The organism is Paenibacillus bovis, from assembly GCF_001421015.2.
In the GTDB taxonomy this organism is placed as follows: domain Bacteria; phylum Bacillota; class Bacilli; order Paenibacillales; family Paenibacillaceae; genus Saccharibacillus; species Saccharibacillus bovis.
In genome coordinates this window covers 1,357,501-2,280,246 of sequence record NZ_CP013023.1, presented here as the reverse complement: position 1 = coordinate 2,280,246, position 922,746 = coordinate 1,357,501, and the positions used below count along the sequence as shown (strand labels likewise).

Below are 922,746 nucleotides of genomic sequence, written 5' to 3'. Positions count from 1 at the left end.
TATTTCCTTTACCGGACACACCGTAATTGTCCTTGATCATAAAAGTTCCGCGATCCAGCAATTCCCGTCCTACTGTCTCCAGTTGATCGGTATCTGTCACATAGATTCCCGGATGATCCAGACCGAGCCGCTGCTTGATCTCGGCGGAATACCGCTTGGTGTTGACGCTGCGTACAATTTCCAGCGGTGGATGCTGACTGCGAATTCCAAATCGCTGGCTGGCTTCCTTGATATACGGCACCCAGGCAAATGGCGATAACTCGGCTCCTTCTAGCGGTAACTGCTCTGCCAAAGCACTGCCATAATCATAAAGCAACTGAAACACGGAGATCGGGTGTGCATTTTCTTTGGCTGTACGCTGCGGACTCGCTGCCTGTCCATATCCCGCAGCGGCAGCAATCGGTGTACGTACTGCTGTTTGCTCCGGCTGTAGATGTGTCGTATTGCTCGTAAAATCAAAACCCAGACGGCGTGTATACTCGCGCTGTGCAGGGTCTATCGCATAACGTGTCAGCAGCAGATCGCCAGGCTGGCAAAAGCTGAACAGCAGCTCATCCATCGCAGTAACGATCTTCTCTGCTTCCCTGTCCGGCAGCGCAGGCAAGATCGCCAGATTGTGCTCTCGCCAGTGCAGCTCCGCTTCAAAAGTGCCCATATGTAGTACAGGTGATCGTGATGCACCTGCTTGTGATTCCGGCATCGTTATCCCTTCCTTTCCGGCTATCGTAATATACAGCCTGCTTCCGGCTGCCTTGACGCATTATGCGGCAAAGGACAATCGCTGAAAGCAGGCTGCTGAAATCATATAGGAAGATGTATTCAGTCCAACGACTGTATCTCGATAAGGTCAGACAGCGACCCGTGAAAGCGCCTGATGCAGACTGGACAGATGCTGCTCGATCCGATCCAGCAGCTCTGTACTGCGCTGGATATAGGATTCCATTTTATGAGGACTGTTTTGCAGTCCCATTTTGTACAGCTGCAGCAGATGGCGCTTGGTATCCTGATTCAGCGCTGTAATTTCGTTTTGAAGCTGCTCCGCCTGTTCACCCAGTCTATGCTGATATTTTTGGATAAAATGATCGGTATAGCGCATCAGATGACTGAGACTCTCGATCCGCAGGTGATAATAAACCGTATCACAGGCTTCGGCAAACGCTTCACCTTCAAGCAGACTCATCATCTTCATATCGTGAACAAGTCTGCGATAGGCAGCGATTCCCCAAGCTCCGGCAGATCCATGATCCTGTCCATTCAAAAATTCGTCCAGATGGGCCGTGCAGATCGACAGGATCTGCTGCTCATCCATGGCAGCCTCTCCGGTATGATCCATATAGGCGTATTCGACCGTTCCTTCCAGCAGCTCGGACAGGCTGCTCGGTCCGCTGTAGCCCAGTACTGCTCCGGACGAATCCAGCAGAAAATGGTCGCCTACATACGCGATATTTTCCTGTGGATGCAGTCCATACAGCTGAATCATATGCGTCTTGCCCGGATTCTCGGTATACAGTGGGTTGTAGACCAGGTTCTCGGTTTTGACATGCAGCAGCAGCGTATTGCCCCGACTCAGTACGTCATGCCATTCCTGCAGCATAACAGTCTGTTCCTGCTGCTTCTGCTCTGTATCTACGTAGGCGAGTTCGATGCCAGTATGGCTAATCCATTCTTCCAGCATCTCACGGATTGGCCGCAGACCGAATGTATGAATATCTCCCTTATAATTAAACGAGATTCCGTTACTGAGGAAATACACATCCGTCTCATCCAGATGAATATTGCACTGTTGCAGCATCGCCCGCTTGGCTCCGTAGTAACAGTGATTGATCACAAAATGATCATCTGCCCGGGTCAGTATGCGGGCGGTTGTCGCCGCTCCTGCCATAGAGGGCTCGGTACCCAACATCAGCTCCAGATGCTCCGGCTGCATATTGTGAACTTCACTCAGCAGGGGCAGAATCGTTTTGTCACTTACGCTCATACTCTCGCCTCCTGTCCGGTCAGATATAATTGAGCGATTGCTGGGCACCTGCGCCATGCAGATAGAGCACACTGCATTTGGAACACGCCGGCGTCAGACCACCTTCGTTGATCGTTTTGCGAATCTGTTCATATTCTTCGGAATCCCAGATTTCCTTGAGACTTTTCTCCTTGAGATTGCCGACAGTAAACTCTGCAAAGAATTTGCAAGGCATTACACTGCCATCCGGAATAATATCTGTCCGTGACGTCAATGCCAGACAGTTGTTGGAACAACGACTTGTCATTTCATCGCCATGGATAAACTTGTCGATCTCATCGTAATCCAGTCCCGGCTGATAACGCACACGGATTTTCCAGACACGCTCATTGATCTGGTGCAGATCATCCATCAGCGCCTCCATTTTATCCGGATTAATTTTGTATTTAAAAGCATGCCAGCTGCTGATATGACGCTCATCCAGTTGACGCAGCCAGCTGAATTTGTCAGCAAAGTAATGATCCATTTTAACCGATGTTTCCCTGGAGATATACCATGGGAAGCACAGCATAACCAGATCCAGCTTTTTCGATTCGAAAAATTCCAGCAGCTCCGCCATACGTCCGATCATATTATCGTTGATTACGGCATGAACCGATATCCGGCCTTTGTAAATGCCTTGGTCACGTAGCTCCACGAGGCGATCGATTTCTTTCATCGTTTTCTGGAAAGTGCCTTTGCCGCGGATCAGATCGTGCTCGCGCTCGAATCCTTCGACAGCGATCAGCAATTCTAGATTTTCCGAGAGATCCAGAATCTGATCCAGATGCTTGCTGATCAGCAGTCCGTTGGTACAGATCGTCATTTCACGCCGGTCATTTTGAATATGTTCGAGAATCTGGCTGAATTGGCGGTGGAACATCGGTTCTCCACCCCATAAGTAAAGGCGTGATTTGGCGCTTTTCGTATCATCCAATAGCTGCTTGAAAATGGCGGGGTCCAGATCCATATTTTGCTCGGCTTTTTCCATATTGTGGTGATAGCCATCTTCATTCCACTGAAAACAGTGCGTACAGCGCAGATTACAGCGGTTAGTCAGTTTAATACCGAGCGACTGGGGAATAGGCATCTTGTAGGTAGGGTCCTTCACCTTGTTACGGTAGGATACAGCGGCATTACGGACGGTTCGTTTGATCAGCTTAAAGGCTTCGCGGTCAATAGTTACTTCACTTCTTGGTTGCACGGAAAACACCTCTTCCTCCGGATTCGTTGTTACCTGCCACAAGACAATTTTATTCGGTTGTTAGCGTATACAAAACAACAGCTGTGCGCAGCAGAATAGCAAATATCACCTTCCATACTGCTTCAAAAATACTGCTGCAAAACATAAAGCAAAAATTTTTAGCCTTCCAAAATGTAACGGACAAAGTAATAGCGTTTTAATTTTTACATATGATACCGGCTTTATACGGTATCTTTAGTAGTGCATTATGATACCAGCTCTATGCTGTATCCCCATCCCTACAGCTATGTAGGGTCAAGCTTCCATCGAATGGACCGTTTCGTCAGACTGGGCTTTATTTACAAAATCACAGAACATCGCGATCGAACCGAGATGATCCATATCAAACTCTTCAAAATCAATTTCTACATCGTATTGCTCTTCTACGCGCAGGATAAAATGGATAAGTTGGAGAGAGTCGAGACCGGCATCGTGAATAATATCGGAATGGCTGTCAAGACGGGTGAGGCAGGCGGGATCTTCCTTTACTTCGCTGATCATGGCAATGATTTGCTCTACAGAAACACCGGATTGCTGCATGCTAATTCCTCCTTTGGATTGGGTGACCATACGGCAGAGAATCAGTTCAGACAAGCGTTCTAATCTGGCTAAACTATCAAGCGAAGAACCACCATATGTAAATAATAACCATATAATGGCATTAAGTGGATATGTATTCATCTTCATTCATGATTAGTATTTAGTCAATCCTCCAGATAAGAAACCGGACAAAAGACCCAATAAGAAAAAAGCCACTTTTTAAATAGCAAAAAAGCACAAATCATTTGGTATAACAATGATTTGTGCTTGGAAAATAAGGTTATAGATCAATGGTTTGATGTTGGATTTACAGATTTTGGATTAGGGTAAAATCTAATTTTGTCGAAGTCTGTTTCATTCCACATACTGCTTTTTTTAGCTGATGATATAGCGGTGTGAACTAATCATTAACCATATTTCTTAATTATTATACGTTTGATTAAGCTTCATCTGGCACAACTGTCATATGCTGTTCCATCTGTACGGTTCTCTCCAGTGATGCATTCAGTGCATCAATCAGGCGCTGCAATTCACCAAAGCTGCCTGCGATCGTAGTCACACGACCGGTCTGCTGTTCCAGACTGGAGGAAATCTGTCTTGCTGCTGCACTCGACTGTTCGGTAACTGCGGAGATCGTACCCATTTCCATCACGGAGTGACGGGTTGTTTCGATCAATTCCTTGATAGATGATCCAATATCGACCGAGCGTCTGGAGACGACTACGGTCTCGTCCAAAATGCTGCTGAACAGTTTCTCGGTCTGCTCGGCTGCTACACGAATACTGCCGATTGCGTCTTTGCCTTGTCCGATTCCGCCGGATACAATCTCGGTCTGCTGATGAATCCGTGTCAGAATATCGGTGATATCTACTGTTGCCTGCTGGGAATCGCTCGCCAGTTTACGAATTTCCTCGGCCACTACTGCGAATCCTTTGCCATGCTCACCGGCACGAGCCGCTTCGATTCCTGCATTAAAGGACAGCATATTGGTCTGTCTGGCAATATTCTCGATAGATTGCAATACATTGGAGATTTCTTCTGCATACGCCCGCAATGTTCCCATCGCGCTGTACGTATTATCGATCACATGACCGACCTCGGCAACACTACCGCGTAGATTTTCCACCTGATCACTACCTGTACGGGTAAGTGAAGCCGCCCGCTCTGCCAGCTCGGTCATGTCTCCTGCCGTCTGGCCAATATTATTGATAAAATTCTCGGATTGTTGAATCGATGTGTTGATTTCGCCAATGCTGCCTGCCTGGGATTCAATACCGCTGGCAATTTCGCCAAATCCCGTTGTCAGCTCGCGGCCGATCCGGTCGGTGTCTTCCACATTGCGCTGCAGCTGCGTACCAAAAGCTGTCAGTTTCTCGGCGGATTGTTCGATCTCCTGCAGCAGCTCGTCCAGCTGTCCGCGCTGTTCTTCCAGATGATGCGTCATCTTTTCACCAACAATACAGATCGATACGGCAACTGCGCCCACCATCAATGTAACAGCGAACATGACCACCAGATCCATTGGAGAAGAAGAACTGATAAATGGATTGAAAATAACATGGATAATCTCAATCACAATCGCATAAATAATGCTCAGTATGCTGGTTTTGCGATCCAGGTACAACAGGGACAGTGCAATATAGATATAGATGGCTGCCCAACCGACTTCGGAAGGAATCACCCAAAGAATACAGAAAATAACGATAAATGAAAATCCGGAAATCCAGTATTTTCCGACAGATAAATGATGAAGTTTCCGGTAAAGCAAAATAAGGGAAGGACACATTACAAAAACGATAACGAGCATACCCAGCATAATACCAAGGGAAGCCAGTCCGGTTAAATAAATGCCGACAAAAATCGGAATACATGAAATTAAAATGCCGAGCAATGTATACAAGAGGAGCTTGGATGCCAGCTTCTCATAGGGATCGGCATGGATTTTTTCGGGTGTGACTGTAGATGGATTCATAGTACCTCCTTGATGTCTGTTCTCTTTAATTTTAGCTAAATAACTATATTACTTTTTCGGTTTAATACAGTAAAATCGTTATAGCTATCCTGATTTGTATAGTTATGCGCAGAGACTGATTAACATGTAGTTTTTCAAACCGTCCCGACAAAGAATCTGTCTACTGTACATATCGGTTTATTATCTGGAAATATTTTATATTTATTAATAAAAAACAAGCGAGAAATCCGCTTTTTTTTGTAAGCAATACGTCGATCGCTGCCCAGTAGCCGATTATCCATTTCCAGCACAAAAAAGACCGGCCCTGAGGTCGGTCCTGAGATTATATCGATGCGGATTATACAAACGTATACGATGTTATTTGGGCTAATCCTTTTATAAAACAGGGCTGCGGCGTGCAGGTACCACCTGTTCAAAAGCATAAGCTATACGGATCAATTCGGGCTCGCTGTATGCTGTTCCCATAAAGTTGATCCCAAACGGCAGACCGTCGCGGCGGTAACCGGCCGGAACGATAATGCAGGGATAGCCAGCAACCGCAGGCGTGTCGGTAAAACGAGGACTAAAAATAGCATCCAGCTGATGCTCGCGCAGCAGTCGATCAATTCCATCTTCGCGCGCATTTTTCAGATACTGCAGGCGGTGCTGAATATATTTGGACTCGGTCATTCGGCCGGATGTCTCATATTCCGCTGCCAGCAGGATCTGCTGTCCGTATTTCAGCGTCTCCCGGTGATGCAAGTGATTATAATCGATCATTTCTTTGAGCGTGCGTACCGGTGCGCCGGGACCCAGTGTAGACAGATAACGGTTCAGCGCCGACTTGAATTCATACAGCAGTACAGTCGGCTCTTGCGCACTCTCGGGAAGATTGGTTCCCTCTACAATCACAGCACCCGCATGACGCATCGCTTCGATCGAAGCTTCCATAATCGTGCGTTCTTCTTCGGTCAGGTCTTTCATATAATATCGGTTAATGCCGATACGTGCTCCCCGTAGACCATCCGGATCCAGGCTGGCTGTGTAATCCACCGGTTCCGCAGGAGAAACCAGAGTCGCTGCGTCCTGCTCGTCCTGTCCAGCCAGAATCCCGAGCAGAATGACTGCATCGGTCACCGTCCGCGCCATTGGGCCGGCGGTATCCTGGGTATAGGTGATCGGAATAATACCCGTGCGACTGATCAATCCAAGTGTAGGCTTGATACCGACCAGGCTGTTGTTCGCCGACGGACTCATAATCGAACCATCTGTTTCTGTACCCACAGCAACTACACAGAGATTCGCTGCCACAGCCGCACCGGAACCCGAACTGGAGCCGCCGACATCCAGCTGTCCAGGGCCATAAGGATTCAGTGTCTGTCCTCCGCGCGAACTATAGCCATTTTTCATATCTATTGCCATAAAGTTGGCCATTTCCGTCAGATTGGTTTTGCCCAGAATCACCGCTCCAGCTGCACGCAGCCGTTTCACCAGAAAAGCATCTTCCGGTGCAAAAGAATCCGACAATGCCAGTGAACCCGCTGTCGTATGCATATGATCCCCGGTATTGATATTATCCTTGATCAGCACCGGAATCCCGTGCAGCTCACTGCGAATCCTTCCTGCTGCACGTTCCTGATCCATCTGCATGGCAATATAGATCGCATCGGGATTGAGTTCTATAACAGAACGCAGCATGGGTCCGTCCTGATCAATCTCCGCGATACGCTGCAGATAGGCTGTTGTCATTGAAACTGCTGTCTGCTCTCCTGCCTCCATCGCCTGCTGCAGCTGACGAATCGTCGCTTCCTGAAGCATAAATTCCATCTTTCCACACCTTTCCTGTTTGTCCGTTGATTCCCAAGACGTATGTATATACCTCTACTCAATATACGGCAAAGCCGCTTAAAAAAGAATCCGCATTTTGAACGGGTTCTTAATTTCCCGGAAATGATATAACCATATTTATTGTTTGGATATGTATATATGGGTTAGATATAATGATAGCTCTACTATACATTCCATTTCAAATGAACAAGGACAGGTGATCACATGCCCAATATCCAAATCAAGCAGGTTGAAAATGAATACGAACTGGACCACTGCCTATTTATCCGCAAAATAGTATTCGTAAATGAACAGGGTGTACCGCTCGCAGATGAGTATGACGAGTGGGATAACTATAATGCCGGTATTCCGCATATTATCGCTTACGATGGAGAACAACCCGTAGGCACCGCCCGGTTGCGCGAAGTCGATGGAGTTGCCAAGCTGGAGCGAATTTGTGTTGTCGATACCCATCGCAAATACGGAATCGGACAGATGCTGGTTCAGCAGCTTGAACAAATGGCCAAAAGTCATGGACGGACACGGGCCAAGCTACATGGACAGACCCAGGCGCGCGGTTTTTATGAGCGGCTCGGATACACAGCCGATTCGGAAGAATTCCTCGAAGACGGTATTCCGCATCTGCTTATGATCAAGGAATTGAACTAACCTGCCTACAGCCGAATACAACTAATTTCTTCTATAAATAAAAGAATGGCCTCTCACCCTACGATAACAGGTGAACAGGCCATTCTTTTTTTACATGATAAGAAGTACGGTTGGTGCAATTCATTTTCTTGCTGTAGTTGTACTCTATCTTCTTTCTTGATTGTACTCCGTTCATTTATCGTGACCCGTACAATTATCTAGTATTTAATGATCAAAATGCCGGATAACTACATTTTCGAAAATGGCTTTGCCACCTTCGGAAAACAGGCTAATTCCCTGATCTTTGTTATTCGGGAAAATCAGACTGGAATAAGCTACTGTACCGTCGTCAACAAATACTTCGATACTGTTTTTGTCGACGAGAATCTTGAGGTGTACTTTGTGGTTGGCGGTATTAAATGGTGCCCGGCTTTCCAGGCTGTTGCCGTTGGTATCAGGTTGATTGGTGTAGGCTCTATTCACGTACGTATAGCCTTCACCATCGGTAAACACACCTACGTCGACATGGCGGCTGTGATCTGCCGATTCCCGTAATCGAAGCCCTGCATTTTTCAGCTGAGACCAGGAGATATCGGTATCCAGCTGATAGGATGCTCCGCTAGCATTTAGCGTAGTAGAACCGTCTACCTCGATCCTCTGGAACGTCTGGGTCGATGCAGGCAGCTGGCTGATTGCGCCAATCGGTTGCGAGGACAGCACATAAGACTGTCCATTAAAACGAAGCCGTATTTTGCGAACAATCGAATTCATGCCATTGAATCCTTCCTGAAGAGTCGGCGTATTGTTGGCATATTCCCAGTTGTTCATCCAGCCAAGCGCATAACGCTGCTCATACGGATTGGATGCCCCAGCGATATCAAAGGTCACCGCCGCGTACCAGTCAAATCCATGATCCAGCCACTTGGGCTCCTGCCGATCAGCTATAAATTTCTTGCCATTAAAGCTTCCTGTCCAGTAGGCGTACGTATTCGGGTTGCCTGCTCCCCGGCCGTTCGCACTGGCTCCCAGCACCCATTTGTAAGCGCCATTGGCTGCCTGCATCCGGTATAGATCCGGGCATTCCAGCGTTCCTACATTATCGGTCAGGAATCCGCTGGTATAGGTCCACTTTTTGAGATTGGTTGATGTGTAAAAGCCGATCTTGCTGCCTTCTGCCATTAACATCACCCAGTGTCTTGACTGGGAATCCCAGATGATTTTGGGGTCCCGGAAATCGGCAGTACCCGGATTCGCCAGAACCGGCTTTTTGCTGTAGGAGGTGAATGTTTTGCCTCCATTTTTGGAGTACCAGAGATATTGCTCCTGTGCTCCGCCATTGGCAGACGGCTGGGTCAGAATAGCGATAAACGCATTTTTGCCAAAACCGGCGGTATTCCGGGTATCCACGACCACAGAACCTGACCATGGATCTCCATTTTTATTTGTATATTTGGGAATGGCTACTCCCTGATCCTGCCAGTGCACCAGATCGGTGGAGGTAGCATGACGCCATTCGGTGCCATTACCATTCGGATAGTCTTTGTTATAGAGATAATAGTAATGATATTTGCCTTTGAAATAAACAGGACGCTGCGGATCGTTCATCCACTTGTCCGGAACGGTAAAATGATAATTGGCCCGCTGATTGTTTAGCTGCGCGGTACCGGGCGGACTCGACTGACTGCTGCCTTCCGCATGATTCTGTGTAAAATAATACAGTAATGCGCCCAGTATAATGAGCACAACGATACTGAGAATAACCAGTGTACGGCGACGTCTGGATGTCGGATTGCTGTTGTTCAAGTGGGCACCTCCTCGTGTTGGTTATCTCCCCCTACTGCCGCTTACCAAGCCGGCTAACTTGCTGTGAATAAAAGTAATACAGGAAAAGAAAATGCCGCTCCTACCCGGACATTTTCTTTTCCTGTTGTACTACTTGTCTACCTGCATTTCCTGCCTTGCTGTATACTATGGTCGCTCTATTTAATCATTAATACGACTATTTTACTTGGTTGATGTGACCTGTCCCTGCTCCAGCGTGCTATTCGGAACGACACGGGTCTGCGTACCATTGATCGACACTTCAAAGCTTGGTGCAAATGTCGAATGATGATCCATGTAGAATCCTCTGTTGGTCATATAGCTGGTGATGACTACTTTGTTGCCTTTGACCTGTGGAATCGCAAAGTGAGCATAGTTCCAGGTAATATCGCGTTTGTTCAGATCCTGATGCAGCACCAGTCCGCTACCGTTCAGCGGCTTGTAAGGACCATCGATAGAGTTGGATACATAACCAAGCATGTAGATATCTTCTGCATCCACACCATCCACGAACATTTTGGCGCCGCGTGTATCGGTGAACAGGTACCATTTACCGTTCATTTTGAAAATATTGGCACGTTCAATCTCATCGGTTACTGTATTGGAAGCGATCAGCGGCTTCATGACTTTTTTGAGGGAATAATCGTCATTCAGCTCGATAATGCCAAGCGCACCATTCGCAATAGTAATGAAATTGCGATCCGGGCTGTTCAGCAGTTTTTCGCGTTCACTTTCGAAGAATTTGTCATCGCCGCCATAGTAAGCTTTGTTGGACAGCATGGATTGACCTTGATAGCCTGTCTCCGAACCAGTATTAGCTTCGAACACCAGATATTTATGACCGTTGTCCTCGACATAGTGAGGATCTCTCAGTGTATGGTTATCGGAATAGTCGCCTGCACGGAATGCCTGATCGACAGTCTGATACATTTTGCCGTCACCATCGAAGATCGATTTGAAATCTTCTACACCATTTACCTGCAGTGTTCCATTGGAAGGCTCGGATACATTGACCTGGGCAGTTGTCAGGGTCTGTTTGCCAAAGAATCCTTTATCGGCGATCCATGGGTGACGGTTGGTATAGAACAGGCGAACTTTGCCTTCTTTGGTAAGGGTCGCGGAACCAGACCATTCCTCGGACTGATTGTTCAGGATCAGATCATTCGGCACTAGCTTGTCGTTATCCTTGAAAACACGGCCTGCATTTTTCCAGGCATCCAGTGATTGGTCGCCGGCTTTTTTGTAGAACAGATAAATGAATGTATCCGAGGATACTTTCGGATCGCCCGCCAGACCGAAGACTACTTCATAGCCATTATAGTTGGCTACCGTACCGTCTGCATTTTGCAGTGGCCAGGTATCCCATACATCCAGATCAATTGTATTGCCATTTGCATCTTTGCCTTTGGCAGACGGGATATTACGAATGCTGGAAGCGTCAAAACCCGGTACTTCGAAGCGGGACTGACCCTGCTGTCCGGCGATTTTGAGTGCATCAAAGCGTGTCAAATGCGTAAACCCATAAGTATCTTCAAAAACAGGTGATACCGGTTGAACGACTGGTGCCGGTGGAGTCGGCTGAACGCCATCATTACCGCCATTATAGTCTTGGCCTGATCCACTTGCAAAAGCGGAAGTTCCCCCTGTAAGCATAGCTGCTGCCATCGTAACGACAGCTGCCTTTTTGGAAAAATTCTTGATTTTCATGTTCCTTCTCCCTTTCTGAATCGAAGATATGGTTGTGATGGCACAGAAAAAAGACCTAAAAATCCCTATAAGGAACGAACGGCGATTGCCGCACGGATTCCTCACGGAGTTTTTAGGTCTTGCCTGCTTTACCAGTAACACACCCGGATATTCTGTTGCTGACACCTATTCTATCGGGCGGATCCTCAGGAGACTATAGACTGAATTAACCAATTTGAAATTCGACTAAAAAGGGTATTTCTGTAAATTTTCATGATTTTCCGCATGAATTGGTCTTATTTTCACTGTTTCAAAGTTTACATTTTTGTAATCAAGCTTGGTTGCTCGCTACTTTTTATCCATATTATGGTGAATATCAAAAACTACCCTGAACTATTCTCATGGGGCAATAGACCTGCAACCTATTCATTTATTAGCAGATATCTTCGATAAAACTATGAATTCACCCTGATTATCGATCATTCTTTTGGCTGCTGAATGAATTAACGGGTGGAATGACCCAGACGCTCCAACAGACGATTCACTTCGATTGCGATCAATACACGCTGACTCTCGGTGAACACATAACCATACTCATCCTCGATCTGTGCCGACATTTCTTCGACCTGTTCATAAATAGGGCTGTACCGCTCTATGGCGATTCGAATAATCTCAGGGTCCAGCTCACTTCCCGGTTGATCCTGCTGATGATCCTGCAGAATACTTTTTAGCTGGCTCATCAAGCGTTCATAAGCAGACGACCTGCGATCCAGCGGCTGATCGATAACGTCCTCGATCTCTTCCACAATATCTTTCATAATGGCGGCCATGCCTGCTGCTGTCGCTTGTGCACCTGCATTCATACGGGCAGTATGAATATGCATCGCGATATAGCCTACCTCATCTTCGGGAATATCAATCTGCAGACGACGTGAGATCAGCTGTCTCGCATGCAGACCAATCTGGAATTCGGCTGGATACAACAGGCGAATCTCTTCCAGCAGTGTGTTATGGATAACCATTCCGCTGCGCAGCCGCTCCAGGGCAAAAGACAGATGATCGGTCAGCGCAATATGAATATGCTCGTTAAAGGACACTTGCAGCTCCTGTTCCGCATAGGAAATAATACTTTCGGAGACGGCTATTTCTTCTTCAGGCAGCTTCTGCAGCATTTCCTGGAGATATCCGTAGCGCTCCTGGTCTTCCAGTATAAATACTTTCTCGATACGCTGGGGGTCCACGATATCGTTTTTCCCTTTTTCAAAGGAGATACCGCCGCCCATTACGATCTTCTCCTGCCCTTGGTCATCGACAACCACGGCATTATTGTTGAGAATCTTTTTGATTTTCATAAGGTCCTCCTGTGACTTTACGAATGAAGTGTGAAATATGATAACGGAAAGCCGGCTTCTCTACACCAAGCAGCAGCGCAGCGACAAAGGCTGTTCCTGCCGCCAGCAAAAAGCCGATCATATAATGAACAAAGTTGGCTTCGCCAAAAGGAATAATATACGCCAGCATCGGGATTCCGGTCAATCCAAATGAATTCGCGACGACATGATGGAATCCCACATAGGCGCCTCCTACAGCGCCTCCAATAGCGGCTCCCAGAAAAGGGCGGCCCAGCTTGAGATTGACGCCCAATGCAATCGGCTCGGTAATACCGAGAAAGGCTGTAATCGAACCGGATAAGGCTATTTTCCTCAGATCGCTGCTGCGGGCCATCAGGTAGACAGCCAGACCGGCTCCTCCCTGCGCCATATTGGCCATGGACCAGATCGGCAGCAGAAAGTTCACGCCGACATGCGGGTCCGAGATCAAGCCTACCTCTATCGCCTGTATCCCCTGATGCAAGCCGGTCAATACAATCGTGCTGTATATCCCGCCAAGAATCAAGCCAAACACTGTTCCTCCATAGATAAAGAGATACTCCAGCAGCTGACCGACCCATTCGCCCAGCCAGACCGCTGCCGGGCCGATCACGAGAATCGCCAGTGCACCGCCGGTAATCAGGCTGATCCCCGGTGCCAGCAGTGTAGCTGCGGCTGCCGGGAGGATGCGGCGCAGTCCTTTCTCGATAAAAGCCATGACCAGTGCAGCGACGATAATCGGAATCATGGATCCCTGGTAGCTGAACTGCGGCGATGCAAGTGTACCGGTTGCCTGCATCACGCTGCTATAGGAACTGACCAGCAATCCCAGGTCGGGGCGAGACATTGCAATCCCCAGTACAGCGCCGATAGCCGGAGTACCACCAAACCGCTTGGCAGCGTGATATCCGAATAATACACTGATTACCTGAAAAGCCGAACTGGTCAACAGCTGCAACAGTCGCAGCCAGACAGCATCCGGCGCGGCTGAACCGGAAGACTGTACAATACTCACGATTCCGAGCAGAATGCCGGCCGCAATAAACAGCGGCAGAATAGGCAGCAGAATATCGGAGAAAATAGACGCTGCCTGGAGAAGTCGACTGCTCCATGAATGCAGTGGCTGCATAACCGATGATTCGGAAGTACCGGCTGTATGAAGAGCTTCCTCAGCCAACTGCCTTTGCATGGATGAAGCCTGTATGGATTCCTTTTCAGCCACTGATCCGGCAGGCGGTTGAACCGCTTTTGTCGATATGGACTGCTCAGCCAGATCAACTGTATTGGGAATAGAAGATGGATCTGTAACAGACGATATTGGCTCGTTTTGCTCGTTTTGCTGATGCTCTTGCAGTAGCCGGGTGATCTGACGGTGTACTTTGTAGACCAGCTCCGGTCCAACAATAATCTGGAGCTGTCCGGCCTGACGGTTGATATTTTGCACTTCCCTGATTTGATGAAGTCCGTCTTCATCAATCAGGCTATTATTTTTTAATTTAAAACGGATGCGCGTTGTACAGTGAACAACATCCAGGACATTATCAGGACCGCCGGATCGTTCCACCAAAAGTGAAGCGAGTTCCCGCATCTGTTTTCCTTTGTCACGTCTCCTGCCGGAAGGCGATGGGTTTTGTTCATCAGGCAACTCCATTCCTCCTTTACTGTTCGGGCGCTGAATAATGTATACACATTATTCGGTGATTCCAAATCCGTAGTTGTATATTCTGAAAATTTCATAAGAGTTACAAAGCAACAACTTTGTAGTATAGGCTAGAATTCGGCTTCTGACAATCTTTATGGAGTCGGGCATGATCTTGTTTTGGATGTATGCGGCTGTGGATATTACCTGGTGGTATCGTATTTTCGGATAGATGTATTATGCAATGGTTTGTGAACAGAAGACCCTTCATGGTATATTGTCACAGACTATGCAGGGTCTGATCAATGATGCAAGGAGGACTCGAATGCTAACCGGACTGACAGATGAGCAGCGTAAGGATATTATTCATTTTCTAACAGAATATTGTGATGCAGATACTGTCATCCTGCTCGGATCGGCAGCACGCGGAAAAATGCGACCGGACAGCGATGTGGATATCGCGTACTTATCCGGTACGCCTCTATCGGTCTATGAGCGATTTATGCTGGCTCAGGATCTGGCGGATCGGCTCGGACGCGATGTGGATCTGATCGATTTCAGGGAAGCAAGTACGGTATTTCAGATGCAGATTACTTCGACCGGTCACATTATATATGATGTACACTTATTGCACAGGCAGCTGGCCTGGATGCGAGCCTATACGGAATATGCCCTGCTGAACGAGCAGCGGCAGCCTGTTATTCACTATGATCGATCAGGAGGAAGTACGATGAACCAGGATATCTTTTTAAATAAAAGCGCCACTATCCGGCGCTGCAGTCAGCGTATTCATGAGGAGTATGGAGGCAATGCTGATAATCTGTACAATTTTACCCGGCAGGATTCGATTATTCTGAATCTGCAGCGTGCCTGCGAAGCCTGTCTGGATCTGGCGATGCATATTATTGCCGAACAGCAGCTGGGCGTACCGCAAAGCAGCCGGGATGCTTTTGATCTGCTGCATCGCAGCGGCTGGATCGATCGCGAGCTGAACCGCAGTCTCAAAGCCATGGTCGGCTTCCGCAATATTGCGATGCATGATTATCAGGCGGTACAGGTAGAGATTCTGGAGGAGATGATTGAGCATCAGCTGCCGGATCTGGAGCGTTATCTGGAGCAGGTAGGGAACAAAGCTCAAACGGAATGAAGTTGTATCAGCAGTGTGGATGGACAGAGGTATAGAGAAGCTCACCGAGTTGATTAAACGGCAAAATGTTGGAAGTAGTATATATACATGCAGCATTGTGTTATATAGTCAGGCGGGTGGGCATCATCCACTCCGTAAAGGAATAAGGGCACGTCCTCCGGTGGAGCCGGGGAATCTACGAAATGAGAGTAACGGTAGATTCCCCGGCTCCAATGTCGTCCTTTGCCCTTATTTCCTTTCCTGCGTTCCGTGCGATTTATTTTCACATTGCAGGAATGATATTCTATGCAAATGCTGTCCTGTACTGCATACTGTGCAGGATGTATTTTATTCATTTACATAATGTCTATGGGCAGAAAGCTACAATAGATGGAAAAAACCGGGATTGACTGTCCAAGCCGTATTCTAGCGAAAAGATGTCATGTTCAATTATGTAACTTTTTACCATTTTATTCGTCAGATATGATGAGGTGGGCATAATGAAAAAAAGACGTATACCGATCCTTGCAGGTTTTTTGATAATTGTGGTTATCGGTATGATGCTGGTATCACGATTATGGATGTCGCCAGCCCCTATCCCTTTTGAGCCGGACAGCCAGACGTTGCCGATACGTGTTCCACTTGATCGGAATACCCGAACGCCTCCGGCATCAACGATTATGGCTGGGGATACAGTTATTCCCTGGGTGCAGAGTAGTTACTGCTGGTCCAGAGGCTGCGCTGATTATATAGGCGGCACGCAAATGATGGATGGAAAGGTACCTGCAGTTGTGCCAGCAGGACCCCGTATTCAAGCCAACTATAATTATGAACCTGCTCCTGCGATTCTTGTACTGCACCAGCTGGATAATGAAAAGAATCAATCCAATTATAATGATCTTGTAAGCATTCCTTTACAAGATGGCACATTCACTGCTCCGACTGTTCCAGGTACCTATTACTACTTACTAGAAGCTCACTGGAGGGAGAAAAATACGCAATACTCTGATGGTGATACCTCTGCTGTATTCGCTATCGAGATTCGTTAGCTCTACTATCGAGCAGAGCAGGAGATTAGATTATACGTCTTCCTGCTCCCCTTTATCTACCGGCCGAATCATATATACATTACTAACCAACACCTGCGCCCGGTATTTGATATCCAGATTCATATCTTTTTCGCGGACGATCAGCACCGCTTTGAGTCTCACATCAGGATTGGCCTCTTCTTCATCGCGGCTTCGGTTGGAGATGACTCCCTGGTATACCTGCCTGCCGGATACAAAAAATAACGGGCAAGTCGCGATACTATCGGTTTTTACATACACGGTAATGATGAAAATAATAATAAACATCGACACGGTCAGATTCACTACGGAAGAATAGTCGACTACGATCTGGGGCAGCAACAGGGTCAACAGAAAGAAGGTGTAATCGTTCACACTGATTTTCTCATATTGGCGAATCGACACTTCCCGACCGATCGTGCGGGCAGCCAGACGTTCTTCCAGTCCGCGCAGCAGCCACCAGATCACGAGCCGGTACAGTCCGAGCGATAGGATCAGAACCGTCACGAGAAAGACCAGTTCGACAATCCACCAGCGAGTAAACATATCTTCGAGCTTGTCTTTGGTCAGTCCGGCAGGCAGCAGATCATTATGGTAAATAAATCCGCTGAACATGACGATCAGGAGCGGTATATATGCGGTAATCCACATCAGCACTTGCTCTCTTTTGGTCCACATCATAGGGCTCCCTCCTCATCCATCATGCGGTCGGCTCATTGGCCGGATTCTCATAACTGACAGCGACTCCGTACTCTCCGGTCAGGAAGGACTGGACGATCTTGTCGGAAAAGAACTGGATCAGCGTCTTGGGTTCCTGGTCATTGTGGAAAATAATTTTGCGCTTGTCGAGATCGATAAAATCATACAGCTCCCACAGCGCACGGTATTTTCGCTGATACACTTCTGCCTGCTTGGCATTACGCGGCATTTTGCGGCGGATCAGCTTGAGTTCCTCGCACCGGTCTTCAAAATTGCGCTGCAGCACCTCGATCGTCTCTGGCTGAATCTGCGCCAGACTGCGGGAATAAAAATACTGGCGGCAGCTGTCTTCAAACTCTTCCCTGTTCGATTCTTCTCCGTCAAAAAAAGGCAAAGCCGTAATCCGCTTCAGATTCTCATCGCGCAGCTCGTTAATATGATCCTGATAATCAAAAGCATACTCGAATGGGCGCAGACTGGAAATAAAAATCGTATTTTTGACAATAAAAAAGTCAATGGGTCCGCCAATTTCCAGCAGCTCACTATCGGCAAACTGCAGCTCACCGGAATTTTTGAATGCAAATTTCTTTTTGCCGATATTGCGTTTGGGCTTGCGGTAAAAGCAGCAGTAGATATTCTCGCCATCCAGCTGGATCTGAATAATCTGGAAATGCGTACTGGCATCTTCCAGGCTGCTGTCGGGATGCTCCAGTGCAAAGATCAAGCCTTCCTTGCGTTCGGAGACAGTACCTTCGGAAGAATCCAGCTCCAGCATCGCCAAAGTATCATTTTTCTGAACCTCAAAATTATAATCGCTTACCATAAATTCATTTTTGCCCTGACTGTTCTCCTGCTGAAAAGAACGTAAACCATAAATGATCTGCTTTTTCAGCCAATACTGCACGTCTGCCGATATAGCGCTCTCGCGGGCACGGTAATAATGGTCTGCTTCTTTTTGCTTGCGTACCGTGAAAAAGGTTAAACCCATCTGCTCCAGGGTCTCCTCAGATATCTCTATGCCGGACAGGCGATTTACCGGATGATCCGGATCGTTAATATTCATCTATACACCATTCCTTTGAATGAGTTGGTTGTAGTCTCGACATGTTCAAATCAGGTCAAACAGCGATGATTACGCGGACGGAGCAATAGCTTTTTGGGCGTTGGGATGAGGATGTATTTTCAGCATGGTGACAGTATTCATGTGAATAGCTGACTACTTCTATTTTACCAAAATATCCCTTTAATTTCCTTTTTTCACGAAAATAAATTTTGGGTAACAGAAAAAAGCCTGGATGTGGACGAAGCTCACAATTCAGGCTTTTTTCAAAGTAAATATACTTAGTATTCTGGAATTATAATAGAAAAATCCAGACACCAATAACCGCGTATTTTCTGCACAACGCTGCCTTGAGTATAGGAGAGCTGCACCTGCTTACGCTGCTGGTCGGTGTATCTTTTAATGAATAAATTAAAATAAGTCTGAAAATCTCTCGCTAATTAATAGCTCTGCAGATCTTCAGACTTATGGATTATTTCCCGAAAATTTCCTATACATTTTTTATCGTATCCATACTATTCAGTCTGTACGCTTTTCTTCTGGCATGACAAAAGAGATTTTACCCTCCTTGCTTGTTAGCGATCTACCTACTGTTTGCTCATATGCGCTGCGATTATAGCCTCCATCTGAATGTATAATGCCGGTCTCTAACGTATTACTGTCACCAAAGTAGCTGCTTATATAATAAAAATATTCTTTGTACTTTAATGGCATAGCTCCCCACTGATCTCTAATAACAGTTGAACTGGACAAAACAAAAGCCTGCAGTACCCTAATTATGCAGGTACCGCAGGCTTTTTTATTTTACATGGTTTAGGATTCCATAGGCTGATTCATCACGATCGCTCGAATCTGCTCAACCGGCACTTTCGGCTCGCGGTCGTATGTGAGCAGACCGTTAATTTCCTGCTCTACATCGGTCAGTTGGGTATAGCAGAATCCTTGTACAATCGGTGACAGGTGCATCGGACGAATCACGGCTTGCAGACGATCGAGATAATCCTCATCATTGTCTGCACCCGAATACCCCCAGCCTTCCCAATCACTTTTCTTGTAGGCGATACCGCCAAACTCGGTCACCAGTATCGGCTGACCCTGATATGAGGCACCACCTACGAAGATGCGGCGACTGCCCGGCATCGCATTCACAGCCGTAGCTACATCTGCATACCGCTCGGTCAGCACTTCCTCCCGCCATTCATAATCGTGGATCGCGACCAGATCGGTGTCCATCATTTCCCAGCCATCGTTATAAATAACCGGACGTGTCGGATCGAGGGAACGGGTCAGATGATACAGGGTCAATCCATGCTGCTGTTGTCGCTGATCCACCTGTACATTGGGAATCCCCCAGCTCTCATTCATCGGCACCCAGACAATAATCGAGGGATGATTGTAATCCCGCTCGATTATTTCCTGCCACTCGTTCAGGAAACGTCGTACATACTGCTCGGAATAACTGTAGGCATTGGCCGCTTCTCCCCACACCAGCAGTCCTTTGCGGTCACACCAGTACAGAAAACGCGGATCCTCCATCTTCTGATGCTTGCGTACTCCGTTAAAGCCCATGGCCTGGGTCAACTCGATATCCCGTACCAATGCCTCGTCAGTTGGTGCGGTCAGAATACCATCGGGGAAATACCCTTGATCCAGCACCAGACGCAGGAAATACGGACGGTTGTTCAGATTCAGCTTGCCATTTTCTATAGAAATCTTGCGCATGCCAAAATAACTGTCTACCCGATCCACCACCGCTCCATCCTGCAGCAGCTCCAGACGGATATCATACAGATTTGGCGATTCTGGCGTCCACCATCGTCCCAATCCATGATCGTTAAAATCATTCAGACCAATCGACCGAAAATGCTCGGGATGGCTCACCCGGAATTCATCTTGGGTAATGATCTCTTCACCAAAGGAAATCGTCAGACGCGCTGTGAGCGCCGAACCAGCCGACTGCTGTAGTGCCGTCTCGGGATAAAACAGGCGAATTCGTACTTCATTCGTATCAATATCCGGTGTGAATTTTACGTGCTGGAGATGTGTAGCCTCTACCGGCTCCAGCCATACCGTTTGCCAGATTCCTGTCGTCCGCGTATAGAAAATGCTGGCCGAGTCTTCTTTCCAGTACTGCTTGCCGCGTGGCAAAGTTACATCCTGACTGTAATCCTCCACGCGAACGACGACTTCATTGCTATCTTCCAGCAGATCTGTAATATCCGCTGTAAATGGCGTATGTCCACCTTCATGCGATACCGCCCATTTCCCGTTTACCCAGACCGAAGCCTTGTAGTCTACCGCTCCAAAATGCAGCAGTATCCTTTTGTCTTTCCATGCTGCAGGAATATCCAGCTGTTTGCGGTACCATACCAGATCGTGAAATCCGGTATCTCCAATCCCGCTCAGTTCACTCTGAAATGTAAACGGCACCTGAATCTGCCGCTCAAAGGCTCCCTGCCCAGTCATGTACCAGCGCTCCCGGTCTCCCCGGCGTTCATCATCAAAAGCAAACTCCCAGGTTCCATTCAGATTCATCCACTGCTCACGAACCAGCTGCGGTCTTGGATACTCCGGTCTTGGTATGATAGGTGGTTCATTGTGATGTGTGCTAGATTGTTCAGCAGAGATATTCATTACATACAGCCTCCTTTGATTTGTATCATTATGGGGTGGTGTTGGTTAGCTGATCAAGAGCGAGACGGTGTGGTGTATAGGTCATTTGCTGCGGAAAGGGCTTCTGCCACTCCCTCCGGTTAAGAATGAAGATTTTGAACTACCGCTTCCAGCGGTAAATCTCCATTCTTAAATGTCGGTCGTTGGCAGAATTCCCTTTCCTCCGCTCCGCACATAGATCGTCTTCGTGATTTTTTTCAAAAAATTAGCAAATCTGAAATCATGTACTCAAGTTCTAAATTTGGAAAACCAATATCCTGTCTTCCTTCCTCGGCAGAAGAAGTAAGCGCCCTCTTTCATTACCTTTCCCTCTTCCCCTATCTGCGGAAGTGCAGCATTCGCCTTTCCAGACAGGGATCAAGTGAGGCGTATGCACGGAGCGGAGCAAAGAGAATTTGGTCAAAGGACGACATTGGAGCCTGGAAATCTACTGCTTCTCCTTATTCGTAGATTTCCAGGCTCCACCGGAGGACGTGACCAAATCTCTTTGCGCAGCGGCCCTTCCAGACTCCTCATCTCCATCACTCAAGGCTGCACTCCCGCACCGACTACCCCCTTTACATTTCTTTGCCGCCAGTGAAGGCGATCCCTTTGATAATCTGCTTCTGGAACAGCAGGAAAATGAGCAATACCGGTATGGCAGCAAGTGCATTGGCAGTCATCGGCAGCGCATACTGCTGCACATAGGAGCTCTGGAACATCGGCAGCCCCAGAGTAATCGTCATGAATGCTTTGTCCGAGATCGAGATCAGCGGCCATACATAATCATTCCATGCTCCGATAAAGGTGAAAATGCCCAGGGCCGCCAGTGCCGGACGAGATAGCGGCAGGAAGATGCGATACCAGATTTTGAAGAAACCGGCGCCATCGATACGGGCGGCTTCTTCCAGATCCTTGGGCAGTCCGTCAAAAAACTGCTTCATGATGAAAATGCCCATCGGGCCTGCTACAGCAGGCAGAATCAGCGAGGTACGCGTACCCAGCAAACCAATATCCCGCATAAACAGATACAGTGGAATCAGCGTCGCCTCCGCCGGAATCATCATTGCGGACAGAAAAAGGAGAAATAGTACTTTACTGCCTGGAAAGCGAATCCGGGAAAAGGCATAGGCTGCCATAGAAGACAGCAGCAACACCATCGCTGTAGTAATAACAGACACGATCAGACTGTTACCCATCCAGCCGAAGATCGGTGCCTGACTGAGTACTTTGGCATAATTGGCAAACGAGAAATGAAAGCCGCCGCCTAAGATCGGCTGTCCTTCGGGTGTGAATGACAATAGCAGCATCCAGACAATCGGGATCAGGAAAAATACAGCCAGCAGCAGCGCTACAATCCGGCTCACATACATATACGCCCGGTCCATTGTTGTCATTGGCTTATTCCCTCCTTAGGATTCAAATTTGCGCAGAATAAGTGTCTGCAGTACAGAGATGACCAGAATTACAATCATCAGTACAAAAGCAATCGCCGATGCATAACCCATCTGGAACGTCTGAAATCCATTCTCATAAATGGAAAACACGACCGTTTTGGTAGCGCCTGCCGGCCCGCCGCCGGTGATCAGTTTGGATTGCCCGAAAATCTTGAACGAAGCAATCGTCTGCAGCACCACGACCAGAATGGTAATGCGCGACAGAGACGGGAATGTGATATGCCAGAACGTTTGCCAGCGATTGGCGCCCTCAATCTGTCCAGCTTCATAAAAGGAGGTAGGGATATCCTGCAATCCGGCCAGAAATAATACAAATACAAAACCTACTGTCCACCAGATCGTGGACATAATAATCGATGCCCAGGCCAGCATCGGCTCGGACAGCCAGAAGATTTCGCTATTAATAATGCCGAGCGTACGCAGAATCTGGTTGAATAATCCACTGTACGGCTGCAGAAAAATGACCCAGATACTGGAGATTACCGAGACGGATAATACATACGGCATAAATACGGCTGCCCGGAAAAAGGCTTGTCCGCGCCGAATGCCATGGATCAGTACTGCCAGCAGCAGTCCCACACCACAAATCAAAGGGACACTCACAATAGTGAATAATACAGTGTGAAGCAGATTATCGCGGAATTCTTCATCCTGAAGCAGTGTAGTATAGTTCAGGAAGCCAATAAACTCTTTGTCTCCCAGCAAAGACCAATCATAAAAACTGACCCGCAGCCCGTACAATATAGGGAACAACGAGAACAGCAGAAAGAACAAGGTATAGGGCAATACCATCATGATACCGGTTACCCAGCCCTGACGAGCCAGTCCTCTGCTGCCCATGGCCATGCTTTTTTTGTGTGCAATAGATTTGACAGCCATCCTAATGCCCCTTTCCGTTAGTTGTTATCCGGCACTGCCCCGATATATCAACAGCTAGCCGGTTGAAGTTAACCAGTACATTGCTGCACAGATAGAGAAAGCGGAATCGGCAGCCGCCTTTTCCGCTCTGTTTCTCCTGCAGTCTTACTGGCCTGTTGTTTTGTCAATGATGGCATTGGATTTTTCCAGCGTCGTCGCCGGGTCCTGCTTGCCTGCCATCATTTTCTCGAATTCTTTGATTACATTGTCGTTTACCTGACCTTGTTTTTCGTTACGCGGCCAGTATTTTACAAAGTCGGCAGATTTGGCATAGTCACTGCGGTATGGCAGATCCTTGAATTCCTGCGAATCCAGTACTTTGGTTACGCTTGGAATATGACCGGCTTTGGCCCACATCTCACCATGCTGGGCGAGCCAGTTGGCGAAAGTCAGTGCTGCCTGCTGCTTGGCAGGATCTTCCTTGCTGTGTTTCGGAAGAGCCAGTGTGTGGGAATCTCCCCATGTCGCCGGCTGATCGTAGATTTGCGGCATCGGCACGACGCCAAAGTCCAGACCTTTGATATTTTCAAATGCGCCAGTGCTCCATACCCCCGTAATGACTACAGCGGCTTTTTGATCCTGGAACAGTTTGACGGCATCATTCACGTTCGGCGGAATCAGCTTGGAGGTGTACAGGCTGTCTACATACTCCAGTGCTTTGAGAGCTTCCGGGTTATTCAGTTCTGCTTTGCCGTTGGCATCATAGAACTTGCCTCCACCGGTCAGCTGGTTGTAGAATCCCCAGAACATCCAGTAAGCATCAATACGTACACTTGGCTGTGCGAGCGGAGCCACATCGGCTGGAACCGCATTTTTGATCTTGGTCAGAAATTCGGTGAATCCTTCCGGAGATTGTTCAAAAGAAGGCTTGCCGTCTTTCAGTACACCGGCTTGCTCCAGGTACTTTTTGTTGTAATACATAACAATCGCATGCGTATCCAGCGGGATGGAATAATGCTTGTTATCGTAAATAGTCGATTCCAGAATCGTCGGGTTGAAATCTTCCCATTTTACGCCGGCAGTAGATGCCAGATCGTCAAGCGGTGTCACATAGCCGGATGGAACAAATTGTGGCATACGCGAAGAGTGAAGCACGGCCAGATCAGGCGCCTGGTCCGAAGCCAGGGACGTCTGCAGCTTGGTATAATAATCTTCCGAGCGGTTACTTAGCTGCTCGACCTGAATATCTTTATTTTCCTGATTGAACTTGTCAATCATGGCAGTCATGAATTCACCATCGCCACCACTGAATGGTGTCCAGAATGTGATCTTGGTTTTGCCTCCGCTTTCTCCGCCTTCTGTACTCTGCGAAGGCTGACTGCCTCCTGCACAGGCAGATAATACCAGCATAATAGCCAGCAGCAGGATGCCAGTCGATATGAATTTATTTTTTCTCATTACAAGACCTCCCTGTATGTTTGTAAGATAAGTGATGCACCGCCCTCTAAGTGCTAGCGCTTACATTTACTATCTTAAAATACAGGGAGGTCCTGAACCATGACGCTTTTTTCGATAATATGGACATATATTTGGGTTCTGTTCTGTAGGCAAGTTGTCCATGTTTGCCGTGCAGCAGATATGAACACCCTCATCGACAATATTGCACCGGATTGAACGTTCAGACTGGATTCGAAAGGCTGCGCCTGTGTTCACGGTACTGTTTGGGTGTCATTTGGGTCTCGGCTTTGAAGACACGGTTAAAGTGCCGAATATTCACAAATCCAGTCTCTATCGCAATACCGGATATTTTCTCATCCGTATGCACCAGTCTGCGAATCGCTTCGCGGATACGAATATCGGTCAGTACTTCGATAAATGACCTTCCCAGACGGGTTTTGAACAGACTGCTCAAATAAGAAGCATTCAGATACACTTTTTCTGCCATCAATCCCAGCGTGATCGGCTCTGCATAATGCTCCTCCATGTATTCCACCACCTGATCCACTGCATGGGTGACATGTCCTTCCCGATGCCGAATCAATTGGTATAGCGCATATAGCTGTGCGGTGCAGTAATCCGCGAGTTCCTGACGATCATTGATCATCCATACTTCCTGCAGGGTATGTCCGATATCTCCTCCCTGCAGCCAATCCTCTACAATACCGTAATCCAGCGCAATCTCGTAACACTCCATCATGATTCTGCTGATCTGCTGCTGCACAATCTGCGGCTGGCTGATCTGACGGCAGAGCCGATCGATAAATTCCTGCACCTGCCGACTGAGCTGACCTCCATCTGCCTGGGACAGTAGCTGTTCCAGAAAATGCCTGTCTGCTGCGGGCAGTCGAACCGGATGTACCGATTGCGAACTCTCTGCTGACGATGGATAGACCAGCACCCGGTCACCGCCGGTAGTGAGCCGGTATAGCAGCGCAACCTCTGCTTCCCGATAAGAGCGAGGCACCGACTCCAGATCTATCGCTTCCCGCCCGATACCGACCGTAATCGTGAGCTGTGACAGCCGCTTGATAGTCCGAACCAGCTGCCCGGCCTGCTGCCGGATACGGACTTCTGCATCCTCGCTATGCTCTGTCTGGATCAATGTCACTACCCGATGCTGCTCCATAAAAGTATATCCGTGCCAGTCTGTCAAAATAATCTCCCTTACCAGCTGCTGAATATACAGCAAAAACAATTCCGGATCGTTCTGATGGTATCGCTGTTCAGCGACCGAACTGCGATCCAGCTGGGCGATGAGGCAGTATACCTTTTTACTGTCAAAAGACAATCCGGCTTCTTCCAGCAGTTCTGCCGCATCATAAGCGACCCGTCCATGCACAATACCGGACAGCAGCTGCTGCCGCATTAATTGTTCTGCCGGTTTGCTGACGGAACGTACAGCCTCGCGGGAAGCCAGTTCTGTATCGATACGGGTCATGGCTGCGTACAACTCATCCTTTTGCACCGGCTTCAGCAAATAATCACGCGCTCCACTGCGAATAGAGCTGCGTGCATACTCAAAATCATCATACCCGCTGAGCACGATACAGCGGATATCCGGGTACTGCTCGGCTACCGCTGCCTGTAGCTGTATCCCATCCATACGTGGCATACGGATATCGGTAATGACCAATTCCGGCTGATGCGCCCGGATCATTTCCAGCGCTTCCATACCATCTTTGGCTTCACCGCATACCTCCCATTTCAGATCAAATCCCTGGATCAGATGGCGCAGTCCCTTGCGGAAAATCATCTCATCGTCCACAACGAGTACTTTATGCATGTTGTGTGCCCCTTTCTCTTGTTGATTCATGATCTTTCTCTGTTGATCTGTTCCTGAGTGTAACCCGTCCTGTCTATCTGTCAGATAATCCACTATTTCAATAGTCGCTATATTATTCGTGATTAGGCAGAATTAGGTATGCGTATAACGACTTGCAGACCGCCCTGCTCCAGATTATCCAGACGCAGGCCGTAGGCTTGACCATAACGAAGTACAATTCGCCGATGTACATTGACCAGTCCATGTCCGCCCGGCCCTTCTGGCAGTACGCCCTTGTTCATTTTGTCATACTGCTCGGCAAGCTCCTGTTCTTCCATTCCCGGTCCGTTATCCTGCACGATAATCTGCATAGTATCTGTTTCCCGGCGGACAGTGATAACCATATGCACATCTCCGCGTCCCCGCTCCAATCCATGAACAATCGCATTTTCGACGACCGGCTGCAGAGTCAGCCGTATAATCGGACAGTTCAACCACTCTTCTGGTGCATGGACTTCATAGGATAGGCGTTCTCCATACCGAATCTGCTGTATCGCCAGATAGCCCTGCACATGGTCCAGTTCCTGCTCAATCGTCACATCTGTGTGCTCACCGCCGATACTGTAGCGCAGCAGTGCACTCAGATGACCGGTCATCTGTACAATCTCCCGATTGTCCTCCAGTTCGGCGTACATGCTGATAGAACCAAGTGTATTATATAGAAAATGCGGATTGATCTGACTTTGCAGCGAAGCTATCTGTGCATTTTTTTCCCGGATCTCGGTTTCGTATAGTCGATAGGTCAGCTGTCCCAGCCGGGAAACCATCATATTAAACGCCCGACTGAGATGACCAATTTCATCCATGTTTTTTGCAGGCAGCTCAATATCAAATTGCCCACGCTCTACCAGTTTCATCGAATCGCGCAGCCGACTGAGCGGGCGGGTAATACGCATCGAATGAATCACGGACAGCAGCACCGACAGGATCAGACACAGGCCCCCCAGCCAGATCATCTGCTGATTGATTCGGCTGGCATCCTGAAGCAGCACCGACAGAGGAACGGCCTGCAGCACGGTCCAGCCGGTAACCGGCGAAGTCTGATAGGTTAGCAGTACAGGCTGTCCGTTATTATCCAGCGTCAGCGTTCCTTCTCCCCTGTAGCTGGTCAGCACCTGATTGGTCAGTGCAAATGAATCGCTCCGGTAAATAGAATGTCCCTGCTGATCCACCATGGCAAAGGCGGAAGTCTGCGAACTTTCCAGATTGCGTATTCGCTGGATCAGCGCTTCACGAGGTACATCAATCACCAGTGTACCGAGCGGACGACCATTCTCCAGACTGCGAATCTGGCGAATAATCGAGAACACTTCATATGTTGATCCATTATCCGACAAGAGAGAATGAGGAGCGGCAAAATATCCTTTTCCTGTTACTTCGGCTCCCACTGGAACGACACGTTCTTGATCCGCTGCTTCGGCAAACCGACCAGGGCTGTCCGGCAGCTCCACATAGGAGCGGGCATGTGCCGACAGCAGCGAGACTCCGGCCACATCGACTCGTCCATTCACCAGAATCCGCCGGACAAAGCTCTCCAGCAGCAGTCTCTGATCATATATATCCCCGTTCAGATGATTCGTACCGCTCTGCTCCAGATAATTCAGCAGTTCCGGCGACTGATACGGTGTTACCGACAACAGAACCAGTTCATTCATAAAAGCATCCGTATTGGCTGTAAATTCCCGTACCACATCCGCCTGATATCTGCCGACATTAGCTTGGATCGAATTGGAATATCCGATACTGCTGATCCAGGACGAGATGATGAGTGGTATGGAGATCAGTACGGTATTCATCAGAATCAGGCGATTGACCAGCCGCATATTTTTCCATCGTTTCAGCCATTTTCTCATGATTTACTCCTTTAAAATGCCATTGATCAGAGGCTCCAGCCGATTCAGCATCTGATCGACTGTCTGCTTGCGGTACCAGAGCTTCTCCAGTTCATTGACAAGTGCATCGCTGACTTCACTTTGCTTGGGATGCTCCGGGAAATATTCCACGCTATTCGCAGCTTCTGCATATTCCCGCCGATAAGGCAGCGAAAGATATTCCTCCGATGCCGCCTGATCCCGTACAGCAGGCACATGCCCTGCTTTGCCCCATACAGCACCGTGCTCGGTGAGCCACTGCGCAAACTTCAGAGCGGCAGCCAGACGCTCGGGATTCTGTTCGCTATGTGCCGGAAATGCCAGCGTATGCGCATCTCCCCAGGAGCCTGGATGATCATAAATCTGCGGAAAAGGCATTACGCCAAAATCCAGTCCTTCTACCTGCTCAAATGAACCGATCGACCAGACGCCCAAAAACAGCAGCGCTGCCTGTCCCTGGGCAAACTGGCTGGTTGCATTGCTGATATCTGGCGGAATCAAATGCTGATCATACAGGGAAGCGACCAGCTCCAGCGACTGTCTGGCAGCTGGCATATTCAAAGCTGCACGGCTGCTATCCGGAGTATACAGCACACCGCCATCTTGCATCTGTGCATAGAGCGACCACCACAGCCAGAGCGAATCAATTCGCACATTGGGTACGGCCAGTGGAGCTACAGTATCAGGTACCTTGCGCTGTATCGTCTGCAGGAATTCCATAAACCCTTTTTCCCCGGGCTTCATAATGATCTGCCCATCCTTGTAGACACCTGCCTGCTGCAGCCATTTCTTGTTGTAATACAGCACACTGAAATGGGTATCCAGCGGCAGACCATAATGGTCACCCTGTATGACGGTACGCTGCAGAATCGATGGATTGTAACGATCCCACTGTACACCGGCAGATGCAGCAGCAGCGCTAATATCGGTTATAAAACGCGCTGGCACATATTGCGCATACATCGAGGCATGTACAACTGCCACATCCGGCGCCTCTTCGGTCACGATAGCTGTAGACAGTTTGGTATAATAATCGTCCAGTTTGTTATTTTTCATCGTTACCCGGATATGATCAGGATTCTGATCGTTATACTGCTGGACCAACTCCTGCATAAACGAAATATCCCCGCCACTAAATGGTGTCCAGAATGTAATCGGGATGATTTGGGCATCCTTCTCTCCGGATGACGGATGGACCGTATCCTGCCTTCGGTTGGATTCCAGCGCATACACACTATAAGCCAGCAGCAACAGCAGCACTGCTGCCACTGCCAGTATCCACAGCCTGCGTCCGGGAGTTCCATAATATTTCCGTTGCTGTCGCATCGGCTGCCTCCTTTATAAAATGAAATATATATCCTGCCTATTGCTTACTACTTACTGCTTCTGTCCAAAAAACGATTATTATAATTCTGCGGCAACTCTATAGATGATCGCTAGACTAATGTCGATGTCTTCCAACCACATCTACCTGTTGGCAAGGAAGTATAACTGCTTCTTTTCTTTTTGGGAATGCGCTGCCGTACAATCTCCAATGGAATGTCCATTCTTCCAAAATATTGTCCTGTTCGCTGGAAGAGGTCTACTGTAAAGTTCTAAATGTAAGCGTTTTAATAATTGAAGAAAGGGGTTGGCTGAATGAAATCGTATCGACTTATTATTAAAGGGGGATTCCTATTTATAATGGCTGTATTGATACTTAGCAGCAGTTACACAGGCATGGCCTCCGCTGACAAAGCACATACGAGCAAGTCCAATTCGACCAAAAAATTCTATTCCGTCATTATGCAGGATGGCGCAGACCCATGGATGTACAAACACAGCGACGGATTTTATTATTTTACCAAAACCACCGGCAATAACGTGACTATCTGGAAGTCTTCCACGATCACAGGTATCGATGCCGCCGAGAAGCGCGAGATTGCGACCGGTGGACAAAATGTATGGGCTCCGGAGATTCATTATCTGCAGGGTGCCTGGTACATCTATTACGCCAAGGATGACGGCGACAATGCCAATCACCGCATGTATGTCATGGAAAATACCTCTGCCAATCCCATGCAGGGTACCTGGACAGACAAAGGACAGATCACCGATGCTACCAACCGCTGGGGCATTGACGGTACCGCATTCGAGGTCAAAGGTCAGCTGTACTATATCTGGTCCGGCTGGGAAGGCAGTGAAAATGTCAGCCAGCGTCTGTACATCGCCCGGATGAGCAATCCATGGACGATCAGTTCGGAACGGGTAGAGATTGCCCATCCGGAATATGCCTGGGAGACCAATCATCAGCCCAACGTTAATGAAGGCCCACAGGTCTATGTCAAAGGCCGCACGATCAATCTGCTCTACTCTGCCAGCGGCAGCTGGACCAATGACTATTCACTCGGTCTGATCACCGCTGATACTCGCAGCGATCTGCTCAAACCTTCTTCCTGGAACAAAAAGGACAAGCCGGTATTCGCCTCTGCCAATGGCGTGTATGGACCGGGTCATGCTTCTCTCACCACTTCCCCGGATGGACGTGAGGACTGGATTATCTACCATGCTGCCAAATTTGACGGATCCGGATGGAATCGCGAGATCCGTGCACAGGAATTTGACTGGAATCGAGATGGCACACCGGATCTGGATGAACCGATAGCTGCCAATGAGCAGGTCAGCTTGCCTTCCGGCGAACCCAAGCATACCCGCTATGAAGCAGAACATGCCGTATTCGGTGGTGGTGCCTATGCTTCTTCCAGTGAAAATGGCTCGCGCGGCTCCAAAGCCGGACATATCGATCAACCGGACAGCTATGCAGAGTATACAATCAAAATCCCGGCAGATGGTCAGTATATTCTCTCTGCCCGCACCGCCAATGGTACGACAGGAATGGATTGGTCCACATTAATGCTGTCGGTAGATGGCGCGGCTCCGACGCCTTTTTATATTACCAATAAAGGCTGGGAAAACTGGGGACTCTCCACTCAGCTGTTGGTACTTGATCGTGGGCAGCATACGATTCGTTTCTCCAAGGGGGACGGTTACGGAGAGATTGATTTCTTTGATATCGTGCCAGTCAACAGTCGCAAATAATCCGTTTTATTAACTTGCTTTACCATACGGGAATATGCAGCTATATGGATAAGATGATGAATCCGCCGATAAAATACAATCAGCCCCACTCATTAACCGACTGTGCCATCGACCGGAATATATGTATGGCAAACCCATATCCCTCGCAGTAAAATCAAATTTCTATAACGCGCAGTATGTCATGAGGCAGCCGGTTAATTGAACTATCCGTACATTTAAAAAAAGCTCTTGTCTATTCACTCTTCCGTATAACGGTGGTGAACAGACAGGAGCTTTTTGGATGTTTATAACATACTTTATAGGAAAATCGACTATTGATCCGTTCCGATCAAGACGTCATCGGCACCGAATTTTTCGCTTCGGAAGGTTGCTGCTGACGGGAAATAACAAACAATACACCCCAGATCAGCAGGAAGCCGAGCAGCTGGGACCAGGTTACGATCTGTTGATATACGATCCAGTTGATCAGCACACCCACCATCGGGAAGCTAAGTTCAGCCAGTGTAGCTACGGATGCTTTGGTGGTCGACAACCCTTTGTAGTACATCAGCAGACTGAGAAGACCGGGCAGCAGCGCTTGACCGAGCAGATTCACAATAACAAGGGTAACCGGCAGCGCGCCGGCTGGCAGGCTCCAGGCTGCATTTTCATTCAGTGTCATAAACAGCAGCAGCGGAATCGCCAAAATAAAACGCAGCGATGTTACAGTCTCGTATTTCATTTTACCGACCATCAGGCGGCCCATTACAGTAGAACCACCCCATAATGCTGCTGCACCCAGTGCCAGCAATGAACCGACCTGTGCAAAATCACCCATGTGACCGATTGGAATCGTAAAGCCGAATGTCAGCAGATACGTACCGCCTAGTGCCAGTACGAACAGCCAGCCAAATCCGCGCGGCAGCATTTCCTTGAGCAGCAGACGAGCGAGCACGATCGCAAAGATCGGCTGCAGCTTTTGCAGCAGCAGAACAGCGTTCAGATCTCCATGCGCGAGTCCCATCGTGAACAGGACGGTCGCCAGCGCCGAGCCGCCCCAGGACAGGAACAACAGCGCACCGACATGCTGCCATTTCAGACCGCGCAGTTCATGCCGATTGATCCATAGAATAGGTGCAGCGAACAGCAATGCCACCAGATGCTCCAGCAGAACAATCTGGGTAGATGTAAAGGATTCGAGCAAGATGATCCGGAACAGTGGGTCAACGCCCCACAAGGCTGCTCCGATAAAGACGAGCCAGAACCCACTTTTGATATGACGTTGTTTGGCAGATGATGCAGATTGGATACGTACGTTGGCATTTTCCATAATTCAAACTCCTCGTATGATTAGAATTTGAATAGGAGATCTTAATGCGGAAAGCCCCTGATATCGAAAATTCGACAGTCAGGGGCTTGATCAAATAAACGTATGCGGCATCATTGAAGAAACCGGCATAAGCCTATTTATTGATCTTCTCCCATCCGGACTTTACCGTCGGCTCTGGATTTGCACCAGATCAGTCATCTGCTTGATAAACAAAGCAGTGAGTCGCGGGCTGCTGCTGACTATTGTCGGCAATCACCGCCGGTCAGGAATTTCACCTTACCCCGAAGATCTCTATTCGATTAGTAGAATACGTTTCTTATTAACCCTGAGAATCCTTTTTGAAATTTCCATAGGTTAATCTTTCAATATGTCTCATTATAAAGATACTTTTAGTAACTTGCAATAGTTTTTATACGGATATAAGGATGAATAAGATTTTTCTTTTAATTCCGATCAAAAAACTTAGTTATAGTATGTCTTACCCTTTTCTTTTTGTAAAGATTATAATTTCGTACAAGATTATAAAGAAAGTGATTACTGTGCAGGTATGTGCCGTTTGCTACCAGACGATTTTTGATATTTGCTTTGTTTCTGAGTTGATTTCAAAACTGTATGAAATAAGCATTGGAATTTTAAACTTACTTACTTGTCATTTTTAGGTAACTCCTTGTATAATGGTAAACGTTCTTAGATTTATTTATTAATATACATAATCGAGAGGGGTATTTTTCATGAGCAATTTACCACAAGACAACTATCCACCGGGTCAGCCAGGATATAACACGGGAGTAGTAAGCTTCAAGGAATGGATGATTACCATGCTTTTGGTAGCTATTCCTGTTGTAAACCTTGTAATGCTGTTTATATGGGCATTCGGTGGCAATGCCAAACTTTCCAAATCCAATTATGCCAAAGCAACATTGATCTGGATGGTTATCGGTATCGTCGTGTCGATTATATTTTCTGTTCTGTTCGGCGCAGCAATCGCAGGTCTGAGCCAGTATTCTACAGGTACCAGCTACTAATTCGTATTAAAAGAAGCTCCTTTCGCAGAGGAGCTTCTTTTTTATGCCTATCTATTCTTTTTCCTATCTTCTCCCATATCTTCTGTTGTACTTTGATGCTACTCCAATTCATACTCCATCCGTATACTACGCGACTTCATCCCCAGCCCTTCATAAAAAGCCAGAGCCTGCTCATTGAATACCGCCGCATTCAGTTCAATACTCTGAACTTCCAGTGAAGCGGCCAATTCTTTGACATAGTCAAACATCTGTCTGCCAATTCCCCTGCCACGGATCACATGATTCACTACAATTTCATTAATAAATAAAACACGGCGATCCATCATATGATCACTTCCCTGGTTCTGTTGAAGCTGCACAGCCAGATAGCCGGCCGTCTGTCCGGTATCCGGATCTTCTGCAATATAGAGATAATGATCCGGCTGCTGCAGCTGCTTGTCATACTGTTCGGCAGACGAAGGAACTTCAACCGAGCGGTAAATATCCGGACGTGCTGTGGAATGCAGCTGATGAAGCTGAATCATCAGATCCAGTACCTGCTCGTAATCACCGGATTGTGCGGGTCTTATTATCATGTTTAACATTCCTACCGTCCCCATTCATATAGAGTCTGTTCTTGCACTGCAAAGCGAACTTGTTTTAATTTCTGCTGTGTTTTCCTGCTTTCCTGTCTTCGGCTCTTTTCGCCTTCTTCTGCTTTTTGATTTCTGTTGGAATGTGACGGTTCTCATTTCTCATTTAATTCATAATATGTATTATTTTACAATGTGAATCTATTATCATTTTAGCAGAAAGAAGGATTATCATGAATCGAAAATGGCAATATACTGCACTGTCGGCAACTATACTGCTGCTTACAGGCTGTGGGCAGACCAACCAGGCGGTGTCATCCGTACATACTCCCGCTGTAGCTGCTTCGGCTGCACATTCAGCTGATACTGCTGCAACAGTTCCTCACTGGTCTTATGATCAGGAGCACGGGCCTACCCACTGGGCAGAACTTGAGACCGCCTTCTCCACCTGTCGTACCGGTCAGCAGCAATCCCCGATTGATATCGAACATGCGCAGCTGGTGCCTTCTGCCACTGTACATCCGGTCGATATTCATTATGGCACTACGCCGGTGACCGTGATCAATAATGGGCATACTGTTCAGGTCAATGTACAGAATACCGATAACTATATCACGATCGAAGGACAAAAATATACGCTGGTCCAGTTCCATTTCCATCATCCGAGCGAGCATCAGATTGATGGCAAAAACGCAGCGATGGAGCTGCATCTGGTACATAAAAGCGCAGACGGTCAGAGTGCGGTTCTGGGTGTACTTATCCAGCCAGGCAATGCCAACCGTGCTTTCCGCCAGCTTTGGGAGCATTTGCCGGATCATGAGAGTGAACAGGCCATTCCTTTGACAGAACCAGTGCAGCTGTCCCATCTGCTGCCAGCTGATCATCATGCGGTTCATTATACCGGCTCGCTCACTACTCCGCCTTGTACCGAACATGTGAGCTGGACCGTCCTGCAGCAGCCCATTCAGCTATCCAAGGATCAGATTCAGCGTTTTGCGACTATTTTCCCCGATAATCACCGTCCGGTTCAATCTATCGGTTCCCGCAAACTATATACCGAACAATAACTATAAACAGGCAGGAATTCCGCATAGGAGTATCCTGCCTGTTTATTCATGTTACGTACTTATTTGATTTGCACAACCTGCTTATCATCCCACAATCAATAACGATCCAGTACGAGCTGTGTTTTAAGGGAATCCTGGGGTACAAGCCAGCCTTCCTTGTTCAGATAATCCATCAGCTTCTGGCGATTGGATGCAGCATCTGCATATTCATCTGCCTTGAAGGAAATTTCGATAACCGGCTCGGTACCGGAACCGTCGGCACTGCGGATCGGCCATACTTCCACATCCACTTCGATACCATTCCATGTACCTTTGTATTTGCTCGCCATTACAGGACCATAGGCGCGTGAATCTTCCAGCTGCTGCTTGCCCCAGTGGGATTGGTTGTTCCAGTCATCCAGTTTGCCGGGAAGTTTATCCAGGATCATGGAGAGTGCTTTGGAATCCGACGGCAGCGTTGCTTTGGAGTCAGGGGCTTTGACATCCTTGTCGTTGGACAGGCTCAGTGTCTGCTTGCCATATCCCCAGTCAATCTCGGCTTCATAGTTGGTATCATCGGCATCAAAGCCTTCCCGGTTCGCCTGGGTCAGAGCAGCATTGATATCTCCATTGGTGACTGCATAACGCTTTTTGTATGTGATTTCATAATTCTTTTTGTCTTCTTTTTTGCGCAGACGTACATTCCAGCCCTGCTCATCCAGATTTTGATTATTTGTATCAAAATACTCGACAGCGATTTTTTGGCCGCTGCCTGGCAATGCAAAGGCACTGCTCAATTCTGCATCCGGCGTGGAATCCGGGTCCAGCACGTCCTGATTCAGCACGAATTTGACTTCGTAACTCGGAGTCATATTGGCAGCAGCTTCAACCGTAGTCGAAGGCTGTACCATCAGGAATGATCCTGCCATCACTGTACTGCTTACCCATACTGCAACTGTCTTTTTCCAGCCTTGTACCGCATTGTTGTTCACGTTATTCTCCCCTTGTCCATGGATTGATATAGCAGCTGTCCTTACTCCTGTATTGTATCGACTGCAGATTAGCGGGAATTCATTATTTCTATGGCAAATGATTAATTATCCACATAATCTCTATATGCCAGCCATGAATAATTCGATAGCTTCAACCGATATTATTGAACTGGCAGACTGTCTTTTCGTTATGGATAGTCGGTCAAATAAAAATACCAGAATGATGTCTAAGCACCATTCCGGTATGTTGGGTAGAAAGCGGTTATCGCTTCCCGAGCAAGCAGCCTATTGCTGCTTGGTGTAAAATTCGTATCTACTCTATAGCTGCTATTTTACCTTAATGTCCGTTTACTGCCTTACCTTATCCTCAGATACTTAGCTTAGCCGATGGAATCAGGGAGTGAATATGTCTGAATCCTTCCTGCTGCAATCGCTGGGCCAGACGATCTGTTCTGGATTTGGGTGCATGGACAAGCAGTGTTGGCGGATCATTCAGATCACTCAGCATCTGCCGCACATCCGGCAGTCCCTGATGTACTTTGTAGCGCACATGATGTATAGCACAGCCCTGCGGCTCTATCCTGTATTGCTCCAGCAGCCTGCGTCCCAATGATCCGGCAGCCAGATGACCGGTCAGAATAATCGCATGCTGTCCCTTTCCAGCCAGCTGTTCGTAATGCTGCCGAGCGATAGAGGACTGCATCATTCCATCCGTTAGGAATACGATTCCCTGACCGTACCGCTCATACAGCTGGGCAGCCGGTTCATCGCTGTTGATCCGGTACAGATACGGATAATGAAGCGCTCGCTCCATCCGGGTCAGTGCATCGCGGTGCAGCCAGCCGCTGTAATCCGCGAACAATTCCATGCCTGTCAGCAGAGCCGACTCTACTCGTACAGGCACTCCGGGATACTGCTCGATTGCCCATAGGATCAGCTCCTGCCCCCGTCCATAGAGGGGCACAGGCAGCAGAGCCGAGCCGCCTCGCTGCAATGCCGCATCGATATACTGTTTTAATTGGGCAAGCTTATCCAGCTGCGGCTCCGGGTCCGCTCCATAGGCAGCATCCATTATCGCCAGATCCAGATCCGGTAAAATTCCCCGTAACGCCGGAGCATCATATAAATGGCGTGTCTGATGCAATGGACGATCTGCATCCAGTAGCTGCGATTCACTCGTATAATCACCGGAAAAGAAAACACGCTTTCCTTTCCAGGACAATGCGATCCAGATCGAGCCCGGCAGATGACCGGACCGTCCCCAGCATACTTCCAGTTCAGGCAGCAGCATACCCCACTGACCTGCCGGAACGACATCTTCCAGATAGCGATAGCGAATACTCTGCACATCATGATCTTCATAAGGACGCGCGGCTGCTTTTTTATCCGTATACCTTTTCCAGGCTTCAAAATAAACCGGCAGCTGCTGGACTGTCGCTCTTGTCGTCCACACTTCACCTTGATATCCGTTGCGATACAGCACCGGTAGCGCTATGCAATGATCTTCATGCGCATGGGACAGAAATACCGCTTGCAATCCACCGATCCACTCCTGCATATGATCCATAAGCGGATAGACACCGCCGTCCTCCTTTTTGACACCATAATCCAGTAATATATGCTGCTGCTCTGCTGTCAGCAGATAGCTGGATCGTCCATGTTCTCCCGCGCCGCCGAGTATAGTCAGTTCCATCAGACCTGCTGTCCTCCGCGTGCCGAAGGCAGTACATTCAGAATAAGCAGCAGGATCGTCGTGATGCCGACAGAAACGACAGCCATCGCCATACCCATCGATACCGCTCCCTGCTCAAACTGGGCAAAAATATACGTAGCTGATGTCTGCATGGACGGCGGAAGAATCAACAGGGAAGCGACCAGCTCACGATTGGAAATAGTAAATGTCATCATCCAGCCGGCAATAATACCAGGGATCAGCAGCGGTAGCAGAATACGCCGGAATACGTACAGCGGTCTGCCCCCAGCCATCGCTCCTGCCTGGAGCAGCACGGAATCGATCTGCCCGTAATTGGCTTTGACATATTGAACGGTATACGGGAGAAACAGGATTACATAAGTTAGCACAACCATCCCGTAGGAATTGTATAGCGGTACCGGCATCCATGGAGAGTTCCAGAACAGGATCAGCCCTACCACAATTACGATACCCGGTACGGTATTGGGCATAAGACTGAACAGATCGATCCATTTCTGCGAGGCACGCTGCCCGCGGCTTACTTTCAAAGCCAGAAATGTACCGATAATCACCGCAATCGTCGAAGCTGCCAGCGACAGCGTAAAGCTGTTGAGCAGTGCTTCCAGACTATCCGAGCCGGGCTGCAGCAGCTCTGTATAATGCTTGAACGTCCAGTTGCCTGCTTCTATGCCTGCACCACGCAGCTTCAGCAGCGAAGCCGTAATCACGGAAAAATAGGGAATCCCGATCGAGACGAGCAGCAGCAGAGCAATATACAGCCCGCTTAGCAGACCTTTCCAGCCTGTCAATGTATATCCTTTTTTGCGGGAACCTTTGCCTCCGGTCAGCCTGTAGGAATAACGGCTGCTTAGAATGCTCTGTATGTACCACATGACCAGACAGGCACTCAGCAGTAAGGAAGCGAGTGCTGTGGCTTTACCAAAATCAATCGGCCAGCTGGAAATGTATTTGTGGATCTCGGATGTCATCACAGAATAACCGATCCGCCGGCCAAAAGTAGCCGGTGTACCGAATTCGGCGATCGTTTTGACAAAAATAAGCAGCACGCCCATCGCATAGCTGGACAGCAGCAGCGGCAGAATGATCCGCCGAAACCGATAGCCCGGCGAACCGCCATGTACAGCACCTGCTTCTTCCATACTGCCGCTGATCTGCAGCAGGGTATTGCGCAGTATCAGGTACAGGAAAGGAAACAGGTGTAGGCTCATAATCATAACCATGCCGCCCAGACTGAAAAAGGCCGGTGTCCAGACAGCGGCACTCGGCAGCAGCTGTTCCATATAACCATTTTTTTGCATAAACAGCATCCAGCCCATCGAGCCGATATATGGCGGTGTCATAAAAGGAATCAGCAGCACCACATCCAGCCAGCGCTGTCGTCCCAGCGGCGATCTCGCCATAATCCATGCCAAAGGCAGAGCAAGTATTGTCGTCACGAGAATAACCAGTACACCGAGCCAGAGCGAATGGAATAGAACCGAAGCCAGATGGCTGCCGGCGATGATCTCGAGCGGAGCAGCAAGATCAATATGTCCGTCACGCTCGATCGCCGTATAGAAAATCAGCAGCAGCGGAAAAACAATGAGTACGGCCAGCAGCAGAAATGCTGCAGCCGTACTCCATTTACGATAATGGATCATAGGATTCACCCTCAGATGGATTGATAGGTATTACTGATACAGTCCGGTAAAACGGGTTGCCACTTCTTCCCCATGCTCATTCATCCAGTCCCATTTGACCGGATAAGCCGGAATATCTGCCAGATTGGTACGATTCTCCGCCTGAATATCGGTCCGTCCCGGCAGCAGATACGCCCCGGTTACCAGCTTCTGGGCATCGTCGGACAGCAGATAGTCGATAAACTGCTTGGCCTGCTGTTCATGCTGGGTCGTTTTGATAATGGCTGCCGGACGCGGGCTGATTACGGTACCTTCCGCAGGGTAGACGATATCGACAGGCTCTCCATCTGCTTTGGCTTTGTAGGCCATATAATCGACACCTGCAGCCACTACATCCTTGGCACCGGTAATCACTGGATCAAGAGCTTCCTGATTGGCTCCTGCCATAGCCACACCGTTTTGTTGATACTGCTCAAACAACGACCAGCCACTATCCCCCTTGGCACTCAAATAGCCAGTAATAAAGTCCAGCGCCGAGCCGGACAGAGACGGATCGGGAATATTGACTTTATCTTTCCATTCGGCCTTGGCCAGATCGGCCCATGAAGTCGGCGGCGTCTTCACCTGACTGGTGTTGTAGACGATACCGAGCGCCGATGCACTATAGCTGAAGTAATTCCCGTTTGGATCAGACCAGTCTTTGACCAGTTTGTCGCTGTTCGGTGCATCCGCATAAGGAAGCGTCAGGCCGTCTTTGGCCATCGACTGCATGGAAGGCAAGGATGCCAGTACCACTACATCGACTACCGGATTGGCTTTTTCCGCTTCCATTCGGGACAGAATCTTGCCGGTCGTACCCTGGAACATTTCGACCTGAATACCGGTCTTCGCTTCGAATCCTTCTTCGATCTTTTTGGCCAGTCCTTCCGGTCCGGCGCTGTACACGACCAGTTTACCGCTGTTTTCTGCTTTGCCGTTGGCTGCCTGACTAACGCTACTGCCTGTTGTTCCGCAGCCTGCCAGAGTAGTTCCCATTACTGCCGTAATAGCGAGCAAGCTTGCCTTTTTCCATGTCTTATTCCATTTCATTGGATAATTCCTCCTGTGTATAAACGTATTATTTGGTAAATGACCGGATAGCAATAAACCATTGATTCTTCTGCTGCCTTCAAACATTTGGCTATCTCGATATTCAAGCATTCATCACTTCGCTGTTTCGATCATATTCAATCTATTATTCAGGAAATATGCTGACGACCACTATGCAGCGTATCTGCTGCTTCGCTATCTACTCTGCATACATGCTGGGGAGCGACATAGAGCCGTACTTCATCGCCCGGCTGTAGCCGACGGGTATGATATGCAGTCCAGATTCGATCCTGTCCGGCATCCAGCTCTATTTCATACCGGTCGCCCATATAGCTGACTCTGCGAATCACCGCATGATATGTATATTCGCCAGCTTCACGGGTCGTCTCCCAGCATCCATGCTCCGGCCGGAACAGTGACTGTCCGGGTTCGATCCAATTGGATCGCCCGATGAACCGGGCAACAAACGAATCCGCAGGGCTTCGGTAAATGTTTTCCGGTGTACCGCGCTGCAAAATGCGGCCTCCCTGCATCACGATAATCTCATCCGACATCGACATCGCCTCTGTCTGGTCATGCGTGACATACAGAGCTGTAATGCCCAGCTCCCGTACCAGATTCATCAGCTCATGCCGCATCTCTTCTCGGAGCAGAGCATCCAGTGCACTGAGCGGTTCATCAAACAGAATCAGTCCGGGCTGCATGACTATCGCTCTGGCAAAGGCTACCCGCTGCTGCTGACCACCTGACAGCTGATGCGGCTGCCGCTGCTCCATACCGGTTAGCCGTACCTGCTCCAGCGCCCGTTTCACAGACTCCTGGATCTGCTTTTTTTGGCCGGCAGCCTTCAGACTAAAGGCGACATTTTCATATACAGTCATATGCGGCCACAAAGCGAACTCCTGAAAGACCATGCCGAATTCACGGCGGTGCGACGGCATATTGATGCGTTTTTGCTGAGAGAAGACCGGTTTGCCATCGGCAAGTACTTCACCGGTATCCGGTGTCTCCAGTCCGGCAATCAGACGCAGCAGCGTTGTTTTCCCGCAGCCGGAAGGCCCAAGCAGTGTAGTGAACTTGCCGGCGGGAATCGTCAGGTCTACGGGCTTGAGTGCCTGTACATTGCCATAGCTCTTGCTTACTCCCTGAAGCGTAATCTCTGTCATTGGTGTATTCCCCTTTTAACTCATTGTTCCATGATTATTCCGTTCGACTGGAAAGGTAATAAGTGTCTGCTGTTAAATCAGAAAACTGCTTTCTGAATTCAGTATAGCCATCGAGTTTACGAGTTATATGCGGATAATGTAAACGAAATATCAATTTTAACTATGCTGTCTTTTGACAGTCATCGAATAAATCTATGCTAGATTGAACAGAAGATAACAAATGACGCCCTCTTCCGTAGTGGAGCGGGTTATGGAGGAAATGAATCATGAATCTGATCAAGCTGCAAATTGTAGAACTGCTGAACAGGCATCAGAAAATTACTGCGGTTGCAGATGAATTGGGACTCAAGCAGCCGACCGTTACCTTTCACATGAAAAGTCTGGAAAAAGAAATGGGCGTTAGTCTGTTCGAATCGCGTGGCGGCAAGGTAATCCTGCGTGAACCAGGCAAAGCGCTGCTGCATTATGCTGTCAAAATCAATGCGCTGGCAGCGGAATCCAGACGAATCGTACAGGAATTCGGGGCACTGGAGCGAGGGCAGCTACGTATTGGCGCCAGCTATGTACCAGCTACCTATCTATTACCGCAAATCATTCATCCGTTCAGTCTGCAGCATCCGGGCGTAAGTATCTCGATTGTCGTGCAGACGTCACCGGTAACGCGGGAGATGCTGATCAATCATGAGATTGATCTCGGTATTATGCTGACTGAACCATTTGAACACCCGGCACTTGTCAAAGGGCTGATCGGTGAAGATCAGCTGGTTGCCATTTTCTCTCCGGATCATCCGTTGGCAGCAGCAGACGAACTGCGTCTGGATCTACTGCAGCAGAGCCGTTTGGTGCTGCACAGCGGTGAATCCAGTACACGCCAGCTAAGCGATCGCTGGATGAATGATATCGGACTGCAACCCCATCAGTATATAGAGCTGGATTCCGCCGAGGCTATCAAGCGTTCGGTGATGCTGGGCGGCTATGTCGCTTTTCTCTCCAAAATGGCAGTCGAGGAAGAAGTACGGCAGCATCGGTTGCAAATGCGAGCACTACCTGGCTTGAATCAACGAAGGTATCTGTATTATGCCTACAACAAAGAACGCCATTATTCCGGCCTGATCCACCGATTTGCTGCCGGCCTTACAGATAATAATTAATCGAAGAAGCAGAATATTATAGAGAAGTGGAACGATGGGAATTTAGGGATTTAGGGATTTAGGGATTTAGGGATTTAGAATCTAGGATCTGGAATCTGGGATCTTGATTTTAGAGTTTGGAGTTTGGAGTTTGAAGTTTGAAGTTTGAAGTTTGAAGTTTGAAGTTTGAAGTTTGAAGTTTGAAGTTTCAAAAGTATAGATGTTCCATACTCCAAAAGTTTAGGATTTCAAAAATTATAAAAAAAACACAATGATACAAAAACACAAAATAAAAGCGTACCGCAGAAATACTTCCTCTCTGCAGTACGCTTTTATCATTATCTGTCTTTATCAGTCCTGTCTGTCATACACTTCCGATTCCTGATTCCCCAATTCCTTAACTACATTCACTAAAAATAAAGCTGGTCTTCCGGCTGCAAAGCATGTACCTGCTGAAATCCTTCCTGCTGCAGCCGAAGTGCCAGACCGTCTGTACGCGGCCGGGTTGCATGTACGAGCAGGGTACGCGGACTTTTGAGATCAAGCAGCATCTGGCGCACATCCGGCAGTCCCTGATGCACCTTGTACCGAACATGATGAATCTGGCAGCCACGACGCTCCATATCCATGAGCAGTGAACGACCGAATGAACCATAAGCCAGATCGCCGGTAAAAATAACCCGATTCGCTGGACTTGCAGCCATACGGGTATAATGCTGCTGGGCTTTGACCGATTGCATCATGCCATCATCGGTAAATACAATACAGCGTGGATACCGCAGAAACAATGCTTCTCTAGAATCATCGTCCTTCATCCGGTAAAGACGCGGATGGCGCAGCAGCTGCTCAATCCGTTCTGCCCCATCCGGCCTTAACCATTGTGAATCAGCTGCAAACAACTCCAGCGCATCCAATAGATCCGATTCTACCAGAATCGGAATATCTCCATACTGCTCACTAGCCCAGATCATCAGCTCCTGACCTCTTCCATATACCGGCACCGGCAGCAGAATAGCCCCACCCTGCTTGAGCGTTTCCTTTATATAGCGATTCAGCTGGGACAGCTTGTTGCCCTGCCGATCCGTATCGACTCCATAAGCCGCATCAACAATAGCCAGATCCAGATCACGGATTTGTCCTGGAGCAGGATAGGCACGCGACAGGATTCGGGAATGATGCAGCGGTCGATCCGCTTCCAGCAGTCTCGATTCTGCACTATAATCACCGGTATAGAGTATTGTTTTTCCATGCCAGTGGATGGCAATCCAGATCGAACCCGGGAGATGTCCTGCTCTTCCCCAGCATATTTCCAGATTGGGCTGCAGCCAGGTCCATTCTCCTCGCGGCGCGATATCCTCCAGATAGCGGAAACGGATATTCGATATCGTCTCTTCGCCAGCCGACAGCGAAGCATGTCCACGATCAGCAACAGCATACTGCTGTTCTTCCAGCGCTTTGAGACAGAGGGGCAGCTGTTTTATCGTGGCTCTGGTCGTCCATACCTCACCGGTATATCCATACTGCTCCAACAGCGGCAGTCCGATGCTGTGATCCTCATGCGCATGTGACAAAAAAACAGCCTGCAGCCGGGACATCATATAGGTCAGCCTGTCTGGTGAATTCCCGGATTCCTCTGCTATATCCATTCCACAATCCAGCAGCATATACTGATCTTCCTGCCGGAGCAGATAACTGGAACGGCTCTGCTCGCCTGCTCCACCTAGAATAGTAAGCTCCATCATGATATTCACTCCACCTGTTTTAACCATTTTTCAGCAGAAGCAGATTTCATTTGTATTTACTTTGCCAGTTCGATCGAATGAGATAATGGTTTCTTGAACAGTATATCTGTCGAATTTGTATGTAGTGTGTGGTTAATGTAAACGCAGTATAAACTTTTCCATCACATACCAGTATTCGTTTTAATCATACGCAGACGATTATGTACATCCGGTTTACGAATTTGCTTAAAAGCACAAAAAAAGCGTACCGGTATGCATAATGATTATGCACTCGGTACGCTTTTTATGACGGTTCACAACGCAAATGGTTGTGAAGATAAGCTCACAATAGATACGTCTTAGTTTTTCAAGCCGTATTTTTTGTTGAACTTGTCTACGCGGCCACCAACGTCTGCGTTTCTTTGTTTACCAGTGTAGAACGGATGAGAAGCAGAGCTAGTATCAACACGAATTACTTGATAAGTGTTGCCGTCTTCCCATTCCATTGTTTCGCCGGAAGTTTTAGTTGTTCCACTCAGGAACTTATATCCGCAGCTTGGATCCAAGAAAATAGCCTGTTGGAATTTAGGATGTCCTTCTTTTTTCATGAGTAATCACCTTCGTTCATAAAATTAATCACGCTCTTCCTATTATACACTCATACCTCAAAAAGTCAAAGAACTTCTGTTTTTTTCTCAAACTTTTTTTTGCCTTTTATTTCTGTCTGATTCACAGCTCAATCAGCTGCTATATTCGGCCTGCTGAAGTTCCTCCAGCTCGCGTGCTACCTGTTCAATCATCTGGGCAAAAGTAGCCAGTTCCTGCGAACTGCCAGCCTGCTGGCGCGACAATTCCACATTATGCTTGAAGCTTTCTTCGACCTGATTCAGACGCGACATAATGACTTGCAGCGTACCGTTAATATCTTTCAATGCATTTTGGGAAGAACCTGCCAGCTTGCGCACCTCCTGAGCGACAATACTGAATCCACGTCCATACTCCCCGGCATGGGCAGCTTCAATAGAAGCATTGAGACCGAGCAGATGCGTCTGATCCGACAGCTCGCGCATAATGGAGCCTACCGTGCTGATCTGCTTGACTTCATGGCCCAGACTGTTCATTTCCTGCAGGGATAATTCCTGGGAGGCGGCGATATGCCCTGCCGAATCGGAAATGTCACGTGCATTCTCGTTCAGCCGTACAATCATGCTGCTCATCCGGTCGACCACTTCGGTCACCGATGACAGCATATGCTGCTTCTGATCTGCCATTTCCCGAATCTGCTCCTGCTCCTGTTCTCCGTAGGCTTCCAGCACCAGCTGGGAATCCAGATTGAACATGCGTGTCAGTGCGTTCAGTACAGGCATCCACTGATCCGGCAGTTCCCGTTCCAATACCCGTGCAGCGATATCGGTGTAAGTCATGTACGTACCCAGATAATAATCCAGATTCAATCCGATCCGGGAATGAATTTTGCCGATTTTGAGACGATGCTCAATAAACTCCTCATTAATCACGCCTCCGGCAAGCGAAAGCCAATAATCGCGCTGCGTCTGCTTGAGACGATGCACCGATGATCCATTGCCCTGGATAACACGCTTCAGATCCGGATACTTATCGATATGATCATAAAAATAGTCGACTACTTCATCAACCACTTTTTCAAAAATTGTGCGATATGAAGCCAGCAGCTGCACGTCCTTATCCGTTAAACGGATATATTCGAGCTGCCGCCGGCGCTGAGATGAAACCTGTATCATTACTGATCCCCCTGTGCGGTATATAGTGATTCTGCTATAAATATTGTTTAATCTTCTATTTACTAACAGATAACATGTAATTTACATCGGATAAGGAACCATCTTAGTTTAGAGCTGTCCGAATATGATATACTTTCAGCAGCATAATTGAAGGAGAACTGGAACCATGGCTGTAAAGAACGAGACTGAATTATATTTACCGATCAAAGACTTTTTTGCCCGACAGGGATATGATATCAAAAGTGAAGTCCGACACTGCGATCTGGTCGGTCTACGCGAAGGCGATACCGAGCCCCTGATTATCGAAATCAAAAAAACGTTCAATCTGCCGCTGCTTTTGCAGGGAGTTGAACGTCTCAAATTGAGCAGTAATGTATATGTAGCTGTTGAGCGCAATCGTGCCAAAAAAGGAGCACACAATCAGCGCTGGGGCGATCTAACCGATCTTTGCCGCCGTCTGGGCCTTGGCCTGCTGACAGTGACGCTATACAAAACAAAAGCTCCATTTATTGAAATACTGTGTGAGCCTGCCCATTCGGCTACTCCTGCACGCACACCTCGCAAAAACAGCCGAAAAAAAGAACGGCTGCTCAAGGAACTGGCCGGGCGCAGCGGCGATTACAATCTGGGCGGCAGTACGGGAGTGCCTCTTATTACCGCCTACCGCGAAAAGGCACTGCGCATTGCGAATGCCTTTGGCGACGAAGAGACGTTGTCACCGCGTCAGCTGCGTGACGCTACCGGCATCGGTACAGCAGCAGCTATTTTGCAGGATAATCATTATCGGTGGTTCGAACGCGTCTCCCGCGGACGCTATCATTTGACTGCTGCAGGCAGACAGGCTCTGCACGATTATGCCCATGTACTCCAGCCGCCTAACTTGGCATCACTTGCAGACCTGCCGGAATATACAGAGGAATAGCCGCTATATTCTGCAATCAGACCCTATCCTTGCTTTACCGAGCGTCGACTTATCTTGTTAATCTAGCTGTTTTCCTGCCGCATCTCTGCAATCACTTCGGAAATCAGATTCATCCCCAGCAGCAGTTCATCACGGCCAGGATGGGTAAAGTTCAGCCGGATCGCACTGCTGCCTTCCCCGCTGGCATAACAACGTGCCCCCGGCAAAAACGATACTCCTTTTTCCAGTGCTCTGCTCAGCAGCGCTTCACCATCCAGCTGATCCGGCAGTTGAGCCCATAGGAACATTCCGCCAATAGGAATCTCTACTTCGGTTCCTCGCCAGTTGGGACGTTTGAGCAGCTCCAGCATCAGCTTGAGCCGGATATCATATTCACGGTTAAGCATGGTGATATGGCTCCCCCAGTCAAACCGCTGGGACTGCAGCAGACGCAGCAGAATCGCCTGGTTCATGGTGCTGGACTGCCAATCCGCCGTCTGCTTGGCGGCAGACATCACCTGGATCAGACGATCATCGCCAGCTGCCCAGCCGATTCGCAGTGCCGGCACAATTGTTTTGCTGAATGAACCGATATACAGCACATGATTGCCGCCCTGATCCCGATCCAGCTTGAACAAGGTCGGATAACGCTGGCGAAAAGAACTGACCGGTTCCGATCCGAAATGCAGATCACCATAGGCGTCATCTTCGGCGATCAACAGCTCATGCTGCATACATAGTTCCAGTACAGCCTGTCTGCGCTCCAGACTCCATACCCTCCCTGTCGGATTCCCGAAATTGGGAGAAACAAACAGCAGCTTGGGACGATGAAGACGAATCATTTCGTCGAGACTTTCGGGGATCATGCCCTGCTCATCGCAGGCAACATGAATAACCCGCGCTCCCTGCAAATGAAGTACCTGCAGACAGCCGGGCGGCGCTGGAGATTCTACCAGTACAGTCTCTCCACTATTCACATAGATGCGTACCAGCAGATCGATCGTCTGCTGACTGCCTGATGTTAACAGAATATTGGCAGGGTCTACCGATAATCGCTGATCCTGCTTCCAACGGGTATGAAGCCACTCACGCAGCGCCAGCGACCCGGCTACCTCTCCATATTGCAGTACACGCGGACCGGCAGAAAATACCGTTCCGGCAGCTTCTCCCAGCTGAGAGAGCGGAAACAGCTCTTCGGCCGGCAGTTCTTCCGCCAGTGAAATCCACGATTCACGACGCTGCCGACGATCCTCCGAACGAACCGAGAATGCAGGCATATTGCTGACCCTTGATGCAAATAAGAATTTCACCGTTCCAGCCTCCTGTACGATGCTTTTTCAAGATCATACACCCGAACTTCAATCCAGGGCAACCTTTTTTACGGGAGCGGAGCGTTCTACTTTGATCACCGGTTCGATCGTTACAGCCGATTCAACGGCTGCAATGCTTGGATGAGACTCCAGTGCTCCTTTGAAGGAAGCGGTATGCGAGTATAGTGTATATTTCTCAATTGCCTGTGCACGGCTGCTTACGCCGAGCTTGTCATAGATTTTACGCAAATAATTGTCGACAGAACGCCGGCTTACACGGATCACATCAGCGATCTTGTCGTATGTAAACCCCTGTGTAATTTGAATCATGATGGTGTGCTCAATTTGGGACAACTCAAAATAACCGTCTGTCGGAATTTCGGCAGGCACCGGTACAACACCTTGATGCAGCCATGACAATGGAATAACGGTCAGTCCCTGTCTCAGACCATTAATAAGATGCAGCAGCTGGGCAGGCGAAGATTCCTTGGATAACACACCGCTCGCTCCCATGCTCATCAGGCCGGCAAATAAGGATAAATTATTATCGCCTGTCAGTACAATGACATGACTTTCTGTACTGCTGCGTTTCACCTGACGCAAATAATGTTCGGCATTGCCCTCGGGCAGCGAGTCATCGAGCAGGATCAGATCCGGCTTGATACGTGCGGCGAGCTGAACCCCTTCCTTGACGGAACTGGCAGTTGCCACGACACTCAGATCAGCCGTTTCTTCCAGTATTAGTTTGGTACCCAGCATCAATGCTGGATGATTATCGATAATGATAACCTTCCAAATACTCTCCACTTGGACACTTCCTTCCTGTTCATCATGCTTGTTTCTTTTATTACCGTATAGTTACATATCGGCGAACAACCGATAATTTTTTATGCCATATTTTGCATTTATTTCGGAATATGCTTTGCATGTATGCGCATACCTGGCAGCAGAAATGTCCAAGTTGGGTCGACTTTTTTTATTTTCCTTGCAGCTATAAAAAAGCAGTCCGTACCGCCGATATGTTCTACGAAAGCGCAGAATAATCTGTTCTTTTACAAATTAGACGGGTCGGAATGTACATGTTAGAATGTAGTCTGTTCAACAAATAAACGTATTATCGAGGTGATTCTGAATGGAGTCCAACGCAGAGAACAATCCGCGTGTACGATCACGCTTTCAGCCTCCCAAACCGTCTTCTGCGAAATGGTTTTTGATCTTCTGGATTTTGATTATCGCGCTCGGTGCTACCGTAGCTTACCTATACAGCAATCATATGAAGCAGCAGATGATCACAGCAATCCAGGCAGATACACAGCGTCAGATCGCTGCCCTGCACCAGGATTATGACGCCCGGTTCCAGGATATGTCCAAAGATATGAACGCATTGCAGAGCAAAGTAGAGTCCTTTAACGAGCTGCTGACCTTTACCAAGGATAATGCCAGCAGCAAAACAGACAACAGCAATAAATTATACACCCAGTTAAACGAAGTGCAAAAGCAGCTGAATACTCTGCAAAAGAAAATGGAGCTGCTCAAATGAACCGGAATGTCAAAAGAATAAATCGCTTTTTTATGCTGGCGACTGCTCCTTTTATCGGACTGCTGCTAGTGATGCTGCTGCAATCCAAATCAATGACCGTACCACTCCATCTGCAGGCATATACACCCTCTGCCAGTCTGGATGCCCAATCCGGCGAGATCCTGCATACACTGGATAAGGCGGAAACTATTGCTGTTCAGACATCCGCTTCGATCGAGAAGACCACCCGGCTGTATAACAAGACCACCACAGCCATGTCTTCGATCGTAAAAGCCGCCTCTATTCAGGCGGCCAGACCGGAGCAAATCTATAATCGGCGCATCACCTCCAAACTGGGGGCCGCCAGTGAACGGGTCAACAGTGACAAGATTCATATCGAACTGTATCGATTAAATCCCGGAACCTACAAAGCCTATGCTATGAAAATCAAGCTCAAAGACCCGCATGCCATGAAAATGACGCTTGGCAAAGATGCTTATGGCGGCGCAGAGACTACGCTGACTGCTGTACAGCGATATGGAGCTATCGCCGGGATTAACGCCGGTGGATTTGCAGATGCAGGCGGCAAGCGTTATCCGCTTAGTACGACCGTTTTGAATGGCCAGTATCTGAACGGCTTTGAAGCTACCTTCAAGGATCTTTTCTTTGTAGGCTTGAATCGTTCGGGCAAACTGATCGGAGGCAAATTTACGAGTCAGGCCAAGCTGGATGCACTTCGTCCTTCTTTTGGCGCTTCCTTTGTGCCTGTGCTGATTCAGAACGGCAAAAAGACCCCTATTCCGGCCAAATGGCAAAAAACACCGCTGCGCGCACCGCGTACAGTAATTGGCAAGTACAAGGATGATCAGATTATTATTATGACTGCGGATGGTTATAATGAAAATGGCAGCTCTGGTGCTACACTGCAGGAGCTTCAGGACAAAATGTACAAAATGGGCGTGATCGACGCCTACAATCTGGATGGCGGTGGCTCTACTTCACTGATCCTGAATGGAAGAGTAGTAAACCGGCCTTCCGATGGCAATCTGCGTCCGGTAGCTACCAACTTTTTATTTTTTAAATAATACAGAAATACTAAAGCCCCTGCCTCCTCTCTACCGGTTCCGTACCAGTAGATCGAGGAAGCAGGGGCTTTGCTATTATGCTTATAATTATTTATCTATTGTCAGCCTGATGCAGCATGATCTCCTTACCATCTATTCTGACAATAAATGTTACTCATTAAATGAATTAGGCATTTTTGGGAATCAAATTCATTTCTGTTACGCATTGTGCACAGATATAACGTTCCTTGAACTCACTAACTTCTTCCATCGAACCACAGAATACACATTTCGGACGGTATCTCTCCAAAATGATATGGTCACCCTGAACGAGAATTTCTACAGGATCTCCTTCATTCATTTGATATCTTTTGCGCAACGATTTTGGTAATACGATTCTTCCCAATTGATCTACTTTACGTACAACGCCTGCCGGTTTCATACTAATATACACCTCTCTGTTATTCATTCTGTGGCATTATCACTAATGCTGGTTGTGGAAGTAAGAGAAAATAAAAGAAGTACAAAATTTGGAATATCAGCTATATATTCACTTAATTTTGCTTTTCTATATATTCTCTGCTTACTTCTCGAATCCTGCTAACTTTTACTAATTTCTATTACTTCTTTTAGAAACCATGCTTTTCTCATCGGGAAGCTCTGATTATTTCATCCCTGGGAAATCCAGTTGACGAAGCGCCTCATACACGATAATAGCTGCTGAATTAGAAAGATTGAGCGAGCGTACATTATCAGTCATCGGCATTTTCATGGCAGTCTCGGGATTAGCTGCAATCAGCTCGGGCGGTAAACCCTTGGTTTCTTTGCCAAACACGAAAAAGTCACCATCTTGAAACTTAAAATCAGAATATCTGTTTTTAGCTTTTGTAGTTGCATAGAAAAAGCGATGTTCTTTATAGGACTTTTGTACTTCTTCGAATGAGTCATGATACTCAATATTGACAGCATGCCAGTAATCGAGTCCTGCTCTTTTTAGAGTAGCATCGTCTGTTCTGAAGCCTAAAGGACGTACAAGATGCAGGTAAATTCCTGTAGCTGCGCATGTTCTGGCAATATTTCCGGTGTTAGCTGGTATCTCTGGTTCCACCAATACGATGTGTAGTGCCATAGTTCTGTATCCACCTTTTTTATAGTACTTTTTGATTATAACCTATCTCGGTAAATTGCGACAGCTTTTGACAAAAAATAGTTGAATTTTTTTTAAAAAAGCCTTCCCTTGCGGGAAGGCTTTACTTATTTACGCAAATATAGCAGTGAAAGTTGCTCTGTTTAGCTATTTTTCGCCTGGAAATCCTTCATAAATTCGACCAGTGCTTCACAGCTCTCATAAGGAACCGCATTATAAATGGATGCACGCAATCCTCCAACACTTCGATGGCCTTTGAGACCGACAAATCCAGCCTGCTCGGAAGCTTTAGCAAATGCTTTGTCCAGTTCTTCGGAAGACAATCGGAATGTGATATTCATATTGGAGCGGCTGGATACTTCGGCAGCACCTTTATAGAAGCCTCCGCTTTGATCAATTGCATCATAGATCAAAGCAGCTTTGCGTTCGTTATTACGGGCTACACCTTCGAGCCCACCCTGCTCTTCGATCCATTTGAGCACTTCATTCACCATATAGATAGCAAATGAAGGCGGTGTATTATAGAGGGAATTATTTTTCAGATAGGTGCTGTAGCGCATAATGGTCGGAATACTTTTTGGCGAATTGGCAAGAAGCTCTTCACGCGCTACGACTACTGTTACTCCGGATGGACCCAGATTTTTCTGTGCGCCGGCATAGATCATGCCAAACTGGCTCATATCCAGCGGACGGCTCAGAATATCACTAGACATATCTACAATGAGTGGAACATTACCGGTATCTGGGAATTCTTTGTACTGGATACCACCAATCGTCTCGTTGGAAGTCACGTGCAGGTATGCTGCATTGTCAGGGATCTGGATATCTTCCAGCGCAGGAATCTGCATGAAGTCCTGCGCTTCGGAGGAAGCTGCTACGTGCGCCTCACCAATCAGCTTGGCTTCACTGATCGCTTTATCTGCCCAGCTGCCAGTCGCTACATAACTGGCTACCTGGCCTTCACCCAGCAGGTTGAGGGGCAGCATAGCAAATTGTGTACTTGCTCCACCCTGCAGGAACAGAACCTTATATCCTTCCGGATTACCCAACAGGGATAACAGACGCTGCTGTGCTTCATTATGTACAGCTTCGTAGACGGCACCACGGTGCGACATCTCCATAATAGACATTCCGTTACCCTGATAGTCTACAAATTCCTTCTGGGCACGCTCCAGCACTTCCAGCGGCAATGCTGCCGGGCCGGCATTAAAATTATAAGCTCTCTTGGTCATCTCTTTCTCCACCCTTTCAATTCAGCGTATACCTTTAATCCGTTAATTCGATGATGTCAGGTTTGTGATAATTATCGATATGATATCAGCAATTGCCGGGACGGGCAAGTGCTTTTTGTCACTATGGTATCTAGTCGACAGTTGTCTTTATTTTATATCAGCACCATTAATTTCATTTAAAAAATCCTCCGGAGTTGCAGTTCCGGAGGATCTTGGGATTACAGGATTGATCTGCTTCGCTGGTAGACAGCGGATTAGCAGTCGTAGTACAGGCTGAACTCGTGCGGATGTACGCGAATAGCTACATCTTTGGCTTCAGCACGTTTGAATGCAATATAGTTGGCGATAAAGTCTTTGGAGAATACGCCGCCTTCTGTCAGGAATTCGTGATTTTTCTCCAGCTCGTCCAGTGCTTCTTCGAGGGAAGCCGGTACACTGCGGATGCCTGCTTTGTCTTCGTCAGACAGTTCATAGATGTTTTTGTCAAAAGGTCCATAGCCCAGTTCACGAGGGTCCATTTTCTTTTTGATTCCATCCAGACCAGCCATCAGCATTGCGGAGAATGCCAGATAAGGGTTAGCTGTAGAGTCCGGTGTACGGAACTCGATACGACAGCCTTTTGGTGTCACGGATGCGATAGGAATACGAACTGCTGCAGAACGGTTACCTTTGGAGAATACCAGGTTAACCGGTGCTTCGTAACCAGGAACCAGACGTTTGAAAGAGTTCGTGCTCGGGTTGGTCAGAGCGATCAGCGCTGGAGCATGGTACAGAATACCGCCCAGGTAGTGCATTGCCATTTCACTTAGGTTGGCATAGGCACCTTTTTCGTAGAACAGCGGTGTGTCACCATCGAAGATCGATTGGTGAACGTGCATTCCGCTACCATTGTCGCCAAACAGCGGTTTTGGCATGAATGTTGCTGTTTTGCCGTATTGGTTTGCAGTGTTGTGCACGATGTATTTGTATTTCAGCAGGTTGTCTGCTGTGCAGCGCAGCGTATCAAAACGGAAGTTGATTTCTGCCTGACCGGCAGTTGCTACTTCGTGGTGATGACGCTCGATTTTGAGGCCGGCTTCTTCAAGCAGGCGACACATTTCGCTGCGGATATCCTGCTGGGAATCTACAGGAGCTACCGGTACATATCCGCCTTTTTTACGGATTTTGAAGCCCATATTGCCGCCTTCTTCAGCACGGTTGCTGTTCCAGAAAGCTTCGTTGGAGTCCACAGAGTATGTGGATTCATTCATTCCGCTATGATAACGAACATCGTCAAAGATGAAAAATTCGGATTCAGGGGCAAAGAACGCCGCCGTACCTACACCGCTGGATTGCAGATATTCTTCTGCTTTCTCGGCAATACCGCGAGGGTCACGCTCATAGCGCTCTCCGTCCGGTGTGTAGATGTTGCACATAACGTTCAGTGTTGGGTGAGCGGTAAACGGATCAACGAATACGGACTCGGGATCTGGCATCATTACCATATCCGATTCCTCGATTCCACGGAAACCCGGAATGGAAGAACCATCAAAAGCTACACCATTTACAAACGTATCCTCATCCACTTCAGTAGCTGGCAAAGAGATATGGTGTGCACGACCTGACAAATCCACAAAACGGAAATCGAACCACTCAATATTGTTTTCTTGTGCGAGTTTCAATACATTTTCTACCGGCATTTGTACTTTCCTCCCCAAATTTCCGAACATTACAACTTTTTCTGATGTACAATGTTCATTTTCTCGTTTTTTTTCTTTCGTCATTATAAAACTTAAAACCTGACATCGTCAATAGCCATGTTATATATTTCTGATCGGAATGTAAGATATGCTTACACATTACAGCTTACCAAAAAAGAAATCGGCTCGTCAATTCTGCTTCAGAAATACATTGTTACCACCATGCTTTAACGCGTCGAATCAATGTTTAAATCGCATCATACTCCATCTGCATCGAAACTACAAGTGCCGCTTTTGAATATTTTTTTGTCAACTCCCGTTCCGTATTCAGGCTGCATAGGCAATATATCGCTCTGTAGACTGGCTTAAAATATAAATTTAATCAGCAAATTTCTGTCTGATTTTAGCCTGTATTTCTAATCTGGGCATGACAAAAAGACCGGCTCTTTGGCAGATACCGGTCTTTCCAAACAATAATTCAATAAATCATATACTCAGCTCAAATCCATGTAAACACTGATTACTGCTGCAGCTGTGGAATAAATGATTCTGCAGGTGCTTTTGGCGTGGCGAAGCTTTTGCCGATAATCGGAGACAGCTGCTCCAGCTCGCGCAGCAGACGGGCAAACTGATCCGGGAACAGGGACTGTACACCGTCTCCGGTCATCGAATTATCCGGGTCGGTATGCATTTCGATAATCAGTCCGTCTGCGCCGGCAGCTACCGAAGCACGGGTCATTGGCTCGACCAGCTCGCGCCGTCCTGTGCCATGGCTTGGATCGGAAATAACAGGCAGATGACTGAGATGCTGCAGCACAGGAATAGCCGACAGATCCAGCGTATTGCGGGTGTAGGACTCAAACGTGCGTATGCCACGCTCGCACAGCATAACGTCCGGATTGCCGCCGGCAAGAATGTATTCGGCTGCATTCAGCAATTCGTCATAGGTAGCGCTAAATCCACGTTTGAGCAACACCGGTTTACGTACTTCTCCCAGTTTGCGCAGCAGATCAAAATTCTGCATATTGCGTGTGCCTACCTGCAGAATATCTGCGTATTCGGCACAAATATCCACGTATTCCGGTGTCATGACTTCTGTAATGGTGAGCAGTCCATGCTTTTTGCCTGCTTCAGCCATCATGATCAATCCTTCGACACCAACTCCCTGGAAGCTGTATGGACCGGTACGTGGCTTGAATGCTCCGCCGCGTAGTACCTGACCGCCTGCTGCTTTGACAAGCCGCGCGATTTCGTCGATTTGTTCTGCCGATTCCACGGCACACGGACCGCCCATTACGACCAGCTCTCCGCCGCCAATTTTGACATCACCGATCTGAATCACTGTGTTTTCCGGATGGAATTCGCGGCTGGCCAGTTTGTAGGATTTGGACACTTTTTCTACTTTTTCTACACCTGGCAGCTGCTGCAGACGTTCTACCAGAGCCGGCTTGATGCTGCCGATCATGCCAACGACCGTATGATCCGGCGCATGGGCAATATGTGCCTGTACCCCCTCCTGCTCGATAACTTCAACAATGTGATTGAGCTGCTCGCGTGCAGCCTGTTTGGATACGATAGTAATCATATTTATTCTTCCTTTCTCGTTTGAAATAAATGATGGCCGGATAGCCTGAGCCGGTATACCAGTCAGCCGGACATTATGAGATCCGTCATGACCTGAATGATCTAAATTAAAGGAATAATGATCCTTCTGAAAATGAATATAATTATCCCAATAAGTGATACATAAAAGTATTGTTTGCGTATCATGATTGGATACATAATCGGCCGCATTGTGCAGTCTTTGCTTTGCTGTTTATGCAAGCCTTATTGGATAATTATCTAACTTTAACACTTGTTCGCTTTTAAGCTTTTTAGCTTTTAATCACTAAAGTAAATATACAAGAAACGGTATCTGATGTCAAGCCGTTAAATCCTTCTACCCAGTGTAAGCGTCTTGTTATATAATGCAAAAACTTATACGTATTATCTAAACATAATGCAGCTTTAAATGAAAGAAAAGTGCCTGTTCTTTTGCAGAACAGACACTTCTTTTTTACAATTTGATGAACCAAATTACAAATAGATCAGGAATGACGAACAGGTTGATTAGTCGTTCTGCCTTTTTTCTCACGAACTGGTGGAAGCAGACGATTCGGATTCACTGTACGTGTAATCTCCCAGGTCGATGGATCATTGTTATCATACTGTTCAAGATAGCTGATGACTTCTTTGGTAATCGGCGTCGGTGTGGATGCTCCGGCTGTTACCGCTACACGGGATTTGCCTTTGAGCCATTCCAGATTTAGTTCGGTAATATCGGAGATCCGGTATGCTGTTACACCCGCAATCTGCTCCGACACCTGAGCCAGACGGTTGGAGTTATTGCTGCGCGGGTCGCCGACTACAATAACCAGCTCTGCTTGTCCAGCTTGCTCGGCTACTGCTTCCTGGCGAACCTGGGTAGCGAGACAAATCTCGTTATGCACTTCGGCTCCCGGGAATTTCTCCAGCAGTTTCTTCATAATAATACGAATATCCCACTGACTCATCGTAGTCTGATTGGTAATCAAAATACGCTCACCGGAAATATTCAGCTGTTCGATTTCTTCTTCCTTTTCGATCAGGAATACATGATCGGGTGCTACACCAATCGCACCTTCCGGCTCGGGATGGCCTTTTTTGCCGATATAGATCACCTGATAGCCTTCAGCTGTTTTGTCACGAATCAGGTCATGGGTACGCGTAACGTCCGGACAGGTCGCATCGACTGTCGTCAAGCCTTTCTCGCGTGCCAGACGGCGTACTTCCGGAGATACACCATGAGCAGTAAATATAACGGTACCGCTCTCCACCTGCTCCAGAATGTCTACACGATTCGGTCCATCCAGTGTAATAATACCCTGGTCTTCAAATGCTTTGGTCACATGACTGTTGTGTACAATCATGCCCAGTATATAAATCGGTCGCGGCAGATCAAGATTCTGCGCAGCCTGCTGTGCAATCACCATAGCGTCAACGACACCGTAACAGTATCCGCGTGGCGCAATTTTCACAATTTCCATATGGGCTTAACACCTGCTTTCTGGGGTTTGCTTAAGCGAAGCAATACTACCATTATACCTCATAACAAGGTCTACAGGAAAGGCAAAGCGCTTGGTAAAAGCCCCTTCCCTGTGACCGGGCCCAACGTTTAGTCCAGCTTTTCCGATTTGTCGGTTTTATCCGATTTGGATGGTTTGCGTCTAAAGTCCTTGATAAATGGTTTCTTTTCTTCCTTGATCATTTCCGGAATTTCCATTGCTTCTTCCGGCTTTGGCACAGAAGCAGCGCTCTGTGATTCTACAGGAACAGCAGCAAGCGGGAGCCAGATTACAAATGTAGTTCCTTTGCCTTTGGCTGTAATGACTTCGACAGAACCTTCATGCTCATCAATAATCCACTTGGCGATCGATAATCCCAGTCCGGTTCCCGGTGTAACACCACGCGATTCATCTGCCCGGTAGAACCGTTCAAAAATATGCGGCACTTCTTCCTGATCCATTCCGATGCCAGAGTCGGTAATCCGAATACCAATCTGATCTTCGTATAACACAGTATCCAGGGACACGATGCCTTCAGGTGTGTATTTAAACGCATTTTCAATAAAGATAAACAGCATCTGCTGCAAATAATCTTTGTTACCATAAATAAAATATTCCTGCAGACTGGATGTATCGGCAGGCTGCCAGTCCGCCCGGTGAGGAATAAACTGTGCACGCCGCACTACTTCTTCTACGAGTTCAGCTGCAGGCAGGCTTTCCTTGACGATCGTCTGTCCGGCATCGGCCCGGGCAAGCGACAGCATATCATTGATCAGCCGGCTCATCCGCTTGGATTCATCCGCAATATCATTGATCGCTTCCATCGACAGCTGCTTGAGGCTCTCTTCATCCAGATGAGGGGCTTCATGCGGCTTTTTATTCCATGCTTTTTGCAATAAATCCACGTTGCCACGAATCGTAGTCAGTGGTGTACGCAGCTCATGGGAGGCGTCCGATACGAATCTGCGCTGCGCCGTGTAGGCTTCTGCCAGATCCCGGTAAAAGGTTTCTGTCCGGCTAAGCATGCCATTGACTGTACTGATCAGCTGGCCGATCTCGTCATTGGGACCATCATAATCGATGCGAACGCTCAGATCCCTGCCATTTTGAATCTGATTGGCAGCTTTGATTACTTTGCCAATCGGTGCCATCGATTTGCGCGCCAGGAACAGACCCAGTGTAAAAGCTATAAACAGCGTCGCGAGAGAGCCGACAATGAGTGTGACGCGCAAATCATCAAATAGCTGATGGGCATCTGTCATATCGGCAGCGATAATAAGCACACCCAGCAGCTGGGCACTGCCGTCATCACCGACAGCACCGGGTATACCGGCATAGGCGACCAGATAGGAGCGTCCATTATAATCAATCTGTCTCAGATCATCCGGAATCTTGTTGGCCGCTGGTATCTCCAGAAATCCACCGTTATAGGAAATATCCTTGCTGCTGTCTGTATAATTTCCGAGTTTAATCCGGAAACCGGACTCCAGCAGACGATTATAATCCTTTCGTGAAGGCGCCATATCTACATGCCCTTCACTATCCGGCATACTGACCGCTACCTGGATACGGCTGATCTGATCATTTAGTCGGTTGCGCAGTTCCTGATACGTATTGAAATAAACAAAAGTATATATAGCAACACTGAACAGCATCAATGTCACCGCTAATATGCCGGAGTACCATACTGTCAGTCGTAAGCGTATTGACATACTGTTAGTCCTTTCTTCAGCTGTTGCTTCTCAGAATATAACCGGCACCCCGAATGGTCTGAATCAGACGCTTGCCGCCGTACTCTTCCGTTTTCTGGCGCAGCATGGCAATATAGACTTCCAGCACATTGGACTCGCCGCTGTAGTCATAGCCCCATATTTTATCCATAATCAGATCACGCGATAATACACGCTTCGGATTCTGCATAAACAGATGCAGCAGTTCAAACTCCTTGGCAGTCAGTTCCAGCCGCTGCCCATCACGCATCACTTCGCGTGCATCCGGATCAAGACTCAGATCTTCGTACGTCAAACGGCTGTTGCCGGAATTATTGGTATCTGGTTTGCGGCGCAGCAGTGCGCGTACCCGTGCGAGCAATTCTTCCAGCGCAAATGGTTTGACCAGATAATCATCGGCTCCGGCATCCAGACCTTTGACCCGATTCTCTACTTCATCCTTGGCTGTCAGCATTAGAATAGGCACCGAACTGCCGGCTTCCCGGACACGGCGGCATACTTCGAATCCATCTACTTGCGGCATCATCACGTCCAGTACCATCAGTGCCGGATCATTTTCCAGCATTTTATTTAATCCCTCGGCACCATTGGATGCCGTCAGTACTTCATAGCCTTCAAAAGCCAGGCCCCGGCGGAGCATGGAAATAATTTTCTCGTCGTCGTCAATAATTAGAATAGTCGGTCTCATGGCTTGTTCTCCTTCGGACAGGTTATGAAGTGCAGCAGCATATCCTGTGTGATTAGATAGTTAGTTCTATTGTATCAATGAATAGATAAATACACTATAGCCGCACAAAAGGCGGAAAGGAATATCCCTTCCGCCTCCAATTTATATTTATCGGATATCGTTATAGATCCGAGTAAAGAATCATATCAAACATATCATATAGTTTTACGTCCGTATCCGTCTGATGAACACAGCGGAGTTATTTATTGTCCGCTGCCAGAGCCGGAATTGTTCATGGTATTCTCGTAGTTATTGCGGTCGCCAATTTTCACTTTAACCTGGGACGATTTACCGTCGCGAATAATATTCAATGTCACGGTATCGCCTACAGCCAGCTTCTGAATAGCTGCAATCAGATCCTGACTGTTGGAATAATTGGTACCATTGATGCCGGTAATAACATCATAAGAGCGCAGATCCGCCTGGTAGGCAGGAGATCTGTACAGCACTTCGGTTACCACGGAACCACTGGTTGTATCGATACCCAGCTGCTGGGAAATCTCCGGAGTCAGTGTCATCAGCGAAGCACCGATAAATGGAACCGGGGTAGCCGGAATTTCTTTGCCATTTTTCAGTTTGTCGACAACCTGAGACACTACATTTGATGGAATCGCAAAACCGATACCCTGCGCGCCTTCACTTACCGCGGTATTGATACCGATCACCTGACCGTTCATATTGAGCAGTGGTCCACCGGAGTTACCAGGGTTAATAGACGCGTCTGTTTGCAGCAGATGCTGGTAGTTTGTCGACTGACCATTGGAAGCATCCGATGCCGTGATTTCACGTTCTCTTGCACTCAGCACACCTGCAGTAACAGTATGGTCGAATCCTTGCGGGTTACCAATAGCTACTACCCAGCTGCCGATTGTCATATCGTCCGAATTGCCAAGAGAGATATACGGGAAATCGGTCTCGCCTTCGGTTGGCTCGATTTTCAGCACAGCCAGATCGAGATCATCACTTTTACCCATCAGTTTGGCTTCATAAGGAGTTTTGTTATTTTCCAGCGTGACTTGGATGACATCTGCTTCGCCAACAACGTGAGCATTGGTCAGGATATAACCGGATTTGTCGAAAATAAAGCCAGATCCAATACCCAGTGGTGTAAGCGAACCGGAAGATCCGTTGCCGCTGCCGCCGTTTCCACTGCCCCCGGAGCCGCCGCCATTACCGCCGCGACCGTCACCCTGGTCACCAAAGAAGAAACGGAACATAGGATCGCTGTACGGATTGCTGCCGTTACCACTGCTGCTTGAGCGTGAATTGGAGTAGGTCTCGATTTTGACAACAGCCGGGCTCGCTTTTTTGGCGACGTCGGCGACATCGGCAGAACCTGCCGGAAGAGCTGCCTGTGTAATACCGCTGCTTGGTGGGGTAGTTGCTGTAGTTGTAGTGGAGCTGCTGCTCGCTGCCGGTGCATCCGGAGTAAACAGATTGGCACGATCCGCTCCATACATTCCTGCAGTCATGACGATCATCCCTGCCAGTACGGAAGCGACTACCGTTTTAACAGGACTTTTAGGTTTGCTGTATTGAAATTGGGCTGGCTTGCGATTGCCGGCATCTCCGCCATTACCGTTGTAGCCATTGCCATTATAGTTATTGTGGATATTATTGAGTGGATCCGGATTGCTGCCCGGAGCGGAGCTGTAGACGGGCCGTACCGGCTGAGGAGGAGTAACCTCTACATCTCTTGCTTCCGGGGCTGCATCCAGTTGAACTTCTGCCGGTTGTTCTTTGTCTTTGTTAAACGATTGGAAAGGGCCGTAGGAATAATAGTGTGATTGTCCATTGTCGGTTCCCGCTTCGTTGGAGTTGGTTGTATTATGGTTTTGGCCGTTAAGCTCGGAGCCGTTATTCATTTCATTTCTGTTCTTGTCTTCCATGAAGATACCTCCCAAATTCCCATGATATGAATGCCGTGTGTGTGTCTTGCTTGGTACATTCTTATATTCGCTTATTAACCTTAATTGCACATTAAAAACAATTAAAAAGATAATAAATCCAAGGTCAATAATTAAAATTTCATGGGAAAGAGAAGATATCATGGATTTGCTACATCAGATGCCTTTATGCTCCATAATGCAGGCGCAAGCTCAATATTGAGTAACCCAGCCTTTGCGATGAGCAAAGATCGCCAGCTGGGTACGATCTTCCAGTTCGCATTTCATCAGCAGATTGCTGACATGTGTTTTGACGGTTTTGATACTAATATGTAATTCCTCTGCAATTTCCTTGTTGCTGAGTCCTTCTGCGATCAGCATAAGTACTTCCCGTTCACGGCCGGTCAGATCGGAGGATTCCTCCTGCGCCGAACTGCGCTGACGGATACCACGGGTAAGTGCCTGAGAGATATCTCCTGTCATCACTGGCATTCCCCGGCTGGCTCCCTGAAGAGCATAGATCAGTTCTTCGGCAGAAACGGTTTTCAGAATATAGCTGACGGCTCCTGCTTCAATCGCCTCTACGACCATATCATCTTCCAAAAAGCTGGTCAGAATCACGATTTTGAGATGAGGATAGTCTTTGAGGATGCAGCGCGTCGCTTCTACACCATTCATGATCGGCATCATCATATCCATCAGGATCAGATCAGGCATATCATCCGTATCCATTTGATCCAGCAAATCAATAACTTGCTGTCCATGCGCTGCTTCAGCGATCACTTCAAATTGCTCTTCCAGCATCAGATATGTTTTGAGACCCATCCGTACCATATCATGATCGTCAGCCAACAATATTTTGATCTTGTTCATGCTTGCTCACTCCCCCTGAATTATGTTCAAACTTGGGAATATGGATACGAATAGTTGTCCCTGCTCCAGGCGTACTGATCACCTCGGCCTGTCCGCCCAGCTTCTCGGCACGCTCCGACATAATCGTTAGCCCGTAAGAACCCTGCTTGTGAATACCCAGATCGAATCCTTTGCCATCGTCACTGATATGAAGAGCAATATGATGAGGCTCTTCCTGCAGGGACAGACTGACAATCGTTGCATCCGCATGTTTGACTATATTGGCCAGCGCCTCCTGAATAATAAGAAAAAGCTGACGCTCTTTGGCCTCAGTCAATTCTCCATGTAGCTCTACATCCTGCATTCCCTTGAGTCCGTTATGACGACAGTAATCGGGAAACCAGCTGTCCAGCGCTTCGGGCAGCGAACGCCCTTCCAGTTCCATTGGACGCAGTTGGGTAATCAGTGCACGCATTTGTTTTTGTGCCAGCTGGGACATCTGAATCAGCTGATCCATCACAGCACGTGCCTGCTGTTCATTGCGCTCCAGCACTTTGGGCAGGGAAGACGCGGACATATGAATAGCAAACAGCTGCTGGCTGACCGAATCATGCAGGTCACGCGCCATCCGCCGTCTTTCTTCCAGTACTGCTGTCTCGGTCTCACGGGTGCGTTCCATAACATCCTGCTCGCCCAGCTGCTGCAAAATATGCATTTTGCGTTCAACCGTACTCATCATTTCATTGAATTCCTGATGCACCCGGTTAAATGATTCATCTTCGGTCGGCGCCATACGGGTATTGAAATTGCCTTTGGCGACCTGGGTCATTTTGAGGTACATATAATCAATACGCCGCTGCACCCGCTGACCGGCCACATAGCCGGCGACCAGCGAGATAACGATCAATCCGCCAAAATAGTAAAAAGGATACTGCATATTGGCACCCTGATTAAGGGTCAGATAAATCATACTCGTCATCAGGATCCCAAACATTCCGAAAAATCCGATCAGTTCCCACTTCAGGTTTTTAAACCATTTTGTGCCCATCGTTTATCATCCCACCCGACTGATAGCAATATCTCCGATAAATACGCTGACTGTAATCTCTACGCGCTTACCGACCGAATCAAAATCCGCTGTTTCACTATTAATATGACCCATGAATCCTTCTTTGGTATCGCTGAGAATATTCATATCTCCGATAAAAGAATTGCCTTCTGCTTTGAAAGCTACATCCACACCGCTTGGAATAAATACTTTGACATCGCCGATAAAAGCGGAGATTGTAATTGGCGTGATTCCATAGGAAATCTGCGCACGCGTCAGATCCAGCATCGTATCCCCGATAAAGTGGGAAATATTCAGCGGTTTGAGCTCGAAATATTCTTTGCCGATATGCACATCGCCGATAAATCCGGAGCGCTGCTCTGCATGACGATATGCTGAGCCATAGCCTCTGCCCTTATAATACTGCTTCCACTGCTCCCGGTGCCACTGCTTATTTTGGCATCCTCCATTTTTTTGCTGTCTGATATGCTCTTTGAGCTGTCGTTTGAACTGCTGCTTATCCTGCTTCCAATTGCCTGAAGATGGATAGTCATAATATGGATGACGTGGAGGTGTATGTGGGGCATGGGGCTCTTTCTCCTGAAATGCCGGATCATTCCGGTATGCCTGTTCGGACGGCTCTTGATATGGCTGCCCAAATTCCTGACCTATCTTCGGTTCCGGTGGTGTCTGTTGGCCAAGCTTTTCATTGAACAGATCATCCAGTGCAGACGGTACAGGAGGTGGCGGCGGAGCATCATAGGTGGGTGGCTCGGGTGCTTCAGGTGTATGATCCATCCCCTGACGCCGGCGGCGTCTTTCCTTTTTGCCAAACAATATGTTCACACCGGCAACTACCAGTATTACCGGCAGCAGCAGACGAATCATATCGCCGATAGAATAATCAAACCATCCTAGATTGCGTCCCAGAAAATAGCCGCCCAAAATGGTCATAATCCAGCCGCCAATATCCTTTTTGCATTTGAACAAAAGTTCATTCAGACCCATCTCCAGCAGAATCAATGGCCATAGCAGGAACAGTACATCACTGATTCCCCACTCGATCATATTCATCCGGTTGAGGAGGAATACCATGCCAACCCCGATCAGGGACAATCCCCAGAAGGTTTTGCGAAACATATATCTGTTCATATCCGTTCCTCGCTTTCCTCTATTTCAGCTTCCTTTATGCTCTTATAGGTAGTGTACTGTCTAATCTACTTTCATCATAGCGGCATCAGGATGAAACTGTCCTCGGTCTAGAGACCGAGGCGCTAACCGGAGCTTCAAAATAACCTATAGTCGCAAGTAAGACTGTTGCTGTTGCTGTTGCTGTTGCTGTTGCTGTTGCTGTTGCTGTTGCTTGTCTATGTCTATGTCTATGTCTATGTCTATGTCTATGTCTATGTCTATGTCTATGTCTAAAGGAATGGTATATCTACATGGGTACAGGTAATACACGCAAAATACAGAAAAACCCCAATCTCCTATAACAGGGATCGGGGTTGAGTACATCATATATTGACTGTGACAGCAGCTGTTGAGTTGCTGCACACAGCTACTACTAAACAATCATACTGTGTATTTATTAGAAAATAGTGCGGTCAGCAATTTGCTGGCTTAGCAGCTTGGCTGCTTCTTCCAATGGCATGGTGCCGATATCGCCTTCACCGCGTTTGCGAACCGAGACACTGTTCGCGTTCATCTCATTTTCACCGATAACGAACATATAAGGGATTTTCTCCAGCTGGGCTTCGCGAATCTTGTAACCCAGCTTCTCGTTGCGCAGATCGGATTCAACGGTAACACCGCTCAGACGCAGCTGATCTTCAACTTTACGTGCATAATCATCAAAAGCAGTCGATACCGGGATCACTTTGGCCTGTACCGGGGACAGCCACAATGGCAATGCACCGATAAAGTTCTCCAGCAGGAAGGCAGTAAAGCGCTCCATTGTACTGATTACGCCGCGGTGGATAACGACCGGACGATGTTTTTGTCCATCATCACCGATATATTCCAGCTCAAAGCGCTCTGGCAGCAGGAAGTCCAGCTGTACAGTAGACAGTGTCTCTTCTTTACCTAATGCTGTACGAATCTGTACATCCAGCTTCGGACCATAGAATGCTGCTTCGCCTTCGGCTTCGAAGAATGGCAGATCTAGTTCTTCTACAACTTCACGCAGCATACGTTGGGACATTTCCCACATTTCGTCATTCGGGAAATATTTCTCGGTATCCTGTGGATCGCGGTAAGACAGACGGAAGCGGTATTCTTCGATACCAAAGTCTTTGTATACCTGCTGGATCAGCTGGATAACACGTGCAAACTCGTCTTTGATCTGATCCGGACGTACGAACAGATGCGCATCATTCAGTGTCATCGCACGTACGCGATGCAGACCTGTCAGTGCACCGGACATTTCATAACGGTGCATCATGCCCAGCTCGGCGATACGGATCGGCAGATCGCGGTAGCTGCGCAGATCGCTCTTGTATACCATCATATGGTGCGGACAGTTCATCGGACGCAGTACCAATTCTTCATTGTCCATGGACATAACCGGGAACATATCTTCCTGGTAGTGCTCCCAGTGACCGGATGTTTTGTATAGCTCGACATTACCCAATACCGGTGTATAGACGTGGCTGTAGCCCAGCTTTTCTTCCAGATCGACGATATAGCGCTCCAGTGTACGACGTAGCTTGGCACCATTTGGCAGCCAGATTGGCAGTCCCTGTCCTACCAGAGAAGAGAATGTGAACATTTCCAGCTCTTTACCCAGCTTGCGGTGATCACGCTTTTTCGCCTCTTCCAGGAAATGAAGATGCTGTTCCAGTTCCGGCTTTTTGTTAAATGCTGTTCCGTAGATACGCTGCAGCATTTTGTTTTTGCTGTCGCCGCGCCAGTAAGCACCGGCTACACTCAGCAGTTTGAAGACTTTGAGTTTACCTGTCGACGGTACGTGAGGACCACGGCACAGATCGAAGAATTCACCCTGATCATAGATGGTAATGATGCTGTCTTCCGGCAGTGCTTCGATCAATTCAATTTTATATGGATCTTCCAACTCGCCAAAGATTTTCAGTGCTTCTGCGCGGCTTACTTCGCGGCGTGTAATCGGCAGGTTTTCGTTAACGATACGTTCCATTTCCTTTTCGATCTTTTGCAGATCTTCCGGATTGATCGGATGCTCCAGATCCATATCATAATAGAAGCCATCTTCGATAACCGGACCTACACCCAGCTTGACTTCCTTGGCACCAAACAGACGCTTAACCGCCTGTGCAGTCAAATGCGCAGTACTATGACGAATGACTTCCAGTCCGTCTGCGCTGTCAGCTGTAACAATCTCGACCAATGCACCGTTATGCAGTGGAGTGTTCAGGTCTACAACAATACCATCGAGTTTGCCTGCTACTGCGTTTTTGAACAGGCTTTTGCTGATAGAAGATGCGACATCTCCGATATTGTTTCCTTCTTCATACTGACGGACCGAGCCGTCGGGCAATTTAATTTCAATAGCCATGGTAAATGTCCTCCTTGTGAAAGTTACTTTTTGAATTCATTAAAACAACAAAAAACGCCCGTCCCGGTAAAGGGACGAGCGTTGTAGTATATATGCCCGTGGTTCCACCCTGATTTGATTCTGATAACAGCTCCGTATGCATCTGAACAACTCCGGTTCCTTATCAAATATAAAAAGGAAACAGGAGGAACAATGCAGCCACTGCTGTACCGAATCCTTCATTGCATCGGGTAACGGTGATGAACCGATGGAGCTTACTGCCGACTCTATGTAGCATGGATTGCCGGGTTCAACATCATAGCTCGGAAGTGGTAAGATCATGGCTGTCACGGGAGGAAATTGCAGCGAATAGATTTCCCTCTCTCTTAACCGGACGGTTCCAAGTCTCGTGTCTTCGTCATTGCTCATATATTCATTTAATGACTTGTGCTTCAACCATTATAAAAGTGTCCGTAATCAGCGTCAAGCATTCTATACGAATTGCTTTTTGACCCAGCTATCCCTATACTCCGATTCGGAGAGATTATGCTCTCTAATCCTCGAAAATGATCTGCTTGATAACCGTATTCTCCAAGCTGTGGATAGTAAATATATCATTTTCCATAATACCGTAGGAATGAGGATAATCTCCTTTTGGTAAAGCTATAGAGCCGGGATTCAGCAAATAGATACCCTCCTGCTGCACAGCAACAGGAATATGCGTATGCCCCTGGATAAAAATATCGCCCGGCTGGAGCGGCGGAAGATGCTCCATGCTGTACCCATGTCCATGAGTAACATGAATTTTGCGGGATTCATGATACAGAACGGCATAATCGCCCATCATTGGAAATTCCAGCAGCATCTGATCGACTTCAGCATCACAATTGCCCCGAACAGCGATAATTCGGTTTTTATAGCGGTTGAGTATATTGGCTACTTCTGCAGGATTATAATCATCAGGCAGCGGATTGCGGGGACCATGATACATATAGTCACCCAGCAGTATAATCTGATCCGGCTGCTCCTGCTCGACTTTTTCAATCGCACGGTTCAGCCAGTACAAAGAACCATGAATATCGGATATGAATAGCAATTTCATTATTATCCCCCCTTGGATTGACCCATCTGGAAAAAATGTACTGAACCCTGTTATAGGAAAAAGTAAACCCAGTGATAACGATAAGGTGGTTGATATTCCTGTCTTATTAAATGTAGCATATTATCATGAAATGGAATAAGGGAGTGATCACATTGACAATACATGCTATGAATAGGGAAACACCGTATTACGCTGTTATTTTTACAAGTACACGTACTGCCGGTGATCAGGGGTATGGACAGATGGCGGATCGGATGGAACAGCTCGGTTCGGCACAACCCGGCTTTCTCGGTATAGAAAGCTATCGCAACCTGGACGGAACAGGGGTAACCATCTCCTACTGGCGTGATCTCGATGCTATTCGACAGTGGAAAAGTAATGCGGCTCATCAAATTGCCCAGCAAAAAGGCCAGCAACAATGGTATGCAGAATATTCTGTCAAAGTATGCAAAGTTGAGCGCGAATATTCTTTTGAAATCTGAGCAACATAATAAAAAGCTCTGTCACCCGATTGCGGAGGACAGAGCTTTTTATTATGTTATATTTTTCTGCTAGCCATATTGCAGGAACTTCAAGCCATCCGATGATTAGTTCTGCATGATAAAGTCGCGCTGGATTTTGTAGCTCTCATCATCAAATACTTTGAGGATATTGTACTTGGTATCACGCTGTGCAGGAATCTTGCCAGCGGCGCGGATAATATCCAGAGTCTGCTCGATATTGACCTTGTGGGTAGTACCTGCAGCAGATACGACATTCTCTTCCATCATCGTACTACCGAAGTCATCACAACCATATTGCAGGGACATTTTGCCGACTTCCGGTCCCATCGTTACCCAAGAAGACTGGAAGTGCTTGATGTTATCCAGCACGATGCGGCTGATCGCTACATTTTTGAGGTACTGCTCCGGTGTTTGTTTCTCTGCTTTCATATTGGTGTTATCGGGCTGGAACGTCCAGGAGATAAACGCCAGGAAGCCTTCGGAATCGTAGCCATTCTGGATACATTCATCCTGGGCTTCACGAACACGCAGCAGATGCAGCGCACGCTCTTCCATCGACTCGCCGAATCCGATAACCATAGTTGCTGTCGTATTCATACCCACTTTGTGGGCGGTCTGCATAACGTCCATCCAGTCGCGCCATGAGCCTTTGAGACGGCTGATTTTACGGCGTGTGCGGTCATCCAGAATCTCGCCGCCACCGCCTGGCAGGGAATCGAGACCTGCTTCATGAATCGCACGAATCGTGTCTTCCATGGACATGCCGGACAACAGCTGCATTTTCATAATCTCCGCCGGGGAGAACGAGTGCATCGTAATGTTCGGGAAGTGCTGCTTGATTTTACGCAGAATATTCAGATAGTATTCAAAAGGCAATTCAGGGTTTACCCCGCCCTGCATCAGAATCTCTGTACCGCCTACATCTTCGGTTTCCTGAATCTTTTGCAGGATGACTTCGTCAGGCAGTACATAGCCTTCGGCAGAACCGGGACGACGGTAAAATGCGCAGAAACGGCAAAATACGTCGCATACATTGGTGTAGTTGACGTTGCGTCCGATAACGAAAGTGGTAATAGGGTCCGGATTTTTGCGGATCATCATCTGATTCGCGACATGGCCCATTTTTTCGATTTGATCGGATTCATATAGTGCAATAGTATCTTCCAGGTCCAGACGTCCACCTTGCAGGGCTTTTTCCAGGATACGATCTACTGTATTCATATTATAGCCTCCCTATAACCTATTTCAGGCATCAAGGTATGATGTCGAAAAGTAAATTGGATGTTGTGTAATTCATATTCCAGTAATGTCATATATCTGCCATATCTAAAAATTAAAATAATTTCAATAGCGACATGTATTATCGTAACATATTTCACATTTGAAAAACAGGCATGGAAATGACAGTACGGTGATTTTTTGCGATAAAATTACAATTTCCGCACAGCATTTTGGAAGTGTTCCGGTAACTTTTTCCATATCCTTTCCAGTGGAAATATGTCTCTACCCCAGCACTACAGAGCTGTCTCTGTTCATATAAAAAGGGAAACGCCTGCTATGATGAAAGGCGTCTCCCTATGATACGTATCCAATCGGTAATTCGATCATTTTATTTGTTATCTTGTTTGATTTATTGAATCATTTGGATAATCAAGCGAGCATACATGCTCTGCGCTGCGGCCAAAAGGAAACTTCGCCCTTACACCGTCATATCGCAGACTCCAGATTAATTGCCAAATTCACGAGGCGAGTTGCCTTGTCCATTGGACGCTATCGTACCGCCATCGACCGGCAGAATGACCCCTGTAATGTACTGTGCATCCGGACTTGCCAGGAACAGATAGGCAGGTGCTACATCTTCAGCGTCGGCGATCCGCTGCAGCGGCACACGGGATTTGAATTTCTCAACCAATTCCTGTCCGCCCTCTTCCATCATCGGCTTGGTCATCTCGGTAACGGTAAAGGCAGGTGCAATCGCATTGACGCGTATACCTTTTTCTCCGAGTTGCAATGCCAGTGACTGAACGAACAAACTGATCGCTCCTTTGGTGGCATTGTATGCCGGGTGCGGCCAGTCGCCTGCAAGGCCTGATACGGAAGAAGTCGCAATAATCGAACCTTTGGATTTTTCCAGATGAGGTACGACTGCACGTGCCAGATATACCTGGGAGTCTACGTTCGTTGTGCGCATATTTTCCCAGTCTTCATCAGTTAATTCTTCAATCGGACCTGCTACGGATACACCGGCGTTGCTGATCACCACATCCAGCTTGCCAAAACGATCTACGGTCTGCTGCACCAGCGCATCCACTTCAGTACGTTTGCGCACATCGGTAGGTACGATCAGATATCGATCATCGCTGTAGCCTTCCACAATTTCTTTCATCTTATCTTCACTGCGCGCAGCGAGTACCACATTGGCGCCATTTTTTAGAAAGGCAGTTGCTACAGCACGTCCAATCCCTGTGCTTGCACCTGTAATCAATACAATCGAGCCATCAAAAGGATATTTATTCTGTGTCATATGCCAGTCCCTCCAGATCTGTGTATATATTCGACGTTCTCACGTATGGTCATTACCCGCTGAAATGGAATATAAACGATGGTAACGTATACATGAAATTTGAACATTTAGTGAAGGGAAAATATACAGTTAGTGAGTGTTACAAAGAGAATATGCATATTCCAACAGAGATACACGGTATTGAATAGAAATATACAGTGCTAGATAGAGGTGACAAGTATTGGTATAAAGATACAAAGCATTGATATAGAGCTACAAAACATCGATATAAAGATACAAAACATTGGTATAGAGATACAAAGTATCAGTAACACTAAAAGTACTCCTGCCTTATAGCAAGAGTACTTTTTATCCGCATGTATTCATTTTGTATTTCATCATTTATATTTGTTCACTTGCATTCATTCCGTGTTTACTCGGCGATATTCAGTATTAATCTGGCATTCACAGTATTGATCCGGAATTCAATTCGAAGCAGATTTTGAAATATACGTTCTCCTCTATTAAGTAAGTTAGGATACAGATCGTATCAGCAGATGACTAAATAGTATATCCCTGAGCCTCTGTCTGCTTTATATCCAATCAGTCGATCCAGCGCTACCTTTTCTAACTGTCCAGCGCCTGCTCCAGATCGGCGATCAGATCTTCCACGTCTTCCAGGCCAACCGACAGACGCAGCAGTCCATCGGTAATTCCCCGCTCTGCCCGGACACCGGCACCCATCGCTGCATGGGACATGGTTGGCGGATAGGAAAGGATACTTTCTACTGCTCCCAGGCTTACGGCTACCAGTGGCAGCTGAACACGATCCAGTACCTGCTTGGCACGTTCACCGGAACCCACATCAAAAGAAATAACCGAGCCAAAGCCTGTCGACTGGTTGACATGAACTTCATGTCCGGGATGCTCCGGCAGACCCGGGTAATAGATGCGCTCGATATCACTGCGTCCGCGCAGCCATTCTGCCAATTTGGCTGTACTCTTTTCCGAATGGGTCATTCTCGCACCCAGTGTCTTCATCCCGCGCATGAGCAACCAGCAATCCTGCGGACCCAGCACGCTGCCAAAGCTATTTTGCAGCTGCTTGAGCTGCTTGCCCAGCTGTTCGGTACGCGTTACTGCCAGACCGGCGAGCACATCACTATGACCGCCGAGGAACTTGGTCGCACTGTGCAGTACTATATCTACGCCCAGCTCAATCGGCCGCTGATAATAAGGAGTCATAAATGTATTATCCAGCAGGGTCAGCAGATGATGCTCTCTCGCCCATTCGGTCACTGCATGAATATCGGTAATTTTCAGTGTCGGGTTGGAAGGCGTCTCCATATACACAGCACGCGTATTGGGACGAAGTGCTCCTTTGACCTGTTCCAGATTGGTCATATCGACAAAGGAAATCTCGATATTCATCCGGTTCAGAATCGTTGTCAGCAGACGATACGTACCGCCATATACATCTTCGGTGACAATGACATGCTCACCCGCCGATAACAGGAAAAAGGCTGTCGAGATCGCTGCCATCCCCGAAGCAAAAGCAAATCCATTCGTTCCACCTTCCAGCAGGGCAATATAATCTTCCAGCGCCTGACGCGTCGGATTGCCGGAGCGGCTGTAATCATGCAGCGGCGGATTCAATATATCTTCCTGATGAAAAGTCGATGCCTGGTAAATCGGCACACTGGAAGCTCCGGTCGCCCGGTCAATCTCGCCGCCAAAATGGATCAATTTGGTATCGAATCCACGAGTCTGCTGGGATACCGGAACAGCCGTCTGTCGGCCAGAAGAGTGGTAGCGATTATCGTTATGCTCCTGATTCCCGCTCATCTGCTCACGCCCCTTCCACTTCGAGACGTGCAGCTTCCAGCGCTTGATCCAGATCGGCGATCAGATCATCCACATGCTCAATCCCCACCGAGAAACGCAGCAGACGATCATCTACACCAATCGCATCACGAATTTCCAGTGGAATATCAGCATGTGTCTGAATCGCCGGATACGTCATTAGCGACTCCACCCCACCCAGACTCTCGGCAAACGCGATCAGCTTGATATGACGCAGCAGCGGCTCTACATAACGTGCATCGGTGACTTTAAAAGAGAAAATGCCGGTATTACCGCTTGATTGACGATTCTGCACTTCATGACCCGGATGATCCGGCAGTGCAGGGTAATAAACCTGGGCGATCTGCGGATGCTGCTGCAGATGAGTCGCTATCGCTGTCGCATTATACTCATGACGCTCCATACGCAGAGCCAGTGTCTTCATGCCGCGCATCAGCTGGTAGGAATCGGTTGGTGACAGCACGGCACCGATTGAGTTATGCAGAAAAGCCATTTCTTCGGATAATTCCTTGCCTTTGGTAATAATCAGGCCTGCCAGCACATCATTGTGTCCGCCGAGATATTTGGTCGCACTATGAATGACGATATCTGCTCCCAGCTCGATCGGACGCTGGAAAAATGGGGACAGCAGCGTATTATCCACTACGGTCAGCAGATTGTGTTGCTTGGCCCAGCCTGTTACTGCCGCTATATCGGTAATCATCATGAGCGGATTGGTCGGTGTCTCGATAAATACCGCACGGGTATTGTCCTGGCGAATCTGCTCCATCGCTTCCAGATCATTCGTATCGATGTATGAAGCGGTAATGCCAAACTTGGACAAAATCCGCTCCAACAGACGGTACGTTCCTCCATACAAATCCAGGGACACGATCAGATGATCGCCCTGTCCAAACAGAGAGAAAATAGTCTGCAGCGCAGCCATACCGGAGCTACAGGCAAATCCGGCATCACCGGATTCCAGCTCGGCGGCTGCCTGCTCCAGCACGGCTCTTGTCGGATTGGTCGTACGGATATAGTCAAAGCCTGTGCTCTTGCCCAGTGCCGGATGACGGAAAGCGGTAGATTGATAGATCGGAAAGTTAATCGCTCCGGTTACCGGTTCCTGCACAGAGCCGATCTGTGCCAGCCGGCTTTCAATATTAAGGGATTCGTTTTTTGCGTTGTGTTCCGTCATTCGTAATTTCCTCCTCTAGGATCTATGAGCTGTAGGTTGATGATCTGGATGATCAATGTTGCGCCAGATACAGTACTATACTGCTGGGCACAGTGTTATGATAATTTGCCAGTTTGGTGGTACCTATCGTACGTTTTTCATTTCCAATCTGGTAAAAGCTCGCATCTAAATGGAATACTGCCCCACTTCGGATTTCTCATTGCCCAAATCGTATGGCGTCTCCTGATACACATAATAATTGAGCCAATTGGCAAACAGCAGGTTTGCATGGGCGCGCCATGTAGATGGCGGGGTACGGGTCGGGTCGTCATTGGGATAATAATTTTTGGGAACAGCAATATCCATGCCCCGGGCAATATCGCGGTCATATTCCCATTTCAGGGATAGCGGGTCATATTCGGAATGACCGGTGACGAAGATCTGCTTACCATCCCGGGTCGCTACGATGTATACACCAGCTTCTTCGGATTCAGACAGAATCTCCAGTTCTTCCACTTTGGCGATATCTTCGTGCCGGACTTCGGTATGGCGCGAATGCGGTGCATAATACAATTCGTCGAAGCCGCGCAGCAGTTTGACATTGGTTTTGTTGAGCGTATGCGGGAAAACACCAAAACATTTCTCCGGCAGATCGACTTTGGGAATGCCGAAATGATGGTACAGACCTGCCTGCGAGGCCCAACAAATATGCATGGTCGACGTAACATTTGTTTTGCTCCAGTTAAAAATCTCCTGGATCTCTTCCCAGTAGTTCACATCTTCAAAGTCCAATGTCTCTACCGGTGCACCGGTTACGATCAGACCGTCAAAGCGCAGATGACGCACTTCCTGGAACGTTTTGTAAAAGGTGTTCAGGTACTCGGCAGAAGTATTTTTGGAAGTATGCGATTCGGTATGCAGCAGATAAATGTCTACCTGCAGCGGACTGTTCCCGAGCAGACGCAGTAGCTGGGTCTCGGTTGTTTCTTTGGTAGGCATCAGATTAAGTAGTGCTATTTTGAGAGGACGAATGTCCTGATGATACGCATGGGATTCGTCCATAACGAAAATGTTTTCTCCGGCCAGTACTTCTTTGGCAGGCAGGCTATCCGGGATTTTGATCGGCATGTGAATTCACTCCTTGGGGTATATGAAAGTTATGTGGATATGGATGTGCATGCAGGATGGAGAAAACAGCGCTATATATACAAAAAAGACCTTTCTCTGTTTTGCACACTGAGAAAGGTCATATCCGCGGAGTCCACGTCTATAAGCGCCTCTCTCATCTGTCAGCAGATACCAGATACTTCATCGTAGGATGTACCTGTATCTCTGCTAGAATTAGCACCGTACGGTATATGACCGCCGGTTGCCGGGCTTCATAGGGCTAGTCCCTCCACCTGCTCTTGATAAGATTCGCTTTATTCAATTATTGGTATAAGTATAAGATGGTTGCTGCATATAAACTGCTTTTTATGAAAAGCCAGCTGCGCTTAGTATGACAAGCGCTGAATTACTTATATCATAATTTATACTAATTCTGTATCTATCGTCAAGGGTAAGTTGGGCCGATAAATAAGTTATCAGGCACGATTGTTTTTAAAGCTTGAAAGCCTGCTGTCCCCACGGTATACTTAACAAGTATTTGACGTATTTTCATGTTTTTCATAAAAGTAATTGAATCCAAAGAGGTGAATTTCAAGATGGAAGGCGACCCGAGGCCCAGCTGGCAGTACAGGAAGTCACAACTGCAGGAAATGAACGACAATACGATACCAGAGGAGCGCGCCATGTTTGAAAAGGTACTTTTTTCATATAAAGCGAAGCTTTAAATAAGTATGTATGATTGCCGTGTATTTTCCTGCTCACTTTAACCAAAAAAGGAGTAGAGGAATATGAAAATTCGGCACGTGAATGCTGGTAACTTTACACTCATTGAAGATATTAATGAAGCGCTGGTGGCTCCTGAAGAGGGATTTTACTGGATTGACGCTGGTCTTGATGACCTGATCCTGCTTCAACCGCTGTTTATGCTGCATGATCTGGCAGTTGAGGATATGATGGGCGATGAAGAGCAGCGTCCAAAAATTGAAATCTACGAGAGCCATTACTTTATCGTGGTTAACAGTATTCGTTTTGACGATGAAGAAATTTTCCTGCGCGCACTGAATATTTTCCTGGGACGTCATTTTATCATCACAGTGACCCGTCAGAAAATCAGTGAACTACGGACGCTCAAGCCGATTCTGTGGGAAGAGGAAGTGAGCCGTCCCGACAAATTCATGTACCTGCTCGTCGATCTGGTAGTGGATAACTACTTTACAGTTGGTGACCGGATCGAAGACCAGATTGAACGTCTGGAAGAAAATATCCTGATGAATACCAAAAAGTCGCATCTGAACGAGATTATCGGTCTGCGCGGCGAGATTCTATGGCTCAAGCGTGTACTCGGTCCACAGCGTGAAGTCATCAATACACTGAACAAAAAAGATCTGCGTCTGATCGATGACCAGCTCCAAAAATACTTCAGTGACGTGTACGAGAATGCGGTCAAAGTCTCCGAGATGTTTGATACGTTCCGCGATCTGATGGGTAACTTACGTGAAGCCTACCAGTCCAGTATCGCTAATCGTGCGAATGAAATTATGCGTGTATTTACAGCGATTACGACCATATTCATGCCGCTGACCGTTATTACCGGTATCTACGGAATGAACTTTGAATACATGCCGGAACTCAAATGGCATTTCGGTTATCCAATGGTGATCGGCATTATGATTATTCTCGGTCTGACGATGTTCTTCACTTTCCGCAAAAAAGACTGGATCTGAAATGAATAAAGCTGTCCTGCCCTGCTTGTTAACAGGGAAAGGACAGCTTTTTTTGTGTCTTGCGATATTTTGCATTTCACAGTTGATCAGATCCAGCTAGATCATCTGTTCAATACATTTTCATAGTTATTCAGATTGAACGGTATATCCTGAATTCGATCAGTGTGTAGTCGTTCTGCCGTTAATTTGGTCAGACACCGTTGATCAAGGAATTTCCATCCATCTTTTCATGGTCTCTGCGTTCAGGTGAGTCAGGCTGGCAACGGTAAAGTGCGCATGATCGACAACGTGCTGGATATTGACACCAATTGTCTTCATACCGACTTCACGCACAGAACGCAGGCAATCTGCCGAATCCTCGATTACCATACAGTGATACGGATGTACATTCACGGATTCTGCCGCAAGGACGAACACTTCTGGATCGGGCTTTGGATGTTCGATATCCTGCGCCTGAATAATTGATGCAAAATAGTCAATAATGCCGAGACGTTCCATGATCTCTTTGGCATCCGGACGGTCTGTCGCGAGCAGTACCGTTACATCCTGCTCTTTGAGCTGCTGCAGCAGTTCGATAGAACCCGGCATCAGATATTCACGATATATATATTCGTGAGACAATGGGTTACTGAGTATCGTAGGGTCCCATTCCGCTGATGGCTGAGTATCCATTACCGTGTCTTCTCCATCATTGCCCTGAGCGGCTGAAGATTCCTGAGCAGGCTCTGACTGGGCAGGAGATGTGTTGTCCTTGGATGTATTCTTTTGTGCATCCGACGATACTTTTTCATCGCCTGCCGAAGTACCTGCGGCTTCGGTACCTGTACTGCTGTCCGCTTCACCATCTACAACAGAAGAAGCTGGCGGTTCTGTTACGGAATGATCGGGCTTGCCGTTTCCTTCGGACGAAGGACTTCCCGCGCTGCCCAGCACTCCATTTTCATCCATTTCTACGGTAGGCGGCTCTTCAGGCACATAGTTGAGCGGCAGTTGTGCAGGTGTACCACCAAAGTAAATATCCTGCTTCTCCGGTAGCGGCATCAATACACCTTCCAGACCGAAAATTACAGCCTGCAATGCACGATTTTTCATAATCAATGGCTGGGTCAGAGCCACGAGCCGTTCATGTCCGTAATGTGCTACGATCAATGGTTCACCGCGTACCAGTCGATACGTAGTCAGATTGTCCTCAATTGTAATCTCCAGCAGACGCTTCTGGAATTGTACGCGGAAACTGTAACGTGTCCAGCCTGGCGGCAGCTTCGGTTCGAAATGAAGCTTGCCTGCATTTTGACGCATCCCGGCAAATCCGCCCACGATCGTCAGCCAGCTGCCTGCCATGGAAGCGGCATGAATACCGTCTTTGACATTGTTATGGAAATCATCCAGATCCATCCGTGCCGATTGAATAAAGAAATCATATGCCGGGTCCATTGTTCCCAGCTCTGCAGCAATAATCGCATGAATCGCAGCAGACAAGGAAGAGTCATGCGTCGTCAGTGGCTCGTAATACGCATAGTTCCGCACCTTTTCCATTTTGGTAAATCGGTGTCCGAGCAGATACATGGCCAGGATCAGGTCAGCCTGCTTGAGCACCTGATGACGGTAAATAACGAGCGGATGAAAATGCAGCAGCAAAGGATATTTCTCTGCCGGGGTATTTTCGAAATCCCAGATCCCTTTATCAAGGAAGGAATCATCCTGTCCGATCAGACCGCTCTGACGGTGAATGTACATGGCTTCTGCCGCACGTTCCCATACATCAATCTCTTCATTGGTCAGTCCCATTGGACTGCAGATCATTGCTTCATAAGAATCCGGATCGGTATCACACCATTTTTTGAGTTCACGGGCGGTAAATTCCAGCTGATCCTTGACCATTATATTTGTATAAGTGTTATTGTTGACCATCGCAGTATACTCATCAGGGCCGGTTACTCCATTAATACAAAAGCCTTTGCCCGGAATCCAGTCGCCCGCAGACATAAAGAATCGGCAGGTCTCCACCAGCATCTCCAGCCCTTTGGTACGCAGGAATTCCTGATCATCCAGCGCTTCCGTATACTGAATAACAGCATGGGCTACATCGGCATTAATATGATACTGCGCGGTTCCGCCCGGGTAATAGGCAGACACTTCTTCCCCACCGATTGTACGCCATGGATAAAGAGCGCCAGATCCGGCCATCTCGACCGCACGTTCTCTTGCCTTGGGCAGGGTATGATAACGGAATTCCAGCAGCTGGTGCGCCAGATCCGGCTGGGTATACAGGAAGAACGGCATGATATACGTCTCGGTATCCCAGAAGTAGTGACCTTCATAGCCTTCCCCGGTAATCCCTTTGGCACCGATATTCGTACGTCCATCGCGACCGACAGACTGGAACAGATGGAAAGCATTGAACCGCAGTCCCTGCTGCAGCTTCTCGTCTCCTTCCACCTGAATATCCGCAGTCTCCCAGAATTCATCCAGACGCTGCTTTTGCAGATCAGCCAGCGCTTTGAACCCGTCTTTCATTACGTCTTTCAGCGTGGATTCTGCCAGAATAGGCAGGTGCTCAATCTCGTAGTCTTTGGACGTGTAATAAACGATTCCTTTTTCCAGTACAGCCTCGGTATCCTGCTTGAGGGTGAAGGTAAAATGTTTCTCCAGACGCTGTTCCTGCTGCTCGCTTTTGAGCTTGTATTTACGATTGGCCCGATGATCGGCAGCACACCAGAGGTGGAATTCCGTCTCCGATGTTTGCTGCTCCAGTGCCATATGGGTACCGGTCTCGTGCTTGCCAATCGTATGCAGCACCTGTCCTTTAAAAGCTGCTCCGGCGCGCGGATCGCCTTCGGAGATTTCATTATGCACCTCGCCATTCAGTGCGGACACCAGTGTAATTTCTCCCGAAAAATTGAGCGGTTTGACAGTATAACGAATCATCGCTACGTGCTTGTTGGCAAAAGAAACCAGACGCTCGATCCGGATCGAAATACATTTACCCGTACCACTTTCCCATGTGATCTGACGGGTAAGTATACCGGTCTGCATATCCAGTGTACGCTCATAGTCGATCAACCGTCCGGCAAGCAGATTGAAGCGTTCTCCTTCAATCCACAGCTCAATAATTTTGCTGTCGGTTACATTCAGCATCGTCTGCCGTTTGCGCGCATAACCATAGGCTTCCTCACCATACGTGATATCTGCCGAATCATAAAATCCATTCAGATATGTACCATTCAGTGCATCCACTTCCGGTACATCCATACCTTCCTCAAAGTGGCCTCTCATCCCGATATAGCCATTGGCTACGGTAAAGACCGTCTCGCTGCGGCGGTTATACTGCGGATTATATAAAGTCTCTCGAATCGTCCATGGTTCTATTTCATAGATCGTTGTTCCTTCTCTCATTCCGCTGGCTCCTTTCTGATTTGAACTGCTGCTTCAGATGATGCTGCTTTGTAGTAGTGATGTCATAACTGCCATTGCTGTCTACAGACTGGTGAACCTTTTAGTGCATAAACATACCTTTAAAATAATTAACCATATTTCAACCTTGAAAGCTCTTACAAAAAATTTAAAGCAAAATAAATTTGGATAACCCCGAAGGAAGAGTTGACCGGAACTGCACTACAACAGCTTTTCAAATATAAAAAAGATCCCTTTCTACCTAAGATTATAGAAAGGGATCTTGCTGTTTACAAGCGGCAGAACCAGATCATCTTCATGATCTATTGCATCTATCATGGAGTGACAGGGTTCTATGGTTATTCTTCGTCATAAGCCAATTCCGCCTCGGCTACTTCATCATAGGCACGGCCTCCACGCCACAGCAGCAGGGCGATCAGGGCAAAAGCGACCAATGCCATAAATGGGATCGTGATAAATCCCAGCAGTTCAAAGTAGTCCTGGTTGCAAGGGACGCCGGTGGTACATGGCGTTACACGTGCCAGTGCCGGAATATGCTGCTCTGCATAATGATACAGGGCAATGAGTCCGCCTACGATACTGAGCGGTAGCACATAGCCTACTATACGGCGGTCACTCCGATAAGCAGCAATACCGAGCAGGATGACCTGCGGATACATAAAAATCCGCTGGAACCAGCATAGTTTACACGGTTCAAATTTCAGTACATCGCTCAGGTAAAGACTTCCTCCTGTCGCGACAATTGCTACAATCCAGGCCAGAAAGAGATAATACTTTGCCAGAAAGGACTTGAAGCCACTTGTCTGCATCCGGATTAGCCCTCCGATCCCGCAGCGGTCTTCGCCTGCTCAATCGCCTTTTTGAGTGCATTGTAGTCGCCGAGATCGCCGGTATACTGTACACCGTTGATAAAGATTGATGGAGTACCCGGGATCTGCAGGGCTTCGCCTTTGTCATACTGGGCTTCTACCTGCTTGGCATAGGTTTTGTTCTCGATATCCTGACGAAGCTTGGCACTATCTATACCGAGATTGGTTTTTTCCGCCAGTTGAACCAGATAGTCGGTCGTCGCCCATTCCTTATTCTCATCCTGTTGATTGGCATAGATCGCATCCAGATAAGGCCAGAACGCTTCTTGTTTCTGATGATAGACTGATTCTACAGCCAATGCAGCTGTTTTGGAATCCTCACCGATAAACGGGAAGTTGGAGAAATACAATGCGGCTGTACCGGTATTGATATAATCCTTTTCGATCTGCGGAACGATCTGTTCATTATACTGCTTGCAGATCGGACATTTAAAATCGCCAAATTCCACAATTTTGACCGGAGCATCCGTTTTGCCTTTGACAGGGAGCTGGGTATAATCAAATGTTGCCGGTGCGGCACCCGTACCTGCTGTATTGTTATTATTCGGAATAAATACAATCAGCAGCACGACTACTGCGATAACCGCTACGGTGCCGATAATCAGATTACGCATCGTTTTCCGCTGACGTATACGTTCTTTTTCGAGACGTTCCTGATTTTTTTGCCGTTTGATTTCCGGATTGATCTTTTTCTTGCCGGGTTTGGAATTAGACAACGTCTGCACCTGCCTCTCCCTCAAGAGCCAGCTTCGCCAGTGCAATTGCACCGGATAGTCCGGCATTATCGCCAAGACCCGGGGAAACAATATACTGATCCAAATTTTCCTGCAGACTTGGATGCTGTACATAGCCATTCAGCAGCTGCTGCAGTTTTTCACGGATCAGCGGGAACAGTTGCTCCTGCTTCATCACGCCCCCGCCCATAATAATTTTCTGTGGGGACAGGATCAGTACATAGCTCATCAGTGCCTGTGCGAGATAATAGGCTTCCATTTCCCAGGCCGGATGATCCGGTGTTAGTTCGGAACCTTTAACCTGCCAGCGTTTCTCCAGAGCAGGGCCTGCAGCCATACCTTCGAGGCAGTCGCCATGATACGGACAGAATCCTTCGAACGTATCGTCCAGATGACGGCGAACCAGAATATGGCCCATTTCGGGATGGGACAAGCCGTGCAGCATTTTGCCGTCAACGACAGCGCCAGCGCCGATACCAGTTCCTACTGTAATATACAGGCAACTATCCAGGCCTTTGGCTGCTCCCCAGGTATACTCTCCGAGAGCTGCACCATTCACATCGGTATCAAAGCTCATCGGCACATCAAAATGCTGCTTCAGGTGCCCAATGATATTGTATTGTCCCCAATGAGGCTTGGGCGTTGTTGTTATGTATCCATATGTCGGGCTGCCCGGAATCGGGTCAATAGGGCCGAAAGAGCCTACCCCAAGTGCTTCAATGCCTTTGCCTTCAAAAAATGAAACCACATTTTTCATTGTGATCTCTGGTGTTTCTGTAGGGAAGCTGGCACGTTCGAGAATTTGCCCGTCCTCTGTTCCAATGCCGCATACAAATTTGGTACCGCCTGCTTCGATTGCTCCGAGTTTTTTCATGAATTTATGCGTCTCCTTTGCAATATGCTTGTGGATTATCGGTCATTCGGATTGCACCAGTCTCTGATCTTACGCCTTTTCTGTGTCAGACAGATGTCGACATGGATAAAGAACGATTCAGAGACTGCACAAATCCTGTTCATCTATCAGACTTATGATTGTACATGGATGCGGATTACTGCCAAATGATAGGTGTCACTCCTGCAAAATGTGAAAAATGCTGTCTACGGCTGCTGTTCAATAGAGCGGTGTACTCGCTTATGGTCTATCTGCAGCCGCTATATTGCTCAGGAACGATTGCCTCCGAATACCAGCGTATTACTGAGTAGACGACCGGCAGAAGTAATCATTTTCCCGTTCGCATACATGCCGGAAGATGCTCCGCCATCCAGATTCATCGCATCCCGGGCACCAAGCTTCTGCATTACGGCAGCCCACTGCTTCATCGTGGCTCCCGGGACCGTAGCAATCAGGACAGAACCATCTGCCATAATGGCTATTCCACTGCGCGCGCCCGAAGCATTCAGGATTTTGGGGTCTTGAAATCCTTCGGCTGCTGCATCAAGTGCGACCTGGCCATGATCCACCAGACGCGGTCCTGCTCCAACAGCAGTCACCACATCCTGCCAGGCGATATCCTTGCCGTGCATATCCTGGTAACCGATATTCATCTTGACCTGTGCGCCTGGCTGAAAGCGGTCTGCTGTCGATTTTTCGCTGCCGGTATACACAATCACATATCCATTTTTGGGAATGGATGTATTTTTATTATTCGCTTTGCGGGTAACTTTTCCCTGCACTACCGTTACAGCTATTCCTCCACTGAATCCGGTAGTTGCACCACGATCGGGTGTGTAGACGATCGACGTACCGGCAGCTGTCCCCGGAGTACGGTTGAACCAGGTCGCATACCAGCTTGATCCCCTGCCCTGTGCAGGAGTGACCGTACCGGTAACCGAGATACGCAGACTGTCCATTTTAGCTGTACCATCTTTGGTAAATCCGATCGTCGTGCCATAGCGGCCCAGGTGCATCAGGCGTCCGCCGGAGATCAATGTACCGTACGGATCAGGCGGCCCGCCATAGGCTTCAAAAAATGCCCCGTTGATTGCTGCTCCTGCTCCATAGGAACGAGCGATAACAGCGAGCGATGCCGTGTGTCCTACCTGACGATCTGCCAGTCCGACAGCGGTAGGTGTACCTTTGGGAATCCGTACCGTCTGTACGGTAAATGTACGACCCGCAGCATTCACCTTTTGTGTAGAGACTTTGAAAGTGGATGAACCTGCAGCGATCGCACTCGAAGAAGCTGCAGGCACAATAGAGATAAGAAGCATCATGCAGAGTAGTACTGCAGTGCCACGTACAAAGCCAAAAAGCAGGGTTGTTTTTTTCATTTAAAACACGCCCACTCCCAGCATCGAGCAGAGACTTTTGATCTCCAGCTCTTCAAATTTGCTCGTAATCGCTTCGTCATTCAGCAGCAGCAGACATTCGTCCAGGGTGCAGACAACCGGCACATGACGATGGATCGTTGCCAATCGGCGCGACAGATGCAGCATGTCCAGATCGGCCTCGATCTTTTTGCGAACAGATGGAGTCAGGTGCTCCAGGTTTTCCAGAATACCTTCTACCGAACCGTATTCCTTGACGAGTTTGACAGCAGTTTTCTCGCCGATGCCTTTGACGCCCGGATAATTATCGCTGGCATCGCCCATCAGTGCTTTCATATCGATGATCTGCTCGGGTGTGAGTTCTTTTTCCTCCATTAGGAATTCCGGGGTATAGACTCGGTAATTGCCATAACCTTTTTTCATAATAATGACACTGGTGCGATGATCGACCAGCTGCAGCATATCATGATCACCTGTCAGAATAAGCACTTCCATATTCTGTTCCAGCTCACGGGAAATCGTACCGATACAGTCATCCGCCTCATAGCCCGGCGCACTCAGATTCGGAATGCCCATACTCTCGGTCACTTCCAGAATCAGATCAAACTGCGGAATCAGATCATCCGGCGCAGCGGTCCGGTTGCCCTTGTAGGCAGCAAACTCCTCGCGGCGGAAAGTCTGGGTACCCAGATCCCAACAGCAAGCAATATGGGTCGGTTCGTACAGACGTACCGCATCCCATAGATAACGTACAAATCCATATACCGCATTGGTCGGAATACCCGACTTGGTACGGCGAATATAGCCCGTCTGGGCAGTGGCATAATACGCGCGGAACAATAGAGCCATTCCGTCGACTAACATCATTTTACGTTCTTTGAGTTCTGTCAATTGTGTCTTCTCTCCTATACATATGAAACCAGTTTGACTATATCATACCGAATATGCAGCTGACTGTACAACTGTTCACAACAACCAATTTACCGAATCGAAAAGGAATTTTGTAAATAAAAAATCTCATGCCGTACCTGTCAATCGGGTACTCGCATGAGATTCATCATCAATTGATAAGCCAATCAGGCTTTCCAGGCCGATTCATACATATCGGCTTTGAATCCAACCGTAACCCGGTCGCCATCGGTAACGATCGGTCGTTTGATCAGCTTGCCATTTTCGGACAACAGCTGCAGCTGTTCTTCGGGGCTCATGGAAGGCAGCTTCTCTTTCAGATTCATCGATTTGTATACTTCACCGCTGGTATTAAAAAACTTTTTCAATTCCAGCTCGCTATGCTCGACCAGTTCACGCAGATGCTCGGCGCTGGGTGGCGATTCCACAATATGCACCAAATTCAGCTCATGGCCCTGTTCACGCAGCCATTTGATCGCATTGCGGCAGGTACTGCACTGCGGGTATTGATAAACGGTTAATTTACTCATATTTGTTGATTCTCCTTTGATCGTCACATGGATAGCGGATTGCCCTTCGCTGTGTATTCAAAATATCCTAGTCCCGCAACCCGCGCAGGGAGGCATCCAGCAGAGCCAAATCCTCCGGCAGCGGAGCCTGGAAGGTCATATATTCTCCGGTAGCCGGATGAACAAAGCCAAGCTCGTATGCATGCAGCGCCTGTCGACCTGCAAGTTCGTCCAGTCTGCGAATAGCCTCGGACGGCGCATCCGGCTCCGGTATTGGCGATATTGGATCAGACCGCAGTACTTCAGTTACAGGCAAATGATGCGTCTCCTGATCAGCTGTCTCTCCGGATTCGAATTCAGCTATCTCTTTGAATTCAGACAATGAGGCAGATACCGGAGCTGCATATCCATACATCCGGTCACCGATCAGCGGACAGCCGATATGCTTCATATGCACACGAATCTGGTGGGTTCGTCCTGTCTCCAGCTGCAGGGATACCAGTGCTGCATCCTGTCCGGCAAATTCTTCTACAACCTTGTAACGGGTAGCCGCATAATAACCATCCGACGTCACGATCCGCACATGTGGTTGATCCGGATCACGGTCAATTGCTCCCGCGATTCGGCCGGATGCAGGCTGAGGCAGATGATGCACATACGCCAGATACGATTTGAACACCTGATCCTGAATCATCTGCTCGGAAATATGCTGATGTACATACGGATTTTTGGCGACAGCCAGTACCCCGGATGTGTCCTGATCCAGACGATGCACCGGACGGAAGCGGAACTGCTCGCCCTTTTGCTGCCAGTAATAGACGACTCCATTGGCAAGTGTATCCGTATAATGACCATGTGTCGGATGTACGATAATACCTGCTTTTTTATTAATAATGAGCAGATGCTCATCTTCATAAATAATATCAAAGTCCAGCGGCTGCGGCAGAATATCATCCGAAGATTCACGCTCCATGCGTACTTCCACCGTATCGCCTGCCTTGACCTTGTAGTCCACATAGACCCGTTCACCGTTGAGCTTGACGCCGTGTTCTGTCAATTTGATCCGGGACGTCAGCTTGCGGGAGATGCCCATGCGCCGGTTCAGAATCGTTTTGAGCAGCATGCCTTCATCCTGCGGCTCGATCTGGTATACAATCGGCTCATAATAATTTTGTTGTATTTCCTGTTCACTCTTCATTCCTGTGACACGTTCCTCTCAGCTGCGGCGGAATACTTTTTGGCTTCGTACATATTCGATATCGTCAACACCGTTACGCACATTGGCGGTACGGGCCACGACAAAGAAATAATCGGATAACCGGTTCAGATACTTGCGTACAGCCGGATTGATCTCTTCCGCTGCACCCAGCGTAACTGTCCGGCGCTCGGCCCGGCGACAGACGGTACGGCACACATGCAGCGCAGCAGCCAGCGCATGTCCTCCCGGCAAAATAAAGCGTTCCAGCTGCGGATTCTCCACTTCATACCGGTCGATCCATTCTTCCAGACGCACTGCCATTTCTTCGTGCACCTTGTATTTACTTTCGCTTAATTGGACAAAAGCCAGATCCGATCCGCAATCAAACAACTCCTGCTGAATCAGCAGCAGATCCTCGCGCAAATCTTCAAAAGTAGCACCTTCTGCCAGCGCAGCTGCCTGTCCGACAAAGCTGTTCAGTTCGTCGATCGTGCCATAGGCTTCGACGCGGATATCATCCTTGCTCACTCTACCGCCAATCACCGAGGTCTGTCCTTCATCACCTGTGCGTGTATAAATGCCCAAAGAGCTCCCTCCTGTTTCTTTATTCAATCATCGCTTTCAGTACCTTGACTGCCTTGTCATGATTGGCAAAAATCGGTACGGTTGCATATAAATCTCCTTTGGTATAACCGATCTCCTTGAATACTGCCATCTGATTCACCGGAATAGCAAACAAATGCTCTTTCTGCTTGGCAGGATCGGTATCTTCTTCGTTCGCAGCGCCTTTGGTTACTCCCTTGGCATAGGTTTTGGCATCAAAATCCTGATCCAATACCAGATGTCCGCCGCTGGTCGCGTACGACTTCATATCATTTTCAGGCAGGATAATAATATCATCCATGCGGTCTACATATTCCAGCACCATTTTTTCCGGTGAATAGACCGGGGTCGTACTAACACTTACCGTCAGGCTGCTGCCCAGTTTCTGCTGCAGCTTTTGTTGAATCTGTTCAGCCATTTCCTGCGGAAAACCTTCACTACCCATAATGAACACTTTTACCTGATTTGGATCTTTGGCTGGTTGCCCGCCGCATCCGGCCAGCAGACCGACCATGAGCAGACTGATTCCCAGTAGTATTCCCTTTGTCCATGCCTTCACGGGTGTTCCCCCTTCAACTTAGCTACAACTCATCATACCATAGCTTTCCGGCGTAAAAAAAGAAGACCCTGACTCAGGATCTTCTGCATGTGTTCGAATATGACTACGTATGTATCAGCAATGATTGGATATATACAGTTTCTATGCTTTCTACATAATTCTATAATGGCGGTTTCTTATTCGTAAGTCGCATATATTCGTTGATTTTGAGATCCAGCATCATGCTGACTTCCAGTACGTCATCAGCGATAAAGGATTGCTGCTCAATAAACAATTGTTCCATTCGGCTGCGAAGTACACGAATCTCATTTTCCAGGGAAAGTAATTGTCTGGATCTGATCGACTCCGGCTGCTGTGGCCAGGCTGCCTGATTTTCCGAAAGCATCAGCCCACGGTAAATTGGACCCGGATATTCCGTACAATACAAATAATTACCTCCTTCGAAATAAAATTCCTGCTTCCGAAGACCTATTATAGCATAGGTTATCTGAAATGGAAGCAGAAATTTGGTATAGAGGAGATAATAAGATTTTTTTGTGACAATTTACATTAATGGAAATTATTTAATCTTGGCAACAAAGGAGCCGATCCGCTCCAGTGCTTCACTGAGTTGTGCAACAGAGGTTGCATAGGAACAGCGGATAAACCCTTCTCCACCCAGTCCAAATACCGTACCTGGTACAGCGGCTACCCGTCCTTCGACCAGCAGCTGCTGGGCAAACTCTTCGGAGCTGAGTCCGGTAGACTGAATACTCGGGAAAGCATAAAAAGCGCCCTGGGGTTCATGACAGTCCAGCCCGATCTGACGGAATCCCTCGACTATCAGACGTCGGCGACGGTTGTAGGATTCCACCATCTTGTCCTTTTCACCAAGTCCATTGGTCAAGGCTTCCAGTGCAGCTACCTGTCCCATAACCGGTGCACACATCACCGTATACTGGTGAATTTTGAGCATCGCCGAGATCAGATCCGGATGTCCGCAGGCATACCCCATCCGCCAGCCGGTCATTGCAAATGCTTTGGAGAATCCACTTACCAGAATCGTACGGTCTTTCATACCAGGTACAGAAGCAAAGCTCACATGCTTGGTTCCATAGGTCAGCTCTGCATAGATTTCATCGGAAATAACGATCAGATCATGCTTTTCCACCACTTTGGCAATCGGCAGCCAATCTTCATACGTCATAATGGCGCCTGTCGGATTACTCGGGTAGCAAAGAATCAGAATTTTGGAGCGCGGTGTGATACTTTTCTCCAGTGCTTCGGCGGTCAGTTTGAAGTTATCACTGGCAAACGTCTCGATACCGACCGGTACACCGCCGCCAATAGCTGTAATCGGCGAATAGGAAATGTAACATGGCTCGGGAATCAGAATCTCGTCTCCAGGTGCAATCAGTGCACGCAGCGCCAGATCGATTGCTTCGCTGCCTCCAACAGTGACTAGAATCTCGTCCTTGGGATCATAGGAAGTTTTGAATTCATTTTCCAGATAACCGGCAATCGCTTCGCGCAGTTCGGGCATCCCCGCATTGGACGTATAACGAGTGTATCCCCGTTCCAATGAATAGACACAAGCTTCACGCACATGCCATGGTGTCGTAAAATCCGGCTCTCCGACACCCAGTGTAATAATATCCTTGCTGGCACTCACCAGATCAAAAAACTTGCGGATGCCGGAAGGCTGTATACCGCGTACAAGCGGTGACAGATACGAATCCATCGACTTTGGCTCTCCGGCTGGCTGTTCTCGGTTGACAATCATAGTAGGCCTCTTCCTTTACGGGGAAATAATCAGGCGCTGGTCATCTTCGTGTTCTTCGAAAATAATACCGTCCTGTTTGTATTTTTTGAGAATAAAATGGGTTTTGGTTGATAATACGGATTCAATAGGAGACAGACGTTCGGATACGAAGCTGGCTACCTCTTTGAGATTATGTCCTTCCACTTCGACCAGCAGATCATAGGCACCGGACATCAGATAGACGGATTTCACCTGTGGATACAAATAAATGCGCTCTGCAATTCCTTCAAATCCGCGTCCGCGTTCAGGTGTAATCTGTACTTCGATCAGGGCTGTAACCGTCTCTTCATCGACCTTGCTCCAGTTTACGACAGTGGCATACTTGACGATCACATGATCATCTTCGAGTTCCTGAATCGCTTGTTTAATCTCGGCTTCCTCTACACCCAGCAACGTGGAAATCAGCTGTGGCGTACGCCGTGCATCTTCTTTTAACAGATCAAGTACCTGCAGCTTAAGCTCGCTCAGTTCCTTCATAAATGTATAGCCTCCAAGTGCTAAAGATTAATATTAAATATTACACGAAACGTATACTTGTGCAACCCCTGAGCCCGCTACTTGCCTGATATATGAACCTCTATTCGTTGTAAACGGAAATACAACTGCTTCATGCCTATCATAATCCGGTTACTTAATTGTAGTAACTAGCTGTTTACTCGATACTGAGAGGCAGTATGAACGGTATCGACCAGGCAGTTTGCAATTTACTTTAATTATCCAAGGAGCGAATACAATGGATTTACACACCGGTAATACGATGTGGGGACATACCCTCACCAACCCGCCACGTTATGAGCAGCTGCAAGAAAATCAGGAATGTGATGTGCTGGTCATTGGAGGCGGCATGGGCGGAGCGTTGTGCGCGCGCGAATTTGCCCGCCGGGGATTAAAAACAGTCGTTGTAGACAAACGCCACATCGGTCAGGGCAGTTCGATTGCCAATACCGGTCTGCTGCAATATACCAACGACAAGACGCTGACTTCCTGTATTCATACCTTTGGTGAAAAAAACGGCGTGCTCTTCTACGAACTATGCCGTCAGGCGATGGAGTATTTACTCCAGACAGCTCCTACCCTGCCTATGGATGCACAGCTTATTCCTCGCAGCAGTCTCTATTTTGCCAGTAGTGAAGAGGATGTAGAGGGACTGCGCGAAGAATACCATAATCTGAAGCAGCATGGTTTTGATGCGGAGTATTGGGATGAGGAGCAGATTGCAGAGCACTTTTCCTTCCGTAAATCTGCTGGTCTGTATACGCATGGCGATGCAGAAGTGAATCCTTATCGATTGGTCCATGCGCTGATGATGGATGCTGTCAATCATGGCGCACGCATCTATGAACAGACTACTGTTAACAGCTATGAATTTACCGAAGATGGCGTAATCTGCCATGCTGGGAATCTATCGATCCGTGCTCGCCGTGTCGTTTTCTCGACCGGATACGAGACACAGGAGGAGAAAAAAGAACGCGGTGCTTTCCTGATGAATACGTATGCTATTGCTACTACCCCTGTGCAAGAGCTTACGGGCTGGTATGAGCAAAGTATGCTATGGGAAACTGCACGTCCTTATTTATATATGCGTACTACGGTAGACAACCGGATTATCGTAGGCGGACTGGATGAACCGGTGACTACTGTCGAAGACCGGGACACACGGTTGGTGCACCAGGCCAATCAGCTGCTGAAATCGGTTCAGGAGCTATTTCCGGATATGGGACCGTTATCTATTGATTCTGCTTGGGCTGCTTCTTTTGGTTCCAGCCGTGACGGCCTGCCTTATATGGGACCTCATCCGGAATATCCAAATTGTTACTTTGTGGAAGGTTATGGTGGCAACGGCACAGTCTATAGCACGATTGCCGCTATGCTGCTCGCAGATGAACTGGTCGGTATTCACCGTCCGGAACTGGAACTGTTCAGCCTGACCCGTACTTCCAAGCCTTCACCGTCTGAATCGCCGGATATACTGGTATAACTATAGTTGTACAAACAAAAGACGCGTACAGCAGACCGATCCCTAACGATCTGTCGCTGTACGCGTCTTGTTGTTATATTCCAATACGTATTGGAATGATTACTTGTTATCCTGATGGCGGGTCAGATGGTCTATCATGCGCAGACGCTCTTCTTCGCCCAGGCTCTGGTGTACATGGAAGCAGCTTGGGCATACATACACGTTTACTTTGAAAGGCGCTTTCAGGAAAGCGAGCTCCTTGCCGGCAGACTGGTTCGGTACAAATCCGCTTGCTCCGTGTTCCTGGGTACCTGCCAGCAGCATGTATTCCTGACAATGCGGACACTGGGGAATCTCTTCCTGCGTATCCAGCAGCTGCTCCACATTCTCTTCATAATCGACCATCTTGAAGTTCTCATCCCCGTATTTTTCGATCGTTTTCAGGGAAGAAAGATTGGGCTGATGGAACAGCTCTGCTTCATCAAGCAAGGTCGTTGCTCGTGAGGCAATCGAGTTGTTGGTATTATTTTCGGAAGCAGATGCCGTTTCCGGTGAGCGTGTCTCTGCTTCATATTGTTCTTGCTCGTCTTCATTCAGATCAATATTGAGTGTGCGGTATCCGTTCAATTCATTTCCGCAATGGGGACAGGATTCTTCCGGTCCAAACTCGGGGTCCCATACGATCTCGCTGTGACACCATGGGCATATTGTTGTATCCATTATTTTATTCCTTTCGTCATCCAGATAGTCGTTCTTTGGGAGAGTTCCTGTACTCCCTTATATTTGTTTCTTGATATCTTTTACAAAATAGCTGCTCCGATAACATACGACAATGAAATCGATATTACCATGGAAATAAATCCGATGGCCTGGTTATTGGAGGCTATCTCCCGGTCGATATTAAATACCGGAGTCAGGAATTCAAATAAAAAGTACGCGGCCAGCAGCAGCATGAAGCCGATCAGTGACCACCCCAGGCTTCCGTATACCGAACTGTGCGCTTCAATAGAGAATCGCATAATATTGCAAATCCCGAATATTTTGCCGCCGGTTGCCATCGCCACGGCCATATTGCCGCGCTTGATCTCATCCCAGCATTTATATTTGGTCACTAATTCAAAGCACCACAAAAATACGATTAGCTGCAGCACGGCGACAGAAAAATAACCTATCATCATTCCGACCGGATGTGCCAGCAGGGGATCAATATAATCCTTCACGTCACTTTGTAACTCCTTCCGCTTATGAAATCATCCACAGATCATCGTAGTCAATACGTATGTCATCCGGAATGGTTTCAGACGGGATTATTTCAGCTCGGCTACAGTCACGCCGTTGCCGCCTTCGCCGTAGTTACCGGTACGGAAGCTTTTGACATGCTTGTGACGACGCAGGAAATCCTGAATCCCGGTGCGCAGCACACCTGTTCCTTTTCCGTGAATAATATAGACCTGACCCAGATTCGCGAGGAAGGCTTCGTCGAGGAAACGGTCTACATCGATCAATGCTTCTTCCACATTGGCACCGCGCAGATCGAGCTCGGAATGGGTATTATCATCGCGGGAACGCTGAACGGTCGTTACCTGTTTGCGCTGCGGCGCAGCAGGCTTGGCAGACCCGATCAATTCCAGATCGCTGAGTGCCACTTTCATTTTCATAATCCCCATCTGTACTGTTGCTTCCTTGGAGCCCGATAATTCCACCACATGTCCGCGCTGATTGAAGCTGTGTACCATTACTTCATCACCAGGGCCAATCGGTTTATTTTTCTTGTCCGGCTTGGCTGCAGCCTTTTTCTTGACTCGCTGTGCAGGTGCAGCTTCATCGAGCTGTCTACGGGCTGCGATCAGGCGATGCTCTTTAACCGCAGCTCCTTCTTCCTGTGCCATTTTGCGCAGGGAGCTGATGACTTCGTCCGCTTCGGCGCGTGCTTTCGCCAGAATCTCGCGTGCTTCTTCTTCCGCCTTGTCGAGACGCTTGTCGCGCTGTTCTTCCAGACGGGCAAGATCGCGTTCATAACGGGTACGCAGCTCTTCCATCTGCTGACGGAGTTTGGCAGCTTCATTGCGGTCTGCTTCTGCGCTGAGACGATTCGTTTCGAGTGAAGCAATCATCTGCTCCACGCGCTGATCTTCTTCTCCTACTTCGCCGCGCGCACGATCCAAAATGACTCCAGGCAGCCCCAGACGCTCGGCAATTGCAAACGCATTACTGCGTCCCGGTACGCCAATCAGCAGGCGGTAGGTAGGGCTTAACGTGTTCACGTCAAACTCCATGCTCGCATTGATGACCCCTTTGCGATCATAGGCATATGCCTTGAGTTCGCTGTAGTGGGTAGTGGCAATCATGCGGCAGCCCTGGGCATGAATATGCTCCAAAATAGCTATCGCAAGCGCCGATCCTTCTGCCGGGTCGGTACCTGCACCCAATTCATCGAACAGAACCAGGCTTTTCGGCGTCATCTGCTTCAGGATCGAGATAATATTGGTCATATGACTGGAGAAGGTACTGAGATTCTGCTCAATACTCTGCTCATCCCCAATATCCGCATAGATCGCATCAAAAACGCAGAGCTGACTGCCTTCATCGGCAGGAATAAACAATCCGGACATCGCCATCAGACTGAGCAATCCGACCGTTTTGAGTGTGACGGTCTTACCACCCGTATTCGGACCGGTAACAATAATACTGGAATACGTGTTACCCAGCTCCAGATCGGTGGGCACGACATACTCGATCGGAATCAGCGGATGACGTGCTTTTTTCAGCTTGAGGAAGCCGCGGTCATTCATGATCGGACGGCTGGATTTCATCGCATGAGCCAGTCTCGCTTTGGCAAATACAAAATCCAGCTGCGCCAGCGTCTCTACATCATAGCCCAGCAATTCGGCTTGATCCGCTACCTGCGCGGTTAGCTTCTGCAGGATCACTTCTATTTCGCGCTCTTCGCGCAGACGGGCTTCGCGCAGCTTGTTGTTCATCGCTACGATTGCTTCCGGTTCTATAAACAGGGTCGCGCCGGAACCGGACTGATCATGCACAATACCGCCAAAATAAGAGCGATATTCCGCTTTTACCGGAATAACAAACCGGTCGCCACGAATCGTAACCAGCTGATCCTGCAGCATTTTGGCTACTGTCTGCGAACGGATCATGCCATCCAGCTTTTCACGAATCCGGACTTCGCCGGTACGTAGTTCACGACGAACAGCTGCCAGCTCGGTACTGGCCGAATCCATTACATGAGCGGAATCATCGATACAGGCACGAATCGCTTTTTCCAGTGGACGCTGATCGGATAACAGTTCGATCAGATCCGCCAGCCATGGCACTGGATTCTCTTCATGCACCATTTCTACATGACGTGCGGCACGACGTCCGCCCATAATCGTATTCGCGATGCCCAGCAGCTCGGAAGGATTCAGTGTTCCGGCGATCCGGGCACGGCTGACTGCCGGACGGATATCCACGATTCCACCAAAAGGCGGTGTTCCTTTTAAACGGTCAACGGTCGCCGCTTCATCTGTAGCTTGAAGCAGTTTTTTGACGTATTCCAGATCGGTATCGGGCTGTAGCGACAAGGCCGTCTGCTTACCGATCGATGTAGCCGCATACCCGGCCAGCATATCTAAAATTTGACCATACTGCATTGTATGGAATATTTTATTATTCAACGTGGTGACACTCCTCTATAACAAACATAATCGTTCCATCTCTCTCCTGGATGCAGCAACAAACGATGCTGTCTTCCTCACAGGAGTTGGATATTTGAATGGCGGACTGCTTTGTGGCCGCAGACACAGGCAGCTCCATTAAAGCGCTTTTCCACAGGAATCTGCCGGAAAATTCGCTTCCATTCTATTATACACCGTGACGTAATTTTCACAAAATCATCGCATGACAAATCATGGAAGAATACGGTATGATAGAAAGGATGAGGAGGGATTATTTATGAAAAAATACATCGTTGCCAGTATGACCATTGCCATGCTGCTGCTTACATCCGCTTGTGGCGGTCAGGGTGAGACATCCGAACATGCGAATCACCAGCAAAGCGGTGTTACCGATACAGGAGTAGCTTCATCCGATAATACATCCGGCTCTGCCAAAAGTGGAGAACAGCTCGTTGTCAAAGCAACCAACTACCAATTTGACCAACCGGAATATCACGTCAAAAAAGGAAAACCTGTTACTATCGTATTCGATAATGTACAGGGAAATCATGGTCTGATGATTCCTGCATTGAATGTAAATCTCAATGCGCGTGATTCCTCCATTACGGTAACCCCACAGGAAGCCGGTACATTCGATATGGCCTGCTCGATCATGTGCGGCTCCGGCCATAGTACCATGGTCGCCAAGCTGATCGTCGACGAAGCCTGATACAAGATAGAAGTCTGTCGATCGGCAGCGATCCAGATACTATTTTGAACCTGTAGTTATGCCAAAACCCCTTGTCTGATCCGATACAATCATCATTGTAACCGGTAATCAGGCAAGGGGTTTTGTTATGCTTATGGTTATCCTCGTCACTGCTTTAGTTCTGATCCTGCTCAATCAGCTCCAGCCATTCATTATGCTCGACCTGCAGCTGTAGATGCTGCTCGCGCAGAACATCCAGCTCGCGCTGAATCCGTTCTTTTTCTTCCAGCTGGGTATCGCGTTCCACATGAATCAAACGTAGCTGGTGGGACATCATTTCGTATTGATCCATAATTTCCCGGGTTTCCTGACTGCTCGTTTCCCGAGAATTCTGCAGCTGTTCATATTCTGTACGCCATCTCTGCTCACTGCTCGCCAGCTCCTGCAGCTGTTGTTCCTGCTGTCGCTGCTGCTCGGAGATCTGCTCCATGCGGGACTGCCATTGCTGCAGTTCGGTCCGCAGCTGCTGGCTCTGCTGCTCCAGGCGTCCGATCTCTTCCATATAGCCCTGTTCATTCAGTACAACTGCCCGGTAATCTTCTTCCAGACGGGCGTAACGCTGATTCCAGCTGTCCACATCCTGAAGCGTCTCGTCCAGCAGGGAAGCCTGCTGCTCATGCTGATGCTGCAGTTCGGCGATCTGCGCGTTCAACGCAGCAATACGTTCTTCCGATTCTCGCTGCTGCTGCTCCAGACGGGACTGTACCTCCAGAGTCTCCTGCTCTTGCTGTCTGGACAGCTTGCGCCAGGTATCCAGCTCCTGCATATACTGCTCGCTCTCCTGACGGACAGAGGCCAGCTGCTCGGCCGCTTCTTGACGCATGGCAGCCAATTGGTCCGCTGCTTCCTGACGGGTTTGCTGCAGCTGATTCTCCTGTTCGGTCAATTGACCGGACAGCGTAGTGTGACGTTGCTGCTGTATAGACAGTTCACGCTGATAATGACGAACTTCCTCTTCCTGCTGGGTAGACAGCTCGCGCCATGTATTCATTTCTTCCTGATATCCGGCAGACTCGACCTGCAATCCGGATAATTGATCTTCCAGCAGGCGAACCTGTTCCCCGGCCGCTGCAAACTGCTGCTGCAGCTGTTGCTCCTGCTCGTTCAAACGCTGTACTTCCTTTTCCAGCTCTGCCGAACTCTGCTGCCAGGTATCGGCTTCTTCACGCGACTGCGCAGCAGAGGCTGTTAATTCCTCTGCCTGCTGCTGCAGAAGCTCGATCTGTCCGGCAAGATCATCTCGCTGTGAGTTCAGCTGGTTCATTTCTCTTTCCAGCTCTACTGAATTCTGCTGCCAGGTATCGGCTTCTTCACGCGACTGCGCAGCAGAGGCTGTCAGTTCCTCTACCTGCTGCCGCAGAAGCTCGATCTGTCCGGCAAGATTATCTCGCTGTGAGCTCAGCTCGTTCATTTCTTTTTCCAGCTCTACTGAATTCTGCTGCCAGGTATCGGCTTCTTCACGCGATTGGGTAGCAGAGGCTGTCAGTTCTTCTACCTGTAGTTGCAGAAGTTCGATCTGACCGGTAAGGTCATCTCGCTGCAAGTTCAGCTGGGACAACTGATTTTCCAACTGACCAATCTGTTCATCCCGTTGCTGCTGGGCCAATTCCAGTTCCAGCTTCAGCTGGGTAAGCTGATCTTCATGCTGTTCCGACAGACGCTGCCATACAGCAGCTTCTTCCCGAACTTCTGCTGTAGTTGTATTCAGCTGTTCCAGCTGCTGCTCACGGGCACTCAGCTGATCCTGCAGCTCTGCATACTCCTGACGGATCGAAGACAGTTCCTGCTGCAGCTGCTGCATCTCCTGTTCATGCTGATTGGAGAGTTGTTCCCAGGTAGCAGCTTCCTCCTGCGTATCTGTCAACAGAGTACGTGCTTCTTCCAGCTGCTGCATATAAGCTGCCAGTTGATCTTCCAGTTCCTGACGGCGCTGCTCCGCTTCGGTAAGCTGCATACGCAGTTCACCCAGCTGCTCCTCGTACTGACCGGACAACTCGGTACGCAGCTGTTCTGCACGCTGTTCCAGATCCTGATAACGCTGCTGCGTGGATTCGATTTCGGATTGCAGCTGTTCCTTTTCCTGCCGCTCGGTATCCAGCTGTCCTGTCAGTGTAGTCAGCTGCTGAGCCGCCTGCTCCTGCTGCTGGCGAAGATCTGTATATTCGCTTTGAACACGGTTCAGCTCGTCTTCCTGCTGCTGGGACAGTTCACGCCAAGTTTCGGATTCTTCACGAACTTCGGCCATGCCTTTCTCAAGCTGAGTATGTTTGGAGCGTACTTCTTCCAGCTGGGCATGTAAAAAGTCGTTATCTTCCTCCAGTTGAATTTTGCGCTGCTGAGCCTGATCATGCTCCTGCTGCAACGTAAACAGCTGCTCTTCCAGCTCTCCGCTACGCAGACGCAGCTGCTCTTCATTCTCGGCAGACTGCATAATATCCAGCTGCTGCTGTTCCAGCTTTTTGTTTGTACTCTGTTCCAGATTACGATACTGCTCTTGCGCTGCTGCAGCCGCTTTCTGCGCATTGTCCAGCTGCTGACGCAGCTCCTGGCTGGATTGCTGCTGCTGCTTGTTCTGCTCGTTCAGCTGCTGATTCTGCTTTTGTACCTGGGTCAGCTGTTCGCGAGTCTGGGATACTTCCTTTTCGGCTGTCGTCAGACGAGCGGTCAGCTGCTGATGTTCCGTCTGCTGCTCGCTGGCTTCGGTTTGCAGCTTCCGGATTATCTCCTCCTGCTGCTGCTGGACAGCCTGGAGACGCTCCAACTCTGCAGTCAGACGCTGCTGCTCTGCAATAGCCGTATCCAGTTCACCACGCTCGGTGCTGGATTGGATCGCTTCCTCCGCCATATGTACAGCTGACAGAATCGCCAGCTTGGTCGTATCCAGATGACTGTGGGCTTGCGATATACTGTGCATGTGCTCATCCACATACTGAGCTACACTTTTCATGTAGTCGGCACTGCTGCCAACCAATTTATATGAAGTCCCATAGATATTAACGGTGACTCGGATTCGATCGTTTGTTGTCACAGTCGTGCCCTCCTTTGCTTACCGGACCTTTATCGTCCATTCCATTTATTATTTATTTTAACGTATTTGCGCTAATTGTATCATCAAAAGATCTTGCATCCATAATTATGAGGATATCCTGTATAAACACAAAAAGGCTGACGATGCTGGAGCATTCTCGTCAACATTTTGCAGCTGTATACTCAGCCTGCGTCCTCCTGCCGGGAATAATGCGGTGCGGCAGACCAGATTACTGCGCACATCCATTTTAGCTGTGCAGACTCATGAGTACAAGCAATATCTATAAATTTGCAAAATGCTCCTGTGTATATTCTAGAGGTGTATGAACAAAAAAGCCACATCGACTGTAATTCGATGTGGCTTTCCCTTATTCCTGCTGCCTGATAACAGGCATGATTCTTTATTTTATAAATGGATTATGGAATCATCTGCTTATTTGCGAAGCTCTGCTCCGAATTGCTCCGATAGCAGGGCAATAACCTGCTGATGCACACCGGTTACTTCTTCATCGGTCAGTGTATGCTCCTGATGACGATATACGAGTGCAATCGCTACGCTCTTTTTGCCTTCGCCGAGACGTTCGCCTTTGAAAATATCAAACACCTGTACCGATTCCAGCAACTCTCCTGCAGTCTCACGAATAACGTTGAGCAGGTCGCCTGCCGGTACTTCATCATTCACTACAACAGCGATATCACGCTGTACGGAAGGATAACGTGGCAGTTCATGATATGTGATCTGCTCGCTCACATGTTCATACAGCGGAGTCAGCTCGATCTCGGCGACATAGGTATCTTCCAGATCGGATTCACGCTGGATATCCGGATGAATCTGTCCGATAGTTCCGATACGCACTTCCTGGGTACCTGCATGCAGATATACCGATGCGGAACGTCCAGGATGATAGCCTTCCGGCTGATCGGCACGATAGGAAATAGAAGCTTGCAGACCCAGATAGTCAAACAGTCCATCCAGCGCTCCCTTGATATCAAAGAAATCCACGTGATCGTTGGCTGTATTCCACTGTGCCTGCTGACGGCGTCCGGTGAGCAGCAGTCCAAGCAGAGGTACTTCCTGCGGCTGGCGGGTCAGCTTTTCTTCTTCGGTGAAGAAAGCCATGCCCACTTCGAACAATGCCAGATTCTCCTGCTTGCGGTTGCGGTTATACGAAGCAATCTCCAGCATATTGGAGACGAGTCCGGTACGCAGTACGCTGCGCTCTTCGCTCATCGGCATTGCCAGCGCTACATCGTGGTTGCTGCCGCGCAGCTGCGGGAATAACTTGTTTTTATCAGGGTCGGTAAAGGAATAACTCACTACTTCATTATATCCACCATGTACCAGCAGACGGCGAATCGTACGACGCAGACGCTGCGGACGAGTCAAGGCACCCGGTGTAGTAGCCCCTTCGATCGCTGTAGTCGGGATATTGTCATATCCATACAGACGGGCTACTTCTTCAATCAGATCCACATCGCGTTCGATATCGCCGCGACGTGTCGGAATACGAATCTCCAGTTGATCCTGGGCATAATCGCCGCAAGCGAAATGCAGACGACCAAAGATCGTTTTAACTTCCAGCATGGACAATTGAGTACCAAGGTAACGATTCACTTTGCTCAGGGACAGAATCAGTACTTTTTCCTCTGGCTGCTGTACCACTTGCTCCACGACACCTTCATGGATCATACCGTGTGCATAGCGGGCAATCAGTTCAGCTGCACGATTCAGCGCAGGCACGACTGCAGCAGGATCGACTTCTTTTTCAAAACGCAAGCTTGCTTCGGAACGTAGTCCCAGACGACGGGACGTTTTGCGTACGGTTCCTCCATCAAAGCGTGCAGATTCCAGCAGAATATTCACGGTACCCGGTGTTACTTCGGTATCGGCTCCACCCATTACGCCAGCCAGGCCTACAGCTTTGCCACCGCTTGCGATAACAAGCATACGCTCATCCAGCTTGCGCTCCTGGTCGTCCAGCGTCTTGAGCACTTCACCCTCGTGACCCATACGTACTTCGATCGCGCCACCGTTCAGTGTATCTGCATCATAGGCGTGCAGCGGCTGACCGTATTCCAGCATCACGAAGTTGGTAATATCGACTACGTTATTGATCGGACGAACACCGGCAGCGATCAGGCGGTTCTGCATCCACAGTGGTGAAGGCGCAACCTGAATACCGCTAATATAACGTGCCGAGAAATGACTGCATTCCTGCTGGGCTTCGATACTTACGGAGATATGGCTGTTAGCCGCGTCGCCGCCTTCCACCAGATTCACTTCCGGCAGTTTCACTTCACGTCCGAGGATCGCCGCCACTTCATAAGCAGCACCGATCATGCTTAGACAATCTGAGCGGTTCGGTGTCAGATCAAAGTCCAGCACTTCATCATTCAGTCCGAGCAGTTCAACGACCGGTGTACCGATTTCGGTCTGTTCAGGCAGCACGAGAATGCCTTCCTGCTGTTCTTTTGGCAGCAGCTTGTCATTGATGCCCAGTTCTTTGGCAGAACAAATCATACCCTGGGAGAGTACGCCGCGCAGTTTGGCTTTTTTGATATGAAAATCGCCTGGCAATTTCGCGCCGATCAGTGCTACAGGTACTTTTTGTCCGGCATCGACGTTCTTCGCGCCGCAGACGATCTGCAGATCTTCTCCCTGTCCGGCATCGATAATACATACATTCAGTTTATCCGCATCCGGATGTTTTTCCTTGCTTTTTACATAACCGACAACAACGCCGGTAATCCCCTGATTACGCTGTTCCACACTATCAATCTCAATCCCGGCACGGGTAATTTGCTCGGCAAGGTCCTCTGCGTGTACTCCTTCCAGAGACACATACTGAGACAGCCATTGTGTTGATACTTTCACAGTCCGTCCACTCCTTTAGCGTTTATAGGCTTTACTTCATTTATATTCATGTGCTGCTTGATCTTCTTTTATTTACCCTCTGCGGCATCTTCGAGGAATCCACTGAATCCATATGGCATACACCAAATTCCAGGATGTGCCATCCATACGAGGCTGTTCTGTTACTCAAGCCGCAGCTTACAGATGGGAGAACTGGCTCAGGAAACGCATATCATTGCTATAGAAATGACGGATATCATCGATACCGTATTTCAGGATAGCGATACGCTCTACGCCCATACCGAAGGCAAAGCCGCTATATACTTCTGGATCAAATCCGCCCATTTCCAGTACTTTCGGATGCACCATACCGCAGCCGAGAATCTCGATCCAGATGCGTTCGCCGTTCTTTTTGGTAAAGGTTACATCGACCTCGACACTCGGCTCTGTGAACGGGAAGAAGCTTGGACGCAGACGAATCTCGGTCTGCTCGCCGAACATCTCACGGGCAAATTGCAGCAGGGTTCCTTTAAGATCACTCATGCGAATACCTTTATCAATCACCAGTCCTTCAATCTGATGAAACTGGAAAGAGTGGGTCGCGTCGTCATCATCGCGGCGATACACGGTACCCGGACAGATCACTTTCAGCGGTGCCTGACCCTTGGCCGCTTCCATAGCGCGGATCTGAATCGGTGACGTCTGTGTACGCATCAGCAGATCTTCCGTCAGGTAAAAGGAATCCTGCATATCGCGTGCCGGATGGTTCTGCGGCAGATTCAGTGCTTCAAAGTTATAATAATCCGTCTCGACCTGCGGACCTTCGGCTACACGGTAGCCCATCCCGATAAAGATATCCTCCAGCTCTTCAATTACTTTGTTCAGTGGGTGAATACTTCCCTGGGTCATTGGACGACCCGGCAGGGTAACGTCGACTTTCTCTGCCTGCAGACGCTGATTGGTCTCTGCTCTGACGAATTCTGCCTGTTTGCGATTGATCACTTCTTCAATCGATTCGCGCACTTCGTTGGCGATTTGTCCAACGACCGGACGCTCTTCCGCACTCAGTTTACCCATACCACGCAGAACTTCGGTCAGTGCTCCCTTTTTACCGGAATACTTGACGCGCAGCTCGTCCAGCTCTTTGGGTGTGGATACCTTTTCCAGCACCTCCAGCGCTTCCTTTTGCAAAGCCAGCAAATGCTCTTTCATTTGAACCGTTTCGCTCATTGCCATTTTCCCCTTTCGTTATATCCATCCTATGCTCTGTAACCAACAAAAAAAGGCCTTCTCTCCCGTAAGGGACGAAAAGACCGTGGTACCACCCTTGTTAGAAATATATAATATCGCCAGCATTCCGGAAAACAGCCAAAATCAATATCATTGGGCTGAACCTGTGCCTCTGTGGCATTATTATAATTTCTCGCTCAAAACGATAATAACGGATCGTTAGACCGGCTATCCCTACTGTATCCTGTATGTAGATTCAACTTCGCTCTGTCGTGGACAAAGGAAATTCGTTTCTACACCGGTTGTTCAGGTAGCTGCTCCGGAGTGAATTTCAACAGCCCTGTTCCCGGAAAATGCTCTCAATCCATGGCATTTTCTCCCTGTAGGGAAGTACGGTCTACTTGTCTCCATCGTTGCAGTTGTTATGGTTGCATGCATGTACATGTACAGATGCTAATAGATACTCATTATTGTACAAACTTCACTCTCTCCCGTCAACGGTTAAAGCGTTCCAGTTCACGGCGCAGCTGCCTGATTTCCTGCACCAACGATAGAGATGGATTGGATACGGAGACATTTTCAGCCTGCCGGCCCGCCTGTTTGTTCGTACCCTTGGCTGTTTGGGAAACCGGATATTCAGCTGAAAGTCCGCCAGTAGCAGAATCCGCTGATCCAGCCATTAACTGTGCCAGCCGGAGCTCCAGCAGCAGCCGTTTATCGTCCGCCTGCTTGCCACCGGAACGCTCTTCCTGCTGTCTACGCTGTACCGACTGTTCATATTCATCCATATTTCCATTAAACATAGCAGCTTGTCCTTTTCCGTCCAGCATCAGTAGACGGGTAGCCAGCCTGCGTACAAGCATTCGGTCATGAGACACGAGTACGATCGTTCCGCTATAGCTCTGCAATACCGATTCAATCACTTCCTGGGCAGCAATATCCAGATAATTGGTCGGCTCATCCAATACCAGCAGATTGGCTCCGCCAAAATACAGGCGAATCAGAGCAGCGCGGCATTTTTCTCCCATACTGAGTGTACCGATGACTTTGTGTACATCTTCGCGCCGGAACAGAAAACAGCCAAGAATCGTCTGCGCTTCCGTACGTGTCATACCGGGCAGGAGCAGCAGACTATCCAGCAGGGTAAGCTCTGTTGGCAAGCTTTCCAGCTCCTGTGAAAAATAGCCAATCTGCAGTGCAGGATGACGATGAATCTCTCCCTGCGAAGGCTTCAGTTGACCGAGCATCAGACGCAGCAACGTTGTTTTCCCCGTACCATTGGCTCCTGTAACCGCTAGCCGGTCTCCCCTTTCCAGCTGGAAGCTGACGCCTGCGAATAATTCGGCTGCAGCAGAACTATGCGGCGAATGCCTGTGCTGACTGTTATTTGGTAGCATCATTTGTTCAACAGGCTTGGAAGGAAGTTGGCGGTCAGCCGCATTCCTATTTAAATCATAATCAAAATGAACGTTTTTGAACTCTAGCAGCGTACGACCTTTGAATTCACCCGCTTCCAGCTCGAAGTGCAGCTGATCACCTGCACGCGGTTTGTCTACCCGCTCTGCTTCCAATCGTTCCAGCGCTTTTTCCTTGGCATGGTAACGGGAAATATTTTTTTTGGCTTTGGCTTTGTAATAGCTGGCTGTTATTTTGACTTCATTTTGTTTGCCGGCAGCGTCATGGGCTTTATTAAACCATTCATGGTAACGACGGATCGATTCTTCCAGTGCTTTGCGCTGTTGCTCCTGCTTTTTGTACATCGCTTCCTGGGTGCGCAGCTCCTGCTCCTTGTGCTGTCGATATTCACGGTAGCCTCCCTTGTAGGTAGTCATACCGGAAGGTGTCAATTCGCAGACCGAGGTAGCCAGACGATCAACAAACTCCCTGTCATGGGAAACGAACAGCAGGGCACCCGTATATTCCCGTAGACGCTGCTCCAGCCATTCCATCGTCTCGATATCCAGATGGTTGGTCGGTTCATCCAGAATTAGCAGCCGGGTATCCCGAGTGAGGACTGCTGCCAGACGTACCCTGGTTTTCTGACCGCCGCTCAGGCTGCTGTATGGAATAGCCCATAATTCTTCGCCAATGCCGATCTGGGTCAGCTGTTTCTCGACGTCGACTTCCCACTGGAATCCATCCAGCTGTTCATACTGTTCCATTCGTGTCCCATACTGCTGCAGCATCTCATTATACCGATCCGTTGATTGCAGAATATCAGGATCGTTCAACTGCTGCTCATAATGATCCAGCACAGCACGCAGTGACCACAGCTCACGCTTGCCCTGTCGTGCCACCTCCAGCACGGTTCGTTCCTGCTGCAGGTCTTCTTCATCCTCCTGCTGACGCATCCAGTCCCAGTGCTCCAGCGGCAGCATCCGTTCCACGGTTCCTTCTGTCGGATACTCTTCCCCCATCAAGATGCGGATCAGCGTGGTCTTGCCACTTCCATTGAGGCCGATCAGCGCCAGCCGTTCACCACTTTCTACCTGCATATTTACCTGTTCAAAAATCATACGGCCTTTCCAATCTTTGGCCAGATTGCGTACACGTGCTATTGTTGTCATTTGTCATCATCCTCTCCATATCCGAGTACTTGCCCGGAAGCAAATAAAAAACCGCGATGGCAGCAGCCACGCGGTTGATATACAGGAGAAGATGTACTTTGAATTCATATCGGATAATAACAAGAATTCGGTGTATAATCCATTATCCATCGGTTCCCTTAGGATAGCGAACCGCCTGCGCTGACCAGATACAGATGCCCAATAAACCGGATATCTGGCTGTCCGCTGCAAAGCATGGATAAATATTGCATGTATATATGAATGCTGTGTTTATATAGCATTCCATTAATCCCTCGCAGGATCCTACACACCGAATACAGGATTTCTCCGTACAGAGACTTCCCAATTGTCATTACAGTAATATGAAGAAAGACATACGAATCCCGTTGCATCAGCCGCTATAGCTGTCTGCCTGCACTTGTCGTCTGCAGTTAATAGGGACGTTCGTATTGTTACTTCATCAGACAATTGGTTACCTCTCTTTTCTGCGGAGTTGTTCAGCTCATAGTCATACAGCTGACAAGGCCATTCTACCAAATTCAGGTACATCTGCCAACCACAAATACACAAATTAGACGGGATGCCATCATATTTATTATAATGAGCCATGTTGTTAAACGTTATTTCCATACTAAGTACATACAGAGGAGTCGAATCATTTGAGTACGAGTTATCTTTTACTGCATGGTCTGGGTGGCAGCGGTCCGGAACACTGGCAGACCTGGCTGTGTCAGCAGCTGATCGAACGCGGACACCGTGTGTATTATCCACGTTTTCCAGATCAGGATGCGCCTTCGTGGGAGATATGGCTGCGTGAACTGCATGAATTGATGAATAGCATTCCGGAGGAAGAGGAACTGATTGTGCTGACGCATAGTCTGGGATGTATCCTGTGGCTTCATTACGCAGCCGAGCATCCAGTTCGGCGCGTTCGCCAAGCTGTACTGGTCTGCCCACCTTCGGCTGATACCGGACTGGAGGAAATCAGCAGCTTTTTCCCATTGGCACAAAACCTGCAGCTCACAGCTGCTGCCGAGCATACACTGATTATTATGTCCTCCAGCGATGAGTATTGCTCGCCCGCACAGTCACTGGTCTATCAGCAGCTCGAAGTTCCTGTATTGCTGCTGCCAAATATGGGGCATATCAATACTGCTTCCGGTCACGGACCATGGCCGCTTATTATGGATATTGCTCTCACCGGAGCAGTACCTCTCCAGCAGCTTATGACTTCCCCTGCTCGGCAACGCTAATCCATATATACAAAAAGCCTGTCTATTGCGCATAGACAGGCTTTTTGCTTGGCTTAGTATTTATGCGGATAGAACTGTTGGCGGATTATTTGTGATATCTTACGATATTCTGCGCCATAAAGTTCGACCTTTTTTATGAAGAAAAGGCAGTGTTGCTTTTGGTATCCGTCAAAGCAAAGATCAAAGCATTCAGCAGATACGATCGGCGTACCGGCTTGGACACGACACTTTTGGACCATGCACGCAAGGAAGTATCCATTGTCATACCTACAGAAGTGAGCAGAATGACCGGAATATTATATATTTTCTGAAGATTCTCAATCTGCTGGCGGTATACCGCCGATTCTCCGGTAATAATCAATTCGTGATCGATAACAATCATATCAAAATTCTGTCCTTCAGTTAGCCGCTGCAGCATATCTTGCAGGCTGTCTGTAGAGGTGAGCTGAATATCCCAATCTTCGGCAAGACGGGCGATCCACTGCAAAGACTTGATATTATCATCTACGACAAGCATGCGTTTGCCCTGCAAAATCGGCTGACGGAAAGTAGGGACAGAGAACTCATGGCGAGGCAGTGTCAGCACAAACGAAAATGTCGATCCCTGCCCTTTGACGCTGGAGACCACGATCTGGCCGTCCATTAATTCTACGAGCTGCCTGCAAATCAGCAGTCCAAGACCTGTACCTTTATACTGTCCTTCTCTATCATGAACCCGTGTATATCGTTCAAACAGCTGGTCCAGCTGCTGATCATCAATGCCGATACCTGTATCTGTTACTGAAAACTTCACAGATACCTGATCAGAAGCCTCTTGCGGCAGCAGCCGGGCCTGAACGTGTACATCGCCTTCATGCGTAAATTTGATAGCATTGCTGATCAGGTTAATCAAAATCTGGCGAATCTTGCGGGTATCTCCATACAGGATAGGGATATTGTCTTCAATCTCCATAATGATCTCGATATTGCGCTCCATCGCTTTGGCTGCAAACAGATAGGTGGATTCTTCTACCAGGGCAGGCAAATCAAACAGCTCCATATCCACCTGCATTTTGCCCGCTTCCATCTTGCTGAAGTCGAGTACATTATCCAGCAGTTCGATCAGGGTATGACCGCTTTTGCGAATAATATCCAGATGGGAGCGTTGTTCGGGATTTAGGGGAGTAGGTTCCAGCATATCTACCATGCTCATAATACCATTAAGTGGATTACGGATTTCGTGACTCAGAATAGCCATCGTATCGGATTTGTACTGGAGCTGCAGATCGACTTCTTCTTTTTGCTGCTGTAGATCATCCAGCTGCACAGTAACCTGCTGATGATCCTGAAGCAGATCATCATTAAGCTCGATTTGCTGTTCGAGCCGGCTTTCCAGTTCTACGACGTAAGAGAGAAAGATGGCCATCGAATGCATCGTTTTGACTTCAGACTTGGAAAATACATAGCCTGGCGTATGCATCGCACACACCGTACCAAACGATTCCCCATTCTGCAAAAGCACCGGAAATCCAATAAACGAATGGTCTCCTGTACTGGCTGTTACTGGCATCTCACAGGTATATGGGTGAGTCAATGTATGAGAAATATAAACGGCTTTGCGGGATACAAAACTGCAATAGGTGTCTTTTAGCGGAAGCCGCACTCCTTCCTCTACCAGAACCTCGTCCCTGTTAAATGCTTTTAATATATGATTGGTTGTACCGTCATTGCTGGCTACAAATATCGTGCTTACATTCAACATGCTACTGAGCATATCTGTAATATGTCTTGCTGCATCAACTACATTATCAAAAAATAGCTTCTGGATCATGATCCACCTTGTTTTCTTCGAATTTCTAAAACGATTAGATGATAGAGATATACATATAGTATAAGGGACAGGAGTTGGCATAGGTATGCTAAATAATGCCATTATTCAAAAATATTTAGCCATAGAGGAGTCGGTAAGCAAGAGGAATAATATAAAAAAAAGGCCCCTGCAGAGCAAGGACCTTTGCATTAAAGCGGGTGATGGGAATCGAACCCACGCTATCAGCTTGGAAGGCTGAAGTTCTACCATTGAACTACACCCGCATAATATCAGTATCGGGATGACACGATTTGAACATGCGACCCCCTGGTCCCAAACCAGGTGCTCTACCAAGCTGAGCTACATCCCGAAGTCAGTCAATAAGAAAAGTGTTTTCTTAACGACAGGATCTAGTGTATCATACTCTCATTTATTTGGCAAGCACATTTTACCTATAGTAGACCTTGATATGCTTTTATTCTTACAAAAGCCGACTTGATTACGGATTGTTCTATTGTTATATAGATGGTTTATTCATCAGCTTATCCTTTTTGTAAAAAAAGTCGGCCTCTCCCTGTTTGGGAAAGACCGACTGGTCGGCTCGGAAAATGTACTTTTCTGCCGGATGTATATTGTCATTAAAAACCGAATCAGCCTTTTGGAGACTTTTCGAAACTTACTTCCGGTGTAGTCAGCTTGTCGTAAAAGTCTACCGAGTTATCCTTGTCTTCCGAAGCGCGCAGCGCCATCGCAGAACGTGGATGCTCATCCAGTGTTCCGGTGATCATGTAAGGAATGAGGTAACCCCACTCTTCTTTTTCACGCAGCGGAATCATGTGTTTGTCGATCACTTCCAGTACCGGACGAAGCGTATACTTGGTGTTTTTCAGATGAGTAACGAGCAGTTCGGTCGGGCAGTTACCTGCCGCGCGTCCCATACCGTATACCGAAGCATCCAGCAGCTCTACCCCATTGTCTGCAGCAATCAGTGTGTTGGAGAATGCCAGCTGCATATTGTTATGGGTATGTACACCCAGGCGTTTGTTTGGCAGATGTGTTTTGAACTTGTCTACCAGGTAAATAAAGTCTTTGTAATCCAGGCTACCGTAGCTGTCGACGATGTAGACCACATCCACTACGCTTTCCTTGATCAGCTCGAACGCTTCGATCAGTTCATTTTCCATAACATTGGACAATGCCATAATATTGATCGTTGTCTCATAACCGCGATCGTGGAAAGTCTGAACGAGCTGCAGTGCTTTGTCTACATCCTTGATGTAGCAGGCTACACGGATCAGATCCAGCATACTTTCATCACGCGGCAGAATATCATCTTCATCCACACGGCCGATATCTACAAGAGCAGACAGCTTGGTATGACCTTTGTGCGGAATAACGGTGCGCAGGAATTCGTCGTCAAGGAAACGCCAAGGGCCTGCAGATTCAGCACCTTTGAGCAGTTTTGGAGAGTTTTTGTAGCCGATCTCCATATAGTCGATGCCTGCTTTATTCAGATTATTATACAAATCCTGTACAAATTCCACGCTGAAATCCCAGTTATTCACCAGACCTCCATCGCGAATCGTGCAGTCAACAATTTTGCAGTGGTTGAGTTTCATTGTTAATCTCCTTTCAGCCGTTTCATTCTCTCCATGATACTGTACGCGGAATTGAAAAGTAAAGAAAAATTCTCACATGCTTTAACGCATCAATTGAATAAATCGACTATTTTGATTTTTTTTGCTGTTGTTCCCACTGCAGCAACTCTTCCTGATTGACCGGATGATTACCGTAACGAACCGCGTTATACCAGTCAATCAGCCGGTGTACACCTGCTTTTCCTGCCGGGTCAGCAGAAGATATCCGTCCAGATTGCTCTTCCAAATTATTATGATTCGACAAGTCGGACAATTTACGAGCGACAGCAGCAGGTGTATCGGCAGAGGTGATGTTTATTCCTTTTTGGCGGGAATGCCGTACCAGCTGCCGATAATGGTAACGTACCCTTCCCGATGGATCGGCAGGAATAGGATCACTGCGCCGATTCCAGCGAAGCCGCGCAGCATGTGGTTTTTGTATTTTCTCTGTATGATCGGTATATCCCCGGGGTTCGGCAGAATCTTCGGACAGCGCGCTTCCCCACAAACTGGCGAGCCAGCGGGACAGCCGCGGAGCATATTTACGAATCAGACGATACAGCAGCCAGCCCAGACAACCTGCAAATGCAGCTGTAGCCAGCAGCATGGCAATCTGGGCGATTTTCTCCAGGATCAGTGGATTCATCGTCTCGGTATCCGACTGTGGCAGATCGATAAGCGGCGGAACAGGCGGATTGACCATCGTGGTAGGCTGGGATAGCTGTGGCGGTGCATCCGGCGTCAGCAGCTGCATCAAATAATACCAGAGCCTGCGAAGTGCCGCTGACAGCTGATTACTACCACCAATAATTGCAATCAGTACGACAATGAGCCAGATCCAGCTGCGACTGCGGCGCACAACGGCTCGCAATGCTGCAAGCGAGAATCCTTCTTCAAACGCAATACTGCCAATCTGCTGGGAACCCAGTCGAAATAAAACGGCAAAAATCGTAATAGCGCCAGCGGCATAAATCGAACCACGAATCTCATCCAGTGCGCCGCTGCGCCCAGCCGCCACGTAGGCAATCCAGGTAATACCGAGCAAAATCAGCTGCCATTTCAGAGGGAATATTCGGTCCCATTGTCCTGCGGCTAAGGCAATGCCGCAGATCGCGCCTGCCAGTCCCAACACCAGAGCAGTAAACAGCAGTAATACGCCCCCTGTCTGCATATAAAGCCATCCAAACGCAGCGGTAGCTGTGATGCCGCAGAACAACAGACCCATTATCCATTTCCAGCCGGACTGTCTGGCTATTCCAGCAGTGCGCAGTACCATGCCCAGACTGCTCATAGATAGTATAATAAGCAGCCAGCCAGCCGGATAACGGGTGCCGAGCCAATACACATCCAGCAGGAGAATCAGCGGATAAAGGGCTGCCAGGATAGTTAGCATATGCACTATATTCCATAACATCGGATAGCGCACCGGTATCGGCACGCGAGAATGTACAGTCATTGTTCCACCTCCCTGTATAATCGCAGCCTAGCTGACCACATGCTTTAACTCCTCTACACCGGGAACAGGGAGGATACTGACTCGTGAGCCTGCCTGTTCCAGCTTGCCGACTTCAGTTCGCATTGCTGCCGAATAATGCGGCGTGATAATCAGAATATCCAGCTTTTGCTTCTGCTCATCTGCCAGCAAAGAATGCAAAAATTGCGGGAATGGCCGTCTCACTCTCAGCTGCAGCTCTGCCATCGATTGCAGGATGACCGTTAGCTGCTCACTGCCGTACGCCGGCCATATCCGGGCATCTGCTTCATCTTCGGAAGGCATAATCGCATTATGTCCAAATCCGGCTTTCATGCCTCTTCCGATAAGGTCGGCGGCAGCTGTAGCCGCGCAGCTAATCGCATATTCGGCTACAACAGGCTCGGTAACAATACTCCACATCTGCTCGCTGAGCTCGATATTGAGCAGAATCATCACTTCAGGATCGGCGCTATATCCATGCTGGAATACCTGCAGCTGACCGGTACGTGCCGTAGCACGCCAGTGCACCTGATTCATCGGATCACCGGTACGATATTCACGTACACCTGTAATCAGAAAAGGATCTTCATTGATCCAGCGGCGGGTCTCAATATCGCCCTGCCAGCTATGATAAGCTTCGGGCATATATTGTACCGGTACATAGGCAGGATAAACCATCATCTGAATGCGTACCTGAACCGGACGACTGGCACGAGCCAGCCCAAATAGATCGCCTGTTGTCATAAGCGCGCTCTCCATCCGGAAGCTGCCCCGCTGCCGACAGACCATATGATGGCGCCGAACAATACGTGTATGCCGTCCCAGACTGAACAGACTGTTATGATTCTGATATACGGTTCCTTCACTGATCACCGTATCAGTCGTACCGGCAAATTGAAAAGCGATAGGTAACATAGCTTCCAATCGCAGCCAGGGCAGGGGCAGCGCACGCCCATTTTCCAGCACCTCGATCATCTCCACCTCTTCACCGGCATGACAGCGGTTGCGGGAAAGCTTGCGTTCATAATGAACCCGTGCAAGGGAAGGTCTGCCAAATACCAGCGCTTGGATCACGATCATGACAGCAGCGACCAACATAAGCCAGAACAGTTCCATCTACTTCACACTGCCTTCGATGCCTGCTTCGGTCGGCACCGGCTCCGTATCCAGAATAGACTGAATCAATTGCTGTGCCTGTACGACCCCATTCTGATGGCGACTGCGGAAAATCAGTCGGTGAGCGAGCACCGGAGCAGCTAATGTACGAATATCATCAGGCAGTACATAATTCCGTCCCTGAATAGCAGCATAGGCCTGTGACGCGCGCAGTAGTGCCTGTGTAGCACGCGGACTGGCTCCGAGAGCCGTATCGGCATGCTGTCTTGTGGCTTCGGCTATACGAACCATATATTCCAGCAGATCCGGATGTACCTGAATCTGGCGGCATATTTGTCGGGTCTGAATAATCTGATCCCGTGTGACTGCATAGTCTGCAGACCGGACTGCTTCAGTATAAATTGCAGACGCAGATTCGCTATCTGCCGGCTTCTGATACGAAGGTACCTCATTCTTCTCATCCAGTTGGGAGGATACTGGTGGAGCGTCCGGCATTTCCAGCGATCGGCGCAGAATTTCCACCCCTTCTGCCGAGGAAGGATAACCGAGTGACAGCTTGAGCATAAACCGATCCATTTGCGCTTCCGGCAATGGAAAAGTCCCCTGGTTATCTACCGGATTCTGGGTAGCAATCACCATAAAGGGATCTTCCAGCTTCATGCTGGTTCCGTCGATACTGATCTGCTTTTCTTCCATGCATTCCAGCAGACTGGATTGGGTACGTGGTGTTGCCCGGTTGATCTCATCGGCTAGCACAATATGGGCAAATAAAGGACCCGGCCGAAAAATAAATTCGGATTCCTTTTGATTATAAAAGTTGCCGCCGGTCAGATCGGATGGCAGCAGATCGGGAGTGAACTGTACACGCTGAAAACGGCATTGCATCGCTGCCGCCAGTGTTTTGGCCAGCATTGTTTTGCCGGTACCGGGTACATCTTCCATCAGCACATGACCAGAGGCAAACAGAGCGGTCAGCAGCAGCTGAATCTCGTGCTGCTTGCCTACTATTTTTCTGCCGATCTCCGTCTGCAGCTGCCGGGCGATATTCTGAACTTCATTGACAGGTATCATGCAGTCACTTCCTTTCCATATCAAACCATAATCTATCCAAACCCTATGTATCCAGCTATTGAGCCACTATTCTCGTTGTTGTAGAGAAGGCCCATTCTTCGGTGCAGCAGAAGATACTACTGCCCCTCTATCATACAATGTTTCTACGCCAAATGAAAAAGAGCAGCCATTCACAGGCTGCTCTTTGAAGAAATAAATCGTAATGCACTTCTATTTGTTGTAAACGATCATTTCTATATATTATTTATGCTGAAGACGCGAACGACGCATACTCATAACAGCAAGCCGTCTTTTCAGATCACGTTCCCATTTTTCATCCTTGATTTCCTTGGCTACTGCCAGCAGATCCAGACTCATATCAATCTGTCGCTGCACCATATCTACAGGGTCATCCTCTTCCACATTCACGCAGTTCTCGAACATGGTGTTATCGTCTTCCATCACATAATCCTGGAAATCGATTTCCGGTGTACCGTCATCATGCGCATATTCCGCGAGAATCTCGTACTCATTCTCCACTTTGTAATGCACTTCGATACGTTCACACACCGGGCACACCAGCAGAGGAACATTATGAACCTGGGTTCGAAAATGTTTGAGGGTCCCTTTCGTTCCAATCATACTGCCGCCACAGCAAAAGCTCATCGTAGTTCTCCCTCCAGACATGATTCTATAATCGTAAAAAGCGACTTCGCATCAATGTTAAATCCATGTTTGTGAAAGATTATTAACCAGCTTATCTCTATTTTACACCTTTTCCGGGTAAGACAAAACCCCTTTATTCGTAAAAAGCGCCGATAAAGGGGTACATTTGAGAAGGTGAAAATAGATACAAATCAGCTTGTTATCCGTATCGCACTTTAAGTTGCTATCGGCAGGGATGTTCTGCCTGACAGCCTGAAATGTGTGCTACGAAAAGCTTGTGCAGCAGTGAGTAGAACTATACTTTTTGGATAGCGGCTACAATCAGATCGCCCATTTGCGTCGTAGACAGTGCTTTGCTCTTGTCTACCGCAATATCGGCTGTACGATGACCTTCATCGAGCACTCGTGCTATCGCGGACTCAATTGCATCTGCGGCTTCACTGTATCCAAAAGTCGTGCGGAACATCAGCGCGAGTGAGAGAATGGTCGCAATCGGATTCGCCAGTCCCTGTCCTGCGATATCCGGCGCCGAACCGTGTACCGGCTCATACAATCCAAAGCTGCCTTCCCCCAGTGAAGCGGAGGCCAGCATACCGATTGACCCAGTCAGCATCGCCGCTTCGTCACTCAGAATATCTCCAAACATATTCTCGGTAACGATAACGTCAAAGCTCGATGGACGACGCAGCAGCTGCATCGCACAGTTATCTACCAGTACATGCTCCAGCTCTACATCCGGGTATTCCGGCGCAATACGGTTTACAGTCTCGCGCCACAGACGGGAAGTCTCCAGCACGTTCGCTTTGTCTACCGAAGCAAGCTTTTTGCGGCGTCCCTGGGCGATTTCGAATGCCTGTCTGGCAATACGCTCGATCTCGGTAACATTGTATACGCAGGTATCTACTGCTTCTTCCCCATGTGCTCCCTGTCTTCTCAGCTTGTCTCCAAAGTAGATGCCGCCGGTCAGCTCGCGTACTACCATCAGGTCGGTACCTTCAAGCACTTCCGGTTTGAGTGTGGACGCTTCCTTGAGGCAGTCAAATACAACTGCCGGACGGAGATTGGAGAACAGGCCCAGTTCCTTGCGAATGCCGAGCAATCCGGTCTCCGGACGCAGCTCTTTGGAGTTGTTATCCCATTTGGGACCGCCTACCGCGCCAAGCAGTACGGCATCGGCACTTTTACAAACGCGCAGCGTTTCTTCCGGAAGGGGAGTTCCCTTTTCATCGATAGCGATTCCGCCGAATAAGGCATGTTCAGTCTCGAAAGAATAGCCGAATACCTCTTCGGTTTTTCTCAATACTTTTTCCGCTTCTGCTACGACTTCCGGTCCGATTCCGTCACCGGCGATTACTGCGATTTTTTTGACGTCTGCCATATCTATGACTCTCCTTTGGTTAGCGGCTGATCCGCATCTGCATGATAGTTGAATATTCGAACGTTTCGTTTATTACTTATACTCAGTTTTAACATACATGTCAGATATGCGCCAAGATACACAAACTATCACGTTAATAGATATAACCTATAAATAAATCGATACTTAGAGTGATTATACATACAAATTGGGATGAGCTTCTCGTATTGGGTGGCTTCTAATTATTGTATTTACCGTATTTTCTTATGCCTGTCCTTTATTTATATGAGAACAAATGCCAAATTAACTTTCTAGCACTTCCTTATTGTTATACCAGGTATAGTCATAGTCATTTATTCCATATATTGGGTCGGCGAATTTGAACTTGCTGCTCAGGAGGAATAGAATAGTACCGGAACGCTGCCAGTTTACTTTATCCAATCAACCAAAGGAGTGGGCAATAATGGAATATTCATATCTTGGCAAGTCAGGTTTGAAAGTCAGCCGGATCTGTTTGGGCACCATGAATTTTGGACCAGTCACAGATGAGAAGGAATCTTTCCGCATTATGGATGCTGCTCTGGACGCAGGTGTCAATTTTTTTGATACTGCAAATGTATACGGATTCAAAATAGGAGCAGGTGCTACCGAAGAGATTATCGGACGCTGGTTCAAGCAGGGTGGCGGACGACGCGAAAAGGTCGTGCTCGCTACCAAAGTATATGGCAAAATGGGTGATGAAACCGACGGTCCCAATGATGAAGGTGGCCTGTCAGCCTATAAAATCCGCAGACATCTGGAAGGCTCACTCAAGCGCCTGCAGACGGATCATGTGGAACTGTATCAAATGCATCACGAAGATTCCCGGATCAGCTGGGATGAACTGTGGGGTGCTTTTGAAGTGGCGGTTCAGCAGGGTAAAATCGGCTATGTAGGCTCCAGTAACTTTGCTGCCTGGCATATTGCTATTGCCCAGAAAGAAGCGGAAAAGCGCCATTTCCTCGGACTCGTATCCGAGCAGCACAAATACAGCCTGCTCTGCCGCGAGCCGGAGCTGGAAGTACTGCCTGCAGCCAAAGAGCTGGGACTGGGCGTAATCCCATGGAGTCCGCTGGATGGTGGATTACTCGGACGCAATGCACTCAAAAAAATCGAAGGCTCCCGCAGTGGCGGCAATACCGAGCGCGTAGAGAAACACAAGCAGCAGCTGGAACAGTTTGCTTCACTGTGTGAAGAACTGGGCGAACCGCAGGATGTGGTTGCGTTGGCATGGGTACTGGCTAATCCGTCGGTAACCGCTCCGATTATTGGACCTCGTACATCCGAACAGTTCGAGAGTTCGCTGCGCATCCTGGATGTGAAGCTGGATGAATCTACTATGAACCGTCTGGACGAGATTTTCCCTGGCCCGGGTGGAGCGGCTCCAAAAGCTTACGCCTGGTAAGCAGAGCATCATTTTATCAGTTAAACGTTTAGCAATGATGCAGTTAGTCTGCTATAGCGGATGATTATACTGAATTTCATATACTACTTGAATAAAAGTACTTGGTAATTTGCATCTTGCTCCTGCCTCATACAGGGCAAAACCAGACAGTAGCTGTTGTGCTATCTACTGCCAATCAGCAATCAAAGCACTGCAATACGCAACAAAAGCTCCGCTGGCGAATATTATCCAGCGGAGCTTTTTTATAGGCCATATTTATTACTGCAAACGAATACTATTATCGTTCTGTCAATATCATTCTATCCAGCCGTACTTGCAACGTTTTGCGAAGTTCTTATAAAGTTCTCTGAAATCCTGCAGCGTCCTCCAAAGAAATACTTACAGCGTCTCCAGCAAAATACCGAGCGGTGTGGATGAAGCTCCGGCAATCATCAGGCTAAAGGTATACTTGCTGTTGCCCGGCGGGACGCTAGCTACATAGACCGGTGCCTTTTGTTTGTTGGTACGCATGAGTGGTACTCCATAGACCGTATCGTTCATCCGTACGGCTCCCCCGTAGCTGCCGCCGCGCGGATTCAGTGAGATCTGAACCGTCTTTTTCTGGGAACCCGGATTGTATACCGGTACAGTCACGTTATAGATGACGCCAAACTGCGCCCGGTTATCCAGCGACAGCTCCGGCAGTTCGCTCGCTGCAGCCGTGAACAGCTGATCGGCTGGCAATGAACCGTCTTTTTTCACTTTGGCAGCAGTAGGATAGATTGCACGCGCTGTACCTACCGTATAGACCGGAGTAACAGCATTGGTCTCCGAGAATGTCCAATTGCCTCGCGGATGCGCCTGCGGAGCTGGCGGGAGCGGCGCGCTTTTGATCAGTGTCAGATCATAGGCTGTATCGCGGGAAGCTGCTGTCCGCACGGTATACAGCATTTCCCCACTATCTGTACTTTTCACTGTAAAATCATAGGTGAATCCGAGCAGCTTGCCCGGTGGAATAATAAACTCCTCGATTAGCCCGGATTGCTGCTGCTTGATCAGAGCAGCATTCGGTGTACGATCATCTGTCGTATGTGCCAGAATTGCCCGGGAAATGCTGGCGCCAATATCTGTAATCCAGTTTACTTCGTCTCCACCAATACGATATTCGCGGGTTACTTCTTCGATGCGCAGCGCACCATGATTGGCACGGTTCTCTACGGTGATCCCTACTTTGACCGGAGTGGTGAGCACATTGTAATGCCATCCAAATACCCGGTGGGTAATTGTACTGCCGCTGCTGCGTACAACATCATGCCAGAGCGTTCCCTGACGCACCGGAAAAGTCGATTCGCTCAGTGTCTCCGGATTATCGCTGACCATCAGCCTGTGTGTACCTCCTCGCGTTGCTGACTCGATATCATACTGTGCCACACCTGTCGTATCCACGGCTTCGATCGTCAAATCACGTCCACTGTCCTTCATGAGTAATTCCTCCCTTGATTGAGTATACCCTCAAATAGTCAGCATCTGATGTGTAACCGTGATGTGTTTGTCATGACTGGCTGCTTTTGAGGGTTCATCTATAAAGGTAAAAATACAGAGACTTTTACAACCTTCATTTCGGATTTTTTTGAAAGAAAGGATATGGAAATATATTATAACGGACATGGCAAATATCCCCTCAGGGAATACGGCATTCTGTTTCTGCAACCAGAAATAAGAGAATGCCGATCTATCCTGCGGGGACGGTCTGATCCTATTTATATTCTTTGTTTTTATGCACAAGGATAATGCGCTGTGATTAGATCATGCTGATATTGTCGCGTCTGCCATAGGTTTTGCGCTTTTCTACCAGACGGTTCAGTGAATCGACATAGGCGCGGGCGCTCGCTTCGAGGATATCCGTGCTGACACCGCGTCCCTGGGCCGTAATACCTTCCTGGGTCAGCGCGACATGCACCTCACCAAGAGCATCCTTGCCCTGCGTAACCGCTTTGATCGAATAATCAGCCAGAGTTACATCTTCCTGTGAAGCCTTGTCGATCGCATTATAGATAGAGTCTACTGCACCGTTACCGCTGGACTCTTCCAGACGTACTTCGCCATCGGCTGTAGTCAGGCGCACTTTGGCAACCGGTGCAGATTCACTGTCAAAGGAAACAAACAGGGAATCCAGTTGGAAAAATTCCGGTGCATCGGTCATGCGCTCTTCCAGCAGCGCAAACAGATCATCCTCGGTAATTTCTTTCTTTTTGTCCGCCAGAATCTTGAATTTGGCAAAAGCGGTATTAATCGCTTCTTCATCCAGCTCGAAGCCCAGTTCGATCAGATGCTCGCGGAACGCGTGGCGGCCGGAGTGCTTGCCCATGACCAGCTTGCTCTCTTTGAAGCCGATGGTCTCCGGTGTCATGATCTCGTACGTGGATTTCTCCTTGAGCATGCCATCCTGGTGAATACCGGATTCATGAGCAAACGCATTTGCTCCGACAATCGCTTTGTTCCCTGGTACGACCATACCGGTCAGTTTGCTGACCAGACGGCTCGTACGCGCGATCTCGGATAGGGTAAACGATGTCTTCGCCTGGTAAAAGTCCTGTCTGGTTTCCAGAGCCAATGCTACTTCTTCCAGTGCTGTATTCCCGGCACGCTCGCCGATACCGTTAATCGTGCCTTCGATCTGATCCGCACCATTCAGAATCGCTGCCAGCGCATTGGCTGTTGCCATCCCCAGATCATCATGACAGTGCGCGCTCAATTGTACTTTTTCCACACCAGGCACGTTTTCTTTGACATATTTGAAAATATTGCCGTATTCATAGGGAGAGAGGTAGCCGACTGTATCCGGCAGATTGACGACGTATGCGCCTTCTTCGATCGCCATTTTGGTCATCTCCGCGATAAATTCCAGCTCGGTACGTCCTGCATCTTCCAGGGAGAATTCCACTTTATCAAAATATTTGCGCGCATAACGGATCGCTGAACGGGCCGTATCCTTGACCTGTTCTTTTTCCATACGCAGCTTGTACTGGCGGTGAATCGGTGAAGTCGCCAGGAACAGATGCAGGCACGGATCTTGCGCCCCCTTCAGCGCCTCGCGTACCGCATCGATATCTTGCTCTCTGGAACGCGACAGACCAATAACGCTCGCATTCTTCACTGCACGTGCCACAGCATTAACCGCTGCCAGATCTCCGGGCGATGCCGCAGGAAAACCAGCTTCAATACGATCGACACCCAGACGCTCGAGCTGATGCGCAATCTCCACTTTCTCACGGGTATTCAAATTAACCCCTGGCGATTGTTCTCCATCTCTCAGCGTAGTATCGAAAATATAAATTTTACGCATTATCGCACCTCCTTGTTTTTATAGGTGAAAATAATTCTATATGCTGCAAATCATGAATGTACCAATAAGGATGTTAAATTGATTTGCGGCAGGCAGGTTGGATACGTGCCAGCGGAAGGAAAAGAATGATTCGAAAGAAACAAAGCGTTCGCCTTTAGGATCTGACTTTGACTGCTGAAGCAGTCGTTCAAAAAACCAGATCGTAACAGCGATCGACCGAACCATCTTTTCCCGGAGCGACCGTATCTCAACCCCGCCTCCCTCAACTCAAATGTTCAAATCTTATTTTTTAATCCAATGCATCATATCGCGCAGCTGTGAACCTACTACTTCGAGTGGATGCTCGGCTTCATTACGACGTGTCGCAGTCAGGAATGCACGACCGGATTGATTTTCCAGGATAAAGTCGCGTGCGAATTTACCTTGCTGGATATCGGTCAGTACTTCTTTCATTGCTTTTTTGGTCTCTTCTGTAACGATACGAGGTCCAGTTACATAGTCACCATACTCCGCAGTGTTACTGATCGAATCACGCATCGTTGCCAGACCACCTTCATACATCAGGTCAACGATCAGTTTCAGTTCATGCAGACATTCAAAGTAAGCCATCTCCGGAGCATAACCTGCTTCGGTCAGTGTCTCAAATCCGGCTTTTACCAGAGCACTTACGCCGCCACACAGAACAGCCTGCTCACCGAACAGATCGGTTTCGGTCTCTTCACGGAAGGAAGTTTCGATAACCCCTGCGCGTGTACAGCCGATCCCTTTGGCATATGCCAGACCGATTTCTTTAGCATTGCCTGTTGCATCCTGATGAATAGCGATCAGGCCGGGTACGCCGAATCCTTCTTCATATGTACGACGCACCATGTGACCAGGAGATTTAGGAGCAACGAGCAGTACATCATTTTTAGGAGCAACGATTTGACCGAAATGAACATTGAAACCATGAGCGAACATCAGTGCAGCTGTTTCTTTGAGGTTAGGCGCGATTTCGCTGTTATACACGCTGGCTTGTGTCTCATCCGGCATCAGGATTTGTACGATATCCGCTTTTTTGGTAGCTTCGGCAACAGACAATACTTCAAAACCGTCATTTTTGGCTTTGTCGAACGATTTGCCTTCACGCAGACCGATAACAACAGACAATCCGCTGTCACGCAGGTTTTGTGCATGGGCATGTCCCTGGCTGCCATAACCGATTACTGCGATTGTTTTACCTTTCAATACGTTCAAGTCTGCATCGTTTTCGTAATAAGTAGTTACTGCCATTTTTTCTTCCTCCTTTAATGTATGAAGCGTAGTACCGGCACTGCCGATGGTTATTTTAACCCTCTGAGAAGAGCGGGTATTTCAAAAGGACAATCAGATAGCATCTATGGATTCAGTATTGTCCAATCGATTCATGCAGCCTGATGAAGAGATCTTGTCGGTTATCTCTTTTATTACAGTCTTGCCAATTCGTAAGTACTGAATGTCCTTCTCAAATCCCCGCTCTGGTCAGCGGGTATGACTATGTTTTTACACGTTACCGCGTATCATCGCTGTCGCGCCTGTGCGGGAAAGTTCCCGAATGCCATAAGGCTTGAGCAGTTCGATCATGGCATCTATTTTCTCGGTATCGCCGACCACCTGTACCATCAGGCTGCTTGGCCCGATATCCACGACAGCGGCGCGAAACGTCTCGATAACTCCCATAATCTCGGGACGCTCTGCCGGCTCGGCTTTAACTTTGATTAGAGCCAGTTCGCGTGCAACCATCGGACGCGAGCTGAGATCGATAACCTTGATTACGTCGATAATTTTGTAAAGCTGCTTTTCCACCTGCTCCAGTGTATTTTCGTCACCGGTTGTAACAATAACCATCCGGGACAAGCCTGCTTCTTCCGATTGACCGACAGTGATGCTCTCGATATTGAATCCCCGGCGGCCAAAGAGTCCGGAGACTCTTTGCAGCACGCCAGGCTGGTCATTGACTAATACGGCGATGGTATGTTTCAGCGTTGTCGGTATCATTCTTTATCCCCCATTAACATTTGATCAATGGTGGCTCCCTGTGGAACCATCGGATACACATTCTCATGCTTGTTGACTACGAATTCTACCAGAACAGGACCCGGTGTATCCATCGCTTCCTGCCAGGCTGCAGCAGCTTCCTGCTTGTTCGTTGCCCGCAATCCTTTGACGCCATAAGCTTCAGCCAGTTTGACAAAGTCCGGGCTACCGGAGAGATCAATATGGCTGTACCGGTTATCGTAAATCAGTTCCTGCCACTGTCTCACCATACCCAGCACCTGATTATTCATCACGACAACTTTGACCGGGATATTATTGATCGCGCAGATTGCCAGTTCCTGTGCACACATCTGCATACCGCCGTCACCGTTGATCGAGATTACCAGGCGTTCCGGGTTGGCCATCTGGGCGCCTATCGCAGACGGGAATCCGAATCCCATCGTACCGAGTCCGCCGGATGTTACCCATGAACGCGGTTTGTTAAACCGGTAATACTGGGCGGCCCACATCTGATGCTGCCCTACATCCGTAGTAACAATAGCTTCGCCGCGTGTTGTATCATTGAGCATTTCTACGACCCACTGCGGTTTCAGTACTTCTTCGGAGTCGTCGTAACGGAAAGGCTTTTCCTTTTTCCAACCGGCGATAGTGGTGCGCCATTCATCGGCATAACTGGAATGACCAGCTTCGATATTGAGCATTTCCAGCACGGTCTTCACATCGCCTACGATTGGAATGTCGGTTTTGACATTTTTGCCAATCTCGGCCGGATCGATATCGATATGTGCGATACGAGCATGTGGTGCAAACCCATCCAACTTGCCGGTTACCCGATCATCAAAACGGGCTCCGATGCTGATCAGCAGATCCGACTGCTGAATCGCGTTGTTCGCTGCATACGTACCGTGCATCCCCGGCATACCGATCCACAGATCATGACCGCTTGGGAAACCGCCCAATCCGAGCAGTGTTGTCGTAATTGGAATGCCTGTCGTCTCCACAAACTTGAGCAATTCTTCATGACCACCGGAGTAGACGACACCACCGCCTGCCAGAATCAGCGGACGCTTGGCTTCGGCAATCGCCTGATGCAGCTTATCCAGCTGCAGCTTGTTTGGCAGTACTCTCGGATTGTAACCGCGCATCATAACCGGCTCGGTATGCGGCTTGAACAAAGACTTGGCTGCCGATACATCCTTGGGAATATCGATCAGCACCGGACCTTTGCGTCCTGTATTGGCGATATGGAAAGCTTCATGAATAATTCTTGGCAGATCCTCTACATCGCGAACCAGGTAACTGTGTTTGGTGATTGGCATTGTAATCCCGGTAATATCCGCTTCCTGAAAAGCATCGGTTCCGATCAGTGTCGTTGCCACATTGCCTGTAATTACAACAAGGGGTACGGAATCCATATAAGCGGTCGCGATTCCGGTAACCAGGTTGGTCGCTCCCGGACCGGATGTTGCGATGCAGACGCCGACTTTGCCGCTTGCACGGGCATATCCATCAGCTGCATGAATCGCTCCCTGCTCGTGCCGTGTTAACAAATGCTTGAAATCATCGAATCCGTGCATGGCATCGTAGATGTACAATACTGCTCCACCCGGATATCCGAATACACATTCCACACCTTCCAACAGCAGACTGCGCAGCAGCATTTCCGAACCTGTAATGACTTCAGGCTTCATCCATTTCTCTCGTAATTCATCTGTCGATTGCACATTGGGTATTTGCGCGCTCATCAGTATTCCTCCTCCCAAAATTTACATCAATCTCACATAAACAGCATATGCAAAGCCGCTGCATCCCAATCCGGATGCGTCCCGATAAAACATCAGGTTCGCAGCTGAGACGAACAGAGTATCAAAAAAAGCCTTTCGTCGCCTCGCACAGAAAAGTGTTCTGTAGAGGGACGAAAGGCTATCGCTTCCGTGGTACCACCCATATTCGTGTACAGCCTCACAGCAATGTACACCTCACCAGGTAACGTGCTTATGCACCTTACCTGTAGTCTGTAACGTAGACTGTACGATTTTCCCTAATAATCATTGAATTTTATCAATGCCTTTCAGGAAAACAGCTCCGAGGTGAGCTCGTATCTAAGGGTTTTTGATGAAGCTTGCAGCAAACAGATGCTTCACTCTCTGGACAAAATAGCCCCTAAAACTTCGTCCTCTTCATAGCCGATATCTGGTATTCTCATATGGACCGGAACAATATGTTGTATTGTCGGCCGCTAATTTAGAATTATTATATGATTCATTCCATACAGAGTCAACACTAATTTTTTTGTCTTTTTGAACAATCAAATTGACAGTTTCAAATTGCTATATTTATCCATTGGTCAAAAAAGCTTATATTCACAAGGTTTTTCGGGTGTTATTTTAATATGCTGTTTACATAACGATTTTCTTGTTTGTGCATAGAGCACAAATAACGAACCTGAATACGGTAATGATTTTGTATATGGCCCACACATCATTTTATTTTTTAATGATTACAGGATATGCTGATTTTTGTTACAGTTTACAATATTCTCGAATTGCCTCTACCTAGATGCTTGTTTGCTTCCACAAAAAAAAGCCGGAATCCATCAAACAGGATTCCGGCTTTTCTGTATTATACTGCTTTTGTACAAAAGATTCTGTACTATTCAGACAGGCAAGATTATAAAAAACGCTGCCTGTCTATCGCTTACTCGGATCGTACGGCTGACCGAGTGCTGACGGTGCACTGGAGCGGCCCACGGCAGCAACCAGAACAATAATCGTCAGTACATATGGCAGCATGTAGATCACTTCAGGCGGAATGCTCTGTGTCCAGGCAAACAGCTGAACATAGTTACGCACTGCCTGTGCCAGACCGAAGAACACTGCCGCACCAAACGCACCAATCGGATTCCATTTACCAAAGATCATCGCAGCAATCGCGATATAACCCTGACCGGAAATCGTATTATGCGAGAAAGTACCTGTCGTTGTCAGTGTAATTGTGGCACCACCGATTCCCGCCAGTGCACCACTCAGCATAACGCCGATATAACGCATACGGTTGACTTTGATACCTACGGTATCGGCCGCACTCGGATGTTCCCCGACAGAGCGAAGGCGCAGACCGAATGGCGTTTTGTACAATACATAGAACGATACAAACACCAGGATAATCGCCAGATACGTAGTCGGATAAGCGTTGAAGATCGCATCGCCCAGCAGTGGAATCTGACTCAGATAAGGAATAGCAATACGGCTGTAACCTGCAATCAATTCCGTCTCACCGGCACCATCGAACAGCAGTTTAACCATATACAGCGTACTTCCTGCTGCCAGGAAGTTAATAACGATACCACTGATAACCTGATCCGCTTTGAACGTAATCGAAGCGAGGGCGTGAATCAATGATACAATCGTTCCCAGCACGATAGCTGCCAGCAGACCCATCGTTGCTGCAGAGAATGCATCCATACCGGCATCCTGTGCATAGTGACCTACGACACCGGCTGCAAATGCACCAAATACCATCAGACCTTCCAGTCCCAGGTTGGTCACACCGGATTTTTCCGAGAAAATGCCGCCAAGGGAAGTGAATATCAGAGCTGTAGCAAATACAAGCGTCGTATTAATGAGCTGCCCGATAATTGTTAATACGTCCATTTACAACACCTTCTCTTTCTTACGCTTGGCATAGAATGGCTTCAGTACCCAGCGCACAATACCCTGTGCAGCAATAAAGAATATAATGGCACCGATAACGATACGTACGATTTCAGGTGGTACATCCGCACTGAAGCTCATACCCGCCGAACCATAGGTCAACGTACCGAACAGGATAGAACCAAGAATGATACCAAACGGATTATTCATCCCGATCAATGCAACCGCGATACCGTCAAATCCGGTTCCCGGTGAACTTGCCATAACCGATTGGTAACCGAATACGCCCAGTACGGTAAAAGCGCCGCCCAGACCGGCAAACGCACCGCTGATAAACATGGCTTTGACTACATTACGGTTAACGTTCATACCGGCATACTTGGAAGCATCCTGGTTAAAACCTACCGCACGAAGCTCATAGCCCTGCTTGGTTTTCCACATAAAGATATAGAAGAATACCGCAGCAAGCAGTGCAATAACCGTTCCCCAGTGAACACGAGCATTCCCCATCATCTCGGACAACCAGCCGATAGCGATAGAAGCTGTTGGCTGAATATCCACCGAGCGGTTCTCGCCGTCCAGCAGAGCATAGTTATTAATGATCATATTGGACAGGTACAGACCGATCCAGTTCAGCATAATACAGGAAATAACTTCGTTTACGCCTCGTGCAGCCTTGAGATAGCCGGCAATCGCTGCCCACAATCCACCGAATACGGCACCGGCGATAACAGCTAATGGCGCATGGATGTATACAGGCAGTCCATGAACGTGGATACCCACGATCGAAGCAGCTGTCATGCCGATCAGAAACTGTCCTTCGCCACCGATATTGAACAGACCGGTACGTGCTGCAAAAGCAAAAGCCAGACCTGTCATAATAAGCGGTGTCATCTCACGAATCGCTTCACCAAAGTTATAGGAGTCTCCATATACACGGGTAATCAGTGCACTGTAGGCTTCGAACGGATCATAACCGCCGATCAGCATCACGAGTGCGCCGAGGATCAGACCCATGATAATCGCTACAATGGACAAGATAAAGGAATCTCCGGTAAATATTTTCATCAATTTACTCATGCGCTGCACCTCTCTTTACGGTGCTTCCCGCCATCATTAAGCCCAATTCCTGATCATTGGTTTGTTCCGGCAGCACTTCACCCACAATTTGTCCTTCATAGATAACCGCAATCCGGTCAGATACATTCATGATTTCATCCAGTTCAAAGGAAATCAGCAGAACCGCTTTGCCCTGGTCACGCTGGGCGATCAGCTGTTTCTGTACAAATTCAATGGCACCGACATCCAGACCACGTGTCGGCTGTGCCGCTACGAGCAGTTCCGGATTTTTATCGATCTCACGGGCAATAATCGCTTTCTGCTGATTACCACCGGACAGTGAGCGTGCCATCGTATGAATGCTTGGTGTCCGCACGTCAAAGGCTTCGACCAGACGGGTTGCTTTTTTATCCACTTCATCATATTGCAAAAATCCATTTTTGTTATACGGTGCTTTATAGTAGGTTTCCAGCACCATATTCTCACTAACCGAAAAGTCCAGAACCAGACCATGCTTGTGACGGTCTTCCGGAATATGGGCAACACCCGATTCGGTTACTTTACGCGGAGTTAGGTTGGTGATGTCCTTGCCGTGCAAAGTGACTTTACCGCCGTCTACATGCCGGAGACCGGTCAGTGCTTCGATTAGCTCGGTCTGTCCGTTGCCGTCGACTCCGGCGATACCGAGAATCTCTCCCGCTCTCACCTGCAGATTCAGACTGTTCAGTACAGCCATGCCATCTTTGTTTTTGGACAGAATATTCTGCATTTGCATAACCACTTCGCCAGGCTCTGCCGCTTTTTTGTCTACTTTGAAGCTGACGTTGCGGCCGACCATTTTTTCGGCCAGTTCCTGTGGAGTCGTCTCTGTCTTTTTGACCGTATCGATGACTTTACCACGGCGAATAATGGTCACTGTATCGGCGATTTGCATAATCTCTTTGAGTTTATGGGTAATCAGGATAATGGACTTGCCTTCCTGGATCAGACGCTGCATAATCTCCATCAGCTCGGAGATTTCCTGCGGTGTCAGTACAGCTGTCGGCTCGTCAAAGATCAGAATATCTGCGCCACGATACAGCGTTTTGAGAATCTCGACACGCTGCTGCATACCAACAGAAATATCATGGATCTTGGCATTTGGATCTACACGCAGACCGTACTGCTCGGACAGCTTGCGGATTTCCTCTGTTGCTTTTCTATAATTGATTCGGGCTCCCTTTCTCGGTTCGGAACCCAGAATAATGTTCTCCGTAACGGTGAATGGCTGAACAAGCTTAAAGTGCTGATGGACCATACCAATGCCCAGTTCGATCGCTCTGTTGGGACCATCGATGATCACCGGTTTGCCATCAATTTCAATACTGCCTTCATCCGGCTGATACAGCCCGAATACGATATTCATAAGCGTCGATTTACCGGCACCATTCTCACCGAGGAGGGCATGAATTTCGCCTTTTTGCAGCTTGAGACTGATCGAGTCATTGGCTACGATACCCGGAAAACGCTTTGTTATTTGTTTTAACTCTACAACAGGGGTTGCTGTATCCATTAGATCACCCTTATAAGCAAATTAATAGTTCATATGTTACCCGGCATTTCCGCCATTCATAAACTTACCTGTAGACGTAACAACAAGGCTAGTTATTAACCAGCCTTGTCTGTTGTACTATATGGTCAAAAGCAATTATTTCACTGTATCAGGTACTTTAACTTCGCCGGCTACGATTTTAGCTTTGTACTCATCAACCAGCTTCAGTACGTCAGCAGGTACGTTTTTGCTGGAAGTCTCCGCAATACCTACGCCGTCATCTTTCAGACCCAGTGTTTCTGTACCGCCTTTGAAAGTACCGTCGATTACTTCTTGGGATACTTTCTCAACTGCTGTATCAACACGTTTGATCATGGAAGTCAAAGTTACTTCATCACCGAACTCCAGGGATTGGTCTTTATCTACACCGATAACCCATACTTGCTGTCCGGATTTCTTACGGGATGCTGCTTCATTGAATACGCCTGTGCCTGTTGCACCAGCTGCGTGGAAAATAATATCCACACCTTCATTGTACATTGTTGCTGCAGCTGCTTTACCTACATCCGGCTTGTCAAATGCACCGGCATAGTTGGCAATAAATTCAGCTTTAGGGTTAACCGCTTTGATACCAGCTTGGAAACCAGCTTCGAAGCGTTGGATCAGAGGACTTTTCTCGCCGCCTACAAAACCGATTTTATTCGTTTTTGTCATTTTACCGGCAACGACACCCACGAGGAAGGAACCTTCGTTTTCGGAGAACGTTACAGATTTAACGTTTGGAGCGTCTACTACACTATCGATGATTGCCAGTTTGGCATCAGGATTTTGACCTGCAACGGTTTTGATTGCGTCTGCCAGGTTGAATCCGATTCCCCAAGTCAGGCTGTAACCGTCTTTAACGAACTGGTTAAGGTTAGGGATATAATCCTGATCGGATTTACTTTGCAGGTATTTCACATTTGCTCCGCCAGCGGATTGTACTTTTTCAAGAGCTTCCCAAGCAGATTGGTTAAAGGATTTATCGTTTACGCCGCCTACGTCAGTTACCATACCGACTTTGACGTCGCTGGAACCTTTGCTTCCAGATGTGCTGCCGCCACTTGCATTGTCGCTCTTGTTACCGCACGCTGCCAGAATAACGGACAGTGCCAGTACCATAATCAGCGAAAGTGAATAGACCTTCTTCATGTATCTTTTTCCCCCTTAAAAGTATCAACTATGTTTCTGTCTCTCTCATGAAAACACGAACATTTTCTGAAAATAACATTATTTTGTTCGCTTTCGGAGCAGATTTAATAGTCACTGAACAGATTATACAATCATGTGATAGGAAAATCTACTATTTTAATAACAAATGGTCAATTAATTTATCCATTAAACTATGTAAGCGGTTTATATTGTAAATTTTTACTAATCAAAGTTATGTCTATGTCATATAACCTCCGCACACTTTACAACGTAACTGTTTTAATGCACTAAAAAGATATACATTTGATAATAACAACGTTAGACCTGACATCTAACATCTCTTTGTCTTTTCCTCAATCAGAAAGATCACTCTTCAATAAAAGAGACTATTTTACATAGTCATGGTCTGGCTATATTTATTGCTGCACCGCACCATCTGAAGACCTCAAAATCCCCGTCCGCTTTATGCCCTTCAGACAGTGTACGTGATTTACCTGCCGACAGCAACATATTTCTTGTACAATACTTTACCGAGTCCCACTCTCTGGAATACTGTAAATATAAAGGAAAATAAATTCGGGATTTCCTTTTACTATATCGGTTGGATCGCTGTTCAACATAAGCTTCTTGCTGTTCATTTTATGACCTGTTTTGTACCGAGTAGCTATAAGAACCTGGCGATCCGTTTATATTGGAAATCTTCATCGTCCAGTCTCCAGCCTGCTCGTTAATCCATGTATATTGAACCGTCTGCTGCTTGCCTGGAGCCAGGGTGCCCCTCTTGCATTCATCTCCTGCAGGATCGAACAATTGATAGGTAAAAGAAGTCCTGCCCTTATTTCTCATATGAACAAGAAGTATCTGCGAAACTGTTCCCTCTACAGCATCCAGTGTAAATGTATGCATGTACTCTCCATCGAAACGGGCAGTGCTCTCGTCTGTAATCTCTCTTATTGTTTTATGTATTTGCTTATTCTCTTGTTTGTTCGGATAGCTATCTGGTTGAACCGGTTGAGTGGTAACAGCCGCAGTTGGCTCGGGCATCGTTGCTTTATGATTTGTCAGACTTATCAGCAAGATTAGCATTGCAATAACTATACAGCTAAAAAACAGTACAAGTCTTTTTCGCTTCATTAGAATATTCCTTTCGCGATTGGATAATCAATTCAACCTATGCTGCTGGAAAATAAGCTGATCTTTCTTATTTATACACATAATAAAAGGCTATCCATTATCCAATGAATAGATAAATAGATAGCCTTTTATAATACGCAACCTAAATTACGCGTTGATTTTTTCTTTTGCTACAGTAGCCAGGGAGTTGAACGCAGTTACATCGTTAACTGCCAGGTCTGCCAGCATCTTACGGTTGATGTTAACGCCAGCCAGTTTCAGGCCGTGCATCATTTTGTTGTAAGACAGTCCGTTCAGACGAGCTGCTGCATTGATACGTACGATCCACAGTCTGCGGAAGTTACGTTTTGTTTGACGACGGTCACGGTAAGCATAAAGCAGGGATTTGTTAACCTGTTCTTTTGCTGTTTTGAAAATACGGTGTTTGGAACCGAAGTAACCTTTTGCCAGTTTCAGATATTTCTTGTGTTTACGACGTGTGACGAATCCGCCTTTAACTCGTGCCATATTGATAACCCTCCCGGAAAATTAAATTATTTAAGATTAGCTAAGCCTTGTTTCAAACGTCTTACGTCGCCAGCTGCCATCAGCGGGCTAGTTCCCAGTACGCGTTTTTGACGTTTGGATTTGTGAGAAAGCAGGTGGTTTTTGAAAGCTTTGTGACGTTTCACTTTACCAGTTCCTGTAACTTTGAAGCGTCCTTTTAAACTGCTATGAGTTTTCATTTTAGGCATTTGAATATCCCCCTTAGTTATTTTTCGGCGCCAAGATCATAATCATGCTGCGGCCTTCCAGTTTGGGCTGGCGCTCTACAGTACAGATATCTGCAACTTCATCTCTTACGCGTTCCAAGACTCTTTGTCCAATATTTGCATGTGCAATCTCGCGACCGCGGAAGCGGACCGAGCATTTCACCTTGTCGCCATTATTCAAGAATTTGTTTACGTTACGGAGTTTGGTTTGGTAATCATGTTCCTCCGTATTCGCGTGGAAGCGCACTTCTTTCAGTTCAACAATCTTCTGATTTTTACGCGCTTCTTTTTCTTTCTTCTGCTGCTCGTAGCGGAATTTACCGTAGTCCATAATCCGACATACCGGAGGCTTCGCTTGCGGAGCAACGTTAACCAGATCCAGATTCAGATCGATCGCCATTTGCAATGCTTCGCGAGTCGGCTTAATTCCGATTTGTTCACCGTCAGCACCTACCAGACGTACTTCTTTTGTCCGGATTTCGTCATTGATCATATGTTCTTTACTAATAACCTTCCACCTCCAAGATATAATAGACACTACTATTACAAAATAAAAAGGGATGCAGGTCTCATCACCCGCATCCCTTGATCAGTATACATTCATGACAAATACTTGTCGATAAATTACAGATCAATGAACCAGCCGATAAAAGATCGGTCAGGTGAGAAGACGAGCTTCTGCTTTTCATTAACGTTCTCGTTAACACACTTGAATATTATAGCATGAGGTCTCACACAAGTCAACAGCCTGCACAAATTAATTATGCAGGCTGTTTGTCTATTATGATCTCCGGCTTACAGAGAACTTTGTTTACCCTGTACTTCTTCCAGTCGTACCACACGTGTATGTTCGGTGTGACTCCACTGTTTGTTGTTTTGTGTAAAGAAAGCGTAGAACGTAATCGGCCACCAGGACAATCCGTAGATTGGGAACAGCAGCAGATACATGTAGACTTTCCACGATTTTACCTTTTCCAGAATCATTGCCAGGATAAAAGTAACTACATTGGCGAAGATAGCTACAACAGCTACCCACATCGGCATGTAATTATATACCGAAGCAATATGCGGTCCGCCCAGAATCGCTGTATCGATCCATACGGCAGCTGTCATCAGGAACGTAATCAACACGATGTAGACGTTAACGCTGTACAGCGCAAGGTCAAACTTGATGATGTTGAATTCCTTGATACTTTTCCATAGCAGCGGGAAGAAATAACGACGTGCCACGGTAAAGTGACCTTGCATCCAGCGCAGACGTTGACGGGAAGAAGCTTTGAATGTCAGCGGCTTCTCATCAAATACTTTGGCATCGTAGCTGAATTTTGGATAGATGCCTTTTTCGGCACAACGCATAGTGAACTCCAGATCTTCGACCAGACTGGTTGCGCCCCAGCCGATTTCTTTGAGCAGTTCATTTTCAAAACACATACCCGTACCACCAAGGAAGTTCGCCATATTCAGATTATGACGGGACAGCTGCCACAGACGGTTGATGTACCAGTACGATACACCATAAGCTGCAGTGATCCAGGAATCTTCCGGGTTCTTGGTATCGATATAACCCTGGATAACGCGTGCGCCTTCACACATGTCATTGTTCATTTCTTTCAGGAAGTTCGAAGCTGCCAGATTATCCGCGTCGAACATAACAATGCCGTCGTACTGGCGAGGCATGCTCCACAATTCATTCAGCATCCACTCGATTGCATACCCTTTACCACGTTGGTTAGGGTTCGTACGCACACAAGCATTCATACCGTGACTTCTTACGATATCGGCTGTACCGTCTGTACAGTTATCACAGATAACGAATACATCGTACAGTTCTTCCGGATAATCCATTTCTTTCAGATTCTCCATCAATGCGCCAATAACTTTTTCCTCGTTATGCGCTGCTACCAGAATCGCAAAAGATTTTTGCGGAGCATGCTCCGGTCTTTTTTTGCGTTTGATAATCCCGAACAGGGAAAATCCGAACTGGTAAACCGCGATCAGTGCCAACAAAATCTGCAGCACTATAAATGTTGTATCCAAGATATTACCCATGAGAATATGTGACCCCCTTCATATGAAACCCCTTCAAACCCTAGCGACTGTTTTCTTTTTTGTCTAACATTTCATTTTTTGAATATCTTTTTGTAAATGACTCAAATTTCATAATTCCAGATAATTGATGTAAGCCTCATGAAACTTTTGCATGCAGACATAAAGATTTTGCACACTTTTTGTCCATTTGTCAAAGGTACCAAATGCGGTGTGCTGCGAAAAACTCTATAATTAGGACGACAAACGCTACGAAAAGGTTCCAAGGCGAGGTCTATTAGCGTTTTATGGTATAATATCTTGGTTTTGCTCGCTTTTCATGTCTTTAGCCTTAATTTTATAATGGAATTTGGAAAATGGAACCAGGCAACAAGTTGCCTGACATTCTATAAACCGATTATTTTCGGTTGAATCATGAGCTATATGTGGCTTCGTGATACGTCTCTATCCCGTATGAATGAGCCAGCGAATTAGAGGGTAAGAATAATAAAGGCAGATTATATGTGATTTAACGCTGGGTTAACGTTATAATGCTTGAAATGGTTAAAGAATAAAAATATGATTAATCTAAGCCTATAAAGGCAATATATACGGGGGTCTCTCATGCGTCAGTTCCTTATTCGTTTACAAACCATGGAGCAGTATATTTTCAGATGGTTTAACACCAGGCTTCATAACCGGTTTCTCAACATTTTCTTTTATTATCTGACGAATCTGGGCGGAGCCACTTTTACGATTATCGCTACACTGGCTATCTGGCTGCTGGCACCTGCGCCATGGGACCAGGCTGGCCTGCATGCTGCTGTCGCACTTGCTGTCAGTCATATTCCTGTAGCTATCGCCAAAAAATTATATCCGCGTATCCGTCCGTATCTGGCTATACCGGAGACGATTACCTTCCGCAACCCGCTGACGGATCATTCTTTTCCATCGGGACATACGACGGCTGTCTTCTCCGTAACGGTTCCCTTTATGCTTATGGATGTGCATACGATCCCGTTTTTGCTGCCACTGGCATTGATCGTAGCGGTATCCCGCATGTATCTGGGACTTCACTATCCATCGGATGTGCTTGTAGGAGCATTGATTGGATCAGCAGTTGCTTTTGGTACAGTTGCATTGTGGCCTTAAAGCAGTTATTGTAACAGTATGGTAACATTGTTACAGTTATATTACAGACAGGCAGAATTGCTGCCTGTACGACCTTATTTATTAATTGAGAATACCTTGCAGAAAAGGTGAAATGAACGTGTCAAAATACAGAGTGCTGCTCTTGTCGGAAGGTTTTGGTTCAGGACATACACAAGCTGCTTACGCGCTGTCCAGCAGCTTGCGTAAAATCTCACCGAATATACAAACCAGAGTACTAGAGCTCGGCAGTTTCCTCAATCCCAAAGTAGCGCCGCTCATTATCACCGCTTATAAAAAAACGGTTGTCTCGCAGCCGAAGCTTGTACGCATGATGTATCGCAGCCAATACAAAAAATCGATTAATCGTCTGGCTACGCTGGCGCTTCATCGTATATTTTATACGCATACCCAGAATGTGATCCGGCAGCTGCGGCCAGATATTATCGTATGTACGCATCCGATTCCGGGTGCGGTTATTTCCCGGCTGAAACGCCTGGGGATGCCGATTCCGCTATGCATGGTAATTACAGACTATGACGCACACGGAACATGGATTATTCCCGAAGTGGACCGCTATCTGGTCTCTACAGACGGAGTACGCTCCAAACTGATGATGCGTGGAATACCGTTCTCCAAAATCAAGGTTACCGGCATTCCTGTTCATCCGAATTTCTGGGAACATCCCAGCAAGGCGGAGATCCGGATGCGGTTCGGCCTCAAGGATATGCCTACTGTCATGATTATGAGCGGTGGCTGGGGAATGATGAGCGACGATGCCGTCAATGCCTATCTGACCAGCTTCGCCGACAAAGTACAATTTATTTTCTGCTTCGGCAGCAACGATAAAGCTTACCAGCGGGCACAGCAGGATCTGAACTTTAACCATGAAAATATCCATCTCGTTCGTTATACCAAAGAGATTGATAAATTGATGGAAGTCTCCGATCTGCTCGTCACCAAACCAGGCGGGATGACATGTACGGAAGGATTGGCCAAAGCGATCCCCATGTTATTTTACAATCCGCTGCCTGGACAGGAAGAACAAAATTCGCGCTACTTTACAGAACAGGGCTGGGGTGAACCGATTACTTCGATTCATGTGGTTACCCAGTGGATGGAACTGCTGATCAATGATTACGATGCTGTCGTTATGCAGCGCCAGCTCAAGCTAGAGCAGATCGACCGCTACAATCCTACTGAATGTGCACGCAGTATCATGGATATGGTGGAACACAATAAGGTCTTAACCTGAATGCAGGTTAAGACCTTATTGTGTTTATTCTTATTTAAATAAAGGATAGATCAATATTTATCGAGACGCATCTGCTGGTATTCGTTCAGTGCATCCTGCCCTACGATTACTTCGCAGCGATGGATACGCATTCCTTTACCCATAAATTTGGCTTCATATTCTGTCATGACATGCTCTTCGTTAATTCCATCACGGTGCAGATTCAGACTGATATTGGTCATCTGCAGACCATAATCGGCAAAGGAGTTAATCGAGAACTCGAACAATGTCTCCGAATCGGTCTTGAAATGAATTTGTCCGCGTGAATTCAGCAGACGACAATATTTCTCCAAAAAGCGTGGATGCGTCAGACGACGACGTCCGTGCTTTTTTTTAGGCCATGGATCACTGAAGTTCAGATAGACCCGTTCAATCTCGCCCGGTGTGAAAATATCCTCGATATTCTCGATATTGGCCAGTGCCAGCTGAATACTGGTTGGATCGCCCAGTTCTGCTTCGTTCCATGCAATACGTGTCTTCTCTGCCGCGCGTCGTACCAGTTCATCATACATATCAAAGCCGATATAATTGACTTGCTGATTTTTTACACTCATCTGGCTGACAAAGCGTCCTTTACCCATTCCGAATTCCACATGGATCGGATAATCATTGTTAAAACGCTCACGCCATTTTCCTTTATAAGCTTCAGGGTTCAATACGACCAGATCCTGCTGCTGCTCCAGATCCTCGCGAATCCCTTTTCTACCTCTTAAACGCATCTTTGTCCTCCGATTTGAATAATTCTCATCTTTATTTCGTACGGAATTATTTTGACGAAGAAAACGGGAAATGTAAAGAGTTATCTGCCAAAAGTGTACAAAAGGAAAGAAGGATTTCCTCATCCTGCAAGCAGCACGTGGAAATCCTTCTTTCTATATTTGGAATTGGGGTCCAACAAATTTAAGCATTCATAGTCTACCCATTTTCTGCCGGAAAATCAAATTCATTTTCCCTGGTAGCCACAATGCAATCAAAAATTAAAGTAGGTGCACCTACTATTAACCACTTTAAAACATTCTGACACGCGTTCTTTTATTTTTTAACAATCAAAATCTGTAGGAGGAAGCTGTCGCATCCTATTCGCGAATATGAGCAGAATAGCTATGGTCAGAATCACTGCTATTACCGGTAGTATTCCTTATAGTAAAAGGACGGTTTTCTACCCGGCAGTGATTTATTTTTGTTACAATAGAGACTGTTGATTGGCGGAATAATCAGAATATGGATCTACCATGAAGGAGCTTGCAGTATGGTTACTATAGAACAGACAGAATCTTCGGTCCTCTGGGGAGATAAACGATTCCATACATGGAATACCGAGATGCGGGAGCAATTTGGAACCAAAGTGTTCAAAGTTATGCTGGATGCTGGCTTTACCTGCCCCAATCGTGATGGCACGATTGCCAAAGGCGGTTGTACCTTTTGTAGTGCACGGGGTTCCGGTGATTTTGCCGGCAGACGCCGTGATGACTTGGTCACCCAGTTCAATACGATTCGCGACCGCCAGCATCAGAAATGGCCCAATGCGCAGTATATCGGTTATTTTCAGGCGTACACTAATACCTATGCTCCTGTAGAAGAGCTGCGTGAATATTATGAAGTTATTCTGGAGCAGCCAGGCGTTGTCGGTCTCGCGATTGCTACTCGTCCCGACTGTCTGCCGGATGATGTGGTCGATTACCTGGCCGAGCTGAATGAACGAACTTATCTATGGGTAGAAATGGGACTGCAGACGATTCACGAATCGACCTCTACCCTGATCAACCGGGCTCATGATACCCGCTGTTATGAAGAAGCTGTTGCCAAACTACGGGCACGCGGTATCCGGGTATGTGCTCATATTATCTATGGACTGCCGCAGGAAACCCACGAGATGATGCTCGACACTGGGCGGGCTGTTGCCAATATGGATGTACAGGGAATCAAGATTCATCTGCTGCATCTGATGCGCAAAACCCCGATGGTCAAGCAATATGAAGCAGGACTGTTACGATTTCTGGACCAGGATGAATATATTAAGCTGATCGTTGATACTCTGGAATTCCTGCCGCCGGATATGATCGTTCACCGATTGACCGGCGATGCTCCGCGCGATCTGCTCATCGGACCGATGTGGAGTCTTAACAAATGGGAAGTTCTCAATTCGATCGATCGGGAGCTCAAACAGCGCGACACCTGGCAAGGCAAGTATTGGAGGGGATATTAAATGGGATTTCTCTCGGTTCTTAGCTTTGCCCACAAACTGGTGGCCGAACGCCTGGGCAATACAGCAGGCGTTCCGGCCATAGCTGTTGACGCCACAGCTGGCACCGGCGCCGATACTCTTATGCTGGCCCTGACCGCCGGCGCAGGTGGCCAGGTGTACAGCTTTGATATTCAGCAGCAGGCACTGGATCGTACGCAGGAGAGGCTTGCACGGTACGAGCATCCGGACAGACTTGCTCGGACCGAGTTGGTACTGGATAGTCATGACCGGATGGCGGAGCATATCCCGGTAGAGCTGCATGGACGTCTGCAGGCTGTCATGTTCAATCTGGGTTATCTTCCAGCAGGAGACACATCGGTAATTACACGTCCAGAATCGACGCTGCCTGCACTGACGGCTTCGCTGGAACTGCTGGCTGTCAAAGGCATATTGACGATTGTGTTGTATCCGGGGCATCCTGGTGGCGCCGAGGAAGCTGATGCTGTGCAGGATTGGGCTTCTTCCCTGCCTACTTCTGCGGCTCAATGTATTGTCTATCGTCAGCTGCAGCGCAGTGATGCACCGTATCTGATTGCTATTGAAAAAAAGCAGGTATAATGTATCCTGTGAGCAGGCTGTATAACGTTTGAACAGAACGGGTTCATTAGGAGAATCAGGAACCGATCCTGTTCCCCCTTCCAAATCCACTTGAGGAGATGAAACATTATGGCAGTACGCAAATTGGAACATGTAGGCATTATGGTGACTTCTATCGAACGATCAATCGCTTTTTACGAGCAGGTGATCGGGCTTCAGCATCTGGAAACAAACGGTCATGTGGATGATGCGATCCGGCTGGCATTTCTCGCTTTTCCCGGTCATACCGATACGGAAGTGGAGCTGGTACAGGGATATACCGGTACATTGACCGAGGAAGGCCGTGTGCATCATATTGCCTTTACTGTTGATAATATCGAAGAAGAGTATGCGCGAATCCAGGGACTTCAGCTGTCCAATCTGGATCAGGCAATTACGACCCTTCCCAATGGCAGCCGTTATTTCTTTTTCAACGGGCCTGATGGAGAGCGTCTGGAATTTTTCCAGTCTGCACGTTAAGATGGATACAGCCCCGGCCTTACATCTACTATTGTCTATGGATAGGACAACGATACATACGGGGTGAACATTAAATATATGACCATGTGGAGGAGAGAGATTAATGACGAAGCCATACCCACTGCAATTTCAACCGGAATTCAAAGAACGTGTATGGGGCGGTAGAGCACTGGAACAGTTCGGCTGGGATATTCCGGAGGGAGCGATTGGCGAAGGCTGGATGATCGCGGATCATCCGAACGGTACAACATCGGTGATTGGTGGCGAGCTGGACGGCCAAAGTCTGGATCAGCTGCGCGAGACGCTGGGCCGTGACTGGTTCGGTACACGTGGTGTATCCGAGACCAATGGACGCTTCCCTCTGCTGATCAAGCTGCTGGACTGCAACGACGATTTGTCGGTACAGGTGCATCCGACTGATGATTATGAAGGCCTGCCTCAAGGCGAGCTGGGCAAAACAGAGATGTGGTATGTACTGGATGCCAAACCGGGCGCCAAAATCATCTACGGCCTCAAAGAAGGCGTAACCCGTGAATCCCTGGCTGAAGCGATTCGCAATAACCAGATCATGGATGATCTGCAGGAAGTCCCTGTCGAAGCCGGAGATACCTTTTATATCCCGGCAGGTACGGTGCATGCGCTGTGTGCCGGTGTACTGGTAGCCGAGATTCAGCAGAATTCTGATACGACGTATCGTCTGTACGATTATGATCGTCCGGGACTGGATGGCAAACCGCGTGAGCTGCATATCGAAGATTCGCTGAATGTTATTGCTTACCAGGGTGCTGGCGCTACAACAATGAAAACAGATGATTTGTCTGCAGGACAATGGCTGACGCTGGCTACCTCTCCTTACTTTATTGTAGAAAAAGGGATCGTCGACGGTTCATGGAACCTGTCTACCCTGCCAGAGAGCTTTACGATCCTCGTGGTTGCCAGTGGCGAAGGTTCCATTAGCTGGAATGATGGAAGTGTACCGCTCAAAGGCGGACAATGCTTCCTGCTTCCTGCCAATCTGGGCGAGTATACGCTGAACGGCAGCTGCACAGTGATCCGCTCTTACCTGCCTTAATCGGTTGTATTGGATTTCATAGGCTTATATATACTTTTTAAATAACAGACCTGTATCGGTGTGATCTTCACACTGGTACAGGTTATATTTATGAATGGAAAGGAGTTGCATAATCATGCAGGAACGTACTTTTCGCATGACAGATGGAGAAGGCATTCAGGTGCATATCTACGAATGGCTGCCCGATCAGCAGCCTGTACATGCTGTTATACAAATATCGCATGGCATGGCCGAGACTGCGCGGCGCTATCACCGGCTGGCTCAATCTCTCACTGCCCAGGGTTATGCCGTCTATGCCAATGACCACCGGGGCCATGGGCTGACAGCCGCCACTCCTGAAGATATCGGCGATCCTGGTGAAGATGGATTCTACTGGATGGAGGAAGATCTGGCCATGCTGTCCGGCTGGATCCATGAGCAGTATGCTGCACTGCCGCTATATATTCTCGGACACAGCATGGGTTCATTTATCGTACAGAAGCTGATGTACGATCATCCGGATTTATACGATGGATTTATCTTGTCCGGTACTAACGGCCCTCGCGGACTCCTGCAGGTGGGTGAGCGTCTGGCACTGCTGCAGCGGCGTCTGCGTGGACCACTGCATCGCAGCATGCTGCTGAATGCACTTGTATTCGGTCCATTCAACCGCGGGCTGCCTCGTCCACGGGCAACCCGTTTTGACTGGCTGTCCCGTGATCCGGAGGAAGTCGCGCTGTTTATTAATGATCCTTACTGCGCCCAGCTTGCCAGTGTGCGTTTTTATGTCCATTTTTTCCAGCTGCTTATCGAGATTCATCAGCCAGCCCATATGCAGCGAATTCCCAAGGATAAACCTGTCTATCTGTTCAGCGGCGACCGCGATCCTGTAGGCGGCTACGGCAAAGGGGTACGCAAATTATATGAACAGTATCAGCGTCTGCAATTGAGCGATGTGGAAATGAAGCTGTATCCGGATGCACGGCATGAGACACTCAATGATACCAACCGCGACGAAGTGACTGCAGATATCCTGGACTGGCTTGGTCGCCACTGTCCAACAGCCAAATAGCCAGCAGACCGCCTCTATACCGGTCTGCTGGCTATTTTTTGTGCATGATTATTCGTTATACGTTACGTATAGGAGCTCGGTATCCGACAGAATAGCGGACGCTCAGGATGATACATGCCGCGAGGTGCGCAGCAGGTTCAACCCCAGCAGTACAAAAATGCCACCGGTGATTTTGTTCAGATAACGGGATGCCCGGCTGGATTGCAGTCGGCTGGACATTTTACTGGAAAATAGGACCAGCAGCATGCACCACAATAATCCAGTCGCGCTAAATGTCAAACCAAGCAGAAGAAACGGAACTGGCCCCATATGCTGTGCAGGACTGACAAACTGCGGGATAAAAGCCAGATAAAACAATGCTACCTTTGGATTCAGCACATTGGTCAGCATACCCTGCAGATAGATTTTGCGCAGTGGACGCTGCTCTACACGCTGGAGTGCTGTTCCTTCCTGCTGCCGCGCCATCAGAGCGCGAATACCCATCCAGATCAGATAGCCGGCTCCGATCCATTTGACCAGATTAAAAGCAAGTGCCGACTGCATCAGGATCAGTGATAATCCCAGTCCTGCCAGCAGCGTATGTACCAGTGAGCCGCTGATAATACCATAGACAGACATCAATCCCGCCTGCTTGCCCTGAAACATACTGCGGCTCAAAATATAAATGGTATCACTGCCGGGTGTGATATTCAGCAAAATACTCGATAAGACAAACAACCAGTAATGTTCGATTCCCCACATCTCTATATCCCCCTATAACCTTGTACTTATGCCTGTTCGCCAGACTCCTCTACGGACGATGTATTCAAATAAGGCAGCAGCTCTCCATGCTTGCCATAATTATGCGGTGCCAGATCCTCAAAAAAGATAAAGATTTTTTCTTTCTCTACCTCAAATACATCCGAGACCAACTCCGACATTTTCTGTACCAATTCACGCTTTTGCTCAACCGTTTTGCCTTCCAGCACTTTGACAGTAATAAATGGCATTGCTTTTCACCCTCTCCAGAATAGTCATTTGATAATGAAATAGGATACCACGTATACTTCCCAAAACCCATATTTTTCTCGGTATTGCCTGTAATAACTGTCTACATCATAGTTAATAACATCTCACATTGGGTGCAGCAGCTTTTTCTCATAGCAAAGGCTGCTCTCATCATCCACATATATGCCAAATCGTTCTATCTGCTCATATCCGTACCGCTGATAAAAAGCGATTGCTTCCGGCTGGGCAGCTCCTGTCTCCAGGCGAATGATTTGAAATCCCGCCTCTCGTGCCTGTTCTTCCAATGCTTGCAGCAGCCTGCTGGCTATCCCCTGCCGGCGATGCGAGGAGCGAACGTAAAACCGCTTTAGCTCGGTATGATGTTTATCCAGTGCACGAATAGCTCCACAGCCTACAGGCAACCCTTCCTTATCATAAGCGATCATAAAAGAAGCCGGGTCATCCAGATCCAATCCGTAAATAGACTCTGCCGGATAACATTCCATCAGGTAAGCATCCAGCTCCTTGATCAACTGGTGCAAATCCTTATCACTGGCTTGTACTGGTAAAATGGTAATCATATGTATGCCCCCTTGGTTAAAGTGTTCCAACCAGAATCATTGCCCTTTTCAAGCCAATTCATAATGATGCACAACCGGAAACGGATCATAATAACGATGCAGCAGCTTTTTCCATTCCTGATAAGATTCCGAGCCGCGGAATCCCTCGGTATGGTCTTCCAGTGTCTCCCAGCGAACGAGCAGTATGTATTGATTGTCGATTTCCAGACAGCGCTGCAGTTCATGGGACACATACCCTTTCATTCCGGCAATAATGCGGCTGGCTTCGCGAAAATGGTCTTCGAATGCATCGGTATGTCCAGCTTTGACATTCAGCACGGCAACTTCCAGAATCATAATGTTTCCTCCTCCGTAACCATATTTTGTAACCCTACAATGAACTACCCCACGGCTGTTGCTGCAACAAATACAAGCAGCGAGGTGGTGATGCTTGTATCATATATTGACGAATAAAAAGAACATCGTCAATCCCCGATTCTTGTCCATATCGTTATTTACATGCATCCCTGCCACCTGTTGTCACACCAAAAAGCCTGTACGTCTGACCATTCATCTCTCAATTCAAAAGAGAATCTGACCAGTCATACAGACTTTTATTGTGCTATTTTTTACCCTTTGGTATCGACAAATTATCGATCAATCCCGGCTGGCGAGTTTGCTGAGCAGTCTCAGAATCTCTACGTACATCCAGATCACGGTTACCATCAGACCGAATGCGCCATACCATTCCATGTATTTCGGCATACCTGCCTGAGCCGACTCTTCGATCGTCCGGAAATCGAGCAGCAGATTGGCAGTTGCCACGATCACAACAAAGATGCTAATCCCGATACCGATCCAGCCGGTATCATGAATATAAGGCACACTCATACCGAAAAAACTCAATACAAAATTAATCAGGTACACAAAAGCAATCGCCAGCGTACAGAGCATAATCCCCATAGCCAGTCCGGGAGTTACGCGTACAATACGTGTTGCATACAGCAGCAGCATAAAGAACAGAATGCCTACTGTAATCAGAACAGCATTCAGCGCAATACCAGGATAGACCGTCTCGACCATTGCCGACAGACCGCCCAGCGCCAGCCCGTTCACAATCACATACAGCGGCGCTGTAACCGGAGCGATTTTCGGGAAAAATGTAGTAGGCAGTGCGATCACCAGACTGCCAATCATGCCGACGATCATGTAAGTACGGATGTCTTCACCCTTGTTAAATAAGTACCATGTGTACGCAGCGGATAGGATAAGCAGCACTGTCAGTACCAATGCTTTGCCTGCTGCACCGGCAATTGTCATAGACTCCCTTTGATCATAATCCCTTTCTTCCGAAAATGCCCTGTTATTAAACACAGGATTTCTCAAAGCCATGAAATCATCTCTTTTCCTCAATTAAGAATAAAATGCATACTTTATTATTAACGGTATTTCTTCCTGAAAATTGAATAATGAACCGATTACGCTATTCCGGGCTTCTATTTCAGGCTTTGTTCGGCGATCAATTGCAGCAGCTGTTGATCGTTCCAGTCATACATATCCAGCAATGCCTCGTAAGGATCTCCCGCCAGTGACAAATAATGAGCAAATGCCGGTTCGGTCTTCATCCCCTGCTGTTTGCGCAGCCGAATCTGCCGGCGTCCCTCTCCCCGAGACCATCGAGTAATCGCTGCTCTACGATCATATGACGGAATCCGTTCTGATCAGTAACAGGACGAGGCTGGGCAAACACTTCAATTTCCCATCCTTTATAGCTCCAGCGTGCAACTGTACGGATAAGTCCATCTGCTTCGCGGCGGCTTAGTGTCCAATCCGTCATATGACTATAATAACGGATCAGTAGGGCTTCAAAGCGATCGGGATCATATACTTCACACAGAATATCCAGATCGCTGCTGCTGATATCAATATCAAGTGGAATTGTTCCCGCCAATACCGGATTATAGGCAGACAGGGTAGATAACAGATCCAGCTGCTGCAGCACCTGATACGCGGAGCGCTGCCTTGCATTGCCCTCTGCCAGATAGCCGGGCTGTATCAATGTACTCGCTATAAGAGCGATCGACTTGGGAATGTGCAAAGTGACACCTCCTGTCCTATGCAAATAACGGTATCAGGCATCTATCCCTATTCCCAGTGGAATATACAGAATGATCCTTATACCGCTATTTGACGATAAACTATGCGTTAACCCTGATTATCCCAGTGCTCATTGATAAATTCATCCCGACCGGATTTTTCGCGGTCTTCCTTGTAGTGCTTGGTGTTCTTTTTGTGATAATCCTGATGGTATTCTTCAGCCGGATAAAACACATCGGCAGGCAGAATCTCGGTGACAACGGGCTTGTCGCCAAACCGTCCGCTTGCTCCCACTTCCGCCTTTGTCTTTTGCGCCAGCTCTTGCTGCTCGTCATTATGATAGAAAATAGCTGTGCGGTATTGGGTGCCGCGATCATGAAATTGTCCGCCGTCATCTGTTGGATCAATCTGCGGCCAGTACAATTCCAGCAGACGTTCATACGGGAAAAGCTCTGGATCAAATGTAATTTCCACTACTTCATAATGACCGGTATTGCCGGTCTTGACCTGTTCATACGTTGGGTTCTTTACATGTCCGCCGGTGTAACCGGATACGATACCATGAATACCGGGCAATTCCTCAAATGGAGTCACCATGCACCAGAAGCATCCGCCAGCGAATGTTGCTTTTTGCAATTCTGCCATATCGATTTATCCTTTCAGCTGTAAAATAGGTGTCTCTACATCATACCATTTTGGGAAGCGAACGTCTGCTTGAGCCTTTGGGTACAGACGCAACGGCATGAACAATGTACAGCAATCAGTTCCCTGTCATCTTCCCTATTATAACGTGTTGCCGCGAAATTGCCTGTCTCATTTTGAGAATGTCCGGGAATGTTCCAGACGGCGCAGTTCGGCATTGTGATAACGGCTGAACAGCAGCAGGGCAGCGACAGCGCCAAGCAGCGCGAATGTCATATCCCACTGGGTATCCCATACATCGCCCTGTGTCCCGAGAAAAGCTTCGGCAGCCGTGCCGGTAATCCCTGCTACTGCAAACTCGATCAATTCATAAGCTGCACTGATTGCCATACAGATCGAGATCACAATCGTCACCAGCCATTTGCCGGGCCGAAGCGGCGATGTGCGCAGCAGCATCTCCCTAACGATCATCGCTGGAACAAATCCCTGTATAAAATGTCCCAGTCGATCATAATAATTGCGCTCCAGATGCAGGGTATCTCGCAGCCAGTTAAATAGCGGCATCTCTGCATAGGTGTAATGTCCGCCAATCATCAGAATGACCATATGCAATGCAATCAGACTGTAGACAAGACCGGTCAGCTGGAATCGCCGGTAAGTCACTATCAGAATCGCCCCGCCAATCAGTGCCGGGAACACTTCCAATATCCATGTGAACCAGTCATGGGGCTTGATCGCTGACCAGATCAACACGGCTGTAGTGACAGCCAGCAGCACGATGTGCAATTTTTGCGCTTGCCTTTGCCTTTTTCCTGTACGTAATCTGTTCATTGCCGGAACTTCTCCTTTGACATAATAGGATAAAAAGGATCGGTTATGTAGGTAACATCTGTCGGTGGTGCCATTGTACCATACTATAGAGCAAACAAAAGTGCACAAACAAAAGCCGCATATCCAGGCATGGCCTACGGATCTGCAGCTGATTTGGCATTCATTATATGTCTGTAGCTATCAATCTTCTTCTCTTGGGATGTAGACGACAAAACCGCTGTCTTCACAATACACGTCACCGAACTGATAGATTCCGCTTCGGCTGACGAACAGCCATTCCAGTACTTTTTGAATGGTTTGCAGCATGAGAGTCCCTCCCGTAAATGAAATCAAACCTTAACGGTTTAAGCACATTTTACGGGGGTGCCTTCTATGTGTCAATCACTATTTTTGTAAAAATATGTTAAGACAATTATCGTTCTGTTAACTGTGTGTAAACATAGTAATTGGCAGGCTATAATCGTTGATACAGCAAGGGATTTCCGATGTATGCATATGCTACCTGTTCCACTCAAAATGCAGCTTGTTTATTATGAATCAAACTTTTTCTCATATATAATAACTTCCATATTATTGTGTGTAATCGAATGCTTTACATACTGCAAATTCTGCCGTTTCCAGAATATATGGGCAGGTTCATTTTCGATATTTACCGCCAGACGAAAAGCCTGAATCTTCTGACGAATCAGCCGCTGTTCGAACGCCTGAAATGCCTGATTGCCATATCCCCGGCCTTGATAGGCTTTATCAATCATAAATAATCCCAGCCATGGATAACCATCGTTCGGATTTAACGAAAGATATTCTACGATGCCTATCGGCTGATCATCGCTGCAGATTACATAGCGCTCTGCTCCAAGCTGTATCGTCTCCTCGACTTCCTGCTGGATTTCCTCGGCGGTCAGCTTTTCCCTGCCTTTGATAATACGATTGTAAAATGGATTGGAATTGATGATCGACAGTTCCACTTCCAGCAGCTCCGGTGATGTGCTTACAAATGTGATCATGTTCTCCTCCTCGGAATCGGTATGAATGCAAGATACATCGAATGATTGCTTTGGACAATGGTTGGTACTGGATTTTCTTTCTATTCATGATTAGAGACAAGCAGATCAGAGGTAATAATGTGAGGATAGCTTTACGAATTCAGGAACAGAATGACTGCTTGTTTTATATTTCACTGGTTTTTGAACATTGGATTCCAAATATCTGTACAAAGGAGACAGCCTGTTATGACTAATGACAACTCTATTCCTCGCGATCATACTCTGGAGGGCGGAATCGGCCTGCTTTCAGAAGGATACGAATTTGCCATGAAACGCCGCCAGGAATTTCAGTCGAATATTTTCCAGACTCGTATGCTGGGGCAAAAAGCGATCTGTATCGGCGGCAAGGAAGGGGCTGAATTGTTTTATAATGAAGAACTGTTCCAGCGCGGCGGTGCGATTCCCAAGCGTATCCAGAAATCATTATTCGGCGAAAAAGGAGTACAGACACTCGATGGTCAGGCACATATGCATCGTAAAAAGCTGTTCATGTCCCTGATGTCACCCGAACGGCTCAATGAAATCGCCGGACTGGTCCAGCAGCAGTGGGAAGCCGCTGCCCTCAAATGGCAAAGTACCGATCAGCTGGTATTGTTTGATGAAGCCCAGCAGGTGATGTGCCGCGCTGCCTGCCAGTGGGCCGGGGTTCCTTTGCAGGAAAGCGATGTCAAGCAGGTCGCCGATGATCTGGGAGATATGGTGGAGTCGTTTGGAGCGGTCGGTATGCGTCATCGCCGCGGCAGACAGGCTCGCCGTCGTACCGAACAGTGGATTGGACATCTGATTGAGCAGATTCGTGAAGGCAAGCTGGAAGCTCCGGAGCAGACCGCAGCCCATGCGATGTCCTGGCACCGCGATACCGAGGGGAATCTGCTGGATACCCAGACAGCGGCTGTAGAGCTGATCAATATTATTCGTCCGATAGTAGCCATTGGTCGTTATGTAGTATTCAGTGCGGTCGCCCTGCATCATTACCCCGACGCACGGCACAAGCTGGTGCAGTCTTTGCAGACCGATGATCATACTTACAGCCAATGGTTCGTGCAGGAAGTACGCCGTTTTTATCCATTTACCCCGATCCTCGGTGCCCAGGTACGCAAGGACTTTACATGGAACGACTATTCCTTTGAAGAAGGTACGATGGTTCTGCTGGATGTGTATGGCACAACCCATGATGAAGATCTGTGGCAGCAGCCAGATACGTTCCGGCCGGAGCGGTTTGAGCACTGGAGCGGCAGTCCATTTGACCTGATCCCTCAGGGTGGCGGCGATCATTACCGCAATCATCGCTGCGCCGGCGAATGGCTGACGATTGATGTGATGCGTGTCAGTCTGGAGTTTCTGACTACCCGTATCACCTACGACGTTCCCGAGCAGGATCTGACGATTGATCTGTCCCGGATGCCCGCTATTCCGGAGAGTCGGTTTATTATGAGTCATGTGCAGGTTCAGCCTTCCGCTACCGGCCAATAACCTGCTATAGGGATAAACCGAGTAGTATTTCCAGATAAATGCATACTGATACAATGTCCACATACTTCCCTGTAAATAGGGTAATATTATGCATAACCTATATGTACAGGAGGAACTCAGGATGCCGCACAATACCCAACAAGTCCCTTATGGATACGAACCACCTGTCGACAAGTTCAGAGGTACGCTGATCTATTACGATTCGTTCGAGAACACAACAGATGAACAACTGGAACAGGCAGCAACAATTGCCGAGCAGATGCATTTTGACCGGCTCGTCCTGTATCCACTACATGAGCAGACGGTCAAACGTATGTCCAAAGCACCTGTTTCTCCTTTTTACAAGCGTGAAGACCGGCTGCATGAATGGAAGCGCGATATCGGGCGCAAGGATATCATTATCGAGAACTGGGAAGGCAAGCGCAAAAAGTATACACCGATCGAAGCCGCCCTGCGTACGCTGACCGATCATTATGCGTCTCCCTACTTTCTCCTGATGACACCGGCTATGGCCAATCTGTTCGCTTCGTTCTCCACCTTTGAAGAATGGATCGTCAAAATCAGTCTCGTACTGACAGAGCGGCCGCGGCAGCTGCACCCCCGTCTGGAAAAATACGCTTCGCGCTGGCGGGTAGCCGGCGAAAAACGCAGCCCAGAAGAAAAGCCTGAGGCGTGAATCCAGTGTCGGGATGATACGATTTATTCTATATCGGGCTCCACATCTTGAGCGTTCCTAACAGATATCCTGCGTAGCAGTACGCGGGATATCTTTTTTTTATTCCGGCAAAATCTCCTGCAGATGTTCACTTCCCAGCATCTGCCGAAAATGATGGATTGTATGAGCGATATAATCCATTGCCAGCCACTGCAGTGTCATCTCCTGTCCGCTGCGGGTAATACATGTCTTCTCATAATCTTCAGCAGGAATCTGGTTCAGCAGTGTAGCAATCTGCAGATTGCGCGTCATCCAGAGCAGAATGATATCCTGCTGGTCATAACTGTTCTGATAATCATTCAGCTCTACCCAGCGATCCTGATCATAATCCATTAATCGGACGGGTTCTTCCGACAATGCGATACTGACAAACCGGATATAATTATGCGAAGCCGAGTCACAAAGATGTCCCAGTATTTCCTTTTGTGACCACTGGCCAACATGCGGCTTGGCACTGAATTGATCGGGTGGAATATCATTCAATTTACCCTGAAAGTAGATAACCAGTTCCTGTAGTCTGTGGCTGAGTGAATTCATGTACAGCACTCCTCGCTTGGGATTTATGAAGACTGTGAATGTTCTGAATACAACTTTACCAAATTATAGCACATAACAAAAAGCTGTCCGCTATACGCAGGGACAGCTTTTTTACAGAAACGGACATCTAAACCAGGGGAGCTATAGTTCAATATCAGCTGATCCTAATTATGCCTGCTTATATTGTGACCATAAATAGGCAGTCTCCATATCATGAGCTATTCGCATCTCCAGACGTGTCCGAAGATTATAAAAATTCTGTAGTTCGCGATAATCCATGCCAAGCCGCTTGATAATCAGCCCAATGATCGAATCATCATAGTCAGGGGTACTCCAGTGATAAAGAGCATGATAAATCTCTTCTACCGTCTCCTGATTAGGCTGCAGCACAGACAGGGATAACCCCCGATATCGCAGCTTCTCGCATACCATCTGGTGCAGTACATCCAGCTGATACTCCATCCGCTGCCGATCTTCCGTATCCGTCAGCGTGTGCCGTACATCATCGATCAGATCTGCAAACGTCAATCCCACATGATTCATCGCTCTATACATCCACACACAGGTTCCGGTACCTGTATCATGAGCTTCCCAGTAAGGGCTCCATAATATCCGGCGTACCCATTCGTGATACGCTGGACCATATAAGGCAATACCCAGTACCAATCCTGCATTACAGTCGATAGAAGCTTGCTGTTCTCCCCAGTGATATAACTTCGGAATCAACGTTGCATCTGCCACCTGGCTGGACAGGGCAGGCAAAAACTCATTAAATAGAGACTGTCCCATTGTCGATTCGATTGCTTTTCGCAGTATAGCTGCTTCTTTATCATCAAGCTGCAGCTGCAGTAATCCAAGACAGGCTCCATTTTGCAAATCCCAGCTCTTACTGTCGAGCGCATAATGAAGCAGGCTGCTCACTGCCTCCTGTACACCGAGATAACCACAGGCAGTCAGTATATCTTCCGAAAGTTCATCACGCAGCCGCCCTTCTGTAAAAGCCCATTGATACAATGCCAGCCCCAGCTCCCGATCACCCAGCTTGCATACACCCTCCAGCAGCATGATATAATCCCAATCTTTGGGATGCGCAATAAAGCACTGATACAGCGCATGGGCATCCTCGATATTGCCGTACTTGATAATCATATGTAGCATGGTCTCATACCATACCGATTCCCTGCGCGTATTCTGTTCCATCTCCATGATCAATTGCCGGGTAATCGTCAGCATCGCGGATACTTCCTTTCTGAATAAGGGATCAATTACATTTCTGAAGAATATAACTGCAATCACAGCAGTCTTATCATATAAAAAGGCGCTCGTCAGAGCGCCCTTTTCTGCATAATCATGCTGTCCTGCTACGCCAATCCAAACTTTTATATCTCAGTTGTATTTAGCGTGGCAGTGCCTGGATATACGTAACGTAATACTGGTTGTGATTACGCTTATCCAGCTTGCGTGCAGTTTCCAGCGCCATCTCACTGTACTGGGCAGCCAGTCTGCTCACGTCTGTCGCATGCTCTGGGTACGGGTAAAAGGATGGAAGTTTCACATTGAAGTTCACCTGCTCCTCAGCCAGACGCCGGAATAACGCTGCTGCATAACCATGAAACAGCATATTGTCGAGCGGATCTTCGTGCTCGGCTGTCCAGGAAATATGCTTTTCAAAAAGCTCCAGTCCCTTGAATGGATCTGTCACGGTCAGGTATCCGATCTGCTCACCCACGCAGCGCAAAAAGTCATGATTGTCCTTGATCAGACGATAACCCTGCTTCTGGTATTTGTCTGCTTCCTGCTGTCGTCCCTGACGGTGCAGAGGCAGTAATACTTTGGAGATCGTCAGATGAGGAATCTCGGCACATGTCATTTTCTTGGCCAAAATAGGCTGCGCCGCATCCAGAAGTTGTTCATCATCACCCAGACGCATATAGTATTCGACAAATTCATTCTGCTCGCAGGCTTCGCAATCGCTCATGCCATCGCGTTCCATAGGTCTCAGCTGCTGCAGAAACTGTCCGGCTTCGTCCAGTTCACCGGACTGCAGAGCCAGTGTAAACCGGTAATACCAGTAGGTCCGGTCATTATAACCGTGCTCCTGATACCGGCGACGCATATCTTCCAGCAGATTATCAATCTGTGCCCGCTCAATCTCCGGAAAACAGAGCAGATTATCTACGATCCATTTATATGACCAGAGCAGCGGGTAGTCATAGTACTCCTCTGGATTCTTGTCATACTGTCCCAGCTGCCAGGAAAAAGCGACAAGCGCTTTGCGCGGATACCCGCTGAATGTCGCTGTCTCGACAATCTCTCCGCGAATTTCATAGCCGGCGTCTACTTCGCCGAGACTGTCGGCAATCCGGGCTGCTTCTTCCAGCAGCTCCAGCTTGGCATGTCCATTGGGCAGTTGATACGCTTCGTCCAGTAATTCTTCATAACCCCGTTCTGTATTCATAATTAATTATACTCCTCCGTTTCCCTGATATAGTGATGAATCCTGCCAGTATAATACGAGTTGCCATTTCGCTTATCAAATTGAGCTGCGATATCCAGCGCCTGAGCCAGCACATAATCAGCCAGCGCACCTATATCTGCCTTATCGCCGGTATAGCCGTATTCCGCAGGCAGACGGATTTGATAATGCACATCCTTCTCCTTGCTTAACCGCCGCAGCAGCCCGGCTGCATACATTGTGAACATCATGACCTCCCATATACTCTCATGATCGATCAACCAATCTGCATGACGTTCGAACAGATCCAGCCCGAGAAATGGATCGGTATGCGTAAGATAGCCAATATGCGCGCCTATCGACTGCAAATAATCCCGATTACCTGCAATATTCGCATAATTGCGACTGCGGTAGTCTTCCGCTTCGGCTGTACGTCCCAAATGGTAGAGCGGTAACAGCAGCGAAGCAATCGTCTGATGGGGCACCGTAGTGCAGCTCATTCTTCCCTGTAAAATAGGCTCTGCTGCCTGCAGCGCTTCTTCATACCTGCCCAGAATAATGTAGTGATCCACCAGTTCATCCTGCTCACAGGCGGAGCAGTCACTCATCTCGTCACGCGGCATCCGCTGTACCTGTTCCATGGCAGTTTGTGCTTGCTCCAGCTCTCCGGCGTACAGATATAGAGTATACAGATTGGAGTAATACGTCCTGTCACTATAGCCAGCAGCCTGATAACGTACACGCATATCCTCTATCAGTTCCTGCAGCTGCTGCATGCTGATCTCCGGAAAATCAATAGCATTGACCAGTATCCACTTATACGACCAGAGCAGATTACGCTGATTGTATGCCTGCGGATTCTGATCATACTGACCAAGCATCCATGAATAATGAATCATGGCTTTGCGTGGATAGCCGCTGAATATCGCTGCTTCCACCAGCTCGCTGCGCACCATGTATCCCGCTTCGACATGGCCTTGATGATCCGCCATCCGTACAGCTTGTTCCAGTAGCTCCACTTTGGTCCGACTGTCCGGCAGGTCAAGCGCTTCTCTATACAGCGCCAGAATCTCCGGATCTATCGGTGTACTCACAACGAGTCTCCTCTACCGCCTGCAGACAATCCCCATTCGATAAATCGCAGAATGCCCTGATTCAGCACAGCCATCTCCTGTTTGTTCATCGGATAGTGACCCATCATCAGTGCATTCACATACAGCATCTCGACAGCCACCTGCATCATCTCTTCACTGCCCGGCTGGAAAATGCGTCTAACCACCGGATTGTCCAGATTCAGATACAGTGTCGAATAAGCAGACTGCTGCATACTGGAACCCAGTGAGCCGAGAATCGAAGACAGCGTATCTGTGCTTACTTCCTTGGCAGCTTCCAGAGAACGCAGATCCGAAGATTCCTTGGACAGGGTAAATAATGCCGGCAGCTCGGCCGGTTTGAATCGCTTTAACTGGATCTGACAGCGGAACCGCTGCAGCGCCATATCTGCCAGTCTGGTTTTTTCGTAGTAATCCTTGCGTTCCTGCGGTGTGAGGTCGGTAAAGGACATCGACACATCTTCCGGCAGCAGACGCTCGGTTACGACCTGTTCATTTACATCAGGCAGCAGGGCCATCAGCTCGGCGTCATAGATATATCCACCATTGACCACCAGCAGCGACTGTGCCGAAGCTACATGGGTAATCTGGCGATACTCGTCCAGTGTCAGCGTAAAGTGAATATGATCATGCTCTTTGAGCATCTCACCGAGTGTACGCCGTCCATAGGTCGTCTCGAATGGCAGCCAGCGATGAACAATCCGGTAGAACTCGGCATCTTCGGTTGCCAATGCTTTCATCGATAGGGCATGCAGCTGGATAATATGCTGCAGCCGGTCGGGATCATAATCAGCCATACGCATCAGTTCGCTGCGGATCGCCTCCCCAAGCTCATCGCGCACTTCTTCCAGCCGTTCATTTTCATAAAAATGTTCCCGTGATGCTGTAGGCTGCAGTTCATCGGTCCAGATCAGACACTTCACAAAAAAAGCCCAGTCCGGCAGTATATTCTCCGCTTTGTCGGAGACAAGCATATATTTGAGATAGACCTGATGGGAACGCTTGGCATTCAGATTGACTGCATGCGGCAGCACATAGGCAATCCCTGCCGTACGCCCGGAAGCAGTACGCAGCGGAATAAAGTCCCTGAACTGCTCGCCCATCAACCGTTCGCCATATTGCAATACTTCTTCCCGATTGCTGCGCGCCAGATCCGGGTCCTGAATCCAGACCGGACGATAATCATTGACCACTTTGCTGGATGTACCATTATTGAACGTAATCGGATAAGGCAGCAGTGCTCCATAGTAATACAATCCGCGTTCGAGCTCCTGCGGTTCGTAGTACATCTCACTACCTGCCTTGCAGCGCAAATATACCTTGGTTCCTGCCGACAGATCGGTATCCAGAGTACGGATACTGTATGTACCATCCGGCTGTCCGCGCCATTCCAGTGTCGGACCACCTTTGGCCGAGCGGGTTACCATAACAATCTCGTCACTGACCATAAAGCAGGACAGCAGACCAATACCAAAGCGTCCGATAAATGTCGTCTCGCCGGTAAAAGCAGCCTCGCCGCGCTTGGAAGACTGGCCGATTTGTGCCAGAAATTCATGAATATCCTCTTCGGTCAGACCGACCCCGTTATCTTCGATAATCAGTGTAGAGCCTGCGCCACTTCCGGCCAGCTCGATATGCACTTTGCCCTGATAATCTGTTTCTAATTGGTTTCGTGCGGTAATGGCGTCCACTGCATTTTGCATTACTTCACGCAGGAACACCCGTGGATTACTGTATAAATGATTCGATAAAATATTGATCATGCCGCTCAGGTTCACCTGAAAGCGGTAATTATTCGGGTTGCTCATAAGTACTCTCCATTCTCACCTGAAATGTGAATATATCGTTTTTTTCGGATGCGGAGCCTGTGATTATATTGCTTCAGACTGCTTGTGTTCAGCAACTTGTTGAAGTACCTGTATAATTTGGATTCGGCTTGCGGCCTGATCGTAATCCAGAAACGCATCATATTTATAATAATGCTTCAGTGCCATAACGTTCATGGTTAGTGATACCGGCTGTTTGGCCTGCCTGAGTACATCGATGATATCTTCGAATGTGGCAAGCTCCAGCCATGTCTGAATCCCTGTATTCGCCAATCCGGCAGGCAGCAGATCTTCGCGGTCATTTTGCACCGCCAATCCCTGCTCCTCCTGCTCCCATAGCCATTCCTCACTGAAGTAGTAGACAGGCGTATGGAGCGGATCTTCTTCCCAGTAGTCCACATTGGTATAGAGCCATTCGTTATGCAGCTGTCCGTGTATAGCGACCAGTTCCTGCAGATGTGCGAAAGTCATGCTGTCTGGACGGCTTCTCCGTTTGTAATCCGCCATCCGATCTTCATATCGGCTCATCTCATCCCTCTTTTCCGCTGGAGGATAGACTGCGTTTGTTTTGCATTTTGCGCAGCAGTCTGACGATGCCGTCCCGGTTTTTGGCTTCTTTCATATACTTTGGCAAAGGATGGGAAGCCGTACGAATAATCTGAAAATACATAGAATTCTCGCGCAGGTCTGCAGAGATATAATCCAGCAGATAACTCAGGTGTTCGCGATTGAGCGCCCATACCGGTTGACCACGATAACAATCCATAAAATACAGCTCCAGGCCAAAATAAGGATCTCTGCCCTGATGGATCTCCGGCATCTGCCAGTATCCAGTCTCCTGCTTGCGAACTTCTGCACGATTAATTGTATGACAGTAAGGGCATGGAAAATGAACCTTCTTTTGACCAAACTGCTGCCGGTTATGCAGCGGCTGGTTGAACCATCTCTCGCAGTGCGTACATACCGCAGCTGCAGAGTAAGCATATCGTGGCTGATGGACGGTCTGATATAGACAATGCGAACAGCGCATCACCACTTCCTGTTGATCCGGCAGATAACGAATGTTGGCCGGACCTTGGCAGTGAGCACATTTGACGATGATTTCACCGCCCCCGCTTAGAATCGCATACACCGAATAAGGCATTCCAACAGGGTCTTTGAAACGTTTCACCTTTGCACCTCCCTAACAGGTTATGCTGCCATAACTTGTTCTTGGCCTATTCATAATAGTGGTCTTTGATGGTTACAGGTCGGATTACATTACAATTCTCTCCCCAACTCCTGCCCGTGAACAGGATATGTTACTTCTAAGTATACCGATGTATTTGCCCCGGAACAACCTGACTGGCAGATTACCTTCTGACGTTGGCAATAGATTAAATTCTTTTTACCTTCCCAATAATTCATGTAGAAAAGTGATTTTATAAGCCGCATAAATCGTTCATTTTCTGTCATCAGTGTGGAGTTATTTGAAGAAAAGTAATCGTTTTTGAATGATAAAGATAGTTAGCGGCAAAACTACTTTGTGTTAAATATAATTTTGTAAAATATTTTTATAATTATACTACTTTTGACCTAATCAATTGAGCTTCTCCATACGATAATATGTAGTATCCAGGTAATTCAATAAACTATCAATTCCGAACATCTAAAATAAAAAATTACCGATAATGAATTTGGACGTGGAGGAATACAGTATTATGACAACCAACCAACAGGATCAAATGGTAACCGATGCGCTTGTAGTAAAATCTTTGGAGAAGAATTTGGCTATTATCCGTTTTGACAGAAATCGTCAGGTCGCTTATGTAAATCCTATTTTTGCAGGAGCTATGGGATATACACCGGCTGCTATGCTGGGTATGAGTCACAAATCATTCTGCTTTCCCGAATTTGTAAACAGTCCTGAATATGAAATGATGTGGAAAAGCTTGTTTTCCGGAAAAAGCTTCCAGGATAAAATCAAACGCATGGATGCCCATGGTAATGCCCTCTGGCTGGAAGCTACTTATATGCCTGTATTTAACGAAGCGGGAACCCAAGTAATCGGTGTTACCAAGATTGCGGCCAATATTACGACACGCCAGAACAATATTACGAATGTGGTACAGGATATGCAAAGTATGGCCGACGAGCTAACTCACCGTGCCGAGACCGGTACTCAGCGTAATCAGGATCTGCTGTCCAGTATCAACAAGATTGCCCAGGCTTCAATGGAAAACACGTCTACTCTTCAAAATCTGCATCAGCAGGCTCATGCTATCCAGGGAGTTGTACAGACGATTCGCGATATTGCTTCCCAGACGCATCTGCTGGCGCTCAATGCAGCGATCGAAGCGGCTCATGCCGGTGAATATGGACGAGGATTTGACGTTGTGGCCAAGGAAGTCCGCAAATTATCCGGGATGGTCGAAAAGTCCATTATCGAAGTAAAAAACAGCGTAGATTCTATCACTCAGGAAATCAATAAAATCTCGGATGGAACTACCGGCGTACAAAGTGATGTAGAGAAGAGCCAACAGCAAATTCAGATTGCTATTGATGAATTTTCCACGATTGCTTCTTCCGCTCAGCAGCTGGATATGCAAGCACGCAAAGTCTCCGATATCGTCTAATTTCTTTTTATACCGATCAGCAGGCCGTTATCGCAAGATATTGTGATAGCAGCCTATTTTTTTGAATTAATCTTCAATTCCTGTCGTGAAAGCATAGAACATCACACGTGAATTGTATAAAATAGGAGGTAGCAGCAAGTATTCCGATGAATACTGCTCTTTATTGAAAACGTTATCATAAAATAAGTATCAAGTACTGCCAAATTCCTGCAAAGGTGGTCATTCGATGGAATCCTCTTTTCTCAAAAGTTATAGACCGCATCTGCACTTCGCACCGCAGCAGAACTGGATTAATGATCCGAATGGACTCGTTTATTTTGAAGGCGAATACCATCTGTTCTATCAGCATCATCCGCATTCTACCGTCTGGGGACCGATGCACTGGGGTCATGCTGTCAGCACGGATCTGATTCACTGGGAAGAGCTGGAGATCGCTCTCTATCCGGATGAACAGGGGACAATCTTCTCGGGCAGTGCCGTGATCGACTGGAACAATACGTCTGGTCTGTTTCCGGATGAACCGGGTATGGTCGCTATCTATACCACGCATCTGGAGACGCCCGATTCTCCGAATAGTCCATATGTACAGTCCCAATGTATTGCCTACAGTCATGACCGGGGCAGAACGTGGACCAAGTATGAGCACAACCCGGTACTGCGCAGCGCAGATAGGAAAGACTTCCGCGATCCCAAAGTGTTCTGGTATCGTCCCAAAGGATACTGGGTGATGGCGCTTGCGACCGGACAAAGCATTTCGTTCTATACGTCATCCAATCTGCTGGACTGGAAGCTGGTCAGTGAATTTGGAGCCGGTATCGGCTGTCATGAAGGGGTATGGGAATGTCCGGATCTGTTCCGTCTCCCGGTTGAAGGAACCGAAGCGAGCAAATGGGTGCTGCTGGTCAGTATAGGGGACAGTCCGGAGCTGTATCATGGCTCGCGCACGCAGTATTTTACCGGTTCTTTTGACGGACGGCAGTTTATGCCGGATCACTCCAATATCCAGTGGCTGGATTACGGCCGGGACAACTATGCAGGTGTCAGTTTCTCGGATATTCCCCAATCGGATGGTCGCCGTATCTATATGGCCTGGATGAACAACTGGCGGTACGCCCATCAACTGCCAACCGGCAGCTGGCGCGGCTCGATGACACTGCCGCGTGTGCTGTCGCTGCGGTCGATCAAAGACAAAATGGTACTCTGTCAGCGACCGGTCGCAGAGCTGGATCGCCATTTCACCTCCAAAACCAAACTAAGAAGCTTGTCTGTAGCTGATGGTCAAGCATATGAAGTTGATCTGCCTGCGAGCATTGCCGATATCAATCTGCATCTGCAGCATGACGGTATTGAAGAATTCGGTGTGATTATTCATCATACTGCCGATCAGCAGACTACGGTATCCTATAACTCTGGCAGTGAACTGCTGAGTGTAAAACGGCAGCTGACCGAGGATGCCGAATATGCACTCATGTTCAACCGTCCGCAGCAGATTCATATTCCATCCAGCAGTCACTTTGGCCTGCGGATTGTACTGGATGCGTCATCGGTAGAAGTATTTATCAATGATGGACTGTATTCGATCACCAGCCTGATTTTCCCGGATAAAACATGCGAACGGATCTCCATCTATACGCGCGGCGGGGATATACGGCTGTATGACAGCTATATTGCGGCAGCTCCATAACCAACAGCTGAAGATACAGAATGATGCCAGATATTATTTGTAGCAACAACCCGATTGCTCAACGACTGCGCACACTTCATATTCCCTGTCAAAAAGGCAGCAGGATCAATTGATCTCTGCTGCCTTACTTTTTTAGATACCATTCCATTCCCGGTAGAAGCGGTCGACATAGTCCTGCATGTACTGATGGCGCTCCTCGGCAATCTCGCGGGCTGCCGGTGTATTGATCCGGTCTTTGAGCTTGAGCAGCTTCTCGTGAAAATGGTTAATCGCGGTACTCTGTCCATTGCGGTATTCCTCCGCAGTCATATTCTCCCGTACCGGTACCTCTGGATCGTACATCAGATCCCCTACATGGCCGGCATAGACAAAACAGCGCGCGATTGCAATTGCTCCGATCGCATCCAGCCGGTCGGCGTCCTGTACGACCTGTCCTTCTATCGTACGCATCGGAGGGTTATTGCCTCCGTTATATGACATATTGCCGATAATCTCCAGGATATGCTCGCGGTCCTGCTGCTCCAGTGGCTGCTCATCCAGCCAGTAATTCAGACGCTCCATCCCTGCTTCCTTGGACACGTTTAATTTCTCGTCGGGGATATCATGCAGCAGAGCAGCCATGGTGCAGACAAATAAATCTGCTTGCTCGGCTGCAGCCAGACGGCGGGTCATTTGCACAACCCGATGAATATGCCACCAGTCATGCCCGCTTGTCTCTCCACTCAGTTCGGTTCGTACAAACGCTTCGGTCTTATCCAGCATCTGCTGTCTGGCAGAAGATAGACCGGGAGCATCATCTACTTGGATCGCATCTATAAGATGGTCGGGAGGTGAAGTTTTCATTTCAGATGGCTGCAAATTATTAAACTGACGGTTATTAGAAGTTGTCATGAGAAATTTCCTTTCGTTTTGCCCGGTGGGTATATGTACATTCCGGTGTTATAAATCATGATCACAGCGCTAAAACGACTGCCCTGTATAGTATACCAAAGGCAGTCGTTTTAGTGTTTTCCCAAGTTATGAAATTGATCCATCTGCAATAAATCCAATCATTCTGCGCTGTCTACAGGACTTCGTAAATATCCAACAGCACCGCATCCGGCAGACGGGTAGCCGCTCCAATACATATACGATCCTGCAACCAGCTGTAACGCGGACTGCTGGTCTCAAATACCGGAACCGTGCGGAAATAGACATGCTCCGGTGCGATGATTTCTCCTGCTGCTGCCTGCTCCCGGTAAGGCTCACTGACCTGGCGAATCCCATTGTTTTCGATATAGATCAATTCATTATCATGGGTGCGAATAACATAGCGCGCCGACAGATCTGTTTTGCTATCCGGACGGATAATCTGTGAATCCACACCGCCAGGCAGCAGATTTCCCTCGATCTGACCAGTCACCTTTCCGGACAGAATCGGAATCAGACGGCGGCGCCCCATAGGCGTCACACCCACATCTATCGGTGTATCTACCTGAATCGTCAGGGAAGCTATTTTGTTAAGCGTAGGCTGCTGCATCGTATCTCTCCTTATAATGTATATAAATACATGTTTTTATTTACATATTATTATAAAGAAGAAAGAAAGACCTTGTCAAAATATCTCCCTGTTCTGCTTACTTCATATCCGAAGGTATTGCTGCTTCGCAGGCATTATCCACTTCCCAGCAGATCAGTGTCGCACTGTCATAAGCCTGATGGGTGTGCAGATGGTTCAGGATATGATGCAGATTGTGACTCATGCTGTTGTCATTATACAGCGCTTGATAGAGATGAGACGGCGTATTGTAAAAGCCTTCCGCTCCATCCAGCACGCCATCTGTCAGCATCACAATCATATTGCGTCCGCTGCGCAATTCCCGGCGGCCGGAGCTGTAGCAGGGTACCGGCAGATCGAATGTATTCACTTTGCCAATCCATTCATAGAATTGCCGTTGATTCAGCATATACTGGTCCCATTTGGACAGCTCGGGATGCAGCAAATACGCTGCGCAATCCCCTACCGAGAACCACCAGATATACTGGTCGCGTTGATATACAATCAGACAGGCTGTCTCGCCCTGAACCGTCTGACAGGCTTCACGAAACGCTCTGCTGCTGAATAATCCATTGAAATAATAATCTAGTCGTTCAAAGGTATCGCTGCTGTTCAGTACCCGGTTCAGTTCTTCCTGCTGACTCAGCAGGTAATCAATTACCAGTGTCGCACTTTCCGCTGTCTGATGGGCATCCATCAGTATTGCCAGCTTCCACTGTCCTGTCTCACTCTGAAGCACCATCAGTCCATCTTCGTTCTTGTTCGCTCCGCTAAGCGTATGTCCGCCATATCGTCCGATATGTATGCCTTTTTGTTCGGAGACTGAGATCTCATCCAAAAACATATATCTGCTGCCTACCCAACTGTAGCTCATGCCTGCAGCCTCCTTTTATCAATTATATTTTATCGTCTTAATTCGGCTTGATTCGTTTTCATGCCTATGAAGGATTCTTTTACAATTAACCAGATTCGATAAACCTTCCCCATCTGAATATGACGCATCGCTGTACATTAGTATAAAAGAAAACAGACCGCGCTGTGTGTTGCGGCCTGTTCTTGGACAGCTATGAGCATGACAGCGGATGGACAGCTCCTATTCCTTTGGCAAAAGCTTCCTCTCCTGACAGGTGAATGCTGCGGCCTAATGTTATTACTGTTATACGGACCAATTACAGCGCTGCCCTCTCGGATGTCAATGCCGCTACAAAAAACAGCGGTTTTTGCTGTTCGTTTTGCTGATAGGCGACCATCAGCAGGCTGCGTCCCTGTGCACCGGTGATCGGTACGCCAGCCAGCAATTGATCCAGACGGAAAGGCAGTTCTTCCATGACCATATGCTTGTGCATATCTTTGTCATCCAGATCCAGCTCTGCAAATTCCGCCGAGATCGTCTCCGGCTGCCGGACAGCCCGCTGAATATGCTGGTTAAGCCGGGATTTATCTACCGTGGGTTCCCACCAGATTTTGCGCGGCTTGTACTTATGATTGAGGAAGTAATCCAGTTTCATCAACCCCAGAATCACATCCATTCGCTCTGTACCGCGATCTCTCAAAAAGGATTGCAGACGGATAAACAAATCTTCCAGCTGGTGACCGATCTTTTGCCAGCCCTGTGCTTCCCAGTAATTGCCGAACTCCTGGAAAAAGTCGAACGGCGAGCTGAATTCATCTTTCATCAGATAGTGCAAGGTATAATCCATCCGGTGAGCATTCCAGTACTTTTCCAGTACATCCTCCAGCCGCTTGAGCCGGACAATATCATCAAAAGACAGCATATGACTGCTCAGAATCTCATACGGTGCCTGATCCATATAGGTATATTCATATTTGTCCGCATCGATTCGCAGACCGGTACCGCGCAGCATTTTGAGGAATCCCAGCTGCAGTTCTTCCGGGCCAAGCGCGAATACATCGTTAAATGTTTTACGAAAAGTGTTGTAATCCTCCATTGGCAGGCCGGCGATCAGATCGAGATGCTGGTCGATTTTACCGGACTCCCTGATTTTGGTTACGGTACGGCTCAATTTGGTGAAATTCTGGCGGCGTTTGACCAGCTCATTGGTCGGGTCGTTCGTTGACTGCACACCGATCTCAAAGCGAAATACGCCGGGCGGTGCATGTTCGGCCAGATAATCCAGTACTTCCGGCCGCATAATATCAGCTGTAATCTCAAATTGGAATGTACACCCGTTATGATTCTCGATCAGAAACCGGAACATCTCCAGTGCATAATCCCGCTTGATATTAAAAGTACGATCCACAAACTTGATGAGCTTGGCCCCATTTTCGATTAGATATAGGATATCGCTTTTGGTGCGTTCGATATCAAAATACCGTACACCCACCTCGATACTCGACAGGCAGAACTGGCAGCTGAACGGACAGCCGCGGCTCGTTTCAAAATAAACGACCCGCTTGCCCAGATCTGCAACATCTTCGGCAAAACGATGCGGACTGGGCAGCTCATTCAGATCCTGCTTTGGACGGCCAGGCATGACAATGACTTCTTCCCCTTTGCGGTAGGCGACTCCATAAATAAAATGATATTTGCCCGCCCCTTCAATCTCCTGAAGAAGATGATGGAACGTCTCTTCCCCTTCTCCAACCACTATAAAATCCACATTGGTCAGGCGGTTCATCCAATGTTCGGTATCGTAGGACACTTCCGGACCACCGAGAATGATTTTTACTTCCGGCAGTACTTTCCGCAGCACATCAATGACTTTGATCGTCTCTTCAATATTCCAGATATAACAGGAGAATCCAATTACATCTGGGCGACGCTGATACAGATCGGAGACGATATTCATCACGGGATCTTTGATCGTGTATTCTGCCAGCTCGATATCGAAATCTTTTTCGCTATAGGCTTTGAGACAACGAATCGCCAGGGATGTGTGAATGTATTTGGCATTCAAGGTGGACAGTACGACTTTCATGGAATCGCTCCCTTCGGAATGTTCATACTGAGGTGGCTTGGACAGCCAAGCGTGCTGGTGGCTTGAGTCGGCAAACGCTGGTGTGCTGAATATGGGTAGCCGCTGGTGGTTTGAATGAGTTACCGCTGCGAAAAGAGATTCTGCCACTTCCTCCGGTTAAAAATGGAAATCTTGAATGACTGCCTTCAGCAGTTGATTTCCATTTTTAAATGTCGGGCGTTGGCAGAATTCTCTCTTCTCCGCTCCGTGCAGATGCATGGTGATGCAGTAACCGCAACATAGTGATAATGGTTGTACAACAATACGGCAGTATTTGTTTTGAGATCTGCAGATCTTTCTGCTTGTAACGACTATGATCGGTGTGCGCTGCTTTGGCTATGGATGATTCCGGCAAAGGTGTTGTTAACATCTCGTATGACCTGTTCAGCGCAGGTATTGATGAAGAAGTGTCCATCGGGATAGGTGAAATAGCGGCAGGAGATGGCAGAATAGCTGCTCCAGCCCTGAATATCCTCGTTTGTCATATCGTCCTGCTCTCCGGTCATGACGAAGATCGGCAGCGGCAGTAACGGGTATTGACCATCGTATCGGTAGTCTTCGACCAATCGGAAGTCGGCGCGCAGGATTGGGAGGAACAGCTGCAGCAGCTCTTCATGCTCCAGTACAGCATCCGGCAGACCGCCGAGTGTACGGACTTTTTCCATAAATTGATCGTCTGGCAGGGCGCCCCACTGATGATCGCGGCTAATATGCGGCGGTACCCGTCCGGCAAAAAAACTGCAGATTGGATAGCGTCCGGTCTCGCGGTGCACTTTATGTATCATTTCAAAAGCCAGCATACTGCCCATGCTGTGACCGATAAAGGCAAAGTCGCGGTTATCCTGCAGGTAAGGCTGGATATCCTGCCATGCGCTCTCGATCACCTGTTCCATCCGCTCCAGCAGCGGTTCGCTCATTCGGCTCCCATGTCCGGGAAGCTCAACCGGGATCAGCTCGATATCGGGATGGAGCTGCTTTTTCCAGCTGTTAAATATAGTGCTGCTGCCACCTGCATAGGCAAAAGCGAACAAGCGGATTCGGCGCGCATTGAGATTATACTGTTGCATCAATATTCTTCCTCTCTTTTAGTAAAATGATATACCGACATAACTGCCAAAAATAAAAGCTGTATCCATAGTATTCGTACGGCATTATTAACGGCCTGGGTTGGTATGGATAGCTACAGACAGCCCAGTACCCAGCCTTCACGGCGGATCAATCGGTGTTCATCGGCACTGAGTGTAGGCAGCTCCAGATAGGGAAGCAGTGTATCGGCCTGATCGCGATCCTGCATCCAGCGGGCGATATAACAGGCATCCCGTTCATGCTCACTCATCGCTGTACTCCAATCCTCCTGCTGCATTCGTCTTCGGTATAATGACGGATATCCTTCTACTATCACATGATGATCGGCAGGAACAGTAACACCGTCATAGGGCCAGAAATGCACTTTCATCCCGTAATGCTGCTGGTATCTACGCAGCCTGCCGATCCATGGCAGTCCGGTGTGAGTCGAGTACGAGACAGCGCCCTGCATTCCGGATACACGATCCAGATCCATCACACTTTTGGTACTGGGAACGAATTCCCGTTCAACCAGCCGCTTCTCTGTCGAGTTAATATAATCGGCCTGCTGCTTGCTGTCCTTCATCGTAAGCCGGGTCGTTTTCCAGGTGCGGCGGCTCCACTTTAGAAACGAATCCCAATCATTCAATTGCAGTTGTTCCAGACTATGAACCGGATACGAAAGACCGTGATCCAGTCCGATAATCATCCGTTCGCTGCTGGTCAGTAATTGATCACGCAGCCACAAATAGACATTTCGCCGGGACCACAGATGGGATTTGCTCTCGGGAACCGGCAGATTCCGATCCGATTTATACTGCGGGCCTATCAGCAAGTGGCAGCGCTGATTGCCCTCCGATTCTGCTACTGCCAGCCCGCGAATACGGGAATCGGGACGCTCTGCTCCTGAATAATCAATACCGATATATTTCTGAAATAAAGGCATATCTACCTTCCTTCACTTCCTGGTTTATTTTGTAACTTCGCTAATGATTGGTAAATAACCTCTTGGTTTGGGCTAAACTTCCAGCTTTGTCCAGTATACACTGCGTTCGTTATCGTGGCGACGTTATCTCCGATATTCTTCAACATCCTTACTGTTTCCAAAATATTTTTGTTGACCTACTGATTAAAATATTATAAATTACTTTTAGTTAGTTATTTATTATTAATTTAAAAGGGAGTTTTTGTTATGAAGATTGCAGTAGTTACAACCGTTATGAGAGTAGTTCTTGGTATTTTATTTTTAGCTCATGGTATCAGTAAATTTCAGATGGGGCTGGATGGTGTAGCCGGCTATTTCCAAAGTATCGGTATTCCCGGATTTATGGCATATATTGTATCCCCTATCGAATTGGTAGGCGGTATTTTGCTAATCGTAGGTTTGTTGACCCGTTATGTGTCTATCGTATTGATCATTATTCTGCTCGGAGCTATATTTACCGCCAAGCTGTCTCTCGGACTGCTCGGTAATGGACAGATGGCCGGTTATGAGATGGATCTGGCTTACATCATGATTGCTCTTTATCTGGCGGTAGCCGACCGGACGCGCTGGTCGCTGGATCATCTACTGTTTGGCCGCAGAGCCAGCCGTCATTAATACAGGGCAGTTCGAATATCAAAGAAAGATAAAGCAAGTACATCATTCTATACGTCCTGCTTCATTATGGAGCCAAAAAAGCACGATACCTGTCAGGGTACCGCGCTTTTGATTTGTTTCTTCTTTATATAATCCAATTCGATATGACAGCTGCTTGCCTGTATAACCTCTACAGATCGTCGCCGTATATGCTGTCTTCTTCCATCGTTTTCTTTTGGAAGAAAGCCAGGAAAGGCTCGCCGTATTTACGATATTTCACTTCGCCGACCCCTTTGATCGTCAGCATCTCGCCTTCGCTCTGCGGTTCCACGACACTCATCTCGCGCAGTGTAGCATCATTGAAAATAATATACGAAGGCACACCTTCGCGCGAAGCCAGCTCCCGGCGGATCAGACGCAGCTGCTCGAAGATCGTCTCGTTTACCGCCGACAGTTCTTCGCCGCGGCTACTCGAACGACTGCGGGAAGAGGATACACGGCCTGCCGCTGCAGCTGGCAGCGGTGCTCTCTGCATCACTTTATGTTGTCCTTTTAGCACTTCGCCTGCCAGCGGCTGCAGTTTGACAACCGGATACTGGCCTTCGGTGAGCAGTAGATAGCCTTCTGCAGCCAGCACATTAATGCGCTCCGAGATTTCCTTTTCGGTCAGATGAGACAGCAGACCATGGGTAGGCAGCTCATCGAATTTGTATTGTACGATCTTTTTGTTGCGGGATCCCTTGAGTACCTGGGCAACTACCGATACGCCGAACCGTTCACGCAGACGATAGATACAGGAAAAAATCTTTTGCGCCTCGATCGTCGTATCCACCAGTTCGCGATTATCCCGACAGGAGCTGCATTGTCCGCAAGGCTCTCCGGAATGCTCTTCGCCAAAGTAATCCAGCATCGCATTGCGCAGACATTTGGTTGTATAGCAGTAGTCGATCATCTGCTGCATTTTGCGGTAATCGTTATGCTTGCGGTCGCCTTCATTCATATTCTGTTCCAGCAGGAACTTCTGGGTCATAATATCCTGCGGACTGAACAGCAAAATACATTCACTCGGATCGCCATCTCGACCGGCACGTCCGGCTTCCTGAATATAGGCTTCCATATTTTTGGGCATATTATAATGAATCACATAGCGCACGTTGGATTTGTCGATCCCCATACCGAATGCATTGGTAGCCACGATGACCCGTACATCATCATACAGGAATGCTTCCTGGCTCTGATCACGCTCATCGTCACTCATCCCTGCATGATAACGGCCTGCACTCACACCGCTACTGAGCAGACGGCTGTACAGATCGTCTACATCCTTGCGCGTAGCTGCGTAGACAATACCGGATTCATTTTCATGGGAACGGGCATAATCGATCACAAATTCCTTGCGCTGGGTGCCACGCAGTACCGACATGGACAGATTGTCACGACCGAGTCCGGTAATAAATACTTCCGGCTGATCCAGACGCAGCAGACGCAAAATATCGCTGCGTACTTCCGGTGTCGCCGTAGCGGTAAAAGCAGCGACCATCGGACGCTCTGGCATCTGCTCCACAAAGGGGGCAATCTCCAGATAACTCGTCCGGAAATCATGCCCCCACTGGGAGACGCAGTGTGCTTCATCGACTGCGATGCAGGTAATCTGCACACCGTTCATCTCGTCGCGGAACCAGTCCAGCTCCAGGCGCTCGGGAGCGACATACAGCAGTTTGAGATCACCGCGCCGTGCAGCACGTATGCGATCATTGACCTCTTTGCCGGACAGGGTACTGTTAATATACGCAGCAGGTACACCCGCTGCTGTCAGCGCATCTACCTGATCCTTCATCAGCGAGATAAGCGGCGAGATGACCAGGGTCACGCCATCATTGACCAGCGCCGGAATCTGATAACAGATCGATTTACCGCCGCCTGTCGGCATAATGCCCAGCGTATCATGGCGTTCCAGCAGACTCGATACAATCTTGCGCTGTCCTTCACGAAAATCCTCATATCCAAAATATTTCTGCAGCAGCTCCTGTGCCTGCTGCATGGCAGGCGCCTGCACGCTCATGTACAAAACTCCTATCTGATAAAATGTATCTTTACATCTCGTAATATTGGCTTATCGTATGATCTGCCTGTAGGCAGTTAACAAAAGACTGGATTATACCAGACTATACTCTGTCTTTATTTTATCAGAGTATGCCTGTGAATGTATGCTATTTACGGCAGACGGCAAAAAGCAGACCCGTAAGGATACGTAGCCTGCCTGGTCTGCTTCCTGTATTTCATTATAACTGATTTAGGATCGGTTTCCCATGATATCCGCAAAAATTCCCGGACCGTTTTCCTTTAAGACCATATTCCAGGAATATGATTTCATTTCAATCTTGTTCGGAAGTGATATAGCCATATCATTAAAGATTCCATAGCTTTATTTGCCGGTGTCGTCCAATCCATTCGTTATGCGCGATACATTAACACTAACTTTATTTTATCGGGCGGCCGATTTTCCGCTGGATATAATACACTACATAGCAGAGCACCATAAAAGCGATCCCGCAGTAAAACGCCAGACTCTGATTCGGGTCAAAAGCGATACCTATGCAGGAAGCCAGACACAGTACAAAAGCAGCGATCGGCACCAGCGGATACAGCGGGGTCCGGTATTTGAGATCGCTGACATGATTACCCTCGCGAATATACTGTCTGCGGAACATGAACTGCGATGCTGCAATGCCCATCCAGACGACCACAACAGCAAATCCCGATACCGAGACGAGGAAAATATAGACCGTATCCGGCGCCAGCACGCTCGACAGCAGTGCCAATCCACCGCCAATCATGCTGACAATCATCGCATTCAGCGGAATCCCGGCACGAGTCAATCTGGCAAACAGCGGTGGCAGCAGACGCTCGGACGAGAGCGACCAGAGCATCCGGGAACAGGCATAGAGCCCGGAATTGGCTGCTGACAGCAGGGCAGTAATAATAACAAAATTCATCAGATCCGCCGCATACGGAATACCAATCCGGTCGAATACAACGACAAACGGACTCTCGATCACACCCGCCTGCCGCCACGGAATCAGCGCGGACAATACGAAGATCGTACCGACAAAAAAGATAATCAGACGACCGACAGTTGCCTTGATCGCGCGCGGAATCGTCTTCTCCGGCTCCACGCTCTCCCCGGCCGCAATTCCGATTAACTCCGTACCGGAAAAAGCGAAATTTACTGAGAGCATAGCCATAAAGATCGGAAATATCCCATTCGGGAACCATCCGCCGTCGCTGGTAAAATTACTGAGCAGCGGCGCAGATGCTGTATCATTCATCGGCAAAAGACCAAATACAGCCGCCCCTCCCAGCACAATAAACAGCAAAATTACCGCTACCTTGATACCGGAAAACCAGAACTCCGCTTCGGCAAAAGAACGCACCGAGAACGCATTTAACAAAAAGACCAGTATGGCGAAGATCGCGCTCCACATCCAGACCGATGTATCCGGGAACCAGCGCTGCATCAGCAGACCAGCTGCTGTGAATTCCGAGCCCAATGCTACAGCCCAGGTCAGCCAGTACATCCAGGCGATCATATAGCCAGTACCCGGTCCGATAAACTTGGCAGCATAAGCATGAAAAGCGCCCGTTACCGGCATATGTACAGACAGTTCACCCAGACAAAGCATGACCAGGTAAACGATTACCGCTCCTACCAGATAGGCAAGAATCGTACCGAGCGGTCCCGCCTGATTGATCGTATATCCCGAACTGAGAAAGAGGCCGGTACCGATTACTCCTCCCAGAGAAAGCATCACCAGATGACGGCTTTTCATTTTGCGCTGAAATTGTCCGGATTCGGGTTCCGGGTGCAGCGGCTCCTGTTGTGCTGACATGATATTCCTACCTTTCACTCATCTATCTTTTCGATTTACTTGATCATCTTGTTCCCCAGTGCTTGACGGACACTGGCAATGTCTGCAGGCGTCGTACGACAGCACCCACCGATCAGCCGGGCTCCGCGCTCATACCAATCGTGTGCCTGCTGTCCATAATTCTGTGTGCATGCAGCTCCATGCCAGGTTTTGGTCACTGGATCGTATTGTTCACCAGAGTTCGGATAGACTAGAATCGGCTTGGTCGTTTGTGCATGCATTGCGCTGATCAGGGCAGGAATATACTCCAATGCGGTACAGTTGATGCCCACTGCTGCAACCTGCTCATATGGATCTAGCCAGGCTGCACAGTCGGCCGCACGCTCTCCGCTGCTAATATGCTCGCTGTCTCTGGCACTGAAACTGAACCAGGCCTGAACGCCCGGGAACTGCTGCAATACAGTTACGATTGCTTTGGCTTCGATCAGACAGGGAATCGTCTCGCAGGCGAGGAGATCCGCGCCGGCTTCGATCAGCTCACGAATACGTGGTGCATGGAACTCGACCAGCTGCTGTTCATTCAGCTGATAATCGCCGCGATATTCCGAACCATCCGCCAGATAAGCTCCGTATGGACCGACAGATGCTACTACAAGTGGACGCGGACGCGGGAACGTCTGAACAGGCACGTTATCCGGTTGATTCAGGACGACCTGTCCGGCAGAATAATTCGATTCCGAGGCCGTGTAGTCTGTCCAAAAGGCATCTCGCGCCTCGACCGCTATCTGTACGGATCGGCGGATCAGCTCCTTCGCTTCCTGCTCAGTCCAGCCACGCTGTACAAAGCCGGGTATAGTCGCCTGGTAGCTGGCCGTAATCGCACAGTCCGCCCCTGCTTCAAAATACCGGTAATGTACCTGCCGTATCGCTTCCGGGTCCTCCGTTAGCAGCCGCGCCGACCATAGACTGTCATTGAGGTCTGCTCCACTGCGCTCCAGCTCGGTAGCCATGGCGCCGTCCAGAATCATGACTCCGTATTGTTCCAATATAGATTGAATTAAATTCATACTTTACCCCTTTCATGTAATAAAGTCTTTGCTGCCAAAAAGCCCTTCTGCATAGAACGAACTGTTTACTGTGCTACATTCAGCAGAAATTGCTGTCAGCTATCTGCTTATTGAGAACGTATTTTAGATGATTCCGGCTTATTTGTAAACCATGTCATATAAAAGACAGCCCGCATCATCGCTGGCTGTCTTTTATATATCCTGTATGGATAGGCAAAATCGATTAATATTTTTCTATATAGCTTTTATAGTTTTATTTCTTCGTAACCACATACCCTGAGTTAATAACTTCTCAGAAATGATTATAGCTGACAAACTCACCGACAGGCTTACGGTAGCCTCTGATACGCTGACTTCCTGTATCTTCCTTGCCAATCGTAATCATCATCGCCGGGATATAGCGTTCCGGGATATCCAGCATATGCTGCACGGCAGCAGGGTCAAAACCGATCATTGGACAGGTATCCCACCCTTTATCTTTGGCTGCCAGCATGAATGTCATCGCTGACAGGCTGGCATTACGAATCGCTTCATCCCTTTTAAAAGCTTCACCGCGCTCCTCGTAAAATTGCTGCACCGATTGAACTTGCTCCTCATATTCCCGCTGATTGAGAATACCGAGATGCAGCAGACCTTCGTTGATCTGCGGCGCATGATGATGCGCATCCATATGACCGAGCACAATTATAACAGCTGACGCCGTCTGAACTTTGTACTGCTTGCCGGAAGCCTGATACATCTGCTGCTTGCGCTCCGGATCTTGTACTACTACATAATGCGCATGCTGCAGATTGAAGGCAGATGGAGCATATTTGACCCATTCAAAAATCTCGTCCAGCTCGTGATTCAACAGCTCAATCTCCGGCAGGAATTTATTCGCGGATCTTCGTTCCTTGATAATAGATACCAGTTCACTCATCGTCGATCGTTCCTCTCTTTTTACCTTGGATCATTTGGGTACAATCACAGCAGAGCGTCCAGGGAATAGCTACCTGCACCGGTCAGGGCGATGCCGATCAATACTACGATCAGAATCAGGTTGAATTCATATCCGCCCGCCGTATTCCAGAAACCGTTTGGTGCGTGTACTTTGACGATAGCCATCACCATAGTCAACGAAAGCAGTACCGCCATGATCGGTGTAAACAATCCGGCCGCAAAAGCAAGTCCACCGAGCAGTTCGACCAATCCGGCTGCTACAGCTGCTGCTACACCAGGTTTGATTCCAAGCGATTCCATCCACCCCCCGGTTCCTTTCGGTCCGAATCCGCCAAACCAACCAAATAATTTCTGCGCCCCATGCGCGGCAAAGATAACCCCGATCACTACACGTATTAACAATAATCCCATACTCAACATTTTCTTTTCCTCCTGTTTTTTAAATAATGATTTAACTTCAAATGATTCGTTTTGTGCATTGTTTGAATTAACTAAAGCTGTTCTGTGATACTGTTTTCCCATTATCCTGGTAATATCTTTAAATTAAGATATTTAAGCAAAAAAATTTGTTTCTGTTTTACTTTTAATTAGAATATTCTGATTAATTACAACGTACCTGCTTACTTGTAACGTACCTGATTAATCCACCATAATGTGCACGATTAGCTGCAAAAGATTATTCTACAGAAAGTGTTGAACCGTCATACTGGCTGACTCCTTTATAACCTTAATTTAATAAATCTTAACTTTAAGTTATTTATAATATACCTCTTCTTTTATCGGTTAGCAAGCTTTTTTTTTGATTTATTTTTGTTGTTGATTTGCTGCTTGTTTTATTGCTGGTCTTGTTGACTGCTTTATCACCTGTTTTCTACAGGTTGCTCCAATCATTTTTGAAATACAAAACAGCCGAAGAAGTCGAGCCGATCCAGCATACAGATTGTATGCTGGATCGGTGTAACTCTTCTGGCTGTTTTTCTTCCTGTTTATTCGTTATCTGCTATCTGTCATTACCCACTAATTCCCCATCAGTCTTACTTCGTGCAGAGTTGGAGTATACCAGTTGTTCGGATTATTATGCAGTACGGCATTTACCATATTGATACGTACATAACGCGCTGTAAAGGATACAGCGTCCGATGTAAATCCATAGGTCGTATTGCTGGTACGATCGATCGTTGTATAGTTGACGCCATCGTTACTGTATTCGATTTTGTATTTATAATAGGCTTCCGATCCCTTGTACATAAACCAGGAGATATTGACCTCGCTGATTTTTTTGGATGCGCCCAGATCTACTTGCCACCAGGCAGGCCATGACGCCGAGCTGGCTGCCCAGGAAGATTGGGCATTGCCATCATTGGCATTGGAAGCCGGGGATGATCCCGCAGCCGAAATAGCAGTAGCCGGTTTGCCCAGTGCATGATTGGTCATTGCCGGCAGGGTCACCTGACCGGAGGCTGCATCTATATTCCAGCTACTGTACCAGTTCAGTGAAGCGGTACGTGCACTGTCATTGAGCGTCAGGGGCAGCCAGATAAATTTGTGATCGCTTAGATTCAGCGGATTCCAGCGATCCCCCATATAAATGTAGCTAGTGCCGGAACTACCCGAGATCGTCGCAATTGAGTGAATTTGCGTAGCATAAGCAGACGGATCACCGAATGGTGATAGTGCAGACCAGCTGCCTGTCATCGACGAAGCAGTGGCATAACTGCCCTGATTCGGGTACCAGCCGGATGCCTGGGAAGTGAACAGATAGTAGGTGCTGCCTTTTTTCACTACAGCAGGTGCTTCGCGGTAGGCACCTTCAAATACCCACCCTACAAAGGAACTTACCGCAGTATATTCGCTGTTCAGCTTGAAGATTGCCATCGAATTGTTGGCACCGCCATTGTTCTGACGCGAAGCTGTAATCAGATAAGCCTGATTGTCCGTATCTACGAATACGGTCATATCCCGGGATTCATAATCGAGCGGACGGAAGCTGCCCATATAGGTGAAATCTCCATCGGGCGTATCGCTGGTCGCCACGGCAACACGTGCAAGCGAATAGTCGCTTCCATTCTCATAATGCGCCCACATTACATATTTGCCGGTTGCTTTGTTGTAAATGACCTTGGGACGCTCAATTTTGCTGGATGCCAGCTCAGCGGCAGAGCCTTTGGTCAAAATGCTGTGGCCGAATGTCCAGTTTTTGAGATCGGTCGACGTATATACATTCACTTTGTCGAACTTGCCACTGACTGCATGCTCTCCGTACCAGTAATATGTAGAACCGACTTTGAGAATATTGCCGCTGTTGGCCTGAATAGGATTGCCCGAGGTATCTTTCCAGTCTGTTCCGTTGGTAATGGTAGCACTGGCAGCATCGGCTTGCGGACTCCCTGCTCCCCAACCGGTCCATATTAGTAGTAGACCCAGACCACTGAGCAGCAGTTTATACGAGAATCGGGTAAGTTTCGCCATACATTCATCCTCCTGTGTGTATAAAATAGACAGCAATAACAGATTACATGCTTATTCTAAGAATATTTGTAAACGCTTACAATAACAGAATAAGGAAATATCCATCAATATAATGGAAGATGAATGCAAGCGTATGATACAAGATCAAATTATCTAACAGAAGGTTTGTTTTCCCAACCCGAACCCTTTAATATGAAAGGCAGGATACATATGGAAGTATCATTTATACATAACTGCTGTAGGATCGTGTTTTTAGATAAAGGAGGAGAATGCGATGAACAGACCGATTGCCCTGATAACAGGAGCAAGCAGTCCAAGGGATATGGGTACAGCTATATGCCGTAAGCTGGCCGCGCAAGGACTGGATATCTTTTTTACTTATTGGCAGGCAGCGGCAGATTGGGCGCAGACACTGGAACAGGAAATCGCCGAAATAGGCGTACGTTGCAGCTCCTATTGCATCGATCTATCCGCTGCTGATGCAGCAGGCCAGGTCTATGAAGAGATACGGCGCACACTGGGAACTCCTACTGTTCTGATCAATAATGCGGCTTATTCAACCAATGATAATTACATGACTCTGAACGCACAGACACTGGATAATCATTATGCCGTTAATATGCGCTCCACATTCCTGCTCTGTACAGAGTTTGCCCGCGGTCTGGAGCAGTCCGATCTGGCTTGGGGCAGAATTATCAATATGACGTCCGGTCAGGATCTGGCTCCGATGCCCGGAGAACTGGCTTATGCAGCTACAAAGGGCGCTATTTCCGCTTTTACCCGATCTTTGTCAAGGGAACTTGCGCCGCTGCATATCACTGTCAATGCTGTGAACCCGGGTCCCACTGACTCGACATGGATGACAGACGATATCCGAAGCTTTCTGCTGCCGCAATTTCCGATGGGGCGTATCGGCACACCGGACGATGCAGCACGGATTATTGCTTTTCTGGCCAGTGAAGAAGCGCAGTGGATTACCGGACAGATTATACATTCGGAAGGCGGATTTGCCCGTTAATCTACCAACCTGTATCGACTACAAGCTGCTATCTACGAGATAGCAGCTTTTTAAATGTTGTTTCTTTTCAGTAGATATGTTTTTTCTTTTTAGAATATATGCTTGTTACCGTTTTTCTGCTTCTTGTCTGTCTATTTTTGCGATTATCTTGGCAATTTATTCGTTGCTGCTTTTTTATCTGCCTATACTTCTTATTCGTCTGGGCTTCTTACTCATCTGCAATTCTTATCTGATAGCAGTAAATTCTTCGCGCCACCCGATAGCATGAGCACGTGCCAATTCCACAAAAGCCATAAAAGACGGCGACTGCCACTTTTTGAGATGATAGACCATCTGTGTGCAGACACGCTGATTCTCGTCGTTCCAGGCAAGTGCAGCCAGCTTGCCTTCTTCCAGTTCACTGCGGACAGTCATCAGCGGCAAAAAGCTCAATCCCAGCCCTGCTATTACACACTGCTTGATCGCTTCAATACTCCAGAACTCCAGACTGGGATCTGTAAATATACCGTGCCGGTTCAGGTGCTGTTCGAAGAGCGCACGATACAGACACCCGGTCTCCGTATGCAAAATCGTCTCTTCTCGCAGATCTTCCGGCTGCACAGTCTGCTGCCGAACAAGTGGATGCTCTAGCGGCGCCACCAGCGTCATCCGTTCCTCCACCAGTGTCTCCATATACAGATCCCGTTCCTGCTCTTCCGGCAGCAGGGTAAATACAATATCCAGTTCGCCCCGACGCACCATTTCCTTGAGTTCCAGACAGCTGCCCGGTCTGAGAATCATGCGTACATTCGGATAACGGTCGCGAAATTCGCGAATGATCCCTGGCAGGCGGCAAGCAGCCAGCGACTCTGGTGCACCAATATTCAATGTTCCTCCCGGTTCGTTCGAGGAGCGAACAATCTCCCGCGCCATATCGTGCATCCGGGCAATCTCCTGGGCATAAGGCAGCAGCCTCCGTCCGGCATCAGTCAACAGGATCTTTTTGTTAATGCGGTCGAATAGTGGTGTGTTTAGCTCCTGCTCCAATGCCTGAATCTGTGCGGTGATACTGGATTGAGCATAATCAAGCTTGTGAGCAGCCCGTGTGAAGCTCCCGGTCTCCACTACTGTCAAAAAAGTAAATAAGTGTCTGGACTCCATATTTTCGTTCCACTCCTTATCATCTATCGGTAATACCGATGAATATCATTCATAACTTCCGTTTTTCCGATGGAACCATTATCTGCTACTCTGTAGAAAATAACAAGGAAAGCAGGAGTTAATATGTCATCGTTACCTAACCATACACCGCATAATCCATCTTCTACTGAAAATACAGCTCTGCAGGCGCATAGCCTCCGCCCTACTATTGGACTGTCTCAGGCAGTAGCACTGTATATTGGCGCCGTACTCGGCTCCGGAATACTAATTGCTCCAGGTCTCGCTGCCGAGATGGCCGGTCCTGCTTCACTGCTCGCCTGGGGATTTATGACGCTGCTAATTTTGCCTATGGCTTTGTCCATGGGACTGCTTTCTGCACGGTTCCCCAACGCAGGCGGTGTATCACATTTTGTCACACTGGCTTTCGGTCCACGAGCCGGGGCGCTGGCAGGCTGGTTTTTCCTCATGTCGGTACCGATCGGTGCGCCGATCGCTGCACTCACTGGAGCTGGCTATATGACAGCAGCAATGGGATGGAGCGATACGGTACGGATTGGGCTGGCTGCGCTGATTCTCGCGATCGGACTGATTACCAACTGGATCGGTATGCAGCTGGCAGGACGTCTGCAGATCGCGGTTGTCCTTTCTATTGTAGCTGTACTTGTTTTTGCTATTGCAGTAGCTATGCCGCATATACAGCCCGTACATTTCACCCCGTTCCTGCCTCATGGCTGGCTGCCTGTCGGTCAAGCGGCAGCGATGTTGTTCTGGTGCTTTATCGGCTGGGAAGCTGTCTCCCATATGTCGGAAGAATTCCGTGATCCGCAGCAGGCGGCTGTCCGCGGAATTACGATAGCAGCTGTGGTGGTAGGCGTGCTGTACTTTCTGACAGCTCTGGCTGCTGTCGGTACGCAGAGTTATTTACATGGAGGCTCGGATACATCGCTGGTCTGGATGATCAGCAGCACAATGGGCTCATGGGGCGCAGTACTCGCAGGGTTAACCGGCTTATTTATCTGTACAGCTACTATTATCGCCTACGTCGGGGCTGCTTCCCGGGTTGCCTATGCCCTGTCGCGACAGGGATATGCTCCGCGCTGGATGAGCAGATTGTCACGACGCTACCAGACTCCTGTAGGCGGCCTGCTTTTTCTGACCGGATGCTTTGTTACTATACTGCTATTGTACAGCAGTCATATTCTGTCTCTTTCTCTACTGATTCAGCTGCCCAATGCGGCATTTATTCTTACCTATCTGGCAGGCTGTGCAGCAGGGATACGGCTGCTGCGCGGATATCGCATAGGCGTGATTATTAGCTGGATCTCGTTTGTTTCAACAGCTGTGATTTTTCCTTTTTCCGGCTGGGCGATTTGGTATCCGGTGCTGATTGCGGTGGTTTTTCTGTGTGTGATGCGAACCCGTTCCCATACCATTCCGCCATCTCACTGATTTTCATATACTTTTCACACATCTCTCCCACGGTTCTCACATAATCCACTGGTAAGATGAACTTAAATCAGCAGCCAGTCATTCGGAGTGAGCAGCGGACGAGCCCGGATACAGTATTGTATCCTCATCCAAGCGCTTCATCCTCCTTCACTCCGCATGACAGATTGCTTATATCCTACCAACGAGGTGACTGTAATGAAAAAATGGTCCAAAAACGCAGCAGCATTGTTAACAGCCGTAACTGTACTGGGAGGAGCAAGCAGCGTATTCGCCGCTACCCCTGTCGCTACTCCAGCCACACCAGCCAAAAAAGTTGAATCCGCCAAATCTACAGCTGCTGCCAAGCCGCTGATTACCAAAGCGCCTGTTACTTCCAAAACTTCCGGTACTGCCAGTCACAAAGCACCGGTAACCAAAAAAGCACCAACTGCCAAAAAAGCCGCTCATTCCACAGCGAAAAAAGCGCCCCATACTGCCAAAACGCATAAAACCAAAGCAGGCAAATCGGCTACACACAAAGTAAGAGTGCACAAAAAAGCTGCCCACAAAGCCAAACAAGCTGCACACCTGACTCACAAAACACAAAAAGCAGCACCGGTAACCCACAAAGCACCTGTATCCAAAACAACCGGTTCCGCAGCAGCACACAAAACAACGACTCAACCTGCAACACATAAATAAAAATACGATCACACTATGATCGCGTCATGCTCACACACTTACTCTCCATGATTCATGTTTGATTCTCGATTGATGTCTATATGTTATCTAATAACCGCTGCAAAAAGACGGAATTCTCTCCTGAAGAGTTTCCGTCTTTTTGGCATCATCTTCCGCTGGTCACCCGGAAAAGTTTGCCAACTTTGAAATGTATTCTGTTCATCTGTTACATTAACATTTACATAGTATTGGCTCTGCATCATCTATTTATTTCCCTGTAAAGGTGGGCTTGGCATGACCCGTATATTTGTAGTGGATGATGATCCTTACATCCTTCAGCTAATTAGCAGCTATTTGATAAAAGAACAATATGAAGTATCCTCGTTCGCACATGGCCGGGATCTGCTGGAGCATGTACGTGCCCTGCAGCCCGATTGTCTGATTCTGGACATCATGATGCCGGGCATCGATGGACTCACCCTGCTGACCGAACTGCGTACTTTTAGCGAGATTCCCATCATTATGATCTCTGCACGGGGAGAAGAAGTCGACCGGCTAAATGGACTTGAACTGGGCTGCAATGATTTTCTGAGCAAGCCGTTCAATCCGCGGGAGCTGGTTGCACGGGTCAAAAGTATGCTGCGGCTGATTCAGAGCAGCAAGCTGGCTGCCGAAGCAGCAGTCCTCTCTTCTACAGAACATGCGGGCTCCGGCAGTGTGTCCCCTGATCGATCCACACAGCCGGGATCTGCTTTTACCCACGCAGGCAACCTGCAGATTTCCGAGGAATTCCGGCAGGTTATGGTACAGGGACATGAACTGTCTCTGACTGCGCGGGAATTTGAGCTACTGCTGTTCCTGGCTACTCATCTGCAGCGTCCATTCAGCCGGGAACAGCTGATTCAGCAAGTATGGAATTATGACTTTTTCGGTGAAGTACGTGTAGTGGATGATCTGGTCAAACGAATCCGCAAAAAGCTGGTACAGTACCATTCCACACTGACTATTGATACGGTATGGGGATTCGGCTACAAAGCTGCTGTACATGAATCATGAAAACCATCCGCAGCAAAATGCTGCTGGCACTGTGCGCAGGCATGCTCGTGACTGTCGCGATTACGGTCATACTATTTATCCGTCTAATCGATGATCTGCTGCTCAATCAGGTCAAGCACCAGCTTAATGAACAGACGATCAAGGCGGTTCATATTCTGAATACCGATGATATGGATAGTCTGGACAGTGACAGCTTTCGCTTTTTTATCAAAGACACACTGTTTTATGCAGATTATTTTGTACTAGATATGCAGAATAAAGTAGTGGCTTCCAGCAATGCCGACGAAGTAGGTACACGGATGAATGGCTTTCCGGCCAATCGGGAAGGCATTCTGCAGCTGCACAATACCAAAGTACTGTACAGTGAAGCCCGGCTGATTCATCAGCCTTTTCGGGTGATTTTATATTCACCGCTGTCTTCTCTGCGAGCGCTGTATATTCCGCTGCTGCGTACGACACTGCTGTCGATTGCCGCCAGCTTTATCGTTATTTTGCTGATTGGGTTGTTTGCGGTATGGCGTATGGTTCAGCCGCTGAATCGGTTAAAGGAAGCGGTGAGTACGTATGAGCCACACCGCATGTCCAAGGAACCTTTTTTACAGGCGGATCATACCGAAATAGGGGAACTGATCAGCACCTTTCAGCTGATGGCCGATCGATTGCAGCTGCATCATCGGCATCAGCTGGAATTTTTGCAAAATGTGTCCCATGAACTGAAGACTCCGCTGATGTCTATCCAGGGATACGTATATGCTATACAGGATCAGGTACTTCCGGCCGAACAGGGTCTCCATATTATTTCTACCCAGTCCCAGCGCCTGATCGATATGGTAGGCAAATTACTGCAGCTGTCCCGACTGGAGAGTGTGGACGAAGAATGGCCGGTTACCCAGGTTGATCTGCGCAGTATGCTCGAAGAAGCGGTCTATCTGCTGCAGCCGGGTGCCCAGCAGCAGCAGATTCAACTACAGGTACAGGGAGAATCGTTGACAGTCGATATTGCGGCAGAGCAGCTATTTCAGGTGCTGCTGAATCTGCTGCAAAATGCGGTTCGTCATACCAACGGGCAGGTAATGCTTTCTCTGGAACAGCCTGATCAGCAACCGATGGACTGGATGATTCATGTCGACGATGACGGCCCGGGTATTGCAGCCGAAGAACAGGAGCATATTTTCCAACGATATTATGCCGGTACCAATGGGGTGACCGGTCTGGGACTGGCGATCAGCAGCCAGATTGCTTCCCGGCTGCATGCCGAACTGGTATGCGGTACCTCACCGTTGGGAGGCGCTCGCTTTACACTTATCCACTATCGCATCGACCCTGCTTCCTCTGTATAAAGGTGCTTGACACCATGGTCTGATTGGGTAATCTATTGGTATAGAGGCTGTATGATCATTGCCGGACACTTTGTGCCATTCATTGATTAAACAGCCTTTAGCTATTTACTCTGTCGCATGATCACATGGAAAAGGAGGAATTACGATGTCTGGTATCCGAGTTGCCCGTGATGAAGAACAGCTGGTCATTGACTGGCAGCAGTCCAAGATTGAGATCCCTCTCGGTGAGGCCGTCCATGTCGCTATTCATCCCGATATGCCTGTTCCCGAAGACCATCCGGCTCTGATCAAATGTCCGTATGGTACCCGGGAGCGAATCATTATTCAGACATCGCCGGATACGTATCTGGTCGTAAACGACAAGTATATTTCCGCCATGAACAAATCCCAATCCGGCATCGGCAGTCTGAGAACACCTGTCTAAATCGTAGATGCAGCCTGATTATTGTATTGATTGTTATTTCCAATATGCTTTTACCATAACCTTTTCAGTCCGGCAGATAGACGGTGAGGACCAGCTCTCAGCTGGTTCAGCCGTCTGTCTGCCTGCGACTGGATAGGCCATTCCGTATCTCCTTTTGCCGTTACGAACAAGCCATGCTGACTATACGATACCTGATCATAACGATCGCTTTCCATGCTGCCGTATAGCTGGATACATAGAAGATCATTGGGCTGCTATGGATATCCTGTACGTCATCTGTTATCATGGGTGCGTATGTGATCAACAGACTCCCTCGAAGCTTCCGATCTATAACGGGGAAGATGCGGCAGAACCAACTTCTGTTTTTGAATGAGTAGATTGGGTAAATTAACAGTGTTTCAACCGGGGCGCACAGGCAGTTATGCTGACTGGCTAAGTTGATGGCTGTACATCCAATCCATACTTCTCATCTATGACATCAACGATATCCATACACCCACACTCATTGACAACAGGGGGTAACCAAATATGGGGTTAACCAAGCAAGAACGTATCCAACTTCACAACTTTAACAACCTGACCAAATCACTCAGCTTCAATATGTATGATATCTGCTATACCCGTACCAAAGAGGAACGGGAAGCCTATCTGGAATATATTGACGAGCAGTATAATGCCGATCGCCTGAGCAAAATTCTGACCAATGTATCGGATATTATCGGAGCTCATGTACTGAATGTAGCCAAACAGGACTATGTACCACAAGGTGCCAGCGTAACGATGCTGATCTCCGAAGGACCGGTAGAAACAGCACCGAACGCTTCATTCGAAGAATCTCCAGGCCCATTGCCAGAGCATGTACTGATGCATCTGGACAAGAGCCATATTACCGTGCATACGTATCCCGAATATCATCCCGATGAAGGTATTAGCACGTTCCGTGCCGATATTGATGTATCCACCTGCGGCGAGATTTCTCCGCTCAAGGCATTGAACTTTATGATTCATTCGTTTGATACGGATATTATGACGATGGATTACCGGGTTCGCGGTTTTACGCGCGATATTGAAGGACACAAATTGTTTATCGATCATGATATCAGCTCGATTCAGAACTTTATCCCGGATGAAGTTCAGGATATGTACCATATGATCGATGTGAATGTATACCAGGAGAATATTTTCCATACCAAATGTAAACTGAAAGAATTCGATCTGGATAATTATCTGTTTGGTTATACCAAAGAGTCCCTGTCCGAAGAAGAGCAGGCACAGATCACCAAGCGATTAACCCGCGAAATGGATGAGATCTATTACGCCAAAAATATCGACGATAAGGACGAATAAGAATAAGTCGGTCATTATGGACTGACGTGCAGGATCACGAGGATTATTGTGAAGCATAATTCTTTTATTCCCTTTTCCAGCAAGAGGTCTCTGTGTCCACGAGGAGCATAGAGACCTCTTATGCATAATATGAACTCTATTATGCATTCTGGGATACATACGACCTTTTCTAAACGATTCGAATATATTTTATTTAGCGGGCACCGGCTTTAAGTGGTGTCCGTTTTGCTATGCTGTTTTATAGCGCGAAATTCGATTGTTGAATTGCTACCTATCCGGACGTCTGTCGTGTATGATAAATTTCAGAATTTATTCTTATCTGATTATTGTAAAAATAGCGTCAAATCCCCTTACATATCCGGTTTATCAGGTCCGATCACATACACTTTGATGCCTGACTTCCGTCCAAAGGAACGGGCATCATCCAGACTGTTCATATAAACGTCTATTTTGTTTCCTTTGATAGCGCTGCCCGTATCTTCTGCTTTGCGATAGCCTACACCTTCAATATACATCCACCAGCCCATGGGAATGACTGTTGGATCGACCGACACGGTCTGTCCTTCTGTTACGATAGCTCCGGAAGCTGTCACGCCATACCCGGCGTCTCCAGGCTGCTTGCCTGTACTTTCAATCCCCGCTGTATAAGCAGTAAGTTCGGCCGCCAGCTCATAGCGGTAAGATGTTACGGGGTTCACCATCCCAGCCGAATGGGCTGACATCGTTGACAGATGGGCTGTCGGTACGGATGATTCGGACTGATCTCGGCGGACGGCTTTCTGTTCCTCTTGATCTATTTTCGCAGCTGTCAGCACTGGAGCGCTCAGCGTATTCTGTGCAGGCGAGCGGGTCCCTACAGCGACAACCTGTGCAATATACGGCTGTACCATCTGTTGGTCCATCCTGCGGTCAGACACGGTTATCCCATCGTTACGATCAGCCAGACGGGTGATGCGGACAGTACCCTCCCGGCCGGCCTGAATAATCTGCTGCTGCCCCTGAGCCAATTGAGGGTCCTGATAATATACTGTCTCGTAGGGAACAGCTTGCAGAACCACACTTTCCTGACGGGTAACCCGGGTAATACGGATCGTCATCCGGTTAGACAATGCTGTATCTGCCGGCGGCTGCAGCAGATCATCATCTGCCAGACGGATATGCTGCTGGCGAAGCAGATCGCTCACTGTTCCTCCATGAGTACGAATAGTGTAATGCTGTCCATCGGCAAGCACGGACACTACAGGCATTGCCACAGGCTGCTCCTCTTGCTGTCCCATAATGGAATAAAGATACAGACCAATCATGCCTATCAGAAATACAGCACCGGTATATACAAGTACAGTCTTCAACAACGGATAGCGGTAATTCATCCTATACTCCTTTCACAACAAAAAAGCACCAGACCCCCATCGCGGGGAGTCTGGTGCTTCCAGTTCCGAATCATTTATTTTCTATAGTATAGCCGTAAATGGATCATTTGCCAACCGGTTAGACAACGCGCGCTAGAATCCGGGATTGCACTTGTTCCAGGAGTACCGTCCGCCGTTCATTCACCTTGTCCATCAGCTCCGCACATTGCTGTTCATAAGCGGCACGCTGGTCTGCATTTTGCAAGGTAACCAGATTGATCTGCACAGTCAGCATCGACGATCGCGCCGCTGCTTCGAACAGGATAATACCTATTCCGATATCGGACAATACGGTATGGTTGCATACCTCGATCAGCGGAGCTGCACTGTACAATCCATACAGACAGCATTCCATCAGCTGCAAGGGCGTGTCGATCGCCTGGATTTTCATATCGTATACTGTTTCCTGACGCTGCTCCTGCTGTTCAGGCGTACGATGCGGCATCCGCAAAGCTTCGATATATTGGCCAAAAGCTTCAATATCCTTGGCCATCAACCATTCACAGGCAGAGGATATATATTCCATATCCTGCAGCGCCTGAGCGACATGCTGTTCAATCTGTTCATAGCCTTCTCCTTGCGAGAAGTTGGCTGTCATCGAAGTCATTGCTGCTCCAAGCGCTGCGACAATCGAGGATACACTACCGCCTCCGGGTGTAGGCTCCGATCTGGCAAGCTGTTCCATAATCCTGCGTAGAGGCTCATCCCATGATACTGTGTTCATTCCGATCCCTCCCATAATCAAAGCCTGGTCTTTCTGTATGTTACTTACCCGTTTTGCTCGAATAAAACATCTTCCTATCTAAAACCGGCGGCAGTTATATCCCTGTATACCCATATCCTATGGATGCAAATGATTATTTTGTGCTGTCTGCTGTCTATTTTGTTGTTCTACCAGTACTCTGCGAATCTCGGTCGGATGAATTGGCTTGCCAATAACATCCAGCATACCGCTGCGCAGGCATTCTGCCTGAATATCACTGCCCACGTTGGCAGTCACAGCCACAATCGTTGGCCGTGCTTCCGGAGGCAGCAGCTGCTGAATCAGATTGGAGACTGCGATGCCGTCCATCATAGGCATCTGTATATCCATAAACACCAGGTCATAATGATGCCTTACGATAGCAGCATAAGCTTCCACTCCATTACTGACCGTATCCACCTGGCAGCCAAACTTGCGAATAATATCTTCGAGCAGCTGCTGATTCACCGGATGATCCTCGGCAATCAAAATAGACAGATCCGATACATCCAGCTCATCATGGTTGATCCATTCCAGATCCATAGCCGCAATCTGCTCGGTCTCTTCCTCTGCAATCTGCTCGGTACCCAGCCAGCTGCAGGGCAGGATAAAACGAAAAATGGAGCCAATATTCTCACGGCTCTCGACATGAATCGTCCCGCCCATCAGCTCGATCAGCTTTTTGCAGATAGACAGCCCCAGCCCGGTTCCTCCGTATTTGCGGTTCAGTGCCGGATGCAGCTGGGAAAAAGATTGGAACAACAGATTTTTCTTGTCTTCCGCTATCCCTACGCCGGTATCCTCTACCAGAAATTCCAGCATCAGCTGCTTTTTGTCACTGTCTTCATACAGCTTGTCCACAATGATTCCGATAGTTCCTTTATCCGTAAACTTGATCGCATTACCGACCAGATTGCTCAGAATCTGACGCAACCGATCCGGATCGGCTACGATTTTACGGGGCAGTCCCGGGGATACATACCAGGATAGATCCAGCTTTTTCTCCATGGCGGCAGGAGTGAACAGTTCGGCAACATGTTCCACCAGCACCTCCAGATCAAATTCTTCGGGCTCAAGCGAGAATTTTCCTGCTTCGATTTTGCTGAAATCCAGAACATCATTCAGGATTCGCATCAGTGAGGTTCCGCTATTGCGTATAATTCCGGCATAATCCCGCTGAGTCTCGTTCAGATCCGTATCCAGCAGCAGATTAGTCATTCCGAGCACCCCGTTCATCGGTGTACGAATTTCGTGGCTCATCATCGCCAAAAAGTCGGATTTGGCTGAAGCAGCTTGTTCGGCCAGCTCCTTTTGCCGCAGTACTTCACGTTCATTGGTAATATCGCGGAATACAATAACGGCACCCTGAGTCTGCTCATTTACAATAATGGGATTGATATTATATTCCACCAGACAGCTGGAGCCGTTCTTTTTCCAGAAGATTCCCTCTTTGACGGAACGCGGAATACCATCGCGAATCGTAGCACAGATTGGACACTCTTCTATAGAGTAGGGTACTCCTCCCGGTGCGGATGGATTAATGATGTGATGACTGTAATGTCCTTTGAACTCGCTCTGGGAAAAGCCCAGCATGGACAGGGTAGCCGGATTGGTAAACATAACCTTGCCGTCTTTATTGAGCCCGAATATTCCTTCCGAGACCGAACTGAGGATCAGATCATGTTCGTAATCCAGCTTTTCCAGCTTGCGAATATACTCTTTGCGTTCGGTAACATCGCTGGCAATCCCGTAGACGCCCACAATCTCGGAATCGACAATAATAGGCACATTGATAACGCTGATATCGATCATTTTGCCGCTGCTGTGTACGACGGTTGTCTCGTAATTTTGCGGGATTCCGCTGCGCGCCGCTTCAAAATGCCGATTCGTATCTTCTATTTTGTCCGGTACAATAATATCATGAAAAGACATCTTCATAATCTGCTCCAGCGGGTAGCCGAGTAGCAGCGCCAGATTGCTGTTGCTCGATGTATAATTGCCTTCCCAATCAAAAGAATACACACTCGCCGGGTTATACTCGAACAGGGATTTGTAGCGCTGCTCGCTCTCCTTGAGCTGACGTTCGGCTTTTTTGCGATCGGTAATATCACGGGATACGGCAATAATTTCCTCGATTTCACCGGTCTGTTCGTTATAGCTGTACCGGCCTGTGCTTTCGATCCAGAGGTAATGTCCTGCTTTGGCACGCATGCGATAAGAGACGGTATAAGCGCTCTCCCGGTTCAGCATCTGTTCCAGATAACGGGTAACCACTTGAATATCATCCGGATGGAAAAAGTCATAGGCACTTTTACCAAGCATATCTTCCGGTTCATAGCCTAATATGGTTTTGCAGGCAGGCGAGGCATACAGATAAGACGCTTCTTTGTCTGCCATATGTCTGGAAATAAAATCAAGGGAATACTCGGAGATCAGCCGGAAATCCTTTTCACTCTGCCGAATCTGCTGTTCCATGATTTTCTGTGAGGTGATATCCCGGCAGATGACGTAGATGCCTATCACCTCTCCGGTATGCTGAATAGGGGTGAATGTCATTTGCAGCCAGATTTTGGAACGGTTCTTGTGCACGGTTTCCATTTCCAGTGTCGATGCCGTTCCTGACAGCGCCTGACTGATTGCATTTTGCAGCGGCTGTATAGTGCGACAGGTCTGCAGATGACTCTCGGTAAAAATATACAGTTCTTCAAAGTGATAACCGGTCATATGCCGAATAGCAGGATTCGCACAGACCAGTACACCGGTATGGTCCAGAATCAGTATGCCATCCGGTGAATTGGTAAATAAAGAATCCTGCAAAGTACTTTCTGAAATCAGCTGCAGTAATAATTCGGTATGATTCTGTTTCAAAAATGCCTCTCTCCCTGTAGTGTGACTCCATCTATTGTTCTCAAAAATAAATTTAGTAGTTAACATGCAGATTACATCCAATAATAATTGGAATATTGGTAAAAAACCACCCTTATTCCTTATTTACACCACAAATTTAAATAGGACGCATTCCTTTGGCATACAGTCGGAACTGCTGAATATACCAAACCAATGTAATCTTCAAGAACACTTTGTCAGGTTCACTGCAAGTCGGGTATAATTAGACGGTACGCGATAATGGATAACACAGTTTGAACAGCAGTATATATTGATTACATGTACAGAAAGGACGATGGTATGGTCCGCTTTGGTATTATTGGCACTAACTTTATTACGGAACGATTCATTGAAGCCGCCAAACGCAATGACGATTTTGAACTGACAGCACTGTATTCGCGCACACCGGAACGCGCCCAGCAGTTCGGTCGCAAGCATGAAATTGCTCATCTGTTCACTGATCTGGAGGAAATGCTCGGCAGCGGACAGGTAGACGCCGTCTATATCGCCAGCCCCAACTCGCTGCATGCAGAGCAGGCTGTGCTCTGTATGGATCACGGCAAGCATGTACTCTGCGAGAAGCCGCTGGCTTCCAATGTTGCAGAAACACAGGCCATCATCGATGCGGCAAAACGGAATAATGTAGTCCTGATGGAAGCGATGAAATCGACGATGATGCCCAATTTTGAGGCGCTGCGCAGTAGTCTGCCCAAGCTGGGACAGGTTCGTCGCTATTTCTCCAACTACTGTCAGTATTCTTCCCGTTACGATGCCTATAAGGAAGGCAATATCCAGAATGCTTTCAAACCCGAATTTTCCAATGGTGCATTGATGGATCTTGGTGTCTATTGCATCTATCCGCTGGTCGCTTTGTTCGGTCGTCCCAATACGGTCAAGGCCACCGGTGTTATGCTGGAATCCGGCGTGGATGGCGAAGGCAGTATCGTCGTCTCCTATGACGATATGGATGCAGTCGTAATGTATTCCAAAATTACCGATTCTTCTCTTCCTTCCGAGATTCAAGGTGAACTGGGCAGTATCCGGATCGACAAGATCAGCGAACCCAACCAGATCGTTATGACGTATCGCGGCGGTTATACGGAAGAACTGCATGTTACCCAGTACGAACCACCCATGTATTACGAGATTCGCGAATTCCTGGATCTGATAGCCGAAGGACGTCAGGAATCCAGCATCAACTCATGGGAACATTCCCTGATTACAGCCGAGATTATGGAAGAAGCCCGCAAACAGCTGGGACTGATTTATCCGGCTGACCGCAAATGAATAACCACTTAGCATCACTCATTCTTTTTACGGAATGCAAAAGGAAGACTACACCTCAGTGGGTAGCCTTCCTTTTTTGGTTTCTTTATTTATGCAAGAACCCTGTACACATACAACAACTGAGCGCAGCCATATGATACAGGTCAGCGATCGTTCGTTCCTTTAACGTGCGTTTTCAGTCTCGGTCATCAGCTCATCCAGCGCTTTGCCGTATTTGCTGAGACGTTCCATATCCTTCTCGGAAGGCTCCACATTGCGCGAAGGGTCCATATTATCCTCGATATCTGCCATTTTGACTGTACGGGCCAGCGAATTCTGCTTGGCGCGCAGAACGAAATCCTCATAGTCTTCATCTTCCTGACGACTCATCGCCTGCACAGCTTCTACAATTTCCTCGGAGAATCCTTCGGCTGCAAGATCGTGGGCAGTCACATCTGTATCCTCCAGTACATCATGCAGGACAGCGACGATACGCGCTTCCTCCGAACTCATCTTGAGCATAACGCGCAGCGGGTGCAGAATATACGGTTGACCGGAACGGTCGATCTGCCCAGCATGTGCGCGGGTTGCCAGAATAATGGCTCTTTCCAGATTGCTCATCAGTACTCACATCCTTTGAATGAAATAATCGAAAAACGCTGCATGTTAGTTATTACACAGCATTAGCCGGATGAATCAGCTCATCCGGCTAATGTGGATCTATACAGTTTATCCGTTCTAATACTATAGCTGACCTATACACTGTACACCCTTGATCTATTCCCGGGATACAGCCTCTTGTCAGAGCGATAATGATTACCGATCAGACACATCCATTAATCCGGATATACGTTAAAATCGGTTACCAGCTGTACAGGGCTGCCATCCTCGCCATATCCGATATAGCTGTGATAGACCCCATTGCCGAAGCCGCTGGAAAAAAGGGCGATATTATCTCCTGTCTCCAGTTCGGTCACCAGCCAGCTGCGCGAAGGACGGAACGATTCAATCGCTGCCGATTCCCACGCATCCATCAGTTCCTGGGCCACTTCGGGATTATCCATTTCCTGCTGTGCGGATAGCCACTGATACGCTTGGGCATCCAGCAGACTGCCGGTTCCGGAATCTACGGCATATCCCCAGCGAGCCTGCTCATACAGATTATTTGGGTCCGCTTCCGGACTGAATTCGCGCTCTGCTCCTGCCCAGCGGGCGACGGGAGCGTCGCTGAACTTCACACGCACAAACGCAATACGTTCATCCACCATATCTTCCCGGCCTTCCTTGTATACGGCCGGATCGGTAATGCGGGCAATCGACAACTCGACAGGGAAAGATCCTTTGGGGAACACTTGCACAAATGGGGTTGATTCAATCAGGCTGTATGGATCATCGGCCACAATTTTGCCTGTGGTCACGCGCAGCTCCCCGATAGACTTGGTATAAAAAGCAAGATTACGTCTCTGGCCTCTCCAGAATTTGACCTGTTCCAGGTGAACACCTTCCCCGAACACTTCCTCCAGTACCTTACTCTCATGCATGACCTTGTCCATCTTTCTTTCCTCCCTCAGCAGTATGATAGTATGCCACGCCAACATGTCATGTAACCAAGGCAGATCTGCACAGCAGAACAGCAATTCATCGACCGGATACAGATACTCACAGTCTCCGTGCTACCACATCAGGCAGTATGCCGCTCCAACTATCGCGTATAATAACGTCGGACATTTATGGATGATTTAGGATGACGCCAATCGCTTTATAGTAGATTAAGTATCATTATACCCTTCTCCACCGCAGAAGGAACAATTTTTTATGACATATTCGCAAAAATATAATATAACTTTTTGGAAATCGACAATGGATAATGTTTTGCTTTTACTTTATGCGATAATTCTTCATTTTCCGACAAATGAACAAAGAAATAATATTTTGCATGATGTGGATAGAACAGTTATTGAATGATTTTCCGGTATCGCGCATAATGTGATAGATGAGTCATCACGAGAGAGGATGGAGAACGAGTTTGGAAGAACCGACAACCCTCAGCAGGGCGATCAATGAAATTATGGATACCTGTATGCTGGCCGGTCAGATTATGCTGCAAAGTGGCGCGGAGACTTACCGCGTGGAAGATACAATGACCCGTATAGCGACTTCGTACGGGCTGCCGGGTGCGCACAGCTATGTGACACCTACCGCGATCATGTTCTCGATTACCGGCGCAGAAAGCGCGCGGCTCGCACGGATTGCCGAGCGGACAACCGATCTGCACAAAATTGCCCAGGTAAACGCTATTTCACGTCAAATCAGCAGCGGACAGCTGACGCCGACAGAAGCTTATCCACTGCTCAAAGTGATCGAAGCCGGTCCTGCAGAATATTCCTCCTGGATGAAAATGATAGCTGCAGCGATTTCCAGCGGCTGTTTTACGATTATGTTTCAGGGCAGCTGGGGAGATTTTATTCCTTCCCTCGTTGCAGGTCTCGCCGGGTATACCACGATGCTTTATTTGCATAAATGGGTGCAGGTGAAGTTTTTCGCGGAGCTGTGTGCAGCATTTATTATCGGACTGCTGGCTTCCCTGTTTATTGGCTATGGCTGGGGAAATGAACTTGATAAAATTATTATCGGCTCCGTTATGCCGCTCGTACCCGGGCTGCTGATTACCAATGCTATACGCGATCTGATGGCAGGTCATCTTGTCTCCGGCATCTCCAAGGGTGCTGATGCACTGCTTACGGCTTTTGCCATCGGAGCAGGAGTTGCTATCATTCTAACATTTGTCTGATCCGGATGAACCGATAGATTCAGGAAAGGAAGTTATGCCTATTATGCTGGCTCAGTTAATTACCAGCTTTATCGCTACTGCCGGATTCGGCATTATCTTCAATGCGCCGCGCCGTTCGCTGCTGCAGTGCGGCGTAGCCGGCATGCTGGGATGGATCGTCTATGTCATGCTGTACCAACATATCGATCCGGTTGGCGCGACGCTTATCGCTACTTTTATTGTAGGCGGCATCAGCCAGATGTTTGCGCGCATTTACAAGACACCGGTTATTATTTTCAGCGTAGCCGGAGTTATCCCGCTTGTGCCCGGTGGTATGGCTTATAATGCCATGCGATCTTTTGTGGAAAATCATTATACGGCTGCGACCGAGCTGGCTGCACAGGCAGCGATGATATCCGGTTCGATCGCACTGGGGCTTGTATTGTCCGAAGTGTTCAATCAAATGATACGCCGTGCTGCCCGTTAAGGGGCTGCACGGCGTATTTGGCCTGAAGCGGATATGTTATTGGACAGGCTATAGCGAGATTATATATTTTCCTTCTAAATAATTAGACCGGGAGTTCTCCCTGTTCATAATGACCTGCCAGTTCCTGTATAAATTCGTTCTCTAATCCAAGCAGATGCGCGCAGAAGACCAGGTCCATATCATCACTGACATAGGCAGCCAGCTCACTGCTGCCGGATGCCCGAATCACCTGATCAAATGCCTGACGGCTCCATTCGCGAACCTGCTCCTCCTCTGCCGGATTCAGCCCTTCACGGCGCAGCTGCTGATAAGCCTGAATCCAGGCGGTATCAAAATCCGCACTATCCCGGTATTCCAGATAACGCTCGATATCCAGCTGTTCCCACATATCCGAAGACAGCAGCGAACCGTTTTGCAGCCTGGACTGTAACTGATGAATTGTTGTTTTCTCCATATAAATCCCCCTTTTGAAATCAGCCCGGACGACAGGACAGCTTCACCCAATCGTTGACTTCATCGAATCCGGTCACCACAGTCTTGAGCATATGTCCGGGATAACGATGCTCTACCGGAACAAACTGGGCGCATTCATCGTCAGCTACAATACCAAAAGCATCATTGGGCAAACTCAAAATAATTCCCTGTGGATAGCTCACTTCGACGACTCCGGTCACCTTATCACCGGGCTTGTAATGCGATTTGACACGTTCCCAGCCTTTGCGATACGGCTGCATAGCCTGCGCCCACACCTGTTCAAATTGTTCCCGTGAAATGTCTTCTCCGTCCGCGCCATCCATGCTCTGATCAAAATCCTGTTCATACAGGCAGAAATGAAGTTCCTCATCCGGACGGCTGGAGACCACCCAGTGCTCCTCATCCTCAATTACCTGACGCAGCACATTACGATCGTCGTCAATTTCAAAGTAGTAATTCTCATCGCTTTCTTCAAAGCGCAATCTGTAATATTCCATGCTGCTGCCTATCCCTGACTGCGGGAAGACCGATTGGACTCCTGCATCCCTGCATAATAGGCTTCGCCCGGATCAACGTCCAGTACGACCCGGCGCGGTCCGACCAGCGAATACTGGTGTTCCACTTTCCAGCGCTGATTCTCATGCATACCGATCGTCTCGCCGTCTGCTATAATATCGCCCTGATGATACAGATACTCGGCGGTATTCATCAGAAACTGCGCCACTTCTGCCGGTTCGATATCATAAAAGTGACACTGCACATCCGGTACACCCAGTGCAGCCAGTCCGCGGCTGTCCATAACCATTTCCCGGCGTTCGTTATCCGACTGGATATTGTACAGGCGAATATTCAAAGCGCCATACAGCTCATGTCCCTGACTGAATGCTTCGAGTAATGCCTGCGGATCTATCAGTTTGTCACTTTCCTTGTAATACACAGCATCACAGGGAGCTACTTCGAGAATCGCACGCAGCACATGATTGAACAGCGGCAGTCTGCGCTGATGCGGCATCCCACGTGCCATCATATCGGTAAGAATCATCTCGTAAGAGCAGCCAGCCAGCGTATCTGCTACTTCCGGCCAGTGCCAGGATTGCTGGATCGCTGTCTCATATTCCTCGGGACGTATGCTATTTCCGGAAGGCATCAATACCGTCTGGACAGGCATGGGACCTTCCTGATACTCCAGGGTATGATTCAGATGAAAGAAATGATAATGATCTTCCAGCTGCTCCTGTGAATCTCCGTTTTCATTGACCGATTCACGGGCTTCCCAGACTGCCAGTGTCTCTTCCTGTCCCTCCAGATCGTCTGCTGTATTCAGCGGACCGGTATATTCCTGTATTTTGGCATATAGTGCTTCACGATCGATTACCGGTTTTTGCTTGTATAGCAGCTTCGCCGTATAAATAGCCGCATAGCCATAATCCTGTTCAAGACGCTGCTGTTCTTCCGGGTCCGGTTGATTTGAATTTGTTGGTCTCATCTTTTTACCCCTTTCAATCTGTTGATCTGCTTCTCCATAATGGTGGCTAGGCTATTATTACCCGCTTGAGAGCTATTCTGAATTATTGTACCGGATAAATAATGACATCGCGATTTTTATCATTGTACAATCGTTATGTTTCATGCAAAATCAGCTTGTACAAGTATGTAAGATCAGGATGATTATTATTTTCGCTTTAGCTGGGCGATATCCTTTTCACAGCCTGCGTTTCCTTTTCCCTGTATCCTTTTGCAAAAGGTATTACATTTTCCGAAATCCATACTACCGCGTTTATTTATCAAAGGAGGCTACACTTATGCTGCATCCCAATACAATCAAAGTCCGCGAACAAATATGGAATTTTGCCGGTTCACTGGATGAGCCGATATTAAATGAACATGCCCGTCCTGACCAATGGACTATCGCCCAGGTTATGGAGCATCTGTATTTGATGGAGACTGCCATTACCGATCGGCTGGCACATACTATTCAGCAAGATGAGCCGACACCGGCTCCGGTCTCCGGTGCGACAGCTACTCCGTCTTTCCATCTGACCCTGGATCGTTCACGTCATATCCCTGCACCACCTGCCATGGTACCGGCAGACAAGCATTTGACACTCACTGAACTTCGTGCCCGGCTGGATCGTTCACGCAGTCGTCTGGAAGAGACGATCCAGACAGCGAGCAGCGAAGATCTGCATCTTAAAACGATGAATCATCCGGTATTTGGCCCGTTGACTCTGGAGGAATGGAATGAATTTATCGGTCTTCACGAGCAGCGTCATCTGGAACAAATGAAAGAAATCCATGCAGCGCTGACCGCTGCCGATTAATCTTTGTTCCTTTTATTTTCAAATCTGCAAATAGCCCACCTTATATCACAACAGGTGGGCTGTTTATTGTATACGGATAATCTACTGCTTCGCAGATACATTATATCGGCATTCTGCAATTATCCCAATCGTCTGGCGATAGGGTGATCTTCGTTTAATTGCAGTAAATCCCATAGATTGCCGTAGAGGTCCTCGAAGACGGCAACCATTCCGTAATCTTGCTCTTTGGGTTCTCGCACAAAATGGATCCCTTGAGCTAGCATGGCATGATAATCTCTCCAGAAATCATCTGTATTCAAAAACAGAAACACCCGTCCGCCTGCCTGATTACCAATAAAAGGCTCTTGTTCAGGTTTAGACGCGCGCGCCAGCAGGATCGTGGTGCCCGTAGAGCCGGGAGGAGCGACAACCACCCAGCGCTTTTCCTGCTCAGGCTGGTAAATATCTTCGATAAGCGTAAAATTTAATTTTTTTGTATAAAACTCGATAGCTTCATCATAATCGTGAACGACCAGAGCAATATGAACAATAGACTGATTCATGTGTGAAAACCTCCCTATTCTTGACTATAACCGGAAGCGATAATTTCTATGTAACTGTCGTAGCCTGCAATTAGATAATGGCGCAGGTTCAGTCTGCTGTGAGGGTCGAAAAGCTTTTCCTTTTCCTCCAGAATCGTGGAAGGAATGACTTGATACAATCCTGAGTCAGAAGGATAACCATATTGTTCCCAGTAAGTTATCCCTTCTCCCTCCGGAAGCGATATATCGATATTCCCCGCATACTGTTCAAACAGGTTCAAGGTGATACATCTCAGTTCAGCCACTGTAGTGAATTTCAATTGAATTTCGCGATAACGATGATGGATAGCATCATCCAGTGTCTGTACATCCAGACGGATGATCACGCCGCCCGATTCGGTATACTTCACTTCCAGATCCGTAGTGGATATGCGAAAAGGGGTCTTTTCGGGAATCAGTCTCATCCTTGTTCCTCCCTTCCCTTTGGCTGTATTCTGTACTCGCGCCGGTTCGATTTCTTCCGGGGGTTATTATAGCATAATTACTATTCTATTCTCTGCCCCTCCCCCAGTGAATCATGCTACCTGCTTTTCCTGAGCCGGATTAACCGCTACAATAGAAAGAGTGACAAAACCCGCTGCGGGTAATGATATAACAGGATTTGCACCACTTTTAGACTATTTTATAATGATGAGGAGCTGCACATATGGATGACAGAATTGCCACCCTGCGTGGATTAATGAGAGAAGCCGGCATAGACAGCCTGCTGATTACCGATCCCAAGCATGTATATTATCTGACCGGTTTTGCGAGCGATCCGCATGAACGTTTTCTGGGATTGTTTATTCCGGATGGAGAGGAAGCTTTTATGCTGCTGCCAGCGCTGGACGCAGACAAAGCACGCAGCGTATCCAGTATAGAACGAATCGAGACCCATACGGATACGGATAATCCGTATATTCGTCTCAAGCACTGCATCAATGGCAATGTAGGCAATCTTGGTCTGGAAAAGGAACATTTATCTGTCGCGCGCTTTGAACAGCTGTCTGCGGAACTGAATGCAACTTCGTATATCGATGCAGGCAATATACTGAACAGTATGCGTTCACGCAAATCGCCGGAAGAAGTAGAGCGGATGAGAGAATCTATTTTGAAGATCGAAGAAGTACTGCGTCGCGGATTGTCCAGCGTCAAAATTGGTATTACCGAGATTGAATTGGTTGCCGAGCTGGAATACCAGATGAAAAAGCTGGGCGCGGAAAAACCTGCTTTTGACACTATGGTATTGTCCGGACCGAATACGGCTTTGCCGCATGGTGTACCGGGAACACGCAAACTGGCAGCAGGCGAACTGGTGATGTTTGACCTCGGGCTGTTTTATAATGGGTATGCTTCGGATATTACCCGCACCTTTGCGATCGGTGAAGTCGATGAAGAAGCCAAACGGATCTACAATACGGTATTGGCTGCCAATGAAGCGGCGATTCGTGCTACGCGCCCGGGTGTTACTTTTGCCTCGATCGACAAAGCTGCTCGTGATGTAATTACCGAAGCTGGCTATGGTTCACGCTTTATTCATCGTCTTGGACATGGACTCGGTATGGACACCCATGAATATCCATCGGTTCACGGCGGCAATGAAAATGTACTGGAAGAAGGCGTATTATTCACGGTTGAGCCGGGTATCTATGTACCGGGACATTGCGGCGTACGGATCGAAGATGATGTAATCGTTACTGCCGATGGTGTCGATGTACTGTCCTCTTTCCCCAAAGAATTGACGGTTATCGGCTAAGTTAGCCTGTCGCTGAAATATCAAGTGGCAACAGCAGCTGAACAAAATCAAAAAGACATGTTATGGTCAAGAAAGATAGACCGTAACATGTCTTTTTAATTTTGATATTCGATTCTTCCAGATTCGCAGAACTGTCTATCCAGAAGTAGAAGGATGCATTCCAGCAGAAGCCGCTCTAGATTGTCGCTGGCCCAGCTGGATAAGCAGCCGCTTGCTGCGTCGCTGAAAAAGACGCCGTATCAGACTGTCGGCTTGGCTGCCGACTCTTCTCCTGCAGCTGCCTGCGGCTGAATCAACTGCGGCACATCTTCTTCATGCACCTTGAAACTGCGGGCCAGATAAAGGAACGGCGTACCTGCAGCGGTAAGCAGGAATTTGAGTACATAGGTTGTCAGGAAAATCTCGATCCATACCGACCATTCATACATACCGAGAAAAGCAATACTGCAAAAGATCAGCGTATCGACAAACGAACTGATCATCGTACTCCCGTTATTGCGAATCCACAGCTGGTGCGGAGCCGGAAAACGACGGCGCAGCCATTTATACAAGCGGACATCGAGAAACTGGCTGACCAGATAAGCGGACAGACTCGCGATAAGCAGAATCGACAGCGGACCAAAGATCATTTGCAAGGCATTTTGTGCATCCTGGGAAATATCGACTCCAGGTGCCACATCAAAACCAATCGCCATCCGCATCACTATTGTCGTTACTATCAAAGTGAAAAAGCCGAACCATACTGCTTTGCGGGCTACACGCGGGCCAAATCGTTCATTCAGTAAGTCGCTTGCCAGATACATGCTGACATACATCGTATTACCGAGTGTCGTTACGATTCCCAGCAGTTCGATCGTTTTGATTACCTGAATATTGGCGAGAATCGCTGCGATTGCAATCCAGCCATATAATCCTTTGATCCCAAATAATCGATAACAGATTGTGAATAACGCATAATTCACAATAACAAATAAAATACCCCACTCTATATTGTTAAGCACTACTCTTTCCCCCTAGTTTTGATAACGCGGGATGGTTACGAACCGCGGAATATTGTTGAAAACCTGTTCTACTTTATCACAGGAATACTACATTGCCAACATATTATGGAAAACAGTTCCTTTTTGTACACACAGCCTGTCTTCTTTTTTTGCGATGGATTCCAGAGAGAATCCGTTAGATGATCATAAAAAAACAGGCATGCCCGCTGCATCATCGGATGCGTATGGCATGCCTGTTCGCTGTTATATTTCGGTGTACGAGACTAATTTCATAATCAGGAAGCTTCGGCGGTATCCAGATCGCGATCCTCGTGGTTATAGACGTCTTTGTCATGTTCCTTGAGTACACGGCTGCTCACCAGGCCGGCTGTCATCGATCCGCTCACATTTAGAGCAGTACGTCCCATGTCGATCAGCGGTTCTACGGAGATCAGCAGACCTGCCAGTGCTACCGGCATGTTCATCGTGGACAGCACGATCAGTGCGGCAAAAGTAGCTCCACCGCCAACACCTGCAACACCCAGTGAACTGATTGTGACTACTGCGATCAGTGTCAGGATAAACTGCCAATCCAGCGGATTAATACCGACTGTCGGTGCAATCATAATCGCCAGCATAGATGGGTAAATCCCTGCACAGCCATTTTGTCCAATCGTCGCACCAAAGCTGGCGGACAAGTTGGCAATTCCTTCGGACACGCCCAGTTTGCGGGTTTGTGTCTCTACGTTCAGCGGAATTGTTGCCGCACTCGAACGAGAAGTAAACGCAAACGTCAGAGTAGGAATAATTTTCTTCACATACTGGAGCGGATTGAGTCCATTAACAGCCAGAATAATCATATGAATCACAAACATCGCAATCAGCGCTACATAAGAAGCGACTACGAATTTGAACAGATTTAGAATATCATGACCACTTGTCGTTGCAACCATTTTAGTAATAAGCGCCAGGATTCCATAAGGAGTCAGGCGCAGAATCAGAGTTACCATACGCATTACTACCCCATAGATCGATTCCATCAGATTGCGGAATACTTCACCCTGGGCAGGATTTTTACGCATAAATCCAAGAGCCGCTACACCTACAAAAGCCGAGAAAATAACAACAGCCAATGTGGACGATTGACGTGCTCCGGTCATATCTTCAAACGGATTGGTCGGGATAAATTCCAGCAGCTGCGCCGGCAATGATTTATCCTGCACTTCACCAAGGCGTTCCTGAAGTGCCGCTCCGCGTTCCTGCTCGACCTGACCAACCGGCATACCTTCTGCAGTCAGATGAAAACTGAGTGCGGATGCGATGCCTACTGCGGAAGCAATCGCTGTCGTCAGCAGCAGCACAGCCAGGATAGAACCACTGATTTTACCCAGGTTCTGGCGACCACTTAATTTGAGAATAGCCATAATGATCGAGACCATAATCAGCGGAATAACAACCATTTGCAGCAGGCCTACATAGCCATTACCGACCAGGCTGAACCATTCCATTGAATCCGATACGACTTCGGAATCCGGCGTGTAGATCAATTGAATCGCTGCACCGAATACTATACCGAGCAGCAGACCGGTGAATACCCGTTTTGTAAAGGAAATATGTTTCTTCTGCATCCAGATCAGCACGCCGATCAGTACTGCCAGAATGAGTACATTAAGTATAACGAGAAATACATGCATTACGTTCTCCCCTTTATCTGTCTATTTTCGTTTTTATTCTATCACAATTCCAAGTAAACAAGTAGTGTTAATTGTGTGATACTTTATCACGTTTTTTCGCCTTATTTTTGCTTATTTTGATATTTTTTTAGAATTTTAGATAGGTATACGCAAAAATACCTATTCAAACAACGGTCAATTGATATAGAATAAGAAATAATTTATGCCTTTTATCATGGTTCAATCTGCTTATAATATTCATTTTCCATCCTTATATGCAGCATTAGATATTTATAAGCTTACTGTATTGTCGAAAGGAGTCAGATAAACCAGGACTTGGTACTCACACAGCATACATATAAATAACATCTTGTCTTTATACTTCTGGAAAATATGTATTCGTAAATTCGCGTTAGTTATTGTTACGTCAGGGGACAAACGTAAGGGTGACCATCATCTACAGATGAATTTCACTATCGAATTGCAGACTTGTTAGGTATAGAGAGGGGATTCAGCATGTTTCGAATTAATCAATCGATCAGCCGTAAAATTATGGTGACCTTTGCCCTGCTGATTATTGCAGTGTGTCTGGTTATGAGTATTTTCTTTTATGTTATGACCCGGGGAGTGGTCAACAACAATGTCGTTCCACAATTCCGTCAGGTGCTCAATATTGCGATGGACGGTATTTTGAAAGGACTGGATAATACGCAGGTTATGCAGTCTGCTCAGGGCAACAGCGGAGAAACGATGAAGCTGGAAACTTATCTGGATTCCCAGCTCAAAGCGTATGAGCTGGATAATCTGTATGTGCTGAGAGTCGACAAAGACAAAGCCGTCGTAACCGCACTGTCGAATGCCTCCAAAAATTTCAAAAAAGAACAGGCTGTTGAACTAAGCGATAATATCCAGCAGGCGATGAAAGACGGCAAGCTGCTGACCGATCTGTATACAACGGATGCAGGTTCGCATGTCACCTATTATTACCGCGTGCCGGGAAGCTCGATTCTTGTAGCCGCCAGTATGGATGCTAGCTTTGTAGATGGCATTACCCGTAATCTGGTGCTGATGACACTGCTAATGGCCATTATATCTGTCGCTGTATGTCTCTGGATTGCCTATCGATTCAGTCGCAAGATCACCCTGCCACTCGCTAGACTCGTTCGTCATACCCGGCTCGTAGCCGAAGGTAATCTACAGCAGGATATCAAAATGACCGGAAGTGATGAGATCGCCCAGCTCGCTCGTGGCTTCCGCCTGATGACCGAAAATCTGCGCGCCATGGTTAACCATGTTCTGGATAGCTCCGAAAAAGTATCCATGGGTACCCAGGCGCTGACTTCACGAATTAACAAAATGCATAAAATGGTCGACAGTTCCGTTGAGTCGATCGGAACGATAGAAGGCGGCAGTACAATGATCGCTACCTCTTCTACCGAAAATGCCCGTGCCATGGAAGAAATCACCAACGGTATCCAGCATATTGCTTCCTCTACCGCGGATATCTCCGATCAGATCGGACAAGCTTCGGACAGTGCTGTTGCCGGTAATGATATGGCGCAGAATGCTATCCAGCAAATGGGATCGGTAGAGCAGGTCGTTACCGATACACGCCAGTCTGTACAGACACTGATCGACAGTTCCGAAGCAATTAGCCAGATTCTGCTTTCTATTGGCGAGATTACCAAGCAGATTCAGATGCTGTCTCTGAATGCCTCAATCGAAGCAGCTCGTGCGGGTGAGCATGGACGCGGATTCGCGGTTGTCGCTGCCGAAGTACGCAATCTGGCGGATCAATCGCGTGGCGCTGCTCATCAGATCGAATCTGCTTTGCAATCGATTCGCGAAGAATCCCTGAAATCCACTGAATCGATGAACCGGGTCAGCCAGGAAGTACAATCCGGTACCCAGCTGGTGCACCGGGCAGGCGAAGCGTTTAACCAGCTCGTCGAGCTGATGCAGCAGGTGAATATGACAGTTCAATCTACGTCTGCCGCTACCCAGGAGATGTCTGCCAGCTCCGAGCAGGTCAGCGCTTCTGTCGATGAGACCGCCGAGATTACCCAGAAAGCACTCAACAATATCAAAGGCATCGCCAAAAACACAGAACGCCAGTCCTCGGAAATGTTTGCTTACGCAGCTGTAATGCAGGAGCTGAATGAACAAGCTGTTTCCCTGCAGGAAGCAGTCAGCAAATTTAAAGTAGGCTAACCGGCTGGAACACGAAGCCGCCGGTACTCGTTTAGCAGATTAATTGGTTAACGCGGGTATACGAATTAGCGCATGTATAGACTTATGAACTGGGACAGTAACGAGTACAGTGAGGTATTAAGCAACGAATACAATAATGAACGAAACAAGAAATGAATAATGAGTAAAGAGTATAGCAATAAATAGAATATCAAACAGCAGCCTTTTCCGTGAAAGGGCTGCTGTTTTCTTTTATAAAGTTATGTACATCACCTTTATACAATACGCGCATCATCCATCCCTTCAAAATATAGGCACGATAAATACAATATACAGCCTTATGATAGATGCGCATGATGCCAGCACAGAGCGCAGGAAAAGAAATAAGGGCAATGGCCGACCTTTAAGCCTGGAGATCCTTCTTTACCATTTTCCAATTTAAAGATCTCCGGGCTTAACCGGAGACCATGCTCTTATTCTTTTCCGGAGCGGATGAAGTACCATCCAAACCGCATCAAATCTTTTAGCCATATAGCACATAGCCTGAAATTAACGACCAGCTGCAATAGCGTAGATACGTTCCATATCCAGATGTTTGCGCACGGTATCTGCGAGACGGTCGAATGCTTCCTGACGACGGGTCTGGCCATGTATAGTCTCACGTAGCGGTTCCAGTCCTTTGAGCTGACGCAGGGAATTCAGCCAGCTCCGGCGCAGGTGGTCATTGTCGAACACTCCATGCAGATAGGTTCCCCACACCGAACCATCTGGCAGGATGCAGCCATCCTCTATGGAGGTAGGGCTGTCACTTTCATCGGTCAATCGGTACAGATGGAACAGGGATTGTACGCTGGCTCCAGCTTCTATAGTTGTTGTGCCCATATGGATCTCGTATCCTTGTACAGGAATAATCGCGGGCTGCAATTCATTATTTTTCTGAATCCGTAGCGCAGATTCCATATTTAGCTGACCTGCAGCGTGTACGGTAGTTTTGGTTGAAGCAAATATAGTCGACAGCGGCAATAATCCCAGGCCTTCGGCAAGTCGGGGTACCGGCGAATCATGGCCTGCGGGATCATTCAGCTGCTTGCCGAGCATCTGGTAACCGCCACAAATACCGATCAGCTGAACCGAGCGCAGGCTATGAAGTTTTTTGATACATTCAGCCAGTCCCCTGTCCTGCAGAAATTCCAGATCACCGAGCGTGTCTTTGGTTCCTGGCAGAATAATGACATCCGGTGTACCCAGTTGATCTGGATGATCCACATAACGTACCGACACATCGGGTTCCGCTTCCAGCAGGTCAAAGTCTGTAAAGTTGGATATTCGCGGATAATGAATAATGACGATATCCAGTTCACGACCCGGCAGAGGACGGCTGGACTTGCGCTGGAGGGCTACAGAATCTTCGGCTTCAAGATGAAGGTTTTCTTCGTATGGCAGAACTCCGATCACCGGAATCCCGGTACGCTGCTGCAGCCAATCCAGTCCGGGCTGCAGCAGTGCCAGATCACCGCGGAATTTGTTGATAATGAATCCTTTTACCTGGCTGCGTTCATGCGGCTCCAGCAGTTCGAGCGTACCGACGATAGCTGCAAATACGCCGCCACGGTCAATATCCGCGACCAGCAGCACCGGTGCATCTGCCCAACCTGCCAGATTCATATTGACGATATCGCGGTCTTTTAGATTAATCTCGGCAGGACTGCCTGCTCCCTCCATCACTACCATATCGTGCTGATCCCGCAGTCGATTCAGCGCCTCCATCACCAGCGGACGGGCTTGCGGCAAAAAGTCATGACGATAATCCCAAGCACTCATCTGTGCGTAGGGCTGTCCATGCACGACAATCTGGGAATGCATATCACGGACAGGTTTGATCAGAATCGGATTCATATCGGTCGTTGCCCGTTTGCCGCAAGCTTCGGCTTGTACTCCCTGTGCACGGCCAATCTCCCGTCCATCGGGCGTCACATAGGAATTGTTCGCCATGTTCTGGGATTTGAAAGGAGCCGTGTTCCATCCATCCTGTGTAAAGATACGGCAAAGCGCGGTGGTGATTACACTTTTCCCTACATCCGATGCTGTTCCCTGCAGCATAATAATCGAGCTCCGCATACCGTCCCCTCCTTTTTGGTTGTCATTAGCCCAGCAGTCCGAACTGATACCAGATCATCGTGATCAGCAGCAGAATACACAGCTCCACGCCTTCATTCAAAGCACCATAAATATCACCAGTCAATCCACCAAGCCGGCTGGCTGCGCGACGAGCTATCCCTTCGCCTACCAGCCAGGCACATATCGGACTGAGCAGGCAGCAAAGCAGTGAAGCGGTCAAAATAAGATGCCGCCGAGCAGCATCGCCTGCTAGATGATTGTCTATCGTCCATTCGCCCGGCTGCTGAAAAACAATCCACAGGATCAAAGCAATTGCCGCTGTACATCCCAATGCGATCCACCCGGCGCTGTTTCGTTCCGTGCGTCCGGTGCCCGAGAACAGGGCAGCCAATCCTTCCTGTCGGGCGGTAGGCCAGCTGGCTATGGCTTTGACCATATACCAGCGGCTCCAGATCATCGGCAGAATCATAACGATGTATACGGCATATTTAGAATGATCACCGGCTGCCAGTAAGGCATACAGCAGCGATCCTTTTAATCCGAGCAGCAGAATACAGGCTATAACGCCCATTGCACCGACCCGGCTGTCTTTCATAATTTCCAGCATCTGTTCTCTTGAACGGTGACTGAGCAATCCGTCAGCGCTGTCCATCCACCCATCCAGATGCAGCGCTCCTGTTAAGCCAATCCACAGGCAAAGGGTTAATACAGCAGCCGGTGCCGTCGGCAACAACCATTGAAAAAGCACCGCTCCCGCAGCGGTGCATATTCCGATTACCCATCCGATAAGCGGATAATATTTGACACTGCGTCGCAGCAGTTCATTCCCAAAATCAAGCTCCAGACGTACCGGAATACGGGACAAAAATTGAAAAGCGGCTGCCATAGCTTCGATTTCCCTGTTCATAATTGGTACTCTCTGCTTTTTAACTCTACAGGTATTCCTGCTGTCACCAGAAATACACGCGAACAGACTGCCGCGACCCGCCGATTGGCTGTACCTGCCAGATCCCGATACAAGCGGCCAAGCGAATAGGCGGGCACGATGCCATCACCTACTTCATTGGTAACCATCATAATCGCTCCCGGATAGGCTTCGATCGCAGCGATCAGCTCATCGACCTGCTGGAATACCTGTTCCTTCACATCATGATCATGCTCGTGATGCAGCAGTACATTGGACAGCCACAGCGTCAGACAATCGATCAATAATGCAGGCACACGATCCTGAGTGGCCAGGCGGCGCAGCAATGCGGGCAGTTCCAGCGGTTCCTCGCATATTTCCCACGCGTATCCACTTTCCTGCCGCTGCTGCCGATGGAGATTCACGCGTTCACGCATCTCATCATCGGCTGCCTGCGCAGTTGCGATATACCATGCCCGTGTATGCTCGGCAGCACAGAGACGTTCTGCAAATGTACTTTTTCCGCTGCGGGCTCCACCGGTGATGAGTACTTTGTTGTGGCTGTATCCGCTCATAAGGAAATATTCCCGGAGCTGTCCGATACTCTTGCACTGCTAAAAGTAGCCATCTCATTCATCAGATGACTGACAGCATCAATCATATGCAATACCATCACACCGCCAGTCCCTTCGCCAAGCCGCATATCGAGCTGCAGCAGCGGACGTATTCCCAGTTTGGCGAGAGCCAGACGGTGCCCTTTTTCTGCGGACATGTGCGAGCCGATCAGATACCCTTTGACCTGTGGAGCCATCGTATAGGCAGCTACAGCAGCCACAGCAGAAATAAATCCGTCGAGCACTACCGGACAGCCCTGGGAAGCTGCTCCCAGAATAACACCGACCAATCCGGCAATCTCCAGGCCGCCCACTTTGATCAATACATCTATCGTATCCTGTCCATCCGGCTGGTGCAAAGCAAGCGCCTCCCGGATCACAGCGGCTTTGTGCTTGAGCTCGCTATCGGTCAGTCCTGTTCCGCGTCCAGTGACTTCTTCCGGTGACAGACCGGTTAATGCACACAGCATGGCACTGCTGGCTGTAGTATTGCCAATTCCCATTTCTCCGGTGACAAATAACTGACTGCCTCGATCCGCCGCTTCAATCGCGATATTCATTCCGGTTACGATTGCCTGTACAGCCTGTTCACGCGTCATCGCCTGCTCCCGCGCCATATTTCCGGTGCCCTGGCGGATTTTGTGGTTAAGCAGTTCGGGATGGTCCATATTGCCCTTTACACCGATATCCACGCACAGCACATCCGCTCCGGCCTGCCGGGACAATACATTGATCGCCGCTCCACCGGACAGCATATTGAGCAGCATCTGCTGGGTTACTTCCTGTGGAAAAGCGCTAACTCCCTCTGCGCACACTCCGTGATCTGCTGCCATTACAATTACGGTTTTGCGATGTATGACCGATTTGACTTCACCGGTGATACACGCTAGCTGCACCGCCAGATTCTCCAGCATTCCAAGACTCCCGGGCGGCTTGGTCAATTGATCCAAATGCAGCTGGGCCGCCCGGCCTGCCTCCAGATGGACAGGTTGAATACGCTCAGAGACTTCTCGAATAAACTGCTCCATGGTGTTCCTCCTCCTGCATAGGTCTGCTGTTATTCCATTCATTTACCGGCATCATCCGGCTCGTGGCTATGCTGCAGACTTCCGCTTCTATGTTGATATAATATGACGATACTAGATTTGAAATGATCGTATGATTCTTGTTTATTGACGCTTCAATAGCAGCTGGGGCACATGGATATCCGGATGATGGACAATCGCCGGCTCTACCCGAAACAGATCGCGGATCTTCTCTTCCTGCATCAGCTGCTGTGGCGTACCTGCATGGATCATCTGTCCTTCATTCAGCGCCAGCAGACGATCGCAATAACGTGCAGCCAGATTCAGATCATGCAGTACTGCAATAATGGTAATCCCCGATTCACGCCGCCATTCATCCAGCCATTCCATAAAATGAATCTGATAGGCGATATCCAGATATGTTGTCGGTTCATCCAGCAGCAGCAATCTGGGCTGCTGGGCCATTACTTTACCAAAAGCAACCCGTTGACGCTGACCGCCGCTCAATTGATCCAGCGGACGATCAGCCAGCGAACGCAGATCCAGCCGATCCATAATCTGATCGATCAGTTCATCGGCTGTATCCAGCTCGTCGCGGCCCAGCCAGCTCTGGTAAGGATATCTACCCATATTCAGTACCTCACGTACCGGATAATGCAGCGGAGCCAGTCCCTCCTGTCCGAGTACAGCCGTGAAGCGCGCAATACGCCGCCGACTGTAGCTGCCGATATCCCTGCCCTCCAGCAGTACAGAACCGGTATTCGGCTGCTCCATACCGGAGATTAGCTGAAGCAGCGTCGTTTTGCCGCTGCCATTGGGACCGATAATCCCCCAGTATTCTCCTGTATACACCTGCCAATTGATATCATGCAGTACCGGCTTGCGCGAATAAGCTTTGCCGACCTGACGCAGCTCGACTACAGGTACAGCTTCTCCGGTACGTTGATCGTGCTGCTTTCTCACCGATGTCATCGAAATCTTCCTTTCTGCTGTCTACCATAATGCTCTGGCCTGCTGATGTACGCTGTCTGCGATTTGGCATCCAGCCGGGTGGTACATTCATCTATCCAACTGCTGCTTTTTGTAGCGATGCAGCAAATAAGCAAAAAATGGAGCTCCGACAAAAGCTGTGACTACGCCCAGCGGAATCTCGGTCGGTGACAATACTGTACGAGCCACCGTATCCGCCCAGATCAGGAAAATGCCTCCCCCTAGCGCCGACAGTGGAATGAGCACACGATAATCGGACCCAATTAGCAGACGAATCATATGCGGTACCACCAGTCCAACAAAGGCGATCACCCCGGATACCGACACGGCTGCCGCTGTAATCAGTGTCGCTACAATCAGTACGAGCGTTTTGGTACGATCAACCGGAAGGCCCAGATGGGCCGCTTCCTTTTCCCCCAGAGCCAGCAGATTCATCGCCCGCGACTGTGTCCACAGAAAGAGGATACCCGCCAGTACATAAGGCAGCATCACGACTACATACGGCCATCCGCGCAGGCTCAGACTGCCCATCGTCCAGAATATAATCTCATTAACGCTGCCCTCTGACATGGATGCCAGAAAGGATACAATCGCGCCGAGAAAAGATTGCATCACCACACCTGACAAAATCAGGCTGTTCGTCGGGATTCGCCCCTGCTCACGTGCCAGCATCAATACCCCGTACAGCGTAATCATACCTGTCACAAAAGCAACCAGAGGCAGCGTCCAGCCGCCGAACAGCGAATATTGATACCCTGTAAAAATAAGCACGGCTGCTCCCACTGATGCCCCGGATGAGACTCCTAGTGTAAATGGATCAGCCAGCGGATTGCGCAGTACTCCCTGAAAAGCGGCACCGGCAACACCAAGCGCTGCTCCTACCAGCATGGCCAGCACAACGCGAGGCATACGAATCCGCAGCATAATTTGCTCGGAGGCACTGCTCCAGTCTGGTACGATCCAGTGCTGCATAAAGGGCAGATGATACAGTAGAATACGCGTAATCTGCCCTGCCGAAATATAGACCGAACCGATTCCGGTTGTCAGTACCAGGCTGATTACCAGCAAAGCGACAAACAGCAGTACCGGCAGTGTCGCTTTGCGGCTCATTTCTTGACCAGCTCCGGATAGATAGCGTGGGCAATCTCTACCAATCCATCGGTTACACGAGGTCCGGGACGGCTCACCAGGTCATCATTCAGGCCAAACAGTTGATCGTTCTGAATCGCTTTGATTTTGTTCCAGCCGCTGCGGGCACGAATGATCTGATCGAGTGTCTGCTTCGTTTTGGTATCGACGGTTTCCTTGGAATAGAGAATTACGTCCGGATCAGCTGCGACGATATTTTCTTCATTGATCTCGTGCCAGCCCTCCGTATCGCCGGCAATATTAATACCGCCTGCGAGTGTGATAAGTTCATCCATAAATTCTCCTTTGCCGACAGTCCAGCCCGGCGAGAACTCGATATATACTTTTTTCTTTTTTTCGGGTGTCAGGGAAGCGACCGCGTTCTTGACCATCTGCATCTGCTCTCTCATATGATCTGTTACTTTTTTCGCTTCAGCCTGACGGTTGGTGATTTGACCATACAGCTCAATATTGCTCATGACATCGTTCACCGTTTTGGGCGTTGTTTTGAAAATATTAATGCCGGCTGTACGCAGTTTCTGTACCAGCTCTTCGCTGGAAGAAATGCCCGTGAATACGATATCCGGGTTCTGGGCAATAATCGCTTCTACATTCGGCTCGGTGATGCCACCGATTCTGGCTTTGGTCTTGACCTGCTCGGGATAATCATCATACTGCGATACTCCGACAATCTGCTGATCCAGTCCCAGAGCAAACAGCGCTTCTGTCTCCGCCGGGGAGATTGACACGATCCGCTGCGGTGCCTGCTCAAAGGTGAATGATTTGCCGGTAGCATCCTGAACAGTCAGCGGATAAGCTGTCTGTCCTGCACTCGTACTGCTCTGTCCGGTTGTGCCAGCTGGCTGTTGTGCTGCCGGAGCGCTTTCCGGAGCGGGTGCACAGGAAGCAAGCAGCAGCGTTAGCGATAGAATCATGATGGACATAGCCCATCGGGAAGTATACCTGTTCATATTCATTAATTATTCTCCTTTGTCATGAGCCTCTTTGATATTAACCTTATGATTATAGGGGAAAAGGGACAGCCTCACAATCGGCTTCCTCCCATTTCAACAGATAACCTCCAGCCGGAGGAATCACGATATCCCAGAATTGTATAGCTGGACACCAGAGCGTGATCAGCTGCCGGATTACACCGCCATGCGTCATAATCAGAATCCGCTTTGTTTCTTTGGATTTCTGTTCAGAAGACAATGCTGACGATGCTGTACCGGATCTTATCGCAGTCGACGGTGATGTATCTGGCGAAGAAGTAGATACCCCCGCTGCGGTTCGTTGTGATTCCGGTATGAGTGTACCGGCAAAATGATTCACCCTGCTGCTGAAATGCTGCCAGGATTCTCCGCCGGGTGGGCAGATCGACGCAGGATCATCGATCCAGCGCCGATACGCCAGCTGGTTACACAGATCGCTATAGGTACAGCCTTCCCATTGTCCAAAATCCAGCTCGCGAAGCGCGGGATCATAGCTTGCTTTTGGCACACTCTGCGCACTGCCGGTCATTACATAATCCAGCGACTCCCGGCAGCGCACAAGATCACTGCAATAGACATTATCCCATTGCCATGCAGACAGTGCCTGCCGGACAGGTTCCAATTCCTGCTGCGCTGCAGGCAGCAAAGGGATATCAGTATGTCCCAAATATCTTTTCTCCCTGTTCCACTGTGTAGTGCCATGACGCAGCAGCAGTATATGTATACTCATGTCTGTCCAATGCCTCCTGTCATGATCCATATCGCCAGCAATGTAGCACAGACGATAATCACACTGCCGGTCCAGTACATCAGCTGTGCTGTCCGGACAATATCATCCGGTATCATACAGCGCCGGGCAATTCCCATATAAGCTCGATGCGACACCACTCCATGATAACGGTTCTCCCCGCCAAGTCGTATATTCAGCGCGCCAGCAACAGCCGCCTCCGGATATCCACTATTGGGACTCGGGTGACCAGAAGCATCGCGTTTTACAGCCTGCCAGGCACCGGGAGCATTCAACCGCAAACAACCGCTTAATCCAATCAGTACAACAGCTGTTAACCGCGCCGGAATATAGTTGGCGATATCATCCAGCCGGGCAGAAGCCCAGCCTAGATAGAGATACTTGTCGTTTTTGTATCCGACCATGGAATCGAGTGTATTTACGGCGCGATAAGCCATCGCTAGCGGTGCGCCGCCGATCAGCGCATAGATTAGCGGTGAAATCACTGCGTCCACTATATTCTCGGCAATCGTTTCCACTGTTCCGCGAATAATCTCCGGTTCGTCCAGCTGATCGGTGTCCCTTCCGACGATCATACCGAGTGAACGCCGGGCAGCCGGCCAATCCTGCCGGATCAGATCCTGATAGACTGCCATCCCTGCCTGCTTGAGTCCTTTGGAAGCCAGGGTAGTAGCGATTAGCAGAATCTCCAGACCTGCACCTATATAAGGATGAATCCTATTTGCTACAAGCAGCAACGTCCATGTAATGAGCCAGACTCCCCCGACAATCAACAGCGGCAGCACAATTCCTGCTGCACGTAATCGGTGCTCTGGCAGTGACCAACTCCGAATCATGCGCTCCACCCTTTGAATGGCCATACCCATGCCGATTACCGGATGCGGCAGCCAGCGCGGATCGCCTATAATCCGATCCAGCATATAGGCAGTCAAAGGTATCCATATGCCACCTGCCCACAGCGCATTATACTGCCAGTACAGCAGACTCATCGCTGTTCATCCTGCTGCTGATCGCCAAAGATCTGCTGCCAGCATGCAAGCAGCTGTAGATTATGCTCCTGATCTTTGACAGCGATACGAATATGACGACTGCTTAGTCCCGGATACATGGCACAGCTACGGACCAGAATCCCTTTTTGTCCCATCGCCATCTGAAAAGTCTCTGCTTCCCATGGTTCGGGCAGCTCGACCAGCAAATAATTCGCTTCTCCCGGACAGACTGAGCACCCCATTTGTGTAAGCCGCTCACGCAAATATTCCCGCTGCTTGATATTGCGCGCAATAGTCTGCTGTTCATAATCCGTATCGGCAGCATGCTCCAGACACCATTCCCCGGCAGCTTGCGCCAGTGTATTCACACTCCAGGTCACCTGTTGACTGCGCAGCCGGGCAGCCATTTCCGGCGAGCTGATCGTATAACCGAGACGCAGCCCGGGAATCGCATAGAACTTGGTCATCGAGCGCACAATAATAATATTCGGATACCGCTCCAACTCCCCCTGCAGTGATATACGCTGGGAAAGCGGAATAAAATCTGTAAAAGCTTCATCGATAACCAGTATCACTTTATGAGCATTCGCTGTATCCGCGATACGCTTCAGATCGTCAAATATGTACTGCACACCGTTCGGATTATTCGGCTGACCGAGAAACAGCAGATTCACCTGTGGAATCAGCTGGCAGATCTCTTCCACGTCTGCCCGGTATGCCAATTCCGGGCGACCGTAAATGCGCATAATCTTGCTGCCATACTGGCTGGACAGCTGGGCATATTCAGAGAAACACGGTTCGACCAGTCCGACTACGGCCGGACGCAGAGCCAGCAGCAGCAATGCCATACATTCTGCCGCTCCATTACCAATAACCAGCTGTTCACCGGTACATTGATTCCGCTCGGCGAGCAGTCCACGCAGCCGCCGATGTCCAGGGTCCGGATAATGAACGATTTGCGGCAGGCATTCCTTCAGATAATCGAGCAGCCCGGGCGGCGGGCCTGCTGCATTCATATTTGCGCTGTAATCCATCATTTCCGCTATCGGTTGGCCAAATTGCTCTGCAGCTGTTTTCCGGTCGCCTCCATGTCCATAAATTTCAATCATATGTGCTGATTCCCTCCTGATATCACCGTACACTATGCTGCACTGCCTATAGTCGGCAGCAGGCATACTGCCACAATTGTGCATATGTATTTACATTACTATAGCTAATGCAGCAATCTCAATAAAATTGACAACTATCCTTTTATGCTACTGACAATTCTATATTCAAAAAGTAACAGTCTTATATCCAAAAAGGCCACCAGGTCGCTTTTGTATCCAAGCAGCCTGGCGGCCTTTTTTGTCTATATGATTATGTGGTTCATGACTATATTCTGCGATTTTCCTGATCTTTCATATGGTGCTGCTCATCCGGTACACGACCCTGATCGGATACTCCTTGATCGATATCCGGTGATTGCTCCTTACCATCCACGAATTTTTTCGTATCCTGGTTATGCTGGTCTTTTTCCTGCTTACTTTGCAGCAAATCTTTGGCTTGATCACTCATCGTTGTATGCCTCCTTATAGCAAGCGTTACCAGCTATTACCCGTCTGTTTTTGCAGTTAAACGTATAATCGGAGATCTGCTTATGAATCCGCTCATACTGTCAGACGGAGGAACAATACTATCATTTTGCATAATTCAATTGGTTTTGGTATATCTTTGGTTTACAATAAGAAAGCAGGCAGATTTGCGGACATTTCAGTCCCGTGGACTGCCCGGACGAGCGGATATGGATCTGCTGGGCCGGGCAGCAGTTGTACTCGCCTCCGCAGAGACCATGCCGGTAAGGTGAACATAAATGGAGGAAAGACCATGCTCTTTATCGATAACAAAGGTATTACCGATCCAACGATCAATCTGGCTATTGAAGAATTCGTGCTCAAGCATCTGCCGATGGATGACAGCTATCTGCTGTTCTATATCAACGAACCGTCTATTATTATCGGCAAGCATCAAAATACAATCGAAGAAATCAACGCCGAATATGTAAAAGCCAATCATATTCATGTGGTACGCCGTCTGTCCGGCGGTGGAGCAGTATACCATGATCTGGGCAATCTCAGTTTCAGCTTCCTGACCAAGGATGACGGACAATCGTTCCATAATTTCCGTAAGTTCACCCAGCCTGTTGTCGAAGCGCTGCAGCAGCTTGGTATCAATGCCGAACTGTCCGGGCGTAATGACCTGCAGGTCGGTGAGCAGAAAATCTCCGGCAATGCCCAGTTCTCTACACGCGGCCGTATGTTCAGCCATGGCACGTTGATGTTCAACTCCGAACTGGACAATGTACAATCTGCACTCAAGGTGAACCCCGAGAAATTCAAATCCAAAAGTACCAAATCCGTACGCAGTCGGGTTGCCAATATCTCCGAGTTTCTGAATGCACCGATGACGATGGAACAATTCCGCGACGATATTCTGCGTCACATTTTCGGTGTAGAGCCTGCAGATGTACCGCAATACGTACTGACCGAGGAAGACTGGGCCAAAATCCACGAAATCTCTGCAGAACGTTATCGCAACTGGGACTGGAACTACGGTCAGTCCCCGGAATCCAATATCAAACATGCCAAAAAATTCCCTGCCGGCATTATTGATATCCGCATGAATATCAAAGAAGGTCATATCCACGAAATCAAAATTTATGGCGACTTCTTCGGTATTGGCGATGTAGCGGATATCGAGAACAAGCTGCGCGGCCTGCGGTACGAAGAAAATGCGGTACGCGAAGCTCTGCAGGGGATCGATCTCAAGCATTACTTTGGCAATGTGGAATTGGAAGACTTTGTCGGACTGGCGCTGCTGGAAGACTAGGATTCATCACAGATATATAAATACAGATCTATAACATGGATAGAAGGAGCACATACTATGTACAAATTAATTGCTATTGATATCGACGACACATTGATCAACGATGACAAGGAAGTTACCCCTGCCACTCAGCAAGCGCTGGAACAGGCGGTTGCCAAAGGCACTGTAGTGACACTCGCTACCGGCCGCGCTTATGCATCCGCTCAGGCAATTGCCCGCCAGACCGGATTGAATGTACCGATCATCACGTATCAGGGTGCCCTCATCAAAAACCTGATGGACGAGCAGGTATTGTATGAGCGCTATGTTCCTGTAGAAGCTGCGCGCAAACTGTTCGAATACTGCGTAGAGCATAATCTTCATCTGCAGACGTATATCGATGACAAGCTGTATGCCCGTGAACTGAATCAGCATCTGATCGACTATACGACGCTGAATCGTACACAGTATTATGTAGAGCCAGACTTTGCCAAAATGATCGAACAGCCTACGCCAAAAATGCTGATCATCGACGATCCGGATTTCCTCGACGAGCTGCAGCCGATTCTACGCGAGCTGCTGGGTGATGGCGTGCATATTACCAAGTCCAAGCCGGAATTCCTGGAAATTATGCACAAGGAAGGTACCAAAGGTGCTGCACTGACTTTCCTGGCTAATCATTTTAACTGTGATCTGCAGGATACCATCGCTGTTGGCGATTCCTGGAATGACCATGAAATGCTGGAAGTTGCGGGTCTGGGTGTGGCTATGGGTAACGCGATCGCACCGCTAAAAGAAATTGCGGATTATATTACGGCAAGCAACAACGAAGATGGTGTGAAGCAGGTTATCGAGGAGTTCATTCTTAAAAACTGATCGTTTGCAGATGGTACAGGCTGTTATGCATTTGTACTGCTGATAAACTCTGTATCGGATGTGCATGTCCGCTGCGGAAAGGGATTCGGTCACGTCCTCCAGTTGAGCCGGGAGATCTGGAATAGGAAAAGCGGTCGATCTCCCGGCTCAAAGGTCGTCCTTTGACCGAATTCCCTTCCCTCCGCTATGTCGATGGGCATTCCTTTTGGCACTGTTTTGTAGAGATTTAAAACATTAATCCATCTAAAACTTTGAGGATTTAAAAGCTTTGTAACCTATTAATTCTTGCCTTTATTTCTTTGGATTTGTTGTTAAAGATTGTAGAAGATAGTTACTAAAAAGCACCTTGCCAGAGAGTATAGCATCATTCCGGATTATTGCCGGGATAATGCTATACTCACCGCAAGGTGCTTTTTGGGTTACTCTGGATGGTAGGGTCGTTGCATCTGCATTTATATCTACATCTGTATCATACTCATACTCATACTCATACTCATACTCATACTCATACTCATACTCATACTCATACTCATACTCATACTCATACTCATACTCATACTCATACTCATACTCATACTCATACTCATACTCATACTCATACTCATACTCATACTCATACTGACTAATTATACGTTCTGCATCTGATCCAGTGCTTCCAAATATAATACCTGCAGGAACTTTTTGATACTCACCTTGCTTTTGCTGTCGTCGCGTTCTTCATCGATCTCTTTCATTTTGGCACGGATATCTTCAAAGTCGAAATAGAGCGGTGCATAGTGCTCGAATTTGGGATTTCCGTAATCGGTGAGTCCGATAGAAGCCAGATGTGTGAGCGCTGTCGTAACGGTGCGTCGAATGCGCTGTTCGATTGCTTTGGCTTCTTTATCAACTTCGCGCGGAGTGCTTTTGTAGCTGGCAGCTACTCCTTCGTACAGCTGTTTGAGAGGAGGAAATGGACCTGCCTGTCCACGCTGCAGCAGCATTTCCATAATAGCGGTAATATCATTGCAGCCTGCTTCACCAACAATACCCAGATTCATATAAATAGGACGAATGACTTCGCTGATACTACGCGGTCTGACCGGTACAGCAGTCTGGCGCTCTGTAGACAACAGATTCAGCGTATCCAGTCGAGACAAGGAAGACTTGAGCTCATGCAGGTACTGCCGGATCTCTGCATGTTCGCTGACCCGGGACAATACGGATTCCACTTCTATTCGGTTAATCGGCTTGCGGATAAAAAATTCAATCCCGGATTGATAGGCTTCGCCGACCATTTCCTGATTTTCAATCTGCGAGATCATCACGTATTTGCCCCGAAATCCCTGCCGCTGTAGCTGCATAATCGTCTCCAGCCCATCCTGATCCGGCATTAGCCAATCGATCAGCACGACATCCGGCTTGCTTTCCAGAATAATACGGGTACCTTCCTCCCCACCTCTGGCTGTTCCGGTCACTTCGCCCAGCTTGCTTTCCCTGATAATATTTTCCAGCATTGCACGTGTTGCCGGATCGTCATCTACAATACAAAAAGATAATCCCATATTATCATCCTCTCTTTAATGAATCGGTTGGCAATTCTACCCGAAAAGCAGTCTTCCATGGAGCATGCTCCTCATTTGTACAGAGCCGGATGCTGCCACCAAGCGATGCGACAATATCATGCACATGTGACAGACCGATACCGGTAGCCGCACTGCCTCCCTGGGCAAATTTGGTCGTAAATCCCGGCTCAAAGATCATCTCCCGATCACGCTCCGGAATTCCTTTTCCTGAGTCAGCGACTGTGAGCACAGTCCAGTCTGACTGCTGCTCAATCCGCAGTTCAATAGATCCGGACTTGTCCACTGCTTCAATCGCATTAGCCAGCAGATTGTTGAGCAGTGTAAGCAGCGGAATATAATCCGAAGTCAGGTAATCCTGCTGCAGATGAGCGCTGAATATGACCTGTTTGTTGAGCATTATCGCATATTTGCGATTGCCACGAATCGCATAATCCATAATCTCCGATAGCGACAGCAGCGACTGGGCATCCTGATCAAACAACTTGAGCAGACCGGCAGCAATACGCTGCGAATCTTTTTTGACTTCGTGTATTTCCTGGGTAATACTGAGCTGCCGCTGACTAAAGTCGGTCAGACCTTCCCGCTTGAGGTCGGTATACAGACGATAGCTGCTGTTGGTAACACGTTCAATAGTATCCATCGATTTGCGCAGATAAAATACTTCGCCATACAGACCAGAGCTGACAGACAGCATCTGTTCCATTCGCTTGTTCTGCTCTAGCGATAGCGCGCGGATCTGGCTGACGGCAATACTGCTGTACAAACCGGTCATAAAAAAGCCGCGGATCGCAGCTACCACTATAATATACATCCATGTCGCCGGATTGGAGATTTCCGATCCGGTCAGCAGCCATCTGCAGATCATCTCGACCGTATTGGAGCTAAAATCGATACATGTCGCGAGTACCCCGAGCAGCAGCAGATTCATCCGCTCGATCTGCCCCTGAATCAAATACATCCCTATCGAAAATGTAAGATAATATAGCCCACCGGATGTATGCACCTGTATCCGGTCGATCCAATCGAATCCATTCGGTCTCAGAATCAGATCCAGAAGAATACGAAATATAATTACTGTAATCGCTGTCCATATTCCTGCCCGGATAAAAGGTAAACGGTTCATCAGTAGCAGGAATAACAGAAAAGCACTACCACCCAGACCAATCCGAAACAGATCACCGGGTACGGGATTAATCTTGAACTCCCCGGCCACTGCTGTTCCAAGCGCTACCGTCAGAATCTGAATTTTCTCATTTCTGAAAAGAGCAGGCATGCGTCCTTCAGCTCCTTTGCGGCGCGATTCGGATTGACGTACGACTGTAGTGGACAATGAGGGTTCTGTTGTTTTGTGAAATTGTTTATATGGTATCATAAAATTTCCCTTTCATGCTGTTTTCATTATAAAACTCTCTCCATAACGGTTATACAACATGTTTTCGTCTGCAAAGATCACAAAAACCGGTCTCCTTCCGGAAACCGGCTCCCTGTGTGTGTTAAGCTGTGCGTGTCTCCAAGCGTCTGGAGATCAGCGATAATGTATAATTTACAACAAAATAGATCATCGCGACAAGCAATAAAATCGGAATCGGATAGTTGTGGTTCTGACCCATGATAATCTGCGCGTTATGCATCAGTTCAGCCAGTGCTACGATAACTGCGAGCGAGGTATCCTTGAGCAGTGAAATGAACTGGCTGACCAGCGGCGGCACCATTCGGCGGAGACCCTGCGGCAGAACGATATGCCAGAGCGTCTGCACCGTTCCCAGACCCGAAGAACGTGCTGCTTCCACCTGTCCTTTGGGAATAGAATTTAGACCGGCACGGACAATCTCCGAGATCATCGCTGCTTCAAACAGCGTCAGCGCAATAATCGCGCCTACCGGAATCGTAAACTTGAACTGAATGCCAAAAAACGAAATCTGCGGCACCGCAAACTGAACAAAGAAAATGATTAGCAGCAGTGGCAGATTACGCAGAATCTCTACGACAACTGCCAGTACCTGTGACACTACGGGAATCTTCATATAACGGATAACTCCAGCAAAACATCCGATTACAAAACTGAATATAATAGCAAAGAAGGCGACATACAGCGTCATGCCCAGACCTTCCATCAGAAACTTCAAATTCTCGGGTGAATACGCACCTGCGAAATCCATAGTACTCCTCCTTTAACCCTTATTGCGGATGGTTTATGAACTTTTGGCCAATCTGCGTTCCAGTACATGGGAACCATAGCTCATTGGTAGCGTTAATATCAGATAGAACATCCCTGTGAAAATATATGTGCTGACTGTGGCATAACTGTCTCCGTTAATCGAATCGGCAAAGTACATCAGATCCAATCCGGCTACGATCGTGAGTACCGATGAGTTTTTGATAAGATTGATAAACTGATTGCTCAGCGGCGGGATAACCAGTTTGATAGCCTGCGGTAAAATAACATGCAGCATCGATTGTATGTAACTCATTCCTGATGAACGTGCAGCTTCCATCTGCCCTTTGGGTACAGACAAGATTCCTGCACGAATCGCTTCAGCAATAAATGCAGATGTATACACAGTCAATCCCAGTGTTCCTGCCTGAAATCCATCAAGTCTGGCACCCAGAGACGGCAATCCCAGATAGAAAAACAGGACGACAATCAGAATCGGGATATTCCGGATAAATTCCACATAAGCGGTCCCCAGCCATTGCAGCGGTTTAATGCCGGTAATACGGAATACCGCAATAATAGTACCCAGAATAAAGCTTCCGACCAGTGCGATCAGACTTGCCTGAATTGTATTCAAAAACCCTTCCATATAGTCAGGGAAATATTCAATCAGAATAGAAAAATCCAGCATTTTCATACCTCCTTTGATTCTTTGCAATCCAGTATGTCCAAGATGCTCTGACTGCATGGGCTTGCTCTCTTATACTCAATTCCGATTCTGGCTAGTTCTTCACTCGAGTTTTGAACCATCACTAGCTTTTGAACATCCATACCAGATCGATCCTTCATCTGCTCTAATGAAAAGGATGGGCGTAATGGCCCATCCTCTGTCTTATTAAATTCCAGCCTTGCCTGCATTTCATATCGACTTCATATCCGCAAAACTTATTTGCTTTCTGGTGCTTTACCGATCCATTTTTTGTACAGCTCATCATAAGAACCGTCTGCTTTCATATCGGTCAGACCTTTGTTGATCGCTGCCACCAGGCCGGTCTGTCCTTTTTTCACAGCGATACCATAAGGCTCATCTGTAAATGGTTTGCCTACGACTTCATAATTCGGGTCCTGTGCAGCCATACCGTACAGAATCGCATCGTCTGTTGTCAGCGCTTCACCCTGACCTGCTTTGAGAGCGTTAAACGCATCTTGATAGTTATCGAATTCCAGTACTTTTACGCCCGGTACTTTTTCTTCGATATTATCGATCGATGTAGCGCCTTTGGCTGCCAGAATCGTTGTATCGGCAGTCACATCTTCGATACCCTGAATCGGGCTGCCCTTTTTCACGAGCAGGGATTGTCCGGCCTGGAAATAAACATCGGAGAAATCGACTTCTTTTTTGCGGGCATCCGTAATGGTCATCGTGGCGATAACCATATCCACATCGCCATTGTTCAGCATCGGGATACGTGTTTTGGACGTTACTTCTTTCAGCTCGACTTTGCTTTCGTCACCAAGGATACTTTTCGCCAGGGCATGGGCCATATCCACGTCAAAACCTTCTACTTTGCCGCTACCTGGATCTTTGAGACCGAACAGTTTGGTGTCATATTTGACGCCCACAATCAATTTACCGCGCTGCTTGATCTGATCGATCTGGGCATTCGCATTGCTTTCCGATGAAGCACCGCCACTAGGGTTCGTTTTGGTTGTACTGCATGCTCCCAGTACCATTACCAGAGCTATCATGCATACAAGAAGAAGCGAGAATCTTTTTTTGTTGGACATTATTCATTTCCCCTTTTCATTGGTATAGGTGCAATGACTTGCGAATAGCTATTTATATGGAGCGATTAGTGATTCAATAGGCGGCTAAGGAACAGCTTGGCCCGCTCTTCCTGTGGATTGGAGAAAAACTGCTCCGGTGGAGCTTCCTCTACGATCTTGCCCTGATCCATAAAGACGACCCGGTCAGCCACTTCACGGGCAAAGCCCATTTCATGGGTAACCACGACCATGGTCATTCCCTCCAGTGCGAGGGCTTTCATAACATCGAGCACCTCACCGACCATCTCGGGATCGAGCGCCGAAGTCGGTTCATCAAACAGCATAATCTGCGGCTTCATAGCCAGACCTCGGGCAATCGCTACACGCTGCTGCTGTCCACCGGATAATTGAGAAGGATACGACTGCGCTTTATCAGCGATACCGACTTTTTCAAGATAGTGCATCGCCGTCTGGTGCGCTTCCGCTTTGGAGACGCCCAGTGCTTTGATCGGAGCCAGTGTGATATTGTCGATTACTTTTTTGTGCGGATACAGATTGAAATGCTGGAAAACCATACCGATATTGCGGCGCAACTTATTCAGATCCGTTTTACGTTCATCCACACGTACTCCATTTACTGTCAGCTGACCGCTGCTTGTTTCTTCCAGACGATTGATACAACGAAGCATCGTACTTTTACCGGAGCCGGAGGGTCCAAGTACAACGACAACCTCTCCTGATTCGACATGCAGGTTAATTCCTGTTAATACTTGAAAGTCGCCATAGAACTTGTCAACTTCATGGAAGGTAATCATCCTTTTCCTCCTTTTTATGTACCGAAATTTATCTTTTTCGTGATTAGACTGTCAGGTATACTTACATTTTTTATAATATTAAGCTACACCTACATAAAACTACGTAAACCTACGCTGTAGCGCTGTAAATTCCTGAATTCCTCCAAAAAATAATCAAAAAAATACAAAAAAACCGATATCTTCCGATACCGGTCTCCTTTGGTAATGCTATTTCCATTTCTATTCTTCGGGTAAAAGTACAGTGTAATTACCCAAATCAATTGTCATGCCTGTACGTGCTGTACTGGCACCTACAGGCAGATCAAGTTCCTGGCGCAGATCGACTCCATGCGACATATGCGTATAAATCGTCTGAATCGGAGCCAGTTCATCTACCAATTCCGCAGCTTCACGCATATCATACACCGAACGCCCACTGTATTCCGCCTCTTCGTGAACAAAGCTGGTTCCCAGAATCAATAGATCCAGCCGGTCCATCAATACTTTTTGTTCTGCAGTCAGTCCGATAGCATCCGGGCAGTATACCCAGCCAAAATCATGTTTCTCCAGCCGGTACGCATAAGAATAGCCATTAAATCCATGATGTACCTTCCACGGTGTCAGTTTCCAGCCACTGATGGTCATGCCTTCATCATTGGCGATCATATCCAGATGCGTGGCAATCCATGGATACTGACGCTGTATAATATCCAGTACTTCCTGCGGTGCATAGACACGTCCTCTGACCCCCTGCCACCGGCAGGCATCTGCCCATTCCGGCAGTCCGGCGATATGATCGAAATGCGCGTGGGTAATTACGATATCCGTAATATCCGCACGACGATTGGTCATCTCCATCTGCAGACGCCAGTCGGGACCGCAATCGATCAGAAAATCGCCTTCCGTACTTTCGATCAGTACCGAAGAACGCAGACGCCGATTGGTCCCGCTATTTCTCGCTTCTTCGCATACCTCACAATCACAATATACCCTGGGAACACCCATTGCATCACCGGTTCCCAAAAATGTTAATCGATCCACTACACGTCCGTTCATCCTGTATTCTCCCCTTGAACCTGAAGGTATAATTTTTGCACATCATCAGGATTGCCTAATTAGTATACACAAATTCATATTTTTATTCATAATATACAAGTTTGATGAATACAGCTATTATTCGCCATATCATTCTATTTGCGCCTACATGATTCCTTTTGCGCGTCAGGCCGTATTCTGCTGCCTGTAATGTATTATATCTTAAAGTATATCATTTTCCTTTTAATTTCGGTATGTACGCTCAACGTACAAGTTTTCAGGGAAGGTACGCTATCATTGTTTTCTATTATACAGACCTGTATATACAAAAAAAGCTATCTTTTCACAAAGTGTAAAAAGATAGCTTCACATTCACTCACCCACACAGAATAGTATCAAATCCCTGCCAATACCTGATACCAGATCCCGCGTTTGGAATACAAGGAGCTGCGGACTTCACTCCATCCGCCCAGATACTGTATATCAAACAGTCCCGATGGATCAGGATATTCGCTGCGATGAGCCTTCATGACCTGCTCATCCACCGGACGAAATCCGTGTTTGGCAAAAATCTCCTGGGCTTTCGCTGTGCGCAGATAATCGAGGAAAGCTTCGGCTACTTTACGTGTGCCGTGCTTGTCCACATAAGAATCCACCACGGCAGCAGGATTTTCGATCAGAATCGTATCGTCGGGTACGACCAGATCATATTGTGCTCCTTTGGCCATCCGTGCCAGCAGTTCATTTTCATACGTAACAATTACATCTCCTACCCCGTATTCAAAAGCTGCCATTGAAGCCCGTCCGCTTTTATCGAGTGATTCTATATTTTGATGGACAGCTTCCAGAAATGCTTTGGCGGCTGCCGGATCTTTCTGTCCTTTTTCCCGTTCTGACTGCTTGAGTCCGGCGCCATAGATCGCATTGATATCCCACTGTGCACCACCGGATGTTTTGGGATTGGGATACAGCACCTTCACACCGGGACGCGCCAGATCCTGAAATTGATGAATACCGAGCGGATTGCCTTTGCGTGTGCCGAGTACGACGATAGAGCGTGTGACCATGCCCTGATACGGAGCATCTTTCCATTTTTTATCGACCAGTCCCGCTTTAACCAGCTTGTCGACATCGCCTTCCAGCGACAGAATCGTCACGTCCGCTTCGAATCCTCCGGCAATCGCCCGCGCCTGTGTACCCGAAGCTTCATACGACTCCTGGAAGCGCACTGTCTGACCGGTCTTTTCTTTCCAGTACTGTTGGAACTGCGGCAGAATCTCACCGACGGCATCCTTGGCTACACTGTAGGCGCCGATTACCAGTGTTACATCTCCATCTGATGCCGGCGCAGCGGATACCGGCTGTGTTCCGGATTGTTCTGCACCGCTGCATCCGGAGAGCAGCACACTCAGCAGAATAAACCCCACCAGTAATCGGAGTGACCACGATTTTCTCTGTTTCATGCTGTTCTCTCCTCTCCAGACTCTACGGTATGTTAACAGACTATTTCCCGTTTCTGCATCGATCTGCTGATCACTCCGTGTCGATTGATTCATCTAGATAAATACCGATAATGGATCAGCTTTGAGTGCATTTTCGGCAATCCAGCTCTCATCATCATTGAACAGGTATGCACGGTGAACGAGTACCTGTACGTCCTGTCCTACCTCCAGCGTATCTTTTTCCAGTGAACGATAGGTGATCAGTCGATTCGTACCCACTTCCACCTCGACCATCCACTGACTGCCCCGGAAGTGCATATGCTTCACAGTACCTGTCTCTGTCGCGGACAGCAGGCGGAACTCATGAGCAGGTCCAATCTCGATATACTCCGGCCGGATCAAAGCACGGGCAGAAGCAGTAATTCCGTGATGATCGAAGCCTTTGAGCTGTCCAATCTCTTCTATAATCGTCGACTCCCCGATAAAGGAAGCGACAAACGGCGTAGAGGGCTGCTTGTAAATATCCCATGGCGTCCCCTTCTGTTCCAGACGTCCGCCATTAATAATCATAATCTCGTCAGCCACTTCGATCGCTTCATCCTGATCATGGGTAACGAAAATAGAAGTAATACCTACCCGCTCGATCAGTTCACGCAGCCAGGTACGCAGCTCCTGCCGGATCTTGGCGTCGATCGCTGCGAACGGTTCATCCAGCAGCAGCAGCTGTGGTTCGGGTGCCAATGCTCTGGCAAAAGCAACCCGCTGACGTTGTCCGCCAGACAGCTGATGCGGATACCGATGCTCGAATCCGGACAGGCCGGTCAGCTCCACCAATTCACGTACACGATCCCGCATCGCTTCTTTGCGGATCTTTTTGACTTTCAGACCAAACGCTATATTATCGAATACCGTCATATGCTTGAACAATGCATAATTTTGAAAAACAAATCCGATCTCCCGTTCCTGCGGCGGCAGATGATTGACTGTTTTGCCATGAAAAATAATCTCTCCGCTACCAGGCGTCTCCAGCCCGGCAAGCATCCGCAAAATAGAGGTTTTACCGCCACCACTCGGTCCGAGCAGACCAATCAGATGTCCCTTGGCAATTGAGAAGCTGACATCCTGCACCGCATGAAATTGACCGAAATGCTTATCCAAATGACGAACTTCCACATGCATATCAGAGCACTTCCTTTCTTTTCTTGGCCCGTTCCATCAGCAGCAGCAAACCGATCGAGAACACTGCCAGTACAAGGGCAACCCCATTGGCAGCTGTCACATTAAAATTTTCCATATCCTGATAGACCAGTGTCGTCGCCGTCTGCGTCTTGTTAATAATATTGCCGGATACAACCAATACCGCGCCAAATTCTCCCAGCGAGCGAGCGACCGTAAGGATGGTACCGTAAATAACGGCCCAGCGGATAGACGGCCAGGTCACCTGCCAGAATGTTCTCCAGCTGTAGGCTCCCAGTGTGGAAGCCGCCTCTTCCTGATCTGTTCCAATCTCCTGCAGTACAGGCATAACTTCACGTACCATCAGCGGGAACGTTACGAATAAGGTAGCGATAACCATACCCGGGAACGCATAGACGACCTTGAATCCGATATTTTCAAAAAAAGCGCCAATCACCGTATCCGGTCCCAGCAGTAGCACGATCATCAGACCACCGATGACCGGCGATACCGCATATGGCAGATCCACGATGCTGTTGAACAGCTGGCGAAGTTTGCGGCTGATCCAGGTTCCCCGTACCAGATAGACGCCCATCATAATGCCGAATATTCCATTCAGCAGCGTCACTACGACGACAATCATGCCAGTCATCATCAGAGCGTGCATTGCTTCAGGCCGTCCCAATGCCTGCAGGAACCCTTTTCCACCTTCATCAAATGCTCCTGTGGTCAATACTACCAGCGGGATCAGAATCAGAATACTGAATACGAGCCAGGTCAAAGTAATCCATAGTCTTCTCATCAGCTCATTCTCCTCGTCTGCACCAGATTGATCAGCCAGAGGATAATAAAGGACAGGGTCAGCAGCAGAATCGATACCGCTGCTGCACCCGCTTCATTATCACTCTCCACCTCACCGAAAATGTACACCGAAGCGGTCAATGTACGTCCGGGAATATTGCCGGCTACCAGCACAACCGCTCCAAACTCTGCCAGTGCCCGGGAAAATGCGAGCATTGCTCCACTCAGAATCCCCGGTACCATTGCCGGTAAAATCACATTAAAAAAAGTGCGTGTACGCGAAGCTCCCAGTGTATAAGAGGCCTCTTCTGCCGATCGATCCAGCTCTTCCAGCAGCGGCTGAATCGCCCGGATAACAAATGGAAAAGTGACAAATACCATCGCCACGATAATCGCTGGCTGATGAAAAACCAGATCCAGCCCGACCGAAGCAGCTGCTTTTCCCACAATGCTGCTCGGTCCCAGCAGCACCAGAATCATTAGTCCACCGACTGCGGTTGGTAGTGCGAACGGCAGATCCACGATACTGTTCAGCAGCGATTTACCTGGAAAGTCATATCTGATCAGTACCCAGGCAGCCATGGTACCGACCAGCGCATTGATCAGCGTCGCGATCAGTGCCAACTTGAGCGTCAGCAGCACTGCTTTCCAGGCAATCGGATCTCCAATATTCTGGACAAAGGCAGCCCATCCATCCGATAGTGAATTTACATACACTCCGGCTATCGGCAGTACAATCAAAATCAGAAAATACAGCAGCACCGTCGTACGAAATCCCCATGTCCAACCTTTGTGACGCAGTAATGTACTATTCACCGGAAGACTCCTTTACTTGAACTCAATCGTCCATTTTACTTTTGCATTCCTTTAACCTTTATTTCCTATTAGTATACTTGGTATTAAATCTTAGCCATACTTTAGCAAAGCCTGACTTCAAGCGTCAATGAGAAGTTTACTTTTTGCCAAAATGATTTCTAGTCATGCGTAATGTTCGGATTCCGCTTCGAATCGACTGCTTCAGCCTAGAAAAACAGCTGGTTTATAAGCAATTCTCCGCTTTATCCACCAGCTTCTGGAATTATGTTTTGCACTTTTATTTGACGCTGGTATTGGCTAGCGTTGACTGTATATCTGATTGATTCCGGTGTAATGAGGTAATATCTGAATAGAAATGAGTCCAAATAAGGATTAAAATGAAGTTGGAACACCTGGATTCTTCATTCTAAGAATCATCTTGAAAAAAAGTAGGAAAAGAGGGATATCGATGCTGTATACGATGCAGATTTCAACCCGCAAACGCGATGAAATGAGAGATATTACAAGAGAAGTCTCCTCCAAAGTAAGCCAGAGCGGCATACAGGAAGGCATAGCGATTGTCTATTGTCCGCATACGACTGCCGGAATTGCAATCAATGAGAATGCAGACCCAGATGTGAAGCATGATGTGCTGATGCGTCTGGATGAAGTCTATCCCTGGGAGCATCCCAAATATCGCCACATGGAAGGCAACACGGCTTCGCATCTCAAATCGATCACTACCGGCCCTTCCCAGACCATTATTATTCAGGATGGCAGGCTGCTGCTCGGACGCTGGCAGGGTATTTATTTCTGCGAATTCGATGGGCCGCGCCAGCGGGAATACATGATCAAAATCATGCAAGGCTGATACAAACGAATGAGACCGAACACAAAAGGCGACTGCTCTGCATACAGGATGCGGATCAGTCGCCTTTTGTGTTCTAGTATCTGATTGTCGGCAGGTGGGATTGCTGCCATTTTACTATAGGGATTCAACGTTTTGACAGGGCAAAGCCTTAAAGTGCCAAGATAGAGGAATGCCCCTCTTGGTATGCTGCGCCCGCTTTGAATAATTTCTTCCATTATCGGCTTCCTCTTATAATACCCTGCAGAGCGTTTTGACATGGGCAATCGCTGCAGGCCGGATCTCATCATAGGTAACGCGATCCTGAATATAATAGGAAATGAATCCGTGAATCGACAGAAACAGACTCAGCGGTACCGTATGCATCGCTTCCAGCGTATGCTCGGTCACATCCATATGCTGCCGAACAATCGACGAGAACAATTCAAAGCAGCGTGCCTGTTCTGCACGACAATAGCTTAACAGCTCTTCATCACGGATCATAAACATAATCTCGTACTGATGGGCATTATCCAGTCCAAAACGAATAAATTCAATCAGCAGGCGCTCTACCTTGTTCCATTCCGGCTGCTCCGGTGCTTCCTTGACCTCCTGCAGCAGATAGCAGAGATGATCAAAGTCCTCCATTACAATCGCATAGAACAGCTCCGCTTTTTCCTTGAAATGATAATACAGTGAACCATGGCTGTAGCCCAGATGCTGACCAATACTACGCATCGAGATTGCACGATACCCCTTTGTTACAAACAGATGTCTGGCAGCCTCTAAAATTCTCTCCCTGGATAACTCCTGCTCTACCGCTCTACGTGCCATAGTATGATTCCCCTTCAAGCATTTTGCATAGTCAGATCAGATGCGCCGGCTATGTCTGTGATTCTACACAGATCTATACTATCATCGCACCCGGTTCTGCTCTATTTCTCTTGTTCTTCTGTAAAATAAAGCTGCTCGCCTGTCGTGATCAATGACTGTCCCTGCGTAAGATCAGTCATCCATTCCCGGAATGCCTCTGCTTCGCTGGCAACCGGCAGACAGTTCAGAATCACTTTATCGGTAAAAGCGGTATCACCCATACGGATGCCCCGGCTGCGCAGCTCATTCTCTACTTTGCCAAGCCAGGTATAATCCAGTTCAACCTTTACTTCCTGATGCAGTACACGTGTAATAGCTTCTCCTGCTTCGATCGCAGCAACGGCTCCGTCGGTATAAGCCCGGATCAATCCACCGGCACCCAGCATGATTCCACCAAAATACCGGGTTACGACAATAACGATATCCTGTAATCCCTGGTTTTTGATCACCTCCAGAATAGGCTTGCCTGCGGTTCCGCTCGGTTCGCCATCATCCGACTGACGCTGAATCTCGCCCCGCGAGCCGATCAGATAGGCAGAGCAGTTATGCGTAGCATTCCAGTGCTGTTTTTTGATACTTTCAATAAATTCCAGTGCTTCTTCTTCGGTAGCAACGGGCTTGGAGTGACCGATAAACCGGGATTTTTTAATCACAATTTCTTTGTCCCCAGCTTGTTGTATGGTCTTGTAGCGTTCGGGTTTGTCTGTTGTCATGATAATCCTTTCCTTACCGTACCTGCCTGATATGCAGGCAGTATTCACTAATCCCTGTACTGGCCATCAGAGCAGTGTATCTCACTCCAAATGTACCAATACCTTCCAGGTTACTAAAGATATCATACAATATATTTAGGTATCAAGAAAGCAGCTCCCTGGCATCGCTGCCCGAGAACTGCTTTCTTCATGAAGTTTATCCTATTTTACATCAAAAGTAGCTTATTGGAAAAGACTTTTAAACCGGCTTTACGCTGGTTTCATGCAAAACCTTCCATAATTACTCGGAAAGTCTTGCTTCCAGTTCCGCTTTTTGCTTTTCAAAGCCTGGTTTACCCAGCAATGCGAACATATTCTTTTTGTAAGCTTCTACGCCTTCCTGGTCAAACGGATTCACGCCGGACAGATATCCGCTGATACCGCAAGCTTTTTCGAAGAAGTACACCAGGTAACCAAAGGAATATGGAGTCTGGTCCGGAATATTAACGATCAGGTTAGGCACCTGTCCGTCGGTATGTGCCAGCAGTGTACCCTGGAATGCTTTTTTGTTAACGAAATCCAGTGTTTTGCCAGCCAGGAAGTTCAGACCATCCAGATCTTCCGGATCTTCTTCGATTGTAATATGACTTGCCACTTCTTCAACCTGAATAACGGTTTCGAAGATGTTACGACTTCCATCCTGGATAAATTGACCCATGGAGTGCAGATCTGTCGAGAAATCAACAGCTGCCGGGAAGATACCTTTGAAGTCTTTACCTTCGCTCTCGCCGTACAGTTGTTTCCACCATTCGGATACGAAGTGCAGGGATGGTTCATAGTTTACCAGAATCTCGATTGCTTTACCTTTGCGATGCAGTGCGTTACGAACCGCTGCATACTGGTAGCTCTCGTTCTCGGCAACGTTCGGGTTGCTGTATTCTTTGGCAGCGTCTGCAGCACCCTGCATCATTTCTTCGATGTTAACGCCAGCTGCTGCGATAGGCAGCAGACCTACCGGTGTCAGCACGGAGTAACGTCCACCTACATCATCAGGAATAACGAAGCTTTCGTAGCCTTCTGCATCTGCCAGTGTTTTCAGTGCGCCTTTGGCACGGTCAGTCGTAGCATAGATGCGTTTGCGTGCTTCTTCTTTACCGTATTTTTTCTCCAGTTCCGCACGGAAAATACGGAAAGCAATAGCCGGCTCTGTTGTTGTACCGGATTTGGAAATTACGTTTACGGAGAAGTCTTTGCCTTCGATAGCCTGCAGCAGATGATTTACATAAGTGGAGCTGATATTGTTACCGGCAAAGTAGATCTCCGGTGTTTTGCGTTTGTCTTTTGGCAGTACGTTATAGAAGGAATGTGTCAGCATCTCGATCGCTGCACGTGCGCCAAGGTAAGAACCACCGATACCGATAACGATCAGTACTTCGGAGTCGCTCTGAATTTTGGCAGCCGCTTTTTGAATGCGTGCGAATTCTTCTTTGTCATAGTTGTTAGGCAAGTCGATCCAGCCCAGATAGTCGGAGCCTGCGCCAGTACCATTGTGCAGTTGTTCGTGAGCCAGGCGAATCGGCTCTGCAAAATAATCCACTTCATGTTGAGCGACAAAAGAAAGAGCTTTGCTGTAATCAAATTTCACTTTTTTAGACATAATATTGTTACCCTCCCAAAATAAATTATTTGCATATTCCGACCTTTAACAGATCGGTCTGCTGCATGATGCTGTGTTCTGCCCTATATGGCCTACCTGAATATGTACCCTGACCGAATACCGGATGACACCTTTGACAGCAAATGAATCCTCAGCAATTCCGTATATGCGATCCATCGCCTGCCTATACCCAACCGGCAGCCGTACATGCTACACTTAACGGGACAGGCCACTTCTGCTTTTAAGTATGACCGGATGATTCCCGTATTGCAAGCATCCGGCAGCCGGCAGAGCAGGCATATTTTGGATTACATAAAGAGACGGAGGAACGATGCTATGAAAAAAATCGGATTTATCGGTCTGGGTACCATGGGTCTGCCCATGGCAGAAAATTTACTCAAAAAAGGATTTGAGCTAACCGTCTATAACCGTACCGCAGCCAAGGCGGAATCCCTTGTTCAGCAGGGTGCACGGCAGGTACATACGCCGCGCGAAGCTGCCGAAGGACAGGATATGGTGATCACCATTGTTAGCGATGATGCTTCCATTTATGAAGTATATCAGGGTGAAAATGGTATTATTGCTGCGGTGCAGCAGGGATTAACTGTTATGGATTGCAGCACCGTCTCTCCACCGCTCGCTCTCGAAATCGCTGCCGATGTTCACGCACGCGGCGGCATCTATCTGGACGCGCCGGTAACCGGCAGCAAACCGGCAGCTATTGATGGCACACTCGTATTCATGGTAGGCGGCAATCCCGAAGCGATAGAATCCCACCAGGACGTATTTGATACGCTGGGACGACTCGTTATTCCAATGGGGCCAAATGGCAGTGGTGCTACTGCCAAGCTCGCGCATAATACCATGGTCGGTATTCACACTGTCGCATTGGCCGAAGCATTTGCAATTGCTTCCAAAGGCGGTATCGACCCTTCCGCATTCCTGCAGCTGATTCGCAACGGTGCTGCCAACAGCCGTACCATTGAGTTAAAAGGCCAGAAAATTATTGACGGCGACTACAGCAACCAATTCTCCCTGGCGCTGATGCTCAAGGATCTCAAGCTTGCTTCGGCACTCAATGACAAGAATGGCGTACCTGCGCCTATGCTGAATCTGGCCAAAAGTCTGTTTCAGACAGGGCAGTCCAAAGGCTATGGTGACGATGATCTGTCCGTTATCGCCAAATGCTACGAAGAATGGATTGGTCAGACGATTAACGGCAAATCACTATAACCTGTTGATGTCCAAAGATAACTTCTCTGGAATCAAGCAAGCAGGTTAATGCCGATCGCAAGCTCGCCTCATCCAGAGCTTATCCAGCAGAACTCTACGTTTAGGTCACCACAGTCATAATTGACTATAGAGCCTGAACGCATTGATGCCAATGAGATACAGCATAGACACCGTTATCTTGTCTATGCCAATGCAGCAGACAGCAGAATTTGATCCACAACAACCATCCAGCAGAATCATTACATGAGGTGCACGCATATGCGCTTTCTTAATGATTCTGCTTTTTGGATTGCCTGAATAGTCCGACTGATGCAGCATTATTCGGTGAAAGCCCTTTTGCTACCTGATTGTTTATTAAAGCTTATCAGGAATAGGAGCAGCAGTAATCGGTCACCGTTTTGATTTCCAGCTTGAATCGGGTATTGGCAGGCACTTCAAAAGCAGACTGTCCATCGATATGCAGCCACTCTTCTGTACCCGGCAATTGAACCGAGAGCTGACCGGACAGAATCTCCATCGTCTCATGCTGATCGGTTCCAAATTCATAACTGCCCGGCATCATAATGCCCAGCGTAACTTTACTGCCATCCGGCAGCAAAACCGTTCTGCTCGTTACCTTGCCTTCATAATAAATATTGGCTTCCTTGATTACTGTCACCTGTTCAAATTGACTCATCCGTTTATACCGCTCCCCTATGATCAAATGGAAAACACCGGGTATCCCCGCCTTGCCACAAACCATGCTGTAATATGGATTAGAAAAAAGCGCAGAGTGGCGCTGGGCCACTTCTGCACCTTTTAAGGTCAAACGATATTAGGACAGCAGTCCTTTAACTTTCTGTACTACATTATCTACAGTGAATCCGTACTCGGCCATTACGCGGTCGCCAGGAGCGGAAGCACCAAAGGTAGTGATACCCAGGATTGCGCCCTTGTCGCCAACATAACGTTCCCAACCGAATGTTTGAGCCATCTCGATCGCAAGACGAGCTTTAACATCTGGCAGAATAACGGAATCGCGATAAGCTTGATCTTGTTTTTCGAACAGTTCCCAGCTTGGCATGCTGACAACGCGTACTTCGATGCCTTCAGCTGCCAGTGCTTCTTGAGCTTTAACAGCCAGCTGCACTTCGGAACCTGTTGCGATAATTTGTACTGCTGGTTGTCCGCCTTTAGCGTCGGATACAACGTAAGCACCTTTTTTGATGTTTTCGCGTACGCCTTCTACTGTACCAGGCAGGATCGGCAGGTTTTGACGAGTCAGAACCAGCGCAATTGGGCCACCTTTGTTTTCCATAGCATGAGCCCATGCAGCAGATGTCTCGTTACCATCCGCAGGACGGATTGTAGTCAGACCTGGAATGATGCGCAGGGAAGCCAGTTGTTCGATTGGTTCGTGTGTAGGACCGTCTTCACCAACAGCGATACTGTCGTGAGTCAGTACATAGGTTACAGGCAGACCCATCAGAGCAGCCAGACGTACTGCTGGACGCAGGTAATCGGTAAATACGAAGAACGTACCGCCGAATACTTTGATACCACCGTGCAGTGCAATACCGTTCATTGCGCCTGCCATTGCGAATTCACGTACACCAAAGTAGATGTTACGGCCATCGCGTGTTTCAGGTGTGAAGTTTTCCAGGCCTTTCAGGTGAGTCATTGTGGAGCTCTCCAGGTCAGCGGAACCGCCGGCCAGTTGAGGTACACCATTGATCAGACCGTTCAGTGCGTTACCGGAAGCAACACGTGTGGATACTGCTTTGTCTTCAGTGCTGTAGAATGGCAGTTCTTTGTCCCAGCCATCTGCCAGGTTACCGGAGAATGCCGATTCAAATTGTGCAGCCAGCTCAGGGTTTGCTTTTTTGTACTCGGCAAACATTTCGTCCCATGCTTTGTTGGCTTCAACGCCGCGCTCTTTAACTTTTGCAAAGTATTCACGAACTTCATCCGGTACATAGAAATCTTCTTCGTATGTCCACTCGTAGAATTCTTTGGTCAGTTTGGCTTCTGCAGAACCCAGTGGGGAACCGTGCGTACCACCGTGGCCGCCGATACCCTGTTTGTTCGGGCTACCGTAACCGATCACTGTTTTCACTTCAATCAGTGTTGGACGGGAAGTATCGGATTTTGCTTCTTCCAGTGCTGCTGCGAGTGCAGTCAGATCGTTACCGTCTTCTACGCGCAGTACTTGCCAGCCGTAAGCTTTGAAACGGTCTTCTACGTTCTCGGAGAAGGACAGACCTGCTTTACCATCCAGCGTAATATCGTTGGAATCGTACATCATGATCAGTTTGCCCAGTTTCATGTGACCAGCCATGGAAGCTGCTTCACTTGCTACGCCTTCCATCATGTCGCCATCGCCACAGATTGCATAAGTGAAGTGGTCGATTACGTTAGCGTTGCCTTTATTGTAAGTTGCCGCCAGGTGGGATTCAGCCAGCGCCATACCTACTGCCATGGCTACGCCTTGACCCAGAGGACCTGTAGTTGCGTCTACACCAGCAGTGTGACCATACTCAGGGTGACCTGGAGTTTTACTTCCCCATTGACGGAATTGTTTGATTTCATCCATTTCCAGACCGTAGCCGGACAGGTGCAGCAGGCTGTACAATAGCATAGAGCCATGACCTGCAGACAGTACAAAACGGTCACGGTTTACCCATGTAGGGTTAGCCGGGTTGTGTGTCATTGTTTTAGCGAACAGCTGGTAACCCATTGGCGCGGAGCCCATTGGCATACCTGGATGTCCGGAGTTTGCTTTTTCGATCGCATCGATCGAGAGTGTACGGATCGTGGAGATCGCGAGATTGTCCACGTTGGAGTTGCCGGATTGGCTAATGCTTTGTTCTTGCTCTTGTTTCTTGTCAGTCATGTTAATCCTCCTCATTCTTCTTGGTAAAGCGAGGTGCTCAGACCCTATTTCATCTGATACAAGTTCATCTATGCAATGGTCTCAAATGAAATGATTCTTGTTGAGTCTTTCAATTTGACTTATTAACCCTTTGTCCATTGTAACACTTGTCTCGGCAGTTTACCATATCGTTATTTCACTCCTTTGTATTTATACCCAATATCCTATCTACTAAAAGAGGAGGACGACATTTTGAAAAGATATATGCTGCAAGGGATTATTGCAGGTCTTGTCAGCGGGATGGTGCTGGGATTTTTTTTGAAATGGATTCAGCTGCTGACGGGTTCGGGTGTATATACGATGCTGCTGAATATTGATTTTGTCCCTGGCCTGCCGGATCGTCTGCCTGAATGGCTGGAATTCGCTCTGCATCTGGCTGTATCGATTGTGCTCGGGTTTATTTACCGGCTGTGGATCAATCGCTGGCCGCATCCCTGGATCAGTGGTTTGCTGATCGGAGCTGCTTCTTCCCTGCTATTTTTTCCGCTTGCGATGCTATCCGACCGGGTACCACAGGTAAATGATATGACTGCCTATATGTATTGGCTGGCTGGACATGTACTATACGGGATTGTACTGGGGCTGTTTGGTTATGGGTATGTACGCCGCGGATCGAATGCCGGAGCATATCGACTACGTTAATATTCATTACCGTAGCATATCAATATTAACGGTACGTTAAGAATGTATAACAAAGACTCCTTCTGTAAGCCAGATGATGCCTGAGCAGACCATCTTTAGCAGGCAATCAGAAGGAGTTTTGGCATTTAAAGATTATAGTGAAGTATTCTAAACAGAATATAGTACGAGCAGAAAAAAGCCATCCTAATAATAAGGATGGCTTGACCTGTACGATCTTGCTGCTACAAACCTACTGCAATCGTTCTGCATCGGTTTATTTTGAACATACCGTTTTAGTTAAATACGACTGTCTTGTTCTGATGCACCAGGATACGATCTTCCGTGTGCCACTGCACAGCGCGTGCCAACACCACACGTTCAATTGTACGGCCGATCCGTTTTAGTTCATTGACATTATCCCGGTGACTGACACGCTGCACGTCCTGTTCGATAATCGGGCCGCCATCCAATTCTTCAGTTACATAGTGAGCGGTCGCACCGATAATCTTCACTCCGCGATTATAAGCCTGGGCATACGGTTTGCCACCGACAAAGGCTGGCAGGAATGAATGATGAATATTAATAATCCGATTGCGATAATGTTCGATAAAGGTTGGAGAAATAATCTGCATATAACGAGCCAGCACAATCAGATCAATATCCGAACCGATCACTTCCAGCTGACGACGCTCGGCTTCCTGCTTGGTATCTGCGGTTACCGGAATATGATGGAATGGAATGCCAAAAGATTCTACGTAAGTACGCATATCATTATGATTACTGATTACCATCGCAATATCAGCATCCAGATCTCCTGCTTGCCAGTGCCAAAGCAGCTCAACCAGACAGTGATCTTCTTTGGATACGAAGATAGCCAGTTTCTTTTTGCGGCTGACTTCATTGATTACCCATTTCATTTGGAACCGTCCAGCAATCTCCTCAAAATCCTGCTTTACTCCTGTCAGATTGACAGCCAGCTCCGGCAGATCAAATTCGATGCGCATGAAGAACATGCCACCGTCAGGGTCCATCGTATACTGATCGGACTGCACAATATTCGCTCCATGCTCAAACAGAAAACGTGATACTGCCGAGACAATCCCCGGCCCATCCGGACAGGAAATCAGCATACGCGCACGATTATCCTGCTGTTCACGTACCGATTGATTTTGCTTTACATGTACTTCCATGTTATCAATTTCCTCCTTCTGAATAACAGCACAGAACCATGATTCCCCATAGGGAAAATACATCCTGACTTTACAGCTTCCCCATGATAAAGTATCTGGCAAAGAACACCCTGTTTTTGAATTTTTCGGGCACTCCCAAAATATCTTATATTACAATCTATGTGATACTGTCCGGAAAGTAAACAAATTTATTTTGCTCCTACGCATCGATTGATGAATAGTATGTTATTGATGTTGATCCAGTGATGATCGATTCAGCCTATAATTAGATCATAATGATTTATTCCATATAGACTAGAGCAGTAGTTGCTCATTTAATATACAGTCAAACCGCCAAAAAATTTGTATAAAATGGATACTTATAGGGCTATTTCAGAGCTGTTTCAGCTCTACTTCTACTTCTACTTCTACTTCTACTTCGATTAACAGTATATTTGATCGAAATAATTCAAAATGCAAATTAAACACCCCTGCCAGCAATAGATGCTACTTTCTCGCCTACAGGGGTGTTTGTTGGATTTTTTTCTTTTGCTGCTTGAAGCATGGCGTCTTTTCGCTCGCTTCTTTATTTAATACAATTTATTTTCCTATTCTTGCTTTTCCTGCTCTTGCTTTTTATTTTGAATCTTGATTCTGTATTTACTCCTGATTTTGTATTTGCTCTCTCCTTCTGTAAGAGTGGCTTTTTACAAAACCTGCTTGCCGGCCAGAAAAGCGATCAGGCGCAGATTGATCTGCTCTTCGCTCATTTCTCCAAACAAACCATCTGCTGTAATCAGATCATACATACGTTCCAGTGGTTCGCGTGGATCTGCTTTGCGGGCTTTTGCATCATTTTTGAGTACAGCCCAGGTATCGAGTACATAGGAACGCGCTTCTATTCCTTGACCTTCGAAGAAATGATGCATTTTTTCTACATCTTCTACAAATCCGCTGCCAAAACGTCCAGACAGATCGCCGCGCAGCAGTGCGATTTCTACCTCATACATCGGACGCTGCTTTTTGGCATCTTTGCCGATCCAAGGCGTCTCCAGAATAAATGGACGACCCTGCAGCTTCTCATGATTAACCAGACGATTGAGAGCTTCAAAGCCGATCCAGCCGGAACCGATAGGTGTATGACGGTCTTTGCCCGCTCCTACCGGATTTTTGCTGTCATTTACATGGACAACCGTGATGCGATCCAGACCAACAATACGATCAAAATCTTCCAGTACACCGTCCAGATTGTTAATCAGATCGTATCCTGCATCATGGGTATGACAGGTGTCAAAGCACACTTTGAGTCTATCATTATGCGGTACCAGCTCCATGATTTTGGCGATTTCTTCAAAGCTGCGACCCATTTCGGTGCCTTTGCCTGCCATTGTCTCGAGAGCGATATTCACATCTGTTTCTTTTACACCAGCCAGTACTTCTTCCAGTCCGGCAGCGATACGCTTGATTCCGTATTCGGCATCCATATCTGTAAATGCTCCGGGATGCAGCACAATATTGCGTACACCGATTTCATGGGTACGGTTAATTTCTTCCTGCAGAAAGTTTACAGCCAGCTCATAGGTGTGTTCTTTGTAAGAACCCAGATTGATAATGTAGGGAGCATGGACAACGATCTCGTCTACGCCGGTAGCTGTCATTTTGGCTTTGCCTTCTTCAATAAACATGGTATCCATTGGTTTGCGGCGCGTATTTTGCGGCGCACCGGTATATATCATAAATGAGCTTGATCCATATTCAGCCGCTTCATTGGCTGCGCTCAGCAGTCCCTTGCTGGAAAATGATACATGGGAACCTATTTTCAACACGATAAATTTCCCCCTTAAATGTGCCTGTTCTTCGCGAATCCAACCTATTTTAACGTGAATAGATAAATAAATCTAGAATGATGCGATGAATACTTGATTAAGATACGCGATGATCCTACAGGAAATGTGTAGAAATGTAGAAAGACTTGTTGAAAAGCAAGTTTAAACTACGCTGGATTTATTTTAGCAGAGCACAGTGACGGATAATGGTTAATAATGAGTAGAATGTATTTTTGTACTAATCATATCGGGACTGTTTACTGAATTGGTATGTATTTTATTTTAGAGGAAAGCAGATGTACGAATAACAGGTAGCATAGGATGTATTTAAGAACAGGGTGTATGACAACAACGGATTGACTGATTCCCCTGCATTTCTTAATCCATATAAATAGTAAATCATTTTACCGAGGAGGCCCATTTATGAATATTGTAGTATGTGGTGGTACCGGATTTGTAGGAAGTCATCTTGTGCCTTTTTGGCAGCAGCAGGGTCATACGATTACCATTGTCACACGCAAAATTACCAAAGATAAAAAAACAGATCCAGCAATTAAATATATTACCTGGGAAGACATGGAGCAGAATCCCAAGCAGCTGGAAGGTGTCGATGCTATCGTCAATCTGGCAGGCGAATCGCTTAACCAGCGCTGGAGCACCAAAACCAAGCTGGAGCTGGTCGAATCACGTATGCGTACGGTTAATATTGTATCCAAAACGCTGGAACAGCTGGAGCGCAAACCAGAAGTCGTAGTGCAGGCGAGTGCCATGGCTGTATACGGTACTTCCCAGGACGAGACGTTTGACGAAAGCAGTGAACGGAGAACGATGAATTTTCCTTCCAGTCTGGCGGAGCAATGGGAAGCGGTAGCCGATAGTATCAAGGATGTGCGGTTGATCAAGCTGCGGGTGAGTCTGGTATTCGGTAAAGATGCCGGTGTCTATCCTCTAATGACGCTTCCGTATCGCATGTATGCAGGTGGCAAAATCGGCTCGGGCAAGCAGTGGGTATCGTGGATTCATATTGACGACATGGTAAGACTGATCGACTTTTGCGTAATGAACAAAGAAGTCAGCGGACCGGTAAATGCTTCTTGTCCGGGACCGGTGCGTTATGCCGAACTGGGTACTGCCCTGAGTAAAGTGCTGCATCGTCCACACTGGTTCCATGTTCCTTCCCTGCTGATCAAGCCGGTGCTGGGTGAATTATCGGTCGTCCTGCTGCAGGGCCAGCGTGTTATTCCCCAGAAAGCGCTGGATCACGGTTTTACGTATAAATTCCCGACTATCGAATCAGCGATCGCCGATCTGGAAGGAAAGAAAAGCTCGGAACCATCACATGCCTGATCTGCTTGTTAATTATGTAGATCGACTTGGCCATTGCAAGGATAAATAACTTACAAGGAATATAAGAGTTATCCTTATTAATCGAAAATTGATCGACAGCCGCATTAATCAAAAGCCGCCAATTCAGCAGACTTATACTGGATTGGCGGCTTTTATTTATTTCCTGCGCGATTCATATGAATAGTTGGGATTTATGGTGTTCTATAGTTTGTCCTATACTATCTATTTATCTATTGCTTATATATCTGCCTGGCTACTTTATTGCCTGATCGTACCTGTCTCTTTCTAAGCGATATAGACTATGCAGGTAGATCTGTCTGATTCATCTCTGCACTTTTTTATTTCTCCGATTATTCTGAATAACCCGTTGATAAAAACTTAACATATCCCATTATTGTGCCATACGACAGCTAAGCCAGGCGCAATGTAAATACAGCTCTTGCAATTGTAAAAGAATCTCCGTTCTGCATCGGATACGTTTTGTAGGGTACCAGCGGTTCACTGCCCAGCAACGTACCATTTCGTGAGCTCAGATCCTTGATTAGAATCTGTTGATCACTGATTTCCAGTTCGACGTGATTACGCGAAGTACCTACTGATTTCTCGTAGTAATCTACACCTTCCTCCGCACGTCCAATAACAAAAGTACCTGGCGTCAGACGAATAGGCTCGGTCTGCATCCCATCGAGTTCCCTGCGTTCCAGATAGCCCTGAAACATTTTGGATGCTCCATGGGAAGACATAGCAGACGATTCATCCAGAAGGACTGTCGCCATATGGGAAGACAGCAACCCAGTATCCGGAATAGATTCGCCGAATCCTGATACTGTCTGATGAGGAGAGCCCTGGGATACCTGAGAAGACGAGTAATATTGCTGTTCTGTTATTCTGCTACCATTATCGGTTCTCACTTCATGAGAGGACGTAGAGGCACGATCCTGATATTGTCCTGTTTGTCTGGAAGACTCTCCACCGAAAATAGCAGCAATACTCTGGTCTCGCTGACTGACAGGATTAGAATGAGCTCCATATCCTATGCCTGCCGCAGCAGCCATTGCGAGACCATCTGCTGTGGCTGGTTCAGAATTCCAGCGCCAACTCTCGCTTCCGTATTCTTCATCCTCTTGTTTGGATTTATGCAATACAGGCAGTTTGAGCTTGTTGGCTCCGGATAATTTTCCTTTAATTATCATATAAATCAAAATACCGACTGCTATGGTAATAGCCGTACAACCGTAGAGCATCATATCATTGCCGTGTTCCAGATAACCGAATCTCCAGATCATAGCGATCAGTAGTGCTCCTCCTGCCAGCAGATAGGTGCGATGAGCAGAAGAAAGAGGCTTTGCATTTGACTCTTCCGCATCATCAGGAGCTGTCTCGGATAATGCCGATGCTGTCTGCAAACGCGACCGATTACCTGCCGCTGCAAATAATGTAGATGGATCGGCTGATATGCCCTGCTGCTTACCATTGCTGCCTGCTGCCGGCATAGACGCTGCAAAGGCTGGATTGATTATTCTTTTATCCGGACGTTCTGCGGCAGAGGCAGAAGTATTTCGCTGGTTTCGCAGATGTTGAAGCACCGGATTTGCCGCTCCCGAATTAGCAGCATCAGGGTTATGCCGCGGGTTATTTGTCTGTGAATAATGCGCAGCTTCCCTGGCTGCATGTTCGGTTGGCGCATGACTACCTGCAGCCGATATACGTTCTGGCTGGGCAGTTGAGTCTGATCGGTAAGCACTGTTCGGCGCCGAATATCCTGCATGTCCGCTGTTATATCCGGTATACGACTCTGTTACCGGATGCTGCTGATAATCTGCAAGAAGCTCCAGCAGCAGCAATTTTAGTTCCTGCAAGGTAAAGTTATCGTTCTGACAGTATTTGAGAATACGCTGCACCTTGTTGCCTGTTAGCTCCGATACATAAGCCATCCAGCGCGAAGCCAGTCTGCTCAGAATCGACTGTACCGGTTCATCCGTGAGCATTTCCAGAGAAGGCACGTAGGTCAGATACAATCCTCCTGCCTGAAGCGTTCCATCTACAAACATATACTGTTCATCCAGCACATAGTTGGGAAGTGACAGCATATACTGACTGCTTTCTTCCAGTGTGGATACGATTTGCAGAAGCAGTCCCAAATATTCGGCAATGCCCATCGGTTCACTCTGCAGACAGTGCCGCAGCATTTTTTTGCCACTGATATCGTAACGCAGTACCGCCTTCATATTGACTTCATGCAGATGGAGCTGCAGTATTCCCCGAATCCGTGAGGATAACATCATCCCGGTCTGTGTTTTGCTCAGATCACTTTGTTGAAATCCCTGCTCACGATCAACCGTCATATAGGTTTTGCCATCCTGAATAAAATCCTGTGTTAATGTTTCCATGATTTTTCCACCTCTACTCCTTTAGACATCCAGACTTAAATATACCAATAACAAAAAATTACACTGGGCAGTACAGCCGCCATAAAAGGAAACGTAAGATACTGCTTCTGCTCTTCCGGGGTAGCGCGCAGCGGCTGCTTCCACAGCAAGGCTCCTGTAACTTTCCATAATACCCTGCGCATGCGCACAATCGTCTCGCGCCGCCACAGCATAATAACCAGACCAATCACACCCGCGAAAACAATCGAGTACATCAAGATCTGAGCTGTCATACCAATGCCAAACCACGCGCCAATCCCGCCAAAAAGCTTCACATCGCCTGCTCCGACAGCCCGAAAGGCATACAGCAGCAGCATAATGCCAAATCCAAGCGCAAAACCTTTGCCTGCAAATAGCAGGCCTTCCCAGCGCTCTGATGCCAGATGATACGCCAGACCGCTAATCATAAATAATATATTGAGAAAGTTAGGGATTTTACGCGCCCGGATATCCGTCCAAAATGCCCATAATACAAAAATACCTCCACCAATAAACATGCTTTCCATACTTCTGTAATCCCCTTTGCTATCCTGTCTTCATCCTGCGATCTCAAGAATCTGCAATAACCGGCCTGCCATCATAAGGTGCAATCTGGAATGTTCCCCGGATTTTCTGCCCATCTGCTGTCGTTAACACATAGGTTGCCCAGCCGGCTGTTGCACTCGATGGAATTTTCCAGGTCCAGTCGATATTCCCTTCTGCATCGGCAACAGCTTGCCCCAATCCTTTTGCTGTGCTTTCTCCACTTTTGTAGTGAATCTCCAGACCGACCACTGAATTTGGAGGTGCTGTAGCCTTGATGGAAATCATCGATTCAGGATGTGCTGGCTGTGGAACCGAGACTACTTTTACTCCGGTCTGTTCCGCCGTCTCCTTCTGGGCAGCTTCTCCAAACTCTCTGGTATCTCCAATCCACAGACGCTCCGTCGACCGTGATTGCAGTACGATAGGTTTGAAAATAAGCGGTACCCGAAAAGGAAGCTCATATTCAATCTCAATCCCAAAATAAGGATTTGTTTTGCTGGTCAGATCAGGTACGGTTACTTCTGTAATATGAATCCGGTTGTAATCAATTCGATTATCGGAAGCAATTTGCTGAATAAGCGGCTTGATCGCTGCATCGAGTACAGCGGCGGCAGCTTGATTTTTTAATTGTTCAATCTTGGCGTCTCCACCGCTGGCAGCCTCCATCATCCACTCATTGATTGGCGATGGAAAGGCTCCTTCATACTTTGAGGCAAGTTCGCTCAGGCTCAGCTTGGGCATGACAGAACTTTCTCCTATAGCTTCTGAAGCTTTTTGTACAGGATACATATGCGTTGCCACGTATCTTGCCGTGTCGGAAGTGACATTGTTAAGAGCGGTAGATACCAGCGTCATTTGAACCAGATATACAAGAAAGACTGCAACAAACAGGAAAATAGGCAGTACCATCGCCGCTTCCAGTACAATACTGCCGCGCTCTTCCTTTTTAAGATTGGATGGAAAAGGAATGATCCGAAATATGCCCCTATCCCTATACGGTTGATTCTGTTTATGATGATTATGAATTTGGATTTCATTCGATAGATGGTGTGGCTGCCTGGAATGCTGTGCTACAAATCGGGATTGACGATCCAATATACCTATCGGCTGCAATGCAACTTCTTTCTGTTTAGTATCCGTAGTCTGCCTGTTTGTCTGCATAATACACACCCTGTTCCACGGAGCTATCCGCCTGTCCTGTTTTCAGCATCTTCATGACTCCCGGCAGGAACCAGATTCTCATTCCTGTTCGCACATGAGCTGATGCGTACGTATTTCGCTCGGCCGGATTGATTTTGGTTCCAAACCGAATGAGCGCAAGCATACGTGACATTTTCTTTTCATTATTCGTTTGCAGCAAAAACAATCTCAAATAATCACGGTATTCAAAAGGCACTTTCATATAGGCGGATAGATCGGTATGTCCTTTGGTAAATAGATCAATCATATCCTTGATCGCCATCTCTACTCCATAAGCCACTCCTGCTGCCAATACAGCGAGCGGATGTCCAAGTTTGGCACTTTTCACCAGTCCTTCTGCGGTACGGATCGCCAGTCGGACGCCAAAAATTTCGCTATAGGCTGCTGTAAGATTGGCTGTCACATCGTTAAATCCATAAATAATATATTCAACCTGCTGATGTTCTACTGCAAACTCCTGGACCAGTTTGGAGACATCCACTTCTGCAAGGGCATCTGCTGCCTGATTACCGTCTCCATTTTGGAAACTCTCCGCCATATTGCGGAAAAAGGTAATATCAAATGGCTCAAAATAATGAATAGCATATTCATTCTGGAAAAATTCATTGCGTCCATTCATGAGTGATTCGGATACACCGCCGAAAATAACATCCATCGCATCCATAGACTTTTGACTTTCGTCATATGGATCTTTATCCAGCTTGACCTTTGATTGCTCACCGCCAACGCTGCTGTTGAAATTCAGACTTTCCTCGTAGTAGCCATTTACTTCGCTAAAATCTTGGGCGACTACGTCAGCGGCAGCCCCTATACCGGCAATCCCGCCCAGCATTAGCTCGGCTTTTTTCATATCTTTTTCAGCTTTGGCTTCATCTTTGGAAATGCTGTCTGTACCTGCACGCGCAGCAGCCAATTCCTTTTCGATTTTGCCGATGGTTCCTTCGGGTGCACTGCCTGAATAGTTATCCAGATAGGTCTGCAGCAGACGAGCGGTACGAATAGTGCTGTTTTTGAGAGAGGAAGCACTACCGGATGTAAGTGTGATCTGTTGGCCGGCTTCCGTAACCAGACTTTTTACAGATTGGGATATAGCTGTATAGTCTGTTTGCTGGGATTTCACTGATGCTTCCATCCGGTTTAACAGATCCGAAGAAAGAACCAGCTGATCCAGATTTTTGCGCAGTTCTGCCAGCTGCTGTTCTGCACCAGCATCACCTTTGGCTGTACTGCCGGGTATTTTGGCACCACTGACTTTATCATAGGATGCATTGGCAGAGCGATTCTTCTCTTCCTGAATAATATCCGCTATTTTCTGGTTATACCCTCGAATGTCGGACATTAGATCTATACCTTCACTGTATGTATGCTTGTGAGTCTCCAGCAGCGTTTCAACTTTGGAAGGTATTTTCAGCAGCAGTGAAGATGAGCGGCTTTTATAGGCAGCGATTTTGGCTGTATTGATCCGCGGCTTGTCTTTCTTCTTGCGCTTTTTATCTTCGGAGATCAGATCGGTATAGTTTTTGAACTGCGCGGCAATTTGTGCGATCGAAGAGATCGAACCGACATTTTTGTCTGCAATCGAACTGGCTGCCGGATACATAATCATTTTGGCCAGCTCTTTCACTTCATCAGCTGTCTTTTTCTGCAGCGCAATCAGTTTATCAATCGCCTTTTCCCTGGCTTCATAAGGTTTACGTACTTTATTAAGTACCGATACCGTCTGAGTCGTTTCCTTCATAATGCCTGACATGGTACGCATCTTTTCTACAATTTCAATCGTAAAATCGATAGGAGCCTTGTACTTCATCTCCTCCTGAATCTGTTGATTAAATGTATCGTACTTGCCAAGCGGGCGACTCAGCTCGATAGAGGTCTGATCTGCCTGAAGCGGAATCAGATGGAAACTGTCTTCCTGATCGGTATAGTTAAAGTTCTCTGTTAGTGCTGTATCCAGCAGCTGGGTAGCGTCCGATTCGCCAAAAGCAAACAGTCCGTAGTCTTTTTGAAACTCGGGTTCATAAGCCGACATCACCGAGCGGACCACTGCATGGGTCAGTCGCTCGGATTGGACTTCCATCGCCGCAATTCGGGAATAATCGATAAATACGGCAGTGAACATGAATACACCCGCCAGCACCACAATCATAAAAATAGTAACGGCGCCGCGTGTATCGCTTACTCTGCACCACAGCGCTCCAAGACAGCTGCGCATATGCTGCTTCGTTAATCTTTTTCTCAAAGGGATTCACACTCCTGATTCATTCCGGCAGATCGCTAAGGAGTCTGCCCGCCAAACATCTTCAATATGCTTCCTGCCTGGTCCAGATTGAATACTCCTCCATATTTGCCTGATACCTTGGCACCGTAATAACGAAGCAGTTCCACATTGCGGATAAATTCAACAGGTTCGACAATCACTGCCCCTGCGCTGACTTCTGCTTGCAAAGGATGGCCAAGCTCCCGCTCCAGCGCGCCAAAAGATACGGGACGCGAGAGTGTAGTCTTCACCTTTCTGATCATTAGTTCGTTGTTATACGTTATATTTCCACTCATTCCCCCCGGAACCCAGGAGGCAGCGGCAGATAATTTATCCGTAGGCAATGATCCGCCGCTGCCTCCTGGAATGGAAACCTCAGCTGAACTACCTGCTCCTGCCCAACCGAATAATTTACTCAGCATATCATCCTGGGTAAGACGCCAGTACAATCCATCATTCTCTCCCTGTGCAAAAGCACCGGTTACCGGTTCTTTGTGGCTGTTATCCCAGGAGTAGGCTGCTCGCTCGGACGTTTTGGACGATGCCTGCTTGAGCATGGTGTTCTGATATTGATACATGCAGAAAAACAGAATCAACAGCGTCGTAAACAGGATAATGGGAAACACGAGGGAAGCTTCAATCGTGAAGCTCCCTTTTGTGTTTTTCCAGAGACGTTGAAGATGAAAATTACGCTTTGAATTCTTCACTTTTTTGTCCCATGTACTTCAGCATGTTATCAACCACTTCGGTAATTTTTGATTTAAAAGCCAAAGCAATGATCAGGATAACTGCAATGATCAATACCATTTCGAGCGTACCGATTCCATCTTCTTCCTTCCAGAAGTTTTGAATTCCATTCCAGGATTGCTTAATTATGTTTGTCATTTTATTTCCTCCTACATATTCATCATCATAAATGCCGGTGTGCCAACGAGTATCATTACAATCACAAAAATCATTACCATCGGAAATACCATTTTGGACGATGCCTGCTCCCCGCGCATACGGCTTACTGCCTTGCGCTTATCCCAGAGTGTACGGGACAGATCCCGTAGCGCGAGTCCGAACTCTCCGCCACCGCGACGGAAGTTCAGCAGTACCGTCGTTGTAAAAACAGATACTTCCTGCACTCCACAGCGCTTGCTGAATGTCTCCAGTGACTGCTGAAAGGAATATCCATTTTCCAGCTCATTCAGCATTTGAAAAAGTTCTTTGTACAGCGGATGATTAGCCGCGTTTTCCTGCTTGCGCTGGACACAGCGTACAATCGCACGCTGCACTGTTTCTCCTGCTCCGACGAGCAAAATAATTTTGTTGAGCAGTTCGGGCAGCTCCAGCAGAATATCCTGCTCCCGCTCCTGAACCTTTTTCTGCAGATCCCGAAATAACGCGACCGGTAGTACAACAGCCAGCATCGCTCCAAGTCCGAGCCATGTCCCACTACCTCCATTGACAGCTGCCAGCACAAATCCCAGTGTCAGCAGCAGCCAGACATAGCCGGCCATTTCCGCAATATACAGCAGTGATCGTTCTCCGCTCATATGGACCCCAAATCCTTTTTGAACAGAGCTCTGGATACGATAAAAAACCCCTGAAAAACGTGATGCAAATCTGATTTTCTCGATAAATAACAACATTGCCGGCAGCAAAGGTCGCAGCTTGATTACTTCAAACGGCAGTTCAGCAAGCTGCTTGTGACGCTCTTCTGCGCCCTGATGCAATACCACCCACCCAACCGCCAGCAGAGCTGCCAGCAGCCCTTCCAGCCATACCCAGATCAGTTTCATTCACCTCCTTTCAGCTTATGATTGCCCAGCTGCTCTTTATACCTTGATATTCATAAATTTGCGAATAATCCAAAAGCAAAAAACCAGCGCAGCCAGACATAGTGTCGATACAATAATGCCTAGCGGATTGCCGTACATCGGCTTCATAAAATCACCTGCCGCAAAATTCAGAAAAATCAGAAAAATAAAAGGCGTTCCTATGAGCGCATTGGACTCGAATTTTTTCTGCGAGATCATTACTGCAATATCCTGCTGGATATCTAGCTTTTCCCCGATTACAGAGGATGTTTTGCGTACAACCTCTACCAGATCGCCGCCTGTACGTTTGCATGTAATAAACACATCTGCAAAGTTGGCAATATCTTCATTGGCTGCACGATTGCTAAAATCCTGGAGCGCCTCTTCAATCGGCTGACCGTAATCCAGACGAGTAGTAATAATATGAAGTTCACGAATCATATCGTTATCCCCATCCGGATATAACATACGCAAATCCTGCGCTGCTTCCCGAAAGCCATTTTCGACAGAACGTCCGGCTGCCAGTGATGAAGACAGTGAGTACAGCGCCTGCTTGAAATGTGAACTCAGCGCACTGCGTCGCCTTTCCAGCAAATGTCTGCGCAGGAGTCTGGGTGTGAACCATGCTGCTGCAGCCAGCACCAATCCGATCAGCCAATTATGATAAAACAAATATCCGATCAGCAGGAAAATAATTCCGCACACCAGCATACAGCCAAACCGCTGCACCATGGTCAGCTCGTATATCGTGTAATCGGTCAACACGCTGCCCTGCTGCTCCTGCTGTACGCCTGCTAGTGGTGTCTGCTTGCCGAAGCCTGATTTGGCAGTCAAAGCATCCGAAGCACTCTGCCTGCCACCTGATCGACTTTTGAAATGAAGCATCTTATATTCAACTCCTGTCAGGCTCTGGCACTATACTCTGGATTGCTGATCGCAGCCAATCTGCGCCATTCCTCAATACCTGCTGCCCGCAGCTTGTCCGTGTGTATCAGCAGATTACCGGTGGGCGCCAGATTGCCTATAATTTTGCCTTCCTTTTCTCCATGCTCTTGAAATACAAATAGCGGATTAAGCACTACTTCGCCGTCGATCATGCCGTGCACTTCGGAGATTTCCGTTATCCGGCGCGAGCGATCACGCAGCCGCGAGAGATGAACGAAAATGTCTATTGCCGAGCTAATCTGCTGGCGTACGACCTGAATCGGCAGTTCTGCGCCACTGAGCACCATCGTTTCCAGACGGCTCAGCATATCCCGCGCACTATTTGCGTGACCTGTTGACAGCGATCCATCATGGCCGGTATTCATAGCCTGCAGCATATCCAGCGCTTCTGCTCCCCGCACTTCACCGACAATAACCCGGTTGGGCCGCATCCGCAGGGAAGAGCGAATCAGATCGCGGATACTGATTTCCCCTTTGCCTTCGGTATTCGCATTCCGTGTCTCCATCGATACCAGATTGGGAACGGTACGGATCTGAAGCTCCGCTGAATCTTCAATCGTAATCACACGTTCTTCTGGTGGTATGTACTGGGATAACGCATTCAGGAAGGTAGTTTTACCGGAACCCGTTCCTCCGCTGATAAAAATATTGAATTTGCTTCGTACGAGTGTCTGCAGCAGATGGGAAGCGACCGGCGCAAGAGCTCCCATCTGCACCAGATCATCCATCGTCATCGGATTCTCGGGAAATTTACGAATCGTCATCGTCGGTCCCTTGAGTGCTACCGGTGGCAGTACTACATTGACACGGGAACCATCTTTGAGCCGGGCATCCACGATCGGGGACGATTCATTCACAACCCGATTGACGCCGGATACAATAGTCTGGATAATATCTTCCAGCCGCTCCCGCGATTCAAATACCGTTTCACTTTGGATTACCTGTCCATTGCGTTCGATAAAAATATCCTCGTGACTATTGATCATAATTTCTGTGACGCTTTTGTCATCGACCAGTGGCTGCAGAATATCCAAACCCCGGAAAGAGTCAAATACCTGCCGAACCAGCTTGCGACGTTCGCCGGCTGTCAGATTTGGATAGCGGTTGTTATCCAATACTTTTTGCTCGATTCGGCGCATCAGTTCGTTGTCATCGACCGTAAAAGTAACATCCAGAGCAGAGCGCACTTCATCCCGTAAACTAATAAATAAGTCTTCGTTCACATTCCCACCCCGCCTGCAGCATAAGCCTGATCATGAGGCATCCGGCATAACTTCAAAATGTCCCGCTGAAAAATCGGCGAGCACCATAGCAGCTCACTGCTGGCTACCTGCTTCCATGACGGTACATAGGGAAGCGTACCTTCCAGCTCCATGCCTGTTATTGGCAGTGGATTCAGTACACTTCCGCCAAACCGGTTCATCACAAAAGAAATTCTGGAAGCTATCTGCTCATACCAATCCGGATCATGCGACTGCCAGTAGGACATCCACATTCCTGTTTTATGCATGCACAGCAGATCATCCGTAAGCAGCCAGACAATGCGGTCACTCACCTGCAACGCAGCCTTTATACGCTGCTGCCAGCCGGATTCTCCATCAATAATGATATGATCATACTCCCGGCTGCCTGCAATATAAGCAATCAGGGACAATGTCTCCTGCTCGGTCATTTGCAGCAGCTCGTTAAAGTTCTCGGGCGGCTCAAATGTATCGGACTTGATCTCTTCCGCATATACCGCGTAATAGGAAGGCGGATGTACAGGCTGCTCCTTTTGCTCTGCAGCAGCCTGAAGATCATACAACAGACGGGATAGTCCGTTTTCTGACGGCTGCTTACGCTCCAGAGTCAGCAGCCTTGTACTGCTGGCTGCTTCCAGGTTCAGATAAAAAACAGATTGTCCTTTTAATCCGAGCTGTTTGGCCATATTCATGGCAGTGACCGACTTGCCGCTGCCCGGCGCTGCCGAGTAGACCGAAGTGATCATCGTATACTGCCCTTCCTTTAGCGTCACACCTGGCGCCGAACGTCCTGTCATACTGCACAGCTGCTCCAGCAAGGTATGCAGCGGCTGATACTTGGCAAGTGTTATGCCTTCGGGATGATACTCGGCTTCTTCACTCAGCCTTACCCAACGTGCAGTCTTGATATTTTCACTATGCAGCCATCTTTTTAGAAAAGTCTCTTCTGCTGCTACCAACCCACGGTGTTCTTCGCTATCCATATAAATCATAAACATATCCGCGTCGGAAAAGGCCTTAATCCGCACTTTTGCCGCATATTCACTTTCACGTACATACCTTAGCAACAGCTCAATGTACTGGCTGTCCTCCACGCATAGTACGATCTGTACTGGAGCCATTGTCTTTCCCCCTTTTCCCAGGCAACAAAAAAAGCACCGTTTAAATAACGCACTATCAGTGCGGTACTTAAACGGTGCTTCCGTTGCAAGAACTCGATTTAACGATAGAATAACATACATATCATAGGTCTGCAATACTATTTTGATAAAATTTTACCATGTATAAAGAATCACCCTTTATCTTTTGTGCGCCCAATAGCCTATATCATCTTTTATACGATCCGTTCATATATTACATTAGCGTCACATCTGTTGCTGACCGCGCAAAATCGGTTAAAGATTCAAGGAGTATACTTTATAAAAAGAAAAGGTGGAATTGTAATGGACTCTAACCGGAAACCGCAACACAAATGGGCTGCACTCCTGCTGGCAGGAATGGTCAGTCTGTCTTTGTCTGCACCTGTCTCGGCAGCAGATAAAGTTCAGCCTCTCAGTAATCCCTCATGGACCTCTCCTTCGCTGTTCACCAACAAGGTGGAGAATGCTCTGGCTGTACGTGCGACAGAGGTGCATGCAGTACCTGCCAAAAAGCTCGCTTATGTACATACCCAGCAGGATATCCCCAACACTACGGGCAAGACCGAGAACAGCTGGTATCTGGATACACTGCAAGCCCACATGGAGCTATGTGCTGCATGAATCCGATGGCCCTTATACACTGACGACACAGATGGCTTACACGAATTACGGTACAGTCTATATCTATGCCGATTATTCCGACGGTACACACAAACTGCATTCGGTGAATTCTTCCGGTAAAGCCAACTGGATCAAGACTCTTCCGGATGCCAGCGCGATCACGTTGCTAAAAGACGGTTCGCTGCTCGTAGCTTCGCGTGGTACAGTCAATAATCAAGGTATTATCCGTTCGACACTTAGCCGGTATGATGCCAACGGCAAGCTGCTGAACGAGCAAAAGGTTCAGGGTTCCGTACTTTATGCCGAAGGCAACCGGATCATTGTAGCCTCCAGCAAACTCACCAAAAACGAAAACGGCTGGCAGGCTGTACCGAATCCGCGGATCGACGTATACGGCCTGAGCCTGAAAAAGTTGTATCATTACCAGTTCCCGGCGAATGCCAATGTATATGGAGATGGCAGTGACTCCATGTTTGTACTGAAAAATGGAACCGTATTGATTCGTACCAATATCGATCAGGTAGGCAACAAACTGTTTGCTTTTGATGCCAAAGGCAATCTGCTGTGGGGTCGCAAAATTCCTGGTGGAGCCATTACCCAGTCTACCGGTACAGGTTACACCACCTATGAGAACGGCAATCTCAAGCTGTACAATGTATCTTCCAGCAAATCGGTAGCTTCTGCCAGTCTGGAAGGAGATGCTGCTGATTATACCTGGGTAAAACGGACAAGCGACGGCAATCTGATGGTCAATATGGATGATCGCACGTATATCCTTTATCCATCCAATCTGGCAGTTGTACATGTATTTGATACGAATAAGCTCGGTTCACCGATCGATTACAACGCACATGCCGTCTATTCGGTAAATGAAAATACGCTGACTCGATATCCATTGAAATAATATTACTTTTACCCGGATGTGTATAAAATCCGAATCTGGTACAGCTGAATTTTTGTTATTCGAATTATTACAGCAATAAAAACCCTGCAGGATCGTATCATGATGATCCTGCAGGGTTTTTGGTATTTTTTATTGATATATTTATCTATATCGATTCATTCCTATCGGTCCAATAGACTGACAGAATTCGAATATAGACAGATCACTCGATAAACCGTTCCCGAATCTCTGGTGTCGGCAGCATACATTGGTCGGACTTGCCAAACCAGCGATACCGATTGCGAGCGATAAGATTATAGACGCTATTACGAAGCACTTTGGGTACTACGATAAAAGCATACAGTAACGGCCACGCATAACGCAGGCGACGAGCAATACGCAACGCAGCTGTAGAGCGAGTATAGAATTGACCCTTTTCTATTAATACAAAAGTATCCATCGTATCTGTACGCAGTCCGCCTTTTTGCATCAGCTTCTGTCCTACTTCCGACTGGATAGAAGCAAAGTGGAAGATTCCTTTCGGATCACGCTTGATAATGAACTTGGTAGCGCCCTGACAGAAATGGCAGACTCCATCTACCAGTACGATTGGATGTTCTCCCTGCAATAATTCCTCGATCTGAGCATCGGTTAATTCGGTCGGTTCTCCCGGACGGGATACCGGAGCATGTGCGGTTACCATATTATTCACTCTCCTTTTCGTTGATCGTTCAGTAGTCTGTATTCTTTTATTTACCCCATATTGCCGTAAAAATAGCAAAAAAGCGCGAGAAGTTATTTCCCGCGCTCTGCATTATAAAATTATACTGTCTTCTTAGTTGGCCAAAACTTCGTCAATCAGCTGACGATCTTTGATCTGCTGATCAATTTCACCAGCAAATGCATTAAAGCAGTTGCAGATGAAGTCTTTACGGCATACCGGACATGGCTTGGTTAACAAGCGGTTAATATTGGTCATTTTCCACTCTGGAAAACGATTGTAGAACATACGACATTCTGTTCCATCGGCCAGTGTTGCTGTGAATTCGTACAAGCCTTCTTTTTCGTTAATACCGGCTTTTTTCAATGTCGTAATTGTTGGTCTATATGCCATTATCATCACCCGTTATCCTTTAAATTTCGTAGCGAATTACAAATCACCTATGACATCTTAAAGAATTTTGAGGTGTGTGTCAACTCCAATCGCCTGCGGGTTGGTCAAAATAGGAGTTGAACAGCCTTTATTTCGCCAGGATCCGGTTCTAAATATGTCATTTCAAGGTGTCTGCAGTATTAGAATGTCGGAATACTGCCATATTATCCTGTAAAGTAGGAAAGTAGCCTCTAACGCCTGCTTATGTACATTTTACCCTTCTTCTTTATTTTTAATCGTTATTTATTCAATTCTTGTTTTTTAGTAGCAACTGGACAGGCATGCTTTGTCTGCAGCAAAAAGGCAGACCCTATAGGACGGATCTGCCTTTTGTTATTCCTTATAATATGCTTGTTCCATAGGTACGGCGGTTATTTATTGCCTCATCTACAATAGATTATCCGGACAAAAGCCGATAATCCTGCAGTATAACACACCTGTTCCCTGTACAAGATTTTTTACAATTTAGACAATATTCAATTCTACGTCAATATTGCCGCGTGTTGCTTTGGAATACGGACAGAATTCATGTGCCTGTTTGGCAATATCTAGTGCTTCTTCTTTGGAAAGACCTGGAATGCTCACATCCAGACGAACCGACAATTTGAATCCATCATCCGACGGATCTTTGTCAATCATAACGTTACTGGTCACCACTGTATCGGTTACATTTACTTTCGCTTTGCGCGCTACATTGGCAAGGGCGCTCTGGTAACAGGCTCCATAACCTGCTGCAAACATTTCTTCCGGATTCGTCCCGTTGCCACCGCCGCCACCAAGCTCTTTCGGCATTACCAGACTTACATCCAGCGCCCCTGTACTTGATTCGACCTTACCTTGACGTCCACCATGAACTTTTGCAGTTGCTGTATAAAGTGCCATTATCATTCAGCTCCTTGTCTAGTTTGTTTTGAACCAACACTATATTTGTAAAGCACTATCCCAAAAATGAAACTTCATTTTGTAAAATTGTTTTTATAGCTAAAATTGACTATAATCAATTAATTTTTTAAAATTAAATTGTTATTCCAACTTGAAAGGAGCGTTATACGAATGAGTATTTATTCATATCATGCTGTCTCCATACGCGGCGAAGAAGTTCCTTTGGAACGCTACAAAGGCAAAACACTCCTGATCGTAAATACAGCCAGCAAATGCGGACTTACCCCACAATTCACCGGCCTGCAGGAACTCTATGATAAATTTAAAGATCAGAATTTTGAAATTCTTGGTTTCCCAAGTAATCAATTTGCCAATCAGGACCCCGGCAGTGATGAAGAAATCTCGGAATTTTGCCAGCTCAATTACGGCGTAAGCTTTCCCATGTTCCAGAAAATCGATGTTAACGGCGCATCTGCCCATCCTCTTTTCCAATATTTAAGCGAGCAGGCTCCCGGTATACTCGGCTCCAAAGCGATCAAATGGAATTTTACCAAATTCCTGATTGATGCCGAAGGGCATCCGATCAAACGCTATGCACCCAAAACTACACCTGACAAAATAGAAGCCGATATCCTCAAACAGCTTCAATAGTAACTTCACTATCCATTCAAATACAATTTATTAAAATTCGTTTGGCTACTATTGTCACTGCAATGGGTATGCTGAAACTTTTACCTAAATTAGAGAATACAGGCCTACCCTACAAAATAAACACATCAAACACTCAACAAACCAAACAAAAAAGAACGCTGTCAGCTTTAAGCCAACAGCGTTCTTTTTTATGCTTATGTATCCTGTATAAACGACTGAGGTAAAGTTATACTAACTTTGTCGTTCAATAGTTGAGATTTCCTGATCCATATCTTGCGTAATGCGGTCGAGAGGACTCGAACCTCCACGGGTATACACCCACTACCCCCTCAAGATAGCGTGTCTGCCATTCCACCACGACCGCACAATAATGCAGAAATCATAACAACTGTATCAGTTTATCATTATTTTATGTGATTGTAAACCCTTAAATTGGATTGAGGATTGATCGTATACTGGATTGCGTCAGAATACAATCTGGTTAACCGCTGTATGCTGTATGCTGTATGCTGTATGCTGTATGCTGTATGCTGTATGCTGTATGCTGTATGCTGTATGCTGTATAAGGATTATAGAAGAAATAAATAATTTAAAAAGGAGCGATATCGGCTATGAATTCTTTGGATCAGGCTATCTCTTTGCGGCAAAAAGGGAATATACAGGAAGCTATTCAGCTTTTACAGGAAATAAGTGTAACGGAGCCGGATAACGCTCAAGTATGGTATCAACTCGCATGGTCTCACGATTCATTGAGCCTGGAACGACAAGCAGTTCCCTATTACGAGAGAGCGCTAAATACAGGCTTGACCGGTGAAGATCGGGCTGGTGCCATATTGGGACTCGGCAGCACCTATCGCACACTGGGACAGTACGAGCAAGCCAAACAATGCTTCGAAAATGGAATACGTGAATTCCCTGATCATCGGGAACTGAAAATTTTCTATGCCATGGTACTCTACAATCTGGGTGAACATGCAGAAGCGATGAGGCAACTACTTGTCCAACTAGCCGATACTTCAGCAGATCAAGGAATCAAAAGTTATGATAAGGCTATTCGCTTTTATGCAGACCAACTGGATCAGACATGGAATGATTGATACATAGTATAGACTAAAATCGGATACCACTGCCTTCAACATTATTTAACGTTATATTTTATTACATATAAAGTTAGTAAATAAACGATAATCTTTTGATATATTGTGTAATCTCTTTATTTTTTTCTGTAAAAGTGAATTATACTGACACATTATTATAATATATGTAAAAATAATTTACATAAAATAAATAGTAGATTGGTAAAACTATTTTATGTCAATTTACATTCCTTTGATCTCATTCCTCTACTCCAAATACTTTTAATCGTTAAAATAGAAAAAACAGATGGAGGCTGATGGAAAATGAATAGTAGTCAAAAGCTGCTCGCTTATGTGCAATTGCTGGATGCCAAACTGCCTACTGCCAGTTTTACTCACGCACATCATGTAGAAGAATATGTAAAGGAAGGAAAAATCAACACGTCTGAACAGCTGGAGCATTACCTGTTGGATCATTTGCAGCCCCATTTATTTCAGTGGGAAGCTCCTGCTATCTACAGTGTCTATATGGCCAGTAGTGAACAAGATGCCTGGACGCTCGCACTGATTGATAAAATGATTATCCAGCAGATCGTCTCTGCCGAATCCAGACCTGAAGCCCGCCAGACTGGAAAGCGCTTACTAAAGTTGGCACATAATTTGTATCCCTGGATGAGCTTCACGACTCTGAAAAAAGCTATTGATGAATACGAAGCTATCCTATCACTGACGACACTGCATGCCTGGATTAATTACCATCTCGGCGTAGATCGCGATCAGGCTGTGAGCTGCTATTTGTATACACTTCTCTCCTGCTGCATCAGCCGGGCTGCTGGTCCACTGCAGATAAGTATCCAGGAAGCTGGTAGGCTCACAGATCGGCTTTCCGTGCAAATGGAGCAGCAGTGGCACCAGCAATCCAGTCAGCAGCGTTCTGGCACGCTTATAGACTCTGCCAGCAGTATACTTTAGCCTACCTCTCCTACCTTTTGGACTCTTCGCTTATACCTTCCAGTTCCCTTTCGACCAAAACGCAAATCATCTGCAAATCTAATCGCTTACTTCTCTTGCATCTATTCACAGCCACCTATATAGCGAAAAGAGTCCGGCATCGCTGCGGACTCTTTTCTTTTGGATACACACATATACTATTCACAAAATATAATATTCACTTCGTACAAATCGTTTGCTTTTCCTATTCTTCCTGCTGTCTCGATTTGCGGTATGCTGTAAACTCAATATATTCCTTAATAAATTCTTTTTCATTTTCATTCAATACATCTTCTTGGCAATTCAATTGCCCCATAAGTTCAAAAAAATAAGGGCTGTTCTGTTCCTTGATCATCTCTGCTTGACGTTCCTTGCCAATCAGAAGCCAATCCAGACTGACATCAAAATAGGCTGCGATCTCGATTAGCTTATGGGTACCCGGTGTCGATTTTCCTCTTTTCCAGTCGCCAAAGTTGCCTGTACTGATTTTGAGTTGTTCACAGAATGACTTTTTGGTAATTCCCTTGTTTTTGATCAGTAATTCGATACGTTCATAAATAGATTGAGGCTGCATATAGTTCCACTCCCGACCTTGTCATCTAACAACACTTATATAAGTAATTAATTGTTGATTAAAAACGCATTTAAGTATATACTAACTTTAGCGACATTTTTTTACTTCTTTTCCTGAAACATTATATCATAGGCTTTGCGACAGAAGCCTCTACGTACCGGTTGCACGGTAAGGTAGATTACTTTTTTAAGCAAGGGGTGATATTGTTGAACCGCAAGCAGCCCGTTACCTCTTTTGGCTGGGCAATCAAGCAGCGGCTGGCGGAATTGCAGATGGATCAACAGACGTTTTGTGAGTGTTATGGGATACCACCGTCACGTTTATCCAATTTAATTAATGGTACACGCAAAGCTGCACGCTATCGCAAACAAGTCGCCGAGCTACTGGACATTCCCGAATATCCTCACTGATCGGCGCGCAACATACATATAAGCTATACGGTGTAAAGCAGGATAACGGTTAGCAGCATCAGATGTTCTTTTATGTATTGCCCATACTCATGTTCCGTCGTTCAGTGCATCATTTCACAGCAGATTTGCTTTAGCACAATAAATACAATTATGAATTATAATATAGTATGGTTTGCTTCTGAATTCAATAACCATATTCATCCAGACTTCATTTCATCTATAATTTATTACAAATAAAGAGTCCCTGTTATCTTATCATAACAGGGACTCTTTATTATATTACATATGCGGTCGAGAGGACTCGAACCTCCACGGGTATACACCCACTACCCCCTCAAGATAGCGTGTCTGCCATTCCACCACGACCGCGCAGACAAAATATAAATGGTGAGCCATGAAGGACTCGAACCTTCGACACCCTGATTAAAAGTCAGGTGCTCTACCAACTGAGCTAATGGCTCTTACTATAAAAGAGGATGACCCGTAGGGGATTCGAACCCCTGTTACCTCCGTGAAAGGGAGGTGTCTTAACCCCTTGACCAACGGGCCGTAATTTCTTAACAACAAAAATGATTATACCAATTCTGAAGTTAGATTGCAAGCATTTTTCTAAAATAAATTAAAATTGCATATTTCATTCTCTTTATAAGTATTTTACTTGTAAATGAAATCACTAATACTTATAATCACTTATATAAACTTATATTAAAGCAGAATACTTAGATCACACGATAGTTTGTTTTATTCTTCTCCTCTTTTATCTATTTCCAAGTAAGGAGACTTTACAGATGTATCAAGAAGAACGTATGCTTCATATTCTTAAATACCTGGAAACTCATCAGCGCATCAATATTGAAGAAATCTGCAGTCTTTTTAACGTATCACGTGATACGGCTCGAAGAGACCTAGTTCGGCTGGAAGAGCAAAATTCCATTATACGAACACGCGGTGGCGCTCTGCTGTCTACCGCCAAACTGACTATTCCCAGCTACAAGGACCGTCTCAATACTGTTTCCTCCGAAAAGAAAAAGATTGGTCAGCTCGCTGCCACTCTGATTCGCGATGGCGAACGAATTATCCTGGATTCCTCCACCACTGTACAAGCCTGTGCCGAATTTGTTGAAGCTACTCGCTGCACAGTGATTACCAATTCGATCAATCAGGCAGATATTTTGTCGGATAAGGAAGATATGACGATTCATCTGCTTGGTGGGCAGCTGCAGTCACAGCACCGCTATGTATATGGATCGGCAGCAATCGAGACCCTTTCCCACTACTTTGCAGAACGTGCTTTTATCGGGATCGGCAGTATTTCTGCCAAGGGATTAACCTCTCTGACTGTAGAAGAAGGAAGAATCAAGCACAAAATGATGCAGCAGGCCGAAATGGTGGTCATTCTGGCCGATCATTCCAAATTTGGACGGGAATTATTTTATAAATTTGCTGACTTGTCGGAAATTGATTTGATTATTACAGACCAGGCACCCAATGCCGAGATGACCGAATTGCTGCAGCAGCATGAAGTTGAATTGTGGATTGCCGGTCAACCCCAACCGAAGGAGCTGAGTATATGAGTATCAAGTTAATTGCAATTGATCTGGACGGCACACTGTTAAGCGGACATAGTTATGTAAATGAGGTTAATGCTGCGGCGATTCGCGCTGCCCAGCAGGAAGGTATTATTGTGAGCATTGCTACCGGACGTGCTCATCACAATGTACGTGAGATTCTTCAGCCTACTGGCCTGATCACTCCAGTCATCTCTTCCAATGGCTCTGTTATCCATGATGAGCAGTCCCGGCACCTCTACTCGCTTCCTCTGGAGCGTCAGCAGGCAATGGAAGTACTGGAATGGCTGGAGAATGGCGAGTACTACTATCAGGCACATACCAGCAAAGGAATCTACACTATCAGCAATGGACATCAGCGTCTCGCGGTAGAAGTGGATCGTCTGCTCAGTACCAATCCCGATCCGACGCTGATCAAAATGCTGGAAGCTATGCAGTCGCACGGTGCCAAAGTACAAATGGTACGTGTATCCTCCTATCACGATATTCCCGAAGCAGCCGATTTTTATAATATACTGGCTCTTTCCCTTGATCCGGACAAGCTGGAAGCAGGCCGACTCCATTTTGCCGAACGTGATGATATGACTATGGTGGTGTCTGGCAGTCATAATTTTGAGCTGGAACACAAAGAAGCTTCCAAAGGCAATGCACTCAAGTATCTGGCAGCGCATTACGGTATTCCTATGGAAGAGACCATGGCTATTGGCGATAACTTTAACGATGTCTCTATGATCACGATGGCTGGCAAAGGTGTAGCTATGGGCAATGCTGAACCCGAAGTTCAAGCGATAGCCGATGAGGTTACCCGTACGAATGAGGAAGATGGCGTAGCTCATGCTATTTATCGTGCTCTGGGGATGAATGTCCCTCTGTAAATGCTCATTTTTGGGGTAGAGCTATGCCTTTGATAGAGCTAAGTATGGGTACTTGAATATGGATTGATAAAAAGACTCTTTCCGCAGCAGAAAGAGTCTTTTGTGTTGCACTTTTATTTGAAAATCTGTATATACAGCCAAAAGGAACAATCGCAAGATTCCACCGTGGTGTTTCAAACTTTACGACCGATTGCATCCTGCTGCTGCTGAGTGCATCCTGTTATTGATGATTGCATTTTGCCGTTGGATAGGTGATCACTCTACAACCTCTCCCGCTGAATAGGTATAAAAAAAAGAGCCAGCATATGCTGACTCTTTTAATAGCTATTATGTATACCACACTAGAAATCATATGGCGGAGAGAGAGGGATTCGAACCCTCGCACCGCTTACGCAGTCTAACCCCTTAGCAGAGGGTCCCCTTATAGCCACTTGGGTATCTCTCCAAGAAATGGCTCCCCGAACAGGACTCGAACCTGTGACAACTCGATTAACAGTCGAGTGCTCTACCAACTGAGCTATCAGGGAACAATATTGAATACAAAAATTAATTTACCATGATTCTCGAGGTAAGTCAAGCACTTCCAAATTCAATTTTCCTCCGCATTTGCCACAGCGGTAACGATCGGGGTTCATGCGTCTTTTGCGCAAATATTGAGTGGCACATTCCCGGCACACCAACCGATAACGGTATAATTCCTTCCGTTTAATACCCATCATTTCAGGTGGAATCTGGCAATAACGTCCTCCGCCTACACGACGCAGCCAATACTTGAATTCCGGATCACGATGCTGGTATCCGAGTCCCTGTATGTGCAGATGGTAATGACACAGCTCATGTTTGATAATTTTCTCTACTTCGTCCCTGCCGAAAGCCTGGAGCTGGTGCGGATTGATCTCGATATGATGACTTTTCAAAAAGTAGCGTCCTCCGGTTGTTCGCAATCGGGCATTAAACACAGCCTGATGCAAAAAAGGACGTTCAAAATGCTGCAGTGACAACTGTTCCACCCAGACCTGTAGTTCGTCGTTCGTCATGAATCCCGATATACTCCTTTATATTGTGGTTCCTGCTGATGGTTGATATGCTTCCGGATCGCAGCAGGTGAATAATGCTGCAGTCTTCTCTTGAATTTTAACTTTGTTATGCGATACACTTCAAGTACTTGTTCTGATTTTTACAATTTTACATACCGTATGCCGAAAAGATCTGTATCCAGGCTGCGGACACTTTATTTTAAGGGAGAATATGGAATGACAACCACCGATATGCGCTATGTGATTTTGCAGCACCAGGATCAGCTGCAATATGTGGAGATGCCTGCCGAGTATGCTTATCAGCTCAGCGCACTGAATTTACGACTGCATAAAGAAATTAGCAAACTTACAGCTGATCATGTCCCTTCCCTGCCACGTGCAGTAGCCGAATGCGATCATCTGGAACTACTCAATCCGGAAGCCAGCTTGCTGAATGGTCTGAAGTATATTAATGACCTGGAACAATCTTTTGCAGCCCTGCAGGAAGACCAGTATCCGCTAATTTCCCTGCTAACCGAGATCCGTGCTTTGCAGGCACAACTGGAGCAGTGGTACGAAGAATATGAGGAAGCTCAGCTGTAAACAAGCTTGTCTGCTGCTTGACTGCTCATAGGTGTTACGAACGAATATAATCTACAATGCTATTAAAAAAGGCAGTATGCGCGTTGTTGCATACTGCCTCTTTGTCAGGGATGCCTCTTGAATCCGTATGCAATCTGCATAGCAGTATTGATAAGAGTATGGCTACTCTTACAACTACGCTTATAATGACTGCATATTTACGAGGCATCTTTATCTTTACAGATCTATAGTCATCTGTCTGCTTGATGTTTACTGGGCATTTGCCTGATTGGCAGATGATGGACGCATGGTCAAACCTACTCTGCCCTTTTTGACATCCACATTCATTACCCAGACCGTTACATTGTCACCAACCGATACGACATCCATCGGATGTTTGACAAACTGCTCACTCAGCTGGGAAATATGCACGAGCCCGTCATTCTTGATGCCGATATCTACAAAAGCACCAAAGTCGATAACGTTACGAACCGTTCCCTGCAGCTCCATACCAGGTGTCAGATCTTCGATCTTGAGTACATCGGTACGGAAAATCGGCAGTGGCAGTTCATCACGCGGATCACGTCCCGGACGCTGCAGACTATCCAGAATATCGCGCAGTGTCGGTACACCGAGCTCCAGCGATTCTGCTGCTGCTTCGATATCTACATTAGCCAGTGCAGCTACTGCTTCAGGACTGCCGAGCTGCTCAGGCTTGATATTCAGGGATTTGAGCAGTTTCTTTGTTGCATCATACGATTCCGGATGAATACCGGTGTAATCCAGAGGATTTTCTCCACCTTTGATTCGCAGGAAGCCTACGCACTGCTGCAATGTTTTGGCACCCAGACGAGGTACTTTTTGCAGCTGCTTGCGGCTCATAAAGCGGCCGTTTTCTTCACGATATTTGACGATATTTTTGGCAATCGTCGCGTTAACGCCGGCTACATAGGACAGCAGGGATGGAGATGCCGTATTCACATCTACACCAACATGGTTAACGGCCGATTCTACAACGCCTTTAAGGCTGGTTTCCAGATGTTTCTGGGATACATCATGCTGATACTGACCAACACCGATCGCTTTTGGATCGATTTTGACAAGTTCAGCCAGCGGGTCCTGCACACGACGGGCGATAGAAGCCGCGCTGCGCTGTGCAACGTCCAGATCCGGGAATTCTTCCTGAGCCAGCTTGGAAGCGGAGTATACACTTGCTCCGGCTTCGCTGACAATCAGATAAGCCAGCTTGCGTTCTTCCATCTCCTGAATCAGTTCGGCAATAAACTGCTCGGTCTCCCGGGAAGCTGTACCATTACCGATTACAATCAGTTCAATCTGATGCTCATCGATCATACGGCGGATGGTCTCGGCCGCTTCACGCTTTTTGTTGACTGGTGGCGTCGGATAGGTAACCGCTACTTCCAGCAGCTTGCCTGTCTCGTCTACTGCGGCCAGTTTGCAGCCTGTACGATAAGCCGGATCAACACCCAGCACACGAGTTTCCTTGATCGGTGCCTGCAGCAGCAGATTGCGCAGATTACCGGCAAAGATAGAGATCGCCTGGTTGTCGCCCTTTTCTGTCAGTTCTGTGCGTACTTCACGTTCAATAGAAGGAGCAATCAGACGCTTGTAGGCATCTTCAATAACCGTTCCCAGAATAGACTGCACTGCAGAAGGTCCCTTGATAATCTGTTTGTCCATATAACGGTAGACCGGCTCCGGTGCTACTTCAAGCTGCACTTTGAGGATATTTTCCCGTTCGCCCCGGTTAATCGCCAGAATGCGATGCGGTGGCATTTTTTTGGCCAGTTCGCGATAGCTGTAGTACATTTCGTATACAGATTCTTCATCCGCTTTTTTGGCTTCGGTTACGAGCATACCGTGATCCAGCGTATAGCGTCTGATCCATGTGCGGATCGAAGCATCATCCGAGATACTCTCTGCCAGGATATCCATAGCTCCCTGTAGTGCATGAGAAGCGTCTTCTACGCCTTTCTCCGCGTCAATATAGCGAGCCGCCTCTACCAGTGCCTCTGGCTTCTTGGGCTGGCTCATGATCCACTCTGCCAGCGGCTCAAGGCCTTTTTCCTTGGCTACACTTGCGCGCGTTTTACGTTTTTGACGATACGGACGATACAAATCTTCTACTTCCTGCAGTTTGGATGCATTCTGGATAGATGCAGCCAGTTCACTCGTCAGCTTGTCCTGCTCGCTGATGATGCGCAGCACTTCATCTTTGCGATCCTGCAGATTGCGCAGGTACTGGTGACGTTCTTCAATATCACGCAGCTGATTCTCATCCAGTTCTCCGGTCATTTCTTTGCGGTAACGTGCAATAAAAGGAATTGTATTTCCTTCTGCCAATAGATCAATAGTTGTACGAATTTGTTTGAGCGAGATTTGCAGTTCTCCTGCAATTTGTTTCACGATCCGTTCGCGGATCTGCTGCTCGCTGGCTTTCGCCTGTTCTTCGGTAATCGGTTTTTGTTCAGCCAATCTTATCCCTCTTTCCGCTCTTCCCGCAGGAAGAACCCTGTCATCGTACATATATTATCTCAGACAATAAGTCTGATTTCCACCCGGTATCACGAAATGAATGGGCCTGAACATGCAAAAAACCCGGTGCATTCACCGGGTCCGCTTGCTCACCACAGGCCTAGAAATCTACCAGGCCCAGGCTAATCTGGAGCGAGTCATGCACACGACGCATGGTCTCCTCATCCAGATGTGTGATTTTGTCAGTTAAACGCTGCTTGTCAATGGTACGAATCTGCTCTAATAAAATGACGGAATCCCTGTCAAACCCGTGGGATTTGGCGTCAATTTCCACGTGCGTCGGCAATTTGGCCTTCTGGATCTGTGCCGTAATTGCCGCCACAATGACCGTCGGACTGAAGCGATTACCAATGTCGTTCTGGATTACCAAAACCGGTCTTACGCCACCCTGTTCGGAACCGACGACGGGCGATAAATCTGCAAAAAATACATCGCCGCGCTTTACGATCAATGTCTACACCCCGCTAACTAAGCGGTCCAGAGTGATATCCGCCTCTTCCTCCGCATAAAAAGCTTCACAAGCGATTCTCAGATTGATCTTGGCCATTTCCATGTATCCACGTTGCATTGCTTCGCGGACATGCCGCTTCTTGCGCTCGGTAAGATACCCTTTCATGGCTTTTCTGATTAACTCGTTGCGGTCGGAATTCTCCAACGCTGCGATCCCATCCATCTCCTGCAAAAGCTGATCCGGTAAATGGACCATAATCCCTTGCACATTTTGCATGTTGTCCAACTGTCCAGCACCCCCAAAACCTTTTCCAGCCATACCCCTTAGCTGATTTAACGGCATTTTTACATACGCGAATCCAAGTTTCTGGTCTGCGCCACACGCACATTGCGTGAGGCAACTTTGCTGCCATCATTATAAACCACAATATGGGCGCGCGTACAGACTTTTCATCACAATATGTAAGATTCGCCTCAAAATTCCGGTTTCCTTCTGCTTGAATAGTAATTTTTTACGTATTAAGCAAAGGATTCCAGCGGCTCAGGATATTACCATTTCGGTAATAGACACGCGGTACTCTGGATGCAAGCATGCAAATGATTTCGTAATTGATGGTTCCCAGCGCCGAAGCAAGATCATCAGCAGTAATGGTTTGTTCCTGCTGGCGACCGATTAGGACAACCTCTTCGCCGATTTGGATTTCTTCTGCGCTCTCCGCAAAAGATTTGAGTGATACCATGCACTGATCCATACAGATTGTTCCAATCACGGGGACACGATGACCGCGAATCAGCACCTGCGCTTTTCCGCTTAACATACGCGAATATCCATCTGCATAACCTACCGGCAGCGTAGCTATTTTCTCCTCATTACCCGTAAAGTAACGAGTACCATAGCTGACTCCCGATCCGGCAGGCAGTGTTTTCAGATAGGATACAGCTGTTTTGACGGTCATAACCGGTGTCAGGTCTATCACCTGCTTGTTCACTTCAGTCGAAGGATACAGCCCATACAGTGCAATACCAACCCGAATCATCTGTGGCGACAACTCGGGAGTATCAATAGCAGCGGCACTGTTCCCCGTATGTATAATAGGGATAGTATAACCCAGTCTCCGCAATTCCCGGTCCACCTGTTGGAATCTCTCGTACTGCATCAGTGTATAACTTTTGTCATGCTCATCCGCCTTGGCAAAATGGGTGAACATACCTTCTATTTCCAGAACCGGCACCTGAAAAGCTTTGACAATAAAGTCAGGAGCATTTTCCGGAAAAAGTCCGAGTCTTCCCATTCCGCTATCAATTTTGATATGAGCTTTGAGTTTGCGTCCGGAAGCATCGATTGGCAATTGGCTAATAGCCTCAAGCACTTCTTCCGTAAATACATTTAATGTAACGTCGTATTCATAAGCGACTTCTACCGCTTCGGGACCGGTATAACCCAGTACAAGAATAGGCAGACGCACACCATGCTGACGCAGCTCAATTGCTTCATCCAAAAACGCAACACTCAGATAATCCGCGCCAAGTCTTTCCAGTTCCCGGGATACCTCGACTGCTCCATGTCCATAAGCATTCGCTTTTACACATAATAGCAGCTTTGTAGCATCCGGCAAATTATGACGGAAAGCCTCATAATTGGCACGCAGCGCATCTAGGTTAATTTCAGCTCTTGTTGGTCGATATTGCTGTTGCAATTACAGTCACCTTCTATCCGTTTTTGCCCATACGGGCAATACACCTATGTTAATGCGGAAGCCGGATAACTGTCAATTGTACCTGAGTGAAAAAAGGACAGATGATTTCTTGCTTTTACATCATTTATCCAAGTAAAGAAGGTGCCTTCAACAAACGGAAAATAAAGTGATCGAAAATGATTCGAAATTTCCGTTTCCCGAGGCCAATCATACATCCTGCCCGGCAGTTTGTCCCCTGCAGGATCTGCTGGATACGTGTATACAAAAATGAACCTGAGTGCGCTTGGTTGCTGCATTCATCGGTTCATCCATGTTTTATTACTTACCCGCTTCTTTAAAAATAGAAGCGCGATTTTTGCAGAATTGAAATTTTATGAACATGCTTCATCGGTATACAGAAAAAAACTGCAAGCCGCTGCTGTGCTTGCTGTCCCTTCCGAATTCTTTTTTCCTATATATCGGTCTGAATGCTGCAGATTCTGATACATAAAGAAATAATAGGAGCCCACAGAAAGTGAAAGCAAAAACCGGAAAGATCGGGGAAAGATCTTTCCGGTAGTATGGATAAAAGGAATTTCGATCAGGATACCGCCTGGCAGTTCTTGCCGCCTTTGTTTTTTTCCCGTTCCTTCATCTGGCAGGAAGAGCATACTCCCTGAAAGTCCAGCCGATGATCGGTTACGGTAAATCCAAATTCGCGCTCTACCCGCTTTTCCAGCGAAACAAGCCAGTCTTCCATAATTTCTTCCACATTCCCACATTGTGTACAAATAAGATGATGATGCAAATGGGGACTGTTCGCTGCCCGCAAATCAAACCGTGCTGCTCCGTCTCCAAAATTAACCTTCTGTACAATTTGTAGTTCATTTAACAGATCCAGCACCCGGTACACCGTCGCCATACCGATCTCCGGGAATCTTTCTTTTACCAGCAAAAAGACTTCCTCTGCACTTAGATGATCTTTTTCGTGTTCAAGCAGTACCCGGATTGTTGTCTCGCGCTGTGGGGTCAGCTTATAGCCCTTGGACTTCAGACGCTCTTTGATTCTGTCCACCTGTTCCGTCAGCATCATAATGTCATTCACACCTTCCGGTTTATTTTGCAATTTACATTTCCATATTCGGCCAATTATTCAGTCATTTGTGGAGTGTTGTTATTCCAGTACTATACGTTCAGTACAATAACGTTCAGAAATAGGTGTCTGCGAAAATCGACTTTCGGTACTTTTCCCGCTACTGCATGTATTCTTGTTTTTAAGCATAATACGAAGCTGATGCTTCTTCTATATCTTCACGCACACTGCTCACTCTATTTTCACGATAGATTTATTATATCACATCATATTTATACTTAGAATAATTATAATTCTATAATACCTAAAATAATGATAGCTTGTAAATAGAAGCAGCGAAAAAGCCTTTCAATGCTAACTGTCTGTCTTTAGCATCCTTCTTATGTCATTATATATATTATGGTTAGCAGCGAAGACAGAATTTGTCGTCTGGATTTAATCTTATATTCTCTTTAATCAAAATCAGCAGACAACATACCTTTTTATCCACTTGAATTTAGATTGGAACGAGCTTACTTAATTTCAAAAAATGTATGATTTTCATTTCCATATTTTAATAATCGTCATGCTAGGAGATAGCGATATAAAACAAAATCAGAGATCTTTTTGTTTATTGCAATACTTGTCTGTTCTCAGACCCAATAAAGTAAGCTGGCGCAGCGCCTTGTACATACAACTATTCTTCCAGCTTTATAAATGTAAATACTATTGTAGCTGATTCAAGTTCTATATTCTTTTGAAGCGTTATATATAGGAAAAGTAATGAATGCGGTTACATATTCTTCAGAAAAACCCTTACGGGCTTTTATTTCTATAATGTACATATAATAATAAGGAATTAATTTTCTATTTTATTAACGTTAACAAAAACATTAATTATTAATATTAATATTGACCGATTAAGAAATGTATGTTACATTCGGTTTGTAAATTTATGCAATAAAAGCCCAAAAAAAGCGCTATTACATCGAAGTCATAAACATGCATGTTAGGAAAGGATGAAGCACGTTGTCACACTCTAATCTAAAAGCCAAAATGATCGTTGATAAGGCCTTCCGGATCGCAGAAGTGGATAAAAGAATTTATGGTTCTTTTATAGAACATCTGGGCAGAGCAGTATATGGCGGTATTTATGATCCTTCTCATCCGTCTGCTGATGAAAACGGTTTCCGTAATGATGTCAAAGAACTGATTCAGGAGCTGCAAGTTCCTATCATCCGTTATCGGGGGGGAATTTTGTATCCGGTTACAATTGGGAAGATGGCGTAGGACCTGTAGACTCCCGTCCCAAACGTCTGGAACTGGCATGGCGTACTGTCGAGCCCAATGAAGTCGGTACCAATGAATTTATGAAATGGGCCAAGCAAGCCGGCTCCGAAGTGATGATGGCTGTAAATCTGGGAACACGTGGTATTGATGCTGCCCGCAACCTGATCGAATATTGCAATCATCCCGGCGGTTCCTACTATAGTGATCTGCGCAAACAGCATGGTTATGCAGATCCATACGGTATCAAAACCTGGTGTCTGGGCAATGAAATGGATGGTCCATGGCAGATCGGTCACAAATCAGCCGAAGAGTACGGCAAGCTGGCACTGGAGACAGCCAAAGCAATGCGTCAGGTTGATCCTTCGATCGAACTCGTAGCCTGTGGCAGTTCCAATACAGCAATGCCGACTTTCCCGCAGTGGGAAGCTACAACGCTTGATCATACTTATGAAGCGGTAGATTATATCTCCCTTCACCAATACTATGGCAATCAGGATAATAACCCGGCCAACTACCTGGCGAGATCCATGGACATGGATCATTTTATCCATACGATTATCTCGACCTGTGATTTTGTCAAAGCCAAAAAACGCAGCAAAAAAACAATGAACCTGAGCTTCGATGAATGGAATGTATGGTATCACTCCAACGAAGCGGACAGCAAAATGGACCCTTGGAGTATCGCTCCTCCACAGCTGGAAGACGTATACAACTTTGAGGATGCCCTGCTGGTCGGCAGTATGCTGCTGACATTCCTGCGCCGTGCCGACCGTGTAAAAATGGCTTGTCTCGCACAGCTGGTCAATGTTATCGCTCCGATCATGACCGAAGATGGCGGACGTGTATGGAAACAGACGATTTTCTATCCTTATATGCATGCTTCCGTCTACGGACGCGGTGTATCCCTGAAGCCTGTTGTTGACTCGCCGGTATATGATGCTACCGATTATACAGACGTTCCTTATCTGGACAGTGCCGTTGTCTATGATGAAGAAAATGAACATCTGACCATCTTTGCACTGAATCGTCATCTGACGGATTCGCTGGATCTGAACTGTGATGTACGCTCTTTTGAAGGATATCGCATTGTGGAACATATCGTTCTGGAAAACGACAATCTCAAAGCGGTGAACACTGCAGATCAAGAACAGGTCACTCCACATAACCAAGGTCAATCCCAGCTGGATGATGGCATCCTGACTGCACGTCTGGCGAAAACATCATGGAATGTGATCCGACTCCGCAAAGCCTGAGCTGCTCATCCTTTCCTTTTATGAATACGTTATCATCTGCACCAAAGTGGATGATAACGAGCTTCACCCATGTACAGGTTCGAATTTTATGAGGAGGTCATTCCATGTTTGGTAAAAAAAGCTGGTTAATCGTATTAGCTTCTGTAATGATGTTATCTCTTGTACTCGCAGGCTGCGGTGGTAAAGGAGCCTCGGACCCGAATCAACTGACATTTATGTTCCGCGGCGGTCCGGATGAATTGAAAGCCTATACAGCGGTAGTAAAGCAGTTTGAACAAGACAATCCAGGGATCAAGGTAAAAGCAATCCAGACCAACCCGGATCAATATGCTGCCAAATTACAGGCTGCAATTACGGGTAACAGCGTACCGGATGTATTTTTCTACAACCCGGCTGATCTGAAAGCCTACACCAACAACAACATCCTGCTCGATATTACCAAATACATTGAGAACAAACCGGATGTGGATCTGAAAAATATGTGGCCACAAGGTGTGGATATGTATCGCTATGACGGCACCGAAGTAGGCAAAGGCGCGTTGTATGGTCTGCCAAAAGATCTGGGTCCTTTCGCTCTCGGATACAACAAAACCATGTTCGAAAAAGCAGGCATCCCACTGCCGGACAAAGACAAACCTTACACATGGGATGAATTTATCAAAGTTAACCAACAGCTCACCAAAGATACAGACGGTGACGGCAAACTTGACCAATTCGGTACCGGTCTGAACGCAGAGTGGACATTGCAGCCATTCGTATGGAGTAATGGTGCTGATTGGCTGGATAAGACACATACCAAAGTAACTATCGACGATCCTAAATTTATTGAAGCATTGCAATTCTTTGTAGATATGCAGAACAAATACAAAATCACTCCAGCTATTGAACAGGCACAAACCCTGGATACCTACCAACGCTGGATGAGAGGCGAACTGGCCTTCTTCCCTGTCGCTCCATGGGATCTGAGTACATTCAAACGCGAACTGAAATTTGATTATGACGTGATTCCATTCCCGGCTGGTTCCACAGGCAAAGCTTCCTCATGGGTAGGCAGTCTGGGTATCGGTGTATCCAACAAAACGGCTAATCCGGAACTGGCAGCCAAACTGGTAACGTATCTCTCCGCTTCACCAAGTGGACAAAAATCCCTGGTGGATGCAGGCGTACAGATTCCTAACTTGCAGGATATGGCTAAAAAATGGGCAGCTGACACGTCCAACCCTCCTGCCAACAAAGAAGAATATCTGCAAATCGTTAACGACTACGGCAGACCGCTGCCAGGTCAATACACTTATAATGCAGAATGGTATGCACTGTTCTTCACCGATCTGCAGCCAGTACTTGATGGCAAAATTGCCGTCGCTGACTTTGTAAAACAGGAACAGCCAAAAATGCAGGCTATGCTGGATCAGGCTGTAGCTGCCGAGAACAAAGCCAAAGAAAACAAACAAAGCAAATAATATTCTCCACTCTACTGCATGATCAAATCAGCAAGAACGTTATGTAATAACAGCGAAAATGATGTTAGTGTTCTCAGGCTCTTTCCGGGAGGCTAACATCATTTTCATTACTGTACTGTAGCAGTGCTGCAATGCCTATTTAGAAACATAGGGGTGAACTTATGAAAGCGACTTCTGATATTTACCAGGAAGGAAATGCGAGCATGGTTAAAAAGAGATCCAATCTGTATCGTAAAGAGAAAATTTATGGTTTCCTGTTCATTTTGCCGCCAGTCATTGGCTTTTTGCTGTTTACACTTTATCCGGCTCTTTATTCCGTATATGGCTCTTTCACCGATTGGAACGGACTCGGTCAGATGAACTTTATCGGTCTGGACAACTATAAAACATTGTTCACGGACAACTTTTTCTACACATCCATGTATAATACATTTTTCCTGATGATCGGTATTCCGATTGGACTTTTGCTGTCCCTGCTGCTCGCACTTGGACTGAACCGCAAAATTCCGGGCACGACCGCTTTCCGTGTTATCTATTATGTTCCGGTTATCTCTTCACTCGCTGCGATCTCTATCCTGTGGCAATGGGCATATAACGGTGATTACGGTCTCGTTAACCAGTTCCTCGGACTATTCGGTATCAAAGGTCCCAACTGGCTGGCCAACACCGCTACTGTTAAACCAGCAATTATCCTGATGACGATCTGGAAAGGTCTTGGCTTCTCCATGCTGCTATATCTGGCTGCTCTGCAAAGTGTATCCCGCACATACTATGAAGCAGCTGAACTCGATGGTGCAAGTGGTTTCAGCATGTTCCGTCATATTACCTGGCCGATGGTTAAGCCGGTAACCTTCTTCCTCGTCGTGACCAATATCATTGGTGGTTCCCAGATCTTTACGGAAATTAACATTATGACGCCTACAGGCGGACCGGAGTACTCTTCCGCTACAGTCGTATTCTACATCTGGCAAAAAGCATTTGAGAATCTGCAAATGGGTTATGCCTCCGCGATGGCCGTTATTCTGGGATTGTTCATTTTCATTGTTACTCTGATTCAGTTCAAGATGAATGAGCGTTCCTCATTCGATATGGATTGATCACGATAGAGAAGGAGTGAGTTAAGAGATGGTATACAGCAAGCAGCAAAAAATGACTAATGCGATTATTTTCATTATTTTATGTATAGGTGCGGTATTTATGATTCTGCCGCTGCTCTGGATGATCTCTACATCGTTCAAAAACCGTGAAGCAGTATTCGCTCTGCCACCGGAATGGATTCCAAAAGACTTCCAATTTGCCAAATACGCAGAAATCTGGACCGCTGGGCCGCTGATGAGTGGTATTATCAACAGTCTGATTGTAGCGATTACGGTAACTGTAATCGGTACGCTGACATCCAGTCTGGCCGCTTTTGCATTTGCCAAAATGCGTTTCCCTATGAAAAACCAGATCTTCCTGCTGCTGCTGTCATCGATGATGATTCCATATCCAGCAGTTATGATTTCCCAATTTATTATGTTCTCGGGATGGGAATGGGTAGATACCCTGCTGCCGCTGATCGTTCCGGGTCTGTTCGGTAACGTAGTAATGATCTTCTTCCTGCGCCAATATCTGTACAGTATTCCGAATGCAATTATTGAAGCCGCCAAAATCGACGGTACTTCCTACTTTGGCATCTATGCGCGTATCATCGTGCCGCTGATCAAACCGGCGATTGCTGCGCAGCTGATTCTGTGGTTTATGGGAATCTGGAATGACTATCTGCCTCCAATCCTGTATCTGAACTCTCCGGAAATTCAGACCTTGCAGCTCGTTATTGCAAACTTCAATGCCAGCTATGCGATTCAAAGTGATTATCCGCTGATTATGGCTGCATCGGTTATCTCCCTGCTGCCAATCCTGATCATCTTCCTGATCTTCCAGCGTCAAATTATTGAATCCGTAGCGATCTCCGGGGTGAAAGGATGAGTATCCTGTTCCCTGCCTCCCCTCCGGTCGACAAGCTGTATGATACAACCATTCTGGATGACGAATCCAAATGGACTATAAACAACGCCCATGATCCGGGGATTCTCAAAACGGATCATGGTTACTACATCTATTCTACCGACGTCCGTATGGGCGGCGAGCTGACTCCAGGCGTTATGGTACGCCGTTCCCAGGATCTGATTCACTGGGAATGGGTCGGTTACGCCCTTCCGGGCATTCCGGAAATTGCTGCCGAGTGGTCACAGGCGATTAATCTCTGGGCACCGGATGTAGTCAAAGTCGGCGACAAATACCGAATGTATTACTCGGCTTCGACTTTTGGCAGCACACGTTCAATGATCGGACTGATGGAAAGTGATTCTCCGGAAGGTCCTTGGACAGACTGCGGCTGCGTCGTTCGTACACAGGAAGGCGACGGTCCCAATGCGATCGATCCTCATGTTGTGAACGATACAGAAGGCCAGCAGTGGATGGTGTACGGTTCCTTTTTTGGCGGTATTCATATTTTGCCACTGGATCAGGAGACAGGTAAACCTACTATAGAAGGATTTGGTACGCTGCTGGCGATTCGCGATAAAGCGACGGTCGATGGTGCTATAGAAGGGCCCTATATTGTGTATCATCCCGAATTCAAAAAGTATTATTTATTTGTATCCTATGATTCGCTGTTCAGTGACTATAATGTGCGTGTGGCTCGTGCCGACCATATTACCGGTCCTTATACGGATATTCACGGTCATGTGCTCACCGATCTGGACTATCGTCCACAGCATGAAATCGGCAACAAAATTGTGGGTGGTTACCGCTTTGAGGAAGGTGAAGGCTGGATCGCTCCGGGACATAATTCCGTTCTGAATGACGAGGGTACGTTTTACATCGTTCATCATGCACGTGGTGAGCAGGACAAACACTGGTCTTACCTCCATATCCGCAAAATTCTCTGGACGGCAGACGGATGGCCGGTTGTTTCACCGGAGCGTTATGCCGGGGAGCAGGAACAGGATCTGGAAGCTGACCAATTGACAGGACAATGGGAAACGATCCTGCTGAATCCGGGAGAAAACGGCCAGATTTCTTCGGAACCACTACAGCTTCACACCGATGGCAGTCTGAATCATAATGGTCAGACTGGACACTGGAAGCTGCAGGATGCCCGTACGCTGATGTTGGAGTGGACGAGTACTTCCGGTGCAATTCAGCACAGCGAGGTCAAGCTGCTGCCTTCCTGGGATTGGGAAAGACATTGTTCTACAATTGTCTTTACTGGTATGACCGGACAAGGCTGGTCCATCTGGGGCAAACAAATTGCATCGAAAACTATATAATGGTAGCATGAACATAAAAAAGGGAAGAAACGAATGTTTCTCCCCTTTTTTTATGGCCTGTTATCTAAAGCGTTTACAATCAGACCTGCTTCTCCAATTCGTTTGACGGTGAACCGGAATGCACTAATTTGTCATAATACAGACGGAATACAATATCCTGGTTGTAGTTACCGAATCCGCGTCCAAACAGGGTCAGGCCTCCTACATGCTCGGAAGAAGGCTCTACCGCGATGCGCAGTGTCCACTGCCGATCACGCACATTCACATGATCCAGGTTGATGTCTGATATTTTGATACCATCCATATACGTACCGTCTCTGGATACCTGGAGATGCTTCAGCAGTCCATACTGATTGACGATATCCGGCCACCATTGCGGGTTGTACTTACCGCGCTTGTCACCAAAGTCCCCCGGACTGGTCCATGTACCCAGGTTAACATCATTCAGATAGAAGGTGATATCCGAAGGAAATCGATTATCCGTAAGCGGCGCTTCGGAAGCAATTTCCAATGAAACGAGCAGCTCCAACGGGTTTTCCGTAGATAACAGAAAATTAGGAATTTTATACTCGATAAAGCCTTCGCTAAACCAAAGTATTTTGGCCTGAAAGCGTTCGGCATCAAAGAAGTATCGTGTATCATCTACCTGACCGATAAATTTCTCCGGTGAGGCCAATCCACAGGTCGGCTCTACCTGAAGATCGGTATAATGTCCGATCGAGATTTCACTCTCATGATACTGGCGAAGATGCTCGATTTTGTTCGGGAAAATGATATTCGCTTCTTCAACCTGAAGAGAGCACACTTTCTGTACGCCGCCCTTGCCGGGCTGCATATTTGTAGAGATAATAGCTGCTTTTTCGAGTTTCTTGACGTGCATGGAGACGATGGCGCTGGTCAAACCAACAGCCTCCGCCAGCTCGCGAATATTCATCGGTCGTTCAGCGAGCAATTGAATGATTTTGTGCCGTACACTGCTGGCCAGTGCTTCGTATACTGGCAGCGATTTATCCGAGATATCCAGATTCATATTCAGGCTCCTCCATTAGCGAGTGTGTACCATTAATATATACCTTTCCACTATATCCTTATGTTAACAAAAATACAAACGTTATCACTAGTTATTCTCAAATTTTATATTACCTGTTAATATAAAGGTGCATTTCAAGGCAATTCAACCATATTAAGGAGGAATTTATTTATGATTAATATGAATATGAATGCAAAAGAAAGCAAAGGTACAATCAGCCGTTATCTGCATGGACAGTTTGCCGAGCATCTGGGCCGGTGTATTTATGAAGGTATGTGGGTAGGCGAAGATTCTCCTATTCCCAATACAGACGGGATTCGCAACGACGTTTTGAAAGCGCTTCGAAAATTACATATTCCTGTGCTTCGCTGGCCGGGAGGATGCTTTGCCGATGAATACCACTGGAAAGACGGCATAGGTCCACGTGAGCAGCGTGCGCGCATGGTCAATAACCACTGGGGCGGTGTCGAGGAAAACAATCACTTCGGCACCCATGAATTCCTCCGTCTCTGTGAACTGCTCGATACCGAGCCTTATATCAGCGGCAATGTGGGCAGCGGAACCGTCCATGAGATGCAGCAGTGGGTCGAGTATATGACTCTCGACGGAACATCACCTATGGCAGACCTGCGCCGCCAGAATGGACAGGAGCAGCCATGGAAAGTGACCTATTTTGGAGTAGGTAACGAAAACTGGGGCTGCGGTGGAAATATGCGTCCGGAATATTATGCCGATCTGTACCGGCATTATGCTACGTACGTTCGCAATTATGGAGACAATACTATTTACAAAATTGCCTGTGGTCCGAATGTGGATGATTATCACTGGACAGAGGTACTGATGCGGGAAGCCGCACATATGATGGATGGACTCAGCCTTCACTATTATACTCTTCCGTCCGGCGAATTTTTCCCTGTCAAAGGATCGGCTACGGACTTCACGGTAGAAGAATGGTTCCAGACGCTCCGACTGACACTGCATATGGAAGAACTGATCGTGAAGCATTCACGCATTATGGACAAGTACGATCCGGAGAAGAAAGTCGGTCTGATCATCGATGAGTGGGGCATGTGGACTGATGTAGAGCCTGGCACCAATCCGGGCTTCCTGTTCCAGCAAAATACGATGCGTGATGCCCTTGTCGCCGGTGTGAATCTGAACTTGTTCTACAAATTCTCGGATCGGATCAAAATGGCCAATATCGCCCAGATGGTCAATGTGCTGCAGGCAATGGTTCTGACTGAAGGCGACCGGATGATCCTCACTCCTACGTACCATGTTTTTGATATGTATCAGGTTCATCAGGACAGTGAGCGTCTGGAATTGCAATATGAGAGCCCCGAATACAAGCTGGGTGCCCAGTCTATTCCCAAGATCAGTGCAGCTGCTTCCCGTGATCGGAGCGGCAAGATTCATCTGACGATCTGCAATCTGAGCCATTCCGACGGGGAATCATTCTCCTGCAAAATCGATGGTGCGGACCAAGAATCGTACAGTGTGACCGGTCAGCTACTGGCAGCAGATGCACTGAATGCACATAATACTTTTGAACAGCCGGAAAATGTAGCCCCTGCTGCCTTCGAGGTATCTTTGTCTGCAGATGGCATCCTGAGTTTCCAGCTTCCTCCTGCTTCGGTAGCTGCTATTACACTGGCTTAGGACGTGTCTGTGATGAATGATGTGCGTGCATCGCGTCCAGATTCGAAACAGGGCTGCAAAGGCTGTAATCGTAGTCCACAGCTGTCTGCGGAGAAGATAGAGCGACTAGTGACCATTGCATTGCAAGGCAAAATGGCAGATGAGCTTACCGAAGCGTCTGTTCAGCAGCAGCGATTTGATTGCTGCATGTCCTGCCCTTCCCTGCAATATGGCACGACCTGCAAGCACTGCGGCTGTCTGGTACATATACGTACCCGGTTGGCTGCATCGTATTGCCCTTCCCCTTACGGCTCACGATGGCAGATGTAGAGACTGACTGGGTGACCAGGATACAGGAATGACTATGCTGATTAGTGTGGAATTGCTGCCTAGTATATTATTACGATTAGCATGCATCTGCTGTTCAGTATGTTGTTCCGGTTAATATCAGTCTTTCTACTATTCCTGCTATAAAACAGGAACATGCCCTGGCAAGGGTTATGGATAACAGAAGATCTTCCGGAAGAGCAGGAACAATAAACCCATGCTATTTATTCACAGTTAGTGTATAATCCATACTGGTTATTTGATAAAAAACCTGGCGGTACAGCTGCTTTTACAGACTGCAGCCAGACTGCTGATGGATTATAAATGTTATGGAGGTTTATATGTCACCACACCAACTGGAAAAACTATTTACTGAAGGAACGATCAATGAAGATACATTAGTGGATATACTGCATCAATGTTCGGTCGTACCGCTGCTGTATGATGAAGGCAGCCAGATTACGGTTGACGATTTCTACAGTCGGCTGGAGAATCCTCTCGAAGGAGAAGTCTCCGAAGCTGCCCAGGCGCTATATGCGACTGTTGTACAGGCATTCCGTCGTTTTGCTGAACCGGAAAGCTATGAGCTGCTGCAGGATTGCATCAGCCTGCAAGAAGATCTATGCATGACGGGTGTCCTGTCTGTATCCGATTGGATTGAGTGGCTAGTACAAGCGGCGGCTGGAGAGACTTCACTGCCTACAGCCGATTTTCATAGCCTGTTCGAAGATCTGCCGGAAGGATACATGATGCAGGATTTCCATGATGATCTGACATACATTCTGGAACAGCCCGAGAATCCCAAATATGATGAAGCGGTAAAACAGCAGCAATTGCTGTATACCCAGCTTGGCGTAACCGACTAATCTATCAGATACCGCGCATGCTGCCTGCATAGTCATTTCCCTGCAGACTATCTGCATGATTCAACGACTACAAACCAAAAAGCACGCCTGCCCTGGAGCAGCTTCCCTTTTCTAATATAAGAAATGGAATCTGTCCCATAGAGCAAGCGTGCTTTTTATTATGCTGTTTTTGTACTGTTTTCATCTACGAATCTTTATCTCTGCGCAGTATATCATCTTTATCCTTGCTGCACATGTATAGCTATGCATACTTCGTTTTTTGAGTAGCACCTATCTGTAAATATTTCATTTGTTCGGTTTTCGCTTGGATACCTTTTACTTTTACAAATACATTTATTTCGTTTTTGCTTTGGTACCTTCTACTTTTACAAGTGCATTAACGGTCTGCGATACACTCGGATCGGCTGCAGAGCTGATCTGGATCTGCAGGCGTACAATACTGTAGCTGCCTGCTGGATATTTGATCAATACTCCGGCGTCATTGACATATTTATCGCCACTGCTGGAAATGATCTTGTATACCAGACGTTCATCCTGCGGGAATGTCAGTACAGGCTGACCAATGGTACGGTTACCAGTCTGGATCTTGTTAAATGGACGTACTGCATCTGCGACACGATCCGCTTCCGTACCTGCGATTCGGTAAGACAGATTTGCACGTTTGGTAGAACTACGCTTGACGTTGCCTGTTTCATCGATATTGTAAGCTGCGATTTCTAGCTGGTATACCCCTTTGGGCAGTGCCTGAAAAGCAGTCTGTCCCGAAGCTGTCAGAACCATCGCAATATTATCGATATGCTTAAATGTATAATTCCCTGGCGGATGGATCGGATAAGCGCCATTTACCGGCTCTCTCACCTGCTGAACAAGTGTACCAGCGTACTTGCCATCCAGACCATAAGCATTCAGTTCCAGCACATTGGCATCTGTCGAAGTCAGACGGAATCCGATATCCGCTGAATTTTCTTGGCCATTCATACGAATCACGGTATTGCTGATCGAGATATCCTGAATACCCTGGCCGATATCAGGAGCATTCTGTCCAACATGAATAACAAATGGCAGATGCAGAGCCGGATACCCGGCAGCAGTCAGGACTACTTCTCCTTCATAGACACCATCTACTGCGGCAGCCGTTGGTTGTAGGGCCAATGTGAATTCGGAAGCCGCATGGGCTCCTGCTGTAATGGTATTGCCTGCTCCCAGTCCTTGCAGACGGGCCTGGATCTGACTGGTATCCGGTGTTGCTGTCGGACGGGCCGGATCAGAGGTTACGCTACTATGCATATTTACACTTGCCTGGTACGTAACTGCTGTTCCTGATGTGTTTTTTAATTGAAGCTTTTTCAGCTGCTCACTGCCTCCTGCCGGTACAGTGCCGAATGCGGCAGATGGATTGTAGTTGGTAATCGTCTGACGTTTCCAGTTTTTGTCCAAAATAGTGACAGGCTCTACCGTCTGCAGAACAGCCGGTGTATAGACAGCTGCACTCACGTTGGCGCGTCCGGCACCCTGGGAGTAGACATCGTAGACTTTGCCGGATTCATCAGTCAGACGATCCGACGTATTGGCCAGTGCTGCCCGAATATCAAAAGGCGTCCAGTCCGGATGCTCCTGTTTCAAAAGAGCCGCCATCCCTGCCACCATCGGTGCTGCCATACTGGTACCACTCTCACGCTTGTATGCCTGACTGTAGGAGGCATCTTGAATATACTTGCCATATGCCGGTACAGTAGAGCGAATATTTACTCCTGGTGCAGCCATATCCGGCTTGATGCCAAGCAAGCCATCCTGGTTCGGACCACGTGAGCTAAAGCTCGCCATCCGGTCACCGTCTATTTCGGTTTTGGGATAATCAGCACCAAAACGGAACTGAATCGGCTGCTCGGGATGTGCCAGTGCAGCCCGTGCAAGTGCACGTCCTTCTACTCCATTCATATCAAACGCAGGAATATATTCAAATCCTTCTCCAATATAAGCGGTTGATCCCAGATAACCGTCACGTCCACCGATACTCGCTGACAAATCAGCTTCATCAGGATGAGCATTCTGTGCATTACCATTGAAAATAATAATAGCCCGCGCGCCATGTTTGGCAGCTATTTTGATCTTGTCATCAAACTGCAGATTACCACGGGAGACAAGAACGATCTTGCCTGCAACATCTTTGTTCTGATAATCCGATTCCGCTCCCAGCCCTGCATAGATTCCCTGAACCTTGCCCGTACCGATCATCTCGGCAAAATTCTCACGGTTCAGCTGCCATGCCATCACATTGAGCGCATAGTTCTGGCCTGCTGACGCAGTCGCATATACATTATTCTGCACTGTCGTACCTTTATCTGCATTTGATATACGCGCTGCCTGGTCTCCATAGACTGAAGCTGTTACGGTCGCCTGGTACAAATGGTACGGTATCGAAGAAGCTCCCACAGAGATCGCCAGCTGAGAAGTAGCCGGAGAGTTCACCGAGTAGTAATAAGGGCCGGAGTCGGCGTCATTACCATTGGCAACTACGACTGTCGCACCGCTGAGTACTGCATTGTTGACCGCTGTGGAAATCGGTGAGTTTACATCTTTGTTGGTGCTGATGCCCAGAGAGAGATTAATAATATCCATGCCATCTTTGACTGCATGCTCAATCCCGTCGATCAGCGTGGCCGAATTGACACTCTCCTTGTTCGTTGCTGGATTGCGTGAAGCGACCCGGTACGCATACAGATCCACATCATAGGCTACGCCTTTTTGTACCACTTCACTGGTTTTGTTCTCTGCGCGCCCTGCAATAATGCCGGCTGCATGGGTGCCGTGCAGACTTCCTGGATATCCCAGCTTGTATGTATCCTGAGCAATACTAATTGGCGGAGTCTCATAAGGATCACGGTCCTTGTCCACAGAATCATAACCGCCTTTATAGACTTTTTTCAGATCGGGATGCATATAGTCGAGACCGGTATCGATCACACCGACTTTTACCCCTTTGCCGGTTAATCCTTTGGCCCATGCGGTCTGGGCTCCTATCAGTGACAGGGCAGATGGATCGTAGGTCGCCTGACCAACAGACTGCGGTGTTTCTTCTACCGGAATATGATATACGGCGCTATTGTCATAAATGGACTTGATACCGGGCAGCTGGGCGAGTACCGGAATCTGATTGGCCGGAATAGAGATTTCCAGTCCATTCAGTACGGTATTGTAGCGATAATTAACCTTTAATTGGATACCTTTGGCCAGTGCCTGATTAATAATAGAAGTCTGCTGGGAGTTCACGGTACTCTCAGTAGACTCGGCAGCTACCGATTCCAGTCCGATCGTCGATGCATATTCCCCAACAGCAGCCGGCTGGGTAGTCAGTTGGACGATTACATTGGTTCGCTGACTTGAATTGGTGTTGATGTCAGGAGAGATCACATTCGTCTCGCCTGTAGTCAGACTCAGCAGCTTGTCCGGCAGACTTTGCTGCTCCAGTACATATGGAGATGTCAGATTTCCCGATGCAGCATAAGCTGCTGCCGGAGAAGCTGCAAGCCCGGCTGTAATCAGTACAGCCAAGGAACAGTAAGACAACTTGCGCAGAACATGTAACTTTTTCAAATACATTCCCTCGTTTCTTTAGTATGCTTGCTCATTTCCCGCAGCCATATCGTATCATTACAGGTGACTCATGAATAGCTATTTTCTCCATAAATTGTATTCACTGGAGACCGGCTTGTCATCGACCTATAGATAGAAATATAAAAAAAGACACTCTTCCGGCATCCATGTATGCACCGGAAAGTGCAATCATGTCTGCCAAAAGAGTGCTTTGTACCTTACTTATGCCAATTTATCAGTCATTCATTGAAACGATAAACCGTTCATTAAGGTTTAGTGATTTTGATCAATGCGTTGACCGTCTTGGTTGCGGACGGATCGGTTTTGGAAGTGATTTGAATCTGCAGTCTGGCGATACGATAGTCGGTGTATGGATATTTCACTAATACGCCGCTGTCATTTACATACTTGTCGTCGCTGCTGGATAGAATTTTGTATTCCAGACGCTTATCTGCCGGCAGATCCAATACCGGTTTGCCCAGGGTATTGTTGCCTTCCAGAATATAATTGAACTGTTTGGATGCAGTAGCTACGCGGTCTTTTTCTGTACCGGCAATACGATAGGAAGAAGAAGCACGCTTGATAGAATTTTGATCGATTTTGCCGTTCTGATCGATGTTGTATGCGGTAACTTCCAGTTTGTAAATGCCTTTATCCAGCGCTTTGTACTCATAGCCACCAGATGATTTTTGACTGATGTATACATTATCGACGTTGCTGAATCGGTAGTAACCCGGAGCGAACACCGGATAACCGTCTTCATTCGGAGACTGGATTGCCTGAACCAGCGTACCGACATATTCATCTTCGATATTGTAGACATTCAGTTCCATTACATTGGAATTGGTAGAAGTCAGACGGAATCCGATATCTGTGGAATCCTGTTTGCCGTCCAGACGAACTATAGTGTTGCTGATCGACAATTCCTGTACACCCAGGCCGGCATCCGGCACACTGTTACCTACATGGATAACAAATGGCAGATGCAGGGATGGATATCCGCTCGCAGTCAGCAGAACTTCACCTTCATATACACCTGTTGCGGCAGATGCAGATGGTTTCACAGCCAGCTTGAACTCGGAAGACGAGTTGGCGCCAACGGTAATGGAATTTCCTCCGTTCAGACCTTGCAGACTTGCTTGGATATTGCTTACATCTGGTGTAGCGACCGGCTCATATGGATCGGACGTTACATTTGGATGCATTTTCACACTAGCCTGATACGTAATAGCCGAACCGGAGCTGTTTTTCACTTGAAGTTCTTTGAGCTGGGCTTCACTGCCCGCCGCTACTGTACCAAATGCTGCAGAGGGATTATAGTTCGTAATGGTTTTACGGTTCCAGTCTTTGTCCAGAATCGTGATATCTTCTACAGTCTGCAGAACCGCAGGTGTATACACAGCAGTTCCTACATTGGCACGTCCGGCACCCTGGGAATACACATCATATTGTGTGTTGGACAGATCATAGAGTGTATCCGACGTATTCGCCAGTGCTGCACGAATATCGAACGGTGTCCAGTTCGGATGCTCCTGCTTGAGCAATACAGCCATACCGGCTACATGCGGCGAAGCCATACTTGTACCATTTTGACGCTCATACGCTCTGCTATAGGAAGCATCTTTGATGTACTTGCCATAGGCAGGCACGGAAGAACGAATATTTACACCTGGTGCAGATACATCCGGTTTGATACCGAGCAGTCCATCCTGGTTCGGTCCACGGGAGCTAAAGGAAGCCATAGTATCACCGCGTACTTCATCTTTTGGATACTCGTTGCCAAATGTAAATTCAAGCTCGCCTTTGGAAGCAAGTGCTTCTCTTGCCAGCGCACGGCCTTCTTTACCAGCCATATCGAAGGTTGGTACATAATCGAATCCTTCGCCGATAAATCCGGTCGCACCGACTTGGCTATCACGACCCGGAATGCTTTCGGACAGATCTGCTTCATTCGGATTGCTTGCTTTGGAGTTACCGTTGAAGATAATAGCTGCTTTGGCGCCATGTTCTTTGGCATTTTTCATTTTATCGACAAATGGCAGATTACCACGGGAAATCAGTACCACTTTGCCTTTCACATCTTTGCCTGCATAATCGGCTTCGGCACCGAGTCCTACATATACGCCTTCATGAGCATCCGTACCCAGAATCTCGGCAAAATTGCTGCTGGATACATACCAGCTCATTACATTCAGGGCATAGGATTTGGCGGATGGATCACCGTATACATCTTCGCTGACTGCTGCACTTTTATTTGCGTATACAGATGCAGATACCGTAGCTGTATACGTAGCAAAAGGAATAGAAGATGCACCTACAGAAATCGCCAGCTGCGAGCTTGCCGGTGAACCCATCGAGTAGTAATAGTAACCGGATTCGGCTGCATTACCATTCGCTACGACAGCTGTTACGCCTGCCAGTACGGCATTATTGATTGCTACCGAATCCGGAGAATTCACGTCTTTCTCGGAATCGGAACCCAGAGACAGGTTGATAACATCCATGCCATCTTTGACTGCATGCTCGATACCATCGATAACCTGTGCGGACGAACCGGAAGCACGGTTGGTCTCGGGATTACGGGACAGTACACGGTAGGCATACAGATTGGCATCATAAGCGATCCCTTTTTGGACGATATCACTTGTTTTGTTCTCGGCACGACCTACAATGGTACCGGATACGTGGGTACCATGGGACGTTCCTTCAAACCCTGTACCGTATGGATCTTCATCCACGGATAGTGGTCTGTCTTCATAAGGATCAAAATCTTTGTCTACAGAATCATATCCGCCTTTATAGGCATTTTTGAGATCCGGGTGTTCGTAATCGACGCCGGTATCGATAACACCGACTTTGACACCTTTACCAGTCAGTCCTTTGTTCCAGGCCTGCTGGGCACCGATCAGGGTAAGAGGTGCAGGGTCATATGTAGCTTGGGATACCTTTGCTGTCAGGGTTGGTGGCTCCTGCACAGGAATGGTGTAATAAGTGCTATTTTCGAAAATGGATTTGACGCCTGGCAGTTCAGCCAGCTTGGGAATCTGATTCGCCGGGATCGATACTTCCATACCGTTCAGTACCGTATTGTAGCGATAATTGACGTGCAGCTGAATCCCTTTGTCCAGCGCCTGCTTCACAATAGAATTCTGCTGTGAATTGATAGCGCTCTCGGTCGATTCGGCAGCCATGGAACGAATACCCATCTGAGCGGCATATTCCCCTACAGCTACCGGCTGGTTGGTCAGCTGAACGATAACACGAATCGTCTGGCTGGACTTGGTATTGATTTTGGATGAAATGACATTCGTCTCGCCGGAAGTCAGGCTGATTAATTTATCAGGCAGCTGCTTCTGGTCCAGCAGATAAGGCGATGTTACTGTACCTTCTTCTGCTGCAAAGGCTGCACTCGGAGACCATACTGTCCCTGCTGCGAGCAGAGCAGCCATGGATACTACAGATAACTTGCGAATAACATGTAGTTTAGTCAAATTTCGTCCCTCATTTCATCAATTTGGTTATTCAGTTGTCAAAAATCCCGATAATACCCCTAATTCCACCATTAATGACTTATGTAAGCTTTATTGACCCCCTTTTCTATTTTATAGGAATCTTTTATTACATAGCATTATATTACCACCTGAATTAACCACTGGCTAGATATTTTATCCATGTATAGATAAATTTTGCGTTACTTATAATAGAATAGTGTTTTTTTATCAAACTGCACAGTAAATAAGGGCATTTTCTATATTTGAATACAAAAAAAGCATTTCCGCTCACTTTTAAGGAACTGAAATGCTTGCATAATTATACCATTTTATGGAATTGAAATTGTTGTTAGCTATTCTTCCCTCGGTACCAGGTCAAAAATCGTTCCGTCTTCCATCGTATCAATCAGACGATCCAGCCACAGATAATATCGGATCGCTTCCTGCATCTTTTCTTTGTCCTTGAGCAGCACATGGCGAGCTGGCGTATCCTCCATATCCACAATCAGACGATCAATCTCCTTGACCGATTTGCGAAATACAAGAATATTACTTTCTACTGCTTTCCGCCATTTGATAGCAAAAAAGTCTGTAAATGTCTGATACCAGTCATATTCTACTTCATACAGATCTTTGCGTGATCCTTTTTCCCATACTTTGTTGACCATATGCAGATCCAGCAGATTGCGCACTCCCGTACTCATACTGGTCTTGCTCATCGCCATTTCGCGTCCCATCTCATCGAGCGTCATCGGCCGATCTGCAAAAAAAAGCAAGCCATACAGATGGCCTGTAGACAGGGAAACACCATAAAGATCCATATTGCGTCCGATCACTTCGATTACACGCTTTCTGACTTTCTCCACCGTCTCCTGCTGTAACTCATCCAATTGGTCCAAGCCCATGCTTGCACACTCCCATTCTATCTATACAGTTTGTACTATACGATCTGTAATAATTGACTTTCACCATTTTAAAAAAATAATTATAAAAAGTAAAGTAGAGCATTTGCGAGTATTATCCAGTATACTGCAGCATTCTATCTGTAAATATCGTACAGTTTTTTCTGTACAAACTTATTATACGGATTTTACGGTTGATTTGCAAAATAATATTTGCTACAATTAATCACGTTGCGTTGCAAATCATGAAAATATTCTTTGTTACTGAAAAATATTTATTACTTTCAAGTATTCATTATTTAAAATTTGGGTAATAGATTTGGTGATATTATACTAGCTAACTCGCTTTACAAGTATTCCTCGTTTGATTTCAGCTTCATTCACCTGCCTGAACAACAAAGAATATTCGGTTAGCAGCCCGTGTTGAAAATCGCAAGTTCACGAATAAGTGATCAGCACTACCGCAGAAGTATCGTACGTGTTTCTACTATATATAAGGGGTGACAATGCATGTCTATTTTGGAAATCAAAAATGTAAGCAAACTGTTTGGCCCAAATGCAGAGCAGGGCGTGAAGCTGCTGGAGCAGGGATGGACCAAAGAGAAGATGGCAAAGGAAAAACAAATTACTGTCGGGGTTAACCGCGTAAACATGGAAATCAACCAGGGCGAGATTTTCGTTATCATGGGATTATCCGGTAGCGGTAAATCGACACTTGTACGCATGTTCAACCGTCTGATCGAACCAACTTCCGGAGAAATTCTGGTACACGGCAAAGATCTTCGCAAAATGAACAAAGAGCAGCTGCGTAATGCACGCCGCAAAACAATCAGTATGGTATTCCAGAAATTCGCGCTTTTCCCGCACCGTACAGTTTTGGAAAATGTGGAATATGGTCTGGAGATTCAAAAAGTAGCGAAAGCAGAGCGCAGAGAAAAAGCAATTACTTCTCTCGAACTTGTTGGTCTCAAAGGCTGGGGAGATAAAATGCCGGATGAGCTCAGTGGTGGTATGCAGCAGCGTGTCGGTCTGGCTCGCGCACTGGCTAACGATCCTGAAGTACTGCTGATGGATGAAGCATTCAGCGCACTTGACCCGCTGATCCGCCGTGATATGCAGGATGAACTACTGGAACTGCAGGACAAAATGAAAAAAACGATTATTTTCATCACACACGATTTGGACGAAGCTCTTCGCATCGGTGACCGGATCGCCCTGATGAAAGACGGTGCGGTTGTACAAATTGGCACACCGGAAGAAATCATGATCCAGCCAGCCAACTCCTATGTGGAACGCTTCGTCGAAGACGTGGATCTGTCCAAAGTACTGACAGCTGCTCATGTAATGCGCAGACCAGAGACCATTACACTGGACCGCGGTCCTCGTGTAGCGCTTGAGTTGATGCGTGAACGCGGTATTTCCAATCTGTTCGTCATTGATCGCTCCAAAAAGCTGCTTGGCATTATTACAGCCGAGGATGCAGCTACAGCAGTACGTCAACAGCAAAAATTGGACGATATCCTGATCAAGGATGTTCCATATGTAGCACCAGAACGAATGCTAAATGACTTGTTTGAACTGGTAAGTACCGCCAAACTGCCTGTTGCCGTTGTCGATGAACGTGAACGTCTGACAGGCGTTATTGTACGGGGTGCCCTGCTGGGTGCACTGGCTGGCGGAGTAGAGAACGAGGAGGTTGCTTTAAATGCCTAAGATTCCTATTGCCCACTGGGTAGATGTAATTGTAGAGTGGCTCAGTATCCACTGGGCTGCCTTTTTCAAGGGAGTATCCAATGTTATAACGTATGTGGTCGACATTTTCACCTGGCTCTTCATGCTGCCACATCCATTCTTGTTCGTTATTATTATTGCCCTACTCGGTTATATGGCCGGACGGTGGACGATGGCCTTTTTCTCGGCAATCGGATTCCTGCTGATCTATAATCTGGGCTACTGGACAGAGACGATGAATACGCTTGGTCTCGTCGTAACTGCTGCCCTGATTTCCATTATCATCGGAGTACCGCTCGGTATCTGGTGCGCGTCCAGTAAAATTGCTGCTCGCATCATTACGCCGGTTCTCGACTTTATGCAGACAATGCCTGCATTTGTCTATCTGCTGCCAGCGGTTACTTTCTTCAGTCTGGGTGTTGTTCCAGGCGTAGTCGCTTCTGTTATTTTCGCCATTCCGCCAACGATTCGTATGACCCATCTGGGGATTACCCAGGTATCTGGCGAACTGATCGAAGCCGCTGATGCTTTCGGTTCTACCGGTGGACAGCGTTTGTTCAAAGTGCAGCTTCCACTCGCACTGCCATCTGTTATGGCGGGTATCAACCAGACCATCATGCTGTCTCTGTCGATGGTCGTTATCGCATCCATGATCGGTGCGCAGGGTATCGGCGCTGTCGTATACCGTGCGGTCGGTCAGCTCAAAATTGGTGAAGGTTTCGAAGCCGGTCTGGCTGTCGTTGTTCTCGCGATTGTACTGGATCGACTGTCCCAAAGCCTATTTAACGGTAAACGCAGTAAAAAAGCGGCTTAATTCAGCCGCTTCTCTTTTGTCCATTTTCCCTAACTATCATATTCCTACGCAAAGGAGCGATATGCACTATGAAAAAGTATAGAAACTGGCTGCTATCCGGCTGTATCGTACTGATCCTGATTATCTCCGCCTGTAACCCGGAACGCCAGCCATTCCCGAGTTTCCCGGGCAGCGGTGAAGCCGCCAGCAGTTCCGATCCTGTTGGAGCCCAGGTCAACCATCAAATCATCGGTATTGATGCCGGTGCTGGTATTATGAAAGGTACACGCAAAGCGATGGAGGATTATGGTCTGAGCGACTGGACACTGGTCGAAGGTTCCAGTGCTGCCATGACAGCTACACTCGCCAAAGCAATTCGCAATGAAGAACCAATTATCGTTACCGGCTGGACTCCCCACTGGATGTTCAGCAAATATGATCTGAAATATCTGGATGATCCCAAAAAATCATTTGGAGATGCCGAAGAAATTCATACCATCGCTCGCAAAAACCTGAAGCAGGATGACCCAACCGCCTATCAGTTCCTGGATCGTTTCTCCTGGACGTCGGATGAAATGGGCGAAATCATGGTAGCTATTCAGGACGGTCAGGACCCTGCACAAGCAGCCAAAGCATGGGCAGAAGCCCATTCCGACCGTGTGAACGAATGGACCAAAGGTCTTCAAAAATCCAGTGGCAAATCGCTTACCCTGAGCTATGTAGCATGGGATTCTGAGATTGCCAGTACCAACCTGGTGAAATATATTCTGGAAACCAAACTGGGCTACAAAGTTACAGCTCTGCAGGTCGAAGCTGGCCCCATGTTTACCGGTGTAGCGAATGGCGACGCCGATGCGACTCTGGCTGCATGGCTTCCACTGACCCATGCCGATTACTGGGAAAAGTATAAAGCCAAACTGGACGATCTCGGCCCTAACATGGAAGGCGTCAAAGTCGGTCTGGTTGTTCCCAAATATATGAATGCAAGCTCGATTGAAGATATGGTGGATCAGCAGCAGTAATGCTGTTATAACAGCTGCATCCCTATACCTTCGATATCATGAAATGGATCATGTTATTATACAAAACAAAAGACGCATTTCCTGAATTACAGGAAATGCGTCTTTTTTGAACCGAAAACGCAATCTGCATAGGCAGATACTACCGTGATACTTCCACATTCGTACCTGCCTAACCAGCTTACATTCCGCTATCTGAGTCGTCCTGATGCTTGGTCAGTTGTCTGATCCAAAGCCCGAACAAGATACATGCTACCAGGATCATAACTCCGTACAGCAGAATATAAGGTGTATGTGCGTTGAATTCCATAAATAAAGGCAGAAGCGCCGTCATTCCAGTTTCCATGTCCATTCCTCCTCCGCAAATTTTCATTACTTAATTTTTACCCACTATTAGTCATTTTACCTCAATTAATACCCTTGTGCCATCCGGATAATTGTCTAATTGGTTACTAATCCATGAACCGGCACCCCGATTATCCGAAGGTGTAACATATCGTATATCGGCACCTGTGCCGCCTTCCTTGCACATGGCCATTGGCCACTCATCCCGATCATAGCCTTTACGGGTCTCTACTCCCTTGAGCGATTGCCTGCGGTTTTCTTTGGCTCCCTTGCGATCTATCGTGCAAATAGCCGATTCTCCGGCAGCGATAGCGTCCTGAATATGATCGCCTGTTTTGGGATACCGATTTTTGGGAAAGACCAGTGTATAGTCTGCCTGCTGACTATGGCCGACCGAGCCGGATGACGGGTTCAGCGCACCGGTGAGTGCACCCAGATCGACTTTGCCGGTAAATAGATAGATCGCTACTACCACGACCAGTGCGCCGACGACAGCTCCTATTCGCTTGGGTGACATAGATGTGTATTCCTCCTGTTGGTTGATTCTCTTCTATTATATCGTCATCTGCAGCAGAGAGGAACATATGTTTCTTTGTTGTACAGCCTAAAATAATAAGTAAACATAAGAAACCCGATCGATCCGGTCTGCGTATAATGTCATAAGCTACATAGAAGTGCAACAACCAACCGCTTACAGCAGCCTATCCACTTCGTCCGTATACTCGCAGGTATGTGGCTCTATTTTACTTTCAAAGGAGAAATGTCTATGTCATTCTTTAACAAAATGCTCGCTCGCGTAGGTGTTGGAGCAGCCAAAATCGATACCGTGCTCGATCAGAACGAATATTATCCAAATAGTGAAGTTCGCGGTATTGTCTACGTACAGGGTGGTAACGTCGATCAAGACGTCGGCAATATCTATATTGAAGTCATGACCCAGTATATCCGTGAACAGGATGATAAAAAGCATTACGTGGATTACACGATCGCCAAATACCGTGTATCCGAGAAAACACAGGTCAAAAGCGGTCAGAAGCTGGAAATTCCTTTTGGCTTTACACTTCCATCCCAGACTCCGCTGACCCTTAGCAATCAGAAAGTATGGCTGCATACCGGACTGGATATCGAGATGAGCGTAGACCCGACCGATCAGGATTATATCGTGGTACGACCACATCCGTATATGGATACGGTACTCGAAGCGACAGAGCGTCTCGGTTTCCAATTCAAAGCATCGACGGTGGAGTATGCTTCCCGTTCGCCGTTTGGCGTTCCTTATGTACAGGAGATTGAATTCTATCCGGGAGCAAGGTTCCACGGACAGATTACCGAACTGGAACTGATGATGTCCCTTACAAGCAATGGCCTGCAGATTCTGGTCGAAGTGGATCGCCGAGGTCGTGGACTGGGTGGATTCCTCGCCAATGCATTCGATATGGACGAGCGCCGCGCATGGCTGGATCTGACGCCATCGGATCTGAACCGTGGAGCGGATTATGTGGCTCAGCAGTTGGAGCGATTGATTGATCAGCAAAGTCGATAATAACAACTTAATCACTTATACTACTACGAATAATTTATAAAATGGATGGGTACAGTTTAAAATGACTGTATCCATCCATTTTGTTATCCGTACGAGAAAGGTAGCGATAGATATGATGAAAAAATCCATTAATCTGTATGTAGATGATCTTAGAGATTGCCCGAAAGGTTTTACAATTGCCCGCACCTATCAGGAGGCTGTACGTTTACTGCAGTCTGAGGAATTTCATATCCATATTCTTACTCTGGATCATGACCTGGGAGAAGATGAGAATGGAAAAGAATTACCCAATGGATATGATCTGGTTAAATATTTCTGTGAGCATGGACTTCATGCCAACAAAATCTATCTTCATACCGATAATCCGGTAGGACGCAAAAATATGTATGAGACGTTGCTCGCTGCTCAAAGGCGTGGATTTATCGAGAAAGATATCGAAATTTACCATTATCCGATAACAGAAAATAAATATTCCGGCTAACCATGACACATCAGCTGCATTATAATGGATAACTAGTATTCTAACGTTCTTCATAATTAGACCAACATAGTAAAAAAAGCCGTTCCCTAATCGAATGATTAAGGAACGGCTTTATATTGTTTACAGCTATGGTGGCTTTGCAAATCCTCTATCTTACCGATAAAGATTAGCTCGGCCAGTCACATCATGCAAGGCTAAGCGCCTTATTACATCATGCCGCCCATTCCACCCATGCCGCCCATGTCTGGACCTGCTGGGGATGCTGGTTCTGGTTTGTCAGCAATTACAGCTTCAGTAGTCAGGAACATTGCTGCTACGGATGCTGCGTGCTGCAGTGCGGAACGTGTTACTTTGGCAGGGTCAACGATACCTGCTTCGAACATGTTCACCCATTCGCCAGTAGCGGCGTTGTAACCAATGCCTACTTCTTCTTTTTTCAGACGCTCAACGATAACGGATCCTTCTTGACCAGCATTAGCTGCGATCGTACGGATTGGCTCTTCCAGAGCACGCAGAACGATGTTAACGCCTGTTTTCTCGTCGCCTTCTGCATTGACTGCAGATACAGCGTTGTATACGTTCACGAGTGCAGTACCACCACCGGATACGATACCTTCTTCAACCGCAGCGCGAGTTGCGTTCAGGGCATCTTCGATGCGCAGTTTGCGCTCTTTCAGTTCAGTCTCAGTTGCAGCACCGACTTTGATTACTGCTACCCCGCCGGACAGTTTCGCCAGACGCTCTTGCAGTTTTTCTTTGTCGAACTCGGAAGTTGTTTCTTCCAGCTGCGAGCGGATTTGGCTGATACGTGCATCGATATCTTCTTTTGCACCAGCGCCATCTACTACGATTGTGTTTTCTTTGGTTACGCGTACTTGACGTGCAGTACCCAGTTGGTCAACAGAAGCGGATTTCAGATCCAGACCCAGTTCTTCTGTGATTACTTGTCCGCCAGTCAGTGCAGCGATATCTTGCAGCATTGCTTTACGACGGTCACCGAATCCAGGAGCTTTAACAGCTACTGCATTGAATGTACCACGCAGTTTGTTGACAACCAGCATAGCCAGTGCTTCGCCTTCGATATCTTCAGCGATCAGTACCAGTGGTTTGCTTTGTTGTACAACTTTCTCCAGCAGTGGCAGGATTTCCTGAGTGCTGCTGATTTTCTTGTCAGTGATCAGAATGTATGGGTTGTCCAGGACAGCTTCCATTTTATCTGTATCGGTGATCATGTATGGAGAGATGTAACCGCGGTCGAACTGCATACCTTCTACAACTTCCAGTTCAGTCGCGAATCCACGGGATTCTTCTACAGTGATAACACCGTCGTTGCCCACTTTTTCCATAGCTTCCGCGATCAGTTGACCTACTTCATCGTCAGCTGCGGAGATAGCTGCAACCTGTGCGATGGATTGTTTGTCTTCAACATGACGGGAGATGCTTTGCAGTTCTTCCACTGCTGCACGAACCGCTTTGTCGATACCTTTGCGGATAACCATAGGGTTAGCACCTGCAGTTACGTTTTTCAGACCTTCGCGAATCATCGCTTGAGCCAGAACAGTTGCAGTTGTTGTACCGTCACCGGCAACATCATTGGTTTTGGTAGCTACTTCTTTAACCAGTTGTGCACCCATGTTCTCGAATGCATCTTCCAGTTCGATTTCTTTGGCGATTGTTACGCCATCGTTCGTGATCAGCGGGCTGCCAAATTTTTTCTCCAGAACAACGTTACGTCCTTTTGGTCCCAATGTTACTTTTACTGCGTCTGCCAGAGCGTCTACACCACGAAGCATTGCGCGGCGAGCGTCTTCACTGAATTTGATATCTTTAGCCATTTGAAAAGTACCTCCTCAGTAGTATAGGAATTCATATAAGGTTAAGATTTTGCTTGGCAAAAATCATAAATGTATTGGAATGCAGTGCCCATCCAGCGCCTGGCGCCGATGAAGCACCCTCTGTGGATGAAGCTAAGTAAATGTTCCCGTAATCCGGAAATTAACCCAGAATCGCGTGAATGTCGCTTTCTTTCATAATCAAATATTCTTTGCCTTCATATTTGATTTCTGTACCGGCATATTTGGAGAAAAGAACACGGTCGCCTTCTTTAACTTCCAAAGGAACACGAACTCCGTCTTTCAACAGTCCGCTGCCTACAGCGATAATAGTGCCTTCCTGCGGCTTTTCCTTGGCAGAGTCCGGAAGCACGATTCCGAATGAAGTCGTTTCCTCTTGTTGGCTCGCTTCTACCAATACACGTTCACCTAAAGGTTTGATCATGAAAAATAGCCTCCTTAAAGTTTGAATGGAATCATCTTGCAGGTAGCAGTCTACCTCTGTGTTAGCACTCGACCACGTCTAGTGCTAACAGCCAACTTTATGATACTCAACTTGAGCGATGATTTCAAGTCCCTTTATATAAAATCCTCTCGATTCCGTGACAAAACAAAAAAACAGCCTCTTATCAACCGGCATTCCAGATGCGTTCTTCCGGTTGACAGAGCCTGTTTCTCCGTCTTGAATATCATTGATTCCATATAGCTATTATTCATGAATATCTGCCAGATTATGAATAGTCACACAGTTGCGGCTGCTCGCTTTGGAACGATAAAGGGCCGCGTCTGCCAGCCTGTAGATCGCTTCTTCGGTCAAATGATGATCCACCTGCTCGACAAAGCCAATACCTATGGACACTGTCACATAAGGAGCAGCATCATTCTGATCATGCGGAATACGCAGATCTTCAATACTCTGCCGAATCTTCTCTGCAATCTCTGCGGTGCGTTTTTCCCCCATGCCGATAGACAGGATAGCAAACTCTTCTCCGCCAAGACGGAAAGCGACGGCATCTGCCTTTCTCGTTTCTTCCAGCAGTGTGGCTCCGATTCTGCGCAGTACATTATCGCCTTCATAATGACCATAGCGGTCATTGTACTTTTTGTAATGATCGATATCCAGCAGCATAAAGGTCAGACTGGACTGCTGCAAGACGGCATTCTCCAGCTTGTACAAAATGCGCTCATTGAAATAGCGACGGTTATACAGCCCTGTCAATTCATCGGTAATAGAAATGCGCTCGATCTGCTTTTTGTCTGTAATATTGTGTCCGATAAACATATATCCCTGCAGACGATCTTCCTCACGGGCTGGTTCGACAGTCATATTCAGCCATAGCATATTCTGATCCTTGCGGAAATAAATAAGCTCTCCGCTCCATGTCTCTTCCTTGTCGATCACAAAAGGAGCAATCGAGCGGCCATGATGATCTAGCGGCCGGAAAAAGCGGTGCGGGCGACTGGCTACTTCCTCCTGACTATAACCGGTAAGCAGACAGAATTCTTCACTGGCCATCATCACATTACCGTACAGATCGGTATTTACGATAATGACATTCTTGTCCACAATATTAAAGTATTTATTTAACTGCTCATTTTTGATGGCGAGCTCGCGGGTACGCTGATTGACTAGATGCTCCAGATTATTGTATAAACTAGCATTTTCAATCGCATAGACCATATCCCGTGACAGCAGATTGATCATACCAAGACGTTCCCTGGTGAATGCGCCGGTAATCAGATTATTTTCCAGATAAATGACAGCAATCAGCTTGTCCTGATTCAGCAGCGGCATACACAGCACCGAACGCGGCTGCTGCTCTGTTATATAGCGAATATCCGAGAGGCGGTTTACCGAACTGGCGTCGGTATACATCAGTGTCTCACGGCTGCGAGCCACTTCGTCCATAGTCATCCATGGAAATTGCAATGCGCTGCGCTGCTGGTCTTCATGGATACGGATATTGATCTGATGGTCGGTATCACTATATTCTCCTTCTGCCCAAAGGCTTGGACCAGACTTGATCATAATACAGCCGCGCTGCGCTCCTGCATTTACCAATACAATATTCATCATATTATGCAGCAGCTGATCCAGTTCGATCTCACGCGAGATCGCCTGGGAAGCCTGCAGCAGCAAATGGATATCGATATTCTCGGTAGAGATACTCATCGTCTGGTCGCCATTCAGTGGCACCCACTGGATATGTCCCATCAGATCCTGGTAATTGTCCTGGAGCTGCTGTACCTTGCCGCGTGCGCCCCAGACCGAATAGTAGTAGGAAGCCTGTTTGAAATAATACCCACCCAGCTCGGGCCGCCCTCGCTCCAGATAAAACCGCGCAGTCTGCTCACTGGCAATCGCTTTGTAACGGGTAAAATGGCCCTGTTCGCTATCCTGCAGTGCCAGATAATAGTAATTCTCCGCTTCACTATATTTGCCATCAATCCGCAGCCACTCCGCCTGCATCAGATACTGCTGGGTCATAAAGTTGTGCGGATGATGTGCAGCCCATTTTTTCATTTTGCGATGCTGCTTGCGCATGCGTATGCGGGCATTGCGCTGCTCTTTGCGTCCAAGCTCCCCATAACAGGCAGCCAGCGCCATAAACGTATAAAACGAGTATTCTTCCATAAAAGTCGAGCCGGCCAGCGTACCAATCACCTGATCGGCCTGCTGGATATATGTCAGGGCTTCCATCGATTCACCCATCATAAAAGCCAGCTGAATTTTGCATATATAATAAATGCCGATCCCGGAGTAATATTTCAAACTGTTCAGTTCATCGAGATAATCCTGTTCGCTAAATTCCTCATCATCCAAGGTTGTCTCGAAAGGAATCTCTCCGGACAGCACCCGGAACTTTTGGCGGTTCAATCTGGCTGTAGCCAGTGCCGGTCGATACTTGGTATTCTCGATCATTTCGAGCATCGTACCGCTCTCCTGCAAATACGTCTCGATCTCGAGCGAAGGGTTCCATTGATTGCGATAATAACAGGCATGTGCCAGATACAGCATATCCCCGGACAACAGGCTATAGTCGACTGTACGACGGTACTGCTCCTCCAGTGTCTCCCAATCATGACTCCAGCTGTAGCAAAAAAGACTGTACAGCACATGTACCAGACTGCGCCACTGCAGATCACCGAATTTCTCGTTCAGACTTACCGCGAGCCGTCCGTACGCTTCGGCTCCCTTGAGATCCCCCATACCTGACAACAGCATGGCATAACCGATATAGGCACCTGCCGATTCCGGAGCATTGCCATGACGGATCGATAGCTGTGTTTTTTTGAGTACAGCCCAGCCGAACAGGGTCTGTTCTCCCGAAATAAAAGCGGGTGGAATAAAGCTTACCAGCAGCCTCATAATCAGCTTGATGCGCTGATCGGTCATCTCCCGATCCTCCAGCAGCTGATCCGGCGTCTTGCCACGCAGCTGTAGTTTGACAGTCACCAGTTCTTTGGCAACTACTGCCATATTGAGACGACGCGGAACCGTAAAGTCAAGACTAGCCAGTCCGGCTTTGCCCGCTTCAATCGCCCGACTCATTAACCCAAGATACATATAGTGATTGGACTGCATCTCGTATATGGTCGCTTGCTCCATTCCGGTTCTGGCATGATGCAGCAGCACAGCGCAAGCACGATCAGCCGAATCCGGTTGATGAATCAGGTAGGAGCATTCGCTATACAGCAGGTAAATATCCCACGTCCGTTTATACTGATGCTGCCAGTGTTGTTCGTTAATCAGGCTAATAGCCACCTGTAGAAAACGGCGGGCGGTCTCATAACCGAATGCTTCTTTGGCACGGCGGGCAGCCTGCAGATTCAGATCGATCAGCCGCTCCTTTTCCGAATGTCGAGTGACCAGTACAATGCCTTTGTTCAGATGCCCGGTAATCTCCATAATATGCTCATGAATCCGGTCTTCCGGCCACTGACTCAGCAGCAGCCAACCAAGCTGTAGATGCAGCTGCTGACGAAGCTTCGGATCGATCATCTGATACAGCGCCTGCTGCAGCTTGTCATGCTGAAAAGTAAATTGAACCTGCATACGATCCAGTTCCTCTGCCGGAATCGTCACTTCATGGATAAACGAAGTGCTGGTATGCAGCGGCAGCAAAATTTCTTCCTGAATAGCACGCAGCAAAGCCGGCATCAGCAGATCTTTTTCCGAATGACCGATCATTCGCAGCACCTGCCAGTCAAACGTGCGACCGATCAGTGCCGCGATACTAAGAATCATCCGTACACCTGCAGGCAGTGTTTTCATTTTCTCCATCAGATATTCAATCAGGTCTTCACTGGCTGTCCGTTCCAGAATCAGCGTTTCTTCATACAACCAGGCTCCTGCTGTCTGATCAAAGTAAAGCGCGCGCTGCTTGTACAGATCCTTGAGGATTTCGCGGGTGAAAAAAGGATTGCCTCCCGTCTGCCGATGTATTACGGGAGTCAGCCAATCCAGCTGCTCTGCGCTCATGCCCATTGTATCTTCAATAAGCTGACGGGTATGAACTGCAGACAGCGGCTGAATATGCAGCTGATGAATAAAATGCTGTTCATTCAGCCTGTCCAGCGCTTCAGACAATGGATGTCCTGCTCCGATCTCGTCATAACGATAGGAACCTATAATAAAAATACGCTTTAGGTTTTTATTTTCCAGCAGCCGTGACATCAGCTGGATACTGGATAAATCCGCCCACTGCAGATCATCCAGAAACAAAACCAGCGGACGCTGCTGACCAACCAGACTTTCCAGCAATCGGACAAACGACAGGAAAAAGCGGTTATTCTCTTCGACAGGCAGCAGCGGCTCGGGTGTTGACTGCACACCGATCAGCTGCTCCAATTCAGGCAGCCAGCGGGTCATCAGACCGGCATTCGCCCCGAGGTGGCTTTTTAGCGCATACTGCATATCGGCCATTTCGTCTGCCGGCCCATTCAGCCATTCCGCGAGCAGGGTACGAAAAGCATCCATAATTGCACTATACGGGACATTTTTGTTATACTGCTCGAATTTGCCCTGTACAAAATAGCCTTTTTCGTAGGACACCATAGTCTGCAATTCGTTGACCAGCGCTGTTTTGCCACTGCCTGCTTCCCCTGCGACCAGAGCCAGCTGAAGACGATCATCAATGCTCTGAGTAAAAGCGGATTGCAGCACAGCCAATTCTTCTTCACGGCCATATAATTTTTGCGGCATATGAAAAATCGTGCTGCGGTCTTCCAGGCCGATCTCAAAATCTGTGCGGGATGCGGAGGAAAGGCACTTTTTCAAATCGGAACGAATGCCGTAGGCGCTGCGATAGCGGTCTTCGGGAGACTTTTCCAGCAGCTTCATAATGATATTGGACAGTACCTGCGGAACACGTCCCTCACTCTGCTGCGCCGGCGAGATAGGTTTCTTGGCAATAATGGAATAGATCTGATCCATCACCGAATTGGACGGATACGGATGAACGCCTGTCAGCATCTCATACAGCACAACGCCAAGTGAATAAAAGTCCGAGCGATAGTCGATATGCCGATTGATTCTGCCGGTCTGTTCGGGAGAAATATAGGGCAGGCTGCCTTCCATAATGCCAGCAGCAGCCTGCTCCGACTTTTCGTTGCTCCAGCGAGTGGACAGATCAAAGTCAATTAGCTGCAGCTGGTCGGTCTCCCGGTTCCAGATCAGATTGGCAGGCTTGATATCCTTGTGGATAATTTCATGTTCATGAATGGCACCGATCATATCGACCAGCTTGATCGCCAGCCGCAACACCGTTTGCAAATCCAGACGATGCTGCCGAAGGATACTTTTGAGAGACTCGCCGTTAATATCTTCCATGGACAGTACAAAGTAGCCTCCGCGCTCTTCCAGTTGAATCGGACGGACGATGCCCGCAATAACAGGACTCAACTCCGACAGCAGCTGATATTCCTTTTTGATACGCATAATTGCTTCGTATGTCGATGCTCGCGCGCCGAGTACTTTGGCAATAACAGGTTCGCCGGAAAGATTGTCGATGCACCGATAGATTGCCTTGCTGCCATGGTCTGCAATCTCTTCTATCACTGTGTATTTTTGATCTTTCCAATTCATTAGATTTCCCTCGCTTTATCCCGTCTTTGTACCAAATCAAAATCAGGATTAAATTTGAACACATACGCTCCCGTTAACCAGATCACCCAACAATTTACGCCAAAGAACAAATAACCAAAATAACCGAGAAGCGGCATCTGGGAAAAGATATGGAATTTATCCAGATACGGTACAGAATATTTCCAGTAATTCGGATTCAGCGGAATCCCTTCATTGAACCATTCACTGCCAAAGTTCCACAGCTCCCAGAAAAATCCGTTACAGACTGTAGCCAATCCGATCAGCAGCATCGGTGACCAGTTGCCCTGGCGAATCGGGGTAAACGGTGTCCACATTCGAATCAGTCCCATCGCTGCAGACAGCATTGGAACCAGCGCCACCCATAGTACCCAGAACAATTCAAACGGGAAATACCCCATTGCCAGTGCAAGCCCCAGTCCCAGAATGTACATAACGATCAGTGTGGGCTTGTTCAGATGAATCTTCGGTCCATTGCTGTACCGATCGCGCAGAGCCGGAATAGTCAGCATCAGCAGATACCATTCGATAATCGCCGGCAGTACGGTGGTATAAGAGAGCGAGAACCAGAAAATATTGCCAAAATCCGAGAAGATCTCTTTATTCGGATAATACCAATTTTCCATAACAAAGAAATTCAGATATTCAAAAGCAAACCAACTGAAGCAGGATACTACTGCCAGAAGCTGCATAATCTGCGGCTTTTTGGACAGCAGTGATACTCCGTGGTTACGCTTGTATACGATCCCATCCAGAATACATATAAAAGACCACCATAATGGTACAAAGGTGTAGGGTTCAAGCAGACTCAGCACCGACAGGCGTGCCCACATAATGAACCAGCAAATGACCAGGACCGGCAGCGCCGCCCAGAACCAGAATGGAAAACGAACATCGGAACGCTGAACTTCGGCTGCGACCGGAGCTTTGCGAAATCCGAATAGACGCGGAAACAGGTAAAACACCATGATGAATAGTGCCACCACACAAGCCAGTGCAAAATACACGGCGTTAAAGCCCGGATCCTGAACAGCTTCCTGTACAGGGAACGTACCGTACCCTGGTGGCAACCCGCCCCATTTGGCGAGACTCCCCAATAACGGAAGGATAAAAATCAGCAAAAACGTGATAATCAGGAATACAATTTTCTTCAACCGTCTAACCCCTTTATTCTCTGTAATGAACGGTTTTTGTGTACTGTTTTCAACAATATTACTGTTTTTTCGACAGTCGCATTTGACCCGTATTTACTATTTATAATCTGCTATCGCCAAAAAAGATAGTATTTTTTATGGAAATAAAAAAAGTATTCTGCAGAGTCAGGCCGCCTGCTCGGCAGGCTTTCCTTTTTACAGAATACTTGTCATTATAATTAGATTTCTTCCATCAGCCGTTCGGCATCTCTGCGCTGCTGCCTGCGATAAACGACTTTGGATAAGATAACACTTAATTCATACAGTATTAGCAGCGGAATCGCGACCAGGGTATCCGAGATAAAGTCCGGAGGCGTAATAACCACAGCTACAAAAACGAGCACAAAATAAGCTGCTTTGCGTATTTTGGAGAGTAGTGCAGGAGTCAGAATCCGGATCGTCGTCAGGAACATGACGATAATCGGCAGCTCGAACAATCCGGCTACAGGAAATACAATGTTCGACATAAAGGTAAAGTACTGTACAACCCCGTAGGTTTCTTCCAAGCCCATACTGCGGGTCACCTGAGAGGTAAAAGCAAGTGCCATCGGAAAAATAATATAATAGGCAAACAGTACCCCCAGCAGGAACATAACAAACACAAACGGAATATAACGCCGCGCTGCCCTGCGTTCATGTGGCAGTAAGCCTGGACTGACAAATGCCCACAGCTGATAGACGGCACACGGCAAAGTCAGCGCGATAGCTACAACCATGGCAATTTTCATATACAGTCCTATGCCATCCCAGAACGAGAATACATGGAATACCAGTTGGCGGGCAGTCTCTGCAGCCACCAGATACTGATAGACAGGCTGAGCCACCAGCAATCCGGCAATCAGACCAAAAAACAGCACAGCGATCACAATAATCAGCCGCCGCCTCAGCTCGGTGAGATGATCCACCAGAGACATATCTTTTTCGGTATTAAGCATGGGGTTCCTCCATTCGGCACGTATCTACGGTCTATAGCGGCTCAATCGTTCAGACGAATTGACGCGGAAAAGAAAATCCCTTCCACCGGGGAAGGGATTCGGAACATGGCCGGTACAGCTATTCTCATTCTCTATTCAGAGATGAGCGGCATACAGCTCCGTCTATATTCAGCCAGAATACGGCTATAATTGTGCAGATTAACGTTTCTCTTCCGTGCGCGCTTCCGGTACAACTTCGGCGCTCTGGATCGAGTCGGCAGGAACTTTGGTCGTCTTGTCTTCGTCTTTCATCATATCGCGTGTACCTTCCTTGAATTCACGGAACGTCCGGCCTACTGCGCGACCCAGCTCGGGCAGCTTGTTGGGACCAAATAAAATCAGCGCAAGAATGATCAATAAAATAAAACCGGTAGGACCAATTGAACTAAACATGTGGAACTCCTCCTTCATTCTCCAACGGGAACAAGCCTGTTATTCTCCTATCATAGCATAGCTACGCGTTTTAATTCATTATTGGATTACATTACCACGACAAAAAGCACAATTTCTCTTGGCGAAAAATTGCGATAGTCCTGCAGGAGTTCCATAACTTCTATATTTTCACAGTTGTGATTGGCTGCGAAAATATACGTCTGTTTATCGCTCGTCGTTCGGACTGTATTGTCCGGTAATCATCAGCAGCGCTTCGGGCAGCTGGTCCATAATGGCAGCCAGATGCTCATGCACCCCTTTGGGAGAACCAGGCAGATTGACAATCAGGCTGCGCTCACGAATCCCGCAAATGCCACGGAACAGCATCGCTGAACGGTTTTTCTGCATCACGGTAGCGCGCATGGCTTCGGCCATTCCCGGTACTTCACGCTGAATTACACGCCGCGTCGCTTCCGGCGTTACATCACGCTGGGCCAACTCGGTTCCGCCTGTCGTCAGGATCAGATCGGCGTTAAAATATTCTGTCATTTCAATCAATGCAGCAATAATCTCGTCCGGTTCATCCGGTACAACACGATACTCTACAATCTTGCCGCCCAGTTCTTCTTCTACCAGTTCACGGATGACCTGTGCGCTCGTATCTTCACGCTCTCCGCGCGATCCTTTATCGCTGGCTGTGAGAATAGCCGTTCTCCAAACCATACGCTCACCCTCCCTATCTCTATGCCAATCCATGTTCTGTGTGTTTCTGATCTGTATCTGCTGTCTAGGAATCTATGGTATAATCTCCGCTCTTGCCTCCACTTTTGGAGAGCAGCAGCGTTGGACCGATAATCATATCCTTTTGCAAGGCTTTGCACATATCATAGACGGTCAGAGCGACTGCCGAAGCAGCTGTCAGTGCTTCCATTTCTACGCCAGTCTTGCCTTCGGTCTTGACCTCGACCTCAATATGCAGCTCATCCCGGCCATTATCTTCAAAAGTAACATTGATACCGGTGAGCGGCAGCGGATGACACATGGGAATCCAATCCGATGTACGCTTGGCTGCCTGAATACCAGCTACCTGGGCAACAGCCAGCACGTCGCCTTTGCCAATCTGGCCGGCTTTGATAGCTGCCAGTGTATCCGGCTTCATGATAACGCGGGTTGAAGCAACCGCTTTTCTTACCGAGCTTTCCTTGCCGGAAATATCGACCATTCGTGCCCGGCCCTGCTCATTAAAATGAGTCAGCTTGCCCGAGGATACCGGCAGTCCTTCGTATTCTTTATTTTCCTGATGGCTCATTCTATCCCAACTTTCCCTAAACCTGCTGCTCCGTATACCGATATCCCGAAGCGGTAAATAAAATATCTATCCGAAAATCATGCGGCTCCATCGGAACAGACGACATGATCTGCGTGTCAAAAGCAAAAGCCCCCAATAATGGACGCTGTGTGGACGATACTGTTAACTTGTGCATAAAACGGTCATAGTATCCGCCGCCATACCCGATACGGCTGCCCTGTAAGTCATAACCCAGCCCCGGTACAATGACCAGATCAATCTCCTGCCAGCGTTCTGGCGGAAAAGCCGGCAATGCTTCTCGAGGCTCCGGGATGCCATAGGCTCCTGGCTCTACATCGGTAATCGAACAGATGCGATACAGATGGAAGATGCCCTGGTGGTCAGGATCAATACGCGGTACCAGTACCGTATCACCCTGCTGCCAGCAATATTCCAGCAAAGGCAGCGTATCCGGTTCATCCCGATAAGCCAGATAACTGAACAGGGTTAACGGAGAAGAGCCGTTTGTGATACGTAAATGCTCTATATATGATTGAGCGGCAGTACAGATGTCTGCCGATTCTTTGATTCTCTGTGCGGGGTCCATATGCAGACGCCGCTGTTTGAGCTGCTTGCGCAAAAGAGATTTTCCGAAATCCAAATTCATAGGCTACCTCCTCCTGCAGATCAGGCTGCTTGACCGGATAGTAGGCCTGAGTCACTCATATTGACAGTGTAACACTTTCCTGTCAAAAAACCAATTTCCCTTTCCATCCTTTACCGTATCGTAACCATATGCTGTACAAGGAATAAGCCATGCAAAATAACGCGGTTTCATGTACACTGAATAGGATGGTCTAAGACCGATACTTCACTCTTCCTGCACAATGAATGGCATGGTGAACGGATAATCAAAATCCACCCTTTATAAGCAGGATAAATACATGCGATGATAATCACCCAATTACAATGACTAACAGCATGGGACGGGAGACGGCAATTTCTATCGGTGATTGATCGGAATGCTGCTCAGGCTCCTATTGCTCTACTACGAATACCATCATACATTAAGTTCGTATCCGATGTTCCGGATACTTGGAAGGATGATAATAGATGTTATTACAGGCAAGCGGAATTACCAAACTATACGGCATTACCCCGATTCTGGACGGGATTAACCTGCAAATCGAAGAAAGAGAACGTATCGGTCTTGTCGGTGTCAATGGAGCCGGCAAATCGACGCTACTCAAAATACTGGCTGGTGAAATGTCCTATGACAGTGGTCAGGTATTTCGCAGTAAAGAGCTAACGCTGGGCTATCTGGCACAAAACAGCGGGCTGCATCATGGCAGCACGATCGGCGAGGAAATGCGCTCTGTATATGCCGACCTTATCGATACTGAAAAGGAACTGCGTACTATGGAGCAGCAGATTGCCGACCCGGAGCGCATGACCGATGAAAAGGCTTATGCCGATCTGCTGGAGCGTTATGCGCAGCGATCCGATTGGTTCCGCGAGCGCGGTGGATATGAGATGGAGACGCGTATTCGCAGCATTTTGCACGGGATGGGCTTTGCCGAGTTTTCCCAGGATACACCGGTATCCACACTCAGCGGCGGACAAAAAACGCGGTTGGCACTCGCCCGTATCCTGCTGCAGGCACCTGACCTGCTGATGCTGGATGAGCCGACCAACCATCTCGATCTGGATACACTCGCCTGGCTGGAAGATTATCTGCGTGCTTACTCCGGCGCCCTGCTGGTCGTCTCTCATGACCGCTACTTCCTCGACCGTCTGGTAACCGGTATCGTGGAGATCGAGCGTCACCGGTCCAAGCGCTATACCGGTAACTACAGCCGCTATATCGATATCAAAGCAGCGGAATACGAGACGGCGGTCAAGCAGTTCGACAAACAGCAGGATGAAATCGCCAAAATGGAAGAATTTATCCAGAAAAATATCGTTCGTGCCTCTACGACCAAGCGTGCACAGAGCCGCCGCCGGGCACTGGAAAAAATGGATCGTATGGATCGTCCTGCTGGAGATCTCAAAAAAGCCAATTTCTCTTTTACCGCTTCTGTCGTATCCGGCAAAGACGTGCTGCGTGTGCATAATCTGACGCTATCCTATGAAGACAAGCAGAGGCTGTTCGATCCGATTTCGTTTGAATTATGGCGCGGGGATATGGTGGCACTGATTGGTCCCAATGGTACCGGCAAAACTACCCTGCTCAAATCCCTAATCGGCGACCATCCTCCGGATGCGGGCAAGATCGAATGGGGAGCCAAAACCAAGATCGGTTACTACGATCAGGAACAAGGCCATCTGAATCCGAATAATACTGTACTCGAAGAAGTATGGGGCAGCTTTCCCCATTTGGAAGAGGTTCGTATCCGTACGGTGCTTGGCAACTTCCTGTTCAGCGGTGAAGATGTACTCAAAAAGGTGTCCGCACTTAGCGGTGGCGAGAAAGCCCGTGTCTCCCTGACCAAGCTGATGCTGCTGGAAGCCAATGTACTGATCCTCGATGAGCCGACCAACCATCTCGATCTGATGAGCAAGGAAGTACTGGAATCGGCGCTGATGGATTATGAAGGCACACTGCTGTTTATTTCCCATGACCGTTATTTCCTCAATAAAATGGCGGAACGCATTTTGGAGCTACGTCCCGATGGACTGACTACTTATCTCGGTAACTTTGATGATTATACAGCCAAAAAACAGGAACTCAAGGAACTGGCTGAAGAAGCTGCTGCGGCAGTACAAGCCAAAAATGCTGCGGCAACAACTGCTTCCGGTATATCTGCACCTGCCAACTCTTATGAGGAAGGCAAGCAGGCCAAACGGGAAGAGCGTAATCGCAAGCGCCGACTGGAGCAGCTGGAAGTCGATATCGCTGGCTGGGAAGAGCGTATTTCCGAACTGGAAGAGCAGCTGACTCTGCCGGAAGTCTATCAGGATTACGAAGCTGTACAATCCCGCCAGGAAGAGATTGCCCGTCATCAGCAGGCGCTGGAAGATGCTTATGAGGAATGGGAACTGCTCGCAGCCGAATAGGTTGCTGTCAATAGCTGTCCACGAATTTGTAAAATCTATTATACTTTTTGTAAGAAAGAGCGTCTGAATTTGTAAACAGGTTTATCCACAATTCACTGAAGTTATCAACGGAAAAATATAGATGTAATTGTCCGAATTTTGCTTGTATATCGCCATTTCTGTATTTTATCCATATTTATCCACCGAGTTATACACATTGTCCACAGATTCGATGATAATTACAGTTATATTCTATCCCCTGTTTCGGATTTGGAAAAAAGGTTAATGCAGAGCCAAATTCCAGTCTTATACACAATTTGCAGGGGATATGTGGATAAACTTGTTAACATCTTGACAGATAAGATAGCTCATGCTGTATAGTGTAAAATCCATTATTTACCTTAATTGATTATTTGGAGGCGTTTGTTTTCGCTGATTCAATAGTATTTTTAATCAGCAGATACTATTTTGGATTGATAGATATCATGCTGAATGATTAAATGTGAAATAATGGATATCATTATAAAAAGGCTGTTCCAGGGAGTAGAGTCACTCTTGGGAACAGCCTTTTATTTGCTGCTGGGTCTATCAGATCTGTATCATGGTTATTGTATACCGTAAATGTATACCGTAAATAGAACCCAAATATTTAGTCATTCAGCGAGCATCTATTACGTTAGCCGATCGTGGTTGAATCTGCTACCGACCATTTTTCCAGAGACAGGGACGGGTCGCCCTTGATATCCAGCCCGGAGAATTCTCCATTTTTCCATTTGAGATAAGCAGCCGCTCCGATCATGGCTGCATTATCGGTACAATATTCAAAAGGCGGAATCAGCAGTTCAATCTGCTCGCGTTCACACCGCTCGGTAAGTGTTTTGCGCAGTCCTTTGTTGACCGCTACACCGCCGCATAGCAGCAGCTGGCGTACACCGTATGCACGTACTGCACGAATTGCCTTTTCCACGAGTACTTCTACTACCGCTTCCTGGAAGCCGCGGGCAATCTCGGCTGTCATCGGCTCATCTCCGCGCATCTTCTTCTGATTTACTACATTTAGCACCGCTGATTTCAGACCGCTCAGGCTAAAGTCGTATGAACCCGGTTCCAGCCAGACACGCGGCAGCTCCACCGCAGAGGCCGCTTCCATCGCCAGATTATCTACATAAGGACCACCCGGGTATGGAAAGCCCAGCGCACGTGCTACTTTGTCATAGGCTTCGCCTACCGCATCGTCACGGGTGCTGCCGATCAGCTTGAACTGACCTTCGCGCTCCAGCAGTACCAGCTCGGTATGTCCGCCGGATACAACCAGCGCCAGTGACGGATACTGGATATCCGCTACCAGATTATTGGCATAAATATGACCCGCGATATGATGTGTACCGATCAGCGGCTTGTCGAGTGCAAATGCGAGACTTTTGGCAGCCATGATCCCTACCAGTAGTGCTCCGACAAGTCCGGGCCCTTCGGTAACCGCTACAGCGGAAATATCCTGTAACGATAATCCCGATTCGTTGATCGCTTCTTCGATCATCAGCGTGATACTTTCTACGTGCTTGCGGGAAGCTACTTCCGGCACAACGCCGCCGAATGCTTTATGGGTCTCGATCTGGCTGGATACCAGATTGGACAATACTTTTTTACCGTTCTGTACAATAGCGACAGAGGTCTCATCGCAGCTCGTCTCGACCGCCAGAATATTGCACACCTGCTGCGGGTGCTCCTGCTCTATCATGAATAATCCACGCTTCCTTCCTTGTTTCCATGCTCCCCTTGCTGCGGAAGCTCGCACCACATAATCAGTGCATCTTCATTATTGTCCGAATAATACCCTTTGCGTACACCTGCATCCGTAAAGCCGAGCTTGCGGTACAGATTCTGGGCAGGCTCATTGGTGACGCGAACTTCCAGCGTCATACGTACCATTCCCAGTTCTACCGCCCACTCCATCAGCTGAAGCAGCAGCGTCTGTCCCAGTCTGCGGCCGCGGCTTGCTTCACGGATCGCTATATTGGTCACATGGGCTTCATCCATAATGGTCCACATGCCTGCATAACCGACAATGACGCCGTCCAGTTCAATCACCAGATACCGGGCAAAATGATTCATTGTCAGCTCATTACGGAATGCTTCCTCGGTCCATGGAAGAGTAAACGCCTCATGTTCAATCTCCATAATTTTCGTAATATCTTCTATCGTCATCCTGCGAAGAACCGGTTGCTCTTCACGAGGGCTGAATAATGATTCCACAGCTGCACTTCCTCTCTCTAGGAATGACGCAGCAGATTGGCTTCCGCCTCCGACAGCTGCGTGTAATTGGGTAACAGGGTATGCACAGGGTCATTTTGTCCGGCCAGCAGACACGCAGCGCCGATCTGTCCGGCATACTGCGCTTCCAGATTGCAGGCACGAATATGCAGGCGCTCACCTACAATCGCACGCAGCTGCTCTGCACGCTCGGTATGAGCCGCGGTCTCTCCAACAACCAGAATACGCTGCGGACGCTGATCGTCCGGCAGGGATTCATAATATTCACCGATCCGCTGCATCCATTCTTCCATCAGGATAATCCGGTCATCCTGTATCTGCTGCGGCAGCTGCTCTGCATTCATCTGAAAAAGACCGGTATAGACCTGTGCACGGCGTGCATCGATCAACGGAATCATCCAATCCCGTTCAGTTGCTGTCATCGCAAAAGTATCCTGCAGTGCTGGAGATGATACAGGCTCGGCAGTCTGCTGTGCATCTGTAGAGACAGCCGCCTCCCTGGCGTGATAACCACTCTGTGCCAGCGCCGCCAGACTGGAGAATCCAGCAACAGGCAGCTGAAGTGCCCAGGCCAGTGTCTTGGCCGTCGTAACCGCAATCCGGATTCCCGTATACGAACCGGGACCAATCCCTACTGCAATTCCATCCAGTTGATGACGCTCTGTCCCAGTCTGAGCCATCAGCTCAGTGATACTGTTCATCAAGCCTACCGAGTGATTGCGATCGGCATTACTGCTGTGTGCAGCCAGTACCTGTTCTTCTTCCATAATCGCGACAGCCTGGGCAGCTGTAGCTGTATCCAAAACCAAAAACCGCTTGCGCGGTTGTCTGTTCATTTCATTCATCAATTGTCACTGACTCCATTCTGTATAAGCTCCTGGCACCAACCGGCGTAGGGTTCTCCATAACCGGTGCAGGCAATTGTACGACTGTTGTCCTCATTTACGGTAATCTGGATAGCCAGCCGCTCTTCGGGCAGCAGATCCTCGATCCGGCTGGACCACTCGACCAGTGTCGCTCCTTCACCGAAAAAGTAATCATCCAGCCCGAGGTCAGCCGCTTCTGCTTCGGTGATCCGGTATACATCCATATGGTAAAAAGGCATACGGCCCTGATACTCTTTGATAATCGTAAAGGTAGGGCTGTTCACCATGCCCGGAACTTCCAGATAACGGGCAAATGCTTTGGAAAAATGTGTTTTGCCGGCTCCCAGATCGCCATCAAGCGTGATCATCGTGCCCGGTATAGCACGCTTCGCTAGAAAAGCTGCCAGTTGCTCCGTTTCCTCCAGATGATGGCTCTGATATTCGTAATGGTATTGCGGCTTTTGTTGCGCCATAAGTGCCTCCGTGGCGAATCGTCGCAAATCACTGCGTCTGCTTCGCTTTTTATCAATAATCTTGTACCGGCACAGCCGGGCAATCCTGCTCTATCACCAAAAGGGATCTGCGACATGCAGGCTGTTACAGAGATTATATCATATTCCACCGCCGCTTAGGCTGGTTGGTTCCTTTTTGTACAGGTGTTATCCTGTTTATAAATCAGTATTCCTATAAGAGCGGCGACAGCATACGCGACAGGGTCTCCATCGTTTTCTGCACACGGGAGCGGCGGATAAACTCATGATAATTGATCCGGCTGCTTTCTTTCAGATCACGATTGAAATCTTCCATTAACCGCTCGATCGTCTCCTGTTCAAACAAAATAGCAGATAACTCGAAATTGCTGTAAAAACTGCGCATATCCATATTCGCCGTACCGACCGATGCGAGTAGATCGTCGATGATCATTACTTTGGCATGAACGAATCCTTTTTCATACTGGTGAATCCGGACACCTACTCTCATCAGCTCTTCGATATACGAGAGGGAGGCGTACTGTACAATCTGGGAATCGGATATTTTGGGAATAATGATATCCACTTCTACCCCACTGACTGCCGCTGTTTTGATCGCTGCGTAGATACTTTGATCCGGGATAAAATACGGCGTGGTGATACAGATACGACGCTTGGCAACAGCCAGCGCACTGAAGCACATTTCCTGAATCGCATTCCAGTTGCGGTCCGGCCCACTCGCTACAATTAGCGCTCTCTCCTGTCCGGCACACTGATGCTCGGGGAAATAGACTGGATCGGTAATGCGCTGACCAGAAGCAAACTCCCAGTCTTCCAGAAACACAATCTGCAAAAAGTAAACCGTATCTCCGCGGACTTCCAGATGGGTATCCCGCCAGTATCCCAGACTGGAGTACAGTCCAAGATAATCATCACCGATATTCAGTCCGCCGATAAAGCCCACTTCCCCGTCGATAACGAGAATTTTGCGATGATTGCGGTAATTGACTTCACGCTGGATAAACGAAGTGAATGGTGGCAAAAAGAAATAGAATTCCACGCCGGCTGCTTTGAGTTTTTTGACAAATTTGTGCTTGAGATGATAACTGCCGAGTCCATCGCACATCATCCGTACTTTGACACCGGACTGCGCTTTGCGGATCAGAACCTCGGTAAATTCCCGGCCGATCATATCATCGCGGAAAATGTAAAACTGAATGTGTATATGATGCTGAGCCTTTTCCAGCGCTTTGAGCATCGCCGTGAACGTCGACTTGCCATCGGTCAGCACTTCGATCTGGCTGCAGGAAGTAATCGGATTCTCGGTCAGATGGGATAGCAGCGAGAACAGACGCCCCTGCGCCAAAAATTCTTCATTGCCCATATCCTCGGCCGAACGAATAACAGCAGCCTGCTTCCAGAGGCGGCTGCGCACTTCACGGAAAATAATCGTTCCTTTTTTGCGGATCGTGCGACGGCTGCGATAGTTCCGTGCCACAAAGTAATACACGATAAATCCGATAAAAGGAACGCAAAAGGAAATAAACATCCAGGCGACCGCTTTGGTCGGTGAACGGAACTCCAGCACCAGGATCGTACCCACCTGAGAAATAAATATAATGCTCAAAATAAACAACCAGATCATACTGCGCTTCCTTTCCGGCTAAATAAAAATGTTATACAAACTGTATCATATCAAATGCTGTACTTATTTAGCGACAATTGTACTGTTATCCATATAACCACAGCACCCCCAACTGATTCACTCCAGATCCTTGTAAAATATTCCATATGATTTAGCCTATCATGCAAAGCGGTATCGAGTCGTTACTGCCGCTTCCGCCTATTCTTCTGGATAAAGCCCGTCCCAGCAGCATAGGCGACCTGTTCGTCCGCATTTCTCCCATCTCTTAAAGTCGAATGCAGTTGCAAGAAGTTCCAGTCTGCAGCAGCAAAACGCCCTTCCTGCCGGAAGGACGCGCTGTATCATTATTTATGATTATTTTTTTATTGCAAAAACAGTCTACTCGATAATTGGGAACGGTCACGCCCGTACATCCCGTTTTGTAAATGACCACCATGCAATCAGCATGAAAATAATAAAGTACACAGCCAGCACCATCAGCGACCAGCCGATCGACGTAACACCGAACAACCCGCCGGCACTTTTCAGATACTGGGTCAGATCCAGATTGGTCGGCAGGAAAATCTTGACGATCCAGTAATCTTTGGGCTGCAGAAAAGCATGAAGCAGCGGCGTTATAATACTCCCCGCAAAATAAAGCAGAATCGCCAGCGTAATCGCCAGAGCGGTAGAACGAAACAGTGCAGACAGCATAAAGGCAAAAGCAGCCAATATAAGCGCGCGAATATAATTGTATAACAAGAGCAGAAACAGACTGCTTTCATCATCACTGAACAGTGTCGAAGACGACGAAGGAAACAGTAGATAGGATACTATAGTTACCACCAGCAGAAACAGCAGCGTCAGCACAAGAGTGAACAAAGCAACTGACAGGAACTTGGAGCCAAGAATCTTCCAGCGTTTCCATGGGCGGATCAGCAGCAGCTTGATCGTTCCCGAAGCAAATTCACCCGCTACCGAATCCGAAGCAATAATAAGCGAGAACAGAATAACCAGAAAATACATTGTAAATGACTGTTCAATCGCCTGTTGCGCACCCAGCGGGAATCCGCTTATATTCATCAGCAGCAGCATAGTGGGAGAGAAAACAACAAGGAAAATCAACAAAATCCAGGTGGAGACACGCAGGTAGATCTTTAGCGTCTCATTCCAGACCAATTGTATAAAATCACTCATGACGCTCCCCCTCTCTCGTCATCGCGAGGAACTGATCTTCCAGTGTCTCCCGGATCGGAGTAATACTGTAGACAGCAATGCCATTATTGACCAGCAGTGCATTCAGTCGGGCGATATCCTGACGATCTGCAGCAACCGTCCAGCTGCTGCCGCTTATCTGTCCGCCTCCGCCTAGCTGTGCAGCCAGTGCCGGCTGATCGGTCTCAAAGCGCACCATCATTTTGGCTCCAGTCGTATCCGCCGTGGCAGCAGAAGCATCCAGATGCCGCACGTCCACCAGACGACCGCCATTGATTACAGCGACCGTATCACACATCAGCTCCATTTCGGATAACAAATGGCTGGAAACAAAGACTGTCGTACCTTCTTCCCGGCTGAGTGCGCGCAGGTAATCACGCAGCTCACGGATACCCTGCGGGTCCAGTCCGTTGGTTGGCTCATCCAGTACAAGCAGGCGCGGACGATGCAGCAGCGCCTGCGCTACACCCAGACGCTGGCGCATCCCCAGGGAATAGGTACTGACTTTGTCATAAATACGATGGCCGAGACCGACGAATTGTACGACATCACTGATTCGCTGCTTGTCGACACCCGGTGACATACGCGCATATTGCATCAGATTCTGATAACCGCTCATGTATTTGTACATTTCCGGATTCTCGACGATTGCACCGACTTTGGCGATTGCTTCCTCAAAGTGGGTACGGATATTCTGACCTTCGATCAGTATATCGCCGGACGTTATCGACATCAGTCCAACCAGCATCCGAATTGTAGTGGTTTTGCCCGAACCGTTGGGACCGAGAAAACCAAATACGCGTCCCCGTGGTATATCCAGTGTCAAATTATCGATAATGGTTTTGGAACCAATCTTTTTGGTGACATTAAGGAACTGTACGACCGGCAGCTCACTGTTTTCAGGCAAAATCGCATCCAGACGTGGGCTGGTATCTATATGTTCTGTTGACTGACGATTCGCTGAGGATGCAGACGATTGCGAAGATGCCTTTATACCGGAAGTATCTTTTGTTGATGAATGATCCATAATGTAAAACTCCTTTCTGTCTGTGTATTCAATGGGCTTCTGTATTTTCTGTAGTTGCTATAGCCTGCCTTTCTGTAGTGTGCATCTATCGGCTGCAGTAGTAGTTTAATAGCTTAGTACTTGTTGATTGTTGCTTACTGCTTGCCGCTCAATACACGGATACTTCATTTCTTGCTACTTCATTTTTTAAGCCCGATGCCTTGATATTTATTGGCTTGGTACTTACGGCATAATGCTCGCTTGCCTCTTATTCAGTTTCCTGCACTACGGTTCCCTGCTGTGTGTCTCCCTATGTATCTCTATCAGAAGTACAAGTACGGTATGACCTGACGGCGCTTGGCGTTATCATTGTAACACTGCCCCGATGATAAAAAAAGAACCCGTCGGTCCAACCGGGAATCGGGTGATCTTCCATAAACCTGAAGTTTATGCAACGAGATCATTCCGACTCTTCCATTGGATCGAACGAGTTCTCTATTTTATTTCATCTGTAATGCTGTACTATTCCAAAATATCGAATATCGCCAGCATCATCATGAGTCCTGCAAGCAGACTACGCACCGGAACGGGCCAGTTCACGCATATTGGCCTCGAAGGCAGCGAGTAGAGCCGCTTCGCCAGTCAGACCACTTTCGTGAACTTTGCGGATTTGTTCGGTCATCCGTTTGTAGTCTTTTGGAATGACGCGGACGAAATCCTGGGATTGATGTTCCCAATCTTCCAGTACCCGTTGTCCTGCCTGGCTGCCGGTATAACGCACATGACGCTCGATCAGCGCGCGTACTTCTTCCAGCTCTTCCGGTTCATCGAGCGATTCCAGCAGCACCATCTCCAGATTGCAGCGTCCGACAAAATCATGACTCGGATCCAGTACATAGGCTACACCACCGGACATCCCTGCGGCAAAGTTACGGCCGGTTGTGCCGAGTACAACGACACGCCCGCCGGTCATGTATTCACAGCCATGATCGCCTGTACCTTCAACCACGATATTCGCACCAGAGTTACGCACGGCAAACCGCTCGCCTGCAATACCATTGATATACGCTTCACCACTGGTAGCACCATAGAGTGCCGTATTACCAATAATAATATTATCTTCGGCTGCAAAGGTCGCCTGGGCATCAGGCTTAACGATGATTTTACCACCAGATAATCCTTTGCCGACATAGTCATTGCAGTCGCCTTCGACCTGAAGCGTCATGCCTTTCGGTACGAACGCGCCAAAGCTCTGACCTGCGGAGCCTTTGAATTTGAAAGTAATTGTATCTTCCGGCAGACCTGCTGCCCCGTATTTGCGAGTAACCTCACTGCCGAGAATCGTTCCGGTTGCCCGGTTCACGTTGCAGATGGCAAGCTCTGCTTGTACACGGCTGCCGTTCTCCAGAGCAGGCGCCGCCAGTGGAAGCAGCTGCTGCATATCCAACGTCTCTTCCAGCTGATGATTCTGCTGCTGTACATTGAAGCGTTCGCTGCCTTCCGGAAGCTTAGGCTCATGCAGCAGGACAGACAGATCCAGTCCTTTTTTCTTCCAGTGATCTGCAGCATTGGCAGCATCCAGACAATCCAGACGGCCTACCATTTCCTGCACAGTGCGGAAGCCAAGCTCTGCCATAATCTCACGCAGATCTTCTGCCACAAATTTCATAAAGTTTACGACATGCTCCGGATCGCCGGTAAAGTTTTTGCGCAGTTCCGGGTTTTGCGTCGCTACGCCGACCGGACAGGTATCCATCTGACAGACACGCATCATGATGCAGCCCAGCGTTACGAGCGGAGCTGTAGAGAAGCCGTACTCTTCAGCGCCGAGTAGTGCAGCTACCGCGAGATCGCGTCCACTCAGCATTTTGCCGTCCGTCTCCAGTACAACGCGGTCACGCAGATTGTTCATGATCAGCGTCTGCTGGGTCTCTGCCAGTCCAAGCTCCCACGGCAGACCCGCATGACGGATCGAGCCCTGCGGAGAAGCACCTGTACCACCGTCATAACCGCTGACGAGGATGATATCCGCGCGTCCTTTGGCTACACCGGCTGCAATCGTGCCGACACCGACTTCGGATACCAGCTTCACGTTGATCGCTGCACGAGGGTTGGCATTTTTGAGATCATAGATCAGTTCGGCCAGATCCTCGATCGAATAGATGTCATGATGCGGCGGCGGTGAAATCAGACCTACACCCGGCGTGGAACCACGCACTTCCGCTACCCATGGATATACTTTACGGCCCGGCAGCTGTCCACCTTCACCCGGTTTGGCACCCTGGGCCATTTTGATCTGAATCTCATCGGCATTGACCAGATAGTTGGACGTTACGCCAAACCGTCCGGACGCAACTTGCTTGATCGCACTACGGCGGGAATCGCCGTTGGCATCGGGTACGAAGCGCGCAGGATCTTCCCCACCTTCACCGGTATTACTTTTGCCGCCAATCCGGTTCATTGCGATAGCCAGACTCTCATGCGCTTCCTTACTGATCGAGCCAAAGGACATGGCACCGGTCTTGAAGCGGCGCATAATCGATTCGATCGGCTCTACTTCTTCCAGCGGAATCGGTGCGCCGTTCGGCTTGAATTGCAGCATGGAGCGCAGCGTCAGGCGCTGTTCGTTCTCGCCTTCGACCAGAGCGGCATATTTTTTGTACAGCTTGTAGTCACCGGTACGTACAGCATGCTGCAGCAGGTGAATCGTCTGCGGGTTAAACAAATGCTGTTCCCCGTCATTACGCCACTGATAATCGCCGCCGGAATCCAGTACACGGTCATTGCCGTCTTTATCCGTAAAGGCACGAATATGCTGGGATAGCGCTTCTTGAGCCACTTCTTCCAGACCGATTCCGCCAATCCGGGAAGGTGTCCAGGTAAAGTATTGATCTACAAAATCCTGCTTCAGGCCAACCGCTTCGAAAATCTGCGCGCCGCGATAGGATTGAATCGTCGAAATTCCCATTTTGGACAGGATTTTCACGACACCCTTGGTGACGGCTTTGATATAGTTTTTGACTGCTTTCTCATGGGAAATACCACGCAGCAGTCCTTGCTTGATCATATCCTGCATCGTCTCAAACGCCAGATACGGATTGACTGCACTAATCCCGTAACCGAGCAGCAGCGCAAAATGATGCACGTCACGCGGTTCACCGGATTCCAGCAGCAGGCTGACACGAGTACGCGTTCCCTGGCGAATCAGATGATGATGCAGGCAGGCCACTGCCAGCAGTGCCGGAATTGCCGCATTATCCTTATCCGTACCACGGTCGGACAGAATCAGGAAATTATGCCCTTTGGCGATAACCCGGTCTGCCGCTTCGCACAGATTGACCAGTGCAGCACGCAGTCCTTCGGCACCTTTGGCCGCCTCAAAGAAGATTGGAATCGTCATTGCCTTGAAGCCCGGACGACGTACATGGCGCACTTTGGCAAAGTCCTCATTGGACAAAATCGGTGTATTCAAAATAATCTGGCGACAGCTCTCCGGTTGCGGATCGAGCAGATTGCGCTCGGGGCCGATTGCTGTAGCTGTCGAGGTCACGATCTCCTCACGGATCGCATCGATCGGTGGATTCGTCACCTGGGCAAACATCTGCTTGAAATAGTTATACAGACGCTGCGGCTGATCCGACAGAACCGCCAATGGAGCATCATAGCCCATCGAGCCAATTGCTTCTGCACCGGTAGTAGCCATCGGTTCAATCACCTTGCGCAGCTCTTCAAACGTATAACCAAATGCCAGCTGCAGCTGCTGCACATTATCATGATCCGGTTGAATCGCCTCCGGAGCTTCCGGTACTTCTTCCAGATTCATGAGATGTTCTTCCAGCCACTCGGCATACGGCTGCTCGGAAGCGATCTTTTCCTTGATTTCTTCATCGGAAATAATACGGCCTTCCTGTGTATCGATCAGCAGCATCCGTCCAGGACGCAGACGGTCTTTGTATAAAATATCCTCTGCCGGTATATCGAGTACACCGACCTCGGAGGACAGAATAATCCGGTCATCTTTGGTTACATAATAACGCGCCGGGCGCAGACCGTTACGGTCAAGCATCGCGCCAATCTGAATCCCGTCGGTAAATGCCATAGCGGCAGGTCCGTCCCACGGTTCCATCAGACAGCTATGATACTGGTAAAATGCTTTTTTCTTCTCATCCATCGTGTCGTGGTTGCTCCACGGTTCCGGTACCATCATCATCGCTACATGCGGCAGGGAACGACCGTTCAGATACAGGAATTCCAGCGTGTTATCAAACATCGCCGTATCCGAACCATCCGGATTGATAACCGGACGGATCTTGTCGATATCCGCGCCGAATACTTTACTCTCGAACAGCGATTGACGGGCATGCATCCAGTTCACATTACCGCGCATCGTATTGATCTCACCATTGTGGATCATAAAGCGATACGGATGGGCACGGTCCCAGCTCGGGAACGTATTGGTACTGAAACGGGAGTGTACCAGCGCCATCGCCGATTCGAACTCTTCATCCCGCAGATCCAGATAGAATTCTCCGACCTGAGCGGTTGTCAGCATCCCTTTGTAGACGACTTTACGGCAAGACAAACTTGGAATGTAGAACGTCTCTCCACCCGCTTCTTCCGCATAGCGAATATGACGTTCTGCCAGACGGCGAATGACATACAGTTTGCGTTCAAAAGCCAGCTCATCCCGACCTTGCAGCAGCTCACTGCGTCCGATAAAAAACTGTCGAACTACCGGCTTGGCATCTTTGGCGGACTTGCCGAGCGTACTGTCATCTGTAGGTACGGTACGTGCTCCGAGGTATACCTGGCCTTCCTGTTCAATAATGCTTTTCAACACAGCTTCATGACGGCTGCGCAGCTCTTCATCAGGGGACAGGAAAACAATGGCTACGCCATATTGTCCTTTTTCGGGCAGTTCAAATCCGTTTGCACGGGCTTCCTTAACAAAAAAGCGATGTGGAATCTGGACCATAATACCGGCTCCGTCACCGGAATTCGGTTCACTGCCCTGACCGCCGCGATGCTCCATATTTTCGAGCATCGTGAGTGCCTGACTAACAATCTGGTGACTAGGTGTTCCTTTGATATGCGCGGTAAATCCCATACCGCAGGCATCTTTTTCAAACTGCGGGTCATAAAGACCCTGCTTCGGAGGTAAACCTGTAATGTTCATAATACGCAACCTTTCTATTATGAAGTGAAATGTCAGAAGACGAGCCAGAGGACGGCCATACGAAGAAGAATGCTGCTAAAGGATAGGGTATACAAAACAGACTGCTCTCTCCATTCATCGGGATATACATCTCTGCAGATTCGAATGTAATGGAAGCAGCCTATTTGAATATAAAATTCGGAAATAACAGCGGAAGAATAATTATCCACTTATGGATTCAAGCGACTTACTCAGCGTATGTGATATCGTTGTAACCTAATGGGTTTTATACATTTTAACACTGACCTCACATCATAGCAATTCAAACTTTTTATCTATCCGATAAATTATTATTTTGCGTCAAAGCATTAGTGTGATAACGCAGTGCAATATATTATAGTGTATGATTATACATTATAATTAATATATTATTCAATTTATTTATAATGCTCGAAAAGTATTTTATAATCGCCTGGTCATGATTGCAGCCCTGTTTGCTTCTGCCGAACAGATGACCGTTTGAAAGATAAATAAAAAAGCGCACAGCCCTGTTTGTTCAGGCTGTACGCTTTTTGGGTTTATGGCTTGTTTCACGTATTTACTGATTTAAGGTCTACAGCGAGCCGCTTGCCTACTGCTCCTGCATCTACTCGATCATTGGATCATTCCGTTGCAAAAGGGAATGTATTAAATATCTACACTCTCGCCTACTTGGAGTACAGAGCCCTGCAGACCTTTCTTTTGCAGTTCAGCGACAAAAGCGTCTCCATCCTGCTCAATTGGCGGGAACGTATTGTAATGAACCGGGATCACATGACCTGCTTTGATCCACTGTGCAGCGAGCAATGCGTCTTCGGGACCCATGGTATAGAAATCGCCTATCGGCAGTGCAGCTACGTCGATTTGGTTCAATTCGCCAATCAGCTTCATATCGCCGAACAGCGCTGTGTCACCTGCATGGTAGAGCGTTTTGCCGCCCATTGTCAGCAGGATACCTGCCGGTTCGCCGAGATACACCGTCTGATCTCCATCCTGGATAGAGGACGTGTGGAACGCGAGCGTGAATTTTACTTTGAAGCCATCAAACTGCTTGGCTCCACCAAGGTTCATGCCTACGACCTCAGGTGCACCTTTGCTGGCTGCATACTGCGCCAGTTCAACAATCGCAATCACCGGACAATTATTATTTTGCGCGATCTCGACCGTGTCACCATAGTGATCGCCGTGACCATGTGTCAAAATAACCGCATCCACCTGGATGTCTTTGGGATCAATATTGACTTGCGGATTGCCGGACAGGAACGGGTCGATAATGACCTTTTTGCCGCCTTCTTCGACCAGCAGACAGGATTGACCATAATATGTGATTTTCATGGATGAAGCACCTCCGGGATTGAATTGATTTTCCACCGTTTATTGTATCATCATCCGCAGCAGAAGTGTAACTCCGCAGCGCAGACAGAACAAGCTCCAGCAATGGGCAGCTTATTTATAAAACGTATGGTGACCAATTTTCGCCACTTTGGTTCGGGTATTGGGAATATCAAAGTCTGTCGCCAGGGAAAGCGACACAAAATAATACGTATTGTCCGGAACTTCCTTTTGGCCTTCCAGCGCAGCGCGCACTGCTTTTACCGAGTCGGCGTTAGGTGTCACACGCTCGAATCTGCCATTGGTTACCGGAGAAAATTGATATCTTTGATAGATTACATCTTTAATCGTGTCGGGGAAATTAGCGGACCGCAGCCGGTTTAAGACAACATTGGCAACTGCCACTTTGCCTTCGTACGGTTCGCCTTCAGCCTCTGCCATAACGATACGTTCGAGCAGGAGCTGTTCTTTATCAGACAATGCGTAGGTCCAGGTAGCCTGAGATTTATTACTCTGGCTAAGCAGCTTTGTCCGGGTAAAGTATAAGTGGGTTGGGGTGGAATCACTAATGGACGAACTTGCCGTCACTGCCGCCGGCATTGCTTTTGCCTTGGCTGTAGCGGTGTTCGCCTTGATATGTGCAGCTTTTTTCTTGTGCTGTTCCGCTTTGAGTGCTGCAGCTTGCTCAGTCTTGACCTGACGAATCAACTTTTGGGTATGATTCTCGTTCCACGTCATAAACGTAGTGCCGGTCCTGACATTCTGGGCATGAGAAACCGAACCTGCCGGCTGTGCACCCCATGCAGGCAGCTCAGTAAAGGATTGTTCGCTCGTTATTTTGGAATCCATCCAGAAAGGGAGGGACATAACGAATATAAAAAGCACGCCGAGTAGCGGCGTAATCCACTGATTGCGTTTAATAAACTCCATTTTCTTCCTCCAGTACTGTTAGCATACTCCTAACCCTATGTAACCTTTTTGACCTTCCATTTGAATACACCAACATTCAAATTTTGAATCACTTGCGGTTCACAGTGTTATTTCGTCTCCGGTGATGCGGAGCAGTGCCAACTTGAATTTGAATCTCCGAATTTGCCGAAATTCAATAATTATTTGAGCATGATTATCATGCTATTCCCCTATAAAATGCTGCGGGATTGCAGCAGCAAGTATATTATTATAAGTTGTTTACTTTTGTCAAATTGACAAATTCGCAATTTTAGGCATGGTCATAATCCGAGAAGCGGAAATTGACCTGCCACTTCGTACATCGGTTGCTGACCCAAACGTGTCCGGTACAGTACAAATTCCTCTACCCGCCAGTGATCCGGTGATGGATAATGATCTGCATTTATTTCCGAAAACGGCGTACTGCCATGATATTTGCGGGCTACGGTCAGATGGGGATGATACGGACGCTGCTCCGGTACAAAGCCAAGCGGTAGACAAGCCTGCTGCACCTCGGACTGCAGGTGATGCAGACTATCCGTATCTCCTTCCGGTCCAATCCACAGTACTCGCGGAGCCAGGGGATTGCCGAATATCCCGGCCAGTCCCAGCTGCAGCTGAAACGGTGCAATGCCGGCAGCAGCCTTTTGCAGAGCTGTACACAGCTCCGGTAGCTGCTCCACGTCTACATCTCCAAAAAACTGGAGTGTAATATGCAGATCCCCAGCGTAAGTCCAGCGGCGGAACGCATATTGCTCCTGCGCTGCCCTGCTCCATGCGCTCAATGTTATCGCTGCTTCACCCTTGATCGGCACAGCTGCAAATACACGTTCCTGCCCAGGCTGAGTTCCCATTTTTACACTCCCTTTCCCGTTGTTCTTTTTATTGTGAATACCTGCTTGAATTCGTGATACACGAATCTGTTATGCATTATATGATTAACTCATTTACGAACACCTGTTCCGAACGATCTCAACCAGTATACACTAATCTTCAAAACAGTGCAAAACGATTCATGGATATTACAGTTCGGATTCGATCTTCGATCAGTCAGGTAATATCGTAAAGTAAGGTTCGACTGAATAAAGCAATTTGGTATGCAGGAGTTAATTTGTTATCATTTGGAAGATAACGTACATTATTATTCATTTACCGGGGAGGTATATTTATGTCCAAAATTGTTGTCCTTCAGCAACTCACCGAGTCGCAGAAACAGAAAGTACAGGAAGCTGCACCATCATACGAGATTGTTGCCGTTCCGGTTCGTGAAGCCAGTGATTCCATACTCGCCGAAGCCGAAATTATTCTCGGGTGGTCACGCAAACTGCAGGATTTCATTTTATCCGACAAGTGTCCTGTCCAGTGGATACAGACATGGTCGGCAGGCGTGGATAAAATGCCTATGGAGCAGCTGGAGCAAAAACAGGTGCTCCTGACCAGTGCGAATGGTGTACACACTATCCCGATCTCGGAGCAGATTTTTGCGTATATGCTTGCATTTTCACGCAATCTGCACCGGGCAGTCCGCAATCAGGGAAAACATGCCTGGGATGAAAGTGGAACATTCACCGAGCTGCATGGCAAAACGATTGTCATTGTCGGAGTCGGTAATATCGGAGCAGGCACCGCACAGCTCGCCAAAGCATTTGGTATGAAAACGATCGGTGTACGCCGTTCCGGCAAGGAGCAGGATGGAATTGATCAGATGTATTCGATGGAGCAGCTGGATGAAGCGCTCGCTCAGGGAGATTATGTCATCAATATTTTGCCGCTTACCGAGGAGACCAAGCAGCTGTTTAACCGGGAACGATTTGCCGTGATGAAAGACAGCAGCCTGTTTATTAATGTGGGTCGCGGCCCGTCTGTCGATACGGATGCGCTGGTAGAAGCGCTTCAATCCGGAGCCATCGCAGGAGCAGGACTCGATGTATTTGATCCTGAGCCGCTGCCGGAAGATCATCCGCTCTGGGATATGGAACAGGTCATTATTACTCCTCATATTGCAGGCAGCAATGAGCATTACACCGACCGTGTTATCGAGATTTTCACCAAAAATCTTCAAGCTTATCAGCAGGATCGGACCCTGCCGGTTAATCTGGTGGATTATAGCAGACAATACTAATTTTAGTTTGAATAAATAAGCATTGGTGCATCACAAAAGAGGCGATTCCCGCTGTGGGAACCGCCTTTTTTTGCGTTTGTAAATCAGGATAAACCCTGATTTTTATAGTGATATTGGACTGTATATTCAATCATCACATGTAATAAATATGTTATTTCCATTTTTTCGACAGCAGTATTAATTGGGCTCCGGTGTCCATGAGGCAATAGATTCATAGACGTTAATGCGTTCTTGATAGCGATTCAACGGACAAATCAGCAGTAGTTCATCTGCCCTATATCGCAGACTCAATTCCTGGAATTGCTGCCAGATTGCTTGTTGACCGCCTACAATCGGAGCCGGAATTTCTTCGCCAATCGATGCGATGCCTGCAGGCGAGCTTTTCCAGCGTTCATATAATCGTTCGGCTTCCTGATCAGTCTGTCCAGCAATCACGCGCACAGCGAGTATGACCTGCGGTTGCGTATGCAAGGCAGAGGGCTGAAAATTCTCCAGATAATGTTGAACTGCAGCTACACCGTCACTACCGCTCATAAAATAACCAAATACGTATCCGGTACCGTTCTGGGCAGCGAGAGTGGCACTTTTGCGATTGGTACCCAGCATCCAGCATTCCAGCGGATAAGCCGGCTGAGGGCGAGCCTGCACCAGAGTGTCTTCTATCTTGTATTCGTCCTGTAGAAGACTACGCAGATCTCTGACCAGTTCCGGCATCTGGGCTACATGGGACAAATAATTACCACTTAGCGCAATCGCAGCATGTGCCGAGCCGCCCGGAGCACGTCCGATGCCCAGATCGATCCGTCCCGGATACAATGCCCCCAGCATGCGAAACGTCTCGGCTACTTTCATGGGCCGATAATGCGGCAGCAATATGGCTCCGGCACCCAGACGTATCGATGAAGTACGTGCTCCAATATGGGAAAGCAGTATTTCGGGAGCAGTACAGGCCAGCTGCGTCATATCATGATGTTCTGACAGCCAAAAGCGATGATAGCCTGCATTTTCTGCCATGATAGCCAGCTGCACCGAACGCTCCAGTGCCGCTTCTACCGAAGCTCCTTCCAATATCGGCGACATGTCCAATATGCCAAGAGGTATTTTCTCGTAAGTCATGGACGCCTCCTCCTCTGTTCATTTTGCAGTCTGCCCGTGTCTGATTTTACGCAGATAAAAGGTTCATTTGTATGCATACATTATAATAGTAGAAAGTCGTTTGGAAATCATTGTATCTGACCTGTTTAGCACCCCATAGAACCGCTTGAATAACTACCGCTTAGAGGCCTTATAAGTACACATCTATTGTTACTGTATAGCCTCAAGCCTGTTAATCCACATCATAGATCGAGCCGACTTTGAGACCATATAATTCATTATAAATCTTTTCGGCAAATGCATCGGTCATGCCAGCGATGTAATCGATAATCATACGCTCCCAGGTCCATACCGGCTCCGGGCTGGCTTGATCATGTTCAAAACGCTGCAGCCAATCCGGCGGAATGATGGCCATAGAGGTCTCCTGATCGACAAAGGCTTTCCATAGACGACGAATAATCCACTCACTGCGCTTTTGCAGGCGCTGCACCCGCAGATCGCGAATCATGGTTACCCAGGCAAAGCTTTTGAGTACACTTACGGTACGCAGCATATCTTCATCTTCGCGGTTGTCAGAGACGAAGGTGATTTTTTTCCAATTCTCATCTTCAATAACTCCCAGCTGGCTGACAAAGTGATTGACCCAGTACGCTTTGACTTCACGTCGGGTGCGAGAATAATCCAGTCCGCATGTAGGCAGTTTTTCTCTCCATACACGCAGATAGGCGTTCAGCACTTCGTCCACTTTGGCTTCGATCCGCTCATTGTCCCAGCCTTTCCAGAAGCGATCTTCCAGAGTAGTGATCTTCTCCATAATCAGCCGGCGGATATGAGGATCATGCATGAAATGCTCATGCACCTCGATTTTGCCTGCTTTGATACCGTCTTCCAGATCATGAGCCGAATAGGCAATATCATCGCAAAGATCCATCAGCTGAGCTTCCAGTGTGGTCTTGCCATCGGGAATGCCCCACTTCTCGCGAATCTGGCGAATATACTGCCATTCGCGCTGATACAATCCTTTTTTGTTCACCATACCGGAATACGGATATTTATTAATCCCCAGCAGAACCGCATCACACAGATTCAAGCCATCCAGATTTTCCCGCTTCTCCAGGAACATAATCAACCGGAAATTATGCGCGTTGCCTTCAAAGTGCTCATATTTCTCCCGGATCTGCTGATGGATCTGCACACGCTCCTGCTCCGAAACCTCTCTGCCTTTCAGCGCTTCGGCAGTCTTCTGTTCGATCCAGTCTTCCAGAATATGTGCCAGTACTTCTTCCCCTTTGTGTCCGAACGGGGGATGTCCAAAATCGTGCGCAATCGAAGCACATTCCACCACTTCAGGATGTACAATCAATCCCGGATTTACTGCGCGCTGTTCATCAATCTCCGGGTAACGGCTGAGCAGACTTTTGGCTGCCTGTCGGGCAATCTGCGCCACTTCCAGAGAATGTGTAAGGCGGGTACGGTAATAATCACCGGTTCCTGCTCCGAATACCTGGGATTTCCCCTGCAGCCGGCGAAAGGTCGGCGAATGAATAAGCCGGGAGTAGTCCCGCTCATACGCTTCACGCGAAGCTTCATGTTTGTCTTCCTCATATTGACGATGCTCACGCATCGATTTTAAATCCGTAAATTTATCCATATCATGTTCTCCTATGTTTTCTGCATCCTCTAACGTGCCGGATTGGAGTGATTATACACATTTTTTGGCCTATAGGGAAGGATATCCTGTGAACGGATCGATGAGTCATAGATGCTTACGCTTTATTTAACCGTTTCCGTGTATATTTCCCCATTCGGTTCGTAGATTGGAGATGGATTACTTTTGTGTAGTATATCTTTTGTACTGTGTAGCGCTGGTGTTTTATTTCAGCAACGCTGATGTGTTTGACCCAGTATCCCGATCTAATAAAAGTCAGGATGTCTCAAGCGCTCTGGATCACTTCGATTATTCACCTTATTATATAGAAGAAAAAAATCCGGATCATCAGATCCGGATTCATTGTATACGTTTAAATCGAGCCGACTATTAGCGATTTTTGAGTTTGGGATCAAAGGTATCGCGCAGACCGTCACCCATCAGATTGAATCCGAGCGATGTGAGCAGAATACATAATCCCGGGAAAATAACGGTCCATGGCGCGGTTTGGATAAATTGGCGTGAATCCGACAGCATTTTCCCCCATTCCGGATCAGGTGGCTGTGCACCCAAGCCGAGGAATCCAAGACCGGCGGCTTCAATAATAGCTGTCGCCACACCAAGTGTACCCTGTACAATAATCGGCGTCAGACTGTTTGGCAGGATATGCCGCAGCAGAATCCGCGAATCCCTGACTCCGATGGCACGAGCTGCCGTAATAAATTCTTCCTGTCGTAATGAAAGTACGCGAGCACGTACCAATCGGCCGTAGGTAGGAATATTGACAATCGCAATCGCATACAGCGCATTTTGCAAAGAAGGTCCCAGAATCGCCACGATCGCAATCGCCAGTAGAATCCCCGGGAAAGCGAGCAAAATATCGAAGAAACGGGAAATGATCATGTCTACCCATTTGCCATAAAAACCGGCCAGCAGACCGAGCAGTGTACCGATAATAATCGATCCCACGACCGAGAGCAGACCCACCCAGAGAGAGATTCTGGCTCCATAGATCGTTCTGGTGAAAATATCCCGTCCCAGATCATCCGTGCCAAACCAGTGCTCTGCCGATGGAGACTGCAGTCGCTCCGATAACACCTGAGCCGTATAATCATAAGGCGTAATCAGTGGAGCCAGCAGTGCCAGCAGGACGAAAAACAGAACGATGACCAGTCCGACTACTGCTGTTTTGTTGCGCATGAACAGGCGAATCCCATCCCGCCATGGTCCTGACTTAATTTCCTTGAGCTGTGTACCCGACCCCGTATCCAGTGATGCTTGTGTCATCTTCTCACCTCTTACTTGTACTGGATGCGCGGATCAAACAATGCATAGAGCAGATCCACCAGCAGATTAATAATAACGAACATGACCGCAATGATCAGGATACCCGATTGGATTACTGGATAATCACGGTTACTGATCGCTTCATAAATGTATCTTCCCACACCCGGCCAGGCGAAAATCGTCTCAGTCAGTACAGCCCCACCCAGCAGCGCACCTGTCTGAATACCGATTACCGTCAGCACGGGAATAAAGGCGTTTTTCAGACCATGCTTGTAAATGACCAGGAATTTGGAGATTCCTTTGGCTTTGGCCGTGCGAATATAATCGGACTGCATCACTTCCAGCATACTGGAACGGGTCATCCGTGCGATAACCGCCATCGGAATCGTACCAAGCGCAATCGATGGGAGAATCAAATGCTTCATAACTATCCATAGCTGTGACCATTGTCCCGAGATCATCGCATCAAATACATAGAACCCGGTAATGGCCTCCATCGGATCACGTGGATTCATCCGGCCGATAGAAGGTAACCAGCGCAGCTCATTGGCAAATATCCACTGCTCCATCAATCCCAGCCAGAAGATCGGCATCGATACGCCGACCAATGCAATCAGCATACAAATGTAGTCAAACCAGGAATTGCGCTTCCATGCACTCACAATTCCTGCATTTACACCAATAATAATCGCAAACAGCATACTCGCTACCGTCAGTTCTACCGTGGCTGCAAGATAAGGGCCAATCTCCTGCGTAATAGGCTCGCGGGTACGGATAGAGTTACCCAGATCACCGGTCAGCAGATCACCGAGATAAGCGAAATACTGTTCCAGCCAGGGCCGATCCAGACCGAGCTGTTCACGCAGTGCCTGTTTGGATTGCTCGGTTGCCTTGTCTCCCAGAATCGTATCTGCCGGATCACCGGGAATAGCATGTATAATGGAAAAAACAATCAGTGTCATGCCCAGCAGTACCGGTATCAGTACGAGCAGACGTTTTGCAATATAGGAACCCACGCATTCATCACCCGCCATACGTTCATTTGGATAGTGAAATGACACGACTGCCAATAGGGCAGCATGTCATTCCAGCTCTCTTGATGCGATAAAACAAAAGAGCGGAAGCACGGAATTCAATCTGCTCTTCCGCTCTTTTTAGTTGTTTACTGCTCGATATAAATGTCTGCGTACGGCTCCGAACCTGTTGGCGAAGGTGTATAACCTTTCAGTTTGGATGTTGCAGCCAGCAATGGCGTAGAATGTACAAGCGGTACCCATGGTGCGTCTTTTTTAACAATAACCTGAGCCTGCTCATACAGCTTGGCACGTGCATCCTGATCGGTCTCCTGCTGTGCCTGTACCAATACTTTGTGCAGCGGTTCGCTGACATACTGGCTATAGTTGTTGCCTCCGATAGAGTCTTTATCCAGCAGCGGATAGAAGAAGTTATCCGGGTCACCATTATCACCGGTCCAGCCGATGATGAACAGATCGTCTTTTTCCCCTTTGCTTAGATCATCCAGATAGGTAGCCCACTCTGGGGACTGAATCGATACTTTTACACCGATTTGGGCAAAACTGGCCTGAATAACTTCTGCCACTTTGCGTCCATCCGGCATATATGGACGGGATACCGGCATAGCATAGAATGTCAGTTCCTGATCGATACCGTTCGGATAACCGGCATCTGCCAGCAGCTGCTTCGCTTTGGCCAGATCAAAAGGATAATCTTGGATTTCTTTATTGTAGCCCCACAGAGTTGGTGGAATCGGGTTAACTGCAGGCTCTGCTTGGCCGGCAAAGAAAGCGTCAATGATACCTTTTTTATCTACAGCATAGTTCAGTGCTACACGCACTTTGGGATCGTCAAATGGTTTCTTGGTTGTGTTGAAGCCCAGATAGGCTACGTTGAAAGGCGGGCGGTTGAATTTCTGCAGATCCGGGTTACTTTCCAGTGTTGCCAGATCGTCCGGGCTCAGATCTTCCATCAGGTCAATCTCACCGTTTTGCAGTGCATTGAAGCGGGCAGTATTATCCGGAATCGAACGGACAATGACCTGGTCCACCTTCGGCAGACCCTGCTGCCAGTAATTCGGATTTTTATCGAGTGTAATCGAGTCACTGCGTTTCCATTCCTTGAACACAAACGGACCGGTACCTACAGGATTCGATTTGAAGTTTTCTTTTTCTTTTTCAATAGCGGTAGGACTGGCAATAGAGAATGGAGGCATAGCCAGATTTTGCAGGAAAGGAGCTTGAGGTTGGTTCAATGTGAATTCGACAGTAGATTCATCTACTGCTTTTACGCTTTTGATTACGCGCGCTTCTTCAGGACCGAACATGGAATCGTAATAGTCAAAGGAATCGCCTTCGAACTTGAATTCGCTTTTCGGATCACTCCAGCGGTTAAAGTTAAACACAACGGCATCCGCATTAAAATCAGTGCCATCATGGAACTTCACACCCTGGCGCAGCTTGAAGGTATACGTCAGACCGTCATCGGAAATGGTCCAGCTCTCCGCGAGGGCAGGTTCCACTTCAGTTGTGCCTGATTTGTACGCAAGCAAAGGATCGAATACCTGCTGGGCAATTTTAAGCGACTCTCCATCTGTTACAATCGATGGATCCAGTGCAGCCGAATCGCCGCCGCGTCCTACAATCAGTTTTCCACCGCCAGCAGCTTCTCCACCAGACTCGGAAGCGGCCGGTGCAGCCGAATCATTGCCACCACTGCAGCCCGACAGGATCAGTACAAACGATAAAACCAGCGTAATCATTATTGTCCAACTTTTTCTCACAAGCATTAGCTCCCTTCTGAATGGCGAATCATGATCAACCCTATTTCTATTCCGCAGCTTGTTCTCTATATGTATACTATTACAGATAGAAGAAATTGGAATTGACCACAGGATGAATTTAATTTACATTATGATGTCGTGTTTGGCAATGAATTTTTACATATTTTATGATTTTCATTTTAATAACTAACATCAAACGACAGTTTTCGATACACATTCGCTATTTTACAGCATAATAAGTATTGAAATCATCTATGTATCCGTTTACATATCGAGAACTAGATCATTTATTTTTTGTTTTATTTATAAAGAAACATTATCTTGGGATTTATTATGTATTTATTTTCATAAATGTGTTAATTTATTATTTTTTTAACAAATAAACTCATCAAAGGTAGTAACACTTTTAATAAAAAACTGCTAGAATGAGGTGATATTAAGCAAAAGGGGAGGCTTTTAATACTTATGGTAACAAAAAAAATGATTTTCAGCCTGGCTGTGTCAGCAATGTTCACTCTGAACATGTCTGGTCTAGTACATGCTGCTGCTCCAACTGCTCTTACAGTAGAGGGAATCAAGCAGCAGACCGAACAGGATGCGGGAACAGGCACGCATATTACTCTCTTACATACGAATGACGTTCATGCTCATGCCCTGGAAGAATCCCCATCGATGGGACTCGCCAAAATCGCCGGGCTTGCCGATTTGTACCGGGAAGCGAATCCCAACACACTGCTGGTCGATGACGGAGATGCTGTACACGGTACCTCATTTGCTACTCTTGTTCGCGGCGAGAGTATTATCAAGGTCATGAACGAAATGAACTTTGCAGCGTTGACACCGGGTAACCACGAATTCGACTATGGCTACGAGCGCCTGCTGGAACTGTCCAAAATGGCCAACTTCCCGTTCATCTCCGCCAACCTTACACAAAAGGATACCGGAGCAGCTCCTTTCGAGCCTTATATTATCCGTGAAGTAAACGGTGTAAAAATCGGATTCTTCGGTCTGACTACACCGGAGACCGCTTATAAGACCAATCCCAACAATGTAACCAATGTCAGCTTTACCGATCCTACGGAAGCTGCCCGTAAAATGGTAGCCGAGCTGCAGGGCACAGTGGATGTTATCGTAGCTATGGGTCATATCGGTATGGATCAATCCACTGAACAGACCAGTATCGATATCGTAAATGCTGTACCGGGTATCGATGTATTTATTGATGGTCACAGTCATACCCTGCTGGAAAACGGTCAGCTGGAAAATGGTACCCTGATCGCCAGCACCGGTGAGTACGGTGAACACCTGGGCGTGGTTGATCTATGGGTCGATAAAGGCGATGTAACCAAAAAAGAAGCCTACACAGTCGATGAAAAAGCAGCGGCAAATGTAACTCCCGATCCGGAAGTTGCCAGCCTGATCACTTCTATTCAGTCTTCCCAGGAACCGATTCTGAACGAAGAAGTAGCCAAGTCCTCTGTCCTACTGGACGGCTCCCGTGAAAAAGTACGCGCAGGCGAGACCAATCTGGGTGATCTGATCACAGACGCGATGCGCTCTGTATCCGGTGCAGATGCAGCAATTACCAATGGTGGCGGTATCCGTGCTTCGATCGATGCCGGATCGGTAACCAAAGGCGATGTGGTTACGGTTCTGCCATTTGGTAACCTGGTCATTTCGATTGATGTGACAGGTGCGGATATTCTGGCAGCTCTGGAAAATGGAGCAACCGACTATCCAACAGCCAAAGGTGCTTTTGCCCATGTATCCGGAATTACGTACAAAATCGATCCTGCCAAACCGGCAGGCAGCCGTGTCCACTCTGTTACGGTAGCCGGAGCACCACTGGATCTGAACAAAACGTATAATGTCGCTACAAATGATTTCCTCGTAGCTGGCGGCGACGAATATAAAATGTTCCTCGGCAAGCAGCAGACCGGAACCTACGGAACACTGGATGAAGCACTGATCCAGCATATGCAGTCTCTGGGCAGTGTCAATATGACGACATCCGAGAAACGCATTACGGCAGCGCCGACACCAGGCAATGCCACCAAGCCAGCACCTGCTCCTGCTGACAAACCTGCTGCGACCAAACCGGCAGCTCCAGCCAAGCCTGTGACTCCGGCGAAACCAGCACCTGGCAAGCCAGCAGCAGCTACCAAACCGGCTCCGGCCAAACCATCAGCTCCTGCTGCACAGGCTGACTCTGACGTCTATGTAGTAAAAAATGGCGATACCTTGTACTCTATCGCCAAAAAGCATGGAACAACCTGGCAGGAACTGCGGGATGCCAACGACCTGACCAATGCTCACTGGATCTATCCAGGACAAAAACTGGAACTGCCGGATGCTTCGTAATCTGTAGTTCAGCTTATAGCATCCAATCATATGACATGTGATGCAGGTTATTAAATATGTATGATACCGATACAAGATGAATTGCAATCACATAATCTGTAAACAAGCAAAAAAGGACCTGGCATATGAAGCCAGGTCCTTTCTGCATATTACAATCTGCTTGATGAGCGATTTAAAGATGATACTTCTGCTTCTTCTGCTTCTTCTACTTCTTCTACTTCTTCTACTTCTTCTACTTCTTCTACTTCTTCTACTTCTTCTACTTCTCAAGTGTACTGTTAAATACTTTCTATTTTAAATACATTGAGTATACCTATCTGTTAGCGATTTTCTCTAGTCGTTCCATTTTTCGGATTGAACGCCAGTTCGAACAGTCCTGTCGCCGACAAGCCACCCAGACTGCCTGCCCACAGACGAGCAACCAGATCCAGCTCGGTAAATGGATATGCTGCGGCACCAATCAGCAGACCGATAACCATTCCCAACACCGGTACCAGATTTTTTGGGATATTAATGGCTGTTTTGACCATCTGAACCAGTGCCAAAATAATTACAGCCAGCGTAGAGGCAAATGTTAGTACATCATTAAACATGTCCATATTGACCCTTCTCCTTCCGAATTTTAAATCAATCCCTTGCGATGCAGTACAGTAATCAGTCGGTAAAAGTCATAGCTTCCGCCCTCCGGATCATCGACAATACCTGCTGTTACCGCTTTGCTGACCGCTTCTTGCGCCCATTCCGGAATCTTCATGCTACGGCTCTGTTCCATCTGCTGAACACGGCTATCCATTTTGCTAACGCTGGATTTCAGCATATCCCGGCTATCGGTCAGCGATGCGATCCGGTCGCTTTGCGCCTTTACGGTGGCTTCCAGTGCGGCAAAAGCTTTCTTTTCCTCTGCAGTCATTGGCTCTTCATCTCCCTCATCATTGTTATGATTCTTTGCATATCGGGTCTGCAGTTCACTGATTGTACCGTGGTATTCATTCAGATCGACGCCGCCCTGAATCCCCGGAACCTGACCGGTATCGGTGTACTGCCAGAAATCCCACTTCTGCCAGGCGGAGCAATCATCTGGTACACGAGTGCCGCTGTAACGGGCAATCCACAGATCATATTCGCTGAGACGGCGATCAAACTGCGCCGCAAAAGCATTCCCTGTATAAACAATGGGACGGCGACCACTCAGACGCTCCACCTCCTGCAAAAAAGCGAGTGCCACAGCGTTGACCTGGCTCTTGCCAAGCTTGCCGGGGTTATCCTCATAGTCCATAACAGGTGGCAGATCCAGACTGCCGGCTCCGCCTATCCTTTTCAGACAATCGATAAAATGAGCTGCTTCTTGTCTGGCAGCGGCTGTATTTTGCGCGTTCAGAAAATGATAAGCGCCCACCAGCATTCCTGCTGCGCGGGCGCCCTGAATATTGGATACAAACCGGTCATCCCGGTAGCTTGTACCTTCACTGGCTTTGACAAAAACAAACTGTTTGCCGGCTGCCTGAACCTGCTTCCAGTTGATCGTTCCCTGCCAATGGGATACGTCGATACCCTGGGCATTACGCGTGCTTCTCGCCTGCATCTCCGGCATCCTCCTTTGGATGATCAATCTGCCGTTCGTGATTTTCCTGCTGTTCCTGATTTTCTTTGGTTTCCTTAATTTCCTTTACGGCTTCCGGCTGGGCTTCGTCGATCAGCATCGGATTTTCCGGCGGTGTATTTTTCGATTCAAAAATATGCACGGCGTTGCGAAGAATATTCGGCATTGGCAGCCCCATTTTACCGGCATTCTCAATGACCGAGAGCAATTCATTCGCCAGATAAAAAAAGATCACGGCATCCTGGAAGTAATGCAGACTTCCAAGCGCCTGATCGATGAAGTGAGCTATAGATACCACTACGAAAATAGCGACTTTACGGATGATGCCTTTAAAGCCCACCCTGCTTTTCAACTCGCCTCTCATCCAGGCAGCCGCCCACCCGGAGAACCAGTCTACAATGACAAGTACCAATAATAAGTTAATCAACACATCCCAACCCCCAAACAGGTAGCCCACAGCAGCCCCATACGCTGTCGAAACTACCTTGATGATTTGCGGCCACGGCTCCCCCATCCCCTTCTTCTCCTTTCTCTGTTGTTTAAACTTTTATTAATTATCGATGAAATAATAGTTAAATCCCTACAGCACTAAAGCTTGCTACAGTAAATCTCAGCGTCGAATAAGTACTTGACGTATTTGTAACACGTAATACAAAGCTTCCATTACCTCTAGATAAGATCTGAAACGTTATATCCTTAACAGGTACATGCGCAGCATCACTTCGTACTACGCCATTCGTTAAGGGTATTGAGCTGCTAGGTTGATTACGGTAAAATCCATTAATCTCATTTAGACGTACAGCTAGATATTCCGGGAAGAAATTAATACCACTTAGATTAAATGAGAAGTCTTTAGTTGTAAGAGTAGATTCAAATTGATACATAGGAGAACCATCTTGACCAGTACCCATTGCATCATTAGTTCGAGGAACTTGTCCACTTACTGTCCGAGCTTTAATCTCTGATATTCTATTTATTAATGTCGACATTTCTTCACTGGTTGCCACACTGATATTCTTGGCGTTAAGCTGGGCAACCAGCGAATTCTTAAAATTAACGCCAGATTGCTTTAAATCTGCAAGAGTAGCAGCAAGATCAATTGTTTGATCACTGGTATCTCGCATATATATTTTACCGATACCCGAAATACGGAAAAATTCCTTGAAGCTTGAACCGATACCAGATGCACCTGCCAGGAATACAGTAGACTCATTCGCTCCCCAGCGGTTACCTACGACCAGACCGTGTTCATTTGAAGCATCGGCAAAGTTAATAATTCGTCCAGCCCATTCTCCCGAGGGCTCATACTGTGCAGCAGAGTTACGATTATTATAAACATTTAATCGCCCGTTATTTACTCGTAGACTTGTTTCGACCGTAACCATGCCAGTCGTGGAATTAATAGCTATTCCTTTATCAAAATTAAAAGAGTCCGTTCCACCTGTTGCTGTAGATGGGGCAATATGCATTGAACCTCCAGCATCCACATGAAACCCCCAACGTGTACGAACTGAACCAGCACCTATAGCCAGCGGAATAGAGCCACTTACATCATCAAGCTGCAATCGACCAGTAGCAGTTGTAATAACTCTCTCCCAAGAACCATGAGTAATTGTAGTCTGGCTGCCAGAAGTAGAAAGCTTTGTATTACGACGATAAAAGTACTGTGCTGTACCAAGTGTGATATATAGTTCTACAACCCGCAGAGCAGCTGGTCCTACATATGGAGGCTGTACATTATATACATTAATGATGGCATTTGCGCCAGCCCATGCTGCATTTGTACCCCCTGCAGGATGATTTGGAATATTCGTATATTTGGATAAATCCGGTACATAGTATACTCCAATATCTACCAGACCATTGATACTGTTTACTCCTGCAGGCCATTCTTTGTACGTAACAGCCGTTTTTGCCAGATCTGCAACTTGATCGGGAATATCTCCCATTGCACTATCAATTTTATCCCAGTTGTCATTCAGCATCGTTTTGATATTAAACGTATCATTGCCATCTACAGCCGGATCTTTCTTGAGCAAATTCAAATTTGGCGTGTTACTTGCCATTACACTGCACCTCCTGCGAATTTGGATAATGGGATTGCTTCCATTTCCGTTAAAGTTTTTATTTCATGAATTTCGCGAATCAGCAAATAGCTGAATTTGTATTCTATCGACAAATGAGCCGGCTTGATCTCTTCGATCGCTGCTTTCAGATCATCCAGATTGGGCGGAATACCGTGGGTATCGACGAATTGAATTGTAAAATTCCATCGTTCCGGCTGAAACGTTACCTTAACTGTCCCGCCATCATAGGCTTCTGCCACATTTTTGACGAGCGCTCCGGAGAACTTGCCGCCGCCGCGCAGCTTGGATTCCACAACAGCACGGCGCTGCTCCAAAGGCTTGGTCGCATCGCTGACAATACCCAGCTCATTTTCCCAGTAACCGATTCCCCAGGTGGCTGTACAGACGAAAAATTGCTGGAACGTTTCTTCCAGTGCATGGTATAATGCATCCATTTCAATACCTTTTGTTTCCATATCGGCGTGCATGATACGCGAAGTCTCATAGTAGGCAGGCAGATAGGAGAACAGTTCGGCTCCTTTGGCACTCACGAATCGATTACCACTTGCAAGCAGCTCCCGGTTGTCAGCTACTGCAGCTATGGAACGAAGTATGGAATGATTTGTTGCTCTATCCCAATCACTTCCTTGCTGCTCCTGTAGCGATAGCATTTGCTTATCCATTGACCGTCACCGTCCCCAGCACAGCCACCTGACTGGCGCCGATTTCGATGTTTTTGTCGCTGGTTCCGTTAACGGTTAAATGGCTATAGTCGATGATCGGCGGGATATCGAGCAGAATCGCAGCGATACGGGTATAGCGCACCAGCGAATCGTTAAAGGCCAGTTGCTTGAGATAGGCAGTTACCCCTTTCTGAATAAGCGCTCGCACCTGCTCCAATGAAGCATCACTCGCAAGTGTCAATTGAACACTGATGTTCACCGGCACTTCTTCGGCAGCCATTACGGTAATAACCGGTCCAGCCGGGGCAGTTCCTTCACCTTGTCCATCCTGCGTCGGATCAATATATTTCTGTACCGCTGTCACAATATCACTATTCGCTGCACGCTTGTCTGCATCCAGCAGATAGAGGCCTACTGTACCAGGTCCTTTCCAGAGCGGCACGACGCGGCTGGCACCTACACCAGCAATCTCGCCTGCCCACTGCATATACTGTGCTTTGTTGCCACTCGTACCCTGGTTGCGGACTCTTGCATAAAATCGCTCCAGCAGAGAAGAATCGCTCTCGATATTCGAGCCTCCTGTTACGGCTGAAGAGTTCGTCACCCTCGTAATCCCGCTAATGGAAGTCGATAAAATAGTAATGGTGCCAGCAGGTACATTACTGGCTCTGCCAGCGACAAGTGCGCGGATCGGTGCTTCCGCTTTGCCGGTCGTATCCAGTATGACCGATGTAGTGGTCTCGTATTCCAGTGAAGCCTCGCCGGATACATCATCTGCCGGTGTAGCAATGACTGTACCGCCGGGAATACTTTTGCCAGGCTCACCGGTAAAAGTCACCTTGCCGATCGCCTGCACAGCGCCGCGCCGGGTTACGCCATGCTCGGCTGCCCGCAGATCCAGCTCTTCCGAGCGGAAATTCTCATCACTGCTGGCTGCTGTACTGGCGAATCCACGGCGCAGCAGTTCCTGCGCCCAGATTGCTGCTTCCGACAGCATAAAAGCGACCGGTGCTTCTGCATCCCAAATAAAAGAGCCTTCCGATTTGTCGATATCCGAAGGCACTCTGTCCAGCATACGCTGCATAATATTCTCTTCTGTCTGTTTTTCCAGGTAATAAGGGAAATCTGCCAATTCAGATCACCTCACTTTCCAAAATTTCGGTATCATCCTGTACATTCGTTATTCGGCAGCTCATCATGCAGTGATCTTCCGACCAGGTAAAGGTAAACTGGTCGACGCTGGCTGTTCGTTCATCCATCAGCAGCGCTTCGCTGACCATCCGTGTAATCTCACTTTCCATCACAGCCCGGCCGAGTGCAGAGCCGATCAGTTCTTCCAACTCGCTGCCATAATCCCGCGAATAAATAACGTGACGGTAACGTGGAGTCAAAATCGCTTTGTGACACCACTGCACCCAGGCTTCCTTTTCATCGGCGACTGCTACCCGGCCGCTCGGTGTCATGACAAAATCACCGGCGTCATAGTCATACCGCCAGCTGCGTCCGAAGATTACCTCTGTACTATCCGCGTCTGCTGCCGTCTGTTCATCTCCCCAGATAAAATCGTCGGTGTCCGGGAACAGATTAGCCATTGGCACTCACCACCTTGCATACAATTACTACGTCGTTGCCGCTGTTCACACGCAGCGCGAGCACACGGTCACCGGGCTTCAGCCCTTTATTCAGATGCAGCACGCTTTCCTCTACCTCCGAAAGATCAAAGGCATAATCGCTGATTGTACTGCTGCCATGAAACTGTCCCTGACCCTGTGGATGTACACTGCCGGTATAGATACGTTGCGGCATTTCCAGCATACCCGGCAGCTCCGCAATCATATAATCCTGAATTTCATGCTTAAAATCATCCAGCTTGACACCCGAAGCCGTCATTGTACCTAGCACCGCACCCAATCCGCTGATTGCCTGCTGGGTATGCTTCGACATGGTCGACCGCATTACATCGGCAAAATGTCCATATGGATCTTTTTTACTCAAGATAATACCTCCTTCTCACGTAATCCGCAGTCGCCAGCTCCAGCGTCATCGTACCGGGGTTGCCCAGATCGTGGCTGGCTGTCATGACGATCAGCTTCATGCCGCTGACCATTACCGCATCGCCTGCCCGAATTGTGTTAATATCTGGCGCGGTCACCGTAAAGGTCTGCTGGATACCGGTCAGATAGTTTTTGGCATATTTTTTCGCGGCATCGGCTGTTTTGATCTGGTCATCGGTCATCAACTTTTGCAGGGTTCCCAGTTCTTTGGTTCCTTTTTCTTCTACAGCCAATGCTTTGGAAGGTACTTCCTTGCCATCTGACGATTCGGAAGCAGCCAGTACCCGGATTTTGGTGACTGCACCTTCCAGGGTACGCATCTGGGTCATGTCGATCAGCCGATCCAGCTGAATCACATTGCTGTTGCTGCCCAGCTCAAATAGTTCCAGTCCGCGGCTGGTCATACGCGGATGGAACATGGGCCCGTCTGATTTGGCTGTTTCCTTGAGATCGGCAAAGATCATGGAAAAGATGGTCTGTGCCCGGTAGACCGCTTTGCCCAGCTTGGATTTTGTCTCGGGAATCGTACCGAGTGTAATATTCCAGTCCTTCGCGTATTTGCGAATACGCTGGCTCGCTGTCTGATCTTTGGGCAGCAGATACTCGTCTTCGGATTTTTCCAGATAGATCATTCGGTCGTAAACTGTCATATTCAGCCGCTTGGTACCGCTGTTTGTGCTTTCAATCTCCCAGATGACGCCGGGATGCAGCAGTGGATGAAAACTTTTATCTCCAAAAGGAATGCCGCTAATTCGTATATCCATACCCGGAGCAAGTGACGGCAAGCCGGAGCCGGATGGAACGGCTACGCGAATACTCGCCTGGCACGCAATCTGATCCAGCGAATCGCGCATGCTGATCGTTTCAATAAGGGGCGTGATATCATATTTATCCTTAACGATAACTTTGTAACTCATGACGGCATCACCAGCTTTTGTCCGGGCCGGATATTATTCGGGTTGTTGCCGATAGTTTTGGTGTTCAGCTTGTAGATCGCATTCCATTTGGCGCTGTCACCCAGCTGCAGCTTGGCGATTTTGAAAAGGGAATCTCCAGATTTGACAGTGTAGGTCTTGCCATTCTGCTTGAGATCGGTTCGTGAACCGGATTTGCTGTTTGCTTTGCCTTTGGCAGTTGTTTTTTGCTGCTTCACTTTGGCATCTCGCCAGGTCCGGAAAGTAAGATCAAACGAGATATCACCTGGCTCCCCGCCACGGAAATTGGTGTTATAGGTGATAAGATACACAGGGACATTCACGCCAGTTCCAGTAATGATCAGCTGGGCCGGGCGTTTTGATACGAGAAAATGGTTCAATTGGTTCGTTGCAGCCTGTGGTGCAGGCAGATTGCTGTACCGGCAGTAGGACGGATCGTAATCTTTTGGAAAAAAGGATGAAAAGCTGATTTCTTTGATTTTGTCACCTATAGTGAAATCAAACTCACCGTACTCCAGCATATTGATCGTCTCATAGCCTTTGGAACGAGAAATACTGATTTCCTCGGGATTAACCGGGAAATGAAAAAAGTTTCGTGTCCCGTCGATCAGGTAAATATCCATGGTGTTCCTCCTTTCTTGCTAAATACAGAACGTAAAATAATATCAAGCATGAACGCTTTTTTTATTTTCTAATGCTCTTCTAAAATGTTCAGCAATTTGCTGACCTACTTCTGTTGCGATTACTGCATAGTCAAAACTATTTTGAGAATTAGAAATCTGAACAGCACCTGATGGCATATTTATAAATATAGGATTAGATTTAGATCTCGTTTTGTTTTTAGAACTATGATTTAAACTCGGTACTTTATTAGGAGAAATATTTTTACCTGTAGTTGTAGAAGTAGCTTTTTTCTCTTCACCAAAAATCCAATTACCAATTTTTTTAGGTACATCATAAGTCTTTAATGCTTTTTTTGTTAGACGATCTGCTCCTTCTGCTGCTGCAAAGGATGCTACTGGTAACAAGGGTGCAAATTCAAATTGTCCTGTGCCACCAATAATTGCTCCTCCAAGTTGACTTGTAAGATAACCAGCTCCTAACGAAGCTATTTTTGGTAAATATTCTTCTACTCCAATTTCTACTGCTTCTCTACCCGTTTTGGCTTGTGAAATCTTATAAATAGGCGAGATTAAATCAATAACGTTTAAAACTCTTTTACCGACTTTCATTGCTGTTTTGAAAGTTGGTGTATTTGAAAATTGAATTACTTTATCTAAACCGGTACTATATAAGCCTTTCATTTTGGTTATCGCTGAACTACCAGCTAACTTAGTAATCGTATCATCATAAAATTGCCCTATCTTTTTCATAGTCGAAGTGCCTGCTAATTTAGTTGCTCCAGTAAATTTTAAAAGATTCTCTTTGAACATCTCAAATTGTAGTATTTGATCAACATCGAAGTTTTTGTAAACATTTATTCCTTTCATGGCTTCATCTTTAAAATCAACAGTTTTTTTCACAATGTCTGCTATATCAAGAGAAGGATCCATCCATTTAGATGTACCATGCCAGAACCCTACAAAGTTTTGTGCTTGTGTTTTTGCGAATTGTGCTGCTTGATCGCGTTTTTCCTTAGTCCATTTTTGTATTTTAGTATCAGTTTTTCCAATCCAACTTCTTGCTTGTTGGGACTTATTACTTCCCCAACCAATAACTGAATTAAAAATATTACCTGCTGTTCCTTTTACTTGAGCTACGCTATTATGATATGCACCTACAGACCAATCTTTTGCCTTAATTGCGTTTGAACCAAGCCATGAAGATCCAGTATGATACGCTTTAATAGACCAATCCTCAGCTTGATTCATTTTATTGGACGCCCATTTACTACCAGAATTATATGTCGATTTAATTGAATCTACTCCAGTAGCAATACTTTTCTTTACTCTTTCAGTTGCCCTTTTATACCAGGGTTCTGGCACATGTTTTTTATTTTTTAAAATTCTTGGTGAAATTTTAGAAGAATGAGACTTTGAAGCTACATCATTAAGTTTTTTTAAATAATTATAAGCCTTACTTTTATTCTTCTTATTCCATAATTGATTTTTTTTATTTGATAGGCTATTTTTTTTTGTATTTCTATTTAAATAGTTATTTAATTTTTTTGAACCCATACCTATCAAAATTGATGTGATATTCGCCATTTGTTCACCTCCGAAGATGTGCAATTAACACTCAATTTTTATTGTTTTTCTAATGCTGTTAATTCTTCCTCCATGAAAGCAAGTAACAAGGCACGTTCACCTCTAGGTAATCGCCAGAATTCTCCCGGCCGGAGATGATGGCGTACCCACATGTGATACATCATCGTCGTGATTCCGCCGGAATGAATTAGTTTTTTAGGTCTTCAAGCTCCACGCCAAAACCGGACAATTCCAATACTTTGTCGCCTACTGCATCAAGCTCACCAGCCAGAAGCATACGACGTACTGCCTGCTCTCCACCGGACAATTTCAAACGGCTGGTAATACGTGGATCACCCCAACCGTTCAGCTGCAATCCTTTGACTTCCAATTGGGCCGTTGCTTCCGAGATCAGCAGCGCGTTGAATGTCTCGGTATCCACCTTTTCCTCGGTACGACCTTTGGTCGTCTTACGTACCGTACAACGCTCGCGAATACTGTCCACCTTGCTGGATGTCAGACCACGCAGGGTCATCAGCAGATCAAGACGCTGGATACGTACTGTTTCTTCTGGCAGCTTGTCCGCCGCTTCAAACAGACTGTCCAAAATTTGTTCTTCGGATAGATTCTCATTCAAGCTCATAGGTAAATTCCTCCTGAAATAATTGTTTTAATAATACATAGAGATCCGCCAATATACAGAAAAAGCAAATGCGGTAAATTCAATTTTCTCCATTTACCGCATCCTTTTCTTTCCCTGTTCCATTTTTACCTGTATCACATTACGCCTGTAAGCAGCACATCATCCTGCTAATCGGCATCGACAACAATCAATCTTTACTGCAGCTTGCCTGCTTCCAGGTCAAGACTTAGTTCGCTACGATCGGATCGAGCAGTTCATAGCCTTCAAATGTAAACGTTGTTTCCTCTGGAACTTCTTCACCGGCTGTCCAGTTAGCCAGCTGAATCTTGTCGGCCATGCAGCGGATCAGGCGAACACGTTCATGTCCGTAGGACTCGGGATCATCCAGTTTGGAGATGATATCGAATTTCTGGAAACCGCGCTGGATCATATCGGAAGTCACTTTGTAGCCGGTCATGGTGCCGGTACCTTTTTTGGCACCGTTTTTGTGTACTTTCCAGTCGTTACCGACCAGATTCAGCTCGCGTTTTTCGATTTCCACGCTGGCTTCCAGCTTGTTGATATGGGTCTGCCATACTCCGTCGATGTGCAGTTGTCCGTGTGTACCGAGAATTACTCTTGAAGCGTCTAACATAGTGTTTCCTCCTTGGGAATAGTTATAGTAGGGGCAAAATAAAAGAGCCTGCAGTTATCCGCAGACCCCGGTGTATATAGCCAATCAGGCATTTACGATAAGAAAAACTTCTCCTTCGAAGTTCTGATCTTGATCTTTACTTTTCGGTCTTTAGTTTTTGGGTTTTAACCTTTGACCTTCCATCTGCGCGGCAGGCTCTTACTCGAACAGCAAGCAGCCTGACATTCAATTATGCAGCTGTACCAACAGATTATTGTACGTAAAATGTGCCAAACAGCTGCTCCATTACATCAGTCAGCTTCACATTCCACTGCAGGAATACCTGATCCGCTTCCGGACGCAGTACCGGTGACTCGCCGTAGTAAGCCGGATCGAGAATAACGTCAAAGCCGGAAGCTTCGATTACACTGCTCTGTGCCAGCAGGGTGAGATACTCCTTCATTGCGCCGATCAGTGCCAAGCGGCCTTCTTCGGTATTATTCACTTTGCCGATATAAGAGTCTTCCGCAGCACGCTGCAGATCGCTGTTGATCGCATCCATGACGCGGATCGAGCGGATTTTTTTCCAGGCATTATTCTGGCCGGCGCCCGGAATCACTAGGCTGTTGACTCCGCGCAGCGCTTTGACCTGACGACCATCGTAGAAGAAGATAAACACGCCATTTTTGACAGCTTGTTCTTGTTCGGAGCGAGTCCAGCGGCGGGTCACGTCGTCAAATGGAGCGACATGATACGTCGTCGATTCATTCAGACGCTGACCGGCGATCAGACCCGCCACATAAGCGCTTGTCTGGGCAGAGCTGTAGTCTGTCGTGCCGATACGTACGCCGGTTCCCACATTGACAATACCTTCAAAGTTCAAAGCCAGCGAGCGTGCAGCCGCTGTTGCTGCAGCTTTGGAAGAAACATCATCGGCTGTAGATCCCCCGATCACCATAGTTACGCGCTTGCCTTCGCCGCGGACACGTTTGACCCATGCGGAGAAGCTCTGAAGTAGTGCAGAATCTGCTGCAAAATCCAGTGCGACTACATCAAATTCTTCGCCTTCCAGAGCAGTCTGTGCTGCGATATAGTCGGCATTGAGCAGTCCGGCATTACCGCTGGCACCACCTGCCAAAGCAATACCTGCCACATCGGACGGAATACCGCCGTCACCGATAACAGATGCAGAGACATACAGATTGTTCTCATCGGCATTCAGCAGATCCGCAAACGATTTGGCGGTGCCATCTGCGGATGTATACGTACGCAGCAGTCGTGTACCTTCATACAAGCGCAGCTCTTTGCGTGTATTGTCTGTAATACTTGGCTGCACAGTGACCGTGAACCCATTACCGCGTGTACCGGTATATTTGGCATCCAGCTTCAGTACCGCTTTGTCGTCTGCCGACAGGGTTACACTGGCCGCTTTGGCTGTATTGTCTGCCAGACGATAAGCCAGCAGCTTTTTCGGACCGCCGAGCAGGGCCAGATATAGAGAGTTGTAAGCAGTTGCGCCATTCTCGCTATCTGCCGAGAAATGGGTCGAGATCGCTGTCTCGCTGCCAATTTCTACAAACTCGCCTACCGGACCCCAATTGCCTTTAACCAGAACGACTACCGTACCACGGTTACCCGGCTGAACAGCCGATGCAGCTGCCGCCTGAAAATTCATATATAAACCCGGTAATACCGGTCGATTTGTACTTTCCCAAGTTCCGCCTGCCATATTACTCCACCTTCGCTTTCATAAATTGTTGGATTTGTGTGTGTACTTCTTCAATCGTAAAACTTTGCTCTGTACGGCTATTGAATACGCCGTACAGCACTTCCGGTTTGACGCCAAATAACTCCTCTGCGTGCAGAAGCAGCTCTTCTTGCGCATATTGCGCTTGCGGAAGGCTACTTTCCGGATCGGCAGAAGCGTTCGTGCGTGTACGGCCGATACCGATTTTTTTGGCAATTGCCATAGGGTTCCACCTCACCTGTTCATCACTTCCTCACTGCCTGCTAACCGTCTGCACCCTCGCTATCTTCATATTCCTAGTAATCCAGCACCGGCTTGTTGGTCACCTGCCGGATCAACGGCGCATCGGGCAGCTTGCGCTGTGTCCGGTGCAGCAGCGTTAGACGAATCTGACCATTCAAAAAAGCATCCGCCTGTAAATCCGCAGATGCTTCACTCACTGTCAAATATCGCCGTTCCAACAGATTAAGCGGAATTCGAACCTCGGCATTCAGACGCTGTACCAGTTCGGAAGCGATATGTTTGTTTTCCTTTTCACTGGCTGCGTACACATGACCTACCCATTGCTTGCGCAGATCAAAAGCCGAAGTACCTGAAGCTGCTGTGCTCACACCGGTTAACCGCCATAGAATCGAAGGCGCCAGATAGCCACTCGGCCAGGCATCATTGTAAATGCTCCAGCTGCTTCCCAACTGCTGACGGGTCCACTGATTCAGCGCTTCCAGCCACGGGTCTGTAGCTGTCACAGCTGCAAGTACATTCGCTCCGTCGGTTGCGTCTGTCTGCGCTGCTGAGGCTTTCATTTCCTGGCTGGCTGTTGTCAGTTGGCTCGTTGCGGCCTTTTGGTCTTCACCCTGTTCCGGTACATACACACCAAACCGGAGAGGCCGGGTCATCAGACCACTAAGCAGATCCACACGATCACCCTCGGATGAACCGAGATATACACAAGTAAAGGCGTGGCCTTGATCATCTTCCAACCGCTGATTATGCAGCTGAGCAATGACTTTCTCGCTCCAGCCCTCCACGATCTCCATCCCGCCGCCAGCCAGTTGAGCATACGGCCAGATTTTGATAATTCGTCGATAGCCAGCCCAGGACGATTTCTGGATCTCTTCGGCAAATGTAATAACAACACATGGTGCTGTCAAAACCGTATCGGGTAATGGAAGATCCAATACCTTTCCTTTCCATTCCGGGATGATATCGGCCAGTCTGGATTTGAGGGTTGCCCTGATCTTGGGCATAGAATTCACCTCCTTTTCCGTAAAATTCATCTTCACCCTGAGCGGGTATATCTGAATGTTCATCGGCAGCAGACAGTAAACAATCGGTGCTTGATGACATATCAGATCATTGTCGCCGGAAACAAAGCACAGCATCAACGTACCGCATAAAAAAAGAACCGATCCTGTTGATCCGTTCTGTACATTAGCGTATGTGCTTTCGGTGTGTTGTGCTCTTTTGCTTCATTTCCGATAATACAATCTTACACCGGATTTCTCCTAACGGAGACGGTGCTGTGGACGAAAAAAGGACGGTTATCGGCTGAGTTCGGCGGCAGAACAGCGGCAAAAAGACGACCCTCGCTATCTGCACAAAAAAAGCCTGCCCGCAGGCAGACTTGGTATGCTTTTGAACCTCTATCTCGCTCTGCTACTCCATCGGCGACGAGGTTAGAAAAACGGTAGAGAATAAATACGAAATCATGGAAAATACCGGAATACTCCATAACAATACCGGCGAACTGAGCCACCCCGGTAATGGAATCCACATCATAATCGCCCAGCTGACGATAATGCCGATACCATTAAATAGAAGAAACTGCAGCGGCATACGCCGAATATTCAAGCGTAGCCAGCGGTTCAGCGGTGCCAGCACGATCAGCGAATAGCCGAACAGCGGTACCAGAAACAGCAGCCATACAATCAGCTGTGAACGCAGTCCCATTTCCGAGACAACTACAGAGTTTTGCAACGCAAAATTAAGATAGATCGAGCTCAGGCTGCTGACCAGCAGCGAGACGACCGTACTGTCGAACAACCAGGCTTTGTATACATGCTGTAATCGAAACCGGTCGGCTGCTGCCGGAACGGCAGATGCCCTATCGGTGTGTAATTCCCTTTTCACAAAATCAGAGCTCCTGTCCATTAACTTGTATGGGATGATCGCCTGCAGTGACTGGATAGCTGTCTGATATTCTATGTATAGCGATAATCCGCAGTATTATAAACACCTACTATTTTACCATAAAATAACATAAAAACGGCGGTGTATACCATATATTATCATCTTCTGTTGTTTTCTGCTTGTTATGCGATCCTCTCTTGTCCTTATGAATTACCTGTGAAACCCTCAAGCGAATCAGCAAGCAAAAAAAAGCTGCCCGGCTCGGCGGACAGCTTCCTCATTAATAGATAGTAAATCATTCATTTCATTCTGTTCAGGAAGTAGTACATGCGGCATCTGCCCGGCGGACCCGTTTCTTTTGCGGCATCAGTTCGTCCAACCGGATCATGCCGGTATCGGCCAGCGCGAGCGCCATTTTGTAAAAAGCACGAGCGCGGATTTTAACGTAGGTGTCTTTGCTGATCGGTGGATCAAACAAATAGCTGTATACTTTATAATCAAAAATATCATCATGCTTGAGATAGCGTTCCCGTACAAGCAGCTGCTCGCGCTCGCCCAATCGCTCTACAATTGCTTCTATCCGTTCACAGTAAGCACGGCGGGCTGCCGGTGTATCTACATTATAGATAGCTGCGCCCGCAGTCGGATCTCCGGTTACATTGGTCGGTCCGTGCATTCTTGCTTCATACGAAGCTGTAAGCGAGGTCTCTCTCATCTCGAATGTAATCGTTTTGTAGATACGGTATTTTTCGAAAACAGCTTCTACAGCAGTACGGGTCTGACGACGGTCCAGTTCAGGAAGGGAAATCATAGGATTCATTGTACAACACTCCTCGAATGTAATATATTAGGTAAAGAAAATCGGCAGCAAGCAGAATGATGATAGAGATAAAACAGGAATTTATCCCTGATAGACGGTATAAAATTATTTCCATCTGGCATTTTCTTTCTTTGCCTTTTGGCAATGATAATGGATATTTAACCTTTTACTTTTGTAATCAATCACATTAATTACCATTTATTTGTATTTGTTCGCATCTTGTTCGTATTCCGTATTCCTAAGATAACATGATTATCCCTTCCTCGTAAACTCCCATTTTAAGCCATTTGAGCCTCATAATCGGTTATTATCTTCATTATACTCAATGTCATGTGCCTTTTGGCAAAGAGTGGTTTTCCATTGTTTACCTAATGGCAATATTGGGGTATAGTACATATATTAAGCTTTGGCATCTAATTTTGTATCATTAAATTGGATTCGTGTTTACAGTGCCTACAGAAAGGGTGTTTTGTCGGTGGATAATTCTTCATTTGGCAGTTATTTGAAGCAAATACGTGAGCAGAAAAACTGGAGTATTAACCAACTGGCAGATCTTGCCGGCATCAGCACCTCACAAATCTCACGCATAGAAAATGGCAAACGCGGTGTACCCAAGCCCCAGACGATTGAGAAAATCGCCCGAGCGCTGAATGTACCTTACGCGGAAATGATGGACCGTGCCGGATACCTGCGTCCGGAAGAAAATCAGCAGACACCCGAATGGGCCAATTCACGGGATAAGCGTGATTTCAAAAAAATGCTTGAGGAAGATGGTGAATTGATGTTTGACGGTGTTCCGCTGGATGATGAAGACAAGCAGCGGATCAAGGATGTGTTAACCGGATTATTCTGGGAAGCCAAACAAATGAACAAACGCAACCCGGTCGCTCCCGATGACCGCCGTAACCGTTCCTGAATGATCGTCATCAATGCAGACGACTGTATTATGCAGTCGTTAGCCTACCGGCAGTTGGAGATTACATACAGCTGCACCCATAACGCCAAACGCTTACGAGGTGATTGTACCGATGGATGATACTGCAGCTCATCTGGTCCACAAGTATAAGACAAACTGCCCTTTTGAAATTGCTGAAGCGCTCGGCATACATATTCGCTACATGGATCTTGGCAAGTCCACCAAAGGACTATACTACAAAAAACTCAGACGACGCTTTATTGTAATTAATCAGGGCTTATCCGATCAATGGCAGCGATTTGTGTGTGCGCATGAATTGGGTCATGATCGGCTGCACAAGGGATTGAGCCGCTTTTTCCTGGAGGAGCACTCCTATTTCTGGCCAGGCAAGCTGGAGAGGCAGGCCAATTCCTTTGCTATTACCCTGCTGACCGCCGGACAGGAGCAGCGTCCCGGCGAGACGCTGGAAGCTTTTGCGATGCGTACCGGCATCCCTCGCGAGATGCTATATTTTTTTGACCTTTGACCGAACATACGTTTGTTACAAGAAGTTGGTTGACTGAATCCACTATGGCTGCACGCCAAAAAGGAAGGGCCTGATCAGGTCCTTCCTTTTTGTTGCGCAGACAGACTGCTGTATAACCGAGCTTGTGTATGGAGCTTTCTCTGACCTGTATTTTCGTCTTGTTCTGCCTTGTTGTTTTACTCTACCTTGTTAGCAAGAACTTAGCCTTTTTCACTATATCCCCTGTGTACCCGGTTAATTCCATATAGAGCTTTGTAACTTTTCCGCTTTATGTTTTTTTTGGAGTGTTACCCTGTCAATTTTGGCAGGAATACAATACCGGCAATAATCAGTGTCAGAATAATACAGACATTTTCGACAGCCGATCCTTTTTTGGTGCCTGTGCTCATCAGATTAAAGCGAAGTTTCCATTTGAGCGGTGGCAGCAGCCGTACACCGCGATTGGTCAGCGAGTCAGCCAGCAGATGCAGCAGATAGGAGGTACCACCGGCTATCCAGATACTGGAGCCCAGATGGGCAGTCGTCCCATATAGAAGTGCTGTCCAGGCTGCAGTCCCGTAAATGGTATGCGTCAGTCCACGATGCGGCAGGAATGTACAGATAATGAGCAGACTGCCGCCCATATAATTCCACGGCGCGATCTCTCGTCCATAGATGATAATGCCTACTCCGATCAGGAACATGACCACTTTGCGCAGCGACCTGGTCGGCAAAAAGGCGACAAATACAATCGCTACCGCTATGCCAATATCCCATGGCATCCCAAACAACCCTTTCCATAAAATCCAGACGACCGAAGCCAGCATAATCGTCTGCAAAATACGCAGGATCGGCTCTGACAGTGTTTTGGATACGAGAATTGAATTAGGCTCATCAATATCGGGTAATAAAGAACTGACGGCAGCAGCTACAACAGCAGCCGAAGTAACAGGAACACCGGCCATCGTCATAAGCGATACGGTCAGGCCGGTGCTGATAATAAAGTGGGATTTCCCCATCATAAGCGTGTTCTTCCTTTCCATTATGCTTGTGTGTTTATCTTGTTGTGGGAATAACAATATCTTCTGCGGCACAGTCGATATCCCGTCTGATCATACTTTTGTAAAGGTACTGTTTTTATTATCAGACCGATGTTAATTTTGGGATATCCGGCCCTTTAAGCCGCTGAATTATAGTATGGTAATGATAGAAATCGCTTATTGCAGAACCATTATTTCCAAGAGCCCTGTTTGGCTCCTTCCTAAGGAGAATGATTATGAGAACATCCATCAAATGGCTCCCCGCTCTGCTCGGCAGTCTGTTGGCAGGCAGCCTGATTGCTGGCTGCAGCGATTCGGGCAGGCTCGTTGATTCGTCAGAACACGCCAAAGGTTATAGTGCGTCTATAGAATCGGTACAGATTATTCAGCCGCACCGTACCTCGGTAAAAGTCACACCTGCATCCGAAATCGGTGATTCGATCAGACCGGAACAGCTGGCAGATGCACTGCTCCAGGGCAATTACGAGCTGGTCTATGCACAGACCTCACCGATGTTCAAGCGTGAAGTATCCTGGCAGGCCTTTGTCGATACGGTGCAATCACTGAACAGCAGAGTAGATCATTATGTACCGGTAGCCGAACAGCATTATCAGAACTCTCTGCGCAAAGTATGGGTGGATGAGCATAACGACCGGCAAATCACGGCTCTTTTTGCCGAGAATCATGCTGATTATCCTGACCATACCATTTTGAATATGAAGATACAGCAGCTGCATATTCATTAGCTCGTATACAGCAGGATATGGAACTGAATTATTATAGCACATATGTTCGTGTAAATAAAAACAAAGAAGACGGATCCGACATGTGAATGTCAGTATCCGTCTTCTTTGTTGTGTCCGCTTATTTCGTCCAGTTCATTTTATGCATATATCAAGCTTCTGCTGCATCCGATTCTGCCTGTTCCATCTGCTGCAGACGCTCTATAATCCGGCGTTTGCGATACAGGGTACGGCCTACTTCGGTCAGTGCTTCTAGAGAGTTTTTGTTTACAAAGGAACCGAAAATGATCCCGGCTACAGGCACCGCCTGAAACAGCTTGCGCCAGCCAAAGTTATCGCGGTAGGTCGTGATTACTTCACGCCAGCCCTGAAGCTGGGAAAATACTTCTTTGCCGGTATCTCCTTTTTCAAAATCGGCCAGCTCTTCGAGTACCGCCTTTTTGCCGACGACATCCGATGAAGCGAATTGAAGACATTTGAGAATAAACAGACGCTCCTTGGGATCGGAAGGATAATAACCATAACAGAGAGCGATTTCCTGCAGTGCTTTGAGCGAGATCCCGATCATTGCCGGAATATCGGCTGCTATCGTGAAGATACCCCCTACCCCGGATGCGGCACCTTCGAGTGCTGCCAGGTTGGATCGGCTTCTGGAAATATCCATGGCTGCGTCATCCATCACTTTAAGCGGCAGCTGGGCCACTTCACGCGGAGTCAGCTCAGCATCCTCCTGACCGCTTGCCTTGGCCAAACGCTGCATAATGCCTTTTGGAGAAATCAGATATTTACCACCATTCTGTATAAAGCGTCCCAGTTCATTGAGCGCTGTTCCTATCTTGTCTCGTATAAATTTGGGCGTCATGCGATCCAGCAGCATAAAAGGAATCCGGCCGATTTTATCCAGGATCGAGCCTCCTCGCTGATCTTTCTCCCATTTGGCAATCTGCTGCAGTTCCTGTTCCAGTTCTGTACGGCTCTCCTGTGTGTGCATCCCATCGACTCCTCACTGTTGGTATGTATCTGTATTTTTCTGTATCGGTATGTGTATTATGTATTATACCCGATTCCCTGCATTTCATGACAATTCCCTATCGGCATTCTTTGCCGCTTCGAATCGGAAATGTAGCGAATACCGCAGAGTGACTATATTGACATAATCCCTATTAAAATGAAAAAGCCGCGGAGCATCTGCCCGCGTCTGTTGGTGTACTGCTATGTTGATAATCTATTCCCGCACCGGATAAACAGCCGCGTGCAGAGCACGTATCGGCTGTTAGATCATCTGTGCAGTTTCGCTGCTTGAATCCTGTATATTCTCGCGATTGTCGCGTACCGGCGCATAAGTTACGCGGTCGATCAGCAATCCGTCGCCTACAGGTTCTCCATTAACCGTAATCATGATTTTTTTGAAATTAGGATCAAATTTAGTCTCGTACATGTTGTTCACTCCTTGGATGTTATAATAAAAATAGTGATATATAAAAGATTCCATTCACGATGGATAAAAGGCGGTAATCCGTTATACAGCATGGTCAATCGGTTGTGTTACTTTAGAATGGCAGGTGAAAATGCGCCGCTGGTCCACCAGGACATGTATTTATTACCCCGTACAGGAACCTGTTAAACATTAGTCTGCTTATTATGAATCAGAAACACTCCTCCTGCTCTGCTGCTCTATGCCTGTTCACTCAGACCCTTTTCGAGTCTGCCAAGCAGCACAAAAAGATGCATCATCTTTCCCTTTCATACGTAAACGTGTAAGACACTACTGAATCAGCACCCGAGCAATATTCAACGTTCTGGTTAATATACAATTAGAATACATGTACGCCAGTACCTGCTCTATAGTAAGGAGGAATTCATATGCAATTCAAATCCCGCTACCTGCAGACAGGCCTAATTGCGGCGATCGTCCTGTCCGGACTGACAGCCGCCCAGCCTTCTGCTCATGCCGGCTGGTGGGAAGACTATAAAAATGGAGTCAAAAGCTTTACCAGTCTGCCCGAAGAAGTCAATGAACTCAAGCAGGGTTACAGCAATGCGATGAGCCAGCTCGATCAGGCTAAAACGAGTATGGAAGCTTACCGCGAAGAAAATGCCCGCTTAGCAGAACAAAATCGGCTGCTGGCTCAGACCGTACAACAGCTCCAGCAATCCGAAGCAGAACGCGCCTCCAGTGCCCGTTTTTGGAAAACGATCGTTTTCTCGGCTATCGGACTGGTTGCGCTGTGGTTTATTTTTACCCGTCTCGTCCGCTTTGGACTGCGCCGCCGTTAAGCTACGGCGGCTTTTTGATGAGCTGCATATTTTGATCGAACAAAGGAGGAGCTCTCTTGGAACTGGAATGGCAGCAATCTACTCATCCAACTGTCTCGGGACAGGCTGTCACACTCGCATTAGCCGATCAGGAGCAGCTCCATATGCTGCATCCCGGACAGATCATCGCCTATGAAGGTCCTTCCAGCGGACGAAGTGACCGGCTTATGGATGTCAAAGGCATGTACCGCAAGCGTAACCTGATCCGTGCTGACTTTACCGGGCCCTGCCGGTTTGTCACTTCGCTCCCGCCGGGCTTCAATCTGATTCCCATTACGATCGAGCCAGGCAGCGATTTACTGTATGATTTTCGCCACCTGTTCTATTATACAGAAGGTATCACCATGCAGACACGGCTGCTCAAGCTCAAAAATATACTGATCACCCGGGATGTAGTCAAAGTCAAATTCGGCGGTCAGGGAGCGATTGGGCTGCTCACCCAAGGGACTGTAATGGAAATGAAACTGCATCCCTCCGAACCAATCTATGTGGATGCGCGCAGCCTGCTCGCCTATCCGGAAAATGCGACGCTGAAGCTGAGCGTCTACGGCAACCATCTTGCCAGCCAGCATATGCATTACCAGTGGGCCATAACCGGCAGCGGCTCGATTCTGCTCCAGAGCGGTCATGATAACGGTGAATTGGAACAGCATCTGAATGATGATAGTCTGTTCCGGCGTATTCTGCGTGAAGTGATTCCGTTCGGTGGCATTTTTATCAAGTAATAAAAACGATCAGGAATATTGAGAAATATATAATAGTAGAACCTGTAGACGTAAAATGCACATTAACAACTTTGGATACTCCTTTCGTCTATATATTTCTTGATCTTCCCTTACAGATACAAACAAAAAAACCTTCCTGTTATTGCATCAGGAAGGTTTTTTTGTTTGACCATGGTTCATTTATGCCCCGGATTTAATCTTGCATTTACCGCTAGAGCTCTCTATTTTAACAGTTAGCGGGATGAACCTTCTGCAGTGAGAATATCCTGCTCCAGATTTGGCGCAGCCAGATCAGCCTGCAGATACGTCTCGCTATTTGGCAGCAGCAGATTGAACTGCTCGCTGCTGCATAGGGTGATTTTGCAATTCTCTACGACAAAATCAAGCACATGTCCGCCGCCATTACGGGAATCATTAATAAAGTGCAGATGATAGCCGGCAACGCCAATCCCTTGTGCAAAAGCAGGTGTCCAGAAGCCCGCGATAATACCTTTGACATTGGTAAAGTGGAACGATGGCTGAGACTTGGTTACTTCCACGAATGGTTTGTACGGTTTCTCCTGATGAGGTACCGTACGGGTATGCACTTCACGGAAAGTACCTTCGATCCGGATCGCATGGAACAGATTTGGACTGGAAATAAGTCCATCCAGCACCTTTTCCAGCTCTTCCCGGGTCATCGTGCGATTCAGCTCATGGGTCTGCTGAGCTTCAAAAAAAGTCACGGTCGAGAATGGAGTACTTTCTTCAAGCAGCACCCGTTTGGCTGTACCATTTGGATACAGATGGTAAAATGAACCGTCAAAGGCGATCATCTCTCCATCGAGCTGGTGAAAAGTACCAATCCCAAAATCACCGTATTGTTTGAGTTCTCCGAATGTGATTGCACCGTCATACAGTCCGCTCAATAGTGCAACCATTGTTGAAGCCTGATATACTGCTGGGTTTTTCATGATCATTCTCTCCTTCTATAAGTCCGTTCCATAGATGTATAGATCAATACGATTAATAGACAGAATAGCGTCCGATCAGTTCATGGCATCCGGCAGCAGCTTGGCACCGAGCTTGATGTTGTCGCGGTAATCGATAGGAACATCAACCACTACTGGTCCTTGCTGGGCCATAGCCTGACGCAGTACATCTTCCAGTTCGCCCGGATGGTGTACACGCAGACCGACAGCGCCGAAGCTCTCCGCATATTTCACAATATCTACATCTCCAAAATGAACACCCGATGTACGGCCGTATTTCATTTCCTGCTGGAAAGCTACCATATCATACGTACCGTCATTCCAGACGATGTGTACGAGTGGCGATTGCAGACGTACTGCTGTTTCCAGTTCCATCGAGGAGAACAGGAAGCCTCCATCACCGGAAATGGATACGACTTTCTCCTGCGGATTTACCAGTGCGGCAGCTATCGCCCATGGCAAAGCTACACCCAGTGTCTGCATACCGTTACTGAACAGCAGACGACGCGGCTCGTAAGAACGGAAGTAACGGGCCATCCAGATATAGTGGGAACCGACATCACAGGTAACGGTTACCTGATCGCTGATCAGCTTGCGCAGGGTACGGATAAAGTACAGCGGATGAACACGTACCGAATCCGATGAAGTAATCGCAATATCATCCTGGGTGAGCTTGTTTTGCTGACGGCGCATTGCATTGCGTGCTTCACTGGAAAAACGCAGTCCTTTTACTAATGGAGCCAACGCATTCACATTCAGCGCAATATCGCCGATCAGCTCGCCTGCAGGCTGATAATCCTGATCAATATCAGCTTTGCGATTGTCCAGATGGAACACAAGACGATTTTCTCCTTTATTCCACAAATAGGGATCATACTCAATCGGATCATAACCGATCGTCAATACCAGATCCGACTGCTGCAGCAGAATATCACCTGGCTGGTTGCTGAACAGACCGACACGTCCGTAGAAATGGTCTTCCAGATCGCGGGAGATCGCGCCAGCTGCCTGGAACGTTTCTACCACCGGCAGGTCTGTATCGCAGATCAACTCACGTACCGCAGCGGTTACTGCCGGAGAGCTTGCTTTCATACCGAGCAGCAGTACCGGCATCTTGGCCTGACGGATCTGCTCGGCGACCGATTCGATCAGCTCTGCAGGTGCAGTACCCAGTTGAGGCATACGTGATTTATAGAAATTGAACTCCTGAGCTTCCTGCAGCAGCACATCGGTAGGCAGACTCACGAAAGCTGCACCCGGCTGCGAAGCAGAAGCTTCACGGAAAGCATTGGTAATCGCTTCGGCGACATTGTCGGGATGTCCGACTTCGACGCTATATTTGGTTACCGGCTGGAACAGCCCGGCATTATCCATCGATTGGTGGGTCCGCTTCAGACTTGCGGTACGCGGAACGGCACCGGCAAGAGCTACAACCGGATCACTTTCGGCATTGGCAGTTACCAGACCAGTAACCAGATTGGAAGCGCCAGGACCGGATGTTACCAGACATACACCGGGCTTGCCAGTCAGTCTGCCGATCGCTGCCGCCATAAAAGCAGCATTTTGTTCATGCCGGCATACGATCAGCTGTGGACCGCGATCCTGCAATACATCGAATACCGGGTCGATTTTCGCGCCGGGAATACCGAATACATATTGTACGTCCTGGGCAATCAGGGTATCCACGACCATATCGGCTCCTGTTTTTGCCTTTGTTGTAGCGGCAGCCGCCATTTCATTACTGGAGGAATCTGTAGTCTGTGCATCGGAAGATTGTGCAGTTGGGATCATCATATTCTCTCTCTCTTTTTGGGTAGTTGTACTCACTCTGTCCATCTCCTTTTTGTGGTATGCGTATGTTATTTTTCTGTAATTACATGTAAATATGGAAAAGAGTACATATCTATTTTATTACCATAAAAAGTAAAATCAACCCTTAAAATTTTAAATATCTACTGAAAACGATAACAAAATGACCATAATGCAGAAATAGCTATCAATTTCTTATATTCCTATACATATAGCGTTTTCATTCATGTTTTTGCCTTTTTGTGCCCGATTAAAGCCAATATTCTGATATTTAGAATTTAAAAATATGTATAAACCAGCACTTTACCATAATGTTCCATATATTATTTTTAATCTCGATCGCACAAAAACGCCCTGCTTTTTGGCAGATACCAAAAGCAGGGCGTTTCGTCTGTATTCGTATAAGTCTTGTGGAACAACATAAGGGAAATTCAAAAAGGGAAATCCAAATATTATTATGATTTCCAAAGTTCAAAGCGGGGTTCAACCAGCTTGTTCAGCATTTTATACTGCTTTTGGTCCATATAGCCAATCAGCAGATGCTGGCCGAGTGCCATATAGACAAACTGCCGCTCTCCGCCGCGACGCATATCCAGCTGGATAAGTCGGTCAAAAAAGGTCTTGTCTGCCCATTCTGGATAGTAACGGATATCCCATTCGACTTTTTCGCCGTGATGCAGGAAAGAGAACACAACCTGCTCCTTTTCATGATCAAGGCAGCTGCGGATAAATCTCATATCCAGCTGATCACCGGTCATTGCTACCATACGCTCTGCCAGCTGGGTGTACAGATCCGTGTTCTCGATCGCCTGAAGATCGACATACCAGAGCTGGTCCGAAGGATAGATGCATTCGCCATCTGTACAGATCTGCTCTCCCAGGGAAATCAGCAGGTTGGTATAGGGCCGTTCCTCATACCAGGATAGTGAATTGCCAGCAATCACCTGCTTCATGTCCACATCTGCATTCAGTACAATGCCTGCTTCCTGCAGCTTGCTCCATTGATCTGCTAACGGAATCGTTTTATTGCGAAAAAAACTGATCATTATTAATCTCCTCTCTGTTGTACATTCTTCAGATTGGCATTGTTTAACGGCCTTTTTCGTCGCGTTTCAACCATTCTTTCGCATCTATTTCATAAAATAATGTTTATCTGTATTGGTCTGTAATAATTTACATCAGGGGAACTGCCATTCCTGCCCGTATGCTTGATGTCATGTTTCCAATAGAGGTTATACGGGTACTTGGCGTACCACAGAGCATATTTTAGTGTAACAGGATAACGCCTCCAAAATCCTGAGTCTAAAGGCTCCGTTATTCAAAATTTGAAGATATTTGTCATAATCGATATACGTTTTCACGCAATTATTAGTCTATAATACCCATTATATTTAAGGTCGAAAAGTTCTTCTACCTATATTTTGACTGAAATTATTGAATAAACTGCTTAGATATCAAGTTTTTAAGTATTTTCGACTTTTTCCGAAACGAACAGGTCTATGGTATGGTGAGGAGCATGACTTTATGCCTTACATATTTTGAAAAGTCCTGTTCATGACAATACTATTCCGAGGCGAATTATTCGCTGCAATACAAATAGCCATACGCTGTATCTGATACAGTGTATGGCTATAGGCAAGATAGAGCGATACCGGTTCAATGAGCGGTAATGTCAAATCTGTATTATACCGGTCATCCAATGCTCTCTAAATTAATCGTTGGAAGAGCCGGCTTCTTCGCGTTCACGCTGGATGTGCGGAGGTACATCTTCAGCAGCACAAGTATCCCATGCTGCATCAATGATACGATCGAATTCATCATCATTTTCCTCGATAACAGTCTCCAGGGCTTCGATCTCCTCTTCTTTACCGGATTCGTTCAGGAAGTGCAGACTGTAATCCCAGTCAGTACCTCGTTTGGAGAACAGAGTGAGTTCGTAAGGTTCGGCATGTCCTTCGACTTCCAGTTCGACTTTACCGACAAAGCCTTTTTCTGGTTCTTCCAGCTTTGCCAGCTGAGCACGGCGAATCGTAATATTCATAGATGAATCTCCTTTATGGTTAGTTTGATATAAGCGAGTAGTGGGGCGATCTTTTTCGGGTACTGTCTGTTAATGTGCAGAGAGTAGATCGCTTTCTGCTTTAAAATAACATGAATACGAGTGCTTGCCAATTGATATAGAGAGTTTGGTCATCATTCACTTCAGAAAGCAGTAGGGAAATGCCCTCCGATGAAGTTTGAAGATTTTTTTATAGTGGAAGGTCTCAACAGATTACAACTCAAAATTTATATTTTTTAATTGTTCTTTTAAGTCCCAATTTGCTGGTTTCTCTTTGAGCATAAACCACGGCGCATCATGCTTTAACCAACTAGCTCTATATTCCGGTATAGTCTGCGGGTAACTTGCAGCATCATCATCAAATCCAGCTTCGAAACCGCAACAAGAACAAATTTCATAGCTTGGTACTTCTTCTACATATTGAGGTTCTTCTAGTTGATCATACCCACATACCAGGCAAATATTATTTATGATTCTCACTCTCTCTTCAATTATGGACTAGACAGTATACTACAAAAATAGATGTTAGTAATGTTAAATGTCTGATTTAGTAGTCTTATACCAATCTAATTCATATAATTCTTTTAATATGACGGTAGGAACAAAAAATTGATAATCGAATCCCCGTGTTAACTGTCCTATCATAAAGTCTCCGTCTGAAGTCTGCTGGATTTTCCAGTGCTGACTTGCAAAAGCTGCTCCTTGTTTGATCAGCTTCATTGCCTGATCCCAGGTATAGGATTCACCAACTTCAATTTTCTCGGCAATATAATTCTGATAAGCAAGAATTTGTTTGTCATCATTAGCATTTCTTGACTCAGAATCATAAACCAGTTCAAAAACCAAACCATTCAAGTCATTTTCCAGGTATGTTTGTACAAATTCATCAGAAACAAAAATATTACGTCTTAGCTCGGGTATTCGGAAAATATGTCTTCTGACAGAATGCATTAAAAGTGCATCTTTAAAAACGTAATGATCATATGTTCGAATTAATTTTAAAATTTCAATTCTTTTTGGTATAGCTAAACTATGATCAATATAATCATCTATGTTGAGGATATTACATATAAAAAAGTTATGATCAGGATGTGTCACAGATAGAAATTCAATCTCATCTCCGATTAGCGGCTGAAATACTTTTAGTGCTTTTTGACTAAATAAAGGTAGCCCATGGAAGAAATTTGCAAAATCAGAGTATAGGCCTTCTGAATATGTTTTTAATTTTATGCCTGACCAATCATTAACTTTCTCGCCTATACATAGTTCATTTATTAGTTCTTCTATTCTATTAGCATCTTCTAATTCGTCAATCCTTAATGCTTCACTTGAAAGCATAACGCTCCAAATTTTCATATGTCCTCTTTTCTCTGTATCTCTTGATAACGTATTGATATTAATTACACTTCGAAGTTTATATTTTTTAATTGTTCTTTTAAAGCCCAATTTTCCGGCTTATCAGTAGGTGCAAACCATGACGTACTATTCTTTAACCATTTGGCTCTATATTCCGGTATAGTCAGCGGATAACTTGCAGCATCATCATCAAATCCGGCTTCGAAACCACAAAAAGGACAAATTTCATAGCTTGGTACTTCTTTTACATATTGAGGTTCTTCTAGTTGATCGTACCCACATACCAGGCAATTATTATTCATAATCTTTCAGCTTCCCTTCTAAAAAAAGTACCTATAATTATTTGATAAAATATGAAAGTAATCTATTGTAACTTCATTTATAGCGACTGCCCCATTTCCAAAAGAATCTTTCTTATCTTCCAGTTCCTCTAATTCACCTTGAGCAAACATTACGCGCCGCCTTTATCATTTCATTCCTATGAATTGCTACTGAATGAAAACAGTGTTTATATCAAATAGTGTCTATTACAGTTAATTTAATATTCTCAACATATCCTCTATCAATAACTTGGTTTTTTCGGGATTATATCTTCTAAACGAATGTTCAACTATAATGGCTTGGATTTCTTCCCATTTGTTTTTGCTCTTCATTTCTACTAATTCACATATAAGATCGTATGTAATCTTCTCTCTTTCAGACTTTTGGAATTCTTGTACTGTTTCTAGTACATCTATATAACTCTCTGTTGTTACAATATAACAATCCAGAAAATATTTAAATGTCTCGTATTTATCCGTACTCATCTACAAAACCTCCTTAAATATTTGATTAAAATCACTGACTCCTACCTTTTCATTTCGCATGCTCTATCTTTTCGTCCCCCTATAAATCTAATGTTCAAATTACATTTTTACTAACAACGTATTTACAAGAACAATTCAGATGATATGCGTTAATACCATATTTCCAGAAGTTTGTGTATTCGTAAATTGATTTTATATAAGCTGTATTGGTTAAAATCAAATAGAGAGCAAGCACATAAAAACCACTACAACCCTGAATTACATAGTGTCTCTCCAGCCACTATTTGCTCACTTTGGCATTTCCAATATGACTACAATTATTCCCATCCCATTACTTATTCTCATCCGCTGAAAGGGGCAATACTTCATGTATCACGTTATTCTTGTTCGCCATGGAGAAAGTGAGTATAATCGCAGAAACCTGTTTACCGGCTGGACCGATGTGTCTTTGACCGAGAGAGGTATTCACGAAGCGCGTGAAGCCGGGCATCTGATTCGCGAAGCGGGATATACATTTGATATGGCCTTCTCCTCTGTCTTGAAACGCTCTATTCAGACCATGCATTATATTCTGGATGAACTGGATCTTCTCTGGATTCCCGAGCAAAAAGCCTGGAAACTGAATGAACGGCACTATGGCGCTCTCCAGGGCCTCAGCAAAACCGAGACTGCCGAGAAATACGGGGAAGAACAGCTGCATCTGTGGCGGCGCAGTCTGACGGTAAAACCACCCTTGCTCCAAACCGACGATCCGCGCAATCCACAGTTCGAAGAACGCTACAAAAATATTAATCCACAGGACCTTCCACTTGGCGAAAGTCTGCAGGATACCGTATATCGGGTTGGCGATTTCTGGCATCACCGGATCGTACCGCTGATCCGCAAAAAAGAGCGTATTCTTATTTCTGCTCACGGCAACACGCTGCGCGCATTAATCAAATATATGGAAGATATTGACGAGAAGTCGTTAACCGAGCTAAATATTCCTACTGGTATCCCGCTTGTATATGAACTGGATGATCAGGTACGGCCGATCCGGCGTTTCTACCTGGGCGAACCCGAACATATCGAACGTAAATCCGCCGAGGTTGCCAATCAGGGCAATGTCACCGAGTAAGTATAGATTAGGAATATCGTATAATATAGGCACAATGATATAGTGATGAAGAGCAGCCTCTATTCAGAGATACTTGCAGTATTTCTGGATTATCTATCTCCGCTGCTGCTTCATCCGCAGTTACATAATCAAGCCTGACCCTGATTGAACCCCCTATCACAAATATAGAAAGGATCTCCATTATGAGTGAACAAATGCTTGAATGGCTGAAAGATTACGAAACAGAAGCAATCGAGCCGGAAGATGTGACTTATCCGGATGCCAGCCACACCGGACAGCATCGCCTGCTTGTCCTGCCCAATGACAATATCGAAGAATTGATAGAAGATGCGATTGGTGAAAACGCCTCTCTCGCTGATTATGTGGAGCAAAATGCCGCCGAAGCAGACACTCTTCCATTGACCGAAGCGCTGCGCCGGGCGATGACATGGCTCTGGGAATCGAGCGAACTGCCCGAGAAGTATGAGCCGCTGGAGAAGTTATCGACAGATGAACTATTCGCCGCATACCGCCATTTGGCAGAAGTGGACGAAGCTCTCGATTATTTCAAAGAACAGATCATCGCTGGAGACAAAATACTTCCTGTACCGGATGCAGCCTGGACATCGGATCGTGCTGAGGACGGCGCTATCTGGCTGACGCTGCCGCAGGGACAGGAATATCATGCACCGCTGATCATTCCCATGGGTGGATTCAATGAATGCCCGCTGCCCACGCTGCAGTCCGCTGTATTCCGGGAATGGCAGCAGCAGTATGGGGCGATCCCTATTGCAGTAAATGACAGCACCTGGATATTGCGCGCACAGCGTCGTCCCCAGACGGACGAGCAGGCACTGAAGCTGGCCAAGCAGCATATGCTGTTCTGCAACTATGTACTGGAAGACTTTGAGACGATTGGCAGCTATGCAGGTTACCTGAAGCAGCAGGATATCTGGTATTTCTGGTGGGATTGATTTCTATTAAATCGAGCAGCGACTGCGCACGATAATTATCGTGTGAATAGTCGCTTTTTTTCGTGTTGCCCTTATTTTTGCAAGAGTTAGTATACACTTATAATGCTTCATTACTCGTTGTTCTGCAGGGTGTGTATATTTATTTTCTTTGTATAATCGGCTCTGTATTATGATCTCGATTGTAAAGGCACGTCCGCATGTATATTTGCTTTTTGCAGCTTCTTTATGAATTCTTCCTGATGTTCTTTGGAACAATAAAAAATTACATTAAAAGGCATGGGTGGTTTTTCAGGAGAAAAGTATGATCTTCCTTTATTCCATTCCAGAACATTCATTTTTAGAATATCCAAAATAATAAGTAAGTCGCTATCATATAAGCCAAGCAGTTTTTCGGCATTGCGAATACAAGCGATATGTCCATGCGCATCCAGCCAATCCAGATCGCTGAGACATTCGTCCAAAGCATTCCAATTCCAGCCGAAATAAGATGGGAAGTCGAACTTTTCGTTGAATTCTTTGAATAGTCCTTCAACCGTTGTGCAATGATCTCCATCCAGAAAAGTTATTTTCACATTTGGGCTATTATTACTATTCTGTATCCATGGTTCGCTAAACTCCATTTTGTCCGGATACTTTACATAGAAATAAGGTTTTTCTAAACTTATACACCCATCATCGGTTAACATGTATCCACTCCCTGTTTGTTACTGTTTTTTTATTTTAATTCTTTTATCCGTATCCTTTAGGTACATACTATGTACATTTTTCTACCGATATACACGTTATACAGCTGCTTAATTCAGCCTTCTTATTGCTTATTCATTGGCATAATTTACCCTACCAATCCCGATTGAATGTGCTATACTGATGAAGCGGTTTTTACAGCCGCATCCTGAACAGAAGAAAGTCCGTAGTTGGCCTGATTGGAACTACTATTTATATCATCGGTATACATGGAAGTTCTGTGCAGTACGACGCGGGAGAGGTTCGCGAACTCCCTCTATAAAAAACTAAAACCGCCTCATTGCAGATATTTTTGAATCGATATGATAGTTATGAATGATGATAAAGTGGTCTAAAGACGTTCCGTCTCGAATCGCTATCCGTCTCCTCATCTTTTGTATCCTTGATTTCAAAAATCCGCAATCGCAGGTTTGTTTTTGCTTGAGCATTTTGTATACATCCGACTCATTAATGATGAGTATTTTTTATTTCACAACATGATGCTGCAGAATGCCACTATAGATCAAGTTCATGGAACTCTCTTCTTCCCAAAGGACAACAGAAACCACGTTCGGATAGGATGTGTATCCTGCCTGTGGATGACCGGCTATTGCCGAATCGTCTTCCTATGCAGCGATACTATTCATAACCAGGCTGTATTTTCTGATATCCCCTGATGGAAATGGAGAGATTTTTTTATGCTTAAAAATGAAAAAGCGGTTGTCGTATTCAGCGGCGGCCAGGATAGCACGACCTGCCTGTTCTGGGCAAAACAGACGTTTGCCGAAGTCGAGGTTGTTACTTTTAACTACGGACAACGTCATAGCGCCGAGATCGAAGTAGCCAAGCAAATCGCCGAAGAATTGGGAGTCCAGCAGACGATTCTGGATATGAGCCTGCTGAACCAGCTCGCTCCCAATGCACTGACCCGTTCGGATATCGAAATCACCCAGGAAGAAGGAGAGCTCCCGAGCACATTCGTCGACGGACGCAATCTGCTGTTCCTGAGCTTCGCTGCGATCCTAGCCAAGCAAAAAGGCGCACGTCATCTGATTACCGGCGTATGCGAGACCGATTTTAGCGGCTATCCGGATTGCCGTGATATTTTCGTCAAATCCCTGAATGTGACGCTCAATCTGTCAATGGATTATGACTTTGTGATTCATACGCCGCTGATGTGGCTGGACAAGTCCGAGACATGGAAAATGGCAGACGATCTGGGCGCTTTCCAATATATTCGCGAGAATACGCTCACCTGCTACAACGGCATCATCGGTGATGGCTGCGGAGAATGCCCGGCGTGCAAACTGCGCAAAGCCGGACTGGACAAATATGTACAGGAGCGCAATGCTGCACCGGCAGCCCGCCGTATTATGATTGAGCTGGATGAATCCGACACTTCTGCTGCACGGGGTGGTCAACAATGATGAATCAACCCGGACCGTTTCGTATTGTCGAGAAGCTGCAGCAGTATGGCACCGATATCCAGCATGAACAGCTCCGTTATCATCGCAAACGGGTGCTGGTAAACAAGGAATTCACATTCGATGCAGCCCATCATCTGCATGCCTACGAAGGCAAATGCATGAATCTGCACGGACATACGTATCGAGTAATTTTTGGCATTAGCGGCATTCCTTCCATGAATGGTATCGTGGTGGACTTTGGCGATATCAAGAACATCTGGAAAGAACGCATCGAGCCTTATCTGGATCACCGTTATCTGAACGAAACCCTGCCGCCAATGAATACCACTGCCGAGAATATGGTAGTCTGGCTGTACGAACAAATGGAACAGGCGCTGCAAAGCGAACCTTACTGCGATCAGGTACAGGGCGGACGGACCGAGTTCGTTCAATTATACGAGACACCGACCAGCTATGCCGAAGCCAGACGGGAGTGGATGGAATCATGAGCCGCATCCTCACCGACAAACCCAGCGATATGATGGTCGACCAAGTAAACAGTAATAAAGCATCAATGAATGAAAATGATCAGACAGGCCGCGAAAATGAGCAAGCCAGTCGTGGAAATGAATCTGTTGGTACGGCAAGCCGTCCTACAGCTACGATCCCGGTACTGGAGATTTTCGGACCGACTGTTCAGGGCGAAGGCATGGTTATCGGACAAAAAACGATGTTCGTGCGCACGGCAGGCTGCGATTATCGCTGCAGCTGGTGTGACTCCGCCTTCACCTGGGACGGCAGTGCCAAAGACCAGATTCGCAAGCTGAGTGCCCAGGATGTATACGATGAGCTCAAAGCTATCGGTGGCGACCGTTTTAACCATGTCACTATTTCCGGTGGCAATCCGGCACTGCTGGTCTCGATTGGTGAACTGGTCCAGCTGCTTCGCCAGGATGGTATTCGTACCGCTGTCGAGACACAGGGTTCCCGTTGGCAGGATTGGCTGCTGGATATCAACGATGTGACCATCTCGCCCAAGCCGCCAAGCTCGGGGATGGAGACTAATTTCGAGATCCTGGATAGCATTATCCGCAAGCTGCGCCAGAACCAGATCAATCAGATGATGCAGGATATCATCTATGCCGACTCGGACGAACAGGCCCCCGTCGACCAATCGATCAGCCTCAAAGTCGTTATTTTCGACGAAGCCGATCTGAAGTACGCCGAACAGGTACACAAGCGCTACCCGAATGTACCGTTCTACATGCAGACCGGTAACCCCGACGTTACCAGTGCCGACGACAATATTGCCTCTTCCCTGCTGCACCGCTACGAATGGCTGATCGACCAGGCTATGGATATGCCAGCCTTTAACGATGCCCGCATCCTGCCACAACTGCATACTCTCGTATGGGGCAACAAACGCGGCGTGTAAAAGAAAGCTGTCGTTTGATTTCAGCAATGTACCGGTATTCTAGGTTGGACAGCAATATGTCATATAAAAGACGAGTGAGTTGACTGCCACTCTATTACCCATATGCCAGCCGCAGGCTTGAATATCTTTTTAATGATTTCGGTTCTTATGATAATGAACCTGATGAATTCCATGCGCCAGCGGAGGGAATGAATAGCTCGAAAGGTCGCCTTTAAGCCCGGATATTTACCATTGTAATCCTTATTTCAAAATATTCGGGCTTACCAGCGACCGCAAGAGCTATTCATTTCCGAAGCGCCTTGCCCATTCAACCGGCTCTATTTTCAAATTTGTAATTAAAAGGAGATTCCCATATGTCAGGAAGACAACAAGACGAAATGCAAGACCTCACCCTGCTTGGCAACCAAGGTACCAAATATACATTTGAGTACGATCCAAGTATCCTGGAGAGCTTTGATAACAAGCACACGTACCGTGACTACTTTGTCAAATTCAACTGCCCGGAATTCACCAGCCTGTGCCCGATTACCGGACAGCCGGATTTTGCGACCATTTATATCAGCTATATCCCTGATGTAAAAATGGTAGAAAGTAAATCGCTCAAGCTGTATCTATTCAGCTTCCGTAATCACGGTGATTTTCATGAGGACTGCATGAATATTATCCTCAACGATCTCGTGAAACTGATGGATCCTCGTTATATCGAAGTCTGGGGCAAATTTACCCCGCGCGGCGGCATCTCGATCGATCCATACACCAACTACGGCAAACCGGGTACCAAGTATGAGCAAATGGCCGAGCATCGCATGATGAACCATGATATGTATCCGGAGACTATTGATAACCGCTGATTGTTGCAGCATATAAATCCCTGTATGCATAATCGCTATACTGTGTATTTTATTAATTCCATCTTATCCAAAAGCGCATGTCCTTTTCTGCCTCACAGAGAAGAACATGCGCTTTTGTTTTGAGTATCTTGTTCCTGCGTGGGTTCGTTAGACGGCACGCTTATGTACCTGTCAGTACAGTGATCCAGTGTCAGCATCTGCAGGTTGCGAGAAATGCTGCCGGGTCATTTCCATAAAGGCTCTTGCCGCTACTCCCATATAACGATCGGTACGGTACACCAACTCGATCTGTCGTACAGGAGCCGGATTTACGATAGGGACGGCAGTGAGCCCATTATCCAGCAGGGTTGCCAGCATATCATGAGGATGGATACTGAATCCGATCCCTGCCTGTACCATACGCAGCTGGGAAGTTGCCGATCCATTGTCCATTACGGTTACCAGCTCCCACCCTTTTTCCTGAAAGCATCGCTCGATCAGTATCCTTCCCAGAAATCCCTGTGGATATAAGACAAGCGGCAGCTCTCTCACCTGCTCCAATTCAATGACTTTCTGCTGACCGAGAGGGTGAACGGCAGGCATGAACAAACTGTAGCTTTCCTTGCCCAGCAGAGTCTGGACAAGGCGATGATCCGGACGTTCGGCCAGTCCGATACCAATATCCACTTTGTCTTCAAAAATAAACTTGTGCACTTCGATAGTAGGGATAATCTCCAGCCGAACTCCAGGAAAACGGCTGTGAAACTCAATCCATAATTCATTTAGCCGATAATCCAGATCCGATGGCAATACACCGATGCGCAGGGTTCCCCGCTGCTGTACCTGCAGCTCAGCAATAGAAGAACGTGCATTTTGCATAGTACGCAGAATTGTGGTGCTGTAATGGTACAACAGTCGGCCTGCTTCGGTCAGCGCTGTCTTTTTTCCAATGCGATCGAATAACGGTGTGCCCAGTTCGTCTTCGAGTACCCGGATCTGCTGACTGAGTGTAGGCTGTGAGATATTCAGTCGATCAGCTGCCCTAGTAAAATGAAGTTCTTCGCATACTGCTACAAAATAATGAAGCTGTCGCAGTTCCATTCTGCTCCTCCCCTTATCATTTCACTTTTTAAGATTACTTTCTCGGGAATAACGTTCTGATCATCGTTCCATACTATCATTATTATAGAAACAATAGTATGGTACAATCATTTTCTCTGTTTTATGCTGGATAGGCGATGGCTCTTGAGAGAGGCTATCCATTCTTGCTTAAACCTGGGAAAAGGAGCTTTTATCATGCGGTACAGTTTTTATATCATCCTGTTAATTCTGGCAGCGCTCAATCTGCGTCCTGCCATCACCTCTATTTCTCCCCTGATGCAGAGTATTCGAGCCGATCTGGGACTGAATGGAACAATCGCCAGTCTGCTCGTCACTCTGCCGGTACTTGGAATGGGGATATTCGCTCCGCTGGCTCTACGCTGGAGTCAGCGCTGGGGAATGGAAAAAGTCATCTGGTGCTCCCTTATCCTGATTGGTCTGTCTACCTTTCTGCGCAGCTGGGCACATGTACCGGGACTGCTGCTGGGCAGTGCTCTGATCGCTGGTGCAGGCATCGGCATGATCAGTCCACTGCTCTCCGGCTTTATCAAAAAATATTTCCCCCGTCCTGCAGCCATGGTTAGTCTATATTCGGTATCGATGGTGATTGGTGCTGCGATTGCTTCCGGTCTGGCGGTTCCCATGCAGAACTGGACAGGAGGTTCCTGGTCTATCGCCCTGTCCTGCTGGTCCCTACTGGCTCTGATCGCAGCCGTCTTCTGGTTTAAATTGGTGATCCATGTCAATGTACCTACTGCGAAGCAAGGCATCCAGCGAACACGTATGCCTTTTCGCCAAAAACGTGCCTGGCTGCTGACTGTATTCTTTGGCCTAATGTCGTCCATTTTTTATTCTTTTACCGCCTGGTTATCTCCGATGATGCAGCAGATCGGATATTCCCAGCTGCAGGCCGGTTATATGGTGACACTGTTCACTCTGACACAGATTCCGGTGAGTTTTCTGATTCCGGCAGGTGCTCATCGATTCGGCCGCCGCAAATGGTGGCTGATTGGCTGCAGTATTATGGAGCTTATCGCACTGACGCTGCTGGTAACGGGTAATCTGCCTGTACTCGCTGTGATTTTGTTAAGTATAGGTACAGGCGGATTATTCCCGCTGGCACTGATGCTGCCTATTCAGGAGGCACCGGATACGGCACAGGCCAATGCATTATCTGCCATGAATCAGAGTGTAGGTTATCTGCTTGGCGCTATGGGTCCGCTAATGATTGGCTGGTTATATGACAGTTACCATAGCTTCCTGCCTGCTTATCTGGTGCTGGCTGTTGTTATCAGCGTTATGATTCTGCTTCAATGGCGAATTGGTCATTACACAGGTGACACCGATCAGACCGCTTCTGTTCGTCCAGTAATGTCATCCGAATAAATCGTTATACTTTTACACAATGAAAAAGCGCTGTTCCAATACGGAACGGCGCCTTTTTGCTGCTTATATGATTTGCTGCTTACTATTCTACTTTACTGTTTGCTATTCTACTTTATTGGACCCTCGATTGTTAACCGCGCTTACTTTCACTTGCTGGTAAAATGCGTAACACTGTTCAAGAGAGACTAAGCGGTTTTTCATTTCGGATGTGCAGTGACTGTCCTACAGCATGATCACGCACACCTTTTTCACGGGTATAAACGATATGTCCGCGTACAACCGTCATGCTGACCTGACAGCCTATCTCCCTGTCTACGTATGGGCTATGCTTATGCCGGTAGAGCAGCTGTTCGGATTGTACGGTGTACGCTGTATTCAGATCCACCAGCACAAGGTCTGCATCTGCGCCGATTCGTATTTCTCCTTTTTGCGGGTATAATCTGAATCGGCGGGCCGGAGCCTGAGACAGCATGCGGCTGATCAGAGGCAGTGGCAGATCCCTTTTCCTATAGCCTTCACTAATCATCAGCTCCAGGGAATGCTGGGCTCCCGAAATTCCTCCCCAGGCATCGAACATATGGGCAGCAGCGGTCTTGAGCATAGTCGGGCATGGCGAATGATCCGAAGTAATCATATCTATATCTCCTGCTGCGACACACTGCCACAGCAGTTCCTGTTCATCCAAGCTGCGCAGCGGTGGTGCACACTTGGCAGCTGGACCAATCTGCTCCAGATCAACATCTGTCAGCGTCAAATAATGAGGACAGGTCTCCAGCGTCACATCCATGCCTTCCTGTCTGGCTTCCTGAATCATCCGTACTGCTGCTGCACTGCTGATATGTACAAAATGCAGCGCACAGCCGGCCTGTCTGCCATACTCCAGTGCTGTACGTACTGCTTCCAGCTCTGCTTGTATCGGGCGGGATGCGGAATAATCGGCAGCTGTTGTGCGTTCTTCGGCCAACAAGGCTGCTGTCCACGCAGAGACGATAGGTTCACTTTCAGCATGAAGCGCGAGTACCCGGCCCATACGGGCAATATGCTTCATTCCTTCCAGCAGAGTACGATCATCGACATTGCGAAAAGCTTCTTCACTCGGGTCACCGGGCGCCGACATGAATGCCTTGAATCCGCATACTCCCTGCTCACTGAGCGCATCCAGCTCTTGCAGATTGCCCGGTACGAGTCCTCCCCAGCAGGCATAATCAATATGGGAATGACCCGCTGCCAATTCCCTTTTCTGCTGCAGCGCGGCCGGTGTTACTGTCGGAGGAACGCCATTGAGCGGCATATCCATATAAGTGGTGCATCCTCCTGCAGCCAGTGCTGCCGATCCGGTAACGAATCCTTCCCAATCGCCAAATCCTGGCTCGTTCAGATGCACATGCGCATCAATCATACCGGCCATAATATACAAACCTTCGGCGTTCACGATCTGTCTGGATCTCTCGATATCTTCGCAAGAAAGATTGCCAATATGCACAATGACGCCATTGTGAACAGCGATATCGGTCTGCTGCACCTTATCCGGGAAAACCACGGTTCCGCCTGTAAATACCAGATCATAGGAATACATGGACTGCACGCTCCTGTCTGCGAGATGATTATGTACAGCGGGAGATCATTTTGCATGTATGAGATCTCCCGCCAGCTACTGCAAGTCTGTTGGCTGTCTCTATAGAGATTCAGCAGATGTGCGCACTATTGACCGACTACATTGTTGTTTACTATTCAAGCCGTGTTTACTATTGTTCACTATCCGTTACTTGATATCCGCTTCTACCAGGGAAGAATCCACATCCTTGAGCAGGCTCAGATCATGATAGGATGCCGGTGCTGGAATAGAAATGATATTGCCAACCGATTGCAGATAATTACCAACTGCTGGGCCATTACTTCCATTCACATACGTATCATCCACTTTCATGGAATAGACATTGCGGTTCATGATCTCCTTGAGTTCGGCTTCGCTCAGATGCAGTTCAGGCGCGAGGATCTTGATCGCTTCTTCGCGATGATCATTAATATAATCTGTCGCTTTATCGAGTGCGCGCAGTACGGCTTTAACTGTATTCGGATTTTCTTCGAGGTACTTGTCGGTGACTTGAACAGTAGTATGGACACTCATCCAGTTCACATCGCCTTTTTTGTCGGGAAGCTCGCTCTTCGTACCGCTAAACAGGAACTTGCCACCGCCCTGCACTGCTTTGGTAATAAAAGGCTCCCAGGCTGCCATCGCATCAATATCGCCATTTTGCAGCGCAACTACCGCATCGCTCGGTGCCAGATTGACGAATTTGATTTTGCTAACGTCCACGCCCAGCTCCTTGCCCATATTGTCGATAGCGATTTTGACATCGGCTCCGTTGGGAATACCGATCGTTTTGCCTTCCAGGTCTTTGGCGGAACCAAGCTGCAATTTGGAGGAACCGACCACTGCCTGTGTACCGGCGATCTGGGCTAGAGGAGCGACAATTTTGACACCGATATTATTGGACTTGAGGATAATATCCATAAAGTTGGTTTGGATACTGATCGGCGCACTGCCACCGGAGACCATCGGACCGATATCGGGGCCGCTCTCGATCAGCTTGCTCTCGACATTCAGCCCTTCTTCTTTAAAGTAGCCCAGCTTGTCCGCAATAATCTGCTGCGAGGAGATCTGAGCATCCCGTACACCGACCAGCGTAATATCTGTCTGTTCCAGACTGGTGGCTGCTCCTGTACCGCTCGCCGCGGCTGTTTCTTTGTCTGCTGTTCCTCCGCTGGAGCATGCTGTTGCCAGTACCGATATCATTGCCAGACCCGTTATCATTTGCAGCCAGTTCTTCTTCATTTCTGTTTCCCCCTTGAATATAAAATGGATTGTATCTTGTATATGGATACCTCCTGCTGTGATGTTCTGGCTGTAAGGTATTTATCCCAAACATGCGTATTATCCATAAACGAGTTGTCGTTTTTCCATTGTTATCTGACTTTTTCGACTGCTTCTCCGATACCGCCGCGACGCCAAGCCAGTACTTTGCGTTCCAGCAGCTTGAGCAGCAGGGCGAACAGGCTGTATTCAATACCGATCAGAATAATCGCTACGAACATATTCGTTACTTTAAAATAATTGCGCGCATCCACGATCAGATAGCCAAGACCCGAATCGGCGCCCATCATCTCCGATACGATCAATGCGGAAAAAGAAAGTCCCAGACTGATCTGCGCGCCGATCAGCAGATTTGGAATAGCGGAAGGAATCATAATGCGGGTAAATACCTGGCGCTGCGAAGCACCAAGACTGAGTGCCGAGCGAATCAACGTAGAAGGAACCGATTTGAAACCTTCTACCGTATTGACCAGTACCGGGACAAATGTAGTCCATGCAATCAGCAGTACTTTGGGGAATTCACCGATGCCAAACCAGATAATGAACAAAGGCAGCAGCGCTAGCGAAGGAATCGGGCTTACCAGCGTTAGAAAAGGAGACATCCAGCGCTCCAGCATGGAGAACTTGCTCATTAATACCGCCAGCAATACAGCCACTGTCGCACCACAAGCAAATCCGAAAAAAATACGCATGGAGCTGGCAAGCAGACTATCAGTAATAATGCCCGTTTTGGCAAGTGCCCAGCCGTCATGAATCAGCAGGGAGGGCGCCGGGAGAAACAGCGGATTGAACATCTGGATACGACCATTAATCTGGGAAAACAGCTCCCATACTACAAAAAACAGCACGTACGGAATTACATTTTTGATCATATTAACGGTAGACTGCAAGCCAGTACCTTTACGCTTACGGATCGTGTTCAGCTTGAGCGTCGGTGCAGCTGTCTCGCCGGTCTTGGATAAGGTGGTCTGAATTTCATTCATACGATAACCTCCTTTTCATCTTCCATTAACAATCGTTCGATTCGTGCCATCATGTCTGCAAATCCTGGCGAATCAAAAGAACGCGGATGCTGGATTCCGATCTCGAATACCTCGGCAACGACTCCATGCTTCATCACGACGACCCGGTCTGCCAGATAGACCGCTTCACTGATACTGTGAGTCACAAATAAAATAGTAGTATGCAGCTTCTCATACAGCCTCCGCAGCTCCCGCTGCATCATATCGCGCGTCAGGATATCCAGTGCTCCAAACGGCTCATCCATCAGGAGAATATCCGGATGGCTTGCGAGCGCCCGGGCAATACCAACCCGCTGCTTCATACCGCCGGACAGCTCTGCCGGATAATGGGCTCCGTATGCTTCCAGCCCTACCAGACCGAGGAACTCTCTGGCAGTCTCGCGTGCTTGCTTTTTGGACATCCCTTGTACTTCCGGACCAAAAGCTACATTCTCCAGTACCGTGCACCAGGGGAACAATGCATGATCCTGAAACACCATACCGCGCTGACGGGAGGGACCCTGAATCTTCTCGCCGTTAATCTTGATCTCGCCTTCATCGGGGAATATGTAACCGGCCACCATATTCAGCAGTGTCGATTTTCCGCAGCCACTGTGTCCGAGAATACAGATAAATTCATTCTCATGAATAGTCAGATCCACATCCTGCAAAATTGTCCGCTCGCCAAAATTTTTACGTACCTTTTCAACGGTTAATTTCATCGGGCTTCTCTCCTTTGGGTACAATCTGTATCCTGTTTCGCATCCAACATTGTATACAATCCACAGCAGACGGAACTTTATACGATTTGTCCGCCTGCCTGCCGCTGCTCTTGCAAAATATCCGCCAGCGATAAGGAACGGGTATGCTGTTCATCAAAGTTCAATTCCTTCTCGATCTCCTGTAGATGATCCAGCATCAGCTGTTTAGCCAGCGAAGCTTCTCCCTGCCGAATCGCTTCCAGGATTCGCTGATGATCCTGACAGCACTTGGTCTTCTGCTCTCCATACAAGGCAATTACGACATAGGATAATGAAATCAGTTCCTCCAGATAGCGATGATAATATGCATTACCTGAAGCCTCTGCCAACTTGAGATGAAAGTCTCCGGTGATCCGGATCGCTTCCAGAATACGGCCGTCACGCTGGGCTTTGTGTTCTTCCTTGATCAATTGGTTGAGCCGGGCATACTGTTCATTCCTGAATTCCTGACACAGCTTGTGCACAACCGCTACTTCAATAACACGTCTCATCTCAAAAATCTGCCTGGCTTCGTAGATCGTCGGACAGGAGACAAATGCTCCTTTGTAAGGAATAATAGTTACCAGCTTCTCTGCTGCCAGACGACGGACTACATTACGTACCGGTGTCCGGCTAACTCCAAATGACTCCGCCAGCACTTCTTCTACCAGCTGCATATTGGGACGCATTTTCTGATCGATAATAGCCTGCTTGATTGTCTGATAGATCTCCTGTTCCTGGCCCAATATTCATATGCTCCTTTCGGATCGATATCGCAACTTTATTTACACGGAGTATAGGGTACGGCATCTATTTACGTCAACAATATTAACGCATATATCTCTATTTTCTATTTCCATGCACTAAAAGCGACGTTTACATTTGTAAAAGAAGCTAAATTTAAATTATATGTAATATATATTAACTTAATACTCTTTGGTATTTAATAAATCAGGAAAGATAAAAGATTTCATGTTAGGTAAAGTTACATATCTATATAGCTATATCCAATAACTATGATTATTTCAACCAAGGTTATTTCGTAACTTCTTCAACTGATTAATATGATAAAGAACAGGTTATGGATTACTGACACTTTTACTGTTAAAATATACCAAACACCTTTCGCTGTTGTGTATGCGTCTGAATAAAACTTTGTTAATTGCCGTCTGTATATCTCTGCGCTTGATTGCTCCATAATCCGTATTTCCAATAGGAGGAAACGAAAATGGCAGGTCAAATGAGAGTTATTCCTTTCCAGGTTGTTACTCAGGCAGAACAGGTACATGAGACGCCACAGGGAGTATCCCTGATTCAAGCTCCAGAGGTATGGGAACAAAGCCGCGGAGAAGGTATTACGATCGCGATTCTGGATACAGGCTGTGATACTGACCATCCGGATCTGCAGGGCAGAATTCAGGGAGGACGCAACTTTACAGGAGACGATGAGGGGAACCCGGATATCTATGAAGACTATAATGGTCATGGTACTCATGTGGCTGGCACGATTGCCGGTATTGCCAATGATTCCGGAGTAGTCGGTGTGGCTCCCGAAGCAAATCTGCTGATCCTCAAAGTACTGGATCGTCAGGGTTCAGGACAGTATGAATGGATTATTAACGGAATCCATTATGCAGTAGAGCAAAAAGTGGATATTATCTCCATGTCACTCGGCGGTCCGGAAGATGTACCCGCTATGCATGAAGCGATCCAGGCCGCGGTCGCACAGAATATTCTGGTGATCTGCGCTGCAGGCAATGAAGGAGACAATCAGGAATCTACCGATGAATACGGCTATCCCGGCTACTATAACGAAGTGATCAGCGTAGGCTCGGTCAATCTGTCCAAACAGTCGTCCGAATTTTCCAATACCAATACCGAGGTCGATCTGGTCGCACCAGGCGAAGATATTCTGTCTACCTATCTGGATGGCAAATATGCCACATTGAGTGGTACATCTATGGCGACGCCGCATGTATCCGGAGCGATGGCCCTGATCAAAATCATTGCTAACCGCAGCTTTGAACGTGAACTGACCGAGCCTGAGCTGTATGCTCAGCTCGTTCGGCGTACGATTCCTCTGGGCTATTCCCCTCGTGCGGAAGGTAATGGATTTCTGTATCTGACAGCACTGGAAAAGCTGGCCGAAATACTCAAACCGGAAGCCGTCGTAAAAATGCTGGACCGTTCCTGATTGAATCGACCTTACCACATCACAAAGTGATCTCTGGCTGGAAAGCAACTGGATGATGCTTCTGGTTTTCTGGTTGTTCTGATAATAGTCAGGACTGCATATATGCACTTCACTTGTATTTGACAATACATGTTCTTCACAGCATACGCATTGTGTATGGTATTGCGATAGATTCTTTCTTTTAAATAATCATTAAGCGCATCCGGTGCCATTGTGCACATGGATGCGTTTTGCTATAAAAGAATCCTTATACAGCATGATCGCAGAATTCCTCCTGCAGCGACATCTATATTGCTGGAGGCACCTGCAATACCGTTATATCCTTCTTGCTATCCTTTTCTTCCTTTTTTTACTTGTCACACAAAGTATTTTGCGCTTTGCTCTCAGCAACGAATCAAATTCTGATATACTGAAATACAGATTATACCTGCGATGAAGAGCATTACTGCTTTTGATCTGTTTATTATTTTATTTAAAAGGAGTCCTGTCCCTTGTCTTTTCCAACGGCATCCTCTTCTGCTACCAAAGCCAAAAAGCGGAATATCCCGCCTGCTGCCAATCAGACCATATTTGGCGTTCTGCTGGCCATTTCACTGGTTCACCTGTTCAATGATTCCATGCAGTCCGTGATTCCGGCTATCTTTCCGATTCTGAAAGAGACGATGAATCTCAACTATACGCAGATTGGCTGGATTGCGTTTACGATTAATTTTACTGCTTCCATTATGCAGCCGTTTATCGGTCTGTTCTCGGATAAACGGCCTACCCCGGCACTGCTGCCGATCGGTATGGCTTTTACTTTTACCGGTATGCTGCTGCTCGCACTCGCCGGTTCCTATACCGCTGTACTGATCGCTGTTGTTTTTGTCGGTTTGGGATCTGCTACTTTTCATCCAGAAGGTTCCAAGGTCTCTCATCTGGCTTCCGGTGATCGCCGCGGCCTGGCCCAGTCTATTTTTCAGGTCGGTGGTAATGCCGGGCAATCGCTCGCTCCGCTGCTGACAACGCTGATCTTTGTACCTTATGGACAATTCGGAGCGATTGGATTCACCGGCGTAGCTGCTCTCGGTATTCTGGTACAGCTGCTGATTGCCCGCTGGTATGGAGGCGCTTTGAAAAATGAGAACCTGCACAAAAAGCGCCAGACTGCCGAGAAGATTCGTCCGGAGCTACGCAGCCGGATCGCTTTTGCGATGGTGATTCTGATCCTGCTCGTATTCGTACGCTCGTGGTATGTCTCTTCGATCGGAAGCTATTACAGCTTTAACCTGATCGAGCAGTTCGGGTTGGGCGTAGGTGATGCCCAGTTGTATGTGTTTCTGTTCCTGGCTGCCGGAGCTGTCGGTACCTTTTTCGGTGGTCCACTGGCGGATCGTTTTGGCAAACGGAATCTGATCTTCCTGTCCATGGCCGGCGCAGTGCCGCTCGCCTTGCTACTGCCTTATGCCAATCTGCTATGGACCGGTATTTTGTTAGCGATTATCGGATTTATTATCACTTCCAGCTTTTCTGTCACTGTCGTCTATGCACAGATGCTGGTGCCCGGCCGGATCGGCACTGTATCCGGTCTGATCACCGGATTGGCTTTTGGATTAGGTGGTGTCGGTGCGCTTGTGCTGGGCAGCTGGATCGATTCGATCGGAATTTCGCCGGTTATGCAGCTGTGCAGCTTCCTTCCATTACTAGGTGCCCTGACGTTCTTGCTGCCTTCGGACCGCAAACTCAATGAATGGACAAATGGAGCTTCAGCATAACCGAGCCCTGATATACAGGATTTTTTATTTTGCTCCCGTTCTCAAATTAGAGAAGCACTTCTGCCGACGTATACTAATGCTGGATATGAATATTCATCACAGCTGAATAAGATTTAACGCAAAAAAACACCTGTCCAATGGACAGGCGTTTTTTGTTTGTTATTTATCAGATCTAACCGAACGATGCTTAGTTTCCGGCAGAAGCGGATGCTCCGGAAGCACTGCTGTTCGCGATATAACCGTTGCTCATTGCTTTTACTTTGGCTTGTTGTACAAAGTACTGCATCAGTGTCAGTTCGGCTTTGGCCTGTGCTGCATCTACCTGATACTGGTGTTTTTCCATATCGTACTTGGTAGTTACGCCAGCATTATAGCGGATCTGCATGTTCACGCCATCGACGTTGGCATCCTGTGCCAGACGCTGGGAAGTCTGAACATCCTTGAAGGCTGTGTCCATATCCTGCAGATTGGTTTGAATCGCTTTGGCATATGTTACTTTACCTTGTTCCAGCTGCTGCTCGGCAATCTGTCTTGTAGCTTTCAGCGCCTGCTCGTCAAAGCTGTTACCGGTAATTTTTTTGTCTTCGTCTGTACGCGCTTTGGCTACACTGTTACCCAGAGACTGGATCTGGTAGGATTTGCCTAGCAGTGTATCCGCGTCTACTTTAGGAGCTGGCTCCAATGTTACTTTGATAGGCTCCAGTGGCAGATTCGGATCGTACACGATACCCAGATCATAACACAGGGTTGCTAGTGTTTTCTGGTACGTATCCTTGAGAGTTGTCAGGTTATCCTGCTCTGTTTTGAGTGCACGGTCGGCAGTATCGATATCTTCCTGCGTACCGGAACCAAGAGATTGCAGAGTCTGTGCACGCTGCAGATCACGAGTCAGTACCTGGATATGCTCCTGGGACAAAGAGATTTGTTTCTGGTAAGACAGAAGCTGTACATATTGACCGGTCATTGCCAGTCTTGTACCTTCCTTGGCTTCATCTACCTGCAGCTGTGTGTTCAGCTTCTGGGTATCCAGATCGCGCAGATTGTCTTCCAGTGTCTGGCCAGTCTGGGAACCCTGGGACAGTTCTACTTCATTACTGCCTTTTTTCGGTGTATATGTCAGACCCGGAGAAGCGTTGGTATAGTCGACATAGTCGATACCAAGGCTGGCATTTTGTTGATCCAGTACTTTATATTTGAGCTGCAGAAGTTCCAGATTGTAAGAGTCATTGATCGCCAGATCAATCACTTTCTCCAGATTCAGGCTGTCTACTTTTTTCGGCTCTCTTACACCGGAGATTTGAGACTTGGCTTGTTCTGTTACTGTAGCGTCTGCTGTTGGTGTTGTTCCATTCGTTGTAGTGGTTGTTGTTGCCGTTGTGCTATCTGCTGCGTGTACAAGTACCGCCGGCTGCGCTGCTGCAAGCAGCATTGCAAACACAGAAGCACCTACCATTCCTTTTTTCATATCCGAATAACCTTCTTTCCTATATTTCATCAAATAATATAACTGACCGAGTAGAAAAATCAAAAACATTTAGTATTCCTAATAAAATTAATTTAGCATTCCTAACGAAATAAATCAACCATAATCGTTAGAAATGAGGTAAACTTTTAAAAGGCCCACCTCTTAGTATAACCCACTTTGGCGGATGAGACTACACCAAACAGCTTGGTATTCACTACTATCCGCTCTGCCTTCTTTCTCCATTCCAGGCGCTGCCGTTTCTCTACATTCCAAAAAGCAGGATTCTGCTTTATACCCAGAATCCCGCATAAATGATACCTGTGATACACTTCCCTGTTCAGACTACCACTGCCATTCGATCAGTAAAACCGCAACAGCTACAAGGAGCACCGCTGCGATCAGTAATTGCATCCGTTCACGTAATATGGGCGGCTTTACAGCCAGGTACTGAGGTTGCTCCTCGCCATCATGCTGTCTGTTCCGATCTTCATCCGGTCTCATGCGCAACACCATTCCTTCCATATTTTGTATCTCGATTATACAACAAACTGACCTTCGGTCACACAATATTCACAATATTCGTCTCTTTTTCTTTCATTAAAAATGCACAACCGCTGCAAAAGAACTCCAGCGCATTTCTTCCTATATAGAAGTGCTTTTAGTTTAACATCGGTTTGAGGTCTTATTTTTGATAGCTGGAATCTACATCCCGGGATTGAGTACATAAAAAACGACCGTTGTTACAATTGACAAGTAGTGTGGATTGATTCTATAATTCACCCATGAACTAGAGAGTACAAAAAAAACTGGGGAGTTTAGAGGAGGATACTGAAATTATGAAGAAGAGCTGGCCAATGGCCTTTACAGCACTTCTGCTGGCAGTCAGCCTGACTGCTTGTTCAACTGAAAATGCTGCAGTGGAACCGGCAAGCAGTACCGTTCAGGTTGCCACTGTTAAGCAGGAATCACTGGATGCTGTTTATGATCTATCCGGCACCCTCGCTGCTTATGATGAGACGCCTGTTTCCTTTCAGATTAATGGAACAGTCTCTTCGGTAAATGGTGATGTCGGTGACCGTGTCAATAAGGGATCTGTCATGGCACAACTGGATACGGCAGATATTCAGCTTGAAGTTGAAAATGCCAATCAATCTGTTGCTGCTGCACAGGCTGCACTCTCAAGTGCCCGTGCTTCCATGACCAATGCCAGAGCCGGTCAGCAGGCGGCTGCTGCAGGCGTCGCTTCTGCACAGGCCCAGGTTGAAAGTGCCCGTGCCAGTGAACAGGGCGTATTGTCCGGCAAACGTCCACAGGAAAAAGCACAGGCTCAAAATGCGGTAACCAAAGCACAAACCGCTTATGATCAGGCCAAAACGGCCGCTACCCGCGCACAGACCCTTTTCGATAACGGGCTGTTAACCCAGCAGGAGAACGAGCAGGCGCAGACGACTCTTGCCAACGCAAGTGAAAGCCTCAAAGATGCCCAGGAACAACTTTCCCTTATTCTCGAAGGTGCAAGTCAGTCAGACCGTGCTTCTGCCGCTGCTGCTGTCAAACAGGCTCAGGTAGGTATTGAAAATGCACAAGCCAGCGTTGCACAGGCCAATGCTGCTGTAGAACAGGCTCAGGCAGGTGTCGAACAATCCCAGGCCAGCTATGATCAGGCAGTCATTGCGCTTAATACAGCCAAACTCAAACTGTCCCGCGCCAATCTCAAAGCTCCTGCTTCCGGTGTGATTCTGACCAAGCAGATCTCGGAAGGACAAACCGTAAGTGCCGGTACCGAAGTATTCAGTATTGGCGAAATCAACCGCCTCAAAGTACTGCTGCCGATCCCGGACAGCGAGATTGCCCAATGGAAAATCGGACAGCAGGTCAGCATTAGTCTGTACGATGAAGTCCGTACCGGCAAAGTCGCCAAACTGTATCCGCAAACCAACGAAAATACAGGCTCGATCAATGTTGAGGTAGCCATTAGCAACCCCAACGCAGACTGGAAACCCGGTCAGGTCGTAAGTGCTTCCCGTCAGGCTTCTTCCAAACAGGGTATTCTGCTGCCTGTAGAAGCGGTAATCAGCTCCGGCAGTGATCCGTATGTATTCAAGGAAGTAAAGGGCAAAGCTGTTAAAACAACCGTCAAACTCGGCAATCTCTACAATAACCGCTATGAAATCACCGGCGGGCTGAAAGTAGGCGATAAAGTCGTTACCCGCGGTTCAGACCGTCTCTTTGATGGAGATGATCTGACAGTGAGCCAGGCACAGGACAACAAAGCTGCTGCTCCGGCAGCTTCCAACAATGCGAACAGCGGGGCCAAAGCTAATGATTAATTACTTTGTCCGCAAACGTAAAATCACTTTACTCTTCTTCGTTATGCTCATTCTGTTCGGTGTCACGCAGTTGTCCCAGATGCCGAAGCAGCTTATGCCGGATATCGTGGTCAAAACGGCTCTTGTTACCACTACATACGCTGGTGCAACACCGGAATTGATGGAACAGACCGTTACGGAAGTGCTGGAGCAGAAGATCAAAGAGGTCACCAATCTCAAAACGATCTCCTCCACCTCGGGAAACGGAATCTCGACGATTACCGTTCAAGCCGAGGATGATGCAAATGCCAAAGATACATGGAATGAGCTGCGCCGCAAAGTCGAAGATGCGCAGGCAGAATTGCCGACCGATGCCGATACACCGGTCGTCAATGATAACCTGACATCCACCTTTGTCCAGTCCTTTGCTATCTACGGCAAAACCAAAGAAGATATCTACGGTCTCAGCGATCTGATGAATACATGGCGTGATCAGCTCCGGTCCGTACCGGGCATCACCAGTGTCGAGATCCAGGGTATTCCGGATCAGCAGGTGCGTATCGATCTCGATATGGCCAAGCTGCAGCAGTACAATATCTCGTGGGAAACGATCCGGCAAGCGATTCAATCCGAGAATAACCGGGTCCCTACAGGTAATCTCACTTATGAGAACCGTTCTTATCAGCTGACGGTTGATAAGGCAACCGACTATAACACGCTCAAGGATATTGTTGTCTTCCAGACGGAAGCAGGTATCCCTGTCTATCTCAAAGATGTAGCCGATGTTCAGCTGCTCAAAGAGACTGAATCCTATCTCAGCTACTACAATGGCGTACCTTCGATTTCACTGGATATCAGCAGCCAGACTGGCTCTGACGTACCTACCATGAATGAACGCCTCACCGAGAAAATGGATTCTCTTAAAAAGACACTTCCGGCCAATGTCAAAATCGTCTCTCTGTTCGCGCAGAATGACGAGGTCGAACGAATCTTCGGTGGATTGATCAAGGAAATGCTGATCGCTATCGCAGCCGTTATCCTGATCTGTACGCTCGGGATGAATCTGCTGACTGCCGGCTTCGTTGCGCTGGCGATTCCGGTATCGATTGCGCTCGGACTGATCTTCCTGCCGGGTCTGGGCATTACGCTCAATCAGATTACGATTGTCGGTCTGATTATCGTGCTCGGGATTCTGGTCGATGACGCGGTCGTCGTCAACGATAATATTGAGCGAAGGCTGTCCACCTTGGGTGAGAATCCAACAGACGCCTCGATCAAGGGAACCAAGGAAGTTGCTATTTCGATTATTACCGCTACACTGGCGACGATCTCGGCCTTCCTGCCGCTGATGGTACTGCAGGGTGATATGGGTGCCTTTATCCGTCCGATCCCGACAGTAATCTCGCTGTGTATGCTGGCGTCGATGATCATGTCCCTGACGATTATCCCAATCTTCCGTCAATGGTATGAAGAACGTCAGATCGAACGCGGCAAACGCCACATCGACAAACCAGCCGGTCTGCTCGGACGGCAAATCCAGGCAGTCAGCAACGGTTACGCACACCGCCTGATGCCAAAAGTATTAAAACGTCCGCTGCTGATTGGTCTGATCGGTCTGGTCGTCAGTACATTTGCGTATGGTCTGGCCGCGTTCACTCCGGTGGAGCTGTTCCCGACCTCCGAAGATCCACAGATCACGATCAACGTGAATCTGCCTTCCGGCACATCGCTGCAGGAAACCGATCGGGTCGTACAAAGTATGGCGGCTTGGATCAAAAAGCAGCCTGAAGTTGAAAATATGGCATATGCTTCCGGTGGCGCCGCTCCGCAGCTGTTCACCAACCTGAGTGGACTGGGAGGCAGCAGTGCCAATGCCGGACAGATTCTGGTCACCGGTAAACATGGCATGAATATCAGCCAGACGACCGACCAGTGGGCAGATGCACTCAAAAAAGACTATCCGGGTATCCAGACTTCCGTTAGCGGAACCGATCTTGGTGTCTCGGTAGGTAAACCGGTATCGATCCGCATACTGGGTGATGATCTGGAAGAAATCCGCAGTCTGACGGACCAGATCAAACAGATTATCGGTGATACTCCAGGTACGTATGGCATTACCGATACGATGGGTATCGACAACTATGCACTGGACTTCGTTGTTAACAAACAGGCGATGGACCGCTACAAAGTGACCTACAGCAATCTGACGCAGACTCTCCTGATGATGGGCAGCGGTATGAGTGTCGGTGACTTTGATAACGGTGAAGATCTGGTGGATATGAAAGTCTACATGAAGGGTTCCACCTCTTCCAGCCCGTCTGCACTGCTGCAACAGGTCAATGTGACCAACTCGGCAGGCGCACAGATTCCACTGTCCCAGATCGTCAGCATGAAACCAACATTCTCGATCCAGCAGATTGATCGTTATGATCTGCAGCGCGTGAATACGATTGAAGCAGACGTTAACGGACGCACGGCGACCGAAGTCATGCAGGAGATCCAGCCGAAGCTGCAGCAGATGAATTTCCCGGAAGGTTACACATGGGAAATCGGCGGTGAAACGTCCAACCAGGCCGATACATTCGGTGACCTGGGTAAACTGTTCGTCGTTGCAGTATTCCTGATCTTTATTCTGATCGTGATCCAGTTCTACTCCCTGTCGATTCCGCTCATTATTATGACTACTGTCTATCTGGCCGCAGCCGGTGGTATTCTCGGCTTGTTCCTGACACGTACACCGATCGGTTTTATGTCGGTGATGGGGATTATCGCCCTCGCGGGTATCGTCGTCCGGAACGGTATCGTACTGATTGAATTTATCGAAGATGCCAGACATGAAGGCATGGAACTGAAAGAAGCGATTATCCAGGCGGCTTCCGCCCGTTTCCGTCCGATCCTGCTGACTTCCCTGACTGCGATTGTCGGTATGATCCCGATCGCTACCGTCGGCGAGCTGCTGTTCCGCCCGCTCGGGGTCGTTATTATCTTCGGTCTGATCTTCTCCACCATTCTGACATTGTTCGTAGTTCCATCCCTCTACATGGTTGTCGCACGTTCCAAAGACAAGCGGCAGGCACGTAAAATGGAACGAAAACAACGCAGAGCAGAGAAACTAAAAGCTGCTCCAAAAGTATAATTACTGATAGACAGATACGATCTCAAATAGTAAATGGCAGAGCCAGGTATGTTGGTACCGACTCTGCCAGAGCGAAAACGGACTGCTATAGCAAGGGTCCGTTTTCGACATTTTACAGGCTTATTATCTACGGAAGGAGAAGCGCCCTTGAAAAGCAAAGAAGAAGATATTATCGAGGCGGCGGTTCGACTTTTTTCCGAAAAAGGATACACGGCAACATCGGTTGACGAAATTGCCAAAGAAAGCGGAATGGCCAAAGCTTCATTTTACAAATTTTTTCAGAGCAAGGAAGATGTACTGATTGCGACGGTGAAAATGCACTCGCAGACGGTAGAAGAGCATATTTTCAGCTTTTATGCCAAATCGGATGAAGAGCCGCAGCAGAAAATATCCAGCTTTATTCAGGTTCATCTGAAAAGTACACTCGAAAGCAAAATTCATTCGGTCATGATGTCTATTCATGATAAAAGTATCCTGCAAAATGAAAAGCTGCTAGAAGAATGTCTGCTACTGGAATATCGGCTAAATCAATGGAGTACAGACTGTCTCGTCGATATTTATGGCGATCAGGTAAAGCCGTATGTATATGATATTATCTTCCTGATCCGCGGGCTGCTCATGCAATACATGTTCCTGCCGATAATCGGGATCAAGTCCAATCTGGATCAGTCCGAGATATCCGACTACCTCGCCAAAATGGTAGATGGAATGGCCAAAAATATGTTTGATCATGGCTACAAACCGATCTGGGATTGTAACGAATTGCAGCTTGGCAATCAACATGTCCAAGACAGTCCGGTATTCAAGGGGATCATGATTCATGAACTGATGTTCAGTCTGAAGCGTAGTCTGCACCATCTGAATATACCGGATCTGGAAAAAGAAGAAATCTGGCAGGTTCTGTCTACACTGGAACAGGAAATCGCAGATCCGCATCGCCGCTTTGGCATGATCAAAGCTATGCTGCAATTCCTGGAACAGCAGCCGGTATTCGTCGACAATTGTACACGATTGAAAAAAATACTGGCTGTATAAACCCGCTTCGAACAGAAGAGTATGCAAAAAAGCTGTATTCCCGTTGGAGGAATACAGCTTTTTTTGTGCATCTGCTATATACTGCAGCATTACCGGCCTATGTAATGTAAAGCATGTACAACAGGCAGACCGGATAATAACTATGATCAGTATTTGTCCGAACGGTCTTCCTGCAGACGGGCACGCATCTGGGCAATTGTACGCTCCAGGCTGACAATCGCCTCGGTCACTACGCTCTTGTCCACGCCATTCTCCAGCGCCTGGGCTCTGGCAAAGGCACGTTCCTTTTCTTCATGGACACGCTCTTTCTCAGCCATCACGCGTTCTTTTTCATATGTCTGACGACGCTGCAGCTCATTATATTTATCGAGCAGATCCGTAATAATTTTGTAGAAACGCTCATAGTCGAGAATGACATCATCCAGGAAAAAGTCTACATCTTCCTGTGAGTAGCCTCTCATTTTAGTAGTAAAATCCTTTTCGTGAATTGTAAGTGCATCAAACTTGATTCCCAGCTGCTTGAATAACCGCTTCTGATCCTCCAGCTTCCGCTGATAGTTCTCATCAACAGCCATATCCACCATTCCCCTCATTCTTGTTTGGACAGGTTGCTTGTCCAGACTTTTCTGCTTATAAATGTACCATAAACGATGCATTTGGGGAAATATTCGTACCGATCCAATCCGCTTCGCTGCCGGGGTGGTCTTCGATCTTTTGCTATTTTATTCATTTTTCTTTTCTTTGTTTCCGATCTGCGGCACAATAAAAGCAAAATGTAGACCCAACTTTTTGTTGTAGACCTCAACTGGAGTGTGAATATAATCATGTTTTTGAAAAAACAAGTGATACGGCGCGGACAGCATGTCTACACCTATTATCGACTGGTCGAATCGTATCGCGATACCGATGGCAAAGTGCGGCATCAAACGATCCGTTACCTGGGACGATTAGATGATGAAGCAGCAGCGGCTGTTCGCAGACAATTACGAGAAGGCTCGCTGGACTATGGCCCAATCGATTCTCCTCAAACGATAGTATCCCATTCAGAGCCTCATCCTCACCGTCCGCCAGCTGTGCCAGGCAGCCTCCCTCTTCTGTGGAGACCTGTTTCGTTTACAACTATCCGTTTTGATACGCCTGCTAAATCTGAATGGATGGTTGCTGATCGAGATACCCTGCTCATGATTGGCAAGGGCAGCGCACGAGTGACGATTCGGGGACATGCTGCAGATATGGATGCACAGCAGATTCTTTTTTGTCCGGAAGGTGCAGGTTTTCATATTGGTAACGCCGGACATGAACCTTTGGAGTTATTTCATCTGGTATTACAGGAGATTCCCACCGATGCAGACTACCCGCTTGCCACGACAACATCTGCTAAGCTGGCAGCATGGCCCTCTTTTTTGCCTGCCGGAGGAAAAGGCGATTGGAGCGAATCCGCAGTCATTTTACATATCCAATCTCCTGCAGAAATCCGCCGATTATGTGGGGAATTGAATACTTATGACGAGCATAGTGTACATCAGCCATTACAAATGCTCCGTTTTTATCGCAATTTTTATGAGCTGCTGCATTTGTTATGTATGGAAACCGAAGGTACTGTCCAAAATGATCATCTGACTTTTGAACAAATGATTCAGTATGTTCAGACGCATTATCGCGAGAATCTGCGGCGCGATGAACTGGCGCGTCAGATGGGAGTAACTCCAGAGCATTTTTCACGTCTGTTTCGCAGTTACAAAGGATGCTCTTTCAGTACCTATTTATCCAGGGTAAGGCTGAATCAGGCAAGACTGGATTTTCAGTTGTCACAGACGAGTACAGATATGATAGCCCGGCGATGCGGATACAGCGATGTGCATTATTTTAGCCGCAAATTCAAGCAGCAGTTCGGTCTGCCTCCCAGTCAATACAGAACGTCACTTAAGCAGTATGCTGCCTGTGATATCCCGCTAACATCCATGTTATTGTATCTGGGGATCAAGCCAGCCGCAGGTTATCTCAATCTAAATATGCTTCGCCTCTGGCAGGAGCATTTCTGGCCGCTGTCCAGTGCCGAAGCAGGCGGCTCATCAAGTGAAGCGCAAGAGACAAAGCCTTATTTACAGCTATCCGATCTGGAGAATCTGCCTACTCCCTCTTCAGAATGGATTCAAACGATCCAGCCTGACCTCTTGTTCGCTTATGAAGACCATCCGAATATAGAGCAGCTGAATGAATACGTACCCGTTCAGCAACTTGCGCTTGAGCACTATAACTGGCGGGAACAGTGGCTCTGGCTTGCCGAACGTGTACAACGTCAGCATCAAGCCCAGGCATGGCTGCAGAGCTGGGATACCCGACTGGAAGTAGCCAGACAGGACATACAATCCTGGCTGTCCAGACGCGAAACGGTAGGCATCTATAAAATTGTAGCTGAAAAAGTATATGTATATGGTAATCTGCGCAGTATGGGCGGTCCGCTGATCTACGATGGATTGGGCTGTGAAGCGCCAGAATCTGTTCAACAGCAGATTATTCGTAAGGGACTGTTAAATATAGAAGTACCTCTTCCTCAGCTCGATCATTATGCTGCCGATCATATGATCGTGATTCATTATCCGGTTGAGCATCAGAATCGCGAGCTCAGGCAGACTTCCCCTTCTGTAATGAACTCATCCTGGTGGAATCAGCTACCTGCTGTACAAGCTGGAAAAGTGTATATGATGGACCCGCATATTTTTTATGGATTTGATCCTTTTTCCCAGGAACTGCAGCTAGATAGGTGGCTGCAATGTCTGGCATCATATTTGCCATAAGAATTGATCATTATTGTCCATAGACGTACTTACAGCTGATTGATATGATTCTATTTGATAATCATTATCAATTAGCAAATTGGAGGAATGGACAATGAATAAACGGCTGCTTACTAAGCCAGCCTGTATGATAGCGATGATGATAGTGACTTGTCTGCTGCTCGCTGCCTGCGGACAATCTACTGCCCCAACAGCTTCATCCAGTACAGCAACGAAAACGGAAACAGGTGCGGATTCCAGTACAAACACCGCAGCTGATCGTACAATCGATACGGCAAAAGGCAAAATTACGATTCCTGCTCATCCACAGCGTATTGTATCGACGTATTATCATGGTACATTGATCGCTCTGGGTCTAAAACCGGTTGCTGCCAACAAAGAGTGGTGGATGGGCAGCCCATTTTTAAAAGAACAAGAGCAGGGTATAGAAGATATTGGCACGCCAACCTCAATAGAGAAAGTCGTTTCGCTCAATCCCGATTTGATCGTTATTAACGATTTTGACGTTAAATCCTATGATCAATTCAGCCAGATTGCACCGACGCTTTATGTTCCTTATACCGCGTACAATAGTCCCAAAGAAGAAATTCAGATGTTCGGTAAATTACTTGGACGCGAACAGCAAGCCCAAGCATGGCTGACCGAATATGATGAAGCAGCCCGTGCTGGCCGGGAAAAGATCAAAAACGTCGTTAAACCTGGCGAAACTGCTGTGCTGGTCAATGTACGTGAAAAGGATATTTCTATTCTTGGCGACAATTATGGACGTGGTGGATATGCACTGTATGACGGCTTGCAGCTCAAACCGCTCGACAATGTAAAAAAAGAAGTCATCGACAGCGGCAAACAAATTTTGAAAATCCAAATGGAGAATCTGCCCGAGTACCTCAACGCTGATCATATTTTCATTTGTTTTAATGATGGAACTACAGACGCTCAAAAAAATGCAGTATTAAGCAGCGCCATCTGGAACAGTCTTCCTGCTGTCAAAAGCGGTCAGGTATACGATCTGCCGTATGATACATTCTCTTATTACGATCCCAAGTCTATTGTCGGACAAATCGGACTGCTGGCAGATATGATCGTAGACAAAAACAAGACCAAGTAATCCACTTATCACAAAAGGCTACCTCCATATAGCAGGTAGCCTTTTTTTATTTACAACGTCGCATAAAGCGAACTGAACGTCTCCCCGACTATCCAGCTATCCTTTTTGATTCGGCTGATTTTATACATGTAAACGAAAAACATGAGCAATAGGTGCCTGGGTTTCAGTCTGCGCAGGAATAGGCAAATGAACCTGTATCCCTTCTGCCGTCTGCTGAAAATCGATTGTTTCCACCACATTTTCTCCCAGCAGATCAATGGAATGCACTGTTCCTTGATAAGGAATAAGATGAGTCGCCGGAATACTCGCATGTTCGTCTCTATACAGATGAGTGGCATACACTTTGTGTTCAGACTGCTTTGCTGTAAAAGCCCAATTCCCTGTATACGCAGGTTCACAGCTACGCGTACTATAGACCGCTTCTCCATATACGTTGAGCCATGCACCAAGTCCTTTGATACGATGAATAGCTCCTTCCGGCAAGCGTCCGTCTGGCTGCGGACCTACATTAAGTGCCAGATTGCCCCCTTTGGCAACGATCTCCATTAGCAGATGCACCAGTTCACGAACGGACTTGTACTGGTCCTCATAGCGGAACGAAAAGGAAGTGCCCATGGTCACGCAGCTTTCCCATGGAATCGACATGGGATGCTCCGGCACGGTCTGCTCGGGCGTTACAATATTCTCGTACGCACCGCCGACTGTACGATCTGCTGCCAGCAGCCATGGTTGATGCTGTCTTGCCCGATCTACCACTTCGCCTAGACGAATATCCTGTCCTCTTTTGCCGGGACGTACCCACCCTGCATCGAGCCAGAGTACATCGATGCGTCCATACGCAGTAAGCAGCTCTGTAATCTGATCATGTGTAAACTGCACAAATTGTTCCCAAAGCCATGGATACGCATTCGGATCATACGTTGGCCCACGCCAGCTATGCTGCCCACGCTCCATCCCATCTGCCCAGTAATAGGGAGTATGCCAATCTGCTTTGGAAAAGTAAGCCGAGATCGCCAACCCGCGTGCACGAAAAGCATCAAACAGATTGCCAACAATATCGGCATACTTGTGACGGTGAAACGGCGTGTCTTTGCCTGTAATCCGGTAATCGGTCGTATGCGTATCCCACATACAAAAGCCGTCATGATGCTTGGTCGTAAAGTTCAGATAGCGAAATCCGCCTTCACTCGCCAGATCTGCCCATACGTCCGGCTGAAACCGGATCGGGTTAAAGGTCTTGTTCAAGTCAAAATATTCACGTTTGAACTCCTGAGGATCATCCTGCCAGTCAATTCCATCGCGTGACCAGTCTCCATCCTCGTCACTGAGCGCCCAGGATTCGACAACGCCCAGCTGCGAGTAAGGACCCCAGTGCATCATCAGGCCCAGCTTCTGATCCTTAAACCACTCCAGACGTTCCAGCAGAACCGGATCTTCCGGCTTTATCCATGATTCTTCGCTGCTGTAGTTGTGAACCCCATCCTGTACTACGGCAGGCTGCTGGTCATCGGGTATATTCGATTCTGTATCCTTGATTGGTTGATCGTTCATGGTATATCGCCTCCGTGGAATGATCATTGTGAGCAGGCTGTACGTATGTGGTGCATTACTGTGTGATGTGTCATTGTGCTGTGTTGAGTGTTTTTCTTTGTGGCAGTAGTTGTTGGTTGGGATGATGAAGTTGGTTGGGATGATGAAAGTTCAGCCGCTGCGAAAAGGGATTGGGACACGTCCTCCGGTGGACCCTGAGAATCCGTGAAGGGAGAGAAGGTTGATTCTCAGGGTCCAAAGTCGTCCTTTGTCCCAATTCCCTTTTCTACGCTGGGCGGATGTTGTTACTTCATTTCCATATATACGTGTTCAGCGGCATTTTGAGTAGTAGCATGTTTGGGAAAAGTTTATGATCAATTTCGTTAATGTTATACTCTGAATTCATTGTTTAGAGTTAATTTTTTAATTTATTTAATGTTTTAAAAGCGGACTTGGGAATTTTCTCTATCTTCTGAGCGTATGAATGACTTACTTGTCCAGCAATCCTTTTTGCATGGCGGTGTAGACAAGATGGGAAAACAGGCTGTTCGACCAGGCAAACCAGGGACGGGTAAATGTAGCAGGATCGTCAGCATGGAAGCCTTCGTGCATATAGCCGGTATCGGCATCGGTGGCTTCCAGCATATCGATCATGGCGAGCATTTCTTCGTCGGTACTGGCTGTCAGACCCTGCATGGATAGTCCCATATGCCAGATATAATCTGGTGGGGTATGAGGGCTGCCCATTCCGCGTGCGGCTTTGCCTTCAAAATAAAATGGATTTTCCGTACTAAGAATAAAACGCCGGGTCTGCAAATACATCGGATCATCTACTGCACAGTAGCTCAGATACGGCATGGACAACAGGCTCGGTGTACCGGCATCATCCATCAGGCAGTAGTTGCCGAATCCGTCTGTCTCATAAGCGTAGATCCGGCCATATTGTGGGTGATGATAAATACCGTACAACTCGATGCCATGCTGCACCTCTTCTTCCATCTGCGCCAGCTCTGCAGCAAATTCCAGATCGCGGTATACAAAACGTACCATCTCCTGCATCTGGCGCAGACAGACCACTGCAAACATATTGGACGGAATATTATAATGAAGCTCGCAGGCATCATCGCTTGGACGGAAACCCGACCAGATCATGCCTGTATAGTTGACCGGCATCCCTTTACCCTGGTTACGAATCGTATCAATCGACGGACAATTGCGCCGGGTAAAACGGTAAGGTGATTCTTCCATATGATGCTGCTCGGTACGCCATAATTCATAGATGCTGCGCAGTCCCTGCTTGAATCCACTATCGAAAATGTCGGATTTGCCGCTGGCTTTCCAATAATGATAGGCCAGCCGGACGGTAAAGCACAGCGAATCCAGTTCAAACTTGCGCTCCCAGACCCACGGCCCCATCTCCGTCTCATCTGCCGGGTCCCAGTGCCAGTCATTGGCTGTCTCATTGAATGCATTGGCATACGGATCTATAGACAGATAGAACATATGGCGGCGAATCAAACCGCGAATAATACGCTGCAGCTCTTCATCTTCCCCACAGATCGGTACGTAATGCATCAACTGTTCCACCGAATCGCGAAGCCAGAGTGCAGGAATATCGCCGGTAATGACAAAGGTCGTATCATCATCCAGCAGCTTGGTTGTCGTCTCCAGCGTATTGGGAAAACAATTCTTGAACTGTTCGGCCAGCCGCGGTCGATGAGCCAGACGTTCCTCGGCTTCCTGAAGCACCTTTTTCACGGCAGGCGGCAGAGACATTGGGGGCATATGAATATTGGCCATGGATTGAGTCATGATATACTACCTCTCTTCCATTTCAGCGTTTTGATCTCATAAGGTCTAAATGTCAGGGACAATGTACCATCTATCGGCGACAGGACTTCGCGCTCATCTTCTAGCAGATTGGTTAGTATCCATTCTCCTTCTGCAGCAGGCTGCTGGAAGGTTAACGCGCCAGAATGGATCATTGCTTTACCGCGGCTGCCGGAGGATTCGTACAAGCGGAAAATAGTACCGTCTCCGTCCTCGGCTGGTTTGATGGTATCTAGAATAATATGTCCGCCTTCATAATCCAGCAGCGAAATTCCTGTATACTGCTGTTCGTTTTCCCTATCGTTCGAAGTATACGAGGAGCTAGCTTGAACTTCTGCTTGAGCATTTTCTTGCACTGCAGCAGGTTGCTCGGCCCATTCCGTTGATATGCTGTAACGATTGACTATCCGGTACGGTGCAGGCTGATTCAGCTCCATCGCTGCACGAACCACATGCGCTTCGCGCCAATTGCCGCTATGCGGAAGCAGGGAATAAGTGAATTCATGATAACCCTGATCTGCCTCTGCATCCGGCCACTTGGGTGCGCGCAGCAGGGACAGGCGCATATGTCCGTTTTTGATATCGTAGCCGTATTTGCAGTCATTCATCAGGCTGACTCCATAATTACCCTCGGAGATATCCGCCCAGCGATGTCCACACACCTCAAATTGAGCCTGTTCCCAGGAGGTATTGCTGCTCATCGTCCGTTCCAGTGCGCCAAACGGAATCTCGTAGGTCGCCGAGGCTGCCACCAGATCCACAGGGAAGTTAACTTTGAGCAGCTTATGGCTTTCCCGCCACTGGACCTGTGTTTTGAAATCTATTCTTGGATGATCGGCGTATAGATATAGATCCTGCGTAATCTCCGACTGTCCGATCTGCCAGCTGAATCGCAAAATATCGCCGGTGCGGCCACGCATGATCACCCGGGAGAATAGCAGCTGTGCCTTACCCGCCGACTGCCGGGCAAACTGCGGATCAATATCCCAGGCATCCCAGAGCGTCGGACGATCGTGATAATACCCAAAAGCATTACCCGTATGCCCACTCTGAATCAGTTCACGATCATGGCGCAGATCATAGAGGGAACTGATCTCCCCTCGTTCATTAAAGGCGATCCGGTAAAATGGCGTCTCCCAGACCGGAGGAACTGCAGCGCCCAATACGATATCCTCCGGACCGGTCACATCATCCTCATGCTCGTATTCGCCTGCCACCTCGATATGAACTGCATGGGCTGCTTCTATAACCTCTTCGTGCTGCGGACGAAGCCATACTACCCGGCAGCCAAATGCCGGAATAGACGGTACATACACTCGGAGCAGATAACTCGCTGCCGCAGTCCCTGCAGCTTTGGCTGAGGCTACGTGTTCTTCGGCTGCCCCCGGATCGGAACCGGAAAACGGCTGATTCACAGTTGAATAGAGCGGCACCAGACCAGGCAGACGCTTGCGGGCGGCAGTAAATCGCAGAACCGGCTCCGATGTATTCTCCGAAGACGATGCTGCCATTTCCCGAGGCACCAGATCGCTCGGCAAACGCTGTCCAGCCTGATCATAGACTGCTATGCCCTGCAGCTCCAGGCCTCCCTCCAGTTCGATCCATTCACCGCGTTCCCAGCCCAGACTGTTGAACACGACGCAGGCTGTACCTTTACCGGACAGATTTAACGCATCAATCCACAGATCAAGTGCCTGATCCAGCGCTTTCTGACCGATTCGCATAATCTCTTCGTACTCCACATCCGACGTACGATAGACTTCGGTAATAGCCGAGCCGGGCACGATATCATGAAATTGATTCAGCATAATACCGGTCCAGCCCTCGCGGAACCGTTCAGCTGTAATGATCGGTCCAGCCGCTTCACGGCTACCATTCCAGATCAGCGGACTGACCGAGTAATCGGCTGCATCTATCGTATTTGCAGAAAGGCTGGAAGTCTCCGCAGATACATCTGCGGTATCGGATGCAACTGACGTCGCAAGGGAACGCGATGGTACTGCTTGTTCATTTTCTCCTGTAGTACTGGTCTGCGCTGGCAGGCTGGAGCGATTCAGCCGAATAGCCGCAAGCCGCTCCCATATTTCTGCTTCCCGGTATAGTGCTTCGGCTTTGCGGTTATATCGCTTGTTCCGTGCCTGGGTCGTGTAGGTTCCACGGTGCAGTTCCAGATACAGATCTCCATGCCATGTCGGCAGCTCGTCTGCCTGTTCGGAAGTATGGTCAAAAAATTCCTTTGCTGTTCCAAAAGCTGCCTGCGGCTGACCGATCATCATCTCTGCGTGCTGCACATATTCCACCATATCCAGAGTGACACCTCCTCCGCCATCACCGTGACCGTATAGCAGCATCTGCTCGGGGTGAATATTTTTCTGACGGTAGGATTGCCAGTGTTCATCAATATCCTTGACACTGGTCGACTCATTCACCCCATGATTCAGGTAGGACAATACCGGCGTACCGTCAATCCCCACCCACTGGAACAGGTCATACGGGAAAATATTCGTATCATTCCAGTTGAGCTTGGTTGTCATAAAATAGTCGATGCCTGCCTGGCGCAGCAGCTGGGGCAGGGATGCCGCATAACCGAACGTATCCGGCAGCCATTCGATCGTCGAGATTACACCGAATTCCTCCCGGTAAAATCGCTGTCCGTACAGCAGCTGACGGGCCAGGGATTCGCCGCTTGGAATATTCAGATCCGGCTCTACCCACATACCACCGACCAGTTCCCAGCGTCCTTCGGCGATATAGGCTTTTACTTTGGCATACAGATCCGGATAATGATCCTTCACATAGGCAAACAGCTGCGGCTGGCTCTGGGTATAAATAAATTCCGGGTATTGCTCCAGCAGCGTACACATAGTGGAGAAAGTGCGGCTGGTTTTGCGCACGGTCTCCCGAATTGGCCACAGCCAGGCGATATCGATATGCGATTGGCCGACCATAATCATACGTCCATTATTCTCCTGCGATGGAGCATGCTGTCCGATCTGCTCACGCAGCAATTGTTCCAGCTGACTCCACGGCTCTTCCATTTGCCAGGAATCTTCTGGCAGCTCATAGGCGGCATCCATGCATTGTTCCAGCGCCTCCGTCATATGTAATCGGCGCAGCTCTCCCTCCGGCAGACGGCGAACCGAGTCGATCAGCAGTCGCAGACTGTAGATCAGACTGCGTAATCCGGCATTTACACTAACCAGGCTGGCAGTGAATCCGGTAAGCGGTATTACCTTTTCCGGTTGCCCGTTCAGAGGGTCATGTGGCTCGGGAATCGGATCATACAGTTCAATCTCCAGCTGCAGCGTCTGACCGGCATGTTCAGGGCGAAAAGGAACAAAAGTATGATTGCGGTCCAGCCCATGATAGAACTCTCCATTCACTCGCAGCAGTCCTTCACCGCCGCCTGCGCTGAACAACAGTCCAGCCGGATGCTCTGCCCAGGATGCAGGCAGCAATACCTGGGCTTCCAATAAATAAGTAATCCCGTGCTTTCCCTGCAGCGTCATATTACTTTGACGACGGGGTGACAATGTCTCATAACGTCCAGCTGTAATATAACGTGCCTCTTCGATCGTCCAGTCGGTCAGTTCTATTTGTTCCAGCCATTGTCGTTCGGCAAGATGCTTCACAAATCGTTCCATACGATGCATAGTGGGCCTCCTTGGGCAAAACCGCGTATAGTGTGCTGATGGTAGTATAGTGACTTGCAGGGAAAAGACGGCATGGTCATCCTATTTTATTCCTAGTGTGGAGTGGTCTATTTTAAATACTTTATTCATTAATAGTGGTCTGCTTGATGTTGGCTCCTCGTGCTTTTTCATAGAAAACAGCTAAGGTAGTAGATCTAGCTGTAAAATATGCCGGGTGAACCTTATTCGTTACTTTGCAGCCATAACGGTCAGAACGGCAGACTTGCCTGTTGCAGAGCTACTACCCACCTGAATTCGGAACTCTCCAGGCTCAACGACCCTGTGCAGCTGCGCGGTGACTAGTTCCAGATGCTCGGGTGTCAGGGTAAAGGTGACCTCGCTGCTTTCGCCCGGCTCCAGCCATATTTTATAGAATCCTTTTAACTCTTTATCCGGACGGGTTACGGAGGATACCAGGTCGGTCAGATACAACTGAGCGACTTCCCACCCTGCCCGGCTGCCGGTATTGGTAATCTGCACGGTAACCGTTGCCGATTGATCGGGATGGATCAATGCCGGGGAGACCACAGGATCACTATAGGCAAAAGTCGTATAGCTCAGTCCATGCCCAAATGGATACGCAGGCTGCAGATCCATTTCCAGATATCGCTTGCCCCGTGTGCGCTTGCCATTGTAATAGATCGGTAGCTGTCCTACATGACGGGGAACCGAGATGGTCAATCGTCCGGAAGGATTCACCTCTCCATACAAAATCTCGGCCAGCGCATGTCCGCCTTCCTGTCCGGGATACCAGGCTTCGATAATGGCATCTGCATGCTCATCGATCCACGGCTCTGCGACCGGCCGACCGTTGATATAGATAACGATCAGCTTTTTGCCCAGGGCATGCACCGCCTGACACAGTTTTAGCTGTACGCCGGTCAGATTGATATCTACCCGGTCAATACCTTCGCCGCTCTCCATATCGCTCGCTCCAGAGTTGTGTACCAGAGATTGACCGGTACGCAGATCGACGGTGCCTTCGCCAAAGTCCCTTGCACTCGAGCCTCCGAGCACCATGACTACCGTATCTGCCTGCCCCGCTACTTCCAGTGCGTATTCAAACCCTTCCTCCGATTCATCCCGAATGCGGCAGCCTGGCGCATAGAGCAGCTGATCATCCAGCCCCTTGGCTGCCAGATACTGGCGAATGCCTTCCAGAACAGTGATAACTTTGCCTTCCGGTTGCGGCGAAGTATAGTCTCCCAGCTGGTTATACGGCGTGTTGCCATTGGGACCGATAACTGCAATTTTACCAGCTGTCTCGACGTGAATTGGAAGCGTATTCTCTTTATTTTGGAGCAAAATAATGCCTTGACGGGCGACTTCCCTTGCCAGCTGGATATGCTCTTGCGAATGAATCAGCTGCTCCGCCCGGTCAGGATCTACATAAGGACGATCAAACAACCCCAGTCTGAACTTGATCTCCAGCAGACGCTTCACCGCCTGATCCAGATATGCTTCATCCGCGATTCCCTGCTCCAGTGCAGGATTCAGATATCGGCTGAACATGGAACCGGACATTTCCAGGTCAATGCCTGCCTTCAGTGCGAGGGCTGTTGCCTGCTCGCCACTTTCTACAATATTGTAGCCGTGTACCAGCATATTCATGGCGCTGGCATCCGTGATCACGAATCCATCAAATCCCCACTGTGTGCGCAGCACCTCTTCCAGCAAATACTCACTTGATGTGCATGGCACACCATCAATTTCGTTATAGGCGGTCATTACAGAAACGGCTCCCGCCTCTACGGCCTTGCGAAAAGGAACCAGATCCACCTCGTGCAGTTCCTTCATTCCCATATGTACAGGCGCTGCATTGCGTCCACCTTCCGAAGCGCCATAGCCCACAAAATGCTTGAGTGTCGCAATCACACTATCCGGCGCATCCAGTCCCCGTCCCTGCAGTCCTCTCACAGCAGCTGCAGCCAGTTCGCCGGCCAGATAAGGATCTTCGCCATACGTTTCTTCCGTACGTCCCCAGCGCGGATCGCGTACGATATCGAGCACCGGTGAATAGGTGGCTACTCCGCCCTGACTGCGCGTCTCGATTGCCACCGCATGGCACATCTCTTCATATAGCTCGGTATTCCATGTGCTTGCAGCCAGCAGCGGCACCGGATAGACGGTAGCGCCAATTGCCATATGCCCATGTGAGCATTCTTCGCCAAACATCAGCGGAATGCCCAGCCGGGATTGCTCGATTGCGTACTTTTGAATCGTATTCAGTGCAGCTGCTCCTTCGCGCGGAGACAACCCGGTCTCCAGCGTGACTTCGGTCCATGGATCGGCACGCAGCGCAGCATATAATGCACCTACATGACCTTCCCGGATTTGCTGTCTGAATTCTTCGGTTAATGTAATCGTACCGTCGGGATTGCGTTCAAACGTCTGCCAGCCGAATATTTGTACCAGCTGTCCGACTTTCTCCTCCCTGGTCATTCGTGATAACAAATCCTGTACTCTTTCCTGCAGCGAATACGTTGCATCTTGATAGATCATGATGGCAATCACCCTTTACCCTTTTGTTGAGAGAATGGTTGACGTACATTTTCTGTGTCAGCTTTTAGCAAAGAATGTCTAATTTATTGGAGTATTGGCAATGGTGTTGTGTTAGTACTTCTGCTTTAAAGAGGGGATACCTGTCTAAAAATGATTAAAAATTTTACTTTATGCCATAAAAAATTATTTATTGTCTCCTCTTTTTGCATTTTATCGACCTATAGTCGTACCTGTCTTCTGTTAGATGCCGATCGCCCGAATCGACTGTTTTCAAAAAAAATGGGCAGTTTCTTCTACTGCATCAGCAGGAAGATACAGCAAAAGACGGGATCTAATGACCCCGTCTGGTTGATGATGCACATATGAAAAGGACTCGGAAAATCAGAATGCCCAGTTGCCCTGACGGAAGACCGGCTCAACCGTGCCATCCGGCAGCTCGCCGTCAATATCCAGCTCTGCCGAGCCGACCATAAAGTCCACATGAGTCAGACTGACATTGGCTCCGCGCTGCACCAGCTCTTCTTTGCTTAGCTGTGTACCACCCTCGATATTGGTCGGATAAGCACTGCCCAGCGCAAAATGGCAGGATGCATTCTCATCAATACCCGTATTATAGAAAATACGATTCAGCCTGGAAATTGGAGAGTCATAAGGAACCAGCGCAATCTCTCCGAGATAGGAAGCCCCCTCATCGGTATCCAGCAGATCGGTCAGATATTCGCGTCCGGCTGCTGCATCATATTCAACGACTTTGCCGTCTTTGAATGTGAGTATAATGCCTTCCACCAGACGACCGTTCAGGTTTAGCGGCATCGTGCTCTTCACCGTTCCATTTACACCGGTACGATGAGGCATCGAGAATACTTCCTCTGTCGGCATGTTGGCGACAAAGTAAGTACCCGCGTCATTCTCGCCACCGCCACTGCGCCAGATATGTCCTTCCGGCAGCTGTACATGCAAGTCTGTTCCAGGCGCGCGGTAATGCAGACTTTTATATTTTTTGCCGTTCAGCAGGTTTTTGCCTTTACGCAGATGCTCGATATGTTCGCGCCAGGCGGCTACCGGATCATTGTCGGCGGTAACCCGGTTCATCATGAAGATCGCTTCCCACATCGCCGGGATGCGTTCTGCTTCGGGCAGATCCGCATATACCTTGTTCGCCCAGGCTGCAGTCGGTGCTTTGATCAGTGACCAGCTGATACGGCTGTTGCGTGTGTAGACACTGTATTTCTCGTTGGCTATCGCTGTAGCCTTGACCGAAGCAGATACTTTCCAGGAATCAATACCATCAAACAGCTCCGGATTCGGTACTTTGATACGCAGAATGGCTCCGCCTTCTTCGGCGAATTTCTCCATCATATCAGCATGCCACTGCGGATAATAGCCAAATGTATCATCGGCTGCATGTTCATAGCGGATACGGGTGATCTGCTCGTCATCCCAATCGACCATGACGTATTTGGCACCAGCGTCATAAGCTTTGGCTACAATCAGTCTGGTCAGCTCGGCAGTCTCCAGAGGTGCATTGACAATCAGCACCTGACCTGGCTGGATATTTACGCCGACCTGGATAACCAGTTCGGCATATTTTTGCAGCATGGTTGTAAAAGAATTCATTGTGTTCAGCCCCTTTGTTATAACGTATGTACTTCAGTAGCAGAGTCCTATCATTACCCTATTCCATTTTATACCTGCACAAATTTAAATTTCAAAAGTGTCTATAAACTCATTGCAATAAACGCCAGCAACTATGTCGACTCTAATAACTAATTGGCTAAGTATATAGAGCATTAAAACTAATTTATTACAGGATGAAATTGACCACTGGATAATACAGATATTCCTCATTATACTCCTTAAATCTGTTACCTACACTACCCCATTTGTCCAGCCGCATGTCCAATATCGCAATATAACCGCCGATTCCTGTATAAAAGACAGCCAGCTGGCGGACGGAATCTATAATTCTATCATCAAAAAAGGCTGATATTCCCCTCTATTCGCCAGGAGAACACCAGCCTTTTGGTAGGCTATACGTTTATAAAAACAGCTATAATCCTCTGAAGATTGACTTGCTCGTGTTATTCTTTTATGAAATCCGGCTTATCCTGCCTGACGCGCGGACTCGCTAATAGCTGCACTGCGCAGCCAGCTGCCCCGCCACCGGGTCTGCATCACCACGAGCAGCACCAGCGAACAAAACGCCACCGTACCCAGTACGATAAAGCCGGGGGTATATGAGCCTGCTGTTTTGTACAGATTACCAAGAATCAGTGGAAGCGCATATCCCCCTAGTCCCCCGGCTGCCCCGACAATACCGGTCACCAGACCGATCTCATTGCCAAACCGCTGTGGAACCAGCTGGAATACGGAGCCATTCCCCGCCCCCAGACACATCATTCCGATAAATAGCATCACCACAACGACCGGCAGCGGCGGTAAAAAGGAAACACACAGCAGCATCGATCCCGCACCGGTATACAGATACATCAGCATCCGTGCCCCCCCGATCTTGTCTGCCAAATACCCGCCAACCGGACGGAAAAAGCTGCCGGCTATCACGCAAATCGTCGTAATATCTGCTGCATGGACAGCAGACAATCCATACTGTGTATTAAAGAAAATCGTCAAGTAATTAGCCAGACCGACAAAACCGCCAAATGTCACACAATAAAAGGCACAGAATACCCATGCATCCCGCTGACTCAGTACCGACGCATACTGGGACAGCTTTTTCGGCGCCGGACGTTCCGGACTATTTTTGGCGAAAATACTAAAATAGATAAAAACGATAACGATCGGAATCATCGCGATACCAAATACAACTTCCCAGCTACCAAAATGCTGAGCCAGCCGATTGGCGAACAGCGTCGCCAGTACGGTGCCGCTATTCCCGGCACCGGCTATCCCCATTGCCAGCCCCTGATGCTCCTTGGGATACCACTGGCTCGCCAGCGGCAAAGCTGCGGCAAATGACGCACCGGCTATTCCCAGCAGCAGCGCAACTACATACAGCTGATCCAGCGACTCTACCCACTGCCAGCCCAGATACAGCGGTACCAGCGTAACGATCATCCCCAGCTGCGCGGTCAGCTTGGGACCAATATAGTCAGACAGAAAGCCAAGCAGTAGCCGCAAAATGGAACCACCCAGTACCGGGAGAGCGACCAGCTGCGCTTTTTGCACCGGGTCCATCGGATAATCCTGCGCGATCACTACACTGAGCGGCCCAATCAATCCCCAGATCATAAAGCTGATATCAAAATACAAAAAAGAACCAAATAACGTAGGCTTATGCCCGCTCTGCCAGAAACTTTTTCTCCCCATCTCTCTCGCTCCTCTGTATTTCATAATGTACTGATTTCGATGATCCGGCATGTTCGTTGATTGCATAAGTCCATACAAAAAGCCGCAATTTCCCCTTTGAAATCAAAGGATAAAATTGCGGCTTCATTGCCTGCATTTGCACATCATTGTGCTTGAATATGTAAACTTATGAATCACCGGATAGTGAATTTGTTTCAAATTATAAGAATAGATTGTCTTTGTGTCAATTAAATTAACAAATTTTTATTAAAATAATTTTATGTGTAATATTAAATAACATTAATTTCTATATAGCATATTATTCATCTTATTAACTTTCCTTCGATTGGCATGATCCTTCTACTTGATTCTCTCTTTCAAATTGTTTCTCTTTTGTGCTCGTCCTTTTATTATCATTTTTAGTTCAAGACAGGTAACAAGAGTCTATTTTGTTCATTATTGAACACATCACATGAAAATAATCTAATTTTTTAAAATAATTTGTACAAAAATATACGTTTTGTATATACATTCTTCAGACTATTGATTAGAATAATGACATATTCAACCAGTTCTCATGAAAAGAGGGGTAGCATGGAGACCGTGCTTCGGAATTTATTTCAGTCACTGGCTAAGAATCCTTCCGCCAATAAAATGGCCAAAAAGTATGGTTTGCGCTTTGGAGCCAGACGTTTTGTCGCTGGGGTGACAATTGAAGAAGCTGTACAGGCTGTACGTGCGCTTAATCAGGATGGCCGACTGGCGACACTGGATCATCTGGGCGAATTTATCTCTACCCGCGAAGAAGCGATGGAATCCACCCAGATGTGTCTGGAGACACTGGATGCTATCTCGCGCAGTGGAGTACAGTCCAATCTATCGCTCAAAATGACTTCGCTCGGTCTGGATATCGACCGTCAGCTCTGTATCGACAATATGACCTCTATCCTGACAAGAGCACAAAGCTATGGCAACTTCGTCCGGATCGATATGGAGGATTATGCCCACTGTCAGATGTCTATTGATATCTACCGTGAGCTACGCCAGCAGTTTGATAATGTAGGCATTGTACTGCAGGCGTATCTGTACCGTACCCAGCAGGATATTGAAGATCTGAATGAATACCGCGCCAATCTGAGACTGGTCAAAGGCGCTTACAAGGAACCTCCTGCTGTCGCTTTTCCGGCCAAGGAAGATGTGGACAGCAACTACTGCAAAATTATCAGCCAGCATCTGACCAACGGCAACTACACAGCGATTGCTACGCACGACGAGAAAATTGTCCGTTATGTACGAGAAGAAGTTAAGCGCTATCATATTCCTTTGCATCAGTTTGAATTCCAGATGCTGTATGGTATCTGCGAAGACCTTCAAAAGCGGCTCGTACAAGAGGGATACAAAGTCAGGGTCTATGTGCCTTATGGACGAGACTGGTTTGGCTATAATATGCGCCGCCTCGCAGAGCGCCCAGCCAATATATGGTTTGTACTCAAAAATCTGTTCAAGTAAAGCCAAATAGGCTTGCCTGTGAGCAGCGCTCTTTTCAGACAAGCCTGGGATAACAACAGATTACAGCTGGTGCTTGGTCATTTTATTGTACAGGGTTCCGCGGGAGATCCCCAGTATCCGGGCAGCGATACTTTTATTGCCGGCAGCTTTTTGTATCGCTTCTTCGATGCGAAGCTTTTCTTCCTCTTCGGTAACACGGGCTTTGAGACTATGAGTGACCGAAGGCTCAGCGACGGTGATATCTTCCTTTTCCCGTACAAAAACCGGTCCCTGCAGCGATTCGGGCAGATGCTCCAGCAACAGCGAATCTCCTTCACTCAGAATCACGCAGCGTTCAATAACGGCACGCAGTTCGGCAATATTGCCCGGCCAGTCGTAACGGGCAAATGCCAGCATCACTTCCGGCGCCACCCTTGGCACAGGCTTCTGGTAATGGACAGCAAATTCGCGCAGGTACATATGCACCAGTATCGACAGATCTTCCCGGCGTTCACGCAGCGGCGGCACTGTAATCGTGACGACACCCAGCGCGTAATACAGCTCGGAACTGAACTGCTGATCGGTGACTCGCTGATCCAGTGCAGTCCGTGTACCAGCGATAATCCGGGCATGCAGCGGGATATCTTCCTGACCTCCATAGCGGCGGAAAGAACGCGTTTTGATCGCACGGTACAGTTTGTTCTGGATATCGGGCGGCAGTTTGTCGATCTCGTTCAGAAATAAAGTACCATCACCTGCCTGCTCCAGCTTGCCGGCTTCCTGAATATCCTGACCGGAATACGTACCGCCGATAAAGCCAAACAGCTCACTATCCAGCATCCCCGGCGGCACGGCACCACAGTTCAGTGACAGGAAAGGAGATTCCGCATGCGCACCTGCCAGATGAATAGCCCGGGCGAGCTGTTCCTTGCCGGAGCCGGCTTCTCCGTACAACAGCGCAGGGGTGTTCAGCTCAGCGATCTTTTTGCCGATACGCACGACTTTGCTGATACTGTGACTTTGTCCATCCATCAGGGTGAACGGATCATTCCGACGCGGCATCGTATCGAGGATGCTCGCCTGGGCATGGGACAGCTCCCGGTTCAATTTGACCAGATGAGTGATATCCTGCTCGGAAGACAATCCTCCGACAACATGGCCTGACGAATCCAGTACCGGCGAGGCATTGATCAGCACATGTGTGCCTTCGGAGGATTTGTGATACATGTTGTGGACTTTGCGTCCTTCATCCAGCACACGCAGCAGCATAATCGATTCCGGATCAAAATGCTCACCGATCGTCTGGCCCATAATACGTTCATACGGAATACCGTAAATCTGCGCAGCTGCATCGTTCCAGCAGATTACCCTGCCTTCCTGATCGACAGCGGTCACCGCATCAGTCACAGTATCCAGCAGTCCATTCAGGTACATCTCGGCTTTGCGCTTCTGGCGATACACCTGACGCAGCAGATCTGTACAATGAAGGAATCCCGCAGCCTGTCCGTCCGGTGCTGTGAACACTATTGGACGGCTCAATGAATCGGACAGCTGATCGATCCAGCGATCGTCTATTCCTTTTGCGACTTCACTGCTTACTACAGGAGAAGGTTCGCACGATTGCAGCGTATTCTCGATACTGCCGGCAGCCTGCTGCCAGACAGGAAGATCGTTATTGGTAAACAGGTAGGCCTGATGATTATGCCATACGCAAACCGATTGGCCCTGCAGCAGTGATTCGGCTACCTTTTGCGCGTCTGCCTGAGGGGGCAGCTCAATTATATTTTTATTTATTTGTAATTGTTCATTATTGAACATAATTATCTCTCACTCCATGTAATTTAGTAACAATTTAACATGATAGTCCCGCTGCTGACAACCGCATGACCGATTTACGTATCCGGATTTGCCTTATTTTCGGATTCCGATAAAGGGAATAAACAACAAAAAGAACATAGGCGAATTTTCAAAATGTATTAGTCCAATTAATTCTGTGGATTGAAATCTGGTCAATTCCCTTTGATTTTGTTATTAATTTATATATCCAATGTTCATTATTATACATTTACTTAAATTATTTTGTTCAAATTGTACAATTATAAAGTTAAAAGTGTATAATTCAAATAAATGTATGTTTTTACAAATCATGATTTTATTCTGCTTCCATTCTGAGAGGAGATAGATTAATGAGTAAAACAACAGATATCAAAACCTTTGCCAATGAGCCTTTTGTCGATTTCAGCCAACCAGAGAACCGTGAAGCGATGGAACAAGCTATTGCCCGTGTCAGAGCAGAACTGGGTCAGACCCTTCCCCTGCATATCGGAGACCAGAAGATTGTAACCGAAGACAAAATCGTTTCTATCAATCCTGCCAATAAGGATGAAGTGATCGGTTACATGAGCAAAGCCAATCAGCAGCTCGCTGAACAGGCGATGCATACGGCGCTGGAGACATTTGAGACTTGGAAAAAAGTTCCTGCTCGTATACGTGCCGATTATCTGTTCAAAGCTGCCACCCTCATGCGCGAACGCAAGCACGAATTCTCGGCGATGATGATTCTGGAAGCCGGCAAAAACTATGCCGAAGCCGATGCAGATACTGCGGAAGCGATTGACTTTATGGAATTCTATGCGCGCGAGATGCTGCGTCTGGATCAGATCAACGAGACGCAGCCGCTGACACCGATTCCTGGTGAAGATAACCGACTGACCTATATTCCTCTCGGTGTAGGTATCGTTATTCCGCCGTGGAATTTCCCGCTGGCGATCTGTGTCGGTATGACGACAGCTGCTGTAGTATCCGGCAATACGGTACTGCTCAAGCCAGCTTCCACAACACCGGTTATTGCTCACAAATTCGTCGCTCTTATGGAAGAGATCGGATTACCATCAGGCGTAATCAACTTTATCCCAGGCAGCGGCGCTGAAGTAGGCGATTATCTGACTACCCATCCGAAAACACGCTTTATCAGCTTCACCGGCTCCAAGGAAGTAGGACTGCGCATCAGCCGACTGGCTGCCGATACTGCAGAAGGCCAGATTTGGATGAAACGACTGGTTGCCGAAATGGGCGGCAAAGATGGAATCGTAGTCGATGAGACTGCAGATCTGGATGCTGCTGCACAGGCTATTGTCGCTTCTGCTTTTGGCTTCCAGGGTCAGAAATGTTCGGCTGGCTCACGTGCCGTGATCGTAGAATCGGTCTATCCGCAGATTGTGGAAAAAGTAACCGAGCTGACCGGCCGCCTGTCGATTGGTCTGCCGGAACAAAACTATCCATCCGGACCGGTTATCGATGAATCCTCCTACAACAAAATCCTTGATTATATCGAGATCGGCAAAACCGAAGGTCGTCTGGTCGCAGGCGGTAACAAAGCAGACGGTAATGGTTACTATATCCAGCCTACGGTATTCGCAGATGTGGATCGCAAAGCCCGCATTATGCAGGAAGAAATCTTCGGTCCGGTACTGGCTCTCTGCTCGGCCAAGGATTATCAGGAAGCGATCGAGATCTATAATGATACGGAATTTGGACTGACTGGTGCATTCTTCTCTTCCAATGAAGAGCGGATCAGCGAAGCGCTGGAGACTATGCACTGTGGTAATCTGTATGTAAACCGCAAATGTACCGGCGCACTGGTAGGTGCACAGCCATTTGGCGGATTCAATATGTCGGGTACAGATTCCAAAGCCGGCGGACATGATTATCTGCTGCTGTTTACCCAGGCGAAGTTAACTTCGCGCAAGCTGTAAGGAGTAAGCTGCGCTTGTCGGTGGGGTTGGATATGCGTAACGTGACGCGATATAGTGATAATTGATTTTATTTTATGGAAATAGGTAGGTGGGAGCCCCTGTATGAGCAAATACAGGGGCTTTTCGCTGGGCTAGGTCGGGAGGACTGGACTAACATGGACTTGCATTATTCACTTCAGAAAGGAATAAGAGCACGTCCTCTGGTTAAGCCTGGAGATCCTTTAATGGTGGGAAGGAATGAGGATCTCCAGGCTTAAATCTCGTCCTTTGCTCTTATTTCCTTTCTTCCGTTCTGTGCGTCGGCTTTATTTTGATGGACTTATTTACTTTAATGGATCAGATGCTTTACTGGATTTAGGGATTTAGGGATTTAGGGATTTATGGTTTTGTGGTTTTGTGACTTTGTAGCTTTATAGAGATAATTAATACCTTATAAATGATTAACATTAGTGCTATGCAGATATCCATATCACTCATCCTCTTATGTTATACTATTTAACTTATTAGTGGTATTTAATACTAATTATCTATTATACGTTAATTATATTGACATAATATTCGGAATCCTTTACTGTTATTTTATAACTTTCACACAAAGATGTGTGATCTTGATTGATGGCAATGATGCCCTTTTCCTGTTGTTAAGTCAGCAGAAAAGGGCTTTTTCTGTTTAATTCTAGAATGATTTCTAGTTGAATTGCTCTTTTTTGCTGTTGTATTCATTTTTCGAAATGAGATTGTTCACTTTTTGTATGTAAGGTAATATTACTTAACTTAAAACGGATTGGTTAGTCAGGATGGCATATAGTTAATTGCGTTTCGGATGGATGCATACATTTTAAATAAGCGTAGAGATATCGGATACATTTCTAAACAGAGACAGATATGTGGATAGATAAAGGAGGAAACCATATGCCCTCAAGGTTAGTCGTGATTGGTAATGGAATGGCGGGAATGCGTTGTGTGGAAGAAATAGTAAAGCGGCGGCCCGGACATTTCAAAATTACGGTATTTGGTGCGGAATCCCGGCCAAACTATAACCGGATTCTATTATCCAAAGTACTTCAGGGTGAAAGCCGGTTTGAGGATATTATTCTGCACTCGCTGGATTGGTATCGGGAAAATGAAATTCAGCTGTATACGGGTGAACAGGTTATGCGGATTGATTCGGGACAGCGAATGATATATACAGCTTCTGGGATGCAGACAGAATACGATATCCTGATTATAGCGACCGGTTCAGTTCCTTTTATCCCTCCTCTGCCCGGTTCGGACAAAAAAGGGGTCATTTCTTTTCGTAATATTGAAGATTGCGGGATCATGACCGAGTATGCGAGCCGGTACCGCCGGGCAGCTGTTATCGGTGGTGGATTGCTTGGATTGGAAGCGGCGCGTGGTCTGCTTCATCTCGGTATGGAGGCGCATGTGATACATAATGCCTCTTATCTGATGAATCGTCAGCTGGATGCCTTGTCTGCCGGTATGCTGCAAAAAGAACTGGAGCAGCAGGGCATGATTTTTCACCTGAACCGCAATACACAGAAAATTACGGGAACGACCCGCGCGCAGGGTTTGCGCTTTGAGCAGGGGGATCGACTGGCTGCCGATCTGATTGTAATGGCAGTCGGTATTCGTCCCAATATTCGTTTGGCTGAGCAGGCCGGTATCCGGACAGGACGCGCTATCTGGGTAGACGACCGAATGCAGACCAGCGAGCCCGGCATTTATGCGATTGGAGAGTGTGCGGAGCATCGGGGAATTTCTTATGGTCTGGTCGCTCCGTTGTATGAGCAGGCTCAGGTGCTGGCTGCGCATCTGTGTGAGCAGCCAACATCCGATTATTCGGGCTCCATCCCATACTCCCAGCTCAAAATCTCCGGTGTACATGTCTTCTCGGTTGGAGATATTCAGGCCGCAGAAGCCGAGGATATCGTGCAGCAGTATGATGGTGTGCGTCATACCTACCGCCGCATTCTGGCTACCAATGGTAAAATTAGCGCGGCCATATTATACGGCGAGACCGCCGAAGGTACCGCTCTGGTCGAAGCGGTACGCAGCGGTCAATCTGCCGAAACATGGATCGCAGCGGAAAATGACAGCAACAATACATCCATTAATCCGGCAGATGCGGCCGCAATAGCCCTTTCTCCGCAATCGGTCGTATGTGCCTGCAATGCAGTGACCAAATGCGCCATACTCGACACAATGACCCAGCTACAGCTGGAGACAGCAGATGAAGTCAGGGAGCATACCCGTGCTTCCGGTTCATGCGGCGGTTGCCGTCCTGTCGTGGAAGCACTTGTGCGCTGTCATGCCGCCGGGCTAACACAATCTGCTTCTGCTGCGGATGAATCCTTTCCTGAGGTAGAAGAGATTGCTGCTATTTGCAGCTGTACTTCTCTTAGCCATGAGATGCTGCGCCGACAAATTCATGAACAGGACTGGCAGACAGCCGCCCAGGTGATGCAGCAGCTGAACTGGACTACTAGGGATGGCTGTCCACAGTGTCTGCCTGCTCTTGATTATTATCTTGCTACCCATCCATTGATGCAGTTCGCTAATCCGGCATATGCTGCGGCAGATACTTTCGAAATAAAAACTAATGTACAGCTGCCGGAAAGCCGTTATACGTCATCCGCCCCTCTTCTGCCGCATTCACTGGTAAACACGCTGCCCGGCGCCGGATCTCTTTGTATCGTTAGTTCTTCTTTTTCTGCTTCCCTGCTGCTTCATGCTGATCCTGTATTACTGGAACAGATACCAGACAGCCGTGATCTTTTACAGCAGTTATACAGCAGATGGCAGAAGATTGTACCGGCTGCTCCTTTGCATATAGCGGCGGCTATTCACTCTACGGGTCCGTCAGCCGTACTGTTATATGATCTGGCGGTATGCAGTTCTCCGGCAGGATGGGAAGTCTATGCGGGCGGCAGCTCGGCTGGATCTTTCCGCAAAGCAGAACTGATCGCTCTGATGGATTCTTTTCAGGAAGCGATCCGGTTGTTGTCTCTCTGTCTTCACTATTACTATGAAAAATCCTGGTACGGTGAACCGGTATGGCAGTGGCTGGAGCGTACCCGGCTGCTGCATATCCGCGAGCAGGTATTGAACCGATATTACGAGCAGAACGTTGAACTTGGACAGGAAGGAGCCATTAGCCATGAAGATGATGCAAACGCAGTGCCCTTTTTGCAGCGTACAATGTAAAATCACGCTGAACTACAAGGAAGCAGAAGCTCTTCCTTCTACTCTCCTGCCCAGTGTATCGCAGACAGATTGCCGCTATACCAACTGGCAGGCCGAAGGTACACCGAATGCTGCTTCCCAGGGACGTATCTGTGTCAAAGGCATAAATGCCCACCAGCATGCGATGAATCGGGAACGGCTGGTGTTCCCACTGATTCGCCGCAATGGTACTCTGGTAAAAGCGACATGGACAGAAGCACTGGACCGGATCAGCAGTCATTTTCAATCTGCTGCCCGTCAGTATGGGCCAGATTCTATCGGCGTATACGGCGGTGGCTCACTGACCAATGAAACCGCCTATCTGCTGGGCAAATTTGCCCGGATCGGATTGAAGACCCGATATATCGACTATAATGGACGCTTTTGCATGTCAGCAGCCGCTTCGGCAGGCAGCAAAGTGTTCGGACTGGATCGGGGCATGACCTGCCGGCTGGAAGATATTCCGCTGGCTAATTGCATCATTCTCGCCGGTACCAATATCGCGGAATGCCAGCCCACTCTGCTGCCTTATTTTAATGAAGCCCGTGCCAATGGTGCCCAAATTATCGTTATCGATCCCCGGAAGACTGCAACAGCAGCTATCGCAGATCTTCATTTACAGATCCGGCCGGGTACCGATGCCATACTGGCGCTGGCACTCCTGCATCTTATTATCGAAAACGGCTGGGTGGATGAATCCTTTATCCATAATCGTACCAATGGTTATGATGATCTCACATCCCTGCTCAATGGTATCGATACCGAACAGGTCGCAGAACAATGCGGTATTCCTGCCGAGCAGATTCGTCAGGCCGCGAGTTGGTATGGACAGGCTCAGACGGGGATTATTTTCACCGCTCGCGGGGTGGAGCAGCAGACTGATGGACATCTCGCTGTACGTTACCTGATCAATCTGGTGCTGGCTACTGGCAAAATCGGCCGTCCAGGCTGTGGTTATGGAGCAATCACCGGTCAGGGTAACGGCCAGGGCGGACGTGAACATGGTCAAAAAGCCGATCAGCTGCCTGGCTACCGTTCGATTGAGAATCCTGAGGATCGTCAATATATCGCTTCGGTCTGGCAGGTCGATCCCGATGAGATCCCCAGCAAAGGCGTATCCGCTTATGAAATGATGGAACTGGCCGACCGCCAGGAGATTCGTACCCTGTTCGTCATGGGTTCCAATCCGGTTGTCTCCAATCCGAATATCCCGCTCGTACGCTCTGCGCTGGAACAGCTGGATATGCTGGTTGTAGCCGATATGTTCCTGTCGGAAACAGCCCGGATGGCTGATATTGTACTGCCGGTGACTTCGTATCTGGAAAATACCGGTACACTCACCAATCTGGAAGGCAGAGTACTGCTGCGCGAAGCAGCAGCACCTGCTCCTGGCGAGACAAAGGATGACTGGCGTATACTATGCGAGCTGGCTGTTCGGCTGGACAGAGGACATTATTTTGATTATCGGGAAGTCGAAGATATCTTTGATGAACTGCGGCTAGCGAGCCGGGGTGGAACAGCCGATTATTATGGCATTACCTACGATCGGCTGCGACGGGAAGAAGGTGTATACTGGCCTTGTCCTACGCCGGAGCACCACGGAATGCCGCTGATGTTTGCGGAGCGATTTGCCCATGAGGATGGCAGGGCTTTATTTACAGGTATAGCCCATCATGCAGTACGACCGCAGCGTTCACCGGAATATCCGCTTTGCCTAACCAATGGAAGAGTATTGTCCCATTACCTGACCGGCGTACAGACCCGGCGCAGCGCTGCACTCGCCGCCCGTGAATTGGAAAATTACGTCGAGATTCATCCGCTGACCGCTCGCCAGCATCATCTGCAGGATGGGGAATGGACAGAAATCCAGTCTGCTCACGGTCGCTTTTTTGTTCGCTGTCGGATCAGTGACCAGATCCGACCGGATACACTATTTGTGCCGATGCACTGGGGTGGAACGCAAAACGTCAATGAAGCGACTTCCCCGGAACTGGATCCTTACTGCAAAATGCCCGGATTCAAAGTAACTGCCGTCTCGATTCGGCCGGTGCATGCCGGTATAGTACAGATGCAGGCTCAACCCTCTGTTTCTATATAAAGGTAAATCAAACCGATCTACGCATAGCTGCGATTGCTTACGCAGATTCATCTTCTGCCTGACCTACTTACCTGGCATATTCGCATAGATGCTGTAACTGCTTGGTGCTTGGTGCTTGGTGCTTGGTGCTTGGTGCTTGGTGCTTGGTGCTTGGTGCTTGGTGCTTGGTGCTTGGTGCTTGGTGCTTGGTGCTTGGTGCTTGGTGCTTGGTGCTTGGTGTCAGCTAGTATAATCCTGTTCTCTCGCTGATGGAGAACAGGATTTTTTTTGAGGAAACTTTTCCGGATAGCATCGTATTCGGAGTTCAACTGCGGTATGCTAGAGTTATAGCGCTTTAACATTGACTGTCCGGTTTGTATAGTGGATGGTCTTACTACCGACAATCAGGAGGTCTTACCATGATACAGATTCGAAAAGTACATATACACGAATTGATGCAGGCTGCCGAGCTGGCAAATGATATTTTTTGCGAGCCGGATCATCGTCATATGGAGACATCGTTCCCTACCCTTTTCCATCCCGGTATAAGTCATTCCTACGGTGCTTTCACTGAGCAAAACCGGTTGGTGTCCTTTATGGGAATGGTGCCGGTACAGATTCAGGCTGGAACGCATGTATTGTCCGCTTTTTCGATTGGAGCGGTATGTACCCATCCGGATTATCGTGGTCAGCGCTTGGCCGGACAACTGCTGGAGCGATGCCGTCAGCATGCCCTTGAATCGGGAGCATCACTGATGTTTATTTCCGGCGACCGGTCATTGTATACACGTGCAGGCAGTCAATTTTTCGGGCAAATTAGTCAGGCAGTTCTATCACCCGATAATCTGGCTTCTCCCGTATCCTCCTCTTCATGGGAAGTACGGGATATGCAGACAGAAGATATTTTCGCTGTTTATGCACTTCTGCAGTCGCATAGCTCTTACATACACATGAGTCTGGCCGAGCTGCAGCAGCTGATCGAAGCTGCACCTGTCGCCCATATCCGTAATCAGCAGCAGCATATCCGGGTAGCTACAGTTCCAGGCGAAAACAGTATTGCTGCAGTTAGCATCTTATCGATCCCGCCTGACCATGCAGAGACTTCCAACCTGAACGGTGCTACTTCTTCTATCGCCGAACGCCGCGGAGAAGTGCTGGAATGGGGCGGTCAGCAGGACGCTGTGCTGGCACTCTGGCAAGATGCCGCTTCCTCATATACCCTATCTTCTCTGACTGTTTCTATTCCATGGCAGGAAACATCAATGATTCAGAAGGTACAGGATATCGGGGCAAAAGTATCCATTATTCCCAATGGCGGTACAGTCATGCTCGCCAGTGGAACTGCCCTGCTGGCGCAGACCGGACTGCTCGGCGATCAGGCATCTGATCACGCATCGATACATTTTACTGTAGAAAAAGAAAACAGTCACTATATACTCCATACTCCGCAGGGTTCCTATTCCGTTCAAGGCGATCAGGCTTTGTGTTCCCTGCTGTTTGATCCGTCTTCTACTGTCCTGCAGGAATCCGGAATTACGTTCCCTGCTATTCCGCTGCCTTATATGTACGGCCTGTATTTCATCTAAAAAAAATAAAATCCACGGAACGCAGTCAATAGATTACGAATAATAGCTAATTTTCCAAGAAGTCTGCAAGCAGGCTTCTTTTTTCAATGCAGACAAACTGCAATCCCTCACCTCATTTTGGTTTAAATGAATAGAGAAAGGTAACTGGATCAGTTCGCAGAAAGAAGGACGCCTATGAAGGATCGAAGTATACTGACAGACTATGTACGTGAACACTGGCCACACTATCTTATGGCGGTGGTGCTAATTATCCTGTCCAATATTGCCCAGGCTGCACTGCCAAGAGTACTCGGGCAATTCACGGATGCACTGCTCGCCGGCAATATCCGGTATGAGATGATTATCGACTACAGCCTGATTCTGGCAGGGATCGGGATCGCCTACAATCTGCTTTTTGGAGCCGGGCAATTCTCGGTGATGCGCCTCGGCCGCAAATTCGAGTTTGCGATGCGACAGAGTCTGTTTCGCAAATTCGCTACACTGAGCGAGCACTATTTTTCCCGTCAGGGTACAGGCAAGCTGCTCAGCTCCATGACCAACGATGTCACCTCGGTTCGTGAATCGATCTCCAACGGAATTACCATGACAACCAATGCCATTTTCCTGTTTTTGTCCTGCCTCGTTATGATGCTGCTCAGTCATATTCCGCTGTATCTGATTCTGGTCAGTATTGTGCCGATGGTGGCGATTCCGTTTTTGGTGGTGTATTTTGGCCCACGTATACGCAAACGGTCGATGAGTGTACAGGAATCGCTGGCAGTAATGACCGAATCGGCTGAAGAACAGCTGCGCGGTATTCGCGTGACCAAGACGTTTGCGATTGAACCGACTGCCCGCCAGCGGTTCGGCAGTACGGTCGATCAGATCCGGGATAATCAACTGCATCTGGTACGCATGTCTTCGCTTTTCCAGGCGGCTGTGCCGTTTCTTGGGGCGCTGTCGCTGGTCATCTCGCTCATGTATGGCGGATATCTGGCGATCCAGGGCAGCATTACGATCGGTAACTTTATCGCATTGACGCTCTATCTGCGTATCATGTCCGGTCCGCTCCAGCAGATTGGTAACGTGATCAATATGATGCAGCGTTCCAGCGCCTCGCTCGATCGGGTCAACCGCCTGCTGGGCGAACAGCCGGATATTCAGGATGATGAGAATGCGCTGCCGCTGGCGGCTTCTCCCGATCTGGAGCTGCGTGATCTGACCTTTACGTATCCGGGCAGTGAACGCCCTGCTATCTCCGGGCTGAATGCACATATTGCCAGCGGACAGACCGTCGGCATTGTCGGTAAAACCGGTAGCGGTAAAACAACGCTAGTCAAGCTGCTGCTGCGTATCTATGACCCGCCTGCAGGTACGATCCTGCTCGGCGGAACGGATGTGCGGCGAATCTCGATCAATAGTCTGCGTTCCCGGATCGCTTACGTGCCGCAGGACGGCTTCTTGTTCAGCACAACGATCCGTGACAATATTGCGTTCAGTGATCGGGATATTCCACTGGAAAAAGTAGAAAATCACGCTCGCCAGGCGATGATCTACGAACCGATCGCCCGCTTCCCCGAGCAATTTGAGACCCGGCTGGGCGAACGCGGCATTACCCTCTCCGGTGGACAGCGCCAGCGTACCAGTCTGGCACGTGGACTCGCCAAGACCGGACCCATCCTGATTCTGGATGATAGTATGAGCGCTGTAGATGCCGTGACCGAGACCGGGATTCTGGAAAATCTGGTTCAGGAGCGTCAGAGCAGAACGACGATCATTATCGCGCACCGGATCAGCGCAGTCAAACAGGCAGATTGGATCATCGTGATGGATGAAGGACGGATTGTGCAGCAGGGTACGCACCAGCAGCTGCTGAATGAGCAGGGTATCTATGCATCCATGTATCAGCTACAGGAAGAAGGTCTGCACTCATGAGCAAACAAACCCCGGGTTCGCCGGATGCTTCACGTTATGAAGCATTACGTGCTATTCTGCGGTATGCCCGTCCGCACCGGCTGACCTTTATCGGAATATTTTTTGCTACTATACTCGCTATTGCTGCCGATCTGGTACAGCCTTATCTGGTCAGTATTGTGATCGATGATCATATTGCTGTTGGACAGAGCGGATTGCCTTTTCTGACCGGTATGGCGCTGATCTATCTGGGGCTGGCTGTCGTCAGTCTGATCTTCACCTATATTCAGAGCAATCTGCTGCAGTATGCCGGACAGCATATCGTCGCCAGTATTCGTAAAGACCTGTTCGATCATATCTCGCGGCTGTCGATGAGCTTTTTTGACCGCTCCAGCAGCGGCGGACTGGTAACCAATGTATCCAGCGATACAGAGACGATCAGCCAGTTTTTCACCCAGGTGCTGCTTAGTCTGATTCGGGACGGCATGATGCTCGTTTTTATTATTTATTTTATGTTCCGGCTGGATACAACGCTGGCCTGGTACTCCATGTTAACTCTGCCTATTATCGCGACACTGGCGATTCTGTTCCGCAAAAGGCTGCGTGAAGTGTATCAATATGCGCGCAGCCGGCTGTCCCGTCTGGTTGCTTTTACCGCCGAGAATCTGTCGGGTATGGGACTGATCCAGATTTTCCATCAGGAAAAAGAACAGACCCGCCGGTTCACCGAATTCAACAGCGACTACTGGCAGGCCAATGTACAGCAGCTCAAGTCGAATGTATTGTTCAACCGTACCTTTGACGTACTGGGCAATATCGCGCTGGTACTGATGGTCTGGCTCGGCGGTGTCGCCGTATTCAACAAGCAGATGGAAGTCGGTGTGCTGTACGCTTTTATCAGCTATATTCGGCAGTTCTTTCAGCCGATCAACCAGATTACGATGCAGTGGAATACGTTTCAGTCCACTATGGTATCGATGGACCGGATCTGGCGCATCCTGCGTATTCAGCCGGAGATTCGTGATCCCGAGCCGCAGCAGACAGCCAATGTACATCTGGAACAGGTACAGGGCAAAGTAGACTTTAATCATATTACGTTTGGCTATAACGAAGGGCAGACGATTCTTCCGCAGCTGGATCTGCATATTCGCCCAGGCGAAATGGTAGGCGTCGTCGGTACGACCGGTGCCGGAAAAAGTACACTTATTGCCCTGCTCAACCGATTCTATGATGTGCAAAAAGGCTCTGTCATGATCGATGATCAGGATATTCGCCGGATTCCGCAGGAGCAGCTGCACCGGATCGTCGGGTTGATTCAGCAGGAACCGTTTCTATTCTCAGGGTCCATTATCGACAATGTACGGCTGTTCCAGGAACAGGTCAGTCGTGAACAGGTTATCGAAGCCTGCCGCTTTGTTGGTGCCCACGAGATGATTATGAAACTGCCCCAGCAATACGATACCCGTTTATCCGAGCGTGGCAGCGGATTATCCGCAGGAGAACGTCAGCTCATCTCCTTTGCCCGTATTGTTGTTTTCCGGCCGCGCGTACTGATTTTGGATGAAGCTACTGCGAATCTGGATTCCCATACCGAGCAGCTTGTCCAGAAAGCTCTGCAGACTGTATCCGAGGGCAGAACAACGATCGTTATCGCTCACCGGCTGTCCACGATTATGCATGCCGACCGGATTCTGGTCATGGAGCACGGCGAAATTGTTGAACAGGGTACCCATGCAAAACTGCTGGCGCAAGGCGGTATCTATGCCGAATTGTACCGTCACGCCAGACAGGCTGGACATGATGTTGCCGAAGCCTGACAACCAAATGGTGTGAGTGTACCAAAGTATCGATTATAATCCTGTTATGCTTGTTTTCCAATTACAAAAGCCTGTATCTCTACCGATGATTTCCCTTCGATCATGAAGGAATATCGGCAGAGATACAGGCTTTTTTGGGACAGGAACGATTCATCTTATTTACGCAGTCCACCTACCAGATTCTTGGTTGCGGAAGTTGTGGTATTCAGGGTATTGGTTGTCGCTGTTACTGTAGTATTGACGACACCTGCCAGTGTACCAGTTGTACTGGTTGGTGCTGTTGTGCTTGCGGCTGTTGTAGTGCTTGTCGGTGTTGTTGTACCTGCGGTTGTTGGTGCTGTTGTTGTACTTGTCGGTGCTGTCGTGCCTACGGTTGTTGTCGTAGCGCTTGTCGGTGTTGTTGTAGTGCTGGTTGGTGCTGTAGTTGTAGTATTGGTTGGTACTGTTGTTGTGCTGGTACTTGCTGGTGCAACAGTGGTTGATGCCGGGCTGGTTGTTGTACTTGTTGGTACGGTTGTCGGGCTGCTCGTTGGTGTAGTAGTAAATGCTGCTACCGGTGCCGCCGCTATTGGACTGTTAGTGGCAGTAGATACTGGCGCCGGGCTTGTTGTCACTACAGGTGCTGGCTCAGATGTCGTAGTGGCTGTAGAAGCCGGAGCAGGACTGGTTTGATTACTGCTGCTTGTTGCAGAGGAAGAAGGCTCTGCAGCAGGTGCGGTATGGCCTGTATTACTGGTCGAGGCTGTGGATGTTGTACTCTCGTTTGTACCGGAGCTGGATGTTGTAGTATTTTGCGTTGTCGAATTGGAAGGTGCCGGCTGGCTCGCTGCCGTTTCCTGCGTTGTATTTACCGGTTGTGGCTGAGCGGCTGCAGCTTCGTTCTGATGCTGCGGTGTATAGGTTTCGACTTTGAGCGCTTCGGTTACACCGGATACCTGACTCTCTACTTTGATACCAAGAGATGAAGAGGATACGCTCTGCAGGGTGCCGTTCATTACCGAGCCAACTGTAGTTGCTGCGGCACTGGCGGTTTTAACTGCCGCACTGCCAATTTGATTCGTATAGATGCCTGCGCTGTTAACAGCAGAAGACTTCTTGTCGGCAGAGCTGGTACCTGTCACCTGTTCCGCAAATTTCTGACCGTAGGCCAGCTCTACATATTTATTATAGGATTCTTTGCTCATCTCCAGCTTCAACTGATGCAGCTTGGAAGTGATCGTGAGCTGTCTGTCGTCTGACTGCACGGTAAATCCTTTGTTAAATAGACCTTTAACCGTCTCTTCGTAGTTGTCTTTGGTCAGGGCTAGATCATGATCATTACCAACATTGTAAAAATTATGACTGGTGAGCGCTTCCTTCATATGGGTAGCGATCTCCTGGTTTCTTTGCTGCTGCTTGTCAAAAAACTCGTCGCGGTCGGTTTCGCGTCTTTCTTTTTGCTTCATTTCTTCACGGTACTGCTTTTTATCTTCCATTTTCTGCTCGACAGGGGACATCTTCTCTTCTGTTGCTACGCCTGTATCCGTTGGATTAACCTTGATTGGATCTGCCATATCCTGCTGCTGGGACATGTAGGATGGACGCATGGAATTGCCAACATTGTAGCTTGCTGTAGATGTGATGTTCATGGGGTCATTCTCCTTTGTCTTGTTAATATATAAATTCGATCCTGGATAGGCGACTAAGATATGATGGATTGTCAATTTCTAATGAATATACATAACAGGTATATCGTTCTACTTATATTGGTAATAATTTACTATTTATCCAGTTGGTTATCAAGGGACTTTAGTCTATAAATTGTAATTATTAACCAATTTTGATAATATGCTGTAAAACCCTTTATAGACAAGGGTTTGGAAACTTACATTTTCGTTTTCAATCTCTCTTTTAATAATTTATACATACTTACGCAATCCAAAAGTCGAAAAATGACGGCGCATTTTTCTGGAAAAGTCGTTTTTCCGGTTTCTTTCTCAGCATTTAATAAGGGTACAAAGACCTAGCTAATTTTCAAAACAAAAAAGCCTCATACTGTCCCAAAGGAACGGTATGAGGCCTGAAATACATAGGGTATACAATTATTGTTATACAGCTACACTGTAGCACTATAGTGACTCTAATTATAAATTACAGCAGACCCGGTACCAATGTGGCTTTGCCATTATTTGTACCTTTCGTTGCACTTGCGGCGGTTGGACTATCGGTGGTCGATGTGGTCGATGGAGTCGAAGTCGGACTGCTGCTTGTACCTGTAGATGCAGGAGCTGCAGAATCACTCTGTGCTGGAGTGGAAGATGCAGCAGGTGTAGAATCACTCTGCGATGGAGCGGCAGATACAGCAGGCGTAGGCTCATTCTGTGGTGGAGCGGCAGATGCAGCGGCTGTAGATTCTTCCTGTGTTGTCGATGCACCATTACTATCATTTGCTGCTTCTGTACGGGTTACAGGCTGCGGAGATGGCTCTGCATTTGCTGTATTGCCTTTCGGTTCACTGGCTGTTGAAACTGCAGACGGTGGTGGCGTATAAGTACCTGCCGACGAGTGATTGCTTGTAACTATAGTGGATGAATCAGCGACAGGTTCGGCAGTTTGATTATCTGTCTGTTCTTCTGCAGCCGAACGGGATGTCGTATTTACATATTGATTATACGATTCTTTGCTGATTTCCAGCTTGAGTTGATGCAGTCTGGACGAGATGCTGAGTTTGTCTTCTTCTAGCTTGACCTGGAAACCGCGAGCTGCCAGATGCTTGATGGCTTCCTCGTAATTGTCTTTGGTAATCGGCAGATTAGCCTGCGCGCCCATCTGAATATAGGCGTTTTGTGCCAGCATATCCGAAGCGATCTCGCTACTTTCTTCATTTTGCTGCTGCTGATTTTGCAGGAATTGATCGCTATCTTTCTGTTTGGTTTCTTTGATGCGATCTTCTTTTTTGTAATGTGCCTGCTTTTGGAGCTTTTGCTCTTCAGCCTGCTTATCCTGATTCTTCTGATCCTCCGCTTTGCGATCCCTGGCTTTTTGCTCTTTGGCTTTTTCAGCCTGTAGCTGTGGATCTTCGATCCCTGCAGTAGTGGCAGTATCTGACTGCGATTCAGTACTTACTGTATTTTTGGGATAATAAGAGGATGTACCGGCAGAGGGATAATTAACGGCAGAGCTTATATTCATACAGATTCTTCCTTTCAGTAATGTTGGCCAGACGTGGGTTACCCTATGGTCTATCTATTATCCAACCCCTGTTCAGATAATGGAAAGTCATAAAGATTCCGTTCACCCACCCCATTTTGTAGTCATTTAAACCCATTTATTCATTATTTTTATAGGGTATTTAGACCTACAAATGTATTATCGGATGATATTCAAACTTTTTAATAACTAACTGAGTCATTTTGTATATTTAACGTTATTTTTAGCCAATTGTCCATAAAAAAAGAAGTTTGCGGATCCGGGGATCACGCAAACTTCGCTGATAATGTATTAACGTGCAGAATATCGTACATTGGTCTGGTGCAGCCAGTAGCGGATGCGCTGCAGTACTTCCTGCATTTGCAGCGGCTTACTCATATAATCTGTAGCTCCAGCCTGAATACTTTTCTCACGGTCTTCTTTCATTGCTTTGGCAGTTAATACGATAATTGGTACATCGGCATACCCATACAGGTTGCGGACCGTTTTCATCGTCTCATAGCCATCCATCTCCGGCATCATGATATCCATCAGGATCAGATCGATATGCTGATCCATATGCAGAATTTCCAGGGCGTCCCGGCCATTCTGGGAAATAACAATATTCATATTGTAGCGCTCCAGCATACTGGTCAGCGCATAGACATTGCGAATATCGTCATCAACGATCAGAATTTTTTTGCCTGCCAGTATTTCCTGGGCTTCTGCTGGCGGCTGCGGAGTGAGCAGTTCCTGGACGGATTCAAAAGTCGTCGTCCGCTCGGCCAGTGCAATTTCTTCTTCTACCAGTTCTGTTTCCCGTACTTCGGATTCGTAGGCAAATGTATAATGCTCATAAGAATCCGCCGATACCATATTGCCTTCTTCCATAAATACCGTGCGGTTCAGATGCATCGGTTCATTGAGGTCAAACATCTCATTCTCCGTATGCGGATCGGTAACCGCGCATGGAATATAGAAGGTAAAGGTACTGCCTTCATTCAGTTTGCTCTCGACATTGATTTCTCCACCGAGCAGATGAGCGAGCTGGGAAGAAATCGACAGTCCAAGACCGGTACCGCCATATTTGCGGGCAGTCGCACCATCCGCCTGACGGAACGCTTCAAAAATCACCTGACGGTTCTCGGCAGAAATACCGATACCCGTATCGCTGACACTAAAAGCGATCATCGGCTGACTGCTCTGATATTCAGACGTCTGCACCCGGCCGACTTTTTCGATAGTCATCGTGACGCCGCCGGTCTGGGTAAACTTGAATGCGTTGGATAGCAGATTACGCAGGACCTGCTGAATGCGCAGTTCATCCGAATAGATGATATCCGGCACATTGTCTTCTACATGCACTTTGAAATACAGGTCCCGCAGGGATGCTGTTTCCTTGAAGCTGCGCTCCATCTGCTCTGCCATGGAGCTTATGCTGATCGGATTGATCTCGATCTGCATTTTGCCTGCTTCCACCTTGGACAGATCAAGAATATCATTGATCAGATTCAGCAGATCCTTACCGGAAGAATGAATGATCGACGCATATTCCTGCTCTTTGGAGGTGAGTGTATTGCTGCTGTTCTCCGACAGAATCTGGGACAGGATCAGCATGCTGTTCAGTGGTGTACGCAGCTCATGCGACATATTCGCCAGGAACTCCGATTTGTAGCGCGAGCTCACCTGCAGTTGCTGAGCATATTTGTCCAGCTCGATCGCTGTACTCTCGGCAGCCAGCTTGCCCTGCTCCAGACGTTCGTTGAGTATTTGCTGTTCTTCTGCCTGCATTTGCAGCTCTTCGGTCTGCGCCTGCAGTTCTTCGGATTGTACCTGCAGTTCTTCCGACTGAACCTGCAGCTCGTGGTTCAGCGATTGGGAATCCCTGTACAGCTGTTCGACTTCCATCCGCATTTTCACCGAATTCAGGGTGACCGCAAAAATATCGATCAGCTGCTGGAGCAGTGTGTGCTCCTCGGCAGTCAACGGATTAACGAGTGCGAACTCGGCTACAGCAATAACTTTGCCTTCAAAAATAATCGGAGCCGCGATCATCGCCTGCAGCTCGGTACTACCCAGTCCGGAGCTGACGATTTTGGTATAACCTGCCGGCAAAGGATACATTTCCAGCACACGCCGTTCGGTAATACACTGACCGGCAAGTCCTTCTCCCTGCCGAATATGCTGCAAAGCGATATCCGCATCATGGCTTTCTACAGCAAATGAAGCGGTTTTGTTCCAGTCTTCCTTGCCCTGATCGACATAAACGACCCCATAAGGCGCTTTGAACCATTTGTTTACTTTGGTCAGCAGAACCGAGGACAACACATGAATATCCGTCGATTCCTGGAACTTGGTAGCCGCTACAGCGATCTGATCCTTGACCCAGTTCTCATGCTGCACATGATCCAGCAGTTCATTGGCAGCTTCGCCCAGATCGCCCACTTCATCAGCAGTCTTGATCTCTACCCGTTTGTTCAGATTACCACCGGATGCAATATCCTTTACCGTCTCGGTAACATCCTTGATCGTACGTACGATACGGTTGGAGATCAGTAGTGCGGTAGCAATCGATACGGCAGCCAGTACCGCCCACAGTACCATCATGATATTCAGCAGCCGCTCATTGCTGGCTGCGGTATTCTCGATTCGTGCGGCCGTCAGCATTTTCTCGTTGTTGCGGAATGCATCCAGCTCCGTACGCAGCTGATCAATCTGCTGCTTGCCAGGGTCACTGGCAAAAAACTCCGTTACTGCAGCGGTATTTCCTTCACGCTTGAGATCAATGACTTTGTCGCCTGCTTCATCAATCCATGTCTGAATACCTGTCTTGATCGTACCCAGATTACTCTGCTGTAGAGAATTATCCGCTACCAGAGAATAGAGCTCGTTATAGTCCGACTCCCACTGCACGGCAGCATCATTATAAGGTGTCAGATAATTCTCGTTGCCCGTCAGCGCATATCCGCGTTGTCCGGTCTCCATATCCAGCACATGCTTCTCCAGTGCGTTGGTCAGATTATGCACTTCCAGATCATGATCATTGATGTAACGATTCTCTGCTTCCAGCTGGCTCATCCGGCTGGACATCATCGTCAATACAAGGCCAAGACACAGGATAATGACAATATAACCGGCTACAATCTTGGTGCGTATACTCCACTTTGCGCTTCTAAGCACAAGAACGCCTCCAGTATGTTCTCCATATTCGTCACTCTGCAATATACAGAGATGATTTTGTTGGTTACCCAACTATTTTACTTCAAATAATTTATATTGCAAACGGATAATCAATAAGTAAATATTTTTCCATATATTTCATAATTAGGTATGATTAATATGTCGGTTGATTCAGGCTATATTGTAGAGCGCAGCTGAATTTTGGCCCTATAGTCCTGTGGTGGAATGCCTTCCAGTTCGCGAAAAACACGGGAGAAATGCCGTGTATTCTCAAAGCCCACCATTTCGCCAATATCCGACAGTTTCCAGGGGCTGTCTGCCAGCAATTCCTTGGCTTTGCCGATACGTACCTTTTTGAGATACAGGACAAAGTTCTCGCCGGTATACGCTTTGAACGCTTCACTGAAATAGGAGTAGTTCAGCGATACATGATTGCTGACCATGGCCATATTCAGCGGCCGATCATAATGGGCATGAATAAATTCTACGGCCTCGCGCAGCTGGCGATGTTCACTGTGTACAAGCCGAAGCTTACTGATATAGTCATCCAGACAAATAAGCAGACTCTCCAGATCCCGGTAATATTCCCGGAAATACCGGTAACGCTGCAGGCTGCATGTTCGCTGATACAATCGTATAATTTCGATAGAAGGTTCGCCATAATGACGGAATACCTCATCCATGATCGATTCGTTGATCTGCCGCGATACTTCCTCTACATAATGGACAGTGAGTCCGTGCAGATCATCCATATGAAAAATAGCCTGCAATCTGCTGCTGATCTCCTGATTACGTCCCGTACCAAGAATATTGCCAAGCAGCCGGATCTGCTCTTCCGGCAGTTCCAGTCGAACCGCTCCTGCCTTGGCAGGTTCATAACTTAGTAGGTAGAATCCCGGATAGAAAAAGCCCTGCTCCAGCGCTGTACAAGCTTCCCGGTAACATTGTGCCAGCTGCTCGGTTCCCTGTCCTTTCGTACTTACACCAAACTGCAATCCGGGCACTTCTCTGCGGTCAGCTGCTTCAGCGAGTGACTGCAGCAGTGTCCGCTCCTGTTCAGGCACGATCCAGACCAGCCGTCCCTCCTGGTCATGCAGTTCTACTATGGCGCATAGGGACTGTTCAGCCAATCGTTCCAGCAGCAACCTTAATTCCTGACGGTTGACCACCTGACCGTGGATATCCCTGTATTGAAATACACAGACATGATAATCCGCGGGCAGCATATGCGCTGCTACAGATTCGGCAGATAGCTTGTTTTCGACAGGATACTCATACAGCAGAGCAGACAGCTGCTCTTCCTGCTGCTGCTGTCGATACCGGGCAGCTTCCTCCAGCTGGCGATCGACCAGATCCTGCTGCTGCAGTTCTTCACTAATTCGCTGCAGCGCTTCAAACAAATCTTCCCGACGGATCGGCTTGAGCATATATTCGCGTACCTGGTACCGGATCGCGGCTTTGGCATATTCAAAATCATCATACCCACTCAATACAATGACACAGGGTTGTACTATAGATTGTCTCATCGCGCGCAGCTGTTCCAGCATGCCGATTCCATCCAGCACCGGCATACGGATATCCGTGATAAGAATATCTACCGGCTGTACTTGCAGCCGCTCCAATGCCTCCTGACCGTTACGAACACCATACGTCTCATATTGGCCGGGAAATTCACGTTCAATCATCACCTGCAGCCCCTGCCGGATATTCTTCTCATCATCCACGATCAATAACTGTCTCATATTTAGCTACCTCCTCCTGCCTGAATTCGTTTGGGTAGGATCAGCTCCACCTGTGTACCCAAGCCGGCAATACTATGAATCTGCAGTCCATATTGTTCTCCATAAAATAATCGTATGCGCCGCTCTACATTTTGCAGACCGATACCTGCGGTGTTAGGTGTCTGTACTATCCGTTCATCATGAAGCTCTTCCTGCCGGATTCCTGCTTCACGTATACGTGCACGCAGCTGTTCCAGTTCCGGAGCCGGAATGCCTTTTCCGTTGTCCTGGACTATGATCGTTATGACTCCATCTTCTCGCTGCACAGAACGGATCAGCAAATAGCGTACTTCTGCAGACTCATCCCAGGCATGTTTAAAAGCATTCTCTACTAGCGGCTGCAAAGACATTTTGAGCAGCATCAATTCCCTATCAGGCGGCGCGATATCAAGCTCCAGCTCTACCGGGTCATCATAGCGGATATTCATTACATCGATATAATTGCGGATATGGCGCAGCTCTTCTTCCAATTTCACATATTCGCCGGTCCACTTGAAGTTATAACGCATCATGCCGCCTAGCGATGTGAGGGCGTCGGAGATCTGCCGTTGATCCTCGATCTCGGCCAGCATTTTGATATTTTCCAATGTATTGTACAGAAAATGGGCGTCAATCTGACTGTACAGCGTCCGCAGCTCGGCTTCTTTCATTAGAGCCTGCTTGCGCACTGCCTGGGCAATCAATCCATTGATCGTTCCATTCATCCGGTTAAAATGGTACGCCAGCTCTCCGATCTCTCCGCCGCCGTCCACCTGCACCACGGGCGGGAATTCGCCTCTGCGCATCTGCTGCATCGCCTGTGTCAGCTTACGCAGATTTTTGAGAATCAGCGAGTTGGCCACATACGTAATCAGCGAGACCAGCACGATAAAGCCCACGGTTGCCAGAATAATCAGATTACGTGCCCTCCCGGTATCCTGCAGCATTTTCTCCAGGGATACCGCATAGACGAGCCGCGCACCAAGCCGCTCTACCGGAATACTCGTCAGCAGATAAGATTGCCCATCGGCTCTGTACTGGGCAGACAATTCCGCGGCAGAACTATTCTGTGAATCGGCAGTAGCGAGCAGCCGATCGGCCAGCTTGGTATACAGATTCTGTTCCGTATAAGACGATATATGACCGCCTCCCGCATCCAGCAGCAGCATACGCGAGCTCTCTTCCTGCGTCTGTCCAAACGTCAGCGGAGCCAGATCGGTCAGCCGCATATCTACCTGGATCATGCCTGCATGATGACCACGCGGCAGCTCCAGCTCCCGCAGCAGCGATAGCTTGGGCGGATCGGGTTCCAGTACACGATTGCCGTCAGCCTGATCGAGCGACAGATCACTTCGCTGCATATACCAGGCTTCCCGGTCGCCCAATCCTCTGGCCAGACCGTACCATGGAGCATTGGCAGTACGATCTTCATGCAGAATAATCGGCCAGATCTCATAAGTGTTGGGGCTGTTGCTATACAGCCGGAGATGCAGAATCGCCGGATTATTAATCTGAATCTGGGCAAGACGGGCAAACGAATTGTTATTGAATTCGATCAATTCGGCTGTAGAAGCATCCTCATCCTCTGTCAGGTACTGAATGACTGCCTTGTCCGACACGGCCAGCTGGGCGGCACGTTCCATCGTCTCGATCTGTGTCAAAATAGTCTGCTTTTCGTTTTGCAGGGTATCGATACTTTTGAGACGGGTATCCTGTATATACGTCGTATTAATCTGCTGATAAGAATAATAGGAAATACCTGCCGTAGGCAGCAAAATAACAACGATGTAGGCGACAATCAACCTAATTTGCAGCGATAGTCCATTCAGGCGCCTGAACATCTCCTGTATCCTGTTACGCAATGAATTCAAACCGGCAGCTTCCTTCCCTATTTATATAAGCGCTTACATTATATTCTTTATTGTAACTCAATATATTATAAAACGAGCAAAAAATTATGGACAGATCTGGGCTGTTCTTCTGATCTTGGTGCGGCAACAGCTGAGTCTGCCCGAACAGGAAAATACAGCTTATTCACTATTAAGGAAGTTTGAACATGTCATGATTGTCCCGATAGTACTGAATAATAAAATCGCGAAAGCTGCTGGCTGCATCGGACAGCCATTTATCTCTTACCCAGAACAGACTGACCGAGTAAGAAGGCGATAAATCGGCGATTTGAACATAATCCAGCTGGAGCTGTCTGCAGACCGAAATCGGCAGCAAAGTAACGCCCTGGTTGACCTTGATAATTTCCGAGAGCAGATACGAATCTACTTCGAAAATGCTGTTTGGGACAAAGCCCGCCTGTTCACACAGATTTTTGATAAATTCACTGTATTCCTCGTTGTCGGCAAGCGAGATAAAAGGCTCATGTGCGACTTCAGCCAGTGAAAGTTCCGATTGTCCGGCCAGTCGGTGATTCACAGGCAGAACCAGCACAATATCCTCATCGACCAGCAGGCAGCTCTCGATTTCCTCGTCTTCGGTCGGATGACCTGCAATCCCTAGATCAATTTCTCCTTTTTTGAGACAGGAGATGATATCGCTTTTCATTTTGATCCCCTGCTGCACCTGGGCATCCGGATAGCGATTGATATATTCGGTGATCAGTCTGGAGAGAAAGCGCGGATTGGAAATAGAGATCCGGATCGTATTGGTAATCAGCTGCTCCTCGGATTGTATTTCCTTTTGTGCATTTTCCAGTTCCATAAAAATCCGGTCTACATGCTTGAGCAGAATTTTGCCGGAAGCACTCAGCTGAATATTTCTTCCTTTGCGTATGAACAGGCTGGTTCCCAACTCATTTTCCAATCGTTTGATCGTTAGGCTCAGGGAAGGCTGGGCAATATTCAGCTGCGCAGCCGCTTTGGAAATATGCTCCGTATACGCAGCGGTCTGGAAATATTTTAACTGCAGCAGTTCCATCGATAACAGCTCCTTATTTATTCTGATAAATGTAGTTATACTTTATTATGTATTAGATTATATGTAAATAAAGACGTAAAATAAACATATCGTATCACAACTACTACTGTCTCTGACAGCAAATAAACGGGTGAAAGGAAGCGTGTCCTGATGAAGATGGATATGAATAATATTTTCAAAAATTTCAACACTCCATTAACAGCACCGGCTTACCCTGTTCCAACCTACAAATTCGTAAATCGTGAATATCTGAATATTATTTATCGTACTGATGAAAAAGCACTGCGTGAAGTCGTTCCGGAACCGCTGGAAATTGTAGACCCTCTGGTGAAATTCGAAATCATGTGGATGCCGGATGTATCCGGACTGGGTGCTTATACCGAAGCCGGACAGGTGATTCCGGTTCGCTACAACGGCGAAGATGGCGATTATGTCCACTCCATGTATGTAGATAACTTTCCGGCTATAGCCAGCGGACGCGAACTTACCGCCTATCCCAAAAAGCTGGGTGCGCCCAAGCTGTATATCGATTCCGATACGCTGGTCGGCACACTGGACTACGGCAGTCTGCGTGTAGCCACAGCCACAATGGGCTTCAAGCATTTTGAGATGGACAAGGAAGCGGCACGACAGGAAATCTGCCGACCGACCTTTATGGTGAAAATCGCTACCGATTATGCAGGGGAGCTGCGGATATGCGATCTGGTCCGCACCCAGATTACCGATATCACCGTCAAAGGCGCCTGGAGCGGCCCGGCCCGACTGCAATTGTTCGAACACGCACTTGCCCCATTGGCTGATTTGCCGGTAAGGGAGATTGTCTCGGCGTCTCATATCCTGACCGATCTAACCCTGAATGCCGCACAGCCGGTCTATAACTATCTGGAGAATAAATAAGGAGGAACACAAGATGAGAGTTGCTATACTGGGAGCAGGCTCCCTCGGAACGATCGTCGGAGCGTATCTGAGCGCCGGCGGTGTAAATATTGAATTGATCGATACGTATCAGGCACATGTAGATGCCCTGAATCAGACAGGTGCCAAAGTAGTCGGCACAACCGAATTCGCAGCTCCTGTCAAAGCGGTGATTCCAGACCATAAATCAGGAAAATATGATCTGGTGCTGCTGTTGACCAAGCAGCTGTATAACGATGTAGTTTTGCAGGAGCTGCTGCCTTTCCTGAATGAAGATAGTGTGGTATGTTCGCTGCAAAACGGAATTCCCGAGCAAAACGTGGCTGCCATCGTTGGCGAGCAGCGCGTTATTGCAGGCTCGGTGGAATTTGGAGCGACCTTTATAGAACCGGGCGTCTCCAGATTGACTACCGAATATACCCAGTTCAAAAATTATGCTTTTCAGATCGGTGAGCTAAATGGTGAAATGACCGAACGGATTCAGCGCATTCAATCTGTGCTGGAACTGGTAGGCGGAACCCATGTTTCTGACAATCTGGTAGGTACCAAATGGTCGAAGCTGCTGATCAACAATGCCTTTAGCGGTCTGTCGGCAGCACTGAACGGAGAGTATGGCGATATTCTGGATCATGAGACAGCGATCACCAGTGCGGTTCATATTGCCGATGAGACGATCAAGGCAGGACATGCGGCCGATGTTACTTTTGCCAAAATGGGAGGATTCGATATCGCTTCCCTGGAACTGCACAGCGAACAAGATATTCCCGGCAGAATTCAAACGTTCCGTATGGTGATGGAACCTTCCCGTCTGCTAAAAGCAAGCATGCTGCAGGATCTGGAAAAGAAACGCAAAACCGAAATCAAGTATATCAATGGAGTTGTGCCGGATATCGCCAGGGACAAAGGCATTCCGACTCCATTCAATGATCTGGTCGTTCAACTGGTTCAGGCAGCAGAAGAAGCGCAGAGTGTGCCTGATTTTGATACCAATATCCAGGCATTCGAAAAGCTGCTGCGTATGCAAAAGGTAATGTAAGATCATGCAAGATCGGGATTCCTATCGAAACGGGATCTATGCGATCCTATAGATTATGGATCTGTACAATACAACAACAAAGACCGCCAAAGCAGTGTAGTTCACTGCTTTGGCGGTCTTTTTGCTGCTGTGTGATGGTAGCTGTTGTTACTTGACTGTACCCAGCTATCTGTCTGGTGAACGATACCCGTATACTAGCCTGGAAGATAATCGTATAGTAGATCCTATAGGAGCCGTGCTGTATTATTTTTCTTTCAGCTTGGCCAGGTTTTTCTCATACTCAGCCTGCTGATAAGCCTGTACTTTGGCAAATCCATATTCTTCCCGTTTGTTCAAGTAGTCCTGGAAAATCTGGTCAAACTCGGCGTCCGAGGAAGCCAGCAGCAGTCTTGGTAGTGTTTTGCCCCATAGCTGACTGATTTTCGTATTAATAATACCCTCCGGCGAGTTACCGGTCGGATTGAGCTGGTCAAACTCGGAGCGACTGACCGTTTTGCCTTTGGTCCACTCTTCCATCTGCTTGAACGGCTCTACACTTTCCGGCTTCCACTGGTCAGTAATATTCGTATTCATCTGCATCCAGTATTTATGGGAAGCACCGTACTTGGTATCAAAAGCCGATCGATCGCTATTGAGCGTTTTGAGCACATCTGGCTTGAATTGCGGTTTGCCGTCCACCATGTCATAGGTAACGCCTTCTTCGCCCATGTACATGTCTTTTTGTCCTTCTTCGCTGATCATATATTCGAGGAAACGGATCGCCCGTGCTTTATCCTTGACGTCTTTGGAGATCAGGGTCACTGTCCAGCCCGAGATAACCGGGCCGCTCAGTACCGGCTGATCCATTTTGGCATTGGAAGGACCGTCTACTGCAATATAGACCGAGTTGGGATCACTCGCATACAGCGCATTCTGCTGGGTGTTAAAATCGCTGCGCTGATACAGCATTGCAAAATAGCGTCCCTGTGCGATTTTCTCTTCCATTTGTGAACGCTTGTCGATAAAGATATCCTTGGCCAGCAGTCCTTCCTGATTGGCCTGGCGCAGCGTCTTCAGCCAGCGGATGTATTCCGGATCGGTGGTGCGGTCATACAGCTTGCCGTCCTTTTCCATCGGCAAGGCCAGGAAGTTCTGCAGATAGCTTTCCAGCGAGTAGTTGCCGTTCTCGGTAAATTCATGCATACCCAGCGGAATCAGCGGCTGACCATTCACCTGCGGGAATTTCTCTTTGGCCATTTCCAGTGCTTTCAGGAAGCCTTCCGGAGTACGCATATCCGGCTTGCCCAGTGCTTCATACATATCCTTGCGGACAACAAACACCTGGTTGGAGACGTAGTTCTCTCCGTATTTCTCAAAGTCTTCCGGTGAAGAAGATGCATTTGGATAGCCGTACACATTGCCATCCGGCTGGGTATACCAGGCCAGCTTGGCCGGATCGGTCACTTTGAAGAAATAAGGGTCGTACTGCTTGGCCAGTTCATTCAGCGGCAGTACCAGCTTGCCTTCGATCATTTTTTTGACAGCATCTTCTCCCCAGGCGAGGGTGATAAAATCAGGCAGCTTGCCCGATGCAATCATCGTATTCAGCTTCTCGTTCTCATTACCTGCCGGAACGATAAAATTCAGGCTGACACCGGTCTTTTTGGTAATATACTGGCTTGTTGGGTCTTTGCCCCAATCACTACCGGTATACCAGGAGAAGTTCATATACCAGTCAAAAGTAATCGGTGATGTATCCACTTTCCAGCCCGGTTCATTGGCAGATGCCTGCTTGACGGGTGTAGCGTTACTACCTTCACTTGCACTTTTGCTACCCCCAAAATAGGAACAGGCAGTGGTCATTGTCAGGATAGTGGCGGTTATTAGCGCAAGCGCCGGTTTGTACCATCGGGAAGCTTTCATTTTCATGCAGATTACCCCTCTCTGTGTTTAACGATTAACGGATCGATTGCTATAGCATAATAGTGATTCATTGATCTTGGGCAGATCAGCCTTTGATAGAGCCGATCATCATGCCTTTGACAAAATACTTTTGCAGGAACGGATAGACGAATACAATCGGTAGCGTCGTAACTACCATTGTCGCCAGCTTGATCGACTGGGAGGTAACCGACCGGTTAATTCCGCCTGGTACAGCTGCCAGCATCTGGTTGGAGCTGGATTCGGCGACCACACGATACAAGTACGTCTGAATCGGCTGCAGAGTCGTATCGTTCATATAGATCATCCCGGTAAAATAGTCATTCCACTGGTACACGCCATGGAACAGCGCGATTGTGGCAATAACCGGCATGGAGACAGGCAGTACGACTCTCAGGAAAATAGACCAGTCATTCGCGCCGTCAATCCGTGCCGCTTCCTCCAGTCCTTCGGGAATCTCGCGGAAAAAGGTCATGAAGATAATCAGATCGAAAAAGCTGAACATCGCCGGAATAATATAGACCAGAAAGTTATCCAGCAGATTGAGATCCTTCATCAGCAGGAACGTCGGGATCAAGCCACCGCTGAAAAACAGGGTTACGGTGCCGAGCCAGATGTACAGCTTGCCGCCGATCAATCCACGGCGGGACAAGGCATAAGCGACCATCGCGGTAAAAAACACATGAATGACAGTACCGATCAGCGTCTTGGCGACCGTGATCCACATCGCCTGCATAATGCCCTCACTCTGGAATACCGCCCGGAAACTCTCCAGACTGAAGATACGCGGCCACCAGTAAATCCCTCCCCGCATCGCGTCGGTGCCTTCATTGAGCGCATTGATCAGCACATACCAGATGGGATACAGGGTCACAAAGCAGATCACGAGCATCAGAATCATATTGCAGGTATCGAATATCGCTTCGCCGCGTGTGCGGCGGGCTGCATTTAACATCACACTTGCTCCTTTCTTTTGGGGGATATGCTTTCGGCGCTTTTGCGTGGTGGAGTGGCGGATGGTTGGGGTGAGGGGAGCGCTGCGGGAAGGGATTGGGGAACGGGCTCCGGTTAAGCCTGAATATCCTGAAATGGGGTAAAGCAGTGGATATCCAGGCTTAAATGTCGCCCTTTTCCCCAATTCCCTTCCCTCCGCTCCGTGCCTCACCCCACCCACGCCTCTCCTGCCCCATACGCAAAGGCTTCTGCAAGCTGTTTTTGGGGTTGTACATGGGAAACATGGAGAGTTACAGGGATTATTGGGTGGTGCTATTGGTGGTGGAGATGGATTGGTGTTATTGATTAGTTGGTGCTAGCGGTTGCTGGTTGCTGGTTGCTGGTTGCTGGTTGCTGGTTGCTGGTTGCTGGTTGCTGGTTGCTGGTTGCTGGTTGCTGGTTGCTGGTTGCTGGTTGCTGGTTGCTGGTTGCTGGTTGCTGGTTGCTGGTTGCTGGTTGCTGGTTGCTGGTTGCTGGTTGCTGGTTAATTGTGAATGAATATTGAGCTGTGTCCAGTGCTTTTTTGGGATTTTTTTGTTTATGGTAAAGATGGCTAGCTGGTAGCGGCTATGCAGCTGTAATGGCTGATAACCGCATCACTTGTATCTTTATTGCTACAAATACTTGTAGTGGAATCCTAATCTTCAAACTGGATTTCGATTCTCGTTAGATTTTGATGATCGGCTCACTTTCTAAAAAGCACATCCTGTCCTCCTTGTACGGAGCGGAGGAATTGGAATTTGTATTCAGCAGCGGAGCGGCCTCATTTAAGATCGGATATCCTCCGCTGTAAGCGGAATTCAGGGATATCGGATCTTAACGGAGGGCAGAAGACAAATCCAATTTCGGAGCGCTTGTGCCAGACACAGCCTCTTTTCAAATCTCCGACTTCGATCATCGCCAGCCAGCCCAGCATGTACAAATCGTTCCCACGCCGCATAGCGTTTAGAACAGCGAAGTGTTGTTCAGCCGCTTGGTCACCTGATTCGCTATCAGCAGCAGAATCAGCGCAATAATGGATTTGATGAGTCCAATTGCGGTGGAATAGGAGAATCGTCCGGACAATAGACCGGTCTGGTAGACGTAAATGTCGATCACGTTGCTGGCGCTCTCGTTCAGGGAGTTGCGCAGCACCAGAATCTGGTCAAAGTTGGAGTTCAGCACACCGCTGACCGCCAGGATGAACAGGATGGCGATTGTGCTCTGGATACCCGGCAGGGTGATGTACCACATTTTCTGGAAGCGTCCGGCGCCGTCGATCGTGGCTGCTTCGTACATTTCCGGGGAAACGCTCGACATGGCAGCCAGATAGATGATGGCGGACCAGCCGAGTTCTTTCCAGATATCCGAGATAATGACGATCGACCAGAAATACTTGGGCTCTGCCAGATACGAGATCGGCTGATCGATCAAATGCAGCGCCATCAGCACGCTGTTGATTACACCCACATCCGCCAGCCAGGTGGTCAGGATCCCCCCAGGATAACCCAAGACAGGAAATGCGGCAGATACGAGATAGTCTGTACTGATTTTTTAAAACGGACTGAACGCAGTTCGTTCAGGAACAGTGCAAACAGAATCGGCAGCGGGAAGCCGATAAACAGCTTGATCAGGCTGATGCCGAGTGTATTGCGGATCACATCCGGCAGATTCTCGTCCTCCATAAAGGCACGGAAATGCTCCAGACCTACCCATGGTGCAGCTGCGATACTTTCGACGATATTGAACTCTTTAAAAGCGATAATGATGCCGTACATCGGAATATAGTTGAATACGAGCATCCAGACTACACCGAGCAGCGCCATGACCTGCAGATGGCGCTGGGTATACAAGCGGCGAAACCATCTGCGCATTCCTCCGGACGTGGAAGTGCTGGTCTTGCGCTTCGCATCCGGGCGGGTCTTCACCTCGGTCTCCATTATGTATCCTCTCCTCCCAGAATTATGTAAGCGATTACATTTATGGGTTTAATTATACCCAGATGTCAGGAGAGTTATAAGGTTCCATATTTCGTTTTGGATGTCTCATTTTTCGGGTCAGGTCATTTATTGTTTTTGATTTCGGTATGATAAATGATGAGAGAAATAGAAGTGTATCAATTACAAGATCATTTAGAAGAGATGGCAGAGTTGATTTCAGATCAAGAAACTCGTAAACAAATATTTCATGATATTCGCTTACATTGGGATCAAAAAGGACGTGGCTGCAAAGTAACTATTTCCACTCCTATAGCTGCTATCTATAACTACATGCAAGCACATAAATCCAACAATACAATTTAAATGATGCTACTTTGCCAGCATATACAAAATACACTCTGGAATAAGATGCTGTCTGATTGTACAGACTACCTATCTTATTCTGGAGTGTATTTGTGTGTTATTCAGTACTGCATATTTGGGATATTAGTTGGAGCTTGTACCTTTGTTCTTGTTATAGATATCGAAGGCTACTGCCAAAAGCAGTACCAGACCTTTGATACCTTGCTGCCAGTCGATACCGAGACCGACCAGAGACATACCGTTGTTCAGTACGCCCATAACGAGACCACCGATGATGGCTCCGAATACGGTTCCGATCCCGCCGGAAGCGGACGCGCCGCCGATAAAGCAGGCTGCGATAGCATCGAGCTCAAAGTTGGTACCCGCTCTAGGTGTGGCTGCATTCAGACGTGCTGCGAAGATCAGACCGGAAATCGCTGCGAGTACGCCCATATTTACAAATACCCAGAACGTTACTTTTTTCGTTTTGACACCGGACAGTCCGGCTGCTTTTTCATTACCACCGATTGCATAGACGTGACGACCCATGACGGTTTTATTCATTACAAAGGAGTAGATGATGATCAGCAGGAACAGCAGAACGAGGATCGTTGGAATCCCTGCATAACTTGCCAGTACAAAGGTAAACAGGTTGATGATCGCAACGACTGCAATCAGCTTGGCGATGAACAGTCCCTGTGAACCGGTCGCAAAGTTGTATTTGCGCTGGGAAGCACGGTTGCGCAGCTCGGTTACAATGTACAGTACAGACAGCGCAATACCGGCGATAATCGCTACAATATTCGTCGCGGCATTGGTAAAGTCAGGTACAAAACCGGAACTGATTTTCTGGAACCCGTTCGGGAATGGCGAGATCGACTGCCCTTCCAGCACGACCATTGTCAGACCACGGAACAGCAGCATCCCGGCGAGGGTAACGATAAAGGCGGGAATTCGCACGTACGCAACCCAGAATCCCTGCCATGCGCCGATCAATCCGCCGATAACGATGGACAGGATCACGGCGAGTACCGGATTCATTTGCCAGTTGACCATAAAGATCGCGGAGATCGCTCCGACAAAGGCGGCGATCGAACCGACCGACAGATCGATATGCCCGGTGATAATAACGAGTACCATCCCGATCGCCAGCACCAGTATGTAGCTGTTTTGCAAAATCAGGTTGGTGATATTGATCGGCTTGAGCAGCAGACCTCCTGTTAGAATTTCGAACAACAGCATAATGAATACGAGTGCAATAATCATACCGTATTGACGGATATTTCCTTTGAACAGCCTGCTGAATGCATTTCCTTTGTCGTTATCGTTGCCTTTTGCCGGCTTGGTTATGCTGGACATGCTGGTTAGCCCCTTTCGAATGGAATAGTGGGTTTGCTCTGACCCTTCGTACTAAGTAGGCACCGCTTCGGTAAGGGATCATGCCGGCGGCCTCCGGTAAAGAATGGATATTTGGAATGACCGCTTGCAGCGGTAAATATCCCTTCTTTAATTCGGTCTCTGGCATGATTCCCTTATCTCCGCTACGTGCGGGGAATGTCGAATGGAGCAGGTCAAACCCTTTAGTAATATAGGTAGTTAATAAATAGTTGATAATTGGTCGTTATATCTTGGCTTTGTGTTTGGTCATGTAGGTCATCAGTTTTTCCTGGGTCGCTTCAGCGCGGTTTACTTCGCCGGTGATCTGGCCGGCATTCATCACATAGATGCGGTCGCAGATGCCGAGAATCTCGGGCAGCTCGGAAGAGATAACCAGAATACTTTTGCCTTCATCCGCCAATCGGTTGATGATCGTATAGATCTCATATTTGGCACCAACGTCAATACCACGCGTCGGCTCATCGAGAATCAGGATATCCGGACCGGAGAAGATCCATTTGCCCAGTACAACCTTCTGCTGGTTACCACCGCTCAGATTGCTGGTCTTCTGCAGGATATTCGGCGTTTTGATTTTCATCTGTCCGCGCATGTCTTCGGCGACCAACACTTCTTCGTGTTCATTCACGACCGTGGATTTGGTCAGCTTCTCCAGACCGGTCAGCGAGATATTGCGCTTGATATCATCGAGCAGGATCAGACCGTAATTTTTGCGATCCTCGGTGACATAGGCGAATCCGTTTTTGATCGCCTGGGTCACGTCATTATTACGGATTTCCTTGCCGTCCTTGATCAGGGTACCGCTGATATTTTTGCCATAGGATTTGCCAAAGATACTCATCGCCAGCTCTGTACGACCGGAGCCCATCAGACCGGCGATACCGACGATCTCGCCCCGCCGCAGATTCAGATTGACGTTGTCGATCATTTTGCGGTCGGCATGATGCTCGTGGTAGACATTCCAGTCTTTCACTTCCAGTGTCACTTCGCCGATCTTCGGCTGACGTTCCGGATAGCGGTGTGTCAGATCGCGACCAACCATGCCGCTGATAATACGATCTTCAGTCACTTGATCTTTGTGCATATCGAGTGTCTCGATGGTCTGTCCATCCCGCAGAATGGTGACGGAATCGGCGACTTTGGCAATTTCATTCAGTTTGTGGGAAATGATGATGCAGGAGATTCCCTGGCTCTTGAAGCCCAGCATCAGCTCCAGCAGATTCTCGCTGTCATCCTCGTTCAGTGCTGCTGTCGGCTCATCGAGGATCAACAATTTCACTCGTTTGGAAAAGGCTTTGGCGATCTCAACCAGCTGCTGCTTGCCGACCCCGATATTGGTAACCAGTGTGTTCGGGGATTCGCTCAGACCCACTTTGTCCAGCAGTCCCTGGGTACGCTGCAATGTCTCGTTCCAGTCAATGACACCGCCTTTTTGCCGTTCATTGCCGAGGAAAATGTTCTCGGCAATCGACAGATACGGGATCAGCGCCAGCTCCTGGTGGATAATAACAATACCCAGCTCTTCACTGTCCTTGATGCCTTTGAATTCACAGGTTTTGCCTTCAAAAATAATGTCGCCTTCGTAGGTACCGTGACCATATACGCCGCTCAGTACTTTCATCAGGGTCGATTTACCTGCGCCATTCTCGCCGCAAAGTGCATGAATCTCGCCTTTGCGTACTTTGAGGTTTACGTTCTCCAGGGCTTTGACGCCGGGAAATGTCTTGGTAATACCTTTCATTTCCAGAATGATATCGGACATGGTTGCTCTGCCCCTTTCTGTTTATTTTGCAGGTGCTTCGTCGCCGTATACTTCCTGCTCGGTGTAATAGCCGCCTTCGATAATTTCTTTTTTCACATTTGATTTATCTACGGATACAGGGTCCAGCAGGTAAGCCGGTACGACCATCACGTTATTGTTATAGGATTTGGTATCATTGACTTCGGCTTTCTCGCCTTTGAGGATACTGTCGACCATGCCGACGGTTTTCTCAGCCAGCTTGCGGGTATCTTTGAACACGGTTTGTGTCTGTTCGCCGGATACGATCGATTTGATCGAAGCCAGCTCGGCATCCTGTCCGGTAATAACCGGCAGCGGTTTATCGGCAGAGCCATAACCTACGCCTTTGAGTGAAGAGATAATCCCGATACTGATACCGTCATACGGTGACAGCACCGCATCCAGTTTCTCGCTGCCATAGTAGGCACTCAGCAGATTGTCCATCCGTGCCTGAGCGAGCGATCCATCCCAGCGGAGTGTAGCGATCTGCGCCATAGTGGTCTGCTTGCTCTGAATGACCAGCTTGCCGGAGTCTATGTAAGGCTGAAGTACAGACATCGCTCCGTTGAAGAAGAAGTACGCATTGTTATCATCCGGCGATCCGCCGAACAGTTCGATATTGAACGGGCCTTTGCCTTTATCGAGGCCGAGCTTCTCTTCAATATACGAAGCCTGAAGTACACCGACCTTAAAATTGTCAAAGGTCGCATAGTAGCTTAGGTTTGGCGTATTCATGATCAGTCGGTCATAAGAGATCACTGCTATGCCTTCGGCATGCGCCTTGCCGATTACATCGGTGAGCGTATTGCCGTCAATCGCCGCAACGACGATCACATCGACGCCTTTGGTGATCATATTCTCAATCTGCGAAATCTGGTTCTCGACCACATCCTCCGCATATTGCAAATCCGTCTTGTATCCTTTGGCCTGGAATTGCTTGACCATATTCTCCCCGTCCGCGACCCAGCGTGCAGACGACTTGGTTGGCATCGCAATACCGATATAACCCTTATCACTGCTGCCGCTGCTGCTCTCTGCCAGGTTGCAGGCACTCAGGGTAAATACCATCAGGGTAACCAGTATCAGCATTATTCCCCGTTTCATTAGAGACGCTCCTTTCTGTCCATTACGATGAATATTATTTGGTTAAAATTATATTGATAACGCTTTCTTTAAGCATAATAGCATTCCACATCGCCAGCCGTCTTTTCACTTATACGACCTTTTTTATAAAAATCCGACTTATATTGGAAAATGAGTATGCCGAGAAATGTAATTGTGCCGATACTTTCGAAAAATGAGGTGTCGGAGAAACAGACGACAACAAAAAGGCGAACTCCGAAGAGTCCGCCTGCTTTTTTTGTAATCATTTACGATAGTTTATTGTATCGTCGTCACGGCTCATATTAATACGCTCCGCGAATATGCTCATGAATCTGCTCGTTATAGAACTTCCGCAGACGCTCGTGTTCTTCCGGGCTGAATGGCTTGACCGACAATACACCCAGATTGTCTTCGACCTGACGCACATTTTTGAAGCCTGGAATAACGGCGGTAATCTCCGGGAAATCCAGCAGCCAGCGCAGAGCAGCACGGGTCATATTGCCGCGTCCTTTAGCGATCCAATCGAGCTGGGAGGCCAGCTCTACCCCTTTGCGGAAAGGAAGTCCGGCGAATGTCTCGCCTACGTTGAACGCTTCGCCATTCTGGTTGAAGTTGCGGTGATCTTCCGCTTCGAACTGGGTATCTGCCGAGAATTTGCCTGTCAACAGGCCACTGGCCAGCGGCAGACGAACGAGTAGGCCGACACCACGCTCTGCGGCACGCGGCAGCAGTTCGGCGATCGGCTTTTGCCGGAAAATATTGAAAATAATCTGCAGCGCCTGCACGCCGGACTGCTCCAGACAGAATAATCCTTCTTCCACGGTCTCTACACTTACCCCGTACGCACGAATCTTGCCTTCCTGCTGCAGCTTGTCGAGTACCTCGAATACGGCGCCCTGCTTCAGAATCTCGAAGGGTGCGCAGTGGATCTGGTACAGATCGATCGTATCGCGCTCCAGCCGGCGCAGACTGTCTTCGCACCACTGGCGAACCTGCTGCTCCGAGTAGGTCTGCGGATCGGCGATATCACCCTGACGGCAGAACTTGGTAGCGATATGGATACGGTCTTCCTTGCCTTTGGTCGCACGGGCGAGCAGACGCTCACTTTTGCCATCGCCGTACACATCGGCAGTATCAAAAAAGTTCACACCTTCATCCATCGCCTTGTCGAGTGCACGCAGGGATTCTGCTTCATCGGTCTGTCCCCATGATCCTCCGATAGCCCATGTACCAAAGCTGACTTCACTAACCTGCAGTCCTGTTTTGCCAAGCGGACGATTATTCATAGATGGTACCTCCCTCATGATGCCATATTAGTTTCCAGCGGCAATATTGTAGCAGACAAAAGCATGTATGCGCTATCTTTATTCAACGGCTGCTCGTCTACCTGTTGATTCAGGATTCGGCCGGCTATGGATATAGTTGGTCGTCCAGCCGGTTACAGCAGATTCATACTCAGATAGCGCTCGCCGTTATCCGGTGCGATACAGAGTACTTTGTGACCGGGTCCCAGCCGCTTCGCTTCCTGCATAGCAGTCCATACGGTAGCTGCGGAAGAAGGACCGACCAGTATGCCTTCTATTGCTGCAAGCTGGCGCATGGTAGCAATAGCATCCTCATCGGCGACCTGCACAATCTCGTCGTAAATCGAAGTGTTCAGGATTGAAGGAATAAATCCCGGACTCGTACCCACGAGTTTGTGCGAGCCCGGCTGACCGCCGGACAATACCGGAGAGCCTTTGGGTTCGACAACCAGAATACGCAGGTCAGGCAGATGCTGCTTCAGTGTCTCGCCGGTTCCGGTAATCGTGCCTCCGGTGCCGGATGAAGCGACAAATGTATCCAGCTTCCCTTGCATCTGCTCCAGAATCTCCAGTGCTGTTGTCCCGCGATGTGCATCGGCGTTGGCAGGATTGTCAAATTGGCGCGGCATATAGCTGCCGGGAATCTCGGTCAGCAGCTGCTCTGCTTTGCGGATCGCACCGGGCATTTTCTCGGCAGCCGGAGTCAGTACCACTTGTGCACCGTAGGCTTGCAGAATACTGATCCGCTCCTGCGACATATTGTCCGGCATCACCATGATTGCGCCGTATCCTCTGGCTGCCGCATTCATAGCCAGACCGATCCCGGTATTACCGCTGGTCGGCTCGATAATCGTACTGCCGGGCTGCAGATGACCGTCCCGTTCTGCCTGGACGATCAGATTCAGCGCTGCCCGGTCTTTGACACTGCCGCTCGGATTAAAATATTCCAGTTTTACATATACGGCAGCGCTATCTGGTTCGGTCAGGCGATTCAGCCGTACAACCGGCGTATCTCCGACCAGCTCGCTAATATGGTTAACGACTTTTCCATTCATGGTTATGTCCTCCTGTATACTGCTCTGTGATTCGCTCTGCTGTTTTTCGCTTGATTGTCAGCGGGCTTTTATTGATGTTGGGATGGGATTGGCGATACTTCCTTTTGCTCTGCTTCGAGGTCTCGGTAGTAGTCGATTTTCTTTTCCATATGAGACAGATCCTGTTCCAGTCTGCTCATCTGCTCTTGAATATGAAGACGGTGCTGCTCCAGCAGCTCCCGGCGCTGTCCGGCGGTATGATCGCCCTGACTGCGCAGCTCGGAGAACTGCTTCATTTCGCTGATCGGCATCCCGGTCTGGCGCAGACGCATCAGAAACTCGATCCATGCGATATCGCTATCTATGTAATAACGATATCCAATCGAATCCCGGCTGATCGGATGCAGCAGACCAATACGCTCATAATATCTCAATGTATGTGTGCTAAGTCCTGTCATAGCGGCAATTTGCTGAATCGTATACGTATTTTCCATATCGATTATTATATCATCCTATCTCACTGCGAATACACCGGATTCTGGTCTGCTCTTTCTCCGCCGAAAATAAGCCTTGCCTTTGAGCGCGCTCTAAACGATAAGCTGATCCTGTCGGTTGATCATTGAGACAACGATATAGACAGAATGCGGTATGTACTACCGGACAATGTACATGCCAACCCTAGAGGAGGAAATAATAATGGACAAGACACGTTATGAAAAAGGATGGGCACGCCTGGGTGAGATTGATGGACATGGCGGAGAGCAGGTTATCCAGTCGCTGCAAAATATTGCGCCGGATCTGGGCCGCTATATTATCGAGTTTGCTTTTGGTGATATCTATACCCGTCCCGGACTGGATGCCCGTCAGCGGCAGTTGATTACACTGGCTTCGCTAACTACACAGGGTGGCTGTGAGCCTCAGCTGGACGTGCATATTAACGCTTCGCTCAATGTGGGACTGACGCCGCTGGAGATTGTGGAAGCGATCATGCACTGTGTACCATACACCGGATTCCCTCGTGTGCTGAACGCTATATTTGTCGCCAAACGGATTTTTGAAGAACGAGGACTGCAGGTGGAAGGTCTGTAACGGAACCCAAAGTATTACCCCGATCCGATCCATCAGACAGCAGAACCAGTCTAAAGTATGTACAGATTAACACTCCTATCAAAAAGGACCAGTCATGAACTAGTCCTTTTTTTTCATTTTCAGTATAAAATAACCCAATTGGGTCACCAAATATAATCCAAAAATCATCATAAGCGTCCGGGATATGACATATCCGTCCAACGCCAGACTATACCCTGGTGGAAGCAAAAGTTCACTATTAAAAATCAGATATAAAACTACAATGATAGGTGCCACAATAAGAATGCCTGCTGCTATTCTCAAATCTTCCTTCATCATCTGACCTCCCTTTTCTGCATTGTATTATATTGTATCCTACTGCGGGATGATTGCCTGCTGTATTTCTTGTTTATTTTAGCGAGCCTGCGGGCAGATATTTCGTTGTAAAGGTCGGGACGATTTATTTACAGAGGGATCGCTGGCGATTTATAATGGTTTACAATCAGTAAACATTTACATCACGTAAACCATCTTATGTAGGAGGAACTTCATGTCATCGTCACTCAAAACTATGCTTCCCCTCAGTATTCTGATGCTGAATCTGTTTATAGCTCTGCTCGGTCAGGGGATGGTGATCCCGATTTTGCCGGATTATCTGCGCCAATTTGATGCGGCAGGGACAGCAGCAGGATATATGGTGGCTGCTTTTGGTGTAGCCCAGTTTTTATTTTCTCCGATTGGCGGACGCTGGTCAGACCGATATGGACGGAAGAAAATGATTCTGTCCGGTTTATTTTTTACCGTGATCTCGGATTATTTGTTTGCCGTGTCCCATCAGCTGCCCATTCTGTATCTCGCCCGTTTTATTGGCGGGATTGGGCTTGGTATTATGGTACCTTCCGTGCTGGCCTATGTAGCAGATGTTACAACACGCGATACCCGTGCCAAAGGGATGGGCTATATCAGTGCAGCCATGAATCTGGGTATGGTACTCGGGCCGGGGATCGGCGGAATCATCGCCCAGTATGGCATACGTATGCCTTATTATTGGGCAGCCGGGCTGGGACTGGCTGCTACACTAATGACTCTGTTCCTGCCCGAGACGCTCAGTCTGGCCAAAAGGCAGCTCGCCCAGACTGCAGAACGTTCGCAGACATCCATGGTTCGTGAGCTGATGCAGTCTTTCCATACACCGTATTTTCGTTATTTGCTGCTCATATTCGTGATGACATTCGGTCTGGTCAATTATGAGACGGTATACTCGCTATATGTAGAGCAGAAATACGGCTTTACTTCTCAGCAGATCGCCGTATTGATTACGCTTGGTGCACTGATCGGCATTATTATTCAGGTTGGACTACTGGATAAATGTATACGCTGGCTTGGCGAGTATCGATTGATCCGCCTGTCGCTGCTCATGACAGCACTGGCGCTGCTTCTGATGCTGATTCCGGTCAATTTTGCGTATTTGTTGATTGTGTCTTCGCTGTTTTTCGCTTTTAATGCGCTGCTGCGTCCGACAGTGAACACGCTGCTGTCGCATGAGGCAGGCGATCAACAGGGATTTGTCGCCGGGCTGAATACGACCTATGGCAGCATTGGCAATATTGTCGGACCGATTCTGGCCGGTACGCTGTTTGACAGACAGATTCATTTACCGTATATTGTGGGTGCTTTTATTCTGCTTGCTGCGATCGGATTAACCGGTCAGCGGCGCAAATCACTCAGGAAACGGGTCGTTGAACATGAATAAATCCTGGCATCAACAGGTCAAAAATCAGCATCGCGAAGAAATCATCACCGCCGGCAGGGAGTTGTTTTTGCAGCGGAATTTCCCTGATGTAAATATCCGGGAAGTGTGCCAGCTCGCCGGGATCAGCCGGGTAACCTTTTACAAACATTTCAGTTCGTTGGATGAGCTCGTATTCGAAGTACAGATGAGCATCATGCAGCAGATGACCGACTATATCACAGCTCCGTCCTCACAATCCGGTTCGGGCAGACAACAGCTGGAAAAAATCCTGTACCGATGGGTAGATTATGCCAAAAGCTATCCGCGTCAGCTGCGCTTTATTACCCTGTTCGATCTGTACTACGATTCCGGCACAGCCAGTCCCGAACTCAAACAACAATACGAGCAATTTGTCAATGCCGAAGGACGGCAGGGCTTCCTGCAATCGATTCTGGAACAAGGTATCGCCGATGGCTCTCTTGCCAGCGAGCTGAATCCTGTTCACAGCGGATTTCGAATTTTCCAGACCCTGATGGGCCTGCTGCAGCGAATGAGCATGACCTGCCTGCCGGATTACGGAACTGCAGTCACTTACGACGATATTGTCATGCCTGTAGTACAAATGCTGATCGATACGATCTCTCCACATTAACTATAGCCTCCGTCCACTTTACAGCAGCTTGTTCAAGCAGCTGTATAAGCGGACAGGAGGCTATTTGCATAAATCCAGCGCAACCCTACCTAACACAAAAGCACGGAGCGCAAGAAAGGAAATAAGGAAACAAGACGACCTTTAAGCCTGGAGATCCCCCTTTACTATATCCCATTCAGGATCTCCAGGCTTAACCGGAGTCATGTTCCTTATTTCTTTCTGGAGTGGATGCACATCAGCAGCGAAGGCATATTAGCGTTGGATAAATATCCGCAACCAATCACCAAGCGCAGTCCCTATCAATAAGCTAATAATATGCACCATCTATATGACTTCACAGCTATACCAACGCATTATGCTCAATCTCAAATCCAAGATCTTCAATCATCTGGTAATCCAACGCCGCTTCCTGCCCCGGCGTCGTCAAATAATCACCGACAAAAATAGAATTGGCAGCATACAGCGCCAGCGGTTGGAGAGTCCGCAGATTCAGCTCACGGCCGCCGGCAACGCGAATCTCCTTGTCCGGGCAAATAAACCGCAGCAGCGATAGCACTTTCAGTGCTTTGCGGGCATGAGTACGCTGCTGATCAGCAAGCGGTGTGCCGGGAATCGGATTGAGAAAGTTTACAGGGATCGAATCTGCATCCAGCTGATGCAGGGCATAAGCCATTTCGACAATCTGCTCGTCACTTTCCCCCATTCCGATAATGACGCCGGAGCATGGAGACATACCGCTGCTCTTGACCTGTTCGATCGTGTTGATCCGCTGCTCATACGTGTGGGTGGTCGTGATTGAGGCATAATGTTCGCTGCTCGTATTCAGATTATGATTATACCGATGCACACCGGCTTCACACAGTCGGCGCGCCTGATCTTCATTGAGCAGTCCCAGGCAGGCGCAGATTTTGAGCGGCATTGTATCCCTGATTTCCTGTACAGCTTCAATCACCTGCTCCAGTTCGCGACGGGTCGGTCCTCTACCGGAAGCGACGATACAATAGGTGCCAGCCTGACGGTTCATAGCTTCCCGTGCACCAGCGAGTAGGGTATCTTTGTCCAGCAGACTATACTTGCTGACAGGTGCTGTCGAGACAATCGACTGGGAGCAGTATCCACAGTCTTCCGGGCATAATCCGCTTTTGGCATTGATGATCATGTTCAGCTTGACTTTGTTGCCATAAAAATGATGGCGCACCTCATAGGCAGCATGCAGTAATGGTAGCAGATCACGATCTTCTGCGGTCAGTACCTGCATCGCTTGCTCCGGCGAAATAGGTTCTTTATGTATAGCCTTGACTGCCAGTTCGCTCCAATGTAATACAGATACAGAATTGGTCATAAGTCACCTTCACTATCGTTTTATTGTTAACCATATATTAATTTAATGGTTAACAATAAAATTATAGCAGAAATTTCCTTTCTATTCCAGCAAGCATCTTTCGCAGGCTGTATATCGTCATGAGCTGATTGTCTATAAGCAATCCTGCTTCAAAAATAAAGCGATTCCGGATATTCTTTGATGTAACCATTATTTGATGACATCGCAAAAAAGCATGGCAGTCGGAATCATGATCATTCCTTGTACTGCCATGCTTTTGGTTATCTATTTTTCATTTGTAAATGTGCAAGAACCTTTTTTATCCATATCCATCTGATACTAATTGAGCGGTTCTTTTTCTGCTTTTTCCCGGTCGATGCCTTTCTTTTTGAGGGCAGGCTTTAATTCATCCTTGGCCAGCTTCCACAGCGGTACACCTGTGCGATAAGCAGCCCTAGCATTCAGATGTCCGGCTACCGGAGCAGTGATGAACACGAACACAATACCGAGCAGAATCCGCATACTCGGATATCCGTCAAAGACCCAGAAGAACAAGAAACCGCCCAGCAGTACACATAGAACGCCCAAGGTCGCACTCTTGGTCGCTGCGTGGGCGCGCAGATACACATCGGGGAAACGGATAATACCAAATGCACTCAGTACACTAAGTACTGCTCCGATAACGATCAAAATCGCAATAATCGGCTCACCGATCATCTGAATCATCGATATCATCTCGGTCTTCTTGTTCATGTTCGATCACCACCCCTCGTTCAATATATTTGGCAAAAGCAACCGTACCAAGAAATGCGAGAATACCGACCAGCAGCATGACTTCCAGATAAGCCTGCGTATCCAGCATCATCGACAGCACGACAATAATCGCAATAATATTTACCCCGACCGTATCCAATGCCGTGATGCGGTCTGCCATAGACGGGCCGCGCAGTACGCGATACATACACCCTGCAACCGCCAGCGTCAGGAGGATCAGCGCGATAAACATGGAGATCTGCAGCATTATCGCGTCACCTCCTTGATCGCTTTTTCAAATGTATTGCGGATATCTTCGGACATCTTGTTCTCGTCCTGAATATCAATCGCATGAATATAGACCAGATGCTGCTCCCTCGATACCTCTATCAACACAGTACCCGGCGTCAGCGTAACGAGCGTAGAAAGCAGTGTCAGCTCCCAGTCGGATGTCAGATCGGTATGATGTGTCAGAATACCTGGATTGATATTCAGCCGTGGCGAGACAATATGCCGCAGCACCACAATACTCGATTTGATCAATTCCGAGAAAAATAGCAGGATTAGCTTAAAGATTGCCCATAATTTATGACCATAAAAATCATGTGGGAAAAACCGCTTAAAAGCGAAAATGAGCAGCAGCCCGATAATATAACCAATCACAAAATTCAGCGGATTCCAGGTCGTATTCAGCGACATCCAGACCAATGCAATGAGTAGATTCAGTATGATTTGAAAGGCCATTATTTACCGCCTCCCAGCACAGCCTGAATATAAACAGACGGGTCGGACAGCACCGAAGCCGCTTCCGCTACATACGTATACACCCATCCGGAGCCCAGTCCGATCACTATAACAAGAACAAACAATACCGAAGCCGCACCGACCAGCCGTTTGGGGTGGAACATCGACCAGCGGTAATCCAGCAGATGTTCACGGTCATCGGGCAGCAGATCGGGATGCCCTTCTTCTGATGCCCACTCATGGTAAATATCATCCGACAGCTCTTTGCGTTCATCAGCCAGCGGACGATCCTTGCCCCAGAAGCCCAGCATAAAGATTCGCATAATCGAGTACAGCATCAGCAGACTGGCTGCCAGGCTGATCAGGGTCATCGCATACCAGCCGCGCTCCATACCGCCCTGTACAATCAGCAGTTTGCCGGCAAACCCACTCAGCGGCGGTACACCCGCCAGCGCCAGTCCGGCTACGAACAGCATCCAGCCGGTAGCCGGAATTCGCTTGATTAGTCCGCTCATCTGGGTCAGCTTCGATGTACCAGCTGCACCGATCATAATACCGGCCAGCAGGAACAGCAGTGCTTTGAGGATCATATCATGCAGCATATAGAAAATCGCACCTTCGATCCCTGCTGTATTGGCTGTCGCCAGACCAAATCCGATCAATCCTACACCAGCCACGACATTGTAGACCAGAATCTTGTTCACATCCCGGTAGGCTACCGCTCCGATCACACCGAGAATCATCGTCGCAATACCCATCCAGCCGATCAGCGTATAGAGAAACCCGGTATCATGATAGAAAATCAGTGTAAAGGTACGCAAAATAGCATACAGCCCTACTTTGGTCAGCAATCCGGCGAAAATAGCCGTAATCACCGACGGTGGCGCCGCATACGAGCCCGGCAGCCAGAAAAACAGGAACATCCCTGCTTTGAGACTGAATACAATCAGGAACAAAAAGGCGATTACACTCAGAATACCGGTCTGTCCGACCTCTGCTACCCGCTGGGACAGATGCGCCATATTCAGTGTACCGGTTGATCCGTACAGATAAGCCAGCGAAGCGACAAAGAACGAAGAAGAAATAATATTGATCAGAATATATTTGAGCGTCTCCCGCAGCTGTATGCGTGTGCCTCCCAGCACAATCAGCGCATACGAGGAGATCAGCATCACCTCAAAGCAGACAAACAGGTTGAACAAATCGCCCGTGAGGAACGATCCGTACACACCGACCAGCAGAAACTGGAAGAACGGATAAAAATGATACTTTTCCCGTTCCTCTCCTATACTGGCAAAGGCATAAAACAAACATACCGCGCCGAGAATCGAAGTCGTCAACACGAGCAGCGCAGCGAACATATCTGCCACAAAGACGATTCCGTAAGGAGCCGCCCATCCGCCCATCGGCAGCAGCTGGATACCGTGCATCTTCACCGTAGCAACCAGCCAGACGGCAATTCCAATATTCGCCAGCACGGCAATCGCTCCAACAATACGCTGAACGACCATATGATTTCGGCAGAAAATCTGGATCACTGCTGCCACCAGTGGAATCAGCAGCGGGAAAATCAACAGGTTATTGGCCACCTTTGCGCTTCACCTCCTCCATATCGTCTGTCTTCAGACGTATATAGGAACGATACGCCAGTACAAAGAAAAATGCAGTGACTCCAAAGTTAATCACGATGGAGGTTAATATCAGAGCCTGTGGCAGCGGATCAACATATGTCCCGGATTCCTCTCCCAAAAGCGGAGGTGCCCCGGTTTTCAGCCGCGACATGGTCAGCAGCAGCAGATGCACCCCGTGCGTCAGGATCGATGTGCCGAGAATAATCCGCAGCAGACTGCGGGACAGAATCAGATACACGGCTACAGCGAACAGTATACCGATAGCGATAGACATCCATACTTCCATATCAGCGATCCTCTCCTATCTGTAAAATGATCGTCATCGTGACACCCAGTACCGTCAGGAACACACCCAGGTCAAAGATCAGCGCTGTGGCAAGTTCGGTTTTTCCGAGGAACGGAATATCAAAATAACCAAATGCGTGACTCAGGAAAGGCGCTCCAAATACGAATGATCCTATCGCTGTCAGGTAAGCTACCGACAATCCGGTCGCCATAATATCCCGGTAATCCAGCGGTAGTACCCGTCTTACTGTCTCCGCGTTAAAAGCCAGTGCAAGCAGTACCAGTGCCGAGGCCGCCATCAGACCACCGACGAATCCTCCACCCGGATTATTATGTCCGGCAAAGAACAGATACAAAGCAAACGTCAGGATAATAAAGACGATAACCTTGGTACTCGTCTCCAAAATGACATCGTTGCTCTTGAACTGCTTCATATTTTTGGCGACTGTGACGGTTTCTTTACGTGTACGTCCAATCGGAACTTTGGGAGCAAGCGTTACTTTGCGGTGCAGATACAGAATGCGTGCTCCTGCATCCCTGCCCTGCAATTGAAGCTGGATCATGGAATAGATCCCCAAGGATGCAATACCGAGTACGGTAATTTCCAGCATCGTATCAAATCCACGGAAATCCACCAGAATGACATTGACCACATTATCGCCGCCGCCCAGATCATGACTGTTCTTCACAAAGTAGTCGGCAATGCTCTCAAAGTTGCTGCTGCCGCTTGCGCTGAGCGAGATCAGCGTTACAATCACACCCACGCTGATAGCAATCACGATATTCAGCGAACGGTATCGTTGTGTATTGACTTCGCGACGCAGCTCCGGCATATGGTAAAAGCAGAGCAAGAAAAGTACAACCGATACCGTCTCGATAATCATCTGTGTCAGAGCCAGATCCGGAGCGCGGAACAGCACGAAGAACAAAGTAACCAGATAGCCGACTGCACCGGTCATAATAACCGCTATCAGGCGCTGGCGGGCAAAAGGAACCGCTACCGCCGAGATAACCAGCAGAACAATCAGCACAATTTCATAAATATTGACGGGTGCCGTATCCGGCGTTATAAGCGACAATACATCCGCTCGCCATAACGCCGCACCGAGCACAATAACCATAAATCCAAAAATATAGACCAGATAATTGCGGGCGGAGCGGTTCATATAGGCATCCGTCAGCGCACGGGAAGCTTTCTCTCCATAACGCAGCAGGCTGTCATACAGATGATTCCAGGTTAGCTTTTCCGGATACATCGCATAGACACCTTTCCACCGATTCAGCAGCAGATACAGTACGGTTCCCAGTCCGATGACCCCAATCGTCATAAACAAAGCCGGGGTGAATCCGTGCCAGAACGAGATATGCACATCAAAATGTTCTCCCGGCGCTACCAGCGAAGGCAGTACCGACCTCATCGCTGGCTCGATGATGCTGTAGGACAGCATATTCGGGAACAAGCCGATCGCTACCACACAGATCGCCAGGATCATCGGAGAAATCAGCATACCTGCCGGTGCTTCATGCGGTGTTATACCCAGCTTGTCTTTTTGCAGCGGTCCGCGGAATGTTTTGAAGATCAGAATCATGCTGTATACAAATGTAAATACACTTCCCAGGAAAGCGAGGATCGGGAACAGTATGCCCCATGTACCCAGTTCGAAGATATGCAGATGGGTCAGTTCCACCATCGCTTCGAGGAACATTTCCTTGCTCAGGTAGCCATTAAATGGCGGTACACCTGCCATCGAGAATCCGCTGATACAGGCAACGGTAAAGCTGATCGGCATCAGTGAAATCAGACCGCCCAGCCGGCGGATATCCCTTGTACCTGTCTCATGGTCGACAATCCCGGCAACCATAAATAACGCGCCTTTGAAGGTCGCATGATTGATCAGATGGAAAATAGCAGCTGTTGTTGCTGCCGCATAGATCATCGACTCTTCGCCATATCCGTAATACACGGCTGCCGATCCTGCGCCGAACAGCGACATGATCAGACCGAGCTGCGAGATCGTTGAGTAAGCCAGCAGCGCTTTGAGATCGGTCTGTTTTACTGCCAGGATCGATCCGTAGCACATCGTAATGATACCGACCAGCGAGACGATCCAGAACCATTCCGCCTCGCCGGCAAATACCGGACTGAAGCGGGCAACCAGATAGATGCCTGCCTTGACCATTGTCGCCGAGTGCAGATAGGCACTGACCGGTGTCGGTGCTTCCATCGCATCCGGCAGCCAGATATGAAAAGGAAACTGGGCCGACTTGGTAAAAGCCCCCAGCAAAATCAAAATCATTGCCAGCAGGAACAGCGGATGTCCCTGTACCTCTGCTACCATGGCAATCGTCTCGCGAATACTCCATGTGCCGGTCATACTATGCAGTACAACAAATCCGGCCAGCATCGCAAAGCCGCCGAGTACTGTAATCAGCATGGACTTTAGCGCCCCGTAACGTGAACGATCCCGTTCATACCAGAAAGCAATCAACAGGAACGATGAGATACTCGTCAGCTCCCAGAACGTATAGAGCACTATCATGTTATCCGACAGCACAATCCCCAGCATCGCTCCCATAAACAGCAGCAGATACAGGTAGAATCGGTGAATCGCTTCCTGTTCCGGGTCCAGATAATAGATGGAATACAGCACGACCAGCGCACCGATCCCTGTAATCAGCAGGGCAAACAATAACCCCAGTCCATCCAGATAGACGGTAAAGTCAATGCCCAGCGAAGGTATCCACGGCAGTGAAAACGTCTCGGTTACATCATTGCGTACAACCGGAAGATACCGCAGAAAATTCACAAACAGCAGCACCGGCAATACAAGTACAATCCAGCCGGTATGTATCTTTTTGGTACCTTTCCGAATCGCTGGTACCAGCGCAGCCAGCACAAATGGAGCCAGAATAGCAGCATGCAGTAAATACACTCTTGTAAGCACCCCCAAATCCATAATGTATATATCAGTCTGTCCCGGCGTGCAGCTGCCGGATACAAACATTCTTCCTGTCGACAACACAGCAGAAGCTGCTGTTCCTCATCTACCTCTACCAATCCCCGTCTTCATATAGTACCCATAAACAGGTCCCTGCGAATTACCGGTGATTTCCATCCCTATGTCCGAAAAAAGACAAAGAGGAGCCTGCAATGACAGGCTCCTCCGGTATTTCCAATGTATTTGATTATTAAAGGGAATGATATTTATCCTGTCGACAACAGGATGCAGCCTGCAGCAGGCGATAATACCTTATCCATTATACTATATCTGCAAAAAGCCAGCAAGCTATAACAACTGAATCAGCCAGATGAAGCATCACGGCGGTAACGGTTTGGTGAGACACCCATGACTTTTTTGAAGGCCGTACTGAAATAATGCTGGGATTCATACCCAACTTCCTCCGCCACTTCCAGAATCGAACGGTCGCTTTCTTCCAGCAGCTGTACAGCCCGCTGAATTCGCGCCTGTACCAGTACATGGATAAAAGACTGACCCAACTCCTTTTTCATGACCCGACTGAGGTAAGTGGAGGATACTTGCAGAGCATCCGCCAGCTGCTCGAGCGTCAGCTGCGGATCGGCATAATGCTCCATAATATAGCTGCGCGCCCGCCGTACAAGCGGAGAAAGACCGGAATGTTCCTTCCATTCGCGTTTGAGCTGGCGGTATGTCTCATGCAGCAGCTCGGACGGCTGTATATCTTTGAGTTCTCCTTCATGAGTGACCGGTTGCGTCCAGACCTGCACATGCAGACTGATATGGTCGCGGACTGCAGCGATAATACGTTCTTCCATATGGGCAGCCGGTATTTCCCAGAGGAACAGGACGATCGTACCGGAACCCTCGCGGCAGATCACGAGTGGAATATGGGACAATAACTCGGCAGCAATATTGCCGATCGCAAACAACAGCAGCTGCTTGTCCTGTTCTTTGAGCGGCGGACGTCCTTCGGCCTGTCCCGACCAGCGAATCAATGTCAGAGCCGCAGGCTGGGCTGCTGGCAGCCCAAGAAATTCCTGCTGACGCCGGATTTCTTCTTCCCGCAGACGCCCATTTAGCCATTCCAGACAGAACTGCTCGCGCAGCAGCGGAATATTGCGCTGAATCTGATCGGTAGCCAGCTTGAGGTATTCCTCCTGCTGCTGATCGCCATTAAGCTCGGTACGGATATGATCCAACACTTCCTGCAGATGCACCGGATCAACCGGCTTGAGTATATAATCCTTGACCCCCAGCCGAATCGCTTCCTGGGCATAGCTAAACTCGTCGTGACCGGTAATGATGACGAACCGGCAGCCCGGACGTTCCTCACGCAGCCGCTTCATCAGTGAGATCCCATTCATGAATGGCATATTCATATCCACAAGCAGAATATCAATATCCTGCCGCAGTGCAATCTCCAGTGCTTCTTCGCCATCTTCTGCTTCTGCCGCCACAATCATACCCAGACTGCTCCAGTCGACCGCATCGCGGATACCTTCGCGAATAATCGGTTCGTCATCGGCGATCATTACATTCAGCAATGTACTCATTCTTCTTCATCTCCCTGGCGAATTAAGGATGTGGGGAACTGCCACAGCAGCGGCTGGGTAACCCGTACAATCGTGCCGCCGCCTGCACGGTGATCCATCGTCAGCCCATAGCGTGTACCATAAGCCAGATGGATCCGTGCCTGAATATTGAGCAGACCATAACTGCCTGCCGGCTCCGGTCCCTGGCTCCCGATCACTTCCAGTGGATGCTCCAGCTGTTTGCGCAGCCAGCTCAGACGTTCCTCACTGATTCCGGCACCATCATCCTCAACGGTATAAATCAGTTTATCTTCCTGCTGTTCGGCCCGGATATGGATCGTTCCGGGACCGCGCCGCGCCTTGATCCCGTGATAAATAGCGTTTTCCACAATCGGCTGCAGCAGCAGCTTGATCACATATACATTGCGGATCGACTCATCTACTTCCAGTTGGTAATTGAGTCGATCCCGGTAACGGGTCTCCTGTATTTGCAAATAGCTGCGTACATGCTGCTCTTCTTCCGACAGGGTAATAATATCACTCCCCCGGCTGAGCCCGATCCGGAACAGCTTGGATAGCGAATCGATCATGCCGGAGATGTCTTCCGCACCTTTGCGGCGAGCCATCCACTGAATCGTATCCAGTGTATTGTATAGAAAGTGGGGACGAATATGCGCCTGCAGACTGCGCAGTTCCGCTTCCCTTTTCTGCTGTTCCTGCTGCTTGTTGAGCTGGATCAGATTGCGTATTTCATTGATCATCCGGTTAAAGCTGCGTCCGAGCATCCCTACTTCATCGCGGCGGCTGCTCATATAGCGTGTAGTCATATCGCCGGCTTCCGCTTTTTGCATCAGCGAGGACAGACGGTAGATCGGCTGGGAAATAGATCGGGACAATCCATACGAAGCGGTCAAGCCGAACAGGCAGACAAAGAACAGGAAAATAACTACATAAAAACGGATTGTTCTTGCTTCGGCGACCGATTCGCTGAACCGGAACACACCTACGGTTTTCCATCCTGTATAACTGGAAGTGGTATACACAAACTGCAGCTGCTGACCCTGAATTTCTTCGGTAAATACATTTTGTTGGCCACCAGCCAGTGCCGCAGCCAGCTTGGCCGGAACCGTCTGCTGAAAAGGACCCTCCGGTGCATAGATCTGCCGTCCCCGCGAATCGGTAACCATCAGATAGCCGGTTTTGCCGAGTGTCACGTCTTTGGCCGCCTGGGCGATTACCCGCAGCTTGAGATCGATCAGTACGACACCCCGGACTTCTCCGGTCTTCGGATCATTGAGCGAACGGGCGACCGAGATCACTTCACTGTCCCGGTAATTGGTATGATTCGTTGCATTGCGACCAGCAGGATGCCCGACAATAGTAAATATACCCTGATGCTCTACCGCCTGCCGATACCACTGTTCATGGGTAAGGCTCTCCGGTGAACGGGCATACATTTCATTGCTGATATATTCTCCCCGGCTGTTCACGACCAGAATACCTGCAATCTCCGGGTAAACGGTCGTGAACCCCTGGAGAAACTGGCGAATCTGATAAATGGATGTACCGGATAGCGTGCCATTACCCGCTGTTCCGGCCAGTTCACTGCTGCTGAGGTCATCACCGGCTGATGCAGCGATATTCGCTGACGGACGAGAAGTCGTTTGCTGTTCTTTTGACAGCGACAGCTTAGTATCTTTCGGCGAAAAAGAACCCGATCCGGCAGGCGGTTTGTCTGCCTGCGCCTGGGCTTCGGTTCTGCCATTCATAAAAGAATCCACATTCGGATCAAAGCTGATCAGATAGGTAATGCTCTGCATATGCTGCATATACGTATCGATCGTCTGATTGACTTTGCTGATCAATTGAAACGTATTATCGGTCACCTGATGTTCAATAATCCGGTCGGACGTCCAATTGACCATAATACCTAGCAGAATAGCCGGCAAGATGCCCACCAGCAGGAACAGTGCAATCAGCTGATCCCGCAGCGGCAGATTCTCCGGATGCCAACGGCGCCAATCCTGCTGCAGCCAGCTTCGCAGACGTCCATCGGTATTCTTATTTTGCATAATAATCCTCTACATTCTCGCGGGTTACTACAGATACTCCGGTATCGACCCGTACCGGTACCGGCGAGACGATACCGCTCAGCGACGGGGCAGGTACGGTCAATCCATGATGCAGGTGAAACAGATACTGCAGCGACCAGTATCCCATATTCCATGTCCCCTGTGCGATTGTCGCATCTATCGTGCCCGAGCGAATCATGTCCAGTGTCTCCTTGTTGGTATCAAAGCTGATAATGACCGGCTTTTTGGAACTGCCGGTCTGACCGGTCTGCATATGCTGCTTCACTGCCGAGCCGACGCCATAGGCTCCGGTCGCTTCGGTGATAAAAATTCCTTTCAGCTTGGGATATTGAGTCAGCAGTCTGGTCGTCAGCTGTTCGGCCAGCACAGCGTCACCATTGTCATTTTCGACAGCGACGACCTTCATCTGCGGATACCGCTGCCGGATCGCTTCTTCAAATCCTCCACTGCGGTCCTTGTGATTCTGCTGATTGCCGAGCGTAATAATCGCGACCTGCCCGCTGCCACCGGTACGCTCTGCCATTTGTCCGGCAGCGATATCTCCTGCATTGCGGTTATCTGTCGCCAAAAAGGAATACGATTTACTGCCGGGAGATTCCGCGTCGAACATGACCACAGGAATACCGGCGTCGACTGCCTTGTTCACTGCCTGTACGAGCAGCGGCGAATCAATTGCGGAAATGGCAATTCCGGCAGGCTTTTTGGCAATCGCCTGTTCGACGATCATTGCCTGCTCACGGGCATCATAGCGGGTAGAACCCTGGTAATCGACCGACACGTCCAGCGCTTCCGCTGCATCTTCGAATCCTTTGAGTCCACTTTTCCAGTACTCGATACCGGATTGGAACGTGATCATGACATACTTTTCATTGATATTCCCTTTCATTCCCTGCTCATTCCAGGCGGAAGAGGTCTCCTGTGCCTGATATTGTACGATATAAATGATGAGGGCTACGACCAGCACAGCATACACCCATAACATTTTGCGCATAACGGCCTTCCCTTCGAAGCGTATTGGATTATTAGATGATAGGAACATCATCTAATATAACGCAAATCCTCATTTAAGAAAACGCTTTAATGAATGGTCAGTATGAAAAAGACAGCTTCTCCCCTCGATCGGGAAAAGCTGTCTTGTCATGTTGAATCGCAAGCAGGGCTGTCCGGTTTCAATCCCAGACCAACCGGTTGGCCGGATGTTCGGACAAAATAGAATCGACCAGCTGCCGGACCGCAGGATGCGCAGAGTGAATCAGCGTTTCGCAATCCGCCTCCTGTTGTACCAGCCTGCCCTGATCCATTACCGCAATCCGGTCGCACAGCGTCATCGCTGCCCGAATATCATGAGTGATAAACAAATAGGACAGCTGATGCGTATCCCTCAGTTCGGCCAGTAGGGACAGGATATGTGTCTGATTCACCATATCCAGACTGCTGACCGATTCATCCAGCACAATCAGTTTGGGCTTCAATGCAATCGCACGGGCGATATTGATCCGCTGCAGCTGTCCTCCGCTGAATTGATCGGGACGCTTGCCGGCATCCGCTGTGGAGAGACCGACCTGCTCCAGCAATTCACCTATACGGCGCCGCCGTTCAGCAAAACTCAGACGTTCATAATTATCCAGCGGCTCACCGATAATCTCTGCTGCTGTCATCATCGGATTCACGGCCGAATAACAATCCTGGAACACCACCTGCAGGTCGCGCCGCATCGCCTTGCTCATGTGGCGGCCCGTCTGGTAAATATCCTGTCCTTCGAACAGGATCTGTCCTTGACTGGGCTGCTGCATACCAAGAATGATTTTGCCCAGCGTACTTTTGCCTGCTCCACTCGTACCCAGCAGCCCCAGGCAGCTGCCTTTTTCGATAGTAAACGAGATATCTGTCAGCACAGAAGGAGTATGATCCGTACGACGGAACCAACGGCGCTGTCTATAGCTGTGACTTACCTGGCGTACTTCAAGCATATGTGCTCCTCCTGTTACGATTTATTGCTGCTTTACTGCATGTTTGCTGCCGCTTAATGCTGTCAGCGGACGGGCATTCAATAGCGTACGAGTATACTCATGAGCGGGCCGGTCAAACAGCTGGTGAACTTCGGCCTGCTCTACAATTTTGCCTTTTTGCATAACAGCCACTTCATCTGCCAGCTGGGAAATCACTCCAAGATCATGGGAAATCAGTAAAATCGCAGTCCCGCATTCAGTACGCAATCGGTGCAGCTCGCGCAGCACTCGCAGCTGATTGACCACATCGAGTGCTGTCGTCGGCTCATCCGCAATAACCAGCGCAGGACGCAGACACATGGAGACCGCGATCATAACCCGCTGCAGCATACCTCCACTCAGCTGAAAAGGATAGCATTTCATCAGTCTGGCAGGCTCGGGCAGATTCATATCCGCCAGTGCCCGGATCGCCTGCTCTCTGGACTGTGCTTTGGACAGGCTAGGATTATGGGTACGCAGTGTCTCCATAAACTGCGACCCTATCGTGTACACAGGCGTGAACGCGTTCATCGGATTTTGCATAATACATCCGATCTCCCGTCCGCGTATGCGCCGCATTTCTTTGTCCGGCAGGGAGGTCAGCTCGCGTCCATGCAAGCGAATACTGCCAGAGACTGCCATCTGCCGGGGATTCAGCAGTTGTAGGATGGCGTTGCAGGTGAGTGACTTGCCGCTGCCGCTCTCTCCGACCAGGCCCAGTATACGGCCCTTTTCCAGGGTTAGATTGATATGTTCCAGCAGCCGGAGCGGCTGTTCCCTGTTTTTCAGATCTATCTGCAGATTCTGCACTTCCAGTACCTTGTCGGTATTTTCCATTGCTTCTGCCTCCCTGTCCTGTCTATCCTGCCGGGTAATTTAACGCCGGGTAACACCATACCGTTCGGACAGTGCTTCGCCCAGAATGTTAAAGGTAATCACCACGATCAGAATCAATATTCCCGGATAAATCATCAGCTCCGGATGACTGCGAATATAACTGGTACCTTCATGGATCATTGCTCCCCATTCTGCATTCGGCGGCTGGATACCGAGTCCCAGAAAGGATAATGCCGATATATCCATAATCGCCCAGCCCATTTCCAGTGTACCGATCACGATGATTGGACGCTGCACATTGGGAATGATATGACGACGGATTATTTGCCAGGAAGACGATCCGCTGATCCGGGCTGCCGCGATAAAATGGCTTTCCTTTAGACTGACGACCATATTCCGGCAGATCCGTGCATAATATACCCACTGCACCAGCATAAGGGCCAGCAGTACCTGCATTAATCCCGGTCCAAAAATACCGACAATCCCCAGCACCAATACCAGATTCGGAAAAGCCATAATGCCTTCGCACAGACGCATCAGTATACTGTCGATCCAGCCGCCGATATAACCGGCTGCCGAACCTACCAGAATGCCGATCAACAGCGACGACAGGAAGATCATCGTCGCAAATCCCAGCGAAATCCTCGCTCCATACAGCAGTCTGGTCAGATTGTCACGGCCCAGATGATCGGTTCCCAGCCAGTGATCCATCGACGGACCTTTGAGCTTTTGCAGCAGATCCACCTTAACAGGGCTGTGCGGAGCAATCCATGGTGCCAGCAGAGCAACGATGAAAAATAACGCTATAATTATCGAGCAGATCAGGATGGCACGCTGTCCCCTGAATGCTGCCCGCCATGTATGGATCAATGCTCTGCCCGTCCTTTCGATGATGAGATTCGCGGGTCCATATACAGCTGCACCAGATCAACGAGCAGATTGCAGAGAATAAACAGACAGGCCGCAAAAAATACATAACACTGAATCACGGGAATATCCCGATTAAAGATCGCATCGACAAAATAGCGCCCAAATCCCGGCCATGAAAACACCTGCTCCACGATAATGGTACCGGTCAGCAGTTTGCCCAGATTAATCCCCATGCCACTGATCAGCGGCATCATGGACATGCGCAGCACATGCTTGAGCATAATCATTCGTTCATGCAGTCCGCGTACCCGTGCATACTGCACATAGGTCTCCTGCATCTGCTCCAATACACTTGTACGCAGCAGACGGGTATACACAGCGATCAGTACGATCGACAGGGTAATGACCGGCAGCACCAGATTCTGCCAGGTACCGCGTCCTTCCACCGGCAGCCAGTCCAGCTTGACCGAGAAAAAGAAGATTAGCAGATAACCCAGCCAGAACTGCGGCATCGATGCACCCAGATAGGAGATACAGCGGCTCAGCATATCAATCCAGCTGTTCCGGTAGACCGCAGCAGCAATGCCGAGCGGAATACTGACTACTGCCGAGAACAACATGCTCCATAGCGCCAGTTCCACGGTCGCCGGCAGTCTTGCTGCTACTTCTTTCCAGACGGGCTGATTGGTAAGATAGGATGTGCCAAAATCAAGCGTCGCCATCCTGCCCACCATCTGCACATACTGGGTAAGCAGCGGCTGATCCAGTCCAAACTCATGACGCTTCTGCTTCAGTAATTCCTCTGTCGGATAGATATGAGCAGCTGTCAGATAGGCTTCTGCCGGATCGACCGGTGAAATATGAATCAACGCGAATGTCACGAGTGTCGCTACAAAAATGATCGGAATAATCGAAAGCATCCGTTTACCGATATAGCCGGCCACTGATCTTCCCCCTCTGAGCCAACAATACGGGCTTGACTATTATTTAAGGTGCAGTCACCTGAATACCCTCGAACGGATTATCATCACGGCTCGCCGGGAATTCAAAATGCGCAATTTTCTTCTGGTAAACTGCTGTTTTCTTGATATAGGAAATCGGAATAATCGCCGACTGCTCCTGCAAAGTAGTCAGTATCGAACGATACAACTCCTGACGCTTGGTCTCGTCTGTGGACGACAGCGCCTGACGTACCTGCTCGTCCAGCTGTTTCTTGGTCGGGATGGCACTCAGTGTCTCCGAGATTCCGAAGCCCGGACTGGCAACTACGTTAATGAAGGAATGCGGATCATAAGGTGCGCCATAGTTGTACCAGAAATATAGATCAAAATCATTGGCTTTGAGTCGCTTGATCTGTACTGTCAGTTCCAGACCTGTCAGATTCACCTTCACGCCCAGCTCGCCCCATTCAGCCTGGATCGTTTCGGCCATCGCTTTTTGAATCGGATCGGTTTTGTCAAAAATCATTTCGAATTCCAGCGGCTGACCATCTTTCTCACGTACGGTACCACCGGCAGGCAGCTTCCAGCCCGCTTCATCCAGCAGTGCTTTGGATTGCTCTACACTGTATGGGATTGGCTTCAGATCAATATTGGTATACGGGTAATTTTTGGACAAGACGGAATCGGCCGGTTCTTCCAGGCCAGATGTAATACCCTGTACCATCGCCTGTTTGTTAAAGCCTTCATGAAGAGCCATCCGTACCCGTACATCCGACAGCTTAGGATTGGACGAGTTCAGCAGCAGACTGCGTGTACCCACGGGATCAGACAATTGAGTCGTATACTTATCATTTTCACGAAGCTGCTGGAAAGCATCCAGACTGATCACACCTTCACCATAGATCAGATCCAGCTCGCCTTTTTCAAAAGCGGCTACACGGGTCTCGGCATCAGGAATAATTTTGACAGTAACCTGATCAATTGCCGGTGCTTTACCCCAATAATTCGGATTGCGTTTGAACACGGCATATTCATCCTGTTTGTAATCGGCCAGCATCCATGGGCCTGTGCCTACAGGTGCTTTTACGCCTTCGGCAGTATCGCCGTTATCCGGGAATCCAGCTTCACCGAGGAAACGGAACGGACGGACAACCGACAGATCCTGCAGTACCGGATAATACGGTTCGGTTAATGTCAGACGGAACGTGTGATCATCTACCACTTCCGTTTTATTGATCACACCGACGATACCGAGCCAGCTGTGTGTATCCTTATGCTTCATTACAGCGTCAAAGTTCTTTTTGACAACTTCAGCATTAAAATCGCTGCCATCGGAGAATTTGACGTTTTGGCGAAGCTTGAATGTGTACACTTTGCCATCTTTGGAGATTTTCCACGATTCAGCCAGTGCAGGTGCCAGCTTGCCACCTTTCTCGTAACTGACCAGCGGCTCATAGATCATCGACTGTGCGAATAACTGCGATGGATTGTATGTATGAGGATTCATGGTTCCGATATCCCGGGGCCACGACATAGTAATCGATTTGGCAGACGCTGCCGTATCGGAAGCGCTGGAAGATGCGGTAGTGCTGCCTGTATTACTGCAGCCTGCGAGCAGAAGCAGTACAACCAGTAATGTTGCCAGTACCGGAATAGCAGACCTTTGACGTTGATATGACATAAATGATATAACCCCTTTTCCCTTTGGATGATAATGATTATCATATTCATTCCTTAGAATAGGTAGGAGTCGATCTTTTGTCAACAAAAATCGCCATTTTACGCATTTTTAATAGTTATGTCTGATATGAATCGGATCATTTTTTATTTAAAAAGACGGATATTACGCGGATCATTGTCCGACGAGCTGCGGAGCTGATCGTATTTGTTTTTCGTTTTTTCGATAATTCCTATTTTGCCAAAAGTCAGCAAAGACAATATCGCATACACTGTATACAACGGATCACTCTCTTCTTTGCGGTAATAAAATGACTGCATCTTGCATCTCCTTTTTCTTATGCTGCACAGCTGTTATATAAATAGGAGCCTGTTCCTGATACACGGAACAGACTCCTATAATCCATCTGGTCTAAATAGTATAGCCGACACCGCCAAACACTTCTGTATAGGGGTGGGCAGTGGATACCGATTGCTCTGCAAACGGCGGTCCTACAGGCAGAACAGACTACGATGCTGTCTAGGCTTGACGTTTGGCCAGCGTTACTACAGCCGTGATTGCCGCCTGGATCTCGCGCTGTACCGCATCGGCTACCACGTTGGTATTTGGATCATATTCGGCAGCCAGATCAGCGTCTGCATAGCCATCCAATGCCACAATCGCGCCAGCACGTACGCCGCGCAGGGAAGCGATAATATACAGTGCGGAGATTTCCATCTCTACTGCAAGCGCACCTGCCTGTTTGAACTTTTTATGCGGGAATTCTTCGACGCCATTAAAGAACACATCCAGCGTCACCGTGATGCCTTTTTGCACAATGCCTTCGCTCTGACGAGCTGCCTGATACAGCGCTTCGACAATCTCGCTATCCGCTACAGCAGGGAACCCTTCCGGTACGAGCTGACGTGTCAGTCCGTCTGTACGCACAGCCGCGGTACTGACGATCAGGCTGCCTGCCGGATGATCTGCCGAATACGAACCGGCAGTACCTACGCGAATCAGCGTCTTCACTCCTGCCCGAATCAGTTCCTCAAAGCATACAGCCGCTCCCGGCGAACCAACGCCATGACTAACGACAGCGATTTCCACACCATCTCTGGTACCGACGAAGCTGCGGTATTCCCGGCTGAATGCCAGTTCCCGCGGATTATCCAGCTGGGCAGCGATTCCTGCTGCCCGTTTCGGATCGCCGCAGACAATGGCGTATTCCGGAATATCTTCACTGTTCACTTGCAAAATAGGCATCAACATGGGCTTGATCGAACTCCTTTTTTATCCATTTCCGTTTATTATACCAGCGACAGCTGATTTCTCCCAGTCCTGTCTAAACCCGCAATCTTATCCGATCAGAAATGAAAGCCGACGCGTCCATCGCTATTGTGCAGCCAGACCCCTTTGCGGCTCTTGTCCAGCTCGCCACGCAGTCCCTGAATGACTTCACGCATATCCAGGCGGCCTTCTTCATGCCAGCGCAGTGCCGCCGACACATACAGCTCACCCAGCTGGGCAAAAGTAAATCCTTCAGTCAATCGGGAAGCTTCGACGACTACTTCGTCACCGGCAAATTCGTGCAGACGCTTGCGGCGGAAATATTCCAGGCGCAGTTCTTCATTCGGCAGATTAATCTCGTAGGCACGGTCGAATCGTCCGGCACGGTTCATCAGACCCGGATCAATTTTCTCTGGATAGTTGGTCGTTCCGATCAGGAAAATCCCTTCCTTGGATGTCGCACCATCCAGCGTATTCAGGAAAAAGGAGCGGGACTCGGCAGGCATGGAGTCGATATCCTCGATAACGAGCACCATCGGCGCCATGCGTCCGGCCGCTTCGAATACTTCTTCGATCGATTCACTGTTCGTATACTCGGTAATCTGCCAGTAGGCGACCGGTCCGGGTACACTGCCTGCAATCGATTTGACGAGCGTCGTTTTGCCGTTGCCGGGGTGACCATAGAGCAGGATCCCCCGTTTGTATGGCACATCGTACTTTTTATAAAAGCTGCGATCTTCGGCAAAGAAACGATCCAGAGAGCGGTAAATATCCTGCTTGATCTCGGACGGCATAATGACATCATCCCGGGAGACCGCACGACTGACCGGCTCCAGCTGACGGTTGATTCCATGTCTTCCGTCGGTAAATACGGTTACCCGGCGCAGGCTCTGCTCCCGCTGGCGAATACGTACTTCACCGAGGAAAGCGAGCAGCGCTTCATCGCTAACAGCGAATACCAGATCATCATTACTGATCCCATGATCACGGAAAACCGGCATTCGCGCCATTGCTACGCCTGCTTCCGGATAGGCGAATACATTATTTTTCATAGAACGATGTACTCCATAATCCGGCTCTGGCTTGTCTCCATCATAGACAAAAGTCCATTCTTCCAGACGGTCATAAATACGAATCACATGCTCTACGCCTGCTTTACCAGAGCGCAGATCATCCTCCAGCAGATCCCAGTATTCAATATTCGGATCGTCACTGGAATACAGACGATACTCTACGCCATAACGCTCCTGCAATTTGTTGGCTATTCCCTGAATTACGCGCGCATAATCGGCGTATTGATAGGGCATCCCCTTTTCTTCTTTGTTGTATACAATGACTGCAGACTCCTGATTAGATGCAGCTGCCTGCAGCGACTCTTCTGTAGTACGGTAGATAGAATCCAATCTATTATCCTCCTTTGGATATCCTATATAAGTGGTTGTAATTTCTGTATTTATTACGATCGATAATTTGTATTGGCTATGTCACATGTGAGCATACTCTAATGAATTGATCTGAATACTGTGCATCCATATGTCATATCTGTCTATATGTCCCTATTTATACATTTATTTTTCTGAATGAGTAGGTGCATCCGGAAATACAGATGCAGCTCAGTCTATTACTGTCGGCTGACCTGGCAATGGATAAAGGCGCCTATTCTATTTCAATTATACGCCTTTATCCACCAAACAGGTAATGGCAGTCAGGATAGATTTAATTAGTGCCTTTGATGGCTGCGAGCGGCTGACATTTGGCGACTACAGCAGCCAGACCTGCTCCGGTGACACTCTCGATGATCTGATCCACGTCTTTATAGGCTTGCGGCGATTCATCCAGAATACTTTCCAGCGAGCGCTGATTGACTACGATCTCGTCATCGGTACCTACTTTCATCGAGCTGGCGAACTCATCGACTTTGACCAGACGCTTGGTCGCAGAGCGGGAACGTGCTCGCCCCGCGCCATGGCAGATAGAGTAGTAGTTGTCTTCTCCGCCCGGCAGACCGACCATGATGTAAGAGGAAGTCCCCATTGAGCCGGGAATCAGTGCCGGATGTCCGGTCTCCATATACGGCTTGGGATTGCCGGGATGTCCGGCTGGCAGCGCACGGGTCGCTCCTTTGCGATGGACAAACACGGTATCTTCTCCGCGATATTCCGACCAGGCATAATTATGCATCAGATCGTACAGCGTACGCAGTTCGCACTGACTGCCGAACACATCACGGAATGCCTCCCGAACCGCGTAGGCGATCAGATGCCGGTTTACCGTTGCATAGTTAAGTGCCGAATACATCAGATTCACATAATGACGTGCTTCCGGATGGGAAAGCGGCAGGAATGCCAGCTTGGGATCAGCAGTGCCGAGTCCCAGACGGTGCATTGCTGCGATCATCGCCGGATTGCTCTCCTGGCTGATGCCGCCGCCCCAGGAACGGGAACCGGAATGGATCATGACGACAATCTGACCATCGTACATACCCCATGCTTCGGCGATTTCGCGATTCTCCTCGGCAATTTCCAGTGCCTGAATTTCCGCAAAATGATTGCCTCCGCCCAATGTGCCCAGCTGGCGATGACCACGGTGCCATGCCCGGTCGCTCACATTATTCAATACATTTTCGTCAAATTTGAAGCGGCTTTCTTCTACATGGGTCAGGGAAGTGGACTTTTTGGGAGTATAGCTGTCCGGGACGTATTTGCCTTGCAGACCGTGCAGCCCTTTGCTAACTACATTCTCAAGACGCAGATCGGAGAAATGACCTCGTTGCTGGGATTCCATCGGCAGGTATTTCTCTATTGTTTTGACCAGCTTGCGGCGCAGTTTGACCTCTTTGAGATCATCGCGGTGCAGATTGGTCAGATGCACACGCATCCCGCAGCCGATATCACTGCCGACGATCGAAGGCGACACATAGCCTTCTTCTCCATCCCATACGGCAGTCGTTCCGATACAGGTGCCTACACCAACATGCACATCGGGAGTGTATCCCATGTAGCGGATGCCGGGAATCTGCAGATTATTATTGGCCATGGCGAATACTTTGTAGTCCAGGCCGGCAAACAGCTCCGGATTGGCATAGACATTTACATCGCCCGCCGGAAGTTTGACCTGATGAATATAAGGATTGTTGTTCGGTATCATAAAGGTTTTAAACCTCTTTCGTATAAATTAATTTATCTAAAAGTAATGACTTTTATGACCATACCTGCCGCAAAATATCACGGAACAGCTGGTCAAGTGTATGATCCATTTTCTGCTGCGAAACCGGCTGTAACGCCGCTTTGACTTCCAGATCGGCAATCGACGTCTCCAGATACTGATGAATAGAAAGAATCGGCGATTCCATATTCAATTGTTCGCCTGCCATTTTGCGCTCCAGCAGAACCTCAATATCCTGGCGCAGCTGTCCTTTTGGCAGCAATTCGGCTACCAGCTGTTGCAATTCCGCAGGCGGCATGCTGCCTTTTTGCTCGATCCAGTAGCAGGAGAGAATCGGCCGCAGCACATAAAAATACTTTTTGATCCGGATATTCTCGCCTTGCAAATATCCACGGAAATTGCCTTTGGCCATGTGCAGGTAGTGATACATACAGGCTCGTGGCGAAAAGCCCAGCGGTGACATGTTACGAATCTGTTCGGCCAGCGGAGAGTATTCGCTATACACTATTGGCGAATGCAGCCATTCCAGCAGTGGCGGATTGGATTTGCGAAATAAATTAAGTGCTTTGACCAAATCCCAGCCGTTGATATCCAGCTCGTCACTGATCGGGTATTCGATAACGTCTCTTCGTTCGAAAATAGACAGGTACCACTCCGGTGGATGCACATAGATAAATCGCACATCATAGTCGCTATCCGGGGAAGGGAATCCCCATGCCCGACTGCCCGATTCACAGGCATACAGTATTTTTACCTGCTGCTCTTCTTCGATTCGTTTTATTTGCTGTTGAATAGTTTGCGTGATCTCCTGGCTGACTTGCATGGGTATCACTCCTTTGTAGTAGTATTTTTTGGCCTGAAATTTTGCCTGTGTTGCTGTCTGATCCCATATGGATGTTATACATCCGGCATATATTTATCCCGTTTATTCAGCGGAATCGCAAATGAAAATACAGAAAAGCCACAGACCTTGTATTACGGTCTGCGGCTGGTTGATTGATCTATCGGAAATGGTGCACCAGCTGAGTCTGTGGTACACCTATCCCCAATTGGTTTAATTGGGATCGTCCTCAAATGATTTAGTTGAGGGCTATTCCTGCAGCTGCGGTATATGGCAATGATCCTGGTAAAAAGAATCGCAAACCGTATACCGGCTAAATATGAAATTGTTCATATTTCAAGTTCGCTTGGTCTGTAACGATTGTGCAGATAAGCGAATATGGCAGTAGCGGGTTATACGATCCACAAAAGGGACCAGGTACCTGAGTACCCGATCCCTTTCCCTGTCAGCAGCGCAGGCATAGACTACCTGTGATTGCTGTACGATTCTTTTGACTAAGGATTATGTCGTCCGTAAGAGGTTGGAAAATATGGAGCAAGCATATGGAATTATCAAAAAGCGGTGCTGCTGGTCGATCGTATGGGTAATCGGATATGTTGTCTGCTGATTGGTCATTCTATTCTTGCCCAGGGTCATAATTTCCAACCTCCCTTCTCGATTAATATGTGTTAATCATAACTACATGAATTTCCAATTGTCAAATAAGTTTGAGAAAAATGGGTATTTAGTCTTGTTTTCATCAAACTATCTGAAACGGTTTCATATTCTCTTCACATTACTCTGATATAATGTTTCACTGGCTGATATTTTTCGTTATTGAAGGCAGAGGTGAATACATGACAAGAGAACGGATCGATGAGTGGGCACTACTGCGGGGATTATGCTTTCTTGCGGTAGTTATGCAGCACTGCATTGGAGAATATATTTATCGGAGTGATATTGTTCCGGCGGATTCGATTATGCTGGGAATGGTCTATCATTTTACCCGGTTCGGTACGCTAACCTTTGTTTTTCTGGCTGGAGCGATTTTGTTTTACCAGTATGGCGATGGACGCTCATATCGCTCGGCATTAGTACGTCGTATTGGTGATATTTATGTTCCATTTGTATTATGGACACTTATTTACTGGATCGTTGTCCAACTGGCGGATCACCATTCGCTTCTCGGGCCGGGTACCTGGCAAAGTATACTGACCCAGTTATTTGCGCCAACCAATGGTTATCATCTGTGGTTTGTAATTATGATCTTCCAGTTCTATCTGCTATTCCCGCTTTTCCGTTGGTTGTTCCGACAATTCAGCAGTCGTTGTCTGGAAGGGCGGACAGAGAGCCGGCAGCAGCAGATTGTAATCGGCACGCTAATCGTGCTCGCTATCCTCTATGGCTGGCTGATGTGGCTGTGTTATTATGTACTGCCCGGCTGGAGCCTGCAGGGAATCTGGCAGGTTTTGCTGGAGCATCGAACCAGCGAATTCCCTTTTTATTTCTTTTATTTTATCCTGGGTGGTGTATGCGGTTCGGCGATTCAGCGCTGGCGCGACATGGTCATCCGGCTGCTGCCGTGGAGCACGCTCGTATTTCTGATTATGTATATCTGGTTGGGCTACGATCTGCTGCGACATTCGACCGAAGCAGTAAATCTTAATGTATCGACGTATCTGAAGCCGACTACCTTTGTAATCGTGATCTCGCATATGCTGCTGATTTATGGTCTGGCGCTGCTGCTCTCGCGGCAAAATCATGTGCTTGTGCGTTTTCTGAAATGGTGCGGACGTTACTCCTTTGGCGGGTATCTCTCGCATGCGCTGATTCTGGCAGGAGTCGCTTATATTACGCGGCCGCTGGTGCTGACGGGTATGCATCTGCCGTTTACCCTGTTAAGCTTTGCTATTGTCGCGCCGTCAGCGATCCTGCTAACCAGTCTGATCTCACGTCTGCCAGGTGGACACTGGCTAACCGGATCAGCAGGCAAAAAATCCCGCAAACGCAAATCAACGCCGGGAAGTACCGTTCTGCAGGATACACCTCTTCGTTAAAGAACGATTATACCGCTGAAGTAAAAAGATCTGATTTGTCTAATTATAGTATGCCAAAAAAACCGCTCGCTCCTGTGCTGCAGGAACGGGCGGTTTTTAATTGATTGTATTTTTGGCAGGCTTCTGAAATAAAACAGAGTCTGTCACTCTAACATAGATGGCTGCTGCGAAATTCCAACCATCCAGCTTTGCAATCGGGTACGGGCGATAACGCTTCTATAGCGGCAAACGAACAGAGAATTCGGTCCAGTGTTCGTCGCTTTCTACCAGAATAATACCACGGTGCTTTTTGAGAATCTTCGTTACAATCGCAAGACCCAGTCCCGAATTTTTGCGATTCAGCGGCTTGGTGCTGAATCCGGCTTCGAAAATCTGCTGCTTGAGCTTCTCGGGAATCGGGTTGCCATTGTTACCAACCGTAAACGTCAGCTGTTCGCCGCGGATCTGGCCGGTCACCCGGACAATTTTCTCCGGATTCTCTGTCTCCATCACTGCATCGAACGCATTATCGATCAGATTACTAACAATTTTGACCAGCTCGGTCGATTTTACCGTACCGAACTGAACCGATTTGAGATTGGCAATTTCGTATTCGAATTTGATTTTGCGGTCATACGCCTGCGTTGTTTTGGCCTGGATCAGCGCCGACATCGCTGGCAGATTAATATTGATAATCTGGTTCATCGCAATCGATTCCCCTACCAGCTCGGCAGTATATTCCGACAGATCATCATACTTTTTCATTTTGACGAGCAGCTGAATCGTATTGACATGATTGTTAAAATCATGGCGCTGCTCCTTGATCGAGTTGAACAAGGCATCGATATTTTCCAGATACACATTCTGTACGCTCTGGGCTACCGCTTCAGTACGGCGATTCCACAGAGCAATCATGCCGAGAACCAGACCGATAATAACCAGCGAGCAGGCAAAAATAGTCAATGTCAGACGAACCAGCTGATCATTTAGCGTCTGCTGGACACCCGTCAGATCGGATACAATCAGAATCACTGCCGGATAGTTCAGCTGAACCGGGATAAAGGTTTTGAGCACCGGTACTTCCTTGTATTCCTCGGTCAACGAGATCATGCGGCCTGTTCGGGTAGCCTGCCGAATATTATCACGGTCGGTATCGCTTTTGTAGGAATAATCATTGTTCAGTGTCTGGTTCTCATCGTACCAGATAACCCCGCGTGAATTGTACTGATTGGCCTGATCCAGAAAAATAGGTGGATTAAAAATAGATATTCCGCGCGTCTGGCGATTCGTCTCCCCATTCAGGATCTCGCGGATGACCGCTTCTACTCCTGTATCTTCCCGATACGCGCGCACCGCTTCATCGTTCGTATATACACCAATAATGTAATCGGTGGTTCCATCATAATAGAATCCCCACTTCTCACTGCCAGGTGTATTGATATCATCCGTGCCGATCATCGGTGCTCCCCAGAAATGAGGCAGTGCCTGACCTACGTTTACATCGGGCCGTTGTCCGCGCAGCAGCTGCCGAATCGCCTTGAGCCATTCGGGACGCCATGCTTCGTGGCCGGATAGCTCTGCCGGATCGGAAGACTTGACCGGTACGATATTGTCCCTGTCTGCCTTGATCAACGTGATATGATCCACGCCTACGCGCGTCTTCATATCGGACAATTGTTCATTTGTAATCTCGCTAAGGTTGGGACCCAGCGACGATTTGACCGCCTGTGCAGCCATTCTCAGATTTTCTCCGGTCAGATTCTCTACAAAAGTCTCACCACTTTGAGACAACTTGATCGAGGAACGGACCTGATCTGCAATAACGCGCATATTCTGTTCCTGAACAGAAATAAGGGCCCGGCGTGTGGATACGTAATAGGTTGTATTTACGATGATCAGCACGATAGCCATGACAGCCAGTATATATACAGTTACCGGGAACGGTTTGGGCAACAGGCTCTTGCGTTGTTTCATATTAGCAGATTTACCCCCATCTATATCAGCGCTTTTACAAAGAATAAGCCGTAGTCGTTACCTCGTTTTTTCGTGCTATTTAATCTGTAAGCCGAATTGGCCTTAGCAATAATACATCTTCTGGCTTCACTTGTCATCTATTCATTGTTGCTGCATTTAATTTATCGACAAAGTTCGATTGTATTCTCTGTATCATACCATGAACTTCATAGTTCCACACCGCATTTCCGCAAAAAAAGACGTAATAAATCTATAAACAATACTATTAATTTTTGGAAAAGTTACCTAATATTTATTGTACTAAAGCTGGTTCAATAAATCCAATCATAAAAAGACCCTGATGCTGCCTCGCGGCGGTCAGGGTCTATAGTAGATTTCAAATTCGAACAGGCGATATGGCTCTGCAATAAAGCTCTATTAATGAGGCTCTATCCAGTAGAACTACAATTGAGAATTTGCGCCCAGCAGTTCATGGCAAGCTGCATAGAACTATACCGCTCTATACCTCTATTCTATTCTGCGTTCGGCACGCCACTCCATATACTGGTTCTCCAGCATCTCGCGTTCGCGCTGTTCACGGGCATCACGCTGCGGTAGCCAGGGTACGGTATCCTCGTCTTCATAGATGGTCCATAGATCGGTGAACAGATGATCTTGCAGACTCACACGCTGACCGGACAGACGTCCTTCGGCCCAGAGCAGACCATCCGTGGTCCGGATTACCGTGCGACTGCCATCCATCGTGCGGGCTTTTTGGCCAAGACGGATCGCGGACAGCATCTGTCCAAGCGTATACCAGTTCATCTTCTCACTCCACTCTGTAGTAATCGCGGATCGGGAAACAGACAGACTTTGCTGACTGGCGCTCAGCGTTCGATCAGTTTGAAATCATCATAGTGGAAGCCCGGAGCTACCACACAGGATACGAATACCGGCTCATCGCCCAGTGGACGTGCCATTTGCCATACGCCGGCCGGGATCAGTACCTGCGGTAGCTGGCCTGCTTCCAAATCGAGACCAAGGATAAATTTCTCGCCTTCTTCGGGATGCTCGCCGCTGCCGCCGAGTGTCAGTTCCAGCGGGCTGCCAGAATGGATCAGCCATAGCTCATCTGAATGAACCACATGCCAATCGGAGATTTCATCGGCATGCAGCAGGAAGTAAATCGATGTCGCCGAGAAGCGCGGACCGGAATACTGTTCAGGCAAAATAGATTGTGGAATCTCAAAAGAAGCTTTCCACATTTCCTTGTACCAGCCGCCTTCTTCATGCGGCTTCAGTCCAAGTGCAGCTACGATCGGAGATACGGGTAATTGGGTAGTCATGGTCAAATACCTGCTTTCTGTAATAGTGGATAAACACACAGGATAGGCACCGCTTTTGGAATGCCTAGAGCGATTTGGCAATCTGGATATCCGGTACAGTCGACAGCTGTACATTACCGGCGACAGCACGCGAGATCATGCAGGATTGCTCGGCTTTGTGAGCCAGCATCAATGCTTTTTCCTGCTGTCGTTCACTGGCATCTGCAGCCAGTATAATCTGTGGACGGTGAATAATCTCCTTGTACGTGAAAATATTATTCGTTACATCGACATGACCTTCGGAACGCATCGTCAGACGATCTACAGCAATATCCGAGCGTTCCAGCATAGCTGCCAGTGTAATGATATAACAGGTCGCTGCTGCGCCGAGCAGCATCTCGTCCGGATTAGTGCCTGTACCAGGACCGCCCATCGGCTGCGGAATCGAGATAACCGTATTCAGATTACCGGTAGAAATAGTGCCTTCGCTGTTGCGTCCGCCTTTCCAATCGGCATCCAGTATAAATTCATGGATCATGATGATCTTCATCTCCTCGTGATGTTGTCCATACGTCTCATATGCCTGATCACCCGGCCAGCAGGTCCAATCAGTGCTTCTGCCAGTGTACCATATTTTATTGTATTTTGACCCTGTATCGGCTCACTCTGGCAACAGGGATACAATGATCAGAATCTATCAAAAAAACACTGCGCTACAGAATCATCTGTATAGCGGCAGTGTTTTTGGGGAATACATCAAAAGTCCTTTCTGTAAAAGCGACGGATTCCCCATAGCAGAAGAATGGCCGTATAGATTATCGCATATACAATAAAGGAAGCCGAAGGAATCTGTCCCAATCCAAATCCGGCGGTCATAGAACCGCTCATATCCAGCATACCGGCCAGATTCTGCAGGCCGAGCAGCATAGCCAGCATCTTGCGCTGAATCGCATCGACCGGCATAATCAGCGAGATCAGACCGGTAATATTATACAATGTCTTCAGCACCAGCGGGTCCATCTGCATGGTGGAGGTGACTTTCTCTACCATACCGCCCAGCCAGCCTGCTCCATACAACATGGTCATAAATACCCCGTTGCCGATCGCCGAGAAGCTGGTCGAACCGAGCAAACTGAGCGTGACGAGTACAGGCACGGTTAGTGCAAATAGCAGATAGGACTGTATATGTAAGCCTATGTTTTTGGGTACACTGGCATGAATATCGGCGATAACGATAATAGACATATACAGGATCAAGGCATATAGAATACCAAACAGCGTATAACCCAGCCATCTGCCCAGATACCATTTCCAGCGCGGAACCGGACGGGTCAGCATGGACTGCATAATTCCGGTCTCCGCTTCGCCGGAGATAGAAGAAAACGAACTAAAAATCACCAGAAAAGCCAGAATAAAACTACCAAAGAAAAATCCAAGCGTCAGTAGTGCAGCGCCATGGGCAAACTGTTCTACCAGCTGGGCCGAAGGCGAGAGATTGCTTACTTCCGAAGCTCCGATGGTTCGTGCAATAAACCAGAATACAATCAAAAACAAAACGGTCATCAGTACCGTCATCAGCAGCACTTTTTTGCGCAGCAATTCTTTCCAGGTCATTCCGATTACGGCTGTCATTCCTGTTCCCCCCTGTGACTGAGCCCCGATACAGCCTCCATAAACCATTCTTCCAGTCGTTCCCGGACAGGCTCTACCTGATAAAGAGTCATCCCCTGATTGACGATAAGTGTATTGATAAATCCTACCTGCTCTTCATTATCGATCACGGCGCCCAACCAGACAGTATCCTGGAGGGAATCTGAAGCAGTGACTGCTCCTGTACCAGGATGACCGGACTGCAGAATCTGCAGCGGAATACCACTCGTCTCTGTCAGCCAGGGCAGAATATCCGGCGTGAATCCGCCGACTTTGAAGTGCCAGCGGGTCTGTGCATACAGTACTTCATGCACCTGTCCGTGCCGTAAAATAACACCGTTATTGAGCAAGGCAATTCGGTCGCAGATCGTCTCGACTTCTTCCAGCAGATGAGAATTCAAGAAAATCGTTTTGCCTTCTTGCTTGAGCTCTTGCAGCAGACGACGCACATCCATCCGGCCTACCGGATCGAGTGCCGAAGAAGGTTCATCCAGAAACAGTATCGGTGGATCATTCACCAGCGCACAGGCGAGGCCCAGACGCTGCTGCATTCCTTTGGAATAATGCTTGACCCTGTCTTTGCCGCGATTTCCCAATCCTACCCGATCCAGCAGCATCGGAATACGTGCGTCCGCTTCCTGCTTGCTCATGCCGCACAGCCGCCCATGAAGCTGAATAACTTCCTGGCCAGTCAGCCATTCCTGATAACGATACAATTCGGGCAGATAGCCAATATGCCGCCTTGCTGCCAGCGAGCCTACAGGGTCACCGAACAATCGGGCTTCACCATCTGTCGGATGGATCAGTCCAACCAGCATTTTGACAAGGGTGCTTTTGCCGGCACCATTGGGGCCGAGGAAGCCAAAGGCTTCCCCTTCTCCAACAGTAATCGTTACATTCCGGCATCCCTTGCCATTGCTGTATTCCTTGGTTAGATTTTGAATATCGATTGCTGTAACTGTCATAGCTTTATCAGCTCTTCCGCTTTCTTGATCAGCGCTTCACGGCTATAGAATATATCTCCATCCAGCATGTACAATTGATTATCCTTGATCCAATAAGCAGTGTAAATCGTATACTTTGTAACATTATCTCCGTCTTGATCCTCATAGTTTTGGGTCCCGATAATAACAGGTATACCATCAAGCGTAACTTTTTCGGTGCGAGCATTGGAGATCACCGGCAGAGGCAGTTCGCCTTTCAGTACTTTTTCCTTTTGCAGCATGGTTTTCACACTTTCCGGCAGGAAAGGCAGATTCATAATTGCATTGAATGCTTCTTCCGTATTGATTGACGGATCAAATTCTACACTTGGCAGAGCCATCTGAGTCAGCAAGCCGGTGCGCTCATCAGTAGATGAATCATCGGGTGATAATGGATAAGTGATACTTTCCGGTATTTTGATGCTAATCGGTTTCTGGTTCATCGATTCAGGAAGAAGTGTATCTCCGCCCAGTTGCTGGATCGCTTTATTCACTTCATCAATATTCATACGTACGGTACTGGTCCGGGAAGGGTGAACACCCACTCTAAGATCTTTTTCCGTTATCATTTTGCTAAGGTCGGTATAACCCAGCATCTCCGCTGCTTTCTTCGGATAGTACAATCCTTCCACCTTGCCGGTAGTATCGGTAAACGTTCCAAAACGATTCATATTTTCATCGGTCATACCGCTTTCCTTGTAACGATCGAACATTTGGTCCAAATCGTTGTCGTTTACAGTGGTAATTTCCTGCATACGGAACTGACCAAGCAATGCGGCTAATGCATTATTGCCAAATGGTGTGGTAATGACTACACCGGCGACGACACAGGCAGCGATACCTGTCACCCATCTGCGGCGAACCGGATTCATTTTGTTACGGCGTGCAGCAGGCTTGGCATTATGAAGTTCCTGACGCTCAGGTTCCTGTTGATCATTTGGTTTTATTGGATTCATGATTGTATTCATTCCTCTCGGATTGGATAGATTTGCAGATGCCTGATCAGGCTCTGATTTGAATGAAGCAGCAGACCACTTTTCCCAATTAGGATGTGGGGTTTCTTTTTTTAGAAGAGCCTGCATATTCTGCCATGCCTGATCTGTAGCATGCCGTTCGGCATCCTGATCATGCTCTTCTGCTGTATGGGTTGCCTGTAGGTGTTCCCGTTGATCGGGATGATCCAGCGGATGTCTTGTCACGTGTAACGTCCTCCTTTGACTTCAAGCTGTTGATTCTTACGCCTTGTATGCTGCAAGGTGTTTGCTCACCTGTTTACCTTTGCGGTTATTCAGGTGGATTTCAGCATCTTTTTTCTTAATTTATTCGTGGCCCGGTGCAGCAGGGTGCCTACCAGCGGTGGCCTCAGCTGAAGCTGCTCGGCAATCTCGGCATAACTGTATCCCGAATACCTCATCAGCAACGCCTGCCGATCGCGAGGTGGCAGCTGATCGAGCAGCAGATGTACTTCATCCTGCTCCAGCTGCTGAATCATGATCTCCTCTCCTGTCGGGGGAGAATGACCTTCCAGATCATAATATTGTTCCTGCTTGTCTTGCAGCCGGCGCTCACGCGCTTTTTTGTCCATATAGTCATAGGCGATTCGTGTCAGTACACGATGCAGCCAGGCACCGATGGCCTCCGGATTGTCGGGAGGATTACGATATAAACGGAGGAACACCTCCTGTGCCAAATCGTCTGCAATAGCCTGATCGCGCAATAGCGCAGTTAATTTTCGTTTGACGGTCGGGTAATGCTCATAAAATATCTGTTTGAACTGTTCCGGTTCCGGGGTGTCCATGTATTGCATGCTCCTTTCCGCTGCAGCTATAAGAAAGACGCGCGGGTTTGGATTTTTATATCACACTTGTTCAAAAAAATTATATTGGCCCCGCTCTTCTTCTGTTTATCATCCTGCATAACCAATCAAAAAACCAGTAGCAGCCATAGATTGCACCGGTAGGGAACGAGGTGATACTGATCCATTATTTTTATTAGTCACACAATAAATGGATAGCTATAATAGAGATAAAATCCTGGGGAGCGTGAAGATATGCACTGGCTGGAGGATTTCGATAGGCATATACATGCAGCATTTGAGGAAGCGGCTCAGCGTATCCGTCAATTTCCGGCTCCACTGAATCATGAGGGACTGAATTATCTAAACGGATTCGATATTCGGGTGAAAGATGGTATACATAACTATATTTGCTACCTGCTTCCCTTTTGGCTGGAGCGCATAAGCAGCCTTCATCTGGCGCCTGAACGGAAAGAACATCTGCAGCAGATTGCGCAAAGTATCGCTGCAGGCAATATTATGGGCATGCTGCATTACTTTATCCATGATGACCTGATGGATGCTTCCGCGACAGCCACCGAAGATAATGGAGCCGCGCTGATACAGAATCTGCGGCGTCTGCTCCCGCTCAGTGAGCTGCTGCATGCGGAGTACACCGGTATCCTTTCCCGTATCGCCGGACATCGACCGGAATACTGGCTGTATCGCCGCCAATATACTTACGACTGGGCACGCGCTGTCCAACATGAACAGCACCCCGGTCATTTTATGAATCATATTCCTCTTATCACCGGCAGAGCCAGTCCACTCCGGCTATCTGCTGTCGTTATGCTGCTGGAAGTCGGCCTTCCTGCGCTGCTACCCGGTATTTTGCAGCAGCTGGATCTGGCACTGCTTCTGCTGCAGATGAATGACGATGCGGCAGACTGGCCGGAAGATCTGCGGCTGCACAATTACAACTGCCTGCTGTCCCTGATTCATGAGGATGCCGCTCTCCGTACCGACCACCCACCCGAAGCTTTTTACATACTTGATGAACAGACGGTACGCCACTATATCTATGACCGCAATATTCTGCGCCATTATGCCAATCTCGCTCACGAGCAGTATGTTTCGCAGCTGGCTGTTCCGGCAGACAGTCTGGATCTGCTGCAATTTTGCGAGGAATTGGTACAGCAGCTTGATCAACTCGCGGCTGCGATCGAAGCAAGCCGCCATCTGCTGCTGGAGCAGGGAAGCCTTTTTTACTATGTTTATCCTCCCAAATTGTTATAGATTTTTGCAGTATGCCATGCTAGACTAATAGGAAAATATAACCATTTTGCGAAAGGATTGATGGTCATGTCCAGCCAAGCCCTTTTACACTCGCAGATCATTCAAAAAGCATGGGAAGATCCAAACTTTATGGAATTGCTCAAAAGTGATCCCAAAAAGGCATTGTACGATGTAATGGGAATTACGCTTCCGGAAAATGTACAGCTGAAGACGATTCAGGAAACTGCCGAGGAAATTTATCTGGTCATCCCGCCCAAGCCTTCCGAAATGGTTGCATCTGCCCGGATAAATGTCAAAGCTGCCTGGTAACTGGCTTGAACAGCGGTTTTATTGACGATCCCAATAGAAATATCAAAAAAAGCGCAATCCTTTGTAAAGCAGGATTGCGCTTTTTTTATATGCTACTGCGTCTTTTCTCCCTTGTCGGCGGTAGACAGTTTGATTATTCTATTAATAAAGCGCTTACATTGATATGATGTTGGATCATCTGTCGTATTTGCCTGATGAAAAGGAGGCCTCTGATGAATACCGAATTCATGCTTGAACATGATATTGATCTCAGCTTCCCTGTCCATTCCAGTCTGCATCCACACAAATGGACCCTGCTGTATGCAGCTGCGAATAGTGGAACCCTGGACGGTCCAACAGCCCAGATCTACCTGCTTCCTCCCGGCAAAATCGCATTATATTTACATCTGCTTCCGCTGACAGAGGTTTGTTGTCAATTCACTGCTCATTCCCAGTGGACTCTGCTGCTGCACAAGCTGCAGACCGGACTGCCGGATCGGCCGCTATGGCTGGAAGACCAATCATTGTGCCAGCAGATTGCGTATGTTCTGGAGCGGATGCAGGAATATGGCGTCCAGTCGCATAATACGTATTACCGCAAACTTTCTTATCATTTGCTAAGTGAACTGCTGCTGCTGCTCGCTGCTGGCGCACGCCCGGGAGCTTATCCTGTCGATCCGCGCATCGACGAAGTACTTCAATACCTGTATATCCACTATACAAGCGATATCCGTATTGAACATCTGGCCCAGCATGTCTGCCTCTCCCCGTCGCATTTGTCCCATTTGTACAAGGAACAGACCGGCGAGACGATTATGGATACGGTACTTCGGCTAAGACTGGAGCAGGCCAAACATCTGCTTTGTTTTACGACCCGTTATATCGGCGAGATTGCTTACGAAGTAGGCTTTAATTCACAGACTTATTTCACCTGCAAATTCACCCGCCATTTTGGCATCAGCCCTTCCCTTTATCGCAGCAGCTTTTACGAAAAACAATCCTGTCAGTCTTCCTGAAGCAGGGACGATTGAATCGGTAAGCAGTAAAGCAATCACTATTTCCAGACACTTTTCAGCTCATACACATCCATTGAGATCAGCTTGACCTGGCCGCCATTTACATAAAAAGACATACCCCGACTTTCCTGATCCGGGAAAATCACACTCGAGAATACACGCTGGCCGCCATTCGCGAATATCTCCACCGTAGACTCATCCACCAGAATACGCAGTTGGATACGCCGGTTCTCCGGCTGTAAGTCGGCCGTCTGCCGGGTACTGAATCGGTCGGAGAAGTCTGTTATCCCTGAAGAAGTACGATCCATATACAATTGTCCGGTATCCACCTGATAGCCTGTCTCTGTAAACTGTCTGCCCTGTTTACCTGTGCGCAGCCGGAAGCCAAAATCTGCTGCGGTCTGCTGTACAGGCAGCTTCAGCTCGGCTTCAATCTCATAGCTGCCGGCTGACAGATCTGCCAGTATATTGGTGGAATAAGCATCTATTGTCGCAGTACGGATACTGCGCAGCGGTGTGCGAAGGGTGTCCAGTTCCCGTAGGGGTGCCTGCACGAGACGTACGCCTGATGTTGTAGAAATCAGCGAGAGTTCTCTTGGTGTACTCAGTATCCCTTTCCAATCTGCCGTTGGAAGATCGAATGCATAATCCCAGTTGGTCATCCAGGCCATTGCAATCCGCCGATCAGGCAGTCCGGCAAAGGTCATAGAAGCATAAAATTCTTTGCCCCAGTCGGTTTTGAGTACCTGTCCCGGCAGATTATCGTTAATAAAACGACCCTCGTCGCTCAGCTGTCCGATAAAATATTCGGCATCCGAGCCATTGGTATTCGGATGAGCGCCGGTGCTAATCATTAGCACCCATTTACTTTGACCAGTCCCTTGTACCGGCAGCTGGAACAGATCAGGACATTCCCATACCCCGCCGCGAATATAATCGCCATAGCCAAAATTATCAGTGAGCGTCCAATCCAGCAGATTGGTCGAAGTGAACAGACGTACATGATCGCCTCCGGACACGACTATCACCCAGCGATTCCGCTCTTCATCCCGAACGATCTTGGGATCACGGAAATCCCAGCTGCCTGGATCATCAGCAGTCTGTCCGGGGTTCTGGATCACAATCGAATGTTCCTTGGGATAATGCCATGTTCGGCCGCGATCCATACTATAGGCGATTCCGATTTTCTGATTGCCATTGGGACGGTCAGGCGTATAGGAAGTATAATAGGCAATCAATCCTCCCTGCTCCGGCGCCTGGTCAAACAGGCCGGATACATTGTGATCATCAGCAATAGCCGATCCTGACCAGATATGACCCTGCTCGTTCCATTCCAGCGCAAAGGGAAGGTTTTTCCAGTGCAGCAGATCTTCGCTAACTGCATGTGCCCAGCGTCCGCCATCTTGATGGAACAGATGATACTCGCCTTTGTAATAAATCATTCCGTTCGGATCGCTCGCCCAGCCACGCAGCGCAGAATAGTGATACGCCGGACGATGCTTTTCCCCATAAAATTCACTGGCCGCCATCATATACGTATCCTGAAAAGAAGCCGCGCCCCGCAAGACAACCAGTCCTGAAGCAGTTCCCGGACGGGCAATACCGCCAGTATCTATTGCCGGATCTGCGTAACCATCCAGAAACAGGCGGACTCTGTCCTTCTCCAGATAAATCTCCAGGCGATGCCTTGTACCTTTTTCGCTGTAATAATCCTGTGTAGAAGTCGCGATAACCGTACCATCGGTCTGCTGTAATCTGACCTTGACCCGTTGATCCTGTCGTATCAAAAGAGCGATATATCCCTGCTGGCCATCGGCTGTACCATGGAAAAACAGGCCTGCCTGCATCTGAGCATCGATCGGCATCAGATCTGTCATGATCACAGCATCCCCGGTTTGGGCAGGGGCAGTGTACGTACGCATACCGGATGCGCCGCCGTCGGCAGTGCCCCGCATACCACGCTCGTCCAGCGCCCATACTGCTGTACCATAGGTGTGCTCGCCTGTCAGGTTATGATTCCATACAACCGGTGTATCATCTGCTGTATTCTTTTCACTGTCCTTGCCGGTTGATTGATTCATGTTGTCCTCCTGGGCTGCGGGTAATGTACGGACAGATGGCTGTGCTGCGGCTGCACTGCGAACGGGTATATATACATCCGCCAGCAGCAGCACCAATGTGGTAACTGCTAATTTTGACAATCTGGATGGCATCTTCAGTCCTCCTGATGAATGGATTAAGATACAGAACCGGATAAATCGTATAGCTCAATATGATACAGCCCGGCATCTTCCTGCGCAGCCGTCAGCATCACACGGTTGGCACCCGGCTCCGGGAAAATAAGATCTGTCATCACAGTACGTCCCTGATCCGCAAATACCTCTACCGAGGCAGTATCTACCAGAATACGCAGCTCCCGCTCCCCCTGAATCGTCTGCAGCAAGGCAGTATGACGATTGGCAAAATCCTTATGAAAAGCACTTTGCCCCGATTGGGTACGATCAATATACAGCTGCGCAGAGTCCGCATCCACACCGATACGCGTACACCCTGCTGCTCCGGCACGTACCTGGATTTCAAATGAGACTTCTTTGCCTGTCCGGATAATCCATTCATAGCTTTCTAGCTGAAGTTGTTGTATAGCCTGCCGTACCTGATCCAGCGGCGCATGGTCCAGTCTGAGTACAGGCTGGCGTATCGATGCCAGTTCATGGACCGGACGTTGCAGCAACTGTACTCCGGTAGGCGTCATTTCCAGCATCAATTCACGAACGATGGTCATTGCCCCTCTCCAGCTGCCGGTAGGCGTCTGGTTGGCGTAGCGCCAGTTGCTCATCCAGCCGATATACAGCCGGCGTCCATCCTGCTGCGGAATATCCGACCAGCTTACGCCTGCATAATTATCACGCCCATGGTCCAGCCAGCGTATTTGCTGTGAGGCTTCATCCGGCAGGAATACCTCTCCATCAAAATGACCGGTAAAATACTGGGGACGCGATCCTTCGGCTCCCTGACCATTATCGCCGATACTGACAAGCATAACCCAGCGGCTGAGTTCCGGTGCACCTTCTATCGGGAGTTCGAACAGATCCGGGCATTCCCATACCCCGTCATGACAGCCTATTCCTTGTCCAAATACACTGCTTTCACTCCAGTTTTTCAGGTCGGGAGAATGATACAACGCAATACGTTGTCCGCAAGCGAGCACCATGATCCAGCGGCTGGATAATTCGTGCCAGAATACCTTGGGATCGCGAAAGTCGGGTCGATCCTCACATGTCAGCACCGGATTACCTGCATACTTGTGCCAGGTTCTGCCACGGTCATGGCTGTAGGCAAGACTCTGGCTCTGACGCACCGGACGATCGGGCTGTTCATCATGATGCGTGAAGATCGCAACGAGACCTGGCTTCTCCGGGAAAAATCCGGTCGTATTATGCCAGTCGACTACAGCGCTGCCCGAGAAAATCGTACCGTGTTCGTCTGGCTCCAGCGCGATCGGGAGTTCCTCCCAGTGAACAAGATCCCTTGTAATCGCGTGTCCCCAGTGCATCGGTCCCCAGGTATCGCCATGTGGATGATGCTGAAAAAACAAATGATATTCCCCGTCCAGATAAACCATGCCATTCGGATCGTTCATCCAGCAGCGGGACGGTGAGAAGTGATACGCTCCCCGGTAATCCGGTTTCAATTGAAGTGACATTGTATTAACCTCCTGTCGTGTGTTCGGCGATCTGCTGCTTGCTGCGGTCATAACCATCCTGCCTGATTTTCAGCCATTCCTGCAGACCGAGCCGGTCCAGCTCCTGTAGATAGGCAGCCCATTCCTGATCCGCCTGTCCATTCTGATACCATTCTGTGCGCTTGCGCAGCATATACGGGAACAGATCCGCTTCGATTGTCGACAGACGATCCAGTTCCTCGATACTGAAAAATACATTCGGATACGTATGCTCTGCCTTCATATGCGGTACCAGTACTTTTTTCATCAGATCCATCCGCCATTTGGCATCATCGGGCATCGTCGTATATTTGCCAAAATAATCGCTCAGAACAGCCAGCGGGCCGCCAATACTGGTTTTCTGGCGTACCTCTACCGGCGCCGATCCTTCCAGTGGCAGATGCTTCAGCATTTTTTTCGATTCATCGTATGTGAAAATATTCTGCTGGTTCGGGTCGCCGTAGGTTCCCCAGTTATTCTGCACCGACTGCAGTGGATCATACATCTGATCGACCCATTTGGCGGTCTGCTCCAGCTGCTGGTTGCTGCTCGTCACGACCATACTCCCCCGGAAAAAGCCCATCGCATTATTGCGGGTCACATTCACTTGTCCATCCGGGCCGGCCAGCGGCGGCATCAGATCATAGTCGTCGTTCATGCCGGTAATATTAGCTTTGTCCCAGGTAAAGTACAGTCCATAGCGCTGATCTTTGCCTTTGGCCAGATACGTATTCCAATCCTGCTGGAAAGATTCAATATCGATCAGTCCTTGGCTGTACAGATCATGCACATAGTTGACTGCTTCCCGGTAACCATCCTGATCGCCGGTAAACAGCACTTTGCCATCATCCGTCACCACCGTATGGTCAGGATTCTCCCCCAATCCAAAAGACGCAAACAAGAAAGTCAGATTCTCGCCACCAGGCTTGTCGATAAAGGACAGCGGAATCTCGTCGGCTTTGCCGTTGCCATTCGGGTCTTCGGTCTTGAAAGCGGTCAGTACCTGCTTCAGTTCATCGGTCGTCTTTGGCATGGACAGTCCGAGCTTTTTCAGCCATTTCACATTGATCCAAGGCATATCATCGACCGATTGAATACGTTCCTTGTCTGTACCCAGCTCTTCAATCCAGGGAAAAGAATAAATATGTCCATCCGGCGCAGTAATCATCGTGCGGTATTCCGGCCGCTCCTTAAGCACTTTTTTGAAATTGGGCATATGCTGGTCGATCAGGTCTTCCAGTGGTACAATCGCTCCGTCCTTGGCGAGCTTGAGCAAATCGTAATCACTGTATTCCGCTGCAAAAATCGCATCCGGCAGATCACCGCTGGCAATAGCAAGATTGCGCTTTTCTGCGAATACATCACTGGTATAGCTTTTCCATTCCACATGAACGCCGGTTTGCTTTTCCAGCCTTTGCAGCACCAGCTTGTCATTGGGATTGGCTGGAGCCAGCGGAGAACTGGATGTCATGATATGCAGAATCGGTTTGCCGTCTGCTGTTTTTTGCGGTTCATTGCCTCCGTCTCCACAGCCTGTGGCTGCCAGCAGGATAACTGACAGAGCAGATGCGACAGCCGCTTTGCGTACTTTGGAATTACCGTTTACTTTGCGCATGGTATTGCCTCCCGAATCATGTATTCCGGCCTGATGAGGTGAGCGAACGAGCTGACTTCTGCCGGGTTGGGGACTGCTATAATGAACCATCTGTTAGATAGCGAATCGCTGAACAGCAGCGTCAGCCTGCATTCATTTGAGTGAACCGACCATAACGCCTTTTTCAAAATATTTCTGGAAGAAAGGATACATTACGATCAGCGGCAGGCTGGAGATGACGATCGAAGAGTATTTGATCATCTCGGACAGCTTTTTCAGTTCGGCCATAGCCTGCTGGTCACCGATCATGCCTGGTGCCGCCTGATTCTGTATCAGAATAGAGCGCAGAACGAGCTGCAGCGGGAACAGATTGGGATCATCCAGATAGATCATTGCATCAAAATAAGAATTCCACTGCCCGACAAACGCGTATAGCGCGAGCACAAACATAATCGGTTTGGAGAGTGGAATCACGATACGTGTGAAGATGGTCCATTCCGAAGCGCCGTCCACATTGGCTGCTTCTTTAAGTTCTTTGGAAATGCCTTTGAAAAATGTACGTGCCAGAATAATGTTCCATACATTCACTGCTCCCGGAATAATGAGTGCCCATGGCGTATTCAGCAGATCCAGCTGACGAACCAACAGATAGGTTGGAATCAATCCACCACCAAAAAACAGCGTAATAATAAACAGGGTCATAAACCATTTGCGGCCGACAAGCGTATCTTCGGCCAGCGCATATCCGGCGCAAATGGAGATCAGCACTGTCACAACAGCAAATCCTGTCGCATACAGTATCGAATTGAAAAATCCGCGAATCATCGCTTCATTGCCCAGAATTTTACGATATCCTTCCAGACTCCAGTCGGCTGGTTGAAAAGAAAATCCACGATTCAGCAGCACGGTCGGGTCCATAAAGGAAGCTGCGATAATATAACCAAACGGAATCACAACGATCAGTACACCCAATCCGAGAAACAGCCCGTTCAGTACAAGCAGAAAACGATCAAACGGAGAATTTTTGACAATCATGGTTTTCAGTCCTTTCTGTAAGCCTGATGCGATCTAATACAATCCTTCATTATCATTGAGCTTCTTCACGATAAAATTCACACCAAGCAGCAGAATGACGTTGATCAGCGAGTTAAACAATCCAACCGCAGCGGAGTAGGCATAATCGCCTGACTGCAGACCAATCTTGTATACATAGGTAGCAATAATCTCGGAGGAAGGCAGATTCATCGAAGTCTGGAGCAAGTAAGCCTTTTCAAAACCGATCGACATAATGCCGCCTGCTGCCAGAATAAATACAATCGCCATAATCGGCTTGATCGTCGGCAAATCAATATGCCAGATTCGCCGCAGCAGACTTGCTCCATCCAGACTGGCTGCATTATGCAGCTCGGGGTCTACATTAGCGAGCGCCGCTACATAGATGATAGATGCCCAGCCTGCGGTCGCCCAGATATCGGACAGAATGTATACCCAGCGGAAATACTCGGGATCGGTCATGAACATCAGCGGCTGCCCACTGATCCAGCTGACGATCTGATTGATCGGCCCAGTTGGAGACAGGAAAATAAACAGCATCCCGGCAATAACGATGACCGATACAAAATTCGGCGCATACAGAAACAGCTGGATATTTTTCTTGATTCCTTTGCGGCGTACCTGATTGAGCATCAGCGCCAGCAGAATCGGAATCGGAAACCCGCATATCAGACCAAACGCACTTAATTTAAGCGTATTCATAAAAATCACTTCAAAATTGGGCGAAGTCAGAAATTTCTCAAAATGCTTGAATCCTACCCAGTCACTGTGCATAATCCCCCGGATCGGACTGAAATCCTTGAAGGCAATGACTGCCCCATACATCGGCACATACTTGAACAAAATTGTCAGAAGCAGCGCCGGAGCCAGCAGCAGGTACAAAAAACTATTTTTCCGGATATGCTCCCAGCGTGTTCTGCTGACCGACTGCTTGCCTGTATCCACAGAGTGTGCGCCCGATCGGCCGGGTTTTGCTGAACTTTCCATGATTGTCCCTCCATTTCACCATTCTATTGCCACTTGCTATTGCCATTTGCTTCTGTGATTCATAACCCCATACACCAAAAAGTAAGTGCTTACATTTTCATTTGTAAGTTTATTCCTTTACAATTTAAACGATGAATTGTTCATATGTCAATCTATTTTGTAAACTAAAAAGCTACATTTTTTTATGAATAAATTTTTATTTGCACAATCACAAAGTTACATTTGCACACAACAGATTGCTTTTACCTTTCATCTCCTTTATATTTTAGGTATATATGTGCAGTGGTATCCGACTTGCTGCACCTGTTCTGCTGATAGAGCAGCAAATTTGATAGTATAAAGGTGGATTTTATCCATGACCAAAGAAAAAGTGACGATTCAGCATATTGCCGATGCCCTGGGCATTTCGCGCAATACCGCTTCCAAAGCGCTGAACGGAAATGAAGGCATCCCGGATGAAACCCGCAGCAAAGTCATTCGCAAAGCCATTGAGCTGAAATACAAGCAGTTCGCCTATATGGAAAGTGATGGATTGATCCCCCGCAAAACCGGCAATATCGCCCTGCTCACCACCAATATGCCGGACAGCTCGCACTTTGGCTCGCCGGTCATCAGCGGACTGGAGAAGCGTATCAGTGCGGAGGGCTATAATCTGTCCATTCATATTGTCCGCGAAGATGAGCGGGATGCCTTGCGGCTGCCTAATAATTTCGATGTGTCGGCGGTGGACGGTATTGTATGTATCGAATTGTTTGACCGGGAATACAGCGAGCTGCTGACCGGCCTTCAGATCCCGGTTATCTTTGTCGACTGTGCTTTTGATATCGACTTTTCCAGTTTCCAGGCGGATATTCTGCTGATGGAAAATGAACACAGTGTTTACCAGCTGACCCGCAGCCTGCTAGGTAACGGGTATGATCGCATTGGCTTTGTCGGCGATTACCGGCACTGCAAAAGCTTTGGTGAACGCTGGATGGGCTATAATCGTGCGCTGCTGGAAGCAGGTGTACCTATGTCTTCTTCGTTCTCTATCCTCGATGAAGACCGTTTTTTCCTGTTTGAGACCGACTGGATGGAAGATCGCCTGAAGCAGCTGGATGAACTACCGGATGCTTTTGTATGCGCCAATGATTTTATCGCTATCCGCCTAATGAAAGCGCTCAAATCAAGCGGACTATCTATTCCGGATGATATTGGAGTGACCGGATTCGATAATGCTTCCGCATCTCGAATTGTGGAGCCCCATCTGACTACCGTGCATATTTATAGCAGCGAAATGGGTGTCAAAGCTGCCGAAATGCTGCTGTCCCGGATTCGCTATCCGGAGCAGCCTTATCAGGTCGTTCACGTACAGACGCGGCCCATGCTGCGTGAATCGGCGAACCATGCCACTGCGGCTTCCATGCTGCACGCATAATTTGAAGAGCTGTTCATCACAAAAATCCCTGAACATAACAGGCTAGTACAGCCTTGTTGTTCAGGGATTTTTGATAATGTATTGGATATCGATAGCAAGCAGAATGTCAGAAAGATTTATTTGGTACCTGCAGACTCCTGCTGCGCTTTATAGGCATCCAGCTGACGCTGCAGCTCTGCCATCACTTTGTCATAACCGGCTACTTTCAGCTTATCGCGGAAATCCTGCACAGCCTGCGCCGGATCGCCGGCTTTGCCATAAGTAATCGCTGGTCCCATTTCTGCAGTCACCTGTGAAATGGCAGTCAGTTCCGATTCGACAGCTGTTTTGTCAAATACGAATTGTCCATATGGATACGGCTTTTTGATTTTGTCGTATTCGCTGTACAGGGTATCGATTTTGTCCCAGGTGGTATCGCTTGGAATCTCGTGTTCATCCATTCGGCCTGCCCAGAAGTCGGAGTAGAACGCATCATTGGTCTCGTTATAATTGGCTGGCAGCACACGCTTGCCGTCCTTGATATCGTACTGTACGCCTTCCATTCCATAGTTGATCAGCTGGTAGATTTCTTTGTCATTGCGGATCAGGTCATAGGCCATCAGGGCACGTTCCGGATTTTTGCTATGGGCACCAATGGATACACCGCCATGGGTAATCGGCATTTCCAGCAGATTGCCGCTTTGACGGGAGAACGGGAACATTTGCAGTTCCGAACCCGGCTGTTTTTTATCCATTTGTACACGCAGACCGGAGAAGGTCTGTGTATGATGCTGATCCATACCGGTCTGACCCGCCTGCAGAGCGACACGGGTATCATTTTTGTTGTTCAGTACATCCTCACGCCAGTAGCCTTTGTCCGCCCACTCTTTCATCGTAGTGGCAAAATTCAGGAATGTATCTTCGAAGATCGGACTGACTACCGTATATCGGTCGTCATAGGATTTGGTATTGAACACCGGCAGATAACCTGTCGACATTGGCAGTTCCAGATATGGCGTATGCGACTGGACCCAGCCTCCAAAAGTGCTGGTACTGGACTGCGCATCCCATGGAATAACGCCAGGTTTGTTATCTTTGATCCACTGCAGATACTTGCCAATCGTATCCCAATCCTTGATCGGCTCGGTGATACCGGCCTGTTTCGCCCAGTCGCCACGATAGAAGAAGCCGTGGTTAATCCACTGGGTATAATCATTTTCGGGAATCAGCACGATTTTGCCGTTATATTTGCTTTGATTCCAATCTTCGGCAGGAATCGATTTCCAGGTGACCGGAGCGTACTTGGGCAGCAGATCATCCAGCGGCATAAAAGCGCCGCGCTGCGCATTGGACCAGGTATCCAGCCAGTCGGTACCGATCGTAATCAGATCAACCGGTTCACCGGAAGCGAGCAGCAGATTGTATTTGGTCTGCCAGTCGGCCCATTCTACCCATTTCCATTTTACTTCGGCATTGATCTTCTGCTTCATGATCGTATTGACTTTTTCCATCACTTTCTCAAACTGCCCATTCTTCGGTTTGTCGCCCAGCGCGACAAATGTGACAGTTACAAACTGCGATTTGTCGTCTCCAGCGCCGGATTTGCTGCCGCCGCAGGCAGCGAGTGACAGAACGATAACAGCCACCATCAGTGCCGAGATCAGCTTACGGAATTTCCACATACATTGGCCCCCTTTGGAATCATTGCTAGATAATATCCTACTGCCCCGATATCTACATTATTCGAACAGTCTCAGCCTTTGACCGCGCCGACTGTAATCCCTTTGATAAAATAGCGTTGAACGAACGGATAAAATAAAATCACCGGTCCGGTAGCGACGACTGCTGTTGCCATCTTCATCGTCTCCAGCGGTACATCGCTCATTGCCACATTGGAGGACGCTGCCGAATTGCGGATGAAGTCGGCGCTGGTGACCACATTGTAGAGGAACAGCTGCAGCGGACGATAATCCATATCCGGCGACAAAAACAGCATCGCATGATACCACTCGTTCCAGTAGCCGAGGGCGATAAACAGCCCGATCGTTGCCAGCGCCGGTGTGGACATGGGCAGAATCAGCCGCAGGAAAATAGTAAAGTCGCCGGCTCCGTCAATTTTGGCGGATTCGGTAATCGCATGCGGAATCGAGCGAACAAAGCTTTTCATCATAATAATCAGAAAAGGTGTGAGCAGCCCCGGCAGCAGTACCGCCAGATAATTATCCTTGAGCTCCAGGTACTGGGTGATCAGCAGATAGAACGGCACCAGTCCGCCGGAAAACAGAGTCGTAAAGTAAATAAAAAAGGAAATACGATTCCGGTAAGAGAAATCCGGACGCTGCAGTGCATATCCGGTCATCGCCACGATAAACAGGCCGACAATCGTACCGACAACGGTAATGCCCATTGTGACCAGATACGATCCGATAATCAGCTTGGGATTCTCGAATACGATCTGGTAGGCGAATGTACTGAATTCATGCGGCCAGATATTGAATCCATGCTGCTTGACCGCGCTCTCGCTCGTAAAAGACGTGCCCAGAATAAGCAGAAACGGCAGCAGACAGGAAATGGCAAACAGGCTGATAAAAATATATCCGGCCCAGCGTACAATAATTTCACTCTTATCCTGGCGAATACGTGCAGGCCGCGGAGGAGTACTGCCAATCAGATCCATTTTGCTGTTGATATCCATCGCTGTGCACCTCCTAGAATAATGAGTTTTCCGGGGAAACTTTTTTGACGATCCAGTTGGCAGTCAGTACGACGACAAAGCCGAATATGGACTGATACAGACTGACGGCGCTGCCCATCGAGAAGTTGAAATTGGTCATCAGCGAGCGGAATACATACGTCTCGATAATATCGGTGCTGGCGTACAATGCCGTGTTATTGGCACCTACCAAGTTGAAAAACAATCCAAAGTTGCCTTTGAGAATACCGCCGAGCGAGAACAGCAGCAGAATAATGAATGTCGGTTTGAGCCACGGAATCACGATATGGACAATACGCTGAAAAGCATTCGCTCCATCGATCTCTGCGGCTTCCACAATCTCTGTATCCAGTCCCATAATAGCGGCAAAGTAGATAATCGAACCGTAACCGGTCGTTTGCCAGAGATACGTAATAATAATGATAAACGGCCACAGGTGCGGCTCCGAGTAAGCTTTGACAGGGTCCATGCCGAGTGCGCCCAGTACGCCGTTCAGCAGACCATAGTCATAGCTGAGGATATTGTAGGCCAGCAGGCCAACCAGCACGGCAGAGATGAAATAAGGCAAAAACATCAGTGTCTGCGATACTTTTTTGAACCATTTTTTGCGGATTTCATTCAGCAGGATCGCAACTGTAATCTGCGCGATATTGCCAAGCAGGATAAAAGCCAGATTATAGGCAACCGTATTGAAAGTCAGCCTCCACAGATCACCGGTCATAATCAGGAATTTGAAGTTATCCCATCCGACAAAAGGACTGCCAAAAATGCCATCTGTATAATTGTATTTGACGAATGCCAGATACAGGCCGGGCATCGGTAAATAGGCAAATATACAGAAGAAAATAACAGCCGGACAGCACATCAGCAAGAGCACACGGCTATTGTGAAACTGCTTGCGCCGGGAACGCTTTACACGCACGGCAGGGATAGATTTTGCGGTATCCAATGAATGATTCCTCCTTTGTGCTCTGGCTCAGGGAGTCAGGTATAAAATGGGCCAGTGGGATTGATATCGTTTACCCTTTTATTGTAAGCGTTTTCTTTATGCTTTTTATTACACTATTCTGCTATACCCTTTCAATATTCTGCTATGTTTTAGCTGATCGGTCTGATCTCATAAGAAAAAGCCATTCCGCTTTTCCGGTCAGGACACGCATTAGCTGCGCGCCGCGATCGGAAATGTCAGAATGGCTTCAGTGCCTTCACCTTTTTTACTGCAAAATTCCAGACTGCCGTCCATGGCTTCTATAATACGGAAAGTGACCATCAGACCAAGTCCGGTTCCTTTGGTCTTGTTGGAGAAATAAGGTTCTCCCAATCGTGCCAGTTCTTCTTCGGTCATCCCCGAGCCATTATCCTTGATATGCAGCTCGATATGGTTCTCATGTTCGATTGTCCATACCCGAACATAGCCTTCCTTGTGTACTGCTTCAATGCTGTTCTTGATAATATTGATGCAGGCCTGCTTGAACTTGGACGAATTTCCCCGGATCTGCAGATGCTGCGGTACCTGAATCTGCAGTACACTGCCCTGCAGGCTGGCCAGCGGCCGCATAATATTCTCGATATGCTGGAACTCCTCATACAGGTTGAGCGTCTCTGTTTTTTCAAACTGCGGTTTGGCAAAAGTAAGAAAATCTGTAATGATATTGGCGGCACGGTCCAGCTCTTCGAGCGCCATTCGGAGATGCTCGCGACCTTTGTCATCCGTATTCATCTGGGTAAGCTGGAGGAACCCTCGCGTCACCTGCAGCGGGTTGCGTACCTCATGGGCTACCGAAGCTGCCAATTCGCTGATCATATCCATTTTCTCGGAGCGCTGGAGTTCATTATTGAACAACTCCAGTTGCTGGGAATACTGCAGCACCTGCCGCTGATTCTCTGCAAATACCCGGCCCATGATAGCGATCAGCGAGATCACGAAGAAAATCACGCCCCATTTCCACAGCATCAGCTTGTAATCCCCATCTTCCAGATAGAACCAGATCAGCTCACTGGCGGTAATCAGCGCAAAAGTGGTAAATCCGGAAGCGAAAATAATCGCTGCCCGGTTGCGCTGCAGTGCATACCGGATCGTAATAATCATGAACAGGATCAACCCTGCCAGAATAAACAATCCCAGGATAAGCACGGATATCACATAGTAGATTTTGAAATACCGGTCATGGGTGAGTACGTTGGCGATCAGCGCCAATACGCAGAAGCCCGAATAGAAGTACTGCACCCGTTTGAGCTTGTGGATCATATCCCGGTAGCCCCTGCCGAATACACTTTCGAAAAATTCATAAAATGCCGGCACCAGTACAAACAGGCTGATATCAAATCCAAGCGCGTACAGCCTGTCCCCATCCGGATAAAAAGTAAACAGGAACGGCGAATAGGTCACAATCACACTGCCCAGCGCCAGAATTACGATACAGAGACTCACCCACATCCTGCGGGAGCGTCCCCTCAGGAACACCGAGCAGAAGGCCATAATAAAAGCGACAAAGATAAATGAAAATCCAATAACCACATCTACCAGATCGGAGCTGACATAAGTGGTCAGGATCTCCTGGTAATCCCCGATCAGGATACCATTGGTCAGACCAATTTTCTCCCGGGCAGATTCGACCCAGATATAAATCATTTTATAGGAGTCTTCGCGGGTTAGCGGCAGCAGCAGCTGATTCTGCTCGTAGGCGTAACCGCGGCGTGATTCATAGATTTTGTTGTCGTCCAGATAGACGATAACGTGCTTGCCCTGCAGTTCCCGGATCAGCAGGCCGGAGGTGTTCCAGTTCAGTTCTGGAAGCGGAATCCGTATCCATGCGGAGGAGCTGTTGACCGGCTTGCCATCCTTCATTAACTGGGAGGATGTCCAGTAACCGTTCTGGTCGTCATTCCAGGGCTTGGAGGTAAAGCTGTTCTGTGCCTGCCATCGGACCTGCCAATAATCGATACGCTGGAATTTTTGGTCTTCTCTTGCATTCGCAGACAGAGACAATGCCAGCATAGCCATGATAATGAAGAGTAGGAATATAATTAAGGCTTTTGGCATAAACTTCATAGTGCACCTCATTATTTATATACTGTCCTGGTGATACCAATATACTTCATTGTTAGCAGAACGAACTTAATCTTGATAAATATGTATATTTCCCTATTGTACCTTATAACGCGTTATTTCATAACTATTATTATACTTGTTTGCGCATGCCGGATACACATAAATTACGGAAGAATCAGTAAAATTCCTTCTACAGATGAAAAATATGCCAGAGTAAGTTGCGTCACCACCCGTCATTTCTCGTCAAAAACAGCCTTTTCTTGTTAAACGTCTTCAGAGCTGTGCTGTTCTGGCAATGTTTGGTCTGGCAATGACAAGGGTAAGCTCCAATAAGGGGACCGATTTCCTCTGGAACATTATTCCGAAGGAGATGATACGTATGACAGACAACAAACACTATGATGATGTATTTTGGAAAACAAGAAACTCATTACTGGATGACGAAGATTCCCAGCCGGCAGGAGAAGATACCGAGGTGGAACTGCCAAGAGATGCAGAACTTGCTGTTATCCAGCCGGAACGGATGAATCCGAAGGAATATGACAGTATTGCGGATGAAGAAGATGCCGGCAAGCATCCACAGGCTGACCCGGAAGATATCGAATCCGACGCTGCACTCGCCCGCGAGGAAGATTTGGACGAGAATAAATAAAACAATATAGAAGCAACATAACAACAGCACGTGTATAATCAGCTGCATAGTTATACAGTAAAAGCCGGAAGTAATCAGAATATTCTGATCGCTTCCGGCTTATTTGAATACAGATTCACAGGATTAGAGTGACTGCATGTATTGGTATTGGAGCTGTCTAATACTATACCTGTCCGTATGGGCAAAGTTGTTCTGTACCATTGTCGTCGGACCAGAAATACTGATTATTTCCGTCCATAATCGGCTTTGATCTCGCCCCAGCTGCGGGTTTCCCATTTGAGCAGCTTGTTGCTGTACGTATTCGTACGCAGCCACTGCTCTGCGCGATCTACCAGTTCCCAGATCTCGGCGGTTGAAGCATCACGTACCAGCGTAGAGGCTGCTTTTTTCTGCCGCACCCATTTCAGGGCATTCTCGGAATCACTGTAGACCGTTTTGCTGCTGCCCTGGCGCTTCAAGTAAGCGAGCGCATGTACAATAGCGAGGAACTCTCCCATATTGTTGGTCCCTTTGGCGATCGGGCCACAGCTGAAAATAGTCTGCCCGGTGCGTGTATCGACTCCCTTGTATTCCACCGGACCAGGATTGCCCCGTGTACCTACATCGACAGAGATACTGTCATAATCAATCTGATCCATCGAAATACTCGTCGATGCAGCAGTACGTTTGCCATAGCCTGCTGTCCGGGAATTTCCTGCAGAAGACGAACTACCGGTGCCGGATTTGCCCTGTCCCCAGTGCTTTTTCCAGCCTTCGCTGTAAGCTTTATCCGCATCGGCGCGGGATTCATAGGATTTATATTTGCCATCCTTGTATCCACTCGTCTGCTTCTGGCACTCCGGCCATGATGTATACACACCTGGATTGTGCCCTTCCCATACTACATAATATTTTGATTTTGCCATATCTTTTGTATGCCTCCATTGCCTCAGCCTGCACATAGTCTCAGACTGTCCTTGTACATATTCGTGTATAGATTGTTTATGTACCTTTCATTATGGCTGTTCGGTACGTACTTTGGCAACCGGTTCGGCAGCTGCAGCAGCCGGTATCTCCCAGCTGCGCCTTGTTACCATAAAGGCACATACGAGCAGCAGCAATCCATTGATAATAAAAACAAACCGGATATCCAGCCATGCCCCCAGCAGCCCGCCTATAACAGGACCTGCCATCGTAGCAATCTGGGATGCCGACTGATTCAGTCCAAATGCCCGTCCGCGGAAATCCGCCGGTGTCACCCGGACAATTATCGCATTAATCGACGGCAGCACCGCCGCAAAAAACAATCCATAGCCGAACCGCAGCGCTCCGAATCCCCAGATATCCGTAAAGAAAAACTGCAGCATATTACCGACCCCGCTGCCCAATAGTCCGATTAGCAGCACTTTGCCAAAGCCGATCCGGCTACCGATCTTGCCCCAGCGCGGCGCCATAATCAGGGTCGCAATACCGACAGCCGAGAACACAATCCCGGCACTGAGTGATGCATTACTGGTAGACACGCCCATACTTTTTACATAAATCGTAATAAGAGGTTCCAGAATCATCACCGAGAAGTTGGCTACCCCCGTCAGCAACAGCAGTGACATGAACAGCCGGTTGGATGCCGCCTGCCTGATATCATCCAGCACATGAGAGCGCTTGGCCGATCGGTTGAAATTGTGCTCCTTGGCCCAGATCGTCGCAATCAGTGCCGCGATCAATACAATCAGCGCCGAGAATAGAAAAGCATTTCGGTTGCCAAAATAATAACTGACCACCCCACCGATCAGCGGCCCGATAATCGTCCCTGTCGCTCCCGAAGTCGCCATTACGCCGAGCGCATAACCCGTCTTGTGCTCCGGTGTATTTGTTCCGACAAGTGCAATCGATGCCGGTACAAATCCTGCCAGCAGCCCCTGACAGAGACGAACTACCAGGAACACATACGGATCGGTCACAAAGTAACTGACCAGATAAAGCACCGCCAGACTGAATCCCGAACGAATCAGCATCGGCTTGCGTCCGTACTTGTCCGACAGCGATCCCCAGAATGGCGAGATTAGCGCACTCGCCAAAAAAGTAATGCCAAACGCAATGCCCGCCCAGATCTCCAGATGATCGGTCACTCCAAGCTCCGTCTCCAGAAAAATCGGCAAAAACGGAATCGAAATCGAATACGCCGTACTGCAAAAAAATACGCCAAGCCATAATACAATGAGATTTCTTTTCCATGGAAACTCCATCCAGGCAGACACATCCTTTCGATTATCGACCATTTTACTCCTGTTTGGAGGAAAGTCCAAATCGTTGGGAGGGGGGCCTGCATGGCCCTGGACGATCATGCAGCATATCGTATTGGCGATCTGACGGTACAGCACTTCAGACAATGAATGATACAGCGCTTCAGACAATGAATGATACAGCGCTTCGGGAAGGGATTATCCTGCTGACCTCCGGTTAAGCACCGGATATGTCTGAATCACCGCTATCGCGGTACATATCCGGTGCTTAAATGTCGGTTTGCAGGATAATTCCCTTCCCTCCGCTCCGTGCTAGGCGTTTCTATTGATGCTTTCCAATTACTTTATGGGTGCACAGTTGCTAGGCGTAACTGTTTTGTGAGATTAAGAAGAAAATAATTACGACTTCCTTGGTTGAGCATGAAATAATGGCGTTGGATATAAGTGTAATTATGGGGTGCAAGTATACATAGTAATTGGGAAAGGTGATGAGTATGGAGCGAATGATTCGTAATTCTGCAAAAGCACTTATTATCCGGGAAGGCCATATGCTGGCTTTGTAGCTGGATGATCAGGGTGATGTCTTTTACATTATGCCCGGTGGAGGACAGCAGGCTGGAGAGATACTCATGGATGCGGTAAAACGTGAAGTGGCTGAGAAGCTGAGCATGGAGATTGAACTGCAGTGTTTAAATCTTGAGTCCATCAAATTCTTTGAGCTTTTAGACTAACCGAGCCAATTTCAGTTGATTGCACTGAGCGAAGGAAAGGGAATTGTCCTGCAAGCCGACATTTAAGATCGGATATTTACCGCGATCAGCGGTGATTCCAAATATCCGATCTTAACCGGAGGCCAGCAGGACAATCCCTTTTCGCAGCGGTCTACCCTACTACTCTACTCTGTTCTGCCACAGCACTTTATCTTACTAATCCAACACAGTATCCTCTCACCCGATCACCTTATCCACTTTACCACGCAGCCGCCGTACTCTCCTTCAAACCATTCAGTCCGCTAAGTCACCAGCATCCCGCCGAATTTAGCAAGAAAGATGTCATCCCCCGCAATTTGGGGTAAGAACGAGTAAGACATTTTACACAAACGACTTTTACAATAAATGGACCTCCTACGACAAGCGTCCATACCGACCGAGGAGATGAATAAAATGAGTAATGAATTTGATAATAACAGGGATGCTGCTGCACAGGAATACAACCGTTATCGTACGATTGATCCGGTAACTGCACGGGATGAAGAAGAACTGCAAAGTATTCCGGCGGATGATCTGGATCTGATCAATCCGACGGTTCGTGATGAGGAAGGGATTCAGCCGGTAATCAGCGAGAACAATTCGGTTCACGATCTGGACCCGCGGCTAGCTTCGGAAGATATTGATCTGCATCGTCATACGATTGATCTGGATACCCATGCCGAGGAACTGGATACCGGTACCAATGCCGTAGATCAGGGCATTATGGACAATGCACAAAATGACTCCATGGTAGAAGACGGCCCTCTGCCGGATATCCCGGATGCCGATGAACTAAATGGCGGCGAGACACCGGAAGATCCGTCTGTACCATCTTCCTACGATCAGGATGCACACGGTACCGATCTGCGTAACGGCTCTACCGGCGAAGATGATCCGGATCGCTTTGAACGCCGCGACCGCTAAATCCAAGGAGGACTAACTCATGACTGAACACAAGCAAGACCCCAATGAGGACAATCTGGTTACCGAACGGGATAATGATCCTAAGTTTGGCTTGTTCCGTGAAGATTCTTTTCCCGATTCAGGTAGCGATGAAGTACAAAAACGTGTGATCGAAAATGAACTGCCGCGTGATAATGAGCTGCCGCAGCATGAACAAGATGCGGAAGATGAAGATACCCAGCGCTGATTGAGCAGCATCCGGTTTTCTTTTCAAATACAGATCAGATCATACCCGGTAGTGATCAATGATGGATACACATACCCTTGCCTTGTAAAAGTAACAGCAAAAAGCGATCCCGGATCATTCGAACGACTGGGATCGCTTTTTGCTGTTTTATTTTTTCTGTTTACTATTTTCACAGTGAACTACTGTATATCGCCTGGCAGCTTCTCAATCACAATAATACAGGTACTATTCGGCAGACGTACCTCTTCATCCCACTCATCCTGCAGCTGTATCCGGTGACACAGCGCCTCCGTATACCCTTCCTGCAGAAAAGCTTCCATATGCACAATATTCGCTTGCTCCCCGAGTGTGTCACTGATCAATGTACGGTACTGTGTCGGTGTCATATAACCAAACTGCTCCTGCACTTCATGCACATATGCTTCTTCGCCCCACGTATACGTGTACAGGAATTCCATCGCATCATTCACCGGCATCATCACCTGATTGCCACCCATAATCTCATACTGGATCTCTCTGCCCTCAAAATCTTCCGCGTAACGCTCCAGCGCTGTCATTCCTCCTTCTTCGAGGAAGGTAATCTTGCGCTGCTGCACGGTCGGTTCAGTCATGATGCCATCGCGGATAATAATCCGGCCTCCTACAGACAGTACTTCAAAAGCACTGCGAAGGGCAGCGGCGACAGTGTCCAGATTGAATTTGCGTCCCTGAAAAGGAACATAGGAGTACAGTTCGTGCAGAATCGAGGAGAACAGGATCGTATCCACACTGCCCGGCGTCACATATTCCTGCAAAGCAAGCGCATCTCCCTTGACGACTTCCCACTGATGTCCTTCCCGCTGTTTTTTGCGGTTCAGCGATTCGATCACATTTTCGGAAATATCGATACCGATTGCGCGTACTTCCGGCATCTCCGCTTCCAGCAGATCCAGCATGATGCCGCCGCCCGGACCGATATCCAGTACCGTCTGTCCAACCACATCGCGCAGTAGTAGCTTTTTGTAATCGATCGTTTGGTTCATCGTTTCCAGATAACTATCCTCATTATGGAAACGGTCATACGCATCACGCCGCAGATCGAACAGGTCGAACAGCATGAGCACTGCCTTTTCATACAATGGAGACTTCTCTGCCTCCATGCAGAATTCGATCAGCTTCTCTGCTGCCGGAGAAAAGGCAAAATTAAAAAATACGGTATCCGCAATATGCGGCTCTATCGTCAGCTCATACGTCAGATGCGGACTGGACAGATCCAGACGACCGGTACGCAGCTCATCCCATCCCCAATCGGCCAGATATTTCTCGATAATGCGCTTCTTGTACAGATTGATTTTCTTTGTCCCTCTGTAATCGTAGTACATACTGTTCATCAGGCGCTCAAAACTGATATGACGCACCTGTTCTCCGATCTGGCTGCTGATTAGAAGGAAGATTTTGCTGAATTCCTCCATCGAAAAGTCCTTTAACGCCGCTTCGACGTACCAAAAAGTACGATCTGCCAGCTGTTCAAACGCCTGGTCTATATCAATCTGACGGCGCAGCTGCTCCAACTGTTCCAGTGTGTTCTCTCCATATGCCGCGCTGCCGGTACGCAGGCGCAAAATACGATCCTGCACGGTAACATTCTCCGGCTGCTCGCCATAGGCAATAGCATGGATCAGCTGTACCAGCTCGTCTCGTACACGCTGCCATAGCTCTGTCGATACGGCTTCAATCACGCAGCGGTTCAGTACGAGCAGCGTACTTTTCATTTCTTCCGGGGACAATATGCCTTCGGCTACGATCTCCGTCAGTGTATGATTCTCATAAAAAGGAACTTCTCCCCGCAGATACTGACCGAGCAGTCCATGAGTACGGATCAGTGCTGTGACCAATCGGGTTCGGTCATGCTCCGGCTCTATCGCAGCACGCTCATATAGCTCGGCGGACCCTTCATTATGTACAAACAGATTGATCCCCTGTTCCTGCCAGCGTATCCGCTCACGTGCCGAGCCGCCTTTGGCTGTCTCCGACCACATCAGTGTCTCTTCGACAATATCACGCAGCCAGAACGATACCCGCAGCTGATCGAGAATACGCAGTGTACGCTCTACATAATCCAGTACCGGATTGGCTTCATTCAGCTCCTGCAGAGTATTAACCCGTTCCAAATTGACGATCCGTTCTTCGGCGGAGACCAGATGATTCAGCCACGGTGCGCTGAATGGCAACGGCGGGCCTGCATTACGATAAGATTCGATAGCAACAAGAGCTTGCAGCATCATCATTCCCTCATTTCCATTAATCGTATTTTATAAGATAAAGCGCAGTTTCTCATTAATCGCATAGATACAAAAAAGGATTGTATCCGCCCAACGAATACAATGCCTTTTCCCTGATATCCATCATTTTCATCCAAATAACTGGTTCAATGACTGAATGCTATTCCTGATATTGCCTGACTGGTTTATTCATGGTGTTCATCGCTTCTGTACGCCTATGGCGATATAACGGAGAGGTACAGGTATTTTTACTCCCGGCCGGGGAACTCGACAAACTCTTTGCCGACCGAATACCGTTTATCTTCATTAATGATATCGCCAAGCCAGCGACTCAGCTTCACACCGCTTTCCTGGGCGGAATAGAATACTTTGTACGGTGACAGCGTATGGGGCGTGCCGCGTCTTTTTTTGCCGCTGCCTACTCCATAATCGGTGATAAAAAAGTAATACTCCGGCAGTTCCTGCTGCAAGCGGCGTGCCGAGTTCAGCATCCCAAGCGACCATTCGTTAGTAATCTCCAGGTCGTCGCTGACCAGTCCCTCGGTTCGCCCGTTCAGTACGGCTTCATACGAAGGCAGTACTTTGTCGTACACCGTATTCGACTGCAGCAGTATCGTTCCCTCGGGCAGCAGGCGGTGGTTCGCCCGGAAAGCGGCGCCGATAATATCGTCCTCGATCTCATAGCCGTACCGCTGCCGGAAGTCCGCTTTCCATACTTCATCGATAATATGCGGCCACTGGTGCGAAGACAGATAAGCGCCATCCGCATAATGGTACAACTGTGCCTGCGGATAATGCTCGGCGATATACGGTGCCCAAAAAGCAGAGCCAAACCCGCCGGCACTCGCTCCGGCGATCAGCAGCTTGTCCGGTGCAGGCACATGCTTGAACATCCAATCCAGCCCTTTGAGCGTATTCGCCCGGCCGCTGTAATGCGCGGTGAATGTCAATTTCCCGCGGTCCTTGTATTTCACCTGATGATCTCCGATATGGAAATCGCCTGTTGCATAAGGGACATAGATAATATTCCAGTCGCGAAATGGATTGTCCTTGCGCTGATTATCCAGTATGCCTCCCAGCAAATCGGGTTTGTAAAAAGGAATATTGGCAAAATAATAACCCAGCTCATGATTATGCAGCAGTGTACGCAGTCCAAAAGGCTTGGTCGCCGTATTGCGGTTCCAACTGATGCCCCCACCGGAAAAATACACCATCAGATTATTGCTGCGGCCCCGCTTGGTCAGCAGATAGTAGGAAGATCCGTCTCCCGATACCGCCCGGCCGCTCAGATCAACACGGCTCCATTTATATAGTGGAGAATCAGCAAAGCTGACTACCCGGGACGGACGTTTGATGATAAAAACGATAATAGCTATCAGGACCAGGGCAAGCATCAACCATTCGACACTGGACACGATCATGTTGGTTCCTCTTTTCTATGACTCTCTCTAAATGAACCATGCAAGATGAATGGTCTATTTGGGGATTGTTGATGTTTAATTTTTGCGGATAACGGTCACCCGTGTTTTACGGGGAGTACGATTGGCTTTGCGGCCTTTGAGTAGCCATAGATCGGGCGTATCTCGAATATCACGGATTTCCAGCTGAAAAGGGGCCGGCGGCAGCGCTCGGGCAAAACGCAGAAATAGTCGATTGCCATCTACTGCCGAGTGGCTGACTTTCCATTCGCGGGGCTTGCTCAGACCCGTTGATAAATGCAGAACCACACTGCCGACCGACTCCGGATCAATTCGTTTGTTATATGTGATCATGACCTCATCCTCATCCAGCAGCAGTCCGGAAGAAGGCAGGGGCGGCTCGGCATACATATAGCCGCCAATATGATACTCATAGGCTGTCCAGGTCTGATAACCGAGCGCATACGCTTGATGTTCAAAATCATCGACCCAGCGACGACCCTTGATCATGCTCGCCTTGGAACCGATATCCGCCTGGATGCCAAGCGGCAGGTTCGGATAACGTTCCCGGATCGGTGCCGCCACCGGTTCATATTCGCGGATATAATCAGCGCCCAGCCCCCGCTTCATCCAGTCCGGCCAGTGGGTCTGCAGAATATGCAGATCCGGCCGCACCTTCTCGATCATGGATAGCGGATCAAGCCCTTGCCATTCACGCAGCTTGTCTACGGCATCTGCTTCCCGCACAGCCAGTGACCAGGTCGCCACCTTGATATCCGGACGCACCTGCCTTGCCCCCTTCTCTCCATTGATCAGCTCATCGATCAGATGGTTGACCGCATCAACGCGCAGATCGACCCATGCCTGGTAAATATCGGGGACGCGCTTGTAATAATTGGATGCCGATTCATCGACAAATTCGGGAATAGTTTCACCGTATTTCTGATGAAATGCCTGCCTTGCGAGCGGACCAATATCGCCATAGACACCGCGTGCGATGCCATTCCATTCCGGGAAATACGGTTCGGCCACTTCCACACCGTCGAACGGCACATTTTCCAGCAGATAGGACAGCACTTCCTTTTTCCACTGGATATAATCTGCCGAGAAATGGGAGAACCGTTCAAACCCGTCATTGATCGGACGCAGCAGCTCCATTTTCCAGGAAGCCCAGGATGGCGGTGCATGTTCTACACTGAATGTGCCGTTACCCAGCACCAGCGCCCAGACAGCAATTTCCCTTTTCTGGAGCGCTTCGACAAGCCACTGGTCGACCTTTTGTTCGTTGACTACAAAATAATGCACCGTACGATATCCGGCGAGCATCAGCTCATCCGCGATACTGTCGGGAGAACGATCCGCATAATAAGGAAACAGCGGATCGATCTGTATACTTGCGCCCCGCATCGCCCAGGGGCGGCTGCGATAAGGGTGATCATTCATCCGGCAAACCCTCCTGAGGTTGAAGATGTTGTAGTACGCGGCGGTTTGCGCTTGCGCAGAAACAGCTGGGCAGAGATTTTGGCACACCATAGTGAGAATCCGGCAAAAATAACGCCCCATACTACAGCAGGCAGCATAAATTGATGAGCTAGTCCGGTCGCATCACCTGCCGACGAAGGGCTGGTAATGGCCATAATCAGTATAGTCAGAGAAGATAGCACCGATTCTTCCAGCGTCAAAAACATAATTAGCAAATAATAGCCATTGCGCAGCCATTCCGGACTGATCAGCATTAGAATACTTACAATTACAAATCCGATCAGCCAGATTACGCCGAATCCCTGATGTACATACAGAATCAGCATAATAAGGGCGATAGCTGCCGTTACGATAATACCGATTCGCTGCTGACGCTTATGATAAAGGTAGAACAGCCAGATCACGAACAGCGAAGACCCCATATATCCTGCCAGTCCAATAGGCAGTCCGCTCCAGGCTGATGTAATCATGGAATAGGTCACTCCGCTGTGATCTGCGTTCAGCTCAATCCGATTTACCCGTCCCGAAGTCATCAGCGTAACAATGGCATGACAGAACTCGTGAATCATCGTATCCAGATTGCGGAATAACGAGGAGAACGGAATCAGCCGGGTCAGAACCGCCGATCCAACAAGCAGAAGAATCAATTTAAGCCATTTGTTCAATACTCCACATCCTCATATGCTTGATATACTTTTTATTTATCTATATTTTTATTCCATCTATTTGCATGATTTCTAGCCAAATTGTATGATCTCTCGCCAAAGCAGTGCATTGATATCGAAAACATGGCACTGTACTATCGTTTCTTTTATTTTAACGCTCGCTATCTTGCAATACAATTGATCGTCAAACCCTTATTATTACCCATTTGCCGATTTTTTGACCTTTATACTTTCTTACATCATATCTGTCTAATTATTTTATAGACAATTTATATTATTATCTATATTATATTGGTATAAGTATAGCGTTAATCTATTATAGGAGTTGAATAAAATGAATCGCAGAAAAGAACTGCAGGAGCAGTACAAGGAAATAAAGATAGAAGCAGGCATCTACGAGGTGCGCAATCTGCCGGAGCAAAAAGTCTGGGTCACCAGTACTCCAAATTTGCGTACTATTAACGGGTCCCTGTTCTCGCTGGAGATGGGCAGTTTTATCCACCGGGAATTGCAGGCAGACTGGACACGGCTTGGCAAAGATCAGTTCGAAGTGAATATACTGGAAGTACTCAAGCCGCTGGAAAATCCATATGAACGAATCAAGGACAAGCTGCAGGACAAGGAAGAGGAATGGATCGAGCGTTTCCGCAGTGAAGGCATGAATCTGTATCTTCCTCTTCAGAAAAACACATCGGTATGATACATCTGCATCAGGAACTGGAGCGAATCCGTAAAGTCTCCTTCTTGAAAAAGGCAGAGTCGTGGATACGACTTCTGCCTTTTTTGTGTTATACATTCAGATAGCTGTGCCATTCATCCGAATCAGGCAACCTGGTATTTGGGCTGCAAGAGGTGCTGTAACCAAGTTATGGTTTATGCACTTCCTGTACGTTCTTTCTACATCCTTTTTGTGATGTACTTTGTACGGTCTTTAGGTGTACACTCTACTTTCTTGTCCGCAGATTACCGTGTATTCATCTTTCTGACCGGGAAACTATGTTATACTTTTGGTCGAACTGTTGGAGTAGAGAGACTTCGGCACAAGTGTGATGACTACTTGTCTATACTGATTTACATCGAGAGAAACAAATAGAGAAAGAAGTGAATTGCTTGTTTATAACTATCCTGTACAGCGTAGTCCTGCCGATTATTGTGCTGATTGTTGTCGGTTCGGTACTGCAGCGGATTTTTCAGCTGGATCTGTACACGCTATCCAAAATCAACTTTTACTGTATTACACCGGCAACCGTATTTATGAGTCTGTATCATTCGAATATGAATCCTGAACTACTGGGTAGTGTGATACTATTCTATGCTCTGTATGTACTGATTCTGTATCTTCTCGGCTCCCTGACTTCAAAAATCATGGGCTACAAAAGCGGCAAAAAGGCTGCTTTCAATAACAGCATCATGCTGGATAACTCCGGTAATTACGGTCTGCCGGTCAATCAGCTCGTATTCAGCGGAGAGCCGCTGGCCGCTTCGATGCAGGCACTGATCATGTCTTTGCAGAGCCTGCTTACCTTTACCTATGGAGTCATCTCGATTCAGGGTTCCCGGCTGCAGGGCAATTACCGCAGCGTTATTATCGGATTTCTGAAAATGCCGGTTCCCTACGCATTGGCACTTGGCTTGATTATGCATGCGCTGGCGATTCCACTGCCGACCGTACTCGCCCAGCCGCTCACGTATGCCCAGCAGTCTATGGTCGCGATCGCACTGATCACGCTCGGTGCGCAGATCGTCAAATATCCACTGCGGCTGTATCGCAGCGATATCTATATCAGCATGGTACTGCGGCTGTTTGGCGGTCCACTGATCGGTCTGATGCTGATTCTGCTGCTCGATATGCACGGGATTCCAGCGCAGGCGCTGCTGATTGCCTCTGCTATGCCGACAGGGGTCAATACATCGATTCTGGCGGAAGAATATCGCAATGAACCCGATTTTGCCGCTCAGACGGTACTGATTTCGACAATTGTGAATGTATTTACGATTACTGCTGTCATTGCATTATCCGGGCATCTGCAATAATCGGATCGTTTGCGATATCCACCGTGAATAAAAAATACAGATGCAAGATGACCTGCAGGCTGCCGGAATGAACACTTTGTTGATTCGGCAGCCTGCTTCTGTTTAGCGGCTGCCAAATATTACGCGTCAATATTTGCTTCACAGCCCTGGCTTGGTTTAAAGTCATAGTATATGCTCTGCAGCACATTTCTGCGTTAGACGTTTCTTTGCGGATGATTGATCCGTCTCGAAATCGGCTAGCGCCAGACAACGTGCCAGGGAACTTACCATCCACTAAGGAGTGAACCTATCTATGCTACGCCAACCGCGTAAAAATGTTGTATTTGTACTCGTATGTGCAGCCCTGTTCCTGATTATCGCCGGCTGCGGCAATAATAATGGAACCAGCAGTTCTACTTCCGGCCAGACCGGTACGTCTACCAGCACAGAGACGAACGGCTCCAGTGGCAGCACGGGTTCGACCGGAAGCACCGGCGACCAGAGCGGATCTACAGCAACAGATACAACACAGGCACCATCCGCCACTGATAACTCGGCCAATTTCAAGCAGGATAACGATCCGATCGTAACAGTCGAAATGGATGATGGTCAAAAGATCGAAATCGAGCTGTATCCCAAAGCAGCACCGAACAGCGTCAATAACTTCATTTCCCTGGTCAAAAAAGGATTCTATGACGGTCTGACTTTCCACCGCGTTATTCCGGGCTTTATGATCCAGGGCGGCGATCCCAAAGGCGATGGCACTGGTGATCCAGGCTACAGCATCCCAGGCGAATTCCAAGCCAATGGCGTGCAGAATGATCTGAAGCACACGGCTGGCGTACTGTCGATGGCACGTTCCGGCGATCCGAATTCCGCCGGCTCCCAATTCTTCCTGATGGTAGCGGACGCTCCGCATTTGGATGGCGGATATGCTGCATTTGGTAAAGTCATCAGCGGCATGGAAGAAGTCAACAAAATCGTCAACCTGCCAAGAGATAGCAATGACAAACCGAACACTCCTCCTGTCATGAAAAAGGTAACCGTGGACACCAAAGGTGTCGATTATCCAGAACCGGAGAAAACAAAATAAGCCTATTTTCCAACCCGGCGTTTTCTACAGCGCCGGGTTTTTGCTGTTATGTTTTTGCTGGTAGTTAATTCTTTTTATCTCCAGTCATTCTATTTGTGTATATTCGTTCTTAGCTGAATAGATATTTCCATAACTATGCAGCTTGTTTTTCACATCGTATATACATTATAAAAAATGTCATTTTTTGTCGCAAAATTAGTAATTATCTATTTAGAAACTTAGCTATACCGACGATATATACCCTATGAAGTCTTGGCAAAGCCTTCATCACTACAGCATCCCATGCTGAATGATTGTCTATCATATTTAATCAGGGCAAATTCACTGAAAAGTGAAGACGCAAAGCCATGGGTCTAAGGCATGACAAGCAGGATCGTGCTAAGGCAGCCGGTTGCCGATGAATACCTGATGCGGTATGACTCGAAGGAGTCCAACATCATGAGAACAGCATATTATCGCTTACAATTGGGTATCCTCTGTATAGCATTATTACTAGGGCTAGGAGGATTCACGATGACATCTGCTTATGCTCAAGCGCCACAGAAAGCGACCTGGCTGTGGAACACACAGTTGATTGTGAATTCCACAGACCGCATTTTATCTTTTGCAGCCAGCCAGAACGTTACCCTGATCTACCTGCAGGTCAACGCCGATCTGGATGCTGATGTATACCAACACTTTATTGCTGCCGCTTCTGCACAGGACATTACGGTGCAGGCACTCGATGGAGCCCCTTCCTGGGCGCTGGATTCCCGGCGTCACGAACTTCAGGCCACGCTTGACTGGATAACCACGTATCAACAGGACGCCTCGGCAAATGAGAAATTCAGCGGTATCCATATCGATATCGAGCCTTATCTGCTGCCCGAATGGCGTACCGACCAGACCACCGTTATCGCCGGCTGGCAGCGCAGTGTGAAGACTGTTGTACAGACTGCTCATGCTCTGCATATCCCCGCTTCTGCCGATATCCCGTTCTGGCTGCATACCCTGTTGACCGCAGACGAATCTGCGACGCTCAGCAGCTGGATGATGCAGCAGTATGATTCCATTACGATCATGGCTTACCGTGATCATGCCTCCGGAATTCTGGATGTCGCCGAAGCCCAGCTTGCCGAAGGTGATGCTGCCGGTACTCCCGTCTATATAGGTGTAGAGACCAATCCTACAGATGAAGGGGATGCGATCACCTTTTACGAGGAAGGCGCTGCCTATCTGAACAACCAGCTGGCCAGCGTGATCCAGCAGGCTGGTGCACATGATTCTTTTGCCGGTATTGCTGTGCATGATTATGCCGGCTGGTCGACACTGGTAAATAAATAAAATGATGCTTCACTATCGAGACAGACGTTCTTTTCCGTCTGTCTCTTTATGTATATATGGAGAATATACCGAGATAATTTTATCTCTATGGGTAGTTCATTTTCTGTGCTTTGTTATGCGACCAAATACTTATCTATCTACCTTTGGAACCAATTCTTTTATTTGCAATATTCACAATTTGACGATTTTGTAGTTTAATGCCGATTAATGTAACAAAAATGTTATGCAATAGTATCCATTTACGGAAGATTCACTGCTGGCTGCCTTGTTATGATAGATACAGAAATTTGCAGGTAAGGAGCGTTTTATTCATGCTACATAAGCAAAAATGGTTATTCGCACTACTCATCGCTGTACTATTAATTCCCCAGACAGCGACCGCTGCCAAATCACAATCATCCGGCAGCAAAGCACATTCATCCAAAGTGATCTATCTGACTTTTGATGACGGACCGACTGCCCACACGATGCAGCTGCTCGATATCCTCGATCAGTACAATGCCAAAGCGACTTTCTTTATGCTTGGGCCGCATATGGAACACTTCCCAGCAGCGACCAAACGTATTGTCAAAGAAGGTAACGGACTCGGTCTCCATGGTGTTAGCCATGTGGTAAGCAAGTTCTACAGCTCTCCCTACAGCGCCTACAAGGAAATGAAAGGCGCCAACGAGAGCCTGTATAAAGTAACCGGCAAGTACACCAGCCTGGTGCGTACTCCTTACGGCAGCAAGCCGTATCTCAAAAAATCCTACCGGGATATTATGCTGAGCACCGGTGGTTTCCATCTGTGGGACTGGAACGTGGATTCCCTGGACTGGAAATACAAAAAAGATCACCAGAAAGTATACAACAACATTATGGCCCAGGTGAAATCGGTCGAACGTCGCGGCTCCACTCCGGTTGTACTGATGCATGATCAGCCCGCCACGCTCAAAGTACTGCCAAAAGTACTCAAAGAGCTCAAGGCAGAAGGCTATCATTTTGAAGTATTAGACAAAAAAAATCATCCGCTGAACTTCTGGAACGACGAACGCTAATTGGGCGATCCAAAGCCGGATATACAGCCTATGCAGTTTATACAACTGTACAAAAAGAACCCTGTTTGCAAAAAGATTTTTTTTGCGTACAGGGTTCTTTTTTATTCCTTCCAAGCTTATCAAGTTTTAGTGAGCTGTATCAGTCTTTATCCAGAATTTTTCCAGCTTCATTGGTTCCATACGGGCAATTCCGGCGTATTGCTGTTATGATAAAATAAACCCAATTTGTTTGTACAAAGGAGTGTATTTATGACGGAATCACAGCAGTCCGCAGCAGGTTCGCCCTATATCACACGTAATGACCGCGAACGGATTTTACGGCAAAAGGGACGTGTACTGTGGCTGACCGGACTATCCGGATCAGGTAAATCCACACTGGCTTTTGCCTTGGAGCACGAGCTGTTCCTGCGTGGACAATCCTGTTATGTACTGGACGGGGACCGGGTGCGGCAGGGACTGAACAGCGATCTTGGCTTTGCCCCGGAAGATCGGCGCGAGAATCTGCGACGCATAGGCGAAGTCGCCCGTATTTTGCTGGATAGCGGGCAGATCGTGATCGCTGCACTTATTTCTCCCCACGCGCCGGATCGGCAGATGGTGCGGGAAATGTTCCAGCCGGAGGACTTTTGCGAAATTTATGTTAATTGCTCTCTGGCAACCTGTGAGCAGCGTGATCCAAAGGGGTTGTATATTCGGGCGCGCAGTGGAGCAATTCCCCAGTTCACCGGAATCAGCGCTCCCTATGATATCCCGGAGCAGCCGGAACTCGTTATCAACACCGAGTTCCTGTCTGTTGAAGAATCCGTGATGCTGATCATGGAGACACTTGAACTGTCTGCTGTACCCAGTATGGATCTTTCCCGCTGATCCGGCTGACGGAGCGTATATTTAGTCTGTTCATGTATTGTCAGGCAGGAATAATGATTATACCTGCCGACATGGAGTAAATTTAGTTCCAGTACAATCTGCGATATTCTGTCGGAGTCTTCTTTTCACGGGCCAGAAATTGACGGTTAAAATAGCTCACACTCGGGTAACCGGCATCTTCTGCAATCTGCCCAATCGGACGGTCCGGACATTCCAGCAGCCATTGCTTGGCCATCTGCAGCCGGGAACGGGTAATAAATTCCATTGGAGTCATCTCGACCACACTTTTGAACAATCGACAAAAATAGTGCTCGCTCACTCCCGCTCGCTCCGCCCAATCCTGCAGCAAAAAAGGTTCACAGGCTTGCTGCTGCATCTGCGGCAGCAAGCTCAGAATCCGGTTCTCGGCCTGACCGGCCCGCCGATTCTTCAGCGGAACCGCCTGATGTACAAATTCGGCCAGAACCGCATAGGTCAATGTGGATAACAGAGCCGGATGCAGCATGCGGTGCCGCTCTGCTTCATCCAGCAGCGCCAGATGAGCCGCTTCCCACCCTTCCCGCTGACGCAGTGTCCATAGCAGATTACGGTGAAATCCCCGCTCAATCATATAATCATGCAGACGTTCTCCATAAAAATGCACCCAGCGCACATCCCAGGGATCATCCTGGCTACTATAATACCGCTGACGCTGATGCGGAAAATACAATACGGCTTGTCCGCTGCGTAGCTCATGCACTGTCCCTTCCACCTCTACATAACCTTTACCGGATGCTACATAATGTATATTGAAATTATTTAGTGCCCCTTCTTCTCTCAACACGGAATGTTCCGGATGCTGATGATAATGTCCGACCGATTCCGGCAAACAAAAATAAGGCTGTTCCTGCAGCGTAAGCAGTACGGTCTGTCTAATTCCTTTCACCCTCTCTAATGACAATATTGTGTTAATCTATTCAATATATTATCATTTCCAAGCCTTTTTGAATTCATTATAATCACAATATACAAGTAATTCATCCTATACACGAAAGGAAGATATACGATATGGAATATATCCAGATTGAAGGTGCACGCAAACCGGTCTCCCGGCTGATCAAAGGAACCGACTACTTTAAACATGATACTTATGAAAAGGCAGCTGCGAATCTGGATGCTTTTCTGGCGATTGGCGGCACGACTGTGGATACTGCTCATATTTACTGCGGTGGTGAAAGCGAAGAAGTGCTCGGTCAATACATGCAAGAACGCGGCAACCGCGAAGCGCTGGTCATTCTGACCAAGGGAGCGCATCATGACCAGCATGGACCACGTGTTAATGCTGAGGCTATTCGCAGTGATCTGATGACCAGTCTGGAACGGTTGCAAACCGACTTTATTGAGCTGTATGGTCTGCATCGGGATGATCCATCTGTTCCTGTAGGCACTATTTTGGAAGCGCTTAACGAGCATGTCGAAGCCGGGCGGGTAGGCGCTATTGGAGCCTCCAACTGGACATGGCAGCGGCTGCAGGAAGCGAATGATTACGCGGCTTCCCACGGATTAACCGGCTTTACGTTCAGCAGTCCCAATCTGAGCCTTGCCAAAGCCAATGAACCGTTCTGGCCGGGCTGTGTCTCCGCTGATCGCGAGACACTGGATTGGCATGAACAGACCCGGCTGCCGCTGCTGTCCTGGTCTTCGCAGGCGAGAGGCTTCTTTACCGGCCGATTTACTCCAGAAGTACGGGATAATGAAGACCTGGTACGCGTATTCTACAGCGACGACAACTGGGAGCGGCTGCGCCGTGCCGGAGAACTGGCTGGACAAAAGCAGACCACCACGATCCAGATTGCACTTGCCTATGTACTCAATCAGCCTTTCCCGACCTGTGCCCTGATCGGAGCACAGAACCGTGAGGAGCTGTTATCCTGTGATGAGGGTGCGAAGATCAATTTGACACGCGAAGAACTGAACTGGCTGGATCTGAAGTAAATCCTGGCTCTACACAATCATTTACCGAATGATTGGAAAAGAGTAACGATTGCTGTATACCCTGATCTGGCATCAAATCCAATACTATTCTGCTAAAATCCACTCTGCAGTATCAACAATCAATTCAGACTATCCTTAATCCAAACTATCAAAAAAGGAACAGATTTCACTGCATTGCAGTGATCTGTTCCTTTTTCATATCATATGGTGTAATTCGCCTGCATACCATTGGTTGATCTGCATATCGCTCATCTTATTGCATACACATAATTTTATTCACTTCAGCAGCGAACGGTTTATCTGTCAGAAAAAGAAGCATGAGCCCATCCAGTATTACTGGGCAGCTGTCTGATACGCCAGCAGCTGGTGGAAGGTTCCCTTGGTCTCGCTGGACAGCTGGTTGAATCCGCCCTGCTGCACAATCTGGCCATGATCCATTACAATCACCTGGTCGGCATTGCGAATCGTGGACAGACGGTGAGCGATAACGATCAATGTGATCTTGCCTTTCAGCTTCTCCAGAGCCAGCTGTACCTTGGCTTCATTCTCGGTATCCAGTGAGCTGGTCGCTTCATCCAGAATCAGCACTTCCGGCTTGCGCAGAATCGCACGTGCCAATACAATACGCTGACGTTCTCCTCCGGACAGACGGACACCGCGGTCACCGATAACCGTGTCCAGTCCATCCGGCAGATTCCGTACAAATTCGTCACAGGCAGCAAATGATAATGCTTCCCATAGCTCTTCCTCACTCGCATCCGGCTTCACAAGCAGCAGATTCTCACGAATACTACTGTGGAACAGGAACGGCTCCTGTGCTACATAACCGATCGAGTTGCGCCAGGACAGCAGACGCTCTCCGGTCAGCACATCTCCATCTACAGTGACTTTGCCTTCCTGCGGCTCCATGAGGCCCATCAGCATATCGATCAGCGTACTTTTGCCCGCTCCCGAGCGTCCGGCGACCGCCGTCATCTGGCCTGCCGGAATAAACAGATTAATATTCTGCAGAGCATTACCATGCTCCTCGCTGTAACGGAACGATACCTGCTCACAGCGGATACCCTGCTGCAGCGGCTGTACCGGTCCCTGACCATATCCAACCGGACGATATGATTCTTCGGCCTGTTCACATTCGGTCTGCAGCTTGGAGAGTGCGCGGAAAGCCGGCAGCAAAGCACCGATATATTCCAGATACGACTGGATACCACTGAATCGTGGCCATAACCGGGCAAAGATCAGTACGATCAGCACTGAACGCTCCGGCTGCAGCTTGAATACCTGTGCGGATAATACGATAAAGCCGACAATGAATACGACCGAGATCAGCTTGTAGATCAGCTGGGTAGCCGAATTCAGGCGAATCTGCTGGATCAGATTATATTCCAGCTTGTTGGCCATATTGCGGAACCAGTCAAAGTGCGAAGACTCCAGCATATTGCTTTTGATATCCTTGATTCCGTTCAGATTCTCCTGAATACCGGAGAAATAATCCTGCGATAGCTGGGTCATTTTATCTCCGTACGTTTTGGATTTGCGGACAAACTTGCGTGAATACAAGGCCAGCAATCCGCCGCCGATCATTACAAGCAGCGTCATCTTGAACGACAGTACCATAGCGAATCCGATTTGGATCACGGTAAACAGCAGCGAAGTGGACAGCATCAATACCAGATTCGTACCCTGACTGACTCTGGCCAACTCGGTAGTCAGCATATGACTAAGATCCGATTTGCGCTTGCGCAGGAAAAAGGTCCAGTTGGAGCGCATAATCGAGCGATAGACTCGCAGCCGCAGACTTTTGATAAATCCCTGCTGGATCTCGGCACCCATAATAGCCTGCTTGCGCTGCATCAGTCCCTGTACGATTGTCAGCAGACTGTAGATCGACAAAATAATAATCAATGTAGTCGCCACCGGCATCTGCTTGAGCGGCGCGAACAGCGAGGCCATCGGTAGCGTGCTGCTGCCTGCTCCGCCAAACACACCAATCAGGCTGAGCAGCGGAACGAGCATATACAGGGTTACCATATCGAGCAGACTGATGACCAGCATCAGACCGATATAGAAATAGATTCGCTTGCCACCATATTGGCGTAGTTCATTTACGTAGCTGCGCAGCTCATTCACTGGCCCACCTCCCGCTGCAGGGCACTGCGGCGCTGATTGCGCCGGTACAGCAGCAGAAACGGATGAAGCGGATAATACATAAAGTGCAGCGGCTTCGGCAGCGGCAGAGTCTGCATATCCCAGGCATCCGGCGTCATTTTGCGCCACCAGAACAATGCTTTTTGACCGTTGGTACGCAGTGCATACTGATAGGAACGGTATTTTTGCGCCAGCCGCTCGGTTTCCGGTTCTGGACAGAGGCTGACCTTTTCCCGGATAAATACAATAACCCGGCGAGCCAGATCTCTGGCACGCGGCTGATTCATCAGGACTTCCATCTGCGGTGTTACCGGGGTCTCCAGCAGAGCAGCCGACAGCAGAAAAGCCTGACCGATAATATGACTGCTCTTATACTGGCGAGCCAGGCGTGTGAGCAGTTCCCAGTCGATATCCATACGTACCAGTCTGTCAATATCCGCCAACCAGCGCAGCCGGAACCAGGCATGACGTGCCCCATGGACAGCGAGATAGATCAGCAGATCTTCTTTGCCCAGCATATGCACGGAGGTACCGCCAAACTGCATCGTTTGTTTGCGTGTCCACAGATCGTCAAAGCTTTGTTCCGCACCAGCATCTCCGTTCAGCCGCCAGTGCAGCTCAATCTCTACACCGGTACGTTCATGCGTGTAGGATTCATGATTGTAGCGCCATTTCCATTTATCCAGCGTGCGGTCCACTTCCTGGGTCTTGGTATATCCAAGTTCCAGCAGTGTCTGTTCGGCTGCTTCTATACGATCCATCGGTACCAGTACATCCAGATCCTTGGACGTGCGGCGGGACAGATCCCCATAGAGCAGCTGAGCGAGGACCGGACCCTTGAGCTGGAGAGCCGGAATATCCTGCTTGTTAAACGCCTGGCTGACCTTTTGCATTTGGCCGCTGAGCTGCAGCATGGTGAAGGTATTATGGTGATAGCGGTGATTCAGCCACTGCATCGTCTCTGCTGGCAGCAGATCGCTGTACGCCGACAGATGCGCATGGATCGTAGGATAAACACGGTGATGCATAGACAGCGAACTGAACTCCTGCCAGTCCAGCGCAGATTCTCCGCCAGCCAGTAACAGGTCAGCAGGCTTGGACTTCATTGAACCCAGCATCAGTTTCAATTCGACAGGGAAGTTCCGTAGATCAAGGCCCCATTCCTTATTCATGGCTTACTCCTTTATATTCTGTATTCAATCGTTGTCAGTTGAACTGCTTGGCAAACCGCCCGACGACTGTATATTGTTCGATTTCCTTGGCGCCTGTCAGATAAAAGCGTCCGCTTCTCAGCCAGGCATGTGCGGCATTGCCGCCTTTTTCGTCACGGCGCATACCGAGATAAAGTGTACTTGGCAGCTTGCGGCGTTCAAGCATTTTCATCGCAGCAAAAGCCATAACGAGACATTCCGTTTCCCAGAACACATGTGGACTGACCAGATGCAGCGCTTTGGAGATCTGCACCGCCTGACGGTGAGCATCCCGATCCGACTCATACGTGGTCTCCTGCATATAATCACCCAGGGACGGAGAGACTTTGGCAAAAGGCCGCATCTTCATGATGCGCCCCCAGGCAAGGTAAAACAGAGCTTCCAGCATTAGCTTGCGCATCGCAGCCGGGTAGTTGCGCAGTTTGGCTGCTTTGGACAATTTAGCGAACGGCAGCCCCATTGACCTCAACCAGCCCTTCCTGCAGCATTTTTTCTACAAATACACTTACCTGCTGTTTGCACACGTCCTGCGCAACATCATACTCCTGTACCAGTACTGCGACGATCTCGTCTACAGTAACCGGTTTTTCACTAATATCCCAGATCCGGCCGCCAATTGCGCCCAGATTATAGTACTTGCCGGACTCGATATCGAGCATAACCTTTTCACCATTCATATCGCTGGCGATATAGTTGGAATTCTGGGTGATTTTTTGTGTATCGTTCATCATTTGCTTGGACATTAACTTTTCCCCTTTCGCTGATAGGCTGATCTATTTATTGCCGGTATTGCTTATAATGGGTGATTTGATCTCCTCGGCACATTCATCCCCGGACGGTCTAGCTGTTGCTGCCGGAACGGGATGCAGCATGATTTTGGGATTGGATGATCTGAACAACCTTTTCCATAATAGCAGGTGCAGTAAAGGCAGTAGTCGAACGATGAATCTGATACGCATCCAGTTCGCCTGCGAGTGCGGCAACCTGGGAGAAATGACGCTGCTTCAGACCAAGACGCGGCACGATTGCTCCACGGAAAGTATGGGCCAGCATAATATGAAGACGCTCCAGCCGGTTCAGTTCCGTGATTTTGGCTTCCGGTTCATCCGTCTTCACCAGTTCGAATATGCCTGCCAGTGGTACCGGCTGATTATAGAACTGATCGCCGACCGGAATCGCGAATTTATCGTATTCATCATGCAGCGTAGAGTACTGATCCGAAGATATCCCAAAGTGATTCAGGCTTTCCTGCCACAGCTTCTGCTGCGGATAGGCTGGATACACATGCGGTACCCCATTCTCGTAATTGACGGCAATCACATCATCGCTGATCAGCGGATAGCCTGCCTGCATAAATGTAGCTGCAAGCGTTGATTTACCTGCTCCCGAATGACCGACAAAAGCATACGCCTGCCCTTCAATCATCAGTGCACTGCCGTGCAGCGGGAAAATATCACGCTGCATTAGCAGAATACCCATACAGGTCCCCAGCACGAACAGACGCAGCTTGGCTTCGCTGACCTGTGGCGCAGGATCAATCGTGATACTGTTTCCTTCGTGAATACAGAATATACCCGTATCGGGCATCTGGAACATAAAGCCTGGTGGCTGCATCGTAAAATTGGTTTCACGTGTAGCAATGGCTCCCGCCCACTGGGATAAATCCGCAAAACGGACGGTAACATCGGCTGATCTATTTGTATTGTTAACTTGCTGTAGCTCAGGCAAGGAAATTTCGCTTTTAATCCGCAGACCAAAGGCTTGATATACGGTTTGTTGGATCGTGTTAATAGTAATAACCTCCCGATAGGTTCCCTGGCTGATCGCTTCCGGAACTTAATGCACACCGGTGATTCCATCATGTTTGTGTCCTGGTGAAGAAAATGGACCCTTATACATTTTTGGGGTATAAGGGTCACTTTGAGAATTACATTGTTGCTGGTCTTACGAAGCAACACAGGTCGCTTACCAAGAACAATCAGCAAGACTTTCGCAAATCTGCATCATTTATAATCGACGTTGTCGATGACCTTTCAGCCTAGACCTGGCGCTAATTCTATTAGCTGCCCGGGTTGTACAGGTCTGCGTCATCATAAGTGACCCAGTCAATTGCTTTCCAGCCTTTACCTGCGGCAGTTTCGTTCATTTCCAAAACTTCCATTGCTGGAGCTTGCCATTGCATTTTTTCGTTTTTCATCCTGTGTTCCTCCTTATTCGTTAATCAAACTGTTGGATATGGAAATCAGCTCGGGTTGTACAGATCCGCATCGTCGTAAGTAACCCAGTCGATGACTCTCCAACCTTTACCTGCAGCTGTTTGATGCACGTCCAAAACTTCCAAGGATGGTGCTTGCCATTGCATTTTTTCCTGATTCATTATTATTTCCTCCTCAAATGTTTTGGGTTCAGGGGTGAGCCTGTTACTGTAATAGAAATGGATTAGCTACCTGGGTTGTACAGGTCAGCATCATCATAAGTAACCCAGTCAATGACTTTCCAGCCTTTACCAGCTGCTGTTTCATTGACATCCAAAACTTCCAACGTTGGAGCTTGCCATTGCATTTTTTCTTGGTTCATGAGTATTTCCTCCTCAAATGTTTTGGATAGATTGGTCGTGCAACTTACCCCTTTGATATGCAACAATTAGCTGCCCGGGTTGTACAGATCGGCATCATCATAAGTAACCCAGTCAATGACTTTCCAGCCTTTACCAGCTGCTGTTTCATTAACATCCAGGACCTGCATTTCCGGAGCTTGCCATTCCATTTTTGTCATGTTCATTATTCACCTCCTTTATAGGGTATACAATGCTATGCTAGGCTGCGGATGAATCGTCCCATAATAAGACTGCGCATCAGCAGGCGTGTAGCCGGATTAAATGCCGCTTCGGCCGAAGGGGAATCTCCCACTTCATTTAGAGCTTCCATGATATTGCTGGTGTTCATCCATGCGGCAGCTGCCGGATCCTGACAGATCTCACGGATCTCGCTGGTAAAGGCAGGCCACATCGGCAGCATACGCTGTACCCAATCGGCAGGCTGCAGACCACGTACTTTCTGGTTCAGCCTGATCTTGTCCGGCAGGTCTCCTGCCGTCGCACGCCGGATCAGCGCGCGGTCCATTCCATTTTGTACATACTGGTTATACGGTACCGACAGACAGAACTTGATCACTCTAGGATCATTCGTCGGGTCGCGTTCCCAGACGCCGTATCCCATGGATATTTTGGAGGTTACAGCGCCATCCTTGTTGGCGGTCGCCAGATTGGAGAACTTGTCCAGCCGGATATCCTGATCGCTCATGGTGTCACTGCCTACCAGCTCCAGCTCGGCCCGGCGCACCCGCTCCGCCATCCCGGTCCGCTCTGCCAGTTCCGGATTAATCCATTTCAGCGCATCCGGGCGTCCCAGATCGCGTGTAGTGCGGCTTAACCGGGGAAAGGCGGACTGCTGAATCTGCTGGATAATCTTTTTGCGCCGGATACCGGCATTCTGGCTGTACAGCTTCATTTCCTGATACAGTTTGATCCACTGGAACTTTTTGAGCATCTCGCCATAATACTCGATCGCCGGTCCCCAGGAGATCGTAAAGTTCCCCCGTGCTCCCGTAAGCAGTACACCGGCTCCCTGCTGCTGTGCCTGTTCAAAAATACCGCGAATCCAGAAGGAGTTCTCAAAATACTTGTAAGGCATCTCCATCAGCGAAAGCCAGTGCTCCACTTCGCTGAGCGGACTGCGATCGGCAAAGTTCATATAATGATCATGTACCGGATGAATCCGGCTGACATGTTTCACCGTCTCTTCAATATATGGCCGTTCATTAGCCATCAACCGCGAGGAGGTCCAGTCTTTGAAGCCAGGAATCGGCACAAAGCTGTATGTATAGATCGGCTTGTTCTGACCGGACAGGATTTTGGCTGCGTAACTTACTACACTGCCCGAGTCCAGTCCGCCGCTCAGCGTAGCTGCTACGCCGTGACGGGTACGCAGCTTGGCACGGATCACCCGGCTGTACACATCGCGGAAAGCTTCTACATATTCTCCATCCGACTTCAGCCGCAGTGGCTCGTCTGGCAGCAGCGTACCATATTGGTAAATGGATGATTTGTCTGCCGACAGGATCATCGCATGTGCTGGCGGCAGCTGCTTGATCTGCTCGTACACCGTTGCCTGAATATCGGTCGACTCTTCCATCGCAACGGTTGTGAGGAATTCCGCCATCCACGGTGTAGATAATTTTTTGCTTACATCGCCGGTCTGGAACAGAGCTTCCATCGTACTGGCGAAAATAAATTTCTCGGCGGTCTGGTAATAATACAGCGTACGGTTACCCGACCAGTCTCTTGCGAGAAACAGCTGTTGTCTGGATTCGTCCCAGATTGCAAAAGCGAAATCACCGTTCAGATAACGGGGCATTTGCTCGCCCCATTTATCGTAGGCATGAAGCAGCAGCATAATATCCGGTATATCATGCATAGAAGCGTTCAATCCCAATTGGCTGAACAGCTCTTCCCGATTATCAATAATTACGTCTCCTGTAATCGCCAGTCGGCGAACCGAATCATAATGGGGCATACGCTGATGAACCGATTCTGGAGTGACCCACTGATCATGGCAGCCGAGGAAAAGATGTTCTCCCTGCCATATACCCGAAGCATCCGCCGGGTACCGCTCCATACTCTGCATCATACGATTGCCCTGCTGCTGCAATTCATCATGGTCATGCCGTTTTGCCATATCCCAGATTCCAGCTGTTGCACTCATGCCTGCACCTCCTTCGGGTGATTGATTATTTGAATATCGGTGTATTTATAATTCATATATAGGTCATGCCTGCATCAATTAATGAAGATGAGGATTAATAGTTGTTTCCTGCCGTAATTGGTCACTATACTGCTTTAACTGATCACGCTGGCTGATATAGCTATCCAATCGGTGACGGTAATGATCTACCAGAGAAGTCGTTTTGCAGATCCCTGTGCTTTTTTGCCATGGATACGGTTCGAGACCAGTCCTATGGATACTGAAAGGATCAGGTTTATCCAGAGTAACAATAGGTGAGCGATAGATGGATTGTGCAGAGATTAGTGATTTATTCACTAACTTAGTTTTGTCGTCTGTTGTATACACCATTTGTCCTCCTATCCGGTTCATGCCCCGATACGAACATTCACATCTACTGTAAGACCTCGTTCCTTCAAACAATCCTTCTCTTTATATAAAAGAAAGATGATGCTCACGATCGGTCATCAGTTTGATTATTTTCTTATGTCCTTCTTTTCCTGAACATATGAACTCATTGTTACCTTTACCCAATTGTTATTCGTTTTGAATAACTTTATTGATTTGTAACATATTATATACTCTAATCGAATAATTTACATGATAAATTTTCCAATTACTAAGATAAATTATTTTTTTCATATATTTGTTAAATGTCAAAAGTCCTAGTCTTATACGGATTCTCATCTTACATTTATGGTATTTTAAGTAAAAATATTGGTGGAATCCCTTATAACATAAGGGAATTTGCTAACTTATCATCATGGTCTATTTCTGCTTTTTGATTTAAATAATTTTCTTAGGCAACCAAAAAGAAAACGCTCTTATTTATTACAATTTTGTTACATAGGACATTTTATTGTAATTAAATATGATATTTATTCCACTCATAGATCATACGTTCCCTTTATATACCTAATTAAAATATTTGCAATTTGACTATCTAAATCTCGTGATTATAATTCTTCCATTTTTTGCTTACTTCTCATGTCATATTTACCTGCTTTTTCCTCTGTAAAAATTTAATTTTCCTACTCAGATATATAAAAAGAGCAGACCCATATAGCCGGTCTGCTCTTTTTGTGCGCATATTCTGTTCCATACATTGGTGATGCGCATCAATATATTGGTGATTTGTACAATCCTCTGTACAATGATTTTTCTATATAACAGCCAAATAAGCAGCTTCCTCGTTGTCTACTACCTTTTAGAATGAGAACAATCCCATATGCAGTACATAACGGGCATACTCTCTCTGCTGAATTGTACAGGTTATGGCATGGATTCGCCGCGTGCGCTCACATACAGGGTGTACCACTCTTCACGGGTCATCAGCTGGGATTGGCGTTCTGCATCTTTACAGGCTTTGATCCGCTGCGGATTGGTAGTACCGATAATCGGCTGAATCATCGCCGGATGGCGCATCAGCCAGCCCAGGACAATCGCTTCAGGTGTTGTTTCTTTTTCATTGGCGAGCTGCTGTACCAGCTGGGCAGCTTCCTGAATATGCTCTGGTTGATCCTTCACATCGCGACCGGAGAATTTACCCTGTGCCAGCGGTCCCCAAGCCTGAAGCTGAATATTCTGCGTCCGGCAGTATTCCATCAGACCCTCGGCAAAATTCACAGCCGTACCTGCTGCCTGATTCACATGAACACCTTGGTCTACAAAGTGCAGATGACCCAGACTCATTTCCAGCTGATTTACCGCAAAGGAGTCCGGAATCGCCTGCTGCAAAAAGGCGATCTGTGCAGCACTCATATTGGATACGCCAAAATAGCGTACTTTACCGGAAGCTTTGAGTGATGCAAAAGCTTCTGCCACTTCATCCGGCTCGACGAGTGGATCGGGACGATGCAGCAGCAGAATATCCAGATAATCCGTACCCAGACGCTCCAGACTGCCATCGACAGAATGCAGAATATGTTCTTTGGAGAAATTAAAGCGACCGGGCAGTTCATCATCTCCCAGCTGAATACCGCATTTGGACTGGATCACGATCTGGTCGCGCAGCTCCGGACGATTATTCAGTACACGGCCAAATACCTGCTCGGCTTTGCCTTTTGTATAGATATCTGCATGATCAAACATGGTAATCCCGATCGACAGTGCTGCATCGACAGCAGCTTCCGCTTCTTTGACATGCTCATCCGTAAACGGGGTCTGATCCCAGCCGCCTCCAAAAGGCATACAACCGAGAGCGAGTCGACTGCTGGAAATACCGCGACGGGCCAGTGGCATAATCTTGTTCATTTTATTTCCTCCTGTCTGATGATAGCGCTCTTTTTTCTAGTCTATGTTCTCATAGTTATATCTGTAAGCACAAGCTATCGTATCATTACCCACAATATTCGATCATGATGGGCAGCTTGCTTTGGCAATATTGAACAGCATGCCAAAAAAAAGAAGCAGCCTCTGCATAGGCTGCTTCTTTCGCTTTTGTATGGAATTAATTAAGAAAAGCGGCTTGCTGCACTGCCGATTTCTTTTTATTGATACAGTTCAAATTCGTTCACTACTACCTGAGTAGGACCGGAATTGCGGTTAATGATCAGTTTGTAGGCTTTGTAAGCTGTAGTATTGTCTACAGCGTAGATTTTCTTTTGGCCTGGCTCCCAGCGCATCGAGGACTTCACCTCATGAATCACTTCATCCCACTCTTTGCCGTCGTTGGAGCCTACCAGCATCCAGGATACCGGTGCTGTTGATTTGGCAGTTACTGCGATCGCGTAGCCTTTGATCACTTTCGGACTCGAGAATGTGTAGGACAGGGAAGCATCAACATACCGCTGCGAGTCGGATGTCCATGCACTGTCTTGGCTCACGGAGTGATCAAATGCTTTCCAGGCAGACTCTACATTTACCGAAGCAGCAGCGCCAGGCGTATTAACAGCATCCAATGTAGGTGCGCCCATTGCCGGAATCACATTGGTATTGCCTTCGAACGAAGTCAGTTCCAGATCATTGATGCCTACCCATTTGCTGCCGTTATTGCCTGTGATGAACAGGGCATAACCGGAGTAAGCTACATCGTTATCCACTTCAAACGTACGCTTTTCTCCCGGTGCCCAGCCACTTTGACCGGCTTGCTCGTCAATTACGAGCCAGTTGTTGCCGATTTTGCCAGCAAACTGCCACTTTTTCGGTGCGTCTGCTGCATCATACGTGTCGGCTTGTACTGTATATTTATTAACAACCTGCTTCTGGTTCAGCTCATAGGACAGTTTGGATGTGCTGTCTGCCGGTGCTCTCCAGTAGCTGTTTGCATTTCCGTTATTGTCAAAAGCTTTCCATGCTTCATAACCCGATTCTTCTACGCTTGCTTTGGCTGTACCATTGCTGCCTGCGCTGCTGCTAAGTGTCGGAACGATATCTCCTCCGTATTGCAGTGCATGCACTGTTCCACTCTGAAAAACAGTCCCCAGAAACAATGCGCCAGCCAGTACCATACCATTTTTGAAATTAAGCAATCCCATTTTAAAATCTCTCCTTTTGAATTAAATCATCTTTATGTCTGTTTGGTAAATCGGATGGGATAGCTTTCTGTAGAAGTGCAATACATCATCGAGTACCATCACAGTTCCACTCCCATAGAACCGTTTGAGCTTGAAGATTGATGAGACTGTCTACATCCATTTCTCCCCGAAAAAATGAATGATATTTCCATGACGGTTTAATAACCATATTTTGGATTGTTGACTCACTTGATTACATATTATTTTATAATTTTCCAGTTTTTATTTTTTCTTTGCCTGCCTCCTTTTGGGTTGGCGAATCAGGAGTATAATCGCCGCAATGCCATCATGAACGAAAGATACAGGAATTACAGTTGTTATGTGCATTATAGAGATCTTATGTAAAGGTCTCTTTTGTCATAAGAGGACTAGTTTACTGCGGCTCCTATATTTTTCTAATAAAAAGTATTTATGGATAAATTTTAACTTCATCATTCATAATTGGGATGATTCGAATTGCTCATTTATCTCTTTTTTATTTTTCGTTCTTCCATCGCTGTATTTTGCCGAAATGAGGCTATTTTTTTCGGCAAATTCCCCTTTCTTTTAATTGCTGCGTTCCAATTGACTATTTTCGACAAACTATAAGCATTATTATTTCAAAATTAAATGAATAAAAGGACCTCTCCGCTCAGGGGAAAGGTCCTTTTATCTATTCTTAGTCTATCCATAGATTGGATGGAAGCAGTACATTTATTTACGGGTTACTGTGAATCCGTCTCCTTCAGGAGCTACGGTAGCACCAAGGATACCGGCTACCGAACGCAAAGGTACATAGATTTTACCTTTGACCTGAATCACTTTGGAAGACAATGTACGTGACTGGCCATCTACTACAGCCTGATTGGAGTTCAGCTTCAGCACAGTTACTGCACCGGTAATATCATCTGTCAGGGTGAGCTGTTTGGAGGCTGCATTCCACTGCATTTTCGCATCCAGTCCTTCTGCCAGATCTTTGACCGGAACCAGAGTCACACGATTGCGGGTAATCGTCTCCGCATAATCTCCGTAGGCTCCAAAATAGATAGATTTCTCGGTAATGCCGTTCATATTGTTCAGCAGCATATATACCGGAGATGTTTTTTCAAAATTGCGCAGGAATGTACCTGGTGTAGTCTTCTCGGATACCTGGAGTACACCGCCAGCTGTATCTACTGGATCAGCCGTTACATTGCCATTAATATTCCACGATTGACTCGCTGTGGAGATGCGGATCATCGAAATCGGTGTATATTCTGTATCCGGCAGTGCAATAGTCATATCCATAGACTGCTTGCGGATATACATATCCTTGTCAAAATATACATCTGTGCTGACGCGGGTATTGGGTCCAAATACGGTATTGAATTCTTTGGACTCCTGCAGTTCAGCCAGCTGGCTATCGTATTCTTTGAGAACCAGTGCCAGCATTTCATTGATTTCTTTGTAGCCTTTATTCACAAACTCTGCTCTGCTGCCGCCTAGCATAGTCTTGGCGGAGCCTGGCTCTGTTTGTTCGAGTGTAGTAGACATAAAGTCATACACTGCTCCGATTAGCTCCCGGATACCTTCTTTGTCCTGAGAAACGCTGACCAGGAAAGGCTTCACCAGTGTAATCAGCTCATCGCCTGTCAGCTCCACATGCAGCTGGGTCAGATCGAGCGCTTCACCGTATACATCCTGCTGTACGGAATTCATCGAAATATTCGATGGATTCGGCAGATGCGTATACAGGAACGAGATTACCTGCTTGGCAAATTCCTTTTCTTCTCCTTTGAGAGAAGCGGTGCTGAAGCTGCCGCTCAGGCTGGACAGACCTTCGATAGAATCATTGGAGGCAAAAGATATGTATAGTGGCTGTTTGGCGCCCTCCAAATCAATCGTCATGCCCTGCTCATCCAGATAGATGTGATACGGAAGTTTTTGTCCGCTGTACTGGACAGACCCCTGTATAGACATTTTACCGTCTGCCTGCAGTTTGGCACTGTCAATATTCAGCTGCAATGCATTTACAATTGTAGCCAGTTGAATATCTTCTGCATCAGCGGAAGCGGATGGTGTTAGCTGAACGGATATGGTCTGACTGGATTCAATGGACTGTACATCCAGATTGCGAATCATAGCATTTTTGATATCCAGATTTCCAACGGCCTGACAGCCTGACAATACGATCAACAGCAGTACCAGCGGAAGGGTAATCCACAATTTTCTCTTCATGAATAATCTCCTTTCATATTTGAAATTCCCCTTCATTATCCCAGTTTGCCATCTATTTGTAAAACAATCCTGTAATTTTATGTAAATATCGATATAGGCGATTTAGCTATCCGTAAGGCATGCTGTGCCTGATCGAAGAGCGATTATGATACAATAGCTGATAAAGTGTATATCTAGGAAAGATCAACAGACCTGCTGGAGGAATCATCATGATCAAAAACGAAAAAATCAAAGCATCCGAAGTGCATCTTACCGGTCTGAACGGTGAAGATTTGGGGATTATGCCTACTGTCGAAGCCCTGCAAATGGCCCGCAAGCTAAAAGTGGATCTGGTGTGTAATTCACTGTTCAGCAGTCCCCCACCCTGCCAGCTAATCTCTGCTGGAGCTGCCCGCCAAAACAAGCAGCAAGCTGCCAAAAGCGACCGCCCCGCCAAAATCAAAGAAATCCGCCTGACTGCCCAGATTGAGGATCATGATTATGATACCAAGAAAAATCAGGCACTGCGCATCCTGCAATCCGGCAATGCCGTGACACTCGTCGTCAAAACACAGGGCAGCAAGGAATCCGCCAAAGCCAAATCGATTATTGAAGACCTGCTGCGCGATCTCAAAGAAGCCGGCAAACCACAAACCGGTATTCAGGTAAGTGGCAAGCAATCCATGGTACAGGTGGACCCGGTATAATTTTCTTATCAAAAACACCCCATATCATAGCCAAAAAAGCGGATCACCAGGGACAGCCCCGGTGATCCGCTTTTGCATCCTACTTTTGTATCGTTATAGAAGATTAGCCTCTATATTGTATAGGGTCTGCACGTATTCTTTATAGCTGAGGGTCGCTGACCGGACGACGGAGCCGAAGCATATCCGTACTCTCCTGCAGTACTCTTTGCAGCTCCGCATTCATCACCGGCTTGCTGACAAAATGATGCATACCGGCAGACAGGCAGCGTTCCCGGTCTTCCTGGCGGGCGAACGCCGTTACACCGATAATGATCGGCGTCTGCTCATTACTGAAATGCCCCCGTATAATCTGGGACGCCTCCAGTCCATTCATGCCTGGCATCTGTACATCCATAAAAATCAGATCGTATGTCTGATCCAGACAAGCCTGAACCGCTTCTTCCCCGTTTACCACCAGATCTGCCGTGTATCCTTCCCGGTGCAGCATCGAAAGCAGCACTCGCTGGTTGGATGGATGATCTTCGGCAATCAGAATGCGCAGTTCCGGATGATGAGCCGTTGGATGGGCTACAGTCGCTTGCAATAAACGATTGTCGGCAGAAATCACGGAAGGCGCCAGCAAAGTATCATCTGGCTGAGCAGCAGTGACGGTGCCCAGCTTCAATACAAACCGAAACACGGCTCCCTGATTTTCCTCACTGATCACGCCAATACTGCCTTCCATCAGCTCTACGAGCTTTTTGCAGATCGATAGTCCAAGACCCGTGCCGCCATATTTGCGATTCCAGACCGGATGAAGCTGGGAGAATGGCTGGAACAGCAGATGCTGCTGATGCAGGGCAATTCCGATTCCGGTATCCTGTACAGCAAATTCGAGCCAGATTTCTCCAGGCTGATCGGTCTGTCCTTCGGAACGTTCCAGTGCGCGAACCGAGACAGTGATCTGTCCTTCTTCGGTGAATTTCACGGCATTGCCTACCAGATTGATCAGAATCTGACGAATTCGTCCGGCATCTCCGACAAGTATATCCGGCACTTCCGGAGCGATTTCGACAGCAAGCAGTGTTCCTTTCTCGGACGCGCGCACCTGGAACAGCTCGGCGACAGAATCCATTACCCTTGTCGTTTCGAATGGTTCCGGTTCCAGCGTGAGCATACCGGCTTCCGCTTTACTGAAATCGAGTATTTCATTCAGCAGCTGCAGCAGGGTCTCACTACTATTCATAACAATCTCCAGATAACTGCGCTGCTGTTCATCCAGCTCGGTATCCGCCAGCAGACCGGTCATGCCCATAATGCCGTTCATCGGCGTACGCAGTTCATGGCTCATCACCGACAGAAACTCCGATTTGGCACGATCCGCTTTTTCCGCAGATTCTTTGGCACGCAGAATTTCCTTTTCATCCGTAATATCCCGGAACACGATAACGGTTCCGCGATATTCACCCTGCTCGTATACCGGTGTTACCCGGTACGCGGCGAGGAAGCTGGAGCCGTCATTTTTCCAAAATACGGTCTCTTCCTCCTGATGCGGTGTACCCTGCCGGATCGCCTGAATAATCGGCGACTGCTCGTTCAGAATATCCACATCGTATAGTGCCTGATTCCAGCTATGGGAATTGTACAGTCCCTGACTATCCGGCTGCTGTATAACCAGCCCTAGCATTTCCGCACCAGCCCGGTTGATAAATATACCGTGGCCTTCCGCATCCACACTGAATATGCCTTCGGAGACCGAGTCCAGAATCAGCGCGCGTTCATTACCCAGCTTTTCGATCTGGCTGATATACTGCTTGAGCCGGGTCGTTTCGGTAATAATCCCGTACAGTCCTATAACTTCGGTATCTGCCATAATCGGCACATTGATCACATCTGCCGGGAAAAAGGAACCATCTTTGCGTGGTACGGAAATCTCGTAGGTCTGCGGAACACCTTTTGCTGCCATGCGCGCATGATGCCTGATCTTGCCCAGGTCCTCTGCCGAGAAAAAGTTGAAAATCCGGCGTCCGATCAGCTCATGCCGGGAAAATCCGGTAATCTCTTCCAGACTGCTGTTAACTGACAGGAAGTGTCCTTGAAGATCCATCGCGCATACGCCGGATGGATTGTTCTCGAACAGTGAACGGTAGCGATATTCGCTGTCACGCAGCACCATTTCCAGATATTTGCGCTCTGTAATATCACGGGAGACCGACGTATAGCCGTAGCTGCCTTCCTGTTCATTATAAGCATACCGGCTCAGCGTCTCGAACCAGATATAATGGCCCTTTTTGTGCCGATAACGGAAGATGATCGTATCGTGCTGACTGCCTTTGCCTTTGATCGCTTCCAGGAAGCGACGCGCTTTGTCGATATCCTCGGGATGAAGCAGCTCAAAGCAGGAACTGCCGATCAGCTCTTCCGGTTCATAGCCCAGAATAATCATGCTGGCCGGAGAGACATAACGGAAAGTGAATTCCTGATCATCATAATGCCGGGAAATCATATCCAGCGAATTCTCGGTAATCAGACGGTAATTATGCTCGCTCTGACGAAGCTGCTCGCTCATCTGGTGATTGGCGGTTACATCCTGCACGATACCAATAATCTGTAGTGGCGTACCGGTAGCTTTATCAGTAATGACTTCCCAGTAAGCCTGCACGACTTTTTGGATATTGCCTGGCAGTATGATCCGGTACAGTGCTTCTCCATTCGTGCCATCATGAAGCGCATCCATAATACATTTCATGACATGATCGGCATCGTCGGGATGAATCGTGGACATATACGAATCGGTATTCAGCTCTACCGGTTTCATTACATTACCGAAAATCCGGCGGATGTCCTTGGAGAAATGAATCCGGTTATTGACCATATCCCAGTCCCAGGCGCCGATCTGGGCAAGCTTGTGTGCCCGGGAGACGATATCTTCCTGGGCTTTGCGCTTGGTGACATCCTGGGCAATGCTGAGGATTCGCTCTACTTCGCCGTTTGCATTATGCATGGTCTGAGTGAAGACCTCGATCCACAGATAATGCCCATCCTTGTGTTTGGCACGGCGAATAAACGTTTTGCTGTCGTTATACATAAGTCCCGGAAGGAGCATATCCTGGGCATCCTGCTCATGGTAATACTCCATCCGCTTGGAATTCATCACTTCATAAGGTTCATAACCAAGTACTTTTTTGATTGAAGGTGATACATAGTTGATCGTACCATCCGGCAAGCTGACCGATACGACACTCGAAGCATTACGAGCGACCATCGTATACAGATCTTCTTCTTCGCGGTCGGTAATTTCACTGGCATACAACACCAGATATTCCAGCTGCTGTTCCGGAACATCCGGGTAGCGTGAAGCTTGTAGTGACAACCAGATCATATTCTGGTCATGCCGCATCAGACGCCGCTCGATCGGGTCTGTCTGCTGTTGATACAGCCAGCTATCCGCCAGCTGCTGTATATTCAGGAATTGCTTTAATTCTTCCTCTTCATAATCCAGTAAACGGCAAAAAGCGGGATTGACCTGCAGACATTCACCTTGAGGCGAGAAGATCGCAACTCCCTGCGGAGTATGCTTATATATATGTGTGAGTAAGGACATGCCGGGTGCAGACGAAATATCCACGAACCAATCCTCCTTTGAATGGTAATGCCTTGAGTGTAGCGGTTATTTTTTCCGTACAACTGTCTGTGTATTCAGCTGTGACAGTATACGGACAGTCCAGTGTTCAGACTGCCCGGTCTTTGCAGATTTCACGGAAATTGCACTCTTTGCATTTGCGCGGAGATGGCATCGCGGTGAAATAGCTTTCCGGTTTGGGCCGGTTATAATAATCATCATCCAGACAGGAGCGCATTTCTTCAATGTACCTGCCGATGTTTTGTTCGACTTTGGAGATATCCTCGCGGGTTACGCTGTATTCCTGATGTTCTCCGGTAACCAGATACTCTACACGGATTTGTATTTTTTCCAGAGGCATATTGTATTTTTCCTGAACATAGGAAGCATACAGATATAGCTGATCGGAGAAATCATCTTCGCGGCCTGTTTTCCAGTCCACAATGACTACTGTACCATCTTCTTTTCGATATAATAAGTCCATTTTGACATAGACTTTGGTATCGAACAGAATCATCGTATCCCATTTCTCGATCTCCAGAATATTCACCTTGCTGCCGGTAATTTCCTGCCAGGTCTTATTATGATAAAGATGGCGTACACATTCTTCCTGCCGCTGCCGGATTGTGGCAATACGGCTGTTCAGGGTATCGTCGCCATAGTAGATTTCGGACAGCATCATATGATGCTTGGGATTGCGTAGCCAGCCTTCCCGATCCTGGGATTGTACATAGGCATCGTTGAGTAGCTTGCGTATCGTCGTTGATAAAAATTCGGGACGAGGAGAACTTTTGGATTCATCCCACTGCCGCAGCGCCGATTCGCACATCCGGTGCGCCAGATCGCCAAACAACAGATAAAAATTACGCAGCTGCTTCAGCCGATAGGCATGCACCTGCTCTTCCGAGCCCAGCCGGTCATTCCAGCCGTTATGAGAACCATAATAGTGAAAGTAATATTTGCGCAGACATTCATCAAACATATTGGCCCTGGACTGTGAGTAGGACCATTGCGGGTATTGTGCCATGCCAGACAGCCTTTCTGTAGATACTTGTAGAGATTTATCGTAATTATACCCATTATACCAGAGGTTTTGCGATAACTCTTTAGCGATAGCGACAAAGAGCTGCTAACAGTTCATACATCCGTCCGTATTCATTTCAATGTTATTAATGAAAACCCTTTCATTTTTAATGATATCCATGTATGCTGGGATTAATAGTACTAGTAAAATTACCCATATCTATTTTATCACGATATTCTGCAACTCATCCAAGCCTGTTACACCAGCACTCTATCAAGCATAAAATGTGAGATTGGAGGTTATCGATGTCTACTTCCTTTATATCACCGGAATGGGGAATCAGCCTGTCTGAGACCATATGCCCGGACGTACAGACGACGGTTAATCTATTGGGGATTCATCTGCGGGAGGTTAGCCGGGACTGGGAATGCCCGAGCCACAAGCACGACCAGTATGAGATTAATTATGTGCTGCAGGGCACCCAGCAAATGAGAGCGGGTACACACAGCTATACCCAACAGGCCGGGGATGTCGTTATCCTGCCGCCGGGGATTCCTCATACAAGCCGCAGTGTCGGAGATCAGTCACTGGTCTATGTATGTATTCATTTTGAGATGAATGATCGGGTATTCCTGTCTCTGCTGGAGCGTCTGCACCAGCTGGTGTTCCGCAAGGACAGCATGGCAGCGCAGCAGATTCAGCCCTGCATCATGAAGCTTGTGCAGGCTGCCGAGCATGAGAGCCAGCATATGATTACCCGCCGGATACGCCTGCAGGCTGCTTCTTTTGAGCTGTTCAGCGTACTGTGGGAAATTTTATTGAATGAAGCGGCGCAGGTATCTCCTTCAACCTATGCGCATATGGAGCTTGCCCATCAGATTGCCGCCCGTTTGCAGGGTATTGTGAACCGCAATCCAAGCCAGATCGCCGAGCGTCCTGATTCCCATTACGGAATCGACGATATTGCAGCAGAGCTGGGTATCAGTCCATCGCACTGCAACCGGATTTTTCATCAGGTATTTGCGATCTCGCCGCGCAGCTATCTGTCCAATCTGGTACTGCACAAATCCAAGCTGCTGCTCGCTGATCCGCAGATGTCTATTCAGGATATTGCGACGACACTCGGCTACCGGGATATCGCCCATTTCAGCCGTCAGTTCAAGCGCTGGTCGGGTATCTCGCCAAGTCATTACCGCAAAACCCATCTCCAGATGCGTCAACCGCTGGAGGCAGGTGTATAAATAAAGCACACAACCGGCCAAGGCATCCATGCGCAGCATCATATCAATAGATGGAGTGTGAACCGTATGAGAATGGTATTTCGCTGGTTCGGTGAGAATAATGACACCATTACATTGGACCAGGTACGTCAGATTCCGGGCGTGGAAGGTATCGTCTGGGCCCTGCATGATCTTCCCGTGGGCGAAGTCTGGCCGCGGGAACGCGTGCAGGAGATGAAGCAACTCGGCGAGCGTTATAGCTTACATATTGAAGTCGTGGAAAGCGTTAATATCCATGAGGATATCAAGCTGGGACTTCCCAGCCGTGACCGCTATATCGCCAACTACAAGCAGACGATTGAACATCTGGGTGAAGCCGGTGTCAAAGTGATCTGCTACAACTTTATGCCGATTTTTGACTGGCTTCGTACCGATCTGCACCATCCGCTGCCGGATGGATCGAACTCTTTATTTTACGAAAACAGCCGAATCGAGAATATGGACCCGTTTGAGCTGGTTATGCAGATTCAGTCCAACTCGGCACTGACCATGCCGGGCTGGGAGCCGGAACGTCTCTCTCATCTGACCGAGCTATTTGAGGCGTATCAGGGATTCACGGAAGAGGATTTGTGGCGCAATGTGCAGTATTTCTTGGATGAGATTATTCCGGTCGCCGAGGCTAATGGTATTCAGATGGCCATTCATCCGGATGATCCGCCGTGGTCGATTTTCGGGCTGCCACGCATTATTCGCAGTCAGGATAATATACGCCGCTTCCTCGGTATGTACGATAGCAAAGCACACGGAATAACGCTATGCAGCGGATCACTCGGTGCCAATCCGGATAATGACATTATCTCGATGATCCATGAATTTGCGGACCGGATTCCATTTACACATATCCGTAATGTCAAGGTGGAAGACAACGGCGATTTCCAGGAAACCTCGCATCGTACGATCGATGGGACAGTGGATATCGCCGGTATTGTGCAGGCTTATCACGAAGAAGGCTTTACTGGATACTGTCGACCGGATCACGGACGCCATCTCTGGGGCGAGCAGTGCCGTCCGGGTTATGGACTGTATGACCGTGCACTCGGCATTATGTATTTGTGGGGATTATGGGATTCCCTGCAGTATCGCCGCGACCACCCTGTTGCAGCTGCACCGGGCCGAAAGGAAGGGATTCGTGATGAATGAATCTGATCCACGGGTAACTGCACAAATGTCTGCTGCAGGCGCAGCCGGAGAACCAGGCTATACGGAAGCAGATTCCGGTATAGGGACTCCTGTTCCTGTGAATACTGATTACACGCCGGTACAGCCTGTTTCTTCCGATATCCCAAATCTGCCGACAGCTCCGGCAGCTCCCTCTACCGGCAATGCATTGGTCGACAAAACGCTGCGTGAAGTTATTCATTCGGTCGAAGCCAAGGAACATGAGCCGCCTACCGATACCCGCTCCCTTCCCTTGCCCCTGCACGAAGGATTACAAGGGAAAGTCGCTGTGATTACCGGTGGAGCCGGTGTATTGTGCCGTGCGATGGCGCTGGAACTTGCCCATCAGGGCTGCCACATTGCTATTCTCAACCGTACCGTAGAAAAAGGCGAACAGCTGGCCGAAGAGATTCGCCAGCTGGGCGTACAGTCGATCGCTGTCGGATGCGATGTCACTTCCGAAGACAGCGTAATCCTCGCGGAGACTGCGGTTACGACCCAACTCGGTCCGTGCGATATTCTGATTAATGGAGCCGGCGGTAATCGTCCGGATGCCAATACGACCGAAGAGGGCTTCCGCGAAGAAGACCTCAATGACGAGCTGAAGAAAACGTTCTACGATATCCGGATTGATGGGTTCCGTCAGGTGCTGGATCTGAATATGACAGGTACACTGATCCCGACACAGGTGTTCTCGCGTCATATGACTGGTCGTCCCGGCGCGACAATTATCAATATTTCTTCGATGAGCGCTTTTGCGCCAATGACCAAAGTACCGGCTTACAGTGCAGCCAAGGCAGCGATCAACAACTTCACCCAATGGCTGGCTGTTCATTTTGCCGATGCGGGAATCCGGGTCAATGCGATTGCGCCTGGCTTCTTTTTGACTACCCAAAATGAGAAGCTGCTCAAAAATGACGACGGCTCACTCACGGCACGATCCGAGAAAATTCTGGCTCATACACCGATGAACCGATTCGGTGTGCCGGAAGATCTGCTCGGCACGCTGCTCTGGCTGGCCGATACGCATACCTCGGGATTTGTGACAGGGATTGTGGTACCGGTCGATGGCGGATTTATGGCCTATTCCGGTGTATAAATCATAGGATCGAGGAATGATTGGCATTATAATAGGATCTGATATATCTTTTTATAAAAGTATACCAAAACGAAGCAGCACCGTTCGCCGGTCTGCTTCGTTTTTGTATATCTATTATTCTGTTGATTTCACTGGACAGTTTGAGCCCGCCAAAAAGTCGGTTGCTCTGGAGAGATAGCATATGTTTGCTACCTGCTTTTATACATGCTTATGCATACTCGCTTTTCCTTTATATGCTTCTGCTATTATACGTTTCCACCTATTAATGCTGCTTGTATTGCGGATAGAAATTCTGTTCTGCCGCTCTATGAATCAGCTTGGTACTCAAGCTTTATTTACGGCTACGTTCTCTTCTGACGCATACGCGGGAGAAGATTCTTCACGGAATGCGGAGCGGTATACGAATCCGATGACTACAGCAGCTGTCGTCATTACACCTGCTACTACATACATATCCCGCATCCCATACCGATCGGCGATCCAGCTCAACAGCAGCATGGCAATGGCAAAAGTGAAATTACTCAGCACACTAAGAGCAGACATCGCGCTTGGTGTCTCTGCCGGCGTCAAATTTTGCTGGATCAATGTACGCCGGATAATACCGGCAATCTGTACCGGCAGTCCGGATACAGCGAACAGAATCAGCGCCAGCATCGGAACATTGTTAAAGGCAAAGAAGAAGGTAATGATCACATAAGCGAGCAGGCTGAACAGCATCCACAGATACGCATTTTTTTGCAGCTTTTTGACGCGGGCTACGATAAATACGCCTCCGGCTATCGAGCCGATAAAAAATACCGTATTCATAAAGCCCCACCAGCTAGCATCCTGATGCAGCACTTCCACGACAAAAGCCAAAATAAATGCCCCCAGCCAGGCTGCGCCTCCCAGCGTATCGATATTATCGACAATCGCCAGTGTGCGAATACGCCGATTGGTAGCGAGAATTTTCCATCCTTCGGACAATTGCTCTCCGTAAGATGGCTTGCGTGCCACATCACCTGCACCGGACGCTGCAGAAGATACCTTGTCAGCCGCCTGAACTCCAGCAGCTGCATAAGGGTCACGGATAAAGGCGGTAAAAAACATGGCCAGAAAATAACTCACCGATGCAATCCACATCGTCGGGATTGCGCCGATTACAGCAACAATCACCCCGCTAAGCGCCCAGCCTGAGCACTTGACCACCTGATCGCTCACCGACATGAGCCCATTGGCTTTCATCAGACCTTCATCCTCTGCCAGTCTCGGAATGAGTGCATTGCGGGCAGGATCGGTCCATCCATCAAGAAAGGACATCCCGAACACAGCCAGAAAAATAATCGGATACGATACTTCGGGACTTAGCCACAAATAAAAGATCAGTCCGGTAAAAATCACGAATTGTCCCAGCTGCGAACCCATCAGAATCGATGTCAGGCGAAGACGAGACATGATCAGCGGTGCAACCAGTCCACTAATCATTTTGGACAGCATCCGAAACAGCGGAATAAAAATCGTGGTGAGCAGTGAACCGCTCTGCGTAAATACCAGCGTTACCAGACTGAGCGTGTACACAATATCCGCAATATTCGATACGGTCTGTGTGCCCCATAACATATAAAACGATTTTCTAATCAAAAACCCCATCCCTTTCTGAACGATGCTTGATCTTCTAAATAAATGGATATGCCTTAGTTATCAAGTTGAAGCGCTTTAAATTAAAATCAAACAATCAGTCTGAATACGCTAGGATGTATAGTTATGCAATAAGTTTACTAAATATGTATGGTATTAAATTGTTTTAATAGTAATTATATCCATTAAATAGAATTAGAAATAGTATATGATTTTCTTTTCGCTTTTGTCAATTTTAAGTATCGCATGGATAGTACATATTGACCAGACAAAAATTAAAGCTAATTCACCAGTTTATTATCCATCTGGATACTATACTAATAGATCATTATCGATTTATCCATATAAAAATAACGTAATTAAGTGTAATTATATCATTTTTGCGTTTCAAGAAATCCACTCATTCTCTCCTCTTTGCTTTTGCCCTGATTGTGTATCTATAGAAAGAAAAGAGCAAAGCGTAATGGATGCTTCACTCTTTTCCGGATATAAAATAAGGGATCTATCTATAACTATTTATTTTTATTTCATTATTTATTCAATCTTTGTACGGATCAAATTCATCTGCACCTGCCATGCATACGCCGATTGGTTTGAGCACATGCAGTATATCGAGCGTCTCGCTGTGCGCATCCAGTACGGTTTGCAGCTTGCGATAAGCAAAAGGACTCTCGTCTGTATCCGCTCCGCGCAGTTCCACTCCAAAGCTTGCTACTGCTTCTTTCATCTGCTCGCGTGTTACCTGACCACCAGAGCGTGTACGGGTTTTCCAGTTCATCTTGCCAGCAGCCTGGGTGCGGCTCATGATTCGCCCGGCTCCATGCACTGTGCTGTACAGGGCTTCCCGGTTCTCGGCGCTGTCCTTGCCGCTGACGATCACCGAGATATCCCCCATGCTGCCGCCGATAAATCCGAGCTGACCCGGCGCAGATGGTGTAGCTCCTTTACGCACGACGATCGTCTCCTGCCCGTCATGCTGTTCTTTCCAGGCAAAGTTATGGTGATTATGCACTTCAAAATCCGCCTGCGCACCTAGCAGTCTCAACAGTTCATCAATTACATAATCACGTCCGGCATAAGCATACCGGCCAGCCAGCTTCATCGCCCGGTAATACATATCTCCCAGCTCGCTGTCCAGATCCAGCAGCACCGGCGGCTGGTCCATATGTTCTCCCGGCGCTTTCCCAAGGAAATCACGTCCAGCTGCTAGATTCAGAAATCCGCTCGCTGTTTTATGACCGAAGCCGCGGCTACCAAAGTGATTGCCGATCCAGAGCCGTCCGGTTGCTTCTTCCTCAAACAGATCGACATAATGGTTACCGCTGCCCACTGTACCCAGCTGTTCACGGGCGAGACGCTTTAATTTGTCATGCGCTTCGCGGCCTGCGGCAGCTGTATATACATCCCAGTCTGGATCATCGAATAATTCGTGATCAACCCGCTGTTGATTCACTCTTCCTACGCCAAAGGAAATACTGGCAGCAATCCGGTCCATGATTGCCGCGATCTGCGGACGAATGTCTGCTACCATTAAATTGGTACAAACCGCTTTGTTGCCGCAGCCGATATCATAACCGACACCAGAAGGAGAAATCTGGCCGCGATACGCCACTACTCCACCGATCGGCTGACTGTAGCCTTTGTGATGATCTGCCATTAGCAGCGTCTGTACCACATTGCCGGTACGCGAGCAGGTCACCGCCTGACTGAGTGCTCCCGGATCGGGTTCCCCCCAGACACGTACACCATCGATAACTTGAAATGCCATTGATTACACTCCTTTATTCCTGCGGATTAGTTGATATTTACAGCCTTGGATCGATCGCATCCGATTCCAGACTTAGAGCAGCCAGTACACATTCATGCATACGCTCCAGCGGCTCCCGGCGGACAAAACGATCCACCGACTCCAGACTCAGTGCAAATTCCATCAGTGCATGACGTTCTTTTTTGCGCGTTTTGCGCTGCTTCAGTCGGGTCAGATGCTCCGGCTGCAAGTAATCCATTCCGTAGATCATATGCAGATACTTGCGGCCTCTGACCTTGATCGCAGGCTGAATCAGCCGATCGCCGTCGTACATGGTCATATACTCCGGTTTGAGTACGATTCCTTCATGTCCATCTTCGGTCATTTCTATCCACCAGCGGATCAGTTCCTGTTCACTGTCCGGATCATTGTCAATATCCATGACCCGGTATTCGGTCGGCATAAACAGAGACGAATATGCTGCCAGTTCTGCCGCATGCTGCATATGCCATTCATGTGAACGATCCATGAGGGAACCGCTGCTGTGAGCGAGAATATGAAATGGTGCAATACGCAGCCCTTCTGTTCCTTCAGTATCCCAGCAGTATTTCTGGAACGTCTCGCGGAAAATATCCGCATTGGTCTGGCGGGCTGTGCATTCTGTGATCCAGTCATCCACTTCACGTCCTTCGGCCCGAGCGGTATGCAGACGTTTCAGTATATAGCTGCGGTCCATATCAGCCGCTTCGGATACATGGGCATACTGGGAAGCAATCAATTCACGTGCTTTGAGATTCCATGGCACAATCTCGGTATCCAGCAGCACCCAGTCGGTAGCATAACGGTCAAAATAGCCTGCCCGGACCAGATCGTCCCGAAGCTGTCCGATAACCATCTGTTCCAGTTCTGTCTGAAAAAAGGCTCTGCCGGTACGGGTATAAATAGTACCTGCCAGCGGACGACCCACATAAGGCACCGCTGCATGTTCATCGCGGAACAGAAGTACAATGGCCCGGCTGCCCATATGCTTTTTCTCCGCTACCAGCCGGGTAACATTGCGAGAACGGTAATAGGCTACCGCTTCTGCCGGGTGCTCCAGATAGCCTTCTGCTTCCGCCGGAACAGGAGGTGGTGTCATGGTCGGCGGGATATAGACCAGTTCTTCCAGCGGTATTGTGTAATGGGAAGTCGAATCCAGTGCCGATTTGACAAATTCACTGCGAACGCCAATCTCTCCATAGCTGTCTGTCAGTACCGTATATCCATCGATAAACTGGCGCAGATTCGGTGCAGCAAAGCGGCGCTTCTGCCACCGGATGAGCGGACTGTCCGGGTCCTGGGCATAATCTTCTTTCGCTTCCACACTTACAAACCTCTGTTCCGGATAACGATACGCTGTCAATCTGCCGCCAAATACAGCTCCCTGATCTATATTAATGGTCCGGTTCACAACGGTAGGCTGTGGACGCGGATCATGCCCCCATACAATAATCTCACCCGAGGTATGGTCGGTAAACCAGTCTTTGCGAACAGGACGGCCATCTTCACCCGTCTCAGATACATCGCCATAGCGGCAATAGTCGTCGATACGCCGTGATTGTTTGCCGATAAAGCGGTCCTGTATTCCGGCATGGGCCACAACCAGACAGCGAATACCGTTACGCTGGAAGACCAGATGCGACGGAGCAGACATAAGCATATCTTTTAGCGAGTTTTGCAGAAGCTTCATCGCTTCCGCTCCATGCTCGGCTCCATAAGCCTCCAGCTCGGCAGCGAATTTCTCGTCACCATGATTCATCGTAACCTTGCGACCCTCCAGATAACGCGCTACTTTCCAGCCGTGATTACTGTCAACCATAAGTCCCTGACCAGCCGCAATCTGGCGCTGCCAGAACAGCATGGTGTCCATGGAGCGAGGTCCGCGGCTCATAATATCACCGACCGATACCAGTTGACGGCCATCGGGATGACGATATACTTCGTCTTTATCCGGCTCATAGCCCAGCTGCTGGATAAGTTCTATCATCTCCTCATAGCATCCATGGATATCGCCAATGATATCTATACCGTGATCGAGATCGTGAATCAGCGGATTGGCTTTTCGTTCAAAAGTAACGGATGCCATATCCTGAGGTTTTAGAATATGGACAGCCCGAAAGCCTTCACTTTTCAGAGTGAATATATTTTTGCGGAATACCTGATAATGCTGCTTAACCCGCTGCCGGCCGCGAGCATGTTCACGTTCGCGATCCCGTTCCAGCAGCGTTTTCTCGGGAATATCCAATGCAATAATCGTAACAGGCACATGATATCTGCGCCCTATTTCAATATAGACAGCACGATCTTCCGGATGCAGATGCGTCGCATCGACCCATGTAGTCAGATTGAGCCGACAGCGTGAACGGATAATCTCTTCCATAACACGAAAAGCTTTGTCCGAGATCAGGCGATACTGCTGGTACAACACTTCACTTTCATCGCGGGACGACCGCCGCCAATCAATATGCTCCGTATCGCCGACGACAGCGCGGAACTGATCGGAAGATACCGCTTCATTCGGACCGATCACTCCCTGCTCCATCAGGGAACGAATCCAGGTACTTTTGCCACTGTTGGAAGCTCCCATCAGCAGAATAATGCCTGCATGGGGCAGCTGGATATGTTTGTTTGGGGATTGCTGATTCATTGGGATGATTCTCCTTTCCGGCGGAATATCGCCATTTGGGTCGGTTGTCCGTGTATGTCCGAGATTTCTCCGATACCATGCAGACTGACTTCATAAGGTCGTCCGGATACCCATTCCCGGCAGTGATCTGCCAGTTCTGCACGCGTCCACTCAAACCGGTGATCGGTATGACGAATCTCCTGCTCTTGCATGTCATAGACGGCATTATATTCACGATTCGGTGTAGTTATAATGAGCGTCTCAGGATGGTACTCATCCAGCAATGTAGTCATGACCTGGGGGAGACGATGTTCATTGATATGCTCGATCACTTCACACAAAATGATTACGTCCTGTCCCGCCCATTGATCATCCCGGTAAAAGAGTGAACCGGTCACCAGCCTTGGAACGACTGAAGAATTTTCCTGCTCCAGCTTGCCAAAGCGTTCCAGTGCTCTCAGACCGGTATAGGCCGAAGGCTCGACAGCCCAGACCTGCTCCACTCCCGCAATCCCGGCCAGACGTACAGATAACTTGCCTTCGCCTGCTCCAAAGTCCACTACACTGCGACGGTGCAGCAGACCGGCCACCTGTTCTACGATAGCCTGATAACGCAGTTCATTCAGGCGTACAGGCGGTTCAGTCTGCTTTTGATTATCTACAGCAGATGCCGCTGTATCTGCTATATTCGACTGTAAGGCATTGATCTCTGATATCGCTTGTTCGTGTCTCGGATACTGTACAGCGGTGATATCTGTATTTGTACCTGTACCAAGCATATCCACAGCTGCCGCTTTCTCTCCTGCCAACTTGCGATAATCGGTAATCAGCGGCGCGAATCGCAGCGCTCTTTTGATAATCAATTCCTGCTGCGGATGATGCTGCAGCCAGCCTTCCCCATAGCGATGCAGCTTATCGATTTCCTCTGCACCGATATAATAATGCTTGTAATCGTCCAGTACCGGCATCAGGATAAACAGCTGTCTCAGCATCTGCTGCAGTGTCGCCTGTCCGGTCACGCGTATATTCCGGACACTGCTGCGGCTTTTCAGGTCAAAGGTATATTCAGCAGCGCCCCGCTCAATATCCACCTCATAACCGAGAGCGGTGAACAGCGATTCTACGACAGCATCCGGCAGATTCGAGGCCACCGGACCAAATGTTACTTCCAGCGGAAAAGCGTAATCTACCCAATCCGCATAATCCGCTTTGGGTTTGCCGTTCAATGCGGTGCCCAGTGCAGGGCGGATATACGAGCAAAACAGACTGCTCACAACAAACTCACGGTCGTTGATGTACTGGGTAATATCGTAGCTGTCCGGGCTTCCTTTGACCAGATCGATTGGATCGGGAGTAGCAAAAATAGTAAATTCGATCTTGTCTTCAGCAAATGCCGAATAAATTAGTCGCACTCTGGCACCTTTTTCATTGCGCTCATATCGGTTATGCGGATTTTTGGCCAGCAGATGCGAAATCATCCCGGCATGGGGACCTGCTGCTTTTACAGTTAAATACATCGTATATTGCTCCTCTCCTGCTCTTGCTTCTCCAACTGCGCAAAAAAAAGCCGTGGACTCCTCAGTCCACGGCCGGTATCTGCTCAGCATATCCTGCCTGGGTACACGCTGACTGCACGTATATCCTCAGGCAAAGGATCGTTCACATATGTAATTCCAGAATTTCTACACGGGTGCAGTATACATCTAAGCATACAGTGGTAATGCTACCCGATCTCTGGAGGTCCGGTGAGGATGATTTGTCGTTGCCGTAATTGTCCATGAGTGAATCGCTCATACTTGGAATATAGACTATTCTGCTGCAATTCATAACTTGGCTGTTCCAATTGTGTCATCTCTGTGGGCAATACGGGATTATGCATCATCTTCTCACGACCTCCTGTTCATTGGTATTTGGGTATAGCAGGCTGCCATGAATAGCATGGACTGCCTTTGAATTGTCAACATCATAATACGGCTATCCAGATTCTGTCAACGTCGGTTCGTTTACAGATTGTATACGAGCAGTGCGGCAGTGAACAGAATCAGGGCCACCAATACGCAGCGAAGTGCCCAGCGCATACGTACTTTTTTGCGTTGCTGATAGACTTCTGCCGCCTGTTCATCCATATTCCATCGGGCATATCCACCGCCGAGTATCTGACTGCTCAGCAGTACAGACAGCACGAGGAAAATCATGCCGCCCCATAACAACGTACTTAACACACTCATTCTTTTTTCTCCCCCTGATCCATCTGTAAATTAGCACAATTCTTCAAGTTATTTTCTCCACGCAAACCGTATCGGTCATCCTGCGGCACAGAATCAATCTTATGACAGCAGCATCCGCGTCTCGGAAGGCGCAAAATTGCGGTATTTTTTGAATGTACGACTGAAATATGAAATATCGTTATATCCGGCAGCCATGGCTACTTCCGATACAGTCATGCTCGTATTCAGCAGCAGATACTCTGCCCGGTTGATTCGTACCCGGTTAATATATTCGGTTACTGTACGGTTGGTCAACTCATGGAACAACCGGCTAAAATGAAACCGGCTGAGTCCTGCCAATCCGGCAAGCCGATCGATCGTAATCTCTTCGGCATAATGCTCTTCAATATACTGCAAAATAGGCGTAAAACGTTCCAGATTCTTCATCCGGTGCTCGGTATGCTTCCAGTCTGAGACATTGGCAACATAACCGCGCACCAGCAGGGATAACAGCTGGTACATATACGATTTGACCGATAATTCATGTCCAATCTCCCGGCTGCGGAATTCCTCGACGATCTCTGACATACAGCGCTGCAGCCGCTGATCTCCACTAATATGACTTTGGAACAGCAGTCTGCTCTGGGTCATCGGTGTAATAAATCTTGTCTCCACCGCATCCTGCGAAGGACTCTGCAGCGAATTCAGATCGGCAATCAATGCATAATAGATCAGATGATTGGACAGACTGGTCCCCTGATGCAGATCATTGCTGTTCAGCACAATCAGATCACCGGCCCGTACATGTACTGGCTCGGCGTTGCATTCAATGATCGCTTCGCCGCTCTCAAAATACAGAAACTCCATATGACGGTGCCAGTGATGCGGGAACATCACCTGGCCATATTCATACGACTTGCAGAAATTCAGCTTGATTGGAAAATAAGGGTCAGGCATACTCATCGGTTCCTGCAAATCAACCGGCCAGTTCATGGACCATCCTCCTCTGATCACGTTCGATACCGCCCTCTCCACAAGGCATGGCTTACCGAACGTCATCCAATGATTTCCGCTGGAATTACAACATATGTAGGTTTTCTTTTCACCATTAACTATAACGTAAAAATCAGGGATAGCACAATTGTGCAAATAAACCGCAAATCCATTCATGACCCTGCCTGCAGTCCGATTATATAATCGGTTCAATCTACATATTCCGCTGAATGGGAGAGAATCTGCATATGAAAACAACGATTGGTATTGGAGTCATTGGAACCGGCAACATCTCGGAGTATCATCTGAAGCCTTATGCCAAGCATGAGGGCGTCAGCATTCTGGGCATCTGCGACAAAAATGAAGAACGTGCCAAAACCGTCGCTGCCAAATATGAAGGTGCACGCGCATATAGCGATTACAATGAACTGCTCGCCGATCCGGAGATTGATGCCGTCAGCATCTGTACCTGGAACAACACCCATGCCGAGATTAGCATCGCCGCTCTGCGCGCTGGCAAGCATGTACTCGTCGAGAAACCGCTTTGCCGCACGATGGAAGAAGCTCATCAGATCGAGGCCGCTGTCCGTGAATCGGGCAAGCTGCTCATGGTTGGATTTGTCCGCCGTTATGATGATAATGCCCAGATGCTCAAGCATTTCAGCGATCAGGGAGATTTTGGAGATATTTATTATGCCAAAGCTTCATATATCCGCCGCTTCGGCAATCCTGGCGGCTGGTTCAGCGATATTGAACGTTCCGGCGGCGGACCGGTAATCGATATCGGTGTACACGTTATTGATCTGTGCTGGTATTTGATGGGACGTCCCGAACCCTTTTCGGTCAGTGGCAATACGTATTATGAGCTGGGCAATCGTGCTCATATTCAGCATCTGTCCCATTACAAGGCTTCCGATTATGACGCCACCAAGAATGATGTGGAAGATATGGCGAATGTCATGATCCGTTTCAAAAATGGCGCTTCACTCATGGTAGACGTCAGCTTCAGTCTTCATGCCAAGGAAAATGAAGGCATGATCCGCATGTATGGCAGCAAAGGCGGATTTGAGGTCGATCCTGCAGTATCCATTACGACCGAGAAATACAACACCGTGCTGAATATCCAGCCGCAGACCGATCATCCAGGCTTCCATTTTGAAGGGGCTTTTGCAAATGAGATTGGCCACTTTATCGAATGTGTACGTACCGGCAGCCAGCCGATCAGTCCGGTCGAAGATGGCGTCCAGATGATGCGGATGCTGACTGCCATTTATGAATCGGCTCGTCTGCGCCGGGAGGTGGTCCTGTGAAGCTGGGACTCAGTACGTACAGCCTTCACGGCTCACTCAGCTCCGGTGCGATGACCGTGCTGGATGTGATCGATTATACGGCAGAGCTGGGCGGTCAGCATGTCGAGATTGTGCCGCTCAGCTACAGTCTGTCCGACAATCCGGAATTGACTCTGCAGATTGTGGAACGTGCCCGTCAGCAGGGGATTGAGCTGTCCAATTATGCTATCGGCGCCAATTTTCTGACCGATGATCCCGATGCCTATGAAAGGGAGATTGAACGGGTAATCAGTGAAGTCGATATTGCTGCACGACTCGGCGTGAAGCTGATGCGTCATGATGTAGCATCCTCGCCGGATGTGTCGATTGCCAATTTTAACCGCCATCTAGGTCGGCTGGCGGATGCCTGCCGCCGGGTCGCCGATCATGCTGCCAATTACGGGATAACCACCAGTGTGGAGAATCATGGCTTTCTGATCCAGCATGCCGATCGGGTACAGGCTCTTATTCAGGCTGTAGATCGCCCTAACTATAAAACAACCCTGGATGTGGGTAATTTTGTATGTGCAGACGAAAATCCGGTAGCTGCCGTGCAGAAAAATCTGCCGTTTGCGTCCATGGTGCATATCAAGGACTTTTATCTGCGTCCTTCTCATCGCAATCCGGGAGCAGGCTGGTTCACCAGTACGAGCGGTGTCTATCTGCGCGGTGCCATTATCGGGCAGGGCGATCTGGATATGTGGAAGATTCTGCACACGATCAAGGCTTCCGGATACGACGGGTATATCTCGGTTGAATTCGAAGGTATGGAAGATGGCATGACCGGCGCCCGGATTGGCATGGAAAATGTACAACGGATCTGGGACGAGGTCTAGTCTGCGTCAAGCAGCTATCGCTCTGTTCCGGACAATATACGTTTTGTCCCTGCCGACCGACAGCCCTGTATTTCTTTTACTAAAACTGTGAAGGAAGTGATTCCATGACAACAGAACTTGGCAAAATCGGCGTCATCGCAGACGCATTCAAACTGCAGCTTCGCGAGAATCTGCTCAAAGCCAAAGAAGTCGGCGCAGACGGTGTACAAATCTGGGCTACCGAAGGCGTGATGGACCCGGATAATCTGGGCATCGACCGCCGCCTGGATCTCAAAGAGTATCTGGATGGACTGGGGCTGGAAGTATCGGCGCTATGTGCGGACTTTGGCGGCAACGGCTTCCAGAATGAGCAGGACAATATCTGGAAAATCGAAAAATCCAAAAAAATACTCACACTCGCTCTGGAACTGGGCACTCCAATTGTAACGACTCATATCGGCATTGTACCGGAAGATACCAATGCGCCCGAATATACTATTATGCAAAAAGCCTGTAATGAGCTAGCTGAATTCGCTTCTTCGATGGGCGGTTACTTTGCAATTGAGACAGGTCCGGAACCGGCAGCTCGGCTCAAGCAGTTCCTCGATTCCCTGGACAGCAAAGGCGTAGCCGTAAACTTTGACCCGGCCAATATGGTCATGGTTACCGGAGACGATCCCGTACAGGGTGTATACACGCTTAAGGATTACATCGTGCATACCCATGTCAAAGACGGCATTCGTAACCGCGAGGTCAATCCGCATGATGTATACGGCAATCTGAGCCATGAACAGGTCGCAGCGTTCGAGGATGGCAGTATCGGCTTCCAGGAAGTAGCACTTGGTGAAGGACAGGTCGATTTCAAAGCCTACTTCGCAGCGCTGCAGGATATTGGCTATACTGGCTACCTGACGATTGAACGTGAAGTTGGTCAACAACCGGAGCAGGATATTCGGCAGGCCGTTGAGTTTATCCAGGGATTCAAAGCCAAAGTATAAAATGGTAGAGCTTAAAAGGCAGCATAATGAGTAGACACGGCATGTAGCGTGATAATCCAGATACCTGCTACCACTGTCACTGTTCCTATTCCTGTCACTGCTACTGCTACTGCTACTGCTACTGCTACTGCTACTGCTACTGCTACTGCTACTGCTACTGCTACTGCTACTGCTACTGCTACTGCTACTAATTGTCACAGCTTTTCCTATATGCGTATAATGAAAGCTATGTTAAATATGCAGGCTGGTTATAGCCAGATCATTATTTATCCATATACAAAAAAAGCTGATTTCATCCACTGTCTGACAGCGATGAAATCAGCTTTTTGAGTTAACGATCGCCTTGATCGGTACTCTATCTTCCTAACGATATTAACAAATAAAGAGCGATCACCCCGATCATCAGCGCCGAACAACGGTTTAGCCAGTAGAACCAGCGTCCGCTGCGGTCAAATACCCCTACTGCCATTCCTGCCGCAGCCAATACGGCAAACCAGAGCCAGGAAACGATAATACAGGTCCACATAAACGCCAGCTTTTGCTGACCTTCATACTGAAGCGAACTCGTTCCGATAACGCCGATCGTATCCAAGATGGCATGCGGATTAAGCAGCGATACCGACAGCGCGAATAGTATCTGTTTGCGCGCGGGCAGAGCTGCCGTTTTGTTTGGCTGCTCTTCTCTATCTGCTGCCGTAGCTGTCTGGACAGTGTCGGCACTTTTCCACGTCACATACCCCATGTACAGCAGAAACAGCACTCCGGCCAGCATCAGTGCCGTCTTAACCCATGGTAGTCCCAGCACCAGAACTGATACTCCGCCGATAGCCAGACTGATCAGCAGCGTATCACATAATCCAGCGGTGATTACTACGGGCAACACTTTCCACCATCTACGCTGTACCATTCCCTGCTGAAAAATAAACACATTCTGTACACCCAGCGGCAGAATCAATCCCAGTGCCAATATAAAAGCATGCAGTATAACACCAGCCATTTGTATCTCCCCCTTGTTCACAAATACCAGTGTAGCGTGGGATCAACAGACTGCATACTGCAATAGTGTTTCTTTTACTTTTTAGTACCTTGTAAAATGAATCTTCCTTTGCTCATGCCTATCTTTTCTCTCCATCCGCATACACCGATGATCCTCTTGTTCTCGCCCAGTCCGCAATTCGCGATGGATCGCCTTGCCACAATCGCTGCTGCCCCCATATATTACTCTTCGGCACACCATCACACTCCACCCATATAACAGGGAAAAGAGCTGTCGGACGCTCTTTTGGCAGTCCTTTGATCCATAGTACCTGATCCTGCTGCTCAAATTCCAGCTCCTGCCCGGTCGTGAGCAGTGTCACCCGTGTTACTCGCGATATCAGGTCGGCAAGGCGCAGCACCGGCTTCCCATCCCAGAAGCGAATAATCAAATACAGATGGTTCCCACTGGTGGTCTGTCTTCCCCGTGTAACAAACTCGATCAGATCGCCACCATCCGCTCCATATATTGCTTCACCATGTACTTCCAGCCATGCTCCAATCTCTAGCGCTCGCTGTACAAATTCCGGCGGCAGCTGGCCGTCCGGCTGGGGGCCGACATTGAGCAGCAGGTTACCGCCTTTCTCTGCACATTCGCATAGCATATCCAGCAACATATCTGCAGACCGCCAGCGTTCTCCGGCAGCATATCCCCATAGACGCCAAGTAGTGACCTGGTTGGACTCCCATAACCGGTTCGGATCAGGCACAATCTGATGTTCCGGCGTACCAAAATCACCCAGCACTTCCGAATCGCCAGCGCCGGCGCCACCATCTGCGTAAGTACGTGTTCCTTCCGACGGACCCAGGCGATTATTCACCAGTATACCCGGCTGAAGCTCTTTCATTCGGCGTACCAGCTCTATACTGCCCAGCTCCTCTGCTGTTCGCGGCCATACCCCATCGAAGAAAAAATGATCAATCTGTCCATACCGGGTCAGCAGTTCCTCGACTTGATTATGCATATATTCTTTCATCGCCTGCCAACCGTCCGGATCTTTCTCCGGTCCGTCAAAAAAGGCTGGAATCCGCCAGTCCATCCACGAATAATATAGTCCAACATACAGTCCCTCTGCCCGGAATGCCTCGACAAATTCACGTACCAGATCACGCCCGCATGCCTGAGCAGCTGTAGAATAGTCCGTGTACTGTGAATCCCATAGACAGAATCCATCATGGTGGCGCGTTGTCAGACAGGCGTATTTCATTCCTGCTTTGCGGGCTGTCTGTGCCCATAACGTGGCATTGAAATGCTCCGGATTCCAGCTACACGCCTGCTGGGCATATTCCTGATGATCCAGATGTTCTCGGAACAGCACCTGTTCCCCGCGGCCATACTGTGCATAAGGTCCAAAATGAATAAACAATCCATATCGGCTATCCGTGAACCATTTTGCAGACGCCGATCTATCGTGCCTGCTGTTATTATCATGTCCCGTATTCATACACCCATCTCCATTTCACTTATACGATTTAGATTGGTTTTGTATCTACGCTGACTGAATATATGTATGTACATTTTCTTATTGTGGCTTATTCTGCATGATGGCCTTTTTTATTGTTCACAAGCCCAATCCGATCAAACATCATAATGTTATTATCTATCTACATTGTATCATTATTATTATGCCTACCGAGCCAGAATATTGAATTTTACAAATCAATTTTCAAATTCTCAAGATAGCATAAATTCTTAAATCGTTCAGATTAAAATTCCATAAATTGTATATTTAATTACAGTATATGGGTATTAATATGTATACGATATTTATCCTTTTTATATCCTGCCTATAGTGTGTTATTCTTGAAATTAGCTTTGTCTTTTCGACAAATTGAATGGCAGGAGGATGAATACAGTTATGAAAAAGTGGGCGTATATGCTGATCATTGCAGGTATCCTGGTGATGATCTATCCTCAGGCAAATGAGTGGTATGACGACTGGCAGCAAGAGCGTCTTTTGAATCAGGCAGAGCAAGCAGCTGCCATTTCTCATCAGAATACGACAAAAAAATTAAAAAATAGCTATTCAGAGGTAAATGCTCTACTAAATGAGGGGTCTTCTGCCGATAATATAAATAGTAAGACGGAAGCACTAGTAAATGGTGAAATTCTGGGAGTCATACGCATCCCTGTGATCAATGTCGAACTTCCAATTATAGAAGGTGCCACTCGTGAAAATATGCGTAGTGCCGCTGTTCACATTTCCGAGACCGATCAACTGGGACAAAAAGGAAACTTTGCTGTTGCTGCCCACCGCGCTCACAAAACCGGTCGTTTATTTAATCGGTTGGGAGAAGTAAAAGTCGGCGACTCGATCCAGATTGAATCGTCCGGTCAGCAGTATAACTACCAGGTCGATCGCATCCGAATTGTGGAACCGACCGAAGTATCTGTTCTGGATAGCGATCATCAGTCCGAGGAACTAACACTGGTGACTTGCGACCCACTTATCAACCCTACTCATCGACTTATAGTACATGCGATACGCGTCTACAATCATACAAATTAATGTCACTTTATTCATTTCGCGTACATTAGCGTTTGACGCTTTTAGTCGAATTATCGCTGTGGTACTATGTGATTATAACCAATCAGTAAGTTTTGGTTTACCCATAAAATACACCATTATTTGCACTTTAAATATTGTTACTATGTAACTTGCTTGATTAAGAGCTTTTACACGATAACGGCAAACCTGTCTAAAGACAGGGACGCAAAGCTAAAGGGCCTTACCCGCAGGGGTTGGCAGCCAGCTACCGAACGGAAAAGCTCTTTTTGTATTAACTAATTGTAAAATATTACACTTTATAGAATATAATGGTTTAGTCAAACGACGGATAACATCGTGTTAAAGTAACCGATGTTCGGATTGGCTAATCGCCTCTGAAAGGATTTGTCGTTATGAAGAAACTTTTGCTAACTTGCTTGACAACTATTACACTGCTCGCCGCAGCTCCTATATCCGTATTCGCAGCCGAGGATTCCAGCTGGCTGGATACGTCCAATGCAGCACAGGGTTATGTCGCTGTTCATTATGAAGCACCTTCCAATACACGTACCAAAGTTATGATTACCAAAAACGATACCAGCTATACGTATAACCTTTCTTCTTCCCGTTCCGACACTGCACTGCCTTTGCAGCTGGGCAGCGGTACGTACCAGGTAAGTGTCCTTGAAAATACGGCTGGTAACAATTACAAAAAAGTATATTCCGATTCATTACAGGTGCAATTAAATAATGAGAACAGTGTGTATCTGGCTTCTACTCAAAATATCGATTGGAAAAACAGCCCGGCAGTTACTTCACTCGCGAACAAATTAACCCAAGATGCTGCCACTGATCAACAAAAAGCGCAAGCGATCTACAATTATATTACAAGCAACATCAAATATGATTACCAACTCGCTTCTGCACTGCCAACTGTCTATGTACCCGATCCGCAGCAGACATTGTCTTCCCGCAAAGGAATCTGCTACGACTATGCTTCCCTGAATGCCGCGATGCTGCGCAGCCAGGGTATCCCTGCCAAGCTGGTAATGGGTACGACATCAGCTGTCAAAGAATACCACGCATGGAACGAAGTTTACCTGAATGGTAAATGGGTCACTGTAGACGCTACTGTAGATGCATCGCTTCAACAAAAAGGCAAAAACATTCCATTTGCCAAAGATGCTTCACAGTACCAAGCAGCCAAAGTATATTAATTCTATTGTTGTAGATCAGACCGGCTAACAGATGCTGCAAGCGTCATTTACAACTCATTTAAACCTTGTTTATAATGCTCACAAGTTGATCTGATTTAATAAATAATAAGTAATCTTCATTTAACATCATATTGATGAACTCTAAAAAACCTTTGCTGATGGATAGCAAAGGTTTTTTTGTACTCTTTGTACTCTTTGTACTCTTTGTAATCTTTGTACTCTTTGTACTCTTTGTGCTCTCGGTGAGCTTAGTGCGCTTTGTACTCTTGGTGATTCTTTGTATTATGTCTGTTCTTTGTGTTCGCAAACCTGTATACAAATCGGACGTCTACACCTACACGTTGGATAAGCATTATCCATATGCGGTAACTACTATACCGATCCTTTTCTTATACAAAGGCAGCATTGCCGTTTACCTCAACAGTTTTTTGTTCTGCTTCTTTTTTGTCGTTCGAGTGATTAGCGGACTGCTCCAGCTGCAGCAGTTGCTGCTTCATAGCCATGCCTCCCCGGTATCCTGTCAGACTGCCATTTTTGCCGATAACACGATGGCAGGGAATAGTGATTAGAACAGGATTGGCACCGATCGCCGCTCCTACCGCTCTCACTGCATCCGGTCTGCCGGCCATTTCGGCAACTGCCGAGTAGGATACGGTCTGACCATATGGTATACGGCATAATGCTTCCCATACTGCCAGCTGAAAAGGGGTTCCCCGCAACTCATGCTTTATTTTATCCAGAGTATCTACTGCTCCATCCAGATATTGAGTAATTGCCACCGTATACGCCAGCATTTGCTCTCGATCCTCTACCAGGGCGTATCCCGGAAAACGGCTATTCGCCCACAATACCAGATCTTCCAGCGGCTGATCGGGTGAACTGACATAGCATAATCCATCTGCAGTTGCAGCAATATACAGATGCCACTGCTTTTCATTTAACCAGGTGTAATACAAAATAGGCTGGCCTGCTGACATATCAATCGCCTCCTGTTTATCGATTTACGCAGATTTCTATTTGGTGCAGTTTTCGCGATCTACTCCTATCTCCTGGTACTGTTTGTTACGTGTCTAAGGGGGTGTGGGATGATCTTCTGCGTTTGTTATATCTTGCGTCTGTTGTTCTTGCTTCTGTTGTTCATGCTTCTGTTATATCATGATCGGGTGTTTGAAATATTGCGCTTTTATTCGAATTCATTCTTTGTCCCTGCTTGATTTATGCTTGGATGCATCATGAATTAGGCATAGGAGAAGCCAGCCGAATAGATATTCGGATTCAAAATTCAATATATTATCTGCACATCCTCCTATCCATTGTCCGTTAAGCTATGATCTCCGTTTTGTTTTTTGAAGATTCGCTCGCCCCTTGGAGCATACCAAAATGCAGCTCTCCCTATCACCGGTGAGCTGCATTTGATATCTATCTTTTTCTATTGTTCCTTCTATATTGGCTTGTATTTCCTTTATCCTGGCTTGCTTTTACCTATATCGCGTTATACTTCTTTGTGCGTCTCGCTTTCTTTGCGCTGGGGATTGGCAAAAGAGTCCGATGGATCGGGCTTTGGCTTATTGAGCTCGCCGCCCATCGATTTGAGAAACTGCAGTCCAAAGGCCAACGTCGTCCGTACATCCGGATCACGCATAGTCTTCAGCAGATGCAGCATACCCGGTGGTTCATGATCCCGTTGATCCCCGTGTTTGTGATGAGCAGGTTCCATTTCGCCGAGATGACTTAATCCATTACCGAGTGCGTTCAGCAGCCGGTCCATTTCCTGTGGATCGATTTTGCCGACCATCTGGCTCAGGGTAAAGGCATTGCGGATCAGCGGCGGAATATTCAGGGAGTTGATCAGATTGACCCCGTGCACTCCCACTTCGGTCCGGTTTTTGAGCAGCGCACCAGCGATATCGAGCATTCCAGCATTATCCAGTTCTTTGATAATATCCAGCGTTTTGAGAATCGCTTCCTTGTTGTCACTGAGTGCTTTGATAATCTGGGTGAGCGATTCGGCCTGTATTTCCGCTTCTGTCGGTTCGTGGCGTTCAATTCGGTTAATGGCTCTGGCCATACTGGGCACGCTCCTTCCGAATAGTGTCTGCAATCGGCTCATAATCCTGGCGCTTCCACTTGTCCTCTACCCGTACACTGATCTGCGGATGACGTTTGGCAAATCGGTGGTTGACCTGCGGCAATGGGGATACACCGCGATCTTCGAGTACTTCCATCCGTACACTGATCTCCTTGTAGCTTGGGGTATGGGTAATCTTGTCTGTATGGCTACTGGTGAGTCGGTTGATCGCTTCACTTGCATTCTGGGTATTCATCGGCAGATACAATTCTTTGCCTTTGACACGATCGGTCACCACTACCGATAACTTGGCCTGACCATATGGAGATACGAGCCGCACTTTGGCGCCTGTCTCGATACCGCGCTCGGCAGCCAGCTCCGGCGAGACTTCCAGCCAGGTAGATGGTACTTTATGGCGGATATTTTGGGATTGATACGTCATATTGCCTTCATGGAAATGCTCCAGCAGTCGGCCATTGTTCAGATGCAGATCGTATTCCGCTTCCGGCTCGTATGGCAGTGTCCAGCTGACCGGGAACAGACGTGCTTTGCCACTTGGGAAAGCAAACTCTTTGGTATACAGCAGCTCTGTACTGCTGCCATCCGGCTCTACCGGCCACACCTGACTGTTCCATCCTTCCAGACGATCGTAGCTAACACCAGCGAATAGTGGAGCCAGACTGGCTGCTTCTGCCATAATTTCACCGGGATGGGTATAATTCCAGCCAGCTCCCATAGCGTTGGCTACATCCTGGATAATTCTCCAATCGGGTCTGGATTCGCCCATCGGTTCAAACACCTGATGGAAACGCTGGATACGACGTTCGGTATTGGTGAATGTACCGTCCTTTTCCAGACTTGGCGAAGCTGGCAGGACCACATCCGCAAACTGTGCTGTCCGGGAAAAGAATATATCCTGTACGACGAAAAATTCCAGCTTGCCGAACATTTCTTCCACAAAGTTGGAGTTGGAATCGACAAATGCCATTTCCTCGCCAAACAGATACATCGCTTTGAGTGTACCTTCTTCAATCGCATCGACCATTTCATGATTATCCAGTCCCGGCTCTGCTGGCAGTTCCACGCCCCAGGCTTGTTCATAACGGGAACGTACCGCATCGTCAGTCACTTTCTCATATCCGGGGAAATAGCTTGGCATCGTACCAAAATCACAGGCTCCCTGCACATTGTTATGCCCACGCAGCGGATAAGCACCTGTACCCGGACGGCCAAAGTTGCCGGTAGCAAGCAGCAGGTTGCAGATCGCTGTCGATGTATCAGTACCACCACGATGCTGTGTGACACCCATCGCCCAGAGGATACATACAGAACCGGACTCGTGGATCATTTCTGCTGTACGGATCAGCTGCTCACGGGTCAGACCGGATACCTGTTCTGCATAATCCAGCGTATAAGGGGCGAGCGACTCACGATATTCCTCATACCCTTCGACACGGTTGTTCAGGAAATCTACTGCTTCCCAGCCCTGATCGATAATGTACTTGGTAACAGCTGACAGCCAGACCAGATCTGAACCCGGCTTTGGATGCAGATGTAGATCAGCGCGTTCTGCCATTTCATTTTTACGAATATCCGATACGATCAGCTTCTGTCCATGCAGCTTGTGGGCACGCTTCACACGAGTCGCCAGCACCGGATGGGATTCCGCCGGATTGGCACCGACGATAATAACCAGCTCCGATTGCTGGATATCGACCATCGTACCGCTGTCTCCGCCCATACCTACTGTACGCATCAGACCGGAGGTGGCAGGCGACTGACAATAACGGGAGCAGTTGTCGACATTATTGGTGCCCATGATCGAACGGGCAAATTTCTGGAAAATGTAATTCTCTTCATTCGAACATTTGGAAGACGCAATATAGGCGATTGAGTCGGAGCCATGCTGTGCTTTAATACCGCCCAGTTTCTCGGCAATCAGTGCCAGCGCTTCATCCCATGTCGATTCCACGAACCGGTCTCCCTGACGAATCAATGGACGAGTCAGACGCTCTTCACTATTGACGAAATCCCAGCCCCATTTGCCCTTGATGCAGGTAGAGACGCCATTGACCGGTGCATCGATAGAAGGCTCGATTTTGAGAATATGACGGTCCTTGGTCCATACTTCAAAGCTGCAGCCTACACCGCAGTACGTACATACGGTCTTGGTCTTCTCGATGCGCGAATTGCGCATGGATGCCTCAATCTCGGAAATCTGGAAAATGCCCGAATAACCGGGTTCCACCGCTTTGGTCAGATCGATCAGCGGCTCCATCAGTTTGTTATCAATATTGGTCATGAATCCGGCTTCTCCCAGCATGGAAGATTCCATCAGCGCATTACATGGACAGACCGTTACACAGTGCCCACAGGAGACACAGGAGGATTGGTCGATCGGTACATCATCATCCCAGACGACGCGCGGCTGTTCCCGGCTCCAGTCAATAGACAGCGTCTCATTGACCTGCAGATCCTGGCAGGCTTCTACACAGCGGCCGCACAGAATGCATTGGTCCGGATCATAGCGATAAAACGGATTGGTGTTGTCGATCTCATAGGGTTTGTTCCGGAAAGGATAGGTCTGATGCTCAATACCCAGCTTTTCCGTGGTGTTATGTACCACGCAATTACCGTTATTGTTATCGCAGACCGTGCAGTAGAGTTCATGATTACGGAGAATTCGGGACATGGATTCCTGCTGTGCATCTTTGACAAGCGGACTCTGGGTCGATATGTGCATTCCCGGTGTAATGACGGTACTGCAGGAGCGTATCAGCTCTCCATCTACCTCGACCATACAGGTATCACAGGTATTGATCGGACCGAGCTGCTCGTTATAGCAGATCTGCGGAATATACAGATCGGGCGCTGTGTTAACCGCCTGAACAATCGTCATACCCGGCTGCGCAACAACCGACTGTCCATCGACATGAATCACAATATTCTGCTGATCATCCATCTTCATGATGCCACTTCACCTCTGTCTGAGTAATTGGATATTTTGAAACCTATTACCCGTTTATAGTAAAAGTATGCAGCCTGTTCATGCCTTACTGCTTATTTCGGAGCTTTATTCCATGAAGCCGTCACATATATGTAATTATTGAGTATATTATATAAGAAAATACATATTAATTAGCAGTAGGAACTTCTGTCATACGGCTGGAACGATCCTGCTTATTTCTTTTCGCGCCAGCATTCTGTTAGCTTCATTTTCTTTACAATCTTCTGTAACAGGAGTAACGTTAGAAGATAAGCTTGCATAAGAAAGCTTGCATGGTTGAAGGAGGTACGCTGATATGGAGGCTTCAAGCCTTAACAATACATTATCCAACCGAATACTGATCATGACTGCGGTTGAAGCCGAGCGCGAAGCGGTACAAAGAGGATTGGGCGATACGGCTGGTCAGCGGTTTGACGTCCAGCTCGCCGGTGTGGGACCTGCCTCAGCGGCAGCACGTACAGCGCTGCTATTGGCACGGGGATCTTACGATCTGGTCATCAGCGCCGGTATCGGCGGCGGGTTCGAGCCTCATGCTGCTCCGGGCTCTATTGTGCTGTCTGATCGGATTATCGCTGCCGATCTCGGTTCGGGTACACCGGAGCATGGATTTATTTCTGTAGATGAACTGGGATTTGGTTCATCTATTATTTTGCCGGACACCGCGTATCTGGATCGCCTGACATCTGTAATGCGCGATGCAGGACTCACGGTACATACCGGACCTGTACTCACTGTATCCACGACGACAGGATCGGCAGAGACGACAGCTGCACTGATCCAGCGTATTCCTGATGCTTCGGCAGAAGGCATGGAAGGATTCGGTGTAGCCGAAGCGGCGCGACTGATGGATGTACCTGTGCTGGAGATCCGGGCGATTTCCAACAAGGTCGGACCACGCGATCGCGATAGCTGGCGTATTCCCGAAGCTCTGAAAGCTTTGACACTGGCAAGTTCCCTATTACCGGAGGTGCTCTGATGATGAATATAGCTTTTTCCCCTTGTCCCAATGATACATTCGTGTTCCATGCCTGGGTGCATGGCCTGATTCCAGGCGCACCCGAACTGGAAGTCACCTATGCGGATATCGATATTACCAACAACTGGGCTGCCGAAGGCAAAGGCCCCGAAGTACTCAAAATCTCCTATGCCGCCCTGCCTTGGGTACTGGAAGATTACGCGCTGATCCCTTGCGGCGGTGCACTCGGACGCGGCTGCGGTCCACTCGTGCTGACTGCCAATCCGGAAGCGACCGATGCGTCTGCACTCGCTGGCAAAAAGGTAGCTGTACCGAGTGAACGTTCCACCGCTTATCTGCTGTTCCGCCTATGGGCAACTCAGAATGTACCCGGCGGTATCGGTGAAGTGGTCGTTATGCCATTTGACCAGATCATGCCTGCTGTACGTGACGGACAGATCGACGCTGGTCTGGTTATCCATGAGGCTCGCTTTACGTATCAGAATTATGGTCTTACCCTGCTGCAGGATATGGGCAGCTGGTGGGAAGAAGATACCGGATTGCCGATTCCACTGGGTGCGATTATCGCCCGTCGTTCACTGGATATTGCCAAAATTACCGAATGGGCACGTTCCTCGGTCGAATATGCCTGGGAACATCCGGAAGCTTCCCGTGATTATGTGATGGAGCATGCACAGGAGATGGATGCCAGCGTAGCCGATTCCCACATCAATCTATATGTTAATGAATTTACCCGTAATCTAGGCGAAGACGGCTATGGTGCGATCGAAGCACTGCTCGGCCGCGCTGCCCGCGAAGGTCTGGTGCCCGAGTTCGATCTCGGCCTGCTGCGCAAATAACGATTACCAAACGCCGATAAAAACTGCGAATAATGAAGCAAAATAAAATCCCCTGCTCTCCATCATGGAGAAACAGGGGATTTTATGCTAAATATGCACTTTATTTGTGTCATAAGCCCATTTATCGGGGAATAAAGAAACAAAAGCATTTGCCAAATCCCGCATGCGTCCTGTATACTGGGATTGTTACTACAAAAAGTAGCAACGACAAACAGCCTCTTTTGCCGAAGAGACTGTCAAATGCTGTATATTATGAGCACAGGAGGTGAATCATCATGGCTCAAGACGTATTGTGTGAAGTAAGTGCATGCACTCACTGGGCGGAACAAAACAAATGTACCGCTGACACTATTTTTGTAGTTAGTCACGCTGCTGCAAAAGAACAAACTGCTGAAGTTCAAGAAACAGATTGCCAAACTTTTGAAAAGAAATAATACTTACTATTTTGTATTACACGAGAAGGGACTTTGCCGAGTTCCTTCTTTCTTTTTATATTCTATCAACAATGATTATTATTATCAAGTAGATTTTCAATATTTGTTGAGAAAAGATTGAGAAAAGAAGGATGCTCCTGCGATAGGAGCATCCTTCTTCTTGTTAATTATTCGATATATCGTTCAAATATCGGCTCTGCTGCAGGCTTACCGGAGTAGAGAACGTATTTGTACTGTTACTTCTCGCCTGCCCTATCTAGGCACGGCTGAATGATAGCCACTATCAAGTATGCTATTACAGTTTGAATTTGGCTACAGACTCTGCCAGCTCATTGACACCCTGCTTGGACTGTTTCATTTGCTCAGCCACGCGGGAAGTCTGCTGTACGATATCGTCTGTTTTTTCGGCAATCATGCTGGTACCTTCGGCGCCTTCATTGGCTGCAACCGAGATTTCCTGGATCGCTTTGACGACATTCTCGATCGAGGCCAGCAGTTCTTCGGAAGTGGCGCTCAGGTCATTGGCAATATCATCGATTTCCTGTGCACTCGAAGCATACTGATCGGCTGAAGACAGCATCATCTCATAGTCGGTACGAACATTGGTACTGAACAGATTCAGCAGGTCGTTGGAGTTGGATGACAGATTGCTTACCGAGCCAACGACTACCTGAGTAATCTCGTTGATCTGATCGGCAGCCTTTTTGGAATCTTCGGCCAGCTTGCTGATCTCGCTGGCTACGACTGCGAAGCCGCGTCCTGCATCTCCGGCGCGTGCCGCTTCGATACTCGCATTCAGGGACAACAGATTGGTCTGTGATGCAATATCAATAATGGAAGAAACCAGACTGTTAATTTGTTGTACGGACTTGGATTCTTCCAGCGCCTGTACCAGACTGTCACGCACCTGATTATACGTCGCTGTGCTGGTGCTGTACGAGTGCTTGAACTGTTTGCTCAGATCGGCTGCACGAGCGGTCAATCCTTCGGCTGCACGTGCACCTTCCTGGGCTTTGTTTGCTACAGAGTTTACAGCGGATTCAATCTCGGTCGATGTAGCATTCATCTCCTGCGTAGAAGCTGCGGTCTCTTCCATACCGGCAGACAGCTGCTCGGTTGTGGCCGAGATATCCTGTACGCCGCCTTCCAGCTTGTTTATTTCCTCATCCACGATCTGGATCGTATCCTGCAGATTGCGGCTTTCCTGAATCACACGGCTAAAGGTCGTTCTGAATTCTTTTCTTGCTTCGCCGAGTGCCTGAATAATTACGGCAAACTCATCTTTTTCGGACAGATAACGGGTAAAGCTATCGTCATACACCAGATCAAAGTTCGCAGTTTTGTGGATCATGGTCAGTGTATCCTTGGTACGATTGCGTACATTGCGTACGATGAAGAAAATCAGCAGCGCAGCAATAACGAGGATTGCTGCCAGTTCGATAATCGTAATTAGACGCATCTGTCCGCTTAGAGCAGCGCTCTCTTCAATCGCGTCCTTGCTGTACTGATCCATAATATTCTCAATTTGATCCAGATTCTGACGCGACGCTGCAAACTTCACTCCGGATTCGGTCGAACTCACATAACGGCGTTCTTCGTAGTTGAATTGGCCTTTCCATGCGTTGTAATTGGTATCGAAATCTTCAATTAGCTGAAATACATCTTTTTTGGTTTCGGGATCTGTATATTTCTCGAAGACAGCACGGTTATTCTCCATGATCACTTTGGCCTGCTGTACACGGTCATACGTCTGCTTTACATTTTCGTTGTAATCATCTTGTTGAACTTTAATTTCATTAGGATTCTGAAGCGTAGTTAGCATAAATTCAGCAATTTTTGCCTGATAATAATCACGGTCGGCATTCAGTACCAGATAATTAATCTGATAGGCTTCGGTATAGAGAGAGGTAATTAACTTATCTCCCATTTTATCGATATTGCGGATCGCCAGCACCGATAAGACGACCAACGCAATAACAAGGATTGCTGCTGGTAACAACATTTTGGTGCTAAGACTCCAATTGTTGATTTTGAACATTTTCACTATTAAATCCTCCCGGCATATTGACTGATATAAGAGTTGATGTGCGGCTAGGAACAGGTACGCCATCTGCCTTGCAAACTGGCTTGGAGTAACATACATAACAAACCGGCGATAGGCTGCTGCTGATATTAGTCAGGCCTTTACTAATCATCCGCACTTTTGCACTCCCTATCGCTTCATCTCATTGATATGTACTATTATCGGTAAAATGACCTATTTTTTTATGTATATTTTCAGGAATATCAAAATATAGCGATTCAGCAAAATATCTTATGATGAAAATAAGCCTGAATGAATAAATAACCGTAGTTAGACGAAGTTTGTGTCACAAAAAAAGAAAAGCCGCCAACCGGATCGGCTGGCAGCATCATAAACAATATAATTAGATCGTATATAAATAATTACGATAAGAGAACACAATTTTCTTGTACTAAGGACAATTGAACTATAGGCTGATGGTTATAATTATCCGTATCCATGCGGTATGCAGACATTTATTGTACATGGGTAGATATCGGTAAAGACAGTGCCCGGATACCATCGGCTACCAGACGGGCTATCCGATCAGCTCCGTACTCCTGAAAATGAATATCATCTGCCGAGCCTGCTATAAAAGCAGGATATTGTCCGGGAGCCGTATACAAAAACAGCTGCTTGGTTGCTTCTGCTCCAATCGAATTATAATAAGCGACACTGCTCGCACTCAGGTCCAGCAGCGGTGTAGCTGTATCTGAAGCTACCTGTTTCATTGCAGCTACATACTCGGGGAAGCTGATCTGAAAGTGTCCGTCTGCATCCGGAGTACGCGTCCCCATCGGGGTAATCAGTATGGGCGTGGCTCCATGATCGCGCGCTCCCTGAATATATTGATGCAGATAGCGCTTGTAATCTGCTACCGGTGTATAACGATCCGGCTTCGCCTGATTGGCGTCATTATGTCCGAACTGAATCAGCAGATAATCCCCCGGCTGAATCTCCCGCCAAATCGCGTCCAGTCTCCCTTGTTCTATAAATGTTCTTGTACTGCGACCGCTGATCGCATGATTGCGAAAAGTAACTCCCTGGTCAAAGTAACGACCAATCATCTGCCCCCAACCTGCCTGTGGACGCTGGGCATCCGTATAGGTCTGTACTGTAGAATCACCCGCTATATAAATCACTGGCTGACCCTGTCCTGCACTCGTACCGGTAGAAGCACCTACTGCAAACCATAGACTCGCAATCATAATACCGAGCAGTACAACAGGTCCCAATCGACGGTTAACCGCACTCCAGCGGTTAATAGCTTTCCGATAGTCCACAGCTTTTCGACGGTTAACAGGTTTCTGACGGTCAACAGAATTCCAGGACCTATTACGCAAGGGCTTCCCTCTTTCATAAATGAATATAATGGATAGACCAACAGTTGGAAGATCAAACAGACAGCGTCCATAAAATAACGAGAACATCTATACGTTGTTGTAAGTAAGTAAAGTAGCAGTGACCCGACAGTAGAATTGGAGAATGGAACTACAGAAGCGCAGAATAAGGTTCATATAAATAGAGAGATGGAGCATAACGACACTATCAGGAGATAATTGGCAAAAGGCAGCCTATACAACGTGTCATCAGGAATAATGATGAATATCGTGGTTTTAAATGTATTTTAACGTATACTCTCCTGCACTGACAATTCATTTATTTGCAAATCATACCTCTACAACAGATAGCCGTAAATGGAATAGGAGAATAAAAGAACCGATGTTGTATAGCTTTACCGAATAAAAATCAGACCTTCTGCTACCGGTATGTACATGTATTTAAATAGAATGACAGCAGCAAAAAGAACAGTACCCACAGGTCTGCCCTTTTTGCTATATATATCCTGCCTGTAACCAAGTAGAGCAGCTGACTGATGCTACGACAGGAAGAGTGGAGTAATCGTTTACTTTTACTGAACTGCGCTGGAAGCAGGATTTAGCACATGCTCGGACAGCGGCAGCCCCAGATCCCGGATGCCTTCAGCTACCAGCCCGGCAATCTGCATTGCTCCGTATTCCTGGAAGTGTGTATTATCTACAACTCCATTCGGAAAATACGGATACAGACCTGGTTGTACATGCAAGAAAATAGAAGTAGTTCCTTCTATGCCAACCGAATTGTAGTAGGCCACACTGCGGGCACTAAGATCCAGCAGCGGCGTCTGCGTCTCGGCAGCGACCTGCTTCATCGCTGCTACATATTCAGGGAAACTGACATTGAATTGACCGCTAGCATTATAGTCTCTTCTCGATACCGGAGTGACCAGAATTGGAGTTGCGCCTTTGCTGCGGGCGCCATGGATGTAGACTTTGAGGTAATTGTGATAATCCTGTACAGGCGTATATCGTTCCGGCTTGCGGTCGGCATCATTATGACCGAACTGGATCATTAGATAGTCTCCAGGCTGAATCTGACTGATAATCGTATCCAGTCGTCCCTGCTCGATAAAAGAACGGGAGCTTCTGCCACCGATCGCCTGATTGCTGACAGCAATAGAGTCATCCAGATACTGACCGATCATCTGTCCCCACCCTGCCTGCGGACGCTGCGCTTCGCGGTAAGTCTGTACCGTCGAATCGCCTGCCAGATAGATGGTCGGTAGATGAGTATAGACATCCTGGGTAACGGCTGGGGTAGTAAAATTGTTGGTTACGCCATGGGTAGCATCCTGCACGATCGTCGTCGATGGCGCAGCTGAAGCTCCTCCATAACCAAATAACGTTCCCAGACAAGTGATGATACTAAGCAGCATAAAAGGCATTCGACGCTGGATAGTTGCTTTGTTTCTCAATTGCATCCCTCTTTCTCATTTTATAAAAGCGCTTACATTAATATGATAATCATTACGTTTCAGACCGGATATGTAATAAACCGTGCTGTTTGTGCAATTATCAGAGGGAACGTAGATGGTATTTCCGCATGTTTATGAGGGTTATGATTATATGGTCGGTAAAAAAAAAGAAGAGGCTGGCTGTAAATGCCATCCTCTTCTTTTACTATATTATGCTGTATTCTTTTGAATTGACAAGGTTATCAAGCAGCATGTAGTTCATAACGTACATGTTTGCTGGAATGTATATATATTTAATAGTACATGTTACTTGGGAAGAATCTTGTAGAGATCGGGAGTAATGCTGTCTTTGTGCAAAACGCGGTATGCTCCAGTACCATCTTTGAATCTAAGCTTAAGCAAATAACTCTGTTTCTCCATTCTGCCTTCGGTTTCGCTTTGATTCAGCAATTTATCAATCTGGTCTTTATCGTTGATAATAACTTGCTTTGGAGTTCCGCGATACTTCTTGAACAATCCAGCATAGCCATTTATCATTTGTTCTCTTTCATCATCGTTGTACGGTACAATAACGACGGCAGAAAGATCTTCCACCTTAGTAACCAAGAGATCCCAGTATCCTTTTTGCTTCAGCCATTTTTCGGTTGGCTTAAATGCAGGGTTCCAGTTGTAATGATAGCTGTTACCATAATTAGATAAAGGCATAATATACGTTTGGATTACTAATGTATTTCCCCGAATGGGATTATTATTTGGATTTTTTACGGCAAGCTTTTCTTGTATGATTAGTCGCTTCAGTTGCTCAATTTCAGTAGAGTCAGTAACGGTCACTGTTCGCTTTTGCTTGTCTGGATTGGTAATTTTAAATTCGGTATTAGACTTTTCCAATCCTTTTAAATTATAAAATGATATTTTATAATCCTTGGATTGATAGACAGCCTGCAAATATGGATTATATTCTGAAGTACGAGGTACTGCATACGATCGGAATAATGTATTTCCGTTTTTTAGAATATAACCTATTTCTATCATTTCATTATTCTTATAGTAATCATTATCATGCTTGCCGCCACTTTCAGGCTTATTAACCGCTATTTGAGAATGTAAATTAATAATACTGCGGATGTAATCAGGATTAGAAGCAAGCATATCTTGGTTCAGTTCTTTATATGTTTTCCCGTTCTCATTGTATACAGGCAGAACATTTGAAATGCTTCCACCAGCATATACAAATTCCACTTCATTAGGCGCTGGTACTCTTTTTTCATAACCATTAAGAGGGGAGACTGGAATATACAATAGTAACAAAGTTATAAAACCATAGATTAATAGTCTAGTCCACAATCTGTTTTCAAAAATATACCAGGTTTTGCGCAGTATCATTTCTGCTGCAAGATAGCCAAGCAATCCACCAACAATGTAGCCTGCAATATCCCACTTTTCAAAGAAAATAACAAAATATATTCCGACTGTTAACGCACTGCATAACATGATGCCCAAACGGAACAATGGATTAAAGTAGCGAAATACAATCGATTGAGTTGCTTTCTCCGTTGGACGCAGCTTATATAGCAGATAACTAAGAGCAATAAGCAGGACAGAGATTCCTAAGTAAATCCAGCCTTCCAACTGACTAAACCCTTCTATACTTACACTCATTACTCTTTCCAAGGGAGACCAGCTCGTCATATAGGTATTAAATGCATCATCCTTCCAGTACCCGTATAAATATCTTTCAAAATATTTACTGTACAGAAAGGACAAGCCTGAAGGAAGCAACAGCAATATAAAAGTAACGATGATTTGTAAAATGGACTGGCCGATACACATTCCCACAAACATTGTAAAAGTAAAGAAGAATAAACTTATGACTGTCAAAGATACTGCCCAGTCGATTACTTGATCACCCGTAAAAACAACATAGTCTAGATTTCCAGCCATCGACCCACTAATAAGCGCGGCAATCCATATCGGTACAATGAGCATGGCAAGCCCGGCTACCAGTGGTACAGTCAGCAGATGTTCGCGGCGTACAGGCAGACTATGGAACATTTCGACTGCTCGTTTTGACTGTATGTATCTCATCAAGAAAATGGCTATTAATATGGACATGGAAAAAGTAAACAGAATAGCGATTTCTCCATCTTCTTGAAACATATAATCCAGTACACGAGCATCTCTCCGATATTCATAAGTCGAATTTGTGGACAGCAGCAGCATTGGTCCGGAGAAGATCATCGCCAGCAAATAAATAATTCCGATCCATCCGCTCTGGCGCCAGGCATGCATCCATAATCCCCGGTTAAAGAAGTAGTGGTTGAACGTCATAACCGGCATCCCCCATTTCGTATATAAATATCTCTTCCAGTGTCATTGGCAATACGTCGAATACATAGGGTTGGTACGCCTGAATCACCTCGGTAATCCGTTCGACCGTACCTTTGATAATATAGGTCCCTACGCTGCCTCGTTCTTCCTTGTGCAGAATCTCCAGCAGTCCGGAGATTGCCTGTTCATGCCTTGGATCGCGGAAAGCGATCTGGATTTTATGGCTGGCGGCTTTCAGATCGTCGAGTTCTTTTTCGATCAATAGACGTCCCTGATGCATAATTCCTACATGGTCACACATATCTTCGATTTCACGCAGGTTATGTGAAGAGATGATAACGGTCAATTCGCGGTCTGCTACTTCCTGGAACAGCAAATTTTTGACCTGTCTGCGCATGACCGGATCAAGCCCGTCGATCGGCTCATCCAGAATAAGTACATCGGGCTTGCAGCTGAGTGCCAGCCATAACGATGCTTGCCGCTGCATGCCTTTGGACAGACGATGCAGCTTGCGCTTGAGCGGAATTGTTTTGAATGCCTGCGCGAGCTGCTGGAAACGCTGCTCATCCCAGTTGGGATACATCGCACGATAAAATACAGCCATCTGCTTAATCGATGTCTGTGCAAAAAAGTAAGGCTGATCTGCCAGAAAAATCATTCGCTGCTTGCTCCCGGGATGCTCATAGATCGGCTGTCCTTCCAGCAGTACCTGTCCTCGATCTGCCCGGTAAATACCTGCTACCGTCTTGAGCAGTGTCGTCTTGCCGGCACCATTGGAGCCGAGCAATCCGAAGATGGAGCCTTTATGTACGGTTAGTGATACATCGTCCACTGCCCGTTCGCCTTCAAAAATCTTGGTCAGCTGCTTAATCTCAATCACTGCTCTTCCCCCTCTCTTGTTCTTCCATGGTCTGTTGATACAGCTTTTCAATGTCTGATTTGGTAAAGCCGAGATAGATCGCTTCGGCAAACAGCTTGAGCAGCCGTTCCTTCATCTCTGCCAGCTGCGCCGCACCCGGCTGCTGCTGAGATGGAGCGACAAAGCTTCCCTTACCCGCCTGGGAGTAAATATACCCTTCTCTTTCCAGCTCCCGGTACGCTTTCTGGATGGTATTGGGATTGACGGTCAACTGTGCCGACAATGTGCGTACCGAAGGTAGCTGCTCATCCGGCTTGAGAATGCCATACAGAATCATTTCCTTAATTTTGTCCATCAGCTGCTCATAAATGGGCTTGCGACTGCGTACATCCAGTTCAAACATGTGGTTCCTCCCTTCACTGTATTAACTGTACTACTATTATTAATACAGTTTAGTGTAATTGTCAATGACTGGGATTTGATTTTTATTGGAATGGGATGAAATGAGATGAGCTATATAGCAAGAGAAAGCTGGATTTGTAGAGAAATTGGATGTGTGGAGTGACTTTATTTTTGAAAAGATTAAGAGGTGGTTTGAAGGTCAATCCGCTACGCAAAGAGATTCTACCGCTTCCTCCGGTTAAGAAAGGAGATCCTGAATGACCGATGTTATCGGTCGATCTCCCTTCTTAAATGTCGGGCGCTGGCAGAATTCTCTTTTCTCCGCTCTGTGTTTGAAGGAAATATGATCGGGGATACAGAAATACAAAATACGAGAAATTAGTTACGAAATACCAGATAACTTATCAAAAAGAACAGTCTATCCATTTATCGCTCTTCAGATTTCCTTTGAAATGTCACTACCATGATGCAACAGCACATAGCGAAGGGAAGGAACTTCTGCCATAGACCGACATTTAAGAATGGATATTGTCCGCTGCAAGCGGTCATTCCAAATATCCATTCTTAACCGGAGGTCGCCGGTAGAATTCCTTCCCGTAGCGCTGTACGCACCCCAACCCGAATGCGATCCACATCTATATCTATATCTATATCTATATCTATATCTACCTACGTACCCACCTGCCAAATTTACTATTTTCATGTGCAAACAAAGGAGAATACATCATGTCCATTCAAATGATCACCAAAGAACAAGCCTGGAAACTCCGCCATGAAGTCATGTGGCCAGATCGGGAACTGGATTATATAAAATTAAAAGATGACGAGATGGGCCAGCATTATGGTTTGTTTGTCAGTGACCAGCTGGTATCTGTTATTTCTCTATTTATCGAGAACAATGAAGCTCAATTCCGTAAATTTGCTACACTTGCTGGACAGCAGGGACAGGGTTATGGCAGTCAGCTGCTCTCGTATACCATACAGCAGGCCAAGCAAGCCGGTGTACAGCGGATTTATTGTAATGCGCGCACAGAAAAGACCGGATTCTATAGCAAATTCGGTCTTCTTCCTACCGGCGATTCTTTTGTTCGCGGCGGCAAAAGCTATGTGATTATGGAACGCGTCTATGCCGCTTCTTCCAGCACTTCACATCATGATTCCAGCAGTGAAGCATAGCCTTCCAGCTGCTGCTCCAGCTCGGCAAAACGGATAAATCGTGCTGCCCTGTATACTTCCTTGCCTTCATAGAACAGTATGAGTACCGGTGAAGTAAAGATTAGATACTCGGAAGCCAGCTCTGGTGCATCTTCTACATAGATGTAGGCACCAGCAATCTGTGGGTAATCTTCCAACAGTCGTGCAGTCTGGGGCTGGACAGCTTCACAGACACTACAGTTATGCATTTTAAGCAAAAGCAGCTGCAGGCGTTTGCTTTGAATCTCTTCTCTCACCTGCTCTACGCTGTTTAACGATTTCATTGCTTGTCGATCCCCTTTCCAAACTGCCCTAGAAAATAGCAAACACGATGCCTTGACCTTTGCTGGCTGCATCCAGATACAGATCAAAGACCTGATTTAGATACGGCATCAGATAGTCTTCCACGATCTCCTCGTACGTATCATTTTCATTGATCGCAAAGAAAAAGATCATCATCGCATTGTCTTCCACATCGTCCGGGCTTTGCTGAGTACTGGCTTTCCAGCGGTCAAAATCGATACGCTGCTCCAGCGCTTCCCGCTGACGTACGACCGGAATCGATTCAGCCATCTGGGCGACCTGATGCGGCGGCAGATAGAAAGTACCAAATTCGGTCAATTGGCTGTCGATCTTATACTGATCCTGTACCGGCACAAATGGAATATCCGGAAACATATCCGCGATCAGACTCCATGTTTTATCGATATCCAGGTCGGGCCGACTGGGGTCCCCAGCCAGAACAGTCTGCAAATTATCTTTTTCTACATAATAGATTCCTGTCATTCCCATGCTTATTGCCTCCTCTAAATAATAGTATTGTCCCTATTTTATACGCTTCTGAGAGCGATTACAAAACGAAGATAATTTATATGTATATGCATGTATAGTTATTATTTACATGCTATTCACACGGAAATTTGTGTGATAACAATTTATAAATTTCTGTGTGCATCATTCTTCTAAATAGATCATACTTCATGTGTATGTGTATGCGTTATATTTCATACGTAAGAAGGCTGCCTTGTCTGCAAATTACGCAGCAAGACAGCCTTCTCTTATCCCCTTTTGAACACTTACGATGCTTCACATCCGTTATTTTATCTCTCTCTATCTGTATGGTATGCTCGGCAATTTTTATCTTTTCTCTATAGCTAACCTTTTAATCTCTACAGGTCTATCTGTATCTGTATCTGTATCTGTATCTGTATCTGTATCTGTATAAAATATAAGCCAGTTTTTTGTATATCGTCTCTATTTTAGATTAAAAATCGAATTTGAAGTCCTCATCAGTCAGACGCTCTACATTCATTGCGCGTACATAACCGTTTCCTTTTTTGGAGAAAAAGTCATGCTGCTTGGTATGCGTGCTAATACCGTTGAAGACAATCGGGTTCACTTCTTCTTCCGGGAACAGCGGATCAAAGCCCAGGTTCATGAATGCTTTATTCGCATTGTAGCGCAGGAACACATTCACTTCGTCTGTCAGGCCGATCGCGTCGTAGATCTCGGCTGTATAGCCTTCTTCGTTCTCATGCAGATAACGGAACAGGCCTTCCAGTGTCTCGTACGCGTCTTTTTGCTCGTATTCGTCCAGCTCGTTGTAGATCTCCTGTGCCAGTACACCCACGTATACACCATGGATACTCTCGTCACGCAGGATCAGGTCAATGATCTCGCCGCTGCAAGTCATTTTGCCTTGGCCCGCCAGATACAGCGGATAGAAGAAGCCGCTATAGAACAGATAGCTCTCCAGCAGTACGGAAGCAGCCATTGCCAGGAACAGTTCTTTCGGAGAATTGATGTTGGTGTAGTACTGACGGATCGTCTCCGCTTTGGTCTGCAGACGCGGATGCTCTTCGACCCATTTGAAGATCTCGTCGATCTCTTCCGTTGAAGACAGCGTCGTGAAGATGCTGCTGTAAGACTTGGCATGAATCTGCTCCATCATTGCCATAAAGCCCAGTACCGCTTTGCGCTGCAAGCCGTCTACATGCTCCAGAATTTGTGGCATACCGACGCCACCCTGGATGGTATCCAGCAGGGTCAGTCCGCCGAGGACTTTCATATAGGTTTGACGTTCCAGATCGCTCAGCTGAATCCAGGACATTTTGTCATCGGACAGTGGAATCTCGTCATCGGTCCAGAATTGCATAATGTTCTGGTTCCAGAACATCAGGGAAAAATCGTCATCCGGACGGTTCCAGTTGACTGCTTTGATTGGCTCACTCATGTGTTGTGCCCCTTTCTCTTACCTGTCGTTATGTAGTGAAACAGTAGCTGTTTTTATCATAACAAGACTACAGTATGCAAGAAGAAGGGTGATACGCTTCTGTTGCATACTGCAAGGTAAAAATCCAATATTTATATTTATGCCAGTGGCGGATTAGATAATATTTATGTCATTTTACAAGTGGTACCCTTTTGAAATTACGATTCCGTACGTCCGTGCAGATGATCCCATTCCTGCCAAGACATAATCGGCAGATCGGGTCTTGGCTCATCGTCCAGCATCGCCAGATATTCAATAGAATGTCCATCCGGATCGTCAAAGTAAATCGAGACGGCAGGCATAAATGGAAATACCATTAGCTGCGCTGCATCTTCACCATGAAAGTTCTCTGTCGGTATTCCCAGACGAGACAGTTCTTCACGGGCAGATCTCAAATCATCCAGTTCTACACGAAAAGCAAAATGCTGACGCTGTACAAGTGGAGTCGGATAATTCTCGCGAATTCCCAGCATACTCACGCCGGGTGCGCCGACCCAGTAAAATCGGCTTTTGCGAGCCGTGTCTTCATGCAGGAGTGTAATGCCGGGCAGACGCTCATAAAAAGCAGCCGACCGCTCGACATCACTTACATTAATATGCGTTTCGAAAATGCCTTTAATCATTGCGTTCATCCTTTACTTTGTTCAAGCGGCGGATAGCTTTATGAATCAAGCAGATCAAATCGTATATAAAATAGCTATTATACGGAGCAGCTGATGCACTCTTCGACTGTCAGACGCTTGGTACGAGTGTAATACAGGGATTTCAGACCTTTGTGTGCTGCATACAGATAGTAACGAGCCAGCTGACGAGTCGTAACGTCACTGCTTACGTGCAGGACCGTAGAGATCCCTTGATCGACGTGCTGCTGAATCTCGGCGATCAGATCCAGTACTTTGAATTGATCCATAGTATAAGCGGATTTGTAGTAGAAATAGTTATCCTGCTGCATGTACGGCATTGGATAGTATGTGGTCGAGTTCGCATACGTACGTGTCTCGATCTGTTCTACAATCGGCATTACGCTGGATGTAGCATTCTGGATATAGGAAATGCTTGCTGTCGGCGCAATCGCCAGACGGTAGGCATGGTACAGACCATTTTTCATTACATCGGCTTTGAGGTTCTGCCAGTCTGCCGGCGTCGGGATGTACATGCTGCCAAACAGTTCTTGTACACGTGGCTTGGACGGACGGTAGTCGGTCGCCAGATAACGGTCAAAGTACACACCACTTGCATAGTCGGATTTATCAAAGTCCATAAATGTTTTGCCAGTCTCGCGGGCGATCTCCATGCTCTTCTCCAGGGAGTAGAAGTTCATCATCATAAAGAACGTACGTACGAAGTCGATTGCATCTTCGCTCTCGTAGGCGATTTTGTTTTTGGACAGATAGCCGTGCAGGTTCATAACGCCCAGACCTACAGAATGCATCTCGCGGTTGGCTTTGGCTACACCCGGTGCATTGGCGATATTGGTCATATCGCTGACAGAAGTCAGACCCATGATGCCTTCATGCACGGATTCGCGGATTTTGCCCAGTTCCATAACGTTTACGATATTCAGGGAACCGAGGTTACAGCTGATATCGCGGCGGATAATATCATCTACACCGTAGTCCATAATTTCAGTCGTTTCCTGCAGTTGGAAGATCTCTGTGCACAGGTTGGACATTTTCACCGATCCGATGCCGTTCAGGGCATGGAATTTGTTGGCGTTACTTTTGTTCATAATATAAGGATAGCCGGATTCCAGCTGAGTGCTGGCAATCTTGGTCAGCATATCGCGTGCGCTCATGATTGCTTTTTTCTTGACACGGTCGTCTGCCATCAGCGTATCGTACATTTCGTCGATGTTCATATCGTCGAGGTGCTTGCCGTATGCTTTGTATACGCTGTATGGAGCAAATACATGCAGCAGCTCGTTATCCGCTGCCAGCTTGTAGAAGCGGTTCGGCACGATCAGACCGATCGACAGTGTTTTCAGGCGAGTACGCTCGTCCGCATTGATTTTCTTGCTGTCCAGGAACTCCAGGATATCCCAGCCGAAGATGTTGTAGTATGCTGCGCCGGAGCCTTTACGTTGACCCATTTGGTCGGCATAGGAGAAAGCATCCTCCATCAGTTTCAGAACAGGCATGATGCCTTTGGCTGCGCCTTCGACGCCTTTGATTGGCTCGCCGCGTCCACGAAGCTTGGACAGGTTAACCGCTACACCGCCGCCGATTTTGGACAGCTGCATGCAGGTATTCAGTACATAGTTGATTGAGTTCAGGGAATCATCCATTTCCAGCAGGAAACAGGATACCATCTCTCCACGGCGACTCTTGCCGGCATTCAGGAATGTCGGTGTAGCCGGCTGCAGACGCTGTTCCATCATGGAACGTGCCAGCGTCTTGGCATTGTCGGCATTACCGCGTCCGAGATGCAGTGCTACAACGGCTACACGATCCGGATAGTGCTCCAGGTACTTCGCACGGTCATTTGTTTTTACCGCGTAGTCCTTGTAGAACTTGGAAGCTGCCATATAGGAAGGGAACTGGAAGTTATAGCTATGTGTAATCGCATATACTTCCTCCACATCCTGTGCAGTGTAATGCTGGTACATGTCCTCATAGTAATCATTGTCGATCATATAACGTACTTTGGACGATGTGTCCGCGAAATGGATACTCTTCTCATCCACTTCCTTCATGTATTCCTGTACTGCTTCTTTATCTTTATCCAAACGGAAAAATCCGTTATCATCACGCTGCATCAATAGGTTGTTCAATTCAATATGCCGCAATTTTCTCTACCTCCTGTACGAATCGTTGTGCGTCTCCTGTAGTGCCGGATAGTTCAAATTTATATACGACCGGAACGCCATAGCGCTCCGATATCAAATCTGCACTCTTGCCGAAGTTCTCGCCCCAGTTACGGTTGCCGCTGGCTGCTACGCCAAGCAGACGGCCATGGTTTTTTTCCAGAAAATGAGTCACCTTCTCAGGAACCTGACCGAAGCCGGTTGTGTAGGTGACTAATACGAATGGTTCATTCAGCTGCAGCGCCTCTTCAATCTGTACGGCCTGCACCGATGCATTTTTCAATTTTCCGATAAACCGTTTGACATTGCCTGTCTTGGAATCATATGCAATCAGCATGTGGGATGACATCTCCTTCTCACTCAATATATAGTGTCGATGACAGTTCTTTATAAATAAAGAACTGTCATCGACATACGCGTTTCCGAAGCAACAAAGCACTGAAAAGCCTTGCTGCTCCAGCTTAATTTCTCTTAACAAGCATTACCCATATACCGCACGTTAAAACATTCCGTAACGCAATATGTAGGAGCTGTTCTAAACTTTAAACGCTATATATAGTGTTGTCAATAGGACCAACCAGCGAGAAAGCAGCATCCAAAATAGCCGTAAAAAGCAGATAACAAGTAAAATCTCCATGTATTCCGGCTTATTTGAACGCTACCTATCTGGTGAAAACTATTCAAAAAAATAATTCACTTGACACACTATATCTAGTGTGTTTTTTCAAACCATCTTTACTATCATTTCCAGATTATGAAATGAAGTTAGACAGTCATCACGATAGACACTCAAGTTTAAAATTTTACTGCTTTCAACATGAAAAAGCAAATGAAACTTATATAAAAATATAGATTTTTTTGACCTGTCATTTGTAGCGCTCCATGATAGCGGTTTATCCTGGAAGGCAGTCTGTCCGTTGGTCAGAGACACTCATTTTTTTCGCTGCATACGCTGCAGCAGACGAATCAAGTCATTGCGATTTTTGGCCTCTTTCATATACTTGGGCAGCCGGTAGGAAGCTGTGCGTACATGGCTGGAATTCGGCCTTTCGCGTAAATTTGCCGAAATATAGTCGATTAGATAGGTAAGATGCTCGCGGTTAACCGCCCAGACCATCTTGCCGCGATAATAATCAAGGAAATACAATTCCTGATCAAAAAAGGGATCGCGTCCATTACGTATGTCCGATCCATTCCAGACGGAACTTTCTCGTTTGTGGAGCTCTACGATATTATCCGTATGGCATGCCGGACAAATAATATGTACATGTTTTTGGGTAAATTGACGTTCATCTTTGACCGATTCGTTGAACCAGCATTCGCAGGCCGTGCAGATCGCTGCAGCAGAATACGTATAATCCGGCTCCATCGGCTTCCGGTAAAAGCAGGAATGACAAAAAAGCTCGATATTCTCTTTATTGGAATCGGCTCCGATATAAGCAGCACTTTGACATTTGGGACACTTCACCACGATACTGCCCTTTCGGGCCAGTACATAAGGAACAGAGTACGGCTCAAACAAAGGATCGACAAAACGTTTCATCAATTGCTCCTCCTTTTTTGGGAAATCTCATTTCATGATAGATCTTGATTCTCAAGTATAACTTTCTCTTTCTGCAGCAACAACCGCATTGGAAGTCCGGACGATTTGAAGAGAACCCTATCCAACTGAAAAATGCACATGCTTTCCTGAGAAATACACATGCTTTTCGATTGAATTCAATTCCATATATTGTAATAATTAATAACGAAACTGAAAGCGTATACAAAAATAAGGAGGTTGTTTATGAAGAATTCAGTCTTCAAGTATGTATTGCTCGCTGTTCTAATTATGGTGTGCGGGTTATCGCCCCTGTCCACATCCTCTGTCTCTGCTGCTGCACCTTCGGTCGGTTCCATACCGGCTTCCTCTATCCCTGCGCCTTCCGGCAAGGGCGTGATGACGTTCAAAGTTATGAATGCCACCAATGGAGCCTATCCGGATAATCGCGTCTACTGGGGCATCCTGGGCATTAATCCGGAGACCAAGCAGTGGAGTTACCTGACCAGCACGGGTCAGCTACAGCCGATCTCCGCAGCACTGAATGATGCTCCAGGGCATCTGACCAAGAACGGCGTGAATTATGCCAATATCTACAGCACGATCAGCCAAGCCGAATGGGTAAGCTTGCCGAAGATGGATTCCGGACGCATGTTTATCTGTGTGGGCTCGCCATGCTACATCAAAACGTTCAATGATGGATTCGCCGGACCGGATATCAATAATCCGACCGATCCGAATCTGGATGTTTATTTTGACTTTGTGGAATTTACAGTAGATAACACCGGTTACCATGGCAATACGACCCGTGTTGATGGATTCGGATTCCCGCTGCAGCATCGTCTGGTCAACCGTGCCGGCAATTATGACCGTACGGTGGGTGAACTGGAGTCCGAGACACGGGCGAGTATATTTAGCAAATATCGCAGTGAAGTACCTGCAGCTTTCAAAGGATTGGCTGATGTGCAGGCACCCTACCGAATCGTAGCACCGATCCATGGCTCGTTCAAAGCTGGCGGTGCAAATGCCAATTACTTTGGCAGCTATGGCGGCGGCTATAACACGCAGGAGATTCTGCTATGCAACGGCAGACTGCAGGAATCGCCGGGTATCTGTTCTGCAATCAACCGTCATGTATATGAGAATCAGGCAAATTGGAATAATGTATCTGCCTATTACCAGGCTGCACCTGCCAACTATTATGCCAAGTTCTGGCATGATCACAGTATCGGCCGTCTTGCCTATGGATTCGCCTATGATGATTATAATCAACAGGCTGCCTACCTCGAAGTAGGTGATCCGAAAGGATTGATTGTACGGGTAGGCTGGTAATCACTGAATTCTTTTCAGCAACGATTCGATACAATTGATCTGCTCGTGAAATCAGAACATCCTGATTCCAAAACAAAAGCCTTGCCGCCTGCAGAATCTCTCCGCGGGCGGCAGGGCTTTTTATTATTCCGATCTATTCAGCAGCAGCGCATCATTCTACATTAATCAAGCTTTAACCACGTTTTATTTACGACCCGGTGTATAAAAGTTCGGCTGAGGTACCCGCGACCAGTCCATATCGGAAGCCAGATAGAAGCTCGTATAGCTCGGCTGATTATACGCCGTGTTCTGACGTGCGATTCCCGTACGGTACTGGGTATCATGCATCAGGGTGTACAGCTTGTGGTTGGTCACTTCTGTACTGAGATAGATGCGGATCGCCGAGCTGTCTGCTGTGCGCAGTAGCAGTTCTTCACGCCAGTCTCCGAAAATGTCCGCGACCAGCGACGGATTGCCTTTGGTACCGTTATTCGTCAGTGTACCATTAGCTACGAGTACCGGTCCCTTTTGCCAGTTCTGGATACTTGGCGTTACTTCCAGTGCACCGTCTACGACCTGGGTCGTCATATCGGCGCTCCATTTGATATTCATATTCGTACCCGGTGCGCTGCGGCCAATCAGCTCACCACTGGCTGTACGCAGATCGGTCGCCCATGCTTCGAGACCCGGGCGGGTTGGATCGATATCGCCGACCATGCCGCGACCGGTATCCTTGCCGGTATAAGCGCCGAACAGTACTTTGCCGGTCGCTGCATCACGCATTGCATAACCATATGGTGCATACGTTCCGCCTTCATGAACCATATAGATCTCCATGCCCGGATGCGAGGGGTCCAGATCGGAGACATGCAGTGCATCGCCATGACCCAGCTTGGCGATCTGTCCAGGTATGGCACTGCCTGCCGGCATCACGTCTGTCGAGCTGTACAGCAGGCTGCCATCATTGTCTACCGTGCCGGAGCCATAAACGATCTCATCTTTGCCGTCACCATCCACGTCCGCTGCGGTCAACGAGTGAGCACCCTGTCCAGCCAGCGGTCCCAGATCCGGATCGGTACCGTCACGACCATGCGGTCCATCATTGAACGGGTTGCTCATAATTGCCCAGCCGCTATCGGCTGTCCAGTCCTTGCCAATTTTCTTGCCATCCCAGTTATAAGAGACAAGTGCTGCACGGGTATAATAACCGCGTGCAAATACAGCAGACGGGGTCTTGCCGTTCACATAAGCAACGGTCGCGAGGAAACGGTCTACCCGGTTGCCCGGCTCAATCCGGGCCATCGCATAATCGCCCCACATCAGTCCATCATCTGTGCGCTCCGGTTCGTAACGAACCGTATCTTCTTCCTTGCCGCTGCGTCCTTCGAATACGGTCATGTATTCCGGACCCTTCACGATAAAGCCTTCAAAATCACGCAGATTATTCCGCGTACTGCGGGCAGGAGCATAGACATCCATAAAGTAATCGGTTAGCGCTTTGGCATCTTGGAGGGACAATGGATACTGATACTTGGGTGCGATACTAAAGCATTCTTCCAGTGTCTTCGGCCAATGACCATTCTTCACTTCGGGATGCTCGCTCCAGTTCTGGAACATCTGCACCACATGATCATAATAATCCGCACTGCTCATCCGGTAGTCATCACTATTGGAGTATCCGGCTTGACGATCTTCCTTGGGAAGGGAAATGTACTGCTCGGAGACGACATTGCCGCGCTTGCCATAACGGGTGATCTTGGTTCCAGGAGCAGTCTTCATCATCAGCTCGGCTTTGCCATTTCCGTCAAAGTCATATACAAGGAACTGGGTGTAATGTGCTCCCGAGCGGATATTTACGCCCAGATCTATCCGGTAGAGCAGGGTTCCATCGAGTCGGTACGCATCAATGTACGTATTGCCGGTGTATCCTTTTTGGGAAACATCCTTGGCATTGGACGGATACCATTTGACGAAGTATTCATACTCTCCGTCACCATCTACATCACCCACACTCATATCGTTGGCTGAATACGTGTAAGCTTCGCCTGCCGGAGTCACGCCATCCGCCGGCTTCTGCAGAGGCAGATCATAATAGGTATCATTCCATACTGTTGCCGGTGGGCTCCACTTTTGCTTATTCGGTCGGCTCAGACTCGCAGCACTGATGCCATAGTCGGCAGCATACTGCTTCAGCAGGGCAGAGTCTTCATCGGTCTGTGCACGATATGTAGCCGCATCTCCGCCCTGATCTGCACTTGACTGCTGCAAAGCTTCTTGCTGGTAGACATCATCACTTACCTGATCTGCGGTAGCGTCTGTTGTCAGCGAAGCACTGTTATTACTGCCGGAACCCCGTGCAGACAGAGGCAGCACACGATAGCTATCTTTGACAGAACCCTGGCGATCCAGATAATTGGTACTGTCTTTTATAACGGTGACGAACTTGCCGTTGCGATACAAAGCAAAATCCGTACCGATCAGTCCTGTTTTGGAATAACCACTGACTTCATTGCCGAGCAGACGCCAGCTGATAAATATGCCATCGCCGGTCTTGGCTGCGACTAATCCACGATCCAGACTCTCCAGTTGCACTCCTCGCTGCGAATGACTGCTACCCTGCACGTTCACCGGATCGGCGGCGGATAATCCACCCGTCGGAAGCACCAGTGCAATACCAAGTGCTACTGCCAGTGTCTTCACTGCCCATGAATGCTGCCGTTCTCTCATACGTTATTCACTCTCCTAAAATAGTAGTGGCCGATATGATAACGCTTACAAATTTTCCTGTGATTAATGTTCTCGGCTGCTGCATAGGATTCTTTTTTACTTACAAGTTTTTATGCCGTTCTCATACATGTTTTCATGCACTTTTGATAGGTCGCATGTATTGAATCGATGTGTAGAGATTGTTACTGATACGTGATGTCTCTGCATTTTGTTTGCCTGTGAGAACTTGAGCTTGTTTGCGGAGCGATCTCCTCCCTTGCTTGTGGATTGCGCTTGCGTACGAACCTGCGTCCTGTCAGGCAAGTGTTCTGGCTTATTCCTGCAGGTTGTTTCTATTATAAAATTGTGCGGGTACAGACGCTGTTCACAAATCCGGTTTATCTGTGTAAATAACAGAGCCTTTATTAACCAGCTATCCTGATTACTCTGCAAACTGTCAAAGTGATGGGAGTATAAAAACCCCTTAGTCCTCTAATATGTAATATTAATTAACATATAAGTTATATTTATGCATGATTTAATCGGATTTAATTATATTTATTTACAAACAATCTCAAAATATCTCTGCAAATCCTGCCTCACCCTCTAAGATAACGTTAAATCAGAGAATAATCAGATTAGACTTACTGACATGATAGTGAGAATATCCAAAAAAGGGGCGGATATGATGGAGAACAAGGTGCACGGAGGAAGAATTTTCTCATTGGGACTGCAGCATGTACTGGCGATGTACGCCGGAGCAATTCTGGTGCCGCTGCTCGTTGGACGAGCTCTTAATCTGACGGGAGAGCAGCTGTCCTATCTGGTAGCTATCGATCTGCTCACCTGCGGAATCGCTACGCTGCTGCAGGCATGGAAAACCCGTTATCTGGGGATCGGATTGCCTGTGATGCTGGGCAGCTCCTTTGTCGCTATTACGCCGATGATTGGTATCGGTAACCAGTATGGTCTGGGCGCGATCTACGGTGCGATTATCGCAGCGGGTCTGTTTGTAGCCGTTTTTGCCGGATGGTTTGGCAAAATGATCAAATTGTTCCCGCCGGTCGTGACGGGTACAGTCGTTGTAGTTATCGGTCTCTCTCTAATCCCTACCGGTATCAAAAATATGGCAGGCGGCGCGACCAGTCCCGAATTCGGCAGTCTGAACAATCTGCTGCTTTCCTTTGGCGTACTGGCACTTATTCTGGTGATTAATCGATTCTTCACCGGATTTATGCGCTCACTGTCGGTATTGATCGGGATTGTAGCCGGTACGATAGCCGCTGCCCTGATGGGCAAAGTAAACCTGGCAGCGGTCAGCGAAGCGTCCTGGTTCCATCTGCCGCAGTTTTTTGCCTTTGGCATGCCGGAGTTCCGGATTGCTCCGATTCTGACGATGATTATCGTATGTATGGTCATTATCGTTGAATCGACCGGCGTGTTTCTCGCTCTCGGACGTGTCTGTGATCAGAAACTCACTCCACAGGACATGACCCGTGGCTATCGTACAGAAGGTATTGCGATTGTGCTGGGCGGACTGTTCAACGCTTTTCCATATAATACATTTGCCCAGAATGTAGGTCTGGTCGAGCTGTCCCAGGTCAAAACGCGCAATGTGATCGTAATGGCTTCCGGTATTCTGGTGGTACTCGGTCTGGTGCCCAAGATTGCAGCACTGGCTACGGTCATCCCAGCGGCTGTGCTTGGTGGCGCTACCGTTGTACTGTTCGGTATGGTCGTCGCTTCCGGTATCCGTATGCTCACCGAAGTAAATTTTCAGGAGCAGCGCAATCTACTCATTGTCGCCTGCTCGATTTCGCTGGGCATCGGCGCTACGGTTGTGCCGGAGCTGTTCGCTGGTCTGCCTTCGGCGCTCCGCATTATTGTCAGCGATGGTACGATTACCGGCAGTCTGTCGGCGATACTGCTGAATCTGTTTTTACAGGCACCTTCCCGTCGTGGCCGTCAGGCAACTGCTGCAAAGACCATCGAACCGGTAGAGACAACCGTCATTCGGGAACAGATATCCGGCTAATCCGATATGGAGCTATTAGAGGTACGCCGGATAGGGGACCAGGTAGATTGTCCAGTCGTTCTATCCGCGTGTTAGGATCAATCACCGAATCAATTCGCGCAATAACGGGACAAGCATACTCTCTACTTGTTATAATGGAAATATATGTGGGTATTCTGCGGAATACCCTCTTCGTATGACAAATATAGAGTAGTGGATAGGAGCTGCCCATGTCTGAACAGAGCATTATTTTCTTCGATATTGACGGAACCCTGCTGGATCATAACAAAGAAATTCCCGCTTCCACCAAAAAGGCTATCTTCGATCTGCGTGAACGTGGACACGAAGTAGCAATTGCTACCGGACGCGCGCCTTTTATGTTTGAAGATATTCGCAAAGAGCTGGAGATCGACACCTATGTCAGCTATAACGGACAGTATGTGGTGCTGCGCGGTGAAGTCATTTACACCAATCCGCTTAACCCGGATGCACTCAAGACGCTGACCGAACGCGCGATCGAAAAAGAAAATCCGATCGTCTATATGGACGCGGATGATATGCATTCCAATGTACCGGAAGAGCATGAATATATTACGACCAGTATCAAAACATTGCAGGTTGGCAAATTCCCAAGCTTTGACCCTGCGTATTACCAGAATCGGGAGATTTACCAGTGCCTGCTGTTCTGCCTAGAAGGTGCGGAGCAGCAGTATGAAGCGGATTTCAAAGACTTTGACTTTATCCGCTGGCATCCGATGTCGGTCGATGTACTGCCTGCCGGCGGTTCCAAAGCCAACGGCATTTCCAAAATCACCGACAAGCTGGGATTCCCGAAGGAACGCCAGTATGCTTTTGGCGATGGACTGAACGATGTAGAAATGCTCAAGCAGATCTACAACAGCGTTGCTATGGGTAACGGTGAAGAGGAAGCCAAAGCAGCTGCCAGACATGTTACCAAAAATGTAGATGAAGATGGCATTCTGCATGGTCTGCAAATGGTTGGACTGCTGGATTAAGGGATTACGGCTACTCTCTATACCTCAAATCAGCAATGACAAATGAGACAGACAAAGCGGAGATCATTTATAAGTAATCTCTATACCGAAAAGCCACCGGATCGGGGTATCAACCCTGCAACCGGTGGCTTTTCTTCATTTTCTGTTTGGCATTATCAATCGTAATAAGAAGGTATGGTAACCGCAACAGTAGCAAAATATAAATTTCTCTTCTCATCTTCCCAATTTTCCGGCAGTACTTCGGCAAGAAATTCCGGAGAGTTAATGAGGGCTTCTGTCATAACAATAGGCCTCCACAAGGAAAGTCCAATTTCTTTGAAAAAGAAAGCATATCCCAGCTCAGCTTCCATATTATTTACAAATGATGTATCGATATTTATGTCCGGCTGCGGAACAGCAAATACACAAAATAAGGCACGCCAATAATCGAGATTACAATCCCTGCTGCCAGCTGAGCCGGCGCAAAGATCGTCTTGCCAATCAGATCACCGAGCACGACCATCAACATGCCGACCAGTCCGCTAATCGGCAGCAGCCGGGAATGGTGTAGTCCGACGAGCCGTCTGGCAATATGCGGAGCGATCAGACCGACAAAGCCGATGCCTCCCGATACAGATACGCAGGCTGCGACCAGCCCCACTGCAGCGAGGATCAATCGCTGACGCTGAGCAGTTAATGGCACGCCCAGACTGAGCGCCGTCTCGTCGTGCAGCTGCATCACGTCAAGCAGTGACGATTTGCGCCAGATATACGGAATCAGAATCAGCAGCCAAGGCAGCATGGCAGTAATATACTGCCAGTTGGCACTATGCAGACTCCCTGCCAACCAGACGGCTGCCGCTTCAAAATCATCCGGATTCATTTTCAGAGACAGATATAACGTGATGGCCGAGAATCCCGAACTTACCGCTATACCGACCAGAATCAGCTGCTGCGGCTCCAGACGTCCATTGCTCCGGGCAAACCAGAAAATCAGGATCACTGCCGCGACTCCTCCGCATAATCCAAACAGCGGCATCGCCATAAAAGCGAGCCAGCCGGTAAGCTCCAGTGAATGCTTGAAGATCAGCATAAACAGCACCACAGCCATACTCGCTCCGGCATTGATACCGAGCATTCCCGGATCGGCCAGACCGTTACGGGTAACGCCCTGAATAACCGCTCCTGCAATGCCAAGCCCCAGTCCGATCAATATCGCCAGCACGATTCGGGGCAATCGGAAATCAAAGATTACCAGATCATGTGCTGCTACCGGATTGATACGCAGCAGCGTCTTTACAATATCCCCGACCGACAAATCGAATGTACCATTGGTCAGACTGATATAAAATGTCGTCAGGATGAGCAGCAGCAGACCGCATACAACCAGCAGCAGACGCCGTATAGAATCAATTCTCATTGGTTTTCCCTCCTTTCCGGCGAATCAGGTAAAGGAAGAATGGGACACCGAACAAAGCGGTAATCACGCCAATCGGCGTCTCGAACGGAGCATTGACCCAGCGGCTCAAAATATCGCACCAACCGAGGAAAATCCCTCCAAACAGCGCACAGCATGGGATGACCCGGCGATAATCTGTTCCGACCAGATAACGGGTCATATGCGGCACCAGCAGACCGACAAAAGCAATCTTGCCTGCCAATGCTACAGACACGCCGGTCAGCAGCACCACAGCGAGCATGGATAATCCTTTGACCAGACCGGTTCGCTGACCCAGCCCCGCCGCGATCTCGTCACCCATGGATAGCACGGTAATCGAACGAGCCAATATCAACGCCAGCAGCAGCCCTACGATAGCAAATGGAATAATCATCCGAATCATTACCGGATCGATCTGATCCAGCCGGGCATTGTACCAGAAGCTCACCGATTGGGATACCTGAAAATACGTTGCAGCCGCTTCCGCCACTCCGCTCATAAATGTACCGATAATCGTACCTAGTATCGCCATCCGTACCGGTGATGTGCCGTTTGGCAGCAGCCAGGCCAGCCCGAATACAATACCGGCTCCTATCGCCGATCCGATCAGCGAATACACGATCATCGTCAGCGAAGAAGAACCCGGCAGCAGAATCATACACAGCGTAATCATCAATACCGAGCCATCCGAGACTCCCATAATCGACGGCGAAGCCAGATAGTTACGTGTCATGCCTTGCATCAATGCGCCCGAGACAGCCAGAAACGCCCCGATCAGTATCGTACCGATCGCACGCGGCAGCCGGGACTGCATAATGATCTGGTGATCGATTTGATTCGGATCAAAATGGAATAATGCCTGGATAATCGTCTGAGCATCCATATCCTTGGCACCATACAGGATAGAAATGGAAATAGTGAGCGCCACCAGAAGGGGAGCGCTCACTATCAGGATCAGCGGATACCATTTACGGATGCCGCTCATTATTGACTCAGTTCCTTCACAGCTGCTTGGAGGAATTGATCACGGCTCCATGCCGGACCGCCTTCGGACAGCGGATCAATGACATTGACATAGACATGTCCTTCCTGGAAAGCTTTCGTTTTGCTCAGGATTGGATTTTTCTTGAGATCTTCCAGTGCTCCCGGTGTATCTGGGTTCTCATCTGTAGAGAACTGGATAAACAGATAGTCCGGATTGATCTGAGCAAACTGCTCGATTGAAATTTCCTGCTGGGCTTTGGTCTGCTGGATAATATCCGGTACATTCAGACCCACATCTTCATACAGCGCAGCATTTACAAATACATTGGATGGATACACACAGACCGAGCCCTGACGGATACGGACAGCCAGTACGGTTTTGTCTTTCATTTTGTCCTTCAACTCGGCTTTGGCGGTGGCTACATCCTGCTGATAAGTAGTGATCGCGGTCTGGGCTTCTTTGGACTTGCCGGTCAGCTCACCCATCAGCTTCAGATTATCCTGCCAGTTATCGGAGATATGCGATACCTGAATCGTTGGGGCAATCTTGTTCAGCTGCTCTACAACGGGTGCGTCGAATTTGGTGGTACCGAGGATCACATCGGGCTTGAGAGACAGAATCGTCTCAAAGTTTGGCTCGGTCTTCTCCCCGATCGATTCCGCTTGGTCGGTGATCGAAGCGAATTTCTTCGGGAACTTGCCGCTATAGGTAATCGCACCAACCGGATGCACATTCAGCAGCAAGGCATCTTCCATCGCTTCCATGGAGCCAGTAATGACAATACGTTCTGCCGTTGCAGGAACTGTATACTGTTTGCCCAGATAAGTAATAGTACGCTGCTCTGCGGAACTATTCTCGCTGGTAGCTGTGCCGGCAGCTGATGTAGAGGTTGACTGGCTGCTGCCACAGGCAGATACGAGCAGAGTAGTGAGTAGCAGTATCATCAGGACAGACCATCTGCCCGTCTTGCGAGGTGTAGAGGAACTTGAATTCATTGGGTATATGCACTCCTTTTGGACGTTGATATCAATCAATGATAATGATTCTCAACAAGAAGCATAGTATGGATTGTCCGGCAGGAACATGGACAATATTCACAAAACTCATGGACGATTGTCTGTGAATACCTCCAATGCCTGCTGTGCCATCCGTTTGTAGGCTTCCGGTGAGCAGTCCCGCCATGGATCGGAGCTCAGGATATGAACATGTTCCTGTCTTACCGCCTGCATGGATTGCCAGCTCGGCTGTTGGATCAGTTCTTTCCAGTGCAGCAGGGTCTCGCTCTCCTGACAGATCAGCAGCAGTATCCGGTCTGCGTCGGCGCGGGTAATCTGTTCCAGTGTAAAAGGAAGATCTTCATGCTCTTCTTCATCATTCCCTGTTAATGAAAGCAGATTTAGCTGCAGATCCTCGCGCAGCATACGTCCTGCTTCGGTCAATCGGCAGGAATAGAAGTGACCTTTCCAGTAACGAACAAATAATACGGTTCCCGGTGAGCCCTGCTCAGCCAGTTGTCGCCGGATCTGTTCATTCTGCTCGTGGTAGCGATTCAGCCAGCGCTGTGCCTGCTGCTCTTCTCCCAGTAGCCTGGCCAACTGCAGCAGCTGATCCTGCCATTCTGTCGCCCGGGCATCCATATAGTGCACAGGAGCGATATTTTCCAGCAGCTGTTTCTCCTGCAAACTGATATGATTCGGTGCGATGATCAGCTCTGGCTGACAGCTGGTTAATATTCTGATATTTTCCCGCCATTGTGTATTGGCACGCTGTACTTTTAGATGTACCGGAATGTCTGCTGCATACTGGCGCTTGTCATGACCTGTCCATTTGGGATGCAGTGGTGCGGCGTAGGGAACAATGCCCATCGCCAGCAGATAACCGGTAACGACCGGATCATAGGAAGCAATCTTGCGCTGATGATTGCGTATGTAGGCAGATGGCGTAACGCCTGTCTCCTGCTTGAATTTGCGGCTAAAATAAAACTCGTCATTATAACCAATCTGATGCGCAATATCCCGCAATCGCAGCTCCGGATTGGTCATTAACCGACGGGCCTCTTCCATCCGCAGCCGGGTAATATAATGGATCACACTTTCCCCGTAATATTTCTTGAACAGGCTTACGTAGTAATTGCGGCTGATCCCTGCCATATCAGCTAATTGATCCAGGGTCAGGGGTTCGCGGTAATGCCGTCCAATGTAGGCGTATGTACGCTGCAGCTGGATATGAATATCGCCTTCGGCAGCCGATTCCTGCTCCTGCAGATCACAGAGTAGCTGAACGAACAGACTGCCTGCCCGTGCCCGGCTGCCGGATTTGCCTTCTGTCCATTGTTCGTGCAAGGATTCGCACAGAGGCAGCAGCCATGAACCGGATACATTGCAGGCGAAGTAGCTGTCGTTTTTTTCGTCTTGGGCGGATCGGTCCAGCCGCTGCAGCTCATCCTGCTGTTCCATATAACTGTCAAAGCGGATCAGCAGCAGACTGATCCCTTTGCAACCTGAAGAACGTAGACCGAGCGTGGTTCCTGGAGCCAGCCAGTGTACGCTCTGTGCCTGCACTTTACGCTTGCCCTGTTCATCGGTGAGAACTCCCTCTCCTTCCATGATCACGATCATTATATAGGTAGTTGTATACTGCTGAGGAAGATGAAATGCACTGCTGCGGCGAATTTTCTCCACGTCTCGCAGTCGAAATGACAGCTCATCCAGCTTGGCGAGAACAGACGGACGATAAATATGCTGATCTCTCTCTAATGAAGGAACCAAACGGGTATCCAGCATACGGTTCATCATACATTCCTCCTTGGGTTGGTATTTATTGATAGGGCATTTTATTTTTATGGTAAAGGTTCTATGGATCCCCAATATTATAGAGATGTGGTATGTCTGTTGATCAGGCGAAAATGGCTCTTATTTGATGGGTTCTTGTTTAACGGTTCTTTATCCGATTCTCCATTGATAATAATTCTCAATTAAGCATATGATCAATGTACCCTTTTCTCTCCGGCACGTCAATGGATACAGAAACTCAAGGTGATGATTATCCATGTTCTGCCGGAATATTGTTCATGGAAGAGGATGAAATGGTCTTTTATACTGGGGACTATGCTTATTTCGCTATATAACTGCCGGTAAAATATACAGACCATTCTGCGGCTGCTGAAGTTATACAGCAATCATCCATTCCTATGAACAGGAGGACTATTATTCAATGTCTGAACAACCTGCTTACTCTATCCATTCTTCGAATCATCCTATACATCCGGAAGTCAGACTGCGGGGAACCATGCAGTTCGATCTGCGCTCTGCTGAAGGCCGAGATTACCGGATCATGGTGTCTATTCCGGATCTGGAAGCCCCTACAGAAGGTCATCCAGTCGTCTATGCTTTGGACGGCCATGCTATTTTCTCTACCCTGCTGGAAGCCGAACGTGCCCAATGCCGCCGCAAGGAGAAGACCCGTGTAACTCCTTCTATTATCGTCGGCATCGGCTATCCGTCTGAACTGCCCACTTCCTCGGAGCGGCATTACGACTATACTCTACCTGTACCCGTCGATAATCTGCCACCTTCCCGTGATGGACTGCCCTGGCCGGAATATGGCGGAGCGGATCGCTTTTTGCGCTTTATTAATCAGGTACTGAAGCCCAAGGTTGAAAGTCTGCTGCCTGTTAATACGGATCATCAGACGCTGTTTGGGCATTCCTTTGGCGGATTATTTACGCTGCATGTGCTATTCAGCTCGCCGGAATCTTTTCGCAATTATGTCTCTATCAGTCCCTCATTGCACTGGGGACAGCCGCAAATTGCCGAAGAAGAGCAGCAGTTTGCCATGCGGCTTCAGGCCGAAGCTCGCGAGCATCATCTGCTGATTGCAGCGGGTGAACTGGAGAGCGATGCTCCGTTTCATATGCTGCAGAATGCCTGTGCCTTGGCTAAACGGCTGGCTCCGCTGCAGGCGTATGGGCTGGATGTACAATTCCGTGAATTTGCAGGTGAAAATCACGGTTCGGTGGTACCGACGGCGGTAAGCACGGCGCTTCGTACTGCGGCGTTGTAGGATTAATGGCTGCTGTTTGATGATAGCTTAGGCTCCATTGTAATGATTTTATTTACTTCGAGAAGGTATAAGAACGATTAGAGTGCTGAGTTCATTTGCTTTGGAAAGGAATAAGAGCGGTTAGTGTATCGACTTCATTCCCTTCGGAAAGGAATAAGAGCGGTTGGTGTGCTGACTTCATTCACTTCGGAAAGGAATAAGAGCACGTCCTCCGGTTAAGCCTGGAGATCCTTTATTGGTTGGAGTAAATGAGGATCTCCAGGCTTAAATGTCGTCCTTTGCTCTTATTTCCTTTCCTGCGTTATGTGCATGTAGCTTCTTTTCTTCTTCTCAACAGTTGATCTTTTATGTCAGTATGTACTTCTTTCCAGTTCTTATGACCAGACTTAAATAATGATTAATCACGCAACGGAAGAAAGGAAATACGGACCAGGATGACCTTTCAGCTTGAAGATCTTCTTTTCTAATACTAATTCAGTATCTTCAGGCTTAACTGGAGGACAGGTTCTTATCCTGTCTGGAGTGAATGAAGCAATTCCCCTATCCCAAGCCCTTTAGAGCGTATTGGAATGGCTTCAGATTTTCGGTTTATTTTCCGATATTAGTCTGGGGCTGTTCTGCCAGCATGCTATACATATAGAGCCGATGCGCTCATACAGCTGAATGGATCAGCTCCCATGGATGAGAAGATTCATCCAGACATCTACAGGATGATCGATTAGGGAAAAGGGGTATTTCATATGCAACATCATTCAACGTATCATCTGCCACAGCAATCGGCCAAGCGCTTTGGGAAAGGCCTAAAAAGCATGCTGCTTCTGCTGTTGGTTGCCGTTCTCTGGTTCGCAGCCGCAGGTCCGGCAGCTTCATCGGTTCAAGCCGCTCCAGCCAAAAACAGTACCTATCAGCAGGTTGCCCTGTATGTTAACGGCAAGCTGCAAATCACAGTACAGCGTTCGCAGCTGGTAAATGGCAATACGCTCTATATTCCGGTCAAAATTATGGATCGTATTCCAGGCATCACTATCAATTATGGCAGTCCGCTCAGTCTGACGGGCAGCAAAGGCAGTGTCACTATCAACAACTCCAACTCTTTTCAGTATGCAGGAGTCACGTATGTACAATTCAAATCATTGCTGGCAATCAGCGATCTGGAGAGCAAATTCGCTTCCAGTGCACTAGCTTTATTTATCTGGGATGGAGATAAAGGCAAAGCGGAATCCAGCAAGATTCTGACCAATATCAGTCAGCTTCCTGCAGGCGTTGGTAAAAAAATCGGTCAGAAAATCTATCCTTTCGAGTATTCGGGTGCTTACTGGATTACGGATATTTCTTATGATCCGGGCAGCACGGTATACGATAACACTGCTATCAATTCCGGCGGTGAAGAAATTCAGATCAATGCCAATGCGCCTGCACTTGATTTTGTATTGGAAAGTGATCTGCTGACCGTACAGAATTGGCTGCGCGGACAAAACGTCTGGTTTGATAACCGCAACTTTAACGGCTCGGGGATCAAGCATCTGGAGAAACTGACGTTTGTGTCTTTTCAGGTAGATGACGATAACAATTTTAGTATTGTTGTGCGCAATGCCAAAGGCAAGCTGCTCGGAATCAATGTGGCGGCTGACCAGGATGCGACCAAGATGGCGCTAGAATATCTATTTACCAAAAATCCGCGTTCAGTCTATAAATGGAGCAATAATGTATGGAATGCGATTAGTCAGAACCGCGTTACTTCCGGTATGTCCCGTGAGCAGGTGGTTATGTCGTGGGGGTTGCCTGTAGATGCCCATACGTATCAATCGGGATCGATTACGTATGAACAGTGGATTTACAATCATAATCAGTATCTTTACTTTTGGAATGGGAAGTTGAGTTCGGCGCAGAACTTGTAGGTGGTAGTGTTGTGTTCTGCTTGTTGTACTCGATTCGTTTACTTTGGAAACGAATATGAGTGATGGGGGGATTCGCTTCATTCCCTTTGGAAAGGAATGAGAGCGAGAGTGGATTGGCTTCATCCACTCCGGAAAGGAATAAGAGCACGTCCTCCGGTTAAGCCTGGAGATCCTTTATGAGTAGGAGTAGATGAGGATCTCCAGGCTTAAATGTCGTCCTTTGCTCTTATTTCCTTTCCTGCGTTATGTGCTTGTGCGTCATTTGTATTTTCATTATATTGTTATTTGGGAGAATGGAGCGGATTGTCGAACGATAAAGAAACAACTGCTTTTGTACACATTACGCATTACGCATTACGCATTACGCATTACGCATTACGCATTACGCATTACGCATTACGCCGGCAAGTATGACTGCTTTTGATTGAGCGCGCAACATTAAAAAAGGACATGCACGTGTATCAATGCATGTCCTTTTTTGCATTTCATTAGGCTTAACGAATACGCCTAATTGCTCGTTGTGTATTAATGTCTTCCATGCGATGCCTTGCGCTTACCTTTATCCAGACTTACGGAGTGACGCCCCATACCAGTTTGTCCTGGTTATAGATGGTTACTTTGTTGTAAGTGGTGAAGGTGGTGCTGCCATTATTGTAGGAATAGTCGTTGGTTTCGTTAAAGTTGCTCCAGTCGTATGGGTGAATACGTGCCTGGACTTCACCGCTCTGTCCGCCTGCCGGGATCGAGCCTGCTGCGCTGGTAAAGGAGAACTCTACATAGCGGTTGGCAGTCGATTTACTACTGGACAGTGCTTTGGATGTAGTCGTTATATTGGCTGCACCTACCTGAGCCCAGTCGATATATGTCTGGTCACCGGATTTGCCGTCGTTGTTAAAATAATAGCGTACTTTCAGATCGCTCAGCTTAACCGGTGTGCTGCCATTATTTTTGATATTAAATACCGGACGCATGGCGTTATCGGACGGGTTATTGTCGCCGCTGCGGAATTGCAGGGAAAGTGCGCCGTTAGCCGGTGCGGTTGTGCCTGTGTCTGGAGTTCCGCTACCTGTACCCGGAGTCGGAGACGTTGTACCGCCGCCTGTGTTACCGCCACCATTACCTGGTGTTGTAGGAGTCGTCGGCTGCGTCGGTGTTGGAGTTGTCGTACCTCCACCTACCGTTGTAGAACCTGCACGTGTCTGCTCTCTGACGAATTTACCAGAAGTAGACAGGTTGGCCTGGGACCATCCGCCAGTCGAGCTTGCTCCTGGTGTCAGTGCTGCCGAAGCTTCACTCTTGTCGGACAGAGACCAGTTCACCCAGCTTACGCCGCGACTATTGAGGAAATCGATCCATGTTTTGGATTCGGTCAGGAAAGGACCACCGTTACCGGAAGCATCGCTTGTGCCCCACTCGGTTACAAATACAGGTGCTTTTTTGCTCAGGGCGTAGTCGATACGGTCGCGCAGGAATTGGCCATGGGTACCGGCATAGAAATGCACTGCGTACATCGTATTGGCATCCGGCAGCTGGTTATCTGCTGCATCCTGCACATCCTGACTCCATGTGCCTGTACCGACGATGATGATGTTATCCGGGTCATTGGCACGGATCGATTTGGTTACATCGACTGCATACGGACGGATCTGGTTATTCCATGTTACGCCGCCATTTGGCTCGTTGGCAATTTCATAGATCACGTTAGGCAGTGTACCGTATTGAGCGGACATTTCATTGAAAAAGTTTTTCGCTTGTGTTTTGTACGTATTTGGATCGCCATCGGACAGGATATGCCAGTCGATGATCACATAGACGCCCAGGTCTTTGGCTGCGGCTACGGCTTCTTTGACTTTATTGGCGACAGACGGATTGGAAATGTAACCGCCTTCGTTTGTATACATCGCTACCCGAAATACCGAGATACCCCAGTCGTCGCGCAGCCATTTCATCGTGTCTTTATTCACATAGTTGCCGAACCATTGGATACCGTGCGAGCTGATCCCTTTCAGCTGTACGGGTGTTCCTTTCGTATCGACCAGACGTCCATTTTTGATCGACAGCTGACCATGCTGTTGTACTGGAGTCGTCGCTGCTTCGGCAGACGTCCCTCCTGCTGATACGGCCAGTGTTACGGTCAGCGTCGCTGCCAGTACACCGGAAGAGAATTTTTTGACTGTTTTCATCCACATATTCCGAAGTCTCCTTTTGGTGATGCTCATTTGGATTTCAGTATGGGAAGCACACTGATTTTGAACATAAGATGCCAGACCTTGTTGCCTACGTCAGTATATACAGCTTATAACCAAAATAATATATTTCTGACAATAAATGAATATAAAGATCTAGAAGCATGGGAGTTGTGAAGCAGGAGTTAGATGGTATTTTTTGGTCATAAACAACGAATAACAAGGGACAGAGGAAGTGAACTTGATCCAAAAAAGCTTAACTCAGCGAATTACAGACTGAATAGTCCCGATTCAAATACTTTAAATTTATTCTTTATGCACAATTTTTTATTTTCAACAAACCTATCAAGCGGTAACTTGGGAACAACGAAGGGTGTTATTTCGGTAAATGGGTAAAACATTTTTGCAGAATCGGGCAAGTCAGCGATCTTTTAGATATCGGCTCAGGTAAAAAAGTCCCTGACGATAACGTCTGCTCCATAGGTTGCACAGACAGAAAGCGAGTTGTGAGGCTATAAAAGATTTGGATGATTGTAAAAAGGCAAAAAAGTGGAAGGAAGCTGAGCAACCGATACTTTAATATCGTCCTTATACAGGCATAATATAAGAAGAACCATTCGGTTAAATGGCTCTTTGCGGCGGATTTTACAGGGGATGGTAGGAAGAATAGAATGTGTTTCTTCTATTATAATGTATGCAAGATTTTTATAGCTGCATACGATTGAGCGAGCAGAATAAACACAGAAAAGGAATGTTATGATTTCCTTTGGCTGTTTATGAATCAGGATTTGTTTTTCCTGTGCCAAAGGCGAAACAAAGTCACGACTACAAATACAGCGAGCACGATAAAGATCATGCCGAGTCCCTGCAGGACAGCATATACAAATTCCATTGATATATGCTCCTTTCGTATATAGTAAATGAATAGGTGTGGTATTCTGCGCACTGCCTTTTGCTCAGGCAAATGCCAGACAACCCGACCATATTCGGTTACTATTTTAACACAGTCGCTCGGAAGTACGAAAAGAGGCTTGAAATCCACTATCATCTCAAGCCTCCGATCTTTATTTACCATTCAAGTTATGCGCTTTGCCTACTTTCCCTATTTCAACCGATATTTATGTGATCCCCTACTGCATGAAGCTTATGGCTCCATACCCCAGACCAATTTGCCTGCCTGATATAGAGTGACCTTGTTCCAATCGGTATAGCTTGCCTTGGACGCGTCAAAAGAATAATCATTGCTCTCGTCCATCACCGACCAGTCGGACTTGGCCATGCGCAGCTGAATCTCTCCACTCTCGCTGCCCGGCTGGATTGTCCCTGCTGCGCTGCCAAAGCTCAGCTCGACATATCCATTGCCAAAGGTACGTGTGATATTATCCTGTCCTACCTTAGCCCAGTCGATCCAGGAGCTCATCTCCTGGGAACCTTCCGGGGTAAAGTAGTAACGCAGCTTCAGATCGCTCAGATTTACCGGAGTAGTACCATTATTCTTGATATTGAAAAATGGCTTCATCTGCATATCCGATACATTCGTATCTGCTGCACGATATTGCACACTCAAGCTGCCTGTTGGTGTTGGATTCGGATTGGGGTTAGGATTTGGATTGGGTTCCGGATCAACAGGCGGTACCACGACGACGGCTACCGGTTTGGCACTGACGGCTGCAGAGTCGGAGCTGGTGCCTGCACTATTCACGGCACTCACTTTGTAATAATACGTGGTGCCGTTCGTAACTGCTTTGTCGGTATAAAGTGTAGTTGTGACTTTGCTATCCAGTGTAGTAAAAGGACCGCTCTCGCTGGTCGCTCTTTTGACTACATAGTGATCGGCTCCGGTCACGGATGACCAATTCAGCTTCACCTGTGTATCAGCGGCTGCTGCTTTCAGACCTGTAGGTACTGTCGGTACGGTTACCGGAGGCGTTACTGGTGGTGTCGTTGTGCCCAGTGCCGGATAAGCGTTGTTGATCAGCATCACGAACTGGTCATGGAACCACGCACCGGAGATCGGAGCATTTGGCAGCGCGCCAGTCAGTACGCCATCTGCTGTGGTGTAAGTCGGATCACACATACGGTCAAAGCCTTTGCCTTCATTATTCGGGATCAGGGAGCTGGAGCCATCGGATTCACCCGGAGGCTTGACCCATACATAGGCATCCAGATGAGCGGCAGGTGCAGCGGTTGGTGGTGTACCCAGACCGGCTCCGCTGTTATTACACCAGTTGCCCCGGTGAGCACGGCGGTCGACACGGCCGGAATTGACATACGTATTGATGTCACTGCCCGAAGCCATCGCCGGACGATTCGGTCCGCCCCAGCCGTTGCGTCCGGTATCGATCAGCATACCGATGCTACTCGGGAATCCGGCACGAACGAATTCGGAGTATAGCGCCGCAGTGAAGTCCGATTCGTCAAAGTACGGATTCCACTCATAATACTTGGATGACTTGATCGGCTGTCCCCCGATATTCAGATCCGGGTTCGGCAGATTCGGCTCATTTAGCGGTGTGGTATTCGCTGTGTTGGTAATGAAGCCGTCAATGCTGGATAGTCCGGCTGTGGTATTGCGCACCACATTGGTGAACAATGTAATTGTCGCTGACCGGTTGTTATCCCAACCCAGCCAGCCCGAGTGGCCGATATCCAGGTAGTTGTAGGTATTAGGGATGGCATGAAGCTTATTTAGCGCATACTGCACGCCTTCGACATAGATACCGCTGGAGTTGGCTGCTGCACAGCGGGCATCACTCAGGTTGGTGACCAGATTCGGCAGACTATCCGGCTCAATCACGTTAACTATGCGGATATCCTTGTATTTGGGATTCGCAAACGTCTTGGCGATTACATCAATATATTCCGTTTTGTAGCGCTGCAGAGCTTCCTGGGTCAAAGGAAGTTCACCGTTAGATGCCAGCGCATGGCAATCCCGTCCTGGCAGATCATAGATAACAAAGCTTGCTGTTATCGGGGTATTGCCTTGCTTTTGAGCCAGTGCGGCATCCAGATGCCCTTCCAGACTGAGACGTCCGGCATTGGATGCGCCGCCCTGGATCGCGTCGATCCGATCCAGCCATACGGCGGTTGGGTAGGATTTGACCGTCTGCATTTTACCCTTGAGCGCAGGATCACTGACTCTGGCGATCGAACCGTCAACTTCTTTGGCGTAATCCGGATTCACATATCCGGTCGCACCGACAAACGGATTATCCACATGAGCCTCTGCATATGCTGTCGGTCCATACATTGCCGGCAGTAGACTCCCTACTAGCAGTGAAGCCGCCATTGTATACTTAAAACCTTGCCAGAACCCTTTTTTAGACTTCAATCCATTCACCTTTCTTTCTCTGAAATTTGTTTGGAGTCGAGCCCAACCTTTCCGGTAAGCGTTTTCTATTTTGGTATGTTCTGTACTGCTTCCCCTTTCGAATCACCTCCTCAGCGTCGATTATAGGACAATCAATGAGTGGAGTATATTGTAAAATATGGATTATAATTAACAAAAGTGATGTGGAGTATCCTGATTTCGCCTGTATTTTTATATCCATATCGAAGAATCTTATTATCCTCATTTATGCAATCAGAAGTGCCTATAAGCAAGAAATTTGGCGAAACGACACAGTCGGACAGACAAAAACCAAGAGTGAATGGTTCACCAGACACTTTCACAGACTAAAGCATAAGATGGAATAATGCCCGCAGAACAGTATCATAGAATATTACGAACTTTAGTAGTTTCCTGATTACACTATCCTGCATCTACTAAAAAGCCCGGCTGCAGGATGTAAATCTGCGAACCGGGCAAAGTTGATATGGGTGTTATTTCCATATTATGATGGGATAGTCGTACGAAGAGCATTTGCCAATCGATATCTACTTCGAAATATCATCCGGAGGTAACTCAATTATGAAAACGAAATGGTATCTACGCCCAGGATTTCTCTGGGTCATCTGTCTGGTGACGCCGCCTATTGGTTATGCGCATCTGCTGTATCATCGTAAAAAGTTCCGTCAGCAGGAATGGCTGGGGTATCTGGCTATTGCCACATTGACGATGGCGATCTGGCTGACCAAGTTTATGAATCCGGTAATGGCGCTTATTGTGCTGGCGCTGTTGTTAGTGCTGATCTGGAAGTTGTAATGTGCGGTAAAAGGCAGGTAGCGGTGGGATTGGTGGCTTGCAGGTAGGGGAGCTAGAGAGGTTATGGATTTGTTGTAACAGGAAGTAGTTAGTGGAGCTGGGTGCTGGTTGTTTTACATATGGGTAGTGTGGTGTGGTTGTTACGAAATGCAGGAGTCTTGGGGACATGGTATATATTAATTAGGTAAGTATAAAGTGTTTGGTGCTGCTTCATCCATCCGCTTTGCAAAGGGATAGAGGCACGTCCTCCGGTTAAGCCTGAAGATCCTTTATGGGTAGGAGAAGATGAGGATCTCCAGGCTTAAATGTCGTCCTTTGCCTCTATTCCCTTTGCTCCGCTCTATGCATGGATGGTACTTGTTGCAGGATTTATTTTTTTATACAGATCATTGGAATGTATCGTTAGCAGTTGGTTTTGTGTAGACTTTGTTTAATCGTAGTGAAGTATAGGGTTGTAGAGAGAATAGTAATAATAGCAGCAGTTGATGTTACTACATTTAATTATGAGGCTCTGATACGGAAATGGATTGTATTCTGTATTAATTAGTACAGCACTTACAAGCACTACAAGCACTACAAGCACTACAAGCATTACAAGCATTACAAGCATTACAAGCATTACAAGCATTACAAGCATTACAAGCATTACAAGCATTACAAGCATTACAAGCATTACAAGCATTACAAGCATTACAAGCATTACAAGCATTACAAGCATTACAAGCATTACAAGCATTACAAGCATTACAAGCATTACAAAGATTATCCGCTGTATGGGCGTTACCATGTCAATAGCATGATCCATATTACGGCTATTTTTTCCCTCTTACTACTTCTACTCTTCTACGGATACGTCTATTACACGCTGTGCCAGATCGACATACTCGTTATCCAGCACTACTTTGACCTGACCTTGCCTGCGCTTCTCGCGCCATTGTCTCAGGTCTTCTTCGGATTCGAGTCGCAGTTCGGCGAGTTCGTGAGCGCGGTCGAAAATATATTTGCTCGTATACAGCAGGGTATAGATGCCCTGTCCGCCGAGTGTAATCGGCTCGTTGCGTTCCTGCCAGCGCTCTACAGTGAATTTTACATACAATTGGTCATCTCGTCGCTCGTCTGACGGAATCTCGGTAATGTCCCGGCGCTGCATAATCTGCCAGCCGGTGATGCGTCCGTAATAGTGGATACCGGCTTGACCGAGTGGACCAAACTTGCGTTTGGACTGGTACATGGCGACATATTCGAGCTGGGTAATGACCTGTGAATTGGTAAAGTTCTTGAGCGGCACATGGTAGAATCCATGTGTTAATGCCAGCTCTACCTGCTCCGGTCCGCGTACCGATCCGACGATCATATTGCGGGTGACGAGCTTGTTGGCATAGTACTCTTCTGTACCGCGCGGCGTAGTGGATCGTTCGTATGCCTTTTCCGGGCTATCCTGGATGAGTTCATCCAGGAATTCCTCTACCAGCGTTGTCGCATTGGGCAGGAAAGGCAGCGCGCCTACATTGATCCGTCGTACACTTTTGTAAAAGTGGTGCTGGCGGTACTCCTCCTCGTTACCATACGGGAACAGTACATATGCGCCGTACATGCTGCGTTCATAGCGGATACGGAGAGATATTGTATCTTCTCCAAGATCGGCAGTGGCAGCTCCAGGATCATGCTCTGCTTTATCTTTATTGTAAAATGGAGTCTTGGACTCCTCTTCAGCTGCACCTTGTTCTATAGCTGTCACTGGATCAAATACAGAAGAATCCTGCTCGTTCACTCCGTGCACAATCGCATCCCGGTAGCGGTGCATCGTGTTGATGTCTTCTTCCTGCGGTCCCGGCTGGCCATAGCTTGCCCGGTAGGCAGATCCTTCTTCGGCTACATTCAGTTTGTATTTGGCATCGAAAATAAAGCTGTATTCCTTCTCCTGTCCAGCGTCCACTTTCCGCAACGAAAGTACATTATCCGGTCGCTGCGGCAGTGTCGGCGTACCCTGTCTATCCGGTGCACTGTTGTAATACAGCACAAATGTCTCGCCGCTGCGCGGATTCACATACTCCATCCGCGAGCGCTGCCCCCGATCCAGGGTTACGAATAGACCGGAGTGATTCAGCCGAATCACATTCTGGCGAACCAGCTGGTATTTGCGGCTGAGCAGTTCATTCAGCTTGAGGAAGCACCAGTATTCGTACAGCTCCGAGATTTCCTTCATCGACAGGCGCAGCAGATCGCTCTGGATCGATAGTCCTTTGAGCAAGGTCAGATAATATCGGTACATCTCCCGGTAGCCCGGCGCCATCTGCATGACCAGACTGAGACTCATGCTGCGCATCGGGGACAGCTGCTGCAGCCAATTGGCAGACAGCATCCGCTCCATCCGCGAGATCATTCCATCTACCCGGCGCACGAACTGCTCGTCATATGTGCGGCTGCGGTAATTCTGCGGACGGTTTAGCTGGGCATACTGGTCACGCAGACGATGCAGTCTGGAGAGAATACGCTCCAGCATCCAGCGCAGCATCCGGTTCTCTGCCGTATCATACGAGAGATGCTTGACCGTATCGAGCAGTCGAAGCGGACGGTAATCTTCTCCGTTAATAGATAGCGCACCACGGCGGGAAGGATCGGCTTGCAACTGTTCATTCAGATGTCTGCTGCCTATCCCCTGTCCATTTTCGCGTTCCAGAGATGGACGCTGCAATTTCTCCAGATGCTGCGGATGACGAGCCAGATAGGTAGTGTTGCGCCGACTGGCTTTTTTCACCAGAGCGGCATTACGCAGTTCCTGCTCGCGGTTCATCTGGTGATGCGGCTGAATGGATATTCGCTCCATCGCCTTTTCCATTTGACCAAATAGATGCGAAATAATCGAGAAAAACTCGCTCAGGCTCTGGTGTTCACTATCCCTTAGCGAGACCGACTGGTACGTACGCTTGAGAAAATCGAACGATAGATTATACACCTGCTCGTTCACTTCATGCAGTAGAGCTACATAGTCCTGCTTGTAATCCAGCTTGGACGGAAAAATCTCCAGCTCAATCAACAGTAGACGCTGCCCGTTACTCCGTAGCTCCAGCTCGGTAAAGCCCACTTCATTACGGAAGTTAAGCATCCCGGATAGCAACCGCTTGCCCTTGGGCGTGACCGCTTCCCGCAGATACTGATTATCATGGTAAAAGGTGACCGGCAGACTCGTATCCTCTGCCCGTTCATACACAAACTCATAATTCTGCTGCTCGTAAAAGCAGGGTAGTACATCTGCGCCAGCGCTCCATGCTACCAATTCCCCCTCTACCGGAGAGAATACCTGCACCGACTGCACCTCAATATCCGATGTCAGCGACGTACACTTGAGATGGGCATCGACCCACTGTCCCTTTTCCCGGTGCAGCTGCAGCGTCTCTACTGCCGGATGATACGGCTTACCCTGCAGATAGATGCTCCCTATGCTCGTCTGGATCTCCAATAGATTCACACTTTTATTCAGATTCATGGGCACCTCCTGTAGAGATCATCTAGGACACCCAGTACGAGGTGAACCCGTCTTCATCCAGCCGCCGGATCATATACACCAGCTTGCGCGCACTCTCCGGATAGCGTGCTGCTGGCGGAGTACCACCCCGGCTCCACTGTCTCCAGAATGCGTCATCGTCTTCGAGCGGTGACGGGATGCGTGTATTGCCTGTCAGACACAGCTTGAGCAGATCCACCAGCACACGGCGTACACCGGACTGGCTGCCCTGGATGCGCGGCAGAATCTTCTGCAGCAGCTGCAGATCGAAGGCCGCTTCCTCGGTCATGAGACCAAAGCGCTCGTTGTACACCAGATAAAAGCACACTGCATCCCGAATCCGGAATCCTACATGCGCATGGATGTCTTCCAGAATATGATTCACCTGTACCAGCTGTTCGGTCGTGCGGCGAATGAGATCTTCGTAATCGCCGAGTGCATCGATCAGCTGGAGATAGTCGCTGCGGAGGAACGACTGCTCAACTGGCACCACTTCCACCAGCTGCTGGCTGTCTTCAGCGATCCGCGGCAGCTGCATCAGGTCGATCGCATTGAACTCGATTGTATTCGCCCGGTCCAGTACCCGTTTGCTGAATGGGTAGGTTGTCTCGTCCATGTTGACCGTACCGACGATGTAGACATTCTCAGGGATGCCGAGGTTGCCGTAGCGGGATTGGTCTTCTTCGGTATTGAGTGTATCTGTAGCAAATAAAGGCGCTGTAACAATACGTCCGCGGTGCATAGTATTGTCCGCCTGCTGTGTATCATTGCTACTATCCTGCCAAGCTTGCGTTTCTAACAAGCTCATCATATCGCTAAAATAATGCTCTACTCGCGCTAAGTTCATTTCATCTAGACATACAAAATAAGGCTTTCTTCGGTTTTCTTCTTTAGAGGCTTCTACAAATACATTCATTAATGGGCCTGGTTTAAAGTTGCCAGACAAATCCTTGTATCCAATCAGATCCGCTGGATCGCTCCAATCCGGACGTACAGATATCAAATGAAACTGTCCATTAGCAATCGTCGCCCCTACTGCTTCAGCAAATAAACGCACAAGACGCGTCTTCCCTGTACCCGAGATACCCGCTAAGATCACAAAAGGGCGGCTTTTCATAGATAAGTAGAAGTTATGGGTTAACGACTCAGGGAAGTAGAACCCACGCTGCGAAATATATTCCTGGATGTTGTGCAGCGTCTCTTTAACTTCAATATCGCGGACAAATACTACGCTATCAGGTTCTTCTTCTGGCGACTCAGTTACCACTTCTTCAAAATTATTCGCCCATTCATTGCTTGGCGCTGCACCCATACGTTGTACATAAGAGAGATAGGTCTCTACCGCATCCCACAGATCATCGACCATCTGCTCGTTATTAGGCATGTCTTCAATTTCATAATGAAAGTGAGCAATTGTAGAGGCTGCATAGTCTTTAGCATATCCGCTCTCACCAAGATAGATGGGATCTTCGGTATTCATACGCGTATTCGGCATCATTGCACGAATCTCGCGTGCTTTCTGTTCAAAATGCTCATAAGCCTTTTTCGTTCCAAGTTTATTCTTGAGATCAGTTACACCGTACTGGAGTACCAGATATACAGACCTCATATCCTCAGCAAATAGATAGGTCACATAGAGTCCCTTTTGCGTAGAATCCGTTACTTGACGATGCATAATTGCAATCCAAGGCACATTCGCCCAATTCCCTTGTCCTACTGACCCTTGTACTTGGAAATAGTTATAGATAAATTGAAGCGACTTAATATGCTCTGGAATGGTTTTGCGCATATATTGCCCTAACAGATGGGCTCGAAAAGGCTCTGTCTTAGCCTGGAGATAGTTCGTCATCATATGCAGCAGATCATCTCGCAACGAAAAGCTAGACGGCGGCTGTGCATAGTATAGCTCTAATTCATCTAAAGTAAACTGGTATAACTCATCTAGCACTTGCTGGTCCCATTGATCGTATAATTCCTGCTTAAACCCGATGGTATACTGGTCACTCGGTACTTCTAGAATAGAAGATAATGCCTTGATCGGCGTATTCATCACATACTGTACACGATTCAACTGCACGTCTGCCCAGCGAGAAGCGCGTACTTGCGAAGGTGGACCATCGACTCTAAGACTTTTAGCTTCTCTTTCTTGGAAACATTGAAGGAAATGTTCACGGACACGAATCATGGATACTTGGCGTTGCCCGGTTTCTTTCATTGCGTCCAAGATAGAGAGAATGAGGACCATTTTGTATGACTTCTGTTTGTAGGTGAATATATTGATAAGTTCAGAGGGTAAGGGCATGGTTATTCTCCTATAATTAATTTACGACTTATATGCAAAATACGTAATTACATCCTTATTCGAAATTACGTGCCTATCTGATATAATGCTAACGTACAACTCAATTTGTGGTGGGCATAGGCTATCCTCCAGAAGGAGGTGACTGCCTATGAACTTCTCCTTCTCCGATATTATCATGTTTGCAACATTCATTGTTGCACTGCTAACGTATATCGAAAGAAAAAGAAAGTGACCCGCCACAGGTTGTCCAGCCTGACGGGTCACTTTCTCTTATGTGAATCATAGCAATATGATGGAGGAATGACCACCATAAATGTTGTACAGGAAGCAGGTGGCTGCCTGCTTCTTTTTTGTGGTTATATGATAACATAATTAGAGAATCAGCTCAAATGCTTATGCATGACAGATAAAGAACTTTTAGTTATCATAATTTTAGAATATAGAAAATATTCTGATTCAATACTTAAACTTAATAAATGGTCTTTAGTAAACCCCATACTCATAGATACACAGCTAACTCGAAATCTTTATTTGCCAATCGGGCCTATGACATTGATTGCTTTATTCAATAGGATTTTCATGTCATATATTAAATCACAAGTCTGTATAGGGCAAAACAATTCTCTTTTTATAAAATCAATCTAATTTATTGTTTAATATATCAAATAATATTTCCAGTGCATTAATTTTTAACCCCAATATTTTTGATTGAAATATCAGTCTGAGCGTATTTATAACTGTCTAGGAATCAAAATAACCTCGCTACATGCAACTAGGTTATTTCGACATCTTAAATCATTTCATAACTCAACTGAATCAAGGGTTTAACTTTCTCCAATTGTTCATCACTAGCTATAATAACTTCCAAATCTCCAGTATCTCGGTGTCCAATATGACGAACATTGCGAGTAAATCCTTATTCTAATTGCATCGAATCAGAACCAGTTTTGAGAAACATATCGATTTTATCTTTTTGATAAAATATTTTAACACATGCATTTTTCGATCCTTTTAAATACAATATAGTAATTATTTAGAACTAATTAATTATTCTCTGCTTTTTCACTCTTTACATGTATATGATCTGTTCTTAATATTTCTAATTCCCAATTTTCATTAGAAATATAATAAACGTCACCATCTATCTTTAAAATATTACCTTTAATTGTTTTATGATTCGTGTAGTCTTCAATAATCTCTATTTTTCTAAATCCTTCTGGTGAAAATGTTCTAATATAATTGCCGGCTATAAGTGAGGTAACAGCTGGAATTGCACATACCATCATAAGAATACAGGGAGCTACACATAAGATTATAGAACTTAATGTTTTCAATGTACTAAAGTCCCAAGTCATATTGTTATTTGTATCTTCCGTAATTTGATCTCTTCTTTCAGTACATATTTTCTTATGCTGAGATATCTGTTTTCTTTTTAATAAATGTGAGAAACCCAGATTGAAAAGTACTGCGATCGTAAGAATCAACATTACTCTTACATTTAAAAACGGGGAGGGTTTGAAATGAATAAGGTAATTGACTCTTCTATAAATTTCTTCCGCAATATTATATCCAGTGGTATATTCTATAACTGTATAAATTCCTAGCGCAGTCATAAAAGCTAAAGGAAATAATGTTATAAAACGACTGACATTTCTTTTGTATCTTTTTTCAAACAAATTTGCATATAGCCCAGCTAAAAATGGTATAACAAAAAAAGTAAGAAGCAGGTATTCTGCAGAACTATTTTTTAATGTATGAGTGCTATCGATGAATCTATAATGATGAAGTATCCAAAGAATTAAAAAAGTAACATAGACTATACCCGATAAAAATAAAAATGGAAATTTAAAAGATTTAGTAAAAGCATATATGTTTATCGCCAAAATAACAGGTATGATCCAAATAATCGAGAATTGCAATAATTGATTTTCTTCGAGATGACTAGATAGAAAAAATAAAGATAACGCTATATGCAACAAAAACAATATTGATAAAACAGCTATCCATAAAAAAAAGTTTTTCTGTTTAATTAGCGAACCTATAAAAATAAGACAAAAAGTAGCAATGAACAGAAAAAAAGAGACGATAGTAATGGAATAATGATTTAAGGGGATTGGATTTATACTAAGCGAAAAGAGTGAAGGACCCATTCCTAACTCACCAGACAGATAGTAACCGTAAATAAACAGATAACCCAAACTATAGAAGTAAAAACCTAACGTAGTAGAGGCAGTCACTGTAGCCGAAATCATTTTCAAAATTGCATATGGCCCTGTAACCAACCAAGCTATCAACTTGTAAATTAATGATTGTTTTAAACCTATGCTTTCTAAAAATGAAATCAAAAGATTAGGTCTAGAATTCTGCATGTTTAATCATCCTTAACTGTGTAGTATGAATCTAAATTCTTCGAGATTGTTTCTGATACCTGTATAAGTTTGATCAGAAGCATATCTTATCTAGAACTATTAAAACATACACTAGTAACGGAAGATTGTTAGTTACATTTTTTATTTATAGAGGTCTATCCATTTATTTAACGCTTCTCTCATTTCCATACGAACATATAAAGGTTCTAATATCTCTGCTTCAATTCCGTACTGAAGCACCCACTTAATAAAATCGTTTTTATTGTTTACAGTCACTTCAAATAATAAACTACCATCGGAATTATCTGTCATCGTTGGTTGAACAAATAATTCTTTTTCCTTAATGTAACGGGCTATTTTTTTACTAAAGTATACTTTAAAATGAACTAGCTCATTTCCACGATTAATATTCCAGGTGTGTTCCATGTATTGATTAATATCAAATTGCGACTGTTCAAAAACAGCATCCGTCACCTTCACCTTTTGAAAGCGATTAATGCGAAAAGTTCTTATATCTTTTTCTTTATGACAATAACCAATTAGATAAAAACGATTGTCACGTGGAATTAAATAATATGGATCAATTTTTCGAATTGTGGTTTTATTTTTATATTGTGCATGATATTTAGTGGCTATTGTCTTCTGGTCCAAAGTTGCTTGCATAATCTTATTCAGAAACTGTGGCTGATGATTATTTTCTTTTACTTTTCCGGTAGGAAGAATGTTGGCAATACTTTGTAGCAAATCATCTCGTTTAGCATGTGATTTATTCTTTGAAAAAGTAAACTTATCCACTAAGCTTTTTACAACTGGATTCTTATTCAAATTTAATAAGGAAAGAGATAACACAATACCAGAACGTTCATCCTTGGTGAATGGAATAGGCACATCATAGAAATCATCTGCAAAACGATACCCTTTATTCCTGCCTAGATCCTGTAGATTCGTTACTCTGCTAATAGCATCTATGTCCCGACTAACAGTTGTATAGGTCACTTCATATTTTTGTTTTAATCTTTTAGCAGTAATTCCTGGATTAGTTTGAATAGTAATAATCATATTTAAAATCCGAGTAATTTTGTCATCAAATCTTTCACTCATATGCAGTCTCCTAAAAGTGTTTTTTGCAGTCATACCTATATGTATAATCCTTATATTAATAAATTGGTATGTTAAAATTATAGTCATGATTACTTGATAAATTTAATTTGTAATGCTCTCATTCTCTAAAGTCTTTTAATTTTCTATATTATAATAGCAAATTCAATTCTTAAAGTATCCCATCCAGAAAGCAGGTTATCTTGTGAAAGACTCTACTCGACAACGAACTGGCTTCATCCTGCTCGCTGCTCTATCCCTCATTACAATCATCATTCTAAGCATGATCTTCACCAATTCACGCCGTGCCAGCGTCTACCTGATCCCGGAGAACTACCGCGGCTGGGTACAGATCATTTACAACCAGCAGAGCTATCCACCGATCGATATCAGTCTCACCAAAGCTACCTTCCGTATCGGATCAGACGGTGTCCTTCGGACTTCAACACCAGAGGTATCCGAAGGGATCGCGGAGGATCAGTACTACTGGATAGATGCCCAGGGAGAACGGACGCCAATCGATACGCAGAAATTGATACATGGCAAGAGCGTCCGCAGCAGTGGAACAGACGGTACTGAACAAGACTCTGAAACCGTAGCCGAGGAATTTTTTGTAGGTACAGAGGAAGCGTATAAGCAGACTCCGGCTCCTTCGCTGGAAGATCATCTATAATATTGAATGATATGCTCTCTTTTCTACGACTGGTGTGATTGAAGTTATATTCGTATCCAGGAATTTTCTGTGGTGAGGCCATTATACTTTCTGAATATATCCCGCTATCCTGATAGTAAGCTTAGAAGAGCAGACCCGCTTAGAGGGCTGCTCTTCTGTTAATTCTACTATTCAGGAGTTATACGTCACATTCACATGCATAATACCATCCTTACCACCGGGAAAAGGATCTACATACTGAATATCCAGAAAGTATAACTTCTCCTTCCACTGTTCTCTCTGAAGATCGTTATAACTCTCGCCATATCGATCAAAGACATACGACAATACGAGAGCATTGATAGAAGCTGCGCCATTCTGCATCTTTACCCAGGATTCTGGCAGAACGATCTGATGATCGCTGGAAGAGATGGATTGATCGGAAAAGTTTAGAATCATCTCGGAATCACCCTTTTTCACTATAGCGATCTTACGCTTGCTATCCCACGTAATCTGATCGGCATAGCCTTTGAAAATGTCTTTGACCGGAATGTAGATCGTGCTATATACCTTTTCCTTGGCAGAAGGGCCAGTGATGAGAAGACTAGAACGGGTCAACGTACCTGCGTAGACGGATTTGGCTTTTTGGACAAATGGATCGGAACTTGCAGCAGCAGCGGCTGGATGATTCCAGGATACGGCCAGGGTACTAATTGCTAATAGGATGCTGGTCAGTGCTTTTGCGGCTTTGTTCATAATTACCTCCCTGATATTACATTTTTGGTATATTCTATCTATATCTATAACGCGTATTAAGCTCTAAGGGGTGCAGTCCGTCCCCCTATAAAGCGGCGACCGAGCTGGCATAGCCTTTTCCTATAACCAACTATCACTATTAACAGTTACGCCCTCTCGCCCTCCCCATGCTATGATACATGCAAAATAGAGACAAAAAGGGGTCGGATGATGCGTACGATACAGCCACACCAGGTTATCGCGGATAGCCGGTTTAACAAATTTCATCTGTTGGTGTTTTTATGGTGTTTCTTTGCGATCGGGTTCGATGGATTCGATATTGCTACATATGGGATCGGGCTACCGTTTATGATGGATGATTACGGACTCACACCTGTTGAAGCAGGGGCGATTGGCAGTTATACGCTGGTCGGCATGATGCTGGGGGCTTTTGTACTGAGTGCCTTATCTGACGTGATCGGGCGAAAAAAGGTGCTGGCGATCTGTATGCTGCTCTTCAGTATCTTCTCGTTACTCGCAGGTCTGGCGCCGAATGCGACAGTATTTACGATTATGCGGTTTATCGCGGGGATCGGGATGGGCGGGCTGATGCCGGCTGTAATTTCCCTGATGACCGAGTATTCGCCTAAGAAGAATCGGGCGCTGACGGTAGCGATTATGTACTGCGGCTACTCGATCGGCAGCATTGGTGCGGCGCTCGTAGGCATGTATCTAATGGAGAATCTGGGTTGGCGGTTCCTGTACTGGCTCGGCATTATTCCACTGTTCGCACTGCCGCTGTTCTGGAAGCAGTTCCCGGAATCACTGTCTTACTACATCGTGCGCAAGCAGGGCGCGCCGGTCGCGGCGATATTGAACAAGGTGAATCCGCAGGGGAATTACCAGGCGAGCAATGACTTTGAATATGCAGCGGTACAGCAGCGTGCCCAGGGCATGCCGGTGAAGAAGCTGTTCGTGCAGAGTCGCGCGGTAAGCACATTCGCCTTTTGGATCGCGGTGTTCAGCTGTCTGCTAATGATCTACGGTCTGAATACATGGCTACCCAAGATTATGCAGGGTTCGGGTTACGGCATTACGTCCAGCCTGTCGTTCAGTCTGGTACTGGCGGTCGGGCAGATCGGCGGATCGCTGCTGGGCGGGTATCTGGTGGAGCGTGTCGGCCACCGTAGGGTATTGGTCTCGCTGTTCCTGACCGGAGCGGTATGCTTTGTGCTGCTGAGTATGACGTCGAATACGGCGCTGCTGTATGTGCTGATTGCACTCGGCGGTGCCTGCACGGTGGGTACGCAGAATCTGGTGAATCCATACATTTCCGAATACTATCCAAGAGAGATCCGCGCGACTGGAGTTGGGGTGAGCGTCGGCGTCGGACGAATTGGAGCGATATTGGCGCCGGTGTTGATCGGGCTGCTGCTGGCGACGAATATGGCGCCGCAGAATGCCTTTATGTTCTTCGCGGTACCCTGTCTGCTCGGAGGGGTGGCGTTCCTGCTGGTACAGGAGAAGTATGGCAGCTTCGATAAGGTGAAGGCTGCGCGCAGTGTACGGGCGAAGCTGGCGGGAAATGAAGTGGGATGATATCCCACATGAGTAAACAAAAGAAGCCTGTCGATAGTAGACAGGCTTCTTTTGTTTTATTCACCAGGAAGCAGGCTTTCTCTGGAATAATACTTTGTTGTTACAACTGCTCTACATAATAATCGAACAGAAGAAATCCTGGAAGTCTGGCAGCACTTCTAATCACATGTTTCGTTTGTCTCTCCGGGTGTGGAATATTGTTCCGTTCCAGCACTTCTAATAACTGTACAGACAAATCATGCACACTCATAACTTCTCCGTCACCCGTTTCTTTTCTAGATATCAGATACTGGTTGGCTTCCTTGAGAATAGACATTAATTGCTCATATGTATGTTCATCCAGATGATTCGCAATGACCCAATCCAGAAGAGCAAATTCATCCGGGCTCTGAGCAATATTTCTTAATAGACCTATATAGAATTCGAGACGATCCACTTTGTTTTGCAAATCTTCCATTTTGGTCTCCCTCCTCTTTGTATGGATATAAACAAATAACGTATCTATCCAAAGGTGATAAATAGATAGTTTACTTGCCTAACGCTTCCGAGCGATATTGTTCCAGCAGCTTCATCGACTCCTGAATACCGTCTTTGTTGTCCAGATGTACTGCACTTTGGAAGCACTGCATGAGGCAATCCAGACCTTTGTTATATTCCTTTTTGCGGAAACAGTAGTGGGCGTATTCCCTGTTGAGTGTATAGTATCGCAGCACTTTGAACTCTTCTTTGTATGTTCCCACCTGAAACAAATAATCGGCAGCAGGCTCAAGATATTCGTCGAACTCTCTGAGATATTCATCGATATAATATTCATGCGTATTGGCAGAAATGATCAGTGTGATCAATCCGTCCAGTATTTCGTCTTCATTATTTTGCAGTAGTTCTACGTATTCGGGTATGACGGACTGGTTGCCCAACCGGACCTCTACGGAGAGAAAATTGGCTTTGGCAATAAATTTGAATTGTTCCACTTCCCGCTCTCCTGCTTCACTCAAACGACCAAACCAGCTCAGATCGGCATACCCCTGGGTGTACGTCCGAAATTCGTCATACATGGTCTGGTATTCATAATAATGGGATTTCAGCAGATAAGCCTGACCGTAATAGTAGACAAAATGGCGGTTGGTTACAAAGGACTCCTGCCGCCAGCTTTCATTTGCAGCAATGCGGTGCACCATTTCAAACAACTCATCTACATATTTAATAAATGAATCCATATCTTCTCTGGCACCAAAAAAGTGACAAAGCAGAATGAGTCCATCCAGCAGAATATGATCCGGCAGCTTCTGCCGATGCGGGATAAACTGCATCGCCGCCTCTACATTCTTGCGAGGATTGGAACTGTGCATCTGGAACAGCCGATAGTAGCTAATCGCCAGCCGTTCCGACTGATTCGACCGCTCGCTCTCTACGACATATCCGTACAGCAACGCTGCCGCTTCCTTTTGCTCATTCTGGTACAGCTCTTCGGCCGTCTCGAAAATAAGCGGGATTTGCTTAAGATCGTCTGCCGCATGCTCCAGGATTAACCGAATATCTTCAAGCCTTCCAATCTCGGCACACCGGATTAGCAGCATCTTGATTCTGCGCCAGTGACCGCCTTCCTGAAAAGATTCTTCTATATATAACGGATAATAATGCCCTTCCGGCAGTCCCATATAATGGGTGATCGCATCCAGCATGGTCACCGACAGCATCTTGGGCGGATTGCCGTTGATCGCAGCGCTCAGGGAGCCTCTGTTGATTCCGGTCGCAGTAGATAGCTCACCCAGATTAATCTGGCGATCGGCGAGGAACTGCTGAATATGATGCTGTATGGTCTCTCTATAATTCACGTCTATTCCTCCCGCTAGCTTCTAGTGCGCACCGTTCCCATGTCCAGTCTGGTATCCTGTAACGTCGATTGTTCCATTATATGATGAAGATCCCGTCCGATAAAACCTCATTTTGGTTACAACTTTCCTCTGCAAACAGGCTCCTAACCATATGTCAGGAGCCTGTTATATCCAGCCTATTTGATTCGCTGCCGCAGGTGCATCTCCCGGACATCCAGTTCACGATGCCGGGTTCGGAAGTTCTGAATCGTACTGTAAAAGGCCAGCACTACAACTCCAACGACCAGCAGGGACAGTACATAATAGAGAGCATCTATACTTACGGTCATCACATCCTTTGGCCAGTAGTGTATCGCTCTTACTCCTACCGTACTATATTACGTACCGAATTACCAATTGATTACCAGCCACATTCTATTGCTAAGCGATTCGCTCTTCCTGCTGATCGAACAGTAGATCCATAAGCAAAAAACCTGCCCATAACCGGGCAGGTTCCTGTTGAATTAGCTTCATGCCCCGTATACAGCAAAGGCAAATCCATGGCTGGTCTTGTATCGTCTACTAGGAATGCGAACCGACTGTGGGTTCATTCGGCCGCTGATTCAATTGAATCTCCAGTTGCTGCAATTCCAGTTCACGATTGCGAACTTTATAGGTCTGTACTGTCGTATAAAAGGCGAGCGCAATAACCCCAACAACGAGAAAAGCCAGACTGTACATAAGCACGGTGAGTCCCATAATAATCAATGCTCCTTTCATGATCACATGCAGTAAATCAGAATTGCCTTTGTTTAGGCGTAAACTGCCTTTGGAGTATATAAACACGTGATGAGGCCCGTTAGTTTGATTTGGAAAATACAGGTACTACGCTACTATATCTGCTAACGAATATCTACGTATCTGTGGAAATCGCAACCTCTGTCTCTGTATGGGGTTACATATGTCTGCCTACTCCACTGTAAGATTATAGTCAGAAGGCTGTGCATCCTCATCATCCATCAACAGGACAACTATGCAGGGTGCGACCGTTATTTCTATTTGCACATCTAAATAATCAGCGTTTTTTACAGTACTTATTAGTGCTTTGAAACTTCCAGCTCTTTTCTCCTGCTCATTTTGTACCGGATTCGACAATATTTCATGTATGATTAAGAGCCAAAGTTGCAGTCCTTCTCTCCTGGTACTATTTTGAATATCGGAGTGCTCAGGTAGTCGGTTGTTCCTTCACCTGACATTTTGGTCTAATATAGTAGCGGTACGTCAGCAGACTTCAGCCGGATCCATGGGAGAAAACAGCTTATAGCTATTACATCGTCAATGTACGGCTTGCCGAAATACTTTATACTTTATTCATATTTTCATTTTACCGTTATTTGGCATCTATTTACTTTGTCTACTCTATACCATCTATTCGGGAGGTTCTCATGAATCAACGTTTACTTTTAATCGAGGACGATCTCGCGATCAGCGATATGGTCTGTTCCTATTTAGCCAGAGAAGGTTATGACATCGATACTGTCTATGAAGGAGAACATGCAGCGGCAGCCTTTATGCAAAAGCCGTACGATCTGGTTCTGCTTGATCTAATGCTGCCGGGACTCGGTGGATTTGAAGTACTGCAGCAGATCCGCAGTACCAGTCTCGTTCCTGTCCTCATCATGTCTGCCAAAAACAGTGATCTGGACAAAGCGCTCGGTCTTGGATTTGGGGCAGATGATTATATTGCCAAGCCCTTTTCGATGATTGAACTAACGGCACGGGTGAAGGCTGCGATCCGTCGAGCCAGTTATGCACCACAGCAGCATCCGACAGCGGTATCCGATTCTCCTGATGCTGGTCTTCCTGCTGCCAGTTCGCTTATCTACTGGGCTAATCTGATCGTCGATCCGGATAACTATACGGTAACCAAGAACAATGAACCCATACAGCTGACAGCCAAGGAGTTCCAGATTCTCAAATTATTCGTGACTCATCCCAATCGGGTATTTACCAAATCCCAACTGTATGCCAGCGTATGGCAGGACGAGTATTACGGCGATGAGAATGTGATCAATGTACATATGCGCAGACTGCGGGAGAAGATCGAAGATGAACCTTCCAAGCCGCAGTATATCAAGACACTATGGGGCATCGGCTATAAGCTGGGAGAACCGGGATTATGATGATAGCCCTCCTGCTGCTGTTGATTCTTGTGCTGCTCATTATCCTCTTCTCCCAGCAAAATCGTCTGCGGAGCCGCTCACGGGAAATGCGCTACGTGCATTACAAGCTGAATGCCATTCTCGACCAGCAGACACAGGAAAGGCTGCTGCTGGTCAGCTCGGACCCTCGTATCCGTGAACTGCTGATTGATCTGAACCGGCTGCTGGATGTGAATCACCGGGGCATCGTGGAGCGTGCTCGGCTGGAAAGTTCTATGCGCAATATGCTCGCCAATATGTCTCATGATCTCAAGACCCCGCTGACTGTTGTACTCGGCTGCAGTGAGATGCTGCAGCGCAGCGATCTGCCGGAAGGTGAACAGCAGCAGATTATTCAGTCTATCCACCGCAAGTCAATGGAGACCATTGGATTAGTGAATGCTTTTTTCGATCTGGCCAAGCTGGAGTCGGGAGATGCAGCGCCGGATATGTCGCGGGTGGAACTTGGTGAACTATGCCGGCGCAACATGCTCAGCTTCTACGATCTGCTGGACCATCAGGGAACTGAAGTCCATATTGAGCTGCCCGAAGAGAAGGTACATATTATGGGCAATACCGAAGCACTGGACCGCATCCTCAGCAATCTGATCTCCAATAGTATCCGCTATGGACTGGATGGTGCAGTACTGGGACTTCGTCTCTATACGGATGCCGAGTATGCCCATATCGAAGTCTGGGATCGCGGTAAAGGCATCGCCGAGAGTCATCAGGATCAGGTATTCGAACGGCTGTATACGCTGGAAGATTCCCGTAATCGTACCTATCAGGGCAGTGGCCTGGGGCTGACGATTACCAAGCGTCTAACTGAGCAGATGAACGGCCGAATAGCACTTACCAGCCAGCCGTATGTACGAACCGCTTTTACGGTATCCTTTCGCAAAATGTCCTATTAAACTTTCTTATCTTTTAATCGTCCATGCAAGGTACGGCATATCCGAACATAGCATACGCAGCTGCAGCTTAAGAATTAAGTAAGAATCGATTAAGAAAAAAGCAAACTCCCCTCCGTACAATAAATAGTATCAATACACAGCAAGCCGCAGCCATCGTGGCTGCAAGAGAGAGGATGATGGATAATGGAGTATATTTTGCGGACGCAGCAGCTCACCAAAGCCTATGACGGACATGAAGTCGTCAGACAGGTAAATATGAATATACGCCAGGGAGAGATATACGGATTTCTCGGACCCAATGGAGCAGGCAAGACAACGGTGATGCGGATGATCATGAATCTGGTCAAACCTACCAGCGGCGAGGTTGAATTGTTCGGTCAGGCGATTACGGGACATTCTTACGAAATGTTCAAACGGATGGGCAGCATTATCGAATATCCGGTCTTTTACGACAAATTATCTGCCCGGGAGAATCTGATGCTGCACGGTGAATATATGGGCTACTATGACCCAGCTGCTGCCAAGGAAGCGCTGGAACTGGTCAAGCTGAGCAGTCTGGATAACAAGCCGGTCAAGCAGCTGTCTCTTGGAATGAAGCAGCGGCTCGGTATTGCCCGGGCGATCATGACCCGGCCGGAGCTGCTGATTCTGGATGAGCCGATTAACGGACTGGACCCTGCTGGAATTAGAGAGCTGCGTGAAATCTTCCGGATGCTCAGCCGCGAGTATGGTATGACTTTGCTGATCTCCAGTCATATTCTCGGAGAAATGGAGCAGATCGCAGATACGATCGGTGTAATTCATCAGGGCCGGCTCGCTGAGGAAGTATCCATGGCAGCGATTCGCGATCAGCAGACTGCATTCATCGAACTGGTCACTGCGGATACAACCCGGGCTGCCTATGTGCTGGAGAGCAAGCTGAATCTTGATAATTTCAAAATTATCGAACCGAATACGATCCGTATCTACGACGGCGATATCACTACCCGGGAGATCGGTAAAATAATGGCATTGGAAGATATCGAACTCGATAGTCTGAACAAAAAGCAGTATTCCCTTGAAGACTACTTCCTGCAGCTAACCGGAGGTGAGCATATTGCTTAAATTAATGGCACTGGAATTCCGCAAGCACCGGGTTGTCGATATACTGTTCAAGGGTGTAGGTCTTGCTATGCTCATTATCATCGCATTTGCCTGCCTGCTCGTATTTGTCGATCTGGAAGAAAGCGTAAGCTTTAATACGTATGCGGACATTTCCGATATGATACTGATTTTTACCAAATCGACCTTTTTGATCTTCTCGTCGGTTCTGCTGTGCCGGCTCGTTATTAATGAATACAAAAACGGTACGATTAATCAGCTCTTCACGTATCCGGTCTCCCGTAAAAAGCTGATGTCGGCCAAGCTCACCATGGTGTTCCTGTTTACCTTTGTAACCATTGTTATGACTTATGTGGTTACTGGCGCCATCGTGCTGGGGATCAACCATTATACAGGACGGATTCAGGAAGTGCTGACCGGAGCCATGGTCATGCAGTATCTGCTGAATCTGGTTATTAACGCTTTTTGGTCAGCAGGGATGAGTCTGATCCCTCTATTCTTCGGGATGCGTCATAAGTCGGTTCCAGCGACTATTGTGTCTTCGGTATTTATTACGATTATTTTATCGAGCGATTTTGGTTCTTTTCAGTTGAGTGATTTTGCGATGGTATCTGTAGGATTTGCTGTAATTGGTGTGGGATTTGCCTATATGGCGATCCGCAATATCGAGAATAAGGATATTGTCTGAATCTATATAAATGAAAATGAGGTGAATATAATGTTGAAATGGCTGGATCTTCATTATAAAAAGCTGGTTGGTTTTCTCGTACTGCTCATGCTGATCAATTTCGTCATGCTGAATGTGGGCTGGAATATGTGGGTCATACTGGTGTACGTACTGCTCACGGCTCTTCATCATCGCAAAGATATTCGCGGTTATCTGCAGTTCTCTTCCCGTCAGGAAAAGATAGCCGGAATAATTGGATTCGTGGCGATCGTGGCAGTGGCTACTGTACTGATCATCTATGGTCTACGCTGGATTGCAGCTATGGAGATGTCTGTGGTGCTGCAGTATATCTGGATTATGATTGTCTGCTTTGGTCTGATGTCAGCATACTTCTATATGATGCGTTCGATCAAAAAGAAAGCGAACAGCTCCAACTCTTGAATAAACAAATATGCCAACAAATAATACCCTGCCAAAAAGCGCTGATACTGTAACCCTACAGTCAGCGCTTTTTGGTATGCCTCCAGTCTTCAATACGGATAAATGGTTTTTCTACCGTTCAGCGGTTGAGATGACCGTGATACAGCCACTGCCCATTCTCGCCTTTGACATAATCGAATACCAATTCATACGACGGCGTCTCGTTATGGCTGACTACCGCAAAAGCCAGTTCGATATGCTGCGGATCACGCGGGAAATAATATCGGTATTCCAGATTGTTCAGACTGATATTTTTAAGAAACGGACGTTCATAGTCATCCACCGTAATCGTTTTTTGCTCTGCATCGACTTTTACATCCGGTGCAGAGACAGAAGTTATGTAAGCAGCATCATTCTTGCTCATGGCTGTAATCAGGTCAAAGGACAGATTAATCGTCTCCTTGAGCGCCATCCGGGCATTTTCGTCATAGTGAACACCTGCGTTTTCTTCTACCGTCTGAGCCGCTTCCATCGTCTGGATACTCACTGTGTTCGTATCCGCTTCGCCTGCTGTAGCCTGATTGGTGGAAGATGCAGCAGCTTTATGGGCCGGTATTCCATCCACAGAAGACGAATTCACTCCCGCACCAGAGCAGCCAGATAGCAACAGGGTAAACGCAGCAGTCCACACCCCTAATTTAAACGCTTTCATATGTATATCCTCCTTGTGTTGCGGCTATAAGGCAGCCGTTATATTTCTGCAATATTCCAACATGGCGGCTTGAAGCGATATAGTATTATATTACCCGAAACGAACTGCTTTTGAATACCATATCCTTGGCCAAATCCTGTGACTTCATCCCTACTGTAGAGGGTTGCTCTTCGAGGTTCGAATGCCTGTATTAACGACTTGATGTTATTCACGAGTCAGCTATCTGGTTAATTGTGTCTATGCCGCTACGTCTTCTGGCCTGTAGGTGACTCGCTATAATCAGATTGGCAGCAGACAGAGATTGTTATGCAGCAATGCACAGCCGTTATTTCAGTATTATTCAGGAGCTAACTCTATTACTTGTACAAACTATATTTAAATTAGTAACTATTCTTGCCTAGTTCAACATGGTAAAATAGTCAGGCACGGTTTGTGCAATTGTGCTGCATCAGCGATTATCTTTACGTTTTGCCTTTTGATTTCACATGGTTAACACATTAAGTTACTCGAAAGTATGTATATTATGATTTATCCTGCGCCTGTCTGTTTTTACTCGTTTCTATTCGAAATCCATGGTTCCTTACCGTTCTCCGGCATGATGACATACCGAGAAGTTGCAGCCTGCTCTGTATTCTCGTTTTTTTACCGGCTATTCGCTTAATACAGCCGGCTGTTCGTTTCTATGCTGGGATACCGGGGAGGACATGGATTTTTTGTTATACAGCATGCAAACCATTTTAATTCAGATAAGGTGCGATGAAGATGACTACAAATGTACTGGAACAACTACGACAGGATACGGCAGATGCTCATCAGCAGATTGAGAATAATGCCTATGCCCGGTCCATGATGGACCAAAGCATGACCCTGCCGGAATATGTTTCTTATTTAAAACTGTTTTACGGATTTCTGAAGCCGCTGGAGCAGCAGGCGGTGCAGTCAGGACTGCCGGAACAGCTGGGATTTGATATGACGATTCGCGGCAAAGCCGCTTTGCTGGAGCAGGATCTGCTGCATCTAGGACTCACTGACGAGCAGCTGCGGCAGCTGCCGCTCTGTACACAGCTGCCGGATATCTCTACACCGGCGCGGATGATTGGCTGCTTTTATGTCATTGAAGGCTCTACACTGGGCGGACAAATTATCACCAAGCAATTGATGAAATTCCTGCCGGTAGAACCGGGCGCAGGCATCTCCTATTTTAATGGATATGGTCAGGATACCCGTGAGCAATGGATGGGATTCCGCCAAATGGTACTGGAAGCAGGAACCTCGGAACAGGACAGTCAGGAGATTGTTCATTCCGCACGCGAGACATTCCAACTGCTGGATCAATGGCTGAGCGCATAATTTGAATACAACCCAAGAACGGAGGCCTGTCCATTATGTCTGATGCTCAAAAAAAGGAAAATCAACCGCTAAACCGATCACTATTAACGGATGGCGGGTATGTTACCCAGGAACCGATCGATCTGACCAACTGTGACCGTGAACCGATTCATATTCCAGGGCGCATTCAGCCCCATGGGGTACTGCTCGCTGTTACCAAAGACAGTGAAAACCAGATTGTACAATGCAGTGCCAACTCCGGCGATCTGCTGGGACGTCCAGTCAACGAACTGCTCGGTCAGCCGCTGGAAGCTATTATTGGTGAAGAGCAGCTGTTTACCCTGCTGAATAGCGATCTTAGAGCAGAAGCAACATCGGATCTGCAGTATACCGAAGTAGCGATAGAAGTCGGTGAAGAGATCGTTGATTTCTTCGTGGTACTGCATGAAAGTGAAGGACTGATCATTCTGGAAATGGAGGTTTCTTCCAAGGAAGATGACCGGATCTTTAATGAGTTTGAATGGATTCGCAGCTTTTTCAATCTGGTGAAGCAGACCAGCAGTCGTACCGAAGCCAGTCAGGCGGCGGCAGAACAGATTCAGGATATGCTCGGTTATGACCGGGTAATGATTTATGAATTTGATACACAATGGAATGGTAAAGTTATCGCAGAATCCAAAGCTGACGGATTGGAACCTTTCCTCGGTCATCACTATCCGGCATCGGATATTCCGAAGCAGGCACGGGCGCTGTATCTGCGCAACTGGCTGCGTGTGATTGTGGACGTAAACTATGAACCTGTCGATGTACTGCCAGCCGTACAGCCACTAACTGGCAAACCGCTAAATCTCAGCCTGTCCGTGCTGCGCAGCGTATCTCCGCTGCATATCGAATATCTGCATAATATGGGCGTAGGCGCAACACTGACCATTTCCCTGATCCATGACAACCAGCTGTGGGGACTGATTACCTGTCACCACTATTCACCTAAATATATTTCCCATCGTCTGCGCAATCTGTGCAACTTCCTCGGTTCGTTCTTCTCCAGCGAGCTCTACCAGCGTCAGCAGCTGGACAGCTACGAAGGCGAACTGCAGCTGCGTAAGCAGGCACTGCGTATCTCCAGCATCTTTACCGGTGCAACCAGTGCTGTACGTGTTGCCGAACAGCTACAGGACGAAGAAGACACACTGCTTGGCCTAATGAGCGCTTCCGGCGCTGCAGTCAGCTACCAGGACAAGCTGCTGCTGTATGGCGTTACACCAAATCCCGGTCAGGTACGTGAACTGGCGGGTTGGCTCGGCAGCCGCTCACGGGATTATGCCTATGCAACTTCCCGTCTGAGCCTTGAATACGAATCGGCCAAAGCCTACAAGGACAAAGCTTCCGGTGCGCTGTACCTGGCGATCTCGCCGGGGCAGCAAAACTACATTATCTGGTTCCGTCCGGAAGTAGTGCAGGTCGTAGACTGGGCAGGCGATCCGGCCAAAGCCGTGATCCAGGAAGATGACGGTATACGCTTGTCGCCGCGTAAATCGTTTGAGAAATGGAGACAGGTCGTACAGTCCACCTCCCTGCCTTGGCAGAACAAGGAACTGAATATCCTGCCGGAACTCAAGTCGATTGTGCATCAGCAGACCGAGAACCAGTTGCGCCAGATCGAAGATCAGGCTCTGCAGGATGCTCGGACGCTGCGCCGCAATGAACAGCGGTACATGCAGCTGATGGAAATGTCGCCGGTGGCGTTCTTTACCCTGACGAATCGGCACATTATCTATTCCAATAACCAGGCCGCCGAGCTGCTGGGAGTTGGGCAATCCAGCGAACTGGTCGGACGCGACTTCCTGCAGTTTGTTCAGGATAATTTCAAATCGGATATGATCAGCTACCTGGATCAGTTGGAGCAGAATCTGATCCATATGATCTCCAACAATTCCTGCTTCCAGAACGTTGAAGGTGAATCGATCAAGCTGGAACTCACGCTGGCCTCGATAAGCTATGGCAGCAAGCCATCTGTCATGATCATCGCGCGTGAAGCTCAGGAGGAAGCCGGACTTACCGAAGCTTATACTGTCATGAGTGATCAACTGCAGAGCTATATGGCTACCGATCCACTGACCGATATGCCCAACCGCGTGGCTTTTGAAAAGAAAATGCTGGATGACTGGTATACGGCTATCCAAAAAGATCAGCAGGTCTCCCTGCTGCTGATCGACATCGACGATCTGCGCGAATACAATGCGATCCACGGATTGAATGGTGGCGATCTCTGCGTTCAATGGGTCGGCGATGTACTGAACGTTGTCAGCTCCAAGTATAGCGCCGATATTGCCCGCTTTAGCGGTGGTACCTTTATGATGAAAATTCAGGGTACTTCCGAGACGCAGGTATTCGAGCTCGCTGACGAAATCCGCAGTAATGTACTCGCTTTACAAATCCCGACCGATATGTCCAATTCGGGCGAATACATTACCGTCAGCGTCGGTGGTATTATCCTAAATCCAGACCCATTGATGCACCCGACCGATCTGATCCTGCGCGCCGAAGAAGCGCTTATGCAGGCGAAGAATATGGGCAAAAATCAAGTTTCCTTTCTTTAATTTATTCAGCTGACCAGAAATTGGTTCTGACAGCAGCATATTCACCCTCTATCCGCTTTATGGATAGAGGGTATTTTGTTATGCCATGTGTTAGATGACTGTATGTGCCTGAGCATATAAGTCTGGGCGAAATACTACTGCTATGCAGGTAGCTGTGGCTGGTGAATAATGAACGATAAATGCTTAAAGATAAATCGTGCAGAAGCTAAATTTCTATCCTCTAAAAACTGCCTATTCATCTACTCTTCCTTAAAATCCCTACTGCATCTCAGCTAGTAAGATCTGCTCCACAAGATTGCTCTGCATGCAGCGGAGGAAAGAGAATTCTACCAACGACTGACATTTAAGAATGGAGATCGAATGCTGCAAGCGATTGTCGGGATCTCCATTCTTAACCGGAGGGAGTGGTAGAATCTCTTTCCGCAGCGATCTCTCACCAAACCAGCTACCAAAACTGCCGACTCCTCAATATTTTTTCACTACTTTCCAATATACCGCCAAAACAAATTGTTATCCGCATACCAAGCCGCTCTAAAGCTGCTAATTTTATGACATTTATGACCCACTGCATATGTTATTTGTAGAACATGCACCTGATCCTTTACCCTAACAAGCATTTGGAGAAAGGTTTAGCTTTGGATATAATCGGTTAGATTCGTCCTATACTCATACATAACTTATTGACGGTAAGGAGGGCTACTGTGGCTCAGGTAACAGAGAAAGAAACTATCGGTTCACTTATCAAAAAAGGTAATAAATCATCGGCAATCGCCATGATCGGTAATGCCATTATCGCCCTGTGCAAAGGCGGCGCTTTTTTGTTTAGTGGCAGTGGCGCCATGTTTGCTTCGGCAATGCATTCCCTGGCAGATGCGGTGAATCAGGGGTTTGTATTTGTCGGCAGTATTCTTTCGGAGAAGAAACCGACTCCGCGTTTCCCGACTGGCTTTGGGCGGGTTATCAATATCTTCTGTATGATCGCGGTCATCGTTGTTACGATTATGGCTTACGAGACGATTCATGAAGGCATTCATCTGCTTCAGCATCCGGTGGCTTCATCGGGTGGTGCATGGCTGAATATTGTGGTGCTGATCATTAATATCCTCGTTGATGGCATGATTCTGGTCAAAGCCATGAAAGAGATCATTCATGAATCCCGTGCTCCCGAAGCGCATGGATTCGGCATTGTGAGCAGTGCCTTCCGTAATGTAGGACGTGCTGCGCCGCCGACGCGTCTCGTATTTTATGAAGATATCGTTGCGGTGCTGGGTGCTCTGCTGGCGCTGATCTCGGTCGTGGTGATCTCACTGACCAACTTTGCACTGATGGATGGTGTCGTAACCCTGCTGATCGGCTGTCTGATGATCGCGGTCGCTTTCCGGGTTGGTTATGATAATATGATCGGTCTGATCGGGGTATCGGCTCCGCAGGATGTAGCGGATAAAGTAACAGCTACCATCTTCGCAGACAGCCATGTAGCGGATATCCAGTCGCTGCGCATTATTCAGGAAGGGCGTTATTACCATGTGGATGGCGTGATCGAGCTGATCAAAGGATTGACGCTGGCTGATGCGGACGATATCAAGCTACGGGTACAGCAAGCGCTGCTGGTGAATCCGGATATCGCGGATGCAGCGCTCAGTATTATTGAGGATGATAGTATACAGAGCTGGAAAGCAGGCAAAACCGAGATCGAACCTGAATAAGCGGTTCCTTGTATCCTGGTCATTAAAATAAGCGGTAGAGTCTATTCATTGACTCTACCGCTTATTTTGGGTTTGGCAAAAGGCTGCACAGCAGCGAAATATGGATATCCATCCTTCCCTACGCTTACTATCGGGCAAAAGGAATATGGATCAATCGTCTATTGGACATTCCTGGGACACTCATGAACTGGCAGGTGCTTCACGGTAGTAGCTGGCGATCAGGTCCAGTTCCTTTGACTTGACGATGCGGAACGGGTAGATGTAGCCCTGCCGCGTACGGGCTCTGCCTTTGGCCCAGATATCAATGCCGCTGGTGAACAGGTACGCCTGATAAATAAATTTGGAGCAATAGTTGCGCTGGATATTATCCAGACCGGTATGCAGCCGGTAGGCAGTCACCTGCCGGTAATGATCCTGTGCCCAGCGTGCAGCCTGCTCTCCTGCCTGCGGCTGTCTGGAACGAAATACCACGAACCGGTCGCCTACATAAAAACGTTTGATATACCACTCCACCGTATCCGAGAATACCGGACCAAACGGATGTACATGATAGACACGTCCATCCATTCCCAGAATACCCATATGTCCGGCATAATAGGTCGATTCGGAACTAGGGGTATAAATAATATCGCCGGGCAGCAGCGGCGTCTCGCGGATGCGGGAGACCGGCAGATCGTGCTGCTGGCGCCGCACTGCTGCACGTCGGCGCGGCACCTCTACCAATGCACGATGCAGCACTCCGCCTACAGCGAGATAGATTTCCGCCCATTTGATGCGATTATCGTGATCTTTGTCAAATAGCCGGCGTCCCAGCGATTGTATAGGTTGATACCATTTTTTCATACTGCACCTCGAAGATATGGATACTGGATGACTGCGACAGCAACGTAGTCGAGACTGCTTCTGCTTCTGCTTCTGCTTCTGCTTCTGCTTCTGCTTCTGCTGTCACAATGATCCATGTTTTTCTTTTCAAAATTCAATTGTTGAACTTTTCTATTCTTCTGTTCTTATACCCGATCAGTCCGTTTCCTTTACCATCTCGTCCAGATATGTTGTAATTAGAAACAATATATTCCAAATGATCGTCAAGGGAGCTGAATAGCATGCATATTATTGATCTTCATTGTGATGCATTATATAAGATATGGGAATCTGGCGGCAAGCTTCGCTATACGGATGCGCCGGAACTGGAGACCAACCGGGATCGTCTGCTGGAGGGGCAGGTCCGTCTGCAGGGATATGCCGTGTTCGTCGATCCTGATCTGCCGGATCCGCTAAAGTTCCAGTCCTGTCTGGATCAGATCCATTATTTCTATGCAGAGGTACTGGAAAAGCATCCGGAAATCGTACATATCACTGAGTGGAGCCAGATTTCCAGATTACAACCTGGTCAGATCGGTGCATTATTAACACTCGAAGGCGTCGACCCGATCGGTAATGATCTGCACAAAATGCATCTGCTTTACCGGCTCGGTGTACGTTCGGTGGGACTCACCTGGAATTATGCCAATCTGGCAGCCGATGGAGCACTGGAGCCGCGTGGAGCCGGGCTGACGACTTTTGGCAGGGAACTGGTTGCCATGTACAACAAGTACAATATGCTGACCGATGTGAGCCATCTATGTGAGCGTGCCTTTTGGGATGTAATCGAAATTGCCCATCATCCGATCGCCAGTCATTCCAATGCACGTGCCCTGCTCGATCATCCACGTAATCTGACCGATGATCAGGCACGTGCCATGTTCGACCGACAGGCGATGGTGCATGTGGTGTATTGCCCTTACTTTGTACAGGATACCGAGATCGTTACGATCCCGCAGCTGATTACGCATATCGATCATTTCTGTGCACTGGGCGGCGTACAGCATATCGGGCTGGGATCGGACTTCGACGGGATCTCCACTCATATCCAGGGACTGGAGCATGCAGGCCATACGCAGCGGCTGATTGATGAGCTACTTAACCATTATACGGAAGAACAGGTGCGGGGGTTCGCTCATGAGAACTTTATCCGGCATTTACCGGTGTAGCATGAAGATCTCTATGCAGGGGTAAGCACTGTCCGAACAGGATGGGAAAACAGGATATCCTTGATTTAGGCAGACGATGCAAAAAAGCCTGATCGGTCAGCTGTTCTGACGGTCAGGCTTTCTTTGGTACAAGTTCATATTAGAGATCGTTCCAGTCTATTTCACCTGTGATGTAGACACACCTACATTCTGGGCAGCTCGTTAATTCTCTGTTAGTTATAACGACTTAGAGCGACTACTAGAAGCTACATGAACGCACGGATAAAATAAAACACCGGAATCGCCACGATATAAAAAGCAGCCCGCTGAATCCGCTGTTCGCGCGGAATCGTGAGCAGACTAATAATAATTCCCGCAGCCAGCAGCACGACACCTGTCATCACGGCGATCCGGGTCTGGAAAATAATATAAACTGCCAGAGCAGCAAGAATAAGCAGCGAACCTACCCATTTGTTAACGCTTACATTCATTGTGTTCATCGGATTGCACCTCAAGTCAAAAGGATTAGGGATCAAGGCGGTCCACTGCGTTCCCGGAGTGTCTCACCGAAAGCAGAAAGTAATCAGGCAACCTGCCAAATAAGTGGATAAAGATCACGTATTGTGTAAAAGGATATCAGCGTAATGTAAAACGAGGATGTTTCTATTATGTATTTCAACCAAAATTACGTTTTTCTATCAAACAATATACATATTCAGCAAAAAAATAAAAATAAGTCTAATGAGATAAATCCACTTGATCCTTTTTAAGTTGGGTATATTGAAATTATTTCGCATAAAATCGAACCTTTTCTGTACTGCGGACCAATATAGAGTATACATATCAGGAGGTGAGCACGATGCTGCAAGAGCAAGAACTACAGAACTGCCTGTATCAGATGGAACAGGGAGACCGCGAAGCATTTCATAATTTCTATACAGCCTACAAAGATTACATCTATCGAACCGTGCTGCTGCTGGTGAATCGAAGCGAAGATACCGCTGATGTGGTGAGCGAGGTATATATGGCCCTTTTCCGTTCACTCCATAATTATGATTCCGGCAAGCCATTTCAAAAATGGCTGAATGGTCTAATCGTTGCGCAGACATCCAACTGGAATCGCAAGCTGTGGCGCCGATTTCGACTGAATCTGCGAACAAGTGCCTATCAGGAAAAAGAACAGATGACCCATACCAGTGCAGATACGCCAGTCATCCGGCAGGAGAGCGAACGCGAGTTGCTAAATCTGGTTCAGCAGCTTCCGTCCAAGCTAAGAAGCGTCATCATTATGCGATACTACCAGGAGTATTCTTTCCAGGAAGTTGCGGATGTGCTGGATATCCCGCTCGGTACAGCCAAATCCAGACACCATCAAGCTATAGCCAAATTGCGCAAAGATCCTGACAAACTGAAACAGTTGACCCGATACTATACGGAGAGAGGGGAATCGCTATGAATAAGGAACAGCAGAATACACGGCTGGAGCAGCATTTGCAGACGGTTCTGTCGGGCAATGTGCATACGATAACTGCTCCACCGGAAATGGATGCAGGGATTGAGCAGCTGTTTGAACAGTACGCCGCCAAGCGGCAAAAGCAGACCCGCTCCCGCAAACGTACCTCTGCAGCCAAAGTTCGCAAACCACGCGGGCGGTATTATCAATGGCAGATGGCTGTACTGCTAGTTCTTGGGATCACTGTGCTGGGCAGCGGTACCTATGCAGCAAACGTAGCTTATTCCATTACAACCGGCAAAGCTATTATTTCCTACACGATTGATGATCTGGAACCTATTACGCCAGAACAGAGTAACGATATTCGAAAGATTGTTAGTGAAGTGCGCTCCCAGCTGGCTCCCGGACAATCGGCTTATGTACACAGCAGCAAATTTAACGCCATGGCTTATATGGGGTCGACGGTTATCGTTAATCAGCCGCATAAATTCTCGGAAATTGACAGCTGGTACCCAGCCATACAACCTATCACAGGTCCGGTAGCTACCCCGAGCTATGTACCGGAGGGATACAAGTTCGCTTATGGTCTGGATGAGTACTATATAAGCGGGGCCCATGTGAATGACAAGAAAAAGCAGGTACATCTGATCACGAATCTGTTGGAAAACAAGGCCGTCCATCCGCTGCGAGATTATGCCTGGGCACCAGTACCTCCAGAAGATGATACAGATCGTTCTTTGCAAGTGCCTATGCTGATTTATACTTCACCATCAGGTAAAATCATTCAGCTCTCTTACTTTTCCATGATTCATTCTAACAGTGATAATATATCTTTTGAAAATTCCAAAGATTCCAGTCTGTCCATAGTACATTCTAGCAAAGGCAAAATGTTCTACAGTACAACGCCAAATCAATCTCTGGAATTCTCTGCCAACCCGGAACCGGGGCTTGCTCAATATTTGAACTGGGCATCCCAGCCGGATGATCAAGGCAAGGTGCATACGACATTCAACCTGACAACAGATGACCCGTCCCTATCGAAGGAAGAACTGATCAAAATGGCGGAAGGTCTGAAATAGAATTTTAAATCTTATTTCCAAAAGATATAAAAAAGCAGCCCGCGATTTTTATTCGCTCTGGGGCTGCTTTTTGTATGACGATATAGTTTTATATTCAGATTGATGGAAAAGACATTGTCTTAACATCCAGAATAAGTACATCTATACTTACTGCTCGCCCGGATACTTCAGTCCCCACTGGCTGCGGACCTTGTCCAATAGGCGCATAATATCCAGCGATTCTTCCAGTGGGATTACATCGCTTGCCAGCTTGCCTTCGCGGATCAGCTTGCCGACTTCCTCGGCTTCAAAAGCATAACCTTCGGCATCGCGGTCGTCGTTGAACGTTTCCACTTCTTCTCCACCTACAAACAGCGACGCAGACGCGCCGAACAGGAATTGCGGCAGATAGATATAACCCTCTGTACCATGCACGTACGCTTCATTTGGGAAGCCGAGACGAACAGCACCGTTTAGCGTCGCGGCACGGCCGCCTTCGTAACCGAGCAGGATCGAGAACTGCTCATCTACACCGGTCTCGCCGATATGTGCCGTACTGAATACTTCGGCAGGCTTCGCGCCTAGTACCATCGAGGCAAAAGATACCGGATAAATCCCAGCATCCAGCAACGCACCGCCACCCAGCTCAGGGTTCAGCAAGCGGCTCTCCGGGTCCCAGCCAATGCGGAAACCAAAGTCAGCCTTAACCAGACGTACTTCACCAATCTTACCGTCACGGATCCACTCGCGTGCACGACGGATCGGTGGCAGGAAACGGGTCCACATGCCTTCCATCAGGAACAGCTTTTTCTCCCTTGCCAGTGCGATCACTTCTTCCAGTTCACCTGCATTAATGGTAAAAGGCTTTTCGCACAGTACATGCTTGCCCGCGTTCAGAGCATCCAGCACGTTCTGCTTATGTAATGGATGCGGCGTTCCCACATAGACAACTTCCACTTCCGGGTCCTGCAGCATTTTGTCGTAGCTGTCATAGGCCTTGGGAATATTGTATTTGCTGGCGAATGCGTCAGCACTTTCCTGACTGCGGGAGCCAACTGCATAGGCAATACCATTGCTGCTATGCGGCAGGTCAGCCACGAATTTATTGGAGATACCGCCTGTGCCGATAATTCCCCATTTGATCTTGCCTTCGGTTGATTGGGACATATGAATACTCTCCTCCTTGGAACCGGATGCCGCTGTATTTCAGCATCTGGCTGTATACGTTGCAGGCTGGTTACCTGCTAGATTGTATTTCACCAATACCTTTCTATATTAAGCGTAAAGTTTTTGGGGGCATCCGTATATCAATATTCTGATAATTTGTATTAAATATTTGTTATTCGGTTGTCACTTTTTTCCATATAAAGGTAGGTTATACAAGTTGCAGTGCTGGGTGTAGATAAGGTAGCTGGCATGCTTGGATGGCTAGATTCATTTGGCAGCAAGGAGTTTTATCGAGCTCAGGGTCATGGGAGCTTCATCCACTCCAGAAAGGAATAAAGGCCTGTCCTCCGGTTAAGCCTGAAGATCTTTTGATGGGAGAGTAAAGGAAGATCTGCAGGCTTAAAGGTCGTCCTGTCCCTTATTTCCTTTCTTCCATTCTGAGCATTTGCATACCTTGGCAGGCTACTTTCGATTTTTTCTTTTCAATGTTCTTGTATCTCTTGATACTTGTAGTACTTTTAAGCTATTTATCTATAGCATCCATTTAACCTGTATATCAGGTTTTATCAAGTTTACTCATAAATTGGTTGTCATCGTTTATCAAAATCGGCAGACCGCCTCTTGCTCGCTGTCTGCCGATTCGGATGTTCCTGTTAATGCTGTACTTTCTCGCGGTCTTTGCCTTTATCGGCTTCACCGGCGTTACGGGTAGCCGCGTCGCGATCCTGCTGCATTTCTTCAACAGTTTTTACTTTGAGGCGAGCGGCTCCTTCGTATTCCCGTGTTGGGATAAGATTTCCTGCGGTCAGGCGCTGTTTGGCAGCCGTAATTGCTTCGCCATACTGGGGCAGCCAGGCTTCGCCGGCGACGAGCATCTCGTCGACCATCTGCCAGATCTCCGGCGGGTTACATACAGCGCCGACAAGCGGGTCCATCAGGAAGGCCTGGCGCAGCAGCTGATCGTCTCCATGGATGGCTGCTTCCACCGCCAATCGCTGCACAGAAATACTCACATTACATACAGCTGCAGGGCCGAGCGGCAGCTTGCCGACATGTGGCATGGAGATACCGTTACGATCCACATAACCCGGCGCTTCGATAACTGCATCGTCTGGCAGATTAGCGATAATACCATTATTGATCACATTAAAATGTCCACGGTATACGCGTCCGGTCTCCAGTCCTTCGATAATATACGAGCCATGCTCCTCACTGCGCTCTTCCGGGACGAATCGCTTGGGCTCTTCTTTCATCCAGTTGGGGAAATCGGTCTCAAACCAGTTCCGTCCCTCGGTACATACCCGCAGGTAGCCGCCGGTCTCGCCATTGATCCAGTTGTTCAGATCAATCCAGTCGCCAATCTCCTCCGGACGCTTGCGGTACCATGGCACATATTCACTTAGATGCCCATTGGATTCGGTACTGTAATAGCCGAATCGGCGCAGCATATCGATCCGTACTTTCTCGGTACGGCTGTATTCCGGATGTTTTTCAAAAGCTTCCAGTAGACCGGCTGTCAGATCCTCACCTTTATGCGTCGCCTGGATATACCAGGTCTGGTGATTAATACCGGCGCAGATGATATCTACGTCCTTTTTGTCCAGACCGTACACTTCGGCAATCTGATGATGACCATGCTGCACACCATGACATAATCCCACAGTGTTCACTCCGCCGTACACATTGCATGCCCATGTCAGCATCGCCATCGGATTGGAATAATTAAGCAGCAATACATCTTCTGCAGCCACTTCGCGAATATCCCGGCAGATATTCAGCATCTCGGCGATACCCCGCTGACCGTACATAATGCCGCCGGCAGAGAGCGTGTCCCCTACACACTGATCCACTCCGTATTTGAGCGGAATATCTACATCGGTTGCAAAAGCTTCCAGCCCGCCGACTCGAATAGTACAGATGACGTATTTGGCATCTTGGAGCGCTTCACGCCGATCCGTGGTGGACTGAATTGTAATAGACAGTCCATTTTCGCGAATATCCCGCTGGCACAGCTCGGTCACCATCTCCAGATTATGCTGGCTGATATCTGTAAAGGCGATCTCGATATCGCTGAACTCTAGCACAGTGAGCAGATCGCGCAGCAATCCACGGGTGAAGCCGATACTGCCTGCACCGACAAAAGCAACTTTGAATGACATGATATACCCTCCATTTTCATCTTCGAATATATACTGACTGGGCTTGTGTATATTCTACTTTTGATTAGGAAGTAAGCGTTATCAATATCATGACCTTTTTGGAGCTAAGGTGTCAAAAATCCTAACCTTTATTCTTAGTCAGCTGTAGATACATCGTTGGAGTGACCGGTTATCAATCATCGGAACTAGCGTAATCTCTCACAAATCGATCGGATTGATTGCGATAATCGGCAGGTGTAGAGCCGGTATGTTTTTTGAATAATAGGTGAAAATACTGTCGGCTCGCGATGCCTACGTAGTCGGCAATCTCCGGAATCGGAATATCCGTCTGGCTGAGCAGCATCGTCGCCTTGTCCATACGTAGATCGTTCAGATAGGCAGTCGGGGTAATTTGCATATGCTTTTTGAAAATACGGTGTAAATAGCCTGGATGCACATTCACTGCAGCCGCGATCTGTTCCATGCGGATTGAGCGATCGTAGTTCTGATGCATAAACTGAATACTGCGCCGAACATACGATTCGCTCTGCGGCAGACTATGTAGCCGCGTCTCTCCATACAGACGGGCAATGCGCACGAGCAGCTGGGCAAACAGCAGATCACCCAGCATAGAGGATGGCCGCTGCTGATCCAGCTCCAGTACAAGCGATTTGAGTGTGTAATAGACTTCTTCGGGATCAGATAGTACGTAATAGTCTTTGGGGTCCAGGAGCAGGGCAGACAGCTCCTTTTCTTCATGGATCATGTCATTCAGCAGCGAAGAATCACTGCCGGAAGACACAAGACCAAATTCGATATTTAGCATACGGCAGGTGGAATCCGGCGGGACAATCAGCCGATGCGGGACACTGGCGTCAATCACGATGAACTGACCTTTGTGAAGGTGTACCGATTCGGATTGTAGCTTATGGGTCTCTGCCGGTGAGCCTCCCTGTCGATACGTATCGTCTCCTGCAGATTCATTCTGTAGATGCAATAACCCAGTACTATCCGTCTCGCGTTCAATGTGAAGCTCAATCCGGCAGCTGCCCGAGATCATATACATGATTTCGGTCGAAGGGTGCTGATGATAAGCCATCTCGTAATTGGTCCACTGCTTGTAATAATACGCCTGAAAATGAGGACGATAGCTGCTGCTGATAATGTCATCGCGGTATAACGTACCCACCCGCCCAGACAGCTGAACCAGAGCAGCAGCATTATAATTTACCGTATCAACCTTCCAGGATAGCGGCTTTGAGACCGCATGACCTCCACTGATTTCCGGCACTTCGGGTACAGCAGAATTTCTATTACGCTTCCGTGCAGCAGGACGTGAATTGTGCTGCTTTATGCTCTGAGCAGAATTATCGTGCTTGTTCCGCTCTGCGTGATCGATATCAGGACCATCATTTTTTGGCTTATTCATCGTATTGCCTCCTTTCTCTATCTGCTATTGGATTGTCTTCATCTCCTGCTGTTATTTATCTATATATGTATATCATATATCCTTGCTGCTTTCTCTCTACTGCGCATTACTCTACGAAATAGATATTTCTAATGTGCCATCCCAATTGAACATGTTGCAACTTTATAAGCATTCTTTCGTCCATATAATTGTAAAAAATATAATATTTACCTTATATAATGAAAGGATTTGTCATCATGAACAAAAAAGCATGGATCACTCTGGCTCTTTCCTCGGCACTATTACTGCCGATATCTCCAGCTTCTGTACAGGCAGCCAGCTCCCCGCAGCTCATTCTTCATTATACCGGGGGTGGTTATATCAGCGAATTTTCGGAGACTCTTCTGGTTCGTAACGGGGTCAACTATGTGAATATCGGCTATTACCCCAGTTGGCTGGGTCTGGAGCTCAAAATAGATGCTTCCGGCAAGCTCGCTTCTTATAACGGCTGGAACAAGAAATTCGCGGTTCGTGATGGCAGCAAAACCGCCATACTGGATGGCAAAATTGTAACTATGCAAGCACCGGCTCTCATTCACAAAAACAAGCAAACGGACACTCCTTCCATTTATGTTCCTTTGCGGTTCGCAGCGCAGGCACTGGACGGCAAGCTGGTCCGTCCCAATGCTCAGCATAATACTTATCAGATTAATGATATGCATACCTATGAGGTCGTTACGGATGTATACAAAGGGACCACCTATACCCTGACCAAGCTTAACGGCGACCTGTATGCCAGTCGGGGCAAACAAGATCCGGTCAAACTGGCTTCTATCCAGACGGGGTTAGATTCCACAGGTATGGAATTTCGCTCTACGCCGGGCGGTCTGCTGCTGATCACGGTCAATGATTCGTATGGAGAGCCACATATTAACAGCCAGCAGTTCCAGCTGCTGTTCAAAGATGGCAAGTTGATCCGTCAGACCGGTACCGATTTCGGCTGGGGTAGCGGCAATACAGTGAACAGTTATGCGGACAAGCTCGTCATGAACGATGGCACGAATCTTCGTATTATCGAAGATGGTACCGGCAAAGTATTGCAAACCCTGAACCTCGTAGAGCTGGCCGGTAAAGGCAAAGATCAGAAATACAGTGTGGAAGCGATCGATCAGGATATACTGTTGATCCGCAATACCCGAGATCACCAGCTTCAGCTAATCAACCGGAAGAATGGAAATAGTGTGCTGTTGTATCAGCAGTTCCTAACTCACGAACAACAGCAGGGCGTTGAAGAAGATATAGGACCAATGAGCGGTGGCGACCGGATCAACTTCACCAAGCGTGTGGGCAGTACCCTATACTTTACTTACGCTGATTTTGATAAAGGAACCGTAAAAGCCACGTACAATCTGGATAAACTGGATTGATCTGATAAGCTGGCTGAATGTTCGGTGTGAAATTCCATTTCTTCAGGCTCCTATCAAACGATAGAACGAATGAATACGTTCATGGCGAATATAAATGCTGGATTTATACTCAGGAAAGGAATGATTGAGATGAATAAAAAAATACTGACAACTTTATTGCTGTCATCCGCTCTTCTGCTTCCCACTGCTTCTCCCCAAACGGTACAGGCCGCTACCACAGAAACGAAGTACGAATGGAGCTACCAGGGCGAGGGCTATAGCGCTTCCTTTAAGGATAAGACAATTGTACGTAATGGTGTAAACTATATCGAGTTTGCTTCTGTAGCCTGGTTGGCAAATCTTGACTATACTTTAGACTCTACAGGTAAACGTGCCGGGTTCAAAGCTTGGATCAAAAAAATCGCAGTACGTGATGGTAGTAAAATCGCTATGCTAGATGGCAAAAAAGTTACCATGGAAGGACCCGCTTTTCTGAAAAATAACCCGCAATCCGAAAAGATGGAAGTGTATGTTCCTTTTAAATTTGCCGTACAGGCACTGGATGGCAAATACGATGGATACGATTCTGCCACTCATATGATCAAAGTATCCAATATCCATAATTATTCTTTTATTAGCAAAGTATATAAAGGTGTAACCTACACGGTCACCAAAGCAAACGGTGATATATTCAGCACTGTTGGCAACAACAAGCCGATCAAATTAACCTCTCTGAACGCCAGTCTGGATCTGAGCGATATCAATATTCGTTCGACACCCAAAGGGCTGCTGCTGATTACGGTAAATGATTCCTACGGCGAACCTCATATCAACAGCCAGCTGTTTCAGGTTCTGTTCAAAAAAGGACAGGTCATTCGCAGAACCAGCGTAGACTTTAACTGGGGAAGTACGGATCGTGTGGACAGTTACAACAATAAGATAGTCCTGAATGACGGCCAAAAGCTGCGTATTATCGAAGACGGCACCGGCAACGTGCTGGAGACAATCAATCTGCTTGATCTTGCCGGTAAAGGAAAAAACCAGCTGTATAGCATCGAAGCTATCGACGATGCCATGATACTGATCCGTAATGCAGGAGATCGCCAGCTGCAACTGATCAGTCGCAAAACCGGCAAAAGCGTAATCCTGTTCGATCAGCTGCTTACACCCAAACAGCAAGAACTCGTCAAACTCGACTCTGGAGCCATGGGAGCGGGTGACGGTCTGACTTTTATCAAACAAAAAGGTGATACGCTCTATTTCACAATTAGCGCCGAGGGACTAGCCAAAACAACCGCAACCTACAGCCTCAGTAAATTGGCTGCTCTGTAAAGATGGAGTGATCGGCCACGCGATTTACATCCTTGAAAAGATTTATCATGATTCATTCTTGTATGAATAAAAGCAAACGTTGGGTACTGTTTGGATAAAGCGACATTTACCTGCCCATCTTTTGGAAAAGCAGCAAACAAAACAATGGTCATTTCAAAATACAATCTGGTTCAAAGAAAAAGCCGGAAAACAGGCATCTCTCCTGTTCTCCGGCTTCTTCCTTTACGAATCATACATAGCTCTGTATGCATTATACATAGTGTTATATACATCACATATAGTCCTATACACACCATGCATAGTTCTTCATCATCCTGCATATACAGGCTATTTAACGATATTCCTGCGGTACCCGGCGGGCTACACCCGTCTCAATCGCCGCGCGGATTACGCCATCACGTACCAGCTTCACGACCTGATCGTTAAATACCCCCGGAATAATATACAGTTCATTCAACTCGTCTTCCTTGACTACCGAAGCGATCGCCTTCGCAGCAGCGACCTTCATCGCTTCATTAATCACGCTTGCCCGGCAGTCCAGTGCTCCGCGGAAAATGCCCGGGAAACATAGCACATTGTTGATCTGATTCGGATAGTCACTGCGTCCGGTAGCCATGACACGTACATAAGGCTCGGCGACTTCCGGATCGATCTCCGGATCGGGATTTGCCATCGCGAATACGATACGGTCTTCTGCCATCGTCTGAATATGATTAATACTCAGCAGACCCGGACGAGATACGCCAACAAATACATCTGCTCCCTGAATGACTTCGGTCAGATCACCGCGCAGTCTATCGGGGTTGCTATTGGCGGCGATCCAGTTCCACATCTCATGCGGATACTCTTCGTCTGCCACCAGCGCACCGCAGCGATCAACGGCGATCAGATTGCGAGCTCCGGCCGATAGCAGCATTTTCACACAGGCTGCACCGGCAGCGCCGACGCCGAGCACGACAATCTTGGCCGTCTCCAGCGATTTGCCGACGATGCGCAGGGCATTGAGCAGACCTGCCAGTACAACTACTGCCGTACCATGCTGATCATCGTGGAATACAGGAATATCCAGCTCTTCTGTCAATCTGCGCTCAATCTCAAAGCAGCGCGGAGAACTGATATCCTCCAGATTGATCCCACCAAAGGTAGGCGCCATCCATTTCACCGCATTGATAATTTCTTCCGTATCGGTAGTGTTCAGACAGATCGGAAATGCATCTACATCGGCAAACTGCTTGAACAGCATCGCTTTACCTTCCATTACTGGCATAGCGGCTTCAGGACCGATATCGCCCAGACCGAGTACGGCGGTACCATCCGAGACAACGGCAACCATATTGCGCTTGACCGTCAGGGAAAAGGCTTTTTGCTTATCCTCATGAATAGCCATACATACTTTGGCTACCCCCGGTGTATACACATGGGACAGATCTTCACGGTTTTTGACTGGAGTCTTGGGCTGGATCTCGATTTTGCCACCCAGATGCGCCAGGAAAGTGCGGTCTGAGACGTTCACCACTTTTACCCCGGACAGGGCGCCGACAGATTGCAGGATCATCTCACGCACACTTTCCGGCAGATTGACCGTCAAGTCACGGGTAGTACTTTCCGGACTGGCATGAATAACGTCAATCGCGACCACATCGCCGCCTGCTTCCCCGATTGCACCGGCCACTTCGCCAAAAGTCACCTGTTTCTTATCCATCTGTAAACGTATAATCATACTTGTTCCGAGAGCCATCGGGAATCCTCCTGTTCAATATTCAGAGATTATGTTAAGGAAGCATGCAAATAAAAGAGAACGCTTACAATAAAGTTCGGACTTATTATAGCATAGTTTGCCGACAAAGAAACCGGGCAGATGGGATTTTCATCCAGTGGTCATTTCATGCTCTGTATTGGTTAGCTTTCTCCGCTCTCCTCCTGATCATGGAAAAGAAAAGATTCCCCTCCATCAGCAGGTTTACCCTTTCCATTTCCAAAATCATCCTGTCGGTGTATAGGGTTCCGTGGCATGGCTGCGTTACAATTATTGCAGATAAAAGAACTTCATTCATTGTTTAACGAAAGGAAGATAGGGAATGATTGCTTACCTGATAGTAGCGTGTGAAGTGTTATTCTGGGTATTCGTTATCGGTGGTCTGGCCGCACGTTATGTTCTCGGAGCCAAGCGCCTGAGTACATTTCTGCTGATCTGTACGCCGCTGATTGATCTGGTTCTGCTCATTGCAGCCTTTATGGATCTGCGTAATGGAGCTACCGCGACGATGGCACATGGTATTGCTGCCGTGTATATCGGGGTGTCGCTCGCTTATGGACACCGGATGATCCGCTGGGCGGATGAACGGTTTGCCTATCGGTTCGCCGATGGACAGAAGCCGCAGAAGCTGTACGGACGCGAGCATGCCCGTCATGAGCGCACCGGCTGGATGATGCATCTGATCTCATGGATTGTCGGTAACGCCCTGCTGCTGTTCATGATCTGGTATGTAGGTGATCCATCGCGGACGATCGTACTGAACTCGGTTATTCGGGTCTGGGCGATTGTACTGGCGATCGACTTTGTAATCAGCTTCAGCTACACGCTGTGGCCGCGCAAACAAAAAAGCACAGCCTGATTGAATGTTCAGGCCGTGCAGTTATTTAGCAGATGTATACGTAGTCTTATTCGTAGCTTGAACAGCCAGTTCCTTTACCGGGTACTGCTGTATTATCCAGGGAGATTGACCAAAAAGGCTGTTCCTGCCGACCTGCTTACTAGCGGTCTTGGGAACAGCCTTTCTGATTTTATGAATATGATAATTATCCTGTAAAGGTAAACGCTGATTCGTATGCCCCATCAGCATTTGCCAGGTCTGTATATTCTGTATCTGTATCTGTATCTGTATCTGTATCTGTATCAGTATCAGTATCAGTATCAGTATCAGTATCAGTATCAGTATCAGCTGATGTTACTTGAATGCCGGTACAGCGATATCGGAATAATTGTCTTCCAGGAATTTTTTCACTTCCGGGCCGGCCATACGTTCTTTAAGCTTCTGGATTGCTGCGGAGTCTTTGTTATCTTCACGGGCAACCAGTGTGATTGCAAAGGTGGAATCTGCTTTTTCCGTTACCAGTGCATCCTTGACCGGAGTCAGGTTCAGCGGCTTGGCATACGCTGGAGTCATGGCAACCAGATCGGCTTCGTCATACATACGAGCCAGCATCAGCAAATCTACTTCTTTGAATTCAAACTTCTTCGGGTTAGATGTAATATCCGCTTGTGTTGCATTCATGCCTACGCCGTCTTTGAGTGTGATCATGCCTGCCTGTGCGAGCATCTGCAGGGAGCGTCCGATATTGGATGGATCATTGGCAATAGCGATCACTGCGCCTTCTGGCAGCTGGTCGATACTCTTGTACTTTTTGGAATACGCGCCATAGATCGCATCATAGATCGGCTGGATCGCGACCAGATTGGAGCCTTTGCTTTCATTATACTGCTTCATGTAAGGAACATGCTGGAAGAAGTTCGCATCAACTTCTTTGTTCGCCAGTGCATCGTTGGGCTGTACATTGTCAGAAAGTACGACTACTTCCAGATTGATTCCGTCTTTTTGCAGCAGTGGCTTCACAATATCCAGAATATCTGTCATTGGCGGGATCAGCGTCGCAACCTTAAGTGTCTGTTCACCGGTTGTACCTGCTTGTTTATCTGTACCTGTGTTTGTAGAGGCTGTATTGTCTGCTTTTTGTCCGCAGGCTGCGAGCAGCAGTGTCATTGCGAACAGTAGAATCAGTACTGCTTTTTTGTTCATCATGGATTGAGTACCCCCGTGTGTAATTTGTAATGAGTATAGTGTTCAATAACTTGCAATTAATCATAATGCTCCAATAGAGTTGCTGCCGGATCGTTATTCGATTTGATTCGTATAAGATTGTCAGCTAGCTGCTGCAGGATTACCTTTTGTCGATCAATCTGGAGATCAGGCTGCCTGTAAATTGTACTGCCTGTACGAGAATAATCATCAGGATGATCATATAGACCATCACATCTGTCTCGAACCGCTGGTACCCGTACCGAATCGCAAAGTCCCCGATTCCCCCTCCACCGACAATACCCACGACAGTCGAGTAGGAAATGAAACTGATCGCCGAGGTCGTTAGCCCGAGCACCAGCCCGGAACGCGCCTCTACGTACAGAAAGCGAAACACGATCTGCAGCCCGGAAGCGCCCATTGAACGTGCCGATTCCACGACGCCGCGTGGCACATCGAGCAGTGCCTGTTCGACCAGCCGTGCATAATAAGCGATAGCGATAATCGACAGCGGCACCGAAGCCGCCTCTGTCCCGATTGAGGTGCCTACGACCATACGAGTGAACGGGATCAGGAATACGACAAGCAGCAGAAACGGAAACGAGCGGATAATATTGACGAGACTGTTCAGCACACCGGCCAGATACAGATTCTCGTACAATTGTCCTTTTTTGGTCAGATACAATAGTGTACCAAGCGGCAGGCCGATCAGCACAGCAGCTGCAATCGAGATCCCGACCATTGTAAAGGTATCTCCAATCGCCTGCCAGATCTCCGACTGATAACGGTCCATCATCTCGGTAAACGTACGTGTATTATCCATTACTCATTCACCTCGTTTTGCGAAGCCGCTGATCTGCCGGAAGCCCCGGAATGGTTATTATCTGTACGTCCTAGCAGCTGTTCGCGGTAGGACAGCGTATAATCCGGCGCCGGAGCAAATGAGTCGTGTTCCCGCGAATAGCTCTCGGTAATTCGTCCGTGCTCCATAACGGATACGGTACTACATAGCCGCTTGACTACATCCATCTCATGCGTCACGATAACGATCGTTACACCCAACTGCTCATTAATCTGTTGCAGCAGCTCCAGAATACCTGATGTGGAGCGAGGATCAAGCGCAGATGTCGGTTCATCACACAGCAGCACCCGCGGATGATTAGCAATCGCTCGCGCAATCGCTACCCGCTGCTTCTGTCCGCCGCTGAGCTGCGCCGGATATTCATTCAGCTTGTCCAGCAGACCCACCTGTTCCAGACATTCTCTGACCCGCTGCTGACGGCGGGATCTGGGTACACCGGCCAATTCCAGCGAAGCAGCGACATTCCCGCCGACCGTGCGATTATGCAGCAGATTGAACTGCTGAAAGATCATGCCGATCTGCTGACGCGCCGGACGAAGACGACGTTCCGGCAGCTCGTTCAGCCGCTCCCCATTCACAGTGACTGTACCTTGATCTGGACGTTCCAGCATATTGATCATGCGCAGCAACGTCGATTTACCTGCCCCGCTGCTGCCCACAATGCCGTGTATATCCCCGGCTTCAATATGCAGAGTCACCTCTTCTACTGCTGCCTGCCTGCGATCTGTTCCACCAAAATATTTGCTTACGCCTTGCAGCGTGATCATTGTCCCAACCTCCCCTGCCTCATAGCCGGCCTGTTGAGGAATACTTTGTATTACTATTCTTATACGTCTGTTATACCCGGCACTTCTGCTACATTATAAGCAAATGTATATGCTGTGTCACTAATTTTATTGTTGGATATGAAAGCGAAAGCAGAAAGCGATATAATATAAAAAAAGAGCGCCCACTATTTTAACAATAAAGGGGAATTTTATACAATGATCAAAAAATATGCAGTTACCAGCCTGCTGACTGCCCTGTTAACTGTGAACTTGAGCGGCCCAGCTGAATTGGAAGCGGCGGCCTATAAAAAGGAACTCGCAGGTCCCCTGACTTCACAGCTTCAGATCAGTCCATCAGTATCTGCTGCTTCTCTACCTATGCTTGCTACTCTGGCAGCTACTTCTCCGGTGATGCCGCTGAACAGCAAAACAGGAAGCATGCTGAAAAAAGGTTATATTCCCGGTTACAAACTACGCTTCGGCATGACTATGCAGCAAGTCCAGAAAATTTATGGTCAGCCGGTGCGTTCCGACTACTATCTCGGCGGAGAGTACTTCAAGCTAAGCAATATGCCGAATGCTGTTTTTTTCTTTGAAGGCCCGAATCATACTCTTTCTGGTATTCTGATTGTTCCTCCAGGCTTCCAAGGTAAGACATTTACAGATATCCGCAAAGCTCTTGGTAAACCAGACAGTCAGGAGAATGATTTTTTAGAAGGGTATGATCAGGTAATGATGTATACCTATGATAAAGTTACAATGTACTTTGGTGCTAACAACGGCAAACTAATCGATGTGCTTATTGTGAATAAATAAAAACGACCGTTCAAAACAAAACGCAAACCAAAAAGGCACCATTCTGATGATCACCGCAAGGTGACCGCCAGAATAGTGCCTGCTTGTTCTATCTGCAATTCATTATCCGAAGTGAAAATTACTTATAAAGCAGTATTTTTAGATACTTTTTTCTTCACTAAAACATGTCTAACTTTTCAAGCTACCGTTGAATTCAATATATAAAACTTACTACACAGCAGTTTTCAAATGAATTCCCCACTCCGAGCGAAGGAAAGAGAATTCTGCCAAAGACCGACATTTAAGAATAGAGATCGACCGCCTGGCGGTCATTCAGGATCTCTATGCTTAACCGGAGGTCGTGGCAGAATCTCTTTCTGAAGCGGATGAAGCAATCCCACCCCAGTCCATTCTCCCAGAAACTCCCTAACCCATCTCCAAAGCTACGATAGATACGCCAGTCAGACCGCGATCCACACCTGTCCACCTTCAAGCTTCACGTCAAAGGTACGCACCTGACCTTCATCCGGCGCCTGTACCAGCCCGGTCTCCAGATCAATCTGCCAATCATACAGCGGATCATACAATATATGTCCGGACACGATCCCTTCGGCGATCGGACCGCCTTTGGGATGCGGATTACGGTTCTCCAGCGCATATACCTGATTATCCGACGTACGGAATACCGCAAGCTCGATTCCTTTCAGTTCCAGTACACGGCCAATCCGGCTCATGAATTCGTCTACCTGTCCGACAGGGTAAAATGTCTGTACACTGTTCATCGCTTTATCTCTCCTTTGTATTTCCTGTATCTCTGTAAAGGTACAACTGCATTTACAATATGGTACAAGCTTGAATGCGAGGTTGACGCAGCGGCCTGGCTTAGACTTCTACTTTTTTACCGAACAGCGCAGTACGGGTTTCTTCGTCGTTCAGTACTTTTTGCCAAGGATCTTCTACCTGGGCGAGTGCCAGATTGACACGTTCTACCAGCTGTTGGCGGTTATTTTCGTCTTCCAGAATCGCTGCTTTGATAGTATCCAGTCCCATGCGCTCTACCCACTCCGAAGTACGTTCCAGGTATTTACCTGTCTCCCGGTAGTATTGGATAATAGCGCCGCACAGATCGATCAGCTCCTGATCCGTTTTGACTTTGCAGAACGAATCAGCCAGACGAGCCTTGATCCCGCCGTTACCACCGATGAAGATCTCCCATCCGCCGTCATTGCCGACGATACCAATATCTTTGGTGCACGATTCAGCACAGTTACGCGGGCAGCCATTAACCGCCATTTTGAATTTGGCCGGGAAGTCCAGACGCTCGAAACGCTGTTCCAGCGATGCGCCCATACCCATCGAATCCTGGGTACCAAAGCGGCAGAACTGCGAGCCGACACAGGTTTTGACGGTACGCAGCGATTTGGCGTAAGCATAACCCGATGGCATATCAAGTTCTTCCCATACTTTTGGCAGATCTTCCTTCTCGACTCCGATCAGGTCAATCCGTTGTCCGCCGGTCATTTTGACGGCTTTGACATTATATTTAACCGATACATCGGCGATTTTTTTGAGATCTTCCGGTGTAGTTACACCACCGTACATCCGTGGTACTACGGTGTAAGTTCCATCTTTTTGGATATTGGCGTTCATACGCTCGTTGACAAAACGGGACGATTTCTCATCCTGGTATTCTACCGGATAGATCATGCCGAGGTAGTAGTTGATCGCAGGACGGCACTTCGAGCAGCCTTCCGGATTATGCCATTCCATCACGTTCATAACTTCTTTGACAGTTCTCAGCCCTTTTTCGCGGATAGCTGCGACGACTTCATCACGACTGTGGGTAGTACATCCGCACATGCCCTGACTCGAAGCGACTGCTGCACCATCACCGAGTACATATTGCAGAATCTGCTCGACTACCGGTTTACAACCACCACACGAACGGGTCGCTCCGGTGCAGGCTTTGATTTCTTCGACGCTGGTCAATCCTTTATCCTGAATAGCACTAACGATATCCAGCTTGGTAACACCGTTACATCCGCAGACGATTTCATCATTGGCCATCGTTTCAACCGAAGCTTTTTTCTTGCTGTGGCTGCATCCGCCGGTACCCATCAGTTCGGCGTACAATTCATCGGTCATCGGTGCGCCATCACGGATCAGCTTTTGCAGCTGGGCCGAGTCATTGATATCGCCGAACAATACGGCACCAACGATAATATTGTCCTGTAAAATAATTTTTTTATAGGTTTTCTTCCAGTCATCACGTGCAGTGATCACGGATTGATGTTCATTTTCGATAAATACGCCTGCCGAGAATACATCAACGCCCGAAATTTTCAGCTTGGTCGATACGGTCGAACCTTCATAAGGCTGGCATTCGCTGCCACAGATATGCTTGGCAAGTACCATCCCTTGTTCAAACAGCGGCGCTACCAGACCATAACAGGTATCACGGTGTTGTACGCATTCACCGACGGCATAGACATTGTCCATCGAGGTACGCAGATAGTCATCCACGAGGATACCACGCGCCGCTTCGATACCGCTGTTTTTTGCCACTTCGATGTTCGGACGAATACCGGCTGCCATGACGACAAAGTCAGCCTGCAGCGTCGAGCCATCCTTGAACAGCAGGCGTTCGACACGTTCGCCGCCCTGCAGCTCGGCTGTCTGTGCGCCCATGCGGAATTTGATGCCCTGGCTCTCGAGTTCCTTTTTCAGCATGGCTGCCGCTACGGAATCGAGCTGACGTTCCATCAGATCGTTCATCAGATGAACCACAGTTACATCCATGCCCAGACTGACCAGACCTTTGGCGGCTTCGAGACCGAGCAGACCACCACCGATAACCGCTGCGGTACGATAGTTTTTGGCTGCTTCCAGCATCTGATGACAGTCCGCGATATCACGGAATCCGACAACACCCTGCTTTTCGTGACCGGGAATAGGCAGGATCAGCGACTTGGAACCAGTAGCGATAATGACTTTGTCATAAGGGATCTGCATGCCGTTATCGGTTACGACCATGTGTGTGTCCGAATCGATAGCGGTCACTGTTACACCGGTATGCAGTGTAATCTGATTCTCTTCATACCATTCATGGCTGTTCAGTACGATATCGTCAATCGTCTGACTGCCTTCCAGTACATAAGAGAGCATGATCCGGTTGTAGTTAGGATGTGGCTCACTGCCGATGACTGTAATGTCGTAGGCACCGCCCAATTTGATAATCTGCTCCAGTGTTGCTACCCCTGCCATCCCGTTTCCTATCAGTACCAAGCGTTCGCGTGTTGTGTTCATATGGATTCCTCCTGTGTTCTCTGTTGTCTCTTTATCGATCAGCCTATCCAGCTCAAATGGATATTACTTCCATATCATGTTATCATTTTCACAATCTTTATTATTTAAAATTAAATGTTTTCTTATGTTCTCAGTATACCTACGATGTCAGCTTTCAGATGTGACATAGATCACAATGATTTAAATTTAATGCAATTTTTTAGGATTTATTTGTCGAATGATTGTGAGCTCACCGTCAGACAAAACCTGTTTTAAAAAAATCCAATAATTGGATATTGACTCTTTTTCAATATAGCTCATGAATTTTCATAAACGAGTGATTACAATCACACATAATCCAAAATTACTGTGACACCCCTATGTCATCATAGCCGCAGCCAAAAGAAAAACACCTCTCCAATCGGAGAAGTGTTTTTCCTTGATAATATGATTCGATTGATATGATTCGATGCTATGCGTCACCAGCTGCTGAACGGTTGAAAAGATACGCCGTTTACTGCTGCTTTTCTTGTTCCTGCATAAACTCGCGGATTTTCTTCATATAATCCGGTGCATCCATCGGATCGCCCGCGATCATCTCGATTAGACAGAGACGATGCTGCTGCTCTTGTTCGGCCTGGCGAATCGCTTCATCCAGTTCTCCATTTGTTGTCACACGGGCAGTATAGGCTTCTCTGCCAAAGGTGCTGATCAGCTGCGTATAATTCCAGACGGGAATTTCATTATACGTCTGCTTGGCTACTTCCTCTTTGACATTCAGGTATTTCTCGATCGTATAGCCACCATTATTCAGGACGAAAATAATCGGCTTGCAGCCGTATTCCAGCATGGAACTCAGCTCTTGCACGGTCAGCTGCATGGATCCTTCTCCCGTAAATAACAGCACCCGGCGATCCGGAGCTGCTATACTCGCCCCAAATGTAGAAGGTGTCGCGTACCCGATACTTTGCCAGCCGCCCTGACCGATATACATCGCCTGATGCGGCAAACGCAGCTGGGACATTCCGTAGAACAACGTACCTGTCTCGGTAATAACGATATCGTTCTCCTGGATCATCTGCTGAAAACGTGGATAGTAATAGCTTGTATTCAGCGGTTCCTCCAGCTGACCCTTCTGCTCGTCATAAGGGAATGACATCTCTGGCACAGATGACATGCTCATCCAGCCCAGCTCGATCAGCGCACTAATCATATCCTCACCACGAATATTCTGGTAGACGGCTTCTCCGATCATGACCGATTGCGGCTGAATATTGATGACTTTGTTCATATCGAGTTGAGCTGTGAAATTAGCGGTATTCGTATCCGACCAGATCAGTCCGAGAGCAATCACGGTATCCGCATTCTCAACCGTCTCCGTCACTTCCTGATTGCCAAAAGCACCGCTGTACATACCGATATAGCGGGCATGACTCTCGTCGAATCCGCTTTTGCCCATCATTGTGGAAGCAGCCGGAATATTAAGAGCTTCGGCGAGCTGACGTGCAGGCTCCTGCCAACGCTGACGCAATACGGTGCTGTCGGACAGCAATACCGCGTTTTCCGAAGCTTCCAGCAGCTGGCGGGCATGGTTGATCGCAGCCTGTAGAGACGATTCGCTTGTTTTCAGCGGCTGCTGCTCGGCAGTATGCTGCAGCACTTGCTGGGTAACCAGATCAATCGCGACCATCAGATAGACCGGTTTGCCGGTCGTTTTGGCAATATGAATCGCCTGTGGAATCTCGAACATCGCATTCTCCGGGGTAAGAACCGTCGTGTAGGCCGTAATCGGCTCATATACCCGACGGAACACGTCGTAGTCTCCATCGAGCAGCGTGTGGTGCATCAGCTTTTTGCCCTGCTGCGCTTGCATTTTGGGCGTGCCGACGATATGGATGATCGGTACATTCTCACTGTAGGCACCTGCGATGGCATTGCAGGCACTCATTTCACCTACACCAAAGGTCGTAATCATCGCCGCGATTCCTTTGATCCGCGCGTAACCGTCTGCGGCATAACCAGCATTCAGTTCATTGCGCGCTGGAACAAAGCCGATACCTTCATATTTCTCCAAAGTATCCAGTAGCGTAAAATTATAGTCTCCGGGTACGCCGAATATCTCGGTAATACCCTCCTGCTGCAAGCTGTCCAGCAGATAATTCCCCAGTGTGGTGCCTGTTTGTGTCAGTGTACTCATTATGATCTCCTCTCGTTTTCACAGATTCCTCGTCCATCGTATCGTTACCGCGACGGATGCATTCTTTATAGTATTACCCGTTTGCGGAAATATATATTGGGAAAATGTCGATTGGAGTAAATCGCAGGTTACAACCATGATAGAATCGGCAGTTTAGAAGCGGAAAATTAGAAGGGATGTGACGATGAGAATCGAGAACAGCGTTGGCTAACTTTTGAAAGGATAATGTCGGGATATCCTGATGACCTGCTGATTCTCAATTTTCTTTTAATGAAGTGCATATTATAAAGTGAGAAAAGGCATAATTCAAATAAAAAAAGCCGCTTATGGAAAGCGACCTCTCACACCAATATATATGGAGCTTCGGCTTCGGCTTCGGCTTCGGCTTCGGCTTCGGCTTCGGCTTCGGCTTCGGCTTCGGCTTCGGCTTCGGCTTCGGCTTCGGCTTCGGCTTCGGCTTCGGCTTCGGCTTCGGCTTCGGCTTCGGCTTCGGCTTCGGCTTCGGCTTCGGCTTCGGCTTCGGCTTCGGCTTCGGCTTCGGCTTCGGCTTCAAAATGGTAATCCGTACTGGCTTTATTTACAAATACTTTTATACCGGATAGAGCAATTATTTGTTGCTGTCATTTGATTCTGCTGTTAGCAACGCCGCACAGGTATGTTCGTCGAACACTTCGATGCCGCTGCGCCGGAACAGTGCCGCAGTCAGACCGGAACCGACAATTTTATTTCCAGTAAAGGTACCGTCATATATCATTCGGCTTCCGCAGGAAGGACTGTTGGCTTTGAGAACGGCGACGGTGATGCCTGCTTGTCTGGCTTGCTCCAGAGCCAACTGTGCGCCCTGCTTGAAGGCATCTGTTACATCTTCGCCGGACACTGTCATGACACGGGCTGCTCCCCTCCATACGTCCTCTGCTGTACCGCCGACAATCTCTGCCGGCTCTCTTGGCGTACTCATACCTCCCAGCACTTCCGGACAGAAAGCCACGGCTCGCCCGGAAGTTACCATATCATCCAGCGGACTGACCCGGTTGCTTTTGCCATCGTAACGGCAGGCAATTCCAGTGAGACAAGCACTAATTCCAATCATTGGTATTCTCCTCCTATATACAGCTTGGCGTCCTGATGTAACAGCAGGCTATTGGACCTCGAAATTTTGCCGTGTTTCTCTACATTTCTTCAATCGTGTCTTTCTAGATTTCTTCAAACGAATCCGTCACTTTCTCCTCGAAATTCTCTTCAAACTGTTCTTCCATACGCTGTTCATCTGCTATCGTCTGAATATCTTCCGAGCTAATGCTGATATACCGGTAGCCTTCGTTTTGCTGCCTTTGGAGTGCCTCTTCTTTGAAAAAGCGCGGGCTCCCTTCGCCAGCATCCTCATCGTAAACCAGCAGAATCCCGTCTGTTTTGCGGAACAGCAATTCATCCCGTGCCTTGAACTGCCAGATGCCCTGATACGGCTGGTTGCTGACAATGCCATGGAAATCGATGCCTTTGAGAATCTCGTTATAGTATTCTTTCTTGTCGTCACTCCACCGCTCTTCTGCATTTGCAAAAGCAGACAAAATGGACACCTGCAGCTGTGGATACTGCTGCTTCAGCTCGATAGCCACTTCACATGTCCACAGATCCACACCATACTGACCGGGAGTGATCACCCATTCCACTCCTTCTTCGATCAGCGGGATCAGCTTGCTGCGGATCGCCTGCTGGATATAGACAATGCCTTCATGCTTTTGCCCGAAAATATTCAGCTCATGCGCACGGTAGCCAGTGACCAGTAAGTTCTTCATATGCCGTGTTCCTCCGCTTCCGTCATTCTTCTGTACTATCATACCACAGGTGGATATGGACAAAATAAAGAACCAGTTCAATGATGCTGAACTGGTTCTCAGGGGAAATCTGCTTATGCAGCTATTAGGTTCCCATTTTTTTGCGTTGGTTGTTTACCTTTTTTGTCATCTGGCTTTTCATCTTTTGGCCGCCGCTTGCAGTCTGACCACCCGGGCCTTTGCCCTGGTTGTTTTGTTTCTTTTGTGCCAGCAGTCTTTTGGCTGCTTCTGCCTGGCTCAGTTTCTTCGCCTCTACGGATTGCTCGCCGGAGGGCTGGGATGGTTGTTCTGTAGTCATTGTACTCACCTCAGCTAGATGATAACACACCGTACGCAGCAACTCTACAGCTACTTTTGGTTAGTGGCTATTACAAAGACAAGACAGGTACCGTCGGAACGGAATAGAGCGGGAATAGAATTGATCTATTCCCGCTCTATCGCTTTTCACATGGCTGAAGGGTTCAGCAGATACACCTGCTGCTTCTCGGTATCAAGTGCTGCCAGTATCGAACCCTGACCAGCTGGAGACAGAAAGCGGCTGCGTTCTGTTCCGCCGACAATCATTTCCGGTCGCAGATGATAGTCATGCTGGGTATACCGGGACAGTTCAGCCACTAGCGGCTGTCCAAACTCCTGTGCAGTCAGGCGATCCAGCAGCAGAGGATCAGCAGAAGGGGCCTGATTATCGGTCAGTTCGGTGATTCGGCGTAATTCACCAGTCCGCTGATAATGTGTCTTCGTATACAGATAGCTATAAATTGCCTCCGCATAGCGGCGAGAATCAAAGGTAGCGATACTGTTCAGCGCCACCTGTACATTGGCTCCATAATCGGCAGCGCTAATATGTTCATGCAAATAATATTCGCTGTTCCGGTTAAAGTCTTCCAATAGCCATCCGTACACTTCGGAGACGTTATGGTAATCGCCAAAAGCGGCCGGATCAGCCAGATACCGATAACGGCCTTCATTGTAATCAAATCCGTGAATAACATCTTCTGCATAAGGACGAGGGGATATGCAAGACAGCCCCTCGGTGCCGAATAGATGGATGGTATACGCCTGCTGGTTTTCCAGATGCTCGTGTGTAAATGACATCAGCGGCAGAAAATAACAGGATAACGCCGGATTATCCAGCACCTCGGCAGGCTCGGGATAGAGCTGCACGGCAGGGCTGGTGTTTGATGGGTTCAGAGAAATCATAATCGTTCCACTCCTTATCCGCTGCAGGTGTATAGACTCAGCCGTTACCGCCCTGGAATGAAGGATATTTGGTCATACCGCCGTCTGCAAAGATAGTAATGCCGGTCACATAGCTCGCTTCCGATGAAGCCAGCCATGCGGCAACAGCAGCAATCTCTTCCGGCTTGCCGATATAACCCATAGGAATAAGCTTTTCGACTTTCTCTTTTTCTTTGGGATCAGAGAACTTCTCTGCATTGATCGGTGTGTTGATCGCTCCCGGCCCGATCGAATTGACCCGGATACCGTTAGGCGCATATTCCATCGCCAGGGTTTGGGTCATCATTTTCACGCCGCCCTTACTGGCCGTATAATGTACAAAATGCGGCCATGGAATAATCTCGTGCACACTCGACATGTTGATGACGCTGCCTTTGATATTGTGCTTGAGCATATATTTGATCGCTTCACGGCTGCCCAGAAAAGCGCCGGTCAAGTTAACGTTAATGACTTTGTTCCAATCGTCCAGCGTCAGCTCATGCGACGGTACTTCGTTCTCCATACCGGCATTATTGATCATAATATCCATACTGCCAAAATGATCATGTGCTGCTTGGATGACCTTTTCCACATCTTCTTCCTTGGACATATCGCCTTGCAGATCAATCGCTTGTCCGCCCGCTTCCTTGATCTTCTGGATCGTCTCTTCTACACCATCATGATTACTGTGATAATTGATTACCACATTGGCCTTTTCCTGTCCAAAACGCAGGGCGATAGCCTGCCCGATTCCTGTTGCTGCGCCGGTCACAATGACTGTTTTGCCTTCCAGATCCGGATACATGATATTGCCTCCTCTATGTGTAATTGTTCTTTGTCAGCCGTATTTGGCATATTAACGTCTGTTGCACTGCCTGTTATTCGCAAGTTATGTGCACTTGTTGATGCGGAACAGGCTAGCAGTATACAAAGAATCGTTACACTTAAATGAGGACGAATAAACATCCCGGTTGCATTTAGCTGCTATTTTGAGGAGTGTACTAAGGAATACAAAGAAAGACCGCTGCTGCGGACAGCTGCTTATGTGTCCATCTTTATACCCAGTCGTGTGACCAGCTCGTTCAGATCCTGCCCTTTCAGTGCGCCTTCGACAAGCGAAGGCAGCAGAGCAGGAGTACAGGCAAAACTCGGCGTACCATCCCGAGTCAATTGACGGGCAAGCTGCTTGTCGTAAAACGGCTTGCCTTCATCGGACAAAGCCAGCAGGCACAGTGTTTTGACACCGGATTCGCGCATTTCACGCATTCTGCGTACCAGCCGGGCCTGACTGCCTCCTTCATACAGATCGGAGATCAGTATAAACAGCGTTTTCTTTGGCTCCTCGATAAATTCTTCGCAATAGGCGACCGATTTGTCAATATTGGTGCCGCCTCCCAGCTGGATACCAAACAGCATATCTACCGGATCATTGGCGCATTGTTCTGTCAGATCGACTACCGAAGTATCAAAAGCGACTACACGTGTATCCAGAGCCGGCATACTGGCGAAGATCGAAGCTGTTACCGAAGCCCAGATAATAGATTCCGCCATAGAGCCGCTTTGATCAATATCCACGATAACTTTCCATTCATGACTGCGGCGTGCCCGGTCAAAATAGTAAAACTTCTCCGGGATGATCTGCCCGCGTGTACGATCATAGTGCTTGAGATTGCGCTGAATGGTTCTTTTCCAGTCTATGCCAGATAGGGAAGGGAGCGGCGAATGCTGACGACGGTTCAATGCGCCTGTTACGGCACGGCGGATATCCTGTTCCAGTCGACGTACGAGATCATCCACTACCGCCTGAATCAGCTGTCTGGCGGTTTCTTTGGTCTTCTCGGGAATTTTGCCCTTTAGCGCCATCAATGTACCCACCATCGTTATATCCGGCTTGACCTGGGATAATACTTCAGGCTCGAACAGCAGCTGCTTCCATCCTTTGCGTTCCATCGCATCGTTCTGAATAATAGACACAATATCTTCGGGGAAGAAGTTGCGTACATCCCCCAGCCATCTGGATAGTCGAGGAGCAGACTGTCCATTGCCGGCTCCTCGGCCTCCTGCGCCGCCTCCCTGACCGCTGCTACCACTGCCACCGCCTGTATCATCATAAATAGCAGCCAGTGCTTCATCCATAATCCGTTCATCTGCTGTCAGTGCTCCACAGCCTTCCTGGCTAAAAGAATCCAGCTGTTGCTCTGCTTCAGCGCCCAGAATCAGTCGCCAGCGCGACAGATGTTTTCCCATATCCGGAGAATTCTCAGTCATCGGTTTCACTCCTTTCCTGTCTTGCTTATTGATCTGTCTGGGTTTATCTGTATTTTTATCTATGATGCTTTGCATGTACCGCTAGTTTTCTATATTTACGTTCTTTGTTTTTTTATATCTACATTCTATTGTTGTTTTACATACTACTAGTATTTTATTTTCCACTTCCACTTCTACTTCTACTTCTACTTCGTTATTTAAAAATCATCGAAATCAAAATCATTCAGATCATCGATCATTTTGGTTTCTTCCGCCTTCAGTTCTTCAGTGAGCACTTCGGCCACCTGTTCGGCATGAACACCCCAGATTTCGCCGAGCAGCTCGGCAATCATATTTTTCTCGTGCGGGGCAAATGTACTGAATGCACGGCGAAGAAATACAAGCGCACGAACAAAATCCTCATGCTCCAGCGCGTCAATATAGTCACTGAGCTGTTCCCAGAGACTGATTCGCGACAGCAGCATATAGCGATTGCGCTGGGACAAGCCTTCGAACCATCCGGCGCCGAGTTCTGCCGGAACGCCTGGTGACAGACGTCGTGATACTTCGGCAGCAGCCTGGGCGGCATCCAGTACATTGCGCTCCATTAGTAGGGAGCAGGCAAATCCGGATAATTTGGCATTGAGATCATCCCTGCTCATCAGCTGCTGCAGTTCATGCAGCCATAATGCCTCGTCCACTTCTTCATTATGATCCAGTGAAATGGTATTCAATTCATGAATCGCGCTCATCATCTCGGCTGCCACTTCATCCTGGCACTGGCTGTTATCGGTCAGGAACAGACAGGCACGCATAAACAGCTGCTCCAGCAGCGGGACTAGCGGCCCTGTCTGCACGCGGCGAATATCGCCATATTGTATAATGGTCGACAATCCTTTGGCAGCAGAAGCAATCTGGATCACATCCTGATTATCTACTGCGAGACGCTGCAGGGTCTGCCGGGCATTCTCCAGCTGGGTGACCATTCCGCATTCACAGGCAGTTACAATCAGCCGGGATGCTTCGTCGATCGTCGTACAAGCTTCCAGTTTTTGCTGGAGTACATAAGCAGCTGCCACTTCGACCGTTTCTCCGAGCAGTGTCGATTCCACGACCTGAATCTCGGCTTCGGGAGACCACTGCAATATCCACTGTTCTGCCCAGGAAGCCTGTTCCTGTCCGCTGCTCTTGAGCCGGGCAAATCCTATTCCAAGCAGCTTCAAACGATGCAGCAAAAAGGAACGATTCAGATCCAGATAAGCCGCAGCTTCTGTACGCACACGCCGGTTTTCTCGCAAATCCAGTACCAGTTCGGTGGCTACTGTCGTTTTGTATTTGGCAAGCTTCAGCTCCTTGAACAGCCGGTTCAGATCATCCTGGATCGGTGTTTGGCTGACTCCCTCGGCCAAATAACCGATTGAGGTACCTACATTGATATGCGCCAGTGATTCGGCTACAACAGCCAGGTCACCATGCCCGAGCAACGTCTGAGCAGCATCACGCAAATCACGCAGCACCGGCGAACTGCCATGATGCAGGGCAGCCAGCGAACGTGCCATCCGTACCGCTTCAATCACTTCGGCTGTCGATCGGTGGGTCCCCGACTGGCGCAGATGGCGTGCCACCGATGATAAATAAAGATGAGGCAGTTCATCCAGCGCACCAAGCTTCATCTGCTGCCACATCAGCTCATAATAATAAGGCGCCTGGTTGCCAGCTCCATAACCCGACATCGACGACAAACGATAATACGAATACGGCATCAATGTCAGACGGGTAGGCCGCTGCGGCAGAGTCTTCATTTCCTCATCCGTCATTATATGAACCGATGTACGCAGAGCGGCTGCATGATAGGCTCCGCAAATGACCAGAATACGATTGGGCTGATGCCCCTGCTGTATGGCATCCTGTATTTTGCGGCACATGTAAGCTTCACGAACAGCATTATAGGCATACTCTACCGTTGCATGGATCTTCTCCTGCTCTTCGGTCAGTTCCCGCATCTGTTCGGAAAAAGCCAGAATCGCTTCGCGATAAGCATCCGGATTCAGATTATGCTCGTAGCTGCGCTCCCAGTACATCTCATAGTCATCCTCGCCAGCCAGCTGGGCTATTTTGTTGTACAGGGAACCCTGCTGTTGATCAGAGAAAATCGCCTCTTTTTCTTCCCGTGTTAACAGCTCTATTTGTTCATCCGGCTCGTTGACAGCCGGAGTATCGACAGTAGTAGGACGCTCCTGCTGTCTCGCCAGATCGCGCTGTTCCTGCAGCGCAATCATGACCAAAGAAGGCAAATCGATAAAAGAAGCTTCCGCGCTATGTTCAGCCGCCCATTTCATCGCCTGATATTCGGGTGAATATTCTGCCAATGGCCACAGAGCGGTTCGTACCGGCAGTTCTGCCGTAAAAGCCAGTATAGCTACCGGTGGACGCGTTTGGCGGTGAACCAGATGCCGGATTTCAGGTGTAGCGTCTGCCGGTCCTTCAATCAATACCGCTGTGGGCTGGATACGATCCAGCTCACTGAGCAGATGCATGGCACCGCCGGGGGACAAATGGCGGACGCCAAAAATATGAACTCCATTACCGTGGCCGGCACTCACTGATTGATCTCCTTGCAGGCATGATACAATCCCTGCCACTGTGCACCGCGTTTCTTCATTACATTATCCAGGTATTCTTTCCAGACGATCCGGTCTTTGTCATCGTCTTTGACGATAGCCCCCTGAAGACCGGCGGCCAGATCTTCATCCGTTAATTCACCACTGCCAAAGCTGGCAGCCAGAGCCATGCTATTGGTTAATAGGGAGATCGCTTCCGCTGTCGAGATAACGCCTGCTGGTGATTTCAGCTTGTCCTTTTTATCCAGTGTCATACCGCTGCGCAGCTCCCGGAAAATGGTGACTACTTTGTGTAGTGCCTCTTCTGCCGGAACAGCAGCCTGCAGATCGTATGCCGAAGCAATTTCGCCCACACGTTTTCTGACAATTTCAATCTCAGTCTCAATACTGTCTGGCGCAGGCAGTACGATAATATTAAAGCGGCGCTTGAGCGCAGCCGACATTTCGTTCACTCCGCGATCTCTTGTATTGGCGGTGGCAATAATGGAGAATCCTTTGCGGGCATTCATTTCCTTGCCCAGTTCGGGCACAGAGATCGTCTTCTCTGACAGGATAGAGATCAGCGCATCCTGCACTTCGGAAGCACAGCGTGAAATTTCCTCAAAACGAGCAATCCCGCCCGCTTCCATCGCCCGCATGATCGGGCTCTGCACCAGCGCTTCCGGTGTAGGACCATTCGCCAGCAGCATCGCATAATTCCACGAATAGCGTACATGTTCCTCGGTTGTGCCTGCTGTTCCCTGCACGACCAGCCCGGAATGTCCGTAAATAGCTGCTGTCAGATTCTCCGATAACCAGGACTTGGCCGTACCCGGTTCACCGATCAGCAGCAGGGCACGATCGGTCACCAGTGTAGCGATTGCCATCTCTACCAGTCTGCGATTACCGATATATTTGGGAGTAATCTCGGTATTACCAGCTTTGCCACCGATAATAAAGGTCAATACTGCCTGCGGTGACATTTGCCATCCGGCAGGAACTCTCCCTGTATCATTTTGGCGCAGCGCTTCCAGTTCATGGGCATACAGCTGTTCAGCCGACTGCCTCAGTACCTCGTGCAGTGATTCCTGATTACTCATGCTCTCATCCCTTTCAATGTATTAATCACATACTCTATCTGTCCGGCCGCTTCATAGCGGAATCTGGAGCCTGATTTGTTGTCTTCTGGCGTCAGCAGAGCTTCCAGACGTTCAATATCTTCTACCGGGAATTCCAGCAGCGAACGTACAATATACGGATCCAGCGTGTACATGCTGGTATTGCGCTTGTCATCTAGCGCTGTCCATAGCAGCTCTCGTTTTTCGGCTTTGGAAATGCCGCTTCGATCAAGCCCTTGCAGAATCAGCGGTGCCCAGCGGTTGCGGAATTCGGGGTTCTTTTTTAATTTGCCGATCAGATAGGTCTGGATATCCGGCATATCCGAACGTAACAATGCTGCTACCAGCTCCGAATCGTCTATTTTGACAGCCCAATCCACCCATCGTATATCCCATTGCTGTTCTACCTGCTCCAGCGGAATCAGCCGCAGAGTATACGCCAGACGTTCTTCCGAAGGATCATAAGCTGTCCCAATAACTGGTTCCATCGCATCATGAATCAACAGGCTATATAGTGCTTTCCGTAGTTTGGGAAGCCGCGCTTTGCGTTTTTTGGATACTACACCCGCCTGGAGCAGACCTTCTTTGCCTACATAGCGTTCATATAGCTCTGCAGGCGACAGCAGCCGGTACGCCATCCGAAACGCATAGGGTAGATAATTATCACTGTAATCTTCCAATTGGAACATTAATGGCAACATCTCACGCTCTCCATGCTCCTCAACATAAGAGACGACCTGATTCATCAGCATGTACCATCGATCCTGGGCAAATTGGCTGTAATGATTCAGAATCAGGTAATATAATTTGTTGAGCAGTGCATGATCCGACAAACAAAACAGCGATACATACGCTTCAATCCGCATCTGCAGCTTGTCCAGCTGCTTTTCCTCCTGCTCTGTCAGTACCTGCTCTACATCTTTCCAATAATCCAGCAGCAGCTTTTCGGTTAGCTCTCCGGCCATTTCTTCTCTCAGCGCGGCGGTGACCAGTTCGATATCTTTGCTGTGAAATGCATGATACAGACACTCCATCGCATCCTGGGAACGACTGCCGGCTAAGGCTGCATAGGCTGCTTCACGAATACTTTTCTTTTTGTCGCGAGTCCAGCGGATCAGGGATGGCGTATATTCTTCATGCCCTCTCAGCATGGCTATCGCCGTGGTTCGTACTTCTTCCGAACCGGATTCTGCCGCTTCGGCATACAATTCCATATAATCTGTGCCGCCTATCCGATAGATAACTTTGAGCTTGCGCGCTTCCAGCCGTCCTCCGGATCGATCAAAGTGCTCCAGCATATAAGGAATAATAGGCGCACCATAAGACGGCAAAATCTGCTCGGCAGCCATGTCGGCAATTTCGACATAGACATCATTTAGCGCTCCAATTGCCAGCGGCAGGGTACGCAGATCCTGGAAAATGCCTGCTGCAAATGCTTCTTTTACAATTTCATGGCGTCCACCGCCTGTTGTCGTGAGTGCCTGCTGCAGCGGAGCGATTTTGCGATATGTATAAGTGGTCGTCAACGACGCTGGACGTGAGGTTACAGGCTGCAGTTCGCCTGCCGCTGTCGTGCTGCCCTGGGTACGCAGTACGGAAAACAGCAGCAGTGCAAGACGCTGCAGCTTGATGGCCGAGGCAGATTCCTGCCCAGCGGCAGCCAGCGGCTGGATCAGCTCCCGGATTCCTTCGGCAATCTTTTGAAATACCGCAGCCCGCTCTCCAAGCTGCTCTACACGTGGCAGCAGCTTCTGGAGACGAAAATCCCCGGCTGACAGCTCACTGCCTGCAATATATAAACGCCGTACTTCCTGATACACTTCCTGTAATAAAGCTGTACTCATAAGTTCCCCTCCTGTTCTTCTCAGTATAAAAGTCTGACAATCGCATGATTCGTCACAATAGACAGCGGCTGCAGTACCAGCTCGCCGGTATCCATACGATGCTCAAAAATGCCCAATACAGCTACATCGTGCAGCTGCTCTGCAGGCAGGAAAGAAAGCAGCTGTACTGTATCCGGGTATACACCGCCCACAGCATCCAGCACCAGATGTTGTCCATTGCCATCCGTAATCGCGTATTTTCCACTCGACGTGCTGCAAATCTCCGCTGCATAAATCAATACGGCCGGATGCTCATCGGCAAGCGGATTTTTGAGCTGGTTTTTGACCTGTTTGACTACATCGGCATACGAACGCTGAGCCTGTCCATGTACATTTTGGATATCCCCGGGCTCCACCATTCGGGTCGTCATTCCATCCCAGCGTATACGGGGATTGAGATCGCCCGGATATTGATACAGCGCGGGTACAGCAGCAATCTCCATAAAGCTGTCTTCTTCCCTCAGATGCTTGGCTGCACGGTAAGGACGATACTGCAGAGTACGATAAATATGGGAAGTGCCCATCTCCATCCAGTATCCCAGATCAATATATTCCTGACGGCCGGGGTCGTCATAGCTGATAAAAGACAGCTGGATCAGTTCCGCCTGTTCGCTCATTTTGCCGTATTCCTGAAGTTCGCTCAGCTGCCACGCATGTCCCAGCCATTCTTCGATGGTAGATTCCGCATCCAGTGCCAGCTCCGGATCATCCAGCTTGGCTTGCAGATGGCGCCGGCCTTTTTGAATAAGCGCATGCAGGCGGGTCATCTGGGCAATAATATATGTATAATGCTGCTCACGGTTATTTTTTTCGGCCAGCAGCAGAGCCAGTCGGCGCAGCTCGTTTTGGGCTCCGGTCAAATAATAATTGCCAATCTGCTTGACCTGTTCATTGATACTTTTGACGGTTTTGGCATCCATCGTGCCCAGACCATCACGAATCAGCGTCAACAGCAGCTTTTCGAGAGCATCCAGCCCTTCCAGCTGCGCCTGTACTTTTTTCTTCAGCGCATTTTTGCTGGTCGTTTTCTTTTTGGCGGCTTTGGCAGGGTCCTCCTGCTGGGCTGCGGCCTGTATCTGTTTTTCTTCGCGTTTCTCTATCTTTTCCCGTTTGGAAGCAATGTCTTCCGGCACTTCGGCAATAGCAAATGTTTCGCCTGCTGCATACGCATATAAGATCGCCAGCGCATGCTTGCAAGGAAACTGACGGCTCGGGCAGCTGCAGCGCGTAACCGGTTTGTCAGGCTGAATAAAGTCGGCCGAGCATACATAATTGCTTTTGCCGCTGCCTGCGCATTCGCCAAATAGCAGCGTATCGTCTTGTGTCCGGTTAAGCTGTACCAGCTTTCTTTTTTGAATCAGTCCTTTGGCATTTTTGATTGCCGCTGCGTTCGGTGCCAGTCCGTCTATGTAAGCTTCCGTAAGTTCCAATCCCATAAAAAGACCTCCCTGATCTGTCGCGTAATTCTGCCCATCTATAAATAGGGGCTTGTTACACGAATCTTCATTTTCATTTTAGAACAAGTGTTCGTATTTTTGAAGGGGTATTTTGTCCTATTATTATTGTATGTTATGTTCACGCATAAACTGCAGCAGCCGAACCAGGAAACTTCCATTTCCTTCCTTAGGTTCTTCTTGTTCATAAACGACAGCCACTTCTCTGCCATAGGCATAATTGAATCGCACATACCCATTCAATGAGCGGAAAAACAGCAGTCCGCTATATGGATTATTGATGATCAAATCCGGTTTCATGATTTCTGCACATTGATGGGCAATGTCTGCCAGAGGATTCGTTTCCCTGCCGGATACAGTACCTTCTGCTTCGTCTGTCTGCTCGTTCGGCATGGCTTCCTGTGTACCGAGCATCAGGAACAGATGCTGCTGACGATCATTCCACGGTTCAAAATAACGCTCCGTCTCCGCAAGATCCAGCGAACCATAAGCTGCTTCTATCCATGTCTCCATACACTCTATCCATGACTGCTCGCCGCAGCTGCGCCGCTCGATGATCTCTGAATGCCGGGGCAGCCAGATCAAGGACTCTACCTGTGGGTGCAATGCTACAAAATCACCATCGATCGTTGTAGCGATCACGATACATTCGGCCAGCTGTTCCCGTGTAATCGGGCTCTGCTCATCATGCTCCCACAGCTCGTATTCCACAAATTCCTGCAGACGCTCCCGATCGGGATATTCCACATTCAGCAGACCGCAGTAGGTTCCCTGTCCATACTGCTCCAGAAACTGTATATATGATGACGGCAGACTGATATTCCATTCTTGCTCCAGCAGTCGAAGCTGCTCTCCGGTTATCGTCTTTACATAATTGGATACCAAGTACATATGTAATTCCTCCTCCTGATTTCTTTCCCTTATCTAATCATGCTAGAGGATCAAAATGCAAAAAGGCATACATATTCGTCATATGTATGCCCTGGAGTACAGCCGATTCTGTGCTGCGATTTATTTGGTTACTGAATATGATTCCGTTTATCTGCCTGCATCATACCCTATGCTGCTGCCCGCAAGCCATTCTATCTATGCGCGATCTATACACGATCTATTCCATATACACGCGATGCATTCCATATAACAGGGAATAGGGAAAATTTCCTGTTACAGATTGGCATGGAACAGCTTGAGCGTCTGACGCAGATCCTGTACAGGCACCTGTCCCGGTGCGGACTCATTGCGCAGGGAACCGAATGTCAGCGCCGAACCGAATAATTCGCCTGCAATCCGGCTAACCATGCCTTTACCCGACATGGAGATAGTAATGATAGGATGATCGGTCTGCTCATGCATGGTGCAGGTAGCATCCAGCAGAGTCAGCACATCGCTGGTTTTCTGCGGCATCATGGATATTTTGGGAATATCCCCGCCAAGCTCCAGTGCTTTATGCATCCGGGACAGCAGTTCTTCCTTGGGCGGCGTCTGCTGGAAATCATGATTGGAAATAATCACATGCATATCGTTCTGATGCGCTATATCAATAATCGAACGAATACGATCTTCATTCATAAATAGTTCGATATCCACCAGATCTGCCTGGCCTGTAAGAATTACTTCCTCGTTCAGACGGAAATAAGTGTCTTCGTCCATATGCCGCTCTCCACCTTCACGGCTGGTGCGGAATGTAAAAATCAGCGGACGTGATGGCAAAATCGCCCGGATACTGTTGAGCGCTTCTTTGACTTTGCCGGTATCTTCCACATCTTCATAAAAATCAACGCGCCATTCGACTACGTCTACATCTGCCGCCTGCATCGCCAGCGCTTCCTGACGGATCTCCTCTATCGTTCTGCCAATAAGGGATACACAAATCTTCGGTATACCTTCTCCGATGCTTACATGCTTGGCAATTACAGGTTTGATTGTGTGAGTCATTTTCAACTACTCCTTTGTCTAGTCTATACCAGTTGAATGAAGTATATACGGAAATGGAAGTCAGCACAATTGCATTACTTGGGCAAACCGAATATCTGCCACTATCTGAATAACCGCCTGTGCTTCATTCGTTCTGCTATTGATCCTATACCCCTTTATACCGCTCCTGAAAGGACAAAATGCTTGCAGATCCGTTCGTCTCCATATTCTTATTCAATAACGCAAACGACTACTCATTTGCGCTTACTTTCCAGCATCTGGCGCATAGGTTCAGCCGGCAATTTTGCGATACGTCTCATCATCACACAGTATGAATAACCGGGCTTCGGCCGGGATCGGCTCGGACAGCTTGCGGTTGATTGTCATATCATTACGGTCGCTGATCAGCGTCGCTCCCATGGATAGCAGCTCATGAAAAGCATCCCCGTATGTTTTCCATTCCGGCCGTAGGGCGATCGGGAACAAATCCTCGCCATAACGTCGATTCAGCAGCTGGTTAATAATATCATTGTTGCCTTCATTCAACGCTGAACGTACCGCCAGTCGGGAGATGGCATCATGAGACAGTACGAATTCATTAATATGAATATGATGAAAATTCTTGATATGGTTCTCCAGCATAATCTCTACTGTAGTATGTACATGGGAAGACATTCGTTCAATACTGGAAGCAATCAGCAGCGATTTGCCATCTACCAGCGAGGCATCGTCAATCCGGGAATCCGCGAAAATAATAGCTGACTGCGCCTGTTGGATATTCGCCTGGTTCAGTGTTTCTTCCCGTGTCGGATCTCCATGCACATAATGGACCTGTGGATGGTCATACGGATGCTTTTCCAGTTCATCGATAATAATAATATCCAGCTCCGGATTACTGGAAAACAGTTCATCAATCGCATACTGTGCTTTTTTGCTCCAGTTAATAATGATTACGTGATTTTTGCCGGTATAAGCCAATTTGCCCGCTTCCTTTCTGCGATTATATTCTCCAAGCGAATCGATAATTTTGCCGATAATCAGACTGAGCAGCCCGATTCCAAAGATATACAGGAAAATCGTAAAAATCTTGCCCGCGATCGACTCCATAAAATAATCGCCGTATCCTACCGTTGCCATCGTCGTCAGTACCCAGTACAGTGCATTGAACCAATGGGTAAATGTAGCCGGCTCCAGCAAATAAGCAATAGTCGAACTGAGCAGTACGAACAGAATGGTCGTCGCTGCCAGCACAGATTTGCGCATCCTCAGCAGTTTGCGGGATATTTTGATAATGATATGCATGCTGTTTTTTCTCCTTTCGGCTATCTGTGCGGATCTCTGTGCCGATCACCCCTTTTGTCATCAGCAGCTAACGATGATACGCTTGTCCCTGATAAAAGATGCCTTTCTATCCATAGAATCAACCGTAATTGTAAGCATTTACTTTCATAAAATATCATGATATCTCATTCTAGGGCTACACATATTGTTATAATACATAAAAATGACCCTGTGACCTGAAAGGATATACGCGCTATGGATATATCGGAACTGCTATCTGCTATTAACGAGGAAAATCTGAGACGCTGGATGAACGAATACCGGTCGCTCGGTCCGCTAATCAGTATTTTAATTCCTTTTCTCAAATCATTTATTCCGCCGATGCCTACGATTGTGGTGCTGGGTGTCAATGCTGCTGTCTATGGACTGTGGATGGGTTTCCTGTATTCGTATATCGGTATTATCGGCGGCTCACTTACTGCCTTTTTGCTGATTCGCAAGCTCTCCCAGCATCGCTATCTATCAAGGATAGTACAGCGTCCAAGGGTGCAGCGTACGCGCCGCTGGGTCAGGGATAACGGGTTCAATTATGTGTTTTTGCTCAGTCTGTTCCCGGTCGGTCCATTCACGCTGCTCAATCTGGCTGCCGGACTCAGTGGCATCCGTTTTCGCTCGTTCCTGATCGCGATTCTGTTTGGACGGGGTGTCATGGTATTTGCAGTATCGTTTATTGGAGCGGACTTTGCGCTGTACTGGGAACAGCCCTGGTATCTGGTATGGGTAATTCTGTTTGTTATTGTCTGTCTGGTAATCAGCCGCCGGATCGAAGCCTATTTCAGCCGCAAAGATCCGGATAATATGTAAAAAGATTCTTTTCTGTCCATATCGCTAGGGATGCAGATGGGTAATAACTTATTAAAAATGTTACCCAGCGAACGATGGAGAGAGGATTTGACTGTATGGAAATGACAACACCGCTGCTATCCGCCCTGAATGAACAGGGAATAACGGAGATTATGCAGCAGTACCAGTCGTTCGGCCCCCTGGTCAGCATGCTGCTGGCCTTTCTGATTTCATTTGTACCTCCGCTGCCTACGAGTGTAATTATCGGACTCAACGGAGCTTCCAATGGACTGTGGGCAGGCTTTTTATTTTCATGGATCGGCGTCATGGCAGGGATTCTGACGGTATTCGGTCTGGTGCGGCAGCTATCGCATTATGAATATGTTCAGCGATTCGCCGAACGTAAAAGTATCCGCAAAAGTCTCGAATGGATCGAAAAGAACGGATTTATTTACCTTTTCATGCTCAGTCTGCTGCCGTTTGGCCCGTTTACCATGATGCATATTGCTGCCGGACTGAGCGGCATTCGTTTTCGCTCCTTTCTCACAGCCACTGCGCTTGGCCGGGGGATTATGATTTTCACTGTATCGTATATCGGTTCCGATCTGACCAGCTATCTGGACAATCCATGGCAGCTGATGCCAGTCATCCTGTTCATTGGGCTTGGCTTCCTGATCGCGCGCAAAATGGGTAGCTGGTTTGGACGCCATAACGAGGAAACGGCTGTAGTTGGCGAATTGGAATTAGAGCAGGAACCACAGGGCTGAAAAACCGGATTGTAATGCAGGAAAGCACGATGACTGCGACCCTGTGTGCATACATAATACTATTCTCCCAATAGAATAGGGTTTGCAGTTGGAGAGCCTGTTGATACATGCGGTATGTAGGTGCTGCCTACTTACATACTTCAAACCAAGCCTGTAACCAAAAAGCGAGTAGAAGAATATGAAAAAGAGACCTTGCACAGGTCTCTTTTTGTATGGGCTTGTAACGATTTGTTATGGATTGGCAATACAGATATTTTCCATATACAGATAGTAGATTCGTCTACTGCTTTTTATTCACGTTCTGATTGAACAGCGATCAAAATGTATGGACTTCGCCATCTTGCGGCACCAACAGATAATCGGACATGCCTTTTTCCATAGCATAGCTTTTCAATTCGGTTCGTGATAATGTCCAGTGATTCACAGCCTCCATATGCACCGAGATAATCTGCGCTTCCGGGGCAGCTTGATGTACCGCATAGATATCTTCCTTGCCCATCACGAGCGATCCGCCCTCCAGGAACTGATTGTCTCCGCCGTTCACGACGATCACTTCCGGCTGATACGTATCGATCACTTGCTGTACTGCGCCGTACCAGACGGTGTCACCGGCGATATACAGAGTTTTCTCCTCCGGATGTTTGAGCACAACCCCGCATACCTGACCGGTTCTTTTGAGAATCTCACCGCGGCCATGTTCGCCTTTGGTTTTGATCAGCTGGATTCCCTCGAAAAGTGTGTTTTCGTGCAGTACCTCTACATGGACAAATCCGTCCTGCTTGACCTGCACCGCATCTTCTTCATTTTGGACGAATATTTGAATATCTTTGGGCAGCCATTCCTTGGCGGCAGGATCGTAATGATCCAGATGCAAATGCGTTATGATCACTGCGTCTACGTCGATGATTTCTTTGATCGGTACAGGCAGACCGACCAGCGGATTCATCTGATCATCGCGCTGTGAAGGGGCAAATGGCGGATAGACTCCCTGCTGTGCCAGAAATGGATCAACCAGAAATTTCCGTCCTGCATATTGGATGACCAGTGTAGCGTTGCGAATCAATTGTATATTCATAGATTAGGCTCCTTTATTGTGAAAATGAAGTTTGTGTTTGGCTGTATCTCTATTTTATACTGGGAGCAATTACGGTTTACATGGATACAATCAAGTCTTTGAGCAGTTTGACTTGATTTCTGAAAGGATTGGGAACGATATGGATCAGGTAGACAAGCAGATCATTGAGGAACTATCCCGCAACAGTCGAATCACGATGAAGCAGCTGGGCGAAAAGGTACACCTCACCGGACAGGCTGCTTCCGCCCGGGTAGCGCGGCTGGAAGATCAGGGAATTATCGAAGGTTATACGATCAGGGTAAATCAGGAAAAGGTAGGCTATACGGTTCATGCGTTTATCAGCATTTTCACGCAGAACACGTATCATCAGCCTTATCTATCCTTTTTGAAAACGCAGGAATTGTTTGTGATTCATAATTATAAAATCAGCGGGGACAGTTGCTATTTGCTGGAATGCCAGTTTCCTTCCAATGCGGTGCTGGATCAGTTTCTGGTGGAACTGAATCGGTATGTGAATTATAAGCTGTCAATTGTGATTAACAAATGATCGGTTGAGGGGATTAGAGCAACCGCTTCGGCAAGGGATGGGGCACGTCCTCCGGTTAAGAATGAAGATTCTGAACAACCGCTTGCAGCGGTCGATCTCCATTCTTAAAGGTCGTCCTTTGCCCTATTCCCTTGCCTTCGCTCGGTGCGTTGTTCTACTCGTGTAGCGGTTGAACATATGGCTGCTGAAGTGGCAGTATGTGAGATAGGGATGGCTTGTATTGAATGTAGCCCCAAAAAGCAAGGATAGACACCGGCAATCCATGCCGGCATTTATCCTTGCTTTTTGTTTTTGTTCTTATTTGTACAGTGCTGCTAGTATTGTTAGTAATAGTGAAAAGGGTTAAAAGTCACCAGGAAGCGATAGCTCCGTCTGTGCGCATTTCGGTACCGCCGATCAGGACGCCGGTGTGTTCATCGCGGAGGATAATTTGACCTCGTCCAAAGCTGCCGGTACTGTTGGCGCGGCGGATCTGGTGACCCATGCGCATTAGACTCTGAGCGAGATGATCGGGAAAGCCCGGTTCCACTTCAATCACTTTGTCCTCCAGCCACTGCCATCTTGGTGCATCCAGTGCAGCCTGCGGATTCAGCTTGAAGTCGATCATGTTCATTACGACCTGCACATGTCCTTGGGGCTGCATGAATCCGCCCATAACACCAAATGGGCCGATCGGTTTGCTGTCTTTGGTCAGGAAGCCGGGAATAATCGTGTGATAGGTTTTTTTGCCCGGTTCCAGACGGTTGTCATGAGCCGGATCGAGGGAAAAGGAATGACCACGGTTCTGCATGGCAATACCTGTTCCCGGAATGACAATGCCGGAGCCAAAGCCCATGTAATTACTCTGAATATAGGACACCATATTGCCTTCGCTATCCGCTGTCGCCAGATAGACCGTGCCACCTGCCTGCGGCTGGCCAGGCTGCGGCTCAAGCGCTTCATCTCCAATCAGTGCACGCCTCGCAGCAGCATAGGTGTCCGACAATAAATGCTCGGCTCGTGTCGTCATTTTGTCTTCCTGGGTGATATATTTGAGTCCATCACTGAATGCCAGCTTGATCGCTTCGAATTGCTTATGGTGAGTATCGACTGTATCACGGTCGGTGAAGTCGTAACCTTTGAGAATATTAAGCGCCATTAGGGCGATTAGTCCCTGACCTGCCGGTGGAATCTCCCATACATCATAGCCGCGGTAATTGACCGAGATCGGATCTACCCATTCCGGTGTAAAAGCAGCCAGGTCTTCTTTGCGTAGAAATCCACCGTACTGACTTGAATGCGCATCAATCTGCTCGGCCAGTTCTCCACGGTAAAAGGATTCTGCTCCGGTCTCTGCAATACTGCGGAGTGTCGCTGCATGACCGGGAGATCGCCACATTTCCCCGATCCGTGGAGCACGTCCATCCGGTGCAAAGGTATCAAACCAACTGCGGTATTCCTCACCCGACAGGATATCCGAAAACCGCCTGTAAGCGAGCTGCCAGTAGTGACCGAGCGTTGGAGAGATCGGAAACCCCTGCTCGGCATAGTCGATAGCTGGCTGCAGCACTTCGCTCAGCGGCAGCTTGCCAAAACGATCCGATAAAGATTGCCATGCTGCAGGAGCACCCGGCACCGTAACTGGTGTCCAGCCATAAGTCGGTATTTTCTCATGTCCGGCAGCCTGTACGGCCTCTATGGAAATAGATGCTGGCGCCGGACCATTGGCATTCAATCCATGCAGTCGGTCTTTGGTCCAGACGATGGCAAAAGCATCTCCACCGATTCCGTTGGACGTTGGTTCCACCACCGTAAGACAGGCAGCTGTAGCAATCGCGGCATCGATCGCGTTGCCGCCTTTGCGGAGAATATCCAGACCGGCCTGAGCAGCCAGCGGCTGGGAAGTAGCCACCATTCCATTGCGTGCATAGACAGAATGCCGCTGGGATGGATAAGGATGGGATAACGGGTCATAGGATAGCATGATGGGATACCTCCATTTGATTAGGATAATGAGTACGGACGAAATGGGCTGGGACAATATGGATAAATTATAACCTAACGTCATAGATCTGGTGTATATGGAGCAGAATCAGTTTCTCTCTACTTCACAGCTTCTAATACTATATATTCAGCATAAAAAAGAGCTTTGCTATTACGGAAAGATATTAATCTTCTCTCTTCCGCATAGCAAAGCTCTTGGTCTATACAAATTTCATATATTCATAATGGCTGCTAATGGTAAATTATTGAGTGTAGTAAGCAGTAAATACAATTTTAGCGGTAATCGGGGCTGCTGCTTTGCCCGGATTATACGGCTCGTCAAAACTGAACGAATCGACATTGATCAAGCGGGGAAGCTTTTGCAGCTCGTTCAACCAGTTTTTAATTTCGGTATAGCTGCCTTCGACCTGGGCACTCATCTGAATCTGCCCTGCATTGATGGAGAGCTGCTGGGTATTTGTCGCTGCTGCTTGTTCAGTTTCAGAACCTTTTAAAGCAAAAGCGACATCTGTCAGGCGTGCATTGCTTTTCTGACCAATTTGCTGCAAGGACAACAGCAGCTGTTCGCTTTGATCCTGCATTGGCACCGCCTGATCCAGAACTGCCTGATCGGCTGCATGTCCTTTCAGTTCAATCAGCTTCTGATGCAACAGATCATATTCTTGCTGCATCTGCGAGATATTCTGATCATACTGCTCCGTCCGCTCGCTCAGCGGCCGTACTCCCAACATATACACAGCCAGCAGAATAAGAAACAACAGAGCCAGAACAAGCAAAATGGCAGGGCGTGATTTAGTTAGCTGTTCCATTGGCGTCCTCCTTGCCTGCGGCGTTGTTTGTCGTGTTCTGCAAATCGGATGCAGCTCCGCTTCCGCTGCTGTCTGTTGCAGCTGTACCCTGTAAATGAATAGTGTAAATGGCCGAATACACCTGTACCGGAACGACACTCGTCGAGTTAGCCCCTGCCGAAGCATCTCTTGATGCATTATTAATATCCACGGATGCAGCGAAAGGCATGCTTCTCAATTTGACCAGATAGGCGGAAGCATCTGCCAGTGTGCGTACATTAACCGTCAGCTGGATATTGCTGCTGCGGTCAAAGGCAATATTGCGCATTGCTCCTCCGGCAGGCAATGCACTGCGGATCTGTCCAAGTACATTCACGACGTCCATTTTATACTGGATCACAGCATTCATAATCGCCTGGGCACTCGTTCCTCCACTGCCACCGCTGCCATTCAGTTGGTTCAGCTCCAGCTGTACACTGGCATTGGCATCGGTCAGCTGCTGAATCTGCTGCTCTTGCGCAGCAATTTCCGATTTGTAACTGAACCATCCATATAAAGATAGCGCCATCAGCAGTATCCAGACAACAGCTGCACCAATCAGTACATAAGAGGTACGCTGTGTTTTGCGCTCGGGGCGCGGCAGCAAGTTAATAACCTGCTTGCCTTCCCGGCTCAGTGCAGTCCCTGCGGCCATCCGGTAATCATTAAGTTCGGCATCCTGTTCAAAAGCACCGCTGACTGAATAAAAATCGATAGTCAGAATACGCAGATCGGCCAGCGATTCAACCAGTCCTGCTTCCAACATACTGCGTTCCCTTGCCGAACCAGTAACGATAATTTCCTCAATCCGTACAGAGCCATCATGCAGACTATACTGGTAAAAGTTCAGCATACGCGAAACTTCGGCAAGAATATCGCTGATACTGTCCGAAGTAAGCTCTTCTTCCTGTTCCTCGCTATAGTACAGATTTTCCGGTAATGCCAATGTAATCGTCCGCATAAAAACCGGATATCCAGCACGATACATGTAGATGTCCAATACGCGTCCGTTGATCTGCAGCAGCATCGTTTGTGTAAAGGCTAGCTCCTGCTCCAGCATTACGGCGCGTGCCAGTGAAGTTGTAGAAATTTCTACCGAGCTTACCCGCATCCCTGCGGCTTCCAATACGTTCACATAACTTTTGACCAGCTGGCTTGGCGCAGCAAATACGAGCAGATGCGCTTCCAGCTCATCCGTACCGGTAACCAGATAATCATAGACCGGATCTTCAAACGGCAGATGCATACCGGTCTCCACTTCGAGCTGTACCAGCTGGTTGGCCTGTTTGAGTGAAGATAAGGGAATACTCATTGTACGTATCAGAATACGTGAGGGAGGGATCGATAATGCTACTGCTTTGCCTTTGAGCCCTTCGCGGGAGATCCAATCGCGAAGCAGCTGACCCAGTGCTTCCTCATCCTCAATCTGATTCTCAACGATGATGCCTGACGGCAAAGGAAGAAACCGCTTTTGTTCCATTTCCCACTGCTTTTTCTTTTTTAATGAGACATATCGGATACCGGTTTGTTCGATCGAGAGACCCGCATATGACGATGATTTGAATTGAAGCATGTGCAGTCATTTCCTCCTATACAATCAGCGAGAGATACCCGCTTATAATAACTGGACCATATACATAAGCAATCAGCGTACCAACCGCCAGAAAGGGCCCGAACGGAATCGGCTGTTTTTTGCCGCTGCGGCCTGTACAGCGTAGAATCAAGCCGGTCACCAGACCTAGCAGACAAGCTATAAATAGCGCCATCAGCATATTCGGGAACCCAAGTACCCATCCATACAGGGCGAACAGCTTGATATCTCCCATGCCCATTCCACCTTTGCTTGCTATCGCTGCAATCAGTAAAATAACACCTGCCCCGATCCCGCCAGCCAGATGGCTCCATAACGAAGTGACAGGGAACAGCAATACCAATACCAGCAGAACCGGCAGGAAAAAAAGCAGTACCCGGTTCGGAATCTTCATATAATAGATATCGGCTACGGTAATAATAACCGATAGGCTGACCAGTACCATACCGGTAATTGCCTGTGCCGTGAATCCGTATTCCAGATACATCCATAAAAACATCAGCCCGGTCAGCGCCTCCCCGATTGGATACCAGACAGATACAGGTGCCTGACAGTGCCGGCATCTGCCACGGCTCCAGAGGTAACTGAATACCGGTACCATATCCGTTCCCGTCAGCCGTGTTCCGCAGTGCGGACAACGAGAAGGCGGATGAATCACAGACTCTCCTGCCGGAACACGCAGAGCAACCACGTTATAAAAAGATCCCAGTACAAGGCCAAGTATAAGCACATATATGCCGATCAGTATTGTCATTGCGGTTCACAGTCACTTTCCTCTTCAATTTAAACAGGAACCGGGGGCGTATTCCGGTTCCTGTAGGTAGTACATTATGCTTGTATTCTAAATTGAAATATTAAACTATCTCTTAGCTTGTTTTAGCAGGCGTAGTGACAGCATCTTTATTTACACTAAGAACTTTTGCAGCATCATAAGTACCGTCACTAGAAGCACCTTTTGCTCCTGCATTAAGTTTAACCGAAGTCAATTCTCCACTTGTAAATGTAACTACACCTGTAGGATCCAGTGCTGCTTTGGTACTTGGAAGTGTAAGTGTTTTTTCCAGATAACCATTGTCCATCAGTACTTTGATTGTAATTGTTTTTGTAGTTGTGCCAGAACCAAAATCGCCATTTTCTTGGCCAATAACATACATACGAGCAGCATTGTAAACCTGGTTAGCTGTATTCAAATCCGCATTCGTTTTTGAATTGTTGATAATATTGCCAATCAATGGAATAGCGATAACTGCGATGATACCCAGGATAACGATAACAGCCAGGAGCTCGATCAGGGTAAATCCTTTCTCGTCTTTACCCATTGCTTTGAATCCTTTATTGCCAAATGCTTTCAGTTTTGCGCTCAACATTGTTTTTCCCCCAATAATTAAAATGGACTTACAGTCTTGCTATATATAATCGATAGCCGATTATAACGAGTTATACAGGCTGAACATCGGCAGCATAATAGCAGCTACGATGATACCCACGACAGCTGCCAGAAATACGATCAGCAGCGGTTCAATCAGTGACTTCAGACGATCAACGGTGTTCTCTACATCCATTTCATAGAAATCGGCCACCTTGCTAAGCATCTGATCCAGCGCTCCGGTTTCTTCACCGATAGCGATCATCTGGGTGACCATTGGCGGGAACACCCATGCCTTTTTCAGCGGATCGGACAGCGGATTCCCTTTACGCAGCGAATCGCTCGCTTCGTTCAGATACCGCTCAATCACCTTGTTGCCTGCCACTTCAGTGACGATGGATAGCGCCTGCAGTACAGGCACCGAACTGGCATACAATGAGGAGAACGTACGGGAAAATTGGGCGATCGCGCCTTTCTGATTCAATGTACCGAATACCGGCATTTTCAGCTTGGCATAATCGATCCAGTACGCTCCTTTTTCCGATCGCTTCATCATGACAAAAGTGATGATCAGTGCCAGAATGACGATTGCCCAGATATACCACTGGTGCTGGATACTTTTGCTGAGTGCGAGTACGATAACCGTAATCGTCGGCAGCTGGGCATTCATCGATTCAAACATGTCCACAAACTGCGGCACGATAGCCCATAGTAGATACACGGTAACAGCAATAGCCAAAATACCGACCGTTACTGGATAGGCAAGTGCAGATTTGATTTTTTCCTTGGTAACATGCCGTTTCTCAAAATAAACAGCCAGCCGTTCCAGCGTATTCTCCAGATCACCCGATTCTTCACCCGCACGGATCATACTGATAAACAGGCGCGGGAAAATCTTCTGCTGATCCTGAATCGCCTGGGACAGCGATACCCCACGCATCAGGCGGGAATGTACATCCTGCAAAGAGCGGCGCAATATCTTGCTCCCTGTCTGCTCTGCCAGAATGCGGGTTGCATCAAGAATAGTGACACCAGCGCGGATCAGAGTCGCAAACTGGCGGCAGTACACGATAAAATCAATCGTTTTGACCGGATTACCGATATAGATGTCTTTGGTGAGCAGAGTCAGACGCTGTTCTTCGAGTAAAAATACAGTCAGTCCCCGCCGCCGCAGTTCTTCCATGGCAGTCGTTTTGTCGGAAGCGGTCAATGTACCTTTTAGTTCTTTGCCATTAATAGTGCGTACCTGATACTGAAACTGCGGCATCAGACACTCACCTCCGGTAGATACAGCTTGCCGACAACCGGATCAATCCGGCCAGACTGGATCAGATCGCGAATACTCATTTCCAGTGTATGCATTCCAGAGCTTCTGCCAGTCTGCATCATGCTGCGGATCTGATGTGTTTTCTCCGTGCGGATCAAATTGGCAATCGCCGGTGTATTGATCAGAATCTCGGTCGCACAAGCGCGTCCACGGCTATCCACTGTCGGCAGCAGCCGCTGGGAGATAATAGCTGTCAGCACAGCAGCCAGCTGAATCCGTATCTGTCCCTGCTGATGAGCGGGGAATACGTCGATGATCCGGTCGATCGTCTGCGGTGCATCGCTTGTATGAAGCGTAGCCAGTACGAGATGGCCGGTCTCCGCAGCAGTCACTGCAGCAGATATGGTCTCCAGATCGCGCATTTCTCCAACCAGCATTACATCCGGGTCCTGACGAAGAGCTGCCCGGATACCACTGGCAAAACTAGCTGTATCACTGCCAACCTCACGCTGGTTAACCAGCGATCTTCTATGCGTATGCACATACTCGATTGGATCTTCCAGCGTGACGATATGCCGGGATTGTCGATTATTGATATAACCGATCATCGCAGCCAGTGTCGACGATTTACCACTTCCGGTCGGACCAGTTACCAGAATCAATCCCTGATGTTTTTCGGTCAGATTTTTCAATAACGGGGGCAGACCCAACTGCTCCAGCGTCGGAATCTCGTTTGTGATTCGGCGCGCCGCCAGACTTACGCCGCCCTTTTGCCGGTAAATATTGATCCGGTAACGGGCACTGTCTTCCACCGCATAGGAGAAGTCAATCTCTCCCGCTTGCTCAAAAGTGCTAAAACGTTCTTCGCCCAGCAGCTGTTTTGCCATCGCCTGTATGGCTGCCGGTGTCAGTACTTCTTCCCCCTGATTGCCTAGCTGGCCATGAATGCGCATCACCGGCGCTGAACCGGCGGACAGATGTAAATCGGAGGCATTCAGCGCAACCATCTGCTGCAGCATACTGCGAATATCGTAGTGTGTATTATTCATAACATTAAATTCCCCCTCATCCGCTACCCGTCTGTCCGGATGCCACTCCCTGTTAATAGGCTACGGTCTCGCGCATGACTTCCTGAATGCTTGTAATACCTTCGCCTACTTTACGCAGACCGTCCTCCATCAGAGTAATCATCTGCTGTTCCTTGGCCGCATTACGAATTGTTTCTACCGAGGAACCGAGCGAGATAATTTCACGCATCTGTCGATCAATCCGCAGTACTTCATGAATTGCTACCCGCCCACGATAACCAGTATGATTACAGTTACCGCAGCCTTTGCCACGCTGCAGTCGTTCAGTAGAAATACCATGGCTCTCCAGCAAAATGGCTTCTTGTTCTGTCGGCTCATAGGTCTGTCTGCAATCTGGACAGACCCGGCGCACCAGACGCTGAGAGACAATACCCAGCAGCGAAGATGCGATCAGATAAGGCTCGACACCCATATCCTGTAGACGAAGCACAGTGCTCACGGCATCATTCGTATGCAAAGTGGACAACACCAGGTGACCGGTTAGTGAAGCCCGAATCGCAATCTCGGCCGTTTCATTATCACGGATTTCACCGACCATGATAATATTCGGATCCTGACGCAAAATCGAACGCAGTCCCGATGCGAATGTCAGCCCGATACCGGGATTAACCTGTACCTGGTTAATGCCTTCCAGCTGATATTCCACCGGATCTTCAACCGTAATAATATTGGAGCTCTCTACATTCAGTACATTCAGTGCAGAATAGAGCGTAGTCGTTTTTCCGCTTCCTGTCGGTCCCGTAATAAGCAGAATGCCATACGGATGTTCGATCATTTCCCGGAAAGCAACGGAATTATAATCACCAAAACCAAGCTGTTCAATCGGCTTGACGCCAGTGCTCAGATCGAGCAGACGCATAACGATTTTCTCGCCATGCATGGTAGGCAGAGAAGACACGCGAATATCGATCATTTTTAGATCTACCTGCATTTTGATCCGTCCATCCTGCGGCAGCCGACGCTCGGCGATATTCAGACGGGCCATAATTTTCAGACGGGCGGTCACAAAGCCTTGCATCTGCTTGGGCAGATGACGCTCTGTACGCAGCAGTCCATCGATCCGGTAACGTATAGCCACATCGTTCTCGCTTGGATCGATATGAATATCCGAAGCGCGCAAATGGGCAGCCTGCTGAATCATCTGGTTAACCAACCGTACAACCGGCGAGGATTCATCGGTAATCTCGGTCTCCTCAATCTCTTCGGCGGTTGGTAGCTCGCCCATCATCTGGCTCATCGAATCGCGCAGTCCATAATAATGGGCAATGGCCCGCTGAAGCTCATCCCGGCTGGAAATAGCCGGTTCGATCCGGAAGCCTGTACTCATACGCAGATCTTCTATCGCAAAATAGTCCAGTGGATCGGCCATTGCTACGAGCAGCTTGCTGCCTTCCTTCATAAAAGGCAGTACTTGATACCGCTTGGCCATACTTTCCGGAATGATCTGTGTCACTGCCGGATCAATCTGATATTTAAAAAGATTCACATGCGGAATACCCAGCTGAAATTCTAGTACTTCGATCAGCTGCTGCTCGGTAATATATCCCTGAGCGAGCAGTACATCTCCCAGCTTGCGCTTGGATTTGCGCTGTTCTTCCAGTGCCTCATTCAGCTGCTCCTGGGAAATCAGACCGTTTTCATAAAGAAGGTCACCCAGCTTTTTCTTCATAATCTTCATGCTTTGCTTCAACTCCAGCGTGCAAAATGGAAGAATCAGGATACTATAATCACATTATCGGTAACAGAATATTCTACTTAATACTAAAAACAAAATTAACATATATTTCATTTTCTTCCTTTTATCACCCTACAGTCGGCTGTTATACCATAAACCTTTGCATGACAGGATTTTTCGTTATTACGCTTGTATACGATCCACATATTTTTTTGGCAAACTTAATGAATACGCGTTCACAAACTACTAAAAAATACCGATATACTAATTAACTTTCTGCTTTATTTATCGGAATCTTGCTGTACAAAATTTACATTTTAAGCGAATAAATTGGAGGCAATGTTAGATGACGCCCAAAAAACGAAGATTTACGCTTGTACTTCTGCTGATCGGACTACTGAGTATTCCGCTGATTCACATGATGGCAGGAGCATCCACTCCGTATCAAATCAGGATTCTGGAGATTAACGATAACGGGGATTTTGCGCTGAGTACACAGCTGCAAGGGACATCTAATGTCACGGTAACTACAATGCGCATGAAGCAGTTTGTCGCTCTTCGTGAAGACCTGGATGGCAAATATGATGCCATTTATATCGGTAAAGGAACCTATAGTACCGCCGGTGTCAGCGGCCAGGATCACAACACGGCGGCCGTGATGAACGATATTACACACCTAAAAGCCGATACCATCGTCAACAGCTATATCGCCAAAGGTCTGCCGGTTATTTTACACACGTCTATTCTGAACCAAGCAGCCAACACATCCAAAGCAGCTGATGATCAGCGTATTCTCTACAGTACCTTTGCCAGCTACAACACAACAGCCGGCAAAATGGCCAACGTGTATTTTGTCACCGATGCTACCCTGCCTTCTACCGTTACACAGATCAAGAATACAGGGTCTTCACTATATAAAATGATGACTCAGCGACCACAGTTTGCAATCAGCAGCTCTCCGGTCGATTACAATACGAACAAAGCATTCAGCTACAAAGTCGGTGACCAGTTAAAATTTGCTTTTACCACCGACAATATCGCCAGCTACACTTCTGACAATGTGCGTGCCAATCTGTATCTGAGCGTAGATAAAGTATTACAGATGGGCAACGATGATCTGGTAGCCACCTCTTCATTGAATAGCGCTAACGGTATGCTCAATTATACGCTTCCCAAGGCCTACTCGGGCCTGCTGTACTGGAAGCTGGAAATCGTCAATACTCAATCCGGCAGTACGCTATCCAATTACGCATCTGGCGTTATCCGCTATCAGGATGAGAAGACTATTGTGCGTGTGCTGCAAATTATGCCGTCCGACAATACAAGCAGCAGTCTGCTAAGTGCAACCAATATGGTACAGAGTTATCTGGGTGGTGCTGATTATCAGCTAAATATCAAGCCGATCCAGGTAGCCGAATTTAATACAACGGCTTACAAAAATCTCAATGGTACGTATGATATGCTGATTTTTGGATTCCGAGATGAATACAATCTGTATGCGACTCTGACCGATGCTTCTATCAAAGCAGTCCAAAATTTTGCCGCTTCTGGACAAGCCGTCATGCTAACGCATGACACGATCTATGAATCCTCTTTACAAAGTATCAAAACCAAGCCATGGATCGATGCTTTTCAGACATTGTCCGGGCAGATTGCTCCCAAAACAAACATTGGTCTGAATGCCGTTAATGCTTCTAACAGCACCCAGGTAGTTAATACCGGACTGCTGACTGCCTATCCATTTGATCTCAGCCAAAAGCCTGGAAATACCAACGGTTATGTAGGACAGATCAATACGACGCATGACCAGTACTTTACACTGAATCTAGAAGACCCGGATATTGTGTCCTGGTATAACATTATCGGCAGCAACCGGGATGTGCAGGACAGCTGGAATCATTACTACACGTATTCCAATGGCAATATTACCTATTCCGGTACCGGACATACGAATACCGGTTTCCCGGAATGGGAACAAAAGCTGTTCGTCAATACAATGTACCGGGCTTTTATTGGTTCTAATCATGCGCCAGATATTAGCGTGACTGCTCCGCAGGATGGCAGCAGCAAGCCATCGTATCTGCGCGATCTGGTACTCAGTTATACACCGAATGACTGGGATCTAAAGGACCGTACCCTCTATACGAGTGTCAAATTCAAAGCGAACGGCGCCTATCTGACCGACCTGGAAATCCCGGAGAAAGCAGTCGTTACCGGTCAGACGATCAGTCAGACATTTACCAATCCGCTGCCCAAGGGTGGTTCTCTGCAAATCGAAATTCTCGCTCGTGACAAACAGGGGGCGATTACGACCAAAACAGTTACCCTGGTGATTAACCCGGCCAAAGCAAACCTGCTGACCGAGCGTAAAATCATCAGCGGCGTCGATACAACAACCAACTCGGCTGTGAGCGGCCAGCCGGTATCCCTGCTGTATTCTGTCACACCACAGACCATTGCCTATAGCTCGGTTAGTAGTGAGGAACAGGGATTTGCCCACATGGCTGTATCGGATATTCTGTATACCGAGACACTGCCACCGAATCTGGAAATTGATAAAGCTAGTTTGCCCAAAGGCATGACTTACACCGGTACTGCAGCAACCGGCTATACGCTGTCGATGCCTATGGCAGATATCGCTTATAGCCTGACAAGCACTAACGGCGTGCAGTCCTATACTCCAGACAAAGCCGATCCGGTCACATTCAAGCTCAATGTAACGCCAACCGCCAAGGGGGCTTATAATCTACTGAATGCCAAGCTGGCCTTTAATGATATTCACGGTACCAATATACTGGGTACCGCCGGTAATTATAATTTCTTTATCAAAAACGATATCAAAATGGATGCCTCTGGCTTTTCCAGTGAAGGCAAAATGGCTGGTGGCGGCAATGTGACGTTGAATGGTGGATTCAATATCGGCAGCAAGCTGACCAATACGACTGGCAGTACACCGGTGTTGATTGCTGGTGGCAATCTGGACGCAGGTACCAACGGCGGATCGGTACAGAACGGGGTTGCTGTATATGGCGGTACATTTACCGGACCTGTGTACAAAACGTATACAGCTGTTCCCGGTAAGCCGATCGACTTTACGACAGCATTTACCAAGCTGACGAACGTATCCAGCCAGGTCGCTGCTCTGACAGTCAATGGCATGACCAAAACAGAATATGGCAATCTCTCTCTGACGGGTATCGATCCATCATTGAACGTATTCAATGTATCCGGCAGCGATATCAGCAGCACCAATTCATTAAGTATCAATGTACCGAAAAATTCTACTGTGATCGTTAACGTTAGCGGAACTAGTGTCTCCATGCAGGGTGGGCTATCCATTAAGGACACAAACGGTATAGATCTGAATACAGGTCAGGTATTGTTTAATTTCCCGCAGACTAATTCGTTAACGATTGGCAGCATGGGTGTCAAGGGTACTATCCTTGCACCACAGGCAGCTGTCAGTTTTGGCGGCAGTATTCAGGGTACGCTGATCGGTGCTTCCTTGAGCGGCAGAGGAACCGGCGCAGCACTACCGCTGTTTAATGGCAATGTCCCTCTGCCAAACTCCAGCACAGATACCAAGACAACGATTGTGTTCCCGGATATTATCTTCCAGTCCGTAGTTAAAGTAAGCTCACTGAGTCTAAAAGATGAGACTATGCTCGTCGGCGATCAAAAGCTGCTGATTCCTGTAATACTACCGATCGATGCCAATAATAAGGTACTCACCTGGAGCTCCGATAATCCTGCTGTACTCAAAGTAACGCCAAGCGGGGAGACAGCAACAGCTACTGCTATCAGTCCAGGTACCGCACATATCACTATTACAACCACAGACGGCAGCAAGATAACGTATACGTCTACAGTGAATGTGATTCAGCCGGGTCTGGTGATTACCGGGTCACCTACGTTGAATGTTAATGAGCAGAAGACCTATACAGCTGTACTGACACCAGCCAATCCGACGTCTACTGTCAAATGGTCCTTTAAAGATCCGAATGAGAGCAAGGCGACACTGACTGCAGATACTTCGAATCCATGGAATGTCATTATACGCGGTATCTCACCAGGGACGATCACTATGGTCGCTACCGTAACCACGCCTAATGGACGGACGTACACAGCAGAATTGCCGGTTACTATTCCTAATCCACTGCAGCTGAAAATCAACGGTCCAGCGACAACGCCGGTCAGCAAAATGCCGGTCACACTGAGTGTAACTGCTTCACCGGAAAACCTGATGCCCAAGCAGCTGCAATGGTCAATCAGCTCCAGTGCACCGGATGGCGCAGCCAGTCTGCAGACAGGAACGAATGGTACTGCCCAACTGACTGCATTGAAGGAAGGCACTGTTGTCATTACTGTTCAGGGTGATGGCAAAACAGCTACCCATACGCTCGTTATTACGGATGCGCCTGCTCTGAATGGTCCAGCTACCGTGTCTATGGGACAGGTGATCGATCTGACTGCATCACTGGCCTCGGGTACGTTGACCAGTACTAGCTGGTCGCTGTCGGATTCATCAGTAGGCAAAGCCAAAATATTGAGCGGAGCCAATTCTTCCACACTTCAGCTGGGAGGTCTGGTACCGGGTCCGATCACGCTGAATGTAACAATCGGCGGCAAGCCACTGTCAAAAACAATCACTGTCGAGCCGGTAAATCTTACGTTTTTGGCTAATAGACAAAATGCCCGCGATAATCTTCAGATCGGCAATCTTAGCACTTACAATCTGAAGCAGGATCTTGTATTTGCTATCGATCCGAATGAACGATTAGCTGAAGATATCTGGAAAAATGTCGTATTCGGTACCACAGACAAAGATCTGGTTATTCTGAATGCCAGTACCGGACAGCTGACTCCACTCAAAAAGGGAACAGCTACCATTACAGCAACGTACAAAAGCTATCCAACTATCAAGGCTACTACTACTGTCACAATCAAAGATCTCGGCGACAGCAGCGGACCAAGTCAGGATGGCAACCGCTACTAAGCGAATAACCAATCTTTCGGAGTTATAGAAAATCAAGCCGATTAGCAAGGCAGGATGCCTTTTTCCGAATAGTAAATTTCATAACCAAAAAATCCCCCTGCGTTTGACTCTATACGCAGAGGGATTTTTGTTTTTATATTAAACGGGGATCTCTATTAATGGCTAGTAGCTGCAATATCAATGAATTCCCTTATTTGGACGAAGCGATCTGCGGTAGCAGCTGCAGCTTGCCGACACTGATGGTAATCTGATTGACCCGCGGTAAACCAAGTCCTTGATGGGCATATACCGCGTCATTATAAGCAACCTTGAAGCGGCTGGCATTTGAAGTAAATGGAGCAGCAAACGTAATGCGCGGTCCGGAATCATTAGCGTATGCAGCACCGTTAACGGCGTTGACCGTCAGGTTTCCTTTGGCGAAAAAGCCGCCGGTCAGGGCAAATTTGGAACCGACACCGTACAGGGTTGCCTGGCTATCCGTATAGAAAAATCCGGTCAGTTGAGTCGGCTGATCATTATTGAATGAATCAAAACGGTTTAACAGGATAGAGCCTTTGGACATTAATACTACTTCTTTGGCTTCTGCATCCGCTGATTCTTTTAGCCCGGTAATGATCGCGTCTTCCAGCACAGTCGAATATTCGCTGCTGCTGGCGGTTTTCATTACATACAGGGACGAATCCATCGCTACTTTGCCCTTGATGGTGAGCGTGCCGGTTGTAATAATATTGGCTTTGATTGTAATGGGCGTATCACTGGTATTCACAATATTCAGATTGCCATTGACGATAAACCACTGCTGAAAATTTTGAGGTTGTTTATTTTTATATATCAGTTCCTTGAATGTCTGCCCATCCAGTGTCAGATCGCCATCAAAAATGACCGAACTGCTCAGATTGCTTAGACTTTGTATTACACTTTTTCTTCGCTGCTCCTGCTCCTGCTGGGCAGCGGCAATCTGCTCTTCAGTAGCATCCGCTGGCAGCGGAACAGGCTTCAGGCTTAGCTTTGTGATGCTGGCATAAGCCGGATCATTCAGCAGGGAAGTAATAAGTGCTCCGGCATTTTTACTGCTGTCCGGATCAGAAGAATTCGCAGCAGTCTGCCGATAACGTGTCATTAATGCTGCCCGATCTCCCCCGATTGCTGCGGACAACTTATCAATAAACGTATCATCCAGATTGACCTGTACAAATTTCTGACGATTTTTGAAGATTACATTTTCAACCGGAATACCTAGCGCCGTTTGCAGCGCACTTTCTGTTCCTTGCGGATCTCCGTTGACCGGTATGCCCGATTTTAGGATGGTACCGAGGGATTGTACATAAGCATTACCGTTCAGCATCGGATACGTAGTGGACTGTGTCTGGGCAGCTCCCTTGTACATATACTCTGCAATATTGGAGGTACGCAGATAACCTCCAGCGTAAATATTACCGGTAATCGACGGCGCTCCATTCAGAATTAGATTATTTTCCGAGCCAAAGGCATAACGCAAAAACTCCGGGTAACTATCGACCGTTACTTTTTGCTGCAGCTTGCGCTGGATTCCATTTACCCTGGCTTCGGCAGTCAGTGTAATAACGAAGCGTGTACTGGTCTGCTGGGCTGTAGCTATTCCGCTCAGCCACGAGCTATCCGGACCGTCTTGACTAACTGGCACAGATGCTTTTAGCGCCTCCAGTTTGCTTTGAATATCCTTGATTCGATCTGCCAGTTCTTCCGGATTAATATCTCCGGTAAAATTAAGCTGCGAACTGATCGTTGCTACAGCTTCATCCAGCGTTTTCTGGGCCAGATGCAGGCTCTGCACATCGCTCTCTCGCACCTCGGTCAGATAGGCATCCGTCACCGTCAGACGCATTACTGCCAGACCCAGAATCAGCATCATTAGTACAACAAACATAACCATGACCAGCGCCGATCCACTCTCGCTGTGCAGCAGCTTCAGGCGGCGCTTGTACCCTACTGTACGGCTTCTGGCCAGCCGCTCTTCTATAGCCATCCCTTTTTTCTTTTCCATAAGCCAGCCTTTCCCTGCAATATCCTTAATAACTTCCCATTCAGCTATTGCGTGGAAGCGTTCGGTATACATGCTGATTGTTAATTCATACAGCCGACAATTGTACCCTGCATTCTTTTAAAACCCGAAGCTGCTTTCCAGAGTCATCTGCTGATCTTGACCCTGACTGTCATTGGACAGATCTAGCAGCACATTAATAATACCTGTTGTATAAAAGGTACTGCCGTCCTGCGACTGAATCGCGATCGTGGAGCCGCTGTCCAGCTGAAGCCGGTTTTCCAGCACTACAGCTCTCGCCAGATCATCCACACCGTCATGGTTATTATCATGCAGAAGTGATCCCGGTGCAGCATCGGAGGGCAGCTGAAGTCCGGAAGACAGTACTGATTTGTTGACTGCAGCAATCTGCTGCACCTTGCCGATATACAATACACCGCCATAGATATAAATATCCGATATTTCCATATCACCCGCTGGTGAACCGGACAGCTGACTCGCACGCTCCAGCCGGATACCGACCGGGTGGTCTCCACTTGTAATCTGGCGTACCTTTTCCGGTGCAAAATCGTATAGTTGTGTAATAATCGACGAAGTCAGAATATCACCATTCGCACGTAGAATATTTTCTCCATTGATCTGCAAATAACTACGCAGACCGAATACCGCTACTGCATAGATGACCGCTGTCATAATGCCTGTAATCAGCAGGGCAGCCAGCACTTCGATCAACGTAAATCCGTTCTGGCTGCGCAGCCGTTCAACGAATAGTTTCATTGGTAATATATCCCTCCACACTTGTCCCGCTCATGCCATTTTGATGTTCAGGTCCCTGAACGCTGACAACAATCGGCAGCAAATAATTGGTATCATTCTTGATATTCGCGACCGATGCTGGCAAGGCTGCTGCCGATGAAGAAGACATTTTCTGATAACGGATAGTCACCGTATATTTAACTCCGTTTACACTCGGATTCAGTACACGGGCGAGCACTTCCGGGCTGGAATTGGGTACGAGGAAACTGTACTGACTACAGGCGCTCCCGCTCAGGCAGGCCATGCCGGTCACCTCGGATTTATTACTGGTTACAAAATATTGCTTCCAGGCAGCAAAATCCTGCTTTTCCGCATAGACAAGTGCATTACGTGCCAGATTGACCATCACTGTCTTGTTCTCATTGATTTTGCTGTAGGAGAGCGAACTGCTGAAAAAGGTCATCGCCATCATAGCCACCACCGATAAAATCACAATACCTGCCATGACTTCAACGAGTGTAAATCCTTGTTCACGTCTCCAAAAATTTTTGCGCTCCTTATCGACTTTCTGTTTATATCGATTCATTATTCTAATCATCCTCATCAGGAAATATATCTTCTCTACCTATTTCGACTGAATCGGAAAAGAACTTTAGGCTTCATGCCAAACCCGGTTATCACTGTACTTCCAAGGCACTTTGATAACGACAAAAAGAGCCCTGATCAGGATCAGGACTCCCAGATATACCTTTGGCAGACTGCTTCTAACTATTCACAAGCAGGGCGCAATCTTCAAGGCATTTATTTATTTGAATGCAGTCGATACCGTCTATATATTCTTTACACTTTTTACTGTGCAAAAAAAAGAAGTCGGTTATATTATCGGCTCAGTTCTGCTTCACTGCCTGATTTGCTGGCACGAGAAGAGGCAATGGATTCACTCACCTGACGCAAAATCTGATCGACGGAAGCCGGATCATTCACATCATACTCATCAATATTCAGACGCAGTACCGGACAGGCATTGAATTCTCCGATCCAGGATACATACCGTTCGTGCATCTGCTCCCAGTAGGACACATCGGTCTCAATCTCCATCTGGCGTCCACGCAGCTGAATCCGTGTCAGGATCGACGGCAGGCTGCCTTCCAGATAGATCAGTACATCCGGATGCGGGAAATAGGGAGTCATCACCATCGCCTGGAACAGGCTGGTATAGGTCTCATAGTCGGTAGCAGACATCGTTCCTTTATCTGCATGCATTTTGGCAAAGATGCCGGTATCCTCGTAGATCGAGCGATCCTGTACATACCCTCCGCCTGCTTCGAAGATATGCTTTTGTTCCTTGAACCGCTCCGCCAGGAAGTAAATCTGCAGATGGAAGCTCCAGCGTTCGAAGTCGTGATAGAACTTCTCTAGATACGGATTATGATCAACCTTTTCAAGGGATGTTTTAAAGTTCAGGCGTTCTGCCAGTGCCGCAGTCAGTGTAGACTTGCCGACCCCTACTGTTCCGGCAATCGTGATCAGCGCATTTTCAGGTATGTTGTATTCGTTCATGTATAAGCTCCTTTAGTTGAGAAGCAATCGTATGAAACTGCTCCCGGTTTTCCACAAAATCAATGATGTCTCCATCAATCGTAATAATCTTCGTCTCCGGCTCGCTCAGGGCAATCGAAGCCATCGCTTCATCATAATCCGCCATCAGCTGTTCCAGATACGCTGTATCCATCGCTTCCTCGAATACCCGGCCGCGCTTCTCGATCCGGGCCAGCAGAGTATCCAGACTCGCACGAATATAGATAATAATATCCGGCTTGGGCAGATCATCGGTCAGCACATGGTAGATCTGACGGTATTTATCCCGTTTGACTCCTTTGAGTGTACGCTCGGCAAAGATCATGTTTTTATAGATATGATAATCCGAGATGACCGGCTGATTTTGGGAAATGTATTGTACCCCGGTATCTTCCAGCTGCTTGTACCGATTGCAGAGAAAAAACATTTCCAGCTGGAAACTCCATTCATCGATATTGTCATAAAATTTGCCGAGAAAAGGATTCTCTTCGACGATTTCCTTAATAATAGGGAGATTCAGCTCTTCCGCCAGCATGGAAGACAGGGTTGTTTTGCCGGCACCGATTGGACCTTCTACGGCGATAAACGGGGGTTGTGTCATGGGTGTGAATGTCCTTCCTATATTGCATGTTCGTTAATAGACTTTATGTATTGTATCACGAAATGAATTGGGGACAATATGAATTTATCCAAAAATAATTACAGAAAGTATGATAGTGGCTCAAGCTTTCTGCAGATGATTTATAAATGTCACGACAAGTAATGGATTGTAAATAATCATCTGCTTGGCTTCACACGCTGCAGTGTCTGTACGCAGACCTATAACTGCTGTAGATTGCAATGCCCGCCTTTACACTTTTGCATTCATTGTATGCGTTTTCATCCACTCGATCAAATTTTTCATATTAATCGGTTTGGTAATATAGCGCTCGAATCCAGCTTCTTTTCCTTTGCGGATATCACTGCTTAGCGCGCAGGCGGTAACAGCCCAGACCGGAATTCCGGAAGTATGGGGATGGCGCTGGAGGTATTGCAGGCTCTCATATCCATCTATATCAGGTAGCAGAATATCGAGCATAATTAGGAATGGACGATGCTTGATCGCCATTTCTATTCCCTGCTTTGCTGTAGTGGCTTCCAACAAAGTAAATTCCGGAAATTTTTTCTTGAAAATAAGACGCATCGTTAACATACTCAGCTCATCATCTTCAATATACAAAATTTCTTTTGAAGCTGAAATCATTGGCTTCCCCCTCCTCTCGATAAAATAAAAGGCCGAAGAGAAAGAACATGGAGTTCTTATTCTCTTCGGCCTATCTCAGCGCATCGTATGTCTGAAGATATTACCGATCTATTCAGTTCATCGCACTTTACTCAATGCGCATATGATTTATTCAAAAATATATACAATAACACTATGATCCTGATCAAAGTTCCAATCCACATATAGATCGGCGACGCTTTTCCCGAGCACGGTATCCAGCTGGACCGCCTGCAGAAGCATTCGCTTTTCCAGCCTGCGTTTGGCTGTTTTCAGCAAACTTCCCAGCCCCAGATCGATTAGTTCTTTCTCAATCAGTATGATTATACCCTGTCGAAAGACGACTAATGTTTTGGGATTGACCCACCAGGACGTAATGATTTCCGGTGCCTTTTGCACATGTCGGGTCACTTCGATAATCTGGGCATGTACGGCTTCCCTGCCTTCGTAATCCAGGGTATCCTTCCAGCCGGCTTCCAGCAGACCGACAATAATCCCGGAAGCATTATGCATTCCCCAGTCATAATACATATCGGTAATTTCCATTTCTAGATGTTCCTGCAAAAAAGATCGGAGTTCGGGCAGCATGGATTTCATAATCAGCTCTCTTGTATATCGGAAAGCCTCTTCCTCTTCCTGACTCAGCAAAAAATTCTCCACCGGACTGATAAACTCGCGCAGATGAAAAATAATACACTGATCATTAAGGGCAATGTTTACCGACTGTGGACCTTTGCCAAACCGGTTACGTAACAGCTTGGTCGTAAAACTGGTGGCCTGACTGATAAACTGCCTATATTTCAATACTTACACCCCCATAGGATATAGAAAGGGAAGACTCTTGATCCGTCGGGGTCAGATACAGTGCTGCTCAACTTCGGAATCCGAGTAATCAGTATCCAGTATACTCTAACTGCTGGAAATAAGCGATTTTTTTCGATAGGCAGGCCGAAGAATATTCCTGCAATAGATGACCAGAACTATCCATTAATTCTCGAATGTATAAATGATCATGCTGTGGTCATGATCAAAGCTCCAGTCTACATATAGATCCGATACCTTTTTATGAAAAATCTGCTCCACCTGTACATGTTCCTCCAGCAGCGTCTTTTCCAGCTTGCCTTTGGTCATTCGCAGCATATTTTCAAAGCCTAGACCAATAAATTCCTTTTCCAGCAAAATCGTTAGACCCTGACGGAAAATAAAAAGCGTTCTCGGATTAATCCACCAGGAATCGATCCATTCCGGAGGCTTCTGCAGTTCGCTGGTCACTCCGATAACCTGCTGATGCAGCTCCTCCTTGCCTGGATAATCCAGCGTCATTTCCCGGTCGGTACGAAGCAAGCCGACGACAACCCCGGAAGCATTGTACAGCCCCCAATCATAATGCATATCCTTAACTTCTAACTGCAGCTTTTCATGAAGAAAAGTGCGGAGCTCGGGCAGCAGTGATTTCATAATCAGCTCGCGGGTATGACGAAAAGCCTGCTCCTCTTCCTGGCTCAGCAGAAACTTCTCCACCGGACTCAGGAAGTTCTTCAAATGCAGGACAATACACCTGTCGCACAGATAGATAGAGACCGATTCCGGCCCCTTGCCGAATCGGTTCCTTAATAATTTGGTGGTATAACTGGTGGCTTGGGTGATTATATTTTTGTGGTTCAATGACTATTACACACTCCCAGCTAAATTGGTAGGATACAACCGTTATTCAGTTGGGATATATCTGCATCACTTAGATTGCTATATCCATCCGTATCCGTTGTATAAATTGTTCAAGGTCAATCGGTTTGGTAATATAACGGTTGAATCCAGCCTGTATTCCTTTGGCAATCTCGTCGTTAAAAGCACAGGCACTGATCGCCCAGACAGGAATGCCACAGGTATCGGGGCAGGACTGCAGAACAGGGAGAATATCATACTTGTGTTCTACCGGAAATTCAATATCGATCATAATCAGTACAGGTTGGTGAGCGCGGGCAATTTCTATACCCTTGGCAGTATCCTCTGCTTCCAGTAGCGTCAGATCCGTCAGCTTTTTTCTGAACAATGATCGCATCAGTGCCAGATTTATGCGTTCGCTGCCGATATAGAGAACATTCATCTGGTCTTGCTCCAATTATAATCATCCTTTCAAAAAAAATAGGCCGAAGAAAGGAGTTGTGTATTTCATCCATTCCCCGGCCTAATATCAGCGCATGTACCATGTCTGAATTATTACCGAACAGCTATTTTTTTGTTTCGTGTCGTTTGGTTATCAATGAATATTACTATATGATGTGTATTGGAATTCCAGTAGATTTAAAGATCCTGTGATTTGCAGGAAGCATATCTCCTGACCGTACTGCTTATGCAGAATGGTATTCAGCCTTACGCCTGGTTGAATACGGCTATTTTTCTCCTCCGATAATATGGTTCTTTTTCCAGAAGTACGGTTATACCCTTTCGAAAGATGACCATGATTACGATACGAACTCCTGAGGAGTCATAGAGAAAAAGCCCACTTCTGCGTTAACCTTCCCCATTCATAATATAACTCATTCACGCCAATATTTAAATGTTCCTTCAAAAATTGTTTGATTGCTGCAATAGGATGTATATGAATCGATTTCTCTCGCCTATTCATACACATCTCCCGTGTGCATGCTTCCGATATATACAGGAATTGACACACTCTATTGTAAGAGTAAATCAAATCCAACTATTATTCAATTCGCGTATTATGTATTTCTACTTCTTCCAGCTATTCCAATTTCCATTTATTCATGTTACTAATTAGTAGGTTAAATTACATATATACGGGGTTATTCGATGAATTGGTACATTAGTGTTTTAAAAAAGTATGTTGGCTTTCGGGGAAGAGCCAGTCGATCCGAATTCTGGATATTCCTACTGGTCAGCACACTGGAGCCAGGACAGTCAATATGACGAGAATCAATACGGCACTAATCCCAAATACACCTGATAACCAACAAAGCCGCTTGCCCGGCAGCATGGACTACAGCGATTCTCTGAGGAGTATCGTGTGATGCTGCCGAACGAGCGGCTTTTTATCATGTTTATTTATAGAAAATACACTATCAGCTCTGCACTGTATTCGTTAAGGTTGTAAGGTGTTCCTTTATTTTTTTTACGGCTTCATCCACATTACCAGCCTCAATAATGACCCGCCGGGTGTCTTTCATTTTGTCTGCAGAATACTGATATTTGGGATCGTAATAATATTCCAGCAGCAGAGCGATAGCCTGCTCATACTGATCTCCATGCAGCGCTTCTTCGATCTGCACACCAATCGGCTGGTGAATATGTGCCTTGATCCGCTGGAAAGCAGACAGACATTCTTCCTTGTGCTCAGCCGGACGATAATCTTCCATAATATGCCGTACACGTTCAGTCATCGGCAGTTCTACCCACAGATGGACACCCTGCTCTTTTTTGTCCAATAAAAAGGCAGGCACTTCGATCTTGCCGATACGCCGGCTCTCGGCTTCGAACAAAATATATGGAGCCTTGCCAATCTCGTTCAGACGTTCAATCAGCAGAGAATCAAAAGCTTTCTGGTTATTCACCTGCAGACCGATCCCGCCAAACACCGATCCACGATGACCTGCCATAGCTTCCAGATCAATAACCGGATAACCCTGCTGCTGCAGCTTTTCCAGCATGAGTGTCTTGCCGTTGCCGGTATGCCCATTTAGTACAAAAGCCGGCGTATTCAGCTGCAGCTGGCCGAGTTCTTCCACAATCCACTGCCGATACGCACGTACACCGCCGACTAGCCGGTACGTCTGTACACCCATCAATGATAGGACTGTTGCTGTTGTTTTGCTGCGCATCCCGCCCCGCCAGCAGAAGACTGTTTTGGGTCCATCAATCTTCTGGAATTGAGCGATAAAATCAGGCAGCTTGGCCGAAGCAATTTCCAGTCCGCGCGTTTTGGCCTGTTCGGTACCGACCTGCTTGTAGATAGTACCGACTTCTGCACGTTCTTCATCATTAAATAAAGGAATATTAATACTGCCCGGAATACTGGCATTCCGGTACTCCGACGGCGAACGTACATCGATCGTTGTCATCTCGCCGCTGGCCCGTTTCTTCAGCAGTTCTTCTATGGTGATATCCTGAAACAAAACCATCCGCTCCTTAGTTGTTGAATTCCACCAGGAAATTGTTTTCCTGGGCTGCTGCCTCCTGAAATGGGACAACGCGCCTGTGAGTATCGCCTGTCTGCGGTTTTTGATCCTGCTCGCAGACAGGTGACTGCTGCACCGGTCTTTTTGCAATTATTTATGATATGAATATACAATCTGTTCGATAAACAGACTTACTTTCGATATTTATCAATACTGCTTTGGAATAAACCGCTTAGATCTGTACCTGAATATGACCGGGATGCTCGGCAGTTACTTCGCCGATATGCGCCGCTTCTACACCTGCAGCGAGCAAATCACTGAGCAGCTGGGCAGCGTCCTGTTCAGCAACTGCAATCAGCAGACCGCCGGATGTCACTGCATCGCACAGAATCCACTGGTCGATCTGATCCATCTCTGCCGGGAAAGTCACATCGCCTTCCAGATGGGCATAGTTGTTTTTGGTACCGCCTGGTACAAAGCCGTTTTCTGCCAGTTCGCGTACACGCGGCAGCACAGGCACCTGACTTTGACGAATCACAATACCATTGCTGCTGCCTTTAGCCATTTCAGAAGCATGACCGAGCAGACCGAATCCGGTCACATCGGTGCAGGCATGCACTTCATAAGCGTCCATCGTCTCGGCTGCGGTTTTGTTCAGCGTACTCATGACCTGAGTAACGCGGGCAATTTCCTCTTCGCTAAGCTGATCTTGTTTGACGGAAGTTGTCAGGATACCGACGCCAATCGGCTTGGTCAGGATCAGCTGGTCCCCCGGCTTGGCTCCTGCATTGGTGCGCACACGATCCGGATGAACTGTACCGGTCACGGCCAGGCCGAATTTGGGCTCCTTGTCATCGATAGAATGACCACCAACGAGGGTTACGCCTGCTTCGGCCATCTTGTCACCGGCTCCGCGCAGAATATCGGTCAGAATCTGCTTATCCAGCGTATGGATAGGGAAAGCTACAATATTCAGCGCTGTCAGCGGCTTGCCGCCCATGGCATAAATATCACTGATCGCATTGGCAGCCGCTACCTGGCCAAACGAATACGGATCATCCACGATCGGGGTGAAAAAATCCAGGGTCTGGACAATAGCCAGATCATCGGTAAGGCGATATACGCCTGCATCGTCACTCGTATCCAGTCCAACGAGCAGATTGGGATTCGGAACAGCCTGCGGCAGATTGCGCAGCACCTGTGCCAGATCAGCAGGACCGATTTTGCAGCCGCAGCCGCCTTTGGAAGAGAGAGAAGTTAATTTGATTGCATCGTTAGATGACATATATTATCGTTCCTTTCGAGTATAAGGTTTGTACAGTATCTATAGAAGACAGCAGAAGGTCATTCTACCTTCTGTCTCCCTGTAATATGGTTTTAGAACAGCACTTTATTCATTATACCACCAGCCCGCCAAATTATTCGATGCAGCGCACGTTTTCACTTATATTTCTATGCTATAATTTACACCTGTGATCTGCTCATGCAGCTCATTTATTGACATTTTATTCAGGAGGAACAATATGCACACAACGGATTCAGGCTTGCGTCAGCCGAACAAAAAAGTAATCTGGCTGGTCGTCGCCTTTTTGGTTATTGTCGTTGCAGGGCTGATGTATGTAAAATGGTGGCCCTATTACCATAAAGCGTTCAAAGCTGCTGCAGACCATTCGATCGGGGCTTCTATTCTCGGAGATTCCACGGGAGGCGCCCCTTCCTGGGAAGCGGCATGGGGATATGCAGTCGTCTATTTCAAAGCGGTATGGAAAGCCGCTATTTTCGGTATTCTGCTGGGTTCGCTGCTGCAGGTCATGCTGCCTTCCCAGTGGCTGCTGCGTGTACTCGGCAAAGCCGATTTTCGCAGTACTGCACTGGCGGGTGTCGCTTCACTGCCCGGTATGATGTGCAGCTGCTGCGCCGCACCAATCGCGGTCGGTATGCGTAAAAAACAAGCTTCTGTCGGTGCCAGTCTGGCATTCTGGATCGGTAATCCTACGCTCAATCCGGCAACACTGGTCTTTATGACCTTTGTGCTGTCGTGGAAGTTCACGCTGCTGCGTCTCGTATTTGGACTGATTCTTGTCTTTGGCGTCAGCTATCTGGCGAACCGGTTCGTGCCTGCCGAGAAGCTGCCGAATGAGATGAAGATGGATGATCCCAACGTTACACCACCGGCTGCACCGGAACAGCCGCTGCTCGTACGCTGGGGCAAAAGTATTCTGAATATGCTGATCAGCATCGTGCCAGCTTATATTATTTTCGTGCTGCTGCTCGGTGCAGCGCGTGTATGGCTGTTCCCGACGATGGATATCGCTAGCGGCAACACCCTGCTCGCTATCGCCGGATTTGCACTGGCCGGTATGCTGTTCGTTATTCCGACAGCTGCGGAGATTCCGATTATACAGTCGTTTATGAGTCTGGGTCTGGGCGCAGGCCCGGCTGCAGCACTGATGCTGACTCTGCCAGCGATCAGCCTGCCGTCCATGCTGATGATCGGACGCGCTTTCCCGCTTAGAGTTATGCTGTTCGTCGCCGGCTCCGTCGTTGCACTCGGTATCGTTTGCGGATTGGTCGGTATGTTCGTTTTATAATTTTATAGTGTTATGCAAACAGCCTGCTTCCAATAGATAGGGAAGCAGGCTGTTTTTTACTTAGGAAGATAATATGTAATCAAGAAGTGAGTTTTGCTGCAATATGCTCTAACATACACGTTTCTCGCTCAATGGCAGGTGTATACACATTCCTATAATACCAACAAACTTTCACTACTTTTACTGTACATAAACGCCCTATTCCGCTTAGTCTTCAGTTTATTTTACAATAATAAGGGGATAGTGAGCATGTTTGACTACTTTATGGTGAAGATAAAACAATGCTTTTATTGCCTTACATAATGTATAAATCAATAAAAAGTCATAAGCCCCCACAAGTACAAAAGTCCGATGATTACTGTCCCCAGTGTAATAATATACTGCTTGGAACCGGGGAAATATTTATTTTCCAAAATGATCTGGTAGGCGCTGGTCAGAATAATTAATCCTATAGCCATACCCACATATAATTCAAAATTTTCATATATTGGCGGCATTCCTGGAATAAACAGGATAATTATAATAACAGCAATAAATATGACATTGCCGAATATCATTGCTCTTCGACCAGGTGACTGCATAATATCTTGTTTTTCGATATGCAAGTATTTCCGGCTAATAAATTTGACCAAATACGGGATCAGAATTATAACAACCATGTTTATCAGAATTAACATCGTATCCTCCTCATTTTCTGTGTTTTTCGAGATTTCTTCACTCTTATGTTTTCTCACATTATGACAAAAATGTCATTCTGCTGTGAGAAACAATTCATCCATATTTTAGTATAATAGTATAGTGATTCTTTTTTTACAGATACATTCCAAACCAGATTGCCGCAGAACCAGCAGGATTTTTCAACTTTGTACGATTGCTTTTGGCATTTCCTTCATTATGAATCTGTACGTGCCTGACCCTAGCAGTATACCAATATAGAATAGACAGGAGCAATTCACATGAACAACATACTTAAATTAGCACTATGCAGCAGTCTGCTGTGTACCGGTATGATGAGCAGCTCTGCGCTCAGCCCCGCGACGCATGCAGCAGCGCCCAGCGTAAGTATCACACTGGATGGGTATAATCTGCCATTTCCAGTCGCTCCAACCATGGTCAAAGGAACAACTATGGTACCATTCCGTGCAATCGCCGAAGCTCTCGGTATTCCGGTATCCTGGAATCAGGCCAGCAAAACGATCACTGCTACAGCAACCAGCGGTTCCGGCAGTAAAAAGGTAGTACTCACCATGAACAGTACCAACGCCACAGTAGATGGACAAAAGGTGACTCTAGCGGTTGCTCCGCAGACAATCAACAATAATACGATGATTCCGCTGAGCTTTTTCAGTCAGCAGTTTGGTGCAGCTGTGAAATGGGATGCCTCCACCCGCACCGTATCGATCACTTCGCCGGCAGAGGATTTGTATACACTGGGATTCTACGCCATTTCTTCCTATGATGAGCGCGCGACGGTGCCGGACTTTGACACCGTAGCTTACGGCTGGAGCCGGATTACGACTGATGGCAAATTCTCCACCTCCAACACGGAGTTCAAATGGCCGCAGGCTTCCGGCAGCGATACCCCGGAATCCATTATCCAGAATACGGCTGCACAGGGCACTTCTCCCTATCTGATGGTCTATTCGGTAGACGGTCATGGCGAATTGACGAAAAATCTAGAGAATCCTACCCTGCAAAATCAAAATATCCAATCTATTATCGATACAGCAACTACCAAAGGCTTCAAAGGAATTGTTCTGGATTTTGAAGGACTCGGCTGGAGCGGCGACAAAGCTAAAGCGCAGTCCGACTATAACGCCTTTGTCAAAAATATAGCGACCAAAGCCCATCAGCAAGGTCTCAAACTGACGCTGGCACTGCATCCGCTGAATAGCTCCTATACCGGCTATGATTACAAAACACTCGGTACGCTGGCCGATGACTTGATCATCATGGCTTACGATTATACAGATAAAAAGACCCCGGAGCCAACCGACAAAGTCGATAATGCCATCCAGCTGGCTCTGAAACAGGTCGATCGCAGCAAGCTCATCCTCGGCATCTCCCTGAGCAGCGAAGACGAGAACTCGGTCAATACCAAAATCGGTCTTGCCAAACGCTACGATCTCAAAGGCGTCGCTATCTGGCGTTTGGGTATTATCGGACAAAAAGCAATGGATGCGATGCATCAATCCGTAGAATTTAACAAGTAAGCGGCTGCTCGGATAAGTAAGGTTAGCTATCTAGATAGCTGGAAAGGCTGTCAATACGGCATGCTAATTACAAGCTGCATAATGATATGGGACAGAATATGTACATTCATAAAGAACAAAACTTATAAAGAAACAAAACCTGTGTAAAAAGCAAATCAACAATGCTGGATAGATGTCTGGATAAATGTAGGTTAGGGCGGTGAGAATTCACCGTCCTTTTACTGTATGTCTGTCTACTTACTTTAATCTCTATACATATCTGGTTCTAAAATAATTGTACTCTTCTATTTCGCAAAATCGTGTAAACAAAGAAGCACCGCCAACAGATGTTTGGCAGTGCTTTCTTTTTCATCTTTGAACCTGACAAGTTCGTTTTATCCAAGAATCTTAATGAGTACCAGAAGCGGCAAAATCATTATACGAAGACAGGTCAGTATCATAAAAAACAACATCGCCATCTTTGACTATATAACTCACATGATAAGGATCTTTAACGATGTGATCACGATTGCCATCCGTATTATCATACCCTTCCATATCCCACCATTGGTTATTATAACCTGACCCGGTATGGATATATTGTAAATGAGGATTATTCGTATCTCCATTAACGATTGATTCCAGATCAAAATTCACTACTATAAAACCCTTTTTCAAGAAAATTGGTGCTTTCTCATCCAGCGTATGGGAACGCCCATATTCAGCCAAATCCGTTCCTTTGGGCACAGCATATACATTAGCTGGCAAACTGTATTCGCCATACCACTGCTGTATACTGGCATTAACTCTGGCCGCCGATGCCGATGCGTTTGCAGGTCGCTCAAACGTATTAATAAAAGTCCGCAATGGAGAGGTCAAAATTTGAATATCATAACCGCCGCTATATGTTGGCTTATTGGAACGTTTAATAAAGTTGGCAATGTACTGTTCTTTGTTGATCGTCCAGCCATCCGCCAAGTCATAGATCGATGCGGCTGTATTTTTGATTGCTGCAGCCGATACATTTCGAAGACGATGGTTCAATGTAATGCTGCGTTTTTCTGTATCCGAAACAGAACCTATTTTGATGAATTTTTTATTATCCGAATGATAATACAAGTCCACGGGTACTCGCTCCGGTTGGGTTGATGCGTCCTTATCCTGATAATAGAAAGTTGGAGTAATTCGGAGCGCATCCTTATCTGCAAACATATTGCCTTTTGTTTTCACATCAAATTTAAAATGATACCCTGTTTTCACAGCAACATTTTTAAATCCGTTCAGTGGATTGCTTCCTCGCATAATCGGCAATGTATAAGGAGTGCTATTTCCACGAAGTTCCCCATCAATTCCATTCGGTCCTACCCAATACGATTTGCCTGTAGCAGAGCTACTTCCCTTGGCAGTTCGGAACACCTTTTCCCAATTAAAATCCGCTATATCTGTAACATGAAAATCATAGATTCTTCCGATGACTTCAACATCGACAGTATCTTTTGCCACATGATTATTCAGGTCAAAGTTAGCATCCTGCTCTGCAGTAAAACTGCCGGGAGCATTCTCGGCAATATTGCGGAACAGTACTGTGTAATTGCCTTCGTCCACCCAGACTGGCAAATTGAACACGGTATCCAGCTGATTCACCGGCACATCAATCCATGTATTTTTGGGGTAGAACGTTTGACCGTCCTTGGCATACACATCAAACGGGAAAAGAACCTGCTTGATTCTGAAATACTTGGCAAAATCTCTTTTTCCATATCCGGGATACGCAGATTCATTTTGATGCTGTCCACTGGTAGGAATGCGGACAGTAAACGGACGATCCAAAATCAAAGCCATCCTTTTTACATCTGGAACTGTTTTTTGATTATGTATCTTATCATCTGATATGGATGAATAGTTTACAACAGGTGTATAGACAGTCACATTGTTAATGGCTGTAATCGGATAATTATGATCTCCATCCCCATTTACATTTTCATCAACCATCGTATAGAAAATAGTACCGGTTGCTGGCGTATTTGCTTTATTGGTCAGTTTGAGACTGATCAGCTGAGAGCCTTTAAACAAGATCCGTTCCGTAGAATCTTTATACGAGCGAATCTTAGTAGGTGCCGGAATTTCTTTGGGCTTAACAGTTGTCTTTCTGGTCCAATCTCCATTCATGATCTCGGTTTCTTTACTTTTAAAAGTAAACTTGGCGTCATCATTGCGAACTTCCGGATCATCGGTTTTGCTTTCGGCCATGCCTTTGAGTTTACCTTCATCATTTGGTACAGATGGTTTACCTGATTTCCCGCCATCAATAACGCCAGGGTGATAGTTGATAGCGCCAGTTTCATCTGGACGCACATGATCATTTACATCGGTACTATCTTCTTTTTCGATTGAAGGTGGTGTGTAGCCGGCTGCAGTGATCGTTACACTTCCATTAGGAAGCGCATAGTTGTTCATTTTGGCTTGTTGGATTCCATAGGCAGCTAATTGATTGATCTGCCAATAGGAGTAATCGCGAGTAAAGCCAAAATTATAGGTTTTGGTGGAACTAGCTGTTTTGGTTTTCCAATCGCCTTTGTTATTCTTTTGTTTCCACTTGAGGCTGTATTTCACTTTTACTTTACATTGATAATCGACTTTCCCCTTCATTTCTCCGAACTTGTGACTGAACAGGTAATTATATCCCCAAGCATTTGCGTACAGATTTTCACTGGTAGGGATACCTCGCGTAGCATCAAAATGACGTCCATTCGCTGCATCGTCGCCTAAAATATGTCCGGATGCTTCAGGGTTCATCATTGCTTTGGAGAGTTCCTGTGATTGTGTGGGAGGTAATATGGTAAAAGTACAATCCCCTTTTCCTTCGGAAGGAAGATCAGGATCATCACAGTCAGGGTTATCCGCGCTGGTTTGACCGGGCTTACAACCTTCTACTACATCGTAGTATTGGTAGGCTCTGTATTCTTCAAATGATCCATTATATTTAAATTTTGGAGGTTCGCCTTCTTGTATATTGGGTTGTTTGGACGGGTCTGTTCCATCAGTTGTTTTTTTATAACCGATGTATTTGTACTTCTCATTGGTTGGTGCGGTGAATTCATATTCAGATCCTGGCTTCATTTCTTCCTCGCGGGGAGGGAAAACGGAATTAAGGGATTTGCCGTCTTTTGTTTTGTAGTAGACGCTTAGTTTGGAATCCAGTTCTATTTTGAATAGAACTGGAAGATAAATACGCAAACCTTGTGTTGTAGGGCTACATTGTGTTGTACAAGTATCAGTAATATCCTTTGCTTCTTTTGCATTCAGCAAAATTTTCACTTTAATAGGTATTGTTGCGGTACTCGTTCCAATGCCATTTTTAGTATAAGTAAGCTTCCGCTCTTCTGTATCAGTTGATATTGCTGGCGAATAAATTTTCCAAAGAGATTCTCCCTCTTCTGGCTTTTCAGTTCTCGATGACTCAAAATAAATAGCATTTTGCGAATTGTATTTATATAGAGTTACATCAATACTTTTTATTGTACGATTAGGAAAAGAAAACTGATAGTCTTGCTCAGCTAATCCTTCATCGCCACGGTAGGGAGCTAATTGATGCTGCCAGCTAGATCCATACCACATATCATAATACATCATTCCAACAAAATATCTATAATTGGCTTCAGTTGTATTTTCAGATGTATCTTTATAGTAATTTAACGGAGTTGCAACATCTGCTGCTTCAGCCTTTGTGAAACCTAAATTCATTGGAAATACGATATTAAATATAAAGACTACAAGAAGGCAGTATGACCAACAGCTCTTATTTTTCCTACTTTGTTGATGCCATATCATGTTATTTTCTCCATGGATTATCCATTAAAATTAACGAGAGACTATCTTTTGTAGATGAACTATCAAACCCAATATACTTAATATCTTGAATCGACAAAGGTTTTACGTCTTTCGTATTATGAAGCAACTCATCTTTATTTGAATAGACACTGTAGTATCTATAGACTGTACCGTCATTATTTTGCTTAGCTAATTCCTCTCTTTCAAAACGATATCGAATATCTCCTTTATTGGTCAACAAATATAAATTAGGAGATATTCTTGTAGTTCTTATACGGATATAGGTATACCCATTATATGCACTATTATCGTGAAATGTATAAAGATCTATCCCATAAATATAACCGGACATTAGTAAGGGAAAATTTGATGTTTTAATTTTAAAAGCATATTTATACGGTTCATTAAATTCATTTGTCATCAATTCTGGTCTTTTAGAAAAAAATGTTTTGTATGGATCAATAGAAGTTTTCGGCAATCCTAGCTCTTCCACGGTTGGCGGTTTTTTACTTCCAATCCACACCCATTTACTAATCTGATCCCAACTTACTTCCTGTCCCAGTCCTTCACTAACCAAACGCAATGGCACATATGTACGCTGCTGTTTTACAATGATTTTACTGTCATAGGTCTTGCTCTGATCGTCAATAACGGCTGTTGAAGAACCCACGGTCATCGTTACGCTGTGTTTATCTGTTTTCAGTGTGATATTCTGTTTGCCATCGACTCGCTCATACCCTACCTTCGCACCCAACTTTTCGGATACAAAACGAATAGGTACCATCACTGCGCTATTCTCATCCTGGAAAGGCTTTGCATCCGGAAATGCCATCTTGCGTGCATTCAAAAGTACTTCTACCTGTTTGGAGCTTGTAGCAGCTTTCGCAGGAATCTGTGGAATCGTACTCAAAATAAAAGATGAAGCCAGTACTGCCAGAACTGTTTTTTTGATCAAATTGGTTTGCATGGTGAATCCTCCTAAATTTAGTTTCTACATTCACTGCTGGATATGTAGTCTGTGAACCTGCTCTGTGTCCACATGGAAAATTGCGTGAATTTTCCCATATTCTTTTTATCGGCAACAGTTAGTTAATTAGCAATACCACAACGAAGAGGAATATATCCTTTTTGGGCAGCTTCTTTTGCTGTAGTAAAAATTTCTTCCGGACTATATTCGGATTTGCATAACTTGGTAGAAAAATAGTATTTCCGACCATCTACATGTATTCCCTGAAATATTTCTTTTTTGATAACCCTCGCCCCCCCAATGCATAATTATTATAATACTGACTCCCCAGCGGAATCCCTTGGACAAAAGCCAGCACACCCGCATCATTGATCGTATTATTCCAATCTTCCTGCGAAATATAAGGAACGGTAAATGTATACGAAGTGCCGTACCTTTTGGAAGTAACATTATACCGGTTAATACTCCGCTCCAGATCATTCTGTATCGCATTTACAATAGTCGTTCGACGCGCAGCGTCAAAAGCAGCTGCATCTTCCAATAAAGGAACACCTGCCTCATTCGCTATTTCTTCGCGGAATCCCTTCACCCACTTCTCATCGGCAGATCGCTGAATCGTCACGTAATCGTCCAGTGTGAAGCTGTATGTGTTATTGTGCTGATCCTTATAGACATACGGCTTTTTCGGACTCCATACATGGCGGAATTCTGTCTCTCCCCGCGCATTTCGATATTCTTCAAACTGGTACATATAGTAGCCGTCATAACCGATCACAACAAGTGCCGGAATATAGCTGTTCAGCACATACTGGCCTGTCGGGTCATGGATCACATTGAAGTTCATATACATCGTTTGGAAAAAGGTATCCGCAGCCTGTTCTTTATTGATCCGCACATTTTTGGCTGATTGATACTGGGATTCCAGCGGCTGGCTGACATTGGTGATCAGTGCCTGGGCAGCATCCTGGGTAGCTGTATCGATCGCACGATTATATCTGGTCTGCAGCAGCAGATTCGTTCGGTTATCCTCCAGATCGATATGATTCCGTACGAAAATAAACAGCAGGATCAGCACTAGTACAACGGCAAAGCTAGTAATCTTCATTCAGCACCATCCCCCCGTACGGGATAACAATCTTCTCGTTCGGAGCCTGCACCGCATTGAACAGAAAATCGCTCATTAGCGTAGCCATGGTACGGTTGGTGTTTTTGACTTGTACATTGAAGAAATCTCCGCTGGTCAGCCTGTATATCCGGCCAGGATCGTCGGGATTATCGTTGCCGTGCGGGAACAGCCGGGCATTGATCTGGGTATTGTAATAGCCTTCGTAATTGACTTTAAAATCGTTCTGAAAGGTGCCATCGTCATTGTATACCGGATCATAGCGTTTGTGCAGATGCTCCATCTGAATATCGTATGTATTGCCGGTCAAATAAAGCTGGTCTTCAAATTCCTGAAACATTCGCGGCGTAATATATCCTTTATCCCGTACACTGTCCACGAATCGGGTTACCGTATTCAATACAATAATCTGCGAGTTGCTGTCCTGGCTGCTGAATGCGGTATAGATCGGCCAGATTCCCATTAGCAGAATCGCGATAAAGGCTGCGAATATTTTGATCAACGGATTGCTCATTGCCATACTCCCTTATGTAAACCTCAGCATGACCAGCTGGCCCTCCGTATTACGGATGTATGCCGGGGTATATTTTTGATCCAATTCTATAGAAGATACATCTACTTCGTCCGGATCAAGGTCTTTTGGATACAGGGTGCCGTTCACCATGATATCCACTTGCAGGCTGTCTATCTGGTGAATCGTCTGGCGAACCTCTGCTCCGGTGCAGGTGTATGGATTGTCGATTTTCAGGGTGGAATGAATATTCGGGTCTGTCGATGCTGTCAAATGGTAGGTCTGTTCATTGATTCTCGCTGATGTCTGAAAAAGAGCATAGGCTCCACTGAGCGAAGCGATAAAGATCAGAAAGCTTACCCCCAGCCACAGGGCTGAACGGGCATGTTCACCTATATTCATCCATAACCATATCCTTTGTATGGAAGGCAGGATGTACGATGTCTTCCTGCCGCCCTTGTAATCACATTGCTATAATTTAGTGCGATACCTCGTACATACTGTGTCTGTATTTCAGCGATAACTGTTGTGTTCAGCTTGGATAACCAGGCTTTTACATCTTTTACTTCGGGTACATCAGGTACATCAGGTACATCAGGTACATCAGGTACATCAGGTACATCAGGTACATCAGGTACATCAGGTACATCAGGTACATCAGGTACAATTAATTCTGACGGAATACCAGCGCACGTACAACATTGCTTCGATCCCGGATTACTTCGCTTTTGAAGGTGCCGGTCGGATTGATATAGTTATTGGAAGACTGATCCAGTGCATCCGAAAATGATCCTGATGCTGCATCCTTGCTGACCGAACCATAGTCTGTACTGTCCACCGAAGCGGTATTGTTCACCTGATGGAAATACCACATGCCCGACGGGTTCTTGCCGGTAAGAACCTGAATACCAAAGGAACCCTGATCCTTGAACTTACGCAGGGAAGATACGACCTGGCTGCCCGAAATATTGGTATTGTCGTAGACGGCATACTGTGTCTGATCCAGTTCTTTCTGGATACCGGAAAAGTTATTCTGAGCGGTCTTCGTCGCTTCCTGGGCACTGATAAACAGGACAACAACGATCGTAATCAGAGCGATAGTCAGGAAAAGTCCTGCGGCTACTTTTAAAGCGGCTGATGCGTTATTCATGGTTAATCTCCTTTGATTGTATATACATTTTATTAGTGGCTTAACGCTTGGTTATGTGCTCCCGACTACTTGCTTCCTATAGCTTGTTCAATTGTTCGTAATAAGCACTCATCTGTTCAAAGCTCATGTAGATAAACGGCAGGACCAGATAAATAAAAGTGAGCACGGTCATTGGAGCAAAACCGATAATCCGGCCCCATTCCGACTTGGTCTCGATCATGCGCTCGTAGTCCTGCTTTCTTTTCTCGAAATTGTAATTGCGCTCATTTTCCAGATCGTCAAATGCTTCGCGGATCGGAATACGCTCGACGGACAGAATCAGCTTGTCGATCGTCCGCGACAGGGGAACGAATGGTGCATCCTGCTTGAGTTGCTCCAATGCACGCTCTGCACCACTTTCAAAATCAAGCACAGCCTTATGTAGAGGCTCCCGGAAAATAGTAGAGAAACGCTCCATCCATTCCAGAATAATATCGACAGAAATACGGTCAATTTCGGACAGCATCGCGATAATGGTATGGAACTGATCGACTTCATTTTGCATATCGATATACCGGACTCTTTTCTGGAACAGCAAAATCCACCACGGAATCTGATAGCCGATATACCCTGCTATAATCGCAATCACCAGCTCATACCATTTGAAATATTCGGACTGCAGCGTACTCATTTTGGCTTCAATCCGCTCTACAGTCGTCAGGAATAACGAACTGTTGGCTGCAATATCCTCATTCTCGTTCACCAGTTCCATAATACGGTCCTGCATCATCTCGGGACTAATACCTTCCAGCTGCTGTAATATATGTGTATCCAGCGCCGTGGTTTCCCGGGCTTTTTGTAAATCTTCGGCAGACAGTTCACCGAACATGGTCGCACTCTGGGTCGGTGCCTGAAGAATATTGTGAATCGTAATAGAATGCATGGTGATAAAAGAAAACAGCATAGTCACAAACAACGCGATTGCCAGCAGAAGCCGGTGCAGATAATGCCACTCCAGCGGGATACCTGCATTGGCATCCTTGATCAGCGTATGCATACGGAAACGCGCGGTTGTACGCTTCTGCGGCATAAACCGGTTCACGATCCATTCGGTAACCCTTATTTCTAGCAATTTCTGTTCCCACAGGATTTTGCGTACCTTGGCCTGGTAAGTACCTTCCTGCTGATCCTGGAGCTTTTTGAGCAGTACATAAGAGAGCAGAATCACAGCAAAAATCAGGATTTTGAAAAAAAAGCCGAACTTGCTGTCATAGAACTGCTCCATAATCGGAAAGTTATTTTTGGCCCACAGCTCAATCGGCTTGGTAAACAGGATCGGGGCGATCGAGATCACAGTGAGCCCTTTGAGCATATAGCCCAGACGCGTACGCTTCAGCAGCTCCAGATTGATTTCATTGGTCAGCTTGTTCATATTGCTGAGATACAGCGACCCCTCTTCAACAACTTTGTCACCGAATTCCTTAACCAGATACGAGATCCCGGCAAATGCTTTGAGAAATCGGTTAGGAGCAGCCTGGTAATAATTTTGCAGCAGCTTCTCGGGTTCAGACGAGACGAGAATCTCGTATACTTTTCGGGCATGCAGGGTAGCTTCATGACCGGAAGCTTCCGATGCATCATGCAGAGCCTCTTCAATCATCCCGTGCTGCTGGTAGCTGTGCCGCACATCATCCATGACTGATTTGAGCTGATGCAAGAGCCTATTCTCCACCCGATTTACAAAAGTATCGATCAGCATGCCATTCATCACCAGTGCTGTCAGAGCAATCATGAACATAAAGGTCATATCCTTGTTCATCAGCAGCAGTGCCAGGATAAAAGCCGCTACAATGCCAATCGTGGCAAATACAATCTTCATCGTCTCCCGGCGCATCGAGAATTCATCATAGGAGTGAATCGACTGCAATTGCTTGCGTATTCGTAAAATGTACTGCTTGAGCAGCGGAACACGCATATAGGCATGATACGATTCCTGGAGAAACTGATTGTACTGCTTGATCCGTTTGGATTTGCCGGAACCGATATAATCGGCGTATGCCTTGTAGATCTCGGCATTGCCATTTTGCTGGTTGCGCCGCTGAATATATTTCAGGACAGCCAGCAGCACCACAAAAAGAAAACCGGACAAAATCAGGATATAGATCAGAATATTAGTAAGATTCAACGGCTGCCGCACCCCAGTTCTCTGCCATGAATTGCCGGAAGCGCAGCTGATCGGCAGGCTCCATCATCTCCAGCATTTCTTGCTGGTTACGGTCCGAGATAGGATGAACCGCTACATATTCCCCATTACGGTACTCGATAATATTGCGTCCTTCTCCGACCCGGCGATTAGTGGAACGCTGGAAGTATTCCGTCATACTCTCCATCATCGCCACGAATCGCTGATCCATCCGGCTAGCCGTCTTGAAGCTCTCCGGGTAATCCTCTTCCTGATCGATCAGAATACATTCGGTGATTCGCTCCACATACCGGGAACCATCCGGATCACGGCGCAGATGTACATCAAAATTCAACACCCGTACCACCTGCTCTTCGGCTGTCTTCTCGTTACTGAAAATCCCCTGCTTGAGCAGCGAATTACGCAGGGAGTAGACCAGATCACCGAACGTTTTGGCATGATGGGTGAAAATAGTGAACAGACTCGCGACCTGCGCCATCTGAATCATCCAGGCAGCCACTTCGTCGGTCGCTACCTCCCCGAGGATATTGACGGTTCCGTCTGTTTTTTTCTGTACATCCAGACCGGACTGTCCGGTGACGGTCTCGGTTTCCTTGAACGTCAGAATATTGCGCTTGTTGTAGATTTTGCGCAGATGCAGCTCGAATGACATTTCCTGAATCCGCAGGGTAAATGTCTCATTAATATAGGCGACCAGCGCCATCAGCAGCGTTGTTTTCCCTGATCCCTGGGAGCCGGTTACTGCCACGATCCGTCCGCCTTTCATCAGGTAGATCAGCAGCGATTTGACGATATCATGATTGCCGATCCGGTCGGTGATCAGCTGATCCAGTGTCGCCGAAGCCGGATCAAATTTGCGGACGAAAAATGCCCATGATTCCGAGAAGCTCGGCCGAACAACAACAACCCGGGAGCCATCTTTCATTTCATTGACTTTAAAACCGTTCGCTTCCGATAATTGTCCGGGGTTATTGTATCGGTAAATATTCTGGCAGACCCGCTTTAGCTCGGCTTCTGTACCAAAAGACAGGAATTCCAGATGAACCGATTTCCCCCGGTAGAAAATCCAGACGCTATCATGACTCATAGGTATAGGCTGCTCATTGATCCGGGAAGTGAAATCATAGAAATCATCATCGTATTCCACCTGGCTCATCGGTACACCGGATACACCACCGCTGATTCCGTCGATTTTCATATCGCGAACTTCATCGACTACGCTGAATCCTTTGAATGTCTGATAGACTCGCTGTACAATCAGCTGCAGCTTATCCTCGAAGTACAGGATGCTGCGAAATCCTTCGAACACTTCATCGATCTCTGCAGCCGTAATTCGGTAAGAGCCGGATCCCTGTGAATCCGGATGATGCTTGAGCTCTGCGAGCTGATGATCATCGATCAGGCGGGCAAGTCCGTTTAACCCATACATCTCCTTGTACTGGTAAAGCATAATATCGAACTTCTCCTGGCTGCTCAGAGCCATGCTGTTATGGAAAGGAATGACCTTGTTCATATTTTCTTCTGTAAATTCATAGGTTTTGAGCAGCAGATCAAAAATAACTCCTTTGACGAATTTTTTGGCATTTAGATCTCCATGGGTGCAGTCTTTGAGTGACTTGATCAGTGTCGCCCGCTGGTTGAGCCGCCGGTTATACTCTTCCTCCGACAGCCCTAGATCATCCAACGAAGCGGAAGTCATCTCATTCAGCGCTGCTTTGACGTATTCGATAATCTCCGGGAGCGTATATTTATTGTTCTGCTTGTTCTTTTTATCCGAGCTATCGCCTTTGTACGTGAATTTGAAATAAGCCAGTACGATCAGGATGAGCGCAATCAGACCAATACAGGCTCTGTTGATGATAAGACTGATATCCACCGCTATTTACGCCTCCTTTTCATACATATGAGGATCGACGGCCAGGCCCTGATAGATGCCACGGGTCAGTCTGCGAATCTCCTGCATAAAGGCATAGTCCGGCTGAGCAGCCTGGATATGTTTGCGTTTCAGGAAAAACTCGACAACCTTTTGTTCATTGCATGCATCCAGATAACTGCTATTATGCGGAACTGCGAACATGGGGATTCGTGTTTTGAACAGACGTCTGATATTGGTAAGGGTCAGCCGGGAGCCGGCATCATACTGTCCCAGCACTATAATGAATGGTTTACCGTCCAGAACAGCAGGCGGATGATCAAAAAATTCCCGCAGCAGCGCCATATTCTGGTTCAGGGAAACGACGACCATATCTGCTGCTTCCAGTACGGCATTCGTTAGTACATTACGGCTGCCGCTGGTCGTATCGATCATGGTCAGATCATAGGCGCTTCGTGCCGCCTGGCAGATCGAGTCGGTTACCTCGTGCATTTTCAGAAATAAATCTTCTTCCGGCTTTTGCGTACCGGCCAGCACATCGAGCGATCCACTGAATACCGGTACGGCATAATCCTTGATCACCGACGCGCTCAGCTGCTTGGAGCGGGCCAGCGTCTCCAGCGAGTCAATTCCCTGAACCGAATAGCCTGCAGAGCCGCTACCTGCTCCACGCTGATTTCGCAAAAAAGCATTCTCGACCATCGCCATGCCATAATGCGTATGCGCAGCCAGTGTATGACTGACATAGTCCATCGCCATCATGGCTGCTGTTGCCACCATATTCGAGGAGCTGCCCGTTTGTCCGTGACACGGACTCCAAAAAGCAATTACATTCCCCATACCGGCTGGTTCCTCCGTGATAATTTTTTGGCATAGACTTTGAGTTCACTGTGGTTCAGCTGGGATACACTTCCTGCAATTTCCTGGATAACCGTACGGAATTCCCTGGAAATACGCTTGATGCTGATACTGCTGCTGTTCTGATTCATAATTTTCTGCATATAATCCATCTCATCAAATGGCACAGCGAAAGACGGATCTTCGAACCGGATCGGCAGATGGATCAGCAGCTGCTCCAGATAATCCTCGGCCAGTCCATTGTCTACTTGCTGGACAAATAATCTTGTAAAACCGATTCGTGGCAGATGTTCTTCTCTTTGTCTCAAAATAGCCTCCAGCAGTTCGGCCGTCTTTTCCAGTGAACGTCTTTCGGAAGAAATCGCAATAAAGCGCTGGTCAAATCTGTCCCAGTCCTTTTCTCCGATAAAATCGGGCGTAGAGCACAATACGAGTGTATGATCATATTCCTGCATCTTCTCCAGCTGCTCCTGCATACTCTGGAAATCGGTAAATTGATAGGCAATATCAAACTGGTCATATTCCGATACCCCGGTACCTGTATGAAGAATAGGCGTATTATAGCGGATAAATCCTTCAGCGCTGGCATCTACCAGCAGTACCCGTTTCCCTGCGGTCTGTAAAAACTTGCTCAGGTAGATCAGCAGATCACTAATGTCTGTCGATCCCAGAAATAGCGTGTAGTTCATGGTGATCCTCCTTTATTTGACAAGCGGCTGTTCAAAAACATCCGCTGTCTTCTGCTCTGTCGTAGCAGGTGATGAATGGCTGGCGGCAGGTTCAACCGGTGAGACAATCGGCTTATCCGCTGCATCAGTAGGTATCGCAGCCGGATCGGTTACAGGCTCCGGATTAGTGTCTGCTGCAGATTCGCTTTGTACCGATGTCTGGGTATTCAGCTGATCCGCTGCTTCTGGGGTTGGCGCTACCGACTGCGATTCATTGCCAGTCACAGCCGTATTGGCAGCAGAACTGCTGCTTAGCTTGACCTTGTCTGCTTCGCTCATCCGGCTTAGGCTGTTATCCAGCGTCTCCCGTGCTGCTTTGCTCAATAGCAAAGTGGCTTTTTCCAGCACATTCGGATCGGACTGGATCAGGTTGATCACATCGCGATTAGCCGGATAATTCGGGATCGCTTTATCCTGCATATAAGGGTCGGCATAAGAGATGGCATACAACCGTGCGCCCTGTAAATAAGCATCCACAATTGCGCTGCTCATCGCCAGAATCTCCGATTCATTAATGTTGTACCAGACGGTAGTCCCTGCCAGATCCTCGACTTTTTTCTTGGAAAGGACAATATAATCATTGCCGTTCGGGAAGCCGATACGTACATCGACAAAGTCTCCCTGCTGCAGTTTGGTCGGCAGCTGGACCACAGTATATTCCTTGCTGCGCAAATCGCGTGGTGTCGCTTCTTCTGCATAGACCATGGACGAGGTAAGCGGAGTAGCTTTGCCAATATTGATCTTGACGATCTTGCCGATCAGCTGGCTCGGGTCGGTGACGGCATTGGCCGGTGCACCCTGTTTGGATACAAAGGCGACAGAGATATTCTGTTTCTGTATCTGGTCGCCTGCTTTCAGTTCGGCGGTTGTAACGACGATTTTGCTGGATACTGCCTGCTGGCGCGCCAGCAGCTGCTGCGATTGATTCAACTGGACTTCGTACTGCTGCTTTACTTCTTTGAGTTGATTGGCCTGATGATTGATCAGAAATATGTATCCTGTCGAAGCCAGAATAGCGACGATTAATCCGCCGATCAGTCCGGCATAGATCTTGCTTTTCATACGAAAACGAATGATGGACACGTTTGTAACACTCCTTAATAGTTTGCTCATGGTCACCTATTGCAGGTCACCGGAATCATGATCCGGCTGTCGACCAGATAACGGTATCCAGTACTTTTTCGATTAATGCCTGTTCATCGGCTGTAGGCTTGTGGCGTGAATTCTCCAATCGACTGATTCGTGTCTGGTACGAACCGATCAGCTCGGCAAGCTGTCCCTGCGACAGTTTTCTGCGCTTGCGCGCGATAGCCAGTTGTTCGGCATCATTTAGCGATATACTCAAATCTGTTTGCTCCTTTCTGTATAAATGAACAACAAAAAAAGCACGCAAAATGCCCATAGGACATTAAGCGTGCTTCGCTTTGACAAGAACTGTTTATTTATACAGCCATCTTATATGAAGGCTATACAGCTTGTCAATGAATTTTAGGATTTTTTTGTGACTTTTGAATTATAATAACTAAGCCAAAAGATTCAAAAATACTCTATAAAAAGAAAAGGACGCCTCTGAAAGCGCGCCTTTTAGACTATATCGGATGATTTTCACTTTGATACGTAGCCGATCCTTACTTATCCATTCAAATGAATCTTCATTGCCGTATAGTTCAGATCCGATGCTTCACCCGGCAGTTCTTCTACCGACTGCACCATATCCTGACCATCCATTACAATCACCGGTGTAATCACTGGATAACCGGCTTTGCGGATCAGATCACGGTCGAACTCCATCAGCAGCTGTCCCTGCTCTACATCCTGCTCCTGCTCTACCCGCAGTGTAAACCCTTCGCCTTTGAGCGAGACGGTGTCTACGCCTACATGAATCAGAATCTGTACACCGGACGCGTGTTCCATAATCAGTGCATGCTTGCTGTTCATCATAATATGAATGACTTTGCCGCTGAACGGTGCATAGATCTTGCCTTCCGACGGCTCTACTGCAATGCCCTGTCCCATCTGCCGCTCGGCAAAAGCAGGATCAGGTACAGATTCAAGCGGTACCACTTTTCCCTGAACCGGTGTCATGACTTCCAGCACTGTCAGGTCGGAAGCAGCAGCCTGTCCGGTTGATGCAGCGGCAGATGACGCTGCTCCTCCGGTTGGACTTTTGGCTGTTGTACCTGCAGCCGGAATTGTACTATTATTATCACTGTCATCCGGTGCTGCATTTTGCTGACGCTTGTTCATAAAACGGCCGTACAGTACGGTCAATGTGAAAGGAACGACCAGTACAATCGCCATCCCGATAAAGAATACACCCCAGTTTTCCGGGAAAATGGACAGGAAGCCGGGAATCCCGCCGACACCAACCGATGAAGCCATAACTCCATTGATCGATACGAGCACACCGGCAATCGCCGAGCTGATCATCCCGAATACGAACGGGTATTTATAACGAATATTAACACCGAAAATCGCAGGCTCGGTCACCCCGAGAAAAGCGGATACCGAAGACGTTACAGCCAGACCTTTGACTTTTTTATCCTTGAGCACGAGCAACATCGCCAGTGCACCTGCACCCTGGGCGATATTGGACAGTGCCAGCATCGGCCAGAGGAAAGTCCCGCCCTGTGCCCCGATCAGCTGTACATCAATCGCCAGGAAGGTATGATGCATTCCGGTAATAACGAGCGGCGCATACAGTCCGCCATAGATCAATCCACCAAGAGCCGGTGCAAGATTAAACACATAGATCAGTCCTGTTGTAATCGCATTACCAATCGCAAAGGTCACCGGTCCGATAACGGTGAAGGCCAGGAAGCCTGTTACCAGCAAGGTGATCGGCGCAACCAGCAACAGCTTGAAAGCATCCGGTATTTTCTCATTCAGGAATTTCTCGATCTTGGCCAGTACATAAGCGGATACGAGTACAGGCAGTACCTGTCCCTGGTAACCGATCTTATTTACTTCCCAGCCAAATAGATTCCACACTGGTACAGTTCCTTCGGTTACCGCTTTGGCATAATTATTGGCATTCAGCAGATCCGGATGAACGAGAATCAGCCCGAGTACCACACCCAGCAGCGGATTCCCGCCAAACCTCGTGACTGCCGACCAACCGATCAACGCTGGCAGGAACGTAAACGCCGTACTCGCAATCGTATTGATAATAGAGGCAAAGTCGGTCCACTGCGGATACACTTCCACCAGTGATTTGCCGGTAAAGAAAATCCCTGGGCCAGTCAGGATATTGTTAATCCCGAGCAGCAGACCCGCAGTAACAATCGCCGGCAGCAAGGGGATAAAAATATCCGATAGCGTCTTGATCGCACGCTGGAGCGGGTTTTGCTTTTTGCTGGCGGCACGCTTTACATCATCTTTGGAAGCGCGACTCGCACCTGTAATCGCTATCAACTCATCGTAAACGGTATTAACTACACCCGGCCCAATAACGATCTGATACTGTCCACCGGTCGAGAACTGGCCTTTGACCAGATCGTTCTGATCGAGTGCATCCTTATCGACCAGATCTTCATCATGCAGGGCAAAACGAAGACGGGTTACGCAGTGTGATGCCGTATCGATATTATCTTTGCCGCCAATCGCAGTGATAATATCCTCTACCTGTTTTCTGTCGACTGCCATGTATTTCACTCCTTTGTAAACTGCATAGAATCTGTGTATTCTGCCATGTTGCTTATGTGTAGTTATGACATGGTGCTCAGCATGTATGCTGCCAACGGGATATGCAGCGGTGAAACGTTATCCTGATCTTGCTTACTACAGCCGTACTGCTTGCTCATATTCGGGCATCACTTCCTTCCTGATCGCTGCCTTTCTACAGAGCGGAGACTCCTACGTAGTGAAGACCCTTGCTACCGATCATCCTTTTCTGTCTTCCAGCAAATGTATTCAACACGCCAGATTGGATGTTCCTGTTACTTATGGGTAGAATGGCCATTATTAGGTACTTACCACATTCCTGCTGCTGCCGACTCAATTCATTTGAATTTGCATCTTGATCGTTAATTAGGATCAGCTGGATTATCTCCTGCTGAATGTCTCCTCTAGATCAGAATAAAGTTGCGCTTTCAAGCTGCAAATCGTTTTACTCAGAAAATAAACCGGTATAAAGAACGTAATACCCGTTCGGATTCCAGTTTGAGTTTGGAGTTCGGTTTGGATCATACTTATCCTTTTCTGCTTGGATATTCAGTTCATTTAGTGAAGGTTTATTTCCCTGGATACGGGGGTTGGATACGAGAGCATCACAAAAAGACAGCCCCGAAAAGGCTGTCTGATCCATCATATATTCGGAATGGCTTACTCGTAAAATATCATCCGTGTAGAAAAGGTATGCTGCATCTACAGACAGCGGTGTTTCACCTATTCATTGTTGCTGTGATAGATTTTGTTGAGCAGCTGCCAGAGCTGTTCCTTTTCCTCTGCCGACAGGCTTCGGGTGAGCTGTGCATTGGCATCCTGCAGAATCTCGTGCAGCATCGGCTCAAATGCTTTTGCCCGTTCGGTCGGGTACAGCAGATAGGCACGGCGATCATTGGGATCCGTGCGCCGCTCGATATAGCCAGCTTCCTCCAGCTGTCGCACCGAGCGAGCTGTCGTAGCCTTGTCGAACTTGAGATCGGTGGTCAGCTGATCCTGATTGACACCAGGTCTTTGTAAAATGGCTTTGAGATAACTATGATGCCCGCCACTGCCAATATCGTATTCTTTGAAGCTGCGAGCCAGATTTTTCTGGTTAAGACGATTAATATAGGAGATTAGCTTGCCGATTGAATCTCTTTTCATGCCTGTGCACCTACTCCAGCCGGATTGAATCCGGTTAATGTATTCCAGTACCGTCTTGCCTATAGCTGCGGAGAACTGAAAATAGCCCATACTATTCCCGGGCCGGCTATAATCACTGTCCAAACCGATTAATTCGCCGGAAGATGGATATATTAATTTTAACGGAATTCCATGATGATGTGTATACAAAGTACAAGTACTCGTTATCGGAAAAATAAATTAGTTGCGTCAGCAACTATACGGTTATATACTCGACTTGTTCTATTCGCTACAGCGACTTGGGTAATATAGATATCCAGTCTCATATTCGGCTTTCAACAGCACTTATTTTATAACAGACGGGGTGTTAACTATTGACTGATTCCTCTCCACGCCAGACCTATCAGGATGACCCGGATATTCAGCGCAGACGCTGGATCATCCTGATTGTGATGAATTTGTTTACCTTTATGTCTACTCTGGATGGAAGTATCGTGAATATCGCGCTGCCCACCATCTCTCATTCGCTGGGACTGCCGGTCGCACAGACGGAATGGGTAACTACCATTTATCTGATGGCGATCTGTGCCGCCATTTTATTTTTCGGCAAGCTCGGAGACAGTATAGGAAAAATCAAAATTTTCAAATTAGGCATGCTGGTGTTCCTGATCGGATCGTTGCTGTGCGGATTCAGTAACAGCCTGGGCTTTCTGCTGATTTCACGTGTGATTCAGGCGATTGGTGCATCGATGACTATGGCGAACAGCCAGGGCATTGTAACCGATATTTTCCCGCCGACTGAACGCGGCAAAGCACTCGGACTGGTCGGTACATTTGTATCGCTGGGCAGTATCGCCGGTCCCAGTCTGGGAGGCGTCATATTATCTGCGCTCGGCTGGCAGTCGATCTTCTGGGTCAACGTGCCGATTGGCGTAATCGCTATTGCTTTTGGCTGGAAAATGCTGCCGCCGGATATGGTAAAAACCGGCGCATCTATCGACAAGGCAGGGACAGGGCTGTTTACCGGCTTTATTCTGTTTCTGTTCGCGGGTCTGCTGCTGGGACAGCAGCTGGGTTATGGCGACGTGCGCATTGTCGGCTCGCTTATCCTCGCCGCTGTACTGCTTGGTGTATTTCTATGGGTGGAATCGCGCAAGCAGGAGCCACTGCTGAAGCTGGGACTGTTCCGTAATCCGCTATTTTCACTCGGTATTCTGTGCGGATTTCTCGTATTTGTATCGAATTTTTGCTTTAATATTATCGCTCCTTTTTATACGCAGAGCATTTTGAATCTATCGCCGTTTCAAGCCGGATTTTTGCTGATGCTGTTTCCGATTATGATGGTTATTATTGCTCCACTGAGCGGCGCGTTGTCCGACCGGATCGGCTCGGAGATTCTTACTTTTGCCGGATTGATCATGATGGTTATTGCACAGTTTGGACTGGCACGACTGCATGAAGGCAGCCCAATCCCGATCGTCGGTACATGGGTAGCCATGCTGGGGATTGGTACCGGTATGTTCCAGTCACCGAATAATTCGCTGATCATGTCCCGCATTGCCAAAACACAGCTAGGGATTGCCGGCAGTGTGAATTCGCTCATCCGCAATATCGGGATGGTCGTCGGCATTACAGTAGCTACCAGCACATTATTTGGCGTTATGAGCAGGGAAGCCGGCTACCGGGTCACCGGATTGATCCCGGGTCGTCCGGATATTTTCCTCGCGGGGATGCATATTGTTTTTGTAGTCTCGGCGAGCATTTGCCTGATAGCGGCTCTGCTGACCGGCTGGCGTATGCTGCATTCTCGTCATAGTACAGAAGAAGATTCGGATAAGTCCAAACAACGCATGAATGCGAGCCGAGCAGACGGGAAATAAATGCTTTTGCATGTATACGGTAAGTGTTATCAGCGGTGTACATGGATTATACGCAGATTCTATCTTCTATAAAATAAAAAGAGCAATGGCCGATGATCTATTCGGCGCATTGCTCTTTTGCAATTTTCACTTCTATTCAAGCGGGTCATACATGTAAATCATGATCGACGATGCCTGCTTATCAGCCTTTGATACGAATAGCGGCAATGACGCTATTCTTTGTATCGTAAACAGCTAATTGCTGCTTGCCCAGCCAGGCAACGCGCGGCTTTTCGCCTTGATATTGTAATTCAGCTAGCCACTTCATTGTTTGGGCATCGGCAATGCGTGTCGTCTGACCCTCGAAGTAAATTTCTTTTGCTGCTAAATTGATCGTTCCATTTCCAGCCAACGGATGGGTTTCTTTTCCCTGATCATTCAGGAAAAATACTTTATTGGAGCTTTTATGAACAGCCATGAGATGATTTCCTTTTTCATAATAAGGGAAATCAGGACCCGTAATTGCATGTTGCCACTGTTTTTTGCCTTTGGCATCATACTTGGTTAATCGGCATGCATATCCTTTTGGGGTCGGCATCCCGCTTTCAACCGCTACCGATAGATCCGGCAGCAAATACACGAATAATGAATAATCTTTATTAACAATTGATTTTTTAAAAGTAGCATTTCCCTTGTGATCCTGCACACTCAGCGTGTAACGCAAAGCATTCCCGTCTGTAACCACGATATGATCTGCCTCTGCATCCCATACCGTTCCGGAAAGGGTACGTGTGTTGAGCAGTTTACCCGCTGGATCAAAGTAACGAAGGGTTGATTTATTGTTTATAGCATAGGATACTACTAACTGATTGTTATTCATTAACCAGTAGTCCCATAACATAAAAGTAGAAGCGGCTGGATGAGGCTGTTTGATCGTTCTTGTCATCTTGCCTGTTTTCTCGTTAATCGTATGTAGATAAAACGTATCCTTATCTTCTCCAGCTACAAACATCTCTCCATTGGATTCCACACCATACACACCATCATGAGGACGCTCATTCTGAATAACCGTTTCCCACACTTTTTTGCCGTTTTTGACCTGAATAGATGCTATTCTGAATCCCTGACGTTTATCTTTAACGGATGCAAAAAATTCATCCTCCGTTTGGTACATAATAATAAGATGTTCTCCCGAGCGATCAGGCGACATCGAATGAATAGAGAAAAAATCCTTGGAGTCTTTGGCAAATTGAACCTGATAACTCGCCGTGTTCAGTTTCCCTTTGGGATCAGCAATTTTTACCGCTTTGATAGATTGCCCAAGTACTGCTTGAGGGGATAAAGACTCTGACCCTACTATATTGCTCTGTTCCGCGTGCATAATCGTTGAATTCATAGAGATTACAAGACTCAAAATTAATGCTGTACCTATTAAACGTCCTATCCATTTTACCATTGTACTGCTCCTTCACTTTTATTAATGCATTTCATTATAACGGCTAATACATAGCTCAAATCATTATTTGATATCAAAAAGACCGTATTATCCATTGTCGGATAAAACGGTCTTTTGGGTATACAGTCAGACGCTGCATCTATAATGCGGCCGCCTGTACTGTACTTCAAACAAACGCTGTATTAATACCCGATCTTCATACTATACCCTTCCATCGCCACTGCCGGAGAACGGGTCAGCTGCAGCTTGTGATCCGCTGTGAAGCCGATGGTCTCGCCATCGCGGAACGTTACGTCGCTGCCTACTACATAACTCACAATATTGAGTGTAAACTCAAATACATCCGCCATCTCTTCACTGGAATCCACTATCTCGATCTCGTCTTTGCCAAAATGCTTCAACCCTACCGTGTATGAAGAACTACCACCGTCTTCGCTCCGGTACAGACCGAGGAATACCCACAACTGGACAGGCAGTTCCTGATCCTGGAGCATCCGTGCGCTCTCGATATAGGATTCCGCCGACATAACCATAGGCGGAGCATAGTAGGCAATCGCATTATCCAGCTTCAGCACACTGCTCGTGATCTGTGTAAATAATGCATGACCGATCAGCGGATCAGTGATGCCCATAACGGTAATAATCACATGCGCCTGATGCGTAGCAACGACCTGCTCTGCTTCCGGCCATAATACATTGTATTTGCAGTTGGACTCCACTTCCTGATCGGGGATCGGTCCCGGCATATAGGCTACCGCAATATTCATATCACCCAGTTCAAACACCATATTCATATCCGCTTCCAGTCCATCTACCTGAATGCCCCAGTCGGTCTGCATCGTGCGCACAAGCTGCTCTGCATCATATTCGGTACTGTTCAGCAGTGCAAATCCGAGCAGCATACTCGCCGGTTCGGGAGTGTTATTGGCCGGATCGACGACGGCTTCTGGCGTATTAGTAGCCTGCACTTCTACATCTGTCCGATGACGATTCTCCTGCTGCACCGGCTCTTTCTTTTTTTTACGAAACATATCAAAAATCCCCATGATTCAACGCTCCTTATTTTCAAATGATATATGTATTCTTCTGCTGTTCGCGTATAGCTGCACTTTTCCCATATCTCTGTGCTTCTTTTACCAGTTTAACAGCAAAGGAAGCATTTTCCTACCATGCCAAAAAGCCTTTCCGCAGAAAGGCTTTGGCTGGCTGTATCATTTTCATTCCCTGTAATGACCTGTACCGATTAACGGCTGCTGATTATTAAACGAAAAGCTGTTGTGTTTTACATCCAGGCTTCTGTCTATACCAGTGATCCTACCAGCGTGGAGCGTAGGAGAATCGCTCTACCAGCGGTTTGCCTTCATATACCGGGAACATATCCGAATACCATTTTATTGTATTCAGACGGGTACGCAGTTTGACCACATCCGGAATCTTCTCATCGTATACCATCATGTAGATTCGGAACAACCATCTTCCTTCTTTATCCCTTTCCCAGTCAAAATCATAAAATACAACATCGCGCCCAGTCTCTGCTTTGATGATAGCAGGCAGTGTATTGACCAATGTCTGTCCGTGGGTAAGTTTGGGATCATCCACAAACCCAAAGCCATCCTCCACATTCAGCAGCATCGTGTAATAATAGTAGTAACGCCATTCTGAAGGCGCTACAGCCGGCGTATTTACACCTGGCGCAGTCTCTGGTGACATCGCTGGCAGATCCGGAGTCGCATATACATCGGAAGATACAGTGTTTTCCGTAGCAGCTCTTGTAGGTGAAGGCATAATCAACAGAAACAGAAGCATCATGGACAACAGACAAAGCGTTGCTTTTCTCATAAATTCCCTCCTGAATATATAATGTTGATACCCGTTAATGCCGCAGCATATTTATGTATGATCATGCTGAACTCAGGCAGAATGCTGCATTGTTGACCTTATTCCTGCAGTCCGCTGAATACGAAATAATAGACTACCTGCCAATCTTCCTCCTTTCGTTATATTCTTATTCCACAATACCTTATTTACTAAATTATGTATATATTGTAATTTATAACAAAGTAAATTTATAAGAAAATAATAATGTTGTAAAAACTGACGCGGCATCACGTGAAAGCTGTTGTTCCGCGTACCTGCAAATCTAAAATTGCTGGATGGATCTCTGAGTTATACCGGTTTTTGAAATTATGTTCTTTTACGCTCGCTTCTGTATACATTTTTGTTCCTTCTCCTGTCTCTGTTAGCTTCTCTGTTTCTGTTCTTACTTCTACTTCTACTACTTTGTCCATCTTGCTTCTATCCCTGTTTCTATTTTGCACAACAAAAAAGCTTCTTCACCGGGAAGAAGCTTTGGGACTGTATGGTCAATTCTGCTGTACAGCAATCCATGCTACACCGGCAGCAATACCAGAATAATCGAGGACAAGCTCAGGCAGGCGCTGATCAGACACAGTACGAGCAGTACCTGCTGCTGATTCAGACCGCTCGACAGCAGCCGGTAATGAATCTGCGTCGCATCGGCTTCGTAGATCGGCTTGCCATTGATCATGCGTTTGATCACTACGAAGATATTATCAAAAATCGGCACGCCCAGCGCCAAAATCGGAACAAACAGCGACAGCAATGTCGCCTGCTTGAATGCGCCATCCAGTGCAATAATCGCCAGAACAAATCCGAGGAAGGTGGCTCCCGAGTCGCCCATGTATACTTTGGCTGGCGGCTTGTTGTAGCGCAGGTAAGCCAGTCCGACTCCGACCAGACTAATCGCCATTACAGCCGATCCGCCCTGTCCCTGAGTCATCGCCACGATAAACAGGGTGACTGCCGAGATCGTCGCCAGGCTGCCTGCCAGACCATCCATTCCGTCGCTAAAGTTGATGACAGTCGTCACGCCAAAAATCCAGAGCAGTGTCAGTACGAGCTGCAGCCAATCCGGCAGCAGAATGTATTGATCATTAAAAGGGTTCGAGAACCCGGAAAAGCGAATCCCTGCCATATAAATAATGAGTGCGGCAGCCAGCTGTACGATCATTTTCGGCAGTGCCGGAAATTCACGGCGGCTTACCTTATACCAGTCATCGATCAAGCCGATCCCCAGTACAAGCAGTGATCCTGCCATAACAGCTGTCATTTTCCACAGACCCGCGTCCATAAATAATATGTACGAGATTGCGAATCCGCCAAACAAAGCGATTCCCGCCATCAGCGGTACAGGTTCCCTGTGCAGCTTGCGCTCGCTATCCGGTCTTGGTTTATCTACAAAATCGAGCCGGATCGCCCACTTGCGCAGCAGGGGAATCGTGATCAGCACAAACACAAACGACACAACAAAAGCAGCAATGTATGGCATAGTTCCTCCTTATGATCGGTATGTGATTGGATACATCTCTGTCGCTATCCTTTTCCGGGTGATCCTGCTGATGTCACGGTGCGAAAGATTTCAGTTAAGATAACATATACGCCTAAACCAATATCATTACAATAGCGGCAAAACTGATATTTTTGTCATAATTGGTTGTTACTACAGGACGCATACATATGGATAGCTGTATTCCCTCCCGTTCCCCTGTATCCTTCGGATTCAAGCACAAAAAACCGGCGCTCCTGCAGGAGGCCGGTTTCAGGGTGAAGCTATAGGTTATAACAGAGCCATCCTTACGGTATAAATACCAATCGGAATTACGCTTCTTCGAAAATTTGCTCTACCTGCGGCATGATCTCATCCCAGCTTGCATCGGGCAGTTTGCTGACCGTTACAAAGTCACGCATACCGAAAATATTATCCACACCATCGATATTAACGAGTGCCTGTGCAATTGCATGATCCGTGCTGTCGCCAGCTTTGACGGAAGTACTGCCTGTTCCTTCGAAAATGGCACGATCTGCATTGATTTTGACGGAATTCGGGTTAGGAGTCGTCTGAACATTAATTTGAATAGCCATGGTTAAGCTCCTTTACAAAGGGAATAGTATATACAAAGCAGCAGTGCTGCCTGCTTTTGGCAATGTGTATTCAGTTCTTCCTATTTCTCTGTGCGTGTGTTGGGCTTGGGTGTTTTTTTGGGATTGCGAGTGAGATCCAGGGATTCCCATCTGCCGCGCAGCCAGTTGTCGAACTCTTCACCTTTTTCGCCTTCATAGGCATTGTAGATATCAGCACGCATTTTGTTCAGCTTGTCTTTGAAATCTTCGTACGTATGCTCACGCGGCAGACTTTTTTTGATACGGATCAGTGTCTTGGTCATATGATTGAACAGCTCGGTATTATGACGCTCCGGCAGTTGTACATCCTGACCGAGTGCTTGCAGCTGCTTGTGGGCTTCTGCGCGTACTGCTGTTACCGGATCATTGTTCATCAGATGCAGCAGCAGATCAATAACCGGTGGCTGATCATATTGTCCAAGCTCCTGTGCAGCATGCAGACGCTGCTGCCAATCTGCTGTACGATGGGCTGCTTTTTTCAGTTCATTATAATTCTCGGGCAGTTCGTATTGTGTATTGGAATGGTCTTCATTTGTCAAAATATTCAGGTCTCCTCTGTACTTCTTTGTACGGACATGTTCTTATCCAGCTTCTATACTAACATATATATAACCGCACCGCTCCCGTAATATACAATCTATGTTCCGAATCGGTCAAATTCCCTGTTATCCCTACTTCTTGGGGACGCTTTAGCAAGATGACTGGCAGGTATGTTACATTTATAGGGACGTTTATAACGAATAAGTACATAACATATTACCCGATATTTCACTTTATCCGAGGAGAATGTAAATGAAAAAAGTATTTTCCGCTGCAACCCGTCTTATTTTTCTGTTTCCGGTTATTTTACTCAGTGTGATGGTATGGAGAGATTACACAGGACAGCTCAACGAGGCTCCTGCCAGTGCACGGATTGATCAGATAAAGGATATTTTTTTCGCTGATCAGGGCCATACGGTTATCGGAGTTACTGCTAAGTCGGGGAACGATCCTCTTGGCGCTTATACATATGATGCAGACAGTCACCACTACAAAAGCACATTTCAGCTCCCATCCGATGTATTCAAGCAGACGGCTGCCAGTTACCAGGGGAATGATCTAATCCTCGCTGTCAAAGACGATAACAAGAAATTGCAGGCGTATCGTATTAGCAGCACAGATCAGACTCCGCAGCAGATCTACAATCATTCCAGCACGATCGATGACTATCTGGAATGGTCTACCCGCGAGTGGCGTGGACGTCTGATCTTTTTTCATGTTTCGGCTGACCCGGCTCCGAATGCATTTTTTGCGCAGATCCATAATGGACAGCTGCATTACATCGATCTGAATGACGGCTCTTATTTCAAGGGACAGCGTCCAACCACAATTACCGATACCTCCAGTGTGTGGGATGAACCGGGCATGATCCCCATGTTCGAAGTCACTCTCGCCGATAAGACGAAGGCCTATATCAGCGGCATACTGGATGATAACAACCAACTGGATGTGTATTACCATCCTGAACGGGACGAGCCTTTTGATGCTGAAGACCATGCACAGGCGCAGTTCCGCAAGCACTTTGGAGGTTCTACGTCTACCCATCTGGCTGTAGAAACCGATTATCCGGAACAGGTATATGCATACAATAATAACGATGACAAAATCCGTCTGCTGTCCACACCCAAACCGGTCTATGCTGCCCGTATGTTCCTGCTGAACGATGAGGAAGTACTAATCGCCGGATCAACAACCAAAGACCCGGTCAAAGGTATCCGCACCGGTTACATCTATAACGAGCAGTCCCGTCAATTCACCGATGTTACCAAGCTGCTTGGCTCTCTGGGAGCCGATGATCTGACCAGCCATGATCTGCATTTCTATAAGCCATCTGGTCAATCGCTCCTGTATTATTCCTATGCAGATCATTCTGCCGGTATGATCGATACCGGTAAAGGAAGCGTCAACCTGCTAACTACAGATGAAGTAACCAGCTGGCAGCAAAATACTGCACTGACAGCCGATGATCGGCGTCCTTCTGTACAGGCTTTTATCAGCTATGTGAAGGAATGGAATGCTCTGGTTATCAACTGGCTGGTCTGGCTGGTCATTACAGTTATTATGTTCCTGGTCGTGCCTGTACTGATCAAGATTCTGTCTTTGCGAAGACGCAAACAACTAGAGCAGGGCATACTGCTGCAAGCCAGAATATTGTCCATGGAAGAAACCGGTACCCGTATCAATGATCAGCCGCTGATCCGTTTCGTGGTAGGGTTTACTTATCAAGGACGCAGCGAACAGACCGAGATTCGTCAGGTTGTCTCTTATCTGCATATGCCAAAAAGCGGCGATCCGGTCATGATCAGCTACAATCCGGTGACCGGCAAGGCCCTGTTCGTGACCGAAAATGACAAGCAACACAACAATCTGCCCTCTGATGAACCGGAGACGATTCCATCTGCCATGTTGCGGAAAATCGACAGCTACGGACCGGTTAACCGTGGAGAAGCATTGCTGCTTCATTTCGAAGCTGCAGGCCAGTCCTACCGGGTACCTGTTGTTCAATCACCGGGGTTCCTTTACCGGATAGGCGATATCGCCACCCTGCTCCATATTGGCGGGACGACTCGTATGTTCAGCCATGGGGAATCGACTGTGTATCGCCAACAGGATCATACCGCGCTGCAAGGGCGGCTGATCCATTTGCAAAAGTATCCGGTTCATATCGATGGCCGCCAGCTCATGCTGCTGGAGCTGGTCACGGAAAGTGCACATGGTAGTGTGACCCGTCTGAACAGTCAATTTGTTCCCCAGCGTATGATCGAAGGACTACAGCTGGGTATTCAGATTCCGGTCAGCGTCAAACTCGCGGAATATGAACGGGAAGCGGAACTGTTGCGCGGTCGCCAGGGCAGTGCGATTGTACGCTCCGTGCAGTTCCGCGGGACGACCGGCGAGCGGCCGCTTGCTACGATCATCGCTGAGCGCAAAGGGATAGACTACCGGATCGAGCAGTCGATTGAGCCGCTCTACGGGGTAATGGAAGGTGACGAGCTGTGGATTGCCTATAATGAGCAAAGACGCGAAGCCGTCATTGTAAAATATGCTTCGGTGGAATAACAGAACGTGAAACCTCACTATCCCGGTACAAGACAGGAGGAAATGCCCTTATGCAGTCGGTATCGCAATTGCTCGACCAGTACAAAATCCGATTTCCTGCACGTATGGAAGAGAAGGTACAGGAACTGGTAGCTACAGGCATGATCGAAATGGAAGCACGAAGCCATATCCGGCTGAAAATCGCGCCCGGAATCATGGTAGATCATCTCCCGACATTGGACAGGGAAGTACAGCAGCCTATCAGTTCCCAGCTACGGGAGCGATTCAGCTACGCCGGTAGCTGGCAGGATCTGGGCGAGCATCTGCTGGACCCTGTACAGATGAGCGAGCTTATGCATCGGTCGCATTTTCGCGAATGGATTACAGGGATGCGGGAGCATCGGCAAGATAGTGCTCCCGCCCTTTATCCGGATAACCAGCTGTCTGTCCTGTCGGTGATAAGTGAACAGGATGGAGATTATACCCTGCTGATCTGGCCGGAGGAACCGGCCGAACCGCAGGTGTGGCGTTATCAAGGTCAGCAGGAGCAGCAGTTCAATGATCTGGCGGACTGGCTGCGCTGGATGAACGGGATTGCTACTTGAACGGATCCAGCTCTGTCACTCCATGCTGTTGTGCAATTTCGCGTATGCGCGCCTGCTGCGCGGCAGCTTCACGGGAAGCCTGTTCTGCCGGATATTCCGCAGAACCGCCCAGAATAGCCAGCTTGCTCAGTTCCATCAGATGCAGCAGTCGATAGTTGGCTTCGGTGATATCTTCTTTATTTTGAACAGCCTGTTCGATAGCTTCAGGGTGCAGGGTCTCTCCTCTCAGGAAGCGGCCATGCACCTTTTGTTTGATTTGTACGACCGAATCTTCTCCTGTCTGTACAGCCTGCTCGACAGCCGACACGACCTGCTGGCGAACAGCATCCTCCTGCTCGGTTCCGGCTGCCAGTTCCGCCTGCAGAATCAGGGCATATTCGATCCATGTCCAGTAATCATAATTGTTTTCAAAAGGAACTGCCGTCAAAGGTTCGATAAGCTGGCGGGCGACTGCAGTTTCACCGGTTGCATACAGCAGCCAGCCCAGTCGGACACAGGTCTCCAGCTCGCCTTTGACCGTGCGTCGGGATCGGACTGGCGTACGGGACAGATACTCGGCAGCTTCGTTGTTGTCATGGATAGTGGACAGTGCTTCTTTGAGCTTCATCGGATAGGGATTCCTCCTCGCAAAATGAAAAAGACATGCTTGCTGTATCCATTATACAGGAGCATGCCTCTACCGGAAGAGCGCCTTGCCGGACGCGCTATTACGCTGTCGGGATTCGTTCTTACACTTCTTTTATTAAATTTATTCGTTGATACGGGTAGATCCGATACCTGTCCTATCGATACATCACACCTGCTTGGGCAGCCATTTGCCGTACTGCTGACGCAATCGGTGCAGTTCCTCGCTGCGGTGAAGAGCCTGTTGTTCCTGCGATTTGCCTACCGCTACGATCAGTGTCTCCAACAGTACAAGCGGCGCTGCCATAGAATGAAATTCCCATACCTCGCCTCTGGCCGTATACAGAGCCACGTCTGCTTTGCCCCTCATATCACTGACCGCAAGATCCGTCACCAGAATGGTACGGCAGCCGGCTTCCCGCGCATAATCGAGCAGGGAAGCTAGTTCCGGCGATTCCGATACAAATCCGAACAGTACCACGGCATCGCCCGGCTGCATATGGATAAAAGACTCCAATAATTCATGACCGCCATAGTCCATCGTACGTACATTATTGCCAAACCGGGTTAGCCGGAATTCCAGCAGCATCGCCAGTGATCGGGCAGAACCGGGACCATATATATGCACCGTATTCGCTTCTACCAGAAATTCTACCGCACGGTCGAACTCTTCCTGTTCCAGGCGATCTGCTGTCTGCTCCAAATAAGCAGTCGTATCCATCATTTGGGCAGAGGCACTGCCCTGCTCTTCCATACGGTCAAATGCCGATTGCAGCTTGCGGGAGGGGGAGACCAATCCTTCTTCCTTGACCCTGTGCTTGAATTCTTTGAGATTGCGGCATTCGATCTCCGCCCAGAAACGGGAGACAGTCGAGACGCTGACCTTGCAGGCTGCGGCAATATCCTCTTCTACCATAAAAGGAATACCTTCGATATTTTTGATAATATAGTCGGCTACCCGCTGATGACTGCGGGACAGCCTGTCACTGGCAAATGTAAGTTCCATGGTGCAAACCTCTGCTTTCTGTCCATAATCAATCTGTCATCTCGCGATCTATCTATCTATCTATCTATCTATCTATCTATCTATCTATCTATCTATCTATCTATCATCTGCTTGTATCGCTGCAATACCCACTATCTGTGCGATACGAGGAGGTTAGTTAATACGTAGGCGTACCTGCTGATGATGCAGAATGCTGTACAGACTGCTGCCTGAAATAAGGCACAGCCTCTACAGCATCTTTTGCTTAGTTCGGTGAGTCGGTTACTTCGACTTTTTTCTTGAGCAGCTTTTTCACAGCATTGGCAGCGCGTACCTGCAGGTGCAGCGAAGGGGAAATGGTACGACGGCAGAGCCCATCCTGAATCGCCTGGCGAATATCCGCTACGGTCTCGTATGTACCCGGCAGCTCGTTGAATACGCAGCCTACCTGGAACATCTGGTGTGCATCACTGCCGGCAACGACAGGCACCTGATGCTGCTCGCCTAGTGTGAGTACTTTGGCGATATTTTCCTGAATACCGATCTCATGCAGATCCTTGCCGTTCAGATCAAACGCATCGAACCGGCGCAGCAGCTCCGGCGCTACATGATACAGATGATTGGATTCACGGAACGGATGACCTCCGATCACCATGAGTCCTGCTGGATGACACAGATCGAATAATCCTTCCAGCGGGATAAAGTGATCCGGCGACGTGTAACTTTCCAGCGCCTGACGTACATTCAATAGCGCATCCTTCGGTCCACTCACCAGAATATGTCCACCTTCTGCTACGTCTACTTCCATGCCTGTGAAAATACGGAAGCCATCGCGGTTATAATAATGCCCATTGCATGGCAAATGCTGATCGAGTGTACCATATACTTCGTCAAATCGACGGGTATTAAAATGTTCAGTCAGAATGATCGCATCCAGACCGTGCATTTTGGCTTCATCCAGAATCGTATAGAAATGCTCTATCGAGAAGTCTGTTTTTTTGGACAGTTTGGCATGAATATGAAAATCGATTTTCATTATAAATTCCTCCATAAGTTAAACAGGATTGGTAGATCGTTCACTATTACCCGGCAGCCGGAGATGTGGTATTGCATGGATCAATCAGGCGCGGATCATTTCCCGGGCAGGTACACTGGGACGCACCCGATCCAGCAGGATACCGCTGTCCCGGTTATACAGATTCATATGTTCAGGATTCAGCGTGATATATACCGTTTCTCCGCAGCTGTACTCGGCATCTCCGAGTACACGGGCACTCAGTTCGCTGCCATCGGTCATTAGCTTCACCAGCGTCTCGGCGCCTGCCGGGAATACCGCTTCAACTACACAGGGCACCGATTGCGGAGCGTAACTACGATGCAGCTGGATATGCTCCGGCTTGATCGTCAGGATGACCGGCATCGTCTCGGTAAGCGTGATTCCCTCCAGTGGAAAAGAACAGACCGGCGAACTCAGGTATATTCTTCCGCCATCCGCCGCAATCAGTTCGGCAGGCAGATGATTCGTATCCATCCCCCCATTGCCGAAGAAATCGGCAACCTGCAGCGTAGCCGGACGCTGATACAATGTCTGCGGACGATCCAGCTGCACAATCTCCCCTTCAAAAAATACAGCGATCCGGGTCGAGAGAGTCAATGCTTCCTGCTGATCATGGGTTACGTAGATAATCGTCGCTCCCAGTTCCCGATGCAACCGCTTGAGTTCGGCTCTCATCTCGACGCGCAGCCGGGCATCCAGATTGGACAATGGCTCATCCAGCAGCAGCACCTCCGGCTCGGTAACAATCGCCCGGGCAATGGCTACACGCTGTTGCTGTCCACCGGATAGCTCGCCTGGATAACGCTCAGCCAGATCAGCGATCCGTACCTTGGTCAATGCGGCTGTGACTTTCTCGCGAATCTCGGCTTTGGACTGCCGGCGTACCTGCAGACCGAAGGCTACATTCTCATAGACCGACATATGCGGCCACAGGGCATAGCTCTGGAATACCAGACTAAGTCCGCGCTTGGCGGGGTCCATATGATAGGCAGTCTCTCCATTGGCCACTTCCTTGCCATTCAGTACAATCGTGCCGCCATCTGCTTTTTGCAGACCGGCAATCGTACGCAGCAGTGTCGTCTTGCCGCAGCCCGATGGACCGAGAAAGGTCATAAAGTCTCCCTGCTCAATCGTCAGGTCGATGCCTTTCAGTATAGGTTTGCGACCCATATTCACCTGGATTCCCTGCAGTTCAATTGCATTCATCTTATTGCCCTCCTATCCCTGTGGTCAAATCCGCCTTGCCGTATTTGGTCGCCAGATAATATACCAGAATCACTATCGCGATCATGATCATCAGCACCACGTTGGTCAATTGGGTATAACCCTTTTCCACATATTCAAATGTTAATGTCGTCAGTGTCTCTGTCCGCGGCGTGACCAGCATGATGATCAATTCGGTCTCCTTCATTGCTCCGATAAACACAAGCAAAAAGGCGGACAGCAGACTTTTACGGTTCAGCGGCAGCAGAATCCGGCGGAACCGCGTCCACCAGGAAGCTCCACTGATCTGGGCCGATTCTTCCAGTTCACCGCCAATCTGCATAACTGATGCGCTGCCTGCCTTGACGGTAAAAGGAAGCTCTTTGACGACCGTAATCAGAATAATCAGCCAGACCGTGCCATACAGCGCAGGTACGATAAAATGCGGCTTGGCGAACATCGTAATATAAATGGCCGACAGTGAAATCCCCGGAATCAGATACGGGAAAAAGGATACCTGATCCACCATGCGGCCGATCCATGTCTGCTTGCCTCTGGCAGCTACATAGCCGAGGATCAGACCGACTACCGCAGCAATCACTGATGAAATAGCCGCAATCCAGAGCGAGTTGCGCAGTGCCAGCAGGAAAATCGGATTCTGCAGTACACCCTTTTCACCGGAATTAATACCGCTTATCGAACCGCCAAGCCAGTAATGCAAGGTCCAGTTATCGGCTGTGTAGACGCCCTCACGCAGCATGAATGTCTGCACCAGCAGAATCAGCAGTGGTACAACCGATACCAGAGTCATCAGCACCACTGTGACAGCCGCCATCGGTCGACGTAGCCGGCCCAGCGGCATCAATGTCTTGTGGCTGTCCTTGCCAGTGACCGTGACGAAGCTGCGCTGACGACCGACAATCCGGTGGTTCATATAGATCATCAGCATCGAGATCAGCATCAGCATCAGACTGAGCACATGTGCTTCGGTCGTCAGCCGAGCCCGCATACTGGAATAGAGCATCGTCGAGATCATATAGAAATCAACCGGTGTACCCAGTATCGCCGGTACACCATACGAGCTGATCGCACGAGTAAACGTCAGGATAAATCCTGACAGAATCGCCGGCAGCATTAGCGGAAAGACGATCCGGCGCAAAATGCGCGCACGGCCTGCTCCGCTCATACTGGCGGCTTCCTCCAGCTGGCTATTCATCGAGCTAAGCGCAGCACCAACCAGCAGGAAAAAGTACACACTGTCATGAATCGACAGCGAAGCCACAATCGGTACAAATCCATACGCCAGCCAGTCCGGCGTACTCATATGAGTGAGCGACTGTAGAATCCCCGGAGTCCCGCCGATTTTTTCGTTTTTGAAAAAAGTCAGCCAGGCTTGTGCAATAACCCAGGAGGGCAGCAGATACGGAATCACTGCGAGAAAAGTAATTCCTTTTTTGAAAGGCAGATCTGTACGGGTCACTAGCCAGGCGAGTCCGCAGCCAAGCACCATGGATATAAATGATACGGTAACAGCTACCGCCGAAGCGTGCAGAATCGGCTTGTAAAACAGGGATGGACTAATCTCGCTCGCCAGTACTCGCTGCCAGTGATAAAACGTAAAGTGCCCCGGATTGGCTGCTGCGGTAATCCGCATATCCTGCTGCTTCCAGACAAAAGTCGCGATCAGAATCTCGATGACCGGCCAGATAATTGTATACGCAAGGAACAATAGGCCGATCGTTCCGATCAGGTTCACCGGATTGCGCAGCCAGCCCGTCACCTGATTCCACAGACGGCTACGGTTTCGTTTTAGGGAGATGGGCTGTAATGATTTGCTGGACATCCGGCTCCCCTCCTTTTTGAGTTATTTGATGTGGATAGAAGTTGAAGCATAGAAGCTGCCCCAGAGTCAGAATCACATTCCTGCGCGCTGCAGCTTCCACAGACTACGATTATTTTTGCTGAATCCAGAAATCGCGTACTTTGGGCGAAGTCATGTACAGCGTATCCGCGTCATAATCCCACAGGTTCAGCTGCTCAAACCCAACCGGATTCTTGGTCTTCACATCCGAGCGTGGTACCCACGATCCGACTTCGTTAAAGGCTGCCAGGCCTTCGCCCTTGCCATCCTGCTCGCCCATCATCCAGCGGATAAACAGCTTGCCTGCTGCCTGATGCGGTGCTTTGTTCGCAATATACAGATAGCCGGAATCAGCTACCGAGGTTTTCGGCTGAATATCATAGATCGGCTTCACATCCCAGCCATTCTCCTCGACTTTGGATACATCGCCGGAGACAGCAATCCCGACAGCACCACTGGCTGTTTTACCGATCGCATCGAGTACATCATCACTGCCTTTGAGTACAGTCAATCCATTGGCGAACAGCTGACGGATAAACTCGTAACCGGCATTTTCCGTGCCGTTCAATTGAATATCTTTGCCGAACTTCTGCTTGTAGGCGGCTGCCATATCATCGCTATGTATGACCATCGTGGTGAACAGATCCATAAATGCCGGAGAGCTGAGCGGATCGGCGACATAGACTTTGTTTTTGAATTCCGGTGTCGTCAGATCCCACCAGTTGGTCACAGGGGTCTTTTTGTAATAATCCGTGTTGTAAAAGATTGTCCGGAACTCAGCATAGTTGGCATAACCCGGTGCCTTGGTACGGTAGGGCTCGTCTACCTTGGGTGCGATATCATCAGGCAGATATTTGAGATAGCGTCCCTGCTCAACCATTTCCTTGCCGACAGCGCCGCTCACTTCCTTGGTAATAATCACATCGGGATTGAACTGTCCGGCATCCTGTTCATTGGTGACCTTGTCCATCATCTCGTCCGATTTCACCTTGCTGACTTCCACTTTGACGCCCGGATACTTTTTCATAAAAGTCTCGGCAGCATCATTGGCCCGGCCAGAGGTAGAGTATACGACTACCTTGCCTTCCTGCTTGGCCTGGGTGTAGAGCTGGTCTACCGTTTCATTCGTTGTCACTGCCTGAACATTCTGTCCGTTCGCTGCTGCCTCGGTTCCCGCATTGCCGCAGGCTGATAACATCAAGGCAGGCACGAGCAGCAGAGACAGCAGGCCTGCAGGTTTGATCCATTTGGGGTTCATCGATCCGTTGTTCATAAATTCCTCCTGGAATAATGATAAATGGCATCCTCCGGCATCGCTGTTCTGCAGCTGCCGCGTGCGCCGCTTTCTTTATTCATATTAGGGACGAAGTGTAAGCAGATGATTAACGAAGATGACTATTTTGGTAAAAAATTATCTTTTTATGTATTTATGATATTTTTTTATCAAAAACAAAAAATGCCTGTACGCTTCTCTTGAAGAGAAAAGTACAGGCATCTATCACGAATCATTCTCGATGGTCTTATCGCTAACTGCGTAGGATGGTATACGGTCGTCTATACAATTTTGTTTTTTAGTGAGTGCTATCATGTAATTAGAGTACGGTTGATATCCTCAAGGCTGTGCCAATCATTTGATTCAATCACTTCGTTGAAAGCAGCTTCCTTTTATCTAACGGACTTCTTCGTGGAATGCATATGCAGCCGGTAAGCCTTGGGAGTAAGTCCGTATTTCTTTTTGAACAAAGTAGCCAGATAAGCTGGATTCGGCATTCCTACTTCTATCCCGATACGGGAGATGGTTTTGTCTGTTTCCCGAAGCAACTCTGCCGCTTTGCGCAGACGTATAGATTGAAGATATCCGGTTGGTGAACAGCCACGGATTTCCTTGAACGAACGCTGCAAATGAAACGGACTCAGATTCGAAGCTTGCGACAGTTCTTCGAGATTCAGTTTCTCTGCATACCTCTGTTCGATCAGTGCAGCGATGCCTTGCACCCATTCCTGACGCGGTGGCTGCAGTTGATCCGGCTGGCATCGCTTGCAGGCATGAAAGCCGGCTGAAATTGCTTCCGTACCCTGTCGGAAGACTCTGACATTCTCGCGATTGGGTCTGCGCGATCTGCAAGATGGTCGACAGAAAATACCGGTAGTGCGAACAGCATAAAAGAACACACCATCATAAGCAGCATTATTTTGGATAATTGCCTGCCAGTAGTCTTCCGTCAATTCAAGACCATGATCGTTCAGCATACAGCACCTCATCTTTCTCTTTTTATACTTCTATAATACGCGATTTATACTACTTAGAAATATACTCAACCTATTTATGAACAATAGGTGTCCACAGGGAAAAGCAGGCTTCTAGCGGCTTTTTTCTTCTTTTTGTGCAAACGCTGCCTTTTATTTAACCTACTTACTCTTTTATAGCTTACTTAGGTATTTAGTTCCTGCATCTTTTGACCGATATAGGTGAAGTAGTAACATTCTATGTCAAGTCTCGTCAGAGCAGGGGGAGTCCGTTTGAGTACACATTGGAAATGGAGCAATTTGAAGATCGGCATGAAGTACATGCTCGTTTTCGCTCTCGTATCGGTCATCTTTTTATCATCTGTAGCAGCTACCTATACCGTACTGCAGACAGCTAGGAATACGATGGAGACATCCAGCATGAAGAGCTGGGGCGCCATGAGTATCTCTGAGCTGCTGTCGTTGTACAACCAGAAATATAATCATATTCCGGAATACATTCTGCTATCCGATGATCGTATTTTATCAAACTATCTGGATGACAGTATGAAATTCGCAGCGATTGCCAAACAAACCAAAACGCTGCTGAGTCCAGAGCAAATGCAGACCTTTAATCAGATTCTGGAGAACAATGACAAGCTGGATCAGTATTTCTTCAGCACAATTGTTCCCAACGTACAAAATATTAATACTCAGAGCTTCGGCAAGCTGCAGACCGATGCCGAAAAATTAAAGTCACAAACGATGGAAGCCGGCAATCAGCTAAAAGAAGTCGCCAGCCGTGAGAGCGGGCTGTCGATTGAGCAGACCAAAGCAGGCATGACCAGCACTGTTACGCTACTGATCGTATCCGGCCTCGCATCTATCCTGATCGGCTTTATCCTCATGTACCTGATCAGCCGCAAAGTAAACAAAGAATTGAACAAAGTCGTTCAAGCCAGTGACCGAATCGCAGAAGGTCAGCTGAACAATGAACCGCTCGTCTATACAGGCAATGACGAGATCGGCATGCTGTCCGATTCCATTAATCGCATGGGCACTTCCCTGCAGAACATGATCCGCGAAGTACAGATACTGGCAGGCGAAATGGATACGCACGGAACGTCCTTGTCCGATGTATCCGGTAGAGTGAAAGAAAACAGCGAGCAGATCGCGATTACTATCGAGGAACTCGCTTCCGGCGCCAGCAGCCAGGCTACCGAAACAGCCGATATTGCCGAGAGCACACAGCAGTTCAGCGGACGGCTGGATCGTGCGCGTGCACACAGCGAAGAACTGGTTACTTTCTCCGGTGAAGCGCTGAATGCGTCTGTCAAAGGCGATCATCAGATGAAAGCTTCCCTGGAGCAGATGAATGTTATCAACCACGTCATGAACCGCTCGGTGGACAAAGTCGCCAGTCTGGAAGCCAAGACACACTCGATCACCGAGATTACCGATGTGATCAAATCGATCGCCAAGCAGACCAATCTGCTGGCACTGAATGCTTCGATTGAAGCTGCACGTGCAGGAGAAGCCGGCAAAGGATTCGCTGTCGTTGCCGGAGAAATCCGCAAATTGTCCGAAGAAGTATCCCGTTCCGTCGAAGATATTACCGGCGTGATCAGCGATATCCAGCAGCAGTCCACTATCATGTCCGAAGAGCTAAAACAGGGCTACGCCGAAGTGACTGCCGGTACAGAGAAGATCGAGATCACCGGACAATATTTCGCCGAAATCAAGCAGTATATTGAAGATATGACCGGACGCGTTACGGCGATCTCCGACACGGTGCAGCATGCACAGGGCGCGAGCAATCAGATCAATGAAGCGGTCAACAACAGCGCAGCCATTTCCGAAGAATCCGCTGCCGGTGCCCAGCAAATCTCGGCTTCCGTACACGAGCAGAGAGCTTCTATCGACCATATTTCCAGCAGCGTCTATCAGCTCAAGGAAATGGTCGAACGAATGAATACCATGATCGGACGCTTCCATCTGTAGACGAAGCCGATATCGGGAGGATACCAAATGAAGAACACCAAAATACTGCTCGGCATCATGCTGCTGGCGACCACTGTACTCGCTACAGCCTGTGGCCCGGCACCCGCTGCTACTACCGCGGATGCGACCAAAGTCAAACTAACACCGGATGACAAGCCTTATGTGGGCTTTGTACTGGATACACTCAAAGAAGAACGCTGGTACAAAGACAAAGCCCTGTTTGAGAAAGCAATCCAGGATCAGGGCGGCCATGTCAAAACGCTCGCAGCCAACGGACTGGATGATGTGCAGGTCAAGCAGGCTGAACTGCTGATTCAGGAAGGCGTCGATGTACTCGTTGTTGTACCGCATGATGCCGAGAAATCCGCTGCTATCGTCGAGAAAGCCCATGCTGCCGGCGTCAAAGTGCTTTCTTATGACCGCCTGATCAAAAACGCCGATGTGGATTATTATGTGTCTTTTGATAATGAAAAAGTCGGTGTGATGCAGGCACAGGAAATCGTCAAACGTCAGCCAACCGGCAACTACGCCTACATTGGCGGTGCCGAGACCGATAACAATGCCGTACTGTTCCGTCAGGGAGCGATGAGCGTACTGAAACCGCTGATCGACAAAGGCAATATCCGTCTCGTCTACGATAAATATACCGAAGGCTGGGACCCGGCAACTGCCGAGAAAAATATGGCTTCTGCACTTCAGCAAAACGGCAACAAGATTAATGCAGTCGTCGCTGCCAACGATGGAACAGCAGGCGGTGTCATCAACGCCCTCCAGGCTGCCGGAGTAAGCGGAGTTCCTGTATCCGGACAGGATGCCGAACTCGCCGGTGTACAGCGCGTCGCCAAAGGCACGCAGGCCATGACCATTTACAAGCCAATCACAGCTATTGCCAAGCAAGCCGCCGATATGGCGCTGCAAATAGCTAAAGGCACCGCGATCCAGACGACCAGTAAGGTCAATAACGGTAAAATCGATGTCCCTGCAATCCTGCTGGAGCCTACAGCTGTGACCAAGGACAACATCCGCGATACGGTTGTTAAGGATGACTATCTCAAAGAAGCAGATATTTACGGAGCGAAATAATAACTTTATTGGTCTGATCAAAAGGAATACGACCATCAAAAAGCCGGAGACTGCATATGCAGCTTCCGGCTTTTTAATTATTTATAATTGCATCATTTAACCTATTGATTTGGTATATGGCTCTTCTGTTTAGACCTGTTTAATAATTAGATTTCAGTCCTGCCCCAATCCTTCAACTCTGCTGTTTAACCTTGAGAACAAACTCTGCTCAGTCGGATGTTAGAGCTTTTTTAGCTTGAGAGAATCGATGTGATTGCAATTATAAAAGATTAATTTACGGCATACGACTTAACAAAAAAGCACTACAAGCTGACAAACCAGCTCGTAGTGCTTTTACTTTTAATCTATATAAAAATGATCGGACTAGCCTTACACCATCACTTTGCAAATATCGTTCGTGAACTCAACCGGGTCCTGAATTGGCAGGCCTTCGATCAGCAGCGCCTGGTTGTACAGCAGATTGGTGTACAGGCCCAGCTTCTCTTTGTCGCCTTCATACGCTTTTTTCAGGGACTGGAAGACTTCGTGGTTCACGTTGATTTCCAGTACTTTCTCGGCTTTGACATCCTGGCCGTTTGGCATCATTTGCAGGATCTTCTCCATCTCGATCGATAGCTCGCCGTCGGTGGACAGGCAGACCGGATGGGATTTGAGGCGTTTGGATGCTTTGACGTTTTTGACTTTGCCGCCCAGCGTTTCCTTCATTGCGTCGAACAGCTCTTTGTTGTCATTCTCTTCCGCTTGCGCCGCTTCGTCTTTCTCGTCCGGCTCAATACCGAGGTCGCCGCTGGAGACGGATTTGAATTCTTTTTCTTTGTAGGCAGCGATCACTTTGAGTGCAAACTCGTCGATATCATCGGTCAGGTACAGGATTTCGTAGCCTTTGTCCGATACCATCTCGGTCTGCGGCAGCTTCTCGATCCGTTCGATCGAATCACCGGCTGCATAGTAGATATACTTCTGATCTTCCGGCATACGGGATACGTACTCATCCAGTGTCACCAGTTTCTTCTCTTTGGACGAATGGAACATCAGCAGATCCTGCAGATCGTCCTTGTGCATGCCATAGTCATTGTACACACCGAATTTGAGCTGACGGCCAAAGGAAGCATAGAACTTCTCGTAGTTCTCGCGCTCGTCACGGATCAGGCTTTGCAGCTGTGACTTGATCTTGTTTTTGATATTTTTGGCGATCAGCTTCAGCTGGCGATCATGCTGCAGCAGCTCACGGGAGATATTGAGCGACAGATCTTCGGAATCGACCATCCCTTTGACAAAGCTGAAGTAATCCGGCAGCAGATCTGCACATTTATCCATGATCAGCACGCCGTTGGAATACAGCTCCAGGCCTTTTTCGTACTCTTTGGTATAATAGTCAAACGGTGTATTTTCCGGGATAAACAGGATCGCGTTATACACGACAGCTCCATCTGCACTGATATGCACATGCTTGAGCGGCTTGTCGAAGCCATAGCGTTTCTCCTGATAGAAGTTGTTGTAGTCTTCGTCGGTCAGTTCGCTTTTGTTTTTGCGCCAGATCGGGATCATGCTGTTAATGGTCTGTTCTTCGGTATAATCCACGTATTCCGGCTCTTTGTCTTCGGCATCGCCTTCCTGCTTGTCGGCTGGACGGCTGCTGGTGATATCCATCTTGATCGGGTAACGGATAAAGTCGGAATATTTCTTGATAATAGCGCGCAGACGATATTCTTCCAGGTATTCGTCGTACTGATCATCTTCGGTATTTTCCTTGATGGTCAGAACAATGTCGGTACCGACTGTCGCTTTGTCTGCCGGTTCGATCGTATAGCCGTCTGCTCCATCGGAGTACCAGCGGTATGCCTGGTCACTGCCCAGCGCGCGCGTAATTACAGTCACTTCATCTGCCACCATAAAGGCTGCATAGAAACCAACCCCGAATTGACCGATAATATTGTGTCCATCCTGCGCTTCGTTTTCCTTTTTAAAAGCCAGCGAGCCGCTCTTGGCGATAATACCCAGATTGTTCTCCAGCTCTTCCTCGGTCATCCCGATCCCTGTATCGGAAATGGTCAGGGTTCGTGCAGCCTTGTCCGGTGTAATCTTAATAAAGTAATCCTCTTTGTTAAATGTCAGCTGATCATCGCTCAGCGTTTTGTAATAGATTTTGTCGATCGCGTCACTCGCATTGGAGATCAGCTCGCGCAGGAAAATCTCGCGATGCGTATAAATGGAGTTGATCATCATCTCCAAAAGACGCTTGGATTCTGCCTGAAATTGTTTTTTTGTCATAATGATTATTGCTCCCTTCACGAATATATGTAAGTGATTCTGTCCACGTCTGAAATCAGTCCGTTTAGCACTCGATCAATTAGAGTGCTAAACCTTATCTTTTATATATCACACCCTTATTTTGGATGTCAACGGTAAGTGAGCCGCTGGCATCATTTCATTAATTAACTGAACTATTATATAATGATAAGGAACGATACAAAGGAGGACTCTACTGATGTCGAACGATTACAGCTTTTTGCTGAAGCCCCTGCCCGGGTTTGAACGTGCAAATCTGATCGGGAACATGGCGACGATTGCCTCTTATTTTAACCGTGGTTACTTGCAGGCTTTTGCCCATGCCTGGACATTCCCGGAATATCAGGCTCATGTACCGCTGGAATATCAGGCGCTCGGACAGGAAGCAAGAGCTTATCATACTACATATGAGCAGATTCTCGGCGCGAGCGGACTGCAGCACCGGATTCATCGGAATCAGTCGGCTGCTCAGGCAATTGAACTTATTCAACAGGAAAGCCGGCAGCAGCGCCCTGTGCTCGTCAAGGGCGATACGTTCCACTGCTCCTGGCTCAAAAAGGATTATCAGACCGTACATAATGCACATTTCTATATTGTGACTCACTATGATGTATTGTCCAACCAGCTGCTCTGCACAGATGTAGCCTATCTGACGCAAAATTATGCGCAGCCTTTGCCAGAATTCGAAGCCGGATTTACCGGCGATCTGATTACCTTTGCCTCGTCTACAGAACAGAGCCCACCGCCTTCTCCTGCTGATCTATATACGCTGCTCGTCGAATGTGCCCGGCGTAATCTGGGACATATCGACGGAAGCATCTCGGTCTTCGACTCTATGGAAGTACTGGCCGACCGGCTGGTAGAACTGGATCACCTGGAACAGCAGCACAATATGGCTACCCTCTCGGAGAGTGGACAACGTGTACAGCTGGAGATGCTGCTGCTGATGCAGGCACGGATTCAGTTCCTGCTGCTGCTGGAGCATCTGTCCGACTCGGCAGGCGAGCCGCTGAAGCTGATTCTGCATGCTTTTCAGCAAAGTGTGCGCAGCTGGAGTGCGATCCGTGAGTCGTATTTGCAGCTATCGCTGTCTAGCGATGAACGACTGATACGGCTGCAGCATATAGCCGAGCAGATTCGCGTTGTCGCCATGCTGGAGCGCAATATTGCCCAGACGATCCTGCATGATCAGCAGATTCACCGTATTCATGAACAGTATGAACAGCGCTGGGCCATGATCCAGCAGATGAATTGATCTGCTTTGAATACCCCAAAATAAAAGACGACAGTCTCGTACTGTCGTCTTTTGGTTTTACATATGATCCAATACATCCACCAGATGATGAACGAGCGGCAGGGTATACTGTCCGTCCTTGTCCAGCGAAGGGTCGAGAATTGTGATTTCCATTCCTACTGCCAGACGATGGGATACGAGCGGGATCAGGATCTCTGCCAGTTCCTCATAACTCAGCCCATCCTGCTGCCGACTATCCACAGCTGGCATCAGTGTATCGTTCAGTACATCCACATCCAGATGAATCCAGAACCCATCCAGCTCCTGCTCGTTGATCATCGCCCAAAAGGATTCGATCATGGCCGGAATGCCCTGGCTGCGAATGGCTGCCAGATCATACACATGTACTGCGGATTCCTGTACAGGCTGTACATAAGCCTCATCATACTCCCGGTTGCCGACACAGAAGATATGCTGCGGGTCCACATAGGGTCTGCACTGCTCCAGATTGGTCAGTCGTTCGTCGCCAAGTCCGGCTGCTATCGCCAGATCCATACCTGCTGCTCCTCCGGTCTGTGACAGCTCCGGTGTAATATAATCCGTATGTCCGTCCAGAAAGAACAGTCCGTATTTGCCTTTCTGCTTCAGAGCCAGTGCGCTGCCGATCAGGATACTGCAATCGCCACCGAGTACCAACTTGAAGCTGTCTTTTTCCAGCTGACGGCTCATGAGCTGTGCCTGGCGGATCGCATAATCGCCGACCGCCTCTACATTGAGCAGACCGGTCGCCTCATCCTGTTCCATCGTATAAGCAGGCGGTTCCAGCCGAAATACCTGCTCAGCCTGCAGCCGTTCGTGCAGTCCATGCTGGTGCAGCCATTCCGGCATCCTGCTGACACCTGGCTCCTGATCTTCCGCTTGCTGTCTCAGTCCCAGATTGGTGGGAAACTCAAAAATATCTATTGCGCGCATTCTCATTGGGGTCTTCCTCTCTCCATGGGGCAACTCGTTGACGTAACCTGTCATGCCACGTTCGTTCAGGAGCTTTGCCCATATATGTATCTAATCCGGATAAATACTTGCGGCATCATATGGCAGTGCTGCGATATGATGCAGGTAAGTTGTTACATTTTGCTCTTCTTCCCTATTATATTCCAGTCCCAGCCTGGAAGCCACCTGCGGAGCAATTCGGCTGAACAGCTCTGTCATCTCCCAGACAGATTGCCATATCTCTTTATAGTCTGCGCGTGGATAGGTAGCCAGCAACGCTTGCCAGTCATCTGCGGGCAGATACCTTTCCAGATACTTGGCGCTTTTGCCGATACTGATGCGGAAATCATGCTCGATCCCTGCCTGCCAGGACAGCATGCGGATCAGCATCGGCCGCACATATAGATTCAAAGGTGAGAGTGCATACAGTATCTCGCGCCGCCACAGCCCTTTGGCTATATAGGTGGATACCCACCAGAATTCATTGCAACAATGGGCAAACTCCGCAGCAGTAGGCCGGGTAACCCGGTAATCTTCATCTGTCGGCTGCGGCAGTTCAGGCAGAATCCTGTCTTTGTCCATGAGGATAACTGTCAGCTTGTCCTCCAACAGATAAGCCGGATACTGTGCAACCGGCAGCAGTCTCAGATCAATCCGGTTCCCGTCGGTAAACAACATCAGATAGGCAAAACTTCCATTGTCATGCGGTGGATAAGAAACAGATGCATCCGGCATCTGCAAAATCAGCCGCTCGCCAAAATAATCGATCCAGCTGTGATCCTGTGTAAATGAAGCGACATCATTCACCATATAGACGATATCGTAATCCTGAAAAAGATCTGCTGGCGCGTTAATATTTACACGTGATCCGTTCATGGCTACCGCGCGGATACGCTCGTCTTGACGGGCATAGTTCAGGATCAGGTCCATCATTTGCTGGTTATTGCGCATGGTTACAATGCTCCTTTCTTTCGGCTGTCTGAATAATGGACAGCGATACAGGCGAGCAGTAGATTCTAGTGCATAAAATGCTGCTTCATAAGATACAAATAGACATTGTTAAAGTATACCTAACACATACATTAATGGATATAAATTATTTTAATTATTATTTTTTACAATAAATACAATTAATTGGTATAGTAAAAGAGTAGAATAAATCCTATATACTGAAATGAGGTATTTATGTTGGAGACTAAAAATCCATTAGCTGAACGTATTTTAAAATGGTTTATAGAATCCAGTTATATCGTACGCTTTATAAATATAAAGGACCTCTTGTCACTTCCGATCTTATCGACATTGATCAGTTTGAATCATTATTACAGCCAATTGTTCAATGTCATATTTTCTTTTTAAAAAATGGTACTGTAATAGAACGATTCCCCATTATATTAGGCTTACAAAAACTAGCTTATTTAAAAGATGATACTTTAACACTTGAAGATCAACAGCTCACTCATATCGCCATGGAATCTCTTCCTTTCTTAATTGCAATAGACTATGAAGACTTGAGATCCTATGCTTATAGCATTTTTAATTTCATGGATCACCAAGAATACATTGAAAAGTTCAATCAACATTTAAATCAAATTAGACATGTGGAAGAAAGAGAAGGGTATCTAACATACGATCGTTTTAAGCAAATCGCCTATTCACAAAACTCAATATTTAACAAAAAAACATTTTAATACTCTGTTTGTAAATCAAAAGACTAATTCTATGTAGGATAACAAATAGAATTAGTCTTTTTTAGTGAACCTTTGTACGAAAAATTAATGAGTCTGGCTTACTTGTCTTCTTTGGTTACCAATTTTAGCGGAGCAGGAATCGATTTTTCGACCGTTTTACCCTGCAGTACATCGCGAGCGGCATCTACTGCCATCTGTCCGATCAGTTCAGGCTGCTGGGCCACCGTTGCGGTCAGCTTGCCTTCCTTGATTGAATTCAGTGCATCCTCGTTACCATCGAAACCGATCACCGGAATATCCTTGCCGGAGCTCTGGATGGCTTCGATCGCGCCAAGCGCCATCTCATCATTATGAGCGAATACGGCCTGTACATCCGGGTTACCCTGCAGCAGATTCTCCATAACAGTCAACCCTTTGGTACGGTCAAAGTCTGCCGCCTGACTGGCGACAACGTCCAGCTCTTTGTCTGCTACATCGTGGAATCCTTTACCGCGTTCACGGGTAGCCGAGGCACCCGGTACACCCTGGAGTTCGATCACCTTGGCGTCTTTGCCAAGCTCTTTGACGATGTATTCGGCTGCCATTTTGCCACCTTTGGCATTGTCCGAAGCGACCAGCGCTTTGACATCGCCTTTGTCGGCAGAACGATCCAGCGTAACGACCGGAATATCCAGTCCATTCGCCGATTGTACCGCTGCCGAGATCGCTGCGGAATCGGTCGGATTGATCAGCAGGGCGTCGACACCCTGCTGGATCAGATCATCCACATCATTGCTTTGCTTGGCAGAGTCATTCTGTGCATCGACGACGATCACCTGAATATTCAGCTTTTTCGCTTCATTCACGACACCGTCTTTGAGTGATACGAAAAAGGGATTGTTCAGCGTTGAGATCGACAATCCGATTTTGATATCACCGGGTTTGGCTGATTTTTGGGATTTGGCCCATTCCGGCGGCTGCAGAGAACAGCCTGCCAGCAGAACAACGATCATTACAGCAGCCAGTAAAGGGATAACTTTTTTCATGCCTGATTCCTCTTTTCTTTATTAAAATCAATGAACGATTCGGATTATGCAGACTTTTTGCGATCGATTAATACGGCGATCACAATAACGATCCCTTTGACCACCATCTGGTAGAAAGAAGAGACACCGAGCAGGTTGAGACCGTTATTCAGTGTACCGATAATCAGCGCACCAATCAGTGTACCCACGATACGGCCGCGTCCGCCGGACAGGCTCGTACCGCCCAGTACTACCGCTGCAATCGCATCCAGCTCGTACGATGTACCGGCTGTTGGCTGTGCCGAGTTGAGACGGGAGGTCAGGATAGCACCGGCGAGTGCGGATAGTGCACCAGCCAGGGAGTAGATCATGATTTTGACACGCGGTACCTTGATACCGGATACGATTGCTGCTTTTTCATTACCACCGATCGCATACGTTTTGCGGCCAAATGGTGTTTTGTGCAGAATCACCCACAGGATAATAAAAGCAATTGCCATCGTAATCGCCGGTACCGGAATACCGAGGAAATAACCGCGTCCGAACAGTTGGAACGCCATACTGTCACCGAGTCCGGTAATCGGATTACCGTTGGTATAGACAAGTGTCAGTCCACGGAAGATCGTCATTGTCGCCAGTGTAGCGATAAATGGAGCCATTCTGCCTTTGGTGATCATCAGTCCGTTGACCATACCCATTACGCCACCAGCCGCACAGCCGATAATAATCGCCAGAATCGGGTCTACGCCTGCCAGCATTAGATTGGCTACAAATGCACTGGATAACGCCAGAATCGAGCCGACCGACAAGTCGATACCACCTGTCAAAATAACAAAGGTCATACCAAACGCAATCAATGCATTAATCGCAACCTGTCGCAGCAGATTCAAAATATTAAGCGGTTCCAAAAAGCCCGGATTCAACACCGAGACGATAATGACCAGAATAATAAATCCCAGCAGTGGACCAAGCTTCTGTGTAACATTGGATAATTTGAAGTTTTTCTCCGGCTTTTCTTTGGTTATGGTTGTCATATTACTGTCCTCCTGTAGCTAACGTCATAATATTTTCCTGTGTCGCTTCCTGGCTGGACAGTTCTCCACTGATCCGGCCTTCATGTACGACCACGATCCGGTCGCTCATACCGAGTACCTCCGGCAGTTCCGATGACACCATAATAATGGCTACCCCGCGATCGGTGAGTTCGTTCATCAGCTGATAGATCTCCCGCTTGGCGCCGACATCGACTCCGCGCGTCGGTTCATCGAGGATCAGCAGGCTTGGTCCGATCCCGATCCATTTGGCGATAACGACTTTCTGCTGATTACCGCCGGACAGGCTGCGTGCAGGTGTTTCGGCAGACTGTGTTTTGACCTGCAATCGCTTGATCAGCGTATCGACGAATTCGGCTTCTTTTTTGCCGGAAATAAATCCTTTAGAAGAGAAACTGAACAGATTCGGCAGCGCCATATTCTCGCGAATCGAGAAATCCAGCACCAGGCCTTCATCTTTGCGGTCCTCGGTAATAAAGCCAATTCCATGCTTGACCGCATCATCCGGTCTGCGAATAGTGACCTTTTTGCTGCGAATCCATATTTCTCCACTATCCAGCGTATCCAGACCGAACAGCGTACGCATGATTTCGGTACGTCCCGAACCCATCAGACCCGAGAAGCCGACGATCTCTCCTGCACGTACGGTGAAGCTTACATTCTGGAATTGACCCTTTTTGCTGGCATCTTTTACTTCCAGAATCACTTCGCCCGGATGCGGTGATCGTACCGGATAACGTTCGGTCAGTTCGCGTCCGACCATTTTTTTGACCACTTCATCGAAATTAGTATGTGGAATTTCCTTGGTGTCCACTGTTTTACCATCGCGCATAATGGTGATCCGGTCACAAATCGCAAAGATTTCTTCCATTCGGTGCGAGATGTAGACGATCGATACGCCTTCTTTTTTGAGTGAAGCGATGACTTCAAACAATTTCTGGATTTCGCGTTCGGTCAGTGCTGCGGTCGGTTCATCCATAACGATTACTTTGGCATCGGTCATGAGTGCTTTGGCGATCTCGATCATCTGCTGCTGTCCGACCGAGCATTCTCCGGCTTCACCTTGTAAAGGCAGATCGACTGCCAGTTTGCGGAACTGTTCTTTTGCTAGCGTTTTCATTTGTCTGGTATTAAGCAGACCCCATTTGGAGGTCATCTCTTTACCTATAAATAAATTCTCGAGCACGGTCATATCGCGCCAGATATTCAGCTCCTGGTGGATAAAGGCAATTCCTTTTTGCTCTGCCACTTTGGGATTATCAAAATACGTCTCCTGGCCATCGATCACAATCGTGCCCTGATCACGCTCATGCAGGCCAATCAGAATATTCATCAGTGTAGATTTGCCTGCTCCATTTTCACCCATCAGTGCATGAACTTCGCCCGGGCGGAGATCAAAATCAACTCCGCTCAAAACTTGGTTTGTACCGAAGGATTTGTAAATACCATTCATTTGAATCTGCATATACAATGCCTCCTTCAACTCTGCTGTACATTTAATGTGTAACCGGTTACGGATTGCTTATTCTACTGTGCATTGGCTCCGAAATATACCCCTGCATGCAAAATGCAATTGGCATACGGTCTGGATTCACCGGTGCGAATAATAACTTTGGCATGCTGGCTGCGCCGCTTGAACTCTTCATGACTGCATGTGGATAAAGGGATATGGGCAAACTCCTGTTGCATATAGGCGAATGTTTCCCGGTTCTGCCCCATCATTTCTTCGGCGATCGTAATCTGCTCAATCTCCATATCATCGGCAATAATCTGCACTACATCCCGGAAGCTGGGAACGCCATAGGTGAGTGCCAGATCAATCTTTGGCACTCCCTCCGGCACTGGCAAACCGATATCCGCAATAACGATATAATCGGTATGCCCAAGATCAGCAAGCACTTTGGCAATATGGCTGTTTAATATTCCATGCTTTTTCATTACAGTTGTTCCTCCACTTCCTGGCGTGTCGGCATACCGCCCTGAGCGCCAAATTTGGTTACGGATAGTGAAGCTGCGCGATTGCCAAAGCGTATGGCATCCTGCAAAGACTGCCCTTCGGCGAGAGCCACTCCAAAGGCTGCATTAAACGTATCGCCTGCTCCTGTTGTATCTACCGCGTCTACTTTGTAAGTCGGCACGACTACTTCCTGTTCTCCATCATAATAACGGACTCCGTTGCTGCCTTCGGTGACAAACAGAATATTCGGATACTGGCGCAGCGCCTGCTCCAGCGTCATTCCTTCAAATACAATCGAGGCTTCGTGTTCATTTGGCGTAATATAGGAAATATTTTTGATTACCGCTTCACTGACATGTCGTGCTGGCGCTGGATTCAGCAGCAGCGGCACATTTGCTTTTGCACAGATTTCGCTTACATAGGCTACGGTTTCTTCCGGAATCTCCTGCTGGATCATCACTATATCGGAGTTTTGGATGACTTCGATGGCTTGGGCTACATATTCCGGGGTGACATGATCATTGGCTGCTTTGACCACGATGATACTGTTATCACCTTCTGCGAGAATAATATGTGCGGTTCCACTCTCCATATCTGTAACCGGTTCCACATAATCAGTATTTACAAGGTTGTCTTTGAAGTTCTGTAAAATGGCTTTTCCCAGATGATCATCACCGACACGACCGATCATTGTTACGTTGGCTCCGAGACGTGCTGCGGCGACAGCCTGATTGGCTCCTTTGCCACCGGGTACGGTCTTGAAGCTTTCTCCAAGTACTGTCTCGCCGGCACCGGGACGACGGGAAGAAGTAACGACTAGATCCATCGAGCAGCTGCCGATCACACAGACTTTGGCTTTGCCGGAAGCAGTTGATGCGGGATGTTGAGTATGGGACATAATAAAATTCCACCTTTCGCTTATCTATTTGGAAGTTATAGTTAGGTTGGTCATCATAGACGTGCTATTACTTTCGATTCGTATAAAATTACAACAGCTGTTATTGAAGTCTTGCGATTGCAGCCAAATGTGTACGAATCGACATCCGCTGTGGTGTATCGTATATATTACCTGTACAGCGAATCGATCTGCTTTGAAACCGTTCTTTGCAAAATGGATACTAGTTATGACAGTGAACGAGTCGTCGCGCGTTCTATAAATTGTACCGGCATCTGAATCGTACGCTGCTCTCCGGCTGTACCTTCAATTAGCTGGATCAACAAATCCGCGGCTGCCCGGCCCATATCGTAGGCGGGCTGGCGAATCGTGGATAATGCCGGCGACAGCAGATTGCTCAGCGGCGTATCATCGAATCCGATAATCTGTATATCCGCCGGAATGCGTTTGCTGAGACGATGGGCTTCCTGGATTACTGCAGCAGCCGTAATATCGTTACTGGCGATTACACCGTCCGTATCGGGATACTGCTCAAACAGCTCTCTCGCCCACCGATCCGCTTCGGTAAATGAAAAGGAGGTGGTCTGCGTAATCTGGTAACTCATGCCCATATCCTGCAGCGCTTCAATCGCTCCCTGAAAGCGATCCTGCGCCGGACGAATATGCGCCGGTCCCTGCATCACCGTAATCTGCCGGCTTCCGCGCTGCACCATCTGTTGTGCCGCCATGCGTCCACCTTCGCGGCCATCTGCATAGACCGCCGGACGATCACTCGATATACGATCAAGGAACACGACCGGAATCTTGAGCGAACGGTACGAAAGAGAACCTGGATCATTGGTGGATGAGATAACGCCTACCACATTATTCTGGACAAAAGTCTGTATGTAATCCTGTTCCTTGCTCTGACTCTCGTCACTATTGCCAAAAATCAAACGGAACCCGCTCTCCTGCATCCGATCCTCTACACCACGAGCCAGCTGTGGGAAATAAGGATTCGTAATATCGGGCAGCAGCAGACCGATCAATCTGGATTTGCGTTTATATAAAGAACGTGCCACTTCATTGGGCGTATAATTCAGTTCCTGGATAGCGTTTTCAACTTTGCGCCGGGTATCTTCATGCACATAGCCTGCCTCATTGATGACCCGTGAGACCGTAGCTACAGATACGCCTGCATGACGTGCTACATCTTTTATGGTTGTCATGGTTTGCTCTCCTTATTCTGTAACCGGTTACAGATATAAAATAGCATAACCTACTTCTTTTGGCAAATGGTAATTATTTCATATCATTTCCCAAAGAAGCTGTGCAAATTATGCATATACCGAATAGGATTGACTGTATTTGCTGCATCACTTGGTTCCTTTTATTCCAGAAAGCAATAAGCGCATATACTCCGGTTGACCCGGAGATCCTTTGACAGTGAAAAGAAATAAAGTGGACGTTTAGAAAAGGTTTTATAACGATTCGGGAAATAAATGGTAGTATTGAGACGTACGATATTAGACTGTGATGTATTAAAACCATCCTTTGCTCGTCTATCCTAATTCGATGAAGGAGGCTATATGAAAACACTTCGCAAATTTATTCTGGCGTTTCTGCTGGCTAATGTGATTGGCAATTTCAGTTTTCGCAGGCTTTCCTTTTTGCAATACGATATGGCTGCTGGATGGTTTACTCTGGAGAACGGAATCAAGTATCTGGTCAGTCTCGCCTGCTATATCGCGGTAGCTGTGTGGGTGTATCAGATTTTGGAGGGATTGGAGAAATGGCGGGAAAAGAACAAAAGCCGTTAATCACCCTGATGCAAGAATCATTACCGACATAAAATGGGTATAGAGTTAGCTGCGGAATCTGTAGTTGCTCGCGTGCTTGTATTTATCCACTTATCAGATATCCTAAATAAAATCGAATCTGACAAAGGAGGCATTCATTATGTTTGATGGCATAGGTATTCCCGGAATGATTATGTTGATTGTTGTATTGATCGCTCTTGTCTGGCTGTTCCGCTTTGTTATGAAAAAGCTTCGTTAATTATCAGCAGCAGCATAGCTACGACGTAACAAGCAGCTATTTATTCAAGCCAAGTTATAACCACCCAATTAATATATGCCCTTGTATAATAAAGATCCAAAACTATACTTACAAGCTCTACATACAAAAATCGAAGCTCGATGCACAGAGCGTAGGAAAGGGAATAGGGGCTAAGGACGACATTTAAGTCTAGAGATCCTCATCTTCTCCTACCCTTTCAGGATCTCTAGACTTAACCGGAGGACGTGCCCCTATACCTTTCCGAAGCAGTCTATGCCAAATCCCCCATCTCTTTGCCATTACACGTAATATTCCTCCTTATATCTCCTAAATATCATTTTAGATTCAAATTTATTTTAAATTTCATACAACATTGTGATTTAAATCACATATTAAATTTTAGTTTTAATTTAATATAAAGACATGAAAGAGATGATCATCTTCCATCAAGAAGTCAGATGACTTCAGATTATACATTCACCAATCGGGCCGTTATAGCGGCACCCCAAAACAAACCAAGGAGTGATCCATCATGAACAGATGGCTTAGAGAAAACAAAGTGGCAATGTGGTTACTGACCGTACTTCGCGTATATATCGGCTTGCAGTGGATTGAAGGCGGCTGGGGCAAATTGACCGGCGGATTCGACGCTACTGGATTCCTGACCGGCGCTATCGCCAATACTGGCGGTGAACATCCAAGTGTCCAGGCAGGCTGGGGTGCCTTCTTGCAGAACTTTGCACTGCCCAATGTTGAATTGTTTAACGTACTCGTACCGATCGGCGAGTTCCTGGTTGGTCTGGGATTGATCCTCGGTACCTTCACTACTGTTGCTGCTCTGATGGGCATGGTGATGAACTTCGCCTTCCTATTCTCGGGTACAGTAAGCACCAACCCGTACCTGCTTCTGGCAGAAATCTTTATCGTCGTCGCTGGTGCGAATGCCGGTAAAGTCGGACTGGATCGCTGGGTACTGCCTTACCTGAAAGCTACTCTTTTCAAAAAACATACCAAACATGGCGGCACACCTACAGCGCCTGCACCTGATCACCGAGCCGCTTAATCAGACAATACCAGCCGGATTCATATACAAATAAAGAACCGGCGTCACTTCAACCATACTGTGAATGACCTACAAACGCCCTGTATACTCTTGTGGAGTACACAGGGCGTTTGTTTGGTATAGATCTATGCTGCTTCCGAAATGTATTCCTGTTCTAAAAAGGCGTGTTGCAGTATTGCTCTGCAACACGCCTTAGTTTGCGTTACGACTGATGACTGATTATCTTATTTGAATCTGTAGACTGTAAGCTTATTTCCCTGTCGATTATGCATTACCTATAGGTATCCTCGCTCACCGTTGGCAGTGATAACTGTTCATACGTATCTCCCAGCACCGTTTCTGCCGGATGATTATAGAATATAAGCAGTTCCTGCAGCGTGACTGCCTGGGAACCGGCGTCTATATTGATCATCAACCCGTTATATTCTCCGGATTTGACCGGGATAGGTTTTAATATGCCTCCGTTCGGTTGATAAGGTACGTTGACTTTTCCTTTGTACAGCAGTATCCATTCCCGATTTTGCAGGCCATAGATCGTGTAATACTGGCTGCCTGACGGATACATGCTGCTTACCGGCTGCACAGCATATAGATTAATCGGACGGGGAAAGGCAAAGTTGATCGTTCCATTCGTATTTCCCTGATCCAGTTCATACCAGTTGCCTATATCAGAGTGCCAATAGCTGCGCAAGTTTGCGTCTGCTGCATGCTGTGGTAAATGGTTCTGATAAGAACCAGTAGCCGTTATACGGGTACCCGATGGCAGCCATTCTCCTGTACGATATGTTTGCAGTGCAGCCGATACCATATTGGAATACCCATACGGCTCATCTCCGCGAATCGCCTGAACGAGAAATTGATACGGAGCACCGCTGCTTTCCAGCCCTGTAACGGTATAACCTACATAAGCATCTGCACTCACTGTCACTGCACTGCCCTGATGAATATCCGTCAAGGACTGACCATAGACGATCCGATAGTGATCTGCTCCGGCAACTGGGTCCCAGGTAAGAGCCACTTCCCGGTTATCGCTGGTAGCCTGCAGATTCTGTACCGGCGTATGATCCGTATTGTACCGGATTTCGTGGATAATCAGCGGTGAGCGGCTTACCATAATGTGCAGCTTCAGATCCTTGTACCAGCCGGGCTCGATCGGTATAATCCACACCCCAGGCTCGCTCCCTTTCTCCATCTCTATCTCGTGCTCTGCTATTGGCTTGTCTTCGTTGTCTCCTGTATAGATATAAGCAATAAAATAATTATCGGCAGCTTCCGAGGTCATTACTAATTGCAGTTCGTCCATATAGACCGGGTAGTCCGATTTCAGATACAATTCGGCGTCGATTCCCCAGCCTTTGAATCTCCAGCCTGTAGACAGATCCTGATCGATTATATTGCTGGCTGGATCAAAATAATGCACATTATCCGGATTCACACTGGCCTGCATATCATCAGGAAAATCAAATCCGGATAACGGCATACTGAACGTTTCGTAGGAATAGTTGCTTCGGACCTCACCTGTTCGTGCCGCTACGACAAAGTAATACGGCCTGTTCTCCAGCAAACCTGCTAAGCTATAACCTTTATACGTATCGGCGCTGACATTCACCGCCTCCGTATAACTGCCGGACTTGGTACCATAACGAATCTGATAACCTGCTGCTCCAGGAACAGGAGTCCAGTTAAGACGAACCTGTTGGTTATTGGAGCGCGCCTGCAGACCTGTTGGTGAATCCAGATCGGAGAGGTAGTGAATCTCGTTGATCCGCATCCAGTAAGAGGTGGATTGGATTGTGATCCGAATACTGTTATACCAGCCTTCCTGGACAGGGATCGGGTCCAGAACAACGTATTCTTCTCTGTTCACCTTTTGCGTTTTTCTGCCGATTTCACTCCACTGACCCTTTTGTAACCCTTCGATCTTGTAGGTATGGTAGCCCAGTGTAAATGAATTAGTCGCCAGCTGCACAGCATTCATTTGAACCTTTTCGGGAAAATTCAATTGCAAATAGCCAAAATTCCCATACAATCCCCAAAACGTATTCCTGTCATCATCGGCTACCTTATAGGGGTCATATCCCCATTGGGACGGTGCACTCGCTGTATAGGTCGTTCCGGCCGGAAGTCGGCTGCCCTGCATGTCTTCCACCGGATAATGATAGGCCTGCGTCCGGCCGGCTGCCGGGAACAATGACAGCAGCAGTACACAACAGCACACGTATAGCTTGAATCGTCTGAACCTATTGTTCATTAGAGCCTCCTTGGGCTGTCTAAGGTTTTATTGTTCAGCTGCAATTGAGGACATGCAGCAGCTGCTCCTGTACTACCTGTACTGCCTTATCGATACGTGTCCGTGTCTACTGTTGGTACAGTCTGCTCCCCATACGTATCGCTCGTAACCGAACTGCCCGGCTGATTATAGAATACCAGTAGTTCCTGCAGGGCCAGCCAATTGGGAGAAGCATCTATAGTGAGCATCAGACCCTCGTATTTGCCTGGCGTTACCGGGATCGGCTCGAGTATGCCACCGGACGGATTATACGGAACCTGCACCTGTCCGTCGTACAGCAGAATCCATTCTCTGCCTTTCAGACCGTAGATGACATAATGCTGGGTACCCGGTGGATACATCGTACTTACCGGCTGCACGGCATGAATATCGATCGGCTGGGCAAAAGCAAAATTGATTGTGCCGCTTCTGCTTGCTCCTGTCTCCGGCACCCATGAACTGCTAAAATTACGATCCGCCGCATGGGACGGCTGGTTATCGTCGAATGAACCGGAAGCGGTAACGATCGTACCCAGCGGCAGAAAGTCCCCGGTGCTGTAGCTTCGAGGCGTGCCTGGTATTACCTCCGAGTAGCCATAGGCTTCACCATTTACAATCGCCTGCACCTGTATATAATAAGGACTGCTATTATTGTCTAGTCCCGTCAGCGTATAGCCGGTATAAGCATCCTCGCTCACAGTCAATTTCTCGGTCTTTGAGATATCCCCATATTCCTTGCCATACACAATGCGGTATTGGTCTGCTCCGGCAATCGGGTCCCAGGTAAGTGTCAGCTGGGCATTTCCGCTCGTCACTTTTACATTTTGTACAGGAGTATGGTCGGTATTGTAACGTACCTCGTTGACCAGAATAGGTGCTGTAGAAGATTGAATCCGAACATTAATATCTGTATACCAGCCCGGTGTCACCGGAAAAGGGTCCAGAACAACCGGCTTTGTCGAGCCTTCCAGATGAATCTGCCGCTGAGCCAGTACCTGTTCGGACGACCCTCTTCCTTTGTAGACGGTATAGGTCAGGTCACTGTCTTCCGCAGCAGACACGGTGAGCTGCAGCTCACTTATATAGAGTGGATAGAAAAATTCATAATACAGCTCACCCTGCGGATCGCTTCCATTATGCCTCCACATCGTAGATAGATTACGATCTCTCGTGTTGGTTGCAGGGTTACGATACCACTCTCCACTGGAACCACCGGTCATCGCCTTGGGCAAATCAAAACCGGGAACTGGTGCATTCAGTACTTCATTGGAGTAATTGCTGCGCGAGCCGCCCGTCAGAGCTGCCACTGTCAGATAGTAGACCTGTCCATTGTTCAGATTGGGTATAGTCAGTCCACCATAGGTGTCAGCGCCTACATCCAGTGTCTGGGTGTATACGCCGGATTCAGGCCCATAGCTCACTCGATAGCCGGAAGCGCCGGATACGGGCTTCCAGTTCAGATGCAGCTGTTCATCGCCGTAGCTGGTCTTCAATTCCGATGGAGAATCCAGATCCGAAATATACTGCAGCTCGGTAACGAGTAGTCCTTCTCTGGTGGATTGGATTTTGACCCGGATACCATCGTACCAACCTTCTGGTACAGGAATAGGCGCGAGTGCTACATTGCCTGTGGGATCGAGCTTGTATGTTTTTTTGCCCAGTCGACTCCACTGTCCATGTTGTAATCCCTCTACGGTATACGTTTCATAACGTTTACCGATACTTCCGGTGGATAATTGCACGGCCTTCATCTGCACTGCTTCCGGAAATTCGGCCTGCAGCCAGGCATACCGGGTATTCGACCGCCATAAGCTATACCAGTCTCCATCACCGATATTCTCCGGCTCAAACGTAGGTCCGCTGAATCCGCTAGCCGTATACACTGTTCCTCCAGGCAATGTACTGCCTTGCATGTCCTCTATTGTATCCGCATACAATCTTCCTGCTGCTGGGAACAGCGACACGAGCAGCATACAGCAGCACATATACCATTTGAATCCTCTCGACGTGATCTTCATAATAGCCTCCTTTGTACTGTACCGGCCTTGTGAAAACAGCCTGTCATACTGTTCCGCCGGATATCATTGCCATGCTGTATGCCACCTGTGCCATCCGGCCATACGGCGATTACGTGAAGCGCTGTGCCGAAATCAAAGATGCCTGTCTTCGATTAATGCCTGCTCCAAGCAGGTTGTTCATTAATTCCTCCTCTCCACTGTGAATCTGCCTTAATCATAAGCAGTTAACACTCCATTGGGAAGAATTATTTTCCATAAATGTATAATTAATATCAAGATCAAGAAACAGCTAATCCTTTATTAAAATAGTGAATAGCAAAAAGCCACTAGCAAACAAATCCTGCTCCAGCAACAGCAAAAAAGCCTTTCCCGTAAACAGGAGAAAGGCCGGTGCACATCGATGTTCTGTTTATCGTTCAGACCTGTGTATGGTCGGCTATCATCGCATAGGCGGACATGGATTCCAGATGATCCAGACCCTGTACGGACTGTTCCAGCAAACGCACTTCCGAGCGGATCAGCATCTTTAATTTATCAGGCAAATGGTCCAATTCATCCAGTTCTCTGCCATAATCACGCATTACAGTCTCTGTCTCCCATTGTCCATCCTGCAGATCGTTGGCGGCAATGCTCTGTTCGCTGCGGACCGTCCAGCCTGCAGCCGCCGCTGCATCACGGATATCCTGAGGAGTAAACAGGGTGCGTACATTGGCCGAGCTGCTTTCTTTGAAGCATTCGTATTTGGCCTGAATCAGCACAGACAGCAGATGGGGAAACTGGTGCATATTCCGGATCTGTGTATCCCATTCGGCAAAACAGAGCGTGGCGCCCCATTTGCTTATTTTGGTGAGAATCTGAATAAGTTCTTCGTTGGAATTCAGATACCACGAAGCATGCGAGAGCACAACATGAGTAAACGTACCCGCCGGAAAATCGGTCTCTGGTGCCAGCAGATTCACACCGTATTCCATACGTGTCTGAAAGCCAAGCTTGGATTGTAGCAGGAATTTGGCGGAATCCCCGACAGTGACAGGACTGCCGTAATCAAGCGGTGCAATATCAATACCGTAGACAAGCCCGTCCCGGCCGACACGATGGGCGAGGACAGCCGTGGTATCTCCCTGTCCGCAGCCAATTTCCAGCACTTTGCTGCCGGGAGGAATATCCCAGAAATCAACCAGATGCAGCCGATGCCGGGTCTGGATACGCTGCAGCTCCGGATACTCCTGGGCAGTCGCCATACAGCTGATAATTTCGTCCAGAATACGTTCCTGTTCTTGCACATTCATTGTATACACCTCTTCCTATACTAGTTATTGTAATATTCAGCAAAATATTATGAGTTGGTGAATAGTCCTAGAATCTCGATTACTTCCACTTCGGCGGTACGATGAGGACCTTCCATCATGTATCCACGAGTGCCTGTATGTATCCGGTGCCTGTGAATGTCCTGACGCCGCTCGGGGATCACGATCCACACTAATGCCGTGCCGCAGGCAGGGACATGTTCTTCCCTACCAATGACCTGCCCATGTTCATCCTCGAATTCAGGGTGAATCATGTACAATATCAACCGCTCATCCGCGGCATATGCAAAGTCTGCACGATATCCCTGATAGGGCAATGTGCGACGGCCTCCTTCCTCCTGGGCATAAAAACGATAGCGTACCCGGAAATCTGCCGGGTGCCCTACCCTTCTCTCATAGGGTATCCATTCAGTCACAGAATTTCTCTCCATTTCGGCTTTGTCAAATTTGACATATCAGGTGAGGAATGATAATTTATAGTGAATGTTTTATTGTAAATTATGGAATTTATTTTATCATTTAAATGAGGAACAATATACAGAACAGGAGGAATCATCATGAAACAACAATGGATTCAGGAACTACAGGCAGAGCAGGAACAGATCGTTAGCTGGCGCAGACATATGCACCAGTACCCGGAGCTTTCGTTTCAGGAAGTAAAAACTGCGCAGTTTATCGCTGATACGCTGACCGGATTTGGTTATCAAGTGCGTACCGGTGTTGGTGAAGGCGGTATTCTCGCCGATCTGCAGGGTGGACAGCCCGGACCGACGATTGCATTCCGTGCAGACTTTGATGCACTGCCGATTCATGAGGAGAATGATGTGCCCTACCGTTCACAAAATGACGGTGTGATGCATGCTTGCGGCCATGACGGTCATACAGCTGCACTGCTCGGCGTTGCCAAGGTGATCAGTCAGCATCAGGAACAGCTGGAAGGCAATGTACGTTTTATTTTCCAGCATGCTGAAGAACAGATCCCCGGTGGTGCCAAAGCAATGATCGAAGATGGCGCGCTGGAAGGTGTCGATGAAGTATACGGTGCCCATCTGGCGAGCTATTTGCCGCTGGGACGTATCGGCGTTATCGCCGGACCTTCCATGGCAGCAGCCGATGGTTTCTCTATCGTGATCCAGGGCAAGGGCGGTCATGGCGCCAAGCCGGATCAGACGATCGACTCTATCGTGATCGGCAGTCAGGTGGTCAGCTCGCTGCAGCATATCGTCTCCCGTCATGTAAATCCGCTCAAATCAGCGGTCGTCACAGTCGGTGTATTCCAGGCTGGATCGGCATTTAACGTTATTGCCGACAAAGCCAAAATCGAAGGCACCGTGCGTACCTTTGATCCGGAAGTACGCAAGCAGATTGAAGAAAGTATCCGCACGCTGGTGCACGGCATTACACTGGCTGAGCGGGCTTCGTATACGATTGATTATACTCACGGTTATCCTGCTGTCGTGAATCCACCGGAACAAGCAGATCAGGTACGCGATATTGTAATCAACACACTCGGCGAAGAAGCACTGTTCGATATTCCGGAGCCATCAATGGGCGCAGAGGATTTTGCCTATTATCTGGAACACAGACCAGGCAACTTCTTCTACGTAGGTTCACAGAATGAAAGCGAACATACCGGCTTCCCGCATCATCACCCACGATTTGATATCGATGAAACAGCGCTGCTGAACACCGGTTATGTATTCCTCGGCATTATCGCCGAGAAGCTGCTGTCCAAACGTGGTGTGGCTGTCAGCAGCTAAGCCAATCATAAAGCAAAAGGTAGGATAGATCCCGATTTTTATTAATTTATAATTGGGAATATAAATAACAGGATATGAAGTCAACAAGGACCTGGCGTAAAAGCCGGGTCCTTTTCATATAGCGTCTGCGTTGTACGAATCAAGCGGCTGTCTGATACTATCTTTTTTGGATTTAATAATGACTGTTATATAGCCGCTCTAGGATTGGATATATCGATATCTATTCTCATACCAGATATGGTACATTTTAGCTACATCTATTTCTAAATATTCTAAAGGAAGGATACCCTATGAATAAAACTCCTCTAAGCAGTGCTCGTTGGTTTATTGCTGGTTTTGCGCCCACGATTATTATGCTGATGTTGCTACTTCTTTTTTTCCCCATGACCGGCTTTCAACGCATAGTCAGTATACCTATGACACTTGTAGCCAACTTTTTTATTATTTTTCTTTGTCTAAGCCTAACACGCCTGATGCCCAGAATACCTGGTATCATACTATGGTCGCTGACAGTCATCATGACACTGGTACTGGCCGTATGGTGGCATCCTCAAGATATCTACCCTTCAGTGGGACAACAAGCCTGGCTCTGGCTGAATGGTCAGGAGATCAAACCGCTCTACGAATAGAAATACATAACCATATGCTCCATGTATAAATAATTACGAATTCATGTGCCAATATGTAAGCGAATGCCGTTTCATTGGGTAAGTATGCTGTAGATAGCCAGACAGGAACTATTTTCAGCCTACATTACTATAACGAACGGAGAGATTAATATGGAAACGAAAAATCTGGTATTTGGAATTATTACAGGAGCATTGGTAGGTGCGGGAACAGCGCTGCTGCTGGCACCGAAGTCCGGAGAAGATATGCGTTACAGCCTCAAAAGTGGAACAGCGAGTGCAGCTTCCTCCGCTTCCGACTTTGCGGTAACCGCCAAAGAAAAAACACAGCTGGCTACCAGCCGTGGTCAAGAGATTATCCAGATGATCCGCGAGATTACACCGGTCGTGCAGGAAGCGATCAGCGTCGTCAAAGAATGGAAAGAAGTACTGCAGACATCCGCTGGCGAATTGAAGACCGAAGTACAGGGATTCAAATCCAGTGAAAGCTCTTCCGATTCTTCTGCACAGTCTTCAACATCTTCACCGTCTTCCCAGCCTTCTTCATCTTCACAGGCATTGCCGGAAGGTAGAACTCCTTCATCCGTGGGATTCTGATTTATCCAAATTAAACCTGCAAGTTCAGCCGGAAATGGTCTCTTTATGAGACGGTTTCCGGTTTTTTGCTGTGTTCCGTTTGCCGTTCAGACAGTCGTTGTACTGCTTGCGATTGATGCACAGCTCTCGCTTCTTTTATTTCATATTTTCCTCTTCGTTAAACATATATGGGATATGACGATATTCAACAACATTCATGCCTGATTTCATTCAAATATGCACTATATGTCAATTTTGGTCTATGGATTAGTACTTACTTCCTCTTTTGCTTTTTTGCAGCTTAGTGCTATTTTGTACAGGTGGAAATGATCAGGCGCAGCAAGCCACCCTATTTACACAAAACAGCCTGATCTTATATTCCATGATTACATTTATCCAAAAAGGAGAAGGATACAATGACCAACAAAACATTACATAAAGGAATCACCCTGCTATTAAGCGGCATGCTGGCTGTGGTTGCTCTGCCTTTATCCGGTTCGCCAACCTATGCTGCCGACTCCAACCCCGCCTATATGGATGAAAGCGGAATCCCTTCCTTATCCGAAATACAGACTAATGCTTCCTACAGCGCTTATAACCTGACCGGTTTCTCTACCGGCAACACGGGCGGAGGTGTTATCGCCGAGACCGACAGTCGCTACAAAAAAGTCTATAACGCTACCGATCTCGCCCAGGCCCTGCGCAAAAATTCGGGTATCAAGGTCATCGAGATCATGAACGATCTGGATCTGGGATGGAATGAGCTTCCTGCGGCTGCGAAGACTTCGCCTTTTGCTGCTCATAATGCACCTCTCACCCATCCGGTGCTCAAGAAAACCGGTGTCAGCAAGCTCAGTATTGACGGGTTCGACGGATTGACTATTTTCTCGACCAACGGTTCCAAAATCAAACATGTCGGTATCAGTGTAAAGCGCAGCTCCAATCTGCTCATCCGTAATCTGGAATTTGATGAACTATGGGAATGGGATGAAGCCTCCAAAGGCGATTACGATAAAAACGACTGGGACTACCTCACGATCGAAGGAGCCAGCTCCAAAGTGTGGATCGACCACTGCACATTCAACAAAGCCTATGACGGAATTGTCGATGTCAAAAAAGGCAGCTCTGGTGTAACCATCTCCTGGTCGTATTTCCGCGGGGATAATGGAAGCGCTGGCAGCTGGGTCAGACAGCAGATCGAGGCACTGGAAGCGAACAAATCTGCTTATCCGATGTACAATTATTTGCGCAGCAGTGCGGTTGGTATGTCACCGGATAATATTATCGCTATCTCCTCCGGCCAGAAAAAGACCCATCTCGTCGGCGCTACCGAATTTGCCTCGGATAACGCCGATCTGGAAGTAACGCTGCATCATAACTATTATCTGGATATCCAGGACCGGATGCCTCGCTTGCGCGGCGGTAATGCCCATGCCTACAACATTGTAATGGATGCTTCCGGTCTCGTCGCCGCCAAAAAGCGTATCACCCCGGAGATGGAAAAAGCGATTACCTCCAAAGGTTATCATTTCACGGTAACCAGCAACGGGGCGATTTCTACGGAAGACGGCGCATTGCTGGTTGAGAAATCCCGTATTATCGACGTTGCTTCTCCAATCCGTAACAATCAGGCAGATCCGACGGATGCAAGCTATACCGGCAAAATTCGTGCAGTAGACACTATTTATGAAAATGACGGCAAAACATTCCGCGGGGACAGCGACAGCGCCGGCAGTCCGCTTGCTCCTTATCCGGCTCCGGCCAAGCCTTTTTCGTGGAACGGATTCAGTACACTTCCTTATAGCTATCAGCCTGATGACCCATCCAATCTGGTTACCCGTCTGCTCGCTGCAGATGGTGCAGGCTCCGGCAAACTCGACTGGGCCAAAGGGAACTGGCTGTTGACCCGGTACTAAACCGGCTATTCTTTTCCACACTCTTTTTCAATTCAATTGACTATCTATTTCCCAATAGTAATAAAGCCCCTGGTATCCACGACCGGGGGCTTTATTACTATTTACGGCTGTATCGTCAGCTGGCTCTCCTCGATAACTGTGACTTTTCGATTCGGTTATTTCCTTGAAAACAATATTGTAAAATAGAAGTGTATTCAATTGCTTATTAATTTGCTATTTATGGGTAATACACTGTAACTATCTATGCAAAGGGGATTTAACTGTGTCACAGCAAATTCATCTGGACCCGATTCTCAAACACGCTAGCCTGCTGTGCCAGAGCCAGTTCGGCAAACAGCCAGAGAGAATTCATATTCATTTTAATGAGCAAAGTGCAGTCATTATGCTGCAGGAACTGATTGATCCCGGTGACGACCGGTTGCCTGATGATCCGGATGAACGTTATACCCATATTCATATTCTACTTAGCCAGTTTATCTTTCCTGCTCTGCAGAAAAAAATAGAGTCTACGTTCGGTCATACGGTATCCCATGTATTTATTGACTGGAAACTGGAATACAACAGCGCTGCTATTGCAGTTACCTTTGAGGCATCGACCGAGACTTTTGACGAAGATATCTATACAGGCAAAGCCGATCTGCATATCAAGGTCAGCCAGATTACCGAATCTGTACAAAAAGCTCCGGAAGCGGTCAATTCCTTTTGGCTGTCCGATGATATTCTGGTTGTACTGCGTAAAGGCCTGTTGATCAATCTGGAGAAACAGATTATCAAAAAAGGCTTTAACAGCGCTCTCCGTGTATCCAAGCGGGAGCTGGAGCTGGGTCATTTTATCGAAGAATTGCCCATACTGGATCTGCTCGGTCGTCCTCTCAAAAATGCTTATCTGGATTGGGACTTTGAAAAGGATTTCAGCATGCTGCTGCTGGTTCTCGAAAAGTGATCCTGTTCCATAGCCAAATAGCCTTGCTGATCCCAATGTCGGCAAGGCTATTTGGCTATCATGAAATCAGGAATGATAAGAAGAGTAGAAATGCGTGATTCAACCTGCTTCGGTAGCCTGATCAGCAGACTTCGGATTGTAACAGCAGACCCGGTTACGCCCTTCATCCTTGGCCTGATACAATGCCTCGTCTGCTGCATGTACGAGTTCTTCTCCCAACTGGTATCCGTCCCATTCGGCAACGCCAAAGCTGGCGGTAACTGCATATTTGCGGGATGGTGATTCCAGCTCGATCAGCTTGCGCAGCCGCTCGGCGACACTTCTCGCTTCGCTCAGTGAAGTATCCGGTAGCAGTACGGCAAATTCTTCGCCACCATAACGCACAGTCAGGTCTCCCGGACGACAGTAATCATTCAGCACGCGTCCCAGATGTTTGAGCACCAGATCACCTTCCTGATGCCCCCAGTTATCATTGAAGCTTTTGAAATGATCTACATCCAGCAGAATCAAAGACAGCAGATGACGCTCTGTATCGGCTGTAACTACACGAGTCATCAGATGATGAAGTGATTCGTCGAAATACCGGCGATTCCAGAGACCGGTCAGACCATCCCGCATAGCCAGACGCTGGATTTTATCGGTTTCCCTTGCATTCTCGATAGCAGTAACAATCATCGGTGCCAGCTTTTCAACCCGGTTTTTCTGCTGTATGGAGAAGTGGTTTTGTTCCGGTGACATCAGATTGAGTACACCGACCACCCGTGCTTCCTTGCGCAAAATAATATGCATCGACGAGCGAATCCCCTGTTCATGCAAGTAATCGGTTACGCTGCCTGTAGGCCGGTACACATTCCAGTCTTCATGAATCATCGAGAAGCCACCTTCCAGCAGCTCATGCACATCTTTTTGTTCTCCGCCAAGAGACACTTCTTTATGATCAATTACGCCATGATAAATAGACGACTTGATGGTAAAGCTGCGATCCGCATTCTGCGTAATAATCGAGATTCGCTCACATTCGATAATATTCCAGATGCCCATCAACGTCTCCTGATACACATGCTGAACCGACTTGGCCTGATTCAGCGTATTGATCATCTGATACGTATAACCGAGCAGACGCTGGTCTTTTTGCATTTCCAGACGCATATCTTCAAAAGTATGAATCAAGCGGCCAATTTCGTTGGATGAGGAATAGGCAGGCAGCTCCGCCGAGATATTACCATTGGCATAAGAGGATACCGCCTTGTCCAGTTGTACGATCGGAATCGTAATCCGGCGCAGCCCGCGCTGGATAAAGTACAGCATAATACACTGGAACAGCACAAACATCGTTCCCATGCCCACAAGCGTAAGTGTAATATTTCTCAGCATCTCGGCACGCAGACGGTTACGTAGGTCTTCAAACTTCTTGAAAAGCATATCCTGCTGCTGGCGGAAAGAATCAAACTGCTTTTTGCCGGATAGCAATTCTTCACTTGTCACCTGATGACCGGTCATGGCTTCATGTACCTGTTTATCGCCGTATCTTACTTTCCAGGTTGTCCCTGTATCGATCAGCTTACGTGTCTGATCGATATACTCGGGATAGTTCTCCAGCCGGTCCATTAATTCACTGGCAGCCACCTGATAATACATACTACCTCGGTCGAACGGCTCCAGAAAAGAAATATCCCGGGTCAATAAATACCCACGCTGCCCAGTCTCCTGATCCACAAGGGCATTCTCCAGTGTCTGCAGCTGAATCTGCAGATTCGCCGCTTCTTTGACCTGTGTATAATCATTCCGGACAGATTGATTCATATAAAATAATCCGAACACCACAATCAGCAAAAAAACCATGATGGACCAGAGGTTCGTCTTCACAACGCCCGCGCCGATAAAGTTTTCTTCCTGAAAAATTTTGATGAAGGATTTTTTCATTTGTCGTCTCCTTACCTGACTGCAGCCTCTGTCTGCCGCATTCGCAGGCTCCGCTCAGTTTCGTTAATAGAATTCCATTAAGTACCATTTTGATTCATTTGGTTAAATATTCTATTTTATTATCTGTTGCAGAGCGCCATTAGTTTATACACATATTCAAAATTGAGCGCATATATTCATAAAAACCATACTTGAGCACCAATACGGTATATAGAGGTAGGCGAATATAAATTTCCTAATAGTAGCTAAACGAACTGTACTCGATGATTGCATCTTGGTGCCTCGTCTTCGCTCTTTGTCTTCGATATCATGCTACTATGTATAAATCATGGTTCGATCGGAGAAATTGCTATGACAACATTCAAAAATTCCTACAAAAAAACCTGATGGATGTCCATCAGGTTCAGTCCGCATTATAGATATACCATTAACTTTATTGGCAATAAGCAGGGTCCGTATTCAGAAAAAATAACGTACAGCAGCCATCATCATCACCCCGGCAATTACGGTAATCGACAGGCTGCGGGTTTTGATCGCAATCAAAAAGGTAGGAATAAGTACGATAATGACCTGCCAATCGATACGCAGCGAATCTTTCTCTTGGATCAGGAAATTATCCACGACCAGAGCGGTCAGAATGCAGACCGGAATATAAGATAACCATTTTAGCACGGGTGCAGGCAGATTGAGATTGCGTACGACCAGAAAAGGAAGTACACGCGGTATCATAGTCACCAGCGCACAGCCGATAATGACTATCAGCGTCGTCCATTGCATACTCATTTCTCTGTCACCACCCCGATGGTCGCTACGATAACCGTAGCGATAATAACCGCGAGCTGTGAGGATACGAACAGTGACAATAGCAGCATGGCGATCACCATATAGCCCATCAATTGTAAATAATGCTTCAGCTTGGCCGGAACCAGATGCCCCAATTGCAGCACGAGCAGAGCAACGAACATTGCTGTCAGCGCATAATCCATTCCGAACTGCTCCGGATCGGCGATCCAGCTGCCGAACAATGCACCCACTACACAGGAGACTACCCAGCTGACATAGGCAATCAGGTTCAGCCCATTCATCCAGCGGTCATTGAGCGGTTTGCCCTGGGCTAGTCGGCCTGCTGCCACGCCAAATGATTCGTCCGTAACCAGCAGTCCAATACCTATATTTCGAAGCAGTGAATAACGGGTAAAATGGGGCGCCAGCGTTGCACTAAGCAGAAAATTCCGCAAATTGACGATAAAGGTAGTCAAAATAATAGCTGATACAGGCGCATGTACAGCCAGCATCCCGCAAATAATAAACTGTGCTGCTCCTGCATATACCAGCAGTGACATTATTCCCATCTCCAGTACACTCAGATGCGAAGCCGCCCCTACAATACCTGCTGCCAGGCCGATACTGATATATCCAAGCAGCGTAGGAATCCCGTCTTTGACTCCATCTGCAAAGGTAGATTCTGTCTGCTTCTCTGCTCCATCACAACCGGGTTCTTCCGGTGGCTGCACCGAATATCCAGACTGCTCCGTTTGTATTTCTGTGCACGTTTTGGTACCGCATCCCGTATGCTGATGTACCGTTTGAATATGAGACATTTTATCCACTCCTTACTGGCTCGTTGTTATTCCTGTATGCTAAAATGAACTAAAGTTTATTATAGTATACTTATTTCTAATATAACATACATTATTCTGTTATATTAAACAAGAGCAAAGGAGAAAATTATGGACCCTATACAAAGTGTAATCGCCAAAAATCTGTCACGTATCCGCAAAAGCAAAAATCTGACGCTGGATCAGACATCGGAATTGACCGGTGTGAGCAAAGCGATGCTCGCACAGATCGAGAATGAGAAATCCAATCCAACCATCAGCACCCTATGGAAAATCGCCAACGGCTTGCAGGTATCTTTTACCACCTTTCTCAAGGAAGAAGAAGTACTCGTACGCCGCGTCAATATGAACGAAGTGAATATGATTATGGACAGTGATGACAAATACCGGGTATATCCTTTTTTCCCGTATCATCCGGAAAAACGATTCGAGCTGTATATTGTGGAGCTGCTGCCCGGCTGCATACATGAACCGAAAACGCATCCCGGCGAAGAGTATCTAATCGTCAAGCAGGGATCGATGGTCGTCGATCTCAAAGGGGAAAAGTATGAGCTGACCGAAGGTGATGCGCTGCAATTCTCTGGTATGAATCTGCATGGCTACTCCAATCCTACAGCAGAAAAAGCCAGCTTTTTCATGATGATGCATTATCCGGACGATGCCCTTCAGTAGTGATGGAGTGATAGAGTGATAGAGTGATAGAGTGATAGAGTGATAGAGTGATAGAGTGATAGAGTGATAGAGTGATAGAGTGATAGGAGCGATTTTACTTTAGTGAAAGCAGGTGGTGGGTATGGAATTGCGCCAGCACACCCTTTTATGGGTAACCGATCTGTACTATGAAGCCAAAGGACGCCATTATTACGAAGAAGATCTTTTTCTGACGTCGCATCTTCGGCAGTATTTCCGGATTATTCTTTGTCATCCCGAAGATACCGAGCCCTTTGAACATACTGCCAATCTGATCGTGTTCCGCAATGCCGGACCGGTCGCTCCGTACCAGGATCAGTATGAGGCTTTCCGGCAGCGGATTCAGGCGCAGCAGCTAAAGACATACAACAGTCTGGATGGTCATGCCGATATGAATGGCAAATCCTATCTGCTGGAGCTGACTGCTGCACAATATCCGGTTATTCCGACTATTGATCACCTAGAGCAGCTGCACCGGCTACCGGATAGCAAAGAATATATTATCAAGCCATTCGATGGTGCCGATTCGCATGGTGTACAGCGTGTATCCGCCGATCACTTTCAACAAGCACTTGCTGCGTGTGACCAGCGGATGCTGATCCAGCCGTATATCCCGTTTGAATATGAGGTTTCCTTTTATTATATCGATCATGAATTTCAATATGCCCTGTATGCTCCCGACCCGCAGCAGCGCTGGAAGATGGAGCTGTATGATCCACAGCCGTCTGATTTTGCTTTTGCCGAGCAATTTATCCGCTGGAATCATATCAGCTGTGGCATCCAGCGCGTCGATGCCTGCCGCACAGCCAGCGGAGAGCTGCTGCTCGTGGAATTGGAAGATTTGAATCCCTATCTATCCCTGCTGGATATCCCGGTGAATTATTCCCGCCGCTTTATCAGCCGGATGATACAATCTCTCGAGCAGGCAATCAAAGCATAACCAAACCGACCTCATCTTAATACTCCTATACAAACAGACTCAGCGGATCATTTCAATCTATGATCGGCTGAGTCTATTTACATGTATTCTCTTCTGTATTTTAATTCAAAAAATCGAAATCAGCTCTCTTGTATACGCATGCCGCTCTTCTGCAAACAAGGCGGTCTGCGGGAACTGATCTACCAGCTGGCCATCCTTCATGACCATAATACGCTGGCTCATCTGATGAACAGCCGCCAGATCATGGGAAATGAACAGATACGACAGATTCAGTTCGGTACGCAGCCGTGTTAGCAAATGAAGTACCGCTCCCTGGGAGATCACATCCAGACTGGCTGTCGGCTCATCCAGTACAACTAGCTGCGGCTCGATACTGATCGCGCGGGCAATCGTTACCCGCTGACGCTGACCGCCGCTCAGCTCATGAGGATACCTATCGGCCAGCGTATCTGACAGCTCTACCGCTTCCAGCAGCTGCTTGATCAGATGCTGTTCGGATGACGGCTGGAAATGCTGCAATCTCAGTTCCTGACGGTACTGCCGGTAGGGATCAAGCAAGGAGTCCCGAATCTTCAGCTTGGGATTCAGCGCTGCCGAAGGATTCTGGAAAACGATCTGCATGTTCCTGCGGTGAGGATACAGCTGATGGTCATTCATTTTCTCGATAGAATGTCCATCCAGTACAATAGAGCCGCTATCTGTTGATTCTATCCGCAGCAGGCAGCGGGCCAGCGTACTTTTGCCGCATCCGCTCTCTCCGACCAGACCCAGGCATTCTCCCGATTCGATTGCAAAGGACACTTCATTCAGCACACGCTTATCCGGTGCATACGACTTGTTCAGCCGATCAACCTGCAGCAGGCTCATTGTCCTCTCACCTCCTGCAAACCGGAAGGCAGCAGGTGGCCCGGCTTGTGCAGCATCGGCGTGGCCTGGATCAGCTGACGGGTATACGGATGCCGGGGATGATCCAGAATCCGGTGCTTGCCGCCCGTCTCGACGATCCGCCCTTCCTGCATCACCGCCAGACGACTGGCATACCGGCGAACATGACGCCAATCATGAGTAATAAAAAGAATTGCACAGCCCGTCTCCCGCTGCTTGTGTGCCAGCAGCTCCAGAATCCGATGACCGGATACACTGTCCAGCGCTGTCGTGACTTCGTCGGCAATCAGCACATCCGGTGACAGCATCAGCGCCATCGCAATCGATACCCGCTGCAGCTGCCCACCGCTCAATTGAAAAGGATACCGTCGGTACAGTTCCGCTTCCAACCCGACAGACTCCAGTGCCTCCATGCCTTGCTGTTTGCGTACAGCACCCGGGGTAATGCCGTGAACCTTTTGGTATTCATCCAGATGCTGCCCAATCGTACGGAATGGTGTAAATGACCCCTGATAATCTTGAAATACATATGCCAGCCTGCGACCGCGAATATCGCGCATCTGCCGTGCAGACAGACTCAGCAAATCCTGCCCATGGAGCCTGATATGGCCTTCCATCTGCAGATTCGGTGGCAGCATGCGTCCGGCTGCTTGGGAAAGCAGGCTTTTGCCGCTGCCGCTCTGACCGACCAGTGCGAACCATTCTCCTTCATGCACGGTTAGGGAGACTTCATCGACGATCGTTTTTTCGCGGCTGCGTATCGTTACCTTATCCATCGTCAGAATCATGATTGCACCTCCCTTTTCACATCAAAACGGTCACGCAAATAATCGCCCAGCATATTCGCCAGCAGTACGACCGATACAATCGCCAGTCCCGGATAGATCATCAGCTCCGGACGCGACTGGAAATATGGACGCGAATCATTAAGCATCGCTCCCCATTCCGGTGTTGGCGGCTGTGCCCCCAGTCCAATATAAGAGAATGCCGAGATCAGCAAAATAATTTTGCCCAGATCCAGACTCGCCAATACGAGCACATGACCAAGTACATGCGGCAACAGATGCCTGCGCATAATAGTGGCTGGCGACAACCCGTTGGTACGTGCAATCTGTACATAATCTTTTTGCGCCTCGGACAATACCGTGCTGCGTACGAGCCGCGCATAGTTGACCCATTTTACAACCACGATCGCCAGTACCAGATTGCCGATGCCTGCACCGAGCAGACCGCTCAATACAATCGCTACAATCGTATCGGGAAAAGACAAAAAGCTGTCTGCGATCCGCATAAAGATCCGGTCAACCCAGCCACGGCGGTATCCCGAAATCAGCCCGAACGGAATACCGATCAGCAGTGCTGCTCCCAGCGCGAGCAGACTGTAACCTAGCGTCTGTTGTCCACCAAGCAGCAGACGCGTCAGCACATCCCTGCCCAGATGATCCGTACCCAGCGGATGCAGCATGCTCATCTCCTGCAGACGATCACCAAGATCCGTCGTATTGGGATCATATTTAAGCCAACCAAAAGCATAAATCGAAGCCACAATCGTAACCAGAACAAATAAAAATGCGATAACTCCCTGCCAGCCGTGCTTGCTGCGCCGTGGCATCGCAGGTATGGATAATTCTCTCATCAGCCGGTCTTCCTTTCTTTGAGCTTCATCTCGGGGTTAAGGTAACGGTAGGATAGATCCACCAGTGTATTAACGACAAATACGATAGCCGCCATCACCAGAATATAGCCCTGAATCAGCGGATAATCCCGCTGGCGGATCGAATCCACGACCAGCTTGCCGATACCGGGATAGGCAAACAATACCTCGATCACCACGACACCCCCGATCAGACTGCCCAGACTGACGCCAAATACCGTAATCACAGGCGGCAGGCTATGACGAAGGGCATGTACCCAGAAAATACGTAATTCACTGTATCCCCGCGCCCGTGCAGCCCGTACAAACTCCTGTCCGAGCGAATCCAGAAGACTCGAACGCAGCAGACGTACATACACGCTGGAAATAGCCAGTCCCAGTGTCAGGGAAGGCAGCAGCAGCGAAATCCATCCATCCCGTCCCATGGTCGGCAGCCAGCCGAGCCGGACGCCGAACAGATCTATCAGAATCAAGCCAAGCCAAAAGCTAGGCACCGCCGCGCCTATAATCGACAGCAGCCGGCTCATATGATCGATCCAGCTGTTCCGGTACAAAGCCGACAGAGAGCCGAGCGGTAGCGCAATCAGCAGCATAATTACCAGCGCACCGCCGGTTAATTCCAGTGTCGCCGGCAGCCCGCCCATAATCATTTTCATAACAGGCTGACCGGTTACATACGACTGTCCAAAATCCAGCCGTACGAAATCCAGCAGCCACTGCCCGTATTGAACGAGCAATGGCTGATTGAATCCCATCTCTTCTCTTAATGCCTCTACCTGCTCCTGACTGACGGATAATTCATCCACATTCAGAATCGTCAGCACCGGATCGCCCGGTGCCATACGGATAAATAGAAAACTAATAAAAGTAATAAACAATACAAACCCAAGGGTTTCCAGAAATTTGCGGATCAGAATCCGGCCCATTACATCACATCCAGCTTGTTGGTAATCATATAGTATTCACTGCGCGTCGTGATCCAGTTTTTCACTTTCTCTTCGTTATAAGCCACGATGGTCGACGGGTGCAGAACAAAGGAATTAATTACATTATCATGTACATAATCAGCAGCCCGCTCGGCCAGTACAGCCCGTTTCTCCGGCTCGACAGTACGGTTCAATTGGTCGATAATAGCTGTCAGCTTGGGATCTTCTGCTCCACTAAAATTCAGTGCGCCATCCGGATGATAGGTGGCATTCAGATAATAACCTGCATCTCCGCGCGGCGCGGTCAGATTACTGTAGGTCGCCAGATCCCAATCGCGATTGGCTGCCATATAATCTTCCGGTGTATCTATCTGGCGAATTTCCACCTGAATACCGATCTTTTTGGCGTCGGACTGGAACACCTGTGCGATCAGCGGTAGATCCGCCCGTGCCGGGTAGGTCAGCAAGGTTAACTGCAGCGGCTTGCCGTCTTTTTGCATCTGGCCGTTGACGAGCGAGTAGCCTGCCTGCTGAAGATAATCTACGGCTGCGTCCGCTCCCAGTGGAGACGGTTCATAGGTCGGTGCAAATGGCAGCGATGGCAGGAAAGGTCCTGTTGCCGCTTCTCCATGTCCCAGCAGGATCGTATCTACGATCTTCTGCCGGTCGATCAGTGCGTCCATCGCCCGGCGTACATTGACATCCTGCAGAGCCGGACGCTCCATATTCATCGTTAACTGATGCACCCGGAACGTAGACGTCGATTCCACCTTGATCCCCGGCTCGGCATTTAGTGTATCCAGGCTCTCTATTTCGGGACGATATACGATATCCACCTGTCCGGAGCGCAGCGCCAGCGAACGGGCATTGGCATCCTCGTTAAAGGCAAAAGTTACTCCATCCAGTGGAGAGGCGCCATCCCAGTAACCATCATACCGCTTGACTTCCAGCTTGCTGCCGGGTGTGAACGAACTCAGCAGAAAAGGTCCTGTACCAACAGGCTTGTTCACTACATCTGTCTCGGTCACATCGATAATCGAAGTATTGGGATTGACCAGCTCCGAGATAAATTCCGGAAAAGGCTGGGTGGTTACGATCTGCAGCGTATTTCCATCTGCCTGAATACTTTTGATCTTGAGTGCATTTTTGACAGCGATGCTCTCGGTCATGGCACGATCCAGGGAAGCTTTGACCGCGTCTCCTGTCATCGGCTTGCCATTTTGGAAAGTCACATTATCCCGCAGCTTTATTTTCCAGTTCTGCCCATCTGTCCCTTCCCAGCTCTCGGCGAGCCATGGCGCGACTGTCAGATTGTCTTCATCCAGACGAACCAGCGTCTCGGTAATCCCGGCACGAATCGGCACATAACTGGAGTCCACATGCGGATCAAGCGAGTTGGTAGAGAAGTTATACAGGAAGCTGATATGCTTGCCCTGCTCCTTGGCGCTGGAAGAAGGAGACGAGCAGGCTCCGAGCATAACGGCGCAGAGAAGCAGTATGATCAGTCCCGGCGTGTATTTGCTTGTTTTTCCTTTGACATTTACCCATCTGTACAACGAACTGCCTGATGTATAGGCTCTCGTATATGTAGAAGTGTTTTTATTATTGGCCTGGTCTGATGACTGTACGGACTTACTCCACCGGCTGGCTTTACCTGTCTTATTCACAATCGTTCCCCCCGCTATATATCTATACTTAGTAATAATTACGATTTAATATCGGTTTTCATCTTATCGTAATCATTACTATTTATCAACCAAAAAAAGCGGTTTTTTAAAAGTATTTCATTTTATACGATGCTCTTTTTATATGTAGTATGACTTTATTTTTATATGTATTTCCACAAGGTATGGAGTGGATAATGCTTGAGTCGCCGGATCGTCTGAATCATGAGGGACGGCTGCGTGACACGATGATATTTGCCAAAATACGCGGAGTGGAATTTAGATAATGCGCTGTGCTGAATAGAGGAATAACCAGCCTATACAGACTATTTCCTCCTTTTCACCAAATCAAACAAAAAACGATGACGCCTTTCGTATACGGATACGAATGCTTCATCGTTTTATTGTTTACCACGCTTATGTTAGTTGTTCCCTGTACAATCGTTATAGGCAGGTGCTCTCCTGCTTGCTCATAGCCTCATGCTGCTTTATTCAGTGAAGCAATTCTCCGTAGAAAGATGCTGTTCCTCTCGCACCCAGTATGCTTTACCTCAGTACATCTGTTTTCCCCGCGGAATCAAAAGCGCCGCTATAAAGTAAAATAGGATGGATGTTCCACCAGTCAAAAATACGCTGACGACGAATAACAATCTCAAAAAGGTAGAACTCATTCCCAGAATCTCTGCGAAGCCACCCATCAGCCCGGTCATCATCCTGTCATTGTTGGAACGATATAATTTGTTCATTTCCCATACTCTCCTCTGCAAAATATATTCCTGTGCCGACAGCAACATTTCTTCTTCCGCAAGCTTGTTTATCCACGCTGTCTCGTTGATATGTGATACTTTTAGGATATAGGAATAGAGGAGCCTTTCAAACCGTCCTGCGGCTGTTTTTCAGCTTGGACTTTGGTCGGGGATGCAGCTGGACCTGTAATGATTCGGCTGCATTATAGCATACCAAAAAGACGCATACCGGGTATGCGTCTTTTCAGTACGTTCTATAATCTGGCTAATGCCAGTTGCTAATGCTTACCAGCTGGTACGCGGTGAATTCTGAATCGCGTCTGTCGCTTTATCAATATCGGTCATCATGTCCCGGATCCGATCAAGCGCTTGCTGGATCTGCTTCTGGTGGGAATCCAGACGGTGTGCGATAGAGCGAATCTGTTCCTGGGATGGAGGATTCGGAGCATGCGAGAGCTCGATCAACTCTTTCTCGATCGCATCAATACCGACCAGACCGGAACCCAGAATCTCAATGCCAAATTTGGCTTTATCCGCAATATGGTCAATTTTCAGAGCCGTTTCCTTGGCTTTCTGATTGCCCCACCCGGATATGTAGTTGGGCTGGCCACCTACCGGTGGTGTATAGTCGTTCATGGAGATAAGCCTCCTTATTTCTGATATTTGTCAGTGATCTCATCAATTTTGTTAGTCAGCTTGTCGATCTCATCGGTCAGGTTATCGATCTCGTCAGTCAGTTTGTCGACGTCTTTGATATTTTTCTGTACTTCGTCAACGTTGCCACCTGCTGCGATAACTTTGGACATTACTTCCTGCGCGATCGAAGTTACCAGAATCTGTACGTGGTCAGGTGCATTTTGTCCAACCTGTGCAACCAGACGATCCATCAGGGGTTTAATTTGGGACAATGTGCTGGCAGCATTAGTCAGCTCACGACCACAGGAGTTCAATTCGGAGTCGATTTTGTCGGCTACACGGTCAATTTTGGATTGTGTGATCTGATCGATCTCTCTAATTACTTTATCGATGTCATTGGACATCTCGCGTACTGCGCCTTTACCTACGAGCATTGGCATATCCCCCATTAGTTTACATAGTATTGAATCACTTTGATTATAAGGTACAAACTTTACCCATTCAATCAAAAAGAAGGAAAATCTAGTGCCTTTTTGACTAATTCAATTTTCCTGACTGTCTATATTACGGCAGATCTTCAAAAAGGTTTTATATTTACACCATTTTTCTTTTCCGTTATATTTCTGCTTGGCCATCAGGTGAATAATCGCGGTCATATAGCACTTTGCCATTGGCACTGTACATCGTTATCCGCAATAACTGCTCGAACTGTTGGTTTTGCTGATTTTGCTGTTTTTCCTGTTCCCGTTGTTCGGGTTCGATGTTGCTGTCCATATAAATCGACTGTCCCTCAGCAAGTAGCAGCGTAGATATTCGTCCGCCCTGATATTCGATCCGAATCTGCCGGATATTGGGGTCATGGACATATCCATAAACACTGCGGAAGGCCAGACCATCCCGGTGCTGATTGGGCAGTGAAGCAGCACCTCCCGAGTCAGCGGTCTGTACCCTCATATCCCGATATACTTTCATTATATCCATACTGAGTTTATACCATTTTTCATTGCTTCGATAACCGATGATCAGACCAGCATACGGAACCTTTTGATACGTTAGACTGTAACTGGCTGCTGTCGCTTGGCCGGTATCCTGCCGCTCTACGACATGGATATCGCTGTCCGGTATGTCTATTTTGTATAATTTCCAGATTTCTTTTGCTATCAGGGCTTCCAGTGACTTTTCGCCGGGTACAGGCAGACGCTCCCCATAACCTGTAGAACCAGAAAGGGGATCTGACGCCGTATCCCGGTTCAATCGGACCGCATTCGCATCGGCTGCACATGCACACAGCAGCAGTACTACGACTATCGTGATCGTATAGATTTTCATTGCGTATTTCTCCTTAATCTTCCATTATGTATCTAATCATCATGACATATTCTCGCTCTATTATCCACCTTTTACCAAATAAAGAAGCTGTCAAATAGATGTGTATGATGTATAGCCATATGCGATGGCATCGAAGAATGTACCTCTTCTCCACTGGTTTTTTTGTACTATTTCTATTAATGCTTTTCCGAGCTTCTTCTATCCTCATGATCCAGCACTTCTATAACGGAAATGTTCATTTCTTACAGGGGTTGCTTTTCCGGATACATACCGTTAGACTACTATGGATCGACTTATTAAATCTATTTTAAAAAGTAAAACAAAGGAGCCTGTTCCCTCATGCGACCGTTATACCATAGTACCCAGCAGGTCAAAAAAATCAATATCGAGCTGGTTAAAAATACACTCCGTACAACCGGTACAGGAACCAAAGCGTCTATCGCCAGTCTGACCCGGCTCAGCATAGCTACCTGCGGTACTATCCTCAATGAACTGGTACAGACCGGCGAAATTCTGGATCTGGGGCCCGATGAATCCAGCGGTGGACGACCAGCCAGTCGTTATCAGTTCAATGCCGATTATGCCAGCCTGATTGGTCTTATTATCCGCACAGAGCGCGGTATCCACTCGATCACCCATGCCCGTGCCAATCTGAACGGAGAGATTCTGGAGCAGCATACCCGAGAGTACGAAGTCATTAATGTGCAGACCATCGAACAGCTGCTGGATGATCTGCTCGGTCGGTATCACAATGTACAGGCCGTAGGAATCGGGATTCCCGGTGTTGCCCATAATGGGCAGATTGGCATCTGTGATGTCGCCGAGCTGGCAGGTCAACCACTGGTACATATTCTGCAGCAGCGTTACGAGGGTCTGCAGATGATTATCCAAAATGATATGAATCTGACGGTATATGGACTGTATCATGAACAGAATTATGAAGAAGACAGTAATTTTGCCGTGCTGACCTTTTCCGAGAATCATTATGCCGGGGCAGGTTTCATAATTGGCGGACGCTTGCTTAGCGGCAACAGCTTTTTTAGCGGCGAGGTGTCCTATTTGCCCTTCGGGATCAGCCGGGAAGAACAGCTTCGTCAGTTAGGCACACCCCAAGGGATTCATACACTGGTCGTCCATACGATCGTCTCGATTATTGCGATTATCAACCCGGCTGCTCTCGTTATTACCGGCGGCGCGATTGCTCCTTCCATGCTGGGGCAGATCGAGCAGGACTGCCGGCAGCAGATTCCGTCCGAGCATATGCCGCAGCTGCTCATTCAGCAGGACACCCGGCATGAATATCTGACCGGATTAATCACGATGACACTGGAAAGCCTGACTTACCATGTTCAGCTAATCGAGCGGAATTAGGCAGTTTTTGTCCTGATATTGCAATTATTCTATCTTTATTCCTATTTAATGAATCTGGAGGAAACTTGTTGTGGAAGCAAAAGAACGCAAATTTAACCGGATCTATGCGATGCAGCTGGCGACTATTTTCGTCGGCTTTATCGTATTCGGGATCTCGGAGAATATCAAAGGCCCGGCAATTCCGCGTATCCAGTTCGATTTTAATCTGGATGAACAGCAGCTGGGCACGCTGCTGTCGCTCAATGCACTCGGTTATCTGATTGCTTGTTCATTTACCGCTATTCTGGTACGTTTGTGGGGCATCAAGGCTGTCAGTATTATCGCTTTTGGCTCGATGGTGTTATCTGGCGTATTTATCTATCTGTCCCATACCTATCCGCTGTTCGCTTCATCGTATTTCTTTATGTATATTGGCAACGGGATGCTGGAGATCGCACTGGCGATTCTCGGCGCACGGATCTTTGTCAAAAATACCGGAACCATGATGAATCTGTCCCATTTCTTCTATGGGCTTAGTTCTACGGTGGCCCCCCTGCTGGCGACCGGCGTGATGTCGCTGTCGGTATTTGGTCATGAGCTGGACTGGCGCGGTATGTATCTGGTGATGCTGTCGCTGTGTCTGCTGCCGATCCTGTTTGCGCTGCGCAGTCATTTTCCCGGTGATGATCTACCGCATGAAGACCGCATTTCCATGAAAACGCTAACCCGCGATCCTGCGCTGTGGCTGATGGTTCTGATTCTGTCCTTTGGCGTAGTATCGGAGCTGGCGGTCGGTGGCTGGCTCGTTAACTTTCTGGAAAAAGCCTATGCCTGGGACACGGTAAAAGCCTCTGGCCTGCTGTCCGGCTTCTTCCTCATGTTCTCGCTGGGAAGGCTGCTGCTGGGCCCACTGACAGATCGTATTGGGTTCGTATTGTCCCTGATTGTGTTCTCTGCTTTCTCGGCAGTGTGTACATTTGTCGCGATTGCCGGCGGAGAACGTGTTGCTTTTCTGTTTGCCCTGTCAGGAGCAGGTATTGCGATGATTTATCCGACAGTTATGGCATTTATTGCGCGACGCTATCCCAATGGCAGTGATACCGCGATTACGTTTGTCGTGACCTGGATGGGCGTCGGCAGCGTAATCGGCAACTATGTCATCGGCTGGGTCATAGATGGAGTTAAAAACGCCTACGGCGCCAACACCTCGATTGGACTGCTGCGGGGGCTGCAGGCTGGATATGGATTTATCGGGCTGTGTGCGGCAGTCTGCGCGATATCCGGGATCGTCTTATTTGGATATTTGAAAAGAAGACAGGAACTGATCTAAGCCTATTTCATCTTTTATCATGTTGTTATTTTTCTAATTTGATTCAATATATTCAATCTTACTTTTAGTAGTTATTAATTGATTTCACATATGGTGTTACGCATCAAAAACATATTCAAAATCTATGTAATTCAAAAAGAAGGGAGAGAGCTTAATTAGGCTCTCTCCCTTCTTTTCAACTGGGTATTTGACTTTGAATAGCTTGATCCATTTTCCAAACATAAACTTTATATCCTGAAGAGTACCAGCTGCTAAGAGGTGCATTTTTCTTGTCCACGGTATGTTGTGTTAAGTAAAAGTGGCCATCTTTAAGCAATGTAATTAGAGCAGTATGGTTTATATCCCCATCGCCTTCAAAATCTGCATTTACAGGATCACCCATAGCAGCTTTTGCTGCAGTTGGAGCTGTTTTAGCTCTTATTGACCAAAATTTATAAAAACTATTTGCGCCACCCCAACTATGAGAAGGTGCATTGATTAAACTATCAATATAGTACCATGCCGTACTTCTATTTACTAAACCAGGCCATTCTTCCATCCCCCCAGCTAATAAAGCTTGTGAAACAAAATTGGTGCAATCATCCCATTTTTTCCAACATTCTTTAGAGGTAATAGAACAATCTTTTGATTTTGCATAATAAGGGTATGATGGATTTCTTCCATCCCACCACTTATATGCATAGTCTCTAGCTTTGACTGAACTATAGCCATTGGAATACGCTGATGGAGATATTAATTGTGCTACAGAGTTCTCATAAACAGACTCTTCTACGGAATTCTTATGATCGATTGCATTTTTTTGATTTTCTATAACCTCGTTTACAGTAGATGGCTTAGTAGCTTTTTCAGAATCAGCCACTGGCATCAAATCCATTAAATCAATAATTTCATTTGTGGAAATTTGATTCGTTGACAGTTTTTGTTCGTAATTTTCAATCAATTTATTTTTTCTTTTATTCTCATATAGATCCATAAATTTAACATAATCCAATATAAAACTTTGATCTGCAGGAGAAAATTGATCTAAATTAACTCCTAAACTAATAACAAACATTTGGTAATCCGCATTATCAATATCGTTTTTAATAAGTATTTGATTGTCCTTCATATAATTGTTGACTAGCTTGATGGCATGGTCGTATTTTTCTAAAACATCTTCTTTGCTAGTATTTATTTCTTCTAATTTTTTAATCGGTACTTTAATTTCCCCTTCTTTAATATCATTTAAATAATCAAGATAGTCTGCTTGAGATGTTGGTACATCAATTTCAATCGGGGTTGAATTAGTAGATGCATTGGTACTACTAGAAAAAAGAAAGAATGACATTCCAACGGCTACAAATTGAACAACTTGTTTTTTGATATTCAAATAAATGTTCCTCCTTTTATTTAATACCAAAAAAGATAACATACATTCAAATATTGTAAACAAGGCAAATTTACTAGAATTAAGTCACTTTTTTTGTACTTTTAAGTCGAAAAACAATCCAAAGAACAACTTGTGGCAAACTATTAATTAATAAGACATATATTTTTAGTTCATAAGACGTTATATTAAGCTATTATTTTCTATAATTCCTATAAAAGAATTTATATACGGAATTAAAATATTTATAGATTATTTTTTGAAAGCTATATGTTTATTGATTATGGTAAATAAAATAGTTCATAAACCGTACTTATTTCGATACTTTAATATTTTATTTCTTCAATTTGCTTAGCCTCTTTGTTTAATCCAATCAAGAAACAGACCATCCCTAATCAGGTTGATGGTCTGCTTCTTTTGGTCTATGCTGGAGATTGTTCCTGCTGCTATCCTTTGTATATGTATGTCCAAATATATTCCAGCAGTAAAGATTACAATACCTAATCGATTAATTAAAGTAAAAGTACTCATTGGGATTAGTGCTTGGCTTGCGCTGCGGAGCTTCGGTTAAGTGATAGTAGGCAATATTGGCACATTTTAGATGATAGTTCTGATAGTAGAAATTATCCCCCCGTTCTACCGCTTCTTTGAACTGGGCGACCTGCTTGTCATTGACGCCCTGAATATACAGCTCGGTATTCCCCGTAAATACAATCTTCACATCATACATACAATCACCCTTGAATAATTATTTAACTGCTTAACTAGCATAATGCATAATTCCCATATGGTGGAATAGTCAATTGGTATGTTTTCTTTATAAAATATCCATTAATTGTAACATACACCTAAATACAACCTGTATACTATTTATAAAATACATATTAGTCGAAGGGGATTATACATTGAGTACATTTATAGCTTTTCTTTTCATGGCTGCTCTTATTGCAGTTATAGTATTTTTGGTTCTTGGTATTATGAACGTTATAAAAAAGAATGGCAGAGCAAAACGAACCTTTCTTTATAGTGGCGCAGCATTTATTGCCACGATCATACTGGCGGTTACATCTCCAGATGCTCCAGCCGTCAAGTCTCCCGGACCTACCGAGACCGTTCAAACGCCAGTTAGTGAAGTATCCCAACCAACCGCCTCCATAGGTGACGATCAGCCTGGCGTAACAGCTGAGCAGACCACTGCTACAGATAAACAAGTACAAGGAAACGCAGAACAGCAAAAAACCTTTGCCGAAAATCAGATCAAGAAAGACGAAGCAAAGAGCGCAGCACAAGCCAAAATAAAAGCCGCTGAAAAAGCCAAATCTGATGCTGCAGCAAAGACAGAAGCAGATAAAAAAGCAGCAGAAGCTGAACAAGAAACAGCTGCCGCCAAAGCCAAAGTAGCGAAAGAGGCAGCTACCAATGCGATTCCCGGAACAATAGGAATGACACCCGATCAATTCAGAACTGCATTTAATAAAAGCAGTACCGAAATCGGAATGGATATGCATCTTCCCAAGCTCAATATATCTTCTGGAGCTGTTCAGAATACTTTTCAGTATATGCTCTCGGATAATATTGCTCTGACCGGTACTATTAATAAAGCCGATAGCTCTATACGAGAAATCAATCTACTGGGTCAAACTGCAGGTTCTTACGAAGAAAGCGCCAATTATTTGCTCGCTATGGGACTAATTATGAAAGCAGTCGATCCTAGAGCGACCAAGGAAGACAACGCGGCAAAAATGAGAAAACTCGGATTGATGGACGAGAATCTGGAACTTGCTAATCTGAACAAACAAGCGACTATAGACGGTCTAAAATACAGCATTTCCTATCTGGACGGAATTGGACTTATGTTTTATGTAAATGATGAAAACGATAAATAATTTAAAAGACTCTGTCTCTGTATTGAGCTGGAGTCTTTTTTATATGATATGAACATAGATGTAAACCACAAATAACCATATATCAATGAGACAGCCACATATTAGCTGCCTCATTGTATATCAGAGTTCAATTACTTTCGATTGTTATTGCCACGACTCCACAGAATCACCGGTATAAGCAGCAGTGACACCACTCCTCCGATGATCGACAATGTAGAGTAGCTCGAGCCCGCCACGACCATCCCCGACAATACCCCTCCAGCAGCACCAGACAGGGCAATCAGCACATCTACCGTCCCCTGCGTTTTCGCCCGGGTAGAAGATTCGGTCGAATCGACAATCATCGCCGTTCCGCTAATCAATCCAAAGTTCCAGCCCAATCCGAGCAGCACCAGTGCTACGACCAGCAGTACCATCGAATCTGCCGGTGCCCAGGCCGCTACCAGTCCTGCCAGCAGCAGTGTAACCCCGGATGCCACCGCCATCGTTTTGCGTCCCAGCTTATCGACAAGTACTCCGGTCACAAGTGACGGCAGATACATCGCTCCGATATGGAAACCGATCACCAGTCCAATCGCACCCAGATCATGTCCATGATGACCCATATGTACCGGTGTCATTGTCATGATCGCTGTCATCACCATCTGGGTCAGAATCATAACGATAGCTCCGGCAGTGATCCCTCTTTTGTTCTCGGCGTGAGGAACAGCTGCTGGCTGATTCGTATCCAGAGTATCGACTCTGGCGGCTTCAATCATACGCGAGACCGTCAGTGGATCGGGTCGCAGCCACACGAACAGCACAATTCCTGCCAGCATATAGGCAGCAGCACCCAGAATGAACGGTCCTGCCATAGCAGGGATACCTATCGAAAGTGCTACATTGCCCATCACATTGACCAGATTCGGCCCGGCGACAGCACCGAATGTAGTAAATACCATGGTCAGACTGACAGCGGTCGCTCTTTGCCGACTGCTTGCCAGATCTGTCCCGGCATAACGCGCCTGTAGATTGGTCGCCGATCCTGCTCCATAAATGAGCAGAGACAGGAACAGCAGAAACACATTATTCAATACAGCAGCCAGAATAACACCTAGCGCTCCGAGACCACCTGCCATAAATCCGGCGCCCAGACCGATTCCGCGACCTCGACGCTGGGAAAGTCTCCCTACCAGCAGAGCCGCCCCCGCTGATCCAAAAGTAAGCAATGCAGACGGTATGCCAGCCAGTGCATCGGTACCCAGCATTTGCTGCGCGAGCAGCGCGCCCACCGTAACTCCTGCTGCCAGTCCTGCACCGCCAAAAATTTGTGAAATGCTTACAATCCACAACGTACGCTTGTATAACGCATGCTGTTTTTGTTCGGAATGAATATATTCCTGTAATCGTACCGATTGTATATTCGGTATGTGGATACTGTGATTATGCGACATCTTCTACTCTGCCTTTCCGGTATATAAATGATCGTGCTTCTCCTTGCTCCAAGTATGAACGATCATAACACGTACCAAAAAAGCCACACAATACAATAATTGTGTGGCGTACAATATTAGACCAGCGTATCCAGCAACTCCCTCAGAATCATCAATCCCTGCTCCAGCTCTTCCGAAGTGCCTGGCGCACATACCGACAGGCGCACTGCTCTCTCCGGCATACTGCTGCCGACGACAAAGCGCTCCGCCGCATATACCTGTACTCCCTGCTGCGCAGCCAATGCTTCAAATTCGGCACCGGTAATTTTGCCCGGCGGCAGCAGCAGCCAGCGGAAGATACCGGTATCTGTACCAAGACAGGTATAGTCTGCCAGATAGCGGTTAACCAGTTGATTTCGGAGTGTATTCTGCTGCTGATGACTGGCGATCAGCGTCTCAAACTGATTCGATACAATCGTCCGGGCAGTCAGCTCGGTCAGCAGTGGAGATACCGCTATATTAAGGTTATACAGTGCTTTGATCATCGGTTCCTTGAATCGTTCTGGCACAGCGACATAGGCCATACGCAGACCGGGAGCCATCGACTTGGACAGGCCGGCAATATGGATCACCTGCTCCGGGGCAAAAGAAGCGATTGCTGGCAGCGGTTGATCCGTCAGCAGATGGTAGGAAGCGTCTTCGATAATAAATATATTGTACTGCTCGGCAATGGCTGCGATTCTCGAACGGGTCTTCATCGACATGACCGAAGCCGTAGGGTTGTGATAATCCGGAATCAGGTAGATGCCTTTGATATTCTCATTCCTGCAGGCATATTCCAATGCTTCCGGGCTCATCTCATACTGCTCCGGTCGGATCGGTACCAGCTGCACATTCAGCATTGCGGCAGCCGTTTTGAGGCCTGGATACGTATGGGCATCCGCGCCGATCCGATCTCCTGGCTTGCACAGACTGGCGAGTACAGCAGCAATTGCATTTTGCGCTCCATTGGACAGTAGGATACGATCTACAGTCGTATCGAATCCGCCCTTGCGCATCAGTTTCACAGCGGCATCCTTTTGCCAGAGACTGTCTCCGGCGCGTCCATAGCCAAACCACTTGGCATAATCGGGCTCCTGCAGCATACTTTTGAGCTGGTGCAGCAGCGGCTCGTACGACGCATCATCCGGCAGGGTCGCTCCCATTTCGATCAGATGCTCCGGCTTGGTATCTTCCAGCAAGTAACCGTTTGACAACGCATCATACGATACGAACGTTCCGCTTCCTACAGTCGCACTGAGCAGACCTTTGAGTTCACAGACTTTGAACGCCTTGGAAATGGTACTCAGGTTGAGATCCAGATAATCGGCCAGCTCCCGCTGGGGCGGAAGCTTGGTACCGGGTAACAGCATACCCTTCATAATATCCTGTTCCAATTGTCCGGCAAGCACCTGGTAAATGGGCTTTTGCGTTTTGTCGATCTCCGGTCTCCAGCTCATCGGGTAATCTTCAAATGAATTAATCGGCATGATACGCATCCTTTTTATACTTTAATTATGATGGTACTGATTATAGAACAAAAATGACAGTCTGCATAAACATGAATCGTTCTCTTCTCCATGCGGTCCTGAGGGCCTATCTCGCAAAAGTTATCGTTACGTAATATAAGTCTATAGTTGAATATCCCTCTTCTTTTAACTTATATATAATATAGTTTTGGGGAAAGGAGGAAATAAACAATAGATTTAACATTCATTCCAGTAAACAGGATGATATTAGCGAGACTCTTTAGCAAATAGGTAGTTACCGTATATACGATTGTTATACATAACGCAAGAAGTGAATACAATCCATACAGATAAGCGTAGCGAATTTTGATAGAAAGTCTGGTACCTATCGCTTTTCGTCATTATAGACAGAAGCAGCAGATCGAAATGAATACCATACATAGAGCATGGAGGATTTATTGTTATGATGAATGAACATATGGCTGAAAATGCAGCCCGAACGGTGCACAATCAACAAGTGTATCAGAAAAATGCAAGAAACGAATGGAAGGATCTATATGCCGGATTCTGGAAAAGATTTCTGGCGACCTGTATTGATCTCTTTATTTTAATTTTGGGACTGGGCAGTATTGCAGGTATTGTCATCCTGATCGGTAACCTGAGTGGATATTTTGACAGTACTCATACTTATGAGGAATCTACAACAGGAGAACAGATTTTTGGCGCTCTTTTGCCATTTGTGTTTCTTCTGCTGAGAGTGGTAATTCCATGGCTGTACTTTAGCCTGTTTGAATACTCCAAATACCAAGCGACACCGGGTAAAATGCTATTGGGTATTGTAGCGGTCGACCGGAATTACCGTCCACTGAGCTTTGGCCGGGCAAGCGGCCGATACTGGGCGAAGTGGCTCAATGAATTCACCCTGTATATCGGCTACATGGTCGCTGGCTGGACAACGCATAAACAAGGGATGCACGATCTGGTCGCCAGTACATATGTAGTGAACAAACATGCTCTACAGCGTCTGCATCAACAGCAGCGCGAATACGAGGAGCAGCTGCAGGAGTATAACAACCAGATGGCTGCGCAGAAGCATATACTCTAAATGTTTATGTACTTCTTTTTGAAAACACAGCCGATTTCATAGTTCCGCTCTGCCTGATCAATTCCTCATCAGATATGCAAAAAAAGGCTTGTCCCCTGTCTTTGGTAAAGACTGCAGGACAAGCCTTTTTCTAATGAAATTACAGGATCAGGCAGAGCCGTCTCGCACTTCTTTATGATTCATACTGCAATAGACTGATTGCCTTACCATACCGTTACATTGGAGCTACCACTGCTCTGGTAGCCTTCTGTTGCCAGTACTTGATACGACCAGGTGCTACCCAGATTCATGCCGTGGCTGGCCCATGCCTTCACATGGTTGCTAAAGGTAATCGTCGCATTGCTGCCGGTCGGACGCTTGGTCTGACGTACACTCCAGTACTGGGTGAATGTTTTGTGGTCACCCTCGATCGATGGTGCATCGTAACGGGTCGTTGTGTAAATGTCATACACACCGCCGTCACTGGTTACCGTCCCTTTGTATGTACCGGTCGGACGGTACGTTCCCCAGCTATCTACAACATAATATTCGATCAGCGAGTTGCGAGTCCAACCGTATAAGGTCAGATAACCATTACCGGATGGTGCCCACAGTCCTGCATTATAATTGATCACGCGATTTGGTGAACCTGTTGTCCAGCCTTTACCTACAACAAAGTTGCCGGTATTCTGCCAATTCACACTGTAGTTACCACCGTTTCCGTTAACCGAGTTTACAGTACCACCGCCATCTGTCCAGTTTTGCCAGTAATCGGTAGCTGCGCTGGAAGTAGCCGCAAATACGCTGGAGCTCATAGAAATGGCAAGAATGGTCGTGAGAAATTTCTTTTTGAATGTAGACATATTGTGCCTCCTCTAGAAAATAAATTATTGGCATCTCATCTATCGCCTATTTAAAGCGGGTTATCGACAGAGTGATAGCCATAATATATATATTCCATATTAAGTAACAAAATCCTTTTTTAACATGTTGATATCAACATATAATATAAGCGAAATAGCTTAGCAGACAGGCAACAGAACAAACCCTTATCGTATCAACCAGAAATTGAAAGCGCTTTATATTTTTCCGATAATATGGCAGTCATTTGGACAATAAACGGTTTTCGACAGTAAAATATCCTATCCACAATACACCAAAGGCTGCCGAATAATCGACAGCCCCTGGTAGATTAGTGATTGTATGAACTAGCATTTGCCCAGTCGCAGTTCATAAAAGTACTGCACAATCGGATGTTTGAGCTTGATCGTACTGCTCATGCTCAGAATCCGCTTTTTGCCTACGCGGCGATCCATCAGTGCCAGAATATTCAGCAGGATATCACTGCTCTCCAGACTGTCTTCGATCGAACTTGCCAGAAAACGGGTAGCTACAGCGGTAAAATTGGATTTACTAAGTGCTGTCTGTGCAGTCAGGATTTCTTTGGCATAAGTAGTCACTTTACGGTTTCTCGCCATGATCTTCATACGTTCTTCCGGTACGTTGCCGTTGGTTTCTTTGCGGATCGCTTCAATCTCTTCCGGGCTGACCGGAATCTGCAGCTCCGGATCACTCTTGATTTCCTGCTCCGTCTGATACCAGCGAATCGGACTGGTCTTGTCGTTCATATTGAAAATGTTTTTCTTGTCTACCGTAATATAGCAGTTGCCCGATTTGCCGGTCATATAACTGTAACTGGTCGCCCGGTACTCCACTCTTCCATCCAGCGCAGGAGCCAGAAAGCTCTCCAGATTTTGCTTTAATTTACTCCAGGACATGTATCCTCCTATATTCTCCAAGCCGAACTATTATTTATATAAAGACTATTCAGCTGATCCCATGAAATTATATATTGTTAATAATAACTCATAATCTTGGAATATAGGAAATTGTCATATGCTTTTTATCCTTACTTTTGCATAAAACTATACATACTTAGGATCATATAAAAATTTTCCGCTATCATTTTGTACTCCAAAATAACGTAAGCAATATCCTTTTTTATATAATTCGCGAATTTCATTAATGCACGTATCATTTTCAAATTGAATGTATCCTGCCAAATAAAGCATGATTAAATATTCTTCAAATTCCAAATTACCAATAGACATATTTTCAGGTTGCATCCCATAAAAAATTGTGATCTCTAATGTTAATAAATTCGACATACCTAATTGAGTAGAATTGATTACCCAAGCATGCACGGAATCACTATCTATGTCTTCATTATTGTTTAATTGCATTAATTTTTGAATACCGCGTTCGTCTTCAAAAATATATGCTCCTGTTGCTTTATCGAATTCTGCATACATGTCTTCTTTTAAATCCGAGAAGCGATCAAGATCAACTTTTTGAGCGTAATACGTTTTAGTTAAACGTTGATGAATCTGTTCAGGAGAAAATGGTTGAGGAATATTTAATTCCAAATACTTTTTATACAATTTTGGAATATTGATTTCCATGCTAGATTCTCTACTTTCATTTTATAAATTAAAAAGAACATTTTTGATCTGATTATTAATTTGAATAATTTTATGTTTTACAGCAATTCAAAAGATGACTATATATTTAGAAAGACAATTGAACTCTCTTCCAAATAAATAAAGAGATACTACTATGCAAGTTATGCAAAGTAATATCTCTATTTTATACGTTTAGACCTCTTCCACCGTCTCCATCTGCTTCGCCAAAAACTCATCCAGCATCGCACGTACTTCATCGGTCGACCGTGTACTCATCAGCTCATTGCGCAGCTCGCTCGCTCCCCGGAATCCGCGAACATAGATTTTGAAAAAGCGCGGCAGCGGCTTGAACGAACGAGGTTCAACCGCTGAATATGTGTCATGCAGATCCATATGCAGTCTTAATAGATCCAGCAGTTCCTCGCTGCTATGCTCTCTCTTCTCCTGTTCAAAAGCAAACGGATTACTGAAAATTCCGCGTCCGATCATCACACCGTCTACACCGTACTTTTCTACCAGTTCCAATCCGGCTGCACGGTCGGCAATATCGCCGTTAATCGTCAGCAGCGTATTCGGTGCGATCTCGTCACGCAGCTTTTTGATCTCCGGGATCAGTTCCCAGTGGGCAGGGACTTTGCTCATCTCGTCGCGCGTCCGCAGATGAATCGACAGATTCACAATATCCTGCTGCAGAATATGAGTCAGCCAGCTGCGCCATTCGTCGACTTCGCTAAAACCAAGCCGCGTCTTAACACTTACCGGCAGACCGCCCGCTTTGGCTGCCTGGATAATCTCTGCTGCCAGCTCGGGGCGACAGATCAGACCACTGCCTTTGCCGTTCTCGGCTACATTCGGCACTGGGCAACCCATATTAATATCGATTCCCTTGAATCCCTGCTCGGCCATGCCGATACTCATCTGCCGGAAATACTCCGGCTTGTCTCCCCAGATATGCGCCACCATCGGCTGCTCATCCTCGGTAAACATGAGCCGGCCGCGCACACTGTGGTGCCCTTCCGGGTGACAATAACTCTCCGTGTTTGCAAATTCAGTGAAAAATACATCCGGTCTGGCCGCTGCGCTCACAACATGACGAAAAACAACATCCGTCACGTCCTCCATCGGTGCCAGTATAAAAAAAGGCTTGGGTAATTCACGCCAAAAATTGTCTGTCATTTTAAAAATCCTTTCATGGTATATAGCTGTAAGTCTTTATGCTGTATTTGTATATAGACGGCTATTGAAATTGGAAATCGTAAGGTAGAGCGGATAGAAGCGCTTGCTCCTATATGTCTTGCGTATGGTACTCCGTTATCTGCCAAAGAAATATACCCCTGTAAATACTGGCAGTATACAACGATAACGATATAGACCTCAATTATTATACTAGATTGCACAGCCAAAACAGAAGATTAATTTCTTCTTTTGGCCAATTCAGCACGTATATCTCTATGAATAAGCGCTATATTGATGCAGCAAGACTTCCAGACAGCTGGCATGCTATTGTAAATAAACCTTCCCAACGGATTTCCGCCTGTTTGCCTGGACTCTGTGTATCACCATCATAGATATACAATCAGAGATATGCACGTGAATATACTCATTAATTGCTTATGCCTTATATCCTTCCTCAACACTTCCTGCAGAAGAAGCATAAAATACATCACTATGCATATGCTGAATACGGTCCCAGTTTCGGGGATTCATCGTGTCGAGAGAAGCGCCCTTCAGTATACTCTGATACAGCTCCGTTTTCTCTTCCAGATGAGCGATATGCCGCTTCGCTTCTTCCAGCTTGCGTCGTGCAGCTTCCTGGTGCTCCATCATCAATTCATAACGCTGTTGAATCGTTGTCTCCCCTTCGAGGCAGAGATCCACATACAATTTAATCGTTTCGAGCGGCATTCCGGATTGCTTGAGGCACCGGATACCATGCAGCCAATTGATGGACTCTTCGTCGAACATACGGATGTTATTTGGACTCCGCTGCACGCTTGGTACCAGCCCTTTGTCGGTATAAAAGCGGATAGCATGTTCGGTTAGTCCGGTAATCTGCGCCGCATTTTTGACAGTATACATCGAAATCCCTCCCGAAAAATAAATACGCATATTCCTCTTGCCTTCGTGTAACACGAAGGCGTTAGGCTTACTGTAATGCAAGCCGGAGATAAATGAAAGTCTATCGACAGAATTGAGAATTTATGACACGGCTGCATGCATTTTATTTTAGATATTACAGGAGGAATCGCGATGCAGACTGTTACATTAAACAATGGTGTAGAGATGCCGATCATCGGCTTTGGGGTATATCAGGTACCGGATGCTGAAGAGTGCGAGAATGCGGTGTATGAAGCTCTGATGGCAGGTTATCGTCTGATCGATACGGCTGCTGGTTATATGAATGAGGAAGCGGTCGGACGTGCGATCAAGCGCAGTGGTATTCCGAGAGAGCAGCTATTTATTACGACTAAGCTGTGGGTGCAGGATGCCGGCTACGAGAAGACCCAACTGGCTTTTGCCAAGTCGATGCACAAGCTGCAGCTGGATTATCTCGATCTGTATCTGATTCACCAGCCTTTTGGCGATTATTATGGTGCCTGGCGTGCGATGGAGGATCTATACCGCGAGGGCCGGATTAAAGCGATTGGCGTCAGCAATTTTCTGCCCGATCGGCTAATAGATCTGATTTTGCATAACGATGTTGTACCAGCAGTAAACCAGATCGAGACGCATCCTTTTTACCAGCAAGCCGAGAGTGCAGCTTTTATGAAAAAGCATGGCGTTTATCATCAATCGTGGGCTCCATTTGCCGAAGGATTGAACAATCTGTTCGGCAACGAGGTACTCGTCTCTATCGCAGCAAAACACAACAAGTCTGTCGCCCAGATCGTGCTGCGCTGGCTTGTTCAGCGTGATGTGGTAGTGATTCCCAAATCCGTCAGAAAAGAACGGATCGCCGAGAACTTTGATATTTTCGATTTTAAGATAGATGCAGAGGATATCCAGCAAATTACGTCTCTGGATACAGGAAAGAGCCTTTTCCTGTCTTATCATGATCCGGAAGTAGCCAGTAAGATGGGCAATTGGAAAATTGATCTGTAACGTTGAACGCGTATGATTTATTGTCATGGAAAATAGGCACAAATCATTATCCAACCAGCTCCACCACGGGACAAAAAAGCAGCCGATCCTCTATGGGTATCGGCTGCTTTGGTATTCATCTATTCGCGAGTGAGCGGATTTTCCAACTCCGCTTGCCCCATCAAGCTGTCCGTCTGTTTTCCATCAACCAGCAGCTGAATATTTTTTACTTCGTCAAATTGAAAAAAGGTCTTTTTCAAAGCGTCTATCGCCAGAATCTCTCCGGAAGATCCCATGCGTGCTTTGTCCGGAATATGCACATCCAGTGTCAATGTCCCTTGCTCCAACTTGGTGGAGAGCAAATCAACATTTTCCCACAAAGGAATCAGCTCTTTTTGATCGTTCTTCTGGAGAGCCGCATAGGCTGCACTGTATTTTTCCGAGTCCTCTTTATACGTAATGGTCTGCGTATTTGGTTCCAATTGCATGACTTGAACATCCGAATAATATACTTTGATCTCCTGGGACTTCTCTTCTTGATTGTCCTTGGTACCTGCCGGTGCTGGCTTATTCGTTGCAGGATCAGAACCTTGAACGGTATTGGCAGCAGGCTTGCTCTCGCAACCGAGGGCGAGTACGCTCAGAGCGCATATGATGATCGCCAGATAAATTCCTTTTTTCATAACGCACATCCTCTTAGATTATTCCTTGTTCTATAATTCCAGATATTCTTTGATGCCATCCACAATCGCTTGTGCCGCTTTATTCTGATTGTCTTCTGACATCATGGCTTCTTCCTCTTCTTTGTTGCTCAAGAATCCGATTTCCAAAAGAACAGCTGCCATGGTCGTTTCCCGAATAACCTGTAAGCTACCATTTTTAATCCCGCGATCCGTAAATCCCAGCGCCTGAATCAATTTTTCATGAATACAATTTGCCAAATCCTTACTGCTCTCGCGCTGATAATAATACGTCTCCGTTCCTTTAGCCTGGGGAGAAGCCAGGACGCTGTTGGCATGTATGGATACAAATACATCTGCATTTAGATCATTGGCCAGCTTCACCCGTTCCGGTCTGGTAGGGTAGACATCTGTCTCACGAGTCATAATTACTTCTATATCCGGCTCATTTTTTAAAAGAGCCTGCACTTTAAGGCTTAGCGCAAGGGTGAAGTTTTTCTCGGGCTTTTGCGTGATACTTATTGTTCCCGGATCTGTGCCTCCATGACCTGCATCAATAACGACTATTTTTTTTCCGTTGTCTGTCGGAAGGGTAGAACCGGAATCATTGACCATGTCCAGATCAAGAATAAACTTGCCGGTAGTGGTCTGCGGTTGGTACTGAACAGAGCTGACATTGTTCAGCTCCATAACCACACGGATCTGGGCAGGATTGTTTTGATACAGGGAATACCGTATTTCCTTCACATTGGGAGAATCACTCGTATCGAGCCTTGCTATCGCTCCTGGAGAAGGTATATTTTCCATATTCCCAAAATTGGTAGCCGGAAAATCCAAAACAAGACGCTCCGGATTTTTGAGCTCTGTAATCACTGGATTAATCTCGTGATCGAGCGAGACTACCAGCTGATTATTCACATAATTGATCTCATGAATCCAGTTCGTGGCTGTTGCACTCCCGCTATCAGGCAGCGGTGCATCCGGTGTACTGCTGACCAAACTGGCTAAAGTCACTATTTTATCGCTATTGTTCCACTCTACTCCCAGCCCCATCGCTTCACTAACAAAACGCAAAGGAACAAAAACTGTATTTTGGATGATCTGGGGAGCTACTCCGAGCTTTACCGTCTTGTTACCTACAGAAGCTGTATTCTTGCCCACTGTTAAGGAAACGGTATTAGATCCTTGCTGAATATGTACATTTTGTGTAGCTTGATCCCAATTCACCTGGAACTTCAAATTTTCGGCGACTACACGGATTGGAATCATAATATTATTTTGCATATTAACGACTCCAATATCTTTGGGTAAACTCAATTCCTGACCATCCAAAACGATTCGCGTTTGGTTTGCAGCTGCATTCGTATGTGCAGGCATCAGAAAAACCAACATCACACTGAACAGTAATAGCATGATTACCTTTTTCATGGTACACCTCGATTTTAATTTGCGTTGACTACTGTTTCGGCTGAATAATAACGTTGTCCTATAGCTATACTCCATCCAGAGAAATCACGATAAACAACCTCAGCACCGAAATAAGGATCTCTTCACAGCAGGGGGATACTGCAAAGCTCAGGGTGTGACCCTTGTTTCGTGAGGAGCGATCAGGAGGCATATTGCTGTTGAGCTTGCTAAATATAAAACGCTATTGCATGATAAAAGTTGTTAGATAAATGTTTTTTATCCAATATTATTTAAATTATGTTTTTTTATGCAATAAAATTGGTACAGCTGTAATCAGACAAATAATAATGTCTCGTGTCAGGCAAACCAACAAGTATGTACATATTCCAAGCACCAAAGGAGAATCCGAATTATGAAACTATTTACCAAAGCTATTCTGACTTCATCACTTTCTGTCGCCCTGCTCGCAGGCAGCTGTGCTGGTATGAGCAATGCCCATGCTGCCGGTTCAAAGGGTGATATCTCCATCATCGTTAATAATGAAACTGCCAATGTAGATGTAACACCCTACATCCGGGATGGAGCTACCCTGGTACCGCTAAACGCGATCAAAACCATCCCGGATGTTCAGATTTCCTGGAATAACAACAGCAAAATCGTCACCGTCAACAATAACGGACAGAAATCCACACTGAAAGCAGGCTCCACTACAGCCACCATTATCGGACACCAGGTTAAGCTAACCAGCGCAGCGGAAATGAAAAATGGACGCATCATGGTTCCGATTCGCTTCATTACAGCTGCAGCCGATGCTTATGCGTATTGGAATGCAGGGCAGCGCGTCGTCTATGTCGCCAAGCCATCAGCCACACTTGCCAAGCAGCTCCAATCCAGCGACACCGCTACAGCACGTAACGCTTCGATTCGTTTTCCCGCAGTCGACAAAACAGGTACCTTGCTGGAGACACCAGAGACAGGCGACAATATGCTGTATACGACCTACTTTCCCAAAAATAAAGTAGACGAGTTCTTCAAACAACATATGGATATCGTGAATTACTATCGTATTATTAACAATCATACCGAATTGCTGTGGTCCGCAAAAGTGGATCTGAAGCAACAAGTCAAAAACACGAATCTGCCTATAATTCCCTATAAAATAATAGAGTTCAAAGGCAAAATGCCATCGATCCCGACAGGTGGAGTCTACTTTGCTTTCTCTCTTCCGGGAGCATTCCATTATGGAATCATCGATAAAAACGGTAAAGCGACAGAACTACCAACCGCTACACCCGAACAAAGCCAACAGGGTATCTTCAATATACTGGAAGAAGAACAGCTGAAATAGACAGAGCAACGCTGTTAAGCCAATATCCTATGGTCCATATTGCCCCTAGTATCTCTTGGTATGCACAGAATCGGTCTGTCCTGTAATTCCATCAAAAACCAGCAATCGGATATCGATTGCTGGTTTTTGATAAGTATCTATTATTGATCCAATCCGATATTCATCCAATCCGACTCGCCAAATAGAATCTACTTTGGATACATTTCCTTTAGATATCCTTTGCCAAAGTCAGCCGCATTCCTGCACTCGCCTTGGTCACAGCCTATTACTGCGCCGTATATCCCCCGTCCACCACAAACTCCGAACCCGTTGAAAATTTGGACTCATCCGAAGCAAGGAATAACGCCATATTGGCCACATCCTCGGCTTCTCCGAGATGCCCCATCGGATGCAGTGAAATCAGGTACTTCAAGGTCTCGGGATCTTCGCCGATCATCGGTGTGTTGATATATCCTGGATGAATACTGTTCACACGGATCTTGTACGGAGCCGCATGCAGCGCAGCCGATTTGGTCAGTATGCGCACTCCGCCTTTACTGGCATTGTAAGCCGCGATACGTGGATCACCGATCAGACCTTCGATTGAGGAAATGTTAATAATCGATCCGCCATGCTCTTTCATATGGATCACTCCATATTTGGTTCCGAGGAAGACGCCATTCAGATTGACATCGATCACTTTTTTCCAATCCGAATAGCTGGTCTCCTCTACGTTACCCTGCAGCCCGATGCCCGCATTATTCATCACGATATCGACTTGTCCGAATGTCTCTTCCGCTTGCTCGAATACATGCTGCCAATCCTCTTCCAAGGTGACATCATGCTTGAGGAAGAGGGCTTTGCTGCCTGCTGCTTCTACCTGTGAGACGATCTCCTCTTTGCGAGCTTCGGTAATGTCTGTCAGAACTACATTCGCACCCTCCTGCGCAAAACGAATACCGGATGCCAGGCCGATGCCGGACGCTCCTCCTGTGATTAACGCCGTTTTTCCTTCGAGTCTTTTCAATGTAGTTCATCCTTTCTGAATGGAATGAGCATTTATGCAAATAAAGCTGCTGTAACGGGTTTATTTCTCATTGAACAGGCAGTTATATTCCTATCTTCCACCGTTACTACATCAATTTTACCTAATATATTCACTCAAAATGTAACAGCTGGAAAACAGGCAATTTTTTGGACATGCAGATTACCAGCAATTATTGGGATATAACCTCCTATCAGTATAAGCGCACTAATTCACTATCTTTACTTCTAGACCGTGACATTTAAAGTTATAGTCGGGATTCTTCATGACTTCCTCTTTCTGAAGTTCATACATGGCTATTTTATAATTCAGCTCTTCCAGATGTTTTAAACTTTCATCAATTTTTTTCTGCATTTCCACTTTATGAGTCTTCAGCATTTCTTCTCTCTGCAAATACGTAGCATTTCCTGACTCATACAGTTCTTTGTAATCCTTTATTTTGGAAAGCGGCATACCCGTCTCTTTAAGGCAGCGAATAAAAGAAATCCAGTCTATTTGTTGCTCACTATACACTCTACGGCCTTTTTCATCCCGCGATATATTGGGCAGGATTCCTTGCTCTTCATAGAATCGCAATGTCTTGGCAGATACATTTAGATTTTCTACTACATATGTCATTGAATACATTATCTACTCACTCCTTATCTAGTTACAGCTACTGTAACTAGATATATACCACTCGAAAAATAAAAATGCAAAATATATTTATACCATTACGAACAAATAAATACTTTACTTCCCCTTAGGTCAACAAAATACACTATAAAAGAAAATAAAACATAAGAGCGAGGTTAAGCAAATGAATTCAAAATACAACCAATTATTCGAGTCTTTCACATTCAAAAATGGAATCACTATTAAAAATAGTACCGTTATGTCCCCTATGACAACTTGGTCGAGTAATGACGATCTTACTCTTTCAGATGAAGAGGTACAGTATTACAAACCTAGAGTAAATGGAGTAGGACTCGTTATTACAGGCTGTACTCATGTAACACCGGAAGGACAGGGATTTACAAATGAATTCGCTGGGTACAGTGATGATTTCACTCCGAGTCTACGTAAATTAGCAGAAGCAGCAAAAAGTGGAGGCGCTCCTGCTATTCTGCAGATTTTCCATGCCGGGAATAAAGCGGTACCTGGGCTAGATGCAGTCAGCGCGAGTGCACTGCAATCTGAAATGACTAATCTAGGTCCAACTGTAGAAACCAGAGAGCTCTCCCATCAGGAGATTTTGTCGATTATACGTGCTTTTGGAGACACAACGCGGCGTGCAATCGAAGCCGGGTTTGATGGTGTCGAGATTCATGGTGCCCACGGCTTTTTGATTCAGAATTTCTGGTCACCCGCAACCAATCACCGTACAGACCAATGGGGAGGATCGATTGAAAATCGCTTGCGTTTTCCGTTGGCAATTATTGAAGAAATCAAAAGCGTCATTAAAAAACATGCTGCAAAACCATTTATTGTGGGGTATCGACTCTCTCCTGAAGAATCCTCCAAAGCCGACGGCTTACGTATGAAAGACACGTATGCATTAATTGATTTCCTGATTGAGCAGAATCTGGACTATATTCATGTTTCGTTAGATAATGTATTTTCCAAGCCAATAGACAGCCAGGATGAGAAAACGCGGTTGGAATTGATTCTTGAAAAGGCTAGTGGCCAAGTACCCGTAATAGCTGCCGGTTCTGTGCTGACACCAGATGATGCGCTAAAAGCAATGAAATTAGGGTTACCACTCGTTGCTATTGGTCATGCATTGATTATGGATCCACAGTGGGTAGAAAAAGTCGCAAATGGACGCGAAGCAGAATTGGATACTGCGCTGAGCCTCTCCAAGCGCGACCAGCTTCATATTCCGGAAAAGCTTTGGAATATATTTCAGTCTATGCCCGGTTGGTTTACGATCAGCGAATAACGATTATTTTTAAATCTACGAATTATGAATTAGGGGCCTGAGATCGTTTAACGACTCTTGGCCCCTTTAATTTATTTATTCATTTTTTTGGTAATATATATTTACCACACACGATGTATTAGATTAGCAGGAATAACTTGCGCCCATAGGCTGCTATAAAACGCTTGATATTATTTGTAAAAGGTAAGAAAGTACATATTATTATACAAATCGTTGTAATCATTTTGTTTTTATTTGCTGCATTATAACCATACGAATCGATTAATGGTTTTCCCGATATCATAAATGCTCTTATAGAGAAATAAAATTACATATGGAGACAAAAGGTACAAAGTCTACTTCTTTTACTATTTGTACTACGCACCTGTTATATCCTACCCGCTATTTTCCGATATTACGTCTATTGACGCCTCTTACTTTCTGACAAAGGATGATCTATGTATGAAGTTATTCAAAATATCTGTGTTTGTCGTTACTGGTCTAGTAACAACTATAGCCATGGCACTTATTCTGATGGCATTGTATTCCGATCATGATTTATTTTCATCCTTTACTACTGCGCAAGCCAATCGTTCTATTCAGGGAGCTTCTAACAACGCAGTAAATCAACCTCTATCCGCAGATCAGCTTCCGCCTGTAGAACAATTTGCTTCGATAGCCAAAAAAGATCGTTATCAGCACAAAGTGGCTGTATTGATGTATCACGATATCGATCCGGTCAAGCAGGGTGGAGATATTATTACGCCTGCACTTTTTGCTTCGCAATTGGATTATTTGCGTTCCAAAGATATGAATTTCATTTCGCTTGAACAATTCCGTCTTTTTATGGAAGGCGGCAAAGTACCGGATAATGCGGTACTGGTCACATTTGACGATGGATATGAGAATTTCTACACCACTGCTTATCCGATTATGAAACAGCGCCATATTCCGGGCGTTAGCTTTGTCATTACAGGAGATTTTAGCAAAGGCGCTCTAGTGGCAACTCCCCATATGACCAAAGCCGAAATCCAAAATATGACCCGCTCAGATCCCAATATGGAAGTTCAAGCACATACCGACAAATTGCACTACAAAACAAGTGATACCACCGATGCACTTACCGCTCCACTGGTAAAAGATGGAGTAACCGAGACCCATGAACATTATCTGGCACGTATCGAAAATGATCTTAGACGATGTGTAGAAGCACTTCGCCCGCTTACGCCTCATGTCGTGAATACCTTTGCTTATCCTTACGGATTGCATACACCCGAAGTGGAAAAAGTCGCTCAAGATGTAGGCATCCGTTACGCTTTTACAACCGAGCTTGGACTGGCTACCCGTGATACGGATGTAATGAAGATTCCGCGTATTAATGGAGGTTCCCCACTGATCGATCCAGAACGTCTGTACAATTCGATTATGTGGGAAAATCAACTGCCAGGTCGCAATCTATTTATTCCTGATTCGATCCAGCACAGTGGTCGCGAAGCAGGAGAGTCGGAAAAATCTGTCTCTTCTAAATAAGTTGATTTACCTCATACTCAAGCAGCAGTTCATACTAACACTGTGGAGAATATTTTGAATTTTGGAATTTCTACTCAACTTTTAAATCAATTGAGGTAATCCAGATCGATCAAATGTAGACAATAAGCAAATAGAGATAGGGATAGCCCTCTCATCACCAGTTAATCTTGATGTGTACTCTTGTCGGAATTATAATCTTTGCTCTTATCTCCCTGTATTGAAGTAATATTAATTCCTTAATTAATTACTTTGAGTATATCCTACTATAATAAATATCACTTTAAAGGAATAAAATTACATGCAGGAGGGGTAAAGATGAAAAAGCTATTTATTCTTTTATTTTTATTTCTATTCATTGTACCTGTATCATCTATTCAAGCAGCCTCTATAAATCCAAGTAACGTCCATGTGTATTCCTACGATGGAAGTCAATTCCTGGGTACCTTATCAACAAATATATATGATCCATACTCTGTGTTTAACCGCTATGGGACATATGGGAGTAAATACAGCACCAATAGCATATGGAATCAATACGGCACGTATGGAAGCAAATACTCATCTTATGGAGCCGCTAACCCCTATACATCAACTCCGCCTATTTTGGTTTATAACGGATCAGTCGTCGGATATGTGACAGCCAACAAATATCTCCCTGGTAATCGAGTGGCACTTTTGAATCTTTGGGGTTTAGCGAGATCACTGTAAAAAAAGTCCCTGACTGAATTGGTCAGGGACTTTTTTATCTAGGAGAATAAATCTGGTTAATATCAGTATCGATCACAAAATCTACTCGCAGATCTGCTGAATACGGCACTATCTCAAAATGATAGAGATCACAAAATACTTTGGCCAGTTCTTCAATATGCGTGACTCGTGTTAATGCATGATAATACATTGTGTTCAGCTCATATTGGTTGCATCTCCGCCCCCAAACCATAACTTGTTGAAAAAAACCATCGATTTCGACTAACATAGTTCTCACGACCGGTTGCTAACCAATCCATATAGCTTAGTATGTTAAAAAGAATCTTATTAATTATAATTAGCAAACCGATTTGGACAGCATATTCAAGCTGTGTCTACTGACAGAACATATTAATATCTTCCAATGCTGACTCTGCATGTCCTCTGACAAACGAACTTTCATCATGTAGTGCATTTTGGATAAGCGGGATAATTCGCTCCTTATGTACTGCTCCGTGTATTCTTGCGATATGACCAAAACAAAGAATCGCTATTCCTCTTATGTTTTCATTATCATGCTGACTGTACTTGGTCATCATATCTTCTGCAAATGCTCCATCATCTGCATTTAATGCCAGAGACAACAAGCCGTCTACAACCGTATCTGGATTGTCAGAATTAATCAGGTGGATGACCTTCTGATGTTTCTCTATATTGTTACTGTATCTTTCGACTGTTTCATGAACAAGATCTGCTATCGCCTTTTCAAGTGAATAGATTTCCTGCCATATGTATGGGATACATGCATCTTCTGCAGCTTCCAGTTGCTTGAATGCATGAATCAGGCTTTTCTTTGCCTGGATTTCTTTATCTGTTTGTTGCAGAATTCTTTGTGTGTCCCTGTACATAGTGTAGTGCATTTTGAAGTTCTTCCGGGCTTCGGTAAGAGAATAATCCTCATTAGGACCCCCATAGACTCGGTCTGCATCAGAATCATCCTGCCCATCATCTTCCCAGTTACATAAACAACAAATCTCCCAACTCCGTCTCTCCTCCAATGTAGGATAGCCACAGCAGGGACAATTATACCGATTCATTTTATTCTCACCTTCCTTTCAGTTATTGACGGTTACGCTGTATTCTTACGAGACGTATCAGCAGCAAACCAAACATAGTATAGGATACTTCGTTTCTATACTATTAGAATTTATGTATTAGAATTCACGCAACTGTAAGCCTTACTTTTTTTATAAAAGAAAGCTCCCTCAAAAAGAGAGAGCTGGCTACCTTCACACTTGTATATTATTTTGCGCGAACCAATACAGCCACCGACTCCACATGCACCGTATGCGGGAACATATCCACCGGCTGCACTTCCGTCGTAACATACCCGCCATCTTCCAGCACTTTCAAATCCCGTGCCAGCGTCGATGGATTACAAGACACATACACCACACGCTCCGGCTGCATCTCCAGAATCGTCGTCAGCAGGCGCTCATCGCACCCTTTACGCGGTGGATCGACAACGATGACGTCTGGCGTGATACCTTGCTCTTTCCAGCGTGGAATCACATCCTCGGATGCGCCGACTTCGAATTCCACGTTATCCATCTGATTCAACTTCGCATTCTTGCGAGCATCCTCGATCGCTTCTTTGACAATTTCCACGCCATACACACGCTCTGCATGCTGCGCGAGGAATAGCGAGATCGTGCCGATGCCACAGTAGGCGTCAATAACGGTCTCTTTGCCGGTTAATCCGGCATATTTCACTGCCTGCTCATACAGCACTTCGGTCTGTGTCGGATTCACTTGGTAAAAGGAACGTGCCGAGATGGCAAACTTCACATCGCCGATGTAGTCGTGAATGACTTCGCTGCCCCACAGTACACGCGTCTCGTCGCCGAAAATCACGTTTGTCTGGCGGGTGTTGATGTTCTGGCAGATGCTGGCGACCTGCGGCATCTCGGTGCGAATGCGCTCAATCCATTCTTCCTGGCGCGGTAGACGATTGCCATTGGTGACGAGTACGACCATCATCTCATTGGTACTGAAGCCGACCTTGACCACCACATGGCGCAGCAGTCCTTCGCCGGTCTCCTCGTTATATGGGCGAATGCCCAGATCGCTGCCGATCTGCTTGACCTTGTTGACCAGTTGATCGTTACGGTTGTCCTGGATCAGGCAGCTCTGCATGTCGATAATCCGGTGTGTCCCCCGTGCATAGAATCCGCCGATGAGACGACCATTTTCTTCGCCCATCGGGACCTGTGCCTTGTTGCGGTAACGCCATGGCTCGCTCATACCGAGTGTAGGCAGGACACGGATACCCTGTGTCGAAGCTGCTGGATCTGGCTGCCCGGTGGCTACGCTAGGTGGTTGGGTATTGCCGTCCTGCTGTTCGGCAGCTCCGGATGTGATACTCGCGGATCCAGCTGCTCCTTGCGGCAGGTTCGCATGATCTGATAGCACATTCAGCTTGCCGATTCGCTGCAGATTGTCGATCACATGCTGACGTTTCCATACTAGCTGTGCATGATAGTTCATATGCTGAATCTGGCAGCCTCCGCATTGGGAGTAGATCGGACAGGGCGCACTGACACGATCCGGGCTCTCCTGCAACAGTGTCAGCATTTTGGCATACCCGTACTGCTTCTTCGTCTTCACTACGCGAGCTTGAACCTTCTCACCAGGCAGCGCACCCGCAACGAACAGTGTATATCCTTCTGCGCGCCCTACTCCTTCTCCCTCATGAGTCAGCCCAACAATATCCAGCTCCAACTCATCATTCTTGGCAACCGGTAGATTTGCGATCGCCGCCAACACCGCCGCCGGTTTACGCTTATTCGAATTATATTTTTTGCCGCCTTTGCGGTCTTTATTCATAATCATTACTCCATTTTCTATACCATATTTCCATACGTCATTCTTAGCCTCTTCGTCACTACCTCAGACTGCCCGATGGGCAACTACTAAATTGTATAGAAAACCAACGAATGTGACAATACAATATAGGTACTTTCATCAAGTATATTTTTAGTAACGGGAAGAAAGCTCGTTCTTCTTACTTATCGGTATATCTTCATATAGCTTAAAAGGGGAGGCAGCCAGGAAATGATGCTCAAACTAAAAAAAGATTGAGCGCAGCATCCAAGAGCTGCCTCTCAATCTGGATAAAATCAATTATAAGTTAGCCTTGTACCCTATTGTGAAAACGCAAGATAATTCGAAATGGATTTCTGCTTGGATATGGCTTGATTAGACACCTGCACCGGTCTGTGGCTTAGTCGTATGTGATTGCGTATTCTTACGGGCCAAACGTGATCTCAAACGAATCAGCCGTGGCCTATTATACCTCTGAATCAAACAAAAAGGGATCTGAACGATCACATTGACTATCGCGCAAATCAGAGCGACATTCGCATAGCTGCTTGGATTCACCCATATGCAAGCAAAGCCCAATACAGCCATGCACCAATGCCCGACTTCGCCATATTTCGTTTCTAAAATGAATCGATCTGTATATTCCAAGGTAAGTGTCTCATGGAGTTCTTTCTTTTGGAATTTCCATAACCCGCCGCCTTCCGGAAGCTTATCTTTCCACCGATCAAGACGAATTTTTTTATATAATTTTTTTTCGAAAGAATGTTCCGCAAAAAACCAATCATTTTTTTCGTACCAGGACTTGGGCAAGAATCGAACCACATGAGCTGTGCCAAGGCAGCAGACTAACCAAAACAGCGTATTGATTACGATCATCCACACAATAAAACTACTCATGTCCCACCGCCCTTCCCTCTTGCTTCTCTTTCGCTTCCTTATGTATTCACCCGTTTCAACATATAAAACGGATGATGGATTAGCTACATTTTAAGCACATGACTATTTTAACTAGAGTAAATCGAACAATACGTTCGTTCAAAATTCCCTGCCAGCAGATCCTCCTTGCGAATGAAAAAATGAATACATCCTGCATCCCACCAGAGGAATCCAATATCCCGGTCACTGTCCACCTCAAGCAGCATCAGCATCTCATCAATCTCCTGATCCACCTTCTGTTCATCTCCACCAAAGTGCTGAATCATGCGCTTTTTGTCTTTTTCCTGATTATACGTATGCTTCCCGGTATGCAAATACGATGCCGCGACGAACTCGTGATCTCCATGCTGTCCATCACCGTAGCCGAGCATTTTGCCGATCACATGTTCAGGTTCCCAGCCCATCTCTTCGGTGAGCAGCAGATAGTTTTCTGCGGTTTCTTCTGTAATCTCTTCATCATCCAGATTATAGACTTCACTATATCCGTAATTCGGAAATTCGACTCTAGCCTGTGCATGCACCTGGTAAGGTAAAAACGGCTCCTCTGCTTCTTCTTCCAGAATCGTCAGACTGTCCGGCTCATAACAGGACAACAGCGAAGTATCCGTTCCTGACCAGTACAGTACACGATGTTCGATGTTATAGGCAGGCTCGTCTTTACCTACGAAAAAGTACAGCATACCCTGCACAGGAAGCAGCGATCCAGGAATTGCGCCATGAGCTGAGTCCTTGATCTCTGCCGTGATCTGTGACAGGTTGAGCTGGGCGACCAATGTCATCCATTCGCCGCCTTGACTGCGCGGCCACTCCATACCTGCTGGCAGATCCGGACTGCCTCCAAAACGTGAACAGCCGGTCTGACCGTTGCCGCCTTCACCGCGTACCATTTTGACCACTGGACGCTGATGTTCTCGCAGATAGTTTTCTAATTCAGGGACTTCATATCGTTCCATGAGCGACTTTAACTCTTCGTCTGATAACAGATTGCTGTATTCCATCGTAATCCTCAATCTCCTTTACACTTGGATAGGTATGATTCTGGCTAACCTGCTTCAATACTAAGTTCTAATGCATATACAGCAACAGATGTCATACAGGCAGTTAAATATATGTATTCGAACGTACTTGAATATACTTGGATATATTTACGTGTCATTGACGATACTGTTCATCTCCACTATATCTATTATACTCTGATTTTTGGCAACAGCAAAAAGCTCCCGTCCACTAACCAGAGACATTTCCATGTAGAAACGTCAACGATAGAGTGTACAGGAGCTGTTATGAGCTTAAGTCAGTCATACAATTAGTTAAATCTAAATCCTACACTATCCATCATAACCATCAGATAAGAGAGCAGCGGATTAGATCAGTCGTTACTTATTATCCGCGAAAATCCTCAGCTTGTGCTTCAGTACTTCAAAATGGCCCGGCAGACTGCCGCCCAGCTCTCCATCCAGATTAAGCATCACTTCATTGGCCCGTGGGGCTTCGATATCCAGCTTGCTTGTCCGGAAATAGAGTACTTTGGGATCGTCCAGATGCTCGCCGCGCAGCGCCATCGTGACGAGGCGGATAAACTCGGCCAGATTACAGTTGCGCACGGCAATGACGTCGAACAGTCCATCGTCGATCCGCGCATCCGGTGCCAGCTTTTCAAAGCCACCGACCGAATTGGTATTGGCCACGAGGAAGATCATGAACTGATCATGGATGGTCTCCATGCCCTCTGCCCGTATAATCAGCTCCGTTGGCGCCAGATTGACCATTTTCTCGATGCCCTTCATGTAATAGGCCATCTGTCCAATCATCGTCTTGAGCTTGCTGGGCACCTCATACGTCAGCTCGGTAAAAGAACCGCCGCCCGCGATATTGATAAAATAGCGGTCGTTGACCTTGCCGATATCGATCGGACGCGACTGCTGGCGGATGACCAGATCACAGTATTGCTCCCAGTTGCGCGAGATCCCCAGCGCACGGGACAGATCGTTGGTTGTTCCCAGCGGGAAAATGCCCAGCGGCGGCGGGTTGTCGTAGGCAGCCATGCCATTGATCACTTCGTAGATCGTTCCATCGCCACCAGCGGCGATGATCATATCGTAACCGCCGCGTTCAATTGCATCCATGGCAGCCACTGTTGCATCGGATTCGCCTGTCGTTGCATGACAGCTGGCCTCGATGCCTCCCTCGTCCAGACGCTTGAGAATATCCGCCAGACGGCGTCTCATCTCTTCACGCCCGGAGGTTGGGTTATAGATTAACCTCGCTCTTTTCATGTCCATGCCACCTAATATTGTTGTGATTCGCCTGTTGTACAGATCATAGGAGCAGCAGTTGCTGCACGATCCGGTCAGGCCGGCTATGTCCTATTCTGCAACGTGAAGCTGCTGCATCAGAAGTTCTACCTGACGCTCCATCCAGTGGGACAGCCGCGGATGCGGCAGCAGCGCTTCACCGGCATATTCATAGCTTAACCCTTCAATACGCCCCGGAATCACCGACCGCAGGAAAATGCCCGAGCTCAGGAACAGCGGCGCGATCAGCACACGATACCCACGGCTTGTCCACTCTTCGGTCTTGGACCGCAGACTGTCCGGATTCAGCAGCGCATAATCGGCATGAGCCGTGCCGCTGATGTGCCCAACACGCTCGGCGAGCGACGAGATGCCCTTTTCCCAGCGGTGACGGAATCCATCATGAATACTGCCATGACCGACGACCAGTACTGTCTCCTCCTGCGGGACAGTCGACAGATGCTTGACCTTGTCCCATACCATATGGGCAATATCGTCATCGTCGTCGACCGGGTAACCAAAGTGCACGTTGGCTCTAATGGTAAACGGTTCCAGATCTGTTTCCCGATCAGGCTCTGCCTTGACGCCCAGTGCGTAGGCGATCTCATCCATATGTGTACTGCCGGAGGACACGAACAGCGGTATGACGAGCAGATCGGTCACTCCCTGTCCCTCCAGTTCATCAATCCCGTCCTGTATGAATCGTCCCGGAACATTGTCCAGATAGACGGAACTTACAGGCAGATCGGCAGGAAAGGAAGTGTTTGCGACTGCATCGTCAATCCAGTGCATCCATGTCGGGTCCGGCGATCCATGACTGATTATCAATACACCCGGTTTCATCATATTTATCTCCCCAGACGCTCCAGCGTCATTTTGTAGCCGTCATTACCATAGTTCAGGCAGCGTTTGACACGGGAAATGGTCGCTGTACTCGCGCCAGTCTCCGCTTCGATCTGATTATATGTTGCGCCTTTGCCCAGCATACGAGCAACTTCCAGACGCTGGGACAGCGACTGAATCTCGTTCACTGTGCACAGGTCATCAAAAAATACATAGCATTCTTCCAGGTTTTTGAGCGTCAGGATCGCTTCGAATAATTGATCGACACTTTTATCATCAAGCTTTTTAAGTTGCACGATTAGATCATCCCCTACTACGGTTAATGTAATTTCATTGTATAGATTACCATTTGTTTTTTCAAGCGTTAACGATGTACAGTATCACAGAATCAGCACGTCTTCCTCATAAAATCTTCCAAAATTACCGCCCAGCCTACTTAAACCAGCCTCGTCGCTGGAATAGCAGCATCATGCACCCGCCCAGCACGAACATCAGCACCAGCACGCCAAAATAGCCATATTTCCAGTGCAACTCCGGCATAAATTCAAAGTTCATCCCATAAATGCCCGCGATTAATGTCAGCGGCATGAAGATGGTCGTGATAACGGTCAGTGTTTTCATGATGTTGTTCATCCGGTTGGAGTTAAGCGAGATATAGCTATCCCGCAGATCCGATGTCATCTCACGGTCAGCCTCGATCATATCGGACAGCTTGAGCAGATGATCATAGATATCGCCAAAGTAAGAATGGTGCTCGTCGACTTTCTGGATATGCTGGGAATTGACGACGCGGTACATCAGATCACGCATCGGCACGACGGTACGACGCAATTTAAGCAGGCGCGAGCGCAGGGCAAATACCTGTGCCAGCAGCTCATCCACCGCTTCATCAGGTCCCAGATTCTCCAGATCATTCAGCTCATCTTCGATATCAAACACACACGGGAAATATTCATCGACAATTTTATCGATAATGATATATGCCGCCGCTACCGGTCCGCGCATCCATTTGGGCCGTTTGCCCGTACGGTAAGCGAGTACCTTTTCCCAGGCAGAATCAATCTCGGGCTGCTTCTGATGATGGAAAGATACCAGCAAACGCTCACTGATAAACAGATCAACCTCTTCCACATTGAGCGTATCGCGCTTGATCGCATGCAGTACCATAAATTCCACATCGCCGTAATAATCCATTTTGGGGCGCTGCAGCAGATGCATGCAATCTTCCACAGCCAGTGGATGAAATTCGAAAAAGGTGGACAGCAGCTCGGATTCCTTTTCGGTAGGACGATCAAAATCGACCCAGCACCATATATAATCACCGGATTTCAGCTTCTCCAGCGGTACATCTTCCACAATCATGTGATCATGTGTAAATCCCATTATACGTATCACAATTCATCCTCTTTTCTCGAAATCAGATAAGGCTAGAATCGCATAAAAAACCGCCGTTCGCAAGAAACGGCGGAATCGTTCAAACGGATATGCGTGTAGAAGCTTAGAACAGATCGAACATGACTTTGTAAATGATACCAGCCAGTGTTGCTGCAATCGGAATCGTCACGATCCAGGCAATCACGATCCGGCCAGCGAGTCCCCATTTTACTTCGCGGAAGCGCTTGGCAGCACCTACACCGAGAATTGCGGAAGTGACGGCATGTGTCGTACTTACCGGCAAATGAGTCAGTGTAGCCGTGAAGATAACGGTTGCGGATGTCGCATCAGCGGCAAAACCGTTAATCGGCTCGATTTTGAAAATCTTGGTCCCCATCGTTTTGATGATTTTCCATCCACCGACAGAAGTACCGAGTGCCATCGCAGTAGCGGCAGAGATTTTGACCCAGAGCGGAACTTCCAGATGATCCTGGACATTGGCCGCTACGAGGGCAAAAGTGATAATCCCCATTGCCTTTTGCGCATCATTCGTACCATGGGAAAAGGATTGCAGGGCTGCCGTCAGAATCTGCATCGTCCGGAAGCCTTTGTTCACCGAGTGCGGGCTGCGCTTGGCGAAGATCCATTTCAGAATATACATCACGATAAAACCAATAACAAAAGCGATCAGCGGAGACAGCAACAGACCTTCAACGATCTTGATAAATCCGCTCCAGTTCACCGAACTCGAACCTGCTCCGACAAAAACAGCTCCTGCCAGTGCACCGATCAGCGCATGGGAGGATGAAGATGGAATCCCGAACCACCAAGTCGCGAGATTCCAGATAATTGCTGCGATCAGTGTCGCAATAACGATCGGTATCCCGTTCTCCAGTGTGGCAGGATCGGCTACACTACCGCCAATCGTCTTGGCAACGCCGGTAAAGGTAATCGCACCGAGAAAGTTCATCACGGCAGCCATCAAAATGGCAGTACGCGGCGGCAGCGCCCGGGTGGACACCGATGTGGCAATCGCATTGGCCGTATCATGGAAGCCGTTGATAAAATCAAACGCCAGTGCCAGGAATACGACAATACATAGCACGAGTAATGAGGTTTCTACCATAGTTGTTCATCATACAGGGTTTCTCCCCACTCCTATTGGCAGAGAAGCTGTATGATACTACCTCCTTAATTATCTTAAGATTTTGCAATCGCGGCAAAATCCGAATCTTCTGTTAGCATCAATAATCTGTTCCTAAAAGTAGCTCAGTTTCTGCCAGGTGACAAAAGAAAAACGAACCAGCTCGTCTATATGTCGGTTCGGTTTCTTTCCGGTATCAGGAATTGCTCATAATGATCGATTCCAGCATATTGGCTACGTCTTCGCAAGAATCCGTGGTATTCTCCAGACGTTCATAGATTTCTTTGCGTTTGATTAATTCGATAGGGTCCGTAACGGTAGCAAACAGTTCCTTGATACATTTGCGCATGATATCATCGCCCTGGTTTTCCAGATCATTTAGGCGGATCGAGTGCTCGCGGATCGGCAGCAGTTTTTTCTGGGAAAGCAGTTGGATCGCTTTTTGAATCTCATAGGCACACTCACGCAGAATCTCTGCAAAGGCATTGATATACTTGTCCGGCTCGTTCAGATGATACATGTCAAAGCGGGAAGCACAAGCCTCCAGACCATCCAGTACATCGTCCATTTTGGTGGTGAGTTGCATGATATCGTCGCGCTCCAGCGGCGTGATGAATGTTTTATTCAACTCGGTGATAATCGTATGGGTATACGTATCGCACTGGTTTTCATAATCCTTCATCGTTTTGGTAAACTGTGGAATGTCTTTAAGGCTTGCGACCTGTTCTGCGAAGTAGTCCGCAGCCTGTACCAGGCTATCCGCCATATTCTCCAGCGTCTCAAAAAAGATATCCTTCTTTTTAATACGCATTCCTATAACCCCTTTTCGAAATTTTGCCGAAAAATGTCGTAAAATCGCATTTTAAGCACAATTCTGGCTTTGATAACAACCTTTGTTATCTTATCAATCCGTGTGCCGTTTTGTAAAGAATAGCTTAACAAATAATCTACAAATCTCATACAAACTTCAGCACTTCTTTATATCATTACACCGAAAGCCTTTACTTTATCCATTTTCCTCCAATTTTTCACCATTAATTGTGAGGTGACTGTCAAAGGAAGGATGATTCGGCACAATATTGTAGTAGGTTACACCGGGAACAAGCGGCGTTTCCTGACCGCCGCTGCGAAAACGGATCACATCGCCTTCGGTACGACTCCACTCGCCGCGAATCATTCGTCCCTGCTGAAATAGCAGCGCTTCGCCGCCGGCATCCAGATTCAGGCTGAGACGGCCAACGTCATCCAGCACTTTGTAATCAGCGCCCAGTACGATCACATTGGCAGCGGTGAGCGGCTGCTTGGTGTTCAGGTCGATATGCGGCTTGTTATTCATACTGCGGGTATACAGACCACTGGCTGCATCATAGGTGTAACCGACCGTATAGCTGTCGAGCAGGTATTTGAGCTGTATAGAATCTACCTGCTTTGCATCCGCTACAGCTGGGGAAGATGCCTCAGGCGAACTACCCGATTCCGCGCTGGATACAGCTGCAGCGGTGACGGACTCATCGGATACCGATGACGAGTCGACGTTGGTACTGCTCTCTGCCTTCGCCGATTGGGCTTTGTCTTCAACCGGCAGAAAGGGATAAACAGGCAGGGTAACCTGCTCGGTGTATCCTTTGTCCGCTGCTGTTTTGCGCAGCTTTTGCTCATTGGTGTACAGATTATGCGGTGCCTTGCGGCTGGAATCGCGCCAGAATGGAGCGCTGGCATTGGTAATTTCGTCGAGATGTTCCTTGTTTCCATTTTGCAAAATCGCATAGGCATCCGTACTGCCGCCTGCATGTACGAGCAGTCCGTTAACCGTCTCTCCCAACGTGATCAGGTAGGGGCGAATACTGCGTACCGGACCGATTGTAGCATCCCCGTGATAGCTCTGGTAAATAGCGACCAGACGGGTAATGCCTCCCTCGGCCAGCACCTCGTAGATCATATCCGCTTCGGCCAGACCGGACTGCGGACGCGCAGCCGGCGCATTATTGATCATAACGGCTACCGGACGCGCGAGATCTGGCTGTTCTACCGCAAGACCGGTGAGCGGCGCGGTATAGACAGGTGTCTGCACTGCCGGTTCCGGCGCAGGCTCTGCTTTTTCCGGGGCGGGTACAGCGGTTGGCGGCGGAGCAGCGACTTCTTCAGACTGACAGGCGGTGAGGCTGATGCCGAGCATAACCGGCATCAATCCTTTGAACAACGGCGACCAGGAAATTTTCATGATATCCTCCTCTGAATAACGAACAGCAGCCAGCCTGCTGTTGTGCTATGTCCGCATAATATGCCGGATAAGTTCCATTATGTATACAAGCCATTCGGGTCTTTGCTGTATTCATTATATACATAGCTGCCGCTGCTGGAGAACTATAAAGGTCATATTTTTCAAAATCAGGTAGCGTTTGGAGACGATAAAACGTTCCTGTCCACAATCCGTATTACGAAGATAGCTCGCTCTATATCTATTTTGCATATGACAATATAGACAAAAGCTCCAGTTTAAACTGCTTAATCATAAAATATTAAAAAATAAACTAGATTGTGATTTTTGTTACATATTAAAATTTAGGAATGTTTTAAGATAAAACCATGAAAGAGACAATCATCACATGACATCACAGCATTAGCAAAATGGCTTGATATTATAGTTAAGGGGTGCATCAATTATGAACAGATGGCTTAGAGAAAGCAAAGTGGCAATGTGGTTGTTAACCATCGTACGCGTGTATATCGGATTCAAATGGATCGAAGGCGGCTGGGGCAAATTGACCGGCGGATTCGACGCTACCGGCTTCCTGACCGGTGCTATCGCAAGCACCGGCGGCGAACATCCAAGCGTCCAGGCAGGCTGGGGAGCATTTCTGCAGCATTTTGCACTGCCGAATGTGGGACTGTTCAATGTTATTGTACCAATCGGTGAATTCCTCGTCGGTCTGGGATTGATCCTCGGTACGTTCACTACTATCGCTGCCCTGATGGGCATGGTAATGAACTTTGCCTTCCTGTTCTCGGGTACGGTAAGCACCAACCCATACCTGCTGCTGGCAGAGATCTTTATCGTCGTCGCTGGCGCGAATGCCGGTAAAATCGGACTGGACTACTGGGTACTGCCTTACCTGAGAGCTACTCTGTTCAAAAGAAATAATCATCACCGTGGTGGCAGCCCGACTGCCCCTACACACAAAGCAGCCTGATCGCATATCTAATCATATAAAAAACAATAACAAAACAGCCATATCTGAACGGATCGTCCGTACAGGTTGGCTGTTTTGTTATATATCCTGTTCATCTGCTGCACTCGAATCGTACAGCTGACGCCAATTATTGATTTTGCCCAAATACACGGCGCAGCTCCTCTTCGCCTGTCGGCAGAGCCAGTGCCACTTCGGACGGATGAGCTTTTGAGTACATCACCCGGATGACATGACCCTGCTGTACCTGTGGAAGCTGGGTCTCGAAAATTTCCTTTTGTGTATTTACAGTGACGGTGTCTCCCTGATTGGTTGTAATCGATAATGTCAGCTGCAGCCGGACTTTGCCTGGTGCGGAGCTGCCCAGAGGCACCACATCCACCACTTTGGCATAGAGCTGCTCGCCATGCTGCGCAATCTCCATAATATCCTGAGGCACTCCCTGCTGCATCATTCGCTCATGCAGCAGATTCTGTACATCTGTCTGAGAGACCCGACCCTGTAGATCGATACCGACTTTGGCAGGATCTTTGGGTGAGACCAGCAGTGGAATAATGCTGCCGGGCTGGAACTGGGCGAGCGCTGTCTGTGGAATAACAGCTCGTGTACGGGCCGGGTAAGGCTGCTGGCCGTGACGGGTAACGATGACTTCGAGCTCCAGTTGAGGCTGTTCATTGATATACGTTCCGGTCTGCTGTACACGCTCAATCAATCCTACTGCGGGTTCACCGGATTTGACCGTACGCAGGCTAAATAGGGTACCCAGAATAGAAGGAATAAATACAAGCGCAAAGCCGGTATAGATTAGTGGACGGTACCAGGCTGAGTCGATAACCTCGTATGCACCCCCTCCCTGAAAATTCGCATATAAAGGTAGAAAGAGAGCCGCCATTAGACATATTGAACCTGTTGTTACCAGAAATTTTACCATTATTTTTCGCTCCTTTTTGATGTGGATATCAATAATCAGTACAGCGGTCCCATATAGATCCATTCGGATGGCCGGGAGGGATGCGTGCCCAGTCCGATTCGATCACCTGGGCGGGGAATATGCATTTTGGGTACCAGTGTCTCCATCGTCTTCTGATAGCGGGCTCCGCTATTTTCTAGTACATCCAGCGTCATGACGACGATCGGATCAAAATTGACCAGTTTGCCGGTATCCCGGATCGTCAGTACTGTACCCATGGCGGTGACGGGGATATGTCCCTGCGCTGCTGCCTGCGCATCGCGGGCAGATTGCAATCCTGCATTCATCTGGTCACGGTGCTCTTTGGGGATAATGCTTTTGACAAACAATCCGCTGATTCCTTTGTTCAATGTCTGTTCTGCCTGATCCAGTGCATCCTGCTGCTTTTTGTTACGTTTAAAAAATCCCATATCTATCACGCTCCTGTGCTTGTAATTATGTTCCTGTTTTTATTATAAAAAGACCGGAATCGTGCCACAATACATGACGGCACATACAAAAAAGCAGGCTCATGGCCTGCTTTAAATACGATACAGGTTTGATTTTTTTGTGGGATAAAGGCGCTTGTCGCAAATAAAAGCAGGGATTCACGGACAGAAGCTACCGATCTCCCGCATTATATTGCAGCAGACAGGCTGTTTCCAGGTCTATTTTATCGCCTGAATTCCGATTAATCGCTCTTTATTTGTATTTTTCCGGGATAATGGATACGTCTATAATCTTCTGTCAGGCATGGCGAAGCAGATAGACCAGTTTGCGGTAGTACGAGGCTGCATCCTTGTAGCGACGCTGCTCTTCCGACACGACTGCCAAACTTTCATACAGAATATTTAATCGATCCTGCTGACGGATCTGCTCAAAATACGGCAGACAGGCTGTCGCTTCTTCCATAAATTGATCTGCCTGTCCATGAGCCAGTGCCAGCTGACTGCTATAAAAACGTACAGCCATCTGCTGATCCTCGGTCAGCGTCAGAGTGCGCAGCTGCTCCAATCGCTGCACCAGCGCAGCCCAATCCTGCCGAGCCAGCTCAATCTCGCACCGGTATACGAGCAGCACCGGCTCCATCTGCTGCCGCATCTCGGGCGGCTGCAGATCGACTATACTGCCAAAGCGCTCCACTTCCTGCGCGGCCTGCGATAGCTCGCCGGTCATCGTAAGCATCAGAATACGATTATTCATAATAGCAGTCAGCGTATCGCCCTGATGCTGGGCGTAGACCAGATGCGCTTCTGCCATCGACAGGGCAATCAGTGCTTCCTGAGGCTGCTGCATGACATGGCAGTATCCGCTGTACAGTACATACATTCCGGACAGGCGATGGAATAGCCGCTGCTCGTAGATGTACGAAGTTATTTTTTCAAAAGTCTGCTTGGCCGGTTCAAACTGACGGGTATGTACAAAAGCTTCCATACGAATCTGCTGGCCAGTCAGCCACGTCTCTCCCTGCTCCGGCAGCAGATTCAGCCATCGCTCCGTCTGCGCCAATACATCGTGATACTGCTGCCGGGAGCGGGCAGACTGGATTTTGTAGAATAGCATTGCTTTCATCAGCGGCAAAGGCAGCAGGGCTTCATCCGGCCGACCATACCGTTCCAGATAAAAGTTCAGATAGGATTGATGCAAATAGGCATAGGCATCCTGATCATTCAGCTGCTGGTAATAAGTAGCTTTCATCAGGGCGGTAGTCAGTTCTACTGTCAGCGTATCATGCCGATCCGGCAGATCATTCACCTGCTGCTCCTCAAGCGCTGAGGCCTGCACCGATAGCTGCTCGACAATCTGCTCTGCTCGCTGTAATACATGGTCATCCTGATCGTCGGCATGCAGCAAATAGCCTGGCAATACGCCCAGCCGCTCAGCCATTGCTTCCGCCAGGTCATCCGGCAGCGGATAACGCCCAGCCAGAATATTGGAAAAATGCGCCTGGGTCACCAGTCCATCCGTCAGTTCCTTGCGCGACATATTCTTTTTGTGGCAAAGATAATCGATCCGTTCTTTTAGCAATAGACTCTTCCTTTCTCAGCTTCTCTTGATCCGTGTTGCTGGTTCTATACCAGATTGTAAAGGAAAGGTCGCAGTCATCTCAAATCATAACGTAACAGCAGCATGTATCTAATGCGTCGTCAGGAGTTTCTCCCACAACCGGGCATAGCCAAAAAACGGCATCCGGCGCTTCCTGTGCAGGCATGGCCGAATACCGTCCGTATTTTGGTTTATCCCGATTATGTCTATTCGGAAATATTGTCGCCGGCAAATAAAGCGGCCAGCTCAGCGGCAGCCAGTCTGCTGTCTAATGCTCCGGCAATAGCCGAAATAACAGCTACTCCATCCGCTCCAGCCTGCAGAACAGGCGCTGCATTGCGAGCATCAATTCCTCCGATACCGACAAGCGGCAGGGTTATGCCTGCTGCACGAATCTGCTCAATGATCGCCGTACCGCGTACCGGCTCGGCATCTGCTTTGGAACGGGTCGGATAGACAGGTCCGATACCCAGATAATCGGCTCCATCCGCTATAGCCTGCTTGGCTTCTGCCAGGGAATGGGCAGATACGCCAACAATCTTGTCCGGTCCTAGCTGCTGCCGAATTAGCGCAGCAGGTGCATCCTCCTGACCGATATGCACTCCATCCGCATCCAATTGCAAAGCCAGCTCCAGATCGTCATTGACAATAAAGGGCACTCCCTGCGCTCTGCATATACTTTGCAGCTGCCGGGCCAGCTCTACTGCAGCGCTGCCGGTCAGCGCGCCTGTTCCTTTTTCACGATACTGAAAAAAAGTGGTGCCTCCCGCGATAGCATCTATCAGCACCTGTTCCGGCGGACGGGCACAGTTGATGCTGCCCATCACCAGATATACCGGCAGCCTCTCACGAATCCAGCGGCTGCGCGCGTCGGTGCCGTGAGCAGGAATAACTATCTGCCGTCCGGGCTGTTCGGTATAGCCTGCCGACTGCTGTGTTTCTCCTGTGTGATGCTCTGCTGGCTGCTTCATAATACCGCTCCTTTGCGCCGATAAGCAAAATGATTGGTCGGACCATGTACCGATCCGATACCCAGTCCGTCTGCTATTGCAGCCTGCACAAATGCTTTGGCAGTGCGTACCGCAGACAGCATGTCACTGCCTCGCGCCAGTTCAGCCGTAATCGCTGCCGAGTAGGTACACCCTGTCCCATGGGTATGCGGTGTGTCGATACGGGGGCTCTCTGTATAATGGAACCGTTCCCCATCATACATTACATCTACTGCCTGATTAGTGGACAGATCATGTCCACCTTTGACGACCGCGCATCGTGCTCCCATCGCTACCAACTGTCTGGCAGCCTGCTTGCGCTCTGCCAGCGTACGAATAGTCATGCCGGTCAACAGTTCCGCTTCCGGAACATTGGGGGTAATGATCGCTGCCAGCGGCAGGAGCTCATCGATCAAAGCCTGTACGGCCTGCTGCTGAAGCAGTACCGATCCTCCTTTGGCTACCATGACCGGATCGATCACGAGCTGCCGCCAGCCATATCGGCGTACAGCCTGCGCAACTTCACGGATAATATCTGCGCTGAACAGCATACCGGTTTTGACTGCATCCGGTGCCAGATCTTCCCCGATCGAATCGAGCTGCCGGATCACACCTGCCATCTCGACAGGATAGACACCCTGTACGCCCGCCGTATTCTGCGCCGTGACAGCCGTAATCACGGACATGCCGTAGACACCCAATTCCTGAAAGGTTTTCAGGTCAGCCTGTATACCCGCGCCGCCACCACTATCCGAGCCTGCAATCGTTAATGCCTGATGAATACTCATCGCTGTTCTCTCCTTTGGTATAGAAATATATAGATGGGCATAGGATTGGTATTATGAATTTCGCTGCACTACTATCTGTTGCGACGATGCCTTCCTACAGCTGCTCGATTCGTGCCCGCTTTTGCAGCTCGTCCGGTGTCAGCAGAGACAGCTGGTTGATCAGCTCGATCTGGAAGCTGCCGGTTCCCTGTCCTGCGGTGCGCTCTGCCGCAATCTCTGCAGCTGTTCCATAAAAAGCCAGCGCTTCGGTTGCAGCGGACAGCCAGTATTCCCTGCCTCCGCTCACTGCTGCAAAAGCGGCTACTACCGAACTCAGCAGGCAGCCTGCACCGGTGATCCGGGTCAGCAGTTCATGCCCATTGCTGACGATCCATGTCGTCTCTCCATCCGTAACGATATCTTCCTGTCCGGTTACCACGACCAGCGTTCCCAGCTGCCGGGCCGATTGCTGAGCCAGCTTCACACGATCCCCTTCACCAGCTCCGGCATCGACGCCCCGAATCGTCCATTCCGCGCCGGCGACGTGAGCGAGCTCTGCGATATTGCTGCGCAAAATATCAACCTGCATCTGCTCCGTCACCTGACGGGCTGCTGCCGTGCGGTAAGGAGTCGCCCCCGCTCCTACCGGATCGAATACAACGGGTACTCCCGCCCGGTTGGCTGATTGTCCAGCCAGCAGAATCGACTGCAGCGTATATTCATCCAGCGTACCCATATTGAGCATGACCGCGCCAGCCATCGCTGCCACATCAGCTACCTCCTCGTGGGCATAAGCCATAAACGGCGATGCCCCCAGGGCAAGCAGACCATTTGCTGTAAAATTGGTTACTACTACATTGGTAATATTGTGTACCAGCGGATTTTGCTGACGTACCTTTTGCAAAAACGACATGTTTCTTCTCCTCCTTTGGCGATACAACGATATAACGCATATACAAAAAAGACCCATTCACCTCCAGCAGGAGATTAATGGGCCGTATCATTCATTCAGGTATAAAGTGCCTTATCAGGCATGAGTGAATATCCGCGTCCACTTCCCTCCGCTGGTATAACCCAGATCAGGTTCCAAGGGTCCGGATTCATATCCGTCTCAGCCTCTACGGCTCCCCTAGTGAATTCAAAGCGATATGATGAGCAGCAGAGAATCATCTGTCGGCGATAACGCCACAGCTGTATCTGCCATGCTCTTGTAGTTACGATCTTATAAGGATATCGGTGGACTGTCAAATCTCCGATCCAGCGGTTCACAGCAGAATGAAGTCTATTCCGTCAGGATCGTAATCTGTCTAGATCATCCAGTGCTGCCACTGTGTCTGCGCAGCTTCGCGACCGGCCAGCCATTCCCGGGTATACCGGAGCAGCTCACGGCGATGTGGCCCCGACGAATATGTATGATCCGCCTGGAAAATAATCTGCTTGTCGCAGCGCCCTTCCTGCCGGGTCCAGAATTCCTGCTGATACAAAAAGGCATAATCCACCGGAATCACATCATCGCCAGTACCATGTACAACCAATACATCTCCGCTGAACTGCCGCGCTTCGATAAATGGCTGGTAATTGCCCAATGACTCAAAATACACCGGCTTAAAGCAGTATCCCAGATAATCCGCTTCTCCTTCGATCACGGCCTGATCATACGTCTCGCGGCCTACAATTTTGACGATATCATTAAACGGGTGCCCGACCGCCGACCAGAGCACCAGATGCTTGACCCGGTGATCGCGCACCGCTGTCAGAATCGCCACCGCCCCGCCAAGACTGTGACCGATCAGCGTCACCCGCGTTGGATCGATATCACTGCAATTCATCACATAATCAAGTACACTGCGTGTCTGCGCCACCATGGAATCCAGGCCCTGCTGACCATACAGACCACTGCTTTCCCCACAGCCCGCATAATCAAAACGAACGACCATATATCCGTCAGCCGCAAGTTCGCGCGCACTGTTAACAAACAAACGATCTACACCGATCCGGCTACCCACGAAGCCATGACAGATTACAATGAGCGGTGTACGGTCTTTGCCTTTCCCCTGTCCGTCAGCCTGACGATCCTGTGCTGGATAGTGAATACTGGCTGTTAGCTCCAGTTCCTGATGACGAATAATGATATTACGTTCCATCTTGATTCCTCCCCGTAATAGCGGTGTATATAATCAGAAAACTCCTATTTTTTATGCGATAAATAATTTAATTTTAATAATTCCGATAAGTTTAATTGGTATTAGATAAACAATATATTAGCATCCCGGGAATTCAATTGTCAATGCAGCAAAAGTGTGGCAGAATAATAGATTCCAGACCGACCTCCGGTACTACACGCAGCCGGTATAAATAGGAATATATACAGGTACAACTTATTACGATTGGAGGAACGATTATGAGTACTGTACGTCATTTGGTAAAGGATATTAATTCGATTCGTGATCAACTCAAACAGGATAATCTGAGCTACTATGACGATGTCATCGTACATGTGCGGGATGCACGCATCCGCCGCGAATCCGGTGAAGAACTGCTGCTGGAGATGGGACAGCATCTGCTAGAAGCCCAGCAAAGAGGCAAAACGGCTCGCCAGCTGTTTGGCAAGGAATCGGACATTTATGCCGACCAGCTCATCGAGAACCTGCCGGAGGCCCGGCAGTTGAGCAAGCCCATGTATTATCTGATGATTGTCTGGGTCGCGCTTACATGGGTGTTTCTGCTGCAGGCGCTGATGGGATTTTTCAAAATCAATATCAGCGGCTCCGGCGTTGTAGGCGAGATCAGTCTCTCTACGCTGATCCTGGTCGCTGCCGGTGCGGTTGTGCTTGTTGAGCTGGTACGGCGGGTAGCCGAGCAGCCTGCGGAGAAGAGCGAGCTCGATCGTCCGCGCATGCAAATCAACGGCCGCTCGGTCGTCTCTTATCTGGTCATTATGATTGCGATTATTGTTGTCGGTACCTATCTGCGCAACGTGATGCCTGTACTGGTTATCTCGCCATGGGTGAGTCTGATTCTGTGCATTATCGGAATTCTGGGCCAGAAGTTTATCTTCATGCGCCGCTAGGAATGCGGACTGCGATCTGGTGCGGACAAGCAGTACCGCTGGGAAATAACAGGTATTTCCTTATAAATGATGGTCGATATATTTTCATTTATTACAATATTATACTTTCTCAGCTTAGAAACAGCCTCCGGTATATGATGCACCGGAGGCTGTTTTGGCTTTTTATATACCGCAAATTTAGAAACATTCACTATAAATCGCGAAACATCGCAATTGATGTATACGTCTTTTATAATAGAACAGGTACTGTTCAGCAGGTTCGAAAATAACCTCTGCACGTTATTAATCGCAGTGATACATCAAGAACTGCTGCAGCGATCTGGTTAGCTATGCGTTCGCCAGCTGACCATTTGGTTAATATAACCAGAGCAGCTCGCTGCATGTCGGGAGATTAACAGTAATCACCCTCAATGAATAATCAAAGGAGTTTTAATTATGAAAAAAACCAATCTGCTACTCTCAAGTCTCATGTTATTAGGTGTACTGTCTGCCTGTTCGGGCAATAATACATCCAATGCCCCTGCTCCATCGACACCTTCGACTACCGAGAATTCCGGCAGTACCACTCCGGGCACAACAGCCAATCCGGCCGAACCGGACAGTTCTGCCAACACTTCTGCCGAAGTAACCAAAATCACCAACAACAAAAAGCTGGTGACTGGATTGTATAATGATGTTCTGAACAGCCACAAGCTGGATCAGGCAGAACAATATCTGGCCGAAGGTTATGTAGAGCATAATCCAGCTGCAGCTAACGGCCGCGAAGGATTCGCAGCGTACTATGCATCATTATTCCAGAAAAATGCCGATTACAAAGTAAATGTACGCGGCATGATCGGCCAGGGAGATCTGGTCGCTGTCTTTACCGAGCCTGCTGCTCCGGCGAGCAGTTCTGCTGATACAGCCACCCAAGCTTCGTCTGCTCCCATGGTCGATATGTACCGGATCGCGGATAACAAGATCGCCGAGCACTGGAGTGTGACGGCAGCCAATCTGACTGGCTCCGAGAAATCGGCTGATCTTCTGCCTACTGCTTCTACCGAGGCCGTGGTAGCTGATACTCCACGAGCGACCGTTGCGGCCAATGCCAATTTCGTCAAAAACTTCTATGATGCATTCTTCAACAGTCATAATACCGATGCTGCCAAAGAAGCAGTCAGTGACAATGTCATTCAGCACGGCTCCGGTATTGCCAACGGACGTGACGCACTCACCAGTCATTATCTGACGGAGTTCCGCGCTCACGCTGATAGTACTGCCATAGTAACCAATGTGATTGCAGAAGGCGATCTGGTTCTGGTGTATAGCCATATGCAAAACAGTGCCGATGATCGCGGTAATGCAGTGGTGCATATGTTCCGCGTTGAGAACGGCCAGATTGCCGAGATGTGGACACTGAGCCAGCCTGTCCCTGAAAAGTCCGCCAATGATAACACCATGTTCTAAATCATGATCCACACTACAGTATGATTAACGCTTGAACCAGCACGCCTTCACGTTTCGTGGAGGCGTGCTTTTTGGTGTATGCCCTGTGCATTGTTCGGATTGTCCGTCTCTCTTTAGCCGGTTTCCCCTGCCTATTTATCAATGAACAGAACCTGGTTCATACCATGCCTATATATACAACTCGGTTATATAGGACATTCTACATGATTCGACAGTAGCATAAAATTTCACGGCTTCTTGTCCGATGTTATATAAGGGGAGTGAATTGCTGCCCACTCAGTCGACAGAAAAGGAGCCTGCGAAATGCGAATTCGACGTATCCGTAATCTATTCATTATTCTACTCTATATTACTATCGCCTTCGTCGTGACCTTCTATGTGCTGAGCCTGAAGTATCCACATGCTTCCGCTTTCTCCTATGAGACATGCAAGGCCACATATGATATGACCGATGATCTGTTTGAGACACTGAACGGCGAAGTTCCGGAAGGAGCGACCAATGTAGCTGCCGCTTCGGAAATCACCCATAGCGCTCCTCCCGGCAAAGCCAGCCATATCCCGGTGCTGATGTATCACTATGTCGTACCGGAAAAATATAATGTTGAACCGAATAACGCGCGAATTAACCTCGAAGCTTTTGAAGAAGGAATTAAATATCTGCATGATGAAGGCTACCATACCGCTACCCTCAAAGAACTGGAACGCTATGTGAATGGCGAGATTCAGCTGCCCGAGAAAACGGTCGTACTTACCTTTGATGACGGTTACCAGAATAATGTCGTATATGCTTATCCGGTACTCAAAAAGTACGGATTCCATGCTTCGATCTTTATCGTCGGTACTAAGCTCAAGGATCACAAACAGAAATTCGTACCTACAGCCAAAACGACCATTTCCCGCAAAGAAATGAAAGCAACACGCGATGTATTCGAATACCACAGCCATACGTACAATCTGCATTACAAACGTCTCGTACAATGTGCCGAGTACTATGCTGCCGGCAAGGACAGCACACGCTTCACCCATGATATTGATATCATGAAATCCAAAACCGGCATCAATACGCCTTACTTTGCTTATCCATACGGAGAATACGATCCCAAAATGGTATATGATCTCAAAATGAACGGATATCGCATGGCCTTTACGGTGCGTCCGGGTTATGTGCATCCCGGTGACGATCCGATGTACCTGCCGCGGATGAACGTGACTTCGACGACGACGGTCAAGCATCTGCTCAATCTGCCGGATGTTCCGACCCAGCCGATCAAATCAAAATAAATTATATTTCTCTACTCATATCTTTTTTCCATATAGCAATTATCCGCACGGACCTGATGTTTTCTGTTCCCCGTAAACGGGAGCGACAGCATCAGGTCTTTTTGTATTTTCGGATCAATTTACTCAAAATGCAGAGATGCGGGTAATAAAGAAAGAGTACGCCTATGCATCCGCTGGATGCCTGGCGACCATTTCCCATGTGCAAAGGAGGCCGACAGCATGACTCTCGGTGAATGCCTGAACCAGCTGCATAACGATCTGCTGCTGATTGATCTGAGCCGGCCCGGCTATCCGACCCGCACGGTAGCCGAGCTCAAGAAGACAATGCCGCTGGAAGAAGAAGGCTATGAGGTGCGCATTCGCAGCTTTAATTTTGGCCGTACCCAGAAAAGATCCATAGGCAAAATCAACGGTCCTAATTTATGGAATGAAACTTAATACCTCTTTTTACACAGCGTTAACAAAAGAAGGCTATACTGGCTACATATGATGTATTTTTGCAGATTTCGACAATATTCCTATACGTTCTGCACTATACTGGTAGTACCAGTACGCTAGGACAGGAAGTAAATCATTACCGGAGGCATTATGGAAAACAAACATGGACACCAACAATCCCAGTCGTCTTATATTAACCGTGACTTAAGCTGGATCGAATTCAACACCCGTGTGCTTGAAGAGGCCCAGGATACAGAGACTCCCCTGTTGGAGAGAATCAAGTTTCTCGGTATTGTATCCCGTAATCTGGACGAGTTCATGAGTGTCAGAGTAGCTGGTATCCGTAACCAGATCAAGGCCGGATACAACAAAAAGGACTTTACCGGCTATACGCCGGCAGGTCTGTACAAGCGCCTGACCAAAAAAGTTGAAAAGATGGTCTCCCAGCAATACCGTACCTACCGCGAACTGATCCGCCAAATGGGCAAACAGGGGATTACTGTTAACCGCTATACGGATCTTAGCGCTTCCCAGCAAAAAGCTGCGGATACTTATTATCACGATGTCATCTACCCGGTGCTGACACCGATGGCGGTCGATCAGAGTCGTCCGTTTCCGCTCGTGCATGGACTAAATGTATATGTATCGGTCGTGCTCGAACGCAAAGGGGATAAACAGGAAGACAACGAAGACGGCGACAGTTATTACTTCGCCATTGTACAGATTCCCTCGAATCTGCCGCGTATGGTTGCGCTGCCGCATCGCCAGAACAGCAAAAAGCAGCAGTATGTGATTATCGAGGATCTAATTTGCCATCATGTGCATACTCTGTTCGGCGGCTACGAACCGGTGGCAGTAAATGCGTTCCGGCTGACGCGTAATGCCGATCTGGATATTAACGAAGAAGAAGCGGAAGACCTGATGGAAGAGATTGAGAACCAGCTGCGCAAACGTAGACGTGGTGCTCCTGTCCGGCTGGAAATCCAGAAGGATATTCATCCCTATGCGATGCAGATGCTGATGGAGGAGTTTGATATCAGCGAAGCGGTATTCGAGATCGACGGGCCGCTGGATCTGGGCTTTCTGCTTTCGTTTTCCGATTCGATTCAGGGCCATGATTCCCTGCGTTATCCGCCCGAGATTCCGCGGTACTCTCCCGAGTTCCCGGAAGGCAGCGAAACGGATTACTTCAGCGTGCTCAAAGAACGGGATGTGCTGCTGTATCATCCGTATGAATCGTTTGATGCGATCAGTGACTTTATCGAGCAGTCTGCCGAAGATCCAGATGTAATGGCGATCAAGATGACCCTGTACCGCGTCAGCGGCAAGTCTTCCCTGATCCACTCGCTCGCCAAGGCTGCCGAATCCGGCAAGCAGGTAACCGTCGTCGTGGAGCTGAAGGCTCGATTTGATGAAGAACGCAATATCGTCTGGGCACGTATGCTGGAAAAAGCCGGCTGTCATGTCGTCTATGGCCTGGTCGGTCTCAAAACCCATGCCAAAGTCATTCTCGTCGTGCGCCGTGAAGGCAATATGCTGCGCCGTTATATCCATATCGGTACCGGTAACTATAATGCCTCGACAGCCAAAAGTTATACCGATGTCGGTCTGCTGACCGTGAACCAGCAGATCGGTGAGGATGCTTCCGAGGTATTCAATCATATTACCGGCTATACGGAAAGCCATGACTGGAAAGCTGTGGCGGTCGCTCCCGATACCATGATGAACAAATTTATCGAGCTGATCCAGCGTGAAGCCGATCATGCCCGTAATGGCAGAAAAGCACGAATCATCGCCAAAATGAATTCCCTGTCCAATCAGCGCATGATTGACGAACTGTATACTGCTTCACAGGCAGGTGTCGAGATTGATCTGATTATCCGTGGAGTCTGCTGTCTGCGTCCGGGTATTCCGGGTCTCAGCGAACGCATCCGGGTACGCAGTATCGTCGACCGTTATCTGGAGCACTCCCGGGTCTATGCTTTTGAAAATGGCGGACAGCAGGAAGTATGGCTGTCCAGTGCAGACTGGATGACCCGCAATCTGACTCGCCGGGTAGAGCTGATGTGTCCATTGTTCGATAAAAACACAAAAGCCGCCATGCTGAATATTCTGAACCTTATCCTCGCAGATAATGTCAAAGCCAGAATACTTCTGCCCAGCGGCAATTATGAATTATTCAAAAACGGCAAACCACCGCTTCGCAGTCAATTCGTAGCATGGGATGTTAGTTCGTGGAAACCGTATGTACCACCAACCGGACCCGCACATCCCACTCCTTCTCCAAATCTTTGACCGCTTCGGTAATATCGTTTAATTCCATAGAGGCTTCGGTGCGACAGTGTATAGTCAGCTCGAAGTCTCTTCCTTTGCGTACAGCATTCAGTCGATCGACCGGCTGCGTCTCGCTTGTATCCATAGCAGCAGCGAGCTGCAGCAGTGCTCCTAGACGGCGAATCCGCTCTTCATCCTTGGGATGCAAAATATCCGCGTATTCTACAGAAATGCGTCTTTTTTTGATTTTGCCTTTGCTGCCGAAGATAGCGATAAAAGCGACCAGTACGGTCTCCCGATGATCCAGTCCGGCGACGGCACGTGTCGTCAGCAGATAGCGGGTATGCTCCTCGTATTCATGATAGCCTACGTTCATCCCTACCTGATGCATCAGTGCCGCCGTACGCAGCAGCTTGCGGTTCCAGGCATCGCCCTGGCCTTCGCCCAGTGCTTCGTAGAGGCGAACCGACAGTTCGTCTACCTGGCGCAGATGACGCTGACGGGGCAGCGGCTCCTGGGAAAGTGCCGCATGAATCTCGTATTCCAGCACATTGTCCAGCACGGCATGTTCCTTGCCACGGTCCCATTCAAAAAATAGTCCATCCCTTAGACCGGTACCGCTGATAATATAATGATCGCACTGCATATGACGGAACATCGTATGCAGAATGATCGTTCCCGGCACAATAATATCACTCCGCGTTTTGCTCAGACCGGCAATACGTTTACGCTGTTCATTGGTCAGAGATGGCAGCTGCTGGTAATAATAATCCGTGTCTTCTGCCTGAAGTGTATACTGGTGAATCTGCTCCATGGAATATTTGCGTTTGCGCTGATGCATTTTACCAACCGCACGAATCGTACCGCCCAGACCGACGAGCGGCAGCCCCGGATTACTGCTGATCCATGGATGTTCGCGTGCAGACTGCAGCACCAGCGACTCCAGTTCGGAGACCGACTTTTCATCCCATTTGCCGTTCGTATGATTGCCAAAGCGCACATTCATATTGACTGCTCCAAACGGGAAAGACACAGTGGATACCCGCTTGCGGTTCTGGAACAGGGTAATCTCCGTACTACCGCCGCCGATATCGATAATATAGCCATCCTGGATATCGATCCGGTTCACGACACCGATAAATCCGTAATGCCCTTCCATCTCACCAGGCAGCAGTTCAATCGACAGGCCGGTATGCTCGTTCAGATAGGAGATGACCTCTTCCCCATTCACCGCATTGCGAATCGCCGCTGTAGCCACGGCGCGAATCTCGCTTACCTCATAGACCTGACTCACTTCGACAAACTGGCGCAGCACCGGTACGATCACACTCACTGCTTCCAGTGGCATCTCTCCCTCCGGTGTCACAATTGCGCTGAGACGTGCCGATTCACGGCATTCCTTGAGTACTCTGTATCCTCCCGCCTTGCTGGTCTCATAGATAACCAGACGGATAGAGTTGGAACCGATATCCATAATGCCTACACGGCTGTGCTCCATAGTATTGTCCATAATATCCTCCTGTCGTTAACGGATTCAGCCAGGGAAACCGCCGTTTTGTCCATTTGATCCGATAACCTGCAGTTCGGGCCGGGTTTACAAATGAGGGCCGATCCTACATAATCACGCTTACAGTCTATCTTATTTTAATACAGTGTACAATAAAGCGGCGATCCTATTATATCTGGTCGGTCGCTGCTGTTCCGTAAGATTACGGATTATTATATATTGTCAAATGATACGGAGGTACCCTGAATGAACTTATTACTGGATGTGGATGATACACTGTATGATCAATTAACACCCTTTACCGATGCCTATCAATCCGTATTCGGTCCTCTGCACTATGATTGCAGGGTGGAAGATGTATTTGCCAGAAACCGATGGTACAGCGATGAAGTGTTCGAGCAAGTTAGAAGTGGACAAATGAGTGAACCGGATATGCATGTGTACCGGATCACACGGGCGATGGAGGATATGAATATACGCATATCGGTCGAGCAGGCGCGTGCTTTTCAGGACAGTTATGCCGATCAGCAACAGCGCCTTGTCCTGGACCCGCAGATGGAAGAGCTGCTGGATTTTGCGGTTCAGGCTGGCATCCGGCTGGGCATTATTACGAATGGACCGGCAGAGCATCAGGCGCGCAAAGTTCAACAGCTGCGCATGAATCGGTGGGTCGATGAGCAGAATGTATTTATTTCCGGCAAGCTGGGCGTCGCCAAACCGGATACCCGCATTTTCCGTCATGTGGAGCAGAGTATGCAGATTGTACCGGAGCAATCCTGCTATATCGGGGATTCTTATGCCAATGATATTATCGGTGCCAAAAAAGCAGGCTGGCTGGCGATCTGGATCAATCGCCGCAACCAGCCGATGCCTGATAATACTCCCTATGTACCTGACGATATCGTCAAGAAGGGTCGTACTCCGCTGGATGCGTTGAAAGAACTCTATACTATATTGGGATATGTCTGAGCATTGGACACGTCTGAGCGCTCCAGAAACTCATTATATCTTCTGTGAGAATATTCCGAATTTATTGCAGCATAAAAAAACAGGCAGAGGAGCATCTGAAGGCTCCTCTGCCTGTTTAAATATATAGGCTTATCCGTCATTACTCAGATGATAAATTATCCTTGACGATTCACGATCAGATCTGGGCAATCCCGCCATCCACGAATAATTCAATACCGTGTACATAGCTGCTTTCCTCCGAGGCCAGGAACATTAGCGCACTGGCAATCTCTTCGGTCTTGCCCATCCGTCCCATTGGAACGGTATCCTTCGATGATTCAAGGACCTGATCAAGCGCCTCGCCAAATAGATCATCATAAGCCGGTGTGTAGACCGTACCCGGACTCAGTACATTCAGTCGTATGCCCGTACCTTTCAAATCCATGATCCAGTTTCTCGCCATCTGACGGAGAGCTGCCTTGCTGCCTCCATAGACGCTAAACCCGGGGTCACCGATGGTTCCTGCCGTTGAGCCAGTCAGGATGATGGTTCCCGTCATATTTGGAAACAGCGGCAGCGCTTTTTGGATCGTGAATAAGGTACCTTTTACATTTACATCGAAGATCGTATCATACTGCTCTTCCGTAATTTGACCCAGAGGCAGTATGCTGCCAATTCCGGCGTTGGCGAACAGAATATCCAGATGCCCTTTTTCCTGCTTCACCTGATCAAACAGCTTGTCCAGGTCTTTCAAATTGGACACATCACCCTGAACGCCGGTCACCCGCTCACCGATCAATGCTACTGCCTTGTCCAGCTCGCTTTGTCTACGTCCGGTAATGAATACATAGGCTCCTTCTGCGACGAAACGCTGCGCCGTGGTCAGTCCAATTCCGCTTGTACCTCCAGTAACAACAACTACTTTCCCGTCAAACTTTCCCATGTCTATGTGCCTCCACCTTTGTGATAGAATTTCTCTGTTTCGGCCTTTATCATAACGCTGGATCGATCATTCGACAGTAATGCAGATTACGCTCAGAAATATACGGAAAACCTACAGGCCAAGAGAACAGAACAAAGGCAGTGAATCAAGCCATTTCTTTCATCGCTTTTTCGATATGGATCATTATCGTTCTGCGGCTGGTTACGAGAATACCTTCATTGGATAGCTCTTTTACGATCACGGATACCGCTTCTCTTGTGGCACCGACCATATCTGCCAATTCCTGATGCGTCAGAGGGATATCGATTTTTTGGTAGCCATTTTCTTCTACGCCGAATTTTTGGGATAATCGATTCAGAAAGTAAAGTATTTTGCCGCGCAAATCTTTCAGCACCAATTTCTCTACCAATTCATCCTGCTGTCGCAATCGTTTGCTCATTTCGGATAGAAACCGCAAAGACAATTCAGCATACTTGTTTAAAAGCGGCTCAAATTGTTCGGTCGGAATCGAAACAACAAACGAGTCTTCCATGGCTTCTACATAAGCTCCTCTTTGACCCAATGAGAACGTGTCAACCTCGCCAAATACACTGCCTTCGCTTAGAATACAGACGGTATGTTGTTTGCCAGCCAAATTGGTTTTGTAGAAGCGAAGGTTGCCGGTGACTATGAAAAACAATCCGTTTCTATCGTCATCAGGCGTATGAAGAATAGCATTTTTAGACAGCTTGTACGTATTGGATCTTGCTATCAGCTGTTCGATTTCATGGAGAATTTCTTCCGGAAGCGATTCGAATATTGTAATCTTTGGCAAAAATGATGTTATATTTTCCAGCGCCTCATCCTGTACCATATAGCTCTCCTTTCTGTGCCGCGAACGACCGCTTCGATGCCTGTGATCAACGTATCCTGCGTCATACATAATAACGAAGTTTTACTTTCATCATAAATCACTGTAATTCCCTCTTCTGTAATCCAGATTACAAAGCACGGCGTCCGGAATTCACAACCGGCTCAGCTCTCCATCAGAATCCATTTCTCCAGATCCTGTACAAAACTGCGCATCTTGCGGGCATGCTGGCGGTCGATTTCGCCGCTCTCGTACAATTCCTGAACGGTATCGCGTTGGTTCTGTACAGCAGTAGTAATCAGGTTCAGCTTGCCCTCATTCAGCGTCACATCCGGCACCATTTTCTCCGTATAATAACGGATTGATTCCATGACTTTGCGATATTTGGCGATAACTTTCTGTGCCGCTTCTTCATTGTGGTCATCGATCTTGCTGCGGATCGATTCAATCGCCGCCGGGCAGGTCTGCATTTTGAGCTGTTTGAGCATATGAATTTTGTCCACCACCTGCTGTGGATCATTCTCGCCGGGGTTCATTTGTTCGGACAATGGCAGCGGAGCCGGAACATGGATCGGCAGCATGCCTTTCCATTTGTCCACACACTCGGCAATACCGGTATCGACCCGGTTACTCAGCACGGTCTGAATGCGATCCAGCCGGTATTCGAATTCCATTGCCAGCTCCGGCGTAATCTCGCCGCTGTCCCGCATCCGGCGGGCGACCTTGCGCTCGGCCTGGATACCTGCCAGATAGAGCTCAATCTCCTGCGGATTCAGGTCGGGATCGTTCATAATCTGCTGCTTCAGCATATTTTTGCGGAACATATACTGTGTAATATCCGTGATCAGCCCCTGGGCGACTTCGCGGTTAGTCTCGGTTGTACTGGACTCTACCGACTGGATCGCTGCCTGCAGCACTTTCATCCGGATGTGGTCATCCATATCACGCATGGTAGGCGGCTGACTGGCAGTCACGGCAGTTCCCGATTCATTCTGCTCGGGTCTGGAAGACAATATCGGCAGAAGTACACTCGCCAAAATCAGACTGAACAAAATGACACCGGCTGCAATAAACAGAATCAGCTCACGCTGCGGAAAAGCCGATCCGTCGTTCAGCACATACGGGATCGAGAACGCGGCAGCCAGCGTAAGCGCTCCGCGTACCCCGGAAAGGGAGGTGAGCAGTATGCCGCGTATATCCGGCTTGTCATCCTCCATTTGCCGGCCCATCATATAACGCACACTCCAGTAGAGATAGATCCATACAAATCGCAGCACATACAGCAGCAGGGTAATCAGCGCGACATAGCCGAGCACAATCCCATTGTTAAAGGCCGGGTCCGAGAAAATACTGCCCATGACTTCGGGAATCTGGCTGCCCAGCATCATAAACACCAGTCCATTCAGCACGTAGACGATTACCGACCAGGTACTGGTGGAGACGATCTGCATTTTCAGCTGAACGGATTCGGCGCGGTCTTTTTCCATAGCATAGATAATTCCGCCGGCCACGACTGCCAGGATACCGGAGACGCCAATCTCCTCGGCTATCAAATAGATAACGAATGGCGTAAGCATCTGCCATAGCACATGCACGGTGATGTCCTCCATGCCCCATTTACGAACCAGTACCTGGCACCGGATCAGCACAAAGGACATCAGTGTCCCTACAGCCAGCCCTCCCAGCGCCACCAGTACAAAGTTAAATGAAGCCTGCCACAGCGAGAATGTACCTGTGACCATTGCTGCCACGGCAAATTTGAAAGCCACCAGGCCAGAGGCGTCGTTCAGCAGCGATTCCCCTTCCAGCAGCCGGTGTATAGAGCCCGGCAAATGGATGCGTTTGGCCAGTGAGCCTACAGCGACCGCATCGGTTGGCGACAGGATCGCAGCCAGAGCAAAAGCGGCAGGCAGTGGTATGCTCGGGATCAAATAATGAATCGCATAACCCGCCACCACAACGGTGATAAAAACAAGTCCAAACGCCAGCAGGACGATAGGTCCGCGCAGATTCCACAGTTCATTTCGCGGAGTCTGCCGGGCATCGTTATATAACAGCGGCGCAATAAACAGGACGAGAAACAGCTCCGGGTCCAGATCAATCTTGATCCCGACCAACGCCACCCCGATTCCCAGCGCAATCTGAAATAAAGGTACAGGAACAAAGGGGATCAAGCGGTTCAATACATTCGAGATTCCGATCATCAGCAGCATAGCAAGTACAGCAATAAAGTATTCCATAGCCATCCCCTTTCCATAATAGATACAGGATACCCTGTTACGGGTCACCTGCTTTTATTTTATCATGAACCGGCTCCTACCGGATGATGAAGCTCGCCCATAAATACAATCAATCCAGTCGTCCGGTCGGTGATTGCCAAGAAAAAAGGACGATCCATAATCATACGAAAGGGCTGGGAAGGCATAGCCCCGGCAGCTATTTCCGCCGATGTGGCTGCTGCTGCCTCGGTACCCTTCTCATCAATAGTCAGATGGGTATTTTGCTGTACTTTGCTCAGATATAGCGGTACACTCTCGCTGATACCATCCAGCTCCGCCTGCTGCGGCTCGAATACCCGGCGTATTCCCATGGAACGCAGAATATCCCTGAACTGCTGCTTCTCGTCCAGCTCCAGACGAGGCAACCCTATCTCGCCTGCAGTCGAACCCATAGCGCTCGTCCAGTGCACGAATTCAGGCAGATCATGTTGACGGAATTGCTGAAGATCATAATCCCGATCAGGCAGTACCACGACCATTCCCCACTTTTCATTGGCATTATAAGGTATTCGTACTGCCTGAAAATGCGGCTGCCGGGTATACTCATATTCTCCCTGCTGATGCATCATCTCTACATTGGATATCTCCCCCTGACCGGATATAAAAGACTGCTTGCGAGTCTGCTGCTTCTCAAAAGGTTCCGTCCATTCTCCCGTAAAATAAACAGCGTTAAGCAGCACCAGTGTGGTATTGCTGTCCAGCGGCTTTTGTATCATTTGACGAATCCCGCCATGTGTTGCTTCGCTCACCCAGCGGTTTATATCTTTCACCGCCTGCGTAGAGGTGAAATCCGTAGTATGTATGCCTGCTCCATAGTAGGTCTGCAAACGCTGAACAAAAGAATCTGCCGGTGCAAAGCCGCTTTGACTCCATAACGAACCCGCCAGATCGATCTCTCTATCCGCTCCCTGATGCTCCAGCAGTTCCTGTATCACATGCTGTCCCTGGTTGAGCTGCTGCAGGGTTATGCCGCGGGTATGCAGCGCTTTTTGTAATTCGGCAGCTGTCTGTCCAGATGCGCCGTTGTACAGCATAGACAGATTCATGTACAGACTTACCGGCGAAATAAACAGATTATCCGGGTCAGCTGTCTGTGCCGGACGATCTGGATCTTTTTGATACGATTCGTTATAGACAGTCAGGGCAAAGCGATTCATCGCTTCGATCAGTTCAGGCTGCATATCACTCTGATTATAAGCCTGGGGCTGCACATGTTCCTGCCGTAAAGTAGCGAGTTCTTTCGGTTGGGAGCAGGAACCGAGCAAGGGAACGATTATCACGGTACCCAGCAACAACAAGCCCATTTGATAGGTGAATTTCATAAGCGGTGCCCTCCTTTATTGGGTATTGGGGATTGAGAATCTGTATCGATTTTCAGTTGAACTATAGCAATACTCCCGTAATCAGTACCTATATATGATTTGAAGATTCATTTCATCTTAAATTCGTTAATTCCTTATATATAAGTATTTTTTTATTTTTAAAGGGATATAATGGAATTATACTTCACTTTGGGAAAGGAGGCTTGCCTTTCGTGCTTTCTTCCACGCCGACAATCGCTCAGGTTACGGCTGCTGATCGTGATTTTCTGTTTGATGTCTATAGGGATACCCGAATGTCGGAAGTGGCCTCCTGGGGCTGGACACCGGAGCAGCTGCACTCTTTTTTACATATGCAGTTCGTTATGCAGCAGAACTATCTGGATCATCGGTATCCACAGCTGGATCGCCGCTTAATTGTCTCGGGTCAGACAGCCATCGGCCAGATGACTGTTTTTCATGGAGAAAATGAACTTCGTCTGGTGGATCTTGCTGTTCTGTCCCGTTATCGCAACCAGGGAGCAGGCACATTTATCCTGCAGGAACTTCAGCGACAGGCTGCTGCCTATCCGATTCCTATTCGTCTGCAGGTGCGTCTCGATAATCCGAGAGCCCGGCGGCTGTATCAGCGACTGGGCTGGCATGAAATCTCTTTAGAAGAGCTTTATATGGAAATGGAATGGTCTGCTTTTGAATCCACCAACGGAGGTGTCCAAAGTAATGAGTGATTGTTATCTGGGCGAAATACGCATGTTCACCGGTAATTATGCGCCGCAGGGATGGGCATTATGCAATGGTCAACTGCTACCGATCGCGAATAATCAGGCACTGTTTTCTTTGATCGGTGTCAATTATGGAGGAGACGGTGTCAATACCTTCGCTCTGCCTGATCTTCGCGGACGTGTCCCTCTTCATAATTCCACTGTGCCCAACAATACCTTTCCGCTTGGCTCCCGTGCAGGCAGTGAAACTGTAAATCTGACCACAGCCCAAATGCCTGCCCATTCCCATACTGTACAGGCATTATCTACTCCGGCTACCCAATCATCTCCGGATGCCAATGCTCTCTGGGCGCAAACGGCTATGTACTCGGATGGCACCGGTACCGGTCTTGCTCCCATGAATCCGGCAGCCATTTCAGCAGCCGGTGCTGCGCAACCGCATAACAATATGATGCCTTCCCTTCCGCTTACTTTTATGATTGCACTGGTCGGTATTTTCCCCTCACGTTCCTGATATTCTCTTTTCGAATTGTTTTATATCCAAGGAGGTCACTATATGGCTGATCCGTTTATAGGAGAAATCAAGCTGTTTGCGATCAATTTTACACCATCCGGCTGGCTGGCCTGTGATGGACAGGTACTGCCAATCAATACGAATACAGCTTTGTTTGCTGTTATTGGTACTACTTTTGGAGGAGACGGCCGAACCAACTTTCAGCTTCCCGATTTAAGAGGACGTGTCGCTTTGCATCCGAGTTCATCTATTCCTTCCGGAACGTCCCAGGGCGAAGCTGCTCATACATTAACATTGTCCGAACTGCCTCAGCATACACATAATGCCATGACTTCTACCGCTACAGCCAATCAGACCAAGCCAGCCAATCAGTTATGGGCCAAAGGTCAAACGCTGATGTATGCACCTGTCGGAAACTTAACGCCTACAGCCATGAATCCCGGTACACTGACACCGACAGGCGGGAATGCTGCGCACAATAATATACAGCCCTATCAGACTGTTCAATTCTGCATAGCTGCCCAGGGAATTTTCCCTGTGCGGCCATAACCAGGGAGGTTATCTATTCATGGCAGACGCGTATCTAGGCGAAATTCGATTATTTGCAGGCAGCTATGCTCCACAAAACTGGCTGTTTTGTAACGGCCAATCCCTGCCGATCGCCCAATATGAGGCCTTGTATTCCATTATGGGCAATACGTATGGAGGAGATGCCCAGAACTTCAATCTGCCCAATCTGGCAGGTTCTATACCAATCGGTCAGGGTGCAGGACCCGGTCTGACACCACGCAATCTAGGCCAGGCTGCAGGAAGTGCTACAGTCAATCTGACTGCCAATCAGCTGCCTGCCCATACACATAGCGTGATAGCCCAGGATTCCAGCCAGGGATTGAGCGATCCGGCCAACCATTATTGGGCAACACTGACTTCGGGCCGGCCACCTGCCCCCAAATCGCTGTATACAAATAATGTCTCTACTCTACAGCCACTCCACAATACCGCTCTACTTCCGACAGGCAGCCCATCAGCTGCCCATAATAATATGCAGCCGTATGTTGCGATTTACTATATCATCTGCGTAGAACAGGGAGAATACCCGGTTAGACCCTAACCATACGATATCTGTCACCAATTGACCGAGGATGGAGGAACTCCAGAATGAATAAGCAGCTCCACAACATCAAGCTTCAATCTGTACACGCTCCCAAATGGCCTGTGATACTCATGCTGGCTGTTATGATTTTGTTTAATTTTGCTCCTTATGCTGCCTATGCCCAGACAGGCACGGCTGATGGCACCTATGATTTCAGTGGACTGGGAGCGACGGATTCCGGAGGCACCGGCTTTCAGAAGATAGCCGACAAATTTGTCGTCAGCAACGGGATGAAGGCTTCGTTGCCTCCGAAAGGAAGCGTTGAAACCTCTTTTTTTACCGATAATCAGCAAGACGAAAATACAAGTGGTTCGATTACGCTCAAAGCCGAGGGTGGAAACGTAAACAAAAACTTTACTTTCAAAGATCTGGGTGTAAGTATTTTTGAAGGAGTTGCCCCTGGAGATAATACGCTGAGCAACTTGCAGGTCGTGCTCAAAAATTCGACGGGCAATACTATCGCTACCCTTGGTGGCAGTGGTACTTATACGATGACCATAGGCGATAATGTTCGTATTTACCAGTTGTCCGAGCTGCTGGGCCATTCCGGATCCTACTCGTATGCCAATGTAGCTTCGATGGATATTGCATGGACATTCAGCTCCGGAATTGCTCCATCCAATCTGAATTTTGACAATATTACGATAGCCAACATTACCGGGGTGACCAATGCACAGGCACCGGTGATTACTTCTCAGCCTGCCGGTGTTACGACTACGGTCGGCAGTGCGGCTAACCTGTCGGTAGCTGCAACAGCCAGCGGGACGCTCAGCTACCAGTGGTACAGTAACACCACTAACAGTACAACCGGCGGCACATTGATCACCGGTGCAACAAGCAGCAGTTATTCCGCACCAACCGCTACAGCCGGAACCACCTATTATTATGTCATCGTCACCAATACGGATAATTCGGTAAACGGGACGAAGACCGCTTCCGTTACCAGTCAAACAGCTGCTGTCACAGTCAATACGGTCACCAATGCATCACCACCTACAATTACAACACAGCCAGCGGATCAAACCGTCAATGTCGGTGGAACTGCCGCTCTGTCCGTAGCCGCTACAGCCAGCGGGACGCTCAGCTACCAGTGGTACAGCAATACTACCAACAGTACAACTGGCGGCACATTGATCACCGGTGCAACAAGCAGCAGCTATTCTGCACCAACCGGTACAGCCGGAACTACCTATTATTATGTCATCGTCACCAATACGGATAATTCGGTAAATGGGACCAAAACAGCTACAACTACCAGCCAGACGGCAAAAGTCACCATAAACACAGTCACTAATGCTTCACCACCAACGATCACCGCACAGCCGGTTGATCAGACTGTGACGACCGGATCTGCTGCGAGTGTATCAGTTACTGCAACAGCCAGCGGTACACTTAGCTATCAATGGTATCGCAATACTACCAACAGCAATACCGGGGGCACCCTGATCAGTAGTGCGACCAGCAGCACTTATAATGTACCGACTACTACCGCCGGTTCGTTTTACTATTATGTAACAGTGACGAATACCGACAACTCGGTAAATGGCAGTACAACGGCTTCCACAACAAGCCAGGTTGCGCATATCACGGTGAATGCTGTTACCAATGCTTCTCCACCGGTTATTATTTCCCAGCCGGTCAGCCAGAATGTATATGTCGATGAGACTGCTATCCTGTCAGCTACGGCTACAGGCAGCGGTACGCTAAGTTATCAGTGGTACAGTCAATCAACGCTCAGCAATACAGGGGGTACTCCAATCGGCGGTGCTGTCAACAGCTCTTACGCTGCACCTACCAGCAATGCAGGAACTACCTATTATTACGTCGTGATTACCAATACCGACAATAGTGTAAATGGAACCCGGACAGCGACCATAGCGAGTCAACCGGTTCAGGTAACGGTAAAAGCTCGTACCAATGCGGAAGCTCCGCTGATTACATCGCAACCTTCCAACCGTACAGTAAATATTGGAGAGCCTGCCGATTTGACTATAGCAGCCACAGCCAGCGGTACTCTCAGCTATCAGTGGTATAGCAGTGCATCCAACAGTATGATTGGCAGTGTGCCGATCGCCAGTGCGACCAGTGCCACCTATAATGCACCAACCGATACGATCGGTACTGTTTATTATTATGTTATCGTCACCAATACGGACAATACCCTTTCAGGCAACAAGACCGCTTCAACGACCAGTCAGATTGTTTCTGTCACTGTTAATACATTAAATAATGCACAGGCACCTGTTATTACAACAGAGCCAGCAGATCAGATAGCCAGTGCAGGCAGTCCGGTTACTTTATCGGTCAATGCTACAGCCAGCGGCACTTTAAGTTATCAATGGTATGAGAATACAAGCGGCAGCCTTACCGGAGCACGAGCTATTCCGACTGCCACCTCGGCTACCTATACATTAACTGCCGCTACAGCAGGCACCATGTATTATTATGTCGTCGTTACCAATACGGACAGCAATATGAATGGCAGCCAGACGGCCAGTACCATCAGCCGGATAGCCAGCGTGACCGTGACTGCTCCATTCACGTATAAAGTAACCTACAACGGAAATGGCAGCACATCCGGTATGCCTCCGGCAGATGCCAATATGTATCGACAGGGAGATACGGTAACAATCGCTGCCAATACAGGCAATCTGTCACTCAGCAAGCATAGCTTTAATGGCTGGAATACGCAGCCGGATGGCTCCGGTACAACTTACCAACCGGGTCAGACCCTGCAAATCGAAGATCAGAATCTGATCCTCTACGCTATCTGGCAAAAAGACCGGGATGATAATAATTCCGGCGGATCAGGCGGTGGTTCCGGTGGAGGAACTTCACCTTCGACACCTTCCAACCCGTCGTCTCCCGATTCATCCGCGCCTGTAAGTTCCGGTGCAGATATTCTGGTTAACGGCAAAGTTGAACGTGCCGGTACAGTTACCGAATCGGAAATCAATGGACAGTCTGCTGCAACCATTACTATTGATCAGCAGCGGCTTACCGAGCGGCTGGAAGCCGAGGGGAATGGTGCAGTTGTCACTCTACCGGTGACTTCAGGAGCCGATGTTATTATCGGGGAACTGAATGGACAAATGGTGCGCCAGATGGAACAGCAGCAGGCTACACTGGAGATCGTCACCAATCGCGCAACTTATACACTGCCAGCGAGCCAGATCAATATTGCTTCTATTTCTTCACAGCTGGGCAGCAGTACGAGTCTGGAAGATATCAAAGTCCGTATCCGTATTGCTGTACCTGATGCGGGAACATTGTCAGTTGTGAATCAGGCAGCGTCTGCCCAATCCTTTAGCCTGGTGACGCCACCTGTCAATCTGGATATTCAGGCCAGCCATAACGGACAGACTGTAGACGTTAGTCGTTTTAATGCTTATGTAGAGCGCTCTGTTATTCTGCCGCAGGGTATAGACCCGAATCGCATTACAACAGGGATTGTCGTAGATGCGGACGGTACAACGCGTCATGTACCTACCAAAGTAGAACAGCGGAATAACCAGTATCATGCAGTCATCCATAGTCTGACCAACAGTACCTATGCCGTGATCTGGCATCCGGTTACATTTGATGATGTAAATCAGTCCTGGGCTGTCGATGCTGTCAACAATATGGGTTCCCGCATGGTAATCGAAGGATTCCAAGATGGTTCCTTCAAGCCGCGGCAGGATATTACCCGTGCTGAATTTGCGGCCATTATCGTCAAAGGTCTTGGACTGAAAGAAGATACCAGCAGCCGAACGTTCAGCGATGTGAAACCATCCGACTGGTTCAGCGGCGCTGTACAAACAGCCGCCTCCTATGGATTGATTCAGGGGTATGCGGATGGTACGTTCAAGCCGCAGGACAAAATTACCCGTGAACAGGCTATGGTCATTCTGGCGCAGGCAATGAAGCTAAACGGTCTGCAGGATAAACTTGGCAGTGTCAATACTGCTTCCGTTTTGAACAGCTTCAGGGATAGAGCCAATCTTTCTGCCTGGGCGCAGCAAGCCGCTGCCTCCAATCTGCAAGCTGGCCTTGTACAGGGACGCAGTTCGCAGATGCTGGCACCCAAAATGAATGTAACACGTGCAGAGGTTGCCCTGATGATACAGAACCTGCTGCAAAAATCCGATTTGATCTAATTGATCGGAATGGATTCTAACCAAACAGCCAGCCGTAAATTGTACCCTGGACATACAGGTGCGATTTGCGGCTGGCTGTTTATTGTTTTCTGAATTTATGATTCCGGTTACAAATGATGCTAATAGATATTGAAGCCGAAGTCAGTAGTTGCGGTTCCTCTGTAGCCCCTGTAAAATACACTTCGATACATATCGAAGTATGAAATACATAAGGAGAATGATCATGAGTATTAACCCCGATATTGCAACTGTCGCTTCCCTGCTCGGAGAAAGTTCGCGGGCTGCCATGCTGACCGGGCTGATGGATGGAAGATTCCATACTGCTGGTGAACTGGCCGATATGGCTGCGGTTACTGCGCAGACCGCCAGCTTCCATCTGTCCAAGCTTGTGCAGGGTGGCTGGATTATCGCCGAGCGTCATGGACGTTATCGCTATTATCAGCTGGCCAGCCGTGAGGTCGCCCAGACCCTGGAGACCCTGCTCACTCTCTCGCCTCCTCCGCAGGTACGTTCACTGCGTCAATCCACCGAAATGAAATCTTTGCGCGAAGCCCGTACCTGCTACGATCATCTGGCTGGACAGCTCGGTGTTGATCTGACCGAAGCGATGATGCGCCATGGTTATCTGCTGCAGGAAAATGGTGAATTCACCGTGACTGCTGCCGGCGAATTGTTTTTCGCAGGATTGGGTCTGAATCTACAGCTGCTGCGCCGCAAGCGCCGTGCTTTTGCCCATGCCTGTCTGGATTGGAGTGAACGCAGACATCATCTGGGCGGCGCACTCGGTCATGAACTGGTGAATCTATTTTTGCAAAAGGAATGGATCACACGCGTTCCTTCGATCCGTGCGGTCAAAGTAACCAGCGAAGGACGTTCTGCCTTCAGACAGCATTTTGATCTGGACTGGTCTTCCGCCGCGGCTGAAACTGCCGATTGACCAGATAAATCCCCGCAATAATACACAGACCGCCACCGATCAGCGATGGATAGAGCCGCTCTCCGAGCAGCAGCCAGCCGGTCAGTACTCCGAAAAAGGGCGCCAGGAACAAAAAGGCGCTCGTTCGGGCCGGGTCTCCTTTTTGCAGTACATAATACCAGCCTGCAAACTGTACTATCGAGGATAGCAGACTCAGCCATAGCAGAATCGTCACCGATTCTCCGTTCCAGTGGAAAAAAGGCTGCTCCAGCAGCACACTTGCGATCAGCAGCAGGATGCCGCCGAACAGCATCTGATACGCGGACAGCACCCATGTATCCAGTCCACCCCCCATTTTTTGACCAGTAGTGTCGCGGTCGCCCAGAAGATCGCCGAACATAATCCGAAGATCACCCCCGCTTTCCATTCCAGCTGCGCTCCGAGCGTAATCGCTACCCCTGCCACCCCCAGCAGCACGCCAAGCCACTGATACCAGCGGTAACGCATCCCAGCAAATACTGTACCGAGCACAACGACCAGCAGCGGATTCGTAAATGTCAGAATCGACGATTCACTCGCTGTAATTGTACGCAGACTGATAAAGATACAGCCCATAACGCCTGCAGTCTGCAAAGCGCCAATTAGCAGTATTTTTATCCAATCCGCTGTTCGTACCGGATGTGGACGCCGCAGTACACCAACGATCACCGCCATAATCACTCCGGCCAGCGCAAATCGCAGTCCTGCCAACAGCAGCGGCGAAGCATACACCAACCCCATTTTTCCAATAGCAAACGATGATCCCATCAGGAATGTCGTCAGCAGAATCAACGGCATAAATTTGAGCCTGTTCATTTTTTGATCTCCTTTGTCGGTTGCACAGCATATGGTTCTGATTGTATGTCTGTATCTCATACTCCTCTACCTGATGCACCTGTGTATGATTGAGCAGTAATCTGCTTCACCCAGTATAAATGCATATTATTTCAGTGTTCATCGAAGTATGGAATACATGTTGATTTTGCAGCTGACCATGAATGGTTTACTATGTCATTTCTCTTTTAACCCGCAGGCTTTTGAATACTTTTCACCGGAAAATATGTCATATATGCAGGCGCATTTTCCCTGCTCATAGGCTACATATTGTCATCGTCTGCCGAATATGTGACCATTCCCTCATATCCTGTCCAGCATTGGGCAGGTTCCTATGATATTACTCTGTACCGATCATTTAATCGCAATTCCTGCAGCCGCCTGATTCTTGGAGCGCTGTACCTATCAGCGGCTATTCATACCTACTTCCGGAGGAGTGAGAATCTTATGTTTTTAACCGAGCAAAAGCTGAAATCCCGACTACAGGAACTGAGTATGTATCGTTATCGTGAAGCTATTCCTTTGCCTTCTTTTCAAGCCAGAGAAGATAGCGGTGAAGAGATTCATCCAGCTGCGCCACAACCCGATGAAAGCTGGCATACGATGGAGCTCGGCGAACATTGGAGCGGACGTGACCGTTTTCTCTGGCTGGCTGCCGAAGCGGAGATTCCGGAGAGCTGGCAGGGCCGTACCCTGCTGGGACGTTTTCACTTTGGTCTGACCGGCGGCGGTACCAATTCGGGATTTGAGTCGCTGCTGTATTTGAATGGGCAGCCTTATCAGGGTGTAGACTCCAATCATATCGAGGTATTCCTGCCCGAAGACGCCGCTGGCCGTACCCATCAGCTGACTTTTCGTCTGTGGTCCGGATTGGAAGGCGGCGGACAACCCAAAGTACAACGACATGAACTGCGAACGGCCGAGATCTGCTGGCTGGATGAACCGGCGGATAATCTATATTACACCGGAATAGCTGCGCTGGAGACAGTAGAAGTACTGGAGGAACATTCATCCGAGCGCGCCGACCTGCTGCGGGCGGTGGATCGTGCTTTTCGCCGGATCGATTGGTCCGAGCCGGGAACGACTACTTTCTATGATAGTGTGCATCAGGCCGAGCAGCTGCTGACTACGATGCTCGAGGAGATCGGCAAGCATAGCTCCGTACAATTGACTGCTGTCGGTCATACTCATATTGATGTAGCATGGCTGTGGCGGCTGAAGCATACCCGGCAAAAGGCGATTCGTTCTTTCTCCACCGTGATGCGACTGATGGAGCGTTTCCCGGAATATGTATTCCTGCAAACCCAGCCGCAGCTGTATGACTACGTCAAGCAGGATGCACCAGAGTTGTACGAGCAGATCAAGGAAAAGATTGCCGAAGGACGCTGGGAAGCAGGCGGCGCAATGTGGCTGGAAGCAGACTGTAATCTGATCAGCGGCGAATCGCTGACCCGGCAGCTGCTGATGGGCACAAGATTTTACAAAGAGGAATTCGGCGTGGAATCGGATTATCTGTGGCTGCCGGATGTATTTGGCTACAGCTGGGCGCTGCCGCAGATTCTGCGCAAATCCGGTATTCATACCTTTATGACGACTAAAATCAGCTGGAACCAGTACAACCGGATGCCTCATGATACATTCCGCTGGCGCGGGATTGATGGCTCCGAGGTACTCACCCATTTTATTACAACGACCGAACCATGGTCACAACCAGGCTCCTGGTTCTATACGTATAACGGACAGCTGGTACCCAAAACGGTCAAAGGCAGCTGGGAAGCCTACCGGGACAAGGAGATGAACCGCGAGCTGCTCGTTTCCTATGGCTACGGCGATGGAGGCGGCGGCGTAAATCGCACCATGCTGGAGATGCGCCGGCGGCTGGATCGGATTCCCGGCCTGCCGCATGTCCGCACAGGCATGGCCGGAGATTACTTCCGCCGCCTGCAGCAGACCGTTGCAGAGACAGACAGCTATGTGCATACATGGGATGGAGAGCTGTATCTGGAATACCACCGGGGCACCTACACGAGCCAGGCCTATAACAAACGGATGAACCGCAAGCTGGAACTGCTGTACCGGGATGCCGAATGGATCAGCGCCTGGCAAAGTGCTCATTCGGGAGAATGGGCCGACTATCCACAGCAGCAATTGAATGAAGGCTGGAAAATTATCCTGCGTAACCAGTTTCATGACATTATCCCTGGCTCCTCGATTCGTGAAGTATACGAAGACAGCCGGATCGAGTATGAGCAATCCTGGCAAATCGGCAGCAAGATCTGGGAACAGGGCAGCCAGCAGTTGACAGCTGCAGCGGACGATGATTCCTCGTCCAAACCCAGCTATACTATCTGGAATTCTTCACCATGGATGCGTACCGAATTGATCACGATTCCGGTACAATCCAGTACTCCTGCAGAACGCTGGATCGATGCCGCTGGACAGGAACTGACCGCTGTACAGCAGCAGGAGCAATGGACCATTCGGGTCGAGAATGTACCTGCGCTGGGCTATACCACTATCATGCTGGATCATTCGGATCCACAGGGTTCGTCTGTACCTGTTGATTTTCACAAGCCACAGGTTCAGTCTGCGCTCGCAGATCATTCTGATGAGTCCCTTTTATCCGTATCTGGTAATGGTTCTAATCCTCCGATTACGACTGGTAGTGAAGATCGTTCATTCTCTGCTGATATCGCAGCCTCCACTGAACAGCTATTGATGGTAGAGGCTTACCGGGCGACAACGCCTTTTTACGAAATGGAATGGAATGAAGCGGGACAGCTGACTCGTCTGTATGACCGGGAGGCCGAGCGCGAAGTACTAACCCCGGGAGCCCGAGCCAATGTACTGCAGCTGTTCGAGGATAAGCCGCTGAATTTTGATGCGTGGGATATCGATATCTTTTACCAGGAGAAAATGAAAGAAATTACAACGCTGGTCGATACACAGGTGATCGAATGCAATCTGCTGCGTGCCGTTGTCCAGTTTGAATGGCAGCTCGGTCAATCGACGATTACCCAGCAGATGGTGCTGTATGCAGATAACCGCCGAATCGACTTTGTCACCCGGGCAGACTGGCATGAGCGCCAGCAGCTGCTAAAAGTCGCTTTTCCCGTGCATATTCGAGCCACCGAAGCCACGTATGATATCCAGTATGGCAACGTCAAGCGTCCTACTCACTGGAATACCAGCTGGGATAGCGCCCGCTTCGAATCGGTCGGTCATCAGTGGGCGGATCTGTCAGATCGCGGCTACGGCGTCAGTCTGCTGAATGATTGCAAATACGGCTACGATATCAAGGACAATATCATGCGATTATCCCTAATCAAATGCCCGATCCATCCCGATACCGAAGCGGATCAGGGATACCATGAATTCACTTATTCCCTGCTGCCGCATCAGGGAGACTGGCTGCAGGGCGGCACCGTACCCGCTGCCTGGGCGCTGAATAATCCGCTGCGCATTACAGAGGGGAATATGGATAATGGTGGAGGCTCCATGTTTACGCTGTCCGGTCATACCGCCATGATCTCTGCTGTCAAAAAAGCCGAGGATCACAATCATGTCATTTTGCGTGTGCATGACTTTTCCGGCAGCCGCCAGACACTGACTCTGGATAGTACCCTCCCTGTCACTGGTTACCGCGAATGCAATCTGATGGAGCAGCCGGAACAGGAATTCCAGCATGCGCTTCCGATCCGCTTTGTGCTGGAACCTTATGAGATCCGTACGCTGGAAATACAGCTGCAGCCGGAATTCTGATTTTTGAAGCAGATCAAGCCTGCTCTCCAGACATTTTGTTTACAGAATTCGGCAGCCATTTATGTTCAGACAGTACCGCCTTGTGAAGGTGGTACTGTCTTTTTTTGCGTATTTTCGACATTTTTCTAAACCCTTGCCCTGACTGGGATGGCGGTACATTATGCGGAATTCAACCCTCTACTTGTTACCATTCTTCCGGCACGCTGTAACTTTTCTCCTATTTTTTTCGGCTAAGATGGAAAATGGATCTCAACGGATTGGGCGATTTCTCTTGATTCGCAGCTTTTATTATCCGATGAACACCATAGTGCTGATATTCAGCTCATATCATAACCGAAGGAGATTTATTGATACGTATGCGTAAGCCCTGGAAAAAGTACTCCATCGCCTTACTGGCGGTATTGCTCGTCGTTTATGTTCTCGGGGTGAATTTCCCGCATTCTTCCGTTTTGGCGCACAAAATCTGCAGTTCATGGGTAGCCGCCAAAAACGAGGTATTTTATTACGAACACTATAATCAGCTGGACGATCATAATGTGGCGCTGGCAGCCGATTATGTAGCTCCACAAGGAACCGCGGACAAGGTTCCTGTACTGATGTACCACTATATCGTGCCGCAAAAGTACAATACCGAACCGAACAATAACTCTATTATCAATCTGGAATCATTTGAACAGGATATGAAGTATCTGCATGATCATAATTACCATACGGCTACTCTGCAGCAGCTGGAGCAGTATGTGAATGAACAGATTACCCTGCCGGAAAATACGGTGGTAATCAGCTTTGATGATGGATACCAGAACAATATTATCTATGCCTACCCGATCATGAAAAAGTATGGCTTCCATGCTACCATGTTCGTTGTCGGTTCCAAAATTCAGGAAAAAACGCAGAAATTCAATCCTTCGCGGACCAGCTATGTATCCCGCGCGGAGATGAAAGCCAGCGCGGACGTATTCGAATATAACAGCCATACGTACGATTTGCATTTCAAAGCCCCACTGCACTGCGGCGATGATTATGCTGCAGGTATGGACCCGGATCGCTTCATGGCGGATGATCATATTATGCGTGAACAGGCAGGAATCAACACTCCTTACTTTGCTTATCCATTCGGCGATTTCCGGATGCAGATGATTTATGCGCTCAAGCAGTCCGGCTACCGGATGGCCTTTACCGTGCATCAGGGTTTTGTTCGTCCCGGCGATGACCCTCTCAAGCTCAAACGGCTGACTGTTATATCCAGTACGAATATCGGCGAGTTGCTTCATCTGGAACATGATCCGGATGGATCGGCACCCGTTGCTTTTTAGAATAAATGAAATAGAACATCGAGTACTCATCTCTATCCTGCACGACATCAAAAAAGGACCGAATTGCTGGCAGCCGCCGCATTTCGGTCCTTTTTGTGATGAACATTGTCATTTCAAATCCGATTCGGTAGAGGACAGGGATCGACTGAACCCTATTCCATCTAATCATTCTGTTTGATACGTAATGCTTAGCGATCTGCAACTGCCGGAAGATCTGCCGGGTCCGAAGCTTCCTGTGGACGATCCAGCAGCGCTCCTGCGCCGTAATCCGTGAAGTTTTTGATAAACTGCAGGGCTTCGGCACGAGTCAGCGGCTGACTCCCTTTGAAGGAAGCGATAGTCGCCTGAGTGGCATCACTGCCATTAGCCAGTCCAAATGCGAGCAGGTAACGAATCGCATTGTTGCCGCTAAAGTTCACGCCATCTGCCGCAGCGATCAGTTCCGCGACTTTGGCACGGGTGATCACCTGATTGCGGGAAGCCAGATCAGTGTAGCTTTTTACCGGATAGTTCAGTGCTTTGGCACGGTTGTAATACGGGTTGGCCCAGTTGCCTTTGGTGCTGGCTGTTACTTCGGGCTCGTAGGAACGAATCAGCATCGTGAGGAATTCGGCTTCGGTCACAGTCTTGCCTGGCTTGAACTGACCGTCCTGATAGCCTTTGACCAGACCTGCATCATACCCCCAGCGGATGGTCTCCAGTGCCCAGTACTTATCGGAAATATCGGAGAAAGGAAGACCTGTCGCTGCTTCCGTCGTACGCGGCGTCGCCGCACTGAACAGGGATAGCAGCAGACCGGCAACCAGCAGTATGCGGGTAAATGATTTTACATTCATGGCTGTACACCTTTCTATTCTCAACATCAGCTCGATCTGATGTGTAAATGGATGGGATAAGTTCCGGATCGGTGCAGCAGCTGCTGTACCTTCAGGCGCTTCATGCACGCACAGATCCGGTATTCATACTAGACGGGCATCCTATCTTAACGAGTCGTAAACTGCATCACCAGCGGGCTGGTCAGCGCTGTAGACTGGTCGGAAGATGCTGTTGTTTTGCCTTTCACGCCTTTTTCGATAATCACGGTGTACGTCTGGTTCGGTGCGAATGATCCGTCTGCCGCCGTGATGAAGATCCGGTTGAACTTCACAGACAGATTCACATTGCTGACTGCATTGCCGCTGCCATCCAGGATGGCGATATTGTCGGCTGTGATAGATGATTTATCGATATATTTGTACGTGGAGCTTTTGAGTGATGCTTGTAGACTGATGCGTACCGGCACGGAAGCGCGCAGATTCGCTTTGCTCGGCAGGTCCTTGATGCCCAGACTCTGCTTCAGCTGGTTGAGCTGTTTGTTGAATTCTGCATTATTCAGATCTTTGGCAGCAAAGCGTGCTTTGATAAAGTCCGCTGCTTTACCGGAAGATTTGGCATTATTCAATTGCTGCTGGGCTTTTTGTGCTGGTGTAGAAGGTGCTGTTGCGGTTGGAGCCGGAGTCTGTACTTTAGGTGCAGCCGGTCTCGGGATACCGCCACCACCGCCTCCGCCTCCTCCACCGCCGCCCCCGCCACCAGCAGGAATCTGTGCAACCTGATCTGTTGGTGGTGGAGTCGTAACGACTGGAACCGATACAGCAGGTGTCGGTGCAGGCGCTGGTACCGTGGTTGGCTGAGGAGCCGGCGGCTGGGTTACGGGCTGCGGCTGGGATGATGCCGGTGCCGGTGTGATTTCTGCTGCCGGTACAGCAGCTGTACGTCCGGAGATGGTCACCCCGGAAGATTCATTACCTTTGACATCTACTGTCTTCATCCTAAAGGTATAGCTCGTGTCGGGTGTCAAATTAGCTGCGGAATACACATTCCCGGTCACGGATTTCACCCGGTTATTTTGTTCATCATATACATTGACTTTGGCGAAATCACTGTCTGCCGGATTCTGCCAGTTAAAGGTCAGATAGTCGGTTCCTTTGGCAGCCAGCTGCAGGTTTTTCACTTCGCCCGGCGCTGTTACATCTACCTGCGGCTTGAACGTTACAAACCCGTAGCCGTACTGATTGTCACGTCCTGCTGTTCCCAGATCAACTGCATATTTCTGCAGATCGCTGCGCAGGGAAGCGATAGATTCCGAAGGATTTTTTTGCTTCAGGATAGCCAGCATTGCCGCGACATGCGGAGCAGCCTGAGAAGTGCCATCCATAAAAGCGTACCCGTTATTCAAGTACGTAGAGAGAATACCTACGCCCGGAGCAGCCACTTCCACCTTGGGACCTGTAGAGGAGAAGCTGCCGCGGTTCAGATTGCTGTCTACTGCCGCTACTGCGATTACGCTGCTGTACTGGGCAGGATAATTGACCGTATCCGTACCTGCACCGCTGTTGCCTGCAGAAGCAACAACCAGAATACCACTATTGTATGCCTGATCCAGCATATTATGCAGCAGCTGGGAATCGTACTCGGTTCCAAGAGACATATTGATGACGTCCATATGATTCTGAATCGCCCAGTCCACGCCTTCCAGCACGTCCTGCAGATTTCCTTTGCCGTCTGATCCCATCGTCTTGACAGCATAGAGCTGGACGCCTGGAGCCATACCGGTCACCTGACCATCTCCGTTACGGGCAGCGATAATGCCGCCGACATGGGTACCGTGACCATTATCATCTGTATACGATGTGGTGTAATCGACAGTTGATACACCACCGGCGATAGTCAGTTCCGGATGAGGTGCGATCCCGGAGTCAACTACTGCTACTTTGACTCCTGCACCATTGTAGCCTTTGTCCCATTCGAGATTGGGCTGCTCCGCCTGATAGTTCCAGCGGGATTGTTCATTTGTATTGATGGCTGACGCCTGAGCGACAACCTGCTCATCGGCAATAGTAAAAGGAACATTACGTTCCACATAAGCGATATTCGGGTCCTGAACAAGCTCGTTCAGATCCGCAGGGCTAACGGTAGCAGATACGGCAGGAACGGTAGCAAATTCATGCTGCACTTCCACACTTTGCTCCAGAACTGCTTCTTTGCCCTCCTGGTTTTTGTAGACAACGATGACCTCCTGGTCGGGGCCCGATGCTGTCGTAGTCGACCCTTCCCCATACGCCAGACCTGTAGCAAAAGCACAGGAGAGCGTAAGCAGGGAGGCTGTAAATACAGGTATTATTTTTTTCATGGATGTTGGTCTCCCTCTGGTCAGACAATATACAGCTTCGTTCATGACTTCCGGTAATTCGCCTGGAAAAGAATATATCTTTTCCATGAAGATAGGTATATAAAGTGGATTCCGGCAGGTCGCCGAACGGATAGGCTGTGCTGTCTGTCTAATTGAATTAGCAAGAATGCAGGAACTTCCGAGCAGAGCTGCAGGTATTGATTGACCGGACACTAGGAGGATAATAGATACGAATAAATAGCAATAACAGGGAGAATAAAAAGGTACAATCAACGAATTCGATCATTTTTCGCGAAGTTTCGACAAACTAACTTAGTGGATTATATCGGATGAAAGGCATGGATTATGTATACAAAAAGCAAAAAAAATATCCTCCTGAAACAGGAGGATATTTGCAAGAACCTGCTGGCATGCCAGCGCTTATAAATGTTATTCAAAGCAGGCGACCGATACGGATTTCTGCCTCGTTCTTAAACGAATTAACCGCGTTGTACTTCTGTTCCTTCGAATACTTTTGCATCCAGAGGAGCAGCAGCAAATTCCTGCATATCTTTTACAAACTTCTGGAAATGTGCAGTCGCATTATGCTCCTGCATAGCAGCAGCGTCTTTCCATTCTTCGACCATAGTGAACAGGTTGTCCTGCTTCACATCGCGTTTGAGCACGTAGCTGATGTTGCCTTCTTCCGCCTGGGAAGCTGTTACCAGTGCATCAATCTCGGTAAGGAACTGATCGACTTTCTCGGGTTTGATCAACATATTCGCATGAATAATGAACATAGGTATATCCTCCTCAGTAGTTATGAACTGTAATATGCTTACTTTACAAGTATACCCCAATATGAACAAAATCCCAAACCTATGCGATCTCGTCCCGTTACTTGGCTGGTCCAGTGATTATCTATACGCATGCCCACCTATTCATTATGAAATGGTGAACGGTGATCAGATCAACAGATTAAACAGATTCGGATCGCGGTTCAGCTCCACATACTGAATATTATGGCTCTCCATCCGCTCGATCAGCGCACCATAGTCATCCGGTGAACTAAGCTCGATACCGACAAGTGCCGGACCGTTCTCCTTGTTATGCTTTTTGGTATATTCAAAACGGGCAATATCATCATTGGGCCCAAGTACCTTTTCGAGGAATTCACGCAAAGCACCTGCGCGCTGCGGGAATTTGATCGTAAAGTAGTATTTCAACCCTTCGTAGATCAATGAACGTTCTTTGATCTCCTGCATCCGATCGATATCATTGTTACCCCCGCTGATAATGCAGACGACAGTTTTGCCCTTGATCTGCTCCCGGTACATATCCAGTGCTGCGACCGGCAGCGCACCTGCAGGTTCGGCGACAATTGCGTTCTCGTTGTACATATCCAGAATAGCGGAGCAGGCTTTACCTTCCGGCACTTTGACCACATCATCCAGCACTTCACGGCAGATATCATACGTCATCTGTCCGACCCGTTTGACAGCTGCTCCATCGATAAACTTGTCGATCTCATCAAGTGTAACCACTTCATTGCGGGCAATCGCTTCGCTCATCGATGCAGCGCCCAGCGGCTCTACCCCGATAATTTGAGTCGAAGGGCTGATCGTATGAATATATTTCCCGACACCCGCAGCCAACCCGCCACCGCCAATCGTTACAAACACATAATCGGCCGGTGTATCCAGACTCTCCATAATTTCCATTCCGATCGTGCCGTTACCCGCGATAATATGGGGATCATCGAACGGATGAATAAAGCTCATCCCGTGCTCGGTAGATACCTTCATCGCCTGGGCATACGCATCGTCAAACGTATCGCCTACGAGGATAACCTCTACATTATCACCGCCAAATTTCTTGACCATTTTCACCTTTTGATTCGGCGTGGTGCTCGGCATATAGACTTTGCCACGTATATTCAGATGTCTGCAGGAAAAGGCAAATCCCTGCGCATGGTTACCCGCACTGGCACAGACAATGCCCTTGCTAAGCTCCTCATGGGAAAGACTGCGGATTCGGTTGTACGAGCCGCGAATTTTAAAAGAGCGCACCACCTGCATATCCTCACGCTTCAGGTAGATCTCACACCCGTATTTTTCCGATAAAGTCGCATCCCGCTGCAGGGGCGTACGCACAATAACATCTCTCAGCACATGATGTGCACGTACAATATCTTCCATGCCTACAGTATACGAATTGTATTCATCCGTTGCTTTCATTGATTCTCTCCTCACTCCAGACGCCTGAGTCTAATGATTATCTTGTTTATTGATCTGTGTCACTATCTGTCATTTTTCTAAAGTACTCCTAACTTTATTCATTTTCAAGTATCTTTATGAAAATGGCAAACTTCTTTGCAGGAGAGAGAGGCTGTACATTTGAGCGGAAGGAGCTGGTTAGGTGGATAAGGAGCTATTTGAGCAAACAGGGAGCTACTTGGGGGAATAGGGTACTGGAGCAGCAGATGCTTCGTAAAACGATCGTACTTCCATTCTCTGTTGAGATTGTCTATCCTGAACAACTGCTTGCACAAGAGGGCGCTACTCGGGGAATAGAGTGCTGGAGCAGCAGACGCTTCGTAAAACGATCGTACTTCCATTCTTTGTTGAGATTGTCTATCTTGAATAACTGCTTGGACAAGAGGAAGCTACTCGGGGAAATAGAGTGCTGGAGCAGCAGACGCTTCGTAAAAGGATCGTACTTCCGCTCTCTGTTAAGATCGTCTATCCTGAATAACTGCTTGCAGCAGTGGATAGACGATCTTAAAGGAGAGCTTCAGCACGATTCCTTTTCCTGCGCTCAGCGGAATTTATACCATTCGGTTTAAGACTAAAGATCAAAATTCAAGATTTAAGATTTAACACTTAAAATCAACGGCAAAAATCTCGATCTTATTCGTTGAAGTTTCTCTACTGTGTTTTTAGCTTATTCTAACCCTGTTGATATTGCTTTTTTACCTTCTTTTTAACTTTCACCTATCTCCTTGCTTCCTTGCTTCCTTGCTTCCTTGCTTCCTTGCTTCCTTGCTTCCTTGCTTCCTTGCTTCCGCATTTTCGCCCCTTCAACCTGTCGCTGCAATATTTAAACTATGCACCTTTACTGTCAACATTCAAGTTGAATGCTCATAGAGAATCGTACAACCAGACAGCGAGCGGTACAAATACTCCCTGCACAGAGCGCAGGAAAGGAAATAGGAGCAAAGGACGACATTTAAGCCTGGAGATCCTCCTTTACTCTATCCAATTCAGGATCTCCAGGCTTAACCGGAGGACGTGCTCCTATTCCTTTCCGGAGCGGATGCCATCCTATGCGTCCCATTCACACTTTATGTAAAACTAATCAACCTTTCCCTATCCAGAACAAATAGAACCAACAGAGCCCAAAGCACAACACAACCTGCACTACCCTATATGTCACGTAGATCATCCATGCAGCAGAAATGTACGCACAAAAAAAGGCTCCTCACAGGGAGCCTTCAACCTGTCCCCCACATGAATGTGCGAGGACAGTATAAAGTAGGTCTAGTCTACAACGATTACCTGAACGCCCATTTCCTCCAGCTCGTGGATCGCTTCTTCCGGAAGCTGGTCATCGGTAATGAAGCGGTTGAGATCCTCCATGCCCATAAAGCGAACAAGGGATTTGCGGCGAAATTTGGAGCTGTCGGTCAGCAGAATCAGTTCATCGGAGATCTCGATAATTTTCTTCTTCAGCTGCACATGCGCTTCGGAAGGCTCGGTCAATCCGCGGGTCAGGTCAAAGCCGTGACACGAGAACAGAAATTTGTCTACATGATAGCTTTCCACCATTTTCTCGGCATGAATACCGGTATTCGCCATCGAATCACGATCCAGATAGCCACCGATCAGGATCACGTTAATTTCGGTTTTGGGCACCAGTTCATTGGCAATCGCCAGAGAATAGGTGAGTACAGTCAGCGGACGGTTGGGCAGCTGCTTCACCAGATGCAGACAGGTGGTGCTCGCATCGAGTGCGATCACATCTCCCGGCTGGATCAGGGACAGTGCGTGTTCCACGATAGCTTTCTTCTCTTCTATGTTCTGGGTCTCCCGCTGGATCGCCGGAGATTCATATTGTTCACGGTTGCGGTTAAATACGGCTCCCCCGTGGGTCCGCACAACGATTCCTTCCAGTTCCAGACGTTCCAGATCACGCCGGATGGTCTCTTCGGTTACATTAAAACGGCGGCTCAGCCCGGACACCCGGACAGTTCCCTCCGCTTCAAGAATACGCAGAGTTTCCATTTTGCGTTGTGCTGCGGATAATGCGTCTTGTCGCCTCGGATTTTTGCTGCTCATTGAGTACACCTGGCCTTACTATTATAAATTATCAATCTAATCTGCGAGCTTACTATCCATTTTATATTTATCATTTAGGTCGTCGAACCTGTCGGACATCGATCATAAAATCAAATAACTGCTGATAGGTGCCAGTATATTGCACCTGCAGAGAGCCTAAGCTGCATCAGTCAAATTTTGCATCGCAGCCGGATGTAAACGCTTATTGTTTACGCTGCTAAATCCCGTGCATCTGCAAAATGTTCATATATTTCAATATACCGTATTTAGGAGTTACTCACAATAAAAAAGGGCTTATTCTCTTATTTAATCATTGGAAATCTCAATTTAGTGTTACTTTTTACAATTAATGTATTTTGTTGTTGATATCTCTTCTTTAAATGCTTGAATAACTGCTATGATTTGGGCTGCCAGGTCTTCTCCATATTTATTACTTTGACACTACTCTACGGATACCTCTTGTCTTTCCATATGAAAATGATTATCATTATCATAAAATAACACAATCTTACATACGACCCTGTCTATTGAGACAGCGTCCCCATGAATCAGGAGGTCATTATGTTCAAGCACAAATCTTCACTTCTGCTCGCTCTGATACTGGCTCTGTCTGTTATTGTAACCGCATGCGGCGGCAGCTCTACAGGCAGTACATCTTCGGCAACCAACACAGCTGGCGAAGCAGCTGCTACTGCTCCAGCCACTCGCGAGTATGATACCGACAAAGGCAAAATCACGATTCCTGCCAAGCCTCAGCGTATCGTCACCGATTATTACGGCGGTGAGCTGCTGACGGTAGATGCGAATGTAATCGGTGTCGAACCGACCGCGTTCAAGAATCCTTTTATCAAAGACAAACTGGCTGAACACAAAACAGCTGATGTGGGTACACCACTGAATATGGAGAAAATCCTGGAGCTTGATCCGGATCTGATCGTCGTGATGTACGATGACAATTACGAAGCACTGTCCAAAATTGCACCAACCGTTCATATTCCATACGGTACCGCCAAAAATATCCGCGAAACGGTCAATCTGTTCGGTGATCTGACAGGTAATACCGAACAGGCCAAGCAGTTCCTCGCCGATTACGACAAAGAAGCGGCTGCCGGACGCGAGAAGCTCAAAGGCGTCGTAGATGCCAATACCACAGTGGGGCTGTATGAACTGACTGACAAAAACGCACTCTGGATCTTTGGCGATAATGCCGGACGCGGTGGTCAGAGCGTATATGATGCCCTGCAGCTGAAGATGCCTGCCAAGATCGCCAAAGATGCGCAGACGACCCAGCTGTCACTGGAGGCCCTGCCGGAATATGACGCAGATTATATGTTCCTGACCTTCTATGATCCCGAAGGCAAAAGCGAAGCACTGGACAAGCTGAAAAAATCGCCGGTCTGGAGTTCACTCCCGGCCGCCAAAAACAATCATATTTTCTACAATGATTATGATACCTTTTACCGGTACGATCCTATCGCCACCAAAGCGCAAATTCCATTGTTCGTGGATATGATCCTGAACAGCCAGCCGGCAAAATAAAACCGGTTATGGCTACGTGAAGCAAACATCTGTTGTATCTTGCTCGATCTGTACGCATATTTATCTGTATAGTAGTAATAATCTATTCCAGCATCCTGTAGGATATGCTCAAGCTTCTCAATGTGCACTGCCAAAAACAAAAATAACGCCCTGATCGCAACTGGTCAGGGCGTTATTGATATCTATGGATGTACTATGCTATGGACATACTGCTCTATATTTGCGTTATTTTATGGATATACGCCTTTACTACGGCTATTGCTCTGTTAAAACTGCCGCTTCAAATAGTATTCAGCCTATTCTTGCGGAACGCAGTCAGATCACGCGGCTCAGAAAGTGCTCCAGGAAACGATCTGCATCAACATCCAGCGCCACATCAATATGAGCAGCAGGCGTATCGTGAATACCTGTTGTTTTGCCCAGGCTGTCCTGCTCTGTACACTCTACCTGTACTGCATAGGAAGCTGTACGGACAAAGCTCGGATCAATCGCTACACCTACAGCAAGCGGGTCATGCAGCGCACAGCCGCGGCCGCTTTTGACGACGCCTTTGTAGGCTTCCATATAGAAATCGGTCATATTCGCCAGGAAAAGAGCCAGCTCGCTGTTGGTGCTTCTCCATTCGTCCAGATGATCCGCAGTAAGCAGCGTACGCATCGTTACATCCAGTCCGACCAGGGTGATTGGCATGCCCGAACCCAGTACCAGTGACGCGGCATCCGGATCGGAGTAAATATTCGCTTCGGCAAAAGGAGTCACATTACCCGGCACGGTTACTGCACCGCCCATAATGACTAGTCGTTCGATCTGCTGTACGATCTCCGGCTGCATCTGGATTGCACGGGCAATATTGGTCAGCGGCCCTACAGCAACTACAGTGACCTGACCGGGGTTCTGCTGGATCTGCTCTATGATAAATTCGGCAGCCCCCTGATTCTCCGGCTGACGTGATGCGGGCTGACGGTACTGATTGCCGATCCCGTCCTCTCCATGAATATGACGGGCAAAAGGTTTCGTATAATCGCGGCTAAGCGGTTTGGCTTCGCCCGGATATACAGGAATCTCCTGATCGAGCTGTTCCAGTACAACAAGTGTGTTGCGAGTCGCTTCTTCAACTGAGATATTACCAAATACGGTAGTGATACCGAGCAGCTCCAGCTCGGGAGAATGCGCAGCATAAGCCAGCGCGAGGGAATCGTCGATACCTGTATCCACATCGAGAATTACAAATTTCATCATTAATATTCTTCCCTTTCCTTCTGTTAACCGTTATGTACCTGTGCATGACAGAGTATTATATCATGGGCTGATCACTGTAAGCCGTTCATTATACAGTCTATATCCGTATTACCCGGAGACCTGCTATGTTCTATCATAAGTCTGCTTGAGCACCACTGACAATACCCGATATCCTGAATTTTATATGTTTCAAACAGCAGCTCCGGCAGGTTATATGTCATGTCAGCTATTTAATTTTGTAAATATTACCCGTTCAAGCTTCACAGCACTATAGTCAATTAGTTAATTTTTTTGTAGAATAAGAAGACATGTGCTATAAGACATCAAATGTAACATGTGATGTGAAGGCAATATTACTCTCTGTTCAGTCAGAGGACTCTATCTGTGCGTCTATAACCGACGTCTGATCAGAGTAACAGAAATGGAGGATTTTATGAAGAAATCTAGGTTTATGTGGTTATCCATGGCTTTCCTTCTTTTCTTCGCGGTATGTGCCGGCAACTTAAGCCAGACGGCCACTGCCCAAGCCGGAGAAGGCAAGACGTATTCTATTGGAACGGATATTACATTCGCACCGTTCGAGTTCCAGGAGAATGGTAAGTATGTCGGTATTGATATGGATCTTATGGCTGCAATTGCTAAAGATCAAAACTTTAAGTATGAGATTCAGCCGCTGGGATTCAATGCGGCACTTCAAGGACTGCAGTCTGGTCAGCTAGACGGCATGATTGCGGGTATGAGTATTACGGATGAACGTAAACAGACATTTGATTTCTCCGAGCCTTATTATGAGTCTGGTGTCGTTATGGCAACACATCAAGACAATGCAGATATCAAAAGTTACGAAGACCTTCGTGGTAAACGTGTAGCTGTAAAAACAGGTACAGAAGGATATTCATTCGCTAATTCGATTAAAGACAAGTATGGATTTACACTCGTACCATTTGATGATTCTGCGCAAATGTATCAAGAAGTGGTATCCGGTAACTCCGCTGCCTGTTTTGATGATTTCCCGGTTATTGCTTATGCAATTCAAAAGGGGTTAAAGCTGCAGACAGTTACAGAAAAAGAGAATGGCGCTCCTTATGGTTTTGCTGTTAACAAAGGAAAAAATCAGGAGCTTCTTCAAAAGTTCAATGCAGGACTTGCCAATCTCAAAGCTAGTGGTGAATACGATCGGATTGTTGCTAATTATCTGGGAAACAATAAACCAGGACAGGAATCAACAACTCCTCCTCCCAAACCAAGCACAGCTCAAATTATTCTAAGCGCTCTGCCTGAATTGTTCAAAGGTTTAGGGTTAACCTTGCTCTATACTGTGATTTCGTTATTCTTTGCTTTCATTCTTGGCTTAATCTTCGGATTCATGAAAGTTAGCCATAACAAATTATCCCGCACTATTGCAACTATATTCGTAGATGTTTTCCGTGGAATACCGCTGCTTGTACTAAGCTTATTCATTTATTTCGGGATTCCATCAGCTCTGGGCTTCCAAATGCCTTTGATCGTTGCAGCTGTTCTTACACTTAGTTTGAATGCTGGTGCCTACGTAACGGAGATTATCCGCGGTGGTATACAGTCGATTGATAAGGGACAAATGGAAGCCGCACGGTCTCTTGGATTACCTTACCGTACAGCTATGATCAAAATCATTATTCCTCAAGCAATTAAAGTAATGATTCCATCTTTTATTAACCAGCTGGTTATTACATTAAAAGATACTTCAATCATATCTACAATTGGTCTGGTTGAGCTGACACAGTCCGGTAAAATTATTATTGCCAACAATTATGCATCTTTTGAAATCTGGACAACAGTAGCCCTGATGTATCTGGTCGTAATCACAATTCTGACCAAAATTGCAGATCGTATGGAAAGGAGAACACGCCGTGGGTAAAATCCAAGTTAGCAAACTCAAAAAGAGCTATGGCTCCAATGAAGTACTCAAGGATATCAATATGAAAATCGACGAAGGCGAAGTGGTATGCGTTATCGGGCCATCTGGTTCCGGCAAAAGTACGCTGCTGCGCTGCGTGAACAAACTGGAGGAAGTAACCGCCGGTGAGGTCATCGTCGACGATTACAATATCAGCGATCCAAAGACCGATATCAACAAAGTTCGTGAAAATATCGGGATGGTATTCCAGCATTTCAATCTGTTCCCGCATATGAGCGTGCTCAAAAATATCACTTTCGCTCCAGTCGAGCTCAAAAAGCAAACCGAAAAAGAAGCGCGAGAAATCGCGCTGAAACTGCTGGACCGTGTCGGTCTGGCTGACAAAGCGGATGCGTTCCCGGGCAGCCTGTCCGGTGGTCAGAAGCAGCGTGTAGCGATTGCGCGCGCACTGGCAATGAACCCGGATGTGATGCTGTTTGACGAGCCTACCTCCGCGCTTGATCCGGAGATGGTCGGCGAAGTACTGGGCGTTATGAAAGACCTGGCCAGCGAAGGCATGACCATGATGATCGTTACCCACGAAATGGGCTTTGCCCGTGAAGTGGCTGACCGCGTTGTCTTTATGGATGGCGGTTATATCGTGGAAGAAGGCGAACCGGAGCAGGTATTCGGCAGTCCCAAGTATGAGCGTACCATCAGCTTCCTGGAGAAAGTGCTGTAATTTCTTGTCTTATCGCTTATCTCCCTTTTCATTCATCCATTTATTCCTTTGGGATATAGCAAAAAGCAGCTTCTGGAGAGAAATCTCCGGAAGCTGCTTTTTTTAGGTTATGGGGCGCTTTTGATAAGCAGATCAGCGGATCATATACCGATCCGATATTATTCTTTTTTACATTCATTATCTGTATTTGTATCGGTATCTGTATCCGTAAAAAAACTTTTACTTATCCTAATGATCTGTTCTTAGCATTTATTCCACATTACTGTGTTTGGCAAATGCTGCTCCGTGTTCCACATGCTGCAGCTCTCCGTAGCCCAGACAGACTGCATCGAGCAGAATATGGGTACATTGGTCAAACAGGGAGCCCAGCGGCTGAATGCTGGCGGCTTCGCCTTCCCGGCGGTATTTGGTAGCGGCCGGAATATGCAGCAGCTGGTCAGCCAGCTTTCCCAGCGGCGATGACTCGTCGGTAGTCACCGCCACGATGGTGCAGCCCAGCTCTCTGGCTTTCTCCGCGGTCCATACCGCTGCTTTGGTCGTTCCCGAGCCCGATACGGCGATGAGGATATCGCCAGCTGCCAGCGCCGGGGTGACCGTCTCGCCAATCACATACGAATTGGCACCCAGATGCATGAGGCGCATGGCAAATGATTTGGCCATAAATCCGGAGCGGCCTTCTCCGGTTACGAAGATCCGATTTCCTTTTGCCAGTGTCTCGGCCAGTCCGGTTACTGCTTCTTCCGGTACCCGGCTGACGACCTGCTGGACTTCCTCCAGAATACGCTGTGCTTTGGTCAATGATATGGAATTAGACATGATAAGCTCCTTTCTGCATAGCTTGCATCACTTCGGTTATACGGCTGCGAATCTCCCTGGCAGCTGCGGCAGGATGGGCTGCTTTGGTAATGGCAGACCCCACGATAACCACTGCAGGCCGATCCTGCAAAATAGATGGCAGTGTATCCAGTGTGATTCCACCGGCTGCGGCAATAGATGGACGCGCTGCCTGCGTGGAATCGGAATCGATAGAATGGGTATCCTGCTGCTGTGGATCGGGTATAGATTGTCCTCCCAGGGTCTGTCCATGGTGCTCCTGCTGATCCTTACTCACATGCTGGCACAGTACAGCTTCGGTATAGCGCTGCAGCTCCTCTACACGCTGCGGCGTTACATTCAGCAGATCGATCATAATGATGCCGCCGTGAGACTGCGCAGTCTGCATGCACAGATCCAGCGTAGCATCTGGGGCAGACGCCATCACAGTCGCCACGTCCGCTCCTGCGCGGTAGCAGAGCTCAAATTCATACCGTGCATTATCGTTGGTTTTAATATCCGCTACGATGACTTTGTCGGGAAAAGCTTCTTTGATCCGGCGCACACTTTCCATACCGAACTCCTTGATGAGTGAAGTACCGACTTCAATCCAGTCTACCGCTGCCTGAACCTGTCCTGCCATATCGATCGCCTCTTCGATCGTCATGCGGTCCAGCGCCAGCTGGATACGGACAGGAGCTTCAGCCGGCAAATGGTCTGCTCTATGCACCGCAGTACTCGTACTGTTATTTGCCGTAACATCGGTATAGTGATGTGTATCTCTGTCGTTCAGCATGTTGTGATTGATTTCTTGGCTATTCATTGCCTGTTCCACCTCTCCTGTTGCAGCTGTCTATCTGCAGACCAGCTACCGTATGATTGCACAGCTATCCATATTTATTTTCTGTCTTTGGCGACTGCCCTGGATGCTGTATACGGATTCCGGGCAGCCGAACGTATCATGTTACTCTATCTTTTTTAGAGCTGCGTTGTTCTTACTTTATGTTTCCAGTTTTTTTTGTTGTTGGTGTGATGTCCATTTGTGGTAGACTGCTGGCGATCTTTGCCTACAGTCATGGTCAGGATCGCGGAGAGCAGCAGCGAACCTGCCATAAACATATACGAAGCGTCGAATCCGCCAGTCAGATCATTCAGATAACCGACAATATACGATCCGGCAAAAGAACCCAGTGCTCCAAGACTGTTCACCAGTGCCATCGCTCCGCCGGCTACATTGCGCGGCAGCACTTCCGGTACGATCGCAAAAAACGGGCCATATGGCGCATACATGGCTCCACCTGCAATCACCAGCAGGGCAAAGGAAATCCAGAAATGATCCGGTCCGATCAGATACGAACCGTAAAAGGCCAGCGCACCGACCAGCAAAAACGGCCATACAAACCCTTTGCGAATCTGCATTTTATCCGAAAAGTAAGACGTGACCAGCATCAGAATAACAGCGAGCAGATAAGGTACAGCCGACAACCATCCGGTCGATACCATAGTCATGTTGGGCGCTTTGGAAATAATCGACGGCAGCCACATAACGAATCCGTACACTCCGATGCTCCAGAAGAAGTACTGCAGACATAGTTTGATAACAGTCGGCGAACGGAACGCTTCACGATAGTTTTTCACCTGCTTCATACCAGCCTGCTCATTGTTAAGCTCGGTCTCCAGAGCGGCTTTTTCCGCTTCAGTAAGCCATTTGGCTTCGGAAGGCTTATCCTGCACCATTTTCCACCAGATAAAAGCCCAGATAATAGCCGGCATTCCTTCAATAATGAACATCCAGCGCCAGCCGACAGCCGATACCAGATAACCGGAGACGATAGACATCCACAATACCGTAGCCGGATTACCAAGAATCAGGAATGTATTCGCTCGGGAACGCTCTTTGTTCGTAAACCAGTGGGCGTTAAATACCAGCATCGCCGGCATCACTGCACTCTCCACTACACCAAGAGCAAAGCGGATCACGATCAGTACATGCACATTGGTGACCATACCGGTCGCTGCAGCAAGTCCTCCCCACAGGATCAGCGACCAAAATACCAGCTTGCGAGCACTGCGCTTCTCTGCGTAATGAGCGCCAGGAATCTGGAAAAAGAAATACCCAAGGAAAAACAAAGCACCCAGCAGGGACGACATCGCCGCTGATATATTCAGGTCATGTGCCATGCCGGATGCAGCACCAAAGCTATAATTGGCACGATCCAGGTAGGCAAGACTATACGTGATAAAAATAATCGGAATCAGACGCAGCCAGCGTGATGCCGGAAGCGGAGCTGCCTGCGGTACGGATGTGCTGTCAGTGCGTGTAGATGACGAATTACGTTTCATATCAGTTCACTCCTTCCAGGGATGAGGACATTGCCGATAAGACTGCGGATACATCCGTACGTTTGGTCTGTTCCATATATTGCTGCAGCCGGGATTCAGTCGGATAGCCTTCATGGTCACCCACCGACTGCACGGCAAGTGCTCCAATCGCACAGCCGCGGCTGACAACCTCCTCGATCGGCAAACCTGCCAGCCAGCCGCTCACGGTGCCGACAGCGAAGCCATCACCGGCTCCTACAGTATCAATAACCTCGGGTACTGCGAATCCGGGTACACTGCCACTTTGCTCGCGGGTATAATAGGCGGCACCGGATGGTCCCAGCTTCACAACCACCAGCTTCACTCCGAGGTTCAGATAGAACCGGGCGATTTGTTCGGGATCACGGGAGCCTGTTAGAATAACACCTTCTTCAATACCCGGCAGCACTACATCGGCATACGCGGCAAACTCATTGATAACGCTTACCATCTGCTGCTGACTTTCCCATAGCTGTGGGCGCAGATTCGGGTCAAAAGAAATCGTTCGTCCCGCCTGCTTCATTTCCATAATAACCGCACGGGCAAATTCACGATTGGCGGCAGACAGGGCAAGAGGAATACCGGTCATATGCAGATGACGTGCCGAGGTGAAATACTCCCGGTCCAGCTCATCACGGCTCATTCGGCTCGCTGCCGAGCCTCTACGGAAGTACTGTACCTCCGGATCGCCCGAGACTACTCTAGACTTGAGCTGGAATCCGGTTGGATATTGCGGATCGGTCAATACATGCTCCAGATTGACTTTTTCATCCGCCAGCTTCTCGCGAACAAAGCTGCCAAATACATCATTCCCAACCCGACTCGCCCAGCCGGAACGAAGGCCCAGTCTGGCAAATCCGATTGCTGCATTGGCTTCCGCTCCTGCCAACCTGCGGCTGAACAGGCTCACCTGGTGCAGCGGTCCGGATTGTTCCGCTACAAACATCGTCATCGCTTCGCCAAATGTTACTACATCCAGACCTGAATGATCCGCTTCACGCTCACTACGTAAGCTAACATGCTGTTTGGATAATGACATCTCTGTTCCTCCCTGTTCGTCAGCCAGCAGGCTGCAATAATATGAAATTGCCGGATCATCCGGTAATGTAAATTCTATCGCCCGGTTCGCGGTACGAGGCAGCATACGAAGCATTTGTCTCCACAGTGCATCCTGCTCCTCGGGTAGCGGCAGGGTCGTATATTCATTTCCCTGTACGATCGAATGCTTGGCATGAATATAGGATACGTAGGGCGACAGATCTGCTGCTGCCTGCAGCGCTACCTCTTCATAACCGGCATATAGCCAGTTACCTGTATCCCATGTCATTCGCACAGGCAGAATATCATCGATAAGCTGCCATTTCTCTATCTCCCGGAAAAAGGCCAGCAGCCGCTTCGGATCACCGCCGTAAGTAGTTTGATCATTTTCGATCAACAGCTGAACGGTGTGACCTTTCTGTTGTTCACTTGTATTTGATGGTAAATAATACGCTTTCATAAATGATTCCAGTTGATCCAGCGGCGATAGCTCTGCCTCGTAATGTCCAAGTGAAAGCTTCACCTGATTGGCTCCAAGCTGCTCGGCTTCGCTCAGTGCCAGAGAGAGTACATCGATATCCAGCTGATGATCTTCCCGCCAGAGCTGCATCGGAACCGAGTAGACCGTCGTCCGCAGGCCTGCACTCTGTATCGCCTGTCTGCATTGCTGCAGTTGTTCTTCGATGGGATCGATATGTGTGAATAGCTCTCTGCGAATCTCGATCCCCTCTGCTCCCAGCTTCGCAGTTCTGAATACCGCCTCTATCTGGGTCTGCTGTCCAGCGACCACTTCGCTAAATACCGATGCAGGAATGATGATTTGTCTCATGATGCTTGCTCCTTCCTCTCTCTTTGGATCGCTATTCTTCTTACATTACTGCTCTCTTTGAATCACTACTGCTACTTGTTAATGACGATTTGTCAGATGATCTGCTATATAAATCCATTAGTATTTCGTACTTTATCGATTATCGTTCTGCTATACATATAAACAATTAATCGCTTACATAAACCGATTTAGTAAATCGATTTATAAAAACAGTATAAACCTGTCATTTCTCAAATACAACCTTTTTTTGAAAGCGTTATCTAATGTAGTTAAATAGTCTGTATGTAGTCGGCTTTCGTTAGGCACTCTACAGTGTAATCCACTATTGGATGAACAAAAATGATTCCAAGCAAATCTACCCAACACAAAAACGCAGCTTGTCCCCAAGGAGCTGCTGCGTTAAATCCATCGTACTATTTTCGTTTTTGTTTCTATTTATACGTAGATTCTATTTTTACGATATTTTTCTAATATAAGCTGTAGTTATGCTGATAGAGAGGTACTTGACCAGCAGCGGTTGTCTCCTACGTTCTCTATCCTTACGCTATCCGTTCAGTCATTCCTGTACAGCAGGACCCGACGATTCCCGAATCATCAGACGGCAGGAGAATTGCTTTTCCTGAATGGGCGGCCATTCCTGCCCGCGGCTCTCGGCTTCAATATCAGCCAGCAGCATCGCAGCCGCTTCTCTTCCCATCTCGTGAGCAGGCTGTACAATTGTCGACAGGGTCGGTGTGAGCAGCTCTGCGAACGGAATATTATCGAATACGATCAGCGCCATATCCTGGGGAATCCGCAGCCTTCGTTCCTTTAGAAATGCCAGCGCTTCCAGCAGTACCAGATCGTTACCGGCAATAATGGCTTCCGGCAGATCATTCTGCTGCTCCAGCTCACCCAACCGCTGACGCAGCTGTCGAACGTCTTCGGAGATGACTATAGGCTCGATCTGCGGCAGCTGTTCCTGCATGGCTTTTCTGTAGCCTTCCACACGTTCCAGACGGGTCGAAATAGATAACGGAGCAGTCAGCATCGCTATCCGCTGGTATCCGGCTTCGATAAGATGCAGCGTAGCTTCATAGGCAGCCTGCTCATTTTCCACTACGACACGATTGACCGGCACATCTTCCAGCTTACGATCGATAAAGACCAGCGGGAATTGCTCGTCGACCAGCTTGCGGTAGACCGGAGTGAGCGGACCAGATGGAAAAGCGATAACGCCATCTACCTGCTTGGAACGCAGCATCTCCAGATCATTCTGTTCCCGGCTCTGGTCTTCATCGGTATTGCAGAGGATTACGCTGATTCCCTGTTCTCGGCAGTAGCTCTCAATACCACGGCAGATCTCAATCGAAAAGTGGTGCAGCATATTCGCTACAATGACACCAATTGTAAAGGTACGCTTTTGCTTGAGTCCTCGCGCCAATATATTGGGCCGGTAATCCAGCGCTTCAATCGAAGCGGCAATTCGCGCTCGTGTAGCAGCACTCATATATTCATAACGCCCGTTGAGGTACTGGGAAATGGTGCTTTTGGATACACCTGCCTCACGGGCCACATCAGCCATCGTTACTTTTGCCATGGTTGCACTGCCCTTTCTGTAAAGATGATTCTACTCCATATCATAACCCAAAACAGGATAAAAAAGAGACCGTTCCTCTGGTAGCGAATATTCGGCCTCTTGGTGGAAATGCACAAAAGATTTATTTTAATTATTTCTCATAGGATAAAAGAGTATTGAACAGCTCCTGAATCTCCGCCGAAATGGTAGACATGTTATGCAGCGCTTCCTGGAAGTTCACGACCAACTGGGCCTGCTGCGTCGATGAAGAGGAAATCTGCGAAATATCCCCTTCCATCTGTACGATTGCGCTGCGGATATCATTCAGCGAGTCTTCGATCTGCCCGGTTGCCTGCTTGGCATCGACCGACAGCTTGCGTACTTCCTGGGCGACGACGCTGAAGCCTGCGCCTGCCTCACCGGCACGAGCTGCTTCAATTGCTGCATTGAGTCCCAGTAGATTCGTCTGCTCGGAAATCTCACGGATCAACCCGGTAATCTGGGTTACCGAGGACGATTTGCGTACGGCTTCCTTGGAATTGCGAAGCACCTGATCGGATACCGAAGACAGCTGATCGGAATGGGACGAGACATGATGAACATTACTCACCAGCTGGCTGGTAATCTCGGCTGCTGCTTTCATCAGCTCTTCCATGCGATGCCGATTGTCCATACTCATACCGAGGGCGATCACTGCAATGACCTGTCTTTTCTCATCGTGGATAGGTACGTATACGACATCAACGGCCGTTCCGAGCACTTCTTTGGGAAAATGCAAAAAGCTGCGTTCGGTTTTGCTTTTCAAATATATAAAATTCTGCTGATCCGGAGGCAACATATCCCCGGTCTTCAGACCAATACTAAACGACCGAGCGGGTGAAGAATACAATACACGTTCCCTGTCCATTACACACAGCATACAATCTTCGCGAATCAGCTGTTTTATGTAAGGCATCGACTGAATAACGGACTCTACAATACTCATTTTTTATAGCCCCCTGAATAGTTGTTTGGACAAACCCTGCTTATATAGTATCGGCAGAGCTGCGACTATCCATAATATGCAAGGGGATAATTCCCAAATATAGATGCACTAGGGTTCCAGCCGGATCGGCTCATAAGCCAGCGCTTCATCAACGATCTGCTCGGCGGTCAGCTCCCGCTTATCCCAGTAAATGAGATCGCTGACCCCAGGGTGCGGAACGTTCTGCTGCAGCTGTTCGAGCAGATCGTCCTGCTCCTGTTCGCTGCCCTCTCCACTTTGAATCTTGTTAACGAGTGCTATTAGCTGCTCGCGATCCATGGAACATCCTCCTGTTCATCTCTTTGTATTTGTTGTATAACATTATGAACCAGCTCGTTCTTATAAGCACCTGTTCCTGTGATGCATCAATTGTTTCTATTATGTATCACGGAACCCTGCGAATAGATATTCACAGGATTCCGGTAGAGAATTAGCTATCCATGTATCGTCATATTACAGCATACAGCTATTATGCTGCATATCGGAAGACTAATTTACTCGTAAGAGTATCGGGTTACGCTACTCTTTTTTTGCTCTATTCCTCATGCTAATGCTACATGCTGCTATTTTCCCCATTTACTATTTGAGTTGTTATGGGACGTCATCGTTATCTATGGTATTTATTAACATAACGATCCCCGTCTATCGAGTCGATAAAGACCTCTGTTTGCGCATCCCTTTATCTTGGATCGCTATCACTTTCCCAGGTATACGTAGTCTCAATAGTGACATCCGCGTGGCCAGTAGTGGAAAGGATCACCCGGTAAGGAACCGGCGGAATATGAATCACATCAGTGGGTACGCGGTAATAGACACTTTTGGATCCGTCGATCAGCTTCACCTGAACCGGGTCCCATTTGCGTGTCTTGAAATTGTATTTCTCGATCGATACGATCATTCGGCCGTCCTGCTGTACATCCAGTCCTACATAGCTGTCTCCGGAGGAATTGAACTGTGCCGCTTTAAAAGCACCGCTGTCTTTGGTCAGCGTATAATAATCCACTGTAGTATCGGAGGTATCCTGCGTCGTTATCGTACCTCCACCTGTAGCAGCCACGTCGCTCGGGGGGCAGCGCTGGCATATCCTCCAGCTGTTGTTGTCAGCAGTGTACCTGCCAGCAATAAAGTATAATATTTTGAATTTTTCATGGTTTCCCTCTCTTCCTTTCGTTTCCAGAAAAGTACAAATCAATTTGGTAAACAAGATTATATCCTACCAATCTGCTGAGGCTCTCACCTCCCTTCCAGGTCAACCCCTTTCTGGATGATGACAAATCTCTATGTAGCTGCGGGCTCGTGTTCAACCTATACTATACTGTAATTTGGGTCGGATATATAACCTGCCGTATGATTCCAGTTTCGCATAAATCGTCGATAAAGATCACTTTGGGGATGGTTATCAACATATAGCTAAGAGTCTTATGAAAGTTGTTTTAACCTCTTACAGCCTTTGGCAAACATCCAAAAAGCTATATTTGCCTGTTTACAAGCCAAGAGATAAATGCATTTAGTCCGCTTCACCAGTGGGCTGGCGTGTTAAAATAAAATCAGAAGAAATTATATTGTCGGGACCATTAATGCAGCTGAATATCCATTTCTACAAGGGAGGAAGTCCACATGCCAGACACCATCTCTACACCGGTAGGAACGTTAACTATTCATCAGCCAGACCAGGGACCAGCACTCGCCCAGGGCACGACATATGAGTGGCATCCGGAAGGCATTTTTTTCTTGATTCAATTGAATGAAGAACATTCTACCACGCAGCTCCCCTATGGCTTTATCCGGGACAAGCTGCACCATCTGGATCGGTACTGCCGCGATGCCAGACAATTCCTGATCGCCGAATTCGGTTGTCCTGACGGTGAAGAATCCACCTTCATCACCCATCCGGAAGTGACATTCTGGGATAATGCGTACTGGTCGGTGCGATTCGCGGAGGGAACACTGGATATTTGTCGTCCAAATGGAGTATTGGTGCACTGGAAAGGGGATCATATTATCGGATATGACGATTTGTCATTGAAGGAGAAAAGTTAGCTTTTCAGCAATACGGCTCCATACTCCAGAGGATTGAACGAGGGTGGCCAGATCGTGCTTTCATCGTATTTGGCTTCCTTTAACATAATGTCTTCCATCCTGTTGCACAGCATAACAGCGCCCATTAATTGGGCTCCCTCAAAATTGGTATTCCATACGTCTGCATCTGTCAGATCAGCATGGCACAGACGGGCATTTTTGAAATGAGCGCCTGCCAGACGGGCTTAATTGTGTGGAGACAAGTCTCACGCTACAAATAATGCAAGCAATTCTACATACTCAACATTTCAGTAATTCACCTTGTATTGTACGTCTCTCGCGACCGATCCATTGTAATCGGGGAATATTAGTAATATCTGTATCTGGATAATCGGAACTGTCATATGTGGTGAGTCTAAATCTATACCATGTTACGCCTGCAGAGTCTTCTGCCTGAGCAGCATGACGATCAAATGTTAGTCTTCCAGTTATAGTAAACGTCAACTCATGTATAGTCAGGCTGGTAATCCGTACCCGTTCGAGGACAACAGCTTGCAGGCTGGATTGCGGTGGCAATTTTCTGGTGGAGCGCAGTATATCGGCCAATCGTGCCGGCAGAATATTCTGCGCGAGCTGGTATTCATATGCTTCGAATAATTGCTGCCGAGTATGTTCTATATAGGCCAGTAAGTCTGCAAATAAACAGACGGCCTGCCGTGATTCCTGCTGAGCCTGAGCAATAGGTAATCTTGCATATTCTTCCTGTGTATAATTGAAATCGTTCAAAGGACGAATAAATCGTTGCTCCAGCTCTTCGCTGACTTTACTCATATCCAAATTTAATTCATTCATAATGAACTCATCCAATAGCTTGTTTTTGATAGCATACAGTATACGAGCTATATGTATTAATTCTTCATCATTTTCCTGTTCTCGATCATACCAGTCACAAAGATACAGGTCTTTATCAGGCGCTATACGATCTAATATCATAATCATTACTTCCTGAAAAGAAAGCGCAAAGTTATATATATGTTCGCCCTCTTCAAAATGATCCAGCTTGCGAAGTGCAAAAGTCAGCTTTACCTTTTCGTTGTAATTCAATAGATGCAGGACATGATCAAATTGCTCTTCATACATGGTATGAGTCTCCTAAATCTATCTGTTTCCATTCCTGCTCATGGTTCTTTTCATAAATAATCAGGCTTGTATCAGGAAATCTCTCGCTCAATTTCTGTCTGGCTTCATATTCACTGCAATTCTGTTCTACATACATTTCATCCTGCAAAAATGCAATAACTATAGAGCAGCTTTTGTCAGCATTGGCTAAGTATAATCCGAATAATTCATTGTACTGAGTATTAAAATATACTCTTGTGCATTTTATTTCAAACCGGATATCTTCCTTTACTTCTACCAATTTCTCATAACTGGCAAATAAATTAAAATCATCTAATTCATAGACAGAACGTGAGGAAAGCAATGGATTCATACCTCTTATGTATAGTCCTACAACTTCACTATTCTTCTTCTCAAAGAAAAGAACATGATCCAGCCTTTCATTATCTTCCTCATCATGTAAATAAATAATATTTAAAAGCTCTTTTCCCACGAAAAAATAATCAATCTTTTTCATGAACGATAGTATATAGTTATTCAAATGCATCCTCACTTTCCGGTTAGCTACTCTACCATTTCCTTTATGCAAATGGAGTAGCATCTGTTCCAAAACTGAATCCAATCTCCAATCAGCTTGCTCTGTCTGCACTCAGACTACACCGATCAATATATGAAACTGTATTGCCATTCTCATACGCATAACAGTTTATCGTAAGTCCATTATGGATACTGCCTGTCAGCATAACTCGATTTACAAGTTGTTAGCAAACCAACTATGATCTAGAATTCTATTGCCATGATTCATCATTTGTCTTTTTATTTTTTCTGACAATTTACTATCTTCAATGATAACAGCCGCTTTATTTGGAATATCTACAATAGCATATTTGTTTTGAGCCACTTCGAGTAAAGCATATTGATCTTTGTGTATGGTCCACATGTCTTTATAATTATTAAGGTCCATTTCTTCCTCCTAATGAGTATAGATGCCCGGGTCGATTCTGATGTAGGTAGTTTTATCTATAATTGCTTATGCATTTTTTGTACTAATTTTGGATTAGCTGTATAACTAATTTTCTTTATTATATAAACCTTAATATAAATAAATTCTATTCAGGCTACATGTAAAAAATCATGCGTTTTATATTACTATCATTATCACTGTAGCCATACATTCACGTTATAACTTTTCGCTGTTTCTAACAAAGCATCAAAGAGTGGGCGATCTCCGACTTCTTCAAAAACAGATTCAGTTAGCAACTTTCGGTCTTCGATCTGTTTCGCTTTGATCTCTTTTAACCAAGCGTATTGATCTAATGCTTCTCGTGCAATTTGATGATCTTTCCAGATTAAAGTAAAAGGGGCTTGAGCACCATAATCTCCATGGAAGCAATCAATCATAGAATTTATATCAAAACCATAATATCCACCGGGACCATGAATGGCTTCTCCCAATGCACAGAAAAAAGAAGAATAATCTATTATATCTTTTCCCTCCAGCATAAAATTCGATCCTTTTCGCTGATAGCTTCTTTGATTTGCAACGTAATTCCGAACTACCTGTAACCAGGCTCTTCTTTGTTTTTCTGATAAATCAGCCCATTCATTTCTTTGGGCAGGAACTGCCTCTATCCATCTATTCCAAATATAGAGTTCTTCTGGTGAGACTATTCTTCCTAATGATCCTGTCCAGACGATATCATCTGTTTCATTCAAAAAACCAGAACGATGATAATATATATTATCAAAAATAAAGAATGGAATTTCTCCAATACTTTCATCATTGGGTTTGGTAATACTAATGTAAATTAATCGACTTATTGATTCTTTACTTTTAGAAAGATAGCTTTTGAATTCTGTAGTAAATATAAATTCTTTCAATTGTAATTCATGAAATTTCATTTCTTCAGAAGTATGAATTTCACCATCCAGTCCAAGAATATCTTTACAATGACCTATAATCAATCCACTTAGATCGTCTCTAATTGTAAATTTAATAACTATTCGTACCACTTCCTTTTATGAACATTCTATATTCAAGTAATCATCAACCGTAATCACTTTATCATTGTACGACTTGCCAATAATTCATAGTATATTTATTCATCCTCCGTAATCTAAAATATTGATATGGATGCTATCAAAACCCAAACAAACTATACAAAATGCAATTTCTTTAAAAATTTATACCAGTCATCATTATGATAGTCAGAAACCAATGCTATATAGCCCGCACCAAAAACACAATTTTCAAAAAAAAAACACAGGTCACTACTTATACAATACAGCTGTTCCGTATCTGTATTAAATAGATAAACCGAGTTATTTTCTTTACACAGCAGCAAAGGTTCATATAAAATCTGTCCAATCTTAATCCATTTTTCGTGTCGTCCTTCTAACTCTGAGACACGAAATTGATTTTCTTTCAATTCAGAATATGACCATAAATCAATAGAACCAAATCGTGCCCCATCCGATTTTTCTAAGAATATACTGTAGGTATCCACTTCCATCATGGAAGCAACATTCAATTCAACACCATTATTCATCTTTCCAATAATAATATTATTCTCTGAAGTTAATAATTCATTTTTAATCTTTTTTAAAATTTCTTCTAAACGTTCCACAATCGTGCCTCCGACTGATAATGGTATAAGAGTGTTATTTATTGAATGGCAGGTTCATTCGAGACCATGGGGCTCGCTGCAGTCAGGCAATACTCATCAATATCAATGAATTTTATTTTTTATCACATGGATATAGCCTTTATACGTCTCTTGTTGTTCATCGGACATCCAAATATCCGTTGCTAGATCTATTAAGTTGTTCTTTTCAATATTTTCAAGCATTCTATTCAATTTATACTTATAGGCTGAAAGTATCTCCGAGCTAACAGATGATAACTTTTCCATTAGCTCCACTGAATCAATATCAGAATAGAATGGTGTATTCTGTTCATCAATCCTTTCAATAATTTCAAACGTCGCTAAATCTGTAAAAACATTCTATCTAATACAACGAATCAAGTCGAAGTCTGATAACTCACCCAGACACTTATCAGTAATACCAAAATACCACACAGGCAGCGACATCTCAGAAAATTTTGCTGCATTTTGTGCTGCACCTTCATATTCTTCCTTAGTCAAAAACTCTTTTAATGTCTTTTTTCTATTAATCATATATAGTACTCCTATTATTATTTTGATGGGAATTCTCTGCCATGTAGATTATAATGATACGCCTTGTAGTTAATAACTACATCTTCATCACATCCGATCATTTACTAGGCTTACGGTGTGCCGACATTGTCGGTCTCCATCAGCACCTGAGAGAATAAGGCATGTGTGTTGATAATTTGCTTGGTTGTGGATGAGCTATTTATTTAAAAAAGAAACTTTGAGAAGCATTTCACCCATCAAGGTTTGGAGTATTAGAATTCTTCCAGTGAAATAGCTTCCATAGAACTACAGTAAAACTCAATAAAGTTGTATCCATCGTTCTCACCATATCCACTGTCATCATGAACGTGGTATCGTTGACTCCTATCCCATCCTAACTCTTTTTTATCATGTACTATCAAACTTCTTGTTAGGTAAAGATTTGTAATTTTTCTTACACTAAGGTCAGAAACATCAAAGTATCTGATTCTCATTTTGAAGCATTGATTTGTTTCAATAACCGAGATATGAAAGGAAAGGGTTAGTGAACTCGTGTAATTATCTTTAAAATCAATATCCATAGCGTAGTCAATTCTCACTATTTCTTTATAAGTCCACGAGCCAAGGGCATTTAATTTATCTGTTGTAGTCTCGTAATTTTTTATAAACATCAAAAAGTGTTACCCCCATTAATCAATAAATTTTATCTTGTTTGGTTTCTCATCAATTATTCCTTGTCTTAGTCTACCAGTAGAAGAGTCCATAGAATATTTTATTTCTGTAAAACTTCTTCCTGCATCTTGATAAACCTACAAATAGAGTAGGATCAGCTCCAACACTGGATCCAATCTCCAACCAGCTTGCTCCGTCTGCACACCGCCACATCTATTGTACTAGAACGGTGCTGGCTTGTACCTTCGTTCATCGTACATATTGGTCACTTGTCCGTGGGCACTAGTCAGATCCATCGTGTTGTCGCGCAGATCGTAGTGGTACATCTGGTAGTTACCGGCTGCATCTTCACGTCCGATCAGTCCCATACTATACACATACCAGGCTTGCGGCGCTCCGGCATTGTTGGTCTCCATCAGCACCTGATAGAGCACGGCATGCGAGTTGATGATCTGCTTACTGTTAATTAATTATTCACTTCAAAAAGAAACCCTGAAAGACATATAGCCAATCAAGGTGAGTGATCGAATATTATTTTAAAGATTTTGGGTGAAAATCAGTTCTTTGTATTTAACCATTTATTTATATAATATTTATTGAAATCTAAGCAAAGCTTGTTACGATAATCTGCTATACTGCCTTTATTAATAGATCTATAAGCATGAATATCTGTAGTCCCATCATCTTGCCACTTGCAGTATGGACAAATATCGTAGCCTGTTCCTTCTAACTCATTATAAAGCTCTGTTAAAGTCTTCAGCCTACAACAAGGACATGAAAATAGCTCTTCTACTTCTCCAACAATCTCTATCTCATAACCTGTCATCAAGCAAGCTATTTGAGATAAAAAACCATTGCTTACACCTTCAATATCCAATTCATTCGACTCTAGATCAGCGTTTGAATTATACTCCTCCAAATATTCTGATAAATTTATTTCTTTTTCAATAAAACCACGAACTAAATACATCAATTCAAGAAAATTTTCTCTAGACATCTTTTTCAATCAATCAGTCCCATTCTTTTTAAAGTTAAGATTACATGGTCTTCCGTCCTGTCATTCCACTTATAAAATGATTTGATCCTACCGCCTACCTCTGAGCTTACAAATATAGACTGAGTTGAAGGTTCATATCTGTATATGAACGATCCTTCCCTCACTTTTATAATGCCATTAGTCTGTCTAGTACCGAATTCATAAGCCATATCAGAATCTCCTGATACAGATTGGGGACGGTTGTAGGGCGATTCAATCGCCTGGCCGCTGACATGAATGAGATAGATTTCTTTAGCCATATGGTTGAATGCAGCGGTGAACGCCTTGTAATCTTTTTTGCCTGTGAATTAATCCTTGAAGTGGATCTGATCTCCGACCTTGATATGTTTAAGATTTTCGTCAATCCATTATCGATACTGCCTGTCAGCACATCCCGGTTCACAAATCGCTTGATCTCCGGATTGTAGTATCTGGCACGCATCTGGTACAGACCATTTGCATCCGTCTGCACACCGTCACGTCCATTGTACTGGAATGGCTGCTGGCTTGCACCTTCATGCTCCAGCTGTTCACCGTACGTGTCAGTCACCTGTCCTTGTGCATCGGTCAGAGCCATCGTGCTGCCGCGCAGATCGTAGTGGTATGTCTGGTAGTTGCCGGCTGCATCTTCGCGTCCGATCAGTCCCATCCCGTATACATACCAGGCTTGGGGTGCTCCGATATTATCGGTCTCCATTAGCACCTGAGAGAGCACGGCAAGCGAGTTGATGATCTGCTTGGTTATAGCTTGATTATTCACTTTAAAAAGAGACCTTGAAAGGCATTTAGCCTATCAAGATCTCTTACTTTGTCAATAGAGTTTACTCGGTTACATCCATATATTCTTGTGCACTAATCTCTTCATATATTATTTTTATTTTCTCAGTTCCCTCAAGCAAAGAAGCAATATACTTAGTGATATCTACGGTGATTTCTTTATCATCATAAAGTTTATTGTTTCTAGAGTAAGAACGTACTTCTAAAACATACCCTTCTTCTCCTCCGTAGCCTTGTATGACTAATTCAAATCCTAGTATACTTTCCTTTATATACACTGCAGGCACTTCTTCATAAATATGATCTTCCAAACCACCAAATGGAAGTCCACCTACCAACTTATCAGATATAATTTTAGAAACTCCCATAATATCTTCGTCTGATAATATGGGTACAAAACAGATAAAATAAGGGTATTTTTTCATTACACCGCTCCTTAATCAATTATATAACTACTGTTTTGATTTTTTATTACATTCAAGATATGGAAATTAAAGTTACCTAGTCTCCCCTCTTATCTACTTTTCTTATACCAAAAAAGATTCCTTTCAGAATCTTGAGTTTTCATCAAAAAAAGCCTGAAGACATAATGCCAATCAGGGCCGATAATCCGTTATGATTGCTCAAATAAGAGTACTCGAATATATCAAAAAAATCTCATTTAAAACTAACCCACGTATATTATTTCTCCAAATTCGTTAATTCCTAAGATTAAGGAACCATCCACAATATCACCTTGCTTATTGCTCATTTCAAATATAACTGACCAGCAGGGATAACGATTATCATTTCTATCAACACTAATCAAAGTAAAGTTAAAAACACTCGAAGCGTTTTGGGAAGTGTAATCCATTGCTACTTTTATTATTTCTTTTTTTTGCAATTTCTTTTTCCCTTTGTCCATTTATTTTATACCTCCAAAATTATCGATATACCAATTTGCATGTTTTTGTTCTTCCTCATTCATCTTATTCCATCTTTTGGAGTTTGATAACATGTCATATACAAAATGTTCGGGAGTATTGAACTGCGATAAATCATTCCTCTTGTACGAGGTAAGTAGTTATAGTTGGAAAGCTACTTCATTTTATAGATATATTTATTAAAATCCCTACTTACAAGTAAGATACTGAATTTTATGACTCCTAAAAGTAATATTTTTACATTATAGTTCATGTAGTTACCTGGTTATTGATATACAAAAAACCACTCCGAAGAGTGGCTCATCTGTATATTATTTTTTTCTGTTTATACTTACTTGCCTGTCAACGCCTTGGCTGCAATATCGCTGCGCTGATGCTTGCCGGTAAATGCAATCTTCGCTGCCTGCTCATAGGCTTGAGCTCGAGCCGAAGCAATATCCGCTCCCAGCCCCACAACCCCCAGAACACGGCCACCGTTGGTTACGAACTCACCGTTCTCGTTCTTGCCGGTACCGGCGTGGAAAACAAGTGCTTCCGATGGATCGATATCCTCCAGACCTGTAATCGGCAGACCTTTGGTATATGATCCCGGATAGCCTCCGGAAGCGAGGATGACGCAGACAGCGGCTTCGTCGCTCCACTGGATATCCACGTCTGCCAGCGTACCATTTACCGTCGCCAGGAAAATATCCAGCAGATCGGTCTGCAGACGCGGCAGGACGACCTGAGTCTCGGGATCGCCGAAACGGGCATTGAATTCTACCGTCTTGGGCTTGCCATCCGGAGTGATCATCAAACCGGCGAACAGCACACCCTGGAACGGACGTCCTTCCGCGACCATGGCTTTGGCAGTCGGAATAACGATAGTCTCGATCGCTTCCTCAATAATAGCCGAGTCGATATGCGGGAGTGGTGAATAGGTGCCCATTCCGCCAGTATTCGGCCCTGCGTCGTTATCAAAGGCAGGCTTGTGATCCTGCGCGGCCGGCATAGCACGTACGGTCTCCCCATCGACAAAGGCCAGGATCGACATCTCCTGTCCTTCCATGAATTCCTCGATAATCACTTTGCTGCCGGCTTCGCCGAATATTTTGTCACGCATAATATTTTGTAGTGCTTCGACCGCCTCGTGCATGGTGCGAGCGACGGTTACGCCTTTGCCTGCAGCCAGTCCGTCTGCTTTGATCACAATCGGTACCGGCTGGCGGTTCAGGTAATTCAGGGCGGTATCGTAATCGTCGAACTTAGCGTAGGCGGCGGTAGGGATATTGTATTTATGCAGCAGATCTTTCATAAAGGTCTTGCTGCCTTCGATCAGCGCAGCATTCTGACGCGGGCCGTATACCGGAATATTCCGCGCTTCGAACACGTCCACGATACCATCCGCGAGCGGATCATCCGGGCCGACGACGACAAGGCCGACCTTTTTCTCGGCTGCAAAGTCTGCTAACTTCTCAAATTCACTTACCTGAATCGGCACACAGTCGGCGATCTGTCCAATCCCCGCATTGCCGGGTGCACAGTAGATCTGATTGACCTGCGGACTTTTGGCCAGCGACCAGATGATGGCATGTTCACGTCCACCGCTGCCGATAACGAGTATATCCATGAAGGGTCACGCTCCTTTTTGATTAAGAAAGTAATGAGCTGGATGAATAGTGATCATGCGGAAGAAGGAGGCTTCAATCCATATACGGAATAGACCTATCGCTACAGCTTATTCCTCTCCACAATACAATAACTTAGCAAAACGGAGCCAAACTTGATGAAATTTGGCTCCGTTCGTTGGCTAGATTTTGAGATGCAGCCGGAGAGATGCGCGGCATGCGCGCATCATGGATCATCCATCTCCGGAGTCCTCTAGAATTCATGATGATACAGCTAGCACAAAGTCTTAGTGTTTGAAGTGGCGTACGCCTGTGAATACCATCGCGATACCATGCTCATTGGCTGCTTTGATAGATTCTTCGTCCTTGACCGAACCACCTGGCTGGATAATAGCCGTGATACCTGCCAGAGCAGCAGCCTCGACGGTATCGCCCATCGGGAAGAATGCGTCGGAAGCGAGTATCGCGCCTTTGGCTTTGTCGGCTGCCTGCTCGATGGCAATCTTGGCAGCGCCGACACGGTTCATCTGGCCTGCACCGACACCTACGGTCATATCGTCTGCTGCCAGTACGATCGCATTGGACTTGACGTGCTTGACGACTTTCCAGCCGAACAGCAGTTGCTTCATTTCTTCGGCAGAAGGAGCACGGTCGGTGACTACTTTCAGATCTGCTTCGGTAATAGAGTGAACATCGCTGTCCTGTACGACCATACCGCCTTCAACCATGGTTACGATATGCTGCGATTTGCGATCGGCCGAAGCAGCGATTTCGCCCATTTTGAGCAGACGGATATTTTTCTTTTTGGTCAGAATCTCCAGGGCTTCCGGGGTAAAGTCCGGTGCCAGGATGATCTCTAGGAAAATCTCGCTCAGCGGCTGCGCGGTCTCGGCGTCGATGGTATGGTTCGCCGCGACGATCCCGCCGAAGATGGAGGTTGGATCCGCGTTGTATGCTTTGTTGTAAGCTTCGGCGATCGTGGAACCTACGCCTACGCCGCATGGGTTCATATGCTTCACAGCTACGACAGCCGGCTCGTTGAATTCTTTGACGATCTGGAGTGCTGCGTTAGCGTCATTGATGTTGTTGTAGGACAGTTCTTTGCCATGCAGCTGCTCGGCCGTGGTCAGTGTACCCGCTGGAGCCATTGGCTTGCGGTAAAAGGCTGCGGTCTGGTGCGGATTCTCGCCGTAGCGCAGATCCTGAATTTTCTCATACGTCACGGTGTAGCGTTCCGGCATCGGATTGTCCAGCACCTCGCATAGATAATCGGAGATCAGGGAGTCGTAAGCAGCGGTATGACGGAATACTTTGGCAGCGAGCTGCTTGCGTGTATCCAGCGTCGTATCTCCTTCTGCACGAACTTCTTCCAGAATAGTCGTATAGTCTGCCGCATCTACCACTACCGTCACAAAGGCGTGATTCTTCGCTGCACTGCGCAGCATGGTTGGTCCGCCGATATCGATATTCTCGATCGCATCTTCATAGGCTACATCCGGTTTGGAGATTGTTTCCTGGAACGGGTACAGGTTCACGACAACGAGGTCGATATAGCCCAGTTCCAGGTCTTTCATTTGCTGCTGATGCTCTTCGCTATCGCGTACAGCCAGCAGACCGCTATGTACAGCTGGATGCAGTGTTTTCACACGTCCGTCCAGAATTTCCGGGAATCCGGTCACATCGGAGATACCGATAACCGGTACGCCTGCATCAGCCAGCAGATTCTTGGTGCCACCGGTAGAGATGATTTCTACACCCAGCTGGGACAGCTCGCGGCAGAAATCGACTACGCCTGTTTTGTCGGATACGCTGACCAGTGCTCTTTTGATCGTCATGTTATAAAAAGCCTCCTTAAATGTATGGGCAGTCTGAAATACGTCCATCTTCGCGAAGTCCGATCCAGAAGCCACAGTATCTTCTATATACTTGCAAAACGCTGAACAGCACATCGAAGATATGCTGTGTCTGTATGTCATCCTTTTAGGTAAATGTGTATATGTTACTGTTCTACGATCACATGGCGGCCATCTTCAGCCAGCCGGACTTTACCTGCAGCAATATGAGCGACAACCTGCGGATACAGCATCTGCTCGATCTCGTGAATACGGGCAGCCAGCGTATCGGCTGTATCTCCGGCTTCAATCGGGAGCGACTGCTGGGCGATGATCGGACCAGTATCCATCCCGTTATCGACAAAATGAACGGTGATCCCGGTCAGCTTGACGCCATATTCCAGCGCCTGACCGATCGCGTCTTTGCCGGGAAAAGCCGGTAATAATGATGGATGCACATTGATCATGCGGCCCATATACGGATTGACCATCGTCGGAGTGAGCAGCCGCATATAACCGGCCAGCACAATCAGATCTATTCGCCGCTGGGCCAGTTCACCGAGAATCTCCAGTTCATACTGTTCCCTGCTACTGTATTCCTTGGGCCGGAATACAAATGTATCCACCCCTGCATCGACAGCACGCTGCACAACCGGCGCTTCGGGCTTGTCACATACGAGCAGTTCTATCGTTGCCGAGTTTAGCAACCCACTCCGCTGGGCATTCACCATCGCCTGAAAGTTACTGCCTTGTCCGGACGCGAACACGGCAATTCGCAGCGGCTTCATTATACTTCCGCTCCTGTAAAGGTAACGATCTTCTCGCCCGCAGTTACTTTACCGATCAGATAGGCTGCTTCCCCTTGCTGCTTTAATACATCCAGCGCCTGTTCTACCTGGTCGACAGGTACGACAATCGCCATCCCGATTCCCATGTTAAAGGTGGTAAACATATCACGGTTGCTGATTGCACCCTTGGCCTGCATCAATTGGAAAATCGGCAGGATCGGCCAGCTGCCATACTCGATATCTACATTAACGCCATCCGGCAGCATCCGCGGAATATTCTCGATAAATCCGCCGCCAGTAATATGCGCCATGCCTTTCACCTGTACTGCTTCCTGCAGGGCAAGAGAAGACTTCACATAAATCTTCGTCGGTTCCAGTAGTACGTCGCCCAGTACGGCATTTCCCAGCTCGGCTACCTGCGCAGTCAGCTCATATCCGCTGTCTTCCAGCAGCAATTTGCGCACGAGCGAGAAGCCATTGCTGTGTATGCCACTTGATGCCAGACCAATGACTGCATCCCCTTCTGCAATTTCACTGCCGGTGATGACTTTGGCCTTGTCCACGATGCCTACCGTAAAGCCGGCGATATCATACTCCCCTTCGGAGTACATGCCCGGCATCTCTGCCGTCTCGCCACCGATCAGCGCACAGCCTGCCTGACGACAGCCATCGGCAATTCCGGATACAATCGCTTCGATCTTCTCCGGAATGACCCGGTCGCAAGCGAGATAATCGAGGAAAAAGAGCGGTTCTGCACCCTGCACGATGATATCATTTACGCACATGGCTACCGCATCAATCCCGATCGTATCATGCTTGTCCATAGCAAAAGCAAGCTTCAGCTTTGTACCGACACCATCTGTACCCGATACGAGTACCGGCTCTTCGTACTTATCCTTATTCAGGCCAAACAGCCCGCCGAAACCGCCGAGATCAGTCATAACTTCCGGACGGAATGTGGTTTTCACATGCTTCTTCATCCGCTCTACTGCTTCATTGCCTGCCGCGATATCAACTCCGGCTTTTTTGTATGCATCTGACACTGCCATCGCACCTTTCGTGGGTTCTTTGGACAGTGGCGCGTGGGAGGGTTGGAAGAATTGGCGTTCTCGTGCTACAGCGCTGCGGGAATGGATCGTTCGGGCGTCGCCGTTGCAGGCTGACTTTTTGGGAACGACTGCATTCGCAGTCAAAAGTCAGCCTGCAAATGCTCCTTCCTGAACGATTCCATTCCCTCCGCTGGGAGCACAAAGCACCCCTACTTCCAAATATCCACTCGCCGTCCATAAGATTGAGATTTCAGTTTTAAAAAGATTACGTATCTGGCTATTGCTATTTAAATTGTAGGGTTTGGATGAATCTGGTTTAGTTTTGATTTGTAAAACTGTGATTTTAAGAAGGATTAAGAGGCTGTATCGTTGATTTTTTATTTCATCAACTCTTACATCTATCATCTTTACAAAACATCCCTATTCTCACTAGTAAAACATAAATCCTATCAAATAAAATCAAAGCCCTTAATTTCTAAAACATTCTCTCCTGCAAAGCAGTCTAACCAGTTTCTCTTATTCTCGCCTACTTTTCTTTTCTCTCCCCTTTACCCCCAAGGGTTCTGAAACCGCCAGGGTCTCAGGAACATGGGGCGGGGAGTGCGGAGCGGAGGGGAAGGAAATAGACCGGAGATCGCCTTTTGAAATCGGGGGCCTTCCTCTACACGGGTCTACCTATTCAAAGGCCCCCTATTTCAACCGGGCGATCGCAGGCCTATTCCTTCCCCGCAGCGGACCCTCTCACCGCCATCCATCGTTCCGAAACCTGGCGCAGTTCAGCACCCGCAGCCGAATTGTTCTTCGCCGCCGAAATCGGTCTGGGTGGGATAATCGTTGTCAAAGCAGGCCATACACATGCCGCCTTTATAATCGTCCTTGTTGTCTCCACCAACGGCTTCAATCAATCCTTCCCGGCTGAGAAAAGCGAGTGAATCCGCATTAATTTCCTGTCGGATCTCCTCCACTGTCTTGGACGAAGCAATCAGATCACGACGATCCGGAGTATCAATCCCGTAGAAGCATGGATTTTTGAAAGGAGGCGAAGTAATCCGTACATGCACTTCGATCGCTCCGGCATCACGCAGCATATTCACGATCCGGCGGGAGGTTGTTCCTCGCACAATGGAATCATCGATCATGACGACACGTTTGCCTTCGACGACGCGGCGCACCGCGCTCAGCTTCATTTTGACACCCTGCTCGCGCAGTTCCTGACTCGGCTGGATAAAGGTACGGCCAGTGTATTTGTTTTTGATCATGCCCAGCTCATAAGGAATGCCCGTCTGCTCGGCGTAACCGATCGCTGCCGAAATACTGGAATCCGGTACACCGGTCACCAGGTCTGCATCAATAAAGGATTCACGAGCCATCATCGAGCCCATCCGTTTGCGTGCCGAATGCAAATTCGCACCGTTCATATCGCTATCCGGGCGGGCAAAATAAATATATTCCATCGAGCAGAGCGCTTTGCGCTGCGGCTCGGTGTAGAAATCTTCATGCAGTCCGTTCTGATCCAGTACCAGCAGTTCACCGGGCTTCACATCACGGACAATCTCTGCACCAATCGTCTCCAGCGCACAGGTCTCCGAGGTGAAAATATATGCATCACCCAGTCTGCCCATCGTCAGCGGACGCAGTCCATTCGGATCACTAGCTACGATCAACTGCTCATTCGTCATGATCATAAAGGCAAATCCGCCCACAATCCGGCGGAACGCCTCTTTGGCTGCTTCCACCAGTGGCTTCGATGAACGGGCGATCAGATGCGCCAGCACTTCCGTATCACTGGTTGTCTGGAAAATGGAACCCATCTCCTCCAGCTCGCGCCGGATCTGCGGTGCATTGACGATGTTGCCGTTGGTCGCCAGTGCCAGTTCGCCTGCACGATAACGGAAAACGAGCGGCTGGGCATTGCCCAGATGGCTGCTGCCGCTGGTCGAGTAGCGTACATGACCGATCGAGATATCGCCGGTCAACGTAGCCATTGTCTCTTTATCGAATACTTCCTTGACCAGTCCCATACCGCGGTGATAATGGAATTCGGTATGGTCGCTGACACAGATCCCGCAGCTTTCTTCACCACGGTGCTGAAGCGCATGCAGACCATAATAAGAAAGGGACGCGGCCCCCGAGTGTCCGTAGACACCGAAGACGCCGCATTCCTCTTTTAATGTATCAAAAATATCGTTCGGACCGGTTCCCTGATTATAGTAGTCGCCGGTCCAGAGCGGCTGATTATTTAATTCATCAGACATGGAATCGCATCCTCCCAGACCTGGCGCAGACTGCTTACCTCTTCCGCCAGGACTTGTTTGCCGTCCACTGTGATTTGTAGTTGTGCTGCCGATGTTACTTTACCGATGCGGCGGGCAGGTACACCCTGCTCGGCCAGTTTGCTTGCCAGTGCATCCGCCTGTGCCGCAGATGCGGACAAGAGGATACGGGATTGACTTTCACTGAACAGCAGATGGTCATTGCGCAGGCCGCCGCTTTCCAGCGTAATCTCTGCGCCCAGCTTGCCGCTGATGCAGGATTCAGCCAGTGCTACTGCCAGACCGCCTTCGGACAGGTCATGTGCAGACTGTACCAGACCACTCTGGATCGAACTCAGTACACCATCCAGCAATTGCTTCTCAATGACCAGATCGAGTGCTGGCGGACGGCCCTCGGTCTTGCCATGTACGATGTACTGGAATTCGCTGCCGCCCAGCTCTGCCTTGGTCTCACCCAGCAGGAAGATCACATCGCCATCCTGCTTAAAGCCTTGCGTCGTAATATGATCTGTATCATGCACCAGACCGACCATACCCACTACTGGTGTCGGATAGATGGCACCACGTGTATTTTCATTATAAAGGCTGACATTACCGCCGATAACCGGCGTTTCCAGTGCCCGGCAGGCTGTTGCCATACCGTCAACGGATTGTTCCATTTGCCAGAAAATCTCTGGTTTCTCCGGGCTGCCAAAGTTCAGGTTATCCGTAATGGCCAGCGGCTCGGCACCGGAGCAGACAATATTACGTGCTGCTTCGCTGACAGCAATTTTGCCGCCCACTTCCGGATCGAGATAGACAAAGCGGGAGTTGCAGTCTGTTGTCATCGCAAGTGCTTTGCGTGTGCCATTGACGAGTACTACCGCTGCATCCGATCCCGGACGAACTGCCGTGCTCGTACGCACCATATAATCATACTGGTCATACACCCATGCCTTGCTCGCTACCGTCGGAGAAGCGAGTACAGACTTGAGCGCACCGCCCAGATCCGTGATTTCGTTATAAGCAGCTGTATCGATATGGGCCATTTGCTCATAATAAGCCGGAACCGAAGAAGGCTTATTATAGACCGGACACTCATCTACCAGCGCATGTACCGGCATATCGCCGACTACTTCGCCATGGTGATACAGCTTGAGACGACCGTCATCGGTAACTTTACCAACCTTGGCGCAGATTACGCCCCAACGTTCGAAAATCTCCATCGCCTGCGCTTCGTCTTTGGGTTCTACGACGAACAGCATACGTTCCTGGGATTCGGACAGCATCATTTCATAAGGAGTCATACCGTCTTCACGCTGCGGCACCTGATCCAGATACAGTTCCAGGCCATTGCCCGCCTTGCTCGCCATTTCGGCGCTGGAGCAGGTCAGACCGGCTGCACCCATATCCTGAATACCAAGCACGATGCCGGAGTCGATCAGTTCCAGACAGGATTCCATAACCAGCTTCTCCATAAAAGGATCGCCGACCTGTACTGCTGTCTTGCGCGCTTCGGATTCCTCGGTCAGCTCTTCGGAAGCAAAGGTTGCTCCGTGGATACCGTCACGACCGGTTGGAGGGCCTACATAAAAGACCGGGTTACCTACCCCTTTGGCTACGCCGCGCTGGATTTTGTCATGATCGATCAGACCAACACACATCGCGTTGACGAGCGGATTGCCTTCGTAGCTCTCGTCGAACATCACTTCGCCGCCTACCGTTGGGATGCCGATACAGTTGCCGTAACCGGCGATACCGCCTACCACATGCTCGAACAGGTATTTGACCCGGTCGCTCTCCAGCTTGCCAAAACGCAGGGAATTCAGAGAAGCGATCGGACGCGCACCCATGGAGAAGATATCCCGGATAATGCCGCCTACGCCTGTCGCTGCACCCTGATAAGGTTCGACTGCGGATGGATGGTTATGACTTTCAATCTTGAATACAACAGCCTGGTTGTCGCCGATATCCACGATTCCTGCACCTTCGCCCGGTCCCATCAGGACACGCGGGCCATCGGTCGGGAAACGTCTGAGCAGCGGCTTGGAGTTTTTGTACGCGCAATGTTCCGACCACATTACACTGAATACGCCGATTTCCGTGTAGTTCGGTTTACGTCCGAGGAAACCGCAGATCAAATCAAACTCGGTGTCGGATACACCCATTTGTTTGTATAACTGCTGGTCTGCGACTTGCTCCGCCGTCGGTTCCTTAACGGATGTTTGCTGCGTCATGTTGATCCCTCCAGGCTTTTAAAATAGATGTGAACATTTTCTTGCCGTCTGTCGAGCCGAGCAGTTCATTGACCGCGCGCTCCGGATGCGGCATCATGCCGACTACATTACCGCGCTCATTACTAATACCTGCGATATCATGCAGGGAGCCGTTTGGATTGTCGCCATACTGGAATACGATTTGATTATTGGCTTTCATCTGCTCCAGTGTTGCTTCGTCGCAGTAGTAGTTGCCTTCGCCGTGAGCAATCGGGATAACAATCTCTTCACCCTGCTCATAATCGAGCGTGAATGGCGTTTGGTTATTCGTTACAGTCAGTACCACATCATGACAGCGGAACTTCATCGATCCGTTGCGCAGCAGTGCGCCTGGCAGCAGGCGTGCTTCGGTCAGAATCTGGAAACCATTGCAGATGCCCAGTACGTATTTGCCCTGTTCTGCCGCTTTGGCTACTTCTGCCATCACCGGTGCGAACTGCGAAATAGCACCGCAACGCAGGTAATCGCCGTAAGAGAATCCGCCAGGAACCAAGATACAATCATAAGCCGACAGGTCTGTCGCCGTATGCCACACATAATCAACCGGTTCGCCAATCGTCTCTTCCACTGCCTTGAAGCAGTCGATATCACAGTTGGAACCCGGGAATACCAGTACCGCAAATTTCATGGAATTAACCCTCCAGTTCGAATCGGTAGTTTTCAACGACGGTGTTCGCAAGCAGCTTCTCGCACATCACTTTCAGGCGTTCCTCCGCTTCGTCACGGTTGTCCGTGTCCAATTGGATCTCCATGTATTTACCGATACGTACACTTTCCACTTCATTAAATCCAAGAGAATGCAGCGCGCCCTGTACAGTAGCTCCCTGTGGGTCAAGCACGCTTTCTTTGATGGTAACGTAGACTGTCGCTTTGATCATAATCTTCTCGTTCCTCCTTGGGATGATGATGCTTGAATGAGTGAATACGGTATTGCGTGGTATTGCTTTGCTGAGCATGCTGCAGATTGCAGGCTTTGGCGCTTTGACGTTCTTGAATAGTGTTTCTTTTATAAATGAAAAGGCAGATACTGTTTAGAGACAGCGCTGCGGGTACGGATCATTCCTGCAGTCGCTGTTATGATTCGGATATTTTTGAACGTCCGCTTGCTGCGGACAATATCCGATCATAAAGGCTCCTTTCGGAACGATTCCGTTCCCTCCGCTCGGCGGATGAGCAGCCTGACCGTTTGTTCTAGATTGTTTAGGAACCATGAACTGCATAAGAATACGGTACATATTGCTTGTCTATAGATGACGATGCTCACCGATAGCAATAGTCGTGCTTGTATATCGTAAGGAATAATTTAAATTCTCAGCATTGAGATACTGACGTTTCCAAGGAAGCACCGTATTTCAGCGGGTGGAATGGGCGGCATGATGTAATCATCCGTAGTCTGCACCAACTTGACTAAAAAGCACCGGAGCGAAGGAGAAGGAGATAGGCCGGAGATCGCTTTTTGAAATCAGGGGCCTTCCGCTACACGGGTCTACCATTTGGAAGGCCCCTGATTTCAACCGGGCGATCGCAGGCCTATTCCTTCTCCGCAGCGGTGTAATGACCAACAACTATGCTGCTACTTTGCCCATCCCTGAGCAGCGGATATCAACCATACAAATTGCTGTCTATCAACCTGCTCCACCACAGCCAATTTCAGCAATTACACCAGCTTCGAACCAGTCAGCTTCTCGTAGATCGCCAGATAACGCTCGGAGGTCGCCTGCACAACGGTTTCTGGCAACGGCTCCGGTTGGCTGTTTTTGTCCCAGTCGGTGTTGGCCAGATACGTGCGAACCGGCTCTTTGTCCATGCTGTCGATCTCGATATCCAGTGCGTAATTATCTTTGGCCCAGAAACGGGAAGAATCCGGTGTGAAGATCTCGTCGATCAGGATCAGCTTGCCATCGATCAGACCGAATTCGAATTTGCAGTCTGCCAGGATAATGCCATGCTGATCGCAGGCGTGACGAGCGAATTCATACAACTCGATACTTTTTTGCTTCAGCTGCTCGGCCAGTTCGGCACCGACGCGGCTTTTCATTTCGTCAAAAGAAATATCTTCGTCGTGACCGACATCATTTTTGGCTGCCGGAGTGAACAAAGGATTTGGGAAAACGCCATTTTTGCGCAGGCCTTCCGGCAGCCGGATACCGTTGACTTCGCCGGTCTCCTGATACTGACGCCAGCCACCGCCGGTGATATAACCGCGAACGACACATTCCATATCGATACGCTCGGCTTTGCGGGTAACCATAATCCGGTTGCGCAGCGCCTCACGATCGCGAACGATATCGCCCAGCTGATCCACATCGATATGTAACACATGATTATCGATCAGATGCCTGGTCTCGCCGAACCAGTAGGCGCTCAGACGATTGAGTACTTCTCCCTTGTGCGGAACCGGCGGGTCCAGTACATAGTCAAATGCCGATATCCGGTCGGTGACGACGATCAGATAATGTTCACCCAGATCGTACAGCTCGCGTACCTTGCCTTTGTAGATCAGTGGCGCGTCGATCAGATCGGCTGCCGTGGATAATGCCTGTGCTGTCATCTTGCGTTCCCTCTCCCTTTATCTCAACTTGGAATATAGCGCTCAGGGCTGCGGTCAGCTCCTATTCAGCCGCCCAGCCGTCTGAGGCTACCTATAGCTACAGTTAGTTATTCAAGCCAGTCGCCAGTTCAATCAATCCAGACCCAGCTTTTTGAAAATAGTATCCACATGCTTCAGATGCCATGCCGGATTGAACGCATCTTCGATCTCTTCTTTGTTCAGCAGATCGGTAATCTCTGTAGTCTCCTGCACGATATCCTGGAAAGAACGCTGCTCTTCCCATGCCTGCATCGCGCGCGGTTGTACAGTATCGTAAGCCTGCTCGCGGCTCAGTCCTTTGTCGATCAGCTTGGTCATGATGCGACCGGAGAACGGTACGCCATACGTACGCTGCATATTACGCTGCATATTTTCCGGGAAGACCGTCAGGTTCTTGATAATATTGCCAAAGCGGTTCAGCATGTAGTTCAGCAGCATTGTCGCATCCGGCAGAATGACACGTTCCGCAGAGGAGTGCGAGATATCACGCTCATGCCACAGGGTTACATTCTCATACGCGGTCAGCATATGACCACGGATCACGCGGGACAGACCCGAGATATTCTCGCTGCCGATCGGATTGCGCTTGTGCGGCATTGCCGATGAACCTTTTTGACCTTTGGCAAAGGCTTCTTCTACTTCGCGGAACTCACTCTTTTGCAGTGCGCGTACTTCGGTCGCAAATTTGTCGAGCGATGTAGCCACCAGAGCAAGGGAAGCCATGTATTCAGCATGACGATCACGCTGCAGGGTCTGGGTCGAGATCGGAGCCGGTTTGGTGCCCAGCTTGGCGCAGACAATTTCTTCGACGCGCGGATCAATATTCGCATACGTACCGACTGCACCGGACATTTTGCCGTATTGTACACCGTCTGCCGCATGGCGGAAACGCTCCAGGTTACGCTTCATTTCCTCATGCCACAGTGCCATTTTCAGGCCAAACGTAGTCGGTTCGGCGTGTACACCATGCGTACGTCCCATCATCGGCGTATTTTTGTAAGCCAGTGCTTTTTCTTTCAGAATATCGATAAAGTTGATAATATCGCGCTCCAGGATTTCGTTTGCCTGACGCAGTAGATAGCCAAGTGCCGTATCGACTACATCCGTGGATGTCAGTCCGTAGTGAACCCATTTGCGCTCTTCACCCAGACTTTCGGATACCGCACGGGTAAAGGCAATCACATCATGGCGCGTTTCCTGCTCGATTTCATAAATACGATCCATGTCAAAAGTGGCATTGGCGCGCAGCTTGTCCACATCTTCCTGCGGAATTACGCCGAGTTCTGCCCATGCTTCACAGGCACAAATTTCCACTTCGAGCCAGGCTTTGAATTTATTTTCCTCACTCCAGATATTTCGCATTTCCGGTCTGCTGTAACGTTCAATCATAAGTTTATTTATTCCTCCATATGTTCGTTTGGTTGATCCATGCCAGAGCATCTTCTATATTATGACACAGCACATTGATATGTCCCATCTTGCGCTTGTGCTTGGCTTCTTCTTTCCCATATAAATGGTACTTCGGTACGACGTTCAGCTGCTCTGCTGCTGCATCGGTCGACACCATCCGCTCTACCACATCCGGAATATGTTCTCCCAGTATATTGACCATCACTACAGGCGTACGCAGCGCCGTACTGCCAAGCGGCAGTCCGCAGATGGCCCGTACATGCTGCTCGAACTGCGAGGTGGCGCAGGCTTCCATCGTATAATGTCCGGAGTTGTGCGGACGCGGAGCCAGCTCGTTCACATACAGCTGTCCATCTGCTGTACAGAATAACTCTACCGCGAGTAGGCCGACCGCGTTCATCGATTCGGCGATATCCGCTGCCATCTGTTCCGCTCTGCGCTGCACGTCTTCTGGTACACGGGCAGGTACGATCGACAGATGCAGGATATTATCGACGTGAATATTTTCCGCTACCGGAAAAGTCGTAATCTCGCCCTGTGTGCTGCGAGCAGCAATCACGGACAGTTCACACTGGAAATGAATAAACTGCTCTACCACCAGCTCCGTACCGGCTGCACTTAGTTCTTCATAAGCCTGTATCGCCTGCTCTTCCGTACGGATTACGAACTGTCCTTTGCCATCGTAGCCACCGGTCGCTGTTTTCAGGACGCATGGTGTGCCGAACTTTTGGACGGCAGCCAGTGTTTCTGCTGCGCTGGTCACTTCCGCATAGGGAGCCACTGTCGCTCCTGCCGCTTCGATCGCCCGCTTTTCCCGCAGTCGATGCTGGGTCGTATACAGCAGATGACTGCCCTGGGGTACGTAGGATTGCTCGGCCAATAGCGCTGCGACACCTGCGTCCACATTTTCAAATTCATACGTAATCACATCTGCCTGCTCCGCCAGTCTGCGCGCGGCTTCTACATCATCATAGGCTGCGGTAATCTGCCGGCTGACCTGACCACAAGGTGAATCCGGAGCCGGATCAAGGGTAATAAACCGGTACCCGAGCGGTGCGCCCTGCAGTACCATCATTCGTCCCAGCTGTCCGCCGCCGAGAATACCTACTGTTGCGCCGGGAGCAATAACTTTGCCTGCTTGAGGACGATTGTGATTATGCTCCATCATTGTTCCACTCCCAGAGTATCACTCGATTCCAGTACTTCCTGCTTGATCCGTTCACGGCGCGCTTCCACACGCTGCATCACTTCAGGGTCAAAGGCACCGAGGATCTGGGCAGCGAGCAGTCCTGCATTCGTCGCACCTGCTTTGCCGATAGCGACTGTCGCGACCGGGATACCACCCGGCATCTGTACGATCGACAGCAGCGAATCCAGTCCATTCAGCGCAGCCGACTTGACCGGCACGCCAATAACGGGCAGCAGCGTTTTGGCAGCAATCATTCCTGGCAGATGAGCTGCACCACCGGCTCCGGCGATGATAACCTTGATCCCGCGTGCTGAAGCCTGCTCGGCAAACTCAAACATCAAATCAGGCGTACGATGCGCCGAGACCACTTTTTTCTCATAAGCAATCTCCAGCTCCTCCAGCATCTGGCAGGCGTGCTGCATTGTTTCCCAGTCTGACTTGCTGCCCATAACGACAGCGACCTGTACTGACATGTGATAACCTACTTTCTGTAATTATGGATTGCCACCGCATAGGCAGCGATATGGTAAGATTCTGCTATGTAGAGCATAACAGCATCATGTTCTCACAGTATGAAGCGCATTCCCCGGAATAGTCATAAAAAAATCCGCAAACCCTGATCAGAAATAATCGCTATCTCCAGGATTTCCGGACGTACCGGGTGCAGCGGCATCTGCTCCACTATTCATATCTATCGGTCTTACACAACGCTACTGCCGACTCTGTAGGAGAGTAGGCTGGCTGCATTTGTTCGTACCAATATATGATTAGGACTGCCATTCGCTGTTCACCCTCGTAGTCCGGAAATTTACGGTTTCCGGGTAGAAACTTCCGGGCCGTATTCCCGGTTTTATACGAGTCATTCAATTGTTGCATCGCTCTAAGCTACATTACACAGTGTACCAACCACCTACATACCATGTCAACTTAAAAGGCGAACGTTCATTACTTCACATAATCGATCGTTCGTATTTTTATTAATTTAATAGACTTTTCAGGTTCGGTTGCTGTCTAAATAACCAAAGACGCACTTTCCTTACTCTTCATGAATCCGAAGAGAAGAATCGTGCGTCTTGAGTATGATCTTCAATTATAGTGCTTTATATCCCTTATTTTACGATCAGTACCGGAATCTGGGCATGCTGTACCACGTTATGGCTGACACTGCCGAGTACAAATTCACGAATACTGCCCAGTCCGCGGCTGCCGATAACGATCACGTCCGAGTTATGGGATGCGGCAAAGTCCAGCACGCTCTGTGCAGCGTTACCCTGGATCATCTCGACATCGAACTTGTTCGGAATACCGGACTCTTCCAGACGGCGCTTCGCTTCCTTGGCAGTCTGCATAGCCATTTCGTACAGTTCTTCATTCGAAGTAGTTGGAACCGGTACGATTCCTTCTCCCATAAAGTAACGTGGGAAATCAAATACGTGAATCGCATCAATATGCGCTTCCGGATTGGCTTTGGCTAGCTCAACAGCACGGTTGAGCGCTTTGTTGGATGCTTTGGAACCATCGTACGCAAGCAGAATATTTGAGAATAACATAGTATTCCCCTCCCTTTTTTTCTATGACTATATGCGCCCGCAGGCTGCATATGTCGTACAATAGCTGGCAGCATGCGGTATGTATATCTTCAGCAGCTCTAACAGCAGTGTGCGGCACATGCTCATTATATCACTTATTACATATAATCATGCACATTTCACTGATCAGGGCTGCCCTGCCAAGATGTTTTACTATCGTCTAGCGTATTTACCAGAAATAAATACAGACGCTTACACGTATAAATTACCCGAATAGCTTCCATAATGAAACCAAAGGCCCGGCTATACAGCCAGACCCTTGATTATGGTTTGGATAGCAGCAGAGCTGTCGTATCATGGATCATCAGCTAAACCAGCGATAGAAAATGTACCCGTATACCAATATATTCAGCACCAGCAGCAGCGGAATACCGACCACAAAGGAACGGTGCTTGGTCTTGTGTCTGCGTGTATACATCGATACCCAGATCCCAAGCGCCCCGCCAATAGCTGCCAGCCAGAACAGGTTCTTCTCCGGAATCCGATGCCGGGTACGTCGGCGTTCGGCCCGGCTCTTGTCGATGCTCATCGTAATATACGCTATACAATTAATGACCAGCAGCCATATCCACAGCAGCGACTCTGGCGTTATCGATCTCGTCATGTCTGTTCTCCTCATCTATCTGTCAGGTTGTAGAGCCTCTTGTGCTTCTGCGGCAGCCGGCAAGAGAGCTATTCACAGTATACCGTTCAGATCGCCTGACAACAAATCATACTCGGCGAGGAGTGTTACCGTAGATCGTAATTCCAGAGCCCATGCTCGCCTAAACGCCTACGCCCAGAGCCAATATAAATCGCATGGCAGAACAGCGAGTAGATCAGCGTAGATAATGCTGATCTGAGCGCGGATTGTTTCTTTTATTGCACCGATTTAAAAGTAAACAATGTACTCTGGAAATCTTCATATTTCTCGATCAGCGCGATGCCGTGATACATCAGCTCATCTCCGTAATACACTTGTTCTTCTTCAATGCCATTTACACTCATACGGTAACGACTTTCCGGATTCAGTCCTCTGAGTCTTAGGCGGCGCAGTGGTGGATTCGGCTCGCTCAGTACCTGGAAGTAGCCGCCAAATGCCTCCTGCTGATCTTCCGAGACGAACATCCATGCCGTATAATTGCCTTCAAACGGACTGAGCAGACGATAGAATTCGCCAAACTGGATTAATCCGCGCAGCTGCTTGTACTGGGTCACCTGCTCGCGCACTTCCTGCTTCTCTTCCTCGGTCAGACTCGTCAGATCCAGCTCATAGCCAAAGTTGCCGGACATCGCCACATGACCGCGTGTAGCAAAGGAAGTGATCCGTCCCACCTGATGGTTCGGTACAGCCGATACATGGGAACCCATCGAGCTCGCCGGATAGACCATACTGGTACCGTACTGAATTTTCAAACGCTCCACTGCATCGGTGTCATCACTGGTCCATGTCTGCGGCATATAATAGAGCATCCCCGGGTCAAAACGTCCGCCGCCACCGGAACAGCTCTCGAACAGCACATCCGGGAACGCCGATGTAATGCGCTCCAGTACATTGTACAAGCCCAGCATATAGCGGTGCGCTGTTTCCCGCTGCCGTTCTGCCGGCAGCAATGCCGAGCCGATCTCGGACATATTGCGGTTCATATCCCATTTTACATAGGTGATCGGAGCCGATGCGAGCACACTGCTGACTGATTCCACGATATAATCACATACGTCCTGACGGGACAGATCGAGAATCAATTGCTGACGCCCCATGGAGCGGCTGCGATCCGGTACGTGCAGACACCAGTCAGGATGCTTGCGGTACAGATCGCTGTCCGGTGATACCATTTCCGGCTCGAACCACAATCCGAACTGCATGCCCGTATCCACAATTTCCTGTGCCAGCTTGCCCAGACCTTCCGGCAGCTTGCGGCGGTCCTCTACCCAGTCTCCCAGAGAAGACCGGTCATTATCCCGATGCCCGAACCAGCCGTCATCCAGCACGAACAGCTCAATACCCAGTTCCTGTCCGGCTGCAGCAATACGTTTGATTTTGGGTGCATCAAAATCAAAATACGTCGCTTCCCAGTTATTGATCAGAATCGGACGCACCTGGTCACGATGTGTACCACGGCTCAGATGTGTACGATAGAGCTTGTGGTATGTACGCGACATGCCGCCCAGCCCGTTGGCGGAATGAACCAGCACTGCTTCCGGCGTTTGGAACGTCTCGCCTGCTTCCAGTTTCCATTCAAAGTCAAACGGAGACAATCCCACCTGCATCCGGGTCGTACGGAATTGATCCACCTCAACCTGAGCGATAAAGTTACCGCTGTAGACCAGGCTCATCCCGTATACCTGACCATGATCCTCGGTTGCTCCTTTTTCCAGAAGAGCGATAAACGGATTATGCTGGTGGCTGCTGGAGCCGCGCTTGCTCTCCACACGCTGCAATCCCGGTGTGAGCGGACGATAATGTACGTGACGCTCACGCACCCATGCGCCGGACAAATGCATCATCTCATACTGATCCTGATGGAAATCCACGCTACTGCTTAGCGCGCGCCGGATCGATACCGGCTCGCTACCCTGATTATGCAGACGGACTGCACGGGTAATCGCATTCAATTCGCCGAATACAGAGTACTGTACGATCGCTTCCAGACCGGTCAGTTCGTCGCGCAGCGTAATCTCCAGTGTATCTGCTTCGCTATCCTGCTCCACATAAGTAGCCGGCAGTCCTTCCAGTGCAGGCTTGCCCGCCGTTATACGGTGGCTCACATAATGCAGATCGTTTACACTGGAGCCGTTGGGCAGCATTACTTCAAAAGCAGGCTCTCGGTAGTCTCCGCGTCCGTACCCCGGATATTCCTGCGGCAGTGTGTCAAAGGAAAAAGTACGATCCTCATCATGATAGTTCGGGCTAAAAGAAGCGCGTTCGATTCTGCGCAGCAAACTGCCTACCGTGGAGTGCCGCAGTGCAGGCCCCCAGTATAAATGCGCCAGATGGCGTCCATGGATTAATTGGATCACATAACTTGTTGAAGACGTTTGCAAATGAAAGGTTGCTTGTTTTTCATCATAGAAAATGGACATATTGGTTCCTCCTGATCATTCCACCTGAAGGGGCGGACTGTAGATTCGCTTTGATCCGCTACATACGTATGCGTATCACATTCTTATCTTATCCTGTATCCGCTTGCAGGCACATGGCATGATGCAAGCAAATGATGGCACGATATGTACAGCCTCAGCTGTCTGCTTGATAGCCAGACAACGTATACCCTATGAGTGGAAGATCAAAAGGAAGCTTCACGTGCTCAACCTTATCCCTGCATCCGCTGCTTCATCTGCTCGATAAACCGCTCCGTAATCTGCTGCGGCCGTGTAATCGCTCCGCCGACCACTACACTATACACGCCCAGTTCCAGACAGCGCGCTGCCATTTCCGGCGTCAGAATATTCCCTTCGGCTACGATAGGTGCCGTAATCTGTCGCAGCATTTCTTTTAAAATGGCAAAATCGTTTTCGTATAGTTTCTGCCCTTTTGTCTGCTCCGTGTAGCCGACCAATGTCGCCGATACCAGATCGAATCCAAGTCGCTGCGCTTCCAGCCCCTCCTCGACCGTCGATACATCCGCCATGAGTAGCAGCTGTGGATACTGCTGCCGAATCTGCCGGACCAGTTCACTCAGACTCATCCCATCCGGTCTCGGCCGATCCGTTGCATCCAGCGCGACAATCTCACAGCCGGTTGCCGCCAGCTCGGCCACTTCCTTGAGCGTAGGCGTAATAAATACCGGATGCTCTCCATAATTGCGCTTCACAATCCCAATCACCGGTAGCTGAACCTGCTGCCGAATTTCGTTAATATCCTCTGCGGTATTGGCGCGGATACCGGCTGCTCCTCCCTGCTGGGCAGCGAGTGCCATTCTCCCCATAATAAAAGAGCTGTATAGCGGCTCATGCTCCAGTGCCTGACAGGATACGATCAGTTTGCCTTGCAGTCCCAGTGAATCGAGTGTCATTATAACCATCCCTCTCTCTTACATATATTGTATATTCTATTATCCATGACCTATTTTTAAAATTCAATTTCAGGACTGGAGCAGGTTACTCGACGTTTTATGAAATGGCCAACCAATCTATCCACCAATCATTTCTTCAAACGATTGGTAGTGGTATGATGACCTACATTATTCGTCTCTCCACATTCACTTACTGCTCTATCCGATTCGCTTGTACTGTGATTTCAATCGCCACTATAAGCAGTCTGTAAAAAAGAATGTAACCTAAAAAGTGTCCTTATATTATGTAAAAGACAGGAGTATCCCACCTATGAATATTGGAATCATTGGAACCGGCAGTATTGCCCATGCTTTTCTCGATGCGTTGCAGCATATCCCCTCTGCTTCATGCACCGCGATCCTATCCCGCAGACAGTCAACTGCCGAACCACTTGCACAACAATACGGCATTGCGCGCATCCATACCGTGCTCGATGAGCTGCTGCATGATCCCGAGGTGGACTGGATCTATATCGCATCGCCGAACAGTCTTCATTTTGATTATGCGTTGCAGGCTTTGCAGCATGGCAAACATGTGATTTGCGAGAAACCATTTACTTCTACCACTCGCGAACTGCAGATTCTGATCCGGACAGCCCGGAAGCAGCAGTTATTTTTATTCGAAGCGATTACCAATATTCATCTGCCCAATTACCAGTGGATTAAGCAAAATATCGACCGATTAGGCCCGATCCGTCTGATCCAGTGTAATTACAGCCAGTATTCACGTAAATATAATGAACTGCTAAGCGGCGGCTTGCCCAATGTATTCAATCCGGCTTTTTCCGGTGGTGCCTTGATGGATATTAATATTTATAACCTGCATCTCGTGATGAATCTCTTCGGCTCTCCCCGTCAGGTCAGCTATACCGCCAACAAGCATTCCGGCGGAATCGACACCTCCGGCGTGCTGGTTCTCACCTACGATGAATATATAGCAGAATGTGTAGGTGCCAAAGATACACACGGTATGAATTTTGTGCTGATCCAGGGAGAGAATGGTTACTTCCATATTGAGCATGGCGCGAATGGCTGCCGTCGGATTCTGATCCATACGGGAGAGCAGCAGATGGAATATAACGAGCAGACTATCGATAATCCTCTGTATTACGAACTGGCTGTATTTGAAGAAATCTATCGTAGCAGTGACTATTCGCGCTGCTATGAACTGCTGGATCACAGTTATGCCGTTATGCAGACATTGGAAGCTGCCCGCCGGGATGCAGGTATTGTATTCGCAGCAGATACTATGGATCACCCTTTGAGCAGCTTCTGATTTATGGAGTAGACCAGTTACTCACCAACAGTACATCAAACAAATATTGCGCGGATATCGCCGAGAACATTTTGGAAGCCGGACCGATAGGTGCTGCATACGTCAGCAGCGTGTAGTCACATAATCGTGCCAGCGGTGTATCCATACCACCGGTTAAAGCAACTATTCGGCGCCCTTTTTCTTTTAACGTACGGGCAATTTCCAGCATCGCCGGATTACGGCCGGTATGGGAAATAACAAACGACAATATGGATGCATCCAGATGCGGATTGGATAAATAATGATGATTGGCACTGTTATGGGCAATCGCACTGCGGCCGATCTCATTCCAGCGCGCACATGCTTGCTGTGCGGTATAATAATTGCTTTCGCTGCCATAGATATCGATTCTTACGGCTTCCTGCACCCAATCACACACCGGTTGAAGAACAGCCAGGTCAATTCTGCGCCGCGTCTCGATCAGTGCTTCATCGTAGATCGCAGGGATCCACTCCATATGATCGGTCAGTGAGCCGGATGGCTGCCTGGCTGCCAAGCGATTACTGGATAGCTGCCGAATCTCATCATCCAGCGCCAGTTTTAGCTGGAAATCGGGATATCCCTGCGCGCCCAGCTTTTTGCACAGCCGGACCACTGTCGAGGCACTCGTAAACGTCAGCCCGGCAATTTCCTGCGCAGTATGATCAAATACCACCTGCGGATCACGCAAAATATACTCGACAATATGCTTCTCCTGGACAGTCAGATTTTGCATATATTTCATTTTCTTTATCAATACAATTCAACTCCTGCATGACGAACAGTCTGTTTCTTGAAATAGTTAAAAGGATTATTCTTCATTGTACATCCAATGTTCTGTATCACCAAAAGAAGATGACTTGCTATAAGCTGCTTCACAGTTCGCACAAAGCATAAAAATCGTATAAAGAGCAAGCACACCTAACTTAACCTAACCGCAAAAAGAAGACAGTACCTGTATAAGCGTACTGTCTTCTTTTTGTGGTTAGCATTTGTAGTTATATTTGTAGTTGTGCTCGCATTCACTTTTGCTTTTACATTCGCATTTTCTTTGCAGTTAGCATTTTCTTTTGCCACCTGCTTTTGTTACTGCTATTTACAGAATCCACAGCCGATTCAGTCACCACATCTTTATTTATCCGCAATCTTCATATCATTCAGCATCTTGTCATTGAATCCAAATACCCATGTCAGCGCAAAACCGATAGCCATCGCTACCAGATTACACAAAATATACATTGGCAGCTGTGAATTCAGATAGAGCAGTGTGCCTGGCAGTACTGTAATCGCCATCCCGGTACCTGCCAGATGCAGCAGAGAAGCGAGAAATCCGCCCGCCGCTCCTCCAATCAGTCCCATAATGAAGGGCTTCATATAGCGCAGATTCACACCGAAGATCGCTGGCTCGGTAATCCCGAGAAAAGCAGAGAATGAAGATGGCAATGCCAGCGCTTTCAGCTTGGCGTCTTTGGTTTTCAGTCCGACAGCCAGACAGGCTGCTGCTTGAGCTGCCATCGCACAGGTAATAATCGCATTGAACGGATTGACCCCTGTTTTCTCCAGCAACTGGATTTCCAGTAGATTGAAAATATGATGCACTCCGGTAACAACGATAATCTGGTGCAGAAATCCGATGATGATTCCGGCAATACCATACGGCATATTCAGCACAGCTGTTGTTCCGTGCAGCACGACTTCTTCCAGCGAGTGGAACACCGGTCCGATAGCAAACAGCCCCAGCGTGATCATAACGAGCAGCGTCAGAAATGGCGTCAGAATCAGATCCAGCGATTCAGGAATGCGCTTACGAAGATATCGTTCGAACTTGGCGCCGAGCAGTCCGACGAAGAAGGCCGGCAGTACCGATCCCTGATACCCTACAACCGGGATAAAGCCAAACATGGTCAGCGGTTCCGCCGAGCCGTCTGCTACCGAGTAGGCATTGGGCAGCGCCGGATTCACGAGCATCAGACCCAGGATAATCCCCAATACCGGACTGCCCCCGAATACACGGAAAGCCGACCATGCCACCAGTGCAGGCAAGAAAGCAAAAGCCGTATCCGTCAGTACCTTGGTATATAACAGAAAGTTGGGTGAGAGCGCTTCCGGTGTAGTGCCAAACCAGGAGAGCACTTCCGGCTGAGTCAGCAGCCCGCGCAGACCCATGAACAACCCGGTAGCGACCAGCACCGGAATAATCGGTACGAACACATCACCAAATGTACGAATAGCACGCTGGAAATGACCGCCCTGCTGCTTGGCCTGGCTTTTCACTTCTTCCTTGCTGGAACCGTCCAGACCGAGCTTTTCCATTTCTTCATAGATCTGATTGACCGTACCGGTACCAAAAATAATCTGATACTGACCGGCATTGAAAAAGGCCCCTTTGACCTTTTCAATATTCTCTACCTGCTTTTGGTCAATCTTTTCCTTGTCGTTGACCATAATCCGCAGTCTTGTTGCACAGTGGGCAAACGAAGCAATATTCTCTTTTCCTCCGACTGCATCCAGCACTTCTTTGGCAATCTCATGATTTTGTGCCATACCTGTTCATCCTCTCATTACTCGATCCTGTTATCTGATACTATCAAAGATAATCCCATTTCTCTGCCTGCAGATGCACTGCACCATTTTCCGCAAAGAACACAATGCCCTGACTCCCCCTGCTCGGGAAGATCCGGCTGGTAAATACGGCTTCACCTTCATTTACGAAAATCTCTACCGAAGACACATCCACAAAAATATGCAGTTGTCTCAGCGGCTGATCCAGTACACAGCTGCGAGTCGTACCATACGATTCGGCAAATGGCTTTCCGGCAGCCGAGCGATCCAGCGTCAGCTTTTGTGTTTGTGCATCGTAACCGATTACCGTTTTCTCATTCTCCCCGGTACGAAGCTCCACTCCGAATACAGATGCCTGTCCGGCAGTCACAGCTGACTGCTCATTTGGCACATGATCCTGTTCGTCTTCCGCTGTATAGGTGCAGATCAGCTCATATGCTTCACCTGCGAAATCCGGAACTTGCTGCCGTCCGGTGAATCTGCCGCTGAACGAAGCTTTGCTGCCTCTTCTGTCTGCCAACGCAGGTACCGGCTTTTGAAGCAGCTTGCCATTACGCAGATGCAGTTCCCTCGGTAGTGTCAGACAATGCGCCCAGCCCTGCTGGTCCGTCGGATACTCTATATCCGGCAGTCCCATCCAGCCGATAATAATCCGCTGTCCGTCCGCTCCCTCCGTCGTCTGTGGAGCATAGAAATCGAATCCGTAATCCAGTTCATGGAACTCTCCGTGCTGCAGTTCCAGCGTATTCATATTCATCCTGTCACCAATCACATAACCCGACTGATAAATATTCCGGTATTTATCACTCTCTGGCTGCAGTCCCTGTGGACAAAATAGCAGTACACCCTGTCCATCTATTTCAAAATAGTCCGGACACTCCCACATATAACCGAATGCCGTCAGTGATGTACTCAGCTCGCCAGCCCATTCCCATTGAGCAAGATCCGGCGAACGATACACGACAATGCTGCCTGTCCCGTTTTCTCGCTGCGCACCGATCACACAGTAAAATTGCTCTCCGGCCCGCCACACTTTGGGATCGCGGAAATGATCGGTATAGCCAGACGGAACTTCACGGATCACCGGCTGATCCCATTTAGTAATCTGCCCGTCTGCATTCATAACAGCCATGCACTGATACGGATGTCGTATCCAGTTGTTATCCCTTGTATTGCCCGTATACATCAGATACAGCTGACCTTCATGTTCCAGTCCGCTGCCGGAGTACGCGCCGTGGGAATCCTGCGGATCACCCGGTGCTATCCCGATTCCACAGTCCTGCCAATCGGATAGATCCGCCGATTTCAGATGATACCAATACTTCATTCCATGGTCCGTGCCCAGCGGGAACCATTGATAAAACAGATGATATTCTCCCTGGTAATAAGCGAATCCATTAGGATCGTTGAGAAGCCCGGTAGACGGCTGAATATGATACTTTTGCCGCCAGGGGCTTTGTTTTACCTGCTGCTTTAGCAGCGCCAGTTCTTCTTCACCCGCCTCTTCAATCAGACGGTATTTTTGTTCTCTGCTCATTTTCATTAGTAGTCTCCGTCTTTTACGGAACCGGTTCCATTTTTGATTAAATAAAAGGAACCGGTTCCAAATTAAATTAAAATAAGAACTGATCCTTTTGGTTATAGAATCAGTTAGTCTAAACCTGCGTCGCAACCACCTGCGGAGGAATCTTTGGAACCGATTCCAAAGTTATTATAAAATCATTTTTTAGTATTTGTCAACGCTTTCTCTTTCTAATAATTGATGATCCATGGTGGTGACCATCTTTACCTGCTGATTATTAACCAGATGAATAATATTGCGAGCAGCTATTTTACCGGCTTCCGTATACGGATAGCGTACTGTCGTCAATGCGGGATGAACCACTTCAGTCACATCATATCCGCCAAATCCTGTAACAGACAGCTCTTCCGGAATGCGTATTCCCTGCTGATAGGCAGCTTTCATCACACCCAGCGCAATATTATCGGTAGCACAGACGATTACCGATGCATCAAAATCACCGGATAAAATATCGATCGCCGCTTCCCTCGCATCCGGAATCCGGAAGCTTGTTTCGTAATAATCCACCTGACAGCCGCCGATTTCTTCCACCGCGCGGGCAAATCCTTCTTTGCGCCTGATACCCACAGCAATATCCTGCTCCGTCACCCCCAGATAGACCAGGCGGCGATGTCCTTTGGACAATACATATCGCCCTAGATCATAGCCTGCTTCATAGTCATTGTGGATCAGGCTGTGAATCTGTTCATGCTGCTGTCCGACCAACAGTACCGGCACACCTGTCTCGTGAATCGCTACGAGATGGTCATCCGTAATTCGGGCAGCCAGCAAAATAATCCCGGCAATTTTCTGGCGAGCCAGCTCATAGATCGCTTCAATCTCCCGGTTCATATCCTGACTGGTATTGGAGATAATCATCCGGTAGCCAAACTGACGCAGCTGATCATCGATCCCCATTAGTGTATGTGATGTCGCAAATGAATCCAGCCTTGGTACAATTGTCCCGATAATACTGGCATTTTTGGCTTTGAGACTCTGGGCAAATGTATTCGGGACATATCCGGTTTCCCGGATAACCTGTTCCAGCTTCTGCCGTGTATTTACACTGACCGATCCACCGTTCAGGTAGCGGGAGACCGTACTTTTGGCTACGCCCGCGATTTGAGCAATATCTGAAATGGTTTTACTCATTTTTGCCTCCACCTATTTGGCCTGCTACTCCTGCTTAATAGATCATTTAGAGCAGGCATTCCCTTTGCCGGGTTGTCTGCTCTGAATGATGTTAGTCCTGGAGTTGGTTTGTGATTGAAATGGTTTGTGATTAAACTTATTTATGGGTGAGTTGATTTGTTATCCAGCTTGTTTATTATAGGTACTGCTATGTTATTCCTTTTTTTCCAGAGCTGCTTTGAGCAGATCGCCGAGACTGGAGCCAAACTCTTCTTTTTTCTCAAACTGTTTGACCAGCTTTTGCTGTTCCCGCTTGTTGACGGGCTTGACGCCATCTTTGTTCAGCTTTTCGGTAATGCCGCAGCCCAGACACTGGATATACTTGCCTGCCTTGCCATCCTTGATTTCCATTTTTTTGTGGCACTGGGGACAACGCCGGTTGGACAGCTGCTTGCTCGTCGTACGGCGATAACTGCAATCTTCGCTTGGACAGACGAGGAATGTTCCACGCTTGCTTTTCTTTTCCAGCATCCGGGTGCCGCAGTCCGGACAATGGCTGTTGGATACATTATGCGGTTTGTAATGGGCATCATTCTGTTTGACACCGCTGACGAGCGATTCTGCCATTTGCCGAATTCCCTGCAGGAATGGTCCAGGCTGTCCTTGACCGCGAGCGATTTTTTCCAGTTCACTTTCCCATTTGGCTGTCAGTTCCGGGGTACGCAGCTCCGGTGATACCAGCTCGATTAGCTGGGTTCCTTTACCGGTAGGATGCAGATGATTACCCTGGCGTTCAATCGTATCCGAAGAGACCAGTTTCTCGATAATATCGGCGCGAGTCGCAGGTGTACCGAGACCATGTTTTTCCATTTGCGACAGCAGGGCTGCCTCGGTATAACGCTTCGGTGGCATGGTTCTGCCATTTTGCACCAGCGTCCGGCGAATCATCAGTGTATCTCCCTGCTTCAGCTCCGGCAGAGTCTGAATCGCTGTCTGACGTTCCTGAGCTTTGCTGGCATCCGATGATTCTTCCTCCTCATCATCTTCCCACTGATCTCCATAGACGACTTTCCAGCCGCTATCCTTGACTGTCACGCCTCTGGCATGGAACTGTTCATCTGCTGCCTGAGCAACGACCTGTACCGTATCATAACGGGCTGCCGGGTAAAATAAACTAATAAACCGTCTCGCAATCAGATCATACAGCTTCCGCTCATCGGCAGTCAGTGTATTCAGCAGCAGCGTTTGCTCTGTCGGAATAATCGCATGATGATCACTTACTTTGCTGTCATCCACAATACGGCGGCTAATATTCAGCTTGCCTCGCAGCAGCGGACGAGCTATAGAGGCATAAGGCCCTACGGCTACACTGGCCAGCCGCTCCTGCAGCGTATCCGTCATATCCGAAGAGAGATAACGGGAATCTGTACGCGGATAGGTAACCAGCTTGTGCTGTTCATAGAGCTTTTGCAGTACATTGGATGTATGCTTGGCCGAAAAGCCAAACCGGCGGTTTGCATCACGCTGCAGCTCGGTCAGATCATAAGCGAGTGGATGTGGCTCCTGCTTTTCGCTCTTTTTCACTTGGGTGATCTGGACTTTCTTGCCCTCCAGCTTGTTCTGCATCCCTTGTACCACTTCAGCATCGAAAATACGGCCGTCTCCCTGCTTGCCGCGCCACTGCATCTGCAAAGTTCCCAGATCCAGCTGCAATGTACGATAATCCTGCGAACGGAAATTGCGGATATCCTGCTCACGCTGCATAATCATACCAAGTGTAGGTGTCTGTACCCGTCCGGCAGACAGCTGGGCATCGAATTTGCATGTCAGGGCGCGTGTAATATTAAGTCCAATCATCCAGTCTGCTTCTGCACGGCATCGGGCAGCTTCATAAAGTCGGTCAAATTCCTTGCCCGGACGCAGCTTGGCAAAGCCTTCCTTGATCGCTTTGTCCGTCTGCGAAGAAATCCACAGTCGCTGAAACGGCTTGTTCCATTTCGCCATCTGTATAATCCAGCGTGCCAGCAGTTCCCCTTCACGTGCAGCATCGGTAGCTACGATCAGGCTGTCTACATCCTGACGCTTCATTAGATGCTGAACTGTTTTATACTGCTGGGCGCTTTCCCGCAGTACTTTTAGCTTCATACTGCCTGGAGGGAGGATAGGCAGATCTTCTAGATTCCATTTCTGGTACTTGTTATCATAATCTTCCGGTTCAGCCAGTCCCACCAGATGTCCGAGAGCCCAGGTTACAATATATTGAGGTCCTTCAAGGTACCCTTTTTGTTTTTGGTTGCTGCCCAATACCCGTGCAATTTCTCTTGCTACCGAAGGCTTCTCAGCCAATACGAGCTTTTTCATTGTAATGGTTCCTTTCCATACGTCAGCCTATTACTGGCTCATTTATCCTACGCTTTAACTTGCCAGTATCTATATCTTTTTTATTTTAACATATATGATCAATAGATATTCCGCATAACAATTATCCGAGCTCTCCGTAAATAAATGATATCTGCTCTTCCTCATCTTATTCTCTGCAACTTCTCTCCTAATTCGATACAAATCCATTGACATGTTATATTTACTAACAATAAAATACATAATCAAACAAGTAATGGCATACTTACTAACTAAAAAGATGAAAAGAGGCGATTCAATGTTACATCCTTCTTCCCCTTTCTCTACATCACGGCTCAAAAAACAAATACGAATTTGTCTTGTTGCTGCCTTGTTGTTCACACTCTCGGTTACTACATATGTCCCACTTCTGCAGACTGCTTCTGCACAATCCACTCCCGGTACAGTAGAGACATTCAACGTCTCCGAGGCGACAATTGCCGATATGCAGCAGGCTCTCACGACCGGTAAAGTCACCTCTGTTCAGCTGGTTCAGCAATATCTGAATCGTATCGAAAAATACGATGATCAGGGTCCAAAAATCAATGCGATTCTTACTATCAATCCTCAAGCCCTGCAGATTGCTGCCAGTCTGGACCGGGAACGTCAGAACAAAGGATCACGCGGTCCACTGCATGGTATTCCTATTATTGTCAAAGATAACTTTGATACCGCTGATATGCCGACTACCGCTGGTTGTGTCTGCCTGCAGAACTCTATTCCTGATGATGATGCCGAACAAATCGCCAGACTGAAAGCTGCCGGTGCGATTATTCTTGCCAAATCCAATCTGCATGAATTTGCGTTTGGCATTACTACGTCCAGCTCACTTGGTGGGCAGACGCATAATCCCTACATAACCAATCATTATCCTGGAGGTTCCAGCGGTGGTACAGGCGCTGCGATTGCAGCCAACTTTGCTGCAGCCGGTCTGGGCACCGATACAGGCGGATCGATCCGTATTCCATCTGCTTTTAACAGCCTGGTTGGTATACGTCCTACTGTAGGTTTAAGCAGTCGTGATGGGATTATTCCGCTGTCTCTTACCCAGGATGTTGGAGGCCCAATGGCTCGTACCGTAGCGGATGCAGCTGCTCTTTTGGATGCTACCGCAGGTTACGACCCGGATGATGTAGCTACCGCGTACAGTGTAGGCCATATTCCGGACAGCTATACAGATAGCCTCCAGACAGACGGACTGAAAGGAGCACGAATCGGAGTCGCCTATGAATTGTTCGGTACTTCTCCGGCAGAACAGTCTGTGACTGCAGCTGTATATGGAGCTGTAGACGATATCCAGCGTCTTGGTGCTACAGCAGTCCCTGTCTCGATTCCCAATCTGACGCAGATTATGAAGTTCCCCAGCCTGAGCGGCTATGAGTTCAAGTTTCAGTTGAATGATTATCTCGCGAGTCTCGGAAAAGATGCCCCATATCATACGCTGACAGAGATTCTCAAATCCGGTCAGTTCGATCCTACTCAGACCGATTCCATGCAAAAACGCAATGCTTTGGAGTCACTGGATACACAGGAATACAAAGATATTGTGCTGAATCGTACCAAAGTGACACGCGATGCTCTGCTCAAAGTGATGGCTGATAACAATTTGGATGCGATCGTCTATCCAACCACAACCCAGCCTGCCGCCAAGATCGGCGAACAACAGGAATCCGGCAACAACAACCGTCTTAGCCCGTTTTCCGGATTTCCGGCTATTACAGTTCCCGCTGGTTTTACTCCGGAAGGTTTACCGGTAGGTATCGAATTCCTGGGTCGCCCCTTTGAGGAAAGTACCCTGATCAAACTGGCTTACAGTTATGAACAAGGTACCCATAACCGCAAACCACCCGCCCTCACCCCATAAATAACAAGTAGAACAGAAAAGAATGCAAACGAACGCATCCAAATTATATAGAAGAATATACACTTGGTATTGCGATAGACTGAAGTAGAGAATAATTAAAAAAAGAAAAGATAACAGACAAAAGATAAAAGATAAAGATAAAGATAAAGACTGCTGCTGCAACCAAAAAACGATCTTCCAGACAGATCATATTCTGTCTGAAGATCGTTTTTTCATATTATCTGTTCCACCATTCAAGATGTCTTATGATTTGTTCCTGTTCAACTTCCACGCTACCGTAATTAAACGCTTTTACCTAAAGAAGGAACACAGTCTGTGTCTCCTCCTTGTTTGTTATTTTGCCATCCGGGAAATCATCCCACTCATTAAAATACTTCAGAAATCATTTCAAAAACCACTTCAAATAGTCAGTCATTCCGAAAATAATCGTGGACTAATCTTCAAATAGTTTTTAGAAGAAATCCATTAGATATGGAGTAGTCCTCGTTATACGACTCTCCAGAATAGCAACGGCTTCCTCTTTACCGGTTAATCGTTCCCAACGATACAATTCCGATGGACGTTGGTATCCCATCAACATAGCTGTTAATGTCTGAATATCCGTCTGAATACTGCTGTACTGCTGAATATCCTGCTGTACACCTTCAGGAAGCTCACTACGCTGACTCACTTGAGCCTGACCGGATTCATTGATAAGCAGTTCCCATATCCCTTCATTCCATCCGGCAACCGAATCATTGACCGTAATAGTAACAACCTGTACGGCTCCCGGAGTAAACGGATACTGTTCCAGAAATTGCTTTACATTTACTATTCTAGCCATGAAGTAAGGAGTAATCTGCTGCTGAATGCGTGGATCACGCAGCAGATAAGGAAGACTGTCATCGACTGGAGCTTTGAGTGTAACCTCGTTAATCATGGAATCATGATTGGCGATATAGGTCCACAGCGCCTGCCGCGACGATTCATCCAGATAAACGAGCTCATCAATCTCCATCTTCCGTGCTTTCACTTCATATAGCAAATAACCACGAGCTTGTCCGGCTGCATCATAATAGATTGCCGTCTGGGTCACCTCCGAATCCAGAACAGAATAAGTCCACCATTCTTCGGTTCGTATCAATGTGCCATTATATTGAGCAGCATAGGCATCATATACCGTGTTCAATAGCTTAATATCTTTTATACCCCGTTTTACCTGGCCTTCCGACTGGACTTTGGCAGGTAAAAGGGCTGTAGGAATGATATAGGTTTTGTAGTCGATGTAGAGCTCCCATCCGTATTTACGATAAAAAGGAAAATAAAACGGATGCAGAAACGAAACCGACTGCCCCGATTCATTCATGAGCTGCAAAGCATGTCGCAGCAGCTGGTCAACAAATCCCTGTCGTCTTTTCTCCGGCCAGGTAGCTACACTTGCAATTCCGCCCATAGCATAACGCTGCCCCTGTATGTACGTCTCCATCGGCAGCAAAGTAAGCTGCGCACTTAACTCTCCTTCTTCAAAAACACCCCAGACGGTGTCCGGCTTAAAGCGAGGCTTGATCTCTTCCAGTTCCTCTGTCGATTTACGGTATTGAAAAGCATACATCGACAGCTCCATACGCTGTCCAAATTCTTCTGCGGTTAATTGCCTGATTTCCATCCTGCTCATCCCCTCATTCGAATAATTATGATTTTCCAGAACCTATAGTTAGTATTTTCTAGAACAGTTAAGATCTTTTAGAACCTTTAGAACCGGATGCTTATCAAGACATAATATAGCTGCTCCGCAATAAGCCGACTCCCAAAAACTGTGAAGCACATTATGAAGTGACTATGAAGCGGACTATATCGTTTAATTATGGCATTTCATTTTACTCTATTGCAATCTTCTCATTGTACCAGTAATTGCTGCCTACTTCCTGATGTCTACTTCCTATAATCTATACTCTTCAACGTAATTCATTTCAAATACTGATATACTGAATTTATGATTTACTTCTTACCTGTAATACGTTATATTAAATTAGTATCTGGTACTAATACCAGGCACTAATATATATATTAAATTAAGATACATCAAATATTAAAATACGTTTGCTACCTCTTTATAATTTATCCTAATTGGTTGTTGTTCCTCTTCTTTAATTCCTCATTTTGTTCCATGCTCTATCAAATATAATTTTTGCACACATCCTAATCCATACCCATACTTAGTTGAGGTGAATGATATGACTGTATCTACCGCTAGAATTACAGCATTGGGTGCTTATGTACCCGAGCATAGAATTACGAATGCCGATCTGGAGCAAATGGTCGAGACTTCAGATGAATGGATTGTACAGCGTACCGGTATACGTGAACGCAGAGCTGCCGCAGCAGACCAGTTTAGCTCTGATCTCGGTATAGCGGCTATTCAAAATATGCTAAATAACCATCCTGTTCAATTGGATGATGTAGAACTTATTCTTGTCGCTACCACGACAGCAGATTACCAATTTCCAAGTGTAGCCACTCAGATTCAGTCTCATTTTAATATTTCTCGTGCAGGCGCACTTGATCTCAATGCGACTTGTGCGGGTTTTGTATACGCTCTTCATATGGCCAACAGCTTTATTACTTCGGGTCTACATCGCAAAGTGCTTGTAGTCGCTGCCGAGACCATGACCAAAGTAGTTGATTACACCGATCGCAACACCTGTATATTATTTGGCGATGGCGCCGGTGCGGCACTCGTAGAATACGATGCACAAGCGCCAAGCTTTATCGGAACAGTAACCGATAGTGATGGCAGCGGAGGCTGTCATGTATATCGCAGTGGCCTGTCTGATAAGATTGCAGGAGCAACAATGAATGGAGACGGCAAGATCTACCAAAATGGCCGGGAAGTCTACAAATGGGCTGTTCGCACAGTGCCTCAGGGAATCCAACGATTGTTGCTGCAAACCGGATATACCCTTGATAAAATCAATTGGTTCGCACCTCATAGTGCCAATCTGAAAATGATTGATTCCATTACTGAAAAATCCGGTCTATCTCCAGCCCAGGCGCTGACCAGTGCAGAATGGTATGGCAATACTTCATCTGCTTCTATTCCTCTCGCTATGAAGCAGGGTATTGAAGACAACAAGCTAAAATCCGGAGATACACTTATTATGTATGGGTTTGGAGCCGGTTTAACGCAAATGGGAATGCTCATCAAATGGAATCCCAAATCCTAACAATTACTGGATAAACTAAAAAGGATGCCTGACATAGTCAGACATCCTTTTCTTATTAAGCGGGTGATGGGAATCGAACCCACGCTATCAGCTTGGAAGGCTGAAGTTCTACCATTGAACTACACCCGCGGATCAAGGGATCAAGATCTGATCAAGTAACATATGGTTACCTTATCAAACCCAAAACAGAAATGCCATACTGCTAAGTAGCAAGAAAGCTTACGCTATTTGCTTTAACATTCTGACACCCAAAATATATATGGAGCGGACGACGGGAATCGAACCCGCGACCCTCGCCTTGGCAAGGCGATGCTCTACCGCTGAGCCACGTCCGCGTAATAAGGATGCGGTCGAGAGGACTCGAACCTCCACGGGGGTAAGCCCACACGGACCTGAACCGTGCGCGTCTGCCAATTCCGCCACGACCGCATATTACAAAGAAAAACTATATTCCATTTACAAAAGGTAAATGGTGAGCCATGAAGGACTCGAACCTTCGACACCCTGATTAAAAGTCAGGTGCTCTACCAACTGAGCTAATGGCTCTAATAATGGCTGGGGATATAGGATTTGAACCTATGCATGACGGAGTCAAAGTCCGTTGCCTTACCGCTTGGCTAATCCCCAATATTAAGAACATAAAGGGCGATCGACGGGAATTGAACCCGCGAATGTCGGATTCACAGTCCGATGCGTTAACCCCTTCGCCACGACCGCCATGTTAAATCCCCATTAAAAGCAGAAACTACTTTTAATTCGAAAAAATGGTGCCGGCGAGAGGATTTGAACCCCCGACCTACTGATTACAAGTCAGTTGCTCTACCAACTGAGCTACACCGGCATATTAATAAAATTTCCAAAGATATTTGAATATTATAGCAACAAATATCAAGCATAATATTCAAATTTAAAGCCATCTTTTTCACCATTTCCAGTTATTTGTTTAGCAACGAATAACGAAATGGCCGAAAAAAAATCCCCAATGGGGAAACGCTTGGCAACGTCCTACTCTCCCAGGACCCTGCGGTCCAAGTACCATCGGCGCTGGAGGGCTTAACGGTCGTGTTCGGGATGGGTACGTGTGGAACCCCTCCGCCATCATCACCAAACGTCTTACTTACCAGGTTAATCACCTGAAAACTGAATCCGAAACGAAACACCGCTGCTTTAGAAGCTTATTTGGATAAGCCCTCGACCGATTAGTATTGGTCAGCTCCATGCATTGCTGCACTTCCACCCCCAACCTATCTACCTCGTCGTCTTCAAGGGGTCTTACTAGTTGGGAAATCTCATCTTGAGGGGGGCTTCACGCTTAGATGCTTTCAGCGCTTATCCCGTCCGCACGTAGCTACCCAGCGATGCTCCTGGCGGAACAACTGGTACACCAGCGGTGCGTCCATCCCGGTCCTCTCGTACTAAGGACAGCTCCTCTCAAATTTCCTGCGCCCACGACAGATAGGGACCGAACTGTCTCACGACGTTCTGAACCCAGCTCGCGTACCGCTTTAATGGGCGAACAGCCCAACCCTTGGGACCTACTTCAGCCCCAGGATGCGATGAGCCGACATCGAGGTGCCAAACCTCCCCGTCGATGTGGACTCTTGGGGGAGATAAGCCTGTTATCCCCAGGGTAGCTTTTATCCGTTGAGCGATGGCCCTTCCATGCGGTACCACCGGATCACTAAGCCCGACTTTCGTCCCTGCTCGACTTGTAGGTCTCGCAGTCAAGCTCCCTTATGCCTTTACACTCTTCGAATGATTTCCAACCATTCTGAGGGAACCTTAGGGCGCCTCCGTTACATTTTAGGAGGCGACCGCCCCAGTCAAACTGCCCACCTGACACGGTCCCTGTACCGGATCACGGTACCAGGTTAGAACTCAGATGCGATCAGGGTGGTATCCCAACGGCGCCTCCAAGGAAGCTTGCGCTCCCTCTTCGTAGGCTCCCACCTATCCTGTACAAATCGCACCCCAGTTCAATATCAAGCTGCAGTAAAGCTCCATGGGGTCTTTCCGTCTTGTCGCGGGTAACCTGCATCTTCACAGGTATTAAAATTTCACCGGATCTCTCGTTGAGACAGCGCCCAAATCGTTACGCCATTCGTGCGGGTCAGAATTTACCTGACAAGGAATTTCGCTACCTTAGGACCGTTATAGTTACGGCCGCCGTTTACTGGGGCTTCGGTTCATAGCTTCGCTTGCGCTAACCACTCCCCTTAACCTTCCAGCACCGGGCAGGCGTCAGCCCGTATACTTCGCCTTGCGGCTTCGCACAGACCTGTGTTTTTGCTAAACAGTCGCTTGGGCCTTTTCACTGCGGCCCCCTCGTGCTATTCACACTACCGGGGCACCCCTTCTCCCGAAGTTACGGGGTCATTTTGCCGAGTTCCTTAACGAGAGTTCTTCCGCGCGCCTTAGAATTCTCTTCTCGCCCACCTGTGTCGGTTTGCGGTACGGGCACCTGCTTCCTGGCTAGAGGCTTTTCTTGGCAGTGTGAGATCATGACCTTCGCTACTGTAATTTTCGCTCCCCATCACAGCCTGGCCTTGGAGCATGCGGATTTACCTACATGCAAGCCTCACTGCTTAGACGGACATCCATCAGTCCGCGTCACTACCCTCCTGCGTCACCCCATTGCTCATAACGGCTTTCGGTGGTACAGGAATTTCAACCTGTTGTCCGTCGACTACGCCTTTCGGCCTCGCCTTAGGTCCCGACTTACCCTGAGAGGACGAGCCTTCCTCAGGAACCCTTGGGCTTTCGGCGGATCAGATTCTCACTGATCTTTTCGTTACTCATACCGGCATTCTCACTTGAATTCTGTCCAGCGCTCCTTACGGTACACCTTCAACCTAAATTCAACGCTCCCCTACCCCTGATACGAATGTATCAAGCCATAGCTTCGGTGGTGTGTTTAGCCCCGTTACATTTTCGGCGCAGAGTCACTCGACCAGTGAGCTATTACGCACTCTTTCAATGGTGGCTGCTTCTAAGCCAACATCCTGGTTGTCTAAGCAACTCCACATCCTTTCCCACTTAACACACACTTGGGGACCTTAGCTGATGGTCTGGGCTGTTTCCCTTTTGACAATGGACCTTAGC

General features: G+C 47.8%; 774 protein-coding genes, 15 tRNA genes, 2 rRNA genes, 6 pseudogenes and 7 riboswitches (2 of these 804 cut by a window edge). Of the genes and pseudogenes, 211 read left to right on the top strand and 586 right to left on the bottom strand.

Translation table 11 applies throughout. From position 1 onward, the window contains the following. The 6 genes from AR543_RS09720 to AR543_RS09695 all read right to left on the bottom strand — a co-directional run. A protein-coding gene (locus AR543_RS09720; RefSeq protein WP_060533912.1) for an ATP-grasp domain-containing protein crosses the window boundary here: on the bottom strand, positions 1-700 show its start. The gene continues 728 nt to the left of window position 1, outside the view; only the first 700 of its 1,428 coding nucleotides appear in the window; the start codon lies at positions 698-700; its stop codon lies off the left edge, out of view. Positions 701-847: 147 nt separating this feature from the next. Then, positions 848-1,978 carry a BtrH N-terminal domain-containing protein gene (locus tag AR543_RS09715; protein ID WP_060533910.1) on the bottom strand — a complete coding sequence of 377 codons (1,131 nt, stop codon included), beginning with the start codon at positions 1,976-1,978 and terminating at the stop codon, positions 848-850. A gap of 19 nt (positions 1,979-1,997) precedes the next feature. Continuing rightward, positions 1,998-3,200: a radical SAM/SPASM domain-containing protein gene (locus tag AR543_RS09710; RefSeq protein ID WP_060533907.1), complete on the bottom strand. Its 1,203-nt coding sequence runs from the start codon at positions 3,198-3,200 to the stop codon at positions 1,998-2,000. A 294-nt stretch (positions 3,201-3,494) separates the two neighbouring features. After that, complete coding sequence (locus AR543_RS09705; protein ID WP_060533904.1) at positions 3,495-3,779, bottom strand: acyl carrier protein; 285 nt, start codon at positions 3,777-3,779, stop codon at positions 3,495-3,497. Positions 3,780-4,218: 439 nt separating this feature from the next. Further along, positions 4,219-5,751: a methyl-accepting chemotaxis protein gene (locus tag AR543_RS09700; protein ID WP_060533902.1), complete on the bottom strand. Its 1,533-nt coding sequence runs from the start codon at positions 5,749-5,751 to the stop codon at positions 4,219-4,221. 375 nt (positions 5,752-6,126) lie between these two features. After that, positions 6,127-7,605, bottom strand: coding sequence for an amidase (locus tag AR543_RS09695; protein WP_227871892.1), 1,479 nt, complete (start codon positions 7,603-7,605; stop codon positions 6,127-6,129). Positions 7,606-7,791: 186 nt separating this feature from the next. On the opposite strand from AR543_RS09695, the gene AR543_RS09690 reads away from it, so the two are divergent. Then, positions 7,792-8,226, top strand: coding sequence for a GNAT family N-acetyltransferase (locus tag AR543_RS09690; RefSeq protein ID WP_060536721.1), 435 nt, complete (start codon positions 7,792-7,794; stop codon positions 8,224-8,226). Positions 8,227-8,430: 204 nt separating this feature from the next. On the opposite strand, the gene AR543_RS09685 is transcribed toward AR543_RS09690, so the two are convergent. The 4 genes from AR543_RS09685 to AR543_RS09670 form a co-directional block, all read right to left on the bottom strand. Further along, positions 8,431-10,008: a glycoside hydrolase family 32 protein gene (locus AR543_RS09685; protein ID WP_060533898.1), complete on the bottom strand. Its 1,578-nt coding sequence runs from the start codon at positions 10,006-10,008 to the stop codon at positions 8,431-8,433. A gap of 201 nt (positions 10,009-10,209) precedes the next feature. Next, the gene (locus AR543_RS09680) at positions 10,210-11,733 is read right to left on the bottom strand and encodes a glycoside hydrolase family 68 protein (RefSeq protein ID WP_060533896.1); all 1,524 of its coding nucleotides are present in this window, start codon (positions 11,731-11,733) and stop codon (positions 10,210-10,212) included. 482 nt (positions 11,734-12,215) lie between these two features. Continuing rightward, positions 12,216-13,064, bottom strand: coding sequence for a PRD domain-containing protein (locus AR543_RS09675; protein WP_060533894.1), 849 nt, complete (start codon positions 13,062-13,064; stop codon positions 12,216-12,218). Then, a complete protein-coding gene (locus AR543_RS09670) occupies positions 13,036-14,727 on the bottom strand; it encodes a PTS transporter subunit EIIC (RefSeq protein WP_060533892.1) in 1,692 nt (563 codons plus the stop codon). Before AR543_RS09670 ends, AR543_RS09675 begins: the two co-directional genes overlap by 29 nt. A 226-nt stretch (positions 14,728-14,953) precedes the next feature. On the opposite strand from AR543_RS09670, the pseudogene mntA reads away from it, so the two are divergent. From mntA to AR543_RS09660, 3 genes and pseudogenes are all read left to right on the top strand, one after another. Continuing rightward, a pseudogene (gene mntA, locus AR543_RS24685) lies at positions 14,954-15,400 on the top strand (type VII toxin-antitoxin system MntA family adenylyltransferase antitoxin); the annotation flags it as partial. A gap of 51 nt (positions 15,401-15,451) precedes the next feature. Beyond that, positions 15,452-15,868 carry a type VII toxin-antitoxin system HepT family RNase toxin gene (gene hepT / locus AR543_RS24680; protein ID WP_060536720.1) on the top strand — a complete coding sequence of 139 codons (417 nt, stop codon included), beginning with the start codon at positions 15,452-15,454 and terminating at the stop codon, positions 15,866-15,868. A 479-nt stretch (positions 15,869-16,347) separates the two neighbouring features. Then, on the top strand, positions 16,348-16,896 hold the full coding sequence (locus AR543_RS09660) for a hypothetical protein (protein ID WP_060533890.1): 549 nt from the start codon (positions 16,348-16,350) through the stop codon (positions 16,894-16,896). Between the two features lie 30 nt (positions 16,897-16,926). On the opposite strand, the gene AR543_RS09655 is transcribed toward AR543_RS09660, so the two are convergent. From AR543_RS09655 to AR543_RS09615, 9 genes are all read right to left on the bottom strand, one after another. Continuing rightward, a complete protein-coding gene (locus AR543_RS09655) occupies positions 16,927-17,595 on the bottom strand; it encodes a hypothetical protein (RefSeq protein ID WP_060533888.1) in 669 nt (222 codons plus the stop codon). Positions 17,596-17,614: 19 nt separating this feature from the next. Further along, positions 17,615-18,676, bottom strand: a complete 1,062-nt coding sequence (locus tag AR543_RS09650; RefSeq protein ID WP_060533886.1) for a Kiwa anti-phage protein KwaB-like domain-containing protein — start codon at positions 18,674-18,676, stop codon at positions 17,615-17,617. 810 nt (positions 18,677-19,486) lie between these two features. Beyond that, entirely contained in the window at positions 19,487-21,307 is a 1,821-nt protein-coding gene (locus AR543_RS09645) for a glycoside hydrolase family 2 protein (protein WP_060533884.1), read from the bottom strand. Between the two features lie 596 nt (positions 21,308-21,903). Further along, on the bottom strand, positions 21,904-22,722 hold the full coding sequence (locus tag AR543_RS09640) for a carbohydrate ABC transporter permease (RefSeq protein WP_064505568.1): 819 nt from the start codon (positions 22,720-22,722) through the stop codon (positions 21,904-21,906). A 15-nt stretch (positions 22,723-22,737) separates the two neighbouring features. Next, positions 22,738-23,661: a carbohydrate ABC transporter permease gene (locus AR543_RS09635; RefSeq protein ID WP_227871868.1), complete on the bottom strand. Its 924-nt coding sequence runs from the start codon at positions 23,659-23,661 to the stop codon at positions 22,738-22,740. A 144-nt stretch (positions 23,662-23,805) separates the two neighbouring features. Further along, positions 23,806-25,098, bottom strand: a complete 1,293-nt coding sequence (locus tag AR543_RS09630) for an ABC transporter substrate-binding protein (protein ID WP_060533882.1) — start codon at positions 25,096-25,098, stop codon at positions 23,806-23,808. A 220-nt stretch (positions 25,099-25,318) separates the two neighbouring features. Then, entirely contained in the window at positions 25,319-26,923 is a 1,605-nt protein-coding gene (locus AR543_RS09625) for a response regulator (RefSeq protein WP_060533880.1), read from the bottom strand. Between the two features lie 122 nt (positions 26,924-27,045). Beyond that, positions 27,046-28,815, bottom strand: coding sequence for a cache domain-containing sensor histidine kinase (locus tag AR543_RS09620; protein ID WP_060533878.1), 1,770 nt, complete (start codon positions 28,813-28,815; stop codon positions 27,046-27,048). 3 nt (positions 28,816-28,818) lie between these two features. Further along, complete coding sequence (locus tag AR543_RS09615) at positions 28,819-30,159, bottom strand: extracellular solute-binding protein (RefSeq protein WP_060533875.1); 1,341 nt, start codon at positions 30,157-30,159, stop codon at positions 28,819-28,821. A gap of 357 nt (positions 30,160-30,516) precedes the next feature. On the opposite strand from AR543_RS09615, the gene AR543_RS09610 reads away from it, so the two are divergent. Next, positions 30,517-31,911 carry a family 43 glycosylhydrolase gene (locus AR543_RS09610; RefSeq protein ID WP_060533873.1) on the top strand — a complete coding sequence of 465 codons (1,395 nt, stop codon included), beginning with the start codon at positions 30,517-30,519 and terminating at the stop codon, positions 31,909-31,911. Between the two features lie 328 nt (positions 31,912-32,239). Here AR543_RS09610 and AR543_RS09605 read toward each other — a convergent pair whose 3' ends face one another. Next, complete coding sequence (locus AR543_RS09605) at positions 32,240-33,220, bottom strand: DMT family transporter (protein ID WP_060533871.1); 981 nt, start codon at positions 33,218-33,220, stop codon at positions 32,240-32,242. 139 nt (positions 33,221-33,359) lie between these two features. Further along, positions 33,360-33,513: riboswitch (FMN riboswitch) on the bottom strand. A gap of 438 nt (positions 33,514-33,951) precedes the next feature. Here AR543_RS09605 and AR543_RS09600 point away from each other — a divergent pair. Further along, a complete protein-coding gene (locus tag AR543_RS09600; RefSeq protein WP_060533869.1) occupies positions 33,952-34,245 on the top strand; it encodes a hypothetical protein in 294 nt (97 codons plus the stop codon). Positions 34,246-34,343: 98 nt separating this feature from the next. On the opposite strand, the gene AR543_RS09595 is transcribed toward AR543_RS09600, so the two are convergent. Further along, on the bottom strand, positions 34,344-34,820 hold the full coding sequence (locus tag AR543_RS09595; protein ID WP_060533867.1) for a GNAT family N-acetyltransferase: 477 nt from the start codon (positions 34,818-34,820) through the stop codon (positions 34,344-34,346). Positions 34,821-35,050: 230 nt separating this feature from the next. Between AR543_RS09595 and AR543_RS09590 the strand changes: the two genes are divergently transcribed. After that, entirely contained in the window at positions 35,051-35,884 is an 834-nt protein-coding gene (locus tag AR543_RS09590; RefSeq protein ID WP_060533866.1) for a carbonic anhydrase, read from the top strand. 95 nt (positions 35,885-35,979) lie between these two features. Here the strand turns inward: AR543_RS09590 and AR543_RS09585 are convergent, their stop codons facing one another. The 5 genes from AR543_RS09585 to AR543_RS09565 form a co-directional block, all read right to left on the bottom strand. After that, positions 35,980-36,792 carry a hypothetical protein gene (locus AR543_RS09585; protein ID WP_060536717.1) on the bottom strand — a complete coding sequence of 271 codons (813 nt, stop codon included), beginning with the start codon at positions 36,790-36,792 and terminating at the stop codon, positions 35,980-35,982. A 430-nt stretch (positions 36,793-37,222) separates the two neighbouring features. Beyond that, positions 37,223-38,548: an MBL fold metallo-hydrolase gene (locus tag AR543_RS09580; protein WP_060533864.1), complete on the bottom strand. Its 1,326-nt coding sequence runs from the start codon at positions 38,546-38,548 to the stop codon at positions 37,223-37,225. After that, complete coding sequence (locus AR543_RS09575) at positions 38,548-40,209, bottom strand: ABC transporter permease (protein WP_060533862.1); 1,662 nt, start codon at positions 40,207-40,209, stop codon at positions 38,548-38,550. Before AR543_RS09575 ends, AR543_RS09580 begins: the two co-directional genes overlap by 1 nt. Positions 40,210-40,239: 30 nt before the next feature. Further along, positions 40,240-41,277 (bottom strand): ABC transporter substrate-binding protein, encoded by a 1,038-nt coding sequence (locus AR543_RS09570; RefSeq protein ID WP_060533860.1) that lies wholly within the window; start codon positions 41,275-41,277, stop codon positions 40,240-40,242. Positions 41,278-41,426: 149 nt separating this feature from the next. After that, on the bottom strand, positions 41,427-42,443 hold the full coding sequence (locus AR543_RS09565) for an ABC transporter ATP-binding protein (protein WP_060533857.1): 1,017 nt from the start codon (positions 42,441-42,443) through the stop codon (positions 41,427-41,429). A gap of 266 nt (positions 42,444-42,709) precedes the next feature. On the opposite strand from AR543_RS09565, the gene AR543_RS09560 reads away from it, so the two are divergent. Next, positions 42,710-43,594 (top strand): LysR family transcriptional regulator, encoded by an 885-nt coding sequence (locus tag AR543_RS09560; RefSeq protein ID WP_060533855.1) that lies wholly within the window; start codon positions 42,710-42,712, stop codon positions 43,592-43,594. Positions 43,595-43,983: 389 nt separating this feature from the next. On the opposite strand, the gene AR543_RS09555 is transcribed toward AR543_RS09560, so the two are convergent. The 3 genes from AR543_RS09555 to AR543_RS09545 form a co-directional block, all read right to left on the bottom strand. Further along, on the bottom strand, positions 43,984-45,315 hold the full coding sequence (locus tag AR543_RS09555) for an MBL fold metallo-hydrolase (RefSeq protein ID WP_060533853.1): 1,332 nt from the start codon (positions 45,313-45,315) through the stop codon (positions 43,984-43,986). A gap of 338 nt (positions 45,316-45,653) precedes the next feature. Next, the gene (locus tag AR543_RS09550; RefSeq protein WP_017811312.1) at positions 45,654-45,902 is read right to left on the bottom strand and encodes a type B 50S ribosomal protein L31; all 249 of its coding nucleotides are present in this window, start codon (positions 45,900-45,902) and stop codon (positions 45,654-45,656) included. 132 nt (positions 45,903-46,034) lie between these two features. Next, positions 46,035-47,054 carry a globin-coupled sensor protein gene (locus AR543_RS09545; protein ID WP_060533851.1) on the bottom strand — a complete coding sequence of 340 codons (1,020 nt, stop codon included), beginning with the start codon at positions 47,052-47,054 and terminating at the stop codon, positions 46,035-46,037. Positions 47,055-47,220: 166 nt separating this feature from the next. Between AR543_RS09545 and AR543_RS09540 the strand changes: the two genes are divergently transcribed. Further along, positions 47,221-47,976: a DUF2161 family putative PD-(D/E)XK-type phosphodiesterase gene (locus AR543_RS09540; RefSeq protein ID WP_060533849.1), complete on the top strand. Its 756-nt coding sequence runs from the start codon at positions 47,221-47,223 to the stop codon at positions 47,974-47,976. Between the two features lie 62 nt (positions 47,977-48,038). Here AR543_RS09540 and AR543_RS09535 read toward each other — a convergent pair whose 3' ends face one another. Together AR543_RS09535 and AR543_RS09530 are read right to left on the bottom strand one after the other, a co-directional pair. Continuing rightward, positions 48,039-49,265 (bottom strand): aminotransferase-like domain-containing protein, encoded by a 1,227-nt coding sequence (locus tag AR543_RS09535; protein WP_060533847.1) that lies wholly within the window; start codon positions 49,263-49,265, stop codon positions 48,039-48,041. Between the two features lie 48 nt (positions 49,266-49,313). Next, on the bottom strand, positions 49,314-50,072 hold the full coding sequence (locus AR543_RS09530; RefSeq protein WP_060533845.1) for a response regulator transcription factor: 759 nt from the start codon (positions 50,070-50,072) through the stop codon (positions 49,314-49,316). A gap of 325 nt (positions 50,073-50,397) precedes the next feature. Between AR543_RS09530 and AR543_RS09525 the strand changes: the two genes are divergently transcribed. Beyond that, positions 50,398-50,805, top strand: coding sequence for a hypothetical protein (locus tag AR543_RS09525; protein ID WP_060533843.1), 408 nt, complete (start codon positions 50,398-50,400; stop codon positions 50,803-50,805). Next, complete coding sequence (locus AR543_RS09520; RefSeq protein WP_060533841.1) at positions 50,802-51,869, top strand: phosphodiester glycosidase family protein; 1,068 nt, start codon at positions 50,802-50,804, stop codon at positions 51,867-51,869. The genes AR543_RS09525 and AR543_RS09520 overlap by 4 nt, the downstream gene beginning before the upstream one ends. 166 nt (positions 51,870-52,035) lie before the next feature. On the opposite strand, the gene AR543_RS09515 is transcribed toward AR543_RS09520, so the two are convergent. The 14 genes from AR543_RS09515 to yfcE all read right to left on the bottom strand — a co-directional run bounded on the left by AR543_RS09515 (position 52,036) and on the right by yfcE (position 69,842). Then, positions 52,036-52,290: an AbrB/MazE/SpoVT family DNA-binding domain-containing protein gene (locus tag AR543_RS09515; RefSeq protein ID WP_046215508.1), complete on the bottom strand. Its 255-nt coding sequence runs from the start codon at positions 52,288-52,290 to the stop codon at positions 52,036-52,038. A gap of 222 nt (positions 52,291-52,512) precedes the next feature. Then, positions 52,513-52,977 carry a tRNA (uridine(34)/cytosine(34)/5-carboxymethylaminomethyluridine(34)-2'-O)-methyltransferase TrmL gene (gene trmL, locus AR543_RS09510; protein ID WP_060533839.1) on the bottom strand — a complete coding sequence of 155 codons (465 nt, stop codon included), beginning with the start codon at positions 52,975-52,977 and terminating at the stop codon, positions 52,513-52,515. Positions 52,978-53,138: 161 nt separating this feature from the next. Further along, positions 53,139-54,227, bottom strand: coding sequence for a 3-phosphoserine/phosphohydroxythreonine transaminase (gene serC / locus AR543_RS09505; protein ID WP_060533837.1), 1,089 nt, complete (start codon positions 54,225-54,227; stop codon positions 53,139-53,141). Between the two features lie 254 nt (positions 54,228-54,481). Continuing rightward, positions 54,482-55,906 carry a type I glutamate--ammonia ligase gene (gene glnA / locus AR543_RS09500; RefSeq protein WP_060533836.1) on the bottom strand — a complete coding sequence of 475 codons (1,425 nt, stop codon included), beginning with the start codon at positions 55,904-55,906 and terminating at the stop codon, positions 54,482-54,484. Between the two features lie 520 nt (positions 55,907-56,426). Then, entirely contained in the window at positions 56,427-57,491 is a 1,065-nt protein-coding gene (aroF, locus tag AR543_RS09495) for a 3-deoxy-7-phosphoheptulonate synthase (protein WP_060533834.1), read from the bottom strand. A gap of 502 nt (positions 57,492-57,993) precedes the next feature. Then, entirely contained in the window at positions 57,994-58,971 is a 978-nt protein-coding gene (locus AR543_RS09490) for a 4-hydroxy-3-methylbut-2-enyl diphosphate reductase (protein ID WP_060533832.1), read from the bottom strand. A 128-nt stretch (positions 58,972-59,099) separates the two neighbouring features. Further along, entirely contained in the window at positions 59,100-60,701 is a 1,602-nt protein-coding gene (locus AR543_RS09485) for a sensor histidine kinase (RefSeq protein WP_227871867.1), read from the bottom strand. Between the two features lie 16 nt (positions 60,702-60,717). Beyond that, on the bottom strand, positions 60,718-61,407 hold the full coding sequence (locus AR543_RS09480; protein WP_060533827.1) for a response regulator transcription factor: 690 nt from the start codon (positions 61,405-61,407) through the stop codon (positions 60,718-60,720). A 242-nt stretch (positions 61,408-61,649) separates the two neighbouring features. Beyond that, positions 61,650-63,335 carry a S1C family serine protease gene (locus AR543_RS09475; protein WP_060533825.1) on the bottom strand — a complete coding sequence of 562 codons (1,686 nt, stop codon included), beginning with the start codon at positions 63,333-63,335 and terminating at the stop codon, positions 61,650-61,652. Between the two features lie 210 nt (positions 63,336-63,545). Further along, complete coding sequence (locus AR543_RS09470; protein WP_060533824.1) at positions 63,546-64,205, bottom strand: response regulator; 660 nt, start codon at positions 64,203-64,205, stop codon at positions 63,546-63,548. Then, positions 64,177-65,232, bottom strand: coding sequence for a sensor histidine kinase (locus AR543_RS09465; protein ID WP_060533822.1), 1,056 nt, complete (start codon positions 65,230-65,232; stop codon positions 64,177-64,179). The genes AR543_RS09470 and AR543_RS09465 overlap by 29 nt, the downstream gene beginning before the upstream one ends. A gap of 6 nt (positions 65,233-65,238) precedes the next feature. Then, positions 65,239-66,384, bottom strand: coding sequence for a cell wall-active antibiotics response protein LiaF (liaF, locus tag AR543_RS09460; RefSeq protein ID WP_060533820.1), 1,146 nt, complete (start codon positions 66,382-66,384; stop codon positions 65,239-65,241). A gap of 436 nt (positions 66,385-66,820) precedes the next feature. Further along, positions 66,821-68,761 (bottom strand): threonine--tRNA ligase, encoded by a 1,941-nt coding sequence (gene thrS, locus AR543_RS09455; protein ID WP_060533818.1) that lies wholly within the window; start codon positions 68,759-68,761, stop codon positions 66,821-66,823. A gap of 532 nt (positions 68,762-69,293) precedes the next feature. Next, positions 69,294-69,842, bottom strand: coding sequence for a phosphodiesterase (gene yfcE, locus AR543_RS09450; protein WP_060533816.1), 549 nt, complete (start codon positions 69,840-69,842; stop codon positions 69,294-69,296). A 167-nt stretch (positions 69,843-70,009) separates the two neighbouring features. On the opposite strand from yfcE, the gene AR543_RS09445 reads away from it, so the two are divergent. After that, the gene (locus AR543_RS09445) at positions 70,010-70,324 is read left to right on the top strand and encodes an antibiotic biosynthesis monooxygenase family protein (protein ID WP_060536716.1); all 315 of its coding nucleotides are present in this window, start codon (positions 70,010-70,012) and stop codon (positions 70,322-70,324) included. A gap of 105 nt (positions 70,325-70,429) precedes the next feature. Here AR543_RS09445 and mqnC read toward each other — a convergent pair whose 3' ends face one another. The 5 genes from mqnC to metA all read right to left on the bottom strand — a co-directional run bounded on the left by mqnC (position 70,430) and on the right by metA (position 76,995). Continuing rightward, positions 70,430-71,566, bottom strand: a complete 1,137-nt coding sequence (gene mqnC / locus AR543_RS09440) for a cyclic dehypoxanthinyl futalosine synthase (protein ID WP_060533814.1) — start codon at positions 71,564-71,566, stop codon at positions 70,430-70,432. 505 nt (positions 71,567-72,071) lie between these two features. Then, the gene (budC, locus tag AR543_RS09435; protein WP_060533812.1) at positions 72,072-72,869 is read right to left on the bottom strand and encodes a meso-2,3-butanediol dehydrogenase; all 798 of its coding nucleotides are present in this window, start codon (positions 72,867-72,869) and stop codon (positions 72,072-72,074) included. Between the two features lie 606 nt (positions 72,870-73,475). Continuing rightward, a complete protein-coding gene (locus AR543_RS09430; protein ID WP_060533810.1) occupies positions 73,476-74,693 on the bottom strand; it encodes an aminotransferase class I/II-fold pyridoxal phosphate-dependent enzyme in 1,218 nt (405 codons plus the stop codon). 4 nt (positions 74,694-74,697) lie between these two features. Then, positions 74,698-75,888, bottom strand: a complete 1,191-nt coding sequence (locus AR543_RS09425) for a PLP-dependent transferase (protein ID WP_060533808.1) — start codon at positions 75,886-75,888, stop codon at positions 74,698-74,700. 165 nt (positions 75,889-76,053) lie between these two features. Continuing rightward, positions 76,054-76,995 carry a homoserine O-acetyltransferase MetA gene (gene metA, locus AR543_RS09420; protein ID WP_060533806.1) on the bottom strand — a complete coding sequence of 314 codons (942 nt, stop codon included), beginning with the start codon at positions 76,993-76,995 and terminating at the stop codon, positions 76,054-76,056. 151 nt (positions 76,996-77,146) lie between these two features. Then, a riboswitch (SAM riboswitch) is annotated at positions 77,147-77,283 on the bottom strand. 479 nt (positions 77,284-77,762) lie between these two features. Between metA and corA (AR543_RS09415) the strand changes: the two genes are divergently transcribed. Next, positions 77,763-78,698 (top strand): magnesium/cobalt transporter CorA, encoded by a 936-nt coding sequence (corA, locus tag AR543_RS09415; RefSeq protein ID WP_017811338.1) that lies wholly within the window; start codon positions 77,763-77,765, stop codon positions 78,696-78,698. 204 nt (positions 78,699-78,902) lie between these two features. Here the strand turns inward: corA (AR543_RS09415) and AR543_RS09410 are convergent, their stop codons facing one another. From AR543_RS09410 to AR543_RS09350, 13 genes are all read right to left on the bottom strand, one after another. Beyond that, the gene (locus AR543_RS09410; RefSeq protein ID WP_060533804.1) at positions 78,903-82,094 is read right to left on the bottom strand and encodes an HAD-IA family hydrolase; all 3,192 of its coding nucleotides are present in this window, start codon (positions 82,092-82,094) and stop codon (positions 78,903-78,905) included. A 356-nt stretch (positions 82,095-82,450) separates the two neighbouring features. Next, entirely contained in the window at positions 82,451-82,921 is a 471-nt protein-coding gene (locus tag AR543_RS09405) for a disulfide oxidoreductase (RefSeq protein WP_060533802.1), read from the bottom strand. Positions 82,922-82,926: 5 nt separating this feature from the next. Then, on the bottom strand, positions 82,927-83,706 hold the full coding sequence (locus tag AR543_RS09400) for a DsbA family protein (RefSeq protein ID WP_060533800.1): 780 nt from the start codon (positions 83,704-83,706) through the stop codon (positions 82,927-82,929). After that, positions 83,690-84,589, bottom strand: coding sequence for an ROK family protein (locus tag AR543_RS09395; protein WP_060533798.1), 900 nt, complete (start codon positions 84,587-84,589; stop codon positions 83,690-83,692). Before AR543_RS09395 ends, AR543_RS09400 begins: the two co-directional genes overlap by 17 nt. A gap of 287 nt (positions 84,590-84,876) precedes the next feature. Continuing rightward, a complete protein-coding gene (locus tag AR543_RS09390; protein WP_060533796.1) occupies positions 84,877-85,986 on the bottom strand; it encodes a phosphodiester glycosidase family protein in 1,110 nt (369 codons plus the stop codon). Next, positions 85,987-86,847: a 5'-3' exonuclease gene (locus AR543_RS09385; protein ID WP_418304222.1), complete on the bottom strand. Its 861-nt coding sequence runs from the start codon at positions 86,845-86,847 to the stop codon at positions 85,987-85,989. A 212-nt stretch (positions 86,848-87,059) separates the two neighbouring features. After that, on the bottom strand, positions 87,060-87,422 hold the full coding sequence (locus tag AR543_RS09380) for an arsenate reductase family protein (protein WP_060533794.1): 363 nt from the start codon (positions 87,420-87,422) through the stop codon (positions 87,060-87,062). A gap of 67 nt (positions 87,423-87,489) precedes the next feature. After that, the gene (locus tag AR543_RS09375; RefSeq protein ID WP_060533793.1) at positions 87,490-88,599 is read right to left on the bottom strand and encodes an RluA family pseudouridine synthase; all 1,110 of its coding nucleotides are present in this window, start codon (positions 88,597-88,599) and stop codon (positions 87,490-87,492) included. An 18-nt stretch (positions 88,600-88,617) separates the two neighbouring features. Further along, positions 88,618-89,184: a cob(I)yrinic acid a,c-diamide adenosyltransferase gene (locus AR543_RS09370; protein ID WP_060533792.1), complete on the bottom strand. Its 567-nt coding sequence runs from the start codon at positions 89,182-89,184 to the stop codon at positions 88,618-88,620. Positions 89,185-89,203: 19 nt separating this feature from the next. Then, positions 89,204-89,761, bottom strand: a complete 558-nt coding sequence (locus AR543_RS09365) for a hypothetical protein (RefSeq protein ID WP_060533791.1) — start codon at positions 89,759-89,761, stop codon at positions 89,204-89,206. A gap of 160 nt (positions 89,762-89,921) precedes the next feature. Beyond that, a complete protein-coding gene (locus AR543_RS09360) occupies positions 89,922-90,188 on the bottom strand; it encodes an aspartyl-phosphate phosphatase Spo0E family protein (RefSeq protein ID WP_064505564.1) in 267 nt (88 codons plus the stop codon). A gap of 132 nt (positions 90,189-90,320) precedes the next feature. Next, complete coding sequence (locus tag AR543_RS09355; RefSeq protein ID WP_060533790.1) at positions 90,321-91,523, bottom strand: aminotransferase class I/II-fold pyridoxal phosphate-dependent enzyme; 1,203 nt, start codon at positions 91,521-91,523, stop codon at positions 90,321-90,323. A gap of 15 nt (positions 91,524-91,538) precedes the next feature. Beyond that, positions 91,539-92,039 carry an Lrp/AsnC family transcriptional regulator gene (locus AR543_RS09350; RefSeq protein WP_017811353.1) on the bottom strand — a complete coding sequence of 167 codons (501 nt, stop codon included), beginning with the start codon at positions 92,037-92,039 and terminating at the stop codon, positions 91,539-91,541. Positions 92,040-92,295: 256 nt separating this feature from the next. Between AR543_RS09350 and AR543_RS09345 the strand changes: the two genes are divergently transcribed. Then, positions 92,296-93,540 carry an NAD(P)/FAD-dependent oxidoreductase gene (locus tag AR543_RS09345; RefSeq protein ID WP_060533788.1) on the top strand — a complete coding sequence of 415 codons (1,245 nt, stop codon included), beginning with the start codon at positions 92,296-92,298 and terminating at the stop codon, positions 93,538-93,540. Between the two features lie 99 nt (positions 93,541-93,639). On the opposite strand, the gene AR543_RS09340 is transcribed toward AR543_RS09345, so the two are convergent. The 3 genes from AR543_RS09340 to AR543_RS09330 all read right to left on the bottom strand — a co-directional run bounded on the left by AR543_RS09340 (position 93,640) and on the right by AR543_RS09330 (position 97,193). Continuing rightward, positions 93,640-94,239 carry a hypothetical protein gene (locus tag AR543_RS09340; protein ID WP_060533786.1) on the bottom strand — a complete coding sequence of 200 codons (600 nt, stop codon included), beginning with the start codon at positions 94,237-94,239 and terminating at the stop codon, positions 93,640-93,642. 80 nt (positions 94,240-94,319) lie between these two features. Continuing rightward, positions 94,320-94,739 (bottom strand): DUF350 domain-containing protein, encoded by a 420-nt coding sequence (locus AR543_RS09335; protein ID WP_060533784.1) that lies wholly within the window; start codon positions 94,737-94,739, stop codon positions 94,320-94,322. Positions 94,740-94,826: 87 nt separating this feature from the next. Further along, entirely contained in the window at positions 94,827-97,193 is a 2,367-nt protein-coding gene (locus AR543_RS09330) for an endonuclease MutS2 (protein ID WP_060533782.1), read from the bottom strand. A gap of 277 nt (positions 97,194-97,470) precedes the next feature. Here AR543_RS09330 and AR543_RS09325 point away from each other — a divergent pair, with 277 nt between their 5' ends. Next, entirely contained in the window at positions 97,471-97,902 is a 432-nt protein-coding gene (locus tag AR543_RS09325) for a cupredoxin domain-containing protein (protein WP_060533780.1), read from the top strand. A 154-nt stretch (positions 97,903-98,056) separates the two neighbouring features. On the opposite strand, the gene AR543_RS09320 is transcribed toward AR543_RS09325, so the two are convergent. From AR543_RS09320 to AR543_RS09305, 4 genes are all read right to left on the bottom strand, one after another. Next, positions 98,057-100,969, bottom strand: coding sequence for a hypothetical protein (locus tag AR543_RS09320; protein WP_060533779.1), 2,913 nt, complete (start codon positions 100,967-100,969; stop codon positions 98,057-98,059). 432 nt (positions 100,970-101,401) lie between these two features. Further along, the gene (pheT, locus tag AR543_RS09315) at positions 101,402-103,843 is read right to left on the bottom strand and encodes a phenylalanine--tRNA ligase subunit beta (protein WP_060533777.1); all 2,442 of its coding nucleotides are present in this window, start codon (positions 103,841-103,843) and stop codon (positions 101,402-101,404) included. A gap of 177 nt (positions 103,844-104,020) precedes the next feature. After that, positions 104,021-105,034, bottom strand: coding sequence for a phenylalanine--tRNA ligase subunit alpha (gene pheS, locus AR543_RS09310; RefSeq protein WP_060536713.1), 1,014 nt, complete (start codon positions 105,032-105,034; stop codon positions 104,021-104,023). A 512-nt stretch (positions 105,035-105,546) separates the two neighbouring features. Then, the gene (locus AR543_RS09305; RefSeq protein ID WP_060533775.1) at positions 105,547-107,619 is read right to left on the bottom strand and encodes an ABC-F family ATP-binding cassette domain-containing protein; all 2,073 of its coding nucleotides are present in this window, start codon (positions 107,617-107,619) and stop codon (positions 105,547-105,549) included. A 659-nt stretch (positions 107,620-108,278) separates the two neighbouring features. Here AR543_RS09305 and AR543_RS09300 point away from each other — a divergent pair. After that, positions 108,279-108,872, top strand: a complete 594-nt coding sequence (locus AR543_RS09300; RefSeq protein WP_060533773.1) for an RBBP9/YdeN family alpha/beta hydrolase — start codon at positions 108,279-108,281, stop codon at positions 108,870-108,872. Between the two features lie 133 nt (positions 108,873-109,005). On the opposite strand, the gene AR543_RS09295 is transcribed toward AR543_RS09300, so the two are convergent. The 9 genes from AR543_RS09295 to leuB form a co-directional block, all read right to left on the bottom strand. Then, the gene (locus AR543_RS09295) at positions 109,006-110,682 is read right to left on the bottom strand and encodes an ATP-binding protein (protein ID WP_060533771.1); all 1,677 of its coding nucleotides are present in this window, start codon (positions 110,680-110,682) and stop codon (positions 109,006-109,008) included. 192 nt (positions 110,683-110,874) lie between these two features. Then, positions 110,875-110,945, bottom strand: a tRNA-Gly gene (locus AR543_RS09290). Positions 110,946-110,957: 12 nt separating this feature from the next. Continuing rightward, positions 110,958-111,031 (bottom strand) — tRNA-Pro (locus AR543_RS09285). A 280-nt stretch (positions 111,032-111,311) separates the two neighbouring features. Further along, positions 111,312-112,280: an aldolase catalytic domain-containing protein gene (locus tag AR543_RS09280; protein ID WP_017811365.1), complete on the bottom strand. Its 969-nt coding sequence runs from the start codon at positions 112,278-112,280 to the stop codon at positions 111,312-111,314. A 106-nt stretch (positions 112,281-112,386) separates the two neighbouring features. After that, positions 112,387-113,754: a DUF4129 domain-containing protein gene (locus AR543_RS09275; protein WP_060533769.1), complete on the bottom strand. Its 1,368-nt coding sequence runs from the start codon at positions 113,752-113,754 to the stop codon at positions 112,387-112,389. 27 nt (positions 113,755-113,781) lie between these two features. Next, positions 113,782-114,888, bottom strand: coding sequence for a DUF58 domain-containing protein (locus tag AR543_RS09270; protein WP_060533767.1), 1,107 nt, complete (start codon positions 114,886-114,888; stop codon positions 113,782-113,784). Beyond that, a complete protein-coding gene (locus tag AR543_RS09265) occupies positions 114,889-115,959 on the bottom strand; it encodes an AAA family ATPase (protein WP_060533765.1) in 1,071 nt (356 codons plus the stop codon). 240 nt (positions 115,960-116,199) lie between these two features. After that, on the bottom strand, positions 116,200-116,604 hold the full coding sequence (locus AR543_RS09260) for a hypothetical protein (RefSeq protein ID WP_060533763.1): 405 nt from the start codon (positions 116,602-116,604) through the stop codon (positions 116,200-116,202). Between the two features lie 295 nt (positions 116,605-116,899). Next, complete coding sequence (gene leuB, locus AR543_RS09255; protein ID WP_060533761.1) at positions 116,900-117,982, bottom strand: 3-isopropylmalate dehydrogenase; 1,083 nt, start codon at positions 117,980-117,982, stop codon at positions 116,900-116,902. Between the two features lie 442 nt (positions 117,983-118,424). Here leuB and AR543_RS09250 point away from each other — a divergent pair, with 442 nt between their 5' ends. Continuing rightward, positions 118,425-119,405 (top strand): aldo/keto reductase, encoded by a 981-nt coding sequence (locus tag AR543_RS09250; RefSeq protein ID WP_060533760.1) that lies wholly within the window; start codon positions 118,425-118,427, stop codon positions 119,403-119,405. A 378-nt stretch (positions 119,406-119,783) separates the two neighbouring features. Here the strand turns inward: AR543_RS09250 and AR543_RS09245 are convergent, their stop codons facing one another. The 14 genes from AR543_RS09245 to AR543_RS09180 form a co-directional block, all read right to left on the bottom strand. Next, a complete protein-coding gene (locus AR543_RS09245) occupies positions 119,784-120,866 on the bottom strand; it encodes a hypothetical protein (RefSeq protein WP_060533758.1) in 1,083 nt (360 codons plus the stop codon). 319 nt (positions 120,867-121,185) lie between these two features. After that, on the bottom strand, positions 121,186-122,730 hold the full coding sequence (locus AR543_RS09240) for a 2-isopropylmalate synthase (RefSeq protein WP_060533755.1): 1,545 nt from the start codon (positions 122,728-122,730) through the stop codon (positions 121,186-121,188). Positions 122,731-123,012: 282 nt separating this feature from the next. Further along, complete coding sequence (gene ilvC, locus AR543_RS09235; RefSeq protein WP_046212959.1) at positions 123,013-124,002, bottom strand: ketol-acid reductoisomerase; 990 nt, start codon at positions 124,000-124,002, stop codon at positions 123,013-123,015. 249 nt (positions 124,003-124,251) lie between these two features. Beyond that, the gene (ilvN, locus tag AR543_RS09230) at positions 124,252-124,746 is read right to left on the bottom strand and encodes an acetolactate synthase small subunit (RefSeq protein WP_060533753.1); all 495 of its coding nucleotides are present in this window, start codon (positions 124,744-124,746) and stop codon (positions 124,252-124,254) included. Further along, positions 124,743-126,491 (bottom strand): biosynthetic-type acetolactate synthase large subunit, encoded by a 1,749-nt coding sequence (gene ilvB, locus AR543_RS09225; RefSeq protein WP_060533752.1) that lies wholly within the window; start codon positions 126,489-126,491, stop codon positions 124,743-124,745. The genes ilvN and ilvB overlap by 4 nt, the downstream gene beginning before the upstream one ends. Positions 126,492-127,436: 945 nt before the next feature. Continuing rightward, positions 127,437-128,399, bottom strand: coding sequence for an ABC transporter permease (locus AR543_RS09220; RefSeq protein WP_060533750.1), 963 nt, complete (start codon positions 128,397-128,399; stop codon positions 127,437-127,439). Next, positions 128,400-129,479 (bottom strand): ABC transporter permease, encoded by a 1,080-nt coding sequence (locus tag AR543_RS09215; RefSeq protein WP_060533747.1) that lies wholly within the window; start codon positions 129,477-129,479, stop codon positions 128,400-128,402. Beyond that, on the bottom strand, positions 129,472-131,010 hold the full coding sequence (locus AR543_RS09210) for an ABC transporter ATP-binding protein (RefSeq protein WP_060533744.1): 1,539 nt from the start codon (positions 131,008-131,010) through the stop codon (positions 129,472-129,474). The genes AR543_RS09215 and AR543_RS09210 overlap by 8 nt, the downstream gene beginning before the upstream one ends. 135 nt (positions 131,011-131,145) lie before the next feature. Beyond that, positions 131,146-132,180 (bottom strand): BMP family lipoprotein, encoded by a 1,035-nt coding sequence (locus AR543_RS09205; protein WP_060533742.1) that lies wholly within the window; start codon positions 132,178-132,180, stop codon positions 131,146-131,148. Between the two features lie 639 nt (positions 132,181-132,819). Next, entirely contained in the window at positions 132,820-133,314 is a 495-nt protein-coding gene (locus tag AR543_RS09200; RefSeq protein ID WP_060533740.1) for a hypothetical protein, read from the bottom strand. Positions 133,315-133,461: 147 nt separating this feature from the next. Further along, positions 133,462-133,821 carry a 50S ribosomal protein L20 gene (gene rplT / locus AR543_RS09195; RefSeq protein WP_017811384.1) on the bottom strand — a complete coding sequence of 120 codons (360 nt, stop codon included), beginning with the start codon at positions 133,819-133,821 and terminating at the stop codon, positions 133,462-133,464. A 26-nt stretch (positions 133,822-133,847) separates the two neighbouring features. After that, positions 133,848-134,048 (bottom strand): 50S ribosomal protein L35, encoded by a 201-nt coding sequence (gene rpmI, locus AR543_RS09190; RefSeq protein ID WP_046212967.1) that lies wholly within the window; start codon positions 134,046-134,048, stop codon positions 133,848-133,850. 13 nt (positions 134,049-134,061) lie between these two features. After that, positions 134,062-134,559: a translation initiation factor IF-3 gene (gene infC / locus AR543_RS09185; protein ID WP_046212968.1), complete on the bottom strand. Its 498-nt coding sequence runs from the start codon at positions 134,557-134,559 to the stop codon at positions 134,062-134,064. 302 nt (positions 134,560-134,861) lie between these two features. After that, the gene (locus AR543_RS09180) at positions 134,862-136,106 is read right to left on the bottom strand and encodes a glycosyltransferase family 2 protein (RefSeq protein ID WP_060536712.1); all 1,245 of its coding nucleotides are present in this window, start codon (positions 136,104-136,106) and stop codon (positions 134,862-134,864) included. A gap of 609 nt (positions 136,107-136,715) precedes the next feature. Between AR543_RS09180 and AR543_RS09175 the strand changes: the two genes are divergently transcribed. Further along, on the top strand, positions 136,716-137,243 hold the full coding sequence (locus AR543_RS09175; protein WP_060533738.1) for a phosphatase PAP2 family protein: 528 nt from the start codon (positions 136,716-136,718) through the stop codon (positions 137,241-137,243). 118 nt (positions 137,244-137,361) lie between these two features. Beyond that, entirely contained in the window at positions 137,362-138,495 is a 1,134-nt protein-coding gene (locus AR543_RS09170) for an MGDG synthase family glycosyltransferase (RefSeq protein ID WP_418304213.1), read from the top strand. A 50-nt stretch (positions 138,496-138,545) separates the two neighbouring features. On the opposite strand, the gene trmB is transcribed toward AR543_RS09170, so the two are convergent. After that, positions 138,546-139,253, bottom strand: a complete 708-nt coding sequence (gene trmB / locus AR543_RS09165; protein ID WP_017811390.1) for a tRNA (guanosine(46)-N7)-methyltransferase TrmB — start codon at positions 139,251-139,253, stop codon at positions 138,546-138,548. Positions 139,254-139,783: 530 nt separating this feature from the next. Here trmB and mnmL point away from each other — a divergent pair. From mnmL to AR543_RS09140, 5 genes are all read left to right on the top strand, one after another. Next, positions 139,784-140,740, top strand: coding sequence for a tRNA modification radical SAM protein MnmL/YtqA (gene mnmL, locus AR543_RS09160; RefSeq protein WP_060533735.1), 957 nt, complete (start codon positions 139,784-139,786; stop codon positions 140,738-140,740). Beyond that, complete coding sequence (gene mnmM / locus AR543_RS09155; RefSeq protein WP_060533732.1) at positions 140,741-141,337, top strand: tRNA 5-(aminomethyl)-2-thiouridylate-methyltransferase MnmM; 597 nt, start codon at positions 140,741-140,743, stop codon at positions 141,335-141,337. 108 nt (positions 141,338-141,445) lie between these two features. Beyond that, positions 141,446-141,835, top strand: a complete 390-nt coding sequence (locus tag AR543_RS09150; RefSeq protein WP_060533731.1) for a VOC family protein — start codon at positions 141,446-141,448, stop codon at positions 141,833-141,835. A 103-nt stretch (positions 141,836-141,938) separates the two neighbouring features. Then, on the top strand, positions 141,939-142,907 hold the full coding sequence (locus AR543_RS09145) for a type I phosphomannose isomerase catalytic subunit (protein WP_060533729.1): 969 nt from the start codon (positions 141,939-141,941) through the stop codon (positions 142,905-142,907). A 115-nt stretch (positions 142,908-143,022) separates the two neighbouring features. After that, complete coding sequence (locus AR543_RS09140) at positions 143,023-143,958, top strand: alpha/beta hydrolase (RefSeq protein WP_082472177.1); 936 nt, start codon at positions 143,023-143,025, stop codon at positions 143,956-143,958. Positions 143,959-144,060: 102 nt separating this feature from the next. On the opposite strand, the gene AR543_RS09135 is transcribed toward AR543_RS09140, so the two are convergent. The 11 genes from AR543_RS09135 to AR543_RS09095 form a co-directional block, all read right to left on the bottom strand. Continuing rightward, complete coding sequence (locus AR543_RS09135) at positions 144,061-144,699, bottom strand: LysE family translocator (protein ID WP_060533727.1); 639 nt, start codon at positions 144,697-144,699, stop codon at positions 144,061-144,063. Between the two features lie 26 nt (positions 144,700-144,725). Then, entirely contained in the window at positions 144,726-144,947 is a 222-nt protein-coding gene (locus AR543_RS09130; protein WP_060533725.1) for a tautomerase family protein, read from the bottom strand. A 123-nt stretch (positions 144,948-145,070) separates the two neighbouring features. Then, positions 145,071-145,526 carry a GNAT family N-acetyltransferase gene (locus AR543_RS09125; protein WP_060533723.1) on the bottom strand — a complete coding sequence of 152 codons (456 nt, stop codon included), beginning with the start codon at positions 145,524-145,526 and terminating at the stop codon, positions 145,071-145,073. A 48-nt stretch (positions 145,527-145,574) separates the two neighbouring features. Next, the gene (locus tag AR543_RS09120; protein ID WP_060533721.1) at positions 145,575-145,862 is read right to left on the bottom strand and encodes an antibiotic biosynthesis monooxygenase family protein; all 288 of its coding nucleotides are present in this window, start codon (positions 145,860-145,862) and stop codon (positions 145,575-145,577) included. 300 nt (positions 145,863-146,162) lie between these two features. Next, positions 146,163-146,897 carry a Bax inhibitor-1/YccA family protein gene (locus tag AR543_RS09115; RefSeq protein WP_060533718.1) on the bottom strand — a complete coding sequence of 245 codons (735 nt, stop codon included), beginning with the start codon at positions 146,895-146,897 and terminating at the stop codon, positions 146,163-146,165. A 104-nt stretch (positions 146,898-147,001) separates the two neighbouring features. Next, complete coding sequence (locus AR543_RS24955) at positions 147,002-147,130, bottom strand: DUF4269 domain-containing protein (RefSeq protein ID WP_335582711.1); 129 nt, start codon at positions 147,128-147,130, stop codon at positions 147,002-147,004. Continuing rightward, positions 147,127-147,603 (bottom strand): DUF4269 domain-containing protein, encoded by a 477-nt coding sequence (locus AR543_RS09110; protein ID WP_335582710.1) that lies wholly within the window; start codon positions 147,601-147,603, stop codon positions 147,127-147,129. Before AR543_RS09110 ends, AR543_RS24955 begins: the two co-directional genes overlap by 4 nt. A 107-nt stretch (positions 147,604-147,710) precedes the next feature. Next, positions 147,711-148,238 carry a peptide-methionine (S)-S-oxide reductase MsrA gene (msrA, locus tag AR543_RS09105; protein WP_060536710.1) on the bottom strand — a complete coding sequence of 176 codons (528 nt, stop codon included), beginning with the start codon at positions 148,236-148,238 and terminating at the stop codon, positions 147,711-147,713. A gap of 177 nt (positions 148,239-148,415) precedes the next feature. Further along, positions 148,416-149,075, bottom strand: coding sequence for a DUF2238 domain-containing protein (locus tag AR543_RS09100; RefSeq protein ID WP_060533716.1), 660 nt, complete (start codon positions 149,073-149,075; stop codon positions 148,416-148,418). Between the two features lie 180 nt (positions 149,076-149,255). Beyond that, positions 149,256-149,381 carry a hypothetical protein gene (locus tag AR543_RS24875; protein WP_257790511.1) on the bottom strand — a complete coding sequence of 42 codons (126 nt, stop codon included), beginning with the start codon at positions 149,379-149,381 and terminating at the stop codon, positions 149,256-149,258. A gap of 224 nt (positions 149,382-149,605) precedes the next feature. Beyond that, positions 149,606-150,082, bottom strand: coding sequence for a GNAT family N-acetyltransferase (locus AR543_RS09095; protein WP_060533714.1), 477 nt, complete (start codon positions 150,080-150,082; stop codon positions 149,606-149,608). A 225-nt stretch (positions 150,083-150,307) separates the two neighbouring features. Between AR543_RS09095 and AR543_RS09085 the strand changes: the two genes are divergently transcribed. Together AR543_RS09085 and AR543_RS09080 are read left to right on the top strand one after the other, a co-directional pair. Then, entirely contained in the window at positions 150,308-151,594 is a 1,287-nt protein-coding gene (locus AR543_RS09085; protein ID WP_060533713.1) for a CYP152 family fatty-acid peroxygenase CypC, read from the top strand. A 121-nt stretch (positions 151,595-151,715) separates the two neighbouring features. After that, complete coding sequence (locus tag AR543_RS09080; protein ID WP_060533711.1) at positions 151,716-152,270, top strand: hypothetical protein; 555 nt, start codon at positions 151,716-151,718, stop codon at positions 152,268-152,270. Positions 152,271-152,369: 99 nt separating this feature from the next. Here AR543_RS09080 and AR543_RS09075 read toward each other — a convergent pair whose 3' ends face one another. The 7 genes from AR543_RS09075 to AR543_RS09045 all read right to left on the bottom strand — a co-directional run bounded on the left by AR543_RS09075 (position 152,370) and on the right by AR543_RS09045 (position 159,410). Then, entirely contained in the window at positions 152,370-152,846 is a 477-nt protein-coding gene (locus tag AR543_RS09075) for a DinB family protein (RefSeq protein ID WP_060533709.1), read from the bottom strand. A 168-nt stretch (positions 152,847-153,014) separates the two neighbouring features. Beyond that, the gene (locus AR543_RS09070; protein ID WP_060533707.1) at positions 153,015-154,079 is read right to left on the bottom strand and encodes a hypothetical protein; all 1,065 of its coding nucleotides are present in this window, start codon (positions 154,077-154,079) and stop codon (positions 153,015-153,017) included. A 163-nt stretch (positions 154,080-154,242) separates the two neighbouring features. Further along, a complete protein-coding gene (locus AR543_RS09065; RefSeq protein ID WP_060533705.1) occupies positions 154,243-155,304 on the bottom strand; it encodes a hypothetical protein in 1,062 nt (353 codons plus the stop codon). Between the two features lie 2 nt (positions 155,305-155,306). Beyond that, positions 155,307-156,395, bottom strand: a complete 1,089-nt coding sequence (locus AR543_RS09060; RefSeq protein WP_060533703.1) for a hypothetical protein — start codon at positions 156,393-156,395, stop codon at positions 155,307-155,309. After that, positions 156,392-158,221, bottom strand: a complete 1,830-nt coding sequence (locus AR543_RS09055) for an HSP90 family protein (protein WP_060533701.1) — start codon at positions 158,219-158,221, stop codon at positions 156,392-156,394. The genes AR543_RS09060 and AR543_RS09055 overlap by 4 nt, the downstream gene beginning before the upstream one ends. 63 nt (positions 158,222-158,284) lie before the next feature. Continuing rightward, positions 158,285-158,767, bottom strand: coding sequence for a DUF7716 domain-containing protein (locus tag AR543_RS09050; RefSeq protein WP_060533699.1), 483 nt, complete (start codon positions 158,765-158,767; stop codon positions 158,285-158,287). A gap of 1 nt (position 158,768) precedes the next feature. Then, on the bottom strand, positions 158,769-159,410 hold the full coding sequence (locus AR543_RS09045) for a hypothetical protein (protein ID WP_060533697.1): 642 nt from the start codon (positions 159,408-159,410) through the stop codon (positions 158,769-158,771). A gap of 529 nt (positions 159,411-159,939) precedes the next feature. Between AR543_RS09045 and AR543_RS09040 the strand changes: the two genes are divergently transcribed. Beyond that, a complete protein-coding gene (locus tag AR543_RS09040) occupies positions 159,940-160,854 on the top strand; it encodes a methyl-accepting chemotaxis protein (RefSeq protein ID WP_060533695.1) in 915 nt (304 codons plus the stop codon). A 226-nt stretch (positions 160,855-161,080) separates the two neighbouring features. Beyond that, positions 161,081-162,538, top strand: coding sequence for a glycoside hydrolase family 32 protein (locus AR543_RS09035; RefSeq protein WP_060533693.1), 1,458 nt, complete (start codon positions 161,081-161,083; stop codon positions 162,536-162,538). 132 nt (positions 162,539-162,670) lie between these two features. On the opposite strand, the gene AR543_RS09030 is transcribed toward AR543_RS09035, so the two are convergent. The 6 genes from AR543_RS09030 to AR543_RS09005 form a co-directional block, all read right to left on the bottom strand. Continuing rightward, entirely contained in the window at positions 162,671-163,429 is a 759-nt protein-coding gene (locus AR543_RS09030) for an HD domain-containing protein (RefSeq protein ID WP_082472176.1), read from the bottom strand. Between the two features lie 172 nt (positions 163,430-163,601). Beyond that, a complete protein-coding gene (locus AR543_RS09025) occupies positions 163,602-164,057 on the bottom strand; it encodes a DUF3237 domain-containing protein (RefSeq protein ID WP_060533690.1) in 456 nt (151 codons plus the stop codon). A gap of 97 nt (positions 164,058-164,154) precedes the next feature. Next, positions 164,155-164,949, bottom strand: a complete 795-nt coding sequence (locus AR543_RS09020; RefSeq protein ID WP_060533688.1) for a PP2C family serine/threonine-protein phosphatase — start codon at positions 164,947-164,949, stop codon at positions 164,155-164,157. A gap of 295 nt (positions 164,950-165,244) precedes the next feature. After that, positions 165,245-167,014, bottom strand: coding sequence for a B12-binding domain-containing radical SAM protein (locus AR543_RS09015; RefSeq protein WP_060533686.1), 1,770 nt, complete (start codon positions 167,012-167,014; stop codon positions 165,245-165,247). 350 nt (positions 167,015-167,364) lie between these two features. Then, positions 167,365-168,120 carry a thioesterase II family protein gene (locus AR543_RS09010; protein WP_060533684.1) on the bottom strand — a complete coding sequence of 252 codons (756 nt, stop codon included), beginning with the start codon at positions 168,118-168,120 and terminating at the stop codon, positions 167,365-167,367. Positions 168,121-168,233: 113 nt separating this feature from the next. Beyond that, entirely contained in the window at positions 168,234-169,064 is an 831-nt protein-coding gene (locus AR543_RS09005) for a hypothetical protein (RefSeq protein WP_060533682.1), read from the bottom strand. Between the two features lie 246 nt (positions 169,065-169,310). Between AR543_RS09005 and AR543_RS09000 the strand changes: the two genes are divergently transcribed. Beyond that, positions 169,311-169,718 carry a DoxX family protein gene (locus AR543_RS09000; RefSeq protein WP_060533680.1) on the top strand — a complete coding sequence of 136 codons (408 nt, stop codon included), beginning with the start codon at positions 169,311-169,313 and terminating at the stop codon, positions 169,716-169,718. 169 nt (positions 169,719-169,887) lie between these two features. Here the strand turns inward: AR543_RS09000 and recQ are convergent, their stop codons facing one another. From recQ to AR543_RS08970, 6 genes are all read right to left on the bottom strand, one after another. Beyond that, positions 169,888-171,759: a DNA helicase RecQ gene (gene recQ, locus AR543_RS08995; protein WP_060533678.1), complete on the bottom strand. Its 1,872-nt coding sequence runs from the start codon at positions 171,757-171,759 to the stop codon at positions 169,888-169,890. A gap of 418 nt (positions 171,760-172,177) precedes the next feature. Further along, entirely contained in the window at positions 172,178-173,587 is a 1,410-nt protein-coding gene (locus AR543_RS08990) for an amino acid permease (RefSeq protein ID WP_060533676.1), read from the bottom strand. 35 nt (positions 173,588-173,622) lie between these two features. Continuing rightward, positions 173,623-174,633: a homocysteine S-methyltransferase gene (mmuM, locus tag AR543_RS08985; protein ID WP_060533674.1), complete on the bottom strand. Its 1,011-nt coding sequence runs from the start codon at positions 174,631-174,633 to the stop codon at positions 173,623-173,625. A gap of 292 nt (positions 174,634-174,925) precedes the next feature. Beyond that, entirely contained in the window at positions 174,926-175,552 is a 627-nt protein-coding gene (locus AR543_RS08980) for a nitroreductase family protein (protein WP_060533672.1), read from the bottom strand. A 44-nt stretch (positions 175,553-175,596) separates the two neighbouring features. Beyond that, positions 175,597-175,992: a DoxX family protein gene (locus AR543_RS08975; protein ID WP_060533670.1), complete on the bottom strand. Its 396-nt coding sequence runs from the start codon at positions 175,990-175,992 to the stop codon at positions 175,597-175,599. 597 nt (positions 175,993-176,589) lie between these two features. Further along, entirely contained in the window at positions 176,590-178,041 is a 1,452-nt protein-coding gene (locus tag AR543_RS08970; RefSeq protein ID WP_060533667.1) for a family 43 glycosylhydrolase, read from the bottom strand. A gap of 274 nt (positions 178,042-178,315) precedes the next feature. Here AR543_RS08970 and AR543_RS08965 point away from each other — a divergent pair, with 274 nt between their 5' ends. After that, on the top strand, positions 178,316-179,059 hold the full coding sequence (locus tag AR543_RS08965; protein ID WP_060533665.1) for an SDR family oxidoreductase: 744 nt from the start codon (positions 178,316-178,318) through the stop codon (positions 179,057-179,059). A gap of 225 nt (positions 179,060-179,284) precedes the next feature. Here the strand turns inward: AR543_RS08965 and AR543_RS08960 are convergent, their stop codons facing one another. Continuing rightward, complete coding sequence (locus AR543_RS08960; protein WP_060533663.1) at positions 179,285-180,199, bottom strand: LysR family transcriptional regulator; 915 nt, start codon at positions 180,197-180,199, stop codon at positions 179,285-179,287. Between the two features lie 123 nt (positions 180,200-180,322). Here AR543_RS08960 and AR543_RS08955 point away from each other — a divergent pair, with 123 nt between their 5' ends. From AR543_RS08955 to AR543_RS08935, 5 genes are all read left to right on the top strand, one after another. Beyond that, a complete protein-coding gene (locus AR543_RS08955; RefSeq protein WP_082472175.1) occupies positions 180,323-181,648 on the top strand; it encodes an APC family permease in 1,326 nt (441 codons plus the stop codon). Positions 181,649-181,843: 195 nt separating this feature from the next. Further along, on the top strand, positions 181,844-182,329 hold the full coding sequence (locus AR543_RS08950; protein ID WP_060533660.1) for a hypothetical protein: 486 nt from the start codon (positions 181,844-181,846) through the stop codon (positions 182,327-182,329). Between the two features lie 273 nt (positions 182,330-182,602). Next, positions 182,603-183,364: a response regulator transcription factor gene (locus AR543_RS08945; protein ID WP_060533658.1), complete on the top strand. Its 762-nt coding sequence runs from the start codon at positions 182,603-182,605 to the stop codon at positions 183,362-183,364. Continuing rightward, on the top strand, positions 183,361-184,704 hold the full coding sequence (locus AR543_RS08940) for a sensor histidine kinase (protein ID WP_060533656.1): 1,344 nt from the start codon (positions 183,361-183,363) through the stop codon (positions 184,702-184,704). Before AR543_RS08945 ends, AR543_RS08940 begins: the two co-directional genes overlap by 4 nt. A 145-nt stretch (positions 184,705-184,849) precedes the next feature. Beyond that, positions 184,850-185,128 (top strand): SunI/YnzG family protein, encoded by a 279-nt coding sequence (locus tag AR543_RS08935; protein ID WP_060533654.1) that lies wholly within the window; start codon positions 184,850-184,852, stop codon positions 185,126-185,128. A gap of 50 nt (positions 185,129-185,178) precedes the next feature. On the opposite strand, the gene AR543_RS24255 is transcribed toward AR543_RS08935, so the two are convergent. Then, complete coding sequence (locus tag AR543_RS24255) at positions 185,179-185,343, bottom strand: hypothetical protein (protein WP_158523947.1); 165 nt, start codon at positions 185,341-185,343, stop codon at positions 185,179-185,181. Between the two features lie 313 nt (positions 185,344-185,656). On the opposite strand from AR543_RS24255, the gene speD reads away from it, so the two are divergent. Next, positions 185,657-186,475 carry an adenosylmethionine decarboxylase gene (gene speD / locus AR543_RS08930; RefSeq protein WP_060533652.1) on the top strand — a complete coding sequence of 273 codons (819 nt, stop codon included), beginning with the start codon at positions 185,657-185,659 and terminating at the stop codon, positions 186,473-186,475. A 350-nt stretch (positions 186,476-186,825) separates the two neighbouring features. Here the strand turns inward: speD and AR543_RS08925 are convergent, their stop codons facing one another. The 3 genes from AR543_RS08925 to AR543_RS08915 form a co-directional block, all read right to left on the bottom strand. Further along, positions 186,826-187,845, bottom strand: coding sequence for a G5 and 3D domain-containing protein (locus AR543_RS08925; protein WP_060533650.1), 1,020 nt, complete (start codon positions 187,843-187,845; stop codon positions 186,826-186,828). 118 nt (positions 187,846-187,963) lie between these two features. Beyond that, complete coding sequence (locus tag AR543_RS08920; RefSeq protein ID WP_060533648.1) at positions 187,964-188,608, bottom strand: cyclodeaminase/cyclohydrolase family protein; 645 nt, start codon at positions 188,606-188,608, stop codon at positions 187,964-187,966. A 117-nt stretch (positions 188,609-188,725) separates the two neighbouring features. Further along, a complete protein-coding gene (locus AR543_RS08915) occupies positions 188,726-191,494 on the bottom strand; it encodes a PAS domain-containing hybrid sensor histidine kinase/response regulator (protein WP_060533646.1) in 2,769 nt (922 codons plus the stop codon). Positions 191,495-191,812: 318 nt separating this feature from the next. On the opposite strand from AR543_RS08915, the gene AR543_RS08910 reads away from it, so the two are divergent. Further along, the gene (locus tag AR543_RS08910; RefSeq protein ID WP_060533644.1) at positions 191,813-192,799 is read left to right on the top strand and encodes a Gfo/Idh/MocA family protein; all 987 of its coding nucleotides are present in this window, start codon (positions 191,813-191,815) and stop codon (positions 192,797-192,799) included. A gap of 162 nt (positions 192,800-192,961) precedes the next feature. Here the strand turns inward: AR543_RS08910 and AR543_RS08905 are convergent, their stop codons facing one another. Then, positions 192,962-193,399 (bottom strand): HD domain-containing protein, encoded by a 438-nt coding sequence (locus AR543_RS08905; RefSeq protein WP_060533642.1) that lies wholly within the window; start codon positions 193,397-193,399, stop codon positions 192,962-192,964. A gap of 215 nt (positions 193,400-193,614) precedes the next feature. Continuing rightward, the gene (locus AR543_RS08900; RefSeq protein WP_060533640.1) at positions 193,615-194,331 is read right to left on the bottom strand and encodes a DUF4241 domain-containing protein; all 717 of its coding nucleotides are present in this window, start codon (positions 194,329-194,331) and stop codon (positions 193,615-193,617) included. Positions 194,332-194,846: 515 nt separating this feature from the next. Here AR543_RS08900 and AR543_RS08895 point away from each other — a divergent pair. Continuing rightward, positions 194,847-195,569, top strand: coding sequence for a threonine/serine exporter family protein (locus tag AR543_RS08895; protein WP_174703763.1), 723 nt, complete (start codon positions 194,847-194,849; stop codon positions 195,567-195,569). 43 nt (positions 195,570-195,612) lie between these two features. After that, positions 195,613-196,035 carry a threonine/serine exporter family protein gene (locus AR543_RS08890; protein WP_060536707.1) on the top strand — a complete coding sequence of 141 codons (423 nt, stop codon included), beginning with the start codon at positions 195,613-195,615 and terminating at the stop codon, positions 196,033-196,035. Positions 196,036-196,117: 82 nt separating this feature from the next. Here AR543_RS08890 and AR543_RS08885 read toward each other — a convergent pair whose 3' ends face one another. The 3 genes from AR543_RS08885 to AR543_RS08875 are packed head-to-tail and all read right to left on the bottom strand — an operon-like array spanning position 196,118 to position 197,995. Beyond that, entirely contained in the window at positions 196,118-196,489 is a 372-nt protein-coding gene (locus tag AR543_RS08885; RefSeq protein WP_060533636.1) for a hypothetical protein, read from the bottom strand. Positions 196,490-196,508: 19 nt separating this feature from the next. After that, positions 196,509-197,006 (bottom strand): hypothetical protein, encoded by a 498-nt coding sequence (locus AR543_RS08880; RefSeq protein WP_060533634.1) that lies wholly within the window; start codon positions 197,004-197,006, stop codon positions 196,509-196,511. 8 nt (positions 197,007-197,014) lie between these two features. Next, the gene (locus AR543_RS08875; protein ID WP_060533632.1) at positions 197,015-197,995 is read right to left on the bottom strand and encodes a DUF4261 domain-containing protein; all 981 of its coding nucleotides are present in this window, start codon (positions 197,993-197,995) and stop codon (positions 197,015-197,017) included. A 316-nt stretch (positions 197,996-198,311) separates the two neighbouring features. On the opposite strand from AR543_RS08875, the gene AR543_RS08870 reads away from it, so the two are divergent. Further along, positions 198,312-198,830, top strand: a complete 519-nt coding sequence (locus AR543_RS08870; RefSeq protein ID WP_060533630.1) for a DinB family protein — start codon at positions 198,312-198,314, stop codon at positions 198,828-198,830. A gap of 119 nt (positions 198,831-198,949) precedes the next feature. Here AR543_RS08870 and AR543_RS08865 read toward each other — a convergent pair whose 3' ends face one another. Beyond that, positions 198,950-199,372, bottom strand: coding sequence for a VOC family protein (locus tag AR543_RS08865; RefSeq protein ID WP_060533628.1), 423 nt, complete (start codon positions 199,370-199,372; stop codon positions 198,950-198,952). Between the two features lie 14 nt (positions 199,373-199,386). After that, positions 199,387-199,815, bottom strand: coding sequence for a hypothetical protein (locus AR543_RS08860; RefSeq protein ID WP_060533626.1), 429 nt, complete (start codon positions 199,813-199,815; stop codon positions 199,387-199,389). Between the two features lie 242 nt (positions 199,816-200,057). On the opposite strand from AR543_RS08860, the gene AR543_RS08855 reads away from it, so the two are divergent. Continuing rightward, complete coding sequence (locus AR543_RS08855) at positions 200,058-201,146, top strand: M24 family metallopeptidase (protein ID WP_060533624.1); 1,089 nt, start codon at positions 200,058-200,060, stop codon at positions 201,144-201,146. A 239-nt stretch (positions 201,147-201,385) separates the two neighbouring features. Here the strand turns inward: AR543_RS08855 and AR543_RS08850 are convergent, their stop codons facing one another. Both AR543_RS08850 and AR543_RS08845 read right to left on the bottom strand, forming a co-directional pair. Next, positions 201,386-202,147 carry a queuosine precursor transporter gene (locus AR543_RS08850; RefSeq protein ID WP_060533622.1) on the bottom strand — a complete coding sequence of 254 codons (762 nt, stop codon included), beginning with the start codon at positions 202,145-202,147 and terminating at the stop codon, positions 201,386-201,388. 275 nt (positions 202,148-202,422) lie between these two features. Then, complete coding sequence (locus AR543_RS08845; protein WP_060533620.1) at positions 202,423-203,820, bottom strand: L-cystine transporter; 1,398 nt, start codon at positions 203,818-203,820, stop codon at positions 202,423-202,425. 495 nt (positions 203,821-204,315) lie between these two features. Between AR543_RS08845 and AR543_RS08840 the strand changes: the two genes are divergently transcribed. Continuing rightward, the gene (locus AR543_RS08840; protein WP_060533618.1) at positions 204,316-206,010 is read left to right on the top strand and encodes a methyl-accepting chemotaxis protein; all 1,695 of its coding nucleotides are present in this window, start codon (positions 204,316-204,318) and stop codon (positions 206,008-206,010) included. Between the two features lie 528 nt (positions 206,011-206,538). On the opposite strand, the gene AR543_RS08835 is transcribed toward AR543_RS08840, so the two are convergent. The 11 genes from AR543_RS08835 to AR543_RS08785 form a co-directional block, all read right to left on the bottom strand. Further along, positions 206,539-208,107, bottom strand: a complete 1,569-nt coding sequence (locus tag AR543_RS08835; RefSeq protein WP_060533616.1) for a cobyric acid synthase — start codon at positions 208,105-208,107, stop codon at positions 206,539-206,541. A 25-nt stretch (positions 208,108-208,132) separates the two neighbouring features. Next, complete coding sequence (locus tag AR543_RS08830; protein WP_060533614.1) at positions 208,133-209,014, bottom strand: adenosylcobinamide-GDP ribazoletransferase; 882 nt, start codon at positions 209,012-209,014, stop codon at positions 208,133-208,135. After that, the gene (gene cobU, locus AR543_RS08825) at positions 209,011-209,586 is read right to left on the bottom strand and encodes a bifunctional adenosylcobinamide kinase/adenosylcobinamide-phosphate guanylyltransferase (RefSeq protein WP_060533612.1); all 576 of its coding nucleotides are present in this window, start codon (positions 209,584-209,586) and stop codon (positions 209,011-209,013) included. The genes AR543_RS08830 and cobU overlap by 4 nt, the downstream gene beginning before the upstream one ends. Continuing rightward, positions 209,583-210,653, bottom strand: coding sequence for a nicotinate-nucleotide--dimethylbenzimidazole phosphoribosyltransferase (cobT, locus tag AR543_RS08820; RefSeq protein WP_060533610.1), 1,071 nt, complete (start codon positions 210,651-210,653; stop codon positions 209,583-209,585). Before cobT ends, cobU begins: the two co-directional genes overlap by 4 nt. A 141-nt stretch (positions 210,654-210,794) precedes the next feature. Further along, positions 210,795-211,622 carry an ABC transporter ATP-binding protein gene (locus tag AR543_RS08815; RefSeq protein ID WP_060533607.1) on the bottom strand — a complete coding sequence of 276 codons (828 nt, stop codon included), beginning with the start codon at positions 211,620-211,622 and terminating at the stop codon, positions 210,795-210,797. Between the two features lie 87 nt (positions 211,623-211,709). Continuing rightward, positions 211,710-212,750 carry a FecCD family ABC transporter permease gene (locus AR543_RS08810; RefSeq protein ID WP_060533604.1) on the bottom strand — a complete coding sequence of 347 codons (1,041 nt, stop codon included), beginning with the start codon at positions 212,748-212,750 and terminating at the stop codon, positions 211,710-211,712. After that, positions 212,747-213,745, bottom strand: a complete 999-nt coding sequence (locus AR543_RS08805) for an ABC transporter substrate-binding protein (RefSeq protein ID WP_060533602.1) — start codon at positions 213,743-213,745, stop codon at positions 212,747-212,749. The genes AR543_RS08810 and AR543_RS08805 overlap by 4 nt, the downstream gene beginning before the upstream one ends. A 46-nt stretch (positions 213,746-213,791) precedes the next feature. Continuing rightward, positions 213,792-214,490 (bottom strand): histidine phosphatase family protein, encoded by a 699-nt coding sequence (locus AR543_RS08800; RefSeq protein ID WP_060533600.1) that lies wholly within the window; start codon positions 214,488-214,490, stop codon positions 213,792-213,794. Then, positions 214,487-215,497: an adenosylcobinamide-phosphate synthase CbiB gene (cbiB, locus tag AR543_RS08795; RefSeq protein WP_060533598.1), complete on the bottom strand. Its 1,011-nt coding sequence runs from the start codon at positions 215,495-215,497 to the stop codon at positions 214,487-214,489. Before cbiB ends, AR543_RS08800 begins: the two co-directional genes overlap by 4 nt. Then, positions 215,494-216,606 (bottom strand): pyridoxal phosphate-dependent aminotransferase, encoded by a 1,113-nt coding sequence (locus AR543_RS08790; protein WP_060533596.1) that lies wholly within the window; start codon positions 216,604-216,606, stop codon positions 215,494-215,496. The genes cbiB and AR543_RS08790 overlap by 4 nt, the downstream gene beginning before the upstream one ends. 265 nt (positions 216,607-216,871) lie before the next feature. After that, complete coding sequence (locus AR543_RS08785) at positions 216,872-217,054, bottom strand: hypothetical protein (protein ID WP_060533594.1); 183 nt, start codon at positions 217,052-217,054, stop codon at positions 216,872-216,874. Positions 217,055-217,363: 309 nt separating this feature from the next. On the opposite strand from AR543_RS08785, the gene AR543_RS08775 reads away from it, so the two are divergent. Next, positions 217,364-218,365, top strand: a complete 1,002-nt coding sequence (locus AR543_RS08775; RefSeq protein WP_060533590.1) for a lipoate--protein ligase — start codon at positions 217,364-217,366, stop codon at positions 218,363-218,365. Positions 218,366-218,422: 57 nt separating this feature from the next. Then, positions 218,423-219,220 (top strand): Cof-type HAD-IIB family hydrolase, encoded by a 798-nt coding sequence (locus AR543_RS08770; RefSeq protein WP_060533588.1) that lies wholly within the window; start codon positions 218,423-218,425, stop codon positions 219,218-219,220. 626 nt (positions 219,221-219,846) lie between these two features. Here AR543_RS08770 and AR543_RS08760 read toward each other — a convergent pair. The 11 genes from AR543_RS08760 to cysT form a co-directional block, all read right to left on the bottom strand. Beyond that, complete coding sequence (locus AR543_RS08760) at positions 219,847-220,764, bottom strand: response regulator (protein WP_060533586.1); 918 nt, start codon at positions 220,762-220,764, stop codon at positions 219,847-219,849. Between the two features lie 4 nt (positions 220,765-220,768). After that, a complete protein-coding gene (locus AR543_RS08755; RefSeq protein ID WP_087071256.1) occupies positions 220,769-222,157 on the bottom strand; it encodes an ATP-binding protein in 1,389 nt (462 codons plus the stop codon). A gap of 121 nt (positions 222,158-222,278) precedes the next feature. Then, positions 222,279-222,944 (bottom strand): amino acid ABC transporter permease, encoded by a 666-nt coding sequence (locus AR543_RS08750; protein WP_060533582.1) that lies wholly within the window; start codon positions 222,942-222,944, stop codon positions 222,279-222,281. A 33-nt stretch (positions 222,945-222,977) separates the two neighbouring features. Next, positions 222,978-223,631: an amino acid ABC transporter permease gene (locus AR543_RS08745; protein WP_046225514.1), complete on the bottom strand. Its 654-nt coding sequence runs from the start codon at positions 223,629-223,631 to the stop codon at positions 222,978-222,980. Positions 223,632-223,885: 254 nt separating this feature from the next. After that, complete coding sequence (locus tag AR543_RS08735; RefSeq protein WP_082472170.1) at positions 223,886-224,728, bottom strand: glutamate ABC transporter substrate-binding protein; 843 nt, start codon at positions 224,726-224,728, stop codon at positions 223,886-223,888. 65 nt (positions 224,729-224,793) lie between these two features. Continuing rightward, positions 224,794-225,522, bottom strand: a complete 729-nt coding sequence (locus AR543_RS08730) for an amino acid ABC transporter ATP-binding protein (protein WP_060533577.1) — start codon at positions 225,520-225,522, stop codon at positions 224,794-224,796. Positions 225,523-225,741: 219 nt separating this feature from the next. After that, entirely contained in the window at positions 225,742-226,557 is an 816-nt protein-coding gene (locus AR543_RS08725) for an MBL fold metallo-hydrolase (protein ID WP_060533575.1), read from the bottom strand. A 374-nt stretch (positions 226,558-226,931) separates the two neighbouring features. Next, positions 226,932-227,999 carry a sulfate ABC transporter substrate-binding protein gene (locus AR543_RS08720; RefSeq protein ID WP_060533573.1) on the bottom strand — a complete coding sequence of 356 codons (1,068 nt, stop codon included), beginning with the start codon at positions 227,997-227,999 and terminating at the stop codon, positions 226,932-226,934. Positions 228,000-228,092: 93 nt separating this feature from the next. Further along, positions 228,093-229,157 (bottom strand): sulfate/molybdate ABC transporter ATP-binding protein, encoded by a 1,065-nt coding sequence (locus tag AR543_RS08715; RefSeq protein WP_060533571.1) that lies wholly within the window; start codon positions 229,155-229,157, stop codon positions 228,093-228,095. A gap of 1 nt (position 229,158) precedes the next feature. Next, positions 229,159-229,956: a sulfate ABC transporter permease subunit gene (locus AR543_RS08710; RefSeq protein WP_060533570.1), complete on the bottom strand. Its 798-nt coding sequence runs from the start codon at positions 229,954-229,956 to the stop codon at positions 229,159-229,161. Continuing rightward, positions 229,956-230,771, bottom strand: a complete 816-nt coding sequence (gene cysT / locus AR543_RS08705; protein WP_060533568.1) for a sulfate ABC transporter permease subunit CysT — start codon at positions 230,769-230,771, stop codon at positions 229,956-229,958. Before cysT ends, AR543_RS08710 begins: the two co-directional genes overlap by 1 nt. Positions 230,772-231,219: 448 nt before the next feature. On the opposite strand from cysT, the gene AR543_RS08700 reads away from it, so the two are divergent. Beyond that, positions 231,220-231,621, top strand: a complete 402-nt coding sequence (locus AR543_RS08700; protein ID WP_060533566.1) for a secondary thiamine-phosphate synthase enzyme YjbQ — start codon at positions 231,220-231,222, stop codon at positions 231,619-231,621. Positions 231,622-231,849: 228 nt separating this feature from the next. Here the strand turns inward: AR543_RS08700 and AR543_RS08695 are convergent, their stop codons facing one another. The 3 genes from AR543_RS08695 to AR543_RS08685 form a co-directional block, all read right to left on the bottom strand. Continuing rightward, complete coding sequence (locus AR543_RS08695) at positions 231,850-232,431, bottom strand: TetR/AcrR family transcriptional regulator (RefSeq protein ID WP_060533564.1); 582 nt, start codon at positions 232,429-232,431, stop codon at positions 231,850-231,852. A gap of 101 nt (positions 232,432-232,532) precedes the next feature. After that, entirely contained in the window at positions 232,533-233,183 is a 651-nt protein-coding gene (locus tag AR543_RS08690) for a YigZ family protein (RefSeq protein WP_060533562.1), read from the bottom strand. A gap of 280 nt (positions 233,184-233,463) precedes the next feature. Beyond that, entirely contained in the window at positions 233,464-234,819 is a 1,356-nt protein-coding gene (locus AR543_RS08685; RefSeq protein WP_046213045.1) for a glucose-6-phosphate isomerase, read from the bottom strand. Between the two features lie 336 nt (positions 234,820-235,155). Between AR543_RS08685 and AR543_RS08680 the strand changes: the two genes are divergently transcribed. Further along, the gene (locus AR543_RS08680) at positions 235,156-236,052 is read left to right on the top strand and encodes an NAD(P)-dependent oxidoreductase (protein WP_060533560.1); all 897 of its coding nucleotides are present in this window, start codon (positions 235,156-235,158) and stop codon (positions 236,050-236,052) included. A gap of 364 nt (positions 236,053-236,416) precedes the next feature. Here the strand turns inward: AR543_RS08680 and ppnP are convergent, their stop codons facing one another. Further along, positions 236,417-236,728, bottom strand: coding sequence for a pyrimidine/purine nucleoside phosphorylase (gene ppnP / locus AR543_RS08675; protein ID WP_060533558.1), 312 nt, complete (start codon positions 236,726-236,728; stop codon positions 236,417-236,419). A gap of 138 nt (positions 236,729-236,866) precedes the next feature. Beyond that, complete coding sequence (tkt, locus tag AR543_RS08670; RefSeq protein ID WP_060533556.1) at positions 236,867-238,924, bottom strand: transketolase; 2,058 nt, start codon at positions 238,922-238,924, stop codon at positions 236,867-236,869. Between the two features lie 231 nt (positions 238,925-239,155). Between tkt and AR543_RS08665 the strand changes: the two genes are divergently transcribed. Continuing rightward, complete coding sequence (locus AR543_RS08665) at positions 239,156-239,605, top strand: hypothetical protein (RefSeq protein WP_060533554.1); 450 nt, start codon at positions 239,156-239,158, stop codon at positions 239,603-239,605. Between the two features lie 272 nt (positions 239,606-239,877). Here AR543_RS08665 and purU read toward each other — a convergent pair whose 3' ends face one another. Together purU and AR543_RS08655 are read right to left on the bottom strand one after the other, a co-directional pair. Beyond that, complete coding sequence (gene purU, locus AR543_RS08660) at positions 239,878-240,774, bottom strand: formyltetrahydrofolate deformylase (RefSeq protein WP_060533552.1); 897 nt, start codon at positions 240,772-240,774, stop codon at positions 239,878-239,880. Between the two features lie 686 nt (positions 240,775-241,460). Next, positions 241,461-242,579 (bottom strand): deoxyribonuclease IV, encoded by a 1,119-nt coding sequence (locus AR543_RS08655; RefSeq protein ID WP_060533550.1) that lies wholly within the window; start codon positions 242,577-242,579, stop codon positions 241,461-241,463. A 423-nt stretch (positions 242,580-243,002) separates the two neighbouring features. Between AR543_RS08655 and AR543_RS08650 the strand changes: the two genes are divergently transcribed. Beyond that, positions 243,003-243,926 carry a TIGR01777 family oxidoreductase gene (locus AR543_RS08650; protein WP_060533548.1) on the top strand — a complete coding sequence of 308 codons (924 nt, stop codon included), beginning with the start codon at positions 243,003-243,005 and terminating at the stop codon, positions 243,924-243,926. A gap of 410 nt (positions 243,927-244,336) precedes the next feature. On the opposite strand, the gene AR543_RS08645 is transcribed toward AR543_RS08650, so the two are convergent. Genes AR543_RS08645 through AR543_RS08600 form a run of 10 tightly spaced genes read right to left on the bottom strand, consistent with a single transcriptional unit; the run spans position 244,337 to position 255,449 of the window. Further along, positions 244,337-246,316: a DUF6382 and FHA domain-containing protein gene (locus AR543_RS08645; RefSeq protein ID WP_060533546.1), complete on the bottom strand. Its 1,980-nt coding sequence runs from the start codon at positions 246,314-246,316 to the stop codon at positions 244,337-244,339. A gap of 35 nt (positions 246,317-246,351) precedes the next feature. After that, positions 246,352-246,861, bottom strand: coding sequence for an A24 family peptidase (locus tag AR543_RS08640; RefSeq protein ID WP_060533544.1), 510 nt, complete (start codon positions 246,859-246,861; stop codon positions 246,352-246,354). Positions 246,862-246,904: 43 nt separating this feature from the next. Then, positions 246,905-248,041 (bottom strand): TadE/TadG family type IV pilus assembly protein, encoded by a 1,137-nt coding sequence (locus AR543_RS08635; RefSeq protein WP_060533543.1) that lies wholly within the window; start codon positions 248,039-248,041, stop codon positions 246,905-246,907. Further along, positions 248,010-250,319: a hypothetical protein gene (locus AR543_RS08630; RefSeq protein ID WP_060533542.1), complete on the bottom strand. Its 2,310-nt coding sequence runs from the start codon at positions 250,317-250,319 to the stop codon at positions 248,010-248,012. Before AR543_RS08630 ends, AR543_RS08635 begins: the two co-directional genes overlap by 32 nt. A gap of 35 nt (positions 250,320-250,354) precedes the next feature. Further along, positions 250,355-251,044 (bottom strand): TadE/TadG family type IV pilus assembly protein, encoded by a 690-nt coding sequence (locus AR543_RS08625; protein ID WP_060533541.1) that lies wholly within the window; start codon positions 251,042-251,044, stop codon positions 250,355-250,357. Then, positions 251,025-251,222, bottom strand: coding sequence for a Flp1 family type IVb pilin (locus AR543_RS08620; RefSeq protein WP_060533540.1), 198 nt, complete (start codon positions 251,220-251,222; stop codon positions 251,025-251,027). The genes AR543_RS08625 and AR543_RS08620 overlap by 20 nt, the downstream gene beginning before the upstream one ends. Before the next feature lie 11 nt (positions 251,223-251,233). After that, positions 251,234-252,124, bottom strand: a complete 891-nt coding sequence (locus tag AR543_RS08615) for a type II secretion system F family protein (protein ID WP_060533539.1) — start codon at positions 252,122-252,124, stop codon at positions 251,234-251,236. A gap of 36 nt (positions 252,125-252,160) precedes the next feature. Then, complete coding sequence (locus AR543_RS08610; RefSeq protein ID WP_082472169.1) at positions 252,161-253,027, bottom strand: type II secretion system F family protein; 867 nt, start codon at positions 253,025-253,027, stop codon at positions 252,161-252,163. Between the two features lie 17 nt (positions 253,028-253,044). Continuing rightward, on the bottom strand, positions 253,045-254,310 hold the full coding sequence (locus tag AR543_RS08605; RefSeq protein WP_060533537.1) for a TadA family conjugal transfer-associated ATPase: 1,266 nt from the start codon (positions 254,308-254,310) through the stop codon (positions 253,045-253,047). Further along, positions 254,307-255,449, bottom strand: coding sequence for a CpaE/TadZ family protein (locus AR543_RS08600; protein ID WP_060533535.1), 1,143 nt, complete (start codon positions 255,447-255,449; stop codon positions 254,307-254,309). The genes AR543_RS08605 and AR543_RS08600 overlap by 4 nt, the downstream gene beginning before the upstream one ends. A gap of 321 nt (positions 255,450-255,770) precedes the next feature. Here AR543_RS08600 and AR543_RS08595 point away from each other — a divergent pair, with 321 nt between their 5' ends. Together AR543_RS08595 and AR543_RS08590 are read left to right on the top strand one after the other, a co-directional pair. Next, a complete protein-coding gene (locus AR543_RS08595; RefSeq protein WP_060533533.1) occupies positions 255,771-256,088 on the top strand; it encodes a hypothetical protein in 318 nt (105 codons plus the stop codon). After that, the gene (locus AR543_RS08590; RefSeq protein ID WP_060533531.1) at positions 256,078-256,992 is read left to right on the top strand and encodes a hypothetical protein; all 915 of its coding nucleotides are present in this window, start codon (positions 256,078-256,080) and stop codon (positions 256,990-256,992) included. Before AR543_RS08595 ends, AR543_RS08590 begins: the two co-directional genes overlap by 11 nt. Before the next feature lie 202 nt (positions 256,993-257,194). Here AR543_RS08590 and AR543_RS08585 read toward each other — a convergent pair whose 3' ends face one another. The 3 genes from AR543_RS08585 to AR543_RS08575 all read right to left on the bottom strand — a co-directional run bounded on the left by AR543_RS08585 (position 257,195) and on the right by AR543_RS08575 (position 259,009). Continuing rightward, entirely contained in the window at positions 257,195-257,674 is a 480-nt protein-coding gene (locus AR543_RS08585) for a thiol-disulfide oxidoreductase DCC family protein (RefSeq protein WP_227871866.1), read from the bottom strand. Between the two features lie 132 nt (positions 257,675-257,806). Then, complete coding sequence (locus tag AR543_RS08580) at positions 257,807-258,085, bottom strand: hypothetical protein (protein WP_060536703.1); 279 nt, start codon at positions 258,083-258,085, stop codon at positions 257,807-257,809. 504 nt (positions 258,086-258,589) lie between these two features. Next, positions 258,590-259,009, bottom strand: a complete 420-nt coding sequence (locus AR543_RS08575; RefSeq protein WP_026136009.1) for an organic hydroperoxide resistance protein — start codon at positions 259,007-259,009, stop codon at positions 258,590-258,592. A 168-nt stretch (positions 259,010-259,177) separates the two neighbouring features. Here AR543_RS08575 and AR543_RS08570 point away from each other — a divergent pair, with 168 nt between their 5' ends. Continuing rightward, a complete protein-coding gene (locus AR543_RS08570; RefSeq protein ID WP_060533527.1) occupies positions 259,178-259,657 on the top strand; it encodes a glutathione peroxidase in 480 nt (159 codons plus the stop codon). A gap of 281 nt (positions 259,658-259,938) precedes the next feature. Here AR543_RS08570 and AR543_RS08565 read toward each other — a convergent pair. Further along, a tRNA-Leu gene (locus AR543_RS08565) sits at positions 259,939-260,021 on the bottom strand. A gap of 247 nt (positions 260,022-260,268) precedes the next feature. On the opposite strand from AR543_RS08565, the gene AR543_RS08560 reads away from it, so the two are divergent. After that, positions 260,269-260,754 (top strand): tetratricopeptide repeat protein, encoded by a 486-nt coding sequence (locus AR543_RS08560; RefSeq protein ID WP_060533525.1) that lies wholly within the window; start codon positions 260,269-260,271, stop codon positions 260,752-260,754. Positions 260,755-261,057: 303 nt separating this feature from the next. Then, on the top strand, positions 261,058-261,705 hold the full coding sequence (locus AR543_RS08555) for an urease accessory protein UreF (RefSeq protein WP_060533523.1): 648 nt from the start codon (positions 261,058-261,060) through the stop codon (positions 261,703-261,705). Positions 261,706-261,928: 223 nt separating this feature from the next. Here the strand turns inward: AR543_RS08555 and AR543_RS08550 are convergent, their stop codons facing one another. Continuing rightward, positions 261,929-262,297 carry a helix-turn-helix domain-containing protein gene (locus AR543_RS08550; RefSeq protein WP_060533521.1) on the bottom strand — a complete coding sequence of 123 codons (369 nt, stop codon included), beginning with the start codon at positions 262,295-262,297 and terminating at the stop codon, positions 261,929-261,931. Positions 262,298-262,503: 206 nt separating this feature from the next. Between AR543_RS08550 and AR543_RS08545 the strand changes: the two genes are divergently transcribed. Continuing rightward, positions 262,504-262,707 (top strand): helix-turn-helix domain-containing protein, encoded by a 204-nt coding sequence (locus AR543_RS08545; RefSeq protein WP_060533520.1) that lies wholly within the window; start codon positions 262,504-262,506, stop codon positions 262,705-262,707. A 286-nt stretch (positions 262,708-262,993) separates the two neighbouring features. On the opposite strand, the gene AR543_RS08540 is transcribed toward AR543_RS08545, so the two are convergent. The 3 genes from AR543_RS08540 to AR543_RS08530 all read right to left on the bottom strand — a co-directional run bounded on the left by AR543_RS08540 (position 262,994) and on the right by AR543_RS08530 (position 263,256). Then, positions 262,994-263,076 (bottom strand) — tRNA-Leu (locus AR543_RS08540). A 16-nt stretch (positions 263,077-263,092) separates the two neighbouring features. Continuing rightward, positions 263,093-263,168, bottom strand: a tRNA-Lys gene (locus AR543_RS08535). Between the two features lie 16 nt (positions 263,169-263,184). Further along, positions 263,185-263,256: transfer RNA gene (locus tag AR543_RS08530), tRNA-Glu, on the bottom strand. A 239-nt stretch (positions 263,257-263,495) separates the two neighbouring features. Between AR543_RS08530 and AR543_RS08525 the strand changes: the two genes are divergently transcribed. Together AR543_RS08525 and AR543_RS08520 are read left to right on the top strand one after the other, a co-directional pair. Then, positions 263,496-264,281, top strand: a complete 786-nt coding sequence (locus AR543_RS08525) for a DeoR/GlpR family DNA-binding transcription regulator (RefSeq protein WP_060533518.1) — start codon at positions 263,496-263,498, stop codon at positions 264,279-264,281. Continuing rightward, positions 264,278-265,150, top strand: coding sequence for a Cof-type HAD-IIB family hydrolase (locus AR543_RS08520; protein ID WP_060533516.1), 873 nt, complete (start codon positions 264,278-264,280; stop codon positions 265,148-265,150). The genes AR543_RS08525 and AR543_RS08520 overlap by 4 nt, the downstream gene beginning before the upstream one ends. Before the next feature lie 353 nt (positions 265,151-265,503). Here the strand turns inward: AR543_RS08520 and AR543_RS08515 are convergent. The 3 genes from AR543_RS08515 to AR543_RS08505 form a co-directional block, all read right to left on the bottom strand. Continuing rightward, positions 265,504-265,595: transfer RNA gene (locus tag AR543_RS08515), tRNA-Ser, on the bottom strand. 6 nt (positions 265,596-265,601) lie between these two features. Further along, positions 265,602-265,677, bottom strand: a tRNA-Asn gene (locus AR543_RS08510). Positions 265,678-265,701: 24 nt separating this feature from the next. Then, positions 265,702-266,187 (bottom strand): SprT family protein, encoded by a 486-nt coding sequence (locus AR543_RS08505; protein WP_060533513.1) that lies wholly within the window; start codon positions 266,185-266,187, stop codon positions 265,702-265,704. A gap of 216 nt (positions 266,188-266,403) precedes the next feature. Here AR543_RS08505 and AR543_RS08500 point away from each other — a divergent pair, with 216 nt between their 5' ends. Next, the gene (locus AR543_RS08500; protein ID WP_060533511.1) at positions 266,404-266,769 is read left to right on the top strand and encodes a hypothetical protein; all 366 of its coding nucleotides are present in this window, start codon (positions 266,404-266,406) and stop codon (positions 266,767-266,769) included. A 249-nt stretch (positions 266,770-267,018) separates the two neighbouring features. On the opposite strand, the gene AR543_RS08495 is transcribed toward AR543_RS08500, so the two are convergent. The 5 genes from AR543_RS08495 to fur form a co-directional block, all read right to left on the bottom strand. Next, a complete protein-coding gene (locus AR543_RS08495) occupies positions 267,019-269,244 on the bottom strand; it encodes a Tex family protein (RefSeq protein ID WP_060533509.1) in 2,226 nt (741 codons plus the stop codon). Positions 269,245-269,404: 160 nt separating this feature from the next. Continuing rightward, positions 269,405-269,755, bottom strand: coding sequence for a type II toxin-antitoxin system PemK/MazF family toxin (locus AR543_RS08490; RefSeq protein WP_017812889.1), 351 nt, complete (start codon positions 269,753-269,755; stop codon positions 269,405-269,407). A gap of 3 nt (positions 269,756-269,758) precedes the next feature. Then, entirely contained in the window at positions 269,759-270,040 is a 282-nt protein-coding gene (locus AR543_RS08485) for a CopG family ribbon-helix-helix protein (protein WP_026136141.1), read from the bottom strand. 226 nt (positions 270,041-270,266) lie between these two features. Beyond that, positions 270,267-271,451 (bottom strand): alanine racemase, encoded by a 1,185-nt coding sequence (alr, locus tag AR543_RS08480; protein ID WP_060533506.1) that lies wholly within the window; start codon positions 271,449-271,451, stop codon positions 270,267-270,269. 580 nt (positions 271,452-272,031) lie between these two features. Continuing rightward, positions 272,032-272,523 (bottom strand): ferric iron uptake transcriptional regulator, encoded by a 492-nt coding sequence (gene fur, locus AR543_RS08475; protein WP_017812885.1) that lies wholly within the window; start codon positions 272,521-272,523, stop codon positions 272,032-272,034. Between the two features lie 1,035 nt (positions 272,524-273,558). Here fur and arfA point away from each other — a divergent pair. The 5 genes and pseudogenes from arfA (at position 273,559) to AR543_RS08450 (ending at position 279,819) form a co-directional block, all read left to right on the top strand. After that, positions 273,559-275,045, top strand: a pseudogene (gene arfA / locus AR543_RS08470) (arabinosylfuranosidase ArfA). Between the two features lie 104 nt (positions 275,046-275,149). Beyond that, on the top strand, positions 275,150-276,505 hold the full coding sequence (locus AR543_RS08465) for an ABC transporter substrate-binding protein (RefSeq protein WP_060533504.1): 1,356 nt from the start codon (positions 275,150-275,152) through the stop codon (positions 276,503-276,505). A gap of 161 nt (positions 276,506-276,666) precedes the next feature. Beyond that, entirely contained in the window at positions 276,667-277,602 is a 936-nt protein-coding gene (locus AR543_RS08460) for a carbohydrate ABC transporter permease (RefSeq protein WP_017812882.1), read from the top strand. A 28-nt stretch (positions 277,603-277,630) separates the two neighbouring features. Beyond that, positions 277,631-278,473 carry a carbohydrate ABC transporter permease gene (locus AR543_RS08455; RefSeq protein WP_060533502.1) on the top strand — a complete coding sequence of 281 codons (843 nt, stop codon included), beginning with the start codon at positions 277,631-277,633 and terminating at the stop codon, positions 278,471-278,473. Further along, positions 278,470-279,819: an arabinan endo-1,5-alpha-L-arabinosidase gene (locus tag AR543_RS08450; RefSeq protein WP_060533500.1), complete on the top strand. Its 1,350-nt coding sequence runs from the start codon at positions 278,470-278,472 to the stop codon at positions 279,817-279,819. The genes AR543_RS08455 and AR543_RS08450 overlap by 4 nt, the downstream gene beginning before the upstream one ends. A gap of 79 nt (positions 279,820-279,898) precedes the next feature. On the opposite strand, the gene AR543_RS08445 is transcribed toward AR543_RS08450, so the two are convergent. Next, the gene (locus tag AR543_RS08445; protein ID WP_060533498.1) at positions 279,899-280,849 is read right to left on the bottom strand and encodes an ArsR/SmtB family transcription factor; all 951 of its coding nucleotides are present in this window, start codon (positions 280,847-280,849) and stop codon (positions 279,899-279,901) included. Between the two features lie 171 nt (positions 280,850-281,020). On the opposite strand from AR543_RS08445, the gene AR543_RS08440 reads away from it, so the two are divergent. The 3 genes from AR543_RS08440 to AR543_RS08430 all read left to right on the top strand — a co-directional run bounded on the left by AR543_RS08440 (position 281,021) and on the right by AR543_RS08430 (position 283,680). Next, on the top strand, positions 281,021-282,508 hold the full coding sequence (locus tag AR543_RS08440; RefSeq protein WP_060533495.1) for an alpha-N-arabinofuranosidase: 1,488 nt from the start codon (positions 281,021-281,023) through the stop codon (positions 282,506-282,508). A gap of 108 nt (positions 282,509-282,616) precedes the next feature. Next, a complete protein-coding gene (locus AR543_RS08435) occupies positions 282,617-282,817 on the top strand; it encodes a hypothetical protein (RefSeq protein WP_227871865.1) in 201 nt (66 codons plus the stop codon). Between the two features lie 338 nt (positions 282,818-283,155). Then, complete coding sequence (locus AR543_RS08430) at positions 283,156-283,680, top strand: hypothetical protein (protein ID WP_060533493.1); 525 nt, start codon at positions 283,156-283,158, stop codon at positions 283,678-283,680. Positions 283,681-284,013: 333 nt separating this feature from the next. Here the strand turns inward: AR543_RS08430 and AR543_RS08425 are convergent, their stop codons facing one another. The 3 genes from AR543_RS08425 to AR543_RS08415 form a co-directional block, all read right to left on the bottom strand. After that, positions 284,014-287,280, bottom strand: a complete 3,267-nt coding sequence (locus AR543_RS08425) for a S8 family serine peptidase (protein ID WP_060533491.1) — start codon at positions 287,278-287,280, stop codon at positions 284,014-284,016. Between the two features lie 260 nt (positions 287,281-287,540). Beyond that, on the bottom strand, positions 287,541-290,765 hold the full coding sequence (locus AR543_RS08420) for a S8 family serine peptidase (protein WP_087071255.1): 3,225 nt from the start codon (positions 290,763-290,765) through the stop codon (positions 287,541-287,543). A gap of 353 nt (positions 290,766-291,118) precedes the next feature. Beyond that, positions 291,119-291,670 (bottom strand): GbsR/MarR family transcriptional regulator, encoded by a 552-nt coding sequence (locus AR543_RS08415; protein ID WP_060533489.1) that lies wholly within the window; start codon positions 291,668-291,670, stop codon positions 291,119-291,121. 507 nt (positions 291,671-292,177) lie between these two features. Between AR543_RS08415 and AR543_RS08410 the strand changes: the two genes are divergently transcribed. Both AR543_RS08410 and AR543_RS25040 read left to right on the top strand, forming a co-directional pair. After that, positions 292,178-293,380 (top strand): quaternary amine ABC transporter ATP-binding protein, encoded by a 1,203-nt coding sequence (locus AR543_RS08410; protein ID WP_060533487.1) that lies wholly within the window; start codon positions 292,178-292,180, stop codon positions 293,378-293,380. Continuing rightward, positions 293,373-295,213 (top strand): annotated as a pseudogene (locus AR543_RS25040) (glycine betaine ABC transporter substrate-binding protein). Before AR543_RS08410 ends, AR543_RS25040 begins: the two are co-directional and overlap by 8 nt. Positions 295,214-295,391: 178 nt before the next feature. Here the strand turns inward: AR543_RS25040 and AR543_RS24250 are convergent. Together AR543_RS24250 and AR543_RS08395 are read right to left on the bottom strand one after the other, a co-directional pair. Next, positions 295,392-295,556, bottom strand: coding sequence for a hypothetical protein (locus tag AR543_RS24250; RefSeq protein ID WP_017812869.1), 165 nt, complete (start codon positions 295,554-295,556; stop codon positions 295,392-295,394). Between the two features lie 51 nt (positions 295,557-295,607). Then, positions 295,608-296,072 carry a NucA/NucB deoxyribonuclease domain-containing protein gene (locus tag AR543_RS08395; RefSeq protein WP_060533482.1) on the bottom strand — a complete coding sequence of 155 codons (465 nt, stop codon included), beginning with the start codon at positions 296,070-296,072 and terminating at the stop codon, positions 295,608-295,610. 249 nt (positions 296,073-296,321) lie between these two features. Between AR543_RS08395 and AR543_RS08390 the strand changes: the two genes are divergently transcribed. Beyond that, positions 296,322-297,098, top strand: coding sequence for a sporulation protein (locus tag AR543_RS08390; RefSeq protein WP_060533479.1), 777 nt, complete (start codon positions 296,322-296,324; stop codon positions 297,096-297,098). Between the two features lie 112 nt (positions 297,099-297,210). Beyond that, complete coding sequence (locus AR543_RS08385; RefSeq protein WP_227871890.1) at positions 297,211-297,579, top strand: cyclic-phosphate processing receiver domain-containing protein; 369 nt, start codon at positions 297,211-297,213, stop codon at positions 297,577-297,579. A 206-nt stretch (positions 297,580-297,785) separates the two neighbouring features. Here AR543_RS08385 and groL read toward each other — a convergent pair whose 3' ends face one another. From groL to AR543_RS08340, 9 genes are all read right to left on the bottom strand, one after another. Beyond that, the gene (gene groL, locus AR543_RS08380; protein WP_017812865.1) at positions 297,786-299,414 is read right to left on the bottom strand and encodes a chaperonin GroEL; all 1,629 of its coding nucleotides are present in this window, start codon (positions 299,412-299,414) and stop codon (positions 297,786-297,788) included. 160 nt (positions 299,415-299,574) lie between these two features. Further along, the gene (gene groES / locus AR543_RS08375) at positions 299,575-299,856 is read right to left on the bottom strand and encodes a co-chaperone GroES (RefSeq protein WP_017812864.1); all 282 of its coding nucleotides are present in this window, start codon (positions 299,854-299,856) and stop codon (positions 299,575-299,577) included. Positions 299,857-300,120: 264 nt separating this feature from the next. Then, positions 300,121-305,499 carry a diguanylate cyclase gene (locus tag AR543_RS08370; RefSeq protein ID WP_060533477.1) on the bottom strand — a complete coding sequence of 1,793 codons (5,379 nt, stop codon included), beginning with the start codon at positions 305,497-305,499 and terminating at the stop codon, positions 300,121-300,123. Then, a complete protein-coding gene (locus AR543_RS08365; protein WP_060533475.1) occupies positions 305,499-306,671 on the bottom strand; it encodes a hypothetical protein in 1,173 nt (390 codons plus the stop codon). The genes AR543_RS08370 and AR543_RS08365 overlap by 1 nt, the downstream gene beginning before the upstream one ends. 218 nt (positions 306,672-306,889) lie before the next feature. Continuing rightward, positions 306,890-307,645: a twin-arginine translocase subunit TatC gene (gene tatC / locus AR543_RS08360; RefSeq protein WP_060533473.1), complete on the bottom strand. Its 756-nt coding sequence runs from the start codon at positions 307,643-307,645 to the stop codon at positions 306,890-306,892. Positions 307,646-307,843: 198 nt separating this feature from the next. After that, on the bottom strand, positions 307,844-308,077 hold the full coding sequence (locus AR543_RS08355; RefSeq protein WP_060533471.1) for a twin-arginine translocase TatA/TatE family subunit: 234 nt from the start codon (positions 308,075-308,077) through the stop codon (positions 307,844-307,846). A gap of 204 nt (positions 308,078-308,281) precedes the next feature. After that, positions 308,282-308,779, bottom strand: a complete 498-nt coding sequence (locus AR543_RS08350) for a MogA/MoaB family molybdenum cofactor biosynthesis protein (RefSeq protein ID WP_060533469.1) — start codon at positions 308,777-308,779, stop codon at positions 308,282-308,284. Between the two features lie 64 nt (positions 308,780-308,843). After that, the gene (moaC, locus tag AR543_RS08345) at positions 308,844-309,365 is read right to left on the bottom strand and encodes a cyclic pyranopterin monophosphate synthase MoaC (protein ID WP_060533467.1); all 522 of its coding nucleotides are present in this window, start codon (positions 309,363-309,365) and stop codon (positions 308,844-308,846) included. Positions 309,366-309,381: 16 nt separating this feature from the next. Next, entirely contained in the window at positions 309,382-310,011 is a 630-nt protein-coding gene (locus AR543_RS08340; protein ID WP_060533465.1) for a 5-formyltetrahydrofolate cyclo-ligase, read from the bottom strand. 446 nt (positions 310,012-310,457) lie between these two features. Here AR543_RS08340 and abc-f point away from each other — a divergent pair, with 446 nt between their 5' ends. Beyond that, positions 310,458-312,401 (top strand): ribosomal protection-like ABC-F family protein, encoded by a 1,944-nt coding sequence (gene abc-f, locus AR543_RS08335; protein ID WP_060533463.1) that lies wholly within the window; start codon positions 310,458-310,460, stop codon positions 312,399-312,401. Positions 312,402-313,056: 655 nt separating this feature from the next. Here the strand turns inward: abc-f and tsaD are convergent. The 11 genes from tsaD to thpR all read right to left on the bottom strand — a co-directional run bounded on the left by tsaD (position 313,057) and on the right by thpR (position 328,160). Then, positions 313,057-314,118 (bottom strand): tRNA (adenosine(37)-N6)-threonylcarbamoyltransferase complex transferase subunit TsaD, encoded by a 1,062-nt coding sequence (gene tsaD, locus AR543_RS08330; protein ID WP_060533462.1) that lies wholly within the window; start codon positions 314,116-314,118, stop codon positions 313,057-313,059. Then, complete coding sequence (rimI, locus tag AR543_RS08325) at positions 314,115-314,585, bottom strand: ribosomal protein S18-alanine N-acetyltransferase (RefSeq protein ID WP_060536700.1); 471 nt, start codon at positions 314,583-314,585, stop codon at positions 314,115-314,117. The genes tsaD and rimI overlap by 4 nt, the downstream gene beginning before the upstream one ends. Before the next feature lie 65 nt (positions 314,586-314,650). Continuing rightward, positions 314,651-315,487: a tRNA (adenosine(37)-N6)-threonylcarbamoyltransferase complex dimerization subunit type 1 TsaB gene (tsaB, locus tag AR543_RS08320; RefSeq protein WP_227871864.1), complete on the bottom strand. Its 837-nt coding sequence runs from the start codon at positions 315,485-315,487 to the stop codon at positions 314,651-314,653. Positions 315,488-315,495: 8 nt separating this feature from the next. Continuing rightward, positions 315,496-315,990, bottom strand: coding sequence for a tRNA (adenosine(37)-N6)-threonylcarbamoyltransferase complex ATPase subunit type 1 TsaE (gene tsaE, locus AR543_RS08315; RefSeq protein ID WP_060533456.1), 495 nt, complete (start codon positions 315,988-315,990; stop codon positions 315,496-315,498). A 211-nt stretch (positions 315,991-316,201) separates the two neighbouring features. Beyond that, complete coding sequence (cls, locus tag AR543_RS08310; protein WP_060533454.1) at positions 316,202-317,632, bottom strand: cardiolipin synthase; 1,431 nt, start codon at positions 317,630-317,632, stop codon at positions 316,202-316,204. A 399-nt stretch (positions 317,633-318,031) separates the two neighbouring features. Then, positions 318,032-318,808 (bottom strand): ABC transporter permease, encoded by a 777-nt coding sequence (locus AR543_RS08305; protein ID WP_060533452.1) that lies wholly within the window; start codon positions 318,806-318,808, stop codon positions 318,032-318,034. Beyond that, positions 318,801-319,853 carry an ABC transporter ATP-binding protein gene (locus tag AR543_RS08300; protein WP_227871863.1) on the bottom strand — a complete coding sequence of 351 codons (1,053 nt, stop codon included), beginning with the start codon at positions 319,851-319,853 and terminating at the stop codon, positions 318,801-318,803. The genes AR543_RS08305 and AR543_RS08300 overlap by 8 nt, the downstream gene beginning before the upstream one ends. A gap of 553 nt (positions 319,854-320,406) precedes the next feature. After that, positions 320,407-325,008 (bottom strand): glutamate synthase large subunit, encoded by a 4,602-nt coding sequence (gene gltB, locus AR543_RS08295; protein WP_060533450.1) that lies wholly within the window; start codon positions 325,006-325,008, stop codon positions 320,407-320,409. A gap of 666 nt (positions 325,009-325,674) precedes the next feature. Continuing rightward, positions 325,675-326,361 carry a metal-dependent hydrolase gene (locus AR543_RS08290; protein WP_060533448.1) on the bottom strand — a complete coding sequence of 229 codons (687 nt, stop codon included), beginning with the start codon at positions 326,359-326,361 and terminating at the stop codon, positions 325,675-325,677. Positions 326,362-326,472: 111 nt separating this feature from the next. Further along, complete coding sequence (locus AR543_RS08285; protein ID WP_060533446.1) at positions 326,473-327,288, bottom strand: cell wall hydrolase; 816 nt, start codon at positions 327,286-327,288, stop codon at positions 326,473-326,475. Positions 327,289-327,587: 299 nt separating this feature from the next. After that, entirely contained in the window at positions 327,588-328,160 is a 573-nt protein-coding gene (gene thpR, locus AR543_RS08280; protein ID WP_060533445.1) for an RNA 2',3'-cyclic phosphodiesterase, read from the bottom strand. Between the two features lie 314 nt (positions 328,161-328,474). On the opposite strand from thpR, the gene AR543_RS08275 reads away from it, so the two are divergent. After that, complete coding sequence (locus AR543_RS08275; RefSeq protein WP_060533443.1) at positions 328,475-329,428, top strand: D-2-hydroxyacid dehydrogenase; 954 nt, start codon at positions 328,475-328,477, stop codon at positions 329,426-329,428. A 177-nt stretch (positions 329,429-329,605) separates the two neighbouring features. On the opposite strand, the gene AR543_RS08270 is transcribed toward AR543_RS08275, so the two are convergent. From AR543_RS08270 to AR543_RS08250, 5 genes are all read right to left on the bottom strand, one after another. Next, entirely contained in the window at positions 329,606-330,544 is a 939-nt protein-coding gene (locus tag AR543_RS08270; protein ID WP_060533441.1) for an MsnO8 family LLM class oxidoreductase, read from the bottom strand. Between the two features lie 211 nt (positions 330,545-330,755). Continuing rightward, on the bottom strand, positions 330,756-332,174 hold the full coding sequence (locus AR543_RS08265; RefSeq protein WP_060533439.1) for a deoxyguanosinetriphosphate triphosphohydrolase family protein: 1,419 nt from the start codon (positions 332,172-332,174) through the stop codon (positions 330,756-330,758). Positions 332,175-332,561: 387 nt separating this feature from the next. Continuing rightward, complete coding sequence (gene nikC, locus AR543_RS08260; protein WP_060533437.1) at positions 332,562-333,458, bottom strand: nickel transporter permease; 897 nt, start codon at positions 333,456-333,458, stop codon at positions 332,562-332,564. Positions 333,459-333,469: 11 nt separating this feature from the next. Then, positions 333,470-334,474 carry an ABC transporter permease gene (locus AR543_RS08255; RefSeq protein ID WP_060533435.1) on the bottom strand — a complete coding sequence of 335 codons (1,005 nt, stop codon included), beginning with the start codon at positions 334,472-334,474 and terminating at the stop codon, positions 333,470-333,472. Between the two features lie 146 nt (positions 334,475-334,620). Then, positions 334,621-336,261, bottom strand: coding sequence for an ABC transporter substrate-binding protein (locus tag AR543_RS08250; RefSeq protein WP_060533433.1), 1,641 nt, complete (start codon positions 336,259-336,261; stop codon positions 334,621-334,623). A gap of 459 nt (positions 336,262-336,720) precedes the next feature. Between AR543_RS08250 and AR543_RS08245 the strand changes: the two genes are divergently transcribed. Then, entirely contained in the window at positions 336,721-338,616 is a 1,896-nt protein-coding gene (locus AR543_RS08245) for a 5'-nucleotidase C-terminal domain-containing protein (protein ID WP_060533431.1), read from the top strand. A 320-nt stretch (positions 338,617-338,936) separates the two neighbouring features. Here AR543_RS08245 and AR543_RS08235 read toward each other — a convergent pair whose 3' ends face one another. From AR543_RS08235 to AR543_RS08150, 18 genes and pseudogenes are all read right to left on the bottom strand, one after another. Then, positions 338,937-339,215, bottom strand: a complete 279-nt coding sequence (locus AR543_RS08235; protein WP_060533429.1) for a holin — start codon at positions 339,213-339,215, stop codon at positions 338,937-338,939. 23 nt (positions 339,216-339,238) lie between these two features. Continuing rightward, positions 339,239-340,198: a glycoside hydrolase family 25 protein gene (locus tag AR543_RS08230; RefSeq protein ID WP_060533428.1), complete on the bottom strand. Its 960-nt coding sequence runs from the start codon at positions 340,196-340,198 to the stop codon at positions 339,239-339,241. Between the two features lie 133 nt (positions 340,199-340,331). Then, positions 340,332-340,730: pseudogene (locus AR543_RS08225) on the bottom strand (phage holin family protein); the annotation flags it as partial. 58 nt (positions 340,731-340,788) lie between these two features. Beyond that, entirely contained in the window at positions 340,789-342,282 is a 1,494-nt protein-coding gene (locus AR543_RS08220; RefSeq protein WP_060533425.1) for a hypothetical protein, read from the bottom strand. After that, entirely contained in the window at positions 342,282-342,965 is a 684-nt protein-coding gene (locus tag AR543_RS08215; protein WP_227871861.1) for a putative phage tail protein, read from the bottom strand. The genes AR543_RS08220 and AR543_RS08215 overlap by 1 nt, the downstream gene beginning before the upstream one ends. Then, the gene (locus AR543_RS08210) at positions 342,958-344,097 is read right to left on the bottom strand and encodes a baseplate J/gp47 family protein (protein ID WP_060533423.1); all 1,140 of its coding nucleotides are present in this window, start codon (positions 344,095-344,097) and stop codon (positions 342,958-342,960) included. Before AR543_RS08210 ends, AR543_RS08215 begins: the two co-directional genes overlap by 8 nt. Position 344,098: 1 nt before the next feature. Then, positions 344,099-344,557, bottom strand: coding sequence for a DUF2634 domain-containing protein (locus AR543_RS08205; protein ID WP_060533421.1), 459 nt, complete (start codon positions 344,555-344,557; stop codon positions 344,099-344,101). Beyond that, entirely contained in the window at positions 344,550-344,921 is a 372-nt protein-coding gene (locus AR543_RS08200; protein WP_060536697.1) for a hypothetical protein, read from the bottom strand. Before AR543_RS08200 ends, AR543_RS08205 begins: the two co-directional genes overlap by 8 nt. 31 nt (positions 344,922-344,952) lie before the next feature. Next, entirely contained in the window at positions 344,953-345,936 is a 984-nt protein-coding gene (locus AR543_RS08195; protein WP_060533418.1) for an XkdQ/YqbQ family protein, read from the bottom strand. Next, complete coding sequence (locus tag AR543_RS08190; protein WP_060533416.1) at positions 345,933-346,577, bottom strand: LysM peptidoglycan-binding domain-containing protein; 645 nt, start codon at positions 346,575-346,577, stop codon at positions 345,933-345,935. Before AR543_RS08190 ends, AR543_RS08195 begins: the two co-directional genes overlap by 4 nt. Positions 346,578-346,619: 42 nt before the next feature. After that, the gene (locus tag AR543_RS08185; protein WP_060533414.1) at positions 346,620-348,161 is read right to left on the bottom strand and encodes a hypothetical protein; all 1,542 of its coding nucleotides are present in this window, start codon (positions 348,159-348,161) and stop codon (positions 346,620-346,622) included. A 187-nt stretch (positions 348,162-348,348) separates the two neighbouring features. Beyond that, positions 348,349-348,783 (bottom strand): phage tail assembly chaperone, encoded by a 435-nt coding sequence (locus AR543_RS08180; protein WP_060533412.1) that lies wholly within the window; start codon positions 348,781-348,783, stop codon positions 348,349-348,351. A gap of 226 nt (positions 348,784-349,009) precedes the next feature. Beyond that, positions 349,010-349,417 carry a phage tail tube protein gene (locus AR543_RS08175; protein ID WP_060533410.1) on the bottom strand — a complete coding sequence of 136 codons (408 nt, stop codon included), beginning with the start codon at positions 349,415-349,417 and terminating at the stop codon, positions 349,010-349,012. 250 nt (positions 349,418-349,667) lie between these two features. After that, positions 349,668-351,125: a phage tail sheath subtilisin-like domain-containing protein gene (locus tag AR543_RS08170; RefSeq protein ID WP_060533407.1), complete on the bottom strand. Its 1,458-nt coding sequence runs from the start codon at positions 351,123-351,125 to the stop codon at positions 349,668-349,670. Position 351,126: 1 nt separating this feature from the next. Continuing rightward, the gene (locus AR543_RS08165; RefSeq protein WP_227871860.1) at positions 351,127-351,366 is read right to left on the bottom strand and encodes a YqzN/YkzM domain-containing protein; all 240 of its coding nucleotides are present in this window, start codon (positions 351,364-351,366) and stop codon (positions 351,127-351,129) included. 73 nt (positions 351,367-351,439) lie between these two features. Further along, entirely contained in the window at positions 351,440-352,390 is a 951-nt protein-coding gene (locus AR543_RS08160) for a hypothetical protein (protein WP_060533405.1), read from the bottom strand. Between the two features lie 409 nt (positions 352,391-352,799). Next, positions 352,800-353,273 (bottom strand): hypothetical protein, encoded by a 474-nt coding sequence (locus AR543_RS08155; RefSeq protein ID WP_060533403.1) that lies wholly within the window; start codon positions 353,271-353,273, stop codon positions 352,800-352,802. Positions 353,274-353,586: 313 nt separating this feature from the next. Continuing rightward, positions 353,587-354,093 carry an ArpU family phage packaging/lysis transcriptional regulator gene (locus AR543_RS08150; RefSeq protein WP_060533401.1) on the bottom strand — a complete coding sequence of 169 codons (507 nt, stop codon included), beginning with the start codon at positions 354,091-354,093 and terminating at the stop codon, positions 353,587-353,589. 475 nt (positions 354,094-354,568) lie between these two features. Here AR543_RS08150 and AR543_RS08145 point away from each other — a divergent pair, with 475 nt between their 5' ends. Then, complete coding sequence (locus AR543_RS08145) at positions 354,569-355,009, top strand: helix-turn-helix domain-containing protein (protein WP_060533399.1); 441 nt, start codon at positions 354,569-354,571, stop codon at positions 355,007-355,009. A gap of 112 nt (positions 355,010-355,121) precedes the next feature. Continuing rightward, positions 355,122-355,535, top strand: coding sequence for an ImmA/IrrE family metallo-endopeptidase (locus AR543_RS08140; RefSeq protein ID WP_017812817.1), 414 nt, complete (start codon positions 355,122-355,124; stop codon positions 355,533-355,535). A gap of 287 nt (positions 355,536-355,822) precedes the next feature. Here the strand turns inward: AR543_RS08140 and AR543_RS08135 are convergent, their stop codons facing one another. Beyond that, positions 355,823-356,536, bottom strand: coding sequence for a metal-dependent hydrolase (locus AR543_RS08135; protein WP_060533397.1), 714 nt, complete (start codon positions 356,534-356,536; stop codon positions 355,823-355,825). Positions 356,537-356,790: 254 nt separating this feature from the next. On the opposite strand from AR543_RS08135, the gene AR543_RS08130 reads away from it, so the two are divergent. Next, positions 356,791-357,300 (top strand): hypothetical protein, encoded by a 510-nt coding sequence (locus AR543_RS08130; protein ID WP_060533395.1) that lies wholly within the window; start codon positions 356,791-356,793, stop codon positions 357,298-357,300. A 148-nt stretch (positions 357,301-357,448) separates the two neighbouring features. Here AR543_RS08130 and AR543_RS08125 read toward each other — a convergent pair whose 3' ends face one another. Next, complete coding sequence (locus AR543_RS08125; RefSeq protein ID WP_060533393.1) at positions 357,449-358,288, bottom strand: EcsC family protein; 840 nt, start codon at positions 358,286-358,288, stop codon at positions 357,449-357,451. A 282-nt stretch (positions 358,289-358,570) separates the two neighbouring features. Beyond that, on the bottom strand, positions 358,571-358,735 hold the full coding sequence (locus AR543_RS24510) for a hypothetical protein (RefSeq protein WP_169725594.1): 165 nt from the start codon (positions 358,733-358,735) through the stop codon (positions 358,571-358,573). Between the two features lie 425 nt (positions 358,736-359,160). On the opposite strand from AR543_RS24510, the gene AR543_RS08120 reads away from it, so the two are divergent. Together AR543_RS08120 and AR543_RS08115 are read left to right on the top strand one after the other, a co-directional pair. Continuing rightward, complete coding sequence (locus AR543_RS08120; RefSeq protein ID WP_060533391.1) at positions 359,161-359,574, top strand: MreC domain-containing protein; 414 nt, start codon at positions 359,161-359,163, stop codon at positions 359,572-359,574. A gap of 62 nt (positions 359,575-359,636) precedes the next feature. Further along, complete coding sequence (locus AR543_RS08115; protein ID WP_060536695.1) at positions 359,637-360,338, top strand: AIM24 family protein; 702 nt, start codon at positions 359,637-359,639, stop codon at positions 360,336-360,338. 233 nt (positions 360,339-360,571) lie between these two features. Here AR543_RS08115 and budA read toward each other — a convergent pair whose 3' ends face one another. From budA to AR543_RS08075, 8 genes are all read right to left on the bottom strand, one after another. Further along, on the bottom strand, positions 360,572-361,291 hold the full coding sequence (gene budA / locus AR543_RS08110) for an acetolactate decarboxylase (RefSeq protein WP_060533389.1): 720 nt from the start codon (positions 361,289-361,291) through the stop codon (positions 360,572-360,574). A gap of 75 nt (positions 361,292-361,366) precedes the next feature. Continuing rightward, positions 361,367-363,043 (bottom strand): acetolactate synthase AlsS, encoded by a 1,677-nt coding sequence (alsS, locus tag AR543_RS08105; protein ID WP_060536694.1) that lies wholly within the window; start codon positions 363,041-363,043, stop codon positions 361,367-361,369. 530 nt (positions 363,044-363,573) lie between these two features. Beyond that, entirely contained in the window at positions 363,574-364,164 is a 591-nt protein-coding gene (locus tag AR543_RS08100; RefSeq protein WP_060533388.1) for a hypothetical protein, read from the bottom strand. Between the two features lie 665 nt (positions 364,165-364,829). Continuing rightward, entirely contained in the window at positions 364,830-365,159 is a 330-nt protein-coding gene (locus AR543_RS08095; protein WP_060533387.1) for a hypothetical protein, read from the bottom strand. A gap of 231 nt (positions 365,160-365,390) precedes the next feature. Then, the gene (locus tag AR543_RS08090) at positions 365,391-365,648 is read right to left on the bottom strand and encodes a hypothetical protein (RefSeq protein WP_082472327.1); all 258 of its coding nucleotides are present in this window, start codon (positions 365,646-365,648) and stop codon (positions 365,391-365,393) included. Positions 365,649-365,711: 63 nt separating this feature from the next. Beyond that, positions 365,712-366,533, bottom strand: coding sequence for an imm11 family protein (locus tag AR543_RS08085; protein ID WP_060533386.1), 822 nt, complete (start codon positions 366,531-366,533; stop codon positions 365,712-365,714). Positions 366,534-366,577: 44 nt separating this feature from the next. Continuing rightward, positions 366,578-366,835, bottom strand: a complete 258-nt coding sequence (locus tag AR543_RS08080) for a hypothetical protein (RefSeq protein ID WP_060533384.1) — start codon at positions 366,833-366,835, stop codon at positions 366,578-366,580. A gap of 231 nt (positions 366,836-367,066) precedes the next feature. Then, on the bottom strand, positions 367,067-367,339 hold the full coding sequence (locus tag AR543_RS08075; RefSeq protein WP_060533382.1) for a hypothetical protein: 273 nt from the start codon (positions 367,337-367,339) through the stop codon (positions 367,067-367,069). A gap of 367 nt (positions 367,340-367,706) precedes the next feature. On the opposite strand from AR543_RS08075, the gene gpmA reads away from it, so the two are divergent. Together gpmA and AR543_RS08065 are read left to right on the top strand one after the other, a co-directional pair. Continuing rightward, positions 367,707-368,456 (top strand): 2,3-diphosphoglycerate-dependent phosphoglycerate mutase, encoded by a 750-nt coding sequence (gene gpmA, locus AR543_RS08070; protein ID WP_060533380.1) that lies wholly within the window; start codon positions 367,707-367,709, stop codon positions 368,454-368,456. Positions 368,457-368,638: 182 nt separating this feature from the next. Next, positions 368,639-369,409 carry a DUF4253 domain-containing protein gene (locus tag AR543_RS08065; RefSeq protein ID WP_060533378.1) on the top strand — a complete coding sequence of 257 codons (771 nt, stop codon included), beginning with the start codon at positions 368,639-368,641 and terminating at the stop codon, positions 369,407-369,409. A 167-nt stretch (positions 369,410-369,576) separates the two neighbouring features. On the opposite strand, the gene AR543_RS08060 is transcribed toward AR543_RS08065, so the two are convergent. Continuing rightward, a complete protein-coding gene (locus tag AR543_RS08060) occupies positions 369,577-370,095 on the bottom strand; it encodes a barstar family protein (RefSeq protein ID WP_060533376.1) in 519 nt (172 codons plus the stop codon). Positions 370,096-370,385: 290 nt separating this feature from the next. Then, a riboswitch (PreQ1 riboswitch) is annotated at positions 370,386-370,429 on the top strand. Positions 370,430-370,830: 401 nt separating this feature from the next. Here AR543_RS08060 and queC point away from each other — a divergent pair. The 4 genes from queC to queF all read left to right on the top strand — a co-directional run bounded on the left by queC (position 370,831) and on the right by queF (position 373,824). Beyond that, on the top strand, positions 370,831-371,559 hold the full coding sequence (gene queC, locus AR543_RS08055; protein WP_060533374.1) for a 7-cyano-7-deazaguanine synthase QueC: 729 nt from the start codon (positions 370,831-370,833) through the stop codon (positions 371,557-371,559). Continuing rightward, positions 371,559-372,047 (top strand): 6-carboxytetrahydropterin synthase QueD, encoded by a 489-nt coding sequence (gene queD, locus AR543_RS08050; RefSeq protein WP_060536692.1) that lies wholly within the window; start codon positions 371,559-371,561, stop codon positions 372,045-372,047. The genes queC and queD overlap by 1 nt, the downstream gene beginning before the upstream one ends. Positions 372,048-372,112: 65 nt before the next feature. Beyond that, a complete protein-coding gene (queE, locus tag AR543_RS08045; protein ID WP_060536693.1) occupies positions 372,113-372,973 on the top strand; it encodes a 7-carboxy-7-deazaguanine synthase QueE in 861 nt (286 codons plus the stop codon). Between the two features lie 353 nt (positions 372,974-373,326). Continuing rightward, entirely contained in the window at positions 373,327-373,824 is a 498-nt protein-coding gene (gene queF, locus AR543_RS08040; RefSeq protein WP_060533372.1) for a preQ(1) synthase, read from the top strand. Between the two features lie 171 nt (positions 373,825-373,995). Here the strand turns inward: queF and AR543_RS08035 are convergent, their stop codons facing one another. Next, positions 373,996-374,904: a LysR family transcriptional regulator gene (locus tag AR543_RS08035; RefSeq protein WP_060533370.1), complete on the bottom strand. Its 909-nt coding sequence runs from the start codon at positions 374,902-374,904 to the stop codon at positions 373,996-373,998. A gap of 195 nt (positions 374,905-375,099) precedes the next feature. Between AR543_RS08035 and AR543_RS08030 the strand changes: the two genes are divergently transcribed. Next, the gene (locus tag AR543_RS08030; protein WP_060533369.1) at positions 375,100-376,290 is read left to right on the top strand and encodes an MFS transporter; all 1,191 of its coding nucleotides are present in this window, start codon (positions 375,100-375,102) and stop codon (positions 376,288-376,290) included. Positions 376,291-376,465: 175 nt separating this feature from the next. Here AR543_RS08030 and allB read toward each other — a convergent pair whose 3' ends face one another. The 5 genes from allB to AR543_RS08005 all read right to left on the bottom strand — a co-directional run bounded on the left by allB (position 376,466) and on the right by AR543_RS08005 (position 381,652). Next, positions 376,466-377,866 carry an allantoinase AllB gene (gene allB, locus AR543_RS08025; RefSeq protein WP_060533367.1) on the bottom strand — a complete coding sequence of 467 codons (1,401 nt, stop codon included), beginning with the start codon at positions 377,864-377,866 and terminating at the stop codon, positions 376,466-376,468. A gap of 186 nt (positions 377,867-378,052) precedes the next feature. Continuing rightward, the gene (locus AR543_RS08020) at positions 378,053-379,126 is read right to left on the bottom strand and encodes an ABC transporter substrate-binding protein (RefSeq protein WP_060533365.1); all 1,074 of its coding nucleotides are present in this window, start codon (positions 379,124-379,126) and stop codon (positions 378,053-378,055) included. Between the two features lie 131 nt (positions 379,127-379,257). Beyond that, on the bottom strand, positions 379,258-380,148 hold the full coding sequence (locus AR543_RS08015) for an ABC transporter permease (protein ID WP_060533363.1): 891 nt from the start codon (positions 380,146-380,148) through the stop codon (positions 379,258-379,260). Beyond that, a complete protein-coding gene (locus AR543_RS08010; protein ID WP_060533361.1) occupies positions 380,145-380,888 on the bottom strand; it encodes an ABC transporter ATP-binding protein in 744 nt (247 codons plus the stop codon). Before AR543_RS08010 ends, AR543_RS08015 begins: the two co-directional genes overlap by 4 nt. A 77-nt stretch (positions 380,889-380,965) precedes the next feature. Further along, the gene (locus tag AR543_RS08005) at positions 380,966-381,652 is read right to left on the bottom strand and encodes a GntR family transcriptional regulator (RefSeq protein WP_060533359.1); all 687 of its coding nucleotides are present in this window, start codon (positions 381,650-381,652) and stop codon (positions 380,966-380,968) included. A gap of 482 nt (positions 381,653-382,134) precedes the next feature. On the opposite strand from AR543_RS08005, the gene AR543_RS08000 reads away from it, so the two are divergent. Beyond that, positions 382,135-383,100, top strand: a complete 966-nt coding sequence (locus AR543_RS08000) for a S8 family peptidase (protein ID WP_060533357.1) — start codon at positions 382,135-382,137, stop codon at positions 383,098-383,100. A 491-nt stretch (positions 383,101-383,591) separates the two neighbouring features. After that, entirely contained in the window at positions 383,592-384,854 is a 1,263-nt protein-coding gene (locus AR543_RS07995; protein WP_060533355.1) for an MFS transporter, read from the top strand. Between the two features lie 187 nt (positions 384,855-385,041). Here the strand turns inward: AR543_RS07995 and AR543_RS07990 are convergent, their stop codons facing one another. Together AR543_RS07990 and AR543_RS24245 are read right to left on the bottom strand one after the other, a co-directional pair. After that, the gene (locus AR543_RS07990) at positions 385,042-386,319 is read right to left on the bottom strand and encodes a TolC family protein (RefSeq protein WP_158523946.1); all 1,278 of its coding nucleotides are present in this window, start codon (positions 386,317-386,319) and stop codon (positions 385,042-385,044) included. Between the two features lie 342 nt (positions 386,320-386,661). Next, a complete protein-coding gene (locus AR543_RS24245; RefSeq protein WP_158523945.1) occupies positions 386,662-386,820 on the bottom strand; it encodes a hypothetical protein in 159 nt (52 codons plus the stop codon). A gap of 335 nt (positions 386,821-387,155) precedes the next feature. On the opposite strand from AR543_RS24245, the gene AR543_RS07985 reads away from it, so the two are divergent. The 3 genes from AR543_RS07985 (at position 387,156) to AR543_RS07975 (ending at position 392,799) form a co-directional block, all read left to right on the top strand. Continuing rightward, the gene (locus AR543_RS07985) at positions 387,156-388,649 is read left to right on the top strand and encodes an efflux RND transporter periplasmic adaptor subunit (protein WP_060533351.1); all 1,494 of its coding nucleotides are present in this window, start codon (positions 387,156-387,158) and stop codon (positions 388,647-388,649) included. After that, positions 388,642-391,764 carry an efflux RND transporter permease subunit gene (locus AR543_RS07980; protein ID WP_060533349.1) on the top strand — a complete coding sequence of 1,041 codons (3,123 nt, stop codon included), beginning with the start codon at positions 388,642-388,644 and terminating at the stop codon, positions 391,762-391,764. The genes AR543_RS07985 and AR543_RS07980 overlap by 8 nt, the downstream gene beginning before the upstream one ends. A 147-nt stretch (positions 391,765-391,911) precedes the next feature. Then, positions 391,912-392,799: a TetR/AcrR family transcriptional regulator gene (locus AR543_RS07975; RefSeq protein WP_060533347.1), complete on the top strand. Its 888-nt coding sequence runs from the start codon at positions 391,912-391,914 to the stop codon at positions 392,797-392,799. Between the two features lie 146 nt (positions 392,800-392,945). On the opposite strand, the gene AR543_RS07970 is transcribed toward AR543_RS07975, so the two are convergent. Further along, positions 392,946-393,374 carry a DivIVA domain-containing protein gene (locus tag AR543_RS07970; RefSeq protein ID WP_060533345.1) on the bottom strand — a complete coding sequence of 143 codons (429 nt, stop codon included), beginning with the start codon at positions 393,372-393,374 and terminating at the stop codon, positions 392,946-392,948. A 255-nt stretch (positions 393,375-393,629) separates the two neighbouring features. On the opposite strand from AR543_RS07970, the gene AR543_RS07965 reads away from it, so the two are divergent. Continuing rightward, positions 393,630-395,597, top strand: coding sequence for a helix-turn-helix domain-containing protein (locus tag AR543_RS07965; protein ID WP_158523944.1), 1,968 nt, complete (start codon positions 393,630-393,632; stop codon positions 395,595-395,597). Positions 395,598-395,691: 94 nt separating this feature from the next. Beyond that, complete coding sequence (locus tag AR543_RS07960; RefSeq protein WP_060533341.1) at positions 395,692-396,705, top strand: ABC transporter substrate-binding protein; 1,014 nt, start codon at positions 395,692-395,694, stop codon at positions 396,703-396,705. A gap of 120 nt (positions 396,706-396,825) precedes the next feature. Here AR543_RS07960 and AR543_RS07955 read toward each other — a convergent pair whose 3' ends face one another. The 6 genes from AR543_RS07955 to AR543_RS07930 all read right to left on the bottom strand — a co-directional run bounded on the left by AR543_RS07955 (position 396,826) and on the right by AR543_RS07930 (position 409,586). Then, on the bottom strand, positions 396,826-398,256 hold the full coding sequence (locus AR543_RS07955; protein WP_060533339.1) for an alpha-L-fucosidase: 1,431 nt from the start codon (positions 398,254-398,256) through the stop codon (positions 396,826-396,828). A gap of 468 nt (positions 398,257-398,724) precedes the next feature. Next, positions 398,725-400,047, bottom strand: coding sequence for a glycoside hydrolase family 125 protein (locus AR543_RS07950; RefSeq protein WP_060533337.1), 1,323 nt, complete (start codon positions 400,045-400,047; stop codon positions 398,725-398,727). Then, a complete protein-coding gene (locus AR543_RS07945; RefSeq protein WP_060533335.1) occupies positions 400,044-403,718 on the bottom strand; it encodes an alpha-mannosidase in 3,675 nt (1,224 codons plus the stop codon). The genes AR543_RS07950 and AR543_RS07945 overlap by 4 nt, the downstream gene beginning before the upstream one ends. 228 nt (positions 403,719-403,946) lie before the next feature. Beyond that, positions 403,947-406,259, bottom strand: coding sequence for a glycoside hydrolase family 3 N-terminal domain-containing protein (locus AR543_RS07940; protein ID WP_060533333.1), 2,313 nt, complete (start codon positions 406,257-406,259; stop codon positions 403,947-403,949). A gap of 381 nt (positions 406,260-406,640) precedes the next feature. Next, positions 406,641-407,876: an aminopeptidase gene (locus AR543_RS07935; protein WP_060533331.1), complete on the bottom strand. Its 1,236-nt coding sequence runs from the start codon at positions 407,874-407,876 to the stop codon at positions 406,641-406,643. Between the two features lie 486 nt (positions 407,877-408,362). Further along, positions 408,363-409,586: a nitrate/nitrite transporter gene (locus AR543_RS07930; RefSeq protein ID WP_060533329.1), complete on the bottom strand. Its 1,224-nt coding sequence runs from the start codon at positions 409,584-409,586 to the stop codon at positions 408,363-408,365. Between the two features lie 573 nt (positions 409,587-410,159). Here AR543_RS07930 and AR543_RS07925 point away from each other — a divergent pair. Further along, positions 410,160-411,074, top strand: a complete 915-nt coding sequence (locus AR543_RS07925; protein WP_060533327.1) for a proline dehydrogenase family protein — start codon at positions 410,160-410,162, stop codon at positions 411,072-411,074. Positions 411,075-411,134: 60 nt separating this feature from the next. On the opposite strand, the gene AR543_RS07920 is transcribed toward AR543_RS07925, so the two are convergent. Beyond that, positions 411,135-412,871: a sigma-54 interaction domain-containing protein gene (locus AR543_RS07920; protein ID WP_060533324.1), complete on the bottom strand. Its 1,737-nt coding sequence runs from the start codon at positions 412,869-412,871 to the stop codon at positions 411,135-411,137. A gap of 368 nt (positions 412,872-413,239) precedes the next feature. On the opposite strand from AR543_RS07920, the gene pruA reads away from it, so the two are divergent. The 6 genes from pruA to AR543_RS07885 all read left to right on the top strand — a co-directional run bounded on the left by pruA (position 413,240) and on the right by AR543_RS07885 (position 425,406). Beyond that, positions 413,240-414,808, top strand: a complete 1,569-nt coding sequence (gene pruA, locus AR543_RS07915) for an L-glutamate gamma-semialdehyde dehydrogenase (protein ID WP_060533323.1) — start codon at positions 413,240-413,242, stop codon at positions 414,806-414,808. A 912-nt stretch (positions 414,809-415,720) separates the two neighbouring features. Then, on the top strand, positions 415,721-418,015 hold the full coding sequence (locus AR543_RS07910) for an FAD-dependent oxidoreductase (protein WP_087071254.1): 2,295 nt from the start codon (positions 415,721-415,723) through the stop codon (positions 418,013-418,015). Next, entirely contained in the window at positions 417,969-420,131 is a 2,163-nt protein-coding gene (locus tag AR543_RS07905; RefSeq protein WP_060533318.1) for a molybdopterin oxidoreductase family protein, read from the top strand. Before AR543_RS07910 ends, AR543_RS07905 begins: the two co-directional genes overlap by 47 nt. Positions 420,132-420,529: 398 nt before the next feature. Next, positions 420,530-421,696 (top strand): GNAT family N-acetyltransferase, encoded by a 1,167-nt coding sequence (locus AR543_RS07895; RefSeq protein WP_060533316.1) that lies wholly within the window; start codon positions 420,530-420,532, stop codon positions 421,694-421,696. Positions 421,697-421,870: 174 nt separating this feature from the next. Continuing rightward, positions 421,871-423,610, top strand: a complete 1,740-nt coding sequence (locus AR543_RS07890) for an ABC transporter ATP-binding protein (RefSeq protein ID WP_060533313.1) — start codon at positions 421,871-421,873, stop codon at positions 423,608-423,610. After that, entirely contained in the window at positions 423,607-425,406 is a 1,800-nt protein-coding gene (locus AR543_RS07885; RefSeq protein WP_060533311.1) for an ABC transporter ATP-binding protein, read from the top strand. Before AR543_RS07890 ends, AR543_RS07885 begins: the two co-directional genes overlap by 4 nt. A gap of 155 nt (positions 425,407-425,561) precedes the next feature. Here the strand turns inward: AR543_RS07885 and AR543_RS24240 are convergent, their stop codons facing one another. The 6 genes from AR543_RS24240 to AR543_RS07855 form a co-directional block, all read right to left on the bottom strand. Beyond that, entirely contained in the window at positions 425,562-427,034 is a 1,473-nt protein-coding gene (locus AR543_RS24240; RefSeq protein WP_060533309.1) for a hypothetical protein, read from the bottom strand. 502 nt (positions 427,035-427,536) lie between these two features. Beyond that, entirely contained in the window at positions 427,537-428,577 is a 1,041-nt protein-coding gene (locus AR543_RS07875) for a hypothetical protein (protein ID WP_060533307.1), read from the bottom strand. 309 nt (positions 428,578-428,886) lie between these two features. Then, on the bottom strand, positions 428,887-431,754 hold the full coding sequence (locus tag AR543_RS07870; RefSeq protein WP_060533305.1) for a CHASE3 domain-containing protein: 2,868 nt from the start codon (positions 431,752-431,754) through the stop codon (positions 428,887-428,889). Between the two features lie 176 nt (positions 431,755-431,930). After that, on the bottom strand, positions 431,931-433,496 hold the full coding sequence (locus AR543_RS07865; protein WP_060533303.1) for a response regulator: 1,566 nt from the start codon (positions 433,494-433,496) through the stop codon (positions 431,931-431,933). A 2-nt stretch (positions 433,497-433,498) separates the two neighbouring features. Further along, positions 433,499-435,385 carry a cache domain-containing sensor histidine kinase gene (locus AR543_RS07860; RefSeq protein WP_145953906.1) on the bottom strand — a complete coding sequence of 629 codons (1,887 nt, stop codon included), beginning with the start codon at positions 435,383-435,385 and terminating at the stop codon, positions 433,499-433,501. Between the two features lie 169 nt (positions 435,386-435,554). Next, positions 435,555-436,442, bottom strand: a complete 888-nt coding sequence (locus AR543_RS07855) for a LysR family transcriptional regulator (protein ID WP_060533298.1) — start codon at positions 436,440-436,442, stop codon at positions 435,555-435,557. A 156-nt stretch (positions 436,443-436,598) separates the two neighbouring features. Here AR543_RS07855 and AR543_RS07850 point away from each other — a divergent pair, with 156 nt between their 5' ends. Both AR543_RS07850 and AR543_RS07845 read left to right on the top strand, forming a co-directional pair. Continuing rightward, a complete protein-coding gene (locus AR543_RS07850) occupies positions 436,599-437,339 on the top strand; it encodes an acetoacetate decarboxylase (protein ID WP_060536691.1) in 741 nt (246 codons plus the stop codon). Between the two features lie 13 nt (positions 437,340-437,352). After that, entirely contained in the window at positions 437,353-438,393 is a 1,041-nt protein-coding gene (locus tag AR543_RS07845) for a ketopantoate reductase family protein (protein ID WP_060533296.1), read from the top strand. 243 nt (positions 438,394-438,636) lie between these two features. Here the strand turns inward: AR543_RS07845 and AR543_RS07840 are convergent, their stop codons facing one another. From AR543_RS07840 to AR543_RS07825, 3 genes and pseudogenes are all read right to left on the bottom strand, one after another. Continuing rightward, positions 438,637-440,295: an extracellular solute-binding protein gene (locus AR543_RS07840; protein ID WP_418304221.1), complete on the bottom strand. Its 1,659-nt coding sequence runs from the start codon at positions 440,293-440,295 to the stop codon at positions 438,637-438,639. Positions 440,296-440,380: 85 nt separating this feature from the next. Then, positions 440,381-441,268 carry a carbohydrate ABC transporter permease gene (locus AR543_RS07835; RefSeq protein ID WP_060533293.1) on the bottom strand — a complete coding sequence of 296 codons (888 nt, stop codon included), beginning with the start codon at positions 441,266-441,268 and terminating at the stop codon, positions 440,381-440,383. A gap of 983 nt (positions 441,269-442,251) precedes the next feature. Further along, positions 442,252-443,159, bottom strand: a pseudogene (locus tag AR543_RS07825) (ABC transporter permease). Between the two features lie 219 nt (positions 443,160-443,378). Here AR543_RS07825 and AR543_RS24055 point away from each other — a divergent pair. Next, a complete protein-coding gene (locus AR543_RS24055; RefSeq protein ID WP_158523943.1) occupies positions 443,379-443,588 on the top strand; it encodes a hypothetical protein in 210 nt (69 codons plus the stop codon). Positions 443,589-443,711: 123 nt separating this feature from the next. Here AR543_RS24055 and mmsB read toward each other — a convergent pair whose 3' ends face one another. From mmsB to AR543_RS07795, 6 genes are all read right to left on the bottom strand, one after another. Beyond that, complete coding sequence (gene mmsB / locus AR543_RS07820) at positions 443,712-444,926, bottom strand: multiple monosaccharide ABC transporter permease (RefSeq protein WP_174703733.1); 1,215 nt, start codon at positions 444,924-444,926, stop codon at positions 443,712-443,714. A gap of 262 nt (positions 444,927-445,188) precedes the next feature. Further along, the gene (gene mmsA, locus AR543_RS07815; protein ID WP_060533291.1) at positions 445,189-446,724 is read right to left on the bottom strand and encodes a multiple monosaccharide ABC transporter ATP-binding protein; all 1,536 of its coding nucleotides are present in this window, start codon (positions 446,722-446,724) and stop codon (positions 445,189-445,191) included. Between the two features lie 21 nt (positions 446,725-446,745). Further along, on the bottom strand, positions 446,746-447,846 hold the full coding sequence (gene chvE, locus AR543_RS07810; RefSeq protein ID WP_060533289.1) for a multiple monosaccharide ABC transporter substrate-binding protein: 1,101 nt from the start codon (positions 447,844-447,846) through the stop codon (positions 446,746-446,748). Positions 447,847-448,148: 302 nt separating this feature from the next. Further along, positions 448,149-449,132, bottom strand: a complete 984-nt coding sequence (locus AR543_RS07805; RefSeq protein ID WP_060533287.1) for an aldo/keto reductase — start codon at positions 449,130-449,132, stop codon at positions 448,149-448,151. A gap of 152 nt (positions 449,133-449,284) precedes the next feature. Next, positions 449,285-450,205 (bottom strand): cysteine synthase A, encoded by a 921-nt coding sequence (cysK, locus tag AR543_RS07800; protein WP_060533285.1) that lies wholly within the window; start codon positions 450,203-450,205, stop codon positions 449,285-449,287. Positions 450,206-450,273: 68 nt separating this feature from the next. Next, positions 450,274-450,678, bottom strand: a complete 405-nt coding sequence (locus AR543_RS07795) for a MerR family transcriptional regulator (protein ID WP_060533283.1) — start codon at positions 450,676-450,678, stop codon at positions 450,274-450,276. Positions 450,679-450,880: 202 nt separating this feature from the next. Here AR543_RS07795 and AR543_RS07790 point away from each other — a divergent pair, with 202 nt between their 5' ends. Further along, positions 450,881-451,273, top strand: a complete 393-nt coding sequence (locus tag AR543_RS07790) for a carboxymuconolactone decarboxylase family protein (RefSeq protein WP_060533281.1) — start codon at positions 450,881-450,883, stop codon at positions 451,271-451,273. Between the two features lie 99 nt (positions 451,274-451,372). Here the strand turns inward: AR543_RS07790 and AR543_RS07785 are convergent, their stop codons facing one another. After that, positions 451,373-451,591: a hypothetical protein gene (locus AR543_RS07785; protein ID WP_064505563.1), complete on the bottom strand. Its 219-nt coding sequence runs from the start codon at positions 451,589-451,591 to the stop codon at positions 451,373-451,375. 211 nt (positions 451,592-451,802) lie between these two features. Here AR543_RS07785 and AR543_RS07780 point away from each other — a divergent pair, with 211 nt between their 5' ends. Together AR543_RS07780 and AR543_RS07775 are read left to right on the top strand one after the other, a co-directional pair. Next, the gene (locus tag AR543_RS07780; RefSeq protein ID WP_060533277.1) at positions 451,803-453,005 is read left to right on the top strand and encodes an MFS transporter; all 1,203 of its coding nucleotides are present in this window, start codon (positions 451,803-451,805) and stop codon (positions 453,003-453,005) included. Continuing rightward, positions 452,998-453,636, top strand: a complete 639-nt coding sequence (locus tag AR543_RS07775; protein ID WP_060533275.1) for a TetR/AcrR family transcriptional regulator — start codon at positions 452,998-453,000, stop codon at positions 453,634-453,636. The genes AR543_RS07780 and AR543_RS07775 overlap by 8 nt, the downstream gene beginning before the upstream one ends. 340 nt (positions 453,637-453,976) lie before the next feature. Here the strand turns inward: AR543_RS07775 and bioB are convergent, their stop codons facing one another. The 20 genes from bioB to AR543_RS07680 all read right to left on the bottom strand — a co-directional run bounded on the left by bioB (position 453,977) and on the right by AR543_RS07680 (position 476,547). Continuing rightward, entirely contained in the window at positions 453,977-454,978 is a 1,002-nt protein-coding gene (bioB, locus tag AR543_RS07770) for a biotin synthase BioB (RefSeq protein WP_060533273.1), read from the bottom strand. Between the two features lie 318 nt (positions 454,979-455,296). Further along, a complete protein-coding gene (gene mnhG, locus AR543_RS07765) occupies positions 455,297-455,710 on the bottom strand; it encodes a monovalent cation/H(+) antiporter subunit G (protein WP_418304212.1) in 414 nt (137 codons plus the stop codon). Then, complete coding sequence (locus AR543_RS07760) at positions 455,664-455,978, bottom strand: Na(+)/H(+) antiporter subunit F1 (RefSeq protein ID WP_060533269.1); 315 nt, start codon at positions 455,976-455,978, stop codon at positions 455,664-455,666. The genes mnhG and AR543_RS07760 overlap by 47 nt, the downstream gene beginning before the upstream one ends. Then, a complete protein-coding gene (locus tag AR543_RS07755; RefSeq protein ID WP_060533268.1) occupies positions 455,978-456,454 on the bottom strand; it encodes a Na+/H+ antiporter subunit E in 477 nt (158 codons plus the stop codon). Before AR543_RS07755 ends, AR543_RS07760 begins: the two co-directional genes overlap by 1 nt. Further along, positions 456,454-458,043, bottom strand: coding sequence for a Na+/H+ antiporter subunit D (locus AR543_RS07750; protein WP_060533266.1), 1,590 nt, complete (start codon positions 458,041-458,043; stop codon positions 456,454-456,456). Before AR543_RS07750 ends, AR543_RS07755 begins: the two co-directional genes overlap by 1 nt. Then, positions 458,033-458,371, bottom strand: a complete 339-nt coding sequence (locus tag AR543_RS07745; RefSeq protein WP_017812731.1) for a Na(+)/H(+) antiporter subunit C — start codon at positions 458,369-458,371, stop codon at positions 458,033-458,035. Before AR543_RS07745 ends, AR543_RS07750 begins: the two co-directional genes overlap by 11 nt. A 1-nt stretch (position 458,372) precedes the next feature. Continuing rightward, a complete protein-coding gene (locus AR543_RS07740) occupies positions 458,373-461,327 on the bottom strand; it encodes a Na+/H+ antiporter subunit A (RefSeq protein WP_418304211.1) in 2,955 nt (984 codons plus the stop codon). 344 nt (positions 461,328-461,671) lie between these two features. Then, positions 461,672-462,904: a response regulator gene (locus tag AR543_RS07735; RefSeq protein WP_060533264.1), complete on the bottom strand. Its 1,233-nt coding sequence runs from the start codon at positions 462,902-462,904 to the stop codon at positions 461,672-461,674. Continuing rightward, complete coding sequence (locus AR543_RS07730) at positions 462,901-464,955, bottom strand: cache domain-containing sensor histidine kinase (RefSeq protein WP_060533262.1); 2,055 nt, start codon at positions 464,953-464,955, stop codon at positions 462,901-462,903. Before AR543_RS07730 ends, AR543_RS07735 begins: the two co-directional genes overlap by 4 nt. Next, complete coding sequence (locus AR543_RS07725; protein ID WP_060533260.1) at positions 464,945-465,967, bottom strand: substrate-binding domain-containing protein; 1,023 nt, start codon at positions 465,965-465,967, stop codon at positions 464,945-464,947. The genes AR543_RS07730 and AR543_RS07725 overlap by 11 nt, the downstream gene beginning before the upstream one ends. 178 nt (positions 465,968-466,145) lie before the next feature. After that, on the bottom strand, positions 466,146-466,946 hold the full coding sequence (gene nikE / locus AR543_RS07720; protein ID WP_060533259.1) for a nickel import ATP-binding protein NikE: 801 nt from the start codon (positions 466,944-466,946) through the stop codon (positions 466,146-466,148). 21 nt (positions 466,947-466,967) lie between these two features. After that, complete coding sequence (nikD, locus tag AR543_RS07715; RefSeq protein WP_060533257.1) at positions 466,968-467,801, bottom strand: nickel import ATP-binding protein NikD; 834 nt, start codon at positions 467,799-467,801, stop codon at positions 466,968-466,970. 39 nt (positions 467,802-467,840) lie between these two features. Then, positions 467,841-468,671, bottom strand: a complete 831-nt coding sequence (nikC, locus tag AR543_RS07710) for a nickel ABC transporter permease subunit NikC (RefSeq protein WP_060533255.1) — start codon at positions 468,669-468,671, stop codon at positions 467,841-467,843. Continuing rightward, a complete protein-coding gene (gene nikB / locus AR543_RS07705) occupies positions 468,668-469,615 on the bottom strand; it encodes a nickel ABC transporter permease subunit NikB (protein ID WP_082472159.1) in 948 nt (315 codons plus the stop codon). The genes nikC (AR543_RS07710) and nikB (AR543_RS07705) overlap by 4 nt, the downstream gene beginning before the upstream one ends. Positions 469,616-469,658: 43 nt before the next feature. Beyond that, complete coding sequence (nikA, locus tag AR543_RS07700) at positions 469,659-471,293, bottom strand: nickel ABC transporter substrate-binding protein (protein ID WP_060533253.1); 1,635 nt, start codon at positions 471,291-471,293, stop codon at positions 469,659-469,661. 143 nt (positions 471,294-471,436) lie between these two features. Beyond that, complete coding sequence (locus AR543_RS24235) at positions 471,437-471,610, bottom strand: hypothetical protein (RefSeq protein WP_158523942.1); 174 nt, start codon at positions 471,608-471,610, stop codon at positions 471,437-471,439. A gap of 199 nt (positions 471,611-471,809) precedes the next feature. Then, complete coding sequence (locus AR543_RS07695) at positions 471,810-472,541, bottom strand: nucleoside phosphorylase (protein WP_060533252.1); 732 nt, start codon at positions 472,539-472,541, stop codon at positions 471,810-471,812. A gap of 95 nt (positions 472,542-472,636) precedes the next feature. Then, positions 472,637-473,866, bottom strand: a complete 1,230-nt coding sequence (locus tag AR543_RS07690; protein WP_060536688.1) for an AAA family ATPase — start codon at positions 473,864-473,866, stop codon at positions 472,637-472,639. A gap of 409 nt (positions 473,867-474,275) precedes the next feature. Beyond that, on the bottom strand, positions 474,276-475,706 hold the full coding sequence (locus AR543_RS07685) for an RtcB family protein (protein ID WP_060533250.1): 1,431 nt from the start codon (positions 475,704-475,706) through the stop codon (positions 474,276-474,278). A 52-nt stretch (positions 475,707-475,758) separates the two neighbouring features. Beyond that, entirely contained in the window at positions 475,759-476,547 is a 789-nt protein-coding gene (locus AR543_RS07680; protein ID WP_060533248.1) for a nucleotidyltransferase domain-containing protein, read from the bottom strand. 854 nt (positions 476,548-477,401) lie between these two features. Here AR543_RS07680 and AR543_RS07675 point away from each other — a divergent pair. Beyond that, positions 477,402-478,601, top strand: a complete 1,200-nt coding sequence (locus AR543_RS07675) for an acyltransferase (RefSeq protein ID WP_064505562.1) — start codon at positions 477,402-477,404, stop codon at positions 478,599-478,601. 216 nt (positions 478,602-478,817) lie between these two features. Here AR543_RS07675 and AR543_RS07670 read toward each other — a convergent pair whose 3' ends face one another. The 8 genes from AR543_RS07670 to AR543_RS07635 form a co-directional block, all read right to left on the bottom strand. Next, a complete protein-coding gene (locus tag AR543_RS07670; protein WP_060533246.1) occupies positions 478,818-480,554 on the bottom strand; it encodes a sensor histidine kinase in 1,737 nt (578 codons plus the stop codon). 507 nt (positions 480,555-481,061) lie between these two features. Next, complete coding sequence (locus AR543_RS07665; RefSeq protein WP_060533244.1) at positions 481,062-481,358, bottom strand: hypothetical protein; 297 nt, start codon at positions 481,356-481,358, stop codon at positions 481,062-481,064. 62 nt (positions 481,359-481,420) lie between these two features. After that, entirely contained in the window at positions 481,421-481,879 is a 459-nt protein-coding gene (locus tag AR543_RS07660; protein ID WP_060533242.1) for a cupin domain-containing protein, read from the bottom strand. A 64-nt stretch (positions 481,880-481,943) separates the two neighbouring features. Continuing rightward, positions 481,944-482,396 (bottom strand): OsmC family protein, encoded by a 453-nt coding sequence (locus tag AR543_RS07655; RefSeq protein ID WP_060533240.1) that lies wholly within the window; start codon positions 482,394-482,396, stop codon positions 481,944-481,946. Positions 482,397-482,614: 218 nt separating this feature from the next. Further along, a complete protein-coding gene (locus tag AR543_RS07650; RefSeq protein ID WP_060533238.1) occupies positions 482,615-483,490 on the bottom strand; it encodes an ABC transporter permease subunit in 876 nt (291 codons plus the stop codon). After that, entirely contained in the window at positions 483,487-484,473 is a 987-nt protein-coding gene (locus tag AR543_RS07645; protein ID WP_060533236.1) for an ABC transporter ATP-binding protein, read from the bottom strand. Before AR543_RS07645 ends, AR543_RS07650 begins: the two co-directional genes overlap by 4 nt. Then, a complete protein-coding gene (locus tag AR543_RS07640) occupies positions 484,470-485,690 on the bottom strand; it encodes a hypothetical protein (RefSeq protein ID WP_060533234.1) in 1,221 nt (406 codons plus the stop codon). The genes AR543_RS07645 and AR543_RS07640 overlap by 4 nt, the downstream gene beginning before the upstream one ends. Before the next feature lie 89 nt (positions 485,691-485,779). Beyond that, positions 485,780-486,289, bottom strand: a complete 510-nt coding sequence (locus tag AR543_RS07635; RefSeq protein ID WP_060533232.1) for a sigma-70 family RNA polymerase sigma factor — start codon at positions 486,287-486,289, stop codon at positions 485,780-485,782. A gap of 252 nt (positions 486,290-486,541) precedes the next feature. On the opposite strand from AR543_RS07635, the gene AR543_RS07630 reads away from it, so the two are divergent. The 3 genes from AR543_RS07630 to AR543_RS07620 all read left to right on the top strand — a co-directional run bounded on the left by AR543_RS07630 (position 486,542) and on the right by AR543_RS07620 (position 488,865). Then, positions 486,542-487,561, top strand: a complete 1,020-nt coding sequence (locus AR543_RS07630; protein ID WP_060533230.1) for a hypothetical protein — start codon at positions 486,542-486,544, stop codon at positions 487,559-487,561. A gap of 66 nt (positions 487,562-487,627) precedes the next feature. After that, positions 487,628-487,870: an NHLP leader peptide family RiPP precursor gene (locus AR543_RS07625; protein WP_060533228.1), complete on the top strand. Its 243-nt coding sequence runs from the start codon at positions 487,628-487,630 to the stop codon at positions 487,868-487,870. 212 nt (positions 487,871-488,082) lie between these two features. Beyond that, complete coding sequence (locus tag AR543_RS07620; RefSeq protein ID WP_060533226.1) at positions 488,083-488,865, top strand: helix-turn-helix domain-containing protein; 783 nt, start codon at positions 488,083-488,085, stop codon at positions 488,863-488,865. Between the two features lie 38 nt (positions 488,866-488,903). Here the strand turns inward: AR543_RS07620 and AR543_RS07615 are convergent, their stop codons facing one another. The 5 genes from AR543_RS07615 to AR543_RS07595 all read right to left on the bottom strand — a co-directional run bounded on the left by AR543_RS07615 (position 488,904) and on the right by AR543_RS07595 (position 496,220). Next, entirely contained in the window at positions 488,904-491,078 is a 2,175-nt protein-coding gene (locus tag AR543_RS07615) for a glycoside hydrolase family 32 protein (RefSeq protein ID WP_060533224.1), read from the bottom strand. Positions 491,079-491,101: 23 nt separating this feature from the next. After that, positions 491,102-492,568: a glycoside hydrolase family 32 protein gene (locus AR543_RS07610; protein WP_060533223.1), complete on the bottom strand. Its 1,467-nt coding sequence runs from the start codon at positions 492,566-492,568 to the stop codon at positions 491,102-491,104. A gap of 4 nt (positions 492,569-492,572) precedes the next feature. Continuing rightward, positions 492,573-494,201: an ABC transporter substrate-binding protein gene (locus AR543_RS07605; protein WP_060533222.1), complete on the bottom strand. Its 1,629-nt coding sequence runs from the start codon at positions 494,199-494,201 to the stop codon at positions 492,573-492,575. Between the two features lie 132 nt (positions 494,202-494,333). Further along, positions 494,334-495,215, bottom strand: a complete 882-nt coding sequence (locus AR543_RS07600) for a carbohydrate ABC transporter permease (RefSeq protein ID WP_060533221.1) — start codon at positions 495,213-495,215, stop codon at positions 494,334-494,336. A 33-nt stretch (positions 495,216-495,248) separates the two neighbouring features. Further along, on the bottom strand, positions 495,249-496,220 hold the full coding sequence (locus AR543_RS07595; RefSeq protein ID WP_082472156.1) for an ABC transporter permease: 972 nt from the start codon (positions 496,218-496,220) through the stop codon (positions 495,249-495,251). Positions 496,221-496,575: 355 nt separating this feature from the next. Between AR543_RS07595 and AR543_RS07590 the strand changes: the two genes are divergently transcribed. Further along, on the top strand, positions 496,576-497,637 hold the full coding sequence (locus AR543_RS07590; protein ID WP_060533220.1) for a LacI family DNA-binding transcriptional regulator: 1,062 nt from the start codon (positions 496,576-496,578) through the stop codon (positions 497,635-497,637). 116 nt (positions 497,638-497,753) lie between these two features. Here the strand turns inward: AR543_RS07590 and AR543_RS07585 are convergent, their stop codons facing one another. The 4 genes from AR543_RS07585 to AR543_RS07570 form a co-directional block, all read right to left on the bottom strand. Beyond that, complete coding sequence (locus AR543_RS07585) at positions 497,754-499,298, bottom strand: ABC transporter substrate-binding protein (protein ID WP_060533219.1); 1,545 nt, start codon at positions 499,296-499,298, stop codon at positions 497,754-497,756. A gap of 71 nt (positions 499,299-499,369) precedes the next feature. After that, a complete protein-coding gene (locus AR543_RS07580; RefSeq protein ID WP_060533217.1) occupies positions 499,370-500,311 on the bottom strand; it encodes a carbohydrate ABC transporter permease in 942 nt (313 codons plus the stop codon). A 13-nt stretch (positions 500,312-500,324) separates the two neighbouring features. Further along, complete coding sequence (locus AR543_RS07575; RefSeq protein WP_169725607.1) at positions 500,325-501,194, bottom strand: ABC transporter permease; 870 nt, start codon at positions 501,192-501,194, stop codon at positions 500,325-500,327. 294 nt (positions 501,195-501,488) lie between these two features. Further along, entirely contained in the window at positions 501,489-503,333 is a 1,845-nt protein-coding gene (locus AR543_RS07570) for a sensor histidine kinase (protein WP_227871859.1), read from the bottom strand. Positions 503,334-503,760: 427 nt separating this feature from the next. On the opposite strand from AR543_RS07570, the gene AR543_RS07565 reads away from it, so the two are divergent. Beyond that, positions 503,761-504,033 carry a hypothetical protein gene (locus AR543_RS07565; protein ID WP_060533211.1) on the top strand — a complete coding sequence of 91 codons (273 nt, stop codon included), beginning with the start codon at positions 503,761-503,763 and terminating at the stop codon, positions 504,031-504,033. Between the two features lie 224 nt (positions 504,034-504,257). On the opposite strand, the gene rnhA is transcribed toward AR543_RS07565, so the two are convergent. Beyond that, positions 504,258-504,938: a ribonuclease H gene (gene rnhA, locus AR543_RS07560; protein WP_060533209.1), complete on the bottom strand. Its 681-nt coding sequence runs from the start codon at positions 504,936-504,938 to the stop codon at positions 504,258-504,260. Positions 504,939-505,028: 90 nt separating this feature from the next. Further along, entirely contained in the window at positions 505,029-506,258 is a 1,230-nt protein-coding gene (locus AR543_RS07555) for an MFS transporter (protein ID WP_060536685.1), read from the bottom strand. 1,160 nt (positions 506,259-507,418) lie between these two features. Between AR543_RS07555 and AR543_RS07550 the strand changes: the two genes are divergently transcribed. Together AR543_RS07550 and AR543_RS07545 are read left to right on the top strand one after the other, a co-directional pair. After that, on the top strand, positions 507,419-507,928 hold the full coding sequence (locus tag AR543_RS07550) for a hypothetical protein (RefSeq protein WP_060533207.1): 510 nt from the start codon (positions 507,419-507,421) through the stop codon (positions 507,926-507,928). A 19-nt stretch (positions 507,929-507,947) separates the two neighbouring features. Beyond that, positions 507,948-508,154 (top strand): hypothetical protein, encoded by a 207-nt coding sequence (locus tag AR543_RS07545; RefSeq protein ID WP_060533205.1) that lies wholly within the window; start codon positions 507,948-507,950, stop codon positions 508,152-508,154. Positions 508,155-508,333: 179 nt separating this feature from the next. On the opposite strand, the gene AR543_RS07540 is transcribed toward AR543_RS07545, so the two are convergent. From AR543_RS07540 to AR543_RS07525, 4 genes are all read right to left on the bottom strand, one after another. Then, positions 508,334-510,415 (bottom strand): class I SAM-dependent methyltransferase, encoded by a 2,082-nt coding sequence (locus AR543_RS07540; RefSeq protein ID WP_060536684.1) that lies wholly within the window; start codon positions 510,413-510,415, stop codon positions 508,334-508,336. 248 nt (positions 510,416-510,663) lie between these two features. After that, positions 510,664-511,836 (bottom strand): pectin acetylesterase-family hydrolase, encoded by a 1,173-nt coding sequence (locus AR543_RS07535; protein ID WP_060533203.1) that lies wholly within the window; start codon positions 511,834-511,836, stop codon positions 510,664-510,666. A gap of 75 nt (positions 511,837-511,911) precedes the next feature. Continuing rightward, positions 511,912-513,276 (bottom strand): hypothetical protein, encoded by a 1,365-nt coding sequence (locus AR543_RS07530; protein ID WP_060533201.1) that lies wholly within the window; start codon positions 513,274-513,276, stop codon positions 511,912-511,914. Then, entirely contained in the window at positions 513,273-513,980 is a 708-nt protein-coding gene (locus AR543_RS07525) for a M50 family metallopeptidase (protein ID WP_060533199.1), read from the bottom strand. Before AR543_RS07525 ends, AR543_RS07530 begins: the two co-directional genes overlap by 4 nt. A gap of 334 nt (positions 513,981-514,314) precedes the next feature. Between AR543_RS07525 and AR543_RS07520 the strand changes: the two genes are divergently transcribed. From AR543_RS07520 to cysC, 6 genes are all read left to right on the top strand, one after another. After that, complete coding sequence (locus tag AR543_RS07520) at positions 514,315-514,680, top strand: GIY-YIG nuclease family protein (protein ID WP_060533197.1); 366 nt, start codon at positions 514,315-514,317, stop codon at positions 514,678-514,680. A 410-nt stretch (positions 514,681-515,090) separates the two neighbouring features. Continuing rightward, a complete protein-coding gene (locus AR543_RS07515; RefSeq protein ID WP_060533195.1) occupies positions 515,091-516,014 on the top strand; it encodes an AEC family transporter in 924 nt (307 codons plus the stop codon). A 292-nt stretch (positions 516,015-516,306) separates the two neighbouring features. Beyond that, a complete protein-coding gene (locus tag AR543_RS07510; RefSeq protein WP_060533194.1) occupies positions 516,307-517,086 on the top strand; it encodes a peptidylprolyl isomerase in 780 nt (259 codons plus the stop codon). A 304-nt stretch (positions 517,087-517,390) separates the two neighbouring features. Further along, a riboswitch (cyclic di-GMP riboswitch) is annotated at positions 517,391-517,485 on the top strand. A gap of 114 nt (positions 517,486-517,599) precedes the next feature. After that, a complete protein-coding gene (locus AR543_RS07505) occupies positions 517,600-518,409 on the top strand; it encodes a hypothetical protein (RefSeq protein WP_060533192.1) in 810 nt (269 codons plus the stop codon). A gap of 311 nt (positions 518,410-518,720) precedes the next feature. Further along, positions 518,721-519,446: a polysaccharide deacetylase family protein gene (locus AR543_RS07500; protein ID WP_060533191.1), complete on the top strand. Its 726-nt coding sequence runs from the start codon at positions 518,721-518,723 to the stop codon at positions 519,444-519,446. Positions 519,447-519,695: 249 nt separating this feature from the next. Then, positions 519,696-520,313, top strand: coding sequence for an adenylyl-sulfate kinase (gene cysC, locus AR543_RS07495; RefSeq protein ID WP_060533189.1), 618 nt, complete (start codon positions 519,696-519,698; stop codon positions 520,311-520,313). An 82-nt stretch (positions 520,314-520,395) separates the two neighbouring features. Here the strand turns inward: cysC and AR543_RS07490 are convergent, their stop codons facing one another. Further along, on the bottom strand, positions 520,396-521,238 hold the full coding sequence (locus tag AR543_RS07490; RefSeq protein WP_227871858.1) for an AraC family transcriptional regulator: 843 nt from the start codon (positions 521,236-521,238) through the stop codon (positions 520,396-520,398). Positions 521,239-521,360: 122 nt separating this feature from the next. Between AR543_RS07490 and AR543_RS07485 the strand changes: the two genes are divergently transcribed. Further along, positions 521,361-522,287: an aldo/keto reductase gene (locus AR543_RS07485; RefSeq protein WP_060533187.1), complete on the top strand. Its 927-nt coding sequence runs from the start codon at positions 521,361-521,363 to the stop codon at positions 522,285-522,287. A gap of 333 nt (positions 522,288-522,620) precedes the next feature. On the opposite strand, the gene AR543_RS07480 is transcribed toward AR543_RS07485, so the two are convergent. From AR543_RS07480 to AR543_RS07435, 14 genes are all read right to left on the bottom strand, one after another. Next, positions 522,621-524,417 (bottom strand): ABC transporter ATP-binding protein, encoded by a 1,797-nt coding sequence (locus AR543_RS07480; RefSeq protein WP_060533185.1) that lies wholly within the window; start codon positions 524,415-524,417, stop codon positions 522,621-522,623. After that, positions 524,414-525,607 carry a nucleotidyltransferase domain-containing protein gene (locus AR543_RS07475; protein WP_060533183.1) on the bottom strand — a complete coding sequence of 398 codons (1,194 nt, stop codon included), beginning with the start codon at positions 525,605-525,607 and terminating at the stop codon, positions 524,414-524,416. The genes AR543_RS07480 and AR543_RS07475 overlap by 4 nt, the downstream gene beginning before the upstream one ends. A 34-nt stretch (positions 525,608-525,641) precedes the next feature. Further along, positions 525,642-526,106 carry a lasso peptide biosynthesis B2 protein gene (locus tag AR543_RS07470; RefSeq protein WP_418304210.1) on the bottom strand — a complete coding sequence of 155 codons (465 nt, stop codon included), beginning with the start codon at positions 526,104-526,106 and terminating at the stop codon, positions 525,642-525,644. Continuing rightward, a complete protein-coding gene (locus AR543_RS07465) occupies positions 526,087-526,389 on the bottom strand; it encodes a lasso peptide biosynthesis PqqD family chaperone (RefSeq protein ID WP_060533181.1) in 303 nt (100 codons plus the stop codon). Before AR543_RS07465 ends, AR543_RS07470 begins: the two co-directional genes overlap by 20 nt. A 97-nt stretch (positions 526,390-526,486) precedes the next feature. Next, positions 526,487-527,374, bottom strand: coding sequence for a phosphoenolpyruvate carboxykinase (ATP) (locus AR543_RS07460; protein WP_060533178.1), 888 nt, complete (start codon positions 527,372-527,374; stop codon positions 526,487-526,489). Positions 527,375-527,705: 331 nt separating this feature from the next. Continuing rightward, entirely contained in the window at positions 527,706-527,843 is a 138-nt protein-coding gene (locus AR543_RS24050; protein ID WP_145953904.1) for a paeninodin family lasso peptide, read from the bottom strand. A 45-nt stretch (positions 527,844-527,888) separates the two neighbouring features. Further along, the gene (locus AR543_RS24045; RefSeq protein ID WP_145953903.1) at positions 527,889-528,023 is read right to left on the bottom strand and encodes a paeninodin family lasso peptide; all 135 of its coding nucleotides are present in this window, start codon (positions 528,021-528,023) and stop codon (positions 527,889-527,891) included. A 62-nt stretch (positions 528,024-528,085) separates the two neighbouring features. Further along, a complete protein-coding gene (locus AR543_RS24040; protein WP_017811555.1) occupies positions 528,086-528,223 on the bottom strand; it encodes a paeninodin family lasso peptide in 138 nt (45 codons plus the stop codon). Positions 528,224-528,289: 66 nt separating this feature from the next. Next, on the bottom strand, positions 528,290-528,427 hold the full coding sequence (locus tag AR543_RS24035; RefSeq protein ID WP_017811556.1) for a paeninodin family lasso peptide: 138 nt from the start codon (positions 528,425-528,427) through the stop codon (positions 528,290-528,292). A gap of 29 nt (positions 528,428-528,456) precedes the next feature. After that, positions 528,457-530,409, bottom strand: a complete 1,953-nt coding sequence (locus AR543_RS07455; RefSeq protein WP_060533176.1) for an asparagine synthase-related protein — start codon at positions 530,407-530,409, stop codon at positions 528,457-528,459. A 78-nt stretch (positions 530,410-530,487) separates the two neighbouring features. Continuing rightward, a complete protein-coding gene (locus tag AR543_RS07450; protein WP_060533175.1) occupies positions 530,488-530,778 on the bottom strand; it encodes a hypothetical protein in 291 nt (96 codons plus the stop codon). Between the two features lie 921 nt (positions 530,779-531,699). After that, positions 531,700-532,680, bottom strand: coding sequence for an aldo/keto reductase (locus tag AR543_RS07445; RefSeq protein WP_060533173.1), 981 nt, complete (start codon positions 532,678-532,680; stop codon positions 531,700-531,702). Positions 532,681-532,916: 236 nt separating this feature from the next. After that, complete coding sequence (locus tag AR543_RS07440) at positions 532,917-533,903, bottom strand: hypothetical protein (protein ID WP_060533171.1); 987 nt, start codon at positions 533,901-533,903, stop codon at positions 532,917-532,919. 732 nt (positions 533,904-534,635) lie between these two features. Continuing rightward, the gene (locus tag AR543_RS07435; protein ID WP_060533169.1) at positions 534,636-536,138 is read right to left on the bottom strand and encodes a copper amine oxidase N-terminal domain-containing protein; all 1,503 of its coding nucleotides are present in this window, start codon (positions 536,136-536,138) and stop codon (positions 534,636-534,638) included. 209 nt (positions 536,139-536,347) lie between these two features. On the opposite strand from AR543_RS07435, the gene infC (AR543_RS07430) reads away from it, so the two are divergent. Further along, complete coding sequence (gene infC / locus AR543_RS07430) at positions 536,348-536,824, top strand: translation initiation factor IF-3 (protein ID WP_060533167.1); 477 nt, start codon at positions 536,348-536,350, stop codon at positions 536,822-536,824. 139 nt (positions 536,825-536,963) lie between these two features. On the opposite strand, the gene AR543_RS07425 is transcribed toward infC (AR543_RS07430), so the two are convergent. Continuing rightward, on the bottom strand, positions 536,964-540,431 hold the full coding sequence (locus tag AR543_RS07425) for a PAS domain S-box protein (protein WP_060533165.1): 3,468 nt from the start codon (positions 540,429-540,431) through the stop codon (positions 536,964-536,966). A gap of 103 nt (positions 540,432-540,534) precedes the next feature. Further along, positions 540,535-541,452, bottom strand: coding sequence for a PD-(D/E)XK nuclease family protein (locus tag AR543_RS07420; protein ID WP_060533163.1), 918 nt, complete (start codon positions 541,450-541,452; stop codon positions 540,535-540,537). A 302-nt stretch (positions 541,453-541,754) separates the two neighbouring features. Between AR543_RS07420 and AR543_RS07415 the strand changes: the two genes are divergently transcribed. The 3 genes from AR543_RS07415 (at position 541,755) to AR543_RS07405 (ending at position 544,986) form a co-directional block, all read left to right on the top strand. Beyond that, positions 541,755-542,690, top strand: coding sequence for an AraC family transcriptional regulator (locus AR543_RS07415; protein ID WP_060533161.1), 936 nt, complete (start codon positions 541,755-541,757; stop codon positions 542,688-542,690). 66 nt (positions 542,691-542,756) lie between these two features. After that, positions 542,757-543,869 carry a mannonate dehydratase gene (gene uxuA / locus AR543_RS07410; protein WP_060533159.1) on the top strand — a complete coding sequence of 371 codons (1,113 nt, stop codon included), beginning with the start codon at positions 542,757-542,759 and terminating at the stop codon, positions 543,867-543,869. Positions 543,870-544,140: 271 nt separating this feature from the next. Then, the gene (locus tag AR543_RS07405) at positions 544,141-544,986 is read left to right on the top strand and encodes an SDR family oxidoreductase (RefSeq protein WP_060536681.1); all 846 of its coding nucleotides are present in this window, start codon (positions 544,141-544,143) and stop codon (positions 544,984-544,986) included. Positions 544,987-545,310: 324 nt separating this feature from the next. On the opposite strand, the gene AR543_RS07400 is transcribed toward AR543_RS07405, so the two are convergent. The 7 genes from AR543_RS07400 to AR543_RS07375 form a co-directional block, all read right to left on the bottom strand. Further along, positions 545,311-546,606 (bottom strand): MFS transporter, encoded by a 1,296-nt coding sequence (locus tag AR543_RS07400; RefSeq protein ID WP_060533157.1) that lies wholly within the window; start codon positions 546,604-546,606, stop codon positions 545,311-545,313. 535 nt (positions 546,607-547,141) lie between these two features. Then, a complete protein-coding gene (locus AR543_RS07395; protein WP_060533155.1) occupies positions 547,142-548,371 on the bottom strand; it encodes an RtcB family protein in 1,230 nt (409 codons plus the stop codon). Positions 548,372-548,408: 37 nt separating this feature from the next. Beyond that, positions 548,409-551,036: a polynucleotide kinase-phosphatase gene (locus AR543_RS07390; RefSeq protein WP_060533153.1), complete on the bottom strand. Its 2,628-nt coding sequence runs from the start codon at positions 551,034-551,036 to the stop codon at positions 548,409-548,411. Then, positions 551,033-552,532, bottom strand: a complete 1,500-nt coding sequence (locus AR543_RS07385; RefSeq protein ID WP_060533151.1) for a methyltransferase domain-containing protein — start codon at positions 552,530-552,532, stop codon at positions 551,033-551,035. Before AR543_RS07385 ends, AR543_RS07390 begins: the two co-directional genes overlap by 4 nt. A 206-nt stretch (positions 552,533-552,738) precedes the next feature. Further along, positions 552,739-552,897, bottom strand: coding sequence for a hypothetical protein (locus tag AR543_RS24230; RefSeq protein WP_158523941.1), 159 nt, complete (start codon positions 552,895-552,897; stop codon positions 552,739-552,741). A gap of 121 nt (positions 552,898-553,018) precedes the next feature. Next, complete coding sequence (locus AR543_RS07380; protein WP_060533149.1) at positions 553,019-553,243, bottom strand: hypothetical protein; 225 nt, start codon at positions 553,241-553,243, stop codon at positions 553,019-553,021. Positions 553,244-553,342: 99 nt separating this feature from the next. Continuing rightward, a complete protein-coding gene (locus AR543_RS07375; RefSeq protein ID WP_060533147.1) occupies positions 553,343-554,215 on the bottom strand; it encodes an AraC family transcriptional regulator in 873 nt (290 codons plus the stop codon). 248 nt (positions 554,216-554,463) lie between these two features. Here AR543_RS07375 and AR543_RS07370 point away from each other — a divergent pair, with 248 nt between their 5' ends. The 4 genes from AR543_RS07370 to AR543_RS24610 all read left to right on the top strand — a co-directional run bounded on the left by AR543_RS07370 (position 554,464) and on the right by AR543_RS24610 (position 557,686). Next, on the top strand, positions 554,464-555,525 hold the full coding sequence (locus tag AR543_RS07370) for a Gfo/Idh/MocA family protein (protein ID WP_060533145.1): 1,062 nt from the start codon (positions 554,464-554,466) through the stop codon (positions 555,523-555,525). Next, on the top strand, positions 555,522-556,379 hold the full coding sequence (locus tag AR543_RS07365) for a sugar phosphate isomerase/epimerase family protein (RefSeq protein ID WP_060533143.1): 858 nt from the start codon (positions 555,522-555,524) through the stop codon (positions 556,377-556,379). The genes AR543_RS07370 and AR543_RS07365 overlap by 4 nt, the downstream gene beginning before the upstream one ends. A gap of 104 nt (positions 556,380-556,483) precedes the next feature. Further along, positions 556,484-557,356, top strand: coding sequence for a sugar phosphate isomerase/epimerase family protein (locus tag AR543_RS07360; RefSeq protein ID WP_060533140.1), 873 nt, complete (start codon positions 556,484-556,486; stop codon positions 557,354-557,356). A 48-nt stretch (positions 557,357-557,404) separates the two neighbouring features. Then, the gene (locus AR543_RS24610; protein WP_162495394.1) at positions 557,405-557,686 is read left to right on the top strand and encodes a hypothetical protein; all 282 of its coding nucleotides are present in this window, start codon (positions 557,405-557,407) and stop codon (positions 557,684-557,686) included. A 25-nt stretch (positions 557,687-557,711) separates the two neighbouring features. Here AR543_RS24610 and AR543_RS07355 read toward each other — a convergent pair whose 3' ends face one another. Together AR543_RS07355 and AR543_RS07350 are read right to left on the bottom strand one after the other, a co-directional pair. Beyond that, positions 557,712-558,353, bottom strand: coding sequence for a LysE/ArgO family amino acid transporter (locus AR543_RS07355; protein WP_060533138.1), 642 nt, complete (start codon positions 558,351-558,353; stop codon positions 557,712-557,714). 118 nt (positions 558,354-558,471) lie between these two features. Then, the gene (locus AR543_RS07350; RefSeq protein WP_060533136.1) at positions 558,472-559,836 is read right to left on the bottom strand and encodes an alpha-L-fucosidase; all 1,365 of its coding nucleotides are present in this window, start codon (positions 559,834-559,836) and stop codon (positions 558,472-558,474) included. Between the two features lie 402 nt (positions 559,837-560,238). Here AR543_RS07350 and AR543_RS07345 point away from each other — a divergent pair, with 402 nt between their 5' ends. Together AR543_RS07345 and AR543_RS07340 are read left to right on the top strand one after the other, a co-directional pair. Then, on the top strand, positions 560,239-560,901 hold the full coding sequence (locus AR543_RS07345; RefSeq protein WP_227871857.1) for a class D sortase: 663 nt from the start codon (positions 560,239-560,241) through the stop codon (positions 560,899-560,901). Between the two features lie 169 nt (positions 560,902-561,070). Then, a riboswitch (cyclic di-GMP riboswitch) is annotated at positions 561,071-561,153 on the top strand. A gap of 164 nt (positions 561,154-561,317) precedes the next feature. Beyond that, on the top strand, positions 561,318-562,097 hold the full coding sequence (locus AR543_RS07340) for a transglutaminase-like domain-containing protein (RefSeq protein WP_227871856.1): 780 nt from the start codon (positions 561,318-561,320) through the stop codon (positions 562,095-562,097). A gap of 389 nt (positions 562,098-562,486) precedes the next feature. On the opposite strand, the gene AR543_RS07330 is transcribed toward AR543_RS07340, so the two are convergent. From AR543_RS07330 to fdhF, 3 genes are all read right to left on the bottom strand, one after another. Then, complete coding sequence (locus AR543_RS07330) at positions 562,487-563,074, bottom strand: methylated-DNA--[protein]-cysteine S-methyltransferase (protein WP_060533128.1); 588 nt, start codon at positions 563,072-563,074, stop codon at positions 562,487-562,489. A 515-nt stretch (positions 563,075-563,589) separates the two neighbouring features. Continuing rightward, the gene (locus AR543_RS07325; RefSeq protein ID WP_060533125.1) at positions 563,590-564,165 is read right to left on the bottom strand and encodes a helical membrane plugin domain-containing protein; all 576 of its coding nucleotides are present in this window, start codon (positions 564,163-564,165) and stop codon (positions 563,590-563,592) included. Continuing rightward, positions 564,149-567,133 carry a formate dehydrogenase subunit alpha gene (gene fdhF, locus AR543_RS07320; protein ID WP_060533123.1) on the bottom strand — a complete coding sequence of 995 codons (2,985 nt, stop codon included), beginning with the start codon at positions 567,131-567,133 and terminating at the stop codon, positions 564,149-564,151. Before fdhF ends, AR543_RS07325 begins: the two co-directional genes overlap by 17 nt. A gap of 334 nt (positions 567,134-567,467) precedes the next feature. Between fdhF and AR543_RS07315 the strand changes: the two genes are divergently transcribed. The 3 genes from AR543_RS07315 to AR543_RS07305 all read left to right on the top strand — a co-directional run bounded on the left by AR543_RS07315 (position 567,468) and on the right by AR543_RS07305 (position 569,421). Then, complete coding sequence (locus AR543_RS07315) at positions 567,468-568,148, top strand: futalosine hydrolase (RefSeq protein ID WP_060533121.1); 681 nt, start codon at positions 567,468-567,470, stop codon at positions 568,146-568,148. Positions 568,149-568,150: 2 nt separating this feature from the next. Beyond that, positions 568,151-568,987, top strand: coding sequence for a 1,4-dihydroxy-6-naphtoate synthase (locus AR543_RS07310; RefSeq protein ID WP_060536680.1), 837 nt, complete (start codon positions 568,151-568,153; stop codon positions 568,985-568,987). Between the two features lie 275 nt (positions 568,988-569,262). Continuing rightward, the gene (locus AR543_RS07305; RefSeq protein WP_082208294.1) at positions 569,263-569,421 is read left to right on the top strand and encodes a DUF1540 domain-containing protein; all 159 of its coding nucleotides are present in this window, start codon (positions 569,263-569,265) and stop codon (positions 569,419-569,421) included. Positions 569,422-569,716: 295 nt separating this feature from the next. Here the strand turns inward: AR543_RS07305 and AR543_RS07300 are convergent, their stop codons facing one another. The 6 genes from AR543_RS07300 to AR543_RS07275 form a co-directional block, all read right to left on the bottom strand. After that, entirely contained in the window at positions 569,717-571,459 is a 1,743-nt protein-coding gene (locus tag AR543_RS07300; RefSeq protein ID WP_227871886.1) for a methyl-accepting chemotaxis protein, read from the bottom strand. A gap of 500 nt (positions 571,460-571,959) precedes the next feature. Further along, positions 571,960-572,766: a rhamnogalacturonan acetylesterase gene (locus AR543_RS07295; RefSeq protein WP_227871855.1), complete on the bottom strand. Its 807-nt coding sequence runs from the start codon at positions 572,764-572,766 to the stop codon at positions 571,960-571,962. Between the two features lie 629 nt (positions 572,767-573,395). Then, positions 573,396-574,283, bottom strand: a complete 888-nt coding sequence (locus AR543_RS07290; RefSeq protein WP_227871854.1) for a rhamnogalacturonan acetylesterase — start codon at positions 574,281-574,283, stop codon at positions 573,396-573,398. 300 nt (positions 574,284-574,583) lie between these two features. Beyond that, on the bottom strand, positions 574,584-576,605 hold the full coding sequence (locus AR543_RS07285) for an ABC transporter permease (protein ID WP_060533114.1): 2,022 nt from the start codon (positions 576,603-576,605) through the stop codon (positions 574,584-574,586). Continuing rightward, the gene (locus tag AR543_RS07280; protein WP_060533112.1) at positions 576,580-577,485 is read right to left on the bottom strand and encodes an ABC transporter ATP-binding protein; all 906 of its coding nucleotides are present in this window, start codon (positions 577,483-577,485) and stop codon (positions 576,580-576,582) included. The genes AR543_RS07285 and AR543_RS07280 overlap by 26 nt, the downstream gene beginning before the upstream one ends. Further along, on the bottom strand, positions 577,478-577,867 hold the full coding sequence (locus tag AR543_RS07275; protein ID WP_060533110.1) for a GntR family transcriptional regulator: 390 nt from the start codon (positions 577,865-577,867) through the stop codon (positions 577,478-577,480). Before AR543_RS07275 ends, AR543_RS07280 begins: the two co-directional genes overlap by 8 nt. Positions 577,868-578,592: 725 nt before the next feature. On the opposite strand from AR543_RS07275, the gene AR543_RS07270 reads away from it, so the two are divergent. Continuing rightward, entirely contained in the window at positions 578,593-579,042 is a 450-nt protein-coding gene (locus tag AR543_RS07270; protein WP_174703732.1) for a GNAT family N-acetyltransferase, read from the top strand. On the opposite strand, the gene AR543_RS07265 is transcribed toward AR543_RS07270, so the two are convergent. The 7 genes from AR543_RS07265 to AR543_RS07235 form a co-directional block, all read right to left on the bottom strand. Further along, positions 579,018-579,344 carry a thioredoxin family protein gene (locus tag AR543_RS07265; protein ID WP_060533108.1) on the bottom strand — a complete coding sequence of 109 codons (327 nt, stop codon included), beginning with the start codon at positions 579,342-579,344 and terminating at the stop codon, positions 579,018-579,020. The two genes, AR543_RS07270 and AR543_RS07265, sit on opposite strands and share 25 nt — an antisense overlap. Positions 579,345-579,372: 28 nt before the next feature. Further along, positions 579,373-579,852 carry a hypothetical protein gene (locus AR543_RS07260; protein WP_060533106.1) on the bottom strand — a complete coding sequence of 160 codons (480 nt, stop codon included), beginning with the start codon at positions 579,850-579,852 and terminating at the stop codon, positions 579,373-579,375. Between the two features lie 472 nt (positions 579,853-580,324). After that, the gene (nrdF, locus tag AR543_RS07255) at positions 580,325-581,293 is read right to left on the bottom strand and encodes a class 1b ribonucleoside-diphosphate reductase subunit beta (protein ID WP_060533104.1); all 969 of its coding nucleotides are present in this window, start codon (positions 581,291-581,293) and stop codon (positions 580,325-580,327) included. A gap of 197 nt (positions 581,294-581,490) precedes the next feature. After that, positions 581,491-581,955, bottom strand: a complete 465-nt coding sequence (locus tag AR543_RS07250; RefSeq protein ID WP_060533102.1) for a VOC family protein — start codon at positions 581,953-581,955, stop codon at positions 581,491-581,493. Positions 581,956-582,032: 77 nt separating this feature from the next. After that, positions 582,033-584,117 (bottom strand): class 1b ribonucleoside-diphosphate reductase subunit alpha, encoded by a 2,085-nt coding sequence (gene nrdE, locus AR543_RS07245; RefSeq protein ID WP_060533100.1) that lies wholly within the window; start codon positions 584,115-584,117, stop codon positions 582,033-582,035. Then, entirely contained in the window at positions 584,104-584,472 is a 369-nt protein-coding gene (gene nrdI, locus AR543_RS07240) for a class Ib ribonucleoside-diphosphate reductase assembly flavoprotein NrdI (protein WP_017811601.1), read from the bottom strand. The genes nrdE and nrdI overlap by 14 nt, the downstream gene beginning before the upstream one ends. A gap of 594 nt (positions 584,473-585,066) precedes the next feature. Next, a complete protein-coding gene (locus AR543_RS07235; RefSeq protein ID WP_060533099.1) occupies positions 585,067-585,678 on the bottom strand; it encodes a hypothetical protein in 612 nt (203 codons plus the stop codon). Positions 585,679-585,921: 243 nt separating this feature from the next. On the opposite strand from AR543_RS07235, the gene AR543_RS07230 reads away from it, so the two are divergent. Further along, positions 585,922-587,007 (top strand): glycoside hydrolase family 64 protein, encoded by a 1,086-nt coding sequence (locus tag AR543_RS07230; protein WP_060533097.1) that lies wholly within the window; start codon positions 585,922-585,924, stop codon positions 587,005-587,007. Between the two features lie 183 nt (positions 587,008-587,190). Here AR543_RS07230 and AR543_RS07225 read toward each other — a convergent pair whose 3' ends face one another. Next, a complete protein-coding gene (locus tag AR543_RS07225) occupies positions 587,191-589,713 on the bottom strand; it encodes a rhamnogalacturonan lyase (RefSeq protein WP_060533095.1) in 2,523 nt (840 codons plus the stop codon). 667 nt (positions 589,714-590,380) lie between these two features. On the opposite strand from AR543_RS07225, the gene AR543_RS07220 reads away from it, so the two are divergent. Together AR543_RS07220 and AR543_RS07215 are read left to right on the top strand one after the other, a co-directional pair. Further along, positions 590,381-591,727 carry a nucleobase:cation symporter-2 family protein gene (locus AR543_RS07220; RefSeq protein ID WP_060533094.1) on the top strand — a complete coding sequence of 449 codons (1,347 nt, stop codon included), beginning with the start codon at positions 590,381-590,383 and terminating at the stop codon, positions 591,725-591,727. Positions 591,728-591,936: 209 nt separating this feature from the next. After that, entirely contained in the window at positions 591,937-592,722 is a 786-nt protein-coding gene (locus AR543_RS07215) for a Cof-type HAD-IIB family hydrolase (protein ID WP_060533092.1), read from the top strand. Between the two features lie 155 nt (positions 592,723-592,877). On the opposite strand, the gene AR543_RS24225 is transcribed toward AR543_RS07215, so the two are convergent. From AR543_RS24225 to AR543_RS07195, 5 genes are all read right to left on the bottom strand, one after another. After that, positions 592,878-593,072, bottom strand: coding sequence for a hypothetical protein (locus AR543_RS24225; protein WP_158523940.1), 195 nt, complete (start codon positions 593,070-593,072; stop codon positions 592,878-592,880). 26 nt (positions 593,073-593,098) lie between these two features. Next, the gene (locus tag AR543_RS07210; protein WP_060533090.1) at positions 593,099-594,121 is read right to left on the bottom strand and encodes a FecCD family ABC transporter permease; all 1,023 of its coding nucleotides are present in this window, start codon (positions 594,119-594,121) and stop codon (positions 593,099-593,101) included. Then, entirely contained in the window at positions 594,111-595,124 is a 1,014-nt protein-coding gene (locus AR543_RS07205; RefSeq protein WP_060533088.1) for a FecCD family ABC transporter permease, read from the bottom strand. Before AR543_RS07205 ends, AR543_RS07210 begins: the two co-directional genes overlap by 11 nt. After that, positions 595,124-596,119 (bottom strand): ABC transporter substrate-binding protein, encoded by a 996-nt coding sequence (locus tag AR543_RS07200; protein WP_174703731.1) that lies wholly within the window; start codon positions 596,117-596,119, stop codon positions 595,124-595,126. The genes AR543_RS07205 and AR543_RS07200 overlap by 1 nt, the downstream gene beginning before the upstream one ends. 108 nt (positions 596,120-596,227) lie before the next feature. Continuing rightward, complete coding sequence (locus AR543_RS07195; protein ID WP_082472152.1) at positions 596,228-597,919, bottom strand: AraC family transcriptional regulator; 1,692 nt, start codon at positions 597,917-597,919, stop codon at positions 596,228-596,230. A 418-nt stretch (positions 597,920-598,337) separates the two neighbouring features. Between AR543_RS07195 and AR543_RS07190 the strand changes: the two genes are divergently transcribed. Further along, a complete protein-coding gene (locus tag AR543_RS07190) occupies positions 598,338-599,186 on the top strand; it encodes an alpha/beta hydrolase (protein ID WP_060533084.1) in 849 nt (282 codons plus the stop codon). Between the two features lie 740 nt (positions 599,187-599,926). Further along, a complete protein-coding gene (locus AR543_RS07185) occupies positions 599,927-601,084 on the top strand; it encodes a hypothetical protein (protein ID WP_060533082.1) in 1,158 nt (385 codons plus the stop codon). 569 nt (positions 601,085-601,653) lie between these two features. On the opposite strand, the gene AR543_RS07180 is transcribed toward AR543_RS07185, so the two are convergent. Continuing rightward, complete coding sequence (locus AR543_RS07180; RefSeq protein WP_060533080.1) at positions 601,654-603,273, bottom strand: cellulase family glycosylhydrolase; 1,620 nt, start codon at positions 603,271-603,273, stop codon at positions 601,654-601,656. Positions 603,274-604,414: 1,141 nt separating this feature from the next. Beyond that, positions 604,415-606,559, bottom strand: a complete 2,145-nt coding sequence (locus AR543_RS07170) for a glycoside hydrolase family 6 protein (protein ID WP_060536677.1) — start codon at positions 606,557-606,559, stop codon at positions 604,415-604,417. A gap of 621 nt (positions 606,560-607,180) precedes the next feature. Here AR543_RS07170 and AR543_RS07160 point away from each other — a divergent pair. After that, positions 607,181-607,414, top strand: coding sequence for a hypothetical protein (locus AR543_RS07160; protein WP_060533074.1), 234 nt, complete (start codon positions 607,181-607,183; stop codon positions 607,412-607,414). A gap of 430 nt (positions 607,415-607,844) precedes the next feature. Here AR543_RS07160 and AR543_RS24220 read toward each other — a convergent pair whose 3' ends face one another. From AR543_RS24220 to AR543_RS07145, 3 genes are read right to left on the bottom strand one after another with little or no spacing between them, the layout of a single operon-like run. Continuing rightward, entirely contained in the window at positions 607,845-608,219 is a 375-nt protein-coding gene (locus tag AR543_RS24220; RefSeq protein ID WP_060533072.1) for a hypothetical protein, read from the bottom strand. A gap of 30 nt (positions 608,220-608,249) precedes the next feature. After that, positions 608,250-610,901 carry a DUF2357 domain-containing protein gene (locus AR543_RS07150; RefSeq protein WP_060533070.1) on the bottom strand — a complete coding sequence of 884 codons (2,652 nt, stop codon included), beginning with the start codon at positions 610,899-610,901 and terminating at the stop codon, positions 608,250-608,252. Between the two features lie 22 nt (positions 610,902-610,923). Further along, positions 610,924-613,134: an MrcB family domain-containing protein gene (locus AR543_RS07145; RefSeq protein WP_227871853.1), complete on the bottom strand. Its 2,211-nt coding sequence runs from the start codon at positions 613,132-613,134 to the stop codon at positions 610,924-610,926. A gap of 235 nt (positions 613,135-613,369) precedes the next feature. Here AR543_RS07145 and AR543_RS25035 point away from each other — a divergent pair, with 235 nt between their 5' ends. Continuing rightward, positions 613,370-613,453 carry a putative holin-like toxin gene (locus AR543_RS25035; RefSeq protein ID WP_227871885.1) on the top strand — a complete coding sequence of 28 codons (84 nt, stop codon included), beginning with the start codon at positions 613,370-613,372 and terminating at the stop codon, positions 613,451-613,453. A gap of 811 nt (positions 613,454-614,264) precedes the next feature. On the opposite strand, the gene AR543_RS07140 is transcribed toward AR543_RS25035, so the two are convergent. After that, positions 614,265-615,590, bottom strand: coding sequence for a hypothetical protein (locus AR543_RS07140; protein ID WP_060533066.1), 1,326 nt, complete (start codon positions 615,588-615,590; stop codon positions 614,265-614,267). Positions 615,591-615,731: 141 nt separating this feature from the next. Continuing rightward, positions 615,732-616,691 carry a helix-turn-helix transcriptional regulator gene (locus AR543_RS07135; protein ID WP_060533063.1) on the bottom strand — a complete coding sequence of 320 codons (960 nt, stop codon included), beginning with the start codon at positions 616,689-616,691 and terminating at the stop codon, positions 615,732-615,734. A gap of 202 nt (positions 616,692-616,893) precedes the next feature. On the opposite strand from AR543_RS07135, the gene AR543_RS07130 reads away from it, so the two are divergent. Continuing rightward, entirely contained in the window at positions 616,894-617,361 is a 468-nt protein-coding gene (locus AR543_RS07130) for a DUF6843 domain-containing protein (RefSeq protein WP_060533061.1), read from the top strand. 171 nt (positions 617,362-617,532) lie between these two features. Here AR543_RS07130 and AR543_RS07125 read toward each other — a convergent pair whose 3' ends face one another. Beyond that, positions 617,533-618,096, bottom strand: a complete 564-nt coding sequence (locus tag AR543_RS07125; RefSeq protein ID WP_060533059.1) for a stalk domain-containing protein — start codon at positions 618,094-618,096, stop codon at positions 617,533-617,535. 207 nt (positions 618,097-618,303) lie between these two features. Between AR543_RS07125 and AR543_RS07120 the strand changes: the two genes are divergently transcribed. Then, entirely contained in the window at positions 618,304-619,674 is a 1,371-nt protein-coding gene (locus tag AR543_RS07120) for an MFS transporter (RefSeq protein WP_227871852.1), read from the top strand. Positions 619,675-619,774: 100 nt separating this feature from the next. Here the strand turns inward: AR543_RS07120 and AR543_RS07115 are convergent, their stop codons facing one another. The 4 genes from AR543_RS07115 to AR543_RS24215 form a co-directional block, all read right to left on the bottom strand. Next, positions 619,775-620,131, bottom strand: coding sequence for a hypothetical protein (locus AR543_RS07115; RefSeq protein WP_060533055.1), 357 nt, complete (start codon positions 620,129-620,131; stop codon positions 619,775-619,777). A 70-nt stretch (positions 620,132-620,201) separates the two neighbouring features. Continuing rightward, positions 620,202-621,509 (bottom strand): helix-turn-helix domain-containing protein, encoded by a 1,308-nt coding sequence (locus AR543_RS07110; RefSeq protein WP_060533053.1) that lies wholly within the window; start codon positions 621,507-621,509, stop codon positions 620,202-620,204. Between the two features lie 176 nt (positions 621,510-621,685). Beyond that, complete coding sequence (locus AR543_RS24505) at positions 621,686-621,838, bottom strand: hypothetical protein (RefSeq protein WP_169725593.1); 153 nt, start codon at positions 621,836-621,838, stop codon at positions 621,686-621,688. Between the two features lie 232 nt (positions 621,839-622,070). Further along, positions 622,071-622,268, bottom strand: a complete 198-nt coding sequence (locus tag AR543_RS24215; RefSeq protein ID WP_158523939.1) for a hypothetical protein — start codon at positions 622,266-622,268, stop codon at positions 622,071-622,073. Between the two features lie 665 nt (positions 622,269-622,933). Between AR543_RS24215 and AR543_RS07100 the strand changes: the two genes are divergently transcribed. The 5 genes from AR543_RS07100 to AR543_RS07080 all read left to right on the top strand — a co-directional run bounded on the left by AR543_RS07100 (position 622,934) and on the right by AR543_RS07080 (position 626,812). Next, positions 622,934-623,671 carry a response regulator transcription factor gene (locus AR543_RS07100; RefSeq protein ID WP_017811641.1) on the top strand — a complete coding sequence of 246 codons (738 nt, stop codon included), beginning with the start codon at positions 622,934-622,936 and terminating at the stop codon, positions 623,669-623,671. Further along, on the top strand, positions 623,671-624,603 hold the full coding sequence (locus tag AR543_RS07095) for a sensor histidine kinase (protein ID WP_060536676.1): 933 nt from the start codon (positions 623,671-623,673) through the stop codon (positions 624,601-624,603). The genes AR543_RS07100 and AR543_RS07095 overlap by 1 nt, the downstream gene beginning before the upstream one ends. Positions 624,604-624,786: 183 nt before the next feature. Continuing rightward, positions 624,787-625,707 (top strand): ABC transporter ATP-binding protein, encoded by a 921-nt coding sequence (locus tag AR543_RS07090; RefSeq protein WP_060533050.1) that lies wholly within the window; start codon positions 624,787-624,789, stop codon positions 625,705-625,707. Then, a complete protein-coding gene (locus AR543_RS07085) occupies positions 625,700-626,392 on the top strand; it encodes an ABC transporter permease (RefSeq protein ID WP_060533049.1) in 693 nt (230 codons plus the stop codon). Before AR543_RS07090 ends, AR543_RS07085 begins: the two co-directional genes overlap by 8 nt. A 30-nt stretch (positions 626,393-626,422) precedes the next feature. Further along, the gene (locus tag AR543_RS07080) at positions 626,423-626,812 is read left to right on the top strand and encodes a hypothetical protein (protein ID WP_060533047.1); all 390 of its coding nucleotides are present in this window, start codon (positions 626,423-626,425) and stop codon (positions 626,810-626,812) included. A 118-nt stretch (positions 626,813-626,930) separates the two neighbouring features. On the opposite strand, the gene AR543_RS07075 is transcribed toward AR543_RS07080, so the two are convergent. Continuing rightward, the gene (locus AR543_RS07075) at positions 626,931-627,503 is read right to left on the bottom strand and encodes a hypothetical protein (protein WP_060533045.1); all 573 of its coding nucleotides are present in this window, start codon (positions 627,501-627,503) and stop codon (positions 626,931-626,933) included. A gap of 762 nt (positions 627,504-628,265) precedes the next feature. On the opposite strand from AR543_RS07075, the gene AR543_RS07070 reads away from it, so the two are divergent. The 3 genes from AR543_RS07070 (at position 628,266) to AR543_RS07060 (ending at position 633,138) form a co-directional block, all read left to right on the top strand. Next, the gene (locus tag AR543_RS07070; protein ID WP_060533043.1) at positions 628,266-628,853 is read left to right on the top strand and encodes a biliverdin-producing heme oxygenase; all 588 of its coding nucleotides are present in this window, start codon (positions 628,266-628,268) and stop codon (positions 628,851-628,853) included. 35 nt (positions 628,854-628,888) lie between these two features. Beyond that, positions 628,889-631,432, top strand: coding sequence for a sensor domain-containing diguanylate cyclase (locus tag AR543_RS07065; protein WP_060533041.1), 2,544 nt, complete (start codon positions 628,889-628,891; stop codon positions 631,430-631,432). 701 nt (positions 631,433-632,133) lie between these two features. After that, positions 632,134-633,138 (top strand): cation diffusion facilitator family transporter, encoded by a 1,005-nt coding sequence (locus AR543_RS07060; RefSeq protein ID WP_060533039.1) that lies wholly within the window; start codon positions 632,134-632,136, stop codon positions 633,136-633,138. 180 nt (positions 633,139-633,318) lie between these two features. Here the strand turns inward: AR543_RS07060 and AR543_RS07055 are convergent, their stop codons facing one another. Then, the gene (locus AR543_RS07055; protein WP_060533037.1) at positions 633,319-633,981 is read right to left on the bottom strand and encodes a C40 family peptidase; all 663 of its coding nucleotides are present in this window, start codon (positions 633,979-633,981) and stop codon (positions 633,319-633,321) included. Continuing rightward, entirely contained in the window at positions 633,932-634,111 is a 180-nt protein-coding gene (locus AR543_RS24210) for a hypothetical protein (RefSeq protein ID WP_158523938.1), read from the bottom strand. The genes AR543_RS07055 and AR543_RS24210 overlap by 50 nt, the downstream gene beginning before the upstream one ends. Before the next feature lie 130 nt (positions 634,112-634,241). Between AR543_RS24210 and AR543_RS07050 the strand changes: the two genes are divergently transcribed. Next, positions 634,242-635,168, top strand: a complete 927-nt coding sequence (locus tag AR543_RS07050) for a dipeptidase (protein WP_060533035.1) — start codon at positions 634,242-634,244, stop codon at positions 635,166-635,168. 245 nt (positions 635,169-635,413) lie between these two features. On the opposite strand, the gene AR543_RS07045 is transcribed toward AR543_RS07050, so the two are convergent. Next, positions 635,414-635,647: a hypothetical protein gene (locus tag AR543_RS07045; protein WP_060533033.1), complete on the bottom strand. Its 234-nt coding sequence runs from the start codon at positions 635,645-635,647 to the stop codon at positions 635,414-635,416. A 359-nt stretch (positions 635,648-636,006) separates the two neighbouring features. Between AR543_RS07045 and AR543_RS07040 the strand changes: the two genes are divergently transcribed. Together AR543_RS07040 and AR543_RS07035 are read left to right on the top strand one after the other, a co-directional pair. After that, positions 636,007-636,603, top strand: a complete 597-nt coding sequence (locus tag AR543_RS07040; protein WP_227871851.1) for a sigma-70 family RNA polymerase sigma factor — start codon at positions 636,007-636,009, stop codon at positions 636,601-636,603. Continuing rightward, complete coding sequence (locus tag AR543_RS07035; RefSeq protein WP_060533031.1) at positions 636,600-637,679, top strand: hypothetical protein; 1,080 nt, start codon at positions 636,600-636,602, stop codon at positions 637,677-637,679. Before AR543_RS07040 ends, AR543_RS07035 begins: the two co-directional genes overlap by 4 nt. A gap of 147 nt (positions 637,680-637,826) precedes the next feature. On the opposite strand, the gene AR543_RS07030 is transcribed toward AR543_RS07035, so the two are convergent. The 3 genes from AR543_RS07030 to AR543_RS07020 all read right to left on the bottom strand — a co-directional run bounded on the left by AR543_RS07030 (position 637,827) and on the right by AR543_RS07020 (position 642,392). Further along, the gene (locus AR543_RS07030; protein WP_060533029.1) at positions 637,827-638,825 is read right to left on the bottom strand and encodes a Gfo/Idh/MocA family protein; all 999 of its coding nucleotides are present in this window, start codon (positions 638,823-638,825) and stop codon (positions 637,827-637,829) included. 653 nt (positions 638,826-639,478) lie between these two features. After that, entirely contained in the window at positions 639,479-640,984 is a 1,506-nt protein-coding gene (gene melA, locus AR543_RS07025; RefSeq protein WP_060533027.1) for an alpha-glucosidase/alpha-galactosidase, read from the bottom strand. Between the two features lie 172 nt (positions 640,985-641,156). Beyond that, positions 641,157-642,392, bottom strand: coding sequence for an AraC family transcriptional regulator (locus AR543_RS07020; protein ID WP_227871850.1), 1,236 nt, complete (start codon positions 642,390-642,392; stop codon positions 641,157-641,159). 236 nt (positions 642,393-642,628) lie between these two features. On the opposite strand from AR543_RS07020, the gene AR543_RS07015 reads away from it, so the two are divergent. Together AR543_RS07015 and AR543_RS07010 are read left to right on the top strand one after the other, a co-directional pair. Beyond that, positions 642,629-643,798 (top strand): stalk domain-containing protein, encoded by a 1,170-nt coding sequence (locus AR543_RS07015; RefSeq protein WP_060533025.1) that lies wholly within the window; start codon positions 642,629-642,631, stop codon positions 643,796-643,798. 129 nt (positions 643,799-643,927) lie between these two features. Continuing rightward, complete coding sequence (locus tag AR543_RS07010; RefSeq protein ID WP_060533023.1) at positions 643,928-645,109, top strand: stalk domain-containing protein; 1,182 nt, start codon at positions 643,928-643,930, stop codon at positions 645,107-645,109. Between the two features lie 331 nt (positions 645,110-645,440). Here AR543_RS07010 and AR543_RS07005 read toward each other — a convergent pair whose 3' ends face one another. After that, the gene (locus tag AR543_RS07005; protein WP_060533021.1) at positions 645,441-646,847 is read right to left on the bottom strand and encodes an NAD-dependent malic enzyme; all 1,407 of its coding nucleotides are present in this window, start codon (positions 646,845-646,847) and stop codon (positions 645,441-645,443) included. A gap of 340 nt (positions 646,848-647,187) precedes the next feature. Between AR543_RS07005 and AR543_RS07000 the strand changes: the two genes are divergently transcribed. Next, positions 647,188-647,724 carry a hypothetical protein gene (locus AR543_RS07000; protein WP_060533018.1) on the top strand — a complete coding sequence of 179 codons (537 nt, stop codon included), beginning with the start codon at positions 647,188-647,190 and terminating at the stop codon, positions 647,722-647,724. A 333-nt stretch (positions 647,725-648,057) separates the two neighbouring features. Here AR543_RS07000 and AR543_RS06995 read toward each other — a convergent pair whose 3' ends face one another. The 3 genes from AR543_RS06995 to AR543_RS06985 form a co-directional block, all read right to left on the bottom strand. Next, positions 648,058-648,909: a MetQ/NlpA family ABC transporter substrate-binding protein gene (locus AR543_RS06995; protein ID WP_060533016.1), complete on the bottom strand. Its 852-nt coding sequence runs from the start codon at positions 648,907-648,909 to the stop codon at positions 648,058-648,060. A 139-nt stretch (positions 648,910-649,048) separates the two neighbouring features. After that, positions 649,049-649,729 (bottom strand): methionine ABC transporter permease, encoded by a 681-nt coding sequence (locus tag AR543_RS06990; RefSeq protein WP_060533014.1) that lies wholly within the window; start codon positions 649,727-649,729, stop codon positions 649,049-649,051. After that, entirely contained in the window at positions 649,729-650,535 is an 807-nt protein-coding gene (locus AR543_RS06985) for a methionine ABC transporter ATP-binding protein (RefSeq protein ID WP_060533012.1), read from the bottom strand. Before AR543_RS06985 ends, AR543_RS06990 begins: the two co-directional genes overlap by 1 nt. A gap of 216 nt (positions 650,536-650,751) precedes the next feature. Between AR543_RS06985 and AR543_RS06980 the strand changes: the two genes are divergently transcribed. Continuing rightward, on the top strand, positions 650,752-651,351 hold the full coding sequence (locus tag AR543_RS06980) for a hypothetical protein (RefSeq protein ID WP_060533010.1): 600 nt from the start codon (positions 650,752-650,754) through the stop codon (positions 651,349-651,351). Positions 651,352-651,791: 440 nt separating this feature from the next. On the opposite strand, the gene nirD is transcribed toward AR543_RS06980, so the two are convergent. From nirD to AR543_RS06965, 3 genes are all read right to left on the bottom strand, one after another. Next, entirely contained in the window at positions 651,792-652,112 is a 321-nt protein-coding gene (gene nirD, locus AR543_RS06975) for a nitrite reductase small subunit NirD (protein ID WP_060533007.1), read from the bottom strand. 100 nt (positions 652,113-652,212) lie between these two features. Next, complete coding sequence (gene nirB, locus AR543_RS06970; protein WP_060533006.1) at positions 652,213-654,636, bottom strand: nitrite reductase large subunit NirB; 2,424 nt, start codon at positions 654,634-654,636, stop codon at positions 652,213-652,215. Between the two features lie 493 nt (positions 654,637-655,129). Then, entirely contained in the window at positions 655,130-656,812 is a 1,683-nt protein-coding gene (locus AR543_RS06965; RefSeq protein WP_060533000.1) for an alpha-keto acid decarboxylase family protein, read from the bottom strand. Positions 656,813-657,138: 326 nt separating this feature from the next. Between AR543_RS06965 and AR543_RS24020 the strand changes: the two genes are divergently transcribed. Further along, the gene (locus AR543_RS24020) at positions 657,139-657,414 is read left to right on the top strand and encodes a hypothetical protein (protein ID WP_060532998.1); all 276 of its coding nucleotides are present in this window, start codon (positions 657,139-657,141) and stop codon (positions 657,412-657,414) included. A gap of 5 nt (positions 657,415-657,419) precedes the next feature. On the opposite strand, the gene AR543_RS06955 is transcribed toward AR543_RS24020, so the two are convergent. The 13 genes from AR543_RS06955 to AR543_RS06895 all read right to left on the bottom strand — a co-directional run bounded on the left by AR543_RS06955 (position 657,420) and on the right by AR543_RS06895 (position 672,383). Next, a complete protein-coding gene (locus tag AR543_RS06955; protein ID WP_060532996.1) occupies positions 657,420-657,902 on the bottom strand; it encodes a 2-thiouracil desulfurase family protein in 483 nt (160 codons plus the stop codon). Between the two features lie 103 nt (positions 657,903-658,005). Next, a complete protein-coding gene (locus AR543_RS06950) occupies positions 658,006-658,608 on the bottom strand; it encodes an SLOG family protein (RefSeq protein ID WP_060532995.1) in 603 nt (200 codons plus the stop codon). 124 nt (positions 658,609-658,732) lie between these two features. After that, a complete protein-coding gene (locus AR543_RS06945) occupies positions 658,733-658,945 on the bottom strand; it encodes a hypothetical protein (RefSeq protein ID WP_060532993.1) in 213 nt (70 codons plus the stop codon). 146 nt (positions 658,946-659,091) lie between these two features. Further along, complete coding sequence (locus AR543_RS06940; RefSeq protein ID WP_060532991.1) at positions 659,092-659,847, bottom strand: hypothetical protein; 756 nt, start codon at positions 659,845-659,847, stop codon at positions 659,092-659,094. 37 nt (positions 659,848-659,884) lie between these two features. Beyond that, positions 659,885-660,670 carry a glucose 1-dehydrogenase gene (locus AR543_RS06935; RefSeq protein ID WP_060532989.1) on the bottom strand — a complete coding sequence of 262 codons (786 nt, stop codon included), beginning with the start codon at positions 660,668-660,670 and terminating at the stop codon, positions 659,885-659,887. A 236-nt stretch (positions 660,671-660,906) separates the two neighbouring features. Continuing rightward, on the bottom strand, positions 660,907-662,133 hold the full coding sequence (locus tag AR543_RS06930; protein ID WP_060532988.1) for a VWA domain-containing protein: 1,227 nt from the start codon (positions 662,131-662,133) through the stop codon (positions 660,907-660,909). A gap of 197 nt (positions 662,134-662,330) precedes the next feature. Further along, complete coding sequence (locus tag AR543_RS06925) at positions 662,331-664,649, bottom strand: DUF5682 family protein (RefSeq protein ID WP_060536673.1); 2,319 nt, start codon at positions 664,647-664,649, stop codon at positions 662,331-662,333. A gap of 62 nt (positions 664,650-664,711) precedes the next feature. Beyond that, entirely contained in the window at positions 664,712-665,812 is a 1,101-nt protein-coding gene (locus AR543_RS06920; RefSeq protein WP_060532986.1) for an AAA family ATPase, read from the bottom strand. Next, positions 665,809-667,674 (bottom strand): HEAT repeat domain-containing protein, encoded by a 1,866-nt coding sequence (locus tag AR543_RS06915; protein ID WP_060532984.1) that lies wholly within the window; start codon positions 667,672-667,674, stop codon positions 665,809-665,811. The genes AR543_RS06920 and AR543_RS06915 overlap by 4 nt, the downstream gene beginning before the upstream one ends. A 20-nt stretch (positions 667,675-667,694) precedes the next feature. Further along, positions 667,695-669,149, bottom strand: a complete 1,455-nt coding sequence (locus tag AR543_RS06910; RefSeq protein ID WP_060532982.1) for an SWIM zinc finger family protein — start codon at positions 669,147-669,149, stop codon at positions 667,695-667,697. A gap of 123 nt (positions 669,150-669,272) precedes the next feature. After that, positions 669,273-670,058, bottom strand: a complete 786-nt coding sequence (locus AR543_RS06905; RefSeq protein WP_060532980.1) for an SMI1/KNR4 family protein — start codon at positions 670,056-670,058, stop codon at positions 669,273-669,275. A gap of 273 nt (positions 670,059-670,331) precedes the next feature. Beyond that, positions 670,332-671,102 carry a type I 3-dehydroquinate dehydratase gene (aroD, locus tag AR543_RS06900; RefSeq protein WP_060532978.1) on the bottom strand — a complete coding sequence of 257 codons (771 nt, stop codon included), beginning with the start codon at positions 671,100-671,102 and terminating at the stop codon, positions 670,332-670,334. A gap of 270 nt (positions 671,103-671,372) precedes the next feature. Then, entirely contained in the window at positions 671,373-672,383 is a 1,011-nt protein-coding gene (locus AR543_RS06895) for a potassium channel family protein (RefSeq protein ID WP_060532975.1), read from the bottom strand. Positions 672,384-672,617: 234 nt separating this feature from the next. Between AR543_RS06895 and AR543_RS06890 the strand changes: the two genes are divergently transcribed. Then, a complete protein-coding gene (locus tag AR543_RS06890) occupies positions 672,618-673,226 on the top strand; it encodes a TVP38/TMEM64 family protein (RefSeq protein WP_060532973.1) in 609 nt (202 codons plus the stop codon). Positions 673,227-673,321: 95 nt separating this feature from the next. After that, positions 673,322-673,972, top strand: a complete 651-nt coding sequence (locus tag AR543_RS06885; protein ID WP_060532971.1) for a TVP38/TMEM64 family protein — start codon at positions 673,322-673,324, stop codon at positions 673,970-673,972. Positions 673,973-674,288: 316 nt separating this feature from the next. Here AR543_RS06885 and AR543_RS06880 read toward each other — a convergent pair whose 3' ends face one another. After that, positions 674,289-675,047 carry an MBL fold metallo-hydrolase gene (locus tag AR543_RS06880; protein ID WP_060532969.1) on the bottom strand — a complete coding sequence of 253 codons (759 nt, stop codon included), beginning with the start codon at positions 675,045-675,047 and terminating at the stop codon, positions 674,289-674,291. A 139-nt stretch (positions 675,048-675,186) separates the two neighbouring features. Here AR543_RS06880 and AR543_RS06875 point away from each other — a divergent pair, with 139 nt between their 5' ends. Next, positions 675,187-675,594, top strand: coding sequence for an Lrp/AsnC family transcriptional regulator (locus tag AR543_RS06875; RefSeq protein WP_060532967.1), 408 nt, complete (start codon positions 675,187-675,189; stop codon positions 675,592-675,594). Between the two features lie 349 nt (positions 675,595-675,943). Here AR543_RS06875 and AR543_RS06870 read toward each other — a convergent pair whose 3' ends face one another. From AR543_RS06870 to AR543_RS06835, 8 genes are all read right to left on the bottom strand, one after another. Beyond that, positions 675,944-677,557 (bottom strand): gamma-glutamyltransferase family protein, encoded by a 1,614-nt coding sequence (locus AR543_RS06870; protein ID WP_060532965.1) that lies wholly within the window; start codon positions 677,555-677,557, stop codon positions 675,944-675,946. A gap of 262 nt (positions 677,558-677,819) precedes the next feature. Then, a complete protein-coding gene (gene pilO, locus AR543_RS06865; RefSeq protein WP_060532963.1) occupies positions 677,820-678,386 on the bottom strand; it encodes a type 4a pilus biogenesis protein PilO in 567 nt (188 codons plus the stop codon). Then, on the bottom strand, positions 678,370-679,977 hold the full coding sequence (gene pilM, locus AR543_RS06860) for a pilus assembly protein PilM (protein WP_060532961.1): 1,608 nt from the start codon (positions 679,975-679,977) through the stop codon (positions 678,370-678,372). The genes pilO and pilM overlap by 17 nt, the downstream gene beginning before the upstream one ends. Positions 679,978-679,993: 16 nt before the next feature. Continuing rightward, complete coding sequence (locus AR543_RS06855; protein WP_060532959.1) at positions 679,994-680,749, bottom strand: prepilin peptidase; 756 nt, start codon at positions 680,747-680,749, stop codon at positions 679,994-679,996. A gap of 112 nt (positions 680,750-680,861) precedes the next feature. Further along, the gene (locus tag AR543_RS06850; RefSeq protein WP_060532956.1) at positions 680,862-681,362 is read right to left on the bottom strand and encodes a type II secretion system protein; all 501 of its coding nucleotides are present in this window, start codon (positions 681,360-681,362) and stop codon (positions 680,862-680,864) included. A 60-nt stretch (positions 681,363-681,422) separates the two neighbouring features. Further along, the gene (locus tag AR543_RS06845; RefSeq protein ID WP_060532953.1) at positions 681,423-682,628 is read right to left on the bottom strand and encodes a type II secretion system F family protein; all 1,206 of its coding nucleotides are present in this window, start codon (positions 682,626-682,628) and stop codon (positions 681,423-681,425) included. Continuing rightward, on the bottom strand, positions 682,628-683,677 hold the full coding sequence (locus tag AR543_RS06840; RefSeq protein WP_060532951.1) for a type IV pilus twitching motility protein PilT: 1,050 nt from the start codon (positions 683,675-683,677) through the stop codon (positions 682,628-682,630). The genes AR543_RS06845 and AR543_RS06840 overlap by 1 nt, the downstream gene beginning before the upstream one ends. A 52-nt stretch (positions 683,678-683,729) precedes the next feature. Beyond that, entirely contained in the window at positions 683,730-685,394 is a 1,665-nt protein-coding gene (locus AR543_RS06835; RefSeq protein WP_060532950.1) for a GspE/PulE family protein, read from the bottom strand. Positions 685,395-685,737: 343 nt separating this feature from the next. On the opposite strand from AR543_RS06835, the gene AR543_RS06830 reads away from it, so the two are divergent. Further along, positions 685,738-690,387 carry a DUF5057 domain-containing protein gene (locus tag AR543_RS06830; protein WP_060532948.1) on the top strand — a complete coding sequence of 1,550 codons (4,650 nt, stop codon included), beginning with the start codon at positions 685,738-685,740 and terminating at the stop codon, positions 690,385-690,387. Between the two features lie 190 nt (positions 690,388-690,577). Here the strand turns inward: AR543_RS06830 and AR543_RS06825 are convergent, their stop codons facing one another. From AR543_RS06825 to selD, 11 genes are all read right to left on the bottom strand, one after another. Then, positions 690,578-692,482, bottom strand: coding sequence for a hypothetical protein (locus AR543_RS06825; protein WP_060532945.1), 1,905 nt, complete (start codon positions 692,480-692,482; stop codon positions 690,578-690,580). Positions 692,483-692,527: 45 nt separating this feature from the next. Beyond that, the gene (locus tag AR543_RS06820) at positions 692,528-693,184 is read right to left on the bottom strand and encodes a type II secretion system protein (RefSeq protein WP_060532943.1); all 657 of its coding nucleotides are present in this window, start codon (positions 693,182-693,184) and stop codon (positions 692,528-692,530) included. Continuing rightward, positions 693,168-693,749 (bottom strand): type II secretion system protein, encoded by a 582-nt coding sequence (locus tag AR543_RS06815; protein WP_060532941.1) that lies wholly within the window; start codon positions 693,747-693,749, stop codon positions 693,168-693,170. Before AR543_RS06815 ends, AR543_RS06820 begins: the two co-directional genes overlap by 17 nt. A gap of 293 nt (positions 693,750-694,042) precedes the next feature. Then, on the bottom strand, positions 694,043-694,723 hold the full coding sequence (locus tag AR543_RS06810; RefSeq protein ID WP_060532939.1) for a deoxynucleoside kinase: 681 nt from the start codon (positions 694,721-694,723) through the stop codon (positions 694,043-694,045). Further along, entirely contained in the window at positions 694,701-695,342 is a 642-nt protein-coding gene (locus tag AR543_RS06805) for a deoxynucleoside kinase (protein ID WP_060532937.1), read from the bottom strand. The genes AR543_RS06810 and AR543_RS06805 overlap by 23 nt, the downstream gene beginning before the upstream one ends. 249 nt (positions 695,343-695,591) lie before the next feature. Then, positions 695,592-695,984: a response regulator gene (locus tag AR543_RS06800; protein WP_060532935.1), complete on the bottom strand. Its 393-nt coding sequence runs from the start codon at positions 695,982-695,984 to the stop codon at positions 695,592-695,594. Between the two features lie 147 nt (positions 695,985-696,131). After that, positions 696,132-696,806 carry a Na-translocating system protein MpsC family protein gene (locus AR543_RS06795; protein ID WP_060532933.1) on the bottom strand — a complete coding sequence of 225 codons (675 nt, stop codon included), beginning with the start codon at positions 696,804-696,806 and terminating at the stop codon, positions 696,132-696,134. Between the two features lie 183 nt (positions 696,807-696,989). After that, positions 696,990-697,667, bottom strand: coding sequence for a Na-translocating system protein MpsC family protein (locus tag AR543_RS06790; RefSeq protein WP_060532932.1), 678 nt, complete (start codon positions 697,665-697,667; stop codon positions 696,990-696,992). A 70-nt stretch (positions 697,668-697,737) separates the two neighbouring features. After that, complete coding sequence (locus AR543_RS06785; protein ID WP_158523937.1) at positions 697,738-698,106, bottom strand: response regulator; 369 nt, start codon at positions 698,104-698,106, stop codon at positions 697,738-697,740. A gap of 976 nt (positions 698,107-699,082) precedes the next feature. Continuing rightward, positions 699,083-700,132 carry a tRNA 2-selenouridine(34) synthase MnmH gene (gene mnmH / locus AR543_RS06780; protein ID WP_060532927.1) on the bottom strand — a complete coding sequence of 350 codons (1,050 nt, stop codon included), beginning with the start codon at positions 700,130-700,132 and terminating at the stop codon, positions 699,083-699,085. A 235-nt stretch (positions 700,133-700,367) separates the two neighbouring features. Beyond that, positions 700,368-701,420 carry a selenide, water dikinase SelD gene (gene selD / locus AR543_RS06775; RefSeq protein ID WP_060532925.1) on the bottom strand — a complete coding sequence of 351 codons (1,053 nt, stop codon included), beginning with the start codon at positions 701,418-701,420 and terminating at the stop codon, positions 700,368-700,370. A gap of 238 nt (positions 701,421-701,658) precedes the next feature. Between selD and AR543_RS06770 the strand changes: the two genes are divergently transcribed. Further along, entirely contained in the window at positions 701,659-702,726 is a 1,068-nt protein-coding gene (locus AR543_RS06770; protein ID WP_060532923.1) for a permease, read from the top strand. A 311-nt stretch (positions 702,727-703,037) separates the two neighbouring features. Here the strand turns inward: AR543_RS06770 and AR543_RS06765 are convergent, their stop codons facing one another. Continuing rightward, on the bottom strand, positions 703,038-703,403 hold the full coding sequence (locus AR543_RS06765; protein ID WP_060532921.1) for a DUF4181 domain-containing protein: 366 nt from the start codon (positions 703,401-703,403) through the stop codon (positions 703,038-703,040). Positions 703,404-703,682: 279 nt separating this feature from the next. On the opposite strand from AR543_RS06765, the gene AR543_RS06760 reads away from it, so the two are divergent. Then, on the top strand, positions 703,683-704,939 hold the full coding sequence (locus tag AR543_RS06760; protein ID WP_060532920.1) for a stalk domain-containing protein: 1,257 nt from the start codon (positions 703,683-703,685) through the stop codon (positions 704,937-704,939). A 387-nt stretch (positions 704,940-705,326) separates the two neighbouring features. On the opposite strand, the gene AR543_RS06755 is transcribed toward AR543_RS06760, so the two are convergent. From AR543_RS06755 to AR543_RS06685, 14 genes are all read right to left on the bottom strand, one after another. After that, positions 705,327-708,749 (bottom strand): DUF5704 domain-containing protein, encoded by a 3,423-nt coding sequence (locus AR543_RS06755; RefSeq protein WP_145953899.1) that lies wholly within the window; start codon positions 708,747-708,749, stop codon positions 705,327-705,329. Between the two features lies 1 nt (position 708,750). After that, positions 708,751-709,716 (bottom strand): copper amine oxidase N-terminal domain-containing protein, encoded by a 966-nt coding sequence (locus AR543_RS06750; protein ID WP_060532916.1) that lies wholly within the window; start codon positions 709,714-709,716, stop codon positions 708,751-708,753. Positions 709,717-709,966: 250 nt separating this feature from the next. Further along, positions 709,967-710,821, bottom strand: a complete 855-nt coding sequence (locus AR543_RS06745; RefSeq protein WP_227871849.1) for a hypothetical protein — start codon at positions 710,819-710,821, stop codon at positions 709,967-709,969. Beyond that, on the bottom strand, positions 710,808-711,353 hold the full coding sequence (locus AR543_RS06740) for a hypothetical protein (protein ID WP_060532914.1): 546 nt from the start codon (positions 711,351-711,353) through the stop codon (positions 710,808-710,810). Before AR543_RS06740 ends, AR543_RS06745 begins: the two co-directional genes overlap by 14 nt. A 12-nt stretch (positions 711,354-711,365) precedes the next feature. Then, positions 711,366-711,752: a hypothetical protein gene (locus AR543_RS06735; RefSeq protein WP_060532912.1), complete on the bottom strand. Its 387-nt coding sequence runs from the start codon at positions 711,750-711,752 to the stop codon at positions 711,366-711,368. Positions 711,753-712,017: 265 nt separating this feature from the next. Next, positions 712,018-712,500, bottom strand: coding sequence for a hypothetical protein (locus AR543_RS06725; RefSeq protein ID WP_060532910.1), 483 nt, complete (start codon positions 712,498-712,500; stop codon positions 712,018-712,020). A gap of 76 nt (positions 712,501-712,576) precedes the next feature. After that, positions 712,577-714,664 (bottom strand): hypothetical protein, encoded by a 2,088-nt coding sequence (locus tag AR543_RS06720; protein WP_060532908.1) that lies wholly within the window; start codon positions 714,662-714,664, stop codon positions 712,577-712,579. Continuing rightward, positions 714,651-716,558, bottom strand: a complete 1,908-nt coding sequence (locus AR543_RS06715) for an ATPase, T2SS/T4P/T4SS family (RefSeq protein ID WP_060532906.1) — start codon at positions 716,556-716,558, stop codon at positions 714,651-714,653. The genes AR543_RS06720 and AR543_RS06715 overlap by 14 nt, the downstream gene beginning before the upstream one ends. A gap of 6 nt (positions 716,559-716,564) precedes the next feature. Then, positions 716,565-717,395: a CpaE/TadZ family protein gene (locus tag AR543_RS06710; RefSeq protein ID WP_060532904.1), complete on the bottom strand. Its 831-nt coding sequence runs from the start codon at positions 717,393-717,395 to the stop codon at positions 716,565-716,567. Continuing rightward, positions 717,383-718,102, bottom strand: a complete 720-nt coding sequence (locus tag AR543_RS06705; RefSeq protein ID WP_060532902.1) for a hypothetical protein — start codon at positions 718,100-718,102, stop codon at positions 717,383-717,385. Before AR543_RS06705 ends, AR543_RS06710 begins: the two co-directional genes overlap by 13 nt. Before the next feature lie 12 nt (positions 718,103-718,114). After that, the gene (locus AR543_RS06700; RefSeq protein WP_060532901.1) at positions 718,115-719,224 is read right to left on the bottom strand and encodes an SAF domain-containing protein; all 1,110 of its coding nucleotides are present in this window, start codon (positions 719,222-719,224) and stop codon (positions 718,115-718,117) included. A 55-nt stretch (positions 719,225-719,279) separates the two neighbouring features. Beyond that, the gene (locus tag AR543_RS06695) at positions 719,280-719,486 is read right to left on the bottom strand and encodes a helix-turn-helix transcriptional regulator (protein ID WP_060532899.1); all 207 of its coding nucleotides are present in this window, start codon (positions 719,484-719,486) and stop codon (positions 719,280-719,282) included. A gap of 287 nt (positions 719,487-719,773) precedes the next feature. Beyond that, a complete protein-coding gene (gene treP, locus AR543_RS06690) occupies positions 719,774-721,786 on the bottom strand; it encodes a PTS system trehalose-specific EIIBC component (protein ID WP_060532897.1) in 2,013 nt (670 codons plus the stop codon). A gap of 741 nt (positions 721,787-722,527) precedes the next feature. Continuing rightward, complete coding sequence (locus AR543_RS06685) at positions 722,528-722,950, bottom strand: MarR family winged helix-turn-helix transcriptional regulator (protein WP_060532895.1); 423 nt, start codon at positions 722,948-722,950, stop codon at positions 722,528-722,530. Between the two features lie 353 nt (positions 722,951-723,303). On the opposite strand from AR543_RS06685, the gene AR543_RS06680 reads away from it, so the two are divergent. Continuing rightward, positions 723,304-724,809, top strand: a complete 1,506-nt coding sequence (locus AR543_RS06680) for an MFS transporter (protein WP_060532893.1) — start codon at positions 723,304-723,306, stop codon at positions 724,807-724,809. 181 nt (positions 724,810-724,990) lie between these two features. On the opposite strand, the gene AR543_RS06675 is transcribed toward AR543_RS06680, so the two are convergent. The 7 genes from AR543_RS06675 to AR543_RS06645 all read right to left on the bottom strand — a co-directional run bounded on the left by AR543_RS06675 (position 724,991) and on the right by AR543_RS06645 (position 730,764). Then, on the bottom strand, positions 724,991-726,244 hold the full coding sequence (locus tag AR543_RS06675; RefSeq protein ID WP_060532891.1) for a hypothetical protein: 1,254 nt from the start codon (positions 726,242-726,244) through the stop codon (positions 724,991-724,993). Between the two features lie 182 nt (positions 726,245-726,426). Further along, complete coding sequence (locus AR543_RS06670) at positions 726,427-727,290, bottom strand: DUF4261 domain-containing protein (protein ID WP_060532889.1); 864 nt, start codon at positions 727,288-727,290, stop codon at positions 726,427-726,429. A gap of 268 nt (positions 727,291-727,558) precedes the next feature. Then, positions 727,559-728,083 (bottom strand): hypothetical protein, encoded by a 525-nt coding sequence (locus tag AR543_RS06665; protein WP_060532887.1) that lies wholly within the window; start codon positions 728,081-728,083, stop codon positions 727,559-727,561. Between the two features lie 266 nt (positions 728,084-728,349). Further along, on the bottom strand, positions 728,350-728,532 hold the full coding sequence (locus AR543_RS06660; protein WP_060532885.1) for a hypothetical protein: 183 nt from the start codon (positions 728,530-728,532) through the stop codon (positions 728,350-728,352). Positions 728,533-728,633: 101 nt separating this feature from the next. Beyond that, positions 728,634-729,593: an MraY family glycosyltransferase gene (locus AR543_RS06655; RefSeq protein WP_060532883.1), complete on the bottom strand. Its 960-nt coding sequence runs from the start codon at positions 729,591-729,593 to the stop codon at positions 728,634-728,636. A gap of 329 nt (positions 729,594-729,922) precedes the next feature. Beyond that, positions 729,923-730,186, bottom strand: a complete 264-nt coding sequence (locus tag AR543_RS06650) for a NifU N-terminal domain-containing protein (protein WP_060532881.1) — start codon at positions 730,184-730,186, stop codon at positions 729,923-729,925. A gap of 80 nt (positions 730,187-730,266) precedes the next feature. Then, complete coding sequence (locus tag AR543_RS06645) at positions 730,267-730,764, bottom strand: HEAT repeat domain-containing protein (RefSeq protein WP_060532879.1); 498 nt, start codon at positions 730,762-730,764, stop codon at positions 730,267-730,269. A 253-nt stretch (positions 730,765-731,017) separates the two neighbouring features. Between AR543_RS06645 and AR543_RS06640 the strand changes: the two genes are divergently transcribed. Both AR543_RS06640 and AR543_RS06635 read left to right on the top strand, forming a co-directional pair. Further along, complete coding sequence (locus tag AR543_RS06640; RefSeq protein ID WP_060532877.1) at positions 731,018-733,324, top strand: Mpv17/PMP22 family protein; 2,307 nt, start codon at positions 731,018-731,020, stop codon at positions 733,322-733,324. Between the two features lie 50 nt (positions 733,325-733,374). Beyond that, positions 733,375-733,908 (top strand): hypothetical protein, encoded by a 534-nt coding sequence (locus AR543_RS06635; protein ID WP_060532875.1) that lies wholly within the window; start codon positions 733,375-733,377, stop codon positions 733,906-733,908. On the opposite strand, the gene AR543_RS06630 is transcribed toward AR543_RS06635, so the two are convergent. The 7 genes from AR543_RS06630 to AR543_RS06595 all read right to left on the bottom strand — a co-directional run bounded on the left by AR543_RS06630 (position 733,901) and on the right by AR543_RS06595 (position 741,885). Then, positions 733,901-734,515, bottom strand: coding sequence for a DUF6707 family protein (locus AR543_RS06630; protein WP_060532873.1), 615 nt, complete (start codon positions 734,513-734,515; stop codon positions 733,901-733,903). The genes AR543_RS06635 and AR543_RS06630 overlap by 8 nt on opposite strands. Positions 734,516-734,701: 186 nt before the next feature. Next, positions 734,702-735,538 (bottom strand): MurR/RpiR family transcriptional regulator, encoded by an 837-nt coding sequence (locus AR543_RS06625; protein WP_060532871.1) that lies wholly within the window; start codon positions 735,536-735,538, stop codon positions 734,702-734,704. 244 nt (positions 735,539-735,782) lie between these two features. Continuing rightward, on the bottom strand, positions 735,783-736,553 hold the full coding sequence (locus AR543_RS06620; RefSeq protein ID WP_060532868.1) for a PHP-associated domain-containing protein: 771 nt from the start codon (positions 736,551-736,553) through the stop codon (positions 735,783-735,785). 84 nt (positions 736,554-736,637) lie between these two features. After that, on the bottom strand, positions 736,638-737,780 hold the full coding sequence (locus tag AR543_RS06615; RefSeq protein WP_060532867.1) for an ABC transporter ATP-binding protein: 1,143 nt from the start codon (positions 737,778-737,780) through the stop codon (positions 736,638-736,640). A gap of 1 nt (position 737,781) precedes the next feature. Continuing rightward, entirely contained in the window at positions 737,782-739,620 is a 1,839-nt protein-coding gene (locus tag AR543_RS06610) for an ABC transporter permease (RefSeq protein ID WP_060532865.1), read from the bottom strand. A 109-nt stretch (positions 739,621-739,729) separates the two neighbouring features. Further along, entirely contained in the window at positions 739,730-740,911 is a 1,182-nt protein-coding gene (locus AR543_RS06605) for an ABC transporter substrate-binding protein (protein ID WP_060532863.1), read from the bottom strand. 392 nt (positions 740,912-741,303) lie between these two features. Further along, positions 741,304-741,885, bottom strand: a complete 582-nt coding sequence (locus tag AR543_RS06595; protein WP_060536672.1) for a bifunctional transcriptional activator/DNA repair enzyme AdaA — start codon at positions 741,883-741,885, stop codon at positions 741,304-741,306. A gap of 273 nt (positions 741,886-742,158) precedes the next feature. Between AR543_RS06595 and AR543_RS06590 the strand changes: the two genes are divergently transcribed. Both AR543_RS06590 and AR543_RS06585 read left to right on the top strand, forming a co-directional pair. Then, complete coding sequence (locus AR543_RS06590) at positions 742,159-743,865, top strand: methyl-accepting chemotaxis protein (protein ID WP_227871848.1); 1,707 nt, start codon at positions 742,159-742,161, stop codon at positions 743,863-743,865. 27 nt (positions 743,866-743,892) lie between these two features. Next, positions 743,893-744,948 carry a sugar ABC transporter substrate-binding protein gene (locus tag AR543_RS06585; protein ID WP_060532857.1) on the top strand — a complete coding sequence of 352 codons (1,056 nt, stop codon included), beginning with the start codon at positions 743,893-743,895 and terminating at the stop codon, positions 744,946-744,948. Between the two features lie 369 nt (positions 744,949-745,317). On the opposite strand, the gene htpG is transcribed toward AR543_RS06585, so the two are convergent. Continuing rightward, positions 745,318-747,219 carry a molecular chaperone HtpG gene (htpG, locus tag AR543_RS06580; RefSeq protein ID WP_060532855.1) on the bottom strand — a complete coding sequence of 634 codons (1,902 nt, stop codon included), beginning with the start codon at positions 747,217-747,219 and terminating at the stop codon, positions 745,318-745,320. A 217-nt stretch (positions 747,220-747,436) separates the two neighbouring features. On the opposite strand from htpG, the gene AR543_RS06575 reads away from it, so the two are divergent. Continuing rightward, entirely contained in the window at positions 747,437-748,492 is a 1,056-nt protein-coding gene (locus AR543_RS06575; protein ID WP_060532852.1) for a cysteine peptidase family C39 domain-containing protein, read from the top strand. Between the two features lie 57 nt (positions 748,493-748,549). Here the strand turns inward: AR543_RS06575 and AR543_RS06570 are convergent, their stop codons facing one another. Together AR543_RS06570 and AR543_RS06565 are read right to left on the bottom strand one after the other, a co-directional pair. Continuing rightward, complete coding sequence (locus AR543_RS06570; RefSeq protein WP_174703729.1) at positions 748,550-749,449, bottom strand: arginase family protein; 900 nt, start codon at positions 749,447-749,449, stop codon at positions 748,550-748,552. 84 nt (positions 749,450-749,533) lie between these two features. Continuing rightward, positions 749,534-750,412 carry an aminoglycoside 6-adenylyltransferase gene (locus AR543_RS06565; RefSeq protein ID WP_060532848.1) on the bottom strand — a complete coding sequence of 293 codons (879 nt, stop codon included), beginning with the start codon at positions 750,410-750,412 and terminating at the stop codon, positions 749,534-749,536. 275 nt (positions 750,413-750,687) lie between these two features. On the opposite strand from AR543_RS06565, the gene AR543_RS06560 reads away from it, so the two are divergent. After that, entirely contained in the window at positions 750,688-751,152 is a 465-nt protein-coding gene (locus AR543_RS06560; protein WP_060532846.1) for a hypothetical protein, read from the top strand. 98 nt (positions 751,153-751,250) lie between these two features. On the opposite strand, the gene rbsB is transcribed toward AR543_RS06560, so the two are convergent. The 6 genes from rbsB to AR543_RS06530 form a co-directional block, all read right to left on the bottom strand. Further along, entirely contained in the window at positions 751,251-752,177 is a 927-nt protein-coding gene (gene rbsB, locus AR543_RS06555) for a ribose ABC transporter substrate-binding protein RbsB (protein WP_060532844.1), read from the bottom strand. A 44-nt stretch (positions 752,178-752,221) separates the two neighbouring features. Next, positions 752,222-753,190 (bottom strand): ribose ABC transporter permease RbsC, encoded by a 969-nt coding sequence (rbsC, locus tag AR543_RS06550; protein WP_017811759.1) that lies wholly within the window; start codon positions 753,188-753,190, stop codon positions 752,222-752,224. 1 nt (position 753,191) lies between these two features. Next, positions 753,192-754,673 (bottom strand): sugar ABC transporter ATP-binding protein, encoded by a 1,482-nt coding sequence (locus AR543_RS06545; RefSeq protein ID WP_060532841.1) that lies wholly within the window; start codon positions 754,671-754,673, stop codon positions 753,192-753,194. Between the two features lie 62 nt (positions 754,674-754,735). Then, complete coding sequence (gene rbsD / locus AR543_RS06540; RefSeq protein WP_060532839.1) at positions 754,736-755,146, bottom strand: D-ribose pyranase; 411 nt, start codon at positions 755,144-755,146, stop codon at positions 754,736-754,738. Continuing rightward, positions 755,146-756,063, bottom strand: coding sequence for a ribokinase (gene rbsK / locus AR543_RS06535; RefSeq protein ID WP_060532837.1), 918 nt, complete (start codon positions 756,061-756,063; stop codon positions 755,146-755,148). The genes rbsD and rbsK overlap by 1 nt, the downstream gene beginning before the upstream one ends. 224 nt (positions 756,064-756,287) lie before the next feature. Next, on the bottom strand, positions 756,288-757,268 hold the full coding sequence (locus tag AR543_RS06530; RefSeq protein ID WP_060532835.1) for a LacI family DNA-binding transcriptional regulator: 981 nt from the start codon (positions 757,266-757,268) through the stop codon (positions 756,288-756,290). A gap of 360 nt (positions 757,269-757,628) precedes the next feature. Between AR543_RS06530 and AR543_RS06525 the strand changes: the two genes are divergently transcribed. Beyond that, positions 757,629-757,859 (top strand): hypothetical protein, encoded by a 231-nt coding sequence (locus AR543_RS06525; protein WP_060532833.1) that lies wholly within the window; start codon positions 757,629-757,631, stop codon positions 757,857-757,859. Between the two features lie 767 nt (positions 757,860-758,626). Continuing rightward, positions 758,627-759,160, top strand: a complete 534-nt coding sequence (locus AR543_RS06520; protein WP_060532832.1) for a DoxX family protein — start codon at positions 758,627-758,629, stop codon at positions 759,158-759,160. Positions 759,161-759,431: 271 nt separating this feature from the next. Here AR543_RS06520 and AR543_RS06515 read toward each other — a convergent pair whose 3' ends face one another. The 4 genes from AR543_RS06515 to AR543_RS06500 all read right to left on the bottom strand — a co-directional run bounded on the left by AR543_RS06515 (position 759,432) and on the right by AR543_RS06500 (position 765,170). Continuing rightward, positions 759,432-761,411, bottom strand: coding sequence for a fibronectin type III domain-containing protein (locus AR543_RS06515; protein ID WP_060532830.1), 1,980 nt, complete (start codon positions 761,409-761,411; stop codon positions 759,432-759,434). A gap of 86 nt (positions 761,412-761,497) precedes the next feature. Beyond that, positions 761,498-763,447: a fibronectin type III domain-containing protein gene (locus AR543_RS06510; RefSeq protein WP_060532828.1), complete on the bottom strand. Its 1,950-nt coding sequence runs from the start codon at positions 763,445-763,447 to the stop codon at positions 761,498-761,500. Positions 763,448-763,863: 416 nt separating this feature from the next. Continuing rightward, positions 763,864-764,736 (bottom strand): class I SAM-dependent methyltransferase, encoded by an 873-nt coding sequence (locus AR543_RS06505; protein ID WP_060532826.1) that lies wholly within the window; start codon positions 764,734-764,736, stop codon positions 763,864-763,866. Between the two features lie 47 nt (positions 764,737-764,783). After that, positions 764,784-765,170 (bottom strand): hypothetical protein, encoded by a 387-nt coding sequence (locus AR543_RS06500; protein ID WP_227871847.1) that lies wholly within the window; start codon positions 765,168-765,170, stop codon positions 764,784-764,786. A gap of 141 nt (positions 765,171-765,311) precedes the next feature. On the opposite strand from AR543_RS06500, the gene AR543_RS06495 reads away from it, so the two are divergent. From AR543_RS06495 to AR543_RS06475, 5 genes are all read left to right on the top strand, one after another. After that, the gene (locus tag AR543_RS06495) at positions 765,312-766,514 is read left to right on the top strand and encodes a M20 metallopeptidase family protein (protein WP_060532822.1); all 1,203 of its coding nucleotides are present in this window, start codon (positions 765,312-765,314) and stop codon (positions 766,512-766,514) included. 290 nt (positions 766,515-766,804) lie between these two features. After that, positions 766,805-767,143: a hypothetical protein gene (locus tag AR543_RS06490; RefSeq protein ID WP_060532820.1), complete on the top strand. Its 339-nt coding sequence runs from the start codon at positions 766,805-766,807 to the stop codon at positions 767,141-767,143. 150 nt (positions 767,144-767,293) lie between these two features. Next, positions 767,294-767,737: a YtxH domain-containing protein gene (locus AR543_RS06485; protein ID WP_060532818.1), complete on the top strand. Its 444-nt coding sequence runs from the start codon at positions 767,294-767,296 to the stop codon at positions 767,735-767,737. Between the two features lie 395 nt (positions 767,738-768,132). Next, positions 768,133-769,632, top strand: coding sequence for a pectate lyase family protein (locus AR543_RS06480; RefSeq protein ID WP_082472143.1), 1,500 nt, complete (start codon positions 768,133-768,135; stop codon positions 769,630-769,632). A 262-nt stretch (positions 769,633-769,894) separates the two neighbouring features. Further along, positions 769,895-770,575: a Na-translocating system protein MpsC family protein gene (locus AR543_RS06475; protein WP_060532816.1), complete on the top strand. Its 681-nt coding sequence runs from the start codon at positions 769,895-769,897 to the stop codon at positions 770,573-770,575. A 99-nt stretch (positions 770,576-770,674) separates the two neighbouring features. On the opposite strand, the gene AR543_RS06470 is transcribed toward AR543_RS06475, so the two are convergent. The 3 genes from AR543_RS06470 to AR543_RS06460 form a co-directional block, all read right to left on the bottom strand. Beyond that, positions 770,675-772,498, bottom strand: coding sequence for a sensor domain-containing diguanylate cyclase (locus AR543_RS06470; RefSeq protein WP_060532814.1), 1,824 nt, complete (start codon positions 772,496-772,498; stop codon positions 770,675-770,677). A gap of 459 nt (positions 772,499-772,957) precedes the next feature. Next, positions 772,958-773,281 (bottom strand): AzlD domain-containing protein, encoded by a 324-nt coding sequence (locus AR543_RS06465; RefSeq protein WP_060532812.1) that lies wholly within the window; start codon positions 773,279-773,281, stop codon positions 772,958-772,960. Beyond that, positions 773,278-774,099, bottom strand: a complete 822-nt coding sequence (locus AR543_RS06460) for an AzlC family ABC transporter permease (RefSeq protein ID WP_082472141.1) — start codon at positions 774,097-774,099, stop codon at positions 773,278-773,280. The genes AR543_RS06465 and AR543_RS06460 overlap by 4 nt, the downstream gene beginning before the upstream one ends. Before the next feature lie 129 nt (positions 774,100-774,228). On the opposite strand from AR543_RS06460, the gene AR543_RS06455 reads away from it, so the two are divergent. Next, positions 774,229-774,789: a helix-turn-helix domain-containing protein gene (locus AR543_RS06455; protein ID WP_060532810.1), complete on the top strand. Its 561-nt coding sequence runs from the start codon at positions 774,229-774,231 to the stop codon at positions 774,787-774,789. Between the two features lie 121 nt (positions 774,790-774,910). Further along, positions 774,911-775,747, top strand: a complete 837-nt coding sequence (locus AR543_RS06450; protein WP_060532808.1) for an ATP-grasp domain-containing protein — start codon at positions 774,911-774,913, stop codon at positions 775,745-775,747. A gap of 105 nt (positions 775,748-775,852) precedes the next feature. On the opposite strand, the gene AR543_RS06445 is transcribed toward AR543_RS06450, so the two are convergent. The 9 genes from AR543_RS06445 to AR543_RS06405 all read right to left on the bottom strand — a co-directional run bounded on the left by AR543_RS06445 (position 775,853) and on the right by AR543_RS06405 (position 783,587). After that, entirely contained in the window at positions 775,853-776,614 is a 762-nt protein-coding gene (locus AR543_RS06445; protein WP_060532806.1) for an ABC transporter ATP-binding protein, read from the bottom strand. After that, positions 776,611-777,420, bottom strand: coding sequence for an ABC transporter ATP-binding protein (locus tag AR543_RS06440; RefSeq protein ID WP_060532804.1), 810 nt, complete (start codon positions 777,418-777,420; stop codon positions 776,611-776,613). The genes AR543_RS06445 and AR543_RS06440 overlap by 4 nt, the downstream gene beginning before the upstream one ends. Continuing rightward, entirely contained in the window at positions 777,417-778,268 is an 852-nt protein-coding gene (gene nikC, locus AR543_RS06435) for a nickel transporter permease (RefSeq protein ID WP_060532802.1), read from the bottom strand. The genes AR543_RS06440 and nikC (AR543_RS06435) overlap by 4 nt, the downstream gene beginning before the upstream one ends. Next, entirely contained in the window at positions 778,268-779,212 is a 945-nt protein-coding gene (gene nikB, locus AR543_RS06430) for a nickel ABC transporter permease (RefSeq protein ID WP_060532801.1), read from the bottom strand. Before nikB (AR543_RS06430) ends, nikC (AR543_RS06435) begins: the two co-directional genes overlap by 1 nt. Beyond that, positions 779,212-780,690, bottom strand: coding sequence for a nickel ABC transporter substrate-binding protein (gene nikA / locus AR543_RS06425; protein WP_060536669.1), 1,479 nt, complete (start codon positions 780,688-780,690; stop codon positions 779,212-779,214). The genes nikB (AR543_RS06430) and nikA (AR543_RS06425) overlap by 1 nt, the downstream gene beginning before the upstream one ends. A 737-nt stretch (positions 780,691-781,427) precedes the next feature. After that, positions 781,428-781,622: a PspC domain-containing protein gene (locus AR543_RS06420; protein WP_060532799.1), complete on the bottom strand. Its 195-nt coding sequence runs from the start codon at positions 781,620-781,622 to the stop codon at positions 781,428-781,430. A 285-nt stretch (positions 781,623-781,907) separates the two neighbouring features. Continuing rightward, positions 781,908-782,258 carry a hypothetical protein gene (locus tag AR543_RS06415; protein WP_060532797.1) on the bottom strand — a complete coding sequence of 117 codons (351 nt, stop codon included), beginning with the start codon at positions 782,256-782,258 and terminating at the stop codon, positions 781,908-781,910. A gap of 14 nt (positions 782,259-782,272) precedes the next feature. Beyond that, positions 782,273-782,707 carry a hypothetical protein gene (locus tag AR543_RS06410; RefSeq protein WP_227871846.1) on the bottom strand — a complete coding sequence of 145 codons (435 nt, stop codon included), beginning with the start codon at positions 782,705-782,707 and terminating at the stop codon, positions 782,273-782,275. Between the two features lie 166 nt (positions 782,708-782,873). Beyond that, positions 782,874-783,587, bottom strand: a complete 714-nt coding sequence (locus tag AR543_RS06405; protein WP_060532793.1) for a hypothetical protein — start codon at positions 783,585-783,587, stop codon at positions 782,874-782,876. 339 nt (positions 783,588-783,926) lie between these two features. On the opposite strand from AR543_RS06405, the gene AR543_RS06400 reads away from it, so the two are divergent. Both AR543_RS06400 and AR543_RS06395 read left to right on the top strand, forming a co-directional pair. Then, positions 783,927-784,958 carry an ROK family protein gene (locus tag AR543_RS06400; RefSeq protein ID WP_082472140.1) on the top strand — a complete coding sequence of 344 codons (1,032 nt, stop codon included), beginning with the start codon at positions 783,927-783,929 and terminating at the stop codon, positions 784,956-784,958. 109 nt (positions 784,959-785,067) lie between these two features. After that, positions 785,068-786,267, top strand: coding sequence for an MFS transporter (locus tag AR543_RS06395; protein WP_060536667.1), 1,200 nt, complete (start codon positions 785,068-785,070; stop codon positions 786,265-786,267). Positions 786,268-786,442: 175 nt separating this feature from the next. Here the strand turns inward: AR543_RS06395 and AR543_RS06390 are convergent, their stop codons facing one another. Next, a complete protein-coding gene (locus AR543_RS06390; RefSeq protein ID WP_060532791.1) occupies positions 786,443-787,636 on the bottom strand; it encodes an amidase domain-containing protein in 1,194 nt (397 codons plus the stop codon). A gap of 505 nt (positions 787,637-788,141) precedes the next feature. Next, the gene (locus tag AR543_RS06385) at positions 788,142-788,354 is read right to left on the bottom strand and encodes a hypothetical protein (RefSeq protein WP_158523936.1); all 213 of its coding nucleotides are present in this window, start codon (positions 788,352-788,354) and stop codon (positions 788,142-788,144) included. Between the two features lie 184 nt (positions 788,355-788,538). On the opposite strand from AR543_RS06385, the gene AR543_RS06380 reads away from it, so the two are divergent. Further along, the gene (locus AR543_RS06380; protein WP_060532788.1) at positions 788,539-789,519 is read left to right on the top strand and encodes a hypothetical protein; all 981 of its coding nucleotides are present in this window, start codon (positions 788,539-788,541) and stop codon (positions 789,517-789,519) included. Between the two features lie 131 nt (positions 789,520-789,650). On the opposite strand, the gene AR543_RS06375 is transcribed toward AR543_RS06380, so the two are convergent. Together AR543_RS06375 and AR543_RS06370 are read right to left on the bottom strand one after the other, a co-directional pair. Continuing rightward, complete coding sequence (locus AR543_RS06375; RefSeq protein ID WP_060532786.1) at positions 789,651-790,952, bottom strand: MFS transporter; 1,302 nt, start codon at positions 790,950-790,952, stop codon at positions 789,651-789,653. Positions 790,953-791,068: 116 nt separating this feature from the next. After that, positions 791,069-792,460, bottom strand: coding sequence for an aminotransferase-like domain-containing protein (locus AR543_RS06370; RefSeq protein WP_060532784.1), 1,392 nt, complete (start codon positions 792,458-792,460; stop codon positions 791,069-791,071). Between the two features lie 442 nt (positions 792,461-792,902). On the opposite strand from AR543_RS06370, the gene AR543_RS06365 reads away from it, so the two are divergent. Beyond that, a complete protein-coding gene (locus AR543_RS06365; RefSeq protein WP_060532782.1) occupies positions 792,903-793,544 on the top strand; it encodes an RDD family protein in 642 nt (213 codons plus the stop codon). Between the two features lie 203 nt (positions 793,545-793,747). Here AR543_RS06365 and AR543_RS06360 read toward each other — a convergent pair whose 3' ends face one another. The 5 genes from AR543_RS06360 to AR543_RS06340 form a co-directional block, all read right to left on the bottom strand. Next, a complete protein-coding gene (locus tag AR543_RS06360; protein WP_060532780.1) occupies positions 793,748-794,386 on the bottom strand; it encodes a glycoside hydrolase family 11 protein in 639 nt (212 codons plus the stop codon). Between the two features lie 345 nt (positions 794,387-794,731). Beyond that, positions 794,732-795,301, bottom strand: coding sequence for an SF0329 family protein (locus tag AR543_RS06355; protein WP_060532777.1), 570 nt, complete (start codon positions 795,299-795,301; stop codon positions 794,732-794,734). A gap of 147 nt (positions 795,302-795,448) precedes the next feature. Continuing rightward, positions 795,449-795,985 (bottom strand): hypothetical protein, encoded by a 537-nt coding sequence (locus AR543_RS06350; RefSeq protein ID WP_060532776.1) that lies wholly within the window; start codon positions 795,983-795,985, stop codon positions 795,449-795,451. A gap of 192 nt (positions 795,986-796,177) precedes the next feature. Then, the gene (locus AR543_RS06345) at positions 796,178-797,161 is read right to left on the bottom strand and encodes a tRNA dihydrouridine synthase (RefSeq protein ID WP_060532774.1); all 984 of its coding nucleotides are present in this window, start codon (positions 797,159-797,161) and stop codon (positions 796,178-796,180) included. 435 nt (positions 797,162-797,596) lie between these two features. After that, the gene (locus AR543_RS06340; protein ID WP_060532773.1) at positions 797,597-798,064 is read right to left on the bottom strand and encodes a MerR family transcriptional regulator; all 468 of its coding nucleotides are present in this window, start codon (positions 798,062-798,064) and stop codon (positions 797,597-797,599) included. A gap of 171 nt (positions 798,065-798,235) precedes the next feature. Between AR543_RS06340 and AR543_RS06335 the strand changes: the two genes are divergently transcribed. Then, positions 798,236-799,087, top strand: coding sequence for an aldo/keto reductase (locus tag AR543_RS06335; protein WP_060532772.1), 852 nt, complete (start codon positions 798,236-798,238; stop codon positions 799,085-799,087). Positions 799,088-799,206: 119 nt separating this feature from the next. Here the strand turns inward: AR543_RS06335 and AR543_RS06330 are convergent, their stop codons facing one another. Beyond that, positions 799,207-799,749: a GerMN domain-containing protein gene (locus AR543_RS06330; protein ID WP_060532771.1), complete on the bottom strand. Its 543-nt coding sequence runs from the start codon at positions 799,747-799,749 to the stop codon at positions 799,207-799,209. Positions 799,750-799,779: 30 nt separating this feature from the next. Next, on the bottom strand, positions 799,780-801,063 hold the full coding sequence (locus tag AR543_RS06325) for an N-acetylmuramoyl-L-alanine amidase family protein (RefSeq protein ID WP_227871845.1): 1,284 nt from the start codon (positions 801,061-801,063) through the stop codon (positions 799,780-799,782). A 502-nt stretch (positions 801,064-801,565) separates the two neighbouring features. Between AR543_RS06325 and AR543_RS06320 the strand changes: the two genes are divergently transcribed. Continuing rightward, entirely contained in the window at positions 801,566-802,501 is a 936-nt protein-coding gene (locus AR543_RS06320; protein ID WP_060532770.1) for a copper amine oxidase N-terminal domain-containing protein, read from the top strand. A gap of 265 nt (positions 802,502-802,766) precedes the next feature. Here the strand turns inward: AR543_RS06320 and AR543_RS06315 are convergent, their stop codons facing one another. Both AR543_RS06315 and AR543_RS06310 read right to left on the bottom strand, forming a co-directional pair. Further along, positions 802,767-803,507 carry a glucose 1-dehydrogenase gene (locus AR543_RS06315; protein ID WP_060532769.1) on the bottom strand — a complete coding sequence of 247 codons (741 nt, stop codon included), beginning with the start codon at positions 803,505-803,507 and terminating at the stop codon, positions 802,767-802,769. A gap of 225 nt (positions 803,508-803,732) precedes the next feature. Beyond that, positions 803,733-804,152 (bottom strand): MerR family transcriptional regulator, encoded by a 420-nt coding sequence (locus AR543_RS06310; RefSeq protein ID WP_227871844.1) that lies wholly within the window; start codon positions 804,150-804,152, stop codon positions 803,733-803,735. A gap of 172 nt (positions 804,153-804,324) precedes the next feature. Here AR543_RS06310 and AR543_RS06305 point away from each other — a divergent pair, with 172 nt between their 5' ends. The 3 genes from AR543_RS06305 to AR543_RS06295 all read left to right on the top strand — a co-directional run bounded on the left by AR543_RS06305 (position 804,325) and on the right by AR543_RS06295 (position 807,663). Next, positions 804,325-805,446: an NADH-dependent flavin oxidoreductase gene (locus AR543_RS06305; RefSeq protein ID WP_060532766.1), complete on the top strand. Its 1,122-nt coding sequence runs from the start codon at positions 804,325-804,327 to the stop codon at positions 805,444-805,446. Between the two features lie 441 nt (positions 805,447-805,887). Further along, complete coding sequence (locus AR543_RS06300; RefSeq protein WP_060532764.1) at positions 805,888-806,955, top strand: polysaccharide deacetylase family protein; 1,068 nt, start codon at positions 805,888-805,890, stop codon at positions 806,953-806,955. Between the two features lie 315 nt (positions 806,956-807,270). Next, a complete protein-coding gene (locus AR543_RS06295) occupies positions 807,271-807,663 on the top strand; it encodes a hypothetical protein (RefSeq protein ID WP_227871843.1) in 393 nt (130 codons plus the stop codon). A 374-nt stretch (positions 807,664-808,037) separates the two neighbouring features. Here AR543_RS06295 and AR543_RS06290 read toward each other — a convergent pair whose 3' ends face one another. The 11 genes from AR543_RS06290 to AR543_RS06240 form a co-directional block, all read right to left on the bottom strand. Beyond that, the gene (locus tag AR543_RS06290; protein ID WP_060532762.1) at positions 808,038-808,739 is read right to left on the bottom strand and encodes a CPCC family cysteine-rich protein; all 702 of its coding nucleotides are present in this window, start codon (positions 808,737-808,739) and stop codon (positions 808,038-808,040) included. Positions 808,740-808,944: 205 nt separating this feature from the next. Next, positions 808,945-810,528 carry a 23S rRNA (uracil(1939)-C(5))-methyltransferase RlmD gene (gene rlmD, locus AR543_RS06285; protein WP_060532760.1) on the bottom strand — a complete coding sequence of 528 codons (1,584 nt, stop codon included), beginning with the start codon at positions 810,526-810,528 and terminating at the stop codon, positions 808,945-808,947. A 372-nt stretch (positions 810,529-810,900) separates the two neighbouring features. Next, positions 810,901-811,422: a glycosyl-4,4'-diaponeurosporenoate acyltransferase CrtO family protein gene (locus AR543_RS06280; protein ID WP_060532758.1), complete on the bottom strand. Its 522-nt coding sequence runs from the start codon at positions 811,420-811,422 to the stop codon at positions 810,901-810,903. 107 nt (positions 811,423-811,529) lie between these two features. Then, on the bottom strand, positions 811,530-812,459 hold the full coding sequence (locus tag AR543_RS06275; RefSeq protein ID WP_060532756.1) for a YwqG family protein: 930 nt from the start codon (positions 812,457-812,459) through the stop codon (positions 811,530-811,532). Positions 812,460-812,837: 378 nt separating this feature from the next. Next, entirely contained in the window at positions 812,838-813,737 is a 900-nt protein-coding gene (locus tag AR543_RS06270) for a diacylglycerol kinase (protein WP_060532753.1), read from the bottom strand. Positions 813,738-813,827: 90 nt separating this feature from the next. After that, on the bottom strand, positions 813,828-814,601 hold the full coding sequence (locus AR543_RS06265; protein WP_060532751.1) for a sirohydrochlorin chelatase: 774 nt from the start codon (positions 814,599-814,601) through the stop codon (positions 813,828-813,830). Between the two features lie 2 nt (positions 814,602-814,603). After that, entirely contained in the window at positions 814,604-814,894 is a 291-nt protein-coding gene (locus AR543_RS06260) for a YerC/YecD family TrpR-related protein (RefSeq protein WP_017814542.1), read from the bottom strand. A gap of 136 nt (positions 814,895-815,030) precedes the next feature. Continuing rightward, positions 815,031-815,993: a magnesium/cobalt transporter CorA gene (gene corA, locus AR543_RS06255; protein WP_060532749.1), complete on the bottom strand. Its 963-nt coding sequence runs from the start codon at positions 815,991-815,993 to the stop codon at positions 815,031-815,033. 103 nt (positions 815,994-816,096) lie between these two features. Then, on the bottom strand, positions 816,097-817,098 hold the full coding sequence (locus AR543_RS06250) for an inorganic phosphate transporter (RefSeq protein ID WP_060532747.1): 1,002 nt from the start codon (positions 817,096-817,098) through the stop codon (positions 816,097-816,099). 214 nt (positions 817,099-817,312) lie between these two features. Continuing rightward, positions 817,313-817,927 carry a DUF47 domain-containing protein gene (locus AR543_RS06245; protein WP_060532745.1) on the bottom strand — a complete coding sequence of 205 codons (615 nt, stop codon included), beginning with the start codon at positions 817,925-817,927 and terminating at the stop codon, positions 817,313-817,315. A gap of 195 nt (positions 817,928-818,122) precedes the next feature. Beyond that, complete coding sequence (locus AR543_RS06240) at positions 818,123-819,337, bottom strand: DUF3048 domain-containing protein (protein WP_060532743.1); 1,215 nt, start codon at positions 819,335-819,337, stop codon at positions 818,123-818,125. Positions 819,338-819,776: 439 nt separating this feature from the next. On the opposite strand from AR543_RS06240, the gene AR543_RS06235 reads away from it, so the two are divergent. Beyond that, positions 819,777-820,307 carry a DoxX family protein gene (locus AR543_RS06235; RefSeq protein ID WP_060532741.1) on the top strand — a complete coding sequence of 177 codons (531 nt, stop codon included), beginning with the start codon at positions 819,777-819,779 and terminating at the stop codon, positions 820,305-820,307. A gap of 127 nt (positions 820,308-820,434) precedes the next feature. On the opposite strand, the gene AR543_RS06230 is transcribed toward AR543_RS06235, so the two are convergent. The 7 genes from AR543_RS06230 to AR543_RS06200 all read right to left on the bottom strand — a co-directional run bounded on the left by AR543_RS06230 (position 820,435) and on the right by AR543_RS06200 (position 827,199). Further along, a complete protein-coding gene (locus AR543_RS06230) occupies positions 820,435-821,235 on the bottom strand; it encodes a hypothetical protein (RefSeq protein WP_060532739.1) in 801 nt (266 codons plus the stop codon). 35 nt (positions 821,236-821,270) lie between these two features. After that, entirely contained in the window at positions 821,271-821,684 is a 414-nt protein-coding gene (locus AR543_RS06225; RefSeq protein ID WP_060532737.1) for a hypothetical protein, read from the bottom strand. Positions 821,685-822,000: 316 nt separating this feature from the next. Further along, entirely contained in the window at positions 822,001-823,281 is a 1,281-nt protein-coding gene (locus AR543_RS06220; RefSeq protein WP_060532734.1) for a helix-turn-helix domain-containing protein, read from the bottom strand. Between the two features lie 224 nt (positions 823,282-823,505). Next, positions 823,506-824,123 (bottom strand): thiamine phosphate synthase, encoded by a 618-nt coding sequence (thiE, locus tag AR543_RS06215; RefSeq protein ID WP_060536664.1) that lies wholly within the window; start codon positions 824,121-824,123, stop codon positions 823,506-823,508. A gap of 143 nt (positions 824,124-824,266) precedes the next feature. Further along, positions 824,267-825,076 (bottom strand): bifunctional hydroxymethylpyrimidine kinase/phosphomethylpyrimidine kinase, encoded by an 810-nt coding sequence (thiD, locus tag AR543_RS06210; protein ID WP_060532733.1) that lies wholly within the window; start codon positions 825,074-825,076, stop codon positions 824,267-824,269. 94 nt (positions 825,077-825,170) lie between these two features. Beyond that, entirely contained in the window at positions 825,171-825,968 is a 798-nt protein-coding gene (thiM, locus tag AR543_RS06205; protein ID WP_060532730.1) for a hydroxyethylthiazole kinase, read from the bottom strand. A 126-nt stretch (positions 825,969-826,094) separates the two neighbouring features. Beyond that, positions 826,095-826,196, bottom strand: a riboswitch (TPP riboswitch). Positions 826,197-826,362: 166 nt separating this feature from the next. Continuing rightward, positions 826,363-827,199 carry an alpha/beta hydrolase gene (locus AR543_RS06200; RefSeq protein WP_060532729.1) on the bottom strand — a complete coding sequence of 279 codons (837 nt, stop codon included), beginning with the start codon at positions 827,197-827,199 and terminating at the stop codon, positions 826,363-826,365. A gap of 257 nt (positions 827,200-827,456) precedes the next feature. On the opposite strand from AR543_RS06200, the gene AR543_RS06195 reads away from it, so the two are divergent. From AR543_RS06195 to ppk1, 5 genes are all read left to right on the top strand, one after another. Next, positions 827,457-828,125 (top strand): DUF1129 family protein, encoded by a 669-nt coding sequence (locus AR543_RS06195; protein ID WP_060532727.1) that lies wholly within the window; start codon positions 827,457-827,459, stop codon positions 828,123-828,125. Between the two features lie 435 nt (positions 828,126-828,560). Continuing rightward, a complete protein-coding gene (locus AR543_RS06190) occupies positions 828,561-829,571 on the top strand; it encodes a nuclear transport factor 2 family protein (RefSeq protein ID WP_060532725.1) in 1,011 nt (336 codons plus the stop codon). Positions 829,572-829,874: 303 nt separating this feature from the next. Then, on the top strand, positions 829,875-830,852 hold the full coding sequence (locus AR543_RS06185; protein WP_060532723.1) for a polysaccharide deacetylase family protein: 978 nt from the start codon (positions 829,875-829,877) through the stop codon (positions 830,850-830,852). 219 nt (positions 830,853-831,071) lie between these two features. Continuing rightward, positions 831,072-831,290 (top strand): hypothetical protein, encoded by a 219-nt coding sequence (locus AR543_RS06180; RefSeq protein WP_060532721.1) that lies wholly within the window; start codon positions 831,072-831,074, stop codon positions 831,288-831,290. 150 nt (positions 831,291-831,440) lie between these two features. Then, positions 831,441-833,585 carry a polyphosphate kinase 1 gene (gene ppk1, locus AR543_RS06175; protein WP_060532719.1) on the top strand — a complete coding sequence of 715 codons (2,145 nt, stop codon included), beginning with the start codon at positions 831,441-831,443 and terminating at the stop codon, positions 833,583-833,585. Here the strand turns inward: ppk1 and AR543_RS06170 are convergent. After that, entirely contained in the window at positions 833,518-835,074 is a 1,557-nt protein-coding gene (locus AR543_RS06170) for a Ppx/GppA family phosphatase (protein ID WP_060532717.1), read from the bottom strand. The two genes, ppk1 and AR543_RS06170, sit on opposite strands and share 68 nt — an antisense overlap. A 243-nt stretch (positions 835,075-835,317) precedes the next feature. On the opposite strand from AR543_RS06170, the gene AR543_RS06165 reads away from it, so the two are divergent. Then, positions 835,318-836,040: an HAD family hydrolase gene (locus AR543_RS06165; RefSeq protein WP_060532715.1), complete on the top strand. Its 723-nt coding sequence runs from the start codon at positions 835,318-835,320 to the stop codon at positions 836,038-836,040. 175 nt (positions 836,041-836,215) lie between these two features. On the opposite strand, the gene AR543_RS06160 is transcribed toward AR543_RS06165, so the two are convergent. From AR543_RS06160 to AR543_RS06145, 4 genes are all read right to left on the bottom strand, one after another. Beyond that, positions 836,216-836,962, bottom strand: coding sequence for an SDR family NAD(P)-dependent oxidoreductase (locus tag AR543_RS06160; protein WP_060532713.1), 747 nt, complete (start codon positions 836,960-836,962; stop codon positions 836,216-836,218). Between the two features lie 145 nt (positions 836,963-837,107). Further along, positions 837,108-837,815, bottom strand: a complete 708-nt coding sequence (locus AR543_RS06155) for a Crp/Fnr family transcriptional regulator (RefSeq protein ID WP_060532711.1) — start codon at positions 837,813-837,815, stop codon at positions 837,108-837,110. Between the two features lie 161 nt (positions 837,816-837,976). Further along, positions 837,977-840,052, bottom strand: coding sequence for a Na+/H+ antiporter (locus tag AR543_RS06150; RefSeq protein ID WP_060532709.1), 2,076 nt, complete (start codon positions 840,050-840,052; stop codon positions 837,977-837,979). Between the two features lie 62 nt (positions 840,053-840,114). Beyond that, entirely contained in the window at positions 840,115-841,413 is a 1,299-nt protein-coding gene (locus AR543_RS06145) for a serpin family protein (protein WP_060532707.1), read from the bottom strand. 212 nt (positions 841,414-841,625) lie between these two features. Between AR543_RS06145 and AR543_RS06140 the strand changes: the two genes are divergently transcribed. The 6 genes from AR543_RS06140 to AR543_RS06115 all read left to right on the top strand — a co-directional run bounded on the left by AR543_RS06140 (position 841,626) and on the right by AR543_RS06115 (position 848,875). Then, complete coding sequence (locus tag AR543_RS06140) at positions 841,626-842,138, top strand: GNAT family N-acetyltransferase (RefSeq protein ID WP_060532705.1); 513 nt, start codon at positions 841,626-841,628, stop codon at positions 842,136-842,138. Next, positions 842,131-842,646 carry a phage tail protein gene (locus AR543_RS06135; RefSeq protein WP_060532703.1) on the top strand — a complete coding sequence of 172 codons (516 nt, stop codon included), beginning with the start codon at positions 842,131-842,133 and terminating at the stop codon, positions 842,644-842,646. The genes AR543_RS06140 and AR543_RS06135 overlap by 8 nt, the downstream gene beginning before the upstream one ends. Before the next feature lie 42 nt (positions 842,647-842,688). Next, positions 842,689-843,195 (top strand): phage tail protein, encoded by a 507-nt coding sequence (locus tag AR543_RS06130; protein WP_060532701.1) that lies wholly within the window; start codon positions 842,689-842,691, stop codon positions 843,193-843,195. Between the two features lie 19 nt (positions 843,196-843,214). Continuing rightward, positions 843,215-843,757: a phage tail protein gene (locus tag AR543_RS06125; protein WP_060532699.1), complete on the top strand. Its 543-nt coding sequence runs from the start codon at positions 843,215-843,217 to the stop codon at positions 843,755-843,757. A 47-nt stretch (positions 843,758-843,804) separates the two neighbouring features. Then, entirely contained in the window at positions 843,805-847,938 is a 4,134-nt protein-coding gene (locus AR543_RS06120) for an S-layer homology domain-containing protein (RefSeq protein ID WP_060532697.1), read from the top strand. 223 nt (positions 847,939-848,161) lie between these two features. Next, positions 848,162-848,875: an ArsR/SmtB family transcription factor gene (locus AR543_RS06115; protein ID WP_060532695.1), complete on the top strand. Its 714-nt coding sequence runs from the start codon at positions 848,162-848,164 to the stop codon at positions 848,873-848,875. Here the strand turns inward: AR543_RS06115 and AR543_RS06110 are convergent. Beyond that, positions 848,820-849,709: pseudogene (locus tag AR543_RS06110) on the bottom strand (DMT family transporter). The gene AR543_RS06115 and the pseudogene AR543_RS06110 sit on opposite strands and share 56 nt — an antisense overlap. A gap of 465 nt (positions 849,710-850,174) precedes the next feature. Here AR543_RS06110 and AR543_RS06105 point away from each other — a divergent pair. Together AR543_RS06105 and AR543_RS06100 are read left to right on the top strand one after the other, a co-directional pair. Continuing rightward, positions 850,175-853,489, top strand: coding sequence for an alpha-mannosidase (locus AR543_RS06105; RefSeq protein ID WP_060532693.1), 3,315 nt, complete (start codon positions 850,175-850,177; stop codon positions 853,487-853,489). Positions 853,490-853,845: 356 nt separating this feature from the next. Then, positions 853,846-854,805 carry a polysaccharide deacetylase family protein gene (locus AR543_RS06100; RefSeq protein ID WP_060532691.1) on the top strand — a complete coding sequence of 320 codons (960 nt, stop codon included), beginning with the start codon at positions 853,846-853,848 and terminating at the stop codon, positions 854,803-854,805. Positions 854,806-854,993: 188 nt separating this feature from the next. Here the strand turns inward: AR543_RS06100 and AR543_RS06095 are convergent, their stop codons facing one another. The 5 genes from AR543_RS06095 to AR543_RS06075 all read right to left on the bottom strand — a co-directional run bounded on the left by AR543_RS06095 (position 854,994) and on the right by AR543_RS06075 (position 862,293). Further along, entirely contained in the window at positions 854,994-855,641 is a 648-nt protein-coding gene (locus AR543_RS06095; protein WP_060536663.1) for an S-layer homology domain-containing protein, read from the bottom strand. A gap of 146 nt (positions 855,642-855,787) precedes the next feature. After that, positions 855,788-857,977 (bottom strand): S8 family serine peptidase, encoded by a 2,190-nt coding sequence (locus AR543_RS06090; RefSeq protein ID WP_060532689.1) that lies wholly within the window; start codon positions 857,975-857,977, stop codon positions 855,788-855,790. Between the two features lie 479 nt (positions 857,978-858,456). Then, positions 858,457-858,756, bottom strand: coding sequence for a putative quinol monooxygenase (locus AR543_RS06085; protein WP_060532687.1), 300 nt, complete (start codon positions 858,754-858,756; stop codon positions 858,457-858,459). A 165-nt stretch (positions 858,757-858,921) separates the two neighbouring features. Then, positions 858,922-860,193 carry a threonine ammonia-lyase IlvA gene (gene ilvA / locus AR543_RS06080; protein WP_060532686.1) on the bottom strand — a complete coding sequence of 424 codons (1,272 nt, stop codon included), beginning with the start codon at positions 860,191-860,193 and terminating at the stop codon, positions 858,922-858,924. A gap of 1,302 nt (positions 860,194-861,495) precedes the next feature. After that, positions 861,496-862,293, bottom strand: a complete 798-nt coding sequence (locus tag AR543_RS06075) for a DeoR/GlpR family DNA-binding transcription regulator (RefSeq protein WP_017814577.1) — start codon at positions 862,291-862,293, stop codon at positions 861,496-861,498. Positions 862,294-862,854: 561 nt separating this feature from the next. Between AR543_RS06075 and AR543_RS06070 the strand changes: the two genes are divergently transcribed. Continuing rightward, positions 862,855-863,832, top strand: coding sequence for an iron-hydroxamate ABC transporter substrate-binding protein (locus AR543_RS06070; RefSeq protein ID WP_060532685.1), 978 nt, complete (start codon positions 862,855-862,857; stop codon positions 863,830-863,832). A gap of 315 nt (positions 863,833-864,147) precedes the next feature. Here the strand turns inward: AR543_RS06070 and AR543_RS06065 are convergent, their stop codons facing one another. Further along, positions 864,148-865,071 (bottom strand): nucleoside hydrolase, encoded by a 924-nt coding sequence (locus AR543_RS06065; protein ID WP_082472138.1) that lies wholly within the window; start codon positions 865,069-865,071, stop codon positions 864,148-864,150. 433 nt (positions 865,072-865,504) lie between these two features. Here AR543_RS06065 and AR543_RS06060 point away from each other — a divergent pair, with 433 nt between their 5' ends. Both AR543_RS06060 and AR543_RS06055 read left to right on the top strand, forming a co-directional pair. Then, the gene (locus AR543_RS06060; RefSeq protein WP_060532683.1) at positions 865,505-866,968 is read left to right on the top strand and encodes an amino acid ABC transporter substrate-binding protein/permease; all 1,464 of its coding nucleotides are present in this window, start codon (positions 865,505-865,507) and stop codon (positions 866,966-866,968) included. Next, positions 866,961-867,689, top strand: a complete 729-nt coding sequence (locus AR543_RS06055) for an amino acid ABC transporter ATP-binding protein (protein ID WP_060532681.1) — start codon at positions 866,961-866,963, stop codon at positions 867,687-867,689. The genes AR543_RS06060 and AR543_RS06055 overlap by 8 nt, the downstream gene beginning before the upstream one ends. Positions 867,690-867,938: 249 nt before the next feature. On the opposite strand, the gene hxlB is transcribed toward AR543_RS06055, so the two are convergent. The 8 genes from hxlB to AR543_RS06015 form a co-directional block, all read right to left on the bottom strand. After that, on the bottom strand, positions 867,939-868,505 hold the full coding sequence (gene hxlB / locus AR543_RS06050; protein ID WP_060532680.1) for a 6-phospho-3-hexuloisomerase: 567 nt from the start codon (positions 868,503-868,505) through the stop codon (positions 867,939-867,941). Then, on the bottom strand, positions 868,498-869,325 hold the full coding sequence (gene hxlA, locus AR543_RS06045; protein ID WP_060532678.1) for a 3-hexulose-6-phosphate synthase: 828 nt from the start codon (positions 869,323-869,325) through the stop codon (positions 868,498-868,500). Before hxlA ends, hxlB begins: the two co-directional genes overlap by 8 nt. 155 nt (positions 869,326-869,480) lie before the next feature. After that, positions 869,481-870,845, bottom strand: a complete 1,365-nt coding sequence (locus AR543_RS06040; RefSeq protein WP_082472137.1) for an MFS transporter — start codon at positions 870,843-870,845, stop codon at positions 869,481-869,483. A gap of 1 nt (position 870,846) precedes the next feature. Further along, on the bottom strand, positions 870,847-872,730 hold the full coding sequence (locus AR543_RS24950; protein WP_082472136.1) for a PfkB family carbohydrate kinase: 1,884 nt from the start codon (positions 872,728-872,730) through the stop codon (positions 870,847-870,849). A 556-nt stretch (positions 872,731-873,286) separates the two neighbouring features. Continuing rightward, positions 873,287-874,309, bottom strand: a complete 1,023-nt coding sequence (locus AR543_RS06030; protein ID WP_060532676.1) for a LacI family DNA-binding transcriptional regulator — start codon at positions 874,307-874,309, stop codon at positions 873,287-873,289. 130 nt (positions 874,310-874,439) lie between these two features. Continuing rightward, positions 874,440-875,273, bottom strand: coding sequence for a methyl-accepting chemotaxis protein (locus tag AR543_RS06025; RefSeq protein WP_060532674.1), 834 nt, complete (start codon positions 875,271-875,273; stop codon positions 874,440-874,442). Positions 875,274-875,381: 108 nt separating this feature from the next. Next, positions 875,382-875,591: a bacteriocin immunity protein gene (locus tag AR543_RS06020; protein ID WP_060532672.1), complete on the bottom strand. Its 210-nt coding sequence runs from the start codon at positions 875,589-875,591 to the stop codon at positions 875,382-875,384. Positions 875,592-875,991: 400 nt separating this feature from the next. Continuing rightward, positions 875,992-876,369, bottom strand: coding sequence for a hypothetical protein (locus tag AR543_RS06015; RefSeq protein ID WP_060532670.1), 378 nt, complete (start codon positions 876,367-876,369; stop codon positions 875,992-875,994). A gap of 560 nt (positions 876,370-876,929) precedes the next feature. Here AR543_RS06015 and AR543_RS06010 point away from each other — a divergent pair. After that, entirely contained in the window at positions 876,930-877,352 is a 423-nt protein-coding gene (locus AR543_RS06010) for a hypothetical protein (RefSeq protein WP_060532668.1), read from the top strand. On the opposite strand, the gene AR543_RS25030 is transcribed toward AR543_RS06010, so the two are convergent. The 30 genes from AR543_RS25030 to AR543_RS05860 all read right to left on the bottom strand — a co-directional run bounded on the left by AR543_RS25030 (position 877,349) and on the right by AR543_RS05860 (position 905,593). Continuing rightward, a complete protein-coding gene (locus tag AR543_RS25030) occupies positions 877,349-877,570 on the bottom strand; it encodes a pentapeptide repeat-containing protein (protein WP_082472135.1) in 222 nt (73 codons plus the stop codon). The genes AR543_RS06010 and AR543_RS25030 overlap by 4 nt on opposite strands. A 61-nt stretch (positions 877,571-877,631) precedes the next feature. Further along, complete coding sequence (locus tag AR543_RS06000) at positions 877,632-878,471, bottom strand: pPIWI-associating nuclease domain-containing protein (protein ID WP_060532666.1); 840 nt, start codon at positions 878,469-878,471, stop codon at positions 877,632-877,634. Further along, positions 878,464-878,967, bottom strand: a complete 504-nt coding sequence (locus AR543_RS05995; RefSeq protein ID WP_335582709.1) for a hypothetical protein — start codon at positions 878,965-878,967, stop codon at positions 878,464-878,466. Before AR543_RS05995 ends, AR543_RS06000 begins: the two co-directional genes overlap by 8 nt. Before the next feature lie 234 nt (positions 878,968-879,201). Beyond that, complete coding sequence (locus AR543_RS05990) at positions 879,202-879,414, bottom strand: hypothetical protein (protein WP_060532665.1); 213 nt, start codon at positions 879,412-879,414, stop codon at positions 879,202-879,204. 194 nt (positions 879,415-879,608) lie between these two features. Beyond that, complete coding sequence (locus AR543_RS05985) at positions 879,609-880,352, bottom strand: barstar family protein (protein WP_158523935.1); 744 nt, start codon at positions 880,350-880,352, stop codon at positions 879,609-879,611. A 254-nt stretch (positions 880,353-880,606) separates the two neighbouring features. Next, positions 880,607-881,077 carry a hypothetical protein gene (locus tag AR543_RS05980; RefSeq protein WP_060532661.1) on the bottom strand — a complete coding sequence of 157 codons (471 nt, stop codon included), beginning with the start codon at positions 881,075-881,077 and terminating at the stop codon, positions 880,607-880,609. A gap of 378 nt (positions 881,078-881,455) precedes the next feature. Beyond that, positions 881,456-881,629, bottom strand: coding sequence for a hypothetical protein (locus AR543_RS24660; protein WP_227871842.1), 174 nt, complete (start codon positions 881,627-881,629; stop codon positions 881,456-881,458). 251 nt (positions 881,630-881,880) lie between these two features. Then, positions 881,881-882,279 carry a hypothetical protein gene (locus AR543_RS05970; protein ID WP_060532659.1) on the bottom strand — a complete coding sequence of 133 codons (399 nt, stop codon included), beginning with the start codon at positions 882,277-882,279 and terminating at the stop codon, positions 881,881-881,883. A 222-nt stretch (positions 882,280-882,501) separates the two neighbouring features. Further along, complete coding sequence (locus AR543_RS05965; RefSeq protein ID WP_145953895.1) at positions 882,502-882,696, bottom strand: hypothetical protein; 195 nt, start codon at positions 882,694-882,696, stop codon at positions 882,502-882,504. A 140-nt stretch (positions 882,697-882,836) separates the two neighbouring features. Then, the gene (locus AR543_RS05960) at positions 882,837-883,277 is read right to left on the bottom strand and encodes a CPCC family cysteine-rich protein (RefSeq protein ID WP_087071297.1); all 441 of its coding nucleotides are present in this window, start codon (positions 883,275-883,277) and stop codon (positions 882,837-882,839) included. Between the two features lie 166 nt (positions 883,278-883,443). Continuing rightward, on the bottom strand, positions 883,444-884,076 hold the full coding sequence (locus tag AR543_RS05955; RefSeq protein ID WP_227871841.1) for an RHS repeat domain-containing protein: 633 nt from the start codon (positions 884,074-884,076) through the stop codon (positions 883,444-883,446). A gap of 61 nt (positions 884,077-884,137) precedes the next feature. Then, positions 884,138-884,518 carry a hypothetical protein gene (locus AR543_RS05950; protein WP_060532651.1) on the bottom strand — a complete coding sequence of 127 codons (381 nt, stop codon included), beginning with the start codon at positions 884,516-884,518 and terminating at the stop codon, positions 884,138-884,140. Positions 884,519-884,760: 242 nt separating this feature from the next. Next, positions 884,761-884,997, bottom strand: coding sequence for a hypothetical protein (locus tag AR543_RS05945; protein WP_060532649.1), 237 nt, complete (start codon positions 884,995-884,997; stop codon positions 884,761-884,763). A gap of 350 nt (positions 884,998-885,347) precedes the next feature. Next, positions 885,348-886,625 carry a phosphoribosylamine--glycine ligase gene (gene purD, locus AR543_RS05940; protein WP_060532647.1) on the bottom strand — a complete coding sequence of 426 codons (1,278 nt, stop codon included), beginning with the start codon at positions 886,623-886,625 and terminating at the stop codon, positions 885,348-885,350. Between the two features lie 285 nt (positions 886,626-886,910). Then, positions 886,911-888,458, bottom strand: a complete 1,548-nt coding sequence (gene purH, locus AR543_RS05935) for a bifunctional phosphoribosylaminoimidazolecarboxamide formyltransferase/IMP cyclohydrolase (RefSeq protein WP_060532644.1) — start codon at positions 888,456-888,458, stop codon at positions 886,911-886,913. Between the two features lie 164 nt (positions 888,459-888,622). Beyond that, positions 888,623-889,243, bottom strand: a complete 621-nt coding sequence (gene purN, locus AR543_RS05930) for a phosphoribosylglycinamide formyltransferase (RefSeq protein ID WP_060532642.1) — start codon at positions 889,241-889,243, stop codon at positions 888,623-888,625. Further along, positions 889,243-890,286, bottom strand: a complete 1,044-nt coding sequence (purM, locus tag AR543_RS05925; RefSeq protein ID WP_060532640.1) for a phosphoribosylformylglycinamidine cyclo-ligase — start codon at positions 890,284-890,286, stop codon at positions 889,243-889,245. Before purM ends, purN begins: the two co-directional genes overlap by 1 nt. A gap of 153 nt (positions 890,287-890,439) precedes the next feature. Further along, on the bottom strand, positions 890,440-890,697 hold the full coding sequence (locus tag AR543_RS05920) for a hypothetical protein (RefSeq protein ID WP_060532638.1): 258 nt from the start codon (positions 890,695-890,697) through the stop codon (positions 890,440-890,442). A 371-nt stretch (positions 890,698-891,068) separates the two neighbouring features. Then, the gene (gene purF / locus AR543_RS05915) at positions 891,069-892,547 is read right to left on the bottom strand and encodes an amidophosphoribosyltransferase (protein ID WP_060532636.1); all 1,479 of its coding nucleotides are present in this window, start codon (positions 892,545-892,547) and stop codon (positions 891,069-891,071) included. Then, a complete protein-coding gene (gene purL / locus AR543_RS05910; RefSeq protein ID WP_060532634.1) occupies positions 892,532-894,781 on the bottom strand; it encodes a phosphoribosylformylglycinamidine synthase subunit PurL in 2,250 nt (749 codons plus the stop codon). Before purL ends, purF begins: the two co-directional genes overlap by 16 nt. Then, entirely contained in the window at positions 894,759-895,448 is a 690-nt protein-coding gene (gene purQ, locus AR543_RS05905) for a phosphoribosylformylglycinamidine synthase subunit PurQ (RefSeq protein WP_060532632.1), read from the bottom strand. The genes purL and purQ overlap by 23 nt, the downstream gene beginning before the upstream one ends. Before the next feature lie 4 nt (positions 895,449-895,452). After that, the gene (purS, locus tag AR543_RS05900; protein WP_017814613.1) at positions 895,453-895,698 is read right to left on the bottom strand and encodes a phosphoribosylformylglycinamidine synthase subunit PurS; all 246 of its coding nucleotides are present in this window, start codon (positions 895,696-895,698) and stop codon (positions 895,453-895,455) included. A 779-nt stretch (positions 895,699-896,477) separates the two neighbouring features. Continuing rightward, complete coding sequence (locus AR543_RS05895) at positions 896,478-897,371, bottom strand: phosphoribosylaminoimidazolesuccinocarboxamide synthase (RefSeq protein WP_060532631.1); 894 nt, start codon at positions 897,369-897,371, stop codon at positions 896,478-896,480. A 132-nt stretch (positions 897,372-897,503) separates the two neighbouring features. Beyond that, on the bottom strand, positions 897,504-898,799 hold the full coding sequence (gene purB / locus AR543_RS05890; RefSeq protein WP_060532628.1) for an adenylosuccinate lyase: 1,296 nt from the start codon (positions 898,797-898,799) through the stop codon (positions 897,504-897,506). Between the two features lie 4 nt (positions 898,800-898,803). Next, positions 898,804-899,985: a 5-(carboxyamino)imidazole ribonucleotide synthase gene (gene purK, locus AR543_RS05885; protein WP_082472319.1), complete on the bottom strand. Its 1,182-nt coding sequence runs from the start codon at positions 899,983-899,985 to the stop codon at positions 898,804-898,806. Then, complete coding sequence (purE, locus tag AR543_RS05880; protein WP_060532624.1) at positions 899,985-900,482, bottom strand: 5-(carboxyamino)imidazole ribonucleotide mutase; 498 nt, start codon at positions 900,480-900,482, stop codon at positions 899,985-899,987. The genes purK and purE overlap by 1 nt, the downstream gene beginning before the upstream one ends. A 303-nt stretch (positions 900,483-900,785) precedes the next feature. After that, a riboswitch (purine riboswitch) is annotated at positions 900,786-900,887 on the bottom strand. 231 nt (positions 900,888-901,118) lie between these two features. Continuing rightward, positions 901,119-901,559: a universal stress protein gene (locus tag AR543_RS05875; protein WP_017814618.1), complete on the bottom strand. Its 441-nt coding sequence runs from the start codon at positions 901,557-901,559 to the stop codon at positions 901,119-901,121. 343 nt (positions 901,560-901,902) lie between these two features. Beyond that, positions 901,903-902,202, bottom strand: coding sequence for a DUF1294 domain-containing protein (locus AR543_RS05870; RefSeq protein ID WP_060532622.1), 300 nt, complete (start codon positions 902,200-902,202; stop codon positions 901,903-901,905). A gap of 254 nt (positions 902,203-902,456) precedes the next feature. Then, positions 902,457-904,661: an alpha-galactosidase gene (locus AR543_RS05865; protein WP_060532620.1), complete on the bottom strand. Its 2,205-nt coding sequence runs from the start codon at positions 904,659-904,661 to the stop codon at positions 902,457-902,459. Positions 904,662-904,891: 230 nt separating this feature from the next. Continuing rightward, positions 904,892-905,593, bottom strand: coding sequence for an N-acetylmannosamine-6-phosphate 2-epimerase (locus tag AR543_RS05860; protein WP_174703728.1), 702 nt, complete (start codon positions 905,591-905,593; stop codon positions 904,892-904,894). Positions 905,594-905,903: 310 nt separating this feature from the next. Here AR543_RS05860 and AR543_RS05855 point away from each other — a divergent pair, with 310 nt between their 5' ends. Continuing rightward, a complete protein-coding gene (locus tag AR543_RS05855) occupies positions 905,904-906,908 on the top strand; it encodes a Gfo/Idh/MocA family protein (protein ID WP_060532616.1) in 1,005 nt (334 codons plus the stop codon). Between the two features lies 1 nt (position 906,909). Here AR543_RS05855 and AR543_RS05850 read toward each other — a convergent pair whose 3' ends face one another. From AR543_RS05850 to AR543_RS05830, 5 genes are all read right to left on the bottom strand, one after another. Beyond that, positions 906,910-907,671 (bottom strand): MurR/RpiR family transcriptional regulator, encoded by a 762-nt coding sequence (locus tag AR543_RS05850; protein WP_064505630.1) that lies wholly within the window; start codon positions 907,669-907,671, stop codon positions 906,910-906,912. Between the two features lie 386 nt (positions 907,672-908,057). Beyond that, positions 908,058-909,470 (bottom strand): sucrose-specific PTS transporter subunit IIBC, encoded by a 1,413-nt coding sequence (locus AR543_RS05845; protein WP_060532612.1) that lies wholly within the window; start codon positions 909,468-909,470, stop codon positions 908,058-908,060. A gap of 43 nt (positions 909,471-909,513) precedes the next feature. After that, positions 909,514-911,031 carry a glycoside hydrolase family 32 protein gene (locus AR543_RS05840; RefSeq protein WP_060532610.1) on the bottom strand — a complete coding sequence of 506 codons (1,518 nt, stop codon included), beginning with the start codon at positions 911,029-911,031 and terminating at the stop codon, positions 909,514-909,516. A gap of 183 nt (positions 911,032-911,214) precedes the next feature. Next, on the bottom strand, positions 911,215-912,201 hold the full coding sequence (locus tag AR543_RS05835) for a LacI family DNA-binding transcriptional regulator (protein ID WP_060532608.1): 987 nt from the start codon (positions 912,199-912,201) through the stop codon (positions 911,215-911,217). Between the two features lie 192 nt (positions 912,202-912,393). Further along, positions 912,394-914,541 (bottom strand): DNA topoisomerase III, encoded by a 2,148-nt coding sequence (locus tag AR543_RS05830; protein ID WP_060532606.1) that lies wholly within the window; start codon positions 914,539-914,541, stop codon positions 912,394-912,396. 295 nt (positions 914,542-914,836) lie between these two features. On the opposite strand from AR543_RS05830, the gene AR543_RS05825 reads away from it, so the two are divergent. After that, positions 914,837-916,441, top strand: a complete 1,605-nt coding sequence (locus AR543_RS05825) for an amidase family protein (RefSeq protein ID WP_060532604.1) — start codon at positions 914,837-914,839, stop codon at positions 916,439-916,441. 451 nt (positions 916,442-916,892) lie between these two features. On the opposite strand, the gene AR543_RS05820 is transcribed toward AR543_RS05825, so the two are convergent. Next, positions 916,893-918,086 carry a GNAT family N-acetyltransferase gene (locus tag AR543_RS05820; protein WP_060532601.1) on the bottom strand — a complete coding sequence of 398 codons (1,194 nt, stop codon included), beginning with the start codon at positions 918,084-918,086 and terminating at the stop codon, positions 916,893-916,895. Between the two features lie 568 nt (positions 918,087-918,654). Between AR543_RS05820 and AR543_RS05815 the strand changes: the two genes are divergently transcribed. Beyond that, positions 918,655-919,644 carry a ketoacyl-ACP synthase III gene (locus AR543_RS05815; RefSeq protein WP_060532599.1) on the top strand — a complete coding sequence of 330 codons (990 nt, stop codon included), beginning with the start codon at positions 918,655-918,657 and terminating at the stop codon, positions 919,642-919,644. 58 nt (positions 919,645-919,702) lie between these two features. On the opposite strand, the gene AR543_RS05810 is transcribed toward AR543_RS05815, so the two are convergent. The 9 genes from AR543_RS05810 to AR543_RS05770 form a co-directional block, all read right to left on the bottom strand. Next, positions 919,703-919,773, bottom strand: a tRNA-Gly gene (locus AR543_RS05810). 131 nt (positions 919,774-919,904) lie between these two features. Beyond that, positions 919,905-919,979 (bottom strand) — tRNA-Gly (locus tag AR543_RS05805). Between the two features lie 10 nt (positions 919,980-919,989). Beyond that, positions 919,990-920,073: transfer RNA gene (locus tag AR543_RS05800), tRNA-Leu, on the bottom strand. A gap of 41 nt (positions 920,074-920,114) precedes the next feature. Beyond that, positions 920,115-920,190, bottom strand: a tRNA-Lys gene (locus tag AR543_RS05795). Between the two features lie 6 nt (positions 920,191-920,196). Next, positions 920,197-920,271, bottom strand: a tRNA-Gln gene (locus AR543_RS05790). Between the two features lie 17 nt (positions 920,272-920,288). Further along, a tRNA-His gene (locus AR543_RS05785) sits at positions 920,289-920,361 on the bottom strand. 48 nt (positions 920,362-920,409) lie between these two features. Further along, positions 920,410-920,485 (bottom strand) — tRNA-Thr (locus AR543_RS05780). Between the two features lie 151 nt (positions 920,486-920,636). Continuing rightward, positions 920,637-920,753: ribosomal RNA gene (gene rrf / locus AR543_RS05775) — 5S ribosomal RNA — on the bottom strand. A 70-nt stretch (positions 920,754-920,823) separates the two neighbouring features. Beyond that, a 23S ribosomal RNA gene (locus AR543_RS05770) occupies positions 920,824-922,746 on the bottom strand; it runs 1,001 nt beyond the window's last position.

Excerpts from the sequence above, each read along its gene's own strand:
- AR543_RS07590 (WP_060533220.1), top strand. The coding sequence starts at position 496,576 with ATGACCAAAGAAAAAGTGACGATTCAGCATATTGCCGATGCCCTGGGC.
- AR543_RS06070 (WP_060532685.1), top strand. The coding sequence starts at position 862,855 with ATGTTCAAGCACAAATCTTCACTTCTGCTCGCTCTGATACTGGCTCTG.
- AR543_RS07745 (WP_017812731.1), bottom strand. The coding sequence starts at position 458,371 with ATGGAAGTATGGATGTCTATCGCTATCGGTATACTGTTCGCTGTAGCC.
- AR543_RS06105 (WP_060532693.1), top strand. The coding sequence starts at position 850,175 with ATGTTTTTAACCGAGCAAAAGCTGAAATCCCGACTACAGGAACTGAGT.
- AR543_RS08650 (WP_060533548.1), top strand. The coding sequence starts at position 243,003 with ATGAATATTGTAGTATGTGGTGGTACCGGATTTGTAGGAAGTCATCTT.
- abc-f (WP_060533463.1), top strand. The coding sequence starts at position 310,458 with ATGTTATTACAGGCAAGCGGAATTACCAAACTATACGGCATTACCCCG.
- AR543_RS06915 (WP_060532984.1), bottom strand. The coding sequence starts at position 667,674 with ATGAGTACAGCTTTATTACAGGAAGTGTATCAGGAAGTACGGCGTTTA.
- mnmM (WP_060533732.1), top strand. The coding sequence starts at position 140,741 with ATGGGATTTCTCTCGGTTCTTAGCTTTGCCCACAAACTGGTGGCCGAA.
- AR543_RS06835 (WP_060532950.1), bottom strand. The coding sequence starts at position 685,394 with ATGAAGATTATGAAGAAAAAGCTGGGTGACCTTCTTTATGAAAACGGT.
- AR543_RS08010 (WP_060533361.1), bottom strand. The coding sequence starts at position 380,888 with ATGAAATTAACCGTTGAAAAGGTACGTAAAAATTTTGGCGAGCGGACA.
- AR543_RS08690 (WP_060533562.1), bottom strand. The coding sequence starts at position 233,183 with ATGACAACAGACAAACCCGAACGCTACAAGACCATACAACAAGCTGGG.
- AR543_RS06885 (WP_060532971.1), top strand. The coding sequence starts at position 673,322 with ATGGAAATGACAACACCGCTGCTATCCGCCCTGAATGAACAGGGAATA.
- moaC (WP_060533467.1), bottom strand. The coding sequence starts at position 309,365 with ATGAGCCATCAGGAAAATAAAGAATACGAAGGACTGCCGGTATCCTCG.
- AR543_RS07055 (WP_060533037.1), bottom strand. The coding sequence starts at position 633,981 with ATGAAAAAATGGTATCAACCTATACAATCGCTGGGACGCCGGCTATTT.
- AR543_RS08415 (WP_060533489.1), bottom strand. The coding sequence starts at position 291,670 with ATGGGCTTGGACCAATTGGATGAGTTACAGCAGGAGACGGTGGAGAAA.
- rbsB (WP_060532844.1), bottom strand. The coding sequence starts at position 752,177 with ATGAAAAAAGTTATCCCTTTACTGGCTGCTGTAATGATCGTTGTTCTG.
- AR543_RS07960 (WP_060533341.1), top strand. The coding sequence starts at position 395,692 with ATGAATAAACGGCTGCTTACTAAGCCAGCCTGTATGATAGCGATGATG.
- AR543_RS06965 (WP_060533000.1), bottom strand. The coding sequence starts at position 656,812 with ATGAGTACACTGACACAAACAGGCACCACACTGGGGAATTATCTGCTG.
- AR543_RS06825 (WP_060532945.1), bottom strand. The coding sequence starts at position 692,482 with ATGTATACCGAACGCTTCCACGCAATAGCTGAATGGGAAGTTATTAAG.
- AR543_RS07630 (WP_060533230.1), top strand. The coding sequence starts at position 486,542 with ATGCACTGGCTGGAGGATTTCGATAGGCATATACATGCAGCATTTGAG.
- ilvB (WP_060533752.1), bottom strand. The coding sequence starts at position 126,491 with ATGAGCGCGCAAATACCCAATGTGCAATCGACAGATGAATTACGAGAG.
- AR543_RS07845 (WP_060533296.1), top strand. The coding sequence starts at position 437,353 with ATGAGAGTTGCTATACTGGGAGCAGGCTCCCTCGGAACGATCGTCGGA.
- AR543_RS06025 (WP_060532674.1), bottom strand. The coding sequence starts at position 875,273 with ATGAGTATTGTAGAGTCCGTTATTCAGTCGATGCCTTACATAAAACAG.
- AR543_RS08845 (WP_060533620.1), bottom strand. The coding sequence starts at position 203,820 with ATGCATGTATTTCTCGTTATACTTAATGTACTCATTCTGGCAGTACTG.
- AR543_RS07415 (WP_060533161.1), top strand. The coding sequence starts at position 541,755 with ATGTCTACTTCCTTTATATCACCGGAATGGGGAATCAGCCTGTCTGAG.
- AR543_RS09100 (WP_060533716.1), bottom strand. The coding sequence starts at position 149,075 with ATGAACAGATTACGTACAGGAAAAAGGCAAAGGCAAGCGCAAAAATTG.
- AR543_RS09345 (WP_060533788.1), top strand. The coding sequence starts at position 92,296 with ATGGATTTACACACCGGTAATACGATGTGGGGACATACCCTCACCAAC.
- AR543_RS09120 (WP_060533721.1), bottom strand. The coding sequence starts at position 145,862 with ATGATTCTGGAAGTTGCCGTGCTGAATGTCAAAGCTGGACATACCGAT.
- AR543_RS06450 (WP_060532808.1), top strand. The coding sequence starts at position 774,911 with ATGGAATTGCGCCAGCACACCCTTTTATGGGTAACCGATCTGTACTAT.
- AR543_RS07010 (WP_060533023.1), top strand. The coding sequence starts at position 643,928 with ATGAATAAAAAAATACTGACAACTTTATTGCTGTCATCCGCTCTTCTG.
- AR543_RS07095 (WP_060536676.1), top strand. The coding sequence starts at position 623,671 with ATGATAGCCCTCCTGCTGCTGTTGATTCTTGTGCTGCTCATTATCCTC.
- AR543_RS06350 (WP_060532776.1), bottom strand. The coding sequence starts at position 795,985 with ATGGAAATCAATATTCCAAAATTGTATAAAAAGTATTTGGAATTAAAT.
- AR543_RS08900 (WP_060533640.1), bottom strand. The coding sequence starts at position 194,331 with ATGGACAAGGTCATGCATGAGAGTAAGGTACTGGAGGAAGTGTTCGGG.
- AR543_RS08855 (WP_060533624.1), top strand. The coding sequence starts at position 200,058 with ATGGATGACAGAATTGCCACCCTGCGTGGATTAATGAGAGAAGCCGGC.
- AR543_RS07395 (WP_060533155.1), bottom strand. The coding sequence starts at position 548,371 with ATGGCATTTCAAGTTATCGATGGTGTACGTGTCTGGGGGGAACCCGAT.
- AR543_RS07840 (WP_418304221.1), bottom strand. The coding sequence starts at position 440,295 with ATGAAAGCTTCCCGATGGTACAAACCGGCGCTTGCGCTAATAACCGCC.
- AR543_RS08410 (WP_060533487.1), top strand. The coding sequence starts at position 292,178 with ATGTCTATTTTGGAAATCAAAAATGTAAGCAAACTGTTTGGCCCAAAT.
- AR543_RS06410 (WP_227871846.1), bottom strand. The coding sequence starts at position 782,707 with ATGGGGGATATGCCAATGCTCGTAGGTAAAGGCGCAGTACGCGAGATG.
- AR543_RS07930 (WP_060533329.1), bottom strand. The coding sequence starts at position 409,586 with ATGGGGAGAAAAAGTTTCTGGCAGAGCGGGCATAAGCCTACGTTATTT.
- AR543_RS07270 (WP_174703732.1), top strand. The coding sequence starts at position 578,593 with ATGTCCATTCAAATGATCACCAAAGAACAAGCCTGGAAACTCCGCCAT.
- AR543_RS06000 (WP_060532666.1), bottom strand. The coding sequence starts at position 878,471 with ATGTATGAAGAGCAATTTGATCATGTCCTGCATCTATTGAATTACAAC.
- AR543_RS08015 (WP_060533363.1), bottom strand. The coding sequence starts at position 380,148 with ATGAATGAAATTCAGACCACCTTATCCAAGACCGGCGAGACAGCTGCA.
- AR543_RS06100 (WP_060532691.1), top strand. The coding sequence starts at position 853,846 with ATGCGTAAGCCCTGGAAAAAGTACTCCATCGCCTTACTGGCGGTATTG.
- speD (WP_060533652.1), top strand. The coding sequence starts at position 185,657 with ATGGGGTTAACCAAGCAAGAACGTATCCAACTTCACAACTTTAACAAC.
- fur (WP_017812885.1), bottom strand. The coding sequence starts at position 272,523 with ATGATGCTGACGGAACAGGTGGACAGAATCAAAGAGCGTCTGAAGTCC.
- AR543_RS07565 (WP_060533211.1), top strand. The coding sequence starts at position 503,761 with ATGACAGACAACAAACACTATGATGATGTATTTTGGAAAACAAGAAAC.
- AR543_RS06135 (WP_060532703.1), top strand. The coding sequence starts at position 842,131 with ATGAGTGATTGTTATCTGGGCGAAATACGCATGTTCACCGGTAATTAT.
- glnA (WP_060533836.1), bottom strand. The coding sequence starts at position 55,906 with ATGCCGGTAGAAAATGTATTGAAACTCGCACAAGAAAACAATATTGAG.
- AR543_RS06765 (WP_060532921.1), bottom strand. The coding sequence starts at position 703,403 with ATGTTAATTCTGATAAACATGGTTGTTATAATTCTGATCCCGTATTTG.
- queC (WP_060533374.1), top strand. The coding sequence starts at position 370,831 with ATGCTTAAAAATGAAAAAGCGGTTGTCGTATTCAGCGGCGGCCAGGAT.
- AR543_RS09550 (WP_017811312.1), bottom strand. The coding sequence starts at position 45,902 with ATGAAAAAAGAAGGACATCCTAAATTCCAACAGGCTATTTTCTTGGAT.
- AR543_RS07330 (WP_060533128.1), bottom strand. The coding sequence starts at position 563,074 with ATGTCAGCAGGCCAGCCTATTTTGTATTACACCTGGTTAAATGAAAAG.
- AR543_RS08940 (WP_060533656.1), top strand. The coding sequence starts at position 183,361 with ATGAAAACCATCCGCAGCAAAATGCTGCTGGCACTGTGCGCAGGCATG.
- AR543_RS08615 (WP_060533539.1), bottom strand. The coding sequence starts at position 252,124 with ATGAAACTGATCTGGGTATGGCTGGAAGGGCTGCTGGCAGCTCTGCTG.
- AR543_RS09585 (WP_060536717.1), bottom strand. The coding sequence starts at position 36,792 with ATGGCAGGATCATTCCTGATGGTACAGCCTTCGACTACGGTTGAAGCT.
- AR543_RS07170 (WP_060536677.1), bottom strand. The coding sequence starts at position 606,559 with ATGGCGGCTTCACTGCTAGTAGGGAGTCTACTGCCGGCAATGTATGGA.
- AR543_RS07910 (WP_087071254.1), top strand. The coding sequence starts at position 415,721 with ATGCCCTCAAGGTTAGTCGTGATTGGTAATGGAATGGCGGGAATGCGT.
- AR543_RS06020 (WP_060532672.1), bottom strand. The coding sequence starts at position 875,591 with ATGGATCGCGAGCAGCTAATAGCACTCGTTAACAAGATTCAAAGTGGA.
- alsS (WP_060536694.1), bottom strand. The coding sequence starts at position 363,043 with ATGGCGGCTGCCGCTACAACAAAGGCAAAAACAGGAGCCGATATGGTC.
- AR543_RS07285 (WP_060533114.1), bottom strand. The coding sequence starts at position 576,605 with ATGACGTTCAACCACTACTTCTTTAACCGGGGATTATGGATGCATGCC.
- AR543_RS06160 (WP_060532713.1), bottom strand. The coding sequence starts at position 836,962 with ATGGGAAAGTTTGACGGGAAAGTAGTTGTTGTTACTGGAGGTACAAGC.
- AR543_RS08160 (WP_060533405.1), bottom strand. The coding sequence starts at position 352,390 with ATGCCCAAGATCAGGGCAACCCTCAAATCCAGACTGGCCGATATCATC.
- AR543_RS06010 (WP_060532668.1), top strand. The coding sequence starts at position 876,930 with ATGCCAGACACCATCTCTACACCGGTAGGAACGTTAACTATTCATCAG.
- AR543_RS06890 (WP_060532973.1), top strand. The coding sequence starts at position 672,618 with ATGGATATATCGGAACTGCTATCTGCTATTAACGAGGAAAATCTGAGA.
- AR543_RS06115 (WP_060532695.1), top strand. The coding sequence starts at position 848,162 with ATGAGTATTAACCCCGATATTGCAACTGTCGCTTCCCTGCTCGGAGAA.
- AR543_RS07920 (WP_060533324.1), bottom strand. The coding sequence starts at position 412,871 with ATGTTCAATAATGAACAATTACAAATAAATAAAAATATAATTGAGCTG.
- AR543_RS09635 (WP_227871868.1), bottom strand. The coding sequence starts at position 23,661 with ATGGCTGTCAAATCTATTGCACACAAAAAAAGCATGGCCATGGGCAGC.
- AR543_RS08755 (WP_087071256.1), bottom strand. The coding sequence starts at position 222,157 with ATGATACCATATAAACAATTTCACAAAACAACAGAACCCTCATTGTCC.
- AR543_RS06805 (WP_060532937.1), bottom strand. The coding sequence starts at position 695,342 with ATGACACAACCCCCGTTTATCGCCGTAGAAGGTCCAATCGGTGCCGGC.
- AR543_RS06980 (WP_060533010.1), top strand. The coding sequence starts at position 650,752 with ATGATCAAAAAATATGCAGTTACCAGCCTGCTGACTGCCCTGTTAACT.
- AR543_RS08285 (WP_060533446.1), bottom strand. The coding sequence starts at position 327,288 with ATGGAGTTTATTAAACGCAATCAGTGGATTACGCCGCTACTCGGCGTG.
- AR543_RS05850 (WP_064505630.1), bottom strand. The coding sequence starts at position 907,671 with ATGAAATATATGCAAAATCTGACTGTCCAGGAGAAGCATATTGTCGAG.
- AR543_RS07370 (WP_060533145.1), top strand. The coding sequence starts at position 554,464 with ATGAAAACAACGATTGGTATTGGAGTCATTGGAACCGGCAACATCTCG.
- fdhF (WP_060533123.1), bottom strand. The coding sequence starts at position 567,133 with ATGAAGATGGATGATCAGCAGAATATTGTGATTCATGTCGATGGACAG.
- AR543_RS07135 (WP_060533063.1), bottom strand. The coding sequence starts at position 616,691 with ATGAGTGAAAGATTTGATGACAAAATTACTCGGATTTTAAATATGATT.
- AR543_RS09600 (WP_060533869.1), top strand. The coding sequence starts at position 33,952 with ATGAGCAATTTACCACAAGACAACTATCCACCGGGTCAGCCAGGATAT.
- AR543_RS09470 (WP_060533824.1), bottom strand. The coding sequence starts at position 64,205 with ATGAACAAGATCAAAATATTGTTGGCTGACGATCATGATATGGTACGG.
- AR543_RS08390 (WP_060533479.1), top strand. The coding sequence starts at position 296,322 with ATGTCATTCTTTAACAAAATGCTCGCTCGCGTAGGTGTTGGAGCAGCC.
- AR543_RS08120 (WP_060533391.1), top strand. The coding sequence starts at position 359,161 with ATGCAATTCAAATCCCGCTACCTGCAGACAGGCCTAATTGCGGCGATC.
- AR543_RS05965 (WP_145953895.1), bottom strand. The coding sequence starts at position 882,696 with ATGGAGACCAACAATGCCGGAGCGCCGCAAGCCTGGTATGTGTATAGT.
- AR543_RS06770 (WP_060532923.1), top strand. The coding sequence starts at position 701,659 with ATGCACACAACGGATTCAGGCTTGCGTCAGCCGAACAAAAAAGTAATC.
- AR543_RS07235 (WP_060533099.1), bottom strand. The coding sequence starts at position 585,678 with ATGAAACGTTTTGTCGATCCTTTGTTTGAGCCGTACTCTGTTCCTTAT.
- AR543_RS07550 (WP_060533207.1), top strand. The coding sequence starts at position 507,419 with ATGAGTAATGAATTTGATAATAACAGGGATGCTGCTGCACAGGAATAC.
- AR543_RS07985 (WP_060533351.1), top strand. The coding sequence starts at position 387,156 with ATGAAGAAGAGCTGGCCAATGGCCTTTACAGCACTTCTGCTGGCAGTC.
- AR543_RS06125 (WP_060532699.1), top strand. The coding sequence starts at position 843,215 with ATGGCAGACGCGTATCTAGGCGAAATTCGATTATTTGCAGGCAGCTAT.
- rbsK (WP_060532837.1), bottom strand. The coding sequence starts at position 756,063 with ATGTCCCATACTCAACATCCCGCATCAACTGCTTCCGGCAAAGCCAAA.
- AR543_RS06455 (WP_060532810.1), top strand. The coding sequence starts at position 774,229 with ATGGACCCTATACAAAGTGTAATCGCCAAAAATCTGTCACGTATCCGC.
- AR543_RS08395 (WP_060533482.1), bottom strand. The coding sequence starts at position 296,072 with ATGTCACCCAAGCGAATAGGAGCTGTCGTCGGCGCACTGGTCGTGGTA.
- AR543_RS06495 (WP_060532822.1), top strand. The coding sequence starts at position 765,312 with ATGAAACAACAATGGATTCAGGAACTACAGGCAGAGCAGGAACAGATC.
- groES (WP_017812864.1), bottom strand. The coding sequence starts at position 299,856 with ATGATCAAACCTTTAGGTGAACGTGTATTGGTAGAAGCGAGCCAACAA.
- AR543_RS08800 (WP_060533600.1), bottom strand. The coding sequence starts at position 214,490 with ATGAGTATACATATACTGCTGCTGCGTCATGGCACTACACAGTGGAAC.
- AR543_RS09560 (WP_060533855.1), top strand. The coding sequence starts at position 42,710 with ATGAATCTGATCAAGCTGCAAATTGTAGAACTGCTGAACAGGCATCAG.
- AR543_RS06225 (WP_060532737.1), bottom strand. The coding sequence starts at position 821,684 with ATGGGATTTTTTAAACGTAACAAAAAGCAGCAGGATGCACTGGATCAG.
- rimI (WP_060536700.1), bottom strand. The coding sequence starts at position 314,585 with ATGACGATAGAAGATATTACGAAAATTATGGAGATTGAACATGAGGCG.
- AR543_RS09615 (WP_060533875.1), bottom strand. The coding sequence starts at position 30,159 with ATGCGACAGCAACGGAAATATTATGGAACTCCCGGACGCAGGCTGTGG.
- AR543_RS07760 (WP_060533269.1), bottom strand. The coding sequence starts at position 455,978 with ATGCTGCAGATCTCCATGTTTATCGCGCTGATCCTCCTGACGCTGGCG.
- AR543_RS08775 (WP_060533590.1), top strand. The coding sequence starts at position 217,364 with ATGCTCTTTATCGATAACAAAGGTATTACCGATCCAACGATCAATCTG.
- thiD (WP_060532733.1), bottom strand. The coding sequence starts at position 825,076 with ATGAGTATTCATCAGGCATTAACGATTGCAGGCTCGGATAGTGGTGGC.
- AR543_RS08570 (WP_060533527.1), top strand. The coding sequence starts at position 259,178 with ATGAGTATTTATTCATATCATGCTGTCTCCATACGCGGCGAAGAAGTT.
- AR543_RS09605 (WP_060533871.1), bottom strand. The coding sequence starts at position 33,220 with ATGGAAAATGCCAACGTACGTATCCAATCTGCATCATCTGCCAAACAA.
- allB (WP_060533367.1), bottom strand. The coding sequence starts at position 377,866 with ATGTATTCCTATGATCTGGTATTTACAGGCGGAACCGTGGTTTTCCCG.
- AR543_RS08725 (WP_060533575.1), bottom strand. The coding sequence starts at position 226,557 with ATGAACGGACGTGTAGTGGATCGATTAACATTTTTGGGAACCGGTGAT.
- AR543_RS08385 (WP_227871890.1), top strand. The coding sequence starts at position 297,211 with ATGATGAAAAAATCCATTAATCTGTATGTAGATGATCTTAGAGATTGC.
- AR543_RS08215 (WP_227871861.1), bottom strand. The coding sequence starts at position 342,965 with ATGGATAAGCAAATGCTATCGCTACAGGAGCAGCAAGGAAGTGATTGG.
- AR543_RS08760 (WP_060533586.1), bottom strand. The coding sequence starts at position 220,764 with ATGGGATTATCTTTTTGTATTGTAGATGACGATCCGGCAACACGTGCA.
- AR543_RS06955 (WP_060532996.1), bottom strand. The coding sequence starts at position 657,902 with ATGATTGGAATTAGTGCTTGTCTCACTGGAATTGCCTGCCGTTACGAT.
- selD (WP_060532925.1), bottom strand. The coding sequence starts at position 701,420 with ATGTCATCTAACGATGCAATCAAATTAACTTCTCTCTCTTCCAAAGGC.
- AR543_RS09705 (WP_060533904.1), bottom strand. The coding sequence starts at position 3,779 with ATGCAGCAATCCGGTGTTTCTGTAGAGCAAATCATTGCCATGATCAGC.
- AR543_RS06735 (WP_060532912.1), bottom strand. The coding sequence starts at position 711,752 with ATGAATATAGGTGAACATGCCCGTTCAGCCCTGTGGCTGGGGGTAAGC.
- AR543_RS08020 (WP_060533365.1), bottom strand. The coding sequence starts at position 379,126 with ATGAAGAAGAACTGGCTGCAAATGATAACGGGTCTGGCAATGATATCG.
- AR543_RS09040 (WP_060533695.1), top strand. The coding sequence starts at position 159,940 with ATGACAACCAACCAACAGGATCAAATGGTAACCGATGCGCTTGTAGTA.
- AR543_RS07645 (WP_060533236.1), bottom strand. The coding sequence starts at position 484,473 with ATGACAGTTACAGCAATCGATATTCAAAATCTAACCAAGGAATACAGC.
- AR543_RS09080 (WP_060533711.1), top strand. The coding sequence starts at position 151,716 with ATGCCGCACAATACCCAACAAGTCCCTTATGGATACGAACCACCTGTC.
- AR543_RS08140 (WP_017812817.1), top strand. The coding sequence starts at position 355,122 with ATGGATGATACTGCAGCTCATCTGGTCCACAAGTATAAGACAAACTGC.
- AR543_RS06985 (WP_060533012.1), bottom strand. The coding sequence starts at position 650,535 with ATGATCACGCTGCAAGGCGTAAGCAAATATTTTGGTGGAACAGATCGC.
- AR543_RS08370 (WP_060533477.1), bottom strand. The coding sequence starts at position 305,499 with ATGAATTGGAAAGATCAAAAATACACAGTGATAGAAGAGATTGCAGAC.
- AR543_RS05970 (WP_060532659.1), bottom strand. The coding sequence starts at position 882,279 with ATGTTTATAAAAAATTACGAGACTACAACAGATAAATTAAATGCCCTT.
- AR543_RS07260 (WP_060533106.1), bottom strand. The coding sequence starts at position 579,852 with ATGGGAATGACAGGAATCTATTATGTAGAAAAAGATAATTTGCAGACT.
- AR543_RS08100 (WP_060533388.1), bottom strand. The coding sequence starts at position 364,164 with ATGATCAGTTTTTTTCGCAATAAAACGATTCCGTTAGCAGATCAATGG.
- AR543_RS06615 (WP_060532867.1), bottom strand. The coding sequence starts at position 737,780 with ATGAATGCAATTGAACTGCAGGGAATCCAGGTGAATATGGGTCGCAAA.
- AR543_RS09375 (WP_060533793.1), bottom strand. The coding sequence starts at position 88,599 with ATGAAGAGTGAACAGGAAATACAACAAAATTATTATGAGCCGATTGTA.
- AR543_RS06675 (WP_060532891.1), bottom strand. The coding sequence starts at position 726,244 with ATGGTAAAATGGATAGGACGTTTAATAGGTACAGCATTAATTTTGAGT.
- AR543_RS06990 (WP_060533014.1), bottom strand. The coding sequence starts at position 649,729 with ATGGATAATACACGTACGTTTACCGAGATGATGGACCGTTATCAGTCG.
- AR543_RS06375 (WP_060532786.1), bottom strand. The coding sequence starts at position 790,952 with ATGTCGCATAATCACAGTATCCACATACCGAATATACAATCGGTACGA.
- AR543_RS07500 (WP_060533191.1), top strand. The coding sequence starts at position 518,721 with ATGCTACATAAGCAAAAATGGTTATTCGCACTACTCATCGCTGTACTA.
- AR543_RS07345 (WP_227871857.1), top strand. The coding sequence starts at position 560,239 with ATGAATACAGTTATGAAAAAGTGGGCGTATATGCTGATCATTGCAGGT.
- AR543_RS06570 (WP_174703729.1), bottom strand. The coding sequence starts at position 749,449 with ATGAGAATGCGCGCAATAGATATTTTTGAGTTTCCCACCAATCTGGGA.
- AR543_RS06330 (WP_060532771.1), bottom strand. The coding sequence starts at position 799,749 with ATGAAAAAAGGAATTTATCTGGCGATCATCATATGCGCTCTGAGCGTA.
- AR543_RS06040 (WP_082472137.1), bottom strand. The coding sequence starts at position 870,845 with ATGAAACGTAATTCGTCATCTACACGCACTGACAGCACATCCGTACCG.
- AR543_RS07440 (WP_060533171.1), bottom strand. The coding sequence starts at position 533,903 with ATGGGATTGCTTAATTTCAAAAATGGTATGGTACTGGCTGGCGCATTG.
- budA (WP_060533389.1), bottom strand. The coding sequence starts at position 361,291 with ATGAAAAACCCAGCAGTATATCAGGCTTCAACAATGGTTGCACTATTG.
- AR543_RS08635 (WP_060533543.1), bottom strand. The coding sequence starts at position 248,041 with ATGCAGACAAACAGGCAGACTACGGATACTAAACAGAAAGAAGTTGCA.
- AR543_RS07215 (WP_060533092.1), top strand. The coding sequence starts at position 591,937 with ATGTCTGAACAGAGCATTATTTTCTTCGATATTGACGGAACCCTGCTG.
- AR543_RS09325 (WP_060533780.1), top strand. The coding sequence starts at position 97,471 with ATGAAAAAATACATCGTTGCCAGTATGACCATTGCCATGCTGCTGCTT.
- AR543_RS07655 (WP_060533240.1), bottom strand. The coding sequence starts at position 482,396 with ATGATCCATGAATTTATACTGGATGCCGATTGGAAAGGCGGACGCAAC.
- AR543_RS08085 (WP_060533386.1), bottom strand. The coding sequence starts at position 366,533 with ATGAAAATTTGGAGCGTTATGCTTTCAAGTGAAGCATTAAGGATTGAC.
- htpG (WP_060532855.1), bottom strand. The coding sequence starts at position 747,219 with ATGACAAAAAAACAATTTCAGGCAGAATCCAAGCGTCTTTTGGAGATG.
- AR543_RS07290 (WP_227871854.1), bottom strand. The coding sequence starts at position 574,283 with ATGCAATTGAGAAACAAAGCAACTATCCAGCGTCGAATGCCTTTTATG.
- AR543_RS06760 (WP_060532920.1), top strand. The coding sequence starts at position 703,683 with ATGAACAACATACTTAAATTAGCACTATGCAGCAGTCTGCTGTGTACC.
- AR543_RS09380 (WP_060533794.1), bottom strand. The coding sequence starts at position 87,422 with ATGAGTAAATTAACCGTTTATCAATACCCGCAGTGCAGTACCTGCCGC.
- AR543_RS09465 (WP_060533822.1), bottom strand. The coding sequence starts at position 65,232 with ATGGGCACAAAATGGTTTAAAAACCTGAAGTGGGAACTGATCGGATTT.
- AR543_RS07190 (WP_060533084.1), top strand. The coding sequence starts at position 598,338 with ATGTCTGAACAACCTGCTTACTCTATCCATTCTTCGAATCATCCTATA.
- AR543_RS06820 (WP_060532943.1), bottom strand. The coding sequence starts at position 693,184 with ATGAAACTATTCGTTGAACGGCTGCGCAGCCAGAACGGATTTACGTTG.
- AR543_RS06880 (WP_060532969.1), bottom strand. The coding sequence starts at position 675,047 with ATGAATATACAATTGATTCGCAACGCTACACTGGTCATCCAATATGCA.
- purE (WP_060532624.1), bottom strand. The coding sequence starts at position 900,482 with ATGTCAGTACAGGTCGCTGTCGTTATGGGCAGCAAGTCAGACTGGGAA.
- AR543_RS07445 (WP_060533173.1), bottom strand. The coding sequence starts at position 532,680 with ATGAACAAGATTATGCCACTGGCCCGTCGCGGTATTTCCAGCAGTCGA.
- AR543_RS06290 (WP_060532762.1), bottom strand. The coding sequence starts at position 808,739 with ATGAATCGGTATAATTGTCCCTGCTGTGGCTATCCTACATTGGAGGAG.
- AR543_RS07785 (WP_064505563.1), bottom strand. The coding sequence starts at position 451,591 with ATGATGAAGGAAGATTTGAGAATAGCAGCAGGCATTCTTATTGTGGCA.
- purB (WP_060532628.1), bottom strand. The coding sequence starts at position 898,799 with ATGATTGAACGTTACAGCAGACCGGAAATGCGAAATATCTGGAGTGAG.
- AR543_RS06635 (WP_060532875.1), top strand. The coding sequence starts at position 733,375 with ATGCAGTCGGTATCGCAATTGCTCGACCAGTACAAAATCCGATTTCCT.
- AR543_RS07680 (WP_060533248.1), bottom strand. The coding sequence starts at position 476,547 with ATGCAAGTCAGCCAGGAGATCACGCAAACTATTCAACAGCAAATAAAA.
- AR543_RS09305 (WP_060533775.1), bottom strand. The coding sequence starts at position 107,619 with ATGACAACAATAGCACGTGTACGCAATCTGGCCAAAGATTGGAAAGGC.
- AR543_RS08875 (WP_060533632.1), bottom strand. The coding sequence starts at position 197,995 with ATGAGACCAACAAATTCAAATCAACCGGACCCGGAAGAACAGCAGCGT.
- AR543_RS09055 (WP_060533701.1), bottom strand. The coding sequence starts at position 158,221 with ATGAGCAACCCGAATAATTACCGCTTTCAGGTGAACCTGAGCGGCATG.
- AR543_RS05840 (WP_060532610.1), bottom strand. The coding sequence starts at position 911,031 with ATGAAAATGAGCAGAGAACAAAAATACCGTCTGATTGAAGAGGCGGGT.
- AR543_RS06650 (WP_060532881.1), bottom strand. The coding sequence starts at position 730,186 with ATGGCTATTCAAATTAATGTTCAGACGACTCCTAACCCGAATTCCGTC.
- queF (WP_060533372.1), top strand. The coding sequence starts at position 373,327 with ATGTCAGGAAGACAACAAGACGAAATGCAAGACCTCACCCTGCTTGGC.
- AR543_RS07585 (WP_060533219.1), bottom strand. The coding sequence starts at position 499,298 with ATGTGGAAATTCCGTAAGCTGATCTCGGCACTGATGGTGGCTGTTATC.
- AR543_RS08265 (WP_060533439.1), bottom strand. The coding sequence starts at position 332,174 with ATGGATAAATTTACGGATTTAAAATCGATGCGTGAGCATCGTCAATAT.
- AR543_RS06335 (WP_060532772.1), top strand. The coding sequence starts at position 798,236 with ATGCAGACTGTTACATTAAACAATGGTGTAGAGATGCCGATCATCGGC.
- purS (WP_017814613.1), bottom strand. The coding sequence starts at position 895,698 with ATGATCAAAGCGACAGTCTACGTTACCATCAAAGAAAGCGTGCTTGAC.
- AR543_RS08135 (WP_060533397.1), bottom strand. The coding sequence starts at position 356,536 with ATGATGGGGAAATCCCACTTTATTATCAGCACCGGCCTGACCGTATCG.
- treP (WP_060532897.1), bottom strand. The coding sequence starts at position 721,786 with ATGGCAGTCGACAGAAAACAGGTAGAGGATATTATCACTGCGATTGGC.
- AR543_RS06095 (WP_060536663.1), bottom strand. The coding sequence starts at position 855,641 with ATGAATGTAAAATCATTTACCCGCATACTGCTGGTTGCCGGTCTGCTG.
- AR543_RS09445 (WP_060536716.1), top strand. The coding sequence starts at position 70,010 with ATGAATAGGGAAACACCGTATTACGCTGTTATTTTTACAAGTACACGT.
- AR543_RS05830 (WP_060532606.1), bottom strand. The coding sequence starts at position 914,541 with ATGAAAAAGCTCGTATTGGCTGAGAAGCCTTCGGTAGCAAGAGAAATT.
- AR543_RS06630 (WP_060532873.1), bottom strand. The coding sequence starts at position 734,515 with ATGAAGCTCAAAGAAGCACTGTCCACTATCCATGACAACAACGAAGCT.
- rpmI (WP_046212967.1), bottom strand. The coding sequence starts at position 134,048 with ATGCCTAAAATGAAAACTCATAGCAGTTTAAAAGGACGCTTCAAAGTT.
- AR543_RS09015 (WP_060533686.1), bottom strand. The coding sequence starts at position 167,014 with ATGAAAGTCGTACTGTCCACCTTGAATGCCAAATACATTCACACATCC.
- AR543_RS07755 (WP_060533268.1), bottom strand. The coding sequence starts at position 456,454 with ATGGCCTTTCAAATCATACTGAATCTACTCATTGCATTGGTCTGGATG.
- AR543_RS07545 (WP_060533205.1), top strand. The coding sequence starts at position 507,948 with ATGACTGAACACAAGCAAGACCCCAATGAGGACAATCTGGTTACCGAA.
- AR543_RS05835 (WP_060532608.1), bottom strand. The coding sequence starts at position 912,201 with ATGAGTAAAACCATTTCAGATATTGCTCAAATCGCGGGCGTAGCCAAA.
- AR543_RS09700 (WP_060533902.1), bottom strand. The coding sequence starts at position 5,751 with ATGAATCCATCTACAGTCACACCCGAAAAAATCCATGCCGATCCCTAT.
- AR543_RS07600 (WP_060533221.1), bottom strand. The coding sequence starts at position 495,215 with ATGATTGTCAAAAATTCTCCGTTTGATCGTTTTCTGCTTGTACTGAAC.
- melA (WP_060533027.1), bottom strand. The coding sequence starts at position 640,984 with ATGTCATTCAAAGTTGCTTTTGTCGGTGCAGGCAGTATCGGCTTCACC.
- purU (WP_060533552.1), bottom strand. The coding sequence starts at position 240,774 with ATGGAAGTACATGTAAAGCAAAATCAATCGGTACGTGAACAGCAGGAT.
- AR543_RS09655 (WP_060533888.1), bottom strand. The coding sequence starts at position 17,595 with ATGATGTGGACCAAAAGAGAGCAAGTGCTGATGTGGATTACCGCATAT.
- AR543_RS08815 (WP_060533607.1), bottom strand. The coding sequence starts at position 211,622 with ATGACATCGGTGAGAAAGCAGCACGATCAACGTACCGGAGAAGCTGTA.
- AR543_RS07505 (WP_060533192.1), top strand. The coding sequence starts at position 517,600 with ATGACATCTGCTTATGCTCAAGCGCCACAGAAAGCGACCTGGCTGTGG.
- AR543_RS06245 (WP_060532745.1), bottom strand. The coding sequence starts at position 817,927 with ATGCGTATTAAAAAGAAGGATATCTTTTTTGAGACGCTGGAGAATATG.
- purL (WP_060532634.1), bottom strand. The coding sequence starts at position 894,781 with ATGACGCAGCAAACATCCGTTAAGGAACCGACGGCGGAGCAAGTCGCA.
- purN (WP_060532642.1), bottom strand. The coding sequence starts at position 889,243 with ATGAAGCCGCTGCGAATTGCCGTGTTCGCGTCCGGACAAGGCAGTAAC.
- AR543_RS08450 (WP_060533500.1), top strand. The coding sequence starts at position 278,470 with ATGAGTATCCTGTTCCCTGCCTCCCCTCCGGTCGACAAGCTGTATGAT.
- ilvA (WP_060532686.1), bottom strand. The coding sequence starts at position 860,193 with ATGAAAGCAACGGATGAATACAATTCGTATACTGTAGGCATGGAAGAT.
- AR543_RS06355 (WP_060532777.1), bottom strand. The coding sequence starts at position 795,301 with ATGTCCTGGAGTAAATTAAAGCAAAATCTGGAGAGCTTTCTGGCTCCT.
- AR543_RS09355 (WP_060533790.1), bottom strand. The coding sequence starts at position 91,523 with ATGATTGTCAACCGAGAACAGCCAGCCGGAGAGCCAAAGTCGATGGAT.
- AR543_RS07740 (WP_418304211.1), bottom strand. The coding sequence starts at position 461,327 with ATGGATTTGGGGGTGCTTACAAGAGTGTATTTACTGCATGCTGCTATT.
- AR543_RS05860 (WP_174703728.1), bottom strand. The coding sequence starts at position 905,593 with ATGACACTCGATTCACTGGGACTGCAAGGCAAACTGATCGTATCCTGT.
- AR543_RS08955 (WP_082472175.1), top strand. The coding sequence starts at position 180,323 with ATGTCATCGTTACCTAACCATACACCGCATAATCCATCTTCTACTGAA.
- AR543_RS08550 (WP_060533521.1), bottom strand. The coding sequence starts at position 262,297 with ATGCAGCCTCAATCTATTTATGAACGTATCGAATTACTGATCAAAAAC.
- mmsB (WP_174703733.1), bottom strand. The coding sequence starts at position 444,926 with ATGTCCAGCATAACCAAGCCGGCAAAAGGCAACGATAACGACAAAGGA.
- cysK (WP_060533285.1), bottom strand. The coding sequence starts at position 450,205 with ATGAATGGAAAAGTCGTTAACCATATTAGCGAGCTGGTCGGAGATACG.
- AR543_RS07735 (WP_060533264.1), bottom strand. The coding sequence starts at position 462,904 with ATGAGTACATTGCTGAATGTAATGATCGCCGATGACGAACCGATTATT.
- AR543_RS07225 (WP_060533095.1), bottom strand. The coding sequence starts at position 589,713 with ATGAGAGAACGGCAGCATTCATGGGCAGTGAAGACACTGGCAGTAGCA.
- AR543_RS08060 (WP_060533376.1), bottom strand. The coding sequence starts at position 370,095 with ATGTTAACCGATGATGGGTGTATAAGTTTAGAAAAACCTTATTTCTAT.
- AR543_RS06740 (WP_060532914.1), bottom strand. The coding sequence starts at position 711,353 with ATGAGCAATCCGTTGATCAAAATATTCGCAGCCTTTATCGCGATTCTG.
- AR543_RS08935 (WP_060533654.1), top strand. The coding sequence starts at position 184,850 with ATGTCTGGTATCCGAGTTGCCCGTGATGAAGAACAGCTGGTCATTGAC.
- AR543_RS06060 (WP_060532683.1), top strand. The coding sequence starts at position 865,505 with ATGAAGAAATCTAGGTTTATGTGGTTATCCATGGCTTTCCTTCTTTTC.
- AR543_RS06910 (WP_060532982.1), bottom strand. The coding sequence starts at position 669,149 with ATGGGATTGGAACTTACGGAAGCTTACATAGACGGACTGGCACCGAAC.
- AR543_RS06065 (WP_082472138.1), bottom strand. The coding sequence starts at position 865,071 with ATGATGAAATTTGTAATTCTCGATGTGGATACAGGTATCGACGATTCC.
- AR543_RS24255 (WP_158523947.1), bottom strand. The coding sequence starts at position 185,343 with ATGGAAAGCGATCGTTATGATCAGGTATCGTATAGTCAGCATGGCTTG.
- AR543_RS05820 (WP_060532601.1), bottom strand. The coding sequence starts at position 918,086 with ATGGAAATCAGGCAATTAACCGCAGAAGAATTTGGACAGCGTATGGAG.
- AR543_RS07935 (WP_060533331.1), bottom strand. The coding sequence starts at position 407,876 with ATGAATTCTTTTACAACCATGCTGCAAAAATATGCCGAACTGGTTATC.
- AR543_RS09095 (WP_060533714.1), bottom strand. The coding sequence starts at position 150,082 with ATGATCACATTTGTAAGCACATCACCGGAGCTGCTGGAAGTGGAACTG.
- AR543_RS06875 (WP_060532967.1), top strand. The coding sequence starts at position 675,187 with ATGGATCAGGTAGACAAGCAGATCATTGAGGAACTATCCCGCAACAGT.
- chvE (WP_060533289.1), bottom strand. The coding sequence starts at position 447,846 with ATGAAACGGGGAATAATGCTGATACTGGTTACCCTGATGGTATTTACC.
- AR543_RS06405 (WP_060532793.1), bottom strand. The coding sequence starts at position 783,587 with ATGAAAATCTATACGATCACGATAGTCGTAGTACTGCTGCTGTGTGCA.
- AR543_RS09035 (WP_060533693.1), top strand. The coding sequence starts at position 161,081 with ATGGAATCCTCTTTTCTCAAAAGTTATAGACCGCATCTGCACTTCGCA.
- AR543_RS08925 (WP_060533650.1), bottom strand. The coding sequence starts at position 187,845 with ATGAATTACCGCTATCCGTTGTTGAAGACTGTACTTGTATATACCGGT.
- AR543_RS06575 (WP_060532852.1), top strand. The coding sequence starts at position 747,437 with ATGTCGAACGATTACAGCTTTTTGCTGAAGCCCCTGCCCGGGTTTGAA.
- AR543_RS06280 (WP_060532758.1), bottom strand. The coding sequence starts at position 811,422 with ATGAGTAGTTTTATTGTGTGGATGATCGTAATCAATACGCTGTTTTGG.
- uxuA (WP_060533159.1), top strand. The coding sequence starts at position 542,757 with ATGAGAATGGTATTTCGCTGGTTCGGTGAGAATAATGACACCATTACA.
- tsaD (WP_060533462.1), bottom strand. The coding sequence starts at position 314,118 with ATGATAGAGCAGGAGCACCCGCAGCAGGTGTGCAATATTCTGGCGGTC.
- ilvN (WP_060533753.1), bottom strand. The coding sequence starts at position 124,746 with ATGATACCGACAACGCTGAAACATACCATCGCCGTATTAGTCAATGAC.
- AR543_RS24040 (WP_017811555.1), bottom strand. The coding sequence starts at position 528,223 with ATGAACCAAGAAAAAATGCAATGGCAAGCTCCAACGTTGGAAGTTTTG.
- AR543_RS06265 (WP_060532751.1), bottom strand. The coding sequence starts at position 814,601 with ATGATGAAACCGGGTGTATTGATAATCAGTCATGGATCGCCGGACCCG.
- AR543_RS07125 (WP_060533059.1), bottom strand. The coding sequence starts at position 618,096 with ATGAACAAAGCCGCAAAAGCACTGACCAGCATCCTATTAGCAATTAGT.
- AR543_RS08035 (WP_060533370.1), bottom strand. The coding sequence starts at position 374,904 with ATGGAACTGCGACAGCTTCATTATTTTGTAGCAGTATGCGAAGAACTT.
- AR543_RS09210 (WP_060533744.1), bottom strand. The coding sequence starts at position 131,010 with ATGGATACAGCAACCCCTGTTGTAGAGTTAAAACAAATAACAAAGCGT.
- AR543_RS06995 (WP_060533016.1), bottom strand. The coding sequence starts at position 648,909 with ATGATGAACAAAAAAGCAGTACTGATTCTACTGTTCGCAATGACACTG.
- AR543_RS05815 (WP_060532599.1), top strand. The coding sequence starts at position 918,655 with ATGACTGTATCTACCGCTAGAATTACAGCATTGGGTGCTTATGTACCC.
- tatC (WP_060533473.1), bottom strand. The coding sequence starts at position 307,645 with ATGCTTAATACCGAAAAAGATATGTCTCTGGTGGATCATCTCACCGAG.
- AR543_RS24235 (WP_158523942.1), bottom strand. The coding sequence starts at position 471,610 with ATGCAGTCATTTTATTACCGCAAAGAAGAGAGTGATCCGTTGTATACA.
- AR543_RS07145 (WP_227871853.1), bottom strand. The coding sequence starts at position 613,134 with ATGAAAGAAACCGGGCAACGCCAAGTATCCATGATTCGTGTCCGTGAA.
- AR543_RS06620 (WP_060532868.1), bottom strand. The coding sequence starts at position 736,553 with ATGAAAATCGATTTTCATATTCATGCCAAACTGTCCAAAAAAACAGAC.
- AR543_RS09675 (WP_060533894.1), bottom strand. The coding sequence starts at position 13,064 with ATGAAAATCAAAAAGATTCTCAACAATAATGCCGTGGTTGTCGATGAC.
- AR543_RS06250 (WP_060532747.1), bottom strand. The coding sequence starts at position 817,098 with ATGGTAGAAACCTCATTACTCGTGCTATGTATTGTCGTATTCCTGGCA.
- AR543_RS09135 (WP_060533727.1), bottom strand. The coding sequence starts at position 144,699 with ATGTGGGGAATCGAACATTACTGGTTGTTTGTCTTATCGAGTATTTTG.
- AR543_RS08920 (WP_060533648.1), bottom strand. The coding sequence starts at position 188,608 with ATGAACACAGTATCATGGGATGAGCCTCTACGCAGGATTATGGAACAG.
- AR543_RS07000 (WP_060533018.1), top strand. The coding sequence starts at position 647,188 with ATGATTGCTTACCTGATAGTAGCGTGTGAAGTGTTATTCTGGGTATTC.
- AR543_RS06950 (WP_060532995.1), bottom strand. The coding sequence starts at position 658,608 with ATGAAGAACTTACTGGTCACTGGCTACCGTGCGCATGAGCTGAATATT.
- AR543_RS08560 (WP_060533525.1), top strand. The coding sequence starts at position 260,269 with ATGAATTCTTTGGATCAGGCTATCTCTTTGCGGCAAAAAGGGAATATA.
- AR543_RS08885 (WP_060533636.1), bottom strand. The coding sequence starts at position 196,489 with ATGGAGAAAACAACAATTCATCAGTTACAGTCCAGGCTGCAAAACGGT.
- AR543_RS06670 (WP_060532889.1), bottom strand. The coding sequence starts at position 727,290 with ATGGGGATTTTTGATATGTTTCGTAAAAAAAAGAAAGAGCCGGTGCAG.
- AR543_RS06030 (WP_060532676.1), bottom strand. The coding sequence starts at position 874,309 with ATGGCAAAAGTAACGATGGCTGATGTGGCCCGTGAGGCAGGTGTATCC.
- mqnC (WP_060533814.1), bottom strand. The coding sequence starts at position 71,566 with ATGAATACAGTAGATCGTATCCTGGAAAAAGCCCTGCAAGGTGGACGT.
- AR543_RS08790 (WP_060533596.1), bottom strand. The coding sequence starts at position 216,606 with ATGATTGAAATTTATGGACATGGAGGCGACCGGAAAACAGCTGCAGAG.
- AR543_RS08945 (WP_060533658.1), top strand. The coding sequence starts at position 182,603 with ATGACCCGTATATTTGTAGTGGATGATGATCCTTACATCCTTCAGCTA.
- AR543_RS09020 (WP_060533688.1), bottom strand. The coding sequence starts at position 164,949 with ATGAGCTACAGTTGGGTAGGCAGCAGATATATGTTTTTGGATGAGATC.
- AR543_RS06625 (WP_060532871.1), bottom strand. The coding sequence starts at position 735,538 with ATGGAACTTACATTTGCCAGTGACAGGCTGTCCCGCAGTCATCAGCGG.
- AR543_RS24505 (WP_169725593.1), bottom strand. The coding sequence starts at position 621,838 with ATGACCGTAAGTATAGATGCTCTCTATTATGTACTGTCCCTGCTGGTC.
- AR543_RS24050 (WP_145953904.1), bottom strand. The coding sequence starts at position 527,843 with ATGAAAAACGAAAAAATGCAATGGCAAGCTCCAGCAATGGAAGTTTTG.
- AR543_RS09245 (WP_060533758.1), bottom strand. The coding sequence starts at position 120,866 with ATGAAGGACAGTGGACGTGATTTGACGATCGAAGCCGTGGATACGACA.
- AR543_RS24055 (WP_158523943.1), top strand. The coding sequence starts at position 443,379 with ATGATGAGAGAAATAGAAGTGTATCAATTACAAGATCATTTAGAAGAG.
- AR543_RS08190 (WP_060533416.1), bottom strand. The coding sequence starts at position 346,577 with ATGGATATTTACCTGATCGACGGGACACGAAACTTTTTTCATTTCCCG.
- nrdI (WP_017811601.1), bottom strand. The coding sequence starts at position 584,472 with ATGCTGATTGCATATGATTCCAAGACAGGCAATGTCAAACGGTTTATC.
- AR543_RS07675 (WP_064505562.1), top strand. The coding sequence starts at position 477,402 with ATGACAAGAGAACGGATCGATGAGTGGGCACTACTGCGGGGATTATGC.
- AR543_RS06480 (WP_082472143.1), top strand. The coding sequence starts at position 768,133 with ATGACCAACAAAACATTACATAAAGGAATCACCCTGCTATTAAGCGGC.
- AR543_RS25035 (WP_227871885.1), top strand. The coding sequence starts at position 613,370 with ATGAACTTCTCCTTCTCCGATATTATCATGTTTGCAACATTCATTGTT.
- AR543_RS06485 (WP_060532818.1), top strand. The coding sequence starts at position 767,294 with ATGGAAACGAAAAATCTGGTATTTGGAATTATTACAGGAGCATTGGTA.
- AR543_RS09475 (WP_060533825.1), bottom strand. The coding sequence starts at position 63,335 with ATGGAAGACAAGAACAGAAATGAAATGAATAACGGCTCCGAGCTTAAC.
- AR543_RS07140 (WP_060533066.1), bottom strand. The coding sequence starts at position 615,590 with ATGCAGAATTCTAGACCTAATCTTTTGATTTCATTTTTAGAAAGCATA.
- AR543_RS07570 (WP_227871859.1), bottom strand. The coding sequence starts at position 503,333 with ATGGCTATGCTGGCATTGTCTCTGTCTGCGAATGCAAGAGAAGACCAA.
- AR543_RS07180 (WP_060533080.1), bottom strand. The coding sequence starts at position 603,273 with ATGTGGATGAAAACAGTCAAAAAATTCTCTTCCGGTGTACTGGCAGCG.
- AR543_RS08455 (WP_060533502.1), top strand. The coding sequence starts at position 277,631 with ATGGTATACAGCAAGCAGCAAAAAATGACTAATGCGATTATTTTCATT.
- AR543_RS07360 (WP_060533140.1), top strand. The coding sequence starts at position 556,484 with ATGACAACAGAACTTGGCAAAATCGGCGTCATCGCAGACGCATTCAAA.
- AR543_RS08555 (WP_060533523.1), top strand. The coding sequence starts at position 261,058 with ATGAATAGTAGTCAAAAGCTGCTCGCTTATGTGCAATTGCTGGATGCC.
- AR543_RS07685 (WP_060533250.1), bottom strand. The coding sequence starts at position 475,706 with ATGATACCGAACAACAATCCTTATATTCATCAGGTCAAACTTCCGGCG.
- AR543_RS07730 (WP_060533262.1), bottom strand. The coding sequence starts at position 464,955 with ATGCAAAATAAGAATACCGATGGACGTCTGCGAAGCTGGCTGCAGCAG.
- AR543_RS06895 (WP_060532975.1), bottom strand. The coding sequence starts at position 672,383 with ATGCATATCATTATCAAAATATCCCGCAAACTGCTGAGGATGCGCAAA.
- AR543_RS08080 (WP_060533384.1), bottom strand. The coding sequence starts at position 366,835 with ATGAATAATAATTGCCTGGTATGTGGGTACGATCAACTAGAAGAACCT.
- AR543_RS05920 (WP_060532638.1), bottom strand. The coding sequence starts at position 890,697 with ATGATAGATGTAAGAGTTGATGAAATAAAAAATCAACGATACAGCCTC.
- queD (WP_060536692.1), top strand. The coding sequence starts at position 371,559 with ATGAATCAACCCGGACCGTTTCGTATTGTCGAGAAGCTGCAGCAGTAT.
- AR543_RS07990 (WP_158523946.1), bottom strand. The coding sequence starts at position 386,319 with ATGAAAAAAGGAATGGTAGGTGCTTCTGTGTTTGCAATGCTGCTTGCA.
- AR543_RS08500 (WP_060533511.1), top strand. The coding sequence starts at position 266,404 with ATGACAACCACCGATATGCGCTATGTGATTTTGCAGCACCAGGATCAG.
- AR543_RS09030 (WP_082472176.1), bottom strand. The coding sequence starts at position 163,429 with ATGACAACTTCTAATAACCGTCAGTTTAATAATTTGCAGCCATCTGAA.
- AR543_RS07610 (WP_060533223.1), bottom strand. The coding sequence starts at position 492,568 with ATGTCACTTCAATTGAAACCGGATTACCGGGGAGCGTATCACTTCTCA.
- ilvC (WP_046212959.1), bottom strand. The coding sequence starts at position 124,002 with ATGGCAGTAACTACTTATTACGAAAACGATGCAGACTTGAACGTATTG.
- AR543_RS09025 (WP_060533690.1), bottom strand. The coding sequence starts at position 164,057 with ATGCAGCAGCCTACGCTTAACAAAATAGCTTCCCTGACGATTCAGGTA.
- AR543_RS06840 (WP_060532951.1), bottom strand. The coding sequence starts at position 683,677 with ATGAATAATACACACTACGATATTCGCAGTATGCTGCAGCAGATGGTT.
- ppk1 (WP_060532719.1), top strand. The coding sequence starts at position 831,441 with ATGGAAAACAAACATGGACACCAACAATCCCAGTCGTCTTATATTAAC.
- AR543_RS09085 (WP_060533713.1), top strand. The coding sequence starts at position 150,308 with ATGACTAATGACAACTCTATTCCTCGCGATCATACTCTGGAGGGCGGA.
- AR543_RS06660 (WP_060532885.1), bottom strand. The coding sequence starts at position 728,532 with ATGGACAAAGTAGTAGAAGTAGAAGTAAGAACAGAAACAGAGAAGCTA.
- AR543_RS07090 (WP_060533050.1), top strand. The coding sequence starts at position 624,787 with ATGGAGTATATTTTGCGGACGCAGCAGCTCACCAAAGCCTATGACGGA.
- AR543_RS24955 (WP_335582711.1), bottom strand. The coding sequence starts at position 147,130 with ATGAAGACCGAACCGGCATTTGCTCATTATTTGTCACTGGCGGGAGAT.
- AR543_RS08720 (WP_060533573.1), bottom strand. The coding sequence starts at position 227,999 with ATGAAACAGAGAAAATCGTGGTCACTCCGATTACTGGTGGGGTTTATT.
- infC (WP_046212968.1), bottom strand. The coding sequence starts at position 134,559 with ATGATCAATGACGAAATCCGGACAAAAGAAGTACGTCTGGTAGGTGCT.
- AR543_RS07350 (WP_060533136.1), bottom strand. The coding sequence starts at position 559,836 with ATGAATACGGGACATGATAATAACAGCAGGCACGATAGATCGGCGTCT.
- AR543_RS07510 (WP_060533194.1), top strand. The coding sequence starts at position 516,307 with ATGCTACGCCAACCGCGTAAAAATGTTGTATTTGTACTCGTATGTGCA.
- AR543_RS08065 (WP_060533378.1), top strand. The coding sequence starts at position 368,639 with ATGAGTGAACAAATGCTTGAATGGCTGAAAGATTACGAAACAGAAGCA.
- AR543_RS08235 (WP_060533429.1), bottom strand. The coding sequence starts at position 339,215 with ATGGACATGTTTAATGATGTACTAACATTTGCCTCTACGCTGGCTGTA.
- AR543_RS09390 (WP_060533796.1), bottom strand. The coding sequence starts at position 85,986 with ATGAAAAAAACAACCCTGCTTTTTGGCTTTGTACGTGGCACTGCAGTA.
- AR543_RS07835 (WP_060533293.1), bottom strand. The coding sequence starts at position 441,268 with ATGTTAAATGCAGCCCGCCGCACACGCGGCGAAGCGATATTCGATACC.
- AR543_RS06655 (WP_060532883.1), bottom strand. The coding sequence starts at position 729,593 with ATGCCATACATTGCTGCTTTTGTTGTGTCGTTTGTGTTTGTGCTGATC.
- AR543_RS07540 (WP_060536684.1), bottom strand. The coding sequence starts at position 510,415 with ATGCTGCAAGCTCTTGTTGCTATCGAATCTTATCGTAATGCAGGCCCG.
- AR543_RS06465 (WP_060532812.1), bottom strand. The coding sequence starts at position 773,281 with ATGAGTATGCAATGGACGACGCTGATAGTCATTATCGGCTGTGCGCTG.
- AR543_RS09565 (WP_060533857.1), bottom strand. The coding sequence starts at position 42,443 with ATGACAGAGATTACGCTTCAGGGAGTAAGCAAGAGCTATGGCAATGTA.
- AR543_RS07075 (WP_060533045.1), bottom strand. The coding sequence starts at position 627,503 with ATGAAAGCGTTTAAATTAGGGGTGTGGACTGCTGCGTTTACCCTGTTG.
- trmL (WP_060533839.1), bottom strand. The coding sequence starts at position 52,977 with ATGGCACTACACATCGTATTGGTGGAACCAGAGATACCAGCTAACACC.
- AR543_RS07005 (WP_060533021.1), bottom strand. The coding sequence starts at position 646,847 with ATGGCTCTCGGAACAAGTATGATTATACGTTTACAGATGGATAAGAAA.
- AR543_RS09065 (WP_060533705.1), bottom strand. The coding sequence starts at position 155,304 with ATGAATACAGAACGGGGTTATGAAGAATTACTGGACGAAGCGTATCAA.
- AR543_RS07605 (WP_060533222.1), bottom strand. The coding sequence starts at position 494,201 with ATGCGCAAAGTAAACGGTAATTCCAAAGTACGCAAAGCGGCTGTCGCA.
- AR543_RS07885 (WP_060533311.1), top strand. The coding sequence starts at position 423,607 with ATGAGCAAACAAACCCCGGGTTCGCCGGATGCTTCACGTTATGAAGCA.
- AR543_RS06710 (WP_060532904.1), bottom strand. The coding sequence starts at position 717,395 with ATGGGGAATGTAATTGCTTTTTGGAGTCCGTGTCACGGACAAACGGGC.
- AR543_RS06930 (WP_060532988.1), bottom strand. The coding sequence starts at position 662,133 with ATGACTGAGAATTCTCCGGATATGGGAAAACATCTGTCGCGCTGGCGA.
- AR543_RS08340 (WP_060533465.1), bottom strand. The coding sequence starts at position 310,011 with ATGAATTTGGATTTCGGAAAATCTCTTTTGCGCAAGCAGCTCAAACAG.
- AR543_RS08600 (WP_060533535.1), bottom strand. The coding sequence starts at position 255,449 with ATGGCTCCAGTACAGATCGTACTATGCGTGGAGGACAGCCAGTACATT.
- AR543_RS09590 (WP_060533866.1), top strand. The coding sequence starts at position 35,051 with ATGAATCGAAAATGGCAATATACTGCACTGTCGGCAACTATACTGCTG.
- thiM (WP_060532730.1), bottom strand. The coding sequence starts at position 825,968 with ATGTCGTTTTTGCAAAAGGTACGTCAGCAAAATCCGCTGGTACACAAT.
- gltB (WP_060533450.1), bottom strand. The coding sequence starts at position 325,008 with ATGAACATTACAGGTTTACCTCCGAAGCAGGGTCTTTATGACCCGCAG.
- AR543_RS09340 (WP_060533786.1), bottom strand. The coding sequence starts at position 94,239 with ATGGATACAACAATATGCCCATGGTGTCACAGCGAGATCGTATGGGAC.
- AR543_RS09295 (WP_060533771.1), bottom strand. The coding sequence starts at position 110,682 with ATGATCCAGAAGCTATTTTTTGATAATGTAGTTGATGCAGCAAGACAT.
- AR543_RS06445 (WP_060532806.1), bottom strand. The coding sequence starts at position 776,614 with ATGAGCCTGCTGCAGGTTGATCGGCTGAACAAGTCGTATGCACCGGAT.
- AR543_RS06365 (WP_060532782.1), top strand. The coding sequence starts at position 792,903 with ATGATGAATGAACATATGGCTGAAAATGCAGCCCGAACGGTGCACAAT.
- AR543_RS08785 (WP_060533594.1), bottom strand. The coding sequence starts at position 217,054 with ATGAGTGATCAAGCCAAAGATTTGCTGCAAAGTAAGCAGGAAAAAGAC.
- bioB (WP_060533273.1), bottom strand. The coding sequence starts at position 454,978 with ATGACCAATTCTGTATCTGTATTACATTGGAGCGAACTGGCAGTCAAG.
- thiE (WP_060536664.1), bottom strand. The coding sequence starts at position 824,123 with ATGGGCAGCATCAACTGTGCCCGTCCGCCGGAACAGGTGCTGATAGAT.
- AR543_RS06145 (WP_060532707.1), bottom strand. The coding sequence starts at position 841,413 with ATGAAATTCACCTATCAAATGGGCTTGTTGTTGCTGGGTACCGTGATA.
- nrdF (WP_060533104.1), bottom strand. The coding sequence starts at position 581,293 with ATGAGTGAGCCAATCAAAGCAGTCAACTGGAACCGTCCGGATGACGAT.
- AR543_RS08620 (WP_060533540.1), bottom strand. The coding sequence starts at position 251,222 with ATGACAAACATAATTAAGCAATCCTGGAATGGAATTCAAAACTTCTGG.
- AR543_RS06725 (WP_060532910.1), bottom strand. The coding sequence starts at position 712,500 with ATGAATAACGCATCAGCCGCTTTAAAAGTAGCCGCAGGACTTTTCCTG.
- AR543_RS09215 (WP_060533747.1), bottom strand. The coding sequence starts at position 129,479 with ATGAGTAAATTGATGAAAATATTTACCGGAGATTCCTTTATCTTGTCC.
- AR543_RS06545 (WP_060532841.1), bottom strand. The coding sequence starts at position 754,673 with ATGCAGATTCAAATGAATGGTATTTACAAATCCTTCGGTACAAACCAA.
- AR543_RS07250 (WP_060533102.1), bottom strand. The coding sequence starts at position 581,955 with ATGATTAAAGGCATTTTCGAAACGCATATTAATGTAAGTGATGTCGAG.
- AR543_RS07635 (WP_060533232.1), bottom strand. The coding sequence starts at position 486,289 with ATGGACACCCCGGAACCGGAACAGTTCAAACAGATATTTTATGAGCAT.
- AR543_RS08150 (WP_060533401.1), bottom strand. The coding sequence starts at position 354,093 with ATGAATCCTATGATTTCCCTTCCTGAACTGGACCGTCGTCAGACCCGT.
- rlmD (WP_060532760.1), bottom strand. The coding sequence starts at position 810,528 with ATGAATAAAGACCGCAAAGGCGGCAAAAAATATAATTCGAATAAGCGT.
- AR543_RS24220 (WP_060533072.1), bottom strand. The coding sequence starts at position 608,219 with ATGGATCATGCTATTGACATGGTAACGCCCATACAGCGGATAATCTTT.
- AR543_RS06510 (WP_060532828.1), bottom strand. The coding sequence starts at position 763,447 with ATGAAGATCACGTCGAGAGGATTCAAATGGTATATGTGCTGCTGTATG.
- AR543_RS06755 (WP_145953899.1), bottom strand. The coding sequence starts at position 708,749 with ATGATATGGCATCAACAAAGTAGGAAAAATAAGAGCTGTTGGTCATAC.
- AR543_RS07065 (WP_060533041.1), top strand. The coding sequence starts at position 628,889 with ATGTCTGATGCTCAAAAAAAGGAAAATCAACCGCTAAACCGATCACTA.
- AR543_RS05865 (WP_060532620.1), bottom strand. The coding sequence starts at position 904,661 with ATGTCCATTTTCTATGATGAAAAACAAGCAACCTTTCATTTGCAAACG.
- AR543_RS09680 (WP_060533896.1), bottom strand. The coding sequence starts at position 11,733 with ATGAAAATCAAGAATTTTTCCAAAAAGGCAGCTGTCGTTACGATGGCA.
- AR543_RS09000 (WP_060533680.1), top strand. The coding sequence starts at position 169,311 with ATGAAGATTGCAGTAGTTACAACCGTTATGAGAGTAGTTCTTGGTATT.
- AR543_RS07530 (WP_060533201.1), bottom strand. The coding sequence starts at position 513,276 with ATGAATGATCACCCTTATCGCAGCCGCCCCTGGGCGATGCGGGGCGCA.
- AR543_RS06800 (WP_060532935.1), bottom strand. The coding sequence starts at position 695,984 with ATGATTTCAGCTTCAAAAGAAATTTTGTATATTGAAGATGATGAGCTG.
- AR543_RS06155 (WP_060532711.1), bottom strand. The coding sequence starts at position 837,815 with ATGGTACAGGATGAGGCGCTGGAAAATATAACATCATTTTTGCCAAAG.
- AR543_RS06120 (WP_060532697.1), top strand. The coding sequence starts at position 843,805 with ATGAATAAGCAGCTCCACAACATCAAGCTTCAATCTGTACACGCTCCC.
- AR543_RS08585 (WP_227871866.1), bottom strand. The coding sequence starts at position 257,674 with ATGGTAACCGCACATGCTCCGGTATCCCGTCCGGGAGAACCGACCGAA.
- AR543_RS08245 (WP_060533431.1), top strand. The coding sequence starts at position 336,721 with ATGGTAACAAAAAAAATGATTTTCAGCCTGGCTGTGTCAGCAATGTTC.
- AR543_RS09570 (WP_060533860.1), bottom strand. The coding sequence starts at position 41,277 with ATGAAATGGAATAAGACATGGAAAAAGGCAAGCTTGCTCGCTATTACG.
- AR543_RS07945 (WP_060533335.1), bottom strand. The coding sequence starts at position 403,718 with ATGCATCGTATGGAACGATTTGTGAAGCATCTTGCCGAACGACAATGG.
- AR543_RS06640 (WP_060532877.1), top strand. The coding sequence starts at position 731,018 with ATGAAAAAAGTATTTTCCGCTGCAACCCGTCTTATTTTTCTGTTTCCG.
- liaF (WP_060533820.1), bottom strand. The coding sequence starts at position 66,384 with ATGAACAGATATATGTTTCGCAAAACCTTCTGGGGATTGTCCCTGATC.
- nikA (WP_060536669.1), bottom strand. The coding sequence starts at position 780,690 with ATGCTCGGAGCCTGCTCGTCTCCTTCTTCCAGCGCCAAGGAGCAGGGC.
- AR543_RS07455 (WP_060533176.1), bottom strand. The coding sequence starts at position 530,409 with ATGAGTGCAACAGCTGGAATCTGGGATATGGCAAAACGGCATGACCAT.
- AR543_RS08030 (WP_060533369.1), top strand. The coding sequence starts at position 375,100 with ATGCGGTACAGTTTTTATATCATCCTGTTAATTCTGGCAGCGCTCAAT.
- AR543_RS06560 (WP_060532846.1), top strand. The coding sequence starts at position 750,688 with ATGGTTTATAGAATCCAGTTATATCGTACGCTTTATAAATATAAAGGA.
- AR543_RS07160 (WP_060533074.1), top strand. The coding sequence starts at position 607,181 with ATGAAAACGAAATGGTATCTACGCCCAGGATTTCTCTGGGTCATCTGT.
- AR543_RS08595 (WP_060533533.1), top strand. The coding sequence starts at position 255,771 with ATGGACTCTAACCGGAAACCGCAACACAAATGGGCTGCACTCCTGCTG.
- AR543_RS05995 (WP_335582709.1), bottom strand. The coding sequence starts at position 878,967 with ATGAAAAAGATTGATTATTTTTTCGTGGGAAAAGAGCTTTTAAATATT.
- AR543_RS09005 (WP_060533682.1), bottom strand. The coding sequence starts at position 169,064 with ATGCCTTTATTTCAGAAATATATCGGTATTGATTATTCAGGAGCAGAG.
- AR543_RS07030 (WP_060533029.1), bottom strand. The coding sequence starts at position 638,825 with ATGTCCCAATCAACCGAAGGCAAGATCAAATGGGGAATTATCGGCACA.
- AR543_RS09485 (WP_227871867.1), bottom strand. The coding sequence starts at position 60,701 with ATGTCAATACGCTTACGACTGACAGTATGGTACTCCGGCATATTAGCG.
- AR543_RS08905 (WP_060533642.1), bottom strand. The coding sequence starts at position 193,399 with ATGAGCAATCTGGAAAGAGCCATTATTCTGGCAACCCGCGCACATGCT.
- AR543_RS06295 (WP_227871843.1), top strand. The coding sequence starts at position 807,271 with ATGAAAAAGCTATTTATTCTTTTATTTTTATTTCTATTCATTGTACCT.
- AR543_RS24240 (WP_060533309.1), bottom strand. The coding sequence starts at position 427,034 with ATGAACATCACATCTACAGCAAGCTACAATGTTGGCAATTCCATGCGT.
- AR543_RS06400 (WP_082472140.1), top strand. The coding sequence starts at position 783,927 with ATGCGACCGTTATACCATAGTACCCAGCAGGTCAAAAAAATCAATATC.
- purF (WP_060532636.1), bottom strand. The coding sequence starts at position 892,547 with ATGTCTGATGAATTAAATAATCAGCCGCTCTGGACCGGCGACTACTAT.
- AR543_RS06150 (WP_060532709.1), bottom strand. The coding sequence starts at position 840,052 with ATGGAATACTTTATTGCTGTACTTGCTATGCTGCTGATGATCGGAATC.
- AR543_RS07790 (WP_060533281.1), top strand. The coding sequence starts at position 450,881 with ATGGACAAGACACGTTATGAAAAAGGATGGGCACGCCTGGGTGAGATT.
- AR543_RS24245 (WP_158523945.1), bottom strand. The coding sequence starts at position 386,820 with ATGAGACCGGATGAAGATCGGAACAGACAGCATGATGGCGAGGAGCAA.
- AR543_RS08195 (WP_060533418.1), bottom strand. The coding sequence starts at position 345,936 with ATGAGTTACAAAGTTATCGTTAAGGATAAATATGATATCACGCCCCTT.
- AR543_RS08525 (WP_060533518.1), top strand. The coding sequence starts at position 263,496 with ATGTATCAAGAAGAACGTATGCTTCATATTCTTAAATACCTGGAAACT.
- AR543_RS08910 (WP_060533644.1), top strand. The coding sequence starts at position 191,813 with ATGGTCCGCTTTGGTATTATTGGCACTAACTTTATTACGGAACGATTC.
- AR543_RS06870 (WP_060532965.1), bottom strand. The coding sequence starts at position 677,557 with ATGCTATCCTATGACCCGTTATCCCATCCTTATCCATCCCAGCGGCAT.
- nikD (WP_060533257.1), bottom strand. The coding sequence starts at position 467,801 with ATGGAAAATACCGACAAGGTACTGGAAGTGCAGAATCTGCAGATAGAT.
- AR543_RS06440 (WP_060532804.1), bottom strand. The coding sequence starts at position 777,420 with ATGATTCTGACGATGGATAAGGTAACGATACGCAGCCGCGAAAAAACG.
- AR543_RS09240 (WP_060533755.1), bottom strand. The coding sequence starts at position 122,730 with ATGCGTAAAATTTATATTTTCGATACTACGCTGAGAGATGGAGAACAA.
- AR543_RS09205 (WP_060533742.1), bottom strand. The coding sequence starts at position 132,180 with ATGAAGAAGGTCTATTCACTTTCGCTGATTATGGTACTGGCACTGTCC.
- AR543_RS07195 (WP_082472152.1), bottom strand. The coding sequence starts at position 597,919 with ATGATGAACCGTATGCTGGATACCCGTTTGGTTCCTTCATTAGAGAGA.
- AR543_RS07020 (WP_227871850.1), bottom strand. The coding sequence starts at position 642,392 with ATGAATAAGCCAAAAAATGATGGTCCTGATATCGATCACGCAGAGCGG.
- pilO (WP_060532963.1), bottom strand. The coding sequence starts at position 678,386 with ATGGAACAGCTAACTAAATCACGCCCTGCCATTTTGCTTGTTCTGGCT.
- AR543_RS07890 (WP_060533313.1), top strand. The coding sequence starts at position 421,871 with ATGAAGGATCGAAGTATACTGACAGACTATGTACGTGAACACTGGCCA.
- AR543_RS05950 (WP_060532651.1), bottom strand. The coding sequence starts at position 884,518 with ATGAAAAAATACCCTTATTTTATCTGTTTTGTACCCATATTATCAGAC.
- AR543_RS06565 (WP_060532848.1), bottom strand. The coding sequence starts at position 750,412 with ATGCGCAATAACCAGCAAATGATGGACCTGATCCTGAACTATGCCCGT.
- AR543_RS07725 (WP_060533260.1), bottom strand. The coding sequence starts at position 465,967 with ATGCGCAAAATGTTATGGGTGTATGCTGTGCTGGTCGTAGCCCTCATC.
- AR543_RS08440 (WP_060533495.1), top strand. The coding sequence starts at position 281,021 with ATGATTAATATGAATATGAATGCAAAAGAAAGCAAAGGTACAATCAGC.
- AR543_RS06610 (WP_060532865.1), bottom strand. The coding sequence starts at position 739,620 with ATGTCCAGCAAATCATTACAGCCCATCTCCCTAAAACGAAACCGTAGC.
- AR543_RS07220 (WP_060533094.1), top strand. The coding sequence starts at position 590,381 with ATGGAGAACAAGGTGCACGGAGGAAGAATTTTCTCATTGGGACTGCAG.
- AR543_RS06275 (WP_060532756.1), bottom strand. The coding sequence starts at position 812,459 with ATGGAATACAGCAATCTGTTATCAGACGAAGAGTTAAAGTCGCTCATG.
- AR543_RS07150 (WP_060533070.1), bottom strand. The coding sequence starts at position 610,901 with ATGAATCTGAATAAAAGTGTGAATCTATTGGAGATCCAGACGAGCATA.
- AR543_RS07380 (WP_060533149.1), bottom strand. The coding sequence starts at position 553,243 with ATGAGTGTGTTAAGTACGTTGTTATGGGGCGGCATGATTTTCCTCGTG.
- AR543_RS24875 (WP_257790511.1), bottom strand. The coding sequence starts at position 149,381 with ATGCTGCAAACCATTCAAAAAGTACTGGAATGGCTGTTCGTCAGCCGA.
- AR543_RS08185 (WP_060533414.1), bottom strand. The coding sequence starts at position 348,161 with ATGGCGAATATCACATCAATTTTGATAGGTATGGGTTCAAAAAAATTA.
- AR543_RS09265 (WP_060533765.1), bottom strand. The coding sequence starts at position 115,959 with ATGATACCTGTCAATGAAGTTCAGAATATCGCCCGGCAGCTGCAGACG.
- AR543_RS07980 (WP_060533349.1), top strand. The coding sequence starts at position 388,642 with ATGATTAATTACTTTGTCCGCAAACGTAAAATCACTTTACTCTTCTTC.
- purQ (WP_060532632.1), bottom strand. The coding sequence starts at position 895,448 with ATGAAATTTGCGGTACTGGTATTCCCGGGTTCCAACTGTGATATCGAC.
- AR543_RS06940 (WP_060532991.1), bottom strand. The coding sequence starts at position 659,847 with ATGATTTCTCTGAACCCATCAAACACCAGCCCTGCCGTGCAGCTCTAT.
- AR543_RS07375 (WP_060533147.1), bottom strand. The coding sequence starts at position 554,215 with ATGAACTGGCCGGTTGATTTGCAGGAACCGATGAGTATGCCTGACCCT.
- AR543_RS05855 (WP_060532616.1), top strand. The coding sequence starts at position 905,904 with ATGAATATTGGAATCATTGGAACCGGCAGTATTGCCCATGCTTTTCTC.
- cls (WP_060533454.1), bottom strand. The coding sequence starts at position 317,632 with ATGATCTGGTTGTTTATTTTGAGCATTATATTTATTTCTCAGGTGGGT.
- AR543_RS09050 (WP_060533699.1), bottom strand. The coding sequence starts at position 158,767 with ATGAGCCGATATGAAGATCGGATGGCGGATTACAAACGGAGAAGCCGT.
- AR543_RS09545 (WP_060533851.1), bottom strand. The coding sequence starts at position 47,054 with ATGATACAGGTTTCATCTCAGCGCCGGCGGCAGCTCGAATATATCCGT.
- AR543_RS06920 (WP_060532986.1), bottom strand. The coding sequence starts at position 665,812 with ATGAGTAATCAGGAATCACTGCACGAGGTACTGAGGCAGTCGGCTGAA.
- tsaE (WP_060533456.1), bottom strand. The coding sequence starts at position 315,990 with ATGGCGCAACAAAAGCCGCAATACCATTACGAATATCAGAGCCATCAT.
- AR543_RS24215 (WP_158523939.1), bottom strand. The coding sequence starts at position 622,268 with ATGAAAGGAGCATTGATTATTATGGGACTCACCGTGCTTATGTACAGT.
- rnhA (WP_060533209.1), bottom strand. The coding sequence starts at position 504,938 with ATGGCAAAATCAAAATATTATGTAGTATGGGAAGGGCACAATCCAGGT.
- AR543_RS08130 (WP_060533395.1), top strand. The coding sequence starts at position 356,791 with ATGAGAACATCCATCAAATGGCTCCCCGCTCTGCTCGGCAGTCTGTTG.
- mmuM (WP_060533674.1), bottom strand. The coding sequence starts at position 174,633 with ATGAATTTAATTCAATCTATATTGGAACAATACGGAGTCATGATTCTG.
- AR543_RS09620 (WP_060533878.1), bottom strand. The coding sequence starts at position 28,815 with ATGAGAAAATGGCTGAAACGATGGAAAAATATGCGGCTGGTCAATCGC.
- AR543_RS08445 (WP_060533498.1), bottom strand. The coding sequence starts at position 280,849 with ATGAATCTGGATATCTCGGATAAATCGCTGCCAGTATACGAAGCACTG.
- AR543_RS07465 (WP_060533181.1), bottom strand. The coding sequence starts at position 526,389 with ATGTCCAAGCAAATGATGAACGATACACAAAAAATCACCCAGAATTCC.
- AR543_RS08305 (WP_060533452.1), bottom strand. The coding sequence starts at position 318,808 with ATGAGTGATTTTATACAATTGGTCTGGAATGAGACGCTAAAGATCTAC.
- AR543_RS06170 (WP_060532717.1), bottom strand. The coding sequence starts at position 835,074 with ATGGACAATACTATGGAGCACAGCCGTGTAGGCATTATGGATATCGGT.
- AR543_RS08180 (WP_060533412.1), bottom strand. The coding sequence starts at position 348,783 with ATGAGCTTGAATGAGAATCTATCCGAAGAACAAATTTTGGACAGTCTG.
- rbsD (WP_060532839.1), bottom strand. The coding sequence starts at position 755,146 with ATGAAAAAGCATGGAATATTAAACAGCCATATTGCCAAAGTGCTTGCT.
- AR543_RS09595 (WP_060533867.1), bottom strand. The coding sequence starts at position 34,820 with ATGATAATAAGACCCGCACAATCCGGTGATTACGAGCAGGTACTGGAT.
- AR543_RS08290 (WP_060533448.1), bottom strand. The coding sequence starts at position 326,361 with ATGAAAATCACATATTATGGTCAATCCTGTCTGCTGGTCGAAGAAGGC.
- AR543_RS09480 (WP_060533827.1), bottom strand. The coding sequence starts at position 61,407 with ATGAGACCGACTATTCTAATTATTGACGACGACGAGAAAATTATTTCC.
- AR543_RS09220 (WP_060533750.1), bottom strand. The coding sequence starts at position 128,399 with ATGGACGTATTAACAATTATCGGGCAGCTCATTAATACGACGCTTGTA.
- AR543_RS09525 (WP_060533843.1), top strand. The coding sequence starts at position 50,398 with ATGGAGTCCAACGCAGAGAACAATCCGCGTGTACGATCACGCTTTCAG.
- AR543_RS09010 (WP_060533684.1), bottom strand. The coding sequence starts at position 168,120 with ATGCAACAGTATAATCTCAATGCGCGCCGAATCCGCTTGTTCGCTTTT.
- AR543_RS24250 (WP_017812869.1), bottom strand. The coding sequence starts at position 295,556 with ATGGAAACTGGAATGACGGCGCTTCTGCCTTTATTTATGGAATTCAAC.
- AR543_RS07650 (WP_060533238.1), bottom strand. The coding sequence starts at position 483,490 with ATGACAGCCGTAATCGGAATGACCTGGAAAGAATTGCTGCGCAAAAAA.
- AR543_RS09490 (WP_060533832.1), bottom strand. The coding sequence starts at position 58,971 with ATGGAAATTGTGAAAATTGCGCCACGCGGATACTGTTACGGTGTCGTT.
- AR543_RS06665 (WP_060532887.1), bottom strand. The coding sequence starts at position 728,083 with ATGAGAAAAGCAACGCTTTGTCTGTTGTCCATGATGCTTCTGTTTCTG.
- AR543_RS07940 (WP_060533333.1), bottom strand. The coding sequence starts at position 406,259 with ATGATCTATCAAGATGCAACGTATTCGCTGCAGGAAAGAGTACAGGAT.
- AR543_RS08745 (WP_046225514.1), bottom strand. The coding sequence starts at position 223,631 with ATGCTGGATTTTTCTATTCTGATTGAATATTTCCCTGACTATATGGAA.
- AR543_RS08970 (WP_060533667.1), bottom strand. The coding sequence starts at position 178,041 with ATGGCGAAACTTACCCGATTCTCGTATAAACTGCTGCTCAGTGGTCTG.
- AR543_RS09125 (WP_060533723.1), bottom strand. The coding sequence starts at position 145,526 with ATGATTACCATTTTACCAGTACAAGCCAGTGATAAGGATTTGCACCAG.
- nikE (WP_060533259.1), bottom strand. The coding sequence starts at position 466,946 with ATGCTTGAAGTACGCCAGGTAAGTCACAGCTATAGACAGCGCCGTTGG.
- AR543_RS06360 (WP_060532780.1), bottom strand. The coding sequence starts at position 794,386 with ATGTCTACATTCAAAAAGAAATTTCTCACGACCATTCTTGCCATTTCT.
- queE (WP_060536693.1), top strand. The coding sequence starts at position 372,113 with ATGAATGAAAATGATCAGACAGGCCGCGAAAATGAGCAAGCCAGTCGT.
- AR543_RS07420 (WP_060533163.1), bottom strand. The coding sequence starts at position 541,452 with ATGGCACAATACCCGCAATGGTCCTACTCACAGTCCAGGGCCAATATG.
- mnmL (WP_060533735.1), top strand. The coding sequence starts at position 139,784 with ATGGTTACTATAGAACAGACAGAATCTTCGGTCCTCTGGGGAGATAAA.
- AR543_RS06130 (WP_060532701.1), top strand. The coding sequence starts at position 842,689 with ATGGCTGATCCGTTTATAGGAGAAATCAAGCTGTTTGCGATCAATTTT.
- AR543_RS09350 (WP_017811353.1), bottom strand. The coding sequence starts at position 92,039 with ATGAAGGAACTGAGCGAGCTTAAGCTGCAGGTACTTGATCTGTTAAAA.
- AR543_RS07325 (WP_060533125.1), bottom strand. The coding sequence starts at position 564,165 with ATGGCCAGAGCCATTAACCGAATTGAACGCCACGAACCGACAGAAGCG.
- AR543_RS08230 (WP_060533428.1), bottom strand. The coding sequence starts at position 340,198 with ATGCAGGCGAGAAGCACGCGTAATGCCCAGGGTATCGACGTATCCCAT.
- AR543_RS06815 (WP_060532941.1), bottom strand. The coding sequence starts at position 693,749 with ATGAATCGATATAAACAGAAAGTCGATAAGGAGCGCAAAAATTTTTGG.
- AR543_RS08870 (WP_060533630.1), top strand. The coding sequence starts at position 198,312 with ATGCTGCATCCCAATACAATCAAAGTCCGCGAACAAATATGGAATTTT.
- AR543_RS09405 (WP_060533802.1), bottom strand. The coding sequence starts at position 82,921 with ATGCAGACAAGTGGCTTCAAGTCCTTTCTGGCAAAGTATTATCTCTTT.
- AR543_RS05845 (WP_060532612.1), bottom strand. The coding sequence starts at position 909,470 with ATGGCACAAAATCATGAGATTGCCAAAGAAGTGCTGGATGCAGTCGGA.
- AR543_RS07660 (WP_060533242.1), bottom strand. The coding sequence starts at position 481,879 with ATGACTACCCAATTACCCGTATCTCCGATCGTAGCTGCACTTGGACTG.
- AR543_RS06745 (WP_227871849.1), bottom strand. The coding sequence starts at position 710,821 with ATGAAGATTACTAGCTTTGCCGTTGTACTAGTGCTGATCCTGCTGTTT.
- AR543_RS07595 (WP_082472156.1), bottom strand. The coding sequence starts at position 496,220 with ATGGAAAGTTCAGCAAAACCCGGCCGATCGGGCGCACACTCTGTGGAT.
- AR543_RS07895 (WP_060533316.1), top strand. The coding sequence starts at position 420,530 with ATGATACAGATTCGAAAAGTACATATACACGAATTGATGCAGGCTGCC.
- AR543_RS06270 (WP_060532753.1), bottom strand. The coding sequence starts at position 813,737 with ATGAAAAGAGCGAGGTTAATCTATAACCCAACCTCCGGGCGTGAAGAG.
- AR543_RS06505 (WP_060532826.1), bottom strand. The coding sequence starts at position 764,736 with ATGAATGTGCAAGAACAGGAACGTATTCTGGACGAAATTATCAGCTGT.
- AR543_RS08640 (WP_060533544.1), bottom strand. The coding sequence starts at position 246,861 with ATGGAAAGCATGTTTATTGGTGGAGGTATTTTTGTATTATGGGCATTT.
- AR543_RS08830 (WP_060533614.1), bottom strand. The coding sequence starts at position 209,014 with ATGAACAGGGAAATCGAAGCTATGGCAGCCGCTTTTCAATTTTTGTCC.
- AR543_RS07575 (WP_169725607.1), bottom strand. The coding sequence starts at position 501,194 with ATGTGCTGTCCGGCTGTTATTTTCTTCTGTATATTTGCCTATTTACCG.
- AR543_RS09395 (WP_060533798.1), bottom strand. The coding sequence starts at position 84,589 with ATGAAAAAACTCGGAGCAATCGAAGCAGGCGGTACCAAATTTGTATGC.
- AR543_RS07100 (WP_017811641.1), top strand. The coding sequence starts at position 622,934 with ATGAATCAACGTTTACTTTTAATCGAGGACGATCTCGCGATCAGCGAT.
- AR543_RS07210 (WP_060533090.1), bottom strand. The coding sequence starts at position 594,121 with ATGAGAATTGATTCTATACGGCGTCTGCTGCTGGTTGTATGCGGTCTG.
- AR543_RS06945 (WP_060532993.1), bottom strand. The coding sequence starts at position 658,945 with ATGACTACAGAACAACCATCCCAGCCCTCCGGCGAGCAATCCGTAGAG.
- AR543_RS07805 (WP_060533287.1), bottom strand. The coding sequence starts at position 449,132 with ATGAATAATCGTCCGCTTGGCAAAACAGGACTGCAGGTTAGTGAAGTC.
- AR543_RS06845 (WP_060532953.1), bottom strand. The coding sequence starts at position 682,628 with ATGCCGCAGTTTCAGTATCAGGTACGCACTATTAATGGCAAAGAACTA.
- AR543_RS07080 (WP_060533047.1), top strand. The coding sequence starts at position 626,423 with ATGTTGAAATGGCTGGATCTTCATTATAAAAAGCTGGTTGGTTTTCTC.
- AR543_RS09140 (WP_082472177.1), top strand. The coding sequence starts at position 143,023 with ATGCAGGAACGTACTTTTCGCATGACAGATGGAGAAGGCATTCAGGTG.
- AR543_RS06320 (WP_060532770.1), top strand. The coding sequence starts at position 801,566 with ATGAAACTATTTACCAAAGCTATTCTGACTTCATCACTTTCTGTCGCC.
- hxlB (WP_060532680.1), bottom strand. The coding sequence starts at position 868,505 with ATGTCTAATTCCATATCATTGACCAAAGCACAGCGTATTCTGGAGGAA.
- AR543_RS09580 (WP_060533864.1), bottom strand. The coding sequence starts at position 38,548 with ATGGAACTGACTATACTCGGCGGCGCGGGAGAACATGGACGATCCAGC.
- AR543_RS07955 (WP_060533339.1), bottom strand. The coding sequence starts at position 398,256 with ATGAACGATCAACCAATCAAGGATACAGAATCGAATATACCCGATGAC.
- AR543_RS08165 (WP_227871860.1), bottom strand. The coding sequence starts at position 351,366 with ATGGCAATTGCCAAAAAAATCGGTATCGGCCGTACACGCACGAACGCT.
- AR543_RS08075 (WP_060533382.1), bottom strand. The coding sequence starts at position 367,339 with ATGAGTACGGATAAATACGAGACATTTAAATATTTTCTGGATTGTTAT.
- AR543_RS06705 (WP_060532902.1), bottom strand. The coding sequence starts at position 718,102 with ATGAACTACACGCTATTTCTGGGATCGACAGACATTAGTGATCTGCTG.
- tkt (WP_060533556.1), bottom strand. The coding sequence starts at position 238,924 with ATGACTGACAAGAAACAAGAGCAAGAACAAAGCATTAGCCAATCCGGC.
- AR543_RS05960 (WP_087071297.1), bottom strand. The coding sequence starts at position 883,277 with ATGTCTAGAGAAAATTTTCTTGAATTGATGTATTTAGTTCGTGGTTTT.
- AR543_RS08750 (WP_060533582.1), bottom strand. The coding sequence starts at position 222,944 with ATGGATTTCGCAGGTGCGTATTCACCCGAGAATTTGAAGTTTCTGATG.
- AR543_RS05985 (WP_158523935.1), bottom strand. The coding sequence starts at position 880,352 with ATGAAATTTCATGAATTACAATTGAAAGAATTTATATTTACTACAGAA.
- AR543_RS06420 (WP_060532799.1), bottom strand. The coding sequence starts at position 781,622 with ATGAACAAATTATATCGTTCCAACAATGACAGGATGATGACCGGGCTG.
- AR543_RS08580 (WP_060536703.1), bottom strand. The coding sequence starts at position 258,085 with ATGGCATATAGACCAACAATTACGACATTGAAAAAAGCCGGTATTAAC.
- AR543_RS09410 (WP_060533804.1), bottom strand. The coding sequence starts at position 82,094 with ATGAGAGAAGGAACAACGATCTATGAAATAGAACCATGGACGATTCGA.
- purK (WP_082472319.1), bottom strand. The coding sequence starts at position 899,985 with ATGGAGCATAATCACAATCGTCCTCAAGCAGGCAAAGTTATTGCTCCC.
- AR543_RS06395 (WP_060536667.1), top strand. The coding sequence starts at position 785,068 with ATGCAGCTGGCGACTATTTTCGTCGGCTTTATCGTATTCGGGATCTCG.
- AR543_RS07300 (WP_227871886.1), bottom strand. The coding sequence starts at position 571,459 with ATGTTCAAAATCAACAATTGGAGTCTTAGCACCAAAATGTTGTTACCA.
- AR543_RS09275 (WP_060533769.1), bottom strand. The coding sequence starts at position 113,754 with ATGACTGTACATTCTCGCGTGCCGATACCGGTGCGCTATCCGATGTTA.
- AR543_RS06305 (WP_060532766.1), top strand. The coding sequence starts at position 804,325 with ATGAATTCAAAATACAACCAATTATTCGAGTCTTTCACATTCAAAAAT.
- AR543_RS06075 (WP_017814577.1), bottom strand. The coding sequence starts at position 862,293 with ATGAGCAGCAAAAATCCGAGGCGACAAGACGCATTATCCGCAGCACAA.
- cbiB (WP_060533598.1), bottom strand. The coding sequence starts at position 215,497 with ATGAGTCTGCTGTACTGGCAGTATAATGCGCTGTGGGCAGGTGGCATA.
- AR543_RS07625 (WP_060533228.1), top strand. The coding sequence starts at position 487,628 with ATGTCCAGCCAAGCCCTTTTACACTCGCAGATCATTCAAAAAGCATGG.
- AR543_RS08175 (WP_060533410.1), bottom strand. The coding sequence starts at position 349,417 with ATGTTAGACGCTTCAAGAGTAATTCTCGGTACACACGGACAACTGCAC.
- AR543_RS06240 (WP_060532743.1), bottom strand. The coding sequence starts at position 819,337 with ATGAAAATTTCCTGGTCGCCGTTGTTCAAAGGATTGATGCCGGTTATG.
- AR543_RS07795 (WP_060533283.1), bottom strand. The coding sequence starts at position 450,678 with ATGGAAAATACGTATACGATTCAGCAAATTGCCGCTATGACAGGACTT.
- AR543_RS09385 (WP_418304222.1), bottom strand. The coding sequence starts at position 86,847 with ATGTTAGTCGACGGAATGGCTCTATTGTTCCGCGCGTATTATGCCACT.
- AR543_RS06605 (WP_060532863.1), bottom strand. The coding sequence starts at position 740,911 with ATGAACAACGGATCGATGAACCCCAAATGGATCAAACCTGCAGGCCTG.
- AR543_RS07045 (WP_060533033.1), bottom strand. The coding sequence starts at position 635,647 with ATGAACACAATGAATGTAAGCGTTAACAAATGGGTAGGTTCGCTGCTT.
- AR543_RS07015 (WP_060533025.1), top strand. The coding sequence starts at position 642,629 with ATGAACAAAAAAGCATGGATCACTCTGGCTCTTTCCTCGGCACTATTA.
- AR543_RS07355 (WP_060533138.1), bottom strand. The coding sequence starts at position 558,353 with ATGGCTGGTGTTATACTGCATGCTTTTATATTGGCACTGGGATTGATT.
- AR543_RS08950 (WP_060533660.1), top strand. The coding sequence starts at position 181,844 with ATGAAAAAATGGTCCAAAAACGCAGCAGCATTGTTAACAGCCGTAACT.
- AR543_RS06810 (WP_060532939.1), bottom strand. The coding sequence starts at position 694,723 with ATGAACGAATACAACATACCTGAAAATGCGCTGATCACGATTGCCGGA.
- AR543_RS08350 (WP_060533469.1), bottom strand. The coding sequence starts at position 308,779 with ATGGTTTGGAGAACGGCTATTCTCACAGCCAGCGATAAAGGATCGCGC.
- AR543_RS07120 (WP_227871852.1), top strand. The coding sequence starts at position 618,304 with ATGATGCGTACGATACAGCCACACCAGGTTATCGCGGATAGCCGGTTT.
- AR543_RS24660 (WP_227871842.1), bottom strand. The coding sequence starts at position 881,629 with ATGATTAATAGAAAAAAGACATTAAAAGAGTTTTTGACTAAGGAAGAA.
- AR543_RS08000 (WP_060533357.1), top strand. The coding sequence starts at position 382,135 with ATGGCAGGTCAAATGAGAGTTATTCCTTTCCAGGTTGTTACTCAGGCA.
- AR543_RS06415 (WP_060532797.1), bottom strand. The coding sequence starts at position 782,258 with ATGAACGACTATACACCACCGGTAGGTGGCCAGCCCAACTACATATCC.
- AR543_RS08770 (WP_060533588.1), top strand. The coding sequence starts at position 218,423 with ATGTACAAATTAATTGCTATTGATATCGACGACACATTGATCAACGAT.
- ppnP (WP_060533558.1), bottom strand. The coding sequence starts at position 236,728 with ATGAGTCAATTTGAACAGGTGACAGTAATCAAGGAAGCCAATATTTAT.
- purD (WP_060532647.1), bottom strand. The coding sequence starts at position 886,625 with ATGGATATACTCGTTATCGGCAGCGGTGGACGTGAACATGCCATCATC.
- AR543_RS07695 (WP_060533252.1), bottom strand. The coding sequence starts at position 472,541 with ATGTTGATGCCTATTTTGCAAGTGAACAGTGAAGATATTCCGGAATAC.
- AR543_RS05870 (WP_060532622.1), bottom strand. The coding sequence starts at position 902,202 with ATGACGAGATCGATAACGCCAGAGTCGCTGCTGTGGATATGGCTGCTG.
- AR543_RS08975 (WP_060533670.1), bottom strand. The coding sequence starts at position 175,992 with ATGTTGAGTATGGGATTATTGTTAATACGTGTAGTGATCGGGGTTATC.
- pheS (WP_060536713.1), bottom strand. The coding sequence starts at position 105,034 with ATGAAAGAGCATTTGCTGGCTTTGCAAAAGGAAGCGCTGGAGGTGCTG.
- AR543_RS09640 (WP_064505568.1), bottom strand. The coding sequence starts at position 22,722 with ATGACAACAATGGACCGGGCGTATATGTATGTGAGCCGGATTGTAGCG.
- hxlA (WP_060532678.1), bottom strand. The coding sequence starts at position 869,325 with ATGAATAGCCAAGAAATCAATCACAACATGCTGAACGACAGAGATACA.
- AR543_RS08610 (WP_082472169.1), bottom strand. The coding sequence starts at position 253,027 with ATGCTTCATTTCAAAAGTCGATCAGGTGGCAGGCAGAGTGCTTCGGAT.
- yfcE (WP_060533816.1), bottom strand. The coding sequence starts at position 69,842 with ATGAAATTGCTATTCATATCCGATATTCATGGTTCTTTGTACTGGCTG.
- AR543_RS06190 (WP_060532725.1), top strand. The coding sequence starts at position 828,561 with ATGAAAAAAACCAATCTGCTACTCTCAAGTCTCATGTTATTAGGTGTA.
- AR543_RS07475 (WP_060533183.1), bottom strand. The coding sequence starts at position 525,607 with ATGAATAAGGAATGGGGCCTTGATCTACGGAACTTCCCTGTCGAATTG.
- AR543_RS08460 (WP_017812882.1), top strand. The coding sequence starts at position 276,667 with ATGAAAGCGACTTCTGATATTTACCAGGAAGGAAATGCGAGCATGGTT.
- AR543_RS09075 (WP_060533709.1), bottom strand. The coding sequence starts at position 152,846 with ATGAATTCACTCAGCCACAGACTACAGGAACTGGTTATCTACTTTCAG.
- AR543_RS06925 (WP_060536673.1), bottom strand. The coding sequence starts at position 664,649 with ATGCATCTGCTCAGTGAGCTGGATCGTATCCAGCCCACAGCGGTATTG.
- AR543_RS06685 (WP_060532895.1), bottom strand. The coding sequence starts at position 722,950 with ATGAAAAGAGATTCAATCGGCAAGCTAATCTCCTATATTAATCGTCTT.
- AR543_RS07780 (WP_060533277.1), top strand. The coding sequence starts at position 451,803 with ATGTCATCGTCACTCAAAACTATGCTTCCCCTCAGTATTCTGATGCTG.
- AR543_RS07925 (WP_060533327.1), top strand. The coding sequence starts at position 410,160 with ATGGAGACCGTGCTTCGGAATTTATTTCAGTCACTGGCTAAGAATCCT.
- mmsA (WP_060533291.1), bottom strand. The coding sequence starts at position 446,724 with ATGTCCGATATCATTCTGGAAATGAAAGGTATTACCAAGACATTTCCC.
- AR543_RS09150 (WP_060533731.1), top strand. The coding sequence starts at position 141,446 with ATGGCAGTACGCAAATTGGAACATGTAGGCATTATGGTGACTTCTATC.
- AR543_RS07875 (WP_060533307.1), bottom strand. The coding sequence starts at position 428,577 with ATGAATATAAGCTCTGCCGTTAATTATCCCTCTGCCGGTACATCCTCT.
- AR543_RS08835 (WP_060533616.1), bottom strand. The coding sequence starts at position 208,107 with ATGCGGAGCTCGATTATTATGCTGCAGGGAACAGCATCGGATGTAGGG.
- AR543_RS08730 (WP_060533577.1), bottom strand. The coding sequence starts at position 225,522 with ATGATTACCTTCCATGAAGTTGACAAGTTCTATGGCGACTTTCAAGTA.
- nikC (WP_060533437.1), bottom strand. The coding sequence starts at position 333,458 with ATGACACAAGCATCACTGGATACGGGGTCGGGTACACAGCTCAAGGAA.
- AR543_RS05945 (WP_060532649.1), bottom strand. The coding sequence starts at position 884,997 with ATGGACAAAGGGAAAAAGAAATTGCAAAAAAAAGAAATAATAAAAGTA.
- leuB (WP_060533761.1), bottom strand. The coding sequence starts at position 117,982 with ATGGCAGACGTCAAAAAAATCGCAGTAATCGCCGGTGACGGAATCGGA.
- AR543_RS06310 (WP_227871844.1), bottom strand. The coding sequence starts at position 804,152 with ATGTATTCAATGACATATGTAGTAGAAAATCTAAATGTATCTGCCAAG.
- AR543_RS06470 (WP_060532814.1), bottom strand. The coding sequence starts at position 772,498 with ATGAAAAAATCCTTCATCAAAATTTTTCAGGAAGAAAACTTTATCGGC.
- AR543_RS07310 (WP_060536680.1), top strand. The coding sequence starts at position 568,151 with ATGAATATAGCTTTTTCCCCTTGTCCCAATGATACATTCGTGTTCCAT.
- AR543_RS05825 (WP_060532604.1), top strand. The coding sequence starts at position 914,837 with ATGTTACATCCTTCTTCCCCTTTCTCTACATCACGGCTCAAAAAACAA.
- AR543_RS24950 (WP_082472136.1), bottom strand. The coding sequence starts at position 872,730 with ATGAGACAAATCATCATTCCTGCATCGGTATTTAGCGAAGTGGTCGCT.
- AR543_RS08220 (WP_060533425.1), bottom strand. The coding sequence starts at position 342,282 with ATGGCAAGTAACACGCCAAATTTGAATTTGCTCAAGAAAGATCCGGCT.
- cobT (WP_060533610.1), bottom strand. The coding sequence starts at position 210,653 with ATGGAGCAGTTTATTCGAGAAGTCTCTGAGCGTATTCAACCTGTCCAT.
- AR543_RS24035 (WP_017811556.1), bottom strand. The coding sequence starts at position 528,427 with ATGAACATGACAAAAATGGAATGGCAAGCTCCGGAAATGCAGGTCCTG.
- AR543_RS07485 (WP_060533187.1), top strand. The coding sequence starts at position 521,361 with ATGGAATATATCCAGATTGAAGGTGCACGCAAACCGGTCTCCCGGCTG.
- mnhG (WP_418304212.1), bottom strand. The coding sequence starts at position 455,710 with ATGAACAAGAAGACCGAGATGATATCGATGATTCAGATGATCGGTGAG.
- AR543_RS08700 (WP_060533566.1), top strand. The coding sequence starts at position 231,220 with ATGCTGTATACGATGCAGATTTCAACCCGCAAACGCGATGAAATGAGA.
- AR543_RS05895 (WP_060532631.1), bottom strand. The coding sequence starts at position 897,371 with ATGACAGCACAGGCATTATCCACGGCAGCCGATCTGATCGACGCGCCA.
- AR543_RS08695 (WP_060533564.1), bottom strand. The coding sequence starts at position 232,431 with ATGGCACGTAGAGCGGTAGAGCAGGAGTTATCCAGGGAGAGAATTTTA.
- cobU (WP_060533612.1), bottom strand. The coding sequence starts at position 209,586 with ATGAGCGGATACAGCCACAACAAAGTACTCATCACCGGTGGAGCCCGC.
- nirB (WP_060533006.1), bottom strand. The coding sequence starts at position 654,636 with ATGAACACAACACGCGAACGCTTGGTACTGATAGGAAACGGGATGGCA.
- rplT (WP_017811384.1), bottom strand. The coding sequence starts at position 133,821 with ATGGCACGAGTTAAAGGCGGATTCGTCACACGTCGTAAACACAAGAAA.
- AR543_RS08300 (WP_227871863.1), bottom strand. The coding sequence starts at position 319,853 with ATGGATCATTCATCAACAAAAGATACTTCCGGTATAAAGGCATCTTCG.
- AR543_RS08505 (WP_060533513.1), bottom strand. The coding sequence starts at position 266,187 with ATGACGAACGACGAACTACAGGTCTGGGTGGAACAGTTGTCACTGCAG.
- AR543_RS07950 (WP_060533337.1), bottom strand. The coding sequence starts at position 400,047 with ATGACTCAATCCATGGCCAATATTCATATGCCCCCAATGTCTCTGCCG.
- AR543_RS08840 (WP_060533618.1), top strand. The coding sequence starts at position 204,316 with ATGTTTCGAATTAATCAATCGATCAGCCGTAAAATTATGGTGACCTTT.
- AR543_RS09630 (WP_060533882.1), bottom strand. The coding sequence starts at position 25,098 with ATGAGAAAAAATAAATTCATATCGACTGGCATCCTGCTGCTGGCTATT.
- AR543_RS07775 (WP_060533275.1), top strand. The coding sequence starts at position 452,998 with ATGAATAAATCCTGGCATCAACAGGTCAAAAATCAGCATCGCGAAGAA.
- AR543_RS08710 (WP_060533570.1), bottom strand. The coding sequence starts at position 229,956 with ATGAGAAGACTATGGATTACTTTGACCTGGCTCGTATTCAGTATTCTG.
- AR543_RS07265 (WP_060533108.1), bottom strand. The coding sequence starts at position 579,344 with ATGAAATCGTTAAACAGCGTAGAGCAGGTGAGAGAAGAGATTCAAAGC.
- AR543_RS09660 (WP_060533890.1), top strand. The coding sequence starts at position 16,348 with ATGAAAAAAAGACGTATACCGATCCTTGCAGGTTTTTTGATAATTGTG.
- AR543_RS24230 (WP_158523941.1), bottom strand. The coding sequence starts at position 552,897 with ATGATGCATAATCCCGTATTGCCCACAGAGATGACACAATTGGAACAG.
- AR543_RS06370 (WP_060532784.1), bottom strand. The coding sequence starts at position 792,460 with ATGCCGATTAATTCATTTGAAGATTACCCGATGAGCTGGAGACCGGAG.
- corA (WP_017811338.1), top strand. The coding sequence starts at position 77,763 with ATGAAAATTCGGCACGTGAATGCTGGTAACTTTACACTCATTGAAGAT.
- AR543_RS06460 (WP_082472141.1), bottom strand. The coding sequence starts at position 774,099 with ATGTCTCATATTCAAACGGTACATCAGCATACGGGATGCGGTACCAAA.
- AR543_RS09145 (WP_060533729.1), top strand. The coding sequence starts at position 141,939 with ATGACGAAGCCATACCCACTGCAATTTCAACCGGAATTCAAAGAACGT.
- AR543_RS08980 (WP_060533672.1), bottom strand. The coding sequence starts at position 175,552 with ATGAGTGAACTGGTATCTATTATCAAGGAACGAAGATCCGCGAATAAA.
- AR543_RS07905 (WP_060533318.1), top strand. The coding sequence starts at position 417,969 with ATGAAGATGATGCAAACGCAGTGCCCTTTTTGCAGCGTACAATGTAAA.
- AR543_RS08355 (WP_060533471.1), bottom strand. The coding sequence starts at position 308,077 with ATGTTTAGTTCAATTGGTCCTACCGGTTTTATTTTATTGATCATTCTT.
- hepT (WP_060536720.1), top strand. The coding sequence starts at position 15,452 with ATGAACCAGGATATCTTTTTAAATAAAAGCGCCACTATCCGGCGCTGC.
- AR543_RS06830 (WP_060532948.1), top strand. The coding sequence starts at position 685,738 with ATGACGCCCAAAAAACGAAGATTTACGCTTGTACTTCTGCTGATCGGA.
- AR543_RS09645 (WP_060533884.1), bottom strand. The coding sequence starts at position 21,307 with ATGAATATCTCTGCTGAACAATCTAGCACACATCACAATGAACCACCT.
- thrS (WP_060533818.1), bottom strand. The coding sequence starts at position 68,761 with ATGGCTATTGAAATTAAATTGCCCGACGGCTCGGTCCGTCAGTATGAA.
- purH (WP_060532644.1), bottom strand. The coding sequence starts at position 888,458 with ATGACGATCAAAAGAGCACTGGTCAGCGTATCCGACAAAACAGGCGTA.
- AR543_RS07390 (WP_060533153.1), bottom strand. The coding sequence starts at position 551,036 with ATGAATCAGCAATCCCCAAACAAACATATCCAGCTGCCCCATGCAGGC.
- AR543_RS08685 (WP_046213045.1), bottom strand. The coding sequence starts at position 234,819 with ATGTCTAAAAAAGTGAAATTTGATTACAGCAAAGCTCTTTCTTTTGTC.
- AR543_RS08890 (WP_060536707.1), top strand. The coding sequence starts at position 195,613 with ATGCTGGCTCAGTTAATTACCAGCTTTATCGCTACTGCCGGATTCGGC.
- AR543_RS07385 (WP_060533151.1), bottom strand. The coding sequence starts at position 552,532 with ATGTATTTAACTGTAAAAGCAGCAGGTCCCCATGCCGGGATGATTTCG.
- AR543_RS08270 (WP_060533441.1), bottom strand. The coding sequence starts at position 330,544 with ATGACTTACGAGAAAATACCTCTTGGCATATTGGACATGTCGCCGATA.
- AR543_RS06300 (WP_060532764.1), top strand. The coding sequence starts at position 805,888 with ATGAAGTTATTCAAAATATCTGTGTTTGTCGTTACTGGTCTAGTAACA.
- AR543_RS07580 (WP_060533217.1), bottom strand. The coding sequence starts at position 500,311 with ATGGATATCAACAGCAAAATGGATCTGATTGGCAGTACTCCTCCGCGG.
- AR543_RS07115 (WP_060533055.1), bottom strand. The coding sequence starts at position 620,131 with ATGGAAGATTTGCAAAACAAAGTGGATCGTCTCGAATTCTATATAGGT.
- AR543_RS06525 (WP_060532833.1), top strand. The coding sequence starts at position 757,629 with ATGAAAACACTTCGCAAATTTATTCTGGCGTTTCTGCTGGCTAATGTG.
- AR543_RS06855 (WP_060532959.1), bottom strand. The coding sequence starts at position 680,749 with ATGACAATACTGATCGGCATATATGTGCTTATACTTGGCCTTGTACTG.
- AR543_RS08275 (WP_060533443.1), top strand. The coding sequence starts at position 328,475 with ATGTCCAAAATTGTTGTCCTTCAGCAACTCACCGAGTCGCAGAAACAG.
- budC (WP_060533812.1), bottom strand. The coding sequence starts at position 72,869 with ATGACACAGAATAAATATCCTTTTGATGGCTCGATTGTATTGATTACA.
- AR543_RS09430 (WP_060533810.1), bottom strand. The coding sequence starts at position 74,693 with ATGAGCGGGAATCAGGAGCATAACGATAATCGCTACCACTCTTCTGGC.
- AR543_RS24045 (WP_145953903.1), bottom strand. The coding sequence starts at position 528,023 with ATGAATCAGGAAAAAATGCAATGGCAAGCACCATCCTTGGAAGTTTTG.
- AR543_RS06230 (WP_060532739.1), bottom strand. The coding sequence starts at position 821,235 with ATGGTAAAATTTCTGGTAACAACAGGTTCAATATGTCTAATGGCGGCT.
- pruA (WP_060533323.1), top strand. The coding sequence starts at position 413,240 with ATGAGTAAAACAACAGATATCAAAACCTTTGCCAATGAGCCTTTTGTC.
- AR543_RS06490 (WP_060532820.1), top strand. The coding sequence starts at position 766,805 with ATGAATAAAACTCCTCTAAGCAGTGCTCGTTGGTTTATTGCTGGTTTT.
- AR543_RS24510 (WP_169725594.1), bottom strand. The coding sequence starts at position 358,735 with ATGTACGAGACTAAATTTGATCCTAATTTCAAAAAAATCATGATTACG.
- AR543_RS06340 (WP_060532773.1), bottom strand. The coding sequence starts at position 798,064 with ATGTATACTGTCAAAAATGCGGCGCAGATTACCGGACTAACCGAACAT.
- AR543_RS07855 (WP_060533298.1), bottom strand. The coding sequence starts at position 436,442 with ATGGAACTGCTGCAGTTAAAATATTTCCAGACCGCTGCGTATACGGAG.
- AR543_RS08095 (WP_060533387.1), bottom strand. The coding sequence starts at position 365,159 with ATGAATATTACGATTCGCCGTGCTCAGCTGGCAAAGCTGGAAGAACCA.
- AR543_RS07665 (WP_060533244.1), bottom strand. The coding sequence starts at position 481,358 with ATGAACTGGTATACGCTTGGACAGATGCTGTCCGCGATCCGTCTTGGC.
- AR543_RS08520 (WP_060533516.1), top strand. The coding sequence starts at position 264,278 with ATGAGTATCAAGTTAATTGCAATTGATCTGGACGGCACACTGTTAAGC.
- AR543_RS06935 (WP_060532989.1), bottom strand. The coding sequence starts at position 660,670 with ATGTATCCGGATCTGGAAGGCAAAACAGTCATTGTGACCGGCGCAGCA.
- AR543_RS07520 (WP_060533197.1), top strand. The coding sequence starts at position 514,315 with ATGAATCGCAGAAAAGAACTGCAGGAGCAGTACAAGGAAATAAAGATA.
- AR543_RS07200 (WP_174703731.1), bottom strand. The coding sequence starts at position 596,119 with ATGAATTCAAGTTCCTCTACACCTCGCAAGACGGGCAGATGGTCTGTC.
- AR543_RS08735 (WP_082472170.1), bottom strand. The coding sequence starts at position 224,728 with ATGTCCAACAAAAAAAGATTCTCGCTTCTTCTTGTATGCATGATAGCT.
- AR543_RS08645 (WP_060533546.1), bottom strand. The coding sequence starts at position 246,316 with ATGGAAACATTAACACAGGATTTTATTCAGGATGGCAAAACCTATATG.
- AR543_RS05990 (WP_060532665.1), bottom strand. The coding sequence starts at position 879,414 with ATGGACCTTAATAATTATAAAGACATGTGGACCATACACAAAGATCAA.
- groL (WP_017812865.1), bottom strand. The coding sequence starts at position 299,414 with ATGGCTAAAGATATCAAATTCAGTGAAGACGCTCGCCGCGCAATGCTT.
- AR543_RS06200 (WP_060532729.1), bottom strand. The coding sequence starts at position 827,199 with ATGGAACGTAATATCATTATTCGTCATCAGGAACTGGAGCTAACAGCC.
- recQ (WP_060533678.1), bottom strand. The coding sequence starts at position 171,759 with ATGAGCGTGCAGGCGCCTGCCATGCAGCAGGCACAGGAGCTGCTGCAG.
- AR543_RS06530 (WP_060532835.1), bottom strand. The coding sequence starts at position 757,268 with ATGACAACCATAAAAGATGTAGCACGTCATGCAGGCGTATCTGTAGCT.
- AR543_RS08170 (WP_060533407.1), bottom strand. The coding sequence starts at position 351,125 with ATGGCAGGCGGAACTTGGGAAAGTACAAATCGACCGGTATTACCGGGT.
- AR543_RS06905 (WP_060532980.1), bottom strand. The coding sequence starts at position 670,058 with ATGTACTTGGTATCCAATTATGTAAAGACGATAACCGGAGAGCAGCTT.
- AR543_RS06165 (WP_060532715.1), top strand. The coding sequence starts at position 835,318 with ATGAACTTATTACTGGATGTGGATGATACACTGTATGATCAATTAACA.
- AR543_RS06750 (WP_060532916.1), bottom strand. The coding sequence starts at position 709,716 with ATGCAAACCAATTTGATCAAAAAAACAGTTCTGGCAGTACTGGCTTCA.
- AR543_RS09520 (WP_060533841.1), top strand. The coding sequence starts at position 50,802 with ATGAACCGGAATGTCAAAAGAATAAATCGCTTTTTTATGCTGGCGACT.
- AR543_RS07035 (WP_060533031.1), top strand. The coding sequence starts at position 636,600 with ATGAATAAGGAACAGCAGAATACACGGCTGGAGCAGCATTTGCAGACG.
- AR543_RS07185 (WP_060533082.1), top strand. The coding sequence starts at position 599,927 with ATGCAACATCATTCAACGTATCATCTGCCACAGCAATCGGCCAAGCGC.
- AR543_RS09270 (WP_060533767.1), bottom strand. The coding sequence starts at position 114,888 with ATGGAACTGTTCTGGCTTATGTTGGTCGCTGCTGTCATGATCGTGATC.
- AR543_RS06850 (WP_060532956.1), bottom strand. The coding sequence starts at position 681,362 with ATGTTGAGCGCAAAACTGAAAGCATTTGGCAATAAAGGATTCAAAGCA.
- cysC (WP_060533189.1), top strand. The coding sequence starts at position 519,696 with ATGACGGAATCACAGCAGTCCGCAGCAGGTTCGCCCTATATCACACGT.
- AR543_RS06180 (WP_060532721.1), top strand. The coding sequence starts at position 831,072 with ATGACTCTCGGTGAATGCCTGAACCAGCTGCATAACGATCTGCTGCTG.
- AR543_RS08990 (WP_060533676.1), bottom strand. The coding sequence starts at position 173,587 with ATGTCAGCACAACAGGAGCCGCTGCACCCGGAACCCGAATCCGGACAA.
- AR543_RS09715 (WP_060533910.1), bottom strand. The coding sequence starts at position 1,978 with ATGAGCGTAAGTGACAAAACGATTCTGCCCCTGCTGAGTGAAGTTCAC.
- AR543_RS08430 (WP_060533493.1), top strand. The coding sequence starts at position 283,156 with ATGTCACCACACCAACTGGAAAAACTATTTACTGAAGGAACGATCAAT.
- AR543_RS09555 (WP_060533853.1), bottom strand. The coding sequence starts at position 45,315 with ATGATGGAGCTTACTATTCTAGGTGGAGCAGGCGAGCAGAGCCGTTCC.
- AR543_RS08865 (WP_060533628.1), bottom strand. The coding sequence starts at position 199,372 with ATGAATCAGTCTATTGTTCATATTGCTCTGGTCGTTCACGATTATGAT.
- AR543_RS09250 (WP_060533760.1), top strand. The coding sequence starts at position 118,425 with ATGGAATATTCATATCTTGGCAAGTCAGGTTTGAAAGTCAGCCGGATC.
- serC (WP_060533837.1), bottom strand. The coding sequence starts at position 54,227 with ATGACCAAGAGAGCTTATAATTTTAATGCCGGCCCGGCAGCATTGCCG.
- AR543_RS08715 (WP_060533571.1), bottom strand. The coding sequence starts at position 229,157 with ATGCATGTGGAAGTTCGTCATTTGGATAAGCATTTCGGTCAATTTCAT.
- AR543_RS24020 (WP_060532998.1), top strand. The coding sequence starts at position 657,139 with ATGGAAAGCGACCTCTCACACCAATATATATGGAGCTTCGGCTTCGGC.
- AR543_RS08805 (WP_060533602.1), bottom strand. The coding sequence starts at position 213,745 with ATGAATATGAACAGGTATACTTCCCGATGGGCTATGTCCATCATGATT.
- pilM (WP_060532961.1), bottom strand. The coding sequence starts at position 679,977 with ATGCTTCAATTCAAATCATCGTCATATGCGGGTCTCTCGATCGAACAA.
- thpR (WP_060533445.1), bottom strand. The coding sequence starts at position 328,160 with ATGGGAACTCAGCCTGGGCAGGAACGTGTATTTGCAGCTGTGCCGATC.
- AR543_RS08880 (WP_060533634.1), bottom strand. The coding sequence starts at position 197,006 with ATGGAATATTACAGATTGCGCTTTGAAGAAAGCGATGAGAATTACTAC.
- AR543_RS07865 (WP_060533303.1), bottom strand. The coding sequence starts at position 433,496 with ATGAGACAGTTATTGATCGTGGATGATGAGAAGAATATCCGGCAGGGG.
- AR543_RS08810 (WP_060533604.1), bottom strand. The coding sequence starts at position 212,750 with ATGAGCCGCAAAGCGACACTGCCGGTACTGCTGTTTGTCGCTTTGCTG.
- infC (WP_060533167.1), top strand. The coding sequence starts at position 536,348 with ATGATCAAAAACGAAAAAATCAAAGCATCCGAAGTGCATCTTACCGGT.
- AR543_RS24225 (WP_158523940.1), bottom strand. The coding sequence starts at position 593,072 with ATGGAAGCTGAGCTGGGATATGCTTTCTTTTTCAAAGAAATTGGACTT.
- AR543_RS09115 (WP_060533718.1), bottom strand. The coding sequence starts at position 146,897 with ATGGCTTTGAGAAATCCTGTGTTTAATAACAGGGCATTTTCGGAAGAA.
- AR543_RS06585 (WP_060532857.1), top strand. The coding sequence starts at position 743,893 with ATGAAGAACACCAAAATACTGCTCGGCATCATGCTGCTGGCGACCACT.
- nikA (WP_060533253.1), bottom strand. The coding sequence starts at position 471,293 with ATGTCATATCAACGTCAAAGGTCTGCTATTCCGGTACTGGCAACATTA.
- AR543_RS06085 (WP_060532687.1), bottom strand. The coding sequence starts at position 858,756 with ATGTTCATTATTCATGCGAATATGTTGATCAAACCCGAGAAAGTCGAT.
- AR543_RS08125 (WP_060533393.1), bottom strand. The coding sequence starts at position 358,288 with ATGCACACACAGGAGAGCCGTACAGAACTGGAACAGGAACTGCAGCAG.
- AR543_RS07535 (WP_060533203.1), bottom strand. The coding sequence starts at position 511,836 with ATGATCGTGTCCAGTGTCGAATGGTTGATGCTTGCCCTGGTCCTGATA.
- AR543_RS09515 (WP_046215508.1), bottom strand. The coding sequence starts at position 52,290 with ATGAAACCGGCAGGCGTTGTACGTAAAGTAGATCAATTGGGAAGAATC.
- AR543_RS06785 (WP_158523937.1), bottom strand. The coding sequence starts at position 698,106 with ATGAATGTTCTCTATATCGGCAGCGAACGCATAAATCTGGCACTGATG.
- AR543_RS09070 (WP_060533707.1), bottom strand. The coding sequence starts at position 154,079 with ATGCTGACGATTACCCGGCAATTGATCATGGAGATGGAACAGAATACG.
- AR543_RS08205 (WP_060533421.1), bottom strand. The coding sequence starts at position 344,557 with ATGGCTAATCTGTTCCCGGACACCGACGATTTTATCTGGGGAGATGAA.
- AR543_RS07275 (WP_060533110.1), bottom strand. The coding sequence starts at position 577,867 with ATGTTTGAACTGGATGTACGCAGTCGCAAGCCCATTTATGAGCAGCTG.
- AR543_RS07470 (WP_418304210.1), bottom strand. The coding sequence starts at position 526,106 with ATGGGGCTGCCGTTCGCTAAATTGTCCAAAGCAGCCAAACTGCGCAAC.
- AR543_RS09625 (WP_060533880.1), bottom strand. The coding sequence starts at position 26,923 with ATGCATAAAGTACTCGTTGTGGACGATGAGATGATTTTCCGCAAGGGA.
- AR543_RS07615 (WP_060533224.1), bottom strand. The coding sequence starts at position 491,078 with ATGCCATCCAGATTGTCAAAATTAGCAGTTACCACATTGGTGCTGCTG.
- aroD (WP_060532978.1), bottom strand. The coding sequence starts at position 671,102 with ATGACTCACACAATCAAACCTGTAATTGCCAAGCATGTAAGCATCGGA.
- nikC (WP_060532802.1), bottom strand. The coding sequence starts at position 778,268 with ATGAGAGAATTATCCATACCTGCGATGCCACGGCGCAGCAAGCACGGC.
- AR543_RS07690 (WP_060536688.1), bottom strand. The coding sequence starts at position 473,866 with ATGCCCTATCAATACGCCGATTATGCGCGCGTAATTCAGGGAATAGCC.
- AR543_RS06515 (WP_060532830.1), bottom strand. The coding sequence starts at position 761,411 with ATGAACAATAGGTTCAGACGATTCAAGCTATACGTGTGCTGTTGTGTA.
- AR543_RS07070 (WP_060533043.1), top strand. The coding sequence starts at position 628,266 with ATGACTACAAATGTACTGGAACAACTACGACAGGATACGGCAGATGCT.
- AR543_RS06195 (WP_060532727.1), top strand. The coding sequence starts at position 827,457 with ATGAGTACTGTACGTCATTTGGTAAAGGATATTAATTCGATTCGTGAT.
- AR543_RS07040 (WP_227871851.1), top strand. The coding sequence starts at position 636,007 with ATGCTGCAAGAGCAAGAACTACAGAACTGCCTGTATCAGATGGAACAG.
- nirD (WP_060533007.1), bottom strand. The coding sequence starts at position 652,112 with ATGAACAGTGTACAGACATTTTACCCTGTCGGACAGGTAGACGAATTC.
- gpmA (WP_060533380.1), top strand. The coding sequence starts at position 367,707 with ATGTATCACGTTATTCTTGTTCGCCATGGAGAAAGTGAGTATAATCGC.
- AR543_RS07620 (WP_060533226.1), top strand. The coding sequence starts at position 488,083 with ATGAATACCGAATTCATGCTTGAACATGATATTGATCTCAGCTTCCCT.
- AR543_RS07850 (WP_060536691.1), top strand. The coding sequence starts at position 436,599 with ATGGATATGAATAATATTTTCAAAAATTTCAACACTCCATTAACAGCA.
- AR543_RS09540 (WP_060533849.1), top strand. The coding sequence starts at position 47,221 with ATGGCTGTAAAGAACGAGACTGAATTATATTTACCGATCAAAGACTTT.
- AR543_RS08425 (WP_060533491.1), bottom strand. The coding sequence starts at position 287,280 with ATGTATTTGAAAAAGTTACATGTTCTGCGCAAGTTGTCTTACTGTTCC.
- AR543_RS07205 (WP_060533088.1), bottom strand. The coding sequence starts at position 595,124 with ATGAGCGGCATCCGTAAATGGTATCCGCTGATCCTGATAGTGAGCGCT.
- AR543_RS07050 (WP_060533035.1), top strand. The coding sequence starts at position 634,242 with ATGCATATTATTGATCTTCATTGTGATGCATTATATAAGATATGGGAA.
- AR543_RS09575 (WP_060533862.1), bottom strand. The coding sequence starts at position 40,209 with ATGATCCATTATCGTAAATGGAGTACGGCTGCAGCATTTCTGCTGCTG.
- AR543_RS07555 (WP_060536685.1), bottom strand. The coding sequence starts at position 506,258 with ATGGAGTTTCCATGGAAAAGAAATCTCATTGTATTATGGCTTGGCGTA.
- AR543_RS05875 (WP_017814618.1), bottom strand. The coding sequence starts at position 901,559 with ATGTTATTCTCAAATATTCTGCTTGCGTACGATGGTTCCAAAGCATCC.
- AR543_RS07670 (WP_060533246.1), bottom strand. The coding sequence starts at position 480,554 with ATGAAACAACGCAAGAGCCTGTTGCCCAAACCGTTCCCGGTAACTGTA.
- nikB (WP_060532801.1), bottom strand. The coding sequence starts at position 779,212 with ATGGGCCGGATTCTGATCCGCAAATTTCTGGAAACCCTTGGGTTTGTA.
- AR543_RS07315 (WP_060533121.1), top strand. The coding sequence starts at position 567,468 with ATGGAGGCTTCAAGCCTTAACAATACATTATCCAACCGAATACTGATC.
- AR543_RS09610 (WP_060533873.1), top strand. The coding sequence starts at position 30,517 with ATGGCTGTATTGATACTTAGCAGCAGTTACACAGGCATGGCCTCCGCT.
- AR543_RS08860 (WP_060533626.1), bottom strand. The coding sequence starts at position 199,815 with ATGAGACTGATTCCCGAAAAGACCCCTTTTCGCATATCCACTACGGAT.
- AR543_RS09280 (WP_017811365.1), bottom strand. The coding sequence starts at position 112,280 with ATGAAACTCAACCACTGCAAAATTGTTGACTGCACGATTCGCGATGGA.
- AR543_RS06185 (WP_060532723.1), top strand. The coding sequence starts at position 829,875 with ATGCGAATTCGACGTATCCGTAATCTATTCATTATTCTACTCTATATT.
- AR543_RS09650 (WP_060533886.1), bottom strand. The coding sequence starts at position 18,676 with ATGAATATTAACGATCCGGATCATCCGGTAAATCGCCTGTCCGGCATA.
- AR543_RS08895 (WP_174703763.1), top strand. The coding sequence starts at position 194,847 with ATGGATACCTGTATGCTGGCCGGTCAGATTATGCTGCAAAGTGGCGCG.
- AR543_RS07435 (WP_060533169.1), bottom strand. The coding sequence starts at position 536,138 with ATGAAGAGAAAATTGTGGATTACCCTTCCGCTGGTACTGCTGTTGATC.
- AR543_RS08680 (WP_060533560.1), top strand. The coding sequence starts at position 235,156 with ATGAAAAAAATCGGATTTATCGGTCTGGGTACCATGGGTCTGCCCATG.
- AR543_RS08465 (WP_060533504.1), top strand. The coding sequence starts at position 275,150 with ATGTTTGGTAAAAAAAGCTGGTTAATCGTATTAGCTTCTGTAATGATG.
- AR543_RS07230 (WP_060533097.1), top strand. The coding sequence starts at position 585,922 with ATGAAGAATTCAGTCTTCAAGTATGTATTGCTCGCTGTTCTAATTATG.
- AR543_RS07305 (WP_082208294.1), top strand. The coding sequence starts at position 569,263 with ATGGCTCAAGACGTATTGTGTGAAGTAAGTGCATGCACTCACTGGGCG.
- trmB (WP_017811390.1), bottom strand. The coding sequence starts at position 139,253 with ATGCGTTTAAGAGGTAGAAAAGGGATTCGCGAGGATCTGGAGCAGCAG.
- AR543_RS09260 (WP_060533763.1), bottom strand. The coding sequence starts at position 116,604 with ATGAGCTTTTGCTGTGGCGGCAGTATGATTGGAACGAAAGGGACCCTC.
- AR543_RS09175 (WP_060533738.1), top strand. The coding sequence starts at position 136,716 with ATGCGTCAGTTCCTTATTCGTTTACAAACCATGGAGCAGTATATTTTC.
- AR543_RS08965 (WP_060533665.1), top strand. The coding sequence starts at position 178,316 with ATGAACAGACCGATTGCCCTGATAACAGGAGCAAGCAGTCCAAGGGAT.
- tsaB (WP_227871864.1), bottom strand. The coding sequence starts at position 315,487 with ATGAACAGACAACCGCGCAAGCGGTTTTTGGTTTTGGATACAGCTACA.
- aroF (WP_060533834.1), bottom strand. The coding sequence starts at position 57,491 with ATGATTACTATCGTATCCAAACAGGCTGCACGCGAGCAGCTCAATCAC.
- AR543_RS08960 (WP_060533663.1), bottom strand. The coding sequence starts at position 180,199 with ATGGAGTCCAGACACTTATTTACTTTTTTGACAGTAGTGGAGACCGGG.
- AR543_RS09130 (WP_060533725.1), bottom strand. The coding sequence starts at position 144,947 with ATGCCATTTATTACTGTCAAAGTGCTGGAAGGCAAAACGGTTGAGCAA.
- AR543_RS09200 (WP_060533740.1), bottom strand. The coding sequence starts at position 133,314 with ATGAAGCGAAAAAGACTTGTACTGTTTTTTAGCTGTATAGTTATTGCA.
- rbsC (WP_017811759.1), bottom strand. The coding sequence starts at position 753,190 with ATGACAACCATAACCAAAGAAAAGCCGGAGAAAAACTTCAAATTATCC.
- AR543_RS08200 (WP_060536697.1), bottom strand. The coding sequence starts at position 344,921 with ATGCGGTCGACCATGTCGAAGCATACCCAGCAGGCAATCAGCGGATTG.
- AR543_RS07970 (WP_060533345.1), bottom strand. The coding sequence starts at position 393,374 with ATGGCTGTTGATGAGAACTATCAGCGGAAGCTGGAGGATCAGAAGCGG.
- AR543_RS06345 (WP_060532774.1), bottom strand. The coding sequence starts at position 797,161 with ATGACAGACAATTTTTGGCGTGAATTACCCAAGCCTTTTTTTATACTG.
- AR543_RS06090 (WP_060532689.1), bottom strand. The coding sequence starts at position 857,977 with ATGAAAAAAATAATACCTGTATTTACAGCCTCCCTGCTTACGCTCTCC.
- AR543_RS07450 (WP_060533175.1), bottom strand. The coding sequence starts at position 530,778 with ATGGTGTATACAACAGACGACAAAACTAAGTTAGTGAATAAATCACTA.
- metA (WP_060533806.1), bottom strand. The coding sequence starts at position 76,995 with ATGCCGATCAAAATCCCGGATAGCCTGCCTGCCAAAGAAGTACTGGCC.
- AR543_RS09425 (WP_060533808.1), bottom strand. The coding sequence starts at position 75,888 with ATGACGGAACACAACGCAAAAAACGAATCCCTTAATATTGAAAGCCGG.
- AR543_RS08250 (WP_060533433.1), bottom strand. The coding sequence starts at position 336,261 with ATGCTTGTGAGAAAAAGTTGGACAATAATGATTACGCTGGTTTTATCG.